The 910,035-nt window shown below is 65.9% G+C and carries 781 protein-coding genes, 9 tRNA genes, 1 other RNA gene and 28 pseudogenes (2 of these 819 only partly in view); 315 read left to right on the top strand and 504 right to left on the bottom strand.

From position 1 onward, the window contains the following. Together PSm6_RS21745 and PSm6_RS21740 are read right to left on the bottom strand one after the other, a co-directional pair. Positions 1-142: the 5' portion of a DinB family protein gene (locus PSm6_RS21745; protein WP_021216730.1), read on the bottom strand. It extends 353 nt beyond the left edge of the window; the window shows 142 of its 495 coding nt (coding positions 1-142); its start codon is at positions 140-142; its stop codon lies off the left edge, out of view. A 39-nt stretch (positions 143-181) separates the two neighbouring features. Next, entirely contained in the window at positions 182-1,060 is an 879-nt protein-coding gene (locus tag PSm6_RS21740; protein WP_265168187.1) for a LysR substrate-binding domain-containing protein, read from the bottom strand. 154 nt (positions 1,061-1,214) lie between these two features. Between PSm6_RS21740 and PSm6_RS21735 the strand changes: the two genes are divergently transcribed. From PSm6_RS21735 to PSm6_RS21725, 3 genes are all read left to right on the top strand, one after another. Next, the gene (locus PSm6_RS21735; protein ID WP_021216732.1) at positions 1,215-1,844 is read left to right on the top strand and encodes a DUF998 domain-containing protein; all 630 of its coding nucleotides are present in this window, start codon (positions 1,215-1,217) and stop codon (positions 1,842-1,844) included. 217 nt (positions 1,845-2,061) lie between these two features. Continuing rightward, complete coding sequence (locus PSm6_RS21730; protein WP_021216733.1) at positions 2,062-2,586, top strand: glyoxalase superfamily protein; 525 nt, start codon at positions 2,062-2,064, stop codon at positions 2,584-2,586. Positions 2,587-2,699: 113 nt separating this feature from the next. After that, entirely contained in the window at positions 2,700-3,032 is a 333-nt protein-coding gene (locus PSm6_RS21725) for a hypothetical protein (RefSeq protein ID WP_021216734.1), read from the top strand. A gap of 43 nt (positions 3,033-3,075) precedes the next feature. Here the strand turns inward: PSm6_RS21725 and PSm6_RS21720 are convergent, their stop codons facing one another. Then, the gene (locus PSm6_RS21720) at positions 3,076-4,116 is read right to left on the bottom strand and encodes an AraC family transcriptional regulator (RefSeq protein WP_021216735.1); all 1,041 of its coding nucleotides are present in this window, start codon (positions 4,114-4,116) and stop codon (positions 3,076-3,078) included. 242 nt (positions 4,117-4,358) lie between these two features. On the opposite strand from PSm6_RS21720, the gene PSm6_RS21715 reads away from it, so the two are divergent. Beyond that, positions 4,359-5,309, top strand: coding sequence for a SphA family protein (locus PSm6_RS21715; protein ID WP_021216736.1), 951 nt, complete (start codon positions 4,359-4,361; stop codon positions 5,307-5,309). 222 nt (positions 5,310-5,531) lie between these two features. On the opposite strand, the gene PSm6_RS21710 is transcribed toward PSm6_RS21715, so the two are convergent. The 5 genes from PSm6_RS21710 to PSm6_RS21690 all read right to left on the bottom strand — a co-directional run bounded on the left by PSm6_RS21710 (position 5,532) and on the right by PSm6_RS21690 (position 10,886). Further along, complete coding sequence (locus PSm6_RS21710) at positions 5,532-6,740, bottom strand: DSD1 family PLP-dependent enzyme (RefSeq protein WP_169708309.1); 1,209 nt, start codon at positions 6,738-6,740, stop codon at positions 5,532-5,534. A gap of 84 nt (positions 6,741-6,824) precedes the next feature. Next, positions 6,825-8,135: a D-arabinono-1,4-lactone oxidase gene (locus tag PSm6_RS21705; protein WP_371877144.1), complete on the bottom strand. Its 1,311-nt coding sequence runs from the start codon at positions 8,133-8,135 to the stop codon at positions 6,825-6,827. Positions 8,136-8,229: 94 nt separating this feature from the next. Beyond that, positions 8,230-8,598: a c-type cytochrome gene (locus PSm6_RS21700; protein ID WP_021216739.1), complete on the bottom strand. Its 369-nt coding sequence runs from the start codon at positions 8,596-8,598 to the stop codon at positions 8,230-8,232. Between the two features lie 173 nt (positions 8,599-8,771). Beyond that, complete coding sequence (locus tag PSm6_RS21695) at positions 8,772-9,263, bottom strand: GNAT family N-acetyltransferase (RefSeq protein ID WP_265168181.1); 492 nt, start codon at positions 9,261-9,263, stop codon at positions 8,772-8,774. A gap of 936 nt (positions 9,264-10,199) precedes the next feature. After that, a complete protein-coding gene (locus tag PSm6_RS21690; protein WP_265168180.1) occupies positions 10,200-10,886 on the bottom strand; it encodes an endonuclease in 687 nt (228 codons plus the stop codon). A gap of 316 nt (positions 10,887-11,202) precedes the next feature. Between PSm6_RS21690 and PSm6_RS21685 the strand changes: the two genes are divergently transcribed. Beyond that, complete coding sequence (locus tag PSm6_RS21685; protein WP_021222126.1) at positions 11,203-11,559, top strand: hypothetical protein; 357 nt, start codon at positions 11,203-11,205, stop codon at positions 11,557-11,559. Here PSm6_RS21685 and PSm6_RS21680 read toward each other — a convergent pair. Then, positions 11,534-12,412 carry a DMT family transporter gene (locus tag PSm6_RS21680; RefSeq protein ID WP_265168178.1) on the bottom strand — a complete coding sequence of 293 codons (879 nt, stop codon included), beginning with the start codon at positions 12,410-12,412 and terminating at the stop codon, positions 11,534-11,536. The genes PSm6_RS21685 and PSm6_RS21680 overlap by 26 nt on opposite strands. 150 nt (positions 12,413-12,562) lie before the next feature. Here PSm6_RS21680 and PSm6_RS21675 point away from each other — a divergent pair, with 150 nt between their 5' ends. Together PSm6_RS21675 and putA are read left to right on the top strand one after the other, a co-directional pair. Next, complete coding sequence (locus PSm6_RS21675) at positions 12,563-12,799, top strand: DUF3820 family protein (protein ID WP_265168177.1); 237 nt, start codon at positions 12,563-12,565, stop codon at positions 12,797-12,799. A 254-nt stretch (positions 12,800-13,053) separates the two neighbouring features. After that, on the top strand, positions 13,054-17,028 hold the full coding sequence (putA, locus tag PSm6_RS21670) for a trifunctional transcriptional regulator/proline dehydrogenase/L-glutamate gamma-semialdehyde dehydrogenase (protein WP_265168176.1): 3,975 nt from the start codon (positions 13,054-13,056) through the stop codon (positions 17,026-17,028). 598 nt (positions 17,029-17,626) lie between these two features. Here putA and PSm6_RS21665 read toward each other — a convergent pair. The 4 genes from PSm6_RS21665 to PSm6_RS21650 form a co-directional block, all read right to left on the bottom strand. Continuing rightward, positions 17,627-18,145 (bottom strand): ankyrin repeat domain-containing protein, encoded by a 519-nt coding sequence (locus tag PSm6_RS21665; RefSeq protein WP_043242913.1) that lies wholly within the window; start codon positions 18,143-18,145, stop codon positions 17,627-17,629. A gap of 153 nt (positions 18,146-18,298) precedes the next feature. Next, positions 18,299-18,595, bottom strand: a complete 297-nt coding sequence (locus PSm6_RS21660; protein ID WP_263403076.1) for an antibiotic biosynthesis monooxygenase family protein — start codon at positions 18,593-18,595, stop codon at positions 18,299-18,301. Beyond that, a complete protein-coding gene (locus PSm6_RS21655; protein ID WP_158480955.1) occupies positions 18,592-18,744 on the bottom strand; it encodes a hypothetical protein in 153 nt (50 codons plus the stop codon). Before PSm6_RS21655 ends, PSm6_RS21660 begins: the two co-directional genes overlap by 4 nt. A gap of 118 nt (positions 18,745-18,862) precedes the next feature. After that, entirely contained in the window at positions 18,863-19,750 is an 888-nt protein-coding gene (locus PSm6_RS21650; protein WP_184489441.1) for a LysR family transcriptional regulator, read from the bottom strand. A 182-nt stretch (positions 19,751-19,932) separates the two neighbouring features. On the opposite strand from PSm6_RS21650, the gene PSm6_RS21645 reads away from it, so the two are divergent. Beyond that, positions 19,933-21,171 carry an MFS transporter gene (locus PSm6_RS21645; RefSeq protein WP_265168172.1) on the top strand — a complete coding sequence of 413 codons (1,239 nt, stop codon included), beginning with the start codon at positions 19,933-19,935 and terminating at the stop codon, positions 21,169-21,171. 60 nt (positions 21,172-21,231) lie between these two features. Here the strand turns inward: PSm6_RS21645 and PSm6_RS21640 are convergent, their stop codons facing one another. After that, a complete protein-coding gene (locus tag PSm6_RS21640; protein ID WP_021222118.1) occupies positions 21,232-21,876 on the bottom strand; it encodes a hypothetical protein in 645 nt (214 codons plus the stop codon). 356 nt (positions 21,877-22,232) lie between these two features. Between PSm6_RS21640 and PSm6_RS21635 the strand changes: the two genes are divergently transcribed. From PSm6_RS21635 to PSm6_RS21615, 5 genes are all read left to right on the top strand, one after another. Next, positions 22,233-24,908, top strand: a complete 2,676-nt coding sequence (locus PSm6_RS21635; RefSeq protein ID WP_265168169.1) for a patatin-like phospholipase domain-containing protein — start codon at positions 22,233-22,235, stop codon at positions 24,906-24,908. Between the two features lie 129 nt (positions 24,909-25,037). Continuing rightward, positions 25,038-26,147: an AAA family ATPase gene (locus PSm6_RS21630; protein ID WP_021222116.1), complete on the top strand. Its 1,110-nt coding sequence runs from the start codon at positions 25,038-25,040 to the stop codon at positions 26,145-26,147. Beyond that, positions 26,144-26,578, top strand: coding sequence for a bpX5 domain-containing protein (locus tag PSm6_RS21625; RefSeq protein WP_043242908.1), 435 nt, complete (start codon positions 26,144-26,146; stop codon positions 26,576-26,578). The genes PSm6_RS21630 and PSm6_RS21625 overlap by 4 nt, the downstream gene beginning before the upstream one ends. A gap of 2 nt (positions 26,579-26,580) precedes the next feature. After that, positions 26,581-28,422, top strand: coding sequence for a hypothetical protein (locus PSm6_RS21620; RefSeq protein ID WP_265168166.1), 1,842 nt, complete (start codon positions 26,581-26,583; stop codon positions 28,420-28,422). Continuing rightward, complete coding sequence (locus PSm6_RS21615; protein ID WP_265168165.1) at positions 28,419-31,400, top strand: bpX6 domain-containing protein; 2,982 nt, start codon at positions 28,419-28,421, stop codon at positions 31,398-31,400. Before PSm6_RS21620 ends, PSm6_RS21615 begins: the two co-directional genes overlap by 4 nt. Before the next feature lie 33 nt (positions 31,401-31,433). On the opposite strand, the gene PSm6_RS21610 is transcribed toward PSm6_RS21615, so the two are convergent. Continuing rightward, on the bottom strand, positions 31,434-34,898 hold the full coding sequence (locus PSm6_RS21610; protein ID WP_265168164.1) for a response regulator: 3,465 nt from the start codon (positions 34,896-34,898) through the stop codon (positions 31,434-31,436). A gap of 308 nt (positions 34,899-35,206) precedes the next feature. Here PSm6_RS21610 and PSm6_RS21605 point away from each other — a divergent pair, with 308 nt between their 5' ends. The 3 genes from PSm6_RS21605 to PSm6_RS30295 all read left to right on the top strand — a co-directional run bounded on the left by PSm6_RS21605 (position 35,207) and on the right by PSm6_RS30295 (position 43,590). Beyond that, a complete protein-coding gene (locus PSm6_RS21605; protein ID WP_184489449.1) occupies positions 35,207-37,345 on the top strand; it encodes a type I secretion system permease/ATPase in 2,139 nt (712 codons plus the stop codon). A gap of 94 nt (positions 37,346-37,439) precedes the next feature. Next, on the top strand, positions 37,440-38,855 hold the full coding sequence (locus tag PSm6_RS21600; RefSeq protein WP_043242904.1) for an HlyD family type I secretion periplasmic adaptor subunit: 1,416 nt from the start codon (positions 37,440-37,442) through the stop codon (positions 38,853-38,855). A 76-nt stretch (positions 38,856-38,931) separates the two neighbouring features. Next, positions 38,932-43,590 carry a calcium-binding protein gene (locus tag PSm6_RS30295; protein ID WP_286672669.1) on the top strand — a complete coding sequence of 1,553 codons (4,659 nt, stop codon included), beginning with the start codon at positions 38,932-38,934 and terminating at the stop codon, positions 43,588-43,590. Positions 43,591-43,628: 38 nt separating this feature from the next. Here PSm6_RS30295 and PSm6_RS21580 read toward each other — a convergent pair whose 3' ends face one another. Next, complete coding sequence (locus PSm6_RS21580; RefSeq protein ID WP_265168163.1) at positions 43,629-44,195, bottom strand: TetR/AcrR family transcriptional regulator; 567 nt, start codon at positions 44,193-44,195, stop codon at positions 43,629-43,631. A 90-nt stretch (positions 44,196-44,285) separates the two neighbouring features. Between PSm6_RS21580 and PSm6_RS21575 the strand changes: the two genes are divergently transcribed. From PSm6_RS21575 to PSm6_RS21565, 3 genes are all read left to right on the top strand, one after another. After that, positions 44,286-45,476: an MFS transporter gene (locus PSm6_RS21575; RefSeq protein ID WP_265170552.1), complete on the top strand. Its 1,191-nt coding sequence runs from the start codon at positions 44,286-44,288 to the stop codon at positions 45,474-45,476. A gap of 158 nt (positions 45,477-45,634) precedes the next feature. Continuing rightward, positions 45,635-46,768, top strand: a complete 1,134-nt coding sequence (locus PSm6_RS21570; protein ID WP_265168162.1) for a thiolase family protein — start codon at positions 45,635-45,637, stop codon at positions 46,766-46,768. Between the two features lie 130 nt (positions 46,769-46,898). Then, positions 46,899-47,468: a TetR/AcrR family transcriptional regulator gene (locus PSm6_RS21565; protein ID WP_111263438.1), complete on the top strand. Its 570-nt coding sequence runs from the start codon at positions 46,899-46,901 to the stop codon at positions 47,466-47,468. Between the two features lie 45 nt (positions 47,469-47,513). Here the strand turns inward: PSm6_RS21565 and fabF (PSm6_RS21560) are convergent, their stop codons facing one another. From fabF (PSm6_RS21560) to ftrA, 4 genes are all read right to left on the bottom strand, one after another. Further along, entirely contained in the window at positions 47,514-48,788 is a 1,275-nt protein-coding gene (fabF, locus tag PSm6_RS21560) for a beta-ketoacyl-ACP synthase II (protein WP_111263437.1), read from the bottom strand. Further along, entirely contained in the window at positions 48,788-49,321 is a 534-nt protein-coding gene (locus PSm6_RS21555) for a PaaI family thioesterase (protein WP_111263436.1), read from the bottom strand. The genes fabF (PSm6_RS21560) and PSm6_RS21555 overlap by 1 nt, the downstream gene beginning before the upstream one ends. A 112-nt stretch (positions 49,322-49,433) precedes the next feature. Continuing rightward, positions 49,434-50,582, bottom strand: coding sequence for an acyl-CoA dehydrogenase family protein (locus PSm6_RS21550; protein ID WP_265168159.1), 1,149 nt, complete (start codon positions 50,580-50,582; stop codon positions 49,434-49,436). Between the two features lie 76 nt (positions 50,583-50,658). Further along, positions 50,659-51,627, bottom strand: coding sequence for a transcriptional regulator FtrA (gene ftrA / locus PSm6_RS21545; RefSeq protein ID WP_265168158.1), 969 nt, complete (start codon positions 51,625-51,627; stop codon positions 50,659-50,661). Positions 51,628-51,725: 98 nt separating this feature from the next. Here ftrA and PSm6_RS21540 point away from each other — a divergent pair, with 98 nt between their 5' ends. Continuing rightward, positions 51,726-52,163, top strand: coding sequence for a rhodanese-like domain-containing protein (locus PSm6_RS21540; RefSeq protein WP_265168157.1), 438 nt, complete (start codon positions 51,726-51,728; stop codon positions 52,161-52,163). A gap of 32 nt (positions 52,164-52,195) precedes the next feature. Next, positions 52,196-52,657 (top strand): GNAT family N-acetyltransferase, encoded by a 462-nt coding sequence (locus PSm6_RS21535; RefSeq protein WP_265168156.1) that lies wholly within the window; start codon positions 52,196-52,198, stop codon positions 52,655-52,657. A 37-nt stretch (positions 52,658-52,694) separates the two neighbouring features. Here the strand turns inward: PSm6_RS21535 and recR are convergent, their stop codons facing one another. The 3 genes from recR to dnaX all read right to left on the bottom strand — a co-directional run bounded on the left by recR (position 52,695) and on the right by dnaX (position 56,023). Further along, positions 52,695-53,294 carry a recombination mediator RecR gene (gene recR, locus PSm6_RS21530; protein ID WP_021222149.1) on the bottom strand — a complete coding sequence of 200 codons (600 nt, stop codon included), beginning with the start codon at positions 53,292-53,294 and terminating at the stop codon, positions 52,695-52,697. A gap of 135 nt (positions 53,295-53,429) precedes the next feature. Next, positions 53,430-53,756, bottom strand: a complete 327-nt coding sequence (locus PSm6_RS21525) for a YbaB/EbfC family nucleoid-associated protein (protein ID WP_021222150.1) — start codon at positions 53,754-53,756, stop codon at positions 53,430-53,432. An 11-nt stretch (positions 53,757-53,767) separates the two neighbouring features. Continuing rightward, a complete protein-coding gene (gene dnaX / locus PSm6_RS21520) occupies positions 53,768-56,023 on the bottom strand; it encodes a DNA polymerase III subunit gamma/tau (RefSeq protein ID WP_265168154.1) in 2,256 nt (751 codons plus the stop codon). Positions 56,024-56,168: 145 nt separating this feature from the next. On the opposite strand from dnaX, the gene PSm6_RS21515 reads away from it, so the two are divergent. Next, entirely contained in the window at positions 56,169-56,900 is a 732-nt protein-coding gene (locus PSm6_RS21515) for a substrate-binding periplasmic protein (RefSeq protein ID WP_265168153.1), read from the top strand. A 26-nt stretch (positions 56,901-56,926) separates the two neighbouring features. Here PSm6_RS21515 and ffs read toward each other — a convergent pair. The 3 genes and pseudogenes from ffs to PSm6_RS30565 form a co-directional block, all read right to left on the bottom strand. Continuing rightward, positions 56,927-57,023, bottom strand: an RNA gene (gene ffs / locus PSm6_RS21510) — signal recognition particle sRNA small type. A gap of 104 nt (positions 57,024-57,127) precedes the next feature. Then, a complete protein-coding gene (locus PSm6_RS30570) occupies positions 57,128-57,883 on the bottom strand; it encodes a methyl-accepting chemotaxis protein (protein WP_371877143.1) in 756 nt (251 codons plus the stop codon). A gap of 102 nt (positions 57,884-57,985) precedes the next feature. Continuing rightward, a pseudogene (locus PSm6_RS30565) lies at positions 57,986-58,762 on the bottom strand (HAMP domain-containing protein); the annotation flags it as partial. A gap of 211 nt (positions 58,763-58,973) precedes the next feature. Here PSm6_RS30565 and PSm6_RS21500 point away from each other — a divergent pair. Then, complete coding sequence (locus PSm6_RS21500; protein WP_265170551.1) at positions 58,974-59,303, top strand: HU family DNA-binding protein; 330 nt, start codon at positions 58,974-58,976, stop codon at positions 59,301-59,303. 96 nt (positions 59,304-59,399) lie between these two features. Here the strand turns inward: PSm6_RS21500 and ligA are convergent, their stop codons facing one another. From ligA to PSm6_RS21480, 4 genes are all read right to left on the bottom strand, one after another. Beyond that, a complete protein-coding gene (ligA, locus tag PSm6_RS21495) occupies positions 59,400-61,772 on the bottom strand; it encodes an NAD-dependent DNA ligase LigA (RefSeq protein ID WP_265168151.1) in 2,373 nt (790 codons plus the stop codon). Between the two features lie 67 nt (positions 61,773-61,839). Next, positions 61,840-62,664, bottom strand: a complete 825-nt coding sequence (gene zipA / locus PSm6_RS21490; protein WP_021222156.1) for a cell division protein ZipA — start codon at positions 62,662-62,664, stop codon at positions 61,840-61,842. Positions 62,665-62,874: 210 nt separating this feature from the next. Next, on the bottom strand, positions 62,875-66,363 hold the full coding sequence (smc, locus tag PSm6_RS21485; protein ID WP_265168150.1) for a chromosome segregation protein SMC: 3,489 nt from the start codon (positions 66,361-66,363) through the stop codon (positions 62,875-62,877). A gap of 26 nt (positions 66,364-66,389) precedes the next feature. Further along, complete coding sequence (locus PSm6_RS21480) at positions 66,390-67,049, bottom strand: GntR family transcriptional regulator (RefSeq protein ID WP_021222158.1); 660 nt, start codon at positions 67,047-67,049, stop codon at positions 66,390-66,392. Positions 67,050-67,324: 275 nt separating this feature from the next. Between PSm6_RS21480 and PSm6_RS21475 the strand changes: the two are divergent. From PSm6_RS21475 to guaD, 6 genes and pseudogenes are all read left to right on the top strand, one after another. Further along, positions 67,325-68,460: pseudogene (locus PSm6_RS21475) on the top strand (alkane 1-monooxygenase). Between the two features lie 247 nt (positions 68,461-68,707). Beyond that, positions 68,708-70,146: pseudogene (gene xdhA, locus PSm6_RS21470) on the top strand (xanthine dehydrogenase small subunit). Positions 70,147-70,277: 131 nt separating this feature from the next. Next, a complete protein-coding gene (xdhB, locus tag PSm6_RS21465) occupies positions 70,278-72,674 on the top strand; it encodes a xanthine dehydrogenase molybdopterin binding subunit (protein ID WP_265168149.1) in 2,397 nt (798 codons plus the stop codon). Positions 72,675-72,693: 19 nt separating this feature from the next. Next, positions 72,694-72,843, top strand: a complete 150-nt coding sequence (locus PSm6_RS21460) for a hypothetical protein (protein WP_021222162.1) — start codon at positions 72,694-72,696, stop codon at positions 72,841-72,843. Beyond that, positions 72,840-73,688 carry a xanthine dehydrogenase accessory protein XdhC gene (gene xdhC, locus PSm6_RS21455; protein WP_021222163.1) on the top strand — a complete coding sequence of 283 codons (849 nt, stop codon included), beginning with the start codon at positions 72,840-72,842 and terminating at the stop codon, positions 73,686-73,688. The genes PSm6_RS21460 and xdhC overlap by 4 nt, the downstream gene beginning before the upstream one ends. Before the next feature lie 103 nt (positions 73,689-73,791). Beyond that, on the top strand, positions 73,792-75,096 hold the full coding sequence (gene guaD, locus PSm6_RS21450) for a guanine deaminase (RefSeq protein ID WP_043244927.1): 1,305 nt from the start codon (positions 73,792-73,794) through the stop codon (positions 75,094-75,096). A gap of 543 nt (positions 75,097-75,639) precedes the next feature. Here the strand turns inward: guaD and PSm6_RS21445 are convergent. From PSm6_RS21445 to PSm6_RS21435, 3 genes are all read right to left on the bottom strand, one after another. Then, positions 75,640-76,410 (bottom strand): GntR family transcriptional regulator, encoded by a 771-nt coding sequence (locus PSm6_RS21445; protein ID WP_031288141.1) that lies wholly within the window; start codon positions 76,408-76,410, stop codon positions 75,640-75,642. Between the two features lie 159 nt (positions 76,411-76,569). Next, positions 76,570-77,268, bottom strand: coding sequence for a FadR/GntR family transcriptional regulator (locus PSm6_RS21440; RefSeq protein ID WP_265168148.1), 699 nt, complete (start codon positions 77,266-77,268; stop codon positions 76,570-76,572). Between the two features lie 73 nt (positions 77,269-77,341). Next, entirely contained in the window at positions 77,342-78,646 is a 1,305-nt protein-coding gene (locus PSm6_RS21435) for a C4-dicarboxylate transporter DctA (protein ID WP_021220508.1), read from the bottom strand. 321 nt (positions 78,647-78,967) lie between these two features. Here PSm6_RS21435 and PSm6_RS21430 point away from each other — a divergent pair, with 321 nt between their 5' ends. From PSm6_RS21430 to dctM, 5 genes and pseudogenes are all read left to right on the top strand, one after another. Continuing rightward, positions 78,968-80,317, top strand: a complete 1,350-nt coding sequence (locus tag PSm6_RS21430) for an NCS2 family permease (RefSeq protein ID WP_043243483.1) — start codon at positions 78,968-78,970, stop codon at positions 80,315-80,317. 71 nt (positions 80,318-80,388) lie between these two features. After that, on the top strand, positions 80,389-81,015 hold the full coding sequence (locus tag PSm6_RS21425; protein WP_184488857.1) for a LysE family translocator: 627 nt from the start codon (positions 80,389-80,391) through the stop codon (positions 81,013-81,015). Positions 81,016-81,313: 298 nt separating this feature from the next. Further along, positions 81,314-82,308, top strand: a pseudogene (gene dctP / locus PSm6_RS21420) (C4-dicarboxylate TRAP substrate-binding protein DctP). A 61-nt stretch (positions 82,309-82,369) separates the two neighbouring features. Beyond that, positions 82,370-83,002 carry a TRAP transporter small permease gene (locus PSm6_RS21415; protein WP_043243488.1) on the top strand — a complete coding sequence of 211 codons (633 nt, stop codon included), beginning with the start codon at positions 82,370-82,372 and terminating at the stop codon, positions 83,000-83,002. After that, on the top strand, positions 82,999-84,282 hold the full coding sequence (dctM, locus tag PSm6_RS21410) for a C4-dicarboxylate TRAP transporter large permease protein DctM (RefSeq protein ID WP_184488859.1): 1,284 nt from the start codon (positions 82,999-83,001) through the stop codon (positions 84,280-84,282). The genes PSm6_RS21415 and dctM overlap by 4 nt, the downstream gene beginning before the upstream one ends. A gap of 811 nt (positions 84,283-85,093) precedes the next feature. Here dctM and PSm6_RS21405 read toward each other — a convergent pair. The 5 genes from PSm6_RS21405 to uraH all read right to left on the bottom strand — a co-directional run bounded on the left by PSm6_RS21405 (position 85,094) and on the right by uraH (position 94,871). After that, positions 85,094-85,417, bottom strand: coding sequence for a hypothetical protein (locus PSm6_RS21405; protein WP_265168147.1), 324 nt, complete (start codon positions 85,415-85,417; stop codon positions 85,094-85,096). After that, positions 85,410-87,479, bottom strand: a complete 2,070-nt coding sequence (locus PSm6_RS21400; protein ID WP_265168146.1) for a DUF637 domain-containing protein — start codon at positions 87,477-87,479, stop codon at positions 85,410-85,412. Before PSm6_RS21400 ends, PSm6_RS21405 begins: the two co-directional genes overlap by 8 nt. Positions 87,480-87,523: 44 nt before the next feature. Continuing rightward, positions 87,524-92,506: a two-partner secretion domain-containing protein gene (locus PSm6_RS21395; RefSeq protein WP_265168145.1), complete on the bottom strand. Its 4,983-nt coding sequence runs from the start codon at positions 92,504-92,506 to the stop codon at positions 87,524-87,526. Between the two features lie 27 nt (positions 92,507-92,533). Further along, positions 92,534-94,237 carry a ShlB/FhaC/HecB family hemolysin secretion/activation protein gene (locus PSm6_RS21390; RefSeq protein ID WP_265168144.1) on the bottom strand — a complete coding sequence of 568 codons (1,704 nt, stop codon included), beginning with the start codon at positions 94,235-94,237 and terminating at the stop codon, positions 92,534-92,536. 280 nt (positions 94,238-94,517) lie between these two features. After that, positions 94,518-94,871, bottom strand: a complete 354-nt coding sequence (uraH, locus tag PSm6_RS21385; protein ID WP_031288154.1) for a hydroxyisourate hydrolase — start codon at positions 94,869-94,871, stop codon at positions 94,518-94,520. A gap of 407 nt (positions 94,872-95,278) precedes the next feature. Here uraH and puuE point away from each other — a divergent pair, with 407 nt between their 5' ends. From puuE to PSm6_RS21345, 8 genes are all read left to right on the top strand, one after another. Beyond that, positions 95,279-96,208 carry an allantoinase PuuE gene (gene puuE, locus PSm6_RS21380; RefSeq protein WP_021220528.1) on the top strand — a complete coding sequence of 310 codons (930 nt, stop codon included), beginning with the start codon at positions 95,279-95,281 and terminating at the stop codon, positions 96,206-96,208. Then, a complete protein-coding gene (gene uraD / locus PSm6_RS21375; RefSeq protein WP_043243492.1) occupies positions 96,205-96,720 on the top strand; it encodes a 2-oxo-4-hydroxy-4-carboxy-5-ureidoimidazoline decarboxylase in 516 nt (171 codons plus the stop codon). Before puuE ends, uraD begins: the two co-directional genes overlap by 4 nt. Positions 96,721-96,775: 55 nt before the next feature. Then, complete coding sequence (gene alc, locus PSm6_RS21370) at positions 96,776-97,771, top strand: allantoicase (protein WP_265168143.1); 996 nt, start codon at positions 96,776-96,778, stop codon at positions 97,769-97,771. Positions 97,772-97,836: 65 nt separating this feature from the next. Further along, positions 97,837-98,340 (top strand): ureidoglycolate lyase, encoded by a 504-nt coding sequence (locus PSm6_RS21365; protein ID WP_021220531.1) that lies wholly within the window; start codon positions 97,837-97,839, stop codon positions 98,338-98,340. 53 nt (positions 98,341-98,393) lie between these two features. Next, positions 98,394-99,722 (top strand): urate hydroxylase PuuD, encoded by a 1,329-nt coding sequence (locus PSm6_RS21360; RefSeq protein WP_184488876.1) that lies wholly within the window; start codon positions 98,394-98,396, stop codon positions 99,720-99,722. Between the two features lie 255 nt (positions 99,723-99,977). Further along, complete coding sequence (locus PSm6_RS21355) at positions 99,978-101,324, top strand: nucleobase:cation symporter-2 family protein (RefSeq protein ID WP_265168142.1); 1,347 nt, start codon at positions 99,978-99,980, stop codon at positions 101,322-101,324. Positions 101,325-101,683: 359 nt separating this feature from the next. Next, positions 101,684-101,902 carry a hypothetical protein gene (locus PSm6_RS21350; protein WP_265168141.1) on the top strand — a complete coding sequence of 73 codons (219 nt, stop codon included), beginning with the start codon at positions 101,684-101,686 and terminating at the stop codon, positions 101,900-101,902. Positions 101,903-102,023: 121 nt separating this feature from the next. Then, complete coding sequence (locus PSm6_RS21345) at positions 102,024-102,845, top strand: outer membrane protein OmpK (RefSeq protein ID WP_371876957.1); 822 nt, start codon at positions 102,024-102,026, stop codon at positions 102,843-102,845. An 82-nt stretch (positions 102,846-102,927) separates the two neighbouring features. Here PSm6_RS21345 and PSm6_RS21340 read toward each other — a convergent pair whose 3' ends face one another. From PSm6_RS21340 to moaA, 4 genes are all read right to left on the bottom strand, one after another. Beyond that, the gene (locus PSm6_RS21340; RefSeq protein WP_265168140.1) at positions 102,928-103,377 is read right to left on the bottom strand and encodes a PA2169 family four-helix-bundle protein; all 450 of its coding nucleotides are present in this window, start codon (positions 103,375-103,377) and stop codon (positions 102,928-102,930) included. 186 nt (positions 103,378-103,563) lie between these two features. Further along, positions 103,564-104,376, bottom strand: coding sequence for a substrate-binding periplasmic protein (locus PSm6_RS21335; RefSeq protein WP_043245777.1), 813 nt, complete (start codon positions 104,374-104,376; stop codon positions 103,564-103,566). Positions 104,377-104,452: 76 nt separating this feature from the next. Further along, complete coding sequence (locus PSm6_RS21330; RefSeq protein ID WP_043245759.1) at positions 104,453-105,811, bottom strand: 8-oxoguanine deaminase; 1,359 nt, start codon at positions 105,809-105,811, stop codon at positions 104,453-104,455. A gap of 161 nt (positions 105,812-105,972) precedes the next feature. After that, the gene (gene moaA, locus PSm6_RS21325; protein WP_265168139.1) at positions 105,973-106,968 is read right to left on the bottom strand and encodes a GTP 3',8-cyclase MoaA; all 996 of its coding nucleotides are present in this window, start codon (positions 106,966-106,968) and stop codon (positions 105,973-105,975) included. A 218-nt stretch (positions 106,969-107,186) separates the two neighbouring features. On the opposite strand from moaA, the gene PSm6_RS21320 reads away from it, so the two are divergent. Next, positions 107,187-107,816 (top strand): TetR/AcrR family transcriptional regulator, encoded by a 630-nt coding sequence (locus PSm6_RS21320; protein WP_043245761.1) that lies wholly within the window; start codon positions 107,187-107,189, stop codon positions 107,814-107,816. A 10-nt stretch (positions 107,817-107,826) separates the two neighbouring features. Here the strand turns inward: PSm6_RS21320 and PSm6_RS21315 are convergent, their stop codons facing one another. After that, positions 107,827-109,263: an RtcB family protein gene (locus tag PSm6_RS21315; protein ID WP_043245762.1), complete on the bottom strand. Its 1,437-nt coding sequence runs from the start codon at positions 109,261-109,263 to the stop codon at positions 107,827-107,829. 161 nt (positions 109,264-109,424) lie between these two features. Continuing rightward, positions 109,425-109,868 carry a GlcG/HbpS family heme-binding protein gene (locus tag PSm6_RS21310; RefSeq protein ID WP_021220542.1) on the bottom strand — a complete coding sequence of 148 codons (444 nt, stop codon included), beginning with the start codon at positions 109,866-109,868 and terminating at the stop codon, positions 109,425-109,427. 336 nt (positions 109,869-110,204) lie between these two features. On the opposite strand from PSm6_RS21310, the gene gcl reads away from it, so the two are divergent. The 9 genes from gcl to PSm6_RS21265 all read left to right on the top strand — a co-directional run bounded on the left by gcl (position 110,205) and on the right by PSm6_RS21265 (position 120,227). Further along, entirely contained in the window at positions 110,205-111,980 is a 1,776-nt protein-coding gene (gene gcl, locus PSm6_RS21305) for a glyoxylate carboligase (RefSeq protein WP_043245763.1), read from the top strand. 60 nt (positions 111,981-112,040) lie between these two features. Next, a complete protein-coding gene (gene hyi, locus PSm6_RS21300; RefSeq protein WP_021220544.1) occupies positions 112,041-112,823 on the top strand; it encodes a hydroxypyruvate isomerase in 783 nt (260 codons plus the stop codon). A gap of 17 nt (positions 112,824-112,840) precedes the next feature. After that, positions 112,841-113,731, top strand: a complete 891-nt coding sequence (locus PSm6_RS21295) for a 2-hydroxy-3-oxopropionate reductase (protein WP_021220545.1) — start codon at positions 112,841-112,843, stop codon at positions 113,729-113,731. A gap of 180 nt (positions 113,732-113,911) precedes the next feature. Further along, positions 113,912-115,186, top strand: coding sequence for a glycerate kinase type-2 family protein (locus PSm6_RS21290; protein WP_043245764.1), 1,275 nt, complete (start codon positions 113,912-113,914; stop codon positions 115,184-115,186). Beyond that, positions 115,183-116,598: a pyruvate kinase gene (gene pyk / locus PSm6_RS21285; RefSeq protein WP_021220547.1), complete on the top strand. Its 1,416-nt coding sequence runs from the start codon at positions 115,183-115,185 to the stop codon at positions 116,596-116,598. The genes PSm6_RS21290 and pyk overlap by 4 nt, the downstream gene beginning before the upstream one ends. 122 nt (positions 116,599-116,720) lie before the next feature. After that, positions 116,721-117,641 carry an urea transporter gene (locus PSm6_RS21280; protein ID WP_043245765.1) on the top strand — a complete coding sequence of 307 codons (921 nt, stop codon included), beginning with the start codon at positions 116,721-116,723 and terminating at the stop codon, positions 117,639-117,641. A gap of 53 nt (positions 117,642-117,694) precedes the next feature. Beyond that, positions 117,695-118,537: an ion transporter gene (locus PSm6_RS21275; protein WP_043245766.1), complete on the top strand. Its 843-nt coding sequence runs from the start codon at positions 117,695-117,697 to the stop codon at positions 118,535-118,537. After that, positions 118,524-119,141 (top strand): HD domain-containing protein, encoded by a 618-nt coding sequence (locus PSm6_RS21270; protein WP_043245767.1) that lies wholly within the window; start codon positions 118,524-118,526, stop codon positions 119,139-119,141. The genes PSm6_RS21275 and PSm6_RS21270 overlap by 14 nt, the downstream gene beginning before the upstream one ends. An 87-nt stretch (positions 119,142-119,228) precedes the next feature. Next, positions 119,229-120,227 (top strand): sulfate ABC transporter substrate-binding protein, encoded by a 999-nt coding sequence (locus tag PSm6_RS21265; protein WP_021220551.1) that lies wholly within the window; start codon positions 119,229-119,231, stop codon positions 120,225-120,227. 75 nt (positions 120,228-120,302) lie between these two features. Here the strand turns inward: PSm6_RS21265 and PSm6_RS21260 are convergent, their stop codons facing one another. The 12 genes and pseudogenes from PSm6_RS21260 to ccmA all read right to left on the bottom strand — a co-directional run bounded on the left by PSm6_RS21260 (position 120,303) and on the right by ccmA (position 128,455). Continuing rightward, a complete protein-coding gene (locus PSm6_RS21260) occupies positions 120,303-120,653 on the bottom strand; it encodes a hypothetical protein (protein ID WP_265168138.1) in 351 nt (116 codons plus the stop codon). Next, a complete protein-coding gene (locus PSm6_RS21255) occupies positions 120,626-120,862 on the bottom strand; it encodes a DUF4124 domain-containing protein (RefSeq protein WP_265168137.1) in 237 nt (78 codons plus the stop codon). Before PSm6_RS21255 ends, PSm6_RS21260 begins: the two co-directional genes overlap by 28 nt. A gap of 118 nt (positions 120,863-120,980) precedes the next feature. After that, positions 120,981-121,385 carry a hypothetical protein gene (locus tag PSm6_RS21250; protein WP_043245768.1) on the bottom strand — a complete coding sequence of 135 codons (405 nt, stop codon included), beginning with the start codon at positions 121,383-121,385 and terminating at the stop codon, positions 120,981-120,983. A 25-nt stretch (positions 121,386-121,410) separates the two neighbouring features. Beyond that, a pseudogene (gene ccmI / locus PSm6_RS21245) lies at positions 121,411-122,618 on the bottom strand (c-type cytochrome biogenesis protein CcmI). After that, positions 122,618-123,103 carry a cytochrome c-type biogenesis protein gene (locus tag PSm6_RS21240; protein ID WP_043245770.1) on the bottom strand — a complete coding sequence of 162 codons (486 nt, stop codon included), beginning with the start codon at positions 123,101-123,103 and terminating at the stop codon, positions 122,618-122,620. The pseudogene ccmI and the gene PSm6_RS21240 overlap by 1 nt, the downstream one beginning before the upstream one ends. After that, positions 123,100-123,636 carry a DsbE family thiol:disulfide interchange protein gene (locus PSm6_RS21235; RefSeq protein ID WP_043245771.1) on the bottom strand — a complete coding sequence of 179 codons (537 nt, stop codon included), beginning with the start codon at positions 123,634-123,636 and terminating at the stop codon, positions 123,100-123,102. Before PSm6_RS21235 ends, PSm6_RS21240 begins: the two co-directional genes overlap by 4 nt. After that, positions 123,633-125,606 (bottom strand): heme lyase CcmF/NrfE family subunit, encoded by a 1,974-nt coding sequence (locus PSm6_RS21230; RefSeq protein WP_021220557.1) that lies wholly within the window; start codon positions 125,604-125,606, stop codon positions 123,633-123,635. Before PSm6_RS21230 ends, PSm6_RS21235 begins: the two co-directional genes overlap by 4 nt. 3 nt (positions 125,607-125,609) lie before the next feature. Next, on the bottom strand, positions 125,610-126,062 hold the full coding sequence (gene ccmE / locus PSm6_RS21225; protein ID WP_265168136.1) for a cytochrome c maturation protein CcmE: 453 nt from the start codon (positions 126,060-126,062) through the stop codon (positions 125,610-125,612). Further along, the gene (gene ccmD / locus PSm6_RS21220) at positions 126,059-126,235 is read right to left on the bottom strand and encodes a heme exporter protein CcmD (RefSeq protein ID WP_043245772.1); all 177 of its coding nucleotides are present in this window, start codon (positions 126,233-126,235) and stop codon (positions 126,059-126,061) included. Before ccmD ends, ccmE begins: the two co-directional genes overlap by 4 nt. Continuing rightward, positions 126,232-126,986: pseudogene (locus PSm6_RS21215) on the bottom strand (heme ABC transporter permease). The gene ccmD and the pseudogene PSm6_RS21215 overlap by 4 nt, the downstream one beginning before the upstream one ends. Before the next feature lie 165 nt (positions 126,987-127,151). After that, positions 127,152-127,823 carry a heme exporter protein CcmB gene (gene ccmB / locus PSm6_RS21210; RefSeq protein ID WP_021220561.1) on the bottom strand — a complete coding sequence of 224 codons (672 nt, stop codon included), beginning with the start codon at positions 127,821-127,823 and terminating at the stop codon, positions 127,152-127,154. Continuing rightward, a complete protein-coding gene (gene ccmA, locus PSm6_RS21205) occupies positions 127,820-128,455 on the bottom strand; it encodes a cytochrome c biogenesis heme-transporting ATPase CcmA (RefSeq protein WP_031288161.1) in 636 nt (211 codons plus the stop codon). Before ccmA ends, ccmB begins: the two co-directional genes overlap by 4 nt. A gap of 150 nt (positions 128,456-128,605) precedes the next feature. On the opposite strand from ccmA, the pseudogene fliK reads away from it, so the two are divergent. Next, positions 128,606-130,146 (top strand): annotated as a pseudogene (gene fliK / locus PSm6_RS21200) (flagellar hook-length control protein FliK). Positions 130,147-130,183: 37 nt separating this feature from the next. Beyond that, positions 130,184-130,519, top strand: coding sequence for an EscU/YscU/HrcU family type III secretion system export apparatus switch protein (locus PSm6_RS21195; RefSeq protein ID WP_021220564.1), 336 nt, complete (start codon positions 130,184-130,186; stop codon positions 130,517-130,519). On the opposite strand, the gene PSm6_RS21190 is transcribed toward PSm6_RS21195, so the two are convergent. The 67 genes and pseudogenes from PSm6_RS21190 to flgB form a co-directional block, all read right to left on the bottom strand. After that, the gene (locus PSm6_RS21190) at positions 130,509-130,937 is read right to left on the bottom strand and encodes a rhodanese-like domain-containing protein (RefSeq protein ID WP_043245774.1); all 429 of its coding nucleotides are present in this window, start codon (positions 130,935-130,937) and stop codon (positions 130,509-130,511) included. The genes PSm6_RS21195 and PSm6_RS21190 overlap by 11 nt on opposite strands. Positions 130,938-131,056: 119 nt before the next feature. Next, entirely contained in the window at positions 131,057-131,464 is a 408-nt protein-coding gene (locus PSm6_RS21185; RefSeq protein ID WP_201769973.1) for a DUF2802 domain-containing protein, read from the bottom strand. Between the two features lie 4 nt (positions 131,465-131,468). Further along, the gene (locus tag PSm6_RS21180) at positions 131,469-131,948 is read right to left on the bottom strand and encodes a chemotaxis protein CheW (RefSeq protein ID WP_021220567.1); all 480 of its coding nucleotides are present in this window, start codon (positions 131,946-131,948) and stop codon (positions 131,469-131,471) included. Positions 131,949-132,046: 98 nt separating this feature from the next. After that, positions 132,047-132,975: pseudogene (locus PSm6_RS30560) on the bottom strand (CheW domain-containing protein). Between the two features lie 87 nt (positions 132,976-133,062). After that, positions 133,063-133,851: a ParA family protein gene (locus tag PSm6_RS21165; RefSeq protein WP_031288163.1), complete on the bottom strand. Its 789-nt coding sequence runs from the start codon at positions 133,849-133,851 to the stop codon at positions 133,063-133,065. Between the two features lie 40 nt (positions 133,852-133,891). Further along, positions 133,892-134,782, bottom strand: coding sequence for a flagellar motor protein MotD (gene motD, locus PSm6_RS21160; protein ID WP_265168134.1), 891 nt, complete (start codon positions 134,780-134,782; stop codon positions 133,892-133,894). Between the two features lie 10 nt (positions 134,783-134,792). Further along, a pseudogene (locus PSm6_RS21155) lies at positions 134,793-135,531 on the bottom strand (flagellar motor protein). Between the two features lie 16 nt (positions 135,532-135,547). After that, a complete protein-coding gene (locus tag PSm6_RS21150; protein ID WP_043244984.1) occupies positions 135,548-136,663 on the bottom strand; it encodes a protein-glutamate methylesterase/protein-glutamine glutaminase in 1,116 nt (371 codons plus the stop codon). 41 nt (positions 136,664-136,704) lie between these two features. Continuing rightward, positions 136,705-138,981, bottom strand: coding sequence for a chemotaxis protein CheA (locus PSm6_RS21145; RefSeq protein WP_043244982.1), 2,277 nt, complete (start codon positions 138,979-138,981; stop codon positions 136,705-136,707). Between the two features lie 11 nt (positions 138,982-138,992). Then, positions 138,993-139,781 (bottom strand): protein phosphatase CheZ, encoded by a 789-nt coding sequence (locus tag PSm6_RS21140; protein ID WP_021220574.1) that lies wholly within the window; start codon positions 139,779-139,781, stop codon positions 138,993-138,995. 19 nt (positions 139,782-139,800) lie between these two features. Further along, positions 139,801-140,175, bottom strand: coding sequence for a chemotaxis response regulator CheY (locus PSm6_RS21135; protein ID WP_003083073.1), 375 nt, complete (start codon positions 140,173-140,175; stop codon positions 139,801-139,803). An 84-nt stretch (positions 140,176-140,259) separates the two neighbouring features. Next, the gene (gene fliA / locus PSm6_RS21130; protein WP_031288164.1) at positions 140,260-141,006 is read right to left on the bottom strand and encodes an RNA polymerase sigma factor FliA; all 747 of its coding nucleotides are present in this window, start codon (positions 141,004-141,006) and stop codon (positions 140,260-140,262) included. After that, the gene (fleN, locus tag PSm6_RS21125) at positions 141,003-141,836 is read right to left on the bottom strand and encodes a flagellar synthesis regulator FleN (RefSeq protein ID WP_021220576.1); all 834 of its coding nucleotides are present in this window, start codon (positions 141,834-141,836) and stop codon (positions 141,003-141,005) included. The genes fliA and fleN overlap by 4 nt, the downstream gene beginning before the upstream one ends. 72 nt (positions 141,837-141,908) lie before the next feature. Then, a complete protein-coding gene (gene flhF / locus PSm6_RS21120) occupies positions 141,909-143,264 on the bottom strand; it encodes a flagellar biosynthesis GTPase FlhF (RefSeq protein ID WP_021220577.1) in 1,356 nt (451 codons plus the stop codon). A gap of 15 nt (positions 143,265-143,279) precedes the next feature. Then, positions 143,280-145,403 (bottom strand): flagellar biosynthesis protein FlhA, encoded by a 2,124-nt coding sequence (gene flhA / locus PSm6_RS21115; protein ID WP_021220578.1) that lies wholly within the window; start codon positions 145,401-145,403, stop codon positions 143,280-143,282. Between the two features lie 164 nt (positions 145,404-145,567). After that, positions 145,568-146,704, bottom strand: a complete 1,137-nt coding sequence (flhB, locus tag PSm6_RS21110; protein ID WP_021220579.1) for a flagellar biosynthesis protein FlhB — start codon at positions 146,702-146,704, stop codon at positions 145,568-145,570. Between the two features lie 75 nt (positions 146,705-146,779). Next, a complete protein-coding gene (fliR, locus tag PSm6_RS21105) occupies positions 146,780-147,556 on the bottom strand; it encodes a flagellar biosynthetic protein FliR (RefSeq protein WP_021220580.1) in 777 nt (258 codons plus the stop codon). A gap of 1 nt (position 147,557) precedes the next feature. After that, complete coding sequence (gene fliQ / locus PSm6_RS21100) at positions 147,558-147,827, bottom strand: flagellar biosynthesis protein FliQ (RefSeq protein ID WP_021220581.1); 270 nt, start codon at positions 147,825-147,827, stop codon at positions 147,558-147,560. A gap of 2 nt (positions 147,828-147,829) precedes the next feature. After that, complete coding sequence (gene fliP / locus PSm6_RS21095; protein ID WP_021220582.1) at positions 147,830-148,585, bottom strand: flagellar type III secretion system pore protein FliP; 756 nt, start codon at positions 148,583-148,585, stop codon at positions 147,830-147,832. Then, the gene (gene fliO, locus PSm6_RS21090) at positions 148,585-149,058 is read right to left on the bottom strand and encodes a flagellar biosynthetic protein FliO (RefSeq protein WP_265168133.1); all 474 of its coding nucleotides are present in this window, start codon (positions 149,056-149,058) and stop codon (positions 148,585-148,587) included. Before fliO ends, fliP begins: the two co-directional genes overlap by 1 nt. A 4-nt stretch (positions 149,059-149,062) precedes the next feature. Further along, positions 149,063-149,533 (bottom strand): flagellar motor switch protein FliN, encoded by a 471-nt coding sequence (gene fliN, locus PSm6_RS21085; protein ID WP_021220584.1) that lies wholly within the window; start codon positions 149,531-149,533, stop codon positions 149,063-149,065. 41 nt (positions 149,534-149,574) lie between these two features. Next, complete coding sequence (fliM, locus tag PSm6_RS21080; RefSeq protein ID WP_021220585.1) at positions 149,575-150,546, bottom strand: flagellar motor switch protein FliM; 972 nt, start codon at positions 150,544-150,546, stop codon at positions 149,575-149,577. Between the two features lie 12 nt (positions 150,547-150,558). Continuing rightward, the gene (gene fliL / locus PSm6_RS21075) at positions 150,559-151,092 is read right to left on the bottom strand and encodes a flagellar basal body-associated protein FliL (protein ID WP_043244977.1); all 534 of its coding nucleotides are present in this window, start codon (positions 151,090-151,092) and stop codon (positions 150,559-150,561) included. A 200-nt stretch (positions 151,093-151,292) separates the two neighbouring features. Next, a complete protein-coding gene (locus PSm6_RS21070) occupies positions 151,293-152,636 on the bottom strand; it encodes a flagellar hook-length control protein FliK (RefSeq protein WP_265168132.1) in 1,344 nt (447 codons plus the stop codon). An 84-nt stretch (positions 152,637-152,720) separates the two neighbouring features. Beyond that, positions 152,721-153,074 carry an Hpt domain-containing protein gene (locus tag PSm6_RS21065; protein WP_021220588.1) on the bottom strand — a complete coding sequence of 118 codons (354 nt, stop codon included), beginning with the start codon at positions 153,072-153,074 and terminating at the stop codon, positions 152,721-152,723. 31 nt (positions 153,075-153,105) lie between these two features. After that, positions 153,106-154,803, bottom strand: a complete 1,698-nt coding sequence (locus PSm6_RS21060; protein WP_021220589.1) for an ATP-binding SpoIIE family protein phosphatase — start codon at positions 154,801-154,803, stop codon at positions 153,106-153,108. 7 nt (positions 154,804-154,810) lie between these two features. Continuing rightward, entirely contained in the window at positions 154,811-155,116 is a 306-nt protein-coding gene (locus PSm6_RS21055) for an STAS domain-containing protein (RefSeq protein ID WP_021220590.1), read from the bottom strand. Between the two features lie 74 nt (positions 155,117-155,190). Beyond that, positions 155,191-155,640 carry a flagellar export protein FliJ gene (gene fliJ, locus PSm6_RS21050; RefSeq protein WP_021220591.1) on the bottom strand — a complete coding sequence of 150 codons (450 nt, stop codon included), beginning with the start codon at positions 155,638-155,640 and terminating at the stop codon, positions 155,191-155,193. A gap of 6 nt (positions 155,641-155,646) precedes the next feature. Beyond that, entirely contained in the window at positions 155,647-157,005 is a 1,359-nt protein-coding gene (fliI, locus tag PSm6_RS21045) for a flagellar protein export ATPase FliI (RefSeq protein ID WP_021220592.1), read from the bottom strand. Continuing rightward, positions 156,995-157,819, bottom strand: coding sequence for a flagellar assembly protein FliH (gene fliH / locus PSm6_RS21040; RefSeq protein WP_043244973.1), 825 nt, complete (start codon positions 157,817-157,819; stop codon positions 156,995-156,997). The genes fliI and fliH overlap by 11 nt, the downstream gene beginning before the upstream one ends. 10 nt (positions 157,820-157,829) lie before the next feature. After that, positions 157,830-158,843, bottom strand: coding sequence for a flagellar motor switch protein FliG (gene fliG / locus PSm6_RS21035; RefSeq protein ID WP_021220594.1), 1,014 nt, complete (start codon positions 158,841-158,843; stop codon positions 157,830-157,832). Then, on the bottom strand, positions 158,836-160,629 hold the full coding sequence (gene fliF, locus PSm6_RS21030; RefSeq protein WP_265168131.1) for a flagellar basal-body MS-ring/collar protein FliF: 1,794 nt from the start codon (positions 160,627-160,629) through the stop codon (positions 158,836-158,838). The genes fliG and fliF overlap by 8 nt, the downstream gene beginning before the upstream one ends. A 15-nt stretch (positions 160,630-160,644) precedes the next feature. Next, complete coding sequence (gene fliE / locus PSm6_RS21025; RefSeq protein WP_021220596.1) at positions 160,645-160,977, bottom strand: flagellar hook-basal body complex protein FliE; 333 nt, start codon at positions 160,975-160,977, stop codon at positions 160,645-160,647. Positions 160,978-161,364: 387 nt separating this feature from the next. Beyond that, a complete protein-coding gene (fleR, locus tag PSm6_RS21020) occupies positions 161,365-162,789 on the bottom strand; it encodes a sigma-54-dependent response regulator transcription factor FleR (protein WP_265168130.1) in 1,425 nt (474 codons plus the stop codon). Positions 162,790-162,793: 4 nt separating this feature from the next. Beyond that, a complete protein-coding gene (locus PSm6_RS21015; RefSeq protein WP_021220598.1) occupies positions 162,794-164,008 on the bottom strand; it encodes a sensor histidine kinase in 1,215 nt (404 codons plus the stop codon). Between the two features lie 109 nt (positions 164,009-164,117). After that, positions 164,118-165,590 (bottom strand): sigma-54 dependent transcriptional regulator, encoded by a 1,473-nt coding sequence (locus tag PSm6_RS21010; RefSeq protein ID WP_021220599.1) that lies wholly within the window; start codon positions 165,588-165,590, stop codon positions 164,118-164,120. Positions 165,591-165,812: 222 nt separating this feature from the next. Then, on the bottom strand, positions 165,813-166,112 hold the full coding sequence (gene fliT, locus PSm6_RS21005) for a flagellar protein FliT (protein ID WP_265168129.1): 300 nt from the start codon (positions 166,110-166,112) through the stop codon (positions 165,813-165,815). Between the two features lie 13 nt (positions 166,113-166,125). Continuing rightward, positions 166,126-166,506 (bottom strand): flagellar export chaperone FliS, encoded by a 381-nt coding sequence (fliS, locus tag PSm6_RS21000; RefSeq protein ID WP_031288165.1) that lies wholly within the window; start codon positions 166,504-166,506, stop codon positions 166,126-166,128. 127 nt (positions 166,507-166,633) lie between these two features. Then, complete coding sequence (fliD, locus tag PSm6_RS30365) at positions 166,634-167,137, bottom strand: flagellar filament capping protein FliD (RefSeq protein ID WP_307735008.1); 504 nt, start codon at positions 167,135-167,137, stop codon at positions 166,634-166,636. Further along, a complete protein-coding gene (fliD, locus tag PSm6_RS20995) occupies positions 167,074-168,087 on the bottom strand; it encodes a flagellar filament capping protein FliD (RefSeq protein ID WP_307735007.1) in 1,014 nt (337 codons plus the stop codon). Before fliD (PSm6_RS20995) ends, fliD (PSm6_RS30365) begins: the two co-directional genes overlap by 64 nt. 80 nt (positions 168,088-168,167) lie before the next feature. Next, positions 168,168-168,422 (bottom strand): annotated as a pseudogene (locus PSm6_RS20990) (flagellar protein FlaG); the annotation flags it as partial. A 208-nt stretch (positions 168,423-168,630) separates the two neighbouring features. Beyond that, complete coding sequence (locus tag PSm6_RS20985; protein WP_021220604.1) at positions 168,631-170,094, bottom strand: flagellin; 1,464 nt, start codon at positions 170,092-170,094, stop codon at positions 168,631-168,633. A 249-nt stretch (positions 170,095-170,343) separates the two neighbouring features. Further along, positions 170,344-172,878 carry a glycosyltransferase gene (locus PSm6_RS20980; protein ID WP_265168128.1) on the bottom strand — a complete coding sequence of 845 codons (2,535 nt, stop codon included), beginning with the start codon at positions 172,876-172,878 and terminating at the stop codon, positions 170,344-170,346. After that, entirely contained in the window at positions 172,875-174,275 is a 1,401-nt protein-coding gene (locus tag PSm6_RS20975) for a glycosyltransferase family protein (protein ID WP_265168127.1), read from the bottom strand. The genes PSm6_RS20980 and PSm6_RS20975 overlap by 4 nt, the downstream gene beginning before the upstream one ends. Before the next feature lie 5 nt (positions 174,276-174,280). Next, the gene (locus tag PSm6_RS20970) at positions 174,281-174,793 is read right to left on the bottom strand and encodes a hypothetical protein (protein ID WP_148304322.1); all 513 of its coding nucleotides are present in this window, start codon (positions 174,791-174,793) and stop codon (positions 174,281-174,283) included. 129 nt (positions 174,794-174,922) lie between these two features. Then, positions 174,923-175,693: a phytanoyl-CoA dioxygenase family protein gene (locus PSm6_RS20965; RefSeq protein WP_021220607.1), complete on the bottom strand. Its 771-nt coding sequence runs from the start codon at positions 175,691-175,693 to the stop codon at positions 174,923-174,925. Beyond that, positions 175,686-176,696, bottom strand: a complete 1,011-nt coding sequence (locus tag PSm6_RS20960; RefSeq protein WP_021220608.1) for a class I SAM-dependent methyltransferase — start codon at positions 176,694-176,696, stop codon at positions 175,686-175,688. Before PSm6_RS20960 ends, PSm6_RS20965 begins: the two co-directional genes overlap by 8 nt. Before the next feature lie 18 nt (positions 176,697-176,714). After that, positions 176,715-177,908: an N-acetyl sugar amidotransferase gene (locus tag PSm6_RS20955; RefSeq protein WP_021220609.1), complete on the bottom strand. Its 1,194-nt coding sequence runs from the start codon at positions 177,906-177,908 to the stop codon at positions 176,715-176,717. 9 nt (positions 177,909-177,917) lie between these two features. Beyond that, a complete protein-coding gene (gene hisF / locus PSm6_RS20950; RefSeq protein WP_184488943.1) occupies positions 177,918-178,724 on the bottom strand; it encodes an imidazole glycerol phosphate synthase subunit HisF in 807 nt (268 codons plus the stop codon). Beyond that, positions 178,721-179,332, bottom strand: a complete 612-nt coding sequence (gene hisH, locus PSm6_RS20945) for an imidazole glycerol phosphate synthase subunit HisH (RefSeq protein ID WP_021220611.1) — start codon at positions 179,330-179,332, stop codon at positions 178,721-178,723. The genes hisF (PSm6_RS20950) and hisH (PSm6_RS20945) overlap by 4 nt, the downstream gene beginning before the upstream one ends. After that, positions 179,329-180,393, bottom strand: coding sequence for a pseudaminic acid synthase (gene pseI, locus PSm6_RS20940; protein ID WP_021220612.1), 1,065 nt, complete (start codon positions 180,391-180,393; stop codon positions 179,329-179,331). Before pseI ends, hisH (PSm6_RS20945) begins: the two co-directional genes overlap by 4 nt. Then, positions 180,390-181,889 (bottom strand): UDP-2,4-diacetamido-2,4,6-trideoxy-beta-L-altropyranose hydrolase, encoded by a 1,500-nt coding sequence (gene pseG, locus PSm6_RS20935; protein WP_043245569.1) that lies wholly within the window; start codon positions 181,887-181,889, stop codon positions 180,390-180,392. Before pseG ends, pseI begins: the two co-directional genes overlap by 4 nt. A gap of 1 nt (position 181,890) precedes the next feature. Next, the gene (gene pseF / locus PSm6_RS20930; RefSeq protein WP_043245568.1) at positions 181,891-182,595 is read right to left on the bottom strand and encodes a pseudaminic acid cytidylyltransferase; all 705 of its coding nucleotides are present in this window, start codon (positions 182,593-182,595) and stop codon (positions 181,891-181,893) included. Next, complete coding sequence (locus PSm6_RS20925) at positions 182,592-183,212, bottom strand: pseudaminic acid biosynthesis-associated methylase (RefSeq protein WP_021220615.1); 621 nt, start codon at positions 183,210-183,212, stop codon at positions 182,592-182,594. Before PSm6_RS20925 ends, pseF begins: the two co-directional genes overlap by 4 nt. A gap of 12 nt (positions 183,213-183,224) precedes the next feature. After that, a complete protein-coding gene (gene pseC / locus PSm6_RS20920) occupies positions 183,225-184,382 on the bottom strand; it encodes a UDP-4-amino-4,6-dideoxy-N-acetyl-beta-L-altrosamine transaminase (RefSeq protein WP_265168126.1) in 1,158 nt (385 codons plus the stop codon). A 2-nt stretch (positions 184,383-184,384) separates the two neighbouring features. Further along, positions 184,385-185,380, bottom strand: coding sequence for a UDP-N-acetylglucosamine 4,6-dehydratase (inverting) (pseB, locus tag PSm6_RS20915; RefSeq protein ID WP_021220617.1), 996 nt, complete (start codon positions 185,378-185,380; stop codon positions 184,385-184,387). A gap of 195 nt (positions 185,381-185,575) precedes the next feature. Beyond that, on the bottom strand, positions 185,576-186,880 hold the full coding sequence (flgL, locus tag PSm6_RS20910; RefSeq protein ID WP_043245566.1) for a flagellar hook-associated protein FlgL: 1,305 nt from the start codon (positions 186,878-186,880) through the stop codon (positions 185,576-185,578). Between the two features lie 13 nt (positions 186,881-186,893). After that, positions 186,894-188,918 carry a flagellar hook-associated protein FlgK gene (gene flgK, locus PSm6_RS20905; RefSeq protein WP_021220619.1) on the bottom strand — a complete coding sequence of 675 codons (2,025 nt, stop codon included), beginning with the start codon at positions 188,916-188,918 and terminating at the stop codon, positions 186,894-186,896. A 9-nt stretch (positions 188,919-188,927) separates the two neighbouring features. Further along, positions 188,928-190,142 carry a flagellar assembly peptidoglycan hydrolase FlgJ gene (flgJ, locus tag PSm6_RS20900; protein WP_265168125.1) on the bottom strand — a complete coding sequence of 405 codons (1,215 nt, stop codon included), beginning with the start codon at positions 190,140-190,142 and terminating at the stop codon, positions 188,928-188,930. A gap of 10 nt (positions 190,143-190,152) precedes the next feature. Next, positions 190,153-191,262 (bottom strand): flagellar basal body P-ring protein FlgI, encoded by a 1,110-nt coding sequence (locus tag PSm6_RS20895; RefSeq protein WP_371877142.1) that lies wholly within the window; start codon positions 191,260-191,262, stop codon positions 190,153-190,155. Positions 191,263-191,269: 7 nt separating this feature from the next. Next, positions 191,270-191,983, bottom strand: a complete 714-nt coding sequence (gene flgH, locus PSm6_RS20890; RefSeq protein WP_021220622.1) for a flagellar basal body L-ring protein FlgH — start codon at positions 191,981-191,983, stop codon at positions 191,270-191,272. 20 nt (positions 191,984-192,003) lie between these two features. After that, entirely contained in the window at positions 192,004-192,789 is a 786-nt protein-coding gene (flgG, locus tag PSm6_RS20885) for a flagellar basal-body rod protein FlgG (RefSeq protein ID WP_021220623.1), read from the bottom strand. Between the two features lie 46 nt (positions 192,790-192,835). Next, a complete protein-coding gene (locus tag PSm6_RS20880) occupies positions 192,836-193,576 on the bottom strand; it encodes a flagellar basal body rod protein FlgF (RefSeq protein ID WP_021220624.1) in 741 nt (246 codons plus the stop codon). 218 nt (positions 193,577-193,794) lie between these two features. Further along, positions 193,795-195,108: a flagellar hook protein FlgE gene (gene flgE, locus PSm6_RS20875; RefSeq protein WP_021220625.1), complete on the bottom strand. Its 1,314-nt coding sequence runs from the start codon at positions 195,106-195,108 to the stop codon at positions 193,795-193,797. A gap of 33 nt (positions 195,109-195,141) precedes the next feature. Continuing rightward, entirely contained in the window at positions 195,142-195,819 is a 678-nt protein-coding gene (flgD, locus tag PSm6_RS20870) for a flagellar hook assembly protein FlgD (protein WP_021220626.1), read from the bottom strand. Positions 195,820-195,839: 20 nt separating this feature from the next. Further along, positions 195,840-196,295 (bottom strand): flagellar basal body rod protein FlgC, encoded by a 456-nt coding sequence (gene flgC / locus PSm6_RS20865; RefSeq protein ID WP_021220627.1) that lies wholly within the window; start codon positions 196,293-196,295, stop codon positions 195,840-195,842. Positions 196,296-196,309: 14 nt separating this feature from the next. After that, entirely contained in the window at positions 196,310-196,714 is a 405-nt protein-coding gene (flgB, locus tag PSm6_RS20860; RefSeq protein WP_021220628.1) for a flagellar basal body rod protein FlgB, read from the bottom strand. A 328-nt stretch (positions 196,715-197,042) separates the two neighbouring features. Here flgB and PSm6_RS20855 point away from each other — a divergent pair, with 328 nt between their 5' ends. Further along, positions 197,043-197,468, top strand: a complete 426-nt coding sequence (locus PSm6_RS20855; RefSeq protein ID WP_031288170.1) for an organic hydroperoxide resistance protein — start codon at positions 197,043-197,045, stop codon at positions 197,466-197,468. 76 nt (positions 197,469-197,544) lie between these two features. On the opposite strand, the gene cheR is transcribed toward PSm6_RS20855, so the two are convergent. Further along, positions 197,545-198,372: a protein-glutamate O-methyltransferase CheR gene (gene cheR, locus PSm6_RS20850; RefSeq protein WP_031288173.1), complete on the bottom strand. Its 828-nt coding sequence runs from the start codon at positions 198,370-198,372 to the stop codon at positions 197,545-197,547. Between the two features lie 43 nt (positions 198,373-198,415). Further along, positions 198,416-199,348, bottom strand: coding sequence for a chemotaxis protein CheV (locus tag PSm6_RS20845; RefSeq protein WP_021220631.1), 933 nt, complete (start codon positions 199,346-199,348; stop codon positions 198,416-198,418). Between the two features lie 80 nt (positions 199,349-199,428). Between PSm6_RS20845 and flgA the strand changes: the two genes are divergently transcribed. The 4 genes from flgA to PSm6_RS20825 all read left to right on the top strand — a co-directional run bounded on the left by flgA (position 199,429) and on the right by PSm6_RS20825 (position 202,050). Further along, entirely contained in the window at positions 199,429-200,190 is a 762-nt protein-coding gene (gene flgA / locus PSm6_RS20840; RefSeq protein WP_037021935.1) for a flagellar basal body P-ring formation chaperone FlgA, read from the top strand. Positions 200,191-200,354: 164 nt separating this feature from the next. After that, positions 200,355-200,699, top strand: a complete 345-nt coding sequence (flgM, locus tag PSm6_RS20835) for a flagellar biosynthesis anti-sigma factor FlgM (RefSeq protein WP_021220633.1) — start codon at positions 200,355-200,357, stop codon at positions 200,697-200,699. 49 nt (positions 200,700-200,748) lie between these two features. Beyond that, positions 200,749-201,216, top strand: a complete 468-nt coding sequence (locus PSm6_RS20830) for a flagella synthesis protein FlgN (protein WP_043245560.1) — start codon at positions 200,749-200,751, stop codon at positions 201,214-201,216. A gap of 84 nt (positions 201,217-201,300) precedes the next feature. Next, complete coding sequence (locus PSm6_RS20825) at positions 201,301-202,050, top strand: flagellar brake protein (RefSeq protein WP_043245559.1); 750 nt, start codon at positions 201,301-201,303, stop codon at positions 202,048-202,050. A 217-nt stretch (positions 202,051-202,267) separates the two neighbouring features. Here PSm6_RS20825 and PSm6_RS20820 read toward each other — a convergent pair whose 3' ends face one another. From PSm6_RS20820 to PSm6_RS20810, 3 genes and pseudogenes are all read right to left on the bottom strand, one after another. Beyond that, entirely contained in the window at positions 202,268-203,572 is a 1,305-nt protein-coding gene (locus PSm6_RS20820) for an MFS transporter (protein WP_043245558.1), read from the bottom strand. A gap of 60 nt (positions 203,573-203,632) precedes the next feature. Then, positions 203,633-204,873, bottom strand: a pseudogene (locus PSm6_RS20815) (glutamine synthetase family protein). 331 nt (positions 204,874-205,204) lie between these two features. After that, entirely contained in the window at positions 205,205-206,284 is a 1,080-nt protein-coding gene (locus PSm6_RS20810; protein ID WP_265168124.1) for a sigma-54 interaction domain-containing protein, read from the bottom strand. Between the two features lie 305 nt (positions 206,285-206,589). Between PSm6_RS20810 and PSm6_RS20805 the strand changes: the two genes are divergently transcribed. The 6 genes from PSm6_RS20805 (at position 206,590) to PSm6_RS20780 (ending at position 216,200) form a co-directional block, all read left to right on the top strand. After that, positions 206,590-207,663: an ABC transporter substrate-binding protein gene (locus tag PSm6_RS20805; RefSeq protein WP_265168123.1), complete on the top strand. Its 1,074-nt coding sequence runs from the start codon at positions 206,590-206,592 to the stop codon at positions 207,661-207,663. Between the two features lie 17 nt (positions 207,664-207,680). Continuing rightward, on the top strand, positions 207,681-208,892 hold the full coding sequence (locus PSm6_RS20800; RefSeq protein WP_265168121.1) for an LLM class flavin-dependent oxidoreductase: 1,212 nt from the start codon (positions 207,681-207,683) through the stop codon (positions 208,890-208,892). A gap of 117 nt (positions 208,893-209,009) precedes the next feature. After that, positions 209,010-210,578 carry an ABC transporter substrate-binding protein gene (locus tag PSm6_RS20795; protein WP_265168120.1) on the top strand — a complete coding sequence of 523 codons (1,569 nt, stop codon included), beginning with the start codon at positions 209,010-209,012 and terminating at the stop codon, positions 210,576-210,578. Positions 210,579-210,987: 409 nt separating this feature from the next. Then, positions 210,988-213,639 (top strand): TonB-dependent receptor, encoded by a 2,652-nt coding sequence (locus PSm6_RS20790; RefSeq protein WP_021220643.1) that lies wholly within the window; start codon positions 210,988-210,990, stop codon positions 213,637-213,639. Positions 213,640-213,698: 59 nt separating this feature from the next. After that, positions 213,699-214,796: an LLM class flavin-dependent oxidoreductase gene (locus tag PSm6_RS20785; RefSeq protein WP_265168119.1), complete on the top strand. Its 1,098-nt coding sequence runs from the start codon at positions 213,699-213,701 to the stop codon at positions 214,794-214,796. Between the two features lie 432 nt (positions 214,797-215,228). After that, positions 215,229-216,200, top strand: coding sequence for an IS110 family RNA-guided transposase (locus PSm6_RS20780; RefSeq protein ID WP_265167663.1), 972 nt, complete (start codon positions 215,229-215,231; stop codon positions 216,198-216,200). A gap of 111 nt (positions 216,201-216,311) precedes the next feature. Here PSm6_RS20780 and PSm6_RS20775 read toward each other — a convergent pair whose 3' ends face one another. The 7 genes from PSm6_RS20775 to PSm6_RS20745 form a co-directional block, all read right to left on the bottom strand. After that, positions 216,312-218,129: a dipeptide ABC transporter ATP-binding protein gene (locus PSm6_RS20775; RefSeq protein ID WP_021220645.1), complete on the bottom strand. Its 1,818-nt coding sequence runs from the start codon at positions 218,127-218,129 to the stop codon at positions 216,312-216,314. Further along, positions 218,126-218,968 carry an ABC transporter permease gene (locus tag PSm6_RS20770; RefSeq protein ID WP_021220646.1) on the bottom strand — a complete coding sequence of 281 codons (843 nt, stop codon included), beginning with the start codon at positions 218,966-218,968 and terminating at the stop codon, positions 218,126-218,128. Before PSm6_RS20770 ends, PSm6_RS20775 begins: the two co-directional genes overlap by 4 nt. A 10-nt stretch (positions 218,969-218,978) precedes the next feature. Beyond that, positions 218,979-220,058, bottom strand: a complete 1,080-nt coding sequence (locus PSm6_RS20765) for an ABC transporter permease (RefSeq protein WP_265168118.1) — start codon at positions 220,056-220,058, stop codon at positions 218,979-218,981. Continuing rightward, positions 220,051-221,637 carry an ABC transporter substrate-binding protein gene (locus PSm6_RS20760; protein ID WP_265168117.1) on the bottom strand — a complete coding sequence of 529 codons (1,587 nt, stop codon included), beginning with the start codon at positions 221,635-221,637 and terminating at the stop codon, positions 220,051-220,053. Before PSm6_RS20760 ends, PSm6_RS20765 begins: the two co-directional genes overlap by 8 nt. An 81-nt stretch (positions 221,638-221,718) precedes the next feature. Then, positions 221,719-222,906 (bottom strand): LLM class flavin-dependent oxidoreductase, encoded by a 1,188-nt coding sequence (locus tag PSm6_RS20755; RefSeq protein WP_021220649.1) that lies wholly within the window; start codon positions 222,904-222,906, stop codon positions 221,719-221,721. Between the two features lie 85 nt (positions 222,907-222,991). After that, positions 222,992-223,720, bottom strand: a complete 729-nt coding sequence (locus tag PSm6_RS20750; protein WP_265168116.1) for a class II aldolase/adducin family protein — start codon at positions 223,718-223,720, stop codon at positions 222,992-222,994. 16 nt (positions 223,721-223,736) lie between these two features. Beyond that, positions 223,737-224,798 (bottom strand): ABC transporter substrate-binding protein, encoded by a 1,062-nt coding sequence (locus tag PSm6_RS20745; protein ID WP_265168115.1) that lies wholly within the window; start codon positions 224,796-224,798, stop codon positions 223,737-223,739. Positions 224,799-225,169: 371 nt separating this feature from the next. On the opposite strand from PSm6_RS20745, the gene PSm6_RS20740 reads away from it, so the two are divergent. The 6 genes from PSm6_RS20740 to PSm6_RS20715 all read left to right on the top strand — a co-directional run bounded on the left by PSm6_RS20740 (position 225,170) and on the right by PSm6_RS20715 (position 232,988). Continuing rightward, the gene (locus tag PSm6_RS20740; RefSeq protein ID WP_265168114.1) at positions 225,170-226,426 is read left to right on the top strand and encodes an acyl-CoA dehydrogenase family protein; all 1,257 of its coding nucleotides are present in this window, start codon (positions 225,170-225,172) and stop codon (positions 226,424-226,426) included. Between the two features lie 76 nt (positions 226,427-226,502). Then, positions 226,503-227,834: a metal-dependent hydrolase family protein gene (locus tag PSm6_RS20735; protein ID WP_265168113.1), complete on the top strand. Its 1,332-nt coding sequence runs from the start codon at positions 226,503-226,505 to the stop codon at positions 227,832-227,834. 71 nt (positions 227,835-227,905) lie between these two features. Beyond that, positions 227,906-229,672 (top strand): ABC transporter ATP-binding protein, encoded by a 1,767-nt coding sequence (locus tag PSm6_RS20730; RefSeq protein ID WP_265168112.1) that lies wholly within the window; start codon positions 227,906-227,908, stop codon positions 229,670-229,672. Then, positions 229,665-231,539, top strand: coding sequence for an ABC transporter ATP-binding protein (locus PSm6_RS20725; RefSeq protein WP_265168111.1), 1,875 nt, complete (start codon positions 229,665-229,667; stop codon positions 231,537-231,539). Before PSm6_RS20730 ends, PSm6_RS20725 begins: the two co-directional genes overlap by 8 nt. 523 nt (positions 231,540-232,062) lie before the next feature. Continuing rightward, positions 232,063-232,344, top strand: coding sequence for a helix-turn-helix domain-containing protein (locus tag PSm6_RS20720; protein WP_021220656.1), 282 nt, complete (start codon positions 232,063-232,065; stop codon positions 232,342-232,344). Positions 232,345-232,607: 263 nt separating this feature from the next. Continuing rightward, positions 232,608-232,988, top strand: coding sequence for an FxLYD domain-containing protein (locus PSm6_RS20715; RefSeq protein ID WP_043245797.1), 381 nt, complete (start codon positions 232,608-232,610; stop codon positions 232,986-232,988). A gap of 20 nt (positions 232,989-233,008) precedes the next feature. Here PSm6_RS20715 and PSm6_RS20710 read toward each other — a convergent pair whose 3' ends face one another. Continuing rightward, on the bottom strand, positions 233,009-233,752 hold the full coding sequence (locus tag PSm6_RS20710) for a class II aldolase/adducin family protein (RefSeq protein WP_043245796.1): 744 nt from the start codon (positions 233,750-233,752) through the stop codon (positions 233,009-233,011). Positions 233,753-234,123: 371 nt separating this feature from the next. Here PSm6_RS20710 and PSm6_RS20705 point away from each other — a divergent pair, with 371 nt between their 5' ends. The 10 genes from PSm6_RS20705 to PSm6_RS30775 all read left to right on the top strand — a co-directional run bounded on the left by PSm6_RS20705 (position 234,124) and on the right by PSm6_RS30775 (position 247,963). After that, positions 234,124-235,284, top strand: coding sequence for an LLM class flavin-dependent oxidoreductase (locus tag PSm6_RS20705; protein WP_265168108.1), 1,161 nt, complete (start codon positions 234,124-234,126; stop codon positions 235,282-235,284). 11 nt (positions 235,285-235,295) lie between these two features. Beyond that, a complete protein-coding gene (locus tag PSm6_RS20700; protein ID WP_265168107.1) occupies positions 235,296-236,342 on the top strand; it encodes an ABC transporter substrate-binding protein in 1,047 nt (348 codons plus the stop codon). 35 nt (positions 236,343-236,377) lie between these two features. Next, positions 236,378-237,436, top strand: coding sequence for an aliphatic sulfonate ABC transporter substrate-binding protein (locus PSm6_RS20695; RefSeq protein WP_021220661.1), 1,059 nt, complete (start codon positions 236,378-236,380; stop codon positions 237,434-237,436). 327 nt (positions 237,437-237,763) lie between these two features. Further along, a complete protein-coding gene (locus PSm6_RS20690) occupies positions 237,764-240,022 on the top strand; it encodes a TonB-dependent receptor (RefSeq protein WP_265168106.1) in 2,259 nt (752 codons plus the stop codon). A 913-nt stretch (positions 240,023-240,935) separates the two neighbouring features. Next, on the top strand, positions 240,936-243,404 hold the full coding sequence (locus PSm6_RS20685; RefSeq protein ID WP_265168105.1) for a TonB-dependent receptor plug domain-containing protein: 2,469 nt from the start codon (positions 240,936-240,938) through the stop codon (positions 243,402-243,404). Between the two features lie 465 nt (positions 243,405-243,869). Beyond that, positions 243,870-244,433: an FMN reductase gene (msuE, locus tag PSm6_RS20680; protein ID WP_265168104.1), complete on the top strand. Its 564-nt coding sequence runs from the start codon at positions 243,870-243,872 to the stop codon at positions 244,431-244,433. A gap of 11 nt (positions 244,434-244,444) precedes the next feature. After that, positions 244,445-245,593: an FMNH2-dependent alkanesulfonate monooxygenase gene (gene ssuD, locus PSm6_RS20675; protein WP_021220665.1), complete on the top strand. Its 1,149-nt coding sequence runs from the start codon at positions 244,445-244,447 to the stop codon at positions 245,591-245,593. 65 nt (positions 245,594-245,658) lie between these two features. Continuing rightward, positions 245,659-246,843 carry an acyl-CoA dehydrogenase family protein gene (locus PSm6_RS20670; protein WP_265168103.1) on the top strand — a complete coding sequence of 395 codons (1,185 nt, stop codon included), beginning with the start codon at positions 245,659-245,661 and terminating at the stop codon, positions 246,841-246,843. Then, a complete protein-coding gene (locus tag PSm6_RS20665) occupies positions 246,840-247,613 on the top strand; it encodes a sigma-54 interaction domain-containing protein (RefSeq protein ID WP_503827122.1) in 774 nt (257 codons plus the stop codon). Before PSm6_RS20670 ends, PSm6_RS20665 begins: the two co-directional genes overlap by 4 nt. Further along, positions 247,547-247,963 (top strand): AAA-type ATPase lid domain-containing protein, encoded by a 417-nt coding sequence (locus tag PSm6_RS30775; protein WP_503827123.1) that lies wholly within the window; start codon positions 247,547-247,549, stop codon positions 247,961-247,963. The genes PSm6_RS20665 and PSm6_RS30775 overlap by 67 nt, the downstream gene beginning before the upstream one ends. Before the next feature lie 465 nt (positions 247,964-248,428). Here PSm6_RS30775 and PSm6_RS20660 read toward each other — a convergent pair whose 3' ends face one another. The 3 genes from PSm6_RS20660 to PSm6_RS20650 all read right to left on the bottom strand — a co-directional run bounded on the left by PSm6_RS20660 (position 248,429) and on the right by PSm6_RS20650 (position 251,071). Further along, positions 248,429-249,142, bottom strand: a complete 714-nt coding sequence (locus tag PSm6_RS20660) for an ABC transporter ATP-binding protein (RefSeq protein WP_263403541.1) — start codon at positions 249,140-249,142, stop codon at positions 248,429-248,431. A gap of 2 nt (positions 249,143-249,144) precedes the next feature. Continuing rightward, entirely contained in the window at positions 249,145-249,981 is an 837-nt protein-coding gene (locus PSm6_RS20655) for an ABC transporter permease (RefSeq protein ID WP_265168102.1), read from the bottom strand. Positions 249,982-250,060: 79 nt separating this feature from the next. After that, complete coding sequence (locus tag PSm6_RS20650) at positions 250,061-251,071, bottom strand: aliphatic sulfonate ABC transporter substrate-binding protein (protein ID WP_265168100.1); 1,011 nt, start codon at positions 251,069-251,071, stop codon at positions 250,061-250,063. A gap of 436 nt (positions 251,072-251,507) precedes the next feature. Between PSm6_RS20650 and PSm6_RS20645 the strand changes: the two genes are divergently transcribed. From PSm6_RS20645 to PSm6_RS20635, 3 genes are all read left to right on the top strand, one after another. Further along, on the top strand, positions 251,508-252,161 hold the full coding sequence (locus tag PSm6_RS20645; RefSeq protein ID WP_031289031.1) for a gamma-glutamylcyclotransferase: 654 nt from the start codon (positions 251,508-251,510) through the stop codon (positions 252,159-252,161). 425 nt (positions 252,162-252,586) lie between these two features. Next, positions 252,587-254,572: a TonB-dependent receptor plug domain-containing protein gene (locus PSm6_RS20640; protein ID WP_265168099.1), complete on the top strand. Its 1,986-nt coding sequence runs from the start codon at positions 252,587-252,589 to the stop codon at positions 254,570-254,572. A gap of 2 nt (positions 254,573-254,574) precedes the next feature. Beyond that, entirely contained in the window at positions 254,575-255,117 is a 543-nt protein-coding gene (locus tag PSm6_RS20635) for a molybdopterin-dependent oxidoreductase (RefSeq protein WP_265168098.1), read from the top strand. 485 nt (positions 255,118-255,602) lie between these two features. Here the strand turns inward: PSm6_RS20635 and PSm6_RS20630 are convergent, their stop codons facing one another. After that, positions 255,603-255,947 carry a cupin domain-containing protein gene (locus PSm6_RS20630; RefSeq protein WP_021222797.1) on the bottom strand — a complete coding sequence of 115 codons (345 nt, stop codon included), beginning with the start codon at positions 255,945-255,947 and terminating at the stop codon, positions 255,603-255,605. 205 nt (positions 255,948-256,152) lie between these two features. After that, positions 256,153-256,911: an SDR family NAD(P)-dependent oxidoreductase gene (locus PSm6_RS20625; RefSeq protein WP_043245784.1), complete on the bottom strand. Its 759-nt coding sequence runs from the start codon at positions 256,909-256,911 to the stop codon at positions 256,153-256,155. A gap of 115 nt (positions 256,912-257,026) precedes the next feature. Here PSm6_RS20625 and PSm6_RS20620 point away from each other — a divergent pair, with 115 nt between their 5' ends. Beyond that, positions 257,027-257,926 (top strand): LysR family transcriptional regulator, encoded by a 900-nt coding sequence (locus PSm6_RS20620; RefSeq protein ID WP_043245783.1) that lies wholly within the window; start codon positions 257,027-257,029, stop codon positions 257,924-257,926. A gap of 162 nt (positions 257,927-258,088) precedes the next feature. Next, positions 258,089-258,241 carry a PSPA7_2676 family Cys-rich small protein gene (locus tag PSm6_RS30290; RefSeq protein ID WP_286672668.1) on the top strand — a complete coding sequence of 51 codons (153 nt, stop codon included), beginning with the start codon at positions 258,089-258,091 and terminating at the stop codon, positions 258,239-258,241. Positions 258,242-258,280: 39 nt separating this feature from the next. Here PSm6_RS30290 and PSm6_RS20615 read toward each other — a convergent pair whose 3' ends face one another. From PSm6_RS20615 to PSm6_RS20590, 6 genes and pseudogenes are all read right to left on the bottom strand, one after another. Beyond that, positions 258,281-258,931, bottom strand: coding sequence for a methionine ABC transporter permease (locus PSm6_RS20615; RefSeq protein ID WP_021222800.1), 651 nt, complete (start codon positions 258,929-258,931; stop codon positions 258,281-258,283). Next, the gene (locus tag PSm6_RS20610; RefSeq protein WP_043245782.1) at positions 258,915-259,991 is read right to left on the bottom strand and encodes a methionine ABC transporter ATP-binding protein; all 1,077 of its coding nucleotides are present in this window, start codon (positions 259,989-259,991) and stop codon (positions 258,915-258,917) included. The genes PSm6_RS20615 and PSm6_RS20610 overlap by 17 nt, the downstream gene beginning before the upstream one ends. A 290-nt stretch (positions 259,992-260,281) precedes the next feature. After that, positions 260,282-261,076, bottom strand: coding sequence for a MetQ/NlpA family ABC transporter substrate-binding protein (locus PSm6_RS20605; RefSeq protein WP_043245781.1), 795 nt, complete (start codon positions 261,074-261,076; stop codon positions 260,282-260,284). Between the two features lie 113 nt (positions 261,077-261,189). Further along, positions 261,190-262,542: pseudogene (locus PSm6_RS20600) on the bottom strand (LLM class flavin-dependent oxidoreductase); the annotation flags it as partial. After that, a complete protein-coding gene (locus PSm6_RS20595) occupies positions 262,542-263,750 on the bottom strand; it encodes an SfnB family sulfur acquisition oxidoreductase (protein WP_043245779.1) in 1,209 nt (402 codons plus the stop codon). The gene PSm6_RS20595 and the pseudogene PSm6_RS20600, both read right to left, overlap by 1 nt. 10 nt (positions 263,751-263,760) lie before the next feature. Beyond that, positions 263,761-264,996 (bottom strand): SfnB family sulfur acquisition oxidoreductase, encoded by a 1,236-nt coding sequence (locus PSm6_RS20590; protein ID WP_265168096.1) that lies wholly within the window; start codon positions 264,994-264,996, stop codon positions 263,761-263,763. 739 nt (positions 264,997-265,735) lie between these two features. Between PSm6_RS20590 and PSm6_RS20585 the strand changes: the two genes are divergently transcribed. Genes PSm6_RS20585 through ssuE form a run of 5 tightly spaced genes read left to right on the top strand, consistent with a single transcriptional unit; the run spans position 265,736 to position 270,063 of the window. Next, a complete protein-coding gene (locus tag PSm6_RS20585) occupies positions 265,736-267,067 on the top strand; it encodes an MFS transporter (RefSeq protein WP_265168094.1) in 1,332 nt (443 codons plus the stop codon). A 12-nt stretch (positions 267,068-267,079) separates the two neighbouring features. Next, positions 267,080-267,847: an ABC transporter permease gene (locus PSm6_RS20580; protein ID WP_265168093.1), complete on the top strand. Its 768-nt coding sequence runs from the start codon at positions 267,080-267,082 to the stop codon at positions 267,845-267,847. Between the two features lie 9 nt (positions 267,848-267,856). Then, on the top strand, positions 267,857-268,627 hold the full coding sequence (locus tag PSm6_RS20575; RefSeq protein WP_265168092.1) for an ABC transporter permease: 771 nt from the start codon (positions 267,857-267,859) through the stop codon (positions 268,625-268,627). Positions 268,628-268,643: 16 nt separating this feature from the next. After that, positions 268,644-269,465 (top strand): ABC transporter ATP-binding protein, encoded by an 822-nt coding sequence (locus PSm6_RS20570; protein WP_265168091.1) that lies wholly within the window; start codon positions 268,644-268,646, stop codon positions 269,463-269,465. 10 nt (positions 269,466-269,475) lie between these two features. Then, positions 269,476-270,063 carry an NADPH-dependent FMN reductase gene (ssuE, locus tag PSm6_RS20565; RefSeq protein WP_265168090.1) on the top strand — a complete coding sequence of 196 codons (588 nt, stop codon included), beginning with the start codon at positions 269,476-269,478 and terminating at the stop codon, positions 270,061-270,063. A gap of 9 nt (positions 270,064-270,072) precedes the next feature. Here the strand turns inward: ssuE and PSm6_RS20560 are convergent, their stop codons facing one another. After that, positions 270,073-270,954, bottom strand: a complete 882-nt coding sequence (locus PSm6_RS20560; RefSeq protein WP_265168088.1) for a LysR substrate-binding domain-containing protein — start codon at positions 270,952-270,954, stop codon at positions 270,073-270,075. Between the two features lie 116 nt (positions 270,955-271,070). Between PSm6_RS20560 and PSm6_RS20555 the strand changes: the two genes are divergently transcribed. Both PSm6_RS20555 and PSm6_RS20550 read left to right on the top strand, forming a co-directional pair. Further along, positions 271,071-271,751, top strand: a complete 681-nt coding sequence (locus PSm6_RS20555; protein WP_371877141.1) for a CTP synthase C-terminal region-related (seleno)protein — start codon at positions 271,071-271,073, stop codon at positions 271,749-271,751. Next, the gene (locus PSm6_RS20550) at positions 271,748-272,107 is read left to right on the top strand and encodes an antibiotic biosynthesis monooxygenase family protein (RefSeq protein WP_265168087.1); all 360 of its coding nucleotides are present in this window, start codon (positions 271,748-271,750) and stop codon (positions 272,105-272,107) included. The genes PSm6_RS20555 and PSm6_RS20550 overlap by 4 nt, the downstream gene beginning before the upstream one ends. Here PSm6_RS20550 and PSm6_RS20545 read toward each other — a convergent pair. From PSm6_RS20545 to PSm6_RS20535, 4 genes and pseudogenes are all read right to left on the bottom strand, one after another. After that, a pseudogene (locus tag PSm6_RS20545) lies at positions 272,074-272,702 on the bottom strand (tRNA-uridine aminocarboxypropyltransferase). The gene PSm6_RS20550 and the pseudogene PSm6_RS20545 sit on opposite strands and share 34 nt — an antisense overlap. 385 nt (positions 272,703-273,087) lie before the next feature. Beyond that, entirely contained in the window at positions 273,088-274,119 is a 1,032-nt protein-coding gene (locus PSm6_RS20540) for a methyl-accepting chemotaxis protein (protein ID WP_371877140.1), read from the bottom strand. 249 nt (positions 274,120-274,368) lie between these two features. Continuing rightward, positions 274,369-274,653: pseudogene (locus PSm6_RS30555) on the bottom strand (PAS domain-containing protein); the annotation flags it as partial. 157 nt (positions 274,654-274,810) lie between these two features. Further along, positions 274,811-275,704, bottom strand: coding sequence for a LysR family transcriptional regulator (locus PSm6_RS20535; protein WP_265168086.1), 894 nt, complete (start codon positions 275,702-275,704; stop codon positions 274,811-274,813). Between the two features lie 288 nt (positions 275,705-275,992). Between PSm6_RS20535 and speB the strand changes: the two genes are divergently transcribed. The 6 genes from speB to PSm6_RS20505 all read left to right on the top strand — a co-directional run bounded on the left by speB (position 275,993) and on the right by PSm6_RS20505 (position 283,067). Then, positions 275,993-276,952: an agmatinase gene (gene speB / locus PSm6_RS20530; protein WP_021222817.1), complete on the top strand. Its 960-nt coding sequence runs from the start codon at positions 275,993-275,995 to the stop codon at positions 276,950-276,952. 2 nt (positions 276,953-276,954) lie between these two features. Continuing rightward, the gene (locus PSm6_RS20525) at positions 276,955-277,362 is read left to right on the top strand and encodes a YybH family protein (RefSeq protein ID WP_371876956.1); all 408 of its coding nucleotides are present in this window, start codon (positions 276,955-276,957) and stop codon (positions 277,360-277,362) included. Positions 277,363-277,386: 24 nt separating this feature from the next. Continuing rightward, on the top strand, positions 277,387-278,901 hold the full coding sequence (locus PSm6_RS20520; protein ID WP_265168085.1) for a purine-cytosine permease family protein: 1,515 nt from the start codon (positions 277,387-277,389) through the stop codon (positions 278,899-278,901). A gap of 144 nt (positions 278,902-279,045) precedes the next feature. Next, positions 279,046-280,434: a sodium:solute symporter family protein gene (locus PSm6_RS20515; RefSeq protein WP_021222820.1), complete on the top strand. Its 1,389-nt coding sequence runs from the start codon at positions 279,046-279,048 to the stop codon at positions 280,432-280,434. Positions 280,435-280,540: 106 nt separating this feature from the next. Next, the gene (locus PSm6_RS20510) at positions 280,541-282,142 is read left to right on the top strand and encodes a 5-guanidino-2-oxopentanoate decarboxylase (RefSeq protein ID WP_021222821.1); all 1,602 of its coding nucleotides are present in this window, start codon (positions 280,541-280,543) and stop codon (positions 282,140-282,142) included. A gap of 199 nt (positions 282,143-282,341) precedes the next feature. Then, the gene (locus PSm6_RS20505; protein ID WP_021222822.1) at positions 282,342-283,067 is read left to right on the top strand and encodes an MBL fold metallo-hydrolase; all 726 of its coding nucleotides are present in this window, start codon (positions 282,342-282,344) and stop codon (positions 283,065-283,067) included. Between the two features lie 28 nt (positions 283,068-283,095). Here PSm6_RS20505 and PSm6_RS20500 read toward each other — a convergent pair whose 3' ends face one another. From PSm6_RS20500 to PSm6_RS20490, 3 genes are all read right to left on the bottom strand, one after another. Beyond that, entirely contained in the window at positions 283,096-283,230 is a 135-nt protein-coding gene (locus tag PSm6_RS20500) for a PA1414 family protein (protein ID WP_021222823.1), read from the bottom strand. Between the two features lie 197 nt (positions 283,231-283,427). Next, entirely contained in the window at positions 283,428-283,574 is a 147-nt protein-coding gene (locus PSm6_RS20495; protein ID WP_021222824.1) for a hypothetical protein, read from the bottom strand. Between the two features lie 123 nt (positions 283,575-283,697). Next, complete coding sequence (locus PSm6_RS20490; RefSeq protein ID WP_265168083.1) at positions 283,698-284,324, bottom strand: cysteine hydrolase family protein; 627 nt, start codon at positions 284,322-284,324, stop codon at positions 283,698-283,700. A gap of 120 nt (positions 284,325-284,444) precedes the next feature. Between PSm6_RS20490 and PSm6_RS20485 the strand changes: the two genes are divergently transcribed. After that, on the top strand, positions 284,445-285,401 hold the full coding sequence (locus tag PSm6_RS20485; protein WP_265168082.1) for a GlxA family transcriptional regulator: 957 nt from the start codon (positions 284,445-284,447) through the stop codon (positions 285,399-285,401). Between the two features lie 414 nt (positions 285,402-285,815). On the opposite strand, the gene ptrR is transcribed toward PSm6_RS20485, so the two are convergent. Continuing rightward, positions 285,816-286,688 (bottom strand): putrescine utilization regulator PtrR, encoded by an 873-nt coding sequence (ptrR, locus tag PSm6_RS20480; protein WP_265168081.1) that lies wholly within the window; start codon positions 286,686-286,688, stop codon positions 285,816-285,818. 102 nt (positions 286,689-286,790) lie between these two features. On the opposite strand from ptrR, the gene PSm6_RS20475 reads away from it, so the two are divergent. After that, positions 286,791-287,960: a YbfB/YjiJ family MFS transporter gene (locus PSm6_RS20475; protein ID WP_265168080.1), complete on the top strand. Its 1,170-nt coding sequence runs from the start codon at positions 286,791-286,793 to the stop codon at positions 287,958-287,960. 193 nt (positions 287,961-288,153) lie between these two features. Here the strand turns inward: PSm6_RS20475 and map are convergent, their stop codons facing one another. From map to PSm6_RS20440, 7 genes are all read right to left on the bottom strand, one after another. Beyond that, entirely contained in the window at positions 288,154-288,945 is a 792-nt protein-coding gene (map, locus tag PSm6_RS20470) for a type I methionyl aminopeptidase (RefSeq protein WP_081711618.1), read from the bottom strand. Next, on the bottom strand, positions 288,942-289,163 hold the full coding sequence (locus PSm6_RS20465) for a ParD-like family protein (protein WP_021221539.1): 222 nt from the start codon (positions 289,161-289,163) through the stop codon (positions 288,942-288,944). Before PSm6_RS20465 ends, map begins: the two co-directional genes overlap by 4 nt. A 165-nt stretch (positions 289,164-289,328) precedes the next feature. Then, positions 289,329-290,414: an extracellular solute-binding protein gene (locus PSm6_RS20460; RefSeq protein WP_265168078.1), complete on the bottom strand. Its 1,086-nt coding sequence runs from the start codon at positions 290,412-290,414 to the stop codon at positions 289,329-289,331. Then, a complete protein-coding gene (locus PSm6_RS20455) occupies positions 290,411-291,451 on the bottom strand; it encodes a histone deacetylase family protein (RefSeq protein WP_265168077.1) in 1,041 nt (346 codons plus the stop codon). The genes PSm6_RS20460 and PSm6_RS20455 overlap by 4 nt, the downstream gene beginning before the upstream one ends. Positions 291,452-291,983: 532 nt before the next feature. Further along, a complete protein-coding gene (locus PSm6_RS20450) occupies positions 291,984-293,003 on the bottom strand; it encodes an AraC family transcriptional regulator (RefSeq protein ID WP_265168076.1) in 1,020 nt (339 codons plus the stop codon). Between the two features lie 13 nt (positions 293,004-293,016). Next, positions 293,017-294,747, bottom strand: coding sequence for a bifunctional isocitrate dehydrogenase kinase/phosphatase (gene aceK / locus PSm6_RS20445; protein ID WP_265168075.1), 1,731 nt, complete (start codon positions 294,745-294,747; stop codon positions 293,017-293,019). A 114-nt stretch (positions 294,748-294,861) separates the two neighbouring features. Further along, on the bottom strand, positions 294,862-295,776 hold the full coding sequence (locus tag PSm6_RS20440) for a LysR family transcriptional regulator (protein ID WP_021221534.1): 915 nt from the start codon (positions 295,774-295,776) through the stop codon (positions 294,862-294,864). Positions 295,777-295,882: 106 nt separating this feature from the next. On the opposite strand from PSm6_RS20440, the gene PSm6_RS20435 reads away from it, so the two are divergent. Continuing rightward, positions 295,883-297,625, top strand: a complete 1,743-nt coding sequence (locus tag PSm6_RS20435; RefSeq protein WP_265168074.1) for an amidohydrolase — start codon at positions 295,883-295,885, stop codon at positions 297,623-297,625. A gap of 102 nt (positions 297,626-297,727) precedes the next feature. Then, a complete protein-coding gene (locus PSm6_RS20430; RefSeq protein WP_265168073.1) occupies positions 297,728-298,471 on the top strand; it encodes a TorF family putative porin in 744 nt (247 codons plus the stop codon). Positions 298,472-299,169: 698 nt separating this feature from the next. Here PSm6_RS20430 and PSm6_RS20425 read toward each other — a convergent pair. Beyond that, entirely contained in the window at positions 299,170-300,084 is a 915-nt protein-coding gene (locus PSm6_RS20425) for a LysR family transcriptional regulator (RefSeq protein WP_265168072.1), read from the bottom strand. 107 nt (positions 300,085-300,191) lie between these two features. Here PSm6_RS20425 and PSm6_RS20420 point away from each other — a divergent pair, with 107 nt between their 5' ends. Further along, a complete protein-coding gene (locus PSm6_RS20420; protein ID WP_265168071.1) occupies positions 300,192-301,934 on the top strand; it encodes an amidohydrolase in 1,743 nt (580 codons plus the stop codon). Between the two features lie 418 nt (positions 301,935-302,352). Then, a complete protein-coding gene (locus tag PSm6_RS20415) occupies positions 302,353-303,261 on the top strand; it encodes a DMT family transporter (RefSeq protein WP_043246519.1) in 909 nt (302 codons plus the stop codon). Positions 303,262-303,956: 695 nt separating this feature from the next. Here the strand turns inward: PSm6_RS20415 and PSm6_RS20410 are convergent. Further along, positions 303,957-305,042: a polyamine ABC transporter substrate-binding protein gene (locus PSm6_RS20410; protein WP_263402220.1), complete on the bottom strand. Its 1,086-nt coding sequence runs from the start codon at positions 305,040-305,042 to the stop codon at positions 303,957-303,959. Between the two features lie 247 nt (positions 305,043-305,289). Between PSm6_RS20410 and PSm6_RS20405 the strand changes: the two genes are divergently transcribed. Then, positions 305,290-306,954 carry an MFS transporter gene (locus tag PSm6_RS20405; protein ID WP_265168070.1) on the top strand — a complete coding sequence of 555 codons (1,665 nt, stop codon included), beginning with the start codon at positions 305,290-305,292 and terminating at the stop codon, positions 306,952-306,954. 225 nt (positions 306,955-307,179) lie between these two features. Here PSm6_RS20405 and cysK read toward each other — a convergent pair whose 3' ends face one another. Continuing rightward, positions 307,180-308,154 (bottom strand): cysteine synthase A, encoded by a 975-nt coding sequence (gene cysK, locus PSm6_RS20400; protein WP_021220271.1) that lies wholly within the window; start codon positions 308,152-308,154, stop codon positions 307,180-307,182. 129 nt (positions 308,155-308,283) lie between these two features. Here cysK and PSm6_RS20395 point away from each other — a divergent pair, with 129 nt between their 5' ends. The 4 genes from PSm6_RS20395 (at position 308,284) to PSm6_RS20380 (ending at position 312,152) form a co-directional block, all read left to right on the top strand. Beyond that, positions 308,284-309,363 (top strand): DUF748 domain-containing protein, encoded by a 1,080-nt coding sequence (locus tag PSm6_RS20395; protein WP_265168069.1) that lies wholly within the window; start codon positions 308,284-308,286, stop codon positions 309,361-309,363. Between the two features lie 285 nt (positions 309,364-309,648). Beyond that, on the top strand, positions 309,649-310,494 hold the full coding sequence (locus PSm6_RS20390) for an AAA family ATPase (protein WP_021220273.1): 846 nt from the start codon (positions 309,649-309,651) through the stop codon (positions 310,492-310,494). A gap of 58 nt (positions 310,495-310,552) precedes the next feature. Further along, positions 310,553-310,948: a GFA family protein gene (locus PSm6_RS20385; protein ID WP_021220274.1), complete on the top strand. Its 396-nt coding sequence runs from the start codon at positions 310,553-310,555 to the stop codon at positions 310,946-310,948. A gap of 25 nt (positions 310,949-310,973) precedes the next feature. Next, the gene (locus PSm6_RS20380) at positions 310,974-312,152 is read left to right on the top strand and encodes a vWA domain-containing protein (RefSeq protein WP_263402225.1); all 1,179 of its coding nucleotides are present in this window, start codon (positions 310,974-310,976) and stop codon (positions 312,150-312,152) included. Positions 312,153-312,224: 72 nt separating this feature from the next. Here PSm6_RS20380 and PSm6_RS20375 read toward each other — a convergent pair whose 3' ends face one another. Continuing rightward, positions 312,225-312,584 (bottom strand): hypothetical protein, encoded by a 360-nt coding sequence (locus PSm6_RS20375; protein ID WP_265168068.1) that lies wholly within the window; start codon positions 312,582-312,584, stop codon positions 312,225-312,227. A 230-nt stretch (positions 312,585-312,814) separates the two neighbouring features. Between PSm6_RS20375 and PSm6_RS20370 the strand changes: the two genes are divergently transcribed. The 3 genes from PSm6_RS20370 to PSm6_RS20360 all read left to right on the top strand — a co-directional run bounded on the left by PSm6_RS20370 (position 312,815) and on the right by PSm6_RS20360 (position 314,978). Then, complete coding sequence (locus PSm6_RS20370; RefSeq protein ID WP_148304374.1) at positions 312,815-313,246, top strand: hypothetical protein; 432 nt, start codon at positions 312,815-312,817, stop codon at positions 313,244-313,246. A gap of 461 nt (positions 313,247-313,707) precedes the next feature. Then, the gene (locus PSm6_RS20365; RefSeq protein WP_371877139.1) at positions 313,708-314,157 is read left to right on the top strand and encodes a BRO-N domain-containing protein; all 450 of its coding nucleotides are present in this window, start codon (positions 313,708-313,710) and stop codon (positions 314,155-314,157) included. Positions 314,158-314,375: 218 nt separating this feature from the next. After that, positions 314,376-314,978: a hypothetical protein gene (locus tag PSm6_RS20360; protein ID WP_265168066.1), complete on the top strand. Its 603-nt coding sequence runs from the start codon at positions 314,376-314,378 to the stop codon at positions 314,976-314,978. A gap of 81 nt (positions 314,979-315,059) precedes the next feature. Here PSm6_RS20360 and PSm6_RS20355 read toward each other — a convergent pair whose 3' ends face one another. Continuing rightward, positions 315,060-315,965 carry a LysR substrate-binding domain-containing protein gene (locus PSm6_RS20355; protein ID WP_265168065.1) on the bottom strand — a complete coding sequence of 302 codons (906 nt, stop codon included), beginning with the start codon at positions 315,963-315,965 and terminating at the stop codon, positions 315,060-315,062. A 155-nt stretch (positions 315,966-316,120) separates the two neighbouring features. Between PSm6_RS20355 and ycaC the strand changes: the two genes are divergently transcribed. From ycaC to PSm6_RS20340, 3 genes are all read left to right on the top strand, one after another. Beyond that, positions 316,121-316,750: an isochorismate family cysteine hydrolase YcaC gene (gene ycaC, locus PSm6_RS20350; protein ID WP_265168064.1), complete on the top strand. Its 630-nt coding sequence runs from the start codon at positions 316,121-316,123 to the stop codon at positions 316,748-316,750. A gap of 114 nt (positions 316,751-316,864) precedes the next feature. Further along, on the top strand, positions 316,865-317,368 hold the full coding sequence (locus PSm6_RS20345; protein WP_043246719.1) for a GNAT family N-acetyltransferase: 504 nt from the start codon (positions 316,865-316,867) through the stop codon (positions 317,366-317,368). Between the two features lie 599 nt (positions 317,369-317,967). Further along, positions 317,968-318,636 (top strand): TIGR04211 family SH3 domain-containing protein, encoded by a 669-nt coding sequence (locus PSm6_RS20340; protein WP_021220284.1) that lies wholly within the window; start codon positions 317,968-317,970, stop codon positions 318,634-318,636. Positions 318,637-318,672: 36 nt separating this feature from the next. Here PSm6_RS20340 and bchE read toward each other — a convergent pair whose 3' ends face one another. The 3 genes from bchE to PSm6_RS20325 form a co-directional block, all read right to left on the bottom strand. Then, positions 318,673-320,208, bottom strand: a complete 1,536-nt coding sequence (gene bchE / locus PSm6_RS20335; protein ID WP_265168062.1) for a magnesium-protoporphyrin IX monomethyl ester anaerobic oxidative cyclase — start codon at positions 320,206-320,208, stop codon at positions 318,673-318,675. Between the two features lie 154 nt (positions 320,209-320,362). Then, positions 320,363-321,748: a cysteine--tRNA ligase gene (cysS, locus tag PSm6_RS20330; RefSeq protein WP_265168061.1), complete on the bottom strand. Its 1,386-nt coding sequence runs from the start codon at positions 321,746-321,748 to the stop codon at positions 320,363-320,365. Continuing rightward, positions 321,748-323,415, bottom strand: a complete 1,668-nt coding sequence (locus PSm6_RS20325) for a glutamine--tRNA ligase/YqeY domain fusion protein (protein WP_265168060.1) — start codon at positions 323,413-323,415, stop codon at positions 321,748-321,750. Before PSm6_RS20325 ends, cysS begins: the two co-directional genes overlap by 1 nt. Before the next feature lie 121 nt (positions 323,416-323,536). Here PSm6_RS20325 and PSm6_RS20320 point away from each other — a divergent pair, with 121 nt between their 5' ends. The 3 genes from PSm6_RS20320 (at position 323,537) to PSm6_RS20310 (ending at position 326,191) form a co-directional block, all read left to right on the top strand. Continuing rightward, positions 323,537-324,031, top strand: a complete 495-nt coding sequence (locus PSm6_RS20320) for a peptidylprolyl isomerase (RefSeq protein ID WP_043246712.1) — start codon at positions 323,537-323,539, stop codon at positions 324,029-324,031. Continuing rightward, the gene (gene lpxH / locus PSm6_RS20315) at positions 324,028-324,750 is read left to right on the top strand and encodes a UDP-2,3-diacylglucosamine diphosphatase (RefSeq protein WP_265168059.1); all 723 of its coding nucleotides are present in this window, start codon (positions 324,028-324,030) and stop codon (positions 324,748-324,750) included. The genes PSm6_RS20320 and lpxH overlap by 4 nt, the downstream gene beginning before the upstream one ends. Before the next feature lie 103 nt (positions 324,751-324,853). Beyond that, the gene (locus PSm6_RS20310; protein WP_265168058.1) at positions 324,854-326,191 is read left to right on the top strand and encodes an SPFH domain-containing protein; all 1,338 of its coding nucleotides are present in this window, start codon (positions 324,854-324,856) and stop codon (positions 326,189-326,191) included. Between the two features lie 63 nt (positions 326,192-326,254). Here the strand turns inward: PSm6_RS20310 and PSm6_RS20305 are convergent, their stop codons facing one another. Then, entirely contained in the window at positions 326,255-326,863 is a 609-nt protein-coding gene (locus PSm6_RS20305; protein ID WP_043246704.1) for a MiaE family protein, read from the bottom strand. Between the two features lie 216 nt (positions 326,864-327,079). Here PSm6_RS20305 and uspL point away from each other — a divergent pair, with 216 nt between their 5' ends. Next, positions 327,080-327,943: a universal stress protein UspL gene (uspL, locus tag PSm6_RS20300; protein WP_265168057.1), complete on the top strand. Its 864-nt coding sequence runs from the start codon at positions 327,080-327,082 to the stop codon at positions 327,941-327,943. A 73-nt stretch (positions 327,944-328,016) separates the two neighbouring features. Here the strand turns inward: uspL and PSm6_RS20295 are convergent, their stop codons facing one another. Further along, complete coding sequence (locus tag PSm6_RS20295; RefSeq protein ID WP_043246700.1) at positions 328,017-328,493, bottom strand: DUF1289 domain-containing protein; 477 nt, start codon at positions 328,491-328,493, stop codon at positions 328,017-328,019. Between the two features lie 400 nt (positions 328,494-328,893). Between PSm6_RS20295 and acnB the strand changes: the two genes are divergently transcribed. The 17 genes and pseudogenes from acnB (at position 328,894) to cobA (ending at position 351,409) form a co-directional block, all read left to right on the top strand. Continuing rightward, complete coding sequence (gene acnB, locus PSm6_RS20290) at positions 328,894-331,494, top strand: bifunctional aconitate hydratase 2/2-methylisocitrate dehydratase (RefSeq protein ID WP_043246699.1); 2,601 nt, start codon at positions 328,894-328,896, stop codon at positions 331,492-331,494. Positions 331,495-332,349: 855 nt separating this feature from the next. After that, positions 332,350-332,562, top strand: coding sequence for a YgdI/YgdR family lipoprotein (locus PSm6_RS20285; protein ID WP_184489324.1), 213 nt, complete (start codon positions 332,350-332,352; stop codon positions 332,560-332,562). 192 nt (positions 332,563-332,754) lie between these two features. Continuing rightward, a complete protein-coding gene (locus PSm6_RS20280) occupies positions 332,755-333,969 on the top strand; it encodes a CmpA/NrtA family ABC transporter substrate-binding protein (RefSeq protein ID WP_043247201.1) in 1,215 nt (404 codons plus the stop codon). A 15-nt stretch (positions 333,970-333,984) separates the two neighbouring features. Beyond that, entirely contained in the window at positions 333,985-334,563 is a 579-nt protein-coding gene (locus tag PSm6_RS20275) for an ANTAR domain-containing response regulator (RefSeq protein WP_043247199.1), read from the top strand. A gap of 152 nt (positions 334,564-334,715) precedes the next feature. Then, a complete protein-coding gene (locus tag PSm6_RS20270; RefSeq protein ID WP_265168056.1) occupies positions 334,716-336,071 on the top strand; it encodes a pyridoxal phosphate-dependent decarboxylase family protein in 1,356 nt (451 codons plus the stop codon). A 193-nt stretch (positions 336,072-336,264) separates the two neighbouring features. Continuing rightward, a complete protein-coding gene (locus PSm6_RS20265) occupies positions 336,265-337,368 on the top strand; it encodes a polysaccharide lyase family 7 protein (RefSeq protein ID WP_265168055.1) in 1,104 nt (367 codons plus the stop codon). An 818-nt stretch (positions 337,369-338,186) separates the two neighbouring features. After that, positions 338,187-339,416 carry an alanine transaminase gene (gene alaC / locus PSm6_RS20260; RefSeq protein WP_021220300.1) on the top strand — a complete coding sequence of 410 codons (1,230 nt, stop codon included), beginning with the start codon at positions 338,187-338,189 and terminating at the stop codon, positions 339,414-339,416. Between the two features lie 117 nt (positions 339,417-339,533). Continuing rightward, complete coding sequence (locus PSm6_RS20255) at positions 339,534-340,424, top strand: alpha/beta hydrolase (RefSeq protein ID WP_265168054.1); 891 nt, start codon at positions 339,534-339,536, stop codon at positions 340,422-340,424. A gap of 13 nt (positions 340,425-340,437) precedes the next feature. Then, on the top strand, positions 340,438-341,127 hold the full coding sequence (locus tag PSm6_RS20250) for a helix-turn-helix transcriptional regulator (RefSeq protein WP_265168053.1): 690 nt from the start codon (positions 340,438-340,440) through the stop codon (positions 341,125-341,127). An 87-nt stretch (positions 341,128-341,214) separates the two neighbouring features. After that, positions 341,215-341,583, top strand: coding sequence for a VOC family protein (locus tag PSm6_RS20245; protein WP_021220303.1), 369 nt, complete (start codon positions 341,215-341,217; stop codon positions 341,581-341,583). A 189-nt stretch (positions 341,584-341,772) separates the two neighbouring features. Next, on the top strand, positions 341,773-342,459 hold the full coding sequence (locus PSm6_RS20240) for a polysaccharide lyase family 7 protein (RefSeq protein ID WP_043247171.1): 687 nt from the start codon (positions 341,773-341,775) through the stop codon (positions 342,457-342,459). Between the two features lie 105 nt (positions 342,460-342,564). Next, positions 342,565-343,008 (top strand): thioesterase family protein, encoded by a 444-nt coding sequence (locus tag PSm6_RS20235; RefSeq protein ID WP_021220305.1) that lies wholly within the window; start codon positions 342,565-342,567, stop codon positions 343,006-343,008. A 473-nt stretch (positions 343,009-343,481) separates the two neighbouring features. After that, entirely contained in the window at positions 343,482-344,693 is a 1,212-nt protein-coding gene (locus PSm6_RS20230) for a NarK family nitrate/nitrite MFS transporter (protein ID WP_021220306.1), read from the top strand. A 5-nt stretch (positions 344,694-344,698) separates the two neighbouring features. Then, positions 344,699-346,369, top strand: a complete 1,671-nt coding sequence (locus PSm6_RS20225) for a bifunctional protein-serine/threonine kinase/phosphatase (protein ID WP_043243293.1) — start codon at positions 344,699-344,701, stop codon at positions 346,367-346,369. A gap of 264 nt (positions 346,370-346,633) precedes the next feature. Next, positions 346,634-347,833 (top strand): annotated as a pseudogene (locus PSm6_RS20220) (NAD(P)/FAD-dependent oxidoreductase); the annotation flags it as partial. A gap of 113 nt (positions 347,834-347,946) precedes the next feature. Beyond that, positions 347,947-350,661: a nitrate reductase gene (locus PSm6_RS20215; protein WP_043243292.1), complete on the top strand. Its 2,715-nt coding sequence runs from the start codon at positions 347,947-347,949 to the stop codon at positions 350,659-350,661. A 10-nt stretch (positions 350,662-350,671) separates the two neighbouring features. Beyond that, positions 350,672-351,409: a uroporphyrinogen-III C-methyltransferase gene (gene cobA, locus PSm6_RS20210; protein ID WP_265168052.1), complete on the top strand. Its 738-nt coding sequence runs from the start codon at positions 350,672-350,674 to the stop codon at positions 351,407-351,409. Positions 351,410-351,564: 155 nt separating this feature from the next. Here the strand turns inward: cobA and PSm6_RS20205 are convergent, their stop codons facing one another. From PSm6_RS20205 to ppsA, 9 genes are all read right to left on the bottom strand, one after another. Beyond that, on the bottom strand, positions 351,565-352,611 hold the full coding sequence (locus PSm6_RS20205) for an OmpA family protein (protein WP_031288049.1): 1,047 nt from the start codon (positions 352,609-352,611) through the stop codon (positions 351,565-351,567). Between the two features lie 107 nt (positions 352,612-352,718). After that, positions 352,719-353,309, bottom strand: a complete 591-nt coding sequence (sigX, locus tag PSm6_RS20200) for an RNA polymerase sigma factor SigX (protein WP_021220312.1) — start codon at positions 353,307-353,309, stop codon at positions 352,719-352,721. Between the two features lie 93 nt (positions 353,310-353,402). Beyond that, positions 353,403-354,227, bottom strand: a complete 825-nt coding sequence (locus PSm6_RS20195; protein WP_021220313.1) for a mechanosensitive ion channel family protein — start codon at positions 354,225-354,227, stop codon at positions 353,403-353,405. Positions 354,228-354,229: 2 nt separating this feature from the next. Next, positions 354,230-354,475, bottom strand: a complete 246-nt coding sequence (locus tag PSm6_RS20190; protein WP_021220314.1) for a hypothetical protein — start codon at positions 354,473-354,475, stop codon at positions 354,230-354,232. A gap of 54 nt (positions 354,476-354,529) precedes the next feature. Continuing rightward, a complete protein-coding gene (gene cmaX / locus PSm6_RS20185) occupies positions 354,530-355,525 on the bottom strand; it encodes a divalent cation transporter CmaX (RefSeq protein WP_021220315.1) in 996 nt (331 codons plus the stop codon). Between the two features lie 22 nt (positions 355,526-355,547). Then, the gene (gene rraA / locus PSm6_RS20180; RefSeq protein ID WP_021220316.1) at positions 355,548-356,036 is read right to left on the bottom strand and encodes a ribonuclease E activity regulator RraA; all 489 of its coding nucleotides are present in this window, start codon (positions 356,034-356,036) and stop codon (positions 355,548-355,550) included. Between the two features lie 20 nt (positions 356,037-356,056). Then, positions 356,057-356,356, bottom strand: coding sequence for a Rieske (2Fe-2S) protein (locus PSm6_RS20175; protein ID WP_081672280.1), 300 nt, complete (start codon positions 356,354-356,356; stop codon positions 356,057-356,059). A gap of 85 nt (positions 356,357-356,441) precedes the next feature. Then, complete coding sequence (locus PSm6_RS20170) at positions 356,442-357,425, bottom strand: alpha/beta fold hydrolase (RefSeq protein WP_265168050.1); 984 nt, start codon at positions 357,423-357,425, stop codon at positions 356,442-356,444. Positions 357,426-357,490: 65 nt separating this feature from the next. Then, a complete protein-coding gene (ppsA, locus tag PSm6_RS20165; RefSeq protein ID WP_031288051.1) occupies positions 357,491-359,860 on the bottom strand; it encodes a phosphoenolpyruvate synthase in 2,370 nt (789 codons plus the stop codon). Between the two features lie 158 nt (positions 359,861-360,018). On the opposite strand from ppsA, the gene ppsR reads away from it, so the two are divergent. Then, positions 360,019-360,837 carry a posphoenolpyruvate synthetase regulatory kinase/phosphorylase PpsR gene (gene ppsR / locus PSm6_RS20160; protein ID WP_043243287.1) on the top strand — a complete coding sequence of 273 codons (819 nt, stop codon included), beginning with the start codon at positions 360,019-360,021 and terminating at the stop codon, positions 360,835-360,837. Between the two features lie 109 nt (positions 360,838-360,946). Here the strand turns inward: ppsR and prpF are convergent, their stop codons facing one another. The 5 genes from prpF to PSm6_RS20135 all read right to left on the bottom strand — a co-directional run bounded on the left by prpF (position 360,947) and on the right by PSm6_RS20135 (position 367,773). Next, the gene (gene prpF, locus PSm6_RS20155) at positions 360,947-362,134 is read right to left on the bottom strand and encodes a 2-methylaconitate cis-trans isomerase PrpF (protein ID WP_031288053.1); all 1,188 of its coding nucleotides are present in this window, start codon (positions 362,132-362,134) and stop codon (positions 360,947-360,949) included. 129 nt (positions 362,135-362,263) lie between these two features. Beyond that, a complete protein-coding gene (gene acnD / locus PSm6_RS20150) occupies positions 362,264-364,873 on the bottom strand; it encodes a Fe/S-dependent 2-methylisocitrate dehydratase AcnD (RefSeq protein WP_162164722.1) in 2,610 nt (869 codons plus the stop codon). A 30-nt stretch (positions 364,874-364,903) separates the two neighbouring features. Then, entirely contained in the window at positions 364,904-366,067 is a 1,164-nt protein-coding gene (gene prpC, locus PSm6_RS20145) for a bifunctional 2-methylcitrate synthase/citrate synthase (protein WP_021220323.1), read from the bottom strand. A 96-nt stretch (positions 366,068-366,163) separates the two neighbouring features. After that, positions 366,164-367,051: a methylisocitrate lyase gene (prpB, locus tag PSm6_RS20140; protein WP_021220324.1), complete on the bottom strand. Its 888-nt coding sequence runs from the start codon at positions 367,049-367,051 to the stop codon at positions 366,164-366,166. Beyond that, complete coding sequence (locus PSm6_RS20135) at positions 367,048-367,773, bottom strand: GntR family transcriptional regulator (protein WP_021220325.1); 726 nt, start codon at positions 367,771-367,773, stop codon at positions 367,048-367,050. Before PSm6_RS20135 ends, prpB begins: the two co-directional genes overlap by 4 nt. 285 nt (positions 367,774-368,058) lie before the next feature. Between PSm6_RS20135 and rloA the strand changes: the two genes are divergently transcribed. The 3 genes from rloA to PSm6_RS20120 are packed head-to-tail and all read left to right on the top strand — an operon-like array spanning position 368,059 to position 371,117. Continuing rightward, positions 368,059-368,595, top strand: coding sequence for a retropepsin-like aspartic peptidase RloA (gene rloA, locus PSm6_RS20130; protein WP_021220326.1), 537 nt, complete (start codon positions 368,059-368,061; stop codon positions 368,593-368,595). A 5-nt stretch (positions 368,596-368,600) separates the two neighbouring features. Continuing rightward, on the top strand, positions 368,601-370,127 hold the full coding sequence (gene rloB / locus PSm6_RS20125) for an osmotic stress tolerance membrane protein RloB (RefSeq protein ID WP_265168048.1): 1,527 nt from the start codon (positions 368,601-368,603) through the stop codon (positions 370,125-370,127). Positions 370,128-370,130: 3 nt separating this feature from the next. After that, entirely contained in the window at positions 370,131-371,117 is a 987-nt protein-coding gene (locus PSm6_RS20120; RefSeq protein ID WP_043243282.1) for an alpha-L-glutamate ligase-like protein, read from the top strand. A gap of 162 nt (positions 371,118-371,279) precedes the next feature. Here PSm6_RS20120 and PSm6_RS20115 read toward each other — a convergent pair whose 3' ends face one another. The 7 genes from PSm6_RS20115 to PSm6_RS20085 form a co-directional block, all read right to left on the bottom strand. After that, entirely contained in the window at positions 371,280-372,446 is a 1,167-nt protein-coding gene (locus tag PSm6_RS20115) for a MalM family protein (protein ID WP_265168047.1), read from the bottom strand. Beyond that, positions 372,446-374,038, bottom strand: a complete 1,593-nt coding sequence (locus tag PSm6_RS20110; protein ID WP_148304268.1) for an outer membrane protein transport protein — start codon at positions 374,036-374,038, stop codon at positions 372,446-372,448. The genes PSm6_RS20115 and PSm6_RS20110 overlap by 1 nt, the downstream gene beginning before the upstream one ends. A 16-nt stretch (positions 374,039-374,054) precedes the next feature. Next, the gene (locus tag PSm6_RS20105) at positions 374,055-375,059 is read right to left on the bottom strand and encodes a flagellar protein FilC (protein WP_031288060.1); all 1,005 of its coding nucleotides are present in this window, start codon (positions 375,057-375,059) and stop codon (positions 374,055-374,057) included. A 43-nt stretch (positions 375,060-375,102) separates the two neighbouring features. Next, positions 375,103-375,864, bottom strand: a complete 762-nt coding sequence (locus PSm6_RS20100) for a C39 family peptidase (protein WP_021220332.1) — start codon at positions 375,862-375,864, stop codon at positions 375,103-375,105. An 86-nt stretch (positions 375,865-375,950) separates the two neighbouring features. Beyond that, positions 375,951-376,397 (bottom strand): DUF6160 family protein, encoded by a 447-nt coding sequence (locus PSm6_RS20095; RefSeq protein WP_021220333.1) that lies wholly within the window; start codon positions 376,395-376,397, stop codon positions 375,951-375,953. 240 nt (positions 376,398-376,637) lie between these two features. Beyond that, positions 376,638-379,346 carry a helix-turn-helix transcriptional regulator gene (locus PSm6_RS20090; protein ID WP_043243281.1) on the bottom strand — a complete coding sequence of 903 codons (2,709 nt, stop codon included), beginning with the start codon at positions 379,344-379,346 and terminating at the stop codon, positions 376,638-376,640. Continuing rightward, entirely contained in the window at positions 379,343-382,057 is a 2,715-nt protein-coding gene (locus PSm6_RS20085) for a winged helix-turn-helix domain-containing protein (RefSeq protein WP_265168046.1), read from the bottom strand. The genes PSm6_RS20090 and PSm6_RS20085 overlap by 4 nt, the downstream gene beginning before the upstream one ends. A gap of 163 nt (positions 382,058-382,220) precedes the next feature. On the opposite strand from PSm6_RS20085, the gene pabB reads away from it, so the two are divergent. Then, a complete protein-coding gene (gene pabB, locus PSm6_RS20080) occupies positions 382,221-383,567 on the top strand; it encodes an aminodeoxychorismate synthase component I (protein WP_043243279.1) in 1,347 nt (448 codons plus the stop codon). Between the two features lie 75 nt (positions 383,568-383,642). Here pabB and thrH read toward each other — a convergent pair whose 3' ends face one another. Continuing rightward, positions 383,643-384,260, bottom strand: a complete 618-nt coding sequence (thrH, locus tag PSm6_RS20075) for a bifunctional phosphoserine phosphatase/homoserine phosphotransferase ThrH (RefSeq protein WP_021220337.1) — start codon at positions 384,258-384,260, stop codon at positions 383,643-383,645. Positions 384,261-384,450: 190 nt separating this feature from the next. On the opposite strand from thrH, the gene PSm6_RS20070 reads away from it, so the two are divergent. Both PSm6_RS20070 and PSm6_RS20065 read left to right on the top strand, forming a co-directional pair. Beyond that, positions 384,451-385,185, top strand: coding sequence for a phosphoadenylyl-sulfate reductase (locus PSm6_RS20070; RefSeq protein ID WP_043243277.1), 735 nt, complete (start codon positions 384,451-384,453; stop codon positions 385,183-385,185). Between the two features lie 4 nt (positions 385,186-385,189). Continuing rightward, complete coding sequence (locus tag PSm6_RS20065; RefSeq protein WP_021220339.1) at positions 385,190-385,465, top strand: hypothetical protein; 276 nt, start codon at positions 385,190-385,192, stop codon at positions 385,463-385,465. A 43-nt stretch (positions 385,466-385,508) separates the two neighbouring features. On the opposite strand, the gene cysB is transcribed toward PSm6_RS20065, so the two are convergent. From cysB to PSm6_RS20040, 5 genes are all read right to left on the bottom strand, one after another. Beyond that, a complete protein-coding gene (gene cysB / locus PSm6_RS20060; protein ID WP_021220340.1) occupies positions 385,509-386,483 on the bottom strand; it encodes an HTH-type transcriptional regulator CysB in 975 nt (324 codons plus the stop codon). A gap of 121 nt (positions 386,484-386,604) precedes the next feature. Then, positions 386,605-387,105, bottom strand: coding sequence for a universal stress protein (locus tag PSm6_RS20055; RefSeq protein ID WP_021220341.1), 501 nt, complete (start codon positions 387,103-387,105; stop codon positions 386,605-386,607). A 43-nt stretch (positions 387,106-387,148) separates the two neighbouring features. Beyond that, on the bottom strand, positions 387,149-388,054 hold the full coding sequence (locus PSm6_RS20050; RefSeq protein WP_021220342.1) for a 5'-nucleotidase: 906 nt from the start codon (positions 388,052-388,054) through the stop codon (positions 387,149-387,151). Between the two features lie 10 nt (positions 388,055-388,064). After that, the gene (locus PSm6_RS20045) at positions 388,065-389,021 is read right to left on the bottom strand and encodes a putative 2-dehydropantoate 2-reductase (protein WP_021220343.1); all 957 of its coding nucleotides are present in this window, start codon (positions 389,019-389,021) and stop codon (positions 388,065-388,067) included. Continuing rightward, positions 389,021-389,356 carry a YbbN family protein gene (locus PSm6_RS20040; protein WP_021220344.1) on the bottom strand — a complete coding sequence of 112 codons (336 nt, stop codon included), beginning with the start codon at positions 389,354-389,356 and terminating at the stop codon, positions 389,021-389,023. The genes PSm6_RS20045 and PSm6_RS20040 overlap by 1 nt, the downstream gene beginning before the upstream one ends. A gap of 51 nt (positions 389,357-389,407) precedes the next feature. On the opposite strand from PSm6_RS20040, the gene PSm6_RS20035 reads away from it, so the two are divergent. Continuing rightward, positions 389,408-389,827 (top strand): PilZ domain-containing protein, encoded by a 420-nt coding sequence (locus tag PSm6_RS20035; protein ID WP_021220345.1) that lies wholly within the window; start codon positions 389,408-389,410, stop codon positions 389,825-389,827. 161 nt (positions 389,828-389,988) lie between these two features. After that, positions 389,989-391,065, top strand: coding sequence for a 3-deoxy-7-phosphoheptulonate synthase (locus PSm6_RS20030; RefSeq protein WP_043243276.1), 1,077 nt, complete (start codon positions 389,989-389,991; stop codon positions 391,063-391,065). Positions 391,066-391,124: 59 nt separating this feature from the next. Here the strand turns inward: PSm6_RS20030 and PSm6_RS20025 are convergent, their stop codons facing one another. Both PSm6_RS20025 and PSm6_RS20020 read right to left on the bottom strand, forming a co-directional pair. Beyond that, positions 391,125-391,406 carry a GNAT family N-acetyltransferase gene (locus PSm6_RS20025; RefSeq protein WP_021220347.1) on the bottom strand — a complete coding sequence of 94 codons (282 nt, stop codon included), beginning with the start codon at positions 391,404-391,406 and terminating at the stop codon, positions 391,125-391,127. A 19-nt stretch (positions 391,407-391,425) separates the two neighbouring features. Continuing rightward, on the bottom strand, positions 391,426-392,697 hold the full coding sequence (locus PSm6_RS20020; protein ID WP_043243275.1) for an aq_1923 C-terminal domain: 1,272 nt from the start codon (positions 392,695-392,697) through the stop codon (positions 391,426-391,428). A gap of 453 nt (positions 392,698-393,150) precedes the next feature. On the opposite strand from PSm6_RS20020, the gene oprI reads away from it, so the two are divergent. After that, entirely contained in the window at positions 393,151-393,402 is a 252-nt protein-coding gene (gene oprI, locus PSm6_RS20015; RefSeq protein ID WP_003448337.1) for an outer membrane lipoprotei OprI, read from the top strand. A 138-nt stretch (positions 393,403-393,540) separates the two neighbouring features. Here oprI and PSm6_RS20010 read toward each other — a convergent pair whose 3' ends face one another. The 3 genes from PSm6_RS20010 to PSm6_RS20000 all read right to left on the bottom strand — a co-directional run bounded on the left by PSm6_RS20010 (position 393,541) and on the right by PSm6_RS20000 (position 395,536). Continuing rightward, positions 393,541-394,506, bottom strand: a complete 966-nt coding sequence (locus tag PSm6_RS20010; RefSeq protein ID WP_265168045.1) for a L,D-transpeptidase family protein — start codon at positions 394,504-394,506, stop codon at positions 393,541-393,543. Positions 394,507-394,580: 74 nt separating this feature from the next. Beyond that, positions 394,581-394,862 carry a hypothetical protein gene (locus PSm6_RS20005; protein WP_021220351.1) on the bottom strand — a complete coding sequence of 94 codons (282 nt, stop codon included), beginning with the start codon at positions 394,860-394,862 and terminating at the stop codon, positions 394,581-394,583. Between the two features lie 68 nt (positions 394,863-394,930). Next, a complete protein-coding gene (locus PSm6_RS20000; protein ID WP_021220352.1) occupies positions 394,931-395,536 on the bottom strand; it encodes an arylesterase in 606 nt (201 codons plus the stop codon). A 10-nt stretch (positions 395,537-395,546) separates the two neighbouring features. Here PSm6_RS20000 and PSm6_RS19995 point away from each other — a divergent pair, with 10 nt between their 5' ends. The 3 genes from PSm6_RS19995 (at position 395,547) to greB (ending at position 399,317) form a co-directional block, all read left to right on the top strand. Beyond that, complete coding sequence (locus PSm6_RS19995) at positions 395,547-396,230, top strand: ABC transporter ATP-binding protein (protein WP_031288068.1); 684 nt, start codon at positions 395,547-395,549, stop codon at positions 396,228-396,230. Continuing rightward, on the top strand, positions 396,230-398,734 hold the full coding sequence (locus PSm6_RS19990) for an ABC transporter permease (protein ID WP_265168044.1): 2,505 nt from the start codon (positions 396,230-396,232) through the stop codon (positions 398,732-398,734). Before PSm6_RS19995 ends, PSm6_RS19990 begins: the two co-directional genes overlap by 1 nt. 85 nt (positions 398,735-398,819) lie before the next feature. Continuing rightward, the gene (gene greB, locus PSm6_RS19985) at positions 398,820-399,317 is read left to right on the top strand and encodes a transcription elongation factor GreB (RefSeq protein ID WP_043243273.1); all 498 of its coding nucleotides are present in this window, start codon (positions 398,820-398,822) and stop codon (positions 399,315-399,317) included. Positions 399,318-399,328: 11 nt separating this feature from the next. On the opposite strand, the gene PSm6_RS19980 is transcribed toward greB, so the two are convergent. Next, entirely contained in the window at positions 399,329-399,637 is a 309-nt protein-coding gene (locus PSm6_RS19980; protein WP_184489293.1) for a class I SAM-dependent methyltransferase, read from the bottom strand. A gap of 203 nt (positions 399,638-399,840) precedes the next feature. On the opposite strand from PSm6_RS19980, the gene thpR reads away from it, so the two are divergent. The 3 genes from thpR (at position 399,841) to PSm6_RS19965 (ending at position 402,609) form a co-directional block, all read left to right on the top strand. Further along, on the top strand, positions 399,841-400,386 hold the full coding sequence (gene thpR / locus PSm6_RS19975) for an RNA 2',3'-cyclic phosphodiesterase (RefSeq protein WP_043243272.1): 546 nt from the start codon (positions 399,841-399,843) through the stop codon (positions 400,384-400,386). Positions 400,387-400,583: 197 nt separating this feature from the next. Next, positions 400,584-401,516: a triacylglycerol lipase gene (locus PSm6_RS19970; protein WP_265168043.1), complete on the top strand. Its 933-nt coding sequence runs from the start codon at positions 400,584-400,586 to the stop codon at positions 401,514-401,516. A gap of 55 nt (positions 401,517-401,571) precedes the next feature. Beyond that, positions 401,572-402,609, top strand: coding sequence for a lipase secretion chaperone (locus tag PSm6_RS19965; RefSeq protein WP_021220359.1), 1,038 nt, complete (start codon positions 401,572-401,574; stop codon positions 402,607-402,609). A gap of 48 nt (positions 402,610-402,657) precedes the next feature. On the opposite strand, the gene PSm6_RS19960 is transcribed toward PSm6_RS19965, so the two are convergent. Both PSm6_RS19960 and PSm6_RS19955 read right to left on the bottom strand, forming a co-directional pair. Further along, the gene (locus PSm6_RS19960; protein WP_021220360.1) at positions 402,658-403,092 is read right to left on the bottom strand and encodes a DoxX family protein; all 435 of its coding nucleotides are present in this window, start codon (positions 403,090-403,092) and stop codon (positions 402,658-402,660) included. A gap of 111 nt (positions 403,093-403,203) precedes the next feature. Further along, positions 403,204-404,625: an MltF family protein gene (locus PSm6_RS19955; RefSeq protein WP_021220361.1), complete on the bottom strand. Its 1,422-nt coding sequence runs from the start codon at positions 404,623-404,625 to the stop codon at positions 403,204-403,206. 229 nt (positions 404,626-404,854) lie between these two features. Between PSm6_RS19955 and PSm6_RS19950 the strand changes: the two genes are divergently transcribed. The 5 genes from PSm6_RS19950 to PSm6_RS19930 all read left to right on the top strand — a co-directional run bounded on the left by PSm6_RS19950 (position 404,855) and on the right by PSm6_RS19930 (position 409,881). Beyond that, the gene (locus tag PSm6_RS19950; protein WP_265168042.1) at positions 404,855-405,661 is read left to right on the top strand and encodes a TatD family hydrolase; all 807 of its coding nucleotides are present in this window, start codon (positions 404,855-404,857) and stop codon (positions 405,659-405,661) included. Between the two features lie 104 nt (positions 405,662-405,765). Next, on the top strand, positions 405,766-407,247 hold the full coding sequence (locus PSm6_RS19945; protein WP_021220363.1) for a methyl-accepting chemotaxis protein: 1,482 nt from the start codon (positions 405,766-405,768) through the stop codon (positions 407,245-407,247). A gap of 90 nt (positions 407,248-407,337) precedes the next feature. Further along, positions 407,338-407,694 carry an Mpo1-like protein gene (locus tag PSm6_RS19940; protein WP_021220364.1) on the top strand — a complete coding sequence of 119 codons (357 nt, stop codon included), beginning with the start codon at positions 407,338-407,340 and terminating at the stop codon, positions 407,692-407,694. A 103-nt stretch (positions 407,695-407,797) separates the two neighbouring features. Further along, complete coding sequence (locus PSm6_RS19935) at positions 407,798-408,301, top strand: putative pterin-binding protein (protein WP_265168041.1); 504 nt, start codon at positions 407,798-407,800, stop codon at positions 408,299-408,301. A 5-nt stretch (positions 408,302-408,306) separates the two neighbouring features. Then, positions 408,307-409,881, top strand: coding sequence for a GGDEF domain-containing protein (locus PSm6_RS19930; RefSeq protein ID WP_265168040.1), 1,575 nt, complete (start codon positions 408,307-408,309; stop codon positions 409,879-409,881). A 4-nt stretch (positions 409,882-409,885) separates the two neighbouring features. Here the strand turns inward: PSm6_RS19930 and PSm6_RS19925 are convergent, their stop codons facing one another. From PSm6_RS19925 to PSm6_RS19885, 10 genes and pseudogenes are all read right to left on the bottom strand, one after another. Beyond that, positions 409,886-410,683 carry an acyl-CoA thioesterase gene (locus PSm6_RS19925; protein WP_043243266.1) on the bottom strand — a complete coding sequence of 266 codons (798 nt, stop codon included), beginning with the start codon at positions 410,681-410,683 and terminating at the stop codon, positions 409,886-409,888. Between the two features lie 296 nt (positions 410,684-410,979). Beyond that, positions 410,980-411,741, bottom strand: coding sequence for a CHAD domain-containing protein (locus PSm6_RS19920; RefSeq protein WP_043243265.1), 762 nt, complete (start codon positions 411,739-411,741; stop codon positions 410,980-410,982). 34 nt (positions 411,742-411,775) lie between these two features. Further along, the gene (locus PSm6_RS19915) at positions 411,776-413,770 is read right to left on the bottom strand and encodes a transglutaminase TgpA family protein (protein WP_021220369.1); all 1,995 of its coding nucleotides are present in this window, start codon (positions 413,768-413,770) and stop codon (positions 411,776-411,778) included. Continuing rightward, entirely contained in the window at positions 413,767-414,726 is a 960-nt protein-coding gene (locus tag PSm6_RS19910; protein ID WP_021220370.1) for a DUF58 domain-containing protein, read from the bottom strand. Before PSm6_RS19910 ends, PSm6_RS19915 begins: the two co-directional genes overlap by 4 nt. Continuing rightward, positions 414,726-415,643 (bottom strand): AAA family ATPase, encoded by a 918-nt coding sequence (locus PSm6_RS19905; RefSeq protein WP_021220371.1) that lies wholly within the window; start codon positions 415,641-415,643, stop codon positions 414,726-414,728. The genes PSm6_RS19910 and PSm6_RS19905 overlap by 1 nt, the downstream gene beginning before the upstream one ends. Positions 415,644-415,796: 153 nt before the next feature. Further along, positions 415,797-416,306, bottom strand: a pseudogene (locus PSm6_RS30550) (methyl-accepting chemotaxis protein); the annotation flags it as partial. A gap of 393 nt (positions 416,307-416,699) precedes the next feature. Continuing rightward, positions 416,700-416,843: pseudogene (locus PSm6_RS30545) on the bottom strand (HAMP domain-containing protein); the annotation flags it as partial. 1,108 nt (positions 416,844-417,951) lie between these two features. Beyond that, the gene (locus tag PSm6_RS19895; RefSeq protein WP_043243263.1) at positions 417,952-418,560 is read right to left on the bottom strand and encodes a flavin reductase family protein; all 609 of its coding nucleotides are present in this window, start codon (positions 418,558-418,560) and stop codon (positions 417,952-417,954) included. A 77-nt stretch (positions 418,561-418,637) separates the two neighbouring features. Further along, complete coding sequence (locus PSm6_RS19890) at positions 418,638-420,071, bottom strand: MFS transporter (protein ID WP_265168039.1); 1,434 nt, start codon at positions 420,069-420,071, stop codon at positions 418,638-418,640. A 288-nt stretch (positions 420,072-420,359) separates the two neighbouring features. Then, complete coding sequence (locus tag PSm6_RS19885) at positions 420,360-420,638, bottom strand: hypothetical protein (RefSeq protein ID WP_021220375.1); 279 nt, start codon at positions 420,636-420,638, stop codon at positions 420,360-420,362. Between the two features lie 201 nt (positions 420,639-420,839). Between PSm6_RS19885 and PSm6_RS19880 the strand changes: the two genes are divergently transcribed. After that, positions 420,840-421,862: a patatin-like phospholipase family protein gene (locus PSm6_RS19880; RefSeq protein ID WP_021220376.1), complete on the top strand. Its 1,023-nt coding sequence runs from the start codon at positions 420,840-420,842 to the stop codon at positions 421,860-421,862. Between the two features lies 1 nt (position 421,863). Here PSm6_RS19880 and glsB read toward each other — a convergent pair whose 3' ends face one another. The 7 genes from glsB to PSm6_RS19845 form a co-directional block, all read right to left on the bottom strand. Beyond that, positions 421,864-422,772, bottom strand: coding sequence for a glutaminase B (glsB, locus tag PSm6_RS19875; protein WP_021220377.1), 909 nt, complete (start codon positions 422,770-422,772; stop codon positions 421,864-421,866). 379 nt (positions 422,773-423,151) lie between these two features. Continuing rightward, positions 423,152-423,844 carry a response regulator gene (locus PSm6_RS19870; protein WP_021220379.1) on the bottom strand — a complete coding sequence of 231 codons (693 nt, stop codon included), beginning with the start codon at positions 423,842-423,844 and terminating at the stop codon, positions 423,152-423,154. A 123-nt stretch (positions 423,845-423,967) separates the two neighbouring features. Beyond that, complete coding sequence (locus PSm6_RS19865) at positions 423,968-426,634, bottom strand: DUF4118 domain-containing protein (protein WP_265168037.1); 2,667 nt, start codon at positions 426,632-426,634, stop codon at positions 423,968-423,970. Next, on the bottom strand, positions 426,631-427,182 hold the full coding sequence (gene kdpC, locus PSm6_RS19860) for a potassium-transporting ATPase subunit KdpC (protein WP_021220381.1): 552 nt from the start codon (positions 427,180-427,182) through the stop codon (positions 426,631-426,633). The genes PSm6_RS19865 and kdpC overlap by 4 nt, the downstream gene beginning before the upstream one ends. A 48-nt stretch (positions 427,183-427,230) precedes the next feature. Beyond that, complete coding sequence (gene kdpB, locus PSm6_RS19855; RefSeq protein ID WP_265168036.1) at positions 427,231-429,288, bottom strand: potassium-transporting ATPase subunit KdpB; 2,058 nt, start codon at positions 429,286-429,288, stop codon at positions 427,231-427,233. An 11-nt stretch (positions 429,289-429,299) separates the two neighbouring features. After that, entirely contained in the window at positions 429,300-430,997 is a 1,698-nt protein-coding gene (gene kdpA, locus PSm6_RS19850; protein ID WP_043245872.1) for a potassium-transporting ATPase subunit KdpA, read from the bottom strand. A gap of 8 nt (positions 430,998-431,005) precedes the next feature. Next, complete coding sequence (locus PSm6_RS19845; RefSeq protein ID WP_021220384.1) at positions 431,006-431,095, bottom strand: K(+)-transporting ATPase subunit F; 90 nt, start codon at positions 431,093-431,095, stop codon at positions 431,006-431,008. 537 nt (positions 431,096-431,632) lie between these two features. Between PSm6_RS19845 and eat the strand changes: the two genes are divergently transcribed. The 5 genes from eat (at position 431,633) to PSm6_RS19820 (ending at position 437,044) form a co-directional block, all read left to right on the top strand. Beyond that, positions 431,633-433,003 (top strand): ethanolamine permease, encoded by a 1,371-nt coding sequence (gene eat / locus PSm6_RS19840; protein ID WP_265168035.1) that lies wholly within the window; start codon positions 431,633-431,635, stop codon positions 433,001-433,003. Between the two features lie 81 nt (positions 433,004-433,084). Next, the gene (locus tag PSm6_RS19835) at positions 433,085-434,476 is read left to right on the top strand and encodes an ethanolamine ammonia-lyase subunit EutB (RefSeq protein WP_265168034.1); all 1,392 of its coding nucleotides are present in this window, start codon (positions 433,085-433,087) and stop codon (positions 434,474-434,476) included. Next, positions 434,476-435,231, top strand: a complete 756-nt coding sequence (gene eutC, locus PSm6_RS19830) for an ethanolamine ammonia-lyase subunit EutC (RefSeq protein WP_021220387.1) — start codon at positions 434,476-434,478, stop codon at positions 435,229-435,231. Before PSm6_RS19835 ends, eutC begins: the two co-directional genes overlap by 1 nt. A gap of 836 nt (positions 435,232-436,067) precedes the next feature. Beyond that, positions 436,068-436,235, top strand: a complete 168-nt coding sequence (locus PSm6_RS19825; RefSeq protein WP_021222856.1) for a DUF2897 family protein — start codon at positions 436,068-436,070, stop codon at positions 436,233-436,235. 50 nt (positions 436,236-436,285) lie between these two features. After that, entirely contained in the window at positions 436,286-437,044 is a 759-nt protein-coding gene (locus PSm6_RS19820) for a CPBP family intramembrane glutamic endopeptidase (protein ID WP_021222857.1), read from the top strand. On the opposite strand, the gene PSm6_RS19815 is transcribed toward PSm6_RS19820, so the two are convergent. From PSm6_RS19815 to PSm6_RS19805, 3 genes are all read right to left on the bottom strand, one after another. After that, entirely contained in the window at positions 436,995-437,804 is an 810-nt protein-coding gene (locus PSm6_RS19815) for a substrate-binding periplasmic protein (protein WP_043245875.1), read from the bottom strand. The two genes, PSm6_RS19820 and PSm6_RS19815, sit on opposite strands and share 50 nt — an antisense overlap. 86 nt (positions 437,805-437,890) lie before the next feature. After that, entirely contained in the window at positions 437,891-438,685 is a 795-nt protein-coding gene (locus PSm6_RS19810) for a substrate-binding periplasmic protein (protein ID WP_265168033.1), read from the bottom strand. A gap of 54 nt (positions 438,686-438,739) precedes the next feature. Continuing rightward, entirely contained in the window at positions 438,740-439,363 is a 624-nt protein-coding gene (locus tag PSm6_RS19805) for a TetR/AcrR family transcriptional regulator (protein ID WP_184489342.1), read from the bottom strand. 208 nt (positions 439,364-439,571) lie between these two features. Here PSm6_RS19805 and PSm6_RS19800 point away from each other — a divergent pair, with 208 nt between their 5' ends. The 8 genes from PSm6_RS19800 to PSm6_RS19765 all read left to right on the top strand — a co-directional run bounded on the left by PSm6_RS19800 (position 439,572) and on the right by PSm6_RS19765 (position 450,982). Beyond that, a complete protein-coding gene (locus PSm6_RS19800; RefSeq protein WP_043245877.1) occupies positions 439,572-441,365 on the top strand; it encodes an acyclic terpene utilization AtuA family protein in 1,794 nt (597 codons plus the stop codon). A gap of 7 nt (positions 441,366-441,372) precedes the next feature. Then, positions 441,373-442,242, top strand: a complete 870-nt coding sequence (locus PSm6_RS19795) for an SDR family oxidoreductase (protein WP_021222862.1) — start codon at positions 441,373-441,375, stop codon at positions 442,240-442,242. A gap of 3 nt (positions 442,243-442,245) precedes the next feature. Further along, positions 442,246-443,862: a geranyl-CoA carboxylase subunit beta gene (gene atuC / locus PSm6_RS19790; RefSeq protein ID WP_265168031.1), complete on the top strand. Its 1,617-nt coding sequence runs from the start codon at positions 442,246-442,248 to the stop codon at positions 443,860-443,862. Between the two features lie 61 nt (positions 443,863-443,923). After that, positions 443,924-445,084 carry a citronellyl-CoA dehydrogenase gene (atuD, locus tag PSm6_RS19785; protein WP_265168030.1) on the top strand — a complete coding sequence of 387 codons (1,161 nt, stop codon included), beginning with the start codon at positions 443,924-443,926 and terminating at the stop codon, positions 445,082-445,084. Positions 445,085-445,150: 66 nt separating this feature from the next. After that, entirely contained in the window at positions 445,151-445,948 is a 798-nt protein-coding gene (atuE, locus tag PSm6_RS19780) for an isohexenylglutaconyl-CoA hydratase (protein WP_265168029.1), read from the top strand. Positions 445,949-445,982: 34 nt separating this feature from the next. Further along, entirely contained in the window at positions 445,983-447,983 is a 2,001-nt protein-coding gene (atuF, locus tag PSm6_RS19775) for a geranyl-CoA carboxylase subunit apha (RefSeq protein ID WP_265168028.1), read from the top strand. A 173-nt stretch (positions 447,984-448,156) separates the two neighbouring features. Continuing rightward, entirely contained in the window at positions 448,157-448,981 is an 825-nt protein-coding gene (locus tag PSm6_RS19770; protein WP_265168027.1) for an SDR family oxidoreductase, read from the top strand. A gap of 174 nt (positions 448,982-449,155) precedes the next feature. After that, complete coding sequence (locus PSm6_RS19765) at positions 449,156-450,982, top strand: long-chain-acyl-CoA synthetase (protein WP_265168026.1); 1,827 nt, start codon at positions 449,156-449,158, stop codon at positions 450,980-450,982. Positions 450,983-451,148: 166 nt separating this feature from the next. Here the strand turns inward: PSm6_RS19765 and PSm6_RS19760 are convergent, their stop codons facing one another. The 10 genes from PSm6_RS19760 to PSm6_RS19715 all read right to left on the bottom strand — a co-directional run bounded on the left by PSm6_RS19760 (position 451,149) and on the right by PSm6_RS19715 (position 461,694). Continuing rightward, the gene (locus PSm6_RS19760) at positions 451,149-451,733 is read right to left on the bottom strand and encodes a hypothetical protein (protein WP_031287062.1); all 585 of its coding nucleotides are present in this window, start codon (positions 451,731-451,733) and stop codon (positions 451,149-451,151) included. An 87-nt stretch (positions 451,734-451,820) separates the two neighbouring features. Next, positions 451,821-452,159 (bottom strand): hypothetical protein, encoded by a 339-nt coding sequence (locus PSm6_RS19755; protein WP_021217580.1) that lies wholly within the window; start codon positions 452,157-452,159, stop codon positions 451,821-451,823. Beyond that, entirely contained in the window at positions 452,156-454,600 is a 2,445-nt protein-coding gene (locus PSm6_RS19750; protein ID WP_265168024.1) for a hypothetical protein, read from the bottom strand. The genes PSm6_RS19755 and PSm6_RS19750 overlap by 4 nt, the downstream gene beginning before the upstream one ends. A 56-nt stretch (positions 454,601-454,656) precedes the next feature. Next, positions 454,657-455,460: a hypothetical protein gene (locus tag PSm6_RS19745; RefSeq protein ID WP_265168023.1), complete on the bottom strand. Its 804-nt coding sequence runs from the start codon at positions 455,458-455,460 to the stop codon at positions 454,657-454,659. Then, a complete protein-coding gene (locus PSm6_RS19740) occupies positions 455,457-456,047 on the bottom strand; it encodes an RNA polymerase sigma factor (protein WP_021217583.1) in 591 nt (196 codons plus the stop codon). The genes PSm6_RS19745 and PSm6_RS19740 overlap by 4 nt, the downstream gene beginning before the upstream one ends. A 1-nt stretch (position 456,048) precedes the next feature. Further along, positions 456,049-457,827: a vWA domain-containing protein gene (locus PSm6_RS19735; RefSeq protein WP_265168021.1), complete on the bottom strand. Its 1,779-nt coding sequence runs from the start codon at positions 457,825-457,827 to the stop codon at positions 456,049-456,051. 221 nt (positions 457,828-458,048) lie between these two features. Beyond that, a complete protein-coding gene (locus PSm6_RS19730; protein WP_021217585.1) occupies positions 458,049-459,488 on the bottom strand; it encodes an aminotransferase-like domain-containing protein in 1,440 nt (479 codons plus the stop codon). A 209-nt stretch (positions 459,489-459,697) separates the two neighbouring features. Next, complete coding sequence (locus PSm6_RS19725; RefSeq protein WP_021217586.1) at positions 459,698-460,507, bottom strand: OmpA family protein; 810 nt, start codon at positions 460,505-460,507, stop codon at positions 459,698-459,700. After that, complete coding sequence (locus tag PSm6_RS19720; RefSeq protein WP_371877137.1) at positions 460,504-460,860, bottom strand: DUF4398 domain-containing protein; 357 nt, start codon at positions 460,858-460,860, stop codon at positions 460,504-460,506. Before PSm6_RS19720 ends, PSm6_RS19725 begins: the two co-directional genes overlap by 4 nt. A gap of 12 nt (positions 460,861-460,872) precedes the next feature. Continuing rightward, complete coding sequence (locus tag PSm6_RS19715; RefSeq protein WP_265168018.1) at positions 460,873-461,694, bottom strand: substrate-binding periplasmic protein; 822 nt, start codon at positions 461,692-461,694, stop codon at positions 460,873-460,875. Between the two features lie 114 nt (positions 461,695-461,808). Between PSm6_RS19715 and PSm6_RS19710 the strand changes: the two genes are divergently transcribed. After that, the gene (locus PSm6_RS19710; protein WP_265168017.1) at positions 461,809-462,732 is read left to right on the top strand and encodes an alpha/beta fold hydrolase; all 924 of its coding nucleotides are present in this window, start codon (positions 461,809-461,811) and stop codon (positions 462,730-462,732) included. A gap of 61 nt (positions 462,733-462,793) precedes the next feature. Here the strand turns inward: PSm6_RS19710 and PSm6_RS19705 are convergent, their stop codons facing one another. Then, entirely contained in the window at positions 462,794-463,723 is a 930-nt protein-coding gene (locus tag PSm6_RS19705; RefSeq protein ID WP_265168016.1) for an electron transfer flavoprotein subunit alpha/FixB family protein, read from the bottom strand. Then, complete coding sequence (locus tag PSm6_RS19700; protein ID WP_031287067.1) at positions 463,724-464,473, bottom strand: electron transfer flavoprotein subunit beta/FixA family protein; 750 nt, start codon at positions 464,471-464,473, stop codon at positions 463,724-463,726. A 324-nt stretch (positions 464,474-464,797) separates the two neighbouring features. On the opposite strand from PSm6_RS19700, the gene PSm6_RS19695 reads away from it, so the two are divergent. Beyond that, on the top strand, positions 464,798-466,462 hold the full coding sequence (locus PSm6_RS19695) for an electron transfer flavoprotein-ubiquinone oxidoreductase (protein WP_265168015.1): 1,665 nt from the start codon (positions 464,798-464,800) through the stop codon (positions 466,460-466,462). A gap of 58 nt (positions 466,463-466,520) precedes the next feature. Here the strand turns inward: PSm6_RS19695 and PSm6_RS19690 are convergent, their stop codons facing one another. Next, a complete protein-coding gene (locus PSm6_RS19690; protein ID WP_265168014.1) occupies positions 466,521-467,081 on the bottom strand; it encodes a DUF1285 domain-containing protein in 561 nt (186 codons plus the stop codon). A gap of 10 nt (positions 467,082-467,091) precedes the next feature. Continuing rightward, positions 467,092-467,694 carry a DUF4823 domain-containing protein gene (locus PSm6_RS19685; protein WP_031287068.1) on the bottom strand — a complete coding sequence of 201 codons (603 nt, stop codon included), beginning with the start codon at positions 467,692-467,694 and terminating at the stop codon, positions 467,092-467,094. 381 nt (positions 467,695-468,075) lie between these two features. Between PSm6_RS19685 and PSm6_RS19680 the strand changes: the two genes are divergently transcribed. The 4 genes from PSm6_RS19680 to PSm6_RS19665 all read left to right on the top strand — a co-directional run bounded on the left by PSm6_RS19680 (position 468,076) and on the right by PSm6_RS19665 (position 475,987). Next, on the top strand, positions 468,076-468,330 hold the full coding sequence (locus PSm6_RS19680; protein WP_265168013.1) for a PepSY domain-containing protein: 255 nt from the start codon (positions 468,076-468,078) through the stop codon (positions 468,328-468,330). A 548-nt stretch (positions 468,331-468,878) separates the two neighbouring features. Then, positions 468,879-472,979, top strand: coding sequence for a CHASE domain-containing hybrid sensor histidine kinase/response regulator (locus PSm6_RS19675; protein ID WP_031287070.1), 4,101 nt, complete (start codon positions 468,879-468,881; stop codon positions 472,977-472,979). A 5-nt stretch (positions 472,980-472,984) separates the two neighbouring features. Next, complete coding sequence (locus PSm6_RS19670; RefSeq protein ID WP_021217598.1) at positions 472,985-473,971, top strand: GGDEF domain-containing response regulator; 987 nt, start codon at positions 472,985-472,987, stop codon at positions 473,969-473,971. A gap of 402 nt (positions 473,972-474,373) precedes the next feature. Further along, complete coding sequence (locus PSm6_RS19665) at positions 474,374-475,987, top strand: methyl-accepting chemotaxis protein (RefSeq protein ID WP_265168012.1); 1,614 nt, start codon at positions 474,374-474,376, stop codon at positions 475,985-475,987. A 147-nt stretch (positions 475,988-476,134) separates the two neighbouring features. On the opposite strand, the gene PSm6_RS19660 is transcribed toward PSm6_RS19665, so the two are convergent. The 15 genes from PSm6_RS19660 to PSm6_RS19590 all read right to left on the bottom strand — a co-directional run bounded on the left by PSm6_RS19660 (position 476,135) and on the right by PSm6_RS19590 (position 488,422). Next, the gene (locus tag PSm6_RS19660; RefSeq protein WP_021217600.1) at positions 476,135-477,103 is read right to left on the bottom strand and encodes a GTP 3',8-cyclase MoaA; all 969 of its coding nucleotides are present in this window, start codon (positions 477,101-477,103) and stop codon (positions 476,135-476,137) included. A gap of 86 nt (positions 477,104-477,189) precedes the next feature. Next, the gene (locus tag PSm6_RS19655) at positions 477,190-477,828 is read right to left on the bottom strand and encodes a TetR/AcrR family transcriptional regulator (RefSeq protein ID WP_021217601.1); all 639 of its coding nucleotides are present in this window, start codon (positions 477,826-477,828) and stop codon (positions 477,190-477,192) included. Positions 477,829-478,384: 556 nt separating this feature from the next. After that, the gene (locus PSm6_RS19650; RefSeq protein WP_265168011.1) at positions 478,385-479,170 is read right to left on the bottom strand and encodes a TatD family hydrolase; all 786 of its coding nucleotides are present in this window, start codon (positions 479,168-479,170) and stop codon (positions 478,385-478,387) included. A 66-nt stretch (positions 479,171-479,236) separates the two neighbouring features. Beyond that, complete coding sequence (locus PSm6_RS19645) at positions 479,237-479,593, bottom strand: PilZ domain-containing protein (protein ID WP_021217603.1); 357 nt, start codon at positions 479,591-479,593, stop codon at positions 479,237-479,239. 35 nt (positions 479,594-479,628) lie between these two features. Next, positions 479,629-480,615 (bottom strand): DNA polymerase III subunit delta', encoded by a 987-nt coding sequence (locus tag PSm6_RS19640; protein ID WP_021217604.1) that lies wholly within the window; start codon positions 480,613-480,615, stop codon positions 479,629-479,631. After that, positions 480,608-481,240 (bottom strand): dTMP kinase, encoded by a 633-nt coding sequence (tmk, locus tag PSm6_RS19635; protein ID WP_265168010.1) that lies wholly within the window; start codon positions 481,238-481,240, stop codon positions 480,608-480,610. The genes PSm6_RS19640 and tmk overlap by 8 nt, the downstream gene beginning before the upstream one ends. Then, positions 481,237-482,292: an endolytic transglycosylase MltG gene (mltG, locus tag PSm6_RS19630; protein WP_265168009.1), complete on the bottom strand. Its 1,056-nt coding sequence runs from the start codon at positions 482,290-482,292 to the stop codon at positions 481,237-481,239. The genes tmk and mltG overlap by 4 nt, the downstream gene beginning before the upstream one ends. 3 nt (positions 482,293-482,295) lie before the next feature. Continuing rightward, positions 482,296-483,108, bottom strand: a complete 813-nt coding sequence (gene pabC, locus PSm6_RS19625; protein ID WP_021217607.1) for an aminodeoxychorismate lyase — start codon at positions 483,106-483,108, stop codon at positions 482,296-482,298. Then, the gene (gene fabF, locus PSm6_RS19620) at positions 483,108-484,352 is read right to left on the bottom strand and encodes a beta-ketoacyl-ACP synthase II (RefSeq protein ID WP_031287073.1); all 1,245 of its coding nucleotides are present in this window, start codon (positions 484,350-484,352) and stop codon (positions 483,108-483,110) included. Before fabF (PSm6_RS19620) ends, pabC begins: the two co-directional genes overlap by 1 nt. A 106-nt stretch (positions 484,353-484,458) precedes the next feature. Continuing rightward, positions 484,459-484,695, bottom strand: a complete 237-nt coding sequence (gene acpP, locus PSm6_RS19615) for an acyl carrier protein (RefSeq protein WP_016493661.1) — start codon at positions 484,693-484,695, stop codon at positions 484,459-484,461. A 187-nt stretch (positions 484,696-484,882) separates the two neighbouring features. Further along, positions 484,883-485,626 carry a 3-oxoacyl-ACP reductase FabG gene (gene fabG, locus PSm6_RS19610; protein ID WP_021217609.1) on the bottom strand — a complete coding sequence of 248 codons (744 nt, stop codon included), beginning with the start codon at positions 485,624-485,626 and terminating at the stop codon, positions 484,883-484,885. A gap of 14 nt (positions 485,627-485,640) precedes the next feature. Next, entirely contained in the window at positions 485,641-486,579 is a 939-nt protein-coding gene (gene fabD, locus PSm6_RS19605) for an ACP S-malonyltransferase (RefSeq protein WP_265168007.1), read from the bottom strand. 105 nt (positions 486,580-486,684) lie between these two features. Beyond that, complete coding sequence (plsX, locus tag PSm6_RS19600; protein WP_081672074.1) at positions 486,685-487,695, bottom strand: phosphate acyltransferase PlsX; 1,011 nt, start codon at positions 487,693-487,695, stop codon at positions 486,685-486,687. A gap of 3 nt (positions 487,696-487,698) precedes the next feature. After that, complete coding sequence (rpmF, locus tag PSm6_RS19595) at positions 487,699-487,881, bottom strand: 50S ribosomal protein L32 (protein ID WP_013791824.1); 183 nt, start codon at positions 487,879-487,881, stop codon at positions 487,699-487,701. Between the two features lie 13 nt (positions 487,882-487,894). Next, the gene (locus tag PSm6_RS19590) at positions 487,895-488,422 is read right to left on the bottom strand and encodes a YceD family protein (protein ID WP_021217612.1); all 528 of its coding nucleotides are present in this window, start codon (positions 488,420-488,422) and stop codon (positions 487,895-487,897) included. 107 nt (positions 488,423-488,529) lie between these two features. Between PSm6_RS19590 and PSm6_RS19585 the strand changes: the two genes are divergently transcribed. Further along, complete coding sequence (locus tag PSm6_RS19585; RefSeq protein WP_265168006.1) at positions 488,530-489,108, top strand: Maf family protein; 579 nt, start codon at positions 488,530-488,532, stop codon at positions 489,106-489,108. A 53-nt stretch (positions 489,109-489,161) separates the two neighbouring features. On the opposite strand, the gene sppA is transcribed toward PSm6_RS19585, so the two are convergent. From sppA to rluC, 3 genes are read right to left on the bottom strand one after another with little or no spacing between them, the layout of a single operon-like run. Continuing rightward, the gene (gene sppA / locus PSm6_RS19580) at positions 489,162-490,145 is read right to left on the bottom strand and encodes a signal peptide peptidase SppA (protein ID WP_265168005.1); all 984 of its coding nucleotides are present in this window, start codon (positions 490,143-490,145) and stop codon (positions 489,162-489,164) included. Further along, entirely contained in the window at positions 490,135-490,830 is a 696-nt protein-coding gene (locus PSm6_RS19575) for an HAD-IA family hydrolase (RefSeq protein ID WP_265168004.1), read from the bottom strand. The genes sppA and PSm6_RS19575 overlap by 11 nt, the downstream gene beginning before the upstream one ends. Then, positions 490,823-491,776, bottom strand: coding sequence for a 23S rRNA pseudouridine(955/2504/2580) synthase RluC (rluC, locus tag PSm6_RS19570; RefSeq protein WP_265168003.1), 954 nt, complete (start codon positions 491,774-491,776; stop codon positions 490,823-490,825). Before rluC ends, PSm6_RS19575 begins: the two co-directional genes overlap by 8 nt. 569 nt (positions 491,777-492,345) lie before the next feature. Between rluC and rne the strand changes: the two genes are divergently transcribed. Then, complete coding sequence (gene rne, locus PSm6_RS19565) at positions 492,346-495,438, top strand: ribonuclease E (protein WP_265168002.1); 3,093 nt, start codon at positions 492,346-492,348, stop codon at positions 495,436-495,438. Positions 495,439-495,609: 171 nt separating this feature from the next. On the opposite strand, the gene murB is transcribed toward rne, so the two are convergent. From murB to PSm6_RS19525, 8 genes are all read right to left on the bottom strand, one after another. Then, entirely contained in the window at positions 495,610-496,629 is a 1,020-nt protein-coding gene (gene murB, locus PSm6_RS19560; RefSeq protein ID WP_265168000.1) for a UDP-N-acetylmuramate dehydrogenase, read from the bottom strand. Beyond that, on the bottom strand, positions 496,626-497,084 hold the full coding sequence (locus PSm6_RS19555; protein ID WP_021219504.1) for a low molecular weight protein-tyrosine-phosphatase: 459 nt from the start codon (positions 497,082-497,084) through the stop codon (positions 496,626-496,628). The genes murB and PSm6_RS19555 overlap by 4 nt, the downstream gene beginning before the upstream one ends. Further along, positions 497,084-497,848 (bottom strand): 3-deoxy-manno-octulosonate cytidylyltransferase, encoded by a 765-nt coding sequence (gene kdsB, locus PSm6_RS19550; RefSeq protein WP_021219505.1) that lies wholly within the window; start codon positions 497,846-497,848, stop codon positions 497,084-497,086. Before kdsB ends, PSm6_RS19555 begins: the two co-directional genes overlap by 1 nt. After that, positions 497,848-498,033: a Trm112 family protein gene (locus PSm6_RS19545; RefSeq protein ID WP_021219506.1), complete on the bottom strand. Its 186-nt coding sequence runs from the start codon at positions 498,031-498,033 to the stop codon at positions 497,848-497,850. The genes kdsB and PSm6_RS19545 overlap by 1 nt, the downstream gene beginning before the upstream one ends. Positions 498,034-498,074: 41 nt before the next feature. Then, positions 498,075-499,079, bottom strand: coding sequence for a tetraacyldisaccharide 4'-kinase (gene lpxK / locus PSm6_RS19540; protein ID WP_021219507.1), 1,005 nt, complete (start codon positions 499,077-499,079; stop codon positions 498,075-498,077). Next, entirely contained in the window at positions 499,079-499,519 is a 441-nt protein-coding gene (gene pocB, locus PSm6_RS19535) for a flagellar polar localization protein PocB (RefSeq protein WP_021219508.1), read from the bottom strand. The genes lpxK and pocB overlap by 1 nt, the downstream gene beginning before the upstream one ends. Further along, on the bottom strand, positions 499,516-500,151 hold the full coding sequence (gene pocA / locus PSm6_RS19530) for a flagellar polar localization protein PocA (protein WP_031287691.1): 636 nt from the start codon (positions 500,149-500,151) through the stop codon (positions 499,516-499,518). Before pocA ends, pocB begins: the two co-directional genes overlap by 4 nt. 72 nt (positions 500,152-500,223) lie before the next feature. Next, a complete protein-coding gene (locus tag PSm6_RS19525) occupies positions 500,224-502,446 on the bottom strand; it encodes a DNA internalization-related competence protein ComEC/Rec2 (protein WP_265167999.1) in 2,223 nt (740 codons plus the stop codon). Positions 502,447-502,596: 150 nt separating this feature from the next. On the opposite strand from PSm6_RS19525, the gene PSm6_RS19520 reads away from it, so the two are divergent. Further along, positions 502,597-503,127, top strand: coding sequence for a DUF2062 domain-containing protein (locus PSm6_RS19520; protein WP_021219511.1), 531 nt, complete (start codon positions 502,597-502,599; stop codon positions 503,125-503,127). Positions 503,128-503,209: 82 nt separating this feature from the next. Here the strand turns inward: PSm6_RS19520 and PSm6_RS19515 are convergent, their stop codons facing one another. The 3 genes from PSm6_RS19515 to PSm6_RS19505 are packed head-to-tail and all read right to left on the bottom strand — an operon-like array spanning position 503,210 to position 506,391. Beyond that, positions 503,210-504,454: a lipoprotein-releasing ABC transporter permease subunit gene (locus PSm6_RS19515; protein ID WP_021219512.1), complete on the bottom strand. Its 1,245-nt coding sequence runs from the start codon at positions 504,452-504,454 to the stop codon at positions 503,210-503,212. Between the two features lies 1 nt (position 504,455). Further along, positions 504,456-505,139, bottom strand: coding sequence for a lipoprotein-releasing ABC transporter ATP-binding protein LolD (gene lolD, locus PSm6_RS19510; RefSeq protein ID WP_162164733.1), 684 nt, complete (start codon positions 505,137-505,139; stop codon positions 504,456-504,458). 1 nt (position 505,140) lies between these two features. Then, positions 505,141-506,391, bottom strand: a complete 1,251-nt coding sequence (locus tag PSm6_RS19505) for a lipoprotein-releasing ABC transporter permease subunit (protein ID WP_021219514.1) — start codon at positions 506,389-506,391, stop codon at positions 505,141-505,143. A 95-nt stretch (positions 506,392-506,486) separates the two neighbouring features. Here PSm6_RS19505 and PSm6_RS19500 point away from each other — a divergent pair, with 95 nt between their 5' ends. The 3 genes from PSm6_RS19500 to PSm6_RS19490 are packed head-to-tail and all read left to right on the top strand — an operon-like array spanning position 506,487 to position 508,089. Then, positions 506,487-507,074, top strand: a complete 588-nt coding sequence (locus PSm6_RS19500; protein ID WP_021219515.1) for a PilZ domain-containing protein — start codon at positions 506,487-506,489, stop codon at positions 507,072-507,074. A 5-nt stretch (positions 507,075-507,079) separates the two neighbouring features. Beyond that, complete coding sequence (locus PSm6_RS19495) at positions 507,080-507,373, top strand: hypothetical protein (RefSeq protein WP_021219516.1); 294 nt, start codon at positions 507,080-507,082, stop codon at positions 507,371-507,373. After that, positions 507,370-508,089, top strand: coding sequence for a glycerophosphodiester phosphodiesterase (locus tag PSm6_RS19490; RefSeq protein ID WP_021219517.1), 720 nt, complete (start codon positions 507,370-507,372; stop codon positions 508,087-508,089). The genes PSm6_RS19495 and PSm6_RS19490 overlap by 4 nt, the downstream gene beginning before the upstream one ends. Before the next feature lie 197 nt (positions 508,090-508,286). Here the strand turns inward: PSm6_RS19490 and sthA are convergent, their stop codons facing one another. The 11 genes from sthA to PSm6_RS19435 form a co-directional block, all read right to left on the bottom strand. Beyond that, positions 508,287-509,681, bottom strand: a complete 1,395-nt coding sequence (gene sthA, locus PSm6_RS19485; RefSeq protein ID WP_021219518.1) for a Si-specific NAD(P)(+) transhydrogenase — start codon at positions 509,679-509,681, stop codon at positions 508,287-508,289. Between the two features lie 118 nt (positions 509,682-509,799). Next, the gene (gene nqrM / locus PSm6_RS19480; protein WP_021219519.1) at positions 509,800-510,027 is read right to left on the bottom strand and encodes a (Na+)-NQR maturation NqrM; all 228 of its coding nucleotides are present in this window, start codon (positions 510,025-510,027) and stop codon (positions 509,800-509,802) included. 2 nt (positions 510,028-510,029) lie between these two features. Beyond that, complete coding sequence (locus PSm6_RS19475) at positions 510,030-510,950, bottom strand: FAD:protein FMN transferase (RefSeq protein WP_021219520.1); 921 nt, start codon at positions 510,948-510,950, stop codon at positions 510,030-510,032. Between the two features lie 79 nt (positions 510,951-511,029). Next, positions 511,030-512,256 carry an NADH:ubiquinone reductase (Na(+)-transporting) subunit F gene (nqrF, locus tag PSm6_RS19470; RefSeq protein WP_265167998.1) on the bottom strand — a complete coding sequence of 409 codons (1,227 nt, stop codon included), beginning with the start codon at positions 512,254-512,256 and terminating at the stop codon, positions 511,030-511,032. Between the two features lie 9 nt (positions 512,257-512,265). After that, the gene (gene nqrE / locus PSm6_RS19465) at positions 512,266-512,874 is read right to left on the bottom strand and encodes an NADH:ubiquinone reductase (Na(+)-transporting) subunit E (RefSeq protein ID WP_021219522.1); all 609 of its coding nucleotides are present in this window, start codon (positions 512,872-512,874) and stop codon (positions 512,266-512,268) included. After that, on the bottom strand, positions 512,874-513,548 hold the full coding sequence (locus tag PSm6_RS19460) for an NADH:ubiquinone reductase (Na(+)-transporting) subunit D (RefSeq protein ID WP_184489235.1): 675 nt from the start codon (positions 513,546-513,548) through the stop codon (positions 512,874-512,876). Before PSm6_RS19460 ends, nqrE begins: the two co-directional genes overlap by 1 nt. Further along, positions 513,545-514,333: a Na(+)-translocating NADH-quinone reductase subunit C gene (locus PSm6_RS19455; protein ID WP_265167997.1), complete on the bottom strand. Its 789-nt coding sequence runs from the start codon at positions 514,331-514,333 to the stop codon at positions 513,545-513,547. Before PSm6_RS19455 ends, PSm6_RS19460 begins: the two co-directional genes overlap by 4 nt. Continuing rightward, complete coding sequence (locus PSm6_RS19450) at positions 514,326-515,537, bottom strand: NADH:ubiquinone reductase (Na(+)-transporting) subunit B (RefSeq protein WP_021219525.1); 1,212 nt, start codon at positions 515,535-515,537, stop codon at positions 514,326-514,328. The genes PSm6_RS19455 and PSm6_RS19450 overlap by 8 nt, the downstream gene beginning before the upstream one ends. A gap of 1 nt (position 515,538) precedes the next feature. Next, positions 515,539-516,876, bottom strand: coding sequence for a Na(+)-translocating NADH-quinone reductase subunit A (locus PSm6_RS19445; protein ID WP_031287698.1), 1,338 nt, complete (start codon positions 516,874-516,876; stop codon positions 515,539-515,541). A 270-nt stretch (positions 516,877-517,146) separates the two neighbouring features. After that, a complete protein-coding gene (locus tag PSm6_RS19440; protein WP_021219527.1) occupies positions 517,147-518,538 on the bottom strand; it encodes an amino acid permease in 1,392 nt (463 codons plus the stop codon). 93 nt (positions 518,539-518,631) lie between these two features. After that, the gene (locus PSm6_RS19435; protein WP_021219528.1) at positions 518,632-520,080 is read right to left on the bottom strand and encodes a glyceraldehyde-3-phosphate dehydrogenase; all 1,449 of its coding nucleotides are present in this window, start codon (positions 520,078-520,080) and stop codon (positions 518,632-518,634) included. Positions 520,081-520,232: 152 nt separating this feature from the next. Between PSm6_RS19435 and mfd the strand changes: the two genes are divergently transcribed. From mfd to PSm6_RS19420, 3 genes are all read left to right on the top strand, one after another. After that, complete coding sequence (gene mfd, locus PSm6_RS19430) at positions 520,233-523,676, top strand: transcription-repair coupling factor (protein WP_265167995.1); 3,444 nt, start codon at positions 520,233-520,235, stop codon at positions 523,674-523,676. A gap of 20 nt (positions 523,677-523,696) precedes the next feature. Beyond that, a complete protein-coding gene (locus tag PSm6_RS19425) occupies positions 523,697-524,221 on the top strand; it encodes a CsiV family protein (protein WP_021219530.1) in 525 nt (174 codons plus the stop codon). Between the two features lie 119 nt (positions 524,222-524,340). After that, a complete protein-coding gene (locus PSm6_RS19420) occupies positions 524,341-526,875 on the top strand; it encodes a DEAD/DEAH box helicase (protein ID WP_265170545.1) in 2,535 nt (844 codons plus the stop codon). A 7-nt stretch (positions 526,876-526,882) separates the two neighbouring features. On the opposite strand, the gene PSm6_RS19415 is transcribed toward PSm6_RS19420, so the two are convergent. The 4 genes from PSm6_RS19415 to PSm6_RS19400 are packed head-to-tail and all read right to left on the bottom strand — an operon-like array spanning position 526,883 to position 529,915. Next, a complete protein-coding gene (locus PSm6_RS19415) occupies positions 526,883-527,620 on the bottom strand; it encodes an S-methyl-5'-thioinosine phosphorylase (RefSeq protein WP_265167994.1) in 738 nt (245 codons plus the stop codon). Between the two features lie 10 nt (positions 527,621-527,630). Further along, a complete protein-coding gene (nagZ, locus tag PSm6_RS19410; protein WP_265167993.1) occupies positions 527,631-528,629 on the bottom strand; it encodes a beta-N-acetylhexosaminidase in 999 nt (332 codons plus the stop codon). A gap of 9 nt (positions 528,630-528,638) precedes the next feature. After that, positions 528,639-529,163: a L,D-transpeptidase gene (locus PSm6_RS19405; protein WP_081672216.1), complete on the bottom strand. Its 525-nt coding sequence runs from the start codon at positions 529,161-529,163 to the stop codon at positions 528,639-528,641. Positions 529,164-529,207: 44 nt separating this feature from the next. Continuing rightward, a complete protein-coding gene (locus tag PSm6_RS19400; protein WP_021219535.1) occupies positions 529,208-529,915 on the bottom strand; it encodes a TetR/AcrR family transcriptional regulator in 708 nt (235 codons plus the stop codon). A gap of 240 nt (positions 529,916-530,155) precedes the next feature. Here PSm6_RS19400 and lexA point away from each other — a divergent pair, with 240 nt between their 5' ends. Then, a complete protein-coding gene (lexA, locus tag PSm6_RS19395; RefSeq protein ID WP_031287703.1) occupies positions 530,156-530,764 on the top strand; it encodes a transcriptional repressor LexA in 609 nt (202 codons plus the stop codon). A gap of 11 nt (positions 530,765-530,775) precedes the next feature. Further along, the gene (gene sulA / locus PSm6_RS19390; protein WP_021219536.1) at positions 530,776-531,237 is read left to right on the top strand and encodes an SOS-induced cell division inhibitor SulA; all 462 of its coding nucleotides are present in this window, start codon (positions 530,776-530,778) and stop codon (positions 531,235-531,237) included. Between the two features lie 99 nt (positions 531,238-531,336). On the opposite strand, the gene PSm6_RS19385 is transcribed toward sulA, so the two are convergent. The 6 genes from PSm6_RS19385 to fadB all read right to left on the bottom strand — a co-directional run bounded on the left by PSm6_RS19385 (position 531,337) and on the right by fadB (position 538,692). Further along, complete coding sequence (locus tag PSm6_RS19385) at positions 531,337-531,570, bottom strand: hypothetical protein (protein ID WP_021219537.1); 234 nt, start codon at positions 531,568-531,570, stop codon at positions 531,337-531,339. A 71-nt stretch (positions 531,571-531,641) separates the two neighbouring features. Continuing rightward, the gene (locus tag PSm6_RS19380) at positions 531,642-532,160 is read right to left on the bottom strand and encodes a DUF6586 family protein (RefSeq protein WP_021219538.1); all 519 of its coding nucleotides are present in this window, start codon (positions 532,158-532,160) and stop codon (positions 531,642-531,644) included. Positions 532,161-532,229: 69 nt separating this feature from the next. Then, complete coding sequence (topA, locus tag PSm6_RS19375; protein ID WP_043243916.1) at positions 532,230-534,839, bottom strand: type I DNA topoisomerase; 2,610 nt, start codon at positions 534,837-534,839, stop codon at positions 532,230-532,232. A 114-nt stretch (positions 534,840-534,953) separates the two neighbouring features. Continuing rightward, a complete protein-coding gene (locus PSm6_RS19370; RefSeq protein WP_021219540.1) occupies positions 534,954-535,190 on the bottom strand; it encodes a DUF1653 domain-containing protein in 237 nt (78 codons plus the stop codon). Positions 535,191-535,338: 148 nt separating this feature from the next. After that, positions 535,339-536,514, bottom strand: coding sequence for an acetyl-CoA C-acyltransferase FadA (fadA, locus tag PSm6_RS19365; protein WP_031287707.1), 1,176 nt, complete (start codon positions 536,512-536,514; stop codon positions 535,339-535,341). 30 nt (positions 536,515-536,544) lie between these two features. Further along, positions 536,545-538,692: a fatty acid oxidation complex subunit alpha FadB gene (gene fadB / locus PSm6_RS19360; protein ID WP_021219542.1), complete on the bottom strand. Its 2,148-nt coding sequence runs from the start codon at positions 538,690-538,692 to the stop codon at positions 536,545-536,547. A 475-nt stretch (positions 538,693-539,167) separates the two neighbouring features. Between fadB and PSm6_RS19355 the strand changes: the two genes are divergently transcribed. Beyond that, positions 539,168-539,980, top strand: a complete 813-nt coding sequence (locus tag PSm6_RS19355; RefSeq protein ID WP_265167992.1) for a hypothetical protein — start codon at positions 539,168-539,170, stop codon at positions 539,978-539,980. 50 nt (positions 539,981-540,030) lie between these two features. Here the strand turns inward: PSm6_RS19355 and PSm6_RS19350 are convergent, their stop codons facing one another. Continuing rightward, positions 540,031-540,468 carry a hypothetical protein gene (locus PSm6_RS19350; protein WP_021219544.1) on the bottom strand — a complete coding sequence of 146 codons (438 nt, stop codon included), beginning with the start codon at positions 540,466-540,468 and terminating at the stop codon, positions 540,031-540,033. 87 nt (positions 540,469-540,555) lie between these two features. Between PSm6_RS19350 and PSm6_RS19345 the strand changes: the two genes are divergently transcribed. Then, positions 540,556-540,996, top strand: coding sequence for a universal stress protein (locus PSm6_RS19345; RefSeq protein WP_021219545.1), 441 nt, complete (start codon positions 540,556-540,558; stop codon positions 540,994-540,996). 20 nt (positions 540,997-541,016) lie between these two features. Here PSm6_RS19345 and PSm6_RS19340 read toward each other — a convergent pair whose 3' ends face one another. After that, on the bottom strand, positions 541,017-541,703 hold the full coding sequence (locus PSm6_RS19340; RefSeq protein WP_021219546.1) for a DUF6901 family protein: 687 nt from the start codon (positions 541,701-541,703) through the stop codon (positions 541,017-541,019). Between the two features lie 23 nt (positions 541,704-541,726). Next, entirely contained in the window at positions 541,727-543,646 is a 1,920-nt protein-coding gene (locus PSm6_RS19335) for an ATP-binding cassette domain-containing protein (protein ID WP_021219547.1), read from the bottom strand. 181 nt (positions 543,647-543,827) lie between these two features. Between PSm6_RS19335 and PSm6_RS19330 the strand changes: the two genes are divergently transcribed. Next, positions 543,828-545,756: a transglycosylase SLT domain-containing protein gene (locus PSm6_RS19330; protein ID WP_265167990.1), complete on the top strand. Its 1,929-nt coding sequence runs from the start codon at positions 543,828-543,830 to the stop codon at positions 545,754-545,756. Between the two features lie 72 nt (positions 545,757-545,828). Here PSm6_RS19330 and PSm6_RS19325 read toward each other — a convergent pair whose 3' ends face one another. From PSm6_RS19325 to yegS, 3 genes are all read right to left on the bottom strand, one after another. Further along, the gene (locus PSm6_RS19325; RefSeq protein WP_265167989.1) at positions 545,829-546,632 is read right to left on the bottom strand and encodes an MOSC domain-containing protein; all 804 of its coding nucleotides are present in this window, start codon (positions 546,630-546,632) and stop codon (positions 545,829-545,831) included. Positions 546,633-546,715: 83 nt separating this feature from the next. After that, positions 546,716-547,642, bottom strand: a complete 927-nt coding sequence (locus PSm6_RS19320) for a chemotaxis protein CheV (RefSeq protein WP_021219550.1) — start codon at positions 547,640-547,642, stop codon at positions 546,716-546,718. Between the two features lie 129 nt (positions 547,643-547,771). Continuing rightward, positions 547,772-548,677 carry a lipid kinase YegS gene (gene yegS / locus PSm6_RS19315; RefSeq protein ID WP_043243908.1) on the bottom strand — a complete coding sequence of 302 codons (906 nt, stop codon included), beginning with the start codon at positions 548,675-548,677 and terminating at the stop codon, positions 547,772-547,774. A gap of 208 nt (positions 548,678-548,885) precedes the next feature. Here yegS and PSm6_RS19310 point away from each other — a divergent pair, with 208 nt between their 5' ends. After that, positions 548,886-549,584 (top strand): pirin family protein, encoded by a 699-nt coding sequence (locus tag PSm6_RS19310; protein ID WP_265167988.1) that lies wholly within the window; start codon positions 548,886-548,888, stop codon positions 549,582-549,584. Between the two features lie 154 nt (positions 549,585-549,738). Here the strand turns inward: PSm6_RS19310 and PSm6_RS19305 are convergent, their stop codons facing one another. Genes PSm6_RS19305 through PSm6_RS19295 form a run of 3 tightly spaced genes read right to left on the bottom strand, consistent with a single transcriptional unit; the run spans position 549,739 to position 554,490 of the window. After that, positions 549,739-551,298, bottom strand: coding sequence for an FGGY-family carbohydrate kinase (locus PSm6_RS19305; RefSeq protein ID WP_265167987.1), 1,560 nt, complete (start codon positions 551,296-551,298; stop codon positions 549,739-549,741). 16 nt (positions 551,299-551,314) lie between these two features. Next, entirely contained in the window at positions 551,315-552,892 is a 1,578-nt protein-coding gene (locus PSm6_RS19300; RefSeq protein WP_265167986.1) for a glycerol-3-phosphate dehydrogenase/oxidase, read from the bottom strand. Positions 552,893-552,894: 2 nt separating this feature from the next. Further along, positions 552,895-554,490, bottom strand: coding sequence for an FAD-binding oxidoreductase (locus PSm6_RS19295; protein ID WP_265167985.1), 1,596 nt, complete (start codon positions 554,488-554,490; stop codon positions 552,895-552,897). 131 nt (positions 554,491-554,621) lie between these two features. Between PSm6_RS19295 and gliR the strand changes: the two genes are divergently transcribed. Then, positions 554,622-555,644, top strand: coding sequence for an AraC family transcriptional regulator GliR (gene gliR / locus PSm6_RS19290; RefSeq protein ID WP_021219556.1), 1,023 nt, complete (start codon positions 554,622-554,624; stop codon positions 555,642-555,644). Between the two features lie 194 nt (positions 555,645-555,838). Here gliR and PSm6_RS19285 read toward each other — a convergent pair whose 3' ends face one another. Both PSm6_RS19285 and moaB read right to left on the bottom strand, forming a co-directional pair. Continuing rightward, positions 555,839-557,026 carry a molybdopterin molybdotransferase MoeA gene (locus PSm6_RS19285; RefSeq protein ID WP_081672224.1) on the bottom strand — a complete coding sequence of 396 codons (1,188 nt, stop codon included), beginning with the start codon at positions 557,024-557,026 and terminating at the stop codon, positions 555,839-555,841. 23 nt (positions 557,027-557,049) lie between these two features. Further along, positions 557,050-557,589, bottom strand: a complete 540-nt coding sequence (gene moaB, locus PSm6_RS19280; RefSeq protein WP_043243902.1) for a molybdenum cofactor biosynthesis protein B — start codon at positions 557,587-557,589, stop codon at positions 557,050-557,052. 71 nt (positions 557,590-557,660) lie between these two features. Here moaB and mobA point away from each other — a divergent pair, with 71 nt between their 5' ends. The 3 genes from mobA to PSm6_RS19265 all read left to right on the top strand — a co-directional run bounded on the left by mobA (position 557,661) and on the right by PSm6_RS19265 (position 558,821). Then, positions 557,661-558,248: a molybdenum cofactor guanylyltransferase MobA gene (gene mobA, locus PSm6_RS19275; RefSeq protein ID WP_043243901.1), complete on the top strand. Its 588-nt coding sequence runs from the start codon at positions 557,661-557,663 to the stop codon at positions 558,246-558,248. 84 nt (positions 558,249-558,332) lie between these two features. Further along, a complete protein-coding gene (locus PSm6_RS19270; protein ID WP_021219560.1) occupies positions 558,333-558,554 on the top strand; it encodes a YgdI/YgdR family lipoprotein in 222 nt (73 codons plus the stop codon). 190 nt (positions 558,555-558,744) lie between these two features. Beyond that, positions 558,745-558,821 (top strand) — tRNA-Pro (locus PSm6_RS19265). A gap of 178 nt (positions 558,822-558,999) precedes the next feature. Here PSm6_RS19265 and PSm6_RS19260 read toward each other — a convergent pair. The 7 genes from PSm6_RS19260 to PSm6_RS19230 all read right to left on the bottom strand — a co-directional run bounded on the left by PSm6_RS19260 (position 559,000) and on the right by PSm6_RS19230 (position 566,026). Continuing rightward, on the bottom strand, positions 559,000-560,535 hold the full coding sequence (locus PSm6_RS19260) for a DHA2 family efflux MFS transporter permease subunit (RefSeq protein ID WP_043243900.1): 1,536 nt from the start codon (positions 560,533-560,535) through the stop codon (positions 559,000-559,002). A gap of 10 nt (positions 560,536-560,545) precedes the next feature. Further along, positions 560,546-561,733, bottom strand: a complete 1,188-nt coding sequence (locus PSm6_RS19255; RefSeq protein ID WP_043243899.1) for an HlyD family secretion protein — start codon at positions 561,731-561,733, stop codon at positions 560,546-560,548. Between the two features lie 14 nt (positions 561,734-561,747). Next, the gene (locus tag PSm6_RS19250) at positions 561,748-563,226 is read right to left on the bottom strand and encodes an efflux transporter outer membrane subunit (RefSeq protein WP_265167984.1); all 1,479 of its coding nucleotides are present in this window, start codon (positions 563,224-563,226) and stop codon (positions 561,748-561,750) included. Further along, positions 563,219-563,695: a MarR family winged helix-turn-helix transcriptional regulator gene (locus tag PSm6_RS19245; RefSeq protein ID WP_265167983.1), complete on the bottom strand. Its 477-nt coding sequence runs from the start codon at positions 563,693-563,695 to the stop codon at positions 563,219-563,221. The genes PSm6_RS19250 and PSm6_RS19245 overlap by 8 nt, the downstream gene beginning before the upstream one ends. Positions 563,696-563,889: 194 nt before the next feature. Beyond that, positions 563,890-564,129 carry a glutaredoxin family protein gene (locus PSm6_RS19240; RefSeq protein WP_021219565.1) on the bottom strand — a complete coding sequence of 80 codons (240 nt, stop codon included), beginning with the start codon at positions 564,127-564,129 and terminating at the stop codon, positions 563,890-563,892. A gap of 46 nt (positions 564,130-564,175) precedes the next feature. Then, positions 564,176-565,336: a DUF5610 domain-containing protein gene (locus tag PSm6_RS19235; protein WP_265167982.1), complete on the bottom strand. Its 1,161-nt coding sequence runs from the start codon at positions 565,334-565,336 to the stop codon at positions 564,176-564,178. A 108-nt stretch (positions 565,337-565,444) separates the two neighbouring features. Continuing rightward, the gene (locus PSm6_RS19230; RefSeq protein ID WP_043243894.1) at positions 565,445-566,026 is read right to left on the bottom strand and encodes a TetR/AcrR family transcriptional regulator; all 582 of its coding nucleotides are present in this window, start codon (positions 566,024-566,026) and stop codon (positions 565,445-565,447) included. 156 nt (positions 566,027-566,182) lie between these two features. Between PSm6_RS19230 and PSm6_RS19225 the strand changes: the two genes are divergently transcribed. From PSm6_RS19225 to PSm6_RS19215, 3 genes are all read left to right on the top strand, one after another. After that, a complete protein-coding gene (locus PSm6_RS19225; RefSeq protein ID WP_265167981.1) occupies positions 566,183-566,776 on the top strand; it encodes a glutathione S-transferase family protein in 594 nt (197 codons plus the stop codon). Positions 566,777-566,805: 29 nt separating this feature from the next. Continuing rightward, positions 566,806-567,672 carry an MBL fold metallo-hydrolase gene (locus PSm6_RS19220; RefSeq protein WP_265167980.1) on the top strand — a complete coding sequence of 289 codons (867 nt, stop codon included), beginning with the start codon at positions 566,806-566,808 and terminating at the stop codon, positions 567,670-567,672. Positions 567,673-567,777: 105 nt separating this feature from the next. Continuing rightward, complete coding sequence (locus tag PSm6_RS19215; RefSeq protein ID WP_043243888.1) at positions 567,778-569,073, top strand: OprD family porin; 1,296 nt, start codon at positions 567,778-567,780, stop codon at positions 569,071-569,073. A gap of 76 nt (positions 569,074-569,149) precedes the next feature. Here PSm6_RS19215 and PSm6_RS19210 read toward each other — a convergent pair whose 3' ends face one another. Next, positions 569,150-570,358 carry an ammonium transporter gene (locus PSm6_RS19210; RefSeq protein ID WP_265167979.1) on the bottom strand — a complete coding sequence of 403 codons (1,209 nt, stop codon included), beginning with the start codon at positions 570,356-570,358 and terminating at the stop codon, positions 569,150-569,152. A 353-nt stretch (positions 570,359-570,711) separates the two neighbouring features. Here PSm6_RS19210 and PSm6_RS19205 point away from each other — a divergent pair, with 353 nt between their 5' ends. From PSm6_RS19205 to PSm6_RS19180, 6 genes are all read left to right on the top strand, one after another. Beyond that, entirely contained in the window at positions 570,712-571,026 is a 315-nt protein-coding gene (locus PSm6_RS19205; RefSeq protein WP_021219572.1) for an ElaB/YgaM/YqjD family protein, read from the top strand. 2 nt (positions 571,027-571,028) lie between these two features. Beyond that, the gene (locus PSm6_RS19200; protein ID WP_031287714.1) at positions 571,029-571,421 is read left to right on the top strand and encodes a phage holin family protein; all 393 of its coding nucleotides are present in this window, start codon (positions 571,029-571,031) and stop codon (positions 571,419-571,421) included. Beyond that, positions 571,418-571,762, top strand: a complete 345-nt coding sequence (locus tag PSm6_RS19195; RefSeq protein WP_184489205.1) for a hypothetical protein — start codon at positions 571,418-571,420, stop codon at positions 571,760-571,762. The genes PSm6_RS19200 and PSm6_RS19195 overlap by 4 nt, the downstream gene beginning before the upstream one ends. A gap of 112 nt (positions 571,763-571,874) precedes the next feature. Beyond that, complete coding sequence (locus tag PSm6_RS19190; RefSeq protein ID WP_043243883.1) at positions 571,875-573,038, top strand: EAL domain-containing protein; 1,164 nt, start codon at positions 571,875-571,877, stop codon at positions 573,036-573,038. A 106-nt stretch (positions 573,039-573,144) separates the two neighbouring features. After that, entirely contained in the window at positions 573,145-574,476 is a 1,332-nt protein-coding gene (locus PSm6_RS19185; RefSeq protein WP_043243882.1) for a deoxyguanosinetriphosphate triphosphohydrolase, read from the top strand. A gap of 49 nt (positions 574,477-574,525) precedes the next feature. Further along, positions 574,526-575,617, top strand: a complete 1,092-nt coding sequence (locus PSm6_RS19180) for an FUSC family protein (protein ID WP_265167978.1) — start codon at positions 574,526-574,528, stop codon at positions 575,615-575,617. Positions 575,618-575,750: 133 nt separating this feature from the next. Here the strand turns inward: PSm6_RS19180 and PSm6_RS19175 are convergent, their stop codons facing one another. Beyond that, on the bottom strand, positions 575,751-576,410 hold the full coding sequence (locus PSm6_RS19175) for a response regulator transcription factor (RefSeq protein ID WP_021219578.1): 660 nt from the start codon (positions 576,408-576,410) through the stop codon (positions 575,751-575,753). 412 nt (positions 576,411-576,822) lie between these two features. On the opposite strand from PSm6_RS19175, the pseudogene PSm6_RS19170 reads away from it, so the two are divergent. Beyond that, positions 576,823-579,782: pseudogene (locus PSm6_RS19170) on the top strand (HD domain-containing phosphohydrolase). 84 nt (positions 579,783-579,866) lie between these two features. Here PSm6_RS19170 and PSm6_RS19165 read toward each other — a convergent pair. Continuing rightward, complete coding sequence (locus tag PSm6_RS19165; protein WP_021219580.1) at positions 579,867-580,205, bottom strand: 50S ribosome-binding protein YggL; 339 nt, start codon at positions 580,203-580,205, stop codon at positions 579,867-579,869. A 231-nt stretch (positions 580,206-580,436) separates the two neighbouring features. Here PSm6_RS19165 and dacB point away from each other — a divergent pair, with 231 nt between their 5' ends. Beyond that, entirely contained in the window at positions 580,437-581,879 is a 1,443-nt protein-coding gene (dacB, locus tag PSm6_RS19160) for a D-alanyl-D-alanine carboxypeptidase/D-alanyl-D-alanine endopeptidase (protein WP_021219581.1), read from the top strand. A gap of 36 nt (positions 581,880-581,915) precedes the next feature. Here dacB and PSm6_RS19155 read toward each other — a convergent pair whose 3' ends face one another. Next, a complete protein-coding gene (locus PSm6_RS19155; RefSeq protein WP_265167977.1) occupies positions 581,916-584,699 on the bottom strand; it encodes a sensor domain-containing diguanylate cyclase in 2,784 nt (927 codons plus the stop codon). A 123-nt stretch (positions 584,700-584,822) separates the two neighbouring features. Next, positions 584,823-587,009 (bottom strand): bifunctional 23S rRNA (guanine(2069)-N(7))-methyltransferase RlmK/23S rRNA (guanine(2445)-N(2))-methyltransferase RlmL, encoded by a 2,187-nt coding sequence (gene rlmKL / locus PSm6_RS19150; RefSeq protein ID WP_021219583.1) that lies wholly within the window; start codon positions 587,007-587,009, stop codon positions 584,823-584,825. A gap of 429 nt (positions 587,010-587,438) precedes the next feature. Between rlmKL and rmf the strand changes: the two genes are divergently transcribed. After that, complete coding sequence (gene rmf, locus PSm6_RS19145; protein ID WP_081672218.1) at positions 587,439-587,654, top strand: ribosome modulation factor; 216 nt, start codon at positions 587,439-587,441, stop codon at positions 587,652-587,654. Positions 587,655-587,749: 95 nt separating this feature from the next. Here the strand turns inward: rmf and PSm6_RS19140 are convergent, their stop codons facing one another. Both PSm6_RS19140 and PSm6_RS19135 read right to left on the bottom strand, forming a co-directional pair. Then, positions 587,750-588,775 (bottom strand): quinone-dependent dihydroorotate dehydrogenase, encoded by a 1,026-nt coding sequence (locus PSm6_RS19140; RefSeq protein ID WP_265167976.1) that lies wholly within the window; start codon positions 588,773-588,775, stop codon positions 587,750-587,752. Positions 588,776-588,828: 53 nt separating this feature from the next. Then, positions 588,829-589,050, bottom strand: coding sequence for a DUF2835 domain-containing protein (locus tag PSm6_RS19135; RefSeq protein ID WP_021219585.1), 222 nt, complete (start codon positions 589,048-589,050; stop codon positions 588,829-588,831). A gap of 148 nt (positions 589,051-589,198) precedes the next feature. Between PSm6_RS19135 and PSm6_RS19130 the strand changes: the two genes are divergently transcribed. Then, positions 589,199-590,071: a DUF6685 family protein gene (locus tag PSm6_RS19130; RefSeq protein ID WP_031287724.1), complete on the top strand. Its 873-nt coding sequence runs from the start codon at positions 589,199-589,201 to the stop codon at positions 590,069-590,071. A 95-nt stretch (positions 590,072-590,166) separates the two neighbouring features. Here the strand turns inward: PSm6_RS19130 and PSm6_RS19125 are convergent, their stop codons facing one another. From PSm6_RS19125 to PSm6_RS19090, 8 genes are all read right to left on the bottom strand, one after another. Further along, the gene (locus tag PSm6_RS19125; protein ID WP_031287725.1) at positions 590,167-593,502 is read right to left on the bottom strand and encodes an ImcF-related family protein; all 3,336 of its coding nucleotides are present in this window, start codon (positions 593,500-593,502) and stop codon (positions 590,167-590,169) included. Between the two features lie 9 nt (positions 593,503-593,511). Continuing rightward, complete coding sequence (locus PSm6_RS19120) at positions 593,512-594,735, bottom strand: KPHS_23130 family T6SS system protein (RefSeq protein ID WP_043247117.1); 1,224 nt, start codon at positions 594,733-594,735, stop codon at positions 593,512-593,514. Positions 594,736-594,737: 2 nt separating this feature from the next. Continuing rightward, positions 594,738-595,001 (bottom strand): PAAR domain-containing protein, encoded by a 264-nt coding sequence (locus PSm6_RS19115; protein WP_265167975.1) that lies wholly within the window; start codon positions 594,999-595,001, stop codon positions 594,738-594,740. A gap of 25 nt (positions 595,002-595,026) precedes the next feature. Continuing rightward, positions 595,027-595,686 carry a hypothetical protein gene (locus PSm6_RS19110; RefSeq protein ID WP_265167974.1) on the bottom strand — a complete coding sequence of 220 codons (660 nt, stop codon included), beginning with the start codon at positions 595,684-595,686 and terminating at the stop codon, positions 595,027-595,029. Positions 595,687-595,694: 8 nt separating this feature from the next. Next, entirely contained in the window at positions 595,695-598,088 is a 2,394-nt protein-coding gene (locus PSm6_RS19105; protein ID WP_265167973.1) for an EF-hand domain-containing protein, read from the bottom strand. A gap of 17 nt (positions 598,089-598,105) precedes the next feature. Beyond that, positions 598,106-598,597, bottom strand: coding sequence for a hypothetical protein (locus PSm6_RS19100; protein ID WP_265167972.1), 492 nt, complete (start codon positions 598,595-598,597; stop codon positions 598,106-598,108). Positions 598,598-598,630: 33 nt separating this feature from the next. Beyond that, complete coding sequence (locus PSm6_RS19095; protein ID WP_265167971.1) at positions 598,631-601,009, bottom strand: type VI secretion system Vgr family protein; 2,379 nt, start codon at positions 601,007-601,009, stop codon at positions 598,631-598,633. A 313-nt stretch (positions 601,010-601,322) separates the two neighbouring features. Continuing rightward, positions 601,323-606,188 carry an NAD-glutamate dehydrogenase gene (locus tag PSm6_RS19090; RefSeq protein WP_265167969.1) on the bottom strand — a complete coding sequence of 1,622 codons (4,866 nt, stop codon included), beginning with the start codon at positions 606,186-606,188 and terminating at the stop codon, positions 601,323-601,325. Positions 606,189-606,523: 335 nt separating this feature from the next. On the opposite strand from PSm6_RS19090, the gene PSm6_RS19085 reads away from it, so the two are divergent. From PSm6_RS19085 to PSm6_RS19055, 7 genes are all read left to right on the top strand, one after another. After that, positions 606,524-607,273: a carbonic anhydrase gene (locus PSm6_RS19085; RefSeq protein ID WP_265167968.1), complete on the top strand. Its 750-nt coding sequence runs from the start codon at positions 606,524-606,526 to the stop codon at positions 607,271-607,273. 151 nt (positions 607,274-607,424) lie between these two features. Next, positions 607,425-608,384 carry an AAA family ATPase gene (locus tag PSm6_RS19080; protein WP_021217378.1) on the top strand — a complete coding sequence of 320 codons (960 nt, stop codon included), beginning with the start codon at positions 607,425-607,427 and terminating at the stop codon, positions 608,382-608,384. A gap of 3 nt (positions 608,385-608,387) precedes the next feature. After that, complete coding sequence (locus PSm6_RS19075; RefSeq protein ID WP_184490695.1) at positions 608,388-609,323, top strand: DUF58 domain-containing protein; 936 nt, start codon at positions 608,388-608,390, stop codon at positions 609,321-609,323. Further along, entirely contained in the window at positions 609,320-609,814 is a 495-nt protein-coding gene (locus PSm6_RS19070; RefSeq protein WP_021217380.1) for a DUF4381 domain-containing protein, read from the top strand. Before PSm6_RS19075 ends, PSm6_RS19070 begins: the two co-directional genes overlap by 4 nt. Further along, on the top strand, positions 609,807-610,826 hold the full coding sequence (locus PSm6_RS19065) for a vWA domain-containing protein (protein ID WP_021217381.1): 1,020 nt from the start codon (positions 609,807-609,809) through the stop codon (positions 610,824-610,826). The genes PSm6_RS19070 and PSm6_RS19065 overlap by 8 nt, the downstream gene beginning before the upstream one ends. Then, complete coding sequence (locus tag PSm6_RS19060; RefSeq protein WP_265167967.1) at positions 610,823-612,568, top strand: VWA domain-containing protein; 1,746 nt, start codon at positions 610,823-610,825, stop codon at positions 612,566-612,568. The genes PSm6_RS19065 and PSm6_RS19060 overlap by 4 nt, the downstream gene beginning before the upstream one ends. After that, positions 612,565-614,205, top strand: coding sequence for a BatD family protein (locus tag PSm6_RS19055; protein WP_265167966.1), 1,641 nt, complete (start codon positions 612,565-612,567; stop codon positions 614,203-614,205). Before PSm6_RS19060 ends, PSm6_RS19055 begins: the two co-directional genes overlap by 4 nt. 481 nt (positions 614,206-614,686) lie before the next feature. Here the strand turns inward: PSm6_RS19055 and PSm6_RS19050 are convergent, their stop codons facing one another. From PSm6_RS19050 to PSm6_RS18995, 12 genes are all read right to left on the bottom strand, one after another. After that, entirely contained in the window at positions 614,687-617,062 is a 2,376-nt protein-coding gene (locus PSm6_RS19050; protein WP_021217384.1) for an efflux RND transporter permease subunit, read from the bottom strand. 18 nt (positions 617,063-617,080) lie between these two features. Beyond that, on the bottom strand, positions 617,081-618,166 hold the full coding sequence (locus PSm6_RS19045; RefSeq protein WP_021217385.1) for a WD40/YVTN/BNR-like repeat-containing protein: 1,086 nt from the start codon (positions 618,164-618,166) through the stop codon (positions 617,081-617,083). A 200-nt stretch (positions 618,167-618,366) separates the two neighbouring features. Next, on the bottom strand, positions 618,367-619,734 hold the full coding sequence (locus PSm6_RS19040) for a DUF1329 domain-containing protein (protein WP_265167965.1): 1,368 nt from the start codon (positions 619,732-619,734) through the stop codon (positions 618,367-618,369). Between the two features lie 58 nt (positions 619,735-619,792). Beyond that, positions 619,793-621,796 (bottom strand): DUF1302 domain-containing protein, encoded by a 2,004-nt coding sequence (locus tag PSm6_RS19035; RefSeq protein ID WP_043243341.1) that lies wholly within the window; start codon positions 621,794-621,796, stop codon positions 619,793-619,795. Between the two features lie 525 nt (positions 621,797-622,321). Then, a complete protein-coding gene (gene pepN / locus PSm6_RS19030; protein ID WP_265167964.1) occupies positions 622,322-624,982 on the bottom strand; it encodes an aminopeptidase N in 2,661 nt (886 codons plus the stop codon). A 76-nt stretch (positions 624,983-625,058) separates the two neighbouring features. Continuing rightward, positions 625,059-625,895: a DUF2797 domain-containing protein gene (locus tag PSm6_RS19025; RefSeq protein WP_031287000.1), complete on the bottom strand. Its 837-nt coding sequence runs from the start codon at positions 625,893-625,895 to the stop codon at positions 625,059-625,061. Between the two features lie 14 nt (positions 625,896-625,909). Then, a complete protein-coding gene (locus tag PSm6_RS19020; protein ID WP_021217390.1) occupies positions 625,910-626,170 on the bottom strand; it encodes a YeaC family protein in 261 nt (86 codons plus the stop codon). Positions 626,171-626,275: 105 nt separating this feature from the next. Beyond that, entirely contained in the window at positions 626,276-627,199 is a 924-nt protein-coding gene (locus PSm6_RS19015; protein WP_265167963.1) for a tetratricopeptide repeat protein, read from the bottom strand. Then, positions 627,199-627,681, bottom strand: coding sequence for a hypothetical protein (locus PSm6_RS19010; protein WP_263403352.1), 483 nt, complete (start codon positions 627,679-627,681; stop codon positions 627,199-627,201). Before PSm6_RS19010 ends, PSm6_RS19015 begins: the two co-directional genes overlap by 1 nt. Beyond that, on the bottom strand, positions 627,681-629,030 hold the full coding sequence (locus PSm6_RS19005; RefSeq protein WP_265167962.1) for an ATP-binding protein: 1,350 nt from the start codon (positions 629,028-629,030) through the stop codon (positions 627,681-627,683). Before PSm6_RS19005 ends, PSm6_RS19010 begins: the two co-directional genes overlap by 1 nt. Before the next feature lie 42 nt (positions 629,031-629,072). Beyond that, positions 629,073-630,047, bottom strand: a complete 975-nt coding sequence (locus tag PSm6_RS19000; protein ID WP_021217394.1) for a metallophosphoesterase — start codon at positions 630,045-630,047, stop codon at positions 629,073-629,075. Further along, a complete protein-coding gene (locus PSm6_RS18995; RefSeq protein WP_021217395.1) occupies positions 630,047-630,934 on the bottom strand; it encodes an NAD(+) kinase in 888 nt (295 codons plus the stop codon). The genes PSm6_RS19000 and PSm6_RS18995 overlap by 1 nt, the downstream gene beginning before the upstream one ends. Before the next feature lie 94 nt (positions 630,935-631,028). On the opposite strand from PSm6_RS18995, the gene PSm6_RS18990 reads away from it, so the two are divergent. Then, complete coding sequence (locus PSm6_RS18990) at positions 631,029-631,973, top strand: DUF1853 family protein (protein ID WP_265167961.1); 945 nt, start codon at positions 631,029-631,031, stop codon at positions 631,971-631,973. A gap of 138 nt (positions 631,974-632,111) precedes the next feature. Here PSm6_RS18990 and PSm6_RS18985 read toward each other — a convergent pair whose 3' ends face one another. The 5 genes from PSm6_RS18985 to PSm6_RS18965 form a co-directional block, all read right to left on the bottom strand. After that, complete coding sequence (locus PSm6_RS18985) at positions 632,112-633,218, bottom strand: cyclic nucleotide-binding domain-containing protein (protein WP_021217397.1); 1,107 nt, start codon at positions 633,216-633,218, stop codon at positions 632,112-632,114. 4 nt (positions 633,219-633,222) lie between these two features. Further along, positions 633,223-634,194 (bottom strand): 1-aminocyclopropane-1-carboxylate deaminase/D-cysteine desulfhydrase, encoded by a 972-nt coding sequence (locus tag PSm6_RS18980; protein WP_265167959.1) that lies wholly within the window; start codon positions 634,192-634,194, stop codon positions 633,223-633,225. A 65-nt stretch (positions 634,195-634,259) separates the two neighbouring features. After that, positions 634,260-635,630 (bottom strand): coiled-coil domain-containing protein, encoded by a 1,371-nt coding sequence (locus PSm6_RS18975; RefSeq protein WP_263403359.1) that lies wholly within the window; start codon positions 635,628-635,630, stop codon positions 634,260-634,262. Between the two features lie 211 nt (positions 635,631-635,841). Next, complete coding sequence (locus PSm6_RS18970) at positions 635,842-636,273, bottom strand: nuclear transport factor 2 family protein (RefSeq protein ID WP_265167958.1); 432 nt, start codon at positions 636,271-636,273, stop codon at positions 635,842-635,844. Between the two features lie 211 nt (positions 636,274-636,484). After that, positions 636,485-638,521 carry an NADPH-dependent 2,4-dienoyl-CoA reductase gene (locus tag PSm6_RS18965; RefSeq protein WP_265167957.1) on the bottom strand — a complete coding sequence of 679 codons (2,037 nt, stop codon included), beginning with the start codon at positions 638,519-638,521 and terminating at the stop codon, positions 636,485-636,487. A 203-nt stretch (positions 638,522-638,724) separates the two neighbouring features. Here PSm6_RS18965 and PSm6_RS18960 point away from each other — a divergent pair, with 203 nt between their 5' ends. Together PSm6_RS18960 and PSm6_RS18955 are read left to right on the top strand one after the other, a co-directional pair. Further along, complete coding sequence (locus PSm6_RS18960) at positions 638,725-639,855, top strand: carbon-nitrogen hydrolase family protein (protein ID WP_021217402.1); 1,131 nt, start codon at positions 638,725-638,727, stop codon at positions 639,853-639,855. Next, on the top strand, positions 639,852-640,889 hold the full coding sequence (locus PSm6_RS18955; protein WP_021217403.1) for an AraC family transcriptional regulator: 1,038 nt from the start codon (positions 639,852-639,854) through the stop codon (positions 640,887-640,889). The genes PSm6_RS18960 and PSm6_RS18955 overlap by 4 nt, the downstream gene beginning before the upstream one ends. Here PSm6_RS18955 and PSm6_RS18950 read toward each other — a convergent pair whose 3' ends face one another. The 13 genes and pseudogenes from PSm6_RS18950 to gspE form a co-directional block, all read right to left on the bottom strand. Further along, entirely contained in the window at positions 640,890-641,015 is a 126-nt protein-coding gene (locus tag PSm6_RS18950; RefSeq protein ID WP_265167956.1) for a hypothetical protein, read from the bottom strand. Between the two features lie 145 nt (positions 641,016-641,160). Further along, a tRNA-Asp gene (locus PSm6_RS18945) sits at positions 641,161-641,237 on the bottom strand. A gap of 104 nt (positions 641,238-641,341) precedes the next feature. Continuing rightward, positions 641,342-641,418 (bottom strand) — tRNA-Asp (locus PSm6_RS18940). Positions 641,419-641,453: 35 nt separating this feature from the next. Further along, a tRNA-Val gene (locus tag PSm6_RS18935) sits at positions 641,454-641,529 on the bottom strand. 216 nt (positions 641,530-641,745) lie between these two features. Then, positions 641,746-642,258: a type II secretion system protein M gene (locus PSm6_RS18930; protein WP_371876954.1), complete on the bottom strand. Its 513-nt coding sequence runs from the start codon at positions 642,256-642,258 to the stop codon at positions 641,746-641,748. A gap of 8 nt (positions 642,259-642,266) precedes the next feature. Further along, positions 642,267-643,408, bottom strand: a pseudogene (gspL, locus tag PSm6_RS18925) (type II secretion system protein GspL). After that, positions 643,405-644,379, bottom strand: a complete 975-nt coding sequence (gene gspK, locus PSm6_RS18920) for a type II secretion system minor pseudopilin GspK (protein ID WP_265167955.1) — start codon at positions 644,377-644,379, stop codon at positions 643,405-643,407. Before gspK ends, gspL begins: the two are co-directional and overlap by 4 nt. Then, a complete protein-coding gene (gspJ, locus tag PSm6_RS18915; protein ID WP_021218558.1) occupies positions 644,376-645,074 on the bottom strand; it encodes a type II secretion system minor pseudopilin GspJ in 699 nt (232 codons plus the stop codon). The genes gspK and gspJ overlap by 4 nt, the downstream gene beginning before the upstream one ends. Then, on the bottom strand, positions 645,071-645,460 hold the full coding sequence (gene gspI / locus PSm6_RS18910; RefSeq protein WP_265167954.1) for a type II secretion system minor pseudopilin GspI: 390 nt from the start codon (positions 645,458-645,460) through the stop codon (positions 645,071-645,073). The genes gspJ and gspI overlap by 4 nt, the downstream gene beginning before the upstream one ends. Continuing rightward, positions 645,457-646,032, bottom strand: coding sequence for a type II secretion system minor pseudopilin GspH (gene gspH / locus PSm6_RS18905; protein ID WP_021218560.1), 576 nt, complete (start codon positions 646,030-646,032; stop codon positions 645,457-645,459). Before gspH ends, gspI begins: the two co-directional genes overlap by 4 nt. Then, the gene (gene gspG / locus PSm6_RS18900; RefSeq protein WP_031287415.1) at positions 646,032-646,463 is read right to left on the bottom strand and encodes a type II secretion system major pseudopilin GspG; all 432 of its coding nucleotides are present in this window, start codon (positions 646,461-646,463) and stop codon (positions 646,032-646,034) included. The genes gspH and gspG overlap by 1 nt, the downstream gene beginning before the upstream one ends. Before the next feature lie 4 nt (positions 646,464-646,467). After that, complete coding sequence (gene xcpS / locus PSm6_RS18895) at positions 646,468-647,685, bottom strand: GspF family T2SS innner membrane protein variant XcpS (RefSeq protein WP_021218562.1); 1,218 nt, start codon at positions 647,683-647,685, stop codon at positions 646,468-646,470. After that, positions 647,685-649,169: a type II secretion system ATPase GspE gene (gspE, locus tag PSm6_RS18890; protein ID WP_021218563.1), complete on the bottom strand. Its 1,485-nt coding sequence runs from the start codon at positions 649,167-649,169 to the stop codon at positions 647,685-647,687. The genes xcpS and gspE overlap by 1 nt, the downstream gene beginning before the upstream one ends. A gap of 328 nt (positions 649,170-649,497) precedes the next feature. On the opposite strand from gspE, the gene PSm6_RS18885 reads away from it, so the two are divergent. Then, a complete protein-coding gene (locus PSm6_RS18885) occupies positions 649,498-650,064 on the top strand; it encodes a type II secretion system protein N (protein ID WP_021218564.1) in 567 nt (188 codons plus the stop codon). A gap of 4 nt (positions 650,065-650,068) precedes the next feature. Continuing rightward, complete coding sequence (gene gspD, locus PSm6_RS18880; protein ID WP_021218565.1) at positions 650,069-652,027, top strand: type II secretion system secretin GspD; 1,959 nt, start codon at positions 650,069-650,071, stop codon at positions 652,025-652,027. Between the two features lie 102 nt (positions 652,028-652,129). On the opposite strand, the gene PSm6_RS18875 is transcribed toward gspD, so the two are convergent. The 16 genes from PSm6_RS18875 to leuC form a co-directional block, all read right to left on the bottom strand. Continuing rightward, positions 652,130-652,894, bottom strand: a complete 765-nt coding sequence (locus PSm6_RS18875; protein ID WP_021218566.1) for an SDR family oxidoreductase — start codon at positions 652,892-652,894, stop codon at positions 652,130-652,132. Positions 652,895-652,905: 11 nt separating this feature from the next. Then, a complete protein-coding gene (locus PSm6_RS18870; protein ID WP_265167953.1) occupies positions 652,906-654,117 on the bottom strand; it encodes an O-succinylhomoserine sulfhydrylase in 1,212 nt (403 codons plus the stop codon). Positions 654,118-654,194: 77 nt separating this feature from the next. After that, on the bottom strand, positions 654,195-655,700 hold the full coding sequence (purF, locus tag PSm6_RS18865; RefSeq protein ID WP_021218568.1) for an amidophosphoribosyltransferase: 1,506 nt from the start codon (positions 655,698-655,700) through the stop codon (positions 654,195-654,197). A 91-nt stretch (positions 655,701-655,791) separates the two neighbouring features. Then, positions 655,792-656,304: a CvpA family protein gene (locus PSm6_RS18860; RefSeq protein WP_021218569.1), complete on the bottom strand. Its 513-nt coding sequence runs from the start codon at positions 656,302-656,304 to the stop codon at positions 655,792-655,794. A 95-nt stretch (positions 656,305-656,399) separates the two neighbouring features. Continuing rightward, complete coding sequence (locus PSm6_RS18855; protein WP_031287419.1) at positions 656,400-657,044, bottom strand: SPOR domain-containing protein; 645 nt, start codon at positions 657,042-657,044, stop codon at positions 656,400-656,402. A gap of 6 nt (positions 657,045-657,050) precedes the next feature. Next, on the bottom strand, positions 657,051-658,328 hold the full coding sequence (gene folC, locus PSm6_RS18850; protein ID WP_021218571.1) for a bifunctional tetrahydrofolate synthase/dihydrofolate synthase: 1,278 nt from the start codon (positions 658,326-658,328) through the stop codon (positions 657,051-657,053). Next, the gene (gene accD / locus PSm6_RS18845; RefSeq protein ID WP_021218572.1) at positions 658,325-659,197 is read right to left on the bottom strand and encodes an acetyl-CoA carboxylase, carboxyltransferase subunit beta; all 873 of its coding nucleotides are present in this window, start codon (positions 659,195-659,197) and stop codon (positions 658,325-658,327) included. The genes folC and accD overlap by 4 nt, the downstream gene beginning before the upstream one ends. A 302-nt stretch (positions 659,198-659,499) precedes the next feature. Then, on the bottom strand, positions 659,500-660,123 hold the full coding sequence (locus tag PSm6_RS18840; protein ID WP_021218574.1) for a phosphoribosylanthranilate isomerase: 624 nt from the start codon (positions 660,121-660,123) through the stop codon (positions 659,500-659,502). 56 nt (positions 660,124-660,179) lie between these two features. Beyond that, positions 660,180-661,040 (bottom strand): tRNA pseudouridine(38-40) synthase TruA, encoded by an 861-nt coding sequence (gene truA, locus PSm6_RS18835; RefSeq protein WP_043243358.1) that lies wholly within the window; start codon positions 661,038-661,040, stop codon positions 660,180-660,182. Between the two features lie 3 nt (positions 661,041-661,043). After that, complete coding sequence (locus PSm6_RS18830) at positions 661,044-663,953, bottom strand: motility hub landmark protein FimV (RefSeq protein WP_265167951.1); 2,910 nt, start codon at positions 663,951-663,953, stop codon at positions 661,044-661,046. A gap of 154 nt (positions 663,954-664,107) precedes the next feature. Beyond that, a complete protein-coding gene (locus PSm6_RS18825) occupies positions 664,108-665,109 on the bottom strand; it encodes an aspartate-semialdehyde dehydrogenase (RefSeq protein WP_265167949.1) in 1,002 nt (333 codons plus the stop codon). 106 nt (positions 665,110-665,215) lie between these two features. Continuing rightward, positions 665,216-666,328, bottom strand: coding sequence for an aspartate-semialdehyde dehydrogenase (gene asd, locus PSm6_RS18820; RefSeq protein ID WP_021218578.1), 1,113 nt, complete (start codon positions 666,326-666,328; stop codon positions 665,216-665,218). A 57-nt stretch (positions 666,329-666,385) separates the two neighbouring features. Further along, positions 666,386-667,468: a 3-isopropylmalate dehydrogenase gene (leuB, locus tag PSm6_RS18815; RefSeq protein WP_043243364.1), complete on the bottom strand. Its 1,083-nt coding sequence runs from the start codon at positions 667,466-667,468 to the stop codon at positions 666,386-666,388. An 85-nt stretch (positions 667,469-667,553) separates the two neighbouring features. Further along, on the bottom strand, positions 667,554-668,318 hold the full coding sequence (locus PSm6_RS18810) for a class I SAM-dependent methyltransferase (RefSeq protein ID WP_021218580.1): 765 nt from the start codon (positions 668,316-668,318) through the stop codon (positions 667,554-667,556). Between the two features lie 14 nt (positions 668,319-668,332). Continuing rightward, positions 668,333-668,977: a 3-isopropylmalate dehydratase small subunit gene (gene leuD / locus PSm6_RS18805; RefSeq protein ID WP_021218581.1), complete on the bottom strand. Its 645-nt coding sequence runs from the start codon at positions 668,975-668,977 to the stop codon at positions 668,333-668,335. Between the two features lie 10 nt (positions 668,978-668,987). After that, positions 668,988-670,412: a 3-isopropylmalate dehydratase large subunit gene (gene leuC, locus PSm6_RS18800; RefSeq protein WP_021218582.1), complete on the bottom strand. Its 1,425-nt coding sequence runs from the start codon at positions 670,410-670,412 to the stop codon at positions 668,988-668,990. Positions 670,413-670,589: 177 nt separating this feature from the next. Between leuC and PSm6_RS18795 the strand changes: the two genes are divergently transcribed. Together PSm6_RS18795 and PSm6_RS18790 are read left to right on the top strand one after the other, a co-directional pair. Then, on the top strand, positions 670,590-671,471 hold the full coding sequence (locus PSm6_RS18795) for a LysR family transcriptional regulator (RefSeq protein WP_021218583.1): 882 nt from the start codon (positions 670,590-670,592) through the stop codon (positions 671,469-671,471). Between the two features lie 126 nt (positions 671,472-671,597). Next, positions 671,598-675,281 (top strand): sensor domain-containing protein, encoded by a 3,684-nt coding sequence (locus PSm6_RS18790; protein WP_021218584.1) that lies wholly within the window; start codon positions 671,598-671,600, stop codon positions 675,279-675,281. A 48-nt stretch (positions 675,282-675,329) separates the two neighbouring features. Here the strand turns inward: PSm6_RS18790 and PSm6_RS18785 are convergent, their stop codons facing one another. Beyond that, complete coding sequence (locus PSm6_RS18785) at positions 675,330-675,776, bottom strand: Hsp20 family protein (RefSeq protein ID WP_021218585.1); 447 nt, start codon at positions 675,774-675,776, stop codon at positions 675,330-675,332. Positions 675,777-675,899: 123 nt separating this feature from the next. Here PSm6_RS18785 and PSm6_RS18780 point away from each other — a divergent pair, with 123 nt between their 5' ends. After that, positions 675,900-676,646 carry an SDR family oxidoreductase gene (locus tag PSm6_RS18780; RefSeq protein ID WP_021218586.1) on the top strand — a complete coding sequence of 249 codons (747 nt, stop codon included), beginning with the start codon at positions 675,900-675,902 and terminating at the stop codon, positions 676,644-676,646. A 122-nt stretch (positions 676,647-676,768) separates the two neighbouring features. Here the strand turns inward: PSm6_RS18780 and PSm6_RS18775 are convergent, their stop codons facing one another. After that, on the bottom strand, positions 676,769-677,740 hold the full coding sequence (locus PSm6_RS18775) for a tRNA dihydrouridine synthase (RefSeq protein ID WP_021218587.1): 972 nt from the start codon (positions 677,738-677,740) through the stop codon (positions 676,769-676,771). 135 nt (positions 677,741-677,875) lie between these two features. Here PSm6_RS18775 and PSm6_RS18770 point away from each other — a divergent pair, with 135 nt between their 5' ends. Next, positions 677,876-678,268, top strand: coding sequence for a hypothetical protein (locus tag PSm6_RS18770; protein ID WP_265167948.1), 393 nt, complete (start codon positions 677,876-677,878; stop codon positions 678,266-678,268). A 4-nt stretch (positions 678,269-678,272) separates the two neighbouring features. On the opposite strand, the gene PSm6_RS18765 is transcribed toward PSm6_RS18770, so the two are convergent. From PSm6_RS18765 to PSm6_RS18720, 10 genes are all read right to left on the bottom strand, one after another. Further along, complete coding sequence (locus tag PSm6_RS18765) at positions 678,273-678,722, bottom strand: acyl-CoA thioesterase (RefSeq protein WP_265167947.1); 450 nt, start codon at positions 678,720-678,722, stop codon at positions 678,273-678,275. Beyond that, complete coding sequence (locus PSm6_RS18760; RefSeq protein ID WP_031287421.1) at positions 678,722-679,369, bottom strand: bifunctional 4-hydroxy-2-oxoglutarate aldolase/2-dehydro-3-deoxy-phosphogluconate aldolase; 648 nt, start codon at positions 679,367-679,369, stop codon at positions 678,722-678,724. Before PSm6_RS18760 ends, PSm6_RS18765 begins: the two co-directional genes overlap by 1 nt. A 227-nt stretch (positions 679,370-679,596) precedes the next feature. Next, positions 679,597-680,424, bottom strand: a complete 828-nt coding sequence (locus PSm6_RS18755; protein WP_021218591.1) for an alpha/beta fold hydrolase — start codon at positions 680,422-680,424, stop codon at positions 679,597-679,599. A gap of 10 nt (positions 680,425-680,434) precedes the next feature. Further along, positions 680,435-680,974, bottom strand: a complete 540-nt coding sequence (locus PSm6_RS18750; RefSeq protein ID WP_031287422.1) for a TetR/AcrR family transcriptional regulator — start codon at positions 680,972-680,974, stop codon at positions 680,435-680,437. A 192-nt stretch (positions 680,975-681,166) separates the two neighbouring features. Further along, a tRNA-Glu gene (locus tag PSm6_RS18745) sits at positions 681,167-681,242 on the bottom strand. Positions 681,243-681,309: 67 nt separating this feature from the next. Then, a tRNA-Ala gene (locus PSm6_RS18740) sits at positions 681,310-681,385 on the bottom strand. A 49-nt stretch (positions 681,386-681,434) separates the two neighbouring features. Beyond that, positions 681,435-681,510 (bottom strand) — tRNA-Glu (locus tag PSm6_RS18735). A 46-nt stretch (positions 681,511-681,556) separates the two neighbouring features. Beyond that, a tRNA-Ala gene (locus PSm6_RS18730) sits at positions 681,557-681,632 on the bottom strand. A gap of 246 nt (positions 681,633-681,878) precedes the next feature. Beyond that, positions 681,879-683,363: a glutamate--tRNA ligase gene (gltX, locus tag PSm6_RS18725; RefSeq protein WP_021217520.1), complete on the bottom strand. Its 1,485-nt coding sequence runs from the start codon at positions 683,361-683,363 to the stop codon at positions 681,879-681,881. 22 nt (positions 683,364-683,385) lie between these two features. Then, a complete protein-coding gene (locus tag PSm6_RS18720) occupies positions 683,386-684,306 on the bottom strand; it encodes a LysR family transcriptional regulator (RefSeq protein WP_021217519.1) in 921 nt (306 codons plus the stop codon). Between the two features lie 104 nt (positions 684,307-684,410). On the opposite strand from PSm6_RS18720, the gene PSm6_RS18715 reads away from it, so the two are divergent. The 3 genes from PSm6_RS18715 to PSm6_RS18705 are packed head-to-tail and all read left to right on the top strand — an operon-like array spanning position 684,411 to position 687,945. Beyond that, positions 684,411-685,448 carry an HlyD family secretion protein gene (locus tag PSm6_RS18715; RefSeq protein WP_265167946.1) on the top strand — a complete coding sequence of 346 codons (1,038 nt, stop codon included), beginning with the start codon at positions 684,411-684,413 and terminating at the stop codon, positions 685,446-685,448. A gap of 2 nt (positions 685,449-685,450) precedes the next feature. Next, complete coding sequence (locus tag PSm6_RS18710) at positions 685,451-687,001, top strand: MDR family MFS transporter (RefSeq protein ID WP_503827121.1); 1,551 nt, start codon at positions 685,451-685,453, stop codon at positions 686,999-687,001. 44 nt (positions 687,002-687,045) lie between these two features. Further along, positions 687,046-687,945, top strand: coding sequence for an EamA family transporter (locus tag PSm6_RS18705; protein WP_265167945.1), 900 nt, complete (start codon positions 687,046-687,048; stop codon positions 687,943-687,945). 48 nt (positions 687,946-687,993) lie between these two features. Here PSm6_RS18705 and uvrB read toward each other — a convergent pair whose 3' ends face one another. Further along, positions 687,994-690,009 carry an excinuclease ABC subunit UvrB gene (gene uvrB / locus PSm6_RS18700; RefSeq protein WP_184490656.1) on the bottom strand — a complete coding sequence of 672 codons (2,016 nt, stop codon included), beginning with the start codon at positions 690,007-690,009 and terminating at the stop codon, positions 687,994-687,996. A 186-nt stretch (positions 690,010-690,195) separates the two neighbouring features. Between uvrB and PSm6_RS18695 the strand changes: the two genes are divergently transcribed. Continuing rightward, positions 690,196-691,392 (top strand): amino acid aminotransferase, encoded by a 1,197-nt coding sequence (locus PSm6_RS18695; RefSeq protein ID WP_265167944.1) that lies wholly within the window; start codon positions 690,196-690,198, stop codon positions 691,390-691,392. A gap of 69 nt (positions 691,393-691,461) precedes the next feature. After that, positions 691,462-691,537, top strand: a tRNA-Asn gene (locus PSm6_RS18690). Between the two features lie 542 nt (positions 691,538-692,079). Here the strand turns inward: PSm6_RS18690 and PSm6_RS18685 are convergent. The 28 genes from PSm6_RS18685 to mtnA all read right to left on the bottom strand — a co-directional run bounded on the left by PSm6_RS18685 (position 692,080) and on the right by mtnA (position 726,173). Continuing rightward, a complete protein-coding gene (locus PSm6_RS18685; RefSeq protein ID WP_043243157.1) occupies positions 692,080-692,397 on the bottom strand; it encodes a ComEA family DNA-binding protein in 318 nt (105 codons plus the stop codon). A 542-nt stretch (positions 692,398-692,939) separates the two neighbouring features. Further along, entirely contained in the window at positions 692,940-693,248 is a 309-nt protein-coding gene (locus PSm6_RS18680) for a hypothetical protein (RefSeq protein WP_265167943.1), read from the bottom strand. Between the two features lie 263 nt (positions 693,249-693,511). Then, a complete protein-coding gene (locus PSm6_RS18675; RefSeq protein ID WP_265170543.1) occupies positions 693,512-695,482 on the bottom strand; it encodes a polysaccharide biosynthesis protein in 1,971 nt (656 codons plus the stop codon). Positions 695,483-695,907: 425 nt separating this feature from the next. Then, positions 695,908-697,383 carry an aminotransferase class I/II-fold pyridoxal phosphate-dependent enzyme gene (locus tag PSm6_RS18670; RefSeq protein WP_043243161.1) on the bottom strand — a complete coding sequence of 492 codons (1,476 nt, stop codon included), beginning with the start codon at positions 697,381-697,383 and terminating at the stop codon, positions 695,908-695,910. Further along, positions 697,383-697,994, bottom strand: a complete 612-nt coding sequence (locus tag PSm6_RS18660; RefSeq protein ID WP_265167942.1) for an acetyltransferase — start codon at positions 697,992-697,994, stop codon at positions 697,383-697,385. The genes PSm6_RS18670 and PSm6_RS18660 overlap by 1 nt, the downstream gene beginning before the upstream one ends. Then, complete coding sequence (neuC, locus tag PSm6_RS18655; protein WP_201769955.1) at positions 697,984-699,129, bottom strand: UDP-N-acetylglucosamine 2-epimerase; 1,146 nt, start codon at positions 699,127-699,129, stop codon at positions 697,984-697,986. Before neuC ends, PSm6_RS18660 begins: the two co-directional genes overlap by 11 nt. Beyond that, positions 699,111-700,145 (bottom strand): N-acetylneuraminate synthase, encoded by a 1,035-nt coding sequence (gene neuB, locus PSm6_RS18650; RefSeq protein WP_081711515.1) that lies wholly within the window; start codon positions 700,143-700,145, stop codon positions 699,111-699,113. The genes neuC and neuB overlap by 19 nt, the downstream gene beginning before the upstream one ends. Before the next feature lie 2 nt (positions 700,146-700,147). Continuing rightward, on the bottom strand, positions 700,148-700,936 hold the full coding sequence (locus PSm6_RS18645; RefSeq protein WP_081711516.1) for an SDR family oxidoreductase: 789 nt from the start codon (positions 700,934-700,936) through the stop codon (positions 700,148-700,150). Continuing rightward, a complete protein-coding gene (locus PSm6_RS18640; protein WP_265167941.1) occupies positions 700,929-701,630 on the bottom strand; it encodes an acylneuraminate cytidylyltransferase family protein in 702 nt (233 codons plus the stop codon). The genes PSm6_RS18645 and PSm6_RS18640 overlap by 8 nt, the downstream gene beginning before the upstream one ends. Next, positions 701,627-702,616, bottom strand: a complete 990-nt coding sequence (locus PSm6_RS18635; protein WP_265167940.1) for a Gfo/Idh/MocA family protein — start codon at positions 702,614-702,616, stop codon at positions 701,627-701,629. The genes PSm6_RS18640 and PSm6_RS18635 overlap by 4 nt, the downstream gene beginning before the upstream one ends. A 69-nt stretch (positions 702,617-702,685) precedes the next feature. Next, a complete protein-coding gene (gene hisH / locus PSm6_RS18630; RefSeq protein WP_265167939.1) occupies positions 702,686-703,333 on the bottom strand; it encodes an imidazole glycerol phosphate synthase subunit HisH in 648 nt (215 codons plus the stop codon). Continuing rightward, positions 703,323-704,096, bottom strand: a complete 774-nt coding sequence (gene hisF / locus PSm6_RS18625; protein WP_081711520.1) for an imidazole glycerol phosphate synthase subunit HisF — start codon at positions 704,094-704,096, stop codon at positions 703,323-703,325. Before hisF (PSm6_RS18625) ends, hisH (PSm6_RS18630) begins: the two co-directional genes overlap by 11 nt. Positions 704,097-704,112: 16 nt before the next feature. Next, positions 704,113-705,441 carry an N-acetyl sugar amidotransferase gene (locus PSm6_RS18620; protein WP_265167938.1) on the bottom strand — a complete coding sequence of 443 codons (1,329 nt, stop codon included), beginning with the start codon at positions 705,439-705,441 and terminating at the stop codon, positions 704,113-704,115. A gap of 259 nt (positions 705,442-705,700) precedes the next feature. Next, positions 705,701-706,912 (bottom strand): CDP-glycerol glycerophosphotransferase family protein, encoded by a 1,212-nt coding sequence (locus PSm6_RS18615; protein ID WP_265167937.1) that lies wholly within the window; start codon positions 706,910-706,912, stop codon positions 705,701-705,703. Then, positions 706,909-707,898 (bottom strand): hypothetical protein, encoded by a 990-nt coding sequence (locus tag PSm6_RS18610; protein ID WP_265167936.1) that lies wholly within the window; start codon positions 707,896-707,898, stop codon positions 706,909-706,911. Before PSm6_RS18610 ends, PSm6_RS18615 begins: the two co-directional genes overlap by 4 nt. A gap of 44 nt (positions 707,899-707,942) precedes the next feature. Beyond that, positions 707,943-709,697, bottom strand: coding sequence for an asparagine synthase (glutamine-hydrolyzing) (asnB, locus tag PSm6_RS18605; RefSeq protein ID WP_265167935.1), 1,755 nt, complete (start codon positions 709,695-709,697; stop codon positions 707,943-707,945). A gap of 1 nt (position 709,698) precedes the next feature. Further along, the gene (locus PSm6_RS18600; RefSeq protein WP_265167934.1) at positions 709,699-710,253 is read right to left on the bottom strand and encodes a sugar transferase; all 555 of its coding nucleotides are present in this window, start codon (positions 710,251-710,253) and stop codon (positions 709,699-709,701) included. Then, positions 710,237-711,772, bottom strand: a complete 1,536-nt coding sequence (murJ, locus tag PSm6_RS18595) for a murein biosynthesis integral membrane protein MurJ (RefSeq protein ID WP_265167932.1) — start codon at positions 711,770-711,772, stop codon at positions 710,237-710,239. The genes PSm6_RS18600 and murJ overlap by 17 nt, the downstream gene beginning before the upstream one ends. Then, positions 711,772-712,602 carry an aldolase/citrate lyase family protein gene (locus PSm6_RS18590; RefSeq protein ID WP_043243173.1) on the bottom strand — a complete coding sequence of 277 codons (831 nt, stop codon included), beginning with the start codon at positions 712,600-712,602 and terminating at the stop codon, positions 711,772-711,774. Before PSm6_RS18590 ends, murJ begins: the two co-directional genes overlap by 1 nt. A 690-nt stretch (positions 712,603-713,292) precedes the next feature. Continuing rightward, a complete protein-coding gene (gene ihfB / locus PSm6_RS18585) occupies positions 713,293-713,577 on the bottom strand; it encodes an integration host factor subunit beta (RefSeq protein ID WP_021221182.1) in 285 nt (94 codons plus the stop codon). 149 nt (positions 713,578-713,726) lie between these two features. Beyond that, complete coding sequence (gene rpsA, locus PSm6_RS18580) at positions 713,727-715,406, bottom strand: 30S ribosomal protein S1 (protein ID WP_043243257.1); 1,680 nt, start codon at positions 715,404-715,406, stop codon at positions 713,727-713,729. A gap of 363 nt (positions 715,407-715,769) precedes the next feature. Next, on the bottom strand, positions 715,770-716,456 hold the full coding sequence (gene cmk, locus PSm6_RS18575; protein WP_021221180.1) for a (d)CMP kinase: 687 nt from the start codon (positions 716,454-716,456) through the stop codon (positions 715,770-715,772). Further along, complete coding sequence (locus tag PSm6_RS18570) at positions 716,456-718,696, bottom strand: bifunctional prephenate dehydrogenase/3-phosphoshikimate 1-carboxyvinyltransferase (RefSeq protein WP_031288356.1); 2,241 nt, start codon at positions 718,694-718,696, stop codon at positions 716,456-716,458. Before PSm6_RS18570 ends, cmk begins: the two co-directional genes overlap by 1 nt. After that, positions 718,689-719,801, bottom strand: a complete 1,113-nt coding sequence (hisC, locus tag PSm6_RS18565; protein ID WP_043243177.1) for a histidinol-phosphate transaminase — start codon at positions 719,799-719,801, stop codon at positions 718,689-718,691. The genes PSm6_RS18570 and hisC overlap by 8 nt, the downstream gene beginning before the upstream one ends. A gap of 27 nt (positions 719,802-719,828) precedes the next feature. Beyond that, complete coding sequence (gene pheA / locus PSm6_RS18560) at positions 719,829-720,923, bottom strand: prephenate dehydratase (RefSeq protein WP_043243180.1); 1,095 nt, start codon at positions 720,921-720,923, stop codon at positions 719,829-719,831. Further along, positions 720,923-722,008: a 3-phosphoserine/phosphohydroxythreonine transaminase gene (serC, locus tag PSm6_RS18555; protein WP_043243182.1), complete on the bottom strand. Its 1,086-nt coding sequence runs from the start codon at positions 722,006-722,008 to the stop codon at positions 720,923-720,925. The genes pheA and serC overlap by 1 nt, the downstream gene beginning before the upstream one ends. Positions 722,009-722,106: 98 nt before the next feature. After that, a complete protein-coding gene (gyrA, locus tag PSm6_RS18550; RefSeq protein WP_043243185.1) occupies positions 722,107-724,878 on the bottom strand; it encodes a DNA gyrase subunit A in 2,772 nt (923 codons plus the stop codon). 218 nt (positions 724,879-725,096) lie between these two features. Next, on the bottom strand, positions 725,097-726,173 hold the full coding sequence (mtnA, locus tag PSm6_RS18545) for an S-methyl-5-thioribose-1-phosphate isomerase (RefSeq protein WP_265167930.1): 1,077 nt from the start codon (positions 726,171-726,173) through the stop codon (positions 725,097-725,099). Positions 726,174-726,286: 113 nt separating this feature from the next. On the opposite strand from mtnA, the gene PSm6_RS18540 reads away from it, so the two are divergent. The 5 genes from PSm6_RS18540 (at position 726,287) to PSm6_RS18520 (ending at position 731,032) form a co-directional block, all read left to right on the top strand. Then, positions 726,287-727,612, top strand: coding sequence for a TRZ/ATZ family hydrolase (locus PSm6_RS18540; protein WP_043243189.1), 1,326 nt, complete (start codon positions 726,287-726,289; stop codon positions 727,610-727,612). Positions 727,613-727,638: 26 nt separating this feature from the next. Then, positions 727,639-728,337: a bifunctional 2-polyprenyl-6-hydroxyphenol methylase/3-demethylubiquinol 3-O-methyltransferase UbiG gene (gene ubiG, locus PSm6_RS18535; protein WP_043243191.1), complete on the top strand. Its 699-nt coding sequence runs from the start codon at positions 727,639-727,641 to the stop codon at positions 728,335-728,337. 5 nt (positions 728,338-728,342) lie between these two features. Further along, complete coding sequence (gene mupP / locus PSm6_RS18530) at positions 728,343-729,014, top strand: N-acetylmuramic acid 6-phosphate phosphatase MupP (RefSeq protein WP_043243193.1); 672 nt, start codon at positions 728,343-728,345, stop codon at positions 729,012-729,014. A 99-nt stretch (positions 729,015-729,113) separates the two neighbouring features. Continuing rightward, positions 729,114-729,854 (top strand): YciK family oxidoreductase, encoded by a 741-nt coding sequence (locus PSm6_RS18525; protein ID WP_043243196.1) that lies wholly within the window; start codon positions 729,114-729,116, stop codon positions 729,852-729,854. 251 nt (positions 729,855-730,105) lie between these two features. Continuing rightward, the gene (locus tag PSm6_RS18520; protein ID WP_043243197.1) at positions 730,106-731,032 is read left to right on the top strand and encodes a GGDEF domain-containing protein; all 927 of its coding nucleotides are present in this window, start codon (positions 730,106-730,108) and stop codon (positions 731,030-731,032) included. Between the two features lie 70 nt (positions 731,033-731,102). Here PSm6_RS18520 and rluB read toward each other — a convergent pair whose 3' ends face one another. From rluB to PSm6_RS18490, 6 genes are all read right to left on the bottom strand, one after another. Beyond that, complete coding sequence (gene rluB, locus PSm6_RS18515) at positions 731,103-732,374, bottom strand: 23S rRNA pseudouridine(2605) synthase RluB (RefSeq protein ID WP_021221168.1); 1,272 nt, start codon at positions 732,372-732,374, stop codon at positions 731,103-731,105. An 88-nt stretch (positions 732,375-732,462) separates the two neighbouring features. Then, a complete protein-coding gene (locus PSm6_RS18510) occupies positions 732,463-732,642 on the bottom strand; it encodes a DUF1289 domain-containing protein (protein ID WP_021221167.1) in 180 nt (59 codons plus the stop codon). A gap of 22 nt (positions 732,643-732,664) precedes the next feature. Continuing rightward, positions 732,665-733,486 (bottom strand): SMC-Scp complex subunit ScpB, encoded by an 822-nt coding sequence (scpB, locus tag PSm6_RS18505; RefSeq protein ID WP_043243199.1) that lies wholly within the window; start codon positions 733,484-733,486, stop codon positions 732,665-732,667. Beyond that, a complete protein-coding gene (locus PSm6_RS18500) occupies positions 733,487-734,311 on the bottom strand; it encodes a segregation and condensation protein A (protein WP_503827115.1) in 825 nt (274 codons plus the stop codon). It abuts the gene before it with no gap. Next, a complete protein-coding gene (locus PSm6_RS18495) occupies positions 734,308-734,943 on the bottom strand; it encodes an L-threonylcarbamoyladenylate synthase (RefSeq protein ID WP_148304265.1) in 636 nt (211 codons plus the stop codon). The genes PSm6_RS18500 and PSm6_RS18495 overlap by 4 nt, the downstream gene beginning before the upstream one ends. Before the next feature lie 13 nt (positions 734,944-734,956). Then, positions 734,957-735,820 carry a PHP domain-containing protein gene (locus tag PSm6_RS18490; RefSeq protein ID WP_184490626.1) on the bottom strand — a complete coding sequence of 288 codons (864 nt, stop codon included), beginning with the start codon at positions 735,818-735,820 and terminating at the stop codon, positions 734,957-734,959. 66 nt (positions 735,821-735,886) lie between these two features. On the opposite strand from PSm6_RS18490, the gene PSm6_RS18485 reads away from it, so the two are divergent. The 6 genes from PSm6_RS18485 (at position 735,887) to PSm6_RS18460 (ending at position 739,941) form a co-directional block, all read left to right on the top strand. Next, positions 735,887-736,477, top strand: a complete 591-nt coding sequence (locus tag PSm6_RS18485; RefSeq protein WP_021221162.1) for a septation protein A — start codon at positions 735,887-735,889, stop codon at positions 736,475-736,477. A gap of 8 nt (positions 736,478-736,485) precedes the next feature. Then, positions 736,486-736,782 (top strand): YciI family protein, encoded by a 297-nt coding sequence (locus tag PSm6_RS18480; RefSeq protein ID WP_021221161.1) that lies wholly within the window; start codon positions 736,486-736,488, stop codon positions 736,780-736,782. Positions 736,783-736,823: 41 nt separating this feature from the next. Then, a complete protein-coding gene (locus tag PSm6_RS18475; RefSeq protein ID WP_043243208.1) occupies positions 736,824-737,255 on the top strand; it encodes an SH3 domain-containing protein in 432 nt (143 codons plus the stop codon). Between the two features lie 15 nt (positions 737,256-737,270). Continuing rightward, positions 737,271-737,948, top strand: coding sequence for a response regulator transcription factor (locus PSm6_RS18470; protein ID WP_021221159.1), 678 nt, complete (start codon positions 737,271-737,273; stop codon positions 737,946-737,948). Between the two features lie 165 nt (positions 737,949-738,113). After that, positions 738,114-738,539, top strand: coding sequence for a hypothetical protein (locus tag PSm6_RS18465; RefSeq protein WP_021221158.1), 426 nt, complete (start codon positions 738,114-738,116; stop codon positions 738,537-738,539). Between the two features lie 79 nt (positions 738,540-738,618). Next, the gene (locus PSm6_RS18460) at positions 738,619-739,941 is read left to right on the top strand and encodes a sensor histidine kinase (RefSeq protein ID WP_021221157.1); all 1,323 of its coding nucleotides are present in this window, start codon (positions 738,619-738,621) and stop codon (positions 739,939-739,941) included. A 67-nt stretch (positions 739,942-740,008) separates the two neighbouring features. On the opposite strand, the gene PSm6_RS18455 is transcribed toward PSm6_RS18460, so the two are convergent. Beyond that, entirely contained in the window at positions 740,009-740,566 is a 558-nt protein-coding gene (locus PSm6_RS18455) for a nitroreductase family protein (protein ID WP_021221156.1), read from the bottom strand. Between the two features lie 131 nt (positions 740,567-740,697). Here PSm6_RS18455 and PSm6_RS18450 point away from each other — a divergent pair, with 131 nt between their 5' ends. Continuing rightward, positions 740,698-742,152 carry a TrkH family potassium uptake protein gene (locus PSm6_RS18450; RefSeq protein ID WP_021221155.1) on the top strand — a complete coding sequence of 485 codons (1,455 nt, stop codon included), beginning with the start codon at positions 740,698-740,700 and terminating at the stop codon, positions 742,150-742,152. Between the two features lie 77 nt (positions 742,153-742,229). After that, positions 742,230-743,684 carry a TrkH family potassium uptake protein gene (locus PSm6_RS18445; protein ID WP_021221154.1) on the top strand — a complete coding sequence of 485 codons (1,455 nt, stop codon included), beginning with the start codon at positions 742,230-742,232 and terminating at the stop codon, positions 743,682-743,684. 120 nt (positions 743,685-743,804) lie between these two features. On the opposite strand, the gene PSm6_RS18440 is transcribed toward PSm6_RS18445, so the two are convergent. Further along, the gene (locus PSm6_RS18440) at positions 743,805-744,806 is read right to left on the bottom strand and encodes an AraC family transcriptional regulator (protein ID WP_031288353.1); all 1,002 of its coding nucleotides are present in this window, start codon (positions 744,804-744,806) and stop codon (positions 743,805-743,807) included. 352 nt (positions 744,807-745,158) lie between these two features. Then, positions 745,159-745,511 (bottom strand): annotated as a pseudogene (locus PSm6_RS18435) (YkgJ family cysteine cluster protein). Positions 745,512-745,799: 288 nt separating this feature from the next. On the opposite strand from PSm6_RS18435, the gene PSm6_RS18430 reads away from it, so the two are divergent. From PSm6_RS18430 to PSm6_RS18420, 3 genes are all read left to right on the top strand, one after another. Next, positions 745,800-746,117 (top strand): Mpo1-like protein, encoded by a 318-nt coding sequence (locus PSm6_RS18430; protein ID WP_265167928.1) that lies wholly within the window; start codon positions 745,800-745,802, stop codon positions 746,115-746,117. Between the two features lie 40 nt (positions 746,118-746,157). After that, positions 746,158-746,745, top strand: coding sequence for an HD domain-containing protein (locus PSm6_RS18425; protein ID WP_021221150.1), 588 nt, complete (start codon positions 746,158-746,160; stop codon positions 746,743-746,745). Positions 746,746-746,898: 153 nt separating this feature from the next. Beyond that, positions 746,899-748,287 carry an adenylate/guanylate cyclase domain-containing protein gene (locus PSm6_RS18420; protein ID WP_021221149.1) on the top strand — a complete coding sequence of 463 codons (1,389 nt, stop codon included), beginning with the start codon at positions 746,899-746,901 and terminating at the stop codon, positions 748,285-748,287. A 184-nt stretch (positions 748,288-748,471) separates the two neighbouring features. On the opposite strand, the gene PSm6_RS18415 is transcribed toward PSm6_RS18420, so the two are convergent. Together PSm6_RS18415 and PSm6_RS18410 are read right to left on the bottom strand one after the other, a co-directional pair. Then, positions 748,472-749,509: a glycosyltransferase family 4 protein gene (locus tag PSm6_RS18415; RefSeq protein WP_265167926.1), complete on the bottom strand. Its 1,038-nt coding sequence runs from the start codon at positions 749,507-749,509 to the stop codon at positions 748,472-748,474. Further along, positions 749,506-750,339 (bottom strand): UDP-2,3-diacylglucosamine diphosphatase, encoded by an 834-nt coding sequence (locus PSm6_RS18410; protein ID WP_021221147.1) that lies wholly within the window; start codon positions 750,337-750,339, stop codon positions 749,506-749,508. The genes PSm6_RS18415 and PSm6_RS18410 overlap by 4 nt, the downstream gene beginning before the upstream one ends. Before the next feature lie 133 nt (positions 750,340-750,472). Here PSm6_RS18410 and PSm6_RS18405 point away from each other — a divergent pair, with 133 nt between their 5' ends. From PSm6_RS18405 to PSm6_RS18395, 3 genes are all read left to right on the top strand, one after another. Beyond that, entirely contained in the window at positions 750,473-751,228 is a 756-nt protein-coding gene (locus PSm6_RS18405) for an AraC family transcriptional regulator (RefSeq protein WP_043243226.1), read from the top strand. A gap of 92 nt (positions 751,229-751,320) precedes the next feature. Then, positions 751,321-751,659, top strand: coding sequence for a tRNA-binding protein (locus tag PSm6_RS18400; RefSeq protein ID WP_021221145.1), 339 nt, complete (start codon positions 751,321-751,323; stop codon positions 751,657-751,659). Then, positions 751,656-752,534, top strand: a complete 879-nt coding sequence (locus PSm6_RS18395; protein WP_265167924.1) for a DMT family transporter — start codon at positions 751,656-751,658, stop codon at positions 752,532-752,534. The genes PSm6_RS18400 and PSm6_RS18395 overlap by 4 nt, the downstream gene beginning before the upstream one ends. Before the next feature lie 66 nt (positions 752,535-752,600). Here PSm6_RS18395 and PSm6_RS18390 read toward each other — a convergent pair whose 3' ends face one another. The 3 genes from PSm6_RS18390 to PSm6_RS18380 all read right to left on the bottom strand — a co-directional run bounded on the left by PSm6_RS18390 (position 752,601) and on the right by PSm6_RS18380 (position 754,513). Continuing rightward, on the bottom strand, positions 752,601-753,026 hold the full coding sequence (locus PSm6_RS18390; RefSeq protein ID WP_265167923.1) for a hypothetical protein: 426 nt from the start codon (positions 753,024-753,026) through the stop codon (positions 752,601-752,603). Positions 753,027-753,149: 123 nt separating this feature from the next. Continuing rightward, positions 753,150-754,148 carry an ADP-glyceromanno-heptose 6-epimerase gene (gene rfaD / locus PSm6_RS18385; protein ID WP_265167922.1) on the bottom strand — a complete coding sequence of 333 codons (999 nt, stop codon included), beginning with the start codon at positions 754,146-754,148 and terminating at the stop codon, positions 753,150-753,152. Positions 754,149-754,228: 80 nt separating this feature from the next. Next, positions 754,229-754,513: an Rdx family protein gene (locus PSm6_RS18380; RefSeq protein ID WP_265167920.1), complete on the bottom strand. Its 285-nt coding sequence runs from the start codon at positions 754,511-754,513 to the stop codon at positions 754,229-754,231. Between the two features lie 75 nt (positions 754,514-754,588). On the opposite strand from PSm6_RS18380, the gene PSm6_RS18375 reads away from it, so the two are divergent. Further along, a complete protein-coding gene (locus PSm6_RS18375; RefSeq protein WP_265167919.1) occupies positions 754,589-756,778 on the top strand; it encodes a patatin-like phospholipase family protein in 2,190 nt (729 codons plus the stop codon). 128 nt (positions 756,779-756,906) lie between these two features. Here PSm6_RS18375 and PSm6_RS18370 read toward each other — a convergent pair whose 3' ends face one another. The 7 genes from PSm6_RS18370 to recQ form a co-directional block, all read right to left on the bottom strand. Next, positions 756,907-758,034 (bottom strand): motility hub landmark protein FimV, encoded by a 1,128-nt coding sequence (locus tag PSm6_RS18370; protein ID WP_265167918.1) that lies wholly within the window; start codon positions 758,032-758,034, stop codon positions 756,907-756,909. Next, positions 758,031-759,287, bottom strand: coding sequence for a type IV pilus assembly protein FimV (locus tag PSm6_RS18365; protein WP_265167917.1), 1,257 nt, complete (start codon positions 759,285-759,287; stop codon positions 758,031-758,033). Before PSm6_RS18365 ends, PSm6_RS18370 begins: the two co-directional genes overlap by 4 nt. 265 nt (positions 759,288-759,552) lie before the next feature. Beyond that, positions 759,553-760,953 carry a DHA2 family efflux MFS transporter permease subunit gene (locus tag PSm6_RS18360; RefSeq protein WP_265167916.1) on the bottom strand — a complete coding sequence of 467 codons (1,401 nt, stop codon included), beginning with the start codon at positions 760,951-760,953 and terminating at the stop codon, positions 759,553-759,555. Beyond that, a complete protein-coding gene (locus tag PSm6_RS18355; RefSeq protein ID WP_021221137.1) occupies positions 760,953-761,387 on the bottom strand; it encodes a MarR family transcriptional regulator in 435 nt (144 codons plus the stop codon). Before PSm6_RS18355 ends, PSm6_RS18360 begins: the two co-directional genes overlap by 1 nt. An 80-nt stretch (positions 761,388-761,467) precedes the next feature. Further along, positions 761,468-762,484 carry a DUF2804 domain-containing protein gene (locus PSm6_RS18350; RefSeq protein ID WP_265167915.1) on the bottom strand — a complete coding sequence of 339 codons (1,017 nt, stop codon included), beginning with the start codon at positions 762,482-762,484 and terminating at the stop codon, positions 761,468-761,470. An 88-nt stretch (positions 762,485-762,572) separates the two neighbouring features. Then, positions 762,573-763,742 carry a GGDEF domain-containing protein gene (locus PSm6_RS18345; protein ID WP_021221135.1) on the bottom strand — a complete coding sequence of 390 codons (1,170 nt, stop codon included), beginning with the start codon at positions 763,740-763,742 and terminating at the stop codon, positions 762,573-762,575. A 230-nt stretch (positions 763,743-763,972) separates the two neighbouring features. Beyond that, on the bottom strand, positions 763,973-766,105 hold the full coding sequence (gene recQ / locus PSm6_RS18340; RefSeq protein ID WP_265167914.1) for a DNA helicase RecQ: 2,133 nt from the start codon (positions 766,103-766,105) through the stop codon (positions 763,973-763,975). Positions 766,106-766,242: 137 nt separating this feature from the next. Between recQ and PSm6_RS18335 the strand changes: the two genes are divergently transcribed. From PSm6_RS18335 to PSm6_RS18315, 5 genes are all read left to right on the top strand, one after another. After that, positions 766,243-766,830 carry a UPF0149 family protein gene (locus tag PSm6_RS18335; protein WP_184490723.1) on the top strand — a complete coding sequence of 196 codons (588 nt, stop codon included), beginning with the start codon at positions 766,243-766,245 and terminating at the stop codon, positions 766,828-766,830. Positions 766,831-766,843: 13 nt separating this feature from the next. Beyond that, positions 766,844-767,245, top strand: coding sequence for a YbaN family protein (locus PSm6_RS18330; RefSeq protein ID WP_021221132.1), 402 nt, complete (start codon positions 766,844-766,846; stop codon positions 767,243-767,245). A gap of 85 nt (positions 767,246-767,330) precedes the next feature. After that, positions 767,331-768,017 (top strand): cysteine protease LapG, encoded by a 687-nt coding sequence (lapG, locus tag PSm6_RS18325; RefSeq protein ID WP_021221131.1) that lies wholly within the window; start codon positions 767,331-767,333, stop codon positions 768,015-768,017. Between the two features lie 3 nt (positions 768,018-768,020). Next, the gene (gene lapD, locus PSm6_RS18320) at positions 768,021-769,976 is read left to right on the top strand and encodes a cyclic di-GMP receptor LapD (protein ID WP_265167913.1); all 1,956 of its coding nucleotides are present in this window, start codon (positions 768,021-768,023) and stop codon (positions 769,974-769,976) included. A gap of 600 nt (positions 769,977-770,576) precedes the next feature. Beyond that, positions 770,577-771,704 carry an IS481 family transposase gene (locus PSm6_RS18315; RefSeq protein WP_265170506.1) on the top strand — a complete coding sequence of 376 codons (1,128 nt, stop codon included), beginning with the start codon at positions 770,577-770,579 and terminating at the stop codon, positions 771,702-771,704. A 201-nt stretch (positions 771,705-771,905) separates the two neighbouring features. Here PSm6_RS18315 and PSm6_RS18310 read toward each other — a convergent pair whose 3' ends face one another. The 3 genes from PSm6_RS18310 to PSm6_RS18300 all read right to left on the bottom strand — a co-directional run bounded on the left by PSm6_RS18310 (position 771,906) and on the right by PSm6_RS18300 (position 788,915). Continuing rightward, complete coding sequence (locus PSm6_RS18310; RefSeq protein ID WP_228723558.1) at positions 771,906-772,247, bottom strand: hydrolase; 342 nt, start codon at positions 772,245-772,247, stop codon at positions 771,906-771,908. 278 nt (positions 772,248-772,525) lie between these two features. Then, positions 772,526-772,864 (bottom strand): hypothetical protein, encoded by a 339-nt coding sequence (locus tag PSm6_RS18305; protein ID WP_031288552.1) that lies wholly within the window; start codon positions 772,862-772,864, stop codon positions 772,526-772,528. Between the two features lie 73 nt (positions 772,865-772,937). Beyond that, entirely contained in the window at positions 772,938-788,915 is a 15,978-nt protein-coding gene (locus PSm6_RS18300; protein ID WP_265167912.1) for a retention module-containing protein, read from the bottom strand. 463 nt (positions 788,916-789,378) lie between these two features. On the opposite strand from PSm6_RS18300, the gene PSm6_RS18295 reads away from it, so the two are divergent. Genes PSm6_RS18295 through PSm6_RS18285 form a run of 3 tightly spaced genes read left to right on the top strand, consistent with a single transcriptional unit; the run spans position 789,379 to position 794,282 of the window. Continuing rightward, the gene (locus PSm6_RS18295; protein WP_031288549.1) at positions 789,379-790,734 is read left to right on the top strand and encodes a TolC family outer membrane protein; all 1,356 of its coding nucleotides are present in this window, start codon (positions 789,379-789,381) and stop codon (positions 790,732-790,734) included. A 23-nt stretch (positions 790,735-790,757) separates the two neighbouring features. Beyond that, positions 790,758-792,917: a type I secretion system permease/ATPase gene (locus PSm6_RS18290; RefSeq protein WP_021221655.1), complete on the top strand. Its 2,160-nt coding sequence runs from the start codon at positions 790,758-790,760 to the stop codon at positions 792,915-792,917. A 9-nt stretch (positions 792,918-792,926) separates the two neighbouring features. Next, positions 792,927-794,282 carry an HlyD family type I secretion periplasmic adaptor subunit gene (locus PSm6_RS18285; RefSeq protein WP_021221654.1) on the top strand — a complete coding sequence of 452 codons (1,356 nt, stop codon included), beginning with the start codon at positions 792,927-792,929 and terminating at the stop codon, positions 794,280-794,282. 6 nt (positions 794,283-794,288) lie between these two features. Here the strand turns inward: PSm6_RS18285 and PSm6_RS18280 are convergent, their stop codons facing one another. Continuing rightward, on the bottom strand, positions 794,289-794,876 hold the full coding sequence (locus PSm6_RS18280) for an eCIS core domain-containing protein (protein WP_043245910.1): 588 nt from the start codon (positions 794,874-794,876) through the stop codon (positions 794,289-794,291). 624 nt (positions 794,877-795,500) lie between these two features. Between PSm6_RS18280 and PSm6_RS18275 the strand changes: the two genes are divergently transcribed. From PSm6_RS18275 to PSm6_RS18245, 7 genes are all read left to right on the top strand, one after another. Then, positions 795,501-795,782 (top strand): peptidylprolyl isomerase, encoded by a 282-nt coding sequence (locus PSm6_RS18275; protein ID WP_021221652.1) that lies wholly within the window; start codon positions 795,501-795,503, stop codon positions 795,780-795,782. A 177-nt stretch (positions 795,783-795,959) separates the two neighbouring features. Further along, complete coding sequence (locus PSm6_RS18270; protein ID WP_265167911.1) at positions 795,960-797,087, top strand: PilT/PilU family type 4a pilus ATPase; 1,128 nt, start codon at positions 795,960-795,962, stop codon at positions 797,085-797,087. Between the two features lie 72 nt (positions 797,088-797,159). Further along, positions 797,160-797,927: a transporter substrate-binding domain-containing protein gene (locus tag PSm6_RS18265; RefSeq protein ID WP_021221650.1), complete on the top strand. Its 768-nt coding sequence runs from the start codon at positions 797,160-797,162 to the stop codon at positions 797,925-797,927. A gap of 61 nt (positions 797,928-797,988) precedes the next feature. Continuing rightward, the gene (locus tag PSm6_RS18260) at positions 797,989-798,327 is read left to right on the top strand and encodes an FKBP-type peptidyl-prolyl cis-trans isomerase (RefSeq protein WP_021221649.1); all 339 of its coding nucleotides are present in this window, start codon (positions 797,989-797,991) and stop codon (positions 798,325-798,327) included. Positions 798,328-798,449: 122 nt separating this feature from the next. Next, entirely contained in the window at positions 798,450-799,163 is a 714-nt protein-coding gene (locus PSm6_RS18255) for a hypothetical protein (RefSeq protein ID WP_265167910.1), read from the top strand. An 8-nt stretch (positions 799,164-799,171) separates the two neighbouring features. Beyond that, on the top strand, positions 799,172-799,891 hold the full coding sequence (locus PSm6_RS18250) for a hypothetical protein (RefSeq protein ID WP_021221647.1): 720 nt from the start codon (positions 799,172-799,174) through the stop codon (positions 799,889-799,891). Positions 799,892-799,953: 62 nt separating this feature from the next. Continuing rightward, complete coding sequence (locus PSm6_RS18245; protein WP_265167909.1) at positions 799,954-800,799, top strand: aminoglycoside phosphotransferase family protein; 846 nt, start codon at positions 799,954-799,956, stop codon at positions 800,797-800,799. A 704-nt stretch (positions 800,800-801,503) separates the two neighbouring features. Here the strand turns inward: PSm6_RS18245 and PSm6_RS18240 are convergent. From PSm6_RS18240 to PSm6_RS18230, 3 genes are all read right to left on the bottom strand, one after another. Beyond that, positions 801,504-802,853 carry a CSLREA domain-containing protein gene (locus PSm6_RS18240; protein ID WP_021216900.1) on the bottom strand — a complete coding sequence of 450 codons (1,350 nt, stop codon included), beginning with the start codon at positions 802,851-802,853 and terminating at the stop codon, positions 801,504-801,506. Positions 802,854-802,976: 123 nt separating this feature from the next. Beyond that, on the bottom strand, positions 802,977-803,150 hold the full coding sequence (locus PSm6_RS18235; RefSeq protein ID WP_265167907.1) for a hypothetical protein: 174 nt from the start codon (positions 803,148-803,150) through the stop codon (positions 802,977-802,979). Positions 803,151-803,213: 63 nt separating this feature from the next. Further along, entirely contained in the window at positions 803,214-803,777 is a 564-nt protein-coding gene (locus PSm6_RS18230; RefSeq protein WP_031286854.1) for a MarR family winged helix-turn-helix transcriptional regulator, read from the bottom strand. A 110-nt stretch (positions 803,778-803,887) separates the two neighbouring features. Between PSm6_RS18230 and PSm6_RS18225 the strand changes: the two genes are divergently transcribed. The 4 genes from PSm6_RS18225 to PSm6_RS18210 all read left to right on the top strand — a co-directional run bounded on the left by PSm6_RS18225 (position 803,888) and on the right by PSm6_RS18210 (position 805,659). After that, positions 803,888-804,118 carry a glutaredoxin domain-containing protein gene (locus PSm6_RS18225; protein WP_021216898.1) on the top strand — a complete coding sequence of 77 codons (231 nt, stop codon included), beginning with the start codon at positions 803,888-803,890 and terminating at the stop codon, positions 804,116-804,118. A 56-nt stretch (positions 804,119-804,174) separates the two neighbouring features. Further along, positions 804,175-804,441: a DUF2024 family protein gene (locus PSm6_RS18220; protein WP_021216897.1), complete on the top strand. Its 267-nt coding sequence runs from the start codon at positions 804,175-804,177 to the stop codon at positions 804,439-804,441. After that, positions 804,438-804,713, top strand: coding sequence for a Rho-binding antiterminator (locus PSm6_RS18215; protein ID WP_265167905.1), 276 nt, complete (start codon positions 804,438-804,440; stop codon positions 804,711-804,713). Before PSm6_RS18220 ends, PSm6_RS18215 begins: the two co-directional genes overlap by 4 nt. A gap of 127 nt (positions 804,714-804,840) precedes the next feature. Beyond that, positions 804,841-805,659: a hypothetical protein gene (locus PSm6_RS18210; protein WP_265167904.1), complete on the top strand. Its 819-nt coding sequence runs from the start codon at positions 804,841-804,843 to the stop codon at positions 805,657-805,659. Positions 805,660-805,704: 45 nt separating this feature from the next. On the opposite strand, the gene PSm6_RS18205 is transcribed toward PSm6_RS18210, so the two are convergent. Together PSm6_RS18205 and PSm6_RS18200 are read right to left on the bottom strand one after the other, a co-directional pair. Then, entirely contained in the window at positions 805,705-806,928 is a 1,224-nt protein-coding gene (locus PSm6_RS18205) for a diaminopropionate ammonia-lyase (RefSeq protein ID WP_371877136.1), read from the bottom strand. A gap of 66 nt (positions 806,929-806,994) precedes the next feature. After that, positions 806,995-808,245, bottom strand: a pseudogene (locus tag PSm6_RS18200) (Zn-dependent hydrolase); the annotation flags it as partial. Positions 808,246-808,386: 141 nt separating this feature from the next. On the opposite strand from PSm6_RS18200, the gene PSm6_RS18195 reads away from it, so the two are divergent. Beyond that, positions 808,387-808,878 (top strand): Lrp/AsnC family transcriptional regulator, encoded by a 492-nt coding sequence (locus tag PSm6_RS18195; protein ID WP_265167903.1) that lies wholly within the window; start codon positions 808,387-808,389, stop codon positions 808,876-808,878. Here PSm6_RS18195 and PSm6_RS18190 read toward each other — a convergent pair. After that, positions 808,857-810,191, bottom strand: coding sequence for a CSLREA domain-containing protein (locus PSm6_RS18190; RefSeq protein WP_265167902.1), 1,335 nt, complete (start codon positions 810,189-810,191; stop codon positions 808,857-808,859). The two genes, PSm6_RS18195 and PSm6_RS18190, sit on opposite strands and share 22 nt — an antisense overlap. A 215-nt stretch (positions 810,192-810,406) precedes the next feature. Here PSm6_RS18190 and PSm6_RS18185 point away from each other — a divergent pair, with 215 nt between their 5' ends. The 3 genes from PSm6_RS18185 to PSm6_RS18175 all read left to right on the top strand — a co-directional run bounded on the left by PSm6_RS18185 (position 810,407) and on the right by PSm6_RS18175 (position 813,840). Further along, positions 810,407-811,672, top strand: coding sequence for an OprD family porin (locus PSm6_RS18185; RefSeq protein WP_265167901.1), 1,266 nt, complete (start codon positions 810,407-810,409; stop codon positions 811,670-811,672). Positions 811,673-812,190: 518 nt separating this feature from the next. Continuing rightward, positions 812,191-813,162 carry an IS110 family RNA-guided transposase gene (locus tag PSm6_RS18180; protein WP_043247430.1) on the top strand — a complete coding sequence of 324 codons (972 nt, stop codon included), beginning with the start codon at positions 812,191-812,193 and terminating at the stop codon, positions 813,160-813,162. A 285-nt stretch (positions 813,163-813,447) separates the two neighbouring features. After that, positions 813,448-813,840 (top strand): hypothetical protein, encoded by a 393-nt coding sequence (locus PSm6_RS18175; protein WP_031286856.1) that lies wholly within the window; start codon positions 813,448-813,450, stop codon positions 813,838-813,840. Positions 813,841-813,894: 54 nt separating this feature from the next. On the opposite strand, the gene PSm6_RS18170 is transcribed toward PSm6_RS18175, so the two are convergent. Continuing rightward, positions 813,895-814,794, bottom strand: a complete 900-nt coding sequence (locus PSm6_RS18170) for a LysR substrate-binding domain-containing protein (protein WP_265167900.1) — start codon at positions 814,792-814,794, stop codon at positions 813,895-813,897. Between the two features lie 127 nt (positions 814,795-814,921). Between PSm6_RS18170 and PSm6_RS18165 the strand changes: the two genes are divergently transcribed. The 4 genes from PSm6_RS18165 (at position 814,922) to PSm6_RS18150 (ending at position 816,626) form a co-directional block, all read left to right on the top strand. Next, the gene (locus tag PSm6_RS18165; RefSeq protein ID WP_265167899.1) at positions 814,922-815,527 is read left to right on the top strand and encodes a glutathione S-transferase; all 606 of its coding nucleotides are present in this window, start codon (positions 814,922-814,924) and stop codon (positions 815,525-815,527) included. A 121-nt stretch (positions 815,528-815,648) separates the two neighbouring features. Further along, complete coding sequence (locus tag PSm6_RS18160) at positions 815,649-815,894, top strand: hypothetical protein (RefSeq protein WP_021216904.1); 246 nt, start codon at positions 815,649-815,651, stop codon at positions 815,892-815,894. A gap of 19 nt (positions 815,895-815,913) precedes the next feature. After that, the gene (locus tag PSm6_RS18155) at positions 815,914-816,210 is read left to right on the top strand and encodes a hypothetical protein (protein ID WP_265167898.1); all 297 of its coding nucleotides are present in this window, start codon (positions 815,914-815,916) and stop codon (positions 816,208-816,210) included. Next, the gene (locus PSm6_RS18150; RefSeq protein WP_021216906.1) at positions 816,207-816,626 is read left to right on the top strand and encodes a DUF4019 domain-containing protein; all 420 of its coding nucleotides are present in this window, start codon (positions 816,207-816,209) and stop codon (positions 816,624-816,626) included. The genes PSm6_RS18155 and PSm6_RS18150 overlap by 4 nt, the downstream gene beginning before the upstream one ends. 26 nt (positions 816,627-816,652) lie before the next feature. Here the strand turns inward: PSm6_RS18150 and PSm6_RS18145 are convergent, their stop codons facing one another. The 3 genes from PSm6_RS18145 to PSm6_RS18135 form a co-directional block, all read right to left on the bottom strand. Beyond that, a complete protein-coding gene (locus tag PSm6_RS18145) occupies positions 816,653-817,513 on the bottom strand; it encodes an FHA domain-containing protein (RefSeq protein ID WP_021216907.1) in 861 nt (286 codons plus the stop codon). Between the two features lie 61 nt (positions 817,514-817,574). After that, the gene (locus PSm6_RS18140; RefSeq protein WP_043244374.1) at positions 817,575-819,131 is read right to left on the bottom strand and encodes a serine/threonine-protein kinase; all 1,557 of its coding nucleotides are present in this window, start codon (positions 819,129-819,131) and stop codon (positions 817,575-817,577) included. Between the two features lie 22 nt (positions 819,132-819,153). Then, entirely contained in the window at positions 819,154-819,957 is an 804-nt protein-coding gene (locus tag PSm6_RS18135) for a PP2C family protein-serine/threonine phosphatase (protein ID WP_265167897.1), read from the bottom strand. A gap of 296 nt (positions 819,958-820,253) precedes the next feature. Here PSm6_RS18135 and PSm6_RS18130 point away from each other — a divergent pair, with 296 nt between their 5' ends. The 3 genes from PSm6_RS18130 (at position 820,254) to PSm6_RS18120 (ending at position 821,588) form a co-directional block, all read left to right on the top strand. Continuing rightward, the gene (locus PSm6_RS18130; RefSeq protein ID WP_021216910.1) at positions 820,254-820,385 is read left to right on the top strand and encodes a hypothetical protein; all 132 of its coding nucleotides are present in this window, start codon (positions 820,254-820,256) and stop codon (positions 820,383-820,385) included. Positions 820,386-820,557: 172 nt separating this feature from the next. Then, the gene (locus PSm6_RS18125; RefSeq protein WP_043244378.1) at positions 820,558-821,091 is read left to right on the top strand and encodes a hypothetical protein; all 534 of its coding nucleotides are present in this window, start codon (positions 820,558-820,560) and stop codon (positions 821,089-821,091) included. 158 nt (positions 821,092-821,249) lie between these two features. Then, positions 821,250-821,588: a DUF2025 family protein gene (locus PSm6_RS18120; RefSeq protein ID WP_043244381.1), complete on the top strand. Its 339-nt coding sequence runs from the start codon at positions 821,250-821,252 to the stop codon at positions 821,586-821,588. Positions 821,589-821,603: 15 nt separating this feature from the next. Here the strand turns inward: PSm6_RS18120 and PSm6_RS18115 are convergent, their stop codons facing one another. From PSm6_RS18115 to def, 3 genes are all read right to left on the bottom strand, one after another. Then, positions 821,604-821,786 (bottom strand): hypothetical protein, encoded by a 183-nt coding sequence (locus PSm6_RS18115; RefSeq protein ID WP_371877135.1) that lies wholly within the window; start codon positions 821,784-821,786, stop codon positions 821,604-821,606. A gap of 30 nt (positions 821,787-821,816) precedes the next feature. Beyond that, entirely contained in the window at positions 821,817-823,370 is a 1,554-nt protein-coding gene (locus PSm6_RS18110) for a ComEC/Rec2 family competence protein (protein ID WP_043244386.1), read from the bottom strand. A gap of 104 nt (positions 823,371-823,474) precedes the next feature. Continuing rightward, on the bottom strand, positions 823,475-824,014 hold the full coding sequence (def, locus tag PSm6_RS18105; protein ID WP_265167895.1) for a peptide deformylase: 540 nt from the start codon (positions 824,012-824,014) through the stop codon (positions 823,475-823,477). 297 nt (positions 824,015-824,311) lie between these two features. Here def and PSm6_RS18100 point away from each other — a divergent pair, with 297 nt between their 5' ends. Both PSm6_RS18100 and PSm6_RS18095 read left to right on the top strand, forming a co-directional pair. After that, the gene (locus tag PSm6_RS18100) at positions 824,312-824,521 is read left to right on the top strand and encodes a cold-shock protein (RefSeq protein WP_021216916.1); all 210 of its coding nucleotides are present in this window, start codon (positions 824,312-824,314) and stop codon (positions 824,519-824,521) included. A gap of 100 nt (positions 824,522-824,621) precedes the next feature. Next, a complete protein-coding gene (locus tag PSm6_RS18095) occupies positions 824,622-824,798 on the top strand; it encodes a PFL_1563 family small protein (protein WP_021216917.1) in 177 nt (58 codons plus the stop codon). Positions 824,799-824,906: 108 nt separating this feature from the next. On the opposite strand, the gene PSm6_RS18090 is transcribed toward PSm6_RS18095, so the two are convergent. Further along, the gene (locus PSm6_RS18090; RefSeq protein WP_021216918.1) at positions 824,907-825,821 is read right to left on the bottom strand and encodes a LysR substrate-binding domain-containing protein; all 915 of its coding nucleotides are present in this window, start codon (positions 825,819-825,821) and stop codon (positions 824,907-824,909) included. A gap of 123 nt (positions 825,822-825,944) precedes the next feature. On the opposite strand from PSm6_RS18090, the gene PSm6_RS18085 reads away from it, so the two are divergent. The 3 genes from PSm6_RS18085 to PSm6_RS18075 all read left to right on the top strand — a co-directional run bounded on the left by PSm6_RS18085 (position 825,945) and on the right by PSm6_RS18075 (position 828,027). Further along, positions 825,945-826,880 carry a DMT family transporter gene (locus PSm6_RS18085; protein ID WP_021216919.1) on the top strand — a complete coding sequence of 312 codons (936 nt, stop codon included), beginning with the start codon at positions 825,945-825,947 and terminating at the stop codon, positions 826,878-826,880. 86 nt (positions 826,881-826,966) lie between these two features. Then, positions 826,967-827,425, top strand: coding sequence for a DUF4124 domain-containing protein (locus PSm6_RS18080; RefSeq protein WP_021216920.1), 459 nt, complete (start codon positions 826,967-826,969; stop codon positions 827,423-827,425). Between the two features lie 275 nt (positions 827,426-827,700). Then, positions 827,701-828,027 carry a hypothetical protein gene (locus tag PSm6_RS18075; RefSeq protein WP_021216921.1) on the top strand — a complete coding sequence of 109 codons (327 nt, stop codon included), beginning with the start codon at positions 827,701-827,703 and terminating at the stop codon, positions 828,025-828,027. 174 nt (positions 828,028-828,201) lie between these two features. Here the strand turns inward: PSm6_RS18075 and PSm6_RS18070 are convergent, their stop codons facing one another. Together PSm6_RS18070 and PSm6_RS18065 are read right to left on the bottom strand one after the other, a co-directional pair. Next, on the bottom strand, positions 828,202-828,471 hold the full coding sequence (locus tag PSm6_RS18070) for a DUF3509 domain-containing protein (protein WP_021216922.1): 270 nt from the start codon (positions 828,469-828,471) through the stop codon (positions 828,202-828,204). A 190-nt stretch (positions 828,472-828,661) separates the two neighbouring features. Then, positions 828,662-829,501: a CvfB family protein gene (locus PSm6_RS18065; protein ID WP_021216923.1), complete on the bottom strand. Its 840-nt coding sequence runs from the start codon at positions 829,499-829,501 to the stop codon at positions 828,662-828,664. Between the two features lie 256 nt (positions 829,502-829,757). Between PSm6_RS18065 and PSm6_RS18060 the strand changes: the two genes are divergently transcribed. Continuing rightward, entirely contained in the window at positions 829,758-832,082 is a 2,325-nt protein-coding gene (locus tag PSm6_RS18060; protein WP_043244391.1) for an LTA synthase family protein, read from the top strand. A gap of 125 nt (positions 832,083-832,207) precedes the next feature. Continuing rightward, the gene (locus PSm6_RS18055; protein WP_021216925.1) at positions 832,208-832,924 is read left to right on the top strand and encodes an rRNA pseudouridine synthase; all 717 of its coding nucleotides are present in this window, start codon (positions 832,208-832,210) and stop codon (positions 832,922-832,924) included. 3 nt (positions 832,925-832,927) lie between these two features. Here PSm6_RS18055 and PSm6_RS18050 read toward each other — a convergent pair whose 3' ends face one another. Both PSm6_RS18050 and PSm6_RS18045 read right to left on the bottom strand, forming a co-directional pair. Next, positions 832,928-833,551 carry a hypothetical protein gene (locus tag PSm6_RS18050; RefSeq protein ID WP_263403239.1) on the bottom strand — a complete coding sequence of 208 codons (624 nt, stop codon included), beginning with the start codon at positions 833,549-833,551 and terminating at the stop codon, positions 832,928-832,930. A gap of 125 nt (positions 833,552-833,676) precedes the next feature. Then, positions 833,677-834,966 carry a phospholipase gene (locus PSm6_RS18045; protein WP_371877134.1) on the bottom strand — a complete coding sequence of 430 codons (1,290 nt, stop codon included), beginning with the start codon at positions 834,964-834,966 and terminating at the stop codon, positions 833,677-833,679. Between the two features lie 204 nt (positions 834,967-835,170). Here PSm6_RS18045 and PSm6_RS18040 point away from each other — a divergent pair, with 204 nt between their 5' ends. Beyond that, positions 835,171-835,479 carry a hypothetical protein gene (locus PSm6_RS18040; protein ID WP_021216928.1) on the top strand — a complete coding sequence of 103 codons (309 nt, stop codon included), beginning with the start codon at positions 835,171-835,173 and terminating at the stop codon, positions 835,477-835,479. A gap of 220 nt (positions 835,480-835,699) precedes the next feature. Here PSm6_RS18040 and PSm6_RS18035 read toward each other — a convergent pair whose 3' ends face one another. Next, complete coding sequence (locus PSm6_RS18035) at positions 835,700-836,098, bottom strand: transcriptional regulator (RefSeq protein ID WP_263403236.1); 399 nt, start codon at positions 836,096-836,098, stop codon at positions 835,700-835,702. Between the two features lie 152 nt (positions 836,099-836,250). Between PSm6_RS18035 and PSm6_RS18030 the strand changes: the two genes are divergently transcribed. Continuing rightward, positions 836,251-838,023, top strand: a complete 1,773-nt coding sequence (locus tag PSm6_RS18030) for a S8/S53 family peptidase (RefSeq protein WP_265167893.1) — start codon at positions 836,251-836,253, stop codon at positions 838,021-838,023. 68 nt (positions 838,024-838,091) lie between these two features. Further along, positions 838,092-838,385 (top strand): hypothetical protein, encoded by a 294-nt coding sequence (locus PSm6_RS18025; protein WP_265167892.1) that lies wholly within the window; start codon positions 838,092-838,094, stop codon positions 838,383-838,385. Between the two features lie 10 nt (positions 838,386-838,395). Here the strand turns inward: PSm6_RS18025 and PSm6_RS18020 are convergent, their stop codons facing one another. The 4 genes and pseudogenes from PSm6_RS18020 to PSm6_RS18005 all read right to left on the bottom strand — a co-directional run bounded on the left by PSm6_RS18020 (position 838,396) and on the right by PSm6_RS18005 (position 842,226). Then, positions 838,396-839,124, bottom strand: a complete 729-nt coding sequence (locus PSm6_RS18020) for a substrate-binding periplasmic protein (protein ID WP_037020943.1) — start codon at positions 839,122-839,124, stop codon at positions 838,396-838,398. A gap of 82 nt (positions 839,125-839,206) precedes the next feature. After that, complete coding sequence (locus tag PSm6_RS18015; RefSeq protein WP_371876953.1) at positions 839,207-840,262, bottom strand: HAD family hydrolase; 1,056 nt, start codon at positions 840,260-840,262, stop codon at positions 839,207-839,209. Between the two features lie 138 nt (positions 840,263-840,400). Beyond that, positions 840,401-840,679 (bottom strand): annotated as a pseudogene (locus tag PSm6_RS18010) (DUF1294 domain-containing protein); the annotation flags it as partial. 212 nt (positions 840,680-840,891) lie between these two features. Continuing rightward, positions 840,892-842,226: a DEAD/DEAH box helicase gene (locus tag PSm6_RS18005; protein ID WP_031286867.1), complete on the bottom strand. Its 1,335-nt coding sequence runs from the start codon at positions 842,224-842,226 to the stop codon at positions 840,892-840,894. Positions 842,227-842,427: 201 nt separating this feature from the next. On the opposite strand from PSm6_RS18005, the gene PSm6_RS18000 reads away from it, so the two are divergent. Together PSm6_RS18000 and PSm6_RS17995 are read left to right on the top strand one after the other, a co-directional pair. Continuing rightward, positions 842,428-842,973, top strand: a complete 546-nt coding sequence (locus tag PSm6_RS18000) for a dihydrofolate reductase family protein (RefSeq protein WP_265167891.1) — start codon at positions 842,428-842,430, stop codon at positions 842,971-842,973. Further along, positions 842,970-843,386 (top strand): NUDIX hydrolase, encoded by a 417-nt coding sequence (locus PSm6_RS17995; protein WP_043244400.1) that lies wholly within the window; start codon positions 842,970-842,972, stop codon positions 843,384-843,386. Before PSm6_RS18000 ends, PSm6_RS17995 begins: the two co-directional genes overlap by 4 nt. Here the strand turns inward: PSm6_RS17995 and rarD are convergent. The 3 genes from rarD to PSm6_RS17980 all read right to left on the bottom strand — a co-directional run bounded on the left by rarD (position 843,379) and on the right by PSm6_RS17980 (position 845,949). Further along, positions 843,379-844,293 carry an EamA family transporter RarD gene (rarD, locus tag PSm6_RS17990; RefSeq protein ID WP_043244402.1) on the bottom strand — a complete coding sequence of 305 codons (915 nt, stop codon included), beginning with the start codon at positions 844,291-844,293 and terminating at the stop codon, positions 843,379-843,381. The genes PSm6_RS17995 and rarD overlap by 8 nt on opposite strands. Before the next feature lie 571 nt (positions 844,294-844,864). Then, positions 844,865-845,464, bottom strand: coding sequence for an FMN-dependent NADH-azoreductase (locus tag PSm6_RS17985; RefSeq protein ID WP_265167890.1), 600 nt, complete (start codon positions 845,462-845,464; stop codon positions 844,865-844,867). A 170-nt stretch (positions 845,465-845,634) separates the two neighbouring features. Further along, positions 845,635-845,949 (bottom strand): hypothetical protein, encoded by a 315-nt coding sequence (locus PSm6_RS17980; protein WP_031286869.1) that lies wholly within the window; start codon positions 845,947-845,949, stop codon positions 845,635-845,637. A 104-nt stretch (positions 845,950-846,053) separates the two neighbouring features. On the opposite strand from PSm6_RS17980, the pseudogene PSm6_RS17975 reads away from it, so the two are divergent. The 5 genes and pseudogenes from PSm6_RS17975 to PSm6_RS17955 all read left to right on the top strand — a co-directional run. Then, positions 846,054-846,980, top strand: a pseudogene (locus PSm6_RS17975) (LysR family transcriptional regulator); the annotation flags it as partial. A gap of 12 nt (positions 846,981-846,992) precedes the next feature. Continuing rightward, positions 846,993-847,793, top strand: a complete 801-nt coding sequence (locus PSm6_RS17970; RefSeq protein WP_021216942.1) for an alpha/beta fold hydrolase — start codon at positions 846,993-846,995, stop codon at positions 847,791-847,793. Positions 847,794-847,795: 2 nt separating this feature from the next. Beyond that, on the top strand, positions 847,796-848,350 hold the full coding sequence (locus tag PSm6_RS17965) for a peptidylprolyl isomerase (protein WP_043244407.1): 555 nt from the start codon (positions 847,796-847,798) through the stop codon (positions 848,348-848,350). 53 nt (positions 848,351-848,403) lie between these two features. After that, positions 848,404-850,233, top strand: coding sequence for an ABC transporter ATP-binding protein (locus PSm6_RS17960; protein WP_265167889.1), 1,830 nt, complete (start codon positions 848,404-848,406; stop codon positions 850,231-850,233). A 362-nt stretch (positions 850,234-850,595) separates the two neighbouring features. Next, complete coding sequence (locus PSm6_RS17955) at positions 850,596-850,859, top strand: DUF2790 domain-containing protein (protein ID WP_021219278.1); 264 nt, start codon at positions 850,596-850,598, stop codon at positions 850,857-850,859. 20 nt (positions 850,860-850,879) lie between these two features. On the opposite strand, the gene PSm6_RS17950 is transcribed toward PSm6_RS17955, so the two are convergent. From PSm6_RS17950 to PSm6_RS17925, 6 genes and pseudogenes are all read right to left on the bottom strand, one after another. Further along, a complete protein-coding gene (locus PSm6_RS17950; RefSeq protein WP_021219277.1) occupies positions 850,880-852,013 on the bottom strand; it encodes a GNAT family N-acetyltransferase in 1,134 nt (377 codons plus the stop codon). 330 nt (positions 852,014-852,343) lie between these two features. Beyond that, on the bottom strand, positions 852,344-853,675 hold the full coding sequence (locus PSm6_RS17945) for an OprO/OprP family phosphate-selective porin (protein ID WP_021219276.1): 1,332 nt from the start codon (positions 853,673-853,675) through the stop codon (positions 852,344-852,346). Positions 853,676-853,945: 270 nt separating this feature from the next. After that, a complete protein-coding gene (locus tag PSm6_RS17940; RefSeq protein WP_043244410.1) occupies positions 853,946-854,179 on the bottom strand; it encodes an anti-sigma factor family protein in 234 nt (77 codons plus the stop codon). Continuing rightward, positions 854,173-854,783, bottom strand: a pseudogene (locus PSm6_RS17935) (RNA polymerase sigma factor). The gene PSm6_RS17940 and the pseudogene PSm6_RS17935 overlap by 7 nt, the downstream one beginning before the upstream one ends. Beyond that, positions 854,783-855,904 carry a beta-ketoacyl-ACP synthase III gene (locus PSm6_RS17930; protein WP_021219273.1) on the bottom strand — a complete coding sequence of 374 codons (1,122 nt, stop codon included), beginning with the start codon at positions 855,902-855,904 and terminating at the stop codon, positions 854,783-854,785. The pseudogene PSm6_RS17935 and the gene PSm6_RS17930 overlap by 1 nt, the downstream one beginning before the upstream one ends. Before the next feature lie 516 nt (positions 855,905-856,420). Then, the gene (locus PSm6_RS17925) at positions 856,421-856,852 is read right to left on the bottom strand and encodes an HIT family protein (protein ID WP_184490771.1); all 432 of its coding nucleotides are present in this window, start codon (positions 856,850-856,852) and stop codon (positions 856,421-856,423) included. Between the two features lie 144 nt (positions 856,853-856,996). On the opposite strand from PSm6_RS17925, the gene PSm6_RS17920 reads away from it, so the two are divergent. Then, complete coding sequence (locus PSm6_RS17920; RefSeq protein WP_265167888.1) at positions 856,997-857,797, top strand: class I SAM-dependent methyltransferase; 801 nt, start codon at positions 856,997-856,999, stop codon at positions 857,795-857,797. 70 nt (positions 857,798-857,867) lie between these two features. Here PSm6_RS17920 and PSm6_RS17915 read toward each other — a convergent pair whose 3' ends face one another. From PSm6_RS17915 to PSm6_RS17885, 7 genes and pseudogenes are all read right to left on the bottom strand, one after another. Further along, entirely contained in the window at positions 857,868-858,167 is a 300-nt protein-coding gene (locus PSm6_RS17915) for a HigA family addiction module antitoxin (protein WP_043244413.1), read from the bottom strand. A gap of 9 nt (positions 858,168-858,176) precedes the next feature. Continuing rightward, a pseudogene (locus tag PSm6_RS17910) lies at positions 858,177-858,454 on the bottom strand (type II toxin-antitoxin system RelE/ParE family toxin). Between the two features lie 266 nt (positions 858,455-858,720). Then, positions 858,721-859,761 carry an AAA family ATPase gene (locus PSm6_RS17905; RefSeq protein WP_265167887.1) on the bottom strand — a complete coding sequence of 347 codons (1,041 nt, stop codon included), beginning with the start codon at positions 859,759-859,761 and terminating at the stop codon, positions 858,721-858,723. Between the two features lies 1 nt (position 859,762). After that, complete coding sequence (pnuC, locus tag PSm6_RS17900) at positions 859,763-860,353, bottom strand: nicotinamide riboside transporter PnuC (protein ID WP_263403219.1); 591 nt, start codon at positions 860,351-860,353, stop codon at positions 859,763-859,765. Positions 860,354-860,383: 30 nt separating this feature from the next. Then, positions 860,384-860,920, bottom strand: a complete 537-nt coding sequence (locus PSm6_RS17895; protein ID WP_021219268.1) for a DUF3087 domain-containing protein — start codon at positions 860,918-860,920, stop codon at positions 860,384-860,386. A gap of 3 nt (positions 860,921-860,923) precedes the next feature. Next, positions 860,924-864,823, bottom strand: a complete 3,900-nt coding sequence (hrpA, locus tag PSm6_RS17890; RefSeq protein ID WP_043244417.1) for an ATP-dependent RNA helicase HrpA — start codon at positions 864,821-864,823, stop codon at positions 860,924-860,926. A gap of 109 nt (positions 864,824-864,932) precedes the next feature. Continuing rightward, complete coding sequence (locus PSm6_RS17885) at positions 864,933-865,763, bottom strand: SGNH/GDSL hydrolase family protein (RefSeq protein ID WP_148304303.1); 831 nt, start codon at positions 865,761-865,763, stop codon at positions 864,933-864,935. A gap of 482 nt (positions 865,764-866,245) precedes the next feature. Here PSm6_RS17885 and PSm6_RS17880 point away from each other — a divergent pair, with 482 nt between their 5' ends. Beyond that, a complete protein-coding gene (locus tag PSm6_RS17880; RefSeq protein WP_043247430.1) occupies positions 866,246-867,217 on the top strand; it encodes an IS110 family RNA-guided transposase in 972 nt (323 codons plus the stop codon). A 157-nt stretch (positions 867,218-867,374) separates the two neighbouring features. Here the strand turns inward: PSm6_RS17880 and PSm6_RS17875 are convergent, their stop codons facing one another. The 6 genes from PSm6_RS17875 to fadD2 form a co-directional block, all read right to left on the bottom strand. Continuing rightward, positions 867,375-868,823: an efflux transporter outer membrane subunit gene (locus PSm6_RS17875; protein WP_265167886.1), complete on the bottom strand. Its 1,449-nt coding sequence runs from the start codon at positions 868,821-868,823 to the stop codon at positions 867,375-867,377. 1 nt (position 868,824) lies between these two features. Beyond that, positions 868,825-869,886 carry an HlyD family secretion protein gene (locus tag PSm6_RS17870; RefSeq protein ID WP_265167885.1) on the bottom strand — a complete coding sequence of 354 codons (1,062 nt, stop codon included), beginning with the start codon at positions 869,884-869,886 and terminating at the stop codon, positions 868,825-868,827. A gap of 13 nt (positions 869,887-869,899) precedes the next feature. After that, entirely contained in the window at positions 869,900-871,432 is a 1,533-nt protein-coding gene (locus tag PSm6_RS17865) for an MFS transporter (RefSeq protein WP_265167884.1), read from the bottom strand. Between the two features lie 176 nt (positions 871,433-871,608). Continuing rightward, positions 871,609-872,514, bottom strand: coding sequence for a LysR family transcriptional regulator (locus PSm6_RS17860; RefSeq protein ID WP_265167883.1), 906 nt, complete (start codon positions 872,512-872,514; stop codon positions 871,609-871,611). 233 nt (positions 872,515-872,747) lie between these two features. Continuing rightward, a complete protein-coding gene (gene fadD1 / locus PSm6_RS17855; RefSeq protein ID WP_021219261.1) occupies positions 872,748-874,433 on the bottom strand; it encodes a long-chain-fatty-acid--CoA ligase FadD1 in 1,686 nt (561 codons plus the stop codon). 284 nt (positions 874,434-874,717) lie between these two features. After that, positions 874,718-876,406, bottom strand: coding sequence for a long-chain-fatty-acid--CoA ligase FadD2 (gene fadD2 / locus PSm6_RS17850; protein ID WP_021219260.1), 1,689 nt, complete (start codon positions 876,404-876,406; stop codon positions 874,718-874,720). Positions 876,407-876,680: 274 nt separating this feature from the next. On the opposite strand from fadD2, the gene PSm6_RS17845 reads away from it, so the two are divergent. Further along, positions 876,681-877,637: an alpha/beta hydrolase gene (locus PSm6_RS17845; RefSeq protein ID WP_021219259.1), complete on the top strand. Its 957-nt coding sequence runs from the start codon at positions 876,681-876,683 to the stop codon at positions 877,635-877,637. Then, on the top strand, positions 877,634-878,104 hold the full coding sequence (locus PSm6_RS17840; protein WP_265167882.1) for a MaoC family dehydratase: 471 nt from the start codon (positions 877,634-877,636) through the stop codon (positions 878,102-878,104). The genes PSm6_RS17845 and PSm6_RS17840 overlap by 4 nt, the downstream gene beginning before the upstream one ends. Positions 878,105-878,166: 62 nt before the next feature. On the opposite strand, the gene PSm6_RS17835 is transcribed toward PSm6_RS17840, so the two are convergent. Genes PSm6_RS17835 through PSm6_RS17825 form a run of 3 tightly spaced genes read right to left on the bottom strand, consistent with a single transcriptional unit; the run spans position 878,167 to position 881,232 of the window. Next, entirely contained in the window at positions 878,167-879,039 is an 873-nt protein-coding gene (locus tag PSm6_RS17835; RefSeq protein ID WP_021219257.1) for an efflux RND transporter periplasmic adaptor subunit, read from the bottom strand. Positions 879,040-879,050: 11 nt separating this feature from the next. Next, a complete protein-coding gene (locus PSm6_RS17830; protein WP_021219256.1) occupies positions 879,051-879,257 on the bottom strand; it encodes a DUF1656 domain-containing protein in 207 nt (68 codons plus the stop codon). Next, positions 879,244-881,232, bottom strand: coding sequence for an FUSC family protein (locus PSm6_RS17825; protein WP_265167881.1), 1,989 nt, complete (start codon positions 881,230-881,232; stop codon positions 879,244-879,246). The genes PSm6_RS17830 and PSm6_RS17825 overlap by 14 nt, the downstream gene beginning before the upstream one ends. 176 nt (positions 881,233-881,408) lie before the next feature. Between PSm6_RS17825 and PSm6_RS17820 the strand changes: the two genes are divergently transcribed. Genes PSm6_RS17820 through PSm6_RS17805 form a run of 4 tightly spaced genes read left to right on the top strand, consistent with a single transcriptional unit; the run spans position 881,409 to position 885,025 of the window. Continuing rightward, complete coding sequence (locus PSm6_RS17820) at positions 881,409-882,044, top strand: TetR/AcrR family transcriptional regulator (protein WP_021219254.1); 636 nt, start codon at positions 881,409-881,411, stop codon at positions 882,042-882,044. Further along, entirely contained in the window at positions 882,041-883,003 is a 963-nt protein-coding gene (locus tag PSm6_RS17815) for an HlyD family secretion protein (RefSeq protein ID WP_265167880.1), read from the top strand. The genes PSm6_RS17820 and PSm6_RS17815 overlap by 4 nt, the downstream gene beginning before the upstream one ends. After that, positions 882,996-883,940 (top strand): ABC transporter ATP-binding protein, encoded by a 945-nt coding sequence (locus PSm6_RS17810; protein ID WP_265167879.1) that lies wholly within the window; start codon positions 882,996-882,998, stop codon positions 883,938-883,940. The genes PSm6_RS17815 and PSm6_RS17810 overlap by 8 nt, the downstream gene beginning before the upstream one ends. Next, positions 883,940-885,025 (top strand): ABC transporter permease, encoded by a 1,086-nt coding sequence (locus PSm6_RS17805; protein WP_265167878.1) that lies wholly within the window; start codon positions 883,940-883,942, stop codon positions 885,023-885,025. Before PSm6_RS17810 ends, PSm6_RS17805 begins: the two co-directional genes overlap by 1 nt. A gap of 240 nt (positions 885,026-885,265) precedes the next feature. On the opposite strand, the gene ccoM is transcribed toward PSm6_RS17805, so the two are convergent. From ccoM to PSm6_RS17790, 4 genes are all read right to left on the bottom strand, one after another. Beyond that, positions 885,266-885,385, bottom strand: coding sequence for a cytochrome c oxidase subunit CcoM (gene ccoM, locus PSm6_RS30280; protein WP_021219250.1), 120 nt, complete (start codon positions 885,383-885,385; stop codon positions 885,266-885,268). Between the two features lie 164 nt (positions 885,386-885,549). Then, complete coding sequence (locus PSm6_RS17800; RefSeq protein ID WP_021219249.1) at positions 885,550-885,705, bottom strand: hypothetical protein; 156 nt, start codon at positions 885,703-885,705, stop codon at positions 885,550-885,552. Continuing rightward, positions 885,702-886,298 carry an alpha-ketoglutarate-dependent dioxygenase AlkB family protein gene (locus tag PSm6_RS17795; RefSeq protein WP_021219248.1) on the bottom strand — a complete coding sequence of 199 codons (597 nt, stop codon included), beginning with the start codon at positions 886,296-886,298 and terminating at the stop codon, positions 885,702-885,704. Before PSm6_RS17795 ends, PSm6_RS17800 begins: the two co-directional genes overlap by 4 nt. 41 nt (positions 886,299-886,339) lie before the next feature. Then, complete coding sequence (locus PSm6_RS17790; RefSeq protein ID WP_021219247.1) at positions 886,340-886,636, bottom strand: hypothetical protein; 297 nt, start codon at positions 886,634-886,636, stop codon at positions 886,340-886,342. A 156-nt stretch (positions 886,637-886,792) separates the two neighbouring features. Between PSm6_RS17790 and rapA the strand changes: the two are divergent. After that, a pseudogene (gene rapA, locus PSm6_RS17785) lies at positions 886,793-889,641 on the top strand (RNA polymerase-associated protein RapA). A 232-nt stretch (positions 889,642-889,873) separates the two neighbouring features. Here the strand turns inward: rapA and PSm6_RS17780 are convergent. From PSm6_RS17780 to PSm6_RS17765, 4 genes are all read right to left on the bottom strand, one after another. Further along, positions 889,874-891,214: a spinster family MFS transporter gene (locus PSm6_RS17780; RefSeq protein ID WP_043242830.1), complete on the bottom strand. Its 1,341-nt coding sequence runs from the start codon at positions 891,212-891,214 to the stop codon at positions 889,874-889,876. A 211-nt stretch (positions 891,215-891,425) separates the two neighbouring features. Further along, positions 891,426-892,205, bottom strand: a complete 780-nt coding sequence (locus tag PSm6_RS17775; protein WP_021219244.1) for a hydroxypyruvate isomerase family protein — start codon at positions 892,203-892,205, stop codon at positions 891,426-891,428. Next, positions 892,202-893,086 (bottom strand): NAD(P)-dependent oxidoreductase, encoded by an 885-nt coding sequence (locus PSm6_RS17770; protein ID WP_021219243.1) that lies wholly within the window; start codon positions 893,084-893,086, stop codon positions 892,202-892,204. The genes PSm6_RS17775 and PSm6_RS17770 overlap by 4 nt, the downstream gene beginning before the upstream one ends. Before the next feature lie 328 nt (positions 893,087-893,414). Further along, a complete protein-coding gene (locus PSm6_RS17765; RefSeq protein ID WP_021219242.1) occupies positions 893,415-893,732 on the bottom strand; it encodes a DUF2288 domain-containing protein in 318 nt (105 codons plus the stop codon). Between the two features lie 299 nt (positions 893,733-894,031). Between PSm6_RS17765 and PSm6_RS17760 the strand changes: the two genes are divergently transcribed. From PSm6_RS17760 to PSm6_RS17740, 5 genes are all read left to right on the top strand, one after another. After that, positions 894,032-895,153, top strand: a complete 1,122-nt coding sequence (locus tag PSm6_RS17760; protein ID WP_021219241.1) for a branched-chain amino acid ABC transporter substrate-binding protein — start codon at positions 894,032-894,034, stop codon at positions 895,151-895,153. Between the two features lie 116 nt (positions 895,154-895,269). Further along, complete coding sequence (gene livH / locus PSm6_RS17755; protein WP_021219240.1) at positions 895,270-896,193, top strand: high-affinity branched-chain amino acid ABC transporter permease LivH; 924 nt, start codon at positions 895,270-895,272, stop codon at positions 896,191-896,193. Further along, positions 896,190-897,449, top strand: a complete 1,260-nt coding sequence (locus PSm6_RS17750; RefSeq protein WP_021219239.1) for a high-affinity branched-chain amino acid ABC transporter permease LivM — start codon at positions 896,190-896,192, stop codon at positions 897,447-897,449. The genes livH and PSm6_RS17750 overlap by 4 nt, the downstream gene beginning before the upstream one ends. Next, a complete protein-coding gene (gene livG, locus PSm6_RS17745; RefSeq protein WP_021219238.1) occupies positions 897,449-898,216 on the top strand; it encodes a high-affinity branched-chain amino acid ABC transporter ATP-binding protein LivG in 768 nt (255 codons plus the stop codon). The genes PSm6_RS17750 and livG overlap by 1 nt, the downstream gene beginning before the upstream one ends. 3 nt (positions 898,217-898,219) lie before the next feature. Continuing rightward, positions 898,220-898,921 (top strand): ABC transporter ATP-binding protein, encoded by a 702-nt coding sequence (locus tag PSm6_RS17740; RefSeq protein ID WP_021219237.1) that lies wholly within the window; start codon positions 898,220-898,222, stop codon positions 898,919-898,921. A gap of 193 nt (positions 898,922-899,114) precedes the next feature. Here the strand turns inward: PSm6_RS17740 and PSm6_RS17735 are convergent, their stop codons facing one another. Beyond that, positions 899,115-900,029, bottom strand: coding sequence for a LysR family transcriptional regulator (locus PSm6_RS17735; RefSeq protein ID WP_021219236.1), 915 nt, complete (start codon positions 900,027-900,029; stop codon positions 899,115-899,117). Between the two features lie 115 nt (positions 900,030-900,144). Here PSm6_RS17735 and PSm6_RS17730 point away from each other — a divergent pair, with 115 nt between their 5' ends. Further along, positions 900,145-900,744, top strand: a complete 600-nt coding sequence (locus tag PSm6_RS17730; RefSeq protein WP_021219235.1) for a short chain dehydrogenase — start codon at positions 900,145-900,147, stop codon at positions 900,742-900,744. A 3-nt stretch (positions 900,745-900,747) separates the two neighbouring features. Here the strand turns inward: PSm6_RS17730 and PSm6_RS17725 are convergent, their stop codons facing one another. Then, on the bottom strand, positions 900,748-901,143 hold the full coding sequence (locus PSm6_RS17725) for a DUF488 domain-containing protein (RefSeq protein WP_031287611.1): 396 nt from the start codon (positions 901,141-901,143) through the stop codon (positions 900,748-900,750). Between the two features lie 70 nt (positions 901,144-901,213). Between PSm6_RS17725 and PSm6_RS17720 the strand changes: the two genes are divergently transcribed. Together PSm6_RS17720 and gap are read left to right on the top strand one after the other, a co-directional pair. Then, on the top strand, positions 901,214-901,876 hold the full coding sequence (locus PSm6_RS17720; protein WP_021219233.1) for a COG3650 family protein: 663 nt from the start codon (positions 901,214-901,216) through the stop codon (positions 901,874-901,876). Between the two features lie 130 nt (positions 901,877-902,006). Next, positions 902,007-903,004, top strand: a pseudogene (gap, locus tag PSm6_RS17715) (type I glyceraldehyde-3-phosphate dehydrogenase). A gap of 3 nt (positions 903,005-903,007) precedes the next feature. On the opposite strand, the gene PSm6_RS17710 reads toward gap, so the two are convergent. From PSm6_RS17710 to PSm6_RS17670, 9 genes and pseudogenes are all read right to left on the bottom strand, one after another. Further along, a complete protein-coding gene (locus tag PSm6_RS17710) occupies positions 903,008-903,520 on the bottom strand; it encodes a GNAT family N-acetyltransferase (protein ID WP_037021657.1) in 513 nt (170 codons plus the stop codon). Between the two features lie 2 nt (positions 903,521-903,522). Continuing rightward, positions 903,523-904,617: a PLP-dependent cysteine synthase family protein gene (locus PSm6_RS17705; protein ID WP_021219230.1), complete on the bottom strand. Its 1,095-nt coding sequence runs from the start codon at positions 904,615-904,617 to the stop codon at positions 903,523-903,525. A 12-nt stretch (positions 904,618-904,629) separates the two neighbouring features. Next, positions 904,630-905,535, bottom strand: a complete 906-nt coding sequence (locus PSm6_RS17700) for a DMT family transporter (protein ID WP_021219229.1) — start codon at positions 905,533-905,535, stop codon at positions 904,630-904,632. 75 nt (positions 905,536-905,610) lie between these two features. Further along, positions 905,611-905,958: a Na+/H+ antiporter subunit G gene (locus tag PSm6_RS17695; RefSeq protein WP_184491429.1), complete on the bottom strand. Its 348-nt coding sequence runs from the start codon at positions 905,956-905,958 to the stop codon at positions 905,611-905,613. Then, positions 905,955-906,224, bottom strand: coding sequence for a K+/H+ antiporter subunit F (locus PSm6_RS17690; protein ID WP_021219227.1), 270 nt, complete (start codon positions 906,222-906,224; stop codon positions 905,955-905,957). The genes PSm6_RS17695 and PSm6_RS17690 overlap by 4 nt, the downstream gene beginning before the upstream one ends. Continuing rightward, a pseudogene (locus PSm6_RS17685) lies at positions 906,209-906,708 on the bottom strand (Na+/H+ antiporter subunit E). Before PSm6_RS17685 ends, PSm6_RS17690 begins: the two are co-directional and overlap by 16 nt. After that, the gene (locus tag PSm6_RS17680) at positions 906,705-908,207 is read right to left on the bottom strand and encodes a monovalent cation/H+ antiporter subunit D (RefSeq protein WP_021219225.1); all 1,503 of its coding nucleotides are present in this window, start codon (positions 908,205-908,207) and stop codon (positions 906,705-906,707) included. The pseudogene PSm6_RS17685 and the gene PSm6_RS17680 overlap by 4 nt, the downstream one beginning before the upstream one ends. Further along, the gene (locus tag PSm6_RS17675; RefSeq protein WP_265167876.1) at positions 908,204-908,536 is read right to left on the bottom strand and encodes a Na+/H+ antiporter subunit C; all 333 of its coding nucleotides are present in this window, start codon (positions 908,534-908,536) and stop codon (positions 908,204-908,206) included. Before PSm6_RS17675 ends, PSm6_RS17680 begins: the two co-directional genes overlap by 4 nt. Then, on the bottom strand, positions 908,536-910,035 hold the 3' portion of the coding sequence (locus tag PSm6_RS17670) for a monovalent cation/H+ antiporter subunit A (RefSeq protein WP_265167875.1). It continues 1,296 nt past the right edge of the window; only the last 1,500 of its 2,796 coding nucleotides appear in the window; the start codon falls outside the window, past its right edge — the gene reads right to left on this strand; it ends in the stop codon at positions 908,536-908,538. The genes PSm6_RS17675 and PSm6_RS17670 overlap by 1 nt, the downstream gene beginning before the upstream one ends.

Below are 910,035 nucleotides of genomic sequence, written 5' to 3'. Positions count from 1 at the left end.
GGTCCTCGACTATCACCATGTGGTTGAGCTGTTGCAGGGTGAAGGCCAGCGAGTCGGGGAAGCGCTCGGCGTCGATGAGGCCGATGGCCTCCAGCGCGCGTCGGTCCGCCCAGCACTTGTACTGAAAGGCCTTGGTCAACATCAGGGGTCCTCGGGGTCAGGTGGCTCGGAAACGGGGGCGTCACATCGACGATGGAGCTTCGCCTTCGGCGAGCAGCCAGCGGGTGAAGGTCGCGAGCGCAGGCGGCGATTCGGCGGCGGGCCGGGTCACCAGCACGTAGCGCTCGCTGAGTTGCGGCAGCGTCGGCCAGGGCGCGCTCAGCCGGCCTTCGGCCAGTTCGTCCTCGACGTAGCGACGCGGCACCAGCGCCATGCCGAAGCCCGCCTTGGCAGCCTCGATGAGCAAGGCATAGCGGTCATAGACCGGGCCCGTCGTGGCGCTGGGCAGGGCCATGCCGGCCAGCTCCGCGTAGCGCGACCAGCCATAGGGGCTCCCGTGCTTGTGCAGCAGCGGCATGCGTGCGTGCACCTCGTCCGCCAGGCGCGGGTGGCAGACCGCGACCATCGGCGCCTCGAACAGCGGCTGCACCTGCATGGAACGCCAGATGGGGTGGTCGTAGTTGATCGCCGCGTGCAGGTCGCTGTCCTCCAGGGTGAAGGGCTGTGTGCGCTCGCGCAGGTTGATCTCGATATCGGGGTGGCGTTGGCGGAAGCGTGCGAGCCGGGGAATCAGCCAGCGGCTGGCCAGGGTGGGAATGACGCCGATCTCCAGGGCAGTACCAGCGGATGCCTCGCTCATCACCTGGCGGGTGTGGCGCTCCATGTCCGCCAGCAGCGTGCGCATCTGCGCCGCGTAGCGGGTACCGGCGCTCGAAAGCTCGACCCGGTTGCCCACGCGAAGGAACAGGCGTACCCCGAGGAACTGTTCCAGCTTGGCGATCTGCCGGCTGATGGCGCCTTCGCTCAGCGAGAGTTCCTGCGCGGCCCTGGCGAAGCTCTGGTGGCGCGCGGCAGCCTCCAGGGCGAGCAAGGCGGAGGTGCTGGGCAGGCGTCTGGTCATCGGTGGCCATCCGTGGATCGATGGGGCGACAGGATGACGCATGCGCAAGCTGCCTTGCAAAAAATTCGGTAACCGTCGGCAGGGGCGCGCCCTAGCATGGAGCCGTGATTCCGCAGGAGTCGGAACGCCATCCGTGATGAGTGGGAGTACTGCCGTGAAGACGATTGACCGGACCCTGCTGGGGCTGGGCGTGCTGATTCCGTTCTGGCTGTTCGCCGGTGTCGCGCTGACCGCGCTCGCCTACCCCGGCTACAGCCACCTCGGCCAGGCGATGAGCCAGCTGGGGGCCGCAGGCGCGCCCACCCGGGGCTTCTCCGCCTGGGTGAACAACGCGCCCCTGGGGCTGCTGTTCGTGCTCTTCGCGGCGGGTGTGGCGAGGCGCTTCCAGACCTCGCGCCTGGCCCTGCTGAGCGCTGCACTGATCGCCCTGCACGGCCTGGCCAGTTTCGCCACCGGCTACTTCCCCTGCGACCAGGGTTGCGCACCGGCACAACCGTCGCTCTCGCAACAGGTGCACAACCTGGCGGGGCTGGTGATGTTCCTCTCGCTGACCCTGGCCGGCGCCCTCTGGGTGTTTCTCGGCCGGCGCCTGCTCGGCGCCCCTGGCTTCGGGCTGTTCTCGGCGCTCTGCGTGGTGCTGGCCCTGACAACCGTGGCGCTGATGGGCAAGGCCTTCGCCGATGGCCACCTCTTCGGCCTCTACCAGCGGCTCAACTACGGGGTCTCGGTGATCTGGGTCGCGGCCCTGGCGCTGCTCGCCCTGCGGCACAATCCACGGCGCTAGTTCGCGGGTCCCCCCTCAACCACGAACGGGCTCGCCGACACGGGAGCCCTTCCCTCCTCGAAATGCCTCGCCTATCATCCGCCGAGGCCGTTGCTGCCTGCCGCTCGCACCCTTCGGGGACGGTGAAAGCATCGCTCCACCCCTCCCATTCAGCACCCTCTTGAATGTCGAAGACCGGCAATGCGAGCACCCTCAGGCTTCGACCTCTGGAGGCATCATGCACACCCTCGAACAGGCCAAGCTCATGGCCAAGCGGCTGCGGGCCCAGCTCGCGGCGAGCAACCACGACATCAGCCACTCCGCCGCCCTCGAACTGGTCGCCCAGCAACTCGGCTACCGCGACTGGAACACCGCCTCGGCCATGCTCCCGGGCGAGCCGCAGGGCATCGTCTTCGAACGCAGCATCCCCATCCTGCGGATGTTCGATGAGGCCAAGGCGCGGGAGTTCTACTGCGACTTCCTCGGCTTCACTATCGAGTTCGAACACCGCTTCGAAGCGGACCTGCCGCTGTACCTCGGCCTCGACCGCGCGGGGCTCAAGCTGCACCTGTCCGAGCATCACGGCGACGCCAGCCCCGGCGCCACCCTCTTCGTGCCCATGCGCAACATCACCGCCCTGCGCGATGAGCTGCTCGGCAAGCGCTACAACTACGGCCGCCCGGACATCGTCCAGCAGGACTGGGGCCAGGAGCTGCAGGTGTACGACCCCTTCGGCAACCGCATCAGGTTCTGTCAGTACTAGCGGCAGACGGTTGGCTGGATGCGTCCAGCCAACCAACAGGCAGCCCCCGGCAACACCTTGGCAATGCACCCGGGAACGAGTGGTCATGAAACATCAAAGGATTGATACCTGAAATGAAAGTGCTTCCAGCAACAGTCACCTCCGCCTTGCTTCTGCTGCTATCCCAAACCGTCTCGGCAGGCTTCATTGAGGATGAATGGGAATGGATGATCCGCAGAGACTTCAAGGAAGGCTGTGTCACCCGAGCCCATCAATACCTGGTGATTTCGGGATTGAATGGGCGCCACGAAGGGGCCTGGCTCGTCGAGTCATGTGAGGGGCTCTTTGAGTATGGGTCGAGCTATTCCCCCGACGCAGTCCCACCCGGAGGCAAGCGCATCAGTGTTGAACGGCTTCGAAAACTCCCGCCACTGACTCCCGAGCAGATCAAGAAGGCTTACTTCTGACCTGGCGAACACTGGCCAGCTAAACGCAGCTCGCCAGTGCTCTTCAGGGTGCCGCTATCACTTCATCGCGATACGCCGAAGGGCTGAGCCCGGTCCAACGCTTGAAGGCCCGACGGAAGCCGCGGATGTCGCTGTAGCCCAGCTCCTCGGCGATACGCTCGATGGGCATCTCCGGGTTGCTCAGCAGGCTCATGGCCCGCGCGCGGCGCACCTGCTCCTGCAGGGCGTCGAAGGTCATGTCGTGCTCGGTCAGGCGGCGGCGCAGGGTGCGGCTGCTCATGTTCAGCTCGCTGGCCACCTTGTCGATATGGCAGCCCTGGGCCAGGTCGCGGGCGATGGCCCGCTCCACCGTCTGCAGCAGGCCCATCTTCTGTTGCACCTGGGCGCACTCCAGCTCCAGCAGGTTGAGCGCCTGGCGCAGGGCGACGGGCTGGTGGCTGGGCAGCTGCATGTCCAGCCAGCGGCTGTCGATCACCATGCGGTTATGCAGGCAGCCGAAGTGCAGGTTGGGGCCCAGCAGACGCTGGTATTCGGCCTCGTAGGCCGGCGCGGCGTGGGTGAACTCGAAGCGCAGGGGCTGGAACTCGCGGCCGATCAGCGCGTTGTTGTAGACCACCAGGCTGGCGAAGAACTCTTCCACCGCGAACAGCTGCACATCGGCGTAGGGCAGCCGGCATTCCACTTCGACGAAGCTTTCGCCCGCGCCTTCGCGCAGGGTGTAGACGGCCATGCCGCCGGAGGTGTGCTGGAAGCGCTGGCCGATCTCGAAGGCGTCGCGCAGGGTCTTGCACAGGGACAGCACGTGGCCCAGCAGGCCGAGGGTGCCGAGCACGTTGCGGTGCCCGACCCAGAGGCCGAGGCCGCGCTCGGGCAAGGCGGCCAGCGCGCGCTGGATCATGGTCACGGCCTGGCGGTAGGAGATGCGCTGGGCAGGGTCCTGCAGCTCTTCGAGGGTGAAGCCGAGCCCGCGGCACAGGCGTTCGCCGCTGACGCCCTTGTCGTGCGCCACCTCCGCGAGGGTCTGCAGGAGGAAGGGCGAAACCAGGGCGAGGTCGAACTGGGCATCGGTGGTGGTAATGGACATGGCGAGCGGTTCCCCAGCCACGCGCCCGGAATTCTTGTTCTGGGTAGGGGCATGGCGGCGCCATCATATCGCGTTAGCGGGTGTCCCAGATGAGGGTGTAACTGAATATTGCGGCCTGGCCCCGAAAGGCCCCCTGATTGTCCGGCAATGCCCTGCATCCCTCGGCCTTGAGCGCTTATTTCTATGCGGCGGCCCGGGCCACGCCCCGGAGCCGTCCGCCAACAATAAGAAATGAGCTCACTATGAAACCTATCCGTGTCCCCCGGCTGTCCGTGCTGGCAGCCTCCCTCGCCATGGCGACCTCCCTCTCCTCACCGGCCCAGGCCACCGAAAACGGTGTCGACAACATCGGCCCCGGTACCGACGGCTTCTTCGTCCTGCCGCTGGACGTGACCAACCTGCCGGACCACATGTTCGCCTTCAACCTCTACTACAACCACTACGAGTCGAAGAAGCTGGACATCAGCTCCCTCGGCGGCAAGGTGCCGGACGTGAAGATCACCTCCGACGCACTCATCCCGCGCCTGGACTACCTCAGCCCGCTGCGGGTGTTCGGTGGCCGTGTCGGCGGCTACGTCGCGCAGCCCTATATGCGCCAGCAGGTGGCCATGTTCGGCATGCAGAGCGAACGTGAAAGCCAGGGCGACACCACCGTCGCGCCCGTCATCCTCTGGGACATGGGCAAGGACCTGACCCTGGGCGCCGCCCTGGAGATCACAATCCCCACCGGCAGCTACGACGCCGCGCGCCCGGCCAACACCAGCAACAACTTTTACACCTACAAACCGATGCTTTCGGCGACCTGGCAGCCCGACGACCGCACCGAGCTGTCGATCAAGACCACCTACAGCTTCAACGAGGAAAACCACGACACCGACTACCGCTCCGGTCAGCTGTTCCACTTCGACTACTCCGCCAGCTACCGGGTGACCGACAACCTGCGCCTGGGCCTGAACGGCTACTACGTGAAGCAGACCACCGACGACGAGCAGTTCGGCAGGACGGTGACCTTCATGGGCGAGGATGTGGACGACGGCGTGCGCGGCCAGGTCTTCGCCATCGGCCCGGCCGTGCACCTCACCTTCCTCAAGTACGCCAGCGTGGAGATGCGCTGGGCCAAGGAATTCGCCGTGGAGAACCGCCCGGAAGGCGAGATGTTCTGGGCCAAGCTGAACCTGCCCTTCACCCTCTGACAGGCCGATACGAAAACCCCGGGCCTATGCCCGGGGTTTTCGTTTTGCATCCTGCATCACGCGGCAATGCGCCTTGTAGGTCGGGTGCAACCCGACAGGGCTGGGCACGAGGGCAAACGCGGGTTTCACCCGCCCTACTTATCTGCCTACGTAGCGAGCCCCTGCATCGCACCGTTGGGCCTCGCTGCGCTCGGCGCCAACCTACGGCGGTGTGCCATCCACTCAGCTGTACACCGGCCAGGTGTCGACGATGCGCCCATCGCGCACCGCCAGCAGGTCGCCGAACTGCAGCAGGATGGATTCCGACTGGGTCGGCCGCAGGAACACCTGGTCATCCACGCCCAGGCCGACGGCGTGGGAACCGTTGACCATCTCCTGGTTGGAACTGCGCCCGTAGAGGCCGTTGAACTGCAGCCCCTTGGGCGACTCCGGCTCGGCCATCCAGTTGCCGCCGTAGATGAAGAAGGTCTCGCGCTGGTTCGGGTCCCACCAGGAGAACAGCGCCGACTTGCCGTCCAGCGCCGGGATCCGCACCGCACCGGTGCTCTTGAGTACCGGCGTGGCGATATAGGCCGCCGGCTGGTGCTCCTCCAGGGACGGCAGGTCGTAATGGGTGGGCTTGAGCAGCGCCGAGCCCACCGACACCTCGCTGCTGGTGCGCTCGCGCTCGTGCATGCGGTAGCTCGGGCTGCCGGCGGTGTTCAGCGTCAGGCCCGGGCGCCACAGCGCGGCGTGCTGGATGCGGGTGTAGTCGACGAAGCCGTCGTAGAGGGTCATCACCTTGGCGAACAACTCCTCGGGCGAGCCGAGGATGCCCGGCACGCCCATGCCGACGAAGGGGTCGTAGCCCATGAAGCCGGCGAACTCCAGGTGCTGCGGGTTGGCGCCGATCAGACCGAGCATCCGCCCCAGGGTCGCCTGGTCCTGAACGCCGCCCCGATGCAGCCCCACATCCAGCTCGATGTTGATGCGCATGCGCGTGTTCAGGCCCTTGGCCAGTGCCAGGTACTGCTCCAGCCGCTCGGGGGTGTCGAGCAGCCATTGCAGCTGGGTCGTCGGGTCGAAGGCGCCGCGATGGCTTTCGTAGAACAGTTGCGCCGAGCGCACCGGCATCGGCTTGCCGAGCAGCAGGTCGGAATCGGGGAAGCGCTCGGCGTCGTGATTGAGGAAGGGCTGGTGGAACGACATCATCCGCCGGGTGCCCGCGCGCTTGGCGATGTAGTCGAGCAGTTGCGGCGACGGCAGCGACTTCTCCACCAGGCGCAACGCCTTGCCGGCACGGCGCACCGACTGCATCACCACATCGATGTTGTGGTCCAGCCGGTCCAGGTCGATCAGCATCACCGGGTGCATCGGCCCCCGCTCCTTGAGCTCGCGGTTCAGCCGCGCGAAGTAATCGCTGTAGGGGGCGCCCTTGTCGGCCGGGCGCATCCAGGCACCGACACCGGCGAGCAGCACGCCGGCACCGGCGGTACCGACGAGGAATTTGCGACGGTTCATGGTTTCTCCTTGTTATCAGGCCACGCCGAGGATCGAGGACAGGTGCGCATTGAGGAACTTGCCGCTCGGGTCCAGCGCCTGGCGCACCTCGGTGAATTCCTTCCAGCGCGGGTAGAGCGGCTGCAGGGTGCGCGCATTCAGCGTGTGCAACTTGCCCCAATGCGGCCGGCCGGCGTACTTCCAGAAGATCGGTTCGACGGCGGCGAAGAAGTTGTGGTGGTCCATGCCGTAATGCTGGTGCACGGAGATCGAACAGCTGTCGCGCCCCTCGAACATGCTCAGGGGGATGTCGTCGGCCTTCACGTAGCGGTACTCGATGGGGAACCAGGTGCGCAGGTCCTTCTCGCGGATCAGCGCAAGGATCTCCCGCAGGCAGGCCGGGCCGTGCTCGGCGGGCACCGAGTACTCCATCTCGTTGAAGCGCACGTTGCGCACGTTGGCGTAGATCTCGTAGGAGTCGCCGACCCGGTCATCGAAGCTGGCGATATGGCGCAGGCTGTTGAGCAGCGCGCGGCGCGCGGCGGGGAAGTCGCTGCCGTACTTGTCGAGGTTCTCGATGATCTTCACGAACTCGTTGCCCCCCTCTTCCGCCGGGTCCAGCGGCGGTGTCGCCGGGTCGGTGGTCTCGTTGAGGGCGATGGACAGCGCGTAGTCGGAATGGGTGATCACCAGCATTTCCCAGTGCTGGTTGTCACGGGTGAGGTTGTCCACGTCCTCCAGCAGCTCCTCGGTGCTGGCGATCCACTGCTTCTCGCGCAGGCGGTAGGCCTCGCGGTTCTGCATGCGCACCCGGGTGGCGATGCCAAAGGCGCCGAGGGACACCCGCGCGGCATTGAACACCTCGGGGTGGCGCTGGGCGTCGCAATCCAGCACCTCGCCGCTGGCGGTCACCAGTTGCAGGCCGGTGACATGGTCGGAATAGGAGCCGAAGCCGACGCCGGTGCCGTGGGTCGAGGTGGCGATCGCCCCGGCCAGGGTCTGGTAGTCGATGTCGGCCATGTTGTGCAGGGCCTGGCCCACATCCTTGAGCGCCGGGCCCATCAGCGACATCGGCGTGCCGGCGGCGAACTCCGCCTGCAGGGTGGCCGGGTCGTGGCTCAGCAAACCATTGAAATAGGCGAGCGACACCAGGGTGCCGTCGGTGGGCACCAGGGCGCTGAAGGAGTGAGCGGAGCCCACCGGGCGGACCTTGCCTTCGGCCTGGCGGATGGCCTGGACCAGTTCGTCCAGGTTTTGCGGGGCGAGGCGCGCCTGGGGCAGGCAGCTCTGCCCGCCGGACCAGTTGCGCCAGGGAATCAGGCGGGGTGCGCGGACCAGTTCCGCCATCGCCGGGGTGCAGGCCAGGGCCGTGAAGGCGCCAGCGACGCCGGCCCGCTGCAGCAGTTGGCGTCGGGTGAGATTCATAACCATGGAGGACGCCTTATTCGAGGTGCTGACCGGACATGAAGGAAATCAGCGCCAGGAACTGTTCTTCCGAGCACTGCATGCACATGCCCATCGGCGGCATGCCCTTGAAGCCATTGATGCTGTGGTCCAGCAGGCTGTCCGTGCCCTGGGCTACCCGGGGCGCCCAGGCTGCGGTGTCGCCACTCTGCGGGGCGCCGGAGGCGGGGTTGGCGTGGCACAGCTTGCAGCTGGTGTCGTAGACCTTGGCCAGGGCCGGGTCGGTGGGGGCCAGGGTGGCGGCGTTCTGCGGCGCGGCCGGCTTGGCCTCCTCGCCACAACCGCCAAGCAGCCCGGCCAGGGCCAGCAGGGCGGCGGGAATCAGCAGTGTTCTGGGTTTCGGCATCGCACTCCCCTCGTCTACCGTGCCAGGCAGCCGGCACGGGCTCTTGTTGTGGTGGGTAGAGGGCAACGTTAAGCCAGCCGCTCGACAGGGGCTGAGGGCAATCGCGGACAGCCAGGGGGGCTTAAGGGGACAGCGCGGTGATTTCCGGCCAGGGACGGTGCCGGGATGGCGGCTCAGCCAATGGCCTTGGCCATCTCGCTGGTGGCCGCCCAGCCGAGCGCCTCGTACACCGGGCGACCGACCTGGGTCGCATGCAGCACCGCAAAGCCCAGGCCACGACGGGTGAATTCGGCCTCGGCCAGCTTCATCAGCGCCGACGCCAGGCCCCGGCGCCGGTAGTCGGGCTCGACGAACACGTTCAGCACATAGCCGCGCTGGTCCTGCTCCGGGTGGGAAGGATGCGGCGGCCACTCGATGCTCATCAGGCCGATGGCCGCCGCAATGCGCGCCTCGTCCATCAGCGCGAAGCCGTAGTAGCGGCCGTCGGCCAGGCGCTCCCGCAGCCACGGGCGGAAGTGCTCGGTCATCACCCGCAGCCCCGCCGGGTCGCCTCCCGCCTCGAGGAACATCGCCTCGCGGTGCACGCAAACCCGCTCCAGGTCGTCCGGCACCAGCCGCCGCACCTGCAGGCCAGGAAATTCGATACCGCCGGGAATTCCGTCCATCGCACTGCCCTCTTCATCGATGACCGATGCTAGGGCGCAACACGCGGCAGCCGATAGGCACAGATCGCTGGGAAAAACGGCATACAGCGCCAGGCCGCCCTGTAGGGGCGACTTCAGTCGCCCTGGGTTATCCGGTCATTCGCTACCGGGTGCCTGCGGACGCTCTTTCGCGGCTGAAGCCGCTCCCACAAAGGGTGCCTGCACTGCCGCCTCGTGGGAGCGAATTCATTGGCTCTGTCTGCGTTAAGTGTTGCTAGAGGATTTGAACTCAGCTGATTGCCGAGCTCTGGTGATGTTTCTGGTTTCGCCCACCCGGGCGAGTCCCTTTTCCAATCGCTGGAACGCCAGCCCGGTGAAAAGGAACCAAAAAACTTGCCCCATCATCCGGCCCCGGCTTCGCCGGGGTTCCCTCACTCCATCGTCGTTACTCGCTACGCTCGCCCTTCGGGCCGCACTGAAGTGCGTTCGCCGCAAGCGTCGTCTGGGGGCCGGCGCGATGGGCCATCCATGGCCTGGCGCGCCTCTCGCGGCATCCATGCCGCTCGTCCCCCGGCGCAACGACTGCGTTCGGCCTCCTGGAGGGGCGTTGGCGGCTGCTCCAACTTTCTTTGCTCAAATCCACACATTGATGTGCGCACCAATCCAACGTGCACGTAGCGGCGGCTTTCGTAGGATGGTGTAGAGCGAAGCGAAACCCATGCGATGGAGGTGGTACGAACTCTTGGACGCCCGGAAATGGCCGTGCTTGAGCGCTTGCTTTAAAACCACAATAGCTAACGCAGACAGAGCCAATTCATTCGCGATGCGATGTTTCAGAAGGGTTCGCGGCTGATGCGCAGCGCAACCTGTAGGGGCGACTTCAGTCGCCAAGCAGCCCGCAGGGCTGCCCTCCGCAAGCCGCGGCAACTCCGTTGCCCTGGGCGACTGAAGTCGCCCCTACTTGCACAACTTCAGGTTCACCGCCCCCACGAAGTGGTTGCCGTGGCCCATGGCGCAGGCGACGCGCTGGTTGCGGTTACGCTCCCAGGCTTCGGCCGGGTACTGCTTGTTCCAGGCGCTGTAGAGCTGGCGGTCCTGCTTGGAGAGGCGCAGGCCGTAGCGTTCGCTCATGTAGAAGTAGGTGCGCGCGATCATGCCGCGCACCTGCTGGCGCGGCATGGCCTTGCGTGCCTTGAAGTCCACCACCATCGGGCAGGCGCCGTACTGGCTGGGCTTTTGTGGCAGCCAGCCGAAGCCGTAGTTGCTGCGGTCGCCATTCACCTCGCCGATGCTCGGCACCAGGTTGTGCAGGTCGGCCTCGGCGCGGCGGAAGGCGGCGTCATGCCTGGCACAGTTCTCGCGCCCGCCCTTCTGCCAGCACTGGCGCTGATGGCCGATGACCCAGGCCGGTACGATGTGCTCCCACTCGATGCGCTTGGCCCGCTGGGCATTGGTGCGGGGCACGTAGCCGCAGCTCTTCAGGTCGACCTTGTTGCCGTTGTAGCGGCAGCCGCAATAGAACTCGACGGGGTGGGGAGCGTAGAGCTTCCAGGCGACTTTCTTGGCTTCCTGGAAGGTGCGGGGGGCGGAGGCGTGGGCGGTGCCGGCCAATAGAAGGCTCAGCAGCAGGACGAGACGGATCATTACTTCTGGGGTTCCCGGTACGGCTGTTTTCAAGGCCTTCACTGACAACGTTTATTCATCGGAGTTTGGTTGCAAACGAAGCGGCGAAGCTGATAGATGTATAAATATACAGTATTTCAGAGAAGCGTCCTATGAACCTTTCAGCCCCAACCGCCTTGCCAAAACCACTGTCACAAATCCCTGGGATCATCGTCTCCCAGGTCGCCGGTCTCGGCTTTCCACCCCGCTTGCCGAAGCGGCCGGCCCCCCGCCCCCTGCGCCAGTCGGCTGGAAGCCGCAACAAGGCGCAAGGCCTGCATTGAGGAGGAGAACAGGGATGGTCGACGTACTGCAGCTGAAATACACGGTCAATCGCATGGCCGTGGACGAGGTGAGCGAGGCGGTCGCGGAACTGCGCCTGGAAGGGCTGGTGACCGACGGCAAGACGCCGTTCACACGGGTGCACTTCAACACCTGCCTGGCGGAGATCGAAGCGCTGTTCCAGCGCGCCGGTTACCACAAGCAGCTCGATGTGGTGGGTTACCAGGGGCTGGCCTACGCCCTCTTCGACCCGGCCCGCTGGGAACCGGTGGAGGTGCTGCGCTGGCTCAAGGAGTACGTCGACAACGCCCAGGCCAGCCACACGCTGGCCCGCAGCGCCGACGACTTCAGCGCCGCTGCGCGTAGGCCGTGAACAGGCCGCTGCCGACGATCACCAGGATGCCGGCGATACCGATGGCATCCGGCGCGTGGCCGAAGAGCAGGAAGCCGAGCAACCCGGCGAAGACGATCTGCCCGTAGCTGAACGGCGCCAGCAGCGCCGGTGAGGCATGGCGGAAGGCCTGGGTGAGCAGCACGTGCCCGCCCATCCCGCAGGCACCCAGCGCCAGCAACAGCAGGCCGTGGGCCAGGGTGGTCGGTGCTTCCCAGAAGAACGGCACCAGGGTGCTCATGATCAGGGTGTTGGTGATGCCGGTGATGAAGTTGCTGGTGCCCGGGCTGTCGGTCTGGCTCAGGCGCCGGGTAAACAACTGGTAGAAACCGAAGCACAGCGCCGAGGCCAGCGGCAGGAGGATCGCCGGGGTGAATAGCGAGCTGCCCGGCCGCACGATCAGCATCACCCCGCCCAGGCCCAGCAGCACCGCCACCCACTGCCCACGGGTGACGCGCTCGCCGAGGAAAGGCACCGACAGCGCGGTCACCACCAGCGGCGCGAGGAAGTTCACCGCCGTGGCCTCCGCCAGGGGGATGTAGCGCAGGCCGGTGGTGAAGAACAGGCTGGTGCCGATCAGGCACAGCGCCCGGCCCAGCTGCAGCAGCGGGCGCTGGGTACGCAGCACGCGCAGGCCCTCGCGGGGCAGCAGGAAGCCCGCCATCAGCAGCGTATGCACCAGGTAGCGCACCCAGACCACCATGACGATCGGGTAGAAGGCCGACAGGTATTTGGAGATCGCGTCATGGCTGGAGAACAGGAAAATCGCCAGGCACACGAGCAGGATGCCCTTCAGGGGTTCCTCTCGTCGCAGCGATGGGGGGTTGGTTCTCATGGGGATTCCGGGGTGGTCCGCGCCCGATTTGGTAGCAGACTAATGATTAGGCGGCTCAAAAATATCGGCTTCGTGACTCAGGCTCAAGTGACAGTAGCCGGTTAGCAGGTATTCTTGCCCACTTCCCTCCTCCCGGCCGGCGCGAGACCGATGAAACCCGAAGACCTGCTGCTCCTGGTGACCCGTGAAATGCCCTACGGCAAGTACAAGGGCCGCCTGCTCGCCGACCTGCCCGGCCACTACCTCAACTGGTTCGCCCGTGAAGGCTTCCCGAAAGGTGAGATCGGCAGACTGCTCGCCCTCATGCAGGAGATCGACCACAACGGCCTCAAGCCGCTGCTCGCCCCCTTGCGCCGCCCCGGTGCAGCCCGTCGGCCCGCCGATTGATTCCACAGGTGCAACCAGAAAGGGTCTAGGCTTGTGACTGGCCGGTTACCCTGCCACCGGCCACCGGGTTGCACCTTATAAGGAAGCGCTACAGGCCACGGGCACCAAGGCGGTGCGGCTTTTACTGCACGGCCCGGCCAATGGTCGGATTGACTGGAAAAACTTAGGTTGCACCTGGTTGCACCTCGCTTCATGCGCAGCTACTCTTGGCGCCGCAAAAGCCGTCGCGACCACGGCAAGAATGAGGATAAGAAATGGCAACCACCACCACCCTGGGCGTGAAGCTCGACGAAGCCACCCGTGAGCGCCTGAAAGAGGCCGCCCGCCAGATCGACCGCACGCCCCACTGGCTGATCAAGCAGGCCATCTACAGCTACCTGGAGACCCTGGAAAGCGGCAAGACCCTTCCCGAGCTCCAAGGCATCGCCGCGCGCCTGGCCGAGGGTGACCTGGAGGCCGTGGAAGCCCTGATCGACCCGATCCACCAGCCGTTCCTCGACTTCGCCGAAAGCATCCTGCCGCAATCCGTGCTGCGTGCCGCCATCACCGGGGCCTATCGTCGCCCCGAGGAAGAAGTGGTGCCAATGCTGCTGGAGCAGGCCCGCCTGCCCGCCGACATGGCCGACGCCACCTACAAGCTCGCCTACGGCATCGCCGAGAAGCTGCGCAACCAGAAAAGCGCCAGCGGCCGTGCCGGCATCGTCCAGGGCCTGTTGCAGGAGTTCTCCCTTTCCTCCCAGGAAGGCGTGGCGCTGATGTGCCTGGCCGAAGCCCTGCTGCGCATCCCCGACAAGGGCACCCGCGACGCCCTGATCCGCGACAAGATCAGCAACGGCAACTGGCAGCAGCACCTGGGCCAGAGCCCCTCGATGTTCGTCAACGCCGCCTCCTGGGGCCTGCTGATCACCGGCAAGCTGGTGTCGACCCACAACGAGGCCGGCCTCTCCAGCTCGCTGAACCGCATCATCGGCAAGTCCGGCGAGCCGCTGATCCGCAAGGGCGTGGACATGGCCATGCGCCTGATGGGCGAGCAGTTCGTCACCGGCGAAACCATCGCCGAAGCCCTGGCCAATGCCAGCAGCTTCGAGACCAAGGGCTTCCGCTACTCCTACGACATGCTCGGTGAAGCCGCGCTGACCGAGGAAGACGCCCAGCGCTACCTGGCTTCCTACGAGCAGGCCATCCACTCCATCGGCAAGGCGTCCCACGGCCGCGGCATCTATGAAGGCCCGGGCATCTCCATCAAGCTCTCCGCCCTGCACCCGCGCTACAGCCGCGCCCAGTACGAGCGGATGATGGACGAGCTGTACCCGCGCCTGCTGTCGCTGACCCTGCTGGCCAAGCAGTACGACATCGGCCTGAACATCGACGCTGAAGAAGCGGACCGCCTGGAAATCTCCCTCGACATGCTCGAACGCCTCTGCTTCGAGCCGCAGCTCAAGGGCTGGAACGGCGTCGGCTTCGTCATCCAGGCCTACCAGAAGCGCTGCCCGTACGTGATCGACTACGTCATCGACCTGGCCCGCCGCAGCCGCCATCGCCTGATGATCCGCCTGGTGAAAGGCGCCTACTGGGACAGCGAGATCAAGCGCGCCCAGGTCGACGGCCTGGAAGGCTTCCCGGTCTACACCCGCAAGGTCTACACCGACGTTTCCTACATCGCCTGCGCGCGCAAGCTGCTGGCGGTGCCGGATGCCATCTACCCGCAGTTCGCCACCCACAACGCCCACACCCTCTCGGCCATCTACCACATCGCCGGGCAGAACTATTACCCCGGCCAGTACGAGTTCCAGTGCCTGCACGGCATGGGCGAGCCGCTGTACGAGCAAGTGGTGGGCAAGATCGCCGAAGGCAAGCTGAACCGCCCGTGCCGCATCTACGCACCGGTGGGCACCCACGAAACGCTGCTGGCCTACCTGGTCCGCCGCCTCCTGGAAAACGGCGCCAACACCAGCTTCGTCAACCGCATCGCCGACCAGACCATCTCCATCAAGCAACTGGTGGAAGACCCGGTCGTCAGCATCGAAGCCATCGCCGCCGCCGAAGGCGCCCTGGGCAAGCCGCACCCGCGCATTCCCCAGCCGCGTGACCTGTACGGCAGCGCCCGCACCAATTCCAGCGGCATCGACATGTCCAACGAGCACCGCCTGGGCTCGCTGTCCAGCGCCCTGCTCAGCAGCGGCCACGCCGACTGGCGTGCCCAGCCGATGCTCGGCTGCAACGCCAGCGCCGGCGAGAGCCTGCCGGTGGCCAACCCGGCGGACCGTCGCGACATCGTCGGCCACGTGCAAAACGCCAGCCTGGAAGACGTCGGCAACGCCGTGCTCGCCTCGCTGACCGCCGCCCCCATCTGGCAGGCCACCCCGCCGGTGGAGCGCGCCGCCGCCCTGGACCGCGCCGCCGACCTGATGGAAGCCGAGATCCAGCCGCTGATGGGCCTGCTGGCCCGCGAAGCCGGCAAGACCTTCGCCAACGCCATCGCCGAAGTGCGCGAAGCCGTGGACTTCCTCCGCTACTACGCCGCCCAGGCACGCCACGACTTCGCCAACGACAGCCACCGCCCGCTAGGCCCGGTGGTGTGCATCAGCCCGTGGAACTTCCCCCTGGCGATCTTCAGCGGCCAGGTGGCCGCCGCCCTGGCCGCCGGCAACACCGTGCTGGCCAAGCCCGCCGAGCAGACCCCGCTGATCGCCGCCCAGGCCGTGCGCATCCTGCTGCAAGCCGGCATCCCGGAAGGCGCCGTGCAGCTGCTGCCGGGTGAAGGCCACACCGTCGGTGCCGCACTGGTGGCCGACGAGCGCGTCAAGGGCGTGATGTTCACCGGTTCCACCGAAGTCGCCGGCATCCTCGCCCGCAACGTCGCCGGCCGCCTGGACTCCCAGGGCCGCCCGATCCCGCTGATCGCCGAGACCGGTGGCCAGAACGCGATGATCGTCGACTCCTCCGCGCTGGTTGAGCAGGTGGTCACCGATGTGGTCGCCTCCGCCTTCGACAGCGCCGGCCAGCGTTGCTCGGCCCTGCGCGTGCTGTGCATCCAGGAAGACGTCGCCGACCGCGCGCTGGAAATGCTCAAGGGCGCCATGGCCGAATGCCGCCTGGGCAACCCGGACAACTTCGCCATCGACATCGGCCCGGTCATCGACGCTGAAGCCAAGGCCGGCATCGACAAGCACATCGACGCCATGCGCAAGAAGGGCCGCCACGTGTTCCAGGTCGCCCGCACCGAAGGCGACGTGATGAGCCGCGGCACCTACGTGATGCCGACCCTGATCGAATTGGAAAGCCTGGACGAGCTGGAGCGCGAAGTCTTCGGCCCGGTGCTGCACGTACTGCGCTACAAGCGCCAGGACCTGGACCAGCTGCTGGACCAGATCAACGCCACCGGCTACGGCCTGACCCTGGGCGTGCACACCCGCATCGACGAGACCATCGCCAAGGTGGTGGACAAGGCCCACGCCGGCAACCTCTACGTCAACCGCAACATGGTCGGCGCCGTGGTCGGCGTGCAGCCCTTCGGCGGTGAAGGCCTCTCCGGCACCGGTCCGAAAGCCGGCGGCCCGCTGTACATGTATCGCCTGCTGGCCACACGCCCGGTGGACGCGGTGAGCCGCACCTTCAAGCGCATGGACGAACAGGCCGCCGACACCCACCTGCGCACCAGCCTGCAGCAACGCCAGGGCAACCCCCTCGCAGCGCTGAAGGAATGGGCGGGCAAGGAAGGCAAGGCCGAGCTGGCCAGCCTCTGCGACGGCTTCGCCGAACTCTCCCAGAGTGGCCTCACCCGCACCCTCCCCGGCCCGACCGGCGAGCGCAACACCTACATGCTGCTGCCCCGCGCCAATGTGCTGGGTCTGGCCGACGACGAAGGCGACCTGCTGGTGCAGCTGGCCGCCGCCCTCGCGGTCGGCAGCGCGGTGATCTGGCAGGACGGCGACCTCACCAAGGCCCTGCGCGGCAAGCTGCCCAAGGCGGTACAGGCACGCATCCAGCTGGTCGCTGACTGGAAAGCCGAAGGCGTGGAATTCGACGCCGTGCTGCACCACGGTGACTCGGACCAGCTGCGCGGCATCTGCCAACAAGTGGCTGCGCGCAAAGGCCCGATCATCGGTGTCCAGGGCCTGTCCCAAGGCGAGACCGCGGTACCGCTGGAGCGCCTGCTGATCGAGCGCGCCCTGAGCGTCAACACCGCAGCGGCCGGCGGCAACGCCAGCCTGATGACCATCGGCTGATGGCCGGCGGGCCCGGCGAACACCTGGCCCGCCACCCGTTCCAACCAGGGGCTTCTGCCCCTGGCGCCCGCCTCCTCAAGAGGGATGTGGGCACCCAAGGTTCCCGGTGATCCGCCTGGCGCCTTTTCCAACAGGCGGCTCGTCCCGCCATCCAAGGCCTTCGGGCAAAGGAGCAGCGCCACAAGCGCCGCTCCTTTTTCATTTCTGGTGTTTGGAAATCTGAGAGGAAGGCTTTCGCGGGTTGCATCCGCCCTACAGCCGCCCTCTTTCCATGCCCTGCCGCCGACAGCTTTTGTAGGGTGGATGACGCTCTTTTCATCCACCAGGCAGTGCTGCCTGGGAACTCGGAGCCCCGTAGGTTGGGCTGAGGTACGAAGCCCAACGCAACAGACCCGAACCACGCAACGTTGGGCCTCGCTACGCTCGGCACCAACCTACGGCGCCGTGCCGCTGTAGGTCGGGTGCAACCCGACGAGGGGGTGTACCACGACAACGCGGGTTTCACCCGCCCTACGGGGTGACGGGGATGCGGCGGGCACGGAGGGAGTCCAATCGCGGATGAATCCGCTCCCACAGGGAGCCCACAACCCATCCGGGATCAATGCCGGGCGGACAGCCGCTCCAGCGCTTGCGCCGCGCCCATCTGCCGGGCGGCGGACAGGGCGGTGGCGCCGCCGGCATCGGTGGCGTCGATACGGGCGCCATGGGCCAGCAGGCTGTCGATGATCTCGCCCCGGTTGAACATGGCCGCCATCATCAAGGCCGTCTTGCCGTCGGGCGTCGCGCCTTCCACATCGGCGCCGTGGGCGAGCAGCAGCTCGACCATGGCCAGGTCGCCCTTGAAGGCGGCACCGGCGAGCGGGGTCTGGCCGTTGTTGTTGCGCAGGTCCGGGTCGGCGCCGCGCTCCAACAAGGCACGCACCGTGTCTGCATGACCGTGGTAGCTGGCCAGCATCAGCAGGCTGTCGCCCTTGTGGTTGCGCAGGTCCGCCGGCAGCCCCTGGTCGAGCAGTGCCACCAGGTTGTGTGCATCTCCGGCGCGGGCCAGGTCGAACACCTTGTTGGCGAATTCCAGGGTGGCGTCATCCAGTGCGGCCGCTTTGTCTTGCTCGCTCATCAGGCTCTCCTTGAAGTGGCAGCCAGGCTGCGGAAATCAATGGGCCGATGATAGGGAAGCAGCCGGGGCGCGGCTCTTAGGGATTATCTATAGGGTTGAAAGCCGCCGTGGATGGGGCGGGTACGCCTGCGCCATTGCAGCGCCGCGGTGACGCTAGAGGGTGTCGCTGGAGTAGCTCGCCTCCAGCACCAGGGCGCCCTGCAGCACCTCGGCCAGGCATTGGCCACAGGTGCCGTCGCAATAGTGCTCCAGCGCCGCCTGGCTGGCCCAGCGGCCCTGCAGCAACCACAGGTCGGGGTCACCCGGGGCGCGCAGCACCTCGTGGCTGATGCAACCCTCGATGCGCCGCGCCGGTTCGACCAGGGCGAGCAGGCGCTCGCCCAACTCGGCCGAACGCCCGTTGCGGGCGCGGATCGAGGCGAGGCTGGTAAAGGATGGGGATGGGGTCATGGACTGTTCTCCTCTTGCGCGTGGCCCAGGACACAGGCCTCGATCAATGGCGTGGCGAGAAACAGGGACGTCAGCACCAGCAACCACAGGATCACCGGCAGTGCTGCACGATCGGCCTTGCGCGGGTTGCTTCGCTGTTGCTCTCGCATCGCCTTCGACCTCGGCATGCGGCGCCCGTAGTCAGCGCCGATACAGCGAAAGACTACGGGCGGGAAGGCTTTCCCGGTTAGACGATTCCTGCGTGATGCTTGCCTGATCCTGCGAATCTCACTGCGTCAGCATCTGGATGAAGGAGCGCGACAACGGCGAACGCTCGTCGCTGCGGCGCACCAGCCAGACCGCCGTGGTCGCCACGGGGTCAAGCAGGCGGCGGTAGACCACGCCATCGAACTGCATGCGCGTGAAGGACGCCGGCAGCACCGAGACGCCGAGCCCCGCCGCCACCAGGCCGATGATGGTCAGCGCGCTGTGGGATTCCTGGGTGATGCGTGGGCTGAAGCCCATCTCGTGGGTCAGGGCGATCAGTTGGTCGTAGAGCCCGGTACCGGCAGTGCGCGGGAAGTACACGAAAGGCTCGGCGGCCAGGGCCTGCAGGTACAGCCCGGCGTCCAGGGCCGGGTCTGTCGCCAGGGGATGGTCGGCGTGCAGCACCGCCACCAGCGGCTCGCGGAACAGCTCCACCGCCACCAGGGACTCGGGCAGCGGCAGCGGGCGGATCAACCCCACCTGGATGCGCCCGTTGAGCAGCGCCTCGGCCACGTCGCGGCTGACCATCTCGTGCACCTCCAGCTGCACGTCCGGGTAGGCGCGACGAAAGCGGAAGATGGCTTCGGGTATGACCGAGGTGAAAGGCGCCGACGACGTGAAGCCGACCTTCAACTCACCCAGCTCGCCGCGCTGGGCCCGGCGCGCCACCTCGGTGGCCTGCCCCACCTGGGCCAGCACCTGGCGCGCCTCGACGAGGAACAGCCGCCCCGCCTCGGTCAGTGCCACGCGGCGGTTGGTGCGTTCGAACAGGCGTGCACCCAGCTCCTCCTCCAGCGCCTGGATCTGCTGGCTCAAGGGTGGCTGGGAGATGCCCAGCAGCTCGGCGGCGCGGCCGAAATGCAGCTCTTCGGCAACGGCGATGAAGTAACGGAGATGACGGAGTTCCATGGCGGGAATGATATGTCCTGCCTATCAAAGATGCCGAACAATATATTGGAAAGTATCACTCCCCGCCGATAGGCTTTGCCCATATCCCGAACGAAGCAGCCACTCCACCCCCGATCAGCGGGTGCGACGGCGCACGCCTGCACGACAGGCGCCGGGGCCCTGATGAAGCCTTGCCGAGGTCCATGATGAATCCGTCCGCCCATGACAGCGCCCTGCCCAGCCATATCGAAAAAGGCACCCCCGCCTTCCTGCGCACCAGCCTCGCGCTGTTCTGCGGCGGCTTCGCCACCTTCGCCCTGCTCTACTGCGTGCAGCCGATGATGCCGGTGCTGGCCCAGGCCTTCGCCATCAGCGCGGCGCAGAGCAGCATGATCCTCTCCGTCTCCACCCTGGCCCTGGCCTGCGGCCTGCTGGTGACCGGCTCGCTCTCCGACGCCCTCGGGCGCAAGCGGGTGATGGGGGTCTCGCTGCTCTGCGCCGGGCTCTTCACCCTGGCCAGCGCGGCCATGCAGAGCTGGGAAATGGTGCTGCTCATGCGCGTGCTGGTGGGCCTGTCGCTGAGCGGGCTGACCGCCGTGGCCATGACCTACCTGAGCGAGGAGATCGACCCGCGCCACACCGGTCTCGCCGTCGGCCTGTACATCGGTGGCAACGCCATCGGCGGCATGAGCGGGCGGCTGGTGGCCGGGGTGATGGTCGACTACGTGTCCTGGCACTGGACCCTCGCCTGCATCGGCGCCCTGGCGCTGATCGCCGGGCTGGTGTTCTGGCGCGTGCTGCCTGAATCGCGGCACTTCCAGGCGCGGCCCATCACCGCGAAAAACCTCTTCGGCGGCTTCGCCATGCATTTTCGCGATGCACGCCTGCCGCTGCTGTTCCTCGAAGCCTTCCTGCTCATGGGCAGCCTGGTGACCGTCTTCAACTACATCGGCTTCCACCTGCTGGATGCGCCCTACCACCTCAGCCAGGCGGCGGTGGGCATGCTCTCCATCGTCTACCTCTCGGGCACCTACAGCTCGGCGATGGTCGGCTCCCTGGCGGACCGCGTCGGCCGGCAGAAGGTGCTCTGGGCGGTGATCCTGCTGATGCTCGCCGGCTTCGGCCTGACCCTGCTCACGCCGCTGCCGCTGATCCTGCTGGGCATGCTGCTGTTCACCTTCGGCTTCTTCGGCGCCCACTCGGTGGCCAGCAGCTGGGTCGGGCGCCGCGCCGTGCAGGCCAAGGGGCAGGCGGCTTCGCTGTACCAGACCTTCTACTACGCGGGCTCGGGGATCGCCGGCACGGTCGGCGGGTTGTTCTGGAATCGCGCCGGCTGGAACGGCATCGGCCTGTTCGTCGGCCTGATGCTCAGCCTGGCGCTGCTGATAGCCCTGCACCTGTCGCGCCAGCCACAGGGCGCGGCGTGCACAAGCAAGCCATAGGGGAAGTAAACCTGCGGAGCTTTTCAGTGGGCCCCCGCGAGCGCGGGAACCCACTGAACATCAGCCCACTTGCATGCCCAGCGACCTCAGCCGCGCGTCGGGCTCCTGGCTGACCGCCAGTCCCGCGCCTTCGGTCATCACCCGCAGCGCGGCGGCGGGGTCTTCGGTCTTGCCGGCAAGGGCCTTGTAGTCATCCGGCAACGCCGCGTTGAAGGCGGCCATCTGCCGCCCGATCTCCTCGTCACTGGCACCAGCCTCCATGGCCTTCTGATAGAGGGCGACGCGTTGGCGGGTGATCTCGTCGATACGCGCCTCAGCCTCGGCCGGACTGGTGGCGGTCAGGGGCTGCCCAGCGGAAAAGACGCGCCAGGGCGGGCCCGATGAGTCGACGGCCACCCCATCGCGGGTGGCGGCCTGGGCTTCCGGCTCGCTGGCAGCGGCAGACGATTGCAGGCTGGCAGGGCTGTAGGTCGCCTCGGGCGCCACCCGGCTCAACGGATCGTCGGCGAGGGCTGGGTCACCTCCATCGACCTGGCTGAGGAGGCTCTTGGCCTCCGCGGAAATGGACACCCTGTCCTGGTAGCGGGAAGCGTTCTCCTCCTGGACCTGGACAGACTTGTCGAGGGCGGAGATCGAGGGGTCTTTCATAGCGTTGGACTGCCTGATGTAGGAATACCAGTCGTTCACTCCTGCGTTGATCTTCATGGGGTTTCCTTTTGGCCTTGCCCGGCGGACCGCTGCCGGGGGTGGAGGGCTGGGGCTTGCAACTGCACCAAGCCGGCGTGTGCTGCCATACGGAATTTCAAGCACAGGGCCTGGGGAGCAATGGCCGTGCCAGCCCTGCCCCACCACACCGGCATCCGGCGACAAAAACCTTTGCCTTCAATCGCTTGCAAACCCACGCCGGGCGCGGCTTGTAGCCCACTACGCGCCTCCGGCGAGGCCAGGGCTTGCCGGAGGCGGCAGGCCCCTGCCGCCCGCTTGCCGTAATGGCAATCGGCCCGACTCCTGCTTTACTAGGCGGACTTCAGCGAAGACCTACAACGACCAGGGAGCGGCGGATGGAAGACCAGTACAAGGCGGAACAGGACCGGATCACCTGGCGCCGCAAGGCCCTCGGCCTCGACACCGACAACGAGTCGCCGCGCCGCCCCTGGGCCGTCGCCCTCTCCGGCGGCGGCATCCGCAGCGCCACCTTCTGCTTCGGCGTGCTCCAGGCCCTGGCCCGCGCGCCCGTCGACCCCGGCGCCAACCGCCAGCCGAAGAACAGCGAAGACGATCCCCGCGCCCGCCTGCTGCCCCGCTTCGACTACCTCTCTACCGTCAGCGGCGGCGGCTACATGGGCTCGTTCTTCTCCAGCCTGTTCCAGCCCGAGCGCCTGCGCCCGGTCAATGGCGACGAGCAGGAAAAGGCCCGCCAGGCCGCCCTCGACGCCTACCGGGTGATGCGCTACCAGCCGCCGGGGCGCATCCACTCCTCCGACAACTACCAGGCCGCCCCGGTGGGTGACGGCCCCACCGCCTGGCTGCGGGAGAACGGCCGCTACCTGACGCCCACCGGCGCCGGCGACCTGATCTACGCCCTGGCGATGACCTGGCGCAACTGGCTCTCGGTGCAGTACGTGATCGGCATGCCGATGCTGTTGGTGCTGGCCCTGATCGCCCTCACCCAGGGCGCCGTCTGCCATTTCTGGCCGGGCAGTCCCTTCTGCGGCAGCCTGCTGCTGGTGCCCGGCGTAGTGACGCTGCTCAGCGTGGCGCCGCTGATGCTCGCCTACTGGCTGATCTACTCGCGCAAGAGCCAGGACGAACCCCCAGCCCTGGCCAACTGGGCGACCCTCTGCGCGGTGGTGATCATCATCGCCATGGCCATCCCCGCCATTTACCTGCAATCCCACACGCCCGACACCACCAACCCGGTGGAAATCCTGCTGTGGCTGGTGATCGTCGTCACCGTGCTGGGGCTGCTATGGTGCGCCGCGCTGGTGTTCACCCAGGAACGCAAACCGAGCCGCGACGACGCCGGCCTCGACGCCAACAACGTGCGCAACTACCGCCTGCGGGTGACCCGCGCCCTGAGCCAGTCCATCACCTTCACCGCTGCCCTGCTGGCCCTGGCGCTGCTCCACCAACTGGCCCAGGAGCTCTATGTGGTGCTCGCCCAGGGCTACTGGCAGGCCTCCGCCCCCGCCGCGCTGCTGCCGGCGCTGGCCTGGATCGCCCGCCACCTGGCCCGCTCCTCCGACGACAAGCCGCTGCCCAGCTGGCTGAGCAAGCTGCCGCTGGATGTGATCGCCCTGGTCGCCGGCACCGTGATGCTGGTGTGCATCGCCCTGGTCTGGGGCCTGCTGGTGCAATGGGTGGCCTGGAACGGCCAGGTGCCCGGCCCGGACGCCATGCCGCCCTTCGCCCTGCAGCGCCTCATCGGCCTGGCGGTGGTCGCCGCGCTGCTGGCGTGGGTATCCGGCCAGTTCATCGGCTTCATCAACCTCTCCACCCTGCAAGCCTTCTACGCCGCGCGCCTGACCCGCGCCTACCTCGGCGCCTCCAACGGCCAGCGCTTCGACGTGCCCAGCCGGCAGAGCCGCAAGCGCATGAGCGTGGCGCAGACCCTGTCCCGCGACGACATCGCCCTGGACGCCTACTACCGCACCCGCACCGCCGGCCCGCTGCACCTGATCAACGTCACCATGAACCTCACCGTGGACCCCTCCGAGCAGTTGGTGCAGCGCGACCGCAAGGGCAAGCCGCTGTGCGTGGCGCCCTACTGGTACGCCCCGGGCAATCCGGACGCCGAAGCGGTGAGCTTCATCCTCGACGGCGAGCGCAAGGTGCGCATCCCGCCCAGCGGCAAGGGCGAGATCAACCAGCCGCTGTCCCTCGGCCAATGGGTGGCCACCTCCGGCGCCGCCTTCAGCACCGGCCTGGGCCGTGCCACCAGCCTCGGCACCTCCCTGGCCCTGGGTCTGGCCAACGTGCGCCTGGGCACCTGGTGGCAGAGCAACTTCCCGCCGCGCCAGGCCGGCCCGTCGAAGAACTCCGAGCGCCTGTCGCGCTGGCTGCCGGCGCAGACCTACCTGTTCTACGAACTCACCGCGCACTTCCACGGCCATCGTCGCGACAAGCTCTACCTCACCGACGGCGGGCACTTCGAGAACACCGCCACCTATGAGTTGGTGCGCCCGCAGCGGGACATCGAGCTGATCGTCATGTGCGACTGCGGCTGCGACCCGGACTACCGCTTCGACGACCTGGCCAACCTCATCCGCCTGTCGCGCATCGACCACGCCCTGGAGATCGAGGAAGACAGCGACGTGCTCGACCACCCGCTGCTGTCCCAGGTGTTCTCCAGCCTCGATGGCTTCCGCCAGCCACCGGCCGCCGGCGACCGTCGCTGCGCCATGCTGCTCAACGTCTTCAGCAGCGGCGAGCGCGACGATGCCGAGGCGTCGCGCACCCTCACCAGCCGCATTCTCCTGCTCAAGCCGCGGCTGATCGAATCGCTGCCGGTGGACGTGTTCAACTACGCCCGCGCCAACCCCGTGTTCCCCAACCAGAGCACCGCCGACCAGTTCTTCGACGAGGCCCAGTTCGAGAGCTACCGCCAGCTCGGCCTGTGCATCGGCCAGCAGCTGTTCGGCGACGGCCTCAACCACAACGCCATCGCCAATGCCCTGTGGAGCTACCTGGCCAAGCCGCCGCGCGGCGTGCGCCTGGCCTCGCCCACCATCGACTGAGCCGCCCGGCCCGGCTCCACACGGAGCCGGGCCGGGATGTGCGCCAGCCGACGAACTGCCGTAATAGCGCTTTGACAGCGCCTGCTTTTCCCGGAAAATCCGCACCTCGCTCACAGGGAAGAAGCAGTCTTGAACGCTATCCACGAGGCCGCCCGGCACATCAGGGACGCCATCCGCACCGCCACCACCGGCCTTATCGGCCGCAACCAGCTCGCCGAACTCATCGTCCTCGCCGCCGTGGCCCAGGAGCACCTGCTGGTGGTCGGCCCGCCCGGCACCGCCAAGAGCGCCGTGGTGCGCCGCGTCGCCCAGGCCATGGGCGGGCGCTATTTCGAATACCTGCTGGGGCGTTTCACCGAACCGTCGGAACTGTTCGGCCCGGTGGACCTGCGCAAGCTGCGCGAAGGCACCGTGGAAACCGACGTCAGCGGCATGCTGCCGGAAGCCGACATCGCCTTCCTCGACGAGGTGTTCCTCGGCTCCACCGCCATCCTCAACACCCTGCTCGGCGTGCTCAACGAACGGCGCTTCCGCCGTGGCCACACCCAGCTCGACTGCCCGCTGCGGGTCTGCGTCGGCGCCGCCAACGGCCTGCCCGAGGACGAGGCCCTGGCCGCCTTCGGCGACCGCTTCCTGCTGCACCTGTTCGTCGAGGCGGTGCCGGACCACCAGCTCGAAGCCATGCTCGCCGGCGGCTGGCAGGCCGAGCAGACGCCCATCGTCGGGCAGCACAACCTGGGTTACCTCGACACCCTCGGCCGCGCCATGAAAACGGTGAACCTGGACGCCGCGCGCCCGGCCCTGGCCGATGCCATCCGCCGCCTGCGCCAGGCCGGCGTGCAGCTCTCGGACCGGCGCATCGTCAAGTCCCAGCGCCTGATCGCCGCCGCCGCGCTGCTCGGCGGGCGCCTGCACGCCACCGAGGCCGACCTCTGGCCGCTGCTCTACGTGCTGCCGACCCAGGAGGCGCAACAGCACGGCCGCGAGGTGCTGCGCGAGCTGTTCGCCCATGCCAGCAACGACAACCTGTTCAACGCCGTGGAAGAAGCCACCCTGCAGCCGCTGTCGCGGGTCAGCCGCCTGGCCGAAGAGGCCCGCGCCTGCCTGGACGACGCCCAGGGCGCGAGCGTGGAAGCGGTGCTGCGGGAGATCGACGCCAACTTCCTCGCCGACGCCCTGCCGCCGATGCTGGCCGAGCTGCGTGAGCGCCTGGTCGCCCGCCTCGCCACACCCGCATGAGCCCCCTGAAGCAGGCCTGGCGCTGGCAACCCCGCGCCCAGGCCCTGGAACCCCGTGCCGCCGTGGCCTGGGGCGAAGCCGCCCGGCGCCTGCATGCGCGCCTGTCAGCCCTGCCCGATGAACAGCTGGCGAGCCTGCACGCCACCGCCAGCGATGACCTGCTGGTGGTGATCGGCGAGCCCGCGGCCCTGCCCTGGGTGGACGGCATCGACTACGCCGCCCCTTGCGAGCTGGCCCCCGAACTCTGGTTGCCGACCCGGCTGAGCCCCGATGCGCCGCTGGACCTGCTCGCCCGCGCCCTCACCCGGCGCCACGGCCGCGCTCCCCTGCTGCTCTGGCCCACGCCGGCCAGGGCGGTGCCGCTGGACCGCCAGCTGCCGCTCTCCGAGGGCCACCTGGCGCGCATCCTCGACCACTGGCAGGAACGCTGACCATGCAATTGCCCGACGCCCTGAAGCCCTGGCACCCCCTGCTGGAAGGCGTGGCTCCGGAACTCGCCGAACAGCTCGCCGCGATGCTCGGCCGCCTGCAAGCCCTGGTCGGCCCCTTCCGCGAGCGCACGCCCAACGGCCCGCCCGAACCCGATGGCCTGGGTGACCTGCAACGACGCGGGCCCTATGAGCGGCTGCTCTCCAGCGAATGGCTGCTGGCCGACGAGATTCCCGATGAATTCCTCCGCCGCGCCGCCGGCGGCGAGCACCTGTTCCTCGCCCCCCAGCAGCGTGCACGGCACAGCAGCCGGCTGATCGTCGCCCTGTTCGACGCCGGCCCCCGACAACTGGGCGCACCGCGTCTGGCCCACCTGGCGATGCTGATCCTCCTCGCCCGCCGCGCGCGGGAAGCCGACGGCGAGCTGCGCTGGGGCATCCTCCAACGCCCGGCCTGGCATGAGGGCCTGCAAGGCCCCGCCGACCTCAACCGGGTGCTCGAGGCACGCAGCTGGACGGCTGCCGAACCCGCCCACTGGCAAACCTGGCAGGCCATGATCGAGGCGCTGCCGACGGAGCCGGACGAGCGCTGGCTGATCGGCGGTACGGCCGAAGACGCGGGCATCAGCCACGGGCTGCAGATCACCACCCACCTCGATGGCAAGGCGCTGGAGGTCGCCCTGCAACAGGCCCGCAGCCGTCGCAGCCTGGACCTGCCGCTGCCGCCACCCGCCATCGGCAAGCGCCTGCTGAGCGGGCAGTTCGGCCTGATGACCCTGCCCGGGCCACAGGCACTCGCCCAACCTGGGGTGCTGCACGCCCCGCGAGTGGCCCTGACCCTGCCGCCGGTGATCGCCCGCTCCGGGCAGATGGTGGCGCTGACGCTACTCGACCAAAAGGGCGCGCTGGTGTTCAAGCTGCCACCGCCCCACGGCAAAAAGAACATCGTCACCAAGGTGCGCCGGCAGAACTGGCCCGCCGGCAACCAGCCGCTGGCCATGGCCTTCCAGGGCAAGAGCCTCGGCGCCATCGTGGACACCGGCGCTTACTTGCGTTTCTGGCAGTTGCAGGGCTTCGGCGCCATCAAGCGCCCGCCGCTGGAGGAGCTCAAAGCCCCACCGGGCACCGCCAACCTGCTGCCGCTGGCCCTGGTCAACAGCAATCACAACGGCCAGCGCCTGTACCTGCTGGATGCCGCCGGGCACCTGCTGTACTGGAACCGCGACAAGCAGGCCGCGAGCCACGAACCGCCGCCCCTGCATCGGCTGGACTCCGATGTGCTGGCCATGGCCAGCTTCGGGGACGGCCGGCTCTACTACCTGTACAAGCGCGACCAGAGCGTCGTCCTGCAGGAAATGCTGTCGAGCCACCGGACCAATGTTCGCCTGCGCATCGGTGAGGCCGGCGGCACCTGCAAGGCCTTCATCGCCCGCGTCGCCAATTCGTACTCCCTGCCCGCCTGTGCCCTGCTGATGGATGCCACTCCCCATGAACAATGGCGGCTCTGCCGCCCCAAGGGGCTTCAGGGCGAAGGCGCGGAGGACTGGACACTCGATGTGCCCGGCGGCTGGAGCGCCCAAGGCCTGGTAGCCGATCGCGAAACCCAGGCCCTGTCGCTGTTGCTGATGACCAGCGACCGCAAGGGCCTGAGCCTGTACGACGGCAGCACCCATTGCAGGTTCTTCGATTCCCCCGATCCCATCGCCCGCCTCAGCGTCTGCCCCGCCAGCGGCCTGGTAGCCATCCTCACCCACGCCCGCGAGCTGGTGGTGTATTGCAGCCAGCACCGAGTGGTGCGCCTGCGCGCCCAATGCACCCTGGCCGATGAGCAAGGAGCCCAGCCATGAACGCGCCGGATGCGCAGGTTCGCCAGCCGCTGCTCAAGGGCCGCCACAAGGTGGCCGGGCTCTGGCTGCCGGCCGACTGGCTGGGCGCCGAGGAACGCACGGCGTTGCTGCTGCACCACTGGCACGCCGACGCCAGCGCCTGGCGCTTCGCCGACGGCGACCTGCTGCGTTTCGCCAGCGCCCGCCCCATGGACTGCGACGGCCTGGTCGGCTGGCCGCTGCTGGCGCTGAAGAATGGAGGCCTGTGCTCTGCGGAACTGACCGCCGAAGAGCGCGCAACGCTGCCGGCCGCCGATCTCTGGCTGGTGCGTGGCGGCCGGGTGCAGGCGCTGCGCCTGGTCGATGCCCGGCGCCTGGCCCTGGAAGAGCATATCGCCCTCGACGGCTACCCGCTGCTGGACACCTACGACTGCCGTGCCATCCTGCCGCCGCCGATGCTGGAGGTGCTGCCGCCAATCAAGGACATCCACGCCATCCTCGATGGCAAGGTCAAGCCGCCGAGCCCGGAGCGCGACGCCTTCCTCAAGTCGCTGCTGCAGCAACAGGCCGCCGCCGGCCAAGGCACCGCCAGCAAACCTACCCCGCGCAAGGCCCCCTCACGCGCTGTCTCCGGCAAATCGGGGATCAGCGCCAGTTGGGCCTTCTGGCTGTCGCTGTTCGCCATCATGATGGTGGGCAACTTCATCCGCGGTGCGATGAGGCAACCAACGAACCTCCCGCCGCCCACCCTCAGCGCGGCACCGATAGTGGAAGCGCCGAGCGACGGCTCGGACACCGTGCTGATCGTCATCCTGGTGACCCTTGCGGTGCTTATCGCGATGCTGTTCTTCGCCGCGCTGCGACGCTTCTTCAAGGGCGACCCGCAAGGCTGGACCGCCCAGCCCTCGGCGCCTGCTCAAGCGGCGGCGCAGGTACCGGCCAAGGCCCCAGCCGCCCCGCCCATCAAGTCCCGCGCCACCCAGGCTCCACGCGGGCCGAGCGCCTGGCGGCGCTTCCTCACCTCCCTGGCCATCACCTCGAAGTTCAGCGAGTTGCTCAACCGCCGCCAGAGTGCCTACATGCGGCGCATGCTGAAGATGTTCGAGGAAGGCGACATCGCCGAAGCCCTGCGCCACGCGCTGCCCCTGGGCGGCGAGCAGGGCGACCTGGGCCAGGCCTTCGGCACGCCGACGCGGCGTGACGATCTCGACCTCGGCAAGCGCACGGGCCCGGGCACCGCCATCTCCCTGGGCGAGGACCTCGAAGCGCACCTGCGCACGCTCTATCGTCAGCACTTCGAGAAGCTCGACCGCGAGGGGCGCATCGACGAGGCGGTGTTCATCCTCGCCGAGCTGCTCAAGGCTCGCCAGGAAGCCCTGGACTACCTGGAGCGCCACCTGCGCTTCCGCCAGGCCGCCGACCTGGCGCTGGCCTGGGACATGCCGGCCGACAGCATCGTGCGCCTGCACTGCCTGGCCGGCGACTGGCGCACCGCGCTGCAGGTGGCGCGCCGCGACAACGCCTTCGCCAATGCCGTGGAAATGCTGGAGAAGAAGTGGCCCCAGGCCGCGCAGCGCCTGCGCCAGGACTGGGCCGAGATGCTGGTGGCCCGGGGCGACTGGCTGGAAGCCGTGGACGTCATCTGGCCGCTGCCGGACAAGCAGGAACTGGCCGCCCAGTGGCTGCTGTGCGCCGAGGAAGCCGGCGGCGGCCTCAGTGCCGAAGCCCTGGTGAAGCGCGCCGTGCTGCTGCCCGACACCCTGGATGCCTACGCGGCACGCCTGAAGTCGCTGCGGGACGACCCGACACTGGCCGGCGAGCGCCTGGCCCTGGCCCAGGCGCTGAACCGGGTCGGCACCGTGCCCCGCACCCGCAGCAACGAACAGCTGCAACGGCTGGCGCGGCTGGTACTGCCGCCCCTGCTGGAAGACCACGCCCGAAGCCGGGTCAACCTGTCGCGGCGCGACCTGCAGAGCCTGCTCAACCTCAGCCAGGACAAGCTGCTGCAAGCCGACCTGCCGCCCAAGGGGCTGCCGGAACAGGACGCCTCGCCATTGCTGCAACAGAACCCGCCGCTGCAGTGGCAGGCTCCGCCGGCCGGCCAGAGGGCCATCCTCGACGCCGCGCCCCTGCCCGAGGGGCGCACCCTGGTGGCCCTGGGTGAAGCCGGCCTGGCGGTGCTGGACGACCTGGGCCGAACGCTGTTCCGCTTCGCCGAGCCCGGCCACCGCATCGTCCTCGCCCGCAACCGCCGCGCGGCCCTGGCGCTGGCCCGGCGCGACCAGGTCTGGCGCATCACCAAGCTCGACCTGGTCAGCCGCAAGGCCACCGACCTCGGCGTGCTGGCGATGGACTTTCACGCCTATGAATTCGACGGCACCTCCTGGACCATCGGCAACAGCCGCAGCGTGCGCGTGGTGGATGTCGACCGGGCCTTCGCCGTGGTCTGGCACGTCAGCGACCTGCCGGGGCACTTGCTCGCCTTCCAGGGCTGCGCCGGCTTCGAGCAATGGCTGGTGGAAGATGGCCGCGGCGGCACCGAGCTCTGGCGCTACGCCCTGCCGACGCGGCGCCTGACCCATCGCTACGAGGTGCTGCCGTCCCGCCATGAAGGGGGGTTCTACGTCCCCAACCCGGACGGTGGATTGCTGGAAGTCTGGTTCCGCGGCAACGAGGCGGGCGAGCAAAGCCTGCTGATACACACCCACGGCGGCAGCCGCGAGATCGCCCTGCCGGACGTCAGCGCGGACCAGGTCGACAAGACGAACCTCAAGCTGGCCGACGGCTGGCTGCTCCTCGGCACAGCGACGGATACGGAGATGACGCACTGGCGGCTGGTCAACCCGCGCACCCTGAAGACCTGCGCCGAGCTGGAATGGCCGTCCGACACGCCCCTGCAAAGCCGCTCCCTGGAGCACGACTGGCGGCTGTTCGACCGCACCGGGCGCCTGCTGCGCCTGGACACCCTGACCAGCGAGCTCCGTGAACTGCGCAGCTGAATAGCGGCGCGGCGACCCTCGCCGCGCCCTGCTTCAGAAACGCTCCAGCTTCGGCAGCCACACGCGGATCAGCGAGAACAGGCGCTCCAGGTCGATGGGCTTGGCCAGGTAGTCGCTGGCACCGGCGCGCATGCATTGCTCCTGGTCGTCCTTCATCGCCTTGGCGGTGACGGCGATGATCGGCAGCTTGGCCCAGCGCGGCTCCTCGCGAATGCGCCGGGTGGCTTCGAAGCCGTCCATCACCGGCATCATCACGTCCATCAGCACCAGGTCGATGTCGGGGTTTTCGTCCAGTTTCTCGATGGCCTCCTGGCCGTTGCGCGCGGTCACCACCTGGGCGCCCTTCTCGTCCAGCGCGCTGATCAGGGCGAAGATGTTGCGCACGTCGTCGTCCACCACCAGCACCTTGCGCTTCTCGAACACCTTGTCGCGATTGCGTGCGGTCTGCAGCATGCGCTGGCGGTCGCTGGAGAGGGACGACTCGACCTTGTGCAGGAACAGCGTGACCTCGTCCAGCAGCCGCTCGGGGGAGCGTGCGCCCTTGATGATGATCGAGCGCGAGTGCTTGAGCAGGTCCTCCTCCTCGTCGCGGGTGAGGTTGCGCGAGGTGTAGACGATCACCGGCGGGAAGGCGCCGAGGTCTTCGGCGGCCATGCGCTTGAGCAGCTCGTTGCCATGCATGTCGGGCAGCTTGAGGTCGATGATCATGCAGTCGAACTGGGTTTCGCGCAGTTGTTCCAGGGCCTCCTGGCCGCGCTCGGCGGTGACCACCTGGATGTCCTCGTCGCCCACCAGGCGGGCGATGCTGTCGCGCTGGGATGCATCGCCCTCGACCACCAGCACGCGCTTGACCTTCTGCGTAAGCTTGGCCTCCAGGCGCGAGAAGACGTCCACCAGCAGCTCGCGGGTGGTGGGTTTCTGCGCGTAGCCGATGGCGCCCAGGTGCAGCGCCGGCTCGGTGCGGTCGTCGGTGGAAACGATATGCACCGGGATGTGCCGGGTGCGCGAACTCTCCTTGAGCCGCTGCAGCACCGAGAGGCCGGAGTCGTCCGGCAGGCGCATGTCGAGGAGCACCGCATCCGGCCCGTGCTCGCCGGCCAGGCGCAGGCCCTCGCTGGCGCTGTGGGCCACCAGGCAGCGGTAGCCGAGTTCGTGGGCCAGGTCGTAGAGGATCTGCGCGAACTTGGGCTCGTCCTCGATCACCAGCACGCAGCGTCCGCCCCGGTGGGGCAGCTCGCGGTCGTCGGGGAAGCTCGGCGCCTCCGGCTTCTCGTCGCCCAGGCGCGGTGGCTCGGGCAACTGCACGGGCTCGACGGGGGCTGGTGCGGTTTCCTTGGCCAGGTAGTTTTCCGGCAGCCAGAGGGTGAATAGGCTGCCCTGCCCCGGCTCGCTGCTCACTTCGATGGTGCCGCCGAGCATCTCCGCCAGGTTGCGCGAGATGGACAGGCCCAGGCCGGTGCCGCCGAAGCGCCGGTTGGTGGTGCCGTCGGCCTGGCGGAAGGCCTCGAAGATGAAGCCCCGTTGCTCCTCGCTGATGCCGATGCCGGTGTCGGCGACATCGAAGGCGATGCCATTGTCGGCGGGCCGCACACGCAGGCGCACGCTGCCCTCCTGGGTGAACTTGAAGGCGTTGGAGAGCAGGTTCTTGAGGATCTGCTCCACCCGCTGGCTGTCGCTGAAGAACTGCCTGGGCGCGGCGGCTTCCACCTGCACCTCGAAGACCAGCGACTTCTCCGCCGCCTGCGGCCGGAAGAGGTTCTCCAGGCCCTCCACCAGGCGCGCCAGCTCGGTCTGCTCGGGACGGATTTCCAGGCGCCCGGCCTCGACCTTGGCGATGTCGAGGATGTCGTTGATCAGGCGCAGCAGGTCATTGCCGGAGGAGTAGATCAGTTGGGCGTATTTCACCTGCTGCTCGTCGAGGTTGCCCTTGCGGTTCTCCGACAGCAGCTTGGAGAGGATCAACGAACTGTTCAGCGGCGTGCGCAGCTCGTGGGACATGTTGGCAAGGAATTCGGACTTGTAGCGGCTGGCCCGCTCCAGCTCGTCGGCACGCCGCTGCAGCTCCTTGCGCGCCTGGTCGAGAGCGTGGTTGCGCTCGTCCAGGGTGTCGCGCTGCTCCTGCAAGCGCAGGGTCTTCTCGTTGAGCTGCTCATTGGTCTGTTCCAGCTCCGCCTGCTGGGTCTCCAGGCTGGCCTGGGATTCGCGGATCACCCGCGACTGGTCTTCCAGCTCTTCGTTGGCGGTGCGCAGCTCCTCCTGCTGCACCTGCAGCTCTTCGTTGAGCTGCTGGGTCTCGGTGAGGATGTCGTGCAGGCGCTGGCGGTAGCGCGCCGCCTCGAGGGAGGCCCCCAGGCTGCCGCCTATGGCATCGAGGAAGGCCTGGTCACGCTCATCCAGCGCCCGCAGGAAGCCCAGCTCGACGATGCCGTTGACGCTGCCCTCGGTGGCGGTGGGCGCGAGCATCACTGAAACCGGCTCGTCACTGCCCAACCCGGAGTTGACCTTGAGGTAGCTCGGCGCGAGTCCCTCCAGCACCCGGGTACGGCGCTCGACCGCCACCTGCCCGACCATCCCCGCGCCATCGGCGAAGGTCTGGTCGCGGGCCTGTTCCTCGGGGGAAAAGCCGTAATCCGCCACGCGGCGCAGCTCGCCATCCTCCTGGCGCACATAGAGCGCCCCCACCACCATGCCGAGGTACTGAGCGAGGAAATCCAGCACCGCGCGACCGATGCTGGTGGACGATTGCTGGCCGATGATGCACTCCGCCAGGCGCGACTGCCCTTCGCGCAGCCAGGCCTGCTGCTGCAGCTTCTGGTTATCGGCGAGCTGCCGTTCCAGCGTCGCGCCGTAGGTACTGGAAAGGCCCAGCAGCTCGCGCCGCCCGAAGTACGCCAGCAAGCCGCTGAAAGACAGGCTGAACAGCAGGTAGGCCGCGATGGTGAAGATCGCCGTGTTGCTGGCCCGCTCGTTGCGGTCATGACGCAGTTGCTGCTCGGCGGCGATGAACTCGGCAAAAGTCTGGCGGATGCCATCCACCAGTTGCTTGCCACGCTTCTCGCGGACGGCGGCGGTGATGTCCTGGCCGGCACGGCGCTGCTCGATCATCTGGTTGGCGAAGCGGGCCCATTGTTCCTGCATCGACTCGATGCGACGGATCTTCTCCACCTGGATGGGGTTGTCCTTGACCAGCTCGGTCAGCTCCGCCATGCGCGAATCCAGGCGCGGCCCGGCGTCCTCGAAGGGGTCGAGGAACGCGTCCTCCCCGGCGATCAGGAAGCCGCGCAGGCTGGACTCGCGGTCCAGCGTGTAACGAAAGCCCTCGTTGGCCTTGCCCATGACGATATCGGTGTGCTCGACCCAGTTGAGCACGTAGAGCAGGTAGCCGATCAGGGCGATGAACAGCGTGGCGCCGAGCACGCCGACACCAATCGGCAGGGCCACGTTGCGGGCGAGGATACGGCGGAAACTGCGTTCGTCGATGCTGGCGGTGGCGTTCATCGGCCTTCCCTGAATTGAATGCGCGAGACCCGGAAACGGGCGGCCAACGCGTCGTCGATTCCCTGGCGACCGCTGACCCGTAATGCGCAGCGCTGCGGCTGCTTGAGGAAAATGTAGCTAGTTGTGCCCGTTTCGCCCGGGAAGATCGCCCGGCGAACCCACCCGACCGGTCAAAATCGGGCCTTGCGCACTTTCGCCATCAGGAATGAGAACCGCTCATCAACTGCCGGCTTTGCGGCCTGAGCGGGTATTGGCAGAATGACGCGCGCATTGCATGGCGCTATGCCACCACCAAGGACGGAATCCTGATGCAGGACAGCACCCCTAACGAGCCAGGGCAAGGGCTCGACGCGGGCCTCGCGTGCCTGGTCATGCTCGCGCGTTTCCATAACGTCGCCGCTTCCCCCGAACAACTCGCCCACGAATTCGCCGAAGACGGCCGCCCATTCGGCAAGGCCGAGCTGCTGCTCGCCGCCAAGAAGCTCGGCCTCAAGGCACGCCCCGCCCGCAGCACCATCGCCCGCCTGGAGCGCACGCCGCTGCCGGCGATCGCCTGTGACCGCGAGGGCGGCTTCTTCATCATCGCGCGGCTGGACGACGGCAAGGCGCTGATCCACGACCCGCGCGCCCAGCGCCCGGAGGTGCTGGAGTTCGAGGCCCTGGCCGAGCGCTGGGGCGGCGAACTGATCCTGATCCGCTCCGAGGCGTCCCTGGCCGGCGAGCTGGCGAAGTTCGACTTCACCTGGTTCATCCCCGCCATCGTCAAATACCGCAAGCTGCTGGGCGAAGTGCTGCTGGTGTCCTTCGTGTTGCAGATCTTCGCGCTGCTGACGCCGCTGTTCTTCCAGGTGGTGATGGACAAGGTGCTGGTGCACCGCGGCCTGTCGACCCTGGATGTGATCGCCATCGGCCTGCTCGGCATCATGCTGTTCGAGACGGCGCTGTCGGGCCTGCGCAGCTACGTGTTCGCCCACACCGCCAGCCGCATCGACGTGGAGCTGGGCTCACGGCTGTTCCGCCACCTGGTGACCCTGCCGCTGGCCTACTTCCAGGCGCGCCGGGTCGGCGACTCGGTGGCGCGGGTGCGCGAGCTGGAGAACATCCGCAGCTTCCTCACCGGCAACGCCATCACCCTGGTGCTGGACGTGCTGTTCTCGGTGGTGTTCATCGCCGTGATGTTCTTCTACAGCGGCTGGCTGACGCTGGTGGTGCTGCTGTCGCTGCCGCTGTACTTCCTCATTTCCCTGATCATCACCCCGGTGCTGCGCGCCCGCATCAACGAGAGCTTCGCCCGGGGCGCGGAGAACCAGGCCTTCCTGGTGGAGACGGTCAACGGCATCGACACCCTCAAGGCGATGGCGGTGGAACCGCAGATCAACCGCAAGTGGGACAACCAGCTGGCCGGCTACGTGGCGGCGAGCTTCAAGACCCAGACCCTGTCGACCATCGCCAACGAGGGCGTGGGGCTGGTGGGCAAGCTGGTGACCGTGGCGACCCTGTGGCTGGGTGCGCGGCTGGTAATCGACGGCGACCTCAGCGTCGGCCAGTTGATCGCCTTCAACATGCTCGCCGGGCGGGTATCGCAGCCGATCATGCGCTTGGCCCAGCTGTGGACCAACTTCCAGCAGACCGGTGTCTCGGTGCAGCGCCTGGGGGACATCCTCAACACCCGCACCGAGCTGTCCCAGGCGGCGCGCAGTGCGCTGCCGCCGATCCGTGGCAACGTCGAGTTCGACCAGGTGCACTTCCGCTACCGCCCGGACGGCTCCGAGGTGCTGCGCGGGGTGAGCCTGAGCATCCAGGCCGGCGAGGTGATCGGCGTGGTCGGGCGCTCCGGCTCCGGCAAGAGCACCCTCACCCGCCTGCTGCAGCGTCTCTACACGCCCGAGCGCGGGCGGGTGCTGGTGGACGGCATGGACCTGGCCCTGGCAGACGTCTCCTCGCTGCGCCGGCAGATAGGCGTGGTGCTGCAGGACAACATGCTGTTCGCCCGCAGCATCCGCGAGAACATCGCCCTCACCGACCCGGGCGCGCCCATCGAGGTGGTGATGCAGGCGGCCAAGCTGGCCGGCGCCCACGAGTTCATCCTCGAACTGCCCGAGGGCTACGACACGGTGGTGGGCGAGCACGGCGCCTCGCTCTCCGGCGGGCAACGCCAGCGCGTGGCCATCGCCCGGGCGCTGATCGGCAACCCGCGCATCCTCATCTTCGACGAGGCCACCAGCGCGCTGGACTACGAGTCCGAACGCATCATCCAGCAGAACATGAAGGACATCTGCCGGGGCCGCACGGTGATCATCATCGCCCACCGCCTCTCCGCCGTACGCGATGCCAACCGCATCGTAGTGATGGACCGCGGGCAGATCGTCGAGCAGGGCACCCATGCCGAACTGCTGACCCACCAAGCCGGCCACTACTCGCGTCTGCACCGCCTGCAACAGGGCTGAGACGCATGCAACCCCGGACCGAACAAAACCACGCCCTCTTCCGCCGGGAGAGGGCCGGGGCGAGCCTCGCCCCCCATGCACGGATGCCCAGGCCATGAGCGCAAAACGCGAACTGATCAACCGCTACCGCAGCGCCTGGCGTCACGCCTGGCGCCACCGCAAGGCCATGGACGCCCCGCAGCGCCTGAGCCACGAGGTGCAATTCCTCCCCGCCGCCCTGGCCCTGCAGGAGCAGCCGCCGCACCCGGCGCCGCGCTACATCCAGTGGGCGATCATCGCCTTCGCCGTGCTCGCGCTGATCTGGGCCTGCGTCGGCGAGATCGACGTGGTGGCCACCGCCACCGGCAAGATCGTGCCCAGCGGCAAGACCAAGATCATCCAGCCCAGCGAGGTGGCGGTGGTCAAGGCGATCCACGTCTACGACGGGCAGAAGGTCAAGGCCGGCGACCTGCTGGTGGACCTCGACGCACAGATCACCGGCGCCGACGTCGACCGCCTGAAGAGCGACCTGCTCGCCGCCCAGGTGGACAGCGCCCGCGCCCGCGCCCTGCTCGACGCCATCCAGGACGGCGGCGAACCCACCTCCCTCGCCGCGCTCATCCCCGAGGCCAGCCCCGAGCAACAACTGGCCGCCCAGCGCTGGCTGCAGGGCCAATACCTGGAACTGCGCAGCACCCTCGACCAGGCCGACTCGGAGATCGACCAGCGCGTCGCCGAAATCCAGGCGGCCAAGGCCTGGGTGGCCAAGCTGGAGGAATCCCTGCCCATCACCCGCCAGCTCTCCGCCGACTACAAGCGCCTGCTGGACAAGGCCTACGTGGCCAAGCACGCCTATCTGGAAAAGGAACAGGCACGCCTCGACCAGGAGCGCGAACTGGCCATCCAGCAGGCCCGCGTCATCGAACTCACCGCCGCCCGCAGCGCCGCCGAACGCCAGCGCAACACCGTACTGGCCCAGACCCGCCGCGCCATGCTCGACCTGCAGCACGAATCCGAACAACGCGCCGCCTCCCTCGCCCAGGAGCTGAAGAAAGCCGAACAGCGCGACCGCCTGATGCGCCTCACCGCCCCGGTGGACGGCACCGTGCAGCAACTGGCCATCCACACCAACGGCGGCGTGGTCACCGAAGCCCAGCCGCTGATGGTCATCGTCCCCAGCGACCAGCCGGTGGAAGTGGAAGCCATGCTGGAGAACAAGGACATCGGCTTCGTCCACCCCGGCCAGGAGGTGGAGATCAAGGTCGAAACCTTCACCTTCACCAAATACGGCGTGGTGCACGGCACCGTGCAAAGCATCTCCAATGACGCCATCGATGACGAAAAACGCGGCCTGGTCTACAGCACCCGCATCCTGCTCAAGGAAAACAGCATCCAGGTCGGCGACAACCGCATCGAACTCTCCCCCGGCATGGCCGTGCGGGCGGAGGTGAAAACGGATAAGAGGAAGGTGATCGATTATTTCCTGAGTCCGTTGAAGGAATATCAGGATGAGAGTTTGGGGGAGCGGTGATCATTACGCCCCCTCACAAAACAATCGCGCGCCATAACAAGCTGCAGAACTATCAGAGCATTAAAAGGAATTCAAAATGTCAGGTAATTTGAATATCGAAAACAATGGCGACGGCACGCTATCCGTAACAGCCGAAGGCAATAATCACAGCGCAACAATTGAAGTTGACGCTAATGGAATAGCAAAGATCAGCGGCGATATTGGCATATTCGGCATCAGCTACGATCCCGCGACAGGCAAATACACCGAACAGGTTAACGTTCCGATTCGTGGCGGACTGGCAACGCTTCATTTCGGAAACAAGGGAACGATAGACGCAAACAATAATATCGTTTACGACTCCATGTTTATTGGTCTATCTGGAAAAGTCATTGGGGGAACTGAGTATTCCAGTGAGTTAACCGTGAGCACAGGTATTGATGAAGATGGCAATCGCGCCTTCAAATTCTCCGGCGAAGCATCTATCAGCTTCCTTGGCGGTCTCATCGAATTTAAGGGCGAGCTGGAAGATTTCTACTGGGATCCAGCTGACATGTTCGATCCTGAAGAAGATGGTTTTGTCTCAAGTGGTCTAGCAGGAAACGCTTTCTCTGCCCTGAAGAATAGGCAGGCTCAAATTGATGCAGCCATCAATGGCACCGATGCAGGCTCACAAATTAGTGTGGCCACCAACCAACACTTCAATGAAGCCAACGCCTTCGTCGAACGCCGTGATCCCCTCAGTCTCGACCTAGACGGCGACGGCATCGAAACCGTCGGCGCCAATGCAGGCATCACCTTCGACTTCGATGGCGATGGCCTGAAGACCGGTACCGGCTGGGTCAAGGGTGATGATGGCTTCCTCGTGCTGGACCGCAATGGCAATGGCAAGATCGACAATGGCGGCGAGCTGTTCGGCGTCGACACCGTCAAGGCCAACGGCCAGAAAGCCAGCAATGGCTTCGATGCGCTCAAGGACTTCGACAGCAACGGCGATGGCGTCTTCGATGCCCAGGATGCCCAATTCGCCAATGTGAAGATCTGGCAGGACGCCAACCAGGACGGCATCGCCCAGGCAGGCGAGCTCAAGACCCTGGTCGAACACAACATCGTCGCCATCAACCTGGACTCAGCGGCGAGCAACCACAACTCCAACGGCAACCTGATCAGCGCCGTCGGCAGCTTCATTCGTCGCGATGGCAGCGAAGGCACGGTCAACGCCAACCAGAGCCTGGCCGCCAACCTGGACCTGTCCAGCAATCCCTTCTATCGCGAGTTCACCGACCATACCGCGCTGGATGACACGGCCAAGGCCCTGCCAGACATGAAAGGCTCTGGCGCGGTGCGTGACCTGCGCGAAGCCTCGATGCTCAATGCCAAACTCAAGACGCTGCTGGCCACCTATTCCCAGGCGCAGACCCGCGAAGAACAGATGGGCCTACTGGATCAACTGATCGCCGAATGGGCCAAGAGCGCCGACTACAAGACCTTCGATGAACGCATCGACGCGCTGGATGACGGCACCACCGATGTGCGTTTCCAGTACTCCTGGGAGGCCAACGGTGCTCAACCGACCAAAGCACAGCAGAGCACCCAGAAGCTTCTTGAGCGTGTGAAAGCGCTCGAAGTGTTCAATGCGCAGAACATCCTCAAGTTTGGCAAGGTTGGCTCAGGCACCGATAGTCTGACGCTGTCGCTTGGTGTAGGTACCGCCAGCAGTAATAGCACCTACAGCACGGCCCAAGGCAGTGTTGTAATTGATGAGAACCACCTAGGCTTCAACGCTGGCCAGGCCAGCTTGCTTAACCAGGCCTATGAGAGCCTCAAGCAGTCCATCTATGACGGCCTGGTCCTGCAGACTCGTTTGAAACCATATGTAGATACGATTGACCTCAAACTCACGACCACTGGGTTTGAGCTTGACTACGATCGGATGCACGCACTGTTCGCAGCTACGGCGAATGACAGTCCATTCATAGCCATTAGCGACGCATTGGATTTCTCCCGAATCTGGACAGACAAGAAATCGACAGACTTACTTAAAGCGTCTTTCATTCCTGCATTAGCAGAGCAGTTGTCCGCTGAAGAACTCAATAGACTTCGTAATCAACTATCCCACGTCAACGCTCAGCACACTCAGCTGGGTAGTGTTTCCAATGACGCGCTGATCGGTACGCTAAGCAACGACTACATACTTGGGCTGGGTGGCAACGATTCCATCCTCGGCGGCTACGGCGATGACACCATCATCGGCGGCAAGGGTAATGACACCCTCAACGGCTTTGACGGCAGTGATACTTATGCCTTCAGCCTCGGTGATGGTCACGACACCCTGGCCGAGACCTTTGCAAACGGCAGCGACAACTATCTCTACACCGACGTCATTCGCTTCAACGAAGGTATCGATGTCGCCGACATTCGCATGAGCCGTGAAGGCAGAAGCCTCACCCTGCACTACAGCGCCACCGACAGCATCACGATCCCCCACTGGTACACCAATCCGTATGTGCGGATCGAGAAGGTCGAGTTCGCCGATGGCAGCAGCCGCACCATCAACAGCCTGGAAATGGCGCTCGGGGTCACTGGCACAGCCGGTGACGATGGCTTCGGGATCTATGGCAACGATGCAGTGCACTTCAAGGGCCTGGCAGGCAACGACACACTGAACGGTGCTGCCGGTGACGATATCCTCGATGGCGGTGATGGCAACGACAGCCTCAATGGCGGTGCGGGTAATGACACCCTGCTCGGAGGAGCTGGCAACGACTCCATCCTCGGCGGCCACGGCGATGACGTCCTCTTCGGTAGTTGGGGTAACGACACTCTCAACGGCCATGACGGCAGTGATACCTATGTCTTCAAGCGCGGTGATGGCCAGGACATCCTGGACGAGACCTATGAAAGCACCGCCGACAACTATCTCTACACCGACATCATTCGCTTCGGCGAAGGCATCGATGTCGCCGACATTCGCATGAGCCGTGAAGGCAGAAGCCTCACCCTGCACTACAGCGCCACCGACAGCATCACGATCCCCCACTGGTACACCAATCCGTATGTGCGGATCGAGAAGGTCGAGTTCGCCGATGGCAGCAGCCGCACCATCAACAGCCTGGAAATGGAGCTTGGGGTCACTGGCACACCCGGTGACGACGGCTTCGGGATCTATGGCAACGATCCCATGCACTTCAAGGGCATGGCAGGCAACGACACACTGAACGGTGCTGCCGGCAACGACATCCTCGATGGGGGTGACGGCAACGACAGCCTCAATGGCGGCGCCGGTAATGACACCCTGCTCGGTGGCGCGGGCAACGACTCCATCCTCGGCGGCTACGGCGATGACGTACTCATCGGCGGCAAGGGCAACGACACCCTCGACGGTCATGACGGCGGTGACACCTATGTCTTCAGCCTCGGTGATGGTCAGGACACCCTGGCCGAAACCTATGTAAACACAAGCGACAACTATCTCTACACCGACATCATTCGCTTCGGCGAAGGTATCGATGTCGCCGGCATGCGCATGAGCCGCGAAGGCAGAAACCTCACCCTGCACTACAGCGCCACCGACAGCATCACGCTCGCCGGCTGGTACAGCAATCCGTACCTCCGGGTTGAAAAGGTCGAGTTCGCCGATGGCAGCAGCCGCACCATCAGCAGCCTGGAAATGGAACTCGGGGTTGCGGGCACAGCCGGTAACGATGGCTTCGCGCCCTATGGCAACGATGCCGCGCACTTCAAAGGCATGGCAGGCAACGACGTACTGAACGGCGCCGCCGGTGACGACATCCTCGATGGCGGTGACGACAACGACAGCATCAATGGGGGCGCCGGTAATGACACCCTGCTCGGTGGCGCGGGCAACGACTCCATCTTCGGCGGCTACGGCGATGACGTCCTCATCGGCGGCAAGGGCAACGACACCCTCGACGGTCATGACGGCGGTGACACCTATGTCTTCAGCCTCGGTGATGGTCAGGACACCCTGGACGAGACCTATGAAAGTACCGCCGACAACTACCTCTACACCGACATCATTCGCTTCAGCGAAGGTATCGATGTCACCGGCATGCGCATGAGCCGCGAAGGCAGAAACCTCATCCTGCACTACAGCGCCACCGACAGCATCACGTTTACCAACTGGTACACCAATCCGTATATGCGGATAGAGAAAGTCGAGTTCGCCGATGGCAGCAGCCGTACTCTCAACAGCCTGGAAATGGAACTCGGGGTCACCGGCACAGCCGGTGACGACGGCTTCGGGATCTATGGTAACGATGCCGTGCACTTCAAGGGCCTGGCAGGCAACGACGTACTGAACGGCGCTGCCGGTGACGACATACTCGATGGCGGAGAAGGCAACGACAGCCTCAATGGCGGCTACGGTAATGACACTTACTTGTTTGCCAAAGGAGATGGCCAGGACCTGCTAGCCGATGCAGATGGCAGCGACACCCTTCTCTTCGGCCAAGGCATCTCCGCCAACGATATCTGGCTCCAACGCAACGGCAGCAACCTGGAACTGACCCTGCGCGACTCCACCGACAAGGTCACCATCAGCAACTGGTACTCGAGCACTTCGAACCATATCGAGACCATCAAGTCCGGCGACGGCAACACCCTGCTCGACAGCCAGGTGCAGAACCTGGTCAACGCCATGGCGGCCTTCGCGCCGCCTGCCGGTGGCAGCTCCAACCTGACGCCCGAGCAGAAGGCGCAACTGGAGGTGGTGATCGCTGCGAACTGGCAGTAACCGCTGAGTAAACGACAAGGCCCCTTACGGGGCCTTGTTCATTTCCGGGGTTTGAAAACGCTCAACGCTCCGTCTACCCATGCCCTCACCTGCTCGGCGCTGGGGGCTTGGGGGGCGAAGAGGATGCGGTAGATCATCGGAGCGACCACGGCGTCGACCAGTTGATCGGCGCTGGGGGCCGCTTCGCCGCGGTGGGCGGCGCGGTCGAGGATGAGCTGCAGCTGGCAGCGGACGAGGTCGGCGCATTGGCCAGGGTAGTCGCCGGCGAGGTCGGAGACGACGTCGCGGATCAGGGTGCGGCCGAGCTCGGAGCTCATCTCGTCGAGGTATTGCTCGGCCCAGGCGTGCAGGTCGCCGACGAGGGTGCCGGTGTCCTGCGGCTCGCTGGGGAGCATGCGTTCCAGGGCGACGTCGGCCAGCAGCGCCGAGAGGTCGCCCCAGCGGCGGTAGATGGTGGACGGCGTGACGCCAGCGCGAGCGGCGATCTGCGGGACGGTGAGGTCGGCGCGGTCGCGCTCGTCGAGCAGTGCGCGCACGGCGGTGTGGATGGATTCCTGCACCCGGGCGCTGCGCCCGCCAGTGCGGCGGTTTTCTTTGATGGCCATGGCGGCGGACCTTAACACAAAGAATTTGCGTTAAGGAATTTCTGCGCGCAGACTGCGCAAACGCAATGTCTTAGCTTTAGTGAGCCCATGATGGTCCAGACCGCCGATACCTGCCTCGACCAGCGTCACACCCGCAGCGGCATCGCCTTGCTGGCGAGCACGCTGCTGAGCTTCCTGGCCGCATCCAGCGCGCCCACCCCGCTCTACCCCGTGTACCAGGCGCACTGGGCCTTCAGCCCGGCGATGCTGACGCTGGTCTTCGCCATCTATGCCTTCAGCCTGCTGGCGGCACTGCTCACCCTGGGCAAGCTGTCCGATTACCTGGGCCGGCGGCCGGTGATCCTCGCCGCGCTGTTGCTGGAGATGCTGGCGATGGCGCTGTTCATCGAGGCCGATGGCGTCGGCTGGTTGCTGGCAGCGCGGGTGATGCAGGGCTTCGCCACGGGGATGGCGACCAGCGTGCTGGGTGCGGCGCTGCTGGATCGCAACCCCGAGCGCGGGCCGCTGTTCAACAGCGTGGCGCCGCAACTGGGCATGGCCTGTGGCGCCCTGGGCTGCGGGATGCTGGTGGAGTGGGCGCCCTGGCCCTTGCACCTGGTCTACCTGGTCCTGCTGCTGGTGTTCGCCGCCCAGGCTCTGCTGCTGTGGTGGCTGCCGGAATCCATCTCGCGCCGCCCGGGCGCCCTCGCCTCGCTGCGCCCGACCCTGCGGGTGCCGCCCCAGGCCCGGGGCGCGCTGTGGCGCACGCTGCCGGTGAACGTCGCGGTCTGGTCCCTGGGCGGCTTCTACCTGTCCCTCGCGCCGTCGTTGATCCGCGCAGCCACCGGCTCCAATTCGGCGTTGGTGGGTGGGCTGGCGGTAACGGCGCTGACCCTGAGCGGCGCCCTGTCGATCCTGTGGCTGCGCCAGCACACGGCGCAGCAGGTGTTGCGCATCGCCACCACCCTGCTGCTGATCGGAGTGGGCGCCATGCTGGTGGCCGTGCAGGCCGGCTGGCTGTGGCTGTTCCTGCTCGCCTCGCTGGTGGCTGGGGGTGGCTTCGGCTCGGGCTTCCTCGGCGCGCTGCGCAGCGTGATGCCGCTGGCCCATGCCCATGAGCGCGCGGGGCTGATGGCCACCTACTACGTGATCAGCTACCTGGCGTTCTGCGTGCCGGCGCTGCTGGCGGGAGTAATGGCCCGCCACTTTGGGCTGGTGGCGACCGCAACGGGGTTCGCGACGGTATTGATCGGGCTGACGCTGGTGGCACTGATTGGGCTGGCGCGCCGGGATCACGCCTGAGCCCACCTTGCCCGTAACGACCCGACGATTGGATTACACCCGCAATATACAAGCGTTTAAATTATGCATATCATCCTAAGCATGCGCCCGTCGTATCGCTCTCTCACCCTGGCGCTCCCGCCGGCTCCGCCCGGCTCTACCACGCAAGGACACGAGATATGCAATCCATCGTCATCGCCGGTTTCGCCCGCTCGCCCTTCCACTTCGCCAAGAAGGGCGGCCTGATCAACATCCGCCCGGACGACCTCGCCGGCCAGGTCGTGAAGGGGCTGGTGGATCGCCTGGACATCGACCCCAACGAGATCGAGGACCTGATCCTCGGCTGCGCCTACCCCGAGGCCGAGCAGGGCATGAACCTGGCACGCATCGTCGGCTTCCTCGCCGGCCTGCCGCAGAGCGTGGCCGGGGCCACGGTGAACCGCTTCTGCGGCTCGTCCATGACCTCCATCCACTTCGCCGCCGGGCAGATCCAGCTCGGTGCCGGCGAGGCCTTCATCTGCGGCGGCGTGGAATCCATGACCCGCGTGCCCATGGGCGGCTTCAATACCTCGCCCAACCCGCGCCTGACCAGTGGCGAGATCCAGGCCTATATCCCCATGGGCCACACCGCCGAGATCGTCGCCGAGCGCTACGCCATCAGCCGTGCGGACCAGGAAGCGATGGCCGTGCAATCCCACGGGAAGGCCGCCGATGCGCGCCTGCGCGGCCTGCTGCAGGACGAGATCATCACCATCGAGACGCCCGACGGCCCGGTCACCGAGGACGGCTGCATCCGTCCCGGCACCAGCGCCGAGGCCCTGGCCCAGCTGAAGCCGGCCTTCGGCGGCAGCGTGACCGCCGGCACCGCCTCGCCGCTGACCGACGGCGCGGCGGCGGTGCTCGTCTGCACCGAGGCATTCGCCCGGCGCTGGAAGCTGGACATCCTCGCCCGTATCAAGGCGGTGGCCGTGGTCGGCTGCGCACCGGAGGTGATGGGCATGGGTCCCTTGCACGCCACCCGCAAGCTGCTGCAGCGCAGCGGCCTGTCGGTCAATGACATCGACCTGTTCGAGATCAACGAAGCCTTCGCCAGCCAGGCGCTGGCCTGCATCCGCGAGCTGGACATCGACATCGCCAGGGTCAACCTCGACGGCGGCGGCATGGCCATCGGGCACCCGCTGGGCGCCACCGGTGCACGCATCACCGGCAAGGCCGCCTCGCTGCTCAAGCGCACCGGCGGCCGCTACGCCATCGCCACCCAATGCATCGGTGGCGGCCAGGGCGTGGCCACGCTGCTGGAAAGCGTCGAGTGATGCGCCGGGGAGGTGCGAATGCGCCTCCCCTTTCGTCGGCCATCGGCATTGCTGCGACGGCAACTGCATACAGGCGGTGAATATTGAATTACAATCGCCATACTAACGCCCGGAATTTGAGGCCACTGCCATGCGCTACTCGGAAGACCACAAGGCCGAAACCCACAAACGCATCATCGCGGAAGCTTCCCGTCGCTTCCGCGCGGACGGCATCGACGCCACCGGCCTGCAGCCGCTGATGAAGGCATTGGGCCTGACCCACGGCGGCTTCTACGCCCACTTCAAGTCCAAGGATGCCCTGGTGCAGGAAGCCCTGCGCGCGGCGGCCAACGACGCCAGCGGCCAGTGGGCCAAGGTGCTCGCCAAGCCGGAGCCGCTCAAGACCCTGTTCAAGCGCTACCTCTCGCCGGAACACCGCGACCACCCGGACGCCGGCTGCCCGCTGCCGACCATGTCGTCCGAACTGGGCCAGCGCGGCCAGGCCAGCCCCATCAGCGACGAGGTGGTGGGCAACCTGCTGAGGATGATCGAGAAGGAAACGGGTGACCCGCAGGAAGCGATGGCGATGGTCGCCACCATGGTCGGCGCACTGAGCCTGTCCCGCAGCGTCGCGGACGAGGCCCTGTCCAAGCGCATTCTCGACGACGCCTGCAGCAACCTGACCGCACGCCTGGAAGAGAAGAAAGGCGGCAAGGCCTGAGCCCGCCGCCAGGATGCCCATGAGCGGCCGCAAGGGCCGCTCCGTTCAACCCATCCAGCGCCGGAACAGCGCGCTGGCATTCACCCCCCCGAAACCGAAGCCGTTCGACAGCGCGTAGTTGATGGTCATCGGCCGCGCCGCGCCATGGACGATGTCCACGCCGGCGGCGTCTTCGTCCGGCTGTTCGAGGTTCAGGGTCGGTGGTGCCACCTGGTCGCGGATGGCCAGCACGGTGAAGATCGCCTCCAGCCCACCGGCAGCGCCAAGCAGGTGCCCGGTGGCGGATTTGGTGGCGGAAACCGCGATCCCACCCTCCGCGCCGAACACCGCCTTGATCGCCGCCAGCTCACCCTTGTCGCCCACCGGCGTGGAGGTGGCATGGGCGTTGAGGTGCTGGATCTGCCGCGGCTCGATGCCGGCCTGGGCGATGGCGGTGCGCATGGCACGCTGGGCGCCGCTGCCGTCCTCCGGCCCTGCGGTGAGGTGGTAGGCGTCGGCACTGGTGCCGTAGCCCACCAGTTCGGCAATGGGCGTGGCGCCACGTGCCAGGGCATGGTCGAGTGATTCGATCACCAGCATGCCGGCGCCCTCCCCCATGACGAAGCCATCGCGACGGCTGTCGAAGGGCCGGGATGCCTGCTCGGGGTGGTCGTTGAAATCGGTGGACAGCGCACGGGCTGCCGCGAAGCCGGCCAGCGCCACGCGGTCGATCGACGCCTCGGCGCCGCCGCACAGGGCGATGTCCACCTCGCCGGAGCGGATCATCCGCGCCGCATCGCCGATGGCCTGCACGCTCGCGGCGCAGGCGGTCACCGGGGCGCCGATGGGGCCCTGGAAGCCATGACGGATGGACACGTGCCCGGCGGCCAGGTTGACCAGGAAGGAGGGAATGGTGAAAGGCGACAGGCGTCGCGGGCCACGGCTGTCGGTGGTGCGCACGGCGTCGGCGATAGCACCGAAGCCGCCGATGCCGGAGCCGATCACCGTGGCGGTACGGACCTTCTTCTCGTCGCTGTCGGCGACCCAGCCGGCCTGCTGCAAGGCTTCATCGGCGGCGGCCAGGGCGAAGAGGATGAAGCGGTCCATCTTCTTCTGTTCCTTGGGCGGGGCAGCACTGTCGGGGTCGAAGCCACCCTCGGGGTCTTCCTCCCGCGTCGGTACGCTGCCGCCGACCTTGGTCGCGAGATCCCGCACGGTGTCTTCGGGCAGGGCACGCAGGCCCGAACGCCCAGCCAGCAGGCGCTGCCAGGCGGTTTCCACGCCGCAGCCCAGGGGCGAAACCAGCCCCATGCCGGTGACGACGATTCGTTGCGAGTTCATCATTTCCCTCCAAGTATCAAGCAGGTCGTGGAGCCGGTGGCATAGAGCTTCCCGTCCACGTCATAGATGCGGCCCTCGGCCAGTGCGGTCGAGCGGCCCACGTGGATGATGCGCCCTTCCGCCCTCACCGGCCCGGTGTTCACGGTCATGGCCCGCACGTAACTGATGCGCAGGTCGGTGGTGGTGTAGCCCTGCCCCGGCTTGACGTGCATATGGATGGCGCAGCCCATGCAGGAATCCAGCAGGGTCGCCGCATAGCCGCCATGCACGGTGCCCAGGGGATTGTAGTGACGGGCATCCGGAACGCCCTGGAACACGAAGCGCTCTTCTGACCATTCGATGGGCACGAAGCCCATCAGTTCACCTATCGGTGGCGAAGGCAGGTCGCCCCGGCCGATGCCGTCGAAGAACTCTCGCGGGCTCAGTTGCACCACCTCGGACATGCTCAGGGTACCGGGCTTGAGCCGCGCGCACATGGCGCGCTCGGCTTCCAGCCAGGCCTGCAGCTTCTCTTCACGGCTCGATTCGCTCATGGCGCTTTTCCTTCTCGCTCGGCCCGCGGGCCCGATTTGAATTTCGATCATCATATAACGAGACGCAGGGCCTCGCGCAAGGCCACCCGATGGGCGCCTCGCGCGGGCGGGATCAGAGCCCCATCTGCTTGCTGATGATCTCGTTCATGATCTCCCGCGAGCCACCGCCGATGGAGAGGATGCGGTTGTCGCGATAGAGCCGTTCCACCAGGCTCTCGCGCATATAGCCCATGCCACCGAGCAGCTGCACGGCGTCGTAGGTGACCCGGTCCGCCACGTCGGTGGCGAAGTTCTTGGCCATGGAGATTTCCTTGATCACGCTCTTGCCGGCGGCCATCTTCGCCGCCTGGCGGTAGGTGAACTCGCGGGAGACCTCGACCTGGGTGGCCATTTCCGCCAGGCGATGCTTGAGCACCTGGAACTTGCCGATGGGCTTGCCGAAGGCTTGCCGCTCGCGGGCCCAGCACTCGGCTTCTTCCAGGGCCATCTGTGCGGTCATGTTGGCCATGATGGCCAGGGCCAGCCGCTCGGACTGGAAGTTGGCCATGATGCAGGCGAAGCCCATGTTCTCGACGCCGATGAGGTTGCCCGCCGGCACGAGGCAATCCTCGAAGAACAGTTCGGCGGTGTCGGAGGCCCACCAGCCCATCTTCTTCAGCTTGCGGCCGACGCTGAAGCCGGGGGTGCCCTTCTCGATCAGCAGCAGGCTGACGCCGCCGAAGCCGTCGCCGCCGGTGCGCACTGCCACGGTGTAGTAGTCGGCGCGCACGCCGCTGGTGATGAAGGTCTTGCTGCCATTGACGCGGTAGAAATCGCCCTCGCGCACGGCGCGGGTCTTGAGGCTGGCGACGTCGGAGCCGCCAGAGGGTTCGGTGATGGCCAGGGCCATGATCTTCTCGCCGGCCAGTACCTGGGGCGCGAGGCGTTCGCGCAGCTCGGGGCGGCCCCACTTGACCAGCGGCGGCAGGCCGATGTCCAGGGAGCCCAGCCCGGCCACCAGGCCGCCGGAGCCGCTGCGCATCAGCTCCTCGCTGGCCGCCACCTTGGCGAACAGGTCGCCCTCGTGGCTGCCGCCGTACTGCTCGGGGTAGCCGATGCCGAGAATGCCGGCGGCGCCGGCCTTGAGGTAGAGCTCACGGGGGAATTCCTCGGCCTCCTCCCAGTCGCCGATGTGCGGGAGGATCTCCCGCTCGACGAAGCGGCGCACCGAGTCGCGCACCAGTTGATGGGAGGGGTCGAAGTATTCCTGGCAAGCGGACATGGTGTGGCTCCCTGTTTGAGTCAGAGAAACTTACCGAGCGCTTGCTTGGTTTTCAAGGCGTGACATGCGCCATCGATCAGGACGTATGCGCCGCTCCGAAGCGCTCCCGATAGACCGAAGGCGGGAGCCCGACGGCGTTGCGGAAGGCCACGCGGAAGCTCTCCACCGAACGGAAGCCGCACAGCTCGGCGATGCGCTCGCTGCCGTCGACACCGCTCTCCAGCAGCTCGCGGGCACGGGCCAGGCGTTCGTGCTGCAGCCAGGCCTTGGGCGTCATGCCGGTGGCCTCGCTGAAACGGCGCAGGAAGGTGCGCTCGCTCATGGCCACGCGGCGGGCCAGTTGGCTTACTTCCAGGGGCTCGTGCAGGTGCTGCCGGGCCCACTGCATCAACGCCGAAAGATCGTTTCGCGGAGCACGGGCCACGGGTGCGGGAATGAATTGCGCCTGCCCGCCGGCACGCTGGGGCGACATCACCAGGCGTCGCGCCACGGTATTGGCCACCTGGGTGCCGAAATCCCGCGCCACCAGGTGCAGACAGGCGTCGATGCCGGCGGCGCTGCCCGCCGAGCTGATCAGTTGGCCGGCATCGACGTAGAGCACCTCGGGGTCCACCTCGATGGCGGGGAAGCGTCGCGCCAGCTCCTCGGCATAGCGCCAGTGGGTGGTGGCGCGCCGGCCATCCAGCAGGCCGCTGGCGGCGAGGACGAAAACGCCGGAGCAGATGGACACCAGCCGCGCGCCCCGGGCATGGGCGTCGCGCAGTGCACTCAACAGCCGCTCGGGCGGTGCCTCGGCACGGTCGCGCCAGCCGGGAACGATGATGGTATGCGCCTCGGCCAGGCGCTCCAGGCCCGCATCGGCCAGCACCTGGATGCCGCCCATGGCGCGCATGGGGCCGTCGTCCAGGCCGACGATGCAGTGGCGGTACCAGGGAAAATCGAACTCGGGCCGAGGCAGGCCGAAGATCTCCACGGCGATGCCGAATTCGAAGGTGCAGAGGCCGTCGTAGGCGAGGATGGCCACCAGGCAGGGGTCGTCGTTCATTTGGCGGAAACCTACCAGTCACTGTCCTGCCCGCCACTGTAGAGCAGGAAGGCCGCTGGATACAGTGGCGCCATCAAACCAACCGATGGAGAACCACCATGCCCAGCCTCATCAGCCAGTTCCCCGCCGCCGCTCCCGATGCGGCCCTGGCCCACTTCACCCAGCGCCTGGCCTTCGAGACCGATTGCTCGGACGTACATGCCAGCCAGCAGGCCGGCGAGGTCGACTACGTGCTGGTCGATGTGCGTGGCGAAGCAGCCTACGCCGCCGGCCATGTGCCGGGCGCGATCAACATCCCCCATCGGCTGATGACCGCCGAATTCATGGCCCGCTACCCGCGTGACACGCTGTTCGTCGTCTACTGCGCAGGCCCCCACTGCAACGGCGTGCACCGCGCCGCCGTGCGCCTGGCCGGGCTGGGCTTTGCGGTGAAGGAGATGCTTGGTGGCGTTACCGGCTGGCTGGACGAGGGGCTGAGCCTCACCGGGGCGGTAGCGGTCCTCCCCGCTGGCCAGGGCATCCCCTGCGCATGCTGAGTGCGGACATACGTGAGGCGCGGGCCGAGGATGTGCCCGCCCTCCTCCCGCTGATGCGCGAACTGGCCCGCTTCGAGGACTACCTGGAGGACTTCGCGGTGGACGAGGCGCAGCTGCTGGCCCGCGCCTTTGGCCCGCAGCCTCAGTGCCGGATAGTCGTGGCCGAGGCGGCGGGCAGGTTGCTCGGCTATGCGGTAACGCTGGAGATCGCCTTCACTTACGACCTGCAGCCGACCCTGGTGCTCAAGGAACTGTTCGTGACGCCGCCGGCACGTTCGATCGGCATCGGCGAGCGCCTGCTCGCCGACGTCGCGCGGTTTGCGCTGGCACGCGGTGCGGGGCGGATGAAGTGGGATGTGCTGGCGGGTAACGGCGATGCCGAGCGCTTCTATCAGCGCCTGGGCGGGCGGCCGGAAGGCAAGTGGATCGCCTATGGGATGAATGCAGAGGCGTTGGCTGCGTTGGCGGACGACCCCACTCCGACCCCGGGCTGAAGCCCGGGCTACGGCGCGCGTTTACGCAGAGGGGCGATCAGAGCCCGATGGGGCGGCGACCGGCCAGGGCGTGGGTCAGCGTGCCGCCGTCCACCAGCTCCAGTTCGCCACCCAGGGGCACGCCGTGGGCGATGCGGGAGGCCACCAGGCCCTTGGGGGCCAGCAGTTGGGCGATGTAATGGGCAGTGGCTTCGCCTTCCACCGTGGGGTTGGTGGCGAGGATGACTTCGCTGAAGGCGCCGGCATCCACGCGTTCCATCAGTTCGGGAATGCCGATGGCTTCCGGGCCCAGGCCATCGAGGGGCGAGAGGTGGCCCTTGAGCACGAAGAAACGGCCGCGATAGCCGGTCTGCTCGACGGCGAACACGTCCAGCGGCCCTTCCACCACGCACAGCAACGAATCGTCGCGGCGCGGATCAGCGCACTGCGGGCAGAGATCATCCTCGCTGAGGGTACGGCACTGCTTGCAATGCCCCACGCCTTCCATCGCCGAGGTCAGCGCCTGGGCCAGGCGCAGCCCGCCGCTGCGGTCACGCTCGAGCATCTGCAACGCCATACGCTGGGCGGTCTTCTGCCCGACACCGGGCAGGATGCGCAGGGCATCGATCAGTTGGCGGATCAGCGGGCTGAAGCTCATCAAGAAATCTCAAAGAAGAAAGCTGGAAGCTGGAAGCTGGAAGCTGGAAGCTGGAAGCTGCAAAGAATCGGGGAAATCGTGCCAGGCCACCCGCTTCTGCTTGAAGCTTGCGGCTTGGCACTTGGAGCTATTTGATCAGAAAGGCATCTTGAAGCCGGGCGGCAGTTGCATACCGGCAGTCATGCCGGACATCTTTTCCTGGCTGTTCTGCTCGACCTTGCGCACGGCATCGTTGACGGCGGCGGCGATCAGGTCTTCGAGGATGTCCTTGTCTTCCTGCATCAGGCTGTCGTCCAGGGTGACGCGCTTGACGTCATGGCGACCGGTCATCACCACGCTCACCAGGCCGGCACCGGACTGGCCGGTAACCTCGGCATTGGCCAGCTCTTCCTGCATCTTCTGCATCTTTTCTTGCATCTGTTGGGCCTGTTTCATCAGGCCTGCCATGCCACCCTTCATCATGATGGTTGTCCTCAGCGGTCAAGGGGTTCAATGGTGTCCGGGCGAACGCTCGCGCCGAACTGTTCGATCATCTTCTGTACCAGCGGGTCGAGGGAGATGGATTCCTCGGCATCGCGCTGGCGGGCAGCACGCTTGCGGGCGGCGGCCTGGGCAGGGGTTTCCTGCTCGGGCTTGCGCACCTCTACTTCCAGCACCAGGGTACGACCGTGGTACTGGTTCAGCGCGTCGTTGATGCGGCGCTGCTGGGTGGAGTTGAACAGCGCGCTCTGCGCCGGGTCCAGGTGCAGGCGCCAGACGTCGCCCTCCACGGACACCAGGGTGCAGTTGGCGGCGATGTTGCCGGTGAGGCCACTGATGCCCAGGCGCGGGAACAGGTCCAGCCACTCGGCGGCAAGCCCCGTGGCGGGCTGCGCGGCGGGCAGCACCTCCGGCACGGCGGCGGCTTCAGGTTCGGCGACGGGCAGTTCATCCATGTAGGCGATGGATTCGACGTCCGCCTCGTAATAATCGTCGTAGTCGCCGGGTGGCGGCTCGTCGTCATCCGCATCCGAGGCGACAACCAGCTCCGTACCCTGGGGTTGCGCCACCACGGGCTCGGCAACGGGCTGCGGCTCGGGAGTGGGCTCGACGACCGGGGCTGGCGCTTCCACCACCGGAGCAGGCGGCTCGACCGCCTCGACTACTGCAACGGCTTCAACAAGCTCGGCGACTGCGGCCGGCTCGGCGATCTCGGCTGCGGGCTGGGCAGGCGCGACCGGCGAGGCGGGACGCTCTTCCCAGGGCAGGTCGATCACCTCGGCCTGGGCAACAGGTTCGAGCTCGGGCTCGGGCTCGGGCTCGGGCTCGGGCTCGGGCTCGTGAGCAGGCTGAGCGACCTGGGCAGGCTCGGCTACAGGCTGCGGCGCCACTTCAGCAGCAGGAGCCACTTCAGCCACGCGGGGCGCGACCGGGGCTTCCACCACAGGGGCAGCAACCACCAGCTCGGGTGCAACCTGCACCGGCACCACGGCCGCCGGGGCGACCACGGGCTCGACAGGCGGCTGGGGAGCTGCTACCGGGGCAACGGGGGATACGGGGGCAACCGGCGCCACGACAGCGCCGGCCACTGGGGTTTTCGAGGAATCAGCCGTGGCCCTGCTGATTCCCGGGTCCTTTAGCGTGACCCTCGGGGCGCCGTCGGCATCCGCAGGGCGGAAGGCGAGCATGCGCAGCAGCACCATCTCGAAGCCACCACGCGGGTCCGGCGCCAATGGCAGGTCGCGGCGGCCGATCAGGCCCATCTGGTAATAGAACTGCACATCTTCGGCGGGCAGCGCTTCGGCCAAGGCCAGCACGCGGTCGCGGTCGCCCTGGCCGTTGTCCACCGCATCCGGCAATGCCTGGGCGATGGCCACGCGGTGCAGCACGTTGAGGATTTCGGCGAGCACGCCGCTCCAGTCCGGGCCTTGCTCGGCCAGGTGGCGGATGGCCTCGAGCACGCCACGGGCATCGCCCTGCAGCAGCGCATGGAGCACGCCATAGACCTGGCCATGGTCGAGGGTGCCGAGCATGGCACGCACATCGGCAGCGAGGACCTTGCCCTCACCGAAGGCAATAGCCTGGTCGGTGAGGCTCATGGCGTCGCGCATCGAGCCGTCAGCGGCACGGCCCAGCAGCCACAGGGCGTCGGGCTCGAACGGCACGCTTTCGGCACCGAGGACGTGAGTCAGGTGCTCGACCACGCGCTCCGGCGGCATGTTCTTCAGGGAGAACTGCAGGCAACGCGAGAGGATGGTCACGGGCAGCTTCTGCGGGTCGGTGGTGGCCAGCAGGAACTTGACGTGGGGTGGCGGCTCTTCGAGGGTCTTGAGCAGGGCGTTGAACGAGTGCGTGGAGAGCATGTGCACTTCGTCGATCAGGTAGACCTTGTAGCGGCCACGGCTCGGCGCGTACTGCACGTTGTCCAGCAGTTCGCGGGTGTCTTCGACCTTGGTGCGGCTCGCGGCGTCCACTTCGATCAGGTCGACGAAGCGGCCCTCGTCGATCTCGCGGCACACCGAGCATTGGCCGCAAGGCGTGGAGCTGATGCCGGTTTCGCAGTTCAGGCACTTGGCGAGGATGCGTGCGATGGTGGTCTTGCCCACGCCACGGGTGCCGGTGAACAGGTAGGCATGGTGCAGGCGCTGGTTGTCCAGCGCGTTGATCAGAGCCTTCAGCACATGGGTCTGGCCGACCATTTCGCGGAACGAGCGCGGACGCCATTTACGTGCAAGAACCTGATAACTCATTGAAAACCGTCGCAGCTGGGGAATCGGAAGGGGCTAATGCTAGCGGAGCAAACCGCAAATTGCATCCGATGCGAAGTGCTCTATGTTCAACAGGTGTGACACGGGGCATCGTGGATGCCTCGCCATACCCGTTCGAGGGTGCTCGATGCGTCCAACGCTGCTCCTCCTGTTGCTGATCACCAGTGCGCTGGCTCGCGCCGAAACGGCTCCCCTGCGCTTCTCCGCAGTGGACAGTTGGGCCATGCCGGTGGCGCAGATCGAGAGCAACGAGCTGACCGGCGGCATCATCTTCGACATCATCCAGGGCCTGGCCCGGCAACTCGGGCGTGAGGCGCAGATCAACGTACTGCCCCGTACCCGCGTGCAGCTGGCCCTGGAGCATGGCGATGTCGACGTACGCTGCTACGTGAGCCCCAACTGGATGGGCGACCTGGGCGTTAACTACCTGTGGAGCGAGCCGATCCTGGTGCAGCGTGACCTGCTGGTGAGCGCCCCCGACAACGCAGCCCCCGTCGACCCGCAACGCCTGCCGACACAGAGCGTGGGCACCGTACTGGGCTATTCCTATCCAGGCCTGCAGGAGCGGTTCGATGACGGCACCCTGCAACGAGACGAGGCCCGCAACCAGGGCCTGGTGCTGCAGAAACTCGGCGCGGGGCGCTACCGCTACGCAGTCAGCAGCGAACTGGCGCTGAAATGGTTCAACCGCGGCATGCCGGCGAGCGAACGCTTGGCGGCGGTGGCGGTACTGGAGGAAGAGCCCGTGGCCTGCCTGGTGCGCAATGCACCGGAGATACCGGCGAACGAAATCGTGCGTGCACTGGCGCGCATGCGGACATCGGGAGAGATAGAGAGAATCGTGTCGCGCTACCGGTGAATTGCAGCGCTGGGAGATGGGGGTGACCCTACCAGCCACACCCCGGCACACAATGTTCCCGCTGTGGCTGCTTCCTTCCGGATCTGACCAGGTTGACGGGTAATCGTTGCGGGGGGACCGGCAGGGCCACCATAACGCAGCTCGCCAGATCGGCGAGCCGCGCCATTGTACCGGCTCTTCGCCAACTTACAACTGCTAAAAACATTTCCGTTACAAGCACTTGCGACTCATACCCGGAAGCGCCCGACCAGCTTGGCGAGGCCGCTGGAAAGCTCGGAGAGATGACGGCTCGCCTGGGTGCTCTGGTCGGAGGTTTGTGCCGCCTCGGTTGAGAGGTCGCGGATATCGCTGATGTTGCGGGCAATCTCTTCGGTGACGCTGCTTTGCTCCTCGCAGGCGGTGGCGATCTGCGCAGCCATGTCGTTGATGCGCTGCACCGAATCGCCGGTGTCCGTCAGCGCCTGGTCGACGCCAGCGGCGCGCTCCACGCTGTCACGGGCCTGGGCGCTGCCCGAATGCATGGCGCGCACGGCATTCTGCACGCCCACCTGCAGGCGCTCGATCATCTGCTGGATGTCCTTGGTGGACTCCTGGGTGCGCGCGGCCAGGGCACGCACCTCGTCGGCCACCACGGCGAAGCCCCTGCCCTGCTCGCCGGCCCGTGCCGCTTCGATGGCCGCGTTGAGCGCCAGCAGGTTGGTCTGGTCGGCGATGCCCTTGATCACCGCCAGCACGGCGCCGATGTTGGCGGTCTCCTGCTCCAGGGTGCCGATGGTGGTGGAGGCGCTTTCCACCTCTTGAGCCAACTGGCGGATGGCCTTGATGGTGGCGCCCACCACCTGCGCCCCCTCGCGGGATTGCACCTCGGCGAAGCGCGCGGCATCGGCGGCGTTCTGGGCGTTGCGTGCCACCTCATGAACGGCCGCGCTCATTTCGGTGGCAGCGGTGCTGACCTGGTCGACCGCCGCGTGCTCGCTGCTGATCAGCCGGTCGTTGGCCGCCGCCAGGCCGGCCAGGTTCTGCGCCGAGTCGGCAACCTCGCCGGTGACGCGCCCGACCTCCTTGATCAGCGGCTGCAGCTTGTCGAGGAAGCGGTTGAAGGCGTGGCTGAGCTTACCCAGTTCGTCCCGCGAGGTGACATCGAGGCGCACACGCAGGTCACCGTCGCCATCGGCGATCTGCTCGATGCGCTCCAGCAGGCGATGCAGGGGCCGGGTGACCAGAGTCGGGAAGCCGAGCACCAGCACCAGGCAGATGGCCAGGCCGATGACGATGATCACCCCCTGCTGCCAGCTGCGCGTTTCGCCGATGGCAATCGCCCGCTGCCCCTCGGCATTGGCTGCGTTGTCCTCGAGCTCGCCGAGCTTATCGATGGCATCGCGCATGTTCTGGAACTGGCTTTCGCTGTCACCAAAGCTGAGGACGCTGGCGGCTTCCGGGTCAGAAGTCGCCAGCTGGACCACTTTCAGGGAGGTGACCTTCCACTGCTGGAAGCCGCTGTCGAACTGGGCCACCAGCTGCCGCGCCTCGGCACTCGCGCCCATCTCCGCGTACTTGTGCACGCGGTCATAGGCCTGCTGCAGGTTCTCCGCATGGTCGGCCTTGAGCTGCTCGATATGCGTACCCGCCCCCTCGTCCAGCAGGCTGCGCTCGGCCGTGAAGGCCTGGTAGAGATCGCGGTCGGCGTTGAGCAGCAGGCTGATGGCGGGCAGATAGCGATTGGTCAGCTGCTTGCTGGAATCGGCCACCTGGGACACCCCCTGCATGCCCAGGCCCCCCATCAGCACCAGGAGCACCACCAGGAGCAGGATGGGCAGGGCGATCTTCCAGCGAAACCCCAGGTCGGCAAAGGCACGTAGCATGGCGACTCTCCGCGATGTCATAGCGATGTAACAGCAAGCGTAGACCGCCCATCACCGTCTGTCGGGCCTCTGCGAAAAGGCCGTGGCGACGAACAGAAACACTTGGTGGCAGGAGTGCCCTGGCTTTTATGCTAGCGTGCCGCCCGCTTCGCCAATGGCACCTGGCGCTATCGCACTTTCAGCGCGAGCGCGGGTCTGAACCCGCGCTGGCATCGCCAACCCGAACGCGAACCGAACCCACATCCACTGGAGCTACACCATGGCAATCACCAAAGACCAACTGATCGCAGACATCGCCGAAGCCACCGACACCACCAAGGCCTCCGTGCGTGCCGTGCTGGAACAGCTGAGCGAGATCGTCAGCGATACGCTGGAAAACAGTGATGAGATCACCCTGCCGGGCATCGGCAAGCTGAAGATCACCGAGCGTCCGGCCCGCACCGGCCGCAACCCGCAGACCGGCAAGAGCATCGATATCGCGGCCAAGAAGGTCGTCAAGTTCGTGCCGGCCAAAGGCCTCAGCGACGCCGTGAACAAGTAAGCGACAACGCAATAAAAAAGGCCGGGCTAATGCCCGGCCTTTTCATGTGTGCGGCCTTTCAGCAAGAGCACGCTCGCTGAGCATGGCCACGACGGATCACGGCGAAACGCCCATCCCCTTGAGCTCGGCGAGGAAGGCCTCTTCGTCCAGCACGCGCACGCCCAGCTCGGTGGCCTTGGCCAGCTTGGAGCCGGCACCGGGCCCCGCCACCACGCAGTGGGTGCGGGCCGAAACCGAACCCGCCACCTTGGCACCGAGGGCTTCCAGCTTCTCCTTGGCCACATCGCGGCTCATCACTTCCAGGGTGCCGGTCAGCACCCAGGTCTGCCCGGCCAGGGGCAGGCCTTCGACGGCCTTCTTCTCGCTCTCCCAGTGCATGCCGAAGTCGCGCAACTGGGCTTCGATCAGCGCGGCGCGCTCGGCGTTGGCGGGCAGGTCGAAGAAGTCGCGCAGGGACTTGGCCGCCTTCTCGTTGAGGCGTTCCACCTGGCGCAGGTCCAGCCAGTCGGCCTTGATCACGCCCTCCAGGCTGCCGAACTTCACTGCCAGCTTCTCTGCACCGGTGGCAGCGATGAAGGGGATGTTGAGCTTGTCGATGAAGCCCGCCAGGGTCGCGCAGGCAGCGAACTCGGGGCTGAGGTCGCCCTCCTCCTGCAGCACCACGCCACGGGCCAGCAGGTCGTCGATGACCTGGAGGTTGTGGGCATCGCTGAAGAAGTTATGGATCTCGAAGGCAACCTCCAGGCCCACGTCCGGCAGATAGGTCAGCACCTCGGGCAGCGCCTGGCGGATGCGTGCCAGGGAGCCGAGGGCGCGGGCCAGCAGCTTGGCGGTTTCCTCACCCACATCGGGGATGCCCAGCGCATAGATGAAGCGCGCCAGGGTCGGCTTGGCGCTGTCCTGGATCGCCGCCAGCAGGTTGCGGGTCGACAGATCGGCGAAGCCTTCCAGCGCCACCACCTGCTCGTAGGTCAGGGTGAACAGGTCCGCCGGCGAGGCCACCAGCCCGGTGTCCACCAGTTGCTCGACGATCTTGTCACCCAGGCCTTCGATATCCAGCGCGCGGCGGGACGCGAAGTGGATGATCGCCTGCTTCAGCTGGGCGCCACAGGCCAGGCGGCCGACGCAGCGGTAGACCGAGCCTTCGCTGGTGGTTTCCTTGCCCTTGGCGCGCTTGACCAGCTGGGTACGCTCGACAGCCGAGCCGCACACCGGGCACTGCTCGGGGACATGCACTTCGCGGGCATCTGCGGGGCGGCGCTCGGTGACCACCTGCATCACCTGGGGGATCACGTCGCCGGCCCGGCGGATGATCACCGTGTCGCCGATCATCAGGCCCAGGCGTGCGACCTCGTCCATGTTGTGCAGGGTGGCATTGGCCACGGTGACGCCGGCCACCTTGACCGGCTTCAGCCGCGCCACCGGGGTGACGGCACCGGTACGGCCGACCTGGAATTCCACGTCCAGCAGCTCGGTGAGCTCCTCCTGGGCGGGGAACTTGTGGGCCAGCGCCCAGTGCGGGGTGCGCGCACGGAAACCCAGCTGCTGCTGGTCTTCGATGTTGTTGACCTTGAACACCACGCCGTCGATGTCATAGGCCAGGTCCATGCGCCGCTGGCCGATGTCGTGGTAGTAGGCCAGGCAGGCTTCGACGCCCTTGGCCAGTTTCAATTCACGGCTGATGGGCACGCCCCAGCCCTTGAGCTTCTCCAGCATGCCGACCTGGGTGGCCGGCAGCTCGCCGCTGACCTGGCCGATGCCGTAGCAGCAGAACTCCAGGGGGCGGCTGGCGGTGATGCGCGGGTCCAGCTGACGCAGGCTGCCGGCCGCGGCGTTGCGCGGGTTAGCGAAGGTCTTGCCGCCGCTTTCCGCCTGGCGCGCGTTCAACTCATCGAAGCCGGCCTTGGGCATGTACACCTCGCCGCGCACTTCGAGCACGGCGGGCCAGCCCTCGCCCTTGAGCTTCAGCGGCACGTTGCGGATGGTGCGCACGTTGGCGCTGATGTCTTCACCGGTGCTGCCGTCGCCACGGGTGGCACCGCGCACCAGTTGGCCGTCGCGGTACAGCAGGCTGACCGCCAGGCCGTCGAGCTTGGGCTCGCAGCTGTACTCCACCTCTGCGCCGCCACCGAACAGGTCGCCGGAAGAGAGCCCCAGGCCACTCTGCACACTGCGGTCGAAGGCGCGCAGGTCGTCCTCCTCGAAGGCGTTGCCCAGGCTGAGCATGGGCACCTCATGGCGCACTTCGCCGAAGGCACTCAGGGCCTCGCCGCCCACGCGCTGGGTCGGCGACTCCGGCGTCACCAGCTCCGGATGCTCGGCCTCCAGGGCCTGCAACTCGCGGAACAGGCGGTCGTACTCGGCATCGGGGACACTGGGTTCGTCCAGCACGTAGTAGCGGTAGTTGTGCTCATCCAGTTCGGCACGCAATTGGTGGATGCGCTGGGCGGCGGTCTGGGCGTCGGTCATGATTCGTGCTCTTTTCTGTGCAAACGAAAAGAGCAGCCTGGGCTGCTCTTTCGTTGGATCCTGTGATTCAGCGTTTGGTCAGGCTGCGGCGCTCGAACTCGACGATGCGCTGCCGATAGTGTTCGATCGTTTGCGCCGTCATCACGCTGCGCTGATCGTCCTTCAATTCGCCGTTCAGTTCCTGGGACAGCTTGCGCGCCGCGGCGACCATCACATCGAAGGCCTGCTTCGGATGACGCGGGCCCGGCAGGCCGAGGAAGAAGCTCACCGCACGGGTGCTGAAGTGGTCGATGTCGTCCAGGTCGAAGGTGCCGGGCTTGACGCCGTTGGCCATGGAGAACAGCACTTCGCCGTTACCGGCCATGCTTTCGTGACGGTGGAAGATGTCCATTTCGCCGAAGCGCAGGCCGCTCTCGAGGATGTTCTGCAGCAGGGCCGGGCCCTTGAAGCCGTCACCGTCGCGCGCCACCACGTTGATCACCAGCACTTCCTCCACCGGAGGCAGGTCCTGGGCCGGGGCAGCATGGGTCTTGCCGTTCTTGGCGGGCTTGGCCGGGGTGCCATCGTCCACGGGGTTGAGCAGGGTCGGTACCGGCTCATCGAGATTGAGGTCGCCCTGGTGCGGCTCGCCGCGGCGCTTGTTCAGCTCCTTGGCGCTCATGGGCGGCAGGTCTTCCTCGTCCAGCGAGGGTTCCTGGTGGCGTTCCTTGACGCGTACGGGCCCCATCAGGCCGGGGTCCTCGTCGTCATCGGGGAGATTGGAGAAGCTGCGATCGAGCTTGAACTTGAGTTTTCCCTTGCCGCCGCTCATGCGGCGCCAGCCATCGAACAAAATGCCGGCGATTACGATGATGCCGATGACGATCAGCCACTCGCGCAGACCGATATCCATTAATCCTGTGTCCCCTGGTCAAAAAATATTCTGATGATGGTGAAGAAAGGACATCCGGTCCCCTGAAAACGTGGCGCCCAACTCCATGTTCTGAATGGCGTTTTCCACGTGCGACAAAAGTGGGCATTAAGCTAGCACGGCCAGCCCAGCAGAGAAACCTCTGATAGAGGCTTCACGGCCCCTGGAGCGGTGAGGATTCTCCCCGCCCGGTCAGGCCTCTACGAGGGAAAGAGCCTCCTCGACATCCACCGCGACCAGACGCGAGCATCCCGGCTCGTGCATGGTCACGCCCATCAGTTGATCGGCCATTTCCATGGCGATCTTGTTGTGGGTGATATAGATGAACTGGACCTTCTCCGACATCTCCTTCACCAGGCGGGCATAGCGCCCGACGTTGGCGTCGTCCAGCGGCGCGTCCACCTCGTCGAGCATGCAGAACGGCGCGGGGTTGAGCTGGAAGATGGCGAATACCAGGGCCAGCGCGGTGAGCGCCTTCTCGCCACCGGAAAGCAGGTGGATGGTGCTGTTCTTCTTGCCTGGCGGCCGCGCCATGATGGCGACGCCGGTGTCGAGCAGGTCCTCCCCGGTCAGCTCCAGGTAGGCATGGCCGCCACCGAAGACCTTGGGGAACAATGCCTGCAGGCCCGAGTTGATCTGGTCGAAGGTTTCCTTGAAGCGGTTGCGGGTCTCCTTGTCGATCTTGCGGATGACGTTTTCCAGGGTGTCCAGCGCTTCCACCAGGTCGTCGTTCTGGGCGTCCAGGTAGCGTTTGCGCTCGGATTGCTGCTGGTATTCGTCGATCGCCGCGAGGTTGATCGGCCCCAGGCGCTGGATGCGCGCCGCGAGGCGTTCGAGTTCTTCTTCCCAGGCCGCTTCGCTGGCCTCGTTGGGCAGCGTGGCGAGCACGCCGTGGAGGTCGTAGCCGTCTTCGTGAAGCTGGTCCTGCAGGGTCTTGCGGCGCACGCTCAGGGCTTGCCAGTCCATGCGCTGCTGCTCCAGCTGGCCGCGCAACAGTTGCGCTTGCTGCTCGGCCTGGGTGCGGCGCTTCTCGGCGTCACGCAGCTCACGGTCGGCATCTTCCAGGGCCAGGCGGGCGAGCTTGAGCTCCTCCTCCACACCCATGCGCCGGTCCAGCAGTTCTTCGAGCTTCATGCGCAGCTCTTCCAGTGGCGCGGCGCCCTCTTCCAGATTGAGATTGAGCTGCTCGCGGCGCTCTTCGAGGCGCTCGAACTGCAGGCTCAGGCGCTCCAGCGCCTGGCGCGTGGAATCATGCTGGGCACGCAGGGAGCCGACGCGCACGGCCAACTGGTGTGCTTGGTCCTTGTGCTGCCGGGCCTCCTGGCGGATGCGGTCGAGGCGCTCGCGCAGGCTGTCGCGCTCGGCGAGCAGCTTCTCGCGCTGCTCGGTGTCGGTTTCCATCGCATCCAGCGCGTCCTGCAGGACAAGACGTGATTCGCCGAGCTGCTCGTGTTCGATGGCGCGCTGTTCGTCCAGCTCGGCCAACTCCGCTTCCAGGCGGCGGCGACGCAAGGTGAGCTGCTCGACCTTGGCCTGCTGGGCGGACAGCTGCGCCTTGAGCTCACCCAGGCGGCGGGATTCATCCTGGGCGCGGCGGCGTTGCTGCTCGCGGCTTTCTTCCTGCTGGCGCTGGCTGTCACGCAGGTGCTGCAGGCGCTCTTCCAGGGTTTCCAGGGCCGCTTGCTGCTCATCATGCTCAGCATGCAGGCGCTCCAGCTCCTGGCCACGGGCCAGCACGCCACTCTCGGCTTCGCTGGCGCGGCGCACACGAAGGAAATTGCGCCCGACCCAGTAGCCATCACGGCTGATCAGGCTCTCATCAGCGGCCAGCGTCGAACGCGCGGCCAGGGCCTGGTCGAGGCTGTCCACGGGCCGCACCCGCGCCAGCCAGGGCGCCAGGTCGATGGCGGACTCGACCTTGTCCAGCAGGCTGCCGGGCACCCGGGCGCCGCCCTTGACGGCAGCCGCCAGGCGCAGGTCGCCCTGGGTAAAGCCGCTCAGGTCCAGGGCATTGAAATCGTCCAGCAGCACGGCTTGCAGGTCGGCACCGAGCACGGTTTCCACCGCCAGCTCCCAACCCGCTTCCACCCGCATGCTTTCAGCCAGGCGCGGGCGCTGGTCGAGCTTCTGGTTGCGCAGCCATTCAGCGGTGCCGCTACCGGGATCGAGCGCGGCCTGCTGCAGGGCTTCGAGGGAGGCGATGCGCCCGTTGAGGCGCTGCAGTTCACCCTGGGCACGCTGCTGGGCCTGGGTCGCCTGCTGCAGTTCTTCACGCAGTTGCTCCAGGCGCTCGACCTGGGCCTCTTCAGCGGCCTGCAGCTCTTCCAGCTGCAATTCACCGGCGGCGAGTTGCTCGCTCAGCTCGAGAATGGCCGCATCTTCCGGGTCAGCCGCGAGCTGGGCGCGCTCGTCATTGAGGCGGCGCCCACGCTCCAGCAGGCGCTCGAGGCTCTGCTCCAGCTGCTGGATGCGCGCCTGCTGCACTTCGGCCTGACGCCGGGGCTCGGCGCTGCGCTGGTTGAAGCCGTCCCACTGCTCCTGCCAGGCATGCATGCCAGTCTCGGCCTCTTCCAGCTGGGCGGCGGCTTCCTCGGCGGCGGCGGCGCTGATCTCCTGCTCGGGCGCGAGCATTTCCAGCTCCTCGCCCAGGGTGGCCAGCAGGGTGCGGTCATGGCCGAGGTGGGATTCGGTTTCCTGGCGGGCGCGCTCGGCGTCGCGCAGGTCGTCCTGCAACTGGCGCAGGCGCTGCTGGCCGTGCTGGATGCTTTGCTCGACGCGGGCGATGTCGCCGCCCACGGAATAGAAACGGCCCTGGACCAGGTTGAAGCGCTCGGACAACTCATGGTGCCCATCGCGCAGGCGTTCGATGCTGGCGTCGGCGCTGCGCTGTTCGGCCACCAGTGCCTCGAAGCTGACCTCCTGGCTGCCGATCACCGCCTCACGCTGGCCTACCTGTTCGTTCAGGGCCTGCCATTTGAGGGCCGCGAGCTGGGCGCGCAGCTGGCGCTCCTCGGCCTTGTATTCCTGGTACTTCTCGGCGGCCTGGGCCTGGCGGTGCAGGCGTTCGAGCTGGCGCTCCAGCTCTTCGCGCAGGTCGGTGAGGCGGGCGAGGTTCTCGTGGGTACGGCGAATGCGGCTCTCGGTCTCGCGGCGGCGCTCCTTGTACTTGGAGATGCCGGCGGCTTCCTCGATGAAGTTGCGCAGGTCCTCGGGCTTGGCCTCGATCAGCTTGGAAATCATCCCCTGCTCGATGATCGAGTAGCTGCGCGGCCCCAGGCCGGTGCCGAGGAAGATATCGGTGATGTCGCGGCGCCGGCACTTGGTGCCGTTGAGGAAATAGGTGTTCTGCCCGTCGCGGCTGACCCGGCGGCGAATGGAGATTTCGGCGAAGGCCGCGTACTCGCCCACCAGGGTGTTGTCGGAGTTGTCGAAGATCAGTTCGATGCTGGCCTGGGCCACCGGCTTGCGGGTGTTGGAGCCGTTGAAGATGACGTCGGTCATCGACTCACCGCGCAGGTTCTTCGCCGAGCTCTCGCCCATCACCCAACGCACGGCGTCGATGATGTTGGACTTGCCGCAGCCGTTGGGGCCGACGACCGCCGCCATGTTGCTGGGGAAGTTGACCGTGGTCGGGTCGACGAAGGATTTGAACCCCGCCAGTTTGATGCACTTGAGCCGCATCCCTGCCTCCCTCGGTCAGTGAACGATCAGCGCCCGGCCAGCGCCGCAAGCACCAGTTGGCAGTTGTGCTGGCCATAGGCGTGCAGCACGTCGCGGATGCGCGCCGGCTCACGGGCGATCACCGCCTGCAGCAACTCGGCGAACGCCAGCATGAACTGGGCCATCTCGCCTTTGCGCTGTTCCAGCGCCAGGTGATAGGTGCGGCTGATGGCCGGCAGCAGGTTCTCCACCGTCTCTTCCAGGTAGGGGTTGTCGGCGAAGGGGAAGGCGGCGCGCATGATGTCGAAGCTGGCATCGACGAAGTTGCCGATGTCGTGCTCCTTCAGGCATTCCTCCAGGCGCAGCTGGATGGCGCGGAAGGGGGCGAGGTCCGCTTCGCTTTTCCAGCGCTGGGCCACGGCGTTGGCCAGGAGGATGTACATCTCCATCATCAGCGCATAGAGGCTCTGCACGTGATGGGGGGTGAGCTCGGAAACCTGGGCGCCACGGCGCGGCAGGATGTTGATCAGGTGGCGGCGCTCGAGGATCAGCAACGCCTCGCGCACGGAACCGCGGCTGACGTTGAGGGACTGGGTGACCTTCTGCTCCTGAATGCGCTCGCGTTCCTTCATCTCCCCGCGAATGATGCGCTCGGCGAGGTGGTGGGCGATCTGTTCGGCGAGGCTGTCCGGTGCCTTGAACGTCATGGTTTTCCTTCGGTCATGGAGGCTGGGAATGTCCGTAAGGCGCCCTCGGCGATAGCTCCGGCGTGCTATATCGGCCCGGGAACGCAGCAGCTTCAAGGGATTGCGGCCCACAGCGGAACGCTGCAGGGGGCGAAGTGTAACACAGGGTGTTACCTGGCAAAGGTGACAACAAGCGGGCATTCAGACCTAAAGGTCGGTCGCCGGGTGGGGCTGGGAGGCGCAGGATTGTCTGACAATTTTACAAGAACCCATCCACCTCGACACGGAGAACACCCATGTTCGAACGCCTGCCTTCCAACTGGATGCTCGCCCTGAAAAAGGTCGGCTACTGGATCTGGCTGATCCCGGTTGCCGGAATCCCCATGAGTTTCTACTGGTCGCTGGACAGCAGCTACGCCAATGCGTGGCCCTGGCTGGTGATCACCGTGGTCTTCGGGGTGATCCCGCTCCTCGACGCCATCGTCGGCCGCGACCCGGCCAACCCGGACGAAGCCGAGCAGGTGCCGGAGATGGAGCGCCAGGACTACTACCAGGTACTGAGCCTGGCCACCGTGCCGCTGCTGCTGGGCATGCTGGCCTGGAGCGGCTGGGTCTTCATCCACCACGAGGACTGGAACTGGGTCGGCCGCCTCGGCTGGCTGCTCTCGGTGGGTACCGTGATGGGCGCCATCGGCATCACCGTCTCCCATGAACTGATCCACAAGGACCCGAAGATCGAGCAGAACGCCGGCGGCCTGCTGCTGGCGGCGGTCTGCTACGGGGGCTTCAAGGTCGAGCATGTGCGTGGCCACCACGTCCATGTGTCGACGCCCGAGGACGCCTCCTCCTCCCGCTACGGCCAGAGCCTCTATGCCTTCCTGCCCCATGCCTATAAGCACAACTTCCTCAATGCCTGGCACCTGGAGGCCGAGCGCCTCAAGCGCAAGGGCCTGCCTGCACTGCATTGGCGCAACGAGCTGATCTGGTGGTACGCCATCAGTGCAGCCTTCACCGCAGGTTTCGGCCTGGCGTTCGGCTGGCTCGGCGTGCTGTTCTTCCTCGGCCAGTCGGCCATGGCCTTCACCCTGCTGGAGATCGTCAACTACGTGGAGCACTACGGCCTGCACCGGCGCAAGCTGGAGAACGGCCGCTACGAGCGGACCAGCCCGGCGCACTCCTGGAACAGCAACTTCCTGCTCACCAACCTGTTCCTCTTCCACCTGCAGCGCCATTCGGACCACCACGCCTACGCCAAGCGCCGCTACCAGGTGCTGCGCCACTTCGACGACAGCCCGCAACTGCCCAACGGCTACGCGGGGATGATCGTCCTGGCGCTGATCCCCCGCTCTGGCGCGCGGTGATGGACCCCCGCGTACGCGCTTACTACGCCGGCGAGGAGCACCAGCTGACGGAGTCGCAGCAGGCCGCCTGACCTCTCTCCAGCCCGACCTTTCGACCGACGCCCCCGCATGGGGGCGTCGGCGTTTCTACACTTGCAGATGACTGGCACGGATTAAGCAACTTTGCCGTGCCAGAGCGGGCGCGCCGGCTTCATAGCCCATTGGCGTGAAGATTTTCTGACTTTTGGGTCAAATATTTATTGACCAGAAAGTCAGGGGATTCTAAATTCGCCGCCATACGAGCCCTCGTAAAAACAATAAAGTGCCTGGAGGTCGTCCTTGATCCAGTTTTTAGTCAATCGGGAGCTGCGCACCGAGCGCGATCTCGATCCCAACGTCACCGTGCTCAACTACTTGCGTGAACACCTGGCCAAACCCGGAACCAAAGAGGGCTGTGCCTCGGGCGACTGCGGCGCCTGCACGGTCGTCGTCGGCGAGCTGCAGGGGGATCGCATCCGCTATCGCACCCTCAACTCCTGCCTGACCTTCGTCTCGTCCCTGCACGGCAAGCAGCTGATCACCGTGGAAGACCTCAAGCACAAGGGCCAGTTGCACTCCGTGCAGCAGGCCATGGTCGACTGCCATGGCTCCCAGTGCGGCTTCTGCACCCCCGGCTTCGTCATGTCGCTGTTCGCCCTGCAGAAGAACAGCGATGGCTACGACAAGGCCCAGACCCTGGAAGCCCTGGCCGGCAACCTGTGCCGGTGCACCGGCTACCGCCCCATCATCGACGCCGCCGAGCAGGCCTGCTGCCAGAAGCAGCCGGACCAGTTCGACGCCTTCGAGGCCCAGACCGTCGCCCAGCTCCAGGCCATCGCCCCGCGCGAGACCGCCGAGCTCAACAGCGGTGACAAGCGCTGCCTGGTGCCGCTGACCGTCGCCGACCTGGCCGACTTCTACACCGCCAACCCGCAGGCCCGCCTGCTGGCCGGCGGCACCGACCTGGCCCTGGAGGTCACCCAGTTCCACCGCGAGCTGCCGGTGATGATCTACGTCGGCCACATCGACGCCATGAAGCGCGTCGAGATCGGCCCCGACTTCATCGAGATCGGCGCCGCCACCGCGCTTTCCGACTGCTACGACGCCCTGGCCCGCGAGTACCCGGACTTCGGCGAACTGCTGCACCGCTTCGCCTCGCTGCAGATCCGCAACCAGGGCACCCTCGGCGGCAACATCGGCAACGCCTCGCCCATCGGCGATGCCCCGCCGCTGCTGATCGCCCTCGGCGCCAGGATCGTCCTGCGCAAGGGCAACCAGACCCGCACCCTGCCCCTGGACGAGTACTTCCTCGACTACAAGGTCACCGTGCGCCAGGAAGCCGAGTTCATCGAGAAGATCCTCGTGCCGCGCGCCCGCACCAACCAGGCGTTCCGCGCGTACAAGGTGTCCAAGCGCCTGGACGACGACATCTCCGCCGTCTGCGCCGCCTTCAACCTGGTGATCGAGGACGGCGTGGTGCGTGAAGCCCGCATCGCCTTCGGCGGCATGGCCGGCATTCCCAAGCGCGCCGCCGCCTGCGAAGCCGCGCTGGTGGGCGCCGCCTGGTACCCCGGCGTGATCGAACGTGCCTGCGAGGCCCTGGCCCAGGACTTCATCCCGCTGACCGACTTCCGTGCCAGCAAGGAATACCGCCTGCTGGCCGCGCAGAACCTGCTGCGCAAATTCTTCCTCGAACTGCAGGCCCCGAGGTCGAAACCCGGGTGACTGCCTATGTGTGATCTCAAGCATGTCGCGCACCAAGCGCCGATCCCGGCAATTGCTGGCCAGGAAGCGCAGCACCGCAGGCTTAATCTGCACATCGCGCCCATCACCGTTCACGCGGGCGCAGCAGACGTTGGAGGCACAGAGCATGTCTAACCACCACAAGATCAAATCCCAGGAAGAACTGGCCGCGCTGTTCCGCGCCGACATCACCACCGGCGTCGGCAAGAGCGTCAAGCACGAGAGCGCGCCCAAGCACGTCACCGGCGAAGCGGTGTACGTCGACGACCGCCTGGAATTCCCCAACCAGCTGCACGTCTATGCCCGCATGAGCGACCGCGCCCATGCCCGCATCCTGCGCATCGACACCACCCCCTGCTACGCCTTCCCCGGCGTGGCCATCGCCATCACCGCCGAGGACGTTCCCGGCCAGCTGGACATCGGCCCGGTCGTGGCCGGCGACCCGCTGCTGGCGGACGGCAAGGTCGAGTACGTCGGCCAGGTGGTCATCGCGGTTGGTGCCGACAGCCTGGAAACCGCCCGCAAGGCGGCCATGGCCGCGATCATCGAATACGAAGACCTGGAGCCGGTGCTCGACGTGGTCGACGCGCTGCGCAAGAAGCACTTCGTCCTCGACAGCCACCAGCACAAGCGCGGCGACTCGGCCAGCGCCCTGGCCAGTGCGAAGAACCGCCTGCAGGGCAACCTGCACATCGGCGGCCAGGAGCACTTCTACCTGGAAACCCAGATCTCCTCGGTGATGCCCACCGAGGACGGCGGCATGATCGTCTACACCTCCACCCAGAACGCCACCGAGGTGCAGAAGCTGGTGGCCGAGGTGCTGGGCGTGCACATGCACAAGATCGTCATCGACATGCGCCGCATGGGCGGTGGCTTCGGCGGCAAGGAAACCCAGGCCGCCGGCCCGGCGTGCCTCTGCGCGGTGATCGCGCACCTCACCGGCCGCCCGACCAAGATGCGCCTGCCGCGCGTCGAAGACATGAGCATCACCGGCAAGCGCCACCCGTTCTACGCCGAGTACGACATCGGCTTCGACGACAACGGCCTGCTCACCGGCATCGAACTGGAACTGGCGGGCAACTGCGGCTATTCGCCGGACCTCTCCGGCTCCATCGTCGACCGCGCGATGTTCCACTCGGACAACGCCTACTTCCTCGAACACGCCACCATCAACGGCCACCGCTGCAAGACCAACACCGCGTCGAACACCGCCTATCGCGGCTTCGGCGGCCCGCAGGGCATGGTGGTGATCGAAGAGATCATGGACGTGATCGCGCGCCACCTGGGCAAGGACCCGCTGGAGGTGCGCAAGACCAACTACTACGGCAAGGACGAGCGCAACGTCACCCACTACTACCAGCCGGTCGAGCACAACCTGCTGGATGAGATGACCGCCGACCTCGAGGCCAGCAGCGAATACGCCAAGCGCCGCGAAGAGATCCGCGCGTTCAACGCCAAGAGCCCGGTGCTGAAAAAGGGCCTGGCGCTGACTCCGGTCAAGTTCGGCATCAGCTTCACCGCCACCTTCCTCAACCAGGCCGGCGCGCTGGTGCACATCTACACCGACGGTTCGATCCACCTGAACCATGGCGGCACCGAGATGGGCCAGGGCCTGAACACCAAGGTCGCCCAGGTGGTGGCCGAGGTCTTCCAGGTGGACATCGGCCGCATCCAGATCACCGCGACCAACACCGACAAGGTGCCCAACACCTCGCCGACCGCGGCCTCCAGTGGCACCGACCTGAACGGCAAGGCCGCGCAGAACGCCGCCGAAACCATCAAGAAGCGCCTGGTGGACTTCCTCGCCATCCACTTCAAGGTGACCGACGAAGACATCGAGTTCAGCAACGAGCAGGTGCGCGTACGCGACCACTACCTGTCCTTCGAGGAAGTGATCCAGCTCGCCTACTTCAACCAGATCTCGCTCTCCAGCACCGGTTTCTACCGCACACCGAAGATCTTCTACGACCGCGACAAGGCCAGCGGCCGCCCCTTCTACTACTTCGCTTACGGCGCTGCCTGCGCGGAAGTGCTGGTGGACACCCTGACCGGCGAGTACAAGATGCTGCGCACCGACATCCTGCATGACGTGGGCGACTCGCTGAACCCGGCCATCGACATCGGCCAGGTGGAAGGCGCGTTCGTCCAGGGCATGGGCTGGCTGACCATGGAAGAGCTGGTGTGGAACGCCAAGGGCAAGCTGATGACCAGCGGCCCGGCGAGCTACAAGATCCCCGCCATCGCCGACATGCCCATCGACCTGCGGGTGAAGCTGGTGGAGAACCGCAAGAACCCCGAGCAGACGGTGTTCCACTCCAAGGCCGTGGGCGAGCCGCCCTTCATGCTCGGCATCGCCGTGTGGTGCGCACTCAAGGACGCCGTGGCCAGCCTGGCGGACTACAAGGCGCAACCGAACATCGATGCACCGGCAACTCCGGAGCGCGTGCTCTGGGGCGTGGAGCAGATGAAGAAGTTGCAGCAGGCGGCCACCAAGCCCGCTGTCAGCCAGGTAGAGCCCGCCTGACGGCGGGCCGGGAGCCGAGATGAACAGCCAACCCGTCTTCAGCCGCGAAACCCCGGAACAGCAGGCCGCTCCCGTCCTGCCGACCGAAGCCTTGCGTCGCCCGGAACAGGATGTCTGGCGCCTCTCGCGCTCCGCCAAACCCCTGCGCACCTGGAGGTTGAGCAAATGAGCTGGATCAGCGCCCTGGCCGAACTCCAGCAACGCAGCGAAGCCTGCGTGCTGGTGACCATCATCGAAGAGCGCGGCTCCACCCCGCGCAATTCCGGCTCGAAGATGGTGGTCAGCGATGACCGCATCTACGAAACCATCGGCGGCGGCCACCTGGAGTTCAAGGCGATGGAAATCGCCCGGGAAATGCTCCGCACCCGCACCCAGGACACCCGCCTGGAACGCTTCAGCCTGGGCGCCAGCCTCGGCCAATGCTGTGGCGGTGCCACGGTGCTGCTGTTCGAACCCATGGGCCAGCCCCAGGCGCACATCGCCCTGTTCGGCGCCGGCCACGTCGGCCGCGCCCTGGTCCCGCTGCTCGCCAGCCTGCCCTGCAAGGTGCGCTGGATCGACTCGCGGGAGAACGAATTCCCGGCATTCATCCCGGCCGGCGTCGAGAAGGTGGTGAATGATGAAGTGGTCGATGAAGTCGAGCGCATGCCCGCTGGCAGCTACTTCATCGTCATGACCCATAACCACCAGCTCGACCTGGAGCTCACCGCCGAGATTCTCAAGCGCAACGATTTCGCCTACTACGGCCTGATCGGCTCGAAGACCAAGCGCGTGAAGTTCGAACACCGCCTGCGTGATCGCGGCTTCGCCACCGAAACCGTGCAACGCATGCGCTGCCCCATGGGCATTGCCGAGGTGAAGGGCAAGCTGCCCGCCGAGATCGCCATCTCCATCGCCGGCGAGATCATCGCCACCTACAACGCCACCTTCGGTCAGAAGGAAGAAGGCCAGGACGTGAAGAAAAGGGAAACAGTCGCCAAACTGGTGCCCTCTTCCCGCCGCGAACAGGCCTGACACCCCGATTCATGTAGAAGGACGCCGAGCTGCCTCAGCTCGGCGCTCGCCTGCGCGGAGCCCCGACACGGGGCATCACGATCACGAAAGAACGAGATTCAACATGACCAGCCCTGTAAAAGCCTATCGCGCCGCCATCCTGCACAGCATCGCCGACCCCGCCGAGGTGGGCATCGAGCAGTCCTACGAATACTTCGAGGACGGCGTGCTGGTGATCGAGGACGGCAAGGTCGCCCGCGTCGGCCATGCCGCCGACCTGCTGCCCGGTCTCAAGGGCGTGGACGTGCGCGAATACCGCGACGCCCTGATCACCCCCGGCTTCATCGACACCCACATCCACTACCCGCAGACCGGCATGATCGCCTCCTACGGCGAACAGCTGCTGGACTGGCTGAACACCTACACCTTCCCCACCGAGAAAGCCTTCGCCGACAAGGCCCACGCGGCGGACGTGGCAGCCATCTTCCTCAAGGAACTGCTGCGCAGCGGCACCACCACTGCCCTGGTGTTCGGCACCGTGCACAAGCAGTCGGTCGACGCCTTCTTCGAAGCCGCCGAAGCCCTGGACCTGCGCATGATCGCCGGCAAGGTGCTGATGGACCGCAACGCCCCCGACTACCTGACCGACACCCCGGAAAGCGGCTACGCCGACAGCAAGGAGCTGATCGAGCGCTGGCACGGCAAGGGCCGCCTGCACTACGCGGTGACCCCGCGCTTCGCCCCCACCAGCACCCCGGAGCAACTGACCCTGGCCGGCAAGCTGTTCGGCGAGTTCCCGGACCTGTACATGCACACCCACCTCTCCGAGAACAAGGCGGAGATCGAATGGGTGAAGTCGCTGTTCCCGGAGCGCAAGGGCTACCTGGACGTGTACGACCACTACAAGCTGATCGGCCCGCGCGCGGTCTTCGCCCACGGCGTCCACGTCTGCGACGACGAGTGCAAGCGCCTGGCGGAAACCGGCTCGGCCGTGGCCTTCTGCCCCACCTCCAACCTGTTCCTGGGCAGCGGCCTGTTCGACCTGCAGAAGCTGGAAGCGCATGGCGTGCGCGTGGGCCTGGGCACCGACGTCGGCGCCGGCACCAGCTTCTCCCAACTGCAATCGCTGAACGAGGCCTACAAGGTCATGCAGTTGCAGGGAAAGAAGCTCGACCCGTTCAAATCCCTGTACCTGGCCACCCTGGGCGGCGCCCGCGCGCTGTACCTGGACGACAAGATCGGTAACTTCGCCAGCGGCAAGGACGCGGACTTCGTGGTCCTCGACTACCAGGCCACTCCGCTGATCGCCTACCGCATGCAGCAGGCCAAGACCATCGAAGAGAAGCTCTTCGCGCTGACCATCCTCGGCGACGACCGCACCGTGAAGGAAACCTTCGCAGCCGGCCGCTCCGTGCACAAACGCGACTGATCCAGCGCCCCCTCAAAAAGCCCCGCCCATGCGGGGCTTTTTCTTTGTGCACCGCCTTTGCGCAGCCCATGGGAGCGAATTCATTCGCGATGGGATATCCGGCCACACGCAGTGGATCTTTCGCGGCTGAAGCCGCTCCCACGGGAAGCACCTGCAACGCCGCCAACATCGCTGCGTTGGGCCTCGCTACGCTCGGCGCCAACCTACGGCGCCGTGCCGTGGTAGGTCGGGTGCAACCCGGGCTCTTGCTTGGAACCACGCGGGTTTCACCCGCCCTACGGAGCGGACCGGTGTGTAGGGTGGATGGCGCTCTTTTCATCCACCAAGCGACCTTCCAGCCCACACGCATGCCCGCCCCATGGAAGCGAATTCATTCGCGATCAGGCCAGCAACCTGTCCCCTTTTTTCGCGGCTGAAGCCGCTCCCACAGAAGCCGGTGGCCGTTGCGCCAGGCCGTCGGGTTGCACCCGACCTACCCGCCTCACCCAAACCACCCGCCCACAAAAAAGCCCCGCATTGCGGGGCTTCTTCATTGCACCAGGCTCAGGCGCTGCGCGAGGTGGCGCGGGTGCTTTTCTTCTTGCTCTGCAGCAGGTGCGAGAACACCGCGTGCAGGTCATCGGAGGCGGTCTCGCCTTCGAGGTTGAGCTTGGCGTCGACGCTGTCCATGTGGCGCATCATCAGGTCGACCGCGACCTCGACGTTGTGCGACTCGATGGCGTCGATGACCTTGTCATGCTCCTCGTCCGAGCAGTGGGTGCGGCTGTTGCTCTCGTAGAGGGCGATGATCAGCGAGGTCTGCGAGATCAGGCTGCGCAGGAAGCCCAGCAGGGTGAAGTTGCCGGCGGCCTCGGCCAGTTTCAGATGGAACTCGCCGGACAGGCGGATGCCCATGCCGCGGTCACCACGGGCGAAGCATTCGCGCTCCTCGATGACCATCTGGCGCAGGCCGGCGATCTGTTCGGGGGTGGCGTTGACGCAGGCCAGTTCGGTGATGGCGCGCTCGATCATGCGACGGGCATAGAAGATCTGCCGCGCCTCCTCGGCACCGGGGCTGGCCACGACGGCACCACGGTTGGGACGCAGCAGCACCACGCCTTCATGGGCGAGGCGCGACAGGGCGCGACGGATGATGGTGCGGCTGACGCCGAAGATCTCACCCAGGGCTTCTTCGCTCAGCTTGGTGGCCGGGGCCAGGCGCTGTTCGAGGATGGCTTCGAAGATGTGTGCGTAGACGACTTCGTCCTGGGTGCCATTGCGCGTGCCTTTGGCGGCACGCGGCGGCTTCTTCAAACTGTGTTCAACGTCGTTCATGGGGGCCCACGTAGAAGGTTTCGAAAGCGGCAATAGGGCTGACACTACGCCGAGTCGGCATCGTATTGCCAGCCTCCGGCGGGGAAAGCCTCGGAAAAATGTGCGCATTGTACACAATCTGACCGAACAAAAGCAGTGCCGCTCCGCTCAACCTCACCTCTACAGGGCCCTGGAGCCCTCCGGTAGCTCCAGGCGCAACCCCATGCGCCGCCCCTCGCTCACCAGATGGTCACGCATCAGCGAGGACGCCAGCAGGCTGTCCCGTCGACGGATGGCCTGCACCAGCGCCTCGTGTTCGCGCACCCGCTCCTGCAACTCGTCACCGCGCTGGCGCAGCAAGGCATCGCTGCGGGCCAGGGCGTCACCCGCCTGGGTCACCAGGGACTGGAAGATGGGGTTGGTGGTCAGCGAGCCGAGCAATTGATGGAAGCCTATATAGGCTTCGACGAAGGCATCCATGTCGTCATCCTCGGCGGCATCGCGCAGGTCCATCAGGCGCAGGCGCAGGCGGTCGAGGTCGCTTGATGCGATGGATTGCGCCACCAGGCCGACGATGAAGGGTTCCAGCGCATAGCGCAGCTGGATCACATCCTCGATGCTGTGGTCCCGGGGCGCCGTGATGGCGTGCCCTGTCGCCTCCCGCCCCAGCACCTGCACGCCCTTGCCGGGCAGCGAGCGGACCATGCCGAGGGTTTCCAGCACCGTTACCGCCTCGCGCAGGCAGGGCCGGCTTATGCCCAGTTGCTCGGCCAGCTCTCGCTGGCCCGGGAGCATCTCGCCGACGGGCCAGCGCCCCTGCTCGATGGACTCGCGCAGGGACTGGACGATGGAACCCACCAGGGTCGATGAGCTGTTCACTGTGATTTCCTCCTTGTGAAACCAGGCCGAGCCGGATCGGGCCGCAGCATCATGCAGCCCGCCAGCACCGTTCTCAATCCGCCGTGGTACTCACACCACTGCGATCCTTGAAGGCGAAACCCTGTTCGCCGGCCAGCACGCTGCGGGCGCGGCCCAGGTCGATGTCCTTCTCCCAGCGGGCGATGGCCACGGTGGCGATGCAGTTGCCGATCAGGTTGGTCAGCGCCCGGCCGATGCCCATGAACCAGTCCACCGACAACACCAGCACCAGGCCTACAACGGGTATGGCCGGTACGGCCGCGAGCGTGGCGGCCAGGATCACCAGGGCCGAACCTGGAATGCCGTGGGCGCCCTTGGAGGTCACCAGGGACACCAGCAGGATGGTGATCAGGTCATTCATCGCCAGCGGCGTTCCGGTGGCATGGGCGATGAAGACGATGGCCAGGGTCAGGTAGATGGAGAAGCCGTCCAGGTTGAAGGAATAGCCGGTGGGGATCACCAGGCCCACCGTGGAGCTGCGGATGCCCAGGTGCTCCAGCTTGCGCATGATCTGCGGCAGCACCGCATCCGAGGAGGCGGTGCCGAGGACGATCAGCAATTCCTCGCGCAGGTAGCCGAGGAACGGCCACAGGCGCAGCCCGGAAACCCGCAGCACGGTGCCCAGTACCAGCAGCACGAACACCGCGCAGGTGGCGTAGAACACCACCACCAGCCCGCCCAGGTGGCGCAGCGAATCCACGCCGTACTTGCTGGTGGTGAAGGCGATGGCGCCGAACACGCCGATGGGCGCCAGGCGCACGATCATGCCCATGATGCGGAAGATCACATGGCTCATCTCGTTGATCAGCCGGGCCACGCCCGAGGCGGCCTCGCCCACCTGGTTCAGCGCACAGCCGAACAGCACCGAGAACAGCAGCACCTGGAGAATGTCGTTGCTGGCGAAGGCGCCGACGACGGAGGCCGGGATCAGCCCCATGACGAAGTCCACCGGCCCGTGCAGGTCGCCGGTGCGCGAGGTGTAGAGCGCAGCGTCTCCGGCCGGCAACTGGCCGAGGTCGATATTGGCGCCCACGCCCAGCCCGCCGCCATAGGCCACCAGCAGGCCGATCAGCAGCGCCACCGTGGTCAGCACCTCGAAATACACCACCGCCTTGAAGCCGATGCGGCCGACCTTCTTCAGGTCACCCGCCCCGGAAATGCCGCTCACCACCACGCAGAACACGATCAGCGCGATGAGCATCTTGATCAGCTTGATGAAGCCGTCGCCCAAGGGCTTGAGCTGCGCGGAGAACTCGGGGAAGCCGATACCGCAGAGGATACCGATGACCAGGCCGATGACGACCTGCAGGAATATCGAGCGCGAGCACCACTTGAGCATGGGGGAATCTCCGTTGCGGTGCCCCCGGAGCGCTGGCGTGGCTACGCCCTTGTGCGAGATCCGGAGGCTTTGTTGTTGTGGTCTTACCGGTCAGTCCAGCACGCGCAGTCTATGCCCCCAAAAAGCTGCACACAAGCCGACAAACATTAATTGACTTTTTTGTACACAAACACATAATCCGACTGCGTACTTTTTGACCCAAAAGTCAGAAAACTCGCACTGCCCCGTGAGGCACCAAACCTCAGGCTTTTCGCTGCGCAAGGGACCCAGGTAACCAGCCGGCCGAAACAGCTAAAAACAACTAAATGAGAGGTACCTGCTGTGGAAAGCACCAAACAACAAGAACAAGGAACGTATGCTGCGAGCCCTCCCGCCAAAGGCCTGCTTGAACGCCTCTTCAAGCTGACCGAACACCGCACCACCGTGAGAACCGAGCTGGCCGCCGGCCTCACCACCTTCATCACCATGGCCTACATCATCTTCGTAAACCCCAACATCATGGCGGACGCCGGCATCGATCACGGTGCGGCATTCGTGGCCACCTGCCTGGCCGCGGCATTCGGCTGCTTCCTGATGGGCCTCTACGCCAACTGGCCGGTCGGCCTGGCACCGGGCATGGGCCTCAACGCCTTCTTCACCTACACCGTGGTCAACACCATGGGCTACAGCTGGCAGATCGCCCTCGGCGCGGTGTTCCTGTCCGGCGTGCTGTTCATGATCCTGACCTTCTCGCGCATCCGCGAATGGCTGCTCAACAGCATCCCCAGCAGCCTGCGCTTCGCCATGGGCGCGGGGGTCGGATTGTTCCTCGGGCTCATCGGCCTGAAGACCGCCGGCATCGTGGTACCGAACTCCAGCACCCTGGTGCACATCGGTGACCTGACCTCCCCCGCTCCCCTGCTGGCCGCCATCTGCTTCCTGATGATCGCGGTCCTGGAATATCGCCGCGTGTTCGGCGGCATCCTGATCAGCATCCTCACCGTCACCCTGATCGGCGTCGGCCTGGGCATCGTCAAGTTCGGCGGCGTCTTCTCCATGCCGCCGAGCCTGGCGCCCACCTTCATGGCGATGGACATCACCGGCGCGTTCGACGTGACCATGATCAGCGTGATCCTGGCCTTCCTCTTCGTGCACATGTTCGACACCGCCGGCACCCTGATGGGCGTGGCCCAGCGCGCGAACCTGGTGAAGGAAGACGGCCGCATCGAGAACCTGTCGAAAGCCATGAAGGCCGATAGCGCCTCCAGCGTGTTCGGCGGCGTGCTCGGCGTACCGCCGGTCACCAGCTACGTGGAAAGCGCCGCGGGCGTCGCCGCAGGCGGCCGCACCGGTCTGACCGCCGTCACCGTCGGCATCCTCTTCGTCGCCGCCATGTTCTTCGCCCCGCTGGCCGGCATGATCCCTGCGTACGCCACCTCCGGCGCGCTGATCTACGTCGCCATGCTGATGATGGGCGGCATGGCTCACATCGACTGGGACGAACACACCGAAACCATCCCCGCGATCGTCACCGTCATCATGATGCCGCTGACCTTCTCGGTCGCCGACGGTATCGCCCTGGGCTTCGTGACCTATGTGGTGATGAAGGCCTGCACTGGCAAATACCGCGAGGTATCGCCCAGCCTGTATGCACTTTGCGCCATCTTCGTCGCCAAGTTCATTTTCCTGTAAGCTCGCCCCGCAACACCCCAAGGCCCTGGCGCTGAAGCGCCAGGGCCTTTTCATTTCCCGGAGACGAGCGAATGAGCCTGGAAACCTGGCTGCTGTTCAGCAGCGCCGCGCTGGTGGTGATCCTGATCCCCGGCCCCCTGTCCCTGCTGATGGTCAGCAACAGCCTCAACTACGGCATCCGCCGCTCTCTGCCCGCCTTCCTCGGTGGCGTCAGCGCCGCCACCGGGCTGCTCGCCGCCTCCGCGCTCGGCCTCGGCGCCCTGCTGCTGGCCTCCGAGCAACTGTTCAGCGCACTCAAGCTGGTGGGCGCGCTCTACCTCTTCTACCTCGCCTGGCAAAGCTGGAAGCAATCGCGCAACGCCGCCAAACCGGTGGCGACCGAGGAGCAACCGGTCAACCCGGGCTTCCGCGCCCTCTACTGGAAAGCCTTCGGCCTCGCCGCCAGCAACCCCAAGGACATCCTCTTCTTCGCCGCCTTCCTGCCCCAGTTCATCAGCGCCGACCGCCCGCTGCTGGGCCAGCTCTCGGTGATGATCGCCACCTGGGCCGTGCTGGACCTCGCCTGCAAGCTCTTCTACGGCCTCAGCGCCCACGCCGCCGCCCGCTACCTGCGTTCCGGCCAGGGCCAGGCCTGGTTCAACCGCGTCAGCGCCGGGCTGTTCGGCGCAGCGGGGACGGCGGCGCTGATCTCGCGCTGACGCCTTCCGCCGGCTCGACAAGGGCGGATTTCCGCCATAAACACCCAGAAGCGTGGCGGTTTCCCGCCATGAATTCCCCGCAGCGCTCGCAAGCGCTGCTCCGCAGGACCCAGAATCCGTGCCTCAACGCGCCTGGTACGGGTCTTGCCATTGCATCGCCAACGAGCCGACAAGAACAAGACTGGCCGTGATTCAGGTACTGACCGCTTTCCCCCTGGTCAGCGCCTAGACTTGCTCTTGTCAGCCGTAGTAGCGCTACCCGCGCATGGATCTGCTTACAACTACAAGAGGAAGTCCCATGTTCAAACCCACGCTAAAAGCTCTCGCCTGTGCACTCGCCCTGGGTGCCGCCAGCCTGGCGCATGCTGCCGATCCCATCGTCATCAAGTTCTCCCACGTCGTCGCCGAACACACGCCCAAGGGCCAGGGCGCGCTGCTATTCAAGAAACTCGCGGAAGAACGCCTGCCCGGCAAGGTCAAGGTCGAGGTCTACCCGAACTCCTCGCTCTTCGGCGACGGCAAGGAAATGGAAGCGCTGCTGCTGGGCGACGTGCAGATGATCGCGCCCTCCCTGGCCAAGTTCGAGCAGTACACCAAGCAGGTGCAGCTGTTCGACCTGCCCTTCCTGTTCAACGACATCCAGGCCGTCGACCGCTTCCAGCTCAGCCCGAGGGCCAGGGCCTGCTGAAGTCCATGGAGAGCAAGAACATCACCGGGCTGGGTTACTGGCACAACGGCATGAAGCAGCTCTCGGCCAACAAGCCTCTGCGCGAGCCCAAGGACGCCCGCGGCCTGAAGTTCCGCGTGCAGGCTTCCGCCGTGCTCGAGGAGCAGTTCAAGGCCGTACGCGCCAACCCGCGCAAGATGAGCTTCGCCGAGGTCTACCAGGGCCTGCAGACCGGCGTGGTCAACGGCGCCGAGAACCCCTGGTCGAACATCTACTCGCAGAAGATGCATGAAGTGCAGAAGTACATCACCGAATCCAACCACGGTGTGCTCGACTACATGCTGATCACCAACACCAAGTTCTGGAACGGCCTGCCGCCGGATGTACGCAGCGAGCTGGAGAAGATCACCCAGGAAGTCACCGCCGAGGTGAACAAGCAGGCCGAAGCCCTCAACCAGGGTGACAAGCAGCGCATCATCGAAGCCAAGACCAGCGAGATCATCGAACTCACCCCCGAGCAGCGCAACGAATGGCGCGACGCCATGAAGCCGGTGTGGAAGAAGTTCGAAGGCGAGATCGGCGCCGACCTGATCAAGGCCGCCGAAGCGGCCAACCAGGCTCAGTAACCGCCAGCCGGCGCGGGCCCACCGCGCCGGCACTGCCTCCAGCCATCAGGAGACACCATCCATGAACGCCCTAAGGCGCGTCTGGGACCACTTCGAGGAAGGCTTCATCGCCTTCCTCCTGGCGGCCATGACGCTGGTCACCTTCGTCTACGTGATCCTCAACAACCTCTACACCCTCTTCTACAACCTCGCCGACCGTTGGGAAGGTGCCAGCGAAAGCCTCTTCGCCATCGGCGACAGCATCATGGGCATGGCCCAGGCCATGACCTGGAGCACCTCGCTGACCAAGGCCCTGTTCGCCTGGCTGATCTTCTTCGGCCTTTCCTACGGCGTACGTACCGCCGGCCATATCGGCGTCGACGCCCTGGTCAAGCTCGCCCCGCGCAAGGTGCAACGCATCATCGGCGTCATCGCCTGCCTCTGCTGCCTGGCCTACGCCGGCCTGCTGGGCGTGGCCAGCTTCGAGTGGGTGCAGACCCTGTTCACCGCCGCCATCGGCGCCGAAGACCTCGGCCACTACGGCGTCATGCAATGGCAGATCGGCCTGATCGTGCCCCTCGGCTTCGCCATGGTCTTCATCCGCTACGGCGAAATCCTCGTGCGCCTGCTGCAGAACCGGCAGACCGGTCTCGGCCTGGCCGATGAAGCCGCCGACGCCCTGAAACTCACCGAGCTCGAGGAAGGCAAGCAATGACCATCCTGTTCCTCTTCCTCCTGCTGTTCCTGCTGATGTTCATCGGCGTGCCCATCGCCATCTCCCTGGGCCTCGCCGGCTCGCTGACCATCATGCTGTTCAGCCCCGACTCGGTGCGCTCGCTGGCCATCAAGCTGTTCGAGACCTCCGAGCACTACACCCTGCTGGCCATCCCCTTCTTCCTGCTGGCCGGCGCCTTCATGACCACCGGCGGCGTGGCCAAGCGCCTGATCGACTTCGCCAACGCCTGCGTCGGCCACATCCGCGGCGGCCTCGCCATCGCCGCAGTACTGGCCTGCATGCTGTTCGCCGCCCTCTCCGGTTCCAGCCCCGCCACCGTGGCCGCTGTGGGTTCCATCGCCATCGCCGGCATGGTGCGCTCCGGCTACCCGCAGGCGTTCGGCGCCGGCATCGTGTGCAACGCAGGCACCCTGGGCATCCTCATCCCGCCGTCCATCGTCATGGTGGTCTACGCCGCCGCCACCGAAACTTCGGTGGGCAAGCTGTTCATGGCGGGCGTCGTCCCCGGTCTTCTACTTGGCCTGGTGCTGATGGTGGCGATCTACATCATCGCGGTGAAGAAGAACCTGCCTGCCATGCCCCGCGCCACCTTCCGCGAATGGCTCAGCGCCGCGCGCAAGGCGATCTGGGGGCTGCTGCTGATGGTGATCATCCTCGGCGGCATATACTCCGGCATGTTCACCCCCACCGAAGCCGCCGCCGTCGCCGCCGTCTACTCGGCCTTCATCGCCCTGTTCGTCTACAAGGACATGAAGCTCAGCGAAGCGCCCAAGGTGCTGCTGGAGTCGGGCAAGCTGTCGATCATGCTGATGTTCATCATCGCCAACGCCATGCTCTTCGCCCACGTGCTGACCACCGAGCAACTGCCCCAGCAGATCACCGCCTGGGTCATCGAAGCGGGGCTCACCCCCTTCATGTTCCTGCTCATGGTCAACATCGTGCTGCTGGTGGCCGGCGCCTTCATGGAGCCCTCGGCGATCATCCTGATCCTCGCGCCCATCCTCTTCCCCATCGCCATGAAGCTGGGCATCGACCCGATCCACCTCGGCATCATCATGGTCGTCAACATGGAGATCGGCCTGATCACCCCACCCGTGGGGCTCAACCTCTTCGTCACTTCCGCGGTGACCGGCATGCCGCTGACCTCCACTATCCGCGCCGCCATGCCCTGGCTGATGATCCTGCTCGCCTTCCTGATCCTCATCACCTACGTGCCCTGGATCTCCCTGGCACTGCCCAACTGGCTGGGTATGAGCTGACTGTTCGCAGATGCAAAAAAGCCCGGCTTAGTGCCGGGCTTTTTTATGGGTACGTGAAAGTCTTAGCTGCAGTCTCTAACGAATACTTGTTCAGCCCCACTTGAAATCAGACTCTATTGAGTACCGAACCCCAGCAGAATCAAGAACCTCTATAACCCGTAAAACATCAACTGCTTGACCGGAAAACACTACACCCCCTCTAAGAGCCTTTCTAGACGCCAAGAAATTTAGGCCTGATACCTCAGCAACAGCTCTTATATGCGCCTCACTCTTAAAATCCCCATCACAGTGAACATCATACTCATGTTCATCAACCCTGATCTCTGGAATCTACGTAGTAACCAACGACCATTCACAATCAACACACTTTAAACCTTGAGCACTCCCCTCACTGAAAGCCTCTAAGCGCCCACCACACATCTCCACATGCAAGAAAAGACATTCTGTCCACTATGGCCTCCTAGGACTGAACACCTTGAGCGTACCTTCCATGGATTTCCATAACCCTACTAGACGTAATAAACGTGATCTGCCCCTATTGTTTCTGGACATGATGCATAGGAATTTGCTCACCCTTTGGTCCCGCATCCTCCGGAAACCTTAATCCATGCATCATCAACTTTCGGGATACATCCTTTAGCAATAGAAATCCGACCCTCAGCGCTTAATATTGGCCATACCCAAGACCGCCTCAGTTATAACGCAATGACTCCCCAGTCAGCGGTATTTGTACAAACAACACCTGCCCTGGTCATACCGGAATAAATAACAGGCGCGACTGGCACTATTTCGCCAGTTGCTTTTAACTCAACTAATCAAGCGAGAATGATGAGAAGTAAAACGAGAGCTTTTTATCCTCAAGATCATTCAGTTGATAACGCATCCTATCGAAGCCCGAATCCATCTTATTAACGTTCATGTGCATCAACTGAGTTAATCCGCCGCCAAAATCACGTGACGCAAATTGGCTAATATCGATGAATCTGATATTCACGACATCAGCCCCTGCCTTTTCAGAGGCCGAAACCGATAGAGATAAATCATAAGCCATGCCATCGGCATTTAATTGAATACTAATTGCATGCAAGCAATTGTTAGCAACAAGCAATTCATTCAACTCTGGAAGACTAATCATTATTGATCCTCGTCTCTTTCCCGTTGGCGCCATAGCCTGGACCATATTCATAGATATGCGTGTGGGGGTCGGAATGATATTCCGCAGGCTTTTCTGGGTTCCCATATCCGTGGTTAGTATAATCCGTTCTTTTAACCTGCCGGCCATATTGGTCGTACTCGATCACAGATTTTTCCAGCTGTCCAGTTACGGGATTGTACCTCTCCTGTGTCACACTCCCGATTCCAGGGGTCGTCTGATGCGGTTTCTTCCCGGCGAATACCTCGTCTGGAAACGTTCCTTCCGTTGCAGTAACTTTCGTCCCGCCCGTTGCAGTTGTACCTGCTACCTCTTTTGCATCTAGCGCATCCCCAAATTTCTTTTCAAGTCCCGCTGCCGCCTCTTTTGAGATAGGAGAAGTATCTTTGCTAACGGGCGTATGCACCCCTCTTGCAGGCGCAGTTCTACCACCTCCGCCTGTTGCGGCATCAAGTAGCTTAGCAGCTAGGTCAGCGAGAAACTGCCCGCTATCGCCCCCATTCTTCAACATGGACAATTCGCGCACAATGATACTCTGCGCGTCCTGATTACTACCCCGAATCCCAATTGCAATTCCCAGCGCCTCATTGAAGTTGCCCTCCTTGGCAACTTGGCGAGAAAATTCGAGAATTTTAGGATCATCTTTTATTAACTGATCCAGTATCTGTTGGCATGACTTCGGATTATCCTGACAAACGGACGCTAGCTTCTTATTTCTCCCTTCGTCCAAGTCTGCATATTGCTCCCTAACCTCCATTACGCACTTCTGGTCAGGACAAGCCTTCTCCCTGGCACTCTTCTCCTCAACTTCCTTGTGCGTCAAATAGTTGTACTGCGTTGCATTACCTGCCACCCAGGCCCCAGTCTGCAGACTCTTTTCATCGCCTCCCTGGCTGGCCGCCACCAAGACGCCCAGCACCTGCGAGTTCATGACGAGCAGGCGCTTTTTCTCTTCCGGGTCCATCTGGTCATACACACCAGCAAGCTTGTCGACGACTGCTTCGTTCAAGCCTGCGACCAAGGCACCTGTCTTGAAGTCTCCGCCAGCCGCCTCAGCTGCGAGACCACCCATCAAGGCGTGCAACCCTACCTTGGGCAGGCTGCCGTCTTTCCAATCCCACTGTTGAGGGCTGGTCTTGTCACCCACCCAGTTGAAGCCCGCGGCAGCAAATGCACTGGCCAAGCTGGAGCGCAGCGCGTCACTGAGCTTGGCATCACCACCCAACGCTCGATCTACCAACGTGGACGTTCCGTTCTGGAGCATCTGGTTGGCAGTGAATCGGCCGACGCCCTCCCAGGTGCCAAGCCCGCCCGCTGCGGTAACGGCCCCACTATTAGGTAAAGAAGTTGAGGGGGCAGTATTAGTACCGGTCCACTTGTCGTAGATCCCAGCCGTCAGACCTGCCGTTACCCCAGTAACGACATACCCTCTCATTGCGTCTTTCGACGTAATGTCTTTGACGACCGCCCCTAGATTGCCCCTGTTATTGACTGTGCTAACAGCGGCCGAGCCTGCAGCAGAAGTAGCCACGGAAGTAAGTGCAACGTTCGCCCAACCAGCACCCGCAGTACCAACCGCTGTACCCGCAGACACCATGGAAGCAGAACCAGCAGCAGCCATTGCCGAGCCACTGCCTGCACCTGCGCTCGCCGCAGTGCCAATAAGCCCGCTAGCAGCACCTGCAGTGAAGTAGGCAACGATGATCGCAATGATGATCGCCGCACCACCGCCCAGCCCCGAATGGCTGTACTTGAAGGAGTCATGCACTTCCTTCACTCGACGCCAGTCAACATCGCCTCGCTGTTCAACGTCTTTCAGCCAGGCCAGTTGCGGGTCGGCAGCCACCATTGCATCGACGGTCTGGCTGACGCTCTGCTGGTTGATCTCCTTGATATCGATCTTCAGTCCATCGACAGCCTTGATCGCAATCTCACCCTGGGCGATCAGCTGGCTCTGCAGGACCGTTTCATCCGTCTTGCCTTTGCCCTCCATGGAGTTCCACACGAAGCTGCTCTTGCTCTTCTCATGGCTCTCCTGGTGCATGTCCTTCACCGCTTCGAAGGTGATGGCACCGCCACTTTCGAGGGTCAGGTTGCCGCCGCTTTCCAGGTGAGCGCGCTGGTAAAGCTGGTCACCTTCGCTGGCGAGGGTGAGGTCGCCGCCGGTGATGATGCTGGTGCCGACATTGCGGACATCGGTGACTTCGTCGCGCTGGGTCTTCTTGGCGCCGAAGGCCCCTTCTTCTTCATGTCGTAGAGTTGGTAGTCGCTGTCCTGCCCTGCGGTCAGGGCCAGCTGTTCGCCGGCGTACAGGTAGGCTTCATCGCCGGCCTTGAGCTTGCTGGCGCTGAGCAGCAGGTTGCCACCCGCCTCGATATCGAGATCGCCACCTGCTTCGATCACCGCCGCCTGCTGGCGGATGGTGCTGTCTTCCTTGTTGATCTTCTTGCCGCTGCGCTTGTAGCGGTATTCGCTGCTGCTCTCGTCGGCTGCCGCAGCGATGGTGATGTCGCGTTCGGCCTCCAGACTGACATTGCCCCCCGCCTTGACGGTGCTGGCGATCACGGCGAGATCCTGCCCGGCGTTGGCCTGCAGGTTGCCGCCAATCTGAACATCACTGCCATGCTGGGTGGTGCTGGTATTGCTCCAGAAGTGGCGCTTGTCCTGGCGCATGCTGCCGTTTTCTTCGGCTGCGGATGCGATGACCAGGTCATTGCCGGCGCTCAGCGTGGCGTTGCCGCCGGCCTTGAGGCTGCCGCCGATGTTATGGATGTCGCGCCCGGCGGAGAGGTTCAGGCTGTTGCTCGCCTCGATCCCGGCAGCCTTGTCCACCACGCTGGTGAGCTGGCTGAAGTTCTTGCCGCTGCGGGCGTCCTGGCTGATGGTGCGCTCGTTGATGATGTCGCCGGTGAGGGCGATGGCGCTGACGTCCTTGCCGTTGATGATGCCGCCACGGGCGTTGCGGATGCTGTCGGTGGCCAGCAGGGACAGGCGATCGCCTGCCTGCATCAGGCCACGGTTGTCGATGTTCAGGGCGGACGCCTGCAGCTGGTTGCTGGCACGCAGGGTGCCGCTGTTACTGAGGGTGCTGCCGCTGATGAGGGCGACGTCCTGGCCCTGGATCAGTGCGCCGCTTGGCGCCAGGCGGTCCTTGGCCTGAGCCAGGTAGAGCACCGGCACCAGCACCTTCTCGCCATTCACGTCCTGCTCCTGCATCCACACGATGTCGTGGGTCAGGGCAGCCACCTGCTCGGCGCTCAGGGCCACGCCCGGGGCGAGGTTGAGGGCTTCCTTGCTGGCGATGGCGTTGTCCATCAGGTACTTGAACTGAGCCTCATCCGAAGCGAGCCCATCGATGAAGCGCTTGCCCGTGCGGGCGACCACCGCTTCGCGGATCAGGCGCTGCTCGTAGAGGCCATCACCCAGGCGTTTCTGCGCCTGGTCGGCGTCGAAGCCGAGGCGGTTCAGCATGTAGTCGGAGCTGAGGAAGCTCTTCAGGTTGGCGAACTCGGCGCGCGTCTCGACCAGGTAGCGATGGCCGGCCCCTTGATTGACATGGAACAGGCCGTTCTGGCCCTGGGGCAGGCCGAAGCCCGGCAGCGTCACCGGGTTGACCGCCTGCTGGTTGGCGTCCGGCGCCAGTTGTGCATTGAGCTGCACCACCAGCGGTTGGCTGGTGAGGCCTACCTGGCTGTCCAGGTTCTGGGCGGTGCCGCCCTGGGGTGCCTGGTTGGCCAGGACCGAGTCGTTGGTGATGGGCTGGGTGGCCTGGATGCTGACGTTGCCGCCGGCCTGGATGATGGCCGGCGAACCGACTCCGGTAGGCGTGCGCGTCTCGACGTCGCTGGTCAACGCCCAGCTGTAGAGTGCACTGGGCACTTCCTTCGGCATCGGCTGGGCGTTGTAGGGATTGATGTAGTTGTCGCGGAAGCGCTCATCGGTGCCGTCGGTGACGCGCCCAGTATTGAAACGACGGACGCGCTCGATGATGCCGGTGGCGGCGCCGGTGTTCTCCAGACTGGTGCCCTGGATACCGATGTTGCCGGTGGCGCTCAGGCTGCTGTAACGGTTGGCGATGACGCCGCCCTGGATATCGAGGTTGCCGCCGCTGTGGATGCGCGACGCGGCGGAATCTTCCAGCACCGAGCTTTCGAAACGCTCGGTGGCGACGTAGTCGACGTTGTGGTGATCACCGCTGCAGTCGTAGCAGACCACGCTGATGGAGCCGGAGACCAACGTCTTGCCGGGGGTGAACAGCTCCTTGCGGTTGGTCAGGGTGGCGGCACGCAGGGTCATGTCGCCCGTGGACTCGATGCCGCCGGAACGGTTCTCCAGCAACGCCATCTGCCCATTCGCATCGTCCTTCGCCACGCTCAGTGCGCCCAGGCTGTAGATGTCACCTTTGAGGTTGGTGAGGCTGTTGGCGCGCAGGGCCATGTCGGCGCCACTGAAGACCAGGCCCTGGTTGAGCAGGGTCGGGGCTTCGATGCGCAGCTTCTGCACGGCGCCAAGAGTGCCGCGGTTGTCGAGGCTGGCGACGATCAACAGGGCATCGCCCACGGTGCTGATAGTGCCGGCGTTGACCAGGCTGCTGCCGAGGCGGAACTCGCCCTTGCCGCCGCTGCGCAGTTGCGCGCCCTGGCCGAGTTCGGCATTGGCGGCGCTGAGGGTCAGGTCGCCCAGGCTCTTCAGGCTGCCGTTGCCCTGGTAGCGGCCGGTGAGGGCCAGTTGCAGCTTGCCTTCGGTTTCGATGGCGCCGTCGTTGGTCCAGTCGCCACCGCTGGCGATGATGTCGTCGATGGACACCAGCTTGCCGCTGGCGGTCTGGGTGAAGGTGCCGACCTTGAGGTCCAGGCGCTGGGCCTGCAGCAGGCTGCTGTTGGTCCAGTCGGCGACGTCGAGGCTGAGCACGCCGTTGGTGATGAAGCTGCCGCCGGCCTGCCCGGCATCGGCCAGGCTGAGGGCGAAGCCCTGGGTACCGACGTGGCGCAGGGTGCCCTGCTGGTTGCTGAGGCTGGCGCTGGTGAGGCTGAAGCCGGCGTTGCCGATTTCCACCAGTCCGCCGTCGTTGTCGAAGCGGCCGCCGATGGCGAAAGTGCTGGTGCCGGTGCTGCCAAGTGCGCGCAGCTTGCCGCCGGCATTGCTGGCGGAGCCGATGTCGAGGGCGAGGGTCTTGCTGGCTTCGATCAGGCCACCGTCGTTGGCCAGCTTGCCGGTCAGGGTGAGACTGGCGCTGTCGCCACCCACAGTGCCGCCCTGGTTGCGCAGGCTGTCGGCATCCACCGTCACCGCCTGTTTGGCCAGGAGTTGGCCGCCGTCGTTGATGACCTCGCCGCGCTTGATGCCGAGGTCGCCCTGGGTGGCGACGATCTGGCCCTGGCCGTTGTCCAGGCGGGTGGTGCTGGTGAGTTCGACGCTGTCGCCCTGGATGCGACCCTGGCCGTTGCCGAGGCTGTCGACGGTGGCGGTGAGGGCGCCGCCCTGGGCATTGAGGCGGCCTTGCTGGTTGAGCAGGTCGCCGGCCGCGAGGGTCAGCTTGCCGTCGCCGGCGAGGACCTTGCCGCTGCGGTTGTCCAGGCGAGTGCTGGCGGTGGCCTTGAGCTCACCGCTGTCGGCCTGGAGGGTACCGCCCTGGTTGTCCAGCACGGCGGTGGTGAGGGTCAGGCCGTCGGCCTTGGAGAGGATCAGGCCGTCGCCGAGGTTCTTCACCTCGTCGGTGACGGTGACGGTCAGCGCCTGGTTGGCGGCCAGGGTACCGCCGCTGTTGTCCAGCTGCTGGCCGTCGACCTTCAGGTCCTGCCGGCCGATGAGTTGGCCACCCTGGTTTTCCAGGATCTGGGCCTTCACCTGGGCGGAGCCGACGGCGACCAGCTGCGCGCCTTGGTTGTCGAGCTTCGCCAGGTCGGTGGTGAGGGTGCCCTGGGCCAGCACCTTGCCGCGGTTGGTCAGGGTGCCGCCCTGAATGTCGAGGACGCTGGCGGTGTTGGCGCTGCCGTCGGCGCGCACGCCGGCTTCCAGGTTGCCGTGGTTGTCGATGCGCGCGGCATTCAGGCTCAGGTCGCCGGCGGCCGCCAGGCTTTCCTTCACCTCGACCGTGCCGCCGCTGGTGACGCTGGCCTTGCCGCCGGCATAGGCGCTGCGGGTCAGGTCGACATCGGTGGCCTTGAGGGCGATGTCGCCGCTGGCGGCAGTACGCGCCAGGGTCAGCTTGCCGTTGGCATCGATCTGGATGTCGCCGCCGCTGGCGGCCATGTCGCCGGCGAGCTTGACGCCCACGCCCTGCTCGGTGCCCACCAGGCGGATGGCGCCGGCGTACATGCCGCCGAGGGCGGAGCTGTCGATGGCCAGTTGCGGCTTGGTGCTGCCGTCGTCGGTCTTGGCAGTGGCGGCCAGGGTGGCGGCGTCCACCTCGTTGCGGCCGGTGACCATGGCCAGTTGCTTGGCGTGCAGCTCGGCGTTGATCTGCGCACTGCGGGTGATCAACTCGAACTGGTCGACATTGCCGGCGTTGAGGCCGGCGCCCTCGATGGCGATGGCGCCGCCGTCCACGTCGTAGCGGTCGAGGCGGCCGTTCTCCACCACCGGCTTGCCAGTGCTCAAGGTGACCTTGGGCGTATTGATGAAGCCGCAGCCGTCACAGGTGATGCCGTGGGGGTTGGCGACAATGACATGGGCGCCCTGCCCGGCTACTTCGGTGTAGCCCTTGAGCTGGCTGGGGCTGCCGCCGTTGACCTCGTTGAGGATGAGGCCGGCGGCGCGGCCGTTGAGGTTGGTGTTGCCGATGATGTAGCCGCCGAGCTGAGTGTTCTGCAGCTTGTCGGTGGCGTTGTTGAGGATCAGCCCCTGCTGGCCGACGTTGTAGTCGGTGAAGCGGTTATGGGACAGGCCATTGGCATTGGGCGTGGCGATGTTGACCACGGGCACGCCATTGTCAGCGCTGCCGATGCTGGTGTTGCCACCGGCAGCAGCATCCACCGCCAAGTCAGCGGCGGTGGAGACGATGGGGTTGAGGAACATCACGCCGACGAGGAGGGTGGCGATGTTCTGGAACAGGGGGCTGCGAACGTCCATGTACTGGAACTCCGGGCGAAGCTGAAATCAGAAGAAGAGGTCGAAGCGGAAGTACACCGGGTGCTCCTGGCGCGTGATGGCGTCAGGGCGTTCCAGGGACCGCGCGAAGGTGACCGAGGCGGCCAGGTGCTGGCCCCGGGCGCTGAACTCGAAGGCGTTGCCGCTGAGGCGGCCGCTCTGGCCGGGGTTGTAGCGATCGCCGTGGATCACCCCCAGGTCGTAGGCGAAGGCAGCGCCGTATTCCTGCACGAAAGGCTGCAGCACAGCCCAGGTCACCGGCCGGCGCCAGCGCAGCTGGTTGCGCCAGTAGGCGCCGGTGTCACCGGAGAGGGATTGCTCCTTGAAGCCACGCACCGAGCTGAGGCCGCCGACGCTGATGCGTTGCGGGCTGTAGAGCACGTCTTCGCTGTGTTGGCCGTTGACCAGGCTGTCGAAGCTGAAGGATTCCCCCAGCAGCTGGAAGGACTGCAGGTAGCTGGCGGTGAGGCTGTACTTGTTGTAGCGGGCCTCGGGTGAGCGGTGGGACTCGGTGCGGTCGTGCTGGGCATCGAAGGCGCCGATGCCACGCTGCCAGCCGACATCGACGTTGACGAAGGCATTGCCGATGCGCCGGCCATGGTTGAAGCCCAGCTGGGATTCGGTCAGGCGCGGGCTGGAGTTGCCGAGCAGGCTGTTTTCTACATAGTTGCGCGTTTCCAGGTGGGCGACGCCGAGGCTGGCGGCGGTCTTGCTGACGCTGTCTCGGTGCAGCACGCGCTCGGCACGCAGCTGGTGGTTCTTGCTCTCGCCGTCGGTGACGAAGGGGAAGCCGCTGTTGTCGTTACGGGTGCGGTAGTAGCTCTGGCTGTAAGCGTAGCTGAAGTTCCACCAGCCGTAGGGCAGGTTGTAGAGGACGCTCTGGTTGGCCGAGTGCTTCCAGTGGTCGCTAACCAGGTCACCGCCGCCGCGCAGGCTGAGCTGGTCGGCCAAGCCGAAGGGGCTGTCCCAGTCGAGGCTGGCGCCCCACTGCTGCTCGCCGGTGCTGCGCTGGCCGTCGTTGTGACGGTTCAGGCCCACGCGCCAGGGCTTGCTCGGCTCGCCCTTGAGCTGCACGCGGCTGCCGCCCACGTCCGCGCCGGGCACCAGCTCCAGTTGCGCGGGGCGCGACGGCAGGCGGTTGATCTGGTCCACCAGCTGTTCCATTTCGCGCAGGTCGAGCACTTCGCCGTTGCGGGCGGGCGACGCCATGGCCAGTTCGCGGTCACTGGCGATGGCCGAACTGTCGAGGCCTTCGAGCTTGCCTTCGACCACGATGACGTCCAGCTCGCCGTCGGCCAGGTCCTGCTGCGGCAGGTAGGCGCGCGAAGTGACGTAGCCCTTGTCGATGTAGTGCTGGGTGATGGCCTTGAGCAGCTCGTTGAGGCGCCCGCTGTCCAGGCACTGGTTTTCGAAGGGCTTGAGCAGCTCGCGCTGGCGCGACGCGGAAATCAGGCTGGCGCCCTGCAGGCGGATGCTGCGGATGTCGAAGCACGGCCCCTGGCTGGCGGGGGTGCTGGGCTGGACGGGAGCCTCGCGGCCGGGCAATTGCTGGAGGTCCTGCAGGCGCTTGCGCTGTTCTTCGAGGATGCGGTCCTGGCGCTCGCGGATCAGGTCGCGGTCACCCGCGAAGGGCGCACCGGGGCTGTCAGCGGCAAAAACAGAAAAAGCGGGGAAAAGCAGGCAGAAGCCCGCAGCGAAAGACTGCAGACGCATTGCGACCGTCCTTGGAATAGTGGCATCTCGACATCGGGGCGGCATTTTTATGGCGCCGGGAACTTTGCTCAAGCCCTTTCCCGACCAAATGCGAACCACTCGTCAGAGAGGGGGCGAAATGCCATCACCCTGGTACGGAAGTGCCATACCCCGCAGTCCAGACAGGACTCTCCCGTCTAGCTCCATGCTGACAGGCACCAAATCGCAGGCAAAAAAAAGCCCGCAGTGTGGACGGGCTGGGAAAAAGGACTCGCTGATGAGTCAGGGGGTAAGACGGGTACTAGCTACCGCGGTAGGTGGAGTAGCTGTAGGGGGAGATCAGCAGCGGCACATGGTAGTGGTCCTGCTCGGCACTGATGCCGAAGCGCAGCACGACCACGTCGAGGAAGGCCTGCTCGGGCAGTTTCACGCCACGCTTGCGGTAATAGTCGCCCGCATGGAAGTGCAGCTGATAGACGCCGGTGGCGTAGCTCTCGCCCTGCAGCAGGGGAGCATCGCAACGGCCGTCGTCGTTGGTGGTGGTGCGGGTGATCAGCTCCATGCCGCCGTTCTCGACGCGGTAGAGCTCGATGCTGATGTCGCTGCCAGGGCAACCGTGGGCGGCATCCAGTACGTGGGTGGTCAATCGTCCCATTGCTTTCCGGGCTCCCGCTGCAGTCGTCGACCCGCGGTTGCCACGCCTCCTCTTCTCGTTGAATTCGGTGCATCCAGGGTGCCTACCGCCCTATGAAAGGGCATCCAAAGCACCGCGATGCGACAAATATAAGACATTATTCTTCAGAATTGTACACAATTATTCGAGAATTTTTCCCACCTCCATAAGAGCTCGGGCAGCTGGCACCATTTTGATGCATACCTCCACCCGACAAGGGTTTTATTGCAAAGAGCTGACCAATCAGGCAAGTTTTTTGCAAACCTGCAGAACGTCGACTTGGGCAAATATTCGATTTACAAAACGCAACGACATTTGTATACAATCACCCATCGCGTTCGCGCAGCCACGGCTCCGCGAACCCTCAATAGACAAGAAGGAATCCAGTAGTGAGCCTCGACTACCCCCGCGACCTGATCGGCTACGGCAGCAATCCCCCGCATCCGCACTGGCCGGGTGAGGCTCGCGTCGCCCTTTCCTTCGTCCTCAACTACGAGGAAGGCGGCGAACGCAACATCCTTCATGGCGACAAGGAATCCGAAGCCTTCCTCTCCGAGATGGTCGCGGCGCAGCCCCTGCAGGGCGCGCGCAACATGAGCATGGAATCCCTCTACGAGTACGGTAGCCGCGTCGGCGTCTGGCGCCTGCTCAACCTGTTCAAGAAGCACGACATCCCGCTGACCATCTTCGCCGTCGCCATGGCCGCCCAGCGTCACCCGGACGCCATCCGCGCCATGGTCGAGGCCGGCCACGAGATCTGCAGCCACGGCTACCGCTGGATCGACTACCAGTACATGAGCGAGGAGCAGGAGCGCGAGCACATGCTCGAGGCCATCCGCATCCTCACCGAACTGACCGGCGAGCGCCCCGTGGGCTGGTACACCGGCCGCACCGGCCCGAACACCCGCCGCCTGGTGATGGAAGAAGGTGGCTTCCTCTACGACTCCGATACCTACGATGACGACCTGCCCTACTGGGACCCGGCCAGCACCGTGGAGAAGCCGCACCTGGTCATCCCCTACACCCTCGACACCAACGACATGCGCTTCACCCAGGTGCAGGGCTTCAACAAGGGCGACGACTTCTACGAATACCTGAAGGACGCCTTCGACGTGCTCTACGCCGAAGGCGCCGCCGGCGCGCCGAAGATGTTGTCCATCGGCATGCACTGCCGCCTGCTGGGCCGCCCCGCGCGCCTCGCCGCCCTGGCCCGCTTCATCGAATACGTGAAGAGCCACGACAAGGTCTGGTTCGCCCGCCGCGTGGACATCGCCCGCCACTGGCACACCACCCACCCTTTCCAAGGCAACGCCCAATGAGCAGCTTCCAGAAGATCACCCCGTCCAGCCTGTCCCGCGATGCCTTCGTCAGCGCCTTCGCCGACATCTACGAGCATTCGCCCTGGGTCGCCGAGAAGGCCTACGACCTCGGCCTGGACGCCAGCGTCGACCAGATCGACGGCCTGCACCAGCGCATGTCCGACATCCTCCTCAGCGCCAGCCACGACGCCCAGCTGGCCCTGATCAACGCTCACCCGGACCTGGCAGGCAAGGCCGCCGTCCGTGGCGAACTGACCGAAGCCAGCACCAGCGAACAGGCCGGTGCCGGCATCCACGAATGCACGGCTGAAGAGTTCTCGCGCTTCACCGAGCTGAACGACGCCTACAAGGCCAAGTTCGGGTTCCCTTTCATCATGGCGGTGAAGGGCAGCAATCGGCACCAGATCCTGGCGGCCTTCGAGGAGCGCATCCACAACTCCCCCGAAGCCGAGTTCAGCCGGGCCCTGGCCGAGATCAACAAGATCGCGCTGTTCCGCCTGCAGCAGATGTAACCCCAGCTGCACGCACGCCGCACCACGTAATGCCCCAGTTCCAAGGCAGACCGTAATGAAGAGCTACGCAGTACCCTTCGAAAAGTACGTCAACCTCGCCGATGCCCGCCTCGGGACCCGAGCACTCTCGGTCACCGACGACTGGTTCGCTGACGTCAACCGCCTGTTCCAGCCGACCGCGGCCGTCTGGAAGGAAGGCGTGTTCGACGACAACGGCAAGTGGATGGACGGCTGGGAATCCCGCCGCAAGCGTTTCGAAGGTTACGACCATGCCGTGATCCGCCTGGGTGTACCGGGCTCGATCAAGGGCGTGGACATCGACACCAGCTTCTTCACCGGCAACTACCCGCCGTCCGCGTCCCTCGAAGGCTGCTTCGTGGCCAACGGCGACCCGGACGAGAACACCCAGTGGAGCGACGTGCTCGGCGCCGTGGAGCTCAAGGGCGACAGCCAACACTACCACGCGATCGACAACGACCAGGCCTTCACCCACCTGCGTTTCAACATCTACCCCGATGGTGGTGTGGCGCGCCTGCGCGTATACGGCGTGCCCCATCGCGACTGGAGCGCGGTCGGCGACAACGAGCAGCTCGACCTCGCCGCCGCCCTCAATGGCGGCCGCGCGCTGGCCTGCTCCGACGAGCACTTCGGCCGCATGGGCAACATCCTCAACCCGGGCCGTGGCATCAACATGGGTGACGGCTGGGAAACCGCCCGCCGCCGCACGCCTGGCAACGATTGGGTGATAGTCGCCCTCGGTCACCCCGGCGAGATCGAGCGCATCGTGGTCGACACCCTGCACTTCAAGGGCAACTACCCCGACAGCTGCTCGATCCAGGCAGCCTTCGTCAAAGGCGGCACCGACAGCCAGATCGAGACCCAGAGCCTGTTCTGGCGCGAGCTGCTACCGAGCCAGAAACTCTCGATGCACGCCGAACACGAATACATCGAACAGATCCGGGCCCTCGGCCCCGTCACCCACGTACGCCTGAATGTGTTCCCGGACGGAGGCGTCAGCCGCCTGCGCCTGTTCGGCAAGGTGGCCAGTTAACGCCGGACAGCTTCCGGCAACCCCCGTCACCGTGGCGGGGCGACAGTAAGGATAAGAAGAACAGCATGCGCACTCTCAAGATCGAGCCCCTGACCAAAGAAGCCTTCGCCGCGTTCGGTGACGTCATCGAAACCGAAGGCAGCGAATTCTTCATGATCAACAACGGCTCCACCCGCCGTTACCACAAGCTGGCCACCGTCGAAACGGCCCAGCCGGACGACAAGGCGATCATCAGCATCTTCAGCGCCGAATCCCTGGAGATGCCCCGCCCCATCAGCATGCTTGAACGACATCCGCAGGGCAGCCAGGCCTTCATACCGCTGCTCGGCAACCCCTTTCTGGTCGTGGTCGCGCCCGTTGGCGATGCACCTGTACCGGGTCTGGTCCGTGCTTTCCTCACCAATGGCAAGCAGGGCGTTAATTACCATCGCGGCGTTTGGCACCACCCGGTGCTGACGATCGAAAAGCGGGATGACTTCCTGGTGGTTGATCGCAGTGGTTCTGGCAACAACTGCGATGAGCATTACTTCACCGAGGACGAACAGCTCTTCCTCGACCCCCACCACTAATAAGAGAAGCCCAGCGATCGCCGTGCCGATCGTTCGGGAAAGAGGTACGTACTGTGGAAGCACATCTGACCGAATGGCTGAACCTGAGCATTCGCTGGGTTCACATGATCACCGGTATCGCCTGGATCGGCGCATCGTTCTATTTCGTCTGGCTGGAGAACAACCTCAACCGCAAGGCCCCGCGCGACGGGCTGGCCGGTGACCTGTGGGCGATCCACGGGGGTGGCATCTACCACCTGGAGAAATACAAGCTCGCCCCGCCGAAAATGCCGGACAACCTGCACTGGTTCAAATGGGAAGCCTATTTCACCTGGCTGTCGGGCGTCGCCCTGCTGACCGTGGTGTTCTACCTGAACCCGACCCTGTACCTGATCGCCCCCGGCCTGGACCTCGCCCCTGCGGCAGCCATCGCCATCGGCGTGGGTTCGCTGATCGCCGGCTGGTTCATCTATGACCTGCTGTGCGACTCGCCCCTGGGCAAGCAACCCGCCCTCCTCGGCCTGATCCTCTTCGTGCTGGTGATCGGCGCCGCCTGGGGCTTCACCCAGGTGTTCAGCGGCCGTGGTGCCTACATCCACGTCGGCGCACTGATCGGCACCATCATGGTCGGCAACGTGTTCCGCATCATCATGCCGGCACAGCGTGCACTGGTTAAGGCCATCGAAGAGAACCGCACCCCGGACCCGGCCCTGCCGGCCAAGGGCCTGCTGCGCTCGCGCCACAACAACTACTTCACCTTGCCGGTGCTGTTCATCATGATCAGCAACCACTTCCCGAGCACCTACGGCAGCAAGTACAACTGGCTGATCCTGGCCGGGATCGCGGTGATCGCCGTTCTCGTGCGCCACTACTTCAACACCCGCCACGAGAGCAACAAGTTCGCCTGGACCCTCCCGGCCGGTGCACTGGGCATGATCTGCCTGGCCTTCGTCACCTCGCCGAACTACAAGGCCGCCACCGCGCCCACCGCCAACGTCGCCCCGGTCACCGCACCGGCCAAGACCGAAGCCGCAGCGCCGGCAGCCACCACCGAAGCCAGCAAGCCCGCTGAGCAGGCCCAGGCCCCGGCCCAGCCCGCCACCGAGCAGGCGCCCGCTACCGCCCAGGCCAATGCCGGCAGTGCGGACTTCGACAAGGTCCACAGCGTGATCCAGGAACGCTGCTCCGTCTGCCATTCCGCCACCCCCACCAGCCCCCTGTTCACGGCGGCTCCGGGTGGCGTGATGTTCGACACTCCGCAGCAGATCCAGGCCCTCGCGCCGAAGATCCAGGCTCAGGCCGTCGCCACCCAGATCATGCCGCTGGGCAACATCACCCAGATGACCCAGGCCGAGCGTGACCTGATCGGCTCCTGGATCGCCCAGGGCGCCAAGACCAACTGATCTCGACCACGACGGGCCGCATCCCCAAGCTGCAGCCCGTGTTTCAAGCCTGCCCCAGGCAGGCTTTTTTTATCGTCTTCCGGCACGGCGTTCCGGTGCACCTCCAGCATCAGGCCCTGCCATTTGTTCCGCGTGCCCCATCCACCGCTCACAGCTGGGCCTGGATGGCAGAAACATGAATACCAGGATCGCAGCCGGCCTTTGCCGGCTGCGGCCTATAAGGCTCAACAAAAACAAAAGCGCCAGAGGTGTTGCATGACCAAGCTGACCGAGCCCGAGCTCGCCATTCCGCCCGCCGATCAACGCCTGCCTTTGCTGCAACTCCTGCTCGTCGGCATCCAGCACGTGTTGCTGATGTACGGCGGCGCCGTGGCCGTGCCGCTGATCGTCGGCCAGGCGGCCGGCCTGTCCCGCGAGGAAATCGCCTTCCTGATCAACGCCGACCTGCTGGTCGCCGGTATCGCCACCCTGGTGCAGTCGCTCGGCATCGGCCCGGTGGGCATCCGCATGCCGGTAATGATGGGCGCGAGCTTCGCCGCCGTCGGCAGCATGGTGGTGATGGCCGGCATGCCCGGCGTCGGCCTGCAGGGTATTTTCGGCGCGACCATCGCAGCCGGCTTCTTCGGCCTGCTGCTGGCCCCCTTCATGGCACGCATCGTGCGCTTCTTCCCGCCGCTGGTAACCGGCACGGTGATCACCTCCATCGGCCTCACCCTCTTCCCCGTCGCAGTGAACTGGGCCGGCGGCGGCAGCAAGGCGGTACAGTTCGGCGCCCTGGAATACCTGGCGGTCGCCGCCCTGGTGCTGGGCATCATCCTGCTGGTGAACCGCTTCATGCGCGGCTTCTGGGTCAACGTCTCGGTGCTGATCGGCATGGCCGTGGGCTACCTGGTCGCCGGCGGCATGGGCATGGTCGACCTCGCCGGCCTGGAGCAGGCGCCCTGGTTCCAGGTGGTCACCCCGCTGCACTTCGGCATGCCCAAGTTCGAGCTGGCACCGGTGCTGTCCATGTGCCTGGTGGTGGTGATCATCTTCGTCGAGTCCACCGGCATGTTCCTCGCCCTGGGCAAGATCACCGGCCGCGAGGTCTGCCCGAAAGCCCTGCGCCGTGGCCTGCTGTGCGACGCCGGCGCCTCCTTCTTCGCCGGCTTCTTCAACACCTTCACCCACTCCTCCTTCGCCCAGAACATCGGCCTGGTACAGATGACCGGTGTGCGCAGCCGCTACGTCACCGCCGTCGCCGGCCTGTTCCTGATCACCCTCAGCCTGCTGCCCAAGGCCGCCTTCCTGGTGGCCTCCATTCCGTCTGCGGTCCTGGGCGGTGCGGGCCTGGCGATGTTCGGCATGGTCGCCGCCACCGGCATCAAGATCCTCCACGAAGCGGACATCACCGACCGTCGCAACCAGTTGCTGGTGGCCGTGAGCATGGGCATGGGCATGGCGCCGGTGGTGCGCCCCGAATTCTTCGCCCACCTGCCCCACTGGATGGAACCCATCACCCACAGCGGCATCGCCATGGCCACCGTCAGTGCCCTGGTGCTCAACATCCTGTTCAACATCCTGGGTGAGAAGGAACGCAGCCATCACTGCGCCGCCCACTGAGTTTTGCTCCCACCTGAATGCACCCACCCGGTGAGGACAGGAACTACAGCCCGCCTACAAAGCGGGCTTTTTTATGGGCATCCGCCTCCGAACGGAACGGCGAGGCATGTAGGGGCGTCGTGCAGGGATTGCGTGCTTTACAGGGCGTTCGGGGAGGCCCGTGGCGAGTCGATCGGTCGCAGGCAAAGCGGCCGATTTTATGTACACAATTTTGATTTATTTTGTTACCCAGCTTGTAAACAGGATGCTATATTCGCAAAACCTGACCCGCAGTTCAGTTTCCGAACGCGAGGCAGCCAGCGGGACGGCTGTAACCCGCAAGCCCACGACCTACAAAAACAACAGGCAGGCTTTGAACGATGAACGCATCCGCCCAGACCGGCACATCCGGCGCCGCCCGCCGCCCGGACCGCGACATTCCCACTGTCCAGCCCTCCCCGTTCACGACATTCCCCACCGCTGCCTTCCCCCACGAGGCCCGGCGCATATCGCACGACGCAGCCGAACAGCCCAGCGCTGAAGATCGCCCGTCGCCGCCCTGGAATCCGAAGACCGACCGCGTCGTCATGCCGAGCTGACGCCAGGACGGCCAACCCGGAATCCCTCCACGCCTCCAGCAAGACCGCCCTGCTCCGTCGGGCGGCTTCCTGCCGGCCGCGTAGAGGCCAACCTGAAGCCCTGAAAAATAAGGAAAACCGCATGAACCTGAAGCATCTGCCTCACTGCATCGCCCTTACCGCAGGCCTCCTGGCGGGAGGGCAGGCCATGGCCGACGGCCCGCTGCTGTGGCAGAACAACAGCGTCACCTACCTCTATGGCAAGGATTTCAAGGTCAACCCGGAAATCCAACAGACCTTCACCTTCGAGCACGCCAGTGGCTGGACCTGGGGCGACCTGTTCATCTTCGCCGACCAGATCAACTACAACGGCAAGGCCGACGCCAACGCGGGCAACAACACCTACTACGGTGAGATCTCCCCGCGCCTGTCCTTCGGCAAGCTGTTCGACCAGAAGATCGCCTTCGGCCCGGTGACCGACGTGCTGCTGGCCGCCACCTACGAGCGCGGCGAGAACCGCAACCAGAACTACCTGGTGGGCCCGGGCTTCGACCTGGCCATCCCCGGCTTCGACTACTTCCAGCTGAACTTCTACTACCGCAAGCCCGACGGCATCACCAACAACCCGTCCGGCCAGTGGCAGGTCACCCCGGTGTGGTCGTACACCCTGCCGGTGGGCGACTCCGACATCCTTATCGACGGCTTCATGGACTGGGTCTGGAACAACAAGGACGCCACCAGCAGCCGCCCGAACGACCTGCACGCCAACCTGCACTTCAACCCGCAGATCAAGTACGACCTGGGCAAGGCCCTGGACCTGGGCGCCAAGCAGCTCTACGTGGGCGTCGAGTACGACTACTGGAGCAACAAGTACGGCATCGACGATGACAGCTTCCTCGGTGACGACATCCTCGGCGGCACCGACCAGAACACCGCCAGCCTGCTGGTCAAAGTGCACTTCTGATCAGGTTCGCGGCATGAAAAAAGGGACGGCGCAAAACGCCGTCCCTTTTTCGTGGGTGGCCCGAAAGCCACCGGGGCCCGCATTAGCTGGCCTTGGCCAGATTGCGCAGGGCCTTGATCTGGTCATGGTTGCGCTGCACGCCGAGCAGTTGCTTCTCGACGATGGAACGCGCGGGCGCCGGCAGCTCCTTGCCCAGTGCTTCCTTGTAGTGCTTCAGCGCCACGTCTTCGCCGCGCTCGCACTCGTTGAGAATCGCCGTGTCGTCCTTGCCGGTGACCAGCGCCTTGAGGTCGATCCAGCGACGGTGCACGGCACCCGCCACGCTGGGGGAGGTTTCCGGATCACCGCCCATGGAGCGGACCACCTGCTGCAACTCGGCAGCGGCGCGTGCGCATTCCTGGGAGCGCTGGGTGAAGGTGGCTTTCAGTTGTGGATTCTTGATGTCCTCGGCACATTCGAGAAACCCTTTTTCGCCGTCCTTGCTGGTTTCGATCAGGTCGTTGAGAACGGAGATAGCCTTGTGGTTATCCATCGTGCTTTCCTCTTTTCTGCTACGGATTCCAGCCGAGTTTCTTCCTCAGCCACTCAGAAAAATGGACCGGACGGGATTTCCGATGGTTCAAGGTTTCGGCCACGAGGCAGGCCGGGACGGCTCACCGCGAACGCGGTCGAGCCGGCGGGATACGGGCGGCTCCGCACAGGGCCGCCCGTTCGTCGATCAGGGTTTGGCGGGCGCGCCCTTGCTCTTCTGCCGCTCCAGGAAATCCACCTTCCACTGCTCCAGGCCCATGTACTCGGAATCGAGGTTGGCCTCGACGCGGTACTGCGCCTTGAGCGCGTCCACCTCGCCCTTGTGTTCGGCGAGGAAGCGGTTGAAGCGCTGGATCAGCTCGGGGTGACGGGAGCTGGATAGCTGGAAGGTGCCACGGGTGTGCGGCAACGAGGGGTCGAACACCAGCGCACCCGGGCGGGCACGGATGTTGTCCAGGTAATAGGTGGCGACCACCACGTTGAAATAGGCGCCATCAGCCTGCTTCTTCAACGCCTGGCGGATCATCTGCCGCAGGTCGTTGCCCTGCACCAGCTGCACCTTGCCCTCGTCGATGCGCGACTGGTAACCACGGGGTGTCCAACCCTGCACCATGGCCAGCCGCTGCAGGGTCTCGACGCCCTGCCCGACCCGCTGGGGCTCCACCAGCACGCCATCCACGTAGCCCACCACCGGCTCGCTGTAAGCCATGGGTTTGCCGGCCTTGAGGTCGTCGGCCCATTCGGGGCTGTCCGGGTACTTCAGATCCACCTCGCCCTTGAGCAGGCGCCCGGTGAGTTCGGTAACCGCCAGGGGGCGGTAGCTCAACTCGATGCGTTCGCTGCGGGCGAAAAGGTCCAGCACCTCGCGGGCGAAACCGCGGTACTCGCCCTGCTCGTCGACCCAGTAGTGCGGCTGGAAGGACTGGCGCTCGACGCCCACCACATAGCTTTCCCCATGGGCGGCGCCCAGGGGCAACAGGCCGGCCAGCAGCCAACCCAGATACCGTGTTCTCAAGAGACTCTCCTTATATCGAGGAACAGGGACCGGCCGCGAGGCAAACGCGGCCGGCTGGTCATCACTCGCCCAGCACCAACTGGTGGGCGAGGCGGTTGTGGCGCTCGATCACACGCGGCAGGTCGACCGTCACCAGCTGGCCGTCCTTCACCACCTGGCGACCGTTGATCACGCTGTGGGAGACCTGGGCCGGGGCGCAGAACACCAGCGCCGCCAGCGGGTCGTGCAGGGCGCCAGCGAAAGCGATCTGCTTCAGGTCGAAGGCCACGAAGTCCGCCACCATGCCCGACGCCAGGGCGCCGATGTCGTTGCGATTGAGCACCTTGGCGCCGCCCAGGGTGGCGATCTCCAGGGCCTCGCGCGCGGTCATCGCATCAGGGCCGAAGCCGACGCGCTGCAGCAGCAGGGCCTGGCGCACCTCGCCGATCATGGTGGCGCCGTCGTTGGAAGCCGAGCCGTCCACGCCCAGGCCAACCGGCACGCCGGCGTCACGCATGCGGCGGATCGGCGCGATGCCGGACGCCAGGCGCATGTTCGAGCAGGGGCAGTGGGCGACACCGGTGCCGGTACGGGCGAACAGGTCGATGCCGTGCTGGTCGAGTTGCACGCAGTGGGCGTGCCACACGTCATGGCCGACCCAACCCAGGTCCTCGGCGTATTCGGCCGGGGTCATGCCGAACTTCTCGCGGCTGTAGGCGATGTCGTTGACGTTCTCCGCCAGGTGGGTGTGCAGCGACACGCCGTACTGGCGCGCCAGCACCGCCGCCTCGCGCATCAGGTCGCGGCTCACCGAGAAGGGCGAGCACGGCGCCACCACCACCCGCAGCATCGAGCCGTGGGACGCGTCGTGGTAATCCTCGATCAGGCGCTGGGACTCCTTGAGGATGTCCGCCTCCTTCTCCACCACCGAATCCGGCGGCAGGCCGCCCTGGCTGCGGCCGACGCTCATGCTGCCGCGCGCGGCGTGGAAGCGCATGCCGATCTCCCCGGCGGCGTGGATGCTGTCGTCCAGCTTGCAGCCGTTGGGGTAGATGTACAGGTGGTCGCTGGAGGTGGTGCAGCCGGAGAGGATCAGCTCGGCCATGGCCGTCTGGGTGGAGACCTGGATCATCTCCGGGGTCAGGCGCGCCCAGATCGGGTAGAGGTTGGTCAGCCAGTTGAACAACTCGCCGTCCTGGGCGGCCGGCACCACGCGGGTGAGGCTCTGGTACATGTGGTGGTGGGTGTTGACCAGGCCGGGGATGACGATATGGCCCTTGAGGTCCAGCACCTCGTCGGCGGTCTGCGGCAGCTCGGCGCTCGGCCCCACCTGACGGATGATGTTGTCCTCGATGAACAACCCGCCCTGCTTCAGCTCACGGCGCTCGCCGTCCATCGTGACCAGCAGGTCAGCGTTCTTCACCAGCAATGTCTTGCCCATGCTCAATCTCCTCAGCCCTTCAGGGCGCTCTTGTTCTTGAAAAGGAATGCAGCAACGGATCGGGTTGCTGGGAGACGGACCGGCAAGGCGCGCCCTCGAAGACAGTACGGTACGTACGGCGAGAGGGCGCAACGCAGCCGGGCCTAAGCCCAGCAGCCCGATCAGCCGCCGGTGGTGCTCATGAAGCGGACTACCTGTACCTGGGAGTCCGCCTCGAAATGGTGCCGCTCCGGCTTCAGCCTCAGGGCATCCACCAGGGCTGCGCGGAGTCGATCGCTGTCACCGGGGTGGCGACGGATCAGGGCCTTGAGGTCCAGCGCACCTTCGTGGCCGAGGCACAGCACCAGCTTGCCTTCGGCGGTGACGCGCACGCGGTTGCAGTCGCCGCAGAAGTTGCGGCTGTGGGGGGAAATGAACCCGACCTGGGTGTTGCTGCCGATCACCTGCCAATAGCGCGAGGGGCCACCGGTGCGATGGCTGCTGGGCAGCAGCTGGAAGCGCTGCTCGACCCGCTCGCGCACCTCTTCGGAGGTGCACAGGGTGACCTTGCGCTCGTGGCTGGAGATGCTGCCCAGGGGCATCTCCTCGATGAAGCTGATATCCAGGTCACGCTCGACGGCGAAGGCCACCAGGTCCTCCACCTCGTCGTCATTGCGGCCCTTCTGCACCACGGTGTTGAGCTTGATGCGACGGAAGCCGGCCGCACGCGCGGCGTCGATGCCGGCCAGTACCTGGTCGAGGCTATCGCGACGGGTGAAGGCGGCGAAACGCTCGCGCTGCAGGGAATCGAGGCTGATGTTTAGGCGGGTGACGCCAGCGGCGCGCAGGTCCTGGGCCATGTGGGCGAGCTGCGAGCCGTTGCTGGTGATGGCCAGGTCATCCAGTTCCCTACGGGCGCCGAGCCGGGCCAGCAGGCCGGTCACGCCCTTGCGCACCAGCGGCTCGCCACCGGTCACGCGGATGCGCTTGACCCCGAGCCCGATGAAGGCATCGGCCACGGCGTAGAGTTCTTCGAGGCTGAGTATCTGCGCCCGCGGAGCGAAGACCATGTCTTCGCTCATGCAGTAGGTGCAACGGAAGTCGCAACGGTCGGTGACCGAGAGGCGCAGGTAGGTGATCCGGCGACCGAAGGGGTCGCGCAATGTGCTGTCTCGCATGGTGCAGCCTGCCGCAACACGCGCCGGTCAGGACCCCGGCGGCATGGACGGATGCGAAATAGAAACAGAAATCGCAAATCTTGTATACAGAAACCTTTCGCCCGGCCCCTGCACCGCCCTACCCGCTTGCTTGAGAGGCCCGGGAGCCCGGTGCTACCATGCCCGACCGCCCGCCAGCCGACCCGTGACGGCACCGGCGAGTGCACAGAGGAGCAGATGTGAGCAGCATTCGCGAGCGCAATAAAGAGCTGATCCTGCGGGCAGCCAGTGAAGAGTTTGCCGACAAGGGTTTCGCCGCCACCAAGACCAGCGACATCGCAGCCAAGGCCGGCCTGCCAAAGCCCAACGTCTACTACTACTTCAAGTCCAAGGAGAACCTCTACCGCGAGGTGCTCGAAAGCATCGTCGAGCCGTTGCTGGCCGCCTCCCACCCGTTCAATGCGGGCGGGCACCCGGGTGATGTGCTCAAGGCCTACATCCGCTCGAAGATCCGCATCTCCCGCGAGCTGCCCTACGCCTCCAAGGTGTTCGCCAGCGAGATCATGCACGGCGCGCCGCACCTCTCCGCCGAGCAGACCGCCCACCTGAACGAGCAGGCCCGCCACAACATCGCCTGCATCCAGGGCTGGATCGACCAGGGGCTGATGGCCAGGATCGACCCCAGCCACCTGCTGTTCAGCATCTGGGCCGCGACCCAGACCTATGCCGACTTCGACTGGCAGATCTCCGTCGTCACCGGCAAGGCCAGCCTCAGCGATGCCGATTACGAAGCCGCCGCCGACACCATCATCCGCCTCGTGCTGAAAGGCTGCGAAGTGGAAGAAGTCCCCCAGGCGCAGAGCGCCTGAGGGGCTCCCCTCAGGCCTTGAAGGTGAGCACCGGGCTGAACCGGGCGATCACCGCCACCGTTTCCTCCTCCACCTGCGAACGCACCACGTCGCCGATCTCCTTATAGGCGCCAGGCGCCTCCTCGATCAGCCGCTCCTCGCGGGTGGTGATGCACTGCACCCGCTCCAGCCCGAGAATGCCCGGGTCCTTGCGGCCCTTGAACAGGATCTCGCTGCGCGACATCGAGCGCCCCGCGCCGTGACTGGCCGAACTCAGCCAGCGCTCGTTGCCGAGCCCGGTGAGCAGGTAGGAGTCATGGCCCATGCTGCCGGGGATGAGCAGGTCCTGCCCCGCATAGGCCGGCGTCGCGCCCTTGCGATGCACGTTGCCCACCGCCTCCTGCAGCACGATGTTGTGGGGCACATCCACCAGCAGCGGCGCTTCGGTGTCCGGCCCGAACAGCTCGCGGGTGCGCTGGCGTACCATCTCGGCGATCAGCGCCCGGTTGGCGTCGGCGTAATGGGCCGCACTGTGCATGGCCAGCAGGTATTGCCCGGCCATCTCGCCCACCAGGGCGAACACCTTGGACTCGGGATGCTTCATTCCCTTGGGCCACAGCTCCCGGGCCTTGTCCATCCAGCGACGGCCGACATGGAAGCCGACATCCCGCGAGCCGGTATGGATCATCACCACCACCTGCCCCACTGACAGCCCGCGCTCGAAGCAGGCGCGCCGGTCCACCAGTTCGGTCACCACCTGCACCTCGACGAAGTGGTTGCCACCGCCGATGGTGCCCAGCCCCGGGTCGCGCAGTACCGCGCGGCCCGTGTTCTGCAGCGCCTCGGGTGCGTAGGCCGCCTCGCCACGGGCGAACGACGACGGGTGCAGCCCGGCCAGTTCACGCGTCACCTGCTCCAGGTCGAGCCGCGCCAGGATCCCGTCGCGGTTGGAGCGACGCCCCACCGCACTCCAGAAATCACCCAGCCCACCGGCGAACAGCGCGGTCATGTCGCCCGGCGCGGTGGGAATGTTGCGGGTGCCGCCCAGCAGGTCGCCGCGCACCCGCTCCACCCATTCCGCCTTGCGTGCGAGGAAGGCGTCGTAGTGGATGCCCAGCCGATGCAGGCGCATGCCACAGTTGATATCGGTACCGATGCTCTGGGGAATCACCATGTCGGGGCTGGTGACGATCACCGAGCCCACCGGGATGCCGGAGCCGGCGTGGAAGTCCGGCGTCGCGCAGGCGCAACGCACCTCACCGCCTTCGGGGTGAGACACGCCGGCGAAATCCAGCAGCTGCAGCACCGCCTTTTCCTCGATGGGAAAAGATTCGGGCAACAGGATGCTGGCACCCAGGCCGGCGCTGTTCAGTGAGGAAACGGACAGGGTGTTGCCATTGACGCGGCTGATGGCCACGCCGGATCGGGCCAGCTTCTGCTGGACCCGCTTGAAGAGAGTCTTCTTCATGGAATGCTGCTTTTTCGACAGACGAAAAAAGACATCGCCGAATTGGCGATGTGGATGTCCGTCAGCAGCAGAAAGGGACGGCGCGGATGGTAGCGGCATCGCCGGGGCGATTCAACACCTGCGCCAGGGTGCCTCCCGCAGCCGGGAGGCACGGGAGGGGATCAGGCCGCGGCGATACCGGCATCGGCCTTCAGGCCCACCGACTCCACGCCGCTGATGGCGCACTGCTCGTCGATGTCGGAGGTGTCGCCGCTGATGCCGATGGCGCCGATCACCTCGCCCGCCTGGTTGCGGATCAGCACACCGCCCGGCGCCGGCACCAGGTTACCGTCCGCCAGGTTGTTCACCGCACCGATAAAGGCCGGGCGCTGCTGGGCGTCGGCGGCGATCAGGCGCGAGCCCTTGCCCAGGGCAACGGCGCCCCATGCCTTGCCGATGGCGATCTGCGGGCGAAGCATGCTCGCGCCGTCTTCACGTTGCAGGGTGATCAGGTGACCGCCGGCATCCAGCACGGCGATGGTCAGGGGGGCGGTACGCAGCTCGCGACCGATGGCCAGTGCGCGGTTGGAGATGCTGACGGCGGTTTCCAGGGACAGGGTGCTCATCGTGAGGCTTCCTCAGGGGAGTGGTTGAAAGCATTGGCACGTCGCCGGGTGGTGCTGGCCTTCACGGAGCCGGGGTACGAATGGCGGTGCTTTTCTCAACTATCTCACCGAACACAAAAAAATCAATCCATATATACAATTAAAATGAATTTTGTATACAGTTACTCTGCCACTGTACCTATAAAGCTCTAGAAGCCGCATCAAACGGGCGTTTTAAAGATTCACCAGCCTGCGACATTTCGCCCGACAAATCTCCTTGACCCTTGAGTCGGCAGCTGAATAGAATCCGGCTCAAGCACCTTGTATACAATTTTCACAAGAAAAGAGGCACAAAACATGGCCAAAATGAGAGCAATCGAGGCCGCCGTCCTGGTGATGCGCCGCGAAGGCATCGACACCGCGTTCGGCATCCCCGGCGCCGCCATCAACCCGCTTTACGCTGCACTGAACAAAATCGGCGGCATTGACCATGTACTGGCTCGTCACGTCGAAGGCGCCTCGCACATGGCCGAGGGCTACACCCGTACCAACCCGGGCAACATCGGCCTGTGCATCGGTACCTCCGGCCCCGCCGGCACCGACATGGTCACCGGCCTGTACTCGGCGTCGGCCGACTCCATCCCGATCCTCTGCATCACCGGCCAGGCTCCCCGTGCACGCCTGCACAAGGAAGACTTCCAGGCCGTCGACATCACCAACATCGTCAAGCCGGTGACCAAGTGGGCGACCACCGTCCTCGAGCCGGGCCAGGTTCCCTACGCCTTCCAGAAGGCCTTCTTCGAAATGCGCAGCGGCCGCCCCGGCCCCGTGCTGATCGACCTGCCCTTCGACGTGCAGATGGCCGAGATCGAGTTCGACATCGAGGCCTACCAGCCCCTGGCAGTGAACAAACCGTCCGCTTCCCGAATCCAGGCCGAGAAGGCCCTGGCCATGCTCAATGACGCCGAGCGCCCGCTGCTGGTGGCCGGTGGCGGCATCATCAACGCCGACGCCTCCGAGAAGCTGGTGGAGTTCGCCGAGCTGACCGGCGTGCCGGTGATCCCGACCCTGATGGGCTGGGGCACCATCCCCGACGACCACGCGCTGATGGCCGGCATGTGCGGCCTGCAGACCTCGCACCGCTACGGCAACGCCACCCTGCTGGAGTCCGACCTGGTGTTCGGCATCGGCAACCGTTGGGCCAACCGCCACACCGGCTCCGTCGACGTCTACACCCAGGGTCGTCGCTTCATCCACGTCGATATCGAACCGACCCAGATCGGCCGCGTATTCACCCCGGACCTGGGCATCGTCTCCGACGCCGGCTCCGCGCTGGACGCCTTCCTGGAAGTCGCCCGCGAGTGGAAAGCCGCCGGCAAGCTGAAGGACCGCAACGCCTGGGCCGAATCCTGCCGCGAGCGCAAGCGCACCCTGCAGCGCAAGACCCACTTCGACAACGTGCCGGTCAAGCCCCAGCGCGTCTACGAAGAGATGAACGAGTTCTTCGGCAAGGACACCTGCTACGTCAGCACCATCGGTCTGTCGCAGATCGCCGGCGCCCAGTTCCTGCACGTGTACAAGCCGCGCCACTGGATCAACTGCGGCCAGGCCGGCCCGCTGGGCTGGACCATCCCCGCCGCCCTCGGCGTGGTCAAGGCCGACCCGGCTCGCCAAGTGGTCGCGCTGTCCGGCGACTATGACTTCCAGTTCATGATCGAAGAACTGGCCGTGGGCGCGCAGTTCAACCTGCCCTACATCCACGTGCTGGTGAACAACTCCTACCTGGGCCTGATCCGCCAGGCGCAGCGTGGCTTCGAGATCGACTTCTGCGTGCAGCTGTCCTTCGAAAACATCAACGCACCGGAGCTCAACGGCTACGGCGTCGACCACGTCGCCGTGGTCGAGGGCCTGGGTTGCAAGGCGATCCGCGTGTTCGACGCCAACGAGCTGCAGGGTGCCTTCGCCCAGGCTCGCAAGCTGATGGAAGAGTTCCGCGTACCGGTCGTAGTCGAGGTCATCCTGGAGCGTGTCACCAACATCTCCATGGGTACCGAGATCAACGCCGTCAACGAGTTCGAGGAACTGGCCCTGCGTGGCGCCGACGCCCCGACTGCCATCTCGATGCTGGACTGACGAGCAATGCCCCCTCTCCCGTTCGTGGCGGGAGAGGGACGTCTACCGAGGAGAATCTTCATGCCCCGTTTTGCCGCCAACCTGTCGATGCTGTTCACCGAAGTCGACTTCCTGGACCGCTTCGCCGCCGCTGCCGAAGCCGGTTTCACCGGTGTCGAATACCTCTTCCCCTATGACTTCCCGGCCGAAGAGATCAAGGCCCGCCTGGACGCCAACAAGCTGGAACAGGTGCTGTTCAACCTGCCCGCTGGCGATTGGGCCAAGGGTGAGCGCGGCATCGCCTGCCACCCCGACCGCGTCGAGGAATTCCGCGCCGGCGTGGACAAGGCCATCGCCTACGCCAAGGTGCTTGGCAACCAGCAGGTCAACTGCCTGGCCGGTATCCGCCCCCAGGGCCCGGACTGCGCCACCGTCGAGAAGACCTTCGTCGACAACCTGAAGTACGCCGCCGACACGCTGGAAGCCGCCGGCCTGCGCCTGGTCATGGAAATGATCAACACCCGCGACATCCCGGGCTTCTACCTGAACACCACCCAACAAGCCCTGGCCATTCGCGAGAAGGTCGGCAGCGCCAACCTGTTCCTGCAGTACGACATCTACCACATGCAGATCATGGAAGGTGACCTGGCCCGCACCGTGGAAGGCAACCTCGCCGTGATCAACCACGTGCAGCTGGCCGACAACCCCGGCCGCAACGAGCCGGGTACCGGCGAGATCAACTACCGCTTCCTCTTCGAGCACCTGGACCGCATCGGCTACCAGGGCTGGGTCGGCTGTGAATACAAGCCCGCCACCACCACCGCCGCCGGCCTTGGCTGGCTGAAAACCCATAACGCCATCTAAGAAAAGAGGTAATCCACATGGCCAAGATCGGATTCATCGGCACCGGCATCATGGGCAAGCCCATGGCTCAGAACCTGCAGAAAGCCGGCCACACCCTGTTCTTCTCCGAGCACTTCGACAAGGCGCCCGCCGACCTGGTCGGTGACAACGGCGTTGCCCTGGCCAACCCGCGCGAAGTGGCCCAGGAAGCCGAATTCATCATCATCATGGTTCCGGACACCCCCCAGGTCGACGACGTGCTGTTCCGCAAGGACGGCGTGGTCGAAGGCGTTGGCGCCGGTAAAGTCGTGATCGATATGAGCTCCATCTCCCCGACCGCCACCAAGGTCTTCGCCGAGAAGGTCAAGGCCACCGGCGCTTCCTACCTGGACGCCCCGGTATCCGGCGGTGAAGTCGGCGCCAAGGCCGCGACCCTGAGCATCATGGTCGGTGGCTGCCCGAACGCCTTCGAACGCGCCCTGCCGCTGTTCCAGGCCATGGGCAAGAACATCACCCGCGTCGGTGGCAACGGTGATGGCCAGACCGCCAAGGTCGCCAACCAGATCATCGTCGCCCTGAACATCCAGGCCGTTGCCGAAGCCCTGCTGTTCGCCGCCAAGAACGGCGCCGACCCGGCCAAGGTCCGCGAAGCGCTGATGGGCGGCTTCGCCGGCTCGAAGATCCTCGAAGTGCACGGCGAGCGCATGATCAAGGGCACCTTCGACCCGGGCTTCCGCATCAGCCTGCACCAGAAGGACCTCAACCTGGCCCTGGCCGGCGCGCGCGAGCTGGGCCTGAACCTGCCCAACACCGCCAACGCCCAGCAGGTGTTCAGCACCTGCGCCGCCATCGGTGGCAGCAACTGGGACCACTCCGCGCTGGTGAAGGGCCTGGAGCACATGGCCAATTTCTCCATCCGCAAAGAGTAAGCCGCACTTCGCCGGGCACCCGCCCGGCACCCCTTTCGACCTTCCTGGCTGGCGGAGTCACGGCCCAATGGCCAGGGAGGTCGATTCCAGTCCCGAGCCGCTGCACGCGGCGGCTCGGGACTGGAATCGCCCTCGAAAGCACCACCAGAACAAGAATTCAGCGCCCCTCCGGAGTCTGTCATGTCCTTCGATCCGCAAAGCCTGCTGCGCGACCTCTTCGCCACCGCCATCGACGCCGCCCACCCCCGCCAGGTGCTGGCCGACCACCTGCCCGCCGACCGCAGCGGCCGCGTCATCGTCATCGGTGCCGGCAAGGCTGCGGCCGCCATGGCCGAAGTGATCGAACAGGAATGGCAGGGCGAGATCTCCGGCCTGGTGGTGACCCGCTACGGGCACGGCGCCAACTGCCGCCGCATCGAAGTGGTCGAAGCCGCACACCCGGTGCCGGATGCCGCCGGGCTGGAAACCGCACAGCGCGTGCTCAAGCTGGTCAGCGGGCTGTCCGAGAGCGACCGGGTGATCTTCCTCCTCTCCGGCGGCGGCTCCTCGCTGCTGGCGCTGCCCGCCGAAGGCATCAACCTCAAGGACAAGCAGGCGATCAACAAGGCCCTGCTGAAATCCGGCGCCTCCATCTCCGAGATGAACTGCGTGCGCAAGCACCTCTCGGCGATCAAGGGCGGCCGCCTGGCCAAGGCCTGCTGGCCGGCCAGCGTCTACACCTACGCCATCTCCGATGTGCCCGGCGACGAAGCCACGGTGATCGCCTCCGGCCCCACCGTCGCCGACCCGACCACCTCGGCCGAAGCCCTGGCGATTCTCGCCCGCTACCAGATCGAGGTGCCGGCCAACGTCCGCGCCTGGCTGCTGGACCCGCGCTCCGAGACCGTGAAACCCGGTGACCCGGTGCTCTCGCGCAGCCACTTCCAGCTGATCGCCACGCCCCAGCAGTCCCTCGATGCCGCCGCCGAGAAGGTCCGCGCCGCCGGCCTCACGCCGATCATCCTCGGCGACCTGGAGGGCGAATCCCGCGAGGTGGCCAAGGTCCATGCCGGCATCGCCCGGCAGATCGTCCTCCACGGCCAGCCGATCAAGCCGCCCTGCGTGATCCTCTCCGGCGGCGAGACCACCGTCACCGTACGCGGCAACGGCCGCGGCGGGCGCAACGCCGAATTCCTGCTGAGCCTGACCAACACCCTCAAGGGCCTGCCCGGCGTCTACGCCCTGGCCGGCGACACCGACGGCATCGACGGCTCGGAAGACAACGCCGGCGCCATCATGACCCCGGCCAGCCATGCCCGCGCCGCCGAACTCGGCCTGTCCGCCAGCGACGAGCTCGACAACAATAACGGCTACGGCTACTTCGCCGCCCTGGACAGCCTGATCGTCACCGAGCCGACCCGCACCAACGTCAACGACTTCCGCGCCATCCTGATTCTCGAGAGCCCCGCACAATGACCGCCGACAAGAAAGTCAAAATCCTCGCCACCCTCGGCCCTGCCATCAAAGGCGTCGACGACATCCGCCAACTGGTGGAGGCCGGGGTCAACCTGTTCCGCCTCAACTTCAGCCACGGCGAGCACGCCGACCACGCCCAGCGCTACCAGTGGGTGCGCGAGGTCGAACGCCAGCTGTCCCGCCCCATCGGCATCCTCATGGACCTGCAAGGGCCCAAGCTGCGCGTCGGCCGTTTCGCCGAAGGCAAGGTCCACCTCGAGCGCGGCCAGGCCCTGCGCCTGGACCTGGACGCCACTCCGGGCGACGCCACCCGGGTCAACCTGCCCCACCCGGAAATCATCGAAGCCCTGCAGCCGGGCATGAACCTGCTGCTGGACGACGGCCGCCTGCGCCTGCAGGTGACCGCCAAGCACGCCGATGCCATCGACACCCAGGTGATCGCCGGTGGCGAGCTGTCCGACCGCAAGGGCGTCAACGTCCCCGAAGCGGTGCTGCAGCTTTCCCCGCTGACGCCCAAGGACCGCCGCGACCTCGACTTCGGCCTGGAACTGGGCGTCGACTGGGTCGCCCTCTCCTTCGTCCAGCGCCCTGAAGACATCGTCGAAGCCCGCGGCCTGATCCAGGGCCGTGCCGCGCTGATGGCCAAGATCGAGAAACCCTCGGCCGTGCAGCACCTGGAAGAAATCGCCCGCCTGTGCGATGCCATCATGGTTGCCCGTGGCGACCTGGGCGTCGAAGTGCCGGCCGAGAACGTGCCGCGCATCCAGAAGGACATCATCCGCACCTGCCGCCAGCTCGGCCGCCCGGTGGTGGTCGCTACCCAGATGCTGGAGTCCATGCGCTTCTCCCCGGCGCCGACCCGCGCCGAGGTGACGGACGTGGCCAACGCCGTGGCCGAAGGCACCGACGCGGTGATGCTCTCCGCCGAGACCGCCTCCGGTGACTACCCGCTGGAAACCGTGCAGATGATGAGCAAGATCATCCGCCAGGTGGAACAGGGCCCGGACTTCCAGTCCCAGCTCGATGTCAGCCGCCCGCAGGCCGAAGCCACCGCCTCGGATGCCATCAGCTGCGCCATCCGCCGCATCAGCAGCATCCTCCCGGTGGCGGCCCTGGTGAACTACACCGAGTCCGGCAGCTCCAGCCTGCGCGCCTCCCGCGAGCGGCCCAAGGCGCCGATCCTCAGCCTCACCCCGAGCCTGGAGACCGCACGCCGCCTGACCGTCGCCTGGGGCATCTACTCGGTGGTCAACCAGCGCCTGGACAAGGTCGAGGACGTCACCGGCACCGCCCTGGAGATCGCCCGCGCCCAGGGCATGGCCCGCAGTGGCGACACCCTGGTGATCACCGCCGGCGTGCCCCTGGGCCAGCCGGGCACCACCAACATGCTGCGCATCGAGCACCTGGACTGATCCACCAGCGGCCACGGCGCGCATAGACGCACCGGGCCGCCCTGCTTCGGCAGGTCGAATGCCACTCGCAGGCGCCACGTCCCCAGGGACGGGCGCCTTTTCCCTTTCAACCGGCCACTGCCATGCGACACCTTTCTCTGCCTTGTGATGCCCGTTCCTGGGCCAGCGCCCAGCTCAACGGTTTCAGCCAGATCTTCCTGCAGCGCCACCCCGGCTGCGGCATCCTCCTGCTCTGCGCCATCGCCATTGGCGCGCCGGACCTGCTCGGTGGTGCACTGCTCGGCGGCTTCGCCAGCTGGCTCACCGCCCTGCGCCGAGGCTACCCGCGTGACGACGTGGAGGCCGGCCTTTATGGCTACAACGGCGTGCTGCTGGGCATGCTGCTGTGCACGCGCTTCGCCTGGACGCTGCACCTGCCGCTGCTGATCATCTGCTGCGCCGGCCTTTCCACCCTGCTGCTGCACCGCCTGTTGCGCAACGCCCGGGAACGCGAGTGGCTGCCCGCCTTCACCAGCCCCTTCGTCGGCTTCGGCTGGGTGCTGCTGTGGCTGGCCCATGGACTGCAGCTGACCGCCCTGCCAACCCCGCCGGCGACCATTCTCGACGCCGATGCCGCCGGCCTGGCCCTCGCCCTGCTGCGCGGCTTCGGCCAGGTGATCTTCCTCGCCGACCCGCTGGCCGGGGCTTGCGTGTTCCTCGGGTTGCTGCTGGCCTCCTGGCGGGTGGCGCTCTGGGCCCTGTTCGGCAGCGCGCTGTCGCTGGCCCTCGGCCTCTGGCTGCAGCTGCCAACCGACGCCCTGCTGGCCGGACTGTTCAGCCTCAACGGCGTGCTCATCGGCATCACCCTGGGCAAGCGCCTCGCCAGCCTGCCGGTGGTCGTCATCGGCGTCGCCCTCGGTGTACTGCTGCAGCCGGGCTTCGCCGCCTTCCAGCTGCCCGCCATGACGGCGCCCTTCATCCTCGCCTGCTGGCTGGTGATCGCCGGTGGTCGCCTGCTGCGCCAGAACGGCACCGGGCCGCGCCCTACCCGCCTGCGCCACTGAGGGGCAGCGGGCGGCTTCGGCTCTGCTAAGGTTCGTCTCCTGAGGAGGACTCCATGGCCGAGGCAAACAGCAGGCGCGCGCGCCTGCACAGCATCATCTTCCAGGCCGATACCCCGGCCGGGCGGCGCTTCGACACCTGGCTCATCTGGCTGATCCTGGCCAGCCTGGTGATCGTGCTGCTGGACAGCGTCGAGCACATTCACACCCGTCATGCCGGATTGCTGTCCGGCCTCGAATGGGTCATCACCGGGCTGTTCGCGGCGGAGTACCTGCTGCGCCTGTACAGCTCGCCGAAGCCGCTGCGCTACGCCTTCAGCTTCTTCGGCCTGGTGGATCTAATGGCCATCATCCCCGGCGTGGTCGCGCTCTTCTACGCGGACGCCCAGTACCTGCTGATCATCCGCGCCCTGCGCCTGGTGCGGGTGTTCCGCATCTTCAAGCTGCGTCATTACCTGGTGCAGGCGAACTTCCTGGTCAGCGCGCTGCGCAGCAGCCGCCAGAAGATCGTGGTGTTCCTGCTCAGCGTCTCCACCCTGGTGGTGGTCTTCGGCGCGCTGATGTACGTGATCGAAGGGCCGGAGAACGGCTTCACCAGCATCCCCACCAGCATCTACTGGGCAGTGGTCACCCTGACCACCGTCGGCTTTGGCGACATCACCCCGAAAACGGCGCTGGGCCAGGCGGTGGCCAGCCTGGTGATGATCACCGGCTACTCGATCATCGCCGTGCCCACGGGTATCTTCAGCGCCGAACTGGCCAACGCCATGCGCCAGGAAGGGCAGCTGGACCAGGAATGCCCCACCTGCCGCAAACGCAGCCACGAATCCGCCGCGAGCTTCTGCAGCCGCTGCGGCAACCCGCTCTTCCCCCGAGGAGGCGAACATGAAGCAACTTGATCAGGCACGTTGGGACGCCCTCTGGCTACGCCTGGGCGCCCCGGCTCCCGAAGGCAGCTTCGAGCACCTGCAGGCGGCCTATGGCACTCCCCAGCGCCAGTACCACAGCACCGCCCACATCGCCGCGTGCCTGGGCCACTTCGACGAGTGGAGCCACCTGGCCGACCACCCCGACCGGGTCGAGCTGGCGCTCTGGACCCACGACCTGGTGTACGACCCACAGCGCCAGGACAACGAAGCCGCCAGCGCCGAGCAGACGGTCATCTGGCTGCTGGAAGCCGGGCTCGGCGACCATGGCGAAGCGCTGCGGGGGCTGATCCTCGCCACCCGCCACATGGAGCCGCCGCGCGCCGGGGATGCCGAGCTGGTGGTGGACCTGGACCTGTCGATCCTCGCCGCACCGCCCGCCCAGTACGACGCCTATGAAAAGGCCGTGCGCGCCGAGTACGAATGGGTGCCCGAGCCACTGTTCCGCGCAGCCCGCAGCAAGTTGCTGAAGCAGTTGCTGGACATGCCCCGCCTCTACCACAAGAGACCGCTGGCGCAGCGCTGGGAGCAGCCGGCGCGCGCGAATCTGCTTGGCGCGCTGCAAGCATTGGCCTGAGAATAAGCAAATTCGTTTTCAGTATTTAAAAGAATATATGGCACACCGCTATATTCCCTTGCTCTCACTCCCTAGAAGGAACGATCCGTGAAACGTCTGTTCTCCGCTTCGCTGCTGGCAGCGGGCCTGGCACTGGCCAGCGCGGCCCAGGCCGCCCCCACCCTGCTCAACGTCTCCTACGACGTGATGCGCGACTTCTACAAGGACTACAACACCGCCTTCCAGAAGCACTGGCAGCAGGAGAAAGGCGAGAACATCACCCTGCAGATGTCCCACGGCGGCTCCAGCAAGCAGGCCCGTGCGGTGATCGACGGGCTGCCCGCCGACGTCATCACCATGAACCAGGCCACCGACATCAACGCCCTGGCCGACAACGGCGGCCTGGTGCCGCAGAACTGGGCCGAGCGCCTGCCGAACAACAGTGCACCCTTCACCTCCGCCACCGTGTTCATCGTGCGCAAGGGCAACCCCAAGGGCCTGAAAGACTGGCCGGACCTGCTCAAGGACGGCGTGCAAGTCGTCGTGCCCAACCCCAAGACCTCGGGCAACGGCCGCTACACCTACCTCTCCGCCTGGGGCTACGTGCTGAAGAACGGCGGTGACGAGAACAAGGCCAAGGAATTCGTCGGCAAGTTGTTCAAGCAGGCTCCGGTCCTGGACACCGGTGGTCGCGCCGCCACCACCACCTTCATCCAGAACCAGATCGGCGACGTACTGGTGACCTTCGAGAACGAAGCCGAGATGATCGCCCGCGAGTTCGGCCGTGGCGGCTTCGAAGTGGTCTACCCGAGCGTCTCCGCCGAAGCCGAGCCGCCCGTGGCCGTGGTCGACAAGGTGGTGGACAAGAAAGGCACCCGCGAGGCCGCCGAGGCGTACCTCAAGTACCTGTGGAGCGACGAAGGCCAGACCATCGCCGGCAACAACTACCTGCGCCCGCGCAACCCGGAGATCCTCGCAAAGTTCGCTGATCGCTTCCCCAAGGTGGAGTTCCTCTCCGTGGAGAAGACCTTCGGCAACTGGCGTGACGTGCAGAAGACCCACTTCAACGACGGTGGCGTATTCGACCAGGTCTACACCGGCCAGTAAGGCAGGCGACAGACACGAAAACGGCGACCCTCGGGTCGCCGTTTTTCATTGCGGGTCAGGCTGGGGCAATCGGCATCACTGCCCGAAGGTGCTCGCCCACTCGCCGAACTTCATGCACAGGCCGAAGGTCATCACGTCGTCGGTATCGGCCAGGCAGTTCACCGCCAGGCGCGCGGTGCCACCCTTCGCGTAGTCGCTCGCGCAGGCCTTCTCGTTGCGTTTCATTTCCTTGTAGGCGGTGTCCATCTTGTACATGGCGTCATCCAGCTGCGCCTGGGTGGCGCGCTTCTGGCGCACCGCCTCACGGCCGATCTTCTGCGTCTCGGTGATCAAGGACGGCATGCGGCGGATGGCGGCGGCACACTGCACCATGCCCTTCTGGTGCAGCTGGCCGGGGTTCAGCTCTTCCTCGTCGTCCTCGAACATCTTGCGAGACGAGGTGCGCTGGACCTCAGAGTCGTCCAGCCCTGGATGGTGTTCACCTGCAGCTTCTGCTCGGTGACATTGCGGCTTTCAGGGGGCGGGGTGTCGGTGAAATGCACCTTCCCCTGCTCGTCGCGCCACTGGTAGACCTGGGCGAACGCAGCGGAGGTGGCGAGAAGGGTCAGGATGACCAAGGCAAGACGAGCGAACATCCTTGTGCTCCAAATGGCAGAACGCCAGCACAGTACACAACGGGCCAGGAGCTGTCCATGCGGCGGAAGGACAGTGGTCGGATGGTCATGACCGCGTGTCTGGCGCGCGGTCATGGGCTCAGGGATGGCGACGCCCCAGGCCGGCGGGCACGCCGCTGGAGTCGGTCGGCTGCCAGGGGCCCGTGGGGCTGTTGGACCAGGTCCAGCCCTGGTTCCAGCGGTAGTAGGTGCGCTCGCGGTAGTAGAGGTCCTGCTGGCCTTCGAGCACATAGACGCCCAGGGCCGTATCCCAGTAGCAGGCAGCGCCGGGCGGCGGTGCGTAGCGCGGGTGGGACTTCATCCGCGTGACCTTGGGCGGCAGTGGCTGGGAGGGCGTCAGCGGCGGGCGGTTCTGCTGGCCGGGCGGCGGCAGCTGCTGGGGCGTACCCCCACTGCCGCCGTGATCGGGAGCCGGCGGTTGCAGGGAGCAACCGGCAAGGCCGAGGAGCAGGCAGACAAGGGAAAGTCGAAAGGTCGAATTCATGGCTGCATGCTCGTCGGTCGGTGGATCAGGGCTGGTCCGGGCTGTCGATGGTCAGGCGCTGCTGCTCCTGTACAGCACTAGACAACGGCGCGCTGCGTCCGATCCATTCGCCCGCCTTGGCATTGCCCTCGCGGGAGATGCGCGCCACCAGTTGCACCTGCGCGAAGTTGGAAATCTTCAGCTGCGGCATCATCGCGTCGGCGTCACTGAGCAACACCTCGGCCGGCAGTTCCTTCACCGTCAGGCGTTTCACCGCCAGCGGCATGGGCGGGCCTTCGGCGGCGCGGGCGAAGATGAACACCGCGTCGTCCGGCTGCACCTTGTCCTTGAGCGAGGCGGCCAGGTCCACACGGACCTTCAGCTGCGGCATGGACTTGGTGAAGGTCTCCGGCTCGGACTGGGCTTCACCCTTCTCGGCGAGCTTCTCGCGGGCCCGGTCGATGCCGCCCTGCAGCGCCGCGCGGGACGGGTCGTCCTGCGGCAGCACGGCGATCAGGCGCTCCCAGTAGCCGATGGCGTCGGTGAAGCGGCCATCCTCGAAACCGGCGATGCCCAGCAGGCCAAGGCTGGTGACTTCGTTGGCGTCGGCCTTCAGGGCCTCCTCGGTCAGTGCCTGCACCTCGGGGTGAAGCGCTTGTCGCTGGCGAAATACAGTGCCTGCGCCCATTGCCCCAGCAGCTCGGGCTGGCGGCCGGCGATCTCCACGGCACGCTCATAGGCCTTCGCGGCATCGGCGACGCGCTGCTGGGCCATGTAGGTGCGGCCGAGGAAGTACCAGCCCTCGGCGGAATCCGGCTGGGCCTTGACGACCTTCTCCAGGCGCGTGGTCATCTCTTCGATGGTCTGCGGCTGCTCGCGCATTTCGCGGGCCAGCTCCACCTTGTCGCTGGCGCCCCAGTGCAGGTACAAGCCGATGCCCAGCAGCGGCACCGCCAGTGCGGCGGCCAGCGGCAAGGCCTTGCCCAGGCGCGAGGTGCGACCCAGGTCGGCGCCTTCGGTGTCGGCCAGCAGCTCACGGGCGGCTTCGGCGCGGCCCGCTTCGAGTTGTGCTTCGGTCAGGGTGCCGGCGGCGCGCTGGCCCTGGAGTTCGGCCAGGCGCTCCTGGTACAGGGCGACGTTGAGTGCGGTGCGGTCCTCTTCGGCCTGGGCCTTGCGGCCACGCAGCACGGGGATCAGCAGGAATGCGAGCGCGACCAGCAGAAGCAGGCCGGCGGCGAGCCAGAAATCGATCATCAGTGGTTCTTGTCCTGAGTCTCTTGATTGAGCAGCGCATCCAGACGGGCGCGCTCATCGCTGGTAAGCAGTGCATCACCCGGCGCGTTCTCCACGCGACGGCGACGCAGCACGATCACCCCGAGCACCAGCAGGCCACCCACCAGCAGGCCCGCCGGGCCATACCAGAGCAGCAGGGTGCGGCCGTTGACCGGCGGCTTGTAGCGCACGAAGTCGCCATAGCGGGCCACCAGGAAGTCGACGATCTCGTCGTCGCCCTTGCCCTCTTCCAGCATGCGGAAGATCTCGCGACGCAGGTCGGTGGCAATGGGGGCGTTGGAGTCAGCGATGTTCTGGTTCTGGCACTTGGGGCAACGCAGTTCTTCGGTGAGCACACGGAAGCGCTCGCGCTCGGCCTCGTCCTTGAACTCGTAGGTGTCGATGGCCGCGCGGGCCACGCCGGTGAGGGCGAGGCCGAGGGCCAGGGCGGCGATCAGGCGCTTCATTGACCGGCCTCGTCGACCAGGGCCTGGTACAGCGGCGCCAGTTGCTCGCGCCAGACGACCTCGTCGATCACGCCGACGAACTTGTGGCGGATGATGCCGTTCTTGTCGATCAGGAAGGTCTCGGGGGCGCCATAGACGCCCAGGTCCAGCCCGAGGCTGCCCTTCTCGTCGCGGATGTCCAGCTGGTAGGGGTTATGGAACTCCTTCAGCCATTTCAGCGCAGCGGCGTTGTCGTCCTTGTAGTTGACGCCGTGGATCACCACGCCCATCTGCGACAGCTTGTTCAGCACCGGGTGCTCGACCCGGCAGGAGATGCACCAGGTGCCCCAGACGTTGACCAGCGCCGGCTTGCCCTTGAGGTCGGCCTCGGTGAGGCTGCGCGAACCGTCCACGGACTGCAGGGAGAACGCCGGGAACGGCTTGTCGATCAGCGCCGAGGGCAGCTCGGCGGGGTCGAGGAACAGCCCGCGGTAGAGGAACACCGCCACACCCAGGAAGATCGCCAGGGGCAGCAACAGGATCAGGCGCTTCATGCTTGTGCTCCAGCCATGCCCAGCGCATCACGCACGCGGGTCTTCACCTTGACCCGGTAACGCGGGTCGAACGCCGCCAGCACCCCGCCGAGGCCCATCAGCAGGCCACCGAACCAGATCCAGCGGACGAAGGGTTTGACGTGCACGCGCACGGCCCAGGCGCCATCGCCCAGGGGCTCGCCCAGGGCCACGTAGAGGTCGCGGGTGAGGCCGGCATCGATGCCGGCCTCGGTCATCATCGATTGCTGCACGGTGTACAGGCGCTTCTCCGGGTGCAGCACGGCGATCTCGCGGTCACCGTCGAGCACGCGCACGGTGCCCTTGTCGGAGGTGAAGTTGGGGCCTTCGTGGTGGGCAGCGCCCTCGAACACGAAGCGGTAGCCGGCCAGCTCCATGGACTCGCCCGGCTCCAGGCGCAGGTCGCGCTCGGCACTGTACTGGCTGGAAAGCACCACACCCAGTGCACACACGGCGATGCCGAGGTGGGCAAGCTGCATGCCCCAGTAGCTGCGGGTCAGGCTGCGGGAGCCCTTGAGCAAGCCCTTGTGACGGGTCTTGTCGAGCAGGTCACGCACACCGGCCAGCACCACCCAGGCGGACAGGCAGCACACCGCCAGCACCGCCCAGTGGAAGTCGCCGTAGACGTACGCAGCCACCACGCCGAGCACCAGGCTGGCGAGCAGCACCGGGCCGAGCATGCCCAACAGCCACTTCAGCGGGGTGTCCTTCCAGCGCACCAGCACGCCCACGGCCATCACCAGCATCAGCAGCGCCATCAGCGGCACGAACAGGGCATTGAAGTACGGCGGCCCCACCGACAGCTTGGCGCCGGAGATCGCGTCCAGCACCAGCGGGTAGAGGGTGCCGAGGAGGATCATCGAGGCGGCCACCACCAGCACCAGGTTGTTCACCAGCAGCAAGGTCTCGCGGGACCAGAGGGCGAAGCCCACCTGGCTCTTGACCACCGGCGCGCGGACGGCGAACAGGGTCAGCGAACCGCCCACCACCATCAGCAGGAAGATCAGGATGAACACCCCACGCTCCGGGTCCGACGCGAAGGCATGCACCGAAGTGAGCACGCCGGAGCGGACCAGGAAGGTGCCCAGCAGGCTGAGGGAGAAGGCGGCGATGGCCAGCAGCACCGTCCAGCTCTTGAACACGCCGCGCTTCTCGGTCACCGCCAGGGAGTGGATCAGCGCGGTGCCCACCAGCCAGGGCATGAAGGAGGCGTTTTCCACCGGGTCCCAGAACCACCAGCCGCCCCAGCCGAGTTCGTAGTAGGCCCACCAGGAGCCCAGCACGATGCCGACGGTGAGGAAGGCCCAGGCGACGATGGTCCACGGGCGCGACCAGCGTGCCCAAGCAGCGTCGAGGCGACCGCCCAGCAGCGCGGCGATGGCGAAGGCGAAGGCCACCGAGAAGCCCACGTAGCCCATGTAGAGCATCGGCGGGTGGACGATCAGGCCGAAGTCCTGCAGCAGCGGGTTGAGGTCGTTGCCGTCGGCCGGCATGTTCGGCAGCAGGCGATTGAAGGGGTTGGAGGTGATGATCAGGAACGACAGGAAGCCGATGCTGATGATCCCCATCACCGCGAGCACGCGGGCCAGCATCACCTCCGGCAGTTGGCGGGAGAACACCGACACGGCGAAGGTCCAGCCGCCGAGGATCAGCGCCCAGAGCAGCAGCGAGCCCTCGTGGGCGCCCCATACGGCGCTGAACTTGTAGTACCAGGGCAGCGCGCTGTTGGAGTTGCTGGCCACATAGGAGACGGAGAAGTCGTCGACCATGAAGGCGTAGGTGAGGCAGCCGAAGGCGAAGGCGAGGAAGGCGAACTGCCCCCAGGCCGCTGGCTGGGCCAGGCTCATCCATTGGCGGTCGCCGCGCCAGGCACCGATCAGCGGCAGGGTCGCCTGCACGGCGGCCATGCACAGGGCGAGGATCAGGGCCAGGTGGCCGAGTTCGGGAATCATGGGTCAGCCCTCTTTCTTCGCGGGGGCCATCTGGCCGCTTTCTTTCAGCGCCTTGGTCACTTCCGGCGGCATGTACTTCTCGTCGTGCTTGGCCAGCACTTCATCGGCCACCAGTACGCCGTCGGCGTCCAGCTTGCCCAGGGCAACGATGCCCTGCCCTTCGCGGAACAGGTCCGGGAGGATGCCGTGGTAGCGGATGGTCACGTCCTTGGCGAAGTCGGTGACCACGAACTGCACTTCGAGGGAGTCCTGCGAGCGCTGCACCGAGCCGTCTCGGACCATGCCGCCCGCGCGGATGCGGGTGTACTTGGGCGCTTCGCCGTTGGCGATCTGCGTGGGGGTGTAGAACAGGTTGATGTTCTGTTGCAGCGCCGACAACGCCAGCGCCACGGCGATTCCCACACCAGCCAGGATGGCCAGGATGATGAACAGGCGCTTCTTGCGGATCGGATTCACTTCGACTCCTCCCGGCGCAAACGACGCGCCTCGTCTTGCAGGTAGCGACGGCGCGCCAGCAGCGGCAGCGCGACGTTGAGAATCAGGATGGCCAGGCTGATACCGTAGGCGCTCCAGACATAGAGGCCGTGATGGCCCATGGCGATGAACTCACCGAACGACGCGAAATTCACGATGCCTTCTCCACCAGTGCCTTGACCTCGGCCTTGACCCAGCTGGCCCGCGCCTCGCGGCGCAGCACGTCGAGGCGCATGCGCATCATCAGGACCGCGGCGAAGAAGCAGTAGAAGCCCAGCACCATGATCAGCAGCGGCACCCACATCTCGGCGGGCATGGCCGGCTTCTCGGTGACGGTGAAGGTCGCCGGCTGGTGCAGGGTGTTCCACCACTCCACCGAGTACTTGATGATCGGGATGTTGATCACGCCGACGATGGCCAGCACCGAACAGGCCTTGGCGGCGCTGTCACGATTGCTGATCGCCTGGCCCAGGGCAATGACACCGAAGTAGAGGAAAAGGAGGATGAGCATCGACGTCAGTCGGGCATCCCAGACCCACCAGGCGCCCCAGGTCGGACGGCCCCAGATGGCACCGGTAAGCAGCGCGATGGCGGTCATCCAGGCGCCGATGGGGCGGCGGCCTGCAAGGCGACGTCGGCGAGCTTCATCTTCCACACCAGCCCGACCACGCCGCACACCGCCAGCATCACGTAGCAGGACTGCGCCAGGAAGGCGGCCGGCACGTGGATGTAGATGATGCGGAAGCTGTTGCCCTGCTGGTAGTCCGGCGGCGCGAAGGCGAGGCCCCAGACCAGGCCGGCGGTGATCAGGATGCCCGCCGCCCAGGCGAACCAGGGCAGCCAGCGGCCGCTGATCTCGTAGAACCATTTGGGCGAGCCCAGCTTGTGGAACCAGGTCCAGTTCATGAAAGCTGCCTCAAAACTACTGCGCTTGCCGATACGGCGTTGAAAGCAGGCTCGGGCTGCTCATTCAGGGCGACTAAACTCCGCGCCCTCGCCTGCTTTCGCCTTGTCTCGGCTGCGCTCGCTACGTTTTTCAACAGCTTTCTCATGATCAGGCAACTCTGTTTCTTATTCGCCGACGCTGATGGTCAGGCCGGCGGCTATGGCAAAGGGAGTCAGGGTCACCGCCAGGGCGGTGAGGCAGGCCAGCCACAACAGGTGGCCGACTGCAGGCAGTCCTTGCAGGGCCGCTTGCATCGCCCCGCTGCCAAGAATCAGCACCGGGATGTACAGCGGCAGAATCAATAGCGCCAGCAACAGCCCGCCGCGCTTGAGGCCCACGGTCAGGGCCGCACCGACGGCGCCGAGCAGGCTCAGCACCGGCGTTCCCAGCAGCAGCGAGCCGAGCAGCACCGGCAGGCAGCGCGCTGGCAGGCCCAGCATCAGCGCCAGCAGGGGCGCCAGCAGTACCAATGCCAGCCCGGAAAAAAGCCAGTGTGCCAGCACCTTGGCCAAAACCAGAAGCGGCAGGGGGTGCGGCGAAACGACCCACTGCTCAAGCGAGCCATCTTCGAAATCACTGCGGAAAAGCCCGTCCAGCGAGAGCAGGACGGCCAATAGGGCTGCCACCCAGACCAGCCCCGGAGAAAGGCTTTGCAACAATTGCGTCTCCGGGCCGACGGCCAGGGGGAACAGGGCGATGACGATAGCGAAGAACACCAGGGGGTTGGCCAGCTCCGCCGGTCGGCGGAACAGCAGGCGCGCCTCACGGGCCACAACCAGGCTGAATACACGGATCATGCGGCGCGTCGCCCCAGGTCGAGTTCGCGGTAGCCGGCGGGAACGCGGCTCATGCTGTGGTGGGTGGTGAACACCACCAGGCCGCCGTTATCGCAGTGCTGCGCCAGGTGCTCTTCCAGTTGTGCCACGCCCTGCTTGTCGAGGGCGGTGAAGGGTTCGTCGAGGATCCACAGCGGCGGCGCATCGAGGTAGAGGCGCGCCAGGGCCACGCGGCGCTGCTGGCCGGCGGACAGGGTATGGCAGGGCACATCTTCGAAGCCGCGCAAGCCCACCGCTTCCAGCGCCTGCCAGATGGCATCGCGGCTGGCCGGCTGGTGCAGGGCACAGAGCCAGGCGAGGTTCTCTTCGGGGCTGAGCAGCCCCTTGATGCCGGCGGCGTGACCGATCCAGAGCAGTTCGCGGGCCAGTTCACCGCGCTGCCCGGCCAGGGCCACGCCCTTCAGCCGTACTTCGCCGGCGGTGGGTTGCATCAGCCCGCAGAGCAAGCGCAGCAGGCTGGTCTTGCCGCTGCCGTTGGGGCCGGCCACCTGCAGCATCTCGCCATGGCCGAGGCGCAGGTCGAGCCGCTCGAACAGCATGCGCCAGTCGCGCTCACAGGCGAGATCGTGGGTCTCGAGATAAGGACTGGTCACGGCAACGGATACCCTGGGGGAACTCAAGTCATGGAGGTGCCGGCCGCTATACTCAGGTACGCGCAAAACAGCGCCCGGCCCGGACGGGGCGGCATTATACATGTCATCCACGGCCCCCGAAGGGGGCTTTCAACAGGTTGTAACCCTTTGATGACCGAGATCAGCACCTCGCGCCCCATCAGCGCCACACCACCGGCCAGCCGTCCCGTGCAAACGGTCGCGGAAGCCGCCGTCAAGCTGTTGCAACCGATCAACGGCCTGCTCTCGGCGGGGGAAAGCGCAGACGCGGAAGTGGTGAGCGTCAAGGAGTCGGCACAGAACAGCTTCCAGGTGCTGCTCAAGCTCACCCTCAACGGCGGCCAACAGGCCACGGTGGAAGCCAGCAGCAACCGCCCCCTGGCCCAGGGCAGCCTGATCAACGTCACCGCCGTCTCGGAAACCAAGCTGATGGTGGCCCTGCAACCCGGCGGCACCGCAGCGCTGGACAGCATCGACCTCGACCAGTTGCCGGTGGGCACCCTGGTGCAGGGCAAGGTGGTTTCCAGCGAGCAGCTGGCCGAAGCGCGCACCACGGTCTATCGCTCGCTGATCAACCTGATCAATACCCCCTGGCCGGCCGCCAGATGGCGGTGGAAGGCCCGCTGCCGCTGCCCCTCGGCAGCCTGCTCAGCGCCCAGGTGCAGAGCAGCCAGTCGCTGCAGTTCCTCCCCCTCTCCGCCCAGCTCGACCAGCTCGCCCTGACCCAGCAACTGGCCAACCAGCAAAGCCGCCAGGGCTCCCTGGAAGGCCTGGTGCAAGCCTTGAAGGGTATGGGCGACGAGCTGCCGAGCAACCTGCGCGGCACCGTCGACCGCCTGCTGAACAGCTTGCCCGACGCGGCCCAGCTCAGTGACTCCAAGCTGCTGGCCAAGGCCATGGAGAACAGTGGCGCACTGCTGGAGGCCCGGCTGCTGGCCGGCCACGGCGCCGCATTGGGCCAGGACATCAAGGGCAACCTGCTGCGCCTGATCGCCCAGTTGCTGCCCAACCTGCCCAATGGCCCAGCCGCACTGCCCACCGCCGGCGCCAGCAACGCCATGGCACAGGCCTTGCCGGCCTTCATCCGCAGCGCCCTGGGCTCCCTCGGTCAGGCCAGCGCCCGCCAGCAGGCATTGAGCTTTCCCCTGCCCTCGCGCCTGGCGCAGCAGGCCGAAGGCGAAGGTGACCTGGAACTGCTGCTGAAGATGGCCGCCGCTGCGGTCTCGCGCCTGCAGACCCACCAGCTGTCGAGCCTGGCCCAATCGCAGATGACCCCCGAGGGCAACCTGCTGACCACCTGGCAGCTGGAGCTGCCCATGCGCAACAACCAGGACATCGTGCCCCTGCAGGTCAAGGTGCAGCAGGAGCAAAGCCCTCAGAAACGCAGCAAGGAAGAGCAGAAGGACACCCTGTGGCGCATCGAGCTGGCGTTCGACATGGAGCCGCTGGGGCCGCTGCAGGTGCAGGCGCAATTGCTGCGCGGCGCCATCTCCAGCCAGCTCTGGGCCGAGCGGGCCCGCACCGCCAGCCTGATCGACGGCGAGTTGCCCAACCTGCGCGAGCGCCTGGTTTCCGCCGGCCTCGAAGTCAGCGAGCTGGCCTGCCGCCAAGGCATACCGCCGCAAGGCCCGCGTACCAACCTGCAACAGCGCTGGGTGGACGAAACCGCATGAGCCCCCTCTCCTTCCCGCGCCCCCGGAGCAACCCGCAATGACCCAGGCCAAGCAGCCGCGCCAGGCCATCGCCCTGTCCTATGACGGTGTCTCCGCCCCAAGCCTCACCGCCAAGGGCGACGACGAGCTGGCGGAAGCGATTCTCGCCATCGCCCGCGAATACGAAGTGCCGATCTACGAGAACGCCGAGCTGGTGCGCCTGCTGGCGCGCATGGAACTGGGCGAGGCGATTCCCGAGGCGCTGTATCGCACCCTCGCCGAAATCATCGCCTTCGCCTGGTACCTCAAGGGCAAGTGCCCGGCCGGTTTCGTCGCCGACGGCGAGCGCGACGTCACCCCACCGGTACCGCTGCTGGGCGGCCCTAGGGGCTGAGGGCCAGCACCTCGCCTTCCACCCCCTTGCCCAGGGGGAAGTCCAGCAGCTGCCAGGCGAAATAGCCCTCACGGAAGTAGAACACCTGCTTGTAGCCCCAGCTCACGGCGAGCTGCGCCGCCAAGGCGCCACAGGGGCAGACGTCGCTGTCGCAGTAGATGACCAGGGGCACATGCCGGGGCCAATGGGGCATGGCCAGCCCGGCGAAGCGGTCGGCCAGGTCGAGGTGCACCGCCCCGTGCACATGGCCCCAGCTCCACTCCGCCGAAGGCCGCACATCGATGAACAGGGCGCCGTAGTCGTACAGCCGCTTGGCCTGGAGCACGTTGACCGTGGTCGCGCCCTTGACGCGCAGGGGCGCCTCCTCGGCCTGGGCCAGGGGGAGAACGCAAAGCAGCAGGAAGGACAGAACACGCATGGCGGCGCTCGCGGAGTCGGGACCCGAGTCCTGAGCTTAGGCAGCGAGGGGAGCCGGCCTTGGAACTATTGGTTCAGAGCGGGCGCGGTCGTTAGAGCAGGAGGGAGTTAAAGCGGGGTTCAGCCTTGTTTCTGCTTGCGGGCCAACTGCAGCTTGCTGACCAGTTCGGCCTCGGCCTGGGTCAGGCCACAGGAATGGGTCAGGTCATCGACGCTGGCGCCCATGCCGGCGAGGCGCGCGGCCTGGGTGAAGGACAGGCTGCTGGGGTCGCGCTGCTCGATCTGGCTGACCTTGTCCGGCAGCGGCGCCACCACGCGGCGCAGTTCGTGCAGCTCCTCACCCATGCGGATCGAGCCGCTGAGGTAGGCGTCGAGCCGACGCGCCAATTCCTTGATGCGCTGGTCGCGCACCGCATCGCGCTTGGCCTGCTCCTCGGCCGCCAGGCGTTGCCCCTTCTGCAGCCGCACGCAGGTGACTGCGAGGGCTGCACAGGCGATCGCCAGGACCAGCAGCGCGATCTCGATCAGCACGTCAGATGCTCTCCAGCTCCGACCACTCTTCTTCGCTCATCATTTTGTCCAGCTCGACCAGGATCAGCAGCTCGCCGTTCTTGTTGCAGACGCCCTGGATGAACTTGGCCGATTCCTCGTTGCCCACGTTGGGCGCGGTCTCGACCTCGGACTGACGCAGGTAGACCACTTCGGCGACGCTGTCGACGAGGATGCCCACGACCTGCTTGTCCGCCTCGATGATGACGATGCGGGTGTTGTCGGTGACCGAGGCCGAATCCAGGCCGAAGCGCTGGCGGGTGTCGATCACGGTGACCACGTTACCGCGCAGGTTGATGATGCCCAGCACATAGCTCGGGGCACCCGGGACCGGCGCGATCTCGGTGTAACGCAGGACTTCCTGGACCTGCATCACGTTGATGCCGTAGGTCTCGTTATCCAGGCGGAAAGTCACCCATTGCAGGATGGGATCTTCGGAACCTTGCCCTGACGATTTCTTCATGTTCCCTAGCCTCTTCTAGAACCGCCCGGGGCGGCGTTCGCGGGTTCTGCCCGCTTGTTTCAAATCCGGAGCGCCGCGCTTTCGCGAGGCGCCGGTGTTCAGTTGAGCGACATCTTCTTGACGGCACCACTGGCGATCAGTTCAGCCAGGGCGGCGACGTCCAGCAGCGCGCACATGTGTTCGATCACGGTACCGGCGAGCCACGGACGCTGGGTGCGCTGGCTGCGCCATTTGATTTCGCTCGGGTCCAGGCGGATGGAGCGGCTCACCTGGTGCACGGCCAGGCCCCACTCGTACCCCTGGACCGAGATAACGTACTGCAAGCCTTCGCGGAAATCATCGCGGTAGCGGTCCGGCATGACCCAGCGCGCGGTGTCGAGCACCTTCAGGTTACCCCCCTGGCTCGGCAGGATGCCGAGGAACCAGTCGGGCTGGCCGAACAGCGGCGTGAGTTCCTGGCCGGCCAGCGGGTAGATGGAGCCCAGGCACACAAGCGGCACCGCGAGGGTGAGGCCGGCGACATCGAACAGCAGGCACTCGAAGGGTTCTTCAGCCCAGCTGGGGCGGCCGTCGGAGGCCACCGGCTCGCTGTCCAGCAGCGGCGCGTTGGCGGTCTTCAGCTCGGCAACCGGCTCCACCAGGGTCGGGCGGGCGACCGGCGCCACAGGGGCGATGGGGCGGCAGGCGGCGGGACAGGCACCGGCGCTGCGGGCTTGACCTCGGTACGCAACTCCGTCGGTGCGGCGACCAGGGCGCGCAGCGGCGTGGCCTCCAGCACCGGCCTGGCCACGGGCGCAGGCGCCGATACCGCCGCAGCGATCGGGGCAGGCGCCGGAGCCGGCAAAGCCGCGATCACCGGTTTGACGGTCAGCCGGGCATCACGAACCTGTTCCTCCAGCACGGCAGCCTCGAACTCGTCCAGGCTGATGCTGTCGGCGAATTCGACGGCCGCTTCCTGCAGCAGGGAATCGAGGTAGGACTGCAAGGCCAGCTGCGGCCTTGTGGCGGTGGCGACGGTACGGCTCATGGATGGGACCTGCAGGAGTGGACTCCAGAGTCTATCGGCAGCAAGGCCGCAGGACTTGAGGTATGCAGTTCAGCATAGTCGGTCATTTCAGGCTACCTGGGCGGCCAGTTGCTGACTGAGCAAATGCTTGAGCAGCGCGCGATAGGCGATCACCCCGCGGCTGTTGGAATCGTATTGCGAAGGCGTGACCCCGGCGCGGCTGGCATCACGCAGGCGGGTGTCCACCGGGATATAGGCCGGCCACAGGTGTTCGGGATAGGAATTGCGCAGCACCCGCAGGGTATTCAGGGAGGCCTGGGTACGGCGGTCGAACAGGGTCGGCACGATGGTGTAGGGCAACGCCTGCTTGCGCGAGCGGTTGATCATCGCCAGGGTGCTGACCATGCGCTCCAGGCCCTTGACGGCGAGGAACTCGGTCTGCACCGGGATCACCAACTGCTGGCTGGCGGCCAGGGCGTTGACCATCAGCACGCCCAGCAGCGGCGGGCTGTCGATGATGGCGTGGTCGAACTCCTGCCACAGCTGCGCCAGGCTCTTGGCGATCACCAGGCCCAGACCGTTCTGCCCGGGCGACTGGCGCTCCAGGGTGGCCAGCGCGGTGCTGGAGGGGAGCAGCGAGATGCGTTCGTGGCTGGTCTGCAGCAGCAGTTGGCGCGGCAGGCCATCGGGCACCGTGCCCTGGTGCAGGAACAGGTCGAAGCAGCTGTGTTCCAGGGTGTCCGGGTCATGCCCGAAGTAGCTGGTCATGGAACCGTGGGGGTCGAGGTCGACCACGACCACGCGCTTGCCGGCATCGGCCAGCAGGCCCGCCAGTGCGATCGACGAGGTGGTCTTGCCCACTCCACCCTTTTGATTGGCTACCGCCCAAACTCTCATGGTCTTCATCCTCCCGGCAGAAACGCCGCCTTGCCGAGAATCATTGTCCGCCCGCAGGGGCCGGCGACGGGGAATTGACGGCCCCCGCTGCTGGGGGCCTCGCTTCTGGCGCTGGTGCAGGTTGCGTGCCAGCACGCTGCAGGGCGCCATCCGGTTTTGCGTTGGCGCTGCCTACGCCACTGACCGCACGACGCACGTCCAGGTTGCGCGACACCACCAATACCACGCGCCGGTTGCGCCCGCGCCCTTCGGCCGTCGCATTGTCCGCCACCGGCTGGAACTCGCCATAGCCGACTGCGGCCAGGCGCGCCGGGTTCACGCCATCCATCGAGAGCATGCGCACGATGCTCGAGGCCCGTGCAGTAGACAGCTCCCAGTTGGAAGGATAGTTCGCCGTATTGATCGGCAGGTTATCGGTGAAACCTTCTACGTGCACCGGGTTTTCGTAGGGCGCCAGGATCTTGGCCACCTTCTCGATCAGGGTGAAGGCTTCGTTGGCCGGTATCGCGTCGCCGCTGGGGAACAGCAGGCTGGAGTTGAGCTCGATCTCCACCCACAGCTCATTGCCGCGAACCGTCATCTGCCCGTCCTTGATCAGCTCGCCAAAGGCCTCGCTGATGTCCTGGCTGATCTCCTGCAGCGGATCAGTGGCAGCGCTCGGCGTATCACTGGAGCCGCTGTCGGTCATGGACTTGTCCGCCTCGGTGGTACGCGGGCGCTCATCGCCAACGGGGATCGGCTTGATCGAACGATCCGGCTGGCTGAAGACGCCGGTGAGGGTCTCCGAAAGGATCTTGTACTTGCCTTCGTTGATCGAGGAGATGGAGTACATCACCACGAAAAAGGCGAACAGCAGGGTGATGAAGTCCGCGTAGGAGACCAGCCAACGCTCGTGATTCTCGTGTTCTTCCTGATGACGTCTGCGGGCCATGTCGCCTCCATCAATCCATGAAGCCTTGCAGCTTCAACTCGATGGAGCGGGGATTCTCGCCCTCGCCGATGGAGAGGATGCCTTCGAGCAGCATCTCCCGATAGCGCGACTGGCGCATGGCGATGGACTTGAGCTTGTTACCGATCGGCAGCAGCAGCAGGTTGGCGAAGCCGACGCCATAGATGGTGGCGACGAAGGCCACGGCGATGCCACCGCCCAGCTGGCTGGGGTCCGCCAGGTTGCCCATGACATGGATCAGGCCCATTACCGCACCGATGATGCCGATGGTCGGCGCGTAGCCGCCCATGCTTTCGAACACCTTGGCGGCCTGGATATCACGGGCTTCCTGGGTGTAGAGGTCCACCTCGAGGATGCTGCGGATAGCTTCCGGTTCGGCACCGTCCACCAACAGCTGCAGGCCCTTGCGGGCGTACGGGTCCGGCTCGGAATCGGCGATGGGCTCGAGGCCCAGCAGGCCTTCCTTGCGGGCAGCCATGCTCCAGCCGACCACGCGGTTGATGCCGCCGGCCAGGTCGATCTGCGGGGGAAGATGATCCAGCGAATGGTCACCAGGGACCGCTTGAACACACTCATCGGGGTCTGCAGGAACGCAGCCCGAGGGTACCGCCCACCACGATCAGCGCAGCGGGGCCGTTGAGCAACGCCCCCGCGTGGCCACCTTCGAGGTAGTTGCCGCCGATGATGGCGACGAGCGCAAGTATGACGCCGACAACGCTCAGTACATCCATTGACGCGCGTTCTCCATTACAGGCACGCCTCGGCTATGTGCCTGCCGATATCGTCGAGCCCGTAGACGGCGTCGGCCAGGTTGGCCTTCACGATGGCCATGGGCATGCCGTAGATCACGCAGCTGGCTTCATCCTGCGCCCAGACCTGGCTGCCGCCCTGCTTGAGCAGGCGAGCGCCTTCCCGGCCATCGGCGCCCATGCCGGTGAGCACCACCGCCAGGACCTTGTCGTTATAGGCCTTGGCCGCCGAGCCGAAGGTGATGTCGACGCAGGGCTTGTAGTTCAGCCGCTCGTCACCCGGGAGGATGCGCACGGTGCCACGGCCGTCGACCATCATCTGCTTGCCGCCCGGTGCCAGCAGGGCCAGGCCGGGGCGCAGCACATCGCCGTCCTCGGCTTCCTTGACGGAAATCCGGCAGAGCTTGTCGAGGCGCTCGGCGAAGGCCTTGGTGAAGGCTGCCGGCATGTGCTGGATCAGGACGATGGGCGCCGGAAAGTTGCCGGGCAGCTGGGTCAGCACCCGCTGCAGGGCCACCGGGCCGCCGGTCGAGGTGCCGATGGCCACCAGCTTGTAAGACTTGCGTTTGGGAGCCGGGCTGGACGAGCCCCCCGAGCTGGAAGCCGGCGCAGGTGCGGCACCGGCGCTGGGGCGCGACGGGGCCGGCGTGGGCGCAGCGGGGCTGGGCGCCGACGCCGGGGCTGCCGGCGCTGGGCTGTAGCTGCTGTAGCGACGGTTGCTGCGGGCGATGCTGTGCACCTTCTCGCAGAGCAGTTGCTTGACCTTGTCGGGGTTGCGCGAGATGTCCTCGAAGTTCTTCGGCAGGAAATCCACCGCACCCGCGTCGAGGGCGTCCAGGGTCACCCGGGCGCCTTCGTGGGTCAGGGAAGAAAACATCAGCACGGGGGTCGGGCAGCGCTGCATGATGTGCCGCACCGCGGTGATGCCGTCCATCATCGGCATCTCGTAGTCCATGGTGATCACGTCCGGCTTGAGCGCCAGCGCCTGATCGATGGCTTCGCGACCGTTGGTGGCGGTGCCGATCACCTGGATATTGGGGTCGGCGGACAGAATCTCCGAGACACGACGACGGAAGAAACCGGAGTCATCAACCACCAGAACCTTGACTGCCATAAACACTCCTAACAGGCGGCCCGCCAGGGCCGCCTAAACGATCAACCGCGGCGCGCGTAGCGCTTGAGCATGCTCGGCACGTCGAGAATCAGGGCGATGCGTCCATCGCCGGTGATGGTGGCGCCGGACATGCCGGGAGTGCCCTGGAGCATCTTGCCCAGGGGCTTGATCACCACCTCTTCCTGGCCGACCAGCTGGTCCACCACGAAGCCGATGCGCTGGGTGCCCACGGAGAGGATCACCACATGGCCTTCGCCCTGTTCCTCGTGGGCCGCGTTACGCACCAGCCAGCGCTTGAGGTAGAACAGCGGCAGCGCCTTGTCGCGCACGATCACCACTTCCTGGCCGTCCACCACGTTGGTGCGCGACAGGTCGAGGTGGAAGATCTCGTTGACGTTGACCAGCGGGAAGGCGAAGGCCTGGTTGCCCAGCATCACCATCAGGGTCGGCATGATCGCCAGGGTCAGCGGCACCTTGATGACGATCTTCGAGCCCTGCCCCTTCTGCGAGAACACGTTGACCGTGCCGTTGAGCTGGGAAATCTTGGTCTTCACCACGTCCATGCCGACACCGCGGCCGGAGACGTCGGAAATCTCGGTCTTGGTCGAGAAGCCCGGGGCGAAGATCAGGTTGTAGCACTCGAGATCGGTCAGGCGGTCGGCGGCGTCCTTGTCCAGCAGCCCCTTCTCCACCGCCTTGGCGCGGAGGATATTGGCGTCCATCCCCTTGCCGTCGTCGGTGATCATCAGAAGGATGTGGTCGCCTTCCTGTTCGGCGGAGAGCACCACGCGGCCGGTGCGCGGCTTGCCGGCGGCCTCGCGCTCCTCGGGCGTCTCGACGCCGTGGTCGACGGCGTTGCGCACAAGGTGGACCAGCGGGTCGGCCAGGGCCTCGACCAGGTTCTTGTCGAGGTCGGTCTCTTCACCCACCAGCTCGAGGTTGATCTCTTTCTTCAGGTTGCGCGCCAGGTCGCGGACCAGGCGCGGGAAGCGGCCGAAGACCTTCTTGATCGGCTGCATGCGGGTCTTCATGACCGCGGTCTGCAGGTCGGCGGTGACCACGTCGAGGTTGGACACGGCCTTGGCCATGGACTCGTCACCGCTGTTGAGGCCCAGGCGCACAAGGCGGTTACGCACCAATACCAGCTCGCCGACCATGTTCATGATCTCGTCCAGGCGCGCGGTGTCGACGCGTACCGTGGTCTCGGCCTCGCTGGCGGCGGACGCGGCCTTGTCGCCACCCGCGGCAGGCGCGGGAGCGGCCGCAGGCTTGGCAGCGGGCTTGGACGGCTCAGCCGCCTTGGGAGCAGCAGCCGGTTTCGCGGCGGCAGGCTTGGCGGCCGGAGCGGCAGCGGGCTTGGCCGGAGCAGCCGGTTTGGCAGGGGCTGCCTCCGCGGCGTCGGCAACGAACTTGCCCTTGCCGTGGAGCTGATCGAGCAGCGCTTCGAATTCGTCGTCAGTGATGTTTTCGCCGGCGCCGGCAGTAGGTGCCGCAGGAGCCTTGTCGGCCGGAGCGGCAACCGCAGGGGCCTCGACCTCAGCGGCGGCCACGAACTTGCCTTTGCCATGCAACTGGTCGAGCAGCGCTTCGAACTCGTCGTCGCTGATCTCGTCACCGCCACCGGCAGGTGCCGCAGGCGCGGGCGCCGGGGCGGCGGCCTTGGCAGGCGCAGCAGGGGCCTGCTCGGCCACGAACTTGCCCTTGCCGTGCAGTTGGTCGAGCAGCGCTTCGAACTCGTCGTCGCTGATTTCGTCAGCCCCGGCAGCGGCCGATGAGGCCGCGCTGACGCTCGACTCGGCGGCGGGCTCATCGAGCACGTTGAGCAGCTGTTCGAACTCGCTGTCGGTGATATCACCGGACGCGGCTTCGGCTTCAGCAACGGGCTCAGGCTCGGGCTCGTACTCCGGTTCGGCAGCCGCCTCGTCACCACCCGGCTCGGCCAGGCGTGCCAGGGCAGCCAGCAGCTCCGGCGTGGCCGGCGTCGGCTCGGCGCGCTCGCGTACCTGGCTGAACATCTCGTTGACCGTGTCCAGCGCTTGCAGGACCACGTCCATGAGCTCCGCCGTCACACGGCGTTCGCCCTTGCGCAAGATGTCGAAGACGTTCTCGGCGATGTGGCAGCACTCCACCAGCGCATTCAGCTGGAGGAAGCCGGCACCACCCTTGACCGTGTGGAAGCCGCGGAAAATGGCATTGAGCAGATCCATATCGTCCGGACGGCTCTCGAGCTCGACCAGCTGTTCGGACAATTGCTCCAATATTTCGCCGGCCTCAACCAGGAAGTCCTGGAGGATTTCTTCATCGGCGTCGAAGCTCATTCGGTTGCTCCCTAGAATCCAAGGCTGGATAACAGATCATCGACATCGACCTGACCGGACACGACATCATCACGCTTATCGGCATTGATCTGCGGACCTTCACCCCTGGAAGGCTCTTTTTGTTTTTCTTTTTCAGCCACGATCTCCGCACGGTCGTGGTGGATACCAGCGAAGCGATCGACATCGCTGGCCATCAGTACCAATTTCACCAGGTTGCTCTCGACCTCGGTGACCAGTTGGGTGACGCGCTTGATCACCTGGCCGGTGAGATCCTGATAGTCCTGGGCAAGGAGGATGTCGTTCATCCTCGACGAAAGCTGTTCGGTATCGCGTTGACTGCGAGCAAGGAAAGTCTCGATGCGCTTGGCCAGGTCGCGGAAGGCATCCGCGCCAATTTCCCGACGCATGAAGCGCCCCCACTCCTCTCCCAGGCTCTGGGCTTCATCGCCTAGGCCATTGAGCAGCGGTGCGCTCTCCTCCACCAGGTCCATGGTCCGGTTCGCGGCCTTCTCGGTCATCTTCACCACGTAGGAAAGACGATCAGTGGCGTCGGCGATCTGCGAAACCTCTGTGGCATGGGGCAGGTGCGGGTCGATCTGGAAGTTGACGATCGCGGTGTGCAGCTCGCGCGTCAGCTTGCCGACTTCCTGGTACAGCCCGCGATCACGGACTTTGTTGAGTTCATGGATGAGTTGCACGGCATCGCCGAAATTGCCTTTTTCAAGGGTATCGACCAGCTCGCGCGCATGGTTTTTCAGGGTCGACTCAAGGTCTCCCGGTTGGGAATCTTTTTGGTCCATGGCGTCCTCGCGACTGGCATCAGCCGTTGACCCGTTCGAAGATCTTCTCGATCTTCTCTTTGAGCACCTGGGCGGTGAAAGGCTTGACCACATAGCCGTTCACACCGGCCTGGGCCGCTTCGATGATCTGGTCACGCTTGGCCTCGGCCGTCACCATCAGCACCGGCAGGTGCTTGAGGCGCTCGTCGGCACGCACGGCGCGCAACAGATCGATCCCGGTCATGCCCGGCATGTTCCAGTCGGTGACCAGGAAATCGAAGTTGCCACTGTGCAGCATGGGTAGAGCGGTGGTGCCATCATCGGCCTCTGCGGTATTGGTGAAACCCAAGTCACGCAGGAGGTTCTTGATGATGCGTCTCATCGTCGAGAAATCGTCCACGATGAGGATTTTCATGTTCTTGTCCAAATCGACCTCCGTACAGTCCTAAACGCCCCCGTAGAACGGGGGCGTCGATCAATCGAAAAACCGGCGTGCCAATCAGTGCGCGCGCCATTCACCCAGCCGTGACCGCAAGCGTGCGGCACATTGGCTGTGCAACTGGCTGACCCGCGATTCACTGACCCCCAGCACTTCGCCGATTTCCTTCAAATTCAGCTCTTCGTCGTAATACAGCGCCAGTACCAAGCGCTCTCGTTCCGGCAGATTGGCGATGGCGTCAGCCAGCGCCGCCTGGAAGCGCTCGTCTTCCAGATCATTCGAAGGTTCGAGATGGGTGACTCCGGTGTCTTCGTGCGTCGCGCCATGTTCACCGTCCTGCAACAGGTCGTCGAAGCTGAACAGGCGGCTGCCCAAAGTGTCGCTCAGGATGCCGTAGTAATCTTCGAGACTCAATCCAAGTTCGGCCGCAACTTCCTGATCTTTAGCGTCTCGCCCGGTTCTTGCCTCAATTTTCCGGATGGCATCGCTCACCATCCGGGTGTTGCGATGGACCGAGCGTGGTGCCCAATCCCCTTTTCTCACTTCATCGAGCATGGCACCGCGGATGCGTATGCCTGCATAGGTCTCGAAACTTGCGCCCTTGCTGGAATCGTATTTCTTCGAGGCTTCGAGCAGGCCGATCATGCCGGCCTGCATCAGGTCCTCCACCTGCACGTTGGCCGGCAAGCGGCCCAGCAGGTGGTAGGCGATGCGTTTGACCAGCGGCGCGTAGCGCTCGATCAGCTGGTGCTGGGAATCCCTAGCCTGTGCCTTGTTGTACATACGAAGTCCACTAGCGGGTGTCATATGGCCGAATCCGCGATCGGTTGCTGCACCAGGCGCTCCACGAAGAACTCCAGATGACCGCGTGGGTTGGCCGGCAGGGGCCAGCTGTCCACTTTCTGGGCTATCGCCTTGAACGCCAGGGCGCACTTCGAGCGCGGGAAGGCTTCGTAAACCGCGCGCTGCTTCTGCACGGCCTTGCGTACGGATTCGTCATAGGGCACCGCGCCGACATATTGCAAGGCCACATCCAGGAAGCGATCAGTCACTTTGGTCAGCTTAGCAAAGAGGTTGCGACCCTCCTGTGGACTATGTGCCATGTTGGCCAATACGCGGAAACGGCTCATGCCGTAGTCGCGGTTGAGGAGCTTGATCAAAGCATAGGCGTCGGTGATGGAAGTGGGTTCGTCACAGACGACTACGATCACTTCCTGCGCCGCGCGCACGAAGCTGACCACCGCGTCGCCGATGCCGGCGGCGGTGTCGATCACCAGAACGTCGAGGTTGTCGCTGATCTCGCTGAAAGCCTGGATCAGGCCGGCGTGCTGCATGGGCGAGAGCTGCACCATGCTTTGGGTGCCCGAGGCGGCCGGCACGATACGAACGCCACCCGGGCCCTGCAGCAGCACGTCACGCAGGTCGCACTCGCCGGCGATCACGTCGGCCAGGGTGCGCTTGGCGGTGAGGCCGAGCAGTACGTCGACGTTGGCCAGGCCAAGGTCGGCGTCCAGCAGCATGACCCGGCGACCGAGATCGGCGAGGGCCAGCGAGAGGTTCACCGACACGTTGGTCTTGCCGACGCCACCTTTGCCGCCGGTTACGGCAATCACCTGTACGGGATGCAAACTACCCATTTATTACACCTTGTCTCACGTCGACTGGGCCACTTGGCGGGCTCGTGCCACTCATCCGGAGTGGCTGGGGTTCTATCCGACTCGGCGGGCCGGGTTCTGGTACAGCCCGGCGAACAGGTCGGCCATGGCTTCTTCGCTGGGGTCCTCCGGCGTCTGCAGGCTCACTGCACGGCTCACCAGCTGGTGGCTGCGGGGGATCTGCAGGTCATCCGGAATCCGAGGCCCGTCAGCAAGATAGGCTACCGGGAGATGCTGGCCGATAGCCAGTCCTAAAACCTCTCCCAGGCTCGCCGCTTCGTCGAGCTTGGTCAGGATGCAGCCAGAAAGACCGCAACGCTTATAACTATGGTAGGCCGCCTTTAGCACTTGGCTCTGACTCGTTGCAGCCAGCACCAGATAGTTCCTGGCTTTGACACCACGGCTGGCCAAGGTCTCCAACTGCATTTTAAGCGCAGGATCGGTCGCCGGCAGGCCTGCGGTGTCAATCAGCACCACACGTTTGCGCGCCAGCGGGGCCAACGCCTGGGTCAGGGATTGGCCGGGATCGACATGGGTCACCGACACGTTGAGGATGCGGCCGAGAGTCTTCAACTGCTCCTGGGCGCCGATCCGGTAGCTGTCCATGCTCACCAGGGCGATCTGCTGGGCGCCGTATTTCAGTACGTAGCGCGCAGCCAGCTTGGCCAGGGTGGTGGTCTTGCCCATGCCGGCCGGGCCGACCAGGGCGATCACACCGCCCTCTTCCAGCGGCTCCTGCTGCGGTGTGCGGATGGCGTGGGCCAGGTGGGCCAGGACCATGCGCCAGGCCTGGCGCGGGTCCTTGACGGAGGCGACACGCTCCATCAGGGCACGGGATAGTTCGGCGGACAGGCCCATGCGCTGCAGGCGACGCCAGAGGCCGGCCTGCTGCGGACGGCGGCTCTGCATCTGGCCCCAGGCGATGGAGCCCAGCTGGACTTCGATCAGTTCACGCAGGCCGTTGAGTTCGAAACGCATGGCATCCAGGCTGCGCTGGTCGGCGGCGGCCGGTGCTGCGGCCTTCGGCTGGGCAGCGGGTGCCGCCAGCGGCGAGGCACTTGCACGCTCGGTGCGTTGCGGACGCATGGCGGCGGCGAGGCTTTCCGCAGACACGTCCGAACGGTCGGCAACCAGCTGGCGGTTCTTGCCGGCGTCGGCCTGGCCACCGCGGTTGCTCAGCTCGGCATGGGCCTCGGCGATGCGGGTCTGGGTACGGCGCAGCTCGGCTTCGAGGGCCGGGTTGGGCTTGCTCGGGGCGGGAGCCGGCATGGGATAGTCGAGCGCGGCGGTGATCTCCACCCCACCGGCGACCCGACGAGTGCCGATGATGGAGGCATCCGCGCCCAGTTCGTCCCGCACCAGTTTCATGGCCTGGCGCATATCCGCAGCGAAGAAGCGTTTGACCTGCATGGCCTGTGACCTCGGTTAGTTCTGCCCCACAGTCGAGACTATGGTGACCTGCTTGTTGTCCGGTATTTCCTGGTAGGCCAGTACGTGCATGGTTGGCACGGCGAGCCTTGCGAAGCGCGACAGCATCGCCCGGATCGGCCCGGCTACCAGCAGGATGGCCTGCTTGCCGAGCATTTCCTGGCGCTGCGCCGCTTCCACCAGGGAACGTTGCAGCTTCTCGGCCATGCCAGGCTCCAGGAGGATGCCATCCTCGGAGCCTTGTCCGGCCTTCTGCATGCTACTGAGCAATATCTGTTCCAACCTGGGCTCCAGGGTGATCACAGGCAGCTCCGGCTCTAGTCCCACAATGCTTTGCACGATTGCGCGGCTCAGCGCCACGCGAACAGCTGCCACCATAGCGGCGGGATCTTGACTCTTGGGTGCGACGTTGGCGATGGCCTCGGCGATGGTGCGGATGTCGCGCACCGGTACCTGCTCCTGCAGCAGCGCCTGCAGCACCTTGAGCAGGGTCGACAGCGAAACCAGGCCCGGAACCAGCTCTTCCGCCAGCTTGGGCGAGCTCTTGGCCAGCAATTGCATGAGCTGCTGCACTTCTTCGTGCCCCAGCAGCTCGTGGGCGTGCTTGTGCAGGATCTGATTGAGGTGGGTGGCGACCACGGTGCTGGCGTCCACCACCGTGTAGCCGAGGGACTGCGCCTGGTCACGCTGGCTGCCGTCGATCCACACGGCCTCCAGGCCGAACGCCGGATCCTTGGCGGCGATGCCGTTGAGGGTGCCGAACACCTGGCCGGGGTTGATCGCCAGCTCGCGGTCCGGGTAGACCTCCGCCTCGGCCACGCTGACACCCATCAGGGTCAGGCGATAGGCGTTGGGCAGCAGGTCGAGGTTGTCGCGGATGTGCACCGACGGCATGAGGAAGCCCATCTCCTGGGACAGCTTCTTGCGTACGCCCTTGATGCGGGTGAGCAGCTGGCCACCCTGGTTGCGGTCCACCAGGGGAATCAGGCGGTAGCCGACTTCCAGGCCGACCATGTCCACCGGGGTGACGTCGTCCCAGCCCAGCTCCTTGGTTTCCGGGGCACGCTGGGCCGGCAGCAGTTCCTGCTGGCGCTGCGCTTCCTGCACAGCCACTTCCTTCTCCTTCTGGCCCTTGCGCCAGATCCACCAGGCGCCGCCAGCGGCGATCAGGCCGAGGCCGAGGAAGGACACGTGGGGCATGCCCGGGACCAGGCCCATGGCGATGAGGATGGCGGCGGAGACGGCCAGCGCCTTGGGCGAGGCGAACATCTGGCGGTTGACCTGCTGGCCCATGTCCTCGGAGCTGGAAACACGGGTCACCATGATCGCAGCGGCGGTGGACAGCAGCAGCGAAGGGATCTGCGCCACCAGGCCGTCACCGATGGTCAGCAGGGAGTAGATGCGCCCGGCGTCGCCGAAGGTCAGGCCGTGCTGGATGATGCCGATGGCCATGCCACCGATCAGGTTGATGAAGAGGATCAGCAGGCCGGCGATGGCGTCACCGCGGACGAACTTGCTGGCACCGTCCATGGAGCCGTAGAAGTCGGCTTCCTGGGAGACTTCCGCGCGGCGCTTTTTGGCTTCGACCTGGTCGATGATGCCGGCGTTGAGGTCGGCGTCGATCGCCATCTGCTTACCGGGCATGGCGTCGAGGGTGAAACGTGCACTCACCTCGGAGATACGGCCGGCACCCTTGGTGACCACCACGAAGTTGATGATCATCAAGATGGCGAAGATCACCGCACCGACCACGTAGTTGCCGCCGATGACCACTTCACCGAAGGCCTGGATCACCTTGCCCGCGGCGTCGTGGCCGTCCTGGCCGTGGAGCAGTACCACGCGACTGGAGGCCACGTTCAGCGCCAGGCGCAGCAGGGTCGAGACCAGCAGGATGGTGGGGAAGACCGCGAAGTCCAGCGGGCGCAGGGCGTAGACGCTGACCAGCAGAACCACGATGGAGAGCGCGATATTGAAGGTGAAGAACACGTCCAGAAGGAACGGCGGCACCGGCAACGTCATCATGCCCAGCATGATCAGCACCAGCAGCGGCACCCCCAGGTTGCCCCGGGACAGGCTGGCGACATTGCCGCGCACGTTGCCGATCAGTTGCGAACGATCCAAATCTCTACCCTCAAGCAGTGGCGAAACACAGCCCTCGCCCATTCAATCTTTTGACGCGCGAATGCGCGCAGCAGAGCTTGTGCAAGAAGCTCACCAACTTCCCGGAGGTGGCGGTGCAGAGGGGGGCGCGGCGACCTTTGCCTACAGGCAGGGGCAGCGCAGGGTCAGTCGTCGCGACGCAGGTCAGCGGGGATCGGCGGCTCCGTCAAGGGCGCAGGGCGCTTGCCCTTGCCCGCGCGGAATTGCTTGAGCTGGTAGACGTAGGCCAGTACCTGGGCCACCGCCAGGTACAGGCCGGCGGGGATTTCCTGGTCCAGCTCGGTGGAGTAGAACACCGCCCGCGCCAGGGCCGGGGATTCCAGCACGGTGATCTTGTTCTCCTGGGCGATCTCGCGGATCTTCAGCGCGGTGAAGTCGTTGCCCTTGGCCAGCAGCAGCGGCGCGGTGCCCTTGGCCGGGTCGTACTTCAGGGCCACGGCGAAGTGGGTCGGGTTGGTGATCACCACGTCGGCCTCGGGCACGGCGGACATCATGCGGCGCTCGGCCATCTCCCGCTGCATGCGACGGATACGCGACTTGACCTCGGGCTTGCCCTCGCTGTCCTTGTACTCGTCGCGCACTTCCTGCTTGGTCATCATCAGCTTCTGCTTGTTGTCCCAGAGCTGATACGGCACGTCGATGGCGGCGATGAGGATCAGCCCGCAAGCCAGCCAGAGCGCGCTCCAGCCCACCACCTGGACGCTGTGCAGGATGGCCTGTTCCAGGGGCTCGTGGGCGATGGCCAGGAGGTCGTCGGCATCCGAAGACAGCACCATCAGCGCCACCATCAGGATCAGCCCGAACTTGCCCAGCGCCTTGAGCAGCTCCACCACCGCGTGCATGGAGAACATGCGCTTGATGCCGGACAGCGGGCTCATGCGGCTGAATTTCGGCGCCAGGGCCTCGAAGGAGAACAGCCAGCCCCCCAGGGAGATGGGCGCCACAAGCGAGACGATGAGCAGCGTCACCAGCAACGGGGTAACGGCCGAGAGCGCCATCTGCCCCGACTGCAACAGCCACAGCGCCATGCTGCGCTCGTCCATCAGCGCTTCGCGCGACAGGGTGAAGTTGGCCTGCATCATGCGCATCATCATGTCCGCCAGGCCGCCGCCGGAGGCCAGCACGCCCCCTGCCCCACCCAGGGTGATGGCCAGGGTATTGAGCTCCTTGGAACGGGCGATCTGCCCCTTCTCGCGCGCCTCCTGCTGGCGTTTCGCGGTGGGTTCTTCGCTTTTGTCCGCCCCGCTCTCACTTTCTGCCATGGCGCACCTCGGCAGAAGGCCCGGCTAACCGACCGGGACGGGTAATGGGCGGCATGCAGCCGCAGCGGGAGGTCATCAGCGCGCCCTCGCCAGCTCGCGCAGGAGCTGCAAGGCGTCGGTGGCGAGAAGCTGGTACTGGGAGAGGATGTCGGCCATGCCGATCCAGATGATCACCAGGCCCAGGGCCACCGTCAGCGGGAAGCCGATGGAGAAGATGTTCAGTTGCGGCGCGGCGCGGGTCATCACGCCGAAGGCGATGTTGACCACCAGCAGCGCAGTGATCGCCGGCAGCGCCAGCAGCAGGCCGGCGCCGAGCACCCAGCCCAGCTTGGTGGCCAGGGTCCAGTAATGCTCGGCCATCAGCCCCCCGCCCACCGGCAAGGTGACGAAGCTCTCGGCGAGCACCTCGAACACCACCAGGTGGCCGTTCATGGCCAGGAACAGCAAGGTCACCAGCATGGTGAAGAACTGCCCGATCACCGGCACCGAGACGCCGTTGGTGGGGTCGACCATGGAGGCGAAGCCCAGGCCCATCTGCACCGCGAGTATCTGCCCGGCGACGACGAAGGCATGGAAGAACAGCTGCAGGGCGAAGCCCATCACCGCCCCCACCAGTATCTGCTCGGCGATCAGCAGGAAGGCCTGCAGGGTGACGGCGTCCACCGGGGGCATGGGCGGCAGCGAAGGGGCGATCACCGCGGTGATGCCGAGGGCCAGGTACAGCCGCACCCGGGTCGGTACCAGCTGGGTGCCGATCAGCGGCATGGTCATCAGCAGCGAGGCGATGCGGAACAGCGGCAACAGGTAGCTGCCGACCATGCCGCCGATCTGCGCTGTGGTCAGCTCCAGCATGTCAGCCGATCAACATGGGGATGTTGTGGTAGAGGTTGGTCATGTACTCCATCAGCTCGCGGGTCAGCCAGGGCCCGGCCCACATCAGCGAGATGAGCATCACCAACAGGCGCGGCAGGAAGCTCAGGGTCTGTTCGTTGATCTGCGTGGCGGCCTGGAACATGGCGACGATCAGGCCCACCACCAGGCTGGGCACCACGAGGATGCCGACGATGACGCAGGTCAGCCACAGCGCTTCACGGAACAGGTCGACGGCGACTTCGGGTGTCATGGCTAAACCCCTCCAAAGCTTCCGGCCAGGGTGCCGATGATCAGCGCCCAGCCATCCACCAGCACGAACAGCATGATCTTGAACGGCAACGAGATGATCAGCGGCGACAGCATCATCATGCCCATCGCCATCAGCACGCTCGCCACCACCAGGTCGATGATCAGGAACGGGATGAAGATCATGAAGCCGATCTGGAACGCGGTCTTCAGCTCCGAGGTGATGAAGGCCGGGATCAGGATGGTCAGCGGCGCGGCGTCGGGCGACTGGATGTCGGTGCGCTTGGACAGGCGCACGAACAGCTCCAGGTCACTGGAGCGGGTCTGCGCCAGCATGAAGTTCTTCACCGGCACCTCGGCGCGCTTGATCGCCTCCTGGGCCGGCAACTGCTCGTTGAGGTAGGGCTGCAGGGCGTCGCGGTTCACCTGGTCGAACACCGGCCCCATGATGAACATCGTCAGGAACAGCGCCATGCCGGTGAGGATCTGGTTCGACGGCGTCTGCTGCAGGCCCAGCGCCTGGCGCAGGATGGAGAAGACGATGATGATCCGCGTGAAGCTGGTCATCAGCATGACGAACGCCGGGATGAAGCTCAGCGCCGTCATGATCAGCAGGATCTGCAGGCTGACCGAGTACTCCTGCTGGCCTTCGGCGTTGGTCGACAGGGTGATGGCGGAGATCGACAACGGGTCGTCGGCGCCCAGCGCCAGGGGTGCCGCGAATGCCAGCAGCAGGGCGATCAGGATGCGCCAGTAACCCATCAGCTCTTGTCCTTGTCCTTGCCCAGCAGCTCCATCAGGCGCTGGGCGAATTCGGGGGTGGCAGGCTCGGCGTCGGGCATGTGCACCGGTTCCTTGAGCACATGCAACGGGGTGATGCGCCCTGGCGTGAGACCCAGGAGGATCTGCTCGCCGCCCACCTGCACCAGTACCAGCCGATCACGCGGGCCCAGCGCCTGGCTGGAGATCAGCTTGATCACCTGGCCGCCGCGGGGACCCATCTGCTGGACACGGCGCAGCAGCCAGGCAAGCACGAAGATGACGCCGACCACCAGCAACAGGCCGATGGTCAGTTGCCCGAGCTGCGCGGCGACGCCGCCCCCGGCATTGACCACCGGAGCAGCGGCCACAGCGGGCGCGGCAACGGCGGCCGGGGTGGCGGAGGCGTTTGCCGCCGGCTCTGCGGCAAACGCCGTCAGGGGCAGGCAGAACAGCGCGAGCAGGAGTCGTCCCATGGCGTCAGCGCAGTTTCTTGATGCGTTCGCTGGGGCTGATCACGTCGGTCAGGCGGATGCCGAACTTCTCGTTGACCACCACCACCTCGCCATGGGCGATGAGCGTGCCGTTGACCAGCACATCCAGCGGCTCGCCGGCCAGGCGGTCCAGCTCGATTACCGAGCCCTGGTTGAGCTGCAGCAGGTTGCGGATGGTGATGTCGGTGTTGCCAACTTCCATGGAGATGGACACCGGGATGTCGAGGATGACATCGAGGTTGGGGCCATCCAGGCTCACCGGTGCGTTGGAGCGCGGCATGCTGCCGAACTCTTCCATCGGTGCCCGGGGGTTGGCCGGTGCCGCCGCTCCGCCGCCCTGGTTCATCAGTGCGTCGATGTCGTCCTGGCTGGCCTCGTCGCCCGCCTCGGCCAGGGCCGCCGCCCATTCATCGGCGAGCGCCTGTTCCTCGGGGGTGGTGCTTTCTTCGTCTGCCATCGGTTGACCTCGGCTGGCTCAAATAGGGTATGGGTCGACCGTCAGCGCTGACGGTCGATCGGATCGAGAATCTGCAGGGCCAGGTTGCCCTTGTGGGCGCCCAGCTTGGCCTTGAAGGCCGGCACGCCGTTGGCGCGCATGATCATGTGCTCGGGCATTTCCACCGGAATCACGTCGCCCGGCTGCATGTGCAGGATGTCACGCAGGCGCAGCTGGCGGCGGACCACGGTGGCGCCGACCGGCACGCTGACGTCGAGGATGTCCTCGCGCAGGGCCTTGATCCAGCGCTCGTCCTGGTCGTCGACATCGGACTGGAAGCCGGCGTCTAGCATCTCGCGGATGGGCTCGATCATCGAATAGGGCATGGTGATGTGCAGGTCGCCGCCACCGCCATCGAGTTCGATGTGGAAGGTGGAGACGACGATCACTTCACTGGGGCTGACGATGTTGGCCAGCGCCGGGTTCACCTCGGAGTTGATGTACTCGAAGTTCACGTCCATCACCGCGTGCCAGGCTTCCTTCAGGTCGACGAAGGCCTGGTCCAGCACCATGCGCACCACGCGCAGTTCGGTGGGGGTGAATTCGCGGCCCTCGATCTTGGCGTGACGGCCGTCACCGCCGAAGAAGTTGTCCACCAGCTTGAACACCAGCTTGGCGTCGAGGATGAACAGGCCGGTGCCGCGCAGCGGCTTCATCTTCACCAGGTTGAGGCTGGTGGGGACGTACAGCGAGTGCACGTACTCGCCGAACTTCATCACCTGCACGCCCCCTACCGCCACATCGGCGGAACGGCGCAGCAGGTTGAACATGCTGATGCGGGTATAGCGGGCGAAACGCTCGTTGATCATCTCCAGGGTCGGCATGCGTCCACGGACGATGCGATCCTGGCTGGTCAGGTCGTAGCTTTTGACGCTCCCGGGTTCCGCCTCGTTCTCGGTCTCGACCAGGCCATCGTCCACGCCATGGAGCAGCGCGTCGATCTCGTCCTGGGAAAGCAGGTCTTGGACTGCCATGGGTCTCCCCTGCTACTGCAATACGAAATTGGTGAACAGCACTTGCTCGACCGCCACCTTGCCGGTTTGCGCCTTGGCCACTTCCTGGATGGTGGCGGTGGCCTGCTGGCGCAGCATCTCCTTGCCCACCGGGGTGACCAGGGTGTCGAAGGTCTGGCTGGAGAAGAGCATCACCAGCTTGTTGCGCACCACCGGCATGTGCTCCTTGAGCGCATCCATCTCGGCCTTGTCGCGGCCCATCAGGGCCACGGTGACCTGCATGTAGCGCTGGTGGCCGTTCTGGTTGAAGTTGACCACGAAGGCCGGAGCCAGGGGCTCGTACAAGGCGATCTGCTTGACCGGAGCAACGTGCTCGGCGGCGGCCTCGTCCTTCTTGTCATCCTTCTTGGCGTCGCCACCGCGGCCCAGCAGGAACCAGGTCGCGCCGACCGAGGCGCCCACGACCACCAGCAGCACCACGGTCAGCAGGATGATCAGTTTGAGCTTGCTCTTGCCGGCGGGCTTTTCATCGCCGCCCGCATCCGCCTTCGCTTCTTTCTTCGCCATGCCAAAATTCCGTCGCTGATCGGGTTAATGCCCGCATTCAATGGGTTGAGAGCAAGTGTTATGCCAGCTTCTCACCAAACGCCGCAGCGGATATACCAGTGTCCTTGGCGGCTGTCACCCACGAAAAAAGGCGCCCGGTGGCTTTTTATCGAGCCACCGGGCGCCTTCAGTCTAGAACATGACGATTGCGGGGATGCGGATCAGGCGTAGTAGTCCACCAGGCCGCGCCCGCCAGTTGCCGTGGGGCTGCGTATCTCGCTGATGCCGACGGCGATCTCCTCGTCGCCGCCACCGCCCAGGTGCGAGCCGCCGCCATTGCCTCGGCCGCTGCCGCCCTCATTGCTCTGCTGGCCCTGCCAGCCACGGTTCAGGGACTGGTCGGAGACGTTCACATCCAGCTGGTTCATGCCCTGCTGGGAGAACATGTCGCGCAGGCGGTGCATCTGCCCTTCCAGCGCCTCGCGCACCCCGGCGTTGGGGCTGGCGAAGGTCACCTGGGTCTGGTCCTGGCCCATGTTGATGCGCACTTCCAGGCGCCCCAGGTCTTGCGGGTCGAGCTGGATCTCGGCCGACTTGAGGTTCTGGCTGGACAGCCACATGACCCGATCGACCACCGCTTCGCTCCAGCCGCCCTGGTTCATCGCCACCGGCTGGCCGGGAACCAGGGCCGGCGTGCGCTGGGCCAGGGCCGACTGCTGGCTGATGGTCTGGCCGATGGCATTCAGGCGGCTATCAAGGACTTCGCTGCGGATTTCCGACTTGCTCTCGCCCAGGCCCTGGGTGAGCTGCTCGGAGAGTTCCGCCACTGGAAGTTCGACATCCACCGGGACTTCTTCCGGTTCCGCCGTCTTGTCGCCGAAGGCGGCCAGGGCGCTGGCGAAGTTCTGCCCGGCATTGGCCGAATTCTGCGTGGTGACGGTGGTGGTGGTCGCCACCTGCACCTGGTCGCCCTCACCCTCGGTTTGCAGGCCGATCTGCATGCCGGCGAAGCCTTGCAGCGGATCTGCCTGGGCATCGACCTCCAGCGTGGCGGTGCCCTGGGTAGCAGGCGCGACACTGGGCAAGCCGGTCGGCAAGGTGACTTCCGGCGCAGGCGGCTCGACCACCGGCGGCGCGATCTGGCCGCTCATGGCCATCAGCAGCAACGGATCGATGACCGGGTCTTCGGGCTGGGTGCCGTCGCTGGCGGCCACACTGTCGTCAGGGGTATCGCCACCACTGCCGCTGCCCTTCCCGCTGTCGCGGTCGGCCGGCAAGCCGTTGCCGCTATCGGCAACCGTCGACGGCTTGCCGGTGTTGTCATTGGCCGGCCTGTCCGCCGAGTCGTCCGCCTTGCGGGTGTCATCGGGCTTGTCACGGGCAGGCTTGGCCGCCGGCTCGTTTCGTTCTACAGGCTTGGCCTGCTGCTCCTTCGCATACACCTGGGCAAAGCTGGGAGCCGCGTTCTTGACGGGTTCCGGTGTCTTGACCTGGGTTTTTGCCGCCTGCACTTTCGTCTTCACGCCAGGGTTCGCCTGCAGAAGAATATCGGGGGCAACGGGCATGGGCACTCTCCGCTGAGGGGTTGGTTCGTGCCAGGGGGATTGCAAGGGGCGGGCCAAGTTTCGGCCGCGAAGGAAATCAGCGCATCAGAAGCTGTGACGCTGGCGCTCGGAGCGGAACAGGATGCGCACGATGGCGAACTCCCGCTCGATGCGTTCGACCAGGTCCGGCGCGTCTTCCAGGCGCTCGCGTCGGGCGCTTTCCTCCAACTGCTTGCACAGGGTCGCCAGCAAGGGCGCGCCCATGTTGCTGCAGCTGCCCTTGAAGCTGTGCGCGGCGAGGCGCAATGCCTGGGCGTCCTGCTGGTCGCAGGCCTGGTGGAGCAGGCGTACACGCTCCTCCGAGTCGACCAGGAAGGTGTCCAGCAACACCGGGTACTCGTCTTCCATGACTTCCTGCAAAGCGGCCAGTACGCCATTGTCGATATGCAGATCGGACAACCGGATCACTCCTTGAACAACACGATGGGAATCAGGATGGGCGTGGCCAGACGAACTCCACGCGGATGCCCCTGCCATCCTCCGGCAAGTCGCAGCGCGCGGCAAGTTGTCTGACCAGCGTCAGGCCACGTCCGCTCAGGCTCGACGTATCGATATCCCGCTCCAGCACCGCCCGGGCATCGAAGCCCTTGCCGCTGTCCTCGACCCGCACCAGCAGGCGCCCGCCCTCCTCGCCCACCGGCAACAGCTCGAGGTGGATGCGCACATGGCCGTGCTCGAGCCCGGCCAGGCGCGTGGCGCGCTCGCGGTAGTACTCGGCAAAGCCACGGGCATCGCGCTTGAGCGCGGAGTCCAGGCCCAGCACACCGTGCTCCAGGGCGTTGGAGTAAAGCTCGGCGAGTACGGTGTAGAGCGCCCCGCCCTGGTCGCGCAGGCCCTGCACCTCCAGCAACAGCTGCAGGAGGAAGGGCAAGGGATTGAAGCGCTTGAGGGTCTGGGCGCGGAATTCGAAGCTGGCCGACCAGTCCAGCGGGCTCAGCTGGCCGCTGTCGGTGAACGCCAGCTGCGGGCGCTGTTCGAGGTCCTCGACCAGGGTCACCTCGATCATGCTGACGTCGTCCTGGGCTTCGCCCCGGAAGGCGGCCAGGGTGCGCTGGATCTCGTCGAACAACTGCTCCGGCGCGGTATTGCTGGCGAAGACACGCCGCAGGCGCTCGTCACCGAACAGCTCGCCGGCCTCGTTGCAGGTTTCCAGCACGCCATCGGACCAGAGGAACACGCGGTCGCCGACATCAATCGGGTAGACCTCGTACTTGTCATCGAACTGGGCCGGCTCCAGCACCCCGAGCGGCAGGTGCCGCGATACCAGCGGCACCACCGGGCCGCCATCGGCGCGGCACAAGTAGCCGTCGGGCAAGCCGCCGTTCCACACCTCCAGCACACGCCGCTGGAAGCTGAGGTTGAGCAGGGTCGCGCAACAGAACACGCCCACCGGCAGGATGCGCTTCAGCTTGGCATTCATCTCGCGGAGGATGTCGGCCATGGCGTAGCCCTTGGCGGTCATCCCGTAGAAGACTTCGGCCAGGGGCATGGCCCCGATGGCCGCCGGCAGGCCGTGGCCGGTGAAGTCGCCCAGCAGCACATGCATGCCACCGGAAGGTTTGTAGGCGGCCAGCAGCAGGTCGCCGTTGAACAGCGCATAGGGCGACTGCAGGTAGCGGATATTGGAGGCATTGAGGCAGCCGGAGTGGGCCACCTTGTCGAACACCGCCTTGGCCACGCGCTGCTCGGTGAGCAGGTGCTCGTTGTGCTTGGCGATCAGGTCGCGCTGGTGCAGGACGGTCTCCTGCAGGCGGCGCAGGCGGTCCATGGCCTTGATCTTGGCTTCGAGGATGACGCGGTTATAGGGCTTGGCGAGGAAGTCGTCGCCGCCGGCCTCCAGGCAGCGCACCAGCGCTTCGTTCTCGGTGAGCGAGGTGAGGAAGATGATCGGCACCAGCTCCTCGCCCGCCAGCTGCTTGATCCGCCGTGCCGCCTCGAAGCCATCCATGACCGGCATCAGCGCGTCCATGAGCACCATGTCGGGCTGCTCCTGCTGGAACAGCGCGACGGCTTCCAGGCCATTGGCGGCCGTCAGGGCACGGTGGCCCTGGCGGTTGACGATGGTGGAAAGCAGCATGCGGTCGGCCGCGTTGTCCTCGGCGATGAGGATGGACAGGCGGGCCGACATGGCGGTGTCAGGCAATCTGGAACAGCTGTTCGAAGTTGGAGATGGCGAGAATCTTGCGCACGTCGGGGTTGCAGTTGACCAGGCGGATCTGCGCGCTGTCGCCACCGGCGTGGTCACGCAGCAACAGCAGCATGCCCAGGGCGGAGCTGTCGAGGTAGGTGGTGCCCTTGAGGTCGACCACGTAGCGCTTGGGGTTGATGCTCACGCGCTCGTAGGCGTCGCGAAATTCCTGGTGAGCCCCGAAATCGAAACGTCCCTGGATGACGATGGTCAGCTCTTGCCCGTCGCTCGAAGGCAGCGAGGTGATGGCCATGCAAGACTCCTTGATCAGAAATGTAAACGCGTGCAGAAGATTTAGCACCCGCCTGGAGCCTCGGCAACCGCGATTTAGCGTTCCTCGCGCCCGATGAGGCGTTGCGAGAGTTCATCGAGGAGTTTCTGCTCGCGCTTGTCCTGGATTGCACGCGCCTCGTCGATGTAGCGCTGCACCAGCTTCTTCAGGCCCTCCAGCCGCGCGTAGCGCTGCTGCCAGGCCTCCCGCGCCTTGGCCAGGTTGTCGCGATGCCAGGCCACGCTCTGGGTCTGCTGGGCGACGGCCGTTTCCAATTGCGAAAGAAAGCGCTGGTAGTTGGTCAGCCACTGGCCGGACACACCCTGGCTGCCCTGGGTGATCCACTGCTGCTGGTAATCGGAGCGGAAGCGTTCGAGGTCACCGAGCTTGCCCTCGGCCTGGCCCAGCAACCCCTGGCAATGCCCGACCAGGCGGGCGGCATCGCGTTCGGCTTTCTGCGCCATGTCCACGACGGGAGCAAGGCGCGCGGCGCGGTCACGGGCCATGGTTCATCAACCCGCGCTGCCGGTGTTCAGCACCGCGGCGAGGCGCTCGACGCTCTGTGCCAGCGGCTCGCTTTCGTTGAGCCCCTGGTGAAGGTATTTGGCCATGGCCGGTTGCCGGGCGATGGCCAGGTCGGTGTCGGCATCGCCGCCGGCGACATAGGCGCCGACGCTGATCAGGTCGCGGGTCTGCTGGTAGCGCGACCACAGCTGCTTGAAGCGCTGGGCCATCTTCATGTGCTCGGGGCTGACCACCTGGGGCATGACCCGGCTGATGGACGCCTCGATATCGATCGCCGGGTAGTGGCCCTCTTCCGCCAGGCGCCGTGACAGCACGAAGTGACCATCGAGCACACCCCGCGCGGCGTCGGCGATGGGGTCCTGTTGGTCGTCACCCTCGGAAAGCACGGTGTAGAAGGCGGTGATCGAGCCGCCGCCCTTCTCGCCGTTACCGGCCCGCTCCACCAGCTTGGGCAGCTTGGCGAACACCGAGGGCGGGTAGCCCTTGGTGGCCGGCGGTTCGCCGATGGCCAGGGCGATCTCGCGCTGGGCCTGGGCGAAACGGGTCAGCGAATCCATCAGCAGCAGGACGTTCTTGCCCTTGTCGCGGAAGTATTCGGCGATGCGCGTGCAATACATGGCGGCACGCAGGCGCATCAGCGGCGCGTCGTCCGCGGGCGAGGCGACCACCACGGAGCGCTTGATGCCCTCTTCGCCGAGGATGTGTTCGATGAATTCCTTGACCTCGCGGCCCCGCTCGCCGATCAGCCCGACGACGATGATTTCCGCCTCGGTGAAGCGGGTCATCATGCCCAACAGCACACTCTTGCCCACGCCGGTGCCGGCGAACAGGCCAAGGCGCTGGCCACGGCCGACGGTAAGCAGGCCGTTGATGGAGCGGATGCCGACGTCCAGCGGCACGGAAATGGGGTCACGGTTGAGCGGGTTGATCACCGGGCCGTCCATCGCCACCCAGTCTTCGGCCTTCATTCCGCCCTTGCCGTCCAGGGCACGGCCGGCGCCGTCGAGTACCCGCCCGAGCATGGACATGCCCATGGGCAGGCGGCCGGTATCGGGCAGCGGCACCACGCGGGCGCCGGGAGCGATGCCGGCGAGGCTGCCCACCGGCATCAGGTAGATCTTGTTGCCGGAGAACCCCATGACTTCGCCTTCCACCTGCACCGGGTGGTAGCTGTCGTCGTTGATCACCAGGCAACGGCTGCCAATGGCGGCGCGCAGGCCTTCGGCTTCCAGGGTAAGGCCGACCATGCGCAGCAGGCGCCCTTCCACCACGGGCTGGGTGGGCAGTTGCACGGCATCGGCGTAGCCGCCGAGGCGCTTGGCGAAACTGGTCCGCTCAAGACGCATGGGGCGGTTCCGGCGGGCTCAGGTCGAGGGCGATATCGGCCGGTGGCGTGTGCACCTTCTGTTCGCGCTGCTGGTCGAAAAGCTGCTTCAGCGCCTGGGTCATGCGCGTCTCGATGCTGGCGTCGATGCGGCTGTGTTCGGTTTCGATGCGGCAACCGCCGGGCAGCAGGGTCTCGTCTTCGAGGATGCGCCAGGTTTCTTCGTGGCGTTCGCGCAAGGCCTTCACCAACTCGAAGTCCTGCGGGTTGATGTGGATGCGCAGGTTGCTGGCGCCCATGGGCAGCAGCTTGAGCGCTTCGCGGAGGATCTGGCGGATCTGGGTGGAGTCCATCGCCAGCTCGCGCTGGATGACCTGCCGGGTGATCAGCCCGACCAGGTGCACCATGGCTTCTTCCAGTTGCTGGTCCTGCTCGGCGATGGGCGCCATGAGCTGGCCCATGAGGCTTTCCAGGGACTCCAGGCGCGCATTGGTGGCCACCTCGGCCTCCTGGCGCGCCTTGATCTGGCCGGCATGGAAGCCGTCCTTCTCGCCGGTGGCGAAGCCTTCGTTGTAGGCGTCCTGGCGGATCGCTTCCAGCTCATCGAGCGTCAGCGGCTTGACGGCCTCCGGCTCGACATCCTCGACGGCCTGCGGGGCTTCCGTGGCCGGCGCGGCCTCGGCCATCGCCGGCGCGTCCGGCTGCTGGGCGGGCTCGTCCGGCTCCTCGGCGACCACGGCAGGGCCTTCGGGATCGAAGCTGGGCAGGGACCAGCGATCGAAGGCGTTCACATCCTTGGCGCGAATCAGCTCGCTCTGTGCTTCCTTGGTAGCCATCGGGCGCGCCTCAGATCATTTCTTCGCCGCCCTTGCCACCGAGCACGATTTCTCCGGCTTCGGCCATGCGGCGGGCGATGGTGAGGATTTCCTTCTGCGCGGTCTCCACGTCGCTGACGCGGACCGGGCCCTTGGCTTCGAGGTCGTCGCGCAGCAGTTCGGCGGCGCGCTTGGACATGTTCTTGAAGACCTTCTCCTTGATCGCTTCGTCCGAGCCCTTGAGGGCCAGCACCAGCACATCGGACGACACCTCGCGCATCAGCGCCTGGATGCCGCGGTCGTCGACGTCCGCCAGGTTGTCGAAGACGAACATCAGGTCTTCGATCTGGCCGGACAGGTCCTCGTCCACCTCGCGGATGGAGTCCATGAGCTGGCCCTCCACCGAGCTGTCGAGGAAGTTCATGATGTCCGCCGCGCGCTTCACGCCGCCCATGGTGGTGCGGGTGGAGCTGGAGTTGCCGGCGAACTGCTTCTCGAGGATCAGGTTGAGTTCCTTGAGCGCGGAAGGTTGCACGGTGTTCAGCGAGGACACGCGCAGGATGATGTCCAGGCGCACCTTGTGGTCGAAGTGGCTGAGCACCTCGCCGGCCTGGTCGGGGTCGAGGTAGGCGACCACGATGGCCTGGATCTGCGGGTGCTCGTAGCGGATGACGTCGGCCACGGCGCGCGGCTCCATCCACTTCAGGCTGTCCAGGCCGCTGGTGCTGCCGCCCAGGAGAATACGGTCGATCAGGTTGTTGGCCTTGTCCTCGCCCAGGGCCTGGGTGAGCATCTTGCGGATGTAGCCGTCGGCACCGACGCCCAGGCTGGTCTGGTCGCCGACGATCTCGACGAACTCGCCCATCACCTGCTCGACCTGCTCGCGGTGCACGTTGCGCATCTGCGCCATCGCCACGCCGACCTTCTGCACTTCCTTCGGGCCCATGTGGCGCAGCACTTGCGCGGCATCGGTCTCGCCGAGGGAAAGCAGGAGGATGGCGGCCTTGTCCACCTTGGTCAGCTTGGGAGCGCGGTTATCACTCATCGGCGTTGATCCACTCTTTGACTACCAGGGCCACGCGACCCGGGTCTTCGGCTACCAGGCTTTTGATCGCGTTCAGTTGTGCATCATACCCCTCGCTCGGGCTCGGCAGCAGGATGCTTTGCGGCCCGCCGAGGCTCACCCGATCATCGGACAGCTCGCCGGACAGCCCACCCATTTCGCCCAGCTCGACGTCGCCGTCGCGACCGCCGCCGACCAGGTCCTTGCCCTTGCCACCGCCGGAGATGTTGTTGAGCACCGGGCGCAGTACGAACCACACCAGAATCAGGATCAGCAACGCCGGGAACAGCTGCTTCAGACCCGAGGTCAGCATCTGGAACCAGACCTGCTCGTACCACGGCAGTTCGATCACCTCGTCGCCACCGCCGACGAACGGCGTGTTGATCACGCTGACGCTGTCGCCACGGCTGGCATCGAAGCCCACGGCGTCCTGTACCAGACGGGTGAAGCGAGCGATCTCGTCAGCGGTCCAGGGTACATGGGTGGTCTCGCCCTGGGCGTTGACCTTGACCTGGTCGTCCAGCACCACGGCGACGGAAAGCCGGCGCAGGCGACCCTGCTGTTGCTTGGTATAGCTGATGGAGCGATCCAGCTCGAAGTTGCGCGTGGTCTGGTCGCGCTTGTCGGTCGGGTACGGCGCCAGCATCGGCTTGCCGGTGGCCTGGTCGATGATCTGCTGGCCGTTGTCGTCGAGGATCGGCTGACCGGGCGCCACGGCCGGTGCGGCAGCGGCCGGAGCGGCCTGCTGCGGGGCCGTGGCCGGGCCCGGGGGCTGGTTGGACAGCGCACCGGGCACGCCCTGCGGACCGGAGGCGGCCTGGCGCTCCTCATTGAGCTTCTGCTCGCTGCGCAGCGCGGGCTGGTCCGGGTTGAACATTTCAGCGGTGGACTCAACCGCGCTGAAGTCGACATCCGCGGACACTTCGGCCTTGTAGCGGCCATTGCCCAGCACCGGCTGCAGGATGCTGTGCACGCGCTGGGTGAACAGGCCTTCCATGCGGCGGGTGTAGTCGTACTGCTTGCCCGCCATGGACAGCTCGGAAAGCTCCTGCTGGTCGGACAGCAAGGTGCCCTTCTGGTCCACGACCGTGACCTGGCCCTTCTCCAGTTCCGGCACGCTGGTGGCGACCAGGTTGACGATGGCCATCACCTGGCTCGGCTCCAGGGAGCGGCCCGGGTACAGCTCGACCAGCACCGAGGCGCTGGGCTTGCGCTCGTCACGGACGAACACCGAGCTTTTCGGGATGGCTAGGTGCACGCGGGCACCCTTGACGTTGTTCAGGCTGGAAACGGTGCGCGCCAGCTCGCCTTCCAGGCCGCGGCGGTAGCGGGTGGCTTCCATGAACTGGCTGGTGCCCAGGCCTTGCTCCTGGTCGAGGATCTCGTAGCCGACGTTGCCGTCATTGGGCGCGATGCCGGCGCCGGCCAGCTTGATGCGGGCACGGGCCACGTCGTCGGCCTTGACCAGCAAGGCACCGGAATTGGGTTCGATCTTGTAGGGGATGTCGGCGCCGTTGAGCGCCTCCATCACCTGGTTGGCATCCATACCGCTCAGGCTGCCGTAGAGCGGACGGTAGTCCGGCTGCTGCGACCAGAGCACCACGGCAAAACCGATCGCCACGCTGGCGGCAAGACCGACCAGCAGGCCGATCTGGCGCAGCATGCTCATCTGCGAAAGGTTTTCCAGGAATGCCAGGCCGAAGAGGGGTTTCTTCTCGCCCTGCTCGCCCGCCGGGGCCGGAACGTTAGCGGTTGCCGCGTCTGCCATTTCTCAACCCTGCCCTTAAACCGGCATCTGCATGATGTCTTGATACGCCTGGACCAGCTTGTTGCGCACCTGAGTCATGGCCTGGAACGACACGCTGGCCTTCTGCGAGGCAATCATCACATCGGTGATATCGACGCCGCTCTGGCCCGTCTCGAAGGCAGTGGCGAGCTGGCTGGACGCCTGCTGGGTTTCGTTCACCTTGTTAACGGCCTGGCCGAGCATGTCGGAGAAGCTCGGCGCATTGACCTCGGGCGTAGCGCTGACCACGGGCTTGGTACGGGCCATGGCCTCCATCTGCATGGAGCGCATTTCCAACATCAGGCGATTGAATTCGACACCCTGGCTCATCACATTCCTCCGCGACCGCAGTTTTTTGACGCTAGAGCGGTCTTTGTGGGGAGGTTGCAACAAGGGTGCCAATTAGGCGGGCAAGCTGGAAGCTGGAAGCTGGAAGCTGGAAGCTGGAAGCTGGAAGCTGGAAGCTGGAAGCTGGAAGCTGGAAGCTGGAAGCTGGAAGCTGGAAGCTGGAAGCTGGAAGCTGGAAGCTGGAAGCTGGAAGAGCCTGGGGGATCGGCGGACACCGTCAACCCCTGGGCTGATTTATTTCCGCACTCTGCGCGTAGCCCGGGGCTTCAGCCCGGTGAACTTCGCAGCCATGCCAAGCCCCACCGATGGATGCAAAGAGCGACACCCACCCGGCTTCAGGCTTCAGGCTTCCAGCGTCAAACTTCAGCGTCAGCTGGCATACAAATACGCCTCCACATCCATCCCCGCATCGCGCATCTGCGCGAGCTTGTAGCGCAGGGTGCGCGGGCTGATGCCCAGGCGTTCGGCGGCTTCCTTGCGGCGGCCGCGCTCGGAACGCAGGGTGTCGATGATCATCTGGAACTCGTGCCGACGCAGGTCTTCGCCCAGCGCGCCCGCAGCGTCAGCAGCGGGCGCGGCAGGGCTGACGGGCAGGCCGACCGGCGCCGGGACGGCGGCGGCGACCGGGCTCAGGGGTACCGATACCGGTGCGACGGCCATGCCGATGGGCGCGGTGAGGCACAGGTCGTGGGGCTGGATCAGGCCGCCCTGCTGGAGGATCAGCGCACGCTGGATGGCGTTGTCCAGTTCGCGGACGTTGCCCGGCCAGGGGTGGCTGACCAGCGCCTGGCGCGCCTCGGCGGAGAAGCGCACCGGGGCATGGTTCATTTTCTTGACGTGCTTGCCCAGCAGGCGCTCGGCCAGGGGCAGGATGTCCGCCGGGCGCTCGCGCAACGCGCGCCAGGCCAGGGGGAAGACCGAGAGGCGGTAATAGAGGTCCTCGCGGAAGCGCCCCGCCGCCACTTCGCCGGCGAGGTCGCGGTTGGTGGTGGCCAGTACGCGGATGTCCAGCTCGATGGGCTTGCGCGCGCCGACCCGCTCCACCTCGCGCTCCTGCAGTACGCGCAGCAGCTTGGCCTGCAGGCCCAGGGGCATCTCGGAAATCTCGTCGAGGAGGATGGTGCCGCCATCGGCCAGTTCGAACTTGCCGGGCTGGGCGGCGATGGCACCGGTGAAGGCACCCTTCTCGTGACCGAACAGGGTCGCCTCGAGCATGTTGTCGGGGATCGCCGCGCAGTTGATGGCGATGAAGGGCTTGTTGGCACGCGGTGACTGCTGGTGGATGTAGCGGGCGAGCACTTCCTTGCCGGTACCGGACTCACCGGAGATCAGCACGGTGGAGTCGCTGCGGGCCACACGGGCGGCCAGTTCCAGCAGTTGCAGGCTGGCCGGCTCCTGGGCCACGGGGCCCTCCCCTTCACCAGCGCTGGCGCGTCCCAGGGCATGGCGCTCGACCAACTCCAGCAGCGCGCGCGGCTCGAAGGGCTTGACCAGGTAGTCGGCGGCACCCTGGCGGATCGCGTCGACCGCACGCTCGACCGCGCCATAGGCGGTCATCAGCAGCACCGGCAGTTGCGGGTAGCGGGTACGCACCAGCGCGAGCAACTGGTGGCCATCCATGCCGGGCATGTTGACGTCGCTGATCATCATGCCGAAGGGCTCCTCGCCCAGGGCCACCAGGGCGGCCTCGCCGCTATCCGCTTCGCGGAAGTCGTAGCCGCCGAGCATCAGGGTGTCGGCAAGCGCTTCGCGCAGGGCACGGTCGTCTTCGACCAACAGAACTTTGACGGTCATGGGGTTACTCCTGAATTACCGGCTGTGCCGTGCCAAGCAACGGCAGGACCAGGGTGGCGCAGGTGCCACGACCCGGGCGGGAGCTGAGCAGCAACTCGCCCTGGTGTGCGCGCGCCACCGCCTTGACCACCGCGAGGCCGAGGCCCGTTCCGGTGGTCTTGGTGGTGAAGAAGGGTTCGCCCAGGCGAGCCAGGGTAGCGGCATCCATGCCCGGGCCGTTGTCACTGATGCACAGGCGCAACGTGCCGTCGCGGCTGTACAGGTGGATCTTGAGGCGCACATCGCGGCCGGAGGCCTGGATGGCGTTCTCGATGAGGTTGAGCAGCGACCCCACCAGAGTGTCGCGGTTGCACAGCAGCTCGCCGCCACTGGCGTCGCATTGCCAGCGCACCGAAAGGCCGGTGACATGGGATTCGGCGGCCGAGCGCAGCGCGGCGAAGAGCATCACCGGTTTCAGCCGATCCGGCAGCGGCAGGTCGCCACGGGCGAAGATCAGCATGTCACGCACCTGGTGTTCGAGCTCGTGCAGCCGCTCCTTGAGGCGACCGGCGAAACGCTGTTGCTGCTCCACCGGCAGCACCTGCTCGGTGAGGTGGCTGGCATAGAGCAGCGCGGCGGAGAGCGGCGTACGGATCTGATGGGCCAGGGACGCGACCATGCGCCCCAGGGCAGAAAGCCGCTCGTGGCGGGCCAGCTGATCCTGCAGGAGACGGGTTTCGGTGAGGTCGGCGAGCAGCACCAGTTGCCCGGGCTCGCCGTTCAAGGAACGGGTGGCGATAGACAGGCGACGCCCATCCTTCATGGAAATCTCGTGACCATCGTCCTTGCGCGGAGCGAAGCTGCGCGCGATAACCTCGCGCCAGAGCATCCCCACCAGCGGCTTGCCGAGCAGGCTGCGCGCCACGGGATTGGCTTCACGGACCACGCCCTGGCCATCGATGACGATGACGCCACCGGGCAGCAGGTCGAGCAGGCTTTGCAGGCGCAGGGCCAGGCGCTCTTTCTCCGCCAGTTCCTGCATGCGCTGGGCGCTGACCAGGGCCAGCTGCCCCTTGAGCTCGGTCACCCGCGCCTCCAGCAGGCTGTACGACTCGCTCAGCTGGTTGGACATCTGGTTGAACATGGCGAACGCCTGTTCGAGGCTGGCTCTGCCGGCCTCTTCTACGGGCGCCGCACTGGCGGACTCAGGTTTCTGCGATGGGCTGGCACTGGCGGTCATGGTTCTCTCTCGCTCGGCAAACCGTCAGGAGACGGTCAGTCGAGAGAGACATAGCAATACCCGTGCCTAAAAAAATACCCTTTTAAAACAGGTATTTACGAAATCAGCGTCAATCTTCTGCCATTTCGTCGTCGCGACGGCTCATGCCGTACTTGCGCATCTTCTCCACCAGGGTGGTGCGGCGGATGCGCAAACGCTCGGCGGCACGGGCCACGACACCGGCGGCGTCGTCCAGCGCCTGCTGGATCAGCCCCTGCTCCAGGTTGCCCAGGTAATCCTTGAGGTCCAGGCCCTCGGGCGGGAGCATCGCCGGGCTGCTGACGCCGGGCAGGCCGGCACCGATGGCGGAGCGCTCTTCGAGTTCTTCGCGCAGGCTGGCGGCCAGTTGCTCGTCCTCGTCGTCCACGTGGCGGAATTTCTTCGGCAGCTCGGTCACGCCGATGACGCCATAGGGATGCATGATCGCCATGCGCTCCACCAGGTTGGCCAGCTCGCGGACGTTGCCCGGCCAGTCGTGGTTGCACAGCGACATGATGGCGGCGGAGTTGAAGCGGATGGAGCCGCGCTTCTCGTGCTCCATGCGCGAAATCAGCTCGTTCATCAGCAGCGGGATGTCCTCCACGCGCTCGCGCAGCGGGGCCATCTCGATGGGGAAGACGTTGAGGCGGTAGTAGAGGTCCTCACGGAAACCACCGGTCTCGATCATCTGCTCGAGGTTCTTGTGGGTGGCAGCGATGATGCGCACGTCGACGTTCTGCGTCTTGTTGCTGCCCACGCGCTCGAAGGTGCGCTCCTGCAGCACTCGCAGCAGCTTGACCTGCATCGGCAGCGGCATGTCGCCGATCTCGTCGAGGAACAGGGTGCCGCCGTTGGCCAGCTCGAAGCGCCCGGCACGGCTGGTGATGGCACCGGTGAAGGCACCCTTCTCATGGCCGAACAGCTCACTTTCCAGCAGCTCGGCGGGGATGGCGCCGCAGTTGACCGGTACGAAGGGCGCATCGCGGCGCTTGGAGTGGTAGTGCAGGTTGCGCGCCACCACTTCCTTGCCGGTGCCCGACTCGCCGAGGATCAGCACGCTGGCGTCGGTATCGGCCACCTGCTGCATCATCTGCCGCACCTGCTGGATGGCACGGCTGGTGCCCACCAGGCTGCGGAACAGGTTCGGCTCGCGCTGGCGGCCGCGCTCGCGGGCCTGGTCGTACATCTCGCGATAGACCTGGGCGCGGTGCAGGGAATCCAGCAGCTTGTTGTAGCTGGGCGGCATCTCGAGGCTGGCCAGCACGCGGCGGCGGACCTCATCGGACCAGTCGGCCGGAACCGCCTGGTCGATCAGCAGCACGGGAAGGAACTCGTCCCAGGTGGCGACCTGCTTGAGCAGCTCGGTGGTGCCGCCCTTGGACTCGACATCGCCCAGGAGGATGCAAAGCACATCACGGGTGGCGCTCAGCGCGCCGACGGCGTCACGCCAGTCGCGGCTGGCGCAGGCCAGATGCTCTTCGCCGAGAAAGTTCAGAATGACCGCCAGATCACGGCGGCGATCGCTGTTGTCGTCAATCAGCAGAATCTTGGTTTCACGCCACATGCTTGTTCTGATCTTTGCTCGAGGACTGATGCCGCGTTAGAGCGGCACAAGGGCAGCCGGTGCCATCAAAATCGCGATCGGCAACGGCAATTGGCCACTAGTAAAGTCAAAAAAGCGAACAGAGTCAAATTTATGGCGTGCTTTTTTTGAGGAGATCGACAGAAAGCCTAAGAGACTGAGGACGCAGCACCGATATGCCATCAGTGCCGCATCGGGGTGCCATCAACCGAACAGCTGATAGACCTTGGCACCCTGGTTGGAGCGGACGAGATTGCTGAGCTCGCTGGCCACCTGGTCGCGCTGCTGGGCGCAGGATTCGGTCAGGCGACGGTAGACGTCGATCAGGGCCTCCAGTTGCGTGCGCAGGCCCTCCTCGATATCGGCGCAATCGAGCATGGCGACGCTCACCTGATCGCGGCACTGGCGGTCGAGCTGGCTCACGCTCTCCCAGTCCTGGCTCTCGAAGGCGGAGACCAGGGCCAGGCGGGTTTCTTCGATCTGCTTGAGCATGATGTGGCTCATGTTGCTCTCCTACTCAGGGCGCAATGGCATCCCAGCCGGACTTCACTTCACGCAACAGGCCGGCCACCTCGGTGAGCACCGCCGGGTCGTTGGCTTTATTGGCGTGGATAAGGCGCGCGATCATGTATTCATAGAGGCGGTCGAGGTTGGCCGCGACTTCGCCACCGCGAGACGGGTCCAGCGCCTCGCGAAGGCCGCCGATGATACCGATGGATTTGCTGATCAGCTCGCCTTTCAGCGGTCCCTGCTCGCGCATCATCGCACCCTGGGCCTGCGCCATGCGTTCGAGGCCGCCTTCCATCAGCATCTGGATCAAACGATGCGGGCTGGCGTCAGACACCTGAGCCTGCACGTTCACCTGCTGATACTGCTTCATGGCCAACATCGCTCTCATTTCGCAACTCCTCGTGAACCGGTGTTTCTTCGATATCCATAATATCGGCTGGTTTCACGGGAGCTTTAAGCCTTCTGCTGAGCATTTTTCGTCATTAAGACGCGAGCGGACCAAACCTCGGGCTCGGTCAGTTCTTCTTGACCAGGCCAGGCAAGGCGTCGAGCTGCGAAGCGAGGTTGTCGCTGGTGCCCTGCATCTGCGCCAGCAACGAGTCCAGGGTGGTGAACTGCTTGTACAGACGGGTCTGCAGCGCGGTCATGCGCAGGTCCAGCGCTTTCTGCTGGTTGTCGACGCCCTTGATGGTGTCGCGCAGCACCGAACTGCGCTGCTCGATGACGCCACCAGAGTCAGTGTACGGCTTGGCCTTCGCGGTCATGCGCGCAGCCAGGCCGTTGTCACCGGTGAAGAAGTCGGCGATGCCCTGGTAGTCGGAGGCGATGGCCGCATCCAGCTTGGCGGAGTTGAGATCCAGGGTGCCGTCCTGCTTGGTGGTGATGCCCAAGGATGCCAGCGCCTTGACCGAGCCATCGCTGCTGCTCGGGGTGACCAGTTCACTGCGCATGGAGTTCAACAGTGCGCGTGCGGTGGAGTCGCCGGCCAGCGCGGCAACCACCGGGTCGCTGCCTTCCACGGGGTGACCTTGGTCAGCGAGCTGATGGCGGAGGCCATCTTGTTGTACGCGGTGACGAAGTTCTGCACGTTGGTCTTCACCGCGCTGCTGTTCTGCCCGACGGTCAGCGTCAAGGGTTTGAGCGCCTCGGTCTCACCGGTGAGATTGAGCGTGATGCCATCGATCGCGGTGGTGACGGTATTGGAGTCACTGACCACGCTCAGGCCGTCCACCGTCAACTTGGCGCTCTGGGCGGTGGACAGGGTCTTGCCGGCCTTGGCCACGGCCGCGTCGTACTCGGCGGTCGAGCCGAAGTCGGAAGGATTCAGGGTCGGGCCGGGGAAGTTCAGCTTGCTCAGGTCGGTTTTGCTGCCCGAGGTGCTGGTGCCGGTCATGGTGATGTCTTTGCCGTCCCCCATCTTGCTGCTGCTCAGCACCAGGCGCGAACCCTGGCTGTCAGTCACGATGGTGGCGCTGATGCCCTTGTCCGCACCCTGCTTGTTGATGGCGTCACGGATACCGGAAAGGGTGTTGTTGGTGCTGTCGACAGCGATGGTCAAGGCATCGTTACCACCGATCTTGATGTCCAGCGAGCCTTCGTTGAAGGCCGTGGTAGCCCCGGTGCTGAAGGCCGCCGAAGCGATCTTGCTGCCTGCAGCCAACTGGGTGATGTTGATCTTGTAGCTGCCGGAAACCGCACTCGGGGTCGCGGTGGCGTTCAGCGCCGCGGTGTTGGACGAAGTCGCAGTCCGCGCCAGAAAACTGGTGGGGCTGTTGAGCAACGCCATGGCGCTCTGGAATTCACTGACGGCGCTCTTGAGGGAGCCGAGGGCGGTGAGCTTGGTCGTGGATTTCGACTCCAGGGTATCGAGCTGGTTCTGCTTGGGCGCACGGGCGTTGGCCACCAGCGCTTTCACAGTGGTATCGATATCGATGAGTCCAGATCCAACAGTACCGATGGTGGTAGCCATCTCACACCTCCGTCAAAAAAACGTCCCGAGTTCCCTTCCAGGGAACGATCAAGAGTTTGGTACTCAAGAAACGTACCAACTCAAGCCTTGGCCTCGAACATCAGACTGCGGATGTCTTCCAGCCGTTCAGCGAGCTTCAGCAATTCCTCGGAAGGAATTTGCCGGATCAGCTTGCCCGAATCGGTATCGATGACCTTCACCACGACTTCGCCACTGGAGTCATCGACATTGAAATCCAGCCCGCGCTTGACGGTCTGGACGAAGGACTGGATATCAGCGACAGCGGATTCCAGGTTGCCCCCTGCGCCTGGGACTGCTGGGACTGGGCGTCCGCTTCAGCGCTGCTGACCGCAGTGCTTGCCGGAGCCACCTTCCTGGCAGCCTCCTGGCCGGGCGTTACGCTGGCGACGGGGTCCTTGGCCAACCTGGGTAGGGCACCGACCGACGTAATGTTCGAGATATCCATTTTTCATACCTCACAATGGCCAAATGGGAGGAAGGGTCATCCCCTTCCCCCCATTGTTGCTGGGCGCTCTTCCTGCGTTATTGCAGCAGGCTGAGAACCGACTGCGGCAGCTGGTTCGCCTGGGCCAGGATCGCAGTACCGGCCTGTTGCAGAACCTGGTTCTTGGACAGGGTCGCAGTTTCAGCTGCGAAGTCGGTGTCCTTGATCCGGCTACGAGCAGAAGCGGCGTTCTCGGAGATGTTCTGCAGGTTCGATACGGTGTTATCGAAGCGGTTCTGCACAGCACCGAGGTCGGCACGCTGGGAGTCGATCGCTGCCAGGGCGCTGTCGACCACTGCCAGGGCGCGCTGGGCACCATCGGCGGTGGAGATATCGACGTTGGCAACGGTGTTCAGGGTCGACGAGCTGGTGCTGAACACCTGGGTGGTATCGCCGGTCACCGCGAAGGATACCGGGGAATCCAGCTGCACGTAACCGAAGGCCTTGCCGCCAGTCGCCGCCACATCCGTCGCGCCGCCGTAGGTACCGTCGTTGCCCTGAGCGGCCACGTCGATGGTGCCTGCGGAGCTACCGGTAGCAGCACCGAACTCGATCGTCTCACCAGTCGCGGAGGTGATGGTGATCTTGTCGTTCTGCTGGTCGTAGTTGGCGGTGAGACCAAGCTTACCGGCGTTGGAGTTGATCTGGTTGGCCAGGTCTTCGTTGGAGGTTACACCTACCATCTGCACGGTGTTGGAACCAACGGTCAGGTTGAACGAGGCTGCACCGGAGGTGAAGTTGACGTCGGCCTGAATCACGGTACGGGCGCTGGCGGAGAGGCCGGCGATCGAGCCGTCGAACTTTTGGGCGATGCTCTTCGCGCTGTCGGTCGCGGCGAGGGTCACGTCCTTGGTCTGGCCGTTGCCGACCACGGTGACGGTGCCGGAGGCGAACGCACCACCGCTACCCGCAACCACGCTACCGGCAACGGTGGTACCGGATGCCGAGGCACCGGCCGCAGAAGTGGAAGCACCACCACCGACCTGGTAGGAACCCAGCTTGGCGGAGGACGCATCCTTCAGGGTCACGTCGATGGTCTGGTAGGCATCGGAACCGACCTGGAAGCTGGTGGTACCGAAAGTGCCGTCCAGCAGCTTGCGACCACCGAAGGTGGTGGTTTCAGCGATACGGGACAGTTCGGCCTGCTGCGCGGTCACTTCTTTCTGCAGGGCCGCGCGGTCGGCGTCGCTGTTCGAGCCGCTGGCTGCCTGGATGGACAGGTCGCGGATACGCTGCAGGATGTTGGTGGATTGCTGCAGTGCACCTTCAGCGGTCTGCGCCAGGGAGATACCGTCGTTGGCGTTGCGGGTCGCCTGGTTCAGGCCGCTGATCTGGTTGGTCAGACGGTTGGAGATCTGCAGGCCGGCGGCATCGTCCTTGGCGCTGTTGATACGGCTACCGGTGGAGAGACGCTGCAGCGAGGTATTCAGCGAATTGGACGATGCGTTCAGGTTGCGCTGAGTGTTGAGCGAAGCAATGTTGGTATTGACTGTAAGTGCCATTTGGCGTCTCCCGAAGTACCTAGTATTTACCTGAGCTTTGCGACCTTCAGGACCTGCTGCTCAGGTGCCCCTAGAATTCGCATTCGAACTGTTTATCGGCGCTTGCCGGTGGAGCTTTAGGAGAAATTTGAAATTTTTTCTCTTTGGGCTTGCCGCGCAGCCGCGAACAGTGTTCGTACTCCTGTTATCGGCAGGCGTAGCGAAGGTTTAGCCTTTTGCCACGCCGTTCGTCGGTGAGCGCCAGGACGGTCAGTCCGGCAACCAGGCGGCGCGCCAGCGCACCAGGTTCTCCCCGTCCAGCATCCAGTTCCCCAGCACCTGGGCACGCAAGGTGTCGCCGGCGGCGGCGGTGGCCTTGAGGTCGCTCAAATGCATGCGGATGGCGTCCACCCAATCCTTGAAGCGGTTCTTCACCCGGGTCGCCGTGAGGTCGCCGCGGTAGCAGAGCACGTCGCTGCAGATCACCGGGAAGCCACAGGCGCCGTATTCCAGCAGGCGCAGGTTGCTCTTGCAGTCGTTGAACAGGTTCTGCTCCAGCGGCGCCAGGGCAAGGTCCAGGTCCAGGCTGGCCAGCTTGGCCGGATACAACTCGATCGGCACGCCGATATGGAATTCGTGCACGTAGGGCCGGAGCTTCTCCGGGCACATGCCGAAGAACACCCACTCCACCTCCCCCGCCAGTTCACGGACCACATCGGCGATCAGCTCCAGGTCACCCTGGTGGCTGCTGCCACCCGCCCAGCCAACCCGGGGCTTGCTGCCACGGCGGCGCCGGCTGCGCAGATTGCTCCACCAGGGCAACGGCAGGCAGTTCGGCACCACGCGGATATCGCTGTGCAGGTCGGCGAAGGCCTCGGCCAGCGGCGCGGTGGAAACGACGAAGCGATCGGTGAGCGCCACCGCCTGGCGCAATGACTTGAGCACATCGCGCGGCATGGTTTCCCGGTGCGCGCTCTTGAGCGGCAGGTTGGGCAGGTAGTCATCCAGTTCGTAGACGCGGAATGCCCCGGACAGCGCCTTCACTTCGCGCATGCCCTCGATCTGCGGGTCCATGATCTGCCGCTGGAACACCACCGTCTGTGCACCGAAGCGCTCCAGCTCCACGGGCGTCAGGTGGGTGCCGCTGAACGTACCCTCCACCAGGCCCGCCTCACGCAGCGCCTCCAGTGGCTGGCGAATCCGGTAGTGGCCGCAGCCGGTGGCGTCCGCCGGGTAGCAGAGCACCTGGGGCAGCAGCGGATGACGCACGCGCCGCGTGCCGTATTCGAAACCGAAGCCGTGGCCGGACAGAGACAGGTTGGCGTTGTAGGCCGGGTCGCGGGCCAGCACCGGCAGCCAGCGCTGCAGCATCTGCTCGCGCTCGGCCTTGAGCGCGGCCTGGCGTGCCAGGGCGCCGTCGATGGCCAGCACCGGCAGGTCGATGCCGTCGCGCATCACCACGCAATCGGGGGTCCACACGTTGAGCAGCCCGGACGCGCGGATGCGCAGGCACAGATCGACATCGCCATAGAAGGCACCGAGGCGTTCCGCGTCCATGCCGTCCACCGCGATGAACGCCTCGCGCCGCACCATCATGCAGGCCGAGCCCACCGCGCTGTAGTTCTGGGGAACCTGCAAACGGTTCATATAGCCGGCGGCATCGCCCGGTTCGCCGACGAAGGTGCGCCCCGCCACCTCGTGCAGGCCGAGGATGATCCCCGCCTGCTCGATGCAGCCCATGGCATCCAGCACCTTGGCGCCAACCACCCCCACCTCGGGCCGCAGCGCGTGGTTGAGCAGTTGCTCCAGCCAGTCCTCGTGCACGATGCGCACATCGTGGCTGAGCAGCAGCAGGTAGTCGGACTCCACCGACATCGCCACCGCGTTGACCATCGCCGAATAATTCAGCTCGCCAGCGAAGCGCCAGACCTTCACCTGCTCGCTGTCCAGCGCCTCGACGCCATCCAGCCACTGGCGGGTCGCCGGCTCCTGGCTCTCGCAATCCACCAGCAGCAGCTCGTAATGACCGTAACGGGTCTTCTCCAGCAAGCTATCCACGCAGCGCTGCAGCAGCGACAGGTGGTCACGCACCGCCACTACTATGGAGACCTTCGGCCCGACCTCGTGGCCGTAGTCGATGCGGTAGCGCCCCGGCAGGAAGCTCTCCACCCGCGCCTGGTAACCACGCTGTTCGAGGTGGCGTTCGATGGCCACCTGCTCCACCGGGTTGGCACGCAACTGCGGCACCCGGCTGGTGAGCAGCACCTCGTCGACATGTTCCAGGCCCACCAGGCCGTCCCGCTCCACCAGGCGCAGGATGAACTCCAGCTCCATGGCGTCGGCGAAGATCGGGTCGAAGCCGCCCTCGGTCCGGAATACGTCGGCGCGGATGAACCAGTAGCGGCACAGGCTGAGGGGGAAGCTGAGCAGCAGGTCGAGGTTGAAGTCCGGCTTGAAGCAGGCCCCGCGCGCGCCCAGCTCGGTCAGCTGGAATTCATCGGCATAGAGCGCGCGGCACTGCGGGTCGGAGGCGACCTTCTGGGCGATGGCGAGCAGGCCGGTGGAGGTGAACTCCACCCCGGCATCCACCACCAGCACCCAGTCCAGATCCGCGCCGGCCACCAGTTCGTTGATCGCCTCCACATGGCTGCCGTCCTGCACCAGCCGGGCGGGGATGTTCGCCTCACCGACGACTTCGGCATTGGCACTCACCAGCATCGGCACGAGTTCCGGGTAACGGCTTTCGGAGAGGCTGCCCACGGTGGTGATCACATCAGCCAGGCTGCCCTGGCGGTCCAGTATCACGACGCCCAGCTGTGGCGCCCGGGGCTGTGGGCGGCGAGGTGATCAAGGATGATCCTCAGCGCATTGCCGGTCGGCGCGGCGGATTCCAACCAGTCCATCAACTGGTCGCTGGCCTGCAGGCGACGCGGTGCGGGCAACGCCAGCTGCGACATGAACGCCGCGATGGCCGCGGTGGAGCCCCGGGGCAACTGCTCGATGCAGGCATTGGCCCGCTCGAGCATGCGCTGCCGGTGCTCCGGGTCATCCAGCAGTCGACGGATGGCGGGCGCCAGCTCATTGCCGTCCACCGTGTCCACGCCCTGCCCCGGCACCAGGCCGGGGCCATAGAAGAAGCCGGTCTCGGTCATCAGGTTGAGTGCCGGCGTGCCCACCAGCATCGCCTCCACCTGCAGGCCGGAATCCACCGCCACCAGCACATCTGCCGACAGCAGGAACGGCAGCGGCGCGCCATCGGCGTACCGGTAGTCAGCGGCCGTGAGGCCGTACTCGGCGGCCAGCACGGCCACCTGCTCGGCGCCGAAACGGCCCTGGGGCCTGCGCCCCTTGATCACCACCTGCACGCCCTTGCCCAGGGTGCCGATCGCGCCGAGGTAGGCACGCAGCACCTGCTCGTCGATGTTCAGCTCCGGCGGCAGCGCATGCTCGGCCAGCAGGGTGGTACCCAGCACCACGATGGGCAGGGACGGGTCCAGGCCCAGCTCCGCGCACAGCGCTTCACGGCTGGCCTGGCGTTCGCCACGCACGGCGAAGAGGTCGTCGAACTGCGGCAGGCCCATCACCTGCAGGCGCTCGGTGTCGTAGCCGGCGTCGCCGTAAAGGCGGCGGCTGTCCTCGCTCCACACCACCATCCGGTCGGCGTTCTGCTGGTCGTGGACGGTGTAGGGGTAGCACAGGGTCGGGTTGTGCTCGACGTGCAGGCTGGGGATGCCCCGCGCCTTGCCCCAGGCCACCAAGGTCTTGGAGCCGAACATCCAGTCTTCGTTGACGGCGATCAGTTCGATTTCATAGAGGGTCGCCAGGCGATCCAGCGCGTCCACCAGGGCGAAGGACACCGGCAGCGTGCGGGTGGCGACGTCCTGCAGGGTGCGCACCCAGTCTTCCCAGGTCAGGCCGGCAGCCTCGAGCTGCGGCTGGATGCCCTGGCGCACGGTATCGCTGAAGGGCAGCGCGGCCCGCTCATTGAAGGTTTCGGTGGTGGCGGTGACCATGCTTTCCAGCAGTGAGTCGATGAGCACCACGTCGCTACCGTGGCGTTCCAGCATGCTTTCGAATTCGGGGGTGACGCAGCCCTGGAAGGTCAGGACGGTACGGGGGCCGTAATCGGCCAGGTATTGCTCCAGCAATGGAACGTTCTTGGTCCAGAGCTGGGTAATGATCGCGCGCAAGGGCTGGGACATGGGTATCACTCGTCCGTGAAGGCGTGGAACAGCGAATCGAGCATGCGCGGGAAGGCCGGGTAATCCAGCACGCCTTGCAGTTCGACGCCGCGATACAGGTAGGCAGCGCGGACCTCCGGCTGCTGCTGCCAGGCGAGCAGGCACTCCAGCGCCACGAAGTCGGTGTGGTACTTGCGGTGCCAGCGCGTGAAGTGCGCCCAGTGCTCCGCCCCGAGCAACGTCTCGAGGTCGGGCAGCTCGGCCAGCGGCGTGGGCCGGGCCCCTTCGCGGAAGAACCAGAGGATGAACAGGAAGAAGCGGTTGCGCGGCCGCGCCAGGTGCGGCTGCAGTTGCTGCGCCAGGGCCTCGCTGTCGAGCGCCGGGCCACTGGGCAGGGATTCGAGGAACGCCAGGAAATCGCCGAAGGCGGCATCGCTTTCGCGGTAGCCCAGCCAGCGTTGCCAGAGCACGGGCCAGTAGCCGCACGGCTGCTCGGGGTCGAACCCGCTGAAGCCGGTGGGCAGCAACTTGCGCCACACGGGCTTGCCTTGCATCGAGGGGGGGAGCACGAGTCCGACCATAACCTACCTGTCTGGAAGCGGTTCAGGCGGCACGGCGGGCGTCCCGACCTGAACGGAAAATTGACGTATCCCGCGCTGCAGCAAGATTCACACCAGCAAGTTGACACCTGCCTGGCGCGCGAGGCTCTGCAGAGCGGCCGGATAGCTGAAGCCATCCATGAAAAGGTAGCCCGGCCGGCCACGGATGAAGTCGATGTAGCGGCGTGCATGATCGTTGTTGCGCGATGCCATGAAGAACACCGCGTACTTTTCCTGGCCTTCCGGCACCGGCTGCACCGGCCAGCAGGCCTTGTGATCGAGGCGGGTGTTGAAGATGACCATGTCCCCCGCCTCGCTCAGCACGCGCAGGCCCTTCTGGCTCTCCTCGTACCAGCGCATGTCCACCCGGTGGGAACCCGGGATCACCTCCAGGCCGCCCCCGTGCTCGGGCGTGTTGGCCTGGAGATAGAAGGCGATCTGCACGATGTCGCAATCCGGCTCCCATTGGAACCGGTGCCCGGCCTTCTGCTGGGAGTCGGTGTCCTTGTGCCAGGTTCCATAGCCCTTGCGGTGCAGCGCCGACTCCGGCAGGAGCGCGAAGTCCTCGCCCAGGAGGATCTTCAGCACGGCGAGGATCTCGCTGTCGAAGATCGCCTTCCACACAGAGGGATAGCGGCTGAACACATCGATGCGGATATCGCCCAGCCCGGGGTTGTCGTAGATGTCGCCGGCATAGCGCGGCTCCCGCTCGAACAGCACCGCCATGTCCTTGCGCAGCCGTTGCGCCACCTCCGGCGAAAGCAACTGCTTGATCAGGGCGAAGCCGTTGTCCTGGTAGGTCTGGCGCAGGGCGCGGGCGAACTCCTCGTAGTCAGACATCGGCAGCGCCCGGCTTGCGGGCCATCACCCACATGTGGGAGGACATGCCGGCATCGGCGATGAAGCGCTGGAAGGCAGCGCCCAGCTCGTCCCAGCGCTCGAACAGCACCTCGTGGAGGAAGGGCTCGAGCTGCCCTTCGCGCCCCTGGGCGGCGATGCCCTTACGCACCAGCTCGGCATCCAGCTTGCCGGGGGTGATGCACTTCAGCGTGGCCAGGCCGTGGCGCTCCAGCAACAGCGGCAGCGAACGGGTATTGAAGTAGTTGAGGTGCTCGTGATCGACGCAGGGGCTGTCGGGGCCGAGTTGCTGCACGTCGAAGCCGGCGCCGTTGGGGCAGGTGAGGATCAGCACCCCGCCCGGGCGCAGCAGGCATTCGAGGCTGGCCACCACCTGGCCGGGGTCGAACAGGTGCTCGATGACCTCGAAGGCGACGATCAGGTCGAAGCGGCGGTCGGTCGTAGCGGCGAAATCCTCGACCCGCGACTCCACCACCTCGAAGCCCTGCTCGCGGCAGATGCCCGCCAGGTCGGGCGTGGGCTCGATGCCGACGATGTGCCGCCACAGCCCGCGCCGCTGCATCTCGCTGCAGAAGGAGCCGTAGCCGGCGCCGATCTCCAGCATCTCGCCGAACGGCAGGCCGATTTCATGGCACAGCTCCAGCACCCGCTCCACGCGCGGCACGATCACCGACTGGTGGCGGGCGGCGGCGGACGCCGGGTAGATGTGCCGCGCCCAATAGGCGTAGTTCTCGCTGCTGCGGTAGAAGTCGCCGAGCAGCGCCTCCCCCGGTCTCGGGTTGACGTAGAAGGTGGTGCAGGCCTGGCAGTCCTGGTAGCGGAAGCCGTTCTTCTCGAACTTGAAGCGCGCATCAACGGAGCCGCACGCCGGGCAGGCCGCCTCGACGAACTCGTCGTTGCGTGCCAGCAGCATGGCGATATCGCGCAGCAGGGCCACGCGCTGCCCCGCCTGCAGGCGGGAAGGCCGGATGTCGTCTTCTTTCATGTCCCCTCCTCCCGGTGCTCAGTTGGCCCGACGGTATTTCTGCTGCTGGTCTTCCGGCAGGTGCACCGGCCCGTAGGCGCTGGCTTCGCCCCAGATATTGTCCTTCCACCACTGGCCATCCTCGATCCACCAGACGCGCGGCGAGCGGAAGGTATCGGCCACCTCCCAGAATTCGCGCTCGGTCAGGCCCACGTAGTCCAGCCAGTGCTGCAGGTCGCTGGACACCACGTGGTCCATCTTGCGCACGATCTCCACGCCCTCCTCGCGGGTCATGTAGCCGGCGCGGATATCCTTGGAGGCGTGGTCGGAGGCCCGGCCGTAGCCGAACTTGATGAACTTGAGCAGGTCGTGCACGCCGTTCTCGTAGCGGTCGTCCAGGTTCGACATCTGCCGGTAGGTGCGCTCGAAGGGCTTGTCCGCCATCTTCCAGCCGTAGTTCTCCTGCACCAGGCGCGTGTGCTGGTTGGCGTCCCAGGGGAAGAAGTTGCCGATGTAGATGCCGCGCACCTTGGATTTGAGGATCTCCGCATCGCTGGGGTAGCGCGCCCAGAGCAGGTCCTTCTCGCGCAGCGGCTCGGCCGGGTCGTCCAGCATGTCGTGCCACTCGAAGCCACGCAGGGCGTGCTCATGACGGACCCGCGCGCTGAATTCGACGTAGTCGTCCGGGTCGAACATCCCGGAAATGTCCCAAGCAGTCTCGCCCCAGATGATCAGCGGAATGTCGAACTTCACCGCCACCTGGATGGGGTAGGTCATGATCCCGCAGTGGGCATGCCAGTTCATGTCGCCCATCTTGCGGAAGCACAGGCGGTTGAGGCGCTTGAGCACCTCCACGCTGGGGCCGAAGACCATGTGGTCGGCATCGAACACATGGCGCATGCGGTCGCGGTTGTAGTCGCCTTCGGGCAGGTAGTTGTTGCCGTGGTAGGTCACCAGCAGCGGCTTGAGGCCGTACTGGGCGGCGATCACATGGGCCTGGTAGTAACTGTCCTTGCCACCGCTGACGGGGATGATGCAGTCGTAATTGTCGTTGCGCTTGCCGGCACCGGTCTCCTCCAGCACCCGCTCGAAGCGCTTGCGACGCTCATCCCAGAATGACTCGGGGAGCTGAGCGAACTGCTCCGCCACCTGGCAGGCCGAACAGACCCCCTGCTCGTCCAGCATCAGGTTGACACTGGCCCTCGGGTACACGCAGCGGCTGCAATATTCCACGGAACTCTCCTAGAGACTCAGCAATTGCGGGCTGCGCACGTTGAGCCCGCGATCGAATAGATATTTGCGCGCCAGATAGACGCTCTGGTCGGTGTAATGAAAGACGTTGGCGGCGGCTACGGCGTCCACCCCGGTCTGCTCCAGGGCCTGGGCCAGATGCTCCCACTCGCCCACGCCGCCCAGGGCGATCACCGGGATGCTCACCTGCCGGCAGACGATATCCAGCAGTTGCAGATCGTAGCCCTGGCGGGCGCCGTCGCGTTCGATGGAGTTGATCATCACCTCGCCAGCACCGCGCGCCTGCAGCTCGCTCGCCCAATCGGCGACGAAGCGCTCGGTGGGGCGCTTGCCGCCTTCGGCGAACACCCGGTAACCACCCTCCTCCCTGGCCACGTCCACGGAAACGACTATGCACTGGGAGCCGTACTCGCGGCTGGCCGCCTCGATCAGGCCGGGGTCGTCCAGCGCGGCGGTATTGAGCGTCACCTTGTCGGCGCCGGTGGCCAGGCGCCGGGCGATATCGTCGAGGCTGCGGATGCGGCCACCCAGGGTGATGGGCATGAAGGAGGCCCGCGCCACCTCGGCGACGATGGCGTCGATGTCGCGCAGGTTGCCGCCACCCAGGTCATCGCGGCCCATGTCGTAATGGTCGTCGCGGCTGATGTCGAGGTAGATCAGTTCGTCCGCTGCCCAGTCGCTCAGGCGCTTGACCGCAGCCGAGGGATTGCCCAGCACCTGGTGACGGGTGAAGCGCTTGCTCTGCACCAGCTGGCCATTCTTCAGCAGCAGGACGGGGATCAGGCGTTTCTTCTTCATGCCAGCTCCAGGAAGTTCTTCAGCAGCTGGGCGCCGGCACGCTGGCTCTTCTCCGGGTGGAACTGCACGCCCAGCACGTTATCCCGGCCGATGACCGCAGCGAAGCGGCTGCCGTATTCCACCGTGGCGATGACGTCGCCCGGCTCCACCGCCTGGAAGGCGTAGCTGTGCACGAAATAGAAGTCCGGCGTGCTTTCCAGCCCGGCCAGCAAGGGGTGCGGCCGCGCCTCGCGGATATCGTTCCAGCCCACGTGGGGCAGCGGCAGCCCGGGGGCCTCCAGGCGCTCCACCCGGCCTGGGATCCAGCCCAGCCCGGCCGTGGCACCGAATTCCATGCCCTCGTCGCTGAGCACCTGCATGCCCACGCAGATGCCGAGGAAGGGCTTGCCCTGGGTGAAGACCGCCTCACGCACGGCCTCCATCGGCAGGCTGCGCTGGATACGCGCCATGGCCGCCCCGTAGGCACCCACGCCGGGCAGCACCAGGTGGGTGGCAGCGGCGATGGCCGCCGGGTCGTTGGACACCTGGGTTTCCGCCAGGGTGGCGAACAGGTTGGCGACCGAGCGCACGTTGCCCGAGCCGTAGTCGAGGATGCACACCCGCGTCATCGGGGAGCGTCCCTCAGGTGGCGCAGGGCCAGTGGCTGGCCGCGCTTGAGCGGCTCGCTGGCGACGCTGCCCAGCACCTGCTCCAGGTACTTGGGCGGCAAGCCCAGCCCGGGGCGGATGGCGCGCACGTTGGCTTCGCTGAAGGCCTCGCCGGCGGCCATGTCGCGCACCACATAGAGCGAACGGCGGAACACCAGCGACTTGCGCTCGGCGGCCGTGGGCCCGTAGCTCACGCCGCCCAGTGCCTGCCAGGCGCGCTCGGTTTCGGCGACCAGGGCGGCCAGCTCGTCCGGCTCCAGGGAGAAGGTCGAATCCACGCCACCATCGGCGCGGCTCAGGGTGAAGTGCTTTTCGATCACGCTGGCGCCCAGGGCCACCGCCGCCACCGAAGCGCCGACGCCCAGGGTGTGGTCGCTCAGGCCGATCTCGCAGCCGAACAGCTCGCGCATGTGCGGAATGCTGCGCAGGTTGGTGTTGCTCGGGCTGGCCGGGTAGGTGCTGGTGCACTTGAGCAGAATCAGCTGTTCGCACCCCGCGCCCCGCGCCGCGTCCACGCACTCCTGGATTTCCGCCAGGGAGGCCATGCCGGTGGAGACGATGAGCGGCTTGCCGGTCGCCGCCACGCGGCGGATCAGCGGCAGGTCGACGTTCTCGAAGCTGGCGATCTTGTAGGCCGGCACATTGAGGGATTCGAGGAAATCCACTGCCGTCGCATCGAAGGGCGTGGAGAACGCCAGCATGCCCAGCTCGGCGGCACGACGGAAGATCGGCTCGTGCCATTCCCAGGGCGTGTGCGCCTCGCCATAGAGGCGGTACAGGGAGGTACCGGTCCAGGGGCTGTCGGGGTCACCGATATGGAACTCGCCCTCGTCCAGGTCCAGCGTCATGGTATCGGGGGTGTAGGTCTGCAGCTTCAGGGCATGGGCCCCGGCCTTGGCAGCGGCCTCCACCAGCGCCAGCGCACGGTCGAGCGACTGGTTGTGGTTGCCGCTCATCTCGGCGATCACGAACGGCGGCGCGTCGCGCCCTATCGCCCGCGTGCCGATATGCAGGGTGCTCATGGGTTTTCTCCCGGCAAGGGTCGACGGAAAAGACAGTGTTCCTGCTGGTACCCGGCGCGAGCGAACAGCGCCAGGGAGGCGGCATTGTCGGGACGCACCTGCGCCTCGACAACCCCGAGGTCGGGCCAGTGCGCACGCAGGGCCTTCTCGCCAGCGGCCAGCAGGTGGTGGCCCCAGCCGACGCCTGCGCGGCCGGGGAGCAGGTAGATGGACACCTCCGCGGTGTCGGGGCGCGACTCCAGGCGGTCATAGCGCAGCACGCCGACCGGGCCGTCCGCCAGTTCGGCCACCAGCAGCCAACGCCGCTCGGATGCCAGCACGCCCTCCAGCCAGTGCAGATGCCCCTCCCAGGACACCGGCTCGCGGCTGAGCGAGGCCTGGCGCACCGACTCGGCATTGCGCCCCTCGAACAGCAGCCGTGCATCGGCGAGGGATGCCGGGCGCAGCGTCAGCGCCGGAGCCAACAGGGCGCAGAGCACTCGCCCCACGCCCATGCCGTCCACCAGGGCGCGTGAGCGCGCGGCGAGGCTGCGGCGCAAGCCGAGGTTGCCGGCCAGCACCTGCACGGCGGCGCGCAGGTCAGCGGCCGTTACAGCGGAGGACTCGCCCAGGTAGAGATGGGCACCCGCCTCGGCCAGGGCCTCGGCATTGGGCCGCTGGTTCTCGGCCAGGGCGATGCACAGGGTCGGGATGCCGAGTACGGCACGCTCCCAACTGGTCGCCCCGCCCGCGCCGATGCACAGGTCGGCGCGCCGCAGCAGCTCGGCGAAATCATTCAGGTGACGGTGCAGCCGCCAGTTCGGCTGGCCCTCGCAACGCGAGACGAGCTCGTCCCAGGCCGGGTTGGCAGCCCCGGCGACGAAATCCACCTCCAGCGCCGGCAATCCCTGCAATGCCTCCATGGCCTTGAGCGTCTCCTTGGTGGGATCGACGCCACCGAAACTCACCACGACCCGGCGTGCCTCGCCGGCCAGTTCGATGGGCCCACCGAAGAACTCAGGGCGCAACAGGGCGAAGCGCGTCCCCAACAGCGATTGGCACGGCGCGGGCAGGCGCCCGGCATAGGCCCGGTTCGAGGCGGTGAGGTTCTGGTCCAGCAGCAGGTCGGCATCGTGGTCGCGGTTGGCGAGGTCATCGATGACCATCACCTGGCGCGCCCGTGCACGGACCGCACGCTGCCAGTCGGCCCCCAGCCCGTAATGATCGACGATGCACCAGTCGAAGGTTCCGGCACCGTCCAGCGCAGCCCATAGCGCGGCAATATCCGCCGCCCAGGGCAAGGGCGCCTCCGCGCTCTGCCGCAGGTCGCCCCCCGGCAGCGCGCAGGTGGAGAACCCCCTGTCGGCGATCAGCTGCAGGGCATTGCCGGGCTCGGCAGCGCAGGCGAACAACACCTCGCAGCCGTTATCGCGCAGGGCGTCCGCCAGGGTCAGGCAGCGCATGACATGCCCGAAACCGATACGCAGCGACGCATCCGCGCGGATCAGCACGCGCATCTCAGATGTCCCCCTCCAGCAGGAGGCTGGCGTACATCAGTTCGGCGCGGTGCCAATCCTCGGGGCTGTCGATGTCCTGCACCAGGTAGCGCGGCAGCACCAGTGGCAGGGAATGCGAACCGTGCAGCACCTTGCCTTCGGCCCAGGCGGCAGCCCGACCCCAGTAGAACTGCCCGGCGTCGTGGTAGGCGCGCTCCAGGTCCTGGGAACGGGTCTGCTGGTATTCGGGGTAGAGCGATTCGACGCCGCCATCGGCATTCACCCGCAGGGCGCGCTGCACCGGTGCGGCGTAGTCACTGACCGTGAAGGCGAAGTCCTTGTCCGGGCGCGATGCCAGCAGTTCGAAGCCTTCGCAGAGCTTCTCCGGCAGGACGAAGGGCGCGGTGGCGTAGAGGCAGCAGGCGTAGTCGGGGTGGTAGCCGGCGGCGGCCAGCTCGCGCAAGGCGTGCTGGATGACTTCGACCGTGCCGGTATGGTCATCGGCCAGGGAGGCCGGGCGCAGGAAGGGCACTTCGGCCCCAAGGGCCAGGGCCACCTCGGCGATCTCGCCATCATCGGTGCTCACCACCACCCGCTCGAACAGGCCACAGGTGAGGGCCGCGCGGATGGAGTAGGCGATCATCGGCTGGCCCTGGAAGGGTCGGATGTTCTTGCGCGGAATCCGCTTGCTGCCGCCGCGCGCGGGGATGATGGCGACCTTGCTCATGGGCGTTTTTCCAGAAGGAACCAGTTGATGTCGTCGGTCGGAAAATTGACGTCGCGCCGATAGACGAAGCCGTAGTCGACCAACTGCAGGTCGGGGTACAGGTCGAGCATCTCGCCGGCGAAATCGCGCTTGAACAGCTTGCCGGCGTGGCCGCGGTAGCTGATCTCCACCGGCGAGGGGCTGTAGTACTCGGCGATCAGCACATGGCGGCGGCTGGCCTCATGGAGTTTGGCATAGGCCTGGGGCAGCAGTTCCGGCGACAGGTGGATGAGCACGCCACGGGTGAAGGCCAGGTCCACCTGCTGCTGCACCGGGTAGTCGAACAACGAGCCGTGCCACACCTCGGCGATACCCAGGCCCTGGGCGATCTCCCGGGCCTTGGCGTTGAGCTCGACGCCCAGCAGCGTCGCCTGGGGCAACAGCCGGTTGAGCGCGCGCAGGTTGAGGCCCCGGTTGGTGCCCAGCTCCAGCAGGCTGTCGATGCGCCCCGCCCGGCGCAGGGCCTGGGCGAAGAAGGACGTCGCGCTGGCTACGGGCACCTCGCCGTCGTTGCGCTCGACGTACTGGTCGCCGAACTCGCCCTGCCAGAATCGTTCTTGCTCGGTCAGCTCACGCACGGGTTTCTCCAGTCACTGCAGGACGCTGGCGAGAGTGCTCGCCACCTGGTCCTGCTGGTCGTCGGTCAGGTCGGGGAACAGCGGCAGGCTCAGGGCTTCGGCGTAGTAGCGCTCGGCCTCGGGGAAGTTGCCCGGGGCGAAGCCCAACTGCTGGTAATAGGGCTGCAGGTGCACCGGGATGTAGTGCAGGTTGACGCCGATACCGGCGCCGCGCAGGGCTTCGAATATCTCACGGTGGCTACGTTGCAGACGCTCCAGGCGCAGGCGCACCGGGTACAGGTGCCAGGCCGGTTCGGCGCCCGCCTGCAGCTGCGGCAGGCCCAGGGGCAAGCCGGCCAGCCGCTCGCCATAACGGGCCACCAGTTGCCGGCGGCGGGCGACGAAGGCATCCAGGCGCTGCAACTGGGACAGGCCGAGGGCGGCCTGCAGGTCGGTCATGCGGTAGTTGAAGCCCAGTTCCAGCTGCTGGTAGTACCAGGGGCCTTCGCTGGGGCCGGTCATCGCGGCCGGGTCGCGGGTGATGCCGTGGCTGCGCAGGCGACGCAGGCGCTCAGCCAGTTGCGGGTCGTTGGTGGTGAGCAGGCCGCCCTCCGCCGTGGTGATGATCTTCACCGGGTGGAAGCTGAACACGGTGATATCGGCATACTCGCAGCAGCCCACCGGCCGACCGCCATAGCTGGCGCCGATGGCGTGGGAGGCATCCTCGATCACGCGGAAGCCGTAGCGCCGCGCCAGCTCGCCGATGCGCGCCATGTCGCAGCTCTGCCCGGCGAAGGCCACGGGAATGACCACCTTGGGCAGGGTGCCGTCGCGCTCGGCGCTCTCCAGCCGGGCTTCCAGTTGCCCGACGTCGAGGTTGAGCGTGGCCGGGTCGATGTCGACGAAGTCCACCTGCGCGCCGCAGTACAGGCCGCAGTTGGCGCTGGCGACGAAGGTGTTGGGGCTGGTCCAGAGCCGGTCGCCCGGCCCCAGGTCGAGGGCCAGACAGGCAATGTGCAGCGCGGCGGTGGCATTGCTCACGGCCACGCCCTGGGCGGCCTGGCAGCGCTGGGCGACGGCCTGCTCGAAGCGCTCGATCGCCGGCCCCTGGGTGAGCCAGTCGGAGCGCAGGGTGTCCACCACCGCGTCGATGTCCGCCTGGGAGATGTTCTGTCGACCGTAGGGGATCATGGTCAGGCCCAGGTGTCCGCCAACTGGCGCAGCTCGGGCACGCTCAGGTAGTGGGGGTTGCTGTCGGAGACGTATTCGAAGCCCTCTTCCACCGCCACGCCCTGGCCACCCAGGCCATCACGGGTGTAGTCGTATTCGGTGTTGAAGGTGATCGACGGGGCGATGACGAAGTGCCGGTCGAATTCGAAGGTGTGGGTGCTGTCATCGCGGGAGATCATCATTTCGTGCAGCTTCTCGCCGGGACGGATGCCCACCAGCTTGTGCGGCATGCCGGGCGCCAGGGCCTCTGCCATGTCGGTGATGCGCGCGGAGGGGATCTTCGGCACGAACAGCTCGCCACCGTGCATACGCTCGAAGCTGCGCAGGACGAAGTCGACGCCCTCGTCGAGGGTGATCCAGAAGCGGGTCATGCGCGGGTCGGTGATGGGCAGCTCGCGGGCGCCATCGGCGAGCAGGCGGCGGAAGAACGGCAGCACCGAGCCGCGCGAGCCGACCACGTTGCCGTAGCGCACCACGGCGAATCGGGTCTGGTGGTCACCGGTGATGTTGTTGGCGGCGACGAACAGCTTGTCGCTCAGCAGCTTGGTGGCGCCGTAGAGATTGACCGGACTGGAGGCCTTGTCGGTGGACAGCGCCACCACCTTCTGCACGCCGTTGGCCAGGGCGGCGTTGATGATGTTCTCGGCACCGCTGACGTTGGTGCGGATGCATTCGGTGGGGTTGTATTCGGCGGCCGGCACCTGCTTCAGGGCGGCGGCGTGGACCACCAGGTCGATGCCGCGCATGGCCTGCTGCAAGCGCTCGGCGTCGCGGACGTCACCCAGGAAATAGCGCATGCAGGGGGCGTTGAACTCCTGCTGCATCTCGTACTGCTTGAGCTCATCGCGGGAGAACACCACCACCCGCTTGGGCTGGTAGTTCGCCAGCAGGGTGCGGATGAACGCGCGACCGAACGAGCCGGTGCCCCCGGAAACGAAAACGGACTTGCCATCGAACATGCTGCTCTCCCCTGCCCATGTCAGCCGGCCCTGCGCCGGATGAGCGCGCTGCCTTTATTGCCGACAGTTTTATGGCACTCGCTTTTGATGTCGAGACCCAAAGCAAGCATGGTGCCAACCCGTTGAAATGCAAGGCGGGTCGGCAAGGGGTCAAGCGACGGCGGGCCACCACGCGCCTGGCGCGCGGTGGCGGGGTCAGTTGAGGAAGTTGAACAGGCTCAGGCCGCTGATCTTCACGTAACTCTGCTGTGCCGCCTGGAGGATGGTGGACTGCATGGTCAGGCGCGACAGGGCCTCGGCGTAGTCGAGGTCCTCGAGGGAGGATTGCACCGACTTGTTCACCAGGCTCACGTCATCGACGAAGCCCTCGGTGGTGTCCAGGGTGTTGAGGCGCGCACCCACCGAACCCTGCACGCCCAGCACCTTGGTGTTGACCGCGTCGAGGTTGGAAGTGGCCACTGCCACGGCGTCGCGGATCTGGCGGTTGCCCTCGGGGGTGTCCGCGGAGGACTGCAGCGCCTTGCGCAGGTCGGACACCACGTTGAGCAGGCTGCGCTTCTCGGCGTCCGGCTTGCGGTTGACGGAGAAGTCGTCACCGGCGACGGGAGTGCCGTCGATCTGCACCTTCACCCCCCCATAGGTGATGAAGTCGGAGGTCTGCGAGTTGGTGTCCAGGGCCCCGGTGGCCAGCTGCCCGGCGGGCGGCGTGGCGGGGTTGTAGGTGTTCCAGTCATAGCCGACCGGCAGGGTGGCCGGGTCGTAGACCACGTAGCGCTGGGAATCGAGGAAGTGGATGCCGATGGCATCGGTCGCCGCAGGCGGGTTGCTGGCGGGGAACACGGTGTCGTAGTCGGTCTTGTCGATCACCAGGCCCTGGGAAATGCTCGCGGTGCTGCCGGTGCCGGTCGCCCCCTTCGAGGTGGTCACGCGGTTGGCGTTGAACACGTTCTCGAACAGGTCCTTGCCGTTGTCGCCCAGGGCCAGGAAGGTGCTACTCGCTACCTGAACTTCGCGGCGGCCTTCGTCGCCCTGGTAGCTGTAGGTGCCATCGGCGTTGCGCACGAAAGGCTGGGTGTCGGCCTGGGAGCCGGAGAACAGGTACTTGCCGCTGGCGTCCTTGCTGTTGAGCAGGCTCATCAGCTCGTCTTCACGCTGTTGCAACTCGGTGCCCAGGGAGGCCTTGTCGGTGGCGTCCAGGGCGCCGTCGCCCGCCTCCACGGCAATCTCGCGGATGCGCTGCATCACGTTGCCGACGGAAGTGAGGATGCTCTCTTCGGAGTTCAAGCTGTTCTTCGCGGCGGTGATGTTGGACTTGTACTGGCCGTTGAGCGCCTCTTCCTGGCTCAATTGCAGCAGGCGCACCGAGGCCACCGGATCGTCGGCAGGCGTAAGGATGCGCTTGCCGGTACTGATCTGTTCCTGGGTCCGGGTCACGTTCCCGTAGTTCTTCTGCAAGCCCGCGACCTGGTTGTTGAAAGCCTGGATAGTCGAGATTCTCATTTCACATCAGCCTTTAGTTGAAGGCGCCGATCAATGTATCGAACAACGCGCGCGCAACTTGAATGACCTGAGCGTTGGCATTGTAGTACTGCTGGAACTGGATCAGGCTCGCCGCCTCTTCGTCCAGGTTCACGCCCGAGAGCGAGTCGCGGTTCTCCTGCGCCTGCTTCAGCACCGCTTCGCCGGCATCGGCATTGACCCGCACCTGGGCGGTCAGCGAACCGACCCGCTCGACGAGCCCGCTGTAGGCGTCGGTGTAGGTGGCGCCGGTGGTGCCGTTGCCGACCACCGGCTTGGTCTGCAGGCCGACCAGGGCCAGGGCGTTGCGGTTATCACCGGTGCCCTTGTTGTTGAACGCCAGGTTGAAGCTGTCGCCGCTCTGCGGCGTGCCACCCATGGTGAATTCGTAGGTGTAGCTGTTGTTGGTCGACGGGTCGGTGTAGTTCAGCCGCAGGGTGTTGGTCTGCCCCGGGGTCAGCGCGGTGGTCGAAGGCGAGACGTAGCTCAGGGTCGCGCCGGCCGGCAGGGTACCGTTGAGGGTGTTGGTGGCGGCATCGAAGGTCAGCGAAATGCCGTTGGCGCCGAACAGGTCCTGCAGGTCGGTGATGTCGATGGGCGACGGCCCGCTGACCAGCCCGGGCTGGCCGATGGTGCCCGTGCCCCGGTTGTTGGTGGTCGCCTGGGCCCGCGCCGAGCCGGAGAAGGCCAGCTGGTCGGACGACTTCAGCGTGCTCTCGAAATCCGTGGCGCCGCGCCGGGTCGGCTGCAGGGTGAAACGATCGTTGGCCGCCGGCAGGGTGCTCATCTGCACCTGGAAGCCCTGACTGTTGCCCGCCGCATCGGCGAAGCTCAGTGTGTACGGCCCGGTACCGGTCACCGAGACAGTCATCGGCGCGTTGTCGGACAGGCGCGTGGCGGTGAAGTTGGTGCCGTCGTAATCCAGTCGGTAGTCGCTGGTGCCCAGCTTGCTGGTATCGGTGATGTTCAGCGCCGCGCTGGCGGTGCCGGTGTTGTTGACGTTCGACAGCACCCGCAGCGAGGCGTCCTGGGGGTCGTTGATGTTGCCAAATAGTGGGCTGCCGGCGCGACCGGCGGAGTCCAGGCCCTGCCCCAGCTGCTTGTTGATGGTGTCGGAGATGGTGATCGCCAACTGGCCAAGGCTGTTGTACGACTGGTCCAGCGTGGTATCGCGGTAGGCCAATAGGCCGCCCATCTCGCCGCCGGAAATCTGCGTGGTGATGGTTTGCGACACACCGCCGGTGACCAGGTCGATCTGGTAGCGCGACGGGTCGTCGACACCGGGCTTGGCGCGCAGCGTGGAGGCGGTGTTGCCCACCACCAGGGGCTGGCCGGTGCCGACGAAGAGGCTGACGCTGCCGTCGTTCTGCTCCAGGGTCTTGACCCCGATCATCTCGGAAATCTGGCGGATGGTTTCTTCGCGGGCGTCCAGCAGGTCGTTGGGCTCGGCGCCACTGGCGCGGGCCTTGGCGATGGCATCGTTGTAGTTGGCCACGTTGGCCGCCAGGGAATTGACCTGAGTGGTCAGCGCGCCGAGCTGGTCGTTGATCTGGCTGTTCTGCTTGTCCAGCTGGTCGTAGAGCGTGTTGAAAGCGTCTTCCAGCCCCTTGGCCTGGGACAGCACCGCCTCGCGTGCGGCCACCGAGGATGGGTCCTGGGACGCGGTCTGCAGCGAGGTGAAGAAGCTCTTCAACGCCGGGCTGATGCCGGTGGTGGTGTTGGACAACAGGCCGTCGAGCTGTTCGATCTGGCTCTTGAAGGTCTGCAGCTCACTGTTCTGGCTGGTGGCAGTGCGCAATTGCGAGGTAAGGAATTCACTGGCCAGCCGGCGCACGTCGACCACCTGGCTGCCGGAGCCGATGTAGCCGCCGCCGGTGAACTGCGGGACGTTGGTCTGCTGCACCGCCTGCTGCCGCGAGTAGCCGGGGGTGTTCACGTTGCTGATGTTGTGTCCGGTCACCGTCAGGGACGTCTGCGAGGTACGCAGGCCCGACAGTCCGATGGATAACAGGTCAGCCATGTCTCATCCTCATGAACGCGGCACCACCGCATCGCCCGCCGCTACAGCCTGATAGGTCTGCATCTGCCGGGCGATCTGGGCGACCTTGCGCGCGTACTGCGGGTCGGTCGCGTAGCCGGCCTGCTGCAGTTCGCGGACGAATCGCTCAGGCTTGTCGGTTACTTCCAGTGCCTCTTGATATCGATCGTTCCCCTGCAGAAAGTTCACATAATCGTGGAAGCTCTGCTGATAGGAGTCGTATGCGCGGAACGATGCCGCTTCCTTGACGGCCTGGCCGTCCTTGAATTCGGTGGTCAGGGCGCGGGCCGACTGGCCGTCCCAGCCGTGGGACTTGATGCCGAACAGGTTGTGGCTGCTGCTGCCGTCCTGCTGGCGGATGATCGACTTGCCCCAGCCGGTCTCCAGGGCTGCCTGGGCCACCAGGTAGCGCGGATCGACGCCGATGCTCTTCGCCGCTTCCTGGGCCATGGGCAGCATGGTGTCGATGAATTCCTGGGGCGAACGGAAGGCCGACTTGCCGGGTGCCAGCGGCGGCTGGGCGATACGCCGGCCAAGTACCGCGTCGGTGCCATCCACCCGCGTGGCGCCGCTCTCGGGCGCGCCATAGGACTTGGCCGGCACCCAGTCGGCACCCGCCAGGGCCTGGTTCTGCGCAGTGGCCGCCTGGGCCGCCGCCCCCTCCCCGGCACTGGCGGACGGCACAATGCCGGCCAGCAGGCGGTCGGTGAGCTTGCCCGGCAGGCTGATGCGGCGCATGGCCAACATCTTGGAGTCATCACGCCCCTCGGCCGGCGCTTCGAGCTTGCTGCCCTTCTGCGGCCAACTGATGCCGTTGGTCTCGGCCACCTGGGCGAAGGGGTTGGGCCCGGTGGACTTGGATGCGCCCTTGTTCTTCGACAGCTGGCGGGTAAGCACGTCGGACAGGCCGATGCCTTGCCCCTTGGAGATGGTCACGGCCAGTTGCTGGTCGTACATGTCCTGGTAGGTCTTGCTCTCGTTACTGTTGAGGAAGTTGCCCTCGGCGAACACCTCGTTGGCCGAGCGCATGGCCTTCATCATTTCGTTGAGGAACAGCGACTCGAACTCCTGGGCGACCTTCTTGATGTTCTGGTCACTGTCCCGGCCCTTGCCCACCTTGAATTGGGCCATGCGGTTGAGGTCGGTGTAGGCGCCCGAGTCGACGGGGCTGGAGCCCCCGAGGCCGGCAGAAAACTTGGAGTCCATGGTCGCCTCCTCAGATCACGATCAGGTCGGCCTGGAGGGCGCCAGCTTGCTTCAGCGCCTCGAGGATGGCCATCAGGTCGGAAGGGGCCGCGCCCACCTGGTTCACCGCGCGGACGATCTCGTCCAGGGTGGTACCGGGGCCGAACTTGAACATCGGCTTGGCCTCCTGGTCGGCTTTGACCTTGGAGCGCGGCACCACGGCGGTCTGCCCGCCGGACAGGGCACCGGGCTGGCTGACGATCGGGTCTTCGGTGATGGTCACGGTCAGGCTGCCGTGGGTGACGGCGGCTGGCTGCACCCTGACGTTCTGGCCGATGACGATGGTGCCGGTACGCGAATTGATGATGACCTTGGCCACCGCCTGGCCGGCCTCCACTTCGAGGTTTTCCAGCACCGACATGTAGTCGACGCGCTGGCTCGGGTCCATGGGCGCGGTGACGCGGACCGAGCCGCCGTCCAGGGCCTGGGCGACGCCCGGGCCAAGCAGCTCGTTGAGCTTGTCGACGATGTTCTTGGCGGTGGTGAAGTCCGGGCGGTTGAGGTTCAGCGTCAGGTAGTTGCCCTGGTCGAAGCCGCTGGGTACCGGGCGCTCGACCGTGGCACCGGCGGGAATGCGGCCGGACGACGGAACGTTGACGGTGATCTTCGAGCCGTCGCTGCCCTCGGCATCGAAGCCGCCCACCACCAGGTTGCCCTGGGCGATGGCGTAGACGTTGCCGTCGATGCCTTTCATCGGCGCCATCAGCAGGCTGCCGCCGCGCAGGCTCTTGGCGTTGCCGATGGAGGAGATGGTGACGTCGATGGCCTGGCCCGGCTTGGCGAAGGGCGGCAGGTCGGCGTGGATGGACACCGCCGCGACGTTCTTCAGCTGCACGTTGCCGGAGCCGGCCGGCACCTTGATGCCGAACTGCGCCAGCATGTTGTTGAAGGTCTGCAGGGTGAAGGGCGTCTGGGTGGTCTGGTCGCCGGTACCGTTGAGGCCCACCACTAGGCCGTAGCCGATCAACTGGTTGTTACGCACGCCCTGAATGCTCGCCAGGTCCTTCAGGCGTTCGGCATGAACGGCCGTGGCGGCGAGCAACAGGCAAAGGGCAGCGGTCAGTCGTTTCATCTTCGCAATCACCTGCTCAGAATGGCCACAGGGGGCTCATGAAGAAGCGGTCGAACCATCCTGGCTGGCTGGCATCGGCGAAGGCGCCGGTGCCGGAATAGGTGATACGCGCATCGGCGATGCGGTTGGAGGAGACGCTGTTGTCGGTGCCGATGTCATCGGCGCGGACCAGGCCGGCGATGCGCACCAGCTCGTCGCCGGTATTGAGGGTCATCCATTTCTCGCCCCGCACGGCGAGGATGCCATTGGGCAGCACTTCGGAGACGGTGACGGTGATCGAGCCGCTGAGGCTGTTGCTCTGCCCCGCCTGGGAGTTGCCGCTGGTGTCGCGCGTGCCGCTGTAGCCGACGTCCATGGACAGGTTCTCCGCCTTGAGCGGGTTGAGGCCGGTGCTGGGGTTGTCGACCCGCACGCCGCCGCCGAACAACGAGGTCAGCCCGAGGTTGGCGGTGCTGTCCTTCTTGATCTGCGAGGTGGCGTTCTTGCTGGCCTGGGTGCGCTCGTTGAGGGTGATGGTGATGATGTCACCCACACGATACGCCTTGCGGTCGTCGTAGAGGTTGGTTTCGAAGCCGGCCTGATAAATGGAGCCGTTGTTCTGCGCGGCGGGCATGGGCGTGCGCGGCAGGACAGGGGCGTAGTAGGGATCGTTCGGTTTGGCGGCCGGCGCGACGCACCCGGTGAGCAGGTGGGCGGCGAGCAGCGAGACAGGAAGGATCAGCCGGTTCATGACAACTTACCTCGGGGGTATTACAGGTTCTGCGAGAGGAAACCAAGCATGGAGTCGGCCGTGGAGATGACCTTGGAGTTCATCTCGTAGGCGCGCTGGGTGGTGATCATATTCACCAGCTCCTCGACCACGCTGACGTTGGAGTTTTCCAGGGTGTTCTGCAGCACATTGCCCAGGCCGGTCAGGCCCGGGGTACCGACTTGCGGAGCGCCGCTGGAAGCGGTCTCCAGGAACAGGTTGTTGCCGATGGCCTGCAGGCCGCCGTAGTTGACGAAGTCGGCGGTCTGGATGTTGCCGATCACCTGGGGCGTGGGGTTGCCGAAGGTGGTCACCGAGGCGGTGCCGTCCTCGCCCACGGTGAAGGTCTGCACTTCGGCCGGCAGCACGATGGCCGGCTCCAGGGCATAGCCCTGGGAGGTGACGACCTGGCCGTCGGAGTTCAGGTGGAAGCTGCCGTCACGGGTATAGGCGACGGTGCCATCCGGCATCAGGATCTGGAAGAAGCCGCGGCCGTTCACCGCCAGGTCCAGCGGCTGCTCGGTGGTCTGCAGGCTGCCCTGGGTGAAGATCTTCTGGGTGCCGGCGATGCGCACACCGGTACCCAGCTGCAGGCCGGTGGGCAGTTCGCTGTCCTGGCTGCTCTGGGCGCCGGGTTGACGGCGGATCTGGTACAGCAGGTCCTCGAACTCGGCGCGATCACGCTTGAAGCCCGTGGTCGACACGTTCGCCAGGTTGTTGGAAATGGTGGTCAGGTTCATGTCCTGAGCCGCGAGGCCCGTCTTGCTGACCCAGAGTGCCGGAAGCATCTTCGTTCTCCTCGGGCGCCGGTTTCATGGCGCCGCGTACTGGTAATTAGCTGAGTTGCATGACCCGTGCCATCGCCGAAGCATCGTCTTCGGCGGTGCGCATCATCTTCACGTGCAGTTCGAACTGGCGGGACAGCGAGAGGATCGCGGTCATCTCTTCCACGGCATTGACGTTGCTGCCCTCGAGGAAGCCGGAGGTGACCTGGACGTTGCCGTCCACGCCGGCCGGCTGGCCGCTCTTCAGGCGGATCAGGCCGTCGGTGCCCTTCTCCAATTGCTTGGGATCGGGGTTGACCAGCTTGATGCGGTCGACCTCGGCCATCACGTTGGGGGCCTCGCCCAGGGCACGGATGCTGATGGTGCCGTCGGCGCCGATCTCCACCTTCTGCTCCGGGGGAATGGCGATGGGGCCGGCATTGCCGATCACCGGCAAGCCGTTGCCGGTGCGCAGCTGGCCGAGGGCATCTACCTGCAGGCTGGCGGTACGCACATAGGCTTCGCTGCCGTTGGCGGACTGCACGGCGATCCAGCCCTGGCCGCCGATGGCGATGTCCATGTCACGACCGGTCTCCTGCATGGGGCCGGGGGTGAAGTCGGTGCCGGGGCGCTCGCTCATGGCGTAGACCCGCGCCGGGAAGGTTTCGCCGAACACGGGCATCGAGCGCGCCTGTTCGTAGTCGCGACGAAAGCCGGTGGTGGAAATGTTCGCCAGGTTGTTGGCGTGGGCACGCTGGGCCAGGGTGTTCTGGCTGGCGCCTGTCATGGAGACGTACAGCATCTTGTCCATGGGGTTCTCCGAGTGGGCTTTTGACGCCCGCTGACTCTTTGCAGGCTATTCAGCAATTGCTGTGCCATAACTCGAAAAACAACCACAAGACGCTGATTAAAAAGGAAAAACATAAAAGAAAAAGGCCCGAGCAAAGGGCCTTCGAATGCCGTGGCGGCGAGGGGCTGCCGCCAGTGGCAAGGTCTTTGCCGCCCGATGAGCCGGGCGGCAAACACCACTCAACGCAGGTTGATGATGGTCTGGGTGACCGCGTTCTCGGTCTCGATGGTCTTGGCGTTGGCCTGGTAGTTGCGCTGCGCCACGATCAGGTCGACCAGCTCGGTGGAGATATCCACGTTGGACGCTTCCAGGGCGCCGGACTGCAGCGCGCCCAGGGTGCCGGAACGCGGGGTGCCGATCACCGGCTCGCCGGACTCCGACGACTGCACCCAGGACGTCTTGCCTACCGGGGTGAGGCCCTGGACGTTGGCGAAGTTGGCCAGCACCACCTGGCCCTGGATCTTCGACTGGCCGTTGGTGTAGCGGGCGAAGATGTTGCCCTCGTCGTCGATCTCCAGGCCCGACAGCTGGCCGGTGGTGTAGCCGTCCTGGGCGACCTTGGTCACCGCGAAGGCGTTGGAGAACTGGGTCGAGCCGCGGATATCGAAGCTGATGGTCGGCGCGGCAGCAGCACCGTTGGCGCTCCATACCGGCGGCGTGGCGCCATTGGACTTCGCCGGCACCCAGCCGGTGATGCCCAAGGTGCCGTCGGCATTGACCGCAAAGCCACCGGTGTTGGTGAAGGTGCTGGTGTCGAGCTGGCCGGAGGTGGTGAAGCCCACGGTGGTGCTCATCGGCGCGGTGCTGGCCGGGTTGGTCGGGCTACGGCCGTCGATCAGCACGTTCATGGTCCAGGTGTTGACCGGGGTGGCCGCCTTGACGAAGTACTGGGTCATGACGTGGGCGTTGCCCTGGGCGTCATAGATGTTCACCGAGGTCGACGAGTTGTAGGTGGTCGGGTCGGCCGGGTCGAACGGCGTCTTGGTGGGCACCGTGTTGGTGGAGTTCAGGTTGAACGGCTGGGTAATGGTGGTGGTGGCCTTGGGCTGCTGGTTGTTGGTCTGGATCACCAGATCGCCCACTACGCCGCTTTGCAGCGCACCGTTGGCATCCACCGAGTAGCCCTGCAGGCGATAGCCGTTGTTGTCGACGATATTGCCGTTCTTGTCGGTGCCGAAGTAGCCGGCACGGGTGTAGCTGATGGCGCCGTTGTTGCTGGTGATGAAGAAGCCGTTGCCGTTCACCGCCAGGTCCAGGGCGTTCTCGGTGTAGTCGATGGTGCCCTGGTTGTAGAGCTGGGCGACGTTGCCCAGCAGCACGCCGCTGCCGATGGTCTTGCTGCCGGAACCGAGCACGGACGCCGAGTACAGGTCCTGGAACTCGCCACGGGACTGCTTGAAGCCCACGGTGCCGGCGTTGGCGATGTTGTTGCCAGTGATATTGAGGTCACTGGAGGCGGCGCGGATGCCGCTGAGTCCGATATTGAAAGACATGGGATGCTCCTGTAACGCCGGCGCCGCCGACGATTATTGACCGATGACCTTGACCTTGGAGAGTGCGACGCTGCCCAGCCCGGCGAGGTTGAGCGTCATCTCGCCGCCATTCAGGCCGAGGGTGACGCTGTCCACGTTCGCCGGCAGGTTGGTGGACATCGCCACCGTCTTGCCGTCGATGGCCGCCTCGGCCTGGAAGGTGTAGGTGCCGTTGGGTGCAACGGCTCCGCTCGAATCCTTGCCGTCCCACATGAAGCTGACCTGGCCGGCGCTCTGGGCGCCCAGGTTGATGCGGTTGACGGCGTTGCCCTTGCTGTCCAGCACGTTGACGTAGACGTTGGTGCTGGCGCCGGTGAGGTTGACGCTGCCCTTCATGGTCTCGCTGGTGTCCACCACCGCCTTGTTGGTGGTGACGATGACCTTGCGACCGACCAGGGACGAAGCCTGCAGCGCCTGGGATGACTGGGTGCTGGAAAGAATGGTGTTCACACTCTTGTTCAGGTTATCCAACCCCTCGACCGTACTGAACTGGGCCAACTGCGCCACGAACTCGCTGTTGGTCTGCGGGTCCAGCGGGTTCTGGTTATTCATCTGTGCCACCAGCAACTGAAGGAACTGGTCCTTGCCCAGTTCCTTGGACTTGGCGGTGTCCTTGAGTTTGTACTGGTCCAGTACCGAGGTACTGGTAGTGGCGCCTACGTCAACGCTCATCTGGTCGCTCCCTCACGCAATCACTGACCCAGGGTCAGCACGCGCTGCATCATCTGTTTGGCGGTGTTCATCATTTCGACGTTGGTCTGGAAGGCACGGCTGGCAGAAATCATGTCGGCCATCTCCTCCACCACGTTGACGTTGGGGTAGTACACGTAGCCGTCGGCGTTGGCGGCCGGATGGTTCGGCTCGTAGCGCGGGGTGAGCGCGCTCTGGTCTTCGATCACGCCCAGCACCTGCACGCCACGGCCGGATTCGTCTTCGCCGGCGAACAGCGAGCTGCTGCCACTGCCGCTCTCGCTGTTGAGCTGGCTCTGGAACATGGTGGCGAACACCGGGTGGCGAGCGCGGTAGGTCTGGTTGAGGCTGGAGGACACCGTCTCGGCGTTGGCGATGTTGCTGGAGATGGTGTTCAGTCGAGTGCTCTGAGCGCTCATCCCGGTGCCGGCAATGTTGAAGACGCTGGACAGTGACATGGTGGTGTTCTCCCTTATTCGCCGCGCAGGGCAGCGACCAGCCCTTTGAATTTGCTATTGAGCATCGTGAAGCTGGCCTGGAACTGCATGGAGTTCTCGGTGTAGGTCGATTGTTCCTGCTGCAGGTCGACGGTGTTCTGGTCGATCGAGGGCTGGAACGGAATCCGGTACTTCAGGCCTTCGTCGAACAGGCTGGCGCCTTCGGCAGCGATGTGACGCTGGTTGGTCAGGTTGGCATGGAAGGTGCCCTTGCTGTTCTCCACCTGCTGCTGGAGCACAGCCTTGAAGTCCAGGTCACGCGCCTTGTAGTTGGGCGTGTCGGCGTTGGCGATGTTGTTGGCCAGCACTTCGGCACGCTGGGTGCGGAAGCTGAGGGCCTTTTCATGGATGCCGAGGGCGCTTTCGAAGCTGATGCTCATGTCTCTAACCTTTGCCGGCTGGCAATGTCGGTTTACCTGCATGACATTCAGCAAAGGCTATGCCAACTTTTAAATCCCTTTATTTTCAATGGCTTGAGATAAATCCTCGCAGCAATCGAGGCGGCAACGGCAAGGCATTACCGCTTTTGCCGGTGCCGGCGGCAACGCGGACGAGCGGTCTTGCCGCTGAGCGGCAATGGCCGGCAGCGGTGATTGCCGCCCCGCCCTCTCCTTTCATCTGCGTGGTCTAGGCTTTGGTTTCCGTCTGACGGCAGCCGCTGTGCAACGCCGCCATCGCCCCTTGATCGACGAACCCGAGGAGATCGAAATGCCCATCGAAAAAGCCCTGTATCGCGCCTACGCCGAAGCCTACGGTGGCCGTGAAGGCCGTGCCGTATCGTCCGATGGAGTACTGGATGTGAAACTCACCACGCCCAAGGAGCTGGGTGGCGCAGGCGGCGAAGGGACCAACCCGGAGCAACTGTTCGCCGCCGGCTACTCGGCGTGCTTCCTCGGCGCCATCAAGTTCGTCGCCGGCAAGCAGAAGGTCAGCCTGCCGGACGACGCCTCCATCGAAGGCATCGTCGGCATCGGCACCCTGCCCACCGGCTTCGGCATCGAAGTGGAGCTGCGCATCTCCCTGCCCGGCATCGACAAGGCCGTGGCCCAGGACCTGGTCGACAAGGCCCATGTGGTCTGCCCCTACTCCAACGCCACCCAGGGCAATATCAACGTCACCCGCACACTGGTTTGAGCCCGCCCGCAGGCAAATAAAGCAGGCCAATAAAAAGGGAGGCTTTCGCCTCCCTTTCCCATGTCGCGCTACCCGGTCATTTGACCTTGTAGATGATCCCCGGGCTGCACTGCACCATCTGGTACAGCTCCGGCAGGCCATTGAGCGCCTCGGACGCACCGAGGAACAGATAGCCACCGGGCTTCAGCGTCGCGTGGATGCGCGTGAGGATGTCCTTCTTCACCTCGGCGGAGAAGTAGATCAGCACGTTGCGGCAGAACACGATGTCGAACTTGCCCAGCGCCGCGTAGCTGTCCAGCAGGTTCAGCGCACGGAACTCGACACGGTTGCGGATAGCCGGCTTGACCACCCAGCGCCCCGGCCCCTTGGGGTCGAAGTAGCGGGTGAGGCGTTCCTGGGAAAGCCCGCGCCCCATCGCCAGGCTGTCGTACTCGCCGGCCTTGCAGGCGGCGAGCATCGAGCTGGACAGGTCGGTGGCGACGATGCGCACGCCGGCCTTGAGCTGGCCCAGGTTGACCTTCTCGAACTCGTCGATCGCCATGGACAGGGAGAACGGCTCCTGCCCGGAAGAGCTGGCGGCCGACCAGATGCGCAGCGGCTGGTTCGGCGAGGCCTTGATCATTTCCGGCAGCACCCGGCTCTTCAGTACTTCGAAGGGGTAGGTGTCGCGAAACCACAAGGTCTCGTTGGTGGTCATGGCATCGACGACCTGCTCGCGCAGGCCGCCACGCGGGGAACCCTGGATCTTCTGTATCAGCTCACCCAGCGACTTGATGCCGTTCTGTTCCATCAGCTTGTTAAGGCGGCTGGATACCAGGTACTGCTTGTTGCTTCCCAGCAGGATGCCGCAGGTTTTTTCCAGGAAGATCCGGAACTGCTCGAAATCCAAGTTACCTGAAGACACTAGGCCCGCCTCATTCATATCTGTTTCCTGGGGGAATCATCCCTCAGCCGCCATCCGCGATTCTGATCCGCTCGATCACACGTGCAGCCAGGTCATCGGGTCGGAACTTGGCGAGGAAATCATCCGCGCCGACCTTCTTCACCATCGCCTGGTTGAACACGCCGGAGAGCGAAGTATGCAGGAGGATGTGCAGTTTCTGCATTCTCGCATCGCCTCGGATCTCCGCCGTCAACGTATAACCGTCCATTTCCGGCATCTCGATGTCGGAGATGATCATCAGCAGCTCCTTCTCCGGCGCCTTGCCCTGCTCCACCAGGTCATGCAGGTAGTTGTACGCCTGCCGGCCATCGTTGAGCGCGGTGACCTCGACGCCGACGGTCTCCAGGCAACGGATCAGCTGCTTGCGGGCCACCGACGAGTCGTCGACGATCAGCACCCGCTTGGTCACGGCACTGGCTTGGGTGTTCTGGTCGATCACGCCCTCGGAAATCACTTCGGAAGTCGGTGCGACCTCGGCGAGGATCTTCTCCACGTCGATGATCTCCACCAGGTTCTTGTCGACCCGGGTAACCGCGGTCAGGTAATGCTCACGACCGGTGCCCTTGGGTGGCGGATGGATCTCCTCCCAGTTCATGTTGACGATGCGCTCCACCGAGCGCACCAGGAACCCCTGCACCTTGGTGTTGTATTCCGTGATGATGACGAAGCTGTTCTTCAGGTCATCGAGGCCACGTCGACCGGTGGCCATGGCCAGGTCGAGAATCGGGATGGTGCCCCCACGGATATTGGCCACGCCGCGAACCACAGGGCTCGACTTGGGCATGATGGTGAGCTTGGGGCACTGCAGCACCTCCTTCACCTTGAACACGTTGATCCCGTATAGCTGGGTCCCATCCAGCCGGAACAGCAGCAACTCCAGCCGGTTCTGACCGACCAGTTGCGTACGCTGGTTAACCGAATCCAATACACCGGCCATGCCAGGACTCTCCCGTTATTAGCTTCAGCACGCTTCGCCTTAGAGTAGCAGGCGGCACGGGCCTTGCTTTTGATCTTGATATGAACGCTATGACGACGATTTTCCGACACACGATGGCACAACGCCGCCACCTTTTTAAGGTCGTTTTACCTGTTTTGTTCTGCCTCGGCCACAACAGCGCCTCGGCGGAGGAACTCACATCGCCCGAAGTCCTTATCGGCTCCACCCAAGGCTTTCTTGAGTTCACGGTGGAGGATTATCTGCAGACCAACAATATCCCCGGTCGTTACGACATCCAGATCAACCGGCTCGACCCCAGGTTGCGCCTGGCGGCCTGCGACAGGGAATTGACGGTCACACTCGAAAGCCCGGCACAACCCATCGGTCGGGTCACCGTCGGCGTGCGCTGCGAAGGCAGCGCGCCATGGAGCGTCTACGTCCCCGCGCAGGTCCGGCTGTTCCGCGAAGTAATAGTAGTAGCCCGTCCGCTGCGCCGTGGGGCAGTCGTCAGTGCGGACGACTACAACCTGGTGGAACGCGAGGTGGGCCTGCTTAACCAGGGCTACCTGACCGATCCGGCACAGGTAGAAGGCTACAAGCTCACCCGTGCCGTGGTCGCCGACCAGGTGCTGGCGCCGGTTCACCTGGAAATGGCCGAGGTGATCCGCAAGGGCGACCAGGTGGTGATCATCGCCAAGAGCACCAGCATCAGCGTGCGCATGCCCGGCGAGGCGCTCTCCGACGGCTCCCCCGGGCAGCAGATCAGGGTGCGCAACCTGCAGTCCAAGCGGGTGGTCAAGGCGCGGGTCACCGGGCCCGGCCAGGTCGAGGTGGCGATGTAACCTTGGTTAGGCACGAGTCTTGTATGCAAATACGCCATCTCGTGTAGAGTGCCGTTTCTACGTCGCTTCCGGGGGCCGGAAAAAAATCGGAAATTTGCCCTAAAGTTTATTTCCGCATGGCCGATAGCGTCGGTAAGCGTCCAAACACCCAGAGGTTTTGCATCATGGTCATCGACTTCAACCGGCTGAATAACGCCGCTACGCCGCCCGGTACGGGCCGTACGAGCAATGCCCAGTCCGGCGGCAAGAACGAAGCCGTCGCAGGCTCGACCACGACTCCGTCGCAAACGGCCAGTGCCGATGCGGCCAAGACCGCCAAGACCGGTGAAAACGTGCAGCTGAGCAGCGATGCGCAGAACCTGCAGAAAGCCACCGACAAACTGCGTGACCTGCCCACCGTGGACAAGGAACGCGTCGAAAAACTGAAACAGGCCATTGCCGACGGCTCCTATCAGGTAGACAGTCAGCGCGTGGCCAGCAAATTGCTCGACTTCGAATCCCAGCGCTAGTCTCAGGGCAGCGCTGGGGATATTGGACGCCCAATCCCCAGAGCCCGCGATGCAAGACACTATCCTGCTCGACCTGTTCACCCACGATATCGGCCACGCCCAGCAGTTGCTTGAGCTGATCGATACCGAATTCAAGGCCCTCACCGAGCGTGACCTGGGCCACCTCGAAAAAATCCTCGCCGACAAGCAGCCCCTGCTCGCCCTGCTCGATGCCCATGGCAAGCAGCGCACCGAAGCACTTGTGGCCCTTGGCCTCAGCGCCGACCGCACCGGCCTGCACACCCTCGCCGAAACCTCGCCACTGGGGGCCGATCTCATTGCCCGCAGCGAAGAACTGAGCGCCGTGCTCGAGCAGTGCCAGAACGCCAACCAGCGCAATGGCCGGCTGATTCGTGCGAACCAGGCCTCGGTTGGCAGCACCTTGGCGATTCTCCGCGGTCAGGATGCGCCCAGCCTCTATGACAGCCGTGGCGGTGCCGCTAAAATCCAGCGACAGCGCCCGCTTAGCCAGGCCTGATAACAACAACGGCACGACGACATTACCGGCAAATTGCCAGTATGCTAGTGCCGGAAGTCTTTCGTGCTTGGAGAGTCCTGGACCGTGTCCAATGCGTTTATCGAAGAAGATGGGCCGCAACCGCCCAAGGTGCTGAAGGCACCGGTGGAGATTCACGCCAATCTTCGTCTGCTGCAGCAAAACCACGACCCGCTGATCATCACCTTCCACGAGCGCAGCCAGCGCTTCCAGAGCTACCTGGTCGAGATCGACAAGGACAAGAAGCTGCTGGCCCTCGACGAGATGATTCCCAACGATGGCGAGCGCTTCCTGCGCAACGGTGAAAGTTTCCGTGTGGAAGGTTTCCGCGATGGCGTGCGCATCGCCTGGGAATGCCCGCAGCCGGTCCGTGTCGGTGAGTTCGAAGGCGACGCCTGCTACTGGTGCCCGCTGCCCGAAGAGGTGATCTACCACCAGCGCCGCAACGCCTTCCGCGCGCCGCTGATGCTCAGCCAGCTGGTGGTCATCGAACTGGCCGGCGACAAACTGCCCAAGGGCTTGCCTGGGCACATGCTGGATATCTCCGCCACCGGCTGCAAACTGCGCTTCTCCGGTGACCTCACCAGCCGCCTGCAAGCCGGCCAGGTTTACGAACGCCTCAGCGCCCAGCTGCCGGTGGGCACCCTGGTCGCCGCCGTCGAGCTGCGCCATGCCAGCTATGACGAGAAGCTCGACATGACCTTCGCCGGCATGCGCTTCTACCGCTCCAGCGGCCAGGAGCAACGCCTGATCGAGCGCTTCGTCTATCAGCTGCAGCGCGAAGCCCGCCGCTTCGACAAGGACGACCTGTTCTAGTCCTCCCGCGCCGCTCGCCTCCGCGACCGGCGCCTCCCCTCTCGACACACCCCCTACAAGCCCCCAGCCGACCCAGCGCCCACAGCACTGGCAGCCGTTTTCATGGGGCGCAGGCCGCCACGCCCCGGGATCTGCCCGTGGGTCATGGCGTCTGCCTGTAACGATTGGAATGGCCGGCCCCGGGTACGAACGGGGCCGCAGGGAGTACCTGTCACCCTCAGCTGGGACGGGGCTCCTCAGGCGCCGGAGGCGGCGGGGTGAAGCTGTCGCCGCCCATCTGCTCGTGCACCACCTGCTCGTCAACGCGCGGGTCGAGGGCGGCCACCAGGGGCGAGCTGACTTCCGGGGTCGCCACGTGGTGCAACGGCGCCTCGTCGACGCGGTGCAGGCCGGTGACCTTGTCGGGCCGTACCCGCAGCACCAGCACCAGGGCGCAGACGCTGGCGAAGGCATAGAACATGTTCGGCCCCACCTGCTTCATCAACGCGCCGGTCACCAGCGGGCCGATGCTCGCGCCCACGCCGAAGGTGATCAGCAGCATCGCGGTCAGCGAAACCCGCCGCTCCGCCTCGATATGGTCGTTGGAGAAGGCCACCGCCAGCGGGTAGAGGGTGAACTGCAGCATGCACACCAGGAAGCCCATGGGGAACAGCATCTCCATCGGCACCTGCGGCATCAGCGCCAGGGGAAGCGCCGCCAGCACCAGCAGCGCGGCGATGGTGCGGATCAGCATGGCGCGGTCGTGGCGGTCAGACAGCCAGCCCAACGGCCACTGCACCAGCAGCCCGGCGAGGATGCAGAAGCCCATGAACAGGCCGATCTGCTCGGTGCTCAGCCCCTGGCGCGTGGCATAGAGCGGCGCCAGGCCGTAGAAGGAACCCAGCATCAGGCCGGAGATCAGCACCGTGGTCATCGACTGCGGCACCCGCTTGATGAAGAAGCGCGGCTCCAGGGGCGCCGGGTGCAAGGGCGCGGGGTGGATCTTGCGGGTCACCGCCACCGGCACCAGGCACAGCGCGAAGCACATCGCCACCAGCATCAGCAGCTCGGGGCCCAGCCCCGGGTGCAGCACCAGCACCAACTGGCCCAGCACCAGGCCGAGGTAGGAGGCCACCATGTAGCCGGCGAACACCTGGCCACGCTGGCCGGCCTCCGCCTGCTCGGTCAGCCAGCTCTCGATGACCATGTACTGGCACATCATCCCCAAGCCCACCAGCATGCGCATGAACAGCCAGGCCGGCAGCCAGTTGATCAGGCCATGCCCCAGCACCGCCGCCGTCACCAGCCCGGCGCACGCGACATAGGCGCGGATATGCCCCACCCGCGCGATCAGCCGATGCCCCAGCTTGCCGCCGAGGATCAGGCCCAGGTAGTTGGCCGCCATCAGCGCGCCCACCCAGAGCCCGTCCACCTTATCGGCGGCCAGGCGCAGGCCCAGGTAGGTACTCAGCAGGCCGGAGCCGATCAGCATCAGCAGCGTGGCGAAGTAAAGGGCACGAAACGACTTCAAGACACGACCCATTGGCTTTCCATGCGCTCCTTGAACAGGGCGGGCCGCAACGCGCGGCCCGCAAGGGGGATGCTACGCCTGGGCAGCCAACACGCGGCGCTCCCAGGGGTGATCTGGTCGAAGAAGCTGCTCAGCTCCATCGTCTTGGTGGCGATGTAGCCTTCGATGAACTCATCCCCGAACAGTTCCCGGGCCAGATCACTGCGTTTCAGACGCTCCAGAGCGGCATGCAGGGTACAGGGCAGGACCAGGGATTCGGGAATATCGAACTCGCCCTGCATGGGCGCGCTCGGCGCGATCCGCTGTTCCATGCCGTGCAACCCCGCCGCCAGGCTGGCCGCAATGGCCAGGTACGGGTTGGCGTCGGCGCCGGGCAGGCGGTTCTCCACCCGCCGCGCCACCGGCGCACTGGCCGGAATGCGCAGCCCCGCCGCACGGTTGTCGTGGGACCAGCAAGCATTGTTCGGCGACGCGTAAGGATGACAGAGACGCTGGTAGGAATTCACGTTCGGCGCGAACAGCCCGGTGAAATCCGCCATCGCCGCCTGCTGCCCGCCAATGAAATGGTAGAAGGCATCGGTCGCCTCGCCCGCCCCATCGCTGAAAATATTCCGCCCGCCGTCGATCTCCACCACACTTTGGTGGATGTGCATCGAACTGCCCGGCGTATGCGCCAGCGGCTTGGCCATGCACACCACCGTCACTCCGTGCTTGAGCGCCACTTCCTTGAGCATGTGCTTGAACAGGAAGGTCTGGTCCGCCAGCAGCAGCGCATCACCGTGCAGCAGGTTGATCTCGAACTGGCTCACACCCATCTCGTGCATGAAGGTATCGCGGGGCATGCCCAGCAGCTCCATGCAGGCATACACCTCCTCGAAGAACGGGCGCAGGCCGTTGTTGGAGGTCACGCTGAAGGCCGAGCAACCGTCCTCGCGGCGCCCGTCCAGGCCCAGCGGCGGCAGGAACGGCTGGTGCGGATCGGGGTTGGGCGCGAAGACGAAGAACTCCAGTTCGGTGGCTACCACCGGCGCCCAGCCATGGGCGGCGTAGCGCTCCAGCACACGGCGCAGCAGGCCGCGGGTCGACAGGCCGGAGGGGCAGCCATCCAGCTCCTGGGCATCGCAGATGGCCAGGGCGCGAGGGTTGGAACTCCAGGGCAGGCGGTGCACCTGGCTCGGCTCGGCCACCAGGGCCAGGTCGCCGTCATCGCTGCCGTAATACTTCGCCGCCGGGTAGCCACCCATGATGCATTGCAGCAGCACGCCACGCGCCAGCTGCAAGCGGCGGCCGGAAAGGAAGCCCTCGCCGGTCATCACCTTGCCCCGCATCACCCCGTTCAGGTCGGGGGTGACGCACTCGATCTCGTCGATGCCTGCCAGTCGTTCTGCGAGGGAACCTGGGCCGTCGGTAGTCATGCTTATTATCCTTGTGGGTACTGCGGTCACGCCGAAATGGAGGCGTGCACAAAATACGCACCGACTGTTCGATATTTCAAGCACCGCCACTAAACCGCACTGGATCTCTGCAGGGGTTTCGCTGCGCGCTACCCACACCCCCATAAAAAAGGGGCACAACCTCCGTTGCGCCCCTCTCTCGTCCATCCGTCCGTAGCCCGGGCTTCAGCCCGGGAATTCCAGCCGCCACTCAGGCGATACGCGCACTCCTCGGGCTCACCTCCAGCTCGCCGATCTTCTCCAGCCGCGCCCGCACGATATTGCGGCTGATGCCCAGCAGGCGCCCGGTCTGCAGCTGGTTGCCGTGGCAAAAGCGGTAAGCGGTGCGGAACACCGTCTCCTCGATATGCTCGTAAAGGTCCGGGCGGTTCTGTTCGAACAGCGCCGTCAGCGCCGCCTCCAGGTCCACCGGCGCGGCCGGGCCGGCCAGCACGCCCTGGTGAGCGTCGTGGCGCACGCCGGCGGGGCGCATGTCCACCAGGTGCAGGTCATTGGGTTGCACCTGCTGGTTGCGGCACACCAGCAGCGCATGGTGGATGGCGTTCTCCAGCTCGCGGATGTTGCCCGGCCAGCTGTGGGTCAGCAGCTTGCGCTCGGCCTCCACGCTCAGGGAGGCACGGTTGTAGCCCAGGCGCTGGCAATGCTCCTCGAGGAAGAACTCGGCCAGCGGCAGGATATCGCCCGGCCGCTCGCGCAGCGGGGGCAGGCGGATGGTCGCCACGTGCAGGCGGTAGAACAGGTCCTCGCGGAAATGCCCCGCCACCACCGCGTCGGCCAGGTTGACGTTGGTCGCCGCCACCAGGCGCACATTGATCGGGATCGGCGTACGCGAACCCAGGCGCACCACCTCGCGCTCCTGCAACACGCGCAGCAGCTTCACCTGCATGTTCAGCGGCAGGTCACCGATCTCGTCGAGGAACAGCGTCCCGCCGTTGGCCGCCTCGAACCAGCCGGCCTTGCTGTTGGTGGCACCGGTGAAGGCGCCCTTCTCGTGGCCGAACAGCTCGCTCTCCACCAGGGATTCGGGAAAGGCGCCGCAGTTCACCGCCACGAAGGGCTCCTTGCAGCGTCGGCTGAGGTGATGGATATGGCGGGCCACCAGCTCCTTGCCGGTACCGGTCTCACCGATGATCAGGGCATTGGCCTCACTCGGCGCCAGCCGCTCGATACGGTTGAGCAGCTCCTGCGAGCGCGGGTCCTTGAAGACCAGCACCGTGGCACGCACGGACTTGGTCAACTCGCGAGCATTGGGGTGGGTGAGCAGCGACATGATGCATTCCTGGTAGAGATGGGCGCGCCGCCATAGTGCATCAATCCAAATAGACTAAAAAATTATTAATTAGCATTTATATATTCCATAAAAGATATAAGGCGGTGCATTGCTGCTGCAGCAGCAACGCGTCAGCAGCCCCCTGCGTCGACACCAGCAATGCAGCGGCCGCCCCGCCACACCGCCTGCACGGCGAAGCCCGCGTCACCACTGGCGCCAACGCCAATCGCCCGTTCCATGGCATGCATCCTGCTCCCGCCGCTCCATCAGCCGGGCTCACCGCCCGTATTGCAAGGAGTGGAACCATGAACAGAATCTGGCGCAGCAGCCTGGTGGCCCTCGCCGCCCTGGCCTTCAGCCTCGGCGCGTTCGCCAGCGAGGCCCCCGCCTCGGTGAAGATCGCCATCGTCGCCTACACCCAGGGCGGCAAGCCGGTATTCGGCGGCATCCCCGGGCGAGTCATCGAAGACGGCTGGCTCGCCGCCGAGCTGGGCAAGCGCGGCATCACGCTCGACTGGATCGCCCTCCCCCACGCCGGCGCCGGCCCGCAGATCAACGAAGGCTTCTCCAACAACAGCATCGACTTCGCCGTGCGCGGCGACCTGCCTTCGGTCATCGGCGCCGCCGGTGGCGTGCCCGGCAAGCTGATCGTCCCCGGCGGCAACGGCAACAACGTCTACCTGGTGGTACCGGCCAACTCCGAAGCCAAGAGCATCGAAGACCTCAAGGGCAAGCGCATCGCCCTGCACCGTGGCCGCCCCTGGGAGTTCGCCTTCAGCAACTTCCTCGCCAGCAAGAACCTGGCCCTCACCGACTTCAAGATCGCCAACCTCAACCCCCAGGTCGGCGCCGCCGCCGTCTCTGCCGGCAAGGTCGACGCCGCCGTGCTGCTCAGCGAGTCCTACCTGCTGGAAGACAAGGGCGTAGGCCGCATCATCTGGTCCACCAAGCAGGGCTCCAACGACTGGCGCCTGGTCTCCGACCTCTGGGGCACCGACGACTTCATCCAGCGCTACCCCGAGGTCACCCAACTGCTCGCCACCGCCTGGGTCAAGGCCGCCTGGTGGATCTCCCAGGAGCAGAACCAGGACGCCTACTACCTCATCTCCTCCCGCGCCGGCACCCCGGAAAGCGTCCTGCGCCGCGACGACCAGGGCGACCCCGTGGCCTGGAAGGACCGCTGGGCCCCCAAGAGCGACCAGCAGCTCAAGGCCCACTACCAGGCCCTCACCCGCTACGCCCTGGACAACCGCCTGATCCGCGAGGACGTCGATATCGGCCAGTCCCTCGCCACCCGCTTCACCAACCAGGCCCTGATCGACCTGCACCTCGAAGACTACTGGCCCAGCCTCAAGGGCCAGATCAGCGCCCGCGACTGAATCCAAGGAGGAACCCCATGAGCATCGAATTCTTCACCCGCCTGCCGCTGCACGGCGAAACCCAATACCTGCCGGGCGACCCGCGCAACCGTGGCGACTGGCACCGCGGCGGCCCCAGCACCGGGGCGGTCTCCGGCTTCGCCGTCGGCGACCACTTCACCTACATCGACTACCTCGGCCAGATCGCCCGCGCCGCCGAAATCAACGGCTTCGGCGGCGCGCTGATGGTCAACGCCCCCACCGGCGAAGAGCCCTGGACCGTCTGCTCGCTGCTGGCCCGCGAAACCCGCACGCTGAAGTTCGTCACCGCCTTCCAGCCCTACCACTACACGCCCTGGGTCGCCGTGCAGCAGGCCGCCACCTACCAGCGCGCCACCGGCAACCGCCTGGTGTGGAACATCATCAACGGCGGCTCCGACGCCATCCAGCGCCAGGTCGGCGACTACAGCGGCCACGACGACCGCTACGCCCGCGCCATCGAATTCATGGACGTGGTCAAGGGCTACTGGCACAACGAAAACTTCCACTACGACGGCGTCTACTACAAGGCCGACGGCGGTGGCCTGCGCGGCCCGCTGAAAAAGGCCGAGCTGCCGCTGATCTGCACCGCCGGCTCGTCCATCCCCGCCCGTGAATTCGCCGCCAAGCACGCCGACTACTACCTGATGCGCGCCGAGCACCCGGACGAGGTCCGCGCGCTGATCGCCGACGTGCGCGAACGCGCCCTCAAGTACGGCCGCAGCGACATCCGCTTCGGCCTGTCCATCGACGTCATCACCCGTGAGACCGAGGAACAAGCCCAGGCCGAAGCCAAGCGCTTCTTCGACGAAGGCGTCGCCCGTGGCGCGGTCAAGGCCGTCGCCGCCCACGCCGGCCTGCGCACCGCGCGCAAGCTCAGCTACGAGCACGGCTACGCCGAGAAGGACGCCGCCCCGGAGTTCGACGACTTCTTCATCCACCCCAATGTCTGGGCCGGCTTCGGCTACATCGGCATCCCCCCGGGCTGCGCCCTGGTGGGCAGCTACGCCAACGTCGTGGCGCGCATCCGCGAGTACAACGAACTGGGCATCGGCCTGTTCTTCCTCGCTGGCTACCCGCACCTGGAAGAGGCCTATCGCCTGGGCGAACACGTGCTGCCGCACTTCCGTGGCGAGCGCGCGGCCCTGGTGAAGAGCACCGACGCCCCCATCGAACTGCGCGCCGTCAACGGCGGTCCGGCCGGAGCCTGACCCCATGGCCGAGCAGCGCTACCTGATCGACACCAGCCTGGCCCTGGTCCTGCTGTTTTCCTGGCTGCCGCTGCTGGGCCTGGCCTGACCCCCGCCCCGGCTCGAAGGAGTGAACCGATGCACGATGAACTGACCCGCCGCCGCTTCCTCGGCGGCAGCCTCGCCCTCGGCAGCGGCCTGCTGCTGGGCGGGGGCCTGCTCGCCGGCTGTGACCAGCAGGCCGCCACCCCCGCCACCGCCCTGCTCACCCCCAGCCACGGCGGGCGCCTGCGCCTGGGTATCCTCGAAGGCAACCAGAGCGGCAACCTCGACGCCCACAAGCCCATCGGCAGCGGCATCGTCCGCGGCTTCGCCCTCTACGCCAAGCTGTGGGAATGGGACGAGCAGATGCAGCCGCGCCTGGCCCTCGCCGAAGAGGCCGAGGTCAGCCCCGACGCCCGCACCTGGACCCTGCGCCTGCGCCAGGGCCTGGAGTTCCACCACGGCAAGACCATCGACGCCGACGACCTGATCTTCTCCGTGCGCCGCCTCACCGACCCGGAACTCGCCTCGCCCTACGCCGCCCTGCTGCACTGGGTGGACCGCGACAACCTGGTCAAGCTCGACGAGCGCACCATCCGCCTCAGCTTCAAGGAAGGCCGCGGCTTCTTCCCCCTGGCGGAAACCTGGGTCAACTTCGGCGGCATCGTCCCGGTGGACTACCACCCCGTCACCAACCACGTGGGCGCCGGGCCCTACCGGCTGAAAAGCTTCACCCCCGGCCGGCGCTCGCTGTTCACCCGCTTCGAGAACTACTACAAGAGCGGCAAGCCCTACGCCGACGAACTGGAAATCATCGACTTCAAGGACCAGGTCTCGCGCCTCGCCGCCCTGCGCGCCGGGCAGATCGACATGGCCAACGGCATGCCCAGCGAACAGCTCGACCTGCTGCGCAACGACCCGCGCATCAAACTGGTCACCTCGGTCACCGGCAACTGGCTGTCGTTCGACATGAACACCGCCAAGGCGCCCTTCGACGACCCGCGCGTGCGCCAGGCCTTCCGCCTGCTGGCCGACCGTGACGAGCTGGTACGCCGCGCCCTCAACGGCCAGGGCCGCGTCGCCAACGACCTCTACGCGCCCTTCGACCCCACCTTCAACCACGCCCTGGCGCCGCGCCCCCACGACCCGCAACGCGCCCGCGAACTGCTGCGCGAAGCCGGCCACGAAAACCTCGAACTGGAGCTGGTCACCACCGTCGGCCCCGGCCTCGCCTCGGCCCTGGTGCTGGCTGAACAGGCCAAACGCATCGGCGTCACCCTCAAGGTCCGCCAGGTCGACCTCGCCACCTTCCAGGGGCCCCAGCGCACCGAATGGGCCCTGAGCACCGGCGGCAGCATCGGCGCGCCCTTCCTCGCCAGCGGCATGCACAGCGACGCCCCCTTCGCCGTGGCCAACAAAACCAACTTCAACGACGCCGAATTCTCCGAGCTGTTCCTCCAGGCCATGGCCCAGCCCGACCTGGAGCAACGCAAGGCCCTGGTGCACCGCGCCCAGCAGGTCCAGTACGAGCGCGGCGGCATGCTCATCTGGGGCTACGCCGACCTGCTCGACGGTTTCTCCACCCGGGTCGGCGGCGCCCACGAGGAACAGACCCTGTTCAGCACCTGGCGCTTCGAAAGCCTCTGGCTGAACGGCACCGCCTGACCGCGCCCGGGGTGCTGCCCCACCAGCACTCCGGCAACAACCCGCTGCGTATCCCCCAGCAGCCTTCCCGCCCCCTTCCGCCCCCACGCGCCGCCTGCGTTCGCGGGCCGCCGATCGCCTGTCGAAAGCCGGCCAGAACCGCAAATAAATTCCTTATTTATCAATCAGATAAAACATCCACTCACTAATTCTCGCCACCCATTCATGGCTGGCATGCCCCGTGCTGTATCCACCTCGATACATCCATAACGAGAACCAGCCGAAGCCGCCTGGCGCGCATCGGCAACTGCCACTCCCGAGCCCAAGCGCCCGGGCTTTTCCACCCCTGCCTGGAACCCCATCAGCCACTGGCGCATGTGCGCGGCAGCCCCGCGCGCAGGAAAAGTCACAGCCCGGAGAGTCACCCAGCATGTTCAGCCTCGCCCCACCACCCGCCGCCGCCCTGCGTCGCAACACCCTGTCACTGGCCATCCTGGCCCTGGTATCCAGCGCCGCCTGGGCCGAGGAAAAACCCGTGGAGCCCGAGGCGGAAGCCAGCCAGGAACAGAAGCAGCAGGACAAGGCCGATACACCGCTGCTCGGCGTGGTCCAGGTGCAGGGCAAGCGTGTCGATGCCGCCACCTCGGTGGTGCCGGTGCGCCCGCCCAGTTCGGTGTACGGCGGCACCGCCGCCAGCGTGCTGGACACCCCGCGCTCGGTCACCCAGGTCAATGCCGAACAGCTCGCCAACGACCCCATCCGCAGCTCCGACGACCTGGTCAAGTACGCCCCCGGCATCACCCGCGGCGGCGGCCAGAACGCCGGCATCGCCCCGCAGTTCCGCGCGCAGAACTCGGAAGTGTTCCAGGACGGCCAGCGCGCCTACGCCGTGCGCCACCCGGCCAACTTCAACGCCGTCGAGGGCGCCGACATCGTCGCCGGCCCCTCCTCGGTGGTGTACGGCTCGGTCAGCGGCAGTGGCGGCTACGTCAACTACCTGAGCAAGAAGCCCGACTTCGACCAGTTCCGCACCCGCCTCAGCGGCCAGCTCGGCACCTGGATACCCGATGGCGAATCCCGCGACTCCACCCGCTTCACCGTCGACAACACCGGCCCCATCAGCGAGAGCCTGGCCTACCGCGTAAGCATCACCCGCCAGCGCCAGGAGGATTACTACGACAACGTCGACAACAACTTCGACGCCTTCTACGGCGCCTTCGCCTGGCGTGGCGACGGCATCCGCGTGGACTGGAACGCCGCCTACGACGACTACTTCGACTGGAACATCGCCCACGGCTGGAACCGCGCCACCCAGCAACTGGCCGACAGCGGCAAGTACTACGCCGGCCGCGCCACGCCGATCATCCAGAACGGCGGCACCCTGTGGTCGCCGGTGTTCGAATCCGGCGCCGCCGACTCCGCCGTGCTCGGCTGGGTGCAGCGCCAGCGCAACGCCCAGGGCCAGTACGCGGTGGTCAACAACAGCTTCCAGGCCACCTCGCCCAACACCCAGGGCAGCCCCGGCACCCTGCGCGGCTGGGTCTACGACCCCAGCCTGGCCGGCAACGGCCTGGTCTCCCTCGACCCGCAGACCGGCCACCGCGCCGAAGACAAGAGCACCTCCACCCGCTTCACCACCCAGCTGCGCGCCGAACTCGACCTCAGCCCCAGCATCACCCTGGCCAACAGCGCCTTCTACCAGCGCTCCGAAGACACGGTGGACGCGGTCGGCGCCTTCCAGGTGCAGTCGAAAGACAACATCTTCGACAACCGCTTCGAATTCCGCTCACGCAACGAAGCCAGCCTGTTCGGCCAGGTGCTGCGCGACGAAAGCAACAGCGGCCTGATCTACCGTCGAGAAAGCAACCAATCCATCGCCGCCAACAACAGCTTCGGCTCCACCATCAACGCCTACGACCTGACCCAGGACCCGGCCACCAAGAACCCCGGCGACCTGCTCGGCCTTACCGGTGCCAACCCCGCCGGCGGCAACGGCGCCTGGATCGGCCAACCCGGCGTGCCGCAGTTCTCCAGCTACTACGGCTGGCTCAACCTCGCCGCCATGTACCCCGCCGGGCACGGCCTCTATGCCGAATCCCTGGCGCCCTACACCGCCGAAAGCGTGTGGACCACCAAGACCCTGTTCACCCAGCACAACCTGCGCTTCGCCGAGCGCTACGGCCTCAACATCGGCGCCAGCCGCAGCTGGATCGACGCCCGCATCGAAAACCCCTTCGTCCTGCGCGCCGGCACCGAGCGCCAGGACAGCGACAGCTACCGCCTGTTCTCCGTGCAGGTCAGCCCCTACATCAAGCCCACCGAAAACAGCACCCTCTACTACACCTTCGACCGCTCCCTGGCGGTCAACACCGGCTTCTTCTCCAACGGCATCGGCTGGGGCAGCGGAGCCGGCGCCAACCTGCTCAACCCGCTGTCGTTCGAAAGCCTCAGCGTGCTCCACGAAGTCGGCCTCAAGGTCGACGCGATCCCCGACCGCCTGTTCCTCTCCGTCGCCGCCTTCAAGCAGGAACGCGACCAGGCGCCGGACAGCAACAACAACATCGCCCGGCTGATCATCAAGGGCGTCGAAGCCACCGCGCGCTACCAGCCGGACGAACACCTGCGCAGCGGGCTCAACCTCACCCGCCTCACCGCCTACAACGAATTCACCACCCAGACCGGCTTCGCCTCGGCCGGCTTCATCGCCGACAACGGCACCGTCTTCGGCGACAACAACGCCCTCAACCAGCGGCCTTCCGGGCGCTACGACGCGGTGCAGGTCCCCGAGTACAGCGTCAGCGGCTTCGTCGACTACAGCTTCGACTCCGGCTTCGGCGCCGAGCTCTCCGGCTGGTGGACCAGCAGCTGGTACCTGAACCTCAGCAAGACGGTGAAGGTGCCCGACGAATACAACCTCGACCTCGCCCTCTACTACCGCCAGCCGCAATGGAGCGCCACGGTACGCGTGCTCAACCTCACCGACGAGCTGAACTTCGTCAGCGGCCTCGCCGGCTCCACCAACACCTTCCTGCAGCCCATGCCCGGTCGCAGCCTCATGGCCCAGGTGGACTACCAGTTCTGAACCCGCGCGGGCCTGGCCCGTGCTCGACCCTCAACCTGCAACGCAACAAGGAGTGGACGATGTCCATCGAATTCGTCGGCATGATCTTCCCCCGCCAGTGGTCCGAAACACGCGGCCCGCGCACCGGGGATTTCGACCTGGAGTTTCTCCGCAACCACGCCCGCGCCCACGAGCACGCCGGCTTCGACCGGGTGCTCATCGCCAGCGGCCCCGGCGGCGCCGACAGCCTGCAGATCGCCGCCTACGCCGCCGCCCAGACCGAGCGCCTGGGTTTCATGATCGCCCACCGCCCGGCCCTCACCGCGCCCACCGTCGCCGCCCGCGCCTTCGCCACCCTCGACCACACCACCGGCGGTGGGCGCATCCGCCTGCACGCCATCACCGGCATCACCGCCGAGCCCCAGGAAGGCGACACCCTGCTGGACAAGACCGAGCGCTACCAACGCACCGACGAATACCTGGAGATCGTCCGCCGCACCTGGACCGCCGAAGAGCCCTTCGACTTCGACGGCAAATACTTCCAGATCAAGGGCGCCTTCAGCCCGGTCAAGCCGCTGCAGCAGCCGCACATCCCCATCTCCTTCGGCGGCTCCTCCGACATCGCCTACCAGATCGCGGTCAAGCACGCCGACCTCTACGCCCTCTGGGGCGAACCCCTGAGCGGCGTCGCCGAGCAGATCGCCAAGCTCAAGGTCGCCGCCAAGGCCGCTGGCGTCACCGCGCCCCGGGTCAGCCTCTCGGTGCGGCTGATCCTCGGTGCCACCGAAGAACTGGCCTGGCAGCGCGCCGAGCAGATCCTCGCGCAGATCAAGGCCAACCCGCAGTTCGCCGAAGGCAGCCCCTGGCAGAAGCGCATCAAGGGCACCGGCTCCGAACGCCTGCTCGCCGCCGCAGCCGCCGGCGACCGCCACGACCGCGCCCTGTGGATGCCAACCGCCACCGCCGTCGGCGCCTACGGCGACACCACCGCCCTGGTCGGCACCCCGGAAACCGTCGCCCAGGCCCTGCTCGACTATGTCGACCTCGGCATCACCACCTTCCTCAACCGCGGCTACGACCCCTACTTCGACACCGTCGACTACGGCCGTTGGATCATCCCCGCCGTCCGCGAAGAAGCCCGCCGCCGCGAACTGCAACGCCAGGCGGCCAGCGCCTGAGGCCAGGACACGAAGGATGGGAATGGCTGTAGGGGCGAGCTCACTCGCCCGCTGCACCCCGTGGGAGCGAATTCATTCGCGATGCTTCTCCACCGGCCAACCCCGGATGCCCTCACCACGTAGGGTGGACCCCGCTCCATCGGTCCACCTTTCAGTGCTCGCCGGCCACTCCGCTGGTGGATGAAAAAAGCGTCATCCACCCTTGTATCTCGACTAACTACCCCTTCAGGGGTAATAGTTCCCGACTGATCATCGGGGGAGGGGCTGGAAGTCGTGTCCACCCTTAGGCCCTGAGCCTGCGACGTAGATAGTGCTCCGCCCCTCCACACTCACTCGAACAGCCCGAACGGTATCTTGAGCCCAGAGCTCGCATTCACAAGGTTGGGCCGGGTGCAGTGATGATCGCATTTGGAACGATCAGGAGGAGCACACATGCCCAGTGTCATTGGTGTCGACATTGCGAAGCACACGTTTGATATCGCCACCCTGCAGGCGAACGGCAAGTACCGCACCAAGGCCAAGTTGGCCAACAGCGAGGCGGGCTTTCGCACGCTGCAGGAGTGGCTGAACAAGCACAGCGAGGCGGGTGCCTGGGTCGTGATGGAAGCCACCGGCATCCACCATGAAGCCCTGGCCGAATGGCTGCTGGAGCAGAACTATCGGGTCTGCGTCCTCAACCCAGCGCAAATCGCTCACTACGCCCGCAGTCAGCTGCAGCGCGTGAAAACTGACAAGGTCGACGCCAAGCTGATCGCCGAATACGGCGAGCGCCACCAAGATGAGCTACGGCCCTGGCAGCCTGAACCTCGCGCCATACGGCGCCTGAAAGCACTGATGCGGCGCCTGGCGGATCTGCAGGAAATCCAGCAGATGGAGAGCAATCGCCTGGAGGTGGCCGATACCAGCGTGCAGGAGTCGATCCGCTCAGTGTTGCGGCACATCGAGCAACAGATCGAGGAAACCCTCAAGGCCATCAACAACCACATCGACAATGACCCGGATCTGCGCGGCAAACGTGATCTGTTGACCAGCATCGATGGCATCGCGGACAAGACAGCCGCCCTGATCCTGGCGGAGCTGGGCGACCCTCATCGCTTCACCAGCAGCCGCGCGATTACCGCCTTTGCCGGGCTAAACCCACGTTTGCAGGAGTCTGGTAAGTACCGGGGGCAGACCCGCATTTCCAAGATGGGCTCATCGCGGCTGCGTGCTGGGCTGTACATGCCTGCCGTTTGCGCCCTGCAGCACAACGGGGCGATCAAAGCGATGAGAGAACGCCTCAGAGCCAAGGGCAAGACCGGCATGCAGATCATCTGTGCAGCGATGCGTAAGCTGCTGAACATCGCTTATGGCGTCTTGAAATCGGGCCAGCCGTACGACGTAAAACTGGCCCTTGCTCACTAGGGATCAAGACGGTATCTACAGACGTGCCACCGCAAAACACTGGAGATGAAATGGGTGTAGGGGCGAATTCATTCGCCCGCTTTACCCCATCAACCACCCGCACCCCGGGCTTCAACCCGGGACGAACAGGCTCGGCGAGTGCGCCACGAGGGTGCGGGTGTACTCGGTGCGCGGCTGGTCGAGCACCGCGTCCACGGCGCCTTCCTCGATCACCCGACCCCGGTGCAACACCACCACGCGGTCGGCGATGGCGCGGACCACGCCGAGGTCGTGAGTGACGAAGAGCAGGGTCAGTCCATCGGCCTGCAGCTCGCGCAACAGGGCGAGGATCGAGGCCTGCACCGACACGTCCAGCGCCGAGGTGATCTCGTCGCAGATCAGCAGCTTCGGCTGGCACACCAGGGCACGGGCGATGGCCACGCGCTGGCGTTCGCCGCCGGACAGGCTGTGGGGATGGAGGTCCGCCACTGAAGGCGGCAGCGACACCCGCGCCAGCACCGCCTCGATGCGCGCGCGGCAAGCCTCGCCGCGCAGGCCGAAGAAGTGCTCCAGGGGCGCAGCCAGGGTCTCGCCCACACTGTGCCGCGGGTTCAGCGCGCGGTAGGGGTTCTGGAAGATGTACTGCACCTGGTGGCGCAGCGCCGTGGAACGGTTGCGTGCGCGCAGGTCCAGCGGCTCGCCGGCGTAGTGCACCTCGCCCTGGGCGTTCTCGCCCAGGCCGGCCAGGGCACGGGCCAGGCTGGTCTTGCCGGAGCCGGACTCGCCCACCAGCGCCAGGCACTCGCCCCGCGCCAGTTGCAGCGACACATCGAACAGCACCTGGCGGTCATAGGCCACATTCAGCCCCTGCACCTCCAGCAGCAGCGGCCGCGCCTCCAGCGCACCCGCCGCCAGCGGCGCCTCCTCGACCAGCGCCAGGGGCTCGCGATGGGGGTCCAGGCAGGCCACCCGCTGCACCGGGTCGAGGCCGCGCAAGGGCGGCTCGGCCCGCTCGCAGGCGCTTTGCCGACGCGGGCAGCGCGCGGCGAAGGCGCAGCCCTGGGGCCGCTGTCCCGGTGCCGGCGCGTGGCCGGGAATGGCCCGCAGCGCCAGGCGCCGAGCCACATCCGGGATCGCCGCCAGCAGCCCCAGGCTGTAAGGGTGCGCCGGCCGCTCGAACAAGCGCTCACGGGGCGCCGCCTCGACGATGCGCCCGGCGTACATCACCACCACCCGATCCACCAGGTCCTTGATCACCGCCAGGTCGTGGGAGACGTAGACCGCCGCCACGCCCTGGCGTTTGCACAAGCGCCGCAGGGTTTCGAGGATGTGCGCCTGGGTGGCCACGTCCAGCGCCGTGGTCGGCTCGTCGAGCACCACCAGTTTCGGCCGCAGGACGAAGGCCAGGGCCAGCAACACCCGCTGCTGCTGGCCACCGGACAGCTGATGGGGGAAGCGCTGGAGGAACTCGGCATCGTCCGGCAAACCCACATCGCGCAGGGTCTCGCCCAGGCGCTGCTGCTGCGCATCCGCCGGCAAGCGCTCGTGGGCGGCCAGGGTCTCGCCCAGCAGCGCGCCGATGCGCAGCGCCGGGTTCAGTGCCGTGGCCGGGTCCTGGGGCACGTAGCCGATCAGCCCGCCACGGGCGCGGCGCAGCGCCTCGCCACGCAGCTCCAGCAATGAATGCCCGGCTACGTCCACCCGCCCGGAGGCGATGCGCGCACCGCGCCGGGCATGGCCCAGCAGCGCGGTGGCCAGGGTGGTCTTGCCGGAACCGGATTCGCCCACCAGGCCGAGGATCTCCCCCGGCGCCAGGCTGAAGGAAATCCCCTCCACCACATCGGCACCGCCGGCCAGCTCCACCCGCAACTCGCTGACCCGCAGCGCCGGCGCCAAGGGCTCGGCCAGGGGCAGCACCGGTTCCACCTGCAGTTCGGCCAGGGCGCTCATGGCTGCTTCTCGCCGATCTGCGCACTGCTGCGGCCGATGCCCTCGGCGAGGATGTTGGTGCCATAGGCGAACACCGCGATCAGCAGCGCCGGCACCAGTACCGCCCAGGGCTGGATCAGCAGGCCCGCCTGGTTCTCGTTGATCATCAGCCCCCAGTCGGCGGCCGGTGGCGCCACGCCGTAACCGAGGAAGCTGAGGCCGGAAAGAATGCCCACGCCCCAGGTCAGCATGTTGCCGAAGTGCACCAGCAGCGGCGTGAGGATGTTCGGCAGGATCTCGCGGAAGAGGATGCGCGAGCGCGGGTAGCCCATCATCTCCGCCGCCTCGACGAACTCCTGCCCCGCCACCGCCACCGTGCTGCCACGGGCCAGGCGCACCACGCTGGGGATGAAGGCGATGGCCACGGTGATTACGATCAGCCAGCTCTGGCGGCCGAGCATGGAAACGATCAGCAGCACCAGGATCAGGTCCGGGAAGGCCAGCGCCACATCGGTGGCCCACATGATCGCCTGGTCCAGCCGGCGCCGGGAAAAGCCCGCCAGCAAGCCCAGCGCGCTGCCCACGGCCAGGGCCAGGAAGGCCGCCGCGAGGGACATCCACAGCACCGAAAGACCGCCGGCCAGCAGGCGCGAGAGCACGTCGTGGCCGAGGAAGTCGTGGCCCAGCGGCGCGGCGGCACTGGGCGCGCCGTACACCGGCCCGACCATGTCGGTGGGCGCATGGGGCGCCAGCAACGGCCCGAGCAGCGCCAGGGCGAACACCAGCGCCGTCACCACCGCGCCCTTGCGGGTCTGGGGTTCGCGCAGCAGGCGGCGCCAGGAGGAAGAAGTCGCGGTCATGGAAGGGTCCTCAAGGCGCCTTGGCCGGTTGCCGCCGCCACCAGGGCAGGATGCCGCGGCGGTTGCGCTGGATCATCCGCACGCGGCGCGCGGTACGGAGTTTCGGGGTAAGCAGCACAGTGAGCAGGTCGGCCAGCAGGTTGATCAGCACCACGCCCAGGGTGGTGACCAGGACGATGGCCTGGATCAGCGGCAGGTCGCGCATCTGGATCGCCGAGTTGAGCGTGGTGCCGATGCCGGGGTAGCTGAAGATCACCTCCGCCAGCAGCGCGCCGCCCACCAGCACGCGCAGGGTCAGGGCCACACCCTGGATCGCCGGCACCAGCGCGTTGGGCAGCGTGTGGCGCCAGACGATGCGCCGCTCGGGGATGCCGCGCAGGCGCGCGGCGATCACGTAGTCGGATTCCAGCGCCTCGATCATCGAGGCCCGCACCATGCGCGCCAGGTAGGGCAAGGCGGACAGGCCCAGGGCGAACACCGGCAGCACCAGGTACTCCAGCTGCGCCAGCAACGGCCGCTCCGGGTCGAGGATCGACACCGCCGGCAGCAGGCTCACCTGGGGCATGGAGAACAGCAGCATCAGGGCGATGGCCAGGAGGAAGCCCGGCGTCGCCTTGAGCAGGATCAGCGCCGACAGGCCCCAGCGGTCCAGGCGGCTGTCGCGGCGCAGCGCCAGGGTCACGCCCAGCAGCAGCGCCAGGGGCACCACCCAGGCGAACACCCCGGCGATCAGCGCCAGGGTGTTACCGAAGCGCGCCCCGAGGATTTCGCTCACCGGCGCGCTGGAGTCCAGCGAGCGGCCCAGGTCGCCCTGCAGGGCATTGCCCAGCCAGCGCAGGTACTGCTCGAGGATCGGCCGGTCCAGCCCCAGCTGGCGCTGTAGGGTGAGGATGCTCTCCAGCGGCGCGTCGGGGCCGAGGATCACCCGCGCCGGGTCCGACGGCAGCGCCTGGGTGGCGATGAACACCACCAGGGTGATCACCCAGGCGGTGAGCAGGCCGGCGCCGAGGCGGCCGATGAACCACGACAGCCAGGCCGGCGCGCGACGGCGGTGCTTGCGCGGGGCGCAATGGGCGAGAGGCTCAGACATCGGCGAGCCAAAGGCTGTCGAAGCGCCAGGAGGCGAAGGTGGTCCGCTCCGGCGTCAGGCCGCCGACCCGCACCGAGGCGGCGTCGAGCACATCACTGAAGCCCCAGATCAGCAGGCCGCCGCGTTCGTGCTGGATGGCCTGGGCCTCGTGCACCAGCGCCTTGCGCTGTTCCAGGTCCGGCTGCGCCAGGGCCTGCAGGAACAGTTCGCTGAAGCGTGGGTCGCGGAAGTTGCTGCGGTTGTAGATGGCCGTCGGTGCATCGTTGTGCAGGGCTGAGGCGAGGAAGCCCCGGGCCGGCGTCGAGCCCGGCGACAGCAGCCAGTTCTCCCGCTGCGGGCCGTTGAACACAGAGCCGTCCACCTGGGTCACCTTGACCTCGACCCCGGCCTTGCGCGCCTGCTGGGCGAACACCAGCGCAGCGTTGGCGCCGGCGCCCGGGGTGGTGGTCAGCTCCACCTGCAGGTGCTCCTGCCCGGCCTGGCGCAGCAGCGAACGGGCCTGCTCGGGGTCGTGGGGACGCTGGGCGATGCCGTGGTTGTAGGTGGGGTCGTGGGGCGAATAGAGGTCGTTGGCCACCCGGCCGAAACCGTTCAGCGCCCGCGCCACCAGCTCCTCGCGGTCCGCCAGCAGGCGCAGGGCCTGGCGCACCCGCACATCGTCGAAGGGCGCCTTGGCAACATTGATGTTGAAGCCGGTGAAGGCGGTGCTCGGCGAGGCGAACAGTTGCAGGCGCGGGTCGGCCTTGAGCAGTGCGCTGTGCTCGGCCTGCACGCCGCTGGCCACATCTATCTGCCCGGCGCGCAGGGCCGCTGCGCGGGACACCTGGTCCTTGAATTCGATGATCTCCAGCTCGTCGGCATAGGGCTGGCCGGGCTTGTAGTAGTTCTCGAAGCGCGTGTAGAGCGAGCGCTGCCCGGGCACGAACTTCTTCAGCCGGTAGGGGCCGGCGCCCACGGGGTTGGTCACCGGGTCGTAATCGGTGGGGACGATGCCGCCGAAGCTGATCAGGGTCTCGTCCAGGGGGTAGAAGCTCTGGCCTTCCTTGAAGCGGATCTCGATGGTCCGCGCATCCAGCTTGCGCACCGCATTGCGGTCGATGGCCCCCACCAGCCCGGCGAAGGGCGAGGCCAGTTGCGGGTCGGTGAGGCGCAGGATGGAGAAGACCATGTCGTCGGCGCCGATGGTCTTGCCGTGGTGGAACTCCAGGCCCGGCTGGATGCGGATGGTCCAGGCACTGGCGTCGGCATTGGGTTCGGCGAACTCGGCCAGGGCCAGGCGCGTGCTGACGTCGGGGTTCCATTCCCAGAACTTGGCGTACAGCGCCCAGCCGCGGATGATGCCGCCGCCCACCGGCTTGTGGGCATCGAGGTTGCCGGCCTGGTCGCCGTCGATGATGCCCACCCGCAGGCGCCCGCCGTGCACCGGCTCGCCGGGCACGATCAACCCCGCCGAGGGGGCCGGTGCCCCACCGTCGCAGCCGGCCAGCAGCCCGCCACCCAGCAGCAGGCCGCCGCCCAGGGCCGCGCTGCCGCCGAGGAAATGCCGGCGGGAGAGTTCACGCTTGATCCAGGATTCCATTGCTCGTCGCACTCCGTTTGTCACGTGCTATGCGTTGCCGGTTCGGCGGCCCCCGCCGGTACGCGGGGGCGCCGGGTTGCATCAGGCCAGCGCCGCCTTCGGCGCCCGTGCGGTCACGCCCAGTTGCGGCACTTCGAAGCCGTGGTCCAGGTCCAGCAGCGGGAACAGCAGGTCGGCCACGCGCTGGGCCTCGTCGATCAGCGGGAAGCCCGAGAGGATGAAGGCCGAGGTGCCATGGCGTTCGTACTCGCGGATGCGCTCCGCCACCTGCTCGGCGCTGCCCACCAGGTAGGTGCCGGCGGCCGGGCCGAGGATGTTGAAGCCGAACAGGCTGGGGCCGACCCACACGTTGGGGTAGATCTCCAGGTCGCGGGCCTTGGGCAGGCGCCCGGCGCGGATGCTCTCCAGGTTGCGCTGGATCTGCGGGTCGTCGCTGACGAAGCTGTCCAGGGTCTCGCCGGGCGGCAGCTGGCGCAGGATGGCGTTGCGCGCGGTCTCGATGGAGGTGCGCTGCAGCAGCTTCTCGGCATGGGCCCAGGCCTCTTCCTCGGTCTCGCGGACGATCACCTGCAGGCGCGTGCCGAAGGTCAGCTCGCGGCCGATCTTCGCCGCCTCGGCGGCCACCTTGGCGAACTTCTCGCCCAGCTTCGGCGGGGTGTTGGCGAAGCTCAGGTAGACGTCCAGCAGCTGCACCGAATGGGCCACGCCCGGGCCGGAGGTACCGGCGCCCCACAGCGGGATGCCCGGCTTCTGCTTCGGCGGGTGCCAGCCGCCCAGCGGGTGGCTGGCGGCCCCCGGCTGGCGTGGTGCGAGCTTGACGTAGCGGCCGTCGTAGCCCGCGGTCTCGCCGGCGTAGATGCTCTGGAAGGCGCGCCAGTATTCCAGGCTGAAGTCGTAGCGCTCGTCATGCCCGTAGTGGATGCCGTAGGTGGCCAGGCTGGCGTCGTTGCCATTGACCACGTTGAACAGCAGGCGGCCGTTGGAGAACTGGTCGAAGGTCAGCGCCCACTTCGCCAGCACCGCCGGCGACAGCTCGCCCGGGTGCTGGGCGACGAGGAAGCGCAAACGCTCGGTGGCGTCGATCAGCGCGGCGGAAACCGCCAGGCTCTCGTTGGGGCTGGAGCCCAGCAGGGAGCCGTAGTAGCCGAGGCGGTCGGCGGTCACGGCGATCTGCTTGAGGTGTTGGAAATCACTCTTCCAGCGGCCTTCGGCTTCCCAGGGATAGGGGCCATCGGGGGTGGTGAGGTACCAGAGAATCTTCACAGCCATGTTCGGTGTCCTTGAACGGATTGAGGGGGCGCACGCAGCGGCACGGGTGGCGGCCGGGGCTCTCGCACGGAGCCTTGGAATGGGTTCAGCGGCGGTCGATGGCGGGCACCAGGCCCAGCTCGGTGGCCTTGTCGTACAGGCCGCTCATCTTCCATTGCTGGGTCAGCACGCCCGGCCCGTAGGCACGGGAGCCGCCGATGGCTTCGGCGAGCAGCTGCAGCTGCGCGCCCTCCTCCAGCAGCAGGAGGAATTCGGCGGTGGCGCGCAGGCCCTGCTTGCCCCACACGGTGGAGCCGCCGTTGGCCTCGAGGATGGCCGGCGTGTAGGGGTTCTCGGCGATGCGCTCGAGGATGAAATCCACTTCCTGCTGGCGGCGGTCGATGTACACCGGCAGCTCGCGGGCCAGCTGGTAGCGCTGCACCGGCACGTAGTGGAACGGCAGGCTGCGCTGGGTCTGCGCCCAGGCCCCCAGATAGGGCGAATGCACGTGGGACACGGTGGTGATGTCGGCGTGCTGCTGGAACAGCTTGGTGTAGCGCCCGGCACCGCCACGGCCATGGCCGAACACCACGTTGCCGGCGAAGTCGGTGACCACCGCCTGCAACGGCTTGCGGTGGTTCCAGGGGCCCGGGTAGTTGACCGAGACCAGCAGCTCCTGCCCCGGCACCCGCTCGATGAAGCCGACGGTGCCGTTGGCGGTGATGGTGCCGGTCTCGCGGTACACGGCGAAGGCTTCGCCGGCTTCGAGAACGACGTTATCGACGAAGGCACGCAGCTCGTCGCCGATGTGCTGTTCGTTAACCAGGATGGTCATGTGCAGAATCTCCGGATCAGGCGCGGCGCTGGGCCAGCAGTTCGTGGGCGGCTTGCAGGGGACGGGCGTCGACCCAGTCGGCGATGTCGAAATCGCGCTCGAGGAAGCCGTGCAGGTTGAGGAAGTTCTTCTGGATGCCGAGGAATTCCAGGCGCTGGGCGGAGAGGTCCGGTGCCAGGGTGGTGTGGAAATCACCGCGGTAGGCTTCGGCCACGCCCTCGCGACCGGCACGGGTTTCCACTTCGAGAATGGCGTACAGGTCGTCGCGGTTGTCGGCGGCCCATTCGGCGGCGCGCAGGGTCTGGGCGAGGAAGCGCACCACCAGGTCGAAATGGTCGTCGAGCAGCTCCTGGTGCACGGTGATCGGCCGGGGCGTGCCGTTGTTGACGCGATGGCGCGGGTCCACCAGGTCGAGGTCGACACCCACCACCAGGCCCAGGCGGCGGGCCGCATCGGCAGCGGCGGCACCCTTGACGTAGACGGCGTCCAGCTCGCCACGGGCCAGGGGTTCGAGGCCCGACCAGAGGCGTTGCAGGCCCTCCTCCAGGGTGCGCGCGGCGGCCTGGTCCAGCAACGGCACCTCCACCAGCTGCACGTCATCGAAGCCCAGCCCGGCCAGGGCCAGGGCGCCCTTGTAGCCGTGCAGGCTCATGGCCCGGGCGATGCTGCCGGGGCGGCTGTCACCCCAGGCCGGCAGAGCCAGGCGCTTGCCCTTGAGGTCGGCCGGGCTGCGGATACCGGAGTCCGGGCGCACGAGGATGGTCTGCCATTCCTCGATCCAGGTCAGGCCGATCAGCCGGCTCGGCGCTCCGGCAGCGCGGGCGGCCAGGGCCGGCACGTTGCCGCCCTCGCGGAAGAGCCCGGGCAGCTCGTGGTCGTAATGGTGGCGGCCGAGCTGGCGGGCCTCCTGCAGGGTGGACACCGGCAGGCCGTCGGCGGCGAACTCTTCGGTCAGCCAACCGAGCTTGTAGGCGATGCCGGAAGCGGTGGGCACCGGGCAACGGGTGAACCAGATCTGTTCCAGCGGGGCCTTCCCGGTGAAGGTCGGCTGCGCAGGGGCGGTGGCGGCTAGGGTCATGGGGCGCTCCATTCAAACGAGTCATGGCGGCCGGAACAGGCCGTTTGCCCTGCCATCGCAATGCCCGTGCCAATGCCCGCAAGCCCCATGTTCCGTGGCCTGCAGCGGAGCGCATGGAAAACCCGGCCGCCGTTCTGCTGGCCAGCCAGCAGGGTTGCGCGGCGATTGCTGCCTGCCGAGCAACCGCCCCCGCGCCGCTGCTGCCCCAGCAGCAACGGCCCGCCCGGGTGCGGCCCTACTCATCCCCTGCAAGCCGCGCCGCGCAAGGCCTCGGCGGCCGTTGGAAAACCTCTGGCATAGAACCTGCTCAAGCCCCCACAGCGCCCGGCACAGGCCTGGCATCGCGACGTTTGAATCCACAGAGGTGAACCATGAGTACGGCCGAACGCAATTTCGCCACGGAGCAGCCGCACGCGGCGGTGAACATCCTGCGCAGCGAGGCGGATGCCATCGCGGTGGCGAAGGAAGTGGCCAGGGAGATCGCCGAGATCGCCGCCGACAGCTCGCAGAACCGCGAGCTGCCCAGGCGCCAGGCGCAACTGCTGTCCGACAGCGGGCTCACCGCCATCGGCGTGCCCAAGGCCTTCGGCGGCCTGGGCGCCTCGGTGGAAACCATCGTCGAGACGGTGCGCCTCATCTCCGTCGCCGACGGCGGTGTCGGCCAACTGCTGCAGATCCACAACGTGATGCTGCGCGGCATCTTCAACGGCTACCCGGACGAGGTGCGCGACCGCCTGGTGGCCGACGTGCTGGCCGGCAAGCGCTTCGGCAACGCCCTGGCCGAAGTCGGCGGCAAGAACAAATTCGCCCTCAAGACCCGCGTCGAGCGCCGCGCCGACGGCAAGCTGATCCTCAATGGCAGCAAGTTCTACTCCACCGGCTCCTACCTGGCCGAGTGGATCTCCCTCACCGCCGGCTCCGACGACGGCGGCGTGGGCGTGCTGCTCAACCGCGACACCCCCGGCCTGACCCTGGTGGACGACTGGGACGCCTTCGGCCAGAACAACTCGGTCAGCGGCACGGTGATCTTCGACAACATCGAACTGGACGAGCGCTTCGTCTCCCGCCGCCAGGGCCCGATGAAACGCACCGGGCTGACCTTCCCGCAGATCCTCCACGCCGCCATCGACACCGGCATCGCCGCCGGCGCGCTGCAGGCCGGCGTGCACTACCTCAACCACAATTCCCGCCCCTGGGTGGAAAGCGGCGTCGAGCGCGCCAACGAAGAGCCGCACATCATCCGCCAGATCGGCGAATACGCCGTGGCCCTGCGCGCCGCCGAATCCCTGCTGCGCGATGCCGCGCGGGTGTTCGACCAGCACGAGCAGGACCCGGACAACAAGGAACTGCAGGACGAGCTGATCCTCTCGGTGGCCACCGCCCGTGCCCACTCCGACGGTGCCTCGCTGAAGATCTCCAGCGACATCTTCTCGCTGCTCGGCGCCAGTGCCTCGCTGACCAAGTGGAACCTCGACCGCTTCTGGCGCAACGCGCGGGTGCACACCACCCACGACCCGATCCGCTGGCGCCTGCACCACGTCGGCAACTACTACCTCAACGGCATCGACCCGGGCGAATACACCGCCATCCTCAACGCCAAGCAGAGCGAAGGCGCCACCACGCGCTGAACCTCACCCACCCGCGTTCCATTTCCCGGCGCCCTGTTCATGCCAGGGTGTGCGGGCTTTTTCATGGATATCGAAAATGACGCCCATCACCCGCATCCTCCGCCAGGGCAACCGCCTGGCCCTCGCCTCCGGCACCGCCCTGCTGCTCGGCGCCGCCCCCTTCGCCCTCGCCGCCGAAGCGCCCAAGGCCGCTGCCCCCGCGCAACCGCCGCAACTGGTCGCACTCAAGGCCGCACGGCTGATCGACGTCACCAGCGGCAAGGTGGTCAAGGACCCGGTGGTGCTCATCGAAGGCGAGAAGATCAAGGCCGTCGGCCCGGACGTCGTCATCCCCGCCGAGGCCCGCATCGTCGACCTCGGCACCAGCACCCTGCTGCCCGGGCTGATCGACTCCCACGTGCACCTCGGCGGCTTCGGCCCGCGCTTCGGCACCGCCCGTGGCGCCCTGGCCGGCGCCAAGCAGGCGCTGGACACCCTCAAGGCCGGCTTCACCACCCTGCGCAACATGGGCGGCCGCGCCTTCACCGGCATCGCCCTGCGCGACGCCATCAACGAAGGCGACATCCCCGGCCCGCGCATCTACGACGCCGGCACCCTGCTCACCACCACCGGCGGCCACTGCTCCGGCCAGCCCACCACCCCCGAGGACGACAAGGACGGTGCCGGCGTGGCCAACGGCGCGGACGCCTTCGAGCGCAAGGTGCGCCAGCAATTCAAGTACGGCGCCGACTTCATCAAGGTGTGCATCACCGGCGGCTTCATGAGCGGCACCGACCCGCGCGTCACCCAGTTCAGCGAAGAAGAACTGAAAGCCGTGATCGACACCGCCCACCGCTACCGCAAGAAGGTCGCGGTGCACGCCCACGGCGCCGACGGCATCCGCCTGGCCGCGCAGCTGGGCGCCGACACCATCGAGCACGCCTCCCTGGTGGACGACGAGGGCCTCAAGCTGCTCAAGCAGAAGAACCTGCCCATCGTGCCCACCCTGGCCATCGGCGGCCTGGCCCTGGATCACGCCATCGAGGCCGGCGCCAGCCCCTACACCCTGGCGATTCTCAAGCAGACCGGCATCATCCACCGGCAGAACATCGCCAAGGCGATCAAGGCCGGCATCCCGATCATCTACGGCACCGATGCGCCCATCACCCCCCACGGCACCAATGCGGTGGAATTCCACTACCTGGTGGAGGCCGGCCTCACGCCCCTGCAGGCCATCCAGGCCGCCACCATCACCCCGGCCAAGTGGCTGGAGGCCAGCGACAGCATCGGCAGCATCGAAGCCGGCCGCTACGCCGACATCATCGCCGTCAAGGACGACCCCCTCGCCGACATCAAGGTGCTGGAGAAGGTGCAGTGGGTGATGAAGGGCGGGGTGATCTACAAGGACGAGCTGCAAGGCAACCCGTAACCCCACCCGTGCACACACGCGTCGGGGCGCCCCCGCCCCAACGCCTCCCTCTTCGACCACGAGCCCCACCGATGCCCCACCGCCACCCCCTGCTCCGCTGCCTGGCCATCTACCGCGAGATGCCCTGGCGCTTCGCCCTCACCGCGTTGCTGTTCATCGCCGTCAACCTGGGCCTGGCCTGGCAGCAATGGCTGGTGGGACACGCGGTCAACGACGTCAGCGCCGGCCACGCCGTGGTGCGCCAGGCCGACGGCAGTCTCGACGCCTCCCTGGGCTGGTACTGGTTCGCCCTGATCGTCGGCGTGGCCCTGGGCCGGGGCGTGCTGCAATACGCCGCCGGGGTGCTCTCCCTGGTGCTCAGCCAGGAGCTGCTGACGCGCCTGCGCGAACGCATCCTCGGCCAGGTCCAGGGCCTGCACCTGGGCTACCACTGGCAACACGGCATGGGCGAGATGATCACCCGCACGACCCGCGACGCCGACAAGGTGCGCGACGCGCTGATCAGCTTCTGGCGCCAACTGGTGGAAACCCCGCTGGTGGTGCTCGCCGCCGTCGGCCTGCTGTGCTGGTACCACCCCTTGCTGGGCCTGGTGCCGCTGCTGCTCACTGCGCTGGGGCTGGCCATCTTCGTGGTGCAGACCGAGCGCCTGGTCAGCCTCGACCGCGCCGTGGGCGCCGCCTATGACCGCGTCGCCCAGGACCTCAGCGAAGGCATCGGCGGCGTCCGCGTGATCAAATCCTTCGCCCTGGAAGCCAGCCGCATCCAGGGCTTCGCCAGCCAGGTCGGCCTGTTCGCCGACCATGCCCGCAGCGCCCTCGCCTACGCCGCCTCGCGCATTCCCCTGCCCCAGGCGGTGGTCGCCCTGGGCCATGTGTGGATCCTGGTCTACGGCGCCCACCTAGTGGCCGACGGGCGCATCGGCATCGGCGAGCTGGTCACCTCGCTGCTGATCGCCACCACCCTGGTGTTCCGCATCGAAGGCATCGGCCGGGTCATGCAGACCTTCGCCGACGCCCGCTCCTCCGCCGAACGCATCTGGCAGCTGCTCGACGAACAGCCGGCCATCCGCAGCGGCCAGGCGCCCCTGCCCGACGGCCCGCTGGGGCTGAGGCTCGAAGAGGTCGGCGTCAGCGCCGCCGACGGTGGCCGCGAAATCCTCCGCGCCTGCTCGCTGCGCATCGAGCCCGGCGAAACCGTCGCCCTGGTCGGCGCCACCGGCACCGGCAAGAGCCTGCTGGCCAGCCTGCTGCCGCGCCTGGTGGACGTCAGCGCCGGGCGCCTGCTGCTGGGCTCCGACGCCGCCGGCTGGCAGGACGTGCGCCAGCTCGACCTGGCCCAGCTGCGCCGCCGCGTGCACGTGGTGCCCCAGGAAAGCTTCCTGTTCTCCGACACCCTCGCCGCCAACCTGCGCCTGGCCGCGCCCGGGGCCAGCGATGCCGAACTGCTCCAGGCCCTGCACAGGGCCGCCGCCGACGACGTGCTGGAGCGCCTGCCCCGGGGCCTGGACACGCCCCTGGGCGACCGCGGCGTGACCCTCTCCGGCGGCCAGCGCCAGCGCCTCAACCTGGCCCGCGCGCTGCTCGGCCAGCCGGACATCCTCTGCCTCGACGACGCCACCAGCGCCCTCGACGCCATCAGCGAACGCCGCGTGCTGGGCAATATCCGCGCACTGCGCGGCACCACCCTGCTGGTCATCTCCAGCCGGCTCTCCACCATCCTCCTGGCCGACCGCGTGCTGCTGCTCGACCAGGGCGCCATCGCCGACGCCGGCACCCACGCCGAGCTGCTGCAACGCAATCCCATCTACCGCGACCTGCTGGGGATCGACCATGGCTAACCCGCTACCGGGCAAGGCGCTCTCGGATATCGAGATCGAGGAAATGCTCGCCCGCAAGGCGCTGGACCGCGGCATGCTGCACCGCCTGCTGCCGCTGCTGCGGCCGATACGCGGCGCCATCCTCACGGTCATCGCCCTGGAGGTGGTGCTGGTGTTCACCGTGTTCCTGCGGCCGCTGTTCGTGCGCGAGCTGCTGGACCACGGCCTGGTGCCGCAGGGCGACCACTGGCTGCTCGACGAACGCCTGGTGGCGCTGCTCGGCCTGGGCCTGGCGGCCAGCTGGCTGGGGCGCTTCCTGCTCGCGGGGATATCCCAGTTCATCGCCGGCAGCGCCGCCATCCGCGTGCTCAACGACCTGCGCGTGCGCGTGTTCGCCCACGTCCAGGCGCTGAGCGTCGGCTACTTCGACCGGACCAAGGCCGGGCGCATCATCTCCCGCGCCGACCGCGACGTGGACAGCCTCGAACCGCTGCTGATCCAGGGCCCGCCGGAACTGCTCGGCGCCCTGCTGCGCTGCGCCGTGGCCGGGGTGCTGCTGTGGCTGATCTCGCCGCTGTTCTTCCTCGCCCTGGTGGGCACCGTGCCGCTGCTGTTCGCCGCCACCTGGGCGTTCAAGCGCATCTCCCAGCGCAACTGGGCACGGGTGGCGGAGAACCGCAGCCGCTTCACCGCGCACCTGGTGGAAAGCGTCAGCGGCGCGCGGATGATCCAGCAATGCGTGCAGGAAGCCCCCAACCGCGCGCGCTACCGGCGCCTGCTGCTGGACTTCAACCAGGCGCTGATCCGCGGCAGCCTGCGCTCCGGCTGGTTCGCCCCCTTCACCGCGCTGCTCTCCGCCGGCGGCATGGCCGCACTGTTGCTGGTGGGCGGCCACGGCCTGGCCAACGGCACGGTGAGCGTCGGCCAGGTGGCGGAAAGCCTGTTCTACGTGATGATGTTCCTCGGCCCGCTGCAGGAGCTGTCGGACCTCTTCGAGCGCTACGCCACCGGCTCCGCCTCGGCCCAGCGCATCTTCCTGCTGCTCGACACCCAACCCGAAATCACCGACCGCCACGGGCCCCAGGCCCTGCCCGACGCCCGTGGCGAGGTGCGTTTCGACGCCGTGCGCTTCGCCTACGACCCCAAGGCCGCGCAACCAGTGATCAAGGATCTGGACCTGCACATCCACGCCGGCGAGGTGCTGGCCATCGTCGGCCCCTCGGGCCACGGCAAGAGCACCCTGGTGCAACTGCTCACGCGCTTCTACGACGTGCAGGGCGGCAGCGTGCGCATCGACGGCGTGGACGTGCGCGACGTCGCCCAGCACCAGCTGCGCCGCCGCGTCGCCGTGGTGCTGCAGGACAACGTGCTGTTCAGCGGCAGCATCCTCGACAACCTGCGCCTGGCCGCCCCCGGCGCCAGCGACGACGAACTGATCGCCGCCGCCCGCGAGCTGGGCGCCGACGAGGTGCTGGAGCGCCTACCCCACCAGTACCACAGCGAGGTCGGCCCCCTCGGCGCGCAGCTCAGCCACGGCCAGCGCCAGCTGGTGTGCCTGGTGCGCGCCTACCTCGCCGACCCGGCGGTGCTGGTCCTCGACGAAGCCACCTCGGCGGTGGACGTGCACACCGAACGCCGCATCCAGCGCGCCCTGCGCCGCCTCTGCGAAGGCCGCACGGCAATCATCATCGCCCACCGCCTGGCCACCATCCGCGACGCCGACCGCATCGCCGTGATCCGCAACGGCCAGCTCGTCGAGCTCGGCCCCCACAGCCAGCTCATCGAGCAGAACGGCGCCTACGCCGCCCTCTACCAGACCTACCTGCGCAGCGCCGAAACCAGCGCCTCCATCGACACCATCCTGGAAAAAGCCGGCGCAGAAGGATGATTCACACCAGGCAACACACGGCCCGTGGGAGCGGTTTCAACCGCGAAAAGATTCGCGAATGAATTCGCTCCCACGGCCCCCTCTCCAAGGCCTCGCGGTGGCACGCCCGTAGGGTGGATGACGCTCTTCTCATCCACCAGCGGAGCAGCCGGCAAGCACGAAAGGTGGACCGATAAAGCGGGGTCCACCCTACGCGGCTGGCAGCTCGGCGAAGACCTCACGAGCGGATTCGCGCGATCCAAAGCGGGCGAATGAATTCGCCCCTACAACCACACCGTCCCCTGTTTCAGACGCGCAGGATGGGTCGGGCGGCGTTCCGCAAGCAAAGCGAACCCCATGCTGCCGGCACTATGCCCCAGCTAGCGGACAACACAGAAAACCCACTCGACCAATCCGCATCGCCCCACACCGTCCCTGCCTTGCGGCCTTACACAGCACAGCGGTAATTCATGGCGCTAGCCGCGGGAACAGCCACTGCACAGCTGGCCAAGGCCCGTTACCAGGAACTGATGCGAGGTTTGAAATGAGCGAGATCGCAAGCTTCGACAGCGTATGGGATGCCATCGCTGACACGCCCGAACAGGCAGCCAACCTGCAAGCACGCGCCGAGCTGATGCAGCAGATCGCGGCCCTCATCGAAGAGAACGGCTGGAAACAGGCGGAAGCCGCAGCTCGCTGCGGTGTGACCCAACCTCGGATCAACGACCTGCTGCGCGGTCGCATCTCGCGCTTCTCCCTGGACGCCCTGGTGAACATCGCCACCGCCCTGGGCCGGCGGGTTCACCTCACCCTTGGCGTGGCCTGAGCCAGGCGAACGGGGCCATTGGCACAGCCCCGTCTCCGCCACCTCGCGGTGGCACGCCCGTAGGGTGGATGACGCTCTTTTCATCCACCAGCGGAGCAGCCGACAAGCACGAAAGGTGGACCGATAAAACGGGGTCCACCCCACGCCGCAGGCATATCCGTGAGTCGCAGCCGTAAGCCTCGGATTACGTGGCGCCGAGCGGTAGTCGACAAGGATTTTGCGCCGATGTATCAACGGCAGGTTAAGGCCTCGAGTCGTTCGCCATGTTGCGTAAATCCTGCCTCACCCTGCTGGCCCTCGTTCCGCTGTGTGCCCTCGCCGATGACGTCAAGGTGCGCAACCTCGCCCTCACCCGTTCCGGGCACGACAGCTACATCAACGGCACCGCCGTCAACACCACCGAGAAGTCCTTCTCCACCGTCACGGTGGTGTTCGACATCTACCAGGGCGACAAGCTGGTGGACACCGAGACCTTCCGCGCCAAGGGCATCGAGGGTGGCCAGGCGTGGCGCTTCTCGGTGCCGGTGAAGGCGCGCAAATTCGACAGCTACAAGGTGCGCACGGTGCTCATCGACACCGAGTTCAGCGAGTCCATCGGTGCCGCCACCGTCGCGCCCGCGACGCCCACGGTGCCCGTGCAGTAACGGGCACCGCGCCGCCCGCGTCAGGCCACCTCGCCCAGCAGCTTCTGCCCCTCGGCCCAGAGCCCGGTCATCTTCCATTGCTGCTCCAGCACGCCGGGGCCGAACTCCTTGGAGCCGCCGAGGTTTTCCGCCAGTGCCTGGAAGTAGGCGCCCTCTTCCACCAGCAGGACCAGCTTGGCCACCTGGAGGATGCCGGTGCCCCAGAAGGTCGCCCCACCGTTGGCCTCCAGCAGCCCCGGCGTATGCGGGTTGGCCTTGATGGCGTCGACGATGAAGGCCGGCTCCGGCTGGCGGCGGTCGATGTACACCGGCAGCTCGCGGGCCAGGGTCACCCGTTGCGAGGCGGCGTAGCGCAGCGGCAACACGCGGTGGGTGCCGGCCCAGCCACCCAGGTAGGGCGTGTGCACGTGGATCACCACATTCACCTCGGCGCGCTCGCGCAGCACCTGGGCGTAGCGCTTGCCGCTGCCGGCCTCGCGGCTTTCGCTCAGGGTCTGGGCGCGGCCCAGGGTCTCGTCGAGGTGGACCACGCCGTCGTAGCTGACCACCGAGGCGCGGATGCCCGGCTCGTCGTCCCAGGGCGAGGGTGCGCGCAGGGCGATCACCAGCTCGGTGCCGGGGACCCGCAGGTAGGCCTGCAGGGTGTTGGTGGCGGTCAGGGTGCGGGTCTCCTGGAGCACGCGGAAGGCCTTGGCGAAATCGCGCTTGGCCTGCTCCACCTGTTCGAGGATGGCGTTGCCGAGGGTGGTGCTGGTCTGGGTCATGGGGTTGTCCGTCCTTCAAGGGGTCTTGCAACGAAGCTCCGTTGCCGCCGTGGTGTGCGGTTGCAGCGATGCAGAGCAGGACTTGTGCCGACTCCTCCAACCCCTTGAAACACAAGGCCTGGCGGCAGCGGCCAGGCCATCCGCCGGCCCACGGCGGGCGATTCTGTTGCGCCCCCAACAGCCGGCTGCTGGCGGGGTGTTGCTGGAGACGCACCCCAGCACCCCACGCCCTCGCCCGACGCCCCCGCAGCCCTTGCCACGCCTGGCGTACAGGCCCGGCGGCAGGCCGTGGCATGGCGGTTGCACTCGCTCCTTCCCAGCGTGGCTCGCCGGCCCCGGCGGGAACCACGGCCACCTCATCAGGAGCGAATATGAGCACTGAATTCTTCTGGCGCCTGCCGCTGGGCACCGACGGACCGCAGCTGTCCACCGACAAGCACAACCGTGGCAGCCACGCGCACCGCCCGGGCAACATCGCCCCCGGCCGCCTGCCCAACGGCGAGCCCGACGGTTTCGGCTACATCGACTACATCGCCCAGGTGGCCAAGGCCGCCGAACTGGCCGGTTTCGAAGGCGCCCTGCTGCCCACCGGCCCCGAGCCGTGGGTGGTGGCCTCGGCCCTGGCGCGGGAGACCCGCCGCATCAAGTTCCTCATCGCCTTCCAGGCCACCTGGACCCTGCCCGCCTACGCCGCGCAGCAGGCGGCCATCCTGCAGAACCTCAGCCGTGGCCGCCTGGAGTGGAACATCATCACCGGCGGCAACCCGGCCAGCCAGCGCGCCAATGGCGACTTCCTCGAACACGACCTGCGCTACAAGCGCACCGGCGAGTTCCTCGACATCATCCAGGGCCTCTGGGAGAACGAACGCTTCTCCTACGACGGCGACATCTACCAACTGGAGAACGGCGCGCTGCCGCCCGGCCTGCATGACGAGCGCAAGCCCGGCGTGTACTTCTCCGGCTTCTCCGACGCCGCCCTGGAAGTGGCCGCGCGCCACGCCGACGTCTACCTCAACTGGGCCGAGCCGGTGGACAAGCTCAAGCCGCACATCGAGCGCGTGCGCGAGCTGGCCGACAAGCAGGGCCGCACCGTACGCTTCGGCCTGCGCGTCGACCTCTTCGCCCGCGAGACCGAGGAAGCCGCCTGGCGCGACCTGCGTGCCCAGTTCGACCGCCTCGAAGGCAAGCCCAGCTCCCTGGTGAAGAACTTCACCAGCGGCTCCGACTCGGTGGGTGGCGCGCGCCAGACCGCCTACCACCAGAACATCGACCGCTTCGACGACCTGATCCTCGGCCCCAACCTCTGGGCCGGCTTCGCCAAGGCCAAGCCCGGCCCGACCGTGGGCCTGGTGGGCAGCCACGAGAACATCGCCGAGCGCCTGGTGGAATACCGCGACGCCGGCTTCTCCACCTTCATCCTCGCCGGCAACCCGCACCTGGAAGAAGCCCTGCGCATCGGCCAGGAAGTGCTGCCGCTGGTGCACCAGCGCTCGGCGGCAAGCCCGGCCGCCGACCTCAAGCAAAGCGCCTGAGGAGACCGACCATGAGCCAACTCGAAACCCTCTGGTACACCCGCTGCCCGGTCCCCACCGGGCTCGGCATCGCCGTGCAGAAAGGCTGGCTGGAGCAGACCCTGGCCAGCCAGGGCACGCGCATCCAGTCCCTGCGCGAATCCACCGAGCAGGCGGTGCGCGAGTCGCACTTCGACCACAGCCTGCAGAACTCGGTACGCCACGGCGGCAACATCCCGGCCATCTGGGCGCGCTCCCAGGGCCGCGACACCCGCGTCATCGGTCTGTCCTGGGCGGACGAGGTGCAGCTGATCCTCACCCGCCCGGACAGCGGCATCAAAAGCGTCAAGGACCTCAAGGGCCGCCGCTTCGGCCTGCCCGACTGGCACGGCGCGCAGATCGACTTCACCCGCGCCCAGGCCCTGCGCGGCCTGGAAAACGCCCTGCGCCTGGAGGGCCTGGAAGTGGCCGACGTGGAGCGCGTCGACTACCGCTACGGCGGCACCTTCAGTGACGAGCCGGTGCAGGCAGTGGCCGGCACCCCGGTGACTTCGCGGCGTGCCGAAGGGCGCAACGCCGAGCTGGTCGGCCTGCTGCGCGGCGAGGTGGACGCCATCTTCCTCAAGGGCGCCAGTGCCGCCCAGCTGGCCCATGACTTCGGCCTGCGCACGGTGATCGACACCGGTTCGCACCCCGAGCCGCTGGTGCGCTCGAACAACGGCACGCCGCGCACCCTGACCGTCGACGCCCACCTGCTGGAGCAGCACCCGCAAGCCGCCGCCGGCATCCTCGACGCGGTGCTGCGCGCCGAGGAATGGGCCCACGCCCACCCCGACGACACCCGCCGCTACCTCGCCCGCGAAACCAACAGCAGCGAGTACTGGGTGACCGTGGCCTATGGCGAGGACGCCCACCGCCGCCTGCGCACCGAGCTGGACGAACAGGCCATCGCCGCGCTGCAGGACTTCACCGCCTTCCTGCACCGCTGGGGCTTCATCCCGCAGCTGTTCGACGTGCGTGACTGGATCGATACCCGACCGCTGGATTCCCTGCGCGCAGCCACTGCGCTGGCAGGCTGATCGGCCGGGCTCTACTGACCTCAACCGAGCCACTTATGAGCAAGCCACTCGACACCCTCTGGTACACCCACAGCCCGGTTCCCACCGGGCTCGGCATCGCGGTGCAGTCCGGCCGCCTGGCCGAGGCCTTCCGCCCCTTCGGCACCAGCATCCAGTCGCTGCGCGAATCCAGCGAGCGCGAGGTGCGCGAAGCCCATTACGACCACCACCTGCCCAACTCGGTACGCCACGGCGGCAACATCCCGGCCATCTGGGCCTACGCCAGCGGCGTGCAGACCCGCGTCGTCGGGCTGTCCTGGAGCGACGAGGTGCAGCTGATCCTGACCACGCCGGAATCCGGGGTGAACAGCATCCGCGACCTGAAGAACCGCCGCTTCGGCCTGCCCAAGTGGGCCAACGTGCAGATCGACTTCACCCGCGCCCAAGCCCTGCGCGGCCTGGAGAACGCCCTGCGCCTGGAAGGCCTCTCCGTGCAGGACGTCGAGCTGGTGGACTATCCCTACGGCGGCACCTACAGCGACGAGCAGAAGCACCACCTGCATGGCGCCGAAGTCAGCCTCGGGGTGGACCGCGTCAAACGCCGCAACAACGAGCTGATCGGCCTGCTGCGCGGCGACATCGACGCCATCTTCCTCAAGGGCGCCCACGCCGCCCACCTGGCCAACGAGTTCGGCCTGCAGGTGGTGGTGGACACCGGCTCGCACCCCGACCCGCTGATCCGCTCCAACAACGGCACGCCGCGTACCCTGACCGTCGACACCCACCTGCTGCACGAGCACTTCGATGCCTCGGTGCGCATCGTCGACACCGTGCTGCGCACCGAGCAATGGGCCTGGGCCAACCCGGACGAGACCCGGCGCTTCCTCGCCCGCGAACTCAACACCAGCGAGTACTGGGTCGCCGCCGCCTACGGCGAGGATGCCCACCGGCGCCTGCGCACCACCCTCGACGAACGCTCGATCGCCGCGCTGCAGGACTTCACCGATTTCCTCCACCGCTGGGACTTCATCCCGCGCCGTTTCGACGTGCGCGACTGGATCGATTTCAGCGTGCTGGAGAAGGTCATCGGCTCCACCTCGCGAGTCGCCGTATAAGGCTGCTGCCCGGGCAGCAATGCCCGGGCGACTGCTTCCCCAGCAGCAACTTCCCAGCAACTTCCTGCTGCCGACAACGCACACTTTCCAGCCCCTCTCCCGACCCTCGATTCGGCCAACTCCCACACGCCCTTAGTTGTTACAAATCCGCGCCAAAACAAACATTAAAATCCTTTAAAAACAGTAACTTGCGAATTTAACGAAATAACCGTTCCGCCCAACAAAAGACTGGCACGACTCCTGCTCTCACCCTCTTGGCTTATTCATGGCACGCCTTGCGACCGCCCACTTGGCGACCCGTGCCTTACATATAAAAGGGGAGAGAACATGCACACACCCAATCCGATTACCCGAGGCATCTGGCTGGCCGTGTTGCTGGCCGCCAGCGGCTCGCTGGTGGCCGCCGAACAGACCGATGCGAAGAAGGCCGAAGCAGCCGCCAAGGCCCAGCCGACCACCGCGCTGAAGACGGTCACCGTCACCGCCCAGCACCGTGAAGAAACCCTGCAGGAGACGCCCACCACCGTCTCCGCCATCAATGGCACCCACATCACCACCGACGGCGTGCGCGCCATCGGCGACATCACCACCTTCGTGCCCAACGCGGCGGCCAAAAACCCCGACGGCGACGGCCGCCCACGCTGGTACATCCGTGGCCTGGGCACCGGCGACACCGGCGCCGCCACCGTATTCCCGGTGGGCATCTACGCCGACGACGTCTACCTCAACGCGCCCATCGCCGGCGGCGGCCCGCTCTACGACCTGGAGCGCATCGAAATCCTCCGTGGCCCCCAGGGCACCCTGTACGGCAAGAACACCACCGCCGGTGCGGTGAACATCATCTCGAAGAAGCCCGATTTCGACACCGACGGCTACGGCACCCTCGGTTTCGGCAGCAAGAACGAACGCATCCTCAACGGCGCCATCGGTGGCGCCCTGGTGGACGAGCGCCTGGCAGCACGCGTGGCGGTCTACTCCGAGGAGCGCGACGGCTTCACCCAGAACCTCAGCAACGACCACACCTACGGTGACGTCAACAAGAAGGCCGTGCGCCTGCAGTTCCTCGCCCAGCTGACCCCGGACCTGGAAGCCCTGTGGAAGATCCACAGCCGCGAGCACAAGGGCGACGGCAGCAACGGCTCGCTGCCGGTGGGCCGCTACTACAACGTCGGCTACGTGCGCCCCCATGGCAGCAAGATCCAGCTCAACGTCGACGAGGACGCCAAGCTCGACCACGACGGCACCTCGCTGACCTTCAACTGGGACCTGGGCGGCTACACTCTCACGTCCATCACCGCCTATGACTACATCCGCAACCAGAGTGTCAGCGACGCCGACTACACGCCCTACGAGGTCAACGGCGTCAGCGACGTCGACAACGAGTACAACCAGTACAGCCAGGAATTCCGCATCGCCTCCCCCCAGGAAGACGCCCTGCGCTGGCTCGCCGGCAGCCACTACTTCCACGAGAAACTCGACAGCGACGCCCTGCGCTACGTGCGCCCCGGCACGCTGCCCAACGGCACCGGCAGCAACCAGACCGGCACCGTCTCCCGCGACCTGGCCTACACCCACAAGACCGACAGCATCGCCCTGTTCGGCAACCTCACCTATGACTTCACCGAAAAATTCAGCGTGACCGGCGGCCTGCGCTGGACCAAGGAGAAGAAGGACATCGACCTGGCCCTGACCCAGCTCCTGGCCAGCGGCGCGCCCATCGCCGGCGCCGACAACAACGGCACCAGCGAGAAGGACAAGACCTGGGACGCCTGGACCTACGACCTGACCCCGGAATACCGCATCAACGACAACCTGCGGGTGTTCTTCCGCTACGCCCACGGCTTCCGCTCCGGCGGCTTCAACACCGGCCTGTCCCAGGGGCTCTCCGGCCTCACCACCGTGGACCCGGAAGAACTGGACTCCTACGAGCTGGGGCTGAAGTCGGAGTGGCTGGACGGCCGCCTCACCGCCAACGCCAACGTCTTCTACTACGACTACTCCGACATCCAGGTGAACCTGCTCACCGTCAGCAACGGCGTGCTCACCACCGCCCTGACCAACGGCGCCGCCGGTGAGGTCAAGGGCGCGGAACTGGAAATCGAGGCCCAGCCCACCGAGTTCCTGCACCTGCGTGCCGCCCTCTCCCACCTGGACACCGAGTACACCGACTTCAAGAACGTCAACCCGCAAACCGGCGTGGTCACCGCCGACTACAGCGGCAACCGCTTCGTGCGCTCGCCGGAACAGGTGGTCTCCCTGGGCGCCGACTACACCATCCCGCTGGAAATCGGCGGCAAGCTGGTGGCCGGTGGCGACGTCAGCTACCGCGGCAAGGAATACTTCCTGGCCGACCGCCAGAGCAGCGTCGACAGCACCCTCAGCCAGCCCCACTACACCCTGGCCAACGCCCGCCTGACCTGGTTCAACCATGACGAGAAGATCAGCGTCACCGGCTTCGTCAACAACCTCACCGACCGCCGCTACCAGGTCCACGGCCGCCCCAACGGCGCCGTCGGCAGCGGCCAGTACGTGATCACCTACGGCGACCCGCGCACCGTCGGCGTCAGCCTCACCACCCGCTTCTGATCCCCACCGCCACACCCACGCGGGAGCCCGAGCGATCGGCCTCCCGCGTTTTCATTCCAATACCCCTGGGGAGCGAATCTCTTGGTTCTGTCTGCGTTAGCTGTTGTGGTTTTAATGCAAGCGCTCAAGCACGGCTATTTCCGAGCACCTAAGGGTTTGTGCCACCTCCGCCGCATGGGTTTCGCTTCGCTCGCGGAACGCCGCCCGACCCATCCTACGAACGTGCGCTGGGTTACTGCGCGCATCAATGTGAGGGTTCGAGCGAAGAAAGTTGGAGCAGCCGCCAACGCCCCTCCAGGAGGCCGAACGCAGTCGTTGCGCCGGGGGACGAGCGGCATGGATGCCGCGAGAGGCGCGCAAGGCCATGGATGGCCCATCGCGCCGGCCCCCAGAGCAACGATGGAGTGAGGGAACCCGACGCAGTCGGGCCGGATGATGGGGCAAGTTTTTTGGTTCCTTTTCACCGGGCTGGCGTTCCAGCGATTGGAAAAGGGACTCGCCCGGGTGGGCGAAACCAGAAATATCACCAGAGCTCGGCAATCAGCTGGGCTCAAATCCTCTAGCAACACTTAACGCAGAGAGAGCCAATCCATTCCCGTAGGTCGGGTGAAACCCGACGCCCACGCACGCACCTCACGCGGGTTTCACCCGCCCTACCCATACCGCCCATTGCTGCCCCGTTGCGGGTCCGCTGCTGCGCCTCCAGCAGCCCCCATGCAAGGGCCGCAACCCCGCCCCAAAGCAACTCATAACCCATTGATTTAACTGGATTTTAAATAAACGAAAAACCACGCAACCCCTGGCACAACCGTTGCTCGGGAGGAACGGAGAAAGAGGCGCAGGAAGGGAAAACCCATAAGCGCCCGGGAAACGAGAAACGCCAATACGTCCTTCCTGAACAGGGGTAAACCAGATGTACCGTCCTTCCCTTCTGGCCAGTGCCATCGCCCTGGCCACCAGCAGCCTTGCACTTCCCGGCCTCGCCGCAGAATCCGCCACAAAACCCATCGCCAACGGCGAACGCCTGGACACGGTGGTGGTGGTCGGCACCCGCCGCAGCGACCTCACCGCACTGGAAAGCGCCGCACCGGTGGATGTGCTCAGCGGCGAACAATTGCAGGAGACCGGCGCCCAGGACCTCTCCGGCGCCCTCACCGCGCTGTCGCCGTCCTTCAGCTTCCCGCAGGCGCCCCAGGGTGCCTTCTCCGGCTCCATCGCCCAGGGCGCCTCGCTGCGCGGGCTGGCCTCCGACCAGGTGCTGGTGCTGATCAACGGCAAGCGCCGCCACACCAGCGCCAACGTCACCCGCCAGGGCCTGGTCAACGGCCGCGGCGCCGCCGCGGTGGATCTCAGCCTGATCCCCCTGGCGGCCATCCAGCGCGTGGAAATCCTCCGCGATGGCGCCGCCGCCCAGTACGGCTCGGACGCCATCGCCGGGGTGATCAATATCGTGCTCAAGGAAAGGGACGACGGCGGCAACATCGGCTACCGCTTCGGCGGCTACGACAAGGGCGACGGCCTGCAACGCAAGCTCAGTGGCTGGAAGGGCTTCGCCCTGCCCAACGACGGCTTCGTCACCCTCGCCTTCGACGCCGGCAGCCAGGACCCGGCCAGCGACACCAACCCGGACAACCGCCTGTTCTACCCCGGCTCCACCAGCATCAATACGCCCCTGGAGCAGAACAACCCCAACCGTACCTGGCGCTGGGGCTCGGGCAACGTCTCCGACCAGTACAACTTCACCCTCAACAGCGAGATCGGCCTGGGCCAGGGCCTGACCGCCTACGGCTTCGCCAGCTACGCCCACAAGAACACCGACGCGGAAAGCTTCTTCGACCCGCCCACCGCCCTGCGCAACAACTACGGCAGCGTGGCCCTGGCGCGCTTCCCCGATGGGCGCATCCCCATCACCCGCTACACCCTGGAGGACTACGCGGCGACCGGCGGCCTGCGCTACGAGGACGAAACCCTGGGCAAATTCGACCTGGCCCTCAACCACGGCGACAACTCGGTGAAGTCCACCGACCGCAACGCCATCAACCCCAGCTGGGGCGCCAGCAGCCCGGAGAAGATCTACACCGGCGAGCGCGAGGCCGACCAGACCAACCTGACCCTGGACTGGACCCGCGACTTCCCCACCGACCTGCTGTACAAGCCGCTGACCCTTTCCGCCGGCCTCGCCTGGCGCAAGGAGAACTACGAGCTCAGCGCGGGCGAGGCGGCCGGCTGGCAGAACGGCGCGCTGTTCAACACCCTCGACCCGGTCACCGGCCGGCGCATCCCCGGCTACTACTCGGGCATCACCAACGTCGACGCCGTGTCCCTGGAGCGCAAGGTCTGGGGCGCCTACCTCGACGTCGAAGGCCAGGTCACCGAGCAGTTCCAGGCCGGCATCGCCGCGCGCACCGAGCATTACTCGGACTTCGGCGACACCACCAACGGCAAGCTCTCGCTGCGCTACGACTTCACCCCCCAGGTCGCCGCCCGCGCCACCGCCAGCACCGGCTACCGCGCACCGTCACTGGTGCAGAGCGGCCTGTCGTCGTTCAGCGTGCAGGTGGTCGAGCAACCCTCCGGCAGTGGCAACTGGGTGGAAGTGCAGCAACGCACCCTGCGCGCCGACAGCGCCGAGGCCCGACTGCTGGGCGGCAAGGCGCTGAAGCCGGAGGAGTCCACCAACTACTCCCTGGGCCTGGTCTGGCGGCCGCTGGACAACGCCTCCTTCACCGTCGACGCCTACCGCATCGACATCGAAAACCGCATCACCCTGTCCGACCAGCTGCCGTCCACCGTGGTCGGGCCGATCTTCGCCGGCACGCCCTACGCCAACATCCAGAGCGCGGCCTTCTACACCAACGTCGCCGACACCCGGACCCGGGGCATCGAGTTCACCGGCAACTACCAGTGGGACCTGGAACAGGCCGGCCGCCTCAACCTCAGTGCCGGCTACAGCCGCAACCGCACCGAGATCACCAAGCTGCGCGACGTCGGCAGCATCCGTGGCTCGCAGATCGTCGGGCGCAACACCCAAGGCCTGATCGAGGAAGGCACCCCGGACGACAAGCTCACCCTCAGCGCCAACTGGCTCTACGAGGGCTGGGGCCTGACCCTGGCGCAGCGCCGCTACGGCGAATGGAAGTCGCTCAACGCCAGCAACCCGGCCCTGGACCAGACCTTCAGCGCGCAATGGGTGACCGACCTCGACCTCAGCTACAGCTTCCAGCAGGGGCTCAAGGTCTCGGTGGGCGCGATCAACCTCTTCGACAGCCACCCCGACAAGCTCGAAGGCGCGCAGCTCTACGGCGTCTCCAAGTACAGCATCACCTCCCCCGAAGGTGCCCAGGGAGCGTTCTACTACACCAGCGTCAGTTACGACTTCTGACCCAACGCCAGGGCCCCACGCGGGGCCCTTCCTGTAGAGGCGAACTCATTCGCCCCCCCAACCAACCACCCCGCAAGGAGCACCCGTAGGATGGCGTAGAGCGCAGCGAAACCCATGCTGCCGACGCCGCCCCGAACGCCGCACGGTGGAGGTAAAAAGCGACCTCCACCCAGCAGCCCCCAACCCCGCAGCCCCCCTGCTCCATCCCTGTAGGAGCGAGTTCATTCGCGATGGCCACGTGCAAGGGCGTCGGTTTTCACCCGACCTACGCCGCCATTCATTCGCGATGCCCGCAACCCTGCAAAGTGTTTCCCCATCAACACCCGATCAGCAGAAGTGTTGCCCACCTGGCAGGTTTTCCTGCCGCCAACCCGCCCAACTGCCCTGTTTCCGCACACTTCGGCTCTTGGTACGGCCCTTGCTCTGTCCCTCTGTACATAGCGCAACATCACAAGGGACAACCCCATGAGCAACGCCATCAACGTGGTCGCCGTCTCCGGCGGCACCTTCCGCCCCTCGCGCACCCTGGTGCTGACCCAGGCCCTGGTGGCCGAGCTGGGCAAGCACCTGCCGGTCAACGTGCGCATCATCGAACTCGGCGATATCGCCCGCCCCGTGGGCGGTGCGCTGTCGCGCAAGGAGCTGCCGGAAACCGTCGAGCACGAGCTGCGCGCCATCGAGAGCGCCGACCTGCTGGTGGTGGCGGCGCCTGTCTACCGCGGCTCCTACCCGGGCCAGTTCAAGCACCTGTTCGACCTGATCGACATGAACGCCCTGATCGACACCCCGGTGCTGCTCGCCGCCACCGGTGGCAGCGAGCGCCACGCGCTGGTCATCGACCACCAGCTGCGCCCGCTGTTCAGCTTCTTCCAGGCCCTCACCCTGCCCATCGGCGTCTACGCCTCCGAGGCCGACTTCGTCGATTACCAGGTCACCAGCGAGCCGCTGAAAGCCCGTATCTCCCTGGCCGCCGACCGTGCCGCCAGCCTCTTCGGCAGCCGCGCCGACGCCCTCAAGAAGATCGCCTGAAGGACAGCCCCATGAACGTGTTCTGGTTCCTCCCCACCCACGGCGACGGCCACTTCCTCGGCACCAGCCAGGGCGCACGCCCGGTGTCGCTGCCCTACCTCAAGCAGGTGGCCCAGGCCGCCGACAGCCTCGGCTACTACGGCGTGCTGATCCCCACCGGCCGCTCCTGCGAGGACTCCTGGGTGGTCGCCTCGGCCCTGGCGCCGCTGACCGAGCGCCTGCGCTACCTGGTGGCGATCCGCCCCGGGATCATCTCGCCCACCGTCTCCGCGCGCATGGCCGCCACCCTCGACCGCCTCTCCGGCGGCCGCCTGCTGATCAACGTGGTGACCGGCGGCGACCCGGACGAAAACCGTGGCGACGGCATCCACCTCAGCCACGCCGAGCGCTATGAAGTGACCGACGAATTCCTGCGCATCTGGCGTCGCGTGCTGCAGGGCGAGTCGGTGGACTTCGAGGGCAAGCACCTGCAGGTGCAGAACGCCAAGGCGCTCTACCCGCCGATCCAGAAGCCCTACCCGCCACTGTACTTCGGCGGTTCCTCCGACGCCGCCCACGACCTCGCCGGCGAGCAGGTGGACGTCTACCTGACCTGGGGCGAACCGCCGGCCGCCGTGGCCGAGAAGATCGCCGACGTGCGCGAGCGCGCCGCCCGCAACGGCCGCACGGTGAAGTTCGGCATCCGCCTGCACGTGATCGTCCGCGAGACCGCCGACGAGGCCTGGCAAGCCGCCAGCAAGCTGATCGAGCACATCAGCGACGAGACCATCGAGGCCGCGCAGAAATCCTTCTCGCGCTTCGACTCCGAAGGCCAGCGGCGCATGGCCGCGCTGCACAACGGCCGCCGTGACAACCTGGAGATCGCCCCCAACCTCTGGGCCGGCGTCGGCCTGGTACGCGGCGGTGCCGGCACCGCGCTGGTGGGTGACCCGCAGCAGGTGGCCGAGCGCATCAAGGAGTACGCGGACCTGGGCATCGAGAGCTTCATCTTCTCCGGCTACCCGCACCTGGAAGAGGCCTACCGCTTCGCCGAGCTGGTGTTCCCGCTGCTGCCCGAGCCCTACGCCAGCCTCGCCGGCCGCGGCGTCACCAACCTCACCGGGCCCTTCGGCGAAATGATCGCCAACGACGTGCTGCCGACCCAGGTCGCCGCCCACTGAACCGCCCGCCCCTCCCCGTGCGGAGGGGCGCACCCGACACGCCCCCATCAGAAGAGGACCCGAGCGTGAATGCCCCTCAGCATCTCGCCACCCCCACGCCGCTGCAGATCGCCCGCGAGCTGGCCACAGGCTTCGCCGTCAGCGCCGCCGAACGCGACGCCCAGGGCGGCACCCCCAAGGCCGAGCGCGACGCCATCCGCCAGAGCGGCCTGCTGTCGCTGGTGATCCCCGGCGAATACGGCGGCCTCGGCGCCGACTGGCAGACCACCCTCGCCGTGGTCCGCGAGTTCGCCCGCGTCGACAGCTCCATCGCCCACGTCTTCGCCTTCCAGCACCTGATGCTGGCCACCGTGCGCCTGTTCTCGCGCCCCGAGCAGTGGCAGCCCTGGTTCGAACTCACCGCGCGCAACCGCTGGTTCTGGGGCAACGCCCTCAACCCGCTGGACACCCGCACCACGGTGCGTCGCTTCAACGGCTACCGCGAGTTCTCCGGCAAGAAGAGCTTCTGCTCCGGCGCCCTGGATTCGCAGATGCTGATCGCCTCCGGCCTCGACGAAGAAAGCGGCAAGCTGCTGATCGCCGCCATCCCCACCGCCCGCAGCGGCATCAGCCTGGCCGAGGACTGGGACAACATGGGCCAGCGCCAGACCGACAGCGGCAGCGCCACCTTCGAACGGGTGCGGGTGGAGGAGAACGAACTGCTGCTGGAACCCGGCCCGCTGAGCACGCCCTTCGCCTGCCTGCGCCCGCTGATCGCCCAGCTGATCTTCAGCAACATCTTCCTCGGCATCGCCGAAGGCGCCTTCGAGGAAGCCCGCGCCTACACCCTGCGCGAAGCCCGCCCCTGGTTCCGCTCCGGTGTCGAAAGCGCAGGCGAAGACCCCTACGTGCTGGCCCGCTACGGCGACTTCTGGGTGGGCCTGGAAAGCGCCCGCGCGCTGATCCAGCGCGCCAACCAGTTGCTGGACGCCGCCTGGAACCAGGGCACCGCCCTGGGTGAGGCGCAGCGCGGCGAGCTGGCCCTGGCCATCGCCACCGCCAAGGTCGCCACCACCCGCAACGGCCTGGAACTGTGCAACCGCATGTTCGAGGTCACCGGCGCCCGCTCCACCCACGCCGCCCTGCGCCTGGACCGCTACTGGCGCAACCTGCGCACCCAGACCCTGCACGACCCGGTGGACTACAAGGTCCGCGAGCTGGGCGACTGGGCCCTGAACCAGAACCTGCCACAGCCGACCTTCTACTCATGAAAGCACCCCGTCCGAACGGCTCCGGCCTGCTCACCCTGCCCCCTTCCCCGGCCCTGGCCACCTCGGTGCGTGCCACCGCCCAGGTGTTCGAGGACCCGAAATCCCAGGCCCTGCTCGAACACCTGCAGCAGGTGGCGCCGAGCGAGGCCAGCGTGCTGGTGATCGGCGAGACCGGCACCGGCAAGGAACTGGTGGCCCGCCACATCCACAACCTCAGCGCGCGCCGCGACGGCCCCTTCGTGGCGGTCAACTGCGGCGCCTTTTCCGAGTCGCTGGTGGAGGCCGAGCTGTTCGGCCACGAGAAAGGCGCCTTCACCGGCGCCCTGGCGGCCAAGGCCGGCTGGTTCGAAGCGGCCAACGGCGGAACATTGTTCCTCGACGAGATCGGCGACCTGCCCATGCCCATCCAGGTGAAACTGCTGCGGGTGCTGCAGGAGCGCGAGGTGGTGCGCCTGGGCTCGCGCAGCAGCATCCCTATCGACGTGCGTGTGCTCGCCGCCACCAACGTGCAACTGGAAAAGGCGATTAACGCCGGGCACTTCCGCGAGGACCTCTACTACCGCCTCAACGTCGTCAGCCTGGAGCTCTCGCCGTTGCGCGAGCGCCCCGGCGACATCCTGCCGCTGACCCGGCACTTCATCGGCGAATACAGCCGCCGCCTCGGCTACGGCCAGAGCGAGCTGAGCCCGAGGCCGCGCAGAAGCTGCGCACCTACTCCTGGCCCGGCAACATCCGCGAGCTGGAGAACGTCATCCACCACACCCTGCTGATCTGCCGCGACGGCGTGATCCAGGCCGACGACCTGCACCTCTCCAACCTGCGCATCGAACGCCCGGAAGAACCCCGCGGCCACGACGGCTCGGCCGAGGCGCAGATGCTCCACGCCTTCCAGCGCCTGTTCGAGGAACAGGGCGGCGACCTGCACCATAAGGTCGAGGACGCCCTGCTGCGCGCCGCCTACCGCCACTGCCACTGCAACCAGGTGCACACCGCCAACCTGCTCGGCCTCAGCCGCAACGTCACCCGCAGCCGCCTGATCGCCATCGGCGAACTGGTGGTCAACCGCCGCGGCAACGACGCCCGCATCGATGGCGAGCGGGTGGTGCAGTTGACGGTTTGACAGCACGTGCCAGCGGATGGGCATGACCACCGCGGGTGGATGACGCCTCACCCATCCACCCTTACGGAGCCCGCTTCCACACAGTGGTCGCCCGCCTGCTCTCGACCTAGGGCGGGTGAAACCCGCGATGGAAATCCCATGCCCGTCGGTGAGCCCGTTTGGTGGATGAAAAGAGCGTCATCCACCCTACATCCACCCTCAGATCACATGTGCCAGCGGATGGGCATGACCGCTGCGTAGGGTGGATGACGCTTCACCCATCCACCATTACGGAGCCCGTTTCCACGTAGTGGTCGCCCGCCTGCTCTCGATGTAGGGCGGGTGAAACCCGCGATGGAAATCCCATGCCCGCCGGTGAGCCCGTTTGGTGGATGAAAAGAGCGTCATCCACCCTACATCCGCCCTCAGATCATCTGTGCTAGTGGCGGCGCTGCGCCCGAAGGGCTGCCAAGCCCGGCCCCCTCCTCAAATCACATGCGCCAGATGCAGCTCGGTCAGTGCCTCGGCCTTGAGCCGTGCCAGCTCCGGGTCACGCCGGTCGCGGGGGCGCGGCAGGGGCACGGCGAGTTCCTGGCGCACGTTGCCCGGGCGGGCGCCCATCACCAGCACGCGGTCGCCCAGGTAGAGCGCCTCGTCGATGTCGTGGGTCACCAGCAGCAGGGCGATGGCATGGCGCTCCGCCAGTTGCAGCAGCAGGTCCTGCAGCTTCATGCGGGTGAAGGCGTCCACCGCGCTGAAGGGCTCGTCCAGCAGCAGCACGCGGGGCCGCGAATAGAGGCCACGGGCGATGGCCACGCGTTGCGCCATGCCGCCGGAAAGCTGCTTGGGCAAGGCGTCGGCAAAGCCCTCCAGGCCGACTTCGCGGATCAGCCGCGCCACGCGCTCGCGGTCATAGCCACGGTCGTCGGCGAAGCCGATGTTCTGCGCCACCGTCAGCCAGGGCATCAGCCTCGGCTCCTGGAACACGAAGGCCACCTCGCCCTCGCCGCGCAGGGTGCGCCCGACGTAGTCGCGCTCCAGCCCGGCGACGATGCGCAGCAGGGTGCTCTTGCCGCAGCCACTGGGGCCGAGCAGGCTGACCACCTCCCGCGCCTGCAGCTTCAACTGCACGTTCTGCAGCACGGTGTGGCCGGCGAACTGCTTGCGCTCGACCTGGATATCCAGCAATGCGTCACTCATGTTCAACCCTCCCCGCCCTGGCCGGCGAAGGCGTCACGCCAGGCCAGCAGCCGTGTTTCCAGCGCCGCCAGCAGGCCGTCGCTGAGCTTGCCCAGCAACGCCAGGACGATGATCGAGGCCAGCACCAGGTCGGGTCGCGAGGTTTCGCGGCCGTCGGTGAGCAGGTAGCCCAGGCCCTTGGTGGCGGCGATCAGCTCGGCAGCGACGAGGAACATCCAGGCCAGGCTGAGGCCGCTGCGCAGGCCGGTGAACAGCCCCGGCAAGGCGGCCGGCAGGAGGATGCGCCAGGCCAGGCGCGCCGGACCGAAGCCGTACATCTGCCCCACCTCCACCAGCTTGCGGTCGATGTTGCGGATCGCCGCCACGCCGTTGAGGTAGACCGGGAAGAAGGCGCCGATGGCGATCAGCACCACCTTGGAGGTTTCGTCGATGCCCAGCCAGAGCAGCAGCAGGGGCACCCAGGCCAGGCTGGGAATGGCGCGCAGGGCAGCGAAGGTAGGTTCGAGATAGGCCTCGGCCTCGCGGCTCAGGCCAACCCAGGCGGCGACGCCCAGGGCCAGCACCGCGCCGATGGCGAAGCCCGCCGCCACCCGCGCCAGGCTGACACCGATGTGGCTCCACAGGGAGCCGGTGGCGAGGTCGCGCAGGGTGAGGAAGATCTCGCTGGGCGCGGGCATCTGGTAGGACGGCACCCAGCCGATGCGCACCAGCACCTCCAGCAGGGCGAGGGCCAGCAGCGGGATCGTCAGGCCCTTGAGGCGGCGCCGCAGCGCGACGCCGGAGAAGGTCGGTTTCCAGGGGCCGACGGCGGGCGCCGGCAGGGTCTTGCTCTTGCTCATGTCTCTGCTCCCGGCGCCGGGGTGGTCCCGCAGGCGCCAATGCCGGGGCGGCTTGCGCACACCCCGGCGGACGTGCGGATCACTGCCTGGCGATGGCCTGGGCGCTGAAGGCCGGGTCGATCAGCTGGTCCACCACCTGCTCGACCTGCACGCCACGGCGCACCAGCTCCTCGGTCACCAGGATCGGCGCAGCGGCCTTGAGTGCGGCGATGTGCTCCGGGCCCGGCTGGGCGTTGGAGAAGTCGGTGCGCGACAGTTGCAGGCGCGCCACCTCCAGCGGCAGGCCGGATTCCTTGGCCAGCAGCTGGGCCAGCTCCTCGGGGTTCTCCCGGGCCCACTTGCGGGCTTTCTCATAGGCACCGAGTACGGTGGCGATGGCCTGCGGGTGCTCCTTGGCGAAACGCTCGGTGACGCTGAGCACGCCGTAGCTGTTGAAGGCGACGTTGCGGTAGAGGATGCGCGAGCCGGCCTGCACCTGGCTGGCGGCCAGGTGCGGGTCGAGGCCGGCCCAGGCGTCCACGTCGCCCTTCTCCAGGGCCACGCGGCCATCCGGGTGCTGCAGGTGCACCAGCTCGACGTCGTCCTTGCTCAGGCCGGCCTGCTCCAGGCTGCGCAGGGTGAACAGGTAGGGGTCGGTGCCCTTGGTGGCGGCGATCTTCTTGCCCTTGAGGTCGGCGACGCTCTGGATGGGCGAGTCCTTGCGCACCGCGAGCGCGGTCCATTCCGGGCGGCTGGCGATGTACACCGTCTTGATCGGGCTGCCGTTGGCGCGGCTCAGCACGGCGGCGAGGCCGGCGGTGGAGGCGAAGTCGATGCTGCCGCCGTTGAGGTATTCCAGCGAGCGGTTGCTGCCCTGGCTGAGCACCCAGCTGACCTGGGTGCCGGCGCCCACCTCCTGCTCCAGCCAGCCGAAGTGCTTGAGCACCAGGCTGGTGGGCGAGTAGTAGGCGTAGTCGAGGCGCAGCTCCTTGGGCAGGGCTTCCGCCTTGGCGGCGGAGGTGCCGAAGGCGAGGACCGCCGAGGCGCCGAGCAGGCCGAACAAACGGGCCAGTTTGCCGGGCTTGCGGGCCCGCGAGGTGAAGGTGTGCATGGTGTCGCTCCTTGCCGCTGGATGGGTGGGCTCGGCGCGCCGTGCTTATTCTTTCGAGTAAGGTCAGGCTGCGCTTTCGCTTTCTGCAAGGAATATTGCAGCACTCGTGCCAGCAGGCTCGGTGCCCGTCCCACGGGGCTTGGCGACGTGCCCCGGAGCGCTCCACTGTCGCTGCAGCGACAGCCTGCTGATCAAGTGTTCGCCCAGCAACAGTTGCCCATTTCGCTTATGCACCCTGGTTATCAGGGCATCGCTATTCATTCCTTTGTAGCGGGGATAACCGCGTGTTTAGCTGACCCGGCAGCAACAGCGGCCCTTACCGACGAAAAAATCACGCCCAGGCGACGATTGCCCGTTCCTCCGCAGGCCCCGCAACTGGTACAACGAAGGCGCGGCCCCAGCAGCGTCGCGCACCACCGAGAGATACGCGTCATCCATGTCAGTCCAGCACGATATTCACCCGCCCTACCCGCCCCAGCTGGATCAGCCGGTGCGGTTGACCCCCGGTGAATTGCTGGCGTCCCTCGAAGCGACGATGAAGGCCCACCGTGGCGGGCCGGTCTGGCTGTTCGCCTACGGCTCGCTGATCTGGCGCCCCGAATGCCCCACGGTGGAAACCCGCCGCGCGCGCATCCACGGTTACCACCGCGGGCTTTACCTCTGGTCGCAGATCCACCGCGGCACCCCGGAATCCCCCGGCCTGGTACTGGGCCTCGATCGCGGCGGCTCCTGCGCCGGCTTCGCCTATCGCCTGCCGGACGAGCAGTTGCACGAACACCTCTTCGCCCTCTGGCAACGGGAAATGCCCGATGCCGGCTACGAGCCGCGCTGGCTCAACTGCCACCTGGCGGACGGCCAGCGCGTGCAGGCCCTGGGCTTCGTCCTGCGGCGCAACCTCCCCTGCTACGCCGGCGCCCTGCCGGACCACGTGCTCACCCAGGTCTTCGCCGGGGCCTGCGGGCACTACGGCACCACCCGGGATTACGTGGAAAAGACCGTCAACAGCCTGCGTGCCCATGCGATGCCGGATCGCAAGCTGGAAGCGGCGTTGATGAGGTGCTGCAAGCAGGGGAATTTGAGTCTGGGGTGATCACCGTAGGATGGGTCGGGCGGCGTTCCGCGAGCTCCGCGAAACCCATCAATGCGAGGCCCCGGCATAAGCCTGTGCCGATCCCGACTCCGCCTGGTGGATGAAAAAAGCGCCATCCACCCTACACAACGGTCATCTCCGTGCCGGGCCTTCGCAGGAGCGAATTCATTCGCGATCGGACACCCAGGCGAGCCCCCAGAAGGCCCGGTTTTCGCGGGCCGTTCTCCCCCAAAACCGTTATGCATAAAAATATATAGCGCTACGCAAACGGCTCGATTACTCTGTGGCTCGCCGGGCCTTCCCTCCCGGTGCAAGGCCGGTCAGCCAACGCCGGTCGCATTCCCCGAGCTCAAGCGTTTGCCGGTCGTACCGACCCTGTAGAAGTCACGGCAATCGCTATATACAAAAATACATAGCGAGCATCCATGAACGACAAGATCCTCTCCCGCTGCCTGGCACTGGGACTTCTCACACCGGGCGTCTTCGCCCCACCGCTGCTGGCCGCCGGCCAGACCGAAAGCCAGGTATTCAGCCTCGGCGAGCTGCTGATCCGCGCGCCGTCCAACCGCAGCGACGGCTTCGGCGACCAGGTCTCCTCCTCGGTCAGCGCCCGCGACATGCAGCGCTTCGAGCGCCACAACGTCACCGAGGCGCTGGGCCTGCTCAGCGGCGTCAGCACCTCCACCAACGCACGCAACGAGGGGACCATCAGCCTGCGCGGCTTCGACTCGCGCCAGGCGCCGATCTTCATCGACGGCATCCCCGTGTACGTGCCCTATGACGGCTACGTCGACCTCGACCGCTTCACCACCGGCGACCTCGCGGCGATCCAGGTGGCCAAGGGCATGAGCTCGACGATGTACGGCCCCAACACCCTGGGCGGCGCCATCAATCTGGTGACGCGCAAGCCGGTGAGCGAGTTCGAGGGCGATGTCAGCCTCGGCGTCGGCAGCGGCGGCCTGCTGCGCCGTGGCGTCAACCTGGGCAGCAACCAGGGCAGCTGGTACGTGCAGGCCTCCGCCTCCCAGGACGAGGCCGACTACTACCGCCTCTCCGACGACTTCGAGCCGACCCTCCGCGAGAACGGCAACAAGCGCGAGAACTCCGACTTCAAGGACCGCAAGCAGTCGCTGAAGATCGGCCTCACCCCCAACGAGACCGACGAGTACGCCTTCGGTTACGTGCGCCAGGACGGCCAGAAGGGCCAGCCGCCGAGCACCGACCCCGCCGCCACCCAGCGCTACTGGCGCTGGCCGTACTGGGACAAGGAGAGCTACTACTTCATCGGCAACCACGCCCTGACCGACTACGAGACCCTGCGCGTGCGCGCCTTCGCCGACCACTACGCCAACGGCCTGGACGGCTACACCAACGCCACCTACACGCGCCTGGCCACCAGCGGCAACAACCCGCAGTCGCTGTCCAGCACCGGCAGCAGCAACTACGACGACCACAGCCGCGGCGGCTCCATCCAGCTGCAGAGCGACCGCCTCGACGGCCACCAGATCAAGGTGCAGTACGCCCTCAAGCAGGACCGCCACGAGGAAGACGACGGCGTGCGCACCACCAAGCGCCTGGAAGACCGCCTCACCTCCATCGCCCTGGAGGACTACATTCGCCTCGCCGACCGCTGGCACCTGTCCCTCGGCGCCAGCCGCGACAGCCTCAAGCCGCTGGACGCCGACGTCTACGCCAAGCCCGACGAGCAGCACGCCAACAACTGGCAGGGCGCGCTCTACTTCGACCCGGCGCCGGACCACCGCCTCTACGCCAGCATCGCCCGCAAGAGCCGCCTGCCCACGCTCAAGGACCGCTACTCCCTGCGCTTCGGCACCTTCATCGAGAACCCCGGCCTCGCCCCCGAGCACGCCACCCACTACGAGCTGGGCTACCAGGGCCAGCCCTGGGCCGGCGGCCAGCTGGAAGCGGCGCTGTTCCGCAGCGAGATCGAGGACCTGATCCAGCGCGTGCGCAACGTGCAGCCCGGCCGCGACCAGATGCAGAACATCAACAAGGCGCGCCATGAAGGCGTCGAGCTGAGCCTGCGCCAGGCGCTGGGCGAACAGCTGGAAACCGGCTTCGCCTACACCTACCTGGAGCGGCGCAACCTCAGCTCGTCCACCCGCCTCACCGACACCCCGCGCAACAAGCTCAACCTCTGGGCCGACTTCGCGCCCATCGAGCGCCTGCACCTGATCGCCATGCTCGAGCACGCCGACCAGCGCTGGTCCTCGGACACCGCCAAGGTCTCCAGCTTCACCCGCGTCGACCTCAAGGCCAGCCTGGCGCTGACCCGTGAACTGAGCGTCGAGGCCGGGGTGAGCAACCTGGGCGACGAGGACTACGAGCTGTCCGACGGTTACGCCGAAGCCGGCCGCCAGTACTTCACCAACCTGCGCTACGAGTTCTGACCATGGACCTGAGACTTAACCTGCGCATCGCCCTGCTGGCCCTGTTGAGCCCGGTGCTGCACGCCGCCGAATTCGTCCCCGACGACCCCAGCACCTACGTGACCGAAACCCTGGAAATGACCGGCGAGGTGCAGAACCCGCTGCGCTTCACGATCGACGACCTCAAGCGCCTGCCCTCCTACGACTACAAGGCCGTGGCTGCGGCCTGCGGTGGCGACGTGGCCAACGCCGAGTACAAGGACTACCGCGGCGTGCTGCTGCGCGAACTGGTGCAGAAGGCCGCGCTGGCCGGCGACGACCCCAAGGGCTGGAAACGCGCCTACGTCATCGCCCATGCCAGCGACGCCTATATCGCGCTGTTCAGCTGGAACGAACTGCTCAACACCCAGATCGGCGACGGCGTGCTGGTGGTCTACGCCCAGCACGGCGAGGCGCTGCCACCGGAATCCGGGCGCATCGCTCTGGTCTCCGGCTGCGACCGCCACGCCGGCCCGCGCCACGTGAAATGGCTGAAAAGCATCGAATTGAAAACCGTACCGCAGTAATTCAACCCCAGGGCTCGGTGGAGGCCCGACCCCGCAGCAAGGCCTCCATCCCTTTCAGACCGTCGACTTCGACGGTCTTTTTTTGCTCGCAGGAAAGCGGCGGGAAGCTGGAAAGGATGGTGCCGTGGATCGGCGTAGGTTGGCGCCGAGCGCAGCGAGGCCCAACGCAACGATGCAGGCCCGTGCGCGCCAATCACCGCAATGATGGGTTTCGCGGAGCTCGCGGAACACCGCCCGCCCCATCCTACGAACAGCTTGCAGCCCCGTCGTAGGGTGTGCTGCGCGCACCGAGAAGAGGGTGCGCACCCACATCTCAAGATGATCGAAGGATGTTGAGGCAGCCGGCGAAGAAGAGCGGTGGGCTGAAGCGGAACGCCGCCCGGCCCTTACGCCCATTGGGGCTCCGCTTGGTGGATGAGAAGAGCGTCATCCACCCTACACACCGGGAAGCTGGGTGCCATGCATGGCACCCATCGTTTTCGCGATCAGGCGAAGACGAAGTACTTGCGCACCGTCTCCACCACTTCCCAGGTGCCTTTCATGCCGGGCTCGATGACGAAGACGTCGCCGCCGCGCAGGTGCACCGGCGCTTCGCCTTCCGGGGTGATGATGCAGTAGCCCTCGAGGAAGTGGCAGAACTCCCACTTCTCGTAGTTCACCTCGAATTTGCCGGGGGTGCAGATCCAGGTGCCCATGATCTTGCTGCCGTCGGCCGAGAGGTAGGCGTTGAGGTTGACCGTGTGCGGGTCGCCGCCGATGCGCTTCCACTTGGTGGCGTCGACCACGGGGACGGGGCAGGTTTCGCGCAGGACGGTGATGAAATCGGACATGTGAGCTCCATGCTTGGCGGAATCGAGCGGCCACCATAGGCAGGATGCCCGGCGCGGACTTGCCTGTGACCGCCGCCCGGGTGTCCAGAAACGCAGCCGCTGGTCTTCGATCGCGAATGAATTCGCTCCCACCGGGCCTGTAGGTCGGGTGCAACCCGACGCCGCCGTGCATCGGCCACGCGGGTTTCACCCGCCCTGCGGGCGATCAGAGGAACATGCCGCCCGAGGCTTCGATGCGCTGGCCGGTGACCCAGCGGCCGCCGTCGGAGAGGAGCATGGCGATGGCGCCGCCGATGTCGTCCGGCAGGCCGACGCGGCCCAGGGCAGTGTTGCCGGCGATGAAGTCGTTGACCTGGCTGTTGTCGCGCACCACGCCGCCGCCGAAATCGGTCTCGATGGCGCCGGGGGCCAGCACGTTGACGGTGATGCCGCGCGGGCCCAGCTCCTTGGCCAGGTAGCGGGTCCACACCTCGATGCCGCCCTTCATCGCCGCGTAGGCGCCGTAGCCCGGCAGGGAGAAGCGTGCCAGCCCGGTGGAGATGTTGATGATGCGGCCGCCGTCGGCCAGCACCGGCAGCAGTTTCTGGGTGAGGAAGAACGGCCCCTTGAGCTGGATGTTCACCAGGGTGTCGAACTGCTCCTCGGTGGTTTCGGCGCAGCTGGCGTGGATGCCGATGCCGGCGTTGTTCACCAGGAAATCGAAGGTCTCGCGGCCGAACGCCTGCTGCAGGGTCTCGCTCACCTGGGCGGCGAAGGTGCCGAAGCCCGTGCTGTCGCTCACGTCCAGGCGCAGCATGCGGGCGCGGCCACCGAGGCGCTCCACTTCGCGGGCCACGGCCTGGGCTTCGTCGGCCTTGCTGTGGTAGGTGCCGATGATGTCGACGCCCTGGGCCGCCAGGTGCAGGGCAGCGTTCTTGCCGAGGCCACGGCTGGCGCCGGTGATGAGTGCGATCTTGCGGGTCATGGTGGAGCTCCTAAGGGGGTTGGAAGTGGAGTCAGCTTATTGTCCGGCCGAATACTGATAAACGCCGCGAAATCGGAAATACTGATCGCCTCAACCGAACAAATGGAAACGGGCCATGAACAAGCTCGAGCTGTTGCGTACCTTCGCCCGGGTCACCGAGCTGTCCAGCTTCACCCAGGCCGGGGAAAGCCTCGGCCTGCCCCGCTCCAGCGTCTCCGAGCAGGTGCAGGCGCTGGAGCAGTTGCTGGGCGCGCGCCTGCTGCAACGCACCACGCGCAAGGTGCAGGCGACCCAGGATGGCCTGGCGCTGTATGAACGCTGCAAGGCGCTGCTGGCGCAGATGGACGAGCTGGAAGGCATGTTCCGCCAGGACGGCGAAGTGCTCGCCGGGCGCCTGCGGGTGGACATGCCCAGCCGCATCGCCCGCCAGTTGGTGATGCCGCACCTGGGGGAGTTCCTCGACGCCCACCCGGGCCTGGAGCTGGAGCTGAGCGGCACCGACCGCCGCGTCGACCTGGTGCGCGAGGGCTTCGACTGCGTGCTGCGCGCCGGCAACCTGGTGGACGAGACCCTGGTGGCGCGCTCCCTCGGCGCCATGCCCATGGTCAACTGCGCGAGCCCCGAGTACCTGGCCCGCCACGGCACGCCGCACAGCCTCGACGACCTCGCCCGGCACCGCCTGGTGCACTACCTGCCGGTGCTCGGCGCGCGGCCCGACGGCTTCGAGTACCTGATGGGCGGCAAGGTCCACCAGGTGCCCATGGCCGGCAACCTCACGGTGAACAACGCCGATGCCTACGAGGGCGCCTGCCTCGGCGGCCTGGGGCTGATCCAGGCGCCGCGCATGGGCCTGCGCGAGCACCTGGCCAGCGGCGCCCTGGTGGAGCTGCTGCCCGGCTACCCGGCGCCGCCCCTGGCGCTCAACCTGCTCTACGCCCACCGCCACCTGCCCCGCCGCGTGCGGGCCTTCATCGACTGGCTGGAAGGCCTGCTGGACCGCGAGAGGAACCGCTGATGCGCAACACCCTGAAATGGCGGATCGCCCGCGGCGGCAATTTAGGTTGTCCGCTCTAGACCGCAGCGCGGATGCTCCCCTGGCCGACACGCACAACAACAAGGCGCATGCACTGCACCCCAACCCCTGCCTGGTTGAACGGGGCGAGCCCCGGGAGGTTACATGCGACTCCATTGTTTTCTGTTCGGATGCAGCTGGACCGAAGGACACGAAACCGACGTGGGCGCCGAGCCCATGCTCTGTCAACGCTGCACACGCTGCGGCGCCCATCGCTACGTGAAGCGCGAGGTCCCCGAGGAGCCCTCGCCCGGCTAGCAACCGCTCAACGCCGCAGCGGCAACGCAGTCAGTTTTTCTAGCGCTTGTTGAGCAGTCGCGCCAGCCGATCCCCACCAAACTGGATCAGCGTCACCAGCACCACCAGCAGGATGATCACCGTGAGCATGATCTGCGTGTCGAAGCGCTGGTAGCCGTAGCGATACGCCAGGTCGCCCAGCCCGCCTGCGCCAATGGCGCCGGCCATGGCCGAGGAGTTGATCATGGTCACCAGGGTGATGGTGAAGCCGCCGACGATGCCCGGGCGCGCCTCGGGCAGCAGCACGTTCCAGATGATGTGGCGGCGCTGGCAGCCCATCGCCTGGGCCGCTTCCACCAGGCCGAAATCCACCTCGCGCAGGCTCACCTCGGCGATGCGCGCGAAGAAGGGCGTGGCGGCGATGGTCAGCGGCACCACCGCGGCCCAGACGCCGTAGCTGGTGCCGACGATCAGCCGGGTGAAGGGGATCAGCGCCACCATCAGGATCAGGAAAGGGATCGAGCGCAGCACGTTGACCACGCTGCCCAGCGAACGGTTGAGCGCACGCGCCTCGAAGATCCCGCCCGGGCCCGTGGTGACCAGCACCAGCGCCAGGGGGATGCCCACCAGGAACACGATCAGCGACGAGGCGCCGATCATCAGCAGCGTGTCGAGAATGCCCTGCAGCAGGCGATCAAGCATGGGCGACATAGCCGAGCACCTCCGCCTTGTCCGCCAGGCCGTGGGCCTGCTCCAGCACCCAGGTACCGCCCTGCCCCACATCGCTGATGCGCACCAGCAGGTGCCCCTGGGCGCGGCCCTGGATGCGGTCGATGCCGCCATGCAACAGGCTCACCCGCGTGCCCAGGGCCTGGGTGATGGCCAGCAGGTCCGGTTCGCGGCCGCTGGCGCCGGTGAAGTGCAGGTCCAGCAGCAGGTCGCCGCCGGGTACCGGCTCGCTGGCCAGGCGGCCTTGCAGGTCGTCCGGCAGCTCGTGCCGCAGGGTGCCCAGCAGGGTGCGGGTGACCTCATGTTGCGGGTCACCGAACACCCGCCACACCTCGCCCTGCTCCACCACCCGGCCACGTTCCAGCACCACCACGCGGTCGCAGGTTTCGCGGATCACGCCCATCTCGTGGGTGATCAGCACGATGGTCAGGCCCAGGCGTTTGTTGATGTCGCGCAGCAGCGCCAGGATCGACTGGGTGCTCTCCGGGTCCAGCGCCGAGGTGGCCTCGTCGCAGAGCAGGATCTCCGGCTGGTGCACCAGCGCCCGGGCGATGCCGACGCGCTGCTTCTGCCCGCCGGACAGCTGCGCCGGGTAGGCGTCGCGCTTCTCCGACAGGCCCACCAGGGCCAGCAGTTCGCCGACCTTGCGCCCGATATCGGCCTTGGCCACGCCCGCCACCTTCAGCGGCAGGGCGACGTTCTGCCAGACGGTCTTGGCCGACATCAGGTTGAAGTGCTGGAAGATCATGCCGACGCGCCGGCGCAGCAGCACCAGTTGCTTCTCGTCGAAGGCGCCGATGTCCTCCTCGTCTATCACCACCTGGCCCACCGAGGGCTTCTCCAGGCGGTTGAGGGTGCGGATCAGCGACGACTTGCCGGCGCCGCTGCGGCCGATGATGCCGAACACCTCGCCCCGGCGGATCTCCAGGTCGATGCCCTGCAACGCCTGCACCGGCCCCTGGTTGCCCTGGTAGGCCTTGCCCAGCCCCAGCAGGCGGATGTGCGGCAGGTCCAGGCTGATAGTGCGGTTGAAACTGACCATAAGGGCCTCTCGAAAATATGTTTAAAGCCCGAAAACAGGAGCCTTGGGAGTCAGTAGCCCGGGCTTCAGCCCGGGAATGATCCACGCCGCTCCCGGGCTGAAGCCCGGGCTACACGCTGATTTCCAATGGCCGAGCGACGCAGAACCTGTGGGAGCGGATTCATCCGCGATTGCAGGCCGAAGGACTGCCAGGGCCGCCCGGGGAGCGCTGCGCGCTCCTTTCGCGAATGAATTCGCTCCCACAAACAGCAATGACACCGTGCCTCCGGTAGCCCTGGATTCCAGGGGCATCACTGCCAGCCGGGCTGGTACAAACTTCCGTGCGCCTTATCCAAGGCGGCGCGGACTTGCGGCGAGTGCTGGTAGACGTCGACGAACTTCGCCAGGCGGCCGTCGTCCTGGTAATCGCCACGGGTGACGAACTGGATGACGTACTCCTTGTTCTCGATGCCGTCGAAGAGCAGCGCGCTGTTGGGGTCGAGGGTGCCGGCCAGGCGGATGTAGTGCGGGTAGCCCTGGGCCAGGTCGACGTCGTCCAGGGCGCGCACCAGTTGCACGGCTTCCAGCTCGATGATGTCGATGTGCTTGGGGTTGTCGATGATGTCGTCCAGGGTCGCCTTGTAGCCCACGCCGTCCTTGAGCTTGAGCAGCCCGGCCTTCTGCAGCAGCTGCAGGCCGCGACCGCCGTTGATGGGGTCGTTGGCGATGGCCACCTTGGCGCCCTCGGGTAGGTCGGCGATGGCCTTGTACTGGGTCGAATACAGGCCGACGTTGTTGATCACCCCGGGGGCGAAGGCCTTGAGGGCGAAGCCGCCTTCCTTGTTGGCGTTCTCCAGGAAGGGCGTGTGCTGGAAGTAGTTCACGTCGATGTCGCCGTGGGCCAGGGTGATGTTCGGCGTGTTCCAGTCGGTGAACTCCACCAGCTCCACCTTGAGGCCTTGCTTGGCGGCTTCTTCCACCGCCACTTCCAGGGGCGGGGCGAAGGCGGCGGTGGTGCCCACCTTCAGGGGCTGCTCGGCGGCCTGGGCGATGCCGGTGGCCAGGAGCAGGCCGAGGGTAAGGGTCTTGAGGCTGTGTCTGGGCATGGTTTCTATCCTTGGGTAATGGGTTCAGGTCGTGGGAGCGAATTCATTCGCGATGGAAGGCGCAGCCTTCCCCTGGAAGTCCGGGGTCGCCCCTTCGGGCCGATTCGCGAATGAATTCGCTCCCACACGGGCCCCCGATGGTCCGCCGGCAGGTGGTTACCCGCGCCGAACAGCTTGTGGCGCAGGGTGCCTTCGGCATACGCGGTCTTGTAGGCGCCGCGGGCCTGCAGCTCGGGGATCACCAGGTCGATGAAGTCGGCGTAGCTCTCGGGGGTGACGATGCGGGTGAGGTTGAAGCCGTCGAGCCCGGTCTCGTCGACCCAGGCCAGCAGTTCGTCGGCCACCTGGGTAGGCGAGCCCACCAGGAGGATGTAGCGGCCGCCCAGGGCGTGCTGCTCCAGGAGCTGGCGGCGGGTCAGGCTGTTCTCGCGCAGCTTGTTGGTGGCCGATTCGATGGCATTGGTCTTCAGCGGACGGATGGGCTCGTCCAGGCCGTACTCGGCGAAGTCGATGCCGGTGGAACTGGCGAAGTGGGCAACGCCCGCCTCGGCGCTGGCATAGGCCAGGTACTCGGCGTGCTTGGCGCGGGCCTCGGCCTCGGTGGGCGCGACGATCACGCTGATGCCCATGAACACCTTCACCGCCTGCGGATCGCGGCCGGCGGCCTGGGCGGCGGCGCGCACCTTGTCCACCTGGGCGCGGGTGGCCTCGCGGTTGTTGCCGCTGATGAACACGCACTCGGCATGCTCGCCGGCGAAGCGCAGGCCGCGCGCCGAGGAGCCGGCCTGGAACAGCACCGGCGTGCGCTGCGGCGAGGGCTCGCAGAGGTGGTAGCCCTCGACGTCGTAGAACTCGCCGTGGTGGTGGACCTTGTGCACCTTCTCCGGCTGGGCGTAGAGGCGCCGCTGGCGGTCGCCGAGCACCGCACCCTCCTCCCAGCTGCCCTGCCAGAGCTTGTAGAGCACCTCCAGGTACTCGTCGGCCTGGTCGTAGCGGCGGTCGTGCTCCACCTGCTGGGTCAGGCCCATGGCCCGCGCCGCGCTTTCCAGGTAGCCGGTGACGATGTTCCAGCCCACGCGGCCGTCACTGAGGTGGTCCAGCGTGCTCATGCGCCGGGCGAACAGGTAGGGGGCGTCGTAGCTGAGGTTGGCGGTGAGGCCGAAGCCCAGGTGGCGGGTCACCCCGGCCATGGCGGAGACCAGCAGCAGCGGGTCGTTGACCGGCAGTTGGACGCTCTCCTTGAGGATCAGGTCGACGTTGCCCTGGTACACGTCGTAGACGCCGACGATGTCCGCCAGGAACAGCCCGTCGAACAGCCCGCGCTCCAGCAGCTGCGCCAGCTCCGTCCAGTAGGCCAGCTTGCGGTAGTCGCTGGAGCGGTCGCGCGGGTGGGTCCAGAGGCCGTGGTTGATGTGCCCCACACAGTTCATGTTGAAGGCGTTGAGGAGGATCTGCTTGCGCGCCATCAGATCGTCCCCCGTCGTGGTGGCAGTACCTCGTTGAGGTAGTAGTTGCCCACCGCGTGGTACTTCCAGCGCACCGGGTCGTGCAGGGTGTGCACCCGGGCGTTGCGCCAGTGGCGGTCGAGGTTGTGCTCGGCCAGGGTGGCGCGGGTGCCGGCCAGCTCCAGCAGCTTGCTGCCGGCGTTGAGCGACACCTCGGTGGTCAGCGCACGGGCCTCGGCGACGGCGATGGAGGCAGCGGCGACGCTCTCCACCGTGGGCTCCGCCGTGGCGGCGTCGAGGATGCGCCCGGCGCGGTCGAGGATGGCCTCGGCGGCGTGCAGGCGGATGGCCAGGCGGCCGAATTCGTGGATCGCCAGCGGGTCGTCGCTGGCCTTGTCCACCCCGGCGTCGATCCACGGCCGCGAGCGGGTGCGCACGAACGCCAGGGCGTCTTCATAGGCTTCGCGGGCGATGCCGGCGTCGATGGCGGCGTGGAGGATCTGGGCGAAGGGGCCGACCGTGGTCGGGCGCTCGAAGGCGGCCTGGAACGACACCACGTCCTCCGCTGCCACCGGCACGTCGTCGAAGATCGCGGTGCCGCTGCCGGTGGTGCGCTGGCCGAAACCGGACCAGTCGTCGACGATCTCCAGCCCCGGTGCATCGCGCTCGACGAAGGCGAAGTGCTGGTGGCCGTCCTCACCTATGGCCAGGGTCGGCACGCGTTGGGCATAGAGCGCACCGGTGCAGTAGAACTTGCGGCCCTGGATGCGGAAATCATCACCGTCGCCGACCAGCCTGGTGGTGCGGTCGTTGGAGGTGCGCGTGCCGATTTCCGCCAGGGCGTTGCCGAAGCGCTCGCCGGCCAGGGCGGCGGCGAACAGGCGCCGTTGCTGGGCCTCGCTGCCGTTCACCCGCAGCACTTCCAGGGCGTAGAAATGGTTCTGCGGGATCTGCCCGATGGAGCTGTCGGCGGCGCAGATGATCGCCACCACGCGGGCCAGGGTGACGCGGGACACCCCGGCGCCACCGAACGCGCGGGGCACGGTGATGCCCCACAGGCCGGAGCGGCTGAAGGTGTCGAGTTCGGCATGGGGCAGGCGCCGCTCGCGGTCGCGCTCGGCGGCGCCGCTGCGGAATGCCTCGGCCAGTTGCCGGGCCACGGCCAGGGCCTCGGCGTCGTCGCGGATGATGGCCACCGCCGGGCCCTGTTGCGGTTGCAGGAGGGTCATGGGCGCTGCCTCATATCCAGGAATGACGCGCCGGGAAGGCGCCATTGAGGTGGTAGTTGCCGACGGCGTGGACCTTCCAGCGCACCGGGTCGTGCAGGGTGTGCACCCGGGCGTTGCGCCAGTGGCGGTCGAGGTTGAACTCGGCGAGGGTGGCGCGACTGCCGGCCAGCTCGAACAGCTTCTCGCTGGCCAGCAGGCTGATCTCGGTGGTCAGCACCTTGGCCTCGGCGACGGCGATGGAGGCACGGGCGGCAGCCGCGGCGTCGATGGGCGCGGCGGCGATCTCGTCGAGTACCTGCCCGGCGCGTTCCAGCAGCGCGTTGGCGGCGTTCAGCTCGACCTTCAGGCGGCCGATCTCGGCAATGGTGTAGAGCTCTTCGCTGGCGCGCTCGACGCCGGCGTCGACCCAGGGCCGCGAGCGCTCACGGATGAAGGCGATGGCGTCGTCGATGGCGGCCTCGGCGATGCCGGCGTCGATAGCCGCCTGGATCAGCTGCGACAGCGCGCCCTGGATGCTCGGCACCTCGGCCAGGCGGCCGTTGTGGAACACCAGGTCGTCGGCCACGGGGGCGCGGTCCAGCAGCACGGTGCCGCTGGCGGTGGTGCGCTGGCCGAAGCCGGACCAGTCGTCGACTATCGCCAGCCCCGGCACCCCGCGCTCCACCAGGGAGAGCACGCCGACACCGCTGTCGTCGATGGCCTTGACCGCCACCCAGTGGGCGAACAGCGCGCCGGTGGAATAGAACTTCTCGCCGCTGACCTCGAGGCCGGCGTTGCCGCGGGTGATGCGCGCCTTGATCTCCAGGGTGTGCTTGGTGTTGCGCTCGGGCCCGGCGTTGGCCAGGCGGCGCCCGGCGAGGATGCCGGCGAAGACCTTGCGCTTCTGCGCCTCGCTGCCGACGTACTCGATGACGCTGAGCAGGCCGAACTGGTTCTGCGGGATCTGCCCCAGCGCCGGGTCGGCCGCGCAGATGATGCGGAACACCTCGGCGAGGGTGACGTAGGACACCTCGGCGCCGCCATAGGCGCGCGGGATGCGGATGCCACCCAGGCCGAGCCGGGTGAAGAGCTCCAGCTCGCGCCAGGGCAGCAGGCGTTCGCGGTCACGGTGTGCAGCCCCTTCCTTGGCCAGCTTCGCCACTTCGTGGGCGGCGAGCAGGGCCTGGGCATCGTTCTCGATCAGCGCCGCCGGGAGTAGCGGCGGCGCTTCATCACGAAGAACCTTGGGTTCGGTTTCGTTAGTCATGCATGTGGCCTTGGGCAATGTGCGTTTTCAGGCTTCCTTCACCCGGGATTCCGGGCATGAAGGAGGCGGAGGCAAGCAAGGCGGGAGGACGGAAGCGTGAGGGGGAATACAGGCTCTCCGCAGCGCTGTTGGATCGCGAACACCCGCGACCTTGCTTGCAAGGAGACAAAGCACAAGCCGTGCCTGATTTTTATTTCCTTTAAATTCAATTAGATAGAGTTTTTGTCCAACACTTCATGGCTGCTGGAGCAGGCAATCTGTTGGTCAGGTGTTGCTGGAACAACAGTTGATGAGCGAGGGCCTCACCGTAGGAGCGAGCTCTGCTCGCGAAGCTTTTGTGCGGGGGGGGGGTTGGTGGGCTGAAGCCCACCCTACATAAAAAGCCCTCCCATCCCGAGGCCTTGCGGTTGCCCCTTGTAGGGTGGATGACGCTTTTTTCATCCACCAGCGGAGCCCGGCATGACCCCGATTGGTGGACCGATAAAGCGGGGTCCACCCTACTCCTGTGGGAGCGGTTTCAACCGCGAAAAGCATCGCGAATGAATTCGCTCCCACACAGTTCCCCCCATAAACCGCGCCGCGCCACCGGAAAAACACCCTGTCGCTGCACTGCTGCCCCAGCAACACCATGCAAGCACCGGGCTGCTGGCCTTGCAGCACGGCATCCGCAATCGCGCCGCCCATCAAAATAAATCCCTTTTAATTCAATGGCTTGAATTGAAATCAAAAAGCGGCACGCATGCTGCTATGTCACCTGGCCCATGCGGTCGATGCGCCTTGCGCTACCGACTGCCAGCTGTTCGCCCAGGACTCCACCCATGCAGCCGATACCTGTTCCACCCTCGCTCTTCACGGCATCGCTCCCGCCATGCGGGGCGCGACCATGAGCCAGCGCCAGTCCGCCTTCCTGTTCAATTTCCTGCTGCTGGCCGCCTTCAGTGGCGCCACCATCGGCATGGCCAAGATCGTCACCACCCTCTATGCGCTGGAGCTGGGTGCCAACTCCATGCAGATCGGCGTGATCGCCGCCATGGAGTCCCTGGGGATGATCTTCGTCACCCTGCCCGCCGGCTTCGTCATCGCCCGCTTCGGCGCGCGGCGGGTGTACTTCCTCGCCAGCCTCGGGCCGATGCTGCTGAACCTGCTGATCCCGGTGTTCGCCAGTTGGTGGTGGCTGGCGCTGGCTCGGCTGCTGATCGGCCTGTGCATCCCCTTCCGCATCGTTTCGATGAACAGCGCCTTCCTCCGCCAGCTGCGCCATATCGGCCACGCCAAGGCCGGCTGGTACCGCGGTGCGCTGACCCTGGGCATGGGGCTGATCGGCCCGCTGCTGGGCAATGCCCTGAGTGGCACCGGCAGCTTCACCCTGGGCTTCGTGGTGATCGGCCTGTGCTTCGGCGCCATGGCCGCCTACAGCCTGGGCTTCTGGAACGAGGCCGGCGGCGACGAGAGCGCCGCCAGCGCACCCGGTGGCGGGCTGCTGGACGAGGTGCGCGGCATGCTGGCCAACCCGGCGATCAGCGAGAGCTGCCTGATCGAGGCGGTCAGCGCCTCCACCGGCTCCCTCTACGGCACCTTCATCCTGTTGCTGGCCATGCAGGTGGCCGGGCTGACCCAGGGCCAGGCGGTGAGCCTGGTGATGGTCCAGGGGCTGGCCTCGGTGCTCGCACTGTTCGGCCTCGGCCGCCTGGTGCAGCTCGGCGGCCGCGCCTTCGCCTATGGCTCCAGCCTGCTGGCGGCGGTGGCGGCGCTGGTCCTGCTGGGGCTGGCCCACCACTACTGGCTGCTGGCCCTGGGCGCGGTGCTGCTGAGCATCGCGGCGGCCCAGGTGCACCTGGTGAACATGGCGCAGCTGGCCAGCCACGCCATGGACAAGAGCAAGATCTCCGGCCTGTTCAACCTCGCCACCATGCTCGGCGGCTTCGGCGGCGCCATGCTCGGCGGGCTGGTCAGCCACCTGGTGGGGCTCGGCAACCTGTTCCTCGGCTGGATTCCCCTGGTGCTGGCCACCGCCCTCGCCTGCTGGTTGCGCGCCCGGCGCCGCACGCCGGCCAACGCCCCTCGCTGTTGAATGAGGCCTGACATGACCGCGACCCTGAAACGCCTGCCAGGTGCGCTCACCTGGCTGATCTCGCCCCTGGCGCTGCTCGCGCTCTGGGCCCTGGTGGCCGACGCCGGCCTGTTCCCGCGTCAGTTGCTGATCCCGCCGCTGCACGTGCTGCAGGCCTTCGAGGAACTGCTGCAGAGCGGCGAGCTGCAGGAGCACCTGGGCGGCAGCCTGTCGCGCCTGGGCCTGGGCTTCTGCTTCGGCGCCGCTGGCGGCCTGGCCTTCGGCGTGCTGATGGCACTGTCGAAACAGGTGGAGGCCTATTGCGGCCCGCTGTTCCATTGCCTGCGGCAGATTCCCAGCATCGCCCTGATCCCGATGTTCGTGCTGTTCTTCGGCATCGAGGAGACCTTCAAGATCGTCATCGTCGCCAAGGCGGCGTTCTTCCCGGTGGCCCTGGCCGCCAGCGAGGGGGTGAAGGCCATCCCGCGCAGCTACTTCGAGGTGGCCGACGTGTATCGCCTGAGCTGGCCGACCCTGGTGCGCGAGGTGGCCTTCCCCGCTGCCGCGCCACCGATCATCACCGGCCTGCGCATCAGCCTGACCCGCGCCTGGGTGGTGCTGGTGGCCGCCGAGCTGCTGGCCGCCGACAGCGGCCTGGGGCAGATGATCGAGATGGGCCGGCAGATGCTGCGCATCGATGTGGTGATGGTCGGCGTGCTGGTCACCGGGGTGATCGGCTTCAGCCTCGATTTCGTTTTCCGCCTGCTGGAACGTCGCCTGTTCCGCTGGCAGTCGCGCTAGGAGATGCCCATGTCCCGAATCCTTTCATGGCTGCCGCGCCTGCGTGGCCTGGTGCTGCCGCTGGCCCTGGTGGCCGGCTGGGAAGCCCTGTCGCGCCAGGACGCCGCCAACGCTTATGCCTTCGTCCCGCTGAGCCGCATCGGCCAGGCGCTGGTGGAGCTGCTGGGCAACGGCGAGCTGCTGGTCAATCTCTTCGCCAGCCTGGCGCGCACCAGCGGCGGGCTGTTGTTCGGCGTGCTGTTCGGCCTGGGCCTGGGTGTGCTGATGGCGCTGTCGAAGGTGGCCGACCGGGTCATCGGCCCGCTGTTCCACTCCATCCGCCAGGTGCCGATGCTGGGCTGGATCCCGCTGATCGCCATGTGGTTCGGCAATGGCGAATTCTCCAAGGTGTTGATCGTCTCCCTCGCCGCCTTCTACCCGATGGTGCTCAACACCTACGAGGGTTTCACCCAGGTGGAGAAGCGCTACCGCGAGGTGGGCCGGGTCTTCGAGCTGGGCCCCTTGCAGCAGTTCCGCCACGTGCTGCTGCCCGCCGCGCTGCCAAGCATCGCCAACGGCCTGCTGCACGCCCTGGCCTTCGCCTGGGTGACGGCGGTGGGCAGCGAGCTGTTCCTCTCCTCCGGGGCCGGCCTGGGCAACCTGATGATGAGCGCCGAAGCTGGCTCGCGCATGGAAGTGATCGTCCTCGCGGTGCTCTGCATCGGCCTGCTCGGCTACCTGATGAACCTCACCTTTTCCCGCCTGGCGCGCTATCTGCTGCGCTGGCGCAACACCCGTTGAACGCAGGTTGATGACCATGACAGCACTCGCACAGCACGCCCCCACGGGGCAGCAACAGACCCTCCCCGGCGCCCTGGAGATCCGCGGCCTGAGCAAGCAGTACCGCATTGAGGGCCGCGACCTGCCGGTGCTCGAAGGCATCGACCTGAAGGTCGCCCCCGGCGAGTTCGTCAGCATCGTCGGCGCCAGCGGCTGCGGCAAATCCACCCTGCTGCGGCTGATCGTCGGCCTGGAGAACGACTACCAGGGCGAGATCCTCCTCGACGGCCAGCGCATCGCCGCCACCAGCCTGGAGCGCGGCATCGTGTTCCAGGACCACCGCCTGTTCCCCTGGATGACCGTGCGCGAGAACATCGCCCTGGCCCTGAAGAACCACCGCCTCAGCGCCGCCGAGAAGGAGCGCCTGGTGGCCGAGCACATCGCCCTGGTCAACCTGCAGGGCTTCGAGAACGCCTGGCCGCACCAGCTTTCCGGCGGCATGGCACAACGCGCGGCCATCGCCCGGGCGCTGGTGAACAAGCCCAAGGTGCTGCTGCTCGACGAGCCCCTGGGGGCCCTCGACGCCCTCACCCGCGTGCACCTGCAGCGCGAGCTGCAACGCATCTGGATCCAGCAGCGCAGCACCATGATCATGGTCACCCACGACGTCGAGGAGGCGCTCTACCTGGGCGACCGGGTGATCGTCCTCGACTCGCACCCGGGGCGCATCAGGCACGAGATCCGGGTCAACCTGCCGCACCCGCGCGACCGCGCCTCGCCGCTGCTGCAGACGCTCAAGGAAGAACTGCTCACCGAGCTGACCGGCCACGACACCCCCGCCACCGGCCAGGCGGCCTGAGGAGCGCAGCATGCGGATCGTCACCCTCGCCGGCAGCCCCGGCCTGCGCTCACGCTCCGGCGTGATCCTCGCCCACGGCCAGCGCTGGCTGGTGGAGCACGGCGCCAGCGTGCGCCATTTCGGCATCCACGACTTCAAGGCCGAGGACCTGCTCCACGCGCGCTTCGACAGCCCGGACGTGCAGGCGCTGATCGAGGCGGTGGCTGCGGCAGACGCCCTGGTGATCGCCACGCCGGTGTACAAGGCGTCCTTCTCCGGCGCCCTGAAGACCCTGCTCGACCTGCTGCCGGAGCGTGCCCTGTGCGACAAGCCGGTGCTGCCCATCGCCAGCGGCGGCAGCCTGGCCCATATGCTCGCGGTGGACTATGCGCTGAAGCCGGTGCTCTCGGCGCTCAAGGCGCAGCAGGTGCTGCACGGCATCTTCGCCATCGACGCCCAGGTCAGCTACGACAACCAGGGCGGCACCCTCGCCGACGATCTGCGTCAGCGTCTGGGGGACGGCCTGCAGCAGTTGCTGGAAATCCTCCAGCGTCGCCCCGCACGGCTGCAGCCGCACCAGTTGGGGGACAGCCTGCGGCTGTCGCAATGGGGTATCTGAACCCGGCCTTCAGGGACCCAGGCGGATGGCGCCGCCCAGCTCGTCGAACAGCGTCACCACCGAGCGCAGGGCGCGGCAATCCGGACGGGTCAGCAGCCACAGGGCGGTGTCGCAATCCGGCAGTTCGCCCTCCAGCGCCTGCAGCCCGTCGCCGATGAGGAAGCGTGGCAGGGCCGCCACGCCGAGCCCGGCACGGGCCATTTCGGCGACCGAGAGCATGCTGTTGCAGCGGTAGGCCGGCACCAGCGCCGGGTAGCGCTGGCGGCGCCAGACCACGCTGGGGTGGTTGGGCAGGAATTCGTCCGGGGCGATCCAGGCCATGGCGGCCAGGTCGCTGGCGTCGCGCCCTTGCAGGTAGGCCGGGCTGGCGCACAGACCGTAGGCGACCTGGCCCAGGCAGCGGCCGACCAGGTGTTGCGGCGGCGCATTGGTCAGGCGCAGGGCGATGTCGGCATCGCGGCGGCTGAGGTTGGCGAAGTCGTTGGAGGTGGCCAGCTCCAGGTGCAGCGCCGGGTAGTTGGGCATGAAGCGCGCCAGGGCCGGCAGCAGCAGGCCGTGCAACACCGAGTCGGTGCAGGTCAGGCGCACGGTGCCGTTGAGCACCTCGCGGCCCTGCTCCAGGGCCACCCGTGCCGCCTCCAGGGCCTGCTCGGCCTGTTCCGCCTGCTGGGCCAGGAGCAGCGCGGTGCTGCCGGGCAGGTAGCCGGCGCGGCTCTTCTCGAACAGTTCCTCGCCCAGGGCCTTCTCCAGCCTGCGCACCGCGCGGAACACCGTGGAGACGTCCACCTTGAGCAGTTCGGCGGCCCGCGCCAGGCTGCCGCCCCGGACCAGGGCGAGCACCAGGGCCAGGTCGCCGTGCTCCAGTCGATAGTGCGCAGCTGCAATGATCAATTGTGTTTTCGCCAATATTGAGTGCCAGGACGCAACTATATAGTCCGTCTGCCACCGCGCATATCGCGTCGCAGACAAGGAACGGACATGGCTTCCACCCTCCCCGCGCCACCCGCCTGCGCATCGCCCTGATCGGCGACCGCAACCCCGAAATCACCGCCCACCAGGCCATTCCCGAGGCGCTGTCCCTGGCCGCTTCGGCGCTGGACATCGGCCTGGCGCCCACCTGGCTGGCCACCGATGCCCTCGACACGGCCACCCTCGCCGGTTTCGACGGCCTCTGGTGCGTGCCGGGCAGCCCCTACCGCGACACCGAAGCAGCGCTGCGTGCCATCGGCCATGCCCGGCTCGAGGGCGTGCCCTTCCTCGGCACCTGCGGCGGCTTCCAGCATGCGTTGCTGGAGTACGCGCGCAATGTGCTGGGCTGGGCCGATGCCGAGCACGGCGAGAGCGCGCCCGAGGCCGCCCGCCAGGTGATCGCGCCGCTGTCGTGCTCGCTGGTGGAGGCCATCGATTCGGTGCGCCTGGAACCCGGCTCGCGCATCGCCCGGGCCTACGGTGCGGAGCTGGCCTTCGAGGGCTACCACTGCCGCTACGGGCTCAACCCGCAGTTCGCCGCGGCGCTGCTGGGCGGGCCGCTGAAAGCCAGCGCGCGGGATGCCAGCGGCGAGGTGCGTGCCGTGGAGCTGGAAGGCCATCCCTTCTTCGTCGCCACGCTGTTCCAGCCGGAACGTGCCGCCCTCGCCGGTCGCCTGCCCGCGCTGGTGGCGGCCTTCGTCGCGGCCTGCGCCCAATGAGCGGCGGCGACGGGCAGGCGTTCGCCCAGACGCCGGCGGCGCCCTACTACGCGGTGATCTTCACCTCGCTGCGCACCGACACGGACGACGGCTACGGCGACACCGCCGAGAGCATGGTGGACCTGGCGCGCACGCAGCCGGGCTTCCTCGGCGTGGAGTCGGCGCGGGGTACGGATGGGCTGGGCATCACCGTTTCCTACTGGGAGAGCGAGGCGGCGATCCTCGCCTGGAAGCGCCAGGGCGAACACAGCCTGGCGCGTGCCCGGGGCCGGGCGGATTGGTACAGCGCCTTCGAGGTGCGCATCGCCCGGGTGGAGCGCGCCTACGGCTTCTCTCGCGAGGGGGAACCGGCCTGAGGCTGGCCGTGGTTGCGCTGGAAGGTCTCCTCGCCCATGGCGGCGATCTGGCCGTCGATCAACGCTTCGAAAGGCTTGAGCAAGGCATCGAAGCTGGCCGGTGCTTCCAGCAGGTCCAGCGCCTGGGCGATGGCCTCGACGGTGGACAGCGCCCCCGGTGCCGGGGCCTTGCGCAGGCGGTAGCGGGAGACGCCGCCGGCCGGCAGCGTGACCCGGGGCAAGGCCGCCAGGGCGGGATTGAGGTGCAACAGCTTGCGCGCCTTGCGCCAGGTGCCGTCGGGCACCACCAGCAGCACGGGGCGCCCGGCGCTGCCGTCCAGCTCCGCCAGCGACACGGCCTCCTCCCCGGGAACAGCAGCCGCGCGTCATGGCGCGGGTCGGCCAGTTCGGCCGCCAGCTCAGGGAAATGCTCACCCACCCGCAGCTCAGCGTTCTCCAGACCCAGCGCTGCCAGCCGTGCGGTGTTCAGCGCATGCCCCACCTCGCTCGGGTGCTGCAGGACGAGCACGCGGGTACGGCTGGGCAGGCTGGGGATCAGCGGGCACAGGCAATGGCTGGCGGGGCGTTGGCAGCGGGGGCATTGGGGGCGGGACATGGGCGGGGATTTTGCCATGGAACCTGGGCGCGGCGCGGGGCATTTTCGCGAATGAACTAGCGCCCACAAGATCGCGAAGGGCATGACCGCTGCGTAGGGTGGAGGTCGCTTTTTACCTCCACCGGGCGGCGTCGAGCGCGGCACGTTGTGATGCCTGAAACGCCGCGTTGATGGGTTTCGCGGAGCTCTACCCATCCTACGCAAGATCAGGAGTCGAGTTCGGCATATCGTCATGCATGGAGCTTCGCACTGATGGGTTTCGCAGAGCTCGCGGAACGCCGCCCGCCCCATCCTACGGACACGGGGACGGGGTTCGGGAAAGTGGGGCATCCCTGCCCCGGGAACCGCGCCCTCCTGCGTGGCTCCGCCCGCCCATGCTCGGTCGCTAGCGGTTGAAGCGTTCCGCCAGGCTGTGCAGGTACTCGGCCATGTGCTCGAGGTCCTGGCTGATCTGCGCGCCTTCCTGGGCCTGCCCGGCGCTGTGGTCGGAGAGCTGGGCGATGCGGGTGATCTGCCGGCTGATGTCGTCGGCCACGTGGCTCTGTTGTTCGGACGCGGCGGCCATCTGCTGGCTCATGCCGGTGATGCGCGTCACCGCCTGGCTGATGCCATCGAGCGCCTTGCCGACAGCCTCGACGCTGCCGACGCTGTCACGGGAAATTTCCTCGCCCCGGTTGGCGGTAGCCACCGCGCGGTCGGCACCGGAGCGCAGCGAGGCAATGATCTGGTGGATCTGCTCGGTGGACTGGCGGGTGCGCGAGGCCAGCGAGCGCACCTCGTCGGCCACCACCGCGAAGCCCCGGCCCTGCTCGCCGGCCCGGGCCGCTTCGATGGCGGCGTTGAGCGCCAGCAGGTTGGTCTGCTCGGCGATGGAGGTGATGACGTCGGCCACGCTGCCGATGGACTGGGTGGAGTTGGCCAGCTCGTTCACCGCCTGGCCGATCTCGCTCACCGCACTGGCCATGTGCTGCATGGCGCTCAGGCTATCCCCGGCCAGGCCGCGCCCCTGCTGCGCCAGGCGGTCGGCCTCCTCGGCGGCATGGGCGGTGTTCTGCACGTTGTGCGAGACCTCCTGGATGGTCGCCGCCATCTGGTTGATGGCGGTGGCGGACTGGTCGGTCTCGGAGCGCTGCTGCTCCAGCAACTCGGCGCTGGAGCGTGACAGCCGGGAGGAGTCCGAGGCCCGTAACTTGACGTTGATGCCGGCATCCTCCAGCCGCGTGAGGGCCGTCTGCAGGCGCGCCTCCTCGCTGATCATGGCCATGTCGAGCAGCGCCTGCGCACCCTTGTTGCTGGAATAGGTCAGCGATACCAGGCCGCTGGTGAAGGCCTTGGGATGCTCGGCCAGGGTGCGGCGGATGGTCTGCCGCTTGCTGTAGAGCTGGTAGGAGCCGAGGGCGAACATGGTCACCAGCATCAGGCCCACGAGCGCCGGACCGCCAATGAGCAGGTGACCGCCGAGGATCACCAGGGTGGCGAGGATCACCGGCCAGGAACGGACCAGATCGTAGGTCCAGTACTCGATCCAGGGCACCGGCGCCTTGCCGGCCCGCAGGCGCGCGTAGAGGGCGTCGGCGCGCTGCACCTGCTCGCGGGTGGGCAGCGAGCGCACGGACTCGTAGCCGACCATCTGGCCGTTCTCGTACACCGGGGTGACATAGGCGCTGACCCAGTAGAAGTCGCCGTTCTTGGAGCGGTTCTTCACCAGGCCCATCCAGGGCTTGCCCTGCTTGAGGGTGTCCCACATGTGGCCGAAGACGGCGGGCGGCATGTCGGGGTGGCGCACCAGGTTGTGCGGCTGGCCGACCAGCTCCTCGCGGGAGAAGCCGCTGATCTCGACGAAGGCGTCGTTGCAGTAGGTGATCTTGCTGCTGAGGTCGGTGGTCGAGATCAGGCGTTCGCTGGCCGGGAAGGTTCTTTCACGCTGGGTGACGGGTAGATTCTGGCGCATGCGCAAATCCCTGGTGATAGGTACGTGTGTACTTCCTGACTCACAGAAATTAGGTCTAGCACAGGGTTGCAAGGCCGCCAGAGGCGCCAGCCATTATTTTGGCATCAACGGATCAGGCGCCCCGCGAGCGTCAGGGAAATGCCAGCGAAGCGGCAGCTCAGTGCAGGTTCAACTGGGCCCGCAGCAGGTCGCGGAAGGTGACGATCAGCGGCTCGCGGGCACGGCCCCGGCGCAGGATCATCGAGAACGGCGCCTGGTAGCCGAAGGTGGCCGGCAGCAGGCCCCGCAGGCGCTGCTGGTCGACCCAGGGCTGGGCGTAGTGCTCGGGCAGGTAGCCGATGTAGGCGCCGGAGAGCACCAGGATCAGCTGCGCCTCCATGGACTCCACCGTCGCCGCGCTGTGCTTGAAGCCGTGGCGCGCCAGCTCCGCCTGGCTCCAGTAGCCGCGCCCGACCATGCGCTGCTGGGTGATCACCTCGGCGGGGATGCGCCGCTCGGTGAACAGCGGGTGGCGGTCGCTGCAGTAGAGCCAGTGCTGTTCGCGGTACAGCGGTTGGTAGACCAGGCCGTTCATGCGCGTGGAGAAGGCGCCGATGGCCAGGTCCAGGCGGTTGTCGAGCACGCCCAGCTGCAGGTCGTAGGGGCTCATCACCGAAAGGTGCAGGTGCACGCCGGCGTGTTCCCGGCTGTAGGCGCCGATGACCTCGGCCAGGGGCAGGGCCGGGTCGCTGACGGTGGAATCGAGCACGCCGAGGTTGAGGGTGCCGCGCAGCTCGCCCTTGAGGGAGGCGGAATAGCGCTCGAAGCCCTCCAGCTCGCCGAGCAGGCGCAGGGTCTCCTGGTAGAACAGCTCGCCCTTGCTGGTGAGGCTGAAGCCGCCCCGGCCGCGGTGGCAGAGGGTCAGCCCCAGGTGCGCTTCCAGCTGGCTCATGTAGGTGCTGATGGCCGAGGTGGAGAGGTTCAACTCCTGCTGGGCAGCGGCGAAGCCCTGGTTGCGCACCACCGTGGCGAAGATGCGCAGGAGCTTGATATCGGGGAGGGTGTTGGACATGGAAACTCCATGGGATTCGAAAGGCAGCACAAATCTGTAGGGGCGAATTCATTCGCCATGCAGGCCACCGGCCTGTCCTCCAAAAGCCCCGACTGGGGCCGCTTCGCGACCCTAGGCGAATGAATTCGCCCCTACAGGGAGCTTCCAGCTGCGACAGATCGGCGCAGTCTACCCACTGCGGATAGTTTAGAAATACCTGAAGTGATTATTTGCCCGTGGGGATTCTTCCCGCGTCGCCAGGTCACCAGAATCGGCCCACGACAACCACAACAAACGTGAGGCCACCCCGTGGACAAGAAACTCCACCAGCCCCTGGGCGGCAATGAAATGCCCCGTTTCGGCGGCATCGCCACCATGCTTCGCCTGCCCCATATCCAGACCCCTGCCGAGCTCGACGCCCTGGACGCCGCCTTCGTCGGCGTGCCCCTGGACATCGGCACCTCCCTGCGCTCCGGCACCCGCTTCGGCCCCCGCGAGATCCGCGCCGAGTCGGTGATGATCCGCCCCTACAACATGGCCACCGGCGCCGCACCCTTCGACTCGCTGAACGTGGCCGACATCGGCGACGTCGCCATCAACACCTTCAACCTGCTCGACGCCGTGCGCATCATCGAGGAGGAATACGACCGCATCCTCGGCCACGGCATCCTGCCGCTGACCCTGGGCGGCGACCACACCATCACCCTGCCCATCCTCCGTGCCATCAAGAAGAAGCACGGCAAGGTGGGCCTGGTGCACATCGATGCCCACGCCGACGTCAACGACCACATGTTCGGCGAGAAGATCGCCCACGGCACCACCTTCCGCCGCGCGGTGGAAGAAGACCTGCTCGATTGCGACCGCGTGGTGCAGATCGGCCTGCGCGCCCAGGGCTACACCGCCGAGGACTTCAACTGGAGCCGCAAGCAGGGCTTCCGCGTGGTCCAGGCCGAGGAGTGCTGGCACAAGTCGCTGGCCCCGCTGATGGCCGAAGTGCGCGAGAAGGTCGGCGGCGGCCCGGTGTACCTGTCGTTCGACATCGACGGCATCGACCCGGCCTGGGCGCCCGGCACCGGCACCCCGGAAATCGGCGGTCTGACCACCATCCAGGCGATCGAGATCATCCGTGGCTGCCAGGGCCTGGACATCATCGGCTGCGACCTGGTCGAGGTCTCCCCGCCCTACGACACCACCGGCAACACCTCCCTGCTGGGCGCCAACCTGCTGTACGAGATGCTCTGCATCCTCCCCGGCGTGGAGCACCGCTGAGCATGGACCGCCACGCCCAGGTCATGGAGGCCGCCAGGGAACTGGTGGCCGCCTTCGCCCGCAACGACACCGAAGCCTATTTCGCCGCCTTCAGCGAGGACGCCAGTTTCCTGTTCCACACCACCCCCGGTGTGCTGCAGGGCCGTGCGGCCTACCGCGAACTCTGGGACACCTGGCAACGCGAGGGTTTCCGCGTGCTGGGCTGCGAATCGCGCAATCCGCTGCTGAGCCTGCAGGGCGAGGTGGCGATCTTCATGCACGAAGTGATCACCCGCCTGCGTGTGGGCGGTGAGGCGATCACGAGCCTGGAACGGGAGACCATCGTCTTCCGCCAACAACAAGAACAGGGCCGTTGGCTGGCCTGTCACGAGCACTTGTCGGCCATGCCGGAGCACCTGCCCCAAACCTGATGAGGCTCCCCCGGGAGAACAACGATGCATAACAACAATAATGAGCAAAGCCTGACCCGAATCGAAACCTTCGGTGTCGAGCAGATCCCCGATCACGAACGCAACGCCAAGCCAGTCGACCTGTTCCGCATGATCTTCGGCGGCGCCAACACCTTCGCCACCGCCGTGCTGGGCAGCTTCCCGGTGCTGTTCGGCCTGTCCTTCGAGGCGGGCGTGTGGGCCATCCTCCTGGGCGTGGTGGTGGGCTCGCTGATCCTCGCGCCGATGGGCCTGTTCGGCCCGCTCAACGGCACCAACAACGCGGTCTCCTCGGGCGCCCACTTCGGCGTGCACGGGCGGATCGTCGGTTCCTTCCTCTCCCTGCTCACCGCCATCGCCTTCTTCTCCCTCTCGGTGTGGAGCTCGGGCGATGCACTGGTCGGCGGTGCCAAGCGCCTGATGGGCCTGCCGGAAACCGACCTGACACTGGGCCTGGCCTACGGCCTGTTCGCCGTGCTGGTGCTGACGGTGTGCATCTACGGCTTCCGCTTCCTGCTGTGGGTCAACAAGGTCGCGGTGTGGAGCGCCAGTGCGCTGTTCCTGCTGGGCATCTTCGCCTTCGCTGGCCCCTTCGACGCCAGCTACGCGGGCTCGGTGCAGGTGGGCAGCGAGGGCTTCTGGGCCGCCTTCATCGGCGCCGCCCTGCTGGCCATGAGCAACCCCGTGTCCTTCGGCGCCTTCCTCGGCGACTGGGCACGCTACATCCCCCGCGAGGCGAGCAAGGGCCGCATCATGCTGGCGGTGATCGGTGCGCAGCTGGCGACCCTGATCCCCTTCTTCTTCGGCCTGGTCACCGCCACCATCGTCGCCGTGCAGGCACCGGACTACATCGCGCAGAACAACTACGTCGGCGGCCTGCTGGCCGTCTCGCCGACCTGGTTCTTCCTGCCGGTGTGCCTGATCGCGGTGATCGGCGGCATGTCCACCGGCACCACCTCGCTGTACGGCACCGGCCTGGACATGTCCTCGGTGTTCCCGCGCCTGCTCAACCGCGTGCAGGCCACGGTGATGATCGGGCTGATGTCCATCGCCTTCATCTTCATCGGCCGCTTCGCCTTCAACCTGGTGCAGAGCGTGTCCACCTTCGCCGTGCTGATCATCACCTGCACCAGCCCCTGGATGGTGATCATGATCCTCGGCCTGGTGATCCGCCGCGGCTTCTACTGCCCGGACGACCTGCAGGTGTTCACCCGTGGCGAGAGCGGCGGCCGCTACTGGTTCCACAACGGCTGGAACTGGCGCGGCATGGGCGCCTGGATTCCCAGCGCGCTGGTGGGCCTGTGCTTCGTCAACCTGCCGGGGCAGTTCGTCGGCCCGCTGGGCGAGCTGGCCGGCGGCATCGACGTCAGCCTGCCGGTGACCCTGGGCATGGCCGCCCTCCTCTACCTGGCGCTGCTCAACCTGTTCCCCGAGGCCGCCGAGGTCTACGGCCCCAAGGGCCCGCGCTGGGTACGCGCAAAGCGCGCCCCCAGCGGCCTGGGCAACGCTGAAATCGCCTGATCCGCATCCCGTGCAGCGGTGGCCGGAGCCCGGCCGCCGGTGACTCGCCCAACCCGGGGCAGCCGCCCCGGTGCTGCACCCGCCACGTGCTACGCCAGGCCTGACCCGCCTGAACTACAACAATGAGAAAGAGAGAGCTGAACAATGGCCTTGGATATCTTCGTCGTACTGCTATACGTAGCCGCGATGCTCACCCTGGGCTGGTACGGCATGCGCCGCGCCAGGACCCGTGACGACTACCTGGTGGCCGGGCGCAACCTGGGGCCGGGCTTCTACCTCGGCACCATGGCCGCCACCGTGCTCGGCGGCGCCTCCACCATCGGCACCGTGCGCCTGGGCTATGTCCATGGCATCTCCGGTTTCTGGCTCTGCGGCGCCATCGGCCTGGGCATCGTCGGCCTCAGCCTGTTCCTCGCCAAACCGCTGCTGAAACTGAAGATCTACACCGTCACCCAGGTGCTGGAGCGCCGCTACAACCCCGCCGCGCGTCACGCCAGCGCTCTGATCATGCTGGTCTACGCGCTGATGATCGGCGCCACCTCGACCATCGCCATCGGCACCGTCATGCAGGTGCTGTTCGGCCTGCACTTCTGGGTCGCCATCCTCATCGGCGGCGGCGTGGTGGTGCTCTACTCCACCATCGGCGGCATGTGGTCGCTGACCCTGACCGACATCGTGCAGTTCCTGATCATGACCATCGGCCTGGTGTTCCTGCTGATGCCCATGTCCATCAGCGACGCCGGCGGCTGGAGCGCCATGATGGACAAGCTGCCCGCCAGCTACCTGGGCTTCACCGCCATCGGCTGGGACACCATCGTCACCTACTTCCTCATCTACTTCTTCGGCATCTTCATCGGCCAGGACATCTGGCAGCGCGTGTTCACCGCCCGCAGCGAGGGCGTGGCCAAGGTGGCCGGCACCGCCGCCGGCCTCTACTGCATCCTCTACGGCCTGGCCGGCGCACTGATCGGCATGGCCGCCAAGGTGCTGCTGCCGGACCTGGACAACGTCAACAACGCCTTCGCCAGCGTCGTCGAGCACAGCCTGCCCAACGGCATCCGCGGCCTGGTCATCGCCGCGGCCCTGGCCGCGCTGATGTCCACCGCCAGCGCCGGCCTGCTGGCCGCCTCCACCACCATCACCCAGGACCTGCTGCCGCTGCTGCGCAAAGGCCGTGAGAGCGGCAACGGCGACGTGCACGAGAACCGCGTCGCCACCCTGCTGCTGGGCCTGGTGATGCTCGGCATCGCCCTGGTGGTCAGCGACGTCATCAGCGCCCTGACCGTGGCCTACAACATGCTGGTGGGCGGCATGCTCATCCCGCTGATCGGCGCCATCTACTGGAAGCGCGCCACCACCGTCGGCGCCATCACCAGCATGGTCCTCGGCTTCGCCACCGTCCTCGCCTTCATGGTCATCGATGGCCTCGACGCCAACACCCCGATCTACTACAGCCTGGCGGTGGGCCTGGTCAGCTTCGTGCTGGTCAGCCTGCTGTCCCGTCGCCCGGCGGCCAGCACCAGCCTGGCCTGAGTTTGCGTGAACGGCCGCACCATCCCGGCGGCCACCCTTGAATTCCGGCCTGCGCCCGCAGGCCGGGATTCGTTTTATTCAAGACCGGAAGAGCAAGGAACCTGCCATGACCACCTGCGGTGAATTCCTCGTCAAGCAACTGCAAGCCTGGGGCGTCGACACCGTGTTCGGCATCCCCGGCGTGCACACCGTCGAGCTGTATCGCGGCCTGCCCGGCAGCGGCATCCGCCACATCACCCCGCGCCACGAACAGGGCGCCGGCTTCATGGCCGACGGCTACGCGCGCGTCTCCGGCAAGCCGGGCGTGTGCTTCATCATCACCGGCCCGGGCATGACCAACATCACCACCGCCATGGGCCAGGCCTACGCCGACTCCATCCCCATGCTGGTGATCTCCAGCGTCAACGAGCGTTCGCGCCTGGGGCTGGGCAACGGCTACCTGCACGAGCTGCCCAACCAGCGCGCCCTGGTGGCCGGCGTCGCCGCCTTCAGCCACACCCTGATGAACGTCGAGGAGCTGCCGGCCGTGCTGGCCCGCGCCTTCGCCGTGTTCGACAGCCAGCGCCCACGCCCGGTGCACATCGAGCTGCCGCTGGACATCATCACCGCGCCCGCCGAGCACCTGCAGGTGCAGCCCCGCCCTGCCCTCTCGCGCCCGGCCCCGGCCATGGCCCAGTTGCGCGAGGCCGCCAGCCGCCTGCGCAACGCCAAGCGCCCGCTGCTGCTGCTCGGCGGCGGCTGCGTCGAGGCCCAGGCGGAGGCCCGCGCCCTGGCCACCGCGCTGGACGCCCCCACCGCGCTGACCATCAACGCCAAGGGCCTGCTGCAACCCGACCACCCGCTGCTGGTGGGCAGCAACCAGTCGCTGGTTCCGGTGCGCCAACTGGCCCTGGAGGCCGACGTGGTGCTGGCCATCGGCACCGAGCTGGGCGAAACCGACTATGACGTGGTGTTCGACGGCAACTTCCGCATCGGCGGCGCGCTGATCCGCATCGACATCGACCCGCAGCAGCTGGTACGCAACCACGCCCCGGCCCTGGCCATCCACAGCGACGCCCGCCTGGCCATGCGCGTGCTGCTGGCCGAGCTGCCGGCGCGCGAAGCCAGCACCAGCAGCCCGGGCGCCCAGCGCGCCGCCGGGGTGCGCGCCCAACTGGCCGAGGACTTCTCCGGCTGGGCCCATTACCGCCAGCTGTTCGACTGCATCCTCGAGACCCTGCCGAACGCCCGCTTCGTCGGCGACTCGACCCAGACCGTGTACAGCGGCAACCACCTGGTGGAGCTGGACGGCCCGCGCCGCTGGTTCAACGCCTCCACTGGCTACGGCACCCTGGGCTACGGCCTGCCGGCGGCCATCGGCGCCAAGCTGGCCGAACCGGGCCGCCCGGTGATCAGCCTGATGGGCGACGGCGGCATCCAGTTCACCCTGCCGGAACTGGCCAGCGCCGTGGAGGCGCGGGTCGGCGTCATCGTGCTGCTGTGGAACAACCAGGGCTACGGCGAGATCAAGCGCTACATGGAACGCCGCGACATTACCCCGCTGGGCGTGGACATCTACACCCCGGACTTCATCGCCATCGCACGCGGCTTCGGCTGCCAGGCGGAGAAGGCCCGCGACCATGCGCACCTGCAGGAACTGCTGCGCAACGCCCCGGCCGACCGACCGCTGATCATCGAGGTGGCCGAGGCCGCGCCCTTTGCGCCGTGAAACCGGGCTCCCGGGCTGAAGCCCGGGCTACGTGCGGGGGCGTTTCGCGAATGAATCCGCTCCCACAGTCGGGTGGAGGTCGCTCTTTACCTCCACCAGGAGGAGCAGGGTGCGGCACAGGCCCATGCTGGAAACGCCACCGCCATGGCCCGCACCGGACAGGTATGCTGCCCCCACAACCACAACAAGGGAGCCCCCGATGAAGATCGTCAGCCGAGACCGCTGGTTCGAGGTCGAGCATCTCTACGACGGCGTGAGCCTGATCAGCGAGCCCTATGTGCGCCCCTTCTACCGCTGCAACCTGTGGCACGTGCAGGGCCGCGACCGCGATGTGCTGGTGGATTCGGGCTCCGGCCTGGTGAGCCTGCGCGAGCAGCTGCCCTGGCTCACCGAGCGGCCGCTGCTGGCGGTGGCCAGCCATACCCACTTCGACCATATCGCCGGGCACCACGAGTTCGACGAACGCCTGGTGCACCCCGCCGAGGCGGACATCCTCGCCGCACCGGACGGCGACAACACCCTGGCCCTCGCCTTTGTCGGCGACGAGATGTTCGAAGCGCACCCGGACTGCCCGCTGTGCTACGCCGAGTACCGCGTCAAGGCGGCGCCGGCCACGCGGCTGATCGAGGAAGGCGATGTGCTGGACCTGGGGGACAGGACGCTCGAAGTGCTGCACACCCCCGGGCATTCACCCGGCGGCATCAGCCTGTGGGAAGAGCGGACCGGCACCCTGTTCAGCGGCGATATCGTCTATGACGGGCCGCTGATCGAGGACGCCTACCACTCGAATCTGGATGACTACGCGAAGAGCCTCGCACGGTTGCGCGACCTTCCGGTTCGCACCGTGCATGGCGGGCATTTCCCGAGTTTTTCCGGGGAGCGCCTGCGCGAGCTGATCGGCGCCTGGTTCAAGGCGCACGACTGAGCGCGCTAGGCGCTGCGGAACCGGCGCCCTAGCGGCGCCGACGCTGCTCGGCCAGGCGACGTTGCTCGTCGCTGCGAACGGGGATGGGTTGCAGGCGCGGACGCTCGGTCAGCCCTAGGGTCACGGACAACTGCCAGGCAATATGGCTCAGCCAAGCTTTCATGGGCCCCTCCAGTCGATCAAAAGGTTGGTCGGGCGGCCCGAGACAGGTTGGCCGCCCTCGGCGAACGGAACGATTCCGCTGCCAAATACAGAGTAGTCCTGCCGAGCTAAAGCGAAAATGCCCTGGATCAAATTTCCCCCCGGGGCATGGCGTGGATTTATCACAGGCTGTTTCCGGCGCTGCCCAGGGCACGCAGCCTAGCCCTGGAGCGCGCCGTGCTCGGCCGGGTGGAGCGGATCGGCTGGCGGCAGCTCCCCGGCACGGGCGAAGCCGGCCAGGACGATCACCAGGAACAGCCCGGCGGCAAGGCTGAAGACGACGTTGAGGGGATTGGGCTCGCCCATGGCTCGGTCCTTTTCGTGTGAGGGGCACACTGCATCGACCGGGCCCTGCCAGCAGGGTTCAGGGAATATTTCTGCAAGGCCGGCAGCCCCGTCCCAGAGCGCCGGGACGGGCCTGCCGCTGCGTCAGCCGCGTGCCTTCACCGCCCGCTGGTTGGAGAGGTAGAGATCGTCCGCCTGCAACGCCTCACCGGCGGCCAGGGCGGCGAGCCATTGCTCGGTGCTGGCCACGGCGGCGAAACCGGTGTGGGAGACCAGGGTGAACACCCGGTGGATCTCCTCGGCGCTGGCCGAGCCGAAGGCGTTGGCGAAGGGCACCGAGCCCGTGGCATCGTGCAGCAGCTCGACGTTCCAGCCTTCATGGCAGGCCTGGCGGGCGGTGGATTCGTCGCAGTGCTGGGTCATGTAGCCGACGATGGTCAGGGTGTCGATGCCGCGCTCGCGCAACCAGGGGCCCAGGTCGGTGCCGGTCAGGGCGCTGGGCAGGGATTTCTGCACCCGATGGTCGTGGGCGCGGTCGGCCACCAGCGGGTGCAGTTCGGCGCCACGGCTGCCCCGGGCGAAGATCGGCGAATCCTCCGGCGCCAGGTGCTGCACCAGCACCACGGGGATGCCGGCGGCGGTGGCGGCGTCCATCGCCCGGCCGATATTGGCCAGGGACTGGTCCACGGGTGGGTATTCGATCAGCAGATCGCCGCTGACGTATTCGTTCTGTACATCGATGACGATCAGCGCACGCTTCGGCTGGGACATGGTGGAGCTCCTTGTTGTGGGTGGGTTGGTGCGCATTCTTCGCCCTGCCGCCTCCAGCCGGTGAGTGGCCCGACTGCCAACTTCCGCTAATATCGGGCCAACCCCAAGGAGCCCTCGCCCATGCAGGAACACGTGATAGTCGTGGTCGCGTTCGACCGCATCATCCCCTTCCACCTCTCGGTGCCCTGCCTGGTATTCGGCGAGACCTGCCCGGAGATGGCGCCCTTCGACCTGCGCGTGTGCGCGGCCGAACCGGGACCGTTGCGCACCACAGCGGGCTTCTCCATTGCCGTCGAACTGGGCCTGGAGGCCATCGCCAGCGCCGACACGGTGATAGTGCCGAGCTGGTGCCACCCCGATGAACGCCCGCCGCAGGCCCTGCTGGACGCCCTGGTCGCCGCCCACGCGCGTGGCGCGAAGATGGTCGGCCTGTGCCTGGGCGCCTACGTGCTGGCCGAAGCCGGCCTGCTCGATGGCCGCCGCGCCACTACCCACTGGGCCTGGGCCCGCGACTTCGCCGAGCGCTACCCGCAGGTGCAGCTGGACCCGGACGTGCTCTACCTCGAAGACGGCGAACTGCTGACCTCGGCCGGCACCGCCGCCGGCATCGACTGCTGCCTGCACCTGCTGCGCCAGCACTGCGGCGCCGAGACCGCCAACCGCGTGGCCCGGCGCCTGGTGGTGCCGCCCCACCGCCAGGGCGGCCAGGCGCAGTTCATCGAGCAACCCCTGCCGACGAGCCCGCGCGACGACCGCCTCACCTGCGTGCTGGACTGGGTGCGCAGCAACCTGGAGCAAGAACACAGCCTCGACAGCCTGGCCCAGCGCGTGCTGATGAGCCGGCGCACCTTCAGCCGCCACTTCCGCCAGCTCACCGGCAGCACCCTCGGCGACTGGCTGCTGGCCGAGCGCCTGGCCCTGACCCAGCGCCTGCTGGAGAGCACCGACCAGAGCGTGGAGAAAATCGCCACCCTCGCCGGCTTCGGTTCGCCCGTCTCCCTGCGCCACCACTTCGGCCGCGCCTTCGGCGTCTCGCCCTCGGCGTGGCGGCAGAGCTTCCAGGGGAGCGTGGCGTAGTCCCGCGATCAACTCACCGTAGGTTGGCGCCGAGCGCAGCGAGGCCCAATGCTGGGTGTCGAGCCACGTGCAAGGGGCGGGTCTTATCGCGGATGAATCCGCTCCCACGATCTGGCGCCGCTGGGCGAGTAAAAATCCACGTTCTTAGAACGTGGCTTTGCTTTTTGCTCCCTGGAAGGGGCGCATCAGACCTCGGAACATGCAGCCGCCACTCACTCCAGACGTAGGGTGTGCTGCGCGCACCTCGGACTCGCCGGAAGCACCTCGCGGAAGTGCGCACGGCACACCCTACGGCACGCGTTCATCCTGCTGGGTTCTCAATTCAAATCGCCACAGGCAGAGCCGATGACTTATGAACACGCCCTAAGGACGTGGTTTCCCACGCTCAAATAAATTCGCACCTGCAGGCAATGGTTACGCGGGTTGCATGGGCTCTACGTCCATCACCTCGATCCAGGCCTTGAGGTTGGCGCCGAGCATGCCCTTGCGCCACATCAGCCAGGTGGTGGTGTGGTCGAAGGGTTCGGCCAGGTGATGCACCGCCACCGCTTCGCGGCCGGGCAGGGTCTGCAGCATGGACAACGGCATCAGCGCCACGCCGCCACCGGCGACCACGCAGGCGAGCATGCTGTGGTAGGACTCGATTTCCATGATCTGCCCCATGGGCACCCGCGCGGCGGCGAACCAGCTTTCGATGCGTTTGCGGTAGGAACAGCGCGGGCGGAAGCTGTATACCGCCTCGCCCAGCACATCCGCCGCCGAGGCCACCGGGGCGTGGCCGAGGCTGGTGATGAGCACCAGGGTCTCCTCGAACAGCGGCAGGCCGTCCAGCTCGGCGTAGTCCATGGGGCCGTCCACCAGCGCCGCGTCCAGCTTGCCGCTGACCAGGCCCTCGATCAGCTCGCCGCTGGGCAGCGTCTGCACCTGCAGGTTGACCGCCGGCCAGGCCCGGTGGAAGCGCGCCAGCATCCCCGGCAGGTGGATGGCGGCGGTGCTGTACATGGAGCCGATGACGAAGTCGCCCGCCGGCTCGCCGCCCTTGATCGCCGCCTCCGCCTCGGCCTGCAGCTTGAACATGCGCTCGGCATAGCCCAGCAGCACCTTGCCCGCGGCGGACAGCTGCAGGCGCTGGCGCTCGCGCAGGAACAGATCCACGCCCAGGGCTTCCTCCAGCTGGCGCAAGCGCGTGGACAGGTTCGACGGCACGCGGCTCATGCGCACCGCGGCCTTGGCGATGGAGCCTTCCTCGGCGACCGCCTGGAAGATGCGCAGCTGACTGAGTTCCATGGCAAGCATTCTCTTTAGTTGAACAAGTTGTTCTTTATTATTCGTTTTAGCTGAACAAGTCAAAACCCTAGCATGGCTTCCATCGTCACCCCGGAGGCCGCCATGTCGCCCATCATCCGCATCCTCGCCAGCATCCTCGCCCTGTTCGTCGCCATGGGCGTGGGGCGCTTCTCGCTCACCCCGCAGCTGCCGCACCTGATCGCCGAAGGCCAGGTCGACCTCACCGGCGCCGGGCTGATCGCCGCCGCCAACTACCTCGGCTACCTGGTGGGTGCCCTCGATGCCCTGCGCGCCACCGCGCCCGAGCAGGCACGGCGCCGCCTGTTCGGTGGGCTCTGGGCCGGCGTCGCCATCACCCTCGCATCCGCCTGGGCATTCGGCTTCTGGCCCCATGTGGCGCTGCGCTTCGCCGCCGGCGTGGCCAGCGCCTGGGTGCTGGTGGTGCTCACCGCCCTGGCCGCCCAGGTGGCGGTGCAGGCCGGTCGACCACGCCTGGCCGGGCTGATCTTCACCGGGCCGAGCCTGGGCGTGGTGGCCACCGGGCTGATGGCCCTGGCGCTCAACCTGCTGGGCCAGGGTTCGTCCAGCGCCTGGCTGCTGTATGGCGTCACCGCGCTGGTGCTGACCGCAGCCATCCACCCGCTGCTACCGCGCCCGCAGGCCCGCGCCGATACCGCGCCGCAGCAGGCGGGCCCGCGCCCGAAGGCCTTCTACCCGCTGCTGGTGGCGTACTCGCTGGTGGGCATCGGCTACATCATCCCCGCCACCTTCCTTTCGCAGATGGCCGCCGCGCAGTTCCACGGCCAGTGGCTGGCCGACCTGTTCTGGCCCGCCTTCGGCCTGGTCGCCACCCTCGGCGTGCTGCTGGTAAGCCTGCGCCGCCCGGGTTCCGGCAACACCGGCCGCTGGCTGGTGGGCGCGCTCTGGCTGCAGGCGCTGGGGGTGCTGGCCTGCCTGTTCCCAGGCATGGCCGGGCTGGCGCTGGGGGTGATCTTCTGCGGTGGGCCCTTCCTCGCCAGCATGCTGCTGGTGATGCAGCGGGCCCGGGAGATCGACCCGCTGGGCCACGCCCGCAATGTCGGCCTGCTCACCGCCGGCTTCGCCTTGGGCCAGCTCGGCGGCCCGCTGCTGGCGGCCCTGAGCAGCCACTTCAGCGGTGGCCTGCGCCCCGCCCTGCTGCTCGCCGCCGGCGCCCTGCTGCTGGCGGGTGGCTTGATGCTCAAGGCGCGGGAAGAGGTGAAGGTGGAAACCGTGGCGGCGTGCCGGGGGTAAGCGAGTGATAACCGGCTGATCCGCATCGATGGGTTTCGCAGAGCTCTCCCCATCCTACAAAGGCTCCTATGCACGCTTCGTAGGATGGCGTAGAGCGAAGCGAAACCCATGCGGTTGCGCGCCCACAAGGTACCGACCAGCCCCGCTTTGCGCAGCGCGCTCCCGGGCTGAAGCCCGGGCTACAGGTTGCCTGCTACGGCGTCGCTGGGAAGGCGTCGCGCTCTTCCTCGCGCAGGGTGAGCACGCGGTAGCCGGTTTCGGTGACGAGGATGGTGTGCTCGAACTGGGCCGAGAGGCTGCCGTCGCGGGTGATGACGGTCCAGCCGTCGGCGAGGGTGCGGACGCTGCGGCGGCCCTGGTTGATCATCGGTTCGATGGTGAAGGTCATGCCCGGCTGCAGGCGCAGGCCCGTGCCGGGATGGCCGACGTGGACCACCTGCGGGCTTTCGTGCATCTGCCGGCCGATGCCGTGACCGCAGTACTCGATCACCACCGAGTAGCCCGCCTCCTCGGCACGGCTCTGGATGGCGTGGCCGATGTCGCCCAGCGTGGCACCGGGGCGCACCAGGCGGATGGCGTCGTAGAGGCACTGCTGGGTGGTGTGCACCAGGCGCCGGGCGTCGTCGCTGATGGTGCCGAGGCAGTACATCTTGCTGGTATCGCCGTAGAAGCCGTCCTTGATCACCGTGACGTCGACATTGACGATGTCGCCCTCCTGCAACACCTCCTCCGCCGAAGGCCAGCCATGGCAGACCACCTGGTTGACCGAGGTGTTGACGGTGAAGGGGTAGCCGTACTGGCCCTTGCTGCCGGGGATGGCCTGCAGGGTTTCGACTATATAGCGCTCGGCGAAGGCGTCGATCTGCGCAGTGGTAACGCCGGGGACGATGAAGTCATCCAGCGCCTCCAGCACCCGCGCGGCCAGGCGGCCGGCGACGACCATGCGCTCGACCTCGGCGGCGTTCTTGAGGGTGACCTTGCTCACTCCACCGCCTCCACCGGCGGCGCGGCGGAGAGTTCCAGCTCGCGGGCCTCCTCCATCAGGCGCTTGATGATGTCGGCGTAGGTCAGCTCCGGCTGGGCTTCGGCGAGCATGCCGATGCGCATCCAGTGCTCGGCCTGGGCGTTGATGGAGCGGGACATGGCGCGGCAGGCGATGCGCGCCTCTTCGTGCAGTACATCGGAAATCTTGACGATACCCATGGCAATCGATCCATATACGAAACGCTACATAACATAGCATTTCATTTTGGAATCGCAAATGGAAAAGGGCCGCAGTGCGGCCCTTCTTCGTTGCACCCCATCACCTGCAGCAGTGATGGGTTTCGCTTCGCTCTACGCCATCCTACGGGCATGGGAGCGAGCGCATTAGGTACCGGTCTTGATCTTGGTCCAGGTGCGGGTACGGATGCGTTCCAGCTTGGGCGGCAGCATCTCCACCGAGAACAGCTTGGCCTGCACCTCCGCCGGCGGGTAGACGTTGGGGTTGTCGCGCAAGGTGGGCGAGATCAACCCGTCCGCCGCCTGGTTGGGGTTGGCGTAGGCCACGTGGTCGGAGATGGGCGCCACCACTTCCGGGCGCAGCAGGTAGTTGAGGAAGGCGTGGGCCTGCTCGACGTTCTGCGCGTCCCTGGGGATGGCCAGCACGTCGAACCAGGCGGCGGTGCCTTCCTTGGGAATGCGGTACTCCACCTTCACCCCGTTGCCGGCTTCCTCGGCGCGGGCGGCGGCCTGCATGGCGCCGCCGGACCAGGCCAGGGCCACGCAGATCTCGCCGTTGGCCAGGTCGCTGACGAACTTCGAGGAGCTGAAGTAGGTGACGCTCGGGCGCAGGCGGGTGAGCAGTTCCTCGGCCTTGGCGTAGTCCTCGGGGTTGCGGCTGTTGGGCGGCAGGCCCAGGTAGTGCAGCACCTCGGGGATCACCTCGGTGGGCGAGTCGAGGAAGGCCACGCCGCACTGCTTGAGCTTGGCCAGGTTGTCGGGGTTGAAGATCAGCTCCCAGGAATCCACCGGCGCGTTCTCGCCGAGCACCGCGCGCACCTTGTCGAGGTTGTAGGCGATGCCGTTGGTGCCCCACATGTAGGGCATCACGTACTGGTTGCCCGGGTCCTTGGCGGCCAGCACCTTGAGCAGCGCCGGGTTGAGGTTCTTCCAGTTGGGCAGCTTGCTCTTGTCCAGGGGCTGGAATACGCCGGCCTTCATGTAGTTGGGCAGGAAGCCGTCGCTGGGCACCACCAGGTCGTAGCCGGAATGGCCGGAGAGCAGCTTGGCCTCCAGCACCTCGTTGCTGTCGTAGACGTCGTACTTGGGGGTGATGCCGCTGTCCTTGCGGAAGTTCTCCAGGGTGTCCGGGGCGATGTAGTCGAACCAGTTGTAGATGCGCACCACCGGCTCGGCGGCGGCGTTGAGGGAAGCGCCCAGCAGCGCCAGGGCGACGAGATGGCGGGCGTTCATCGGGCCACCTCTTCATAGCCTTGCAGCACGTTGACGGCGTTCACCCCGATGGCCTCAACCGCGTAGCCGCCTTCCATGATGAAGAGCGTGGGCAGGCCGAGGGCGGCGATGCGCCGGCCCATGGCCAGGTAGTCGGGCGAGTCCAGCTTGAACTGGGAGATGGGGTCGTCCTTGTAGGTGTCGACGCCGAGGGAGATCACCAGCGCGTCCGGCGCGTAGGCGGCGATCTTGCGGCAGGCGTCCTCCAGGGCGGCGGCCCAGCCGTCCCAGCCGGTGCCGTGGGGCAGCGGGTAGTTGTGGTTGCAGCCGGCGCCGGCGCCCTCGCCGCGTTCGTCGGCGTGGCCCAGGTAGTAGGGGTATTCCACCAGCGGGTCGCCGTGGATGGAGGCGAAGAGCACGTCGTCGCGGCTGTAGAACAGCTCCTGGGTGCCGTTGCCGTGGTGGTAGTCGACATCGAGGATGGCCACGCGGCGCGCGCCCTGGTCGATAAAGGCCTGGGTGGCGATGGCGGCGTTGTTGAAGAAGCAGTAGCCGCCCATGAAGTCGCTGCCGGCGTGGTGGCCCGGCGGGCGGCACAGGGCGAAGGCGCTGGTGGATCCGTTGCGCATGTGGTCCTGGGCGGTGAGCGCGACCTGCGCCGAGCTGTACACGGCCTGCCAGGTACCGGCGGTGATGGGCGCCTCGGTGTCGAAGCAGTAGTGGCCGAGCTGACCGTGCAAGGCGGTGGGGATGGGGCCGTCGCGGCGCAGGCGGCGCGCGGGGAAGGTGCTCGGCAGCATGTCGCAGCTGTGGCCTTCGGCGGCCCAGCGCGCCCAGGCGCCCTTGAGGAAGTCCACGTAGGCGGCGTCGTGCACCCGCAGGATGGGTTCCAGGCCGAAGTCACGGGGCTCGATCACCTCCCCCAGCGACTGATGGCGCACCCGCGCCAGCACGGTATCCGCGCGGCTGGGCATCTCGAAGCAGGGCTGGAGCTTGCCATCCACCAGTTCGGACTGGCCGAAATGGAGACGGTGGTCGTCGCTGTACACGGTCAGCATGCCGGGAACCTCATCTTGTTATTGGTGGATGGATTCTGTGGCCGATCGTGGCCCCTTGCGCAGGGGGACGGGCGGCCAATAGGGGATCGAAATGGCCAATCTGACTGGCCGCGGTGTAACTCGTAGGATGGGTAGAGCGAAGCGAAACCCATGCTGCCGATGCGACAGGCCGGCGCAATGTCTTGCCCGCTTGCAGCCGCGCAATGATGGGTTTCGCGGGGCTCTACCCATCCTACAAAAACTACGGGCTGCGCTCGGCGCCGATCGATACGCAGGGTGGATGGCGCTCTTTTCATCCACCGGCGGTGTCCACGGGGAACACGGGGACGATCGGCTCGCAACGCCGCGCCCTTGTAGGTCGGGTGCAACCCGACGGGCAATGTCTGGGGTCGGGATACAGAAGCGGTGGGCTGAAGCGGAGCGCCGCCCGGCCCACTCTACATACTGGTGGATTCAGCGCGATTGGGGGCTCCGCTTGGTGGATGGGAGAAGCGCCATCCACCCTACACCCCCGGGTGGTCTGTGCCGGGGCTCAGCCGCGGAACTGGCTGGGGGGTTGGCCGCTCCAGCGCTGGAAGGCATGGCGCAGGCTGGCGGTTTCGCTGAAGCCGAGTTCTTCGGCGATGCGGTAGATGGGCAGCTCGCCCTGCTGCAGCAGTTCCTTGGCGCGGGCGAAGCGCAGGTCGTCGAGCAGTTGCTGGTAGCTGGTCTGCTGCTGGGCCAGGTGGCGGCGCAGGCTGCGGGCGGAGCAGTTCATGGCGCGGGCCAGCTCCTCCAGCCCCGGCGGCGCAGCCAGGCGCTGGGCGAGCAGGTCGCGCACGCGCTCCAGCCAGGCGCGGCGGGTGGCGAATTCGGCATTCTGCCGGCGGCACTGTTCGAGCATTTCCCGGTGGGTGACCGGGTCGGCCAGGGGCAGCGGACGTTCCAGCCATTCACGGGGGAAGCCGAAGCCGCTGCGCGCGCGGCCGAAGCGCGGGGCGCGGTCGAAGGCCTGGCGGTAGAGCGGCGCGGCGCCGGGTGGCTCAGGGTAGTCCAGCTCCAGCGCGGCCACCGGCAGCGGCTGGCCGAGCAGGTCGGCACAGGTCACCCGCAGCGAGCCGAGGCAGAGTTCGGTGTTGAAGGGCTTGAGCACCTCGCGTTCGCCGTAGCCGCTGGCCAGCAGCCAGGCCAGGTCGCCCTCCTCCACCAGGCGCAGGTGGAAGTAGGTGCCCAGCAGCACCGGGTAGCCCAGGCCGATACGCAGGGCCTCGCCCAGGGTGGGCGCCGAGAGCAGCGCGTAGCCCAGCAGGCCGTAGGCGGAGATGCGCGTGCGCTGGCCCAGTTCCAGCCCCAGCGCCGGGGTGTCGGCGAGGCGCAGGGCGTTGGCGAACACCTGCTGCTCCTGCCCGGGGTTGATCAGCCGTTGCAGGGCGCGCAGGTCGTCCTCGGTGATGCCGCTGCCTTCCAGCAGGCTGGCGGCGTCGATGCCGCGCTCACCGAGGCAGGCCACGGTGAGCGTCGACATGTGCAGCGAGTTGAGCCAGGTGGCCCGGGAGAACAGCGGGTCGCCCATGGCCTTCAGGCCATCACTGGATGGCGTCCGGGCGTTCCTTGCGCCGGTAGGGGAAGACGTCGATCACCTTGCCGGCGCGGATGGCGTCCTGGAGGCTCTTCCAGTAGTCGGCGTCATAGAGGTCGCCGTGCAGCTGGTTGAACAGCTTGCGCTGGCCGAGATCGGCGAACAGGAAGCGCGGGAACTCCTCGGGGAACACGTCGTGCGGGGCCACCGAGTACCAGGGCTCGGAGGACATCTCGTCCTCGGGGTAGCGCGGCGGCGGGATGAAGCGGAAGTTGACCTCGGTGAGGTAGCTGATCTCGTCGTAGTCGTAGAACACCACGCGGCCGTGGCGGGTGACGCCGAAGTTCTTCAGCAGCATGTCGCCGGGGAAGATGTTGGCGGCGGCCAGTTGCTTGATGGCCAGGCCGTAGTCGTCCAGCGCCTCGCGCACCTGGGGTTCGCTGGCACTTTCCAGGTAGATGTTCAGCGGGGTCATGCGGCGCTCGGTCCAGCAGTGGCGGATGAGCACGGTGTCGCCTTCCAGCTCGACGGTGGAGGGTGCCACCTCCAGCAGCTCGGCCAGGCATTCGGGCTCGAACTTGGCCTTGGGGAAGCGGAAGTCGGCGAACTCCTGGGTATCGGCCATGCGCCCGACGCGGTCGACGCTCTTCACCAGGCGGTACTTCTCGATCACGGTGTTGCGGTCGACGTTCTTCGACGGCGAGAAGCGGTCCTTGATGATCTTGAACACGGTGTTGAAGCCCGGCAGCGTGAACACGCTCATGACCATGCCGCGCACGCCCGGCGCCATGATGAAGCGGTCGTCGGTGTTGGCCAGGTGGTTGATCAGGGCGCGGTAGAACTCCGACTTGCCGTGCTTGTAGAAGCCGATGGAGGTGTACAGCTCGGCGATGTGCTTGCCCGGCAGGATGCGCTTGAGGAAGCTGACGAACTCCGCCGGCACCGGCACGTCCACCATGAAGTAGGAACGGGTGAAGGAGAAGATGATCGAGACGTCGGCTTCGTCGGTGATCAGCGCGTCCACCTGGATGCCCTTGCCCTCACGGTGCAGCAGCGGGATGACCAGCGGCCACTGCTCGTCGCGGGTATAGATGCGGCCCACCAGGTAGGCGCCCTTGTTGCGGTAGAGGGTGGAGGAGAACAGCTCGACGCACAGCTCCGGGTCCTTGATCACCCAGTCCGGCAGGCTGTCGCGCAGCTGGGCGACCAGGCGTTCGAGGTCACGGTCCAGGTCGTCGAAGGGCACGGCGAAGCGGTAGTCGTCGAGGACCTGCAGCAGCGCCGCCTTGAGGTCGCCGCGCGGGTGGTAGCTGCGGGTCTGCGGGGCACGCTCATGGGCGCGCAGGGACGGCCGCGTGGTGTGGATGAACATGCAGCCGTCGCTGATCTGGTCATGGCTGAACAGGCCGCAGAAGATCGAGTTGAACCAGGTTTCCGAGAGTTCGTCGTCGAAGCGCAGGTCGATCAGCTTGATGTAGGCGCTCTTGACCAGCGGCCAGAGCTGCACGTCCAGCAGCACCTCTTCATCGAAAGCGCTGCGCAGGCGCTCGCTGACTTCGCTGACCTTTTCTTCGTAGAGGGCGATCCGCGCGGCGGCCGCCTGCTGGATCTCCTGCCATTGCGCCTGCTCGAAGCGGGCACGGGCGCCGTCGGTGATCTGACGGAAATGTTCACGGTAGTCGTCGAAACCATCGAGGATCAGTCGCGCGATATCTGCGGCCGGCCATTGCTGCGCCATGGGGAACACTCAGCTGGGAATTCGGAAGACGGAGCTTAGCCACAGCCCGCGCCGAAAAAAAGCTCCCGCTGCATCGGCCCCGGCCGGACCGCTTGCGACCGGCCGGTCACAGGCTCAGGCCAGGCCCCGTGCAGCGAGGAACGTCGCCAGGTAATCGATGAACGCCAGCACCTTGCCGGTGGCCCGGCGATGGCTGGGGTAGACGGCGAGGATCTGGTCACCGAAGGCGTCCGGGTCGATCTCGTGGTCGGGCAGCAGGCGCACCAGGCGGCCGTCGGCGATGTAGGGGGCCGCGCTCCACAACGGGGTGTGCAGCACGCCAACACCGGCCAGGGCATTGGCCAGCAGCAGGTCGTAGTTGTCGCTCTCCAGGCGCGGCGCAGCAGGCTGGGCCAGGCGCGTGCGCTGGCCGTCGCACTCCACCCACCAGTACTGCCGGCTCAGCGCCGGGTGGCGGTAGGCCAGCCAGTCATGGCGCTCGAGGTCATCGAGCGTCGGCACGCCCTTGCGCGCCAGGTAGGCGGGGCTGGCGCAGAGGGCCAGGCGGTTGCGCCCGACGACCCGGGCGATGAGCCCCGGCAGGTCGCTCTGCCCTTCGCGCAGGGCCAGGTCGTAACCGGCCTCCACCAGGTCGACGAAGGCGTCGCAGAGGTCCACCCGCAGGCTGATCTGCGGGTAGGCGGCGAGGAAGCCGGCGCAGACGTCATCGAGAAAGGCGCGGCTGAAGGCCAGGGGCGCGGTCATCCGCAGGCTGCCCTGCAAGCCGTGCTGCAGCTGGCCGATTTCTTCGCCGACGTCGTGCAGGCGCTGCAGCAGCTGGCGCGCGGTGTCCAGGTAGAGGCGCCCCGCTTCGGTGAGGACGATGCGCCGGGTGCTGCGCTCGAACAGGCGCGCGCCCAGCTCGGCCTCCAGGTGGCTGACGGCCTTGGTCAGGGCCGAGGGAGTCTTGCCCAGTTGCTCGGCGGCACGGCTGAAGCTGCCCTGTTCGGCGGTGGCGACGAACATGGCGATGGCACCGAGCTTGTCCATGGTTTTTCCATTCAGGCAAAAGGGTTTTGCACGCTGCCGGCGTTCTGCCAGCCCCGGGGAGCCGCTAGTCTCGCTGGCAGACCGATAAAAACAAAGGGGGGAGCCCGTGAAAAACTTCGTTCCACGACTACTGGCCGCTGCGGTGGCTTTTTCCTCGATGGAAGCCATGGCCGGCGCCGATATGGTGCTGTTCAACGGCAAGGTGTTCACCGCCGACAAGGCCCGGCCCATGGTGCAGGCCATCGCCGTGGAGAACGGCAAGGTGCTGGCGGTGGGCAGCGATGCCGAGATCAAGGCCCTGGCGGACGCCTCCACCCAACGCATCGACCTGGCCGGCAAGGCGCTGATGCCGGGCCTGATCGACACCCACTCCCACGCCATCTTCGGCGGCCTGGAGATGTCCACCGCCAACATGGGCGATGAGCAGGTGAGCCTGGAGGAACTGGAAAAACGCCTGCGCGGCTGGCGCGACGACGGCACCGCGCGCCACGGCGACACCCTCAACGTGGCGGGCATGACCTCCGCCTACTGGGCCCAGGCCGACGCCATGGGCCAGCGTTTCGACCAAGGTGAGTGGGCTGAGGTGCCCATCGTCTTCGTCGGCAGCGACCACCACACCGCCTGGGCCAACGCCGCCATGCGCAAGCGCGCCGGCATCGATGCCAAGCTGGTCGCCGCCCTGCCAGAGGCCGAGCGCGGCACCATCGGCCTGGGCAAGGATGGCGAGCCCAACGGCTTCCTGGTGGACGCCGGCTGGGACCGCGTCGCCGCCGTGCTGCCGCCCATCGACCCGGCCCTGCTGCTGCGCGCCGGCGAGAACGCGGTGCGCACCAACAACAGCCTGGGCATCACCGCCTGGATGGACCCGGCCGCCAACGGCGCCCCCGGCGAACCGCTGTTCGCCCTGAAGCCCACGGAGAAGTCCGTCGGCGTGCTGCCGGTGTACAAGGCGCTGGCCGAGAAAGGCGAGCTGACCGCCCACGTCGCCGCGCTGCTGGTGGCCCACCCGAAGAGCCGCCCCGCCGACCTGGAAACCCTGGAGAAGGTGCGCCAGCAGTTCCAGGGCATCGACAACCTGAGCCTGCCGGGGATCAAGATCTTCGCCGACGGCGTGCTGGAGTACCCGGCGCAGAGTGCGGCGCTGATCGACCCCTACAGCAACAGCCACAAGCAGGGCGAGCTGCTGATCGACCCGGCGCACTTCGGCGAGCTGGTGAGCGCGGCGGACGCACGCGGCTGGCTGGTGCACATCCACGCCATCGGCGACCGCGCGGTGCGCGAGGCGCTCAACGGCATCGAGCAGGCACGCAAGGACCGGCAGAGCGGCGTGGTGCATTCCATCACCCACCTGCAACTGGTCAACCCCAAGGAGTTCGCGCGCTTCAAGCCGCTCAAAGTGATCGCCTCCATGCAGCTGCTGTGGGCCGCCGGTGACGACTACACGCTGGACATGGTCAAGCCCTACGTCAGTGCCTTCGCCTTCCGCTACCAGTACCCGGCCCACTCGCTGCTGCAACAGGGCGCGACCATCGCCGGCGCCAGCGACTGGCCGGTGTCCTCGCCCAACCCCTGGGCGGCCATGGCCCAGGCGGTGACCCGCGAAGGCGAGAAAGGCGTGCTCAACGCCGAGGAGCGCCTGGACCGCGAGACCATGTTCTACGCCTACACCCTCAACGCCGCCCGGACCATCGGCCAGGAGAAGAGCATCGGCTCGCTGGCCGCCGGCAAGCAGGCCGACTTCATCGTCCTCGACCGCGACGTGTTCAAGGTGGACGCCAAGGCCCTGGCCGAAACCCAGGTGCTCAAGACCTACTTCGGCGGCCGCGAGATCTACGCCCCCGCCCCATAACAACAACCGCACCACCGGTGATGCCTGGCCCCCGCTGCATGGGGGTCGGGCGGAGCCTTGCCCTTCATCTGCCCATAACAACCACAAGATCGGGAATCCACCATGAAGCGTTCCACCACCCTCCTCCTCGCCGGCCTCGCGCTAGCCCCGCTGTGCAGCCAGGCCGCGCTGCCGATCACCGACGACTTCGCCGTGCAGATCGACCTCAACCTGGCCAGCGACTACCGCACCCGCGGCATCTCCCAGACCCAGGGCGACCCCGCCGCCCAGGCCGGCGCCACGCTGCTGCACTCCAGCGGCCTGTACGCGGGGGCCTGGACCTCCAACGTCGACTTCGGCTTCGGCCTCAAGACCCGCCAGGAAGTGGACTACTACGCCGGCTGGTACTGGCAGGCCACGGACGATGTGAGCCTGGACCTGGGCGTGATCAAGTACGCCTACCCGAAGGAGAGCCAGTTCAACCAGAGCGAGGTGTACGCCATCCTCAGCGCCTACGGTTTCAAGGCCGCCGCCTATTACTCGGACGACGCGCCGAACATCATCGGCGAGGACCAGGACACCCTCTACACCTGGGTCGGCTACGAGACCCAGCTGCCCCTGGAGGTGGGCCTGGAGTTGCGCTACGGGCGCATGGACTTCAAGGACCCGCTGTTCTGGTCGCGCAGCGGCACCGGCAGCGAGTCGTACCGCGAGTGGGAAGCCAAGCTGACCCGCGACTTCCTCGGCGTCACCTGGGGCCTCGCCTACGTCGACACCGACCTCTCGGAAAGCCAGTGCGCCAGCAACTACGGCTTCACCGACACCTGCAGCGCGACGGTGGTGGCGAGCGTCAGCAAGTCGTTCTGATGGCCCGGTGCGTTGCCCCCAGGCAACGCACACCGGTCCGCCTGTAGGGGCGAATTCATTGGCTCTGTTTGCGTTAAGTGTTGCTAGAGGATTTGAGTCCAGCTGATTGCCGAGTTCTGCTGATGTTTCTGGTTTCGCCCACCCGGGCGAGTCCCTTTTCCAATCGCTGGAACGCCAGCCCGGTGAAAAGGAACCAAAAAACTTGCCCCATCATCCGGCCCCGGCTTCGCCGGGGTTCCCTCACTCCATCGTCGCTATCGGGGGCCGGCGCGATGGGCCATCCATGGCCTGGCGCGCCTCTCGCGGCATCCATGCCGCTCGTCCCCCGGCGCAACGACTGCGTTCGGCCTCCTGGAGGGGCGTTGGCGGCTGCTCCACCTTTCTTCGTCCAGCGCATCGCCACGTGGTGCGCACGAGCTTTCGTAGGATGGTGTAGAGCGAAGCGAAACCCATGCGGTGGAGGTGGCACGAACCCTTGGGCGCCCGGAAAGGGCAGTGCTTGAGCGCTTGCATTAAAACCACAACAGCTAACGCAAATAGAGCCAATTCATTCGCCCAAGGCGCAGCGCACGACACACACCTCGTGGGAGCGAATTCATTCGCGAAATGGGCCGGCACCGTTGCGTTGGGCCTCGCTGCGCTCGGCGCCAACCTACAGGCCCGGTGCTGGATGCGCACCACCGGTCCACCACTCGCCCTCAGCCGATCCCCCGCTCCTGCATATAGCCTTCGAGCATGTCGATGAACGCCCGGACCTTGCGCGTACGCCGGCGGTGGGAGAGGTAGAGCACGTGCACCCAGGGGCCGAAGACATCGGGCTCCAGCAGGTATTCGGGCATCACCCGCACCAGTTGGCCGCTGGCCAGGTAAGGCTTGGCGCTCCAGCGCGGGAGCGGTTGCAGGCCATGGCCACGCAGCAGGCAGGCGAGCAGGAAGTCGTAGTTGTCGCTGGCCAGGTGCGCCACCGGGTGGGCCAGGCGGATGCGCTCCTCGCCCAGGCGCAGCCACCAGAAATGCCGGTTGAGCATGGGGTGCTGGAAGATCAGCCAGTCGTGCTGCTGGAAGTTCTCCAGGGTCACCCCCATGCCCTTGCGCTCCAGGTAGCCCGGGGTGCAGCACAGGTAGACGCTATTCTCGGCCAGGGGCCTGGCAATCAACCCCGGCAGCTCGGTGGGGCCGTCGCGCAGGGCCAGGTCGTAGCCGCCGTCGATGAGGTCGACGAAGGCGTCGTTGAGGTCCACCTCCAGGCGCACCTGGGGATGGGCGTCCATGTAGCGGCAGCAAACCTCATTGAGAAAGGCCGGGCCGAAGGACGGCGGCGCGGTGAGGCGCAGGGTGCCGCGCAATTCGTGCTGCAGCTGGTCCACTTCCTCGCCGGCCAGTTGCAGTTGCATCAGTGCCTGGCGCGCACCTTCCAGGTAGATGTGCCCGGCTTCGGTCAGCGCCATGCGCCGGGTGGTGCGCTCGAACAGGCGCACCCCCAGCTCGGCTTCCAGGTGGCCCACCGCCTTGGTCAGCGCCGAGGGCGTCTTGCCCAGTTGCTCGGCCGCGCGGCTGAAGCTGCCGTGCTCGGCGGTGGCGATAAACATCGAGAGGGCACTGAGCTTGTCCATCGACCTGTTCCGATCCGGCATAGAAGTTGTGCGCGAACATAGCATTCTGCCGCCGCCCCGGCTTGGTTAGGCTCAGCGCCATACCAACAAAAACCGGAGCCCAGCCGATGAAGCGCCTCGCCCCCACCCTCCTCGCCACCGCCCTGATCTGTGCCTCCATGGAAAGCATGGCGGCGGTGGACCTGATCCTGCACAACGCCAAGGTCTACACCGCCGAGCCCGGCCAGCCCCTGCAGCAGGCCGTGGCCGTGGAGGACGGCAAGATCCGCGCGGTGGGCAGCGACGCCGACATGCTGCGGCTCAAGGAAGCCGACACCCGCGTGGTCGACCTGGGCGGCAAGGTGCTGATGCCCGGCTTCGTCGACTCCCACTCCCATGCGGTCATGGGGGGCCTGGAGCTGGCGTCGGCCACCGTCGACACCCAGCTCCTGCCCATGGACGAGCTGGAGCGGCGCCTGCGCCAGTGGCGCGACGACGGCAAGGCGCGCCAGGGCGACATCCTCAGCGTCGGCGGCCTGCCCTCGGCCTACTGGAGCCAGGTGGCGGAGTTCGAGCGGCGCTTCAACCAGGGCGAATGGAAGGACGTGCCCATCGCCTTCATCGGCTGGGACCAGCACACCGGCTGGGTCAACCAGGCCATGCTGAAACGCGCCGGCATCGACGCCAACACCGTGAAAGCCCTCAAGGGCGAGCAGCTGGCCACCGTTGGCCACCACGAAGACCAGCGCCCCAACGGCTTCCTCGCCGACGCCGGCCTCGACCCGGTGCTGGCGCAATACCCGACGGCAACCCCCGAGCAATTGCTGGAGGCCGGCCGCGCGGCCCTGCGCTACAACCTCAGCCTGGGCATCACCGCCTGGATGGACCCGGCGGCCAACGCCGCCCCCGGCGAGCCGCTGTTCGACTTCAAGCCCACCGCCCAGACCCTGGGCATCCTGCCGGTTTACAAGGCCATGGCCGAGAAGGGCGAACTGACCGCCCACGTCGCCGCGCTGCTGGTGGCCCATCCGAAGAGCCGCCCCGCCGACCTGGACACCCTCGACCAGGTGCGCCGGCAGTTCCAGGGCGTGCCCAACCTGAGCCTGCCGGGCATCAAGATCTTCGCCGACGGCGTGCCCGAGTACCCGGCGCAGACCGCCGCCCTGCTGGAGCCCTACAAGAACTCCAAGAAGTACGGCGAGCTGCTGATCGACCCGGCGCATTTCGGCGAGCTGGTCAGCGCGGCGGACGCCCGTGGCTGGCTGGTGCATGTGCACGCCATTGGCGACCGCGCGGTGCGCGAATCCCTCAACGGCATCGAGCAGGCGCGCAAGGACCGGCACAGTGGCATCCCCCACTCCATCACCCACCTGCAGATGGTCAACCCCAAGGAGTTCGCCCGCTTCAAGCCGCTCGACGTGATCGCCTCCATGCAGCTCTACTGGGCCAGCGCCGACGACGCCACCCTGGACCTGGTGCAGCCCTACATCAGCGCCATGGCCTTCCAGTACCAGTATCCGGCCCGCTCGCTGCTGAAGAACGGCGCCACCATCGCCGGCGCCAGCGACTGGCCGGTGACCACGCCGCAACCCTGGAAGGCGATCTACCAGGCCGTCAGCCGCAAGGGGCCCAAGGGCGTGCTCAACCCGAGCGAGGAAATCGACCGGGAAACCATGTTCCAGGCCTACACCCTCAACGCGGCGCGCACCATCGGCCTGGACCGGCAGATCGGCTCGCTGGCCCCCGGCAAGCAGGCCGACCTGATCCTGCTGGACCGCGACGTGTTCCAGGTGGAGCCCGAGGCCCTGCGCGACACCCAGGTGCTGAAGACCTGGTTCGGTGGCAAGGAAGTCTTCGAAGCCGCCCTGTAACGGCCACGCCCCGGCGCCCTTGTGGGAGCGGAGTCATCCGCTATGCCCCGCCCCGCAACGCCGGATTTCACCCGACCTACAACCTGAGGACTCGACAGGATGAACGCGTGCCGTAGGGTGTGCCGTGTGCACCGCCGCTCGGTGCTTCCGGCAAGCTCCCGGTGCGCGCAGCACACCCTACGTCCGGAGTGAGCGACGGCTGCATGCTCCAAGGTCTGGTTGCGCTCCCTTCCAGGGCACCAAAAGCAAAGCCACGTTCTACAAACATGGATGTTTACCCGCCCAACGAACCACCCGCCCCGCACAACGCCCAGCCCAGACGCCTTGCCAAACTGTGCCGCCGATTTGATCGCAAGTTGTCGATTGCACCGCTACCGGGGCGGCGTAAGCTGTGCCGCTCCTGCCTCGGAGCCACTCAATGAAACCCGCCGATCTCGTCCGCCTGCTGAGCCTCGCCGCCATCTGGGGCGCCAGCTTCCTGTTCATGCGCGTGCTGGTGCCGGTGATCGGCGCGCTTCCGACGGCGTTCTTTCGCGTGGCCATTTCGGCCATCGGCCTGGTGGCGATCCTGGCGCTGCTGCGGGTGACCTGGGACTTCCGCGGCAAGCTGGGCAAGATCCTGCTGATTGGCGTGGTCAGCTCGGGCATTCCCGCCGCCATGTACGCGCTCGCCGCCGAGGTGCTGCCGGCGGGCTACTCGGCCATCTTCAACGCCACCACGCCATTGATGGGCGTGCTGATCGGCGGGTTGTTCTTCGGCGAGAAGCTGACCCTGCCCAAGGCCGCCGGCGTGCTGCTGGGCCTGGCCGGCGTGGCGGTGCTGACCGGCGCCGGCCCGGTGGCCTTCGACGCCGACCTGCTGCGCGGTGCCCTGGCCTGCCTGATGGCGACCACCTGCTACGGCTTCGCCGGCTTCTTCACCAAGCGCTGGATCAACGATGCCGGTGGCCTGGACAGTGGCCTCTCGGCCTTCGGTGCCCAGGCCGGTGCGACGCTGTGCCTGCTGCCGATCTTCCTCGCCAGCAGCCACGCCATGCCCCTGGCGCCCCTGGCCGAGCCGGGCATCTGGCTGGCGCTGGCCGGGCTGGGACTGCTGTGCACCTCGTTCGCCTACGTCATCTACTTCCGCCTGATCGCCAACGTCGGCCCGGTGAAGACCATGACGGTGACCTTCCTCATCCCGCTGTTCGGGGTGTTCTGGGGGGCGCTGCTGCTGGACGAGTCGCTGTCCTGGGCGCACCTGCAGGGCGGCGTGCTGATCGCCCTGGCGCTGTGGCTGGTGCTGCGCCCGGCGGTGGCGGCGGTGAAGGTGGAACAGGCCTCGTAGGTGGGTGCGGGTTGGAGCGTCGCCGGGCGAATGAATTGGCCATGTCTACGTTAGCTGTTGTGGTTTTAAAGCAGGCTCTCAGGCACGTTGCGTTCCGGGCGCCCAAGAGCCTCTGCCACCTCCACTGCCTCCTCCACCGCATGGGTTTCGCTCCGCTCTACCCATCCTACGAAAGTCCGTGCGCACCACGTGGTGATGCGCTGGGCGAATAAAGTTGGAGCAGCCGCCAACGCCCCTTCCCAAGAGGCCGAGCGAATCTTCGTGGAAGGGGTTGAGCGACATGGATGTCGCGAGAGCCGCGATGGGCCAGGGATGGCCCTTCGCGGCGTGCCCCTGGAACGGCGATGGAGCGAGGGAAGTCTGGCGAAGCCAGACCCGTATGGAGGGGCAAGTTTTTTGGTTCCTTTTCACCGGGCTGGCGTTCCAGCGATTGGAAAAGGGACTCGCCCGGGTGGGCGAAACGAAAAGCCTCAACAAAGCTCGGCAATCAGCTGGGCTCAGATCCTCGAGCAACACTTAGCCAATCAATTCGCCCCTACGCGGGTTGCATCCGCCCTACGCGTTGCCACCCCTGTAGGTCGGGTGAAACCCGACGCTGCGGTGTTGACTGATCGCGGATGAATCCGCTCCCACAAGAACAATGCCCACAAGAAAAACGCCCCGGATGGCCGGGGCGTTTTCGTTTCAGCGTTGGATCATTTGCCGGTCTTGACGGTGTTCCAGGTGCGGGTGCGCACGCGGTCGATCTTCTGCGGCATGGATTCCAGGGCGAACAGCTTGGCCATGACGTCGGCCGGCGGGTAGATCGCCGGGTCGGCCTTGATGTCGGCTTCCACCAGCGGTTCGGCGGCGTTGTTGCCGTTGGCGTAGTGCACGTAGTTGCTCACGCCAGCGATCACCTCGGGGCGCAGCAGGTAGTTCATGAAGGCGTAGCCGGCCTTCTCGTCGGGGGCGTCCACCGGCATGGCGACCATGTCGAACCACATCGGCGAGCCTTCCTTGGGCGTGGAGTACTTGATCTCGACGCCGTTGCCGGCCTCCTTGGCGCGGGTGGCGGCCTGGAGGATGTCGCCGGAGAAGCCGACCGCCACGCAGATTTCGCCGTTGGCCAGGTCACCCACGTATTTGGACGAGTGGAAGTAGCGCACGTAGGGGCGGACCTTGAGCAACGCGGCCTCGGCGGTCTTGTAGTCTTCCGGCTTCTTGGTGTGGTGCGGCAGGCCCAGGTAGTTGAGGGTGATGGGCAGCAGCTCGGGACCGTTGTCGAGGATGGCGACGCCGCACTTGGCGAGCTTCTCCATGTTCTCGGGCTTGAAGATCAGGTCCCAGGAATCCAGCGGGGCGTTGTCGCCGAGCACTTCCTTGACCTTGGCCGGGTTGTAGCCGATGCCGGTGCTGCCCCAGAGGTAGGGGAAGCCATGCTCGTTGCCCGGGTCGTTGACCTCCAGGGCCTTGAGCAGCGCCGGGTTGAGGTTCTTCCAGTTGGGCAGCTGGCTCTTGTCGAGCTTCTTCAGCGCCCCGGCCTCGATCTGCTTGGCCATGTAGTGGTTGGACGGGACGACGATGTCGTAGCCGGATTTGCCGGTCATCAGCTTGCCGTCGAGGGTTTCGTTGCTGTCGTAGACGTCGTAGGTCGCCTGGATCCCGGTCTCCTTGCTGAACGTGGCGACGGTGTCCGGCGCGATGTAGTCGGTCCAGTTGTAGATCTTCACCGTTTCGGCGGCCTGTGCGGCACCGGACACGGCGAGGGTCAGGAGCAGAGGCGCGAAGGAACTTCTCATTGTCTTTGTTTCCTGGCTGCGGATTGGAGTCGGGGCTCGGCAAGCGTAGTCGATACTGCCGTTGCGCCAGCTTTACCCCGGTGGCCAGGCGAGACAATTGCACAAAAGTCCCAGCGGACCCGCGAGGAAGAATGCAACTGGCGAAAACCGCCGATCCGGCCTTTGTCCGCCGGGACGCTGACTACACTTGCGCGGTAACCAGGGACCGGCGCCCATGGCCCGGTCCGGCCTCGCAAGGAAACACCCCATGCTCCAGTCCGTATCGCCGAAGAACGACCTGCCGCGCACACCCGAATCCGAGGAAGCCCCCAAGAGCGGCCTGTTCAGCCCCTTCACCATCACCGCGTTCCGCATCATCTGGATCGCCAACCTGTTCGCCAACCTGGGTACCTGGGCGCAATCGGTGGCCGCCGCCTGGGTGGTGACCGAGGCCCACGCCAGCCCGCCGACGGTGGCGATGATCCAGGTCGCCGCCGCGCTGCCGCTGGTACTGCTGTCGATCATGTCCGGCGTGCTGGCCGACAACCACGACCGGCGCAAGATCATGATGGCGGGCCTGGCCTTCGAGATGAGCGGGGCGACCTTCCTCACCGCCATGGCCTTCTTCGGCTACCTGGACCCGCTGCTGCTGATCGTCTCCATCCTGTGGATCTCCATCGGGGGCTCCATCACCATCCCGGCCTGGCAGGCGGCGGTGAACGAGCAGGTGCCGGCGAAGATGGTGGGCGACGCGGTGCTGCTCAACAGCGTCAACTACAACGTCGCCCGTGCTGCCGGCCCGGCCATCGGCGGGCTGATGCTCAGCGCGGTGGGGCCGGCCTGGGTCTTCCTGTTCAACTGCCTGTGCTACCTGGGGCTGATCTGGGCCATCTGGCGCTGGCGCCGCGTGCTGCCGGTGCGCACCCTGCCGCCGGAGCGGCTGATGGAGGGCGTGGTCGCCGCCCTGCGCTTCACCCAGTACTCCAGCGTCACCCGCCTGGTGATGCTGCGCTCCTTCTCCTTCGGTATCTCGGCCAGCGCCGTGTGGGCCTTGCTGCCACTGCTGGCGCACCGCAACCCGGACGGCGACGCGGCGGTGTACGGCTACATGCTCGGCGCCCTGGGCGTGGGGGCCATCCTCGGCAGCCTGGGGGTGAACCTGGCGCGACGGCGCATCGGCACCAGCCGCCTGATCAGCTTCGGCGGCCTGCTGCTGGGCCTGGTGCTACTGGCGCTGGGCTCGCTGGACAGCCTGTGGGTGATCTTCCCGGCGCTGATCCTGGGCGGCGGTTGCTGGATCGCCGCGGTGGCCAGCTACAACTCGGCGGTGCAGATACTGGTGCCGGACTGGGTCAAGGCGCGCGCCCTGGCGCTGTACCAGACGGCACTCTACGGCGGCCTGGCGCTGGGCTCGTTCCTCTGGGGCCACCTGGCGGAAACCATGGGGGTGAAGGGCGCGCTGTTCGCCGCTGGCTGCCTGATGATCGCCTGCGCCTTCCTGCTCTATCAGTCACGCCTGCCGGAACTGGACGCCACCAGCATCGCCCACGCGGTGACCACCCTGCCCGGCCAGCCGACCTTCGTCTTCAACCCCGGCCGCGGCTCGGTGCTGGTGACCATCGAATACCGCATCCCGGTGGAGCGCACCCGCGACTTCGTCCGCGCCATGCAGATTCTCCGCCGCCTGCGCCTGCGCAACGGTGCCGACCGCTGGGCGCTGTACCGCGACACCAGCGACCAGGAGAACTGGCAGGAAATCCTCCTGGTGGACAACTGGCTGCAACACCTGCGCATGCTCGACCGGCTGACCATCGCCGACAAGGCGATCATCGACAACGTGACCATGCTCCACGAAGGCGAGGAGCCGCCACGGGTGAGGCACGGGGTCAGTTATGAGTCGGGGAGTTATGAAACCAAGGCAGCCAAGAGCTAGAAGCTGGAAGGGAGACGCGCCTTGTAGGATGGCGTAGAGCGAAGCGAAACCCATGCTGCCAGCGACCGCCTCGCGCTCCCGGGCGAATGAATTCGCCCCTACGCGGGTTGCACCCGCCCTGCTGGTTCGGCGTGAAACCCGGCGCATCGGTGCCGGGATTTCGCGAATGAATTCGCTCCCACGAGGGCGCATGCCCCCAGCGAGCCGGGGGCATGCCGATAGGCCTTACTGCTGCAGTTCCTGCTCGGTGAACAGGCCGTCGAAGAGCATGGTGGAGAGGTAGCGCTCGCCGGAGTCGGGGAGGATGACGACGAGGGTCTTGCCCTGCATCTCCGGCTTCTCGGCCAGGCGCACGGCGACGGCCATGGCAGCACCGCCGGAGATGCCGCAGAGGATGCCTTCCTCGCGCATCAGGCGCAGGGCCATGGTCTTGGATTCGTCGTCGGTGGTGAGTTCGACGCGGTCGACGATGGAGAGGTCGAGGTTCTTCGGCACGAAGCCGGCGCCGATGCCCTGGATCTTGTGCGGGCTGGGCTTGACCTCTTCGCCGGCCAGGGTCTGGCTGATCACCGGCGAAGTGGCCGGTTCCACGGCCACCGAGAGGATCGGCTTGTTGCACTGCTGCTTGATGTAGCGCGACACACCGGTGATGGTGCCGCCGGTGCCGACGCCGGCCACCAGCACGTCCACCGCGCCGTCGGTGTCGTTCCAGATTTCCGGGCCGGTGGTCTTTTCATGGATGGCCGGGTTGGCCGGGTTCTCGAACTGTTGCAGCAGCAGGTATTGCTCGGGGTTGCCGGCGGCGATCTCGGTGGCCTTTTCGATGGCGCCCTTCATACCCTTGGCCGGCTCGGTGAGCACCAGCTCGGCGCCCAGGGCCTTGAGCACCTTGCGGCGCTCCAGGCTCATGGAGGACGGCATGGTGAGGATCAGCTTGTAGCCACGAGCGGCCGCGACGAAGGCCAGGCCGATGCCGGTGTTGCCGGAGGTGGGCTCGACCAGGGTCATGCCCGGGCGCAGGCGGCCTTGTTCCTCGGCGTCCCAGATCATGTTCGCGCCGATACGGCACTTCACCGAATAGGCCGGGTTGCGCCCCTCGACCTTGGCGAGGATGGTCACGCCCTTGGGGCCGAGCCGGTTGATCATCACCAGCGGGGTGTTGCCGATGGCCTTGGAGTTGTCTGCGTAGATGCGGGTCATGGTCCTGTCCTTAGAGGTAGCGGGCAGATGAAAGGCGAACAGCCTATGCCCGTGTGCCGGTGCAGTCCAGCCGAACTCATTGCAGTGGGCGGCAGTCCATGAAAGAGAATCGCCCCCGGCGGATGCCCCATGAAAAGACGCTACAGCCTGCCCCTCGGGGCGCTCCTCACCCTCATCCTGCTCCTGGTGGTGGCGCACTTCGCGCTGCCCTGGCTGATACGCGACTACCTCAACGACAAGCTCGCCGACATGGGCGAGTACCGCGGCCACATCACCGATGTCGACCTGGCCTGGTGGCGCGGCGCGTACCGCATCAACGGCCTGTCCATCGTCAAGGCCGACGGCGACATCCCGGTGCCGCTGCTGGATGCACCCGGCATCGACCTGGCGGTGAGCTGGCAGTCGCTCTGGTACGAGCACGGCGTGGTGGCGCGGGTGATCTTCGAGGCGCCGGAGGTGAACTTCGTCGACGGCGGCAAGAACAAGCAGGACTCCCAGACCGGTGCCGGCACCGACTGGCGCGACCAGTTGAACAAGCTGCTGCCCATCACCCTCGACGAGGTGCGCGTGGTCAACGGCCGCATCGCCTTCCACAACTTCAGCTCCACGCCCAAGGTGGACATCGACGCCAGCGAGGTGAACGCCAGCCTCTACAACCTGACCAACGTCGCCGACGACAGCGGCGAGCGGGTGGCGCGCTTCGAGGGCCGGGCGCAGTTGCTCGGCCATGCGCCGCTGGAGGTGGAGGCGCGCTTCGACCCGTTCAAGAACTTCGAGGACTTCGAACTGCGCCTGCGTGCACGCGACGTCGACCTGCCCCGGCTCAACGACTTCTCCCGCGCCTACGGCCGCTTCGACTTCAAGGCCGGCAGCGGCGACCTGGTGATCGAGGCCCGTGCCGACAACGCCCAGCTCAGCGGCTACATCAAGCCGCTGCTGCGCAACGTCGACGTGTTCGACTGGGAGCAGGACGTGGAGAACGACGACAAGGGCTTCCTCCGCTCCCTGTGGGAGGCCCTGGTCGGCGGCAGCGAGACGCTGCTGAAGAACCAGCAGCGCGACCAGTTCGCTACCCGCGTGGAGCTCAGCGGCAACGTGCACCGCCAGGACGTGAGCGCCTTCCAGGCCTTCCTGTCGATCCTGCGCAACGCCTTCATCGAGGCCTTCACCACCCGCTTCGAACGGCCGCCGCCGGAGAAGAACGACTGACCGCCGGCGCCCATCGCGGACGAATCCGCCCCCACGAGACGTGCGCCCCTGTAGCCGAAGGTGACAGTCGCGGCCCTGGCAGGCCCGTGCTTGAGCCTTCACCCATCGCAGGTCGGGGTACGCCGCGCAAAGGGAATGGCTAGGCTGGAGGGAGAGTGACCGCCCATTCAGTGACTGAATGCCCCGTCTGCGTTCACAGTGCGCCGGGCCGCGCGTTATAGTCGGCCTTTCCGTAAATACCGAAGGCCCCGGCCGAGCCGGGCGTTACCGTTCGAGGATTCCCTGATGAAGTTCGAAGGCACCCAGTCCTACGTCGCCACCGACGACCTCAAGCTCGCGGTCAACGCCGCCATCACCCTGCAACGCCCACTGCTGGTCAAGGGCGAGCCGGGCACCGGCAAGACCATGCTCGCCGAGCAACTGGCCGAGTCCTTCGGTGCCCGCCTGATCACCTGGCACATCAAGTCCACCACCAAGGCGCACCAGGGCCTGTACGAGTACGACGCGGTGAGCCGCCTGCGTGATTCGCAGCTGAACTCCGAGAAGGTCCAGGACGTTCGCAACTACATCAAGAAAGGCAAGCTGTGGGAGGCGTTCGAGTCCGAAGAGCGCGTGATCCTGCTGATCGACGAGATCGACAAGGCCGACATCGAGTTCCCCAACGACCTGCTGCAAGAACTCGACAAGATGGAGTTCTACGTTTACGAGACCGACGAGACCATCAAGGCCAAGCAGCGCCCGATCATCATCATCACCTCCAACAACGAGAAGGAACTGCCGGACGCCTTCCTGCGCCGCTGCTTCTTCCACTACATCGCCTTCCCGGATCGCGAGACCCTGCAGAAGATCGTCGATGTGCACTACCCCAACATCAAGAAGGACCTGGTGGCCGAAGCGCTGGACGTGTTCTTCGACGTGCGCAAGGTGCCGGGCCTGAAGAAGAAGCCCTCCACCAGCGAGCTGGTCGACTGGCTGAAGCTGCTGATGGCCGACAACATCGGCGAAGCCGTACTGCGCGAGCGTGACCCCACCAAGGCCATCCCGCCCCTGGCCGGCGCCCTGGTGAAGAACGAGCAGGACGTGCAGCTGCTGGAACGCCTGGCGTTCATGAGCCGCCGCGCCAGCCGCTGAGCCCCGGTCGCCCCTCCTCTCCCGGAGGGGCGCTTCCATTCCGTAGCCAGAGGTCAGGATGCATAACGGCAGCTGCCTGTGCGGCGCGGTGAAGTACCAGATCGACGCCCCCATCGAATCCGCCACCCATTGCCATTGCAGCCAGTGCCGCAAGGGCCACGGTGCCGCGTTCGCCACCTATGGCAACGTGCGCTGGAGCGACTTCCGCTGGACCGCCGGCGAAGACTTCGTGACCCACTATCACTCCAGCCCCGGCGTCACCCGCAGCTTCTGCCGGCAGTGCGGCGCCACCCTGCAGTGGTACAGCGACAACGCCCACCCGAACTGGGTGTCGATCGCCCTGGGCACGCTGGATTCGCCCCTGGGCGAGATCCCGCAGAAACACATCTACCCCGAATCCAAGGCCGACTGGTACGCCATAGCCGACGGCCTGCCCCAGGAACCCCGTTCCTGAGGCCAACCAGCAAGAGGGCGCAGCCATGCTGCTCAACCTGTTCAACGAAATGCGCGCGGCCAAGGTGCCGGTCTCGGTCCGCGAGCTGCTGGACCTGATCAACGCGCTGAAGCACAACGTGGTGTTCGCCGACATGGACGAGTTCTACTTCCTGTCGCGCACCATCCTGGTCAAGGACGAGCGCCATTTCGACAAGTTCGACCGGGCCTTCGGCGCCTACTTCAAGGGCCTGGAAAACCTCAACCAGCACATCGAGGCGCTGATCCCCGATGAATGGCTGCGCAAGGAATTCGAGCGCATGCTGACCGACGAGGAGCGCGCGCAGATCCAGTCCCTCGGCGGCCTGGACAAGCTCATCGAAGAGTTCAAAAAGCGCCTGGAAGAGCAGAAGGAACGCCACGCCGGGGGCAACAAGTGGATCGGCACCGGCGGCACCAGCCCCTTCGGCTCCGGCGGCTTCAACCCCGAGGGCATCCGCGTCGGCGACGCCGGCAAGCGCCAGGGCAAGGCCGCCAAGGTGTGGGACCAGCGCGAGTACAAGAACCTCGACGACCAGGTGGAACTGGGCACCCGCAACATCAAGGTCGCCCTGCGCCGCCTGCGCAAGTTCGCCCGCCAGGGCGCCCAGGACGAACTCGACCTGGACGGCACCATCGACCACACCGCCCGCGACGCCGGCCTGCTCAACATCCAGATGCGCCCCGAGCGCCGCAACAGCGTGAAGCTCCTGCTGCTGCTGGATATCGGCGGCTCCATGGACGCCCACGTGAAGGTCTGCGAAGAACTCTTCTCGGCCTGCAAGACCGAGTTCAAGCACCTGGAGTACTTCTACTTCCACAACTGCATCTACGAATCGGTGTGGAAGAACAACCTGCGCCGCACCTCCGAACGCACCTCCACCCTGGACCTGCTGCACAAGTACGGCGCGGACTACAAGGTGGTGTTCGTCGGCGATGCCGCCATGGCCCCCTACGAAATCACCCAGGCCGGCGGCAGTGTCGAGCACTGGAACGAAGAACCGGGCTACGTCTGGATCAAGCGCTTCATGGAGAAGTACAAGAAGCTCATCTGGATCAACCCCTACCCCAAGGACACCTGGAACTACACCGCCTCGACCAATATCGTGCGCGAGCTGATCGAGGACCAGATGTACCCGCTGACGCTGAGCGGGCTGGAAGACGGGATGAAGTTCCTGTCGAAGTGACAAGAAAAACGGGCCCGGAAGGGCCCGTTTCATTTCCTGGGTGCTCAGCTCCCGGCAGCCCTTCGGGGCCGCTTATTTTGGGTTCGGCCCTTCCTCGTAGATCACCTCGATCTCGCCGACGATATTGTCGTTGAGGGCCTCGAGGCCCTCGGCCGGGATCCACCATTCGGTATGGCGGCTGCCGCCGACCTGCTCGATCCGATACTGCTCGACGAACTTGCGCCGCACCCTGAAGCGGGTCACGTAACCCTTCTTGAAGTCCGTGACGTTCCACTTGTTGATCTCGATGGCGTAGGCCTCGTTGGTCACCGGGTAGAAGATCGGCTGCCCCGGCAGCCTGGGCGGCCAGCGCTTGAACCCGCTGGCGGCAACCAGGGCGAGTTCCTTCTCGCCGCAAGGGCGGTACATGGTGATCAGATCGTCCGTAGTCACTACTGTTGCTCCTTGAAAGACATATCGCCACTGAGGCTTGGCTATTTAAAGTCTTGCCTTCAAGAAACACACCTTCATTTTGGCTGGTTACATCGGCTTCACCCTAAACTCCAACGCAGCCACAGCCAGCTCCCACTTCCCAATGGCGCTCGCCACTACTATTTTTTGTTTTGCGCTGCCAAATTGCACCACTCGCATAGCGCAAAATCCATAGCAAGGAGCTATTAACCATGAGTTACTTATTTCAAGACGGAATTGAGGCAGCACTCCGAGTCGAATCCATGAGAGGAAATGCGTCCTATCTAAAGAGTCAATGTGAGCAAATGACGCAAAAATTGATAAATGACTCACCTCGCCATATCAACATTCATGATGACCTTAGCTATGCGGAAAGCCTGATCTTTTCAATGGGAAATCAGTTCAAACCCTCCGGAGTAGCGCAGGGCGAATGGGCAGGCGACTACGTATCAGAGTGGCGGATGGTTAGTGGGAACGCTGGAGTTATTCGTGGAATGGTTTCAAACGAACTATATAGGGCCTATCAAATCGGACTGGATATTCGCTCCAACCGAGTTGTGGGCAAGATGTTCAAACTTGCAGTCATGGTCTGGTCAACGATAGGAGATTATTCCAGCCCCACTCAGAATGAAGGACGCCGCTAGCTGAGCTCACTCCTATAGAGACTTTAAGCGACCTGAAGCAACTTGAAACGGAGGGCTTTGGCTTGGTTTATTTAGAGAGGTCTTACGCCTAAGCCTCCGAAGAACCTATTGCCCACCTCATCCCCGCTCTCGATCCTCCCCCCTCCACGGTCAATCCCGTGGCCGGGTTTGGCGGCCCGGGAGTTAGCAAGCGCGATGGCGCCGAGGTGCTTGCGAGAACGGCGAATGTTCTTGCAGGCCCCCGCACGCATGCAGTCATGCACTGCTCTGCGTTATGGCAGATCGCGCGGGGAGACCTCCGGGTCTGCCGGTGCCTACTAGCCGGTTCGCCAACCCCGCGTGGTCTGCCACCCTCGTTTGGCGACGTAGGTGGCGGCTCTTCCGACCTAATAGGAGCTCCGCCATGCACGACGCATCCACCCATCGTTTTCCAACGCCACAACCACCAGCTGCGCACCGTGATGGTCGACAACCAGCCCTGGTTCGTCGCACACGATTTCGCTCGCCTGATCGGCGCTCTGCGTCCCTACCGCATGACCCGCCTGGTGGACCCGCACCAGCGCCGTGTCGTGGTGCTTCGCCACGCCAGCGGTGGCAGCGAGGAGGTGCTGGCCATCAGCGAGGCCGGCGCCTATCGGCTGCTGTACCGCTTCGATCACCCGGAACACAGGTGCATCAGCCAATGGCTTAGCGAGGTGGTGGTGCCAACGCTATATGACTGCCACCGCAACCCCGAAGCGGCACCCCGGCGGGCCGCAATGAGCTGGGCCAATCAGCGGATCGGCATTCTGAAATGGCAGGGGGATATCTGGATCGCCCGGCAGGATCTGCCGGTCTTCCTCGCCAGCCGGGACGACCCGGCACTCAGCGATGAGCCGAGCTGGAGGCGGATGCCCTTCACCGATTGGTAATACCTGTAGGGGCGAATTCATTCGCCTAGGGAGCGCGGAGCGATCCCCCGTTGCAGCATGGGTTTCGCTTCGCTCTACCCATCCTACGAGCGGTGGGAGTGGATTGGCCCGACCACCGGCTCGCACAAACGCGCACTGGTTTCACAATGCCTTCAAGGCGTTCGGCTAAGGTGCCGCCATCCGCCCCACGGGGCCTCGCCAACAGATCGGACGACAGCATGGAAACCCTCCGCGACGGCATCGACGCCTATAACCAGACCTACCTCGAGATCAACGGGGAAGAGGACGAGCTCTACACCGAAGGCCCTGCGTCGGAGGAGGAAATCGAGCAGTTGGCGTCCATCACCGGCCCACTGCCGGCGGAGCTGCAAAGCTTCTACCGCAGCCTCGGCGCGCTGAAGAACCAGACCGAATCCGACTCCCACTGCTTCTGGATTCCCGCCCCCGCCGAGCTGGCGGACTGGCTGCAGGAGCAGGACGGCTCGGCCGGGATCATCGACGTGATCCGCGCCCATTGGGGCGGTGATCGCCCGGAGTTCGACGCGGGCCGCCACTTCAGCGCGGAGGAGATCGCGGCGCTGAATGAGCGCTTCATCGGCTACGGCTGGTACAGGGTGGCGGACATCCTCGAAGGCGCCTATTTACTGTTCTTCGACCGTGAGGGTCGCTTCGGCAGCCTCTACTACCACCAGGACGATTTCGCCGGCGCCAAGCAGGCGCTGAAGGAGATGCTGCGCGACGGCATCAAGGGCCAGCCGCTGGAGCAACTGCTGGGCGAGGCACTGGAAGAAGTGCGCGCCAGCATGGAGGAGTTCGGCTGACGCCGACACCCCTCCCCGCTTCCGCCCCGTAGGGTGGGCCGGGCGGCGCTCCGCTTCAGCCAACCGCCCCCCTGCGCCGCATCACGCCATGTCGCTGCCGGCGAACTCTTCGCCGAGGAAGTCGATCAGCGAGCGCACCGAGGGCAACAGCCCGCGCCGCGACGGGAAGATGGCGTGGACGATGCCGCACTTGGGCGAGAAGCCCGGCAGCATTTCCACCAGCGTGCCGTTGGCCAGGTCCTCGCGCACCGCGACCCGAGGCAGGTGGGCGATGCCGACGCCACCCAGCACGCCGTTGCGCAGCGCCATCAGGTCGTCGGTGACCATGCGCGGGCGATGCGGGATGGTCAGCCGCGCCCCGTCCGAGCCGAACAGTTCCCATTGGTAGTCCCGCTGCGCGCCGCCCCAATGCAGGCTCGGCAGGCGGCCCAATTCCTCGGGCGCGAAGCCTGCCGGCAACCGGGTGAGGAAGTCCGGCCGGCCCACCAGGCACTGGGTGCTGTCGGCCAGCACCTTCATCACCATGTCGGTGTTTTCCAGGGGCGGGAAGCGCACCCGCAAGGCGATGTCGAAGCCTTCATGGAGCAGGTCCACCCGGCGGTTGGTGCTTTCGATGAAGAGCTCCACCAGCGGGTACTTGAGCATATAGCGGGTGAGCATCGGCCCGACCCAGGAGTTGAGCAGCGTGGTCGGGCAGGCGATGCGCACCAGGCCGCGCGGCTCGCTGCGGTTGCGCTCGATCACCTCCGCCGCCCCTTCCGCCTCCACGCGCATGGCCACGCAACGCTGGTAATACTCCTGGCCGATCTCGGTGAGCGAGCAATGCCGGCTGGTGCGGTGGATGAGGCGTACGCCGAGGCGCTCTTCGAGCTGGGCGATGCGCCGGCTGAGCTTGGACTTGGGCATGTCCAGCGCGCGGCCGGCCGGGGCGAAGCCGCCGTGCTCCACCACCTGGGTGAAGTAGTAGAGGGTGTTGAGGTCTTCCACGCTCGTTCTCCAAATAGAACGCTAGAGGTATTTTTCGCAGTCTAGCGGATCAAGGGTACCGAATTTAATCTTTCTCACATGCAGACAACGCCTGCAGCGAGAAGCAGAACCCAACGCCGAACCGGCACCCAGAATCGATAAGCGAGGAACGCACCATGACCAATTTCACTTACAACCGTCTCGACAAAGACAACGCCGCCGTCCTGCTGGTGGACCACCAGGCTGGCCTGCTCTCCCTGGTTCGCGACATCGAGCCGGACAAGTTCAAGAACAACGTCCTGGCCCTGGCTGACCTCGCCAAGTTCTTCAAGCTGCCGACCATCCTCACCACCAGCTTCGAAACCGGCCCCAACGGCCCGCTGGTCCCCGAGCTGAAAGAGCTGTTCCCGGACGCGCCCTACATCGCCCGCCCCGGCCAGATCAACGCCTGGGATAACGAAGACTTCGTCAAGGCGATCAAGGCCACCGGCAAGAAACAGCTGATCATCGCCGGCGTGGTGACCGAGGTCTGCGTGGCCTTCCCGGCCCTCTCCGCCCTTGAGGAAGGCTTCGAGGTGTTCGTGGTGACCGACGCCTCCGGCACCTTCAACGAGATGACCCGCAACGCGGCGTGGAACCGCATGAGCCAGGCCGGTGCGCAGCTGATGAACTGGTTCGGCGTGGCCTGCGAACTGCACCGCGACTGGCGCAACGATGTGGAAGGCCTGGCCGCCCTGTGCTCCAACCACATCCCCGACTACCGCAACCTGATGACCAGCTACGCGGCGCTGACCGGCAACAAGTAACGGAGCGGGCGCAAACCTGAAACGAAAACGGGAGCCTCGATGGGGCTCCCGTTTGCGTATGGCCACGGCGCCTTGGGTAGAATGCCGCGCCCTCTTCCATCACGAACCCCGACCATGAGCGACGTCACCCTCGAACTGCTGCAGACCGGCCCCGAACAGGCCGAGCTGATCCGCAACCTGTACCAGTTCTACTCCTATGAATCCTCGGATTGGGAGGAGGAAGACGTGGAGGCGGACGGGCGCTTCTACATCCACGAGGAGCACCTGGCGCGCTACTGGCAGGAACCGCAATGGAGCGCCAACCTGGTGCTGGTGGATGGCTTCATCGCCGGCTTCCTGCTGATCGAGCGCAGCGAGCTGCCGGGCATGGATGCGCTGGAACTGGCGGACCTGTTCATCCTCAAGCGCTACCGCCGCCAGGGCATCGGCCGCCTGCTGGCGACCCAGGTGCTGATGGACGGCAGCACCGACTGGCTGGTGCGCTTCTACCGCGACGACGAAGCCGCCCAGGCCTTCTGGCACGCGGTGATGGAAGGTCTGCCGAAGCCGGTGCGCACCCTCGACCCGGGCGACGACCCGCAGTTGCTCACCTACCTGGTGACCCGGGCGCTGCATTGAGGCCTGCCTTCCCGGGCTGAAGCCCGGGCTACGAGTGGCCCTGGGTTGGTAACGCGGCGCGGCTCGGCATCGCCGGTGGATGAAAAAAGCGCCATCCACCCTACACATCGATCAGCTCCGCAGGGCGGGGAAACCCCGCGTGACTCATGCATCGACGATGTCGGGTTGCACCCGACCTACCTTCTACACCCGGATAATCGTCGTGTTGCGAAATGATGGGTTTCGCTCCGCTCTACCCATCCTACGAATGCGGCCCCGTACGAATGCGGCCCCGTAGGATGGGTAGAGCTTTGCGAAACCCATGCGGTGCAGCTGCACGGAGTGCCCGGTGGAGTGAGGGCCACCCTTGTATCTCGACTAGCTATCCGGCATGAGCTCCCTTTTCCGCTCGACCACCCGTCTCGCTTGCAGGGCCATGAGTGAACTACGCGGGGTCGCGGATTGTCAGTTCGCTGTCGGCTCGAACCGGGTGGATGGCGTGGCCATTCGCCACCCGGGCGCTGCGCAGCCATCGCTCTTTCTGAATGCGATGCTCGCCTGGCCGGCGCTTATCACGCCCGCGCTTCGGGTTCCGTTCCATAGCCAGTGAAGATTGCCCCATGCCCCTGACCCGTCATCTGCTCGCCCGTGCTCCTTCGTTCTCCTCCCGCGCCATCGGCGTCTGCCTGCTGGGCGGCCTGCTGCTGGCCGGCATGCCCGCGCAGGCCGAGGAGAAAGCCGACAACACGCGCTGGGTGAGCGACAGCCTGAGCACCTATGTGCGCAGCGGCCCCACCGATGGCTACCGCATCGTCGGCACCCTGGTTTCCGGGCAGAAAGTCGAGCTGCTGAGCACCCAGGGCGACTACAGCCAGGTGCGCGGCGAGAACGGCAGCGCCGTGTGGATCCCCACCCGCGACCTGCAATCGGTGCCCGGCCAGGCCGAGCGCCTGCCGCAACTGGAACAAAAGGTGACCGAGCTGAGCACCGAGCTGGGCGGTATCGACGAGACCTGGAAAACCCGCGTGCAAGGCATGCAGGAGACCATGGACTCGCGCAAGGCGTTGATCGACGAAGCCCAGGCCGCCCGCGCGGCCCTGGACAGCGAGCTGAGCCAGGCCCGCTCCGAACTGCGCGAGGTGCAGGCGCAACTGGGTGACGAGAACAAGCAGGTGCTGATGCGCTACATGGTCTACGGCGGCAGCATCGCCGGCGCAGGCCTGCTGCTCGGGTTGATCCTGCCGACCATGCTGCGGGTCAAACGCAAGCGCAGCGACCAGTGGGTCTGACCCGCTGAGCGACCGGGGAGCGCGCGGCTCCCCCATTCAGCTCGCGGCCCGCGCGATCACCTCCACCGCCGCCCTGCCCTTGCGCTTGTCCAGCAGGTATTCACGCCCTGCCAGCGAGGCGCCAAGGAACTCGCGGAGCGTCGGCCCCGCCTTGAGCAGCCGCGTGGCGAAGAGGAACTCCGCCAGCTCGTGGAACCACACGCGACGACCGATGCGGGTGTACCAGGCCATGGCATGGCGGAAGTCAGCATCCGGGTGCAACAGCAGGCGACCAAGGGCCCTGGGGCGGGCCTGCATGCAGACCTCGATCGTCTTGAACCAGAGGAACACCCGCCAGGCCGGCACGCGCTGCACTGCCAGCACCTGGTGCTTGTAGTCCCAGCGACGGGTGTCGGTCTGGATCACCCGGCGCTGCTCGGCCGTTTCGTAGAAGGGCGTCCAGCGGTGCGGGGTGACGTAGAGCAGCTGGATCTGGTCCGGGTCGTAGCGCAGCAGGTGGCGCAGGGAGCGCCAGTAGTCGGCGTCGGTTTCCTCCTGGAAGCCGATCACGTAGGTGGCCATGGAAACGATGCCGTGCCGGCGCAGCAGGCGGATGGCCTCCTGGTCCTCGCGGGTGGTACCGCCCTTGCGAATCGCCTCAAGGGTGCCTTCGTCGTAGCTCTCGATGCCCAGCAGGAAGCGGATCACCCCGGCCTTGCGGTACAGGTGGAGGATGTCGGCATCGCGGACGATGTCGCCGGCACGGGTGGAGCCCACCAGCAGCAGCGGCACATCCTCGGCGATCAAGGCTTCGAGGAAGGCCTTCCACATCTTGCGCGAGCCGGTGGGCAGCTCGTCGGCGAAGTTGATCAGCTCCACGCCCTGTTCCCGGTGCAGGCGTGCCAGCTCCCGGGCCAGGCGCACCGGGTCGCGGTGCCGCCAGCGGGTCCAGAACCCGCGCTGGCCGCAGTAGTTGCACAGGTAGGGACACCCCCGGGAGAACTGCACCACCACTGCCCGCTTGCCGCCCCAGTAGGAGTAGTGGGCATGGTCGATCAGCTCCCAGCCCACGCGGTAGTCGTCGAGGTTGCGCAGCATGGCGGCGGCAGGCGTGGCGTAGGGTTCGCCCAGGTAGCGCAGGGCGATGCCGTGGACGTCCAGTGGCGGGTGCCCCTGCGCCAGGGCCTGCATCAGCGAGAGCGCGGTCTGCTCGCCCTCCCCGCGCACGATGAAGTCGACTTCCACCACCTCCTGGAGGATTTCGTCCCAGTGGTAGCTGGGGTGCACGCCGCCGTAGACGATGACCAGTTCGGGCAGCACGCCCTTGAGGGCACGACAGATGTCCACCACCGTCGGGTGCGCCGAGCTGGAGCCGGAGTGCCCGAGCATCACCACATCCGGCGCCGTCGCCTGGATGCGCGCCACGATCTGCGCCACGCTCAGCCCCTCGCGGTCCGCATCCAGCAGCGAGACCTGGAAGCCCGCATCCAGCAGCGGCCCGCCGATGGCGAGCAGCCCCAGGGGCGGCAGGTGTTCGCGGGGCATGCGGCTGCCGATGGCGGTGTGGGGCGGGTTGATCAGGGTGATGTCCACGGCGACGTCCTTTTCCTCGGGGCGGGTCGCCTTTATGCACGCGCGCCGTGCAGGCTGCGTGGACCGCAGATGGAATTGCCGTGGAGTTTCGGTGAAGGTTTCGGCGCCCAAGAAAAAGGCCGCTCGAAAGCGGCCTCGTTCATGACGCGTACGACTACTCGGCGAGGCGCCAGGTGGTGCCGCCCTTGCCGTCTTCCAGGACCACGCCCAGGGCGGTGATCTGGTCGCGGATGCGGTCGGACTCGGCCCAGTTCTTCTCCGCACGCGCTTGCAGGCGCGCCTGGATCAGGGCTTCGACCTCGGCCGCGTCGACCTTGCCGGTGGCGCCGGCCTGGAGGAAGGCGTCCGGGTCCAGTTGCAGCAGGCCGAGCAGGCCGCCCAGGGCCTTGAGACGGGCCGCCAGGGCTGCCGCGGCGGCCAGGTCGGTGTCGCGCAGGCGGTTGACCTCGCGGGCCATGTCGAACAGCACGGCGACGGCTTCGGGGGTGTTGAAGTCGTCATCCATGGAGGCATTGAAGCGCTCGACGAAGGCTTCGCCCTCGGCGGCGGGCGCCTCCGGCAGGCCGCGCAGGGCGGTGTAGAAGCGTTCCAGGGCGCCCTTGGCTTCCTTGAGGTTGTCTTCGGAATAGTTGATAGGGCTGCGGTAGTGGCTGGAGACCAGCAGGTAGCGCACCACCTCGGGGTGGTACTTCTCCAGCACCTCGCGGATGGTGAAGAAGTTGCCCAGGGACTTGGACATCTTCTCGCCGTCCACGCGCACCGCGCCGGCGTGCATCCAGGCCCTGGCGTAGAGCTTGCCGGTGGCCGCCTCGCTCTGGGCGATCTCGTTCTCGTGGTGGGGGAACACCAGGTCCGGGCCGCCGCCGTGGATGTCGAAGGTCTCGCCCAGGCAGCAGGTGGACATCACCGAGCACTCGATGTGCCAGCCGGGGCGACCGGGGCCCCAGGGGGATTCCCAGCTCGGCTCGCCGGGCTTGGCGCCCTTCCAGAGCACGAAGTCCAGCGGATCTTCCTTGGATTCGTCGACCTCGATGCGGGCGCCGATCTTCAGCTCGTCGATGCGACGGCGGGACAGCTTGCCGTAGCCTTCGAACTTGCCCACGCGGTAGTAGACGTCGCCATTGCCGGGGGCGTAGGCGAAGCCCTTGTCGATCAGGGTCTGGATCATCGTGTGCATGCCGGCGATATGGCCGGTGGCGCGGGGCTCGATGTCCGGGCGCAGCACGGCGAGGCGCGCTTCATCTTCGTGCATGGCGGCGATCATACGGTCGACCAGGGCCTCGAACGGCTCGCCGTTCTCCTGGGCGCGACGGATGATCTTGTCGTCGATGTCGGTGATGTTGCGCACGTAGGTCACGTCGTAGCCGCGCTCACGCAGCCAGCGGGTGACTACGTCGAAGGCGACCATCACGCGGGCGTGGCCGATGTGGCAGAAGTCGTACACGGTCATGCCGCACACGTACATGCGCACGCTGTTGCCTTCCAGCGGCTGGAAGGCTTCCTTGACCTTGGTGAGGGTGTTGTAGATCGACAGCGCCATCATTGCCCCCAGGAATCACGCAGGGTGACGGTGCGGTTGAACACCGGCTTGCCGGGCTGCGAATCCTTGATGTCGGCGACGAAGTAACCTTCGCGCTCGAACTGGAAGCGCTCCTCGGGCTGCGCATTGGCCAGGGACGGCTCGGCGCGGCAGCCGGTGAGCACCACCAGCGACTCGGGGTTGATGTTGTCGAGGAAGCTGCCGCCCTCTTCGGATTTCTCCGGGTTCGCCGAACGGAACAGGCGGTCGTACAGGCGCACTTCGCACTCGACGCTGGCCTCGGCCGGCACCCAGTGGATCACGCCCTTGACCTTGCGGCCTTCGGGGTTCTTGCCGAGGGTGTTCTCGTCATAGGAGCAAAGCAGCTCGACGATGTTGCCGGCGGCATCCTTGATGGCTTCGTCGGCGCGGATCACGTAGCTGCCGCGCAGGCGCACTTCGCCACCAGGGATCAGGCGCTTGAAGCCGGCCGGCGGGACTTCTTCGAAGTCGCTGGCGTCGATGTAGATCTCGCGGGCGAAGGGCAGCGCGCGAACGCCCATGTCTTCCTTGGGGTGGCGCGGCAGTTCGAGGTTCTCGACCTGGCCTTCCGGGTAGTTGGTGATCACTACCTTGAGCGGCTTGAGCACGCACATGGCGCGGGACGCGGTGGCGTCCAGGTGGTCACGGATGCTGAATTCCAGCATGCCGATGTCGACCACGCCGCTGGCACGGTTGACGCCGACCATCTCGCAGAAATTGCGGATCGATTCCGGGGTGTAGCCGCGACGGCGGTAGCCGGAGAGCGTCGACATGCGCGGGTCGTCCCAGCCGCTGACGTGTTTCTCGTCCACCAGTTGCTTGAGCTTGCGCTTGCTGGTGATGGTGTAGTTCAGGTTCAGGCGCGAGAACTCGTACTGGCGGGGCTGCGCGGGGACCGGCAGGTTGGCCAGGAACCATTCGTAGAGCGGGCGATGGTCCTCGAACTCCAGGGTGCAGATGGAGTGGGTGATGCCCTCGATGGCGTCCGACTGACCGTGGGTGAAGTCGTAGCTGGGGTAGATGCACCACTTGTCGCCGGTCTGGTGGTGATGGGCGTGGCGGATGCGGTAGAGGATCGGGTCGCGCAGGTTGATGTTCGGCGAGGCCATGTCGATCTTGGCGCGCAGGGAGCGGGCGCCATCCGGGAACTCGCCGGCCTTCATGCGGGCGAACAGATCCAGGTTCTCTTCCACCGAGCGCTCGCGGAACGGGCTGTTCTTGCCCGCCTCGTGCAGGCTGCCGCGGTATTCACGCATCTCTTCGGCGTTGAGGTCGCAGACGAACGCCTTGCCGGCCTTGATCAGCTCGATGGCCCAGGCGTGCAGCTGGTCGAAATAGTTGGAGGCGTAGCGCACCTCGCCCGACCACTGGAAGCCCAGCCATTTCACGTCGCTTTCGATGGCGTCGATGTATTCCTGGTCTTCCTTGGCCGGGTTGGTGTCGTCGAAGCGCAGGTGGCAGTCACCGCCGAATTCCTGGGCCAGGCCGAAGTTCAGGCAGATCGACTTGGCATGGCCGATGTGCAGGTAGCCATTGGGCTCCGGCGGGAAGCGGGTGACGATCTTGGCGTGCGTACCGGCATCCAGGTCGGCCTGGACGATGGGGCGGAGGAAGTTGGCGGCGGCGGGGGTCTCAGGCTTGCTCATGGGATCCTTAGGTCTACGGGTGCGCGGCACAGGGTAGGCCGGTCAAATCAAAGCGCTTATCATAGCCGAAGCTGTCAACCCCCTGACAGGCCTTCGAATTCTCGACAGAGCGAATACCGAAATGATCAAGCTGCACACCAACCATGGCGTCATCACCCTGGAACTCTTCGAAGACAAAGCCCCGGAAACCGTGGCCAACTTCAAGGAGTACGTGAAGGCCGGCCACTACGATGGCACCGTCTTCCACCGCGTGATCTCCAACTTCATGATCCAGGGCGGCGGCTTCGAGCCGGGCATGAAACAGAAGACCACCCGCGCCTCCATCAAGAACGAGGCCAACAACGGCCTGTCGAACAAGGTCGGCACCGTGGCCATGGCCCGCACCATGGAGCCGCACTCGGCGTCCGCGCAGTTCTTCATCAACGTTTCCGACAACAGCTTCCTCAACCACAGCGCGCCGACCGTGCAGGGCTGGGGCTACGCGGTGTTCGGTGAAGTGACCGAAGGCATGGACGTGGTCAACAAGATCAAGGGCGTGGCCACCACCATGAAGTCCGGCCACCAGGACGTACCGGTCGAAGACGTGATCATCGAGAAGGCCGAGATCGTCGAGTGATCCTGCTGATCTCCGATCTGCATCTTGAAGAGGAGCGCCCGGATATAACCCGGGCGTTTCTTCGTTTCCTGCAGACCCGCGCCAGCCAGGCCGAAGCGCTCTACATACTGGGTGACTTCTTCGAGGCCTGGATCGGCGACGACGCCATGACCCCCTTCCAACGCTCCATCGCCCAGGCCCTGCGCCAGGTGGCCGATGGCGGCACGCGCATCTTCCTGATGCACGGCAACCGCGACTTCATGATCGGCACGCGCTTCTGCCGCGAGGCCGGCTGCACCCTGCTGGCGGACCCGAGCCGCGTCGAGCTGGCCGGCCACCCGGTGCTGCTGATGCACGGCGACAGCCTGTGCACCCGCGACGCGGCCTACATGCGCATGCGGCGCATCCTGCGCAACCCCGTTGTGCTGTGGATACTGCGCCACCTGCCGCTGGCCACCCGCCACAAACTGGCGCGCAAGCTGCGCAGCGAAAGCCGCATGCAGACCCGGCAGAAGGCGGTGGAAATCACCGACGTCACCCCGGAAGAAATCCCGCGCCTGCTGGCCGAACAGGGCGTACCGACGCTGATCCACGGTCATACCCACCGCCCCGCCGTGCACGAACTGCAAGTGGGCGGCCTGCCCGCCCAGCGCATCGTCCTCGGGGATTGGGATCGCCAGGGCTGGGCCCTGGAAGTCGACGAACAGGGCTTCCGCCAGGCACCGTTCGCCCTCGACTGAGCCGCGCAACGCGAACTCCTCCGCAGGCCGCGCCGGCTCTCCTTGACGGGATGGCACGCGGCCAGCAGCATCGCCGCTTTCGATTTCACGTCAAGGAGCGACCATGCCGTTCAGCGATTCCCCCTATATCAAGTACCTGGTCGGCATCGTCGCCGGCACGGCCGCCGCCTTCGTGTTGTTCAACGGCATCTTCTTCTACAACGAAGCCGGCTTCGCCACCCACGTGCGGACCATCTTCGGCGAAGAGAAAGTGGTGGATGACGTCGGCTACGCCACCAAGTGGTTCGGCCGCGCCACGCCCTGGAAGAAGGCCCTGAGCGTGCAGTCGGTGCTCACCGAAGCGCTCAACCAGATCGACGACACCAGCGACAACGACTCCCTGGGCGCCACCATCGAGGCCTTCCCCATCGTCTTCCTCGGCAACGTCGACGCCAAGGTGGAGTCCTCCGCGCGCTTCCGCCTGCCCAGCGGCGAGCAGTTCCTCAAGATCGCCCAGGAATACCGCAACCCGGAGAACTTCATCCGCACCGCGCTGGTACCGGCGATCAAGGAAACCCTGCAGGCCACCGCCTCGCTGATGACCGCCGACGACTTCTACGCCGGCGCCCGCAGCGAGTTCGCCGCCGAGTTCGAAAACCAGCTCAACGACGGCCTCTACCTGATCAAGCGCAAGGAAGTGCGTGGCCCGCGTGGCCACGTGCCGCAACAGACCGCCATCCTCCAGGCCGGCACCGAGCAGGGCAGCTTCGGCGATAACAACGCCAGCCAGTTCATCACCGAGAAGGTGATCGACGCCAAGGGCATGCCGGTGCGCAAGCAGCAGCAGTTCCGCAAATACGGCGTGGAAGTGGTGGAGGCGCGCATCACCAACGTCGACCCCAACCCGCAGTACAAGCAGCGCATGGTCAAGGTGCAGCAGGCCCTGGCCGAGCTGGCCGTGGCCCGGCAGAACCGCCTGAAGGAAGAGGAAGAGAAGCTGCTGGTCACCGCCCGCGGTGAGAAGGAAGTGGAAGCCCGCCGCCAGGAAACCCTGCGCGACCAGATCGAGCGCACCACCCAGGCCGAGACCGAGAAGCAGCTGGCGCGCATCAACGCCGAGCGCGAAAAGGGCCGTGCCGAGATCGAGAAGCAAACCGCCGAGCTGCTGCGTGACAAGGCCAGCATCACCGCCCAGGCCACCAAGATCACCGCCGACGCCGAAGCCTATGCCCGCGAAGCGGTGATCAAGGCGGACGGCGCGCTGCAGCCCAAGCTCGATGCGTTGATCGCCATCAACAAGGTGTGGGCCGAGGCCGCCGCCCAGGCGCCGGTGCCCAGCGTGATGATGGCCGCCGGGCAGAACGGCGCCAGCAGCCGCCAGGACGAGATCGGCCAGCTGATGGGCGTGCTCGCCACCAAGGCGGCCCGTGACCTGGCGCTGGACCTGAAAGTGAAGGACTGAGCCCTCACCGGCCACAAAAAAAGCGCCCCTCGGGGCGCTTTTTTCATGTGGGGTGTCGTCGGCTCACTGGGCGACCGGCACGCCACTGTGGAAGCGGAACTCCTCGTCCGTGCTCTCGATCAGCTCGCGCTCCACGTCGCGGACCTTCTCGATCACCGCATCGACGTCCGCCGTCTCGCCGTATTGGTAGGCCAGCTTCAGGTAGCCCTGGTAGTGGCGCGCTTCGCTTTTCAGCAGGCCGAAGTAGAACTTGCCCAGTTCTTCGTCCAGGTGCGGCACCAGCGCTTCGAAACGCTCGCAGGAGCGCGCCTCGATGAAGGCGCCCACCACCAGGGTATCCACCAGCTTGGCCGGCTCGTGGTTACGCACCACCTTGCGCAGGCCAGAGGCGTAGCGCGCGGCAGATACCGCGCGCAGCGGCACGCGACGCTTCTTCATGATGCGCAGGACCTGCTCGTGGTGGACCAGCTCCTCACGGGCCAGGCGCGACATGAAATTGATCAGGTCCAGGCGCGTGTTGTACTTGGCGATCAGCGCCATGGCGGTGGACGCCGCCTTGTACTCGTTGTTCTTGTGGTCGATCAGCAGGGTTTCCTGGTCCGCCAGCGCGGCCTCCACCCAGGCGGCAGGCGTGCGGCAGCCAAGGAAGTCGTGGATTTCCGGGAGGTTCATGGGCGAGGCGCTCCCTGGCGGGCGATGACGAGGGAAAACGGAACGGCGGGGATGGCGGACAAGGGCATGGCAATCTGGTCGGGCGGGCAATGGCGGAGCATTATACGGGGGCTGCAGGCCGCAGCCAGCTTGATGCACTGATATATGTCAAGAACGCGAAGCGTCCAGGGCAGCTACAGTGGTTCCAGCTATATGTCTTCCAGGGAGAGCACGACCATGCAAGCCATCCGCAGCATCCTCGTGGTAGTTGATCCGAACCACCCCGATGGCCTGGCGCTCAAGCGCGCCAAACTGATCGCCGGGGTGACCCAGTCGCACCTGCACCTATTGGTTTGCGACCGCAAGGCGGATCACGCCGCCTACCTCGCCGACCTGTCCGGCGCGCTCGCCAGCGAAGGCTACAGCGTGACCAGCCAGCAGGCCTGGAACGAAAACCTGCACCAGACCGTGATCGCCGTGCAGCAGGCCGAAGGCTGTGGCCTGGTGATCAAGCAGCATGTGCCGGACAACCCGCTGAAGCGCTTCCTGCTGACGCCGGACGACTGGAAGCTGCTGCGCTACTGCCCCGGCCCGGTGCTGATGGTGAAGACCGACACGCCCTGGACCGGCGGCATCGTTCTCGCGGCCGTGGACGTCGGCAACAGCGACGGCGAGCACCGCACCCTGCACGCCAGCATCATCAGCCACGGCTACGACATCGCCGGGCTGGCCAAGGGCACCCTGCACGTGATCAGCGCCCACCCCTCGCCGATGCTCTCGGCAGCGGACCCGACCTTCCAGCTCAAGGAAAGCATCGAGGCGCGCTACCGCGCCGAATGCCGCAGCTTCCAGGAGGAGTTCGACGTCAGCGACGAGCGCCTGCACGTGGAGGAAGGCCCGGCCGACGTGCTCATCCCCCACGTTGCCCACAAGCTCAAGGCGGCGGTGACGGTGATTGGCACCATCGCCCGCACCGGCCTCTCCGGCGCACTGATCGGCAACACCGCCGAAGTGGTGCTGGACTCGCTGGAAAGCGACGTGCTGGTCCTCAAGCCGGACGAAATCATCGCCCACCTGGAGGAACTGGTCGCCCAGCGCTGACCCGCCCCATGAAAAAGCCGCCTCGATGGGCGGCTTTTTCGTGCCTGGCGTTTCGCTGCCATGGAGGGAGGGCTCAGACGCGGCTCTCCATTCCCTCCAGCAGGAAGCGCGGCGCGATGTAGCGATCGTAGTGGGCTTCCGACAAAAGGAAGAACTCCCGATCGATGGCCTCGCGCAGCTCCGGCAACGTCCAGCCGCGGAACTCGGGCATCAGCGCCACGCCGTAGGCGTCCAGGCGGTTGATCATGCGCGAGGCACGGGCGATGAGCTGGTAGGCCCAGCAATAGGCGGACTGCTCCGGCACGAAGCGGACCTGGCGTTGCTCCAGCTGCATGCGCAAGCGATCTTCGTCGAAAACCTCGAGTTTTGCGGTCATCACCTGGACCAGGAGGATTTCCAGACGACGCCAGACGGCGCGTTTTTCCTCGTCGTTGTAGAGGTTCCAGTTCACCACTTCATGGTGGAAGCGCTTGCAGCCACGGCACACGAGATCCCCGTAGACGGTGGAGCAGAGGCCGACGCAGGGCGTCTTGATGCGCTGATTGGACATGGCGGGAGGGTCTGGGAAAGCACGAACAGGCCGGCATCTTAGCCCTTTGTCTAGGCAGGGTCACCCCAAGAAACCCAGGGCTTTTGTCTTAACTTCGGCTCAGCTTTCCTTTAGAATTGGCCCGCCATTTTAGGCGCCAATGTCCGTTGGAAGCTGTTTTCAAAGCGTCACGAGCACAGTCCACCCGGCAGGAAAATTGGCGTTGGGCACTCCCCAGCGAGTGCCTTGCGCCAGCCCTCATCAGGCCTTCCTTCCGGCGTAAAACTTTGAAAACAGCTTCTGGATGGAACCAACGAAACCCTGGCCAGGCAGCTCACAAAGCTGCGCGGCGCACGTGTTCGCTGGATTCCTGGATGAGCGTCCCGGACAACTCCTTGGGACCACTGATGAGGGTAAAACTGTGCTTGAAGCCTATCGCAAACACGTACAAGAGCGTGCCGCCCAGGGTATCGTGCCCCAGCCGCTGAACGCCGAACAAACCGCAGGCCTGGTAGAGCTGCTGAAGAACCCGCCGGCCGGCGAAGAAGAATTCCTCGTAGACCTGATCACCAACCGCGTTCCGCCGGGCGTGGACGAAGCGGCCTATGTAAAGGCCGGTTTCCTCTCCGCCGTCGCCAAGGGTGAAGCCAAGTCCCCGCTGATCTCCAAACAGCGCGCCACCGAACTCCTCGGCACCATGCAGGGCGGCTACAACATCGCCACCCTGGTCGAGCTGCTGGATGACGCCGAGCTGGCCGCCACCGCTGCCGAACAGCTCAAGCACACCCTGCTGATGTTCGACGCCTTCCACGACGTAGCCGAGAAAGCCAAGGCTGGCAACGCCCACGCCAAGGCCGTGCTGGAGTCCTGGGCCGCTGGCGAGTGGTTCACCAGCAAGCCCGCCATCGCTGACAAGTACAGCCTGAGCGTGTTCAAGGTCACCGGCGAAACCAACACCGACGACCTGTCCCCGGCTCCCGATGCCTGGTCGCGCCCGGACATCCCGCTGCACGCCCTGGCCATGCTGAAAATGGCCCGTGACGGCATCGTCCCCGAGCAGCAAGGCGCCATCGGCCCGCTGAAGCAGATCGAAGAGATCAAGGCCAAGGGCTTCCCGGTCGCCTACGTCGGTGACGTGGTCGGTACCGGTTCCTCGCGTAAATCCGCCACCAACTCGGTGCTGTGGTTCTTCGGCGACGACATCCCCTACGTGCCTAACAAGCGCGCTGGCGGCTTCTGCTTCGGCTCCAAGATCGCCCCGATCTTCTACAACACCATGGAAGACGCCGGCGCCCTGCCGATCGAGTTCGACGTATCGAACATCAACATGGGCGACGTGATCGACGTCTACCCGCACGCCGGCAAGGTGTGCAAGCACGGCACCGACGATGTCATCACCACCTTCGAACTGAAGACCCCGGTGCTGCTCGACGAAGTCCGCGCTGGCGGCCGTATCCCGCTGATCGTCGGCCGTGGCCTGACCGAGAAAGCCCGTGCCGAACTGGGCCTGGGTTCTTCCGACCTGTTCAAGAAGCCGGAACAGCCCGCCGACAGCGGCAAGGGCTTCACCCTGGCGCAGAAGATGGTCGGCAAGGCGTGCGGCGTAGCCGGCGTTCGCCCGGGCACCTACTGCGAGCCGAAGATGACCACCGTCGGCTCCCAGGACACCACTGGCCCGATGACCCGCGACGAGCTGAAAGACCTGGCGTGCCTGGGCTTCTCCGCCGACCTGGTGATGCAGTCCTTCTGCCACACCGCCGCGTACCCGAAACCCATCGACGTCACCACCCACCACACCCTGCCGGACTTCATCCGCACCCGTGGCGGCGTGTCCCTGCGTCCTGGCGACGGCATCATCCACAGCTGGCTGAACCGCATGCTGCTGCCTGACACCGTCGGCACCGGTGGCGACTCCCACACCCGCTTCCCGATCGGCATCTCCTTCCCGGCCGGTTCCGGCCTGGTGGCCTTCGCCGCCGCCACCGGCGTCATGCCGCTGGACATGCCCGAATCCGTTCTGGTGCGTTTCAAAGGCAAGCTGCAGCCCGGTATCACCCTGCGTGACCTGGTCCATGCGATCCCCTACTACGCCATCCAGAAAGGCCTGCTGACCGTCGAGAAGAAGGGCAAGATCAACGCCTTCTCCGGCCGCATCCTGGAAATCGAAGGCCTGGACGACCTGACCGTCGAGCAAGCGTTCGAGCTGTCCGACGCCTCCGCCGAGCGTTCCGCTGCGGGCTGCACCATCAAGCTGCCGGAAAAGGCCATCGCCGAGTACCTGCAGTCCAACATCACCCTGCTGCGCTGGATGATCGGCGAAGGCTACGGCGATGCCCGCACCATGGAACGTCGCGCCCAAGCGATGGAAGCCTGGCTGGCCAACCCGCAGCTGATGGAAGCCGACAAGGACGCCGAATACGCCGAGATCATCGAGATCGACCTGGCCGACGTGAAAGAGCCGGTTCTCTGCGCTCCGAACGACCCGGACGATGCCCGCCTGCTCTCCACCGTTGCCGGCGACAAGATCGACGAAGTGTTCATCGGTTCCTGCATGACCAACATCGGCCACTTCCGCGCTGCCGGTAAGCTGCTGGACAAGGTCAAGGGCTCGATTCCGACCCGCCTGTGGCTGTCGCCGCCGACCAAGATGGACCAGCACCAACTGACCGAGGAAGGCTACTACGGCATCTACGGCAAGGCCGGCGCGCGCATGGAAATGCCGGGCTGCTCGCTGTGCATGGGTAACCAGGCACGCGTAGCGTCGAACTCCACCGTGGTTTCGACCTCCACCCGTAACTTCCCGAACCGCCTGGGCGATGGTGCCAACGTGTACCTGGCCTCCGCCGAGCTGGCAGCCGTCGCGTCCATCCTGGGCAAGCTGCCGACCGTCGAGGAGTACATGGAATACGCGAAGAGCATCGACAGCATGGCTGCCGACGTTTACCGCTACCTGTCCTTCGACCAGATCGCCGAGTACCGCGAAGCCGCTGCGAACGCCAATATCCCGGTCGTTCAAGCCTAAGCCTCACCGGCCATGAAGAAGCCCCGCCCCGTGCGGGGCTTTTTTATGGGCGCGATTTGCGCCGAACACCACACTCACAAACCCCGTGGGAGCGAATTCATTGGCTCTGTCTGCGCTAGCTGGTGTGGTTTTAATGCAAGCGCTCAAGCACGGCCCTTTCCGGGCGCCCAAGGGTTCGTGCCACCTCCACCGCATGGGTTTCGCTTCGCTCTACACCATCCTACGAAAGCCGCCAGCCGCGGTGTACACCCGCTGGTGATGCGCACATCGATGTGGGGATTCGAGCGAAGAACGTTGGAGCAGCCGCCAAACGCCCCTTTCAGGAGGCCGAGCGAATCGTCGTGAAACGAAGCGAAGCGGAGTAACAGCCGAAGGCTGGCCCGGAGGGTGAGCGAAGCGAGTCAAGGGGTTGAGCGACATGGATGTCGCGAGAGCCGCGATGGGCCAGGGATGGCCCTTCGCGGCGTGCCCTTGGAACGATGATGGAGCGAGGGAAGTCTGGCGAAGCCAGACCCGTATGCAGGGGCAAGCGTTTTTGGTTCCTTTTTTGTGGTTCGGCATCCCGACGACTGAAAAAAGGGACTCGCCCGGGTGGGCGAAACCAAGAGCATCAACAAAACTCGGCAATCAGCTGGGCTCAACTCTTCTAGCAACACTTAACGCAGACATAGCCAATTCATTCGCGAAACGCTTCGCTGCCCCAGGTCCGTCGAACCGAGAACCGAACCGAAGAAACGCCATCTCGCCGAACCGTGCCGCACACCACGAATTCACCCTCTCCCGCCTTGCCAGCCCACCGCCAGCGGCTATGTTCCAAGGAGAAGCGCCCAACCGCTCATTCCAAGGAGTACCACCATGAAGAAGCACTGGATTCTCATCGCCCTCTGCCTGGTCGGCCTGGCCGGCTGCTCCAGCGAATACCTGATCAACACCACCGACGGCCAGATGCTCACCAGCGATGGCAAGCCGCACCTGGATGAAGACACCGGCATGCTCGAGTTCGAAGACAGCGAAGGCCGCAAGCAGCAGATCCCGCAGACCCAGGTGAAACAGATCATCGAACGCTGATCCGCCCCGCTCCACCCGGCCCCCGCTCCGGCGGGGGCTTTGCTTTCCGCCCCTGGCACATCGCTTGCTTTGCCCAAGGCATCAGGCCCGCTCCAACGGCGGAGCGGGCCACCGGACAATGGCGTCGTCATCGGCCATCGCAGCCCGCGATTCGCCGTGGCGACGCCTTTTTGTTGATGGGAAGGCGACAGCATGAGCGACAACCGACTGCACACACGCACCGACAACCTGGCCTGGGTCGCCGGCAGCGACGCACCTGAAAAGAGCACGCTGGACCTCGGCTTCATGGCCCTCACCGACTCCGCCTCGCTGATCGTCGCCGCCACCCAGGGCTTCGCCCAGCCCTATGGGCTCACCCTCAACCTTAAGCGCCAGGCTTCCTGGGCCACCCTGCGCGACAAGCTGCTGTCCGGCGAGCTGGACGCCGCCCAGGCGCTCTACGGCCAGGTCTACGGCATCCACCTGGGCATCGGCGGCACGGCCACCGACATGGCCATCCTCATGGGCCTGTGCCAGAACGGCCAGGCCATCAACCTCTCCGAACCGTTACGGCGCGCCGGCGTGACCACTGCCGAGGCACTGGCCGCCCATGTGCGCCAAGGTGGTGCAAGGCTGACCTTCGCCCAGACCTTCCCCACCGGCACCCACGCCATGTGGCTGGCCTATTGGCTGGCCGCCCAGGGCATCCATCCGCTGCACGACGTCAGCAGCGTTGTGGTGCCGCCTTCGCAGATGGTCGCCCACCTGCAGGCCGCACGTATCGACGGCTTCTGCGCCGGCGGCCCCTGGGGCGCCCTGGCGGTGGACCAGGGCCAGGGCTTCACCCTCGCCACCAGCCAGATGATCTGGCCCGACCACCCGGAGAAGGTCCTCGGCGTCACTGCCGCCTTCGCCGACGCCTACCCGAACACCGCCCGCGCGCTGACCATGGCGGTGCTCGAAGCCAGCCGCTTCATCGAGCAGAGCCTGGAAAACCGCCGCAGCACCGCCCAGTTGATCAGCGGCGCCGAGTACATCGACGCCCCGCTCTCGGCCATCGAGCCACGCTTCCTCGGCCACTACCGCGACGGTCTCGGCAACACCTGGGAAGACGCCCACCCGCTGCGCTTCTTCGACGGCGGCCGGGTCAACCTGCCCTACCTCTCCGACGGCATCTGGTTCATGACCCAATTCCGCCGCTGGGGCCTGCTGCGCGATGACCCGGACTACCTCGGCGTCGCCCGCCAGGTGCAGCGCCTCGACCTCTACCGCCAGGCCGCCGCAGCCCTTGGTATCGAAGCGCCCGCCGAGATGCGCAGCGCCACGCTGATGGACGGCATCACCTGGGATGGCAGCGACCCGGCCGGCTATGCACGCAGCTTCCGCCTGCACGCCCTCGCCGGCACGTCTTCCGCCCTCGCCCTGTAACCGGACGGCCACCCTATGCTGCGTATTCTTCTGATCAACGACACCGCAAAGAAAGTCGGCCGCCTGCGCGCCGCCCTGGTCGAGGCCGGCTTCGAGGTCATCGATGAATCCGGGCTGACCATCGACCTGCCCGCACGGGTCGAAGCCGTGCGCCCCGACGTGGTGCTCATCGACACCGAATCCCCCGGCCGTGACGTCATGGAGCAGGTGGTGCTGGTCAGCCGCGACCAGCCCCGCCCCATCGTCATGTTCACCGACGAGCACGACCCGGGCGTGATGCGCCAGGCCATCCAGGCCGGCGTCAGCGCCTACATAGTCGAGGGCATCCACGCCCAGCGCCTGCAACCCATCCTCGACGTCGCCATGGCCCGCTTCGAAAGCGACCAGGCCCTGCGCGCGCAGCTCAACGCCCGCGAGCAGCAACTGGCCGAACGCAAGCGCGTGGAACTGGCCAAGGGGCTGCTGATGAAGATGAAGAACTGCAACGAGGAAGACGCCTATACGCTGATGCGCCGCCAGGCCATGAGCCGCCAGCAGAAGCTCATCCAGGTCGCCGAGCAGATCATCGCCATGCACGACATGTTGGGGCACTGAGGGGCAACTGTACGGGTGGGAGTTGTAACTGTTCTGCTGTACGGGGCCCGCCGACCGCGACTGTACGGCCATCGCCGGCGTGGCGTGTATCTGCTGGCACGCCGTGGCGACGGCTAAGGTAAGCCCATCGCAGCCACCGCCCGGACACGCCCATGGACACCGAACGCCAGCTCCTCGAAGACGCCGACCGCCGCGCCCTCGCCTACTTCGACGGCATCCCCGGGCGCCGCGTATTTCCCGATGCCGAGGCCATCGCCGCGCTGGCCGGCTTCGACGGCCCCCTGCCCACCCAGGGCCTGCCCGCCCAGCAGGCCCTGCAATTGCTGGACGAGCTGGGCTCCCCCGCCACCACCGCCTCCAACGGTGGGCGCTACTTCGGCTTCGTCATCGGCGCCACCCTGCCCGCCGCCGCCGCGGCCGAGCGTCTGGTGCTGGCCTGGGACCAGTGCGCCTCATCCTTCGACAACTCCCCCGCCGCCGACCGCATCGAAAAGGCCGCCGCGCGCTGGGTGCTGGAAAGCCTCCTCCTGCCCGCCGAAAGCGCCGTCGGCTTCGGCACCAGTGCCACGGCCTGCACCCTCGCCTGCCTCAGCGCTGCGCGCCGTGCCCTGCTCGCACGCAAGGGCTGGGACTTCGACGGCGACGGCCTGATGGGTGCGCCCGAGGTGCGCGTGGTGGTCTCCGCCAGCGTGCACATCACGGTGAAGAAGGCCCTGCGCATCCTCGGCTTCGGCATCAACCGCCTGCTGGTGGCCCCCGTCGACGAGCTGGGCCGTATCGACCCGGCGCAGCTGCCGCCGCTGGACGACATGACCGTGCTCTGCCTGCAGGCCGGCGAGGTCAACGGTGGCGAGTTCGACCCCTTCGCCGAACTCATCCCCCGTGCCCACGCCGCCGGCGGCTGGGTGCATGTGGACGGCGCCTTCGGCCTCTGGGCCCGCGCCAGCTCCGCCGCCGCGCTCACCGAGGGGGTCGAGCGGGCCGACAGCTGGACCACCGATGGCCACAAGTGGCTGAACACCCCCTACGACGGCGCCATGGCCATCTGCCGCGACGCCGAGGCCCTGGCCACGGCGATGAACAGCGACGCCGCCTACGCCAGCGCCTCCCGCGATGCGCAGAAGAACCTCAACCTGGAGTTCTCCCGCCGCGCCCGGGGCGTGCCCATCTGGGCGGCCCTGGCCAGCCTCGGCCGCGACGGCCTGCGCGAGCTGATCGACCGTCACCTGCGCCAGGCCGGCCACCTCGCCGAACGCCTGCGCGGCGCCGGCTACCAGGTGCTCAACCGCGTGGTGCTCAACCAGGTGCTGGTGCGCGCCGACAACGACGAGCAGACCCTGGCCATCCGCCTCGCCGCCCAGGCCTCGGGCGATGTCTGGTTCGGGCCCACCCTGTGGCAGGGGCGCCCGGCCTTCCGCCTCAGTGTTTCCTCGTGGCGCACCACGGATGCCGATATCGAACGCCTCGCCGATCTGCTGGTCCGCCTCAAGGCCGAAACCCGCCCTTGAGCCCTGTGCAATGCCCCGGTGCCAGTACGCCACCGGTCGCCGCCGCAACGCAGCGGCAGAACCTTCCTTGAAGGCGACGAGTCTGTGAAAGGCCTGCCACGCGGCAGGCCCTATACAAGCGCAGGGAAGGCACGTACGCGTCGAAGGAAAGCGGTCTCGAGCGGAGTGCGGCCCGACAACGAGGATGCAAGGCATGCACAGGTTCCAATCGCTCCACTCCACATCCCACCGCCATCGCGGTGCCTATTGGCTCGGCCTGTTCGGCTGCCTGCTGCTCGGCGAAGCCCAGGCCGAGCTCTACAAGGGCGTCGCCCCGGGCGGCAACTTCGCCCTGGAGAACTGGAACATCACCGTGCCACAGGACGCCGAGGGCGGCACCGAGGGCAAGGCCGTCACCGTGCGCCCCGACCAGCTCAGCGGGCCCGACGGCTACCAGTCGCGCTGGTTCCGCACCGACCCGGGCGACGGCTCCCTGAGTTTCTGGACGCCGGTCAACGGCGCTACCGCCGGGGGCTCCAGCAGCCCGCGCTCGGAACTGCGCGAGATGCTCGACCCGAGCAACCTCGGGCTGACCTGGAGCGGTGCCGGTGAATCGGTGCAGGACGCCCTGCTCAAGGTCATGCAGGTGCCCAGCGACGGCCTGGTCATCGTCGGCCAGGTGCACGGCTACGGCAGCGCGCCGCTGATCCTCCTCTACTACCGCTACGACTTCGCCAAGAAGACCGGTCGCGTCATCGCCAAGCTGCAGGGCCTGCCGGAGCAGGGCCTGCCCTATACCAACCACGTGCTGGCCACCGACATCGCCCTGGGCGAAACCTTCAGCTACCAGATGAAGGTCAGCAACAACGTCGCCATGGCCTCGGCCAACGGCGGGGCCGTGGCGACCATGGCGATGGACCCGGCGTGGAACAGCGAAACCTTCTACTTCAAGGCCGGCGCCTACCTGCACATGCACGGCGACAGCGCCACCGAAGGCGCGCGGGTGAAGTTCTACCGCCTGGCCGCCAGCCACCCCAACGACGGCCTCTTCGTCAACAGCCCCGCCGCCCTGCCCAGCGCCCGCGTCGGCCAGGCCTACCAGACCCAGCTCTACAGCACCGGCGGCCTCGGCGGCGCCACCTGGAAACTGGTCAGCGGCCACCCGCCGGCCGGGCTGACCCTGGCTTCCGACGGCCTGGTCAGCGGCACCCCGGAAGCCGGCACCGCCTCCACCACCGCCCACTGGTTCGTGGCCCAGGTGCGTGACGTCAACGGCAGCACCCACCACAAGAAGTTCTCCATCCTCATCTCGCAATAACGCCAGGCAATCGTTGCGGTGGAGCTTGTACCGGCCCACCGCAACAGCGCCCGGGCCGGCACCATGTGCAGGCTGACGCCAGGTGGGAGCGGATTCATCCGCGATGCGCACTGCCCTGTGGCACGCCCATTCGCCCTGAAAGAAAAGGCTCTGTCGGCGTTAGCTGTTGTGGTTTTAATGCAAGCGCTCAAGCACGGCCCTTTCCGGGCGCCCAAGGGTTCGTGCCACCTCCACCGCATGGGTTTCGCTTCGCTCTACACCATCCTACGAAAGCCCGTGCGCACCACGGGCGATGCGCTGGACGAAGAAAGGTGGGGCAGCCGCCAACGCCCCTCCAGGAGGCCGAACGCAGTCGTTGCGCCGGGGAGACGAGCGGCATGGATGCCGCGAGAGGCGCGCCAGGCCATGGATGGCCCATCGCGCCGGCCCCCAGACGACGCTTGCGGCGAACGCACTTCAGTGCGGCCCGAAGGGCGAGCGTAGCGAGTAACGACGATGGAGTGAGGGAACCCCGGCGAAGCCGGGGCTGGATGATGGGGCAAGCGTTTTTGGTTCCTTTTTTGTGGTTCGGCATCCCGACGATTGAAAAAAGGGACTCGCCCGGGTGGGCGAAACCAGAAACATCACCAGAGCTCAGCAATCAGCTGGGCTCAAATCCTCTAGCAACACTTAACGCAGACAGAGCCAAAGAAAACGCCCCGAAACGCCTCGGATTTTTCTCGACAACGCCCCACCGCTGCGCTTATCTTCGCCGCCAGGCCACCCATGTGGCCAACGTCGCTCGGACGGTTCCGGGCGCTTACGTATCCGAGGAAAGCATGGCTGACACGCGTTCTCCGCGCCGTTTCGCGCGCATCGATCGTCTCCCCCCCTACGTCTTCAACATCACCGCCGAACTCAAGATGGCCGCGCGCCGTCGTGGCGAGGACATCATCGACCTGTCCATGGGCAACCCCGATGGGGCCACCCCGCCGCACATCGTCGAGAAGCTGGTGCAGGTCGCCCAGCGCGAAGACACCCACGGATACTCCACCTCCCGCGGTATTCCCCGCCTGCGCCGCGCCATCTCGCGCTGGTACAAGGACCGCTATGACGTGGAGATCGATCCGGAAAGCGAAGCCATCGTCACCATCGGCTCCAAGGAAGGCCTCGCGCACCTGATGCTGGCCACCCTGGACCACGGCGACACGGTGCTGGTGCCCAACCCCAGCTACCCGATCCACATCTACGGCGCGGTGATCGCCGGCGCCCAGGTCCGCTCGGTGCCGCTGGTGCCCGGCGTCGACTTCTTCGCCGAGATGGAGCGCGCCATCCGCGAATCCATCCCCAAGCCGAAGATGATGATCATCGGCTTCCCCTCCAACCCCACCGCACAGTGCGTGGAGCTGGACTTCTTCGAACGCGTGGTGGCCCTGGCAAAGCAGTACGACGTGCTGGTGATCCACGACCTGGCCTATGCCGACATCGTCTACGACGGCTGGAAGGCCCCGTCGATCATGCAGGTGCCCGGCGCCAAGGACATCGCGGTGGAGTTCTTCACCCTGTCCAAGAGCTACAACATGGCCGGCTGGCGCATCGGCTTCATGGTCGGCAACCCCGAGCTGGTCAGCGCCCTGGCGCGGATCAAGAGCTACCACGACTACGGCACCTTCACCCCGCTGCAGGTGGCCGCGATCGCCGCGCTGGAAGGTGACCAGCAGTGCGTGCGCGACATCGCCGAGCAGTACCGCCAGCGCCGCAACATGCTGGTCAAGGGCCTGCACGAGGCGGGCTGGATGGTCGAGAACCCCAAGGCCTCGATGTACATCTGGGCGAAGATCCCCGAGCCCTATGCCCACCTCGGCTCCCTGGAGTTCGCCAAGAAGCTGCTGGCCGAGGCCAAGGTCTGCGTCTCCCCGGGCATCGGCTTCGGCGAGTACGGCGACGACCATGTGCGCTTCGCCCTGATCGAGAACCAGGACCGCATCCGCCAGGCCATCCGTGGCATCAAGGCGATGTTCCGCGCCGACGGGCTGATCCAGCCAGGCAAGGCCCGCAAGGCCGAGTGACACAGGCAACGGCGCCCCAGGGGCGCCGTTTTCATTTCCCGCGCAGGGGTTCGTGCCCCGGTGGCGTATCAAGGCTGTACCGGGCGCCGTCCCGGCCCATCAGCGAAGGACCCAACGATGAAGCCCAGCCGCCTGCTGTTCCTCTGCGCCGCCCTGCTCGGTGCCCTGACGCTGCAGACCGCCAGCGCCGGCCTGCTCCAGGAGCGCCGCGAAGCCCGCCAGCTCGACGACGCCGGCATCCGCGTGCAACGGGATGTCGCCTACGGCAACGATGAGCGCCAGCGCTTCGACGTCTACCAGCCCAAGGTCGCGCCGCGCGTGCCCGCCCCGGTGATCTTCATGGTCCACGGCGGTGGCTGGGCCAACGGCGACAAGGACAACGGCAGCGTCGCCCTGAACAAGGCCCTGCGCTGGGTGCCCCAGGGCGTGGTGCTGGTCTCCGCCAACTACCGCATGCTCCCCGACACCCCGCCGCTGGCCCAGGCCGACGACGTGGCCCGCGCCCTGGCCCAGGCCCAGCAACTGGCCAGCGGCTGGCAGGCCGACCCGGCGCGCTTCGTGCTGATGGGTCACTCCGCCGGCGCCCACTTGGTGGCGCTGATCGACGCCGCGCCGGAGATCGCCGCCCAGCAGGGCGCGCGCCCGTGGATCGGCACCGTGGCGCTGGACAGCGCCGCCTTCAACGTCGAGACGGTGATGCGCGGCCCGCACCTGAAGCTCTATGACCGCGCCTTCGGCGACGACCCCGCCACCTGGCGCGCCGCCTCCCCCACCCTGCGCCTGGAACGGGCCGGCGCGCCGCTGCTGGCGGTGTGCTCCACCCGTCGCGACGACGCCTGCCCCCAGGCCCGTGGCTTCGCCGCCAAGGGCCGCGACCTGGGCAAGCGCGTGGAAGTGATGGGTGTGGACATGTCGCACCGGCAGATCAACCACGAACTCGGCCAGGACAATGGCTACACCGCCGACGTCGAACGCTTCCTGCGCAGCGTCGGCCTGCTGCGTCTCTGAGCCGGTTAGCACCATGTCCCGAAGCCAGCGCCTGCTCGACCTGCTGCAGATCCTCCGCCGTCACCGCTACCCCGTCGCCGGGCACGCCCTGGCCAGTGAGCTGGGCATCAGCCTGCGCACCCTCTACCGCGACATCGCCACCCTGCAGCAACAGGGCGCCAACATCGAAGGAGGCGCCGGGCTGGGCTACGTGCTGCGGCCCGGCTTCGAGCTGCCGCCGCTGATGTTCTCCCTGGGCGAGATCGAGGCCCTGGTGCTCGGCATGCGCTGGGTCGCCCGCCGGGGCGACCGCCAACTGATGGGTGCCGCGCGTGATGTGCTGGCCAAGGTTGGCGCGGTGCTGCCCCCGGCCCTGCGTGAGGAACTGGAGACCAGCACCCTGCTGATCGGCCCGGCACCGGCCAGCGAAATCCCCGATGCACTGCTGCAGCAGGTACGCGAGGTCATCCGCCTCGAGCACCGCGTGCAACTCGATTACCGCGATGCCGAGGGCCAGGCGTCGCAACGGGTGGTCTGGCCGTTCGCCCTGGGCTACTTCGAGCAGACCCGGGTGCTGGCCGCCTGGTGCGAGCTGCGCCAGGGCATGCGCCACTTCCGCCTGGACCGGGTGGACGAGCTGCTCGACCTGGGCCGGCGCTACCCACGGCGGCGCCAGGTGCTGCTGCGAGATTGGCGCGCGCTGCATGGCATCGCCGAGCAGTGAAGCTGCTGCCAGAAACTGACAGGGGGTGGGCCTAGCCTGCGCGTATCGAGTGACGACACCCGTCGCTCCGCAACGGAGACCCATCCGATGATCGCCCCCAACCTGCTCAACCTGTACGTCGACGACATCGAGCGCAGCACCGCCTTCTACCGCCGCCTGCTGGGCCGCGAAACCACAGCCCAGGCCCCGGGCTTCGCCCTGTTCCTCTTCGACAACGGCTTCAAGCTCGGCCTCTGGGTCCGCGGCGCCGTGAAGCCGGCCACCACCGTCCCCGGCGGTGGCGACGAGCTGTGCTTCGTGGTCGAGCACGACGACGAGGTGCGTCGCCTGCACCAGCTCTGGCACGAGCAGGCCGTGGAGATCATCCAGGAGCCGGTGAACCTCGACTTCGGCTACACCTTCAGCGGCGTCGACCCGGACGGCCACCGCCTGCGTGTCTACCGCCTGGCGCAGTGAGGGCTGCCGGCCGCCTGCCACGGGGAAGGCGGCCACGGGCCGGGCGGCCGCACACCGCCCGGCTGCTGGCACCGTGCTGCCTCACTGGCCCGCGACGATGCAGTTCGTCGCCTAACTGGAACCTCGCTGAACTTCCGGGATCGTGCCGGTCCCAACAGGGGCTTATTCCCCCGGCCTCAAGGACAGCCCGTGATCGATCTCAGCACCTGGAAACTCGACATCCCCGCCCACCAATCCGCCACGCTCATCACCACCCAGCGCCTCAACAACGGCTATGAAAGCCAGTACTTCCGCCACAACAACGACGGCAGCGTGACCTTCTGGGTGCCCGTCACCGGCAGCACCAGCGAAGACGCCCGCTACCCCCGCAGCGAGCTGCGCGAGACCCAGGCCGACGGCACCCTGAGCTACTGGAACTACCAGAGCGCCGACAATTACCTGAGCGCGGTGCTTTCGGTGCAGCAGGTGCCAAGCAAGAACAAGATCATCATCGGGCAGATCCACAGCAAGGACGAAGCCGGCAGCGAGAACGACCCGCTGCTGAAGCTGCAGTACCACTACAAGGACGGCACCGGCCGCCTCGAGGCCCTGCTGCGCAAGCGCCCCGGCGACAAGGAGGTGGAGAACATCCTGCTGGCCGAGAATGTCGACCTGGGCGAGCGCTTCGGCTACGACCTGCGCCTCACCCCCAGCGGGCGCCTGGGCATCACCGTCACCAGCAAGGGCGACGACGGTGGCCTGTTCCGCCAACTGAGCGGCTACTGGGGCAACCAGCAGCTCTACTTCAAGGCCGGGGCCTATATCCAGGACAACCGCGGGCCGAGCAACGAAGGCGGCCGGGTGACCTTCTACTGGCTCAACGGCCTGCACCGCTAAGCCTCATTCAGTCGGCGAATGGCCACATAGCGGCGGCGGCGCGGGTAGAATCCGCCCGCCGTTGCCACGGCCCCTTCCCTACCGACGTACGAGGTTTGCACCCCGATGGCCCGCCTGACCCTGAACTTCCCCGAAGACCAGTTCTGCTACTCCACCCACCTGACCGTGCGGGTCACCGACATCAATGGCGCCAACCACCTGGGCAACGACTCGATGATCTCGATGATCTCCGAGGCCCGCGCGCGCTTCCTCTTCGACTTCGGCATCACCGAGACCGAGGGCGACGGCACCGGCATCATCGTCACCGACCTGGCCACCACCTACCGCGCCGAGGCCCATGCCCGCGACCAACTGCTGTTCGAGGTGGGCGTGATGGACTTCAACCGCTACGGCGGCGACATCACCTTCCGCATCACCCGCCCGGCCGACGGCAAGCTGGTGGCCATGGCCAAGTCCGGCTTCGTGTTCTTCGACTACCACGCGTCGAAGGTGGTGGAGATGCCGGAGAAGTTCCGCAGCACCTTCCCCAAGGTCAACTGGCTGGACTGAACCCGCCCCCGCAGCTCCGCCCCGGTGCACGGGCGCGACAGCGCGCCCCCTTTTGCACCGGCGCCAGCCCCCGGCCACGCCGGCCGGCCCACTGCCAAACGCCTCTCTCGCACCGGCCGAAGCCAGGCAAATCAGGCACTTGCCCCGTCCGGCGGCATCGGTCTCGCTCCTTGGCCCGTCTCTTGCTCCACCCCCTCCACAGGTAGCCAACGGCGGTTGCCCGACTGAACGACAAAGGCGTCGCGTCACTGCGCAGAAATGCAGCCAGTGCGCGGCGCTTTTTTCGTTCCGGCCCCAGCGATGGGGCGGCTGGCGTGCCGTGATCCGGGCGCCCGCATGCGACCCACCCTACCCAGCCACGGCCAAGGCCGTGGCACGCAGCGCCACGAGCGCGACGTGTTCCGGGAGGGTGCGACCGCCGGGGCTGTCCCGCGGCGCGCCCTCCCGGCCCCCTGACGCAGATGAGGTGTTCGATGACTACGAGTTTCTGGAAGGCCGGCCACGCCCCCACCCTGTTCGCCGCATTTCTCTATTTCGACCTGAGCTTCATGGTCTGGTACGTGCTCGGCCCGCTGGGCGTGCAGATCGCCGCTGACCTGCAGCTGACCACCCAGCAACGCGCCATGATGGTCGCCACGCCCATCCTCGCCGGTGCCGTGCTGCGCTTCCTGCTGGGCCTGCTGGCCGACCGCACGTCACCGAAATCCGCCGGGCTGTTCGGCCAGGTGGTGGTGATCGCCGCGCTGTTCACCGCCTGGCAACTGGGCATCCACAACTACGAGCAGGCGCTGCTGCTGGGCCTGTTCCTCGGCTTCGCCGGGGCCTCCTTCGCCGTGGCCCTGCCGCTGGCCTCGCAGTGGTACCCGCCGCAGCACCAGGGCAAGGCGCTGGGCATCGCCGGGGCCGGTAACTCCGGCACCGTGCTGGCGGCGCTGTTCGCCCCAGGGCTGGCCGCGCTGTTCGGCTGGAACAACGTGTTCGGCCTGGCGCTGATCCCGCTGGTGCTGACCCTGGCGATCTTCGCCCTGGCCGCGCGTAATGCCCCCAACCGCCCGGCGCCGAAATCCCTCGCCGACTACATGAAGGCCCTGGGTGACCGCGACAGCTGGTGGTTCATGTTCTTCTACAGCGTCACCTTCGGCGGCTTCCTCGGCCTGGCCAGCACCCTGCCCGGCTACTTCCACGACCAATACGGCCTGGAGCCGGTGACTGCCGGCTACTACACCGCCGCCTGCGTCTTCGCCGGCAGCCTGATGCGCCCCCTGGGCGGCGCCTTCGCCGACCGCATCGGCGGCATCCGCACCCTGCTGGTGGTCTACACCGTGGCCGCCATCTGCATCGCCGCCGTGGGCTTCCACATCTCAAGCGCCACCGCTGCCCTGGCCCTGTTCGTGGTGGCCATGCTCAGCCTCGGCGCCGGCAATGGCGCGGTGTTCCAGCTGGTGCCGCAGCGCTTCCACAAGGAAATGGGTGTGATGACCGGGCTCATCGGCATGGCTGGCGGCATCGGCGGCTTCTGCCTCACCGCAGGCCTGGGCGCCATCAAGCAGCACACCGGCGACTACCAGCTGGGCCTGTGGCTGTTCGCCAGCCTCGGCGTGCTGGCCTGGTTCGGCCTCTACGGCGTGAAGCTGCGCTGGCGCACCACCTGGGGCTCAGCGGCCGTCACCGCGGCGCGCGTCTGAGCGCCATGGGGCTGCAACTGAGCTTCGGCGAGGCCAGCGCCATCGGCCCGCGCAGCGAGAACCAGGACGCCCTGCGGGTGGTGACGCCCGCACCGGCCCTGGCCGCCAGCAAGGGCTACCTGTTCGCCCTGGCCGATGGCGTCAGCCAATGCGCCGACGGCGGCCTGGCCGCGCGTGCCACCCTGCAGGCACTGGCGCTGGACTACTACGCCACGCCGGAAACCTGGGCGGTGGCGCAATCCCTCGACCGCCTGCTGCTGGCCCACAACCGCTGGCTGCAGGCCAACGGCGGCGGCCAGCCGCTGCTGACCACCCTCACCGCACTGGTGCTGCGCGGCCGCCGCTTCACCCTCGCCCATGTCGGCGACTGCCGCGCCTACCGCTGGCGCGGCGAGCAGCTCGACCGCCTCAGCGAGGACCACGTCTGGGACCAGCCCGGCATGCAGCACGTGCTCAAGCGCGCGCTGGGGCTGGACCAGCACCTGGTGGTGGATTACCTGGATGGCGAGCTGCAGGAGGACGAGCACTTCCTCCTGGTCAGCGATGGCATCTGGGCGGTGCTGGGCGATGCCGGCATCCTGCGCATCCTCCAGGACGAACCCGAGCCCGAGGCGGCCAGCCGCGCCCTGGTCGCCGCCGCGCACCTGGCCGGCGGCCAGGACAACGCCAGCGCGCTGCTGGTGCGGGTCGACGGCCTGCCCCCCAGCGGCCTGGCCGATGCCCTGGCGCAACTGGAGGATTGGCCGCTGCCGCCGGAGCTGCGCCCGGGCCAGCTGTTCGAGGGCTGGTGGGTGCAGGGGCTGCTGGCCGAGTCGCGCCAGTCGCTGCTCTACCGCGTGCTCGACGACGCCGGCCAGCCCTGGCTGCTGAAGACACTGCCGCCCGCGCGCCACGACGAACCCGCCGCCGGGCCGGCGCTGCTGCAGGAAGAATGGTTCCTGCGGCGCGTGGCCGGGCGCCACTTCGCCGAGGTGCACCCACTGCCGCAGCGCCAGCACCTGTACTACCTGCAGCGCGAGTACCCGGGGCAGACCCTGGCCGAACGGCTGCGCCAGGCCGGGCCGCTGGCGCTGACCGAGTGGCTGGACCTCGCCCCGCGCCTGGTCAGGGCCCTGGGCATGCTGCACCGGCGCAACATCCTGCACCGCGACATCAAGCCGGAGAACCTGCTGCTCGGCGAGGACGGCGAGCTGCGCCTGCTGGACTTCGGCCTGGCCTATTGTCCGGGCCTGTCCCAGGACGAGGCCCACAGCCTGCCGGGCACGCCCAGCTACATCGCCCCCGAGGCCTTCGACGGGGCGCAACCGTCCGCGCAGCAGGATATCTACGGGGCGGGCGTCACCCTCTACCGGCTGCTCACCGGGCATTACCCCTTCGGCGAGATCGAGGCCTTCCAGCACCCGCGCTTCGGCACGCCGACGCCCGCCAGCCGCTACCGCCCGGACCTGCCCGCCTGGCTCGACGAATGCCTCGGCCGCGCCCTGGCCAGCGACCCCGGGCAACGCTTCGAGACGGCTGAGGAATGGCTGCTGGCCCTGGAACAGGGCGAGCGCAAGGCGCTGGCGAGCAAGCCGCGCCCACTGCTGGAGCGCGAGCCGCTGAAGGTCTGGCGCGGCATCGCCCTGCTGTCGTTGCTGGCCAACCTGGCGCTGCTGGTGCTCTGCCTGCACGGCTGACGCACCGATGCCGGGCAAGCCGCCCCGAAGCGGTGCAGAAGAGCCTCCGGCGTGCCTCGCAAAGGCCCGCCGGAGCCACGGAAAGCGGGGCCAGGCGGAGTTGGCACAAGCCCTGCAATGGGCTCCATCACAATCTACAAAAAGCGCCCACCTCAACGTAGAGATGGCACTTTCCCGATAGAACGGGACTTGGACAAAGGCGTCCTGCTGGCAACAGCGGGACGCCTTTTTTGTTTGCCCGGAATTCATGCAGGAGCCTCGCCCATGAACAGACCCAGGCTGGTGATGATCGGCAACGGCATGGCCGGAGTGCGCACCCTGGAAGAGCTGCTCAAGCTCGCCCCGGATCTCTACGACATCACGGTGTTCGGCGCCGAGCCGCACCCCAACTACAACCGCATCATGCTGTCGCCGGTGCTGGCCGGTGAGCAGGCCTTCGAGGACATCGTCCTCAACGACCTGGAGTGGTACGCCGGGCACGGCATCCGCCTGCTGCTCAACCGCAGCGTGGTGAAGATCGACCGGCGCCGCCGCCTGGTGATCGCCGACGACGGCACCGAGGCCGCCTACGATCGCCTGGTGATCGCCACCGGCTCCTCGCCCTTCATCCTGCCGGTGCCGGGCAACCGCCTGCAGGGCGTGATCGGCTACCGCGACATCGCCGATACCCGGCAGATGATCGACACCGCCCGCAGCCACAGTCACGCGGTGGTGATCGGCGGCGGCCTGCTCGGCCTGGAGGCAGCCAACGGCCTGCGCCAGCGCGGCATGCAGGTGACCGTGGTGCACCTCGCCGACTGGCTGCTGGACCGCCAGCTGGACCGCACCGCCGGGCAGCTGCTGCAGGAAGCGCTGGAGGCTCGCGGCATCCGCTTCCGCATGGGCACCCACACCGAGGAGCTGCTGGACAACGGCGAGGGCCGGGTCTGCGCGGTGCAGTTCCAGGGCGGCGAGGTGATCGCCGCCGACCTGGTGGTGATGGCCGCCGGCATCCGCCCCAACGTCGCCCTGGCCGAGCGCGCCGGCCTGCCTTGCAACCGCGGCATCCTGGTCAGCGACACCCTGCAGACCAACGACCCACGCATCTACGCCATCGGTGAATGCGCCAGCCACCGCGGCATCGCCTACGGCCTGGTGGCACCGCTGTTCGACCAGGCCGGCGTCTGCGCCAACCACCTGGCCCAGCTCGGCTTCGCCCGCTACCAGGGCTCAGTGGTCTCCACCAAGCTCAAGGTCACCGGCATCGACCTGTTCTCCGCCGGCGACTTCATGGGCGGCGAAGGCACCGAAAGCATCACCCTTTCCGACCCCATCGACGGCATCTACAAGAAGCTGGTGATCAAGGACGGCGTGCTGGTGGGTGCCTGCCTGTTCGGCGACACCGCCGACGGCGGCTGGTACTTCCGCCAGGTGCAGGCACGCACCGACATCCGCCACCTGCGTGATCGCCTGATTTTCGGCGAGGCCCTGGCAGCCGAGAGTACCGAGCCAGCGGCCGAACCGCGTTGCGCCGAGCCGGCGCGCATTCCCGTGCGCCTGCTGCAGAGCGCCTGATCCCCTTTACAGGAACCTTCGTCATGAGCCGGACCACCGCCTCCACCTGCTGCTACTGCGGCGTCGGCTGCGGCGTGCTGATCGAGCACGACGACGCGCGCATCCTCGGTGTCGCCGGTGACCCGGCGCACCCGGCCAACTTCGGCCGCCTGTGCAGCAAGGGCTCCACCCTGCACCTGACCGGCGACATCCAGGCCCGCGCGCTGTACCCGGAACTGCGCCTGGGCAAGGACCTGGCACGCAGCCGCACAGACTGGGACAGCGCCCTGGACCACGCCGCCGCGCGCTTCGCCGAAACCATCGCCGAGCACGGGCCGGACAGCGTCGCCTTCTATGTCTCGGGCCAGTTGCTGACCGAGGACTACTACGCCTTCAACAAGCTGGCCCGCGCCCTGGTGGGCACCCACAACATCGACAGCAATTCGCGGCTGTGCATGTCCTCCGCCGTGGTCGGCTACAAGCGCAGCCTGGGTGCCGACGCGCCGCCCTGCTCCTACGAGGACATCGAGCAGAGCGACTGCGTGCTGATCGCCGGCAGCAACATGGCCTTCGCCCACCCGGTGCTGTTCCGCCGCCTGGAAGAGGCCAAGGCCAAGCGCCCGGACATGCGCCTGATCGTGGTCGACCCGCGCCGCACCGACACCTGCGAGCTGGCCGACCTGCACCTGGCGATCACCCCGGGCAGCGACGTGGCGCTGTTCCACGGCATCCTCCACATCCTGCTCTGGGAGGGCTGGGTGGACCGGCGCTTCATCGAGCGCCACACCGAAGGCTTCGATGCGCTCAAGGAGCGCGTGCGCGACTTCGGCCCGGCGCGGGTGGCCGAGCTGTGCGGCATCGACAGCGCCGACCTGCTGCGCTGCGCCGAGTGGATCGGCCGCACGCCGAGCTTTCTCTCGCTCTGGTGCATGGGCCTGAACCAGTCCAGCGCCGGCAGCGCCAAGAACAGCGCACTGATCAACCTGCACCTGGCCACCGGGCAGATCGGCCGCGTCGGCGCCGGGCCCTTCTCCCTCACCGGCCAGCCCAACGCCATGGGTGGCCGCGAAACCGGCAGCCTGTCGAACCTGCTGCCGGGCCATCGCGAGGCGGGCAATGCCGAGCACCGCGCCGAGGTGGCGGCCTACTGGGGCGTCGAGCGCCTGCCGGAAACACCGGGGCTGTCGGCCATCGACCTGTTCGACGCCGTGGGCGACGGGCGCATCAAGGCGCTGTGGATCGTCTGCACCAACCCGGCCCAGTCCCTCCCCGACCAGCAGCGGGTGCACGCGGCACTGGCTGCTTGCCCCTTCGTGGTCGTGCAGGAAGCCTTCTTCACCACCGAGACCTGCCGCCACGCCGACCTGCTGCTGCCCGCTGCCAGCTGGGGCGAGAAGGAAGGCACCGTGACCAACTCCGAGCGGCGCATCAGCCATGTGCGCCCGGCCGTGCCGGCACCGGGCGAGGCGCGCCCGGACTGGGCCATGGCCTGCGACTTCGCCCGGCGCCTGGAACACCACCTGCGCCCCGGCCAGCCCAGCCTGTTCGACTTCGACAGCCCCGAAGCACTGTTCGAGGAGTACAAGCCGCTCACCGCCGGCCGCGACCTGGACCTGACCGGCATCCGCTACGGCCTGATCGACACCCAGGGTCCGCAGCAATGGCCCTACCCCGCCGGCGCCCGGCAAGGCACCGCGCGCCTCTATGGCGACGGCCGCTTTCCCACACCGAGCGGTCGTGCACAGTTCGTCGCCGACCCTTACCTCGCCCCCCAGGAGCGTCGCGAACTGCGCTACCCATTGACCCTGAACACGGGACGCCTACGCGACCAGTGGCATGGTATGAGCCGCACCGGCACCGCGGCCCAGTTGTTCGGCCACGTGGAGCAGGCGCAACTGGGGCTGCACCCCGTGGAGATGCGCCGCCGCCAGCTCGAGGATGGTGATCTGGTGCGGGTGAGGAGCCGTCGCGGCGAGCTGGTGGTGCCGGTCATGGGCGACGAGGCCCTGCGCCCCGGCCAGGCCTTCCTGCCCATGCACTGGGGCGATCGCTTCCTCAAGGGGCTGGGCGTCAACGTGCTGACCACGCCGGCCTACGATCCGCTCTCGAAACAACCGGAACTCAAGCATGCGGGCGTGGAGGTGGAGCGGGTGGAGCTGCCCTGGCAGCTCTTCGTGCTGGTGGAGGGCGATGTGCAGGCGCGCTTCGAAGCCCTCCGACCGCTGTGCGAGGCCTTCACCTACGCAAACCTGGCCCTGGTCGGGCGTGAGCGCCCTGCCCTGGTGCTGCGCGCGGCCCACGGGCAGGCACCGGATACGGAGCTACTGGCGCATATAGACCGCCTGCTGCAACTGGATCAGGGGCCGGTGATGAGCTACGACGACCCGCAGCGCGCGGTGGGCAAGCGCGTGCGTATCGAGCAGGGGCGCATCACTGCGCTGCGCCTGGCGGGCGAAACCGCCGCATGGGGCTGGCTGAAGAGCCTGTGGCAGGAAGGCCGCGTGGACACGGAACTGCGGCGCTGGCTGCTGGCTCCCCTGAGCGCACCGCCGGGTGCCAGTGCGGCGGCCGGCGCCAATCGCACTCTGTGCAACTGCATGAACGTCAGCCTGCAAGCCGTGCAGGCGGGCATCGCCCAGGGGCTGGACCTGGCGGGGCTGAAAGAAGCATTGGGGTGCGGCACGCGTTGCGGCTCCTGCGTACCGGAAATCAAGAGAATGCTGGCGGCGCCACCGGTGCCGACCGCAGTGAATGCCTGAGGAGAAGCCCATGAATGGCAAGGTCTGGCTGGTGGGTGCGGGGCCCGGTGACCCGGAGCTGCTGACGCTGAAAGCAGTACGGGTGCTCAACGGCGCCGAGGTGGTGATGATCGACGACCTGGTCAACCCGGCGGTGCTGGAGCACTGCCCGGGCGCCCGGGTGATCCGAGTCGGCAAACGCGGGGGCTGCCGCTCGACGCCCCAGGCCTTCATCCATCGCCTGATGCTGCGCTACGCACGCCAGGGCAAGCGCGTGGTACGCCTCAAGGGCGGCGACCCGTGCATCTTCGGCCGGGGTGGCGAGGAGGCGCAGTGGCTGGCCGAGCGTGGGGTGGAGAGCGAACTGGTCAACGGCATCACCGCCGGGCTGGCGGGTGCCACCCAGTGCGGCATCCCCCTGACCCTGCGCGGCATCAGCCGGGGCGTCACCCTGGTCACCGCCCACACCCAGGACGACAGCGCACCCGAGTGGCAGGCCCTGGCCCGCAGCGGCACCACGCTGGTGGTGTACATGGGCGTGGCGCGCCTGGCGGCGGTCCGTGAAGGCCTGCTGGCCGGCGGCATGGCGGCGGACATGCCGGTGGCGATGATCGAGAACACCTCCCTGCCCTATCAACGCGAATGCCGCAGCACGCTGGCACAGATGCAGGCCGACGCCAGCGACTTCCAGCTGAAGAGCCCAGCGATCCTGGTGATCGGTGAGGTGGCGGGCGAGGCCGTAGCGATGGCCGAAGCGTTGAGTGCCTGATCGGGCGGCATTCCACGGCTCGGCATCGCAATGTTGGGTTTCGTACCTCTACCCAACCTACGGTGCGGCCGGGCCACGATGCGTTTACCTCCTGGCACTTTTCTCTAGGCAAAGAAAAACCCGGCCGAGGCCGGGTTTTTCAAAGCTCAGACCAATTACTTGGCTTGGGCTTCTACTTCAGCTTCTACGCGACGGTTAACAGCGCGGCCAGCGTCGGTAGCGTTGTCAGCAACCGGGCGGGACTCACCGTAACCAACCGAGTTGACGCGCTCGGAACCTACACCGTACTGGTTGACCAGGACTTCACGAACGGCGTTGGCACGACGCTCGGACAGTTTCTGGTTGTAGGCGTCGGTGCCGACGGAGTCGGTGTGGCCTTCAACGGTGGTGGTGGTCGACGGGTACTGGTTCATGAAGTCAGCCAGGTTCTTGATGTCGCCGTAGCTTTCTTCTTTGACCTTGGACTTGTCGAAGTCGAACTTCACGTCCAGCTCAACGCGAACGACTTCGGCAACAGCCGGGCAGCCATCGGCGTCAACGGTGACGTTGGCCGGGGTGTCCGGGCACTTGTCGACGTTGTCACAGACGCCGTCGTTGTCGCTGTCGGAGCAGACTTCGGCAACCGGAGCCGGGGCCGGCTCGGCAGCGGGCTTGGAGCCACCACCGAAGTTCACGCCAACACCCACGCCAGCGGCCCACTCGGACTCGCCCACATCGATGTTGTACATGCCGTCCAGGCCGGCTTTGGCGTAGAAGTTCTCGGTGAAGTAGTACTTCAGGCCAGTGCCGATGTTGGCGAAGGTGCTGTGGTCACGACCGGTACGCGCCGGAACGTTGCTGATGCTCTGGTGAGCGAAGCCAGCGGAGACGTACGGACGCAGGCCGACACCCGGAGTGCCGAAGTGGTAGATGGCATCGAGGCCAGTCTGGCTGCCCTTGATGTTCTTGTTACCGGTGTCGTTTTCGGAACGAATGTCGTGAAACTCGCCGTAGGACAGAGCCAGTTCGACGTCGTCGGTCAGGTAGTAACCAACCGAGCCACCGAACAGGTTGCCATTGGACAGATCACGCGAGCTGTCGGTGAAGTAGCGCTTGCCGAAAGCCTCCACCTCGACAGCGCCTTGGCCTTGCGCCAGCGCGTTCAGAGAAAGTGCGGCGACGAGAGAGCCAACGGCTACGCCTAAGGTGTTTTTCAGTTTCATCCGTAAATCCCCATCTTGGTTGTCAGTAAGTTGTCGAACAATCTCGAGGACAACTTGGTGCGCAAGTTTACCAGAACTCGCTGATCTAAGAGATTAATTTTCCCCAACTAAGTTTCGGTCAATCCTGAAAATTTTTCTCTCAAGCGGTCCAGCGCACGCTTGTATCGCATCTTCGTGGCGCTAAGACCCATATGCATAATGTCAGCAATTTCCTGAAATTCCAGTTCTGCGACAAAGCGCAGCACCAGGATTTCACGATCGATCGGGTTCACATGCACCAGCCATCGCTCAAGGCCTCCGCGCTCTTCGAGCTTGGGTGCCTTCTCCTCCGAGGCCTCCTCGAGAGGATCGAGACTCAGGGCATCAAGTAAACGACGTTTACGACGCTCTTTCCGATATTGGGTAATACATTCGTTATACGTGATGCTGTAGAGCCATGTCTTGAACTTGGACTTCCCTTCGAAGTTCTTCAATCCATAGAGCACCTTCAGCATCACCTCCTGACAGACATCGTCAGCGTCTCGTTCGTTCCCCAAATATCGGGCACAAACGTTGAACAGGGTGCGCTGGTAGCGACGCATGAGCTCTTCATAGGCACGCGTGACGTGAAACAGCTCCACATGGGCGCGCTCCACCAGCTCTTCGTCGGAGAGCTCGCGGGGGTCGTAGCGCAGGGAAAGCGATTGGGGCTTGTTCAAAACAGGTCGGGCCGACAGTCAGGTCAGGAGCCGCTGGAGCGCGGGGGCGCGTTCCGCTATGGCGGCATACATTAGCAGGGATGGCGCGCCGTGTTAGCGGCTCGTTACCCGCTGGTCGAGCAATGTCCGGTTGGACACGGAGACCAGTTCGCCTTCATCGGTGAGGAGGATGGTCTTCACCGTGCCTATTTCCTCGATCTGTCCTTCGACATCGCCTACCTTGACGTCCTGTCCTACCTGATAGAGCTCACGCACATAGATGCCGGCGATGATCTGCCCGGCGATGTCCCGGCTGCCCAGCCCCAGCGCCAGCGCCGCAGCGAGGCCGATGGAGATGAGCACGATGGCGATGACGTTGTTCAGCAGGTCGGTCTTGACCTCCAACTGCCCGATGGCCACCGAGATGCTGATGATGATCACTAGGCCCTGGGCGATGCGCCCCAGGCCGTGGGCGTAGTCCAGCCCGACACCTTCGGCGGCACCACGGACGATGCCGCTGACCAGCTGCGCCAGGAGCACGCCGGCCAGCAGCACCAGTGCAGCACCCAGCACCTTGGGCAGGTACAGGGCGAGCATGTCGAGGGTGGCGGAAACACGGTCGAGGCCCAGGGATTCGGCAGCGGAGACCAGGAAGATCAGCAGCACGAACCAGTAGACGATCTTGCCGATCAGCGTGGAGACCGGCACCTGGATGCCGACGCGGGCGAGGATCTTGGTCAGCCCGGTGCCGCCCATCAGGCGGTCGAGGCCGAGCTTGGCCAGCAGCTTGGACAGCAGGGTGTCGAGCAGCTTGGCCACCACGAAGCCCAGCAGGACGACTACCAGGGCGCCGAACAGGCGCGGGATGAAGCCGGCCACCGGTGTCCACACCGTGGTCATGGCGTTAACGATACCTTGGGTCCAGGGGTCGAATTCCATGTTCAATCAGCCTTGTCAGCAGAGCGTTTCGATGAGGGGCGGCGAGAGACCGGCGCCACGTGGGCCGAGCCGTTGTTGAGGGCGATCATCATGGCTTCGGCCCAATGGCCGAGCAGGCTGAACAGATCGCCGACGCCAACCTGACGGTTGGCGGTCTTGAGCACGCGACCCAGCGCGGCGTTGTCATCATGGTCGGATGACGAACGCTTGAGCAGGTCCCGCAGGGATTCTTCGAACGGATCGTGCATGCGCACCTCGCGTGGATATGTCGGCTAGACGAGGCCAGCGTTCAACAGGTCACATCAGAGCCAGCGCAGGCGACGGAAAAGCCACCACTGGAAGGTGGCCACCCCGAGGATCAGCAGGCAGGCGACGACGAAGCCATAGGGCGCATCGGCCCCGGGGATACCCCCGACGTTGATGCCCAGCAGACCGGTGATGAAGCTCATGGGCAGGAAGAAGCCGGTGATGATACCGAGCAGGTACATGGTGCGGGTCATGCGCTCGCTCATGCGCCGGTTCTCCGACTCCAGCACCAGGCCGACACGCTCGCGGATCAGTTCCAGCTCTTCCAGGTAGCGGGTGAGGCGGTTGTTCAGCTCACTCCAGTAATCGGTGTCGTCGGTGGCGAACCAGCTCATGCGGTTGCGCATCAACTGGCCGTAGATGTCCCGCTGTGGCGCGAGAAAGCGCTTGAGCCCGGCGGCGCGGCGGCGGATGTGCAGCATCAGGTCGTGATCGGGATTGAAGCGCTCATTGGCGTCCAGCAGCTCCTCCTGTTCATCGACCTCTTCGGAGAGCGTGGCGACCAGGGCATCGACCTTGTCGGTCAGGTGCTCGGCCAGGTACAGCAGCACCTCGGAAGCGGTCTTCGGCCCGGTACCGCTGCCCCACTGCTCGATCAATTCATCAGTGGCGTGCAAGGGGCGCAGGCGCAATGAGATGACGCGCTGCGCATCGGCGAAGATGCGCACCGCGACCATGTCCTCGGGCTGGGCGCCCGGATTGAGGTTCACACCCCGCAGGAACAGCAGCAGCTGGTGCTCCGGGAGGTTCACCAGGCGTGGCCGGGTGCTTTCCTCCAGCAGCAGGTCGCAGGCGAATTCGCTCAGCCCGCTGGCCTCGCGCAACCACTGGCGCGCCATGGCATGGCCACGGTCCCAGTGCAGCCAGAGGCTTTCCCGCTCCTGCAACTGGATGACATCCAGCTCGTCCTTGGTGACGGAGCGTGCACCGCCCTCCCCGTCCAGGACATAGGCATGCACCAGCCCCCAGCGTACGTTGCGTTCCTCGACCATCCTCAGCGAGCGCCCCGTCCGGTCATTCAGGCATTTTCAGGGCTTGCGGGGAGACGATGATGCCGTTGTTGTCGGCATAGACGAATTCGCCCGGGCGGAAGGTGATGCCGCCGAAGGTCACAGCCACGTTGAGGTCGCCGATGCCGCGCTTGTCGGTCTTCATCGGATGGCTGGCCAGGGCCTGGACGCCGAGATCAGTCTGGGCGATGACGTCGACGTCACGGATGCAGCCGTATACGACTATGCCTTCCCAGCCATTCTTCGCCGCCTTCTCGGCCAGCATGTCGCCCAGCAGCGCGCGACGCAGGGAGCCGCCGCCGTCCACCACCAGCACCTTGCCCTGGCCGGGCAGGTCGACCTGTTCCTTGACCAGCGAGTTGTCTTCGAAGCACTTGATGGTGACGATTTCGCCACCGAAGGAATCGCGGCCGCCGAAATTGCTGAACATCGGCTCGACGACCTGCACCAGGTCCGGATAGGCATCACACAGATCAGGGGTGACGTATTGCATGGCAAGGCTCCTTGATGGATTTACAGGTCGAGGCCGACACGATCACCGTCATAAGTCAGCGTCAGCCGAAGCAGCGGCGAACAGGCCGCATCGAGGGCGCGACCACTGTCCAGATCGAAGGCGATCCCGTGGCGGGAACAGCGCAGCACCCTACCTTCGAGCGTACCGTTGTGCAAGGGCGCGCCACGGTGCGGGCAGCGGTTTTCCAGGAGGATCGCCTGCTGATCAACGACGATCAGCAGCAGTTGCCGTCCCTGCACCTGAAAGGTTCCGCGATAGCCATCCTGCAGATTGATCAGACGCTCCAGCGCAATGAACATGCGCCCTCCGGAATCGATGCGGCCCTGCATCTTTAGCACAGCACCGGAGCCCCTGGAATGGGGCTTCCGGCAAAAGGCGCGGCGGTCAGGCGGCGGGAACCGCCTGGCCGAACGAGCCGGGGATCTCCAGGCGGTCGAGCCAGTGCTCCACCAGCGGCCAGACTTCCTGCTGGGCGTGCTTGCTGACCAGCATCTCGATATGGCCGTAGTCATCGGCGAAGCCGTTCTCGCGGGACAGGCAGAGGAACTGCCGCGTCTCGCTGCCGAACTGTTCCAGCAGCTTGCGGCAGGCCCAGGCCGGGTCCTGCAGGTCACCGGCGGCACCCACCGCCAGCACCGGCACGCGCACTTCGGCAAGGCCTTTCCACCAGTCACGCTCGGCATCGCCGAAACGGCCGAACAGGCCGTGCCAGCGCAGGCTTTCCAGGCCGATGCCGATGGGTTCGTCCTCGGGCCCGCGCTTGAGGCCGGGGCCGGAAAGCACCGCCAGGCGCTTGAGCAGGAAGCGCCCGCCCCACTCCACCGGCGGCACTTTCAACGGCCAGTAGACACGGCTGATCTGGCTGCCGAACAGCGCCACGGAGGCGGCCTCTTCCTCGCCCAAGTAATGCCCGCCCAGGGCGGCCGCGAGGGTGATGCCACCGAGCGAATGACCGATCCAGTGGGGCACCTGGCCTGCCTGTTCGCGGACGAAGGCGGCGATGGCCGGCAGGTCGTAGCGGGCATAGTCGGCGACGCGGTTTCGCCGATAATCCTGGTTGCGCGGCGACAGGCCGTGGCCACGCATCTCGGCGATCCACACATCGAAGCCGGCGCGGGCCAGGTGCGGGCCGAGCCCCAGGCACTTGGGCGAATACCAGAAGCGACGGTTGGAGAAGCTGCCGTGCAGGAGCACCACGGGCACGCCGCGCTGCTCCTCATGGCCGACCAGGCCCAGGCGGGTGAGGACCAGTTCGACGCTGGAGTCGGGGCTGTTGCCAGGCTTGAGGCGATAGACGTCCTCCGTGATGTCGCCACGGAGTTCCGCGCTGATCAGCGCGACGGGGAATAGATCACTGCTGCTTTGCATGAATGCTACTTGCATGAAAAAGGGCGGGTTTGCAGCCCGCCCTTCTTCTGGTTGCGGTTAAAGGGTCATGCCTGGCCTTCGGCCAGGAAGAACCAGGTGTCGAGTACCGAGTCGGGGTTCAGCGACACGCTCTCGATGCCCTGCTCCATGAGCCACTTGGCCAGGTCCGGGTGGTCGGACGGGCCCTGGCCGCAGATGCCGATGTACTTGCCGGCCTTGTTGCACGCGGCAATGGCATTGGCCAGCAGCTTCTTGACCGCCGGATTACGCTCGTCGAACAGGTGGGCGACGATGCCGGAGTCACGGTCCAGGCCCAGGGTCAGCTGGGTCAGGTCGTTGGAGCCGATGGAGAAGCCGTCGAAGAATTCGAGGAACTCGTCGGCCAGCAGGGCGTTGGACGGCAGCTCGCACATCATGATGACCTTGAGGCCATTCTCGCCGCGCTTCAGGCCGTTGCTGGCCAGCAGATCGACCACCTGGCTGGCTTCGCCCAGGGTACGGACGAAGGGCACCATGATCTCGACGTTGGTCAGGCCCATGTCGTTGCGCACTTTCTTCAGCGCACGGCATTCCAGCTCGAAGCAGTCACGGAAGGATTCGCTGATGTAGCGCGAGGCACCACGGAAGCCGAGCATCGGGTTCTCTTCTTCCGGCTCGTAGAGCTTGCCGCCGATCAGGTTGGCGTACTCGTTGGACTTGAAGTCCGACAGGCGCACGATGACCTTTTTCGGCCAGAAGGCCGCGGCCAGGGTGCTGATGCCCTCCACCAGCTTCTCGACGTAGAAGCCGACCGGGTCGTCGTAGCCGGCGATGCGCTTCTCGACGCTGTCCTTGATCTCGGCGGGCAGGCCGGCGAAGTTCAGCAGCGCCTTGGGGTGCACGCCGATCATGCGGTTGATGATGAATTCCAGGCGCGCCAGGCCTACGCCTTCGTTGGGCAACTGGGCGAAGTCGAAGGCGCGGTCCGGGTTGCCGACGTTCATCATGATCTTGAACGGCAGCTCGGGCATGGCGTCGACCGAGTTCTTGCGGATGTCGAAGCCCAGCTCGCCTTCGAAGATGAAGCCGGTGTCGCCCTCGGCGCAGGAAACGGTCACGCCCATGCCGTCCTTCAGCACCTGGGTGGCGTTGCCGCAGCCGACTACAGCCGGGATACCCAGCTCACGGGCGATGATCGCAGCGTGGCAGGTACGGCCGCCACGGTTGGTGACGATGGCGCTGGCACGCTTCATCACCGGCTCCCAGTCCGGGTCGGTCATGTCGGAAACCAGCACGTCGCCCGGCTGGACCTTGTCCATCTCGGAAACGTCGTGGATCACCTTCACCGGGCCGGCGCCGATGCGCTGGCCAATGGCACGGCCTTCTACCAGGACGGTGCCCTTTTCCTTCAGCAGATAGCGCTCCATCACCGTAACGCTGGCACGGCTCTTCACGGTCTCGGGGCGGGCCTGCACGATGTACAGCTTGCCATCGTCGCCGTCCTTGGCCCACTCGATGTCCATCGGGCGGCCGTAGTGTTTCTCGATGATCAGGGCCTGCTTGGCCAGCTCGGTGACTTCGGCATCGGTGATGCAGAAGCGGGCGCGGTCGGCACGGTCGACATCGACGGTTTTCACCGACTTGCCGGCCTTGGCTTCGTCGCCGTAGATCATCTTGATCGCCTTGCTGCCCAGGTTGCGACGCAGGATCGCAGGGCGGCCGGCTTCCAGGGTGTGCTTGTGCACGTAGAACTCGTCGGGGTTCACCGCACCCTGCACCACGGTCTCGCCGAGGCCGTAGGCGCCGGTGATGAACACCACGTCACGGAAACCGGATTCGGTGTCCAGGGTGAACAGCACGCCGGCGGTGCCGGTTTCCGAACGCACCATGCGCTGCACGCCGGCGGACAGGGCGACCAGCTTGTGGTCGAAGCCCTGGTGCACGCGGTAGGCGATGGCACGGTCGTTGAAGAGGGAGGCGAAGACTTCCTTGGCCGCGCGGATCACGTTGTCCACGCCACGGATGTTGAGGAAGGTCTCTTGCTGGCCGGCGAAGGAGGCGTCCGGCAGGTCTTCGGCAGTGGCGGAGGAACGCACGGCCACGGCCATGTTGTCGTTGCCACCGGCCATGGCGGCGAAGGCGCTGCGGATCTCGGCATCGAGGCGCTGCGGGAATTCGGCGTCCATCACCCACTGGCGGATCTGCGCGCCGGTCTTGGCCAGGGCGGCGACGTCGTCGACGTCAAGGGCGTCCAGCGCGGCGTGGATCTTGTCGTTGAGGCCACTCTGTTCGAGGAAGTCGCGATAGGCCTGCGCAGTAGTGGCGAAACCACCGGGAACGGATACCCCGGCGCCGGCCAGATTGCTGATCATCTCGCCGAGGGATGCGTTCTTGCCCCCCACATGCTCAACATCATGGACGCCGAGCTTATCGAGGGAAACTACGTACTCTACCAAGGGGAATCTCCACTATCTGTTGGATAAGCTCATGCGGAGTGGTCCGCAGCGTTCTGGCGCGAGGCCGGAAAAATAAGTCACAATGCAGGCCGGCGATGGGCCAGCAAAAACGGGCCTATGATAGCCAAGAATCGATCCCGACTTAAGGCCTTTGGCGCATGAAACGAACCGCTTTTTTCATCTCCGACGGTACCGGCATAACCGCTGAAACCCTCGGGCAGAGCCTGTTGGCGCAGTTCGAGACCATTACCTTCGCGAAGCTCACGCGGCCTTATATAGACAGCGTCGAAAAAGCGCGCGCCATGGTACAGCAAATCAATATAGCTGCCGAGGCAGACGGGGCCCGGCCCATCATCTTCGACACCATCGTCAACCAGGAAATCCGTGACATTCTCGCGACGTCCAACGGGTTCATGATCGACATCTTCTCGACCTTCCTTTCCCCGCTGGAACAGGAACTTACGTCGCATTCTTCCTACTCGGTGGGCAAGTCGCATTCCATCGCCCACAGCGCCAATTACATGGAGCGCATCGAGGCGGTGAACTTCGCCCTCGACAACGACGACGGCGCCCGCACCCATTACTACGACAAGGCCGACCTGATTCTCGTCGGCGTGTCCCGCTGCGGCAAAACGCCCACCTGCCTGTATATGGCAATGCAATACGGAATTCGTGCCGCAAACTATCCGCTGACCGAAGAGGACATGGAGCGCCTGCAACTGCCGGCCGCCCTGAAGAAGTACAAGGACAAGCTATTCGGCCTGACCATCGACCCGGACCGCCTCACCGCGATCCGCCACGAGCGCAAGCCCAACAGCCGCTACGCCAGCTTCGCCCAGTGCGAGTTCGAGGTCCGCGAAGTGGAAAACCTGTTCCGCCGGGAAAACATCGCCTACATCAACTCCACCCATTTCTCGGTGGAAGAGATCTCGGCGAAGATTCTCGTGGAGAAAGGCGTGGAGCGGAGGCTCAAGTAAGTCTTTTAGCTGGAAGCTGGAAGCTGGAAGCTGGAAGCTGGAAGCTGGAAGCTGGAAGCTGGAAAGCATTCGACTTCAAGCTTCAGGCTTCCAGCTTCAAGCTAATGCTCTAGAGCGCCTCCCCCGGAACTCTTACTACTCCCTCCATCAATATCCGCGCACTGCGGCTCATGATCGCCTTGGTCACCTGCCACTGGCCGTCCACCTGGCGGGCTTCGGCGCCCACGCGCAGGGTGCCGGAGGGGTGGCCGAAGCGCACGGCGCTGCGCTCACCGCCGCCGGCCGCGAGGTTGACCAGGGTGCCGGGAATGGCGGCCGCCGTGCCGATGGCGACGGCGGCAGTGCCCATCATCGCGTGGTGCAACTTGCCCATGGACAGCGCGCGCACCAGCAGGTCGATGTCGCCGGCCTGTACTTCCTTGCCACTGGAGGTGACGTAGTTCTTCGCCGGCGCGACGAAGGCGATCTTCGGCGTGTGCTGGCGGGTCGCGGCTTCCTCCGGTGTCTTGATCAGGCCCATGCGCAGGGCACCGGCGATGCGCAGTTTCTCGAAACGCGCCAGCTGTTCGGGGTCGCCATTGATCGCTTCGCGCAGCTCGGCACCGGTGTAGCCGATGTCCTGGGCGTTGACGAAGATGGTCGGGATGCCGGCGGTGATCATGGTCGCCTTGAAGGTGCCGACACCCGGCACGTCGAGGTCGTCAACCAGGTTGCCGGTGGGGAACATCGAGCCGCCCTCCTCGCCGTCGTCCGACGGGTCGAGGAACTCCAGCACGATCTCCGCCGCCGGGAAGGTCACCCCGTCCAGCTCGAAGTCGCCGGTTTCCTGCACCTGGCCGTTGGTGACCGGCACGTGGGCGATGATGGTTTTCTGGATATTCGCCTGCCAGATGCGCACCACGCAGGTGCCGTTATCCGGAATGCGCGACGGGTCGACCAGCCCGGCGTGAATGGCGAAGGCGCCCGCCGCCGTGGACAGATTGCCGCAGTTGCCGCTCCAGTCGACGAAGGCCTTGTCGATGGAGACCTGGCCGTAGAGGTAGTCGACATCGTGGCCGGGCTGGCTGCTCTTCGACAGGATCACGCATTTGCTGGTGCTGGAGGTGGCGCCGCCCATGCCGTCGATGTGCGCGGCATAGGGATCGGGGCTGCCGATCACCCGCATGAACAGCCGGTCACGGGCCGCACCCGGTACCTGGCAGGGCTCGGGCAGGTCCTGCAGGCGGAAGAACACGCCCTTGCTGGTGCCGCCACGGATGTAGGTGGCGGGGACTTTCACTTGGGGTAGATGAGCCATGGCTTCGTCATCCTGGAATCTGTTGGGTATCGCCGCGCTCAATGCAGCCCAAGGGCCGCAAGCGCTGCGCAGATTGGGTCGGGCGAAGCGATACCCAGGGGGCATCGCCTCGCCCACCCCGCGTTCCCGTCAGGCCGCGGTCGCCTTGAGGAAGTCCTTGGCGAAGCGCTGCAGCACGCCGCCGGCCTTGTACACGCTGACATCGGCGGCGGTGTCCAGGCGGCAGGTCACCGGTACCTCGACCACCTCGCCGTTGCGGCGGTTGACCACCAGGGTCAGGTCGCAGCGCGGCGAAACGTCACCCTTGATGTCGTAGGTCTCGGTGCCGTCCAGGCCCAGGGTCAGGCGCGTGGTGCCCGCCTTGAACTCCACCGGCAGCACGCCCATGCCCACCAGGTTGGTACGGTGGATGCGCTCGAAGCCCTCGGCGACGATCACTTCCACGCCCGCCAGGCGTACGCCCTTGGCCGCCCAGTCACGGGACGAGCCCTGGCCGTAGTCGGCACCGGCGACGATGATCAGGTTCTGCTTGCGGTTCATGTAGGTTTCGATGGCTTCCCACATGCGCATCACCTGGCCTTCCGGCTCGACGCGCGCCAGCGAACCCTTCTTCACCTGGCCATCGACCACGACCATCTCGTTCACCAGCTGCGGGTTGGCGAAGGTGGCGCGCTGGGCGGTCAAGTGGTCGCCACGGTGGGTGGCGTAGGAGTTGAAGTCCTCCTCCGGCAGGCCCATTTTCGCCAGGTACTCGCCAGCGGCGCTGTCCAGCAGGATGGCGTTGGATGGCGACAGGTGATCGGTGGTGATGTTGTCCGGCAGGATCGCCAGCGGCAGCATGCCCTTGAGCGTACGCTCGCCGGCCAGCGCGCCTTCCCAGTAAGGCGGGCGACGGATGTAGGTGGACATCGGGCGCCAGTCGTACAGCGGGCTTTCCGCTTCCTCCACGCTGCCCAGGTCGAACATCGGGATGTAGACCTGTTTGAACTGCTCCGGCTTCACCGAGGCGGCGACTATGGCGTCGACTTCCTCGTCGCTCGGCCACAGGTCCTTCAGGGTGACCGGGTTGCCCTGGGCATCGGTGCCCAGCGGGTCCTGCTCGATATCGAAACGCACGGTGCCGGCGATGGCATAGGCGACCACCAGCGGCGGCGAGGCGAGGAAGGCCTGCTTGGCGTAGGGGTGGATGCGCCCGTCGAAGTTGCGGTTGCCCGAGAGTACGGCGGTGGCATACAGGTCGCGGTCGATGATCTCTTTCTGGATCACCGGGTCCAGCGCGCCGGACATGCCGTTACAGGTGGTGCAGGCGTAGGCGACGATGCCGAAGCCGAGCTTCTCCAGCTCCGCCAGCAGCCCGGCTTCTTCCAGGTACAGCTTGGCGACCTTGGAGCCAGGGGCGAAGGAGGTCTTCACCCAGGGCTTGCGCAGCAGGCCCAGCGCGTTGGCCTTCTTCGCCACCAGGCCGGCGGCGATGACGTTGCGCGGGTTGGAGGTGTTGGTGCAGCTGGTGATGGCGGCGATGATCACCGCGCCATCGGGCATCAGGCCCTGGGCTTCCTCGCCACGGCCCGCTTCGAGCTTGGCTTCGTCGGCGATGCCGCGCTCGGCCAGTGCCGAGGTCGGCAGGCGACGGTGCGGGTTGCTGGGGCCGGCCATGTTGCGCACCACGCTGCCCAGGTCGAACTCCAGCACGCGCTCGTACTCGGCGGTTTCCAGCGCGCTGCTCCACAGGCCCAGGGTCTTGGCGTAGTTCTCCACCAGTTCTACCTGCTCGGGCTCGCGGCCGGTGAGCTTGAGGTAGTCGATGGTCTGGCCGTCGATGTAGAACATCGAGGCGGTGGCGCCGTATTCCGGGCACATGTTGGAAATGGTCGCGCGGTCGCCGATGGACAGGCTGTCCGCACCCTCCCCGAAGAATTCGACGTAGGCCCCCACGACGCGTTCCTTGCGCAGGAACTCGGTGATCGCCAGGACGATGTCGGTGGCGGTGATGCCCGGCTTGCGCTTGCCGGTGAGCTTCACGCCGACGATGTCGGGCAGGCGCATCATCGACGGGTGGCCGAGCATCACGGTCTCGGCTTCGAGGCCGCCGACGCCGATGGCGATCACGCCCAGGGCGTCCACATGCGGGGTGTGCGAGTCGGTGCCGACGCAGGTGTCGGGGAAGGCGATACCGCCACGTGCCTGGATCACCGGGCTCATTTTCTCCAGGTTGATCTGGTGCATGATCCCGTTGCCGGCGGGGATCACATCGACGTTCTTGAACGCGGTCTTGGTCCAGTCGATGAAGTGGAAACGGTCCTCGTTGCGGCGGTCCTCGATGGCGCGGTTCTTCTCGAAGGCGTCCGGGTCGAAGCCCGCCGCCTCCACGGCCAGGGAGTGGTCGACGATCAGTTGGGTCGGCACCACCGGGTTGACCTTGGACGGATCACCGCCCTGCTCGGCAATGGCGTCACGCAGGCCGGCCAGGTCCACCAGCGCGGTCTGCCCGAGGATGTCGTGGCAGACCACGCGGGCCGGATACCAGGGGAAGTCCAGGTCGCGCTTGCGGTAGACCAGTTGCTCCAGGGCAGCGACCAGCTCTTCCGGCTCGCAACGGCGCACCAGCTGCTCGGCCAGTACGCGGGAGGTGTAGGGGAGCTTGGCCCAGGCGCCGGCCTGGATCGCCTCGACCGCCTCGGGGGCATCGAAGTAATCCAGCGCAGTGCCGGGCAGGCGTTTGCGGTGTTGGCTATTCACGGTGTCGTTCATGGTGTTTTCCATGATTGGTTATTTGCGGTCCTTGAGCGGCACGAACTTCAGGTCTTCGGGGCCTGTGTAGTTGGCGCTCGGACGGATGATCTTGCCGTCGATGCGCTGCTCGATGACGTGGCTGGACCAGCCCGAGGTGCGGGCGATCACGAACAGCGGGGTGAACATGGCGGTGGGCACGCCCATCATGTGGTAGCTGACGGCGCTGAACCAATCGAGGTTGGGGAACATCTTCTTGATGTCCCACATCACGCTTTCCAGGCGCTCGGCGATGTCGAACATCTTGCTGTTGCCCTGCTCGGCGGACAGCTCGCGCGCCACTTCCTTGATCACCTTGTTGCGCGGGTCGGCCACGGTGTAGACCGGGTGGCCGAAGCCGATGACCACTTCCTTCTTCTCCACGCGGGCGCGGATATCGGCCTCGGCTTCGTCCGCGTTGTCGTAGCGTTTCTGGATCTCGAAGGCCACTTCGTTGGCGCCACCGTGTTTCGGGCCACGCAGCGCGCCGATGGCGCCGGCGATGCAGGAATGCATGTCGGAACCGGTGCCGGCGATCACCCGCGAGGTGAAGGTGGAGGCGTTGAATTCATGCTCGGCATACAGGTTCAGCGAGGTATGCATGGCGCGCACCCAGGACTCGCGGGGCTTTTCGCCGTGCAACAGGTGGAGGAAATGGCCGCCGATGGAGTCATCGTCGGTTTCCACCTCGATGCGTTTGCCGTTGTGGCTGAAGTGGTACCAGTACAGCAAGGCCGAGCCCAGGGACGCCATCAGCTTGTCGGCGATGTCGCGGGCGCCGGGGTGGTTATGGTCGTCCTTCTCGGGCGACACACAGCCGAGCACCGACACGGCGGTGCGCATCACATCCATCGGGTGGGCCGACGGCGGCAGTTGTTCCAGGGCGGCTTTCAGCGCCGCCGGCAGACCGCGCAGGGCCTTGAGCTTGGCCTTGTAGCCGGCCAGCTCGGCCACGTTGGGCAGCTTGCCGTGTACCAGCAGGTGGGCGATCTCTTCGAATTCGCAGCGGTTGGCGAAGTCCAGCACGTCATAGCCACGGTAGTGCAGGTCATTGCCGGTGCGGCCGACGGTGCACAGGGCGGTGTTGCCGGCGGCGGTGCCGCTCAGGGCCACGGATTTCTTCGGCTTGAAGCCGGGGGTGGTCGCTTCGGGGGTCGCGCTCATCGCATGTATCTCCTCATCTGATCCGGATGATGGTGCTTTTATTGTTCTGCGGTGGCCGCCGGGCGGCCCATGGGCCCACCCGGAACGACCGCTCGATCACTTCTTGCCGGCGGCGAACAGCGCATCGAGCTTCTGCTCGAAGGCGTGGTAGCCAATGCGGTCGTACAGCTCCGCGCGGGTCTGCATCAGCTCGATCACGTCCTTCTGGTGGCCGTTCTGGCGGATCGAGGTGTAGACGGCTTCGGCGGCCTTGTTGGCGGCACGGAAGGCCGACAGCGGGTAGAGCTGGATGGCCACGCCGACCGACGCCAGCTCATCGCGGGTGAACAGCGGGGTGGCGCCGAACTCGGTGATGTTGGCCAGCACCGGCACCTTCAGGGCGTCGACGAAGCGCTGGTAGGTCGGCAGGTCATAGGCGGCCTCGGCGAAGATGCCGTCGGCACCGGCTTCCACGTAGCGCAGGCAGCGCTCGATGGCGGCGTCCACGCCTTCGGCCTGGATGGCGTCGGTGCGGGCGATGAGGAAGAAGTCCGGGTCGGTCTTGGCGTCGGCGGCGGCACGCACGCGGTCGACCATTTCCTCGCAGGAGACAATCTCCTTGCCCGGACGGTGGCCGCAGCGCTTGGCGCCGACCTGGTCTTCGATGTGGGCGGCGGCGGCGCCGGCCTTGATCAGGTTCTTGACGGTGCGCTCGATATTGAAGGCGCTCGGGCCGAAGCCCGTGTCGATGTCCACCAGCAACGGCAGGTCGCAGACATCGGTGATGCGGCGCACGTCGGTGAGCACGTCGTCCAGGGTATTGATGCCCAGGTCCGGCAGGCCCAGGGAGCCCGCCGCTACGCCGCCACCGGAGAGGTAGATGGCCTTGTAGCCGGCGCGCTTGGCCAACAGCGCATGGTTGGCGTTGATGGCGCCGATGACCTGCAGCGGGCTTTCCTCGGCAATGGCGTCGCGGAAGCGCAGGCCGGCGGATTTCTGACTCATGACTCACCTCGTTGATCTTCTGGGAGTTTGGCGACGGCGCCCTGGTAGTGGCGCTCGATGTTGCGCTTGGAAGCACCGATGTGACGGCGCATCAGCAGCTCGGCCAGTTCGCCGTCACGGTCGGCGATGGCATCGAGAATTCGGTGGTGCTCGGCGAAGGCCTGGCGCGGCCGGTTGGGCACGCTGGAAAACTGCAGGCGGTACATGCGCACGAGCTGGTAGAGCTCGCCGCAGAGCATGCGGGTCAGCGTCTGGTTGCCACTGCCCTGGATGATCCGGTAGTGGAAGTCGAAGTCGCCTTCCTGCTGGTAGTAGCCGACGCCGGCCTGGAAGGCAGCGTCGCGCTCGTGGGTCTCCAGCACGGCGCGCAGATCGTCGATCTCCGCCTGGGTCATGCGCTCGGCGGCGAGGCGGCAGGCCATGCCCTCGAGGGATTCGCGGATTTCGTAGAGTTCGATCAGCTCGGCATGGCTGAGGGACACCACCCGCGCACCGACGTGGGGCACGCGAACCAGCAGCTTCTGCCCTTCCAGACGGTGGATCGCCTCGCGCAGCGGGCCTCGGCTGATGCCATAGGCGCGGGCCAGCTCCGGCTCGGAGATCTTGCTGCCGGGCGCGATCTCGCCCTTGACGATGGCCGCCTGGATGCGCCGGAAGACGTGCTCGGAGAGGGTTTCCGAGTCTTCGGCCTGGGTGACGGGTGCTTCTGCTGCATCAAGCATGATTGTCGACACATTGAAAAATCACCCCGCAAAATTAACGCCGATAAGCGGTTCAGTCAAACCAAAACACAGCCATTGTCGACAATCGTCGTAGATCGCAAAAAATTCATTTGAACCCGTCACAGCCTTAACAAAGCGCCATAAGCGTCTGTCGCCCCGGAAAACCTGCGTGTTAGAATGCGCCGCTCATGCGCCTGGCGGGGCGCTGCTAGACTCGTACGCCAGGCGCCGAGGCCATCAGGCCAGGCATCGGGCATCAGCATCTCGAACGCTACCCAAGGACTCATGACTCTCAAGCCCTTCGCATTGCTCATATGCCTGCTAGCACTGCCAGGCCTCAGCCTCGCCGCCGACAAGACCATCTATGGCCTGAACGAATACGCCCGTCTTGACGGCCTCGACCTGGTGGTCGCCGCCAAGCTCGACACCGGCGCCAAGACAGCCTCCCTCAGTGCCCGCGACATCAAGCGCTTCAAGCGTGATGGCGAGACCTGGGTGCGCTTCTACCTGGCCATCGACGACGCCCATGCGCACCCCATCGAGCGGCCGCTGGCACGTATCAGCAAGATCAAGCGCCGCGCCGGCGACTACGATCCGGATGAAGACAAGACCTACACCGCGCGCCCGGTGATCGAACTCGATATCTGCATGGGCAGCGCCCTGCGCACGATCGAAGTGAACCTCACCGACCGTAGTGCTTTCCAATACCCGCTTCTGATCGGTTCCGAGGCGCTCAAGCGCTTCGATGCACTGGTCGACCCGAGCCTTAAATACGCTGCCGGCCAACCCGGCTGTGCCACTGACGCAAACTCTGCCGAGTAACTCACATGCGCTCTCTTACCCTGCATCTGAAAGTCCTGATCACCCTGCTGGTGACCCTGGGCATTCTGATAACGGCCTACCAGATCTTCATTCAGGGCATCCCGATCACCGAGGATGAGACCGACGACCTCTGGAACATCGACGCCAAGGTCGAATTCCAGGCCAGCCCGCGCGACCCGATCAAGGTGCAGATGTTCGTGCCGCCGCTGAACCGGGATTACGTCAGCCTCAACGAGAGCTTCATCTCCAACAACTACGGCGTGAGCATCAATCGCGTGGACGGCAACCGCAAGGTGACCTGGTCCGCCCGCCGCGCCAGCGGCAACCAGACCCTCTACTACCGCCTGGTGCTGACCAAGCGCTACAGCGGCGAGAAGCCCAAGGACAAGGGGCCGATCTTCCGTGACAGCATCCCGGTCGAGGGTGCCGAGAAGATCGCCGCCGAAGCCCTGCTGGCCCCCATCCGCCAGCACTCGGCCGACGTCGAGACCTTCATCAGCGAGACCATCAAGCGCACCAACAACCTGAACGACGACAACGTCAAGTTGCTGCTCGCCGGCGACCAGAGCACCTCGAACAAGGCCAAGGCCATCGAGCTGTTGCTGTCCATCGCCCACGTCCCGATGGAACGCGTGCACACCATCCGCCTCGCCGCCGACCAGCCGCAGAGCCCTGAGCTTTGGCTGCGCAGCTTCAACGGCGAGAACTGGCTGTACTTCAACCCGGATACCGGCGAGCAGGGCCTGCCCGCCGACCGCCTGGTGTGGTGGACCGGTGACGACAACCTGATCACCGTCGACGGCGGCAAGAAGGCCCAGGTGACCTTCAGCCTGAACAACAGCGAGATGAACGCCATCCGCCTGGCCAAGCTGACCGACGAGAACACCGACGCCGACTTCCTCGAATACTCGCTCTACGGCCTGCCGCTGCAGACACAGCAGACCTACCAGATCATGATCATGATCCCCATCGGTGTACTGGTGATCCTGATCCTGCGCAACCTCGGCGGCCTGCAGACCCTGGGTACCTTCACCCCGGTGCTGATCGCCCTCGCCTTCCGCGAGACGCAGCTGGGCTTCGGCATCGCGCTGTTCACCATCATCACGGCATTGGGCCTGTCACTACGGTCCTACCTCGAACACCTGAAGCTGCAGATGTTGCCCAGGCTATCGGTGGTGCTGACGTTCGTGGTGATCCTGATTGCGATCATCAGCCTGCTCAGCCACAAGCTGGGCCTGGAGCGCGGCCTGTCCGTGGCGCTGTTCCCGATGGTGATCCTGACCATGACCATCGAACGCCTGTCCATCACCTGGGAAGAGCGCGGCGGTGGCCATGCCTTCAAGGTCGCCATCGGCACCCTGTTCGCCGCCACCCTGGCGCACCTGCTGATGACCGTGCCGGAGCTGACCTACTTCATCTTCACCTTCCCGGCCGTGCTGCTGATCATGGTGGGCTTCATGCTGGCGATGGGTCGCTACCGCGGCTACCGCCTGACGGAGCTGTTCCGCTTCAAAGCCTTCCTGAAGGACTGAGCCATGTTCGGCCTGATCAAGACGTGGAAAGCCCTCGAAGCCAAAGGCATCATGGGCATCAACCGTCGCAACGCGGACTACGTGCTGAAGTACAACAAACGGCACCTGTACCCGATCGTCGACGACAAGATCATCACCAAGATGCGCGCCATCGAGGCGGGCATCCACGTGCCCGAAATGTACGGGATCATTTCCACCGAGAAGGAAATCGACAAGCTCGACGAGATCATCGGCGAGCGCAACGATTTCGTGATCAAGCCCGCCCAGGGCGCCGGCGGTGACGGCATCCTGGTGATCGCCGACCGCTTCGAAGGCCGTTACAAGACGGTCTCTGGGAAGATCATCAGCCACGAGGAGATCGAGCATCAGATCTCTTCGATCCTCACCGGCCTCTATTCCCTCGGCGGGCACCGTGACCGCGCGCTGATCGAGTACCGCGTGACCCCGGACCAGATCTTCAAGAGCATCAGCTACGAGGGCGTGCCGGACATCCGCATCATCGTGCTCATGGGCTACCCCGTGATGGCGATGCTGCGCCTGCCCACCCGCCAGTCCAACGGCAAGGCCAACCTGCACCAGGGCGCCATCGGCGTGGGTGTGGACCTGGCCACCGGCGTCACCCTGCGCGGCACCTGGCTGAACAACAAGATCGCCAAGCACCCGGACACCACCAACGCGGTGGACGGCGTGCAGCTGCCCAACTGGGACGGCTTCATGAAGCTGGCGGCCGGTTGCTATGAGCTGTGCGGCCTGGGCTACATCGGTGTCGACATGGTGCTGGACCAGGAGAAGGGCCCGCTGATCCTCGAGCTCAACGCCCGCCCCGGCCTGAACATCCAGATCGCCAACGACTGCGGCCTCACCCATCGCGCCCACGCGGTGGAAGCCCGCATCGCCGAGCTGCAGGAAAAGGGCATCGTGGAAACGCCCGAGGAGCGCGTGCGCTTCTCCCAGGAACTGTTCGGCCACGTGCACCCCGCCGAACTCTGATCCGCCCTGCGGCAACAAAAAAGCCCGGCCATGTGCCGGGCTTTTTCATGCCAGGGATTCGGGGTAGAGGTGCGCCGAGATGTAGGGCGGGTGAAACCCGCGAAGGCTCGATGCACGGGATCGTCGGGTTGCACCCGACCTACGCCATCCACCTCAGCCCCACTACCTGACGATCGCCAGCTCGAATGCGCCCTCGTCCACGTGCTCGTGCACCTGCATGCCGGCCTCGCTGACGGCCAGGTCCTGCATCGGGCGCTTGAAGGGTTTGTTGTCGAGGGTGTTGAGGCTGCGGTCCTCGTCGGTGGTGAGCAGCAGCGCGTAGCGCTCGCCCTGGTTGGCGCGGACCTGCACGGTGCCTTCGATGTAGGCGTAGCGGTACCAGGTCTCGCCATGCAGCTGGTAGACGGCGTCGCTCACCAGGCGCGTCGGGCGCTTGGCCTCGTCGAGGAAGAGGATCGAGGGGTAGACCACCTGACGATTGGCGAAGCTGCGAATGCGCAGGCCATAGGCGCGCCCGGAACGCGGCAGCTTGAGGGCCGCGTAGTAGCTGCGCCCCATGGGGAAGGCGAAGCTGGGGGAGAAGCGGTTGAGTTCCTCGTAGCGCGGCTCCTCGGCGGACAACTCGGTGAAATCCCCCTCCGGCAGCTGCCCGCAGCACTGGTCCACCAGCCCCTGATACAGCGACTGGCTGCGCTCCTCGCTGCCTTCCAGAAGGGCCTTCATCGCCTCGCTGGGCTGGCCGTCCAGCGACGGCAGGATGGCCGCCTTGCGCTCGAACTCCACCTGCCGGCTTTCGGTGTAGGCCACCGGTTGCCCGGCGCCCTCCTCCGCCCGGGGTTCGTCCCCCTTGGCCGGCACCCTGGAGTTGTGGGTACGGCCCTGCTCGTCCACCCAGGTGAAATAGCCCGCACCGTTCTCCGGTCGCGAATAACCGCGCCCCTCCAGCACATCGGCATCGATGTATTCGGTGGAGCGGGCGCCGCTGGGCAGCAGGTAGTCGCGCTGCCCCGCCGGCACCTGGCCCGCGGCGTAGAAGCTGTTCTGCAGGTTGCCGCTGGCATCCACCCAGGTGAAATAACGGCGCTTCTGCTCGCCACCGCTGTTGCTGCCCGGCCAGCCCGTAGCGCCCTGCTCCTGCAGGCGCGCCAGGTCGCTGCGACTGATGCGCTGGGCCGCCTGGCGCTGCTGCTCGCCGTAGCGCTCGCCGACGAAGCTGTTGTGCACCCGGCCGTTGTCGTCGATCCAGGTCAGGTAGCGCCCGCTGGCGGCCTGGACCTGGGGCTGGATCGCCAGGGCGGTGATGAGGAAAAGCGCGGCACGGGTCTTCATCAGAATGTCGTCGTGTAGGTCATGGCCACGATGTAGGCCTTCACCGAGGTCGTCACGTCCTGGCCCGCATAGGGGTTGTAGACCAGGTTGTCGATGCCGGTGCAGTTGAGGTTGCAGCTGGTGTTGGCCTTAGTGGTTTGAGTGGTGACGAAGTAGTTGAAGCCCAGGTCGATGTTGGTGTCCTTGTCCCAGCGATAGCCCAGGCCCAGGCCATAGAGCTGGGCATCGCCGATGGGCGCCAGCACGTCGGCCTTGTTGCCAGGGATGGCCGAGGGGCGCCACTCGTAGCCCGCGCGCAGGGCCAGGCGGTCGGTAACGTCGTACTGCGCGCCCACGGCCCAGCTCCAGGTGTCGCGGTAGCCGCGATCCAGGGTCAGGGTGGTGGCCGTGGCCTTGCCGCCGCCGAAGTTCTTGGCGATGCGCAGCACGTCCAGTTCACGGTCGAACTCGATCTCGAACTCGTTCCAGTCGCTGTAGCCGCTCCACTTCAGGTCGGCGTTGAACTGCCAACGCTCGAAGGGCCGGATCTTGATCCCGGTGGAGAAGTTGTCGGGGTAGGTCATGGTCAGGCTGGCATTGCCCACTTCTTCGTCAACGTTGCCGTAAGGGAAGAGCGGGCTGAGGATCTGCCCGAAAATCGCGCCCTGGAAGCCGGTCCAGAACCCTTGCCAGTCCTTGGAGTAATCCACCCGGTACTTGCCCTGGAGGTGCATGCGTGCCTCGCTCTGGTAGGTGGCGCCCCAGGCGAACCAGTCGGTGGGCTCCCAGAGCACACCGATGTTCCAGGTGGGCGACAGCGATTGCTGCAGGTCCAGATCGATATTGGCCAGGGTATCGAAGGGGCCGAATCGACCACCGCATACGTTGATGATCGTGCCAATCATCTCTTCCAGCCCGGGCTCGCAGAGCACCTTGTTGAGCAAGCCCACCAACCCGGTAAGCATGCTCGGGTTACGGAAGTCCTCGTTCAACGCCAGGGCCTGATGGGAGAAGCCCACCGACAGACCCACCGCCAGTTCGTCGTTCACCTGGTAACCCACGGAGGGCGAGAAATAGGTGATGCGCTGGATCGCCACCTCGCGCCCCTGGTAGCGGCCCGGATCACTGTCCGAATCCCGCGAATAGCCCAGGGCCATGGGTGCATAGACGTTGGTGGCGAAGGTGAACTTGGAGCCCGGCGGGTTGATCGACAGGCCCGCCAGGGGTGCCACCAGCAGCGGCATGTCGGTCATGCCGCCCATGCCCGGCAGGTACATGGCCGGGGTCAAAGTGCGGCTGCTGGAGTTGGCCACGGGGTCATCGGTGAAGCCCATGACGTTGTAGCCCTCCGGTGCGTCGAACTCGGCGCGGATATCCATCACCCCGGCGATCATCTTCACCGTGGTCTGGCGGCCCTTGAGCTTGGTCAGCGCCGCCGGGTTGTAGTGCACCGCGTCGATCCCGGTGGAGTCGGCGGTCACGGCGTTGGCCATGGCCATCGCCTTGGGGTTGCCAATGGTCAGGTCGTTGGCCAGCTGCCCCTGCACGCCACCCGCCCAACCGGCCCCCAACCCCGCCAGCGCCAAGGCCAGCGGCGAAATTCGCATCGTCATGTCGTCGCCTCGCCGGTTACTGGGCCTTCAGGCCTTTTATGTCCAGAGGAACGGAGAACCCCAGCATCACGTCCGGGGAGTCCTCGGTCATGCCGAAGCCGGCGTTGATGTTGACGATGTAGTCGGGAGAGGTCCGCAGGCCGAGCGAGAAGTTCATGATCGCGCTGGTCTGCTCGGTGCCTTCGACCTCGGTGTCGCCGAAGGTGTAGGTCGGCTTGGTGCTGTAGGCCATCTGGTAGGAGGTGGCCAGGGACACGTCGTAGGACAGCGCGTAGGCGAAGCCCATGCTCAGGGACAGGGTGTTGCCCGGGTCCACATCCTCCAGCAGGCGGCCGCCGCGGTTCTGGTGGATGTTGTGCACCGGCATGTTGTAGGTGTATCCGACCGAGCCGAACAGCACGACCGGGTCGATCACGTAGGAGGTGTTGGCCCCCACGCCCAGGCTGTAGTAGCCGTTGCCGGTGGACAGGTCCGTCTCGTTGTTGATGTCGAAGGGGCTCTCGCCGGTGGGCAGGCCGAGGGTGGCGAACAGGGTGGTGACCGGGCGCCCGCGGGTGGCGGACCAGGGTTGCCAGCGCAGACTGCCGGAGACGTCGCCGAGGCTGTAGACGTTGACGTCGCGCTCGGTGTCGTACTTGGCCACGAAGGGCAGGCGCACGCTGAAGGTCAGGTTGTCCCAGATGCCGTAGTCGAAGGTGAAGGAGTTGGTGAAGGTGTGCTGGGCTTCGCTGCGGGGAATCACGCTGTAGACGTTGGTGCCGGTGCGGACCTGTTCGATCTGCACATCACGCACCAATGAATAATCGAAGCCGTAGGTGAGCGTGCGCTCGCCTTTCTTCAGCAGGGTGTAGCTCTTCTCCGAGGCCTGGAATACCTGCTCCAGCGCCTTGGCGCTGTCGGCATCCCCTTCTTTCTTGGTCAGCGCCTCACGCGCATCGTCCACCGAGCTCTCCTCGGCCCACAGCGACCCACAGGCGCCAAGCGCCAGCACGGCCAGCCATGCGTATCCCCTCACTCCCATGGCACCTTTACCCCTGGTTTTATTCTTACTTATGCGGGTTTTCTTATTTGCGTCTTATGTACTGGATGTCGCCTCCCGAGCCCAACTGGTCGATCTGGTTCTCGGTGAATTTGGTGATCTGCGGGAACTGCTGGAACGCCAGCAGGCTGACGGTGCGATCGTCCACCAGGCGCAGGTCGCGCTCGGTCAAGGCCATGGCGTTTGGCGGTTCGTTGCCTGTCGGGTAGATCACGAACAGCACGTTCCCATCCCACACCTCCTCGAACCGGGTGCGGGTGAAGCTGATGTTTCCCAGGGCGGGATCAGCGATGAACACGTGATCGTTGTAGACGTCGCGCACCACTACGAAATGCTTGAAACCACCGTAGTGAATAGGCACCAGCGCGGGGTGTTCCAGTTGGTCGAGGTCCTCGAACTCGGCCCGGAATCCTCCGCTCTTGTAGCCCAGCGCCCCCACGAAGCGTTTCATGTCCAGCAGCGAGAAACCGCGTCGTTCGACGATCTTGTCGGCCTCGCCATACCGCAACAGCCCTTCCATCACCTGGCGCTCCTCGAGGTTGCGCCCGAGGTAGTAGTCCAGCAGCCCGGTCAGCGCGGCGGAACCGCAGCTGTAGTCATAGGCCTGGCGGATGACGTTGCGGAACTGCAGCTGGCTCATGGGCTCCGGATTGACGGTCTCCCGGTAGGGACCGTTGGGCACCATGGCCTGGGTGATGTTCACGGAGCCCTTGGGCTGTGGCTTGGTGTCCACGGCCTGGGTGAATCCGAACAACCCCAGCAGACTGCCGACCAGGATCTCGATCATTGCCGTTCCGAATACAGGGCTTACGAAAGAAAGGCCCGCCGGCCGGAGCCGGCGGGACCTTCCGCATCACAGGATGGAGCGACCTATCAGTGGCCCCAGACCTTGATGGTGGTACCGGCCAGGTTCAGGTCGCTGACGGCCAGGGAACCGATGCTGGCGGCAGAGGCGTCGCCCATGCGGATGGCACCGACGCTCAGCTCGCCAGTGATGGTCGGCAGGGTGATCTGCAGTTTGTCGCTGGCACCAGCACCGCTGCCACCGTCGATCACGTCAACCAGGATCGGCGCGCTGTCGGAGATGTTGAAGCCGGAGAAGGCGATGGTTTCAAGGCGCAGGCTGCCGGTGGCGCTGCCTTCCTTGTCGTTGTAAACCACGCTGCCGATGGTGCCGTTGAAGTTACCGGAGATGCTGATGCCATCCTGACCGGTAACGCTGGAAAGAGCGGAGTCATCCATGGCTTTCAGGTCGGCCTGGGCCATGAAGGGAGCAGCGAGCACAGCAGCGGCGAGAGCCAGTTGTTTGAAGCTTTTCATTGTTGTTATCTCCAAGGTTCACAGGTGGGTTGCCCCGGGGGCCTGCCGCCTACCTCCTGTCAGCGGCAGTCGGGTCGGTTTGCACCGACCTCCAGCACGAGCGCTGCTTCCCTATGCGCGCCGGTCTGGACTCGTGAAGCACTAGGCTTCTCGACCTGGTTCTCACGTTACTGAGCCCCCGCTCCGCTGCCAGCCCATCCAAGGGATGGAGGATGGCAACTTGCTGTTTTTTTAGTGGCATCAGGCCTCGCTGAGCAGGCCCAGGCTCTTGCCCTTGAGCACCGCCTGGGTGCGGCTGCGCACGCCCAGCTTGGCGAACAGGTTATGCAAGTGCCATTTGATGGTCGCTTCCGACAGGTGCACCGCCTGGGCGATGTCCCGGTTGGACAGGCCGGCCGCGACGAAACGCAGGATTTCCCGCTCGCGGTGGCTCACATCCTGGTTCTCGTCGAAGGTTTCCGGGTCCACCGCCAGGCGCCGGCACTGCTCGCGCAGCGTCTCGGCAATGCCCTGCCAGGCCCCGGCCTTCTTGGGCTCGGCGGCACGCCAGGCTTCCCACAGGGGCAGCAGCCACAGGGCATCGTCCTGGAACAGGCGCCGGTAGCCGCGGTTCCAGGCTTCCTCGATGGTGGGCAGGAACAGGGCGAAGGCCTTGTCGCTGTTACCTTTGCGCCAGTAAGCCACGGAAAGTAACAGGGACAGGCGCAGGCGCCGGTCGCGCTGGTGTTCGGCGCCCTGGCGGGCGAGGCAGGTTTCCAGCGCGCTCTGCGCCTTCTCCGGGCGCCGCTCGGTCAGGGCCAGGCGAGCGACGGACAAGGCCAGCGCCGTATGGGCATCGGCATAGCGCGCCAGCGGCAGGGCCGCCAGGTGGCGCTCCAGTTGCAGGCACACGCGCTCGGCTTCATTGGGGCGGCGCAGCCACAGCAGGAACTGCACCTTGCAACCCATGCCGTGGGCGAACACCCGCTCGTAACCCGGCCCCTGGAGGCCGGCGAGCCAGTCATCCAATTGATTGAGCGCCTGCTCCGGTTCACCGGCGAAGAAGCGCGCCCGCGCCATCACCAACTGCCCTCGGCTGATCAGCTCCACCGGCGTCGCCACGTCGCGCCAGGTGGTGGCCAGGGGCAGTTCGGCGAGCACCGCCGCATGGCGATCCTGTTCGTAAAGCAGGTCGGCGTAGGCCAACACCAGCGGCCCACCCACGCGGCTGCGACGACCGAAGACCCGCTCGACACGGCCACGGGCGATCTCGGCGATGGAGCGGCCGCGTTCCAGCTCGCCGCTCTCCTTGCAGATCAGCGACTCGATCAGGCTGGTCATCACATGCAGGTATTCGCTGTCGACGATGCGCAGGCAATCCCGCGCGGTGGCGATGGATTTCGACGCGTCGCCGAACTCCCCCAGCAACGCATAGGCCGCCGCCTGCACGCAGGACAGGCTGGCGCGGAACACTGGCTGGTTGTCCGGCACCATGGCCAGCCACTGGCGGGCGACCTTGAGGCAGCTTTCCAGTTTGTCCTGGTACAGCAGCACCAGCGCCTTGAGCACCTGGGAGGCGGCCAGCAGCTCGCCGAGGCCGAAGTGAATGACCTTGCCGCGCCCCTGCAGCAGGCGGGTGCTGACCTCTTCGATCAGCGCCTCGGACTCGGCGAATTTCTGCTCGAAGGCCAGCTGCCAGGCGTAGAAGATCTGGAACACCGGGTGCTCGCGGATCACATCGGCGGGCACTTCCTTGAGCATCGAGAGGATGCCGTAGACGCGGTTGCCGGCGATCAGCCGAGCGCCCTGGCGCTCCAGCAACTCGGCGGCGAAGCCGTAGTCACGACCGCGCAGGGCGTACTTGATGGCGCGGTCCGGCAGGTCGTGGCTCTCGCACCAGCGCGCGGCGGCATGCAGCAGCGTGGCGCTGTCGGTATGGCGTTGCAGGCGGCCCTGGAGGAATTCGGCGAACAGGTGGTGGTAGCGGAACCATTCACCCTGCTCGTCCAGGGCGATGACGAAGAGCTGCTCGCGCTGCAGGCGCATCAGCATGTCCAGGCCATCGCGGCGGCCGGTCAGGGCGTTGCACAGGTCGGCGCAGAACTCGTCGAGCACCGAGGTCTGGTCAAGGAACTGCTGCAGGGCCAGGGGCAGGCTGTTGACCACGTCCTCGGCCAGGTAGTCGGCGATATTGCGCTCGGTACCGCTGAGGCTGGCGAGGAAGGCCTTGCGGTCCGGGTGCCGCGCCAGGGCCAGGCTGGCCAGGTGCAGCGCGGTGATCCAGCCCTCGGTACGGGCATGCAGCTGCTTCAGCTCGCTGCGGCTCAGCTCCAGCTCGCGGACCTCGCGGAAATACGCCTCGGTTTCCTCGAGGGACAGGCGCAGGTCTTCGGCCTGCAGCGTGAAGGCCTCGCCCTCGATGAACAGGCTGCGCGGGGTGAAGCGGGTGGCGCTGACCAGGTGCACGTTGCGCGGCAGGCGCTCGACCAGGTGGCGGGCGCCCTGCTCCAGGCTGGCGTGGCGGATGCGATGGAAGTCGTCGAGCATCACGTAGAGCTCGCCGTCGAGGCGCTGCAGGTCACTGACGAAGGCGTCGATGATCGCCTCCACCGGCCAGTTCACCTCACCCCGCAGCAGCCCGGCGGTGTTGCTGCCGAAGCCCGGCTTCACCGCCTCGACCGCAGCGACCAGGTATTGCAACAGGCGCTGGGGCTCGCTGTCGGAATCATCGCAGGACAGCCAGGCGACCCGCGCACCGGCTTGCTGCAGCTTCTCGCGGAACAGGCTGAGCACGGTGCTCTTGCCGAACCCGGCAGGGGCGCTGAGCACCATCACACGCTGGCTGCGAGCCTCGAACAGCCGGTCGATCAGGGCCTTGCGCGCCAGGCGTGGACGGCCGCCGGAATCCGGCGGGAAGAGCTTGGTACGCAGCATCGGGAAGGGCAGCGCATCGTTGGACGGGGCGCTCATGCTTCCAGCAGCCCCAGTTCCCGCGCCCGGCGTATTGCCTGGGTGCGATTGCGCACCTTGAGCTTCTCGTAGATGTTGTGCAGGTGCCATTTCACGGTCCCCAGGGCCAGCGAGAGCTGCTGGCCGATTTCCTCGTTGGAAAGTCCCTTGGCCGCCAGCAGGACCACCTCGCGTTCGCGGTCGGTGAGCCCTTCTTCCAGCACATCCTGTGACTTGCGTACGTCCTGTCCCGGCCAGATGGCCAGCAGGCTGCGAATGAACCCCTGCAGCGCGGGCTGGCGCTCGGCGGCTTCCAGTTGCTGCAGCAGCAGGCGGATGGCATCGCCCTCCTCCACGAAGAGGCTGCGCACATCCTCGCGCTCGGCACTGAGCAGGCACTGCACCAGCAGGCTCTGGGCCCGTTCCTGGTAGCCCAGACGCTGGTAGCTGAGGGCGGCCAGCAGGTCCAGGCGCAGGCGCTGCAGGCCATGCCAGCCGGGTTGCAGCTGGGCACGCAACTGGTTGATCTCGTGCAACGCCTCGCTGTAATGCCCACGCGCCTGCTGCAGGCGTACGCGGATCAGTCCCTGGGTCCAGAGCACCGGGTTGAAGCCGCGCTTGGCGTAGTCGGCGGCGAGCTTGGTCCAGTCCACCGCCTTCAGGCGCAGCTCGGCCCTCTTGATGCGGTCGGTCGCCGGCTCCTGGAGGATCAGGGTCACCTCGTCGGCCACCGCCTGCACGTAGAAGCGCCAGGAGTGGTTGCGCGCCGCCAGGTTCTGCATCAGCACCAGGCTGGCCAGGGCTTCCTTGGGCTTGTCCTGCATGCGTTGGATGCGCGCGAGGAAGAGCATGCCCTGGGCATAGATATCGATGGGCTTGATCACGTCGACATGGTTGAGCGCCCAGCGCAGGCGCTCTTCCAGGCCATCCAGGCGTCCCTGCTGGTAGGCGATCAGCGATTCGATGATCACCGGCAGGGCCAGGGCCCGGGACTTCTCGCCGAACAACGGCATCAGTTGGGCGCGCATCTGCTCGTGCAGCAACTGGGCCTGCTTGACCTGGCCCTGCTCCAGCGAGAGAAGCACCTCCACGTTGCCCAGCTGCATGTCGAGGTAGCGACCCTCGAGGAAGTGGTTGCGCTGCTGCGCCAGGGCCAGCAGACGTCGCGCCTGTTCGGGCTGGGCGAGGATCACCAGGGCCAGGGCACCGATCACCAGCATGGCCACTTCGAGGAAGGCCTCGTGCTGGCCGAGCAGGCCCTCCACCTTGCGCGCCAGGCTCACGCAGAGGTCGAGGTCGTCCTTCTGCAGCGCGATGGCGGCCTTCACCGCCAGCGCGGCCAGGTACTTCTCGCTGAGCGGCGCCTGGGCGCCGGTACCGCCCCAGCGCGCCAGCAGCTCGTCGAGCATCTGGTTGGCTTCGGGCAAAGCCAGCTCGGTGGCGCGGTTCCACACATCGGCGAGGATCAGCGTCGGGTAGCGCTCGGCGATGTCGTCGGGCACGAACTGGCGCCAGCGGTAGATCTGGTTCAGCTGGCCACGGTTGATCAGCTCCAGGCCGCAACCGTCCACCAGCGCGGCGAGCATTTCCGGGTCTTCGGCCAGGCAGGCGTGCTCGATGGCGAGGTTCTGCATGTGGTGGTTGGTGAACCACAGGCTGGCATTGAAGTGCAGTTGCTTGAAGCGTTCCGGCTCCTGGGCCACCAAGCGGGCCCGGAGGAAGTCGGCAAACAGGTGATGGAAGCGGTACCACTGGCGCTCGCGGTCCAGGGGCAGGAGGAACAGCTGCATGGTTTCCAGCTGCTCCAGCAGGGCCTGGCCGTCGTTGCGCCCGGTCAGGGCGTTGGCCAGGTCGCCGCTCAACTGGCTGGCGATGCCGAGGGCCAGCAGGGCGTCCTGCAGGTCCGCCGGCAACTGCTCGAAAACGGTGGTCAGCAGGTAGTCGCCCACGGCCGCCTGGTCGCCGCCCATGGCCAGCACCTGGTCGGAGGCCTGGGGCTGGTGGCGCAGCCAGAGGCTGGCGAGGTGCACGCCGATCAGCCAGCCTTCGGTCTGGCTGTGCAGCGCGGCGAGGGTCGCCTCGTCCAGCTCCAGGCCGCTGCGGTCCAGGTAGTCGCGGGTCTCGTCCTCGGTCAGGCGCAGCTCGTCCAGGCCGATCTCCAGCAACCAGCCCTTGGCACGCAGGGTGGCGAGGTTCATCGGCGGCAGGGAGCGGCTGCCGATGGCGAGGGTGAAATTGGCCGGCGCCATCTTCACCAGGCGACCGAGGGCGGTGAAGATCTCCGTGTCGCTGAGCAGGTGCAAGTCATCCAGCACCAGCAGCAGCGGCCCTTCCAGTGCGGTCAGTTCCACCAGCAGGCTTTCCAGCACGGCAGCGACAGGCACCTGCATGGTGTTCTGCAGGAAGCCGGCCGCATGGGCACCGACGCCGGGCACGGCGGCACCCAGGGTCTTGATCAGTTGCTGGAAGAAGCGCGAGGGGTTGTCGTCCTCGCTGCCGAGGGAGAACCAGGCGACAGCGGAACCGGCCTCACGCCGTTGTTCTGCGAGGGTCGCCAGGGCGGTGGTCTTGCCAAAGCCTGCGGGCGCCGAGAACAGCAAAAGGCGCGCGTGAGGGTGTGCAGCCAGGACCGCCTGCACCTGCGGTCGTGGCAAATAGTCGGCAGACGCTTGGGGCGTCATCAGTTTTGAGCGCAGTAGGCTGCCGGCTGCGGGGTCGAGAACTGCATCCACGGCCTGTATCCCTGTATCTTTATCATTGTGGGACGGGGATATGACCCCGCGGGATTTATCCATAATTATCAGAATGCATTTCCTGCGTAAACTTAAGAAACGGCTCTAGGATCGACAATTTAGGCGGTCTAGAATCCTCACTCGCGCCCTCTTTGCGTCCATCATGCCCAACTGCCTCCTACACCCTCTGCCCTACCACGAACACCCGGGACAGCGTTTCGCCCTCGTCCGCCATGCACCCGGAGCGGTGCTGCTCGACGCCGGCCGGCCCATTGCCAGTCGTGGACGCTATGACCTATTCAGCGCCTGGCCATTGGCAGAACTGGCGCCGGGACCCGACGAATCGGCCAACGACTTTATTTGCCGCCTTCGCGGGACCTTGCAGCAGCTGGGCCCGGCGGATTCCCCCGATACCGTGGAACTGCCATTCACGGGCGGATTGATGGGATATTTTTCCTATGACTTCGGCCGCCGGCTGGAGCAACTGCCCGAGCAGGCCCTGGATGACCGCCACCTGCCGGACGCCCAACTCGGCCTCTATGCCTGGGCCCTGGTCAGCGACCACCAGCACCGCACCAGCCAGTTGGTATTCCACCCGAGTCTCGCCGAAAGCGAGCGACTGCGACTGATAGACCTGTTCGAGTGCGCGGAAAATCCCGACAACGTCGAGGAATTTCGTCTTACCCGCGCCTTTCAGGCCGATCTGTCGCAAACCGCTTACAGAACGGCCATCGAACGCATCCAGTCGTACATCGCTGCCGGTGACTGCTACCAGGTGAACTTCGCCCAGCGCTTCCAGGCGCCCTGCCAGGGCGATCCCTGGGCGGCCTACCTGGCCCTGCGCGAGGCCTGCTCCACGCCCTTCTCCGCCTACCAGGCCCTGGCCGGTGGCGGCGCCATCCTCAGCCTCTCCCCAGAGCGCTTCATCAAGCTGAGCAAGGGCCAGGTGGAAACCCGCCCGATCAAGGGCACCCGCCCCCGGGGCCGCACGCCGGACGAGGACGCCGAACAGGCCGCAGAGCTGCTGGCGAGCCCCAAGGACCGGGCCGAGAACCTGATGATCGTCGACCTGCTGCGCAATGACCTGGGTCGCAGCTGCGCCACCGGCAGCGTGAAGGTGCCCGAGCTGTTCGCCCTGGAGAGCTACCCCAACGTGCACCACTTGGTCAGCGCTGTGAGCGGCACCCTGGCCGAAGGCAAGGACGCACTGGACCTGCTGGTGGGCAGCTTCCCCGGCGGCTCCATCACCGGTGCGCCGAAGATCCGCGCCATGCAGATCATCGACGAGCTGGAGCCGACCCGTCGCACCATCTACTGCGGCTCGCTGGTCTACCTCGACGTGCGCGGGGAGATGGACAGCTCCATCGCCATCCGCACCCTGCTGGTGAAGGACGGCGTCGCCAGTTGCTGGGGCGGTGGCGGCATCGTCGCCGACTCCCAGTGGGAAGAGGAGTACTGCGAATCCATCACCAAGGTGCAGGTGCTGTTGCGCACCCTGGAAGGCTTGTAGGAGCTCCATTCGCCCAGCGCCACGCAGACGCAGAAACGAAAAAGCCCGCTTTCGCGGGCTTTTTCATGGCTGGGCTCAGAGGCTCAGCTGGCGATCGGACGCCTTGAGGAACTCACGCTTGAGGTCCTCGTAGGTGTGCACCGCCGGGAACTGCGGGAACTCGCGGATCACGTTTTCCGGGGCATGGAACAGGATGCCGGCGTGGGCCTCGGCGAGCATGGTGGTGTCGTTGTAGGAGTCGCCAGCAGCGATCACACGGTAGTAGAGGCTCTTGAAGGCGATCACCGACTGGCGCTTCGGGTCCTTCTGGCGCAGTTGGTAGCCCACGACGCGGTCGGTGTCGTCGGTGATCAGCTTGTGGCACAGCAGGGCCGGGAAGCCGAGCTGGCGCATCAGCGGCTGGGAGAACTCGTAGAAGGTGTCGGAGAGGATCACCACCTGGAAGCGCTCGCGCAGCCAGTCGACGAACTCCACCGCGCCTTCCAGCGGCTTCAGGGTGGCGATCACTTCCTGGATGTCGGACAGCTTGAGGCCGTGCTCGTCGAGGATGCGCAGGCGCTGCTTCATCAGCACGTCATAGTCGGGAATATCGCGGGTCGTGGCCTTGAGCGCGTCGATTCCAGTTTTTTCGGCGAAGGCGATCCAGATTTCCGGAACCAGCACACCTTCCAGGTCGAGACAGGCGATTTCCACGAGACATTCCTCGGTTATTGAATTGTTAGGGAGGCGGCACTCTAGCTTTTCACCCGCAGCCACGCAACGCGGCACTTATACCCAAACAGGGCAGTCCCCCTGCCTTATGGTTATTTAGGCGCATAAGTTGCTTTTGCTACCATCCGCGCCACAGAGCGCGTAGCGCCATTTCAACTAGGAAAACCGCCTGATGAGCCAACCCTTCGACGTCGCCGAGATCGCCGCGGCCTACGCCAGCAAATCCCCCCAGGACATCCTCAAGCTCGCCTTCGAACACTTCGGCGACGACCTGTGGCTGTCCTTCAGCGGTGCCGAGGACGTGGTGCTGGTGGACATGGCCTGGAAGCTCAACAAGAACGTCAAGGTGTTCAGCCTGGATACCGGTCGCCTGCACCCGGAAACCTACCGCTTCATCGAGAAGGTCCGCGAGCACTACGGCATCACCATCGAGCTGCTTTCCCCCGACGCCACCAAGCTGGAGCCCTTCGTTCGCGAGAAGGGCCTGTTCAGCTTCTACAAGGACGGCCACGAGGAGTGCTGCGGCATCCGCAAGATCGAGCCGCTGCGGCGCAAGCTGTCCACCGTGCGCGCATGGGCCACCGGCCAGCGCCGCGACCAGAGCCCCGGCACCCGCAGCAAGGTGGCGGCGGTAGAACTGGATGGCGCCTTCTCCACGCCCGACAACCCGCTGTACAAGTTCAACCCCCTGGCGCAGATGCCCAGCGACGAAGTCTGGGCCTACATCCGCATGCTGGAGATTCCCTACAACCCGCTGCACGAGCGCGGTTTCATCAGCATCGGCTGCGAGCCCTGCACCCGCCCCGTGCTGCCCAACCAGCACGAACGCGAAGGCCGCTGGTGGTGGGAAGAAGCCACGCAGAAGGAGTGCGGGCTGCACGCCGGCAACCTGATCGCGAAGAACTGAACCGATGAAGATCACCCTGGTGAAGAAGGTCCTGGCCGATGGCGAGGACTGCGACAAGTGCAAGGATGTGCAGCGCCTGCTGGAACGTGGCGGCTACATGGGGCGCATCGACCGGGTGATGGTGGCGGACGAGCGCAACCCGGCCAGCAGCGGCTGGATGGTCGCCCAGCACTACGGCATCGACACCGCGCCCTTCTTCGTGGTGCGTCGCGACGACGGCAGCGAGCAGGTCTACACCGTGTTCCATGAGTTCCTGCACCAAGTGCTCGAAGCAGAATGAAAAAGCCCGGCAGATGCCGGGCTTTTCGTTTGCGGGCGTCGACTCAGTAGGTCGGCAGCTCGACGTCGTGGAACAGGTCATCCAGCTCGGCCTTGTTGTGGCACTGCACCGCCTTGGCCAGCATGTCGCGAGTCAGGTGCGGGGCGAACTTCTCGATGAAGTCGCACATGAAGCCGCGCAGGAAGGTGCCGCGACGGAAGCCGATCTTGGTCACGCTGGATTCGAACAGCTCGCCGGCATCCAGTACCACGAGGTCGCTGTCGAGCTTGGGGTCCACCGCCATCTTGGCGACGATGCCCACGCCCAGACCGAGGCGCACATAGGTCTTGATCACGTCGGCGTCGGCCGCGGTGAACACCACCTTCGGCGTCAGGCCGCGATGGCTGAAGGCTTCGTCCAGCTTCGAACGGCCTGTGAAACCGAACACGTAGGTGACGATGGGGTGCTCGGCGAGCGCTTCCAGGGTCAGCTTCGGCAGTTTGGTCAGCGGGTGGCCCTGGGGCACGATCACGCAGCGGTTCCAGCGGTAGCAGGGCATCATCACCAGGTCACCGAACAGCTCCAGGGCCTCGGTGGCGATGGCGAAGTCGACGGTGCCGTCGGCGGCCATCTCGGCGATCTGCATCGGCGTGCCCTGGTGCATGTGCAGGGCCACGTCCGGGTACTGGCGGATGAAGTTGCTGATCACCGGCGGCAACGCGTAGCGCGCCTGGGTGTGGGTGGTGGCGATGGACAGGGTGCCCTTCTTCTCGTTGGAGAATTCCTGGGCGATCTGCTTGATGCTTTCCACCTTGCGCAGGATTTCCCCGGCGGTGGTGATGATGCGCTCGCCCGCCGGAGTGACGCGGGTGAGGTGCTTGCCGCTGCGGGCGAATACTTCGACGCCCAGTTCATCCTCGAGCAGGCGGATCTGCTTGCTGATACCTGGTTGCGAGGTGTAAAGGCTTTGCGCGGTGGCCGACACGTTGAGGTCGTGGTGCGCCACTTCCCAGATGTAGCGCAGTTGCTGAAGCTTCATAGATGTCCCTCAAAGCAAATGACGACGCAATGGATGGTCGGCGACGTTTATAACCATATTAATGGTTTGATGGATAAAACTAGACGTTTTTTTCAGTTTTGCACGTCATTCGTAATCGCCGTCACAGCTCTCCCCTGCCCCGGTGCTGCAGCATGGGCACCAGGTACACCGGCACATCGGATAACTGCACCAGCCGCGCCGACGTCCGCCCCAGGGGCGTATCGAGCGCAGCGCCATGGCTATGACTGCCTACGACCAGCAAATCCACCCCGAGTTTCTGCGCCTCTTCGAGAATCACCTGGGCCGGGTCGCCCTGCACCACGCGCACCGCGCGGATCATCCCCAGTTCGCTCTGGGCGTCACCCATCTCGTCGCGGAACCCTTCCAGCACACGCTGTTCGATGCTGGCCATGACGGTTCCCAGGCCCTTGCTGCGCAGGTCGGCAAGGCGCTCTTCATCCAGGTAGGTCTGCAGGACCGACTCGGCGAACAACCCGAGGGGCTCCACCGCGTGCACCACGTAGAGCTCGGCCTGATAGACCCGGGCGAGCGAGAGGGCGTGCTGCAGCACGTAGGGGGCATAGAGGCCAAGGTCGGTGGCGTAGAGAATCGAACGAATCATGAGGCCTCCTACTGCCTGGGTGGCGGGCCTCGTCTCAGCTTAGTCAGATCTGCGGTTCGTTGCTTACACCGTGCGGCACATGGCCCGTAGCGACCACTTCGCGGGCTTTCTCGCAATGCCCGGCCTGGTCGTCGAAGAACACGTCGGCGCCAAAGGCATCGAGGATCGAGGACTTTTCCAGCCCACCGAGGAAGAAGGATTCGTCGAGGCGGATGTCCCACTCGCGCAAGGTACGGATGACCCGCTCATGGGCCGGCGCCGAGCGCGCGGTGACCAGGGCCGTGCGGATGGGACAGGCGTCGGCGGGGAATTCCTGCTGCAGGCGGTTGAGCGCCGAGAGGAAGGGCTTGAAGGGACCGCCGTCCAGCGGCGTCAGCGCAGCTTCGCGCTCGTAGGCCTGGAAGGCTTCGAGCCCGCCACGCTGGTAGACGCGCTCGGAGTCGTCGGAAAACAGCACCGCGTCACCGTCGAAGGCGATGCGCAGTTCGTTGCTGGCGGCCCGGCGCGGCCCACCGGACAGGATGGTTGCCGAAGCGAAGCCGCTTTGCAGTGCAGCGCGCACGTCGTCCACATGGGTGGAAAGGAACAGGTGGCAACCGAACGCCTTGAGATAAGGCCCCGGGCTGCGGCCGCCGGAGAAGGCCGCGCGGGAGATGGCCAGGCCATGCTGCTGGATCGAGTTGAACGCGCGCAGTCCGGTATCGGCGCTGTTGCGCGACACCAGGATCACCTCGACCCGCGCCTGCCCCAACTCGCTGTTGAGGCCGAGCAGTTTCTGCACCAGGGGGAAGGCGTCGCCCTGCTCGAGCACTTCGTCTTCGTGCTCGATCTGGTACTGACGGTAGGCTTCGATGCCTTCGGCCTCATACACCCGGTGGCTTTCATTGAGGTCGAACAGCGCCCGCGAGGAAATCGCCAGCACCAGTTTGTCCGCCAGTCCTCCCGCCATGCCCTTCTCCTTATTGCTGGTTGCGCGCGTCGATGAAACGCAGTGCCTGGTAGAGCGCACGGATGCGCGGCAATTCCTTGCCGGCCGCAGCGGCCGCTGCCAGGGGTGCAGCATAGATGGCCTCCAGCTCCAGCGGCCGGCGCTGGGCGAAGTCGTGGTACATGCTGGGCAGGTAGTCGGGCATGCGATCGGTGGAGGCCAGCAGCTTGCCGGCGAACCCTTCCGGCAGGCTGTGACCGCAAGCCAGGGCGCCCTCCACCACTTCCTGCATGATCGCCTGGATCAGCTCGCGGGCATCGGCGTTGCGCATCAAGGCCGTGGTGCCGGCGTCGAGCAGGACCGAAAGGCCGTTGTAGGGCACGTTCCACACCAGCTTCTGCCAGCGCGCCTGGTCGAGGTTGGGCATGCCGGTGGAATCGAGCCCCGCCGCGCGGAACAGCCCGACGCCCTCCTCCAGCAGCGCCTGGCGCGCGCCATCATCGCTGGCCGGGCCGGAGTGGTAGCCGAGGTTCACCGCCCCCAGGGACTGGTGCTCGATGACGCCCGGTGCATCGCGGTGGACGCAGATGTAGCAGAGCCCGCCCAGCAGGTGCAGCGAATCCGGCAGCAGCGGGCGCAGCGCGTCCTCGACGGCCAAGCCGTTCTGCAGCAGCACCACCTTGGCGCCCGGAGCTGCGGCACGGGCGATCAGCGGTGCCAGGTCGGCGTTGCTGGTGGTCTTGGCGCCCACCAGCAGCCAGTCGCAGGGCGGCATCTCGGCCACCTCGCGATAGGCCTGCACGGGGTTCAGGGTCAGGGCGCCGTGCACAGCGCTGTTGAGCTGCAGGCCATTGGCACGCACGGCCTCGTATTCGCTGCGCAGCAGGAAGTGCACGTCGAAGCCCGCGCGGGCCAGCAGCAAGCCGTAGAAGCCGCCGATGGCACCGGTACCGATGATGCCGATGCGCGGTTGCTGGGTGTGGGTCATCAGGGAAGCTCCTCTGCCTGGCGGGCCAGTGCCTCGTCCAGGTTGCGGTTCAGGTCGTCGCCCTGCAGCGTGCTGCGCAGGGCGCCAAGAAATTGTCCATCCCGCACCACGAACAGTGCAGGCAGGTGGAATACCTCGTAGCGCTGCACCAGGCCACCATTATTGCCGGCGTCTATCCAGCACAATCTGTCGATGCCCAGGGGCATCTGCGACAGATGGCGCCGCGCCCAGCGGCAACTGGCACAACCTATGCTGGTGAATATCACCAGGGAGGTGCCCGGCAGGCCCAGCAGTTGCTGGTCCGCATCGAAATCAGTCAGTTCCAGTTCGCGCACTATACTGCCCCTAAGAGATGCCAGAATAATGGCATCCGGAGTTCACAAAAAATGCGTCGATTCCTGCGTCACCCCAGCGATCTGCCTGTAGAGCTGGTACTGCGCAAGCACAGCTTCCTGCCGCGACAGCGGCTGCACAATATCAGCCTCGGCGGCGTTGCCTGCAACTCGCTGCGGGGCTTTCGCAAGGGCACCGCGATCGAGCTGCGCATCCCCCTGCTGGGCGACGAGGCGCGCTATGCGGGCATCGTCGCCTGGTGCCGCAAGCAGCCCGACGACTATCTGGTGGGCATCTGCTTCACCGACGAGGAAACCCTGTTCCGCGCACGCATGGTCGAGCAGGTCTGCCAGATCGAGGTCTACCGTAAGCAGCGCGAGCTGGAGGCCGGTGAGGAACTGCCGATCGAGCGCATCGCCCAGGAATGGATCGCCCGACACGCCGCCGAGTTCTCCGCTGCCAGCCTGAACTGAGCATTTTCCGCCTATTTGCTCCCTTCGCGCCATTGTCGAGCCAGCGTGTAACGCGTTAAGGTTCCGCGTCCCCGACGCGCACTCAAATGCCGTGCCCCGCCGCTCCGGGATGGCTGGCGGCCCGCACCTGTGACCTGACGACTGACCTGATGACTAGCACGATGGCTGATTTACCGATCGACGACCTTAACGTTGCCTCCAACGAGACCCTGATCACGCCGGAGCAACTGAAACGCGAGATTCCGCTCACCGACGCCGCATTGCACACCGTCGCCCATGGCCGCGAAGTGGTGCGCAACATCCTCGATGGCAAGGATCATCGCCTGTTCGTGGTGGTCGGCCCCTGCTCGATCCACGACATCAAGGCCGCACACGAATACGCCGATCGCCTCAAGGGCCTGGCTGCCGAGGTCTCCGACACGCTGTTCCTGGTCATGCGCGTGTACTTCGAGAAGCCGCGCACCACCGTCGGCTGGAAAGGCCTGATCAACGACCCCTACCTGGACGACTCCTTCAAGATCCAGGATGGCCTGCACATCGGTCGCCAACTGCTGCGCGACCTGGCCGAGAAAGGCCTGCCCACCGCCACCGAGGCGCTGGACCCGATCTCCCCGCAGTACCTGCAGGACCTGATCAGCTGGTCCGCCATTGGCGCCCGCACCACCGAATCCCAGACCCACCGCGAGATGGCCTCGGGCCTGTCTTCGGCGGTCGGCTTCAAGAACGGCACCGACGGCAGCCTGACCGTGGCGATCAACGCCCTGCAATCGGTCTCCAGCCCGCACCGTTTCCTCGGCATCAACCAGGAAGGTGGCGTCTCCATCGTCACCACCAAGGGCAACGCCTATGGCCATGTCGTGCTGCGCGGCGGCAACGGCAAACCCAACTACGACTCGGTGAGCGTTGCCATTTGTGAGCAGGAACTGACCAAAGCCGGCATCAAGCCGAACATCATGGTCGACTGCAGCCACGCCAACTCCAACAAGGACCCGGCCCTGCAGCCGCTGGTGATGGACAACGTCGCCAACCAGATCCTCGAAGGCAACGGCTCCATCGTCGGCCTGATGGTGGAAAGCCACCTCGGCTGGGGCAGCCAGTCCATTCCCAAGGACCTGAACCAGCTGAAGTACGGCGTATCGATCACCGATGCCTGCATCGACTGGGAAACCACCGAGAAGACCCTGCGCAGCATGCACGCCAAACTCAAGGACGTGCTGCCCAAGCGCCAGCGCGGCTGATCGACCGCGCAATGAAAAACGCCGGGCATCTGCCCGGCGTTTTCGTTTCAGCTTCCAGCTCAGCCCTTGGGGGCGTGACGCTGGCGACGCTCGATGTAGCGCTCCACATAGGAGCAGGAGGGGATCACCGTATAGCCCTGGTCTTCAGCGAAGCCCAGCGCGCGCTCGGTGAGCGCTGCGGCGATGCCCCTGCCACGCAGCGCGTTCGGCACGAAGGTGCGATAGATGTCCAATGTCTGTTTGCCCAAGTCCATGTAGGCAAGGTAAGCACGATGACCGTCCACGGTGGTCTCGAACTGATGACCTGCCTGGTCATGGTGGATGGACAGCGCCTCGCTCATCGCAACTCCTCAGGGGGTTTTAGAACAACACCCGTACCTTATCTATCTTTTCCAGCCGAAGAAACATTTCGGCGGAGCCGGAGCCAAATTGGACACTCAGGAAAGCCTTACCGTTCTCCACTTTATGTAATACACCCTGGTAATAGGCGCCATCGAAGGTGATGAACTGCAGTCGCTTGCCTGCGTAGTCCTGCAGGCTGGATACCTTGACGAACTCGTACTTCGGCAAGGCACCTGGGGCGTCGGTATTTTCCGACGTTACCGAAACCATCTCGTTAACCCCCATCTCGGGACGCTTGCCCGGGTCGACCCAGGCGAAGGCGATCGGCTGCACCGCCTGCTGGTTGACCAGCAGCACCGGGCGCAGCATACCGACCACATCCTTGGGCTCGAAGAACTGCAGGCCGTCCCAGCTCATGCCCTCGGTCGGGGTCAGCTCGACGCGCAGCGATTGCGGGTCCTTCAGGTAGCGCCCGTAGGCATCCAGCAACGGCTGCTCGAGAGCGATCTTCTGCGCCCGCAGCACGCGATCGAGCTGCTCCACGGCGGTCTTCAGATAGACATCGGCGGGCTGGCCCAATTTACCGGCGCAGTATTCCTGCACCTTGCGCTGGTACTGGTTGTCGTTGAGTTCGAAGACGACGCTGGACAGGCGCGGCGGGTTGACCCGCAGGTCGCCCGGCTTCTCGGACATGTTCGACAGCGCCATGCTGACGCGGGTCTCGCCCATGTCACGGGTATCGGACGTGAGATTGAAGGTCAGCTTCTGCGCGCCGGGCTCGAACAGGTAGGAGAACTCGGCGTCGGTCTCGAAGGTGCGGTAACCCATGTCGAGCAGCTCATTGGTGCCGATATGGTTGATCTTGCCGCACGCCACTTCGCTCATCGCGGTGAAGATGCTGCGTTCGGTCGGCGCATCGTAGAGCTGCTGCATGAAGGGACCATGCACGTCCAGCATCAGGCCCTTCAGGCGCATGGCCATCTGCTTCGGGAACTTGCCCTCGTCCAGGCGCTCCTTGAAGCTGAGCAGCTCGCGCAGGCCATTGAACTTCAGCTCGGCATGGGTCACCTGCACGCTGTCGCCCAGCGCGGGGACACGAACCTTGAGGTTCTCCAGGCCGACGCGGCCGTCGAAGGACGAGGTGATGCCGCCGTAGCTGATGTCCATGATCGGCGAAAGCTGCTGGATCGCATCATTCATGATCGACCTGACCGAAAGGTACAGGGAGAGTTTGATGATTAACGCCAGCGCGAGCGCCGCGAGCACCACCCACTTAAGTAGTCTTGCCATAACGCCGTCCTTGATGTCCTGGAATGCGGGATGAAAACCGGCGCAGCTTATCAGTGCGCCCATGGGCCATCCACGGCATTTCCCACAATATGAAGAACCAGTTCACCGTAACGAACGGGAAGTTGTGGTCTTTACATCCGCGCATAGCAGCAAACATGCAAAAGCGACCCACGCCTGTCATTTCTCGACAAACAGCCCCACCCAACCAGGCCGGGGCCGACAGGGTATCTCCGTCATCTTCGGCTAAACTTTGAACTTCACCTGCTCACGGACTATCCAACTGGATACTTTTTGAACAGGCACCGTCGGAAATGGCTGGGAAGGTGAAAAAAAACACCCCTCCTTGCACCTCGTCAGTTTACTTACTACAAGTTATGGGTAGTATGTACGCCGGCTAATTTCCCAAGCTCGGGGAATTGCTTTTATGGAAATGTCCACCTTAAGGGGAACACGATGAACAACGTTCTGAAATTCTCTGCTCTGGCTCTGGCAGCAGTTCTGGCCACCGGTTGCAGCAGCGTCTCCAAAGAAACCGAAGCCCGTCTGACTGCAACTGAAGATGCAGCCGCTCGCGCTCAAGCCCGTGCCGATGAAGCCTACCGCAAGGCTGACGAAGCTCTGGCCGCCGCTCAGAAAGCCCAGCAAACTGCTGACGAGGCTAACGAGCGCGCTCTGCGTATGCTGGAAAAAGCCAGCCGCAAGTAATAGCCCACAAGGCTTTTACTCGAACCGACCCAGTTCACTGGGTCGGTTTTTTTATGCCTGCGATTCCACCCCGGCACATTTCCACAGACATGAAAAAGCCCGCCGCCCTATGAGGACAGGCGGGCTGTTCAGCGCCGCTTAGAAGCTGGGGGCAGCGGGCTCGCTGTTGGCCACGGCAGCGGAAGGCTCGGCGATTTCCACCGGCAGGCCGTCTTCGGCCGCGACCACTTCACGCACCACTTCCCAATCCAGGCGGATGCTGTTGACCAGGTCTTCACGCTTGAGCAGCGCGTTGATCACCGCGGCGTGCTTGTCCACCACCGACGGGTCGCCATGGTCGTTCAGCGGGGTGTGCGCCTCGATGTAGACCTTGCCGCCGCTCACGCCGAACTTGTAGGGCTCGTTGATGATGCGTACGGGCGTGCCCACCGGCGCCATCTTGGCCAGCGCCAGCACGTTGTTGTTGAGCATGCGGAAGCAACCGTGGCTGACGCGCATGCCGATACCGAACTTCTTGTTCGAACCGTGGATCAGGTAGCCAGGCAGGCCCAGGGTGAACTTGAACGGGCCCAGCGGGTTGTCCGGGCCCGCCGGCACCACGGTGGGCAGCGGGTCGCCATCGGCGGCGTGCTCTTCACGGATGGACTTGGGCGGATACCAGGCCGGGTTCGGCGTCTTGGCGGTGATCTTGGTGGTGTTGATCGGGGAACCCCAACCCTCGCGACCGATCCCCAGCGGGAAGGTGTGCACCACGTTCTGCCCTTTCGGGAAGTAATACATGCGGTACTCGGCCAGGTTGATCACGATGCCTTCGCGCGGGCCCGGCGGCAGGATGAAGCGGGTCGGCAGGAGGATCTCGGTGCCCGTGCCCGGCAGCCAGGGATCGACGCCCGGGTTGGCCGCGACCATCTCCAGGTAACCCAGGTCATTGGCGACGCCGATGTCGGCGAAGGTGTCTTCGTACTTGGCCTTGATCACCTGGACCTGGCCGACGATATCCTCGCCGGGGGGCGGCAGGGGCAGCTCCAGCGCTGCAGCGTGACCGGCAAGCGCGAGCGCGATCAGGGACAGGGAACGGGCGACGGCGGGAACGCGCGACAACATCCGGTAATCCTTGGCAAAAGTGGCTGATTAAAAGACTCGGGATTGTACACCGGCATGCAGCGCGCCGGGAGGGCTCAGCCGTCGGACCATTCGGGCCGGTGGCCGTCCCGCTGGGAGTCCAGTTCGGCGCGGCAGGCCGGGCACAGGCGGCGGTCCTGCAACTGCGGTTTTTCCAGCACGCACCAGCGCGGCTTCGCCGGCAGCAATCCCCCGCACAGGGTCCTGTCCGCATGGCCGCCGAGTTCAAGCTGGCGAGCGACCAGGTGCAGGCGCACCTCGCGGCAAGCGAACAGGTCGAGCTGCTCGTCGGGCTCGATCAGCTTATAGGCATGCAGGGACCAGGCGGGGCGCGGCATGAAGGACTCCAGGACGGGTGCGCAACCTTAGCCGAAAGGCGTGCCCCGGAAAAGCCTCCCGAAGCGCCTCAGAGCAACGGCTTCAGGGTTGGCCAGACGTTATCCAGCAACTTGCCCTGGGCACTCGCCGCCGGATGGATGCCATCGGCCTGCATCATCCCCTCGACACCGCCCACGCCCTCAAGGAAGAAAGGCACCAGCGGCACCTGCCGGGCGCTCGCCAGATCCTGATAGACCTGGGCGAAGGCATCGGTGTAGCGCTTGCCGTAGTTGGGCGGCAGGCGCATGCCCAGCAGCAGCACCTTGGCACCCGCTTTCTGCGACTGCTCCACCATGCCGGCAAGATTATGTTGCAATTGTGCAGGGGGCTGGCCACGCAACCCATCGTTGCCACCGAGCTCGATAATCACCAGCTCCGGCTTGTGCTCGCCAAGTAGCGCGGGCAGCCGGGAAGCACCGCCGGCACTGGTGTCGCCACTGATGGACGCGTTCACCACACGGTGTTCGAAACCCTCGTCATCCATGCGTTTCTGTAGCAGGGAGACCCAGCCCTGGCTGGTTTCCAGCCCCAAAGCGGCGCTGATACTATCCCCGACGACCAGCACGGTCCCCGCCGCAGCCTCCTGGGCCATCACCATCAACGCCAGGCAACTGCCCAACAACCAAGCACGCATCGGATTCTCCATGAGCGCAAGCATTCTCAATGCGCGGAACCTTAGCAAAGTGGTTCCCAGCGCGGAAGGCGAGTTGACCATCCTCCACGATCTGGACCTGGACCTGGCCCAGGGCGACAGCCTGGCCATCGTCGGCAGCTCCGGCTCCGGCAAATCCACCCTCCTCGGCCTGCTCGCCGGGCTCGACCTGCCCAGCTCCGGCGACATCAGCCTGGCCGGCCACGCCCTCGCCCGCCTCGACGAGGACCAGCGTGCCCGCGTACGCGCCGAGCACGTCGGCTTTGTCTTCCAGTCCTTCCAGTTGCTCGACAGCCTCAACGCCCTGGAAAACGTCATGCTGCCCCTGGAACTCGAAGGCCGCAGAGACGCCCGCGAACGCGCCCGCCACCTGCTCGACCGCGTCGGCCTCGGCCAGCGCCTGGGCCACTACCCGCGCCAGCTGTCCGGGGGTGAGCAGCAGCGCGTCGCCATCGCCCGCGCCTTCGCCGCCGAACCCGACGTGCTGTTCGCCGACGAGCCCACCGGCAACCTCGACAGCCACACCGGCGAGCGCATCAGCGACCTGCTGTTCCAGCTCAACCAGGAGCGCGGCACCACCCTGGTCCTGGTCACCCACGACGAGCGCCTGGCCCATCGCTGCCGCCGCCTGATCCGCCTGGAGTCCGGCCGCCTGGTCGACCGGGTGGAACCCTGATGGGGCGCCTGCCGTTCTCGCGCCTGCTGGGCATGGCCGCCAGGCAACTGCGGCGCGATGCCCGTGCCGGCGAGCTGCGCGTACTCTTCTTCGCCCTGGTGGTGGCCGTGGCTGCCAGCAGCGCCATCGGCTACTTCGGTGCCCGCCTGAACGGCGCCATGCTCCTGCGCGCCACCGAATTCCTCGGCGCCGACCTGCTGCTCAGCGGCTCCTCCCCCGCGACCCCGGAGCAGATCACGGCGGGTGAACAGCTCGGCCTGCGCCACGCCCGCGCCGTCGAATTTTCCAGCGTCATCGCCGGTGACGCCGGCATCCAGCTCGCCAGCGTCAAGGCAGTGGACGAACCCTACCCCCTGCGCGGCGAGCTGAAGAGCGCACCGGCCCCCTATGCCCCGGAAGAACCCTGCAACGGCCCCGCCCCCGGCGAAGCCTGGGCCGAGGCACGCCTGTTCACCGCACTGGACCTCAAGCCCGGCGACAGCGTGGACGTCGGCCAGCAGACCCTTCGCCTCACCCGCGTACTCACTTACGAGCCCGATCGCGCCGGCGACTTCTACAGCCTCACCCCGCGCCTGTTGATGAACCATGCCGACCTCGACGCCACAGGCGTGGTGCAGCCCGGCAGCCGAGTGCGCTACCGCGAACTCTGGAGCGGCCCGGAAGAGGCACTGAAAAGCTACCGCGACACCCTCGAGCCCACCCTCGCGGCCAACCAGCGCATCGAGGACGCCCGCGACGGCAACCGCCAGGTCGGCGGCGCCCTCAGCCGTGCCGAGCGCTACCTCAACCTCGCCAGCCTCGCCGCCGTACTCCTGGCCGGTGTCGCCGTGGCCCTGTCGGCGGCCCGCTTCGCCGCCCGCCGCTTCGACGCCAGCGCCCTGCTGCGCTGCCTGGGCTTGTCGCGCCGCGAAGCGCTCCTCCTCTATACCCTGCAACTGGGTCTGCTCGGCCTTGCCGCCGCCATTCTCGGCGCACTGATCGGCTGGCTCGCCCAGCTCGGCCTGTTCCACCTGCTGCGTGAATTGTTGCCGGCGGAAGTGCCCTCCGGCGGTGTGCTGCCCGCCTTTGCCGGCATCGCCACCGGCCTGGTGGCCCTGGTCGGTTTCGCCCTGCCGCCGCTGGCCGCCCTGGGCCGTGTCCCGCCCCTGCGCGTGCTGCGCCGCGACCTGCTACCCGTGCCGCCCAGTTCCTGGCTGGTGTACGGCGCCGCCCTGCTCGCCCTCGGGCTGATCATGTGGCGCCTGAGCCTGGACCTGGCGCTCACCCTCGCCCTGCTCGGCGGCGGCCTGCTCGCCACCCTGATCCTCGGCGGCCTCATGCTCCTCGGCCTCAACGCCCTGCGCCGCCTGCTGGCCCGCGCCGCCCTGCCCTGGCGTCTCGGCCTTGGCCAACTGCTGCGCCACCCGCTGGCCGCTGCCGGGCAATCCCTGGCCTTCGGCCTGATCCTCCTGGCGATGGCGCTGATCGCCCTGCTGCGCGGCGAACTGCTGGACACCTGGCAGGACCAGCTGCCCGCCGACGCACCGAACTACTTCGTGCTCAACGTCCTGCCCGGCGAGAAGGACGCCTTCGCCGAGCGCCTCGCCCAGCTTTCGCCCCACCCGGCCCCGCTGTTCCCCGTGGTGCCCGGCCGCCTCACCGCCATCAACGGCGAACCGGCGAAGGAGCACGCCAGCAAGGAGTCCCAGGGCGAGCGTGCCCTGCAGCGCGACCTCAGCCTCACCTGGGCGGCCGACCTGCCCAGCGGCAACCGTCTGGTGGCCGGGCAATGGTGGGACCAGGTGCCGGCCGGCGACCTGCCCGGCGTCTCGGTGGAAGCCAAGCTCGCCACCAACCTCGGCCTGCAGCTGGGCGACCGCCTCAGCTTCAGCGTTGGCGGCATCAGCCGCGACGTGCGCGTCACCAGCCTGCGGGAAGTCGACTGGGACAACTTCCAGCCGAACTTCTTCATGATCTTCGCCCCCGGCTCCCTCGCCGACCTGCCGGCCACCTACCTCACCAGCTTCTACCTGCCACCGCAGCACGACCGCGAGCTGGTGGAGCTGGCCCGTGCCTTTCCGGCAGTGACCCTGCTGGAGGTGGAAGCCATCCTCGCGCAGCTGCGCAGCATCCTCGCCCAGGTCACGGTGGCGGTGGAGTTCGTCCTGCTGTTCGTGCTCGCCGCCGGCCTCGCGGTGCTCTTCGCCGGCCTGCAGTCGACCCTCGACGAACGCATTCGCCAGGGTGCATTGCTGCGGGCCCTGGGTGCCGAACGGGCGCTACTGCAGAAGGCGCGGCGTGCCGAATTCGCCCTGCTCGGCGCCACCGCCGGCCTGCTCGCCGCCCTGGGTTGCGAGCTGGTCAGCGCCCTGCTCTACACCCTGGCCTTCGACCTGCAATGGCACCCCCACCCCTGGCTGCTGCTGTTGCCGCCCCTGGGCGCACTGCTGGTGGGTGGGGCCGGCGTGCTCGGCACCCGTCGTGCCCTCAACGCCAGCCCGCTGCAGGTGCTGCGCGAAGCCTGATCGCCCGGCCCGCCTGTACAAGGCGGGCCGACCTCTTGCTAGACTCCGCCCCTCTTCGCCCGCCTAGAGCCTGTCGCATCACGCCATGAGTCGCTATCGCCCCCCACGTTCTGCCGGCACCCCGCTGATCACCCCCGAAGGCGAAGCCCGCCTGCGCGCCGAACTGCACGAGCTCTGGCACGTGAAGCGCCCCAAGGTCACCCAATCGGTGAGCGAGGCCGCCGCCCAGGGCGACCGTTCGGAGAACGCCGAGTACACCTACGGCAAGAAGATGCTGCGGGAGATCGACAGCCGCGTGCGCTTCCTCACCAAGCGCCTGGAAAGCCTCAAGGTAGTCAGCGAACGTCCGTCCGACCCGAACAAGGTCTACTTCGGCGCCTGGGTGACCCTGGAAGATGATGAGGGCGAACAGTCGCGCTACCGCATCGTCGGCCCCGACGAACTCGACCTGAAGCAGAACCACATCAGCATCGACTCGCCCCTGGCCCGCGCCCTGGTGGGCAAGGCGCTGGATGCCGAGGTGCTGGTGCACACCCCGACGGGCGAGAAGAGCTGGTACGTGGTGGAGATCGAATACCCCTGAAGCCCCGCGCCTCAGCGCAGGGTGATCAGGCCCTGGCGCGAAACGCGCACCAGCTCGCGGACCATCAGCGCCACCTCGTCACGGGGGGGCGCTTGCACCACGGCCATGTCGAAGCTGTCAGCGGCATAGCGCTGCAACGACCCGGCATCGAGGGCGAACTGGATAAGCAGGTTGCGTGGCCCGGCCCAACGCTTCGGCCAGCCGTCGAGATAACGCAGCATGGTCGGCTGGTGGGGGCCGCTGAGAAGAACCCTGGGGTTGCGCAAAACCAGGCCCGTGGTGATGGGGGCCAGGCGAATGAGCGGTTGGGGACAGGTCATGGTGTCATGTCTCCGCCTCGTTGATCCCGCTGGGCAGCGGTGAGAGGCGACACCGAACCAGCGCTTTAGCGGTATTTCGAGATGGACTCCATCTCCGCGCCCCGCAAGTAGCTGTCTTAAATCGGCGCATGGGTCGGCATCCTAGAGAAGCCTCCGCAATACTGTCAATACGACCAAGACGTCGCCCTGGAGCCTTCGCGACCATGTCCACACCTCCCTTGCGCCTGTTCTTCGCCCTGCCCTGTCCCGAGCCGTTGGCAACGAGCATAGCCCTATGGCGAGAAGCCGCTCGCTGCGAAGGCAAAGCCGTGGCCACCCGCAACCTGCACCTGACCCTCGCCTTCCTCGGCCAGCAGCCACGCGGCTGCGTCGCCGAACTGAAGGCCATCGCCGAAAACCTGGCGGGCGAGCCCTTCACCCTGCGCCTCGACCAGTTGCGCTGCTGGCACAACGGCCTGCTGCACCTGGCGCCCGACCACCCGCCGCCGGCGCTCCTGGCCCTGGCCGCCAACCTGCAGGATGGGCTGCGCGCAGCGGGCTTCGCCATCGAACGGCGGCCCTTCCACCCGCACCTGACCCTGGCTCGACACTGCCCACACCTGCCCGGCGCAGCGGCCCCAACCTTAGATTGGCCTGTGAACCAGTTCGCTCTCTTCGCCTCGGAAAATACGGCCTCGGGCGCCCATTACCGCGCCCTCGGGAACTGGCCGCTGCTGCCCCAGGACTCAAACGAGCGTTTCACTCAGTAACAGGGAAACGCCCGCCAACTTTCGGTGAACGGCTGTAAACAACGGTGAAACACCCAGCCCAGACAGGGCGCCGCGCGAACGGCGCCCCTGGCATGGTTCCTGCCCGTGCTCGTCAGCTGTTGTACGCGTCCGGGATGGGCGCGGCGGCTTTGCAGGGAGGCACCCACTGCCTGTTCCACCATCACCGAGAGCAACCAATGAACAACAACAAGATCCTGCTCGCCCTCGCCCTGGGAGTCGGCCTCGCCGCCTCCGGCGAAGCCCTTGCCGCCACCGGCTACACCCAGACCAAGTACCCCGTGGTCCTCGCCCACGGCATGCTTGGCTTCGATAGCATCCTCGGCATCGACTACTGGTATGGAATCCCCTCGGCATTGCGTCGTGATGGCGCCTCGGTCTACGTCACAGAAGTCAGCCAGCTGAACACCTCGGAAGCCCGCGGCGAAGAGCTGCTGGAACAGGTCGAGGAAATCGTCGCCATCAGCGGCAAACGCAAGGTGAACCTGATCGGCCACAGCCACGGCGGCCCGACCATCCGCTACGTGGCAGGCGTGCGCCCGGACCTGGTCGCCTCCGCCACCAGCGTCGGCGGCCCGCACAAGGGTTCGGCCACCGCCGACTTCCTGCGCCAGATCCCGCCCGGCTCCACTAGCGAGGCGATCGTCGCCGGCATCGTCAACGGCCTCGGCTCGCTGATCAACTTCCTCTCCGGCAGCAAGAGCACCCTGCCGCAGAACGGCCTTGGCTCGCTGGAGTCGCTCAACAGCCAGGGCGCCGCCCGGTTCAACGCCAAGTTCCCCCAGGGCATTCCCACCAGCGCCTGTGGCGAGGGCGCCTACCAGGTCAATGGCGTGCGCTACTACTCCTGGAGCGGCACCAACCCGCTGACCAACGTACTCGACATCAGCGACGTACTGCTCGGCGCCACCGCCCTCACCTTCAAGGGCGAAGCCACCGACGGCCTGGTCGGCCGCTGCAGCTCCCACCTGGGCAAGGTGGTGCGTGACAACTACCGGATGAACCACCTCGACGAGGTCAACCAGACCTTCGGCCTCACCAGCCTGTTCGAGACCGACCCGGTGACCGTCTACCGCCAGCACGCCAACCGCCTGAAGAACGACGGCCTCTAAGCCGCCCCGGCGGGGCCTGCGGGCCCCGCCTCCTGCCGACCTGCGAGCGACCACCGTGAAAAGAGTCCTGCTGTCCCTGCCCCTGGTCTTCGCCGGCTGCCTGGCCGCGATCCTCTACCTGCAATCCGCCTCCGACGGCAACGCCCACCGTGCACCGGGCGGTGCCGAGCAGCTCGCCAGCGATGAGCCCATCGCCATCGCCGATGTCCCAACCTCCGCCGACAACCTGCCGCCTGCCCTGCCGGCGCAAGTGCCCGCCCTGCCCGCCTCCTTCGCCGGTACCCAGGTCGATGGGCGCTTCCAGCTGGATGCAGGCGGCAACCTGCTGATCACCGAAGACATCCGCCGCATCTTCGACTACTTCCTCAGTGCCATAGGCGAAGAGCCCATCGGCATCTCCATCCAGCGTCTGCGCGGCTACATCACCGCCCAGTTGCAAGAGCCGGCCGAAGGCCAGGCCCTGGCGCTGCTCGAGCAATACCTGGACTACAAGCGGCAACTGGTGCAACTCGAGAAAGACCTGCCGCAACTGGCGGACTTCGACGCCATGCGCCAGCGCGAAGCCGCGGTGAATGCCCTGCGCGCCCGTCTGTTCAGCGCCGAGGTGCACCAGGTGTTCTTCGCCAGCGAGGAAACCTACAACCGCTTCACCCTCGATCGCCTGGCCATCGTCCATGACGCCGCCCTCGACGATGCCGCCAAGGCCGCCGCCGTCGACCGCCTGCGCCAGGGCCTGCCCGAAGAACTGCAGGACAGCGTGCTGCCGCAGTTGCAGGCCGAGCTGCATGTCCAGACCGAGCAGCTGCAGGCCAAGGGCGCCACACCAGCCGAAATCCGCCGCCTGCGCCAGCAACTGGTCGGCGGCGAAGCCACCCAGCGCCTGGAGGCACTGGACCAGCAGCGCCAAGGCTGGAAGCAGCGGATCGGCGCCTTCCAGGCGGAGAAAGCACGCATCGAAGCCAACCAGGGGCTCAGCGACGGCGACCGCCGTGCCGCCATCCAGCGCCTGGCCGAGGAGAAGTTCGACGAACGCGAGCGCCAGCGCCTGGATGCCGCCCTGGAGCTGGCCGCCGCCCGCGCGCAGCAGCCCTGAAATGCAGAAGGCCCGCACATGGCGGGCCTTCTTCGAGTTCGCAGCGGGTTACTGGCTGAACGTGCGGTCCAGGGAGAAGCGGCCGGCGCCTTCGATCAGCAGGGTGCCGGAGATCAGGGCGAGGATCAGCGCGTACTCATAACCACCGTTGGTGATGAAGAAGCCGCTGGCCCAGTGCACGCTGAAGATGGCAACCACCATGGCGACGATCAGCGACGCGGCGGCAGGGCGAACCAGCAGGCCGATCACCAGGGCCAGGCCACCGAAGAACTCGGCGCTGCCTGCCATCAGGGCCAGAAGGTAGCCAGGAGCCAGACCGATGCTTTCCATCCACTGGCCGGTGCCTTCCAGGCCATAGCCGCCGAAGAGGCCGAAGAGCTTCTGCGAACCGTGGGCGGCGAAGGTCAGGCCGGTCACCACGCGCAGCAGGGTGATGCCGATACCGGCGTTGGTGGAGAGAATGCGTTTGATCGGGTTGCTCATGTCGCGTTTCCTTTCGTGTGAGGAGTGTGTGGGTTCAGACGGAAGCCATATTAGTTGATTTTTTCGATATTAAAACCGCAAAAAACGCAGTATTTAAATCGATAAAATCGATCACTTCCCTCTGCTTGCCACTTTCTTCTGCGGCTCCAGCAGATAGCGCTCGCGGTCATAGGCCAGGTAGTACTTGTTCACCGCGCTGACGTAGCTCACCACCCCCATTCCCAGTTGCTCGGCGGCGATGCGTTCCACCTGGAAGAACCACTGGTTGGGGTTCAGCCCCCGGCGGCGGGCCTCCGCGCGCAGGCTTTGCACCCGCTGCGGGCCGACGTTGTAGGCCGCCAGGGTGAAGGCCATGCGCTCGCGCTCGTTGAGCTGGGCGCTGTTGAAGAAGCCCTTGCGCAGCATCGCCAGGTACTTGGCCGAGGCCTGCACATTGTTCTCCAGTGCGTGGATATTGCCCACGCCCACGGTGCGCGCCGCACCCGGGGTGATCTGCATCAGCCCGGTGGCCCCACTGGCGCCACGGGCGGCCGGGTTGAGGCTGGATTCCTTGAAGGCCACAGCGGCCAGGTTCAGCCAATCGAAGGCATGCTGGTCGGCGAAGCGCTGCAGCACCGGGCGCACCTTCTCCAGGCGCTGCCGGTCGGCTCGGGCCAGGGGGCTGTGCACCTTGTACAGGCGGCGGTAGACGCGCTGGAAGGTGGCATCCTGGTCGGAGGGCGCGTTGTAGCCGGCGAGGAAGCGATCGATGCTGGCCCGCAGCATCGGCGCGTCGCGGCGCACGAACCAGGTCATGTCGCGCTGGTTGTCCAGCACCAGGTGCTTCTCTATACGCAGCTTGGGCATCACCTTGGCCCAGCGCTCGGCAATGGGTTGCTCGACGGCAGTGAGCGGGAAGATGCCGGCCTGGACCATCTCCAGCACATCCTCCACCGCCAGGCTCGAATCGACCCACTCGATGACGATGGGCGCCAGCTTGCGTTCTGCCAGTTGCTGGTTGACCCGGCGCAGGGCCTCGGCCGCCGCGCTGCCGGCGGGCAATGCGATGCTGCGCCCGGCGAGCTGCTCCAGGCGCTGGTAGCGACGATCGCCACTGCGGCTCACCAGCAGCAGCGGCACATGGCGGCGGATCGGGGCGCTGGCGCTGACCTCGCCGCCGCTGCGCGGGTCCACCAGCTCGCCGGGGGCTACCAGGTCGCCCTCGCCGCGCAGCAAGGCGGCCAGCAACTGGTCCTTGGCCCTGGGGATGATCTTCACCTCCAGCTCACGGCCGTCGCGGGCATTGCGGTTGAGGTACTGCTCGAAGGCGCGGATGCGGTGGTATTCGATGCCGATGGCTTCGCCCTTGATCTCGCCGGAGCTGTTGCGGCTCTGGTTCACCAGCACACGCAGCACCCCGCTGCGGCGGATCTGCGCCAGGTCACGGGCCTCGCTCGGCTGCTGCCAGGCTTCCGGCGGGCCAGCCAGGCGCGCTGCCGCCGGGAACGGCAGCAGGGCGAGCAGGCACAACAGAAGCAGCAGCGGTCGGGTCATCGAATCTCCCGGTCAGGGCTGCAGGGTGCGAACCGACCGTCTGAGAGCGCAGCGCCCGGACGGAATTCCGGGCGTGCGAGGGGCGCGGAGAGTGTCACAGCTCGGCCGTCGACGCCAGCCACAACGCTGTAACAACTTCAACAAACACCCATAAGCAATTGTAAGTATTGGCTTTTCTTCTATTCGACAAGCTTTGCTATTCTGCTCCGCTCGCGTCCGAGGTAGCACCATGCAACTCATCGACATTGGCGTCAATCTGACCCATTCAAGCTTTGCCGCAGAGCGTGAAGCACTGCTCGAACGCGCCTTCGCCGCTGGCGTGGCGCAACTGGTCCTCACCGGCACCAGCGTGGCCGATGCCGAAGAAGCGCTGGCACTGGTGCGTCAGCTCGACCCCGAAGGCGGCCACCTGTTCAGCACCGCCGGCCTGCACCCCCACGAAGCCAGCCAGTGGAACGCCGACAGCGCCCGCCACCTGCACGCCCTGCTGGCCGAGCCGGAAGTACGCGCCGTGGGTGAGTGCGGCCTGGATTTCAACCGCGACTTCTCCCCACGCCCGCAGCAGGAAAAGGCCCTGGAAGAGCAACTGGCCCTGGCCGTCGAACTGGGCCTGCCGGTGTTCCTCCACGAGCGCGACGCCAATGAGCGCCTGCTGGCCATCCTCAAGCAGTTCCGCGACCGCCTGCCGGCCGCCGTGGTGCACTGCTTCACCGGCGAGCAGCGCGCCCTCTTCTCCTACCTCGACCTGGACCTGCACATCGGCATCACCGGCTGGATCTGCGACGAGCGCCGGGGCACCCATCTGCACCCGCTGGTACGCGAGATTCCCCAGGGCCGGCTGATGCTGGAAAGCGACGCGCCCTACCTGCTGCCACGCAGCCTGCGGCCGAAGCCCAAGAGCGGCCGCAACGAACCGGCCTTCCTGCCCGAGGTGCTCATGGAAGTGGCGCGTCACCGCGGTGAAACACTCGAACACCTGGCCGAGCACACCACCGCTTGTGCACGCGCATTTTTCGGGCTGCCGAACATCGCCTAACCTGTTCCTGTAAAGAGGCGGATTGATACGGATCAACGATCACGTCACAGTGCTGCGAAACAATGCTGGCACCTTGCCTAGCCTCCGAGAAAAAAGAACAGAACATGGGTAACTGGATGCGCGATCTTTCCCTGAAGTACAAGTTCTGGGCGGTCAACGCCGTCGCCTTCATCACCACACTGCTGCTGGTGCTGCACGCCATCAGCCTCGAGCGTGACGCCCGCGTGGAAAGTGCCCGCGAGTCGGCCCAGGCCCAGGCAGCCCTGCTACGCGCCTGGCCCGCCGGGCAGGCCCTGCCCGGCGGCAACGGCGTGGTCCGCTTCGCCGCCGGCAGCGCGCCGCAGGTGCAGGGTGTCGACAGCGCCGCGCTGACCCGCGCCAACGGCTGGGTCGAGCTGGATCACGACGCCCTGTTCGGCAGTGACCCGGTGATCGGCGCCCAGGTTCAGGATGCCGCCGACGGCCAGCGCATCGCCGTATTGGCCCACGCCCCGAGCCTCGTCGAGGTCTTCACCTCGCGCATGTTCAACTACGCGGTCACCGTGTTCCTGCTGATGATGGCGCTGCTGGCCTCCTCGCAACTGCTGATCCGCTTCCTCCTCAGCCACCTCAACACCCTCAAGGACGTGATGCTGCACGTGGAGAAGAGCGGCGACCTGTCCGCCCGCGTACCGCTGGACAGCCGCGACGAGGTGGGCCAGATGGCCAGCGCCTTCAATGCCATGCAGGCGGGCTTCCAGCGCGTGGTCGGCACCGTCGCCCAGGTCACCGAACGCCTCGACGAAGGGGCCGCGCGCCTGGCCTCGAGCATGGGCGAAGTGCGCCAGGGCATGCTCGGCCAGCAGAGCGAGACCGACCAGGCCGCCACCGCCATCAACGAGATGTCCGCCACCGTCCACCACATCGCCCAGCACGCCGCCGACACCCGCGACCAGTCGCAGACCGCCGACCAGCTCGCCGGCGCCGGCCAGAGCGTGGTCAGCCGCGTCGGTGAGTCCATCGCCGGGCTTTCCAGCGGCGTGCAGCAGACCGCCGAGATGATCGAGAAACTGGCCGAAGACAGCCAGAAGATCAGCAGCGTGGTCAGCGTCATCCACGGCATCGCCGAGCAGACCAACCTCCTCGCCCTCAACGCCGCCATCGAGGCCGCCCGCGCCGGTGAAATGGGCCGTGGCTTCGCCGTGGTGGCCGACGAGGTGCGCAACCTCGCCAAGCGCGTGCAGGACAGCACCGACGAGATCACCAGCATGATCCTCGCCCTGCAGTCCGGCACTCGCGACGCCGTGGAATTCATGCAGGAAAGCTCGTTCAAGGCCGACAGCTGCGTGCAGCAGGCCCATGAAGCCGGCGAAGCCCTGGCCGCCATCACCGGCGCCGTGGCGCAGATGCGCCAGAGCAACACGCAGATCGCCGTGGCGGCGGAGCAGCAAAGCCATGTGGCCGAGGAAATGACCCGCGCCGTGGTCGGCATCCGCGACGTCACCGAACTCACCGTCAGCCAGACCGTTGGCTCGGCCTCCACCAGCGCCGAGCTGGCCAACCTCGCCAGCGAACTGTCTCGCGCCATCCGCCAGCTCAAGCTCTGAGCGGACTATCCCGCCCATAGTCAGAACCCATTCGCCGGCCCTCCCGGGGCCGGCCTAGACTTGCCCGCAATCCTTCAAGGAATCCGCACCATGGGCAAACGTCACCCCAACCTCCGCACCTGGCAGTGGAAGACCTACGCCAGGAACCACCGCAACCCCACCAACCTGGTGCTGCACCTGCTGGCCGTGCCGCTGTTCATCGTCGCCACCCTGGTGCTGCTCAACGGCCTGTTCACCTGGCGCTTCCTGCCCGTCGTCCTCGGGGTGATCGGCCTGATCGCCTCCCTGGGCCTGCAATCCCACGGGCACCGGCTGGAAGCGGAGGCCCCCGAGCCCTTCCTGGACCGCAAGGACGCCGTGGGCCGCCTGCTGACCGAGCAGTTCGTCACCTTCCCGCGTTTCCTGTTCAGCGGCGCCTGGTGGCGCAACTGGCGCAACCGCCCCTGACACCAGGTCCTTGCCAGCAAAGCGCCATTACTTTCGTCGGAAAGGCTCAAGCTGGCCGCAAAAATGACGATATGCTGGCACCACGCTGTATGAGGGACGTCGCATGCCGTCAAAGCGACAGATACTTGTCACCATTTTTCTGACTTTCGCCCTGTACTCCCTCGCTCAGGGCGAGCAGTCCAGCTATCCCCTGGATATCCCCGCCCTGCGCCTGCACCTGCCCGGTGCCAGCCCCCGAGTGTTCACCCTGCGCGACCTCCAGGCGATGCCCGGCGTCAACCTGCGTGCACGCGGGCCCAGCGACGACAAGGTCTCCGACTGGTACGGCGTGCCCCTGAGCCAGTTCCTCCAGCAGCTCCCGGCGGACCTGCAGCACCCCACCGAACTGCACCTGCGTGCTCTCAACGACTACTCGGTGGTGATCCCCGCCAGCGACATCGAGCGCTACCAGCCGGTGATCGCCTATTCCCGCGACGGCCAGCCCATGGCGGTGGAAGCCTACGGACCGCTCTTCCTCATGTACCCCTTCAACGCCCACGCCGAATTGCGCGTGCAGAAGTACTACAACCGTGCCATCTGGCAACTGAGTGACATCTACATCGAGTAGCGACCATGCCCGACAGTTTTGCCGACAGTATTTCCCTGCCGCGCAAGCGGCTGGTGATGGCGGTCCTCCTGGTCATCATGCTGGTCATGGCGATCACCGCCGGTGGTTCGCTATGGCTGGTGGTCAACGAAGCGCGGCAGCTCGGCCGCCCCGGCTCCCACGGCGAGCTGTGGCAGGTCTACCAGATCCGCAACGGCATGGACCGCCTGGTCGAGGAAGCGCAACGCATCGAGCACGGACACAGCAGCGCCACCCAGCTGGTGGTGCGCCTCGGCGTGCTGCGCAGCCTGGCCCGGCCCATCGAAGGCCATCATCTGTTCGACTTCCTGCCTAGCGCGCGCCCGGAGAACACCCGCACCCTGCAGCGCGTGGCCGAACTCAGCCAGCGCTGGCTGAGCCGCGTCGACTGGAACGACCAGGCCTCTGCACGCGCCACCAGCGCCGAGATCCTCCAGGAACTGCCGCCGCTGCAACACGCCATGCACGAGGTGATGGTGGCGGCCAACATCTCCCTCACCAATGAGCTGGACGAAGAGCGCCAGCGCCTCTACGGCTACTTCAGCAAGCTCGCCTGGGCCCTGTTCGGGCTGCTGCTGGGCGGGGCCCTGCTGGTCACCCATCTGATCTACAGCTTCCGCGAGGCCCGCCGGCTGAGCGAAAGCCTGGGCGAGCTCGCCCACACCCTGGAAAGCCGTGTCGAGGCCCGCACGCTCGCCCTCAGCGAAGGCCGCGAGCTGCTCAAGCACATCCTCGAAGCCAGTCCCAGCGACGTCGCCCTGATCGGCGCCGAGTCCGGCAAGGTGCACTTCGTCAACCAGCGCCTGATCGTCCGCCAGGGGCTGCAGCGGGGCTCGCTGTTCTCCCTGGATCGGCTGTTCGCCGCCGAGTCCGAGGCCCATCGCTTCCGCGCCGCCCTCGAAGAGCGCCGCCAGATCGACGACTGGGAAGCCCTGCTCGGCAAGGCGGCGCCCTACTGGGGCGTGGTCTTCGGCCGTATCGTCGAGCTCGAGGGCGAGCCTGCGCACCTGGTCTGGAGCTACGACATCAGCCTGCGCAAGCGCATGGAACACGAGCTGCTGACCCTGGCCACCACCGACGGCCTCACCGGCCTCGACAACCGCCGCGCCTTCATGCAGCGCGCCGAAGACATGCTGCGCCAGGCCGAACGCTTCGGGCACCCGTGCTCGGTGCTGATGATGGACATCGACCACTTCAAGGCGGTCAACGACGGCCACGGCCACGCCATCGGCGACGACGCGCTGCGCGCCACGGCACGGGTGATGCGCGACTGCCTGCGTGGCGTGGACGTACTCGGGCGCCTGGGGGGCGAAGAGTTCGCGGCGATCCTGCCGGAAACGGGGGATGGCAAGGCCGCGCTGGTGGCCGAGCGCCTGCGCGCCGGCATCGAGGCCCTGCGCGTCGACCTGCCCGAGGGTGATGTACTGCGGATCACCCTGAGCCTGGGCATCGCCGAGAAACGCCCCGGCGAAAGCCTCGAATCGCTGCTCGGCCGCGCCGACGCGGCGCTCTATGGGGCCAAGCAGGCCGGGCGCAACCGCGTGGAAGTCGCGCCCGTCTGAAGGCTCAACCGAAGACGGTGACCGTCTGCCGGCTCAGCGCCACCAGCTCGCCGGAGGGTGTCCACAGGCGGGCCGAGACATGGCCGTAGCCATCACGGGCGTGTTCGATCTCGGCGCGGTACAGGCACCACTCCAGGGTGCCCACGGCCGGCAATGGCTGCACGAACTCGATGGTCCAGGTCAGCGAGCTGCCCGGCACCGGGCTGCGCAGGTGCGGCAGCACCGCCGGCGGCCAGGCATCCACTAGCGCCAGCAGGTGCGCCACCTCGACGGGCTCGTCTTCCACATCGCCACGGAAACGCACCCAGCCGCCCATTTCACGGGCCGGGTTGTTGGTGAACGGCATGCTGCCGATGCCCCAGCGCATGGCCAGGAAGCGTGTGAACTCCGGCGTCACGCCGCGCAGGAAGGGCAGCTCCTGGCATTCCTCCGCCGGCTTGATCACCGGCGCCGGCTCGGCCGCCACATCGATCGCCGACTCCCGCGAGGCGCCGAAGCTGCCCTGCACCACGGCCACGGTATGGCCGTTCTGCACCGCGCGGCAGAACATCTGGCTCACCGCCTTGCCCTCGCGCAGCACCTCGGCCTCGAAGCTGGCCGGCACCTCGGCTTCCATCGGTCCGACGAAGGTGATCGCCAGCGAGCGCACCGGGCGCCCGTCGCTCACCTTGGCGCTCATCGCCTCATAGGCCAGCGCGGCCACCAGGCCACCGAAGCTGGCTCGCCCCTGAGCCCAGGCGCTGGGCACCACCACCGCTGCGGGGTTGCTGCGCACCGCCTGGATCAACTGGGAAAACTTCATGCTCAACTCACCCGCTGAAATCGAAAGTGGGGGGATGTTAGGGGATTGCCCCGGCGCTAGAAAGCCAACCTTCAAGCGGGTAGCGACAACGGGGAGGGGAAAAATGCCAGGCCATCAGGCGCGCTGATGGCGCCTTCGGGATCGCACCCGCGACGTAGGATGGGAAGAACGAAGCGAATCCCATCGACGCGGGGCCTCCCGGAACACCCACCGCCGGGCGGGTAAACCAAGAAGCAACCCTGCAGGGAGCAGTCGGGTTGCCCCCGACCCACGCCGGACTCAACGGCGAGGCAGGATCAGCCCAGGCTCGCTTGCAACTTATCCAGCACCCGGTCCGAACGCACCTCGGCGCCGTGCATGGCCACGCTCCAGGCCTTCACCCGGGGCGCAAGGTCGGGCTCCTGCTCGGCCATCGCCAGCCATTGCAGGCGGTCGTGCCATTTGCCGAGGGCGGTCTGCGCGCCCTTGAGCAGACGCTGGGTCTTGTCGGTGACGTCCACCAGGTGCGGGTACGCCTCACTGCCGTAGCGGGCACGTTTGATCAGCAGGCGCAGGCGGTGACGGTCGTGGGCTGGGTCCGCCAGGGCCTGCTCCAGGCGCTTCCAATCCTTGGCCAGGCGCTTGCGGATGCTCTTGCGCGGCTTTTCCAGCAAGCCTTCGCGGTGGGAGATGCGCAGCAGCTGCGGCCAGGCATCCAGCACCCGGAACAGTTGCGCCAGGGCCGGCGCTGCCAGCAACGCGGTGTAGCCCGCGCGCACCCGCTGGCGGCGCAACTCGGCCAGTTGCACCAGGCCGTGGCTTTCCAGCTCGACGACCAGCACCTCCAGGTCACGCAGCGGTGTACTCAGCGCCCCCACCTCGTGGGCGGCGTCATCGAGCACGTCGGCAGCGGGCAGGTCGCGCAGGGGCCGCAGCAGGCTGCGCAGGCGACGGATATTGATGCGCAGGTCGTGCAGCGCCTCGCCATCGGTGTCGGCCTCAAGGCGTGCGCGGCAGGACAGCAGCTTGATTTCGAGGGTCAGGACCTGGGCGATCAGGTCGTCGAGCATGGCGGGCATGGAACGATCATCCGAGAGGGCGGGCGCGCTCCGATCAGCGCTCCACGCGGGTAAGACGCCAGGGCAGGGCCCTGCGCAAGGCCTTCAATGCCTGCGCGAGCTCTGCCGGTGGCAAAGGCTCGCCAGCATACCGCAGCGCCTCGTAGCGGCGGGCGAATTCCTCGATCAGTGGCGCCTGCGCCGGCAACGCGAGGGCCGCCCTGGCCGCATAGTCGCGCGGGCCTTCGCCCTTGCCACGACGCACGCCCTGGCGACCCAGGGCCCGCTCGAAGCCCTGGAACAGGCGCAGCTGCGGGTCACGCTCGCGGCGCCAGGGCTTGAACATGAACAACGCCACCAGGCCCACCAGGATGCCGCCACCGCCCACCAGCAACAGGGCGAAGGTGCGGGCGTCGAGTGAACCGAACCAGCGTTGCAGCACCTGCATCTGCACCTCGCCCTGGTAGCCCAGGACCCAGCGCTGCCAGCCGTAGTTGAGCTGGTCCCAGGCCAGGCGCAGCTGGTTCACCCAGCCCACCTGGCGGTAGCGCAGCGGCGAGAAGGGCGAGTTCTCGAGGAAGCTCTGCTCCTCGGCCACCGCCTCCTCCAGCCCCTGCTCGATGCGGTTGGGCGCCACCTGGAAGGTCGGGTCGACGCTGGTCCAGCCCTTCTCCGGCGTCCAGTACTCGACCCAGGCGTGGGCGTCGAACTGGCGCACCGCCACGTAGTTGCCCGCCGGGTTGATCTCACCGCCCTGGTAGCCGGCCACCACCCGCGCCGGCACCCCGGCCGAACGCAGAACGAAGGTCATGGCCCCGGCGTAGTGGGCGCAGAAGCCCCGGCGGCTGTCGAAGAGGAACTCGTCCACGCTGTTCGCCCCGCCCGGCGGCGGCTTCAGCGTGTAGACGTAGGGCTCGCGGTTGAAATGCTGCAGCAGCGCCTGCACCAGGTCCTCCGTCACCGGGTGCCGGGCCTTGAGCTCGGCGGCCCAGGCGCGGCTGCGCGGGTCGCCCTGCTCGGGCAACTGCAGGGTGCGCCGGCGTACGCGGTCGTCGAGCGCCGGGTCACGCAGCGCGTCCGGCCAGGAGGTCACCCGGTACAGCAACGAGCGGTCCACGGGGCGCCGCCGCTGCAGGTGGAAGTCGATCATCTGCCGGGTGTCTTCGAGGCTGGTCTCGCCCACGTCCAGGGCGAACAGCCAGGGCCGCGCGCTGGGCTGCATCACCACGCTGTAGTCCAGCGGCTCGCCGCGCTTCTCCCACTGTGCCGGGGTGTTGAACTGGCTGGCTTCGGACTGCGACCAGCGGCGGCCATCGAAACGCTCCAGGGTCAGCGCACGCCAGTAGAGCTCACGACGCGGCGGCGGTGGCCCGTCGAAGGAGGCGCGGAAGGCCAGCTCGGCGGACTGGCTAAGCTCGGCGATATCGGCCGGCGCCATGCTGTCGGAAAGCCCGGTCACACCCTTGTCGCTGGGCAGTGGCAGCGACCACAGCGGCCCCATGCGCGGGAAGAACAGGAACAGCAGCAGCATCAATGGCAGTGCCTGGGCCAGCAGGGTCGCCGCCAGGCGCAGGGTGGCCAGCGGGCGCGCGGCGAAGGCGCTCTGCTGCAGGCCGATCAACGAGGCCAGCAACGCGGTCACCGGCAACAGGCTGTAGACCGCGGCGAGCATGCCATCGTCGAACAGGTAGGCGGTCACCACGGTGAAGAAGCCGAGGAAGATCAGCACCAGCGCATCGCGCCGGGTGCGCATCTCCACCAGTTTGAGAATGAAGGCCGCCACCAGCAGCACCACGCCGGCGTCCAGGCCGATCAGGCTGCCCCGGGACAGCAGCACCCCCGTACCAGCGCCGACCATCATCAGCACCTTGGCCAGGCCGCTGGGGTAGCGCGCGCGCATGCGGAACACCTGCACCCGCCAGCCGGCGCACACCAGCCACAGGCCGATGATCCACAGCGGCAGGTGGAACAGGTGCGGCAGGATCACCAGCACCTGGGCCACCAGCAGCCAGGTCAGGGCGATGCGCGGGATCGGCTGCACCGGGCTCATCGCGCCACCCCGTAAAGGGCCAGCGCGCGCAGGCAGGCATCGCGGTGCAGCTCACCGACGTCCGGGCGCAGCTCCTGGCCGCCCAGGCGCAGGCCGAAGGGCTGGCCGCGCTCGGTGAAGGTCAGCACCCAGTGGCAGAGCAACGACAGCCGGCTTTCCAGCTCGCCTTCCAGGCCCTCCAGGTCGAGCCACAGGTCGGCACCGGCGAGGGCGGCGAAATCCTTGATGAACAGGCCCTGGCCCCGGGAATAGGCCTTCCAGTGCAGGCGCCGCCGCGAGTCGCCGGGCTGGTAGGGCTTGAGCCCCTGGTAGTCGTCGGCACCACGGCCGAGCACGCGTACGCCCTCCTCCTCGTCGTCCCGGCGGCCACCAGTGCCCATGGGCAGGTCGCCGGGCAGCGGGCGCGGGTAGACCAGCGCCGCCTGGTCCAGGTCCACCCAGCTCCAGGCCACCAGCAAGCCGAGGGGAAAGCGGCTTTCCACCCGCAGGCGCCCCGGGCGCAACCAGCCACGGCGCTCGGCCGGCAGGTCCACCTCGCAATCGCAGGAACCGCCGGCGGGCACGTCCTGGGCCTGCAACTCGGCCGGCGGCCAGCCGAGGGCAATGGCCTGGTGGGGCTGGCGCTCGCTCTCCAGGCGCACCCGGAAGCGCGCCCGCTCGCCGACGAACACCGCCGGGGCGCCCGCGGCGCGCAAGGTCATGCCGGCGAGGTTCCGGAAGGTGTGGAGGATGGTCAGGATGAACATCGACAGCAGCAGGAAGGTCAGGCCATAGGCCAGGCTGTTCTGGTAGTTGATCGCCACCAGCAGCATCAGCACCAGGGCGATGCCGAAGGCCAGGCCGGTGCGCGTGGGGATGATGAAGATGCGCCGCTGGTTGAGGCGCACCTCGGCGGCGGGCGGAATCCGTTTCGCCAGCCAGCGGTTCCAGCGCGGCCGCACGCGCTGCCTGAGCATCAGAGCGCCGGGACTTCGCGCAGCAGCCACTGCACCAGGGCGCCGCCGCCGTGGCCGGCCGGGTCGGCCTGCTCCCGCAGGCGGTGGCCGACTACCGAAGGCAGCACGGCTTGTACGTCCTCGGGGATCACATAATCACGCCCGGCCAGCAGCGCCCAGGCGCGGGCAGCAGCGAGCAGTGCCAGGCTGGCACGCGGCGACAGGCCCCAGGCGAACTGGGCGTGGGAGCGGGTCGCCTCCACCAGGCGCAGCACATAGTCCACCAGTGCATCGCTGACACGGATCTTCGGCACCTCGGCCTGGATCAGCGCCAGCTCGGCGTGGTCCAGCACCGGCTCCAGGCGCGGCAGGATCTCCCGGCGCGCTTCGCCCAGCAGCAGGGCCTTCTCCGCCACACGGGCCGGGTAGCCCAGGGACAGGCGCATGAGGAAGCGGTCCAGCTGCGATTCCGGCAGGGCGAAGGTGCCGCCCTGGCTCACAGGGTTCTGCGTGGCGATGACGAAGAAGGGTTCGGGCAGCGGCCGGGTCGCGCCCTCGATGGTCACCTGGCCCTCCTCCATGGCTTCGAGCAGCGCGCTCTGGCTCTTGGGCGTGGCGCGGTTGATCTCGTCGGCCAGCACCAGCTCGGCGAATACCGGGCCCGGGTGGAAGACGAACTGGCCGGTGTCCTTGTCGAACACCGAGGTGCCGAGGATGTCGCCGGGCAACAGGTCGGAGGTGAACTGGATGCGCTGGAAGCTCAGCCCCAGCACCCGCGCCAGGGCATGGCTGAGGGTGGTCTTGCCCATGCCGGGCAGGTCTTCGATCAGCAGGTGACCCCGGGCCAGCAGGCAGGTCAGCGCCAGGCGCACCTGGGGCTCCTTGCCCAGCACGACCTGGTTAACGGCGTTGAGGCAGGCATCCAGTCTGGTTCGCATCGCAAGCTCCCGAAACAATGGGCCGATGCTACCGGTGGGCACGGAGATGGCAAAGCGCCCTGCAATTTTTGCTGACGAAACCGTGCGCCAGGTCCGCCCCAGCGCAACGGCACGCCAGAGCGCCTGAACACCTCAAAGCTAACCGCCCGGGGACTACAAGCGGAAATGCCCCGCCATCGCCTGCAGGTCGCGGCCCAGGGAGGCCAGCTGGGTGCTGGAGCTGGCGGTTTCCTCCATGGCCATGGCGGACTGGTCGGCGATGTCGCGGATGCTGGTGACGCTGCGGTTGATCTCTTCGGCCACGGCGCTCTGCTGCTCGGCGGCGGCGGCAATCTGCTGGTTCATCTGGTGGATCACCGCCACCGCCTCGGCGATGCCGCTCAAGGCCTGCTCGGTGTGATTGGCGTCCTGCACCGTCATCTCCACCAGCGCCCCGCTCTCCTGCATGCGCTCCACGGATTGGCGCACGCCGTCGCGCAGGGTGGCGATCAGCCGCTCGATCTCGGCGGTGGACTGCTGGGTGCGCTTGGCCAGCGCGCGCACCTCGTCGGCCACCACGGCGAAACCACGGCCCTGGTCGCCGGCGCGCGCCGCCTCGATGGCGGCGTTCAGCGCCAGCAGGTTGGTCTGCTCGGCCACGCTCTTGATCACGTCCAGCACCGAACCGATGCTCTGGGTCTCGTGGCTCAGGTGCTCGATGCTCCGGGTCGCCGCCTCCATGGCCGCGGCCAGTTGGTTGATGCGCCCCAGGGTCTGGCGCACCACTTCGCTGCCATTGCTGACCTTGCTGTCCGCGCTCTGGGTGGAGGCCGCGGCCGCCTCGGCGTTGCGCGCGACTTCGTGGACGGTGGCGGTCATCTCGCTCATGGCGGTGGCCACCTGGTCGGTCTCCAGCTTCTGACCGTTGACGCCGACCCGGGTCTGCTCGGTGACCGAGGACAGCGCCTGGGCCGAGGAAGAAATCTGCATCACCCCGCCCTGCAGCCGGCCGACCATGTCACGCAGGTTGGCCGACATGCCGCGCATGGCCTCCAGCAGTTGGCCCACTTCGTCGCTGCGGTCCACCTCGATCTCGACGCTGAGATCGCCGGCGGAAATCTGCCGCGCCACCGCGATCACCCGTTGCAGCGGGCGCACGATCAGCAGGGCGATCAGCACCGTGGCCGCCAGGCCGATGACCAGGGCCAGGGCGCTGGCCATGAGGATCAGCAGCGAGCTGGCCTTCTGCTGGGCGAGCATCGCCTCCTTCTGCAGCGCGGAAGCCTGGTCGACGGCCTGAACGATCACCTCGGCGGCGCCGACCAGCGCCTGGTACTCCACCTTCTGCTGGCGCAGGTGGCCGGTGTATTCCTTGAGGCGCTCGTTGAACGAATCGATATTGCCGATCACCTCGGTGAGCACTGCGGCGTAGCCCGGGTCCTTCATGCTCTCGCGCAGCTCGCCGGCGAGCTTCTGCGCATCCAGCGCCTCCTGGATGGCGCTCTCGTCGATCTCGCCGCTGCTGCGGCTCTGCTCCAGGCGCACCCGGGCCTGGTTCAGGGCCAGCAGCAGGGATTGGTAGACGCGGCTGATCTCGCCGCCCTGGGCGACCATCTCGGCACCTTCCGCGCCCTGGGAACTTTTCAGCAGGTCGACGCCGTCCTCGTTGAGGCCCGACTGCAGCACGTCGAGGCTGTTGGAGGCACTGACCACCAGCCAGTTGGCCGCCTCCAGGGACAGGCGCATGTTGTCGGTCAGTTCCACGTAGCGGTCGAAGGCCGCGCGGTAGGTGGTTACCGCCTGGTCCACCTGGCCCAGGGCCTGCCGGCTGGCATCGCCGAGGTCCGCCGCCAGCGCCTGGCCGTGCTCCTGCAGGGCCTGGGTCGCCTGGTGCAACGCCTCGGCCTGCTTGGCGTCGCCGGTCAGGGCGTAATCCTTCTCGATCAGGCGGATGCGCAGCACCTCGCCTTCCAGCGCATCGGTACGCTCCAGCAGGCTGGCGCCGGCGGCCACACCGCGCAGCGCGGAGAAGCCGGTGGCGGCCACCACGGCGGTGAGCGCCAGCACCACGCCGAAGCCCAGGGTCAGCTTCTTCGCCGTGCCGAGGCTGGCGATACCACGTTGCAGAACCGATGCCATGGGGACTCCTCCTCACCGGGTGACCGGCGGCGCGCCACGCGTCGCCGGAACAACAGCGCGAACTTAGGAGTGAGACGGTACTGGCGACAAGCCATAACCCTGCCAGGGGTCGGCCGAATGGAGGTTTTAGCTATGCGGAGGTCGCTTTCAGAGCAGGCGCCGGGGAGCCGGCGCCAGAATCCCCCCTGGGTCAGGTCGGGCGCACCAGGTTGAAGGTGTCCTGGGTGCGCACGTAGGCGCTGCCGCCCAGGCGCCCCACCAGGTCGAGCTTGTGCGGGTCGGCTCGGCCCTGCTCGTTGAGCACCGCCTCGTCGATATGGGCCAGCAGCACGCGGGCGAAGATCAGGTGGCAGTTGGGGTTCTCCCGCGGGTAGGGCTGTACCTCCACCAGCTCGCACTCGAAGGCCACCGGCACGCCCTTGACCCGCGGCGGTGCCACCCGCAGCGACGGCTCGGTGGCGATGCCGCAGGCCTCGAACTCGCTGACCTCGCTCGGCAGCTGTGCGGAGCTGGCGTTCATCGCTTCGGCGAAGGCCTGGGACACCAGCTGGATCACCAGTTGCCCGGTTTCCTGGACGTTGCGCAGGGTGTCCTTGAGGCTGCCATCGGCACGGTTGTTGACGTTCACCATCAGCGTCGGCGGCGCATCGCTGATCACCTGGAAGAAGCTGAACGGCGCCAGGTTCTGGGTGCCGTCCGCCGCCTGGCTGGACACCCAGGCGATGGGCCGCGGCGTCACGGTGGAGGCCAGCCAGCGGTAGGCGTCGAGGGGGCTGAGGGTGGTGAAGTCGAGCTGCATCGGGGGCTCCGGGAAGCGGGAGGGGGATGGGCGGATTATGCCCCGCGCCCTCCCCCGCGTGGAAAGTCGGCGATCGTCTAATGGGCGCCCCCGATCACGCGACGCGCCAACAGGGCGGCCAGCAGCGGTGCCAGGGCGAACCCGGCGAACAGCCAGATCGCCGCCGACTGTGCACCGGCCACGCCACCCGGCACGCTGAGCCCGGCGGCGTTGGCCACCAGGCCGGCAAGGGCCGCACCGACGGCCATGCCATACAGCTGCACGGTGGTGATGGCGGTGGAGGCGGCGTTCTCCTCGCCACGCGGGGCCAGCTCCAGCACCCGGGTCAGCAGGTGCGGCCAGCCGATGCCCACGCCCGCGCCCACCGCCGCCAGCGCCAGGCCCACCAACAGGGTGCGCAGCCCGTAGTCCAGTTCGCCGGCCAGCGGGATCAGCCCCGCCAGGGCCAGCAGGCCGAACACGCAAAGCACCGGCCCACCGCGCAACAGGCGCGCCGCATCGCCACCGCTGCGCCCCGAGGACAGCAGCGACCCCAGGCTCCAGCCGCCGGCCATGGCCGCCGTCAGGTAACCCGCCACCAGCGGTGACTGGCCATGCAGCACCTGGAGGAAATAGGGCACGAAGATTTCAGTGGTGGTACCCGCCAGCAGCAACGCCACGCAGGCGTACACGGCGCCCAGCGCGGTGGCCAGGGAAGCGCCGCCGGACGGCAGCAGGCGAACGCTGGCGCGGCGATCCCAGACCAGGGCCGCCGCGCCGAGCGCCAGCCCCAGGGCCACGCCCAGCGCCTGCAACGGCAGCAGCGGCGACAGGCTGCCCGCCGCCACCGCCAGCACCGAGGCGGCCAACAGGCCGATCTGCACGAAGGGAATTCCCGGCACCGCACCGGCCTCGGCGGCATCGGCACGCGGGCGCAGCTGCACCAGCACCAACAGCGCCTGGGCCAGCGCCACCGGCAGCAACGACCAGAAGGCCCAGCGCCAGTGCCCGGCTTCGGCGAACAGGCCACCCACGGCCGGGCCGCACAGCGTCGCCACGCCCCACATGCCGGATACCAGCGCCACGGCGCGGGGCCACAGCGGGGGCGCGAACACCACGCGGATCAAGGCATAGCTCAAGGCCGCCAGCAGGCCGCCGCCCAGCCCCTGCACCGCCCGGGCGCCGAGCATCCAGGGCATCGATTGCGCGGCCGCGCAGCCCACCGAACCCAGGGCGAACAACGCCAGCGCCGCCAGGCAGGCACCGCGCGGGCCGCCACCGGCGAGCAGGCGCGAGGCCAGTGCCGCGCCGACGATGGAGGCCACCACGAACAACGTGGTGTTCCAGGCGTACCAGTCGAGCCCGCCGATTTCGCGCACCACCGACGGCAGTACCGTGGTGACGATGTGCACGTTGATGGCGTGCAAGGCGACGCCGCCGGTGAGCGCCACCGCCATCAGGCCGTTGCGCCCGCTGAACAGTTCGCCCCAGCTGGCAGTGGGCAGGGCATCGAGGGAGGCAGTGGTGTCCATCAAGCATCTCTCCGGATTTATTTATGCAAGAAACAGCTTGGATATTAGGAGCGCAGCGACCAATTAAACAAGAAATTTCTTTGATAAATGGGATAGGGCTTGGCTATCCAGGTGTCGCTCTCAGGGCGAGCACACCGGGGTTCCCGGGCTGAAGCCCGGGCTACGGGGGGCGGAATGACCCAGGCTAGTGGGCATGACGATTCATGAACGGCCCCCTGTGACAGACCCGCCCTGCGAGCGCCCACAAAAAAGCCGGGGCATGCCCCGGCTTCTGCACGACCTGGCGAATCAGCGCCCGGCGCGGGACTCACGGATGTAGAAGCGCGCCTTGTCGGCTTTCTCGGTGCAGCCCTGGAAACCCTCGAACTGCTGCTGGGTCTTGGCGGCGGTCAGCAGGCTCAGCGCCTTGGAGTAGCTGACGGTCCCGGAGAAGCCCTCGGCCTTGGCCAGGTCGAGTTCCTTCCAGGCCGCGTCCAGCTGGTTGGCGCAGCTGTCGCGGTAAGCCGTCTTGGCGGCGCAACCTGCAAGCATGAGGACGATCAGGGGCAGGCTGATCCAGGCTTTCATGGGGGTTCTCCTCGGGATGTGAAATGGCCATGAGTCTAATGCTGGTTAAGACGGTACGGAACCGGAAAAATTCCCCGCCGTGCCCTGCTCAGCAGCTTTGCAGCCCGCCGTTGCATTACGGCTACAGCGGCGCCCGCACTCACTTGGCCTCGCCCTTTCCCACAGGTATCGTCTGCGCCTTATGTAGGAAAAGGTGAAGCCATGAGTAAGCGTGTCGCACTGGTCCTCGGCTCCGGGGGAGCCCGGGGCTACGCCCATATCGGCGTGATCGAGGAGATCGAAGCGCGGGGCTACGAGATCGCCTGCATCGCCGGCTGCTCCATGGGCGCGGTGGTCGGTGGCATCTACGCCGCCGGCAAGCTGCGCGAGTACCGCGAGTGGACCGAAAGCCTGGACTACCTCGACGTGCTGCGCCTGCTCGACGTCAGCTTCCGCCTCGGCGCCATCCGTGGCGAGAAGGTGTTCGGGCGCATCCGCGAGATCGTCGGCGACATCGACATCGAAGACCTGTCGATCCCCTACACCGCGGTCGCCACCGACCTCACCAACCAGCAGGAGATCTGGTTCCAGGAAGGCTGCCTGCACCAGGCCATGCGCGCCTCGGCGGCCATCCCCAGCCTGTTCACCCCGGTGATGCAGGGCTCGCGCATGCTGGTGGACGGCGGCCTGCTCAATCCGCTGCCGATCGTGCCGGTGGTCTCCAGCCACTGCGACCTGATCATCGCCGTCAACCTCAACTCCACCAACCAGAAGCAGTACCAGCTGCCGGTGATCGAGCGCCCGCCGGCCTTCAAGGGGCGCATCGACCAGATGATGAGCTCCCTCGGCGAGCGCCTGCCCTTCCGCAAGCGCGGCATCGACGAGGAACTGCTGCTCGAAGGCGCTACCGCGCCCATCGCCAATCCCTGGGTGGAGGACTCGGCGGAGCCCGGCGCCCAGCAGCCCGCAGCGGCACCGCAGAAGGAAGGCGCGCCGAGCTCGGCCAGCGGCTCGCAGGTGGTCGCCAGCGTCGGCCCGGCCTCGCTGCTGGACCTGGTCAACCAGAGCTTCGAGGTGATGCAGACGTCCCTGGCGCAGTACAAGATCGCCGGCTACCCGCCGGACGTCCTGATCAACGTGCCCAAGCGCGTATGCCGCTTCTTCGAGTTCTACAAGGCGCCGGAGCTGATCCAGCTGGGCCGCCAGATCGCCCGCGACACCCTGGAGAAGTACGAGCAGGACTGAGTCAGAAGATCGACCAGTCAATGCGCTCGGAGAGTTTCTCCAGCGCCGCCATCCCCGCCACCGAGTTGCCGGACTCATTGAGCTCCGGCGACCACACGCAAACGGTGAAGCGCCCCGGCACCACCGCGACTATGCCGCCCCCTACCCCACTCTTGCCCGGCAGGCCGACGCGGTAGGCGAAGTTGCCCGCCTCGTCGTACAGCCCGCTGGTGGCCATCAGCGCGTTAACCTGCTTGGTCTGCCGCGCGCTGAGCACCGTTTCGCCGCTGTGGGGGCTGACGCCGTCGTTGGCCAGGAAGCTGAAGGCCAGGGCCAGGTCCACGCAGTTCATGCGCAACGCGCAGTGGTGGAAGTAGCTGCGCAGCACCGCCTCCACATCGTTGTGGAAGTTGCCGAAGGACTGCATCAGGTAGGCCGCTGCGGCGTTGCGCGCGCGGTGCTGGTACTCCGAGCGCGCCACCACCTCGTCGGCCACCAGGTAGTGGTTGCCGCTCAGGCGCCGGGCGAAGTCGCGCATGGACAACGCCGGTGCGGCGAAGCGCGATTGGTTGATGTCGCAGATCACCAGCGCCCCGGCGTTGATGAAGGGGTTGCGCGGCACGCCCCGCTCGAACTCCAGCTGCACCAGGGAGTTGAACGGCTGGCCGGAGGGCTCGTGGCCCAGGCGCTGCCAGATGTCCTCGCCGGAATGCTGGATCGCCTGCACCAGGCTGAACACCTTGGAAATACTCTGGATTGAGAACGGCGTGCGCCCGTCACCGGCGCAATAGAGCTGGCCCTCATTGCTGTACACCGCAATGCCCAGCTGGTTCGCCGGCACGCCGGCCAGCGCCGGGATATAGCTGGCGACCTTGCCCTGCCCGATCAGCGGGCGGACCTCATCGAGGATTTCGTCGAGCAGTTGTTGCATGTCTTCCTTCCGGCAACGAATGGCGCCAGGCGCCTGGATTAAGCGCTAGACGACGGATTCGCGTTGCGCAACACAGGCAGATGAGGTGCAGCTCGCAATGGGGGGTGAAGGTGGGCCAGGCGGCAAAGGCACCGTCGAAGCAGAGCAGTGGGCTGAAGCAAGCTCGACAAGGCGTTCGCCCTCAGGGAATGCGTGAGGTGAAGCGCCGGTTGGTGGATGCAGGAAGCGCCATCCACCCTACGCAGCGTCCGCCATCGCGCCCGTCGTGAAGCTTCGCGAGCAGAGCTCGCTCCTACGAAAGTGGGGCCTCATTGGTGAGGGCACCGCCTGGCGGCGTTGGGCCTTGCAGGCTCGGCGCCAACCTATGAAGTGAATCCTGCTAGCCCTCGCGCAGGCGATAGCCGACCCCGGCCTCGGTGACGATGAAACGCGGCTCGGTCGGGTCGTCGCCGAGCTTCTGCCGCAGGTGGCCGACCACCACCCGCAGGTAGTGGGTGTCCTCGACATGGGTCGGGCCCCAGATGTCCTTGAGCAGTTGCTGCTGGGTCACCACCCGCCCCAGGTGCCGCGCCAGTTGGGCGAGCACCGCGTACTCCTTGCGGGTCAGCGCCACCTCGGCGCCGTCCAGGGTCACCCGGCGGTAGGCGAAGTCGACGCTCAGCGGGCCGCTTTCGACCACCGCTTCCTGCTGCTCGCCGCCACCGGCCTGGCGCAGCAGCACGCGCACCCGGGCGAGGAACTCCTGCACGCTGAAGGGCTTGGTCACGTAGTCGTTGGCGCCACCGTCCAGGGCCAGCACCTTCTCGCCTTCGCTGGCGCGCACCGAGAGCACCAGCACCGGCACCGTCGACCACTCGCGCAGTTCGGCCAGCACCGTCTTGCCGTCCATGTCCGGCAGGCCCAGGTCGAGCACCACCAGGTCCGGCCGCGCCAGCGCCGCCTGGGCCAGGCCCTCGGCGCCGTTGGCCGCTTCCAGCACCTTGTAGCCCTGGGCCGCGAGGCTGATGCGCAGGAACTTGCGGATCTGCGCCTCGTCGTCGATGACCAGGAGGGTTGGTTGGTTGGTCGTCATCTTGTCCTTCGAAATCCGTTGGCTACCGCATCGTGTTGGGGCGAACTCATTCGCCCAGGGCGGCAACGCCGCACCGGGTCGCACGCGGCGGTCCTGCGGTCCGCATGGCGAATGAATTCGCCCCTACAGCGGGCCATCACCCACCTCCTCCTCCAGCACCGGCTGCGGGTGCAGCGGCAGGTGCAGGGTCAGGGTGGTGCCCTTGCCTTCGAGCCCCTCGCCCACCGTCACCCGGCCGCCGTGGGCGCCGACCATGCCCTGGCAGATGGCCAGGCCCAGGCCGGTGCCCTGCCCGCCCCGGTCGCCACGGGCGGCGGTGTAGAACATGTCGAAGATCTTCTCCCGCTCCGCGGCCGGGATACCGGGGCCCTGGTCGCTGACGGCAAAGCGCAGCTCCTCGGTGTCGGCCGTCACCGCCACGCGCAGGCGGCCCTGGGTCGGCGAGAAGCGCGCGGCGTTCTCCAGCACATTGACCAGCGCCTGCTCGATCAGTGCGGCGTGGACATAGAGCAGGGGCAACTCGGTGGGTAGTTCGGTCTCCACCTTCAGCGGCGCCAGCACCGGGCGCAGGCGCTGCAGGGCACTGGCGACTATGTCCACCGGCGCCACCCAGTCGCGGGCCAGCTTGAGGCCGCCATGGCCGAGGCGGGTCATGTCCAGCAGGTTCTGGATGTAGCGGTCGAGGCGCTCGGCCTCATCCCTTGTGCCCTCCAGCAGCTCGCGGCGGTCCTCCTGGGGGATCGCCTCGCCGAGGGCCAACAGGCTGTCGATGGAGCCGCGCATGGCGGTCAGCGGCGTGCGCAGGTCGTGGGAAACGGAGGCCAGCAGCGCGCTGCGCAGCTGTTCGGTCTCGCCGTGCAGGCGCGCGGCCTCCAGGTCCTCGGCCAGCTGTGCGCGTGCCAGCGCCTGGGCCAGGGGCTGGCCAAGGGCGGACAGCAATCGGCGGCGTTCGGCGGGCAACGGTGCACCGTCACGCGGGCTGACCCCGAGCAATGCCAGCGGGCCCTCCTCGCCGGACAACGGCAGCCACCACCAGCGCCCGCTGGGCAGGGTGCCGGTGCCGAGCCCGGCCACCTGATCGTGCTGCCAGGACCACTCCGCCGCCGCACGCTCCTGGTCGGCCAGCAGGCGCTGTACGCCGGCCTCGACCTTCCACACGCCGTCACGGCTGCGCGCCAGCAGGCACACCTCGACGTCGGTCCAGGGGGTGAACTGCTGGGCGGCGACGCTGAGCACGGCCTGACGGTCGGTGGCGGCGGTGAGCTTGCGCGAGAGGTCGAGCAGCGCAGTGGTTTCCGTCTGGGTGGCACGCAGGGCCTGCAACTGGCGGCGCTGGCGCGAGGCCAGGTTGCCGGTGAGCCCAGCCATCAGCAGGAAGAACAGCAGGGTCAGCACGTCTTCCTGGCGGGCGATGGTCAGGGAGAAGGTCGGTGGGATGAACAGGAAGTCGTAGGCCAGGAACGATACACCGGCACAGAGCAGTGCCGGGCCCAGGCTGCTGCGCACCGCCACCAGCAATACGGCGGCGAGGAACACCAGGGAGATGTTCGGCAGCGCCAGCACCTGGTAGGCGCCCCAGCCCAGGGCAGTGGCCGCCAGCGCGGCGCCCAGGGCCATGCCGTAGTCGGCCAGTGGCACCGGGTGACGCGACCGGGCGCTGGGGGCGCTCGCGTCGGCGTCCGTGTCCAGCACGCTGATCTCCAGCCCCTCGGCCTGGCGCAGCAGGCGCTCCGCCACGCCACGCCCGAGCCAGCGACGGCGCAGGCGCTGGCGGCTGCGGCCCACCAGCAGCAAGCTGGCGCGGCGCTCGTTGGCGTGTTCGATCAGGGTACTGGCCACGCCCTCGGCGCGCAGGGTCACCACTTCGCCGCCCAGGCGCTCGGCCAGTTGCTGGGCCGCCTGCAGGCGCGTTCGGGCCTCCTCGCTCTGCGTGCCGCCGGTGTCCACGTGTACCAGGCTCCAGGGCAGGTGGCGGCGCTCGGCCACGCGGCAGGCGTGGCGCACCAGGCGCTCGGCCTGCTCGCTGCCGTCCACGCCCACCAGCAGGCGGCCACGCACCGTCGGCGCCTCCTGGCCCTGCTGGCGGTAGCGGCGGTTGAGATCGGCATCGACCCGCGCGGCAGCGGTCTGCATGGCCAGCTCGCGCAGGGCGGTGAGGTTGGTCTGGGAGAAGAAGGCGTCGATGGCTGCGCGGGCCTGCTCGGGCACGTAGACCTTGCCCTCGCGCAGGCGCTCCAGCAGCTCGCGGGGCGGCAGGTCGACGAGAAGGATCTCGTCGGACTCCTGCAGCACCCAGTCCGGCAGGGTCTCGCGCACCTGCACGCCGGTGATGTCGAACACCTGGTCGTTGAGCGCTTCCAGGTGCTGGACGTTGACGGTGGTGTAGACGTCGATGCCGGCCGCGAGCAGCTCCTGCACGTCCTGCCAGCGCTTGGCGTGGCGGCTGCCGGGGGCGTTGCTGTGGGCCAGCTCGTCCACCAGCACCAGCTTCGGCGGCGCGGCGAGGATGCCGTCCAGGTCCATCTCGGTCAGCGGCACGCCCCGATATTCCAGGCGCCGCAGCGGCTGCTGGGGCAGCCCGGTGAGCATCGCCTCGGTCTCGGCGCGGCCGTGTGTCTCGACCACGCCGACACGCAGGTCGACGCCCTGGCGCAACTGCGCCTGGGCGGCTTGCAACATGGCGAAGGTCTTGCCCACGCCCGGTGCGGCGCCGAGGAAGACCTTCAGCCGGCCGCGCCCCTCGCGCGGCAGTTCGGCCAACAACGCATCGGCACGGCCGGCATCACTCATTCAGGCATCTCGTTCAGTCGCAGGTTGAGGGCGAACACGTTGACCACCGCTGGCCCGATCAGCGGGCGCTCGGCCTGCTGTTCCACCAGGCGCTCCAGGGTCGCGGCGGGAATGCCCCGCGCCTCGGCGATGCGCGGGATCTGGTAGCGCGCAGCGGCCAGCGGCAGGTGCGGATCGAGGCCGCTGCCGGAAGTGGTGACCAGGGCCATGGGCACCGGGCCCTGCCCCAGCGCGCCCAGCTCGGCGGCGTCCTTGGCGATGCGCTCGGCCAGCGCCGGGTTGCTCGGGGCCAGGTTGCTGGCACCGCTGGCGACCGTGGCATAGCCACCGGCCGAGGGGCGTGGCTGGAACCACTGGGCCCCCTCCACCTGCTGCGCCAGCAGCAGGCTGCCGCGTGCATCGCCCTTGGCGTCGCGCACAAGGCTGCCGTTGGCCTGCGCCGGGAAGGCCAGTTGCGCGACAGCGGTGACGGACAGCGGGTAGGCAACGCCGGTTATCAGGGTCATCAGGGCCAGCAGGCTCAGGGCGGGACGGAGTTGCGTAAGCATATTCAGTTCCTCGGATTAAGTCCCCTCTCCGTGGAGAGGGGAAAGGCGTCAGACCAGGTGCAGGGCGGTGAGCAGGATGTCGATCAGCTTGATGCCGATGAAGGGCGCCACCAGCCCGCCCAGGCCGTAGATCAGCAGGTTGCGGCGCAGCAGGCTGGCGGCGTCGGCGGCTTGCACGCGCACCCCGCGCAGGGCCAGGGGGATCAGCGCGATGATGATCAGCGCGTTGAACACAATGGCCGAGAGGATGGCGCTCTGCGGGCTGCGCAGCTGCATCAGGTTGAGCACGCCCAACTGCGGGTAGATGCCGGCGAACAGCGCCGGGAGGATGGCGAAGTACTTGGCCACGTCGTTGGCCACCGAGAAGGTCGTCAGTGCCCCACGGGTCACCAGCAGCTCCTTGCCCACCTGCACCACGTCCAGCAGCTTGGTCGGGTCGGAATCCAGGTCCACCAGGTTGGCGGCCTCGCGGGCGGCCTGGGTGCCGTCGTTCATCGCCAGGCCGACATCGGCCTGGGCCAGCGCCGGGGCGTCGTTGGCGCCGTCACCGCACATGGCGACCATCTTGCCCTCGCCCTGCTCCTGGCGGATGCGCGCCAGCTTCTTCTCCGGCGTGGCTTCGGCGATCACGTCGTCCACCCCGGCCTCGGCGGCGATGGCGGCGGCGGTCAGCGGGTTGTCGCCGGTGACCATCACGGTGCGGATGCCCATCTGCCGCAGCTCGGCGAAGCGCTCGCGGATGCCGGGCTTGACCACGTCCTTGAGGTGGATTCCGCCCAGCAGCTTGCCATCGGCCGCCACCAGCAGCGGGGTGCCGCCGCTCTGGGCGATCCGGTCGATCTCGCGGGACAGCTGCTCGGGCATCTCGGCGCGGCTCATGCCGACCCAGGCCAGCACCGCGTCCACCGCACCCTTGCGGTAGCTGCGGCCGTTCCAGTCCACCCCGGAGAGGCGGGTCTCGGCACTGAAGGCGATGGCGGTGACCTCATCGCGAGCCGGCTCGACCATGGCGCTGAGGGCGCGCAGGTACTCGACGATGGATTTGCCTTCCGGCGTGTCGTCGGCCAGCGATGCCAGCAGCGCGGCGTCGGACAGTTCCTTGCCGCTCACGCCCGGTGCCTTGACCAGCGCACTGCAACGGCGGTTGCCGAAGGTGATGGTGCCGGTCTTGTCCAGCAGCAGCACGTGCACGTCGCCCGCCGCCTCCACGGCACGGCCGGACTTGGCGATGACGTTGAGGCGCACCAGGCGGTCCATGCCGGCGATGCCGATGGCCGAAAGCAGGCCGCCGATGGTGGTGGGGATCAGGGTCACCAGCAGCGCCACCAGGTACACCAGCGGCAGGTCGCCACCGGCGAAGCGGGCGAAGGGCTGCAGGGTGGCGACCACCAGCAGGAAGATCAGCGTCAGGCCGATCAGCAGGATGTCCAGCGCCACCTCGTTGGGGGTCTTCTGGCGCTTGGCGCCCTCCACCAGGGCGATCATCCGGTCCAGGGTCGACTCGCCCGGGTTGGCGGTGATCTTCACCAGCAACCAGTCGGAGACCACGCGGGTGTTGCCGGTGACCGCCGAGCGGTCACCGCCGGACTCGCGGATCACCGGCGCGGATTCGCCGGTGATGGCGGCCTCGTTGACCGCGGCGATGCCTTCGACCACCTCGCCGTCGCCGGGGATCAGCTCACCGGCCTCGACGCGCACCAGGTCACCACGACGCAGGCTGCTGGCGGCCACCGTCTCGAACTGCCCGGAGGCAGCACGACGGCGGGCGCTGAGGCCCTGGCTGCCGGCCTTGAGGCTGTCGGCGCGGGCCTTGCCACGGCCTTCGGCGAGGGCCTCGGCGAAGTTGGCGAAGAGCACGGTGAACCACAGCCACAGGGCGATCTGCACCGCCAGGCCGGTGGACACCGCCGGGTTGGGGATGAAGCACAGCACCGTGGTGACCACGGCGGTCAGTTCCACCACCAGCATCACCGGCGAGCGCTTGAGCTGGCGCGGGTCGAGCTTGGCGAAGGCCTGCACCAGCGCCGGCTTCCACAGCGCGGCGATGGCGGTACGGGGTTGTTGCTGCTTGGCGCCATTCTTCGGCGCCTGGATAGGGGCGTTCATGCGGGTCTCCCTTAAAGGCCGATCAGCGCGAGGTGTTCGGCAATCGGCCCCAGGGCCAATGCCGGGAGGAAGGTCAGGCCACCGACCAGGAGGATGGTCAGGGTCAGCAGGGTGACGAACAGCGGGCCGTGGGTGGGGAAGCTGTTGCCACCCACCGGCGCGCGCTGCTTGGCCGCCAGGCTGCCGGCGATGGCCAGTACCGGGAGGATGTAGCCGAAGCGGCCGAGCAGCATCGCCAGGCCGATCATGACGTTATGGAACGGCGTGTTGGCGCCGAAGCCGGCGAAGGCCGAGCCGTTGTTGGCAGATCCCGAGGTGTAGGCGTACAGCGCCTGGCTGAAACCGTGCGCGCCGGGATTGGTGATGGAGGCCGCCGGGCCTGGCAGGCTCACCGCCAGGGAGCAGAACACCAGCACGCCGATCGGCATCACCAGCAGGGTCGCCACCAGCAGGCGTACCTCGCGGGCCTCCAGCTTCTTGCCGAGGTATTCAGGGGTGCGACCGATCATCAGGCCGGCGAGGAACACGGCGATCAGCACGAACAGCAGCATGCCGTAGAGGCCCGCGCCGACGCCGCCGAAGATCACCTCGCCGAGCATCATGTTGAACATCGGGATCATCCCGCCGATGGCGCTGAAGCTGTCGTGCATCGAGTTCACCGAGCCGTTGGACGCAGCCGTGGTGGTCACCGCCCAGAGTGCCGAGGCGGTGATGCCGAGGCGGCTCTCCTTGCCCTCCAGGGAACCGGACTGCTCGATGGGCAGCGCGGCCAGGGCCGGGTTGGGCTGGAACTCGCTGTACAGGGTCACGCCCAGGCCGATGACGAACAGGATCAGCATGGTCGCCAGCAGCGCGCGGCTCTGGCGCAGATCCTTGACGTAGTGGCCGAAGGTGAACACCAGGGCGGCGGGGATCAGGATGATCGACGCCATTTCCAGCAAGTTGCTCCAGGCGCTGGGGTTCTCGAACGGGTGCGCGGAGTTGACGCCGAAGAAACCACCACCGTTCGTGCCCAGTTGCTTGATGGCGATCTGGCTGGCCGCCGGGCCGAGCGGGACCACCTGGTCGGTGCCGGCCAGGGTGTGGACGCTGACGTAGTCGAGGAAGGTCTGCGGCACGCCCTGCCAGACCAGGAACAGCGCCAGCAACAGGCACAGCGGCAGCAGCGCGTAGAGGGTGCCGCGGGTCAGGTCGACCCAGAAGTTGCCGAGCTTGTCGGTGCTGCGACGGCTGATGCCACGGGCCAGGGCCACCAGCACGCAGAGGCCGACGGCGGCGCTGACGAAGTTCTGCACACCCAGGCCGACCATCTGGCTGAAATAGCTCAGGCTCGCCTCGCCGCTGTAGGCCTGCCAGTTGGTGTTGGTGACGAAGCTGACGGCAGTGTTGAACGCCAGGGTCCATTCCAGGCCCGGCAGCTTCTGCGGATTGAGCGGCAGCATGCCCTGCAGCATGAGGATGGAGAACAGCAGCGCCAGGCCGGCTGCGTTGAACAGCAGCAGCGCGACGGTGTAGGTCTTCCAGTCCTGCTCGCTATGGGGATCGACCCCGGCGATGCGGTAGCAGAAACGCTCGACGGGAGCGAAGAGCGGCGTGAGGAAGGTGCGCTGCCCCTCCATCGCGCGATGGATGAAGCGGCCGATGAAAGGCGCTGGCACCAGCACCAGCACGAAGAAGGCCAGAATCAGCCCGTAGTCCTGTACTTGCATGACGCCCCCTAGCTGCGTTCGGCGCGCAGCAGCGCGACCAGCAAGTAGATGAAAAGCCCCGTGGCCATTGCCAGGGACAACCCGTCGAGAATGCTCATGACTGTTGCTCCGGTATGCGGACTGCGCCGCTTTGGAGGAATTCTCGGCAGGAGGGGCGTAAAGGGACGAGACGGGGACCGGGGGCGGGGCATAAAGAAAGCGTAAAGAACGCGATTTTCCTGGTCTCCCGGGGACCTGGCATGCCTGCATCGATGGGTTTCGCGGAGCTCTACCCATCCTACGAATGATGGCGAGTCCGTAGGATGGGTAGAGTGAAACGAAACCCATGCGGCCCTGCAAACACCTCCCAGCCAAAGGATCGCTCCGTACCCCTCGGGCGAATGAATTCGTCCCTACAGGGTTACCGGGTAGCGGCCATATAGCGGTCACACAACCGTCACACTGGCCTAGACCAGTGCACCGAAACGATTGGTTACAACCCTTGCGCGCACCATTGCGAGTCACGAACGGCGGCGATCAGGTGCCGAAGCATCCCGCAAACGACGTTTCGCGGGCCTTTGCGACCTGATGGGGCGAACTGGCATGGCCACTGCAAACACAGCCCCGTCTGCGTTCATTCCATTCTCGGAGGCTTTATGACCCTGCAACTCAAGCCGACCCTCGGCACCCTGCACCTCTGGGGCATCGCGGTGGGCCTGGTGATTTCCGGCGAATATTTCGGCTGGAGCTACGGCTGGGGCGTGGCGGGGACCCTCGGGTTCCTGGTGACCGCGCTAATCGTCGCGGCCATGTACACCTGCTTCATCTTCAGCTTCACCGAGCTGACCACCGCCATCCCCCACGCCGGCGGACCCTTCGCCTACAGCCGTCGCGCCTTCGGCGAGAAAGGCGGGCTGGTGGCCGGCCTCGCCACCCTGATCGAGTTCGTCTTCGCCCCGCCGGCCATCGCCATGGCCATCGGCGCCTACCTCAACGTGCAGTTCCCCGGGCTCGATCCCAAGCACGCGGCGGTCGGTGCCTACTTCGTGTTCATGACCCTGAACATCCTCGGCGTCAGCATCGCCGCCACCTTCGAACTGGTGGTCACCGTGCTCGCCGTGGCGGAGCTGCTGGTGTTCATGGGCGTGGTGGCGCCGGGCTTCAGCTTCAGCAACTTCGTGCTCAATGGCTGGGCCGGCAGCAACGAGTTCGGCGGCGCGGCCATCTCCGGCATCTTCGCCGCCATCCCCTTCGCCATCTGGTTCTTCCTCGCCATCGAGGGCGCGGCCATGGCCGCCGAGGAAGCCAAGGACCCGAAACGCACCATTCCCAAGGCCTACATCGCCGGCATCCTCACCCTGGTGACCCTGGCCCTCGGGGTGATGGTCTTCGCCGGTGGCGTGGGCGACTGGACCCAGTTGTCGAACATCAACGACCCGCTGCCCCAGGCCATGAAGGCCGTGGTGGGCGAGAACTCCGGCTGGCTGCACATGCTGGTGTGGATCGGCCTGTTCGGCCTGGTGGCCAGCTTCCACGGCATCATCCTCGGCTACTCGCGGCAGTTCTTCGCCCTGGCCCGCGCCGGCTACCTGCCCCGTGGCCTGGCCAAGCTGTCGCGCTTCCAGACCCCGCACCGCGCCATCATCGCCGGCGGCCTGGTGGGCATCGCCGCCATCTACAGCGACGGCCTGATCAACCTGCAGGGCATGACCCTGACCGCCGCGATGATCACCATGAGCGTGTTCGGTGCCATCGTCATGTACATCATGAGCATGCTCAGCCTGTTCAAGCTGCGTAAGAGCGAGCCGAGCCTGGAGCGCAGCTTCCGCGCGCCGGGCTATCCCATAGTCCCAGGCATCGCCCTGGTGCTGGCGGTGGTCTGCCTGATCGCCATGGCCTGGTTCAACACCACCATCGGCCTGATCTTCCTCGGCTTCATGGCGGTGGGCTTCGTCTGGTTCCAGTTCACCGCCCACCATCGCGCCAGCGCCCCGGCCGATGCGCTGCTGACAGGTGATGCCGCCTGACAAAGGCTCTATGCTCAAGCCACGAGGCCCGGTCCGCCGGGCCTCGTCTTTTCTGCCGCCTGTTCCCTGCCGGAGGCCGTGATGCCTTACCAGACCACCGTTGGCGCCCAGGTCTACCGCTTCGCCGACCTCAAGACCCTGCTGGCCAAGGCCAGCCCCGCCCGCTCGGGCGACTACCTGGCCGGGGTCGCCGCCGCCACCTATGAAGAACGCATGGCCGCCAAGCTGGCCCTGGCCGAGGTGCCGCTCAAGCGCTTTCTCGACGAGGCGCTGATCCCCTACGAGGAGGACGAGGTCACCCGGCTGATCATCGATCGCCACGACATCGCCGCCTTCGCCCCCATCAGCCACCTGACCGTGGGCGACCTGCGCGACTGGCTGCTGCTGGACAGCACCGATTCCGCCACCCTGGAGGCCGTGCGCTGGGGCCTGACCCCGGAGATGATCGCCGCGGTGAGCAAGCTGATGCGCAACCAGGACCTGATCCTGGTGGCAAAGAAATGCCGTGTGATCACCCGCTTCCGCAACACCATCGGCCTGCCGGGCCATCTCTCGGTGCGCCTGCAGCCCAACCACCCCACGGACGACGTGCGCGGCATCGCCGCCAGCATGCTCGACGGCCTGCTCTACGGCTCGGGCGATGCGGTGGTGGGCATCAACCCGGCCAGTGACTCGCTGCCGACCCTGATGCGCCTGTGGCAGATGATGGACGAGGTGCGCGAGCACTTCGCCATTCCCATGCAGAACTGCGTGCTCACCCACGTCACCACGCAGATCCAGGCCATCGAGGCCGGCGCGCCCATCGACCTGGTGTTCCAGTCCATCGCCGGCACCGAGAAGACCAATTCGAGCTTCGGCGTCTCCCTGGCCATCCTCAAGGAAGCCCACGAAGCGGCGCTTTCGCTGGGGCGCGGCAGCCTGGGCGACAACGTCATGTACTTCGAGACCGGCCAGGGCAGCGCCCTCTCCGCCGGTGGCCACCACGGCGTCGACCAGCAGACCTGCGAAGTGCGTGCCTATGCCGTGGCCCGGGAGTTCCGCCCGCTGCTGACCAACACCGTGGTCGGCTTCATCGGCCCGGAGTACCTCTACGACGGCAAGCAGATCATCCGCGCCGGGCTGGAGGATCACTTCTGCGCCAAGCTCCTCGGCGTGCCCATGGGCTGCGACGTCTGCTACACCAACCACGCCGAAGCCGACCAGGACGACATGGACACCCTGCTCACCCTGCTGGGCGCGGCGGGCATCACCTTCATCATGGGCATCCCCGGTGCCGACGACATCATGCTCAACTACCAGAGCACCTCCTTCCACGACGCCCTCTACCTGCGCTCCGTGCTGGGCCTGAAGCGCGCGCCGGAGTACGAGGACTGGCTGCTGCGCATGGCCATCACCGAGCCCTCCGGGCGCCTGCGCGAGATCGGCAAGGGCCACGCCCTGCTCAAGGACCTGCCACGACTGGGAGCCGCCTGATGAAACTGGTGCAGCACAACCCCTGGGACGAACTCCGCGCCCACACCTCCGCCCGCATCGCCCTCGGCCGGGTCGGCTCCAGCCTGCCCACCGCCGAGGTGCTGCGCTTCGGCCTGGCCCACGCCCAGGCCCGCGACGCGGTGCACCACCCGCTGGACTTCGCCGCCCTGGACGAACAGCTCAAGGCCGCCGGCTTCCGCACCCTGCAGGTGCGCAGCGACGCCGAGGACCGCCAGGCCTACCTGCTGCGCCCGGACCGCGGCCGCCGCCTCCACGACGACTGCCAGGCCCGCCTGTACGCCGAGGCACCCGCCCCGGAGCTGGCGGTGGTGATCGCCGACGGGCTCTCCTCCATCGCCGTGCAACGCCACGCCTTGCCGCTGCTGGAGCTGTTCCGCGAACGCTTCGCCACCGACTGGGCGAACACCCCGGTGGTGCTCGCCGAACAGGGCCGGGTGGCCATCGGCGACGGCATCGGCGAAGCCCTGCGAGCACAACTGGTGGTGATGCTGATCGGCGAACGCCCGGGCCTCACCTCCCCCGACAGCCTGGGCCTGTACCTCACCTACCAGCCCCGCGTCGGGCGCATGGACAGCGAACGCAACTGCATCTCCAACGTACGCCCCGAGGGGCTGCCCTATGCCCTGGCGGCCATCAAGCTCGACTACCTGGCCCGCGAGGCGCTGCGCCTGCAGCTCTCCGGGGTGAGCCTGAAGGACGACAGCAACCTGCAGCCGGTGGCGCAGCTGGATTGAGGCAGGCCACCCACCTGCCCGGCCCGGCCCGCGTCGCTGGATCTGGAGATCGGAGTGCGCATCACCTTTCTCGGTGCGCGCAGCACACCCTACAGGTGCCGTTCGCGCCAACTCGCAGTCCTGGCGACTTTCTGTAGGGGCGAATTCATTGGCTATGTCTGCGTTAAGTGTTGCTAGAGGATTTGAGTCCAGCTGATTGCTGAGTTTTGTTGGTACTTCTGGTTTCGCCCACCCGGGCGAGTCCCTTTTAACAATCGTCGGAATGCCGAACCACTTAAAAGGAACCAAAAGGGCTTGCCCCATCATCCGGCCCGACTGCGTCGGGTTCCCTCACTCCATCGCCGTTACTCGCTACGCTCGCCCTTCGGGCCGCACTGAAGTGCGTTCGCCGCAAGCGTCGTCTGGGGGCCGGCGCGATGGGCCATCCATGGCCTGGCGCGCCTCTCGCGGCATCCATGCCGCTCGTCCCCCGGCGCAACGACTGCGTTCGGCCTCCTGGAGGGGCGTTGGCGGCTGCCCCACCTTTCTTCGTCCAGCGCATCGCCACGTGGTGCGCACAGGCTTTCGTAGGATGGTGTAGAGCGAAGCGAAACCCATGGGGTGGCGGTGGCACGAACCCTTGGGCGCCCGGAAAAGGCCAAGCTTGAGCGCTTGCATTAAAACCACAACAGCTAACGCCGACAGAGCCAATTCATTCGCCCGCTCTTCGTGGGAGCGAATTCATTCGCGATCGGTCGTCCAGGCAATCACCGATCGCCACGAGCAAACGCCAAGGGAACGGGGCAAGCGTGGCGCGTTCGAATTACAGTAGCGGCCCACCTCGAAAGGAGATTCCCATGCCCTGGTACGCCTGGCTGATCCTGATCCTCGCCCTCGGCTCCATCGTCGGCGGCCTGATGATGCTGCGCGATACGGCGAAGAAACTGCCCCTGACCGAGGAGCAGCTCAAGCGCATCCATGAACGCAACGCCGAGATGGACGCCAAGGAAGCCAAGGAGCGCTGACACCCGCCCGCACACGCGGGTAAAGTGCGGCACCGATACGAGGAGGTGCCATGCCGCTCCATCTGCAGATCCTGCTGCCCCTGTTCACCCTCGCTCTGGGCCACGGCTTCGGGCAGGTGTCCTATACCGGCCTGGCCTTCGGGCTGGTGTATGCCTTCTGGGTCCTCGCCGCGCCGAAACTCCCCGCGCGCCTGTGGTTCCCCGTCACCCTGCTGGCCAGCATCGCCTTCGCCGCGCACCTGGTGCCCGGCTTCTCGCCCCTGCCCCTGGCCGAACCGCTGCGCCTGAGCCCCGACGCGCCGCCCTATGCCCTGCGCCTGTCCTGGGACAAGACACTGGTGGGCATGGCACTGCTGGCCTGGTGGCTGGGGCGCACGGCACCCACCATCGCCTCGCGCTGGCGGGCCACCGCCGTGACGGCCGCCGCCACCCTGCTGGCGGTGCCGGCGCTGGCCCTGGGGCTGGACCTCGTGGACTGGATGCCGAAATGGCCGGAGCTGGTGTGGCGCTGGCTGCCGGTGAACCTGCTGGCGGTGGTGCTGGCGGAGGAGCTGGTGTTCCGCGGCCTGTTGCAGGGCGCGCTGGTTTCACGCCTGGGTGCCTGGGCCGGAGTCGGGCTCACCGCGCTGCTGTTCGGCGCGGTGCACCTGCCGTTCAGCCCGCTGTTCGCGGCGGTGGCGACGGTGGCCGGCCTCGGCTACGGGCTGGCCTTCCATTTCAGCGGGCGGCTAGGGGTGGCGATGGCGCTGCACCTGGCGGTCAATCTCTGCCATCTGGCATTACTGAGCTATCCAGTGAAGCTGGGGTGACCTGGATCTGGTAGCGCCCGAAGATGCGCTGCAGCTCGCCGCTGGCCCGCAGCAGGTCCAGCAGCACAGTGAAGCGCTCGGGGGTGATGGCCGCGCCGGGCCGCAACAAGGCGTAGTGGCGGTAGTTCTGGTCGACCCGGGTGGAAACCAGAAACTGAGCCTTCTGCTCGGGGTTCCGCTCCAGGTACATGCCCAGGTAGGAACGGGTCACCAGCGCGATATCCGCCCGCCCGCGCAGCACCATCAGCAGGTTGCTGTCGTGGGAATAGGTCATCAGCGCATTGAATTCGCGCACCAGGTATTCCGGGTCGGCATCGAAGCCGGCGAAACCGTAGTGATAGCCGCTGTAGAGCGCCAGGCGCTTGCCGGCCAGGGTGCGGAAGTAGTCCTGGCTGCGGGTCGGCTGGGACTGGGCGACGAACACCTCGGCATCCTCCAGGCCCATGTCGATGCGCGCGCCGGGGATGTCCTGCCAGCCCCAGTCAGGGTTCTCGAACACCGCCATGTCGATGCGGCCGGTTTGGAAGTCGCGGAAGCGCCGGGGGATCGCCGTCGGCAGCATGACGAACTCGTACTCGCCCTGGGCGCGGTTCAACGCGGCCAGCAGCTCTGGCAGCAGGCCGGTGGCGGCCTCCGACTCGGGCTTGATCACGTAAGGGGGAAAGTGCGCGCCGCCGACCCGCACCAGCTCAGTCGCCTGGGCGCTGCCACAAGCGGCCAGAAACAGCACGGCCAACAGTGCATGGCAGAGAGAATCCATAAATCCCCATCTCGCCGATCCGTAGCGAAGGCCTGCCTGGCAGGCTGATGCAAAAACCATGGTGTCCCCGATATCGCGCCGCTCGTTCATCGTCGGTCGTTTTTCTTGAACGTCAGCCGGTACTTGGCCAGCAGCCGTTGGAATGCCTCGTCGTCCTGCAAGTTCTGGAGCAAACCGGCCATCTCATCGCGGGTGATCGGCGCATCTGGACGCAGCATTGCGTACAGATGGTATTCCTGATCGATCCGTCGGGAAACCAGCAGGTTGTCGCGCAGCGCCGGCTCCCTGGCGAACAACAGATCAAGGTAGGAGCGCGTGACCACGGCTATATCGGCACGACCGTGCAAAACCATTAGCAGATTGCTGTCGTGGGAGTAGGTCAGCGTGGCGGAGAAGCGCTTGAAGAGGTACTCGGGATCAGCATTGAAGCCGGCGAAACCGTAGTGATAGCCGTTGTAGAGCGCCAGGCGCTTGCCGGCCAGGTCATCGAAAAAAGCCTGCCCGCGCCCCGGCTGTGTGCGTGCGATGTAGACCTCGGCATCGGAGGTGCGCATGTCGATGCCCTGGTAGCGCACGCCGTTCCAGCCCCAGTCCGGGTCCTCGAACAGCATCAGGTCATAGCGGCCCTGCTCCAGGTCACGGTAACGGCGCGCGGCCGAAGTCGGCACGATGCTGAAATGGAAACGCGCCTGGAGCCGATTGAGCTGCGCCACCAGGTCGGGGGTCAGGCCCGGTTCCTGCTCTTCGGGCTTTATCAGGTAGGGCGGGAAGTGATAGCCGCCAACGAGGATTTCTCGGGGTCGCGCCGCTGACGCGCTGCTGCATGACAGGCACAGCGCGAGCAGCAGAACACCCGAGAAAACAAGCCGAACGGCAGACATCGACGCCCCGTACAAGAGGAAACCGGCACGAGGGCAAGACTAGCTCAAGGGCCCTCAGACTTCCTTGATCACCAGTGACAGGGCTTCCTCGCAGAGCTGGTCGAGGGTCATCGGCCCTTCGGGACGGAACCAGGTGGTGGTCCAGGACAGCGCACCGGTGAGGAAGCGCCGCAGGATGAAGGGGTCGGCATTGAAGTAACCCTGGACCTTGGCCTCGCCGAGCACCTCCAGCCAGAGCAGCTCGTAGGTGTCGCGCAGTTCGAGGATGTAGCGCTGGCCCTCCTCCGACAGCGAACGCCATTCGTAGACCAGCACCGCCATGGCCTCGCCGGTGCCGCCCATGATCGACTGCAGCTCGCAGCGGATCAGCGCCAGCACCCGCTCGCGCAGGGTCGTCGCCTCCGCCAGCGAGGCATGCATGAGCGCGGTGTTATAGAGAATGGTCTCCTCCATCACCGAACGCAGGATCTCGTCCTTGCTCTTGAAGTGATGAAAGATGCTGCCGGACTGGATGCCCACGGCGCTGGCCAGGTCGCGTACCGTGGTGCGCTCGTAGCCCTTGCTGCGGAACAGGTGCGCGGCGGTCTGCAGCAGCTTGCCACGGGCGCTTTCCGGGTCGGTGATCTGGCCGCTGGCCACCAGTTCGCGCATCACCTCTTGGGCTTTTTGATCGTCCAGGCTCATCTGTTCCCACTACCTCGGCTGCACTGCGCCTGCCCATCCAACTTAAGAATGGGCCGCAAGTATTTGTCTTGATTCGTGAAATCTATGCTGCACCAGACGCCCAAGCAAGCGCTTGGGTAAAAATCGTCGACACGGCACTTTTCAACCAAGCGCTTGCTTGGTAATGTCCGCAACACATTCCTCGTGTGTTGCGGACAAGACAATGACTAAAACCGTACGCATCGGCTGCGCCTCCGCTTTCTGGGGCGACACCTCCACCGCCGCCGCCCAGCTGGTGCATGGCGCACCGCTCGATTACCTGGTGTTCGATTACCTGGCCGAGATCACCATGTCGATCCTCGCCGGGGCGCGCATGAAGAAGCCCGACGAGGGCTACGCCACCGACTTCGTCGAGGTGCTGGCGCCCCTGCTGCCGACCCTGGCGGAGAAGAAGATCCGCGTCATCAGCAACGCCGGCGGGGTCAACCCCCAGGCCTGCGCGGCGGCCCTGGCGGCGGCCTGCGAAAAGGCCGGCGTGCAACTGAAGATCGCCGTGCTCCACGGCGATAACCTGCAACCCCAGCTCTCCGCCCTGGGCAAGGCCGGCGTCAGCGAGATGTTCAGCGGCGCGCCGCTGCCGCCCATGTGCGTCTCGGTCAACGCCTACCTGGGGGCGCCAGGCATAGTCGCCGCCCTGGAGCAGGACGCCGACATCGTCATCACCGGCCGCGTGGTGGACAGCGCCGTGGTCAGCGCCGCCTTGGTGCATGAGTTCAAGTGGGCCTGGAACGACTACGACAAGCTCGCCCAGGCCGCCCTCGCCGGCCACATCATCGAGTGCGGCGCCCAATGCACCGGCGGCAACTTCACCGATTGGGAACAGGTGCCCGACTACGAGCACATCGGCTTCCCCATCGTCGAAGTCGAGGCCGATGGCCGCTTCATCGTCACCAAGGCCCCCGGTACCGGCGGCCTGGTCAGCCCCTTCACCGTCGGCGAGCAGATGCTCTACGAGATCGGCGACCCGCGCGCCTACCTGTTGCCCGATGTGATCTGCGACTTCACCGGCGTCGAACTGGCCCAGGCCGGCGAGCACCGCGTCAGCGTCGCCGGCGCCCGGGGCCTGGCGCCCACCGACCAGTACAAGGTCAGCGCCACCTACCCCGACGGCTTCCGCTGCACCGCCAGCTGCCTGATCGCCGGCATCGACGCGGTGAAGAAGGCCGAGCGCGTGAGCCGCGCGATCATCGCCAAGACCGAGGAAATCTTCGCCGCCCGCGGCTGGGGGCCCTACCGCGAGGTGAACATCGAACTGCTGGGCAGCGAGGCCACCTACGGGCCCCACGGCCAGCGCAAGGACAACCGCGAAGTCGTGGTCAAGCTGGGCGTGCGCCATGCCAAGAAGGAAGCGCTGATCCTGTTCTCCCGCGAGATCGCCCAGGCCGCCACCGGCATGGCTCCGGGCCTGACCGGCATCGTCGGCGGCCGGCCCACGGTGTACCCGGTGATCCGCCTGTTTTCCTTCCTGGTGGATAAATCGGCCTGCGCCCTGGAAGTCACCCTCGGCGAGGCACGCCAGGGTGTCGAGCTGCCGTCGCTGCAGGCCTTCGACGCCGCCGCGCTGGCCGAGGCCGCCACCCCGCCCGCGCCCCAGGGCCAGGCGGATGCCAGCGTGCCGCTGGTGAAACTGGCGGTGGCCCGCTCCGGCGACAAGGGCAACCACAGCAACATCGGCGTCATGGCGCGCCACCCCGACTACCTGCCCTGGATCGCCGAGGCGCTGACCCGCGAAGCGGTGGTGGACTGGATGAGCCATGTGCTCGACCCGCAGACCGGGCAAGTGCAGCGCTGGTACCTGCCCGGCACCCACAGCCTCAACTTCCTCCTGGAGAACGCCCTGGGCGGCGGCGGCGTCGCCAGCCTGCGCATCGACCCGCAAGGCAAGGCCTTCGCCCAGCAACTCCTCGAATTCCCCGTGCCGGTGCCCCGCGCCCTGGCCGACAGCCTGAAAGGATAAGCACGCGATGGCCTACGATTCCGTGTTCAAACCCGGCCTGTTCAGCGGCCAGACCATCCTCGTCACCGGCGGCGGCAGCGGCATCGGCCGCTGCGTGGCCCACGAGCTCGCCCACCTCGGCGCCCACGTGGTGCTGGTGGGGCGCAAGGCGGAAAAGCTCGAAGCCACTGCCGGCGAAATCATCGAAGACGGCGGCAGCGCCAGCTGGCAGGCCTGCGACATCCGCGACGAAGAAGCGGTCAAGGCCATGGTCAAGGCCGTGGTGGCCGAGCGCGGCCCCATCCACCACCTGGTCAACAACGCCGGCGGCCAGTTCCCCGCGCCGCTCATCGGCATCAACCAGAAGGGCTTCGAGACCGTGGTGCGCACCAACCTGGTGGGCGGCTTCCTGGTGGCCAAGGAGGTCTTCCTGCAGAGCATGAGCAAGACCGGCGGCAGCATCGTCAACATGCTCGCCGACATGTGGGGCGGCATGCCCGGCATGGGCCACTCCGGCGCCGCCCGCGCCGGCATGGAGAACTTCACCAAGACCGCCGCCTATGAATGGGGCCACGCCGGGGTGCGGGTCAACGCGGTGGCGCCGGGCTGGATCGCCTCCAGCGGCATGGACACCTACCCCGAATCCATGAAATCGATGATCCGCTCCCTCAAGGACCACGTCCCGCTGCAGCGCATCGGCACCGAGTCCGAGGTGGCGGCCGCCATCGTCTTCCTGCTCTCCCCCGGCGCCAACTTCATCAGCGGCAACACCATCCGCATCGATGGCGCCGCCAGCCAGGGCACCCGCGCCTGGACCCTGGGCAAGGCCCGCGCCAGCGAGTCCTACGACGGTTTCCACCGGGCCTATATGCCCGCCGTGTTCAAGGACGAGGAGTAAGCCATGGCCGTCATCCACTCCGAACTCGACGTGCACGGCGAAGACTTCGCCCGCAACCGCGACGCCATGCTCGCCGCCGTCGCCAGCTTCCGCGAGATCGAGCAGAAGGTGCTCGACAAGGCGGCCGAAGCCAAACCCAAGTTCGACAAGCGCGGCCAGTTGCTGCCCCGTGAACGCCTCAACCTGCTGCTCGACGCCGGCGCGCCCTTCCTCGAGCTGTCGTCCCTGGCCGGCTACAAGCTGCACGATGACAAGGACGGCACCCAGGCCGGCGGCGGCATCATCTCCGGCATCGGCTACATCGCCGGCGTGCGCTGTCTGGTTACCGCCAGCAACAGCGCGATCAAGGGCGGCACCATCTCCCCCACCGGCCTGAAGAAGACCCTGCGCCTGCAGCAGGTGGCCTTCGAGAACAAGCTGCCGGTGGTGGCGCTGACCGAAAGCGGCGGTGCCAACCTCAACTACGCCGCCGACATTTTCGTCGAAGGCGCGCGCGGCTTCGCCAACCAGGCGCGCATGTCGGCCATGGGCCTGCCGCAGATCACCGTGGTGCACGGCTCCAGCACTGCCGGCGGGGCCTACCAGCCCGGGCTGTCGGACTATGTGGTGGTGGTGCGCGGCAAGGCCAAGATGTTCCTTGCCGGCCCGCCGCTGCTCAAGGCCGCCACCGGCGAGGTGGCGACGGACGAGGAACTGGGCGGCGCCGAGATGCACGCCCAGGTTGCCGGCACCGCCGAATACCTGGCCGAGAACGACGCCGACGGCGTGCGCATCGCCCGCGAGATTCTCGCCATGCTGCCGTGGAACGCCCAGCTGCCGGCGCGACCGGCCAAGACCTGGCGCGAGCCGCTGTACCCGGCCCACGAACTGCTGGGCATCGTCCCGGCGGACGCCAAGAAGCCCTACGACGTGCGCGAGATCATCGCCCGCCTGGCCGATGGCTCGGAGTTCCTCGACTTCAAGAACGAGTTCGACAGCCAGACCGTTTGCGGCCACCTGCAGATCGAGGGCCAGCGCTGCGGCCTGATCGGCAACAACGGCCCGATCACCCCGCGCGGCGCGGCCAAGGCGGCGCAGTTCATCCAGCTGTGCGACCAGAGCAACACGCCGATCCTGTTCTTCCACAACACCACCGGCTTCATGGTCGGCACCGAGTCGGAACAGCTCGGCGTGATCAAGCACGGCTCGAAGATGATCCAGGCGGTGGCCAACGCCCGCGTGCCCAAGCTCACCATCGTCGTCGGCGGCTCCTACGGCGCCGGCAACTACGCCATGTGCGGCCGTGGCCTGGACCCGCGCTTCATCTTCGCCTGGCCCAACAGCCGCACCGCCGTGATGGGCGGCGCCCAGGCCGGCAAGGTGCTGCGCATCGTCACCGAGGAAAAGCACGCCAAGGAGGGCAAGGAAGCCGACCCGAAGATGCTCGACATGCTCGAACAGGTCACCGCGCAGAAGCTCGACAGCCAGTCCACCGCGCTGTACGGCACCGCCAGCCTGTGGGACGACGGCCTCATCGACCCGCGCGATACCCGCAAGCTGCTCGGCTACCTGCTGGACATCTGCGCCGAAGCCGAGGCGCGCCCCCTGAAATCCACCACCTTTGGCGTGGCCCGCTTCTAAGCGCCGCACCCGAACCCGATCGACGGTGCGCCGGGCGCACCCCACCAGGAGAACAACAACAATGATCTTCACCCAGGAACACGAAGAACTCCGCCGCACCGTACGCAATTTCGTCGACAGGGAGATCAACCCCCATGTCGAGCAATGGGAGCGCGAAGGCCGCTTCCCCATCCATGACATCTTCAAGAAGGCCGGCGACCTGGGCCTGCTGGGCATCTCCAAGCCGGAGAAATTCGGCGGAATGGGCCTGGACTACAGCTACTCCGTGGTCGCCGCCGAAGAGTTCGGCACCATCATCTGCGGTGGCATCCCCATGTCCATCGGCGTGCAGACCGACATGTGCACCCCGGCCCTGGCCCGCTTCGGCTCCGACGACCTGCGCAACGAATTCCTCCGCCCCGCCATCAGCGGCGACATGGTCGGCTGCATCGGCGTTTCCGAGGTCGGCGCCGGCTCCGACGTCGCCGGGCTCAAGACCACCGCCCGCAAGGACGGCGACGACTACGTGATCAACGGCAGCAAGATGTGGATCACCAACTCGCCCTCGGCGGACTTCATCTGCCTGCTGGCCAACACCTCGGACGACAAGCCCCACGTCAACAAATCGCTGATCGTGGTGCCGATGAAGACCCCGGGCATCAGCGTCAGCCCGCACCTGGACAAGCTCGGCATGCGCAGCTCGGAGACCGCCCAGGTGTTCTTCGACAACGTGCGCGTGCCCCAGCGCTACCGCATCGGCCACGAAGGCGCCGGCTTCATGATGCAGATGCTGCAGTTCCAGGAGGAACGCCTGTTCGGCGCGGCCAACATGATCAAGGGCCTGGAGCACTGCGTCGACGCCACGATCGAGTACTGCAAGGAGCGCAAGACCTTCGGTACCCCGCTGATCGACAACCAGGTCATTCACTTCCGCATGGCCGAGCTGAGCACCGAGATCGAAGCCCTGCGCGCCCTGGTCTACCAGGCCACCGAGCTCTACGTCAGCGGCAAGGACGTGACCAAGCTGGCCTCCATGGCCAAGCTCAAGGCCGGCCGCCTGGGCCGCGAAGTCAGCGACGCCTGCCTGCAGTACTGGGGCGGCATGGGCTTCATGTGGGACAACCCGGTCTCCCGCGCCTACCGCGACGTGCGCCTGGTGAGCATCGGCGGCGGCGCCGACGAGATCATGCTCGGCATCATCTGCAAGCTGATGGGCATCCTGCCCGGCAAAAAGAAAGGCTGATAGCGGACCGTCCGCTGGGCGCACCCGCGCCCAGCGCCCTGACCCAAGCATGATGAGGAAGCCGGCATGAGCGACCTGCCGAACTGCGAAACCCTGCTGCTGGAGCCCGCCGCCGGCGTGCTGCACATCACCCTCAACCGCCCGGACAGCCGCAACGCCATGAGCCTGGCCATGGTCGGCGAACTGCGTGCGGTGCTGGCCGCGGTGCGCGATGACCGCAGCGTGCGCGCCCTGGTGCTGCGCGGTGCCGACGGGCACTTCTGCGCCGGCGGCGACATCAAGGACATGGCCTCGGCACGTGCCGCCGGGGCCGACGCCTACCGCGAACTGAACCGCGCCTTCGGCAGCCTGCTGGAAGAGGCCCAGGCCACGCCCCAGGTGGTGGTCGCGGTGCTGGAAGGCGCAGTGCTGGGCGGCGGCTTCGGCCTGGCGTGCATCTCCGATATCGCCATCGCCCACCAGGGCGCGCAGTTCGGCCTGCCGGAAACCGGCCTGGGCATTCTGCCGGCGCAGATCGCCCCCTTCGTGGTGAAACGCATCGGCCTGACCCAGGCCCGCCGCCTGGCCCTCACCGCCGCCCGCTTCGACGGTGCCGAGGCCCTGCGCCTGGGCCTGGTGCACTTCGCCGAGGCCGATGACGCGGCGGTGGACGCGCGCCTGACCGCCACCCTGGAACAGGTTCGTCGCTGCGCCCCCGGCGCCAACGCCCGCACCAAGGCCTTGCTGCTGGCCACCGGCGAGCGCGAGCTGGGTGCCCTGCTGGACGATGCCGCCGGCTGGTTCGCCGAGGCGGTGACCGGCGCGGAAGGCGCCGAGGGCACCATGGCCTTCGTGCAGAAACGCAAACCCAACTGGGCGCAATGAGCGCACATCCCGAGTACGGCAGGAGCAGCCAACGATGCCCAGCTTCAACAAGATCCTGATCGCCAACCGCGGTGAAATCGCCTGCCGGGTGATGCGCACCGCGCAGCAGCTCGGCTACCGCACAGTCGCGGTCTACAGCGAGGCCGACAGCGAGGCGCGCCACGTGCAACTGGCCGACGAGGCCGTATGCATCGGCCCGGCCCAGGTCGCCCAGTCCTACCTCAGCATCGAGGCGATCATCGCCGCGGCACGGCGCACCGGTGCCGACGCGGTGCACCCCGGCTACGGCTTCCTCTCCGAGAACGCCGAGTTCGCCCGGGCCTGCGAGGCCGCCGGCATCGTCTTCATCGGCCCCACGGTGGAGGCCATCCACCTGATGGGCAGCAAGCGCCTGTCGAAGATCGCCATGCTCGACGCCCAGGTGCCCTGCATCCCCGGCTACGAAGGCGCCGAGCAGGACGACGCGACCCTGGCCCGCGAAGCCGAGCGCATCGGCTACCCGCTGATGATCAAGGCCAGCGCCGGTGGTGGCGGCCGTGGCATGCGCCTGGTGCACGAAGCCACCGAGCTGGCCGCGCAGATCCGCACCGCGCGCTCCGAAGCGCAGAACGCCTTCGGCTCCGGCGAGCTGATTATCGAACGCGCGGTGATCCGCCCGCGCCATGTGGAGATCCAGGTCTTCGGCGACCAGCACGGCAACATCGTCTACCTCGGCGAGCGTGACTGCTCGGTGCAGCGCCGCCACCAGAAGGTGGTGGAGGAAGCGCCCTGCCCGGTGATGACCCCGGAGCTGCGCCGCGCCATGGGCGAGGCGGCGGTGAAGGCCGCGCGCACGGTGAACTACGTCGGCGCCGGCACCGTGGAATTCCTCCTCGATGCCAGCGGCGACTTCTACTTCCTGGAGATGAACACCCGCCTGCAGGTGGAACACCCGGTGACCGAGCTGATCACCGGGCAGGACCTGGTGGCCTGGCAGATTCGCGTGGCCGAGGGGCAGCCGCTGCCGCTGGCGCAGGACGAGATCCGCCTCGACGGCCACGCCATGGAAGTGCGCCTCTACGCCGAGGACCCGGCCAGCAACTTCCTTCCGCAGACCGGCGAGGTGCTGCGCTGGGAGCCGTCCGAACTGCCCGGCATCCGCATCGACCACGGCCTGGTGGAAGGCCAGCCGGTAACGCCCTTCTACGACCCGATGCTGGCCAAGGTGATCGCCTGGGGCGCCACCCGCGACGAAGCCCGGCGCAAGCTGGTGCGCGCCGTGGAGGATTGCGTGCTGCTGGGCGTCAACGGCAACCAGCGCTTTCTCGCCAACCTGCTGGCGCACCCCGAGTTCGCCGCCGGCCATGCCACCACCGCCTTCATCGGCGAACACTTCAGCGACGACCCGAGCCTGCGCGCCCATGCGCCCAGCGCCACGGAGCTGGCCACCGCCGCCGCCCTGCTCTACCAGGCCTCGGCCGAATCCCGTGCCCACCAGGCCGGCCTCGCCGGCTGGCGCAGCGCCGGCAGCGCCGGCAGCGCGCCGTGGCGCTTCGTGCTGCGCCACGGCGAGCAGAAGCTGGCGGTGGAGCTGAGCGTGCTGGAAGCCGGCGTGCGCCCGCGCCTGCAGGCACGCGTCGGTGACAGCGATGTGGCCATCGCCCTGCTGCGCGCCGATGGCCGCTGGGCCACCCTGGAGCTGGACGGCGTGCGCCGCCGCGTGGCCTACCATCATTCCGCCGGGCGTCTGTGGCTCTATGGCCAGCACGGCAACCTGGAACTGCTCGACGTCACCCACGAACCCGCCGGCGGCCTGAACGCCGCCAGCTCGGGCACGGTAAAGGCCCCCATGGACGGCGCCATCGTCGACGTGCTGGTGGGCGAAGGCGAACGCGTCGCCAAGGGCCAACTGCTGGTGGTGCTGGAGGCGATGAAGATGGAACACCCGCTCAAGGCCGGCATCGACGGCGTCATCCGTCGGGTGCAGGTCACCGCTGGCGACCAGGTGAAGAACCGCCAGGTGTTGGTGGAAGTGGAAGAGCAGTTGGAAGCTTGAAAAGCAGCTGGAAGCTTGAAGCCTGAAGCTGGAAGACAAGAGCAGGCGGGTGCGGGCTTCTAGCTTCTAGCTTCTAGCTTCTAGCTTCTAGCTTCTAGCTTCTAGCTTCTAGCTTCTAGCTTCTAGCTTCAGGCTTTCAGCTGGGACCGATAACAACAATCAGGAGCACTGCAATGAGCCTATCTGCCAAAACCCTGTTCATCACCGGCGCCAGCCGGGGCATCGGCCGTGAGATCGCCCTGCGCGCGGCGGCCGATGGCGCCAATATCGTCATCGCGGCGAAGAGCGCCGAGCCCCATGCCAAGCTGCTGGGCACCATCTTCAGCGTTGCCGAGGAAGTGGAGGCCGCCGGTGGCAAGGCCCTGGCCCTGCAGCTGGACGTGCGCAACGAGGCCGCCGTGCGGGACGCCATGGCCCAGGCCGCCGAGCACTTCGGCGGTATCGATGCGCTGGTGAACAACGCCGGGGCCATCAAACTGGTGGGGGTCGAGCACCTGGAGCCCAAGCGCTTCGACCTGCTGTACCAGATCAACACCCGCGCGGTGATGGTTTGCAGCCAGGCCGCCCTGCCCTTCCTGAAGAAGAGCGCGGCGGGTCACATCATCAACCTGTCGCCGCCCCTCAACCTGGCACCCAAGTGGTTCGCCCAGCACGGCCCCTACACCGTCACCAAGTACGGCATGAGCATGCTCACCCTGGGCATGAGCGAGGAGTTCAAGAAGTACGGCATCAGCGTCAACTCGCTGTGGCCGCAAACCATGATCGCCACCGCCGCCATCGAGTTCGAGCTGGGCAGCCGTGACGCCTTCAAGCGCTCGCGTACCCCGGCGATCATGGCCGACGCCGCCTACGCCATCCTCTCCAGCACCGGCCGCAGCATCACCGGGCGCCTGCTGATCGACGAGGAAATCCTCCGCGAGCAGGGCCAGACCGAGTTCGAGCACTACCGCTTCGACCCCGAGGGCGGCAGCCTGGTGCCGGACCTGTTCCTCGACTGATCGCCCCTCCCGGGCTACGCACGCCCCACGCCAAGTTTCTGCGCGGGGCGGGCGCCTCTATTTGCCCATCTGCCCGCCCTTCCCCGCGCCACGGTCATACCGTTTTGCCCGAACGGCTTCTACAGTCGTGAAAGCGCCATTGCCTGCCCACAACAACGACAAAGTGCGAGAGCCATGACCCAGGCCGATCTGATTTCCCCGTTCCGCTTTCTCGCCCGCCTGCCGGGCAACCTGCCACGTGTACCGCGCATGCTGCTGGGCCTGTACTACACCGGCATCCGCAACCGCGAGAAAACGCTGTCGCTGGGCTGGGCGCTGGAACGCGCCGCGCAGAAATTCCCCCAGCGCCCGGCGGTGATCGACGAGACCCGCCGCCTGACCTACACCGAGTTCAACGCCTGGGCCAACCGCCTGGCCCACGCGCTCAAGTCCGAGGGCGTGGCCCACGGCAAGGTGGTGGCGGTGATGCTGGAGAACCGCATCGAGGTGCTGGCGGTGCTGGCGGCCCTGGCCAAGCTCGGCGCCATCGCCGCGCTGGTCAACACCACCCAGCGCGGCAAGGTGCTGGCCCACAGCCTGACCCTGGTCAAGGCCAGCCACTACGTGGTGGGCGAGGAGCTGCGGGATGCCTTCGAGGAAGTCGAGGAGGAGCTGGGCAACAGCGCCGGGCACCGCTACTGGATAGCCGACGCCGACACCCGCCGCGACCCGGGCCAGGCCCCACGGGGCTGGGCCAACCTGATGCGCCTGGCCGGTGAGCACAGCGCCGACAACCCCGCGGAAACCGCCAAGGTGCGCCTCAAGGACCCGTGCTTCTACATCTACACCTCGGGCACCACGGGGCTACCCAAGGCGTCGATCCTCAGCCACGGCAAGTGGATCAAGGCCTATGGCGGCTTCGGCCACTCCGGCCTGGGGCTGAAGGACACCGACGTCTTCTACCTGACCCTGCCCTGCTACCACAACAATGCGGTCACCGTGAGCTGGGCCTCGGTGCTGGCCGGCGGCGCCGCCATCGCCCTGCGCCGCAAGTTCTCCGCCAGCAGCTTCTGGAAGGACGTGGCCCAGTACCAGGCCACCTGCTTCGGCTACATCGGCGAGCTGTGCCGTTACCTGCTGAACCAGGCGCCGAGCGAGGAAGAACGCAACAACAGCCTCACCTGCATGATCGGCAACGGCCTGCGTCCGGCCATCTGGGCCGAGTTCAAGGAGCGCTTCGGCATCGAGCGCATCACCGAGTTCTATGCCTCCAGCGAAGGCAACATCGGCTTCACCAACGTGTTCAACTTCGACAACACCGTGGGCTTCTCCCCGGCCACCTACGCCATCGTGCGCTACGACCTGGAAAGCGACCGCCCGGTACGTGACCACAAGGGCTACCTGGAGAAGGTCGCCACCGGCGAGCCGGGCCTGCTGATCAGCGAGATCAGCCCCAAGTGGCCGTTCGACGGCTACACCGACCCGGCCAAGAGCGAGTCGGTGATCCTGCGGGACGTGTTCAAGAAGGGCGATGCCTGGTTCAACACCGGCGACCTGATGCGCGACATCGGCTGCAAGCACGCGCAGTTCGTCGACCGCCTCGGCGACACCTTCCGCTGGAAGGGCGAGAACGTCTCCACCACCGAGGTGGAAAGCGTGCTGGGCGCCTTCGGCGGCGTGGAGGATGCGGTGGTCTATGGGGTGGAGATTCCCGGCACCAACGGCCGCTGCGGCATGGCTGCGCTGCGCCTGGGCACCGGGGCTGAGCTGGACGCCCAGGCGGTGGCCGAGCACCTGGACCGCGAGCTGCCGCCTTATGCGGCCCCGCTGTTCATCCGCCTGCTGGCGGAGATCGAGACCACCGGCACCTTCAAATACAAGAAGACCGATCTGAAGAAGAGCGGCTTCGACCCGGGCCAGATCAGCGAGCCGCTGTTCGTGCGCCTGCCCGGCGAAAACGCCTTCCGCCCGCTGGACAACGTGCTGCACCAGGCGATCCAGAGCGGGGAATACCGCTTCTGATCCGCCCTTTGCCGCGGGTTCGCTGGCCAGGGCTGGCAACGCGGAGTTGGGCCGGATGTAGGGTGGATGACGCTCTTTTCATCCACCTAAGGTGCCGCCGGAAAGCACCAAAGGTGGACCGATAAAGCGGGGTCCACCCTACGCCGCGACTAGCGCCGATGCGCCGTTACTGCTTGAACTCGAACTGCAGCTCCGCCCCTTCCACCGAGCGCCAGTAGTCGTCTTCCTTTTCGTTGGTGAGCAGCTTGCCGTTGAGCTGGAAGGGGCCTTCGGTGGGCGCCTTCTCGGTGAACATCGGCGGCAGCAAGGGCTCTTCGGCCTTGCGCTCCTCCACGATCTCGGGCTCGAGTTTGTCCACCAGGTGCTTGGGCAGGCGCAGGTCGAGTTTGGCCTTGGGCAGTTCGGTCTTTTCCGGCTTGCGTGCATTGCCGGCTGGGCTGGTGGCCGGCTGGGCCGCCTTGGCGACGGGCTTGGCGTCCGCCTTCGGTTTGGCTTCGGCCTTGGCTTCTGGTTTGGCTGCGGGCTTCTGTTCGGGCTTGGCGGTGGGCCTGGGCGTTTCGCTCGCCACCTTGGGCGCCTCGCTAACGGGCTTGGCCGCTGGTGCCTCCTTGGCCGGGGCGGCGGGCGCCGGCTTCTCGGCCTGGGTCACCGGCGGTGGGCTGGCGGGGGGCTTCTGCGGTGGCGGCGCTTCCTGCTCACAGCCGGCGAGCAGGCCGAGGAACAGCAATAAAGCGAATGGGAAACGGGTCATGGGCAGTGTGCAAGGCAAGGCATGAAGGGCCATGCTCGCCCCTCCCTCCCGCCCTGGCAACCCCGAACCCGGGAACTTGCCAAAGCTTTACACCCCTTCCCGACCGGTAAAGACCGCCCAGATCAGCAGGCCGAAGGCCAGGGTGTGGATCAGGCTGCCGAGCAGATTGATGGCGGCGTAGAAGTACATGGGCTCCGCGTCGGGCCAGATATCGAAGGCCAGGATCGGAATCAGCGCGTGCAGGGCGATGGTCATGCCCTGCCACACCAGCAGGATCAGCATGCTGGCCAGGCACAGGCCGGCGGCGCGGGGCTGGGCGCGCCAGTAGCGGGCGGCCAGGGCGCAGCCCAGCAGCCAGACCACCACCAGAGGCAGCAGGCCGATGGTGGTGAACAGCGAGAGGATCGCAGTGGGGCTGTCGGTCATGGGGTTCTCCAGGGGTCGAGGTGTCTTGTGTCCTGTTGCAGCCAGAGGCCGAAGCGCTCCCGCTCCGCCTCGGACAGCCAGAGCGTCCCTTGGTGCCGCAAGGGTTCCGCTCGCAGCGCCAGCAGTTCATCGAGGCTGAAACAGCGCAGCTCGCCGTCGTCGTCCTCCACTTCGTAGGCATAGGCATGAACGCGCATGCGCAGGCCCTCGGCATCGAAGCCCTCGAAGCGCGGCATAAGACCGATGGGATCGGCGCAGCGGTGCAGGCGGTGTTCGTGGGTATCCAGCACCAGCAGGTGCCAGAGCGGGTAGCTGCCGGCCCGTAGATCGTGGAATTCGCCGAAGCGGGTCAGCGCCAGGTAGCGGCCATCGGCCGACCAGATCATCGCCGGGCCCAGGTCGGCGATCGCGCAGCCGGAGGCCGTGAGCAGGCAACCGCCCAGGCGGGGCTCCTGCTCACGCAGGTAGCTGTCGGCGAAGCGGCTTTCGCAGCCGAACAGCCAGGCGGCATCCCCACCGCCAGGCGCAGGCAGGACGAAATCCCCCTGCGCGTTGGCAACCGGCGGGCACTCGGCCAGGCGCCAGGCCGGCAACAGGCGCAGCGCGTCGGGGTCGACGGCCACCCGTGCCACCTCGTAATAGAGGCGCTCGCCACCAGCGGCCATGAAGGTGGCGGCCCGCTGTGCGTCCGGGGCCGCCTCGGTGAAGCGCTGCAGGGGGCCGGATTCGTGCCCTTCGGGCAGGCGCCCGAGGACATGGGCGAGGCTGACGACACCCTCGTGGAAGTCATGCAGCCGGGCGATCAGCAAGGGTTGCTCCAGCACCCGCAGGCGGCGCTCGCGGATATCCGCCACCACCAGGCGATGGGGCACGGCCGGGGCCTCGGCGAACGCCACCAGGGCCAGGTAACGGCCGCAGTTGGAAACGCGGTGGTCCAGGCACCATTCACCATCGAGCCGCCAGTCACCGATGCGGCAGGCGAAGACGCCCTGGCGGCCGTCCGCGCCGTCGCGCAGCCACTCCAGGCACGGCTCGACGCCATTGGCCAGGGCCTGCAGCTTCAGGCTGGCGCCGGTGCGCCCCGCGCCGTCCAGCGATACGCCGAGGCTCAGCTGTGTCAGCCGGTGCTCGCCGGCCAGGGCGCGGCCCTGCTCATCGAAGCCGGCCAGGGTCTCGCTGTCGCTGTGGATGCTGTAGAGGCCGTAGCCGAAGCCGAGGCGGTCGGTGCCGGCGAAGTCGAGATAGGCGGCGCGCCACATCTGCTGCCCGTCGATACGCAGCGGTGCGCCCAGGTTGAGGCGCGGCTCGCCGTCCAGGGCCTGCCAGGGCTCCTCCAGCTGACGCCAGCCGGCCCCCTCCTCCCACAACCAGCAGTCGTTGCTCCAGCCCCGCTCCAGCTCGGCGGTCGGGCGCGCACGGCACACCAGGGCACGGCCATCGTCGCGCCAGATCACCGCTTCGCCGTCCGCCAGCAGCAGGCCGCTGGGCTGATCGTCGAGCCACAGCTCGCAGGCGGGGTTGGCCAGGGGGGCGAGCGGGTTGTCCAGCTCGCGCAGGCTGGCCGGCAGGTACGGCAAGCCCCGCAGGCGGTGCGCGCCAGCGGGAGCGGGAAAGTCACGGGTGACAGGCAGGCGCTCGACCCAGGCCGGGCTGAGCCAGAGGTCGCCGAGTGCGACGAAGTCTTCGCTCTGTGCGCTGGCCAGCAACTCATCGAGGCGCACCTCGCGGGCCTGGTTGGCCACCAGCGGGCTGTGGCGGCCGCGCAGCACCTCGCCATCGAAGGCATCCAGCTCCCAGAACTGCTGGCCGTTGGCGCATTGGTACAAGCGGCGCAACTGGCGGTCGAAGATCACCAGGCCCCATTCGCCCCGCGAGGGGATGGGCGCGGCAAGGTAACGGCCGTCACTGGAGTAGCACAGCGAGCTGCCCAGCCCCTCCAGCACCACGCCGTCGGGCAGCAGGTGGTCGCAGAAGGCGGGCCCGCCCATGGCGATTTCACTCCAGTTGAAGCTGTGCACCGGCTGGCCCTCGGGCGTCAGCAGCGGGCCATCGCTGCCCCAGGCGTTGGCCCCCGGCGCAGGCGCGGGCTCGGCGATACCCAGGCGGCGCTCCCAGGCGGCCAGCGCGGCGAGGCCGCAGAACACCGCGACTATGCCGGCGAAGATGCCCCAGTAGCCAGGCAGCGCGCGACCGACGCCAATGCCCAGGCCGATCATGGCGCAGGACAGCTGCGGGCTAAGGCGCCGGGCCAACGCCAGGCGGCCGAGGTAGGCAACCAGGCTGACGACCAGGGCGAACAGCGCCACCAGGGCAGCCGACAACGGCAGGGGCAGCCAGGCGCAGATGACGATGGGCAGGATAGTCAGCGCCAGCTGCACCAACAGTTCCAGCAGCAGGCGGCCGAAGCTCTTGTCGTCAGGCTCGGTGGATGGGATGGACAATCGCGCGCTCCTTGCGCCGCTCGCGGCCCCGGCGGTTCAACACCGCCGGGGCCGGATCAGCGGCGTTTCCCGAGCCGAGCCAGCTCGGCCTCGATATCCAGTTGCGGGTTGGCTTCACGCAGACGCGCCAGCAACGCGTCGGCGGCCTGGGTATCGCCCTTCTCGCGCAGTTGCAGCAGCGCTTCGAGTTGCTCCACCAGGGTGGCTTCCTTGGCCTTGCCCGGTGCCATGCGCGGCTTGGCGGCCAGGGCGGAGGCTTCGGCCTTCATGGTTTCGACGGCCTGCTCGCGCACTTCGGCCTGGTCGGACAGGGCATCCAGCGGAGCCTGGCGCTCGGCCTCTTCAGCCAGGCGCGAGGCCGCCATCTTCTTCGCCTCGCGGGCCATCTGCGGTGCCTCGGCCGGCGCCGGAGCGGCGTAGGCCTGGATGGTGGGTTCCGGGGCACTCTCCATGCTCCCGGCCACGGCGGTGTCGCCGGCCGCGACGCTGGAGCGGGCGATCGGTGCAGCCGCGGGCGCGGCGGGCACGATGGGCGCCGGCATCATCATCGCCGCCGGGGCCGGGGCGCTGTTGCCGTAGTCGAGGTCAGGGCGGTCGAGGTTGCGCCAGGTGAGGCTGACACCGATGCCCAGGCAGGCCAGGCCAGCGAAGGCCACCGACCAGCGCTGGCGACCACCGGGGCCGAACAGCCAGGCGTGAAGGCGCTCAGCCAGGCTCGGCGTGGCGGGACGCACGGCGGCACGCGCCGCGGCGAGGATGCGCGCATCCAGTTCGGCGGACGGTTCGCCCCCTTCATGGGCACGGAAGTGGGCGAGCATCTGCTGCTCCAGCCCTTCCGGCTTGCGTGGGTCCTGGTTCATGTGGATACCTCCTCGGTGGCGGCCGGATCGGCCAGCAACCGACGTAGCTTCTGCATCGCGTAGCGCAGGCGGCTCTTCACCGTCTCGGCGGGCGTGCGGGTCATCTCGGCGATCTCATGCACTTCGAGGTCGCCATGGGCGCGCAGCAGGAACACCTCGCGCTGCTCGCCGGGCAGCTCTTCCAGGGCGGCCTGCAGGCGCTGGCGGTCGCGACTGAGGCTGAGCTGCTCCGCCGGGTCCTCGCTGCTGCCAGGCAGGGCGTCGCCATGGGCCTGTTCGTCGAATTCCTCGACACGCCCGTTCAGCCGCCCGTGCTTGCGCCAATGGTCGATCAGGCGGTTGCGGGCGATCTGGTAGAGCCAGGTCTTGAAGGCCACCTGCTCGCGCTGCTCGGTGGCGCTGCGGATCAGGTTCAGCCAGGTTTCCTGGAAGATCTCCTCGGCCAGGCTGGCGTCGCCGCACAGCCCGCAGAGAAAACGGTAGAGGCCGAGGCGATGGCGTGCGTAGAGCACGCCAAAGGCCTCGGCATCGCCGTGTCGGTAGCGCCGCAGCAGGGCGGCGTCGTCATCCGTGATGGGTTCGCTCAAGTCACTCGATCCGTGCCTGTGAAGGAGTTGGATTTTGCAGACTTTGTGCGAGTTCGACCAGTTGCACGAACTCACCGCGCAGGCCGAAGCGGTCTTCACCCTTGGCGCCCCGGGCCAGCGTGGCGCTGTCGGCGAGGGAGAAGCTGCCGGTGTATTGCCCACCCTTGAGCTGCTGGGCGAAGGCGGCCACTGCCGTGGCGAAGCGCAGGTCTTCGCTGGCGTCCTTCAGGGCCGGCACGTCACTGGCGGCGATGGGGCGTTCCAGCAGCTTGCTTTGCTCGCTGCCCGGCGCCTTGTAGCGGATGCGCAGCCAGGCCAGTTCGGAGGATTTGCCATCGGCCTTCTGCGCCTGCTGGTAGCGCAGCGGCTCCAGCCAGCCCTTGCCGCCGACCGGGACGATTTCGTAGAGCGCGGTGACGGTGTGGCCCGCGCCGATCTCGCCGGCATCGACCTTGTCGTTGCTGAAGTCTTCGCGCTTGAGGGCGCGGTTCTCGTAGCCCAGCAGGCGGTATTCGCTGACCTGGGCGGGGTTGAACTCGACCTGCAGCTTGACGTCCTTGGCCACCACCTTGAGGGTCGAGCTGAGCTGGTCCACCAGCACCTTGCGCGCCTCACGCAGGCTGTCGATGTAGGCGTAGTTGCCGTCGCCGGCATCGGCCAGTTGCTCCATCAGCTGTTCGTTGTAGTTGTCGGTGCCGAAGCCCAGGGTGGTCAGCGAGACCCCGCCCTTGCGCTTCTCGGCGGCCAGCTGCTTGAGGCTTTCGAAGTCGCTGATGCCGACGTTGAAGTCGCCGTCGGTGGCCAGCAGGATGCGGTTGATGCCGTTCTTCAGCAGGCCCTTCTGCGCTTCGGCATAGGCCATCTGGATACCGGACTCGCCCGCCGTGGAGCCGCCAGCGGCGAGCTGGTCGATGGCGGCGCGGATCTTCGCCTTGTCGCTGCCGGGGGTGGATTCGAGCACCACGCGGGCCTCGCCGGCGTAGGTGACCAGGGAGACACGGTCTTCGGCGCGCAGCTGGTCCACCAGCAGCTTGAGGGTGCCCTGGACCATGGGCAGGCCGTCGCGGCGGTCCATGGAGCCGGAGACGTCCACCAGGAACACCAGGTTGGCCGGCGGCAGCTGCTCGACCTGGGTGTCGGAGGCCTTGATGGCGATGCGCAGCAGGCGCGCCTCGGGGTTCCAGGGCGAACGCGCCAGCTCGGTGCCGATGCCGAAGGGCACATCGCCCTGGGGCAGCGGGTAGGCATAGGGGAAGTAATTGACCAGTTCTTCCAGGCGCACCGCGTCCTTGGGCGGCAATTGCCCGTCGTTGAGGAAGCGGCGAACGTTGGCGTAGCCGCCGGTGTCGACGTCGATGCTGAAGGTGGAGACCGGGTCGCTGGTCACGGCATGGATGGGGTTGTCGGCCAGGTGCGCGTACTGCTCACGGCCCTCGTCACGGTAGCCGGTGGCCAGGGCGTCGCTCATGGGCGCGGGGGCCACGGGCATGACCATCGACCCAGCCACCGCGATGGGGGCCGAGCGCTTGGCTACCGCAGCGGGGGCATAGGCGGCGTTCGGCTCGGCGGCGGGCTTGGCCAGCTCCTGCAGGCGCGCGTCATCGCTGTTGGCGCTCAGCGAGCCAGTGACTTCGGCTTCGGTTTCGACCTTGGCCTTGGTCTCGCTCGCACCCGGCGTGGTGCCGGATTCATGGCCCTGGCAGGCGGCCAGGGCGAGCAGCAGGCCTGCGGCGAAACCGGCGGCGAGGGGTTGGCGGAGCAGTGCGGCGGGGGTGGTCATGGCGTGTCTCCTGGGGACGGAATGTCCATACGCACCAGTAGACGGAGGCGCCGATCGGGTCGGGTTAAGGGGGAGTGAAATTATTTGGGGCGGGGCGTGGCCCCTGGGAGCGAACCCATTCGCGATGATCGCCGTGCCAGGCCATCGCGGTTGAAACCGCTCCCACAATCGGGGTATCAGCGATCGACGTAGCCCGGGCTTCAGCCCGGGGCCGGCCGGCATCAGAAATAGCTGCCGGCTTCCTGGCACAGCTGCTTGGCGAGCATGCCGAGGGTCATGATGGCGCGCTCCGCCTCGCGGTTCCACGGGATGCCGCAGTTGAGCCGCACGCAGTGGTTGAACTGCTCGGTGTTACTGAAGATCAGCCCCGGCGCGATGCTGATGCCCTGCTGCAGCGCACGGACGTGCAGGTCCTTGGTGTTGACCTTGGCCGGCAGGCTGATCCACAGGATGAAGCCGCCGTTGGGCCGGCTCATCTGCGTGCCTTCGGGGAAGTACTGCTGCACCCCCAGCTGGAAGGCGGTGAGGTTCTTGCGGTACTCCTGGCGGATGTAGCGCAGGTGCCGGTCGTAGCCGCCGTTCTCCAGGTAGGCGGCGACGCCCATCTGGGTGACGCTGCACGCGGAGTGGGTGCTGAAGGTTTGCAGGCGCTGGATTTCCTCCTGGTACTTGCCGGCGATGATCCAGCCGATGCGCACGCCCGGGGACAGCGTCTTGGAGAAGCTGGAGCAGTACACCACGCGCCCTTCGCGGTCGTGGGCCTTGAGCGCCTTGGAGGGGCCCTGCTCGAACATCAGTTCGCCGTAGATATCGTCTTCGATGATCTGGATGTCGAAGTCCGACGCCAGGCGCAGCAGCTGCTTCTGGCGCTCCTCGGGAATGGTGCCGCCCAGGGGGTTGCTGAGGCGCGAGGTGAGCACCAGCGCCTTGATCGGCCACTGGTTGGCGGCCAGTTGCAGAGCCTCCAGGCTGATGCCGGTGGTGGGGTCGCTGGGGATCTCGATGACCTTCAGGCCGAGCAGGTCCGCCAGTTGCAGCAGGCCGTAATAGGTGGGCGACTCGGCGGCGATCAGGTCGCCGGGGCGGGTCAGCACGCGCAGGCTCATCTGCAGCGCATCCACGCAGCCATGGGTGATGACCACGTCGGTGGGATTGACCACCACGCCGGCGTCGCGCATGCGGATCGCCACCTGGCGGCGCAGCGGCTCGAAGCCCGGGCTGAACATGTAGCTGAAGGCGCGCGGGCTGTGGAAGCGGGTGACCTTGGCCAGTTGCTGGTGCAGCGCACGGACCGGGAGGTAGTCCACATGGGGCACGGCGGCGCCCAGGGGGAACACGCCTTCGCGGCGGGACTCGGTGAGCACCTGGTTGATGATGCTGGCGCGGGTGACCAGGCCGGGGCGCTCGACCCGGGCGATATCCGGGGTGGAGGCGGTCAGCGCCGGGGTCTGGTGCACGTAGAAGCCGGACTGCGGGCGCGCGCGGATCAGCCCCTGGTCCTCCAGGTTGGCGTAGGCCTGCAGCACCGTGGCATGGCTGACATTGAGCTGCGAGCTCATCTTGCGCACCGAGGGCACGCGCTCGCCGGGCTGGTAGACGCCACGGCGGATGTCTTCGGCCAGTTGCTGGGCGATGCGTTGATAGAGCAACAGATTGGTCATGGCGGCGGCACCTGGTTCACTGGACCGAAACAGTACCGGAGCAGTAACAAATTGCACCGGTACAGCACAGGAAATTGTGGGCCATACAGTGCGCTTTCGCCAGTGACTGTATCGCTTCAGTCCGCCGTGATTTCTCTATTGGGTGCAGCTGTACGGGCAATAAAAAACCCCGGGAGCCGAAGCCGCCGGGGTTCCTGGAACAGCTGGGATCAGCGGGGGTCGCCGAGCTTGCCCTTCTCGTCGGAGAACACGATCTCGACGCGACGGTTCTGCGCCCGGCCATGGGACGAGGCGTTTTCGGCCACCGGGAAGGCTTCACCGTAGCCGACCACTTCCATGCGCTTGGCGTCGATGCCGAGGTCGCTCAGGACATCGGCCACCGCCTGCGCACGGTCACGGGACAGGGCGAGGTTCTCTTCGCGAACACCGCTGCTGTCGGTGTAGCCCTCGATGCGCACCACGCGACGCGGGTTGATCTGGAGGAACTGCACCAGCTTGAGCACGGTGCGGTTGGCCGAGGCCTTGAGCTCGGCACGGCCGGTGTCGAAGAGCACGTCGCCCAGGGTCATCACCAGGCCGCGGTCGGTTTCGGTGGCGGCCAGGGCGACCATCTGCTCTTCCATCCAGTCGCCCTGCTGCTGGGCGCTGAGCAGCTTGGCCTCGCGCAGGGCCAGCTGCAGGCGCTCCTGGTCGACTTGCAGCTTGGCGGCACGCTCCTGGTTGAGGTTCAGCTCGCTGTGCTGGCTGGCGATCTCGCTGTAGCGCTCGCTCAGGTAGGCGTAGTGCTCGACGTCCTGGTCGTTGCCCAGGTAGTTGGACAGGCGCTCGGCGCGGGCCAGGGATTCACCGGCGCGGATCACGTCCTTCGGTGCGCTGCGCAGCACGTCCGGATCTTCCTTGACCTTCTGGAACTGGGTGCGGGCGGCGTCGAGGCTGTCTTCGGCACGCTGCGGGTTGGCGCAGCCGGCGAGCAGACCGAGGCCCAGCAACAGGCCAGCGAGGGCGATACGAGGGTTCATTGCAGTTCCCCCAGTTGCTTGCGCAGGCGGTTGATGCGGGCAGTGATGTCAGCGAGCTGGGCCTTGCTCTTGGCGGTCAGCACCTTGGATTCGGCCAGGCGCGCATCCAGCTCGGCCTGTTCGGCGAGGACGCGGGCGCGCTTGTAGTCCTGCTCCCCCATGTTCTTCTGCGCCAGGGCGAGCTTTTCTTCCGCCTGCTTCATTTCCGGGAGCTGCTCGCTGCTGGCACCCACGGCCCGGGCCTGGGCTACGGCCTGTTCGGTGAGGCGGAGCTGCTCCACGGGAGCGGGGTCATTGGCACAGCCGGCCAAGGCGAGGACAGCCAGGCCGATGGCCAGAATGCGTTGTTCGATCACGGAGGTTTCCTAGGGTTTCGGAGCGCTGGCCGGCTGCAATTGCTGAGCTTTCCAACGCTCGATATTGCGCTGCAAGAAGACTTGCGGGGCACCTGCGGCGGTCAATTCTGTCATTTTTTTTGCCAGTTGTCCGCGCAGCCAGGGGTCGTTGCAGGCCGAGTTGTGGGACAGCGTGAGGTACAGCCCCTCACTGGAGATCGGCGGCTCCAGGGCTTCGAGGTCATCGGCCATGCCGAGGGTGTCGGCCAGGGCGAGGCCCGGGTAATGCTCATAGAGCACGTACTCGGTGCGCTCCAGCACGAGCTTCTGGTAGGCCTGGGTGAGGCTCGGCACTTCTTCGAGGGTGAGGTTCGCCTTGGCGAAGGCGTCGAAGGCCTGGCCGAAGCTGTTGTTCACCAGGGTGCCGCCGGTGTGGCCAAGCAGGTCTTGCCACTGGGTGTAGGGGAAGCCGTGGCCACGCTTGACCCAGACCACGCTGGGGGTATCGAGGAAGGCCGGGTGGACGTAGTCCATGGTTTCCAGCCGCGGCAGGGTGAGGAAGGCACCGGCGAGCAGGTCGACACGGCCGGTGCGCACCTCGTCCTGGGCGCGGGACCAGGGGCCGGTGTAGAGGATGTCGATCTTCAGCCCGAGTTCTTCGCCGATGCGCTTGAGCAGATCGGCATTGGCGCCGACCAGCAGCTTGGGGTTCTGCGGATCACGCCACAAGTACGGCGGGTACTCGGGATTGCCCGTGGCGACCAGGCGCTCGCACTTGCCGGCCGCATGACCCTGCCCCGACAGCGTGGCCAGGACCAGCAACAACGGAGCGATGAATGGGCGTATGTGCATCAGGAGCTTCCTGGACCGGACCTTGGTTTGGGCAATGCGCGCACGGCGCTGCATCCCTCTAGCGTCATGCTAGCTTAGGCGAACTGCAATAATTTTTTGCGATAAGGACGCGCCATGAAAAAACTGCTTATCGGACTTGTGACGTTGCTGGCAGCACTGGCCGCCACCCTGTACTTCTCCCCTGCCGCCCTGATGGCCACGGCGCGCTTCGTGGAGTGCCAGCTGGCGGGGCTTTCCGCCCACAGCACGACGGTCGGCGATCTGGATATCGCCTATTACGAAGGCGGCCCGGCCAGCGGCGAGACCCTGGTCATGGTCCATGGCTTCGGTGCCAACAAGGACAACTGGCTGCGCATGGCGCGGTACTTCACCGACCGCTACCGCGTGATCGCCCTGGACCTGCCCGGCTTCGGCGACAGCAGCAGGCCGGCCGGCAGCTATGACGTCGGCACCCAGGCCGAGCGGCTGGCCTCCTTCATCGCCACCCTGGGCGCCGGCAAGGTGCACCTGGTGGGCAATTCCATGGGCGGGCACATCGTCGCCCTCTACGCCGCGCGTTACCCGCAACTGGTGCGCTCGCTGGCGCTGTTCGACAACGCCGGTGTCACCGCCCCGCACAAGAGCGAGCTGTACGAGCGACTGGAGCGCGGCGATGCCAACCCGTTGATCGTGGGCTCGGTCGCGGACTACAACCAACTGATGAACTTCGTCTTCGTCGAGAAGCCACCGATGCCCGACTCGCTGAAGCGCTACCTGGCCGAGCAGTCGATGGCCAACCGCGAGCATTACCAGCAGGTCTTCCAGCACCTGGTGCAGCGCTATGTACCGCTGGAGCCGGAGCTGCCGAAGATCACCGCGCCGACCCTGCTGCTGTGGGGCGACCGGGACCGGGTGCTGGATGTGTCTAGCATCGAGGTGATGAAACCCCTGCTGGGCAAATCCAGCGTGGTGGTGATGAAGGATTGCGGCCACGTGCCGATGATCGAGCGCCCAGCCGAAACCGCCGCGCACTACCAGGCCTTCCTCGATTCCCTGTGATTTCGCAGGCAATAAAAAACCCGCTCGATGAGCGGGTTTTTCATGGATGCGGAAAACTGGATCAGACCAGTTTTTCCAGCTCCGGTACGGCTTCGAACAGGTCAGCCACCAGGCCGTAGTCAGCCACCTGGAAGATCGGGGCTTCTTCGTCCTTGTTGATCGCGACGATGACCTTGGAGTCCTTCATGCCCGCCAGGTGCTGGATGGCACCGGAGATACCGACCGCAATGTACAGCTGCGGAGCGACGATCTTGCCGGTCTGGCCAACCTGCATGTCGTTCGGCACGAAGCCGGCGTCGACAGCGGCGCGGGAAGCACCGACGGCAGCGCCCAGCTTGTCGGCCAGGGCGTACAGGTGCTTGAAGTTGTCACCGTTCTGCATGCCACGGCCGCCGGAAACGACGATCTTGGCAGCGGTCAGTTCCGGACGGTCGGACTTGGCCAGCTCTTCGCCCACGAAGGCGGACTTGCCAGTGTCGCTACCAGCACCGACAGCTTCGATGGCAGCGGAACCGCCTTCAGCGGCAACCGGGTCGAAACCAGTGGTACGCACGGTGATGACCTTGACCGAAGCCGAGGACTGCACGGTGGCGATGGCGTTGCCGGCATAGATCGGGCGCTTGAAGGTATCGGCGCTTTCGACCGCAATGATCTCGGAGATCTGGTCAACGTCCAGCTGGGCGGCAACGCGCGGCAGGAAGTTTTTGCCGTTGGTGGTGGCGGGAGCCAGGATGTGGCTGTAGCCCTTGCCCAGTTCGGCGATCAGCGGCGCGACGTTTTCCGGCAGCTGATGGGCGAAGGCGGCGTTGTCGGCAACCAGGACCTTGGAAACGCCAGCGACCTTGGCAGCGGCTTCGGCAGCAGCGCCGACACCGGCACCAGCGACCAGGACGTGGATGTCGCCACCGATCTTCTGGGCAGCGGCAACGGTGTTCAGCGTGGCAGCGGCCAGGGCGGCATTGGTGTGTTCAGCGATAACCAGGATAGTCATTTAGATTACCTTCGCCTCGTTCTTCAGTTTCTCGACCAGTTCAGCCACGGACTTGACCTTGATGCCGGCGCTGCGGGCAGCAGGCGCTTCGACTTTCAGGGTCTTGACGGTGGAAGCGGTGGAAACGCCCAGGGCGTCCGGGGTGACCACGTCCAGCGGCTTTTTCTTGGCCTTCATGATGTTCGGCAGCGACGCATAGCGCGGCTCGTTCAGGCGCAGGTCGGTGGTGACGATAGCCGGCAGGTTCAGGGCTACGGTCTGCAGGCCGCCGTCGATCTCACGGGTGACGTTGACCTTGTCGCCAGCCACTTCGACCTTGGAAGCGAAGGTGCCCTGGGCGTAGCCGGTGAGGGCGCCGAGCATCTGCCCGGTCTGGTTGTTGTCGCTGTCGATGGCCTGTTTGCCAAGGATCACCAGTTGGGGCTGTTCCTTGTCGGTAACGGCTTTGAGCAGCTTGGCCACGGCCAGGGAGCTGAGCTCTTCTGCGCTCTCGACTAGGATGGCACGATCGGCACCAAGAGCCAGGGCGGTACGCAGCTGCTCTTGAGCAGTGGCCGGGCCGATGGTGACGACGACGATCTCAGTCGCCACGCCCTTTTCCTTCAGACGGACGGCTTCTTCCACGGCGATTTCGCAGAAGGGGTTCATCGACATCTTGACGTTGGCGAGGTCGACGCCGGAGTTGTCCGCCTTGACGCGAACCTTGACGTTGTAGTCGACCACTCGTTTGACAGCTACAAGAACCTTCATGGATTCCTCGTTACTCTCCGGTGAATAAGAATGTCGCCAAGGACAAGCCTCTGGCGGGTGATGCTCGTCGGCCGGAACCGACGGTCAGCCCATACGGCGAGCGCAAAACCGCCCGTATCTTGACCGTAACGCCTATTCCGGTCAATACGGGAAAATACCCCGCCATAAGCCGCAGAGCCTTATCCTATCAGGCTTCTACAAAATTCAAACAAACGTTTGTATTGGACCCGCCAAAGGGTGTGGATATAATGCGCCAGCTCTGGCCAGGGATCGAGCCTAGCCCTCCCTTATAAAATATCGAAGAGAGCCTTGAGGAGAATGACTGTGGAACGCGAATACATGGAATTCGACGTCGTCATCGTCGGTGCCGGCCCTGCGGGCCTGTCCGCTGCGTGCCGACTGAAGCAAAAGGCCGCCGAAGCTGGTCAGGAGATCAGCGTATGCGTGGTCGAGAAAGGCTCCGAAGTCGGTGCCCACATTCTCTCGGGTGCCGTGTTCGAACCGCGCGCTCTGAATGAACTGTTCCCTGACTGGAAAGAGCTTGGCGCCCCGCTGAACACTCCGGTCAAGCGCGACGACATCTATATGTTGAAAGATGCCGAAGGCGCCATCAAGGTTCCTGACCTCTTTGTGCCGAAAACCATGCACAACGAGGGCAACTACATCATCTCCCTGGGCAACCTGTGCCGCTGGCTGGCCCAGCAAGCCGAAGGCCTGGGCGTTGAAATCTACCCGGGCTTCGCTGCCCAGGAAGCCCTGATCGACGAGAACGGTGTGGTCCGCGGCATCATCACCGGCGACCTCGGCGTGGATCGCGAAGGCCATCCGAAGGAAGGCTACTACACCCCCGGCATGGAACTGCGTGGCAAGTACACCCTGTTCGCCGAAGGCTGCCGTGGCCACATCGGCAAGCAGCTGATCAAGAAGTACAACCTGGACTCCGACGCCGACGCCCAGCACTACGGCATCGGCATCAAGGAAATCTGGGACATCGACCCGGCCAAGCACGAGCAGGGCCTGGTGGTGCACACCGCCGGCTGGCCGCTGTCGGTCATGGGCACCGACAACACCGGTGGCTCCTTCCTTTATCACCTGGAGAACAACCAGGTGGTGGTCGGCCTGATCATCGACCTGTCCTACTCCAACCCGCACCTGTCGCCCTTCGACGAATTCCAGCGCTACAAGCACCACCCGGTGGTCAAGCAGTACCTGGAAGGCGGCAAGCGCGTCGCCTATGGCGCCCGCGCCATCTGCAAGGGCGGCCTGAACTCGCTGCCGAAGATGGTCTTCAAGGGCGGCGCCCTGATCGGCTGCGACCTGGGCACCCTGAACTTCGCAAAGATCAAGGGCAGCCACACCGCCATGAAGTCCGGCATGCTGGCGGCTGACGCCGTGGCCGAAGCGGTACTGGGCGGCAAGGAAGGCGGCGACGAGCTGACCACCTACGTCGAAGCGTTCAAGGCCAGCTGGCTGTACGACGAGCTGTTCCGCAGCCGTAACTTCGGCCCGGCCCTGCACAAGTTCGGCCCGGTCATCGGTGGCGGCCTGAACTGGCTCGACCAGAACATCTTCGGCGGCAAGATCCCCTTCACCCTGCACGACACCGTGCCGGACTACGCCTGCCTGAAGAAGGCCAGCGAAGCGCCGAAGATCAACTACCCGAAACCCGACGGCAAACTCAGCTTCGACAAGCTGAGCTCGGTATTCCTCTCCAACACCAACCATGAAGAGGAACAACCCTGCCACCTGAAGCTCACCGACCCGAGCATTCCGGTTGCCCAGAACCTGCCGCTCTATGACGAGCCTGCGCAGCGTTACTGCCCGGCCGGCGTGTACGAGATCGTGACCCAGGAAGACGGCGAGAAGCGCTTCCAGATCAACGCGCAGAACTGCGTCCACTGCAAGACCTGCGACATCAAGGACCCGGCCCAGAACATCACCTGGGTGGCGCCGGAAGGCACCGGGGGCCCGAACTACCCCAACATGTAAACGCGACAAACGAAAGAGGCCCCTCGGGGCCTTTTTTGTTGCCTGCGAAAAGACCCTGTCAGGGCTCCTCGCCAATGGGGAAGAACTGCCCGCCGGACCAAACACCCAGCCAGTTGCGGCCGTCGATCTCGCGCACCACGGCCAGCTCCACCAGTTGGTAGAAGACATTGCGATGGATCAACGCTTCCAGATTGGTGCGCACATGCACATAGGGTGCCGGCTCCTGGGTCACCGGATCGGTCTCGACACGGATCGGGTGCTCGGCGCCCGCCTCCACCTCGTCTTCCACGTTGGTGACGAAGCGCAGCACCTGTTCCTCGCCCTCCCCGCTCACCTCGACGCTCACCGCCACGAAGGGCGCGTCATCGACCGTGATGCCGACCTTCTCCACCGGCGTGACCAGGAAGTAGTCGTCACCATCGCGGCGGATGATGGTGGAGAACAGCTTGACCATCGGCTTGCGCCCGATGGGCGTGCCCAGGTAGAACCAGGTGCCGTCACGGGCGATGCGCATGTCGATATCGCCACAGAAATCGGGGTTCCACAGGTGCACCGGTGGCAGCCCCTTCTCCTTGGGGATCTGCGCCAGCAGGTCGCCGGCCTTGCCCGGGTCGTTCATCACATCCTCCTCAGCGGCCCAGCCCCATGAGGCTGCGCGCGTATTGTCTCAACGGCGGCCCGATCAGGTCTTCGGGCTTCTGGTCATGAAAGGTGAACAGGCCACCCCGGTGGGTGATCCGTGCCGTGTCCACCAGATAGCGGTTACCGGTTTCGATCAGCATCAACTGGATGACGCCGTTATCGACACCGAGCCGATCCACCGCCTCCTGATCCTCCCACTCCTCCACCGTGCCGATACGGTCATCGGCATCGGCGAAACGGCTGTAGAGCAGGTAGTTGGCACCCAGCGAACGCGCCTCGCTCATGGCCTGCTCGAGGCTCACCGGCTGGCTCGCACGACGCACCAGCGGGAAGTATTCGACGAAGCCCTTGAAGGCCTCTTCGGCCACCACGTTGGGCTTGGTGCGGGTCCCGCCCTGCGGGGAAAAACTGCTCTGGGCGATGTAGATGAACGAATCCGGCTGCAGCCGCCAGGACATGGAGCGATAGGTCTCGCTGTGGTCCAGCAGCCCGGCATCGCTCATCTGCTCGCGGGCGCCCAGGGTCATGTCGCTGACCTTCATGCAGCCCCCGAGGGCCATCAGCGCCAGCAACAGCATCAAACTACGCATTCTCGATCCTCCACGGCCGGCGACGAAAAACCGGCACTTGGCGCAACGATGCAGCTTCCGCGCCATCACGTACTCCGCCGCCAATGCGAGCTGCCCAGCAGCCCGGCACACGCCCTCGAGCGCCTGCCAGCGCGTCCGCGCAAGCCGCTCCCGCGCGTTGCGGCCCTGCGCCAGAGTGCGCAGCGGGCGTTCCATCCAGGGCACGGTACCGTCGAAACCCTGGCGCGAATCGGCGCCTGCAAGAGCTGACCCCGGGAGCCAGGAGACATTCAGGCAGCACAGCCTCCATCAACCGCGCCTGAATGTCGATATCGCGCCCCTCAAATCCCTTGAGCTTCGGCGCGCGGAGTGAAGCCTCCCAACGCCATCAAGGACTTCATCATGCGCTACCTGCTGCTTCCCGCCCTGCTCATCGCCAGCACCGCGGCCCTCGCCTTCCCCAGTGCACCACCGCCGAACGCTTCACCTGAACAACTCCAGGCACCGCTGAAGGAACAGGGCTGCCCGATCGACACGTTCAAGATCACGCCCGGCAACTGCTATGGGATCTACGGCTTCGACAAGGACAAGCACAACGCCGAAATCTATTACGCCCCGGTCACTGGCCAACCAGTCACGAGCCGGGTGGAAAACTGATGGGCGGGACGACCATCCGGCTTTGGGGCCCCGTCGTCCTCCTGTTCCATGCCTCGGTCGCCGGCGCCTTCTTCGCCAACCACCTGCTCACCGGAGAAGGCAACGCCTGGCACACCAGGCTGGGCGAACAGCTCCAGCTCCTCGCGCCCGGGTACCCCTGCAGGTGCAGGTACGGGGAGGCGTGGCGCTCCCCCAGGCTGCCGAAGTGAAGCAGGAACAACGACTCCCATTGCGAATGGATCATGTCTGGCTGCCAACGTGCGTTTCGATGGGGCGAGTACTCGCAACCAATCGGAATGGAGCCTGAAGCGGGCCCGAGTCGACGGCAGGCCGGCTGCAGGCGACGTCATTCGCCGGGAAGCCAGGCCAAGGGCCATCTATAGTGAGGAGGCAACAGCGAGTCGGCGTCCTCTCCATAGAGCGAATGATGTCACCGTGATACTGGACATAAGTACGCTGGCGCCTTTACGGAAAAAGACAGGAAAGTCAGGGCTCGATGCGCGCCGCCAAGGTCGCCTCGACCTCCAACCGGCGTGAGACTCGAGTGGATGAAGGCAAAGTCATGGATTCACATCGCCATCTGGATGGCAGCGGTACTGCTCTCGGGCCTGCTGCTCAGCGCGCTGGCCAGTTTCCAGCAGGTCCGGTCCATCGACAACCACGTGCAGCAGGCCCTGAAGGATGAAAGCCGCGAGGTCGAAGGCGACCTCATGTCGCGCCTGCGCATCTACGAGTTCCGCCTCAGGGGCTGGCGCGGCGCCATCCACATGCTGGGCATCGACAACGTCACCCTCGACCTGTTCACCCGCTACAGCCGGGCCCGCAATCTCCAGGAAGAATTCCCCGGGGCCCGCGGTTTCGGTTTCATCCGCCGGGTAAAGGTCAACGAGGAGGCGGACTTCCTGCGCCGGGTCAGGGCCGATGGCCAGCCGAACTTCACCCTGCACCAGTTCGCCCCCTTCCAGGGCGAGCGCTACGTGATCCAGTACATCGATCCGCCGGAGGTCAATATCGAAGCCATCGGCCTGGACATCGCCTCCGAGCCCCTGCGCCGGATCGCCGCGCAGCGCTCGATGCTCAGCGGCAAGGCCACGCTGACCGCCCCCATCACCTTCGTCAACGAATCCAGGGAGGCCTATCGCTCCTTCCTGTTCCTGCTACCCGTCTACAGCACCCCGGATACCCCTGCCGATCTCCCGTCCCGCCATGAGGAAATCCTCGGATGGAGCTATGCCCCGCTGGCGATGAGCGAGGTGATGACCGACCTCGACCTGCCCGTGGACAGCCTCCACCTGGCGATCTACGACAAGACCGACGCCCCGCAACGCAAGCTCATCTTCGAGACCCACCACCAGAGCCCGGATGGCGAGCTGGTCCAGACCTATAGCTTCGAACGCGAGGTCTATGGGCGGACCTGGCTGTTCCAGGTCAGCGCCCACGCGGCGTTCGTCGAGTCCCTGGACCCCGTACACCCCGCCAGGGTGTTCGTGGTCGGGCTGCTGGCCAGCCTCCTGCTCACCGGCATGGTCGGCACCCTGCTGCTGTCACGCCAGCGCCAGCACCAGGTGATGGCCGGCCAGGCGCGGCTGGCGACCATCGTCGAGAATTCCAGCGACGCGATCATCGGCGAGGCACTGGATGGCCGGATCATCACCTGGAACCGTGCCGCCGAGCAGATGTTCGGCTACACCGAGGCGGAGATCCTCGGCCGCCCCCTCGCCCCCCTGCTGGTCCCGCAGGAGCGCCTGGCCGAGGACGAAGCGCTGCTCGAACGCGTGGCGCGCGGGGAGCGCGGCCCGACGCTGGAAACCCAGCGCCTGCACAAGGAGGGTCGCCTGATCGATGTGACCATCACCTGCAGCCTGATCCGCGAGGCCGACGACAGCATCCTCGGCGCGGCGAAGCTGATGCACGACATCAGCGACCGCAAGCGCGCGGAGAACTACCTGCGCCAGTTCAACGCCAACCTCGAGCAACAGGTCAGCGAACGCACCGCCGAGCTCTCCCGGGTCGCGGGCCTGCTGCAGGCGGTGCTCGACGCCTCGTCCGAGGTGTCCATCATCGCCGTGGACATGCAGGGCGAGATCGTCGTCTTCAACCGGGGCGCGGAACTGCTGCTGGGCTATACCGCCGCCGAGATGATCGGCATCCGCAATCCCCTGGACTTCCACCTGCCAGAGGAAGTCCAGGCACGCGCAGCCGAACTCAGCCGCGAATACGGTCGCCCCATCGAGGGGATGGAGGTGTTCCGCTGCAAGTCCGACGAGCAAGGGGCCGAAACGCGCCAGTGGACCTATATCCGCAAGGACGGCTCGCAGATCCAGGTGTCCATGGTCATCACCTCCATCCGCACGGAGACCGGTGCGCTCATCGGCCACCTGGGCATCGCCCAGGACATCACCGAACGCCTGCGCAGCAGCGCCGAACTCCACGCCGCCAAAGCCTCGGCCGAAAGCGCCAACGCCGCCAAGAGCCTGTTCCTGGCGAACATGAGCCACGAGATCCGCACCCCTATGAATGCGGTCATCGGCATCGCCCACCTGTTGCAGGGCACGCGCCTGGACGAACAGCAGCAGAACCTGCTCGGCAAGCTGCAGATCGCCGGGCGCTCCCTGCTGGGGATCATCAACGACATCCTCGACATCGCCAAGATCGAGGCCGGCGAGATGCTTCTGGAGAACAGCCCGTTCCGCCCGCGCCGGCTGTTCGGCGACCTCGCCGAACTCTTCGCGCCCCAGGCCGAAGCCAAGGGCCTGCGGTTCGCGGTCAGGGCCGACGAGTTGCCCGAGCAACTCGCAGGCGATGCATTGCGCCTCAACCAGATCCTCATGAACCTGGTCGGCAACGCCCTCAAGTTCACGGCCGCCGGCGGTATCGAGGTCAATGTCGAGTGCACCCGCGAGACCGATGAGCGCTGCTGGCTCCGCATCAGTGTCCAGGACACCGGCTGCGGCATCGATGCCGAAGTGATCGAGCGGCTGTTCTCCCCCTTCACCCAGGCAGACACCTCCACCACCCGTCGCTTCGGCGGCACGGGGCTGGGCCTGTCGGTGGTACGCGGCCTGGCCGAGAAGATGGGCGGGACGGTCGGTGTGCGCAGCACCCTCGGGGTGGGCAGCGAGTTCTGGGTACGCCTGCCGTTCGATCCGATCATCGACGAACAGGCCCTGTCGGATAACGCGTCCAGCCTGGATGTGCTGGTGTTGAGCCAGGACGAGAGCGAACGCCAGCGACTCGCTCAGCTGTGCCGCTCCCTGGGCTGGCGAGCCACCCCATTATTCAGACGGGAAGGCCTGCTCGAACACCTCGGGCAACGGCTCGCAGGCCGCCATCCACTGGCCGATGTCCTGCTACTCGACCACTTGGCCGGCGACGATGTGCTGGAGACACTCGAACAGCTCAGGGCGCTGCTGGGACGCGAACGCATGCCCAGCAGCGTGGTGTTCTCGGCGCCACGGACATCGGCTGCACCCACCCTGGAAGATGCACTGGTGGACCATTACGCCCGAACGCCACTGGACGGCTCCGATCTCTACAACGCCATCGCTGCCGCCAGCCTCAGGCATCCCAACGGCCACGGCGAGAAACTGATCCACGCCACCGAGCTGGACATCACCCAGGCCCGGTGGCTGGAGGGCATAAGGCTGCTGCTGGTGGATGACAGCGACATCAACCTCGAGGTGGCCAGTCTCATGCTTCAACAGCAGGGCGCCGAGGTGCAGACCTGCATGAATGGCCGCCAGGCGCTGGATTGTCTGCGCGAGGACACCACCGCCTTCGATGTGGTGCTGATGGACCTGCACATGCCGGAAATGGACGGGTTCGAGGCCACCCGCCGACTGCGTGGCGAACTCGGCCTGCAACGACTACCCGTGCTCGCCCTGACCGCCGGAGCGTTGCCGGAAGAGCGTCGCCAGGCCAAGGCGGCCGGAATTGACGAGTTCCTCAGCAAACCCCTGGAACCCAAGGTGCTGATCCGCGCCATCCGCCGCGCGGTCCAGGACTCCCGGGGCGCTCCCCTACCCATACGTCCGATCGAGACGCCCACCGGGCCTTCCCGCCCATGGCCGACGATAGAAGGCATCGATACCGTTGAAGTCGCCCAGCGCATGAGTCACGACCTGGAGCTGTTCAACTCCTCGCTGCGACGGCTGTTCAGCGAGTTCCGCGAATTCCGCGACGACGAGGCGACCCAGCGACGCCTTCAGGACGACCCGCCCGGGCTGACAGCGCGCCTGCACAAGCTCAGAGGGGCGGCGGGGATGCTCGGTGCCCAGTGCCTTCACAAGCTTGCAGGTGAGGCGGAGACCCTGCTACGGATCGAACCCGACGCCCCAAACCTGCCGACACTGCTCGGGCAGTTGGTGGAGGCCTATCTAGAACTCGAACGCCAGACGGACGTCATCGAGGAGATCACCCTCCCCCGCAGCGACGCGGACCATCTGGCAGCGGGCCCCGCGCTGGCGAGACTGGTCGACCACCTGCGCGACCACGACATGGCCGCGCTGGAGCAGTTCGCCCAGGCATGCCCCGCCATCCAGGTTTCGAGCCAGGCACTGGCCGAGCAGGTCTGGCAGGCGATAGACAACCTGGACTTCGAGCAGGCGCTGCACCTGCTCGAATCCGCAGGCCTCGTGGCCAAGGAGTGACACCCATGGACTACACACCCTCCCTGCTGATCGTGGATGACGACACCTCGGCGATCCGCATCCTCAGCAAGGCGATCGGCCGTCTCGGCAAGGTCCGCTTCGCCACCAACGGCCCCGATGCACTCCGGGCGGCACGGGAGGAAAGGCCCGACCTGGTCCTGCTGGATGCCGAAATGCCCGGCATGGGCGGCTTCGAGGTCTGTGAACGGATGAAAACAGAAAAGGAGTTGCGCGACGTCCCGGTCATCTTCATCACCAGCCATACCGAGGCGAGCATGGAGGAAGCGGGCCTCGCCCTGGGCGCGGTGGACTTCATCGGCAAGCCCATACGCCCCGCCATCGTCAATGCGCGGGTGAAGACGCACCTGCACCTGAAGCTGGCCATGGACCGGCTCAACCTGCTGGCGCAAACCGACGGTCTGACAGGCCTGGCCAACCGCCGCTTCCTCGATCAGAACATCGAACGTGAATGGCTCAGGACCCGCCGCAACGGGCAGCCCTTCTCGTTGCTGCTGATGGATATCGACTACTTCAAACGCTACAACGACCGTAACGGCCACTTGCAGGGCGACCAGTGCCTGATCGCCGTCGCCCATGCCCTACGCGCCAGCATCAACAGGCCCGCCGACCTGGTGGCCCGCTATGGGGGTGAAGAGTTCGCCGTGCTATTTCCCGAAACCGACCATGTCGGTGCCTGCCGTATAGCCGACCAACTGGGGGACAGCGTCAGGCACTTGAATATCCCTCATCTCGACAGCCCCCACGGGAAAGTGACTGTTTCAATCGGCGTCGCCAGTTTCGATGAAGAAAGTCCCAGTTGGCCGCATTCCAGTGAAAGCAATGAAGTCGTACCGGATATCGCAAGGCTTCTCGAGTTTTCGGATGCCGCCTTGTACGAGGCCAAGGAAGCAGGACGGGATTGCAGCCGATTCAGGAACATCGAACTTGCAGCGTTATTGCCAGCGAGTGGTTCGGGTATCAAGAAAGGCTAGCGGTGTAAGGATCACAAGGGCCTGGATGATTACACGCGCTGTTGAAATCGCCGATGCGACACAGCTCGACAAGACGGGCCCTGCGCAATAGAGCGCTATCTGCAATCAATAACGGCAAGCGAATTCCAGTGCGAATTATTATCGACAATTCAACTAGCCACTAAAGTCTGATACCGCCTGTCGCCAATGGAAATACCATGAGAACAACTGGAAATACGCTAAAAGCACTTTGCCATCAGTGACCCAGGCATATGAACTTGCCATCGCGGTAACGTCACCCTGAGATGGCCGTATTCTTGAATTCACGCACTTTTCACGAACGGCTCGTTAAACATCCGCCCATGACCTAGACCTTCTACCGGGCATACCCATCGCTACACCCGTGCAACTTGGGAGATCATCATGCTGATTCGCTCTTTGCGTGTCTCCACCCGCATCAATGCAGGCTTTGCAGTGCTGGTCACCTTGTTGATGCTGGTCGGGGGCGGCTCCCTGATGCAGATGCACCAGATGCATGACAGCTCCCAAGCGGTCGATGGAAACTGGCTGCCCAGCATCGTCGCGATCAGCCACATGGACGAGGCGACCCTCCAGCTTCGAGCCTCCACGCTGCGGGCCCTGGTGACATTCGATGAAGCGGCCAAGGCCCGCCTCGTCACGGACGAAGCCACCCTGCAAAAAGCCCGGGACACCTACAGCAAACTGATTTCGAGCGACGAGGAGCAGAAGCTCTTCGATCGCTATGTCGAGCACCTGCGCGGCTACCTGGAGGTCCGCCGCGCAGTGATAGAACACTTGGCAGCCGGTGAGCGGGAAGAAGCCGAATCGATCGTCACCACCAGGCTCAATGAACTGGGCAGTGCGCTCAGCACCGACCTCAAGGCCTTGATCGAAATCAATGAGGAGGGAGCCAGGCAGGCCTCGACGGCCAGCAACTCCGCATTCCAACACGCCAACCTGCTGGTCTGGCTGATCCTCGCCGGGGCCGTCGGCCTGGCCGTCATCCTTGCCCTCCTCCTCTCGCGCAGCATCGTGAGGCCGCTGAACCAGGCGGTCGAAGTGGCGAGCCAGGTATCCCAGGGCGACCTGAGCCGTGACATTCCGGTTGAAGGGCACGACGAGGCGACCTCCCTCATGAGCGCCCTGCGCGGCATGCAGCAGAACCTGCGGCAGACCATCAGCCTCATCGCCGACTCCTCCACCCAGCTCGCCTCGGCCTCCGAGCAACTGCATGCGGTGACCGAAGACAGCAGCCGGGACCTCCTGCGGCAGAACCAGGAAATCGAGCAGGCGGCCACGGCCTGCAACCAGATGAGTGCGGCGGTGGATGGGGTGGCGCACAACGCGGCCACGACCATGGACGCCTCGCGCCAGGCCGACACCGCCACGCGCCATGGCCGCGAGCAGGTGGGTGAGACGGTGCGCTCGATCAACGCCCTGGCGACCGACGTGACCGGCAGCGCCGAGCGTGTCGAGAAGCTCGCCCGGCAGATGCAGGACGTCGGCAAGGTGCTCGATGTGATCCGCTCGATCGCCGAGCAGACCAACCTCCTGGCCCTCAACGCCGCCATCGAGGCCGCCCGTGCCGGCGAGCAGGGGCGCGGCTTCGCGGTGGTGGCCGATGAGGTTCGCCTGCTGGCACAGCGCACCCAGCAATCCACCCAGGAAATCGAGCAGATGGTGAACCAGCTGCAGCAGGAGGCCAGCGCCACCGTCGCCACGATGCAGAGCAGTTCGCGCCTGGCCCAGACGACGGTGGACCTCGCCCAGGCCGCCGATGGCAGCCTGGGCGACATCGCCCGGACCATCGCCTCGATCAACGAACAGAACGTCCAGGTCGCCAGCGCTGCCGAGCAACAGGCAGCTGTAGCACGCGAGGTCGACCGCAGCCTGGTCAACATCCGCGACCTGTCCACCCAGACCTCGGCGGGAGCCAGCCAGACCCGCTCCTCCAGCCAGGACCTGTCGCGCCTGGCCGTGGAGCTCAAGTCCGCCGTCGCCTCGTTCCGCCTGTGACGAGTCATATGCCGCCGGAGAATCACCGGCGCGATGGCGATGCGTTCCTGACTTCGAGGCGCTGCTGGCGGGCCAGGCGGACGACGAACGCAATCTCACGACCTGAATCGCGCAAGCTGCGTTTAACGGCACAGGGCGTACGGGCGCTCAACCGCCAATGATCTTCATGACGGTGACGCCGCCGGAGAAGGCGATGTCCTGCTTGTCCGCCAGGGCCTTCACCAACAGCCGCTGCAGCCCGGGCAGGGCCTGGTGGCGCGGCTTCTCCAGCAGGTCGCCGACGTAGTGGCGGTTGCTCGACGACAGGCAGCCATGCAGCCACCCAGTTGAAGACAGGCGCAGGCGCGAACAGGTGCGGCAGAAAGGCACGCTTTCGTTGGCGATGATGCCGAAGTGGCCGAGGCCGGGTATCTGGTAGCGCAGCGCGGTGGCATCCACCGGCGCCTCGGCCTGGACGAATTCGTGGCGTTCGCCGATCAGGGCGAGCAGTTCGTCGAGCCCGATGAACTGTTGCTGGAAGCCGACGCCATCACGGGCCAAATGGCCCATGCGCATCAGCTCGATGAAACGCAGCTCGAAACCGTTTTCCAGGCAGTACTCCAGCAGCGGCAGGACCTGATCGAGGTTCTGCCCGCGCAGGGGCACCATGTTGAGCTTGATCTTCAGCCCCGCCGCTTTCGCATCGGCCAGCCCCTGCAGCACGGTCTTCAGGTCGCCGCCACGGGCGATGCCACGGAAGGCGTCCGCGTCGAGGGTGTCCAGGGAAACATTGATACGGCGAATGCCGCAATCGACCAGCAACGGCAGCTTGCGCGAAAGCAGCTGGCCATTGGTGGTGAGGCTGATGTCGTCGAGGCCGAGGCAGCTGACGCCACGAAGGAAGTGGTCGAGCTTGGGGCTCACCAGCGGCTCGCCACCGGTGATGCGCAAACGCTCGATGCCGGCGGCTTCCATCAGGTAGGAGACACCGCGCACCATGGCTTCGGCGGAGAGTTCGTCCTGCGCCGCGACCAGGCGCTTGCCATCCGGCACGCAGTAGGTGCACGCGTAGTTGCAGGCGGCGGTGAGGCTGATGCGCAGGTTGCGGAAGCGCCTGCCTTGGCGGTCGACGATCATGGGGCGCTCCGACGGGGGACAGGGCGCAGTATATCGCTGCGCCCCATCCTGTCCCATGGCTTAGCAGCCGGGACCAGAAGGATCACTCAGCCCGATGGCGCGTCATTCTCGCGCTTGCGCTTGTTGCCCATGCGCACGCCGATATCCATGAGGAACTGGAAGAAGCCTTCCTGATCTTCCAGGACGTTGCTCCAGAACGGCGAGTGGTAGAGCGCCACGGCGCCATGCACCAGGGCCCAGGCCGCGCAGTAGTGGAAATAGGGCGGCACGTCTTCCAGCTTGCCTTCGGCGATGCGGCCCTTGATCAGCTGGGTCAGGCGCTCGAAGTTGGAGGCACGGATCTTGTGCAGCTGCTCGACCATCTCGGGCACCTGGCTGTTCTTCACCACCTTCTCTTCCAGGCGGTCGAACAGGCGGTAGCGCTGCGGGTCGCGCATGCGGAACTCGAAGTAGGCGCGCGACAACGCTTCCTTGTCACGGTCCACGTCCGCGGAATGCAGCAGCTCGTTCAGGTCACGCTCGTAGTCGAGCATCAGGCGCAGGTAGATCTCCGCCTTGGACTTGAAGTGCTTGTAGATGGTGCCTTTGCCGATGCCCACCGCGTCGGCGATCATCTCGACGGTGACGCTGTCTTCACCCTGCTCGAGGAACAGTTTCAGAGCGGTGTCGAGGATTTCCTGCTCGCGGCGGCGAAACTCACGGACTTTACGGGGTTCTTTCTGCATAAAGGGACTGTAGGGTCAAAAATCAAGCCGGGTATTATGCCTAACTAGCGCCAAAATGCACGGATCATCCGACTATGAGCCTATTGCCAGATGGGTTCTGCATGTTTCAGCACCCCACCTGAACGGCAGGAAACCGCGAACCAGAAGGGTTCCAGGGGTTACACGGGTGAACGCCAAGCCATCAGGCAGTGGGCTTTCAAGCCGTCTCCCCACCCTACTTACGCAAAAAGAACTGAGCTCCTGCAGCAATCCGGGGTGCGACCATTGAGCGCAGCCCGGTCAGGAACAGGCGGAGCCGTCACACCCAGGTGCCAACCCTGCAAGCAGACGCTTGAGGACTCAGCCGCCTTCCGCGTATTCCAAATCTGTTTAAAAAACGAGCAGCGGCATCTGGACGCAGGGGGATATTGGCCAATACTCAAATGACTGGCGTGCGGCATCTCCCCCCAAGTGCCCCGTCAGTCGAGGTACCGAGGATCGCGTACCTTTGTTTTACTCCTAATGGTCTTGACCCGGATTCATCCCCCAGAACCCGGGTTTTTTTTGCCCGCGAGTTTTAGCCCGCCAGGCGCGCCAGGGGGAACAGGCGCTGGAAGTTCTCAGTGGTCTGCTCGGCGAAGCGCTCGAACTCCACGCCCCTCAGTTGCGCCAGGAACTCGGCGACCTCACGCACGTACTGCGGGAGGTTCGGCTTGCCGCGGTGGGGGATGGGCGCGAGGTAAGGCGAATCGGTTTCCACCAGCAGGCGGTCGGCAGGCACCTGCCGCGCCACGTCGCGCAGCGCGTCGGCATTGCGGAAGGTGACGATGCCGGAAAGCGAGATGTAGAAACCGATATCCAGCGCCGCCTTGGCCATCTCCCAATCCTCGGTGAAGCAATGCAGCACGCCCGCCTGGGGCAGCGCCGCCTCGCGCAGCAGCGCCAGGGTATCGGCGCGGGCCTCGCGGGTGTGCACGATCACCGGCTTGCCGGTGATGCTCGCGGCTTCCAGATGAAGGCGGAAGGCCTGCTGCTGCAGTTCGGCGGCTTCGGGCTCGTAGTGGTAATCGAGGCCGGTTTCACCGATGGCGGCGACGCGGGGGTGGTCCAGCTCGCCCAGCAGCCAATCCAGTGCAGGCGCTTCACCGGGAGCGAGATCCAGCGGGTGGACGCCGACCGAGCAGTGCACGTCGGCGTAGCGACTGGCCAGGTCCTTGACCGCAGCGGCGTTGTCGGCGCTGACGCCGATGCAGAGGAAATGCCCGACGCCACGGGCGCGTGCAGCATCCAGCGTCGCATCGAGGGAACCGCCATGGGCGGCAAGATCGAGGCGATCGAGGTGACAGTGGGAATCGACCAGCATGTTTCGGATCACTTGAACGTCAGGAGAGGCGCCGACCGGAGTCGACGCGGTGGGCGGGAGCCCTTCTTACATGGTGTGGGTCGGGCGGTCCGACTTGAGGGCGCCGGCGAGGTAGGTCTCGATCTTGTTGCGAGCACCGGTGTCGCCATCGTTGAACTGTACGCCGATACCGGCGGCACGGTTGCCTTGTGCCCCCTTGGGGGTAATCCAGACGACCTTGCCGGCCACCGGGATTTTCTCCTGCTCGTCCATGAGGTTGAGGAGCATGAACACTTCGTCGCCGAGCTTGTAGCTCTTGTTCGTCGGGATGAACAGGCCGCCGTTCTTGATGAAGGGCATATAGGCGGCATACAGCACGGACTTGTCCTTGATGGTCAAGGACAGAATCCCGTTACGCGGGCCCAGATTGGGTGGCAGGCTCATGCGGCTTTCCTGGCTAGCTGGCTCAGCGGTGGATTCTAGCCCGGTCCGGGCAGGCTTGCCCACTGCACCAGCAAGGCTTCGAGAAGCAAGACACGGTTGAGGTTGGCCTTGCCGAGCACCTTCTGCCGCTGCTGCAGCAACCAGTCCTGGAACGCCAGCACCTTGTGCTGGGGCGCCTTGTCGGCGAGGTACTGGACCACCTTGCGCATGTCGGCCAGGCCCAGGCCTTGCTCGTCATGGGTCAGCTGGTAGCGCAGCATCAGTTGCGCCCAGTCGCAGAACCAGTCGAACAACAGGATCAGCGGCACCGCGTTCCAGCCTTCGGCCAGTGCGCTCGCCCCCACCTGCTGCTTGATCAGTTTCTTCACCCCATCCACCACCTGGGCGCGCTGCTCGAGCACGGCCTGCCCATGCAGACGCTGGGCGGTGAGCGGCGAACCGCCCGCCAGCACCAGCAGGTCACGACGGATCTGTTCTTCGGTATCCGGCAGTGCGCGCGCGAGCCAGGCCAGGCTGTCGGCCTCACCCGGCAACGGGCAGGCCTGCTGGACGCAACGGCTCTTGATGGTGGGCAGGAGCCGGCTGGGCTGGTGGCTGATGAGCAACAGAACGGTGTCGCCCGACGGCTCCTCAAGGCTTTTCAGCAAGGCGTTGGCGGAGTTCAGGTTCATCGCCTCGGCCGGCTCCAGAAGCACCACCTTGCGCCCGCCAAGCTGCGCCGTTTGCACGACGAAGCCGACCAGCTCACGAACCTGATCGACCTTGATCGCCTTGTCCGCTTCTTCCGGCTCCAGCACGAAGTTATCCGGGTGGGTGCCGGCGGCCAGCAGGTAGCAGGATTTGCACTGCCCGCAGGCATCCAGGCCCTGGGGCTTCTGGCACAGCAGGCGTGCCATCAGGCGCTCGGCCAGGGCGCGCTTGCCGATACCGGCGGGCCCGTGCAGCAGATAGGCATGGGCGTGACGCGGCCGACCGGCCAGGTGCTGCCAGAGGGATTCCTGCCAGGGATAGGCTTCAGCCACGGCAACGCTCCAGCAGTTCGGGCAGCAAGGCCTCCAGGGCCTCCTGCACGCTCACCAGGGAGGCGGCGGCGTCGAGTACGTGGTAACGCTGCGGGGCAGCAGCGGCGCGCTGCAGGTAGGTCTGGCGCACCGCCTCGAAGAACCCACGGTCCTCCTGCTCGAAGCGATCCAGGCGGCCACGGGCGGCAGCACGACTGAGGCCGACGTCCACCGGCAGGTCGAAGACCAGGGTCAGGTCCGGGCGCAGCTCACCCTGGACGAAGGCTTCCAGTTGCGCGATGCGCTCCACCGGGAGCCCGCGACCACCGCCCTGGTAGGCGTAGGTGGCATCGGTGAAGCGATCACAGAGCACCACCTGGCCACGGGCCAGGGCCGGGCGGATGACGCCGGCGATGTGCTGGGCACGGGCGGCGAACATGAGCAGCAGCTCGGTATCGGCGGCCATGGCCTCGTCACTGGGTGCCAGCAGCAGCTCACGGATGCGCTCGGCGAGGGGCGTACCGCCAGGCTCACGGGTCAGCACTACATCGATGCCATGGCTGCGCAGGCGTTCGGCGAGGAAGTCGCGGTTGGTGCTCTTGCCGGCCCCTTCGGGGCCTTCGAGCGTAATGAACAGACCGCTCACGGGGTGTCCTTGTTGGTAATGGGCGCGGGGCTGGACCGGTAGTCCGCCCGTCGCTTCAACTGATATTCGCGCACCGCCTGGTTGTGGGCGGCGAGCGACTCGGAAAATACATGGCTGCCGTCGCCACGGGCGACGAAGTAGAGGCTCTTGCCTTCCACCGGGTGCAGGGCGGCATGGATGGCCTCACGCCCGACCATGGCGATGGGCGTCGGCGGCATGCCGGCGATCACGTAGGTGTTGTAAGGCGTGGCCTCGCGCAGGTGGGCACGGGTGATCTTGCCGGCATAGCGCTCGCCCAGGCCGTAGATGACGGTGGGGTCGGTCTGCAGCAGCATGCCCATCTGCAGGCGTCGCACGAAGACGCCGGCGATCTGCCCGCGCTCGCTGGGTACGCCGGTTTCCTTCTCCACCATCGAGGCCATGATCAGCGCCTGGTAGGGATCGGCATAGGGAAGCTTGTCCGCGCGCTTTTCCCATTCGTCCTGCAGCACCTGCTCAAGGCGTTGATGCGCCTGCTTGAGCAGGTCGATGTCACGCATGCCGCGCACATAGCGGTAGGTGTCGGGGAAGAAACGCCCCTCGGGGTGCTGGCCCTCCAGGCCAAGGCGCTTCATCAGCTCCTCGTCGCTGACATCGGCCAGGGTCTGTTCCAGCTTCACCTGCTTGGCCAAGGCCGTGCGTAGTTGGCGGAAGTTCCAGCCCTCCACCAGGGTCAGGCTGTACTGCACCACCTCGGCACGCTGCCAGAGACCAAGCAGTTGTGCTGCGTTCATCCCCGGCGCCATGCGGTATTCGCCGCTGTGCAAGGATTGGCCGGCGAGGTTGAAGCGCCAGTATTGGCGCAGCCAGAAGGCCCCTTGAATGACCCCCTCCTCTTCCAGTCGATTGAGCAGGCCGCCAGGGGTCGAGCCGGCCGGCACGTCGAGCAACTGCTCTTCGGTCAGCACGAGTGGCTGCTCCAGGGCTTCACGCTGCTGCCAACCGGCAAACGCGAACGCGAGGCCGCCGAGGATTAGGCCACTCTGCAGCAGCACGAGCAATTTGCGTATCACGAATCAGCTATCCAGTAGGTCGCGGGCAAGGGCCTGCAGTTTACGGGTGAGCGGCCCGACCGACCAGTCGTGACCCGCGAAGCGGCGCACGGGCCAGACGCCGTAGAGGCTGTTGCAGAGGAAGACTTCATCGGCCGTGAGCAGTTCCTCGTAACCGATGTCGCGCACCTGGGTGACGATGCCCTGGACAGCGGCCTGGTCCAGCAACTCCGCGCGCATCACCCCGGCGACCCCGCTGCGCCCGAGATCGGCGGTCAGGAGCACACCCGCGCGGACTATGAAGAGGTTGCTGAAAACCCCTTCGATGACCCGCCCGGAAACGTCGCGCATCAGGCCTTCGGCGAAGCGCGCATCCTGCCACTCGGCACGGGCCAGAACCTGCTCCAGGCGATTGAGATGCTTGAGCCCGGCGAGCAGCGGCTGCTCGGCCAGGCGGGTGAGACAGGGGAATAATTCGATGCCCTGCTCGGCGTGACCTTCGGGATAGGCGGGATAGGGGCTGCCCATGAGGATGCGCCGCGGCGGCGTGCCTGGCAGTGCATAGCCGCGCAGGCCATCACCGCGGGTCACCATCAGCTTGGCGACGCCCTCGTCGAGCTGGGCAGAGAACGCCAGCAGCTCCTCACGCACGAGGTCGAGATCAAGATCGAAGGACAAACGCCGCGCGCCTTCGGCAAGGCGCGCGAGGTGACGGTCCAACAGGCCGGGCCGACCGCCGCGTACGGCGATGGTCTCGAACAGGCCATCGCCGTAGGCCAGGCCACGATCCTTGAGGGACAGCGACCCGGCCGGGCGGCCGTCGACCCAGCTCTGCATCAGTCGGCGAACCGACGGAATACCAGGGAGCCGTTGGTGCCACCAAAGCCGAAGGAGTTGGACAGCACCACGTCGATCGGCATGGAGCGGGCTTCGTGGGGCACGAAGTCGAGGTCACAGCCCTCGTCCGGGTCGTCCAGGTTGATGGTCGGCGGCGCCACCTGATCACGGATCGCCAGCACGCTGAAGATCGCCTCGACGGCACCGGCCGCACCCAGCAGGTGGCCGGTCATGGATTTGGTGGAGCTCACCGCAACCTTGTAGGCGTGGTCGCCGAACACGCTCTTCACCGCCGCTGCTTCAGCCTTGTCGCCAGCCGGAGTGGAGGTGCCATGGGCGTTGATGTACTGCACCTGGTCGCCGTTCAGGCCGGCATCACGCAGGGCATTGTGCATGCAGCGGGCGGCACCGGCGCCGTCTTCCGGCGGCGAGGTCATGTGGTAGGCGTCGCCGCTCATGCCGAAGCCGACCAGCTCGGCATAGATGGTGGCGCCACGGGCCTTGGCGTGCTCCAGCTCTTCGAGGACCAGCGCACCGGCGCCGTCGGACAGCACGAAGCCATCACGGCCACGGTCCCAGGGGCGGCTGGCTGCAGCCGGGTCATCGTTGCGGGTGGACAGTGCACGGGCAGCACCGAAGCCACCCAGCCCCAGGCCACAGGCCGCCATCTCGGCGCCACCGGCGACCATCACGTCAGCTTCGCCATAGGCGATGTTGCGCGCGGCCATACCGATGCAGTGGGTGCCGGTGGTGCAGGCGGTGGCGATGGCGTAGTTAGGCCCCTGGATACCCAGGTGGATCGACAGGAAGCCGGACACCATGTTGATGATCGAGCCCGGCACGAAGAACGGCGAGATACGCCGCGGCCCCTGCTCGATCAGCGATTTGCAGTTGTTCTCGATGTTGGTCAGGCCACCGATCCCGGAGCCCATGGCAACGCCGATGCGCTCACGGTTGGCATCGGTTACTTCCAGCCCGGAATCGCGCATAGCCTGGAAGCTGGCAGCGAGGCCGTACTGGATGAACAGGTCGAGTTTGCGAGCTTCCTTGGCGGACAGGTACTGCTCGACATCGAAGCCCTTCACCGAACCACCGAAACGGGTGGTGTAGGCGGAAAGGTCCATATGCTCGATCAGGCCGATGCCACTGCGGCCAGCCAGAATTCCTTGCCAGCTGTCAGGAACGTTGTTGCCCAGCGGCGACAGCATGCCCAGGCCAGTGATCACGACGCGTCTACGCGACACAGCGCTCTCCTCTATTTTTTCTACACGGCGGTTGGATGACGCTTAAAGAAAAGCCGCACGACCTTGGAGGTCGTGCGGCTTTTCCGAGTCGGGAATCGACGATTACTTATTGCGCGTGCGCGTTGATGTAATCGATAGCTTCCTGAACGGTGGTGATCTTCTCAGCTTGCTCGTCCGGGATCTCGGTCTCGAATTCCTCTTCCAGAGCCATCACCAGCTCAACGGTGTCAAGGGAGTCGGCGCCCAGGTCTTCGACGAAGGAAGCGCTGTTGGTGACTTCGTCTTCTTTAACGCCCAGTTGCTCGGCGACGATTTTCTTGACGCGTTCTTCGATGGTGCTCATACCTTGTTTTCACTCCTATGGAAAAATCCGTGCAGCTTGGGCTGCAGTGTATAGAAAGGGTTTTCCGCATTTCAAGCGGGATGCCAACCCCTCCAGGCCCTGTCTGGACCCGTCCATAACCCAATTGCACTTATGTACCGGATTTTAGACAGCTCCTATGACAGTTTCCTGAAGGGAATCGTCACATTCAGCTCATGTACATGCCGCCGTTCACAGGGATAGTAGCTCCGGTGACGTAGGATGCGCTATCGGATGCGAGGAATGCGACCACCTTGGCGATCTCCTCGGCCTGCCCCAGACGCCCCAGCGGAATCTGCCCCAGCAGTGCATCGCGCTGGGCTTCCGGCAGTTCACGGGTCATGTCGGTATCGATGAAACCGGGTGCCACCGAGTTCACGGTGATGGCGCGGGAGCCGACTTCTCGGGCCAGGGCCCGGCCGAAGCCTTCCAGGCCGGCCTTGGCGGCGGCGTAGTTCACCTGCCCGGCGTTGCCCATGGCACCCACCACCGAACCGATGTTGATGATGCGACCCCAGCGAGCCTTGGTCATGCCACGCAGCACGGCCTTGGACAGGCGATAGAGGCTGTTGAGGTTGGTGTTGATGACGTCGAACCACTCGTCATCCTTCATGCGCAGCATCAGGTTGTCGCGGGTGATACCGGCGTTGTTCACCAGGATCAGCGGCTGGCCGAGGTGCTGCTGGATGTGCTCGAGGGTGCTGGCGACGGACTCGTCATTGCTCACATCGAGCACCAGGCCGGCGCCTTCGACGCCGTTTTCCTTGAGGTATTCGGCGATGCGCTCGGCACCGCTCGGGGTGGTGGCGGTGCCGATGACGACAGCCCCCATGCGACCCAGCTCCAGCGCGATGGCCTGACCGATACCACGGCTCGCACCAGTGACCAGGGCGACCTTACCTTGCAGACTCATAGTCTTCTCCTTGCTCAGGCCAGCGCAGCGCGAGCGGCTGCGAAGGCGTCGGGGGTATCCAGATTGTGCGTGCCAATGCCTTTCACGCAGCGCTTGTTCAGGCCAGAGAGAACCTTGCCGGGACCACTCTCGACCAGCTCGGTCACACCCTGCTCCGACAGGCGAACGATGGACTCCACCCAGCGAACCGGGCTGTACAGCTGGGCCAGCAGGTCACCCTTGAGAGAGCCGAGATCAGCCACGACGGCAGCACTGACGTTCTGCACCAGCGGAATCTGCGGCGCCTGCCAGGCAATGGCTTCGACCGACTCGGCGAAGCGTTCGGCCGCCGGGCGCATCAGCGCACAGTGGGACGGCACGCTGACCGGCAGCGCCATGGCGCGCTTGGCGCCACGGGCCTTGCAAGCCTCGATGGCACGCTCGACAGCAACGGCGCTACCGGCGATCACTACCTGGCCCGGGGCGTTGAAATTGACCGCGCTGACCACGTCACCTTGCGCAGCTTCGGCGCAGGCGGCCAGTACGTCGGCATCTTCCAGGCCGAGGATCGCCGCCATACCGCCCTGCCCCGCCGGAACGGCCTGCTGCATGAGCTGACCGCGACGTTCCACCAGCTTCACCGCATCGGCGAAACCCAGGCTGCCGGCAGCGACCAGCGCCGAATATTCACCCAGGCTGTGACCGGCGACATAAGCCGGGCGGGCACCGCCCTCGGCCAGCCACAGACGCCAGAGTGCGATGGACGCAGTGAGGATGGCCGGCTGGGTTTTGTCGGTCTGGTTCAGCTGCTCTTCCGGGCCCTGCTGGGTCAGTGCCCAGAGGTCATAACCCAGGGCCTCGGAGGCCTCGGCGAAGGTATCCAGGACCAGCTTCTGCGAAGCGCCGTGCTCGGCCAGCATGCCCAGGGACTGGGAGCCTTGACCGGGGAAAACGAATGCGAGGGATGCGGACATCGGAACTATTCCCTTGTTTGCCTTGATCGATGTACAGGAACGCCGGGCATAGCCAAGCGCAACGAACTGACAGTTGGATGACAAGCCGCAGACAGCGGTCACATCCTAGAGCAACAGATCCTCGAGACGCCCATGCAGGCGCTGGGGAAGGTTCTCGCGAATCTCGATGAGGGCGCGTCGTATGGCGCTCTGGAAGCCATCGGAACCAGCGGCCCCATGGCTTTTGACGACGATGCCCTGGAGGCCGAGGAAGCTCGCGCCGTTGTGCCGGGCGGGCGTCAGATCCCCCTGCAGGCGGCGCAGCAACGGCAGCGCCAGGGCGCCGACCATGCGCGAGCCGAAGCTGTCGGTGAACAACGCTTCGATGCGCGCGGAGATCATCGAGGCCAGGCCTTCGCTGGACTTGAGCAGGATATTGCCGACGAAGCCGTCGCACACCACCACATCGGCCTCGCCCCGGTACAGGCCATCACCTTCTATGTAGCCGATGTAGTTCAGACCCTCGGCCTGCTGCAGAAGACTGGACGCCAGCTTGACCTGCTGGTTGCCCTTGATGTCCTCGGTACCGACGTTGAGCAAGGCAATACGCGGGCGCGCCTGCCCGAGCGCCTCGGCAGCGACGGAACCCATGACAGCGAATTGATAGAGGTGCTCGGCACTGCAATCGACGTTGGCGCCGAGATCCAGCAAATGGCAGTGCCCCTTGGCCGTGGGCACGGCGCTGACCATCGCAGGCCGATCGATACCCGGCAGGGTCTTGAGCATGTAGCGGGAAAGCGCCATCAGCGCACCGGTATTGCCGGCGCTCACGCAGGCCTGGGCACGACCGGCACGGACCAGGTCGAGGGCGATGCGCATGGAGGAGTCGGGCTTGCCACGCAAGGCCTGGGATGGACGCTCGTCCATGCCGATGACTTCGGAAGCATGTTCGATGGACAGCCGCTGACGATCGACGCCGCTTTCACGGGCGATCAACTCTTCGAGGAGCTGGGCTTGACCAACAAGAATAAGGTGGAGCGAGGGGAACTCAGCCAGGCAGGCGATGCTGGCCGGGACAATGCAACGGGGACCGAAGTCCCCGCCCATTGCGTCAATCGCGATGATCGGAGCGGACAAGGATTACTCGTCAGCGCCCTTGTCGATCACTTTGCGACCACGGTATACGCCTTCCGGGGATACGTGGTGACGCAGGTGTACTTCACCGGTGCTCTTCTCGACGGACAGGGCGTTGGCCTCAAGGGCATCGTGGGAACGACGCATGTCGCGGGCAGAGCGGGATTTTTTGTTCTGCTGAACAGCCATAATTAATTAACTCCTAAACGTTTGGGTCACGCTTTAACTGCGCCAATACACTGAACGGGTTGGACCGCGTCACCTCGTTCTCACTCGGTTCGGGCTCATCAAGCCCTTCCGGCTGCTGGCAATCTTCAGGGTCATGGGCCGGAACAATGGGCAAGGCGAGCAACAGCTCATCCTCGACCAGAGTCAGAAGATCCAGAGGATCCTCACCCACTTCCAGCACGTCATAGCCCTTGGGCAGTGACTCGCTGTCCGCACCTTCCTTCACCACAGCGTACGTACACTCGCTGTGGATCGGCAGTACGACCAGCTCCAGACAACGCTGGCATACCATCTTGACCTCTACATCGATTTCACTGCGAATAATCGCTGCCCTGCGCTCATCGCGCCCGAAAACAAGTTTCGTGCGTACGATGCCTGCAGTGTCGGCAAGCGGGTCGCAGAGTCGCTCAAGACTGGAGAGCTGCAGCTCACCCTGGAGGGTTACGCCGCGATCTGCCATCTTGCGCGGATCGACGTGAGGTGGAATCGGCCCATTCAACATAGGCGCGACATTCTAGGGATGCACCTGTCACCTGTCAAAACAAATTCCGCCCTGTCCGCCACGTGGCAAGGCCTATAGAATTTCCGCTTCCTGACTGGGAGATCAGCATGCCACCACTGGTGCTTGCATCCAGCTCGCCCTACCGCCGCGAGCTTCTTGAACGCCTTCGCCTGCCCTTCACCTGGAGTGCGCCCGCGATAGACGAAACCCGACATCCACACGAGTCGGCCGAGCAACTGGTACGCCGCCTGGCCGAAGAAAAGGCCCGCGCGCTCGCGGACCTGCACCCCGGCCACCTGATCATCGGCTCGGACCAGGCCGCCGTACTGGGCGAGCAGATACTCGGCAAGCCCCTGGAGTTCGAACGCGCCCGCAGCCAGCTACTGGCGGCCAGCGGCACCAGCGTCACCTTCCTCACCGGCCTTGCTCTGCTGAACACACGCAGCGGCCGCTGCCAGGTGGACTGCATCCCCTTCACGGTGAACTTCCGCTCCTTGAGCGAAGCGACCATCGAGCGCTACCTGAACATCGAGCAGCCCTACGACTGCGCCGGCAGCTTCAAGGCCGAAGGGCTGGGCGTGAGCCTGTTCCGCTCCACCCAGGGCGAAGACGCCACCAGCCTGGTGGGCCTCCCCCTGATCCGCCTGGTCGACATGCTGCTCGACGAAGGCCTGGAACTGCCATAACGAAAAAGCCCGGCATCAGCCGGGCTCTTCCTTATATATAGGCAGCGACGGGATCAGCGCAGAGCCGGACCCTGGAACCCCATCCACAGCGCCAACCGCTCGGCGACACTGGCCCCCAGCCTCTTGGCGAAACGGTCGAAAGGCGTCTCCTGCTTGGTGTAGTCGACGATCTCCTTCTCGCCAATGACCTCGCGCGCCACGTAACTGGTGCTGCCGAGCTTATCCACCAGCCCCAGCTCCAGCGCCTGCTCGCCCGACCACACCAGACCAGTGAACAGCTCGGGATGCCCCTCGACCTTCAAACGGTCGCCACGCCCCTTCTTCACGCTGTCGATGAACTGCTTGTGAGTGGTATCCAGCACACCTTGCCAGAACGCAGTCTCATCAGACTTCTGCGCCTGGAAGGGATCGAGGAAGGCCTTGTGCTCGCCGGAGGTGTAGACGCGACGCTCCACACCCAGCTTGCCCATCAGCTCGACGAAGCCGAAGCTCGCCGCCGTAACACCGATGGAACCCACCAGGCTGGCCTTGTCGGCATAGATCTCATCGGCCGCACTGGCAATGTAGTACGCGCCCGAAGCACCGAGATCAGTGATCACAGCGTAGACCTTGATATCCGCATGCTCGCCACGCAGACGACGGATCTCGTCATAGATGTAGCCGGACTGGACCGGGCTGCCGCCCGGGCTGTTGATACGCAGGACGATGCCCTTGGTCTTCGTATCCTCAAAGGCCGCGCGTAGGCTGCCGACGATATTGTCGGCGCTGGCAGCCTCGCCATCGGCAATCATGCCCTTCACTTCGACCAACGCAGTGTGGCTTTCGCCGCGAGCCGCCGTCTTCTGCAGATCGAAAAGCGGAGAGAAGAGCGCCAAGGCCACGAACAGATAAAGGAACGTCAGCACCTTGAAGAAAATGCCCCAGCGGCGGGACCGTCGCTGCTCCTGAACCCCCGCCAACACCGCCTTCTCGAGCAACTTCCAGCTCTTGTCATCGCCACTGCCCGCAGGCGTCGATGCCTTCCATTCATCCGACATGCAGATCCACCTTCATAGAGTGTGTATTCGCACCACCGGCGAGCCAGTAGCGCAATTCATCGAAACATTCGATCGCCAACCTCGGCGATTCGCGACGCAGGACATCGAGAGACTGGGCACCGTAGCCGACCGCCACTGAATCCATACCGGCGCGATGAGCCATCTGCAGGTCGAAGGGCGAATCCCCCACCATCAACGCCCGCCCAGCCTCCACGCCGCAATGCGCAAGGATCTCATGCAGCATGCGTGGATCGGGCTTGCTGGCCGTCTCGTCGGCGCAACGGGTGATATCGAAGTAATCCAGCCAACCACGCCCCGCGAGGACATGATCGAGCCCTCGCCGACTCTTGCCGGTAGCGACCGCCAGCAGGTAACCCTCATTGCGGAAACCCTCCAGGGCCTCCAGCACACCAGGGAACAGCGCTGACGGCTGCACCTCCAGCCGGTTGTAATGAGCCCCGTAAGCCGCGCGGTAGCGTTCGACCGAAGACGGATCGACGAGCTCTGGATAGAGGACACGGATCGCCTCAGGCAGACCGAGGCCGATGATGCCCTTCAGCGCCGACTCATCCAGTTGTGACAGCCCGCAGGTCTCAGCGGCCACCCGCAGGGACTCGACGATGCGCGAAATGGAGTCCACCAGGGTGCCATCCCAATCGAACACCAATAGACGGTAGTCAGGCACCGAGGCGCTCCAGGGTCTCCTCCCACATATCATCCACCGGCGCCTCAACCCGCAGCGGCGTGCCGTCAGGCAACACCAGGGACAGCGCATAGGCATGCAGGAACAGGCGCTTGCCGCCCAGCTCCCGGATTTCGCGGGAGAACTCTTCGTCACCGTACTTGGGGTCACCCGCGATAGCGTGCCCGGCATGGCGGGTATGCACGCGAATCTGGTGGGTGCGCCCGGTAATGGGGCTGGCCTCGACCAAGGTGGCGAACTCACCGAAACGGCGCAGGACGCGGAACTCGGTCAGCGCCTCCTTGCCCTCGTCATTGACCTCGACCATGCGCTCACCGGAACGCAGGTTGTTCTTCAGCAGCGGCGCACTGACCTTCTTCTTCGAGGTCGGCCAATTGCCACGCACCAGCGCCATGTAGCGCTTGTCCACCCCATCACCGCGAAGGGCTTCGTGGAGATGGCGCAGCATGCTGCGCTTCTTCGCGATCATCAGCAGGCCCGAGGTGTCGCGATCCAGCCGATGCACCAGCTCCAGCTCCTTGGCGTCCGGCCGCAACTGGCGGAACGCCTCGATCACACCGAAGCTGAGCCCGCTACCGCCGTGCACGGCAATGCCGGCCGGCTTATTGAGGACGATCAGCCCCTTGTCCTCATAGACGATGGCGACCTCGAGCCGCTCCAGCAGCCCCTGAGCGACAGGCGCCGCCTCGTCACGCTCGGCAAGGCGCAGCGGCGGAACGCGCACCACATCCCCGGCCTGGAGCTTGTACTCAGGCTTGATCCGCCCCTTGTTCACCCGTACCTCGCCCTTGCGCAGAATGCGATAGATCAGGGTCTTGGGCACGCCTTTGAGCTGGGTACGGAGGAAGTTGTCGATACGCTGGCCGGCATATTCCGGCGCAACCTCAAGCAGCTGGACGCCGGAGGTTGGAGAAGAGGGAGTAGTCATGGCGGGCATCATAGCAATTTTTGATGGATTTGAAGCACTTAATGATTGCTGCTATAGTCGCGAACGCCGCCAAAAGCGGCCGTGCTCCGGATGATCGCCAAAACTGCCATCCCAGACACGTGCAACCCATTCAGGACGTCAGGCCGTCCGTCAGGATATTTCGCCGCACAGTGCGCGGATATCTGGAGAAAAACGCCTTGAGCCATGACGCGCGGCCAACCCCTGAGGGGCGGTCACGTAAAATGCAACCCGCTACGGATTCTGCGAGCGGCACCCGATTTTCAAGGGACAAGTGTAGGGTGGAGATGCACAACCGTCGGACTGCGTAGCAAACGCTTCAATCAAGACGCTTTATCTCGTCCGCTACCGATGGCTGATTCCTCCTCCTGACAACGTGCTTCTGTTACGACAACAGCAAGCAGGAGACGTCGTCGCGACCCCGGCCCTACTGGCCTGATGTCGCTGGACACGGGGGTGGCATGCCACCCCTGACGCGCACCTGACACCGACCGCGAGAGTCGTGTGTGCCGATCGCCGTTTCCGGCAGCCCCGGAAACCGACGGTACTACATGAAAAGAATGCTGATTAACGCAACTCAGCCCGAAGAGTTGCGTGTTGCCCTGGTCGACGGCCAACGCCTGTACGACCTGGATATCGAGTCGGGCGCCCGTGAACAGAAAAAGGCCAACATCTACAAAGGCCGCATCACGCGCATCGAGCCCAGCCTCGAAGCCGCATTCGTCGACTTCGGTGCAGATCGCCACGGCTTCCTGCCGCTGAAAGAAATCTCCCGCGAATACTTCAAGAAGTCCCCCGAAGGGCGCGTCAACATCAAGGACGTGCTCAACGAAGGCCAGGAAGTCATCGTCCAGGTCGAGAAAGAAGAACGTGGCAACAAGGGCGCAGCCCTGACCACCTTCATCAGCCTCGCCGGCCGTTACCTGGTACTGATGCCGAACAACCCGCGCGCGGGCGGCATCTCCCGTCGCATCGAAGGCGAAGAGCGCAACGAACTGCGTGAGGCCCTGAACGGCCTGAACGCACCGGCCGACATGGGCCTGATCGTTCGCACCGCCGGCCTGGGCCGCTCCAGCGAAGAGCTGCAGTGGGACCTCGACTACCTGCTGCAACTCTGGAGCGCCATCAAGGAAGCTTCCGGTGAGCGCGGCGCCCCCTTCCTGATCTATCAGGAAAGCAACGTCATCATTCGCGCCATCCGCGACTACCTGCGCCAGGACATCGGCGAAGTACTGGTCGACAGCGTCGAAGCCCAGGAAGAAGCCCTGAGCTTCATCCGCCAGGTGATGCCGCAGTACCAGAACAAGATCAAGCTCTACCAGGACAGCGTTCCGCTGTTCAATCGCTTCCAGATCGAGAGCCAGATCGAAACCGCCTTCCAGCGCGAAGTGAAACTGCCTTCCGGCGGTTCCATCGTCATCGACCCGACCGAAGCCCTGGTGTCCATCGACATCAACTCGGCGCGTGCGACCAAAGGCGGCGACATCGAAGAAACCGCCCTGCAGACCAACCTGGAAGCGGCCGAAGAGATCGCTCGCCAGCTGCGCCTGCGTGATATCGGCGGTCTGATCGTCATCGACTTCATCGACATGACCCCGGCCAAGAACCAGCGTGCCGTGGAAGAGAAGGTCCGCGAAGCCCTGGAAGCCGACCGCGCCCGCGTACAGGTCGGCCGCATCTCCCGCTTCGGCCTGCTGGAAATGTCCCGTCAGCGCCTGCGCCCGTCCCTGGGCGAGAGCAGTGGCATCGTCTGCCCGCGCTGCAACGGTCAAGGCATCATCCGCGACGTCGAGTCCCTGTCGCTGGCGATCCTGCGCCTGATCGAAGAAGAAGCCCTGAAGGACCGCACCGCCGAAGTCCGTGCCCAGGTACCGATTCCGGTTGCCGCCTTCCTGCTCAACGAGAAGCGCAACAGCATCACCAAGATCGAGCTGCGCACCCGCGCCCGCATCGTGATCCTGCCGAACGATCATCTGGAGACCCCGCACTTCGAAGTGCAGCGTCTGCGCGATGACAGCCCGGAAGTCATGCACGGCCAGTCCAGCTACGAGATGACCCCGTCCGAGAGCGAAGAGCAGCAGCCGCCCGCCGCCACCCGCACCCTGGTTCGCCAGGAAGCCGCCGTGAAGACCGTGGCCCCCGAGCGCCCCGCTCCGGCCCCGCTGGCTCCGCCGACCGCCGCCGTCGCCGCTGCCGAACCGAGCCTGTTCAAAGGCCTGGTGAAGTCGCTGGTAGGCCTGTTCGCCGGCAAGGAAGAAGCCCAGCCCGTCGCTACCGAGCAAAGCGCCAGCGAGCGTCCGGCCCGCAGCAGTGACGAGCGCCGTAACGGTCGCCAGCAGAACCGCCGCCGTGACGGCAGCCGTGAAGGCCGCCGCGACGAAGAGCGCAAGCCGCGTGAAGAGCGTCAACCTCGCGAAGCCCGTGAGCCGCGCGAACCGCGTGAACCTCGCGAAGGCCAGGAAAACCGCCGCGAACGTGGCGAGCGTCCGCCGCGCGAAGAGCGTCAGCCTCGTGAAGACCGCGCCCCGCGCGAAGCCCGTGAACCCCGCGAAGAGCGCGCACCGCGCGAGCCTCGTGAGGAGCGCCAGCCCCGCGAAGAGCGTCAACCCCGTGAGGAGCGTGCACCGCGCGAAGCCCGTGAGCCACGCGAGCCGCGTGAACCTCGCGAAGGCCAGGAAAACCGCCGCGAACGTGGCGAGCGTCCGCCGCGCGAAGAGCGCCAGCCCCGTGAAGAGCGCGCCCCGCGCCCCGAGCAGGCTGCCGCCGAGGCCAGCGAAGAAGAACTGCTGAACAACGAAGAGCTGCTGGATGATGCCGATGGCCAGGAAGGCGCCGAAGGCGACCGCCCCCGCCGCCGCTCCCGTGGCCAGCGTCGCCGCAGCAACCGCCGTGAGCGCCAGCGTGAAGTCGAAGGCGAAGAAGGCGAGGAAGGCAGCGAAGAGGCCAATGTCGATGGCAGCGTCCACGCCGCCGTTGTCGTGACCGCCGTCGCCGCAGAAGTCATCGCCGAGCAGGTCGAAGGCCAAGCGAGCAGCGAGCCGACCCAGGTCGAAAGCGCCGCCAGCGAAGCCCCGGTCGCAGCCCCTGCCGCCGAAGCCGTCGCCCAGGAGCAGGAACCGGTCGAAGTGATCGAGACCAGCGCCCCTGCCGTGATCGAAAGCGAAGTGTCCGTCGTGGTCGTCGAGCCGGCTGCCGAAACCGTGGTCGAAGCCCCCGTAGAGACCGCTCAGGTCGCAGAAGTGGAAGCACCGGCTCCGGTCGTGGCCCCTGTTGTCGAAGCCGAACCGGCTCCTGCCCCCGCGGCAGCACCGGTAAGCGCCGGCGGCCGTGCACCGAACGATCCTCGCGAAGTCCGTCGCCGTCAGCAGGAAGCCGAGCGTCTTGCACGCGAAGCTGCCGCAGCCCCCGTGGTAGAAGCCCCGGTGGTTGAGGAAGCTGCTCCGGTCGTGGTTGAAGTCGCCGCCGAGCCGGTGGTGGAAGCCCAGCCCGAGCCCGTTGCTGAAGCTGTCGTGGAAGCCCAGGAAGTTGCGGAAGAGCCCAAGGTCGAAGTGACCGAGGCCAGCACCGAAGCTGCCGAAGCAACCGTCGCTGACGAAGCGAAGGAAGAGGAAGAAGCCAAGGACGAGTCCAAACCGACCGTCTAAGGCCCTGCCTGAATGAACAAGGGATGCCTCGGCATCCCTTTTTCTTTGGCACGAGAAAAGTGCCCGCCCCGCCCACCGTCCACCGCAACCTGCGCCCCCTCCTCCCCTCACTGCACCGCAAATGAAAAAGGGACGCCTGAGCGTCCCTTTGTCTATTGCGTGCAAGCGATGTCAGAGCAGATTGGGCTCCATCTCCAGCGCCACACCAAAGCGTTCGGCAACATCGGCCTGGATACGCTGCGCCAGGTCCAACAGCTGCAGGCCGGTAGCCGCACCATAGTTCACTAGAACCAGGGCCTGCAGGCGATGAACACCCGCATCGCCATCACGGAACCCCTTCCAGCCGGCACGCTCGATCAGCCAGCCTGCGGCCAGCTTCACCTGGCCATCGGCCTGGGGATAGGCCACCAGGTCCGCATGTTCGCCACGCAGGCGCTCGGCCAGCCCGGCTGGCACCAGGGGGTTCTTGAAGAAGCTGCCAGCGTTGCCAAGTTGAGCGGGGTCCGGGAGCTTCTCGCTGCGGATGGAGCAAATGGCGCGGCTCACATCCAACGCCGTGGGCGCATCGATACCCTGCTCCCGCAGCCGTTGGCGCACAGGCCCGTAGTCGAGGTGCAAGCTCAGGGCACGGCTCAGCTTGAAACGAACCCTGAGGATGAGCCAGCGACCGACGTCGCGCTTGAACAGGCTATCGCGATAGCCGAAGGCACACTCCTCCAGGCTGAAGTCACGCAGCTCGCCACTCAGGCGGTCCATCGCGGTCAACCCGGCGAATACATCCTTGATTTCCACCCCGTAGGCACCGATGTTCTGCATCGGCGCCGCCCCAACGGTGCCGGGAATCAGGCTGAGGTTCTCCAGTCCCGCCAGCCCCTGCTCCAGGGTCCAGAGCACGAACGGGTGCCAGGGCTCGCCGGCCTCGGCCTCCACCAGCACCTGCTCGCCGTCATCGCCCAGCAAACGCAGGCCACGGCTGGCCATGCGCAGCACCAGCGCGTCGATATCACCGGTCAGCAGCAGGTTGCTGCCCCCGCCAATCACTTGCAGCGGAATACCACGTGCGCTCGCCAGAGCCAGCGCCTCACGCACCTCGGCGTCGTCATGCGCCTCGGCGAACAGGCGCGCACGCACCTCCACACCAAAGGTGTTGAAGGGCTTCAGGGAAACGTTTTCGGAAACGACCAGGCTCACAGGCGCCCCCGAATCTCGGCAACCAGACCATCACAAGCCTGCTCGATCAGATCCAGCACCTCTTCGAAGCCTTCCTCGCCGCCGTAGTAAGGATCCGGGACCTCTTCCAGCACCAGGCCATAGCGACGCAGGAACAGGTCCGGCTCGCTGCCATTGCGACGCAGCCCCTTGAGATCACGCAGGTTGCTGTGATCCATCGCCAACACCAGATCGAAACGCGAGAAGTCCTCCACGCTCACCTGGCGCGCCCGTAGCAGCGACAGGTCATAGCCACGTCGCAGCGCCGCCTGGCGGGTCCGCGTGTCGGGTGCCTTGCCAACGTGCCAGTCACCGATACCGGCGGAGTCGACCTCGACCTGCTCCGCCAGCCCGGCCTCACGCAGCTTGTGGCGCAGTACACCCTCGGCGGTGGGCGAGCGGCAGATATTGCCCAGGCAGACGAACAGGACCTTCATCAGGCCCCCAGCAAGCGGCGCACCCGCTCCAGGTCTTCAGCGGTATCCACACCGGCAGCCGGCGCCTCCAGGGCATCGGCTACGTGGATGCGCACGCCATGCCAGAGCGCACGCAGCTGCTCCAGGCATTCGGTGTTCTCCAGCCAGCACGGGCCCCAGGCGACGAAGTCGTGGAGGAACTGGGTACGGTAGGCGTAGATACCGATATGGCGGCGGTAGGGCACACCCTCGGGCAAGGCATCACGCCCCTGGGCGAACGTATCACGGGCCCAGGGCAGCGGTGCACGGCTGAAGGTCAGGGCCAGGCCCTGGGTGTCGGTCGACACCTTGACCACGTTGGGGTTGAACAGTGCATCCACGTCATGGATCGGCTCGGCGAGGGTGGCGATGCCCGCCTCCGGGTGAGCCGCCAGGTTGGCCGCCACCTGGTCGATGATGGCCGGCGGAATCAGCGGCTCATCGCCCTGCACATTGACCACGATGGCGTCGCCGGCCAGCCCGAGCTGGGAGGCGACCTCGGCCAGGCGATCGGTACCGGAATTGTGGTCGACCCGGGTCAGCACCACCTCAGCGCCAAAGCCCTTGCAGGCCTCGACGATACGCGCGTCGTCGGTGGCGACCACCACGCGCTCGGCGGAACTGCGCCGCGCCTGCTCCCAGACGTGCTGGACCATCGGCTTGCCGGCGATGTCCTGCAGCGGCTTGCCGGGCAGGCGCGTGGAGGCGTAGCGCGCCGGGATGACGACGGTGAATGCCTGGGCCATTACTTGTCCAGCCGCTCGTCGACGTTAAGGGTGCGCGCCTCGCTTTCCAGCATCACCGGGATGCCTTCGCGAACCGGGAAGGCCAGCGCATCGGCCTTGCAGACCAGCTCGCTCTTGTCTTCGGCGAGCTTGAGTGTGCCCTTGCACAGAGGACAGGCGAGGATATCGAGCAGTTTCGTGTCCATGGGTATCCTTGAACGCCACCCGGAGGGGCGGCTGGAATGAGTTAGGAGCGTTCGGCCGACAGGCGTGCCAGTCGCGCATCGAGCCATTCGATGAAGCCCAAGGTGGGCACCGCATCGACGGCCAGGTACCACCAGTCGGCAGCCGCGAAGGCACGGCACTTCACCGCATCCTTCTCGGTCATCACCAGGGGCAGTGCCGGGCTGAACTGCAGTTCGGCGGCACCGAAGCTGGCGTGGTCGGCGAAGGCATGGGGAACCGGGCGCCAGTTTAGCGCCTCGAGCGTGGTGAAGAAACGCTGCGGATTACCGATGCCGGCCACAGCATGGAGCGCCTGGCCAGAGGAGAAATGATCGAGTGCGACCCGCTCACCACTGTGCAGGTTGACCAGCGCGGTCGGCTGCAGGCGGAAGCCATGGGCACCGCCAGGGCCGGAGTCGGCACCGTTGTAAAGCACCGCATCGACGCTTTCCAGGCGCTGCGCCGGCTCGCGCAGGGGACCCGCCGGCAGGCAGCGGCCGTTGCCAAGGCCACGGGCGGCGTCGATCAGTACCAGTTCGATATCCCGCGCCAGGCGGTAATGCTGCAGGCCGTCGTCACTGAGCACGAGGTCGAGCGGCCCCTCGGCCAGCAGCGCCTCGACCGCACGCCCGCGATCCGGATCGATGACCAGCGGCACACCGCTACGCTGCACGATCAGCAACGGTTCGTCACCGGCGACGTCGGCGCCCTGCTCCGCCCGTACCCGCCAGGGCAGGCTCGGCGGGTTGGCACCGTAGCCACGGCTGACCACGCCCACACGCAAGCCAAGGCTGCGGCAGTGCTCGATGAGCCAGAGAATCATGGGGGTCTTGCCGGTGCCGCCAACGGTGATGTTGCCCACCACCATCACCGGCACAGGGGCGCGATAGATAGGCCCTTCGCCGGCCAGGAAGGCGTCGCGCTTGCGCGTCACCACCAGACGGTAAAGCGCCTCCAGCGGGCGTAGCAGCACCAGGGCCGGGTGGCCCCGGTACCAGGCGTCCAACAGCCGATCGGAGAAGGCCATCAGGGCTTGTCCGAGGCCTCGACGGTGGTGATGCGCAACTTGCTGAAGCCCAGCTTGCCGGCCGCATCCATGGCGGTGATCACCGTTTGATGGGTGGTCTTGGCGTCGGCGCTGATAATCATCGGTAGGCTGTTGTCGCCACCGGACTCCTTGCTCAAGGCCGTCATCAGCGTCGCCAGGTCGTTCTTAACCAGTACCTGGCCATTGAGTGCGTACTGCCCGTCGGCACTGATAGACAGCTCCAGGGTCTTCACCTCGGTAGCCTGGGCCGGGGTACCGCTGACGGCCTCGGGCAGCTCGATCTTCAGTTCGCTCGGGCGGCTGAAGGTCGTGGTGACCACGAAGAACAACAGCAGCACGAAGATCACGTCGATGAACGAAGTCAGGTTGAGGAAGACCTCCTCACGCGCGACGTTGCCCGCACGGCGACGGAACTTCACGCTTTGCCTTCCTCTGCGAAGTCCACTTCACGATCACCCTGGGTCACTTCCACCAGCTTGATCGCCTCCTGCTCCATGGCCACCACCAGTTCGTCGACGCGACGCAGCAGGAAACGATGGAAGAACACCGCAGGGATAGCGACCACCAGGCCAGCTGCAGTGGTAATCAGTGCCTTGCCGATACCGCCAGCCAGTGCCGGGGCGTTGGCCATGCCGTTGTCCATGAAGCCGCTGAAGATCTCGATCATGCCGAACACGGTGCCCAGCAGGCCCAACAGCGGGCCCATCGCGGCGATGGTGCCCAGGGTGTTGAGGTAGCGCTCCAGTTCGTGGATGACGCGGGAAGCGGCCTCCTCGATGCACTCCTTCATGATCTCGCGACCGTGCTTGGAGTTGGCCAGGCCCGCCGCGAGGATCTCACCCAGCGGGGAAGACGCACGCAGCTCCTTGAGCTTCTGGGCGTTGAGCTGCTTGTCCTTGACCATGCGCCACACCTGGCCGAGCAATTGCGGCGGTGCGATGCGATTGGCGCGAAGCGTCCACAGGCGCTCCACGATAATGGCGGTGGCTGCGATGGAACTCAGAATGATAGGCAGCATCATCCAGCCGCCTGCTTTGACCAGCTCCCACACGGTGGCAAATCCCCTTGAAAAAAGTGGCGCAACTCTAGCACAGGGTCAGGGCCCCGCCGACCGCCGCCGTTCTCATTTTTCCCGCCAGAAACGTGCCTGGGTCCGCAGTCCACGCACCTCGTCACGTTCACCAAGGCGGATCAGCAGTGCACCGGACTCCGCCGTGTCGTGGATTGCAGCGCCCGCCGCCCGGTAACGGGCGATCACGGTCGGGTGCGGATGGCCGAAAGCGTTGTGGCTGCCCCGGGTGATCAGCGCACCACGGGGAGCCACCGCGCCAATGAGCGCCGCCGATGAAGAGCTGGCGCTGCCATGGTGAGGTGCCAGCAGCCAATCGGCGGGCAAGGGCTCACCACTGGCGATCCAGGCGGCTTCGGCCTGGGCGCCGATATCGCCGGTCAAGTGAATGCGCTCGCCCCGCGCCTCCACACTGAGCACGCAGGAGCGGTCGTTGCCCGTGCGCGCAGCCTCCCAGTGCCAGGTCCGCAGGCGCACGCCGTCCCATTCCCAGGCCTGGTCACGGCAGGCCTCGGCCCCCAGGCTGGCCGGCAGGCGCTCCGGCTCGCCGCTCACCACCCGTGCCACCGGCATGCCACGCATCACGGCACCGGCGCCACCCGCGTGGTCGTTGTCGGCATGGCTGAGGAGCATCTGGTCCAGGCGCCGCACACCCAGCCCCAGCAGGCTGGGCAGCACCACGCGCTCGCCCATGTCGAAATCGCCCCGCCGCGCGCCAGCGTCGTAGAGCAGCGCGTGCTCCCGCGTGCGCACCAGCACCGACAGCCCCTGCCCCACATCCAGCAACCAGATATCCGCCCGCCCCCAGGCCGGGCGCTCCACCGGCGGAAACAGCGTTGGCAACAACAACGCCACCCCCAAAGCCCGCACCGGCATCCCGGTCGGCACGATCAGCAGCAGGCAACCGAGTATGCCCAGCAGCCAGGCCCAGACGGGAACGGCGGTCGCCTGCCAGGCGGGAATCCATTCCGCTATCCAGCCCAGCAAGCGGAACAACAGTTCCAGCGACCCACCCGCCAACCACAGCAGCCCCGCCCCAAGACCCGGCACACCCTGCAGGGCCGCGCCTAATAAAGACAGCGGCACCGAGACCAGGCTGACCCAGGGCACCGCAATCAGGTTGGCCAGCGGGCCGCTCAGGCTGATGGGCAGGGCCATGGCCAGCAGCAAGGGCGACAGCGCCAGGCCCATGGTCCATTGCGCGCGCCACCAACTGCGCCACCAGGGCGGCACGCCCAGGCGCCCGGCGAAGATCAGCACCAGCAATGCCACGGCCCCGAAGGACAACCAGAACCCCGCCTGCAGCGAAGCCAGCGGATCGGCCGCCAGCACCACGCAGAAGGCCACCAGCAACGGGCGCAGCACGCCCAGGTGACGAAAGCGCAGGCGCCACAGCAGCGCGATGGCGGTCATCAGGCAGGAGCGCTGCACCGGCACGTCGAAGCCGGCGAGGAGTCCGTAACCCAGCGAGCCGACGAAGGCCAGCGCACAGGCACAAGGCAACCACGGCAGGCGTCGGGGCCAAATGCCGAACCGGGCCAGCAACGCCACAGCTCCGTACAGCACCGCCGCGAGCAAGGCAATGTGCTGGCCGGAAATCACCATCAGGTGCACCGTCCCGGTGTTCAGCAGCAACTGCCAATCGGCACTGTCGATCCCCGAGCCATCTCCCAGCACCAGCGCGGCGATACCGCCGTTGCGACCATGGGCGGGCACACTTTCTATGCCCTGGCGCACGCGGTCACGCCAGGCAGCCGGGCCACTGCCCCGTTGCAACGGCTCGCCCGCCTTCACCGAGCCGGTGGCGCCGGTATGGCGGGCCAGCAGCCAGGCTTCGTAGTCGAACGCGTGAGGGTTCACCAGGCCCCGGGGGCGCTTCAGGGTCACCGCCAGGCGCCAACGCTCGCCCCCGCGCACCTCGGGCCCGCCATACCAGGACAGGCGCATGCGCTGCGGCAAGCGCAATCCGGGGGCGACGGCATCCTCCAACTCGAAACGCACCACCCCACCGCCCCGCTGCGGCAGGCCGACAACCTGCCCTTGCAGCCAGCGAGTCTCGCCATCCAGGGCCATGGCCAGGCGATCATCCAGGGCCTGCTGGGCAAAGAAGCAGGCCCAGGCGCCGCCCAGGAGGAACAGCCCCGGCAGCCGTAGCCGTGTGAATAGAAGAACGCCGCCCAGCACCGCCGCCGCCAGAAGCCAGCCGCCCGTCGGCAACCCCGGCATGAAACGCAGCGAGGCCAACCCGCAGGCCAGCGCAACCAACCTCCCCGTCATGGCAAGGCTCCCTCCCTGGGCTCAGCTCAACGGCGCCGGTCGATGACCGTTGATCGGTGCGGTTCCATTCATTTATCGACACAAACTGACCCGGCGGTGTCATAACCATGAATGCATAATGTCGGCGCTTCAGCCTGCCAGAGAGCCCACATGCCGCGTCGCCTCTTCAAACGCTACATGCCGAACCCGGACCTGATCAGGGAGCACAAGTCGCTGCGCTTCCTCGGTGCCCTGATCCACGACCCGAACCTCTGGCATCTCAACCGCCATTCGGTCTCGCGGGCGATGGCCATGGGTCTGTTCGCCGCCTTCATCCCGATGCCCCTGCAGATGCTGCTGGCAGCGGCGCTGGCGATCACCGTGCGCGCCAACCTGCCGATCTCCGTCGGCCTGGTCTGGCTGACGAACCCTATCACCATGCCGCCGGTGTTCTATTGCACCTACAAGATGGGCGCTTGGCTGATGGGCGTGCCGCCGCGCACCCTGCCCGACGAGCTGACCTTCCACTGGATCACCCAGGAACTCTCCACCCTGTGGCAGCCCTTCCTGCTGGGCTCCATCGTCTGCGGCATCCTCGTCGGCGCCCTGGGCTACATGCTGACCATGCTCTACTGGCGTTGGTGGGTCGGTCACAGCTGGCGCAAGCGTCAGAAACGCCGCCAACAGGCCGGGCTCAAATAGCCCCCTGGCCGCCGTGCCCACTCCGGGCCTGAAATGAAAAACGCCGCTTTCGAGCGGCGTTTTTCGTGGTGCGGGATCGAGCTTATTCGTAGCGCAGCGCTTCCGCCGGCTGGGTCTGAGCAGCGCGCCAGGCTGGATAGAGCGTGGCGAGGAAGCTCATCAGTAGCGCGGCACCGCAGATCATCACCACATCCGCCGCCTGCAGGTCAGACGGCAGGTAGCTGACGAAGTACACGTCGGAACTGAAGATGTGCTGCCCGCTGGCACGCTCCAGGGCGGCGATCCAGGTGCTGACGTTGAGCGCCGTGACGATGCCCAGCCCGGTGCCGATCAGGGTACCGACCGCGCCGATGACGCTGCCCTGGACCATGAAGATGGCCATGATCTGCCGGGGAGTGGCGCCGAGGGTGCGGAGGATGGCGATATCGGCGCGCTTGTCGGCCACCACCATGATCAGCGTGGCGATGATGTTGAACGCCGCCACCGCGACGATCAGCAGCAGGAGCAGGCCGATCATGGTCTTCTCCATCTTCATCGCACTGAACAGGCTGCCCTGGGTGTGGGTCCAGTCATCCGACCGGTAGCCCCCGCCCAGCGCCTTGACGATCTGCGCGGAAACGCGCGGTGCCTGGTAGAGGTCCTTCAGGGCGATGCGCACGCTCTGCACCTGGCCTTCCTGCAGGCGCTGGATGGTGGCGGCGTCGGCGACGTTGATCAGCGCCAGGGAGCTGTCCAGCTCGGCGCCCACCTTGAATACGCCGACCACGCTGAGGCGCTGCATGCGCGGGGTGATGCCACCCGGTGCGTTGCTGACCTCGGGCACGATCAGGGTCAGCTTGTCGCCGACGTTGAGGTGGAAGCGGCGCGCAGTGATTTCACCGACGACGATGCCGAACTCGCCGGGCACCAGGTCGGCCAGCGCACCCTGAACGATGTGCTTGCCGATGATGGAGACCTTGGGCTCTTCCGCCGGGTCGATGCCGTTGATCTGCACCGGCTGCATCATGCCCTTGTAGGAGAGCATCCCCTCCAGCTCGGCGAAGGGCACGGCACCGGTCACCTCCGGGTGCTTCATCGCCGTGGCGGCGACGCTGCGCCAGTCGTCCAGCGGCTGCTCGGCGGCGAGGGTAGCGTGGGGCACCATGCCGAGGATCCGCGAGCTCATCTCCTTCTGGAACCCGTTCATCACCGAGAGCACGACGATCATCGCCAGCACGCCCAGGGCGAGGCCGATCATCGAGGTCAGCGAGATGAAGGAGATGAAGTGGTTGCGGCGTTTCGCGCGGGTGTAGCGCGCGCCGATGAAGATGGCCAGGGGTCTGAACATGTCAGGCAGCCACCAGCCGGCCTTCTTCCAGGCGCAGCACCCGGTCCATCTGCTGGGCCAGTTGCGGGTCGTGGGTCACCACCAGGAAGGCGGTGCGCAGCGAGCCGCTGAGCTCCAGCATCAGCTCCTGGATGCTCTGGGCGGTGTGCTTGTCGAGGTTGCCGGTGGGCTCGTCGAGCAGCACCAGCTCCGGGTTGTTGACCAGGGCACGGGCGATGGCCACGCGCTGGCGCTCGCCACCGGACAGCTCAGCCGGTTTGTGCGACAGGCGATGGCCGAGGCCAACGCGCTCCAGCAGCGCGGTGGCACGCTGGCGCGCCTCGGCGATCGGCGTGCGGCCGATCAGCAGGGGCATGCAGACGTTTTCCAGCGCAGTGAACTCGGGCAGCAGGTGGTGGAACTGGTAGACGAAGCCCAGCGCGCGGTTGCGCAGCAGGCCACGGGCCTTCTCGTTGAGGGCGGACAGCTCCTCCCCCGCCAGCCAGACGCTGCCGGTGCTGGGGGTGTCGAGCCCGCCGAGCATGTTCAGCAGGGTGCTCTTGCCCGAGCCGGAGCTGCCGACGATGGCGATGCGCTCGCCCGGGTGCAGCTCCAGCTCGACGCCGGAAAGCACCTGCACCGATTGCGGGCCTTCCTCGTAGCTCTTGCCAAGGTTGCGGCAGCTCAGCACCGCGCGATCTTTCACGTCACTCATAACGAAGCGCCTCTGCGGGCTGGGTGCGCGCAGCACGCCAGGCCGGGTAAAGGGTGGCGAAGAAACTCAGGACCAGCGCGGCGCCGCAGACCAGCACCACGTCCTCCAGCATCAGCTGCGAGGGCAGGTAGTCAATGAAGTAGACGTCGGCGCTGAGGAACTTGTGGCCGAGCACGTCCTCCAGCCAGGAGATGGCGGCGCTAACGTTGAGCGCGGCGAGGATGCCCAGCACGCAGCCGATGGCGGTGCCGACCACGCCGATCACCGTGCCCTGGACCATGAAGATGCCCATGATCTGCCCCGGCGTGGCCCCGAGGGTACGGAGAATGGCGATATCGCCCTTCTTGTCGGTGACCACCATGACCAGGGTGGAAATGATGTTGAACGCGGCGACCGCGACGATCAGCAGCAGCAGCAGGCCGATCATGGTCTTCTCCATGCGGATGGCCTGGTAGAGGTTGCCGTGGGTACGGGTCCAGTCGCGGGCGTAGAAGTCCTCGCCCTTCAGCTGCCCGGCGATCTGCCAAGCCACGCGCGGTGCCTGGAACAGGTCGTCGAGCTTGAGGCGCAGGCCCTGTACCTGGTCGGGCTTCCAGCGGTGCAGGCGCGCGGTGTCCTTGATGTTGGCCACGGCCAGGGCGCCGTCCAGTTCACCAGCGCCGACATGGAAGATGCCGACCACGGTGAAACGCTTCATGCGCGGGAACACGCCGGCCGGGGTGACCGCCACTTCCGGCAGCACGAAGGTGACCTTGTCGCCCATGCCGACGCCGAGCTTGGTGGCCGCCTTGTCGCCGATGACGATGCCGAACTCGCCGGCGCGCAGCGAGGCCAGGTCGCCCTGCTTGAAGTAGTCGTCGATGATCGAGACCTGCCCTTCCAGCACCGGGTCGACGGCGTTGACCAGCACCTTCTGCACCTTGCCGTTGTTGGTCAGCAGGCCCTGCATCTGGGTGAAGGGCGCCACCGCGGCGATGCCCGGCTGCGCGCGGACCTTGTCGGCCAGCGCCTGCCAATCGTTGATCGGGGTGGCGGATTCGATGGTGGCGTGGGGCACCATGCCCAGCACGCGCTCGCGCATCTCGCGGTCGAAGCCGTTCATCACCGACAGCACGAGAATCATCACCAGCACGCCGAGGGCGAGGCCGATCATGGAAGTCAGGGAGATGAACGAGACGAAGTAACTGCGACGCTTGGCGCGCGTGTAACGGGCGCCGATATACAGGGGCAGCGGTCTGAACATAGAAAAAGGTTCGCTTGCGAAGAAAGGAACGTCCTTGTGGCGGGGTCAGGCGAGCAGCTTTACACTCAGACCACCCCTGCACCCATGGGTTCGCCATGTCGACACAAGACGCAGATGACCGCCGCGAATACTACCGTATCGAAGATACGATCGCACTGGAATTTACCCCCCTGACCGGCGCCCAGGCCCAGGCCAGCGAGGAGCTCCACGACGCGTCACCGCTGTTCAATCTGCTCAGCGACCTGCACCTGATGGACTTCGAGTCGCAGCACCTGCTGCGGCATATTTCCGAACGCGACCGGACCCTGGCCAACTACCTGAAGGTGATGAACAAGCGCATCGACCTGCTCGGCCAGGCCGTGGCCCAGAGCCTGATGCGCGACATCGGCCCGCCCCGCCGGGTGACCCTGTCCGAGGGCGGCGTCGGCTTCCTCTGCCCGCAGCCTTTTCAGCTCGGCAGCCACCTGGCGATCAAGATGGTGCTGATGCCCCAGGCCCTTGGCCTGCTGCTGCGCGCCGTGGTGATCCACAGCCAGTTGCGCGAGGACGGCGAGTACGAGATCGGCACCGAATTCGAAGCGCTGACTGACGCACAGCGCCAATTGCTCGCCCGGCATATCCTGCAGAAGCAGGCCCAGGCTCGCCGCCAGGCCCGCGCCCGCTCGGTTCCGCCTCCAGGATGATCCCCATGTCGCGCCTTCTGCTTCTGCTCTGCCTGTCCCTCCCCCTCCCGGCCCTGGCCGAAACCATCGAGATCCCCGTCGGCCAGCAAGGCGACAGCGGCCTTTCGCTGCCCGCGCGTGGCGAATCCCAGCGGGCGGTACTCGAACGTTTCGGCCTGCCGGACGAGGAGCATCCCGCCGTCGGCAAGCCGCCGATCGCGCGCTGGGACTACCGCGAGTTCTCCGTCTATTTCGAAAGCGGGCATGTCGTCGACAGCGTCCGCCACCACCAACCCCGACACCCCGAGGTTTCCCAGTGACCCTGATCTACGGCCATCGCGGCGCCAAGGGCGAATGCCCTGAAAACACCCTGGCCAGCTTCCAGCAGTGCCTCTCCCACGGCGTGAAGCGCTGCGAACTCGACCTGCACCTGTCCCGCGACGGCGAACTGATGGTGATCCACGATCCGACGCTCAAGCGCACCACCGGCCGCCGCGGCAAGGTGGTGGAGCACGACGCCGAAGAACTGGTCACCTACGACGCCCGCCAGGGCGGCCCGGGCTGGGTCAAACCCTGCCCCATCCCGCGCCTGGAAGAGCTGTTCGAGCAGTGCAACTTCGAGCACTGGCAACTGGAAGTGAAGAGCGCCTCCCGCGTGCGCGCCGCGCGCACCGTGCTGGCCATCCGTGAGCTCGCCGAGCGCCACGGCCTGCTGGACAAGGTCACCGTCACCTCCAGCTCCCGCGAGGTGCTGCGTGCATTGAACCGCCTGACGCCCGACCTCGCCCGCGGCCTGGTGGCCGAATACGCCTGGCTCGATCCGCTGAAAGTCGCGGCCAATCATGGCTGCAACCTGCTGGCGCTGAACTGGACCCTGTGCACCCCCGAGCGCCTGCAGAAGGCGCAGAAGCAGGGGCTGCACGTGTCGGTATGGACGGTGAACGAGCCAGCCCTGATGCGCCGCCTCGCCGACTTCGGGGTGGATAGCATCATCACCGACTTCCCCGGCGTGGCGGTGAGCACGCTGGCGCGCTGAAGCCTTGTTACTCCCGGGCTGAAGCCCACCCTACGCCCATCCAAGCGTCACTCCCCCAGAACGAAAAAACCGGCCGCAAGGGCCGGTTTTTTCATGGGCGTCGCCTGATCAGAAGCTCTCCCGATTCGGCCAGCGCCAGGTGCGCGGATCGTCGAGAGGGTCCTCCCCGGCCGGTTCAGGCGCCCGGCCGGTGCCGCTCAAAAAAGCCGGTTGAGGCCGTCGAACGCCGCCACCCGATAGGCTTCCGCCATGGTCGGGTAGTTGAAGGTGGTGTTGATGAAGTACTTGATGCTGTTGGCTTCGCCCTTCTGGTTCATGATCGCCTGGCCGATGTGGACGATCTCCGACGCCTGGTAGCCGAAGCAGTGCACGCCGAGCACTTCCAGGGTTTCGCGGTGGAAGAGGATCTTCAGCATGCCCACCGGTTCGTGGGAGATCTGCGCACGGGCCATGCCCTTGAAGAAGGCCTTGCCCACTTCATAGGGGATCTTGGCCTGGGTCAGCTCGCGCTCGTTCTTGCCGATCGAGCTGATCTCCGGAATGGTATAGATGCCGGTCGGCACGTCATCGACGAAGCGCCAGCTGTCGTTCTCCACCGCGCTGCCGGCGGCTGAACGCCCCTGGTCGGCAGCGGCACTGGCCAGGCTCGGCCAGCCGATCACGTCGCCGGCGGCGAAGATGTTGCCCACCTCGGTGCGGTAGTACTGGTCGACGTTGATCTGGCCACGGCTGTTGACCTTGATGCCGACGTTCTCCAGCCCCAGGCGGTCGGTGTTGCCGGTACGGCCGTTGCACCACAGCAGGCAGTCGGCCTTGATCTTCTTGCCGGACTTCAGGTGCAGGATCACCCCGTTCTCCAGCCCTTCGATGCGCTCGTACTCCTCGTTGTGACGGATGAGCACGTTGTTGTTGCGCAGGTGGTAGCTGAGGGCGTCGGAGATTTCGTCGTCGAGGAAGCTGAGCAACTGGTCGCGGTTGTCGATCAGGTCCACCAGCACGCCGAGGCCGCTGAAGATCGAGGCGTACTCGGAGCCGATCACCCCGGCGCCATAGATGATGATGCGGCGCGGCGTGTGGGTGAGGCTGAGGATGGTGTCGCTGTCATAGATACGCGGGTGGTGGAAGTCGACATCGGCCGGGCGATAGGGGCGCGAGCCGGTGGCGACGATGACCTGCTTGGCCACCAGTTTCTCCACCACGCCGCTGGTGCATACCACCTCGACGGTCTGCTCGTCGGAGAAGCTGGCCGTGCCGAAGAACACATCGACGCGATTGCGGGCGTAGTAGCCGGTGCGCGAGGCCACCTGCTTGGAGATCACCCGCTCGGCGCTCTTGAGCACGTCGGGGAAGGAGAACCAGCGCGGCTCGCCGATCTGGCGGAACAGCGGGTTGGTGTTGTACTGCATGATCTGTCGCACCGAGTGGCGCAGGGCCTTGGACGGGATGGTGCCCAGGTGGGTGCAATTGCCGCCGACCAGCGGGCGGTTGTCCACCACCGCCACCTTGCGCCCGGCCTTGGCGGCGTTCATCGCCGCCCCTTCCCCGGCCGGGCCGGAACCCAGCACCACTACGTCGTAGTTGTAGACAGCCATGCTTACTCCTCATAACGGGCCGGAGGGCTCTCTGTGGCCTCCGGCAGGGCCGCGGAACTCGTCACCGCGGCGTTTCGAACTCGGCGCGCAGCTTAGTCAGGCTGCGTGGCGCTGCACATTAGCGCTTGGTCGCGTCGTAGGCGAGTTTTGCATCCACTACATCGCCGTCGCGATTGGCTTCCTCGCACTTTTCGCGATTGCCGCCACAGATCGAGCATTCCTTCTCGATCCCCAGGTTGGCGATGCCGCCGCAGGAACCGGCGATGGGCTTGCGCCCCATGATCACGCCGATGGCCATGCCCAGCACCACCAGCAGCATGATCAGGAAAACCAGTAGCCAGGTCATGTTCAGTGCGCCTCCGTGGGGAACAGTTGCTCGAAGCGGCGGCTGCCGCGGGTGGCGAAACCCGTGCCTTCACGGGTGACGAAGAACGCCGCGATGTCGTGGCGGTCGGCAAACGCCAGGCCGGCCTCGGGCCCGAGTACCATCAACAGCGTAGACAGTCCATCGGCATTCAGGGCCGACGGGTTGATCACCGTGACCGCTGCCAGGTGATGGGTAATGGGAGCGCCGCTCGTGGGATCGAGGGTGTGAGAATACCGCTGTCCACCCCGTTCGAAGTAGTTGCGATAGTCGCCGGAGGTGGAAATACCCATGTCCTGCAGTGCAACAATCTTCTGCGCTACCTGGCGATCGTCGCGCGGCGCCTCGATGGCCACGCGCCAGGGGCTGCCGTCGGGCTTGCGGCCGACGGCCTTCATTTCTCCGGTGATCTCCACCAGGGAACTGGTCACGCCCAGCTCGCCCAGCCGCGCGCTGACGCGATCCACGGCGTAGCCGGCGGCGATGGCGTTGAAGTCCAGTTGCACGGCGGCGTCCTTGCACAACTCGTCGCCCTGGCGCTTGAGGTGCTGGTGACCGACATCCGCTCGAGCCATGGCGATGGCCTCGGCGCTGGGCACCTGGTCCCCGCGCGATTGCGGGCCGAAGCCCCAGAGGTTGAGCAGCGGCTCCAGGGTCATGTCGAAGGCGCCGTCGCTTTGTGCGGACAGGCTGTCGCCGAAGGCCACCAGCTCCAGCATGGGCGCCGGCAAGGCCATGCAGCTGCCCGCCGGCAGAGCATTGAAACGCTCCACGTCGGAGTCGGCGCGGTAGGTGGACATCTGCCGGTCGATCTCGGCGAGGATGCCCTCCACTTCGCCCCGCGCCTGCTCCACGGAAGGACCGGACGCGCTGCGCACATACTTCACCGAGTAGCTGCTGCCCATGGTCGGGCCGCCGAACTGCTCCAGGGAATCGCCACAACCGGCCAGGAGAACACTGGCCGAAAGCAGCAGGGCAACAGGTCTAACCACCGAAGTCGTCCAGCAGGATGTTCTCGCGCTCGACGCCCAGGTCCAGCAGCATCTTGATCACTGCTGCGTTCATCATCGGCGGGCCGCACATGTAGAACTCGCAGTCCTCAGGGGCCGGGTGGTCCTTGAGGTAGTTCTCGAACAGCACGTTGTGGATGAAGCCGGTATGGCCGTTCCAGTTGTCCTCGGGCTGCGGGTCGGACAGCGCCAGGTGCCACTGGAAGTTGGGGTTCTCGGCGGCCAGCTGGTCGTACTCCTCTGTGTAGAAGGCCTCGCGCAGGGAACGCGCGCCGTACCAGAAGCTGATCTTGCGCTGGGAGCCCAGGCGCTTGAGCTGGTCGAAGATGTGCGAACGCATGGGTGCCATGCCGGCGCCACCGCCGATGAAGACCATCTCGGCCTGGGTGTCCTTGGCGAAGAACTCGCCGAAGGGGCCGTACACGGTGACCTTGTCGCCCGGCTTGAGGTTGAACACCCAGGAAGACATCTTGCCCGGCGGGATCTCGTCCTTGCCCGGCGGCGGCGAAGCCACGCGGATGTTGAACTTCACGATGCCCTTTTCGTCGGGGTAGTTGGCCATGGAGTAGGCGCGGATGACGGTCTCGTCGCCCCTGGAGACATACTTCCAGAAGTTGAACCTGTCCCAGTCGGCCCGGTACTCGGGCTGGATGTCGAAGTCCTTGTAGTGCACCTCGTGGGGCGGGCATTCGAGCTGGACGTAACCACCGGCGCGGAAGTCCACGCTCTCCCCTTCCGGCAGGCGCAGGGTCAGCTCCTTGATGAAGGTGGCGACGTTGGGGTTGGACTCCACCGTGCACTCCCACTTCTTAACGCCGAAGACCTCTTCGGGCACTTCGATGTGCATGTCCTGCTTCACCGGGGTCTGGCAGGACAGGCGCCAGCCTTCCTTCGCCTGGCGGCGGGTGAAGTGGGACTCCTCGGTGGGCAGCATCTCGCCGCCGCCGCTCTCCACCACGCACTTGCACTGGGCACAGGTACCGCCGCCGCCGCAGGCCGAGGAGAGGAAGACGTTCTGCGCCGCCAGGGTCTGCAGCAGCTTGCCGCCGGCCGGGACGGTGATGGTGCGCTCGCGGTTGATCACGATGTTCACGTCGCCGCTGGACACCAGCTTGGCGCGGGCGGCGAGGATCACCACCACCAGCGCGAGGACGATGGCGGTGAACATGCCAATGGCGAGGAAGATTTCGAAACTCGGCATGTCGCCTCCTTACAACTGGACGCCCGAGAAGGACATGAAACCCAGCGACATCAGGCCGATGGTGATGAAGGTGATGCCCAGGCCCTGCAGGCCCTCGGGTACATCGCTGTACTTGAGCTTCTCGCGGATGCCGGCGAGCAGCGCGATGGCCAGGGCCCAGGAGAAGCCGGAACCGACGCCGTAGACCACGCTCTCACCCAGGTTGTAGTCGCGCTCCACCATGAACAGCGAGCCGGCCATGATGGCGCAGTTCACCGTGATCAGCGGCAGGAAAACGCCGAGGGCGTTGTAGAGCGAGGGCACGTACTTGTCGAGCAGCATCTCGAGGATCTGCACGATGGCGGCGATCACCCCGATGTAGCTGAGCAGGCCGAGGAACGACAGGTCCACGTCCGGCAGGCCGGCCCACGCCAGCGCGCCGTCCTTGAGCAGGAGGGTGTAGAGCAGGTTGTTGGCCGGCACGGTGATGGCCTGCACCACGATCACGGCGATGCCGAGGCCGATGGCGGTCTCCACCTTCTTGGAAATGGCGATGAAGGTGCACATGCCGAGGAAGAAGGCCAGGGCCATGTTCTCGACGAACACCGCCTTCACGAACAGGCTGATGTAGTGCTCCATCAGTAGGCCTCCTTGTTGGATACCTGGGGCGCGATCTTGAAGGACGGGGCTTCCTTCTGCTCGGTCTTCCAGCTGCGCAGGGCCCAGATGATCAGTCCGATGAGGAAGAAGGCCGAGGGCGGCAGCAGCAGCATGCCGTTGGGCTGGTACCAGCCGCCGTCGTTGATTACCGGGAGGATCTCGTAGCCCAGCAGCTTGCCGGAGCCGAACAGCTCGCGGATCACGCCGAGGACGATGAGCATGGCGCTGTAGCCGAGGCCGTTGCCGATGCCGTCGAAGAACGACAGCACGGGCGGGTTGGCCATGGCGAAGGCCTCGGCGCGGCCCATCACGATGCAGTTGGTGATGATCAGGCCGACGAACACCGAGAGCTGCTTGGACAGGCTGAAGGCATAGGCCTTGAGCACCTGGTCGACCACTATCACCAGCGAGGCGATGATCACCATCTGCACGATCATGCGGATCGAGCTGGGGATCTGGCTGCGGATCATCGAGATGAACAGGTTGGAGAAGCCGGTCACCAGCGTCAGGGCGATGGACATCACCAGCGCGGTCTTCAGGTTGGAGGTGACCGCCAGGGCCGAGCAGATGCCGAGGATCTGCAGGCCGATGGGGTTGTTGTGCAGGATCGGGTCCAGCAGGACCGAGCGGATCGTGGGTTGCGCCATGTTCATGCCTCCCCGTCGTTGAGCTTGGCCAGGAAGGGGCCGAAGCCGTTCTTGCCAAGCCAGAAATGAAGCAGGTTGTTGACGCCCTTGCTGGTCAGCGTGGCGCCGGCCAGGCCGTCGACCTGGTGGTTGGCGTTGGGCGAGCCGGGCTCGACGCTGCCCTTGATGATCTGGATGGCCAGCTGGCCTTGCTCATCGAACAGGCTCTTGCCATTCCACTGCGCCTTCCATTTCGGGTTGTCCACCTCGCCGCCGAGGCCGGGCGTCTCGCCGTGCTGGTAGAAGCCGAGGCCGACCACGGTATTGAGGTCGCCCTTGAGGGCGAGGAAGCCGTACAGGGTCGACCACAGGCCGTAGCCGCGCACCGGTAGGATCAGGGTGTCCAGTTGGCCATCCTTCTCCACCAGGTAGACGGTGGTGAAGCGCTCGCGGCGCTTGATGGAGGCGATGTCCTGGTCACCTGGCAGGGCGTCAGAGAGTTTCGGGTCCTTGGCGGCCTTCAGCGGGTCGAAGCCGGCGGCCTGGATGGCGTCGCTGTATTCGCCGCTGGAGAGGTCCACCACCTTGGCGGTGATGCGCTCGGCATAGAGCGCCTTCACTTCGCTGGCGGACATGCCCGGCTGGCCGAGGCCGGCGATGGAGAGGATGCTGCGCTGCTTGTCCAGCTCGCGGTTCTCCACCTGCACCGGTTTGAGGGCTACTGCCCCGCCGGCGACGAAGATGGAGCACACCAGGCAGACCACCAGGGCCACCAGCAGGGTGCGGATCGTGGATTCCTTCTGGTTAGCCATGGCGTGCCAGCCTCCGCTTGATATTGGCCTGGACGACGAAGTGGTCGATCAGCGGTGCACAGAGGTTGGCGAAGAGGATCGCCAGCATCATGCCTTCCGGGAAGGCGGGGTTGACCACGCGGATCAGCACCACCATCAGGCCGATCAGCGCGCCGAACAGCCATTTGCCGGTGTTGGTCATGGAGGCGGACACCGGGTCGGTGGCCATGAACATCATGCCGAAGGCGAAGCCGCCGAGAACCAGGTGCCAGTACCAGGACATGGCGAACATCGGGTTGGTGTCGGAGCCGATGGTGTTGAACAGCGTGCTGGTGGCGATCATGCCCAGCATCACGCCAGCGACGATGCGCCAGGCGGCGATGCGGGTCAGCAGCAGCACGCCGCCGCCGATGAAGATGGCCAGGGTGCTGGTCTCGCCGATGGAGCCGTGGATGGTGCCGAGGAAGGCGTCCATCCAGGTGATGCCGTGACCGATGATGTTCTCCACGCCACCGGCAGCGCCCAGGCTCAGGGAGGTGGCGCCGGCGAAGCCGTCCACTGCCGTCCACACCGCGTCACCGGAAATCTGCGCCGGGTAGGCGAAGAACAGGAAGGCACGGCCCACCAGGGCGGGGTTGAGGAAGTTCTTGCCGGTGCCGCCGAACACTTCCTTGCCCAGCACCACGCCGAAGCTGATACCGAGGGCCACCTGCCACAGCGGGATGCTCGGTGGCAGGGTCAGGGCGAAGAGCACGGAGGTGACGAAGAAACCTTCGTTCACTTCATGGCGGCGGATGGCAGCGAACAGCACTTCCCAGAAGCCGCCGACGATGAAGGTCACGGCGTAGATGGGCAGGAACCAGGCCGCGCCCTGGATGACGTTGTCCCACAGGCTGTTGGGGTCGAAGCCCGCCAGGCTGCCGATCAGCGCGAAGCGCCAGCCGTCCTGGGCGGCCAGCAGGTCCGGGCTCTGGGCGAACACCAGGTTGGCCTGGTAGCCGACGTTCCACATGCCGAAGAACATCGCCGGGAAAGTGCAGAGCCAGACGGTGATCATCATGCGCTTGAGGTCGATGCCATCGCGCACGTGGGCCGTGGTCCGGGTAACGTTGGCCGGCCGGTAGAAGAAGGTGTCGATCGCTTCGTACAGGGCGTACCACTTCTCGAAGCGGCCACCCTGTTCGAAGTTGTGCTCGATCCGGTCGAGGAATTTGCGCAGGCCCATGTCAGCCCTCCTTCTCAATGCGGTTGAGGTTGTCCCGCAGGATGGGGCCGTACTCGTACTTGCCGGCGCAGACGTAGCTGCACAGCGCCAGGTCTTCCTCGTCCAGTTCCAGGCAGCCCAGCTTCTGGGCCATCTCGGTGTCGCCGACGATGAGGTAGCGCAGCAACTGGGTGGGCAGGATGTCCAGCGGCATCACCGCCTCGTAGTTGCCCACCGGCACCATGGCGCGCGGGCTGCCGTTGGTGCTGGTGCTGAAGGCGAACCGGCGGGCCGCCATCAACTTGGAGACGAAGACGTTCAGCACCGAGTGCTTGTTCACCCCGGCGCGCAGGTAGTGCAGCAGCTCGCGGTCATGGCCTTCGGCGAGGCAGGACACCTGCAGGTGGTAGCGCCCCAGGTAGGCGCAGGCACCACGGGAGGTGCGCCCGCCCAGCAGGGAGCCGGACACCACGCGGTTGACGCCGGGCTTGAGCTCGCCGGCGGTCAGCTCGTCGAGGCTCGCGCCCAGGCGGGTGGCCAGCAGACGCGGCTTCTCCACCACCGGGCCGGCCAGGGCCACGACGCGCTCGCCCCACAGGCGGCCGGTGGCGAATAGCTTGCCGACGGCGATCACGTCCTGGTAGCCGATGTGCCACACGCTCTTGGTGGCGCTGACCGGGTCGAGGAAGTGGATGTGGGTGCCCGGAAGACCCGCCGGATGCGGGCCGGAGAAGGTCTCGGCACGCACACCGGTCAACTGCTCACCCGGCAGGCTGGCCCCGTCGGCCTTGCACAGGAATACCCGGCCCAGGCGCGCCAACACCTTGAGGCCGCGCTCGAAGTCGGCGGCGTGGGCGGCGATGATCGGCTGTGGGTCGGCGGCCAGCGGATGGGTATCGAGGGCGGTGACGAAGATCGAGCTGGGAACGGCATCGACGGCCGGCACCCGGCTGAACGGGCGCGTGCGCAGTGCGGTCCAGAGGCCCGAACGCTGCAGGTTGTCCCGCACGGCCTGGGGCTCGAGGGCATCCAGGGCGTTGTCCGGGCAGGTGTCGAAGAGGACTTCGTCATCGCCGTCCACATCGATCACCACCGACTGCAGCACGCGCTGCTCGCCGCGATGGATGGCCGAGACCACGCCTGCCGCCGGTGCGGTGAATATCACGCCGGGGTTCTTCTTGTCGGCGAACAGGGCCTGGCCCAGCTTCACCCGGTCGCCGACCTGCACCTGCATGGTGGGCTTCATGCCGTGGTAGTCGAAGCCGATCACGGCCACGCTACGCACGGCCCGTGCAGCCTCGATGCGCTGCTCAGGCTGGCCTGCGATGGGCAGGTCCAACCCCCGTCTGATTCTTGTCATGTCTCTCGCCTGAACCTTGAGAAGGGTTTCGTCCCGGTGTGGAACAGTAGCCGCCAAACGCCAGGCAGGCGCCGGATCGAACTCCAGCACGCGGCAGGGCCCCGGGACGAGAACCGCGAATTATAAAGAGGCGACTTCCCAAGCGGCCACTGAAAGTCCTGAAATTTCCGACTGTTAGCGCTATTTGGGCAACTGGAAGTCAGCCAGCGGACGAACGGTCACAGCCCGCCGCGCCAAGAAAAACGGGGGCCGCGGCCCCCGTTTCCGACATTACGAGCGAGGGCCCGCGGAGCGTCGGATGGCGTAGCAGATGGCGATGAAGCCGAGCCAGAAGGGAATGGCGTACACCGACACGTTGATGCCGGGGATCATCAGCATCACACCGAGGATCAGCGCCACGAAGGCCAGGCACAGGTAGTTGCTGAAGGGGTACCAGAGCGACTTGAAGAACGGCTCGATGCCCTGGCGCTGCAGGGACTTGCGGAACATCAGGTGCGACAGGCTGATCATCGCCCAGTTGATCACCAGGGCCGCGACCACCAGCGCCATCAGCAGCTCGAGAGCCTTCTGCGGCGCCACGTAGTTGACCACCACGCAGAGCAGGGTCACCAGCGCGGACACAGCGATGCCCAGCACCGGCACGCCACGGCGGTTGACCTTCATCAGCGCCTTGGGCGCATCGCCCTGCTCGGCCAGGCCGTAGAGCATGCGGCTGTTGCAGTAGACGCCGCTGTTGTAGACCGACAGCGCGGCGGTCAGCACCACGAAGTTGAGGATGTGCGCGGCCAGGTCGCTGCCGATCAGCGAGAAGATCTGCACGAAGGGGCTGCCGCTGTAGGGGTCGCCGGCGGCGCCCAGGGTTTCCAGCAGCTTGTCCCAGGGGTAGAGCATCAGCAGCACGCTGAGGGCGCCGATGTAGAAGATCAGGATGCGCCAGATCACCTGGTTGATCGCCTTGGGGATCACCTTCTTCGGCTCGCTGGCCTCGGCAGCGGTGATGCCCACCAGCTCCAGGCCGCCGAAGGAGAACATGATGATCGCCAGGACCATCACCAGCCCTTCCAGGCCATTGGGGAAGAAGCCGCCATGGCTCCACAGGTTGCTCACCGCCGCCTGCTCGCCACCGGCGCCGCTGATCAGCAGGTAGAGACCGAGCACGATCATGCCGATGATCGCCACCACCTTGATCAGCGCGAACCAGAATTCGGTCTCACCGAAGGCACGGACGTTGGACAGGTTGATCAGGTTGATCAGCACGAAGAACGCCGCCGCCGTGGCCCAGGTCGGTACCTCCGGCCACCAGAACTGCACGTACTTGCCCACCGCCGTCAGCTCGGCCATGCCCACCAGCACATAGAGCACCCAGTAGTTCCAGCCGGACAGGAAACCCGCGTAGCCGCCCCAGTACTTGTGGGCGAAGTGGCTGAAGGAACCGGCCACGGGCTCCTCGACGATCATCTCGCCGAGCTGGCGCATGATCAGGAAGGCGATGAAGCCGGCGATGGCGTAACCGAGGATCATCGACGGGCCAGCGGATTTGAGCACCCCGGCCGAGCCGAGGAAGAGTCCGGTGCCGATGGCGCCGCCAAGGGCGATCAGCTGGATATGGCGATTTTCCAGGCCGCGCTTGAGCGAGCCGGCGTGCAGCTGTTGTCCGTCCATCAAGGGATATCCAAACAGAAGGTGGGTAAAGCGATTACAGACCTAAAAATGAAAAACGGGAGCCCGAAAGCTCCCGTTCTTTTCACCGAGGTATCAGCGGGGGAAGGCAGGCGGGTTGACCCCGGCCATGTCTTCCATCACGCGGACCACCTGGCAGCTGTAGCCGAACTCGTTGTCGTACCACACGTAGAGCACGACGCGGTTGTCGTTGGCGATGGTCGCCTCGGCATCCACGACGCCGGCATGGCGCGAACCGACGAAGTCGGTGGAGACCACTTCCTGCGAGCTGACGAAGTCGATCTGCTTCTGCAGGTCCGAGTGCATGGCCATCTGGCGCAGGTACTCGTTGATCTCTTCGCGGGTGGTGGCCTTTTCCAGGTTCAGGTTGAGGATGGCCATCGACACGTTCGGCGTCGGTACGCGAATGGCGTTGCCAGTCAGCTTGCCCTTCAGTACCGGCAGGGCCTTGGCGGCAGCGGTGGCGGCGCCGGTCTCGGTGATCACCATGTTCAGCGGCGCGCTGCGGCCACGGCGATCGCCCTTGTGGAAGTTGTCGATCAGGTTCTGGTCGTTGGTGTACGAGTGAACGGTTTCGACGTGGCCGTTGACGATGCCGTACTGATCGTTGACGGCCTTGAGCACCGGCACGATGGCGTTGGTGGTGCAAGAGGCGGCCGAGATGATCTTGTCTTCAGCGGTGATTTCGGTGTGGTTGATGCCGTGCACGATGTTCTTCAGCGCGCCCTTGCCGGGTGCGGTCAGAACCACGCGATCGACACCCGGGCAGCTCAGGTGCTGGCCCAGGCCCTCTGCATCACGCCATACGCCGGTGTTGTCGACCAGCAGGGCGTTCTTGATGCCGTACTGGGTGTAGTCGACTTCGGTCGGCGACTTGGCGTAGATCACCTGGATCAGGTTGCCGTTGGCGGTCAGGGTGTTGTTTTCTTCGTCGATGGTGATGGTGCCATCGAACTTGCCGTGTACCGAGTCGCGACGCAGCAGGCTGGCGCGCTTGACCAGGTCGTTGCTGGCGCCCTTGCGCACGACGATGGCGCGCAGACGCAGGCCGTCACCACCACCGGTTTTCTCGATCAGGATGCGCGCCAGCAGGCGGCCGATGCGGCCGAAGCCGTACAGAACGACGTCGGTGCCTTCGCGGGCAGCGCTGTTCTGCTTGCCGACCACGTCAGCCAGCTCGTCCTTGACGAACTGCTCGACGGCACGGCCATTGCCTTCGGCCTTGAACTTGCTGGCCATCTTGCCCAGGTCCACGGAGGCCGCGCCCAGCTTGAGCTCGCTCATGGCCTTGAGGATCGGGAAGGTGTCGTGGACCGACAGTTCGCTGTCGTCAGCCAGGCGGTGACGGGCGAAACGGTGGGCCTTGAGAATGTCGATCACCGAACGGTTGATCAGACCACGGCCATAGATCGAGGTCACCACGCTGTTGTTACGGTAGAGCTGGCCAATCAACGGAATCATCGCTTCCGCGAGGGCTTCACGATCGATCCACTCACCGAGACACTGGTCGGGCTTCTGAGTCACGGGCAGTACCTTCCACTATGTAGGGGCTGAAAAAAGGGGCTACATTATGACGGCGCGCGCAAGCGGCGGCAATCTGCAGCGGACGTAAGACTGACATCCGTCAGTCGGGATAGTTACAATCGCCCGGGTCCATTTTCCGACCGGAGCCTCCTTTGCCCGAGTCCGTCCTGCGTCTCCCGTCCCTGCCCACCGCTGCTGGCAAGCAGCAGTGGAGCAATCTCCCCGGCGCCGCCCTCAGCCTGGCGATAGCCGAAGCTGCCAGCGCGGCCAAACGCTTCACCCTGCTGCTGACCGCCGACAGCCAGAGCGCCGAGCGCCTGGAACAGGAGCTGAGCTTCTTCGCGCCGTCCCTGCCCGTGCTGCACTTCCCCGACTGGGAAACGCTGCCCTACGACCTGTTCTCGCCGCACCAGGACATCATCTCCCAGCGCATCGCCAGCCTCTATCGCCTGCCAGGGCTGACCCACGGCGTGCTGGTGGTGCCCATCACCACCGCCCTGCACCGCCTGGCCCCGACGCGCTTCCTGCTGGGTTCGAGCCTGGTGCTGGACGTTGGCCAGAAGCTCGATGTCGAACAGATGCGCAGCCGCCTGGAGGCCGCCGGTTACCGCTGCGTGGACACCGTCTACGAACACGGCGAATTCGCCGTGCGTGGCGCGCTGATCGACCTGTTCCCCATGGGCAGCGACGCGCCCTTCCGCATCGACCTGTTCGATGACGAGATCGAGACCCTGCGCACCTTCGACCCGGAAACCCAGCGCTCGGTGGACAAGGTGGAGTCGATCCGCCTGCTGCCGGCCCGCGAGTTCCCCCTGGACAAGAAGGCCGTGACCGACTTCCGCGGCCGCTTCCGCGAGCGCTTCGACGTCGACTTCCGTCGTTGCCCCATCTACCAGGACCTGGCCAGCGGCATCACCCCGGCCGGCATCGAGTACTACCTGCCGCTGTTCTTCGAGGAAAGCGCCACCCTCTTCGACTACCTGCCGGCCGACACCCAGGTGTTTTCCCTGCCCGGCATCGAGCAGGCTGCCGAGCAGTTCTGGAACGATGTGCGCAACCGCTACGAAGAGCGCCGCGTCGACCCGGAACGCCCGCTGGTCCCGCCCGCCGAGCTGTTCCTGCCGGAGGAAGACTGCTTCGCCCGCCTCAAGGGCTCGCCACGGGTCGTGGTCAGCCAGGAGGACCAGGGCACAGGCGTAGGCCGCGAACGCTTCCCCGCCCGCCCACTGCCGACACTGGCCATCGAAGCCAAGGCCAGCGAGCCCCTGGCCGCGCTGCGCCGCTTCCTCGAAGAATTCCCGGGCCGCGTGCTGTTCAGTGCCGAGTCCGCCGGCCGCCGCGAAGTGCTGCTGGAATTACTCGCCCGCCTCAAGCTGCGCCCGCAGGAAGTCGGCGGCTGGCCGGAATTCGTCAGCAGCAAGGAACGCCTGGCCATCACCATCGCCCCCCTCGACGAAGGGCTGCTGCTGGATGACCCGGGCCTGGCGCTGATCGCCGAAAGCCCGCTGTTCGGCCAGCGCGTGATGCAGCGCCGCCGCCGCGACCGTCGCGGCGACGGTGGCGACAACGTCATCAAGAACCTCGCCGAACTGCGTGAAGGCGCGCCGGTGGTGCATATCGACCACGGCGTCGGCCGCTACCTGGGGTTGATCACCCTGGAGATAGAAGGCCAGGCCGCGGAATTCCTCGCCCTGCAGTACGCCGAGGAAGCCAAGCTCTACGTGCCGGTGGCCAGCCTGCACCTGATCGCCCGCTACACCGGCAGCGACGACGCCCTCGCCCCGCTGCACCGCCTGGGCTCGGAGACCTGGCAGAAGGCCAAGCGCAAGGCCGCCGAACAGGTGCGCGACGTCGCCGCCGAGCTGCTGGACATCTACGCCCGCCGTGCCGCCCGCGAAGGCTATGCGTTCAAGGACCCGCTGGCCGACTACGCGACCTTCTCCGCCGGCTTCCCCTTCGAGGAAACGCCGGACCAGCAGACCGCCATCGAGGCCGTGGTGGCCGACATGCTCGCGCCCAAGCCGATGGACCGCCTGGTATGCGGCGACGTCGGCTTCGGCAAGACCGAAGTCGCCATGCGCGCCGCCTTCGTCGCCGTGCACAGCGGCAAGCAGGTGGCCGTGCTGGTGCCCACCACCCTCCTCGCCCAGCAGCACTACAACAGCTTCCGCGACCGCTTCGCCGACTGGCCGGTGACGGTCGAGGTAATGAGCCGCTTCAAATCGGCCAAGGAAGTGGAAGGTGCTGCGCAGGAGCTGGCCGAGGGCAAGGTCGATATCGTCATCGGCACCCACAAGCTGCTGCAGGACGACATCAAGTTCAAGAATCTGGGCCTGGTCATCATCGACGAGGAGCACCGCTTCGGCGTGCGTCAGAAGGAACAGCTCAAGGCCCTGCGCAGCGAGGTGGACATCCTCACCCTGACCGCCACGCCGATCCCGCGGACCCTGAACATGGCCGTGGCCGGCATGCGCGACCTGTCGATCATCGCCACGCCGCCCGCACGCCGCCTCTCGGTGCGCACCTTCGTCATGGAGCAGCAGAACACCGTGATCAAGGAAGCCCTGTTGCGCGAGCTGCTACGGGGCGGCCAGGTCTATTACCTGCACAACGAAGTGAAGAGCATCGAGAAATGCGCCGCCGACCTGGCGGAGCTGGTGCCCGAGGCACGCATCGGCATCGGCCACGGGCAGATGCACGAGCGCGAACTCGAACAGGTGATGAGCGACTTCTACCACAAGCGCTTTAACGTGCTGATCGCCTCGACCATCATCGAGACCGGCATCGACGTGCCCAGCGCCAACACCATCATCATCGAGCGCGCCGACAAGTTCGGCCTGGCCCAGCTGCACCAGCTGCGTGGCCGCGTCGGCCGTAGCCACCACCAGGCCTATGCCTACCTGCTGACGCCCCCGCGCAAGCAGATGACGCCCGACGCCGAGAAGCGCCTGGAGGCCATCGCCAATGCCCAGGACCTGGGCGCCGGCTTCGTCCTCGCCACCCACGACCTGGAGATCCGCGGTGCCGGCGAGCTGCTCGGCGACGGCCAGAGCGGGCAGATCCAGGCGGTGGGCTTCACCCTTTATATGGAAATGCTCGAACGCGCGGTCAAGGCCATCCGCAAGGGCGAACAGCCGAACCTGGAACAGCCGCTGGGTGGCGGCCCGGAGATCAACCTGCGCCTGCCCGCGCTGATCCCCGAGGACTACCTGCCCGACGTGCATGCGCGCCTGATCCTCTACAAGCGCATCGCCTCGGCCGCCGACGAGGACGGCCTGAAGGAACTGCAGGTGGAAATGATCGACCGCTTCGGCCTGCTGCCCGAGCCGACCAAGAACCTGGTGCGCCTGACCCTGCTGAAACTGCAGGCGGAAAAGCTCGGCATCAAGAAAGTGGACGCCGGCCCGCAAGGTGGTCGGATAGAATTCGCCGCCGACACCTGCGTCGACCCGCTGGTGCTGATCAAGCTGATCCAGAGCCAGCCCAAGCGCTACAAGTTCGAAGGGGCCACGCTGTTCCGCTTCCAGGTACCGATGGAGCGCCCGGAAGAACGCTTCAATACACTCGAGGCGCTGTTCGAGCGCCTGACTCCGTAATCCGCTTAAAGGACTGATCCATGCGTGCGTTCCGTTTCCTCGCCCTGATGCTTGCCCTGCTGGCCCCCAGCGCCTTCGCCGACGGGCTCTACCAGGTCGAGCTGATCCTCTTCCGTCAGTCGGGCGACGCCACCCCGGCCAGCCAGCCAGCCCCGGACGACTGGGCCAACGGCGCCCAGGGCCTGGACAGCGTCGGCGAGCGCGCCACCGCACTCAATGGCGAAGCCGCCAAGCTCAACGCCGGCAATGGCTACCAGGTGCTGCTGCACAAGGCCTGGTCGCAGAGCGTCGGCGCCAACCCCAGCCGCGTGGCCATCAGCACCGGTGACCAGCAACTCGGCCACTTCCCGGTCGAAGGCACCGTGACCCTGTCCCAGGTGCGCTACACCGATGTCGCCGTCGATTTCTGGGTCAACCAGTTCGATGGCAGCGGCCTGCTCAGCGGCAGCGAGCGCATCAAGCAGGGCACCCGCCTGAAGAATGGCGAGCTGACCTACCTCGATCACTCCAGCCTGGGCGTCCTGATCCGCATCAGCCCGCTCTGAGCCACGTGCCGACACTGCTCGAACACCTGCGCCAGCACGACTGGCAGCAGGACTTCGACCCGGGCGCGCTACAGCGCGGCGCGAGCTATGCCCGCCAGCGCCTGGCGCGCCTGACGGCGATGGACGACACCCTGCTGCAATCCAGCTGCGCCGGCTCGGGCGACAACCGCTACCAGCAGAACATCCGCCTGGCGCCCCACGGGCTCGGGGTTATCGGCCGCTGCAGCTGCCCGGTCGGCATCAACTGCAAACACTGCGTGGCCGCCATCTTCCAGGTCCTGGCGGAAGGGCCACCGAGCGCGCGCCCCGAACGACTGGTGCCGGCCTCCGAGCCGCCGGTGGTCAGGCGCGTGCTCAAGGACATCCAGCCGCGCCCGTTGCTGACCCTGGGCAGCCTGGCGCAGAGCCTCTACGACCTGCGCAGCGGGCGCATGGTCGGCAGCCAGCAGCACCGTGCCGGGCTGGCCTTCGACTACGCCGGCATCACCACCCGCGGCAAGAACAGCCGCCAGCCCGCCGTCAGCAAGCGCCAGGGCGAGCTGCTGGAAGTGCAGCGCCAACCGGCCACCGAAGAAGCCCTGCGCGAGCGCCTGCGCCAGCTCGGCTTCAAGGAATCCCTGCGCCAGAGCCTGGCGCTGCCGAGCGACCTCTACGAACTCTTCGAACTGCCTGGCGACAGTGCCTGGCAGCGCTTCATGAACAAGGGCCTGCCGGAACTGCGTGCCGAGGGCTGGGAAGTGGACATCCGCCCCGGCTTCCATTTCGACCTGTCCAGCGTGGACGGCTGGTACGCCGAACTCGAAGAAGAGCCTGGGCAGCACTGGTTCGACCTGGAGCTGGGCATCGTCGTCGAAGGGCAACGCATCAGCCTGCTGCCCATCCTGCTGCGGTTGATCCAGCAAAACCCCAAGCTGCTCAGCCCGAAAAGCCTGCAGAAGCGCCGCGACGACGAGCACCTGCGCCTGCAACTGGACACCCTCGGGGCCGATACCGGCCGCCCCCTGCAGGTGGTCCTGCCCTTCGGTCGCCTCAAGCCGTTGCTGGCGACCCTGGGCGAGCTCTACCTGCGCGACCGCCCGGAAGGCCGCAGCCTGCGCCTGAGCCTGCCCGACGCGGCGCGACTGAACCAGCTCGACGAACTGGAGCTGGATTGGCAGGGCGGCGAGCGCCTGCGCAGCTTCGCCGAGCGCCTGCGCGACAGCCGGCAAACCCGCCACGAGCCCCCTGCCGGCCTGCAGGCCGAGCTGCGCAGCTACCAGCTGCAGGGCCTGGCCTGGCTGCAGAGCCTGCGCGAGCTGGGTGCCGGCGGCGTACTGGGCGACGACATGGGCCTGGGCAAGACCCTGCAGACCCTGGCCCACCTGCTGACCGAGAAGAACGCCGGGCGCCTCGACCGCCCCGCCCTGGTGGTGATGCCCACCAGCCTGATTCCCAACTGGCAGGACGAAGCCATGCGCTTCGCCCCGGACCTGCGCGTACTGGCCCTGCACGGCCCGAACCGCAAGAAGGATTTCGAACGCCTGGGCGACTTCGACCTGCTGCTGACCACCTACGCCCTGCTGCCCCGCGACCTCGCCGCCTGGAAGGGACAACCGCTGCACCTGCTGGTGCTGGACGAGGCGCAGAACATCAAGACGCCCACCAGCAAGGCCGCCCAGGCGGTGCGTCAGCTCGAGGCCCGGCAGCGCCTGTGCCTCTCCGGTACGCCGCTGGAAAACCACCTGGGCGAACTCTGGTCGCTGTTCCACTTCCTCATGCCCGGCTGGCTAGGCGATGCCAAGCAGTTCGCCCGCGACTACCGCACGCCCATCGAGAAGCGCGGCGACACCGAACGCCTCGCCCACCTCAACGGCCGCATCCGCCCCTTCCTGCTGCGCCGCACCAAGGAATCGGTGGCCACCGAGCTGCCCGCCAAGACCGAGATCGTCCAGCGGGTGGAACTCAGCGAAGGCCAGCGCGACCTGTACGAAACGGTGCGCCTGGCGATGGACCAGAAGGTCCGTGCGGAAATCCAGGACAAGGGCATGGCGCGTAGCCAGATGGTGATACTCGAGGCGCTGCTGAAACTGCGCCAGACCTGCTGCGACCTGCGCCTGGTGGAGCACGAGCGCACCCGCCCCTTGCGCGGCAGCACCTCGGGCAAGCTGGACAGCCTGATGGAAATGCTGGTGGAGCTGTTCGCCGAAGGCCGCAAGGTGCTGCTGTTCTCCCAGTTCACCAGCATGTTGGAACTGATCGAGGCGGAACTGCAGCAGCGCGGTATCGACTACCTGATCCTCACCGGCTCCACCCGCGACCGCCGCACACCGGTGAAGCGCTTCCAGGACGGCGAAGTGCCGCTGTTCCTGATCAGCCTCAAGGCGGGCGGCACCGGCCTCAACCTCACCGCAGCCGACACCGTGATCCACTACGACCCCTGGTGGAACCCGGCCGCCGAACGCCAGGCCACCGACCGCGCCTACCGCATCGGCCAGGACAAGCCGGTGTTCGTCTACAAGCTGATCGCCCGGGGCACGGTGGAAGAGAAGATCCAGCAGTTGCAGCAGCGCAAGGCGCTGCTGGCCGAGGGCATTCTCGGCCAGAGCGAAGGGGCTGACTGGCAGCTGCGCGAAGAGGACCTCGACGCCCTCTTCGCCCCCCTGCCGAAAGCCTGAAGCCCGATCAGCCCTTGAACAGCAGGGCCAGCGCTTCGCGCACCTTGCCGATACCTTCAGCCAGGGCGGCCTCGATCTCGTCCATGGTGATGATGCCGCTGGACTTGCCGGCAGCCGGGTTGACCACCAGGGAAATGCACGCGTAGGGCAGGTCCAGCTCACGGGCGAGCACCGCCTCGGGCATGCCGGTCATCCCCACCAGATCGCAGCCATCACGCTCCATGCGGGCGATCTCGGCCACGGTCTCCAGGCGCGGGCCCTGGGTGCAGCCGTAGACGCCCTCGGCACTGTAGGCGTGCCCGGTCTTGGCGAGCGCCGCCAGCAGCTTCTGCCGCAGCGCCTCGTCATAGGGGTGGCTGAAGTCGATGTGGGTGACGTGGTCCAGCTCGCCCTCGAAGAAGGTGTCGGTGCGGCCGTGGGTGTAGTCGATCAACTGATGGGGCACAACCAGGTGCCCGGTACCCATGGTGGGGTGGATGCCGCCGACGGCGTTGACCGCGATCACCGCCTGGGCGCCGGATTGCTTGAGGGCCCAGAGGTTGGCGCGGTAGTTGACCTGGTGCGGGGGAATGCGGTGCGGGTGGCCATGGCGGGCGAGGAACAGCAGCTCACGCCCGGCGTAGTCGCCCTGGACGATGCCCGCCGAGGGAGCGCCATAGGGCGTCTCGGGGTTGAGCAGCGCCTTCATGGTCAGGCCTTCGAGCTGGGTGAGGCCGGTACCACCGATAATCGCGTAAACGGTCATGTCGCTTCCTTCAGTCGATCAGCTGGGCTTCGCGCAGGGCGGCGATTGCCGATTGCCAGCGCGGGTCTTGACGGTATTCGGTGCCGGGGAAGGCACGGCGACGCATGCGTTCGAGCTGCGCAGGCGGGGTCACACGCAACTGCTGCAGGCGCGACAGGGCCAGCTCGGCCGAGGCGCGGTCGTTGCACACCAGCCCCATGTCGCAGCCCGCGCTCAGCGCAGCCTCGATGCGCTCGGCGGCATCACCCACCACGTGGGCACCGGCCATGGACAGGTCATCACTGAAGATCACCCCGGAGTATTTCAATTCGCCCCGCAGGATGTCCTGCAGCCAGCGCTTCGAGAAGCCGGCGGGCTGCGGGTCGACCTGGGGATAGATGACATGGGCGGGCATCATGCCGTCCAGCTCCGGGGCCAGGCGCGCGAAGGGCACGAGATCGGTGGCGCGGATCTGCTCCAGGCTGCGCTCATCGGTGGGAATGGCCACGTGGGAGTCCGCCTCGGCCCAGCCATGGCCGGGGAAGTGCTTGCCGGTGGCGGCCATGCCGGCGGCACGCAATCCACGGATAAAGGCACCGGCGAGTAGCGCGGCACGCTGCGGGTCGCCCTCGAAGGCACGGCTGCCGACCACCGCGCTGCGCTGGTGATCGAGGTCGAGCACGGGCGCGAAGCTGATATCCAGGCCAACGGCGAGCACCTCGGTGGCCATCAGCCAACCGCAATGCTCGGCCAGGGCTTCAGCGTTATCGTTGTCCGCCAGGGCACGCATGGCCGGCAGGCGCACGAAGCCGTTGCGCAGGCGCTGTACGCGACCGCCTTCCTGGTCGACGGCGAGGATCAGGTCGGGACGCACCGCGCGGATGGACGCGCACAGCTCGCGCACCTGGCGCGGGTCCTCGATATTGCGGGCGAAAATGATCAGGCCGGCCACTTCCGGTTGCCGCAGGATCTGCCGATCTTCAGCGGTCAGCCAGGTGCCGCCGATATCCAGCATCAGGGAGCCTTGCATGGGGTTTCCTTAGGAGAGTTCGGCCACGGACCACTCGGGACGAGGTGCTTCGTCTATCAGAACAGCACAGTGGACGGGCACGCGGGGGAAGAGTTCAAGCAGGTCGGCATTGCGCAGGCGCACACAGCCATGGGACAGCGGCACGCCCATGGGTTCGCTGTCCGGCGTGCCGTGCAAATAGATATAGCGACGCATGCTGTCGACCTTGCCGAGGCGGTTGCGCCCGGGCTCGCGGCCGCTCAGCCAGAGGATGCGGCTGAGTATCCAGTCGCGTCCGGGAAACTGGGCATGCAGATCCGGCGTCCAGGTCTCGCCGGTCCAACGCCTGCCACGCAGTACAGCCCCCTGCGGCAACCCCTCACCGATCTTCGCGCGCACCTGGTGAAGGCCGCGCGGGGTGCAATTGGAGCCACTGAGTTCACCGGCGCCATTGAGCGCGGTGGAGACGGGAAGGCGCAGCACCAGACGCTCTCCGGCAAAGCCGTAGAGGCGCTGGTCAGCGATGGAGACATGGAGTAGATCGAGGTCGGACATGGGGCGCTAGCTTAGCCGATCCCCATGGCCTCGCCCACCGGCGATCAAGCCTTGACGGGCGCGCTCGGGGACTTGCTGCGCGGCTTGAGCACCGCTTTGGAAAGAGTCTCGTCGGACAAGCCGGTATCGGCGCGCATGCCTGCCGCGAGGAACGGCACCATCAGGCGCATCACCTGCTCGATGGACGTATTCACGCCGAAATCGGTTTCGGCCATCGCGCGCAGCGCCTTGATTCCGGACATGCTGAACGCCGCAGCCCCGAGCATGAAGTGCACCCGCCAGAACAGCTCCAGCGGCGGCACCTTGGGGGCCGACTCATTGACCAGCAGCATGTAGCGGCGGAAGACCTTGCCGTACACCTCTTCGAGGTACTTGCGCAGGTGCCCCTGGCTCTGGCTGAAGGCCAGGCCCAGCAAACGCATGAAGATGGACAGGTCGTTACCGCTGCGCGGCTTCACCGCCAGCGCCTGCTCGACCAGCATTTCCAGGAGTTCTTCGAGGGTCGCGCGCGCCTCGGTCTTCGCCTGCCGGCGATCGAGCTCGCGCTCCAGACTCTGGCAGAAAGGCCCCAGGAAGCGCGAGAACACCGCCTGGATAAGCGCCTTCTTCGAGCCGAAGTGATAGTTCACAGCAGCCAGGTTCACACCCGCCTTGCTGGTGATCAAACGCAACGAAGTCTCGGCGAAGCCTTTCTCCGCGAACAGCTGTTCCGCTGCATCAAGAATGCGTTCGACGGTTTCCGACTGGGCCATGGCTCCTCCGCCTGACAAACACTTGTTTGAAACATACGTTTCAGGCCGCTGGCTTGTCAAGCCGCATACACCATCTTCTGACGCTCCGGTCACGGCTCGCAGGCGACATATTCCCGCAAGACAGCGGGCAAGTCACTAGAGCTCAATGGCCGCCCGGCAGAGGATGCAGAGAACACTTGTTGCCAAGCGATGATCACTGTATATAATTCCAGTCACTGTATAAAAAGACAGAGCGCCGACATGCTGAAACTCACGCCCCGCCAAGCCGAGATCCTCGCCTTCATCAAGCGCTGCATAGAAGACAACGGCTATCCGCCCACCCGCGCGGAGATCGCCCAGGAACTGGGCTTCAAATCGCCCAACGCCGCTGAAGAGCACCTCAAGGCGCTGGCCCGCAAGGGCGCCATCGAGATGACCCCCGGCGCCTCGCGAGGCATCCGCATCCCCGGCTTCGAGCCCAGCACCGAGGAAGAAGGCCTGCCCATCATCGGGCGCGTGGCCGCTGGCGCTCCCATCCTCGCCCAACAGAACATCGAAGAATCCTGCCGCATCAACCCGGAGTTCTTCCATCCCCGCGCCGACTATCTGTTGCGCGTACGCGGCATGAGCATGAAGGACATCGGCATCCATGACGGCGACCTGCTGGCCGTGCACACCACGCGTGAAGTTCGCAACGGCCAGATAGTCGTCGCGCGCCTGGATGACGAAGTCACCGTGAAGCGCTTCAAGCGCGAAGGCGACAAGGTCTGGCTGATCGCCGAGAACCCGGATTTCGCACCGATCGAGGTGAACCTGCAGGAGCAGGACCTGGTCATCGAAGGCTTGAGCGTCGGCGTCATCCGCCGCTGATAGGAGGCGTCATGCAGTTCCCGCAATCGTTTGGCCGAACCCAACTGCCGCTGTTCCACGACGCCATTGTCGCCAACCCGGCGCCCCTGGCACTGGAGCCGCAATGGGAAGAGGAGCCCGAAGCCTTCAGTGAGCTTTCGCTGAGCGGAGCTGCCGGGCACTGCCGCCACTTGCTCGCCCCCATCCTGCGGGAGCTCAGCCAGGAACAGGATGCCCGCTGGCTGACGCTGATCGGTGCACCCGCCAGCCTGACACAGGCCTGGTTGCGGGATGCCGGACTGAATCGGGAGCGCATCCTGCTTCTCGACCCAAGGGGAGAACGCAGCGCGCTGGAACTGGCTTGCGAAGCCCTGAGGCTGGGCCGCAGCCATACGGTCGTCAGCTGGCTGCCGCTGAACCGCACCGAAAAGCAGGCGCTCGCACACGCCGCACGCCAGGGTGGCGCGCAAAGCCTGAATATCCGACTGGGATAAGAGACCGTTACCCGTAAACAGGCCATGTAGCCGCAACGGGTTGGTAACACGGGTGAGGAATAATCGGTTCCAGCGGGCGGGAGCCGACAGAGCGCCCCGTCAGTGCAGGACGCGCGGGCCTTCTTCGTGGTCCACTTCGCCTTCAGCCAGGCGGCCGGCCATCTGCACGCCCACATTGAGCATGGCCTTGGCGACTTCCAGGTGATGCCCCTGCAGGAATGCCTTGGCGTCGGAAGAGAAGTCCAGCGTCACCAACGCCTCCTCGTCTTCCGCGCGGCGCAGGATGATGCGGCCGTCGGGCAGCTCGACTATTTCCAGAAAGGACGTTGGCATGGGGTCATCTCTCCACTAAAGGCGGGCATTGTACCAGCCGGCTGACGGGCCACCCTAGCCCATCGATCAACTCAGCACTCCGACAGCGCCTCGCGGAAACGCAATGCCAGGTTTTTCAGGTGTTGCCGCCACTCTTCCAGAGTTGCTCGGGACAGGGCCGGCGGCTCGTCATCCACGCTCACCGCTTCTATCAAAGGCAACGTCGGATCGACCTTGGCCTTCTTCGGCGCCTGGGGCGGCAGGAACAGCGCGCCATAGGCGACCAGCAGCTCGGCAAGCCAGGTTTCCTGCTGCTGGGCCAGTTCCACCAGTTCCGATAGTTCAGGGCTCGGCGCAGCAGCCAGCACGTCAGCAGTGAGCAGCATCTCGGGGCGCGGTGCATTGGCCTCGGGCAGGCGGTAATAGCCCGCGATCTCGTGGCAAAGCCCGAGCAAGGCGCCGTAAAGGTGGAAGAGCGCCGCTTCGCGCTCGGCCTGGACCAGCGCCTGGGCATTCATTGCCCTGCCCTCTTCCGCCTTGCGCCAGGATTCGAGCGCCAGGCCGGCGAAATAGAGCTTCTGGTTGGTACGGGTATAGAGTTCATGCGCCATGGCGGCCACTCCGTCGCAAAATCGGTTGGTTAGTATGCGCGCCAGGCTACCCCGGCGCGCAACAGTCCATCAGCGCTTGTCTTCGACCTTCCACTTGCCGCCGTCGAAGAAGGCGCGCCAACCGGTAGGCTTGCCGTCCACTTCCGATTGCACGTACTGCTCCTTGGTCTTGCGACTGAAGCGGATCACTGCCGGACGGCCATCCGGGTCCTTGGCAGGTGCGCTGAGCAGGAAGTGGTATTTGGGATCGAGTTCTTCCTTGTGCGGAATCAGCTCGAGTACCAGGGGCGCACGGGTTTCGCGGTTCTTGGGGAACTGACTGGCGGCCAGGAACAGGCCCGAAGCGCCATCGCGCAGCACGTAGGTGTCGTCCACCTTCTCGCACTTGAGCTCCGGCATCTTGATCGGGTCGATCTTCGGCGGCGCAGCCTCGCCGCTTTTCAGCAGCTTGCGGGTGTTCTTGCACGAGGGATTGGTGCAACCGAAGAACTTGCCGAAGCGACCGGTCTTCAGCTGCATCTCGCTGCCGCACTTGTCACATTCCAGGCTCGGCCCTTCATAGCCCTTGATGCGGTACTGGCCCTGTTCGATCTCGTAGCCAACGCAATCCGGGTTGTTGCCGCAGATGTGCAGCTTGCGGGTCTCGTCCAGCAGGTAGGCATCCATCGCCGTGCTGCAGATGGGGCAACGGTGCTTGCCAAGCAGTACTCGGGACTCCGACTCACCTTCGTCGTCCGCAGCGATTTCGTCGCCCGGCACCAGGTTGATGGTGGCCTTGCAGCGCTCTTTCGGCGGCAGGCTGTAGCCCGAGCAGCCGAGGAATACACCCGTGGATGCCGTGCGGATCATCATCGGCCGGCCGCATTCGCGGCAGGCGATATCGGTCGGCGTCGGCTGGTTGGCGCGCATGCCGCTGTCCGCGACCTCGGCCACTTCCAGTTTCTTCTTGAAGTCGCCGTAGAACTCGTCCAGCAGGTTCTTCCAATCGCGCTCGCCCTGGGCGACGTCGTCCAGGTTCTCCTCCATGCCGGCGGTGAAGCCGTAGTCCATCAGGTCGGAGAAGCTTTCATTCAGGCGCTCGGTGACGATGTCGCCCATCTTCTCGGAATAGAAGCGGCGGTTGTGCACAGTGACGTAGCCGCGGTCCTGAATGGTGGAGATGATCGCCGCATAGGTGGACGGGCGACCGATGCCACGCTTTTCCAGCTCCTTGACCAGGCTGGCCTCGGAGAAGCGTGCCGGCGGCTTGGTGAAGTGCTGGCTGGGGTCGAGCTTGATCAGCTTCAGGCCCTCGCCTTCCTTCATGTCCGGCAGCACGTCGTCTTCGCCCGGCTTGCTCTGTTGCGGCAGCACGCGGGTGTAACCGTCGAACTTGAGGATGCGGCCCTTGGCACGCAGCTCGAAATCACCGGCAGCCACCGCAACGGTGGTGGACAGGTATTCGGCCGGCGGCATCTGGCAGGCCACGAACTGGCGCCAGATCAGGTCGTACAGGCGCTCGGCGTCACGCTCCATGCCCGACAGCTGGGTCGGCTTGAGGTTGACGTCGGAAGGACGGATCGCCTCGTGCGCCTCCTGGGCGCCCTCCTTGCTCGAATAGAAGTTCGGCTTGGCCGGCAGGTACTTTTCACCGAACTCACCCTCGATAAAGCCGCGCACCATGGTGACGGCGTCGGCGGAGAGGTTGGTCGAGTCGGTACGCATATAGGTGATGTAGCCCGCCTCGTAGAGACGCTGAGCCATCATCATGGTCTTCTTCACCCCAAAGCCCAGGCGGTTGCTCGCAGCCTGCTGCAGGGTGGAGGTAATGAAGGGGGCGGACGGACGACTAGAGGTCGGCTTGTCCTCGCGCTTCATGACGCTGTAGCTGGAGGACTTGAGCTTCTCCAGCGCGGCCATGGCCTGGGCTTCGTTCAGCGGCTTGAAGGCAGAACCCTTCTCCTTGGCCACTTCGAAGCGCACGTTGGCGCCCTTGGCGGTACCCAGGTCGGCGTGGACTTCCCAGTACTCTTCCGGAACGAAGGCACGGATCTCGCGCTCACGCTCCACGACCAGTTTCACCGCCACCGACTGTACGCGGCCAGCGGACAGGCCGCGGGCGATCTTCTGCCACAGCAGCGGCGAGACCATGTAGCCCACGACGCGATCGAGGAAGCGACGGGCCTGCTGAGCGTTGACACGGTTGATGTCCAGTTCGCCCGGGCGGGAGAAGGCTTCCTGGATGGCCTTCTTGGTGATTTCGTTGAATACCACGCGCTTGTAGCGGCTGTCGTCACCACCGATGGATTCCCGCAGGTGCCAGGCGATGGCCTCCCCTTCGCGGTCCAAGTCGGTTGCGAGATAGATGGTGTCGGCATCCTTGGCCAGGCGGCGCAGTTCCTCGATCACCTTCTCCTTGCCGGGGAGGATCTCGTACTTGGCCTTCCAGCCATGCTCGGGGTCGACGCCCATGCGGGTGAACAGCTGGCGCTTGGCCTTTTCCTTGGGCGACAGTGCGGGAGCCTCGGACGCGGCCGCCTTGCCGCGCTTCACCGGTTCCTTGCTGGCACTGGCCGAACCGCTGGTAGGCAGGTCACGGATATGGCCGATGCTCGACTTCACCACGTACTGGTTGCCCAGGTACTTGTTGATGGTCTTGGCCTTGGCCGGGGATTCCACGATGACCAGCGATTTGCCCATGGATCGGAAATTTCCTGAATTCGATAAATGAAAGGCGGGAGCCGCCTGACGCGGCACCGCTATATATAGTGGCGAACAAGACAAGGTCAAGCTTACCCGCCGCCCCGCAACACCTCAGCGGCGCGGAAAGAGATCTGACTCGGCGGTCACCAATGCGAAGCGGGCGATCTGCTCGCCATTCACCTCGACCGTCTCGGTGAACATCCCCAATGGGCGTACCCAGAGGCCGTATTCGCCATAGAGGGCCTGGTAGACGACCAGCTCCTCCTCGGTCTCGGAGTGCCGTGCCGTGCCGATCACGCGGTACTCCTGGCCTTTGTAGTGACGATAGAGTCCAGGTTGCAGGCTCATGTTCCCCTCCTATCCATCTATAGCCGGCTCGCGAAGGGTGCGCATGGTGCCCACTCGGGCGCCCGCTGGCCAGCCCCTGCTGACGAAATAAGCCTTATAAAAGCAAAAACCGGGGCACCAGGCCCCGGTCTTTCCCCTCTTCGTACGCTTAGATGCGTTCGAAGACGGTGGTGATGCCCTGACCGAGGCCCACGCACATGGTGGACACGCCCAGGGTACCGCCGTTCTGCTTCATCACGTTCAGCAGGGTGCCGGAGATACGTGCACCGGAGCAGCCGAACGGGTGACCCAGCGCGATGGCGCCGCCGTGCAGGTTGACCTTCTGCTCCATCTTGTCGAGGAGTTTCAGATCTTTCAGCACCGGCAGGGCCTGAGCGGCAAAGGCTTCGTTGAGTTCAACGAAATCGATGTCGTCCATGGTCAGGCCGGCACGCTTCAGGGCCTTCTGAGTGGACGGCACCGGGCCGTAGCCCATGATCGCCGGATCGACACCGGCAACCGCCATGGCACGTACCACGGCCATCGGCTGGATGCCGAGGTCCTGGGCGCGCTGGGCACTCATCACGATCATGCAGGACGCGCCGTCGGTGATCTGCGAAGAAGTACCCGCAGTCACGGTGCCACCTTTCGGGTTGAACGCAGGACGCAGGGCGGCCAGGCTCTCGATGGTGGTTTCCGGACGGATGGTTTCGTCAAAGTCGAACACCTTCAGGAAGCCGTTCTCGTCGTAGCCTTGCATCGGGATGATTTCATCCTTGAACTTGCCTTCGACGGTGGCTTTGTGCGCCAGGCGGTGAGAACGCTCACCGAAGGCGTCCTGCTGCTCGCGGCTGATGCCGTGCATCTTGCCCAGCATCTCGGCGGTCAAGCCCATCATGCCCGAAGCCTTGGCGGCGTACAGGGACAGGTGCGGGTTCGGATCGACGCCGTGCATCATGCCTACGTGACCCATGTGCTCCACGCCACCGACCACGAACACGTCGCCATTGCCGGTCTGGATGGCCTGCACGGCAGTGTGCAGGGCGCTCATGGAGGAACCGCACAGACGGCTGACGGTCTGGCCGGCGCTGGTGTGCGGGATCTGGGTCATCAGCGACGCCATGCGCGCGATGTTCCAGCCCTGTTCCAGGGTCTGGTTTACGCAGCCCCAGATCACGTCTTCCACTTCGGCCGGGTCCAGCTTGGTGTTACGGGCCAGGACGCCGCTGATCAGGTGCGCCGACATGGTCTCGGCACGGGTGTTGCGGTGCATGCCGCCTTTGGAACGACCCATCGGGGTACGGCCGAAGTCGACAATGACTGCATCTCTAGGATTCAGGCTCATATTTCTACTCTCGCTCTGTTCGTTCCGCGATTAACCGAAAAACTTCTGGCCCTTGGCGGCCATTTCACGAAGCTTCGCGGTCGGGTGGTACAGCGCGCCCAGTTCGGCGTACTTGTCGGCCAGGGCAACGAATTCGGCTACACCGACGGAGTCGATGTAACGCAGTGCACCACCACGGAAGGGCGGGAAGCCGATGCCGTAGATCAGGCCCATGTCGGCCTCAGCTGCGGTCTCGACGATGCCGTCTTCCAGGCAACGAACGGTTTCCAGGCACAGCGGGATCATCATGAAGTTGATGATGTCTTCGTCGGTCAGCTCGCGCTGCTCAACGACGATGGACTTCAGCAGCTCGTAGGCTTCCGGATCGGAAACTTTCTTCGGCTTGCCGCGCTTGTCGGTCTCGTAGGCGTAGAAGCCCTTGCCGTTCTTCTGGCCCAGGCGATTGGCTTCGTACATCACGTCGACGGCGGTCTTGCCTTCCACGGCCATGCGGTCCGGGAAGCCTTCGGCCATGACGTCACGGCCGTGGTGGCCGGTGTCGATGCCGACTACGTCGGAGAGGTAGGCCGGACCCATGGGCCAGCCGAATTTCTCCATGATCTTGTCGATGCGCACGAAGTCGACGCCGAAGCCCAGCAGCTTGGAGAAGCCGCCGAAGTACGGGAACAGCACGCGGTTGACCAGGAAGCCGGGGCAGTCGTTGACCACGATCGGGTTCTTGCCCATTTTCTTGGCGTAGGCAACGGTGGTGGCCACGGCCACTTCGCTGGACTTCTCGCCACGGATGACTTCGACTAGGGGCATCATGTGCACCGGGTTGAAGAAGTGCATGCCGACGAAGTTCTCGGGACGCTTCAGCGCCTTGGCCAGCAGGCTGATGGAGATGGTGGAGGTGTTGGAGGCCAGGATGGCGTCCTCACGAACCACGCCTTCCACTTCGGCCAGCACGATCTGCTTGACCTTGGGGTTCTCGACCACGGCTTCGACGACGATGTCGACAGCGCCGAAATCACCGTAGGACATGGTCGGGCGAATGGCGGTCAGGGCCTCAGCCATCTTGGCCGGGGTCATGCGGCCTTTCTCGACGCGCTTGCCGAGCAGCTTGGAGGCCTCGTTCAGGCCCATCTGGATACCCTCTTCACGGATATCCTTCATCAGGATCGGAGTGCCTTTGGAAGCCGACTGGTAGGCGATACCGCCACCCATGATGCCAGCGCCGAGTACGGCAGCCAGTTTCACGTCGCGAGCGACTTCGTCGTACTGCTTGGCTTTCTTCTTCAGTTCCTGGTCATTCAGGAACAGGCCGATCAGGCTTGCCGCGACCGGGGTCTTGGCCAGCTTGACGAAGCCGGCGGCCTCGACTTCAAGCGCTTTGTCACGACCGAAGTTGGCGGCTTTCTGGATGGTCTTGATGGCTTCGACCGGAGCCGGGTAGTTCGGGCCGGCCTGGCCAGCCACGAAACCCTTGGCGGTTTCGAAGGCCATCATCTGCTCGATGGCGTTGAGCTTGATCTTTTCCAGCTTGGGCTGACGCTTGGCCTTGAAGTCCAGCTCGCCGGAGATGGCGCGCTTGACCAGATCCAGAGCGGCTTCCTGGAGTTTCGCAGGAGCGACAACGGCATCGACGGCACCCACTTTCAGGGCGTCGGCAGCCTTGTTTTCCTTGCCGGAGGCGATCCACTCGATGGCATTGTCGGTGCCGATCACACGCGGCAGACGCACGGTGCCGCCGAAGCCCGGGTAGATACCCAGCTTGACTTCCGGCAGGCCGATCTTGGCGGTCTCGCTCATGACGCGGTAGTCACCGGCCAGGCACATTTCCAGGCCGCCACCGAGGGCGATGCCATTGATGGCGACCACGGTCGGAACCTGCAGGTCTTCGAAATCGCTGAAGATCTTGTTGGCTTCGAGGTTGCCTGCCACCAGCTCTTCATCGGGCAACTTGAAGTTGTCGACGAATTCGGTGATGTCCGCACCGACGATGAACACGTCCTTGCCACTGCTGACGATAACGCCCTTGACCGACGCATCGGCCTTGATGGCATCAACCGACTGACGCAGTTCATTCAGGGTTAGACGGTTGAATTTGTTGACGGACTCACCCTTGAGGTCGAACTTCAGTTCGACGATGCCGCCCTCAAGAGCCTTAACCGTGATGGCTTTACCTTCGTAAATCATCAACTGATCTCCACGGTATGGAAGCTGAACAGTACACATCGGAGCCAACCGGCGAACCGGCTCGAGGCATTGCCGTCGAGCTTAGTCCGATTCGGTCCGGCACACCCACCGACGCGATATCGGGTAGTTATTGGACGTTGTCTGTAAGGCAAACGCTCAATTCATACGCCCGTTTGATTTGGGTGCGCACACATTCACGGAAAAGTCCGCTGTTGTCAATTGTGCTTCGTGACCGTACGGCCACGCTCAATCCGCTCTGCCACCAGCCTTTGCGCAGGCCCGGGGCCCCTCTGGAAAGCAACATGCGGGATGGTTATGACAAGCCATCAAGCGGGCGACGGGAGGCTCAATAACGTGACCTGCAGCACGCTAGCCAAACGCCAGCGCAGCAGGTTAGAGTCGCCCGATACGGCCGGGACAGGCCGAATAACAAAAACAACTAGATGAAGCCCCTAGAGGCACACGGAGTAGCGACATGACGAGCCGTACGCTTGCCATTCTGCTGGGCACCCTGCTCACCCTTTCCACCTTCGCAATTCCCGCTCAAGCCGCCGACCCCGCAACAAGCCTGCTCAAGCTGCACCAGATGCGCCTCGCCGCGCAGAAGAGCCTGGGCGACTTCTATATGTACAACGGCATGGAAGGCGATCAGCGCTATGCGCGGATGATCGACGAGTCCGTCCAGCAGGCCGATGCGCGCCTGAAGGAACTGACCGAGATGCCCGGCGACGGCTCCAAGGCCCTCAGCGCCCAACTCAACCAGCAATGGAAGGATTACTCTGGCGAGCTGACCAATCTCGTCGTGGCGCTCAAGACCAAGGGCTTCACCGACCTTCAGCCCATCGCCGACATGACCGCGCGCAACCAGAAGCTGCTGGCCCTGGCCAAGGAGCTGTACGGAAAGATCCAGCAGGAAAGCGGCGTCAACGCCCCCCCGCTGACCCAGCAAAGCCGCGAGCAAAGCCTGCTGATGCAGACCATCGCCGTCGACTACGCCTCGCGTAGCGCCTCGGTCGGCGCCTCCTTCTTCGGCGGCGGCGAAGGCAAGCCCATCGACGAACTGGCACGCGATTTCGCCGGCCAGCTCAACGCCCTGGAGCAGCAGCCGAAGAACACCCCGGAGATCAAGCAGGCCCTGACCAGCATCGGCACCAAGTGGCGCTACATCGAGAAATCGCTGCAGAACTACAACGAGAACAGCGTGCCCTTCCTGATCAACAAGTACTCCGACAGCATCATCGACGGGCTCGAAGGCGTCTCCGCCCAATACGCCGCCACGCAGCTCTGAAGCGCCCCGCCGTCACCCGGGCCCACTGCGCGGCCCGGCTCACCTCCAGCTCACACCACCGCGCGCAGCACCTCGGCGATGCGCTGCAGGTCCTCGGGCGTGCCTCGCTCGCCCCAGCACAGTGCGATCATCTGCGCATTCGCCTCGATCTTGTAGACATCCGCCGGCAACCCCTGGAATCGTGCCAGCATGGCCGGGTCTTCCAAAGGCTCGCGCCACTGGTTCTGCCACTGCCCAGGCGCAACCTGCCAATAGCACCAGGCACCGGGCGCTCCGCGGGGGCGGGGACGATGGTACTGGGCACAGGAATGAGGCGGCTCCACCGGCAGCCAGTGCGGCCACTCCTGGCGCGACAGCTGCATGGACAACCCCATGCGCCGCGCCTCCATGCGCAGCTCCATGCGGCCGCGCTGCCCTTTGGATGGCAGCAACCAGACCAGGGGGCTGAGCACGGCGAGTAGGAGAAATACCACCAACCAGAGGGTCATAACGTCATCCCATGATGAAAATCATGCCGCCAGGCACCCATGGCGGCCATACTGAGTTCAAGCGCAAACCTTAAGGAGGAGTCACCCATGCCCTATAAGCACATTCTGGTCGCCGTCGATCTCACCGATGAATGCCACCCGGTGGTGCGCCGCGCCCAGGCCCTCGCCCAGGCGACTCAGGCCAGGCTGTCGCTGGTCCATATCGTCGAACCCATGGCCATGGCCTTCGGTGGCGATGTGCCCATGGACCTCTCGATGCTCCAGCAACAACAGTTCGAACAGGCCCGCGAACGCCTGGACGGCTTTGCCGGCCTCTACCCTGAACTGCTCGCCGAGCAGCGCCACCTGGCCTACGGCCAGCCCCGCCAGGAAATCCACCGCCTCGCCGAAGAACAGGGCTGCGACCTGATCGTCGTCGGCAGCCACGGCCGCCACGGCCTCGCCCTGCTCCTGGGCTCCACCGCCAACGACGTGCTCCACGGCGCGCCCTGCGACGTGATTGCCGTACGCCTGAAGAAAACCGACTGAACCAGCAGCCGGCGGAGGCTTCAGAAGAAGCCTTCGTCGGCGCTCATCACCAGCGGGCGGATCTTCTGCAGCTGGGTTTCCAGCGAGTAGGTCATGCTCGAGGCCATGGAGAAGAAGGTCAGGAAGGCCTTCAGGTTCGAATCGCCATCGCACACATCGTGAATGCGCTGCCAGAACGCCTGGTTGACCAGCTGCAGTTGCTGGAACAGACGCACAAGCCCCTTCAGCTCCCAATCCGCATGCCGCCCTTCACGGAAGTTGAAGTACTGCCGCGATAGATACAGGGACACGGCGCGCAGGATGAACTCCTGGTTGCTGGCGAACGGCAGGTGCTGATGGGCCATCGGCTTGAGCCGGCCCAGCACCGGGCAGGCGCTGGTCGCCATGATCACGCCCAGCAGGGCACGCAGCCCCTCTTCCAGCCCCACCTGCTTGGTGTATTCACGCTCCGGCGTGCGCACCAGGAACACCGCCTTCTTGAAGGCCGGCAGCCCGTGAAAGTCCTCGATCACCCGGTGCAGGTCGACCGCTGCCGGGCAATGGCTGAACTTGTCCTTCGACAGCGGGCAGTTGCTGCACTGCTGGAACTCCAGGCGCGTCCACTTCGGCGCGGCGAGCGCGCGCTCCTCGTCGTACTGCCGATCCAGCTCGATGCGATAGCTGAACTCGTGTTCGTCATCCAGGGTGATGCGGTACTCGACAGCCATGGGCTCTCCAGCTCGGTGATTCTTCAGTCGTCCAGTTCGGCCCAGCGCTCCAGCAGGCGATCCAGCTCCTGCTGCTGCTTCTCGAAGCGCTCCAGTACCGTGCGGGTCTGCTCCGCAGGCCGCTGGTAGAACGCCGGGTCGGAAATTTCCTGCTGTACCGCTGCCATCTCCGCTTCCAGGGTCTCGATCTGGCCGGGAAGCGCTTCCAGCTCACGCTGCAATTTGTAGCTGAGTTTCTTCTTCGGCGCCTCGGCCTCGCTCACTGAAGGGGCGGCGGCCACCGGAGCCGGTGCGACGGTGGCGGTGGGCTCGGCCTTGCCGGACTTGGTCTCGCCCACACCCAGCAGGCGCGGCGAACCACCCTGGCGCAGCCAGTCCTGGTAGCCACCGACGTACTCACGCACGCGGCCTTCACCTTCGAACACCAGGGTGCTGGTCACCACGTTGTCGAGGAAGGCCCGGTCGTGGCTGACCATCAGTACGGTGCCCGGGAAGTTCAGCAGCACCTCTTCCAGCAGTTCGAGGGTTTCCACATCCAGGTCGTTGGTCGGTTCGTCCAGCACCAGCAGGTTGGCCGGCTTGCTGAACAGCTTGGCCAGCAGCAAGCGCGCACGCTCACCGCCCGACAGAGCCTTGACCGGTGTACGCGCACGCTGCGGGCTGAACAGGAAGTCGCCCAGGTAGCTCAGCACATGGCGGTTCTGGCCATCGATGGAGATGAAATCGCGGCCTTCGGAAATGTTGTCGATCACCGTCTTCTCGGGCTCGAGCTGGTGACGCAACTGATCGAAATAGGCCACTTCCAGCTTGGTGCCCACCTCGATCGTGCCGCTGGTCGGCTCCAGGTCGCCCAGCAGCAGCTTGAGCAGGGTGGTCTTGCCGGTGCCGTTGGCGCCCAGCAGGCCGATACGGTCGGAACGCTGCAGCACCAGGGAGAAATCGCGGATCAGCGGCGCGCCGCCCGGATGGGCGAAGCCCACGTTCTCGGCGACCATCACCTGCTTGCCGGACTTGTCGGCGGTCTCCAGCTGGATATTGGCCTTGCCCTGACGCTCGCGGCGCTCGGCACGCTCGCTGCGCATCGCCTTCAGCGCACGTACACGCCCTTCGTTACGGGTACGACGGGCCTTGATGCCCTGGCGGATCCACACTTCCTCCTGGGCCAGGCGCTTGTCGAACAGCGCGTTGGCGGTCTCTTCCGCCGCCAGTTGCTGCTCCTTGTGCACCAGGAAGCTGGCGTAGTCGCCGTTCCAATCGATCAGGTGGCCGCGATCCAGTTCGAGGATGCGCGTCGCCAGGTTCTGCAGGAAGGAACGGTCGTGGGTGATGAACAGCACGGCGCCGCCAAAGCCCATCAGCGCCTCTTCCAGCCAGGCGATGGCGCCGATATCCAGGTGGTTGGTGGGCTCGTCCAGCAGCAGCAGGTCGGGCTCGGAAACCAGCGCCTGGGCCAGCAGCACGCGGCGACGCCAGCCACCGGATAGCTCGGCCAGGGTCTTGTCGGCCGGCAGTTGCAGGCGGCTCAGGGTGCTGTCCACCAGTTGCTGCAGGCGCCAGCCATCCTTCGCCTCAAGCTCCTGCTGCACGTGCATCAGCTTGTTCAGGTCTTCGTCGTTATGAATGTTCTGGCTGAGGTGGTGGTACTCGGCCAGCAGCGCGCCGACGCCGGCCAGCCCCTCGGCGACCACATCGAACACGGTGCGATCGTCGGCACGCGGCAGTTCCTGCGGCAGCTCGCCGATCTTCAGGCCAGGGGCGCGCCAGATCTCGCCGTCATCGCCATGCTGGTCGCCCTTCACCAGGCGCAGCATGCTCGACTTGCCGGTGCCGTTGCGGCCGATGATGCACACCCGCTCGCCACGGGCTATCTGCCATGACACCTTGTCCAGCAACGGCATGGCGCCATAGGCAAGGGATACATCGCTGAACTTGAGCAGGGTCATGGGCGCCTCCGAAAACAGGGGGCGCATTCTACCCGGTTTGCGCCTTGGCATATCCGCCATTTTTTCATCATGTTTCCTCCACAGCATCCGATTTCACCCGGGGCAGGGCAACAGGCTAAGCTACGCAGATCCGGTGGCGGCCAGGCCGTTGCCCCATACGATTTATCTACCCGGAAGTGTCATGCGCGGTCGTCTGCTCAGCCTGTTCTCCTGCCTGCTTCTCACCACCGTCACCCTCGATGCAGCCCAAGCGGTCCCCCTTGCCCAGCAACGTCAGATGTACGACGAGGCCAAGCGCGCCCTGGCCAAGGGTGACAGCGGCCCCTACAAGCGTTACGCCAATGCCCTGGCCGACTACCCGCTGGAGCCCTACCTGGCCTACGACGAGCTGACCGCCCGCCTGAAGTGGGCCAGCAACGACGAGATCGAGAAATTCCTCGCCGAGCATGGCGACCTGCCCCAGGCCAACTGGATGAAGCTGCGCTGGTTGCGCTGGCTGGCCGAGCGCGGCGAATGGAAGACCTTCGTCAATTACTACGACCCGAAGATGAACTTCACCGAGCTGGACTGCCTCTACGGCCAGTACCAGATCAAGAACGGCCCCAAGGCCGAAGGCTACAAGAGCGCCGAGAAACTCTGGCTGGTGGGCAAGTCCCAGCCCGAGGCCTGTGACGTGCTCTTCGACCTGTGGCGTGCCGAAGGCCAGATGACCGAGCAGATGCGCTGGCGCCGCGCCAAGCTCGCCGCCGAGGCGCGCAACTATGGCCTCGCCAGCTTCCTGGTGAAGGGCCTGCCAACGCTTCAGACCCAGGGCAAGCTGCTGCTGGATGTCGCGCAGAACCCGCAGATGCTCAGCCAGACCGCCCGCTTCGCCCCGGCCGACAAGGCCATGGGCGATGTGGTCGGCCTCGGCCTGCGCCGCCTGGCCCGCCAGGACCCGGAAAAGGCCATGGCCCTGCTGGATGGCTACGCCGCGCGGATGAAGTTCTCCAGCAGCGAGAAGGTCGCCATCGCCCGCGAGATCGGCCTCACCCTGGCCAAGCGCTACGACCCTCGCGCCCTCAAGCTCATGACACAGTACGACCCCAAGCTGCGCGACAACACCGTCAGCGAATGGCGCGCGCGCCTGCTGCTGCGCCTGGGCCAGTGGGACGACGCCTACAAGCTGACCAAGCAGATGCCCGCCGAGCTGGCCAATACCAACCGCTGGCGCTACTGGCAGGCCCGCTCCCTGCAACTGGCCCAGCCGCAGAGCGCCGAAGCCGCCCGCCTCTACCAGCCCCTGGCAAAGGAGCGTGACTTCTACGGCTTCCTCGCCGCCGACCGTATCCAGACGCCCTACCAGCTCAACAACAAGCCGCTGGCCCTGGACCCGCGCCTGGTGCAGAAGGTGCGCAATACTGCCGGTATCCGCCGTGCCCTGGAGTTCCACGATCGCGGCCAGATCGTCGACGGTCGCCGCGAGTGGTACTACGTCAGCCGCCTGTTCAGCCGTGACGAAATGGTCGCCCAGGCCAAACTCGCCTACGACATGCAGTGGTACTTCCCGGCCATCCGCACCATCAGCCAGGCCCAGTACTGGGACGACCTGGACATCCGCTTCCCCATGGCCCACCGCGGTGCCCTGACCCAGCAGGCACGCCTGCGTGGCCTGCACTCCAGCTGGGTGTTCGCCATCACCCGCCAGGAAAGTGCCTTCATGGCCGACGCCCGCTCCGGCGTCGGTGCCATGGGCCTGATGCAACTGATGCCCGGCACCGCCAAGGAGACCGCGCGCAAGTTCGGCATCCCCCTCGCCTCACCGCAACAGGCGCTCAATCCGGACGTCAACATCCAGCTCGGCGCCGCCTACCTCAGCCAGGTGCACGGCCAGTTCAACGGCAACCGCGTGCTCGCCTCCGCCGCCTACAACGCCGGCCCCGGCCGCGTACGCCAATGGCTCAAGGGTGCCAACCACCTGGCCTTCGACGTCTGGGTGGAAAGCATCCCCTTCGACGAGACCCGCCAGTACGTACAGAACGTGCTGTCCTACTCCGTGATCTACGGGCAGAAGCTCAACGCCCCGCAGCCCCTGGTGGACTGGCACGAGCGCTTCTTCGACGACCAGTGATCGAAGCCGAAACGCAAAACGGGCGCCCATGGGGCGCCCGTTTCGTTTGTGCAGCCGTTGCAGCGCGGAGTCTTACTCCAGGACTTCCACTTCCATGCCCTCTTCCAGCGTGCCGGTGCTGCGGTTGATCAGGTTCTGCCCGAAGTACAGCTCGCCTTCGCGCTCGCGGTAGGTCTTGAGGGTGGTGAGGGGCTCGCGGTCAGGACTGCGCTCGCCGGTGGCAGGGTCGATGGTGGTGAGGATGCAACGGGTGCAGCCTTTGGCCACGCTGAACTCGACACCGCCGATGCGGATGCGCTTCCACTCGTCCTCGGCGAAGGGCACGCTGCCCTCCACCACCAGGTTGGGGCGGAAGCGCAGCATCTCCAGTGGGCGACCAACACGGCTGGACAGGTCATCCAGCGAGGCCTGGCCGATCAGCAGCAGCGGGAAGCCATCGGCGAAACCGACCTTCTCCTCGGGCAGCAGGCTGCCAGGGATGTCCCGTGCCCGCTCGTTGGGCACATGCACCAGGCGGCACGGCTTGCCGATGAACTCGCTGAGCCAGGCAGCAGCCTCGTCGCCGGCGTCAGGCACAAGCATCGAGTCCTTCCAGATGAAGGTGCCGCGCAGGTCGCTGTTCGGGTCAGGCAGGGCCACATCCAGGCTGGGGCGGCCAGCGGTGTTCAGGGTCAGGCCACCGGAGGCGTTCCACAGCGCGCTCAGCTGCGACATCTGCGGCAGCGCGCGCTGGGTGAGGAAACGGCCATTGCTCGCGTCCACCAGCATCCAGCGTCGATCACCGGCCAGGCCGATGCCATCGAGTTCGGCACGCTGCAGGCGTTCGCCGATCGCGGATTTCATGGGGAAACGATAGAGAGCGGAGAGACGCAACATGGGCCGGCTTCCTTGGACGGTCAGCGAAAGCCCACTTATACGGAATCGTGGGCCGGGGCCTCAACCCCGGCACCACGAAAAGATCACTCGTCCTTCTTCAGGCGGTCCGCCACCACGTCCACCAGCTTGTCGGGCTGGAACTTGGAGAGGAAGTTGTCGCAACCGACCTTCTTCACCATGGCGTCGTTGAAGCTGCCGGACAGCGAGGTGTGCATCACCACGTAGAGCTCACGCAGGCGTGGGTCGTTGCGAATCTCGGTGGTCAGGCGGTAGCCGTCCATCTCCGGCATTTCGGCGTCGGTGAAGATCATCAGCAGCTTGTCGGTCATCACCTCGCCGGTGTCGGCCCACTTCTTCAGCAGGTTCAGAGCCTTGAGGCCGTCGCTGACCGAGTGGGTGCGGATACCCAGCTGCGAGAGGGTTTCGCGCAGCTGGGTCAGCGCGACATTGGAGTCGTCCACCAGCAGCACTTCGCGGCCTCGGGCCTTCTCCAGCAGCGGGTTGCTCAAGCGCTCCTCGGACACCCGGGTGCTCATGGGCACGATTTCGGCAAGCACCTTCTCGACGTCGATGATCTCGACGATCTGGTCTTCCACCTTGGTGATCGCCGTCAGGTAATGCTGGCGACCGGCACCACCGGGCGGCGGCTGGATGGATTCCCAGTTGAGGTTGAGGATGCGGTCCACGCCCCCCACCAGGAACGCCTGCACCGAGCGGTTGTACTCGGTGACGATGATGGTGCTGCGCTCATCCGGCACCAGCGCGCGCATGCCGATGGCGCGGGACAGGTCGATCACCGGCAGGGTCTGGCCGCGCAGGTTGACCACGCCGCAGACGAAGGGGTGGCGCTGGGGGATCAGGGTCAGCTTCGGCAGCTGCAGGACTTCCTGCACCTTGAACACGTTGATGGCGAACAGCTGGCGGCCGGCCAGGCGGAACATGAGGATTTCCAGGCGGTTCTCGCCCACCAGTTGGGTACGTTGATCGACTGTGTCGAGAATACCGGCCATTGCATGCTCCTGTTGGATGTTCGAGCCAGACTGCGGCTGCAGTTGCTTATCGGCAGAAGGCCTTGGAACTGTAGCCATCATGGCTTGGCGCCATCATGCACCACGGGGCGCAACGGCACCAGAAGCCACTCATCCCTCACTGCCTTGCAGCAACGGGGAACCGTCCGGCAGATGTAAGCGTAGTGCGTTGCGGCGCGCATTGAAGCGAACCTTGCTGCATTCCATGGGTTCTCCGTCGAGATTCATGTCCAACCCCTCGGGTGCCTCCACCTCCACCCACGGCAACCGCGCACTCACCGACACCGCCTCCACCCCGCCGATACCCCCCGAAAGCAGCGTACCCAGGGTGCCGACCACATCCTGCGGGGCCGGCACGATGCAGAGCTCCAGCAGCCCGTCATCGACCTTGGCGCGTGGGCACAGCACATGCCCACCGCCCGCCTGGCAGCCGTTGCCGATGCCCACGGCGAGGAACTCGCCCTCCCACTCGAAATCCGGCCCCTTGAAGTGACCGAAGGCCGAATGCACCTCGGAGAAGCGCGTCAGTCCGGTGAGGAAATAGGCCGCACCGCCCAGCACCTTCTTCAGGTCTTCGGAGGTGTTGGCAGTGATCTTCGAACCGAAGCCGCCGGTGGCCATGTTGAGGAACAGCCGCCCGTCGGCCTCCCCCAGGTCGATGGGCCGCGGCGGCACATCCAGCAGCGCCAGGGCCTCGCCGGGCAGCAGCGGCACCCCGGCGGCCCGGGCGAAGTCATTGGCGGTGCCCAGGGGCAACAGCGCCAGGCTGGCGTCCTGGTCCGCCAGCGCCATGGCTTCGGCGACATCACGCAGGGTGCCATCGCCGCCCCCGGCGATGAGCGTGCGATACCCGGCGGCCAGGGCCTCTTCGACGATGCGCCCGGCATCACCGCCCTCCCAGGTCACCCGCACCGCCAGTTCCCAACCCGCCTCCCGGCGCGCCTCGACGGCCGCTCGCACGTCCTCGTTCAATGCCTGCTTGCCGTGCAGGATCAGCAATGCCTTGCGCTCGCTCATGGGCCACTCCATCCAGGGTGAGTCGGCCGAGTATAGGCCTCGACCGTAAGAACAAGATGAGACAAGCGTCGGATGCGGATTACACACCTATCTAATATGTCGATTTGTTTGTTGAATAATTTACGCTTTTTGTCGATAAGAACTTGATGAAAAATGGCCTCCAACACGCCGCAGAGCCCAACCCACTGCGAGCACTGAGGAGATTCCCATGATCGAAGTACGCCCTTTCAACCAGCTCGGCGGCGCCCACCACGGCTGGCTCAACGCCCGTCACCACTTCTCCTTCGCCGAGTACCACGATCCGGCACGGATGAACTGGGGCCAACTGCGGGTCTGGAACGATGACGAGATCGCTGCCGACAGCGGTTTCCCGCCGCACCCCCACCGCGACATGGAGATCATCACCTACGTCCGTGAAGGCGCGATCACCCACCAGGACAACCTGGGCAACAAGGGCCGCACCGAAGCCGGCGATGTGCAGGTGATGAGCGCGGGTACCGGCATCACCCACAGCGAGTACAACCTCGAGGGCGAGACCACCCGGATCTTCCAGATCTGGATCATGCCCACCGAGTTCGGCGCCGCGCCCTCCTGGGGTGCCAAGCCCTTCCCGAAAGGTGAGCGCGCCGGCAGCTTCGTGACCCTGGCCAGCGGCATAGACGAAGGCAGCGACGCCCTGCACATCCGCGCCAACGCCCGGCTGGTGGCCGCCACGCTGACCGCTGGGCAGACGGCGGAATACCGCCTGGAGAACGGCCGCAAGGCCTACCTGGTGGCCGCCAAGGGTCGCTACGAGGTCAACGGCGTAGCCGCCGAAGCCCGCGATGGCGTGGCGGTGCGCGATGTCGAGGTGCTGAGCTTCACCGCCAGTGAAGACACCGAGATCGTGCTGGTGGACGTCGCCTGATCCAGGCCGTAACGAAAACGCCCCCGGAGTTCTACTCCGGGGGCGTTTTTCATTGCCTGCGTGGCAGGCGCCCGCTCCTCGTGGGAGCGAATTCATTCGCGATCAACCCGTCACCGAAACGCCGTGCCGGACCCGACACAGGGCGTCAACCGCATCAGGCCGGGTACCCGGTGATCTCGCGGATCTTCTGGTACAGCGGCTTCAGCTGCCGGTACATGCGCTGGTACACGCCCTGATAGAGCCGCTCGTAGATGCGTTGAGCTTGCGGGTCCGGGTGGAACACCTGGCCGACGCGGGTCATGGCGCTTATCGCCGTGGGGAAGTCCGGGTGCAACCCCAGGCCGACCGCACAGTCGATGGCGGCACCCAGCCCCGAGGTTTCGTAGACGTGTGGCCGCTCCGCCGGCAGGCCGAAGATATCGGCCGTCAGTTGCATGGCCGCATCGCTTTGCGAACCGCCACCGGAGACGCGCAAACGCTTGATCGGCGTGCCCGAGCGCTTCTCGATGCGTTCCTTGCCCTGGCGCAGCGCGTAGGCCAGGCCTTCGAGAATGGCGCGGTAGATGTGCGCGCGGGTGTGCACATCGCCGAAGCCGACGATCGAGCCCTTGGCTTCAAGCCCCGGCTCGCGGATGCCCGGCGTCCAGTAGGGCTGCAGCATCAGGCCCATGGAGCCCGGCGGCACGCTGTTGACCAGTTCGTCGAACAAGGCCTCGGGCTCGACGCCCAGCTCCTTGGCCCGCTGCATCTCGCGCAGGCCGAACTCCTGCTTGAACCAGCTGACCATCCAGAAACCGCGGTAGATCATCACCTCGGTGTTGAAGTGATCGGGGATCGCCGCCGGGTAGGGCGGGATCAGCGGAATCGTCTCCAGGTAGCTGCGCCGGGTGGTATTGATGGTCGCCGTGGTGCCGTAGGAGAGGCAGGCCGTGTCCGGCTCCACCCCGCCCGAGCCCATCACCTCGCAGGCCTTGTCGGCGCCGGCGGCGATCAGCGGCAGGCCCTCGGGGATGCCGGTCAGGCGGCTGGCCTCGGCGCTGATGCTGCCCAGGCGCTCGCCCGGCTTGAACAGGTCCGGCAGCTGCTCGCGGCGCACCGGCATCGCCTGCCACTTCCAGTCCTTGGGCGAGGCCCAGTCCAGGCGCTTGTAGTCGAACGGCAGATAGGCCACCTGGCAGGCCACCGAATCGACGAAGCGACCGCACAGGCGGTGGGTGAGGAAGCCCGACAGCAGCAGCACCTTGTGGGTGCGCTGCCAGATGTCCGGCTGGTGCTGCGACACCCAGTTCACTTCGGCCTGGGCACGGAAGTAATCCACCGTGCCTTCGATGCGCAGCAGGCGGAACAGCCAGCCCCAGGGGCCCTTGATACGCCCTTCGACCTCGGCGCGACGCTGGTCCAGCCAGATGATCGCCGGGCGCAGCGGCGTGCCCTGCTCGTCGACGTTGATCACCGTGCCGCGCTGGGTGGTGACGGAGACGCCACGGATCAGGCTGCGATCGATATCCACCGATTCCCACAGCAAGCGGCAGGCTTCGGCGAGGCTCGACCAGTAGTACTCCGCATCCTGCTCGGCCCAGCCGGGCTGCTTGGAGTAGTAGGCCTCCAGCGGCACCTTGCCCTTGCCCACCAGGTTGCCTTCCAGGTCGAACAGCAGCGCACGGACACTCTGGGTGCCGTTGTCTATCGCCAGCAGGTAGCTCTTCTCGCTCACGGTGGATTCCTTGTTCTTATTCTGCGGGCAGGCTGTAGCTGCGCTGCCAGAGCGCAGCATAGGCCCGTTCCTCGTCTTCCCAGCGCCCATCGCTCCAACCCAGGCGAACCTGGCACAGCGTGCGAATGCGCGGCATCAGCGCCGCACCGCCACCGGGCAACAACAGGCCCAGGCGGGTGCGTCGCAGCAGCAGGTCGTCCAGGTGCAGCACCAGCTCGGCTTCCGTCGCCCAGGCCAATTCGGCCCAGAGGGTATCGGTGGCGCCAACGCGCTCGCTGCCCAGTTCATCGATCAAACGGGCGACAGCGGCGAGCTCCGGGCCATGCCGCCCCGCCAGGCGCCGCTGCGCCAAGGGGCCCAGGCCAGGCAGGCTCGCCAACGGCGCCGGTTTGAATACCGCTGCACCGAGATCATCCACCGTACGGCCATTGAAGCCCGCGCAAGCGCGCAGCACCTCCAGCGCCAGCAGGCGGAAGGTGGTCAGCTTGCCGCCGGCCAGGGTCACGCAGCCGGGCTCGATCCACAGCGCATGCTCGCGCTTCTCGTCGGAGGGCTTCAGCGACGCCTCGCCGTCGCTCACCACCGGGCGCACGCCGGCCCAGGTGGAGAGCACGTCCGCACGCCCGATGGCGGCAGCAGGGAACTGCTCGCGGCAGGCAGCCAGCAGGTAGTCCACCTCCTCGGCGCTGATGCGGGCATCCAGGTCCAGCTCGTCGCGGTGATCGAGGTCGGTGGTGCCGACCACGGTCGCGCCTTCCCAGGGGAAGACGAACACCGGGCGGCCATCCGCCGGGTGCATGAAGCTGATGGCGTGGGCCAGCGGCAGGCGCCAGCCGGGCAGCAGCAGGTGGCTGCCGCGCAGGGGGCGGATGTGCTCGCTGCCTTCACGGCGGCGCAGGCGATCGGCCCAGGCACCGGTGGCCTGGGCCACGGCGCGGGTGCGCAGGGCGTAGCGCTGGCCGCTCTCGATGTCTTCCGCCACCAGGCCGACCACCTGGCCCTGCTCGCGGGTCAGCTCCACCACGCGCAGGCCATTGAGCGCCTCGCCGCCATCGCGACGGGCCTCGGCCAGCACGCGCATCACCAGGCGTGCATCGTCGGTGACCGCATCGAAGAACTGGGTGCCGCCCTGCAGCTTCGCCTCGTCCAGCCCCGGGGTGAGGAAGCGCAGCTGCTGCAATGAGTGATAGAGGTGGTTGCGCTTGCCGGCCAGGGCGTCGTAGACCGCCAGCAGGCTGCCAAACACGCGGGGGCCGGGGAAGCCGCCACGGTGGGGCATGACGAAGCTCAGCGGGTCCACCAGCCCCGGCGCCTCGGCCAGCAGGCGTTGGCGTTCGCGTACCGAGTCACGGGTCAGGCCGAACTGGCCCTTGGCGATATAGCGCAGGCCGCCGTGGACCATCTTCGAGGAGCGGCTGGAAGTACCCCAGGCGAAGTCGCGCTGCTCCAGCAGCAGGCACTTCCAGCCACGCCGGGCCGCCTCGCGGAGGATGCCGGCGCCGGTGATGCCGCCGCCGACGACGATCAGGTCCCAGTCCCGCGCCGCCAGCTCCGGCAGCGCGCGCTCGCGCCAGGCCGCGTTCCAGGGCTGCATGGTCAATCCTGGATCAGCACGCCGGGGGCCAGGCGGCCCTCGGGGTCGAAGTGCCCGGCCAGTGCCTTGAGCACCGCCATGCCGCGCTCGCCCTTCTCCACCGGCAGCCAGGGTGCGTGGTCACGACCCACGCCGTGCTGGTGGCTGATGGTGCCGCGGTTGTGCGCGATCACCTCGCTGGCCGCGCGCTTCAAGCGGCTCCAGCGCTGCAGGGCCTGCTCGTAGCTGGCACCCGGACGGAACACGTAGGTGGTGTAGATGCTGGAGCCCTCGCCGTAGACGTGGGACAGGTGGGTGAAGACGTGGACGCGCTCGCCCTCCTCCGCCAGGCCGTCACGCAGGCTGGCCTCCACCTTATTCAGCAGGTTGTCGACATTGAGCCAGTCGGTGGCGGTCTCCAGGGTGTCGACCACGTAGCCGGCATCCCACAGGCCATGGCGCAGGTAGGGGAAGCGGAAGCGGTTCTCCGCCCACTTCTTGCCCAGCAGGGTGCCGGTGAACACGCCACCGAAGCCCTTCAGCAGCTTCTTCGCCTGGCGCAGCGACACGGCGTTCTGCTGGCGGTTGCCGGTGACGCCGAAGGTCAGCATGCATTTGCCGGTGCGCGCACCGCGGAAGGCCAGGTACTTCTCCAGCAGGGCGATCTGCTCGGGGTGGCCGGCCAGGGCCAGCTGGGTTTCGGTCTCGATGGCGTTGGACAGGCGCAGCATCGACAGCGGCACCCGCGCCTGGGCCAACGCACGGATGCCCGCCAGGGCCTGCTCCCAGCTGGGCAGGAACACGGCGTAGAAGCTTTCCTGGTCGGCCAGGCGGGTGACCCGCACACGCACTTCGGAAATCACCCCGAAGCGGCCTTCGGAGCCCAGCACCACTTCGCGCAGGTCCGGCCCCGCGGCCGAGGCCGGGAAGGTCGGCAGCTCCAGCGGGCCGTCGAAGGTTTCCAGGGTACCGCCGGCGAACAGTTGCTCGATGCGGCCATAGCGCAGGGATTGCTGGCCGCTGGAACGGCTGGCGACCCAGCCGCCGATGGTCGAGAGCTCCCAGGATTGCGGGAAGTGGCCGAGGGTGTAGCCCTTGGCACGCAGCTGGCTCTCCACCTGCGGCCCGTTGGCGCCGGGGCCGAAGGTGGCGATCAGGCTTTGCTCGTCCAGGTCCAGCAGGCGGCTCATGCGTTCGAGGGACAGGGTCAGCACCGGCCGCTCGCCGGCCTGAGGGTTGATGTGGCCGGCCACCGAGGTGCCGCCGCCGTAGGGGATGAGCACGATGTCATGGGTCCGGGCCCAGGCCATCAGCTGGCGGATGTCCTCGGCGGTTTCGGGGTAGGCGACACCGTCGGGGAACACCTCGAAACGGCCTTCACGCATGGCCAGCCAATCCGGCAGGCTCTGGCCACGGGCGTGGCGCACGCGCTCCTCGGCGTCCTGGCTGACCAGCACATGGGGCGGCAGGCGCGAAGCCGGGACCTGCGCCAGCACCTGCGCGAGGGTGGCGTCGTCCAGGCGCTGCCCGGCGCCGACGCGCTGGGCCAGAAAATCCGTGCCATTGGCCGGCAGTTCCACCACGGTCGACTCTTCACCCCAGCCGTTCCAGCGTCGCATGCCCATCTCCTTGTTCGAGTTGTTTCGGAGGCTTTCAATGGGTGCCTATACTAGCCAGCCGCGCAAGGGCGTCACTGTCGGATCGGGACAGTGGCTATCGCCAATCAAGACATTCAGAACAAGAAGAAACCATGGATTCCCTCGGCTATACCTCCGTCCCCGCCCTGCTCAAGTACCTGCGCCATGCCGAGCACCTCGGCCTGGACGTGGCCGCTGCGCTCGACGCTGCCGGCATCCGCGCCGAGGAGCTGGCCGACAACGGCAAGCGCATGCCCAGCGAAGCCCATGAACGCCTGCTGCAGCACCTGATGGCGGTCTCCGACGACCCCTTGTTCGGCCTGCATTCCGCGCGCTTCGTGCAGCCGGGCTCGTGGAGCGTGCTCGGCTACATCACCATGAACTGCGCCACCCTGGGCGAGGCCATGAGCCGCATCGTCCCGTACGAAAAACTGGTGGGCGACATGGGCACCAGCCGCATGGAAGCCGCCGGCGACCATATCCGCCTGATCTGGAACTGCCGCCACGAAGCTCCGGAGATCCGCCGCCACATGGTGGAGAACGTGCTCGCCTCCTGGCTGCTCTACGCCCGCTGGATCGCCGACATGGAGCGCTCGCCCCGCGAGGTCTGGTTCGAACACGCCCAGCCCGCCGGCACCCGCCTGGAGGACTACGAAGAAGTCTTCGGCTGCCCGATCCGCTTCGACCAGGCCTGCAACGCCCTGCTGGTGCCCATGGAGTACCTCGGCGTGCCCCTGCGCCAGGCCGACGCCAACCTGCTGCGCACCCTCGAGGAACACGCCCTGGCGCTGATGGCCGGGCTGGACCAGGACGAACCCCTGCCGCAACGGGTGAAGAACGCCCTGCGCCTGCTGCTCAAGGATGGCCTGCCACGAAAGGAACGGGTCGCGGAGAAATTCCACATGACGGTGCGCACCCTGCAGCGCCACCTGCAGCAGGCCGGCACCAGCTACCAGCAGATCCTCGACGAACTGCGCCAGGAACTGGCCGAGCACTACCTGCTGCGCAGCGACCTGGCCATCCAGGACATCGCCAGCTACCTCGGCTTCACCGAGTCACGCTCCTTCCACCGCAGCTTCAAGACCTGGACCGGGCAGACGCCGGGGGAATACCGCGAGGCCAAGCGGCAGGGCTAAGCCGCATCCGACATGTTCACCGGTCAGTGTGTAGGGCGGGTGAAACCCGCGAGGGGTGTCGAGTTGAGCTGTCGGGTTGCACCCGACCTACGTTCGATGGCTGGCGCAACACACGACAACACACCTGCTGATGTAGCCCGGGCTTCAGCCCGGGACCCCGCTTGCAGCCCGGACCGAAGTCCGGGTTGCAGGGTTCAGGCGTGCAGTTCGCTCAGCGGGATGAAGCGCAGGCTGTCGCCTTCGGCCAGGGTGGTGCCTTCCAGCACCTCCACCAGGCCTTCGGCCCAGGCGGCGCTGCGCAGCACACCGGAACTCTGGTTGCGGTAGATCACCGCGCGGCCGTTTTCGAGGCGGGCGCGCAGGTACTCGCGGCGGTTGCCCGGTTTGCTCCAGGTGAAGCCGGCCGGTACCGGGAAGCCCAGGGGCGCGACCTTGTCCACGCCGAGGCGGCGCAGCAGGTAGGGCCGGGTGAGCAGGCCGAAGGTCACCAGGGTGGAGGCCGGGTTGCCCGGCAGGCCGATCACCGGCACACCCTGGAAGTGGCCGAAGGTGAGCGGCTTGCCCGGCTTGATCGCCAGCTTCCACAACGCCAGTTCGCCGGCCTCGCGCAGGGCCAGGCCGAGGAAGTCCGCCTCGCCGACGGAGACGCCACCGGTGGAGAGGATCAGGTCGACGCCGGTCAGCTCGCCCAGGGCCTTGCGGGTCAGTTCCAGGTCGTCGGCGAGGATGCCGCCATCCACCACCTCGCAACCCAGGCGGCGCAGCCAGGCGATCAGCAGGGTGCGGTTGCTGTTGTAGATCTGCCCCGGGCCGAGCGGCTGGCCCGGCGCGACCAGTTCATCACCGGTGGAGAGCACCGCCACGCGGGGCCGGCGGCGCACCTGCAGGCGCGCGGCGCCGAGGGTGGCGGCCAGGCCCATTTCGATGGGGCCCAGCAGGGTGCCGGCATCCAGCACGGTTTCGCCGCTGCGGGTTTCCTGGCCCTTGGGACGCACGTTCTGCCTGGCACTCATGGGCTCGATGAAGCGCACGCGGCCGTCGTCCAGCACCTCGGCGTTTTCCTGCATCTCCACCGTGTCCGCGCCTTCGGGCAGCGGCGCGCCGGTGAAGATGCGCGCACAGGTGCCCGGCTGCAGCGGGCCGGGGGCGCTGCCCGCCTGAATGCGCTGGCTGACCACCAGCGGCTCGCCGCTCCAGTCGGCCAGGCGCAGGGCGTAGCCATCCATCGCACTGTTGTCCCAGGGCGGCAGGTCGAGGCCGGCCACCAGGGGTTCGGCCAGCACACGGCCATCGGCATCGGCCAGGGCGACCTCTTCCTGCTCGCGGATGGCGGCCTCCCCGGCCAGTTTCAGCAGCCGGGCCAGGGCGTCTTCCACCGGCATCAGGCCGGGGTTGTCGCAGCAGCTCACCCGCGGCTCTCGCAGGCGTCGGCGCGGGTCAGGTGCGGCACGAAGTTGCAGGGGCGGTGGCGGTTGTCCAGCTGCTCGGCGAGGATGCCGTCCCAGGCGGTGCGGCAGGCGTTGGTGGAGCCCGGCAGGCTGCACACCAGGGTGCCGTTGGAAAGGCCGGCCAGGGCGCGGGACTGCATGGTGGAGGTGCCGATGTCGGCCACCGAAATCTGCCGGAAGTACTCGCCGAAGCCGTCCACCTGCTTGTCCAGCAGGCAGGCGATGGCCTCGGGGGTGCTGTCGCGCCCGGTGAAGCCGGTGCCGCCGGTGATCAGCACCACCTGCACCGCGTCCTCGGCGATCCAGGTCGCCACCTGGGCGCGGATCTTGTAGAGGTCGTCCCTCAGCAGCACGCGGGCGGCGAGCTTGTGCCCGGCAGCGGTGAGGCGGTCGACGAAGAGCTGGCCGGAGGTGTCGGTCTCCAGGCTGCGGGTGTCGCTGACGGTGAGAACGGCGATGTTCAGGGGCACGAATACCGCCTCGGCCTTGTGGTTCATGGCAGGCTTCCAGTTGTAGGACAGAATGGCCGGTGTTATATCACAGCGCCGCCCCTCCCGAGAGCCCGCCCATGCCCGGCAACGCCCCCCTTCCCTGCTCCGTTCTGCTGCTCGCCGGCGGCCGCGGCCAGCGCCTGGGCGGCCGCGACAAGGGCCTGGTGGAATGGCGCGGCCAGCCGCTGATCGTCTGGCTGCATGCCGCCACCCGCGCACGCACCGATGACCTGATCATTTCCTGCAACCGCAACGCCGAGCGCTACGCGCAATGGGCGGACCAACTGGTGACGGACGACAGCCCCGATTACCCGGGCCCACTGGCCGGCATCCGAGCCGGGCTGGCCGCCGCGCGCCACGACCACCTGCTGGTGTTGCCCTGCGACGCGCCGCTGGTGGACGCCCCCCTGCTCGACTCACTGCTGCGCGAAGCCGGCGAGCGGCCGGTGATGCTGCACCAGGGCGGTTACTGGGAGCCGCTGTTCAGCGTGCTGCCGCGCACCCTTTTGCCGCAGATCGAACAGGCCTGGCAGGCCGGTGAGCGCAGCCCGCAACGCATCCTCCGCACCCTCGACCCGATCGCCGTGGAATGCCCGGTGGGCGACCCGCGCCTGGCCAACCTGAATACGCCGGATCTGCTGGAGAACCCGCGCGGATCGGGATGAAATCCAGCGGGCTTCCGGAACTTTGCCGGCTGGTTTTCCGTCAGAGCCCGAGAACCTCCCGTTCATTCATCAAGGAGATGGAAGATGAACCAGCGGATCATTCCCGCATTCGTACTCGCGCTCGGCCTGGTTACCCTGGCCGGCTGCTCGTCCCCCACCGTGATCACCCTGAACGACGGCCGCGAGATTCAGGCCGTGGACAAGCCCGATTACGACGATGACTCCGGCTTCTACGAGTTCGAGCAACTCGATGGCAAGCGCGCCAAGGTCAACAAGGACCAGGTTCGCACCATCAAGGAACTCTGAGCCTTATCCGGCGACCTTCCCGGTCGCCTGAACAAGCCCGTCGCGGGGTCACCCGAGGCGGGCTTCGTTTTGTCCGCCCCCTGCAACAGGGCAATACCCCCGGACGCCGCGGCAGCCCTGCCCCGGTAAAAAAATTTCAGCTAACCCCTTGTCGACCAAAAAGTTTTCTGTAGAATGCGCGCTCATTCCACGGAGCGTAGCGCAGCTTGGTAGCGCGTCTCGTTCGGGACGAGAAGGTCGCTGGTTCGAATCCAGTCGCTCCGACCATATCCCGAAAAAACCCGCCTTATAGGCGGGTTTTTTATTGCCTGCGAAAAAGCCGGCCCCTTTCCTTTCTTCCCCCGCCCTCTCCCCTCCGCAAAAAAGAAGCCCGATGCGGGTGCATCGGGCTTCGTCGTGTTGGGCCTCGTTACGCTTAGCGCCAATCTACCCTGTGCGCATTGCCTCAGTGGGCGTTGGCCGCCGCACCGGGCTTGGCGCCGAAGGGTGGCTTGGCCAGCCAGATGAGCAGGATCAACCCCATGCAGACCCAGCCGATCATCGTGAAGTAGTCGATGGTCGACATCATGTACGCCTGCCCGGTGACGATGTGGTCCAGGGACGCTGCGTTCTGCTGGCTCATGCCGCCCATCTGCTCCAGCGCCTCGCGGGTACCGGGCTCGTAGGCGCTGATGTGCTCGGTGAGGTAGGCATGGTGCTGGTCGGCGCGGCGTATCCAGATCCAGGTGGTGAGCGAGGCCGCGAAGCTGCCGCCCAGGGTCCGCAGGAAGGTGGCCAGGCCGGAGCCGTCGGCGATTTCGTTCTGCGGCAGGTCCGAGAGCAGGATGCTGAGGATCGGCATGAAGAACAGCGCCACACCGAAGCCCATGAACAGCTGCACCAGGGCGATGTGCAGGTAGTCCACCTCGGTGGTGAAGGACGCCCGCATGAAGCAACTGGCACCGATGGCGAAGAACGCCAGGCTGGCCAGCACGCGCAGGTCGAAGTTCTGCGCGTAACGCCCCACGAAGGGCGACATGATCACAGGCAGCAGGCCGATGGGCGCCGCCGCCAGGCCGGCCCAGGTCGCGGTGTAGCCGAGCTGGGTCTGCAGCCACTGCGGCAACAGTAGGTTGATGCCGAAGAAGGCCGCGTAGCCGCCCACCAGCGCCACGGTACCGGCGGTGAAGTTGCGGTGGCGGAACAGCCGCAGGTTGACGATGGGGTGGCGGTCGGTGAACTCCCAGATGATGAACACCGCCAGGGCGATGACCGCGATCACCGTGCCACCGATGATGAAGTTCGATTCGAACCAGTCCAGGTCGTTGCCCTTGTCGAGCACGATCTGCAACGCGCCGACGCCGATCACCAAGGTCGCCAGGCCCATCCAGTCCATGGGCTCGCGCTTGAGCGTAACCGGCCGCTTGCGCAGCTGCTGGTAGACCACGAAGGCGGCGAACAGGCCGATGGGCAGGTTGATGAAGAAGATCCACGGCCAGCTGAAGTCGTCGGTGATCCAGCCACCGAGAATGGGCCCGGCAATGGGCGCCACCACCGTGACCATCGCCAGCAACGCCAGGGCCATGCCCCGCTTCGCCGGTGGGTAGATCGACAGCAGCAGGGTCTGGGTGATGGGGTACAGCGGCCCGGCGACGAAGCCCTGGAGGGCGCGGAAGCCCACCAGGCTGTTCATCGACTGGGCCACGCCGCAGAGGAAGGACGCCAGCATGAACAGCAGCGTGGCGCCGATGAACAGGCGCACCTCGCCCACCCGCCGGCTCATCCAGCCGGTCAGCGGCAGGGCGATGGCGTTGCTCACCGCGAAGGAGGTGATCACCCAGGTGCCCTGCTCCGAACTCACCCCCAGGTTGCCGGCGATGGTCGGCAGGGCGACGTTGGCGATCGTGGTGTCGAGCACCTGCATGAAGGTCGCCAGCGACAGGCCGATGGTGGCCAGCACCAGGTTCGGCGGGGTGAAGCTGGCTGCTGCGTTCTCGCTCATGGTCGCCGTCTCAGCGCTGCGCGGTCTTGTGGGTGGCGTCCGGGCCGTTGGCGTGGATCAGCTGCTCGATCAACTGGTCGGCTTCCGCCAGCTGGCGCTGGTAGACGTCGGTAGCGAACAGCGGCTTCTTCGGTGCCTGCTGGGCCAGGGACGGGCCACTCTGGTCGTGCAGGTCGACCTTGACACTCATCGACAGGCCGATGCGCAGCGGGTGCTCCTTGAGCTGCTCCGGGTTGATGCGGACGCGCACCGGCACGCGCTGGACGATCTTGATCCAGTTGCCGGTGGCGTTCTGCGCCGGCAGCAGGGAGAAGGCGCTGCCGGTACCGACGCCGAGGCTGTCCACGGTGCCGCTGTACTTCACGTCGCCGCCGTAGAGATCGGACTCGATCTCCACCGGCTGACCGATGCGCATGTTCTTCAACTGGGTTTCCTTGAAGTTGGCGTCGATCCACACCTGGTCCAGGGGGATGACCGCCATCAGCGCGGTGCCGGGCTGCACGCGCTGGCCCAGCTGCACGGTGCGCTTGGCGACATAACCGGTGACCGGGGCAACCAGGGTGGCGCGGGCGTCTTCCAGGTAGGCCTGGCGCAGGGTCGCGGCGGCAGCCTTCACATCCGGGTGGGAGGCGATCACGGTGTCGTCCACCAGGGCACGGCTGCTGTTGAGCTGCTGCTCGGAGCTGGTCAGGGAGCTTTGCGCGGAGTCCAGGGCGTCACGGGCGTGGGCCAGTTCCTCCTGGGAGATCGCACCATCCTTGGCCAGGTTGCGACGGCGGGCGAAGTCGGCACGGGCCTTCTCCAGGGCGACCTTCTTCGCCGCCACCTCGGCCTTGTAGCCGTCCACGCTGTTGTACAGGCCGCGCACCTGGCGCACGGTGCGCGCCAGGTTGGCTTCGGCCTGCTGCAGGCCGATCTCCGCATCGCTGGGGTCGAAGCGCACCAGCACCTGGCCTTCGTGCACCAGGTCGCCGTCATCGGCGCCGATGCTGGTCACGGTACCCACGGTCTGCGGGGTGATCTGCACTACGTTGCCGCCGATGTAGGCGTCGTCGGTGTGCTCGCTCCAGCGGCCGAAGAGCTGCTCCCAGGCGAAGCTGAGGGCGGCGAGGATGAGGATCACGGCAAGCAGGATGAGCAGCATCCGCTTGCGCTTGGGGTTGCCTTGGACGGCGGTTTCCGAAGTCTGGGTGGTCATGGTCTGTGCCTCGTTCATTCAGTGGCGGCCGGGCGGGCGCCCTGGGCGAGCGGAGTCTGTTCGGGTTGGAAGCCACCGCCGAGGGCCTGCACCAGGCGCACGGAGGTGTCGATCTGCTGGACGTCCAGGCTGGCCAGCTGGCGTTCGGTGACCAGCAGTTGCTGCTCGACGCTGAGGGCGTCCAGGTAGTTGCCGATGCCTTCGCCGTAGCGACGCATGGCGAGGTCGTAGTTGGATTTGGCGATGTCACGGGCCTGGCGCTGCACCTCGATCTGCTGCGCCAGGGAGCGCAGCTGGCTGAGGTCGTCGCTGACCTCGCCGAGGGCGCCCACCAGGGTCTTGTTGTACTGGGCCACGGCCAGGTCGTAGTCGGCGTCCACGCCGGCCAGGTTGGCGCGCAGACGGCCGCCATCGAACACCGGCAGGGAGATGGCCGGCGCCACCTGGTAGAAGCGGCTGTCGCCCTGGAACAGGTCGCCGCTGCTCAGGGCGGCGAGGCCGACCATGGCACTGAGGTTGAGGTTGGGATAGAAGCCGGTCTTGGCCGAGTCGATGCCCTTGCTCGCCGCTTCGACGCGCCAGCGCGCGGCGATCACGTCCGGGCGGCGGCCGAGCAGTTCGGCCGGCAGGTTCGACGGCAGCGCCAGGGCGGTGGGCTGCAGCACCACGGGGCGCTGGATGCGCTGGCCACGATCGGGGCCCTGCCCCAGCAACACGGCGAGGGTGATGCGATCGCTGTCGATCTGCTGCTCGGCGGCCAGCAGTTGCTGGCGCGCGGCGGCCTGCTGGGCCTCGCTCTGTTGCAGCTGCACCTTGCTGTCCAGGCCGGCGGCCAGGCGCTGCTTGCTGAGGCTGTAGAGGTGTTCGGAGCGCTTCAACTCTTCTTCCGCCAGGTCACGGGCGACGAAGGCATAGGCGAGCTGGCTGTAGGCGCGGGCGACACTGGCGGACAGGTTCAGGCGCGCGGCCTGTTGGTCCACCTCGGCGGCGCGGGCCTGGCCGAGGGCGGCTTCCCAGGCGGCACGCTTGCCGCCCCAGAGGTCGAGGTCGTAACTGAAACCGAGGGACAGGTACTTCACCGCGGCATAGCTGCCGCCAATGGGCGCGGGCACCACGCTCTCCGGCGCTCGGGCACCGGAATAGCTGGCGCTGGCATTGACGCTGGGCATGCGCGCGGCGTCCTGCGCCTGGGCTTCGGCCAGGGCCTTGCGGGTGCGGGCGCTGGCCACCTGCAGGTCCGGCGAGCCAGCCAGGGCTTCCTCCACCATGGCATCGAGCTGGGCATCGCCCAGTTGCTTCCACCAGTCCTGGCGCGGCCAGGCGGCGCTCAACGGGGTACCCGCGAGGCTGCGCCCGGCCTGCAGGGCAGCGGCATCCAGGGCCTTGCCCTCGGGCTCCAGGTCGCTGGAGCTGGCGCAGGCGGCCAGGGCTAGGGCGGCACCGAGCACCAGGGCGCTACGCCCCAGGCGTGCTGTGCGGCTGAATTCACTCATTGTTAGTGGCTCCGATCGGCGCGCACGGGTCGCGCCCTTGCAGGATCTTGCCCAGCAGGCCCACCAGGGTCCGGAGTTCCTCAGTGGTCAGCGGGCTGGTGAGTTCGTTCATGGCGTCGGCGACGATCTCCGGCATCTGCTGGCTGATGCGTAGGCCGTCTTCGCTGAGGGCCAGGCGCACGCTGCGACGGTCCTCCGGGCAGGGCTTGCGCAGCAGCAGGCCCTTCTTCTCCAGGCGGTCGAGCATGCGGGTCATGGAGCCACTGTCCACCGAGAGCTCGCGGCACAGGTCGGCCGGAGTGTTGGCGCGGTCCATGTAGATGAACATCAGCACCTTGAACTGCGCGGAGGTGATGTCCAGGGGCGCCAGGTAGCGATCGAGCAGGCGGTCCTTGAGCATGGCGGAGCGCCCGATGTACTGGCCGACGGAGCCGGTGAAGGGGTAGTCGGCGGGGCTGTAGTGCTTCATTGGCTAATATCTGCCTAGGCAGTAACTGACTGGGCAATCATACAAGCGACGAAACATTTGGCAAGGTATTCACTGTTGCTTTAAATCGACAATCCGTTCCGCAAAAGGGGGATTGATCGGCGCAAAGGCAGTCGCCACAGGCTGCCGTGACGTGCAGAGAGAAGATACGGAGAGGGGAAGCGGCCGACCGGCGGTCAGCGTTCGAGGAAGGCGGCGACCTTGGCCGCGTCGAAAGGCCAGTCCAGTTCCGCACCGGTGTCGCAGCGACGCAACACGGGAATGCGCAGGGCGTAGTCGTCCATCCATTCCTCGCGGTCGGCGATGTCCATCAACTCGACCATCAGGCCATGCTCGACGAAGGGCATCAGCACGCCCTCCGCCACTTCACAGAGATGGCAACCCAGGGTGCCGAACAGGCTGCATTCGGGGAGCATCGCCACGCGCCTCGCCAATCAGGAAAGGCGCGAATTCTAGCATGCCTCAGGCCTTGGCCGAGTCGTCCTTGGCGGCGGCCGGCAGCAGGTTCTGCAGCCCGTCCAGCAGCTTGCTGTTGAACGCCTGGGCCTTGTCCAGCTGGTTGTCGCTGAGGCGCTCGTTGAGCGAGAAACCGCCGTTGAGCAGGTCCTGCAGCGTGCCTTTCGGGTCGTCGGAGAGCTTGGCGGCGTTCTTCAGCGCTTCCAGCATGCCCTTCGCGTAGTCCTGCAGCGAGGTGTTCACCGCGCTGGCCGGTTGGCCGCCTTCCTGGGCCACGGAGCCGTAGGTGCTGGTGGCCTTGACCCTGGTCTGGGTGAGGTTGAGCGACATGGAAGCCAGCTGATCGCCGTTCATGTTCAGGGCCAGCGCGCGGTCGAAGGCGCCGTTGAGGTCACCGGAGTAGAACTTGCTGGAGACATCCTGCACCTGGTCGAGCAGGTCGCTGAGCGCGGCCCTCTCCTCGTCGTTGAGGTCGCCATCCACCTGCACCTTCCAGCCGCCGATCTGCATGCTGCCGGACTCGGAACGGGTACCCGAGGTGCTCTTGCCGTCCTTGTCGGAGCCCGTCGAGGAGGTCTTCGACCAGTCGGCCGAGGCCTGGGCGATGGAGATCTTCACCTTGTCGCCTTCCTTGGTGGTCACCTCCATGTCGAAGGTCGAGGAACGCGCGGAGAAGCTCTGGGTGGAGCTGCTGACACTGGTGCTGCCGGAAGTGCCGGTGCTCGGCGTGTTGCCATCCAGGCCCAGGGAGCTGGCCAGGTTGTTCAAGCCATCCTGGATCTTGCCGAAGGTGTCTTCGATGTCACTGGCGATCTTGCCGCCGAGCACACCCAGGCCCTGAAGGATCTTCTTCGCCTCGGCGAAGCCCTTCTCCACGCCTTCGCGGGCCTGGTCGAGCATCTTCTGCAGCTTCTCGGTGTCGGCACCATTGGCCGCTTCGGCCTTGATGCGCCCGCCGACGAAGTCGAGGATGCGCCCGGCCACCTTGTCGGGCGTGTAGTCATCCTGGGTCTTGCCGGCCAGGCTGCCAGGCTCGATGCCCAGGCGCTGGGCAACACGGTTGGCCAACACGTTCTGCGCATTGGTGGCGTTACGGGTCGCGCTGTCGATCTTGTTCAGATAACTCGGGCGCGTGGTTGCGGAAGCCAGGGAATCGAGGGTCTTCATAGTGGCGGTCCCGGAGAATCGGATGTACACCGATTTGACGGCAGCCCCGGGAAAACCTTGAGAACGAATCCGTTCGCAGCCGATGGACGGCAGTGACCGATATTGACGTCAGACGTTCGTCGCGTCCGACGTGGCGACACCCGCCGCGCCCAACAGCACCGCTGCGGCATCCCTGGCCTCCCGTGCCTGCTCGGCCGGGCCCTGCACATGGGCCATGGCGATCGCCCCTTCCATCAGGTACTGCAACTGCCGCGCCAGGCGCTCGGGTTCGGCGACCCCCAGGCGTTCGAGGGCGCTGCGGAAATGCAGCTGGGCGTTGGCCTTGTGGAGGGCGGCGACGCGGTGGATCGGGTGCTCGCGGTCATGGAACTCGGCGGCGGCGTTGACGAAGGCGCAACCGAAGAACTCCTTGCCATGCAGCAACTGGTGCAGGCCATCGAAGACGGCAAGGATCGCCGCCCTCGGCGCCAGGTTCTCCAGCGCCCAGGCCATCATCTGGCGACTGGGTTCCAGGCGCTGGCGCAGGGCCGCCTCGATCAGCTCGTCCTTGGACTTGAAATGCTTGTACAGCGTCATCTTCGCCACGCCGGACTCGGCGAGGATGCGATCGATGCCGGTGGCGTGGAAACCATCGCGGTAGAACAGCGCGATGGCGGTGTCGATCAACTGATCGCGTTTGCTCGAAGCCATGTGGAACCTCCTGACCGGCGCATTATGCGCATCCGCCCGCACCGGCTCAAACCCGCACCACTGCTGCCTTCTGGCAACGGGGTGGAGTTGGCGCTTGAAATATACAGACCTGTCTGTCTAATATCCAGCCGCACAACGACCACAGGGATCACCACCATGCAGCTCCACGACTTCCCCCTCTCCGGCAACTGCTACAAGGTGCGCCTGTTCCTCGGCCTGACCGGCCAGCGCGCCGAAATCATCACGGTCAACCTGGCCGCCGGCGAACAGAAGCAACCGGCATTCCTCGCCATCAACCCACGGGGTCAGGTTCCGCTGCTGGTGGACCAAGGCAGCAGGTTGGCGGACTCCCAGGCCATCCTCGTCTACCTGGCACGCCGTTATGCGCCGCAATGGCTGCCCGACGATGCCCTGCAGCAGGGCCGCATCGCCAGCTGGCTGAGCTACGCCGCCAACGAGTTGCACCACGGCCCGGCCGCCGCGCGGGTGATGAAACTGTTCGGCCGGCCCGGCGACCTAGAAGCCACCCAGGCCAAGGCGCGCCAGGTGCTGGCGATGGTGGAGCTGCAACTGGGCCGGCACGCCTGGCTGGCCGAAGGCGAGGCCCCCAGCGTCGCCGATGTCGCCAACTACCCCTACCTGGCGATGGCCGGGGAAGGCGGGCTCGACCTCACCCCCTACCCACACATCCGCCAATGGTGCGATCGCATCCGCGCCCTGCCCGGCTATGTCGAGCTGCCGCACCTCTGACCCTCTCCGCCATCGCAAGGAAGCCGTACATGCGCCTGCTCCCCCTACTCCTCGCCAGCCTGCTGCTGATCGCCAGCCCCTTCGCCAGCGCCCAGGGCCTGCGCTTCGCCCTGGTGAAGACCTCCCACGCCGAAACCCTCGACGCCTTCACCATGGAGGGCGGCCAGTGGACGCAGACCGTCGCGGTCAACCACGTCGCCGTGCTCATCCAGCACCACGCCGCGACCCTGCTGCTGGATACCGGGCTCGGCCGCCAGGTGGACGCCCAGTTCCAGGGCGACATGCCCTGGTGGGACAAACCGCTGTTCAAGTACGAAACCGTCACCCCCGCACGGGACCAACTGGACCGTGACGGCATCCGCGTCGACCGCATCCTCCTCACCCACGCCCACTGGGACCACGCCTCGGGCCTGGCCGACTTCCCCGAGGTGCCAGTCTGGGCGCCCTGGGCGGAAATCGAGTTCAGCCAAATCGCCACGCCGCCAGCGGTGCTGCCCAGCCAGTTCGCCCACAAGGTCCTCTGGCAGCCCTTCGAGTTCCTGCCCGAGCCCTACATGGGCTTTGACCAGAGCCTCGACCTGTTCGGCGACGGCAGCCTGGTGCTGGTACCGCTCACCGGGCACACACCAGGCTCGGTGGGTCTGTTCCTCACCCTCGACGACGGCCGGCGCTTCTTCTTCACCGGCGATACCAGCTGGCGCCTGGAAGGCTTCACCGGGCCCCACGAGAAGTTCTGGGTCAGCCGGCGGATGGTGGACAACGACCGCGACGGCACCCGTGCCCAGCTGCAACGGGTGCACGACCTGCTGCTGGCCCAACCGAACCTCACCGTGGTGCCGGCCCACGACGCCGCCGTGCAGGACCGCCTCGGCTACTACCCGCAGTGGGTGCAGTGAGGCCGACCAATGTCTAAATGACGATTCTGTTACCAGATGCTTAATTCCACTCGTTGCAACGGGGCGGCCCAACCGCCCCGAAACCCCAACGAGGAGACAATAACAATGAGCAAGACCTCGCTCGCGCACGCCATTGCCCTGGCAGCGCTCAGCACCGGCCTCACCCTGCCCGGCCTCGCCCAGGCCGAATTCCTGAAAGACAGCAAGGCCAGCGTCGAGCTGCGCAACTTCTACTTCAACCGTGACTTCCGCCAGGACGGCGCCGCCCAGTCCAAGGCCGAGGAGTGGGCCCAGGGCTTCCTGCTGCGCTACGAATCCGGCTTCACCGAAGGCACCATCGGCGTTGGCGTCGACGCCATCGGCGCGCTGGGCATCAAACTCGACTCCAGCCCCGACCGCACCGGCACCGGCCTGCTCAAGCGCGACCGCGAAGCGCCCAACCGCGCCCAGGACGAATATGGCGAAGTGGGCCTGACCGCCAAGTTGCGCGCCTCCAAGAGCGTGCTCAAGGTCGGCACCCTGCTGCCCAAGCTGCCCACCGTGCAGTACAACGACTCGCGCCTGCTGCCGCAGACCTTCCAGGGCGGCCACATCAACTCGATGGAAATCGACGGCCTGACCCTCGACGCCGGCCAGCTCAAGCAGGTGAACCAGCGCGACTCCTCGGACTACGAGGACATGACCATCACCAACAGCCGCGTGGCCTCCACCGGTGCCGGCGGTGCCCGTGGCATCACCTTCCGCGGCGGCCAGACCAGCGACGAATTCAACTTCGCCGGCGCCACCTACAAGTGGAACGACAGCCTCTCCACCGGCTACAACTACGGCAACCTGGACGAGTTCTACAAGCAGCACATCTTCACCGTGCTGCACACCCTGCCGCTGGGTGACAAGCAATCGCTGAAGAGCGACATCCGCTACGCCCGCTCCACCGACGAAGGCAACAGCAACGTCGACAACAAGGCCTTCGGCGCCATGTTCACCTATGCCCTGGGCGGCCACGCCTTCGGCCTCGGCTACCAGAGCATGAGTGGCGACACCGGCTACGCCTACATCAACGGCACCGACCCTTACCTGGTCAACTACGTGCAGATCGGCGACTTCGCCGCCAAGGACGAAAAATCCTGGCAGGCGCGCTACGACTACAACTTCGCCTCCATGGGCATTCCCGGCCTGACCTTCATGACCCGCTACCTGTCCGGCGACAACGTCGACCTGGGCGCCGGTCGCCCCGAAGGCAAGGAATGGGAACGCAACACCGACATCGCCTACGTCTTCCAGGACGGCCCGCTGAAGAACCTCGGCGTGAAATGGCGCAACGCGACCGTGCGCTCCACCAACTTCGGCAGCGACATCGACGAGAACCGCCTGATCGTCAGCTACGTGGTACCGCTCTGGTAGTCGCCACTGCGCAACGTGAAAGCCCGCCAATCGGCGGGCTTCTTCGTTTAATGGGAGTGTGCCGGGCTTGGCCCGATCAATCCTGGCTGGTGGCGCCGATCTTGTGGATCGACAGGTCCGCGCCGTAGTACTCCTGCTCCTGGGACAAGCGGATGCCGAGGGTCTTCTTCAGCAGGCCGTAGACCAGGAAGCCCCCCACCAGCGCCACCAGCACACCGAGGCCGGTGCCGATCAGCTGGCTCACCAGGCTGACGCCGCCCAGGCCACCGAGGGCCTCCTGGCCGAAGATGCCGCAGGCGATACCGCCCCAGACGCCGCACAGGCCGTGCAGCGGCCACACGCCCAGCACGTCGTCCAGTTTCCATTTCACCTGGGTCGCGGTGAAGGCCCAGACGAACAGGCCGCCCGCGATGGCGCCAGTCACCAGCGCACCCACCGGGTGCATCAGGTCGGAGCCGGCGCAGATCGCCACCAGCCCGGCCAGCGGGCCGTTGTGCAGGAAGCCCGGGTCATTGCGGCCCACCAGCAGCGCGGCGACCGTGCCGCCGACCATCGCCATCAGCGAGTTGACCGCCACCAGTCCGCTGACACCCTGCAGGGTCTGCGCGCTCATCACGTTGAAGCCGAACCAGCCGACGATGAGGATCCACGAGCCAAGCGCCAGGAAGGGGATGTTCGACGGGGCGAAGGCCACCAGGCGGCCATCGCGGTAGCGGCCATCACGGCGCCCCAGCAAGACCACCGCGCCAAAGGCCAGCCAGCCGCCCACGGCGTGCACCACCACGGAGCCGGCGAAGTCATGGAAGCTGGCGCCGAAGCTCGCCTTCAGCCAGTCCTGCAGGCCGAAGTTGCCGTTCCAGATCAGCCCCTCGAAGAAGGGATAGACGAAGGCCACGATCAGGGCGGTGGCGCACAACTGCGGGCCGAACTTGGCGCGCTCGGCGATGCCGCCGGAGATGATCGCCGGGATGGCGGCGGCGAAGGTCAGCAGGAAGAAGAACTTCACCAGCGCATAGCCATGGTCGGCCGCCAGCTCACTGGCCGGCTGCAGGAAGGTCACGCCGTAGGCCACCCAGTAGCCGATGAAGAAATAGGCCAGGGTGGAGATGGCGAAGTCCGAAAGGATCTTCGACAGCGCGTTGACCTGGTTCTTCTGGCGCACGGTGCCCACTTCGAGGAAGGCGAAGCCGGCGTGCATGGCGAGCACCATCACGGCGCCCATCAGGATGAACAGGGTGTTGGAGCCGTGGATCAGGGTTTGCACGGCACTGTTGAGGTTTTCCATTGGCAGGAAGGCTCCGGCAGATAAAAAGCACCAATACGGGTCAAATCGCGCCGGACACGCACCACCCTGAAGCCGCCACGCCCTCGAACGGGTCGGAGCCTGGGGCCATAACGGGGCGAAGCGGTGGAGACGGCAGTTTGAGTTTTCAGGCTTTCTCGTTGTTTTTCATATGCTTGCCAGCGGTCAACAGCCTTGTCGGAGCCTCATTGAGCGCCCGATAACGGGGCGCTCCGGCACGCTGGCGCACCAGGGCGTTGCAAGCGCCATACCAGCGCCCGGGGGCAAATATCGGCGGAACCTAACCCAAGCGCGGGGACTCACAACAACCAAGCCCCTCCAAGGAGATTCACGCCATGCCCCGCAAGTCCGCTAGCCGCGCCCAAGACGACCTGCTGACCGAATTCCAGGCCCTCGTCGGTGACACCGAGAAACTGCTGCAACACACCGCCAGCCTGGCCGGCGACCAGGCCGAGGAGCTGCGCCTGCAGATCCACGAATCCCTCAAGCGCGCCCGCGAGACCCTGCAACTGACCGAAGAGAAGATCGTCGACAAGGGCAAGGCCGCCGTCGCCGCCACCGAGGACTACGTGCAGGAACACCCCTGGCAGACCATCGGCCTTTCCGCCGGCATCGGCTTCCTCCTCGGTCTGCTCGCGTCGCGCCGCTGACCATGGAGCCGGGAATGGAATCCGGCCCGCAGAGCGCGGGCCAAGGCCCCTCCCCGCGGCGCCTCGGCGCCGCCTTCCTCGGCCTGTTGCACAGCCACGTCGAGCTGTTCGGCATCGAGCTGCAGGAGCAGAAGGCCAACACCCTGCGCCTGCTGCTGTTCGCCGGCCTGTCGCTGATCTTCGCCCTGCTCCTGCTGGTGGCGCTATCCGCGTTGCTGCTGGTGCTGTTCTGGGACAGTGCACGGATCGAAACCATCAGCGGCCTGTGCCTCTTCTACTTCCTGCTCACCGGCTACTGCGCCTGGCGCCTGAAACAGGCCGTGGACGATGAGTCCTCCCCCTTCTCCGCCACGCTCGAAGAGCTGGCCCAGGACCGCGAGCGCCTGATGCCATGAGCCTGCCCGAAACGCACCGCACCACCTCCCGCCGCGAACTGCGCAAGGCGCTGGTGCGCCTGCGCCTGGAGATGCACCGCCAGGAGATCCGCCACGAGACCCTGGTCCTTACCCAGCCCCTGCGCCGCGCCAAGGGCATCGCCAGCAGTTGGCAGCAGCAACTGGGCGGCATGCCCCATGCTCCACTTTGGGGCATTGCCGGGGTCGCCGCCTTGGGCTTCTTCGCCGCCCGTAGTGGCAATCTGACTCGACTGATCCGCCTGGGCAGCAGCCTGATGCCCTTGCTGGGCGCCGCCTTGCGCCGCCCCTCCGCGAAGCCGCCGTCCCCTCCAAAGGTCTGATCGTCGGACAAGCTGGCCACATTCTTGCTATGCAAGGGAGCCGGTAGAGACCGGTTCCCTTCGCGTCGTTTCGACGAGCGCGTGCATTTCGGGCCAGCCCTAAGGAGTCACCGTGATAGAGGGGCAACCGCTTGCCTGCTTCCAGCCGTTCATCGACACCGCGACAGGACGCATCGCCGGGGTCGAAGCCCTGGGACGCCTGCGCCAGGATGATGGCCGGCTGCTCTCGGTCGGCCCGCTGTTCGCCGATTCCAAGGTGCCGCCTGCAGCCCTGCGTCGCCTCGACCGGGAAATCCGCGAGGACGCCCTCAAGCGCCTGCACGAGGCACCGGCGGACTGGTTCCTCAGTATCAATATCTCGCCCCGCTGGATCAGCCGCCTGCGCCCGGGCCAGGCCCTGCCCAGCCTCAAGCAACTGGAGCGCAACGGCGTAGCGCCCGAGCGCATCGTCTTCGAGATCACCGAACTGGGCGGCGCCAGCCAGCGCCTGCCGGACGTGGTCGCCCGCTACCGCCAGGCCGGCGCACGCATCGCCATCGACGACTTCGGTGCCGGCTACTCCCAGCTCGACCGGGTGCTGGCCCTGCAACCGGACATCCTCAAGCTCGACATGCAGCTGTTCCAGGCCGCGGCCCGGGGCGGCCCCAGCGGCGAGGTGGTCAAGGCACTGGCACAGATGGCCGAGAAGACCGGCTGCTGGATCATCGCCGAGGGCGTGGAAACCGAGGCCGAGCTGGACTTCGCCCTGGAGTGCGGCGCCCGCTACGTGCAGGGCTACCTGTTCGCCAAGCCGGAGCTGGAATTCTTCGCCGCCGACGCCTTCGTCGAACGCTTCGCCCAGCTGCGCGACCAGTACGTGCAGCGCAAGCTGGCCGAACGCGCACGGCTGATGACCATGCGCCAGCAACTGACCCAGCTGATGAACCAGCTGCGCAACTGGGCCGAAGGCCACGCACGGCTCGAGGCCCTGCCCTCCCCCGAGCTTTACCCCTGGCTGCTGCGCATCTACCAATGCGACCGCAATGGCACCCAGCTCACCCCGAACCTGGAATGGCACGGCCAGCAATGGCGTGAAGACGCCCGCTACCAGGGCCACAACTGGTCCTGGCGGCCGTACTTCTATCACCTGCTCGCCGAGGGCTGGGAAGAACGCCGGCTGACCCTTTCCAGCACCTACCGCGACGCCACCACCAACCAGTACTGCCTGACCGCCGGCCAGTTCATCGACAACGGCGACCGCCTGCTGCTGGTGGATATCGACGCCGCCGGGCTCTGACGGACGGCGCCTGCGGGAACTCGCGCATTCGCCCTTGGTCCCCTTGCGGTGCCCCGCGTTAATCCGGAAGCTAGCCCCCTTCAGCCACTGAAGGCGAGGACTGGCGTTGGACTGGCAGACACTGCTCACCCGTGAACGGCTCGGCAAACCGGTGCACAGCACCGAGGAACTGGGCCGCAGTTCGTTTCACAAGGACCATGACCGCATCATTTTTTCCGGCGCATTCCGCCGCTTGGGGCGCAAGACCCAGGTCCACCCGGTCTCCAGCAACGACCACATCCACACCCGCCTGACCCATTCCCTGGAGGTCGGCTGCGTCGGTCGCTCCCTGGGCATGCGCGTGGGTGAAGTGCTGCGTGAGGAGATGCCGGATTGGTGCGACCCGGCCGACCTCGGCGTGATCGTGCAGTCGGCCTGCCTGGCCCACGACATCGGCAACCCGCCGTTCGGCCATTCCGGCGAGGACGCCATCCGCCACTGGTTCCAGCAGGCCTGCGCACGCGGCTGGCTGGACGCCATGAGCGACACCCAGCGCGCCGACTTCCTCAGCTTCGAGGGCAACGCCCAGGGCTTCCGTGTGCTCACCCAGCTGGAATACCACCAGTTCGATGGCGGTACGCGGCTGACCTACGCCACCCTCGGCACCTACCTCAAGTACCCCTGGACGGCCCGCCACGCCGAAGCCCTTGGCTACAAGAAACACAAGTTCGGCTGCTACCAGAGCGAGCTGCCGCTGCTGGAGCAGATCGCCCACAAGCTCGGCCTGCCGCAACTGGAGGAGCAGCGCTGGGCGCGCCATCCGCTGGTGTACCTGATGGAGGCGGCCGACGACATCTGCTACGCCTTGATCGACCTGGAAGACGGCCTCGAAATGGAGCTGCTCGACTACGAGGAGGTGGAGGCCGTGCTGCTCGGCCTGGTGGGCGACGACCTGCCGGAAACCTACCGCCAGCTGGGCCCGCGTGATTCGCGGCGGCGCAAGCTGGCGATCCTCCGCGGCAAGGCCATCGAACACCTGACCAATGCCGCCGCCCATGCCTTCGTCGACCAGCAGGGCGCGTTGCTCAGCGGCACCCTGCAGGGCGACCTGGTGGAGCACATGCATGGCCCGGCCAAACACTGCGTGCTGCGCGCCAAGGCCATCGCCCGCGAGCGCATCTTCCAGGACAAGCGCAAGACGCTCCATGAAATCGGCGCCTACACCACCCTGGAGATCCTGCTCAACGCGTTCTGCGGTGCGGCGCTGGAGCAGCATGGCGGGCGCACGCCCTCGTTCAAGAACCGGCGCATCCTCGACCTGCTCGGCAACAACGCCCCGGACCCGAGCTGGCCGCTGTACCGCTCATTCCTGCGGGTGATCGATTTCATCGCCGGGATGACCGACAGCTACGCCACGGAAATGGCTCGCGAAATGACCGGGCGCTCCAGTCCCGTCTAGGGTTACCAGGCCACCCGTGGGAGGTGGCCGCAGCAAGGAGTCACGACAGATGCGCAAGGCGCTCAGACAAAGCCTGCACTGGCACACCGGTCCTCCCGCCTGGGGCCCGGCCGCCATCGCGGGCCTGGGGTGCGGCCTGCCGCTGATGCTCGGTCTGTTCACCGCCCACACCGGCTTTCTCTGGGCCGCAACCGGCGCCTTCCAGGCCGCCCTGGCCAACCCCATGCACCGCTTCGGCATGCTGCGCATGCTGCTGCTCACCCTGCTCGGCGCCCTCAGCGCGGGCGTCGGCTTCTGGGCCGCCAGCCACCCGTTGCTCAGCCTCGCCAGCTTCGCCCTCTGGGGTTTCCTCCTGGCGCTGCTGCAACGCTACGGCACCGAGCTGGGCAAGCTGGGCGTGGGCCTGGCGGTGTGCCTCTGCCTCGGCCAGGGCCAGGCCGGCAGCGGTAGCCTCAACAACGGCCTGGCGGTAGGCGCGCTGTTCGCCATCGGCGGCCTCTGGGTGATGCTGCTGGCGTTCTTCCTGCGCGGCATGCACGGCCTGCGCCTGTGGCCCCTGCTGCCGCGCATGCTCGGTTTCATCCGCGTGCTGCGCCGCCATGCCGCTCGCCTGCCGAGGCGGCTCTGGTGGATCCACGCCCTGACCTGCACCCTGGCCATCGCCCTCGCCGGCCTCGCCGCCAACCTCACCGGCATGCCGCGCGGCTACTGGTTGACGTTGACGGTGGTCACCACCCTGCAAATGGAACTCGACAGCAGCCTGGTGCGCGGTATCCAGCGCGGCCTCGGCACCCTCATCGGCGCGCTGCTGCTGATTCTCTTCGGCCACTGGCTGCAGAGCCCGACGCTGCTGGTGGCCTGCATGCTGCCGCTGATCGTGCTCAGCCGCGCCTTCATCGCCCAGCACTACGGCCTGTTCGTGGTGCAGACCACCGTCTGCTTCGTACTGCTTTCCGAAAGCCTCGCCCGTGACTGGCACCTGCCCGAGGTGCGCCTCTACAACAGCCTGCTGGGCTGCGCCCTCGCGCTGCTCATGGCCTACGCGGCCCACCGGGCACGCCTGCGCTGGGGCGAGCGCAAGGTCGCAGAGCCGGCTCCCTCCGGCACCGAGCACCACGCGCCGCAGCCCACTGTGGAATAGACCCGACGACTGCATCGGGAAAAAGCCAGCGTGAGCACCGGAAGCGGGCACTGGCAGGAAGGGGCAGGAGAAGGGACAGGAAAGGAAGGATCGATGGCAGCGCACCGCTGCGGATGCGCTGCCATCGAGCGACTCACACCAGGTCGTTGCGGTTGGCGAACTCCACCAGTTCGATCAGCGAGCGTGCGTTGAGCTTGAGCAGCAGCCGCGACTTGTAGGTGCTCACCGTCTTGTTGCTGATGAACATCTCGTCGGCGATCTGCTTGTTGGTCAGGCCGTTGGCCAGGTACTTCATCACCACCAGCTCGCGGTCCGAGAGGCGCTCGATCAGTTCGGTGTCACTGGGCACCCCGACCTGGCGCTTGCCACTGCGGATCACCTCGCTGGGGAAGTAGCTGTAGCCCGACAGCACGGCACGCACCGAGGCGGTCAGCTCGCCCAGGTCCCCGCCCTTGCAGACGAAGCCCGCAGCCCCGGCCTGCATGCAACGGGATGCGTAATGGCTGGGGTTCTGCCCGGTCAGCACCAGCACCCGCAAGGGCAGGTCGAGGGAGCTGATGCGGGCGATCACATCGAGCCCGCCGAGCTTGGGAATGCCGATGTCGAGAATCACCAGATCGGGGAGGTGCTCACGGGACAGGGCTATGGCATCGACGCCGTTGTCGGTCTCGCCGATCACCTGGTAGCCCTCACGTGTCAGCAGCAAGCGAACGGCCAGGCGAATGACGGGATGGTCATCCACGATCAGGACCTTGCCCGGGGACTCGGCACCCGTGCGAAGGAATGAGTCCATGTCTACGAGTTTGCTCACCTTTGCGTCTCCATCAGCGGCGATACGAAGCTGCCAAGATAGAGGCGCCATCAAGCCTGTCGAGCACCCTCGGGGGCACTGCTGAAGCTTCAGGACAAGACTTTCAACATCTTGCGACTGCGCCTACACCATCCTCACGAAAGCGGCACGGAACTCGCCCGAAAAGTACCGGGTAGCGTGCATCGCAGCCTGCCGTCGGCCCACCCTTCGGAGCGTTCACACAGCGCCCGACGCCCGCCGTGGGATCAAGGCGATTGCCCGCCCCGCTTCAGACCCCATCCGGCAAAGCTGGCCAAGGTGTCGTTATTTCTGGCACCGGGCACGCATCTGCACAGGGGCTCATCTATGCTCCATCCGGGTCTTTTCCAAGACAGGGATTCAAGGAGTTCGGGCAATGCCGTACAAGCCGGTCGAACGTCGTTTTCCTCTGCACGTGCATATCAGCCTACTGTTCACGCTCCTGCTGCTGCTGACCGGCGTCGTGCTCGGCGTCTTCAATTACCGGCAGACGAGCCAGATCATCCTGTCCAGCAGCGACACGCTGTTCGAACGCATCAGCCAAGACGTGGCGATCGACCTGGAGCACACCTACCAGCCCATCTACCACCTGCTCAATCTGCTCACCCTCGACCCCGGCACCCAGCTCGACGACGGCTACCGCCGCCAGGAAAAACTCCTGCGCAGCTTCGCCCAGGCGCTGCGCGACAACCCCAAGCTCGCCTCCCTCTACCTGGGCTTCGACGACGGCGACTTCTTCATGGTCCGGCCGCTGCGCACTCCCGAGCTCAAGCAGCGCTTCGATGCCCCGACGGGTGCCGCCTACCAGGTCTGGAGCATCGAGCGCGACAACCTCGCCCGTGCCCGCTCCGAGTCGCTGTATTTCGATGAAGAACTCAAGCTGATCAGCCGGCGCCAGGAACTCAACGAGCGCTACGACCCGCGCAACCGCCCCTGGTATTCACGCGCCCTGGAACAGGGCCGGCACATCACCACCCAGCCCTACGTGTTCTTCTCCACCGGCGCGGTGGGCACCACCCTGGCCCTGCCGGCCGGCAGCGACGCGGTGATCGCCGCCGACCTGACCCTGAACGACCTTTCCGCCACCCTTGCGCAGCACCGGGTCACCCCCTCCACCCAGGTGCTGCTGTTCGCGCCGGATGGCAGCGCCGTGGCCTATCCGGACAGTTCCCGGCTCATCGTGCGGGTCGACGACAAGCCCCAGTTGGCCCGCGCACGTGACCTCGACCCGGCCATCGCCGCGCTGCTCGACCTCGGCCTCTCCGGTGACCAGCGCTCGACCCTGGAGCTGGCCAAGCGGCGCTGGGTGGTGTCGCAGAACCATCTGCAATCCGGGGGCCGGACGGGCTTTACCTGGCCCTGCTGGCCCCCGAGGACGAACTGCTGGCGGACGCCTACCGCATCCGCTGGCAAGGTGCCGTGCTCACCCTGTGCATCCTGCTGTTGTGCATCCCCCTCGGCTGGCTGCTGTCGCGGGTCCTGGTCAAGCCGCTGAAGGCCCTGGTGGCCGAAGCCGAGGCGATCCGCAGCTTCAATTTCGAAGCACCGGCCATGGGCCGCTCGCCGGTGCTGGAAGTGGACCAGTTGGCCGTGGCCATGGTGCGGATGAAAGACACCCTGGCCAGCTTCCTGGAGATCACCGCCAGCCTCTCCGCCGAGAATCGCTTCGACGCCCTGCTGCGCCGCGTGCTGGAAGAAACGGTGACCATCAGCGAAGCCTCGGGCGGCTTCATCTACCTGCTGGATGCCACCAGCGGGCGCCTCGAGCCCAACGGCCTGTTCCTCGGCAAGAAAGGCGAGCACGACCTGGAAGGGCACGGCCTGCGTAGCCATGCCCTCAACGACGACGACCTGCCCGACTGGCTGCGCCTGCCGGCCAGCGGCGGCTCGAGCCAGCTGCGCACCTTCGGCTACGACCAGGCCGACGGCTTCCGCCAGGTGCTGCAAAGCCTGGAAAGCCCGCGCGTGCACCTGGTCAGCACCGGCCTGCACAACCGCCAGGGCGACACGGTCGGGGTGCTGGTGCTGCTGCACCGCGACACCGGCGACGGCACTGAACTGGCCATGCTCAAGCCCGAGCGCATCGCCTTCGTCGAAGCGATTTCTGGCGTCGCCGCGCTGTGCATCGAAAGCCAGCGCCTGCTGGAGAAGCAGAAGCAACTGCTCGACGCCTTCATCCAGCTCATCGCTGGCGCCATCGACGCCAAGAGTCCCTACACCGGCGGCCACTGCCAGCGCGTACCGGAAATCACCCTGGCCCTGGCCCGCGCCGCCGCCGCCAGCGACGAACCGCCGTTCCATACCTACAACCCCAGCGACGAAGACTGGGAAGCCCTGCACATCGCCGCCTGGCTGCACGATTGCGGCAAGGTCACCACCCCCGAATACGTGGTGGACAAGGCCACCAAGCTGGAAACCCTCTACGACCGCATCCACGAAGTGCGCATGCGCTTCGAGGTACTCAAGCGCGATGCCTGGGTCCGCTACTGGCAAGCCGTCGCCCAGGGCGCCGACGAACCCGGGCAGGCACAGCTGCGCGACGAGCTGCTGGCAGCCCTGGACGAGGAGTTCGCCTTCATCGCCCGCAGCAACCTGGGCGGCGAGTTCATGGCCGAGGAAGACCAGCAGCGCCTGCAGCGCATCGCCTCGCGCACCTGGAGCCGCACCCTGGACGACCGCCTCGGCGTGTCCTGGGAAGAGGCACAACGCATGGCCCGCACCCCGCCCCGCCCGCTGCCCGCAGAAGAGCCGCTGCTGGCCGACCGCCCCGAGCACCTGCTGGAGCGCCCGGAAGGCGAGCGCATGACGGCCGACAACCCCTGGGGCTTCAAGCTCGAGGTGCCGACCCACAAGTTCAACCGTGGCGAGCTGCACAACCTCTCCATCGCCCGCGGCACGCTGACGGCCGAGGAGCGCTACATCATCAACCACCACATCGTGCAGACCATCCTCATGCTCAACCGCCTGCCCTTCCCGCCACACCTGAAGGACGTGGCCGAGATCGCCGGCGGGCACCACGAAAAGATGGACGGCAGCGGCTACCCGAAACGCCTGTCCCGCGAGCAGATGAGCCTGCCCGCGCGGATGATGGCCATCGCCGACATCTTCGAGGCACTCACCGCGGTGGACCGCCCCTACAAAAAGGGCAAGACGCTGTCCGAGGCGCTGGGGATCATGGTCGGCATGTGCAAGGGCGCACACATCGACCCGGAGCTGTTCGGCCTGTTCATCCGCTCCGGCGTGTACCGCGACTACGCCGAGCGCTTCCTGCGGCCGGAGCAGATCGACGCGGTGGACGAAGGGTCGATTCTCGAGCGGGCGGGCCTGGCCTCGTAGGCAGCGGGATCTCGCATCAGCGGGAGACAAATCGCAGGCATGAAAAAGGGGCGCATGGTGCGCCCCTTTTCATGACCGCCGGGATCACTGGTTGATCGGGTTTTCCGGGTACCAGACATCCACCAGCGGGCTCAGGGTGAAGCTGGCCAGCTCGCTGCGGCCCTTGAGCCAGGCTTCCAGCTTGCTGCGCTGCTCTTCGTTGACCGAGCCGCGCTTGGACAGGCAAACGAAACCGTAGTCATCGCCACCGACATAGCCCAGGCCATTGCCCTGGATGGCATCGTCGATGAACTGATCGAGGAAGCTTTCCAGCTCCGCTTCGGCCAGCCCGTCCTTGTAGGTCAGGCTCAGCTCGCAACCCAGCTCCTGGAATTCATCGACGCAAAGCTTTTTTCGCAGGCGGCGGGAACGGTTAGTAGCCATCAGGCAATCCTCTTCATGTGTTCAAGCGCGGCACTCTAGCAGTTTCCCCGCCGGCTTGCCCGCCCGCGTGGCGGAACGGCAAAACGAAGCCCGCCGCAGAGCGTGCGAGCGGTCAGCGGCACGAGCGCCCAGGAAACGCTTGCGGCATAATGCGCACCATTTCCCGAACACGTCGTGGGAACCTGCCATGCCAATTTGCGTTACTCGCCCTCGTGCGGAGGGCATTCGTTGATGTTCAAGTCCATTCGTATCCTCGCCCTCACCGGCCTCATTTTCCCCTTCGCCCAACCGGCCTTCGCCGTTCAGGTCAATGCCAACGTCCCGGCCAAGGTCCAGCAGGCGCTGAAGAAGAACAAGATCCCGCAGAACTCCCTGTCGCTGGTGACCCTGCCCCTGACCGGCCCCGGCGCGCAGACCATCTTCAACGCCGATGTGTCGGTGAACCCGGCTTCCACCATGAAGCTGATCACCACCTACGCCGCCCTCGAGCTGCTCGGCCCCACCTATCAGTGGAAGACCGAGTTCTTCACCGATGGCACCGTCAAGGACGGCGTGCTGCACGGCAACCTCTACCTCAAGGGTGGCGGTGACCCGAAGCTGAACATGGAGAAGCTCTGGCTGCTGATGCGTGACCTGCGCGCCAATGGCGTGCTGAAGATCACCGGCGACCTGGTGCTCGACCGCAGCCGCTTCGTGCACCCGCAACTACCGGCTTTCAATGACGACGGCGGCGACGAGAACAAGCCCTTCCTGGTCGGCCCGGACTCCCTGCTGGTCAACCTCAAGGCCTTGCGCTTCATCGCCCGCGCCGACGGCGGCCGCGCCAGCATCGCCGCCGAGCCGCCCATCGAGAGCATCCGCATCGACAACCAGGTGAAGGTGACCAAGGCCGCGCCCTGCCCTGCCTGGCCAGACGTGCGCTACAACCCGGTGACCCAGTTCGACGGCACCACGGTGATCGCCAGCGGCAGCCTGCCCGAAGGCTGCAGCGCGCAGACCTACCTGTCGCTGCTCGACCACCCGGGCTACGCAGCCGGCGCGGTGCGGGCGATCTGGAAGGAACTGGGCGGCAGCATCCTCGGCAAGGACCGCCTCGCCGGCGTGCCCAAGGACGCCAAGCTGCTGGCGCGGGCCTTCTCCCCGGACCTGGTGGAGATCATTCGCGACATCAACAAGTACAGCAACAACACCATGGCGCAGCAGCTGTTCCTCAGCATCGGCGCGCAGTTCCGCAACGAGGCCGACGGCGACGATGCCAAGGCCGCGCAACGGGTGATCCGCGCCTGGCTGGCGAAGAAGGGCATCACCGCGCCGCACCTGGTGATGGAGAACGGTTCCGGCCTGTCGCGCCAGGAGCGGGTCAGCGCGCGGGAGATGGCGACCATCCTCCATGCCGCCTGGCAGAGCCCCTACGCCGCGGAGTACATCGCGTCCCTGCCGCTGGTGGCGATGGACGGCACCATGCGCAAGCGCCTGCGCCGCACGCCCATGGCAGGCGAAGCGCATATCAAGACCGGCACCCTGAACACGGTGCGTGCAATCGCCGGTTTCAGCCGCGACGACAACGGCAACACCTGGGCGGTGGTGGCGATCCTCAACGACCAGCGTCCGTGGGGCGCCTCCTCCATCCTCGATCAGGTGCTGCTGGACCTCTACAACCAGCCGCGCCGCTGATCCCGCCCCGTTGACGGGGGCGACGCCGCCCCCGTCTCACTCGGCGCAGCACACCTGGTCGCGGCCGCCCTGCTTGGCGGAATAGGCCGCAGTATCCACCCGCCGCAGCAGTGCATCGGCGGTCTCGCCATCACGCCAGCAGGCACAGCCGAAGCTGGCGGTGACGTGGCCGACGCCCGCCACCTCATCCCGGCGCATGCCCTGCAACAGCGCTTCGGCCAATGATCGCGCCTGCTCCAGGTTGGTCTCCGGGCAGAGCACGATGAATTCCTCGCCGCCCAGCCGGCACAGCACGTCGATGCGCCGCAACCGCTGGCCAATGCGCTGGCACAGTTGCTTGAGCACCCGGTCGCCCGCCTCGTGGCCATGCTGGTCGTTCACCAGCTTGAAGTGATCGATATCCAGCATCACCAGCGAGAACGGGCCCTCGCTGCGCAATGCCCTGGCGATCTCCGCATCCAGGCGCTCCTGGAAATGGCGACGGTTGAACACGCCGGTCAAGGCGTCGGTGATGGACAGTGCCCGCAGCTCCTGCTCCACCAGCTTGTGCCCGGTGACATCGGAGATATAGCCGTGCCACAGCACGCTGCCATCGGCCATGCGCTCGGGCTCCGACTCGCCGCGCAGCCAGCGCAGGCCCTGGCGCGGCAGCAGCACGCGGAAGTCCTCGCGCCAGGTCTGCATGACGGCGGCGGAATGCAGGATGCTGGCGTAGATCCGCTCCAGGTCCTCCGGGTGCAGGCGGGTGAAGGCCTGGGAAGCATCTCCGTTCACCTGCTCGGGCTCGACCTCGAGGATGTCGCTCACCCCGGCACTGACATAAGGGAAGCGATGCCGGCCATCGGGGTACAGCTGGTACTGGTAGATGGCGCCCGGCACCCGCGCGCTGAGTTTCTGCAGCAAGCGGTCGCGGTCCTCCAGGGCCTCCTGCACGCGCTTGCGGTCGGTCACGTCGATGGCCACGCCGAGGTAGCCCACCAGTTGATCGTGCTGGTCGCGCACGCCGGTGAGGATGAGGTTGCCGGTGAGATGGCCACCGTCCTTGCGCACGTAGGTCCACTCGTGTTCGTCGTAGCAATCACCGGCGGTGACCTCGACCACATAGTGGTGGAAGTCGCGGATGGGCCGCGACAGCCGCTTCGACAGGGCCTCGCAGCGGGCCTGGATCTCCGCCTCCAGGTGCAGCATGCGCGGGCGCTTGCCGACCATCTCCGCGGCGCTGTAGCCGAGCATGCGTTCGGCGCCGACGTTGAACTGAAGGACGAAACCATCGAGGTCGGTGGCGATGATCGACACCTGGGTGGCCGCGTCCAGCACCCCACGCAACTGCCCGTGGGCCAGCGCCAGCTGCAGCTCGGCGGCCTTGCTGGCGCTGATATCGGTCTGGGTGCCGATCATCCGTAGGGGCGAGCCATCGGGGTTCCACTCCACCACCTTGCCGCGGTCGAGCACCCACACCCAGGCACCGCCCTTGCGCTGCATGCGGTGCTCGCTCTGGTAGATCGGCGCCTCGCCGCGCAGGTGACGCTGCAGGGCGGCATCCACCGCTGGCGCATCGTCGGGGTGTTGCAGGCGCAGGCACAGCTCGGGCTCGTCGGGCACTTCGTCCACGTCATAGCCGAGCATGCCCTTCCAGGCACGGGAGTAGTACACCGTGTCGGAGGCGATCTCCCAATCCCATACACCGTGGCCGGCGCTGTCCAAGGCGAAGGCCCAGCGCTCCTCGCTGAGCTTGAGGTCGAGCTCGCGCTCACGCAGCTCGCGAGTGCGCTCGGCCACCAGGCGCAGGGCGCGTTGGCGCTGGCTGATCAACAGCATCAGGTAGGCCGCCATGAGCAGGGTGATCAGGCCGCCGGTGGCGATCACCAAGTGCCAGGCGGATGAGCGGTTGGCCATGGCGAAGCCTTCACTGGGGCGCAGCTCCAGGCGGTAGGTGCGGTCGGCGAAGGCAAAGGAACGGGTGATCAGCAGGCCTGAATCATCGTCCTCGGCCTTGCTCAGGTAGAGCGCTTGCGGGTCGTCTTCCTTGGTGATATCGATCAGGCGCATGGCCAGGCTGCCGAGCACCTCGTCGGGGATGCCCTGCTCCATTTCCCGGCGCAGGCTGATCACACCGAGGACGAAGCCGCGCAGCGCGTGCCCCTCGGTGGCGGCCGGGTTGAACACCGGTACCGCCATGAGAATGCCCCGGGCGTCGGCCCCGGGCACACCAATCAGCGTCAGGGCATCGGAGGCGACGGCCTGGCGCCCGGCGCGGGCCTTGTCCAGCAAGGCTGCACGCTCGGGCTGCGAACTCAGGTCCAGCCCCAGGGGCAAGCGCCCGGCGAGCCCGGAGACGCTGTAGAACACCGGCAGGTAGTGGTCGCGCTCGGGGCTGGTCTGGGCGGTGCCGTCCTTGTCCAGGTCATGGAAGCGGAAGCGCCTGAGCCCATCCGCGCGGGCCTCCTCCTCGAACACGGGGCGCTCGCTGCGCGCCACCCAGGGCACCCAGGAATAGGCCAGGGTGTCGTCCAGCAGCGGCTCGACGAAGCCCTGGAATTCGTCGCGGCTGACCGTCTGGGAATTGAGGAAGAAGCGCTGCAGGGCGTCCAGCTCCTTCAACTGGTCGCCGAGGCGTTCCTGAATCCGGCTGAGGCGTTCGGTGGCGATCTGCGAGAAGCGCTCACGCAGCTGGTTGCGCTCTGAGTCGTGCACCAGGCTGGCCAGCAGTACGGTCAGGCTGAGGCCGCCGGAGATCACCAGCAGGCAGGCCAGCCAGAGCAGGCTGCGGCCGGTCAGACGGGAGTGCAGGGACGACTTTCCCAGGGCAAGCGACAGCATGCTTACATCTCGGAGCTAAGTAATGAGGACGGCCCCTGTGATCACAAACTTAGCCAACATACTGGCACTTTGCCTAGACAAAACCCTGCCGCCCCTGCCCCGGCTGACGGACGGCAGCGCGGCTCAGCGCGCGGTGAACTTCCAGGCGCGGTGGATCTTCTGGTTGCGGGCGAAATCCGGGTCGATGGTTTCGGCGCTGATCTCGCTCACCTGGTAGCGCTGGTCGAGGCTTTCATCCAGCTGGAACTTGCGGAAGTTATTGGAGAAGTACAGCACCCCGCCCGGTGCCAGGCGGGCCATGGCCAGGTCCAGCAACTGCACGTGGTCACGCTGCACGTCGAACACCCCTTCCATGCGCTTGGAGTTGGAGAAGGTCGGCGGGTCGATGAAGATCAGCTCGTACTCGCCACGGTCCTCCGCCAGCCAGGCCATCACGTCGCCCTGCTCCAGCTTCTGCTTGTCGGAGAAGCCGTTGAGGGAGAGGTTGCGCCGCGCCCAGTCGAGGTAGGTGCGCGACAGGTCGACGCTGGTGGTGCTGCGGGCACCGCCCTTGGCCGCATGCACGCTGGCGGTTGCGGTGTAGCAGAACAGGTTGAGGAAGCGCTTGCCGGCGGCCTCGCGCTGGATGCGCAAGCGCATGGCGCGGTGGTCGAGGAACAGGCCGGTGTCGAGGTAGTCGGTGAGGTTGACCAGCAGCTTCACGCCACCCTCGCTGACCTCCATGAACTGGCCCTGGGTCGCCTGGCGTTCGTACTGGCGGGTGCCGGACTGGCGCTCACGGCGCTTGACCACCACGCGCGACTGGTCGATGCCCAGTGCCTGGGGAATCGCGGCAAGGGCATCGAGCAGACGGCCCTGGGCCTTCTCCGGGTCGATGGAGCGCGGCGCGGCGTATTCCTGCACGTGCACCCAGTCGCCATAGAGGTCGATGGCCAGGGCGTACTCGGGCATGTCGGCGTCATACAGGCGGTAGCACTGCACGCCTTCGCGCTTGGCCCACTTGCCCAGCTGCTTGAGGTTCTTCTGCAGGCGGTTGGCGAACATCTGCCCGCCTTCGGAGAGGCGCGCCTGCTCCACCACGGGCGCAGCACCGGCCTGGGGCTCGGCAGCGGCGTCCTGGCGGCGCGAACCGGTGACGAACTGGTCGGGCAGCACCTTGATCAGCAGCAGCTTGCACGGCAGCGCGCCGTTCCAGAAGGCGTACTGCTTATGGCTGCGCAGGCCCATGCGCTTGCCCAGCTCGGGTGCGCCGGTGAACACCGCCGCTTCCCAGTTCAGGCAGGACTGGCGCAGGCGCTCGCCAAGGTTCTGGTAGAGGTAAAGCAGGCTGGCCTCGTCGCCCAGGCGCTCGCCATACGGGGGGTTGCTGATGACCAGGCCCTTCTGGTTCTGGTCGGGGCGCGGCTCGAAGGTGGCCAGCTCGCCCTGGTAGATCTTCACCCAGTCGGACAGCCCCGCACGCTCGATGTTGTTGCGCCCGGGCTGGATCAGCCGCGGGTCGGCCTCGTAGCCACGGATCCACAGCGGCGGGCGGGCCAGGCCGGCATCGGCGCGGGCCTGGGCCTCCTCGTGGAGCTTCTTCCAGATCGCCGGCACATGGCCCTGCCAGTTGGAGAAGCCCCAGCGCTCGCGCTTGAGGTTGGGGGCGATATCGGCAGCCATCATCGCCGCCTCCACCAGGAAGGTGCCGACACCGCACATGGGGTCGGCCAGCGCGCCGCCTTCGGCGGCGATACGCGGCCAGCCGGCACGCAGCAGGATGGCGGCGGCCAGGTTTTCCTTCAGCGGCGCGGCGCCCTGCTGCAGACGGTAGCCGCGCTGGTGCAGGCTGTGGCCGGCAAGGTCGAGGGAAAGAATCGCCTCGCCCTTGTCCAGGCGCAGGTGGATGCGCAGGTCCGGGTTGACCTTGTCGATGGACGGGCGCTCGCCGCTGGCGGTGCGCAGCTTGTCGACGATGGCGTCCTTGACCTTGAGGGCACCGAAGTGGGTGTTGTCGATGCCCGAACCGTGGCCGCTGAATTCCACCGCCAGGCTGCCGGTGGGTGACAGGTGGTCGTGCCAGTCAACGTCGAGCACGCCCTGGTAGAGGTCTTCGGCGTTCTGCACCGGGAAGCGCTTGAGCACCAGCAGCACGCGGTTGGCCAGGCGCGACCAGAGGCACAGGCGGTAGGCGGTTTCCAGGTCGCCCTGGCCACGGATGGCGGCCACCTGCTCGCGCGCCTCGGCAAGGCCCAGCGAGGTGGCCTCTTCCAGCAACAGGCCCTCCAGGCTTTTCGGGCAGGTGAGGAAGAGTTCGAAAACATCCGACATGGTAGTTCCAGTGCCTTGCGGCTGATCAGCGGCACGGATTCATCTCCGTGCGGTCATAAAATATGTGACTAAAGGTCGCAGAACGGCCCTTCGTCGGATAGGAAAATTCCCATTCTCATCCGCGCGGGCCCATAGCACCGCGACATCATGGGTTTCTCAAGGCCCCATCCCATGGGGGCTGAGCCTGTTCGCACGCGTAACAGGCTCTTACAGCTTATGGTCCGGAACCCATTCTCGTTACGTCCTTATGACAAAACGATCATTCCAATGCCCCGGAGCAACGGTTAGAACTCAGTTATCCGCTGCCGCAACGGTAGCGGAAGGAGAACGGTAACGCCGGCAGCCGTTCTTCAGTGGCAGAGCATTCTCTGCCGGGCTCCCGACTTGGGGCCAATGGACATAACAGTCAACAAATGAGGGCTACACCCTATGAGAAGACTTAAGCGTGATCCGATGGAACGAGCATTTCTGCGCGGTTATCAGCACGGCATTCATGGCAAATCCCGCGATCTCTGTCCTTTCACCCATCCCACCACTCGTCAAGCCTGGATAAACGGCTGGCGTGAAGGTCGCGGCGACCACTGGGATGGCTTTACCGGCACTGCCGGCATTCATCGACTCAACGAACTCCACGCCGTCGGCTGACACTGGATCACACCGACTTCACCAAGCACGCCCCATCCGGGCGGCGGGCGCAAGCCCAGGGGCTCCCTAAGGGAGCCCTTTTTATTGCCCGCGATTCAGGCCTTGGGCAGCGCGGCGATGGCATCCACTGCTTCGCGGATCAGCGCCGGGCCCTTGTAGATGAAGCCCGAATAGATCTGCACCAGGCTCGCCCCAGCGGCGATCTTCTCGGCCGCGTGTCGGCCTTCGGTGATCCCACCCACGGCAATGATCGGCAGGCGACCGCCTAGCTCGCCAGCCAGCACCTTGACGGTATGGGTGCTCTTGTCACGTACCGGCGCACCTGACAGGCCACCCGCCTCGTCACCATATTCCAGCCCTTCGACACCTTCGCGGCCCAGGGTGGTGTTGGTGGCGATCACCGCATCCATGCCCGACTCCCGCAACGCACCGGCCACCAGGGCGGTTTCCTCATCGCTCATGTCCGGGGCGATCTTGATCGCCAGCGGCACGCGACGACCGTGCTGGACGGCGAGGTCTTCCTGGCGCAGGCGCAGGGCTTCGAGCAACTGCTTGAGCGAGTCGCCGAACTGCAGGCTGCGCAGGCCGGGTGTATTGGGCGAGCTGACGTTGACCGTCACGTAGCTGGCATGGGCGTAGACCTTGTCCAGGCAGATCAGGTAGTCGTCCACCGCGCGCTCGACCGGGGTGTCGAAGTTCTTGCCGATGTTGATGCCCAGCACGCCCTTGAACTTCGCCGCGCGAACCCGGGCCAGCAGGTGATCGACGCCATGGTTGTTGAAGCCCATGCGATTGATGATCGCCTCGGCCTCGGGCAGGCGGAACAGACGCGGCTTGGGGTTGCCCGGCTGCGGGCGCGGCGTCACGGTGCCGATCTCGACGAAACCGAAGCCCAGCTGGGCGAAGCCGTCGATGGCGTCGCCGTTCTTGTCCAGGCCGGCGGCCAGGCCAACGGGGTTGGGGAACTCCAGCCCCATGACCTTCACCGGCAGGCTGGCCGGCGCCTTGGTCAGCAAGCCGTTGAGGCCCAGGCGGCCACCGGCGCCGATCAGGTCGATGGACAGCTCGTGGGAAGTTTCCGGGGACAGTTTGAACAGCAGCTCGCGGGCCAGGGTGTACATGGGCGGGTATCGATCGGCGGGATGGGCCGGCGATTATAGCTGCCAGCCCCGCCTCAGGCGAGGCGACGTAGCGCCAGCAGCGACCCGGAGGGATCGAATTCCAGCTCGAATGAACCATGAATGCCATCATGGGTCAGAAAAGGCCGCAAATGATGCGCAGGCAAGCTAACCTTGCGCCCGTCGCGGCTGCGCACCATCACTCGGTTGGCGTGGCCCTGGTAGACCGCAAGAAAGCGCTCGGCACTCAGGGAAATATCCAGCACCAGGCTGGGCATGGAGGCATCCTCTTGGTTGAAATGAACACCAGTATCGTTCCGCAGCCCCTGGCGGCGCCAGGTTCCAGCGCATCGGCGGGCAAAGCCGTGCAGCCTCGCCCGACCTCTGCCACACTGGCACTCGTGACCCGGGAGTCCTAGTCTGGCCATGAGTTCGCAGTCGTCCCCATCCTCTCTTTCCTCACGCCTGGCTGCCCTCGCGCAACGCCTCGGCCTGGGAGGACGTGCGCCCCGCCTGCTGGAAAGCGCGAGCCAGCTGCACTTGCCGTTCCAGCAGTTGAAGCCTCCGGTCGCAGATATCTGGTGGCAGAACGGCCCGCCCCTGCAGCGCCTCGTGGACCTCCCGCGCAGCGCGCTCTCCGGCCCGGTGCAGGAAGACAAGGCTCAGGCCCACGCGGTGCTGATCCGCGTGGTTGAACTGGAGCAGCGCGAACTCACCAATTTCGACCTGCGCCTGATCGATGGGTTCTGCGGCACCGACGGCGCGATGCCCAGCTGCCCCAGCTTCGAGGAGTTCGCCGCGACGCCGGCCTGCCGCAGCGTGCGCATCATCAGCTACAAGGATTTCGTCAAGGCCGTCAGCCTGCCGCTGCCACGCTTCCTGGCCGGCGAGCGGATTAGCCTGTGCCAATCCAGCTGGCACGGCAAACGCGTGTTCTGGAGCGGGACTCACCACCTGGAAGCCTTCGCCGCCGCCATTGCCTACGCCCGCCGCCGCGAGCTGGAAATCAGCCTGCCGGCCGAACTCGCCACCTACCGTCTCAACCCCGCAGGCCTCGCCGAGCTGGACGCCCACTACCACGTACTGGCCATGCCGGTGCAGGCATGGAGCGACCCGGCCTTCATGGGCCTTTTGCTCGACGGCGGCATCCCCTATGCCCGCCTCGCCTTGCTGAAGAACAGCGGCGCCCCCGAACTCCTGCTGCTGCCCAAGGACCACCCCGAGGCCACCGCCCTTGGCGAAGGCCTGCGCCTGGCCGGCGCCGCCGATGTGGTGCGCTACCTCTACGCCCTCGGCTGATTGCCTCTTACGTCACACAGACTAAGTACCGCTGGCGAAGGATTTTCGTTGAACCCGAAACCACTCAAGAACAGACAGACTCATGGCTGCGCTCCTTAATGCGCCAGCTGGCGCGAGGCGCCGCCGGGTTCGAGGAAGATCCGCGCCGGCAGGCTGAAGCCGCGCAGTTGCAGCAGCGCCAGGGGGCCCGCGCCCAGGTCGGTGCGCAGGTGCCAGGTCAGCCCCAGGCCATCGGGGGCCTCCAGCACCAGGCGATAGCGGGTTTCGCTGTCATCCAGCGGAGTGACCCGGGCCCGCTCCAGCAACCGGATCAGGCCCCAGGTGCCGGCGTAGTCGCCAAGCAGCCGCTCTCCGCTCCTGGCGTGGGTCCAGCTCAGGCGCGCGCCGGGGTGATCGCTCGCGCTGGGCCAGTCGAACCGTTGCCAGCGTTCCCGCTGGTTGAAGTACGCCAGGCGATGCCCATCGAGGGTCAGGGTGGTCTGCACGAGGTCGCGTACCGGCTTGGCCCGCAGCTCGAAGGCGATGCCCATGCCGCCGTCGGTGTAGAGCACGTCGGCCAGTTCGGCGAGCCGATTGACCGCCGCGAGGAACGCGGGGTCGAGGCGCAGCCCCTGGCCCTGGGTGCTTTCGGGCACCCAGCGATTGCCGTCCTTGCGCAGCACGCCACCCAGCTGGCGGGTGAGGAAGCGGTCGATGTGCCCGCTGTCGGCGCGGATCATCTGCCCGAGCATGGGCAGCGATGCGTCGCTGGCGCTCGCGGCGAAGGGGTAGCGGCCGGCGAAGGCGCTGTTCCAGGGCCCGACGATGGCGCGCTGCCAGTGGTCATTGAGCCCGGCAGCGGAGGGTTGCAGGATGCGCTGCCAGGCCTGGTCCAGCGGCTGGACGAACAGTGCCCGGCCAAAGCCGGCCCATTCGCTGCCGAGGCTGGCGGCGATCAGGCTGCCATAGGACTGGGTGTCGGTGAGATCGACGCTGCGCCCCTGGAACACGGTTTGCGCCAGGGCCTGGATCATCGCCTGGGGGTCCTGGGCGGCGCTCACCTGCTGCAGCGTCAGGCGCACCCGGGTCACGCGGGTGAGGAAGGCGTGCAGGCTGAGGTTGTCGTCGTTGCGCGAGGGCTCGGCGCCCTTGCCGAGCAACGCCAGCAGCGGGCCGAAGCGTTCTTCCAGCGGCCCTTTCGGCAGCGCCGCCAACGGCTCGATGGCCGGGGCCTTGTCCGGCCCCATGAGGTTCTGCGCGGACTGCAGCAGCGACTCGCCCAGGGCCTGGCCACGGGTGCCGGCACGCCCCTGGTAGGACAGGGTATTGACCAGCGCGATGAACGGCGACTGGCGCACATCGGTCATCAGGGTGAGCTGGTCGACCACATCGGCGAGGCTGCCGGCCTCCTGCCAGCGCAAGCTGTTGAGCATGTCCAGCCAGGCCCGGCCGTAGTCCTGGAAGTAGCGTGCGGTCAGGCTTTCGCGCAGGGCCTCGGGGGTCAGCGTGGCGTCGATCTGGCTGCGGTCATCGCTGAGTACCCAGTCGATCTCTTCGCGGCGCGCGGCGGCGATCTCGTCGATGGCCTTGCGCACCCCGCCTTCCCAGGCCTGGCGGGTGAATACACCCGGCACCTCGGCGGCGGTGGAAAACAGCGGCTGGGCGTCGGTATCGCCGACCATCTGCTGCAGCCCCATGGCCGGGTACTGGTTGGCGACGGCGTCGAGCACCTGCCGGTAGAGGGCCGCCTCGCCGTTGCGCTGGCCGAGCTGGCTGATCAGCAGCTGGCGGGCCCGGGCGACCAGGGCCGGGTCGGTGGTGATGCGCCAGCCGGGGTGCGCCTCCAGCTGCGCGGCGTAGAAGCGCCAGAGGTTCGGCGCTATGCCCTGCCATGTGCCCTCGCCGATGCCCATGCGGGCAGGCTCGGCGGCCGCCAGCGCCTTGCCGAGGAATGAAGCATCGACATTCTCCGGCCGGGCCATCATCAGGTAGGCCTTGAGCGGCTCGTAGGCATCCCGGGCCCGGGTGGCGCGCTCGGCGCTGCCCGGCGCCAGGCCGAGCAGCCCGCGCAGCTGGCGCTCGAGGCCGGCCGCTGCCGGGTCGCGGACCAGCCGGTTGTTGGCCGCCTCGTAGCGGGGCCAGAGCGCGGCGAGCAGGCCGTCATTCTGGCTCAGGCCGAAGCGCTGGTACCAGGGCACGCCGTGCCTGGCGCGTTGGTCAAGGCGGTCGAGCTCATGGACCAGCGCGTTGAGGGCAAGCAGTTGCTCGTCGCCTTCCCGGGGCTGGTCCAGGGTGGCCAGGACGGCCTGCATCTCGGCGATCTGCGCGCGGTTGCCGGCGAAGGACACCAGCATCCCCACTCCGCAGATTGCGACCAGGCCGAGAAGGGCGGTGCTGGCGGTACGCGACCAGGTCCAGCCATGCGGCTGGCCGCCCGTACCTGCATCAGCCAGGATGCCGCGCCAGGTCGGGTGCGGCAGCCACAGGTGCGGCGCGGCCTGGGTCGGCCCCGGCAGCGCGAGGCTGAACCACAGGCCACGCGGCATCAGCTCGGCGCCGCGTTGCAGCTGCGCCCAGGCCCGCTGCCAGCGGGCGATGCCTTCGGCCTTCAGGCCCTGGGCCAGGCGCAGGAGGAAGTCATGGCGATTGTCGCCCTGCATACGCGCAAGGCCCTGCTCGCGCAGGGACGGCAACAGCTGGCTCAGGCGGCTCTCCAGCTGCACCGGCCCGGCACCCGAGGGTAGCGTGCAGCCCACGGCCACGTCGGCAGCCGGCTGCTGCCACTCGCTGCGACGGACCTCCCAGAGATGCAGCGGCGCCTGCCAGCGCAACCGTCGCGCGATAGCGCGCAAGCGCTGCTGGTAGCGGGCCAGGTAATCGGCATCGGCACCCTGCTGCTCGCTGAACGCCCAGACGATACCGTCCAGGGGCCGAAGGGAACGCAGCCGGCGCCATTGATCGAGGCGCGCCTCATCGGCCCCCTCCTGGCCGCTACCGCCCCACAACAGCACCACGCCCTCGCCTTCCAGCCATTGGGCACCGGTCAGGTCGGGGGCGATTGCGGTCACTTCGTCCGGCTCGCCGATCACCAGCACAAGACGGGCCTTGCGGTGCCAGAAGAGGCCGAAGTTCTGGCGCAGGTGCGCGCGCAGTCCGCCCAAAACTGGATCAGTGCCCGAGCTTTCTGCAGCCGAGCCCGGTTTGGCAGGCGTATCGTAACCCACGTGCTGCCGAAAACCCGATCGCCCTATCTGGCGCCCCATTTGCCAATAGATCAGCAGCAGCGCAACCAGTAATAGCGATATCCCAAATACCAACCAGAGGGCGATTTTTCGCTGGTCACTTCCCAGGCCAAGACCCCAGAGAGCCGGCCACAGCCAAAGCAGCAGACAGATCCCTCCACTCATCACAATCACTAGGCCAATCAGCCCCAAGACAGCCACGATATGCATCGAACTTCCCTACTCTCCACATTCCTGAGCCGGCATTACGACCGAGCACCAGAGACTCGCGTCTCCTGCGTTATCACCACTGAAAAAAAATTGAGGTACCGCCTCGCTGGCCATCGCTTCTACCGCCGCGGCGACGGCAACCCAGGGAGCAGCGCTACCGGGATTCCCCAGACTCTCATCCAGAACATGGGAAGCTTGCGCAGGCAACGAAGCGCTCTCCATTGCACTCGTAATCATGGGGCTATGTGCCCGCTCAGCCCCGGCGATCCATACGCGCCCGATCAGTTTGGCGGGCAACAAGGCCCAATCCAGGGCCTGCAAAACGGCCTTCAGCGCGCCCTCATGGGTCAGCTCGCGCACCGGTTCCGGGCGGTGCAGATAGGCCCTGGGCAATAGCACGTTCTGCGTCAGTCGATTTCCAAGCAGCAGCCCTACAACGGCCTCTGCAGAGCCCTCTACGAACGGAGGCGCAACCTGAATCGCCACCACCAGCAGGAGCGCTTGTTCCCGGCTGTGCTGATCCAGCCAGCGATCAATGGCTGCCAAGCCACTGCCCTCAATAGGCGTTAGTGCCTGACGGATACCCGATTGCGCAAAGGACTCCTGCCACAACCTGCCCGTGGCCTCGTCCGATAACTCCGTGTTCTTTTCCAGCAACAATGCAACGGGCCTTTCTGGTGGAAATGCAGCCAGCGCATCCGCCAGATCCCCCCACAGAGTCGACAGGGCACGCTTCAATACCTGGTGCTCAGTTTCATGTTCCAACCACGGCAAGCGGCTGTGACGTCGCTCCTGGCCGCGCCAACCTACTTGCGTGCGCAACGTCTCACCATCCTTGGCCAGTAAAGATGCCCTTTGTGCTTGGCCATCGGCTTCCAGAGTACGCAGCGCCGTCTGCAGGCTGACGGCTAAGACCTGCTGGGAGCGGCGTCCTCGACGCATCATTTGCGTCAGATGCGCTTCACGCGTCTCGTTCCAGCTCTCAACAACACTCAATCGGCCGATATAAAGCAGCCCACGCAGGAACAGCGCACCAAACCAGGCGAGCGCCGGTCCCACTAACGCCAACCACCAAAAGCGCTGCGAGCTCTGCCTTAGAACGTCCGGCCCAAACCAGAGCGCTAGCGCCACTCCCAGTGCCATTAGCGCCACCAGTGACATACCCCACAGCCAACCCCGTGGCGCTGAAGGCTCCTTCAGAGCCGCAGGAACCTTATCCAACCGGACCGGCATACTCAGCTCGCGGTCGCTTCAGGCAATGAGGTGAGAAGTACGCAACCGCAGGCGCAACAATGGCCATGGAAGGCAACCGGCACGCCATGATCCTTGAATACTGGGTGTCCCTCCGCGACCACCGTCGGGCCGTGGCCGGGAATAGGACAAGTGACTGCATTGCCAACGCGTGCCACCCCTATTCCTAGAAATTTCATGTCAGCAGACCCCGATATAACCGTGCCGCCGCCAGTGGTTTTGTCGCCTATACGAATGATTCCTTTCATAGGGCTACCCCAAGTACAAATAAAATTAATTCAGCAGCCTCTCCAACTTGACTGCCTCACTTATATCCCCATCAACTTGCAAGGCTTTAAGCAAGTTAAAATAGATATTTTTGTTATTATCTTGTAAAGGATCGCAAGCAAGAATATTTTCGATAGAGGTCCCCTCTTGCAAGATGGAGTAAAACCTCGCCCCACCGCCTAGCTGCTTATTTTTTTTCATGTATTGCTTGTAAACCTCGGTAACGCTGGGGCCACCCTCAAAAAAATGCTTACCATCAACATATGTTGAAGTAACCCAGTCACCTGAATCGCTCCAACTCCCGCCACAAACCTCCCCCTCAGCCACTTGAACAATGCAGCCGTCCGTCATCCTAATGAAAGCGCACATATAACTAGATCGCCCCTTAGCCAGCCCCCCAGTCGCATCCTCTAAAACCCCTTTCCCCGAGAACTGCACAACAGATTTTTTCTTGTCAGGTGATAACGACTCCAAAGAATAATAAAAAAATAATCCGACATCGAATGGAGTCAATATTTTTCCAGATGCCATCTTATAAACAACACGTTGAAAGCCTTCATTCAACCCATCTTCAAACAGCAAGCTCCCACCCACCCCCCTCAGACTTTCACTTGCCGAGACATTCCCTAGAAAAAAAACAATCACAAAGATAAAATTTCTTTTCACGCAACCTCCTAAAGAACACTACGAAGATAGTTGTAACGAGAAAGAGCTGAATTCATAGACCTCAAAGGACCATATATTGATATCAATTCCTGCTCTAACAGCAATCTATTGCTTCCCCAATTGCCAGGATCAGGACTTAAACCATTGTGAATTTGCCTAAGTCGATCAACCGCCCTTTTCAAGTCTCTTCTTACGTTGCCTGGCGCATTGACGTCATGGTCCAAGACCAACGCCCTCCCAAGCTTTGTCAGGAAAAAATCTCTCGCGGAATTACTGTAGCCTTCTGGGCGCTTTGAAAGCGCACTTCTCATTCGCGCAATAAAATCAATCACCTGCCTTACCTGAAATTCCTCATTTATCACCGCGTGCACAATGGCTGACAAAGCATCAGACTTTTTGGGAAAACCTGAGTCCAACTCTTGAAAACCTTTTTTGATGAAGTCATACAGTTCCACCCCTGTTATGGCATGCTCCCCGACCTCAGAGGAAGAATAATAAATCCTCCATTTTCCGCCCTCATCAATGACAGACCAACCACAATTCAAAAACAACTCTTCATATAGAACCGAGTGCTCTTTACTAAAATCACCAACCTGCGCTGGGAACTCGCCAAATCCGTCAGGAGTTACTGTTTTCTGCATAGCCCCGGCGCTCAGCGTCTGCCAGTCCCAAGCCTGAACTGCATCTAGAGCACCTTCATTAGAAGACATGGCGATTACGATGTCTCGCTCGTCAATTGTCGCTTTTTCTTTAGCGATAAGAGAGTTCCAACCCAAGAAATCACTCAGCCGCTTTGTTCCTTTATAGACTGGACCAAAGTATTCCCTATCCGGGTATCCTGTTCTTTCTCTTACCCACTTATATCTACTAAACCTAACATCAGAACAGCAGCCACATGAACATTTGGCTTTCTGATTCACAGCATGCATAAAATAAATTGGATGAATATGGAAAGCATTCCCCCTAGCGGGTAGGACTGCTCTGGCGGACAAACTCTCAAACCAACTTGATTCTTTAATCCGCTCCTTCTCAGCCACCCAGTTCAAGATGGGCGTCGATCCCGTATGCCCCAGCACCTTATCCAGCGCATCCCACTTCCGTTGTTGATAGAACCACTCACTTTCGTAGTGAATGACCAATTGAGAAATGGACTGGGCGTAGGCGGGAACCTTGAGCGCCTTCTGAATCTCGTCAGTGGTGATCTTCCCATCACGATCTGCATCGATGATTTCGAAGAGCCGCTCTCTTACCGGTCCTTTGTCTGATGCATCGGCCAGGGGCTTCCACTGCTCCATTTCCTTGCCATCAAAGTAATCGCCCATGTTCAACAGGAAGTGGGCCAGGGCGTTCTGTGGCGGGTCGTCGTTGTAGATGACTTCATAGCCGTCCCACGACCAGGGGTTGACCCAAGGCGTTACACCGACTTCATCGCAGATCCACCCCATGGGGATGTCTTTGCCCGCTGCGTCGATCAACAGGTCATCCAGGCGATACCAGTTCCTGGCCTTGGACGTCTCAGTGGCGGGTACGGCGATCTTTCTATCTGCCGACAGGCCGTCCAGTTCGGTACGCGGGATCAGCAACTTCGCACCGCTCGCAACATGGGGATCGCCAAGGTTCGGCGGAGCCGAGTGGCTGTGGCCTGGCTGGTAGACGACGACCTTCGTGCCCTTTTCCAGCTTCAGCCAGGTTCTGGCTTTCTCGGGCATTTGGTCTGCCCATTGGCGGCTTCGAGCGAAGAAGGCCTCCACGTTTTCACAGGCGAAGACTTCCAGGTGCAATCGCTCATGAGGGGCCTCCTCATTGCTCTCCTGGTAGGGGCCGAGGTGACCGATAAGGTCGCCGGCCTTGATCGGGCGGGGCCTGTCCAGCACCACGACCTTCCCCCGTTCGGGTACGCGCTCACCCTCCAGCGAAGCGAGATGCACGTACTGGACGACGCTTTCCAGTTTGCGGAAGTCGCCTTCTCCACTGATGGTGATTTCCGTGCCGCTGGGCAATTCGAAGATCTTGTCGCGTGAGGTGTCCGGTGTGGGTCGCACCCGCAGCGCATCACGGGTCGTATTGACCCGATAGGCTCCACCGCCCAGGTCCAGCAATGCGCTGAAGCCGACATAACCTTGCAAGGTGCCGTCTGGGTTTTGCAGTTTCACCGGCCCCTTGATGCCTTCGACTTTTCGATAGGCGCCTTCACCGCTGACGGTGATGGCAGTGCCTTGCGGTAGAAAGCCGATGGTCTTGCCCTGAGTCGGAGCGTGCCTGAGGTTGAGGCCTCTTTCGCCAGCACGGACAGGACTGAAGTCTGTATCCGTCTTTACCCGGTACTGGTTCGACTCCGACCAGAACGCTGGCCGTGGTTTTTCAGGGTCCGTCAGGTAGCTCGCCCAGTCCGCGAGGTGCATGTACAGGCTGTAGAAGATCAGGCTGGGGGCGTGTCGGCGATGCCTTCGATCTTCGGGGCCTCCAGACGATGGCGAACCAACACGAAGCCCGTGGCGAAGGGTGCCTTCATGATCACGCCTGGTGCCGGGAAGAACGTGGTCTTAGGCGTTTGCTCGGGAATGCGATAGGCGATCACCTCACCATCGGCCAGGCAACGCACGAAGCTCTGGCCTTGAGGGCCCGCCGTGCCCGCCGTGCCTGAATCGAAATGCACCCCGCCATGCCACAGGCCATTGCGCCCCAGCGGAAAGTAGCCCGACTGTGCCTTGGCCAGCGTGGCCAACTGCTGGAAGACGGACGAGGTATCGCCAAAGGGGTGACTCCAGTTCTTCACTGCCGGCAAGTCGCTTGGCGTCGGAGTCGGCGCGGGAGACGCCGAGGTCGCCGATACGGTGGAAGGCGCGGGAGGTCCGTCGCGCCAACGACGGTACTCATCCCTCATAGCGTCATAGAAGTAGGAAAAGAACAATGCTCGTTCTCCTGTTCGTGTTCTAGGGAAGCACTAGCCCGAAAAGCCTGTTAGGCGCTGATGGCGACGCTGGTACTCGGTGAGTTGGGGCAGTTCCGGTAACGGTGGAGAGTTGCTGGCCGCCCCCTGGTAATCGAAATGCGCTGCCTTGATCAGGTGGTCCCCCTGGGTGCCCGATTCGATGGAACAGGCATCGACGCTGATGTAGCTGCCGCCAGCGTTGAGGACGATCCTCTTCTTGGCGGTGATGTGGATTTCATCCTCGGTGCTGGTGATCTCCAGCCCCTGGCGGGCCAGCAGTTCCAGGCGGTCGTTCTGCGCCTGGATCTGCACCGCGCCCTGGTTGGCGATGAGCTTCAGGCCGAGCTTGCGCACGAACAGGCTGACGCCCTCCCCCACGCCGATGAACAGCCGCCGCACCACGCTCAAGGCGGCGTCCTTGCCCGCGTTGGCGATGAGGTTCCGTTCTGCGGCCAGTTGCAGGTGGTGGCCACTGCTGAGCGCGATGCCCTTGGGTGCACTGAGCAGCAGGACGGCGGACTTGATCTGCTCCAGGTCCTGCCTGAGCAGGTCGAGCTGCGCCTGCACATCGGCCGGCTCGGCGTTGGCGACCTGGGCATCCTCGGAAAGCGTCTGCATCTCCTCAGCGGCGCGTTGCAGGCGGGCGAGCGTGTCCTGCATGGCCAGCACCTGCCCCTGGGCACGCGGCTGTTCATCGGCACTGATGAACATGCCCTTGCCGGAACGCAGCGCGCCCCAGCCGTCGGTGCGCAGCTCGAAGCCTTCGCCGCGTTTCTGCCGCTGCCCATCCACCAGGTGGCCGAGGTTGAGCTGGCTCTTGCCGCTGTGCTCGGTGCTGAGCTTGATGTGTTCCTGGCCACGGGTGTCGTCCAGGCGCAGCTTGTTGTTGGACGGGGTGCGCAGGACGTTGCGCTTGTAGTTCTTCAGGGTGACGAGGTCGGGGTGCCGGCTGTCGTGCAGGGCGAAGGCGATGAAGCCCCGGTCCGGGTCGCCGCGCTCGAAGGCGATGCCCACCTCGGTGCCCTGGATCAGCGGCAGGTGCAGGCCGTGGGTATCCCCGGCATAGGCGCGTGCCAGGCGCAGCCACATGCTTTCCTGGCCGGCGGGCCAGGTGTCCTGGTCGAAGAGGAAGTTGACCTTGTAGCGGCCCTCCAGGTCGATGTGGCTGTAGAGGTCGTCGGCCTGCGCGCTGGTGACACGGGCCGGGATGGTGCCGGCGATCACGGGGCGCGGCAGCAGCGGCGGGCGAAAGCACACGCTTTCGCTGTAGGGGATGGCCTCGAAGCGGGCTTCGAAGCTGCGATCGCGGGCGGCGACGGTGACCAGGCGGGTGATGACGGCGCCAGGGGTGAAGGCCTCGGGCGCGCCGCCCTCGATCTTCAGCACCTGCCCAGGTGCCAGGGTGGCGCTGCTGGTGCGGCCGTCGAGGCGGGTCTGGTCGTTGAGGTAGCGCTCGTGGGCGAGGCGGGCATAGAAGTAGCCGCTTTCGCTTTTCAGGTCTTCGTCGCGGGAGCCGGGGTCGTCCAGCTCAATGTAGGGATCGCCGTAGTGATAGGCCTCGCCGTAGGTGGTCGGGTCGCCCCGGGTCTGGTCGAGGTCGCCGTCGAGGTAGGCCGTTGCGTCACGCGGGGTGTAGGCGCGGATGCGCAGGTTCCTTTCCACCACACCGTGGCTCGTCTGCAGGTCCCAGACGGCGTCCTGGCCGCTGCTGACGGTGCCGGACGGCGGGCGGTAGGGCAGCTGGACGCCGAACCGGTAGTTGCGCTGGTCATCGTGGAACTCGACGACATCGATGCCCAGGCGCTCGTCGGCGGTGAAGCGGTACCAGATGCCCACCTCGGCCAGCAGGCGCTGGATGAAGGCCAGGTCGCTCTCGTCGTATTGCATGACCTGCTCGCGCTTGGGGTAGTCGCGCCTGAGGTCGAAGAAGAAGTCCTGCCCGGCCCAGCGGTGGCGGTCGCTGCGCAGGATCTGCTCGACGATCTCGGGCACCGAGAGGTGCTGGTAGATGCGGTACTGCCGGCCCCGCCCGAGCAGGGTCAGGCGCGGCTGCAGGGTGATTTCGTAGCGGGCCTCGTCGTTGGAGCCGGAGATCCGCCGGAAGCCCGTGATCACGCCGTGCAGGGTGCGCAGCGGCTGGGCCGGCGGCACGCCCAGGCCGGCGAAGGGCACCGGTGCGGGGGGCGCGAAGAGGCTGAAGCTGGCGGGCTGCCCGACGATGCGCCTGGAGGGGAGGTCGCGCTGGGACGAGGTGAACTCGACCTGGTAGGTGAAGGGCTGGCTGAGCGTCTCGTCCCCGACGAAGGCGAGGACGTCGAGCCCGACGTCGAGTTCGCCCACCTGCAGGCGGTGACGGCTGTGATCGAAGAAATGGCGGAGTTCGGCAAGCATGTCGAGGCCTCATCGATGGGATGGCCCGTATGCATCGCCGCTTCGTGACGTATCTCGATGAGACCGCCAAGTCCTGCATCCGGGGCGAGACAGTAGGCTGAAAACCCCGATGGGCTGGGAATAGGGAAAAGCCCCAAAGGGCTCGGGAAGCGTCCGAAGAAATGAGGGGAGCTGCTGTAGGAACCCAATCACTTCAATGCCCGGAGTCCTGAGGGGACGCCAGCGTCATCCGGTCCGACCACGGAAGCACCAGGCAAAAAAAGCCCCGCCGAAGCGGGGCTAGAGCACATTCAACCTTTCAGCGAACGATGGCTCAGGAGGTCTTGACCCCATGCTGGCCGCTCTGGGCCAGGTCCATCAGCTCGCGGTTGGCCACGGCGTACATGGCGTAGTCGGTGCCGGTGGCGGCGCGCAGCTCGGTGAGCATCACCTTCCAGCGTTCCACCAGCGGGCGGTGCTGTTCCAGCCACAGGGCCACGCGTTCGTCCATGTCCGTCGGGGCGTCGTTCATCTGCAGCACCGAGACGGTGATCGCCCGCTGCTGGCCGTCGAGGTCGTCGCGGAAGGCTTCGCGGGCCAGGGCCTGCCAGTTGTTCTCCACCGGCAGGCTGGTGATCTGCTGCAGGTACCAGGACAGGTCCAGCGCGCCACCGACGGCGAAGTAGGCGGCGGCCACTTCGGCGGTGTCCTTGCCGGTGACGTCCGAGGCTTCGATGATCGGCAGCAGCGTGTACAGGTGGCTGGTGCCAGCGACCACACGGGCCAGCTCTTCCGGTGCGCCGGCTTCGACATAGGCCTGGTAGCGGGCCAGCCACTGCTCGCGGGCCGGGCCTTCCAGCAGTTCGTCCAGGCGACCGGCCAGCTCGGCCACGCGCGGGCCGAAGTGGCCGACGTCACGGGCGGCGTTCTGGTCTTCGCGACGGCTGCGCAGGAACCAGCGCGTGGCACGGCGACCGAGGCGCATCAGCTCGTCCATCAGGGTCAGCTGCAGTTCGGCGGGGACCTTGTAGTCCAGCGCTTCGATCTGCTTCCACCAGTGGGCCAGGCGGAACACATCGCGCACCACCACGTAGGCACCGGCGACGTTGGCCGCGCTCATGCCGGTGGACTCCTTCAGGCGCTGCACGAAGGTGATGCCCATGTGGTTGACCAGGTCGTTGGCGATCTGGGTGCTGATGATTTCGCGCTTCAGGCGATGGCGGCCCATGGAGTCGCCGAACTTCTTCGCCAGCAGCGGCGGGAAGGCGGTTTCCATCTCGCGAGCCAGGTAGTCGTCGTCCGGCACCAGGGATTTGAGCAGCGACTCCTTGAGGTCGATCTTGCTGTAGGAAATCAGCACCGACAGCTCCGGGCGGGTCAGGCCCTGGCCGTTGGCGGTTCGCTCGTTGAGCTCCTCGTCACTGGGCAGGAACTCCAGCGCGCGGTCGAGCTTGCCGGCGGCCTCCAGGGCGGCGATCAGGCGCTTGTACTCGCCGATGCGCTCGCGGGCACGGCGTTGCGCCAGGGACAGCGCCTGGGTCTGCTTGTAGTTGTTGCCCAGCACCAGGCTGCCCACCGCGTCGGTCATCTCGGCCAGCAGCTTGTTGCGCTGCTTGCCGGTCATGTCGCCGGCCGCGACGATTTCGCCCAGGAGGATCTTGATGTTCACCTCGTGGTCGGAGCAGTCCACGCCACCAGCGTTGTCGATGAAGTCGGTGTTGCTGGCGCCGCCGTTGAGGCCGTACTCGACGCGACCGAGCTGGGTCATGCCCAGGTTGCCGCCCTCGCCCACCACCTTGGCACGCAGTTCGCGACCGTCGACGCGCAGGGCGTCGTTGGCCTTGTCGCCGACGTCGGCATGGGACTCCTTGCTGGACTTCACGTAGGTGCCGATGCCGCCGTTCCACAGCAGGTCGACCGGCGCCTTGAGCAGCGCGTTGAGCAGCTCGGTGGGGGTCAGCTTGTCGGCGCGGATGTCGAAGCGCTCCTTCATCTCCGGGCTGATGGCGATGCTCTTCGCTGCCCGCAGGAAGATGCCGCCGCCGGCGGAGATCAGCTTGGCGTCGTAGTCGGCCCAGGACGAGCGCGGCAGGTCGAACAGGCGCTTGCGCTCGACGAAGCTGCTGGCCGCATCCGGATTCGGGTCGATGAAGATGTGCATGTGGTTGAACGCGGCCACCAGTTGCAGCGTGTCCGACAACAGCAGGCCGTTGCCGAACACGTCGCCGGCCATGTCGCCGATGCCGATCACGGTGACATTGTCCTTCTGCACGTCGATGCCGCGTTCGCGGAAGTGACGCTGCACCGAGACCCAGCCGCCCTTGGCGGTGATGCCCATGCCCTTGTGGTCGTAGCCGGCGGAGCCGCCGGAAGCGAAGGCGTCGCCCAGCCAGAAGCCGTACTCCAGGGCGATGCCGTTGGCGATGTCGGAGAAGGTCGCGGTGCCCTTGTCGGCCGCCACCACCAGGTAGGGGTCGTCGGCGTCGTGGCGCACCACGTTGGCCGGCGGCACCACCTGGCCTTCCTTGAGGTTGTCGGTGATGTCCAGCAGGCCGCTGATGAAGATGCGGTAGCAGGCGATGGCCTCGGCCTGGATGTCGTCACGGCTGCCGCCAACGGGCAGGCGACGGGGGATGAAGCCACCCTTGGCGCCCATGGGCACGATCACCGCGTTCTTCACCTGCTGCGCCTTGACCAGGCCCAGCACTTCGGTACGGAAGTCTTCCTCGCGGTCGGACCAGCGCAGGCCGCCCCGGGCCACGTCGCCGAAGCGCAGGTGCACGCCTTCCACGCGCGGGCAGTAGACGAAGATCTCGAACTTGGGCACCGGACGCGGGATGTCGGGGATCAGCCGCGGGCTGAGCTTGAAGCTGAAGTAGCCCTTGTTCTGGCCGTTGGCATCGGGCTGGTAGAAGTTGGTGCGCAGGGTCGCCTTGATCAGGTCGAGGTAGCGCCGCAGGATGCGGTCCTCGTTGAGTACGGCGACGTTGTCCAGCTCGCCGAGGATGGCCTGCTCGAGCTTCTGCTGCTTGTCTTCCAGGTCCTCGGCGGTGAGCTTGCGGGCCAGGTAGAAGCGGGTCTTGAACAGGCGCACCAGCTCCTTGGCGATGTCCACATGGTTCAGCAGCGTGCTGGCGATGTAGGACAGGTCGAAGCCCAGGCGGATCTGCTTCAGGTAGCGGGCATAGGCACGCAGCAGCGCCACGTCGCGCCAGGGCATGGAGGCGGTCAGTACCAGGCGGTTGAAGGCGTCGTTCTCGGCGTCGCCGTTGACGATGTGGATGAAGGCGTCCTGCAGGGTGTCGTTGAGCTGCTGGATGTCGACTTCCTGGCCCGAGGCGCTGGTGAAGGCGAAGTCGTGGATCCAGAACTCGCGGCCATCCTGGCGGTGCAGGCGGTAGGGGAACTCGCCGAGCACGCGCAGGCCCAGGTTCTCCAGGATCGGCAACACGTCGGACAGCGGCAGCGGCGTGTCGGCGTGGTACAGCTTGCAATGCAGCAACTGCTCACCCTGGGTCAGCGGCTGGTAGAAGCTCATCACCAGCTGGCGCTCGTCGGAGAGGCTGTTCAAGTGCTGCATGTCGACCACGGCCGAGTGCGGGGCGAAGCGCTCGCGGTAGCCGGCGGGGAAGCCTTTCGGGAAGTCGGCCAGCACACGGGTGCCCTGGGCCTCGCCGAAGCTTTCATTGACCAGGCTGGCGTAGTCGTCCTTCCAGGAGCGGCAGGCCTGGATCACTTCCTTCTCCAGGCGTACCGGGTCGACCACAGCCTTGTTCTTCGGGTCCAGGCGCAGGATGAACTGCACGCGCGCCAGCACGGACTCGGAGAAGAAGGTCCAGAACTCGCAATCGCTGGCCTGCAGGCGGTCCATGAGGATCTGCTGGATCTTCAGGCGCGTTTCGGTGGAGTAGACGTCGCGCGGCACATAGGCCAGCGCGTAGGCGAAGCGGCCATAGGGATCACGGCGCAGGAACAGGCGGATCTTGTTGCGCTCCTGCATCTGCACGATGGCCATGGCGGTGGAGAACAGATCATCCACCGGGGTCTGGAACAGGTCGTCGCGGGGCAGCACCTCGAGCACCTGGGCCAGTTCCTTGCCCAGGTGGGCGCGGGCGTCGAAGCCGGAGCGGCGCTGGATCTCGGCGACCTTGCCACGGATGAAGGGGATCTCCGACACGCTCTCGCCGTATACGGCGGAGGTGTACAGACCCATGAAGCGGCATTCCTTGACCACGCGGCCCTTGGCGTCCAGCTCGCGGATGGAGACGAAGTCCGGGTAGGCCGGGCGGTGCACGCGGCTCGGCTCGGCGGCCTTGGCGAAGGACAGCAGCACCGGGCCGCGCAGGTAGTCGACGGCGTCCTTCTCGATGTGCAGGTCGGCGGCGCTGAGGCCGATGCGGCGCAGGCGCGAGACACCGAGCAGGGATTTCTCGTCATAGACCAGGTGGCCGCCGGCCTCGCCCTCGTCTACCACGGTGAACTCCTCGTAGCCGAGGAAGGTGAAGTGGTTGTCCAGCAACCAGTTCATGAAGACCTTGATCTCGGCCAGCTCGGCCGGCTCGACCTTGAGCTTGGCCTTGTCCAGCCAGGCCAGCAGCTCGCGGGCCTTGGTGGTCATCGGCTGGAAGTCGGCGACGGTCACCCGCACTTCGCCGAGCATGTCCTCGATGGCCTTTTCCAGGGCCTTGAGAGCGGTCGGCGCGGCGATGCGGTCGATCTCCAGGAACATCAGCGATTCCTGCTGCACATCCTTGCCCTGGGCACCCTTGGGCAGCACCTCGACCAGCTCGCCCTTCTTGTTGCGGCGCACGCTGAGCACGCTGTTCTGCAGCGTGTGGATGTTGTAGCCGCGGCGGTTCAGCTCCATGCGCACCGAATCCACCAGGAAGGGGATGTCGGGGTGCAGCACTTCCACCGCGGTGTGGGTGGATTGCCAGCCGTGCTTCTCGTAATCGGGGTTGAAGGCGCGTACCTGCGGCTTGGCCGGGTCGAAGCGTTCCAGCAGGCGCCACGACGACAGGGTGCAGCCCACCAGGTCGGAGAGCCGGCGCTGGGTGAGTTCGTCGAGGGCGATGATGCCGAAGAATTGTTCGGCGAACAGGGCTACTTGTGGCAAGGCCTGCTCGCTGACGTGCTGCGCCAGGGCCGCTTGCAGTTGATGCTGGAAGTCGGCTTTGCTGGCCGCGGTGAAGAACGCCATGGTTGTGCTCCGCTTGGCTCTGTTGTTGGGGGTTAAGCGTAGAACGCTTATCGCGCGGTGATGGATCAGGAGGAGATTCAAGGCAGTGTGACGAGTCGGAGCCGCCTGGGACCGACCAGTCATCCTCGTGGACAGATTAAGGGCGGCACCCGGTGCGACGCTTTTAGCCCTGCGACATATTCGGTCAATCTCGGACAGCCGCCTTCAGCAAGCCGACATGGATCACGGAAAAAAGACGACACGAGCACTTCGGTAGCGCCTACAGCGCGCCCACAGCGGCAGACCCGGTGCGGCCCCTAGACTCGCCACTCCCCTTTCCCACCGGAGCACCCACCATGTGCACCTGCCACGAACCGCATACCCCTGACCGCCCGGAGCGCCGGCGTTTCCTGCGCCTGGCCGGAATGACCGCCGCAGCAGTGGCCGCTGCGCCCCTGCTGAGCAACACAGCCCTGGCCGCCACCCCGGCTGCGGCCCCCACGCCCAAGCCACAGAACCAGTTGGCCCCGGACGCTGCCCTGGAACGCCTGATGCAGGGCAACCAACGCTATGTGGATGGGCTGACCCGCCGCCACGACTTCCTCACCGAACGCGAGGCCCTGGTCTCCGCACAGAACCCCTATGCCGCCGTGCTGGGCTGCGCCGACTCGCGCATCGCCCCGGAATACGCTTTCGACACCGCCCGGGGCGACCTCTTCGCCGTCCGCGTGGCCGGCAACCTGGTGACCGACGACGGCCTGGCCAGCCTGGAATACGGCGTGGCCGTGCTCGGCATCCCGCTGCTGATGGTGCTTGGCCACGAGGGCTGCGGCGCGGTGGAGGCCGGCCTCAAGATGGCTCGCGACGGCGCCAGCTACCCCGGCCATATCCAGGGCCTGGCAGCAGCCATCGCGCCGTCGGCGCAGGCGGTGCTCGAACATAAGGGCGACGTTCTGGAAAACGCCATCGCACAGAACGTGCGGGACAACCTCAAGCAGCTCACCGAGCGCTCCAGCCTGCTGCGCGACGCCATTGCCGAAGGGCGCCTGAAGGTGGTGGGCGGCATCTACCGGCTGGCCAGCGGCAAGGTCGAGCTGATCGCCTGAGCCTTCGCGGGCCGGGCGAATAGCGCTCGGCCCGTCACGATTTCGCTGCGCGTCCACGCGCTCGCCTAGGCCGCAGGCCTCTGCTTGGATTAAAGTACTTCGCCTTCTCCGGGGGCCTGGCTGCCCCCGTCCAACCCGAGCGAGCCCAACGATGGAACACCGCGAAGCACTGATCGCCCTGCGCCAGTACCTGTCCACCCAGATCCTCGGTCAGGAAAAGCTCATCGACCGCCTGCTCATCGCCCTGCTCGCCGACGGCCACCTGCTGGTGGAAGGCGCGCCCGGGCTGGCCAAGACCAAGGCGATCAAGGACCTGGCCGAAGGGGTCGAAGCCGAGTTCCACCGCATCCAGTTCACCCCCGACCTGCTGCCGGCGGACATCACCGGCACCGAGATCTATCGCCCGGAAACCGGCAGCTTCGTGTTCCAGCAGGGGCCGATCTTCCACAATCTGGTGCTGGCAGACGAGATCAACCGCGCACCGGCCAAGGTGCAATCGGCGCTGCTGGAAGCCATGGCCGAGCGCCAGGTGTCCATCGGCCGCTCCACCTATGAACTGCCGCCGCTGTTTCTGGTGATGGCGACGCAGAACCCCATCGAGCAGGAAGGCACCTACCCGCTGCCCGAAGCCCAGCTCGACCGCTTCCTCATGCACGTGAAGATCGGTTTCCCCGAAGCCTCGGTGGAACGCAAGATCCTCCAGCAGGCCCGTGGCGTCGCCCTCAACGGCGAGACCCGCCCCGAGCACCAGGTCAGCCAGCAGGCGATCTTCGCCGCGCGCAAGGAAATACTCGGCCTGTACATGGCCGACGCCGTGGAGGAGTACCTGGTGCAACTGGTGATGGCCACGCGCACCCCGGCCAAGTTCGACAGTGAGCTGGCCGAGTGGCTGGCCTATGGCTCCAGCCCGCGCGGCTCCATTGCCCTGGACCGCTGTGCCCGCGCCCATGCGTGGATGGCCGGCCGCGACTTCGTCAGTCCCGAGGACATCCAGGCCGTGCTCTTCGACGCCCTGCGCCACCGCCTGATCCTGTCCTTCGAGGCGGAGGCCGCCGGCATCGACCAGGACCGCGTGATCCAGCGCATCCTCGACGTGGTCGCCGTCGCCTGACCCATGGACAGCCCAGCCGCCCAGACCGGCATCAAGGTCAGCCTCGCCGAGCTGATCGACATGCGCCATCGCGTCCGCGAGGTGCAGCTGTTCTCCACGCCTTCGCGACGCAGCCCCTTGATCGGCCTGCACCACTCCAAGCTGCGCGGTCGCGGCGTCGACTTCGACCAGGTGCGGGTCTACCAGCCGGGCGATGACGTGCGCACCATCGATTGGCGCGTCACCGCACGCACCCAGGAGCCGCACACCAAGCTGTTCCACGAGGAGCGTGAGCGCCCGGTGTTCATCATGGTCGAGCAGAGCCAGCGGCTGTTCTTCGGCTCCGGGCAGATGTTCAAGTCGGTGCTCGCCGCCCACGCCGCCAGCCTCATCGGCTGGGCCGCCCTGGGCCACAACGATCGCATCGGCGGCCTGGTCTTCAGCGACAACGAGCACCACGAGATCAAGCCCCGGCGCAGCAAGCAGAGCCTGCTGCAACTGCTCAACCGCCTGGTGCGCACCAACCAGGCCCTGGGCCCCCAGCAGACAACCACCCGCGAAGGCTTCAGCCTGGCCCTGCGCCGCGCCCGCGAGGTGCTACGCCCCGGCAGCCTGGTGGTGATCCTCTGCGACGAACGCACCCTGTCCGATACCTCGGAGCAGCAGCTCGCCCTGCTCGCCCGCCACACCGACCTGATCCTGCTGCCGCTGTCCGATCCGCTCGACCACGCCCTGCCCGCCGCCGGGCTGCTGCGCTTCACCGAGCTGGGCGCCAAGCTGGAACTGGACACCCACAACCCCGAGCTGCGCCAGGCCTACCGTGACCTGGGCGATGCGCGCAAGGCGCGCTGGCAACGCCTGGCCCAGCGCCTGGGGGTGCTGCTGCTGCCCCTGAGCACCCAGGCCGGCATGGTCGACCAGTTGCGTGACCACCTGCACCACCGGGGTGGCAAGCGATGAACCCGCTCGACCAGCTGGAGCCGCTGATCGCCCCCGACGCCGTGCCCTGGTGGCCGCCCGCGCCGGGCTGGTGGGTGCTTGCCGCCTTGCTGCCGCTGCTGCTCTGGGGCCTCTGGCGCCTGCGCCACCGCCTGCCCCGCCGGCAACGCGGCGAGCGCGCCGAACAACCCCTGGAGCCGATGCGCGAGGCGGCGCTCAAGGAGCTCGCGCAGCTGCGCAAGCCCTATGACGGCGTACCTGCGGGCCTCTGGCTGCAGCAGCTCAACGGCCTGCTCAAGCGCCTGTGCCGCCTGCACTACCCCAACGACCAAAGCCTCACCCTCAGCGGCCGCGCCTGGCTGGCCTACCTGGACAACCGCTGCCCCGCCGCCGGCCTGACCCGCTGGATGGTGCTGGTGGAGGGCGCCTACCGCCCCGAGTGCAAGCTCGACGACAAGGCCATCGAAGGCCTGACCCAGGCGGTCGACACCTGGATTCGCAAGCATGTTTGAACTCGCCTGGCCGTGGATCTTCCTGCTCGCGCCCCTGCCCTGGCTGTTGCGCGTGCTGCTGCCCCCCGCCGACAGCGGCGAGGCTGCGCTCAAGGTGAGCTTCCTCGGCGAGCTGGAAGCCCTCGCCGGCCGCCGCGCCCGGGCCAACCTGCCGGCCTGGCGCCAGCAGGCCCCCTTCGCCCTGCTCTGGCTGCTGCTGCTGTGCGCCGCCGCGCGCCCGGAATGGGTGGGCGAGCCGCAACCCCTGCCGGCCAGCGGCCGCGACCTGCTGGTGGCGGTGGATGTCTCCGGCTCCATGGACTACGCGGACATGGAGCTGGACGGCAAGCAAGTCAGCCGCCTGACCCTGGTCCAGCACCTGATGGGCGAATTCATCGACGGCCGCATCGGCGACCGCATTGGCCTGATCCTCTTCGGCAGCCAGGCCTACCTGCAGGCACCGCTGACCTTCGACCGCCAGACCGTGCACATCTGGCTCGACGAGGCGCTGATCGGCATCGCCGGCAAGAACACCGCCATCGGCGACGCCATCGGCCTGGCGGTCAAGCGCCTGCGCCAGCGCCCCGCCGATAGCCGCGTGCTGGTACTGGTCACCGATGGCGCCAACACCGGTGGCGAGATCGAACCGCTCACCGCCGCACGCCTCGCCGCCGAGGAGCAGGTGAAGATCTACACCATCGGCATCGGTGCCGACCCGGAACAGGGCGGCGTGCTCGGCATGTTCGGCCTCAACCCCGGCCTGGACCTGGACGAACCCACCCTGCGCAGCATCGCCGAGCAGACCGGCGGCCGCTATTTCCGCGCCCGCTCCAGCAAGGAGCTGGAAGAGATCGAACACGCCCTGGACCAGCTCGAACCCGTTTCGCAACTGCCCAGCCAGGCCCGCCCGGCCCTGGCGCTGTATTCCTGGCCACTGGCCGGCGCCATGCTGTTGAGCCTGCTGCTGATCAGCCGTGAGCTCTGGCCCCACGCGCTGCAGCAACGTCCGCAGTGGCTGCGGAGGCGCCCATGAGCGAACTCTGGCCCCACTGGCTGCGCCCCTTCTGGCTGCTCCTGTTGCCGCTGCTGGCCTGGCTGATCTGGCAGCTCTGGCACCGCGAGCGCCGCAGCGGTCGCTGGCAGCAACTGCTGCCCATCGCCTTCCAGCCCTGGTTGCTGGGCGGTGGCCGGGAACGCAGCAGCCGCCTGCCATGGATCGCCTTGGGCCTGGCCTGGAGCCTGGGCCTGCTGGCACTGATCGGCCCCAGTTGGCAGCGGGTGGAGCAAAGCACGCAGAAGCGCGCCGACCCGCTGGTGGTCATCCTCGAACTGACGCCTTCGATGCTCGCCTCCGACCTGCCGCCCACACGCCTGGAGCAGGCCAAGCGCAAGCTACGCGACCTGCTGGATGCCCGCCGCGATGCGCAGACCGCCATCGTCGTCTACGCCGGCAGCGCCCACAGCCTGGTCCCCCTCTCCGATGACCTGATGACCACCGGCAACCTGCTGGAGGCGCTCAAGCCGTCGATCATGCCGGAGGCTGGCCAACGCGCCGATCTCGCCGTGGAGAAAGCCCTGGCCCTGCTCAAGCAGGGCGCCCAGGGCCAGGGCCGCCTGCTGCTGATCACCAGCAGCCTGAGCGAGACGGAGCGTGACGGCATCCGCCATGCCCTGGGCTCGAAGAGCGAGCGCCTGAGCATCCTCGGCATCGGCACCGCCGAGGGCGCGCCCATCGCTCAGGAAAACGGCGGCTTCATCAAGGACGCCCAGGGCGCCATCCTCCTGCCGCGCCTGGACGCCGCGAGCCTCAAGCGCTTCGCCAACCAGCTGGGCGGCAAGTACGCCAGCGCCCGTGTCGACGAACGCGACCTGCGCACCCTCGGCCTGCTGGGGGGCGCCCGCACCCTGCGCGAAAGCCGCGAAACCACGCGCCTGGAAGCCTGGGCCGACCAGGGCCACTGGCTGCTGCTGCCGCTGCTGCTGATCGCCGCCTGCGCCGGGCGCCGTGGCTGGATCTTCTGCCTACCGCTGTTCTTCGTGCTGCCCCGCCCGGCCTTGGCCTTCGAAATGGAAGACCTGTGGCTGCGCCCCGACCAACAGGGCCAGCGCCTGCTGGAGGCCCAGCAACCGGCAGAGGCCGCGCAGCATTTCCAGGACCCGCGCTGGCAGGGCTATGCGCTCTACCAGGCCGGCAAGCACGCCGAAGCCGCCGAACGCTTCGCTGGCGGTGACAGCGCCGCCGACCACTACAACCGCGGCAATGCACTGGCCAAGGCCGGCCAGCTGGAAGCCGCGCTGGATGCCTACGAATCCGCCCTGGAGCGCGAGCCCGACCTGCAGCCGGCGCTGAACAACAAGGCCCTGGTGGAACAGTTGCTGCAACAGCAAAAACAGCAACAGGCGCAACAGCAGCAGGACGATCAGCAGGGCCAGCAGCAACCCCAGGAACAGCCTTCTGCCGCCCAGGGTGGCGACCCGGAAAAAGGCGAGGACAAGGAGCAGCAGCAGCCTGCCGAAGGCGCCTCCACCACCCCGCCCGAAGAGAACAAGCAGCCGGGCCAACAGGCCGGCGCCGACGGCCAACCCGCCGAGCCCGGGCAGAAACCCGCCGGTGAGCAACAGCCCAGCGACGCGCCGGGCCAGGCCGAGCCCCTGGGCGACGAGCGCCGGCAGTCCCTGGAACAATGGCTGCGGCAGATTCCCGACGACCCCGCCGAACTGCTGCGCCGCAAGTTTTGGTACGAACAGCAACGCCGCCAGGAAAACCAAGAATGATGCGCCTTCTCTGCGCCCTCCTCCTCAGCCTGCTGGCCTGCACCGCCAGCGCGGCGGGCTTTACCGCCAGCGTCGACCGCGCACGCCTCAGCGAGGGCGAAACCGTGGAGCTGATCCTGGAGTCCTCCGACCCGACGCTGTTCGGCAAGCCGGACCTCAAGCCGCTGGAATCGCAGTTCGAGGTGCTGGGCACGCGCCAGATCAACCGCATCAGCACCCTGAACGGCCAGGACGATCGCGCCACGCGCTGGATCGTCACCCTGCAGCCGAAGCAGAACGGCTTCGTGGTCATCCCGCCGCTGCGCCTGGGCGAAGCCGAGACCAAGCCGATCACCCTGCACATCCAGAAAAGCGACAACGCCGCCGGCAACAGCAAGCTGGCGCCGGTGTTCATCGACGCCAGCCTGGACGAGGAAAGCGTCTACGTGCAGGCGCAGACCATCCTCACCCTGCGCATCTATCACTCGGTCTCGCTGTATGACGACAGCAGCCTGACGCCGCTGCAGATGGCCGACGCGCGGGTCGAGCAACTGGGCGAGCCGCGCACCTACGAGAAAGAAATCAATGGCGTGCGCCACGGTGTGATCGAGCTGCGCTACGCGATCTTCCCGCAGAAGAGCGGCCAGTTGAGCATCCCCGCCCAGGTGTTCAGCGCCACCCTGGTGGAGCGCTCGGGGCAGGACGACTACCAGCCCTTCGGCCCGCGTCCCGGGCGCCTGACCCGGGTCAGCTCGCCGCAGATCCCGCTGGTGGTGAAAGCCAAGCCCGCCGACTACCCAGCCAACGCGCCCTGGCTGCCAGCGCGCAACCTGACCCTGGCCGAAGCCTGGAGCCCGGAGCCGGACAAGGCCCAGGTGGGTGACTCGCTGACCCGCAGCCTGATGGTCAAGGTCGAAGGCCTGGCCAGCGCCCAACTGCCCGCCCTGCCCGCCACCAATGTGACCAACCTGCGCCGCTACCCCGACCAGCCGCAACTGGCCAACCAGTCCAGCGAGCGCGGCCTGCTCGGCAGCCGCGAGGAGCGCGAGGCGCTGGTGCCGACCGCCGCCGGCCGCATCGAGCTGCCGCCGGTGGAAGTGGTGTGGTGGAACACCCGCGAGGATCACCTGGAGCGCAGCCAGCTGCCGGGCCGCACCCTGGAAGTCGCCGCCAATCCCACGCTGGAGCCGGAAGCGCCCGTGGAAAGCAGCAATGGCAACCAGCATACCGTGGAAGGCCCGCCGCTCTGGCCGTGGAAGCTCGCCACCCTGCTGCTGACGCTGACCACCCTGCTGGGCTTCGGCTTGTGGTGGCACGCCCGCCGCCAGCCGGCGATCCTGCCCACCGCGCAGACCGGCCCGAGCCCGCGCACCCTGCTGGACGACCTCAAGCGCGCCTGCCAGGCCAACGATCCCCACGCCACGCGCCAGGCCCTGGATGCCTGGGCCCGCCAGCAGCCGGAAACCCTGGCCGACATGGCCGCGCGCTTCGTGCCGCTGTCCGACGCCATGGACGGGCTCAACGGCGCCCTCTACAGCGAAAGCGGCCAGCACTGGCAGGGTGAGGAGCTGTGGAAAGCCATCCGCGCCCTGCCCACGCCGCAGGTGCAGCAACAGGCCGCTGGCGAAAGCGGGCTGCCGCCGCTCTATCCGCGCTGATCCGCTCCCAACCCAAACCCGGAGTGCCACTTCGTAGCCCGTGCTTCAGTGCGGGGAAAGCGTAGCCGGCACTCCCGGACTGAAGTCCGGGCTACGGTGCCGGGCACATACGCGTAAGGGCGGGTGAAACCCGCCGGAGCCTCGTGCCGGGCCTGTCGGGTTGCACCCGACCTACCTAAAACCTGTGACCGCCTCGTAGCCCGTGCTCTAGCGCGGAGAAGGTGTGGGCGGTGCTCCCGGGCTGAAGCCCGGGCTACAGGGTGAGGATGTGCTCGCTGTAGGGCGGGTGGAACCCGCGTGTTGGGACGACCCCTTTCGGATTTCACCCGCCCCCAATGGAGCGGCAACCCTTGGGGTTGCTGGGTGACTGAAGTCGCCCCTACAGGCTTGCCCCTACAGGGTTGTACGCGTGGTTTGCGGGTAGTCGATCGCCCATAAAAAAACCGCGGCCTGGGCCGCGGTTCTTTCATTGCCTTGAGGCTTAGTGGGCCAGCAGCGAACCGCCGGTCTTGCCCGCCAGCTTCTCGGGGCGGATCAGGAAGCGTGCCAGGGCAGGCAGCAGCCAGAGCGCACCGAACATGTTGACGATGAACATGAAGGTCAGCATCAGGCCCATGTCGGCCTGGAACTTGATCGCCGAGAACATCCAGGTCGCCACGCCGATGGCCAGGCACAGGCCGGTGAAGAGTACGGCCTTACCGGTGGACTTCAGCGTCTGGTAATAGGCCTCTTGCAGCGGCAGGCCGGCACGCAGGAAGCTTTCCAGGCGGCTGTAGATGTAGATGCCGTAGTCGACACCGATACCCACACCCAGCGCCACCACCGGCAGGGTCGCCACCTTCACGCCGATGCCGAGGAAGGCCATCAGCGCGTTACCCAGCACCGAGGTGAGGATCAGCGGCAGCACGATGCAGATGGTCGCGGCGACGGAGCGGAAGGTGATCAGGCACATCACCGCCACGCAGATGTACACCAGGATCAGGATGGTCAGCTCGGACTGGGCGATCACCTCGTTGGTGGCCGCTTCGATGCCGGCGTTACCGGCGGCGAGCATGAATTCCAGCCCTTCCTTGTTGTGCTCCTTGGCAAAGCCTTCCACCGCCTTGACCGCGCGCTGCAGGGTCTCGGCCTTGTGGTCGTTGAGGAACACCAGTACCGGCGCCAGGGAGCAGTCGGTGTTGTACAGGCCATCGGCACGGCTGATGGAGTTGTTCAGCACGTCCTGGTTGCGCGACAGGGTTTCCCACTTCAGGTTGCCTTCGTTCATCCCTTTGATCACCTGCTTGGAAACGGTGACCATCGAAATGGCGGATTGCACGCCCTGGGTGTTCTCCATCGTCCACATCAGCTCGTCGATCGGCGCCAGCGCTTCGTGCGTGGAGCAGCCTTCCGGCTTGGTCTTGACCATCACCACGAGCACGTCGGAGCTGGTCGAGTAGTTGCTGATGATGAAGTTGTTGTCCTTGTTGTAGCGCGAGTCAGGACGCAGTTCCGGCGCGCCCTGGTCGAGGTCGCCGATCTTCAGGTTCTGGCCGTACCAGAGGCCACCACCGAAGGCGACCAGGGCGATGACCACGGAGATCGGGGCCACCACCGGATGGGCGAAGTTGGACAGCAGGCGCCAGAACGGGTGTTCACGGGTCGCGTCCTTCTTGCTGCGCTCGATGGCCTTCTTGCTGATGCCGACATAGGAGATGGCGACCGGCAGCAGGATGAGGTTGGTGAACACGATCACCGCCACACCGATGGAGGCGCCGATGGCCAGCTCGCGGATCACGCCGATGTCGATGATCAGCAGGGTGATGAAGCCCACGGCGTCGGCCAGGATGGCGATCATGCCCGGCAGGAACAGCTGGCGGAAGGTACGCCGCGCAGCGGTCAAGGCGTTGTCCGCATCACTGGATTGCAGGGCGATACCGTTGATCTTCTGCACCCCGTGGGAGATGCCGATGGCGAAGATCAGGAACGGCACCAGCATCGAGTAGGGGTCGAGACCGAAGCCTACCGAGTGCATCAGGCCCAGCTGCCAGATCACCGCCACCAGGGTGGTGGAGAGCACGGCAATGGTGCTGCGGATACACCAGGTGAACCAGTACAGCAGCACCAGGGTGGTGAGGAAGGCGATACCGAAGAAGGCCACGACCATGATCAGGCCGTCGATCAGGTCACCGACCTTCTTGGCGAAACCGACGATGTGCACCTGCACATTGGGGTTCTGGGCCTGGTACTTGTCGCGGATCTTGGCTTCCAGCTCATGGGAGAACTGGCGGTAGTCGAGCTTCAGCAGCTTGCCCTGGTCGTTCGGGTCCGGGTAGGACTCGAGCAGCGGCACGTCGACGATGCTGGATTTGAAGTTGTTGGCCACCAGGCGGCCGATCTGGCCGGACTTGAGCACGTTGTTGCGCAGTTCGTCGAGGCTGTCGTCGGAACCGTCGTAGGTCTGCGGGATCACCTCGCCACCGGCGAAGCCTTCCTCGGTGACCTCGGTCCAGCGCACGCTGGGGCTCCACAGGGACTTCAGGCCGGAACGGTCGACGCCGGGAATGTAGAACACCTCGTCGTGGATCTGACGCAGGGTGTCCATGTACTCCTTGCTGAAGATGTCCCCGTCCTTGGCTTCCACCGAGATACGCACGGTGTTGCCCAGGTTCGCCAGGTCGTTGCGGTGCTCCATCATCTTCTGGATGAAGGGGTGGTGCAGCGGGATCATCTTCTCGAAGCTGGTGGACGGGCGCACCTGGGTGGCCTGCCAGAAGAGGAAGATGCTGACCAGCAGGCAGATGACGATCACGGCCGGCCGGTTGTTGAAGATCAGGCGTTCCAGGAAGGTCGCCTTGTCCTGGTGATGGTTACTCATCGAAACTCCCCCGGCTTGTTATTGTTGGCCCAGCTCGGCGCCAGTCGGCGAGGCGACGCGCGCTCCGCCCTGTCCCACCAGGATCAGGTTGCCTTTGGTATCTGCGGTGGCGCTGGCCAGCGACAGGCGATCGGAACGGTTGACCACGCTGAAGGTGCGACCGGTATCGGTGCTCTTCAGGACGCTGCCACCATGGCCGACCACCAGCAGGGTGCCGTCATCGAGCAGGGTGCCGCCGGAAAGACCGAACTCCAGGGTGCCGCCACGGGCGTTCTTCAGTTCGATGGTTTCCCAGGTCTTGCCGAAGTCGGCGGAACGGAACAGGTGGCCGCGCAGGCCATAGGCGACGACCACGCCCGGCTCGTTGGTGCCGGTGGCACCGAACAGGGAACCCTCGTAGGGGCCTTCGAGGCGCTCCCAGGTCTGGCCCCAGTCGGGCGAGCGGAACATGCTGCCCATTTCGCCGACGATGAACAGACCGGAGTCCTTCACTGCGGTGATGGCGTTGATGTGGTACTGGTCTTCGTTGTCCAGGCGGTCGCTGACGTCTTCCCAGTTCTTGCCACCGTCTTCGGTGGCCAGCAGGGCGCCGTAGGAGCCGACGGCGAAGCCGGTGTTGGCGTCCTTGAACCAGACATCGAGAAGAGGAGCCTCACGCTCCAGGTCTTCGAACTGCTGGGTCCAGGTGGCACCACCGTCTTCACTGGCGAGGATCTGCGCGTCATGGCCGACGGCCCAGCCCTTCTTGTCGTCGACGAAATAGACGGCGGTCAGCATCTGCCGGGTCGGCACCTTGGCCTGGGTCCAGCTTTTGCCGTCGTCGTCTGAGTAAAGGATGTGGCCACGGTCACCGACGGCGACCAGGCGTTTGCCCGCATGGGCGATATCCAGCAGCAGGCTGCTCGCCGCCTTGGGCGATTCGATGGAGAACACGGGTGCTGATTCGGCGGCTTGCGCGAGAGGCGCGGCACCGAGAGTCAGGACGGAGAGCACACTGAACAGCGAGAGCGCTTTGGCCAGCGGCGAGTGGAAGCGGAACGCCGGTTGCGCCAGGGACTGCACGTCATGACCGGACTGGGTGCGCCGCAGGACGGGCTCACTCATACACCTTTCCCCCTTATTGTTATAGGTGGACCTTGCCTTTTGGCAGGCCGCCTATGCTATCCAGCTTTGGAAAGCCCTGACAATCGGCTGGACGTTATGTTTTGTTAAGGCAAACCCGCGTGATTGAGGCCTTATCAGAACCCCTGATAGCAAAAAGGCCGCTACCTGGGTAGCGGCCTTTCGATCACGCTGCGAATCCCTTATCGGGTACCGCGGCGACGCAGTGCCGAAGGCTTGAAGTAGCCGTCGTCCGGGATGGCCTGGGTGAAGTCGATGGTGGTCGGTTCTTCGTTGTCCAGGTTCTGCACGTGGTAGCGACGGGCCTGAAGGTCATGGAACACGTCCAGCGCGGACCAGGTGGTCGGCAGGTCGTAGTAGTTCTTCAGGTAGGCCATCGATACGCGCCACAGCTCGCCACGACCGTCGTACTGGTCGACCACGGCAGCTTGCCAGCTGTCCTCGTCGAGGAACAGGGTGCGCTTGGAGTAGATGTGGCGGGCGCCGGACTTCAGCGTGCCCTCGACGACCCACACGCGGTGCAGTTCGTTGCGGGTCACGGCCGGGTTCAGGTGGCCGGGCTGCAGCAGGTCCTTGTACTTAACTTCAGGGCTGGAGACCTTGTAGTTGTTGTACGGGATGTAGATTTCCTTCTTGCCCACCAGTTTCCAGTCGTAGCGATCCGGAGCACCGTTGAACATGTCGGTGTCGTCGGCGGTACGCAGGCCGTCGGCGGCAGCGATCGGGGTGTCGTAGGCCAGGTTAGGCGCACGGCGAACGCGGCGCTGGCCGGCGTTGTAGCCCCAGGCCTGACGCGGCTCCTTCACCTGGTCCAGGGTCTCGTGTACCAGTACCGCGCCACCGGCCAGGCGTGCCGGGCTCTTGGTGAAGGACAGGTAGTAGAACAGGATGTTGTTCAGGTCGGCGTACGAACCTTTCGGGTTGTAGTACTTGAACAGGGCTTCCTGCTGCGAGGTGACCAGGGAGTAGTCGCCGTTACGCTGCACGGCCACTTCGGAGGCGCGACGCACGATGTAGGAACCGCGGTAGCGAACGATGTGGTTCCACAGCGCCTCGACACCGTTCTGCGGGATCGGGAACGGGATGCCGCCGTAGGCTTCGGCGAAACCGTTGCCGCCATCCAGCAGCTTGGCGGTGGTGGCGTTCTTGACGGTGTTGTCATAGACCCACTGCGGCGCCGAACCGGAACGACGGGTCGGGTAGATCGGCATCTGGAAGGTGGTCGGGTAGGCGTTGAACAGGGCGATCTGACCGGGGGTCAGGTTGGCCTTGTACTGGTCCAGGTTGGCCTTGGTGATGGTGAACAGCGGCTTGTCTTCCGGGAACGGATCGACATGGTGCTGGCCTGCCTTGTAACCGGCCGGGGCCTGGGTGATGCCACCGGTCCAGGCCGGAATGGTGCCGGCGGCGTTGCCGGCCTTCTCGGCACCGAAGGGGGTCAGGCTAGTGCCCAGCTTGGCGGCTTCCTGAGCCGACACCGCGGCCAGTGCGCTACCGGCGGACAGTGCGAACGCGACTGCCGCGCCAACCAGCGAAAGCTTTTTCAGCATGTTGGTTCTCCGTGAGGGTTCAGCGGCGGGCACCCGCAGGTGCCCGCATTCTTTCTAGTTAGAAGGAGTACTTGACGTTGACGCCGATGTTGTCGCGATCGCGGCTGGAGTTGTTCTGGCCAGCGCCATAGAACTCGGTGTACTGGATCTCGCCTTCCAGGCTGTTCAGGTAGCTCGCCTTGAGGCCGACGGTGTAGGCCTTGCGACCTTCGATGAAATTGCCGGTCTGGTGGGAGTTGCCTTGGAAGTCATCCTTGTAGACGACGAACGGGGATACGTTCACGCCGGCATACACGTCGTTCCAGGTACCGGACAGAACGAGGGTATAGCCGTAGGCGTCCTTGTTGACCTGATCGCCACGATCACCGCCGGACACGTAGGAGCTGTTGCCGCGACCGGAGTAGTAGCGATTGACGCCGTTGTAACCGGTGTATTGCAGGTCGCTGCCACGCAGATGCTCGGACGCCAGTTCGGCCACGCCGATCAACGAGTCGAAGCTCAGGCTGGGTCCGAAGTTGTGAATGGCGCCCAAGGAGGTGTTGAAGACCTCGACGCGCTCGTAGTTGTGGATCGAGTCACCCAGGCGAACAGTGTTGCCCGCGATTTGTGCCGAGCCGTTCAGGCCACCGAGTGCGCTGGAAATCGGACCGGTATTGACCAGCTTGGCCGCTTGACCGATCAGGTCACCCAGCAGGTCGTTGGTGGTGGCGATGCCGATCGGCATGTTCGGGCGGTAGGCCAGCTCACCGAATACCGAGGTTTCCTGGATGGTGGTGTTGAAGCTCAGGCCGAACATGCGGATGTCTTCAGCATATTCACGACGGGCCTGGACGTTCGCCAGGGTGTCAAGCGTCGCCAGACCACCTGCCGCCTGGATGTTGGCCGGGGTCAGGCCGCCCGGCAGAAGACCGGCGACGGTATCCAGGTTGACGCCCTGGTAGTTGCCCAGGTCGGCGTAGATGCTCGGCTCTTTCGCGTGATAGTTCACGTAGTAGAAGCCGAACTCGGTCGAATTGAGTTCTTCGGCGATATAGCGGAATGCAACGCCGTACTGGCCGTCGTTCTTCGCATTCAGGTCAGTGCCGATATTGGCGACCTTGACGATCTGGTTACCTGGATAAACGAAGTTCTTCCCACCAGCGCACAGGCCACCCACCTGACCGGCACACAGGCCGCCAGCACCCGCGTTATAGAACTGCACGAGAGAGGCTCCGCCCAAGGCGGCCTGAGGAGCGGTCAGTGCACTACCAGCCAGACTGGTGTAGGCGGTGTTGCCGCCATCCGCGAAGAGGTCGGTTTCGGAGAAGAAGGTGCCGCTCGGGTCAATGGCGCTTTCCTTCCAGTTGAACTGGTAGAAGGTTTCCATGGACAGGTTGTCAGTCAAGCCGACGTTGAAGCTCAGAGCCTCGACCGGAACCAGAACCTCCTTCAGCTCAGAACCTGGCAAGCGGAACTTGGCAGCGTCCAGCGGGTTCGTGGTGTTGATGCCACCACGGTAGAAGATGCCCTCGCCCCAGTTGAACACCTGCTTGCCGATACGACCGGTGACTGGCATGTCGGCGATATCCCAGTTGCCATAGAGGTAGGCGTCGAGGATCTGCGCATCACGCCCCGCCTTGTGGCGGGTGTCGTGGGTGAAGCGGTCGTCCTTCGGATAACTCTGGCTGGGCTGACTCGGGCTGTTGTTGTCGTAGTAGTCGTTGCGCTTGTCCATGATCTGGGTGTCATAGAAAGCGGTGCCGCGGACGAACAGACCGTAGTTCTTGTAGGTCGCTTCCAGGTCGGAAGTGATCTTGTACACCTCGGAAACCAGGCCGGTGTCGAAGTTGCGGTTGCCGTCGTTGGTGTTGATGTCGTTGTTGGTCTTGTCCTGGCCCTGGACGCGCCACAGTTGACCGTAGGAGACGGTGGTGTCGATGGAACCGCTGATCTCATCGTCGGCGAAGCTGAATTCGACCGCCTGGGCCTGGACGGCGCACATCAGGGGCAGGAGACCGGCGAGGGCGAAACCGGCCTTGGCCGGCGCGAAGCGCAACAGGGGCTTGCGGGACTTGAGTTCCATCGAGACTTTACTCCGTGGACAGATCATTCATTTGTTATTACGGCCCCGTCTGGCAGGGACGCTGTTCAGCCGCTCGAGCGACCTTGTTAGTGGCGTGGGGCTGGCCCCAACGCGTCTGAACCGCGCCCTCCAGCGATTGCTCGCATTGAAAGGGCCTGGAACGGCGTCGAGACCTGCAACCATGGTGCCAAGTGCACATTTCCGGGGCGTTATATTTTTCTGAACGAAGGGCCAGATAATTTTCAAACGAGTGACTGATCATCCACTGATCAAAACCGACGAATCGGCCGATTTTGTCCTACAAGCTGGCTCGATTTGTCACTCAAAACCACACCTATAGCGCTTGCGCGTTCATACCTCGATCACCCCGTCAAGCAGGAAATGCCACGGAACAGGCCATTTACGCCTCAACGTTCGAGGGGATATTCCTTTGAGTAACAAAAAAGTGTTACCGGCAGATTGCCAGTAACACTTGTTGACGCCAGGGAAACGGCAGTGGAACCACGAGCGTGGTTCCGGGAGGGGTCAGGCCAGGCTCTTGCTCAGCACTTCATAGACGTCGCTGGACAGCTCACCGGAGGCGAGGATGCGCTCCAGCTCGGCGCGCATCAGCTTCTGCCGCGCCTCGTCGTACTTGCGCCAGCGGGTCAGCGGCGCCAGCTGGCGCGAGGCGATCTGAGGGTTCAGCGCGTTGAGGGTGATGACGTGGTCGGCGAGGAAGCGATAGCCGGCACCATCGGCCCGGTGGAAGTTCACCAGGTTCTGGTTGGCGAAGGCACCGATCAGCGCGCGCACCTTGTTGGGGTTCTTCAGGGTGAAGGCCTTGTGGCCCATCAGCGCCTGCACCCGCTCCAGGCCGCCTGGCAGGGTGCTGCCGGCCTGGACGCTGAACCACTGGTCCATCACCAGCGGGTTGTCCTTGAAGTGCTCGGCGAAGCCCGCCAAAGCCTTGGCCTTCTCCGCCTCGAAGCCGGAGTTGACCAGTACCGAGAGCGCGGTGAGGCGCTCGGTCATGTTGTCGCAGGCTTCGAACTGCTCCAGGCAGGCGTCGAGGATCTGGACCTTGCCGCTGAGCATCAGGTAGGACAGCGCGATATTCTGCAGGGTGCGCCGGGCGAAATGCTCGGCGGAGGCGACATAGGGCGTCTCCCGCGAGAGGGCGCGATTGGCCTGGTAGCGCGCCAGCAGTTGCGGGAACAGCGCGTCACTGATCGAACGACGGGTGAACTCGCGGGCGGCGTGGATGGCGTCGACATCCGCCACCTCGCTGATCTCGGTCAGGTACGCCTCGCTGGGCAGCGAGAGCATCTCGGCGACCATCGCCTGGTCCAGCGACTCATCCTCCAGCAGGGTGCGGAAGGCATGCAGCAGGCGGGTGTCCAGCGCCAGGGCCTCGCCACGCTGGTGCTGGCCGATCAGCTCCTGCAGCACCTGCACGGAGAGCTGCTGGCCCGCGTCCCAGCGGTTGAAACCGTCGCTGTCGTGCTGCATGAGGAACATCAGCTGATCGCGGCCATAGGGGAAGCTCAGCTTCACCGGGGCGGACAGCCCGCGCAGCAGCGACGGCAGCGGCTTCTCGGCGATATCGACGAAGGTGAAGGTCTGCTCGGCCTCGGTCACCGAGAGCACCCGGTTGCCGCCCTGGGCCTTGTCTTCGCTGGCGAGGCGCAGCGGCAGGTCGTTGCCCGCAGCGTCCAGCAGGCCCAGTTCCACGGGGATGACGAAAGGCAGCTTCTCGGCCTGGCCGGGGGTGGCCGGGCAGCTCTGGCGGAACGTCAGGCTGTAGGTCTTGGCGGCGGCGTCGAAGGCTTCCTCGACGGCGAGGCGCGGGGTGCCGGCCTGGCTGTACCAGCGCTTGAACTGGGTGAGGTCGACGCCGTTGGCGTCCTCCATGGCCTTGATGAAGTCATCGCAGGTCACGGCCTGGCCGTCGTGACGCTCGAAGTACAGATCGGAGCCCTTGCGGAAGCCTGCGGCGCCCAGCAGGGTGTGGATCATGCGCACCACTTCCGACCCCTTCTCGTAGACGGTCAGGGTGTAGAAGTTGGAGATCTCGATGAACGAATCCGGGCGCACCGGGTGGGCCATGGGGCCGGCGTCCTCGGCGAACTGGTGGGTGCGCAGGAAGGCCACGTCCTCGACGCGCTTGACCGTGCGCGAGTTCATGTCGGCGGAGAACTCCGCGTCGCGGAACACGGTGAAACCTTCCTTCAGCGACAGCTGGAACCAGTCGCGGCAGGTGACGCGGTTGCCCGACCAGTTGTGGAAGTACTCGTGGGCCACGACGGCCTCGACCCGCTGGTGGGCGGCGTCGGTGGCGGTTTCCGCCCTGGCCAGCACGCAGCTGGAGTTGAAGATGTTGAGCCCCTTGTTCTCCATGGCGCCCATGTTGAAGTCGTTGACCGCGACGATCATGAAGATATCCAGGTCGTACTCGCGGCCGTAGACCTCCTCGTCCCAGCGCATGGACTTCTTCAGGCTGTCCATGGCGTGCTGCACCTTGTCGACGTTCTCCGGCTCGACGTAGATGCGCAGGGTCACGTCACGCTGGCTCATGGTGGTGAAGACGTCTTCCACGCACCAGAGGTCGCCCGCCACCAGGGCGAACAGGTAGGCCGGTTTCTTGAACGGGTCTTCCCAGGTCGCCCAGTGGCGGCCGCCCTCCTCCGCTCCGCTGGCCACCGGGTTGCCGTTGGACAGCAGCACCGGGTAGCGATGCTGCTCCGCGCTCAGGGTGGTGGTGAACGTGCTCATCACGTCCGGGCGGTCGAGGTAGTAGGTGATCTTGCGGAAGCCCTCGGCCTCGCACTGGGTGCAGAACATGCTGCCGGACTTGTACAGGCCTTCCAGCGCGGTGTTGCTCTCGGGGTGGATGCGCACCGTGCTGTCGAGGGTGAAGGCGTCGGCGACGGGCTGCAGGGTCAGGTGGCTGTCGGTCAGCTGGTAGTCGGCGGCGCCGAGCTCACGGTCGTCCATGGACAGCGCCAGCAGCTCCAACTGCTGGCCGTCCAGCACCAGCGCGGGCAGGCTGCCGTTGGCGCGCTCCGGGTTGCGGCGCATCACCAGTTGGGCGTGGACCAGGGTGTGGTCCTCGTGCAGCTCGAAGGTCAGGGTGGTCTCGTCGATCAGGTAATCCGGCGCCTGATAGTCCTTGAGGTGGATGACTTTCGGTTGTTCGGTTCGCATGCTTGCCTCTCCGAGGCAGCCCGGACGCCATGCCCCGGCTGCGGTGTGTGTTCCTGCCAGGCGGGGCGGTGCAGCCTTACGGCTCGCTGCTCGCCACCACCTGGTAGGCCGTGAACTTGCGGATGTTGATGACCCCGGTGTCGAGGATCAGGTACTGGCCCTTGATACCGCGCAGGGTACCCTCCACCACCGGCGTCTTGTCCAGATCGAGGCTCACCACCTTGGTCGGGTAGGCCTCGACGGGGTAGCTGATCTCCAGCGGCTCGATGTCCTCGATCTTCTGCACCGCCTGCAGGCCGAAGCGCTGCTGCAGCGCCTGGATGCCGGCGTCGCAGGCCTCGAATATCGCCTCACGCACCGCGGGCAGGTCCAGCGCCTCGGCCTCGCCCTTGAGCAAGGCGCGCCAGTTGGTGCGATCGGCCACCTGGCTGCGCAGCAGGTCTTCCACCAGGCCGGACTGCTGGCGGGTGGCGACGCGCATGATCGGCAAGGCCTGGCGCGCGCCCTGGTCGATCCAGCGGGTCGGCACCTGGGTGGCGCGGGTGATCCCCACCTTGATGCCCGACGAGTTGGCCAGGTAGACCACATGGTCGGTCATGCAGAACGACTCGCCCCACGCCGGCTCGCGGCAGGTGCCGGCGTCGTAGTGGCAGCGCTCCGGGCTCATGATGCAGCTGTCGCACTGCGCCAGCTTGGTGAAGCAGGGGTAGCAATAGCCCTGGGCGAAGCTCTTCTTGGTCTTGCGCCCGCAATGGGAGCAATGGATGGCGCCGAGGAACTCCAGGCGGATGCGCCGGCCCAGCAGCGGGTTGACCGCCACCTGTTCATCGCCCAGGCGGAAGGCGTACTGCACGACCGGGGACCCCAGTTGCGCCGACATCTTGCTCAGCGCACCGCGCCCCAGTTCCTGCATGGTGGACTCGCTCATCAGTGGATCGAGTCGGATTTGAACAGGATGTTCTCGATCTTCTCGGACTTGGAGCCGCACTCCTGCGGGCCCATGTAGCCGGTGCGCTCTTCCTCCGGCAGGTTCTTCAGCTCCCAGGCGATGACCGCCTGCAGGCTGAGTTCCTTCTGCTCCTGGGTCAGCTTGCGGCCGTCGGACCACTTGCCGATCTCCACGGCGAGCTTGAGGCTCTGGTAGACATCCTCGGTGATGTTGCTGATCAGCTTGGCGAAATCGGACACGGCGGTTTCCTGAAGGGCGGCGAAAACGAGCGCACATTCTAGCGACACTGCCGGTGTTGCGCATCGACGCCGGTCAGGGCACCAACACACACCAGGACTCGGAAATCAGAAGTCGCGTGACAGCTTCACCTGCTCCAACTCCTTCTCCAGCGAGCGGCGGAAGATCTGCGGCCCGGCGAAGCTGTACACCACGAAGCCCAGCCAGGCCCATTCGATGGCCTGGGCCAGCGTCTCGTGGCCATGCTGGTTGCTGGCGATCACCACCACCCGGTAAAGCACGAACATGCCCAGCAGCACGATGATCGAACGGGTCGGCCCCAGCTCGGACATCCACGAGTTGTAGCGCCACCAGAGCCCCATGAAGGGGTTGCTGCGCGCCTTGACGGCGGACATCAGGTAGAGCGCGGCAACGTCGTTGGCATTCTCGCGCAGGGCCCATATCGCGTGGTCGCGCGCGCCCTGCAGGTCACCCCGGCGCAGCAGCAGGTGGCCCATGGTGACGATGGCACCAGGGTGGTCGGCGCGCAGTTGCAGCGCCTCGCGGGCGTAGCGCTCCGCCGGTTCCACCTCGCCACGCAGGCGATGGTAGTGGGCCAGGGCAGCAAAGCAGTCGGGGTTGTCCGGCGCCAGTTCCAGGGCCCGCTGCAGGCTCGGCAACTGCTGGGCGCGACGGCCCATCAGGTCGGCGAGTTCGGCGCGGGCCAGGTGGTAGCCGGCTTCCTGGGGGTTCATCTCCAGCACCTGGTCCAGGTGCTTCTCGGCCAGCTTGAAGCGCCGCCGCGCCATGGCCACGCGGGCCGCGACGTAATGGGCGAATTCCAGTTGCGGGTCGGCCGCCAGGGCCAACCCGGCTTCGCGCTCGGCGGCGTAGGCACGGCGCATCAGAAGCAGGCACAGGGCGAGCAGCGCATGGGCCTCGGCGTGCTCCGGGTCATCGCTGAGTAGTTGTCGCAGGCTGTTGATCGCCCCCTCGGCATGGCCGCTTTGCAGGCGCTGATAAGCCAGGTGCAGCAGGTTGGTTTCGTTCATCAGCTGAGCACCAGGAACCAGAGGGTGAAGGGCAACAGGTTGAGCACCAGCCCACGCAGGAAGAAGGCTCCGAGCAAGACCACCGGCAGGCCGAAGCGATTGAGCACGCCGCCGTAGTACTGGTAGAGCTCGATGGTGGAGGCCTGCATGACGAACAGCGCGTAGCCGATGGCCAGCTTCCACACCACCAGCACCAGCATCGCGTACTGCAGGCTGCCCTTGTCGAGGATGCCGCCCTGCCACAGGTAGAGCAGGCCGAAGGCCAGGCCCAGGCTGCCCAGCAGGCCGATGGCTGCCAGTGCCGCCTCACGGACACGTGTCGGGCTGCCCACGGCCATGCCGTTGAGCACGAACCAGGGCAGGCCCAGCCAGGCGCCGCCCAGCATCAGACCCAGCAAGGGCCACAGCGGCTCCACCGCCAGGCGCGCCAGGGCGCCGGGGCGGGGCTCATCGTCCAGCCGATAGAGGTTGCGGTTGTCCATCAGCGCCCCTTGCCGTGCTTGTCGAGGAAGGCCAGTACCTCGTCGTACTGGCCGCCCTCGTTGGAATAGCGCGCGTAGTTGCGCGCGGTGGTCAGCCATTCCAGGGTGGTGGCGCGCACCTCCTTGAGGGCCGCCTTGAGGTGGCGGTCGGTCACCGGCTGCTCGCGGCCTTCGGCAATGGACTCCTCGATGGCCTCATCCACCGCCGTCTCCACCAGCTCGCGCAGGTCGGCGCCGGAGAAGCCCGAGGTGCTGCGGGCGAGGAACTCGTAGTCGATCTCCCCTTCGCTGGGCCGATCAGCCATCAACATGCGCAGCAGGCTGGCACGCGCGGGGCGGTCCGGCGGCGGCACGAAGAGCACCCGATCGAAGCGGCCGGGACGGCGGAAGGCGGCATCCACCGACCAGGGCACGTTGGTGGCGGCAAGAATCAGCACGCCGTGGTTGGACTGGGCGAAGCCGTCCATCTCGGTGAGGAACTGGCTCACCAGCTTGGACGAAGTGGCTTCGCGGGTGTTGGTGCGGCGCCCGCCCAGGGCCTCCACCTCATCGAAGAACAGCACCGCCGGCGCCTTGGCCCGGGCTTCCTCGAACAGGGCGTGGAGCTTGCGCTCGGACTCGCCGATGTACATATCCAGCACGTCGGAAATGGCGACGTTGAGGAAGGTGGCCTTGCACTCCCCCGCCGTGGCGCGGGCCAGCATGGTCTTGCCGCAGCCCGGCGGGCCGTAGAGCAGGATGCCGCCGCCGACACGCTTGCGGAAGCGCTGGAACAGCCCCGGCTTCTGGTACGGCAGGATGATCTTCTTGTGGATGGTCTTCTTCAGCTCGTCGAGGCCGCCGACATCGTCGAAGGTCAGGGTCTCGGCGTTCGGCGTCAGCAGGCGGGTGGTCTCGGCCTTGTCGGTGTCGTCGTTGGAGATGACCCGCAGGCGCGGGCGCCCCTCGCCGCCACGGAAGTCCACCACCGAGGCACTGAGGCGGCGCTGCAGGGCGACGTCCTCCAGCGCCGGGCTGGCCTCGACGGCGGCGCGGTACTCGCGCAGGCCTTCCTCGCGACGCTCCAGGTCGGCCAGGGCACGGGCGCGCAGCAGGCGCTCGGCCGGCTCGTCACCGCCCAGCAGGGCCAATGCCCGCTCGGCCTCACCGGCCCCCAGGCACAGGCGCGCAGCTTGCTGGCGCAGCGACGTGGCATCGAGCCGTGCGGCGAGCCCCTCGGGCAGGAAGGCCAGGCCCCGGGCGCATTCGTTGCGCTCGATCCAGGCCGGCAGCAGCAGCGCCAGCAGTGCGTCGTTGTCGGGCGAGGCAGACAACGCCGCCTCCAGTTGAACCAGTGTCGCGTCATCCATAGTGCGCGAGGACTCCATTGAACGATTCAGGGCGGGCGCCGCTCAATGCGGCGCTTCCGGGCGCTCCACCTCGACCCAGACGAACTTGTCCGGGTCCAGCCGGGTTTCGGCATCCAGCCGGTAGGCCACCAGCTTGCCGTACATCACCGCGCTGTAGTCGAGGCAGGCGAGATTGGGGCGGATCGGTGCCGGGCGGCCCCGGCGCCAGTAATGGCCGACGAACAGCAGCGGCTCGTCGGCGCCGTAATTGAGCAGCGCGGACTTCTGCGCCGCCGAGAGCGGTTGGCGGGCCACCTGCTCGGGCAGCGCATCGGGCTGGAAGACCACGTCGCCGTAGGTCTGCGGGTCTTCCTCCCAGAACTTGGTGCGGAACACCGAGCGGGTGAAGCCGTCGCTGCCGGTCAGGGTCATGCCGCTGGGCAAGGGCATGTCGGTGCCGCGCAGCAGCCGATTGAACACGCGGAAGGCGAAGCTGCCGCGCTCGGCGGCGGCCTTGATGAAAGCTTCGTCGACCCGACCATCGGGGTGCAGGGCGCGCAGCGGCTCGATCAGCTCGTTGTCCCAGCAGGCGTGAACCATGCGGAAGTGATCGCCATCGATGAACAGCGGCAGCTCCTGGAACCAGCCGAGGAAGTCACGCCAGTCGCCCGGGTGGCCTTCGAACTGTTCCAGGGTCTCCTTGAGCAAGCGTGCGTGGCGCGGCGTGTGCTCATGGACGAACTGGCGCCCGCTGCCAGGCGTCGCCGGGGTACTCCAGCCGATGGCATTGAACTCGTGGTTGCCCATGATGCAGCGCGCCTGCCCGGCCTCGACCATGGCGTGGACCAGGTGCAGCGCCTCGCGGATGCGCGGGCCGCGGTCGATGATGTCGCCGAGGAACAGCGCCATGCGCCGAGGGTGCTGCCAGACATCGCCGTGTTTGCGGTAACCGAGGCGATCGAGCAAACGCTCCAGGGTGCGCGCGCAGCCGTGCACATCGCCGATCAGGTCGTAGCCGCGCACGGCATCGAGGTTCATCAGTCGCCACCACCCAGGCGGCTGCCCCACCCCAGCTTGGTGCGGCAGACCTCGTAGTAGTTGTGGTCCAGCGGGTGGATGAGACGCAGCTTCTGCGGCTTCTTGGCCACCGTGATGGTGTCGCCGGGGGCGCAGGTGAAGTGGTTCTGGCCGTCGCAGGAAATCAGCGGGTAGATCTGCATGTCCGGCGAGACCACGATCTTCAGTTCGCTGTTGCTGTCGACCACGATCGGGCGGCTGGACAGGGTGTGCGGGTACATGGGCACCACGCCGATGGCATCCAGCTTCGGGTGCATGATCGGCCCGCCGGCGGACAGCGCGTAGGCGGTGGAGCCGGTGGGCGTGGCGACGATCAGGCCGTCGGCCTTCTGGCTGCAGACAAACTGGCCATCGATGTGCAGTTCGAACTCGATCATCTTGGTCGACTTGCCGGGGTGCAGCACCACGTCGTTGAGCGCGTCGCCCTGGCCGATGGCCTCGCCGTGGCGGCGCACTTCGGCCTCCAGCAGGAAGCGGCTCTCCACCAGGTACTGGCCGTCGAGCACCTCGGCGACCTTGATCTCCAGTTCGTCCGGCTTGATGTCGGTGAGGAAGCCCAGGCTGCCGCGGTTGATGCCCAGTACCGGCACGTTGTGGCGGGCCAGGGCGCGGGCGGCGCCGAGCATGCTGCCGTCGCCGCCGACCACGATGACCATGTCGCAGACCTCGCCGAGGATCTTTCGCGAGGAGGTCTGCAGGCCGTGGCCCGGGAGGACTTCGGCGATGGTGTCTTCGAGGATCACATGCAGGTGGCGGTCCAGCAGGAATCGTTTCAGGCGGCGGATGGTATCGAGCACATGGGGGCTGCCCAGGCGACCGATGATGCCGATATTGCGGAATTGCTCCATGGGGCTCCAGCAGGGCTCTGCAACGGGGTGGAATGCTCGGATTATGGGCGAAAGCCCGTGACAGCGGCAAACCAGCCTCGACTATGCTCGCAGCATGCATCCCTTCGCCGCCCTCGCCGCCCTGCCCCGCCATTTGCGCCAGAACGTCGTGCGTGACCTCGCCTGGGTGCTGCTGTCACCGCCGCTGCTGGCCCAGGCGCCCTGGTGCCAGCGCCACCCGCTCAGCGCCAGTGCCTGGGCCGCCGAGCCGGCGCGCCTGGTGGCCTGGCTGGAACAGCAGGACGCCGCGCCCGCCGAGCTGGAGCACTGGCTGAGCCTGGGCTCCAGCCGGCGCCTCGGCCTCTACTACGAACGCCTCTGGCAATTCGCCCTGGCCCGGGCACCAGGCATCCGCCTGCTGGGTGCCAACCTGCCGGTGCGGGTGGCCGGCCAGACCCTCGGCGAGCTGGACCTGCTGCTGCAGGACGAGGAAGGCGTGCATCACCTGGAGCTGGCCATCAAGCTCTATCTGGGGCCACGTCATGGCCAGGGCGAGGACGCCGCGCAGTGGCTCGGCCCGGGCAGCCTGGACCGCCTCGACCTCAAGCTGGAGCACCTCGCCCAGCACCAGTTGCCACTCTCCTCCAACCCGGAATGCCGCCCGCTGCTGGAGGAACTCGGCGCCTGGCCGGCCAGCGCCGAACTGTGGCTGGGCGGCTACCTCTTCTACCCCTGGCCCGGTGACTGCACCGCACCCCTGGGCGCCCACGGCGAGCACCTGCATGGACGCTGGCTGCGACGCAGCGACATCGCCGACTTTCTCGCGCAAAGCCCCGAGGCCGTCTGGCAACCCCTGGAGCGCCACTCCTGGCTGGCGCCCGCGCTGTGCGAACCTGCGGACCTCTGGCCTCGCGAGCGGTTGGAGCACTGGCTGCCGGAACTCCCTGCAGAGGCCCCAGCACGCATGCTGGTACGCCTGGAGGATGCGGGGGAGCGATGGGAAGAGCGGGAGCGGGTGTTCCTGGTCAGTGATCGTTGGCCGCAGACGGTGGGAGGCTGAAAGCTGGAAGCTTGCCAGCATGTAGGGCGGGTGCAACCCGGCAGCTATTCGCGAGCAGAGCTCGCTCCTACGGCAAGCGAGCCCGGCCTGCACCCGTGGGAGCGAATTCATTCGCGAAGAGGTGAGCCCAAGCCGGGTTTACCGGCTGCGCTCGGTCCGCCCGCCGGAACGGGCCAGGTAGCCGGCGCCGTCTTCACAGAGCAAGGCGTCGCGCTGCACGGCGGGCAGTGCATCCAGGCCGTCGCGCAGGGCGTAGGCCTTGAAGCCCAGTTGGGAGAGGAGAAACACCGCGCTGGCGCTGCGCTTGCCGCTGTCGCAGTAGCACAGGTAGGCCTTCTCGCGGTCGAGCAGGCGCGCCTTCAGGCGCAGCAGGTGCAGGGGCATGTTCAGCGCCTGGGGGGCATGGGCGCGTTCGTATTCGTCCTGCAGGCGCACGTCCAGCCATTGGCCGCCAGCGGCCAGCAGACGCGACGCCTCGCCGAGGGAGACTTCGTCCACCACCGGCGCCTTGAGCAGGGCGAAGAAGTCCTGGCGATCCAGGCGCAGCACCACGCCGTCTTCGAGCAGGGTGACGGTGGCGTTGCGCGGCCGGTCGGAGAGCAACGCCTCCTCGCCGAAGCAGGCACCCACTTCCAGCTCGGCGAGCACCTGATGCTCGCTGCCGGCACCACGGATCACCTCGGCGCGACCCGATTGCAGGAAGTAGCAGCAATCCCCCGCTTCGCCCTCGCGCAGCACTTCGCTGCCGGCGGGCATCTCGACGCGCTGCAGGCGCGCCACCATCTCCTGCACGTTGGCCGGCGGCACCTTGGCGAACAGCGGGTTCTCCAGCAGGCGCTCCAGCCATTCCTGGTCGCCGTCCGGGTCCAGTTGCAGGAGCAGGTCCTGGTAAGCCGAGCGCCAGGTGATCAGGCGCGCCAGGGTGGCGCTGTCGATGGCCAGCACGCTGACTTCGGTCAGTGCCAGGGCCTCCTGCAGGCGCGGCAGGCTGGGGGACAACGGATGGCAGCTGGCCTCGCTGCCGGCGACCAGGCGCTGCTCGCTGCCATCGGCATCGCGCAGTTGCAGTTCACCGGCCAGCAGGTAATAGGTCAGCCGCGCCTGGTCGCCCCGGCGGAACAGGGCCTGGCCGGCGAGCAGCGGCTGCGGTACCAACTGGCTGCGCAGTTCGCGCCACTGCTGCTCGGACAAGGCATTGAGCGGCGTCAGGCTGCGCAGTTGGTCCGGATTGAGCGGTTCGGTCATCCCATCATCCTGAGGAATCAGCTGAGGTGGCAGTGTAGCCAGCCAGTTGCAACAGGCGCGGCAACATGGCTCGACGGCCTTGCAGGCCACCGGTATGCAACATGATCACGCGACTGCCGGCGGCAAGGTAACCGGCCTCCACGTACTGGCGCAACGCTATTAACGCCTTCACGGTGTAGAGCGGGTCCAGCTCGATGCCGGTGCAGGCCTCGAAGTCGAACAGTGCCGTCGCCAATTCGGCATCCACCCGGGCGAAGCCGCCACGGCTGGCGTCCAGCAACCGATAGCCGGTATCGGCGGCGCCGGCCTCCGCCAGCAACGCCCGCACCTGCTCGGCGACGCCATGGTCAGGCGGCACCGCCAGGGCGCCTAACACCGGATGGCGTCCGCCCTCCCCCAGCACCAGGCCGGCCAGGGTAGTGCCGGTACCGGCCGCCAGCCAGAGCGCGTCGTAGTCATTCCAGCCGAGGCCCGGCAATTGTTCGTCGATCATCGCCACCAGCGGTGCGCAGCCCAGGGCGCCCGGCAGGCCGCCGCCCCCTTCGGGCACCTGGACGAAGCCCGGATAACACGCCGTCCAGGGCTCCCAGAACCCCGGCAGGTGGCGGGCGCGGTAGCCGCCGTAGCCCAGCCAGTGCAATTCCATGCCCAGCTCGCGCAGGTCGACCACCGTCGGCGTCTCCACGGGTTCGCCACGCAGCAGGCCGACACAGGGGAAACCGAAACGCCGCCCCGCCGCCGCCAGGGCATGCAGGTGGTTGGAATGGGCGCCGCCCAGGCTGATCACACCCTCGGCGCCCTGTTCGGCGGCCCGCGCCAGGTGCGGCGCCAGCTTGAACCACTTGTTGCCGCTCACCAGCGGGTCGATGCGCTCCAGGCGCAACAGGGCGAGGCTCACCGACGCGCGGTCGAGCCAATCGAGGCGGATGGGGTCGAGGCTGGCGCTGGGCGTCCAGTCGGGCAAGCGAAGGGGCAAGGCGGAGTCCGGCAACGGAGCGGTGACGAGCGGCAGGATACGGCAGGCGCCGCCCCGCCGCGAGATCAGCTGACGGTGCGCAGGCGGCTGCTGGCCTTGTGGCGGGCGCAGCAGTTGGAATCACCGGCGACGAAGCGGCTGGGTGAATCCACCCGGTCGATGGGCATGGAGCAACGCTCGCCGCTGGGCAGGGCCGCTTCGCAGGTGGGTTGCTGGTAGTGGGTCAGCCACTGGCGGTATTGGGCCTCGGAGACGAAGCACTTGGACGCCGCGTAGGCCAGCGGGTTGTCCTGGTAGCGGGCGACATCCTGCAGCGGGATGGTCAGGTGCCCGGCGCCCGGGTGATAGACCACGAAGACCACGCCGAGACGGGCCAGGCGCTCGAGGATCTGGTCGCCCCCCTGGTTCACCAGTTGCTCGCGCTCCTGCTTGAGACGGTCGATCTCCTGCTGCAGCTGGGCGTCCAGCTCGTTGCGGTAGGCGAGCTCGACATCGCGGATGGCGATCTGCTCCTTGTAGTCCATCACCGCAGCGGCGATCTTGGCCTGCATCTCGCTGTCGAACTGCGAACGCAGGATGTCCACCTCGGTGCGGCCGTGACGCTCCAGCGCACGCAGCTGCTGGCTCATTTCCTCGCGGGACTTCTGGAAGCCGTCGGTCTGGGTGAGCAGCTGGCGCTTGAGGTCGGCGTTGAGTTCTTCCTGCTGACGCAGGTTCTGCTGCAGGCCCTGGATCTGCTCCTGCAGGCTGCGCGCCTGTTCTTCGGCGGAGAGGCGATATTTGGCCAGGGCCTCTTCGTTCTGCTGGCCGAGGCTGGCGATGCGCAGACGCTGCTGCTTGATCAGCTGCGCGGTCTTCAGGCGATGTTCCTGCTCCAGCTTCTGCGCCAACTGCTCGGCCACTTCGGCGGACGCATCCGGCGGCGCATACCACTTGTCTTCGGGTGCCATCTGCAGGCGCTGGGGCTCGACCGCCTGGGGCTGGTCGTCCTCCACCATCAGGCCGAGGCCATTGCGCTTGACCGTATCGCGGACCAGGGCCAGGTCATTGCTGCCCGGGGCCAGGTTCGGGTCCCACATGTGCATCTGGTGCCAGGACACCGGGCACTGGCTGCGGCAGGCGAGGCGGATCGGCCCGGCGCCCAGGTCGGGGCCACGGCCGGCGCGTTCGGCCAGGTGACGCAGGGGCATGTTCCAGCCGGTGTCGGCCTGGCCCTTCTCGTCGAAGTCCAGGTAGAAGAACACCAGGGAACGGACCAGCAAACGGGGGTTGATCAGCACATACGCCAGGCGCATCTGCTCATCGGCGTACTCGGGCATGTTCACCACACCGTCGAGCATCGCCTCGAATTCGGGGAAGAGCATTTCCTTGCAGACGCCACGCTCATTGAAGAACAGCACGGCTTCAACCATCTGCGGCTTGTTCTGCATGCTCATCGGTTTCCCTCTAGGCCAACGCGGTGAGTCCCTGGGCGGGACGGGTGACATTCCTGTCGGTGGTGCTACGCCTGGGAGACAGGCGTACATCCTGATTCACGGAGTCTAGGGGAAAAAGCGCAACGGGCAATGTGACTGGGTTGGCACTCGACCCGCCCCCATCGGGGAGCGGACCGGGTGCACAGTGAAAATGTGATGGGGTTGGAGACTTTCAGCTTTTCATCGCGGCGAGATAGGGCGCCAGACGCCTTCCCATCTCCTCGCCGAGGGCGGCGAGACCGCTCATCGGCCGGATCATCACCTCGAAATCGACGATCTTGCCCTGCTCGTCGAAGCGGATCATGTCGATGCCCTTCAGTTCGCGCCCACCGACCCGGGCACTGAACTCCAGCACCACGCTGAGGCCATCGGCGCTGGCCAGTTCGCGGTGGTAGGCGAAGTCCTCGAACACCTTGATCACGGTGTTGAGGATCAGGTTCACCGCCTGCGCGCCCGGGTAGGACGTGTGCGCCATGGGCGAGCGGAACACCGCCTGCGGGTGCAGCAGCTCGGGCAGCTGGCTCAGGTCCTGGCTGGCGATGAACTGGTGCCAGCGTTGCAGGCTGGCGGCCACGGCGGGACTCAATCGGGCGTCGAGGGACATCGGCTATTCCTTGTTTTTATCAGCCTATAAAGGGCACCTCAAAAAACTACCTGCGTTGTCATCGCTGCGTTAAAAACACGCTCAAAATGCTCATTTACCGTGCGTAAACTGCGCTTTTTCGCCTGTTTTTGCCTTGCGCTGACGGCCTCGCCTACGTTTTTCAGAGATGCCCTTAAAGAGAACGCCCCGCACGAGGCGGGGCGTCTTTCGATCACAGCTCGGCGGCGAGGCGCGAGCCCTGGTTGATGGCGCGCTTGGCGTCCAGTTCCGCCGCCACATCGGCACCCCCGATCAGGTGCACGCTCTGGCCGGCGGCGACCAGGCCGTCGTGCAGCTCGCGCAGCGGGTCCTGGCCGGCGCAGATGACCACGGTGTCCACCGGCAGCACCTGCGGCTCGCCTTCGGCGATGCGGATGTGCAGGCCGGCGTCGTCGATCTTCAGGTACTCCACCGCGTTGAGCATCTGCACGTTCTTGTTCTTCAGGCCGGTGCGGTGGATCCAGCCGGTGGTCTTGCCCAGGCCGTCGCCGACCTTGGATTTCTTGCGCTGCAGGAGGAACACCTGGCGTGCCGCCGGGTGCGGCTGGGCCTTGATCCCGGCAACGCCGCCACGGGCTTCCAGGTCGCCGTCGATGCCCCACTCCTTCCAGAACGCGTCGCGGTTCTGGCTGGTGGCCTCGCCTTCATGGGTGATGAACTCGGAGACGTCGAAGCCGATGCCGCCGGCGCCGATCACCGCGACCTTCTGGCCCACCGGCTTGCGCTGCAGGATGGCGTCCAGGTAGCTGATCACCTTGGGGTTGTCGACACCGGGGATTTCCGGGGTGCGCGGGGCGATGCCGGTGGCGAGGAGCACCTCGTCGTAGCCGCCCTTGACCAGGTCATCGACGCTGACGCGGGTGTTCAGGCGCAGGTCGACACCGGTGGTTTCCAGCTTGCGCTTGAAGTAGCGCAGGGTCTCGTAGAACTCTTCCTTGCCCGGCACGCGCTTGGCGACGTTGAACTGGCCACCGATCTCGGCGGCGGCGTCGAACAGGGTCACCTGGTGGCCACGCTCGGCGGCCACGGTGGCGGCGGACAGGCCCGCCGGGCCGGCACCGACCACGGCGATCTTCTTCACCTGGGTGGTGGGGATGTAGTTCAGCTCGGTCTCGTGGCAGGCACGCGGGTTGACCAGGCAGCTGGTCAGCTTGCCGCCGAAGGTGTGGTCCAGGCAGGCCTGGTTGCAGCCGATGCAGGTGTTGATCTCGTCGGCACGGCCTTCGGCGGCCTTGTTGACGAAGTCCGGGTCGGCGAGGAAGGGGCGGGCCATGGAAACCATGTCGGCGTCGCCTTCGGCGAGCACCTGCTCGGCCACTTCCGGGGTGTTGATGCGGTTGGTGGTGATCAGCGGGATCGACACCTCGCCCTTGAGCTTGGCAGTGACCTTGGTGAAGGCCGCACGCGGCACCTTGGTGGCGATGGTGGGGATGCGCGCTTCGTGCCAGCCGATACCGGTGTTGATAAGGGTGGCACCCGCGGCTTCGATGGCCTTGGCCAGGATGACGATCTCTTCCCAGGTGCTGCCGCCTTCCACCAGGTCGAGCATCGACAGGCGGTAGATGATGATGAAGTTCGGGCCCACGGCCTCACGCACGCGGCGGACGATCTCCACCGGCAGGCGCATGCGGTTCTCGTAGCTGCCACCCCAGCGGTCGTTGCGCTGGTTGGTATGGGCGGCGAGGAACTGGTTGATGAAGTAGCCCTCGGAACCCATGATCTCGACGCCGTCGTATTCGGCCTTCTGCGCCAGTACCGAGCAGGTGACGAAGTCCTGGATCTGCTTCTCGATGCCTTCCTCGTCCAGCTCGCGGGGCTTGAACGGGTTGATCGGTGCCTGGATGGCGGACGGCGCGACGGATTTGGGGCTATAGGCATAGCGGCCGGCGTGGAGGATCTGCATGCAGATCTTGCCACCCGCCTCGTGCACCGCCTGGGTGACGACGCGGTGCTTCTCGGCCTCTTCCTCGGTGGTCAGCTTGGCCGCACCGGAGTAGACGCCACCTTCCTCGTTCGGGCCGATGCCGCCGGTGACCATCAGGCCGACGCCGCCACGGGCACGTTCGGCGAAGTAGGCGGCCATGCGCTCGAAGCCGTTGGGCTTCTCTTCCAGGCCGGTGTGCATGGAGCCCATCAGGGTGCGGTTGCGCAGGGTGGTGAAGCCCAGGTCGAGGGGCGCGAGCAGGTTCGGGTAGGCGGAAGCGGTCATGGATGTCTCCACAGCGGGCGTTGCATTCACGGAATGCCGCAGCGTCTTGGGCCACGGTCGGTTTATGGGGCAGACGATAGTCAGCCAGCCGGGCGCGCTCAATGATCGAAAGTGACAACTTATTGATCCAAACGCACAGGGCGACTTGGCAAGCGCCATGCGCTCCCCTACCCTGACCGGCACATTCCTCGATGCCGAATCCCATGCGCAAACTGCTGATTGTCCTGGCCTCCGCCCTGTTCGCCGGCGTGCTGGTCAGCTATGCGATCTGGACCGACGAGCGCCCGGTCGGCCACTACCTCTCCGACCTGCGCAGCGAGGTCGCCCTCAACCTCGGCGAGCCCGGCGACCGCGGTAACCTGCTGGGCATCCAGCCCGAACTCTTCGCCGCCGACTACCAGAGTGTGGACCGCCTGCGCCTGAAGCTCGCCGCCTACCTGGAGAAGGCCCGCAGCGAAGGGCTGCTCAACGAACGGACCATCGTCGTGCTGCCCGAGCACATCGGCACCTGGCTGGTGGCCGCCGGCGAGAAGAACCAGGTCTACAGCGCCCACAGCCTCGACGACGCCATGCTCTGGCTGGCGGCCGCCAACCCGATGAAACTGGCCCGCGCGCTGGTCGCGGCCGAGGGTGAACAACGCCTGGTCGATGCACTGTTCCGCATGAAGGCGACGCGCATGGCGGGCGACTACCAGGCCTTGTTCGGTGGACTCGCCCGGGACTTCGGCATCACCCTGGTGGCGGGCTCCATCCTCCTGCCCGAACCACGCATCGAAGGCGGCAACCTGCTGGCCGAAAGCGGCCCGCTGTACAACGTCAGCCTGGTGTTCGACCACAAGGGCCTGCCCATCGGCCAGCCCCAGCGCAAGCTCTACCCGATCCTCGACGAACAGGGCTTCACCGCCGCCGCAGGCGCCGAGCAACTCAAGGTGCTCGACACCCCGGCCGGGCGCCTGGGCGTGCTGATCTGCGCCGACAGCTGGTACCCGGCGGGCTACGCAGCACTGCGCGAACAAGGTGTGGAGCTGCTGGCGGTGCCGGCCTTCCTCAGCGGCAACGGCAGCTGGAACAAACCCTGGAACGGCTATAACGGCGCACCGGCGCCTAGCGACGTGAAACTGCGCGCCGGCGAACTCAGCGAAGGCGAAGCCTGGCAGCGCCTGGCCATGGCCGGACGCTTGCCGGACAGCGGTGCCCGTGCCGGGCTGACGGTGTTCCTGCGCGGCCAGCTGTGGGACCTGGGCAGCGACGGCCCCGGCCTGGGTACCGATGCCAACGGCACCCGCGTGGCCGATGCCGGGCGTGGCGCCCGGCTGTTGAACATCTGGCTATGAAGCCGACACGGGTTCGCCTCGGCGACCTCTCGGTGGGCTTCGTGCAGAACCTCGCCGACGCGGTGCGCGAAGCCGGCCAGGACCCGAGCCCCCTGCTCGCCCAATACGGCCTGGATGCCGCGCGCCTGGCCGAGCCACGCGGGCGCCTGTCGATCCCCCGCTACATGCGCCTGGGCCATGCCGCCATGCAATTGATCGGCAACCCGGCGCTGGGCCTGCTCATGGGGCGCATCAGCCGCCTCAGCCAGGTCGGCCTCACCGGCGTTACCGCCATGCAGGCGCCCAACGTGCGCGAGGCGGCGCGCACGCTGATCCGCTTCGAACCGCTCTACGCCCACAACTACCGGGGCCAGTCGAGCTTCCACGAGGACGCCGGCGGGGCCTGGCTGCGCTTCTATTCCATCAGCCCGTACAACGCCTACAACCGCTTCGTGGTGGATTCCGTGCTGGCCAGCTGGGCCTGCCAGTTCGGCGCCCTGGTGGGCCAGCCGCTGGCGGTGGAGAAGGTGGAGATCGAGTTTCCCGCCCCCGACTACGCCGAGCGCTACACGGAGCTGTTCGGCTGCACGGTGGAGTTCGGCGCCAGCGCCAACCAGCTGCGCCTGTCGCAACCGACCCTGGCCCTGCGTGGGCGCGAGCATTGCCCCAGCACCTGGCGGCAGTTGCTGGAGCTCTGTGAACAGGATCTGGAGCAGCGCACCCGCACCCGCAGCCTGCGCGAGCGCATCACCCAGTTGCTGGGGCCGCTGCTGCACGGGCGCGAGCCCGATCTCGAAGAAGTGGCCGCACGCCTGCAACTGCCGACCTGGACCCTGCGGCGCAAGCTGGCCGAGGAAGGCACGCAGTTCCGCAGCATCCTCAATGACACCCGCCGCGACCTGGCCATGGCCTATATCCGCGACACCGAGCTGGCCTTTGGGGAAATCGCCTACCTGCTGGGCTTCGCCTCGGCCGAGGCCTTCCAGCGTGCCTTCAAGCGCTGGAGCGGCAGCACCCCCGGGGAATTCCGCCGCGCCCAGCGCCAGGCGGGCTGATCACATCTCGGTGGCGTCGTCCGCCGGCTCCACCGCGTCCTGCTCGCTGGCGTGGAAGTCGAGAATCTCTTCCTGATAGTCATCCATCGTCGCTCTCCTTTTTCTGTCGTCCCCTGAATGAAACAAGGAACGTGCCAATAGGGTAACGAGCGCGGGTGACCGAAAAATTAATCCAGGGCAATGCCCGGTGCGATGAGCAGGTGCGAGGCGCACTTTTTTCCAGGCAAAGAAAAAACCCCCAGGTATTTCTACCTGAGGGCTTTCCTTTATATGGCGCAGCGGACGGGACTCGAACCCGCGACCCCCGGCGTGACAGGCCGGTATTCTAACCGACTGAACTACCGCTGCGTGTCGGTTGGACTTTCGTCCGGTGGAACCTTTGCTTCGTCTGGCAGCGAGCGTTTCGAGCTACTCGTTACCTCATGCCTGGCCTGAACCTGACATGGAAAATATGGCGCAGCGGACGGGACTCGAACCCGCGACCCCCGGCGTGACAGGCCGGTATTCTAACCGACTGAACTACCGCTGCGCGTCGGCCGGACTTTCGTCCGAATTCACAAGGGATGGTGGGTGATGACGGGATCGAACCGCCGACCCTCTGCTTGTAAGGCAGATGCTCTCCCGGCTGAGCTAATCACCCATCGCCTTGCGAGGCGCGCAATTTACGCAGAGGGCTTACCTAAGTCAACACCCTGCTTGAAGTTTTTTCTAAAAAGCTGATTTTCGTGCCCTTCGCCAATGCTCCGCTGGCAGCGTTCCGCACTGGCGACGCATGGCCCTGGGAAGACGGCTGAAGGGGCGCCGCCCACCAAGCTGGTGCACAGCCGGGGGCAGCGAGCCTCAACAGGGTGCAGGCTCAGCCACCCACGCGCAGGGTCAACCGTGCAGCGACCTGGCCATCCTCACCACGGTCCAGCCCGGCCTCTTCGATGCGCACACCCTGCGCTTCGAGGCCGGCGAACCAGCGCAGCAGCTTGGCGAACGCGGTGGGCTCCAGGCTGACCTGCACCTGCCCGGGGGCATCGCTGTCCATGCGCTCCACCGACAGGCCCTGCTCGGCAGCGCTGGCGGTCACCAGCCCTTGCAGGCGCTCCGGCTCGACGGTGGCCTGTGGCGCTTCCTCGGCCGCACGGGCACGGGGCGCCTGCTGCTGCATGTACTGATGCAGCGCACGTTGTTGCTCGTAATGGTTGCGGGCACTGATCACCCCCTGCTGAGCCGGGCGCCAGAGGGCGAGGTAGAGCAGCACCAGCAGCAGGAAGCCCCCCAGCATTGCCAGCGCCAGGCGATCCCGGGGCGGCATCGCCTTCCAGCGGGTGGCCAGGGCCGACCCTTGCCATTGCGTCTGCAGACGATCCTTGAAAGCCATGGTCATGTTCATCCCCCGATCACCAGTCGCGCACTCACGGCAGTGCCTTCACGGCTGGCCGACCCCAGTTGCACCGCGAGCCCGGCGGCGATCAATCGCTCGCGCAGGCGCTCCAGGGCATCGAACCCCGGCGCCTGCACCTGCATCGACAGGTCGCCCCGTGTGTTGCTGAAATCCAGTTGCTGCACCCGCACCTGCGCCCCTTCGGCGAGCAGGGCATCGGCCGCCTGGTCGAGCAGGCCGAGCAAACGCCCCTGCCCCGTCGCAGTTCCGGCGGCGAGATGCTGGTCGAACTGCGCGCGCAGGTTGATCAGCTTGCTGTCCTGGGGGAACAGCTCCCGGTACAGCGCCTCGTTGGCCGCCGCATAGTTGTCGCCCTCATGGCGCAGGTGCCAGCCCTGGGCCAGGTAGAAGCCCCACTGCAGCACCACCCAGAGCCCCACCAGGGCCAGCACCGGGCGCAGGAAGCGCTGGTGGCGATGTTCCTGGCGCACCTGGAATTCCGCCTGAGCCAACTCGCTGCCAAGGTGCGAGGCGAGCCATTGATAGGGTTGCGCCTGCTCCTGCCATTCGTCGATGCCTTCCAGCACCTGGCGTTCACGCGGCGCCCGGCCATGCAGCGGCAAGGCACAGGCCTCGCGCAGGTGCGGCCAATCCTCGTCCTGCAGACCGAGGCGGGCGCTTTGTTCGCCGCCCAGCAGCCAGCGGCCGTCCAGCCAGAACAGCTGGGTGCCCTCCTCCGGCAACAGGTCGGCATCCACCTGCAGGCTGGCGGGCACCGAGCCCAGCTCCGCGGCCAGGTCGACCCAGGCACTCAACCAGCTGCGGCGCACGGCGAAAATACGGTGCAGGCCATCCGGCAGCCCCCCCCCAGTGCCAGGTGCAGGCTGTCGACGTCCTCGGCCAGCAGCTCTTCCACGGCAAACGGCAAGGCCTGGCGCAACCAGCGCGCCTTTTGCGTGGGCAGGCGTGCGGCGCAAGCGGTCACCGCCTCCACCGGCAGCACCAGGCGCCAATCACCGGAGAGCGCCGTTACCGCGGCGGCGAACGGCAGTTGCCGGGCATCACCGCCCTGCACCAGCCAGACCTCCAGTTCGCCATCGACGCGGGTCACCGCCGCCGCCGGCAGGAAAATACTTGCCTGCTTCATTCTTCGTCCTTTTCCTTGAGAAGGGCCGGCGGCAAGCCGCCCTGCCCCATGTCGCGGGAAAGCACCCGCACGCGGCCGTCGTTGCCACGCTGCAGGGTGCTGACCAGTACCTGGCGCCTTCCGCCAAGGTGCACTTCGCTGGTCACCCGGAAATATTCGCTGCCCACCGCCAGCCCTTGTGCCTCCATGCCCATGCCGGCCAGGGCGGATTGCCCCAGGAAGGCGTCCAGGGTCTGGAAGCCGGCCTTGCCGCGGGCCGCCACCAGCGCCTCACCCACGCTGGGCGTCAGGGTGTCGGCGAGGCTGGAAAGCACCATCGCGCCCGCAGTGTTGACGTTGAGCGTGGCATTGTCCGGCAGGGCTGCGACATAGGGCAGCAGGCGACGATAGTCCGCCTCGGTCATGCCTGCCAGCAGGCGCAGTTCGGAGACATCCGCCATGGCGCGGTTGGCTGCCCGGTAGGGCGGTTGGTTGAGCAGGTATTCGTTGTCTTCGGCGCCGTTGGCACCGGTGGGCTCCTGGTCCTTGTCGAGCCAGTCCACCAGGCGCTCGGCATAGGGCGCCTCGATCTGCAGGCGCAGCAGCAGGCGGCGGAACTGCAGCAGCGACTGCTCGTTGACCTTGCCCTGGCGCACCACGGAATTGAGGTTGAAGCGCGCGGTGGCGTCATCGATGCGCACCAGCAGTTCGCCGCCATCGTCCAGGGGGAAGTTGTTCAGGGGCCGGGCCCAGGCTTCACCCAGGTGATCCACCGGCGTGCGCGGGTCACCGGCGCGCAGGTCGCGGAGCAGCATGCCACGAGCCAGCGCCTCACCGCCCAGGGCGTACTGCAGGGCCTGGCGCGCATGCAGCTGGTTGGCGCTGGAACGGATCGCCAGTTGCTGCCGGGCGATCATCCCGGCACAGACGACGGTCACCACGGCCACCACCAACAGCACCGTGATCATGGCCATGCCCCGTTGCCGCATCATGGCGTACCGCCTTCGTCAGCCGGCACGTCGTCGCCGCCGTCATCATTGTTGTCGTCGCCATTGGGCACCTGGGGCTGTTGCTGCGGAGGCTCGTCCACCAGGCGCAGCACCCGGCGCAGTTCGCCGTAGCGGCGATGCTCGAGGGTCAGTTCGATGGCCCGGGGCAACTTCTCCAGGCTCTTGTCGCCGGTCTCGCCGTCGGCGGGCCAGACCTCCACCCAGTTGTCGGACTTGTCCAGGTAACGCAGCTTCAGGCGGGTCACCCCGTCCAGTGCCTGCTGCACTTGCGGCTGGCTGTCCTGGGCCTGGTCGAGCACCGTCCAGTAGCGCCGTTCCAGCTTCTCCCCGGAGAGCTGCCAGCGCACCCGCTGCATGCGTGAGCGCGGTGCGCCAAGGGGGTTGCGCCAGCCGCCACGGCTCAGCTCGACGCTGTCGTTGTCGCCGCTCTCGCCCACCAGTGCGCCGCGCCATTCGCCATAGGCGTCACGCACCGGTCGCGGGTTCACCTGCTGCAGGTCGCGCTCGATGGCGGCCATGGCCCGCACCAGCTCACGCAGTTGCTGCTCCTGGGCGCGGGTGGCGCGGTCGCTGGCGAGCACGCTGTCGAGCATGCGGTAGGTGCCCAGGGCCAGCAGCGCGAAGATGGCGATGGCGATCAGCAGTTCCAGCAGGGTGAAGCCGGCGCTGCGCTTCATTGCTGGGTCTCGATGAAGCCGACCAGGCGCGCGGCGGCGCGGTCTTCCAGCTTGCCCCGGGGACCGCGGTCGTTGCGCTGGGCAACCCAGAGGGTGGCGCGGCGCAAGGCTGGGTCGGAGGTGGCATCGACCTGGCTCTGCCATTCCCAGCGGCGCCCGGCGAAATCCAGCTCGCCCTGGTCGCGCCCTTCGCCCGGCGGCGTGGCAGCGAGCTGCATCTCGGCCAGGCGGTTGTCGGCGATCCACATCGCCAGGGTCTTGTCTTCCAGGCGCGCGGCGTTCTGCAGGCTGCGCGCGCTGGTGGCCAGCACCGAGGCGGCGACCACGGCGAAGATCGCCAGGGCCACCAGCACTTCGAGCAGGGTGAAACCGCGCTGGGCCTTCATCCTGCCCGCCCCTTGCCGGCCAAGGCTTCGACCTTGGGCAGGCGGAAGCCATCGCTGCTCATCTGCAAGCGCACACCGTCCTTGCGACGCTCCCCCAGTTCCAGGCGGAAGGGGCTGAGTTCGCCACTGGAGAGGATCAGCAATTGCGGTGCACGGGGTTGTTCCTTGGGTTTCTCGTCGTCATCGGCCACCGGACTGGGCAATGCCAGCGCGGCGCCTTCCAGCTCGAACTTGAGCTCGGCCCAGGCCGGCAGCTTGTGGCTTTCTTCCCCCACTTCCTGCCAGCGGGCCTTGGCTTCGTCGAAGCGCAACACGCGGTAGCCATCGGCGTCCAGGCGCAGGCCGTATTCGCGGTTGTCGAGCACGGCTTCATCCACCAGTACGCCGATCAGCCCGGCCAGGCGCTCGGCTTCATTGTTCAACTCACGGGAGGGGCCGGCCACGCCGGTGCTGAGCACCGCCAGCCCGACCAGGCAGCCGATGATCACCAGGACCACCAGCAGCTCGATCAGGGTGAAGCCGCCCTGCCCCTTGGCGGGCGGGCAGCCTGGGCAGCGCGACCGTGGGGGCATCAGTTTTCCCAGTTACCGATATCGGCATCGGCGTCGGTGCCGCCTTCCTTGCCGTCGGCGCCGAAGGAGTACAGGTCATAGGGGCCCTTGGTGCCGGGGGCCAGGTACTGGTAGGGGTTGCCCCAGGCATCGACCGGCAGGCGCTTGAGGTAGCCGTCCTTGTTCCAGTTCTTCGGCTGCGGGTTGCCACTGGGCTTCTTGACCAGCGCCTCCAGGCCCTGCTGGGTGCTGGGGTAGGCGAAGTTGTCGAGCTTGTACATGTCCAGCGCGGCGCCGATGGCCTTGATGTCGCCCTTGGCGACCGTGACCTTGGCCTGGTCCGGGCGGTTCATCACCTGGGGCACCACCAGCGCGGCGAGGATGCCGAGGATGACCACCACCACCATGATTTCAATGAGCGTAAAGCCCGACTGTTTGCGGCGCAGTTTCACGCGATTACCCCACGAGTTGGTTGAGAGAAAGGATCGGCAGGAGGATGGCGAGGACGATGACCAGCACCACCGCGCCCATGAACACCAGCATGAAGGGCTCGAACAGCCCCACCAGCAGCGCGATCTGCGCACCCAGGTCGTTCTCCTGGTTGCGCGCGGTACGGGCCAGCATCTGGTCCAGCTCGCCGGAGCGTTCACCACTGGCGATCATGTGCAGCATCATCGGCGGGAACTGACCGCTGGCCTCCAGCGCACGGGTCAGGCTGCCGCCTTCGCGGACCTTCTGTGCGGCCAGTACCACGTCGGCGCGGATCACCCGGTTGGCGATCACTTCGGCACCGATGCCCAGCGCCTCCACCAACGGCACGCCGCTCTGGGTGAGGATCGCCAGGGTGGAGGCGAAGCGCGCGGTGTCGGTGGCGCGAACCAGGCCACCCACCAGTGGAATGCGCAGCACCAGGCCATGCCAACGGGCGCGTATCGCCTCCTCGCGCAGCGCCACGCGGGCACCGATGAAGGCGGCGATGGCGAGCAGGGCCGCCAGCCAGCCCCAGTGCTTGACCAGGTCGCTGAGGGCGATGAGGCCACGGGTGAGCAGCGGCAGGGTCTGCCCGGAATCGATGAACACGCGCACCACGTCCGGGACCACGTAGCCCAGGAGGAAGGAGACGATGCCGAGGGAGGCGCACATCAGGATCACCGGGTAGAGCAGCGCGAGCTGGATCTTCTGCCGCGACTGCTGGCGCTGCTCGGTGTAGTCGGCCAGTTGTTCCAGCACCGGGCCGAGGTGGCCGGCGTGCTCCCCCGCCGCGACTGTGGCGCGGTACAGCTCGGGGAAGGCCGCGGGAAACTCCCTCAGGCTGCCGGCCAGGCTATGGCCTTCGAGCACCCGGGCACGCACCGCCAGCAGCATGGACTGGATGCGCGGCGAGGTGGATTGGGCCGCGGCGGCGCGCAGCGCTTCCTCAATGGGCAACGCGGCCTGCACCAGGGTCGCCAGCTGTCGGGTGACCAGCGCCAGGTCGCGGGCGGACAGGCCCCGAGCGAAGCCGAGACGACCGCCACCGGCAGCCTGTTCGCGGGTGCGGGTGGCCTTGACCTCCAGCGGTGCCAGCTGTTTTTCACGCAGCAACTGGCGCACCTGGCGGGCACTGTCGGCTTCCAGCACACCCTTCTGCGGACGCCCACGGGCGTCGAGGGCGAGGTATTCGAAGGCGGCCATTATTCTTCCTGGGTCACACGCAGGACCTCTTCCACCGTGGTCACGCCTTCAAGCACCTTGCGCTTGCCGTCATCGCGGATGCTGGGGCCGAAACGGCGGGCGTGGCGGGTCATCTCCTGCTCCGCCGCGGAGTTGTGGATCAGGCTGCGCATGTGGTCGTCGAAGACCACCAGTTCGTAGATACCGGTACGGCCGCGGTAGCCCTGCTGATGGCATTCGGGGCAACCACGGGCGTGGTAGAGGGTCGGCGGGGCCGCCGGGTCGACGCCCAGCAGCGTGCACTCGGCGGCATCGGCACTGTAGGGCACCTTGCAGTGGTTGCAGAGCACGCGCACCAGGCGCTGGGCCAGCACGCCGAGCAAGGAGGACGACAGCAGGAAGGGCTCGACGCCCATGTCCACCAAACGGGTGATGGCGCCGATGGCACTGTTGGTGTGCAGGGTGGAGAGCACCAGGTGACCGGTGAGGGACGCCTGGACGGCGATCTCGGCGGTTTCGTGGTCGCGGATCTCACCCACCATCACCACGTCCGGGTCCTGGCGCAGGATGGCGCGCAGGCCGCGGGCGAAGGTCATCTCCACCTTGGCGTTGACCTGGGTCTGGCCGATGCCTTCCAGGTGATATTCGATGGGGTCTTCCACCGTGAGGATGTTGCGGGTGCGGTCGTTGAGGGTGACCAGGCTGGCGTAGAGCGTGGTGGTCTTGCCCGAGCCGGTGGGGCCGGTGACCAGCAGGATGCCGTGGGGCTTGCGCACCGTGGCCTCCATCAGGTCGCGGTCACGCGCGCTCATGCCCAGGTGCTGCAGGGTCAGGCGGCCGGCCTGCTTGTCCAGCAGGCGCAGTACCACGCGCTCGCCGTTGGCCGACGGCAGCGTGGAGACGCGGATGTCCACCTCACGGCCAGCCACGCGCAGGGAAATACGGCCGTCCTGGGGCACGCGTTTTTCGGCGATGTCCAGCTTGGCCATGACCTTGATCCGCGACACCAGCAGCGCCGCCAGCTCACGCTTGGGTTCGAGCACCTCACGCAGGATGCCGTCGACGCGGAAGCGCACCACCAGGCGTTTTTCGAAGGTCTCCAGGTGGATGTCCGAGGCGTTCTCGCGGATCGCCTCGCCGAGAATGGCGTTGATCAGGCGGATGATCGGCGCGTCGTCCTCCTGCTCCATCAGGTCGGTGGTCTCGGGCATCTGCTCGGCCAGCGCGGCCAGGTCGAGGCTGCCGCCGAGGTCTTCGGCCAGTTGCATGGTGGCGGAGGAGTCGTGCTGGTAAGCCTGGGCCAACGCCTGGTCGAACGATTCGACTGGCAACGGCCGGAATGGCAGCGAGCGACCGACGAAGCGACGCGCCTCGGCCAGGGCCACCAGTTCGGCGCCTTGGCGATGGGCCAGACAGGGCTCGACGCCATCCTGCAGGAAGACGCCGTGACGCTTGGCAAAGCCGAACGGCAGGCGCCGCAGAGGCGCCTCGATCGAAGAGTTCATCCGTGTAATGCCTTCATGAATTCACCGGGGCAATTATCACAACGCTGTCTGACCGTTGTGCAGCAGATCCCTGCCATTTTCTTGTCGTTGTGATCGGGCACGCACGCAAACCCGTAAAAAAACCGGAATATCTTTAGCACATAGACCTCCGCGATACACCTGCTGTCGGGTTGTAGCGTGAATGCGTCGTACTGCTATGATTCAGAGCTTTCGCCGAATCAGAAAATCAAGAACAACTCGCGGAGACCCCCACTTGCCCACAACTGGTGCTCGACACTGGCTGCAACAGCATTCGCCCGCGCTTCTGGGCGCGGGCTTGGTGATTGCCATGAGCCTGAGCCTCGCCTGGCAATCCGCCGACTGGATCCGATTGCTCCGCAATTCCCCCGATACCAGCAGTGACCCCACCAGCACGGCGGTGGTTCCGGCCAGCCTGGAACGCCTCGAACCGCTGTTCGGTCCGAACCGCGCGCAGAGCGATGCGCCACCACCGGCGACCAACCTGCGCCTGACCCTGCTGGGCAGCTTCATCAACGCCGATGAGGCACGCTCCAGCGTGATCATCCGCAGCGAGGGCGACAAACCCAAGCGCCTGCACAGCGGCGAGGAACTTAGCCCCGGCGTGAAGCTCCATGCCATCTACCGTGATCGCGTGGAAATCGACCGGGGCGGCCGCCTCGAGACCCTGACCTTCCCCCGGGCACGCCTCGCCGTGCCCAGCTCGCCCGCCATGGAGGCGGAGCCGGCAAATGATGCTGTCAACGACCTCGGCGGCCTCCAGGAGGACAACGCCGCCGAACTGCGCGAACGCATGGAAGCACTGAGAAAACAGATGGAAGAATCCGGCGGCCTCTCGCCGGAATCACCGCCCGAACAGCCCCTGGAAAGCGAATGAATCAATGCCCACACTTCTCTCGCGCCTGAGTATCGCCCTGCTGGCCGCCGGCCTCGCTGCCGCGCCGTTGCCCTTGCTGGCCGCCGATCCGCAACCCCAGGCCGAAAACAGCCAGCAGGAAGGCTGGACCATCAACCTCAAGGACGCGGACATTCGCGAATTCGTCGACCAGGTGGCCGACATCACCGGCGAGACCTTCATCGTCGATCCCCGGGTCAAGGGCCAGGTCAGCGTGGTGTCCAAGGCGCCGCTGAACCTGTCCGAGGTCTATCAACTGTTCCTTTCGGTGATGGCCACCCACGGCTTCACCGTGGTCACCCAGGGTGACCAGGCCCGCATCATCCCCAACGCCGAAGCCAAGGCCGAAGCCGAGGGCGGGCCGGCCGCGCCGGACAAGCTGGAGACCCGGGTGATCCAGGTCCAGCACACGCCGGTCACCGAGCTGATCCCGCTGATCCGCCCGCTGGTGCCGCAATACGGCCACCTGGCGGCGGTGACCTCGTCCAACGCCCTGATCATCAGCGACCGCAGCGCCAACATCGCGCGCATCGAAAGCCTGATGCGCCAGCTGGACCAGAAGGGCGACCGCGACTACACCGTGCTCAACCTGCAGAACGCCTGGGTGATGGACGCCGCCGAGGTGCTCAACAGCGCCGTCAGCCGTGGCCAGGCCAAAGGCACCAACGCCGCCCAGGTGATCGCCGATGCCCGCACCAACCGCCTGATCATCGTCGGCCCGCCCTCGGCACGGGCCAAGCTGGTGGCGCTGGCGCAGTCCCTCGACACCCCGACCTCGCGCTCGGCCAATACCCGCGTCATCCGCCTGCGCCACAACGACGCCAAGGCCCTGGCCACCACCCTGGGCGAGATTTCCGAAGGCCTGAAGACCCCGGAAGGTGGCAGCGAGCAGCAAGGCAAGCCGCAGAACATCCTGATCCGCGCCGATGAGAGCCTCAACGCCCTGGTGCTGCTGGCCGAGCCGGACACGGTCAATGCGCTGGAAGACATCGTCCGCCAGCTCGACGTACCCCGCGCCCAGGTGATGGTGGAAGCCGCCATCGTGGAAATCTCCGGCGACATCACCGACGCCCTCGGCGTGCAGTGGGCCGTGGATGCCCGCGGCAAGACCGGCGGCCTCGGCGGGGTCAACTTCGGCAACACCGGGCTCTCGGTGGGCACCGTGCTCAACGCCATCAAGGACGAAAAGCTGCCCACCACCCTGCCCGATGGCGCCATCATCGGCATTGGTACCGACCACTTCGCCGCGCTGGTCACCGCGCTTTCGGCCAACAGCAAGAGCAACCTGCTGTCCACGCCGAGCCTGCTGACCCTGGACAACCAGAAGGCGGAGATCCTCGTGGGCCAGAACGTGCCCTTCCAGACCGGTTCCTACACCACCGATGCCGCCGGGGCCAACAACCCCTTCACCACCATCGAGCGCAAGGACATCGGCGTCACCCTCAAGGTCACCCCGCACATCAACGAGGGCGCCACCCTGCGCCTGGAGATCGAGCAGGAAATCTCCTCCATCGCCCCCAGCGCCACCCTCACCGCCCAGGCGGTGGACCTGATCACCAACAAGCGCTCGATCAAGAGCACCATCCTCGCCGAGGACGGCCAAGTGATCGTGCTCGGCGGCCTGATCCAGGACGACGTCACCACCACCGACTCCAAGGTGCCGCTGCTCGGGGACATCCCCCTGCTCGGTCGCCTGTTCCGCTCCACCAAGGACAGCCACGTGAAGCGCAACCTGATGGTGTTCCTGCGCCCGACCGTGGTCCGCGACCGCGCCGGGCTGGCCGCACTCTCGGGCAAGAAGTACAGCGACATCCGCGTGCTCGGCGACCAGACCGACAAGGAAAGCCGCCCGAGCATCCTGCCGCGCACGCCGGCGCAGCTGTTCGACGGCGGCCAGGGCACCCCGGCCATCGATGTGCGCCCGCCGGAGGCTCCGCTGCCCTGACGGGACGCAGAAAAGCGAACGGGCGGCAGTGCCAGGCACTGCCGCCCGTTTTCGTTTGGGGGAATGGAGCGTGGAGCGGTGGGCTGAACCCTACTAAGCGGATCAGTCCAGGTAGATCATCTTGCGGGTCATGCCGCCGTCCACCAGGAACTCCTGGCCGGTGACGAAGCCGCAGCCGTCCGAGAGCAGCCAGGCGACCATGGAAGCGACATCCTCCACCTTGCCGACCCGACCGGCCGGGTGCTGGTCGTGATCCCACTCCGACAACGGCGCCTCTTCACGGGCGGCGCGGTCGCGGGAGTCGATCCAGCCGGGGCTGACCACGTTGACGCGGATGTCCGGCCCCAGGCTGATGGCCAGCGCATGGGTCAGCGCCACCAGCCCGCCCTTGCTCGCGGCATAGGCTTCGGTATCGGCTTCGGACTGATGGGCGCGGGTCGATGCGATGTTGACGATGGCCCCGCGATGCCCGCGCAGGTAGGGCGCGCAGTGCTTGGCCAGCAGCATCGGGCCGGTGAGGTTGACCGACAGGGTGCGGTTCCACTGCATCAGTTCGAGGCTTTCCAGCGGCGCGCCGTGGGCTTCGGCGACGCCGGCGTTGCACACCAGCGCATCGAGGCGGCCGAACTGGCCAAGCACTTCGGCAACGCCCACGGCGACCTGGCTTTCATGGGCCACGTCCATGCCGACGAACCAGGCGTTGCCACCCAGTGCCTTGGCTACCTTGCTGCCTCGGGCACGGTCGATATCCGCGAGCACCACCTGCCAGCCTTCGGCGATCAGCCAGGCGGCGATGCCCAGGCCGATGCCACGGGCCGCGCCGGTGACCAGCGCGACCTTGCCGTTATGGGCGGGCGCCGATTCCATGGACCAGTCGATCACAACGCAGCAAGGCCACGAGCGAGGTCGGCCTTGAGGTCGGCGATGTCTTCCAGGCCCACGGCGACGCGGATCAGGTTGTCAGCGATGCCGGCGTTGGCACGCTCCTGCGGCGACAGGCGCCCGTGGGAGGTGGTGGCCGGGTGGGCGATGGTGGTCTTGGTGTCGCCCAGGTTGGTGGTGATGGAGATCACCCGGGTGGCGTCGATGAAACGCCACGCCGCTTCCTTGCCGCCGGCCACTTCGAAGCTGACCACGGCGCCGAAGGCGCTCTGCTGGCGCTTGGCTAGCTCGTGCTGCGGGTGGCTTTCCAGGCCGGCGTAATAGACACGCTCGATGCCAGGCTGCTGTTCCAGCCAGCGGGCCAGTTCCAGGGCGCTGGCGCAATGGGCCTGCATGCGCACGCGCAGGGTTTCCAGGCCCTTGAGGAAGATCCAGGCGTTGAACGGGCTGAGGGTCGGCCCGGCGGTACGCAGGAAGCCGACCACGCCTTCCATCAGCGCTTTGCGACCGGCGACCACGCCACCCATGCTGCGGCCCTGGCCATCGATGTACTTGGTGGCCGAGTGCATGACGATGTCGGCACCGAGCTTCAGCGGCTGCTGCAGCGCGGGGGTGCAAAAGCAGTTGTCCACCGCCAGCAGCGCGCCACGGGCGTGGGCGATCTCGGCCAAGGCGGTGATGTCCACCAGCTCGGCCAGGGGGTTGGACGGCGACTCGACGAAGAGCAGCTTGGTGTTGAGCTTGAAGGCCGCTTCCCAGCCGGCCAGGTCGGCCAGCGGCGGGTAGTCGACTTCGACACCGAAGCGCTTGAGGTACTTCTCGAACAGGCTGATGGTCGAGCCGAACACGCTGCGCGACACCAGCACATGGTCGCCGGCGCTGCACTGGCTCATGACGATGGAGAGGATCGCCGACATGCCCGAGGCGGTGGCCACCGCTTGCTCGGCACCTTCCAGGGCGGCGATGCGCTCCTCGAAGGCCCGTACGGTGGGGTTGGTGTAGCGCGAATAGACGTTGCCCGGCACCTCGCCGGCGAAACGCGCGGCGGCGTCGGCGGCGGTGCGGAACACGTAGCTGGAGGTGAGGAACATCGCCTCGCCGTGCTCGCCTTCCGGCGTGCGGTGCTGCCCGGCGCGTACCGCCAGGGTGTCGAAGGCCGCGCCTTCGAGGTCACTGTCCAGCCGGCCGGCTTCCCATTCCTGCGTCATATCCCCACCTCTTGGAAACGAAGCCCGGGACAGGGCCCGGGCTGGCAACGTTCAGCGTGCGGCACGAGGCCGCGAACTCAATTGTTGTACAGGTCGATGATCGCGCTGACCACGTTGACCTTGGCCTTGCTGGCGTCATTGCGCGCCTGCTCGATCTTGTTCAGGTAGTGCTCGTCGACATCGCCGGTGATGTACTTGCCGTCGAACACCGCGCAGTCGAACTGGTCGATCTTCACCTTGCCACCACCGACCGCCTCGATCAGGTCCGGCAGGTCCTGGTAGAGCAGCCAGTCGGCGCCGATCAGCTCGGCCACTTCCTCGGTGGTGCGGTTGTGGGCGATCAGCTCATGGGCGCTGGGCATGTCGATGCCGTACACGTTCGGGTAGCGCACCGCCGGGGCGGCCGAGCAGAAGTAGACGTTCTTGGCGCCGGCCTCGCGGGCCATCTGGATGATCTGCTTGCAGGTGGTGCCGCGGACGATGGAGTCGTCCACCAGCATCACGTTCTTGCCGCGGAACTCCAGCTCGATGGCGTTGAGCTTCTGACGTACCGATTTCTTGCGCGCGGCCTGGCCCGGCATGATGAAGGTACGGCCGATGTAGCGGTTCTTGACGAAGCCCTCGCGGAACTTCACGCCCAGGTGGTTGGCCAGCTCCAGGGCCGCGGTGCGGCTGGTGTCCGGAATCGGGATGACCACGTCGATGTCGTGGTCCGGGCGCTCGCGCTGGATCTTCTCGGCGAGCTTCTCGCCCATGCGCAGACGTGCCTTGTAGACCGAGACGCCGTCCATGATCGAATCCGGGCGCGCCAGATAGACGTGCTCGAAGATGCACGGGGCGAGCTTCGGTGCCTTGGCGCACTGGCGGGTGTAGAGCTTGCCGTCTTCGGTGATGTACACCGCTTCGCCCGGTGCCAGGTCACGGATCAGGGTGAAGCCGAGTACGTCGAGGGAGACGCTTTCGGAGGCGATCATGTACTCCACGCCTTCGTCGGTGTGACGCTGGCCGAAGACGATCGGGCGGATGGCGTTGGGGTCGCGGAAGCCGACGATGCCGTAGCCGGTGATCATCGCCACCACAGCGTAGCCACCACGGCAGCGGTCATGCACGCCGGAAACCGCGGCGAACACGTCTTCCTCGGTGGGCTGCAGCTTGCCGCGATGGGCCAACTCATGGGCGAACACGTTGAGCAGCACTTCCGAGTCGGAACTGGTGTTCACGTGGCGCAGGTCGGATTCGTAGATTTCCTTGGCCAACTGCTCGACGTTGGTCAGGTTGCCGTTGTGCGCCAGGGTGATGCCGTAGGGCGAGTTGACGTAGAACGGCTGCGCCTCGGCGGAGGTGGAGCTGCCCGCAGTCGGGTAGCGCACGTGGCCGATGCCCATGTGGCCTACCAGGCGCTGCATGTGGCGTTGCTGGAAGACGTCACGGACCAGGCCGTTGTCCTTGCGCAGGAACAACCGGCCGTCATGGCTGGTGACGATGCCGGCAGCGTCCTGGCCGCGATGCTGGAGAACGGTGAGCGCGTCATACAGCGCCTGATTGACGTTCGACTTACCGACGATACCGACGATGCCACACATGCGGTGCAACCCCTGCTGCTAGTAGTTCAGGCTAATACCGGGCGACGGGCCGGGCAGTTGGTGCCCCGCTCGCCACCCTTTGTTTGGCGGCTCAGCTTGGTGCGCTGACGCTGCCGGCAAGCCACTGGCTGGTGAAACCCAGAATCAGGTTCTTCGACCAGTCGGCGACCATCAGAAAATGCGGTAGCAACGTTGACTGCTGCCACCATGGATCCTGTTGCACCGGCGCCAGGCTCAGCAGGCCGACCAGCACCACCACCAGCAAAGCCCCGCGCGCCGCGCCGAAGACCATGCCGAGGAAGCGGTCGGTGCCGTCCATGCCGGTGACCCTGATCAGCTCACCGATCAGGAAATTGACCAACGCCCCCACCAGCAGGGTGGCGATGAAGAGAATGGCGCAGGCCGCGATCACGCGCGCCGACGGCATTTCGATGAACTCGGTGAGGTGCTGTGACAAGGCCCCGCCAAACATCCAGGCGACTATGCCGGCGATGATCCAGGTGAGCAGCGAAAGCGCTTCCTTGACGAAGCCGCGTTTCAGACTGATCAGGCTGGAAATGGCGATGATGGCGATGATCGACCAATCGACCCAGGTGAATGCCACGTATGCAGCTCACGAACAGAAAAGGCGCTGCATTTTAGCAGAGCCCCGTCGCTCCGGTAACCCGCGGATCAGATTGCTCTGATAGAGAGAGCGAATCAGCCCTTTTCAGGCTGGAAACGCACGATGAAGCCATTGAGCTTCTGTTGGCGGCTCAGGGAATCCCGCAGCCGGTCGGCTTCCGCGCGCTCGATCACCGGGCCGACGAACACCCGGTTCATGCCTTCGGCACTGCGGATGTAGGCGTTGTAGCCCTGGCTGCGCAGGGTCTGCTGCAGCTTCTCGGCGCCGGCGCGGCTGGACAGGCTGGCGAGCTGGATCGACCAGCTGACCGGCAGGCCATTCGGGTCCAGGCGCTTCTCATCGGCCTTGGGCGGCGTGGCGGCTGGCGGCACGGCCTGGGCCTGTTGCTGGGCCTGCGGCTGTGCGGGAGCCTGGGGCTGGGCCGGCTGCGCGGGCGCTGCAGGCTGTTCGGTGGGGGCAATGGGCAGGGCGCTGGCCTGGCCGTTGGCATCCAGCGACGGAACCGGCTCTTCCGGGAGTACCTGGGGCTCGGGCACCTCGACGGTTTCCATCTCCACCGGCGGCATCTCCGGGGTCTGCGGCATGGCCGGCGCGTCGATGCGCACCTGGCGCAACTCGTCCTCGCGGGTGAACAGCATCGGCAGGAAGATCACCGCCAGCGCCAGCAGCACCAGGGCACCGACGATGCGTTGCTTGAGTCCCTTGTCCAGCACAGCCACTCCCCCTTAAACCTGATGCGCGAGCCAGGCCAGCGCCTCGGCCACGCAATAGAAAGATCCGAACGCCAGGATTTCATCGCCCTCCCCGGCTTTCTCGCACTGTGCCTCCAGCGCCGCGGCAATATCGCCATGGCTGCTGGCGGTAACGCCCAGCGCGAGCAACGCGGCCTGCAGTTCGGCCGCAGGCCGGCTGCGCGTGGACGGCAGTGTGGCCACGGCCCAGTCCAGCAGCACGTCCTTGAGCGGCGCGAGCACACCGGCCAGGTCCTTGTCGGCCAACAGGCCGAACACCGCCAGACGCCGACCGGCGACCGGGCGGCTGCGCAAGCGCTCGGCCAGGTAGCTGGCCGCGTGGGGATTATGCCCAACATCCAGCAGCAGCGTGAGTGACTTGCCACGCCAATTCAGCGCGCGGCGATCCAGGCGCCCGGTGACCCGGGTGGCTTGCAGCGCCTGGGTGATGACGGCTTCGTCCCAGGGCTGGTCGAGCAGCGCATAGGCCTGCAGGGCCAGTGCCGCGTTTTCCAGGGGCAGGTCGAGCAGCGGCAAATCATGGAGCTGGCGACCCTGACCATTCCGGTCCAGGCCACGCCAATGCCATGCCCCCTCCCCCACCGCCAGGTCGTAGTCACGACCACGCAGGATGAAGGGAGCGTTGAGGGCAGCAGCCCGCTCGGCGAGCGGTGCAGGCGGGTCGAGGTCACCACAGAGCGCCGGTTTGCCGGCACGGAAGATGCCGGCTTTCTCGAACGCCACGCTTTCGCGGGTATCGCCGAGCCAGTCGGCATGGTCGATGCCGATGCTGGTGACCAGCGCCAGGTCGGCGTCCACCAGGTTGACCGCATCCAGCCGGCCACCCAGGCCGACTTCGAGCACCACGGCGTCGAGGCCGCTGCGCTCGAACAGCCAGAAGGCCGCGAGGGTGCCCATTTCGAAATAGGTCAGGGAGGTTTCGCCACGGGCCGCTTCCACGGCCACGAATGCCTCGCAGAGCGCTTCGTCGCTGGCATCGATGCCATCGATCTGCACGCGCTCGTTATAGACCAGTAGGTGCGGCGAGCTGTACACGCCGACCTTGAGGCCCTGCGCCCTCAGCAGGGAAGCGAGGAAGGCGCAGGTCGAACCCTTGCCGTTGGTCCCGGTGACCGTGACCACCCGCGGCGCCGGCCTGTGCAGGCCAAGTCGCTGGGCGACCTGGTGACTGCGTTCCAGCCCCATGTCGATGGCTGTGGGGTGGAGTTGCTCGAGGTAGGCGAGCCAGTCGGCGAGGGTTCGTTGGGTCATGCAGTGGCCGGTGAGGGTAGATGCATGAACTGCGCGAGCAGCCGCGACAGGCGGGCACGCAGTTCATCGCGGGGAATGATCATGTCGATGGCGCCGTGCTCCAGCAGGAACTCGCTGCGCTGGAAGCCTTCAGGCAGCTTCTCGCGAACGGTCTGTTCGATCACGCGGGGGCCGGCAAAGCCGATCAGCGCCTTGGGTTCGGCGACGATTACATCACCGAGCATGGCCAGGCTGGCGGATACGCCACCGTAGACCGGGTCGGTGAGCACGGAGATGAAGGGCAGGCCCTCTTCGCGCAGGCGCGCCAGCACGGCGGAGGTCTTGGCCATCTGCATCAGCGAGATCAGCGCTTCCTGCATGCGCGCACCACCCGAAGCGGAGAAGCACACCAGCGGGCAACGCTTCTCCAGCGCCACGTTGGCAGCGCGTACGAAACGCTCGCCGACCACAGCGCCCATGGAGCCGCCCATGAAGGAGAACTCGAAGGCGCAGGCGACGATAGGCATGCCTTCCAGGCTGCCGCTCATGGCGATCAGCGCATCCTTCTCGCCGGTGTCCTTCTGGGCCGCGGTGATGCGGTCCTTGTACTTCTTGCTGTCACGGAACTTCAGGCGGTCCACCGGCTCCAGCTCGGCACCCAGCTCCTCGCGGCCGTCGGCGTCGAGGAAGATGTCCAGGCGAGCACGCGCGTCGATGCGCATGTGGTGGTTGCACTTGGGACAGACGTCGAGGGTCTTCTCCAGTTCGGGCTTGTACAGCACGGCCTCGCAGGACGGGCACTTGTGCCAGAGGCCTTCAGGAACCGAGCTCTTCTTCACCTCGGAACGCATGATCGAAGGGATCAGCTTGTCTACCAGCCAGTTGCTCATGCTCTCGTTCTCCATAGCTTCAGGCCCGAACACGCGCTAGCGGCCCGGAGCCCTGCGCATGTTCTTGAGCGAATTCACGATTGCGGACGGGGTTGGCGGCATCGGCGGGATGGCGACGGTACGCCCAGCCCCGCACGGTGACGCCGGGAAGGCCCCGGCCATCTGGGCGACGGGCACCGCCAGGGTGCCGTCGCGAAAAGCAAAATCGGCCCGATCCGACACCGTGCGCATACGCGCGTGCCCGGGCAACTGGGTTATGGACGGCAGCGCAGGCGGCGCCGTCACATCTGTGGACGACGGGTTCAGCATGCCGCCCTTGCCGCATCGATGAAGGCTCGCACCTTGTCGTGATCCTTGATGCCCTTGCTCGCCTCCACTCCGCCGCTGACGTCGACCGCGTAGGGCCTGACCTGCGCCACCGCGCTGGCGACGTTTTCCGGGGTGAGGCCGCCGGCGAGGATCACCGGCTTGCCCAGGCCGACCGGCACCAGGTTCCAGTCGAAGGCTTCGCCGGTACCACCGGGGATGCCGGGCACGTAGGTATCCAACAGCACGCCCGAGGCGCCGGGGTACTCGCTTACGCGGGCCGCCACATCGTCGCCGGGCTTGACCCGCAAGGCCTTGATATAGGGACGACCATGGCCTTCGCAGGCTGCCGGGGTCTCGTCGCCGTGGAACTGCAGCAGGTCGAGGGGCACCGCTTCGAGAATCGCCGCCAGTTCAGCGGCGGGCATATCGACGAACAGGCCCACGCTGGTCACGAAGGGAGGCAGCGCCGCGACTATCGCCCGGGCCTGCTCGACATTCACCGCTCGCGGGCTGGCGGCATAGAACACCATGCCGATGGCGTCGGCACCGGCCGCTGCCGCGGCGAGGGCGTCCTCGACGCGGGTGATGCCACAGATTTTGATGCGAACGGCTGGCAAGTTGCAGGCACCGGTGGGTAAAAGATGCTGGATGGTAGCAAAGGCTCGGCGGAGCGTCAGCCCGGGTTTTCCGGTAACCAGGAGAGAAAATGCGGCCCGATGTAACGGTGCGGCAGCTGGAATTCCTCGGGGTACTCCACCTGCACCAGGTACAGCCCGTAGGGATGGGCGGTGACGCCACCGGTACGCCGCACGCGGCTTTCCAGCACTTCACGGGCCCATTCCGGCGGACGCTCGCCGGCACCGATGGTCATCAGCACGCCGGCGAAGTTGCGCACCATATGGTGAAGGAAGGCGTTGGCGCGGATATCCAGCACGATGAAGCGCCCGTGCTCGCTGAGGTGCAGGTGGTGCACCGTCTTGATCGGCGACTTGGCCTGGCACTGGCGGGCACGGAAGGCGCTGAAGTCATGGGTGCCGACCAGGTGGGCGGCGGCCTCGCGCATGCGCTGGATATCCAGCGGGCGATGGTTCCAGGTGACTTCCTCGGCCATATGCGCGGGGCGGATCTGGTCGTTGTAGATGACATAGCGATAACGCCGCGCCATGGCACTGAAGCGCGCGTCGAAATGCCGGGGCATTTCCTGGGCCCAGGCCACGCTGATGTCGTTCGGCAGGTTCATGTTGGCGCCCATGGTCCAGGCATGCATGGAGCGCTGCACCGGCGTGTCGAAATGCACCACCTGGCCACTGGCATGCACCAGGGCGTCGGTACGCCCGGCACAGCTGAGGGTGACGGGAGCACCGCCGGCCACCTTGGACAAGGCCGTTTCCAGGGTTTCCTGGACGGAGGGCACCCCGGCGCGTTGACGCTGGAAGCCACGGTAGCGGGAGCCCTTGTACTCGATGCCGAGGGCGATTCTGTAAATGCCAACGGCAGCCGAGTCGGCTGCCGTTGTGGGTACTGCTTGGGTCATTGATCAGCTGATACGGGCGATGAGCTCGCGCGCTTCCTGTTGCTGGTTTTCACTGCCCTCGGACATCACTTCGTCGAGGATGTCGCGGGCGCCTTCGGTGTCACCCATGTCGATGTAGGCACGGGCCAGATCGAGCTTGGTGGCGGTTTCGTCAGTGCCGGATAGGAAGTCGAAATCATCGTCGCCATCCAGATCCACTGCCGGAGCGGCGGTGCTGGCAGGTGCGCTGTCGGCCGGCGGCTGGTCGAGGCTCTCGGCGAGCTGGTCGAGCTCGGCGGTCACTTCATCGAGCTTGGCGGCGAAGCTGTCGGAGAGCGGCGCCTCTTCGGCGGCGGGCTCGTCTTCCGGCATCGACAGGTCGAAATCGGACGGCAGTTCGAAGGCCGACGCGGGCTCTTCCTTGGCGACCGGCTCGGCAGCAGGCTGGGAGCCGCCCAGGTTCAGGTCGTCATCCAGGCTGAGAAGGAAATCATCTTCCCCGGCGATGGACGGCTTGCTGTCGCCTTCCAGCTCCAGGCTGAAGTCGGCCAGGTCGTCGCCCAGATCCAGCGATTGCTCGCTCAGCGGCTTGTCGTCCAGCTCCAGGTCGAAGCCGAGTTCGTCGTCGCTGCGGGCAGCCGGGGCGCTCGGAGCGTCGAGGTTGAGGTCGGCATCCAGGTCGATCTCGTCCAGGCCGGCCAGGGCATCGTTGCCGGAGGCAGCTTGCAGGTCGCGGTCGAGGTCGGCTTCCAGTTCATCCAGGCTCAGGTCGAAGGCATCGTCCATGTCGTCCTGGGCGGCAGGCGCCTGGGCAGCCGGAGCAGCAGGCTCGTCCAGGGTCAGGTCGTCGAGGCTGAAGCTGTCGAGGTCGTCGCTGGCGGAACCGGCGGCGAAGCCGAGGCCGGCAGCGGCGGCCAGCGCCATGGCCGGGTACTTGGCCTTGAGCTGGTCGACTTCGGCATAGGCACCACCGATTTCACGCAGCTCGCTTTCCTGGCGGGCGAAGCCGTCGCGGTCACCCAGTTCGGCGTAGACCTCCATCAGCTTCAGGCGCAGGTCGGCACGATGCGGCTCGTCGTTGATCGCGTTCTGCAGCAGCTCGGCAGCCTGGTTGAAGCGGCCGTAGGCGATGTAGATGTCGGCTTCGCTGATGGCATCGCCAGTCTGGGCGGTGACACGCTCCTCGGCCTGGGCCGGAGCAGCAGCGACCGCAGCAGGCTCGTTCTCGAGGCCGGCGAAGGCGTTGTCCTGGATGTCCAGGTCGTTGTCGAAGCCGGTGTCGTCGTCCTGGGCGGCCAGGCTGTTCTGCAGCTCGGCTTCCTTCATGGCGTTGCGACGGGAGAGGATCATCAGTGCGACCAGCAGAAGCAGCAGCGCGCCGCCACCGGCGATGCCCAGCAGCATCGGGTTGCCCATCAGGTCGTCGACGAAGCCAGGCTGTTCGGCTTCAGGTTCCGGCTGCACGGGCGCCACAGCCGCCGGAGCGGGCTCGACCGGCTTGGCGGCCTCTGCCGGAGCAGCAGGTTTTTCAACGGCATCAGCCGGCTCACTGGCCGGCTGCTGGTTCTGGGACTGGGCGGCTGCATCAGGTGCAGCCGGCTCCTCGTTGTAGTTGTAGTCCGGTGCCTGCCCGGCCGGGGGAGTGGCCTGGGTTGCGTCGGGTGCCGGAGTAGCCGGCACCGCTGCAGGTTGTTCGGCAGCCGGAGTGGCCGGGGTGGCGGAAGCGGCTGGCGCTGTCGGCGTGGCCGGTGCTGCCGGAGCGGCGGCCTCGGGTTTCTTCGCCAGGTCGCCCTGCAGCTTGGCCAGCTGATCATCCTTCAGCTGGATCAGGCGTTGCAGTTTATCCAGCTGGCTCTGCAGGTCAGTCATCCGGCCCTTGAGCTCGTCGTTCTCACGACGGGTAGTGTCCAGGCTTTCCTGGGTCACCGCCAGTTTCTCGGCCAGCGCCTTGTTGTTGCCGTTGCCAGCACCCTTCTCGCTGCCGGCTGTGGACTTGCCACTCTCGGCGGATACCAGGCGCAGGTTGTCCTTGCTTTCGGTCTTGGCCGGAGCGGCACCGGCGCTGGCGCGCTTGGTGGCGTCGAGCTGGCGCTGGCCGGCGGCACCGGCTACGGCGCTGCCGTCACGCCAGGCAGCGTTCTGCGCTGCGACCTGGGCAATGGCTTCGGACTGGGAACGGCTGGCGATCTGCGCATCGGTGGGCATGCGCAGCACCTGGCCGCTCTTCATGCGGTTGATGTTGCCGCCGACGAAGGCATCCGGGTTCAGGTCCTGGATGGCCAGCATGGCCTGGTGCACGGAACCGCTGGAGCGGTTGCGCTGGGCAATTTCCCACAGGGTGTCGCTGCCGGTGGTCTTGTATTCTTCGGCGCCCGCCTTGGCGGTGGAAGCGGCCGAGGCGACAGGCGTGGACGGACGCGGTGCCTGGGCAGCCGGGCTGGCACTCGGACGCGGTGCAGCAGCCGGGCGCGGAGCCTGGGCCGGAGCGGCGATGGGCATGCTCGGCACGACGGCAGCGGTGGTTTCAGCGGAGTAGGTCGGCGGGTCCAGCAGCAGGGTGTATTCGCGCAGCAGGCGACCGTTGGGCCACAGCACTTCCACCATGAAGTTCAGGTAGGGCTCGCGCACCGGCTTGTTGGAGGTCACGCGGATCACGCTCTTGCCATTGGGCTTGAGCACCGGCGTGAACTTGAGGTCGGTCAGGAAGTACTGGCGATCGACGCCGGCCTTGCTGAACTCTTCGGCCGAAGCCAGGCTCGGAACGACTTCGTTGGAGGCCAGATCACGGACCTCGAGCAGCTCGATTTCAGCGACCAGCGGCTGGTTCAAGGCGGACTTCAGGGTCACTTCCCCGAGCCCCAAAGCGTGAGCCATGCCGGAGGTCAGCGCCGAAGCAGCCGCAATTGCCAGCACCAGTTTGCGAACCCGAATCATAGCGTAATCCCTTGTTTTATCTTTTTTTCTCGGCCGAACGAGAGAGTATTTTGATCGCTGCCACAACACGCCATAGCGGTTCCCCGTCAGCGATGAAAACTAAACCAGTATTGTCAAGCTAGAAAAGTTCTTCAAATTTTCAGGTAAGTATCTTTTACAGATAGTGTTTTATCAATAACTCGCCGGACTGTACGGCGTTGAGTGCAGCGCCTTTTCGCACATTATCAGACGCAATCCACAAATTGACTTGGCGCGGGTCTTCCAGCCCTTTTCGCACGCGGCCGACGTAGATCACATCCTGCCCCACAGCGTCACCTACCGCCGTCGGATAGTCGCCCTGCTCCACCAGTTCGATGCCCTCCGCCGCCTCCAGTTTTTCCAGCACGACGGCCAGGTCGACGTCCTCGCGCACCTGCAGCGAGACGCTCAGGCTGTCGCCGAAGAACACCGGTGCCAACACGCAGGTGGCGGCCACATCCAGGGCCGGGGCAGCCAGCAGTGCTTTCAATTCGCGTGCCAGTCTCTTCTCCAGCTGGGCGTGGCCCGCCTCATCCACCGCATCGGGCTGGGCGAGGATGTTGAAGGCAACCTGGCGATCAAAGAAGCGCGGCTCCAGCGGACGGGCGTTGAGCAGCTCGACGGTTTGCCGGGCCAGCTCGGTGACCCCCTCGCGGCCACGACTGGAAACGGCCAGGCAGGCGGTGACCGTCACGCGCTCGATGCCCAGGGAAACCAGCGGCGCCAGGGCACAGGCCAGGGCGACGGCAGAAGCGCTCGGGCTGCACAGCCTATAAGGAGGGGCCAGTTCGCCGAGCAGGCCGGCATTGGCTTCCGGCACCAGCGGCTGGGCGTCGTCCAGCGCACCGGAAAGATCGATCACCGCGCAGCCCGCCTGGCTGGCGCGCACGGCGAAGCTGCGGCTCACCGCCTCGCCGGCGGCGAAGAAGGCCAGGCGCACCTGGGAGAAATCGAATTCGGCGACATCGCGTACGCGCAGGTTCTTGCCGCGGAACTGCACGGAGGCGCCGGCAGCCTCGATGCTGGCCAGCAGATGCAGGGTTCCGACGGGGAATTCACGCTCGGCAAGGAGTTCGACGAGGGTTTCGCCAACGGTACCGGTGGCGCCGACAACGGCGATATCGAAGGACTGGCTCATGGACATTGCCTCTGGCGAAACGGGAGCGGCACTTTAACCGTCGCCCCGCACGCAGGCAATCGAGGGAAACCGGGCGCCGACGAGCCCCGTCGGCGCCCGCTGTCGATCAACGCTCCAGGAGGATGCGCAGCATGCGGCGCAACGGTTCGGCCGCGCCCCACAGCAGTTGGTCGCCCACGGTGAAGGCGCCGAGGTACTGCGTGCCCATGTTGAGCTTGCGCAGGCGGCCGACCGGGACGCTGAGGGTGCCGGTGACGGCGGTCGGGGTCAGCTCGCGCATGCTGATCTCGCGTTGGTTCGGCACCAGTTTCACCCAGGGGTTGTGCTGGCTGATCATGCCTTCGATATCGGCGATGGGCACATCCTTGTTCAGCTTGATGGTCAGCGCCTGGCTGTGGCAGCGCATGGCGCCGATGCGCACGCAGATGCCGTCCACCGGGATCGGGCTCTTGAAGCGACCGAGGATCTTGTTGGTTTCGGCCTGGCCCTTCCACTCTTCACGGCTCTGGCCGTTGGGCAGCTCCTTGTCGATCCAGGGGATCAGGCTGCCCGCCAGGGGCACGCCGAAGTTCTCGGTGGGGTACGCCTCGCCGCGCATGGCTTCGGCCACCTTGCGATCGATGTCGAGGATGGCGCTGGCCGGGTTGGCCAGGTCATCGGCGACCGCCGCGTGGGTCGCGCCCATCTGCTTGATCAGCTCGCGCATGTTCTGGGCACCGGCGCCGGAGGCTGCCTGGTAGGTCATGGCGCTCATCCACTCCACCAGGCCGGCTTCGAACAGACCGCCCAGGGCCATCAGCATCAGGCTGACGGTGCAGTTGCCGCCGATGTAGTTCTTGGTGCCGGCATCCAGCTGCTGGTCGATGACACGACGGTTGACCGGGTCGAGGACGATGACCGCGTCATCCTGCATGCGCAGGCTGGAGGCGGCGTCGATCCAGTAGCCCTGCCAGCCGGCTTCGCGCAGCTTGGGGAAGACTTCGCTGGTGTAGTCGCCACCCTGGCAGGTCAGGATCACGTCGAGGCTTTTCAGCTCATCGATGTTGTACGCGTCCTTCAGCGGGGCAACGTCCTTGCCGATCGCCGGGCCTTGCCCGCCAACATTGGAAGTGGTGAAGAAAACCGGCTCGATCAGGTCGAAATCCCGCTCTTCCAGCATTCGCTGCATGAGCACGGAACCCACCATGCCACGCCAACCGATCAGACCTACACGCTTCATGACAACTACACCTTTCAGGAAAAAGTGGACCGCCGGTATTCCGGCGAGCCCGACAGATTACAGATTACGCAGGGCCTCGACCACTGCATCGCCCATGGCTTGGGTACCGACCTTGGTGGTACCGGCGGAGAAGATGTCGCCGGTGCGCAGGCCCTGGTCGAGGACGAGGCTCACGGCCTTCTCGATGGCATCCGCGGCGGCGCTCTGGTTGAAGCTGTAGCGCAGCATCATCGAGACCGAGAGGATGGTCGCCAGGGGGTTGGCGATGCCTTGGCCGGCGATGTCCGGCGCGGAGCCGTGGCACGGCTCGTACATGCCCTTGTTGTTCGCATCCAGGGAAGCGGAAGGCAGCATGCCGATGGAGCCGGTGAGCATGGAAGCCTCATCCGACAGGATGTCGCCGAACATGTTGTCGGTGACCATCACGTCGAACTGCTTGGGTGCGCGCACCAGCTGCATGGCGGCGTTGTCGACGTACATGTGCGACAGCTCGACATCCGGGTAGTCCTTGGCCACTTCCTCGGCCACCTCGCGCCACAGCTGGCTGGAGGCAAGCACGTTGGCCTTGTCCACCGAGCAGAGTTTCTTGCCGCGCACGCGGGCCATGTCGAAGCCGACGCGGACGATGCGGCGGATTTCGCTTTCGGCATAGGGCAGGGTGTCATAGGCCTGGCGCTCGCCGTTTTCCAGCACGCGCTGCTCGCGGGGCTGGCCGAAGTAGATGCCGCCGGTCAGCTCACGGACGATGAGGATGTCCAGGCCCGCGACCACTTCCGGCTTGAGGCTAGAGGCATCGGCCAGTTGCGGATAAAGGATGGCCGGGCGCAGGTTGGCGAACAGGCCCAGCTGCGAGCGGATCTTCAGCAGGCCGCGTTCCGGGCGGATGTCACGCTCGATCTTGTCCCACTTCGGGCCGCCCACGGCGCCCAGCAGCACGGCGTCGGCCTGGCGCGCACGCTCCAGGGTCTCGTCGGCCAGGGGCACGCCGTGCTTGTCGATGGCAGCGCCGCCGATCACGTCGTGGGTCAGCTCGAAGCCGAGCTGGAACTTGTCATTGGCCAGCTCCAGCACCTTGACCGCCTCGGCCATGATTTCCGGGCCGATACCGTCGCCAGGGAGAACCAGAATCTGTTTGCTCATGAGTCTTTCCTTCGGAAAAAAGCTTCAAGCCCCAAGTCGCAGGCCCCAAGTACTTGTCGCTTGGAGCTTGCAGCCTGACGCTCAGTTATTTAGTGGCCCACAGCACCAGCACGTCGGTACTGAAGGAGCCGTCTTCAGTGATTTCGAAATACTCGCGCACTTCCTCGCCCACCGCCTTCTGCAGGGCCAGGATGGCGTCGCGGAATACATCCGGCGTGCGCATGCGGGTGATCCAGGAGGCGAACTCCAGGCGCAGCCGCTGACGCGCATGGCGATCGACGAACAGACCGGCCTCGCTCACCTGGCGCAGCCACTCGGCGACGGAATAGTCGCGCACATGGCTGGTGTCGCGCAGCACTTCCACGGCCTGCAGGTGGGTGTCGAGCAGCGGGCTGCCCGGCGACGCCACGTCGATGAAGACAGCGGTGCAGCCCGGCTTCAGCACCCGACGCACCTCGCGCAGGGCCAGGCCCAGGTCGCTCCAGTGGTGCGCGGAATAGCGGCTGAAGACGAAATCGAAGCTGGCATCGGCGAAGGGCAGGCGCTCGGCCGCCCCGCGCTCGGTGCGCAGGTTGCCCAGCCCACGCTCGGCAGCGGCCGCTGCGACCACCTCCAGCATCTGCTCGGAAAGGTCGTAAGCCACCACTTCGCCGACCAGTGGCGCGACATGGAAGCTGACATGCCCGGCGCCACAGCCGAGGTCGAGCACCCGGGCGTCGCCCCGGCCCTCGACCGCCGCCTGCAGCAGCGCGAACTCGGTGCCCTGGGCGTGCACGGCACTGCTCAGGTAGGCACTGGCCTGTTCGCCGAACTGGCGCTGCACCACCTGGGCATGGGCCTTGTCGCTCATCTCGCTCCCCTGCCTCAGGCGTCGCGGAACAGCCAGGGCTGCGCCTGGCGATGACCGCCCTCGAAGGCACGGATGGCATCCGCGTCCTGCAGGGTCAGGCCGATGTCGTCGAGGCCGTTGAGCAGGCAGTGCTTGCGGAACGCGTCCACTTCGAAGCTGTACTGCTTGCCGTCCGGGCGGGTCACGGTCTGTGCGGCGAGGTCGACGGTGAGCTGGTAGCCCTCCTCCGCTTCGCACTGCTTGAACAGCTCGTCCACCTCTTCATCCTTGAGGATGATCGGCAGCAGGCCGTTCTTGAAGCTGTTGTTGAAGAAGATGTCGGCGTAGCTCGGCGCGATGATGGCGCGGAAGCCGTACTCCTCCAGGGCCCAGGGTGCGTGCTCGCGGGAGGAGCCACAACCGAAGTTCTCACGGGCCAGCAGCACGCTGGCGCCCTGGAAGCGCGGGAAGTTGAGGACGAAGTCCGGGTTCACCGGGCGCTTGGAGTTGTCCTGGTTGGGCTGGCCGACATCGAGGTAACGCCACTCGTCGAACAGGTTGGGGCCGAAGCCGGTGCGCTTGATCGACTTGAGGAATTGCTTGGGGATGATCTGGTCGGTGTCGACGTTGGCACGATCGAGCGGAGCGACGAGACCGGTGTGTTGGGTAAAGGCTTTCATCTCGCTCTCCTTACTTGAGCATCTCGCGAACATCGACGAAGCGGCCGTTGACGGCGGCTGCGGCGGCCATGGCCGGGCTGACCAGGTGGGTACGACCACCGGCGCCCTGGCGGCCTTCGAAGTTGCGATTGGAGGTGGAGGCGCAATGCTCGCCGCTTTCGAGGCGGTCCGGGTTCATCGCCAGGCACATGGAGCAGCCCGGCTCACGCCATTCGAAGCCGGCCTCGATGAAGATCTTGTCCAGCCCTTCCTGTTCGGCCTGCTGCTTCACCAGGCCGGAGCCCGGTACCACCATCGCCTGCTTGACGGTGGTGGCGACCTTGCGGCCCTTGGCCACTTCGGCAGCGGCGCGCAGGTCTTCGATGCGCGAGTTGGTGCAGGAACCGATGAACACGCGGTCCAGCTGGATATCGGTGATCGCCTGGTTGGCGGCCAGGCCCATGTACTTCAGGGCACGGGTGATGGAATCACGCTTGACCGGGTCGGCCTCGACGGCCGGGTCCGGCACGCGCTGGTCGACCGGCAGCACCATCTCCGGCGAGGTACCCCAGCTGACCTGGGGAATGATGTCTTCGGCGCGCATCTCGATCACGGTGTCGAAGTGCGCATCGGCGTCGGAAACCAGGTCGCTCCAGGCGGCCACGGCCTTTTCCCAGTCGGCGCCCTTGGGCGCGAAGGGGCGGCCTTCGACATAGGCGATGGTCTTCTCGTCCACCGCCACCATGCCCACGCGGGCACCGGCTTCGATGGACATGTTGCAGATGGTCATGCGGCCTTCCATGGACAGGTCGCGGATGGCGCTGCCGGCGAACTCCAGGGCGTGGCCGTTGCCACCGGCGGTGCCGATCTTGCCGATCACCGCGAGCACGATGTCCTTGGCGGTCACACCGAAGGGCAGCGTGCCCTCCACGCGCACCTGCATGTTCTTCATCTTCTTGGCGATCAGGCACTGGGTGGCCAGCACGTGCTCCACCTCGGAGGTGCCGATGCCGTGGGCCAGCGCACCGAAGGCGCCGTGGGTGGAGGTGTGCGAGTCACCGCAGACCACGGTCATGCCCGGCAAGGTGGCACCCTGCTCCGGGCCGACCACGTGGACGATGCCCTGCCGTACGTCGTTCATCTTGAACTCGAGGATGCCGAAGTCGTCGCAATTCTCGTCGAGGGTCTGCACCTGGATGCGCGACACCTCGTCGGCGATGGCTTCGAGGCCGCCCTGGCGCTCGGCGCGGGTGGTCGGCACGTTGTGGTCCGGGGTCGCGATGTTGGCGTCGATGCGCCACGGCTTGCGGCTGGCCAGACGCAGGCCTTCGAATGCCTGGGGCGAGGTCACTTCGTGGAGGATGTGACGGTCGATGTAGATCAGCGACGAACCATCGTCGCGGCGCTTCACCTCATGCAATTCCCAGAGCTTGTCGTACAGCGTCTTGCCGGCCATCGGTGGGTCCTCATCAGCGTGTTTCTATGCCGGGGCTCTCATGGATAAAAAGGCCCCTTGGCTTGTGGGGATGATCCTAGGGATTTGACATGAATAACTCAAATTCATATTTTTCATCCAATGGATTCCCCTCAGGAATACCCTCAGCCACGCCCTCTGCCTGGAGCTCAAGCGCCAATGGACCTCGCCAGCCTCAATGCCTTCATCGCCATCGCCGAAACCGGCAGCTTCTCCGAGGCCGGCGAACGCCTGCACCTGACCCAGCCGGCGGTGAGCAAGCGCATCGCTTCCCTGGAGCAGCAGTTGAACGTGCGCCTGTTCGACCGCCTCGGCCGCGAAGTGGGCCTGACCGAAGCCGGCCGCGCCCTGCTGCCGCGTGCCTACCAGATCCTCAATGTGCTGGACGACACCCGTCGCGCCCTGAGCAACCTCTCCGGTGACATCAGCGGCCGCCTGACCCTGGCCACCAGCCACCACATCGGCCTGCATCGCCTGCCGCCGCTGCTGCGGGCCTTCACCCGTGCCTACCCGCAGGTGGCGCTGGACATCCAGTTCCTCGATTCCGAAGTCGCCTATGAAGAGATCCTCCATGGCCGCGCCGAGCTGGCGGTGATCACCCTGGCCCCGGAAACCGCCCTGCCCGTGCAGGCGGTGCCGGTTTGGGACGACGCCCTGGACTTCGTCGCCGCCCCCGAACATCCGCTGGCCCGCGACAAGACCATTTTCCTCGCCGACGTGGCCAAGCACCCGGCGGTGTTCCCCGGCGGCAACACCTTCACCCACCACATCGTGCGGCGCCTGTTCGAGGCAGAAGGGCTGACGCCGAACATCGGCATGAGCACCAACTACATGGAGACCATCAAGATGATGGTCTCCATCGGCCTGGCCTGGAGCGTGCTGCCGCGCACCATGCTCGACGAGCAGGTGGTGCGCCTGCCGCTGCAGGACATCCAGCTGAGCCGCAAGCTCGGCTACATCCTGCACACCGACCGCACCCTGTCGAACGCAGCCAAGGCCTTCATGGCCCTGCTCGACGCCCAGCGCGACAATCTTGCGTAGTCCCCGAACCAGGGGCTAACGTGAGCCGCATAACGATAAGAAAAGGCCCGTGCATGCCCCAGCCACCCCGCCCACTCTCCGCCCGCACCGCGCCACACTGCAGCCTCCGGACCGGAAAGGGCCGCCATGACCAAGCCATCTGATCGCCCGCCACTGCCCTTCATCCCCGCCCTCGACCCCGGCGAGTTCGAGCAGAGCTGGCAGGACACGCAACGCCTGCTCGCCGCGCTCAATGGCGCGCGCCTGGGCGCCTGGGACTGGGACATCGCCAGCGGCCGGGTCAACTGGTCCCGCGGCGCCCAGGCGCTGTTCGGCCTGGACCCCAAGCGCCCGCTGCGCACCCAGGTCGACTACATCGAACTGATTCCCGAGGAAGACCGCGCCGGCGTGCTCGAACTCTTCGCCCGGGTGCTGTCCGGCGCCCACCCGGACCGCGCCTTCCGCCACCGCATCCGCTGGCCCGACGGCAGCCTGCACTGGCTGGAGATCAGCGGCAGCCCGCAGGAAGACCCCGACGGGCGCAAGCGCATCATCGGGGTGATCCGCGACGTCACCGAGCAGCAGGAGCGGGCCGAGGCGCTGGAGAACTCCCAGCGACGCTTCTCCAGCCTGTTCCACTTGAGCCCCGACGTGATCCTGCTGGTGCGCATGGACGGCGGCATCATCACCGAGGCCAACCAGCACTTCGAAAGCGTGTTCGGCTGGCCGGCCGCCGAGGTGGTCGGCCGCAGCACCCAGGAACTGGGCATCTGGGTCCACCCGCAGCAGCGTGAACTGCTCTACCGCAACAGCCACGGCTCGGAAGACCCCATCGTCCAGGAGGTGCAGCTGCGCACCCGCGACGAGCGGGTGCTCGACGGGGTGCTGTCCAGCCAGTTCGTCGACCTGGACGGCGAATCCTTCCTCATCAGCACCTTCCTCGACACCACCGAGCGCAAGCGCGCCGAAGCCGCCCTGCGCACCAGCGAGGAGAAGTTCTCCAAGGCCTTCCGCAGCACCCCCGATGCCGTGGTCATCACCGACCGCGAGACCGGTTGCTTCATCGAGGCCAACCCCGGCTTCCAGCGCCAGTTCGGCTGGGATGCCAGCGAAACCATCGGCCGCAGCTCGCTGGAACTGGGTATCTGGGTCCATGTCGAGCAGCGCCGCGAGATGCTCGACGCCTTCGGCAACAGCGGCATCCTCGCCGGCCTGGAAGTGCAACTGCGCGGCCGCGACGGTACCGTCAGCACCAACCTGCTGTATGGCGACCAGATCCAGCTCAATGGCCGTACCTGCCTGGTACTGACGGTGCGCGACATCACCGAGATGCGCGCCCAGGAGCGCGCCTTGAAGGACAGCCAGGAGCGCCTGGCCCTGGCTCTGGAATCCGCCGACCTGGGCACCTGGGACTGGCACATCCCCAGCAGCAGCCTCTATGGCTCGGCCCGGGCCTCGGCGCTGCACGGGCTGGCCACCGAGCCGTACGAAGGCGACTTCAAGAACTTCTTCAGCTTCGTGCCCCTGGAAGACCAGATGGCCATGCGCCAGGCCTACCAGGACCTGCTCACCGGGGTGACCAAGGACTACCAGTTCACCTACCGCTCACGCTTCGCCAATGGCGAGATCCATTTCCTGGAAAGCACCGCCAAGCTCTACCGTGACGAAGCGGGCGAGCCGCTGCGCATGGCCGGCATCCTCATCGACATCACCGAACGGGTGCGCCGCGAGCAGCGCCTGGCGGCGTCGGAGGAGAAGTTCGTCACCCTGTTCCAGGCCAGCCCCGACCCCATCTGCGTGACCCGCGTGCGCGACGGCGCCTTCATCGAGATCAACCCCAGCTTCACCGAGGTGTTCGGCTGGCGCCCCGATGAGATCGTCGGCCGCTGTGCACCGGAGATCGCCTTCTGGGCCGACCTGGAACAGCGCGACCAGCTTTCGCGCACGCTGATGCGCGACAAGGGCCTGGACAACGTCGAGGCCCAGTACCTGACCCAGGACGGATGGATGCTGACCTGCGTAGTGTCCAGCCGCTTCATCCGCGTCGACCGCCAGCTGTGCATCACCACCACCTTCCGCGACATCACCGAGCGTCAGCAGTCCGAAGCGGCGCTCAAGGCCAGCCAGGAGAAGTTCGCCAAGGCATTCCACTCCAGCCCCGACGCCATCACCATCACCGAGCGCGACACGGGCCGCTACATCGAGGTCAATGAAGGCTTCTGCCGCCTCACCGGCTACAGCGCCGAGGAAGTAATCGGGCGCACCGCCGACGACCTGCACATCTGGGCCCGGCCCGATGAGCGCGAGCACCTGATCGAGGTCATGCGCCGCGATGGGCGCGCGCACCACCTGGAGATGTCCGGCCAGCACCGCGACGGCACGCGCAAGGTGGTGGAGGTCTCGGTGGAGCAGATCGACCTCGACGGCAAGGCCTGCCTGCTGCTGACGGCCCGCGACATCAGCGCGCTGAAGGACGCCCAGGCACAGATCCAGCACCTGGCGTACCACGACTCGCTGACCAACCTGCCCAACCGCGCCCTGCTGATGGACCGCCTGACCCAGCAGATCGCCCTGCTGCGCCGCCATAAGCTGCGCGGTGCCCTGCTGTTCCTCGACCTCGACCACTTCAAGCACATCAACGACTCCCTCGGCCATCCGGTGGGCGACTCGGTGCTGAAGATGGTCACCGCACGCCTGGAAGCCAGCGTGCGCCTGGAAGATACGGTCGCGCGCCTGGGCGGCGACGAATTCGTGGTGCTGCTCACCGGCCTGGAGGGCAAGCGCTCCGAGGTGACGCGCCAGGTGCGGCAGATCGCCGACAAGCTGCGCAAGCTGCTGGCCGAGCCCATGTTGCTGGACGGCCACCACCTGCAGGTCACGCCGAGCATGGGCGTGGCGCTGATTCCCGATCACGGCGAGACGCCCGCCGACCTGCTCAAGCGCGCCGATATCGCCCTGTACCGAGCCAAGGATTCGGGGCGCAACGCCATCCAGATGTTCCGAGCCACCATGCAGGAGGCGGCCAGCGAGCGCCTGCGCCTGGAGAACGACCTGCGCCTGGCCCTGGTTCGCGGCGAGTTCGAGCTGTACTTCCAGCCCCAGGTGGACGCCCGCAGCAACCGGGTGATAGGCGCCGAAGCGCTGCTGCGCTGGATGCACCCGACCCTGGGGCCGCAGTCGCCGGCGCAGTTCATCCAGGTGCTGGAGGAAAGCGGGATGATCCTCGAAGTGGGCAGCTGGGTGCTGGCCGAGGCTTGCCGGGCCTGCGAGCGACTGCTCGTCGATCGGCTGGCCAGTTCCGACGACTTCAGCCTGTGCGTGAACATCAGCCCCCGGCAGTTCCGCCAGAACGATTTCGTCGAACGCATCGAGAAGAGCCTGGTCGATACCCGCTTGCCACACGGCATCCTCAAGCTGGAGATCACCGAAGGCATCGTCATCCAGAACCTCGACGACACCATCGGCAAGATGCGCCGCCTGAAGAAGCTCGGCGTGAGTTTCGCCATGGACGACTTCGGCACCGGCTACTCCTCCCTGACCTACCTCAAGCGCCTGCCGGTGGATGTGCTGAAGATCGACCAGTCATTCGTCCGCGATGCCACCAACGACCCCAACGATGCCGAAATCATCCGCGCCATCGTCGCCATGGCCCGCAGCCTGGGCCTGGGCATGGTGGCCGAAGGGGTGGAGCAGAAGGAGCAGCTGGACTTCCTCGAACAGCAGGGCTGCCACCTGTACCAGGGCTACCTGTTCAGCCGGCCGGTGCCGCTGGAGGAGTTCCGCGCGCTGCTGGCCAGGAACAACCAGCAGGCCTTACCCCCGGCCCCATGAAAAAGGGCGCCCGCAGGCGCCCTCTTCGTTGCAGCAAGCGCTGCCGGATCAGTTCTCCAGCACCGCACGAGCGCCATTGATGGGGATGCGCTTGGCCTTGGCGTCTTCCGGCACGATGCGTACCAGGTCGATGTTCAGCAGGCCGTTCTGCAGCCCGGCGCTGCGCACTTCGATGTGGTCGGCCAGGCGGAACGACAGCTTGAAGCCACGCTGGGCGATGCCTTGGTGCAGGTAGGTCACGCTCTCGACACCCTTGTCGCGCTTGCCACCACTGACGGTGAGCACGCCACGCTCGACCTGCAGCTCCAGGTCTTCTTCCTGGAAGCCGGCTGCGGCGACCACGATGCGGTACTGGTCATCACCGTGCTTCTCGACGTTATAGGGCGGATAGCTGCTGCCGCTGTCGTTGCGTTGGGCGGACTCGAACAGGTCGTTGAACCGGTCGAAGCCCACGGAATGACGGAACAGCGGAGCGAGGGAAAATGCAGTGGTCATGAAAATCTCTCCTGAATAATCAGCAAGTGTCTACAGTCGCGGGACCCGACTTCGGCATCCCACATTCCCCTAGATAGGGACGGCCGAAATGATTTCAAGGGCCTTTTTTTCAATGGAGGTTCCATGCACAAGGTCATGCTCATCACCGGCGCCAGCCGTGGCATCGGCGCCGCCACCGCGCGACTAGCGGCGGCGCGCGGCTATGCGCTGTGCATCAATTACCGGCAACAGCGCGAGGCGGCCGAGCAACTGGTGGACGAGATCACGCGCCAGGGCGGCCGGGCCATCGCGGTTGCCGCAGACGTGGCCGACGAGCGACAGGTGGCACAGTTGTTCGCAGCCATCGATAGCGAATTCGGCCGTCTGGATGTGCTGGTCAACAACGCCGGAATGCTCGAACGCCAGGCACGCCTGGAGGAGATCGACGGCGCCCGGCTGCTGCGGGTGTTCGGCGCCAACGTCTTCGGCAGCTTCCACTGCGCCCGCGAGGCGATCCGCAGGATGTCTACCCGCCACGGCGGCCGGGGCGGCGCGATCATCAACCTGTCGTCCATCGCCGCGCGCCTGGGTGCGCCCAACGAGTACATCGACTATGCGGCGGCCAAGGGCGCCATCGACGCGATGACGGTAGGGCTGGCCAAGGAAGTAGCGGCCGAAGGCATCCGGGTGAACGCGGTGCGGCCCGGCGTGATCCGCACGGAAATCCATGCCAGTGGCGGGGAGCCGAAGCGGGTGGAGCGGGTCGCCGCCAGCATCCCCCTGGGCCGGGGCGGCGAAGCGGAGGAAATCGCCAAGGCCATTCTCTGGCTGGCCAGCGACGAGGCCTCATACACCACCGGCGCCCTGCTGGATGTCGCCGGCGGCCGCTGAGCACGCGCATCGTAGGTTGGCGCCGAGCGCAGCGAGGCCCAACGAGACACCCCTGATGCTGCGCCTCGTACCTCAGTGCGTAGCCCGGGCTTCAGCCCGGGAAAACCAAGGAACAAGGCGCATCAGGCCGCCGCGAACTCCCGCTCCAGGCTGGGCAGGCCCAGCAAGGCGTCGATACGGGCACAGTCGCTTTCGCGGCGGATCTCGGTGAACAGCAGCACAGCCTCCGGATAGGTGCGCGTAAGCATCGCCAGCCATTGCTTGAGCCGCCCCGGGGCGTAACGCGGGGCAAGCTTGCGCCGAGCCTGGCGCCAGAAGTCGCGGAGCAGCGGCTGGAACTCCGCCCAGCTCATCTCCTCGGGTGTTTCGCCGGCACGCACCGCGGCGATCTGCCGGGCCAGGTCGGGGCGCGAGACCAGGCCGCGACCGAGCATGATGTCCTCGACGCCGCTGACCTCGCGGCAGCGACGCCAGTCGTCCAGCGTCCACACCTCGCCGTTGGCGAATACCGGCACCTTGACCACATCCTGCACCCGCGCCACCCATTCCCAGTGGGCCGGCGGCTTGTAGCCCTCGACCTTGGTGCGTGCATGCACCACCAGTTGCGAGGCGCCACCTTCGGCCAGGGCCAGGGCGCAGTCGAGCGCGCCATCGGGGCTGTCGAAGCCCAGGCGCATCTTCGCCGTGACCGGAATGGCGGCAGGCACCGCACGGCGCACGCCACTGACGATGGCATGCAGCAGCTCGGGCTCCTTGAGCAGCACGGCGCCGCCACGGGACTTGTTCACCGTTTTCGCCGGGCAGCCGAAGTTAAGGTCGATCACCGGCGCGCCCAGCTCGCAGGCGTATGCAGCGTTCTCCCCCAGGCACACCGGGTCGGAACCCAGCAGTTGCACGCGCATCGGCGTGCCGGCACGGGTGCGCGCACCACTCTCCAGCTCGGGAGCGAGTTTCTGGTAGGTGCTGGCCGGCAGCAGGCGATCGCTGACGCGGATGAACTCGCTGACGCACCAATCGATGCCGCCCACACGGGTCAGCACGTCTCGGAGAATCTCGTCAACCAGGCCCTCCATGGGCGCCAGGGCGATTTGCATAGGGGAAGCCTTGGAAAAATGGGCGCGTAGTGTAAGCGCGGAGCGGGCCTGCACAGAATCCTCCCGACGAAAACCGCGGGAGCAAGTTCGCGCCGGCGCAGTCGAAAGCCATACGCCCTGGAGAAGGAACCGCCGATGAAGACGCTCCGCCCTGCCCTGCTCTGCCTGGCTCTTGGCAGCCTGGCCCCGCTGGCCGATGCAGAAACCCTATTGGAGAGCCCGCTGCAACCGGCACCCGACTCAGTGGCGGAGCTGGTGGTCAGCCGCGACGAGAACGCCGCCAATGCCTGCGAAGTGGGCCTCTACCTGCAGGACGAACTGGTGGCGCAACTGTCTGCCGGGCAGGCCATCAGCCTCACCGTGCCGGCCGGCGAGATGACCCTGAACGTCGCCCAGAGCCCCTCGGGCTATTGCGCCGGCAACCTCACCGGGCGCCCGCAGTCGGTGCTGATCCAGCCCGGCGAGCGGCGGCACTTCCGCATCGTGCAGAACCCGACCGAGCTGTTCCTGTCGCCAGCGGTGGACTGAGCGCTCAGAGCTCCAGGGGGAACGGCTGCATCAATGCGCGGCCATAGCCCTCGATGAATTCCGGCGGCATGCGCTTGGGGCGGCCGCTGGAAAGCTCGATGCAGACGAAGGTGGTCCTGGCCCGCAGCAGGGTCGCGCCGTCTTCGGGGCGGATCAGCTGGAAGCGGCGGTCCATCTTCAGGCGCTGGTCGGATTCGACGATCCAGGTGGCCATCTGCAGCTCCTGCTCCTCGTAGGCGGCAGCGAGGTAGTCGATCTCGTGGCGCACCACGGCCATGGCGCGATCCAGGCGGCGGTATTCGGCCAGGTCCAGCCCCAGACTCTGGGAGTGGCGCCAGGCGCAACGCTCCAGCCAGCTGACGTAGACGGCGTTGTTGGCGTGGCCGAGGCCGTCGATGTCATCGGCGGCGACCTTGATGTCGATGACGAAGGGGGTGGACAGGTCCCAGTTCATCAGGCGTGCTCCGAGTTGCTGGCCAGCTCGCGCGCTTCGGCGGCGAGTTGGGTGATCTGGTCCCAGGCGCGGGCGCGGATCAGGCTCGACGGCGCGATCCAGGTGCCGCCGACGCAGGCGACGTTGGGCAGCTGCAGGAAGCCTTGCAGGTTGTCCGGCGTGACCCCGCCGGTGGGGCAGAAACGGATGCCGGTGAAGGGTCCCTTGAAGCTTTTGAGCATCTTCACGCTGGCATTGCCGTTGGCCGGGAACAGCTTCAGCGAGCGGTAGCCGTACTCCAGGGCCAGCAGCACTTCCGAGGGGGTCATCACCCCGGGCAGGTACGGCAGGCCGGAATCTTCCGCCGCTGCGGCCAGGCGCTCGGTGCAACCGGGGCTGACGGCGAAGTGGGCACCGGCGTCGCGGGCCTCGAGGAACTGCTCGGTGTGGATCAGGGTGCCCGCGCCCACCAGCAGGTCCGGGAATTCCTTGCGGATCGCCGCCACCGCGTCCAGGGCACGCGGAGTGCGCAGCGTCACCTCCAGCACCTCGATCCCACCGGCACTGAGCGCGCCGGCCAGGTCCAGGGCCAGCCCCGTGTCTTCGATGACCAGCACCGGCAGGACGGGTCGCGCCCGCTGCAGCACCACATCCATAGTCAGGCTCATTGCATCTTTCCCCTTGATTCGTGCCTCCGGTCCCGCGTTCGGGCCCGGAATTGATTCGCCCCGGCGACCACGCCCGGGCCGCCGCTGGCGGCGCAACAGACATGGACCTTGGAAGAGCAGCATCGACGGCAGGTCACCGACCGGCGGTGGGCCTTCGACGCATTCCATTGGCGAATCTTCCTGCACCCGGCGGCTGTCGCCAAGCCCGCCGTACAAGGGGAGCGCGATCAGGCGCTGGCGCGCAGGCCGACCTCGTCGAACAGATGCAGCACCGCCGCCACCACGCGCGGGTCGGCCAGTACCCGCTGGTGCCCTCCTCCCTCCAGGCGCAGCAGCTGGCTGTCGGACCAGGCCTCGTGGATGCGGCCAGCCTCGATCACGGGGACCATGCGATCGTCCTCCGCGTGGACGATCAGACCTGGGATATCCAGGCGGTAGCGGCGTACATCGATGTCCTCGGCAGGAATGCCGGCGTGCTCGCCGACGCGCCTGATGAACTGCTCGCCGGCCCGGGGCGGCAGGCCGATGAAGCGGGCGAAGCCGCGCAGCATCCCGAGGACGCGACTGGGCGCGGCGATGGTGACCAGGGCCTGGGTTCGCAATCCCAGCTGGGTGGCGAGCATGGCGCTGACGCCGCCCATGGAGTGGCCGACCACCCCTTGCAGCGGTGGCAGCTCCTCGGCCGCTTCGAGCAGCGCGCGTGCGAAGAGCACGATGTTCGCCTCGCGCCCCGGCGAGTGGCCATGGGCAGGCGCGTCGAGGGCCACCACGCCATAGCCGGCCTGTACCAGGGCATCGATCAGGCTGGCGAACTGGGTCGGGCGCCCCTCCCAGCCATGCATCAGCAGCACGGTCGGGCCGCTGCCCCAGCGCAAGGCGGAGAGGCCGAAACGCAGGGTGATGCGCTCGGCGCGCTCGAGCCAGGGCAGCTCCCAGTCACGGGGATGGGTGTCACGGGGCGTCATGAAGCGCCGCCGGGCCTGGTCGGCGACGTGCCGGGGCGCCACGCGGCCGACGGTGGCGTTGAATCCTCGGAGCAGGTCCAGGCTGTTCATCTCGTTTCTCCTAGATCACCGCCATACGGGCGGCACGCAGTATCCGGTCCGACAGCTCGCCGGCCCCCAGGGCACGGGCAAGGGCCAGGCCGCCCACCATCAGCGCGATGTCGGCCAGGGCCTTGTCGCCGTCTTCGGGGGAAACGGCGAGATCGGCCGCGAGCAATTCGAGGTGTTCGGCCAGCAAGTGCTGGTAGGGCTCGGCGTTGCGCGCCACCTCGCCCACCGAACCGGGGAGTGGGCAACCACGGTCGGTGCTGTCGCGGTGACGACGGGATAGATAGAAGGCCGCCGCGAGGGTGCGCCGGTCAAGGGGCGCGAGCGTCGAGTCGAGCTGTTTCATCGATTGCCGCCGCTCCCGTAGCAGCTCGCCGAACGCCTCCACCATCAATGCCTCCTTGCTGTCGAAATGGGCATAGAAGCCACCCACCGTGAGCCCGGCAGCCGCCATCATCTCGCTGACACTCGGCTCCAGCGGGCCCCGGGTGAACAGCGCCCTGCCCGCCTCGGCGAGGATACGCTTGCGTGTCTGGCTGCTCTTGTCACTCACGGCCGTCTCCCGTTGCATGATGGCAATAATATTATATGCATCATTCAATCTGGCAAGCCTTTATGCACGCCACCGGTCGAGAGAAGGCAAGAGCGGGAAAAAACGAGGGTGATGAGATTTTTCGGAGCGGAAAAACAAAAGGGCCACTCCATGACGGAATGACCCTTAAAAGCCCCGCAGAGCGGGAAAAAGTGGCGTCCCCTAGGGGACTCGAACCCCTGTTACCGCCGTGAAAGGGCGGTGTCCTAGGCCACTAGACGAAGGGGACTTTAAACCTTCGAAAAGCAAGGCCAGCCCGGAGGCTGGCCTTATTTCGATGCACTGGGCATCTGATTTGGTGGAGCTAGACGGGATCGAACCGTCGACCTCTTGCATGCCATGCAAGCGCTCTCCCAGCTGAGCTATAGCCCCGAAACCTTCTCGGTGCGCGATCAACCTGATGGTTGTCGCTGCTGGAAAGTGGCGTCCCCTAGGGGACTCGAACCCCTGTTACCGCCGTGAAAGGGCGGTGTCCTAGGCCACTAGACGAAGGGGACTTTAACCTTCGTAGGACCGCAACCTTCGCTGCGAATCCTGGCAATTTGGTGGAGCTAGACGGGATCGAACCGTCGACCTCTTGCATGCCATGCAAGCGCTCTCCCAGCTGAGCTATAGCCCCACAGTAACGCTGGAACATCTCACTTCGCTTTCGAGTTCGTCGTGAGAACGGGGCGCATACTAAGGGCGACCCTGAAGGCTGTCAACAAAATTTTTCACCGGGATCGAAAAATTTTCATCGCAAGAACAATCACTTACCGGATTCGGCGGGAAGCACCCGTACGCTGCCACCGATGAGCGAACATAGCGCCCTCCCCCGGACATGAAAAGGCCCGCGCGAGGCGGGCCTTGTCGAAGGAGAAATCACTCAGCCAGGAATGGCGTCGCGAATCTTCTCCCACTCCTTGGTTTCCTTCTTCGACGCACCGCCCAGCAGCTCCAGCGCCTGACGCAGGCGGAAGCGGGTGAGGTCGGCACCGAGGACTTCCATGGCATCCAGCACGGAGACGGAGCTGGCCTGGCCGGTGATGGCCGGGAACATCAGCGGCATCACGTCACGCAGCTTGAGCTCAAGGTGCTCGGCAACACCCTGGATGCAGGCGGTGATGCGCTCCTTGTCCCACTGGCGCAGCGACTCCAGCTTCCACAGGACCAGCTGCATGACCTGGCGCACCTGGTCGGGCGAGAGCTTCTTGTGCTCGAACAGCTTGGCATCCAGCGGCAGCGCACCGGCGAAGAAGAAGCCGGCCAGCGGGGCGATCTGGCTGAAGGTCTCGACGCGGCCCTGTACGTGGGGCGCGATCTTCATCAGGTACTCGGGATTCAGCGCCCACTTCTGCACCTCGGCGGCAAAACGCTCCACCGGCAGCTCGCGGATCCACTGGCCGTTGAGCCAGGAGAGCTTCTCCAGATCGAAGATCGGACCGCCCAGGGAGACGCGCGAGAGGTCGAAGTGCTCGATCATTTCCGCCAGGGAGAACTTCTCGCGCTCGTCCGGCATCGACCAGCCCATGCGGCCGAGGTAGTTGAGCATCGCTTCGGGCAGGTAGCCCATGCGCTCGTAGAAGGTGATGGAGGTGGGGTTCTTGCGCTTGGAGAGCTTGCTCTTGTCCGGGTTGCGCAGCAGCGGCATGTAGCAGAGCACCGGTTGCTCCCAGCCGAAGTACTCATACAGCTTGATCAGCTTGGGCGCCGAGGGCAGCCACTCTTCGCCGCGCAGCACGTGGGTGATGCCCATCAGGTGGTCGTCGACCACGTTGGCGAGGAAGTAGGTGGGCAGGCCATCGGTCTTCATCAGCACCTGCATGTCCATGCGATCCCATGGGATCTCGACATCGCCACGGAGCATGTCCGGCACCACGCAGACGCCCTCGGTGGGCATCTTCATGCGCACGACATGAGGCTCACCAGCGGCGATGCGTTCGCTCGCCTCATCGTGGCTCAGGTTGATGCAGTGGCCGTCGTAGCGGGGGGTTTCCTTGCGCTCGGTCTGCTCGGCACGCAGCTTGTCCAGACGCTCGGCGGTGCAGAAGCAGGGGAAGGCGTGGCCCTTGTCCACCAGTTCCTGGGAGTACTTCTTGTAGATCTCGCCACGCTCGCTCTGGCGATACGGGCCGTGCGGGCCGCCGACGTCCGGGCCCTCGTCCCACTCGATGCCCAGCCAGCGCAGGGCGTCATAGATCTGCTGTTCGGATTCGCGGGTGGAGCGAAGCTGGTCGGTGTCTTCGATGCGCAGGATGAACTGGCCACCGTGCTGACGGGCGAAGCAGAGGTTGAACAGGGCGATATAGGCGGTGCCGACGTGCGGGTCGCCGGTTGGCGAGGGCGCAATGCGGGTACGGACAGTGGTCATGGCGGGTCCTGGTGCGGAACGGTCAAAGGCGCGATGTTAGCAGGGGCGCGGCGCCATGCTCCAGCCAGTGGCTGCGATCATTCGGCAGGCTGGCCATGAGGAAATCGAGGAAAGCCTTCACCTTCATCGCCTGGAAACGCCGGGAAGGATAGACGGCGTAGATTTCGCCGCTGGGCAACTGCACGCCCGGCAGCAATTCCACGAGTTCGCCGCGACGCACCGCGTCCTCGGTGATCATCAACGGCAACGAGGCAATGCCTGCGCCGCTGAGCACCGCTTCGCGGGCGAAGGTGATGTTGTTGCAGTGCAACACACGCTGGCAGGGCACGCTTTCGTCCAGCAGCGGCCAGTAGCGTTGCGGGTCCTGGGGCAGCAGCACGGCGCGATGGCCAGCCAGGGCGAGCACATCATGGGGGGTACCGTGCGCTGCGAGGTAAGCGGGACTGGCGCAGAGGCGGCGTCCGTTCTCGAACAGCTTGCGGGCGATCAGGGTTGAATCCTGGGGCTGGCCGACCATGATGGCGATGTCGACCCCCTCTTCCAACGGGTCGACATCCCGCGAGGTGATCTCCACTTCGGCGGTTATCTGCGGGTACTGGCTCATGAAGGTGCCGAGGACCTTGCCGAGGAACAATTGGCCGAACTCGATGGGTGCGGTGATGCGCAGCAGACCGGAGGGCTCCTGCTGCAACTGCATGACGGCCTGCTCGGCCTCGGCGAAGTCGACCATGATCTGCCGGCAGCGCTCGTAATAAGCCTGCCCGACCTCGGTCAGCCGCAGTTTGCGCGTGGTGCGATTGAGCAGACGAACGCCCAGGCGCTCTTCCAGCAGGGCGATGCGGCGGCTCACGGTGGACTTCTGCATGCCCAGGCTGTGCGCGGCCTGGGTGAAGCTGTGCAGCTCTACGACGCGGGTGAAGATCAGGGCGTCATCCAGACCCATTATTGTTCCCCATAAGCAACAAAGTTTCTGAAGTGTACTGGCTACTTGCCTGACTGGAACAGTGCTAGATTCCCGCCTTTCCGCCCGCCCTTCGAGCTCCTGGAATGCCAGCCAAACTGCAACGTCGCCTGTTTATCTTCATTGCCCTGCTGATCCTCGTGGTGGGCGGCTTCTTCCTGCATTGGCTGCTGGTAGGCCGCTTCCTGGAAACCACCGATAACGCCTATGTCCAGGGCGAGATCACCCGCGTCTCCAGCCAACTCGGTGCGCGAATAGAAGAAGTGCTGGTGGGCGACAACCAGCACGTGAAGAAAGGCGACCTGCTGGTGCGCCTGGAAGCAGAGGACTTCAAACTGGCCCTGCAACGCGCCCAGGCCGCCCTGGCCACTCGCGAGGCGGAGCTGGCCCAGTCGCGCAGCAAGCTCACCCAGCAGGACAGCATGATCGCCGCCAGCGAGGCCGACGTCGCGGCCAGCCAGGCGACCCTGGGCCGCACCCAGATCGACCTGTCCCGTGCCCAGACCCTGCGCAAGCCGGGCTATGTTTCCGAGGAGCGTGTCACCACCCTCTCCGCCGATTCCCGCGTGGCCCGCTCGCAAGTGGCCCGCGCCGAGGCCGACCTCAAGGCCCAGCGCGTGCAGACCGACGCACTGCGCGCCGACGTGAGGCGCCTGGAAGCGCAGATCGCCAACGCCCGTGCCGATATCGCCCAGGCCGAGCTGAACCTGACCCGTACCGAGATCCGCGCCCCCATCGACGGCATGGTCGGCCAGCGCGCCGCGCGCAATGGCCAGTACGTGCAGGTCGGCGCCCACCTGATGTCGCTGGTGCCGGACCAGGACATCTGGGTCCAGGCCAACTTCAAGGAAACCCAGATCGAGCACATGCAGCCCGGGCAGAAGGCCGAGCTGATCTTCGACAGCTTCCCGGGTACCCCCATCGAGGCGAAGGTCGAGAGCCTGTTCGCCGCCTCTGGCGCCCAGTTCAGCCTGCTGCCGCCGGACAACGCCACCGGCAACTTCACCAAGGTGGTGCAGCGCATCCCAGTGAAACTGACCTTCGACCGCGACAACCCGCTCAAGGGCCGCATCCGCCCCGGCATGTCGGTGCTGGTGAAAGTCGCCATCAAGCTGGATGAATGACGGTGGCCGGTGACACCCTGATCCGCCCGACCGGCGAGCCCAGCCGCCGCGACTGGATCGCCGTGATGAGCGCCATGCTCGGCGCCTTCATGGCGGTGCTGGACATCCAGATCACCAACTCCTCGCTGAAGGACATCCAGGGCGCGCTTTCGGCGACGCTGGAGGAAGGCTCGTGGATCTCCACCTCCTACCTGGTGGCCGAGATCATAATGATCCCGCTCACCGCCTGGCTGGTGCAGGTGCTCTCGGCGCGGCGCCTGGCGGTCTGGGTATCCTTGGGTTTCCTCGCCTCTTCCCTGCTCTGCTCCTTCGCCTGGAGCCTGGAGAGCATGATCGTGTTCCGCGCCATGCAGGGCTTCACCGGTGGCGCGCTGATTCCCCTGGCCTTCACCCTCACCCTGATCAAGCTGCCGGAGCACCACCGGGCCAAGGGCATGGCGCTGTTCGCCATCACCGCCACCTTCGCGCCCTCCATCGGCCCGACCCTGGGCGGCTGGCTGACGGAGAACTTCGGCTGGGAATACATCTTCTACATCAACGTGCCCCCGGGCCTGCTGATGATCGCCGGGTTGATGTATGGCCTGGAAAAGAAGGCGCCGCATTGGGAGCTGCTGAAGAGCACCGACTACGCCGGCATCCTCACCCTGGGCCTCGGCCTGGGCTGCCTGCAGGTGTTCCTCGAAGAAGGCCATCGCAAGGACTGGCTGGAGTCGCAGCTGATCGTCGGCCTGGGCAGCATCGCCCTGGTGAGCCTGGTGCTGTTCGTCATCCTGCAGACCTCGCGACCCAACCCGCTGATCAACCTGGGCATCCTCAGGAACCGCAACTTCGGCCTCTCGAGCATCTCCAGCGTGGGCCTGGGCATGGGGCTCTATGGCTCGATCTACGTGCTGCCGCTGTACCTGGCGCAGATCCAGGGCTACAACGCGTTGCAGATCGGCGAGGTGATCATGTGGATGGGGGTGCCGCAGCTGTTCCTCATCCCGCTGGTGCCCAAGCTGATGAAGATCATCTCGCCCAAGCTGCTCTGCGCCCTGGGCTTCGGCCTGTTCGGCGCTGCCAGCTTCGCCTCGGGGGTGCTCAACCCGGACTTCGCCGGCCCGCAGTTCAACCAGATCCAGATCATCCGCGCGCTGGGCCAGCCCCTGGTGATGGTGACCATCTCGCTGATCGCCACCGCCTACATCATGCCGCAGGACGCGGGCTCGGCCTCCAGCCTGTTCAACATCCTGCGCAACCTCGGCGGCGCCATCGGCATTGCCCTGCTGGCCACTCTGCTGGACAGCCGCGCCAAGGTGTATTTCGACTACCTGCGCGAATCCCTGGTGCCGAGCAACCCGCAGGTGGCCGAGCGCCTGGCCCTGCTCAGCGAGAAGCTCGGCAGCGACCAGGCGGCATTGGCCAAGCTCAGCGAGATCGCCCATCAGCAGGCGGCGATCATGGCGTACAATGACGCCTTCCATTTAATCGGCATCGCACTCGGCATCAGCATGATCGCCGTGCTGCTGACCCGTTCCCTGCCCGCTGGCGCCTCCGGCGGCGCTGCTCACTAACCCACGCGCTGCCTGAGGCGGCGCGCTTCCGCTTCAGGCTTTGCATGTCCAGCATCAACGCAAGAACCCGCGCCCTCCTGCTGGTGGGCGCCTTCGCCCTCATCTACATCGGCTGGGGCACCACCTACCTGGCCAACCACTTCCTCCTGCGCGAGCAGCCGCCCTTCGTCATCGCCACCCTGCGCTTCCTCTTCGCCGGCCTGCTGGCCCTCGGCTGGGTGTTGCTGCGTGGCCAGGCAAAGGTGCAACGCAGCGACCTGGGCAGCGCCTTCATCGGCGGGGTGATGCTGATCGCCGTCGGCCAGGGCGCGCTGATCTACGCCAACCAGTACCTGCCCACCGGGATGTTGGCGATGCTCTACACCACGCTGCCTCTCTGGAGCGTGGCGCTGGAGTGGCTGCTGGACGAACGTCCGCCGCTTTGGGTGCTGTGCGGGCTGGCCATGGCCAGTGGCGGCATCCTGCTGCTGATGGGCAACGGGCTGGGCGAGAACCCTGGCTTCGAGCAGTGGCTCGCTGGCGCCCTGGTGGTGACCGCCACCCTGCTCTGGGCAGTCGGTGCCTGGCTGTTGCGCAAGCGCGGGCCCTTCCGCTCCAGCTGGATGGGCCTGGCCATGCAGATGCTCATGGGCACCGTGCTGCTGGCCGGCTTCGGCCTGTGGCGTGGAGACTGGCAGGGCTTCGAGCTGGCGCGGCTGTCCCCGACTGGCTGGGCGTGGCTGGCCTATCTGGTGTTGCCGGTGAGCCTTGGTGTCTACCCGGCCTATTTCTGGCTATTGCGCGAAGTGCGCCCGAGCCTGGTGTCCACCTTCGCCTTCGTCAACCCGGTGGTGGCGCTGCTGCTGGGCTTCCTGATCCTCGATGAGCGTCTCAGCGTAACGGCATTGCTGGCCTGCCTGGCCACCCTGGGCGGGGTGATGATGGTCATCTTCGGCCGACGCTGAGCCGCGGACCGCGGATAGAAGAAGGGCGCCTGATGGCGCCCTTTTCGTTCACACCTGCAGCAACCTGTCGCGGAGCTTCTGGATCTCGTCGCGCAGCTGCGCGGCGGCCTCGAACTCCAGGTCGCGGGCCAGCTGGTACATCTTCTCTTCCATCTGGCGGATGCGCTTGGTGATCTCGCTCGGCGAGCGCAGCTCGGCTTCGTAACGTGCGTGCTCCTCCGCCACCTTGGCCATGGCCTTGCGCTTGTTGCTGCGCGAGCCGGGCACGGTGGCGCCTTCAAGGATGTCCTGGACGTCCTTCTGTACGCCCCGGGGAACAATGCCGTTCGCCTCGTTGAACGCGATCTGCTTGTTGCGCCGGCGATCGGTCTCGTCGATGGCACGCTGCATGGAGCCAGTCATGTTGTCGGCATAGAGGATCGCCTTGCCGTGCAGGTTACGCGCCGCGCGGCCGATGGTCTGGATCAGCGAGCGCTCGGAGCGCAGGAAGCCTTCCTTGTCGGCATCGAGGATGGCCACCAGGGACACCTCGGGCATGTCCAGCCCCTCACGCAGCAGGTTGATGCCCACCAGCACGTCGAAGGCGCCGGTGCGCAGGTCGCGGATGATCTCGACGCGCTCCACGGTATCGATGTCCGAGTGCAGGTAACGCACACGCACATCGTGGTCGGCGAGGTAGTCGGTGAGGTCCTCGGCCATGCGCTTGGTCAGGGTGGTGACCAGAACACGCTGCTCCACAGCAACGCGCTTGCGGATCTCGGAGAGCAGGTCGTCGACCTGGGTGGTGGCCGGGCGCACCTCGATCTCCGGGTCCACCAGGCCGGTCGGGCGCACCACCTGCTCCACCACGCGACCGGCATGCTCCGCCTCGTAGGGCCCGGGCGTTGCGGAAACGAAGATGGTCTGCGGGCTCATCGCTTCCCACTCGTCGAAACGCATGGGTCGGTTGTCCAGCGCCGACGGCAGGCGGAAACCGTACTCCACCAGATTTTCCTTGCGCGAGCGGTCGCCCTTGAACATCGCACCGACCTGCGGAACGCTGACGTGGGACTCATCGATCACCAGCAGGGAGTTGGCCGGCAGGTAGTCATAGAGGGTGGGTGGCGCCTGGCCGGGCTCGCGCCCGGAGAGATAGCGCGAGTAGTTCTCGATGCCGTTGCAGTAGCCCAGCTCGACTATCATCTCCAGGTCGAAACGGGTGCGCTGCTCAAGGCGCTGGGCCTCCACCAGCTTGTTGTTGCTGCGCAGGTAATCGAGGCGCTCCTTGAGCTCTTCCTTGATCTTGTCCACCGCGCCGAGGATCACTTCCCGCGGTGTTACGTAGTGACTCTTGGGGTAGAAGGTGAAGCGCGGCAACTTGCGGATCACCTCACCCGTCAGCGGATCGAAGGCCGACAGGCTCTCCACTTCATCATCGAAAAGCTCGACGCGGATGGCTTCGAGATCGGATTCCGCCGGGAAGATATCGATCACATCGCCGCGGACACGGAAGGTGGCACGGGCGAAGTCCATGTCATTGCGGGTGTATTGCAGGTCCGCCAGGCGACGCAACAGCTCGCGCTGGTCGATCTTGTCGCCCCGATCGAGATGCAGAACCATCCGCAGGTAGGACGTGGGGTCGCCCAGGCCATAGATGGATGAAACCGTTGCCACGATGATCGCATCGGACCGCTCAAGCAGCGCCTTGGTGGCGGACAGGCGCATCTGCTCGATGTGGTCGTTGATCGAAGCGTCCTTCTCGATATAGGTATCCGAGGAAGGAACGTAGGCCTCTGGCTGGTAGTAGTCGTAATAGGAGACGAAATACTCGACGGAGTTGTTCGGGAAGAAGGCCTTGAACTCGCCGTAGAGCTGGGCAGCCAGCGTCTTGTTCGGCGCCAGTACGAGCGTTGGGCGCTGCACCTGGGAGATGACATTGGCGATGCTGAAGGTCTTGCCCGAACCGGTCACCCCCAGCAGCGTCTGGTGCGACAGGCCCGCTTCCAGGCCCTCGACCAACTGGCGAATGGCTTCGGGTTGGTCGCCGGCCGGCTGGAAGCGGGTGACGAGTTGAAACTCTGACATGGCTGACCTCGGCAAAATGATGTGACACCCGCCCAGCGGCAGCGTCAAACCAGGCGAAAAGCTAGCGTACGTTGTCGCGGCACGCGACCTTGACCGCTATAATACCGGCCCGATTGCGCAACCCCAATGCACGATGCTCGCGGGGTTGCCAGGCCTCCAACTTCCTTCCTCTCGAGCAGCCGCATCATGAGTCTGTTTTCTGCCGTCGAAATGGCTCCGCGCGACCCCATCTTGGGCCTCAACGAAGCATTCAACGCCGATCCGCGCCCGACCAAGGTCAACCTTGGCGTGGGCGTCTACTACAACGAACAGGGCCGTATTCCGCTGTTGCGCGCCGTTGCCGAGGCCGAGAAGGCCCGCATCGAAGCCCATGCACCGCGCGGCTACCTGCCGATCGAGGGCATCGCCGCCTACGACCTGGCCGTGCAGAAGCTGCTGTTCGGTAACGACTCGGCGCTGATCGCGGACGGCCGCGTCATCACCACCCAAGCTGTCGGGGGCACCGGGGCCCTGAAGACCGGTGCCGACTTCCTCAAACGCCTGCTGCCTGACGCCGTGGTCGCCATCAGTGACCCGAGCTGGGAAAACCACCGCGCGCTGTTCGAGTCCGCCGGCTTCCCGGTCCAGAACTACCGCTATTACGACGCAGCCAGCCACGGCGTGAACCGTGCCGGCATGCTCGAAGACCTCAAGGCCCTGCCTCCTCGTTCGATCGTCGTGATGCACGCCTGTTGCCACAACCCGACGGGCGTCGACCTGAACCTCGACGACTGGAAAGCCGTTCTGGAAGTGCTGCGCGAACGCGAGCACGTACCCTTCCTCGATATCGCCTATCAAGGCTTCGGTGACGGCATCGAGCAGGACGCTGAAGCCGTTCGCCTGTTCGCACAGTCCGGCCTGAACTTCTTCGTCTCCAGCTCCTTCTCCAAGTCGTTCTCGCTGTACGGCGAACGCGTTGGCGCCCTGTCCATCGTTACGGGCTCCAAGGACGAGGGCAGCCGCGTGCTGTCGCAAGCCAAACGCGTGATCCGCACCAACTACTCCAACCCGCCGACCCACGGCGCCACAGTCGTCGCCTCGGTGCTCAACAGCCCCGAACTGCGCGCACTGTGGGAAGAGGAACTGGGCGAGATGCGCCAGCGTATCCGCGACATGCGCCTGGCCATGGTCGAGCAACTGGCCGCCTTCGGCGCCAAGCGCGACTTCAGCTTTGTAGCCCGCCAACGCGGCATGTTCTCCTACTCCGGCCTCACCGCCGAGCAGGTAGAACGCCTGAAGAACGAGTTCGGCATCTACGCCGTCAGCACCGGCCGCATCTGTGTCGCCGCACTGAACAACGGCAACCTGGAAAGCGTCACCCGCGCCATCACCCAGGTACTGTGAAAAAAGCAGGAGAAGCTCAAGCCAAACGCTTGACTTCTCCTTCTTAATCAGTAGGATACGCGTCGTTGTTCCGCGATAGCTCAGTCGGTAGAGCAAATGACTGTTAATCATTGGGTCCCTGGTTCGAGTCCAGGTCGCGGAGCCAAATTCAAAGCCCTCGGCACATGCCGGGGGCTTTTTCGTTTAGGCTGCTGGACTCTCACCAGGGACTCCGTCCCCGGTTATTCGGGACCTTCGGCCCTCACCCCTCCGGGGCCGTGCTGAAGCGCGTTCGGCTTCGCCGTCGAGTCCAGGTCGCGGAGCCAAATTCAAAGCCCTCGGCACATGCCGAGGGCTTTTTCGTTTAGGTCACTGGACTCTCACCAGGGACTTCGTCCCCGGTTATTCGGGACCTTCGGCCCTCACCCCTCCGGGGCCGCGCTGAAGCGCGTTCGGCTTTGCCGTCGAATCCAGGTCGCGGAGACAAATTCAAAGCCCTCGGCACATGCCGGGGGCTTTTTCGTTTAGGCCACCGGACTCTCACCAGGGACTTCGTCCCCGGTTATTCGGGACCTTCGGCCCTCACCCCTTCGGGGACGCGCTGAAGCGCGTTCGGCTTTGCCCTACGGTTGCGGTAACGAACAAGCAATCAGCAAGGCACAAAAAAGCCGGCTATCAAGCCGGCTTTCCTCGTTTCACTCTCAATGCTTATTCGACACTGAGCCTGTCACGGTTAGCCTCAAGAGTCTTGGCACCAATCCCCTTGACCTGCAATAAATCGTCTACTGATGAGAAAGCGCCATTGGCTTCACGATATTCCACTATCGCCTTGGCCTTCTGCTCACCGACTCCGATCATCACCTCCTGCAGTGCCACAGCGTCAGCCTTGTTGATATCGATCTTCTTGCTAACCTGTTCGGCGGCAACCTTTGCCGGCTCGCTCTTGGGTGGTACCTCTGCAGCAATGGCAGAACCGGCGAAGCCGAGAAAAACGAACAACAGGGACAGAATCCGTACGAGGATCATCACTTAAATCTCCATGTGACTAGCTTAAAGGGCGGTACTCCTAGATCCGCCGAGCCAAACTAGCCATTAGAGAGAGGCGGTTCAATTCCACGCCATTGATGGATTCAGTCAAAAACCTCCTATTCAAGAGGGTAAATATTGACAGTTTCCTGTAGGACCTCACGAACCAATCCATAGTCATCGGCTCGAAAGCCCACATATGGGCATGAGATCAGCTCGAAAGCTCACTGCTTGTCTTAGTGAAGATTGAGCGACCAAGAGCAAACCATCATGACGAGCATGGCCAGCCGTAACCGGCCGCATTATGTTGATGCACTAACTAAACAGACCAGCACCTCTATCAAGCAACCTTGAATACAAACCGGATGCCATGCTCCGCAAATCATTGAGAATCGCCTTCATGGTATCAAGAGCCCCATACTTACCATCTAGGTAACCCTCCATATAAACGGCGAACTCAACAGTTCCACGAAGTCTTATTTCTCGCCCTACATCAACGGTAACCTCCCCGTTGACAATAGGGAGATAGACACTGGAGAAGGTTACACGCCGGCGCTCTTCTTGCCAGTCGACGCCTCCCCCCAAGCCTCACAATGAATAAAATGGTTATTATCAGGAACTCTCGCAAAAATCTGCGCATAGTTCATTCCGCCACTGCCCGCATCGATAGGTATATAGGCCTTCATCTTGACCAATACCAATACATGAGTCGCTGTAGATGGAATTTTAGATGGATCGACTTTATAGACATACCTGACTTGGCTGGCGGTCTCCGCCGCAGGCGAATCCGAAAGGACTGGTTCAAGCTCATTGTATTCGATAGGGATGACAGCGCTACCAGTCATAATCATAGAGTCATGCTTTGCCGGTGCTCCCGAAAACAAAAACAATCGGCCGCTTTTAGACTCACTCAAAGAGTAAAAGCCTAGGAAAAAACACAAGAAAAGCCAAAAATACTTCAATCAGCCCCTTTCAAACGAATACCAGCCCATCACTGGCTCTGAACGACCATACCCAGAGCAGCAAAAGCCAATCAAGGCATACCAGACCGTAATCACATGAGACCCAGCAATTAATCTGAGAACCTAACCCTATAGGAAAGACTCAGTATAAATTAGCTAACCGTGCGCTTCGAATGCATCCAGTCAACTATTTCACCCTCTGGAGCATAACCAGAAACTGCCTCACGCAATAACTGGCGTACGCGATCATAATCATCCTGCTCGACAGATTCGATCAGATTGACAATAACCTCCTTGAAAGCCTCCCAAGGTAGATGTTCTTCATTAGCGCGCATGATCATCGGATGGTCAGTAGGACTTACGTTGTCACCGATCAAGAGCTCTTCATAAAGCTTCTCACCAGGCCGTAAGCCTGTGAATTCGATTGAGATGTCCCCGTGGGGATTAGCCTCGGAGCAGACACTTAGCCCTGTTAGATGAATCATCTTCTCGGCCAATTCGGCAATCTTCACAGGCTGCCCCATATCCAGAACGAATACATCACCACCCTGGCCCATTGAGCCGGCCTGGATCACCAGTTGTGCGGCCTCGGGAATAGTCATGAAGTAGCGAGTTATATTCGGATGAGTGACTGTCACGGGTCCGCCCTTACGAATCTGATCGTAAAAGCGTGGAATGACAGAGCCCGAAGAGCCCAGCACATTGCCAAAGCGCACCATGGTGAATCGTGTCTTGTTTTCTTGGTGCAGTTGCTCTTCATCACCGAACAATACCGGCGCAACTTCTTGACTCAATGCCTGCAAAACCATTTCAGCTAAACGCTTTGTGCTACCCATGACATTTGTAGGGCGCACTGCCTTGTCAGTGGAAATCAGAACGAAGTGCTCAACACCGGCGCGCAACGCTGCCTGAGCCGTATACAACGACCCCAGCACATTATTCATGACTCCTTCGGCGATATTGTGCTCCACCATCGGCACATGTTTATAAGCTGCCGCATGGTAAACGGTGTTGACCGCCCACACTCGCATCAACTCATACAGACGCTCCTGATTACGGACTGAACCAAGAACAGGGAACAACCGCACGCTGAGAGACTCCCTGCGTATACGTTGCTCCAACTCCGTATGAATGCTGTATAGATTAAATTCACTGTGCTCGAACAACAGCAATATCTTTGCATCGGTAGAAAGAATCTGCCGGCACAACTCCGAGCCGATGGAGCCACCCGCCCCTGTCACCATGACCACTTGGCCTCGAATGCAACGCTCGAACAATTCTTGCTGTGGCGGCACCGCGTCGCGCCCGAGAAGATCGGCGATGTCCACTTCCTGAACATCCTCTACCTTTACACGACCACTCGCCAAGTCCATGAAGCCCGGTACGGTTCGAACATGCAGCGGATATTGCTCCAATGTTTCCAGCACTTGCCGTCTGCGTGTACGACTTGCAGATGGCACAGCCAAAAGAATTTCTACCGCACCCGTTTCGTCGATCATCTGCTGAATGTGACCAGGCGAGTACACGCGCAGGCCTGCTATTACACGATTACAGATATTCTGATCATCATCGATGAACGCAACAGGCCGCATGGCACGCCCCATGCGGAGGGCTGCAGCCAATTGATTTCCGGCAGCTCCAGCTCCATAGATCGCTACTCGAGAAAGTCGGCTATCGAACCCACCGAATCTGGACGGCTGTTCAGGCGAGAACCAGTTGCCCACGAAATAGTGGCGCATGCATACCCGCAAACCACCGATCAACATGATGCTCAACCACCAATAATTCAGCACCATGGATCGAGGAATCATTGCGGGAGCATCTCGATACCAGTACACCGCCAATGCCAAGACCAAGGCAGACAAGCTCACAGCCTTAACAATCGCGACAAGTGCGTCATTCCCCAGATAGCGTGTGACGACTCGGTACATACCAAAACGAATGAACAACGGTATGGACACCAATGGTGCAGCCAAGAACAACCATAAGTGCCCACTGAATGGAAAGATATTGTCCATGTCCCCGAGGCGTATTACGAATGCCAACCACAAGGCGACCCACAGCAACACAACGTCCATGAAGATCTGGATTGATCGCTTGTAACGACGCGGCAAGCGCAGCATGCGTTCTCTGAGTTTGTCAGCTAGTCTCAACACAACAACGGCACCATATCCTTCAAAAAGCCTGGTTCTGCGTTGGCAGCCCCAAGCAAAGTCCTGCAACTGAAGCGATCTCATCGACCACTACGCACACGTTTCCATACCATCGTGCCGTCCGCAACCGACAACGAATGAACTGTCCACTCTCGTAAAGTGCCAGGTCGCGCCAGACACTCGCACTTTCGTGCATGACGCAACCTGTGGCTTGATGGCTAAGGATACTCCGCTCCCAAACGCATCATTTGATCTCGAGGTCTTGCCGCATAACGGCCTGAGGCGGGTGGACGCGGGCAGCTAAACATGACACGCCACCAAGCAGCCACCCTCCACTTCCCACAGGCAGAAGCAATATCTCTCAGAGAGGAACACAGTCCTCTCCCCTCATCCCATCAAAACTCTGCAAAAATCTTCTTAGCGGTATCTATCACACGATCCTGCTCCCGCTCTGTCATATTGGACCCGGAGGGCAGGCAGATGCCATGAGCGAAAATATGATCGCTGACGGAATAATCCTCATCATGAGGAAAATAAGCACACCCTTCGAAAAGCGGCTGCAGGTGTAGCGGCTTCCATATCCTTCGTGCCTCAATACGATGCTCCGCCAGTCGCTCGATAAAGCGCTGAACATCAACACGGCCTTCAGAGTCAAAAACGCCGCAACTAAGCCATCTTGTCGAGCGGCCAAAGGAGGCCTCAGGCATCCACTGAAAGCTCTCTCCACCGATGCCACTGTCGCGATATCGTTCGAACACCGCACGTCGCTGGCCAACTCGCTCCTCCAGAACGCGCAACTGCCCACGACCTATACCAGCCAGGACATTACTCATACGGTAATTGAAACCGGCACTCGTGTGCTGATACCACGGTGCTGGATCTCTAGCTTGCGTCGCAAAGAAGCGGGCTCTCTCAATCAAGGCTCGATCATCCGACACTAACATCCCCCCTCCGGAGGTAGTGATGATCTTGTTGCCATTGAACGAATAGATACCGAGCTTACCGAAAGTACCACTGGCTCTGCCTTTGTAACTGGCACCTAGAGACTCAGCAGCATCCTCGATCAGCGGGACATTGAACTTGTCACAAATCGCGACGATAGGATCGAAATCCGAGCTCTGCCCATACAGATTGACGACAATCACAGCCTTTGGAAGACGTCCATCCCGAGCAGCCTGCTCAAGGCCACGCTGCAATGCTGCAGGTGACATATTCCAGGTTTCAGGCTCGGAGTCGATGAATACCGGGACAGCCTTCTGATAGAGAATAGGATTGGCACTGGCGACAAACGTCAGACTGGAACAGAACACACTATCCCCTTCATTAACCCCCAGAAGGATGAGTGCGAGGTGAATAGCGGCGGTGCCCGAACTCAACGCCGCCGCATGGCCAACGCCAACTTTCTCCGCCAGCTCTCGTTCGAAAGCATCGACGTTGGGGCCAAGAGGAGCAATCCAGTTAGTATCGAAAGCCTGGTTGATGAAGGAGAGTTCCTGATCCCCCATATGCGGCGTCGACAAAAGAATAGGCGACTCAAGGTCTCGAGCACGCAGCAGCTCTATTGGACGCCCGAAGTCATCAAGCACGGGGATATGATTGACATCATTTTGCTTCATCAGATCGAGAGCCAGCTCTCGGTCCGTTCCATCTTGCACCGTAATCGGCGTCTTCTCTGGAAGCTCGAACTGCACCTCCTCCAATGCGGTACCAGCCAGTAACAAGCGGCGAAGATCACCATCGGTAATGGTCCGAACCAAGCGGCCACTTCCATCTACCAATAGCAGAATTTCTGCACCGCCCTGATCCATGCGAGCAAGCAGCTCCCTCAAAGAAAGCCCTTGGTGAATAATGACGCGCTGTAACTCAATCATCACAAAGAAATCCTAGCAGGAACACCAACCAAAACAGCGCCTGCAGGTGCGTTGCGTGTAACCACCGCCCCGGCACCAACACGCACGCCATCTCCAATGCAGATACCAGGCAAGATTACTGCCCCACTGCCTATGAGAACTTCATTGCCAAGCGTAACGCCCCCACCCAATGTGGAATTCGGAGCGATATGGCAACATTCACCAACCCTGCAATCATGATCAACTATTGCACCATGGTTGATAATTGTAGATCGACCAACAATTGCATCTGGCCCAATAACAGCATACGCAGCAACGAAACAGCCATCGGCCACTTGGGCGCTTACTGCAACGCTTGAGTGGGGATGTATAACAGTAAACCAACCTAAGACTTGATTATCAAACGTCGCCAGCAGTCGTCGCCGAGTTAAATTTTCCCCAATGGCTAAATGACCATAGAACGAAGAGCCAGTCAGAACAGGCTGCAACTCAATTGCATGACCGAGCAGTATCTCACCCACTCGAGAAGAATTATTATCGAACAAACGGACAGTACGCCCGTTCCGAACATAGGCATCCAGCACGACTTTGCCATGCCCGCCGGCGCCAAGAATAAAGTGCTCAGTATGCATTGCACTTGAGCAACAAGTCGCGGTTCAAGGGAAGTCTTTCGAGCAGTTCAGTAATACGCAGACCGGCAGCGCCATCCCCATAGACATTTCTTACGGCGACCCTCCCTTTGGCCAAGACTTGGACCAGCGCGCATTGTATTGCGGTTACATCGACCTCGACATCCACCACGTTATCACTTCGCTCCCGCCCTAATTGACGATTACCGACATTTACCACTGGAGTATGAAAACTGGCTGCCTCGATGATACCGCTACTGGAGTTCCCCACCATTACGTCAACAACCGACATCCAACGACAGAAGTCGTCTCGCTGCAAATGATTGACCACTCGCACACTGAGGTATGGATCTGCCAAGACCGCACGAATCGCTTCCCCACCAGCATCCGCGTTGGGCATCAGCACCAGTGCCTGAAGGCCGTCCACCCGCCGAATGCCTTCGAGCAACGTTCGCATCTGCCGATCAGCAAGCTCTGCGTGCTGCACAACCGGGTGAAAGATAACCAACGCAATAGGGCGCAAGGGATCAAATCCATACCCCAGCGCTATCTCATCACGCACAGGTGGCTGAATATCAACAAGACCGTCGAGCCCGGGCGCCCCTGTAACGAAAATATTCTCTTCTCGCTCCCCCATCCGAACCAGTCGCTCACGCGCATCAACTGTCGCAGTGAAGTGGTAATGTGCGAGCTTAGATATAGCGTGGCGTATAGGCTCATCGACAGTACCCGAGCGCTCTCCTCCGTGAATATGAACAATTGGGATATTCAGATGAAGTGCGGCAATTGCTCCCGCCAGCATCTCACCTCGGTCGCCCAGCAGCATCACCACATCGGGTCTCCACTGCTCGAACGCCTCGACCATCCCAAGGATTTCCACGCCAATGGCCTTTGCCATGGCGGAACCGCTATCGGAACGAAGCTCTACAGGCACACGGGCAACTATCGAAATACCGCAGGACTCGACTTCACGGATAGTATCCCCGTACTGCGAGTCCAGATGCATACCCGTCGCCAGGATTCCAAGCTCCAAACCTGGACGGCCATGAATCATGAGCAAGGAAGAACGCATGAGACCAAAGTCAGCACGGGTTCCAGTGACATATAGGATACGGCGCATTAGCTTAGCATTTCCCATTGGAGAGTCGTTCCGCTAACCATGGACTCACCAAGGGTTTGGCCTATTACCTGATCCAGGGCAGCAGGCGGGATTCCGTTACCTGGGCGCAACAGGCATAAATCCTGAGCGCTCAAAGTCTCCCCAGCCTTAACATCGCGCGCCAATGAAACGCTGCGTCGTACCAATGCTCGAACAGGTAGTTCAGATGCTGCTGGGGCTTTGATGCTAGAACCCAAAGCCTGCTCGGCCACACGAACCTGCGCCACCAGCTGTGCAAGCTCATCAGGATCAAGCGAAGCTTGATGGTCTGGACCAGGCAGCGATTTATCCAATGTAAAATGCTTCTCGATTACTGTAGCGCCAAGCGCTACCGCTGCGGTTGAAACCGCCAACCCCAGCGTATGGTCCGAGTAACCGACCGGCAGACCAGTTGCCTCGGCGATCGTATTCATTGCCCGAAGGTTCACATCCCGCGCAAGCGCTGGATAATTGGAGGTGCAATGCAGAACGCACAAGACACTGGACAGCGCCTCCGTCAGGCCAGCACTCGTCCGAGCCTCTGCAATCACCGCTACAGCTTCCACAACCTCATCAAGAGATGCCATTCCAGTTGAAAGAATCAGGGGAACATTCTTTTTTGCCAAAAAGCGCAGAAAGGGCCAATTGGTTATTTCACCAGAAGGTATCTTGATTCGCCGCATGCCGGAAGCAAGCAAGAAATCAGCAGCCTCTTCATCAAAAGGGGTCGACATGAATTCGATCCCGAGTTCCGAGCAACGCAAGATCAGAGCATCGTGTAACTCTGGAGACATCTCCAACTGTTTGAGCATGTCAAACTGGTCACCTTCGCCCGTAGCGCTCTTTTGATAAGCCGCTTTCTCTGCGCCACGTCGAACAAGCTTTTCAGCAGTAAAAGTTTGAAATTTTACCGCATCAGCACCGCAGCGGGCAGCGGTCTCAACAAGCTTAATAGCCAATTCTGGCGAACCATTATGATTGACACCAGCCTCAGCGATAACGAACGTACTATTCATGCTCACCAGACCGTTAAACCGCCGTCAACCACTATATTTTGCCCTGTCACATACCCAGCCGCATCTGAGAGCAGATAAATAAGAGCGCCAACCAAATCATCTGCTTGCCCCATACAGCCGAATGGAACCCGCTGGGAATAACGATCAACGAAGACTTGATTCTGCCCGCTTTGAATACCGCCTGGTGTAAGCGCATTGACGCGAACGTGGCGACTCCCCCAGTAGGAGGATAAATAACTGGTCAGCCCCCATAAACCCGCCTTGCTCGCACTATAGACCGCAGGAGTATTGATCGCTCGCCCTAGATATTCAGAACCTTCGTATATTCGCTGATCAGGCGCAACAATACCGTATATAGAAAGAACATTGACGATACTGCCATAGCCCTGGAGCGCCATGCGGCCTCCGAACTCCTGACAGCAAACGAACGCGCCCTTTAGATTAACGGACATGACATGATCCCAATCCTCCAGTGGGAACGTCTCAAACGGCTCGAAGAAATTCTCACTTTTAGTCGCAGCATTATTGAGCAGTCCATCTATACGACCAAACTGCTCAAACACTGCATCATGGACCAAGCGCAGCGCTTCTCTGTCTCTAATATCAACGCAGTAAGTAGTCAGGCGTGTCGACAGTTGCCGCTTCGTAAGTTCTGTCAATGCTTGACTATTGGAGTCAAGCCCAATCACCTGGGCGCCATACTCAAGCAACGCATCGCAAAACCTGCTACCAAGTATGCCTGCCGCACCGGTTACGACAATAACTTTCCCGTCAAGGGAGAATCTATCCATTATTCACCTCCGCATCACGTGCAGACAGAAGCATCTCGACTATCTTGAAATCCAGCGGACTATCAATATCGATTGATCGCTCCCTCGGCATCACATGAAGCTTAAGCGCTCCATTCCAAAGCCCCTTGGCGAGCGTCTCACGATGCCAAACGTAAATAGAGGCATTCATCGAATAAACTGAAGGTGCTAACTGACGAGCAACGACTCCACCCGCGGTATCGCAAACCAGCCCTAAAAGTCCTGATTCTTTGTACTCCACCATATTGAAATATGGATTCTTCTCCGACTCGAATGCCGTTATGACCGCGTCGGTTTTATTATCCAACAGGCTTATGCAAGCCTCGATATCAGAAATAAGCCTTAAAGGAGAAGTAGGATCGAGGTCAACAATGCGATCAAACGGCCCGACATTTTCGAGAACCCAATCGCATAGATGTTGAATTACAGGAATTTTAGCGGCGGTACTTGTCGCCAGCTCGGCTGGGCGGAGAAATGGGACAATTGCCCCATAAGCACGGGCTACTTCGGCAATTTCAGGGCAGTCTGTTGACACATAAACAGATTCGATTTGGTGTACCGATAGCGCCTGTTCAATGGTGTAAACGATAAGCGGCTTGCCTTTGAGAAGTGAAATATTCTTTCTCGGCACCCCCACAGAGCCGCCTCGAGCACAAATGGTAGCGATAGTTTTCATACGCCATACCGTGATAAACGAGTTGAATTAGAGCAAAAAATCAGCTCCAAAGCCGAAATACCATCTTCAATACCTTGCGATGTCACAGCTTGCTCATCAATTGCCTGCAGAAGCTCGGACATCGCTGCTACATAGGTCTGAGAAATATCGAATGCATCTGGCCCCAGCGGTACTGCAGTGGATCCCTTGTGCGTTGTTACACTAAGCGTTCGACTGGGCAAGTCCCACTCAGCGGTGCCTTGGTCACCAACGATTCGATAACGCCTAAATGGCGAGCGACTTACATAATTGACATGTACAGAGACGAGCGCACCCAAGCGAGACTTCATCAAAAAAGAAGCTGAGTCTTCAACATCGATCTCAAGCGCTGAAGCTTTCGCGAAAATGGCTTGTATGTCGTACAACTCACCCAGCATCCAGCGCGCAGAATCAAGCTCATGAATAAGATCTAGAGCAACTCCTCCACCTAAGCTTCTTCTCGCACTGTAAGAGGTCCTGTAGTCAATGTCGGGCCGCCAGTCTGGCAGCCATTGTCCAGCCTCGAAGCTAGCGTGAACAATGTTCCCTAAGTCACCACTCTCAACCAGTTTCCTAAGCGCTTGTAGAGAAGGCAGAAATCGAAGATTACAACCGACGATGTTCGGCGGCAGTATTTCATGCTCACCAATGCAACTCTTGAGTGCGTCCAAGTCTTCAGCCGAAGACACAACAGGCTTTTCAGCGTAAAAAGGGATGCCTTCTCCGATAGCGACCTCCAATAACGGCAAGTGCAAAGCACTGGGATTGGCGATTACCATCAACTGAGGTCGCTTACTAATGGCCTCAGTCAGGCTAGAAGACACTGTAAAAAAAACGCCCTCTTCAACCAAGTTCGATCTCGGAGGTCGCTCTCGCAAAACATCGAAGCGCACGTCTGGACGAAGCGCTTGGATGGTTCGCATATGCCTTCTGCCAATTGATCCGGTACCGATTACTAAAACTCGCATTCGCAGGATCCTGAAAAGCCACCATCTTCACGGCGTCGTTTATGCAGACAACAAGGGACCAGATTTCCCCTAGCCTAAGAATTTCTTAATCAATTCAAGTCCGGCAGTACCACTGCGCTCCGGATGAAATTGAGTTGCAAAAATGTTATTGCGACGAACCGCCGCGCATATCCGATGCCCACCGTACATGCACTCGGCCAGCTTATCTTCATCACGGTCGGGGTGGGCGGAGTATGAATGCACGAAATAAAATGCAGGCTGTTCATTCTCCCACCCATCCAGAGGCGTTCCTGCCCATGAAGGCTGGGAATGCGGAAGCACAAGATGATTCCAGCCAATATGAGGTACACGCTGCGCATCGCCCTCAACTGTCTTGGCCGGCACCGCTTTTACTTGGCCTGGAAGTATCCCCAGGCCATTGTGGTCACCAAATTCCTCACTCCCATCGAAAAGCATCTGCATTCCAACGCAGATGCCGAACAGTGGTCTCTCGGTTTCCGAGAATCGGCGAATGGCTTCATCGAGCCCGCGTTCCGCGAGCTCTCTAATTACATCTGCAAAAGCCCCAACACCTGGCACTACGAGACGATCCGCAGAAACAACGTCTTTAGGATCCTCAATAGTGCGAACAGTAGCGCCGCAATATTCAAATGCCCTGGCGACATTCAGTAAATTCGCCATACCGTAGTCAAGTAACGTGATATTTCTATTTACCAAAGGTCACCTTCCTGACAGGCAAATCAGCCGCTAGTGCCGCACTACGAATGTCATCAATAGTCAGTCGGTTATAGTGCAATACATCAGCCATTGCGATGGCATCTGCCTTACCTAACTTGGCCGCATCCACCATATGCTCGACTTTACCCATACCACCGCTAGCGATAACAGGTACCGAAACCGCTTCACTTATCTGGCGAATCAAGTCAATGTCAAAGCCTTTCCGAGTGCCCTCTCGGTCCACTGAGGTGACGAGCACCTCACCAGCACCTAACTCGACACCTCTTACAGCCCACTCGACAACATCCAGCCCTGTGCGCTCCCTACCATTATCTGTGTAGGCTTCCCACTTACCTGGCGCTTGCTCTTTTGCCTCGATAGACAAAACCATCGCCTGAGAGCCAAAACGCCTTGAAACCTCACGAATCAGCTCCGGCCTCAATACTGCGGCCGTATTTATGGCAACTTTATCCGCCCCAGAACGCAAGATGTGTCTCGCATCATCAATACTGCGTATCCCACCCGCCACGGTAATAGGGACAAATACCCTATCAGCAGCACGGCGAATGATATCGCTTAGATTATTTCGACCATAGAGGCTCGCAACGATGTCAACATAAAGCAACTCATCAGCGCCCGCCTCGGCATAGCGGACTGCATATTCCTGAGGGTCACCAACAACACGCAACCCCTCAAGATGAATGCCCTTGATGAGATTGGGCCCCTTGATATCTAAGCGCGGTATTAATCGCAAATTGCTCATTTAAAAGTCCAGCCCATTACTTCTTGTGCTGTTCGTGCCATACCGCATGACGCAGCTTCCACTCACCATTGTCCCACGCCCAAAGATGTGGACTGCGGAAAGTGTCAGCCAAGGTAGTGAAGTATTCGCGCGACATAATAGGCTCTTCAAACATCTGGCTAGCACGAGGGAACTCTTCAGGCGTGATACTCAGGTAGCGGAAAATCTCCTCAGCAAACCGCTCCGGAAACTCATGATCAAATCGTTTTACAAGCGCTGCCCCTTCCTCGCGAGTGATGTCGCCCGATCGAATTTCCTGCGCAGCATCGTAACTGGCTCGACCCAGGCCAAACTTCACGCCTGTCGTGTAGTAGTGGAAGTCATCAATCCTGTCATCAATGCTATTGTACTTACTGTAAGTGCCTGGCGTTCTTTCTGGTGAAGCCTCAAAACCGCCATGCTCAACGGCATAGTAATAGCAACTCTGCGGATGCCATTTCAAGTAATAGCCCAGATAATGGACTTCGACCTTCTGCTCTTCAATCTGGTGCGGATCAGCGGGCAGATAAGGCAGCAGGTCTTGCTGCTCTACATCGAAGAATTTCTTTAAATCAGGTACAGACACGCCACCTAGACTGACCTTCGACTGATCGTCGGAAGTAAAATATGACCAATCTCGTTTGGCCGATTCAGTATCCCCAATTGGATTACCATATTCAGCTTCGTTTTCACCAAAAAAAACCAATGGTATTTTATGCAGAAGCGCCATTTTGGGCGCAAGTGCCTTTTGCCCAAACATAAAAGCTTGGAAAGGATGAAAGAGATTATCTACCGCGAGGCGAGTTAATAGGCGATGCACTCGACCATTGGGTGTCATCAGGAGGTTGTCATGGCCTGCATGAATCCAACTTTGGAAATTACGCCACCCCCACTCTGTGTATACGTGTGGTGCCCAGGTCACAGTTAGCGGGTGCATACCATACTTGGTTCTCAATATATGGGATGCGTAAAAGCTATCTTTACCACCAGAGCCGGGAACAATACAGTCGTAGCTACCGTCCTTACTACGGTGCTGGTCGCACAACTCACGCAACTGACGCTCGCGATCATCCCAGTTGATACTGGCATGCTTTCTCTCCGCGAACCGGCAGGCATCACACACGCCGTGCTCATCGAAGTGAATGGTCTTCTTTTTGGTTGCCTTAGTGTGGGAGTATTCAACTGCCGAGTTTGGTCGCTGATTGGAAATGACACAGCGCACGCAATACTGCACTTCGCTAGGCAAGCCATATTTAGCTTCGGAAGTATCTGCCGAAACTGAAAATGCAGCCTTATCAATTTTCGAAGGGTACGGAATTTTGTTCATAAGAAACCACTATCCATCAATAAATATTTTAACGCTCTATCAGCTAGTCAACACACTACAACTAACCAATACCCGTATCATCAGCACTCTACCTTCAATTGCCATGACGCAATAAAATAGGGTGCCCTTTAAACTGAAGCCTTCCAGTATCAGCGCGACACTTGACCTTCAGCATATTACAAGATTTATTCAGGAAACGCATCGCGCGGCACCCATGCAGGCCCTGAAGCTCACACTCCGCCTTCCAGCAGTTCCAGAATCACCGCCTCCACTCTCGCAGCAGCACCTCCGTCAAAAAGGTGAGGCCGCTGAAGCTCAAGAGGACGGTCGAGAACGTCGCGAATTGCCCCCCCAGATCTCTATGAGTCTCTACCGCTCTGGCTACGCCAAGCTCTGCAAGCGGTAAATCGTGAGAAAAAATAGAATCCATGCACTGGATGACTGGCAGGCCTAGGTAAGCTGCCTCCAGCCCGACAGTCGAGCTTGCGGTGACAATACAGTCCGCGGCGCAGAGCAAATGGTCCAGCGCCTCAGATGAATCACTGTAATGAACACGATCTGCCACAATTGACGGGGGGCGAGACTCACTGGGATGCAAGCGCATGATCAGGTGCACATCAGGATCATCGCCAAATGCCTCAAAGAGGTATTTTTCGACATTAACAGGATAGTTTTCGTCACCAAGGACGCCAGAAAAAGGATGCCGACTTGGTTCTGGCTGCGAGATCCATACAACTAGCGATTGAGATTCCTCAATGCCTAATCGATGACGGAACATACGCCTACACTGAGAGCGGTCAATGTGAGCCAATCGATCAAATGCCGGATTACCCGTGACGCTGATTCGAGACAAATGCAAACCCGCTCTCTCGAAGCGCTCGCAAACCTGCTGGTTCAAGACGCAGACCTTACTTGCGTAGCGATCTGACGCACACCATTCAATTTCATAGTATGCATACAGATCGACCAAGCAAACGGAGGGAATACCCAGTTCGCGTGCAGCCTCGAGTGCCGCACGCTCTGACCTTGGAGAGTTGGTGGAAACAACCAGCCTTGGTCGCTCCTTTTTAAAAAGCTCAATAAAGAAATCAGTGGGGAGGAATATCTGCCTGCCGGAGAGGGCGTACATTTCTTTGGCTTTTACCAAGCCGTACTCTCTCACCATCGCATGAAATCCGACACCTAGGTAGGCAGCCGTATCCCGGGGGCTAACCAGGGGATGAGAAGCGTGAGCCTTGGCCAGTATTGAACCGACATAGGGAGCACGCCTATAGGGTCGTACCCTTCCAATAAGAGCACTAAAATCTAATGTACTGATTCCCGCGCGCTCTATAGCCTGCTTTGCTGTTGTCAACCCAAGGACGGCAACATCCACCTCCCGATCTCTAAGGCGCTTTATTACAGGCAGCAACGCAGCGGAATGCCCACCACCGTAGCAGACAAATAGAATCTTATCCTGAATGCTACTCATACCCTTTCCTTGTACCATGCCCGAGTTGGCGGATAACATTCTGCCCTTACCGCAAGTGGAACCTGACAGATAAACATGAATAGAGGAACAATCAAAGCAACAACACCTAGCCCCTCAAGAAAGAAAGCCGGAAGGCCCGCAAAAAACAACAAGCCATACCCTCTAAACTCTCGAACACATAGAGACAAGAGTATAATCAAGAGCGCCGCAAATAAAAACGCAAGATATACCCCACCTCTGATGTAGTCGCCCTCATAGAACGAGGTAAAAATAGTATTCCTAGTCAGCACTCCCAAAAGCCCACCCCCACCTATAGACACGGTGGGCTGATAGCCAATACTGGCCGACATGAAGCCAACTATTTTGTCCTGCAATGAGACCACAAAGGAGAGGATCAGACTTATAAGAAATGCACCTAAGCGCCAGTTCCACGCCGAAAACCTAAAAGCATAGATACACACCACCAGGATACCGATCAACACAGACGCGGAGCTTAGATTCAAGAACACAAAAGAGCATATTAGATAAATCGCCCGCCTAGAACAGAGAAAGTACAAAAAAATATAACCAACAGACAAAGCAACAAACACAGCACGGTAGCTAACCAATGCAATCAAGACAGGCAGCAAGATAGAAAGATATGAAAATCTCGCATGGACAAAGAGCCGCATGATGGGAATGAAGAACAGCGCAACGCCGAATGCCACCAGCCACGCTCCACCTATATAACTCAAGAAATCAAAATAATAAAACAAACCGGACCGTATCAAGTGGATCCAGATAAGTGGAGGCTGATCAAGAATATTACCTCCGAGATCGAGAATTTCGCGCACATAGAGAACTTGTGACGTATACCCATCAATCGCCTCCCCCTCCCCTGCCACCTGCAAAAATCCCTTACCACTCAGGGACACTTGAACCCAACATACGAAGAGAGAAAAACAAAACAGGATTTTAAAAAAAACCTTATTGATTGATTCCTGCATAGATCTCTCTTTTATCTAACCAGCACCGTCAAGCCCTCTAAAAATCAGACCATGTCTGCCCAGTGCTTTAGCGCGATGAGAGCGCGCAACTCTCTAGTCCGGTTTCGCTTACTCGAAAAATGCTCTTCACAAATAGTATTTAATTCATCATTGGAGAAAGAATCTTTGGGGAGATTGGACAGGCAGTATTCTTTCTTGGTCGTTTTGAACCACTCACCTACAGGGACTGTAAACATCTGCTTTTTTCGATAAGCGAGATGCTCACCAATAAGTGGCGCCACGGCCTTCTTGTAGATGTATTTGGTCACACCATCCTTGAGCTTTAATTCACCCGGCATACGAAAGGCAAATTCCATCATCCGGTAGTCGAGAAACGGAGTACGCGCTTCAAGAGAAACAGCCATCCCCATTCGATCAGGTTTTACTAGATTATTGCCACTGAGCAGCAATTGCATATCCAGGAATAGAGCCTGATTAATCCTGTCCTGATGAGAAACTGCTTGAAAATAGGGAGCAGCAATATCGAAGGACTCAATGCCACGCAGACGGGCAGCCATGTCTGGCTTGTAAAGTGCAGACTTGCCATGATCGGTAAACAAGGAAATACTATCAAAATAACGACGCTGAAACTCGCTATCTGTAAGTGCCCTAATATCAGGATTGGAGAAGAAATCCTTGTGCTTGTCATAACCGGCAAACAACTCGTCGCCGCCATCACCTGTTAGCACGACCTTTACATGTTTAGCTGCTAGCGCAGAAACGCGATAGGTAGGAAGAAACGACACATCGCCATGGGGTTGATCACAGTGATAAGTCGCCATGGGCCAGAGCTCGAGCATGTCAGGCGCGACACGCTCCATAATGTGCTGAGTGCCAAATCGACTGGCCGCCTCTTGGGCGAATATCGACTCATCGTAGCGGGGATCATCAAAGCCAATACAGAATGTCTTGACCGGCTCACTCATATGCCGGGCCATTAAACCTACGACAGTGCTGGAATCCACCCCACCCGACAAAAAAGCGCCAAACGGAACATCGCTTCTCAAGCGAAGCCGTACTGCATCATCGAGGATGTAGTTGAACTCTTCTATCCAATCAGCTTCGGATCGGCCATGTACCGGCTCGACGGAAGCCAAGTCCCACCAGCGTGATACCGAGCTGCCCGCCCGGGTAATCTTCATCACATGTCCCGGCATGAGATGATGAACACCCTGATATAGAGTGAGCGGGGCAGGTACATAGTTAAAGGTCAAGTAATGATGCAAGGCCTCCTCATTCATTGCAGGATGAGGCATCCCAGCACGGAGCAGTGACTTTATTTCGGAACCAAAAGTCAGCTGAAGTCCGTCGTCGTGCACATAAAGAGGTTTAACGCCAATCCGATCCCTGACTAAATAGACGGACTGCTCACGGGCATCATAAATGGCAATGGCAAACATTCCATTTAGCTTGCTGACAAAAGAAATGCCTTCACGCTCATACAAGCGCAATAGCACTTCCGTATCCGAGTGAGTGCGGCACGGGTATCCCGTCCGGGCCAAATCGACGGCGAGTTCAACGTGGTTAAATATCTCTCCGTTTTGCACGACGGCAATTTGCCCGTCATCTGAAACAAATGGCTGATGACCGCCTGCAAGATCAATTATCGAAAGTCGCTGATTGCCCAGCGCGAGGCCGGGGGCACTGAAAATCCCCTGATCGTCAGGCCCGCGATGCTGAATCGCCATTCCCATGGCGCTCAATTTCTCGGGGGAAAGGGAGCGCACTCCCCGGTGGAAATAGCCAAAAATGCCGCACATTTCAGTTGCCGCCCTTTCCGAAAACTTGTTTGAACGTCAGCAGGATAATCTGAATATCCTTGAGCAGGGAGACCTGTCGAGCATATTGCAAATCCAACTCCTTGCGCTGACTCTCTGTAGCCGCCGAACGTAACGTTGCCTGAGCAAGACCCGTGATACCCGGACGCACACTGAGGCGTAGGCTCCATTCCGCATCAGTGTAAAGCGACCGCTGTGCAGGTACATCTGGGCGAGGCCCCACAACACTCATTGATCCCGAAAGCACATTCAGTAATTGAGGCAGCTCATCAAGGCTAGTTCGCCTGATAAACCTTCCCACTCTGGTGATACGGGGGTCCCCATCTGCGGTGGAATAGCCACCAAGCTTATCAGCATCTATTACCATGCTACGAAATTTATAGATGAAGAACTCATGCCCACCCCGACCAATACGCTTCTGCTTGAACAGCACGGGGCCGAAGTCAGAAAAATAGATAGCAGCTGCAACTCCGATCATGAGGGGTGAAAGAAGAACAATCGCCACAAGTGAGCTAGAAAAATCAAATATTCGCTTCATTAAATGCCACTCTTTCCCGTGATCGCATCATATGGAGTACCGCGATAGCACTGATACCGAATGCTATTCCCGCCAATCCTAAGCGCCATATTGCCAACGGCCCCACTAGCCATGACCCGGCAGGCTTCAAACAGAAGAAATCTATCAATACTGCCACTGAGACCACGACAGCAATTAGCGCGCCGAGCGGAAGAATGTACGCCCCTCCTAGCCCAGCGTTAAGCACAGCCCCTCCAGTAGCCCGAGCAAGATTAATAGCCAGCATCATATGAAAAATCGGTAGAGCCAACATCAGAGCAATAGGTTCTTTCAGCCAAAGGCCAGGAATGCAAAGTAAAGGAAGGAACAACATGACCGCAGCGGTACGGCGCAGAACCTGCCCGGGCCGTCTTTGCGCATTTACAGCAGCCGCAGCGAGGCTTGAAATACCAACGAAGGGTACGCTTAGCAACGCGACCTGTGTGAGAGTCGTAATGTGCTGTAGACCCGCAGTGCTTATCTGCCCGCCACCAAATAGTATGAATATCGCAGCATCGATGAATGGAAGCCCACACATTACGATTACGATGGACAGCAGCACCGACCGCTGTAACGACACACGCAGAATCTCGTTGAAAGCAACGATATCCTGTCGATCATGAGCCTCACTCAATCGAGGAAAGGCCACAGTAGCGAGGGTGGTAATAAGAATACCAAGCGGCAATTCGATCAACTTAACGGCGTAATTGAACGCCGCTAACTCGCCCTCTCCGAGCCATGATGCCCCCGCCCGAATGACCAGGGGCACTATCACCAGTAGAGAGGCCGAAGCAAGCCCTGCAACAAAACCAAGCAATAACTGGCGGTCCAGAACCCACCCACAAGACACGTCATGCTTTTTAGGCAGACGTCCGACTCGAAGCGCTGAAAGCTGACTAACCCAGCGAACTAATGCACCTAGGAAAATCCCGGCACATAGCCAAGAGAGATACCGCCCACCAACAGCCAACGCGTAGAACAACCCACCAATAATGCAGAGGTTGAATATCAACGTACCGCAGCCTGCCACAAAAAAACGGTCTTTTGAATTCAACGCCGCCGAACTAACGCCAGATAGCGCAGTTAGCGGGATAGCGGCGGCAATGGCATAGATCATCCAACTGTCCAGCCAGCGCAACGGACTGAGCAGACCTGGAGCAAGCAAGTAGAGCCAAACAGTCGGCGCCACTGCAAATATCGCCGCTAGCACGGCGAATCCCCCTCCCACTACAATAGAGGCCTGGATAAAAAGCGCCGCCGCTTTGTCTGAATCTGCCGATCTCAATGCAGGAACTAGCGCGACACTTAATCCCCCAGACAAGAGGAGATTGACAAGAAGATCAGGGATCGAGAGAAGAATGATTGCGATATCTGCTTCAGCGGACAAACCGAATGAAGACGCGATTAAAACTTCCCGACCGAAACCTGCCAGCCGCCCGCCCATCAAAGCCAAGCCCAAAAAGAGCCCAGCCCCAAGCAAGTTTCGCTGCGCCTGCGTCATCACTTCAACCTGCGTGCCTTTATCGACTCAACTATCATCTCTACTTTTTCTTGAACGTCTCGATGCTTAGCTTGCAAAACCTCCGAATCATACCCCTTACTTTCCTGATATGCGCTCTTTAGTTTGCTAACTTCGGCGGAGAAGTCCATTTGCTTTTTGATTTCGGCAACAGACGAAGCCTGACGATGAAACGTTCTAGACAGAATGGCGGCACTGGATCCTAGACGAGCATGCTCGGCCAGTAGCAGCTCCGCTGGCAACAACCCCTCGCCGACACGAGCGATGCCGCCTATGCCAAAAGGCTTACCACTATCGCGTAATATCGTAGCCATGCTATCGACCATTCCGCTGGCCAGAGGCTCAAACATGAAATCGAGGCCAAGCTCCAGATGAAGGTCGTTTAGACCGATATGCACCTCATCAACACCTGGCACTTCGATGCACGCTTTCAAATTGGCAGCAGCAGATACCGTCTCAACGAGAAGGTTGCAGCGCGCACGCCCCCCCACAGCCGCTATGAATAACTCAACCTCCTCTACACGATGAAACATCGGAAGCATGAGCACATCAGCGCCTGCCTCAATTGCGAGATCGATCTCAGCCTTGGTTCCCTCATGGATTGGATTCACACGAACCAGCAAACGCCCCTCTGGCACTACAGGCCTAATCCTACGAACATCATCCAATGTGTGCCGACTGATCACGGTGTTAAGGTGCCCCTGACGCGCATCCTTACCAAGAATCTCAGTATCTACAAAGATACGATCCACGCCACTAGTGATGGCAAACTCTGCCAGATCGAGGCAATTGGTTATCATGAAGAGCTTCATCAATAAACCTCTGCACCCAGAACAACATGATCAGCAAAAAAAGCCATATAGTCATCCATACAAATTTAGCCACGGAGCCTTACAAGAGCCCCAGCCATCAGAAGTAGCATTGAGTTCATTTATTCCAAAAGGAAACAACAGACATATCAATAGCGAGCCTTTACAGTGAACCTGAAGCAGCCATGCAAAATATTTTATGTCCTTACAATAATCAGAAACAGATCACTTGGCGCCTAAGTACTACCAGTAATCACTTCATCCTTCACTGTGCCAATAGCGCGTAGCGGGAACACGGCCTAGGGACGCTGGAGCCAATCGATAGGAAATCCAATCGAAGCACTCAACCACTCGCGGGTCGGATTGAAAGCGCTTAGTCCATCGAAAGAAAATTTGCGGGCCATAGCAGTATCGTACAGCGCCGAAGAGAATACCCAGAGGAAGGATCAAGGAGTACCGCACAAGCAAATCCCTTAACGATAACGAAACCAGAGGGACTCAGCCCTAGGTGCGAGTTACTGGCTTAGCTACCTGCAAATACGCCAGAGAGTGGAGAAACGACCTTGCTCCAAGACAACTGGAGTCGCATTCTGCCTGCTTCCTAGTATTTCGCAAGCAGGGAGGTGTCAGCACCAGCCTTGAAGACGGGGGATTCACAGCGCACCCCTCCGCTCAATTACCTCAAGCTAAAGCCTACTCCTCTTCGTTAACCCGATCCCGCAACTCCTTGCCCGGCTTGAAATGCGGCACAAACTTCCCATCCAGACGGACAGACTCGCCGGTCTTCGGGTTGCGCCCCGTGCGAGGCGCACGAAAATGCAGGGAGAAGCTGCCAAAGCCGCGTATCTCGATACGATCGCCCGTGGCCAATGCCTGGGACATCTGCTCGAGCATGGTCTTGATGGCAAGCTCCACATCCTTCGAGGAAAGCTGGCCCTGATGGGTAACGATTCGTTCGATCAACTCCGACTTGGTCATGGTTTTTCCCTTCTATATCAAGCGGCTAGATCAGCTCTACGCGGTTTTAGCATGACCACGGAGCTTTGAACAGCCCTAATAACCGAGGGTAAAACTCAGGCAACAAAAAGGGCGGCCTAGGCCGCCCTTTTTGATGAAGGAATCAGGACTTAGCCCTGGTTCTCCATCTGAGCGCGGATCAGATCACCAATGGTGGTCGGACCAGTGCTCTCGGATTCCTGCTTGCGCAGTTCCTTCATTGCGTCTTTCTCGTCGTCCACGTCTTTCGACTTGACGGACAGGCTGATGACGCGGCTCTTACGGTCGATGCTGATGATCTTGGCTTCGACTTCTTCGCCTTCTTTCAGCACGTTGCGCGCGTCTTCAACGCGATCACGGCTGATTTCGGAGGCTTTCAGGATGCCTTCGATGTCATCGCCCAGGGTGATTACAGCGCCCTTGGCATCAACTTCCTTGACGATACCGCGCACGATGGTGCCCTTCTCGTTCAGGGAGGCGTAGTTGGAGAACGGATCGTCTTCCAGCTGCTTGATACCCAGGGAGATGCGCTCGCGCTCCGGATCTACGGACAGGATGACGGTATCCAGCTCGTCGCCTTTCTTGAAACGACGTACGGCTTCTTCGCCAACTTCGTTCCAGGAAATGTCGGACAGGTGAACCAGGCCGTCGATGCCGCCTTCCAGACCAATGAAGATACCGAAATCGGTGATCGACTTGATGGTGCCGGAGATCTTGTCGCCTTTATTGAAGCGACCGGAGAAGTCTTCCCACGGGTTGGATTTGCACTGCTTGATACCCAGGGAGATACGACGACGCTCTTCGTCGATGTCGAGAACCTGAACTTCCACTTCGTCGCCAACCTGAACGACTTTGGACGGGTGGATGTTCTTGTTGGTCCAATCCATCTCGGAAACGTGCACCAGACCTTCCACGCCTTCTTCCAGCTCTGCGAAGCAGCCGTAGTCGGTCAGGTTGGTAACGCGCGCGGTTACGCGGGTGCCTTCCGGGTAGCGAGCCTTGATGGCAACCCATGGGTCTTCGCCCAGTTGCTTCAGGCCCAGGGAGACGCGGTTGCGCTCGCGGTCGAACTTCAGAACCTTGACGTCGATCTCGTCGCCAACGTTGACGATCTCGGACGGGTGCTTGATGCGCTTCCAAGCCATGTCGGTGATGTGCAGCAGGCCGTCTACGCCGCCCAGATCAACGAATGCGCCGTAGTCAGTGAGGTTCTTGACGATACCTTTGACTTGCTGGCCTTCCTGCAGGGATTCCAGCAGAGCTTCACGCTCGGCGCTGTTCTCGGCTTCCAGGACACTGCGGCGGGAAACGACAACGTTGTTGCGCTTCTGGTCGAGCTTGATGACTTTGAACTCGAGCTCTTTGCCTTCCAGGTGAGTGGTGTCGCGCACGGGGCGGACGTCCACCAGGGAGCCCGGCAGGAACGCGCGGATGCCGCTGACGTCGACGGTGAAACCGCCTTTGACCTTACCGTTGATAACGCCCTTGACCACTTCTTCAGCAGCGAAAGCAGCTTCCAGAACAATCCAGCACTCGGCGCGCTTGGCTTTCTCGCGGGACAGCTTGGTTTCACCAAAGCCATCTTCTACCGCGTCCAGCGCAACGTGAACTTCGTCACCCACGCTGATGGTCAGCTCGCCCTGTTCGTTGTAGAACTGCTCGACCGGGATGACGCCCTCGGACTTGAGGCCAGCATGCACGGTGACCCAGTCACCGTCGATGTCGACCACGATGCCGGTGATGATGGCACCCGGCTGCATGTCGAGGGATTTCAGGCTTTCTTCAAAAAGTTCTGCAAAGCTTTCGCTCATGATCATACCTGTAGTCAAAGGCCACTAAAGGCCCTATTCCGCACTACCAGCAAATGCGGTCAAGTCAGTGATTAAAGGTGAAAGGGACGTTAACTGGTATCCCGTTCCACCCCTGCGGCACCACGCTCAGTCGGATGACTGGCAATGAGGCACATCCTTTCGGAATCAGAACCGGCTCGACCTCTAACGAGAGAAATCAAGCCGACATAAGGGCTGGAATGTTAGCAATGAGGCTGACTGCCGTCAATTGCCACGACTTGGCGAAGCCGGGCATTCAGCCCGACGGATCGCCAATGCCCTGGTCGCTGTGAAAACGACAACGCCGCGACCGGGGGCCGCGGCGTTGTCGGCGTAGATATCCGATCAGTCATCCAGCCCCAGATCAGCAAAAGCCGCGAGAATCCGCTCCAGCACCTCGTCGATGCTCAGATGGGTGGAGTCGAGGATCAGTGCATCCTTGGCGGGCTTGAGCGGCGCAACCGAGCGCTGTGTATCACGCTCATCCCGCTCGATGATCTCGTTCAGCAGGGAAGCCATCTCGACTTCCATGCCCTTGCCTTTCAACTGCAGATAGCGGCGGCGCGCGCGCTCTTCTGCAGTGGCAGTGAGGAATATCTTCAGCGGCGCATCGGGGAACACCACGGTCCCCATGTCGCGACCATCGGCGACCAGACCGGGCGCCTCCTGGAAGGCACGCTGACGCTGCAACAGCGCATCGCGCACCGCCGGCAATGCGGCAACCTGCGAAGCCCCCGCCCCCACCGTCTCGGTGCGGATGACGTCGGAGACGTCCTCACCTTCGAGGATGATCCGCTGCACGCCACCGGCATTGGAGAGGAACTGCACATCGAGGTGCGCCGCCAGAACCTTCAGCGACTCCTCGTTGGTCAGGTCGACGCCATGGTTACGCGCCGCGAAGGCCAGCAGGCGATAAAGCGCACCGGAGTCAAGCAGGTTCCAGCCGAGGCGCTTGGCCAGCAAGCCCGCGACCGTGCCCTTACCCGAGCCACCCGGGCCGTCGATGGCGATGACCGGCGCTGCAGTACTCATCACTTGCCCTCTTCGGCGACTTGGATGCCGACCTGTGCCGCCAGCCCGAGGAAGTTCGGGAAGGAGGTCGCGACGTTGGCGCAATCATGGATACGGATTGCCCCATCCGCCCGCAGCGAAGCGACGCTGAAGGACATGGCGATACGGTGGTCGCCATGGCTCCAGACCTCACCACCACCGAAGGCACCGCCGTCGATGATGATGCCGTCCGGGGTCGGCTCAGCCTTCACGCCCAGCGCTACCAGGCCATCGGCCATCACCTGGATGCGATCGGATTCCTTGACCCGCAGCTCTTCGGCGCCACGCAGTACGGTACGCCCTTCGGCACAGGCGGCAGCGACGAACAACACCGGGAACTCGTCGATGGCCAGCGGCACCAGGTCCTCGGGAATATCGATGCCCTTGAGCTTCGCTGCGCGCACGCGAATATCAGCAACCGGCTCGCCACCCACTTCGCGCTGGTTCTCCAAGGTGATATCGGCGCCCATCAGCTTGAGGATGTCGATCACGCCGGTACGGGTCGGGTTGATGCCCACGTGTTCCAGCAGCAGTTCGGAGCCCTCGGCGATGCTCGCGGCGACCAGGAAGAAGGCTGCCGAGGAAATGTCCGCAGGCACTTCGATATGGGTCGAAGACAGCTTGTGACCGCTTTCCACGGTTGCAGTGCTGCCATCCACGGCAACGGGGTAGCCGAAGCCCTGCAGCATGCGCTCGGTGTGATCACGGGTCGGCGCGGGCTCGGTGACGGAGGTCTCACCGGCGGCATAGAGACCGGCGAGCAGCAGGCAGGATTTGACCTGGGCGCTGGCCATCGGCATCTCGTAGCTCATGCCGGTAAGGCGCTGGCCACCACGGATGACCACTGGCGGACGGCCTTCGGCGGCAGTTTCGATCACCGCGCCCATTTCGCGCAGCGGCTTGGCCACGCGATTCATCGGGCGCTTGGACAGCGAAGCGTCGCCGGTCAGGGTGGTGTCGAACGGCTGGGCGGCGAGCAGGCCGCTAAGCAGGCGCATGGAGGTACCGGAGTTACCCAGGTACAACGGGCCGGGCGGCTGCTTCAGGCCATGCAGGCCAACACCATGGATGGTCACGCGGCCATGGTGCGGGCCTTCGATGACCACCCCCATGTCGCGGAACGCCTGCAGAGTCGCCAGGGCGTCTTCACCCTCGAGAAAGCCCTCGACCTCGGTCGTGCCTTCGGCCAGGGAGCCGAGCATGATCGAGCGGTGGGAAATGGACTTGTCGCCCGGAACGCGGATACGCCCGGAAAGGCGGCCACCCGGCTGGGCCAGGTAAATCAGGTCGTTATTGTGCATGGCGTCCACATAGGCCCTGCGGGCCAGGATTTTACTGAAATGTTCGCGGGCGACGCGGGCGCGAGTGAAAACGCCCAGCAGTTGATGCCCATCCCCAGCGTCGACCGCGTCGCGCAAGGCGTCGAGGTCGCCACGAAATGCGTCCAGTACCCGCAGCACGGCCTCGCGGTTGGCGAGAAAGATGTCGTGCCACATGACTGGATCACTGCCAGCGATCCGCGTGAAGTCGCGGAAGCCACCGGCGGCATAGCGGAAAATCTCCAGGTTCTCGCTGCGCTTGGCGAGCGAATCCACCAGGCCGAATGCCAACAGATGCGGCAAGTGGCTGGTGGCGGCAAGCACTTCGTCGTGATGCTCGACCTGCATGTGCTCGACGTCGGCACCCAGCTCGCGCCAGAGCGCATCGACCAGAGCCAGTGCGTCGGCATCGGTGGAATCCTGAGGCGTCAGGATCACTTTGTGGCGACTGAAGAGTGCGCCATTGGCCGCCTCCACCCCGCTCTGCTCGGAGCCGGCGATGGGGTGCCCGGGCACGAAACGCGCCGGCATACCATCGAAAGCCAGGCGCGCGGCACGCACGACATTGCCTTTGGCGCTGCCGACATCGGTCAGCACCACATTGCCGAGATCGAGCTGCGCCAGCTCTTTCAGCAGGCGCTCCATGGCCAGGATAGGCACGGCGAGCTGGATCACCGCAGCCCCCTGACAGGCGGCAGCGAGATCGACCTCGCAACGGTCCACCACCCCCAGCTCCACGGCCAGGCGGCGCGACTCGGCGTCCAGATCGACACCCACGACTTCATCGAACGCCCCCTTCTCACGCAGCCCCTTGGCAAAGGAGCCGCCGATCAGGCCAAGCCCGATCACCACGAGGCGCCCGAGCTTAGGAGAACGCTGTTGCAGCGGCATGACATCAGCCACGGGCAAGCACCTGCCCCAGAACGTCGAGGAAGCGCTGGTTCTCCTGGGGGAGACCGATGGAAACACGCAGGAAGTTCGGCATGCCATAACCGGCTACCGGGCGCACGATAACGCCAGCAGCCAGCAAGGCCTTGTTGATCCCGGCAGTATCACGACCGAAATCGATGGCAATGAAGTTGCCACGGGACGGAATCCACCCCAAGCCCAGAGCGCGGCAACCGTCTTCCAGTTGCGCCATGCCGGCATCATTGAGACGACGGCTTTCGGACAGGTAATCCACATCCGCCAGGGCCGCGCACGCGGCTGCCAGGGCGAGACTGTTGACGTTGAACGGCTGGCGCACACGGTTCAGCACATCGGCGACACGGGCCGAGGAAATCCCGTAGCCGACGCGCAGCGCAGCGAGGCCGAAAGCCTTGGAGAAGGTGCGGGAGACCAGCAGGTTCGGATAGCGCGCCAGGTAGTCGAGACCATCAGGCAGCTCATCGCCCGATGCATACTCGATATAGGCCTCATCCAGCACCACCAGCACGTTCTCCGGCACTTTGGCGAGGAAACCATCCAGCGCTTCAGGGCCGAACCAGGTACCGGTCGGGTTGTTCGGGTTGGCGACGAAGACGACGCGGGTCTGCTCATCGATGGCCGCCAGCATCGCCGGCAGGTCATGGCCCCAATCCTTGGCCGGCACCACCTTGGCAGTCGCACCGACAGCCTGGGTGACGATGGGATAGACGGCAAAAGCATGCTCGCTGAAGACCGCGTTCAGCCCCGGAGCCAGGTAGGCACGCCCCACCAGCTCGAGGATGTCGTTGGAGCCGTTGCCCAGGGTTACCTGGTCGGGTTGGACGTCGTAACGCTCGGCCAGACGGCGCTTGAGTTCGAAGCCATTGCCGTCCGGGTAACGGGTCAGCTCGGCCAGCTCGGCACGAATGGCCTCGAGCACCTTCGGGCTCGGGCCCAAGGGGTTCTCGTTACTGGCCAGCTTGACGATGCCGGCCGGGTCGAGGTTCAGCTCGCGGGCCAGCTCATCAACCGGCTTGCCCGGCACGTAAGGCGAAAGTTTCTGCACGCCCGGCTGTGCCAGGGCGAGGAAGTCGCAGCTCATGGGCGCTCCTTGGGAAATCTCTTGGGTTCAGAGAACCGCTTTCGGGTAGGACCCCAGCACCTTCAGCGCCACGGCTTCCTGGTTGATCTTCTCCAGCACATCCTTGATCAGCGGATCACGGTAATGGCCGATGAAGTCGATGAAGAACACATAGGTCCACTTGCCGCTGCGGGACGGGCGGGTCTCGATACGGGTCAAGTCGATGCCATTGGTGTGGAAGGGCACCAACAACTCATGCAGCGCGCCGGGCTTGTTGCGCATGGAGACGATGACCGAAGTCTTGTCGTCGCCGGTGGGCGGCACTTCCTGGCTACCGATGATGAGGAAGCGCGTGGAGTTGTCCGGGCGGTCCTCGATCTTCTCGCAGAGCTTGGTCAGCCCATAGAGGCTGGCGGCCATGTCGCCGGCGATGGCGGCGGAGTTCCACTCACTCTTCACCCGCTTGGCGGCGTCGGCGTTGCTGGAAACAGCCACACGCTCGACGTTCGGGTAGTGCGCGTCCAGCCACTTGCGGCACTGGGCCAGGGACTGGGCGTGGGAATAGATGCGGGTGATGTTGTCGGTCTTGGTGGTATCCCCCACCAGCAGGTGATGGTGGATACGCAGCTCCACCTCACCGCAGATAACCATGTCGTGCTCGAGGAAGCTGTCCAGCGTGTGGTTGACCGCACCCTCGGTGGAGTTCTCCACCGGCACCACGCCGAAGTTGACCGCACCGGCCGCCACTTCGCGGAACACTTCGTCGATGGCGGCCATCGGCGTGCTGATCACCGCGTGACCGAAATGCTTCATCGCCGCAGCCTGGGTGAAGGTACCCTCCGGCCCCAGGAAGGCGACCTTGAGCGGCTGCTCCAGCGCCAGGCAGGACGACATGATTTCGCGGAACAGCCGCGCCATCTCTTCGTTGTCCAGCGGCCCCTGGTTGCGCTCCATGATGTGCTTGAGCACCCAGGCTTCACGCTCGGGGCGATAGAAGATCGGCTTTTCGCCTTCCGGCAGAGCGGCCATCTTCACCCGCGCCACATCCTGGGCGCAGCGGGCGCGATCACTGATGAGCTCGAGGATCTTCTCGTCGAGGCTATCGATACGCAGGCGCAGGGCCTTCAGTTCGTGCTCGGACATCAGCCGCGCTCCTTCTCGAACTCCGCCATGTAGGCCACCAGGGCTTCGACTGCGTCCAGGCCAACGGCGTTATAGATGGAGGCGCGCATGCCGCCCACCGAGCGATGGCCCTTGAGGTTGAGCAGGCCACGGGCGTCGGCACCGACGAGGAAGTCCTTGTCCAGGCGCTCATCGGCCAGGCGGAACGGAACGTTCATCCACGAACGCGCATTCACTGCGATCGGGTTGGTATAGAAGTCGCTCTTGTCGATGTAGCCGTAGAGCAGTTCCTTCTTCGCGCGGTTGCGCTGCTCCATAGCCTCGACGCCGCCCTGCTCCTTCAGCCACTCGAACACCAGGCCCGAGAGGTACCAGGAGAAGGTCGCCGGCGTGTTGTACATGGAGCCGTTATCCGCGGCGATCTTGTAATTGAGCATGGTCGGGCAGGACGAGCGCGCGCGACCCAGAAGGTCCTCGCGGACAATGACCACGACCAGGCCGCTCGGGCCGATGTTCTTCTGCGCGCCGGCGTAGATCAGGCCGAAGCGGGACACGTCGAGCGGGCGGGAGAGGATGTCGGAAGACATGTCCACAACCAGCGGCACATCGCCGGTCTCGGGAATCCAGTCGAACTGCAGGCCACCGATGGTCTCGTTGGAGGCGTAATGCAGGTAGGCGGCATCAGCACTGAGTTTCCAGTCGTTCTGCCCGGGGATGGCGAAGTAGTCCAGGCCCTTGGCGCTGGCAGCAACGTTGACGCGGCCGTAGCGGGCAGCTTCCTCGATGCTCTTCTTCGACCAGATGCCGGTCTCGACGTAGTCGGCCACGCCGTTTTCCGGAAGCAGGTTCAGCGGGATCTCGGCGAACTGCTGGCTGGCACCGCCCTGGAGGAACAGCACCTTGTAGTTGGAGGGGATGGAGAGCAGGTCGCGCAGATCCTGCTCGGCCTTCTCGGCGATGGCGACATACTCGTCACTGCGATGGCTCATCTCCATGACGGAGAGGCCCTTGCCTTGCCAATCGAGGAGTTCCGCCTGGGCGCGTTGCAGGACAGCTTCCGGAAGCGCGGCCGGGCCGGCGCAGAAGTTAAAGGCTCGCTTGCTCACATCCACTCTCACTGGGTAGCGCGGGGGCACCTGCACCCCCACTGATGGTCTTCTACCGAGTGGACAGGCCGGCTAGGGCCCGCCCGCTCTGCAGCTTCTTACTCTTCACCTGCCGGTTGCGCGTCATCCTGCTGGACGTCGTCCGCCGGACCGTCGGCTGCGGCATCGACTGCCACCTCGCCGTCTTCCAGCTCCTCGTCCTCGTCGACGCCGGACGGCTCCTGCACACGCTCCAGGCCAACCAGGGTCTCGTCCTTGGCCAGCTTGATCAGGGTCACGCCCTGAGTGTTGCGGCCGGAACTGGAGACTTCGTCGACACGGGTACGCACCAGGGTGCCCTGGTCGGAGATCAGCATGATCTCCTCGCCGTCCTGCACCTGAATGGCGCCGACCAGCTTGCCGTTACGCTCGTTGATGACCATGGCAATCACACCCTGACCACCACGGCCACGGCGCGGGAACTTGCCCAGGCCGGTGCGCTTGCCGAAGCCGCGCTCCGATGCGGTCAGGATCTGCGCACCGGTTTCGGGGATCAGCATGGAGATCAGTTGTTGTTCCTTGGCCAGGCGCATGCCGCGGACACCACGGGCGGTACGGCCCATGATGCGCACCATGCTTTCGGCGAAGCGGATCACCTTGCCGGCGCTGGAGAACAGCATGACTTCCTTGGCGCCGTCGGTGATGGCGGCAGCGATCAAGGTGTCACCCTCATCCAGGCGCAGAGCGATCAGGCCACTGGAACGCGGCTTGCTGAACTGCACCAGCGGGGTCTTCTTCACGGTACCGAAGGCGGTGGCCATGAAGATGTAGGCACCGGTAGGCTCAGCCACCAGTTCCGGGGTATCGCCTTCGACTTCCTCGACTTCCTGCTCGACGATCTCGCCTTCGAGCACTGCGCCCTCGGCTTCCTCGAGGTCATCCTCGTCGCCGGCTTCGCGCTGCAACGCTTCCAGGTCGATCTGCAGCATCGCAGTGATGCGCTCGCCCTCGTCCAGCGGCAGCAGGTTCACCAGCGGACGACCACGTGCGGTACGCGAGGCTTCCGGGATTTCGAAGGTCTTCAGCCAGTACACCTTGCCCTTGCTGGAGAACAGCAGCAGCGTGGCGTGGCTGTTGGCGACCAACAGGTGTTCGATGTAGTCCTCGTCCTTCACACCGGTGGCGGACTTGCCGCGGCCACCGCGACGCTGCGCCTGGTAAGAGGCCAGCGGCTGGGACTTGGCGTAGCCACCATGGGAGATGGTGACGACGCGCTCTTCTTCGGTGATCAGGTCGGCGATGGTCAGGTCCACCTGGGACGCAACGATCTCGGTGCGACGGGCGTCGCCGAACTCGGCCTTGACCTTCTCCAGCTCCTCGCGGATGACTTCCATCAGGCGCTCGGGGTTGGTGAGGATGCGGATCAGCTCGCCGATCAGGGTGAGGATTTCCTGGTACTCGGACAGGAGCTTCTCGTGCTCCAGTCCGGTCAGGCGGTGCAGGCGCAGCTCGAGGATGGCCTGGGCCTGCTCCGGAGACAGGTAGTACTTGCCTTCGCGCAGGCCGTACTGCGGATCCAGATCTTCCGGACGGCAGGAGTCGGCACCGGCGCGCTCGACCATGGCTTCCACGGCGGAGGATTCCCAAGCGGTGGCGATCAGGCGGTCCTTGGCCTCGGCCGGGGTCGGCGAGTTCTTGATCAGCTCGATCACCGGGTCGATGTTCGACAGGGCGACGGCCTGGCCTTCGAGGATGTGGCCGCGTTCACGGGCCTTGCGCAGCTCGTAGACGGTACGGCGGGTCACCACTTCACGGCGGTGACGGATGAACACCTCGAGCATGTCCTTGAGGTTCATCGTGCGCGGCTGGCCGTCGACCAGGGCCACCACGTTGATGCCGAACACGCTTTGCATCTGGGTCTGGGCGTAGAGGTTATTGAGCACCACCTCGCCGACTTCGCCACGACGCAGCTCGATCACTACGCGCATGCCGTCCTTGTCGGACTCGTCGCGCAGTTCGGTGATGCCTTCGAGCTTCTTCTCCTTGACCAGTTCGGCGATCTTTTCGATCAGACGCGCCTTGTTCAACTGGTAGGGCAGCTCGGTGACGATGATCTGCTGGCGGTTACCGCCCTTCTCCATGTCCTCGATTTCGGCGCGGGCACGGATATAGATGCGGCCACGGCCGGTGCGGTAGGCCTCGATGATGCCGGCACGACCGTTGATGATGCCCGCGGTCGGGAAGTCCGGACCGGGGATGTACTGCATCAGCTCATCGACGGTCAGCTCGCCGTTGTCCATCAGCGCCAGGCAACCGTCGATGACTTCGGACAGGTTGTGCGGCGGGATGTTGGTGGCCATGCCCACGGCGATGCCGCTGGAGCCGTTGACCAGCAGGTTGGGGATCTTGGTCGGCATGACCGCCGGGATCTGCTCGGTGCCGTCGTAGTTGGGCACCCAGTCGACGGTTTCCTTGTCCAGGTCCGCCAGCAGCTCGTGGGCCAGCTTGGACATGCGAACTTCGGTGTATCGCATGGCTGCGGCGTTGTCGCCGTCCACCGAACCGAAGTTGCCCTGGCCATCGACCAGCATGTAGCGCAGGGAGAAAGGCTGGGCCATGCGCACGATGGTGTCGTACACGGCGGTATCACCGTGAGGGTGGTACTTACCGATCACGTCACCGACCACACGGGCGGATTTCTTGTACGGCTTGTTCCAGTCGTTGTTCAGCTCGCTCATGGCGAACAGCACGCGACGGTGTACCGGTTTCAGACCGTCGCGCGCATCCGGCAGGGCGCGCCCGACGATCACGCTCATCGCGTAGTCGAGGTAGGACTGTTTCAGCTCGTCTTCGATATTGACCGGGAGGATTTCTTTGGCCAGTTCGCCCATGAGAAGCCTGATTCCTTTTTCTAGTGAAACCCCGACACATCCTTCCTGGATGACGCGAGGCTCGTCGCCTGGCTGCGCCAGCACGACTCACGACAAATCAACGAGTTAAGCCACGGATCCGCACAGAATGCCGACCTTGCAAAGGGAGGCTCGATAACTGGCGGAGCTTACCACAGTCACTGCCCTGCACCCAGCCCCGCCGGGCGCAGGCCCACGCCTCAATGCAGCCGTTTGCGGCACATCAGTTGCGCCAGCTTGGCGGTGTCGGGCCGCTCGACTATGCCTTTCTCGGTCACGATGGCGTCGATCAGGTCCGCCGGGGTCACATCGAACACCGGATTGACCGCATGCACGTCGGCCGCGACACGCTTGCCACCCAATTCGAGCAGCTCGCGCCCCTCACGCTCCTCGATCGGAATGTCATCACCGCTCTCCAGCGCCATATCGATGGTGGAGCTCGGCGCCACGACCATGAAGCGCACACCGTGGTGCATGGCGCACACCGCCAATTGGTAGGTGCCGATCTTGTTCGCCACATCGCCATTGGCAGTGATGCGGTCCGCCCCGACTATCACCCAGGTGATACCAGCGGTCTTCATCAGGTGCGCTGCCGCGGCATCGGCATTGAGGCTCACCGGCACGCCTTCGTTGGCCAGCTCCCACGCGGTAAGACGCGCCCCCTGCAACCAGGGGCGGGTCTCGTCGGCATAGACGCGCTCCACCAGTCCATCCAGGTGGGCGGCACGAATCACCCCCAATGCGGTACCGAAGCCGCCCGTGGCCAGGGCACCGGTATTGCAATGGGTCAACAGCGCCTGGGGATTGCCCTGGTGCTTGCGGATCAGCTCCATGCCCAGTTGGGCCATGGTCAGATTGGCCTCGCGGTCGCTTTCGTGAATGGAGACCGCTTCTGCCTCCAGCACCTGCAGCGGGTCTTCGCCATCCTTGAGGCGCTCCAGACGCTCGCGCATACGATTGAGCGCCCAGAACAGATTGACCGCCGTGGGTCGCGAGTCCGCCAGTACGCTGAAATCCTGCTCCAGCGCCTCACGCCAATCGCCGCCAGCCGCCAGCCGCGCACGGGCGCCCAGCACCAGCCCGTAGGCGGCACTGATGCCGATGGCCGGCGCACCGCGCACCACCATCAGGCGGATCGCTTCAGCGACGTCGGCCGCCGTGGCGTATTCCAGCCAGGTTTCCTCCTGGGGCAGGAGGCGCTGGTCGAGCAGTCGCAGGACCCCGTCCCGCCAGTCGATGGCGATCACCTTCTCGGCTGCCAACAGTTGCTCACGCATGGAACACCTCGCCACCAATAAACTCGCGGAAAAACCGCGGATTATAGCGATCCCGAGCCTGTCTGGCTCGGGTATACTGCCGCGATATTTTCCTGCGCCCAGGATGCGCCACCATGCCCGACGCCAAAGCCCCGCTCGACCTGCTCCTGCTGCCAACCTGGATAGTCCCCGTGGAACCCGCAGGCGTGGTTCTGCGTGACCATGCGCTGGGCATCCGTGACGGGCGTATCGCGCTGATCGCCACGCGCGAAGAGGCCCTGCGCTGGCCCGCGACGGAAGTGCGCGAGCTGCCAGGCATGCTGCTGGCCCCCGGGCTGATCAACGCCCACGGCCACGCCGCCATGTCGCTGTTCCGTGGCATGGCGGACGACCTGCCGCTGATGACCTGGCTGGAGCAGCACATATGGCCGGCCGAGGCCAAATGGGTCGATGAGGCCTTCGTCCGTGACGGCACCGAACTGGCCATCGCCGAGCAGATCAAGGGCGGCATCACCTGCTTCTCCGAGATGTACTTCTACCCCGCCGTGGCCAGCGAGGCGGTGCACGGCAGCGGGATCAAGGCGCAGATCACCATCCCGGTCATCGACTTCCCCATTCCCGGCGCCCTCGACGCCGCCGAAGCCATCCGCCATGGCCTCGAACTGTTCAGCGACCTCAAGCACCACCCGCGCATCAAGGTCGCCTTCGGCCCCCATGCGCCCTACACGGTCAGCGACGACAAGCTGGAAAACATCCGCATGCTCGCCGAAGAGCTGGATGCCGGCATCCACATGCACGTGCAGGAAACCGCATTCGAGGTCCAACAGAGCCTGGAGCAGCGCGGTGAACGCCCCCTGGCCCGCCTGGCACGCCTCGGCCTGCTCGGCCCGCGCTTCCAGGCCGTGCACATGACCCAGATCAGCGATGAAGACCTGGCACTGCTGGTAGAAAGCAACACCAGCGTCATCCATTGTCCGGAATCCAACCTAAAGCTCGCCAGCGGCTTCTGCCCGGTGGAGCGCCTGTGGCTGGCCGGGGTCAACGTCGCCGTGGGCACCGACGGTGCCGCCAGCAACAACGACCTCGACCTGCTGGGCGAAACCCGTACCGCCGCCATGCTGGCCAAGGCCGTCGCCGGCTCGGCCACCGCCCTGGACGCCCACCGCGCTCTGCGCATGGCTACGCTCAATGGAGCGCGGGCCCTGGGAATGGAACAGGACACCGGCTCGCTGGAGATCGGCAAGGCCGCCGACATGGTCGCCTTCGACCTCTCCGGGCTGGCCCAGCAACCGGTCTACGACCCGGTTTCGCAGCTTATCTATGCCACCGGCCGCGATTGCGTCCGGCACGTGTGGGTCGACGGCAAGGCCCTGCTCGATGCAGGCCGCCTCACCCGCCTGGACGAAGACCGCCTGATCGCCACCGCGAAAGCCTGGAGCGAGCGGATCGCCGGCCACTGAATTCCGATTGATGAAAAGGTGTCTCCATGAGCAACGTCGACCACGCTGAAATCGCCAAATTCGAAGCCCTCGCCCATCGCTGGTGGGACCGCGAAAGCGAGTTCAAACCGCTGCACGACATCAACCCCCTGCGGGTCAACTGGATCGACGAGCGCGCCCGCCTCGCCGGCAAGACGGTGCTCGACGTCGGCTGCGGCGGCGGCATCCTCAGCGAGGCCATGGCCCAGCGTGGCGCCAAGGTCACCGGCATCGACATGGGTGAAGCGCCCCTGGCCGTCGCCCGCCTGCATCAGCTGGAATCCGGCGTGCCGGTGGAATACTGCCGCATCACCGCCGAAGAGCTGGCCGCCGAGATGCCCGGCCAGTTCGATGTGGTCACCTGCCTGGAGATGCTCGAACACGTGCCGGACCCGGCCTCGGTGATCCGCGCCTGCCAGACCCTGGTCAAGCCGGGCGGCCAGGTGTTCTTCTCCACCATCAACCGCAACCCCAAGGCCTACCTGTTCGCCATCGTGGGCGCCGAATACATCATGAACCTGCTGCCCCGCGGCACCCATGACTTCAAGAAATTCATCCGCCCCTCCGAGCTGGGCGCCTGGAGCCGCGCCGCCGGCCTTCAGGTGAAGGACATCATCGGCCTCACCTACAACCCCCTCACCAAGCACTACAAGCTGGCCAGCGACGTGGACGTCAACTACATGATCCACACGCTGCGCGAGGAGTGACCGGCATGCGCCTCAGAGCGGTACTCTTCGACATGGACGGCACCCTGCTGGACTCGGCACCGGACTTCATCGCCGTGACCCAGGCCATGCGCGTCGACCGGGGCCTGCCGGCCCTGGACGACAAACTGGTGCGCGACCAGGTCTCCGGCGGCGCCCGTGCCATGGTCGCCGCCGCCTTCAACATGGACCCGCAAGCCGAGGGCTTCGAAACCCTGCGTCAGGAATTCCTGGAGCGCTACCAGGCCCATTGCGCCGTGCTCACCCGCCCCTTCGACGGCATCGATGCACTGCTGCAGGATATCGAGAAGGCACGCCTGATCTGGGGCGTGGTCACCAACAAGCCGGTGCGCTACGCCGAGCCGATCATGCAGCAGCTCGGCCTGGCCGAACGCTCGGCGATCCTCATCTGCCCGGACCACGTGAAGAACAGCAAGCCCGACCCCGAGCCCCTGCTCCTGGCCTGCAGCCGCCTGCAGCTGGACCCGGCCAGCGTGCTCTTCGTCGGTGACGACCTGCGTGACATCGAGTCCGGCCGCGCCGCCGGAACCCGCACCGCCGCCGTCACCTATGGCTACATCCACCCCGACGACAACCCCAGCCACTGGGGCGCCGACGTGGTCGTCGACCACCCCCTCGAACTGCGCGCCGTACTCGATCGCGCGCTGTGTAGCTGCTGACGCAGCAGGGGCGAGCTTCAAGCCACAAGCTGCAAGACGCCCCCTCACCCTACTTTCAGCTTCAGGCTTGCAGCTTGCAGCTCTCCGAAGGAGCCCGACATGTTCCAATATTCCGCCCGCCCCGACCTGCTCAAGGGCCGGGTCATCCTGATCACCGGCGCAGGCCGCGGCATCGGCGCCGCTGCCGCCAAGGCCTTCGCGGCCCACGGTGCCACCGTGCTGTTGCTGGGCAAGACCGAAGCCAACCTCAACCAGGTCTATGACGAGATCGAAGCGGCGGGCCACCCCCAGCCGGCGGTGATCCCCTTCAACCTGGAAACCGCCCAGCCGTACCAGTACGACGAACTGTCGGCCATGGTGGAGAACGAATTCGGCCGCCTCGACGGCCTGCTGCACAACGCCTCCATCATCGGCCCGCGCACGCCGATGGAGCAGCTATCCGGCGACAACTTCATGCGTGTCATGCAGATCAACGTCAACGCCATGTTCATGCTGACCAGCACCCTGCTGCCGCTGCTCAAGCTGTCCAGCGACGCCTCGGTGGTCTTCACCTCCAGCAGCGTTGGCCGCAAGGGTCGCGCCTACTGGGGCGCCTACGGGGTTTCCAAGTTCGCCACCGAAGGCCTGATGCAGACCCTGGCCGACGAACTGGACGGCATCGCCAACGTCCGCTCCAACAGCGTCAACCCCGGCGCCACCCGCACCAGCATGCGCTCCCAGGCCTACCCGGGCGAGAACCCGGAAAACAATCCGCTGCCCGACGCCATCATGCCGGTCTACCTCTACCTCATGGGCGCCGACAGCACCGGCGTCAACGGCCAGGCCTTCGACGCCCAGTAACCCGACACCCCGCCTCACGCGGCGACCGCAACGGTCGCCGCCACCCCTCCGCCATTAAACCGGCACCGCCCTCTCGTGAACGGCATCACATTGCCAGGCTTGCGCCAATCCACCGGCAAAAGCTTGCCACAGGCTTTTTGCCACTACAGTTAACACCTTGAATCCAAACGCTTTTGAAGACGGAAAACGGTTCTGGCACGGAAATCGCTCTATGCCTGGTGTCGTCGCTTCGAGCGTCAGAGGTTCGCCAAATGGTCCCGTCCATCCCTACCAACACCATAGATTTCGATGCTGCCAAGCTTCAGCGCCTGGGCTTTACCAGCCCGGCCCAAAGCAAGCTGCGGCAGATGACCCTGCTGGAACTGCGTCGCCAGTTGAGCATGCAACTGCAGACCAGCCTGGATGTGGAACGCATCGTCAGCCTGTTCTTCCGTGAAGTGCAGCGCCTCGTCCCCCTCGACGCCCTGGCCTACCAGCACCAGAGCAGCGACCTGCGCCTGGAATACGGCGAACGCGCCGCCCACTCGGCCGGCTACCGCCTGAGCCACGAGGGCGAGTACCTGGGCGAGCTGATCTTCCGCCGCCGCCAGCGTTTCGACGATGCCGAACTGAGCCAGCTCGAATCGCTGCTCGCCTGCATGCTCTTCCCGCTGCGCAACGCCCTGCTCTACCGCACTGCGGTGCAATCGGCACTGCGCGACCCGCTGACCGACACCGGCAACCGCATCGCCATGGACCAGGCGCTGCAACGCGAGGTGGACCTGGCGCGGCGCAGCCAACAGCCGCTGTCGGTGCTGATGCTGGACATCGACCACTTCAAGCGCGTCAACGACGAATACGGCCACAGCACCGGCGACGAAGTGCTCAAAGCCGTGGCCGCCACCCTCAAGGGCAAGCTGCGTAACGTCGACATGGTGTTCCGCTACGGCGGCGAGGAATTCCTCGTCCTGCTCTCCAACACCTGCCGCGAAGCCGCCGGCATGGTCGGCGAGCGCCTGCGCATGGGCGTGATGGAGATCCAGCACCTGGTGGGCGGCCGCCCCATCGAGCTGTCGATGAGCCTGGGCTGCGCCACGCTGCTGCCGGCCGAATCGGTGGACAGCCTGCTGCGCCGTGCCGACAGCGCCCTCTATGTGGCCAAGCGCACCGGCCGCAATCGCCTGTCCATGGCTGGCTAAGCCCCGCCCAACGCGAACGACACCCACGAAAAAGGGGCCCATCGGGCCCCTTTTTCATTGCATCGGCCAATCAGCGCTTGCGGCCGAAACCGGGGCGCTGGCCCTCGCCTGCCGGCCCATTGGTGCGCTTGCTTACCGGGCGCGCCGGCTTGCGCTGCGGGCGTTCAGCCACTTCGCTGGCATCGCCCTGGGGCTTGCCACGGGGCTTCTTGGCCACATCACGCGGGCGCTCCGCCAGCGGCGTGCCACGGTTCTGCTCGCCACGGGCTGCCGGGCGCGGAGCGCGGGCGGGACGTTCGGCACCTTCGCCACGGGGGCTGCGTGCCGGGCGGTCAGAACCCTCGCCACGAGGAGCACGGGCCGGACGATCCGAACCTTCGCCACGCGGTGCACGGCTCGGGCGCTCAGCACCTTCGCCACGACCACGGGCAGGACGCTCGCCACCTTCGCTGCGCGGGCCACGGGCCGGGCGCTCATCGCCCTGGCGGCGGCCACGGCCGCTCACCGGCTTGACCAGCTTGCGCTGCATGCGCTCGACCTTGTCCTTGTGCTTGCTGGAAACCTCCGGCAGCTGGATAGGCTTGAGGCCCACTTCGCCACTGAGGATGTCCACTTCGGACTGGCCCATCTCGCGCCAGCGCCCCATGGTCAGCTCGGAGGTGAGGAACACCGGGCCGAAACGCACGCGCTTCAGGCGGCTGACCACCAAGCCCTGGGATTCCCACAGGCGACGTACTTCGCGGTTGCGGCCTTCCATCACCACGCAGTGGTACCAATGGTTGAAACCTTCGCCGCCGGGCGCTTCCTGGATGTCGGTGAACTTGGCGGGGCCGTCTTCCAGCATCACGCCGTTCTTCAGGTTCTCCAGGATCTCCTCGGTGACTTCGCCCCGCACGCGCACGGCGTACTCGCGGTCCATCTCGTAGGAGGGGTGCATCAGGCGGTTGGCCAGCTCACCGTCGGTGGTGAACAGCAGCAGGCCGGTGGTGTTAATGTCCAGACGACCGATGTTGATCCAGCGGCCAGCGCGCAGACGCGGCAGGCGCTCGAATACGGTGGGGCGGCCTTCCGGGTCGTCGCGGGTGCAGACTTCGCCGTCGGGCTTGTTGTAGATCAGCACGCGGCGGACGGCTTCGGTCTCTTCCTCGCGCTTGAGCAGGCGGCCGTCGACGCTGATGGCGTCGTGACGGTCGACGCGCTGGCCGAGGGTCGCGGCCACGCCGTTGACCTTGACGCGGCCTTCGGTGATCCAGGCCTCGATGTCGCGGCGCGAAGCCAGGCCAATGCGAGCCAGGACCTTCTGCAGCTTTTCCCCAGCGGGGCTGTATTCGTCTTCGTTCATCTGGGCACCTCCCGGTGTAGTCATTCAAAAAGGTCGCGCATCATACGCGGCGGGCGAACCTCAGGCTAGCTCAGCGCGTGCGGGGTCGTCAGTGTTTTCGCCGGCCGGTCGCGGCCAGGGCCAGCAGGCGCATATCGGCTTCGGCCAGCACCTCGCGGCGCGCCTGCTTGCCGAGCTTCTTCCAGCCCTTGATTTCGCTGCGGGTACGTCCGCACCCCCGGCAAACGTCGTCGGCAAACTGGCAAACCTTGATGCAGGGGTCCTTCATCGCAGCGCCTCGTCTTGTGGCCTCAGTGACGGGTCTCGTCAGGCGCCTCATCGAACAGCGCCTCGTCGCCCGCTTCCACCCCGGCGGGCTCCTCGCCCGCCGGTTGCTCGGCGTCGGCGTCGGCGACGGGCAGGTCGTCGAAGTCGATCTTCAACCCCTGCTCCATGGTGTCCAGTTCCGCCAGCAGCGAGCGGAAGCTGGTTTCTTCGCGGGGCTCGGCGGGCTCTTCGCCCGCCAGGTCGGCGCGCGCCTGCAAACCTTCGGGCACCGGCACGTCGACGTCATCGAGGGCCAGCACCGGCTCGGGCTCCAGCTCTCTCAGGGCGGCGAGCGGCGGCAGGTCATCGAGGTTCTTCAGGTTGAAATGGTCGAGGAAGCCCTTGGTGGTGGCGAACATCGCCGGGCGGCCGGGCACATCGCGGTAACCGACCACACGGATCCACTCGCGCTCGATCAGCGTCTTGACGATCTGGCTGTTCACCGCCACGCCACGGATGTCCTCGATCTCGCCCCGGGTGATCGGCTGGCGGTAGGCGATCAGCGCCAGGGTTTCCAGCATCGCGCGGGAATAACGCTGCGGGCGCTCCTCCCACAGGCGGCCGACCCAGGGCGCGAACCGTTCACGCACCTGCAGGCGGTAACCGGATGCCACTTCCTTGAGTTCGAAGGCGCGCCCCTTGCAGGAGGTGGCCAGGATCGCCAGTGCGGCACGGATCTGCGCGAGCTCCGGTCGCTCGGCCTCCTCGAACAGCTCGGCGATGCGCTCCAGCGACAGCGGCTTGCCGGAAGCCAGCAGGTACGCCTCGAGCAGGGAGGCCAGCTCCTTGGGGTCGTTAAGGTTCATCTACTCGGCTCTTGCGCGGACGTGGATGGGTGCAAAGGCCTCATTCTGCACCAGTTCCACCAGTTGTTCCTTGATCAGCTCCAGCACTGCCATGAAGGTCACCACCACACCCAATCGCCCTTCTTCGGCGGTGAACAGGCTGACGAACGGCAGGAAGGCGCCCCCCTTGAGGCGCTCCAGCACTTCACTCATGCGCTCGCGGGTGGACAGCGCCTCGCGGGTCACCTGGTGGCTTTCGAACATGTCGGCGCGGCGCAGCACCTCGGCCATGGACAGCAGCAATTCTTCCAGGCTCACATCCGGCAGCAGCTTGCGGGCCCGCGCCTCGGGAGCATCCAGGCGCGGCACGGTGTTGTCGCGGCCAACCCGGGGCAACATGTCGATGCCTTCGGCGGCGGCCTTGTAGCGCTCATACTCCTGCAGGCGGCGAATCAGCTCGGCGCGCGGGTCTTCTTCCTCGACCTCCGCCTCGCTGGAGCGCGGCAACAACATGCGCGACTTGATCTCGGCGAGCATGGCGGCCATCACCAGGTACTCGGCGGCCAGCTCCAGACGCACCGATTTCATCAGCTCGACATAGCCCATGTATTGGCGAGTGATCTCCGCCACGGGGATGTCGAGGATGTTGATGTTCTGCTTGCGGATCAGATAAAGCAGCAGGTCGAGCGGCCCTTCGAAGGCTTCGAGGAACACCTCCAGGGCATCCGGCGGGATATAGAGGTCGATGGGCAGCTCGGTGACCGCCTGCCCGTAGACCAGGGCGAACGGCAGTTCCTGCTGGGCACCGGCCTGGCTATCGACCCGGGGCGTAGCCTCTGCACTCACGCCTCGGCGTCCGTCAGGAAGGGCGCCGGGTCACCACACCCCGCGCGCACAAGGCGCGGCTCGCCTTCGGACAGGTCGACCACGGTGGAGGCTTCCATGCCGCCATAACCGCCGTCGATGATCAGGTCCACCTGGTGCTCGAGGATCTGGCGCATCTCGTAGGGATCGCTCATCGGCAGGGCTTCACCGGGCAGGGTCAGGGTGGCGCTCATCAAGGGCGCGCCCAGCTCCTCCAGCAACGCCAGGGCGATAGGGTGGTCCGGCACCCGCAGGCCGATGGTGCGGCGCTTGGGGTGCAGCAGCATGCGCGGCACTTCGCGGGTGGCGCTGAGGATGAAGGTGTAAGGCCCGGGCGTATGCGCCTTGAGCAGGCGGAACGCAGCGGTGTCGACCTTGGCGAACAGCCCCAGCTCGGAAAGGTCGCGGCAGACCAGGGTGAAGTTGTGCTTGTCATCCAGGCGGCGCAGGCGGCGGATGCGTTCCACGCCGTTCTTCTCGCCGATGGCGCAGCCGACCGCATAAGAGGAGTCGGTGGGATAGACGATCACGCCCCCCGCCCTGACGATCTCCACCGCCTGTTTGATCAGCCGCGGCTGGGGATTCTCCGGGTGGACCTGGAAAAACTGACTCACGTTATCTCCCTGCTCAGCGTTCAGTTGGTCGTTGTGCATGTTGGAAACGCGCCGCCAGGGGCGGCAGGTCCTCCGGTATGGGTCGGTACACGCCCAGCTCCGACCAGTCCCCAGGTGCGTGGAAATCGCTGCCGGCACTCACCAGCAAGCCGAATTCGCGGGCGAGAATGGTCAACACGCCCACCTGCTCCGCAGGCTGCATACCGTTGACCACCTCTATGGCGTGGCCGCCGGCGGCGATGAAATCCGCCACCAGCTTGCGACGCTTGGTCTTAGTGAAGTCGTAATGGTAGGGATGCGCCAGGCTGATCCAGGCCCCGGCGGCACGCAGCGTACCCACCGCCTCGGCCAGGGGCGGCCAGTGCTGCTTGACGTCGCCGAGCTTGCCCGAGCCCAGCCATTTGCGGAAGGCCTCGGCACGGTCGCGCACATGCTTCTCGCGCACCAGGAACTCGGCGAAATGCGGGCGTGCCGGCGCGTTGCCGCTGTCGCCCAGTTCGCGCTGGATCGCCCGCGCGCCTTCCAGCGCCCCGGGCATGCCCTTGGCGGCCAGGCGCCGGTCGATCTCCTCGGCACGCGACCAGCGGCCCTGATGCAGGTCGGCGATGGCCTGGCGCAGCTCTGGCGCGTCCTGACGGAAGGCATAGCCGAGCACGTGAATCGTGGCGCCACCCCAGGTGCAGGACAGCTCCACGCCGTTTATCAGTTCGATATCCAGGTCGGCGGCGGCGCTGCGCGCTTCCTCCAGCCCTTCGAGGGTGTCGTGGTCGGTCAGCGCCAGCACCCGCACGCCCTTTTCATGGGCGCGCGCCACCAGTACGGCGGGCGCCAGGGCGCCGTCGGAGGCCGTGCTGTGACAGTGCAGATCAATGTGCATGGCGTGCGCTTTCGCTACGAGAATGGTTTGTTATTATGCCGCCACATCCCGCTTCTGGCTGCCGCCGTGAAACAATTCATCGACTTCATCCCGCTCATCCTCTTCTTCATCGTTTACAAGCTCGAGCCACGCGCCATCGAATTCGCCGGGCACAGCGTCATGCTGGGCGGCATCTTCAGCGCCACCGCCGTGCTGATCGCCGCCTCGGTGGTGGTCTACGGGGCGATCTTCGTCACCCAGCGCCGCCTGGAAAAAGGCCAGTGGCTGACCCTGGCCGCCTGCCTGGTGTTCGGTGGCCTGACCCTGGCTTTCCACAGCGAAACCTTCCTCAAATGGAAGGCGCCGGTGGTCAACTGGCTGTTCGCCCTGGGCTTCGCCGCCAGCCACTTCATCGGCGACAAGCCGCTGATCCAGCGCGTCATGGGCCACGCTGTCGCGCTGCCCCAGGCCATCTGGGTGCGCCTCAACCTGGCCTGGATCGTCTTCTTCCTGTTCTGTGGCTTCGCCAACCTTTACGTCGCCTTCACCTATCAAGAGTTCTGGGTCGACTTCAAAGTCTTCGGCAGCCTGGGCCTGACCCTGCTATTCCTCATCGGCCAGGGCATCTTCCTGGCGCGCCACATGCACGATCCCGAATCCGAAAAACCTCAAGAATAAGGACTGTCATGCTCTACGCGATCATCTCCACCGATGTTGCCGACTCCCTGGAAAAACGCGTGGCCAACCGCCCCGCGCACCTCGTCCGCCTGGAGCAGTTGAAAGCCGAAGGCCGCCTGGTACTGGCCGGCCCGCACCCGGCCGTGGACAGCAACGACCCGGGCAGCGCCGGCTTCACCGGCAGCCTGGTCGTCGCCGAGTTCGAGTCCCTGGTCGCCGCCCAGTCCTGGGCCGATGCCGACCCATTCCGCACCTCGGGTGTCTACGCCAACGTGACCGTAAAACCCTTCAAGCAGGTCTTCTGACAGCAGCACGCCGAATCCATTCGTAGGAAACAGGAGTTCCGATGCGCCACGCCTCGCTGTCCCTGCTGTTCGCCCTGTCCTTGACCGTCGCGCTGGCCCAGGCCGAAGAGGCCCTGCCAACGGTGGCCCCCAACGTGGCGGTGGAGCCGCGCCCGGTGGAAAACGTCGCTGCCCAGGAGTTCACCGCTCTGCAGCAGCGCCTGGCGGAAAGCGAGCGCCAGCGCAACGAGCTGGCCGCCCAACTGGCCAACGGCACCACGGCCGAACGCGACACCGCCTTGCTGGCGCGCCTGCGCCAGGAAAACCAGCGCCTCAAGTTGCAACTCAAGGAGGCCCAGGCGGATCGCTCGCCGCGCCTGGTCAGCGACGACCAGATGTGGTTCGCCATCGGCGGCGGCGTCGCCCTGCTGTCGCTGCTGATCGGCCTGTTCGCCCGCGGCGGACGACGCCAGCCCCGCCCGTGGATCAACTGATGCGAAACGACGGCCATGAGTGAACTGCTGCTGATCGACGACGACCAGGAACTCTGCGAGCTGCTCAACAGCTGGCTGAGCCAGGAAGGCTTCAGCGTGCGCGCCTGCCACGACGGCGTCAGTGCCCGCGCCGCCCTCGCGGCCCATGCACCGGCGGTCGTCGTGCTCGATGTGATGCTGCCCGACGGCAGCGGCCTGGAACTGCTCAAGCAATTGCGCGGCGACCACCCCGAGCTGCCGGTGCTAATGCTCTCCGCACGGGGCGAGCCGCTGGACCGCATCCTCGGCCTGGAACTGGGCGCCGACGACTACCTGGCCAAGCCCTGCGACCCGCGCGAGCTCACCGCCCGCCTGCGCGCCGTGCTGCGCCGCACCCAGCCGCCGGCGCAATCCAGCCAGCTGGAGTTGGGCGACCTCTGCTACAGCCCGGTGCGTGGCGTGGTCAACGTCGGCGATCACGAAATCAGCCTCACCGTTTCCGAAGGCCGCTTGCTGGAGGCCCTGCTGCGCCAGCCCGGCGAGCCCCTGGACAAGCAGGAGCTCGCGCAACTGGCCCTGGGCCGCAAGCTCACCCTCTATGACCGCAGCCTCGACATGCACGTCAGCAACCTGCGCAAGAAGCTCGGCCCGCACGCCGATGGCCGGCCACGCATCGTCGCCCTGCGCAGCCGCGGCTACTACTACAGCGCCTGACACGCCTCACCCGGCGCCGCGTCGCAGAGCGCCCCGGGCCTTTCGTAACAGTTCCCTGAGCCTCTCTTTACCCAAGCTTTACCCTGGCCTGACCGCCCTTGACCTTGCCCTCCCTAGACTGAGCACATCCGGCAACCAGCCGGTTCAGAGACAAGGAGATAGACCATGCGCAAGACAATCGCCGCCCTGCTTCTCGCAGCCGCCCTGCCCACCGTCGCCATGGCCATGCCCGAAGGTGGCCCCGGCCCGGAACGCGGCTTCGGCGGCCCCGGTCACGGTGGCCCCGGCCTGTTCAAGGAACTGGACCTCAGCCGTGACCAGCGCCACCAGGTCGGCAAGCTGATGGGCGAGTCCATGAAGAACCGCCACGACATCACCCAGAAGTACCTGGACAAGCTGCCCGCCGCCGACAAGAAGGCCATGCAGGACGAGCTGAAGGCCAGCGAAGAGAAGAACCGCGCCGACATCCGCGCGCTGCTCACCCCCGAGCAGCAGAAGGAGTTCGACGCGCAGCAGAAGAAGATGGAAGAGCGTCGCGCCGAGCGTGCCGAGTTCGAAGCCTGGAAAGCCCAGCGCGCCAAGGCCCAATGACCACGGCGGCCTGACCGCCCGTCCTACCGCCCATCAGGCTCCCACCTGATGGGCTTTGCCGTTTCCGGAGGAGCATCGCGTGCGTTCACTGTTCTGGCGGATCCTCGCCGCCTTCTGGCTCGCCCTGGCGCTGGTCGCCGGCCTGGCCATGTTGCTGGGCCGCGCGCTCAACCAGGACGCCTGGATCCTCAGCCGCCACCCCGCCCTGCAAGGCCTGGCGGAAACCCTGGTGCAACGCTACGAAGTCGGCGGCCCGGACGAGGTGCAGCGTATGCTCGAGCAGTTCAAGCGCCGCGCCCGCATCGACGTGCAAATCCTCAACGACAGCGGCCAGCCCGTGGTGCGCGGCACCTTCCCGCCCCGCGCCGCCGCCTTCGAGGCCCGCCAGCACGATGAACGCCTGCCCTGGCGCCGCCTCACCGAGGAATACACCAGCACCCGCAGCGGCGATTCCTTCCTGCTCATCTACCGCATCCCCTACCCCGAACTGGAAGCCTGGCACCGTGGCAGCCTGCTCTGGCCCTTCAGCGCCCTTGGCATCGCCCTGGTGGTACTGACCCTGTTCAGCCTGGCGTTGACGCTCTACATCACCCGGCCACTCAACCGCCTGCGCCGCGCCGTGCACGACCTCGGCCAGACGGCCTACCAGCAGGACAGCCTGGCGCGCCTGTCACGGCGTCGCGACGAGCTGGGCGTGCTGGCCGGCGACTTCAACCGCATGGGCCAGCGCCTGCAGGGCCTGATCGGCAGCCAGCGCCAGCTGCTGCGGGACGTCTCCCACGAGCTGCGCTCGCCCCTGGCTCGCCTGCGCATCGCCCTCGCCCTGGCCGAGCGCGCCGGCCCGGAGCAGCGCGAGGCCCTGTGGCCACGCCTGAGCCAGGAATGTGACCGACTGGAAGCGCTGATCAGCGAAATCCTCGCCCTCGCCCGCCTCGACGCCGAGCCGGGCGCCACCCGCCCGATTGCGGTGCGGCCGCTACTGGTAAGCCTGGCCGATGACGCGCGCCTGCTGCACCCGGATCAGCACATCGAGATCCGCTGCCCCGCCGAGCTGCGCCTGGACGGCTGGCCGGACATGCTCGAACGAGCCCTCGACAACCTGCTGCGCAATGCCCTGCGCTTCAACCCGGCCGAACAACCGGTGGAAATAGACGCCAGCCAGGCCGACGGCCTGCTGCACGTGCAGGTGCGTGACCATGGGCCCGGCGTGCAACCCGAGCACCTGGCCCAGCTGGGTGAGCCCTTCTACCGGGCCCCAGGCCAGGCAGCTCCCGGCCATGGCCTGGGCCTGGCCATCGCCCGTCGCGCCGTGGAGCGCCACGGCGGCACCCTGGCGCTGGCCAACCACCCTGGTGGCGGTTTCGTCGCCAGCATCGAACTGCCGCTGCGGCCGCTGAACTGAACCACCCTCCAGGCAATAAAAAGCCCGGCGCAGGCAACCTGCGCCGGGCTCGTTGGGCCGCTGCCGATCAGCCCCAGGCTTTGACGAAATCAGCAGGCGCCAGCTCCGGCGGGCCACGACGCTCGCCGTCGACACTGCCCAGGTACAGGAAACCCACCACCTGTTCGTTGTCCGCCAGGCCCAGGCCACGGGCGACATGGCGGTCGTAGCTCAGCTCGCCGGTGCGCCAGATGGCGCCCAGCCCCTGGGCATGGGCGGCCAGGAGGATGCCGTGGGCAGCACAGGCAGCCGACAGCACCTGTTCGCTTTCCGGCACCTTGTGCCCCGCGGTCAGGCTGGCGATCACTACCACCAGCAGGGGCGCACGCAGCGGCATGCCGAGGGCCTTGTTCACCGCCGCCTCGGGGGCTTGCGGGTCCTTGGCCTTCACCGCCTCGGCCAACAGCTCGCCCAGCCGGTTACGGGCCTCGTCCTCGACGGTAAGAAAGCGCCAGGGCCGCAGGTAGCCGTGATCCGGTGCACGCAGGGCGGCGCGGAACAGCACCTCGCGTTGCGCCGCATCGGGCGCCGGCTCCACCAGGCGGGACAGGGATACACGGTTGAGCAGAGCGTCTAGAGCCTCCATCGGGCCACCTCCAGATTCGAGTGAAGCGGCATTCTAGCCGAAGTTGCGACGCATTCCGGGCTCACACTCTGCTTTACAGCGTCATGCACCTACGTAGAATCTCGCTCCTTTTCCCTCGGTCCAGACTTGCCATGGCACTGCCGACCCTCCGCATCATCGCCTTCATCATCGGCATCTTTCTCATCACCCTGTCCGTCAGCATGGTCGTGCCCATGCTGGCACTGCTGGTGTTCGAACGTACCGACGACCTCAGCGCCTTCACCTGGTCGAGCCTGATCACCTTCGTCTGCGGCCTGGCCCTGGTCGCTCCGGGCCGTCCCGAACACCTGCACATGCGCCCCCGCGACATGTACCTGCTGACCACCAGCAGCTGGGTGGTGGTGTGCTGCTTCGCGGCACTGCCGATGGTGCTCATCCAGCACATCAGCTACACCGACGCCTTCTTCGAGACCATGTCCGGCATCACCACCACCGGGTCGACCGTGCTGACCGGGCTGGACACCGCCTCGCCGGGCTTGCTGCTGTGGCGCTCGATGCTGCACTGGCTGGGGGGCATCGGCTTCATCGGCATGGCGGTGGCCATCCTGCCGCTGCTGCGTATCGGCGGCATGCGCCTGTTCCAGACAGAATCCTCCGACTGGGGAGAAAAGGTCATGCCGCGCTCGCACATGGCGGCCAAGTACATCCTCGTCGTCTACATCGGCCTCACCGCGCTAGGCACCCTGGCCTTCTGGCTGGCCGGCATGACCCCGTTCGAAGCCATCAACCACTCCGCCTCGTTGATCTCGACCGGCGGCTTCTCCACCTCCGACAGCTCCATCGCCCATTGGCCGCAGCCGGCGGTGCACTGGGTGGCGATAGCGGTGATGATCCTCGGCAGCCTGCCCTTCACCCTTTACGTTGCCAGCCTGCGAGGCAATCGCAAGGCCCTGGTCCGCGATCATCAGGTCCGAGGCTTCATTGGCTTCCTGGTCATCACCTGGCTGCTCTTCGGCACCTGGTTCTGGGCCAACTCGGAAAACAGCTGGCTCGACGCCGTTCGCATCGTCGCCGTGAATGTCACCTCGGTGGTCACCACCACCGGCATCGCCCTGGGTGACTACACCCTCTGGGGCAGCTTCTCGGTCATGCTGTTCTTCTACCTGACCTTCGTCGGTGGCTGCTCGGGGTCCACCGCCGGCGGCCTGAAGATCTTCCGCTTCCAGGTGGCCCTGGTGATGCTCAAGGCCAACCTGCAGCAACTGGTGCACCCGCGCGCGGTGATCCGGCAGAAGTACAACGGGCATAACATCGACGAAGAGATCGTCCGCTCGCTGATCACCTTCTCCTTCTTCTTCACCGTCACCATCGGTGTCATCGCCCTGGGCCTGTGCCTGGTTGGCGTCGATTGGGCCACCGCCATCACCGGTGCCGCCACCGCCGTCTGCAACGTAGGCCCAGGCCTGGGCCCGACCATCGGCCCGGCGGGCAACTTCTCCAGCCTGCCGGATGCGGCGAAGTGGATGCTGACCGTCGGCATGCTGCTGGGGCGCCTGGAGATCCTCACCGTGCTGGTACTCTTCACCCGGGCATTCTGGAAACACTGACCTCACCGGCAGGCCGGCCGTGGACAGGCGCCCCAGCACGGCTAGAATGGCGGCCTTCACCTTTCAGAGCTTGACCCATGGCATTGCCGACCCTGCGCATCATCGGTTTCATCATCGGCATATTCCTCATCACCCTCGCCGTGAGCATGGCCATCCCCGTGCTGACGCTGTTCATCTTCGAACGCACCCAGGATATCCACTCCTTCGTCTGGTCGAGCCTGATCACCTTCCTCGCCGGCCTGGCCCTGGTCATCCCCGGGCGCCCGGAGCATGTGCACCTGCGCCCACGCGACATGTACCTGCTCACCGTTTCCAGCTGGGTGGTGGTGGCGGTCTTCGCCGCGCTGCCCTTCCTCTTCACCCAGCACATCAGCTACACCGACGCCTTCTTCGAAAGCATGTCGGGCGTCACCGCCACCGGGGCCACCGTGCTCAGCGGGCTGGACAGCATGTCCCCCGGCATCCTCATCTGGCGCTCGCTGCTGCACTGGCTGGGAGGCATCGGCTTCATCGGCATGGCGGTGGCCATCCTGCCGCTGCTGCGCATCGGCGGCATGCGCCTGTTCCAGACCGAATCCTCCGACCGCTCCGACAAGGTCATGCCGCGCTCGCACATGGTGGCCAAGTACATCGTCCTGGTTTACGTCAGCTTCACCCTGCTCGGCACCCTGGGCTTCTGGGTCGCCGGCATGAGCCCATTCGACGCGGTCAACCACGCCATGTCGGCCATTTCCACCGGCGGCTTCTCCACCTCCGACCAGTCCCTGGCCAAATGGCCGCAGCCGGCGGTGCACTGGGTGGCGGTGGTGGTAATGATCCTCGGCAGCCTGCCCTTCGCCCTCTACGTCTCCACCCTGCGCGGGCACCGCAAGGCGCTGATCAAGGACCACCAGGTGCGCGGCTTCCTCGGCCTGCTGCTGGTGATCTGGCTGGTACTCGGCACCTGGTACTGGGCCACCACCAAGCTGCATTGGCTCGACGCCCTGCGCCACGTGGCGGTCAACACCACTTCGATTCTCACCACCACCGGCTTCGCCCTGGGCGACTACAGCCTGTGGGGCAACTTCTCGCTGATGCTGTTCTTCTACCTGGGCTTCATCGGCGGCTGCTCCGGCTCCACGGCCGGCGGCATCAAGATCTTCCGCTTCCAGGTCGCCTACATCCTGCTCAAGGCCAACCTCTACCAGCTGATCCACCCGCGCGCGGTGATCAAGCAGAAGTACAACGGCCACCGCCTGGACGAAGAGATCGTCCGCTCGATCCTTACCTTCTCCTTCTTCTTCACCATCACCATCTGCGTCATGGCCCTGGGCCTCTCGCTGATGGGGGTGGACTGGATCACCGCGCTGACCGGCGCCGCCAGCACCGTCTCCGGCGTCGGCCCCGGCCTAGGCGAAGTGATCGGGCCGGCGGGCAACTTCTCCAGCCTGCCCGATGGCGCCAAGTGGCTGCTCTCCCTCGGTATGCTGCTGGGCCGCCTGGAGATCATCACCGTGCTGGTGATCTGCACGCCGTACTTCTGGAGGCATTGAGGCTCCCGCATGCGCTGAGAACTGGCTCCTGCTCTTCAGGTGGAGATCGGAGGCCGGCGGATGCGAGGCGGCGCGGGCGCCGCTGGGCGACTGAAGTCGCCCCTACAGGCCGGAAGGTGATTACAGGCGCGCGCGGTACTCGCCAGGCGTGGCGTCGAACCAGCGGCGGAAGGCGCGGAAGAAGTTGCTCGGGTCGGCAAAGCCCAGCAGGTAGGCGATCTCCAGCAAGGTCAGGTTGGGCTGGGCCAGGTACTGCCCGGCCAGTTCGCGGCGGGTGTCGTCCAGCAGTTGCTGGAAGCTGGTGCCCTCTTCCTGCAGGCGACGCTGCAGGGTGCGCTGGGACAGGTGCAAGGCGCTGGCCACCACTTCCCGCTTGGGTTCGCCCTGGGGCAGCAGGCGGCACAGCACCTGGCGCGCCTGGTGGGTCACCCGGCTGCCGGAGAAACGTGCCAGGTACTCGCCCGCAAAACGGTCATGCAATTGCGCCAGGGACTCGTTGGCCGTGGGCAGCGGCGTCTCCATGTCGGCGCGATCGAACAGCAGCGCATAGTGCTCGGCGTTGAACCGCAGCGGCGCCTGGAACACCTGGCGATAGGGCTCCATGTCCACAGGCGGCGGGCCCTGGAAACGAATCTCCAACGGGTTGATCGGCCGCCCGGTCATCCAGCGGCAGAAGGCCAGGGAATAGGCCATGGACGCCTCGGCGCTCTGCCGTGCCGGTGGCAACCGGTCGCCATGGATCGCCAGGATCAGCGCATAGCCTTCCGGCGTAGCGCGAAAGCTCAGGTCCGCGCCTTCGGCGATGATCCGCTGGTAGCGCACCAGGCGGGCGAAGCCCTCCTTCAAGGTGCGGCTGGACATCAGCGCATAACCCACCACATGGAAAGACGCCGGCCTCACCACCTTGGCCATGTTCAAGCCGATGGCCGGGTTGCCCGAGAGCTCCACTGCACGCAACCACAGGCGGGTCATGCCGTCCTGGGGGAAACGGGCATCGGGATCGCTCAGTGCGGCATAGTCGAGGCCCAGCTCGGGAAACAGGTTGCGGCAGTCGACGCCGCCCATTTCCAGCGCCTGGACAATCCCCAGGGCCCAGCTCGATGACGTGGTACGTTCGCTCATGGCGCCTTCTTGTTCTGTCAGACACGGAGACCGCAGGACACGGCCTGGCGACGAAGGATACTAACCCAAGAGGGTGAATGTAAGGCTCAGTATCTATGCGGCTTTCAGCGATCTCACCGCACTGAAAACCGGATATAAACGGGCTGAATTGGCTGGGTTATGCCGGCTTGATGGCAGCCTGCTCAGCCTCTTGCTCCATAGCGACAGCCCCATCACGGTGAAGGCATGACGCCATACACCTGACACGGAGGTCGCACTGCGCGAGGCCTCCCCATACAGTTACAAGATCTCCGGTCACTACGGCGCGCCCCGGGCAACTGACTCCTCTCCCCTCCTCCTCATATCCGCCTGCCTAAACCAAAACCTGCCGCGTGCTGGCAATCAGCTGGTTGATCTGGAGCACCACTGATTCATCAGTCGGCGTCTCTGGCCCTCTCCCTTCCGGGCAAGGCATTTGGGGTGTAGTTCCGAATAGCCTGCAGATGAGCGGCCTCTGCTCATAGGCCTCACATCCATTGGGGCCAAGGTGGACGCAGTTCCACTCCCCAGGGCGGCTTCATGTTCGGCCTCACTCTTGACGGGGAGCCTGGCCAACTCCACCGAGCTCGCAGTAACCGGCCCGCAGCAGTCGTGACAGCCTGGCTTGCACTCGAAGCCGGGGATTCTCCGACGTAACTGATCAATCCTGCGGCTCAAGCTATCCATTGGCACATCCTGATTTTGGGGCGCGGATTGTACATCCACCCGCACCTCCCATACCGAATCCCGCCTTGACGGCCCAGCTAGCCAGACCCACACACAACAGCTGGACGCTACTCAAATCGGGGAGACGTCGCTCCTTTTCGCCGGAAATGCCCGCTTGATGGCAACAATCAACCCGAAAGCCCCGGAATCACTGGCGGCGCGTCGGGATACTAAACTGGCACCTAATGTCACTGGTCTGGAAAGGCCCCGGTCCTACACTCTCTCCCAACAAGAAAGAGGAGATATCCCATGAGCACCGTGCCCGCCGAGCGTTTCAACAGCTTTGCCGAGTTCTACCCCTATTACCTCCAGGAACACAGCAACGACGTGTGCCGCCGCCTGCACTACGTCGGCAGCCTGCTGGTCCTGAGCATTCTCGCCTACGCCATCCTCACCCAGCAGTGGCTGTGGCTGCTGGCCCTGCCGGTGGCCGGCTACGGTTTCGCCTGGGTCGGCCATTTCGTGTTCGAGAAGAACCGCCCCGCCACCTTCAAGTACCCGCTCTACAGCCTGATGGGCGACTGGGTGATGCTGAAGGACGCCTTCACCGGCCGCATCCGCTTCTGAGGAAGCGGCAGGCCCCCGAAAACAACAAGAGAGGCCCCTGATGAATGCCCACGCCCGCTTCACCCATATGGAAGACGGCACCGCCGAGGACTGGGGCATCATCGCCCAGGACTTCGCCCGCTACGCCGCCCAGTTGCCCGATCGCATCCTCACCCACCTCAAGCTGCTGGACGGCGACTTCGGCGGCTTCCCGGTGGACCGCCTGACCCACTCGCTGCAGACCGCAACCCTTGCCCACCGCGACGGCAAGGACGAGGAGTACGTGATCTGCGCGCTGCTCCACGACATCGGCGACACCCTCGGTTCGTTCAACCACGCCGATATCGCAGCCGCCATGCTCAAGCCCTTCGTCAGCCCCGAGAACCACTGGATGGTTGAGAAGCACGCGATCTTCCAGGGCTATTACTTCTTCCACCACCTGGGCCTGGATCGCCACCTGCGCGAGCAGTTCAAGGACCACCCGCAGTACCGCCAGACCATCGAGTTCTGCGCGCGCTACGACGCCGCCGCCTTCGACCCGGAAGCCGAGTACCTGCCCCTGGACTACTTCGAGCCGATGCTGCGCCGGGTCTTCGCCCAGCCCAAGCAATCCATCTACAAGGCCGCGATGGAACGCAACGCGAGCTGACCGTCCATTCCGCCCCACCGTTCGGCGGCCACGCTTGGCCGCCGTAGTGGCACTTGGTTATGATCCCGCACCCGCCAGGCATTGGCTCAGGTCTTGCAGACCATCGGACGCCCGTACAACGCGTCAGAAAAACATCAGGGATCGTTCGTTTACATGAAGTCAGCCAATCTAGACCGGCTCAGCAGTCTTCCGACCCCGCCGCTCCGCGAGTATTACTCCCGCGTACTGGCCTATATCGCCACCGCCGCCAGTATCGCCGCCGGCACCTACACCCAGTACTTCGGCTTCGATGTGCTGTGGATCGTCCCCTACGCCCTGCTCTATCCGCACCTGGCCCATCACCTGAGCCTGCGCTTCAAGCGCGACCACCCCGAGCGCACCCACCTGGTCCTGCTGTTCATCGACGCCCTGCACGCCGGCGCCGGCGCGGCCCTACTCGGCTTCTCGGTGGTGCCGAGCCTGATGTTCCTGCTCACCCTGTCGTTCAGCGCACTGATCATCGGCGGCCTGCGCCAACTGGGCCTGGCCATCCTCGTCGCCGCCAGCGCCACGGTACTGACCACGGTAATCGCCCACCCCGACCTCAAGCTCGGCACACCGGCCCTGGTGTCCTTCGTCAGCATCTGCTTCACCACGCTCTACGTGTGCATCACCGCCTTCTTCGTGCATCAGCAGGGCCTGCGCCTGGCGCTGGCGCGCAGCGAGATCAAGCTGGAGCAGGAAAAGGCCGCGCGCCTGGCCCGCAACCTCGCCAAGTACCTGTCGCCGCAGGTCTGGGAAATGATCTTCAGCGGCAAGCGCCACGTGCGTCTGGAAACCCAGCGCAAGAAGCTCACGGTGTTCTTCTCCGACATCAAGGGCTTCACCGAGCTCTCCGAAGAACTGGAAGCCGAAGCGCTCACCGACCTGCTCAACAACTACCTCAACGAAATGTCGAAGATCGCCCTCAAGTACGGCGGCACCATCGACAAGTTCGTCGGCGATTGCGTGATGGTGTTCTTCGGCGACCCCTCCACCCAGGGCGCCAAGAAGGACGCCGTGGCCGCCGTGTCCATGGCCATCGCCATGCGCAAGCACATGAAGGTGCTGCGCCAGCAGTGGCGCGCCCAAGGCATCACCAAGCCCCTGGAAATCCGCATGGGCCTGAACACCGGCTACTGCACCGTGGGCAACTTCGGCGCCGACACGCGCATGGACTACACCATCATCGGCCGCGACGTGAACCTCGCCAGCCGCCTGGAAAGCGCCTCCGAAGCCGGCGAGATCCTCATCTCCCACGAGACCTATTCGCTGATCAAGGATGTGATCATGTGCCGCGACAAGGGCCAGATCACCGTCAAGGGCTTCGCCCGCCCGGTGCAGATCTACCAGGTGGTGGACTTCCGCCGCGACCTGGGCGCCACCTCCAGCTACGTCGAGCACGAACTGCCGGGCTTCTCCATGTACCTGGATACCAACGGCATCCAGAACTACGACAAGGAAAAGGTCATCCAGGCCCTGCACCTGGCTGCCGAGAAACTGCGCGACAAAGTCATTCTCTGACCTAATGGGTCACAAGAAGGCCGCCCTCGGGCGGCCTTTTAATGGGCGCGATGCAGGCTTCACACGCCGCAACGACGTTTTTTCACGTACGTCCATGGCACCCTCCGTAGGAGCGAGCTCTGCTCGCGAAGCTGTACGTCGGCTGGCGCGAATCCATTCGCAATCGGGATCACGGGAATTAACCCTACGACAGCGACCCTTCCCCCACCGCCTCGCCGCACAACTCGCCATCCAGCAGCGGCTGGCGTGCCAGGAACTCCTGGGCGGAGGCCCGCCAGGACAGGCGCGCGGCACGCTCGGCGCAGACGCCACGGTCCAGCTCCAGTGCACGTAGGCAGGCAGCGTGAAGATCCTCGTCCATCACCCCGGTGAGGTCCGCTTCCAGCACGTCCAGCGGTCCGGGCACCGGGAAGGCCGCCACCGGCGTGCCGCAGGCCAGGGCCTCGAGCATCACCAGGCCGTAGGTATCGGTGCGCGAAGGGAAGACCAGCACGCTGGCGCCGGCAAAGGCATCGGCCAACGCCTGGCCGTGGCGGTAGCCGAGGAAGCGCGCATCGGGGTAGTCGGCTTCCAGCTCGGCCCGTTGCGGCCCATCACCCACCAGCCATTTCTCGCCGGGCAGGTCCAGGTCGAGGAAAGCCCGCAGGTTCTTCTCCGGGGCGATACGGCCGACGTAGAGGAACACCGGCTTCAGCGGTCGCGGCTGTTCCGGGCGCGGGTGGAACAGGCGGGTGTCCACGCCCTTGCGCCACAGCGACAGGTGGCCCAGCCCACGGCCGGCCAATTCGCCGCGCAGGCGCTCGGTGGTCACCAGCACCGTCTGACTGGGGCGGTGGAAGGCCCGCAGCACCGCGTAGCCCCATTCCAGCGGAACGCGCGGCCAGCGGGTGTGCACGTATTCAGGGAAGCGCGTGTGCACGGCACTGGAGAAGGCCAGGCCTCGGCGCTTCAGCCAGCGCCGCGCGGCCCAGCCCAACGGCCCTTCGGTGGCGAGGTGCACGCAGTCCGGGCGGAAATCGCGGATCGCCGGGCCCACGCGCCAGAGGTCCCACACCAGGGGGATTTCCGGGTAGGTCGGGCACGGCCGCGAGCGGAAGTCCCGGGGCGACAGCACCTTCACCAGGTGGCCAAGCCCGCGCAGTTCGGCCACCAGGGCCTGCAGACTGGTGACCACGCCATTCACCTGGGGCGCCCAGGCATCGCTGACGATGAGAATCCTCATGCAGCGGGCTCGAGGGCGGGCTGCTTGGTCTCGGTTGCCAGGCGCGCCTGGTCATCGGCCAGGCGGTACAGCTCGATGGTGCCATCCCAATGCTCGATCAGCGCGGTGCAGGATTCCACCCAATCGCCACAGTTCATGTACTCGACGCCGCCCACCTGGCGGATCTCGGCGTGGTGGATGTGGCCGCAGACGGCACCATCCAGCCCGCGCTTGACGCACTCGTGGGCAATGGATTCCTCGAAGTCGCTGATGAAGTTCACCGCCGTCTTGACCTTGTGCTTGAGGAAGGCCGACAACGACCAGTAGCCGTAGCCCCAGCGCTCGCGCCAGTGGTTGAGCCAGCGGTTGAGGGTCAGGGTGAACTCGTAGGCCGAGTCGCCGAGGAAGGCCAGCCACTTGTGGTAGCGGGTGATGACGTCGAACTGGTCGCCGTGGATCACCAGCAGGCGGCGGCCGTCGGCGGTCTCGTGGATCGCTTCGTCCACCAGCTGAATATTGCCCAGCATCAGGCTGGAGTAACGGCGCAGGAATTCGTCGTGGTTGCCGGTGACATAGATCACCTCTGTGCCACGCTTGCTCATGGTCAGCAGGCGACGGATCACGTTGGTGTGCGCCTGGGGCCAGTAGATGCCGCCCCGCAGCTTCCAGCCGTCGATGATGTCGCCCACCAGGTAGATGCGGTCGGCATGGTGGCGCTTGAGGAAGCGCGCCAGGTGCTCCGCCTGGCAATCGCGGGTGCCAAGGTGAACGTCGGATATCCACAGGGTGCGGACGCGTTGCTTGCGGGGACGAGCCGGGTCGGCCGGCTCCAGGCGTTGAACGCTGCTCATGGGCGGCCTCCAGCTGGGTTTTTCCGATCTTGCGCAGGCCCGGTGAAGTGCAGGTGACGGTTAGGCTGCAGAACGATGACACTGGCGGCGCCCGCGCCGGGGAGTAGACTGGCCACCTGCCGAGGAACACCCCATGAGCCCGATGCTGACCCTGCGCCGCTACAACCACGACCTGCTCGCCCACAGCCACGACCACGCCCAGTTGGTGTTCGGCCTGAGCGGCAGCCTGGAATTCGAGGTGGGTGGCATCGGCGCGCGGGTCGAGCGGCAGAACCTCGCCGTGGTCCCGCCGGGCGAACACCATGCCTGCGGCAGCCCGCGCGGCAGCCTGTGCCTGGTGCTCGACGTGCCCGACGACGCCTGGCTGCAACGCACCCTCGGCGGTCACTTCGACGCCAGCCGGCGCCTGCTGGAGAAACCCGGCGCCCTGCAGCTCGACCCTGCCCAGAGCCAACTGGTGGGCTGGCTCGCCGCCAGCCCCATAGATGACCCGGTGATCGCCACCCAGGGCGTCGGCCTGCTGCTGGCCAGCCTGGTGGCACCGAGCGCCACACCAGCGTCGGAGCGGAACACATTGCCGCTGACAGCCCTCGACGCCTACATCGACCAGCACGCCCCACGCCCCCTGCAGGTGGCCGACCTGGCCCGGCTCTGTGGGCTGTCGGTGGCGCGCTTCCACAGCCGCTTCCTCGCTGCCACCGGGCAAACGCCCATGGACTACCTGCGCACCCGGCGCCTGCTCCAGGGCCGCCGGCTGCTGCTGGAGTGCAGCCTGAGCGTGGCCGAGATCGCGGCCCAGGTGGGCTACAGCTCGCAAAGCGCCTTCACCGCTGCACTATCCCGCGAGTTCGGCACCACCCCGCGCGCCCTGCGCCGCCAGCGCGGCTGACGCGAGGGCCGCGACGAAAGCCGCGAGTCCCGCGACAGACAAGCCACCCCGCCGCCCTCTAGACTGCGGCCATCGTCAAACAAGGGGGCTGTATGTCATCGACCATCGAATGGGCGGATTTCGAGCGCGTTGAACTGCGCGTCGGCACCGTCGTATCCGCCGCACCCAACGTCAAGGCCAACAAGCCGGCCTATGTGCTGGAAGTGGACCTGGGCGAGCTGGGGGTGAAGACCTCCAGCGCGCAGATCACCGCCCACTATGCCGCCGAGGAGCTGGTCGGCCGCCAGGTGCTGTGCGTCTGCAACTTCGCACCCAAGCGCATCGCCGGGGTGCGCTCTGAAGTGCTGGTCACCGGCGTCCACGATGCCGAAGGCAAGGTGGTGCTGGCCGGCTTCGACAAGCCGCTGCCGAACGGCGCGCGCCTGGCATGAACGAACGTAACGCGCTGCTCGCCATCCACCTGGGCGCCCTGCTCTTCGGCCTCTCCGGCATCTTTGGCAAGCTGGCGGAAACCACGCCGGTGGTGATCACCTTCGGCCGCGCGCTGTTCGCCGTCATCGCCCTGGCGCTGTTCGCCCAGTTCGCCGGCCGTGCCCGTGGCGGCGCGCCGGTACTGCGGCAGATTCCCCTGCTGCTGCTCGGCGGCCTGCTGCTGGGCGGGCACTGGGTGCTGTTCTTCCAGGCGGTGAAGATCGGCGGCGTGGCCATCGCCACCCTGGGCTTCGCCAGCTTCCCGGCCTTTACCCTGCTGCTGGAGGGGCTGCTGTTCCGCGAGCGCATCCACCTGCGCGAGTTCGTGGTGGTGGCCCTGGTCAGCCTGGGCCTGGTGCTGGTGACGCCGGACTTCGATTTCGCCAGCGACGCCACCCAGGGGCTGATCGCCGCCATCCTCTCCGGCCTGCTGTTCTCCCTGCTGTCGCTGCTCAACCGTGCAAGCACCAAGGGGCTGGACCCGGTGAAGGTGGCGCTGTGGCAGAACCTCTGCATCGTCGTCTGCGTGCTGCCCCTGGGCTGGGCGGTACTGCCCACGGTGCGGGCCATCGACTGGCTGTGGATCGCCATGCTCGGCGTGCTCTGCACCGGCCTCGCCCACAGCCTGTTCGTGGCCAGCCTCAAGGTGCTCAAGGCGCGCACCACGGCGGTGATCTTTGCCCTGGAGCCGGTCTACGGCATCGCTTTCGCCTGGTGGCTGTTCAGCGAGGAGCCCTCGCTGCGCATGCTTGCAGGCGGCACGCTGATCATCGCCGCCATCGCCTTCCCGGCGCGCAAAACCAACGCGGTGAAGCCCGCCGAAGCGGCGAGCTGACGGTAACCACCGGAAGCACGGACTGAAGTCCGGGCTACGCACCGCACCCTGCGCAGCCCGCCGTTTTCAGTTCACGCTGTACCCACGCCCCATCAGGCAGGCGCCCAGCGCGCGGCGGTAGCGGTCGGTGCTGTCGCTGCCCACCGGGCGGGTGACGGTGGCCGGGTAGGCGATCACTTCATAACTGACGGCAGCGTTGCCCTGGACCACCGCAGGCGGCGTCACCACTTCGTAGCGCTGCACATTGGCGTTCCACAGGTAGTAGGTGCCGGCGGCGACGAAGTACAGCGCACTGCCGATCCACAGTTCGCGGGCGCCGGACGGCAGGCCACGGTCGTGCCCACCGCCACCCGGGCCCGGGCCCCAGCCACCCTGCCCGCCCGGGCCGGGACCACCGCCATGGGCGCCGGGGCCACCCTGGCCGGGGCCGGCGAATAGCGGGGTGGACAGGCCGAGCAGCAGTGCCAGCGCCAGGGTTGTTTTCAAGGACATCATTCACCTCGTGCAATACGGGCGTAGGGTTCGCGGCCTCTGGAGGGAATTATTCGCCCGGCGCCCCCGGGCGAGCGTCAGCCCTGTGTAAATCCGGGGTAAACGTCCTGATACACGCCCGCCTCAGGCCCGCTCCTGCTCCAGCAGCCAGCGGCAATAGCGCGCCACGCCGGTCTCCAGATCGAGGAAGCCCTCGCCGGCACCGGCCTCGCGCAGCAACTCGATGTCCGCCCGGGTATGGCTCTGGTAACGGCCCCGGAGCACGGCGGGGAAGTCCTCGTAGTGCAACACGCCCTGCTCGATCAGCGCGGCCAGGCCCAGGGGCGGCCGATCCTCCTCGGCGCGCAGGGCATTGACCACCGCCATGGCCACCGCATTGAAAGGCCGGGCGACGCCAGTGCCGAGGTTGAAGATGCCCGAACGCTGGGAATGGTCGAGAAAGTGCAGGTTGACCCGCGCCACGTCCTCCACCGACACGAAATCGCGCTGCTGCTCGCCAGCGGCGTAAACGTCGCAGCCGCCGAACAAGCGTACCCGCCCCTCCGCCCGGTACTGGTGGAAGCAGTGCAGCGCCACCGAGGCCATGCGCCCCTTGTGCCCTTCGCGCGGGCCATAGACGTTGAAGTAGCGCAGCCCCACCACCTGGGCGCGGGCATGGGGCAGCAGGCGCCGCACGCGCTGGTCGAACAGCAGCTTGGAGTAGCCGTAGACGTTCAGCGGCAGCTCGTGCTCGCGGCCTTCACGAAACACCTGGCCCGCGCCATAGACGGCCGCCGACGAGGCATAGATGAAGGGCAGGCCGCGGCGCTGGGCGGCATCCAGCAGCTCGCAGCTGTAGCGGTAGTTGTTGTCCATCATGTAGCGCCCGTCCGCTTCCAGGGTGCTGGAGCAGGCGCCCTGGTGGAACAGCGCGCGGACCATGCCGAACTCGCCGGCGGCGAAGCGCGGCACGAAGTCGCGCTTGTCCACGTAGTCACGGATCTCGCAATCGGCGAGGTTGCGGAATTTGTCGCCTTCGGTCAGGTCGTCGACGGCGATGATGTCCGTCTCGCCGCGCTGGTTGAGGGCCTTGACCAGGTTGCTGCCGATGAAGCCGGCGGCACCGGTGACGATGATGCTCATGACGGCACTCCAGGGACGTGGAAGTACCGTCAAGGCTATGCCTGCGTGATCAGCCCGCCGTTGACCTGGGGCAAGGCCGCTCAGGGGCGGTCGTTGTGGCCCAGGTCACGCGTCGGATCGATGCAGTCACGCACCCGCTGCTTGAGCACCTTGGCCTCGGGGAAGCCGTCGTCGGCCTTGCGCTCCCAGATCTGCTCGCCGTCGCAGGTGATGCGGAACACACCGCCAGTGCCCGGCTCCAGGGCCACCCGACCGAGGTCGTCGGCGAAGGTGCTGAGCAGCTCCTGGGCCAGCCAGGCCGCGCGCAGCAGCCATTGGCACTGGGTGCAGTAGGTGATGACGATCTCGGGCCTGGAGCTGGACATGACGGGACTCGGTGGCGGCGTGCGGGGCGCCTATAATAGCGGCCTTTTTCCTCCCCGCCTGACCAGGGATGCGTTATGCGCCGCGTGCTCGTTTTCCTCGCCCTTATCCTCCTGCCACTGGCCACCCTGGCCGACCAGGCCCACCCACGCATCGGCCTGGTGCTGTCCGGTGGCGCCGCACGCGGCCTGGCCCATATCGGCGTGCTGCGAGCCCTGGAAGAACAGGGCGTGCACATCGACGCCATCGCCGGCACCAGCATGGGCGCGGTGATCGGCGGCCTCTACGCCTCGGGCTACAGCGTCGACGAACTGGAAAAGCTGGCCCTGGCCATCGACTGGCGCCAAGCGCTCTCCGACGCGCCCCTGCGCGATGACATCCCCTTCCGCCGCAAGCAGGACGACCGCGATTTCCTGGTCAAGCAGAAGCTCAGCTTCCGCGACGACGGCAGCCTGGGCCTGCCGCTCGGCGTGATCCAGGGCCAGAACCTCGCCCTGCTGCTGGAAAGCCTGCTGGTGCACACCAGCGACACCCGCGACTTCGACCGTCTGGCCATCCCCTTCCGTGCCGTGGCCACCGACATCTCCACCGGCGAGAAGGTGGTGTTCCGCAAGGGCCACCTGCCCCAGGCGATCCGCGCCAGCATGTCGATCCCGGCGGTGTTCGCTCCGGTGGAGGTGGACGGCCAACTGCTGGTGGACGGCGGCATGGTGGACAACATCCCGGTGGACGTGGCCCGGGAGATGGGCGTCGACCTGGTGATCACGGTGGATATCGGCACCCCGCTGCGCGGGCGCAAGGAGCTGCTCACCGTGGTCGACGTGCTCAACCAGTCGGTGACCCTGATGACCCGACGCAACTCCGAGGCGCAACTGGCCACCCTCGGCCCGGACGACATCCTGGTGCAGCCGCCGCTGGCGGGTTTCAGCGCCACCGACTTCGGCCGCGCGCGGCAGATGATCGACGCCGGCTACCGCGCCGCCACCATCCTCAAGCACCGTTTCGCCCCGCTGGCGCGCCAGCACGGCCAGCACGAGGCGGAACTGGCCGAGGCGCGCCTGCCCGTGGAACGCCGCCCGGTAATCGCCCGCATCAGCGTGGAGAACGACTCCAAGGTGGGCGACGAGGTGATCCGCCGCATCATCCGCCAGGAAACCGGCCAGCCGCTGGACCTGGAGCGCCTGCAGAGCGACATGGGCACCCTCTACGGCCTCGACTACTTCGAGCAGGTGCATTACCGCGTGGTCAAGCGCAAGGATGGCAACACGCTGGTGATCAACGCCCGCGGCAAGCGCACCGGCACCGACTACCTGCGCCTGGGCCTGAGCCTGGACGACGACATGCGCGGCGGCAGCACCTTCAACCTGGGCGCCAGCTACCGGGTCAACGGCATCAACAAACTCGGCGCCGAATGGCTGACCCGCGCCCAGATCGGCAGCGACCAGGAGCTCTACAGCGAGTTCTACCAGCCGCTGGACTACGGCTCGCGCTACTTCGTCGCGCCCTATATCGCCGCCGAGGCGCAGAACGTCGACGCCACCCTGGACAACGACCCCATCGCCGAATACCGCCTGCAGCGCTACGGCTACGGCTTCAACATCGGCCGGCAGATCGCCAACAACGGCGAGCTGCGCCTCGGCATCGGCCAGGGCTGGGGCGATGCCGACGTGCGCATCGGCGACCGCCGCCTGCCCAGCTTCAGCTTCAGCGAGGGCTACTACGAGGCCAAGTACTCCTTCGACACCCTCGACAACGTCGATTACCCCCACGAGGGCGAGGACATCAAGCTGACCCTGCGCCAGTACGACCCCGAACTGGGCTCGGACGATCGCTACCGGCAGTGGGAACTGAGCCTGGACAAGGCCCTCTCCAGCGACGCCAACACCTTCGTCCTCGGTGGCCGCTACGGCCGCACCCTGGACAGCGCCGAGGTGGTCACCTCCAGCTTCCAGCTCGGCGGCGCACGCCAGCTCTCGGGCTTCCGCGAGGATTCGATCTCCGGGCAGAACGTCGCCCTGGCCCGGATGGTGTACTACCGCCGGATGACCCAGCGCTCCTTCCTGCCGCTGGACTTCCCCTTCTACCTCGGCGCCAGCCTGGAGCGCGGCCGGGCCTGGAACCAAGACAACAGCTTCGACAGCGGCTACATCAACGCCGGCAGCCTGTTCATCAGCTTCGACACGCCCCTGGGCCCGCTGGACTTCAGCTACGGCCTCAACGACGTCTCCGAGCAGGCGCTCTACCTCAAGCTGGGCCGGGTGTTCTAAGCACCCGACTCACTTACTTCCCAGCAGGAGCGAGCTCTGCTCGCGAAGCGCTGCCGGGCAATACGCGCCGTGTTCAACCATGAAAAAGCCCGGAACAGTGTCCGGGCTTTTGGGTGTTGCGTGAGCGGTCAGGCGATCTTCGCCAACAGCTGGCGGGCCTCCTGCTTCTGCTCTTCGTCACCGCCGTCGATCACCTCGTTGAGGATGCTGCAGGCGCTTTCGATGTCGCCCTGGTCGATGTAGGCCAGCGCCAGGTTGAGCTTCATCAGGTTTTCCTGCCGTGCGGCCAGGTGGTCCAGGTCATCGCTGGCTTCCAGCGGGTCCTCGAAGTCGAACGATAGCTCGTCCAGCTCCTCGGCCTGGGGCAGCTCCGGCAGTTCGAGGCGATCGGCCTGCTCCAGGTCGTCCAGTTCGAACACCTCGGGCATGTCCTGCAGGTTGCTGCGGAAGGCCGGGTCAACGTGGTGATGCACCGGCTCGGGCTTGCTGCCCGTCGCCTTGGTCTTGGGCGCCTCGGTCTTGAAGGGGCTGAGGCTGTCCCAGTCGGCGTCCAGGGGCAGGTCGTCGAGGTTGAGCTGGAATTCATCGGTCAGCTCATCATCACGCACCATCAGCGGCTCGGCCGGCTGCAGGTCCGGGGCCTGGTCACCGAGGACGAACTCCGGCTCCTCGAACATCGGCTCGGCCTTGCTGCCCTGGTCGATGCCGGGATAGCGCGCCTTGATCGGGTCGATACGGGCCGAACCGACGCCCATCTCCAGCAGGTTGCTTTCCTCGATGGCGAAGCCGCTCGGGTCACGCAGTTCACCCAGCACTTCCAGCAGGCGGAAGCGCAGGTCGGTGCGGTTGGGCTCCTGGACGATGGCACTGCGCAGCGCGCTCTCGGCATCGTTGAAGCGGCCATAGGCGATGTAGATGTTGGCGCCATCCAGGGAATCGCTGGACGGGCGTACCGTCGCCAGGGTGGGTTGCGGCCTGGACGCGGGAGCCGCCACCGGTGCAGCGGCAGCGGCGACCGCCACCACCGGCTCGGGGCGGGCCTGGGGCACAGCGGCGATGCGGGGGCGCTCGGCCGCCACGGCGACGGCCTCGGCCGGACGCACCTTGGGTTTGACCACCGGCTCAGGCGCCTCGGGGCGGGTTTCCTGGCGACGACGCAGCAGTGCCACGGCCAGGACGAACAGCAGCAGGATGCCGCCGATGATCATCAGCGCGCGGGACCAGGTGTCCAGGCTGTCCGGCTCTTGCACTGTCACATCGGGCGCCGCGACCGCCGGCGTGCCCTGCTGGGTCGCCTCGGCAGCCGGCTCGGCCGGAGCCTGTGGAACGGCGTTGTCAACAGGGGCGGGGCTTTCGCTGGGGCAGGTGCCTGGGCCGCTTGCGGTGCGACCGGGGCACCATCGTCCAGCGGGGGCAGGTTGGTTGCATCGGCGACCGGCGCATCCGCCGGGGCGGTGGCCGTTAGCGGCGGCAGCCCGGCATCGGCGGACGCCTGCTGGGCACTGTTCGAACCGAGCGCGTTCTGCAGGCGCGCCAGCTGAGCGTCCTTCTGCTCCATCTGCCGTTGCAGGGTTTCCAGCTTGAGCTGGAGGTCGGCGATGTCCTGGCGCAGTTGCAGGCGTTCGTTCTCGCTATTGACCAGTTCGGTGTCGACGCGGCGCTGCACCTCGGCGATCTGCTGGGGCAACGGCGCCGGCTGGCTCGGGGTGCCGGGGGCGGACACCGGGCCGGGGGCGCTGCCGACCATGGCCTGGCCGGTGGTGCCGGCATCGTTGGCCGCTGCATTCGCAGCGGCGCCCATCGACACGGCGGCATCGGGCAGCAACAGGCTCTGGCCCACGCTCAGGCGGCTCGGGTCGCCATTGGCGAAGGCGCTGGGGTTGAGGGCGTGGATGCCGTTCATCATCTGCGCCGTGCTCATGCCGCTGCCGGCGCTCTGGCGCTGGGCAATGGCCCAGAGGTTGTCGCCCTTGACCACGGTGTAACGCTTGCCCTGGGTGGCGGGCGGCGCCTCGGTCGGGGCCGGCTGGCTGCTGGCGGCGCTGCTGCGACGGTTATCCCGTTGGGCAGCGGTGTTGCCCAGGGGCGCGGCCACCGGGTTGTAGGCGGAGGCTTCCGGCGGGTCCAGCAGCAGGGTGTATTCACGCAGCAGGCGGCCGTTGGGGCGGGCCACCTCGACGATGAAATTCAGGTAGGGCTCGCGCACCGGCTTGTTGGAGACCACGCGGATGTGGCCACTGGCGCCACGGATCATCGGGCTGAAGCGCAGGTCGTTGAGGAACAGCACGCGGTCGACGCCGGCACGCTCGAACACATCGGCGGGGGCCAGGCTGATCTTGATGTCGCTGTCGGTCAGGTCGCCGACGTCGAGCAGGCCGATGTCAGCCTCGAGCGGCTGGTTCAGCGCGGAATGCAGGGTGATTTCGCCCAGGCCTATGGCGGAGGCCAGGCTGGAATAAAGAATAGGTCCCGATGCAAGCGCAAGCAGGATCCTGTTGACTCGAGCCATGTGCCCTCCCCCGGTCATGCCGGCTCGAACGCCACAGCCGCCTCCCTACGATCCTGAGTCCATGGAGGGGCGAAAACGGGCGTCGGCATTGAAAGAAAACGCGTCGGGCGGCGATCCCTGGAACCCAACTGAAAATAAGTATGGATGCAATTTCCCAGATTGCCCGGCGTAGAGGCCTTGGGCCATCAGGCAGGTGAAATCCTACCGCAAGTTCGCCATGAAAGTGACGGAAATCACACCTTTACTGAGTATTTATAGAGCTTCGTCAGCCTTTTGTCGCGCGCACGCCCCACGCAGGCCACACCGCCAGGAGAAAAAGCCCGGCGACCAGCCAAAAGGTCTGCTGGAACGCCAGCGCCTCGGCCTGCAGGTCGCCGCCGCCGGCGTGGTAGCGCCACTCCAGGAAGAAGGTCATCAGGTTGACCCCGAAGGCTCCGCCGAGCTGGCGCACGAAGGTGATGGCGCCGGCGCCCAGGGCCAGTTCCTCGGCACTGAGCACGTCCAGCGAACCGGTGCTCAAGGCCGGCAGCAGCAAGCCCAGGCCGAGGCGACCGAGGCAGGCCCAAAAGCACAGCACGAGGAAGGAGGCGCCGCTGTCCACCAGGCCCAGCCCCAGGGATGACAGGGCGAACACCAGCAGCCCGGCCACCAGTAGTAGCGCGGCGGAAAGCTTGTCGCTAAGCCAGCCGCCCACGAACGACGCCACGCCCAGCACCACCCCGGTGGGCAGCAGCAACAGGCCCGCGCGGCCGGCGCTGTAGCCTTCGACCGTCTGCAGGAACAGCGGGATCAGGTAGGTGGAGCCGTAGAGCCCGAGGCCGAGGATCAGCGCCACCCAACTGGCCTTGCGGAAGGCCCGGTGGCGCCACAGCGCCAACGGCAGCAAAGGCCGTGGGCTGGCGCGGCTGCGCAGGACGAAGCCCAGGGTTGCGCCCAGGCCCAGCAGCCCGGGGATCCAGCAGCTCGGTGCCAGCCAGCCGAAGCGCTGGGCTTCGGCCAAGGCGCCGAGCAGCGCGAACAGTGCAACGCTGAGGAACAGGAACGCCACGAGATCGACGCCCGGCGTGCTGCGGTCGCGGTCCGAGGGCATCAGCCACTGGGCGCCAACGGCCGCCGCCAGGCACATGGGCAAGGGCAGCCAGAACACCGCCTCCCAGCCGAAATGGTCGATCAGGTAGCCGCCGATGGTCGGCCCGAGCGTTGGCGCAATCATCACCCCGAGCCCGTAGGTGCCCAGCGCCATGCCGCGCCCGCCCTCGGCGAAGATGCGGAAGATCAGCACCATCGCCAGCGGCTGGATGATCCCGGCGCAGGCCCCCTGGACGATGCGCAGGGCGATCAGCTGCCAGGCGGAAGTGGCCGCCAGGGCCAGCAGGGAGCACAGGGTGAAGATCAGCAAACCGCCCTGCACGGTGCGGCGCGCACCGAGCCGCGACTGGGCCCAGGCGGCGAGCAGCAGGCCGGCGGTCATGGAGGCGAGGAACCCCGTGGCCAGCCATTGCGCCAGCGGTCGGCCGATGGCGAAGTCGGCCATGATCGCGGGCAAGGCCACGTTGATGCTGGTGGACGCGAGGATCATCGCCATGCTGCCGACCATCAGCAGCCCCAGCAGCAACTGCGGGTAACGCGGGCCGTAGCGCGCGTGCAGGGCCTCGAGGTCCTGCATCAACGCCGTTCCAGGTTGGCCAGTATCCGCGCGTGTACCTGCTGGCAGCGGCGCAGTTCCTCTTCATCGATATCGGTGAAGACCTCCCTGCGCAGCTGGTTGGAGATGGCCTCGATCTTCTCGATCAGCGGCCGTGCCTTGGGGCACAGGGTGATCTTCTTGGCGCGGCGGTCCTCGGCGACGGCCAGGCGCTGCACCAGCCCCTGGGCTTCCAGGCTGTCGAGCAGCCGGGCCAGGGTCGGGCCCTCGACGCCGACGCTCTGCGCCAGTTCACGCTGGGTGGGGAGTTCTTCGAAGCGAGCGAGATGCAGGAGAACCAGCCAGCGAGCCTGGGACAGGCCGAGGTCGACGAGCCGGCGATCCAGCTCCGCACGCCAGGCCCGCGACATCTGCGCGAGCTGCATGGCAAAGCGGTGTTGATCGGTATGGGACATTGAAACGGACTCTAACTGCCTAAACTAATAATTAGCGAGCTAACCATAGGCGACAGCCGGGAGCAAGCGCAGCTTTGTATCTACCACTTCACATATTGGTCTTCGACGAAGCCCCAGAGCCCATCGATGCTCACAGGCGCCCGGTCGTGGGGGCGCAGCACACCGTCGAAGCGGCCGAATATCTGCTTGAAGTTGCTGGCGATGAAGCACAGGTTCAGGCGCTCCTTGTGCAGGCCGGTGCCGGTGAAGCGCAGCTCCACCTGGCCGTCGTTGGAAGTGATCAGCCACTGCTCCAGCGGCCGGTCGCGATCGAAGGCGAAGCGCACGCAGTCCACCTTGATCAGCTCGCCATCGATCCAGAAACAGTTCTCGGTGAAGCTGGTTTCGTTGACCCCGCAGGACAGGTTCACCCCCACCCGCAGCCCCTGGGCCTCACCGGACAGGCAGGCCCAGTTCCAGAAGGTCTCCGGGCGCATGTAGCCGGCGGACCAATCGTGGTGGGCGAAGGCGCCGATGGCCTGCAGGTCGAAATCACCCAACGCGCTGCGCACCTCGCCCCGGCAGGTGACCCCTGCCACCTTGCGCGCATAGACCCAGCCGTTCACGGCGGTGGGCGTGCACAGGCTCATGGGCTGGAAGGCCGGCTCATCCTCGGAGAAACAGGCGTCGATGCGGGTGCCGTCGTCCAGCTCCACCAGCAGGCGCTTCTCCTTGGGGTTCGGCGAATTCTCCAGGCGCAGCAGGTTGCGGCCCTGGCGCAGTTCGCAGACGCCCTCGTCCGGCACCTGGGAAAAACGCGTGCCCATGCCCAGCGGCAGCTTGAACTGGCGCTCGATCATGCGCCCGCTGGCCGGGTGGAACAGGTAGACGAAACCAATGCCGGCCAGGCTCAGGTTGGCCAGGGCGCAGCCGCCGATGAGCTGGTCGCTGATCAGGCCGAAGTACTGGAACTGATGGAAGCGCCGCCACTTCGCCAGCGCCCCCAGGCGACGGCCCATGGGCGAGCGAAAGTCGAAATCACGGTAGTTGACCAGGCCGGGAGTGCCGTCGAAAAGTCCGTAATGCGGCTGGCCGCCAGCGCCGATCAGCTTGTTCATGGGCAGGGCTCGTCAGGTGGGAAGGCGCGATCCTAGCACCGCCGTACCAGGGCACGCAGTCACGCAGCGCGCCACCGCGAGCGACGAACTACGCCACCACCTGGTTACGCCCGAACGCCTTGGCCTCGTAGAGCGCGCGGTCGGCGTGCTCGTAGAGTTCGTACAGCTGGCCCAGGGGCATGTCGTTGCCCGGGAAGATGCAGGCCAGGCCGATGGACATCGTCAGCACCTCGGCCACCTGCGAGCCCTCGTGGCGGATCGCCAGGCCCTCCAGGGCCGCGCGCACGTTCTCCGCGCACTGCCGCGCCTCCGCTTCCGGCGTGCCATAGAGCAGCACCGCGAACTCCTCGCCCCCCAGGCGCACCGCCATGTCCAGCGGCCGTCGCGCGGCATCTTCCAGCACCCCCGCCACCCGCTGCAGGGCGTGGTCGCCGCCCTGGTGGCCGTAGAGGTCGTTGTAGGCCTTGAAGTGGTCGACATCGCAGAGCATCAGCGCCAGCGGCAGCCCCTCGCGCTGGGCCTGGCGCCAGACGCGCTCCAACTGGCGGTTGAAGCTGCGCCGGTTATGCAGCCCGGTGAGGCTGTCGTGCTCGGCCAGCACCCGCATCAGCCGGCTGACGAGGAAGTGCTCCCGCGACTTGAACTCCAGCAGGTAGCAGCCCACCGCCCCCACCAGGTTGCCGAACACTAGGAACAGCAGGTTGTTGACCAGGCGCGGCCAGGGCAACCCGGCCCAGAGCTCCAGCGCCACGTAGGCCACCAGGATCAGCAGTGACACCAGCAGCGCTTCACCCAGGCGCAGGCCCACCACGAAATAGGCCGCCATGCACACCAGCAGCAGGCCTTCATAGGGGAATGACGGGTCGACCCGATGGGCGATGGCCACCACCGCCGCCGCCCCCACGCCCAGGGCGCTGACGCACACCAGGCTCAGGGGCACCAGCAGATGAACATGGCGCCGCTGCAGGATCAGCAAGCCGCAGACCACCAGCAGCACCAGCACCCCCAGGCGCACGGCAAGCATCCACCAGCGTTCGGCGCTGGCGATCAGGTGGAAATCGAGAAAGGCGAAGGCCAGCCAGATGGGCAGCCCGAGCAGCAGCGCGATGCGCTTGAGGTCGAAGGTCTGCTCGAGGAAGTAGTTGCGGTATTCCTGTTCCAGCGGTCGGACGAAACGCAGTTGCCGGAAGCCCAGGGCGAGCTGGTCGGCATAGGGATTCGGGCGCACTTCGTCCAGCCAGGCGTTGAGTGTCGACACTGCCACCTCTTCTTATTTGAGCCGGGACCTACTGCCGCGCCCGGCCTTGCAGCGTCAGGACAGGAGTACATCGCCGCCTACCTCACGTAGACGAAGCGCCCTCACGGCCCTGCCCCTCACGGCACCGGCGGCGACCTCACATCGCCGGCCGGAAGCCTTGTTGCACATTAGTAGCAGGCGGAATCGGCCACAAGAGGCCGGAGGGGTCACGAGGGGCCGTGCCCCTCCACTCAGGATTCGAATTCCGCCTGCAGCGCGGCACGCACGCAATGCAGCACGCCTTCCGGCACCTTGCCGCCGAGCATCTCGGCAACCTGAGTGACGCTGGGCAACTCGCCCTCGCCATCGAGGAAGGCGTCCTGCACCTCGCCGAGCATCGCTTCGGGCAGGTCCAGGGCCTGTTCCAGGCTCAGTTGCTGCTCGCTGATGGCCTCGGCCAGCAGGCTGTAGACGTTCTTCTCGGTGCAATCGAGCTGGCGGGCGATCTGCGCCGGGGTCATGCCGGCGCGGGCCAGGCTCACCAGTTCGTGGCGCAGGTCGGCCACCGCGCGCGGGGCTGGCGCAGCTTCGGCGCCACCGTTGAGCACATCGAGGAAGGCCTCGCCGTAGCGCTCCAGCTTGCGCGCGCCCACGCCACTGACCCGCGCCATCTCCGCCAGGGTGCTCGGCTGGCTGCGCAGCATTTCCAGCAAGGTGGCGTCGGGGAAGATCACATAGGGCGGCACGCTGTGCTCTTCGGCCAGCTTGCGACGCAGGGCGCGCAGGGCTTCCCACTGCTCGCGCTCCTCGCCTCGCACCAGTTGGCTGGCGGCGCTGGCGGCGGGCTTCGGCGCCTTGGTGGAAATGTCCCGGCGCAGTTGCAGGCTCACCTCGCCACGCAGCAGCGGGCGGCAGGCATCGGTCAGGCGCAGGCCGCCGAAACCGTCGAGGTCGACATCGGCCAGGCCACGGGCGACCAGTTGGCGGAACAGCGTGCGCCACTCCCCTTCGGACAGCGCCTTGCCCATACCAAAAACAGACAGGTGTTGGTGGCCCGAAGCGCGGACCTTCTCGTTGTCGCGACCCAGCAGCAGGTCGACCAGGTGACCGACGCCGTAGCGCTGGCCGCTGCGGTAGATGGCCGACAGCGCCTGGCGCGCGGGCTCGGTGGCGTCCCAGGTCTGCACGCCGTCGACGCAGATGTCGCAATGGCCGCAGGGCTGGGGCAGCTCTTCGTCGAAGTAGGCCAGCAGCGCCTGGCGACGGCAGCGGATTTCCTCGCATAGGGCCAGCATGGCGTCGAGCTTGTGCTGCTCGATGCGCTTGTGGCGTTCGTCGCCCTCGGAGTTGTTGAGCATCTGCTTGAGCAGCAGCACGTCCTGCAGCCCGTAGGCCATCCAGGCATCGGCGGGCAGGCCATCACGGCCGGCGCGGCCGGTCTCCTGGTAATAGGCTTCCAGGGATTTGGGCAGGTCGAGGTGGGCGACGAAGCGCACGTTGGGCTTGTCGATGCCCATGCCGAAGGCGATGGTCGCCACCATGATCAGCCCTTCCTCGTTGAGGAAGCGCTTCTGGTGGTAGGCGCGCAGGTCGCTGGGCAGGCCCGCGTGGTACGGCAGCGCCGGGTAGCCCTGCTCGGAAAGGAAGGCGGCGACCTCATCGACCTTCTTGCGCGACAGGCAATAGACGATGCCGGCGTCGCCACGGCGCTCGGTGAGGAAGCCCAGCAGCTGCTTGCGCGGGTTGTCCTTGGCGACGATGCGATAAAAGATGTTCGGCCGGTCGAAGCTCGACAGGAAGCGCTCGGCATCCTGCAGGTGCAGGCGCTGGACGATCTCCTCGCGGGTGCGCATGTCCGCCGTGGCGGTCAGGGCGATGCGCGGCACATTGGGGAACAGCTCGGCGAGCTGGCCCAGCTGCAGGTACTCGGGGCGGAAGTCATGGCCCCACTGGGAAACGCAGTGGGCTTCGTCGATGGCGAACAGGGCGATGTCCAGGCGCTCGAGGAAGGCCAGCATGCGCGGCTGCACCAGGCGCTCGGGGGCCAGGTAGAGCATCTTGATCTCGCCACGGCGGATGCGGTCGGCAATGTCGCGCTGCTCGTCGTTGCTCAGGGTCGAGTTCAGCGCCACGGCGGCCACGCCGAGCTCGTCGAGGGTGGCGACCTGGTCCTCCATCAGCGCGATCAGCGGCGAAACCACCACCGCCAGGCCGTCGCGCAGCAGCGCCGGCACCTGGAAGCACAGCGACTTGCCGCCGCCGGTGGGCATCAGCACCAGCACGTCGCCGCCTTTGGCCACGCGGTCGATGATCGCCGCCTGGTGGCCACGGAAGGCGTCATAGCCGAATACGTCTTTGAGGATGCGCTGGGCGTGGTCGAGCATGCGGGTCTCCGAATGAAGCCGGGCATTATACGTCAGCAAACGCCCGGGGAAGCCTTCGCCCATCGGGAGCGCTTTTGCCGCGGGCTTCGCACTCGACTAGAATCCACCCTCGTTTAATCCTCTTAGGTAGTCCCACGATGTCCTTCGCTGAGCAATTGTCCCGCCTGCAAGCCTTCCTCGATGCCGATGACCTGCACGAAGAAGCCTTGGACTACGTGGCCGCCCATGGCTACCTGACCGCACTGTCCATCTGCCCGGACCCGGTTCCGGAGCGTGAGTGGATCGACGCCCTGTTCGCCGAGCCGCCGCATTACCGCAGCGACGCCGAGCGTGAGGAGATCGAAGCCACCCTGCTGCTGCTCAAGGCCCACATCGCCCGCCAGCTGGCCAGCGACGAAGACCCGGAGATGCCCTGCGACCTCGACCTGGGCGATGACCCGGACGACTCCGACCTGCGCGGCTGGTGCATCGGCTTCATGGAAGGCGTGTTCCTGCGCGAGGCCGTGTGGTTCGAGGAATCCGAAGAGGAAGTCAGCGAGCTGCTGCTGCCGATCATGGTCGGCTCCGGCCTGTTCGACGAGCAGCCCGAGTTCGCCGACATCGCCGCCGACCGCAACCTGGTCGACGAGATGATCGAGCAGATCCCCGAGCTGCTGACCGCCCTGTTCCTGCTCTGCAACGCCCCCGAAGAGAAACCCGCACTGCTCAAGCCGCGCAGCCACTGAGCAGGTCGCGCTGATGGCGCACGGTGACATCCGCCAGAGCCGCAACCCGGCAGTACGCTACGTACTGCTGGTGGTCGGCTGGCTCGCCGTCGCCCTGGGTGTGATCGGCATCTTCCTGCCGGTGCTGCCGACCACGCCCTTTCTCCTCCTCGCCGCGGCCTGTTTCGTACGCAGTTCGCAGCGGTTCTACCTCTGGCTGGTCAACCACAAGCACCTCGGTCCCTGGATCAGGGACTACCTCGAAGGCAACGGCATCCCGCTCAAGGGCAAGGTCTACGCCATCGGCCTGATGTGGGTCAGCATCGCCTTCTCCTGCTACCTCGTGCCCCTGCCCTGGGCGCGCGGCTTCATGCTCACCAGCGCCGTGCTGGTCACCGTCTACATCCTGCGCCAGAAGACCCTGGACCGCGGCTGAAGCCCGCCCCGAAACATCGCCCAAGCCCACCGGCAAAAAGCCCGACCACCACCTAGACTGCACTGATCCAAGGGCGGAGACCCTGATGATGCGGCTAGGGCGGCGTGCGAAAGCGAAGCAAGGACGGCCACGGACGACGTGGCTGGCCCTGCTCGCCTGCCTGCTGGTCTCGGCGGTCGCCGCCAACTGGGATTTCGGCCTGATCCTGCAAAACGCGCAGAAGCGCTACGGCAGCCTCGGCACCGCCAAGGAACGCATCGAAGCCTGGAGCGTGCTGATCGACGGCAGCGGCGCATTGCCGGAGAAAGACAAGCTCGCCGCCGTCAATCGCTTCTTCAATCGCCAGCTGCGCTTCGTCGACGACCAGCGCAACTGGGGCCAGAACGACTACTGGGCCACCCCCGTCGAAGCCCTGGTCAAGGGCGCCGGCGACTGTGAGGACTACTCCATCGCCAAGTACTTCACCCTGCGCCGGCTCGGCATCCCGTCCGAGAAGCTGCGCATCACCTACGTCAAGGCGCTCAACTACAACCAGGCGCACATGGTGCTCACCTACTACGCCAGCCCCAGCTCAGACCCGCTGGTGCTGGACAACCTGATCGGCGAAATAAGGCCGGCCTCGCAACGCAAGGACCTGCTGCCCGTGTACGCCTTCAACGCCGAAGGCCTGTACACCGCCGGCAAGCGCAGTGGTGACAGCAAGAAGCTTTCGCGCTGGCAGGACATCCTGCAAAAGATGCGCGCCGAAGGCTTCGCCATTGGAGAGGGATAGACGATGTCGTTACTCAAGCAGCTGTTTCTGGCGATCTGCCTGTTCCTGGTGGTGGCCTTCACCGGCAGCTTCCTCGCCGGGGTGGAAAGCTCCCGGGAACAGCTACGCAGCCAGTTGCGCTCCCACGCCCAGGACGCCGCCACCGCCCTCGCCCTGTCCATGACGCCCCACGTGGACGACCCGGCGATGATCGAGCTGATGGTCAGCTCGATCTTCGACAGCGGCTACTTCGCGCGCATCCGCGTGGTCAACATCGCCGATGAACAGGTCATCGTCGAACGCCAGGCCGACCCGACCTCGGAAAAGGTCCCCGCCTGGTTCGTGAAGCTGGTCGACCTGCGCGCCCAGGGCGGCGACGCCCTGATCATGCGCGGCTGGGAACAGGCCGCGCGGGTCGAGGTGCTCAGCCACCCGCAATTCGCCCTGGCCAAACTGTGGGACAGCGCCATCGGCAGCCTGCTCTGGCTGCTGCTCTGCGGGCTGGTCAGCGCCGTGCTCGGCGGCTTCCTCCTGCGCACCCAGCTGCGCCCGCTGGACAACATGGTGCAGCAGGCCCAGGCCATCAGCCGCCGCGAATTCCTCACCCTGCCCAAGGTGCCGCGCACCCCCGAGCTCAAGCGCGTGGTGCTGGCCATGAACCAGATGGTCGACAAGCTCAAGACCCTTTTCGCCGAAGAAGCCGCGCGCAGCGAGAAGCTGCGCGAAGAGGCCTACCAGGACAGCCTCACCGGCCTGGCCAACCGCCGTCAGTTCGACATCCGCCTGGGCAACCAGCTGGCCGTGGCCGAGCAGAACGCCGCCGGCTACCTGGTGCTGCTGCGGGTCAACGACCTCGGCGGCCTCAACCAGCGCCTCGGCGGCCAGCGCACCGACGCCCTGATCGGCGAGATCGGCGAACTGCTGAAGAAAGTCCTGGAAGACCGCGGCAACCCCGACTGGCTGGCCGCCCGCAGCCGGGGCGGTGAATTCACCCTGCTCGCCCCCGGCCTGGTCAACGACGACGCCGACCTCCTCGCCCAAAGCCTCAGCGACGCCCTGGAAAGCCTGCGCAGCACCGGCGCCAGCGACTGCACCCCGGTGGCCCACCTGGGCATCGCCGCCTTCCGCCCCGGCGAGGACGCCGCCAGCGTCATCGGTCGCGCCGACCAGGCCCTGGCCCAGGCGCAAAGCAACCCGACACACCCCTGGGAACGCCTCGACGACTACCAGGCCGCGCCCAATCAGGGCCTGCACAGCTGGCGCGCGTGGATCGACGAAGCCCTTCAGCAAGGCAAGCTGCAGCTCTACTTCCAGCCCGTGGCCGACTGCGCCGATACCGGCAAGCTGTTGCACCGCAAGGTCCTCGCGCGCCTGCTCGACCCGCAGGGCGAAGCCGTGGCCGCCGGCCGCTTCCTGCCCTGGATCGAACGCCTGGGCTGGGCCGCGCGCTTCGACCTGGCGATGCTCGAACACACCCTCACCCACCTGGAGCAGCACCCCGAGCCGCTGGCCCTGAGCCTCTCCGCCGCCACCCTGCGCGAGCCTGCCAGCCAGGAACGCCTGCTCGCCATGCTCCGCGCCCACCCGCAGCACGCCGACCTGATGACCCTGGAGGTGGACGAGCGCTTCCTGCCGCCCCCCGCCGCTCTGGAGCAGCTCAGCCAGGCGGTACGCGAAGCCGGCTTCCACCTCGGCCTGCAACACTTCGGCGGGCGCTTCAGCCTGATCGGCAACCTCACCCACCTGGGGCTGGCCTACCTGAAGATCGACGGCACCTACATCCGCGCCATCGACCAGGAGAACGACAAGCGCATGTTCATCGAAGCGATGTACCGCGCCACCAACAGCATCGACCTGCCATTGATCGCCGAGATGGTGGAAACACCCGGCGAGCTGGCCGTGCTCGGCGAGCTGGGCATCCAGGGCGCCATGGGCCGCCTCATCGGGCCCCCCGCCCCCTGGAGCGAAACCCAGGCCTGATGAAGGTTGGCCGGCGGCGCACCCGTGGGAGCGGTTTCAACCGCGAAAGCCCAGGCACCCGGCCCAGCCCTTTTCGCGAATGAATTCGCTCCCACAACCCGTAGGGTGGGCTTCAGCCCACCAAGCCGTCCGCAAAAGAAAAGGCTATGCCTGCGTTAGCTGTTGCGGCGTTAAAGCAAGCGCTTAAGCACAGTGGTTTCCGGGCACCAAAGAATTTCTGTCACCTCCACCGCATGGGTTTCGCTTCGCTCTACCCATCCTACGAAAGTCCGTGCGCACCACGTGGTTGATGCGTTGGGCGAAGACAGTTGGAGCAGCCGCCAAACGCCCCTTCCCAGGAGGCCGAGCGAATCGTCGTGGAAGGGGTTGAGCGACATGGATGTCGCGAGAGCCGCGATGGGCCAGGGATGGCCCTTCGCGGCGTGCCCCTGGAACGATGATGGAGCGAGGGAAGTCTGGCTTCAGCCAGACCCGTATGGAGGGGCAAGCCCTTTTGGTTACTTTTCTGGCGACTGATGTATAGACCGAGGACATAGCTGACAGGTGTACGGGGACATGGTTGACACTTTCCGGCGAGCTGCCTTGCCGGGGATCCATACCATGCCTTGGAATACGAGAGACGCCATGAGCTTGAAAGAGGAATTCATTGCGTTGGCCTTACAGCCTGACAGCAACAGGCGAGAACTGTGCCGACGCTTCGGTATCAGCCCGCAAACGGCTTACAAGTGGCTTAAGCGATACGAACAGAGCGGGAGAGATGGCCTGCACGAGAAATCCCGCCGGCCGCTCAATAGCCCCAAGCGGACCCCTCCCGCGCTGGAAACGGAGGTGGTTGCGTTGCGTCAGGCGCATCCTGCGTGGGGCGGACGCAAGATCAGCCATGTCCTTAACTGCGGTATTGCCCCCAGCACTGTGACTAACGTCCTGCACCGCCATCTGCTGATCCTGCCGCCTGAAAAGGAAGCCAAGAAGCCCTGGCAGCGCTTCGAGCACGAGGCCCCCAATGACCTCTGGCAGATGGATTTCAAGGGCTACTTTCCGACCCAGCAAGGCCAGTGTCATCCGTTGACGGTTGTGGATGACCATTCCCGCTTCAACCTGGCGATCCAGGCCTGCGCCAATGAGCGCAAGGAAACGGTTCAGGAAAAGCTGAGCGAAGTCTTCCGCCGCTATGGTTTGCCTGCCCGAATCAACACCGATAACGGCTCCCCTTGGGGCTCGCCACGTAATCCGGGTGAACTATCCGAGCTGGGTGTTTGGCTGGTCCGGCTGGGCATTCGCCTGAGCTTCAGCCGGCCTTACCATCCACAAACCAATGGCAAAAACGAGCGCTTTCATCGCGCGCTCAAAGCTGAAGTACTCAAGGGAAAGCACTTTCACGACTTGATCGAAGCCCAGGCTGCTTTCGATCAATGGAGGGAGATCTACAACCTTCAACGGCCCCACGAAGCGCTGGGCTATCAGGTTCCCATGGAGCGATACCGCACAAGCCCCTGGCCATTTCCAGAAAAACTGGAGGACTTCGAATATGCCCTGGATGACGAAGTGACAAAGGTTTATCACAGCCGATTCCGCTTTAGAAAACACTACTTCCGCATCGCCAAGGGGCTTGCTGGGCACCTGATCGCTATACGTCCCAGGCCTGAAAGCGAGGTGTTGTACGACGTGTACTTCTGCCATCAATTTCTACGAACTATCGACCTGAACAACCCTGACTACGGACCATAATGTGTCAACCATGTCCCCGCACATGTGTCCACCATGTCTCCGGTCTATACAAACGACTGGAAAAGGGACTCGCCCGGGTGGGCGAAACCAGAAATATCACCAGAGCTCGGCAATCAGCTGGACTCAAATCCTCTAGCAACACTTAACGCAGATAAAGAAAACGCCCGCATCTGCGGGCGTTCTCGTTACGGGTGGAGCCGGTTAATCGTCACGGTTGGTGTCGTTGTCGCTGTCATGGTCACTGCCACCGAACTGGGCGTCACGGTAACCATCGTTGTCCAGATCATGGTCACTGCCGCCGAACTGCGCATCGCGATAACCATCGTTGTCCTGGTCATGGTCGCTGCCACCGAACTCGGCATCGCGATAGCCGTCGTTGTCCAGGTCATGGTCACTGCCGCCGAACTGGGCATCGCGGTAGCCGTCGTTGTCCAGGTCGTGGTCGCTGCCACCGAACTGGGCATCACGATAGCCATCGTTATCCAGGTCGTAGTCCACCGCATGGGCCGTCACCGCCCCAAGCGCCACCACAGTCAAAAGCACGCCCAACACTCGTCTGGTGAAGACACCCGCTTTTGTCGCCATCTCGCGTATCGCTCCTGAAGAGGACATGACGGCCGCAACCCGGGTCACCCTCGGTGAACCGAGGAGCCGTCGCGCAATAGAACGCAACGGCAGGCGCCGGTTCTGTCGCCTCCGGGGCATTATCTTTTGCCATTCATTTCAGGAGGAAAACCCGTGGGAGCGGTTTCAACCGCGATGAGCCCAGGCACGCATCCAAGCCCTTTTGCGCATGGGCACCGCCCCACGGCGACCGTGGCTCAATACGGCAAACGCCCCTCGTCCTGCACCAGGCTGCCGAGCCCCTCCACCTGGGCGCGGGCCTGGGCGCGGTGCTGGAGCTTGGTGCGCGCGGCCTCGGGCAGGTCGGTGTAGCGCATCACGCCACGGTCGACGAGGACACTGACAAGGTCCTCGATCACCCGCACCAGCTCCAGGTCGGAATGCTGCAGCGACATCAGGTGCTCGTGCAGCGAACGGCTGGCCAGCCAGCTCTGCACCTCCGGATCTGCGGCCGGCATGCTGTGGGTCATGTGCTCGAAAGGCTCCGACTCGACCCGCAGCACCCGGCCCCGCTCATCTCGCTGTACGTACACCATGGACTGCTCTCCCCAATCCGCATAAAAAAGGCCCGCCACCCGGAGAGGTGGCGGGCCGCTTCGTTTACAGAGCTTAGACGTCAACCTTCAACGTGCCATCGCCCAGCATGCCGGAGATCACACCGCCAGCATCCGCCACCCCGTAGGAGGTTTGCAGGTTGATGCCGTCCAGCACGATGGTCGGCCCCGTGGCCCCGGCACCGGCGCCATTGGAGTCCACCGTGATGGTGGTGCTGGCCCCGAAGCTGAAGGTCAGGTACTGGCTCAGGCTGCCCAGGTTGGCATGTTCGCCGGAGAGCAGCTGGGACAGGTCCAGCGAATCCACACCCTTGGTGAAGTCGGTGATATGGGTCAGCCCCGTCTCGCCCGCCTGCCACTTGAAGGTGTCGGCCCCGTCGCCGCCACTGAGGATGTCGTTGCCACCGTTGCCGATCAGGGTGTCGTTGCCCGCCAACCCGCTCAGCGTGTTGTCACCGGAGTTGCCGGTGAGCACATCGCCGAAGTTGGAGCCGATCAGGTTCTCGATCCCCGACAGGGTGTCGGTGCCCGCACCGCCGGTGTTCTGCGCTGCTGCGGAAGCCAGGCTCACCGTTACCCCGGAGGTGGCGTCGATGTAGCTGGCGGTGTCGATCCCGCCGCCGCCGTTGAGGGCATCGTTGCCGGCGCCCCCCACCAGCAGGTCGTTGCCGTTACCACCGTTGAGGGTGTCATCACCCACGCCACCGATCAGCACATCGTTGCCACTGCCACCGGCCAGCGTGTTCCCGAGAGCACTGTTGTCGATGACGATCTGGTCGCTGCTGTCACCCGAACTGCCAAGGGTGCCGCTGTTGTCGCGGTCGACATCGACCGTGGTCGAGCCACTGACGGCGCCCTGCTCATCCTTGGTGGTGTAGGTGAACGACCCGCCCACCGAGCCGCTGTCGGTGAAGCTGGTGGTGCCCGCCAGCCCGCTGCCGCTGTGGGAGACCGAACCACCGCTGGCACCGCCGACGCTGTTCAGCGAAAGGACATTGCTGTCTGCATCGCTGTCGTTCCACAGCAGCGCCCAGTCCGGCACCACCACCGAGGCGTTGTAGGCCACCACGTGGTCGGCGTTGGCGACCGGTGCATCGTTCACGGCATTGAGGTGCACGTAGGCGATGGCCGAGGCGCTGTCGACGCCGCCGTTGGCGGTGCCGTCGCCATCCTTGACGGTGAAGCTCAGGGTACGGTCCAGGGTGGACGGGTTGTCGGAGGTGTTGGCGTAGGCGATCTGCTGGATCAGCGCCTGGACCACGGCGAGGGTCGCCAGGTTGTTGGTGAAGCTGATCGTCAGGCTGCTGCCGTTGGTGCCGCCGGCGATGGTGCCGATGTTGGTGGAGCCGAGGCGCAGGTTGCTGCCGCTCACGTTGAGCTGGCCGCTACCGGTGCCCTGGTTGACCACCGACAGCTGGTCGGCTGCCGTGCCGTTGGCGGTGAAGGCCACCACCAGCGAGCCACCGTTGAAGTTCGGCGAGTCGACATCGCTCAGCGTGACGCTGCTGTCGATGATCTTCACGCCGGCGTTCTCGGTGTAGTTCAGCGTACCGCCCATGCCACCCAGCACCGGCGCATCGTTCACCGCGGTGACGTTGAAGGTGATGGTGTTGGGGTTCGGGTCGAGGTTGACCCCGCCGTTGGCCGTGCCGCCGTCGTCCTGCACCTGGAAGGTGAACTTGGCGTAGCCGGTGCCGCTGGCATTCGCCGCCGGGGTGAAGACCAGCTTGCCGGCGTTGATATCAGCCACCGAGACGGTGGTCCCGGCACTGATGGCGCTGCCGTTCAGGGTGAGCTGACCGGCGGTGGGCAGGGTGGTGATCTTCACGGCAGCCAGGCTGTCGCCCTCGGCATCGGAGAAGCCGAAGCTGCTCGCACTGAGCACGTGGCTGGCATCTTCCAGCAGGCTGAGGGTCGCGTCCGCACCGGCCGGTGGGCTGTTGGCGTCGGTCACGTTGACCGTCAGGGTCGCGGTGTCGGTGGTGCCATCGGAATCCACCAGGCTGTAGCCAAACTGCTCGGTGAGGTTGCTGGTGAGCCCGTCGGGCGCCACGTAGCTCCACGCACCGGTGGCGAAGTTGAAGGTCAGCTTGCCGTGTTCCGGCGTCTCGATACCGGTCAGCACACTGCCGGAAATCGGCGAGCCGCTGCTCGGGGTGATGGTCGAGGTGCCGTTCCAGGTGTAGGTGACGCTGCCGATGGTGACCGACTTGATGTAGCCGGCCCCGTCAACGCCGTAGCTGTCGTCGTCCGCGGTACCGCTGACGCCATCGCTGCCCCAGAGCACGTTGCCGGAGACATCGCCACCGACCACCTGGCCGAGCAGCGCGTCCACCAGCTGGCCGAAGCCGGCCACGTTGAGCGGCGAACCCTGGCCGTCGAGGTCGACGTCCTGCAGGCGGGCATTGTTGATGCCGTCGCCGATGCCCACGGTGGTGACGTTGATGCCATTGCTGTCGACGAAGGTGTTCCAGGCCGTCGAGGTGGCATCCGTCAGCGAGTTGCCACCGGTACCGGTCTGCTCGTTGGGGTTGCCGTCGCTGATGAACACGACCTGGTTGCTCCAGCCCGAGATCGGGGTGTAGGCACTCATGGTCTGCTGGATACCTGCGGTGAAGTCGGTGTTGCCGTCGAACGGACGGACCCCACCGGCATTCGGGTTGAGGCTGTCGATCAGCGAGCTGAAGGCCTCGACGCTGGTGACCGGCACATAAGAGGTGGCGGTCGAGGAGAACGCCACGATCTGCAGCTGCACATGCCCCGAGGTGCCGTCGAACAGCTCGGCGCCCGCCTGCTTAACCGCCGTCAGCATCTGGTTCAGCTCGGTGTTGTCGATGCTGCCGCTGAAGTCGAGGACGAAGACCACATTGAAGTCCTGGCCATGGCCTTCGACCACGTTGGCGACATCGTTCTTGGCATCCGGCCCGTTGTCCACCGCCACCACCTTGATGGTGGTCTGCGCGGTGTTGGAGTCGGTCGCACCGTCGTTGACCACCACCGTCACGTTGCGCGGCGTGGTGCTCGGGTTGGTGCTGGTGCTGGAGTAGCGGATGGTCTCGATCGCCGTCTCGTAGGCCGCCTTGGTGGCGACACCGGTGAGGGTGACGGTGATCTTGCCGGCGACGCTGGTGTCCACCACGCCGGTGATGCCGCTCGGCAGGCCGGTGGCGGTCAGCACGTCCCCTGCCTGGGCGTTGGTCAGCACGACCTTGGCCGAGGCGATGGTGCTGTTGTCGATATCGGTCACCAGGGTGTCGATATCGGCGATGGCCACCGCGGCAGAGCCTTCGGTGTAGGTGGTCTGGTAACCCGTACCCACCACACCGGCACTGTCGTTGCCGTCCAGATCAAGCAGCGGCGCGTCGTTCACCGCCGTGACGTTGATGGTCACCGTGGCCGTGTTGCTATAGAGGCTGCCGTCGCTCACCTGGTACTGGAAGGTGGCATAGGGCGCGCCGTTCTCGTTGCCGTCCGGCACGAACACCAGCTTGCCGGCGTTGATGTCGGCGATGCTGATCACCTGGTTCAGGGTCACCGCCACGCCGTTGAGCTTGAGCACGCCGTCGGTAGCCAGCTGGGTCACCTTGATGTCGGTGAAGGCGCCGGAGTCGACGTCGCTGTCGTTCAGCGGCCCGGTGCCATCGGTACCGAACAGCCCGGTGCTGGTGATGGTCACCGCGTTGTCTTCGGTGGTGGTGAAGGTGTCGTTGACCGCCACCGGCGCATCGTTCACCGCCGAGACATTGATGGTGACGGTCGCCGTGTTGCTGTAGAGGCTGCCGTCGCTCACCTGGTACTGGAAGGTCGCGTAGGGCGAGCCGTTCTCGTTGCTGTCCGGCACGAACACCAGCTTGTTGGCGTTAATGTCAGCGGCGCTGATCACCTGGCCGAGGGTCACGGCCACGCCGTTCAACTGCAGTACGCCGTTGCTGGCCAGCTGGGTCACCTTGATGTTGGCGAAGCTGCTGGAGTCCACGTCGCTGTCGTTGTCCGGCCCGGTGCCATCGGCGCCGAACAGCCCGGCGGCGGTGATGGTCACCGAGGTGTCCTCGGTGGTGCTGAAGGTATCGTTGACCGCCACCGGCGCATCGTTCACCGGGTTGACGGTGATGGTCACGGTGGCCGTGTTGCTATAGAGGCTGCCGTCGCTCACCTGGTACTGGAAGGTGGCATAGGGCGAGCCGTTCTCGTTGCCATCGGGCACGAACACCAGCTTGCCGGCGTTGATATCGGCGAGGGTGATCACCTGGTTCAAAGTCACGGCCACGCCGTTGAGCTTGAGCACACCGTCGGTGGCCAGCTGGGTCACCTTGATGTTGTCGAAGGCACCCGAATCGACATCACTGTCGTTGTTCGGCCCGGTGCCATCGGCGCCGAACAGCCCGTTGGCGGTGATGGTGACGGCCGTGTCCTCGTTGGTGCTGAAGCTGTCGTCGACCGCCACCGGCGCATCGTTGACCGCCGCGACGTTGATGGTCACCGTGGCCACGTTGCTGTAGGTGCTGCCGTCGCTGACCTGGTACTTGAAGGTCGCATAGGGCGCGCCGTTCTCGTTGCCGTCCGGCACGAACACCAGCTTGCCGGCGTTGATGTCGGCGATGCTGATCACCTGGTTCAGGGTCACCGCGGCGCCGTTGAACTGCAGCACGCCGTTGCTCGCCAGCTGGGTCACCTTGATGGTGGTGAAGGCGCTGGAGTCCGCGTCGTGGTCGTTCAGCGGCCCGGTGCCATCGGCGCCGAACAGGCCTGCGCTGGTGATGGTCACCGAGGTGTCTTCGTTGGTGCTGAAGGTGTCGTTGACCGCCACCGGCGCGTCGTTCGCGGCGGTGATGTTGATGGTCAGTGTGGCACTGGACGGGTCACCGTCGGAGTCGACGATGGTGTAGCCGATCTGCTCGGCGGTATTGCCGGTCAACCCGCTCGGCGCGGTGTAGCTCCAGGCGCCGGTGGCGAAGTTGAAGGCCAGCTTGCCACCCAGGTCGGTGGTGATGTTCAACTGGGCGGTGGCATTGCTGCCGTTCCAGGTATACACGTCGCCATCGACGGTCAGGGACTTGATACCGCCCTTGCCGTCGGCGCCGAAGCCGTCGTCGTCGGCGGTGCCGGCGACGCCATCGCTGCCATTGAGCACGTTGCCGGAAACCATGCCGGTGCTGACCTGGTCGAGCAGGGTGTCCACAAGGTCGGAGAAGTCCCCGATCAGGATGGGCGAGCCGCTGCCGTCGAGATCGACGTCCTGCAGGTTGTCGTTGTCGATGCCGTCACCGATACCGATGGTGGTGACGTTGATGCCGTTGTCGTTGATGAACTGCTGCCAGTCGGTGGCCGTCTGGTTGAGCAGCGCATTGCCGCTCTGGGTCTGCTCGTTGGGGTTGCCGTCGCTGATGAACACGACCTGGTTGTTCCAGCCCGGAAGCGGGTTGAAGGCATCCATGGTCTTCTCGATGGCCGCAGTGAAGTCGGTGTTGCCGTCATAGGGGCGCACGCCACCGGGCTCGTTCGGGTCGAGGGAGTTGATCAGGCTTTCGAAGGCCGCATAGCTGGTCACCGGCGCGTAGGACTTGGCGTCTCCCGAGAAGGCCACCACCTGCATCTGCACATCACCGGTGTTACCGGTGAACAGCGCCTGGGCAGCAGCCTTCACGGCATCGAGCATCTGCCCGAGTTCGGACTTGCTGATGCTGCCGCTGAAGTCCAGCACGAACACCATGTTGATGTCCGGCGCCACGCTTTCGCCCACGGTCGCCACGTCGTTCTTCGCCACCGGGGTGTCGTCGTCGACATTGATGTTCAGGGTGCCGTTGGCGCTGTCACCGTCCTTGTCGGTGACCTTGTAGGTGAGCTGGAAGGCCTGGTTGTTCTCGTTGTCGCCATCGGCGTGGTGGATCGGCGCGTTCTGCACCACCGAGTAGGCACCGGTCTGGCTATTGGTCAGGGTCACCGTCAGTACGGTGGTGGTGCCCTGCTTGATCACCAGGTTGTTGCCCGAGGTCTCGTAGGTGAAGCCTGCCGGTGCGCCGGTGTTGACCCAGCTGATGCTGCCCGCACCGTCGTTGCCATAGCTATGGCTGAGGGTGCCGGTGGCATTCTGCGAGTCGGCGTCGTCGCCGGTACCGCCGGGGATGCCGTTGGGCCGTGCGTCGTCGTCCAGCTGCACCGTCTGGTTGGTGCCGGTGGCCGGGGCGTCGTCCTTGAAGCTGATGACCTTGCCGATGTCCAGGTTGCCGGTGGCCGTATCGCCGTCCTTATCGGTGGCGGTGGCACTCAGGCTGATATGGCCCGAGCCAAGGAACTTGGCCTCGTCCGGATCAGAGGTCGGGTGGACGATGGAGCGGAGCTGGTCAAGGGTGACCTTGCCGTCCGCACCCACGGTGAGGGTGAACACCAGGTCGTTGCCGGTGGCGGTACGCCCTTCGACCACGCCTGCGCCGTTGACGCTGAGCACCACGTTCTGCCCGCTGGCGGTATCCACCAGGCCGGAGTTGGCGTCCTGCACGGTCAGTTTGTAGGCCAGGCTCTGCAGGCCGTCGGCACCCGGTTGCACGTTGAACAGGCCGCTGAAATCAGCGGTGGCGTTCAGCGCCAGGTTCGACTCGTCCACCTGCAACTGCTGGGTGGCGCCCCAGGTCACGCTGGTGCTGACGTCGTTGTAGTCGTAGTCGGACGAGTTGGTCTGGTCCTCCCAGTTCTGGTTGCCGGCGCTGCCGGTGTCCTGCAGGTGCGAGCCGCCGGGGTTCAGCGTGGCGTCGCTGAACAGCACGTTGGCACCGTCGGCGCCGGTCAGCGGGGTGCTGCCGATGAAGGCCTGCCACTTGCCGCCCACCAGCTGGAAGGTGATTTCCGCACCGTTGGCCAGCCCGGCGTTGGCGCCGCCGTTGGGGATGATGAAGAAGCCGGTGTGCGCCGGGTCCAGGCCACTGATGTCGGAGGTGTCGCCAGCGGTCTGGCTGTGCACGTTGGCCCAGATCACCTTGCCGCTGACCGGGGTGCCGTCGTCGCCCTTGATGTAGTAGCCATAGCTGTTGCTGTAGCCGGCCGAGCTGCCAACGAAGGTCACCGAGGAGTTGAGGTCCAGGGCGCCGACCTGGATGGTCGGGGTGTCGTCGTTGATGGTCACGGCCAGGCTGCCGGTGGCCGAGTCATCGTCCTTGTCGGTGACCTTGTAGCCGACGTTGAGGGTGATGTTGTCCTCGGTGCCGTTCACCGTGTGCATCAGCGGTTTCAGCAGGTTGACGGTGTAGGCGCCACTGGCCAGGTCGGTCAGCACCACGGTCATCAGGGCGCCGCGGGCGCTGCTGATGGTCAGGGTGTTGGTCGAGGCGTTCCAGGTGGAGGTCACGCTCTCGCTGCCCAGGCTGGTGGGCCCGGTCAGTTCGATGGACTTCAGCCCGTCGGCGCCGGCGCTGTAGTTCAGCGTGCCGCTGGTGCTGGTGCTGGCGCCGGCCACATCGCCGGGCCCGCCGTTGATGCCGCCGGACAGGCCTTCGTCGTCCAGCACGTTCGGAGCGGTGCTGTTGCCGGCGGTGGGCGCGTCGTCACGGAAGCTGATGGCATTGCCCAGGTTGAGGGTGGCGCTGCTGGCGTCACCGTCCTTGTCGGTGATGGTCGCGGTCAGTTTCACCAGGTCGGCGGCGGAGAGGCCGGTAGGCTGATCCGGGCCGCTGTTGGGGGTGTGCAGCACGGCCAGTTTCTGGTCGAGGGTGACCTTGCCGTCGGCGTCCACCGTGACCCTGAAGGCGACGGCACCGGTGTCACTGCCGACACGGCCGACCACGGCATTGCCTTCCAGGTACAGCTTGATGTCGCTGCCAGTGGCGGAGTCTTTCAGGCCGCTGTCGGCGCCTGCGGCCTTGACGTCCAGGGCGTAGGTGGTAGTACCGGCACCGTCGGCGCCGTAGTTGCGGGTGAAGGAACCGCTGAAGTCACGGGTGGCATCGGTGCCGAGAACGGTTTCGTCCACCTGCAGGCTGCCGGCTTCGACCTGGCCGGCGCTGATGGTCGGAGCGTCGTCCTTGAAGCTGATGGCATTGCCGAGGTTGAGGCTGGCGCTGTTGGCGTCACCGTCCTTGTCGGTGATGGTCGCCACCAGTTTCACCAGATCCGCAGCGGAGAGGCCGGTGGCCTGGTCCGGCCCGGTGTTGGGCGAGTGGACGATGGCACGCACCTGGTCGAGGGTGACGTTACCGGAAGCATCCACCGTGACCTTGAAGGCGATGGCGCCGGTGGAGGTGCCGACACGGCCCACCACTTCACCCCCTTCCAGGTACAGCTTGATGTCGCTGCCGCTGGCGGTGTCTTTCAAGCCGCTGTCGGCACCCTGGGATTTCACTTCCAGCGTGTAGCCGATGTTGCCGGCACCGTCGGCGCCATAGCTGCTGGTGAAGGCGCCACTGAAGTTGGTGGTGGCGTTGAGTGCCAGGTTGGTCTCGTCCACCTGCAGGCTGCCCAGCTGGGCCTGGCCGGCATTGATGCTCGGGGCATCGTCCTTGAAGCTGATGGCATTGCCGAGGTTGAGGGTGGCGCTGTTGGCGTCACCGTCCTTGTCGGTGATGGTCGCCACCAGTTTCACCAGGTCCGCGGCGGAGAGGCTGCTTTCCTGATCGGGGCCGGTGTTCGGCGAATGGACGATGGCGCGCACCTGATCGAGGGTGACCTTGCCGCTGGCATCCACCGTGACCTTGAAGGCGACGGCACCGGTGTCGCTGCCGACACGGCCCACCACTTCACCGCCTTCGAGGTACAGCTTGATGTCGCTGCCGGTGGCGGTGTCCTTCAGGCCGCTGTCGACGCCCTGGGATTTCACATCCAGGGCATAGGTGGTGGTGCCGGCGCCATCAGCGCCGTAGCTCTTGATGAAGGCGGAGCTGAAGTCCGTGGTGCTGTTGCTGCCGAGGAAGGTTTCATCCACCTGCAGGCTGTCAGCCGGAATTTCGGCCGCACGGATGCTGGGCGCGTCATCCTTGAAGCTGATGGCGTTGCCCAGGTTGAGGCTGGCGCTGCTGGCGTCACCGTCCTTGTCGGTGATGGTCGCCACCAGTTTCACCAGGTCGGCCGCAGACAGGCCGGTGGCCTGGTCCGGCCCGGTATTGGGCGAGTGCACGATGGCACGCACCTGGTCGAGGGTGACATTGCCCGAAGCATCCACCGTGACCTTGAAGGCGACGGCGCCGGTGTCGCTGCCGACACGGCCCACCACTTCGCCGCCCTCCAGGTACAGCTTGATGTCGCTGCCGGTGGCGGTGTCTTTCAAGCCGCTGTCAGCTCCCTGGGCTTTCACCTCCAGCGTGTAGCCGATGCTGCCGGCACCGTCGGCACCGTAGCTGCTGGTGAAGGCGCCACTGAAGTTGGTGGTGGCATTGAGCGCCAGGTTGGTTTCGTCCACCTGCAGGCTGGCCGTCTGGGCCTGGCCGGCGTTGATGGTCGGGGCGTCGTCCTTGAAGCTGATGGCATTGCCGAGGTTGAGGCTGGCGCTGTTGGCGTCACCGTCCTTGTCGGTGATGGTGGCCACCAGTTTCACCAGGTCGGCCGCAGAGAGGCCGGTGGCCTGGTCCGGCCCGGTGTTGGGCGAGTGCACGATGGCACGCACCTGGTCGAGGGTGACGTTGCCCGAGGCATCCACCGTGACCTTGAAGGCGACGGCACCGGTGTCGCTGCCGACACGGCCCACCACTTCGCCGCCCTCCAGGTACAGCTTGATATCGCTGCCGGTGGCGGTGTCTTTCAAGCCGCTGTCAGCGCCCTGGGACTTGACCTCCAACGTGTAGCCGATGCTGCCGGCACCGTCGGCGCCGTAGTTGCTGGTGAAGGCGCCACTGAAGTTGGTGGTGGCGTTGAGTGCCAGGTTGGTCTCGTCCACCTGCAGGCTGCCCAGCTGGGCCTGGCCGGCATTGATGGTCGGGGCATCGTCCTTGAAGCTGATGGCATTGCCGAGGTTGAGGGTGGCGCTGTTGGCATCACCGTCCTTGTCGGTGATGGTCGCCACCAGTTTCACCAGGTCGGCGGCGGAGAGGCTGCTTTCCTGGTCAGGGCCGGTGTTCGGCGAATGCACGATGGCGCGCACCTGATCGAGGGTGACCTTGCCGCTGGCATCCACCGTGACCTTGAAGGCGACGGCACCGGTGTCGCTGCCGACACGGCCCACCACTTCACCGCCTTCGAGGTACAGCTTGATGTCGCTGCCGGTAGCGGTGTCCTTCAGGCCGCTGTCGACGCCCTGGGATTTCACATCCAGGGCATAGGTGGTGGTGCCGGCGCCATCGGCGCCGTAGCTCTTGATGAAGGCGGAGCTGAAGTCCGTGGTGCTGTTGCTGCCGAGGAAGGTTTCATCCACCTGCAGGCTATCCGCCGGAATTTCGGCCGCACGGATGCTGGGTGCGTCATCCTTGAAGCTGATGGCATTGCCCAGGTTCACCGTGGCGCTGTCGGTATCGCCGTCCTTGTCGGTAATGGTCGCCGTCAGTTTCACCAGATCAGCCGCAGACAGACCGGTGGCCTGGTCCGGGCCGGTGTTGGGCGAATGGACGATGGCCAGTTTCTGATCGAGGGTGACCTTGCCATCGGCGTCCACCGTGACCTTGAAGGAGATGGCGCCGCTTTGGTCGCCGACGCGGCCGACCACCTCACCGTTCTCCAGGTACAGCTTGATGTCGCTGCCGCTGGCCGTGTCCTTCAGTCCGGTATCGGCACCCGGTGCGCTGATGGTCAACGCATAGGTGATGGTGCCGGCGCCATCGTTGCCGAAGGCGTGGGTGAACGAGCCGCTGAAGTCACGGGTGGCATCGGTGCCGAGGACGGTTTCATCCACCTGCAGGCTGCCGCTGGCGACCTGGCCCGGGTCGATGTTCGGGCCGTCGTCCTTGAAGCTGATGGCGTTGCCCAGGTTGAGGGTGGCATTGCTGGAGTCACCGTCCTTGTCGGTGATGGTCGCCACCAGTTTCACCAGGTCGGCGGCGGAGAGGCCGGTGGCCTCGTCCGGGTCGCTGGTGGGGTGGACGATGGCCAGTTTCTGGTCGAGGGTGACCTTGCCGTCGGCGTCCACCGTGACGGTGAAGGAAATCGCCCCGGCCGGGCCGCCCACGCGGCCGACCACTTGCCCGCCCTCCAGGTACAGCTTGATGTCACTGCCGCTGGCGGTGTCCTTCAGGCCGCTGTCGGCACCCGTGGCACTGATGGCCAGCGTGTAGCTGATGCTGCCGGCACCGTCGGCGCCGTAGCTGGAGGTGAAGGCGGTGCTGTAGTCGACGGTCTTGTCCACCAGCAGGTTGGTTTCATCCACCTGCAGCTCGCCGCTGGCGATCTCGCCGGCGCTGATGCTCGGGGCATCGTCGCGGAAGCTGATGACCTTGCCGATGTCCAGGCCGCCGCTGGCGGTGTCGCCGTCGCCGTCGGTCACCGTCAGGTTGAGCTTGACGTGGCCGGAGCCGAGGAAGGCCGCTTCGTCCGGGTCGGAGGTCGGGTGCTCGATGGCACGCAGCTGCTCGAGGGTGACCTTGCCGTCCGCGCCCACGGTCAGGGTGAAGACCACTTCGCCGCTGGCGTCGCCGACGCGGCCCACGACCTGGCCGTTCTCCAGGAACAGCACCACGTCATCGCCGGTCTCGGTGTCCACCAGCCCGGAGGCCGGGTTGGTGACTTCCAGCCCGTAGTCCAGGCTGCCCAGGCCATCGGCACCGGGCTGCACGTTGAACAGGCCGCTGAAATCAGCGCTGGCGGTGGCCGTGGCACCCAGCCCGAGGTTGGTCTCATCCACCTGCAGTTGCAGGGTCGAGCCCCAGGTGACGCTGGTGCTGACGTCGTTGTAGTCGTAATCGGAGGTGGCGGTCTTGTCTTCCCAGTTCTGGTTGCCGGCGTTGCCGGTGTCCTGCAGGTGCGAGCCGCCGGGGTTGAGGGTGGCGTCGCTGAACAGCACGTTGGCACCGTCGGCGCCGGTCAGCGGGGTGCTGCCGATGAAAGCCTGCCACTTGCCGCCCACCAACTGGAAGGTGATGTCGGCGCCGTTGGCCAGGCCGCCATTGGCCCCGCCGTCGGGGATGATGAAGAAGCCGGTGCTGGCCGGGTCCAGGTTGCCCAGGTCGAAAGTGTCGCCGTTGCCCTGGTCATGGACGTTGGCCCAGATCACCTTGCCGCTGAGCGGGGTGCCGTCGTCGCCCTTGATGTAGTAGCCATAGCTGTTGCTGTAGCCGGCATCGGTGCCGACGAAGGTCACCGAGGAGTTCAGGTCCAGAGCGCCCACCTGCAAGGTCGGGGTGTCGTCGTTGATGGTCACCGCCAGGGAACCGTCGGCGGTGTCGCCATCGCCGTCGGTGACCTTGTAGCCGACGTTGAGGGTGATGTTGTCCTCGGTGCCGCTCACCGTGTGCATCAGCGGTTTCAGCAGATTGACGGTATAGGCGCCGGTGGCCAGGTCGGTCAGCACCACGGTCATCAGGTCGCCACGGGCGCTGCTGATGGTCAGGGTGTTGGTCGAGGCGTTCCAGGTTGAGGTCACGCTCTCGCTGCCCAGGCTGGTGGGCCCGGTGAGCTCGATGGATTTCAGGCCATCGGCGCCGGCGTCGTAGCCGAGGCTGCCGCTGGTGCTGGTGTGGGCGTCCGCGACATCGCCGGGGCCGCCGTTGATGCCGCCGTTCAGGCCTTCGTCGTCCAGCACGCTGGTGGCGGTCACCTGGGTGGCGGTGGGGCCGTCGTCCTCGAAGCGCACGGCGCCACCGATGCCGACGGAGTCCGTCGACACGTCGCCATCGCCGTCGGTGACGGTGACCACGGCGCGGATCTTGCCGGAGAGGTTCAGGGCGTCGTCATGGCTGGCGGTATCCGGGTGCTGCAGCGGAATGTACTGGGCGACGCTGATGCTGCCGTCCTGGCCGATGGCCACGGCGAACGCGGCCTGGCCGTTGTAGGTGCCGCCGTCCACGCGGCCGACGATCAGCCCGTTCTCCACGGTGAGCACGATGGACGAGCCGTCCAGGGTGGTGAGGCCCGAGTCGGCGTCCTGCACTTCCAGGCTGAGCACGGTGGTCGCGCCCTCCTGGTCTTCACCGGTGCTGCTGCCGGAGGCGTCCACCACCGGGCCGTTGCTGGTGGCATAGCCGGCCGCCAGCGCGGTGCCGGCATCGGCCACGCTGCTGAACAGCGCGATCACGCTGGGGTTGTTGGTGTCGTTGTCATTGGCGTCGTTGCCCGGGGTCGGGGTGGCGGTGCCGTTCTGCAGGCCGGGGGTCTCGTCGTGGGTGACGCGTGCACCTTCGACCGCCTGGATGCTGGCGGTGGGGGCGTCGTCCTCGAAGCGGATGGCTCCGCCGATGTTGACCGTGGCCACGTCCACATCGCCATCGCCGTCGGTGACGGTGACCACGGCCCTGACCAGGCCGCCGAGGTCGACGCCCTCATCGCGGCTGCCGGTGTCCGGGTGGTTCAGCGACATGTACTGGGCAACGCTGATAGTGCCGTCCTGGCCCATGGCCACGGCGAACACCGCGGCGCCGGGGCCCTGGTCGCCACCGTCGACGCGGCCGACGATCAGGCCGTTCTCCATATAAAGGCGGATGACCTGGCCATCGGTGGTGGTGAGGCCCGAATCGGTGCCGTCGCCGCCGGTGATCTCCAGGCTCAATACGGTGGTGGCGCCTTCGTTGTCCTCGCCTGTGCTGGTGCCGGCAGTGCTGACCACGGGGCCGGCACTGGTGGCATAGCCCGACAGGTCGGTACCGACATTGCTCACGCCGGCGAACAGGGCGATCACATCCGGGTTGCTGGTGTCGTCATCCAGGGCATCGCCCTGGGGCGTCGGGGTCGCGGTGCCGTTCTGCAGCCCGGCGCTCTCGTCATGGGTGACGCGCACGCCTTCCAGCCGCTCGATCACGGCGGTGGGGCCGTCGTCCTCGAAGCGGATGGCGCCGCCGATGCCCACCTGGGCGGTGTCCACATCGCCGTCGCCGTCGGTCACGGTGACCACCGCGCGGACCTTGCCGGACAGGGTCACGGCATCATCGGCGCTGCCGGTGTCGGGGTGGTTGAGGGAGATGTACTGGGCCACGCTGACGCTGCCGTCCTGGCCGATGGCGATGGCGAAGGCCGCCGCGCCGGGGCCGGTGTCGCCACCGTCCACGCGGCCGACGATCAGGCCGTTCTCCAGGTACAGGCGAATGGTCTGGCCATCGGTGGTGGTGAGGCCGGAGTCACTGCCGTTGCCGTCGACGATGGAGAGGCTGAGCACGGTGGTGGCGCCTTCGTTGTCCTCACCCGTGCTGCTGCCGGAGATATCCACCACCGCGCCATTGCTGGTGGCGTAACCGGTGCTGGACAGGTCGGTGCCGGTATTGCTGACGCCGCTGAACAGGCTGACCACCGATGGGGCATTGGTGTCGTTGTCGTTGGCGTCGCCGCCGGGGGTGGGCGTGACGGTGCCGTTCTGCAGGCCGGCGCTTTCGTCATGGCTGACGCGCCCGCCTTCGTTGGTCTGGATGCTGGCGGTGGGGCCGTCATCGACGAAGCGGATCAGTTGGCCGATGTCGGCACTGGCCACGGCCTTGTCGCCGTCGCCGTCGGTGACGGTCAGCACCGCGCGGATCAGGCCGCTGAGGTCGATGCTGTCATTGGCATCGCTGCCGTCGGGGTGATGCAGGGACTGGTACTGGGCAACGCTGATGACGCCGGTATCCGGGTCGATGGAAATGGCGAACGCGGCATTGCCGTCGGCGTCGCGGCCGACCACCAGGCCACCTTCCACACTCAGGGTGATGGGGCTGCCGCTGGTGGTGGTGAGACCGGCGGCCTGAGCTTGCGGGCCCTCCTGGCCTTCGCCGCCCTCGCCTTCGATCAGGGCCAGGGAATAGACGGCGGTGGCGCCGCCTTCGTCGGCGCCGAAGTCATAGTTGGCAATCACCGCCGGGGCGGTGCCCTGGGCGTAGGCGCGCATATCCGACGAAGGGTTGGCAACGCCATCGAACACCGCCAGCGGGCCGGCGACGTCATGGCTGCCCGGTTGCAGGCCGGCGCTCTCGTCGATGATCACATCGCCGCCTTCGCGGGAGAATTCCAGGCCGGCACTGGGGCCGTCGTCGTTGATGGCGATGGTCAGCGGCACGGTGGGCGATACATCGCCGTCGAGGTCGAATACGCGCACGCTGAAGTTATCGAACAGCTGGTCCTCGGCCCCGGTGGCATTGGGGTTGCTGTGATCCAGGCTGTTGTCGGTGAGGGTGTAGGTCCAGTTGCCGGCGGCATCGAACACCAGCACGCCATAGGTGCCCTGCACGGTGCCCCCACCGGCGACATTGATCCAGTTGCCGGCGGCGTCCAGTACTTCGATGCGGCCGATGCCGTCGGGGGAATTGATGATCAGGGTGCCCGAGGTCCTCTCGGCGTTGCTGCCGGGGTTGCTGCCCGGGTTGCCGCCACCGCTCTCGCCGCCATCCAGTGCTTCTTCGTCCACCACACCGGGGCCGGTGACGACGCTGCCTTCTTCATCGAGGAAGACCACGGTCAGTTCGGGGCTGAAGTCGGTGGGCGCGAGAATCTCGGCCTCGGGGAACAGCGGGCCGGCCGTGATTGGGCCGGTGGGGAAGCCGATGGTCGGGTCGAGCGCACCGGCGGTTTCCGACAGCAGCACGAAGGAGTGGCCACCGCCAACCCCCCCTGCACCGCCTGCACCACCGGCACCGGGGCCTGCTGCGGTCGCTTCACCGGTCTGGGTCGGGTCGGCGCCGGCCTCGATCGCGGCCTGCAGTTGCTGCACGTCGGTCAGGTCCTGCTGGCTCGGCGGCTGCGGCTGCTGCGCGTCAGCGGTGGGGTCGACCGGGGCATCGCCGTTGCCGGTAGCCAGCAACTGGGTACTCAGGTTCATGCTGCTGTCGCGTCCCAGGGTCAGCTCGCCGCCATTGGCCAGCGCCACCGAAATCGCACCTTCAGCACCGGTGAGCAATTGCTCGCCGGCGAACAGCCTGTCGCCTTCTACCAGGGGCCGGCGCGTTCCGTCGCCTGCTACCGCGAACACCTCGCCTACTACCCGACTGACGACACCGATTACCGTAGCCATGAATCCTTCCTCCACCACGCTGCCGACCACTGCCGACACCTATCGCAATAGGGCCAAGACCGTTCTGCACCGGGGACTGGAAAAAGGAAAAACTGAAGCGGAATGGAACGACAGTATTCAGGTCAAAAAATTCGCGACAAAAAATCGTCACTCATTCTCCGTGTCGTACTACTCCATCAGAACATCCCCGCCCCTTTGGCTCTGAAACTGGTTTGACCACCCAAGCCGTTCGCCGAAAAGGCCCTGCAGGCCCCAATAAACGCGGCTGACAGGGAAAGAAGATGTGCTCGATTCGGAGGAGTGCATAAGATTTTTTCGGCATAAACCATGTGAAAAAAATTTCTTAGGTTCTCCAAAAGATGTTCTTAGCTCTGATGTTACAAGCCTGAAACGGTTGAACAGGCGATTTCGCCAAAAAAATGGCGATCCGTAAAAAGAGCATCGAACAAGGAGACACCCTCTCATGCGAGCAATGACCCCACTCTGGAGCAGCATGCTGTTGGCACTCGCCAGCGCCCAGGTCCAGGCGATGAACCTCACCGAGGCCATCCAGAGCACTCTCGACAACCACCCGGAGATCCGGGCAGCAGCCAACGCACGGCTCGTCGCCGACGAAGAGAAGAAGGTCGCCAAGGGCGGCTACCTACCGACCGTCGATCTGATAGCCGGCGTGGGCCGTGAAAACACCGATAGTCCGAGCACGCGCGCGCTGGGCGATCACAACACGGAGACGATGAACTACCGCAACGCCGAGTTGCGCCTGCGGCAAATGCTCTTCGACGGCTTCAACACCCCTAACGAGGTGGGCCGTACCGAGGCGGTGATCAACTCCCGCGCCTACTACACCCTGGGCACATCCGAGAGCCTGGCGCTGCGCACCATCGAGGTGTACCTCGAAGTGCTCAAGCGTCGTGAAATGGTGGCCCTGGCCCGCAACAACCTGCAGTCGCACCAGCGCGTGGGTGACCAGATCAACCTGCGCAGCCAGCGCGGCGTCGGCAGCATGGCCGACTCCGACCAGTCCGCCGCCCGTCTGGCCCTGGCCGAGAACAACCTCTACACCGAGGAAGTGAACCTGGCCGACGCCGAAGCCAACTTCCTCAGCGCCACCGGCCGTCCGGCCGACGAGCTGGAAACCCCGGCGACCATCCGCGGCGAAATGCCGGCGGACCTGCTCGCCGCCCGCCAGACCATGATGGACAACAACCCCTTCCTGAAATCGGCCCAGGCCGACGTGCAGGCGGCGGAGAAGCAATACGAGTCGGCCAAGTCGCCGTTCTACCCGCGCTTCGACGCCGAACTGGCCACCACCGCCGACGACAACGTGCAAGGCGATGAAGGCCACTACAACACCTGGCGAGCCGCCGTGGTGATGAACTACAACCTGTTCAACGGCATGCGCGACAAGGCCCGCCTGCAAGCGGCGGCGCACTCGATCAACCAGTCCATGGACATCCGCAACAACGCCCTGCGGGTGCTCAACGAGAACCTCTCGCTGGCCTGGAACGCCATGGAAAACGCCCGCCAGCAAACCCCCAAGGCGCGTGACTATGCCGACTACACCCAGCGCGTGCGCGAGGCGTACCAGCAGCAGTTCGGCCTCGGCCAACGCACCCTGCTCGACCTGCTCGACAGTGACAACGAACTCTTCACCGCCAACCGGCGTTACGTCGAGGTGCGCTACACCGAAGAGTTCGCCATGTTCCGCGTGATCTCCGCCATGGGCGATCTGCTGCGCCGGCAGAACGTCGTAGTCCCGGCTGAGGCCATCGCCGCTTCTGAAGTGAAGAGCGAAGCCCGTCTGCCGGAAATGAAGTAACCGCGGTTCGGGAGTAGCAGTAGATGACCACCATGGAAATGGCGGGTGCCACCGTCGACCCTCGGCAGAGCCACGACGACCCGTTGCTGGACGGCCTGCTGATTCTTTGCAGGCTGCATGAGTGCCCCGCCAGCCGGGGCAGCCTCACCGCCGGCCTGCCGCTGGCGAACCAGCGACTGACACCCGACCTGCTGGCCCGTGCCGCTGCACGGGTCGGCCTGCAAGGGCGCCTGTTGCGCCGGGAACTGGGGGCCATCTCACCGCTCAACCTGCCGGTGCTGCTGCTGTTGAAGGACGGCCGCAGCGCGGTGCTCAACCAGTGGGGCAAGGACGGCCGCGCGCTGATCCTGCCCTGCGAGTCCGACGGTGGCCAGCAGTGGATCGACCCCGAGCTGCTGGCCGCCGCGTACAGCGGCGAAGCCCTCTTCGCCCGCCCCCGCCATGAACTGGAAGAGACCCGCGCGCCCCTGGTGCCCCGGGTCAAATCCTGGTTCCGCGACACCTTGCGGCTGTCGCGCTGGCTCTACACCGATGCGGTGCTGGCCAGCCTGCTGATCAACCTGCTGGGCATGCTGGTACCGCTGTTCGTCATGCAGACCTACGACCGCGTGGTGCCCAACCAGGCCACCTCCACCCTCTGGGTGCTGACCATCGGCCTGCTCATCGGCACCGGCTTCGACCTGCTGCTGCGGGTGCTGCGCGCGCACCTGCTGGACACCGCCGGCAAGAAGACCGACGTGGTGCTCTCGGCCACGCTGTTCGAGCGCATCACCGGCATGTCGATGAAGGCGCGGCCCACCACCATCGGCGGCTTCGCCCAGAGCATCCACGACTTCCAGGGCCTGCGGGAATTCCTCACCGCGGTGACCCTCACCAGCCTCATCGACCTGCCCTTCTCCATCCTCATGCTGCTGGTGATCGGCCTGCTCGGCGGCTGGCTGGTGGTGATCCCGGTGCTCGCCTTCCCCATCACCGCGATCTTCGCCTGGATCATCCAGACCCGCCTGCGCGACACCGTGCAACGCAGCCTGGCCCTGGGCGCGGAACGCCAGGCGCTGCTGATCGAAACCCTCTCGGGCCTGGAGACGCTCAAGGCCTGCAGTGCCGAGAGCGAGCGCCAGCACCGCTGGGAGCGCACCCACGGCGCCCTCACCCGCCTGGACAGCCATGCGCGCTTCCTCTCCGCCGTGGTCACCAACGGCACCATGTTCCTGCAGCAGTTCGCCGGCCTGGCGATGATCATCGCCGGGGTCTACAGCATCATCGCCGGCAACCTCAGCGTCGGCGCCCTGGTGGCCAGCTACATGCTCAACAGCCGCGTGCTCGCACCGCTGGGGCAGATCGCCGGGCTGATCACCCGCTACCAGCAGGCGCAGCTGACCATGAAGAGCACCGACATGCTCATGGGCCTGCCCCAGGAACGGGAAAACAAGCAGCAACCGCTGGAGCGCACCCACATCAAGGGCGCCATCGACGTGCGCGGGGTGAGCTTCAGCTACCCCGACCAGGCCGCGCCTGCGCTGGCCAACGTCAGCCTGCGGCTGAACGCCGGCGAGCGGGTCGGCATCATCGGCCGCAGCGGCTCGGGCAAAAGCACCCTGGCGCGCCTGGTGATGAACTTCTACAGCCCCGAACAGGGCCAGCTGCTGCTGGACGGCATCGACCTGCGCCAGCTGGACGTCGCCGACCTGCGCCACCAGATCGGCTTCGTCACCCACGACATGCCGCTGATCGCCGGGAGCCTGCGCGACAACCTGACCCTCGGCGCGCGCTACGTGAACGACGCGCGGATGCTGGAAGTGGCCGAGCTGACCGGCGTCACCGAACTGGCCCGCCAGCACCCGCAAGGCTTCGACCGCCCGGTGGGCGAGCGTGGCCAGCTGCTCTCCGGCGGCCAGCGCCAGGCGGTGCTGCTGGCCCGCGCGCTGTTGCTGGACCCGCCCATCCTGCTGCTGGACGAACCCACCAGCGCCATGGACAACACCAGCGAAGACATCCTGCGCAACCGCCTGCACGGCTGGGCCCAGGGCAAGACCGTGCTGCTCATCACCCACCGCGCCTCCATGCTCAGCCTGGTGGAACGCCTGGTGGTGCTCGATGGCGGCCACATAGTCGCCGACGGTCCGAAGGACGCGGTGATCGAAGCCTTGCGCAAGGGCCGCGTCGGCCCAGCGGCCGTCTAGGAGCAGAACATGGAAAGCACCCGATCGGTCCGCGACTACTTCGGCGGCCTGGGCAGCAAGCCCGACACCGAGTTCATGCCCGAGGTGGACGGCGCCGCCCTGGAGGACTCCCCCACCGGCACCCGCATCACCGTCTGGGTGGCCTGCACGCTACTGATCGTCGCCCTGGTCTGGGCCAAGTTCGCCGTGCTGGAGGAAGTCACCACCGGTGAAGGCAAGGCCATCCCCTCCAGCAAGATCCAGGTGATCCAGAACCTCGAGGGCGGCATCGTCTCGGAGATCTTCGTGCGCGAGGGCCAGGTGGTGAGCAAGGGCGACGTGCTGCTGCGCCTGGACGACACCCGCTTCCTCTCCAACAAGGGCGAGACCGAAGCCGACCGCCTGGCGCTCATGGCCCGCGTGCAACGGCTCTCGGCCGAGGCCGAGGATCGCCCCTTCACCCTGCCGCCGGAAATCGCCAAGGCCTCGCCGCAACTGGCCGAGGACGAAATGGCGCTGTACCGCAAACGCCTGCAGCGCCTGGACAGCGAGCAGCACATCCTCCAGGAGCAGCTGCGCCAGAAGCAGCAGGAACTGGCCGAATTCCGCTCCAAGTCGCAGCAGTACGCCTCCAGCCTGGGGCTGCTGCAGCAGGAACTGAACATGTCCCAGCCGCTGGTGGGCACCGGCGCCATCTCCGAGGTGGAGATCCTGCGCCTGCGCCGCAGCGCGGTGGAAATGCGCGGCGAGCTCAACGGCACCAACCTGGCCATCCCCCGGGCCGAGGCGGCGGTGAAGGAAATCGAGCGGAAGATGGAAGAAAGCAAGCTGTCGTTCCAGTCCGATGCCTTCAAGGAACTCAACGAAGCCCGCACCGAGCTGCAGAAGATCACCTCCACTGGCAAGGCCATCGACGACCGCGTCACCCGCACCACCGTGGTCTCCCCGGTCAACGGCGTGATCAAGCAACTGAAGGTCAACACCATCGGCGGCGTGGTGCAGCCCGGCAACGACATGGTGGAAGTGGTGCCCCTGGAGGACAACCTGCTGATCGAGGCGCGCATCCGCCCGCAGGACGTGGCCTTCCTCCACCCGGGGCAGAAGGCGATGGTCAAGTTCAGCGCCTATGACTACACCATCTACGGCGGCCTCAAGGCCAAGCTGGAACTGATCGGCGCCGACACCATCACCGACGACAAGGGCAACAGCTTCTACCTGATCCAGGTGCGCACCGACAAAAGCCACCTGGGCAAGGACGACCACCCGCTGCTGATCATCCCCGGGATGATCGCCACGGTGGACATCATCACCGGCGAGAAGAGCGTGCTCGACTACCTGCTCAAGCCGGTGCTCAAGGCCCGCTCGGAAGCCATGCGCGAGCGTTGATCGGCCTCACTCGCCGCGCCGCAGGGCGCGGCTCACCTCCAGCTGCCGGGAATAGGCCGGCGCTTCCACCGCGTTGAAATCGCGGCTGTAGCGCTGGGCAAAACCGGCGCTGCCCCAGTCCCGGTACTGCTGCACGTGGAACAGCTCGTGGGCCCACAGCGCCACGTCGTGCAGGGCCGCGTCCTCGGTGCGGAAGACGATGATGTCCACCAGGGTCACCGCCTTGATATCGGGGTTCTGCAGCATGGTCCGCGCGGCGTTCATCTCGTCGCTGTCACCCACCTTGTAGCGCACCGCATCCAGCAGCTCGGCCGGGTACCAGGGCAGCAGGCGCTGGCGTATCTCCGCCGGGATCGGCAAGGTGCCCTGCCGCGCCGCCGACTCCCGCGAACGCAGCAGCCAGCCCTCCAGCGCCGACGCCGCCACCGCGCCGGCCCGCTCCTGGTAAGGCGCCAGCACGCCATTGGGGTCGGGCACGCAGATGCAGCCACCGAGGCACACCTCGGTCTCCCCCTCCGCACAGGCGAACGCCAGGTGCGGGGCAGCGGTTACGAACAGGGCCAGCAACAGGGAAACGGGCAAGGCGCGGGGCATGGAGGGTTCTCGAAAGGCCAGGCGGCGATGGTGGTGGATAGGCGCCATTGAGACAACGGCAAACAGCGTTATTCGTCACCGTAGGCGCAGTATTTGAGGCGACCTGTAGGGGCCGACCTGTAGGGGCGACCTCAGTCGCCAAGCGGCGCGCAGCGCCGCCCCATCGAGGGAATAATTTGAACGTGGGAAACCACGTCCTTAGGGCGTGGTCATGAGTCATCGGCTCTGCCTGTGACGATTTGAATTGAGAACCCAGCAGGATGACGCATGCCGTAGGGTGTGCCGTGCGCACCGCCGCAAGGTGCTGCATGTGACGCCCAGGTGCGCGCAGCACACCCTACGTCCGGAGTGAGTGGCGGCTGCATGTTCCGAGGTCTGATTGCGCCCCCTTCTAGAGAGCCAAAAGCAAAGCCACGTTCTAAGAACCTGGATGTTTACTCGCGATCGGCCGCGGCTCAATGCCCTTCGCGGTTGAAACCGCTCCCACACCCAGACCACACCTGCTGTCCGTCCTGCCGGGTTTCACCCGACCTCCATCCCTGCGCCATACCACCCACGCCACCGGCCGTTGACGGTTCATTCGATTCCGGTAGGCTCTGCGCTTTCTTCAAGAGGAGTCCTGCCATGCCCCGTGCAACCGCCCGCCACATCCTGGTTTCCAGCGAAGCCAAGTGCAACGAACTGAAAGCCGCCATCGAAGGGGGCGCCGACTTCGCCCAGGTCGCCAAGGACAACTCCAGCTGCCCGTCCAGCCGTGACGGCGGCAACCTCGGTTCCTTCGGCCCCGGCCAGATGGTTCGCGAGTTCGACACCGTGGTCTTCAGCGCCCCGGTCAACGTCGTGCAAGGCCCGGTGAAGACCCAGTTCGGCTACCACCTGGTGGAAGTCACCAGCCGCCAGGATTGATTCCCGGCCAGGGCGTCGTCATCGCGGCGCCCTTCCCCGTTACGCCTCCGCTCCACCCCACTTCACGGCCACACGGCAGGATTGCCCCCGACCAGGTCGCGAACCTGCGGCAATTTCCCCTAATAGCCTCCTGGCCGGAACCACTGCTAGGCTTGCCCCTCGATGAAAGGAGGCAGGATGAGCGACCCGAACGAGACGACGCCCAGCGTCTTCCCCTACCTGGAGCTGCTGCACCAGCACGCCGGCTCGGACATGTTCTTCAGCGTCGGCGCACCGCCGCACATCAAGATCGAGGGCCACGCGCGCCCCGTGGGCGAGCGTGTGCTGCAGGGGGGCGAAGTGCGCCAGCTGGCCGCGCAGCTGATCACCCCGCGCCAGCAGGAAGAGTTCGACCGCGAGCTGGAACTCAACCTGGCCATCAGCCTGCCGGGCAGCGGCCGCTTCCGCCTCAACCTCTACCTGCAGCGCGGCGAGGTCTCGATGGTGGTGCGCCTGATCAAGACCACCATCCCCAGCCTGGAAAGCCTCGGCCTGCCGCTGCTGCTGGAGAAGCTCGCCCTGCAGGATCGCGGCCTGATCCTGGTGGTGGGCGCCGCCGGCTCCGGCAAGTCCACCACGCTGGCGGCGATGCTCGACCACCGCAACGCCCAGCGCAGCGGCCATATCGTCTGCATCGAAGATCCCATCGAATTCCTCCACAGCCACCGCCGCTCGATCATCGACCAGCGCGAGGTCGGCCTGGACACCCACAGTTTCTCCGCCGCACTGCGCAACGTGCTGCGCGAGGCGCCGGACGTGATCATGCTCGGCGAGGTGCGCGACGCCGAAACCATGCAGCACGCCCTGCACTACGCCGAGACCGGCCACCTGTGCGTGGCCACCCTGCACGGCACCAGCGCCCGCCACGCGGTGGAACGCATCACCCGCTTCTTCCCCGACGAGGCGCGGCGCCAGGTGCTCGGCGACCTCTCGCAGAACCTCCTGGCCATGGTCGGCCAGCGCCTGGTACCGGGCATCGACCACAAGCGCGTGGCAGCGGTGGAGCTGATGCTGGGCACGCCCCACGTGCGTGACCTGATCCTGCGTGACGAGCTGCATGAGCTGAAGAGCGCCATCGAGAACGCCCTGGAAAGCGGCTCCTGCAGCTTCGACCAGAGCCTGTTCAAGCTGGTGGAAGCCGGGCGCATCAGCCTCTCCGAAGCGCTGAAGTTCGCCGACTCGCGCACCGACCTGTCGCTGAAAATCAAGCTCGAACGCGGCTTCGATCCCCAGGACAGCGAGCGCAAGGTGCTGCGCGACCACTGAGCAGCGGGCTCCATCAGCTGGGTCGAACGGTGGCCGGCGCGCCCGGTCAGAGAAAGAAGCCGCTCACCCGACATGGAGGCCGCCGCCATCATCCGCCAGGCCCTGCTCCACTCACCGTGGCTGCGCACCGCGTCGCTGGCCCTGCTGTTGGTCGCGGGAATAGCCGAGGCCGACCCGCCGCTGCGGCTCAGCTTCATCGCCAACTCCACCCTGTTCCACGAGGACGACGGCGGCCGCGACGAGATCGCGCGGCTGTTCGCCAGCGCCGGGGTGGCGACCGAGGTGGTGACCCTGCCGGCCAAGCGCATTGTCTGGCAGATGCAGTACGAGCCCGGCCCCCACTGCTCGGTGGGCTGGATACGCACCCGCGAGCGCGAGGGCTTCGCCCGCCTCAGCCTGCCCATCCGCCCGCCGCTGTACCTGGAAGTAGTCACCAACCGCCGCGCCCTGCCCCAGGTCTCCCGCTACGCCAGCCTGCGCGCACTGATGGCGGCGCCGGGGCTGCGCCTCGGCGTTTCCGACGGCTTCTCCTACGGCGAGGAGCTGGACCGGCGCATCGCCGACATGGGCGAGGCCGCCCTTCCCAACAGCCAGGCGCCGATCAACCAGCTGCGCCTGCTCGCCTCCAACCGCTTCGACTACACCCTGGCCGACCCCTACGACTTCCGCTGGGCCATGAGCCACCCCAGCTACGCCCACCGTGAACTGGTGAGCCTGGTCTTCCCCGATATGCCACCCGGCCGCCCGCGCCACCTCATGTGCAGCCGCAGCGTGCCCGAGGCCACGGTGCAGCGCATCGACCAGGCCATCCGCGCCATGGGCCTGGACCGTGGTTCCTGACCCCTTGCCAAACACCCCGCTTCCTGCGAAAAGGCGGCACCCCAACGGCGAGCGAGCAGCCATGAGCGACGAATTGAAGATCGAGGACATCCACCCGGGCGACGGCAAGGCCGTGGTAAAGGGCGCGCTGATCACCACTCACTACAACGGCTGGCTGGAGGACGGCACCCTGTTCGACTCGTCCATCGAGAAAGGCCGGCCCTTCCAATGCGTGATCGGCACCGGCCGGGTGATCAAGGGCTGGGACCAGGGCCTGATGGGCATGCAGGTGGGTGGCAAGCGCAAACTGCAGGTCCCCGCGCACCTGGCCTACGGCGAACGCCAGGTCGGCAAGATCCCGCCGAACTCGAACCTGCTGTTCGAGATCGAGCTGCTGGAAGTGCTGACCCGGGACGATTGAGCCCACCCCCGACCGCCCGTCGGCTTGGCCCGACGGGCGCGTGGAGCCGCGTTGAGCGCAGCCGAGCGGATGCCTATCCTGCATCCCGTAATGGCCAGCTGACAGCACTGCGGACACTCTCCATGAAACACCTGCTTCCCCTCCTCGCCCTGCTCCTCGGCGCCAGCGGCGCGTTCGCCGCGGGCACCTGCCCACCCGGTTACGGCATGAACTGGCAGGGCCAGTGCCTGGACTGCAGCAAAACCTCCAATGCCCTGGTCTGCGGCGACGCCGGAGGCGGCAGCGCGGCGAGCGCCCCCCAAAGCGATATCGACATGCAGCGCACCGAGCAGGTGATCAACGCCGTCACCGCCATCGGCGAGATGCTCGACAACCAGGAAGCCGCCAATCGCGCCACCGAGGAGCAGGCCGAGCAGCAGCGCCAGGCGGCCCTCGAAGCCCAGCGCCAGGCAGAAGCGGCCCAGCGTGCCGCCAGCAACAGCCAGATCCAGGACCTGGAATCCTCCATGGCAGCGATGGAAGGCAACGACTGGCGCAGCCGCGCCGAAGGCGGCAAGGACAAACCCGCAAAGCGTGCCTTGGACTGCAACTGCCGCCGCGTGGTGGACAGCTGCACCGCCAGCATCCAACTGGTGGCCAAGCAGAAGACCGGAGTCGACTACCGCGTCACCTCCAGCGAGCCCAGCTGCTCCAAGGTCAGCTACTACATCGACAACACGCCGTACATCACCGTGCTGAACAACCGCAACGCCGCCCTCGAACATTCCGCCGGCCTTGGCTCGATCACCGCCAAGAGCTTCGAGGTCGAGCGCTGCGACGTCTGCGCCAGGGAGTGAAAAACCGCATGAAGCCAATCCTGATCGCCGCCCTGCTGGGTCTCACCATCGTCCCCACCCTCCAGGCACAGACGCTGAAGAAACAGCGCGACTGGCCCGCCAGCATCAAGGTGCCCGACGCAGCCCTCAAGGAGCAGTACGAATACGACCCGGCCGCTGGGGCCATCAGCGCCAAGCTGCTGTCCACCACCCAGACCTTCAAGGGCAATGCGGTCCTGCGCCAGTACAGCAACGGTGCGCCCGCCGGTGGCTCGGCCGGCTGGGCCGACCACCTCTACGCCTACCACGGCTTCGCCGCCATCAGCAGCGGTAGCGGCATGCGCACCCGGGTGGTGAAGTTCCAGTCCAGCGGCGCCTGGCCGGCCAAGAGCTTCAAGGTCTACAGCGAAGTGGTTGCCGACAGCGGCCTGAACATCCGCGTGCTGACCCAGTGCGAGCTGCTGGCCAGTTTCCCGGCCGCGCAGGCACTCGACCCGAAGCTGCCCGGAAAGATTCACAAGTTCGATTGCAAGACCCAGACCCTCTCCGAAGGCGTGGTCGATGGCATGCAGTTCGACAAGAACGCCGAGACCTACCCGGGCATCAGCTATTACTCGGACTACCTGGACGTCGTCATCGACGGCCGCAGCGGCGTGGACACGCCCTTGCAGCAACAGCTGGAGTTCCTCGACGCCAGCGGCCAGCGCCAGACCATCAGTTTCACCGGGGACGGTGCCAGCCTGCCCTGATCCCCTGGCGCATCACGCGTGAACATGCTGGACTGGCCCGTTTCCAGCCATGAGGCCACGCCATGCCCCCCGCCCCCTCCCTCGCCGAGGCCGAAGCCCTTTTCGCCCCCTACCTGCAACGCTGGCAGCTGACGCCGGACGGCGAGGCGCTGCTCACCCCCAGCGGCGCGCTGCTGCCGGTGCGCCAGGATGGCCAGGCCGCGATGCTCAAGGTCAGCCAGAACGAGGACGAACGCCTCGGCGCCCAGGTGATGCGGGCCTGGAAGGGTGCAGGCTCGGCGCGGGTGCTGGAGATCGACGGCGATGGCCTGCTGCTGGAGCGCGGCGGCGACCCGCTGATCGCCATGGCCCAGGACGGTGACGACGACCTGGCCACCGCCCTGCTCTGCCGCGCCCTGGCTCGCCTCCACGCCTACGACGGCCCCCGGCCCAAAGGGCTGAAGGACCTGCACAGCTGGTTCGCCGACCTGGCGCCGGCCGCACGTCGCCACGGCGGCTTCCTGGTCGAAGCCGATGCCCTGGCCCGCCAACTGCTGGCCGCACCTCGCGAACAGCACCTGCTGCACGGCGACCTGCACCACGGCAACCTCCTCGACTTCGGCCCGCGCGGCTGGCTGGCCATCGACCCCAAGGGCCTGGTGGGCGACCGCGCGCTGGACTATGCGGTGATCTTCGCCAACCCCGACCTCTGCGACCCCAGCCGCCCGGTGGGCACCGACCCGGCCCGCTTCCAGCGGCGCCTGGCCATCGTCTGCCACGAGTCCGGCCTGGAACGCCAGCGCCTGCTGCAATGGCTGGTGGCCTGGTGCGGCCTCTCCGCCGCCTGGTTCCTCGACGACGATGACCCGAATGCCGATATCGACCTGGCAGTGGGAGCGTTGGCGTTGGAGGCGCTGGCGACGCAGTAGCGTTTCTGTGCCGGAGATGGGCAGCCCTACGGGCTGCTTGGCGACTGAAGTCGCCCCTACAGTGCATCCGGTGTGTTCGGTGCATCGAGGGCTGTAGGAGCGAATTCATTGGCTCTGTCGGCGTTAGCTGTTGTGGTTTTAATGCAAGTGCTCAAGCACGGTGCTTTCCGGGCATTTAGGGATTTCCTCCACCTCCACCGCATGGGTTTCGCTTCGCTCTACGCCATCCTACGAAAGCCCGTGCGCACCACGTAGCGATACGCTGGACGAAGAAAGTTGGAGCAGCCGCCAACGCCCCTCCAGGAGGCCGAACGCAGTCGTTGCGCCGGGGGACGAGCGGCATGGATGCCGCGAGAGGCGCGCCAGGCCATGGATGGCCCATCGCGCCGGCCCCCAGACGACGCTTGCGGCGAACGCACTTCAGTGCGGCCCGAAGGGCGAGCGTAGCGAGTAACGGCGATGGAGTGAGGGAACCCCGGCGAAGCCGGGGCCGGATGATGGGGCAAGCGTTTTTGGTTCCTTTTTTGTGGTTCGGCATCCCGACGATTGAAAAAAGGGACTCGCCCGGGTGGGCGAAACCAGAAACACCAACAAAACTCGGCAATCAGCTGGGTCCAGATCTTCTAGCAACACTTAACGCAGACAGAGCCCATTCATTCGCGAAATGCCGAGCCCCGCGCAGGGGCCCGGCACGCTTCGCCAACCTACGGCTTCGGCCGCTCGTACGAACCCAGGTCGCAGCGGGCGACGCCGTCGCCATCGCCATCACGGGGGCGCTTGGAGCCGCGCTGGTCGTGGGCGGTGCAGCTGCCGATGCCGGCGTCCACCGCCGGGCTGCGCGGGCGCAGGGCGTGGGTCTGGGTCAGGCCGTTGTTGTCCGCCAGGGGGTAGAGCACCTTGGTGAAGACGTCGGTCTGTTCCACGTACAGGTCGCCGGTGCAGTTGCCGGGCCCGGTTCCCAGCAACAGGCCGATGGCCCTGTATTGCGCCTGGGCGCCCTGGTTGTCGCAGTTCATCGGCGTTTCCAGGCCCTCGTCGAGGTTGCCGGCGATGATGCTGTTGCGCAGGGTCACCGAGCCTGTGTTGATCAACCCGTAGCCACCGCTGTTGTTGGCGATGGTGACGTTGACCAGCAGCGCTTCCGGTGTGGCGCTGATCCAGGGCTGGCCGTTGTTCAGGGTGGCCTGGGCCCGGTAGTACTGGGTGTTGCCGCTGAGGGTCGAGTTGGCGAGGGTCAGCTTGCCGTCGTTGCCGATGGCCGAGCCGAAACTGGACCCGTTGCCGCTGAAGGTGGTCCGCGCCACGTCGGCCGTGCCACGGTTGTAGAGGCCGCCGCCGTAGCCGGCGTCATCGTCGTCGCTGGCGGAGTTGCCCTGCACGCTGCTGTCGCGCAACAGCAACTCGCCGGTGTTGTAGATGCCGCCACCCAGGCCGAAGTGGCCCTCTCCGGCCCCGGCGCGGTTGTTGGCGATGACCGAGCGGTGCACGGCCAGGCGCCCATCGTTGGCGATGCCGCCGCCATTGCCGGGGCTGAAGGCACCGGTGGAGCTGTTGCGGCTCACCTCCACCTGGCGCAACACCACCTCGCCATGGTTCTCCAGGGCGCCGCCGTAGGTGGAACTGTGGCCGCCGGTGAGGCGCAGGCGCTCCAGCACCACGCGGGCGCCGTCGAACACTTCCAGCAGGCGGTCGTTGGCCTGAGGGGTGCCGCTGATCACGGTGGCGGCCGGGCCCTGGCCGATGATTTCCAGGGAGTCGTGGATGTCGAGGTCGCCATTGAGGTTGTCGTCCTCGTCCTGGACGTCGCCCTCCTCGTCGCGGCCGGCCGGCAGGCTCAGGCGGTAGGTCTGCGCCTGCAGGACGATGCGGTCCGGGCCCGGTGCGGCGTTGGCGGCGGAGATGGCGTCGCGCAACGAACAGTGGGCATCGCAGACGCCGTCGTAGCTGTCTTCGGTCTGGTTGACGATGAAGTCGGCGGCGTGGGCGACCTGGCTGCCCAGTACCAGGGCGACAAGGGTGGCGGTGGCGAGGGGGGAGATGAGCGGCTTGTGCATGAGCTGTCCTGCGTGTCGAGGACAGGGCGTCCACGGGACGCACGGCGGCCCTGCCCTGTCGATTCCTTGGGGCGCGGACACGACGCGGCTTCCGCTCCAGCCGCGCAACGCCTCGTTACGCGGCTAGTGATGGACCGAGCGTTTTCGACCTTGGTTCCGGTGGATTTCGCCCACTGGTCGCTCCGGGTCCTTGAGGAAGGGATCGGGCTCCGGGTCGCGGGCGCCGCCACCGTCGGGCAGGGGTTCGGGTGGGCGGCGCGCCGGGCGACGGCCGGCCTCGATGGGCGTGGGGTTCATGGCGCTCTCCTCGGGCTCACAGAGGGTGGAGTCCACCGCTGCGCCCGGGGTTCAACCGCGCCGCTAGGCGGGCTCCTGGTGCTCGCGGCAGATCAGCGCCTCGTCGCCGGCGGCCATGGGCTCCTCGGTCAGCCCGCAGAAGGGCAGGCCGTCCACCGTGCGGTGGAAGCGGCAGGTGCGGCACAGGCCGAACGAGGGCACGTCGACGCTGCGCTGCACGTTGCGCAGCAGGTCGCCCAGCAGCGCTTCCAGGTCCCCGGCGGCGGGGCCCATGCGCGCCGTGGCGGCGGCGAGGAAGTCCGGCGGCAGCACCGCCCCCAGCAGCTCGCGGGCCGGCGCTGTCAGCTCCAGGTGCACGCTGCGGCGGTCCTGCTGGTCCGGCCGCTTGACCAGCAGCCCCTTGGCTTCGAGGGCCTTGAGCGACTGGGACACGGTGCCCTTGGTCAGCCCCAGGTAGTCGGTCACCGCCAGGGGCGTGTCGGAATAGCGGTTGCAACGGGCCAGGTAGAGCAAGGCGCTGAACTGGATGGGCTGCAGCTCGGCCAGCAGCGGGTGCTGGCGGAACCAGACGCGGGTGAGGCTGGAGAGGCGTTCCAGCAGGTCGAACAGCACGGCATTTCCCTCCATTGATTTCGTCGATAGATAGTATCGAATAAAAACTATATCGACAAAACCTCATTGGTCGTAGCCTTGCTCTCGAACGGTATCGATCCGATACCAACTACCGGAGAAACGCCATGACCCAAGCTCGCTACTACCACGCTGGTTGCCCCGTCTGCGTCGAAGCCGAACGCACCCTCATCGGCCTGCTCGACCCGAAGGTTAAGGTCGAGATCGTCCACCTCGGCGATGTGCCGGCCCGTGTCGCCGAGGCGGAAAGCGCCGGCGTGAAGTCAGTCCCCGCCCTGGTGGTGGACGGCCAGGTGCTGCACCTGAACTTCGGCGCCGCCATCGCCGACCTCAAGTAATCCGCCGGCGGGTCGCGGCCGCCATCGCGACCCGCCTCACCCAGGAGCAAGCCACCATGCAGATCAAGGTATTCGACACCCACGTGCGCACCCGCGACGGGCGCTACCTGCACTTCGACGTGCTCATCGACTCGGCCGAGCAACACCGCGCCGAACGCTTCGCCCGCGACTGGCTGGGCAGCCTCGGCCTGGCCGACGCCGATATCGCCCAGAGCCAGTGCCTGTACTGCCACAGCGAGTCGGCCCCAGAGCCGGTGGCCGCGGCCATCGCGCGCGACGGCTACTTCATCATCCCGCTGCAAGGCTTCGAGGCAGCATCGTGAACGCCTACCAACCGCTGCACTGCGATCTCCACGACTACCTGGAGATCGCCTGCCTGCACGGCTATCGCCTGCGGGTGGAGCTGAGCGATGGCGAGCCCTTCGAAGCCCGCGCCCTGACCACCCGCACCGCCGCGAGCAAGGAGGAATTCCTCCGTTTCGACGACCAGCGCGAAGTGCGTCTCGACCGGCTGCTGGCGATCACCCCGCTGGACCCCGGCGCCCGTTTCGGCCGGGTGTTGCTGGCCGGCGCGGCCTGTAACCTGCTCGGCTGAAGGCGCTGCCGGAACAGAAGCGGGAAGCCGATCGAACCAAGGATCGAGAGGAAGTGAAGGCGCGCATGGTTCGCCGCCACGGCAACGGGCATGATGCGCCACGGATCATCAGCACAAGGACGTCGCGATGGAAAAGACCTGCCTGAAATGCGGGCACCTGCAACAGCTAACCGAAGGCGAGCCCTCCGCCGCCTGCCCGCAATGCGGGGCGATCTACAGCAAGGTCGAACAGCGCCAGGCCCGCGATGCAACGGCGCGGCAGCCGGCACCTCCACGCGCCCCGGACAACATCCTGCTGCTGGTGGCACTGGGCGGTAACCTCCTGCTGCTGATGGCCGTGGTGACCCTGGGCATGCTTTATGTGGATGCGCGCAATCTCAACCAGGCCCTGCTGCAGCGACCGAACACACCGCCTCAGGCACAAGCGGTGCCCTTGCCGCCCCGGCGCACCAGCACGGCACCGCCGCCCAGCCAGGCCTTGTCCGATGAGGTCTCGCAAACGCCCGAGAGGGTGATCACCGGCACCAGTGAGTGGTCTGCCTGGGTGCCCAATGACAGCGGCGACACCACCAGCCAACAAGGCAAGAGCATCCGCAGCCCGGACGACGGCCGCCTGTACCGGATCGTCAGCCATGACTTCAAGGTGCTGGACCTGAAGAACCATACGGAAACCACACTGACGCTGCCGCCTGGCTTCCCCGAACTCTCCTGGCCAACGGCGGTGGCCTATGACAGCAGGCGGCACCTGGTCAGCCTCGCCAGCCTGGGTGGCGAGGGCTTTCTCTACCGCTACGACGCACGCGCCCACCGCTGGCTGGACTACCGCAGCCTGGACAACCTCGACATCGACGCCCTGACCTATGACGAGCGCAGCGATCGCTACAGGGCCCAGACCAACCAGGGCAGCCTGGTGTACCTGGATGGCGATGGCATACCGCTGCCCTAAATGCTCCCGCCAGGCCCGTAGGTCGGGTGCAACCCGACAGCCTCCTCAACGCCCCAGGTTGGCCGCCGCCCAGTCGCGCTGGCGGGCCAGCACCGAGGCGACGGGTTCGCCCACCAGTTCCTCGTAGACCGAGGGAGCGGTGGCGCCTTCGGTGTTGATCAGCAGCACCCGGGCGTTGGCGTCCAGGCCCAGTTCGGCGGCACGCCCGGGTTCGGCCAGCAGGCGCAGCAGCCCGGCCAGGCCGGCGGCCCCGGATTCGCCGGCGATCACCGGGATGTCCCGCGCACTGCCGGTGGCGAGCACGCCCATGGCGGTCACCGCGTCGGCATCCTCGACCTTGAGGAAGGCGTCGATGCTGCCCTCCAGGAAGCGCCAGGCCAGCGGCGAGGTGGCGCCGCAGGCGAGCCCGGCCATCACCGAATCCACCGAGCCCGTGGCCCGTGCCGGCGCCCCCGCGAGGGCGCTCTGGTAGAGGCAGTCGGCCTGGCTCGGCTCCACCACCAGCAGGGTCGGCCGGGTGGCGCCGCAGCGCTCCCAGTAATAGCTGGCGATACCCGCCGCCAGGCCGCCGACGCCGCCCTGCAGGATGATGTGGGTGTAGGCGTCGACGCCGGCGGTCTCGATCACCTCTTCGGCGATGATGCCGTAGCCCTGCATCACATCGCGGGGGATCTCCTCGTAGCCCTCCCAGGAGGTGTCGGCCACCACCTGCCAGCCATAGGCCAGCGCCAGGGAGGCGGCCTCCTCCACCGAGTCGTCGTAGTTGCCGGCGATGCGCCGCACCTGCGCGCCGTAGGCGGCGATGGCGCGCTCGCGCTCCTCGCTGACGTTGGCGTGGAGCACGATCACGCAGTCGCAGCCGATGCTGCGGGCGGCGGCGGCCAGGGCGCGGCCGTGGTTGCCGTCGGTGGCGCTGACCACGGTGAAGCCGGCCAGGCGCGAACGGTGCTCGCCGGCCAGGAGGCTGGCGGCGTCGAAGTCCTGGGCGGGGAAGCGCCGCAGGATCAGGCGCACCAGGGCGATGGGTGCGCCCAGGGCCTTGAAGCTGGCCAGCGGCGAGCGCAGGGATTCGTCCTTGATGCACAACCGCGCGATGCCCAGGCGCGCGGCCAGGTCGGGCAGGCTCCACAACGGCGTGGCGCGGGGGCTCAGTTCGGACCAGTTGGCGAGCCAGGCGCGGTCCTGGCTGGCCTGGTTGATGTTCATCAGCGCGCGCAGGTCGGTGGGGTAGCCGCCATGCACCGCGCGACGGTTGAGCAGGAGCTCCAGGGGCGCAACCTGCTGCGGGTCCGGCAGCTCGGGGCCGGCGCTCCGGGCCGGGTGGCGCTGGGCCTGGCGGGCGGCGCCGAGGCGGTCGATCACCACGTCCAGCAGCACCTGCGCGCCGGCCAGCAATTGCCCGTCCTCGGTGAACTCGCGGGGGTTGTGGCTGACACCGCCACGGCTGGGCACGAAGATCATCGCCGCCGGGGCGATGCGCGCGATCATCTGCGCGTCGTGCCCGGCGCCGGAGGTCATGCGCCGGTAGCTGAGCCCCTGGCGCTGCACGGCGGCCTCGATCGCCGAGACCAGCTGCGGGTCGAACACCACCGGTTGGGTGCGGGCCAGGAGCTGGCTGTCGATCTGCACGCCACGGTGCTCGGCGAGGGTGGTGAGGTAGCCCTGCAGGCGCCGCTCCACGCTCTGCAGGCGCTGCTCGTCGGGGTCACGCAGGTCGAGGCTGAAGCTGGCCAGCCGTGGGATGACGTTGATCAGGTTGGGCTCGAAGCGCATGCAGCCGACCGTGGCCAGGGTGGTGCCGGCCTCGTCGGCGATCAGCCGCAGCTGCTGGACGATGGTGGCGGCCACCAGCCCGGCGTCGTAGCGCAGGCGGGTCGGCGTGGTGCCGGCGTGGTTGGCGTGGCCGCGCACCGTGACCTGCTGCCAGGAAATGCCCTGGAGGTTTTCCACCACGCCGATCTCCAGGTCTTCCGCCTCCAGCACCGGGCCCTGCTCGATGTGCAGCTCCAGGTACTCGTGCACGGGGATGGCGCCGGGCTCCATGTCGCCGGCATAGCCGATGCGGCGCAGCTCGTCGCCCAGGTGGCTGCCGTCGCTGCCGGTGATGTCCAGCGCCTGCTCCACGGGCAGGCCGCCGGCGTAGACCAGGGAGCCGAGCATGTCCGGCTGGTAGCGCACGCCTTCCTCGTTGGTGAAGGCGGCCACGGTGATCGGCCGCACCGGCTCGATTCCCGCTTCGCGGAAGGCCCGCGCCACCGCCAGCCCGGCAAGCACGCCGTAGCAGCCGTCGAGGGCACCGGCGTTGGCGACGCTGTCGATGTGCGAGCCGATCATCAATGTCGGCGTCCCCGCCGCACCGCCCGGCAGGGTGCCGAAGATATTGCCGATGCGATCGACGCGCACCTCCAGCTCCAGCTCGCGCATCCAGCCCACCACCCGGTCACGGCCGGCCTTTTCCGTGTCGCTGAGGGCGATACGGGTACGGCCGCCGCTGTCGTCCGCGCCCACCTCCCCCAGTTCGGCCAGTTGTGCCAGGAGCCGCTCGCCATCGAGGCGGGGCAAGGGGGCTTCGCGGTGTGCTGCCATGTGTGGGTGCTCCGGGTTGGGTGGGAAATACCGAGGCGGTGAAATAATATTTCCCACTCACCGCCGTTCTTTTGCGTTATCAGCCGCTCAAGTGGAATTTCATTTCACCTGCCGGCGCTTCCTGACTAAGGAATTGCAACCATGACCCTCGATGACTATGACCACCGCCTGCTCGCGGAAATCCAGCGCGATGCGACGCTGCCGCAAAGCGAGCTGGGCGAGCGGGTGAACCTCTCCGCCGCGGCGGTGAACCGACGCCTGAAGCGCTACCGCGACGAGGGCATCGTGCGCCGCCAGGTGGCGCTGGTGGAGCCGGAGCAACTGGGCCACCCACTGACCCTGGTGGTGCAGGTGGAGGTGGAGAGCGAACGCATCGACCTGCTCGATGCGATGAAGCGCAGCTTCGCCCGCTGCCCCCAGGTGCAGCAGTGCTACTACACCGCCGGCGAGTGGGATTTCGTGCTGATCCTGGCGTTGCGCACCATGGAGCAGTACACCGAGCTGACCCGCAGCCTGTTCTTCGAGAGCAACAACGTACGACGCTTCAAGACCCTGGTCTCCATGAGCAACGTCAAGGTGGGGCTGGAGATCCCCACTGGGTTCGACGCGCCTCAGGGCGCCGCGCGCTCGTAGGCGCCCAGGTCGCAGCCGGCGACGCCGTCGCCATTGCCGTCCTGGGGCCGCGGGAGCTTGCGCTGGTCGCTGGCGGTGCAGGTGCCGACCCCGGCGTCGATGGCCGGGCTGCCCGGGCGCAGTGGGTGCAGGGCCGGCGCCCCGGGTGCGGCGCTCAGCGCCTCGAGCACCTCGGTGAAGGTGCGCGCGTCGTCCAGCGGCAGGTCGGCGCTGCAGCCGTGGCCGTCGCTGCCCAGCATCAGCCCGCGCACGTTGAAGTAGCTGCCCTGGTTGAGGCAGTTGCGTACGAACACCTCGCTGTCGTCGTTGATGTAGCGGTTGCCGGCCACCAGGCTGTTGCGCACCGCCATCGAGGCGAAGTTCATCAGCCCGTAGTTGCCGTTGTTGGCGACAGTGACGTTGCCCAGCAGCGCCTGGGCGCCCTCCCCGCTCTGGCCCTGAGGCCGGCCGTTGACCAGCACGCCGCGGCCGAAATAGGTCTGGTTGGCGCTGAGGGTACTGTTGACCAGGCGCAGCACCCCGGTATTGAGGATGGCCGCGCCAAGCCCGCCTTCGCCCTGGCTGTTGCGCACCAGGGCGCTGCGGGCGATGTCGGCGTAGCCCTGATTGTAGAGGCCACCGCCAAAGCCGTTGTCGACGCCGTTGGAGCTGCTGTTGTGCTCCAGGGTTGAGTTGCGCATGCGCAGTTGGCCGGCGTTGTAGAGGCCGCCGCCCCGGACTTCATCGGTGGTTTCGGAGAAGGCCTGGTTGTCGATGAGCCGCGAGGAGCGGATGTCCAGCCAGCCGTAGTTGGCGATGGCGCCGCCCCAGCCATGGTCGGGGCCGGAGTCGATGGCGTAGACGTGGTTGTCGCGCAACTCGACGTGCTCCAGCGTCGTCTCGCCCTGGTTGAGCAGCGCGCCGCCCCGGGTTGCGCTGCGGCCGTTGCGCAGGCTCAGTTGCTCCAGGTGCAGCCGCGCGCCCTCGGTGACGCTGAACAGGCGGCCGTTGCTGCCGCCGTCGATCACGGTGCTGCCGGTGCCGGCGCCGATAAGGGTCAGCTCGCCGCTGACCACCAGGCCCTCGTCGGCGGTGCCCCGGGCCGCATCAATGGCGTCGAGCACGTAGCGCCCTTCCGCCAGCTGGAGGCGGTGGCTGCCGGGTTGCGCGGCGGCGTAGGCGATGGCCTCGCGCAGGGAGCAATCGGCGTTGCACACGCCGTCGTCGCTGTCGCCGGTCTTGCTGACGCGAATGTCTTCGGCCAGGGCCGCCGGGGAAGCGAGGCCAAGTAGCAGGGAAAGGAACGCGGTGCGGGTGGACGGATCGGTCGCCATGGAGGAGTCCTTCTTCGGGGGCTGGAATCGTGCGGAGCCGCCCTTCCCTGGGCCGACCTGGAATGGACCGCGCGACGCGGCGGTTATCCCCCCTGCTGGTGCGACGCGCCGACGACAGGTCGTCACGTGCACGCCACCCGGCTCCTCGACGGTCTTGAACCCACCGTGCGACTTGTTCAGAATCGCCGCCTTTCGAAAACCGAGCAGTACCTACAATGAAAAAAAACCTGAGCCTGATCGCCCTCTGCATCGCTGCCTCTGCCCCCGCCTTCGCCAATGAGCAGGCGCAATCCAAGGGCTTCGTCGAAGACAGCAGCCTGAACGTGCTGCTGCGCAACGCCTACATGAACCGTGACTACAAGCACACCAAGTCCGACCGCATGGAGTGGGGCCAAGGCTTCATCGGTAACTTCAGCTCCGGCTTCACCCAAGGCACCGTAGGCTTCGGCGTCGACGCCTTCGGCCTGTACGCCCTGCGCCTGGACGGTGGCAAAGGCCGCGTCGGCGCTGCCGGCATCGACTTCTTCAAGCCCGGTGACAGCGGCCACGCCCAGGACGACATCGCCCGTGCCGGCGCCGCCATCAAGGCCCGCATCTCCAACACCGTGATCAAGGTCGGCGACCAGATGCCCGCCCTGCCGGTACTGAGCTACGACGACTCCCGCCTGCTGCCGGAAAGCTACACCGGCACCCTGATCACCTCGAAGGAGATCGAAGGCCTGGAACTGAACGTCGGCCGCTTCAACGCCGAAGCCCAGAAGAGCGCCGAGGCCCGCGACAGCGGCGGCCTGAAGCGCATCGACGTGTACGGCGGCAGCTACAAGTTCAACGACCAGTTCAGCACCTCGCTCTACGCCTCCGACGTGAAGGACGTGCTGAAGAAGCAGTACCTGAACCTGAACTACATCATCCCGGTGGCCGACGACCAGTCCGTGACTCTGGACTTCAACGGCTACAAGACCCGTCTGGACAAGGAATTCGCCGCCAGCGACGCGCGCGACAACCGCATCTGGAGCCTGGCGGCCACCTACGCCCTGGGCGGCCACTCCTTCACCCTGGCGCACCAGCGCAGCAGCGGTGACATCGGCTACCTATACGGCGGCTACCAGAGCGGCGACTACATCGGCGACGGCGGCACCACCATCTGGCTGGCCAACTCCTACTGGTCCGACTTCAACGGCAAGGACGAGAACTCCTGGCAGGTTGCCTACGGCCTGGACTTCGCCGAATACGGCGTACCCGGCCTGAGCTACCGCGTGGCCTACGTGCGCGGCGACAACATCGACGCCGGCCAGGGCGGCCGCGGCCAAGAGCGCGAAATCTTCAACCAGGTGCAGTACGTGGTCCAGGAAGGCCCGGCCAAGGACCTGAAGATGAAGCTGCGCGGCTCCATGCTGCGTGCCTCCAACAACATCAGCACCTACGTCGACGACGGCAACGAAGTCCGCGTATTCGTCGAGTACCCGGTCAACATCTTCTGATCGAGCCCTCGTGAACAAGAAGCCCCGGCGTGAAAGCGCCGGGGCTTTTTTGTGGAGGTGGGAGCGCCAGGCAAGTGTGCTACCTGCACCACCCTCTTCCAGTGGGAGCGAATTCATTGGCGATCAGCTCTTCGCGGTTGAAACCGCTCCCACCGGGCAGACGGAGCCTCGCTTTCGTAGGTCGGGTGCAACCCGGCATGGGTGCAGGGTATTTGCTCGGCAATCAGGTGCAGGGGGGTGTTCGGCAATAGACCCACGCTTCGATAAACGGTGGGCTGAAGCCCACCCTTGTATCTCGACTAACTACCCCTTCAGGGGTAATAGTTCCCGACTGATCATCGGGGGAGGGGCTGGAAGTCGTGTCCACCCTTAGGCCCTGAGCCTGCGACGTAGATAGTGCTCCGCCCCTCCACACTCACTCGAACAGCCCGAACGGTATCTTGAGCCCAGAGCTCGCATTCACAAGGTTGGGCCGGGTGCAGTGATGATCGCATTTGGAACGATCAGGAGGAGCACACATGCCCAGTGTCATTGGTGTCGACATTGCGAAGCACACGTTTGATATCGCCACCCTGCAGGCGAACGGCAAGTACCGCACCAAGGCCAAGTTGGCCAACAGCGAGGCGGGCTTTCGCACGCTGCAGGAGTGGCTGAACAAGCACAGCGAGGCGGGTGCCTGGGTCGTGATGGAAGCCACCGGCATCCACCATGAAGCCCTGGCCGAATGGCTGCTGGAGCAGAACTATCGGGTCTGCGTCCTCAACCCTGCGCAGATCGCCCACTACGCCCGCAGTCAGCTGCAGCGCGTGAAAACTGACAAGGTCGACGCCAAGCTGATCGCCGAATACGGCGAGCGCCACCAAGACGAGCTACGGCCCTGGCAGCCTGAACCTCGCGCCATACGGCGCCTGAAAGCACTGATGCGGCGCCTGGCGGATCTGCAGGAAATCCAGCAGATGGAGAGCAATCGCCTGGAGGTGGCCGATACCAGCGTGCAGGAGTCGATCCGCTCAGTGTTGCGGCACATCGAGCAACAGATCGAGGAAACCCTCAAGGCCATCAACGACCACATCGACAATGACCCGGATCTGCGTGGCAAACGTGATCTGTTGACCAGCATCGATGGCATCGCGGACAAGACAGCCGCCCTGATCCTGGCGGAGCTGGGCGACCCTCATCGCTTCACCAGCAGCCGCGCGATTACCGCCTTTGCCGGACTCAACCCGCGTTTGCAGGAGTCTGGTAAGTACCGGGGGCAGACCCGCATTTCCAAGATGGGCTCATCGCGGCTGCGTGCTGGGCTGTACATGCCTGCCGTTTGCGCCCTGCAGCACAACGGGGCGATCAAAGCGATGAGAGAACGCCTCAGAGCCAAGGGCAAGACCGGCATGCAGATCATCTGTGCAGCGATGCGTAAGCTGCTGAACATCGCTTATGGCGTCTTGAAATCGGGCCAGCCGTACGACGTAAAACTGGCCCTTGCTCACTAGGGATCAAGACGGTATCTACGCACCACCTTACGCCCCCCCTACGCGCCACCCGATGCATGTCCCTTGAAAGCATCGCGGATGAATCCGCTCCCACAAAAGAGCGGAGGTCGGCGCAGCAGGGCTCGCAGCTTCCCGCTTCAACCTCGACCGGCGCACAAAAAAGCCGCCGATCGGCGGCGCAACCGACTAATGGCCTGGCGCCATCAGCGAAAGATGGGCAACATGCGCGCCCGGCGGCCTGGCCGCCCTGGATGAAGTCGTACCCATAAAGGAATGGATGTGAAGATGTTCAAGCGCACGGCCGCCATCGTCGCGGTGGCCCTGGTCGCGGGGGGTTGCTCCACCCGTACCTATTTCAAGCTCCCGGAAGACACCAAGGTTTCCGTCTACGAGCGTCCCCAGCAGTTCAGCCAGGGCATGGTCACCACCCGCCCGTTCTTCTGGAGCTCCGCCGGCGGCATCCCCTACAAGCTGACCGACAGCCACGGCACGCTGGTTCAGCAGGGCAAGCTGCGCGCGCGCTTCCGCGTGGCATCGATCTTCTGGCCGCCCTTCGCCATCATTTACTGGCCCATGGGCTTCGGTCAGCGTTGCTACGACCTGACCTCCGCCCAGCCGCAGCAGTGCACCAAGGGTGACCTGCTGCAGCTGCGCCGCGACCAGCGCCTGGCGGACTGACGCCCCGCGCTACGCAAAAGGGAGCCCCAGGGCTCCCTTTTTATTGCACGCCGATCATTGCCCCTGGCCGATGGACGCGCGATAGAGCGCCGCCTCCTCGTCCAGCCAGGTGCCGAAATCCTCGTGCTTCTGGCCCACGCCTTCGCCCGGTTGCCACACCAGCCAATAAGGAAAGGCGTAGGGCACGCTGATGCCGGTGAGCTGCACCAGTTCGCCACGGGCCAGCGCGCCCTGCACCAGGCTGCGGCGTTCGAGGGCGATGCCCTGGCACAGGCGCAGGGCTTCCAGCACCAGGTTGGAATCGTTTATCCACAGGCCCAGGTCGGCTGGCGGCTCCTCCACCCCGGCGGCCTGGCACCAGCGCAGCCAGGGTTCGGCGGTGCGGATCAGCGGCAGGCGCAAAGCCTGCTGGGGCGTCTGCGGCAGGTCGCCGCCGTTGAAGCGCGGCGAGGCCACCAGCAGCAGCTCGTCATCGAAGAGCCGGCGCCGCTCCAGCCCCTCCCAGTTGCCCTGGCCCATGCGGATGGCCAGGTCGATGCCCGACTGGCGCAGGTCCTGCAACCCGAGGCTGGCCTGCAGGTGGATGCGGTAGAGCGGGTGGCGCGCCTGGAAACGCGGCAGGCGCGGCAGCAGCCACTGGGCGCCGAATGACGGCATCACCGCGATGGTCAGCGCCTCGCGCTCGGGGCGATCACGCACCAGGCGGGTGGCTTCGCCGATGTCCTCCAGCGCCCGGCGGATCTGCAGGGCATAGAGGCGACCGTCCTCGTTGAGGCGCAGCCCGCGCCCTTCGCGAACGAAGAGCACCAGGCCCAGCAACTGCTCCAGCTGCTTGATCTGCTGGCTGATGGCCGAGTGGGTGACGTGCAGTTCGGCGGCGGCCCGGGTGATGCTGCCCAGGCGTGCCACCGCCTCGAAGCTGCGCAACGAGGCCAGGGGAGGCAGGTTTTTCATGTAAGCGAAACTAACAGGAAACAGCAGAAACTATCGATATTCGCGACGCCTGCGAGCGGCTATTTTTCGGCTCCTGGCCCGACCCCACGGGCACTGGACTCCCCGTCACCCACTCAGGAACCTGTTAATGAAACTGATCGGCATGCTGGATTCACCCTATGTCCGCCGGGTTGCCATCAGCCTGCACCTGTTGGACATCCCCTTCGAGCACGAGGCGGTTTCGGTGTTTCGCCACCTCGATGCCTTCAAGGCGATCAACCCGGTGGTGAAGGCGCCCACCCTGGTGCTCGACGACGGCACCGTGCTGATGGATTCGAGCCTGATCCTCGACTACCTGGAAACCCTCGCCGGCCGCAGCCTGCTGCCCGCCGCAGCAGCGCCGCGCGCCCAGGCCCTGCGCGTGGTGGGCCTGGCCCTGGCGCTGTGCGAGAAGGCGGTGCAGATCGTCTACGAGAAGGAGCTGCGCCCCCAGGAGAAGCAGCACGCGCCCTGGCTGGAGCGGGTGCGCTACCAGCTGCACGCGGCCTGCCGCGAACTGGAGGCGGAGCTGGCCCGGCGCCCCCTGGCGGAAGGCCGCGAGATGGGCCAGGACGGTATCAGCCTGGCGGTGGCCTGGGGCTTCGCTCGCCTGGTGATAGCCGACGAACTGGAGCCCGCCGGCTATCCATTGCTGGCGAACTTCGCCGAACGCGCCGAGCGCCTGCCGGCCTTCGTCGCCACGCCCATGACTTAACAAAGCTTCACAGTTCCCCGACAAAGCAGGCAATATTCCCCCGCCGTGGCGGCCTAGGATTGGCAGCTCCGGCGGCCTGCCGTTCGCGCAGGCGACCACCATTCCGACAGGGACAGTCGCCATGACCCTCACCCGCGCATTCAACCTGCTGCTGGCCATCGCCGGCCTGGCAGCGCTTACCGGCACCTTGGCCGCCGCCGATTGGCAGGCGCTGGCCCGCCTCGACAAGGGCCACGCCCAGGACCTGTATCTGCCCACCACCACGACGCAAAGCCCCGCCCCCGTGCTGCCGCTGAGCCTGGAGCTGCCCCAACCCGGCCCGCTGGCACGGACACTGCTTGGCAGTCCCGCACGCTATGTCTTCTGAGCCCCGGCCCGGAGGCCCCATGGCGCGAAAACCGGAACATGGCCTGGCGGACCTCGGTCAACTGCTGGGAGAGATCAGGAACTGGCCGCGCATCAGCGAGCCGCGCCCCGGCAGCTTCTACCTGGGGCAGCAGCCGTTCTGCCATTTCCGCATTCGTAACGGCCGGCGCTGGGCGGACATCCGCTCGCGGCGTGCCTGGCTACCCCGCTTCGACCTGCCCCGGGACGACGCACAAAGCCGCCTGGCGCTGCGCATCGTGCTGCACCAGGTGTATCGCATCGTCGGGCAAGCCGCCGGCTCAAGGAGAGAAGGATGAAGATGCTACGCAGCGCCCTGTTGGCCTTCGGCCTGCTGGCCTGCACCCTGGCCCAGGCCTCGGAAGCGCAAAAGATCGAGCAGGCCAAGGCCGCCGCGCGCGCCTGGCTGGTGATCGCCGACCGCGAGGACTACCTGGGCAGCTGGCAGCAGGCGGCGAGCCTGTTCCGTCACTCGGTGACGCGTTACGACTGGACCAACCTGGCGGTGGACCTGCGCTCGCCGCTGGGCCCGGTGCGCGCCCGCATCCTGCAGTCGGCCAAGTACGCGACCCAGTTGCCGGGCCTGCCGGACGGCGAGTACGTGATCCTGGAATACCGCAGCAATTTCGAGCACCACAGTGACGCGGTGGAGACGGTGACGCCGATGCGTGACACCGACGGCACCTGGAGGGTGGCCGGCTACTACGTCGACTGAAGGTCGCGCAGGCCGGCCAGCGGGCCTTACAGCAGGAACTTGGCAGCCACGGCGGCAGCGCCGAGCACGGCCAGGACGATGCCGCCGATCAGCACCAGGCGCCCGGTGCGCTCGTCATCGCTGGCCTTGGCTACCGGAGCTTCGGCTGCAGCTGCGACCGGAGCAGCGTGCAACGGGTTGGCCACCGCCGGCTGGCTGGCCGGGCGCGGCGTGGCAACGGGTTTGGGCAGGTCGATCACACGGACGAACTGGGTGGCGTCTTCGTCGGCAGCCTGGCGCACTTCCACCTTGGGCCCGATCACCAGCAGGGTGACCGAGGCCATGCGCACCTGGTCGCCCGGCGCCAGCACGGCGGTGCCGACCTTCTGCTGGTTGACGAACACGCCGTTGGCCGATGCCAGGTCCTTGATCTCCAGCACGTCGTCCTTGAGGAAGAACTCGGCATGGCGGCGGGACAGCTCCAGGTCGCTGAAGCACAGCTCGCACTTCACCGAACGGCCAAAGGTCATGGAACCGGTGACGTGGTACTTCTGCCCTTCGTGCTCGCCCTTGATCACCTGCAGGAACCAGCGCGCGGTGGGCGCGGCCTTGGGCTTGACCTTGGCCGGGTCCACCAGCAGCAGTTCCAGGGTGCCGATGCGCACGCGGTCGTCGGAGCGCAGCTGGTAGCGCGCGCCGATGCGCTCGCCGTTGACGAAGGTGCCGCTGCGGGTGCCGCAGTCGGTGAGGTAGTAGAGGCCGTGGTCCTGGCGGATTTCCGCGTGGAAGGGGCTGACCTCGACCTCGTTCAGTACCAGGTTGTTGCGCGCGTCCTGGCCGATGGTGAAGCGTTCGTCCACCAGCCAGACCGGCTCCTGGCGATTGTCTGCGAAGTGAATCCTGAGCATGTCCGAAATCCTTGATCCTGGTTGCGCCAAGCCGATCGCCCAGCTGACCTGTTAACGCGCATCAGTCGAAGATGCGATTCCATAAACGCTTGACCGGGTTGGCGGTCTGTTGCTGCTGCCGCGCCTGGCTGGCGTTGCGTACCACCTGGGCCTTGCGCACGCGCGTGGCGTGGTCGGCCTGCAGCTGCAACAGCTGCGGGTCTTCCGGCGCCACCGCGAGGCCGCCCTTGATGTATTCCTGGGCCAGGGTGAATTCACGGTGGCCGTAGGCGTCCTCGGCCAGCAGGGCGAAGCGCCGCGCCACCTGCTCGAGGCCCGCGAAGGCGCGCGAGTTCTCGGGCTGCAGGGCCAGCGCCTGCTGGTAGTAGGCCACCGCGCTGTCGCCCTCGGGCTGTAGCAGACGGTCTTCGGCCAGGCGCTGGTCACCCAGGGCCACCAGGCCGTCGACCCGCGCTTGCAGCACACGGGCCAGGCCGGCGGTAGCGGCGGCGTTACCGGCATCCAGGGCCAGCACCTGGTTGAAGTAGTGCTCGGCGCTGTCACCGGCCGGCTCCACCAGGCTGCCGGCGCCCAGGCGCAGTTCGCCCTGGGCCAGCAGGTCGTCGATCTTCTTCTGTTGCAGCAGGTGGTAGCCGAAGCCGCTGCCGACCGCGAGCAGGATCACCCCCAGCAGCGCCCAGCCCCACACCGGCAGGCCACGGCGCGGCGCGGGTTGCGCGGCAGCCTGCGGCGTGGTCGCTGCGGCCTTGCGCGGGCGCGTGGCACGCTCACGGGTATCGGGCTTGTGCGTCGGGGTCAGGCGCGTGTGGTCCATCTCGCCCTCGTTGAGCTCGGCCAGGCTGGCCAGCAGCACGCGGCAGTCGACGAAGCGCTCTTCGGGGTCCTTGGCCAGCATGCGGTCGAGGAGGAACTGATAAGGCTCCAGGGCACCGACCAGGCGCGGCAGTTCGAGCTGCACGTGGTTCATCACCGTCTGGGTGTAGCTGGAGCCGCGATAGGGGTTGGCGCCGGTGAGCATCTCCAGAAGGATCACGCCCAGGCTGTAGATGTCGCTGCGCGCATCCAGCGGCTGACACTGGGCCTGCTCGGGGCTGCTGTAGGCGGGGCTGCCGACGGCGACGTTGTATTGGGTCAGCTCGCTGTCGAGCTCCAGCTCCTTGGCGATGCCGAAGTCGCTGAGCACCGCGGTGCCGTCCTCGCGGAAGAGGATGTTGGCCGGCTTGATGTCGCGGTGGACCATGCCCTTGTCGTGCACCACCACCAGCGCGGCGGCGATCTGCCGGACGATGTCCAGCGCCCGCTGCGGCTCGAAGCGCTCGCCACGGTGCTGGGCCAGGTCGCCACCGGCGACGAATTCCATGGCGATGTAGTAGCGCCCGTCGGCAAGCTGGCCGATGTCGTGGATGGTGATGATGGAGGGGTGATGCAGGGAAGCGACCAGGTGCGCTTCCTTGACGAAGCGCTTGCTGAAGGATTCGTCGTCGAGGCGCTGCAGCACCTTGACCGCCACCTGGCGATGCAGCGACTCCTGGGTCGCGAGGTAAACCTCGGCCATGCCGCCCTTGCCCAACCGGCCGTGCACGCTGTAGCCGGGTATTTCTAGCAAGCTGTCATTCATAGGGAGTCGATGCGCGTCGGATTCATCGTTGTTTTCGGGGGTTGAACAAGCGGCTGAGGAAGGAGCGCGGCGGGGGTTCCGACGGCGCTTCCTGCTCCTGCGCGGGCAGGCCCAGCACGATGCAGGTGATATTGTCCCTGCCGCCATGGCTATTGGCTAGCACGATCAGCTGATCGACCATGCCGTCCAGCGTCCGCGCCTTGTTGCACTGGGCGTGGATCTCCCCGTCCTCCAACTCGCCGCTGAGGCCGTCGCTGCACAACAGCAGCAATTCGCCGGGCTGCAGGCTGCCGTTGAGCAGGCCCACTTCCAGCTCTTGGTCGTCACGCCCCAGGCATTGGGTGATGACGTTGCGGCGGGCGTCGACACGGGCCTCCGCCGGGGTCATCTGGCCGGCATCCACCAGGGCCTGGACCCAGCTGTGGTCGCGGCTGATCTGGTGGATGCCGGCGGCGTCGATGCGGTAGGCGCGGCTGTCACCGACCCAGGCCAGCTCGAAGTCGCTGCCCTGGAAGCGCACGGCCACCAGGGTGGTGCCCATGCCCCGCCGTTCGTCGTCGAGGCCGGCGGCGGCCTCCAGCACGGCACGATTGGCGCCGTGCACGGCCACTTCCAGGGGCAGGCCGGCGGCCAGTTCGCGCTCCAGGGTTTCCAGGGCGATGGCGCTGGCCACCTCGCCGCAGCTGTGACCGCCCATGCCGTCGGCGACCGCCCAGAGGCCGAGCGCCGGCCTGCACAGCAGTGCATCTTCGTTGTGATCGCGAACCCGACCTGCGACCGATTGCGCCGCATAGCTCAGGGCTTCCTGGCCAGGCGTCATTCCCATGCTGTTCCGTCCGTACTGCCGCCGCGTGAAGTCATCCGGCGCGGTTCCGAGAGGCTCAGCCCCGGCCCGCCACCGCAACCCGGCATGATGCGACCCCGGGCGGGCGCTGTCGCGGCTTTCCATGCCCAAGTGTTAAACAGTCGAGGCTTTGTCGCGGCCTGCAGAGCGCCACTTCCCGACTATGCTTTCTGGGTGTAGCAGCAAATGGCCGGCTCGGGCAGCCGAAGGAGGTGCGGGTGATCAAGAGCGTTCCATTGCACGGATGCGTCACCCCGACCACCTGACGGAGAAGCGACATGAGCAAAGGCATGAATGCGAAGAAGGAAAGCAAGAAGAAGCCGCTGAAGAGCGCCCATGAGAAGCGCATGGCCAAACGCGACAAGAAGCATGGTGACGGCCTCCTGGGCAGCCATGCGGCGTTGCCTTAGGCAGCCAGCGGACAGGGGGACGGCGGGCTGAACGAACAGGGCCGCCATCCAGTGGATCAACTTCATCAGCGCTCGGTACCGGAACTCCGGTGCCGGGCGCTTTCGCATGGCGGCGAACCCAGCGCGGCGGCGGGGGTCGAAGCACCTATTCTCCGGGGTCCGAGGACGATCGATGGTCTACCAACGTGTCAACGCATGGATGCTCGCGCTGGGCCTGCCGCTGCTGGCCGGCTGCGCTTCCCAGTCCTGTGATGAGCCGATGTCCGGCGAGCAGTGCCGCGAAGAGCGTCTGCTGTACCAGAACGACATGCTGCAGGCGAAGATCCTGGTCGCCTCCGGCGAGCCGGACAGCTTCGAGCTGGCCTCGGCCCTGCTCAGCCGTGCCGAGGCGCAAGACCAGCGCGGCGAGGTGCCCTTCTACCAGGCGGTACTGAAGATCCACGAAGGACCGCAGGTGGACGAGGTGCTGGGCCTGCTGGAACAGGCGGCGGCGAAGCACCACCCCCATGCCACGGCGCTGCTTTACAAGATCTACGCCGAGCCCTTCCTGATCACCGAGGCCGACCCGCTGAAGGCCGAGCTGTACCGTGCCGACTACGCCAACCTGGATGTCGCCAAGAGCGGCTACCCCTCCTTCGAGAAAGCCCTGGCGGTGGTCAATGCCCTGGTTGCCCCGCCGCCGCCCGCAGCGCCGCCGGAAGAATGAGCCCCGGCCGGACGGCGGCCTGCGGCAATACGCCGTCCTCCCGCCTGGCCTTTCCTGCTGCACAATCCTTCGCCGAGCCCGGCGCCAGACCGGGCCATCGCTTCGCCTGCGCGTGTAGACCAGACCCGGGTCCAAGGACCCTCCAGCGAGGTTTACCCATGAGCATCACCTCCAGCGGCATTTGCGCCGCCGCCGATCAGCTGGCCGGCTTCGTCGGCTTCAACACCAAGACCGGGCGGCACATCGTGCGCTTCAGCGAAGACTCCTTCGGCATGGACGTGGACAACGACAGCATCATGCCGGCCTGCGAATTCGTCTGGCAGCCCCACGGCGACCGCACCATGACCCTCAAGCGCGAGCTGATCCAGCTGCTGCTGGAGCAGAACATCGACGACCGCCTCAATGTCACCGAGCCGCTACGCGTTTACATGCGCCGCAAGGACCTGCCGGAAATCACCGCCGAGCGCTGCCTCAAGCCCACCACTCTGGAGGCCTGAAGCCCCCGTCCCGGCTCAGGAGCAGCGCTTTTCCGCCCGCCGCTGTTCCAGCCAGGCACAGAGCCGCGCGGCGATGCGTTCGCTGGCGTGGCCATCGCCATAGGGGGTGAGGGGCCGGCTCATGCGCTCGTGCAGCTCGGCATCCTCCAGCAGCAACGCCGTCTGGTCGACGATGCGGTGCACATCGGTGCCCACCAGCAGCGCGGTGCCGCCCCCCCAGATCCCGGCCTAGACCTTGATCACCACCGCCGGCCGGGGCACGCCCTCGGCGTCCAGCTCGTAGCAATAGGCCTCCTTGAGCTCAGCCTTGCCGCTGTCGGTGTAGACCAGCAGGCGCTTGCCGTCGGTGCGGGTCTTGACCAGGCCATAGGCGCTGCGGCTGAAGGCATAGAAGTCGCCGCGCTTCTCCGCCTTTTCCTTGTCGCTGAGGTGCGCCCAGCCCTCCAGGCGGAAGAAGGCCACCAGCTCGGTGACGAACACCAGCGGCTCGTCCACCCGCGAGTAGCGCCCCAGGGCGCCCATCAGGGTGGCGCGGGGGTGGATGTATTCGTTCATCGGGTCGTCGCCGCTGGAGACGATGTTGACGATGGGCTCGACGCGCTTGAAGAAGCCGCCGGAGAAATCCGCCGAGCCGTGGTGGGGCACCTTGAACAGTTCGGCGCGCAGGCTGATCTCGCCCTTGTCATGCTGCCGCGCCAGGGTACGCCCGGCCTCGTCATTGAGGTCGCCGCAGAACAGGTAGCTGAAGCCGCCGTAGCGCAGGCGGAAAACGATGGAGTGGCCGTTGATGGTGTGGGACGCGGAATAGCCGGCGAAGCCCTCGGCGCCTATATCCAGCGACTCGTGGCCGATACGCGGGCCGGAGGGCGGGCTGCCGAGAAAGGGCAGGCCACTGGCGCCGCCGGACTCGCTGAGCAGGGGGCCGAGCACCTGCACGTCCAACCCCTCGTCACGGAGGAAGTCGAAGGCATCGTGCTGCCCCTGGGACAACCGGCGGAACTCGATGGGGGCACGCCCCAGCCGCTCGGCCCGCGCCTGCCAGGCCTCCAGCGCCTTGCGCCAGGCGCGGAAGTCGGTGTTCATCTCCTCCGCCGGCACCTGCAACGGGCTGTCCAGCAGCGGGGTGAGCAGCTTGAGGCCGTCGGCGTCCAGGGTCGGGCCGAGCAGTTCGGTTTCCTTGCGCCCGCTCTTCGAACGCTTCACCAGGCCGTTGTGGTAGATGCGCCGGGGCTCGATGAACAGCCGCTTGCGCGGCTCGGCGTTGGTTTCGGAACGCTGGATCTGGGTCAGGCCGGAGAAGTGATCGGCATCGCCGTGGGTCACCAGGATGCAATCGATCGGCCGCGGCGCATCATCGGAGGTGCCGCGATAACGCGCCGCCAGGTAACGGGCGAACATCTGGTTGTCGCCGCCATCCACCAGCATCACCTTGCCGCCGGGGCTCTCGACCACCGCGCCATCACCCTGCTGCACGTCGACGAAGTTGACCTTGAGTACGCGGTTTTCCGCGCGCGGCAGCACCAGGTCGGCCGGCTTGAGGCGACCACCGTTCGCCCGTCGCGCGGATTTCGGCGGCACCAGCCAGGCCTCCGTGGCCACCGGCAGGATGCTGCCGTCGGAACGCTCCTGGTAGGTGTGGGTGGCGATGCGCAGGTGGGTGTCGGTGACCTCCAGCACATCGACATAGTCACCCCAGGCCAGGGTGTAGAGCAGCTTGCCGCCCTTGGGGGCGTCGTAGACGTTGGCCAGGTCGACGGCAAGCACGGCAGCGGTGGTGGTCATGCTCAGGCTCCTTTTGCGCATGGTCGGGCGCGCAGGAGCATAGAAGAGGTCACGCCGGGTTGCCGGGCGCAGCGGCGCTTCCCGACCAAGGTCGGGCGGCGCGGTCAGTCGTCGGCGGCGGGATCGAGCCCGGGGAACAGCACCTCGGTGAAACCGAACTTGGCGAAGTCGGTGATGCGCGACGAATAGAGGCGGCCGATCAGGTGGTCGCATTCGTGCTGCACCACCCGCGCATGGAAGCCTTCGACCCGGCGGTCGATGACGTTGCCCTGCGGGTCGACGCCCTGGTAGCGGATGGCCCGGTAGCGGTTCACCGCGCCGCGCAGGCCGGGAACCGACAGGCAGCCCTCCCAACCCTCCTCCAGTTCCTCGCCCAGGGGCGTGATCACCGGGTTGATGAGGATGGTCGGCGGCACCGCCGGCGCATCGGGGTAGCGCTCGCTGCGCTCGAATCCGAAGATCACCAGCTGCAGGTCGACACCGATCTGCGGCGCGGCCAGGCCCACCCCGCCGACGTGGTGCATGGTCTCGAACATGTCGTCGATCAGGCGTTGCAGTTCATCGCTGCCGAAGAGTTCGGCGGGGACCGGAGGCGCCACGCGCAACAGGCGCGGGTCCCCCATCTTGAGGATTTCTCGGATCATCGGTGAGCGCTCGACGAGGTCAGGGCAAAAGTGGATGAAGCCTGTAACCACGCGGCGTTGCAAGGCATCCGCGAAGCGCGGCGGGAAAGCGGAGCGACAGACGGAAGGAGCCTTTTTCGCCGATGCGAATAAAACGATAGGCAATCCCCGCGCGGACGGGTATGGTGTTGCGCACTGTGCTGCATGTGTCACCGTAAATCGATCCACGGTTTCAAGCCTTCGATTTATCCACTCTTTGCGCTCAGTCCGGCCTGGAAAGTTCCAACGCCGTGTCAACTTTGTTCAAGGAGTTTCAAAATGGCTGATCGTCAAACTGGCACCGTCAAGTGGTTCAACGATGAAAAAGGCTTCGGCTTCATCACCACCGATAACGGCCCGGACCTGTTCGTTCACTACCGCTCCATCCAGAGCGCCGGCTTCAAAAGCCTGAAGGAAGGCCAAAAGGTTTCCTTCATCGCTGTGCAGGGCCAGAAAGGCATGCAAGCCGACGAAGTACAAGTGATCTAATCACTGCCGTACAAAGAAACCGGCCTTCGGGCCGGTTTTTTTTTCAGGGTATTTATTCCACCGCCGAGCCCTGCGGCACTGTCCTGATAAGGAGCCCCCAATGCGCATCAAGAACTCCCACAGCAGCAAGCCCAAGCCTCCGCCCGCCGTCGAAACCAGCGAATCGATCGCCGAGCAGGTTTCCGCCTTCCTGAAGTCCGGTGGCGAAATCCAGAAGATCGCCAAGGGTGTCAGTGGCCAGGCCGCTCCCAGCCGCCACATCCGCATCGGCAAGTAACGCCCTCCGCGCCCCCTGGCGAGTGAACTCATTCGCCGGGCGCAGCTCCACCCCCGCAGCACCTCCCTCGCCTCCCTCGCCTTTCCTGCCTGCCGCGACCCGCCTGGGTCAGATATCGGCGGCGCTGCTGCGTGCCTCTGCCACCAGCCAATCGATCAGCCGCCGCAGCCGCTCACCGGGCGTGGCCTTGCGGCTCCAGGCCAGGCGGTATTCCCAGGGCGTGGTGATGCGGCACGCCTGGCCGAAGGGCAGCACCAGGCGTCCCTGGGCGATGTCATCCCCCGCCAGGGCCGTGGAGCCCAGGGCGAACCCCTGGCCGGCGACCGCCCCCTGGATCGCATGGCCGATCAGGCCGAAACGCATGCCCGCCGACGCGTCCACGCCGGGGCCGACATGCTGGTCGAACCAATCCCCCCAGCTGGGGATGCTCAGCTTCGACGCGCTCTTCCAGGTGGCGTGGATGAGCCGCGCCCCCACCAGGTCGGCAGGTTCGCGCAGCGGGTGCTGTTGCAGATAGGTCGGGCTGCACACCGGGAAGAACGCCTCGCGAAACAGCAGCTCGCTCGACGGCAAGCGAGTGCCGGCGGTTACGAAGCGGATGGCCAGGCTGGCCTCGCCCCGCTCCAGGTCGATGAGTTCCTCGGTGGACTCCAGGCTGAGGGTCACGTCCGGGTGCAGGGTGGAAAACTGGTTCAGGCGCTTCATCAGCCAATGGGTGGCGATGGAGGGCGCGCAGGTTATGTGCACCGGTCCCTCGCGCTGCCCACGCAACGCATCGGCGCCGTGCGCCAGCAGTGCAAAGGCTTCAGACACGGTGGCCGCCAGGCGCCGGCCATTGTCGTTGAGGGTCACCGTGTTGCGGGTGCGGTCGAACAGGCTGATGCCGAGCTCTTCCTCGAGCAGGCGGATCTGCCGGCTGACGGCGCCGGGGGTGACCGAAAGCTCGCTGGCCGCCTCGGTGAAATTGCGGCAACGGGCGGCGACCTCGAAGGCGCGCAAGGCGATGAGCGATGGCGTACGCATGGATTCTGCTTTGAGTTGAAGTCAAAGCATGATGACAAAACATCGTTTGAATGCAAGGCGGCGTGAAGCGATTCTGCCCGCCTTGGCCGCCTGCTTCGCGGCCCCTGCCTTGCGAGACCATCGATGAAAGCCCGCCGCCTGCCCCTGGATCTGTTCGCCTGCAGCCTGATGCTGGTGCTGTGCCTGATCTGGGGCTTCCAGCAGGTGTCGATCAAGCTGGTGGACGACGACGTCTCCTCGATCATGCAGTTGGCCATCCGCTCCGGCGTCGCTGCCCTGGTGCTCGGCCTCATCACCCTGTGGCGCGAAGGCCGTGGCGCCTTCAGTGACGGCACCCTGCTGCCGGGCCTGGGCGTGGGCCTGCTGTTCGCCCTGGAATTCCTGTTCATCTCCGAAGGCCTGGTGCGCAGCACCGCCTCGCACATCGGCGTGTTCCTCTACACCGCCCCGATCTTCGCCGCCCTCGGCCTGCACCTGATCCTGCCGGAGGAACGTCTCTCGCCGGTGCAATGGCTCGGCGTAATGGTGGCCTTCGGCGGCATCGCCCTGGCCTTTCTCGGCAACCCCGGAAACGACAGCGGCGCCACCCTGCTGGGCGATGCCATGGGCGTGATCGCCGCGATTGCCTGGGGGGCGACCACGGTGCTGATCCGTGGCTCCTCGCTGTCCGAGGCGGCACCGGTGAAAACCCTCTTCTATCAGCTCGCCGGCGCCGTGGTGCTGCTGCTCAGCGTGGCCTTCGCCACCGGCAAGACGCAGCTGCACCTGAGCGACAGGGCCCTGCTCAGCCTCGGCTTCCAGGTGCTGGTGGTGGCGCTGTTCAGTTACGTCGCCTGGTTCTGGCTGCTGCGTCGCTACCTGGCCTCGCGCCTGTCGATGCTGTCGTTCATGACCCCGCTCTTCGGCGTCGGCTTCGGCGTGCTGGTGCTCAACGAGCCGCTGACCTCCAGCTTCGTCTTCGGCGCTGCGCTGGTGCTGGCCGGGCTGCTGCTGGTCAGCGGCGCCGAGCTGCTGCGCGAGCGCCTGGCCCGGCGGCGGGCGGCGAACGCCGGCGCCTGAGCCCCTGCGGCGAGTTGCCACCTCTTTCGTGCGCATCGGCCGGCTGCTAGCCTGTCGGCCGTTTCGAACGAAGTGAGGGAAGCACTTTGAGATCCGCCCTGTTCGGCCTCTGCCTGCTGCCGGTCCTGGCACAGGCCCAGGTCTTCAAATGCGTCGGCAACGACGGCACCACCAGCTACTCCGCCGTTCCCTGCCCGGCCAGCGAAGGCCAGTCCACCCGCATCATCGAACCCGCTGCGCCCTCCGGCGTGGCGCCGCCCCCGGTCAACCTGCCCCAGGTCGATATCCAGGGCAGCGCCGAACAACCGCGCCCGCGCAACGAAGAGCGCGACGAAGGCAGCCACTCCTCGGGCCGGGGCTCACGCGTCACCGTGATCGAAGACAGCGCCAGCAGCAGCCGCGATGCGCGGGTCAGCGAGATGCGCGAAAGAGCCGAGCGGGAAAAGCGCGAAAGCTATGACCGCGACTACGACCGCAAGCGCATGCAGCAGATGGAACAGCAGATCCGTCAGTTGCAGGAGCAGAACAAGAACAACCCGCGCTGAGCGACCGCCACAGAGCGGCTGATTGGCGCTCGTTGGGAACCTTCCCCGTCGCCCGCCGGTCAGTGAGTACGAGGCCGGCTGACCGACGGCCTCAAAGCCTCGGGCCCAATACAGTCGCCGCTGGGGGCCCGAGGCTTGTTCCACCCTCCCCGCCTGTCATCTCCGCACACAGTTTCCCCGCAGCGGGGCGTTCCAACGCGAGCCGTCCTGTTCGATCATGCCGCGCGTCCATGGGCCACGTTCACCAGGCCCGGCCACCACGGAGTAGTACCCAGATGAAATCCGCTTCCCGCCTCACCTCCTTCGCCCTGGGCGGCGCCCTGCTGCTGGCCCTGGGCGGCTGCGACCTGGCCGAAGAGTCGGCCAACAAGCTCGCCGACAAGGCCCAGCAAGCCGCCGAAAACGTTGCCCGCGAAGCCATCAGCGAAGCGGTGGAGCAGGTCAACAAGCAGGTGGACGAAGCCCAGAAATCCACCCAGGACTGGCTCGGCAAGCCAAAGCAGGAACAGGATCAGCAGGACCAGCCGCCGCAGCAGGCCGACAAGCGTGAACCCGGCGAAGACGAACAGATGATGCCGCCCGTGCAGGGCGTCGAGACCTGATCGAACGGGAAGGCCATTGGCGCGTGAGCTCCTCTGTGGGATAGCGGCGCTGCGCGCCGTGGGCGACTGAAGTCGCCCCTACACCCCGACGCCGCCCTTCCCTCCTGGAGAAAACGCAGGCACAAAAAAACGGCCATCAACCGAAGCTGATGGCCGTTTTCGCGCCGCTGGTAATCAGGCGTTGAAGTAACGCGGCAGGGGCGTCTTGCGCAGGCTCTTGAGCGACTCCACCGGCGGCACCTCACCCAGTTCCAGGGCCATGTCGCGCTTGATGGTGCTGATGGTCCACTCCAGTTGCTCAGGCACCTTCAGTGCCGGAACGACCCGCTGAAAACGCGTGCCGTCCTTTTCCAGCGCAACCACGTAGCCGCCATCGGGGCGCAGCTGCGCACTGAACTCGTAGTCCGGAAAGGCCTTGGCCAACTTCTTGATGTCGAGACCCATATCGTTCACTCCCAGTGAGCTTTTTTATCCTGAGGGGGTTCATTGCAGTCATCGTGCCAGCTCTCTGACAACGGCAATCCCAGATAAATCAATGGGTTGAGCGAATTGAAGCGCAGCGGTTTCGTGCATTTCGCCCGATCGAGCAGAAATCGACCGGGCGAAATGCAATGCCGCGAAGGACGGACGGGGTTCAGCCGACCAGTTCGATGCGGTCGTCGTGGATGCGGATCAGGCCCTGCTTGTACAGGCCGCCGATGGCCTTCTTGAAGTTGCCCTTGCTCACGCCGAACAGTCGCGAGATCACCTCAGGCGGGCTCTTGTCGCTCACCGCCAGGGAGCCGCCTTCTTCGCGCAGCTTGGCGATGATCTGTTCGTTGAGGCCCGTGGCCAGCTGCTCGCCCACCGGTTGCAGGCTGAGGGCGATCTTGCCGTCGGCGCGCACTTCGCGGATGAAGCCCTTCTCGCGCATGCCGCTGCGCAGGAACTTGAAGATCTCGTTGCGGTGGATCAGGCCCCAATGGCGGTCATTGATGATGGCCTTGAAGCCCATGTCGGTTTCGTCGGCCACCAGCAGGTCGACCTCCTGGCCAACGCTGTAGCGCGCCGGGGTGGTGTCGAGGTAGCGGTCCAGCCGCGCGGTGGCGGTGATGCGGCGGGTGCGGCGATCGAGGTAGACGTGCACCACGCAATAGTCGCCGACCTGCAGCGGGCGCTTCTCTTCCGAGTGCGGCAGCAGCAGGTCCTTGGGCAGGCCCCAATCGAGGAACAGGCCGATGCGGTTGATCTCCACCACCTTGAGGCTGGCGAAGCCGCCCACCTGCACCTTGGGCTTCTGCGTGGTCGCGATCAGGCGGTCCTCGCTGTCCAGGTAGACGAAGACGTTGAGCCAGTCACCGATCTCGGTGGGCTGATCTTTCGGGATATAGCGCTTGGGCAGGAGGATTTCGCCGTCCTGGTCGCCGTCCAGATACAGGCCGAATTCGGTGTGCTTCACCACCGGCAGGGAATTGAATCGCCCGATCAGAGCCATCTTGCTTACCTCAATGAACAAGGCCGGCATTCTACAGGCGGGCGCGCCACCGGGCCATGCACGCCGCCCACCGGCCTTTCCCCACCACTCGTCGCCAGGTGGCAGAAACGACTCGGCACACAGAATTCGATGCGCGGCCGATTGTCTACTGGCCGTAAGCACAACGATGTTTCAGAATCATGTCGGCGAACCACCATCGCCTCTTTTTCTGTCCATCACCCCCATGGATTCTCGCTGTCTGATCTCAGGAGTTCCTGTGCGCCCTTCCAGCCGCTGGCTGTCTTCACCGCTGCACCTTTTGCCCCTTGGCGTTCTATTCCTGATCATTCCGCTCGCCGCCCGCTGGTGGCTGGGCTGGAGCGACGGCTTCGGCTACCTGTCGGACCTTGCCATCGGCTCGCTGCTGATCGCCCTGCTCTACCGGCGCCCGCTGTGGCTGGCGCTGCCGGTGATGGTCGCCTCCAGCCTGATCACCCTCGGCACCGCCGAACTGGTCGGCGCCGTGGGCCGCATGCCCGAGCCCAGCGACCTCAAATACCTGATGGACCCGCAATTCGTCGGCCATTCGACCCAGGGCGGCGGCCTCACCTACCCCTGGCTGGCCATCGCCCTCGCCGTCGCGCTGCTGGCCTGTGCCCTGCTCTGGCGCCGCCCGCAACAGCGCCCCTCGCGCGCCTGGCTGGCCGTGCCCGTGGCCCTGCTGGCCAGCCACGCCGCCATCCAGTACCTGCACCCGAGCGAAGCCGAGCAGTGGCAGCAGTTCAACCTGCCCCACAAGCTGCTGGCCGGTGCCCTCAACAGCGGCCAACTGGCGGTGGAAGACTGGCTCGATGGTGACCAGCCCGACGCGCCGCCGGATATCGCCGGCCTCGCCCGCCTCGACCTCGACGGCGCCCCGCTGCTGGCCGAGCCCGGCCGCGCGCGCAACGTGCTGGTGATCACCCTGGAAGGCATCCCTGGTGCCTACATCGCCGCCAACCGCGCGGCGATCAACAGCAGCTACCAGGAATCGCTGATGCCGCGCCTCAGCCAATGGGCCGAGCGCGCCATGACCACGCCGGACTACGTGCTGCACAGCCACCAGACCATCCGCGGCCTCTACTCGATGCTCTGCGGCGACTACAGCAAGCTGGACTCCGGCACGCCCAAGGGCCTGGAGCTGCTGAACAACCCCTCGCGGGCCAAGGACTGCCTGCCCGCCCAGCTGCACCGCCACGGCTTCGCCACCCACTTCCTGCAGGGTGCCGGGCTGCGCTTCATGGCCAAGGACAAGGTCATGCCGGCCATGGGCTTCGACAAGACCCTCGGCCGCGACTGGTTCCGCAACAAGGCCTACCTGGAATTCCCCTGGGGCATGGACGACAAGGCCTTCTTCGAAGGCGCGCTGGGCTACGTGAAGCAGATCCGCCAGCAGAAGAAACCCTGGATGCTGACCCTGCTCACCGTCGGCACCCACCAGCCCTATTCGGCACCCGATGAGTACCTGGCGCGCTACCCCGACGCCAAGAAGGCCGCCATCGCCTACCTCGACGACGCCGTCGACGCCTTCCTCACCGGCCTGGAAAAACAGGGCGTGCTCAAGGACACCCTGGTGATCATCACCTCGGACGAGTCCCACGGCATCGACAAGGTCCGCCTCGCCTCCGCCTGGGGCTTCAACCTGGTGCTGGCGCCGGAACAGGCCTCGCTGCCGCCGATCAAGAGCGGCGTGTACGGCCACGTCGACCTGACCACCTCGATCCTCGACTACTTCGGCTACAAGGTGCCGCAGAACCTGGCCGGCCGCTCGCTGTTCCGCGACTACGAAAGCGGCCGCGAAATGATCTCCTACACCAACGGCATGCTGCGCCAGCACGACGGCCGCGGCACCTTCACCGAGTGCGACTTCCAGCAGGTCTGCCGCCGTTACCAGAGCGAGGGCTTCATCGCCGACGAGGCACGCTTCCTCGGGCGCTTCAGCGGCAAGCAGGCGCGCCTGGTCAGCCAGCGCGCGGCCCTGCTCGACCAATCACTGCTGGGCGGTGCCCTCGGCCAGGAATACCAGTTCGCCACCCGCGAGCGCATCCGCCTGAAGGACAAGGCCCGCGACGACTGGGCCGACAACCTGATCGGCGCCCAGTACATGGAACTGCCGAAGAACAGCCGGACCACGGTACGCCTGGGCATCAACGTGCTGCAGATGGATCGCCAGGGCGCGCAGCTGCAACTGAAGACCAAGGAGTTCGAGCGTGACGTGGCCCTGCCCATCCCCGAGCTGCCCGTGCTGAAAAAGGGCAAGCCGGTGTCCATCACCTTCGCCTTCGACAACCCGCAGGCGCGCAAGGCGTTCTCCTTCCACCTGCTGGCGGCCGGGCGCGGCACCATCCAGATCACCGACTTCAAGGTGGTCACCGAAATGCTGCCCGAGCCGGTGGAAACCGTGGAAGGCGGTGCCCAGCTCGCCGAAGGCGCCAAGCCCCATCACCCGATGTCGCGCCTGCTGGGGCTGTTCGCCAACCAGCCGGAAAGCGCCGAGAGCGCCATCGAGGGCGACCTGGAAACGCTCGACGTGCCCCAGGAAGTGGAAATACGCGTGCACTGATCGCCTCCCCGCAGCACCCCATCGGGCCGGACTCTTCCGGCCCGATGCCATTCGGCCGCCCGCATCGGCGCGCCGCCGCAGCGCTTCCGCGGTTACAATGGCCGCCCCTCTTCCGGTACCCCGTCATGTCCGAACCCGTGCGCCTGTCCAAACGCCTTGCCGAACTCGTGCCCTGCTCCCGTCGCGATGCCGAGCTGTATATCGAGAACGGCTGGGTGACGGTGAACGGCAAGGTGGTCGAGGAACCGCAATTCAAGGTGCTCGACGAACAGGTCGTGCTGCTGCCCAATGCCGTGGCCGCCACTGTGGAGCCGGTCACCCTGCTGCTCAACAAGCCCGCAGGTTATGGCATCGGCATGGGTGCCAACTCGGTGCTGCAATTGCTGGTGGCGGACAACCTCACCCCTGACCAGCCCGGCATGCGCCCGCTGAAGAAGCACTTCATCCGGCAGAACCTGCTGACCCCGCTGGAAACCGACGCCAGTGGCCTGATGGTCTTCACCCAGAACTGGGGCGTGACCCGTCGCCTGGATCACGCCAACAAGGTGGAGGAAGAGTTCATCGTCGAAGTTTCCGGGCAGATCATCGAACACGGCCTCAAGCGCCTGTGCCACGGCCTCAGCTACAAAGGCCAGGCCCTGCCGCCGATGAAGGTCAGCTGGCAGAACGAAACCCGCCTGCGCTTTGCCCTCAAGGGCTCCCAGCCGGGGCAGATCCGCCACATGTGCGAAGCGGTGGGGCTCACAGTGGTGGCGATGAAGCGCATCCGCATCGGCGGCGTGGCCATGGCCAAGCTGCAGCCGGGCCAGTGGCGCTACCTCAACGCCAACGAGAAGTTCTAGGGCTCAGAGCAGGGCGAGCATTTCCTTCAGGGTCACCGCCCAGGTGCCCTTGGCATTGATGTAGCGATAGCCGAAGCGCGAGCCATGGGCCTCGCTGGTGAGGATGGCGTTCCAGGCCAGGCCGGGCTGCAGCTCATGGGCCGGGTCGAGCAGGAAGAACGCGTCGTCGCTCATGCCGATGGCCAGGCCCCAGTGGCGGATGTCGCTGCCCTTGTGGCCGTGGAAGCCCAGCAACACCGGGAAGTCGTCCTCCAGGTGGGCGCGGGCCTGGCGCACCATCTCCACCCCGCTGCCGGTCACCACCCGGTGTTCCTTGTCGTTCACCTCACGCAGCAGGGCCAGCAGGTCATGCCCGGTGGTGCCGACCCGCACCAGGGTCTCGTGGCGATTCAGCGCCTCCATCAGGCGCCCGTAGCGGGTGCGCGAATCCACCCGTTCCAGCCCCTTGGCCTGGCGCCGGCTGAGCTGGTTGCGCGCCAGCATCGCCATCACCAGACAGTAGGGGCCGCAGGCGCCGTCCATATCGCCCTGGCGCAGGTGCACCTTCTCCCCGCGTTTGTTGCACAGGCCGCCGGAGCCACCGGGTTCGGTGCTCCACTGCAACCCCTCGATCAGCTTGATGTGCATGCCGGCCTCCATCGGTCACCTGGAGGTGTGACCGCTGGGCTTGGCACGGGGTTCGCCCACTCGCCCATGGCAGCCTAGGTCAGGGGCAACCCGACGAGCCGCCAGGCCCGGTGCGCCGCGCCGTCTCAGGGGTTCTGCAGGGTGGTGCGCACCAGGTTGCGGCTGTGGCCGGCGAAGTGGCGGATCAGCTGCACCAGCACCGCATCCAGCTCGGGATCGGTGGCTGGCGGCTTCAACTGGTTGCCCTGGCTGAAGTCCGCACCGGGCTGCCCCTTGGCCAGCCAGGCGCCGATGCGATCGTCGAAGCCGTCGGCGGCGTCATAGGCCTCCAGGGACACCACGTCCCGCAGGTAGCCCAGGTCGAAAGGCGGGTAGTCGGCGTCCGCCGAGCGGTCGCGGTAGGCGGCCAGCAGCGGGCTGTCGTTGCTGCCTTCGCGCAGCAGGCGGCGCAACCAATCGGCCTGGTACTTCTCCACCTCGGTGTGGCGGGTGGCGACGCGCTCGATGGCCGCCTCCTTGTCGGCGGTGTCGCCGGCGGCGGCCTTGATCGCCGTCCACATCAGGGTGGCGGTGCTTTCGCCCGGCAGTGCCTTGGAGTGGTAGGGCTGGGTCAGGTCCTGGACGTAATGCAACGCCCAGCCGAGGAAGCGGTAGCCCCAGTAGTCGTGGCCGCTCTCGAAGGCGAAGCGTGCCAGGCCCAGGTACTGCTGCACGCGCATTTCCGGGTAGGTGCGGGTGAGGAAGGGCGCGGCGCGGAAGATCAGCTCTGACTCGTGGTAATAGCCGATGTGGAACGGCGCCTGGGAGGAGTACTCGAAGCGCGAATCGCCGAACGGCTGGGTGCCGAAGCCATAGCGCGCGCCCATCTCGCCCGGGTTGTCGCTGAACAGGTTGATGTCGTGGCCGTAGTCCGGCTCATCCGCCGCGCTGGCCAGCACCGCCAGCGGGCTGATGTGCTCGCCGGGCGAGAGGGCGATGAAGCGCCACTCGTTCCACAGGTTGAGCTTGCGGAATACCAGCACCTGCTCGGCGGGCAGGAAGCGATGGTCCGGCAGCTGCAGCCCCGGCAGCGCCTGGACGAAACTGGCCAGGCGGATCTCCGGGTTGACCCGCAGCGCCATGAAGAAGGCGCGACGGCGATCACCGCCCGAGTCGGGCAGCCAGCGCAGGTCATCGGGGCGGGCCGGGTAGCCGGGGAAGTTCTCCCGCGCATAGGCCTCCTGCTCGTCCAGCAGCTGCTCCAGCGCCACGCCTTCGGCGGCGAGGAAGGCCTCCAGCGACTCCACCTGCACTGGTTCGGCCTGGCGCAGCTCCTGGAGATCGGACAGGGCCAGCCAGGTGCCCAGGGAGTGATTGGACCAGGCCAGCAAGGTGGCGGGCGCGCAGGCGAACAGGCAGGACAGGGCGAGCAGCAGGCGTTTCATCGAAGCTCCGAAACCAGGAGCGCCGTCTTGCGCGGCGCTTGTCATCGAAGGGTAACAATCCCGGGGCGCGCTGGGCACTGTCCAGGCGGGACAGGCGACTCACCAAATCGGCCGCCTGCAGTTCGTCACCCCGGCGGAACCGCCTCCCCCCGTCCTGCTGTCCACCTAACTCATGCACTGCAGCCGGAGACTGCCATGACCACGCCAATCAGCCTGGACACTGCCATGCGCCTGGCCACCGAAGCCTTCCTCCCTTACGGTTGCAAGGCCCTGGCCCATGAGGAAGACGACAGCTTCAGCCTCACCGTGACCGACCTGCACGGGGAGAAGGTCCTGGATATCGGCCACATCCGCAGCACCCAGTACGCCAACCCGGTGCGTCTGGCCGGGGTGCTGGAGCAGGCGCGGATGGACCTCGCCCACCAGGGCCGCAACCTCGACCCCTGGGCCATGCCCTTCATCCCCGACCCGGACGTGCTGCCGGAAACCCCGCCGATCTATTGATGTAGTCGCTGCAGGTTGGCGCGTAGGTTGGCGCCGAGCGCAGCGAGGCCCAACGGTTCGGCGTTTCCCCGACCGGAAATGCCCGAACCACACCCATCGCGAATGAATTCGCTCCCACAGGGGAAGCTCCGACGGCGTTTTTTGCAGGGGCGACTGTAGGGGCGACTTCAGTCGCCCAGCGGCGCGCAGCGCCGCCTCAGCACCGCCTAGGCCTAGGCAATCAAGCCCGCGCCGCCCTCGCCGACAACTCGTCGAACACTTCCGGCGTCAGCGCCGCCTGGCCCTTCTCGGCCAGTTGCTCACGGAACTGCAGGTTGGCGGGCAGGCTGCTGTTGATCAGCTCCAGCAGGCGGCTGCCGCGCTCGGTGAGGACAAAGTTCTCACCATTGCCGCCCTCGCTCTCCGGGCGGGACTCGATATAGCCGCCCTGCAACAGAATGCGTTCGTAGTCGGCGGCAAGCATCTTCAGGTGGTCGAGGGTGCCGCCAATCTGGCGCCCAGCAGCCTGGCGCTGCTCGGCCAGTTCGGCGGCGTATTCACGGGGCGCGAAGTTGACGTTGGCCGACTCCTGCACCTTGTGCAGCAGCAGTTCGATGAGCTCCCAGTCGTAGCTGTTCATGGCATTTCTCCAGGTGTGGGGGATGGGGCGTCCTATGGTTTCCGACTGCCCACGCGCCGCCGTGGTTCGACCTGATGGGTGAACGGTCAGCCTGAACGAAAGCCGGGCGCGCGCGGTCGGAACAGCAGGACAACCTCTACCAAGGCCCGCCCATGCCGCTGCACCAAGCCCCCGTCACCGCCCTGCTCCTGGCCCTCGCCAGCCCCTTCGCCAGTGCCGAAGAACCTTTGCGCATGGAGGCCCTGCAACGCTGCGGCGACCTGCTGGAGCACAAGCGCCAGGACTGGTGCCTGCGGGTCAGCGGCCTGGGCGAGGCCACGCCCCGGCTGCTGCTGGACGGCAAGCCACTGCCCGCTGATAGCGTGACCCGCAACAAGGGCGGCCTGAAACTGCGCCTGGACCACCGCGAGCACGAAAGCGGCCCGCTCTGGCTCGAGGACGGCGAGCGCACCAGCAACCCGGTGTGGCTGTCGCTGAACGGCAGCCATGTGCTGGCGGCCGGCCCCGCCGAAGTGGCGAAGAATATGGATGGGCTGACCACCTACGTCGACCTGGTCAGCCTGCTGATCGAGGAAAGCCACGACGGCCGCAAGGAGGCCGAGCGCCTGGCCGGCAAGTACGGCGCCAAGGTGGTGGGCGCCATTCCGCCGCTGAACACCTACCAGCTGCGCCTGCCGGTGAAGAACCTCACCGAGCGCGACGCGCTGATCCTGCGCATCGGCAGCGAGACCAGCGTCGACGCGGTGGTGGTGGAGGAATCCGCTCCCGAGAAGGGCGAGGAGGCCGAGGCCGCGCGGGAGGAGCCGAGCAAGCCCGGCAAGGACTCGGACGAGTGGGCCGCCAACCGCTTCATGGATGCGGTGAACTACTACCAGCGCCGCATCCCCGCCCGCCAGGCGCCGGTGGACACACGCCCGCTGCGCATCGGCGTGATCGAGCGCAACGTCGACTTCGACGCCCCCGACTTCGCCGACTACCTCGGCGGCTGCAAAGGCGAACAACCGCGCACCTGCCTCTACGCCCGTGATGCGGCCAAGCCCGACAACCATGGCTCCACCGTCGCCGGCATACTCGCCGCGCGCTGGGACCAGGGCGGCAACACCGGCTTCCTGCGCGGGCTGGACAAGGCCAGCAACGGCTTCGAGGTGATAGTGGAGCGCAACTCCGACGCCGGCATCACCGCCAACGTCGCCGCCTCGGTGAACCTGGTGGAGGACGGTGTGCGCGTCCTCAACTGGAGCTGGGGCATCCACCGCGTCGGCGCGAAGAACATCAAGGGCGACGACGTGGACTCCCTGGTGCGCTCGGGCATCGCCATGAGCGGCTACGAGGAACTGCTGGAAGAGTTCTTCCTCTGGCTGCGCAAGGAACACCCGGACGTGCTGGTGATCAACTCCGCCGGCAACGGCGCCTCCTTCTCCGGCACCGACGAATACCGCCTGCCCTCCTCCTTCATCACCGACCAGTTGCTGGTGGTGGGCGGGCACCAGCGCAGCGAGCGCGACGACGTGGGCATCGACGACCCGGCCTATGTGGTCAAGCGCGACTCCTCGAACATCGACATGCGCGTGGACATCACCGCCGCCGCCTGCGCCCGCGCTTCCACCCGGGGCGAGAACGCGACCGGCGAGGTGCATTGCGGCACCTCCTACGCCACGCCCATGGTCACCGGCATCGTCGCCGCCATGCTCTCGATCAACCCGCGCCTGCAACCCGAGCAGGTGCGCATGCTGCTGCGCCGCAGCGCCATGACCATCGGCGGCGACTACGACTTCGAACCCATGGACGCCGAGGACCTCACCGCGCCCATCCTGCCGTCGGAACGCAACTACCAGCTCAACGACAAGGACGTCGGCCGCTCGGCGCGACTGGACATGCAAAAGGCCCTGGACCTGGCCGTGCAGAGCCGCGACCGGGTGCGCTGACAGCCTGAACTTTTGTCCCGCGCGGGCGCTCAACCCTAAGGAGTGCGATTCACCCGAAGGAGAACACCATGAACCGCTTACTGGCATTGAGCGCCACCCTTGCCCTGCTCGCCCCCCTGCCGGCCCTGGCCGTGTGCAGCGCCGAGGAGGCCACCGCCAAGCGCGAACAGCTGGCGGCCGAAGTGCACCAGGCCACCGAGAGCGACCCGCAGAAGGCCAAGCAGGTCAACGAAGAGCTCAAGCAGGACAAGCTCAAGACCGATGCCCGCGAGGGTGACGACGAGTGCAACGTCACCGAGCAGCGCAAGCAGGAAGTCGACAAGGCCGGCGACGAAAGCGATGCCAAGCAGAAGCAGGAGTGAGCGGGCGCACTCAGTAGTGCTCGTACTTCTTCTCGATGGCGCGGTATTCGCCGCTGTCGCGGATCATCTGCAACCCCTTGTTGAAACGGTCGCGCTGGTTGGCGTGGAGGAAGCCGACCTTGTAGGGGGTGGGCGGGAACAGGTCGTACCAGATGATCGGCTGGCTGATGTCCACCTGGCTGACCACCTCGCGGTTGAGGTAGTCGATGATGCGCTTGTCGCCGATCACCACCTCGATGCGGCCTGAGTAGAGCAGGCGATTGCGGGTGATCTGCTGAGCTTCCTCGCGGTAACGCGGGTTTCCCTCCACCATGGCTTGGAACTCGTCGCCCAGCAGGTAGCGCGCCCGCTGGAAGGCACTGACCGAGTGCTTGCCCAGATCGGCAATGCTTTCCAGGCGGAAACCGTTTCGGGCCAAGGCGATGGCGTAGTTGTGGTACTGGATATAGGGCTCGGAATAGAAGGCCGGCACACCGCTGTGCTCGCTGGTGGTGGCGATGCCATCCAGTTCGCCGCGCCCCAGCAGCAGGTGCAGGCGCTCCGCCGGCAGGTAGTGGTACTGCAAGGTGAAGCCCGCCGCCTTGGCGGCAGCGGTGATGATCTCCAACTCCAGGCCACGCTCCTCGCCCTCATAGACATAGGGCGGTTTCTGGGTACCGAACCCGAAGCGCAACTCCTCCCCCAAGGCCAGCCAGGGAAGCCCGAGCAACAACACGCCACATAGCAGCCTTCTGCCCATGCCACCCCCTTGCGTTACAGCTCGCAGCATAGCCGCTGACGGGGCGGTTGCGCAGGGGGATGGCAGCGTGGCGGATGGCCGGCTACTGGATTTCCTCCGGCGTCACCACCACCCAGTTGCGGTCGGCGGTGACCGGCAGGCCGAGCTTCGCCTGGGCCTCGGCGTTCTTCTTCTGCATGGCGGTGATCTGGTCCATGTACTTGGCCTTGCGGTTCACCCACACGCGCAGCCCGCCCTTCTCCACGTCGGTGCCGTGGAAGAGCATGTAGCCATCGCTGTCCGGCGTGTCACCGCCCACCAGGATGGGCTTCTTCCATTCATCGATGTAGGTGAGGATGGCCGCCTGCTTGCCCGCCATCCAGGTGGCCGGGGTCCACAGGTAGGGGGTGATCTCCAGGTCGAGGTTGGCCTTCTCGTCGTACTTGCCTTCCTCGATCTGCTTGCGCGCGGTGGTCAGGGTGCCGGTCTTGCGGTCCTCGAGCAGCGTGGTGACGCCGATGACGTTCTCCGGTTTGACGTTGTAGCCGTACTTGGGATCGGCGGCGACCATGCGCACCAGTTCCTCCAGCGCGGCGGTCATGATGTACACCTCGATGCCGTTCTCCCGCAGCTTGTTCATCAGCTCCTGCTGGCCGGTGAACAGCTTGGGCGGGTTGATCTCGATGGTCTTGACCTCGTCGCCTTCGTAATAGGTGGCCGGCACCGGCTTGCCGGAGGCCAGCAGCTCGTCGACATAGCCCTTCAGCTCGCGCAGGGTGAAGCCGGAGAACACCTGGGCCACCCAGGGGTAGCAGACCAGGTCGTCGAGTTCGCAGAGGCGGTAGTAGTAGCTGTTGAGGCTTTCCTTGTGGCCCTTCACGTCCTTGAAGGGAATCAGCTTGAGCGAGGGGTCGAGCTTCTCGCGGGTCAGCACGCCCTTGGCTTCGAGGAAGGGCAGCAGGGACTCCTCCAGGTCGTAGCGGTAGCTGGTGTTGTCCATGTCGAACACCGCGTAGGCGCCCTTGTTGGCGTTGGCCGCGATCAACGCGTCGAGCTGCTTGGCGGCCGGCGCCGGCCAGTGCTTGAGTTCGGTGGCGAGGGTGGTGCCGGCCAGCCCCATGCACAGCGCGGCGGCGAGAAGGGTACGGGTGAGCTTCATCGGTTCTTGGTTCCCTGCGGTGGATGAGCGTGTGGGGAGCAGCCTCGCTCCAGCTCATCGACCCTAGCAAAGCCTGGCAAGCCTGCACGGGCCAATCCCGACCTTGACCGTCCTCGCAGCGGCGGCCTAGTGGGCGCCTCAGTGTCCCAGTAGCCACCAGCCCAGCACGCCCAGGTGCAGGGCGACGATCAGCCAGAACTTCACCTGGTAGGACAGCTTGCGGTTCTTGTGGCGGATCAGCCGCTGCGCCAGCAGGCCGCCCGGCCAGCCACCGAGCAGCTCGTACAGGTGCAGCCGCGACTCCGGTGTGCGCTGGGCACCGGCCACGGCGAAGCGCTTGTCACGCCAGTAGGCGATGAAGCAGACCAGGCTCATCGCCAGGTAGACCAGCGCCAGCAGTTGCCAGAGGCTGAGGCCGTAGGGGATGAACGCCGGGGCGACGTCCAGGAGGGAATGCAGGGAGGGCAGGCCGTCCACCAACCCGCCCGAACGGGAGGGTTCGAGGGTTCCGCAACCGCGGTCGGTGAATTCCACCCCGCCGTCGGCCCGGGTGCAGCGGTACACCTGGGCCTCGGCTGTGGCCAGCCACGGCAGCAACGCCACCGGCAGGCCACGCGCTAACGGACGGATCACTCGGCCGCGGGCTTCTTGCGCTTCAGCGGCGCCAGGCCGTCGGCGCTGACCACCTTGGACTCGTCGCGGCGCGGGCCGGACGGCTTGCGCTTGGCGGCCGGCTTGGCCGAGGCCTTCTTGTCGCCGGCTTTCTTGTCGGTCTTTTTCTTCTTCACGCCGGCCGCCTTGCCGGAGGCCTTGACCTTCTTCGGGCCGCTGTAGCTGCCCTTGAGCTCCTTGATCACACGGCGCTCGAAGCTCTGCTTGAGGTAGCGCTCGACGCTGGACATCAGGTTCCAGTCGTTGTGGCAGATCAGCGAAATGGCGGTGCCTTCGCCACCGGCACGGCCGGTACGGCCGACACGGTGCACGTACTCGTCACCGGAGCGCGGCATGTCGAAGTTGATCACCAGGTCCATGCCCTGGATGTCCAGGCCACGGGCTGCCACGTCGGTGGCCACCAGCACCTTGGTGCCGCCCTCGCGCACGCGGTCGATGGCCATCTTGCGGTCCTTCTGGTCCTTGTCGCCATGGAGCACGAAGGCCTTGTAACCGGCCGCCACCAGGTGGCCGTAGAAACGGTCGGCCTGGGCACGGGTGTTGGTGAAGACGATGGCCTTCTGGTAGTCCTCGTTGGCCAGCAGCCAGCGCGCGATGGCCTCTTTGTGGGCGATGTCGTCGGCCGTGATGATCTGCTGGCGGGTCGACTCGTTGAGCTGCTCGACGCCGTTCAGGCGCAGGTGCAGCGGGTCGTTCAGCACCTTGGCCGAGACGTCGCGCAGCGCCGCGCCACCGGTGGTGGCGGAGAACAGCAGGGTCTGCTTGCGGTTGGCGCACTCGGCGGTGATGCGCTGCATGTCCTCGGCGAAGCCCATGTCGAGCATGCGGTCGGCTTCGTCCAGCACCAGCACTTCGACTTCCTTGAGGTCGACGGTGCCGGCATTGAGGTGCTCGATCAGGCGGCCCGGGGTGCTCACCAGCACGTCGGGCAGCTTGCGCATCATGGCGGCCTGCACCTTGAAGTCCTCACCGCCGGTGACGATGCCGGACTTGATGAAGGTGAACTGGGAGAAACGCTCCACTTCCTTCAGGGTCTGCTGGGCCAGCTCGCGGGTCGGCAGCAGGATCAGCGAACGGATGCGCTCGCGCGGCTTGGCCTCGCCGATCAGGCGATTGAGCAGCGGCAGCACGAAGGCGGCGGTCTTGCCGCTGCCGGTCTGCGCGGTCACGCGCAGGTCGCGCCCTTCCAGCGCCGGGGGAATGGCCGCCTGCTGCACGGGCGTCGGTTCGGCAAATTTCAGCTCGGCCACGGCCTTGAGCAGACGTTCGTGCAGGGCGAATTGGGAGAACACGGGTGCTACCTCGATCGAAAGCTTGAAAAACAGCTGCATAGGTTACCGGTTGTCGCGCCCGAACACCCGAATTCTGTGCGCCCCACGCTGATTTCCCGACGTTGCGGCGATTGCTGAACCCACAGGGCCGTGCTCCACTCCAACAGCTTCAGTCCCCGACGGATTTCACCGCCGGCCACAGCCCACCCGTCGGAGCCCTGCATGAGCGCATCGCTGATCTACTACGTCGCCGCCACCCTGGACGGCTACATCGCCCGCCCCGACGGCAGCGTCGACTGGCTGCAGCCGCTGGAGCAATCCGGCGATGACCACGGCTACGGCGCCTTCTACGACAGCATCGATGGCCTGCTGATGGGTCGCGGCACCTTCGAAACCGTGCTGGCCATGGGCGGCGCCTGGCCCTACCCGGGCAAGCCCTGTACCGTGCTCACCCGCGCGGAGCTCGAACCCGCAGCGTCCCAGGTCCGCATCGCCCATAGCACCCCGGCCGAAGCCCTGGCGGAGCTGGCCGAGGCCGGCTGCAAACGCGTCTGGCTGGTGGGCGGTGGCTCCCTGGCCGGTACCTGCTACGCGGCCGGGCTGATCGACGAGTTGATCGTCAGCGTCGTCCCGCACCTGCTCGGCGCCGGCATCCAGATGTTCGCCACCGGGCTGGAGCGACGCCTGCAACTCCACGAACAACGCAGCTTCGCCACCGGCGTGGTGCAGCTGCACTACAAACTGCTGCCGGAAGCCCCCAATCCATGACCACCCTGATCCTCTCCGCCGCCTGCCTGCTCGACGCCGACCAGCGCCTGCTGCTGGTACGCAAACGCGGCACGCGCGCCTTCATGCTGCCCGGCGGCAAGCGCGAACCCGGCGAAACCGCCCTCGCCGCCCTGCAGCGGGAGCTGCTCGAAGAACTCGACCTGGAGATGGACGCCAGCGCGCTGCAGCCCCTCGGCCGCTTCCGCGCGCCCGCGGCCAACGAACCCGATACCTGGGTGGATGCAGAAATCTTCATCGGTCGCCTGTCGCAGCCGGTGGCCGCGGCAGCCGAACTGGAAGAACTGGCCTGGCTGGCCCCGGGCGCCACCCCGCCCGCCGACCTCGCCCCGCTGCTGCGCGACCAGGTGCTGGCCGCGCTGGCCGATCACCCGGGCGCTACGGCCCTCAGTTGAGGGCGCGAGCAGCCCGTTCCTGGCGCGCCTGCTTGCGCAGCAGCTGTGCGCTGTCCCAGCCGATCAGCAGCACCGCCAGCCAGATCGGCAGGTAGGTCCAGAACTGCGCCGGGTCGAAGGCCTCGCCCAGGAACGCCACCGCCACCGCGAACAGCAGCACCGGTTCCACATAGCTGAGGATGCCGAACAACCCCAGCGGCAGCAGCCGGCTGGAGGCCATCATCGCGGCGAAGGCCAGGGTGCCGAGCAGGCCCAGGCCGGGAATCAGCCACCACAGCTGCGGTGCCTGGACGAAAGCCCCCTCCGGGCCATGGGCGATGATCAGCCAGGCCGCCAGCGGCGCCAGCACCGCCATCTCCAGGATGAAACCGGACAGCGCGTCCAGGCGCATCCAGCGGCGCATCATGAAATATGGCGGGTAGCCCAGCGCGGTGACCAGGGTCAGCCAGGAGAAGGCGCGGGTCATCCACAGCTCGTGGAGCACGCCGGCCACGGCACAGAGCACCGCCAGCAGCTGCAGCGGGCGCAGGCGCTCGTTATAGAAAAGGCGCCCGCAGAGCACCATCACCAGGGGCAGCAGGAAGTAGCCGAGGGACACCTCCAGCATCCGCCCCTGCAACGGCGCCCAGAGGAACAGGCCCCACTGCAACCCGATCAACAGCGCGGCCAATGGCAAGGCCGCCAGCAGCAACGGCTCCCGGCGCAGGCGCACGAGCACATCACGCAATACCGCCCATTGCCTCATCAACGCCACCAGCAACAACACCGCCGGAATCGACCAAAGCACCCGCTGGGCGAAGATCTGCACGCCATCCAGCGGCGCCAGCTCACGCACGTAGCCAGGCATCAGGGCGAACAGCACCGACGCGGTAAGGGACAGCGCGACACCGCGCCCGGACAGCCTCATGGCCGCACCGCAACGGGTGGAGAAATGAACGAAGACATGGCAGGCCTCTGATTGCAGCCGGCGAAAATACCCGCTCGCCGCCACCAGGGAAAGCTTACCCACCCGCCGGCGGGCCCGCTGGGACCAACCCGGCATCGGCAGGCCTGAAAGCGGCACCTTCCTACCAGGAGCCCTTCCGACGAGAGCCCGTAAGGCACGCCAAGACCAGTGCGCACTCCAATCCACAGCCAAACGAAAGCCCGTAGGATGGGTAGAGCTCCGCGAAACCCATGCTGCCAGGTCCGCCCCAACTCCTGACCGGAAAAGAGCGGTGGGCTGAAGCCCACGCCCCCCTACACCCGCCCAGCCCCCCGTGGATGAGTCGGGCGGCGTTCCGCGAGTTCCGCGAAACCCATGCTGCCAAACCCGAGCCCATGCTGAAGCTCAGCCTGCAAAAGCATCGCGAATGAATTCGCTCCTACAGCTTCGCGAGCAGAGCTCGCTCCTACGGGAAGCGAGCGCCCATAAAAAAGCCCGGCCATGGGGCCGGGCAAGGGATGAGCACAAAGGAGTGGAGCGAAGCGGTGTGGCGTCAGGCGACCTTGGCCACCTGGGCCTTGGCCTGGGCGATGCCCTTTTCCTGGGACTCGGCGCCCATGTTCATGCCCTCGGCATGGATGAACGACACATCGTGGATGCCGATGAAGCCCAGGGCCTGGCGCAGATAGGGCTCCTGATGGTCGAACGGGCCGCCGGCGTATACGCCGCCACGGGCGGTCAGCACGTAGGCGCGCTTGCCGGTGAGCAGGCCCTGGGGACCGGTCTCGGTGTACTTGAAGGTGACGCCGGCCCGCAGCACATGGTCCAGCCAGGCCTTCAGGGTGCTGGGGATGGCGAAGTTGTACATGGGCGCGGCCAGTACCAGCACGTCGGCGGCCAGCAGTTCCTCGGTCAGCAGGTTGGAGCGCTGCAGGGCGGCCTGTTCGGTTTCGCTGTGCTGGTCGGCGGGCTTCATCCAGCCACCCAGCAGGTCGGCATCCAGGTGCGGCACCTGCTCCACGGCCAGGTCGCGGACCTTGACCTGGTCGGCTGGGTGCGCGGCCTGCCACTGGGCGATGAAGGCCTGGGTCAGGTCGCGGGACACGGAACCCTGCTGGCGGGCGCTGCTTTCGATCACGAGGACGTTGGACATGTTTGCTGCTCCATCGATAAGTGGGGTGGGATTCGATGGAGCGCAGGTTATCCAGACACAATTCGATAAAAAAGTGAATTAATCCGCTACTAACAATCGACAAAATTGATTTATAAGGAAGCCCTCACTAGGCTGGAGCCCAGTGCTGACTTCTCTATGGGATATTTCGCTCAGGCAGGCTTACAGGTGAGGCCAATGCGCAAGCGGATGATGCTGCGGTTGAACTTGGCGGTGAGGTAGACGCTCTTGCCGCCGTCGATCACCGCGCGGCGGATCTTCGGCGTCTCCGGTCCGTTGACGAAGCGCACCGTGCACTCGGCGCGGGCCTCGCCCAGGTTGTAGACGTTGATCGAGCCCATGTTGTGATCGATATCGTCGGTCGTATAGGAGATCTCGCTGCCGTTGTACTGCTTCTCCACCTCGATGGGGTAGGCGAAGGCGGCGACGGGCAGGCAGGCCAGGACGGCACAGAGCATTCTTTTCATTGGGGGTCTCCAGCGCGGGACCGCCAGCTTACACAGAGCGTCAGGCGAGGTCATCGGCACAGCCGCATGTTTCCTGACCGATACACAAGAAGAAGGAGCAAGGCATGAAAGCGCCCCGGGTAACACTGGATCAGTGGCGGACCCTGCAAGCGGTGGTCGACCATGGCGGCTTCGCCCAGGCGGCGGAAGCCACCCACCGTTCGCAATCCTCGGTCAGCTACACCGTGGCCCGCATGCAGGAACAACTGGGCGTGCCGCTGCTGCGCATCGACGGGCGCAAGGCCGTGCTCACCGAAGCCGGCGAAGTGCTGCTGCGGCGCTCGCGGCAACTGGTGAAATCCGCCAGCCAGCTGGAAGAGCTCGCCCACCACATGGAGCAGGGCTGGGAGGCCGAGGTGCGCCTGGTGGTCGACGCCGCCTACCCCACCGCGCGCCTGCTGCGTGCCCTGGCCGCCTTCATGCCGCAGAGCCGCGGCTGCCGCGTGCGCCTGCGCGAGGAGGTGCTCTCCGGCGTGGAGGAAGTGCTGCTCGAAGGCACCGCCGACCTGGCCATCACCGGCCTCAACATCCCCGGCTACCTCGGCACCGAACTGTGCAACGTCGAGTTCGTCGCCGTCGCCCACCCCGACCACCCGCTGCACCGCCTGCAGCGCGACGTCACCTTCCATGACCTGGAAACCCAGCTGCAGGTGGTGATCCGCGACTCCGGCCGCACCCAGCCCCGCGATGTCGGCTGGCTCGGCGCCGAGCAGCGCTGGACGGTGGGCAGCCTGGCCACCGCCGCCAACTTCGTCAGCAACGGCCTGGGCTTCGCCTGGCTGCCGCGCCACATCATCGAGCGCGAACTCAAGGACGGCCTGCTCAAGCCGCTGCCCATGGACCAGGGCGCCACCCGCCACCCCGGGTTCTTCCTCTATGCCAACAAGGAAAAGGCCCTCGGCCCGGCCTCGCAGATACTCGTCGAGCTGATCAAGACCTTCGACTCGGCGCCGCTCAACGCGCCCTTCGCCGCCCCCTGCCCAACGCCTGAGGGAGAGACGACCATGTCCTGGTTCGATAACGACGACTGTCAGCTGCACTACGAGGAATACGGCCACGGCGCGCCCCTGCTGCTGGTGCATGGCCTCGGCTCCAGCACCCGCGACTGGGAATACCAGATACCGGTGCTGGCCGCGCACTACCGGGTGATCGCCCTCGACGTGCGCGGCCACGGCCGCTCCGACAAGCCCGAGGGCCCCTACGCCATCGCCGACTTCGCCGATGACGTCGCCGCCCTCATCGAACACCTGCAACTGCCGCCGGTGCACCTGGTGGGCATCAGCATGGGCGGGATGATCGGCTTCCAGCTCGGCGTCGACCGCCCCGACCTGCTGCAGAGCCTGACCATCGTCAACAGCGGGCCCGAGGTGAAGCCCCGCAGCCCGCGCGAATACTGGGAAGTGGCGCGGCGCTGGACGCTTTCGCGGCTGATGAGCCTGGACACCATCGCCAAGGCCCTGGCGCGGCTGCTGTTCCCCCGCCCGGAACAGGCCGAGCTGCGGCGCAAGGTGGAGGAGCGCTGGCCACAGAACGACAAGCGCGCCTATCTCGCCTCCCTCGACGCCATCATCGGCTGGGGCGTGCGGGAACGCCTCGGCCGCATCACCTGTCCTACGCTGGTGATCACGGCCGATCGCGACTACACGCCGGTCGCGCAGAAGGAAGCCTACGTAAGGGAAATGCCCAACGCGCGCCTGGTGGTCATCGAAGACTCCCGCCACGCCACGCCCCTGGATCAACCACAACGCTTCAACGCCACCCTCCTCGGCTTCCTCGAAGAAGTCGCGGCCCACAAGGACCAATGACAATGCTGAAGAAAATCGCCCTCGCGGCCTGCGCCCTGATGTTCACTGCCAACCTCATGGCGGCCGACAAGCCCCATGTGCTGATCAACACCACGGCCGGCGAGATCGAGCTGGAGCTGGACGACGCCAAGGCGCCGATCACCGTGAAGAACTTCCTCGACTACGTGGACGCCGGCTTCTACGACGGCACCGTGTTCCACCGGGTGATCCCCGGCTTCATGATCCAGGGCGGCGGCATGGACGCCGCCATGGATGAGAAGAGCACCCGTCCCGCGATCAAGAACGAAGCCGACAACGGCCTGCACAACGTGCGCGGCACCATCGCCATGGCGCGCACCCAGGCCACCGACTCGGCCACCAGCCAGTTCTTCATCAACCACCGCGACAACCCGGCCCTGGACCACGGTGCCCGTGGCTTCGGCTACGCCGTGTTCGGCAAGGTGGTACGCGGCCTCGACGTGGTCGACCAGATCGCCAACGTGCCCACCGGTAACCGTGGCATGCACCAGAACGTACCGCTGAAACCGGTGGTGATCGTCTCCGCCAAGCGGCTCTGAACCACGGCGGCCCGTCACCCTGGCGGGCCGCTCCCCCGACAAGGACCCGAAGGATGTTTCGCCGTTTCGAACACCTGATCGACACCTTCAAACCCGCTCCCGACACCACGCCACCACGCACCGTGGTGAAGTTCTACCTCCACTACCTGCGCCAGGTCTGGGGGGTGTTCGCGATCCTCCTGCTGGTGGGCCTGGTGGTCGCCCTGATCGACGTCGCCCTCTACAGCTTCCTCGGCCGCATCATCGACCTGGCCCAGCACAGCGCGGCCGACACCTTCTTCGCCGACCACGCCAACGAGCTGATCTGGATGCTGGTGGTGGCGCTGATCCTGCGGCCGATCTTCAACGGCCTGCACGACCTTCTGGTGCACCAGAGCATCAACCCCAGCCTGACCAACCTGATCCGCTGGCAGAACCACCGCTACGTGCTCAAGCAGAGCCTGTCGTTCTACCAGAACGACTTCGCCGGGCGCATCGCCCAGCGCATCATGCAGACCAGCAACTCCCTGCGTGATTCGGCGGTGCAGGCGGTGGACGCCATCTGGCACGTGCTGATCTACGCCGTCAGCGCCCTGGTGCTGTTCGCCGAGGCCGACTGGCGCCTGATGATCCCGCTGCTGCTGTGGATCGCCGGCTACATCGCTGCACTCTGGTACTTCGTGCCCCGGGTCAAGCTGCGCTCGGTGGCCGCCTCGGACTCGCGCTCGCGGCTGATGGGGCGCATCGTCGACGGCTACACCAACATCACCACCCTCAAGCTGTTCGCCCACACCAGCCTGGAAGAGCAGTACGCCCGCGAAGCCCTGAGCGAGCAGGTGCACCGCGTGCAGCAGACCAACCGCATGGTCACCGGCATGGACGTGGTCATCACCACCCTCTCCAGCGTGCTGATCGTCGGCACCACCGGCTTCGCCCTGTGGCTGTGGACCCAGGACATCATCACTGTCGGCGCCATCGCCCTGGCCACCAGCCTGGTCATCCGCATCAACAACATGTCCGGCTGGATCATGTGGGTGGTCAGCGGCATCTTCGAGAACATCGGCCAGGTGCAGGACGGCATGCAGACCATCGCCCAGCCCCGCGACGTGCAGGACCACGACGACGCCAAGCCCCTGCAGGTGCCCCGTGGCGAGGTGCGCTTCGAGCACATCGGCTTCCACTACGGCAAGGGCCGCACGGTGTTCGAAGGGCTCGACCTGGAGGTACGCCCCGGCGAAAAGATCGGCCTGGTCGGCCCCTCCGGCGCCGGCAAATCCACCCTGGTCAACCTGCTGCTGCGCCTCTACGACCTGGACAGCGGGCGCATCCTGGTGGACGGCCAGGACATCGCCCGGATCACCCAGGAAAGCCTGCGCGAGCAGGTCGGCATGGTCACCCAGGACACCTCCCTGCTGCACCGTTCGATCCGCGACAACCTGCTCTACGGCAAGCCCGGCGCCACTGACGAGGAACTCTGGGAAGCGGTGCGCAAGGCCCGCGCGGCGGAGTTCATCCCCTACCTCTCCGACGCCCAGGGCCGCACCGGCTTCGACGCCCATGTCGGCGAGCGCGGCGTGAAGCTCTCCGGCGGCCAGCGCCAGCGCATCGCCATCGCCCGCGTGCTGCTCAAGGACGCGCCGATCCTGATCCTCGACGAAGCCACCTCGGCCCTCGACTCGGAAGTGGAAGCGGCGATCCAGGAAAGCCTGGAAACCCTCATGCAGGGCAAGACGGTGATCGCCATCGCCCACCGCCTCTCCACCATCGCCCGCATGGACCGCCTGGTGGTGCTCGACCAGGGCCGCGTGGTGGAAAGCGGCAGCCACACCGAACTCCTCGCCCAGCGCGGCCTCTACGCCCGCCTCTGGCACCACCAGACCGGCGGCTTCGTCGGGGTCGACTAAACGCAGCCCGAGCACTGACCCGACCTCCGCACGGTGGAGGTAAAGAGCGACCTCCACCCTACGTCACGAGCGACCCCGAGGCGGCGCACACGTAGGGTGGATGCCGCTTCACCCATCCACCAGCGGTGATGAACGGGGCCGCGATGGCCACCCCAAACACGCTGCCCCCCGTGGGTTTCGCCACGACGAACCCACTATCGATACCGATGATCTCGACTACAACAACCATCAATTTCCGCGATGAAAACGGCGGTGGTCATATAGGCCCCGTACAAAGCAGCAACCCAAACCCGTAGCAGGAAGCCATCGCGCACCGGGTTTCAGTTGAAGCTTTCCAACCGCCCAATCGAGGAAAGATCAGCATGAAAATCGCAGCCGCCGTTACCGCCGTCCTCTCCAGCCTGGCCCCCGCCGTCTTCGCCGCCGAAAGCCGCGAGCCGGGCGCTGAACTGACCGCCGTTGAGTACCACTACGGCATGAACGTGGACGTGCAGAAAGTCATCTACCGCACCGACAACACCAGCAAATCCGGCGTCGTGCCCGTGGTGCTGGTCTACGAAGACAGCAAGGGTGAAGTGCACAAGATGAAGTTCCTCGAATGGGGCGGCAGCGTCAGCAACAGCTGATCCCCATCGACGACCGGGGCTCACTCCCCCGACTTGCGATACGGCAGCATGCCCCGCGCCTCTTCGGCATAACGGAGGATCGCGGGGCGCTCCTGCTCCAGGAAGCCCGCCACCGCCTCGCGCAGGCCGGGGTGCAGAAGGTAATGCCAGGAGCGGGTAATCACCGGCTCGAAGCCACGGATCAGCTTGTGCTCGCCCTGGGCGCCGGCGTCGAAGCGCGGCAACCCGGCGGCGATGGCCATGTCGATGCCCTGGTAGAAGCAGGTCTCGAAATGCAGCCGGTCGAACTCCGCCAGGCAGCCCCAGTAACGCCCGTACAGCGACCCCGAATCCATCAACGAGAAGGCCATGGCCACCGGCCGCGCGCCCTGCTTCGCCAGCACCACGCGAATGGCCTGGGGCATGCGTTCGGCCAGCAGGCTGAAGAACACCCGAGTCAGGTACGGCGCCTGGCCGCGCACCTCATAGGTGTTGGCGTAGCAGGCGTAGACGAAATCCCATTCCGCCTCGCTCAGCTCATTCCCTTCGCGCCACTCGAACGCGATCCCCTGCCCCGCCACCTGCTCGCGTTCCTTGCGCACCTGCTTGCGCTTGCGCGAAGAGAAGGCGTCGAGGAAATCCTGGAAGTCGCGATAGCCGCGGTTGTGCCAGTGGTACTGGCAGCCCAGGCGCTCCAGCCACTGCTCGCGGCCTTGCAGGCGGGCATCGGCGAAGGCGTCGGTGAAGTTGATGTGCAGCCCGGACAGCCCCGCCACCTCCAGCTCAGGAACCAGCGCGTCGATCAGCTGCGCCGCAGCCGCCTCGTCATGGCCCAGCAGGCGTGCACCCCGCACCGGCGAGAAGGGCACAGCGGCGAGCAGCTTGGGGTAGTAGTCGATGCCGGCGCGCTGGCAGGCATCGGCCCAGCCCCAGTCGAACACGTACTCGCCATAGGAATGCGCCTTCACATAGGCCGGCATGGCCGCGAGCAGTTCGCCGCCCGCACCGCGCAACAGGCGATGGGCCGGCCACCAGCCGCTGCGCCCACCGATGCTGCCGCTGTCCTCCAGGGTGGCGAGGAAGGCATGGCGCAGGAAGGGTTGGTCGTCCTTCAGCAGGGCATCCCAGCTGGCGGCATCGACTTCGGAAAGGCGGGAAAGGGTCTGGATCGGCATGGCGACAAGTCTGGCCTGCGGCGCCGGCGAAAAAAAGCCTGTCGCAGAGAATTCATCGACGATGTTCTTTCGCGGTTGAATCCACTCCCACAAGAACATGCGCACCCACCGTGGGAGCGGATTCATCCGCGATGAGCCCAGAGGGCTCCGCCGTAGGTTGGCGCCGAGCGCAGCGAGGCCCAACGGAGCGGGGCTGGACCTCGCATCGTTGGGTTTCGTGCCTCTACCCAGCCTGCGACCCCTTGCCCCCTCCCGGACATCGCGAAAAACACGCCCATAAAAAAGCCCCGCCGAAGCGGGGCTCAAGAAGGAGCGGATGAACGGTATGGCTTAGAACACGTACTGAGCGCGGACCACGAAGCCGTCGCCGCTGTCATCACCCACACGGTTGGTGAAGTGGTCGGTCTTGGCCTTGGTGTACATGCCGCTGATTTTCACCGCTTCGTTGGCGTACCAGTTCACACCGATGTTGTGGACCTTGGCTTCGGTGTCTTCGGCATCACGCAGGAAGGTCTGGTTGGCAGCGGCCAGCACGGCAACGTCGTTGTCAGCCGAGATGCTGTCGTAGCGGTAGTAGATTTCCCAGGCGCCGGTCTGCTTGTTGGCAGGCTTGATGGCGTCGAACTTGCCCATTTTGTAGCCACGCGCTTCACCGGTCAGGGTGTAGGCGGCCTGGACGTAGAAGCCATCGGCTTCCAGGTCGGACTGGGCGCCAGCGGAGTCGGTCTCGCGCTTCATCCACTCACCCTGGATGGAGAACGGGCCAGAGGCGAAAGCAGCTTCCAGGCCGAAGGCGGTGTCGTCATCCCAGAAGGACGTGGCGGAGTTGGTACCGGCCAATACAGCGCGGTTGCCCAGGTTGCCGGAAGCGTTACCACCGTTGGTGTCCACGCCACGCATGCCCAGACGGGAGCGGTAGCGAACGTCGGCACCGGCTACGTCGTCCAGTTTGCGCTGGGCGAAGTTCACACCGAAGTGCAGCACGTTGCCGGCTTCGGCCATCGGGGCGAATACGCCACGGGCGTTGAACTGCTTGACGCTGTCGCCTTCGTCGTCGTTGGCGTCTTTGCTGGTCAGGCTGGTGGAGACGTAAGCGTAGTTGCTGATCAGAGCCTGGACCTGAACACCGAGGCCGTCCTGGTGGGTGTTCGCCCAGTCGATCACTTCGTTCATGGCGTTACGCTCGAGAGCGGTCACCCACTTGGAGCTGGTGGCTTTCTCCAGGCCGAAGTCGGGGTCGAAACGACCGACGCGGATGGTGATCGGGTTGAAGCCGGTGTAGCTGATCGAGGCTTCGTCGAAGTTACCGCTGTTGGCAGCACCGCTGCTGTTGCCGGAGTTCTCGGAGAAGTCATAGGCAACGGCGTAAGCCCAGTCGGTGTAGGCGATGCCGGAGAGTTCCAGGTAGGCGCGGCGGAAGTAGGCAGCGTCACCGGTGTCGCCGTTGCGGGTGTACAGGCCATCGAAGCGACCGTAGTCGGCTTGCAGGCGGCCACCCAGCTTGAAGGCGAAGGATTTGTCGGTGGTAGCGACTTCAAGGCCGCCCTTGGTCTTGATAACGATGTCGGTGCCGTCGGTGGTGACGGTACCAGCGAAAGCCTGGGCGGAAATGGCCAGAGCCATGGCGCTGGCGGCAAAACCGGCGAAGTGCTTACGGATCATCGAAGATTCCCCTGTTGGTCTTTAGTGCTGGAAAACACCCGAGCGTTGGGCTCGTTTGTGCTGGGGGGGAATGTTGGCGGGGGGTTATTTCAGCTCAGTTGCTTTTAGATAAATGTTTTATGACAAAGGAACTTTTTCATCGCCATTGGGAATATAGGAAAAACCGCTCTAGGACGGGCTTTGCGGGCAAGCGAAGCGGCAAGTTGTCGCAGAGGGGTGCGCCGCCGAATATGACAACACGACTGAAATATTACGGCGCGATGACCTGGCTCAGGGGGCTTCCTGGCGTGCCCGGGCGAGCCGTTCGGCCAGTTTTTCATCGCCTTCCGGGCCCGCTTCGGGCAATTGCCTGAGCACTTCACGGGTGAGGTTCAGCTGGGCGAGGAAGCACCGGCAATGGGGGCAGATCAGCAGGTGCTGGCGCACGCCCAGTCGCTGCACGAAACCCAGTTGGCCGTCGATGTAGTCGCTGGATCGGGCGACCAGCTCCCGGCAGTTCAGCATTGGCCCGTCTCCTCGAAATGCTCCAGGGTGGCGAACAGCTTGAGGCGCCCACGGTGCAACAGCACCCGGACATTGGAGAGGGAAACCTCCAGCAGGTTACAGATCTCCTGCAATTCCAGGCCCTGGCGCTCGCGCAGCAGCAACACGCTGCGCTGCAGGTCGGACAGGCTCAGCAGGGTCTTCTCCAGGCACTCGCGCAGCTCCTCCTCGGCCAGCAGGGCCTCGGGGGAATCCTCGTGCCAGGTGGCGGGGCCGGCCAACCAGTGGCCGTTGGCGGCGAAGCGCGTGTCATCCACTGTGCCGTGGGGCGCGGGCAGGTCGTCGAGCAGGACTTCGCGGCGGCTCTGCTTGAGGCGGGTGCGGGCGGTGTTGGCGACTATGGTCAGCAGCCAGGTCTTGAGGCTGGAGCGCTGCTGGAAACCGTCCAGGCTGCGCACCACGGCGAGCCAGGCGTCCTGCACCACTTCGTCGGCATGGGGGCTGCCGACGATGGCGAAGGCCACGGCGCGCATGGCGCCCTGGTAGGTATCGATGAGTTCGCGGAAGGCCCGCTGCTCCCCGCCCGCAGGCGGGGCAGCAGCTCGCTGTCCGCAGGGGCGGCCATCAGTGCTTGCGCAGGATCACGCTGCCGATGGAGTAGCCGGCGCCGAAGGAGCTGAGCACGCCCAGGGAACCGCTGGGCAGGTCGTCCTGGTACGTGTGGAAGGCGATCACCGAACCGGCGGAGCTGGTGTTGGCGTAGGTGTCGAGGATCACCGGCGCCTCTTCGGCCTCGGCGTCACGGCCCAGCAGCTTGCGGGCGATCAGCAGGTTCATGTTGAGGTTGGCCTGGTGCAGCCAGAAGCGCTTCACGTCGGCGACGTCCAGCTCGTTCTCCTGCAGGTGCGCGGCGATCAGCTCGGCGACCATCGGGCAGACGTCGCGGAACACCTTGCGGCCTTCCTGCACGAACAGCTTGTCGCGGGCGCCGATGCCCTCTTCCGCGGCGCGGTTGAGGAAGCCGAAGTTGTTGCGGATGTTGTTGGAGAACTGGGTCAGCAGCTTGGTGCCGACGATGTCGAACTGGTACTTCGAGGTGGCCTGGTCGGCACGCTCGATGATCACCGCGGTGGCCGCGTCGCCGAAGATGAAGTGGCTGTCGCGGTCACGGAAATTCAAATGGCCGGTGCAGATTTCCGGGTTGACCATGAGGATGGCGCGGGCCTGGCCGGTCTGCACGGCGGTGGTCGCCGCCTGGATGCCGAAGGTGGCCGAGGAGCAGGCGACGTTCATGTCGTAGCCGAAGCCCTGGATGCCCAGAGCGGCCTGGACCTCGATGGCCACGGCCGGGTAGGCGCGTTGCAGGTTGGAGCAGGCGACGATCACGCCATCGATGTCGGCGGCGGTGCGGCCGGCGCGTTCCAGGGCCTGCTTGGCGGCACCAACGGCCATTTCGCAGAGCACGCCCCACTCTTCGTTGGAGCGCTCGGGAAGGCGCGGAACCATGCGCTGCGGGTCGAGGATGCCGTCCTTGTCCATCACGAAGCGGCTCTTGATCCCCGACGCCTTCTCGATGAAGGCAACGCTGGATTCGCTCAGCGCCTCGACTTCGCCACGCTCGATGGCAGCGGCGTTCTCGGCGTTGAACGCCTGGACGTAGGCGTTGAACGAGGCCACCAGTTCTTCGTTGGAGATGCTCTGGGACGGGGTGTAAAGGCCGGTGCCACTGATCACGACTTTGTGCACGGTCGATCCTCTCGTTACTGGGCTGTGAGCAGGCACAGCCGGTTGGGCAGTTGGGCGCTGGGCGAAGGCTCGACCAGCATTGGAAAAAGGCTCACCCCGCCTGGCGGGATGGAACAGCGAATCCTTGTTGTAGCGGGCACGCCGGAGGCTTCACGGCGACGGGGCACTGGGGCCCGCTCGCGGGTCGCCGAAGGATAGCAACGGCCTCTCACGCAAGCCGCGAATTCTGCCACAGAGCGGGTCTTTCCGGGGCATCGGCGCCGCTGCGTCAGACCATCGGCCGGCGCATGGAGCGAGTTGGGAAAAGCCCGCTGAAGGTGGCGAAAACGCCTCGATATGTAGGATTAAGCCTACAAACGAGTCCTTCAATGTTGTTATAGATGCTCGGCGCCGCAGCCAGGACACAGGCGGACGACCGGGAAAATCGGCTTATGTGCGGCTAAAAAGGCCGAATCATCGGCTGATAACGCGCAAATGACCGGTTTCGAGGCCGGTCGTCGCGGCACACCCCGGACTTCAGAGGCGCTTGAGCAAGCGCGCCTGCAGCGCTTCCAGCTCGGCCGGATCGGCCTTCTTGCTGGCATGGATGCCCAGGGACTCGCCCTCGAAACGGGGAACGATGTGCATGTGGATATGGAACACCGTCTGCCCCGCCGGGGCGCCGTTGAACTGCGCCACCTGCACGCCGGCCGGCTCCAGCTCCTCCACCAGCACGCGGGCCAGGCGCTGCACCACGGCCATGACCTTGGCCAGGGCGTCGCCGTCGATATCGAGGATATTGCGCGCCGCCGAACGCTTGGGGATCACCAGGGTGTGGCCGTAGGACTGCGGGAAGATATCGAGGAAGGCGAGCACGTCGTCGTCTTCATAGAGCGTGTAGCAAGGGGCCTCGCCACGAATGATCTGGGCGAAGACGTTCTGCGGATCGTAGGTGCCGTGAAGGCTCATCGTGGCGCTCCATTTGCCGTTTGCTGACCGCGCACCTTAACGCCCGGGGCCGCCGGGTTGAACCCCCGCTGCACGTTTCCGGTTTTCAAACCGGCCACGACACTTCACCCTTGTGCCCTCGACCACCCCCGCAAGGAACGCCCCATGACCCGCCAGAAGCCCGCACTGGACATCCTCGAACACAACAGCACCGCCTGGGACCGCCAGGCCCGGCAGCACTGCGAATGGTCGCGCCCCGTGGACACCGCCACCATCGCCGCCGCCCGCGCGGGCGATTGGCAGGTGCGCCTCACCCCCGGCCCATTGCCCGCTGGCTGGCTCCCCGAGGTGCGTGGGCTGCGCATCCTCTGCCTGGCGTCGGGCGGTGGCCAGCAGGCCCCGGTGCTGGCCGCCGCCGGTGCCGAGGTGCTGGTGCTGGACGCCTCCGCCGAGCAGCTCGCCCGCGACCGCGAGGTGGCCGAGCGCGACGGCCTGCAGCTGGAGACCTTGCAGGGCGACATGCGCGACCTCTCGGCCCTGGCCGACGCGCGCTTCGACTGCGTGTTCCACCCCATCTCCAACCTCTACGTGCCGGATATCCGCCCGGTCTGGCGCGAGTGCTTCCGTGTGCTGCGCCCCGGTGGCCGGTTGCTGTCGAGCTTCTACAACCCGGTGGTGTTCGTCGCCGACCGTGACCCGCGCCATGCCGAACAGGGCCTGATCAAGCCGCGCTTCACCCTGCCCTACTCCGACCTCGACGACCTGAGCCCGGAGGAACTGGCGGCCAAGCGCGAGCGCGGCGAAGCACTGGTGTTCGGCCACAGCCTGGCGGAGCAGATCGGCGGCCAGCTGGAAGCCGGCTTCGTGCTGCGCGGCTTCCACGAAGACGCCCAGCCCAACCCGCGTTTCGTGATCGATAGATACCTGCCGACCTTTCTCGCCACCTGGGCAGAGAAGCTCGGTTAGGGAAGGCGCATCCGCTCCGACGCCCCACCTCCTCACCGTCGGGCCACACTGCGCTCGGCGCCAACCTACATCAGGCAACCCTGGGCGTGATGCCAGCCTCGATCTCCGCACCGTGGTCCAGCTCGGCCACACGCAGATCGAAGGCAGCCTGCAGGTTGAGCCACGACTGCGCCTCGCCACCGAAATAGCGAGCCAAGCGCAATGCGGTGTCAGCGGAAACGGCGCGGCGCTCCTTGACGATCTCGTGCAGGCGGGTAGCCGGAACGCGCAAGGCATTGGCCAGCGCGTTGACGCTCATACCCAGCGGCTCGAGGAATTCCTCGCGGAGGATTTCACCGGGGTGGATGGGACGCATGCCGTTCTTGGCCATTTCAGAACCTCAGTGGTAATCGACTATCTCGACGTCATGGCAATGACCCTGCTCGAAGCGGAAGCACAGCCGCCACTGGTCGTTGATGCGGATGCTGTACTGCCCGGCACGCCCGCCCTCAGGGCCTCCAGGCGGTTTCCCGGCGGCGAGCGCAGGAACTCAATGGACAGCGCTGATTCAAGCATCTGCAACTTGCGCTCGGCCTGCTGGCGGATCGCCGCAAAGCGTGGCGGGCAGTAGCCTTGGTAGAGCAGATGCGTGTGCTTGCATGCGAAGGACTTGATCATGCCGACCAAAATATTACGCGACGCGTAATACGCAAGACGGAATAGTCTTCGATCTCTACGAGAAAGGGAAGCACTGCATGTCGGCAGCAACTCGGCAGGGCATGGCTCACCGTAGGTTGGGTAGAGGAACGAAACCCAACATCGCGATGCCCGGCTCCGCTGCGTTGGGCCTCGCTGCGCTCGGCGCCAACCTACGGGCCGTGCATCGTCGTCGCATCGATCGCGGATGAATCCGCTCCCACAGGAGCCGCCCCGTAGCCCGGGCTTCAGCCCGGGGAGGCGTCGCGCAGATGGGCCAGCACCTGCTGCACCCGCGCGTCCAGCGGGCCGGTGAGCACCTGGTAGGGCCAGCCGCGGCGCTGCAGCTCGGCCTGGTACCAGGCCTGCTGCCGGCGGCGGAAGGTTTCGTCCTGGCGGGTGCCGTCCTGCACGAAGGGGAAGTCGTCGGCGCAGAGGAAGCTGTGGGTGTAGGGGCGGTCGGCCAGGGTGGCGAGTTCGGCTTCGGCGCGGCCGAACATCGCGTGGCTGTAGAACAGGGTGGTCAGCGCCGAGGTGTCGCAGACCAGGTAGCGCGCGGCCTCAAACGCCGCCCGGTCTTCCCGCGCCATCTGCGTACGGCCGATGTGCAGCAGGTCGTCGTACTCCAGGGCGCCGTCCTTCGCCACCCAGTGCTCGCGGCCGAACTCGGCCACGCAGGGGGCGTCGAGTGCTTCGGCCAGGGCGATGGCGAGGCTGCTCTTGCCGGTGGATTCACCACCGAGGAAGACGATGCGCTCGACGAAGTCGGCGTGCACCTCGGGGGCGAGGAAGCCGCGCAGCCCATGGGGATCGGCGCGCAGCCGGGTGCCGGAGACGGGCACGGCAAGGCGCTGCTGGTCGACACAGACGTGCCGCACCGGGTGGCCGAAGACGTCTGCCAGGTGCTCGGCGAACCCGTCGCCGTAGCTTTCGCTGGTGAACACCGCATCCACCGTGGTGCCGAACACCGCCTGGCAGAACTCGGCGACGAACTGGCGCGGCTCGAACTCGGGGGCGTCGTTGTGGGGCAGGTCGGGCAGGCTCTTGCCCTGCTCGCGCCAGGCCTGGATGCGTGCCGGGGTGACGACTTCCGCCTGCACCCCGGGAAAGCGCAGGCGCAACCAGCGTTCGCGGCGCTCGGCATCGCAACCCGGCAGTTCCGGCAGCGACCAGCACAGCAGCAGCAGGCGCTGGCATTGCCCCAGGGCGGTGCGGATCACCTGCTCGTGGCCCAGGTGCAGCGGCGAGAACTTGCCCACCACCAGGCCGGTGCGGAAGGTCGCGCTCACCTCAGGCGGGCTCCTGCCCGGCCAGGGGCGTGGCGGCTTCGCGCAACTCGCGGCGCCAGCAGTACAGGCCGTACCAGGCATTGCACCAGAATAGGGTGTAGAGCCCGGCGGTGAGGTACAGCTCGCGGGAGGCGTAGAGCGGCACCGCCAGGGTGTTCACCAGCAGCCAGGCGTACCAGTTCTCCAGGCGCCGGCGCATCAGCAGCAGCTGCGCCAGCACGCTGAAGGTCAGCACCAGGGAATCCACCAGCGGCGCGTAGGCGTCGGTGAAGTGGTGCAGCAGCGCGCCATAGGCCAGCGCCACCACCACGGCCAAAGCCGCCATCCGCAACAGGCTGGCCGGCGCGGTGCGGCTCACCGGCAGCTGGGTGCCGGCGTTGCCGTGCAGCCAGGCCCACCAGCCCATGGCGCTGGTGATGATGAAGAAGCCTTGCAGGGTGACGTCGGCATAGAGCTGCGCGCCGAAGAACAGCCAGCCGAACAGCAGGCAGCCGAGGATGCCGGTGGACCAGGTGTGCACGCTGTTGCGCGCGGCCAGCAGCACGGCGATCAGGTTGACCAGGTCGGCGACGAGTTCGAGGGTGGAGGGCATGGGGGCGTCCTTGTCCGGTACTGCCTGGGCTCAGCCGAAGCGCTTGACCGCGTCCAGCCAGGCCGGGTCGAGGTGGGTCTGTTCGGTATCCAGCCCCTGGGCCGTCATCGCTTCGCGGTGCGCATCGATCTCGTGGACCATCTGGCTGAGGTCGGAGGTGTTGCCGTCCAGCTGGTGCATCTGGGTCACGCCCAGGTGGTAGAAGCGCAGCAGCTTCATCGCCGCCGGGTCGTTCACGGCGACCCCCGCCTTGACCCGGTGCATCAGGTTGGTGACGCGCATCAGGCTGCGCTTGAGCCGCCAGCCATACACCGCCGGCGCCATGAAGGGGCGCGGCCACAGTTGCAGGCGCACCAGCGCCAGGGTGATCGCCACCCCGGCCAGCACACCGATCAGGTTCCAGCGGAAGTTATCGCCACCCGGCGTGCCGAACAGCTGCACGCTGAGGGTGGCCATGAGCATGGCCAGGGCGATGAACAGCACGGCGATGCCGATGGCGATGCGCCGGGTCTTCTCGCGGTATTGCTCGGGGTTCATGGGGCGGATGTCGAACAGCGCATCACTCATCGATCAAGCCTCTACCTGGGTCCACTGCTTATTCAGTCGTTTATCGGAAACCGCCATCTTGGTGCCCAACTGCTGGGCGAAGAGGGACACGCGGTACTCCTCCAGCATCCAGCGGAAGGTTTGCAGCTCGGGGTCGCGCTTACCCTCCTGGGCGTGCTTGGCCAGGCGTGCCTGGTACTGCTCCCAGTAGCCGGCCAGCTCGCCGGACCAGACGCGGTCGCGCTGCAGCTGGGCGCCGATCTTGTCGAAGCGCTGCTCGATGGCCTTGAGGTAGCGCGGCAGCTCCTTCAGCCATTCGCCCGGGGTTTCGCGGACGAAACCGGGGTACACCAGGTTGCCCAGCTGCGCCTTGATGTCGTTCAGCGCCACCGCCTGGGCCAGGTCGATGCGCCCCTTGAAGCGCTTCTGCAGGCCGTGCCACAGCTTGAGGATGTCCAGCACCAGGCGCGCCAGGCGCTCGGCATGTTCGGCCCAGGCGCCGCGCTTCTTCTCCGCCAGCGAGGCCAGTGCCGCGCCATCGCGGGGCAGGTTGGTTTCGCCTTCGAGGATGCAGCTGTCGAGGCTGGCCAGGAGGATGTCCTCCACCAGCGCATCGACCCGGCCCATATCGCGGTAAAGCAGGCCCAGCTCGGTGAGGCCCGGCAGCTTGCCACGGAGGAACTTGGCCGGCTCGGCCAGCTGTTGCAGGAGCAGACGCTGCAGGGCGCGGCGGTGCTGGTACTCGGCTTCGGCCTGGGTTGGGAAGCGGTGTTCCTTGACCACCCCGCCCTCCTCCACCAGCGCCGGGTAGACGGTCATGGAGAGCCCGGCGATCTTCTGCTGGGTCTTCTCGGCGACCTCGGCGAACACCTTGGCTTCCACCGCCTTCTGCGCCTTGTCGCCCTGAGGGATGGCCAGGGCGGCCTGGCTGGCTTCGGCGAAGCGCGCGGTCAGCTCGGCCAGGTCGCGGCCCTCGCCGAGGAACTTGCCCCGGGCGTCGACCACCTCGATGTTCATCTTCAGGTGCCCTTCCAGCAGCGCGGCGGCTTCAGTCCAGGCCTCCTCGGGCACCCGCGAGCCGGTCATGCGTTGCAGCTCGCGGCCCAGCGCTTCGGGCAGCGAACCCTCGGCGAAGACCAGCTTGGCCAGCGCAGCCTTGACGAAGTCCGGCACCGGCACGAAGTTCTTGCGGATGGCCTTGGGCAGGTTGCGCACCAGGGCCACGCACTTGGCTTCCAGCAACCCGGGCACCAGCCAGTCCAGGCGCTCGGCCTGGAGTTGTGGCAGCAGCGGCGCTGGCACCCGCAGGGTCACGCCGTCACGGGCATGGCCGGGCTCGAAGTGGTAGTCCAGGGACAGCTGCAGGTCGCCGATGCGCAGGGTGTCGGGATACTGCGCGGCGGTGACTTCGTTGGCCTCGCGGGCCAGCACGTCCTCCTCGCGCATGATCAGCAGCTCGGGGCTCTTCGCCCGCTCGCGCTCGTACCATTTCTCGAAGCTGGCGGTCTGGTAGATGTCCTCCGGCAGGCGCGCGGCGTAGTAGTCGAAGAGGGTTTCCTCGTCGGCCAGGATGTCGCGACGCCGGGCCTTGGCCTCCAGCTCGTCGAGGCGTTCCAGCAACTGGCGGTTGGCGGCCAGGCACTTGGCGCGGCTGTGGATTTCGCCACGCACCAGGCCCTCGCGGATGAACAGCTCGCGGGCCACCGGTGGGTCGATGGGCCCGTAATGCACCGGGCGCCGGCCGACCACGATCAGCCCGTAGAGGCTGACCTGCTCGTAGGCCACGACCTGGCCACGCTTCTTCTCCCAGTGCGGCTCCAGGTGGTTCTTCTTCACCAGGTGGCCGGCCAGGGGCTCCAGCCAGTCGGGGTCGATCTTGGCGACCATGCGCGCGAACAGCTTGGTGGTCTCCACCAGTTCGGCGGCCATGATCCATTGCGGCCGCTTCTTGGCGATCACGGTCGAGGGGTGGATCCAGAAACGCCGCTGGCGGGCGCCGAGGTAGTCGCCGTCCTCGCTCTTCTGGCCGATCTGGCTGAGCAGGCCGGAGAGCAGCGCCTTGTGCACGCGCGGGTAGTCCGCCGGCTCCTTGTTGAGGGTCAGCTTGAGCTCGCGGCAGATCAGCGTCAGCTGACGGTGGGCGTCACGCCACTCGCGCAGGCGCATGTAGTTGAGGAAGTTCTTGCGGCACCAGTTGCGCAGCGCGTTGGAGCCCAGCGCCTGGCGCTGTTCCTCGAAGCCGCGCCAGAGATTGACCAGCGCGGCGAAGTCGGAATCCACGTCCTTCCATTGCGCGTGGGCCTGGTCGGCGGCCTGCTGGCGCTCCATCGGCCGTTCGCGCGGGTCCTGCACCGAGAGCGCGCTGGTGATCAGCAGCACTTCGTCGAGGCTGCCCTGGTGGGCGCCTTCCAGCACCATGCGGCCCAGGCGCGGGTCCACCGGCAGGCGCGCCAGCTGGCGGCCCAGGGGCGTGAGCTGGCCCTCGCGGTTCACCGCCGAGAGTTCCTGCAGCAGGGTGAAGCCGTCGCTCACCGCCTTGCCATCCGGCGGCTCGATGAAGGGGAAGTCGCTGATTTCGCCAAGGCGCAGGTGGAGCATCTGCAGGATCACCGCCGCCAGGTTGGTACGCAGGATCTCCGGGTCGGTGAACTCAGGGCGGCCGAGGAAATCCTCCTCGCTGTAGAGGCGCACGCAGATGCCCGGCTCGACACGGCCGCAACGGCCCTTGCGCTGGTTGGCGCTGGCCTGGGACACGGCCTCGATGGGCAGGCGCTGCACCTTGGCGCGGTAGCTGTAGCGGCTGATGCGCGCGGTGCCGCTGTCGATCACGTAGCGGATACCGGGCACCGTCAGCGAGGTTTCGGCAACGTTGGTGGCGAGCACGATCTTGCGGCCGGCCATGGGCGCGAAGATCTTCTGCTGCTCGGCCGGGGTCAGGCGCGCATAGAGCGGCAGCACCTCGGTCAGGCGCAGGTTGGCCTTGCGCAGCACCTCGGCGGCATCGCGGATCTCGCGCTCGCCGGGAAGGAACACCAGCACATCACCCGGGCGCTTGCCCTCGGCGCGCTCGAAGTCGCCGATCTCTTCCAGGGCGCGGAGGATGCCCTGGTCCACCGACAGGTCGTCGAACAGCGCTTCGCCGTTCTCGTCCACCTCGGCGGCCAGGGGCCGGTACCAGGTGTCCACCGGGTAGGTGCGGCCGGAGACTTCGACTATGGGTGCGTCACCGAAATGTTTGGAGAAGCGCTCCAGGTCGATGGTCGCCGAGGTGATGATCAGCTTCAGGTCCGGGCGCCGTGGCAGCAGCGTTTTCAGGTAGCCCAGGAGGAAGTCGATGTTCAGGCTCCGCTCGTGGGCCTCGTCGACGATGATGGTGTCGTAGCGCTCGAGCAGGCGGTCATGCTGGGTTTCGGCCAGGAGGATGCCGTCGGTCATCAACTTGACCAGGCTGCGCTCGTTGGACTGGTCCTCGAAGCGCACCTGGTAGCCCACCAGCTCGCCCAGGGGCGTGCCGATCTCCTCGGCCACGCGGGTCGCCACGCTGCGCGCGGCCAGCCGGCGCGGCTGGGTGTGGCCGATCAGGCCGTGGGTGCCACGCCCCATCTCCAGGCAGATCTTCGGCAACTGGGTGGTCTTGCCCGAACCGGTTTCGCCGGCGATCACCAGGACCTGGTGTTTCTCCAGCGCGGCCTTGATCTCGTCACGCTTGGCGGCGATGGGCAGGGCATCGTCGTAGCGCATGCGCGGCACGCTGCTGCGGCGCGCCTCGACCTTGGCGCAGGACGCCTGGAAGCGCTCCAGCCACTGGGCGAACTTGGCCTCGTCCGGCTTCTTGTGCAGCTCGTGGAGCTGGCGACGCAGGCGATGGCGGTCGGCGATCAGGGCGTGATCGAGGTTCTTGTGCAGGGAGGCGATGTCGGTCATCAGGCGCTGGGCAATCGTGGCAAAGGCGCGATTGTCGCAGATTCCGCCCCCACACCGCATCGGCAAGCGCCCCGCGCGCCGACGGCTCGGCAACGCGGGGTGGAGCGGGTCAACGGGTGGCGGTGATCGGCAGGCTGCGCAGCTCGGCCGGCACGGTGCGCAAGGCCAGGTCCTGGGCCTGCAGGGAGTTCCAGGCGAAGCCCTGCAAGGCGCTGCCGCTGCTGTCGCGATCCAGGCGCGCGGCCTGCTCGGGCGACGGCGCCGGCGGCTGCACGCCGTAGATCAGCGAATAGAACACCGAGGCGGTGAGGTAGCTGCCGCTGTAGCTCGGGTGGCTGCCGTCCTCGATGAACAGGTGCGGTTGCGGCGTGGCCGCCAGGGCCTGCTTCCAGGCCTGGCCGACCGGGGCCAGCAGGGAATGGGTCTCGTTGGCCAGGCCGGTGTAGACGCTGTCGAGCTGCGTCTGCATGGCTGGGATCGCCTGGCGCGCCCAGGTCAGGTAGAGGATCGGCTGGGCACCGGCCTTGCGTGCCTCGGCGGCCATCAGGCGCACGTATTTGCGGGTCTTCTCGGGGTTGTCCACCGGCATGGTGCTGAAGTCCTGGATCACCACATAGTCCCAGTGCTGGCTGGCCAGCACCTTCTGCACCACGCCACGGTTCCAGTGGGCTTCGAGGCTGGCGCCGCCGAAGGTGACGTCGCGCACGTCCAGCGGGCGCGGCTGGGCGGCGTCGAGGGACATCTGCCGGACCATGCGCGGCAGGTCGTTGTAGAAGGTGTAGCTGTTGCCCACGAACAGCACGCTGAGCGGGCGGCCCGTCACGGCCTGTTGCGAGGCGGAACCGATCACCGGTTTCGCAGACGGGTTTTCAGCGGCCACAGTCGGGCCGACGACGACAACTCCCAGCATCCAGGCCAGGAGGATTCGACGCACATTCATACGCATGGAGGTCCCCCAGGAAAGCGTAACGGCGCGGGTCAGGGGCCCGCGGACCGGCGCAGATTATGCGAATCGACAGCTGTCGCAATGCTGGCACCGGCCAGGGGCGACGAGAGGTCATACCGTTCGGTAGAGCTAGCGAAGCGGCTGGCCCGGGGGTTTCAGACCCGTAGCCCGGGCTTCAGCCCGGGGGCATGGCAGGTCGCGCCCAGATTGACTCCGCACGGTGGAGGTAAAGAGCGACCTCCACCCTTGTATCTCGACTAACTACCCCTTCAGGGGTAATAGTTCCCGACTGATCATCGGGGGAGGGGCTGGAAGTCGTGTCCACCCTTAGGCCCTGAGCCTGCGACGTAGATAGTGCTCCGCCCCTCCACACTCACTCGAACAGCCCGAACGGTATCTTGAGCCCAGAGCTCGCATTCACAAGGTTGGGCCGGGTGCAGTGATGATCGCATTTGGAACGATCAGGAGGAGCACACATGCCCAGTGTCATTGGTGTCGACATTGCGAAGCACACGTTTGATATCGCCACCCTGCAGGCGAACGGCAAGTACCGCACCAAGGCCAAGTTGGCCAACAGCGAGGCGGGCTTTCGCACGCTGCAGGAGTGGCTGAACAAGCACAGCGAGGCGGGTGCCTGGGTCGTGATGGAAGCCACCGGCATCCACCATGAAGCCCTGGCCGAATGGCTGCTGGAGCAGAACTATCGGGTCTGCGTCCTCAACCCTGCGCAGATCGCCCACTACGCCCGCAGTCAGCTGCAGCGCGTGAAAACTGACAAGGTCGACGCCAAGCTGATCGCCGAATACGGCGAGCGCCACCAAGACGAGCTACGGCCCTGGCAGCCTGAACCTCGCGCCATACGGCGCCTGAAAGCACTGATGCGGCGCCTGGCGGATCTGCAGGAAATCCAGCAGATGGAGAGCAATCGCCTGGAGGTGGCCGATACCAGCGTGCAGGAGTCGATCCGCTCAGTGTTGCGGCACATCGAGCAACAGATCGAGGAAACCCTCAAGGCCATCAACGACCACATCGACAATGACCCGGATCTGCGTGGCAAACGTGATCTGTTGACCAGCATCGATGGCATCGCGGACAAGACAGCCGCCCTGATCCTGGCGGAGCTGGGCGACCCTCATCGCTTCACCAGCAGCCGCGCGATTACCGCCTTTGCCGGACTCAACCCGCGTTTGCAGGAGTCTGGTAAGTACCGGGGGCAGACCCGCATTTCCAAGATGGGCTCATCGCGGCTGCGTGCTGGGCTGTACATGCCTGCCGTTTGCGCCCTGCAGCACAACGGGGCGATCAAAGCGATGAGAGAACGCCTCAGAGCCAAGGGCAAGACCGGCATGCAGATCATCTGCGCAGCGATGCGTAAGCTGCTGAACATCGCTTATGGCGTCTTGAAATCGGGCCAGCCGTACGACGTAAAACTGGCCCTTGCTCACTAGGGATCAAGACGGTATCTACGCATCGATCAGCTCCGCACGGTGCCCGAGATGTAGGGGCGACTTCAGTCGCCAAGCGGCGCGCAGCGCCGCCCCCGTGGGAGCGAATTCATTCGCGATCGGCCTTCACCCGGAAACCGGATACCAACGCCCGCCGGTATCAGGCCCCCGACGCACCCTCCCCTTCCAACGCCTGCCAGCCGCCACCAAGGGCGCGGTAGAGGTCCACCAGCGCCAGGGCGGCGGCGGTGGCGCTGTCCACCTGTTCGGCCTGGTTGGCCAGCAGCGCGTTCTGCACGCTGAGCACGTTGAGGAAGTCCACCGTGCCCTGGCCGTATTGGCGTTCGGCGTTGTCGAGGGCCACGCGGGCGTGTTCCACCGCCTGGTCCAGGCTGGCCTGTCGGCGTTGCTGTGCCTGGCAGGCGCCGAGGGTGTCGTCCACTTCGTGCCAGGCGGCGAGCACGGTGCTGCGGTAGGCGATGGCGGCTTCCTGCTGGCGGGCTTTGCTCAGTTCCAGGGTGCCGCGCCGGCGGCCGCCGTCGAACAGCGGCAGGCTCAGGGCCGGGCCGACGGCGAAGCGTCGGGCGTCCCAGCCCAGGTCGTTCAGTTGCAGGGCTTGCAAGCCGAGGTCGCCGGAGAGGGTGATGCGCGGGTAGAAGTCGCCCTCGGCCACGCCTATTTCGGCCGTGGCGGCGTGCAGGGCAGCTTCGGCGCGGCGGATGTCCGGGCGGCGCTCGGCCAGTTCACTGGGCAGGCCCAAGGGCACCCGTGCCGGGCCGGTGGGAATGGCCGGTGCCTCCTGGGCCGCCAGCGCCTCGCGCAGCGCGCCGGGCGGCAGCGCCAGCAACAGGGCCAGGGCATTGGCCAGGCTTGCCTCGCGCTGACGCAGGGGCGGCAGGCGCGATTCGAGGCTGGCCACCTGTGCCGCCGCTTCGGCCACCTCCAGCTGGGTGGCGACGCCATCGGCCAGGCGGGTGCGGTTGAGGGCCAGGCTGCGCCGGGCGATCTCCAGGTTCTGCAGCGTGATGGCCAGGGCGTTCTGCGCGCCACGCAGCTCGATGTAGCGGCGCGCGGTTTCCGCCGTCACCGCCAGCAGCACGCCTCGGCGCGTCTCCTCGGAGACCTGCACGCCGGCGTCCGCCGCTTCCACCTCGCGCCTTACCCGGCCCCAGAGGTCCAGCTCCCAGGCCATGTCCAGGCCGCCCTGCCAGAGGCTGTAGGCAGCGCGGCCCGACTCGCCGGACGGGTCGGAAAGGCCGCGCTGGCTGTTGCGCGCGCGACTGTAGCCCGCGCCGACACCGAGATCCGGCGCCTGCCCGGCGGCCACGCTGCGACGTGCGGCGCGGCTCTGCTCCACGCGGTTGGCGGCGGCGAGCAGGTCGAGGTTCTCGTGGGTGGCGCGGTGGATAAGCGAAGCCAGCAGCGGGTCGCCGAAGCCCTCCCACCAGCGTTCGTCCAGATCGGCCTGGAGCACGCGGCTCGGCAGGTCGGCGTCGTCGGCCAGGGTCCAGTTCGTGTCCAGTTCGGCGTCGGGCCGGGTGAAGTCCGGGCCGACGCTGCAGGCGCCGAGGCCCATCGCCAGGACCAGCAGGGTCGCGTGTCGACGCATCTCAGTTCACCCCCGCCAGGGCTTCGGGCTCGCCACGGGTGTCCACGTCGGCTTCCACCGACATGCCCACCCGCAAGCGCGCGGCCAGGGGCTGGCCCTCGTCGAGGCGGACCTTCACCGGGATGCGCTGCACCACCTTGGTGAAGTTACCGGTGGCGTTGTCCGGGGCGATGGCAGCGAAGGTCACGCCGGTGGCCGGAGCGATGCTCTCGATGCGACCGCGCAGCACCTCGCCGGGGAAGCTGTCCACGGTCACCTGCACTACTTGGCCGGGGCGCATGTGGGTGAGCTGGGTTTCCTGGAAGTTGGCGACCACGTAGGCACGCGCCAGGGGCACCACCGCCAGCAGCACCTGGCCGGGGCTGACGAAGGCGCCGACCCGCACCGCGCGGCGGCCGACCATGCCGTCCATGGGCGCACGCAGCTCGATGTGGGAAAGGTCCAGCTCGGCCCGCTCGAGGCCGGCACGGGCTTGCTCCAGGGCGGCCTGGGCGGCGTCGCGCTGGGCGGCGAGCACGTCGGTCTGCTTGCGCGTGGCCAGCAATGCGGCGGCGTGTTCGGCCTGCCGCGCACGGCTGGTGTCGAAGCGGCTGCGCGCCTGCTGGGCGCTCTGCAGGGTGCCGGCGCCCTGCCCGGCCAGGTGCTGGTAGCGCTCCAGCTCGTGACGGGCGAACTCCATCTCGGCGCGGTCCGCCTCCACCGTGGCCTCGGCCTGGCGGATCAGCGCGTCCTGCCGTTCCAGGGTGGCCCGGGCGTTGGCCAGGCGGGCCTCGGCGCTGGCCACTTTGGCGCGGGCGCCGGACAGCGCGGCACGGTAATCGCGGTCGTCGATGCGCGCCAGCAACTGGCCGGCCGTCACCGGCTGGTTGTCCTCCACCAGCACCTCGCCGATGAAGCCGGAGACCTTGGGTGCCACCAGGGTGAAGTCGGCCTGGACGAAGGCGTCGTTGGTGCCTTCGCCACGGTTGCCGGCGGTGAAGTGCCAGGCGCTCCAGGCGATGAGGCCGGCGCCGGCCAGCAAGGCGCCGGCGATCAGGGGGGTACGGGGTCGTGTGTCGGTCATGATGATTCTTCCGTTAGCTCGGGGCACGCGGCGGGTAGATGCGCGTGGGCACGAAGGGGATGGCGATGATCAATGCGGCCGCCAGAACGGCCAGGCACAGGTAGAGGTCGGCGGAGGCCAGCACCGAGGCCTGCTGGTGGACGCGGCGGGCCAGTTGCGCGCCCTCCTCCAGCAGCGGGCTGTTGCCCAGGCGATCCACCAGTTGGGTGGAATGCAGGTGCAGACGCAGGGTGCCGAGGGCTTCCAGCACGCCCCCAGCGAGCACTGCGGCGAAGCCCTTGATGGTGTTGAACCAGGCCGAGGCGAAGGGGCCGTCCGGCGGTGTGATGCTGCCGGTGGAGAGCATCAGCAGCGGCAGCACCGCCATGGGCTGGCCGAAGATCTGCAGCGCCTGCACCAGGTAGAAGTCTTCGCGCACCCAGGCCGAGGTCAGCCCGGCACCCAGCCAGCAGGCGACGGCGAGCATGGCCAGGCCACAGGCCAGCACCCAGCGGCAGTCCACCCAGCGCAGGTTGCACAGGGCCGCCACCAGGGGCAGTGCCAGCAGTTGCGGCAGGGCCACCACGAGGAACACCGGGGCGCTCTGCAGCGGCCGGTAGCCTTGCACCTGGGCCAGGTAGGCGGAGGGCACGCTGATGACCCCGAGCAGCACGAAGAGCACGCCACCGAGCACGAACAGGGCGAAGCTGAGGTTGCGCAGCTTGAGCAGCTGCAGCTTGAAGAACGGCAGCGGGTGCTTCCATTCGTTGAGCAGGAACAGCACCAGCAGCACCGAGCCCCCGCCCAGCAGCAGGCAGATCAGCGGCGTCTCGAACCAGTCCAGGCGGTCACCCTGCACCAGGCCGACCACCAGCATCGACAGCGCCGGGAAGCCCAATAGCAGGCCCAGCCAATCGAACTGGCGGAAGCGTTCCAGGCGCAGCGGGTCCTGGGGCAGCCCCCAGGACACGGCAGCCAGGGCCAACAGGCTCAGGGGCATGATCTGCCAGAAGGCCCAGCGCCAGCCGACGACCTCCACCCAGAAGGCCGCCAGCGGCGTGCCCAGGCCAGGGCCGAAGGTGGCGGTCAGGGCGTAGCCGGCCAGGCCGTAGAGCTTGATGTTGGCGGGCAGGAAGCGCAGCGCCACGGTCATCAGCATCGGCGGCAGCGCCCCGCCGGCCAGGCCCTGCAGGGCGCGCAGGGCCATCAGGCACTGCAGGTTGGGCGCCAGGGGGCTGAGCAGGCCCAGCACCATGAAGGCGCCGATGGCCGCGAGGGTGAAGCGGCGCAGGGAGAAGGTCACCGAGAACCAGGGGGCAAAGGCCATGGCACAGACCGAGGGCGCGGCGTAGAGCGCCAGCAGCCAGGTGCCTTCGTCACGGCCGATGCCCATGGCGCCGCGGATATCGGCCAGGGCGACCTTGGTGACGTTTTCGTTGAAGCCGGCCACCAGCACCGCCAGCAACACGCCCACCAGGCCGACGACGATGCGCAGCCCGAAGGGCGTCGGCACCGGTGCGGCGGCGGGCTTGGCGGCGGCCTGGGGCAGGGACAGGGGCGCGTTCATCGGAGCGGTGCTCCGCTGGCGCGCGAGTGCATGCAAGACATGGGGACTTCCGGGTTTCAGGGATACGCGGAAAGTCTATGGGCGGCCATGGCATGCCGAAAATTGCAATATTTCTAATTTACGAGTGCGTCAGACGCACTCATAAACAAACACCAGCGTGTCGGGGCGAGCCTCGATTAGCCGGGCAGGCCTTCCTCGCAGCAGCGCTTGATCAGGCCGCGCAGCCAGCGGTGGGCCGGGTCGCTGTCGAAGCGTGGGTGCCAGGACTGGCGCACCCGCACCGTCTCCAGCGCCAGGGGGATGTCGAAGGCGCGCAGGGGCAGGCCGAGGCGCCGGCAGGTGGCGACCACGGGGTCGGGCATCGGCAGGACCAGGTCGGACTCCAGCATGGCCAGCACGGCGGAGAAGAAGCTGGGGGCGATCATCACCACCTTGCGCGACAGGCCCAGCTCGGCCAGCGCCTGGTCGATGGGGCCCCGGGCCAGGCCACGGCGGGAGACGCTGATCTGCTCGAAGGTGGCGAAGCGCGCCGCATCGAGGGGGCCTTCCAGCACCGGATGGCCCTCGCGCACCATACCGGTGAAGCGGCATTCGAACAGGCCCTGGGACTTGATCTCCGGGGACAGGGTGAGCGAGGCGCCGATCATCAGGTCGATGCGCCCTGCGCGCATGGCGTCGTCGTCGCCGTCGATCTCCGGGACGAAGCGCAGCACGGCCCCCGGCGCTTCGCGGTGGGCCAGCTCGAACAGGCGGCCGCCGTAGCAGACCATGAAGATGTCGTTGGTGCGGATGTTGAAGGTGCGCTCCAAGCCGGAGAGGTCCACCTGGTCGGCATGGAACAGGCCGCTGGCGCGCTCCACCAGGTCGCGCACCTGCTCGCGCAGCTCCAGCGCCCGGGGCGTGGGCACCAGGCCGCGACCGGCGCGCACCAGGATCGGGTCGCCCACCGCCTCGCGGATGCGCGCCAGGGTGCGGCTCATGGCCGGCGCGCTCAGGTGCATGCGTCGCGCGGCTCCGGCGACGCTGCCTTCGTCGAGCAGCACGTCCAGGGCTACCAGCAGGTTGAGATCGGGCAAGGGCATGGCCGGCTCCAGGGCGGTCGCGAGAGTCGGCACTCTAGCGGGCGGGAAATGGGACGTCGAGGCATCACAGGCGGGATCGGGTCCATCGCCCGGCACCCAGCTGCGGAGCAGGCCGGCTACTTCGCAGTGATGGGTTTCGCAGAGCTCTACCCATCCTACGGAGGCGCACCTGGATGCGACTGCCAGAAAAGAAAAAGCCCCGCAGAGGCGGGGCTTGTTCAGGGCGGAACGGATCAGCCCTTGAGCTTCTTCAGTTCCTGGTCACGCAGTTCACGGCGCAGGATCTTGCCGACGTTGGTGGTCGGCAGGCTGTCACGGAACTCGACGGCCTTGGGCATCTTGTAACCGGTGACGTTGGCGCGCATGTGCTGCATCACCTCGTCCTTGGTCAGGTTGGCGCCCGGCTTGACCACCACGAAGACCTTGATCGCCTCGCCGGATTTCTCGTCCGGGATGCCGATGGCGGCGCATTGCAGCACGCCCGGCAGGGTGGCGAGCACGTCTTCGAGCTCGTTCGGGTACACGTTGAAACCGGAGACCAGGATCATGTCCTTCTTGCGGTCGACGATGCGCATGTAGCCGTCTTCCTGGATCAGGCCGATGTCGCCGGTCTTCAGCCAGCCGTCCGCCGAGAGGATCTCGTCGGTGGCGTCCTGGCGCTGCCAGTAGCCCTTCATCACCTGCGGGCCCTTGACGCAGAGCTCACCGATGGCGCCGATGGCGAGGTCGTTGCCCTCGTCGTCGACCACCTTGCACTCGGTCGAGGGGACCGGGATGCCGATGGTGCCGATCTGGATGCTCTGGAACGGGTTCACCGACACCACCGGGCTGGTTTCGGTCATGCCGAAGCCTTCGCAGATGGCGCAACCGGTGACGTCTTTCCAGCGCTCGGCCGCGGCCAGTTGCAGGGCCATGCCGCCGGACAGGGTCAGCTTCAGGGCGGAGAAATCGAGCTTGCGGAAGTCCTCGTTGTTGCACAGGGCGACGAACAGGGTGTTGAGGCCGACGAAGCCGGTGAACTTCCAGTTGCCCAGTTCCTTGACCATGGTCGGCAGGTCACGCGGGTTGCTGATCAGCACGTTGTGGTTGCCGGTCAGCATCATGGACATGCAATGGAAGGTGAAGGCGTAGATGTGGTACAGCGGCAGCGGCGTGATCAGCACTTCGCAACCTTCATTGAGGTTGGCGCCCATCAGTGCCTTGCACTGCAGCATGTTGGCGATCAGGTTGCGGTGGGTGAGCATCGCGCCCTTGGCCACGCCCGTGGTGCCGCCGGTGTACTGCAGCACGGCGATGTCGCCCGCTGCCGGGGAGGCATCCTTGACCGGCTTGCCACGGCCCTTGGCCAGGGCATCGTTGAGCTTCACCGCCTGGGGCAGGTGGAAGGCCGGGACCATCTTCTTCACGTACTTGACGACGCTGTTGACCAGCAGGCGCTTGAGCGCCGGCAGCATGTCGCCGACTTCGGTGACCACGACGTGCTTTATGCCGGTGCGCGGCAGTACGTCCTGGGCCAGGTGGGCCATGTTGGCCAGGCAGACCAGGGCCTTGGCGCCGGAGTCGTTGAACTGGTGCTCCATCTCCCGCGCGGTGTACAGCGGGTTGGTGTTGACCACGGTGAGGCCGGCGCGCAGGGCACCGAAGACCACCACGGGGTACTGCAGCACGTTCGGCAGCTGCACGGCGATGCGATCGCCCGGTTGCAGGTCGGTGTTCTGTTGCAGGTAGGCCGCGAAGGCGCCGGACAGCTCGTAGAGCTCACCGTAGGTGATGGTCTTGCCCAGGTTGCTGAAAGCGGGCTTGTCGGCAAAGCGTTGGCAGGACTCTTTCAATACCGCCTGGATATTGGGATACGCGTCGGCATTGATTTCCGCAGGAATGCCTGCTGGATACTTGTCCTTCCAGAAATTTTCGGTCATGGAAGCCCACTCCTAAGCAACAGCTGATCTTCACTGCCGGAGGCAGTTGTTTGTTGTGTTCTGTGCAGTCGTTCAAGCCCTTTCCAGGGCAAAAAAACGCGCCGAGAGTAGCAGCTTTGCAAATGGGCGACCAGAGCCAAAGAAGGCCTTATCAGTCATTAAAATGACCGAATGCAATGACTCTGGTCATCTTTAGAGTAGTTTCTCTAAACAGCGTGCAGAAGGCGTCGCAGAGGGATCGCAGCGCATCCGCCGGCCCTCGCGGGCCGGGGATGGGGGAAGGGTCAGGCGATGTCGCGCAGTTCGCGACGGAGGATCTTGCCGACCGGCGTCATCGGCAGGGCGTCCTTGAGGACGATGTGCTTGGGCACCTTGTAGCCGGTGAAGTTGGCTTTGCAGTAGGCCTTCAGCTCGTCGACGCTGAGGCCGCCCTCGCGGGCCACGACGAACAGCTTCACCGCCTCGCCGGACTTGTCGTCCGGCACGCCGATGGCGGCGCAGCTGGCCACCTTCGGGTGGGCCATGACCACGTCCTCGATCTCGTTGGGATAGACGTTGAAGCCGGAGACGATGATCAGGTCCTTCTTGCGGTCGACGATGCGCACGTAGCCGTCCGGGTCGATCACCGCGATGTCGCCGGTCTTCAGCCAGCCCTCGGCGTCGAGCACCTCGGCGGTGGCTTCCTCGCGCTGCCAGTAGCCCTTCATCACCTGCGGGCCCTTGATGCACAGCTCGCCGCGCTCGCCCAGGGGCAGCTCGGCGCCGTCGTCATCGATCACCTTGAAGGCGGTGCCCGGTACCGGGATGCCCACGGTGCCCAGGCGCGCCAGGGTGCCATAGGGGTTGGTGCTGGCCACCGGGGAGGTTTCAGTGAGGCCGTAGCCCTCCACCACCGAGCAGCCGGTCATGGCCTGCCAGCGTTCGGCGGTGGCCTTCACCAGGGCGGTGCCGCCGGAGTTGGTGACCTTGAGGTTGGAGAAATCCAGGTCCTTGAACTCGGGGTGGTCCATCAGCGCGACGAACAGGGTGTTGAGGCCCAGCAGCGCGGAGAAGCGCCATTTCTTCAGCTCCTTGACGAAGCCGGGGATGTCGCGCGGGTTGGTGATCAGCACGTTGTGGTTGCCGTTGACCATCATGCACATGCAGTTCGCGGTGAAGGCATAGATGTGATAGAGCGGCAGCGGCGCGATCATGATCTCCTGGCCCTGCTTCATCAGCGGCTGGCCGTCCGGGCCGAGCTGCGACAGGCAGGCATCCACCTGCTGCATGTTGGCCACCAGGTTGCCGTGGGTGAGCATCGCGCCCTTGGCCACGCCCGTGGTGCCGCCGGTGTACTGCAGCACAGCGATGTCGTCCAGGCTCACCTTCACCGGTTTCAGCGCGTGGCCCTGGCCCTGCTTCAGCGCGGCCTTGAAGGACACCGCCTGGGGCAGGTGGAAGTCGGGGACCATCTTCTTGACCTTCTTCACCACGGTGTTGACCAGCCAGCCCTTGAGGCTCGGCAGCATGTCACCCATGCGCGCTTCGATCAGGTAGTCGATTTCGGTGTCCGGCAGCACTTCCTGCACCAGCTTGCCGAACAGGTTGACGTAGACCAGTGCCCGCACGCCGGCGTCCTTGAACTGGTGGCGCATCTCGCGGGCGGTGTACAGCGGGTTGGTGTTGACCACGATGAGCCCGGCGCGCAGGGCGCCGAACACGGCGATCGGGTACTGCAGCACGTTGGGCATCTGCACCGCGATGCGGTCGCCGGGCTTGAGGTCGGTGTGCTTCTGCAGGTAGGCGGCGAAGGCGCCGGAGAGGCGGTCCAGCTCGGCGTAGGTCAGGGTGACGCCGAGGTTGCTGAAGGCCGGTCGGTCGGCGAATTTCTTGCAGGAACGTTCGAAGACCTCGATCACCGAGCGATAGGCGGTCAGGTCGATCTGGTCGGGTACGCCAGCAGGGCGTTTGTCGCTCCAGAAATCAGGTTGCATTGTTCTTATCCTCTTTGCCCTGAATGTGTCTGGCCCGCGAGCGGGACTGCCCGGAAATTAGCAGGTCCGCACCCGTACGCAAATACTCGCGAACGCGTCATAGACAGTGTGAATCTTGCCGCCATCGCCCGTGCCTGAGCGGCCCGCTGCACCTTGACCGGCCATTGCCCGGTCGGTCCCGCAGGGAACCGATCAGTCAGCCACGTGCCGAGCTTTGCGCCGCCAGGCCGCCCGTGCACAATGCGTCGACACCCCAACGCCACAAGGATTGGCCATGCACCACGATGCTTTCTGGCTCACCGCCAGCGACGGCGCCTCCCTGCACGTCAACCGCTGGAGCGGCGACGCCCAGCCCCGGGCCGTGGTGATGGTCGCCCACGGCATGGCCGAGCACGGCGGCCGTTACGCACGCCTGGGCCAGGCCCTGGTGGCAGCGGGCCTGGAACTCTACGTGCATGACCAGCGCGGCCACGGCCGCACCGCCCAGCACGGCATCCTCGGGCTGTACGCCGAGCACGACGGCTGGAACAAGGTGATCGGCGACCTGGCCAGCCTCAACCACCACATCCGCCAGCAGCACCCGCAAGCGCCGATCTTCCTCCTCGGCCACAGCATGGGCAGCTACATCGGCCAGGCCTACCTGATGCAGCACAGCTGCAGCCTGCAGGGCGCGATCCTCTCCGGTTCCAACTACCAGCCGGTATCGCTGTACCGCAGCGGCGCCCTGGTGGCCCGCCTGGAGCGCTGGCGCCAGGGCGCCAATGGCCGCAGCGCGCTGATCGAGTTTCTCTCCTTCGGCTCGTTCAACAAGGCCTTCAAGCCCAACCGCACCGCCTTCGACTGGCTCAGCCGCGACCCGGACGAAGTGGACAAGTACGTCAACGACCCGCTGTGCGGCTTCCGCTGCACCAACCAGTTGTGGCTCGACCTGCTCGGCGGGCTTCAGAACATCACCCCGGTCAAGCACCTGGCGCAGATCGACCCCGACTTGCCGCTGCTGGTGGTGGGCGGCGCACGCGACCCGGTCAGCGACGGCCGCCGCCTGGACGACCTCGCCCGCGCCCTGCGCGAGGCCGGGATCAAGGACGTGCAACTGAAAATCTACCCGGACGCCCGCCACGAGCTGCTCAACGAGACCAACCGTGACGAGGTGACGGCCCACCTGCTCGACTGGCTGGAGCATGCCCTTGCCCACAGTCGCTACTGCCAACCGAACAAGGACACCCCATGACCCAGGTAACCAACTTCACCTACGACGCCCTCGAAGTCGGCCAGAAGGCCAGCTACGCCAAGACCGTGGAAGAGCGTGACATCCAGCTGTTCGCCGCCCTCTCCGGCGACCGCAACCCGGTGCACCTGGACGCCGAGTACGCGGCCGGCACCCTCTTCAAGGAGCGCATCGCCCACGGCATGTTCAGCGGCGCCCTGATCAGCGCGGCCATCGCCTGCGAGCTGCCCGGCCCGGGCACCATCTACCTCGGCCAGCAACTGAAGTTCACCCGCCCGGTGAAGCTCGGCGACGCCCTGACCGTGGAACTGGAAATCCTCGAGAAGCTGCCGAAGAACCGCGTGCGCATCGCCACCCGCGTGTTCAACCAGAACGCCGAGCAGGTGGTGGACGGCGAAGCCGAAGTCCTCGCGCCCAAGCAGTCCCTCGCCATCGAACTGCCGGAGCTGCCGCCGATCACCATCGGCTGAGCCCTGCAGGCAGGATGAAAAAAGCCCGGCAATCGCCGGGCTTTTTCGTTGCGGGGGGCCGGCTATCGCTGCGCCTGCGGCTGCTCCCCGACCGTGACGCTGGCGGTCATCCCGGCGCTGAGCTGGATGTCGTCAGGCACCGGGTCGAGCTTGATCCGCACCGGAATGCGCTGGGCCAGGCGCACCCAGTTGAAGGTGGGCTCGACGTTGGCCAGCAACTGGCCGTCGGGGCTGGCGTTGCGGTCGGTGATGCCGCGGCTGATGCTCTCCACCGTGCCGGTCAGGGCACGGCCAGCGCTCATCAGCCAGATCTTCACCGGTGCGCCGACCTTGATTCCCGGCAGCTTGGTTTCCTCGAAATAGGCCTGCACATAGAAGGAAGCGTCATCCACCAGCGCCATCACCGGCTGCCCGGCGTTGGCATAGTTGCCCTGGGCCAGGCGCAGGTTGGTGACCTGCCCGCTGCGTGGCGCGCGCACCTCGCTGCGGGCCAGGTTGAGCTCGGCGACCTTCACGTCGGCCTGAGCCTGGCGGTATTCGCCCCGGGCGATGTCGGCGGTGATCTGCGCATTCTCCTTCAGCTCGGCGCTGATCGCCTGGGGCCCCAGATGGGCACGGCGCGAGGCTTCGTGTTCACGCAGGCGCAGCTGCTGCTGGCGGGTGTCGGCCACGGCGTGGGCCTTTTCCAGCGCCGCCTGGTAGCGCTCGCGGTCGACGCTGAGCAGCAGGTCGCCGGCCTTCACCTGCTGGTTGTCATGGACCTTGAGGTCGACGACCCAGCCGGAAACGTCCGGCGAGATCACCACCACGTCGGCGCGGATGCGCGCATCGCGCGTCCAGGGCGAGAGCATGTAGTGCTGCCAGAGGCTCCAGCCGCCGACGAGGGCCGCGGCGACCAGGGCCAGGGTGATAACGATACGCAGGGTGGAACGCATGGGTTTCTCCTTCACCAGTGCCCGAACCAGGCGACCAGCAACGACAGGACACAGACATACAGGGCACAGTCGAACAACGCTTCGTGCCAGATCCAGCGCGCCATGCCGACACGCTGCAGGGCCAGACGCAACACGCCCGTCACCAGCAACGCCGCCAGCGCATACATCAGAAAGGGGCTCAGCAACACGCCGCCCAGGGACCACTCACGCAAGCCCATGGCTCGCCTCCTGTTGTTCACACCATTGGCGCCAGCTCTGCCGCAGCTGCAGCAGGGCCGCCTGGGCCAGGCGCCGGTCGATGCTGCTGCCGGCCTGGCGCAGCGCCTGGATCAGTTGTTCCGAGGGCTCGTCCATCGCCCCCGCCAGGGAGGCGGCGGGGCCGCGCTCCAGCAGGGGCTCGATGCTGCGCAGGAAGCGCGCCTCGGAGGCTTCGATGGAGCGCTCGCCGGCGGCCAGGCAACGGCGCAGGTGCAGCAGTTCGTCACCGATATCGAGGCTGGTGATGCCGTCGTCCCAGCGGTTGCGCGATTGGCTGGGCAGCGCCGGGTAGTGCCGCGCCAGTTGCAGCAGGCGGTCGGCCATGCGCCCGCCGAACCAGTTCTCGGCGCCCACCAGCGCACGCTGGGTAAGGCGGCCCAGGTCATGGAAGGTGGCCTTGAGCAGGCGCCGCCCATGCCAGCCCGGGTTGGTCAGCACGATGACGCGGAACACCAGCACCGCGAAGCCGACGCCCAGGAGGATGGCGATGGCCTCGTTGAGGAACAGCGCCACGTCGAAATGCATGGTGTTCTGCGGCGCGCAGAGCACGATGAAGTGCAGGCAGAAGGAGGTCGAGGTCGCCCCCAGCGCCGGCTTGGCCATGCCCAGGGCGCCGAAGAACAGCGGCACGCCGAGAGCCATGCAGAGCAACGGGAAGCCGCTCATCTGCGGCAGCACCACCTGGCCGATGAAGAAGGCCACCGGCAGCGCGTAGAGGATGCCGCGCAGGAACATGAAGCCGATCTGCTCGGCGTTCTCGCGGCTGGCGAACAGGCTGCAGACCACGCAGGTGAGGGTCAGCGCGCCCACCGAGGAGGTCCAGGCGGTGGCCAGCCAGAACGACGCCAGGCCAACGAAGGCCACGCTGCTGCGCAGGCCGTAGAGCAGCGCGGTGGGCAGGTCGCGGTGCCAGGACAGCGGCGCCCCGGCATCGTCCGGTGCCTCGCCACGTTCCACCGCACGCAGGGCCGCAGCGGCCGCACGCATCTGCCGCAGCATCACCGCCAGGCGGCCCAGGCAGTATTGCTGCACGGGCACCAGGTCTTCGGCTTCAGCGGCGTCCAGCAAGCGCTGGCCCAGGGCTTCCGAGGTCGCGTCATCGGGCTCGGCGAGCAGCCGCTGCACCTCCTCCATCCAGGGCGCCAGGCGTTCGGCCTCCCCTGCCGACAACTGCCGCCACTGCCGCGCCACACCCCGGGCCAGGCGCAGCAGGCTGAGCAGGTCGCGGCTGAGCACACGCAGGGCGGCGGCACGCTGGCGGCCACGGTTGCCTTCGAACCAGGCGTGCTCGCGCTGGGCGTCCACGGCGACGATGCGCCCCAGCACGCCGAGCAGGCCCTGGCGCTCATGGGGTTCGCCGCGCAAGGCCGAGCGCGCGGCGGCGATGCCGGCGTTCCAGGCATCCCCCGCCTGGCGCGCTAGTTGGCGTTCCACCCGCTGCGGCCACACCAGCGCACTGACGGCGGTGGCGCAGATGATGCCGAGGCAGATCTCGGTGCAGCGCGCCACGGCCTGGTCGAATACGGTCAGCGGATGGGCGATGGCCGGCAGGCCGATGATCGCCACCGTGTAGCCCGCCAGCACGAAGGAGTAGGACCAGGCGCTGCGCAGCATGGTCGAGGCGGCGGTACACAGGCCCAGCCAGGTAGCCAGCGCGAGGATGAACAGCCAGGGCGTCTGCGCGAACAGGGCCATCGCCACCACCGCCATCACGGTGCCGACCAGGGTCCCGAGCAGCCGTGCCAGGCCCTTCTGCACCACCATCCCAGACAGCGGCTGGGCGACGATGAAGGCCGTCATCAGCGCCCATTGCGGCTGCTCCAGGCCGAAGCGCAGCGCGCACCAGAGCGCCAGGCCGCCGCCCAGGAGGGTCTTGATGGCGAACTGGAGAGCCGGGATGTCGGGGGCGAGGAACGCCCGCAGGGAATCGCGCACGCGCAGGACCTTGAAGGAAATTGCCAGAAGGATAGGCCGCTTCGGCCGGTGATGAGTTCAACAGCGACAATTATTAGCAAGCTATCTAATTGCCGTCCAGCAGATCGTGAAACTGCCCATTGAAAATTAATTAAATGAGTATTTAAATAATTTCCATCGCCTCCCAGGACAGCCCCATGACCACTCCCCGCGCCCCCGGACGCCCCAGCGGTGAAGCCCAGCAGCGTGAACGCCTGCTGGACACCGCCTGCGACGCCTTCGCCCATCAGGGCATCAATGCCAGCAGCCTGCGCGGCATCGCCCAGAGCACCGGGGTGACGCCGGCGATGGTCAATTACTACTTCGGCAACAAGCAGCGCCTGGTGGATGCGGTGGTGGAGGAGCGTTTCCTGCCCTTGATCCGCACCCTGGCCGCGCGCCTGCAAGAGGCCGGCGACGATCCCCTGGAACTGGTGCGCCTGTTCGTGCGCGGCATCAGCGCCACGGTGGAAGAGCACCCCTGGATTCCACCGCTGTGGGTGCGCGAGATCCTCTGCGAAGGCGGTGTGCTGCGCGAACAGCTGCCCCAGCGCATCGCCCCGCTGATCCCGGTGCTGCTGGCCCAGCGCTTCGCCGCCGCCCAAGGGCGCGGCGCCCTCAACAAGGACCTCGACCCGCGCCTGCTGGTGGTCTCGCTGATCGGCCTGACCATGCTGCCCCACGCGGCAGCGCCGCTCTGGCGCGGCATCTTCGCCAACCCGGAGATCGGCAACGACGCTCTGGTCAACCACACCCTGGCCCTGCTCGAACGCGGCCTGGAGGTATCGCCATGACCGCCCGCACCTTCATTCCCGGCCTGCTTTGCCTGGCCCTGTTGAGCGGTTGCGACCGCGGTGACAGCGAACCGCTGCTCGGCACCCTGGAGTGGGACCGTATCGGCGTGCCCGCCGAGGCCTCGGAAACCATCCTCGACTGGAAGGTGGCCGAAGGCGATTCGGTGCAGGCCGGGCAACTGCTGCTGGAGCTGGACCCGCGTCGCCTCGACGCCCGCCTCGACCAGGCACGGGGCCAGGTGGCCCAGGCCCAGGCGCGCCTGGATGAGCTGAGCAACGGCGCACGCCAGGAAAGCATCGACGCCGCCCGCGCCACCCTGGTGCGCAACCGCGCCGATGCCACCGAAGCCGGGCGCAATTACCAGCGGGTCGCCGCCCTTTATGCGCGAGGCCAGGTGGCCATCGCCGAACGTGACCGCGCCCGCGCCAGCCGCGACCAGGCCGATGCGGCGGTGAAGAACGCCGATGCGCAGTTGCGCGAACTCACCAACGGCACCCGCCCGGAACAACTGGCCCAGGCCGATGCCGAGCTGCAGACGGCCCGTGCCGAGCTGGCGCGCCTGCAGGTGGACCGCGAGCACCTGGACATACGCGCCCCCCGCGCCGGCCGGGTCGACGCCCTGCCCTTCCGCCCCGGTGACCAGCCACCGGCCAATGCCGAGGTGGCCAGCCTGCTGGTGGGCGAGACGCCCTATGCGCGGCTGTTCATCCCCGCGCCGCTGCGCCCGCACATCGCCATCGGCGACCGCCTGCAGGTGGGCATCGAGGGCGTCGACGGCCTGTTCAGCGGGCGGGTGCGCAGCATCGCCAGCGAGGCCAGCTTCACCCCCTACTACGCCCTGACCGGCAGCGACGCCAGCCGCCTGGTGTACCGCGCCGAGCTGGTACTGGAAGGCGAGCTGGCCGCGCGCCTGCCCGCCGGCCTGCCGCTGCACGCGGAGCGCCCTGCCGATGACTGACAGCGAGACGGTGATCCGCGCGCGCGGCCTGACCAAGCGCTTCGGCCAGCTGGCGGCGGTGGACGGGCTCAACCTCCAGGTGAACCGCGCCGAGGTGTTCGGCTTCCTCGGTCCCAACGGCTGCGGCAAGTCCACCACCATCCGTATGCTCTGCGGCCTGCTGCTGCCCAGCGAAGGCGAGATCGAGGTGCTCGGCTGCCAGATCCCCCGCGACGCCGAGGCGCTGAAGCGACGCATCGGCTACATGACGCAGAAGTTCTCCCTCTACGAAGACCTGACCATCGGCGAGAACCTGGAATTCCTCGCCGCCGTACAAGGCCTGCCCCGCAGCGAAGGGCGCCAGCGCATCGATGAACTGCTGGAGCGCTATTGGCTGGCGGACCGCCGCAAGCAGCTCGCCGGTACCCTCAGCGGCGGCCAGAAACAACGCCTGGCGCTGGCCGGCGCGGTGCTGCACAAGCCCGACCTGCTGCTGCTCGACGAGCCCACCAGCGCGGTGGACCCGCAATCACGCCGGGAATTCTGGGATTCGCTGTTCGAGCTGGCCGAGGCCGGCACCACGCTGCTGGTGTCCACCCACTACATGGACGAGGCCGAGCGCTGCACGCGCCTGGGCATCCTCGACGCCGGGCGCCTGGTGGCCGACGGCAGCCCGGCCGAGCTGATGGGCGCCCTGCCCGGCCACCCGCTGCTGATCGAATGCGCGCAGCCACGCCAGGCGCAACGGGCGCTGCAGGGCGCCGAAGAGGTGATCGCCATGGCTCAGATCGGCGCCTCGCTGCGGGTGCTCAGCGCCGAGGCCGATGCCCATGAACGCATCGCCCGGCGCCTGGCCGAGCAGGGTGTGGAGGCCGAGGTGAAGGAGACCGAGCCGAACCTGGAGGACGTCTTCGTCACCGTCACCCACCAGCCGCTGCAGAAAGCGGAGGCCAAGTGATGAACCTGCACCGCCTGGGCGCCATCGTGCTCAAGGAGCTGCGCCAGTTGCGCCGCGACCGCCTGACCTTCGCCATGATCGTCGGCATCCCCATCATGCAACTGGTGCTGTTCGGCTACGCCATCAACATGGATGTGCGCGGCCTCGACGCCGCGGTGCTGGACCAGGCGAACACCGCCCGCTCCCGCGAGGCGGTGGCGGAGATCGGCTCCAGCCAGGTGGTGAACTTCCGCTACCACCTGGGCAGCCCCCAGGAGATCGACCAGTTGCTGCGCGCCGGGCGCATCAGCGCCGCGCTGGTGATTCCCCGGGATTTCGAGGCGCGCGTCCAGCGCCAGGACCCGGAGCGCCCGCCGCTGCAACTGGTGGTGGATGGCTCCGACCAGGTGGTGCAGGCCTCGGCCCGGCAACTGGCGGGCTTCCCCCTGGAGGGCTGGCGCAGCAACCAGGCGATGTCGGTGGTGAACTTCTACAACCCGGAGCGCCTGGCACCGCTGAACACGGTGCCGGGGCTGATCGGGGTGATCCTGACCATGACCATGGTGCTGTTCACCGCCATCGCCCTGGTGCGCGAACGGGAACGCGGCAACATGGAGATGCTGATCACCACGCCGGTCTCGCCCTGGGAGCTGACCATCGGCAAGGTGCTGCCCTTCGTCGGCATCGGCCTGGTGCAGGTGACGGTGATCCTTATCGTCGGCCTGCTGCTGTTCGAGGTGCCGGTGCGCGGTTCGCTGCTGGCGCTCTACGCGGCGGCGCTGCTGTTCATCTTCGCCAGCCTGACCCTGGGCGTGTTCATTTCCACCCTGGCGCAGAGCCAGTTCCAGGCGATGCAGATGGCCTTCTTCACCTTCCTGCCGCAGATCCTGCTGTCGGGCTTCATGTTCCCTTTCGCCGGCATGCCGCGCGTCGCCCAGTGGATCGCCGAGGTGCTGCCGCTCACCCACTTCCTGCGCCTGGCGCGGGGCATCATGCTGCGCAGCGCCACGCTGGCCGAGTTGTGGATGGAGATGGCGGCGCTGGTGGCCTTCACCGCGGTGATGCTCGGCGTCGCCGTATCACGGGTGCACAAGCGGCTGGATTGAGAAGCGGGCCTGGGCCCTGTGCGGGTGGGGGTTCCCGGGCTGAAGCCCGGGCTACGGGGAGCGCGCGGTTTCACACCTAGCCGTAGATCGGGTGAAACCCGACATTGCGGAGCAAGAGCGCGCGCGGGTTTCACCCGCCCTACGTGAAGGTTTGGGCCATCACGGGATAAAAATCGTGGACGAAAAAAAGGGCGACCGAAGTCGCCCGAGGTGCCTTGCGTGCCTGTGAACCTGGTGAACTCAAGCCTTCTTGTTGCGCTTGTGGGAGTCCTTCCAGATGAAATATCCGAACCCTCCAAGGAAGGCGACCATCAGACCTACGGTCCCGATACCGGCGAGAACCACTACATCGATGAACATTTGAGTGCCTCCTTCTCTTGTGGCGTTCCGTGTTTCGATGGGTCAAAGGTAAGCCCGCACCGGGAAGGGGAAATTGATCTGGATCAATAGGCGCAGAGCCCCACCGGCAAGGCCGTTGGGGAACTGATCCAGGTCAATTTAAAAGGGGGGTACAGCGGAGGGTTTCAGCGTTTTTTCGGCTTGCGCGGCTTTTTCGACTTGCCCAGGGGCATGGCCTGCTCGAAGGCGTTGCGCACATCGTTCAGGCGTTTCTCGTGCAGGTCATGGATGCGTTTGTCACGCTCGGCGCCGAAGTCGACCAGTTTCTCGTCATTGCTCATGAACGGATCCAGCGGAAGGTGAGATTCAGGCGAGGGTCGCAAGGGCTGCGGGTCTTCGCCACCTGATGCTGCCAATGATGCTGTGTCGGGCCGCTCATGACCAGCAGCGCGCCATGGCCGAGCTGCAATGAATGCTCGATGCGCCCACTGCCCTTACGACGCAGGTCGAAACGCCGAGTTCCGCCGAGGTTGAGCGAAGCGATAAGCGGGTCGCGGCCCAGCTCGGGCTCGTCGTCGCTGTGCCAGCCCATGGAATCCTGGCCGTCGCGGTAGTAGTTGAGCAGCGCGCCGTTGAGCGGCTGGCCGACGGTCTGCTGCAGGCGCTCGCGGATCTCCGCCAGCAGCGGCGTCCAGGGCAGCGGCCGGTGCACCAGGCCGGAGTAGCGGTAGCCGGCCTCGGGGTCGCCGTACCAGGCCAGCAGGCGGGGCACTGGGTAGTCGCGGCCATGCAGGTGGACGCTGGGTTGCTCCCAGGGGGTTTCTTCGCGCAGCCGGGCCAGCCATTCGTCGGCTTCTTCGGCGGCCAGCCAGTGGGGTTCGTAACGCAGGTGGGCGTCGGGCAGGTCCAGGGGGATGTCGTCGAACAGGTCCACGGGGTCAACCGAGCAGGTGCGGGCAGGGGATCATGCGCGCCTCAGACTTCCACATCCACCCACAGCCCCTGGCGCGGGAGCTGCTCGATCACTGCTTCGTCGGCCTGCTCGACATCGCCCTCGGCGATCTCTTCGGCGGTGTAGCCACGGCGCTGGCGGCGGCGCTGCTCCTCGCGAAGCAGTTCCTCGGCCTCCTGGGGGTGGCGCCGGTCCAGGCCGATGGCGCTTTCCTCGGAGCCTTCCTTAGCCGGGGTGACGGGCGGAATGTCGGGGCGTGGCTTGATCACGTCCTGCTGGGCGGTCACGGGCACCAGGCTATGGGGTATAGGCGGCAACATGGTTTTGGCCCTCCTCTGATCAGCCTGTCGGCAGGGCGAGTCACTACTTTAGCGCCGCTCGCTACACTGCAACAGACATATGGAGCGCAAGTCCCGTCGCTCTTGGCACGGCGTTCCGTTAAACTTGCCGGCTTTTTTGCATGGTGGGAGAGACGCATGGCGCAGCAGTACCAACCGGGGCAACGCTGGATCAGTGACAGCGAAGCGGAACTGGGGCTCGGGACCATCCTGGCATCGGATGGACGCCTGCTTACAGTGCTCTACCCGGCCACGGGCGAAACCCGCCAGTACGCCTTGCGCAATGCGCCCCTGACCCGCGTGCGCTTCGCGCCGGGCGACGAGATCACCCACTTCGACGGCTGGAAGCTGACCGTCCAGGAAGTCGACGACATCGACGGCCTGCTGGTCTATCACGGCCTCACCGCGCAGCACGAAGAACGCACCCTGCCGGAAACCCAGCTCTCCAACTTCATCCAGTTCCGCCTGGCCAGCGACCGCCTGTTCGCCGGGCAGATCGACCCGATGAACTGGTTCGGCCTGCGCTACCACACCCTGCAACACCAGAGCCGCCTGCTGCAGTCCTCCCTCTGGGGCCTGGGCGGCGCCCGCGCACAACCCATCGCCCACCAGCTGCACATCGCCCGTGAAGTGGCCGACCGCGTCGCCCGCGCGTGCTGCTGGCGGACGAAGTGGGCCTGGGCAAGACCATCGAGGCCGGCCTGGTGATCCATCGCCAGCTGCTCTCGGGCCGCGCCAACCGCGTGCTGATCCTGGTGCCGGAGAACCTCCAGCACCAGTGGCTGGTGGAGATGCGCCGCCGCTTCAACCTGCAGGTCGCCCTGTTCGACGCCGAGCGCTTCCTCGAGAGCGACGCCAGCAACCCCTTCGAGGACGCGCAACTGGCGCTGGTCTCCCTGGAGTGGCTGAAGGGCAGCGAGAAGGCCCAGGACGCCGCCTTCGCCGCCGGCTGGGACCTGCTGGTGGTGGACGAAGCCCACCACCTGGTCTGGCACCCGGAACAGGCCAGCGATGAATACCGCCTGGTGGAGCAACTGGCCGAGGTCATCCCCGGCGTGCTGCTGCTCACCGCCACCCCCGAACAACTGGGCCAGGACAGCCACTTCGCCCGCCTGCGCCTGCTCGACCCGGCGCGCTTCCATGACCTGGAAGCCTTCCGCGCCGAAAGCGCCAACTACAAGCCGATCGCCGAAGCGGTGCAGGAGCTGCTGGACCAGGGCCGCCTGTCCCCCGGCGCCCACGCCACCATCTCCGGCTTCCTCGGTGCCGAGGGCGAAGCCCTGCTGGCCGCCGTCACCGATGGCGACAGCGAAGCCGCTGCGCGCCTGGTGCGCGAGCTGCTGGACCGCCACGGCACCGGCCGCCTGCTGTTCCGTAATACCCGCGCCGCCGTGCAGGGCTTCCCCGAGCGCAACCTGCACCCCTACCCGCTGCCGAGCCCCGTGGAATACATGGAGCTGCCGGTGGGCGAGCACCCCGACCTGTACCCGGAAGTCAGCTTCCAGGCGCAGCAGGAAAGCGGTGATGAAGCCGAGCGCTGGTGGCGCTTCGACCCCCGCGTCGAGTGGCTGATCGACACCCTGAAGATGCTCAAGAAGTTCAAGGTGCTGGTGATCTGCGCCCACGCCGAAACCGCCCTGGACCTGGAAGACGCCCTGCGCGTGCGCTCCGGCATCCCCGCCACCGTGTTCCACGAAGGCATGAGCATTCTCGAGCGCGACCGCGCGGCGGCCTACTTCGCCGACGAGGAGTTCGGCGCCCAGGTACTGATCTGCTCCGAGATCGGCAGCGAAGGCCGCAACTTCCAGTTCTCCCATCACCTGGTGCTGTTCGACCTGCCGGCCCACCCGGACCTGCTGGAACAGCGCATCGGCCGTCTCGACCGTATCGGCCAGAAGCACACCATCCAGCTGCACGTGCCCTACCTGGAAACCAGCCCGCAAGAGCGCCTGTTCCAGTGGTACAACCAGGCCCTCAACGCCTTCCTCGCCACCTGCCCCACCGGCAACGCCCTGCAGCACCAGTTCGGCCCGCGCCTGCTGCCGCTGCTGGACGGCGGTGACGACGAGCAATGGCAGGCCCTGGTGGACGAGGCCGAAGCCGAGCGCAAGCGCCTGGAAGGCGAACTGCACGCCGGTCGCGACCGCCTGCTGGAACTCAACTCCGGCGGCACCGGCGAAGGCCAGGCCCTGGTGGAAGCCATCCACGAGCAGGACGACGAGTTCGCCCTGCCCATCTATATGGAAGCGCTGTTCGACGCCTTCGGCATCGACAGCGAGGACCACTCCGAGAACGCCCTGGTGCTCAAGCCGGGCGAGAAGATGCTCGACGCCGGCTTCCCCCTGGGCGACGACGAAGGCGTGACCATCACCTACGACCGCAACCAGGCGCTGTCCCGCGAGGACATGCAGTTCCTCACCTGGGAACACCCCATGGTGCAGGGCGGCATGGACCTGGTGCTGTCCGGCTCCATGGGCAACACCTCGGTAGCGCTGATCAAGAACAAGGCGCTGAAACCCGGCACCGTGTTGCTGGAGCTGCTCTACGTCAGCGAAGTGGTGGCACCCCGCTCCCTGCAGCTGGGCCGCTACCTGCCGCCGGCCGCCCTGCGCTGCCTGCTCGACGCCAACGGCAACGACCTGGCCAGCAAGGTGGCCTTCGACACCCTCAACGACCAGTTGGAAAGCGTGCCGCGCGGCAGTGCCAACAAGTTCGTCCAGGCCCAGCGCGACGTGCTCTCGGCCCAGATCCACGCCGCCGAAGCGAAGATCCGCCCGCGTCACGAAGCCCGCGTGGCCGATGCGGTGAAACGCCTGACCGCCGAGCTGGACGAGGAGCTGGCGCGCATGATCGCCCTCAAGGCCGTCAACCCCAGCGTCCGCGACAGCGAGATCGACGCCCTGCGCAAGCAGCGTGACGACGGCCTGGCGCTGATGGAAAAAGCCGCCCTGCGCCTGGAGGCGATCCGCGTGCTGGTAGCGGGTTGATCGAGGTTCGCGGGAAATGAAAAAGCGCGCTTCGGCGCGCTTTTTCTTTGCCCTACATAACCGCTTCGGCGCCTGTAGGCTGGTCATCTCGTAGGATGGGTAGAGCGAAGCGAAACCCATCGAGCGGAGTTACAGGAAGGGCCTTGCGCCAGGGTTCATCGCGAATGAATTCGCTCCCACGCCGGCTAGACGGCATTCAGGGAACGCCGCCCTTATCCACAAGACATAGGCCTCAGGCCGGCACCGCGTTGACGCTGCCCGTCTCCAGCCCCGCACGCATGCTGCGGGCATCGCGGCCGAAGCAGCGGGCGGCCTGGAACAGCGCCAGCATGGTCAGGCCCAGGGCCACGGGGATCAGGTACATGGCGTCGTGCAGGCCGATGGCCTTGAACTGCTCGGTCATCTCGCTGGCGCCGGCGGCGTACATCGCGGCGTGGGCGAAGTGGTCGGAGAGCAGGCCTACGACCACCGGGCCGAGGCCGCCGCCGAGCAGGTAGAGGCCGGCGAAGAACAGCGCCATGGCGGTGGCCCGCAGGCGCGGTTCGATCACGTCCTGGATGGCGGTGTAGACGCAGGTATAGAAGGTGTAGGCGAACAGCCAGCCGATGCTGAACACGCCCACGAACAGGCCGATCTCGATGCGTCCGGAGAACAGTGCGAAACCGGTGGCGAGGGTGGCGACCAGCATGCTGCCGGTGGCCAGCAGCAGGCGGCCGCGCTCGGATTTCTCGTGGGCCTTGTCCGCCAGCCAGCCGCCGACGGTGAGGCCGATCAGCCCGGTGACGCCGCAGATAATCCCGGTGGCCACGGCCGCGCTCTGCAGCGGCAGCAGGAAGTAGCGTTGCAGCATCGGCACCATGAAGGAGTTGCAGGCGTAGGTGGCGAAGTTGAAGGTGAGGCCCGCCAGGGTCAGCCACCAGAAGGTGCGGATGGCCAGGACCCGGCGCAAGGGTTTATCCACAGGCGAAAGGTCGACCTTGACCGACTCCGCCGCGCCACGGGCCGGTTCCTTGATGAAGAACATGAACAGCGCCAGGATCAGCCCCGGGATGGCGGCGATGACGAAGGGCGCGCGCCAGCTGCCGAAGGCCTGGACCATGGCGCCGATGGTGAAGAAGGCCAGCACCAGGCCCAGCGGCAGGCCGAGCATGAAGATGCCCATGGCGCGGGCGCGCTTGTTGGCCGGGAACAGGTCGCCGATCAGCGAGTTGGCGGCCGGCGCGTAGCTGGCCTCGCCAATGCCGACGCCCATGCGGATCAGCAGGAAGCTCCAGAAATTCCAGGCCAGGGCGTTGACCGCCGTGAGGCCGCTCCACACCGCCAGGCCCCAGCCCATGATCTTCTTGCGCGAGCCGGTGTCGGCCATGCGCCCCAGGGGCAGGCCGGCGATGGCATAGACGAGGGTGAAGGCCGTGCCGATCAGGCCGAGCTGGAAGTCGCTGAGGCTCCACTCATGGCGCACCGGCTCGATGATGATGGCCGGAATGGTGCGGTCGAAGAAATTGAACAGGTTCGCAAGGAACAGCAGGAACAGAACGCGCCAGGCGTTCGCCGCCTGGGGGGAAGGCTGCAAAGGCTGCATGGGGTCGGTCTCGATTGTTGTTATCTGCCAGGCAAACCGCCTGCCGGGCTTGTAAGCCGCAATCTAGACCTTGCGGACCGTTCCTGTCTGCGAACATTCGCCAGCTTTATGTAGGACAATCCAACACTTCCGCCGAATCGTCCTGCTCACAGGCTCCCGCCCCGAACGGAGCGGTGAGCCGGCCCGCAGCCCCGGAGCCCCTTCAGCGGGCCTTGAACGTAGGCAGCCAGCCGAGCGACTCCCCGGTCGGCTTGCCCGGCCGGTATTCGGCGGCCAGCCAGCCGGCGTAGCCGCTCGCGTCCAGTGCATCGAGCAAGGGCGGGAAATCCGTCGCCCCCGAGCCCGGTTCGCCACGGCCGGGACTGTCGGCGAACTGCACATGGCCGATGCGCCCGGCCAGCAGCCGGATGCCGGCGGCCACGTCCAGCCCCTGGCGGGCCATGTGGTAGAGGTCGAACTGGGCGGCGAAGTTGGGCCGGTCGACGGCGCGCACCAGCTCATCCAGGTGCTCCGGCGTGTTGATCAGGAAGCCCGGCATGTCGATGGGGTTGATGGCCTCGGCCAGCACCTGGATACCCAGCGGGTGCAGGGTGTCGACGGCCTTGCGCAGGTTGGCCACCAGGGTCGCCAGCGCGGTGTCGCGGTCCAGCCCCTCGGCCAGGCGGCCGGGCAGCACGTTGACGAACAGCGGGTTGACCACCGCCGCGTAGGCGTAGACCTGGCGCAGGGCAGCATCGAATTCGTCCTGGCGCGACGGCACCGCCGCCAGGCCCGGGCCGCCCTGCAGCAGGTCGGCGGCGGGCAGGTTGATCAGCAGCAGCGGCAGGACGGCCTGCTCCAGCGCGGCCTTCAGCTCGCCGGCCGGCAGCTCGTAGGGGAACTGGATTTCCACGGCCTCGAAGCCCGCCTGCGCGGCGGCGCCGATGCGCTCGATCAGCGGCACCTCGGTGAACAGCATGGACAGGTTGGCGGCGATCTTCATGCCTGCTCCTCGCGATACATCTCGACCAGGGTCGCCGGGTCACGCGCCAGGTTGCCCTGGCTGCCGTGCAGGCGCATCAGTTGCGCGGCCAGGCCGCTCATGGGCGTAGCGCTGCCCTCCTCGCGGGACAGCTTGACGGCGGTGTCCAGGTCCTTGAGCAGGGTGCGTACGTGCCACTTGATCGGCTCGAAGCGGCTCTCGGCCATCTGCGGGGCGAGGATCTGCAGGGGCTTGGAGTCGGCGAAGCCACCCGCCAGCGCCGGGGCCAGCAGGCTGGCATCGACACCGGACTTCTCCGCCAGGGCCACCACTTCGGCGATGACCAGGGCATTGCAGGCGACGATCATCTGGTTGCACACCTTGGTCACCTGGCCGGCACCCACATCGCCCATGCGCGTCAGGCGCTGGCCGAGGTGGGCGAGGACCGGGCGTACCCGCTCGACATCCTCCACCCGGCCGCCGGCCATGATCGCCAGGGTGCCGGCTTCGGCACCGGGGGTGCCACCGGAGACCGGCGCATCCACCCAGCGCATGCCGCTGCGGCGCTCCAGTTCGGCGGCCATATCGCGGGTGGCGGCGGGCTCCAGGCTGGAGAAATCCACCAGCAACTGGCCGGGCTTCGCGCGTTCGACGATGCCGCCAGGGCCGAAGACCACCTCGCGCACCACCGCCGTATCGGCCAGGCAGAGCATGACGATATCGGCGCTGCCGCAAAGTGCAGCGGGGCTGTCGACACGGCGGGCGCCGAGGGTTTCGAGAGGGGCGCATTTGTCGGGGCTGCGGTTCCACACCGACAGCGGGTAGCCGGCAGCGAGCAGGCGGCGGGTCATGGGCAGGCCCATCAGGCCGATGCCGGCGAAGGCGATGCTGGGGAGGGTCATGGAGGGCTCCGGAAAAACGGGGAGCCCAATCTAAACCCAACGGTCAACACGTGCACGCACCGGAAAAGGTAAAGGGGTGCCGCCCACCACTCGCCACGCACCACAAGGAGGCAACGGGTAACACTGCGCGCCATATAAGGGCATAAGAATTCCCCAAGGCCCGTCCTTGAGCGGGTGCTCGAACGCTTGCAGTGCGCCCGTTCAGACGCCGGAATGCGGGACATGCCCCGAATATCGCATCGGGTGCGGAGGGTCAGGGGATTAGAAAGGCGGGATCGAGCAGGGAGGCATTCCCGAACGGAGTCGTCCGCGCGGGAATGCCAGGGGATCAGTGCCGGGTCGGCGCCTCGTCGCGCTCCTGGACCAGCACCCAGGGCGCCACCACCACGGCCCACAGCTTCGGGTTCCGCGCCAGCAGGTCCTCGGCACGGCTTTCCTCGACCTTGGCGAGGCTGCCGGCGCCCAGCAGCTGGGCCACCTTGGGCTTGTCGTCCTCGGCCACCGCCAGGGCGACGCCGACCAGATCCTCCGCGCCCTCGACCCAGAGCAGCGCGCCCCGTGCGAAGAAGGGCTGCAGCTCCTCCCAGGTGATGGCGGCGGTCTCGCCGAGCAGCTTGGCATAGAGGGTGCTTGATGAATCGTTCATGGCTTGCTCTGAGTGGAAAGGTAACGGTTGCAGGGCGGGCAATGATAACGCCGGCCATCTTGTTCACAAGTCCAGCCTGACGCCTCCCGCTCACTCCAGGGCACGCCGTTTTTCTATACGTTTGTTGCGATTTAGCGACATAGGAACATTCCGCCCCCATGTGTCGGCTTTTCAAGCCGCAAATCGGCACTCTACACTGTACCGGTACAGTTGCCGCGGGATATGGCGGGGTGGTTCAAAGGACCCTGTCCTGTAGGCAATCAGGACAAAAACAACGAAAAACATAAGAGTGGAGCACTATGAACAAGGCTACCAAGCAGATTTCCAAACTGTTCGCCGCTATGGCCCTCGCCGGTGTTGCCAGCTACTCCGTAGCCGCCGACACCATCAAGATCGCCCTGGCCGGCCCGGTGACCGGTGCTGTTGCCCAGTACGGTGAGATGCAATTCATCGGCGCCAAGATGGCGATCGAGCAGATCAACAAGGCTGGCGGCGTGAACGGCGCTCAACTGGAAGGCGTGGTGTACGACGACGCCTGCGACCCGAAACAAGCGGTCGCCGTAGCCAACAAGATCGTCAACGACGGCGTCAAATACGTTGTTGGCCACCTCTGCTCCAGCTCCACTCAGCCCGCGTCCGACATCTACGAAGACGAAGGCATCCTGATGATCACCGCGGCGTCCACCAGCCCGGAAATCACCTCCCGTGGCTACCAACTGGTGTTCCGCACCATCGGCCTGGACAGCCTGCAGGGCCCGACCGCCGGCAACTTCATCGCTGACCACATCAAGCCGAAGACCGTCGCCGTCATCCACGACAAGCAGCAGTACGGCGAAGGCATCGCCACTGCCGTGAAGCAGACCCTGGAAGCCAAAGGCGGCAAGGTCGCCCTGTTCGAAGGCATCAACGCCGGCGACAAGGACTTCTCCGCCCTGATCGCCAAGCTGAAGCAAGCCAACGTCGACTTCGTCTACTACGGCGGCTACCACCCGGAACTGGGCCTGCTGCTGCGCCAGTCGGCTGAAAAAGGCCTGAAAGCCCGCTTCATGGGTCCGGAAGGCGTAGGCAACAAGGAAATCTCGGCCATCGCCGGCCCGGCCTCCGAAGGCCTGCTGGTCACCCTGCCGAAATCCTTCGACCAGGATCCGAAGAACCAGGCCCTGGTAGATGCCTTCAAAGCCAAGAACGAAGACCCCACCGGCCCGTTCGTATTCCCGGCCTACGCCGCCGTGCAAGTGATTGCCGAAGGCATCAAGAAAGCCGGCGAAGACGACACCGCCAAAGTGGCCGCAGCCCTGCGCGCCAACAGCTTCGCCACCCCCACCGGCAACCTCTCCTTCGATGAGAAGGGCGATCTGAAGGACTTCAGCTTCGTGGTTTACGAATGGCACAAGGACGGCACCAAAACCGAAGCCAAATAAGCTTCCCGCCTTAAGCCCAGAGCCCACTGCACCCGCAGTGGGCTTTGTTTATCCGAGTTTTACGGGCTCCGCTGCGCCACAAGCGCCGCTTTACGTGATGCCCGAGGAGTTGGGGAATGCCTGATCTCTATCACTACCTGCAACAGCTGGTTAACGGCCTGACCGTTGGCAGCACCTATGCCTTGATCGCCATCGGCTACACCATGGTCTACGGCATCATCGGCATGATCAACTTCGCCCATGGCGAGGTTTACATGATTGGCTCGTACGTGGCCTTCATCGTAATCGCCGGACTCACCATGTTCGGCATCGACAGCCTGCCCATCGTCATGATCGCGGCCTTCTCCGCCAGCATCATCGTCGCCAGCGCCTACGGTTACAGCATCGAACGGGTGGCCTATCGCCCGCTGCGCGGCAGCAACCGGCTGATTCCGCTGATCTCCGCGATCGGCATGTCGATATTCCTGCAGAACGAGGTGTTACTCGCGCAGGATTCCAAGGACAAAGCCATCCCCAACCTGATTCCGGGGAACTTCGTGTTCGGTGAAAGCACCATGAACGGGGTGACCATCTCGTACATGCAGGTGCTGATCTTCGTCGTCACCTTCCTGGTGATGATGGGCCTGACCATGTTCATCTCCCGCTCGCGCCTCGGCCGTGCCTGCCGCGCCTGCGCGGAAGACATCCGCATGGCCAACCTGCTGGGGATCAACACCAACAACATCATCGCCCTCACCTTCGTCATCGGTGCCACCCTGGCCGCCGTCGCCGCGGTGCTGCTGGGCATGCAGTACGGCGTGATCAACCCGCACCTGGGCTTCCTCGCCGGCATCAAGGCCTTCACTGCTGCGGTACTCGGCGGCATCGGCAGCATCCCGGGCGCCATGCTCGGCGGCCTGGTCCTCGGCGTGGCCGAAGCCTTCGGCGCCGACATCTTCGGTGACCAGTACAAGGACGTGGTGGCCTTCAGCCTGCTGGTCCTGGTGTTGCTGTTCCGACCCACCGGCATCCTCGGTCGTCCGGAGGTCGAAAAAGTATGATCACCCAGAAATCCCTCAAGACCGCGTTCTTCAGCGCGCTGCTGGTGCTGGCCGTCGCCTACCCGGTGATGGGCCTGAAGCTCAGCACCGTGGGCATCAGCCTGCAGGTGCAGGGCGCCAGCCCCGCCGTGCTCTGGACCATCGCCGGTTGCGCCATCGCCATGTTCTTCTGGCAGTTGTTCCGCACCCGCCTGACGAGTGCCCTGGAAAACGCGCCGAAGCTGCCGAAGCTTTCTAGCAAAACCAGCAACTTCCTCACCCTCCCCTCCACCCAGCGCTGGATCATCCTCGGCCTGGTGGTGGTCGCCCTCGCCTGGCCGTTCTTCGGCTCCCGCGGCGCGGTGGACATCGCCACCCTGATCCTGATCTACGTGATGCTCGGCCTCGGCCTGAACATCGTGGTCGGCCTCGCCGGCCTGCTGGACCTGGGCTACGTGGGCTTCTACGCCGTGGGCGCCTACAGCTACGCGCTGCTGTCGCACTACTACGGCCTGGGCTTCTGGGTATGCCTGCCGATCGCCGGCCTGATGGCGGCCTTCTTCGGCTTCATCCTCGGCTTCCCGGTGCTGCGCCTGCGCGGTGACTACCTGGCCATCGTGACCCTTGGCTTCGGCGAGATCATCCGCATTCTCCTGCGCAACCTCACCGAGATCACCGGCGGCCCCAACGGCATCAGCAACATCGAGAAGCCGAGCCTATTCGGCCTCTCCTTCGAGCGCCGCGCGGCCGAAGGCATGCAGACCTTCCACGAGTACTTCGGCATTGCCTACAACTCGGTGAACAAGGTGGTGTTCCTCTACCTGATCGCCCTGCTGCTGGTGCTGCTGACCCTGTTCGTGATCAACCGCCTCCTGCGCATGCCCATCGGCCGTGCCTGGGAAGCGCTGCGGGAAGACGAGATCGCCTGCCGCGCACTGGGCATGAACCCCACCATCATCAAGCTCTCCGCATTCACCCTGGGCGCCTGCTTCGCCGGTTTCGCCGGCAGCTTCTTCGCCGCCCGCCAAGGCCTGGTGACCCCGGAGTCCTTCACCTTCATCGAGTCGGCGATCATCCTCGCCATCGTCGTGCTGGGTGGCATGGGGTCGCAGCTGGGGATCATCCTCGCCGCGATCGTGATGATCCTGCTGCCGGAACTCGCCCGTGAATTCAACGAGTACCGCATGCTGATGTTCGGCGCCCTGATGGTGCTGATGATGATCTGGCGTCCGCAGGGCCTGCTGCCCATGCAACGTCCCCACCTGGAGCTGAAGTGATGAGCCGCCCGATCCTGGAAGTAAGCGGCCTTTCCATGCGTTTCGGCGGCCTCCTGGCCGTCAACGGCGTGGCACTGTCCGTCCAAGAAAAACAGGTGGTCTCGATGATCGGCCCGAACGGCGCCGGCAAGACCACCGTGTTCAACTGCCTGACCGGCTTCTACCAGCCCACCGGCGGCAGCATCCGCCTCGACGGTGAGCAGATCGAAGGCCTGCCGGGCCACAAGATCGCCCGCAAGGGCGTGGTGCGTACCTTCCAGAACGTCCGCCTGTTCAAGGAAATGACCGCTGTCGAGAACCTGCTGGTCGCCCAGCATCGTCACCTCAACACCAATTTCCTTGCCGGCCTGTTCAAGACCCCGGGCTTCCGCAAGAGCGAGCGCGAGGCCATGGACTACGCCGCGCACTGGCTGGAGCAGGTCAACCTGACCGACGTCGCCAACCGCCCGGCGGGTACCCTCGCCTACGGCCAGCAGCGTCGCCTGGAAATCGCCCGCTGCATGATGACGCGCCCGCGCATCCTCATGCTCGACGAGCCGGCCGCCGGCCTCAACCCGCGCGAGACCGAGGACCTCAAGGCCCTGATCGCCCTGCTGCGCAACGAGTACAACGTCACCGTGCTGCTGATCGAGCACGACATGCACCTGGTCATGAGCATTTCCGACCATATCTACGTGATCAACCAGGGCACGCCCCTGGCCGACGGCACGCCGGAGCAGATCCGCAGCAACCCGGATGTGATCAAAGCCTATCTGGGGGAGGCCTGAGCCATGCTGAGTTTCGACAAGGTTTCCACCTTCTACGGCAAGGTCCAGGCGCTGCACGACGTCAGCATGGAAGTGAGCAAGGGCGAGATCGTCACCCTGATCGGCGCCAACGGTGCTGGCAAGTCGACCCTGCTGATGACCCTCTGCGGCTCGCCGCGCGCCGCCAGCGGCAGCATCCGCTACCTGGGCGAGGAACTGGTCGGCCAGGAATCGAGCGACATCATGCGCAAGAGCATCGCGGTGGTGCCGGAAGGCCGCCGCGTGTTCGCCCGCCTGACCGTCGAGGAGAACCTGGCCATGGGCGGTTTCTTCACGCCCAAGGGTGATTACGACGAGCAGATGGACAAGATCCTCGGCCTCTTCCCGCGCCTCAAGGAACGCTTCGAGCAGCGCGCCGGCACCATGTCCGGTGGCGAACAGCAGATGCTCGCCATCGGCCGCGCGCTGATGAGCAAGCCGCAACTGCTGCTGCTCGACGAGCCGTCCCTGGGCCTGGCGCCGATCATCATCCAGCAGATCTTCGACATCATCGAACAGCTGCGCCGTGATGGCGTGACCGTGTTCCTCGTCGAGCAGAACGCCAACCAGGCGCTCAAGCTCGCCGACCGCGGCTACGTGCTGGAGAACGGTCGCATCGTCATGCAAGGCACTGGCGAAGCGCTGCTCACCGACCCCAAGGTGCGCGACGCCTACCTGGGCGGCTGATCCCCGCTGCAATACGACAACGGCCCCTTTCGGGCCGTTTTCATTGGTGCCGGAAACAAGGGCCGGGAGCCGCACCGCAGGTTGGCGCCGAGCGCAGCGAGGCCCGACATCGCACTGCCCGGCCCCTCTGCGCTGGGTTTCTCAGACGTAGGATGGGTAGAGCGCAGCGAAACCCAGGCTGAGCAGGAGCCCTCTACAGCCCCAACCTGTCCAGCGCCCGACGGCTGCGCTCGAACCAGTCCAGCAGGTAATCCATCAGCACCTGGGTGCGCCGGGGCAGGCCGCCCTGGAAGGGATGCACGAGGAACACCGGTGACTGCCGTGTCTGGTAGCCACGCAGCAGCCACACCAGGCGCCCATCGGCCAGTTCGTCATGCAACATGTAGGACGGCAGCCGGGCGATGCCGGCCCCGGACAACGCCGCCTTCTTCAGCAGGCTGTAGTGATTGCTCGCCAGGTTGCCGGCCACGCTGACCCGCTCCAGCTGGTGCTGGCGGTGGTAGAGCCATTCTTCAAAGCCGGCGTAATGGGTGTTGAGCAGGCACTGGTGCCCGGCCAGGTCCGCCGGTGCCTGGGGCTCGCCATGGCGGGCCAGGTACGCGGGCGCGGCGCAGGTGATCTCCTCCAGGGAGAACAGCGGCCGCGCCACCAGGCGCTCGTCCAGGTGCGGACCGGAGCGCACCCCCAGGTCATAGCCCTCCCCCACCAGGTCGCGGTAGCTGTTGCTCAGGTCCAGCTCCACCCGCACGTCGGGATGACGGCGGGTGAACTCCAGCAACAGCGCATCGAAGAAGGTCTCGCCCAGGGACACCGGCACCGTGATGCGCACCCGCCCACTGATGTCTTCCTGCAGGCGCTGCACCGCCTGGCGCGCCCGAGTGGCCTGGGCCAGCAGCGCCTGGGCCTCGGGCAGCAGCGCGGCGCCGGCGGCGGTAAGGTCCAGCCGTCGCGTGGTGCGATGCAGCAGGGTGGCGCCGAGGCCCTGCTCCAGCTGGCGCATGCGCTTGGACAACTGCCCCTTGCTGCAGCCCAGGCGCTCGGCGGCGCGGGTGAAGCTGCCCGCCTCCAGCAGAACGGCGAAGGCCGCCAGGTCATCCATCTCGCTCATGGGAGCCCCTCACTGTTTCCATATGAGAACCACAGGTTTCCGATTGTCTGGATTATCGACAACAAAAGCGACTCTACACTGGCTTCAGTCATCCACACACGCAGGAATCGAACCCATGAAGATCATCCTCATCGGCGCCAGCGGCACCATCGGCCAGGCCATCGACAACGAGCTCAAGGAACGCCACGAGATCATCCGCGTCGGCCACAGCAGCGGCGACTTCCAGGTGGACATCCGCGACGCCGCGTCGATCCACCGCCTGTTCGAGCAGACCGGCCGCTTCGACGCACTGATCAGCGCCACCGGCAAGGTGCACTTCGGCGCGCTGGCGGAAATGGGCGAGGCGCAGTTCGCCGTGGGCCTGGCGGACAAGCTGATGGGCCAGGTGAACCTGGTGCTGATCGGCCGCGAGTTCGCCAACGACGGCGCCTCCTTCACCCTCACCTCGGGCGTGCTCAGCGACGACCCGATCCGCGCCGGCTCCTCGGCGAGCATGGTCAACGGTGCCCTCGACAGCTTCGTGAAAAGCGCCGCCATCGAGCTGCCCCGCGGACTGCGCATCAACAGCGTCAGCCCCACGGTGATCGAAGAGGCCCTGCCCTCCTACGGCCCCTTCTTCCGTGGCTACAAAGCCGTGCCGGCCGCCGTCGCCGCCCTGGCCTATGCGAAGAGCGCCGAGGGCGCGCAGACCGGCCAGGTGTACCGCGTCTGGTAAGGCTCAAGCCTCGCCGGCGTAACACACCGGCGAGCTGGACGGGCCTTCGCGGTCCAGTTCCTCCTCGAGGAACTCGGCCAGCACCCGGGCGTTGTTGGCCTGCTCCTCGCGGGCGGCGAACAGCAGCGTGAGGGTGCCCTGCCGAGCCATCTGCAGCAGCCCCTGCCAATGCTCGGGGTGGGCCGCCAGCTCACCGCGATAGCGCAGGCGGAACTCCTCGAACAGCGCCGGATCGTGGCAGAAGTCCCGGCGCAGCTCGGCCGAAGGCGCCACCTCGCGCAACCAGGCGTCGAGCCCCAGCGCCTCCTTGCGGCAGCCCCGGGGCCACAGCCGGTCCACCAGCACCCGCTGGCCGTCGTCGTCCCGCTTCTCCTCGTACACCCGCCTGCACTGGATCATCCTGCTTCCCCGCCCTTGAGATCACCGATGCGCCCCGGTAACGTGGCCGCTCCCTTCAGGAGGCCCACCGATGCGCGTTGTCCGTCCACTGCTTTTCAGTCTGCTCCCCCTCTTCGCCGGCTGCCAGATGCTCGCCACCGAAGACGCACCCGCGCCCCTGGCGCCACGCACCCAGGGTGAGCTGAGCGCCGACGCCGGCCACCTGCTGTTCCGCCCCTGCTCCGAGCAGCGCCGCTTCGTGGTCGCCGACAGCGGCGCCACCGGCATCCTCCAGGAAGCCGCCACCCTGCTGGACGATGGCCCCGGCCCGCTATTCGTCGACCTGCGCGGCAACCTCGGCGCCAGCAAGGGCGCCGACGGCCAGATGGACGTCACCCAGCTTTATCGCCTACAGCGCGAAGGCCACGGCTGCGAAGACCTCAACTTCAAGCGCCTGCTGCTGCGCGCCAGCGGCCACGAGCCGGAGTGGAACATCAACGTCAACGCCAAGGGCCTGGTGCTGGAGCAGCTCGGCCAGGAGCCCGTCGCCCTGCCCTACATGGAAGAACAGCTGCCCGACGGCCGCTTCAACCTCACCAGCGAAGCCAACGGCAAGCGCGTGGAGCTCTGGGTCGCCCCGCAGCGCTGCGTCGACGCCATGAGCGGCTCGGTGCAGCACCTGACCGCCGAATTGCGCCTGGACGGCAAGCCCCTGCGTGGCTGCGCCTACTTCGGCGGCTCGCGCAACGAGTGATCCCCTGCCCGGCCGACCCCGGCCGGGCCGCTTTCCCGCTGCACACTCGGCCGCCATAACCGGGCGGTCGGGGCGCGCCACCGGCGGCGACCTCCTAAGCTTGTCCATGGACAAGCACAAGGAGAACGACATGCTGCGCATCGCATTGAACGGATATGGCCGCATCGGCCGCGCCCTGGTCCGCGCCCTCTTCGAACGGGGCCTCGACGCCCGCGTACGGATCGAGGCGATCAACGACCTCGGCGACGCCACCACCCTCGCCCACCTGACCCGCTTCGACTCCACCTTCGGCCGCTTCGCCTGCCCCGTGAAGCTCAACGGCGACTGCATGGACATCGGCCTGCAGTCCATCCGCCTGCTCGCCCAGAGCGACCCGGTACGCCTGCCCTGGAGCGAGCTGGGCGTGGACCTGGTGGTGGAATGCTCCGGCCGCATGAAGAGCCGCGAACAGGTGGAACGCCACCTCGCCGCCGGCGCCCCCCGGGTGCTGCTCTCCCACCCGCTGGACAGCGCCGACCTGACCCTGGTCTACGGCGTCAACCATGGGCTGCTGGGCGAGCAGCGCATCGTTTCCAACGCCTCCTGCACCACCAACTGCCTGGCGCCCCTGGCCCAGGTGCTGCACCAGGCATTCGGCATCCGCAGCGGCCTGGTGACCACGGTGCACGCCTACACCAACGACCAGAACCTGCTGGACAAGACCCACGACGATCTCTACCGCGCCCGCGCCGCCGCCCTGTCGATGATCCCCACCGCCACCGGGGCGGCGCGGGCCATCGGCCTGGTCATCCCCGAGCTGGCCGGGCGCCTGGACGGCATGGCGGTGCGGGTGCCGACGCCCAACGTATCGCTGGTGGACCTGAGCTTCATCGCCGAGCGCCCGGCCACCCGCGAGGCGGTCAACGCCGCCCTGCGCGAAGGGCCGCGCGCATGCCTGCGGGGGTGATGGAGTGCAACGAAGAGGCCTTGGTGTCCGTGGACTTCAATGGCCACCCGGTGTCCTGCGTGGCGGACCTCGCCCACACCCGCGTGCAGGGCGAACTGGTCAAGGTGCTGGCCTGGTACGACAACGAATGGGCCTTCGCCAACCGCATGCTGGACGTGATGCTGGCCTGGCTGGAGCGCTGAGCCTCAGTCCAGCCGCAGGTGACAGAGCGTCGTGCGCCGCGAACCGGTGGCACGGCGCTGCGGGTCATCGAAGGTGCGCACCTCGCGGAAGCCCGCCTTACGCATCATCCCTGCCGAGCCCGCGTTCTCTTCGTGACGCTCGATATAGACATCCCCCACGCCCTGCTCCGCCAGGCGCTCGACCACTGCCCGCAGCATGCGCGAGCCCAGGCCGCGCCCGGCCAACTCGCGGTGCACCACCGCCTCGCAGACATAGGCGCGGGACGAATCGCCACGGCCGGCCTCCTGGTGCTCGGCGAAGCCGGTGCTGAAGTAGAAGGTGATGAAGCCGGCCAGCAAGCCTCGCTCCTCGGCCAGCAATGCCTGCACGCGGCCATCGGCGATACCGGCCAAGTGCTCGTGCACTTCGTCTTCCGGGAGGAAATTCCAGGGGTTGGGGCCGTGCTCGAAGATGAAGGCGGCCATCGCCTCGATATCCCCAGCCCGCGCGGTGCGCAGCTGCACGCCGTCATCCAGGCTCACAGGCCCGCCACCTGGATCGAATCGGGCAAGGCCGCACCTTGCTCCGCGCAGGCGGCGATGGCCGCCACCAGGGGCTCCAGGGTGTAGCCCTGGGACTGCAGCCAGGCGTCGTCGTAATAGGTGGTGGCGTAGCGCTCGCCGCCATCGCAGAGGATCGCCACCACCGAGCCCTTCTCCCCCGCCGCGACCATACGCAGCCCCACCAGCAATGCACCCACCAGGTTGGTGCCACTGGAGCCGCCCACGCGGCGGCCCAGGCGCTGGGCCAGGTAGTGCATGGCGGCCAGGGACAGGGCATCGGGCACCTTGGCCATGGCATCGATCACCTGGGGCAGGAAGGAGGCCTCCACCCGGGGACGGCCGATGCCCTCGATGCGCGACCCCAGCTCCAGGGTCAGGCTGCGGTCGCCACTGCGGTAGCTGTCGAAGAACACCGAGCGCTCGGCGTCGGCGCAGAACACCCGGGTGCAGTGCTGGCGATAGCGCACGTAGCGGCCCAGGGTCGCCAGGGTGCCACCGGTGCCGGGGCTGGAGACCAGCCAGGCCGGCTCGGGGAAATGCTCGTGGCGCATCTGCTGGAAGATCGACTCGGCGATGTTGTTGTTGGCCCGCCAGTCGGTGGCGCGCTCGGCGTAGGTGAACTGGTCCATGAAGTGGCCGCCGCTCTCGCGGGCCAGGCGCTCGGACTCGGCGTAGATCTGCGTCGGGTCGTTCACCAGGTGGCTCTTGCCGCCGTAGAAGGCGATCTGGGCGATCTTCTCCGGCGAGGTGGTGGCGGGCATCACGGCGATGAAGGGCAACCCCAGCAGGCGGGCGAAATAGGCTTCGGAGATCGCCGTCGAGCCGCTGGACGCCTCGATCACCGGCGCGCCGGCCCTGAGCCAGCCGTTGCACAGGGCATAGAGGAACAGCGAGCGCGCCAGCCGGTGCTTGAGGCTACCGGTGGGGTGGCTCGACTCGTCCTTGAAGTACAGCTCGATGCCCGGCAGGCCGGGAAGCGGCAGGGGGATCAGGTGGGTGTCGGCACTGCGCTGGAAGTCCGCCTCGATGATGCGGATGGCTTCCTGGGTCCAGGTGCGGGGGTCGTTCATGTCAGCCTCTTCTCAATCCAGGATGCCGGCGGGGGCCGGCGGAGCATTGCGCCATTGGCTCAGGGCCACCCCGGCGAACACCAGGGCGGCAGCGCCCAGCTGCATGGGGCTGAGGCGCTCATCCAGCAGGAGCATGGCGAAGATCAGGGTGAACACCGGAATCAGGTTGATGAACCCCGACGCCTGGCTGGCCGGCAGGCGGCCCACCCCGAAGTTGTACAGGCCATAGGCGCCGACGGTGACGACCACGCCCAGGTAGACCATGGCGCCGATGGCCAGCGCGCTGGGCGCTTCGGGCAGCGGCGCCGAGAGCGCCGCCACCGGCAGGAAGAACAGCGCGCCGATGAAGGCCTGCATCGCCGTCAGCAGGAACACCGAATAGCGCGCCGACAGGTGCTTGAGCAGCAGGGTGTAGCCGGTGGCGCAGACCATGGCGAGGAATTCGTAGAAGTTGCCCAGCAGGGGCGCCGAGGCGTGGGGGTCCGCCTCGCTGGCCAGGCTCAGCCACACCGCACCGGCCACCGCCAGGAGAAAGCCCGCCAGGGTGGTGCGGGTGATGCGTTCACGGAGGAAGACGTAGGCGCCGACGGCCACCAGCAGGGGCAGCAGCGCGGTGATCATGCCCGCCTGGGCGGCGCTGGTGTGCTGCAGGGCCAGGGCTTCGAAGATGAAGTACAGGCAGGGTTCGCAGGCGGCCAGGCCAAGGAAGTATTTCCAGTCGCCAGGCCGCGGATCGCAGTCACCGCGCCAGCGCCAGGCGAGCAGGAAGATCAGGCTGCCCAGGGCCATGCGCGCGAAGATCACCCACATGGGCGCGACCTCGCGGAAGGCCAGCTTGAGGGCGATGAAGGAACTGCCCCACAGGGCCATGGCCAGCACCAGGCAGGCGACCGCCACCCAACGACCTTGCTGCGCCATCGACTGCCTCCGGGGAAAACCCAAGTCTAGGCGCCAGGACGGCGTCGCGACAGGCACAGCGGGGCGATGAAACTGTTACTGCTCCCAGGGTTTGCCGCGGGTCTTGCGGGTCAGCGGCAGCTGCTGCAGCACCGCCGCCTTGGCCAGCATGTAGGCGCTGACCGGGGCGCTGATGAAGAGGAACAGGCTGATCAGCAGCTCATGCACGCTGAGCCCCTCGCGGGTAGCCGAGAAGTAGATCAGCGAGGCCACCACCAGGCTGCCGACACCCAGGGTGGTGGCCTTGGTCGGCCCGTGCAGGCGCATGAAGAAGTCCGGGAGGCGGAACAGGCCGATGGCGCCGATCAGCACGAAGGCGGCGCCGAGCAGGAGGAATAGCGAGATGAGGATCTCGACCCACAGGGCCAGGGGCTCGGCGTTCATTCGATGATGTCTCCTCGCAACATGTACTTGGCCACCGCCACGGTGCCGACGAAGCCGAGCACGGCGATCAGCAGCGCCACTTCGAAGTAGAGGTTGGTGCCCTGCCAGATGCCCAGCAGCATGAGCAGGGCGATGGCGTTGACGTAGAGGGTGTCCAGGGCCAGCACCCGGTCGGGCAGGCAGGGGCCGCGCACCAGGCGTGCCAGGGTCAGCAGCAGGGCGATGACCAGCAGCACGAGGCACAGCGGGATCACGTAGGCGAGCATGGGAAGACCTCCTTCAGGGGCGCCTCGTAGCGCGACTTGATCTCGGCGATCAGCGCGGCGTCGTCCGGGACGTCCAGGGCGTGCACGAGCAAGGTCCGGCGGTCGGCCGAGAGGTCGGCGGAGACCGAGCCCGGGGTCAGCGAAACCACGCACACCAGGATGCTGATGGCCATCTCGTCGTCCAGGTCGATGGGCACCTCGACGAAGGCCGGGCGCAGCCGCTCCAGCGGGCCGAGGGTCTGGCGCGCGACCTGGAAGTTGGCCACCAGGATGTCCCACATCACCAGCAGCACGAAACGCCCCAGACGGGTCGGGTGCCACTCCCGGGGCGGTCGATCATCAGCGGGTTGCACAGCAGCGGGATGGCCACCCCGAGCAGGCCACCCAGCAGCCAGTGGCCGAAGGCGATGGAGTTCGACAACAGCAGCCATACCAGCAACAGCAGCAGGCTCATGGTCGGATGGGGCAGCAGGCGGCGGATCATGGCGCCACTCCTTGCAGGCTCACCTGGCGATAGAGGCCGACGTCATGCAGCTGCGCGGCGGTGGCCTGGACGTACTCCAGCAGCGGCGCGGCGAAGACCACCAGCGCCACGGCGGTGGCCAGCAGGGCCAAGGTCGCCAGCAGGCGGCCACGGTCCAGTTCGGCGCTGCCGAGCCTGTCGTTGCCGACCCGCCAGAACAGCGTGCTGCCGGCACGGCTGAGGGCGATGAGGCCGAGCAGGCTGCCGCCCAGCAGCGCCGACCACAGCAGCGCCGCCTGCATGCCCGGCGCCACCGCCTTGAGCAGCAGCACCTTGCCGATGAAACCGGACAGGGGCGGCAGGCCAGCCACGGCGATGGCAGCGAAGAAGAAGGCGCCGCCCAGCAGGTGCGGGTTCATCAGCGCTGGGCCCTGCACCAGCAGGCCGGCCTTGTCGCCGCGCTGGCGGGCGATCAGGTCGGCGAGCAGGAACATCCCGCCGGCCACCCAGGTGCTGTGCAGCAGGTAGAACAGCGCGGCGGCAAGGGACTCGGGGGTCCCCAGGGCCACGGCGGCCAGCAGGGTGCCGGCGGAGAGCAGCACCATGTAGGCCACCAGCCCCTGCAGGCGGTCGGCGGCCAGGGCACCGATGGCGGCCAGCGCCATGGTGGCCAGGGCCAGGGGCCAGAGCCAGTCGAGGGCGAGATCGGCCAGCTGCCCGGCACCGGCGCCGAACACCAGCAGGTAGACGCGGACGATGGAGTAGACGCCGACCTTGGTCATGATCGCGAACAGCGCCGCCACCGGCGCACTGGCAGCCGAATAGGCGCGTGGCAGCCAGAAGTGCAGCGGCAGCAGTGCCGCCTTGAGGGCGAACACCACCAGCAGGAGCAGCCCGGCGGCGGCCAGCAGCGGCGCGCTGTCGGCATCGGCCAGGGCCACCTTGTTGGCCAGGTCGCTCATGTTCAGGGTGCCGGTGATGCCATAGAGCACGCCGACGGCGATCAGGAAGAACGCCGAGCCCACCAGGTTGAGCACCACGTAGTGCAGCCCGGCACGCACCCGCTCCGCACCGCCGCCGTGGAACAGCAGCGCGTAGGAGGCGATCAGCATGACCTCGAAGAACACGAAAAGGTTGAACAGGTCACCCGTCAGGAAGGCGCCGTTGATGCCCAGCAGCTGGAACTGCAGTAACGCATGGAAGCGCAGGCCACGGCGGTCGTCGCCACGAATGGCATAGAGCACCACGGCGCTGCCGAGCACGGCGGTGGCCAGCAGCATCAGCGCGGCGAAGCGGTCCAGCAGCAGGACGATGCCGAACGGCGGCTGCCAGCCCCCCAGGGCATAGACCTGCAGTTGGCCGTCGTCGGCGCGGGCCATCAGCACCAGCGCCAGGGGCACCAGGGCCAGGGTGGCGAGCACCGAGATGCTGCGCTTGAGCCGCTCCAGGGAGGGCAACATCAGCAGCAATGCCCCGGCGAACATCGGAATCAGGATCGGCAGGATGGACAGGTGACTCATCGCCCCTCCCCGTCCGCGCGGCCATCCACGTGGTCATTGCCCAGCTCGCCCACGCCGCGCAGCGCCAGGGTCACCACGAAGGCGGTCACGGCGAAGCCGATGACGATGGCGGTGAGCACCAGCGCCTGGGGCAGCGGGTCGGCGTACTGGCCGCCGCTGCCGATCACCGCCGCGTCGCCGGCCAGGCGGCCCATGGCGAAGAGGAACAGGTTGACGGCATAGGACAGCAGGGTCAGCCCCAGTACCACGGGGAAGGTGCGCGCCCGCAGCAGCAGGTAGATGCCGCTGGCGGTGAGCAGGCCAAGGGTGACGGCGAACAGGGCCTCCATCAGTGGATCTCCTCGGTGATTGGCGGGTGCAGGCTGAGCTTGCCGAGGCCGGCCAGCATCAGCATCACGGCCCCGACCACGGCCAGGTATACGCCCAGGTCGAAGAACAGCGCGGTGGCCAGCTCGATCTCGCCCACCAGCGGCAGGTGGAAGTGATCGAAGGCCGAGGTCAGGAAGGGGGCGCCGAACACCAGGCTGCCCAGCCCGGTGAGACCGGCGATCATCACCCCGGCACCGGCCAGGCGCTGGTAGCGCAGCGGCCGGCGCTGCTCGACCCAGGCCGAACCGGTGGCGATGTACTGCAGAATCAGCGCGGAGGCGGTGATCAGCCCGGCGATGAAGCCACCGCCAGGCAGGTTGTGCCCACGCAGGAAAATGAAGGCGGACACCAGCAGCGCCAGCGGCAGCAGCAGGCGCGAGAGGGTCTCGAGGATCAGCGGCCGGCTGGAGCGCGCCCAGTTGCGGCCCTGGGGATCGCAGGTGGGGTTGGTCAGGCGCAGGCCGGAAAGCAGCGCGTGGACGCCCACTGCGGCGATGGCCAGTACGGTGATCTCGCCCAGGGTGTCGAAGCCGCGGAAGTCCACCAGTATCACGTTCACCGCGTTGTGGCCGCCGCCACCGCTCACCGCGTTCTCCAGGAAGAAGTCGGCGATGGTCTGGTAGGGCCGAGTCAGCACCTCGTAGGTCAGCAGCCCCACCACACCGCCGCCGGCTAGAGCCAGCAGCAGGTCGCGGGTGCGCCGGCCCAGGGTGCTTTCGTTAGGCGTGCGCGAAGGCAGGTAATACATGGCCAGCATCAGCAGGACCATGGTCACCACTTCCACCGAGAGCTGGGTCAGCGCCAGGTCGGGGGCGGAGAAGCGAGCGAAGGCCAGGGCTACCAGCAGGCCGCCGACGCCGAGGATCAGCAGGGCCACCAGGCGCTGGCGATGGAACACGGCGGTGAGCACGCCCGCCACCGACAGCACCAGCATGCCCACCACGCTGGCGCCATCGAGCGGTATCGCCGGGCGCGAGCCGGTCAACTGCGCCAGGGGCCAGAGCGACACGGCCACCACCACCACTGCCGCGAGCAGCAGCAGAGCCAGGTAGCGCTGTTGCGAGCCGTTCTCCAGGCTGGCGGTCAGGCGGGTGGCGCCCCGCACCAGGCGCTGCATAACCCCCTCGAACACCAGCTTGGCATCGGCATCCGGCAAGCCGGCGTACCAGCGGAACAGCGGCTTGCGCCCGATATAGAGGAGCACGCCGCCGACCAGGGCGATGCAGCTCATCGCCAGCGGCAGGTTGAAGCCGTGCCAGATCGCCAGGCTGTACTCGGGCAGCTCGCCACCCAGGCTGGCGCTGGCGGCCACGGCGAGCAGCGGCGCCACGGTGAAGTTGGGCGCCATGCCCACCAGCACGCAAAGCGCGACGAGGATCTCCACCGGCACCTTCATGTAGCGCGGCGGCTCATGGGGCGGGAATTTCGGCAGCGGCTTGGGCTCACCGTTGAAGAACAC

The sequence above is a fragment of the Pseudomonas solani genome, assembly GCF_026072635.1.
GTDB lineage: Bacteria > Pseudomonadota > Gammaproteobacteria > Pseudomonadales > Pseudomonadaceae > Metapseudomonas > Metapseudomonas solani.
This window is presented reverse-complemented; position numbering and strand designations above follow the sequence as displayed.

Excerpts from the sequence above, each read along its gene's own strand:
- PSm6_RS21740 (WP_265168187.1), bottom strand. The coding sequence starts at position 1,060 with ATGACCAGACGCCTGCCCAGCACCTCCGCCTTGCTCGCCCTGGAGGCT.
- PSm6_RS21730 (WP_021216733.1), top strand. The coding sequence starts at position 2,062 with ATGCACACCCTCGAACAGGCCAAGCTCATGGCCAAGCGGCTGCGGGCC.
- PSm6_RS21725 (WP_021216734.1), top strand. The coding sequence starts at position 2,700 with ATGAAAGTGCTTCCAGCAACAGTCACCTCCGCCTTGCTTCTGCTGCTA.
- PSm6_RS21720 (WP_021216735.1), bottom strand. The coding sequence starts at position 4,116 with ATGTCCATTACCACCACCGATGCCCAGTTCGACCTCGCCCTGGTTTCG.
- PSm6_RS21715 (WP_021216736.1), top strand. The coding sequence starts at position 4,359 with ATGAAACCTATCCGTGTCCCCCGGCTGTCCGTGCTGGCAGCCTCCCTC.
- PSm6_RS21710 (WP_169708309.1), bottom strand. The coding sequence starts at position 6,740 with ATGCGCCCGGCCGACAAGGGCGCCCCCTACAGCGATTACTTCGCGCGG.
- PSm6_RS21705 (WP_371877144.1), bottom strand. The coding sequence starts at position 8,135 with ATGGCGGAACTGGTCCGCGCACCCCGCCTGATTCCCTGGCGCAACTGG.
- PSm6_RS21700 (WP_021216739.1), bottom strand. The coding sequence starts at position 8,598 with ATGCCGAAACCCAGAACACTGCTGATTCCCGCCGCCCTGCTGGCCCTG.
- PSm6_RS21695 (WP_265168181.1), bottom strand. The coding sequence starts at position 9,263 with ATGGACGGAATTCCCGGCGGTATCGAATTTCCTGGCCTGCAGGTGCGG.
- PSm6_RS21690 (WP_265168180.1), bottom strand. The coding sequence starts at position 10,886 with ATGATCCGTCTCGTCCTGCTGCTGAGCCTTCTATTGGCCGGCACCGCC.
- PSm6_RS21685 (WP_021222126.1), top strand. The coding sequence starts at position 11,203 with ATGGTCGACGTACTGCAGCTGAAATACACGGTCAATCGCATGGCCGTG.
- PSm6_RS21680 (WP_265168178.1), bottom strand. The coding sequence starts at position 12,412 with ATGAGAACCAACCCCCCATCGCTGCGACGAGAGGAACCCCTGAAGGGC.
- PSm6_RS21675 (WP_265168177.1), top strand. The coding sequence starts at position 12,563 with ATGAAACCCGAAGACCTGCTGCTCCTGGTGACCCGTGAAATGCCCTAC.
- putA (WP_265168176.1), top strand. The coding sequence starts at position 13,054 with ATGGCAACCACCACCACCCTGGGCGTGAAGCTCGACGAAGCCACCCGT.
- PSm6_RS21665 (WP_043242913.1), bottom strand. The coding sequence starts at position 18,145 with ATGAGCGAGCAAGACAAAGCGGCCGCACTGGATGACGCCACCCTGGAA.
- PSm6_RS21660 (WP_263403076.1), bottom strand. The coding sequence starts at position 18,595 with ATGACCCCATCCCCATCCTTTACCAGCCTCGCCTCGATCCGCGCCCGC.
- PSm6_RS21655 (WP_158480955.1), bottom strand. The coding sequence starts at position 18,744 with ATGCGAGAGCAACAGCGAAGCAACCCGCGCAAGGCCGATCGTGCAGCA.
- PSm6_RS21650 (WP_184489441.1), bottom strand. The coding sequence starts at position 19,750 with ATGGAACTCCGTCATCTCCGTTACTTCATCGCCGTTGCCGAAGAGCTG.
- PSm6_RS21645 (WP_265168172.1), top strand. The coding sequence starts at position 19,933 with ATGATGAATCCGTCCGCCCATGACAGCGCCCTGCCCAGCCATATCGAA.
- PSm6_RS21640 (WP_021222118.1), bottom strand. The coding sequence starts at position 21,876 with ATGAAGATCAACGCAGGAGTGAACGACTGGTATTCCTACATCAGGCAG.
- PSm6_RS21635 (WP_265168169.1), top strand. The coding sequence starts at position 22,233 with ATGGAAGACCAGTACAAGGCGGAACAGGACCGGATCACCTGGCGCCGC.
- PSm6_RS21625 (WP_043242908.1), top strand. The coding sequence starts at position 26,144 with ATGAGCCCCCTGAAGCAGGCCTGGCGCTGGCAACCCCGCGCCCAGGCC.
- PSm6_RS21620 (WP_265168166.1), top strand. The coding sequence starts at position 26,581 with ATGCAATTGCCCGACGCCCTGAAGCCCTGGCACCCCCTGCTGGAAGGC.
- PSm6_RS21615 (WP_265168165.1), top strand. The coding sequence starts at position 28,419 with ATGAACGCGCCGGATGCGCAGGTTCGCCAGCCGCTGCTCAAGGGCCGC.
- PSm6_RS21610 (WP_265168164.1), bottom strand. The coding sequence starts at position 34,898 with ATGAACGCCACCGCCAGCATCGACGAACGCAGTTTCCGCCGTATCCTC.
- PSm6_RS21605 (WP_184489449.1), top strand. The coding sequence starts at position 35,207 with ATGCAGGACAGCACCCCTAACGAGCCAGGGCAAGGGCTCGACGCGGGC.
- PSm6_RS21600 (WP_043242904.1), top strand. The coding sequence starts at position 37,440 with ATGAGCGCAAAACGCGAACTGATCAACCGCTACCGCAGCGCCTGGCGT.
- PSm6_RS30295 (WP_286672669.1), top strand. The coding sequence starts at position 38,932 with ATGTCAGGTAATTTGAATATCGAAAACAATGGCGACGGCACGCTATCC.
- PSm6_RS21580 (WP_265168163.1), bottom strand. The coding sequence starts at position 44,195 with ATGGCCATCAAAGAAAACCGCCGCACTGGCGGGCGCAGCGCCCGGGTG.
- PSm6_RS21575 (WP_265170552.1), top strand. The coding sequence starts at position 44,286 with ATGGTCCAGACCGCCGATACCTGCCTCGACCAGCGTCACACCCGCAGC.
- PSm6_RS21570 (WP_265168162.1), top strand. The coding sequence starts at position 45,635 with ATGCAATCCATCGTCATCGCCGGTTTCGCCCGCTCGCCCTTCCACTTC.
- PSm6_RS21565 (WP_111263438.1), top strand. The coding sequence starts at position 46,899 with ATGCGCTACTCGGAAGACCACAAGGCCGAAACCCACAAACGCATCATC.
- fabF (WP_111263437.1), bottom strand. The coding sequence starts at position 48,788 with ATGAACTCGCAACGAATCGTCGTCACCGGCATGGGGCTGGTTTCGCCC.
- PSm6_RS21555 (WP_111263436.1), bottom strand. The coding sequence starts at position 49,321 with ATGAGCGAATCGAGCCGTGAAGAGAAGCTGCAGGCCTGGCTGGAAGCC.
- PSm6_RS21550 (WP_265168159.1), bottom strand. The coding sequence starts at position 50,582 with ATGTCCGCTTGCCAGGAATACTTCGACCCCTCCCATCAACTGGTGCGC.
- ftrA (WP_265168158.1), bottom strand. The coding sequence starts at position 51,627 with ATGAACGACGACCCCTGCCTGGTGGCCATCCTCGCCTACGACGGCCTC.
- PSm6_RS21540 (WP_265168157.1), top strand. The coding sequence starts at position 51,726 with ATGCCCAGCCTCATCAGCCAGTTCCCCGCCGCCGCTCCCGATGCGGCC.
- recR (WP_021222149.1), bottom strand. The coding sequence starts at position 53,294 with ATGAGCTTCAGCCCGCTGATCCGCCAACTGATCGATGCCCTGCGCATC.
- PSm6_RS21525 (WP_021222150.1), bottom strand. The coding sequence starts at position 53,756 with ATGATGAAGGGTGGCATGGCAGGCCTGATGAAACAGGCCCAACAGATG.
- dnaX (WP_265168154.1), bottom strand. The coding sequence starts at position 56,023 with ATGAGTTATCAGGTTCTTGCACGTAAATGGCGTCCGCGCTCGTTCCGC.
- PSm6_RS21515 (WP_265168153.1), top strand. The coding sequence starts at position 56,169 with ATGCGTCCAACGCTGCTCCTCCTGTTGCTGATCACCAGTGCGCTGGCT.
- ligA (WP_265168151.1), bottom strand. The coding sequence starts at position 61,772 with ATGACCGACGCCCAGACCGCCGCCCAGCGCATCCACCAATTGCGTGCC.
- zipA (WP_021222156.1), bottom strand. The coding sequence starts at position 62,664 with ATGGATATCGGTCTGCGCGAGTGGCTGATCGTCATCGGCATCATCGTA.
- smc (WP_265168150.1), bottom strand. The coding sequence starts at position 66,363 with ATGCGGCTCAAGTGCATCAAACTGGCGGGGTTCAAATCCTTCGTCGAC.
- PSm6_RS21480 (WP_021222158.1), bottom strand. The coding sequence starts at position 67,049 with ATGACGTTCAAGGCACCGGACAGCCTCGCCGAACAGATCGCCCACCAC.
- xdhB (WP_265168149.1), top strand. The coding sequence starts at position 70,278 with ATGTCTAACCACCACAAGATCAAATCCCAGGAAGAACTGGCCGCGCTG.
- PSm6_RS21460 (WP_021222162.1), top strand. The coding sequence starts at position 72,694 with ATGAACAGCCAACCCGTCTTCAGCCGCGAAACCCCGGAACAGCAGGCC.
- xdhC (WP_021222163.1), top strand. The coding sequence starts at position 72,840 with ATGAGCTGGATCAGCGCCCTGGCCGAACTCCAGCAACGCAGCGAAGCC.
- guaD (WP_043244927.1), top strand. The coding sequence starts at position 73,792 with ATGACCAGCCCTGTAAAAGCCTATCGCGCCGCCATCCTGCACAGCATC.
- PSm6_RS21445 (WP_031288141.1), bottom strand. The coding sequence starts at position 76,410 with ATGAACGACGTTGAACACAGTTTGAAGAAGCCGCCGCGTGCCGCCAAA.
- PSm6_RS21435 (WP_021220508.1), bottom strand. The coding sequence starts at position 78,646 with ATGCTCAAGTGGTGCTCGCGCTCGATATTCCTGCAGGTCGTCATCGGC.
- PSm6_RS21425 (WP_184488857.1), top strand. The coding sequence starts at position 80,389 with ATGAGCCTGGAAACCTGGCTGCTGTTCAGCAGCGCCGCGCTGGTGGTG.
- PSm6_RS21415 (WP_043243488.1), top strand. The coding sequence starts at position 82,370 with ATGAACGCCCTAAGGCGCGTCTGGGACCACTTCGAGGAAGGCTTCATC.
- dctM (WP_184488859.1), top strand. The coding sequence starts at position 82,999 with ATGACCATCCTGTTCCTCTTCCTCCTGCTGTTCCTGCTGATGTTCATC.
- PSm6_RS21405 (WP_265168147.1), bottom strand. The coding sequence starts at position 85,417 with ATGATTAGTCTTCCAGAGTTGAATGAATTGCTTGTTGCTAACAATTGC.
- PSm6_RS21400 (WP_265168146.1), bottom strand. The coding sequence starts at position 87,479 with ATGCACCAGGAGAGCCATGAGAAGAGCAAGAGCAGCTTCGTGTGGAAC.
- PSm6_RS21395 (WP_265168145.1), bottom strand. The coding sequence starts at position 92,506 with ATGGACGTTCGCAGCCCCCTGTTCCAGAACATCGCCACCCTCCTCGTC.
- PSm6_RS21390 (WP_265168144.1), bottom strand. The coding sequence starts at position 94,237 with ATGCGTCTGCAGTCTTTCGCTGCGGGCTTCTGCCTGCTTTTCCCCGCT.
- uraH (WP_031288154.1), bottom strand. The coding sequence starts at position 94,871 with ATGGGACGATTGACCACCCACGTACTGGATGCCGCCCACGGTTGCCCT.
- uraD (WP_043243492.1), top strand. The coding sequence starts at position 96,205 with ATGAGCAGCTTCCAGAAGATCACCCCGTCCAGCCTGTCCCGCGATGCC.
- alc (WP_265168143.1), top strand. The coding sequence starts at position 96,776 with ATGAAGAGCTACGCAGTACCCTTCGAAAAGTACGTCAACCTCGCCGAT.
- PSm6_RS21365 (WP_021220531.1), top strand. The coding sequence starts at position 97,837 with ATGCGCACTCTCAAGATCGAGCCCCTGACCAAAGAAGCCTTCGCCGCG.
- PSm6_RS21355 (WP_265168142.1), top strand. The coding sequence starts at position 99,978 with ATGACCAAGCTGACCGAGCCCGAGCTCGCCATTCCGCCCGCCGATCAA.
- PSm6_RS21350 (WP_265168141.1), top strand. The coding sequence starts at position 101,684 with ATGAACGCATCCGCCCAGACCGGCACATCCGGCGCCGCCCGCCGCCCG.
- PSm6_RS21345 (WP_371876957.1), top strand. The coding sequence starts at position 102,024 with ATGAACCTGAAGCATCTGCCTCACTGCATCGCCCTTACCGCAGGCCTC.
- PSm6_RS21340 (WP_265168140.1), bottom strand. The coding sequence starts at position 103,377 with ATGGATAACCACAAGGCTATCTCCGTTCTCAACGACCTGATCGAAACC.
- PSm6_RS21330 (WP_043245759.1), bottom strand. The coding sequence starts at position 105,811 with ATGGGCAAGACATTGCTGGTGAAGAACGCTGACCTGCTGGTCACGATG.
- moaA (WP_265168139.1), bottom strand. The coding sequence starts at position 106,968 with ATGCGAGACAGCACATTGCGCGACCCCTTCGGTCGCCGGATCACCTAC.
- PSm6_RS21315 (WP_043245762.1), bottom strand. The coding sequence starts at position 109,263 with ATGAAGAAGACTCTCTTCAAGCGGGTCCAGCAGAAGCTGGCCCGATCC.
- PSm6_RS21310 (WP_021220542.1), bottom strand. The coding sequence starts at position 109,868 with ATGAGCACCCTGTCCCTGGAAACCGCCGTCAGCATCTCCAACCGCGCA.
- gcl (WP_043245763.1), top strand. The coding sequence starts at position 110,205 with ATGGCCAAAATGAGAGCAATCGAGGCCGCCGTCCTGGTGATGCGCCGC.
- hyi (WP_021220544.1), top strand. The coding sequence starts at position 112,041 with ATGCCCCGTTTTGCCGCCAACCTGTCGATGCTGTTCACCGAAGTCGAC.
- PSm6_RS21295 (WP_021220545.1), top strand. The coding sequence starts at position 112,841 with ATGGCCAAGATCGGATTCATCGGCACCGGCATCATGGGCAAGCCCATG.
- PSm6_RS21290 (WP_043245764.1), top strand. The coding sequence starts at position 113,912 with ATGTCCTTCGATCCGCAAAGCCTGCTGCGCGACCTCTTCGCCACCGCC.
- pyk (WP_021220547.1), top strand. The coding sequence starts at position 115,183 with ATGACCGCCGACAAGAAAGTCAAAATCCTCGCCACCCTCGGCCCTGCC.
- PSm6_RS21280 (WP_043245765.1), top strand. The coding sequence starts at position 116,721 with ATGCGACACCTTTCTCTGCCTTGTGATGCCCGTTCCTGGGCCAGCGCC.
- PSm6_RS21275 (WP_043245766.1), top strand. The coding sequence starts at position 117,695 with ATGGCCGAGGCAAACAGCAGGCGCGCGCGCCTGCACAGCATCATCTTC.
- PSm6_RS21270 (WP_043245767.1), top strand. The coding sequence starts at position 118,524 with ATGAAGCAACTTGATCAGGCACGTTGGGACGCCCTCTGGCTACGCCTG.
- PSm6_RS21260 (WP_265168138.1), bottom strand. The coding sequence starts at position 120,653 with ATGTTCGAGGACGACGAGGAAGAGCTGAACCCCGGCCAGCTGCACCAG.
- PSm6_RS21255 (WP_265168137.1), bottom strand. The coding sequence starts at position 120,862 with ATGTTCGCTCGTCTTGCCTTGGTCATCCTGACCCTTCTCGCCACCTCC.
- PSm6_RS21250 (WP_043245768.1), bottom strand. The coding sequence starts at position 121,385 with ATGAATTCGACCTTTCGACTTTCCCTTGTCTGCCTGCTCCTCGGCCTT.
- PSm6_RS21240 (WP_043245770.1), bottom strand. The coding sequence starts at position 123,103 with ATGAAGCGCCTGATCGCCGCCCTGGCCCTCGGCCTCGCCCTCACCGGC.
- PSm6_RS21235 (WP_043245771.1), bottom strand. The coding sequence starts at position 123,636 with ATGAAGCGCCTGATCCTGTTGCTGCCCCTGGCGATCTTCCTGGGTGTG.
- PSm6_RS21230 (WP_021220557.1), bottom strand. The coding sequence starts at position 125,606 with ATGATTCCCGAACTCGGCCACCTGGCCCTGATCCTCGCCCTGTGCATG.
- ccmB (WP_021220561.1), bottom strand. The coding sequence starts at position 127,823 with ATGATCCGTGTATTCAGCCTGGTTGTGGCCCGTGAGGCGCGCCTGCTG.
- PSm6_RS21195 (WP_021220564.1), top strand. The coding sequence starts at position 130,184 with ATGACCCAGGCCAAGCAGCCGCGCCAGGCCATCGCCCTGTCCTATGAC.
- PSm6_RS21190 (WP_043245774.1), bottom strand. The coding sequence starts at position 130,937 with ATGCGTGTTCTGTCCTTCCTGCTGCTTTGCGTTCTCCCCCTGGCCCAG.
- PSm6_RS21180 (WP_021220567.1), bottom strand. The coding sequence starts at position 131,948 with ATGAAGAAATCGTCAGGGCAAGGTTCCGAAGATCCCATCCTGCAATGG.
- PSm6_RS21165 (WP_031288163.1), bottom strand. The coding sequence starts at position 133,851 with ATGAGAGTTTGGGCGGTAGCCAATCAAAAGGGTGGAGTGGGCAAGACC.
- motD (WP_265168134.1), bottom strand. The coding sequence starts at position 134,782 with ATGGCCCGCAGACGTCATCAGGAAGAACACGAGAATCACGAGCGTTGG.
- PSm6_RS21150 (WP_043244984.1), bottom strand. The coding sequence starts at position 136,663 with ATGGCAGTCAAGGTTCTGGTGGTTGATGACTCCGGTTTCTTCCGTCGT.
- PSm6_RS21145 (WP_043244982.1), bottom strand. The coding sequence starts at position 138,981 with ATGAGCTTCGACGCCGATGAAGAAATCCTCCAGGACTTCCTGGTTGAG.
- PSm6_RS21140 (WP_021220574.1), bottom strand. The coding sequence starts at position 139,781 with ATGGACCAAAAAGATTCCCAACCGGGAGACCTTGAGTCGACCCTGAAA.
- PSm6_RS21135 (WP_003083073.1), bottom strand. The coding sequence starts at position 140,175 with ATGAAAATCCTCATCGTGGACGATTTCTCGACGATGAGACGCATCATC.
- fliA (WP_031288164.1), bottom strand. The coding sequence starts at position 141,006 with ATGACACCCGCTAGTGGACTTCGTATGTACAACAAGGCACAGGCTAGG.
- fleN (WP_021220576.1), bottom strand. The coding sequence starts at position 141,836 with ATGGGTAGTTTGCATCCCGTACAGGTGATTGCCGTAACCGGCGGCAAA.
- flhF (WP_021220577.1), bottom strand. The coding sequence starts at position 143,264 with ATGCAGGTCAAACGCTTCTTCGCTGCGGATATGCGCCAGGCCATGAAA.
- flhB (WP_021220579.1), bottom strand. The coding sequence starts at position 146,704 with ATGGCAGAAAGTGAGAGCGGGGCGGACAAAAGCGAAGAACCCACCGCG.
- fliR (WP_021220580.1), bottom strand. The coding sequence starts at position 147,556 with ATGCTGGAGCTGACCACAGCGCAGATCGGCGGCATGGTCGGCAGCTAC.
- fliQ (WP_021220581.1), bottom strand. The coding sequence starts at position 147,827 with ATGACACCCGAAGTCGCCGTCGACCTGTTCCGTGAAGCGCTGTGGCTG.
- fliP (WP_021220582.1), bottom strand. The coding sequence starts at position 148,585 with ATGGGTTACTGGCGCATCCTGATCGCCCTGCTGCTGGCATTCGCGGCA.
- fliO (WP_265168133.1), bottom strand. The coding sequence starts at position 149,058 with ATGGGACGACTCCTGCTCGCGCTGTTCTGCCTGCCCCTGACGGCGTTT.
- fliN (WP_021220584.1), bottom strand. The coding sequence starts at position 149,533 with ATGGCAGACGAAGAAAGCACCACCCCCGAGGAACAGGCGCTCGCCGAT.
- fliM (WP_021220585.1), bottom strand. The coding sequence starts at position 150,546 with ATGGCAGTCCAAGACCTGCTTTCCCAGGACGAGATCGACGCGCTGCTC.
- fliL (WP_043244977.1), bottom strand. The coding sequence starts at position 151,092 with ATGGCGAAGAAAGAAGCGAAGGCGGATGCGGGCGGCGATGAAAAGCCC.
- PSm6_RS21070 (WP_265168132.1), bottom strand. The coding sequence starts at position 152,636 with ATGCCCGTTGCCCCCGATATTCTTCTGCAGGCGAACCCTGGCGTGAAG.
- PSm6_RS21060 (WP_021220589.1), bottom strand. The coding sequence starts at position 154,803 with ATGTCGGCCCGCCTGTCCATCCTCATCGCCGAGGACAACGCGGCCGAC.
- PSm6_RS21055 (WP_021220590.1), bottom strand. The coding sequence starts at position 155,116 with ATGGCCATCACCTCGCTGCCTTCGAGCGACGGGCAAGAGCTGACCATC.
- fliJ (WP_021220591.1), bottom strand. The coding sequence starts at position 155,640 with ATGGCCCGTGACCGCGCCGCGCGCCTTGCTCCCGTCGTGGACATGGCG.
- fliI (WP_021220592.1), bottom strand. The coding sequence starts at position 157,005 with ATGCGTCTTGAGCGGACCAGTTTCGCCAAGCGCCTCGGCGGCTACGCC.
- fliH (WP_043244973.1), bottom strand. The coding sequence starts at position 157,819 with ATGGCTACCAAGGAAGCACAGAGCGAGCTGATTCGCGCCAAGGATGTG.
- fliG (WP_021220594.1), bottom strand. The coding sequence starts at position 158,843 with ATGAGTGATAACCGCGCTCCCAAGCTGACCAAGGTGGACAAGGCCGCC.
- fliF (WP_265168131.1), bottom strand. The coding sequence starts at position 160,629 with ATGGCAGACGCGGCAACCGCTAACGTTCCGGCCCCGGCGGGCGAGCAG.
- fliE (WP_021220596.1), bottom strand. The coding sequence starts at position 160,977 with ATGAGCCAGGGTGTCGAATTCAATCGCCTGATGTTGGAAATGCGCTCC.
- fleR (WP_265168130.1), bottom strand. The coding sequence starts at position 162,789 with ATGACCGTCAAAGTTCTGTTGGTCGAAGACGACCGTGCCCTGCGCGAA.
- PSm6_RS21015 (WP_021220598.1), bottom strand. The coding sequence starts at position 164,008 with ATGACCGCCAGTGCCAGCCCATCGCAGAAACCTGAGTCCGCCAGTGCG.
- PSm6_RS21010 (WP_021220599.1), bottom strand. The coding sequence starts at position 165,590 with ATGTGGCGTGAAACCAAGATTCTGCTGATTGACGACAACAGCGATCGC.
- fliT (WP_265168129.1), bottom strand. The coding sequence starts at position 166,112 with ATGAGCCACATCATGCTCAAGCAGATCGAAGAAACCCGCCTGGCCCTG.
- fliS (WP_031288165.1), bottom strand. The coding sequence starts at position 166,506 with ATGAGAGCGATGTTGGCCATGAAGCAGTATCAGCAGGTGAACGTGCAG.
- fliD (WP_307735007.1), bottom strand. The coding sequence starts at position 168,087 with ATGGCTACCACCATCGGTACTGTTGGATCTGGACTCATCGATATCGAT.
- PSm6_RS20985 (WP_021220604.1), bottom strand. The coding sequence starts at position 170,094 with ATGGCACTTACAGTCAATACCAACATTGCTTCGCTCAACACTCAGCGC.
- PSm6_RS20975 (WP_265168127.1), bottom strand. The coding sequence starts at position 174,275 with ATGTCCCAGCCCTTGCGCGCGATCATTACCCAGCTCTGGACCAAGAAC.
- PSm6_RS20965 (WP_021220607.1), bottom strand. The coding sequence starts at position 175,693 with ATGTCTGACTACGAGGAGTTCGCCCGCGCCCTGCGCCAGACCTACCAG.
- PSm6_RS20960 (WP_021220608.1), bottom strand. The coding sequence starts at position 176,696 with ATGAAAGAAGACGACATCCGGCCTTCCCGCCTGCAGGCGGGGCAGCGC.
- hisF (WP_184488943.1), bottom strand. The coding sequence starts at position 178,724 with ATGAAGAAGAAACGCCTGATCCCCGTCCTGCTGCTGAAGAATGGCCAG.
- hisH (WP_021220611.1), bottom strand. The coding sequence starts at position 179,332 with ATGACGCGGGTGTGCATCCTCGACTACGGCTCGGGCAACGTGCGCTCG.
- pseI (WP_021220612.1), bottom strand. The coding sequence starts at position 180,393 with ATGAGCACCCTGCATATCGGCACGCGGGCGATAGGGCGCGACGCGCCG.
- pseG (WP_043245569.1), bottom strand. The coding sequence starts at position 181,889 with ATGCGCGTGCTGATCCGCGCGGATGCGTCGCTGCGTATCGGTTTCGGG.
- pseF (WP_043245568.1), bottom strand. The coding sequence starts at position 182,595 with ATGAGCAAGGTCGCCATCATCCCCGCGCGCGGCGGCAGCAAGCGGATT.
- pseC (WP_265168126.1), bottom strand. The coding sequence starts at position 184,382 with ATGATCCCCTACGGTCGACAGAACATCTCCCAGGCGGACATCGACGCG.
- pseB (WP_021220617.1), bottom strand. The coding sequence starts at position 185,380 with ATGTTCGATGGCAAGTCCGTTTTCGTTTCCGGGGGCACCGGCTCGTTC.
- flgL (WP_043245566.1), bottom strand. The coding sequence starts at position 186,880 with ATGAGAATCTCGACTATCCAGGCTTTCAACAACCAGGTCGCGGGCTTG.
- flgK (WP_021220619.1), bottom strand. The coding sequence starts at position 188,918 with ATGGCTGACCTGTTATCCATCGGACTGTCGGGCCTGCGTACCTCGCAG.
- flgJ (WP_265168125.1), bottom strand. The coding sequence starts at position 190,142 with ATGGACTCCAAGTTTTCTGCCGGCCTCGGGGGCTCCAGCCCCGTCGAC.
- flgH (WP_021220622.1), bottom strand. The coding sequence starts at position 191,983 with ATGAACCGGCTGATCCTTCCTGTCTCGCTGCTCGCCGCCCACCTGCTC.
- flgG (WP_021220623.1), bottom strand. The coding sequence starts at position 192,789 with ATGCTTCCGGCACTCTGGGTCAGCAAGACGGGCCTCGCGGCTCAGGAC.
- PSm6_RS20880 (WP_021220624.1), bottom strand. The coding sequence starts at position 193,576 with ATGGACAAGATGCTGTACGTCTCCATGACAGGCGCCAGCCAGAACACC.
- flgE (WP_021220625.1), bottom strand. The coding sequence starts at position 195,108 with ATGTCTTTCAATATCGGACTCAGCGGCATCCGCGCCGCCTCCAGTGAC.
- flgD (WP_021220626.1), bottom strand. The coding sequence starts at position 195,819 with ATGAGCGTTGACGTAGGCGCCACTACCAGTACCTCGGTACTGGACCAG.
- flgC (WP_021220627.1), bottom strand. The coding sequence starts at position 196,295 with ATGTCACTGTCCAGCGTCTTCAACATTGCCGGCACCGGGATGAGCGCT.
- flgB (WP_021220628.1), bottom strand. The coding sequence starts at position 196,714 with ATGAGCATCAGCTTCGAAAGCGCCCTCGGCATCCATGAAAAGGCCCTC.
- PSm6_RS20855 (WP_031288170.1), top strand. The coding sequence starts at position 197,043 with ATGCCCATCGAAAAAGCCCTGTATCGCGCCTACGCCGAAGCCTACGGT.
- PSm6_RS20845 (WP_021220631.1), bottom strand. The coding sequence starts at position 199,348 with ATGGCCGGTGTATTGGATTCGGTTAACCAGCGTACGCAACTGGTCGGT.
- flgA (WP_037021935.1), top strand. The coding sequence starts at position 199,429 with ATGAACGCTATGACGACGATTTTCCGACACACGATGGCACAACGCCGC.
- flgM (WP_021220633.1), top strand. The coding sequence starts at position 200,355 with ATGGTCATCGACTTCAACCGGCTGAATAACGCCGCTACGCCGCCCGGT.
- PSm6_RS20830 (WP_043245560.1), top strand. The coding sequence starts at position 200,749 with ATGCAAGACACTATCCTGCTCGACCTGTTCACCCACGATATCGGCCAC.
- PSm6_RS20820 (WP_043245558.1), bottom strand. The coding sequence starts at position 203,572 with ATGGGTCGTGTCTTGAAGTCGTTTCGTGCCCTTTACTTCGCCACGCTG.
- PSm6_RS20810 (WP_265168124.1), bottom strand. The coding sequence starts at position 206,284 with ATGTCGCTGCTCACCCACCCCAATGCTCGCGAGTTGACCAAGTCCGTG.
- PSm6_RS20805 (WP_265168123.1), top strand. The coding sequence starts at position 206,590 with ATGAACAGAATCTGGCGCAGCAGCCTGGTGGCCCTCGCCGCCCTGGCC.
- PSm6_RS20800 (WP_265168121.1), top strand. The coding sequence starts at position 207,681 with ATGAGCATCGAATTCTTCACCCGCCTGCCGCTGCACGGCGAAACCCAA.
- PSm6_RS20795 (WP_265168120.1), top strand. The coding sequence starts at position 209,010 with ATGCACGATGAACTGACCCGCCGCCGCTTCCTCGGCGGCAGCCTCGCC.
- PSm6_RS20790 (WP_021220643.1), top strand. The coding sequence starts at position 210,988 with ATGTTCAGCCTCGCCCCACCACCCGCCGCCGCCCTGCGTCGCAACACC.
- PSm6_RS20785 (WP_265168119.1), top strand. The coding sequence starts at position 213,699 with ATGTCCATCGAATTCGTCGGCATGATCTTCCCCCGCCAGTGGTCCGAA.
- PSm6_RS20780 (WP_265167663.1), top strand. The coding sequence starts at position 215,229 with ATGCCCAGTGTCATTGGTGTCGACATTGCGAAGCACACGTTTGATATC.
- PSm6_RS20775 (WP_021220645.1), bottom strand. The coding sequence starts at position 218,129 with ATGAGCGCCCTGGCCGAACTGCAGGTGGAACCGGTGCTGCCCCTGGCC.
- PSm6_RS20770 (WP_021220646.1), bottom strand. The coding sequence starts at position 218,968 with ATGACCGCGACTTCTTCCTCCTGGCGCCGCCTGCTGCGCGAACCCCAG.
- PSm6_RS20765 (WP_265168118.1), bottom strand. The coding sequence starts at position 220,058 with ATGTCTGAGCCTCTCGCCCATTGCGCCCCGCGCAAGCACCGCCGTCGC.
- PSm6_RS20760 (WP_265168117.1), bottom strand. The coding sequence starts at position 221,637 with ATGGAATCCTGGATCAAGCGTGAACTCTCCCGCCGGCATTTCCTCGGC.
- PSm6_RS20755 (WP_021220649.1), bottom strand. The coding sequence starts at position 222,906 with ATGGCTGTGAAGATTCTCTGGTACCTCACCACCCCCGATGGCCCCTAT.
- PSm6_RS20750 (WP_265168116.1), bottom strand. The coding sequence starts at position 223,720 with ATGACCATCCTGGTTAACGAACAGCACATCGGCGACGAGCTGCGTGCC.
- PSm6_RS20745 (WP_265168115.1), bottom strand. The coding sequence starts at position 224,798 with ATGACCCTAGCCGCCACCGCCCCTGCGCAGCCGACCTTCACCGGGAAG.
- PSm6_RS20740 (WP_265168114.1), top strand. The coding sequence starts at position 225,170 with ATGAGTACGGCCGAACGCAATTTCGCCACGGAGCAGCCGCACGCGGCG.
- PSm6_RS20735 (WP_265168113.1), top strand. The coding sequence starts at position 226,503 with ATGACGCCCATCACCCGCATCCTCCGCCAGGGCAACCGCCTGGCCCTC.
- PSm6_RS20730 (WP_265168112.1), top strand. The coding sequence starts at position 227,906 with ATGCCCCACCGCCACCCCCTGCTCCGCTGCCTGGCCATCTACCGCGAG.
- PSm6_RS20725 (WP_265168111.1), top strand. The coding sequence starts at position 229,665 with ATGGCTAACCCGCTACCGGGCAAGGCGCTCTCGGATATCGAGATCGAG.
- PSm6_RS20720 (WP_021220656.1), top strand. The coding sequence starts at position 232,063 with ATGAGCGAGATCGCAAGCTTCGACAGCGTATGGGATGCCATCGCTGAC.
- PSm6_RS20715 (WP_043245797.1), top strand. The coding sequence starts at position 232,608 with ATGTTGCGTAAATCCTGCCTCACCCTGCTGGCCCTCGTTCCGCTGTGT.
- PSm6_RS20710 (WP_043245796.1), bottom strand. The coding sequence starts at position 233,752 with ATGACCCAGACCAGCACCACCCTCGGCAACGCCATCCTCGAACAGGTG.
- PSm6_RS20705 (WP_265168108.1), top strand. The coding sequence starts at position 234,124 with ATGAGCACTGAATTCTTCTGGCGCCTGCCGCTGGGCACCGACGGACCG.
- PSm6_RS20700 (WP_265168107.1), top strand. The coding sequence starts at position 235,296 with ATGAGCCAACTCGAAACCCTCTGGTACACCCGCTGCCCGGTCCCCACC.
- PSm6_RS20695 (WP_021220661.1), top strand. The coding sequence starts at position 236,378 with ATGAGCAAGCCACTCGACACCCTCTGGTACACCCACAGCCCGGTTCCC.
- PSm6_RS20690 (WP_265168106.1), top strand. The coding sequence starts at position 237,764 with ATGCACACACCCAATCCGATTACCCGAGGCATCTGGCTGGCCGTGTTG.
- PSm6_RS20685 (WP_265168105.1), top strand. The coding sequence starts at position 240,936 with ATGTACCGTCCTTCCCTTCTGGCCAGTGCCATCGCCCTGGCCACCAGC.
- msuE (WP_265168104.1), top strand. The coding sequence starts at position 243,870 with ATGAGCAACGCCATCAACGTGGTCGCCGTCTCCGGCGGCACCTTCCGC.
- ssuD (WP_021220665.1), top strand. The coding sequence starts at position 244,445 with ATGAACGTGTTCTGGTTCCTCCCCACCCACGGCGACGGCCACTTCCTC.
- PSm6_RS20665 (WP_503827122.1), top strand. The coding sequence starts at position 246,840 with ATGAAAGCACCCCGTCCGAACGGCTCCGGCCTGCTCACCCTGCCCCCT.
- PSm6_RS20660 (WP_263403541.1), bottom strand. The coding sequence starts at position 249,142 with ATGAGTGACGCATTGCTGGATATCCAGGTCGAGCGCAAGCAGTTCGCC.
- PSm6_RS20655 (WP_265168102.1), bottom strand. The coding sequence starts at position 249,981 with ATGAGCAAGAGCAAGACCCTGCCGGCGCCCGCCGTCGGCCCCTGGAAA.
- PSm6_RS20650 (WP_265168100.1), bottom strand. The coding sequence starts at position 251,071 with ATGCACACCTTCACCTCGCGGGCCCGCAAGCCCGGCAAACTGGCCCGT.
- PSm6_RS20645 (WP_031289031.1), top strand. The coding sequence starts at position 251,508 with ATGTCAGTCCAGCACGATATTCACCCGCCCTACCCGCCCCAGCTGGAT.
- PSm6_RS20640 (WP_265168099.1), top strand. The coding sequence starts at position 252,587 with ATGAACGACAAGATCCTCTCCCGCTGCCTGGCACTGGGACTTCTCACA.
- PSm6_RS20635 (WP_265168098.1), top strand. The coding sequence starts at position 254,575 with ATGGACCTGAGACTTAACCTGCGCATCGCCCTGCTGGCCCTGTTGAGC.
- PSm6_RS20630 (WP_021222797.1), bottom strand. The coding sequence starts at position 255,947 with ATGTCCGATTTCATCACCGTCCTGCGCGAAACCTGCCCCGTCCCCGTG.
- PSm6_RS20625 (WP_043245784.1), bottom strand. The coding sequence starts at position 256,911 with ATGACCCGCAAGATCGCACTCATCACCGGCGCCAGCCGTGGCCTCGGC.
- PSm6_RS20620 (WP_043245783.1), top strand. The coding sequence starts at position 257,027 with ATGAACAAGCTCGAGCTGTTGCGTACCTTCGCCCGGGTCACCGAGCTG.
- PSm6_RS30290 (WP_286672668.1), top strand. The coding sequence starts at position 258,089 with ATGCGACTCCATTGTTTTCTGTTCGGATGCAGCTGGACCGAAGGACAC.
- PSm6_RS20615 (WP_021222800.1), bottom strand. The coding sequence starts at position 258,931 with ATGTCGCCCATGCTTGATCGCCTGCTGCAGGGCATTCTCGACACGCTG.
- PSm6_RS20610 (WP_043245782.1), bottom strand. The coding sequence starts at position 259,991 with ATGGTCAGTTTCAACCGCACTATCAGCCTGGACCTGCCGCACATCCGC.
- PSm6_RS20605 (WP_043245781.1), bottom strand. The coding sequence starts at position 261,076 with ATGCCCAGACACAGCCTCAAGACCCTTACCCTCGGCCTGCTCCTGGCC.
- PSm6_RS20595 (WP_043245779.1), bottom strand. The coding sequence starts at position 263,750 with ATGACCCTCCTGCAACCGCAACAGGGCCCGGCGGTGGCCATCATCCGC.
- PSm6_RS20590 (WP_265168096.1), bottom strand. The coding sequence starts at position 264,996 with ATGACTAACGAAACCGAACCCAAGGTTCTTCGTGATGAAGCGCCGCCG.
- PSm6_RS20585 (WP_265168094.1), top strand. The coding sequence starts at position 265,736 with ATGCTGCTATGTCACCTGGCCCATGCGGTCGATGCGCCTTGCGCTACC.
- PSm6_RS20580 (WP_265168093.1), top strand. The coding sequence starts at position 267,080 with ATGACCGCGACCCTGAAACGCCTGCCAGGTGCGCTCACCTGGCTGATC.
- PSm6_RS20575 (WP_265168092.1), top strand. The coding sequence starts at position 267,857 with ATGTCCCGAATCCTTTCATGGCTGCCGCGCCTGCGTGGCCTGGTGCTG.
- PSm6_RS20570 (WP_265168091.1), top strand. The coding sequence starts at position 268,644 with ATGACAGCACTCGCACAGCACGCCCCCACGGGGCAGCAACAGACCCTC.
- ssuE (WP_265168090.1), top strand. The coding sequence starts at position 269,476 with ATGCGGATCGTCACCCTCGCCGGCAGCCCCGGCCTGCGCTCACGCTCC.
- PSm6_RS20550 (WP_265168087.1), top strand. The coding sequence starts at position 271,748 with ATGAGCGGCGGCGACGGGCAGGCGTTCGCCCAGACGCCGGCGGCGCCC.
- PSm6_RS20540 (WP_371877140.1), bottom strand. The coding sequence starts at position 274,119 with ATGCTGGTGACCATGTTCGCCCTCGGCTCCTACCAGCTCTACAGCAAG.
- PSm6_RS20535 (WP_265168086.1), bottom strand. The coding sequence starts at position 275,704 with ATGTCCAACACCCTCCCCGATATCAAGCTCCTGCGCATCTTCGCCACG.
- PSm6_RS20525 (WP_371876956.1), top strand. The coding sequence starts at position 276,955 with ATGGACCGCCACGCCCAGGTCATGGAGGCCGCCAGGGAACTGGTGGCC.
- PSm6_RS20520 (WP_265168085.1), top strand. The coding sequence starts at position 277,387 with ATGCATAACAACAATAATGAGCAAAGCCTGACCCGAATCGAAACCTTC.
- PSm6_RS20515 (WP_021222820.1), top strand. The coding sequence starts at position 279,046 with ATGGCCTTGGATATCTTCGTCGTACTGCTATACGTAGCCGCGATGCTC.
- PSm6_RS20510 (WP_021222821.1), top strand. The coding sequence starts at position 280,541 with ATGACCACCTGCGGTGAATTCCTCGTCAAGCAACTGCAAGCCTGGGGC.
- PSm6_RS20505 (WP_021222822.1), top strand. The coding sequence starts at position 282,342 with ATGAAGATCGTCAGCCGAGACCGCTGGTTCGAGGTCGAGCATCTCTAC.
- PSm6_RS20500 (WP_021222823.1), bottom strand. The coding sequence starts at position 283,230 with ATGAAAGCTTGGCTGAGCCATATTGCCTGGCAGTTGTCCGTGACCCTA.
- PSm6_RS20495 (WP_021222824.1), bottom strand. The coding sequence starts at position 283,574 with ATGGGCGAGCCCAATCCCCTCAACGTCGTCTTCAGCCTTGCCGCCGGG.
- PSm6_RS20490 (WP_265168083.1), bottom strand. The coding sequence starts at position 284,324 with ATGTCCCAGCCGAAGCGTGCGCTGATCGTCATCGATGTACAGAACGAA.
- PSm6_RS20485 (WP_265168082.1), top strand. The coding sequence starts at position 284,445 with ATGCAGGAACACGTGATAGTCGTGGTCGCGTTCGACCGCATCATCCCC.
- ptrR (WP_265168081.1), bottom strand. The coding sequence starts at position 286,688 with ATGGAACTCAGTCAGCTGCGCATCTTCCAGGCGGTCGCCGAGGAAGGC.
- PSm6_RS20475 (WP_265168080.1), top strand. The coding sequence starts at position 286,791 with ATGTCGCCCATCATCCGCATCCTCGCCAGCATCCTCGCCCTGTTCGTC.
- PSm6_RS20465 (WP_021221539.1), bottom strand. The coding sequence starts at position 289,163 with ATGGGTATCGTCAAGATTTCCGATGTACTGCACGAAGAGGCGCGCATC.
- PSm6_RS20460 (WP_265168078.1), bottom strand. The coding sequence starts at position 290,414 with ATGAACGCCCGCCATCTCGTCGCCCTGGCGCTGCTGGGCGCTTCCCTC.
- PSm6_RS20455 (WP_265168077.1), bottom strand. The coding sequence starts at position 291,451 with ATGCTGACCGTGTACAGCGACGACCACCGTCTCCATTTCGGCCAGTCC.
- PSm6_RS20450 (WP_265168076.1), bottom strand. The coding sequence starts at position 293,003 with ATGGGCGACCCGCTGTTCTCCCGGGCCACCTGGCTCAACTCGCTGCAC.
- aceK (WP_265168075.1), bottom strand. The coding sequence starts at position 294,747 with ATGGCGCAGCAATGGCCGGCCGCAGATATCGCGCGACTGATCCTCGAT.
- PSm6_RS20440 (WP_021221534.1), bottom strand. The coding sequence starts at position 295,776 with ATGGACAAGCTCGGTGCCATCGCCATGTTCGTCGCCACCGCCGAACAG.
- PSm6_RS20430 (WP_265168073.1), top strand. The coding sequence starts at position 297,728 with ATGAAGCGTTCCACCACCCTCCTCCTCGCCGGCCTCGCGCTAGCCCCG.
- PSm6_RS20425 (WP_265168072.1), bottom strand. The coding sequence starts at position 300,084 with ATGGACAAGCTCAGTGCCCTCTCGATGTTTATCGCCACCGCCGAGCAC.
- PSm6_RS20420 (WP_265168071.1), top strand. The coding sequence starts at position 300,192 with ATGAAGCGCCTCGCCCCCACCCTCCTCGCCACCGCCCTGATCTGTGCC.
- PSm6_RS20415 (WP_043246519.1), top strand. The coding sequence starts at position 302,353 with ATGAAACCCGCCGATCTCGTCCGCCTGCTGAGCCTCGCCGCCATCTGG.
- PSm6_RS20410 (WP_263402220.1), bottom strand. The coding sequence starts at position 305,042 with ATGAGAAGTTCCTTCGCGCCTCTGCTCCTGACCCTCGCCGTGTCCGGT.
- PSm6_RS20405 (WP_265168070.1), top strand. The coding sequence starts at position 305,290 with ATGCTCCAGTCCGTATCGCCGAAGAACGACCTGCCGCGCACACCCGAA.
- cysK (WP_021220271.1), bottom strand. The coding sequence starts at position 308,154 with ATGACCCGCATCTACGCAGACAACTCCAAGGCCATCGGCAACACCCCG.
- PSm6_RS20395 (WP_265168069.1), top strand. The coding sequence starts at position 308,284 with ATGAAAAGACGCTACAGCCTGCCCCTCGGGGCGCTCCTCACCCTCATC.
- PSm6_RS20390 (WP_021220273.1), top strand. The coding sequence starts at position 309,649 with ATGAAGTTCGAAGGCACCCAGTCCTACGTCGCCACCGACGACCTCAAG.
- PSm6_RS20385 (WP_021220274.1), top strand. The coding sequence starts at position 310,553 with ATGCATAACGGCAGCTGCCTGTGCGGCGCGGTGAAGTACCAGATCGAC.
- PSm6_RS20380 (WP_263402225.1), top strand. The coding sequence starts at position 310,974 with ATGCTGCTCAACCTGTTCAACGAAATGCGCGCGGCCAAGGTGCCGGTC.
- PSm6_RS20370 (WP_148304374.1), top strand. The coding sequence starts at position 312,815 with ATGAGTTACTTATTTCAAGACGGAATTGAGGCAGCACTCCGAGTCGAA.
- PSm6_RS20365 (WP_371877139.1), top strand. The coding sequence starts at position 313,708 with ATGGTCGACAACCAGCCCTGGTTCGTCGCACACGATTTCGCTCGCCTG.
- PSm6_RS20360 (WP_265168066.1), top strand. The coding sequence starts at position 314,376 with ATGGAAACCCTCCGCGACGGCATCGACGCCTATAACCAGACCTACCTC.
- ycaC (WP_265168064.1), top strand. The coding sequence starts at position 316,121 with ATGACCAATTTCACTTACAACCGTCTCGACAAAGACAACGCCGCCGTC.
- PSm6_RS20345 (WP_043246719.1), top strand. The coding sequence starts at position 316,865 with ATGAGCGACGTCACCCTCGAACTGCTGCAGACCGGCCCCGAACAGGCC.
- PSm6_RS20340 (WP_021220284.1), top strand. The coding sequence starts at position 317,968 with ATGCCCCTGACCCGTCATCTGCTCGCCCGTGCTCCTTCGTTCTCCTCC.
- cysS (WP_265168061.1), bottom strand. The coding sequence starts at position 321,748 with ATGGCGCTGTCGATCTACAACACCCTCACCAAGGTCAAGGAAGCCTTC.
- PSm6_RS20325 (WP_265168060.1), bottom strand. The coding sequence starts at position 323,415 with ATGAGCAAGCCTGAGACCCCCGCCGCCGCCAACTTCCTCCGCCCCATC.
- PSm6_RS20320 (WP_043246712.1), top strand. The coding sequence starts at position 323,537 with ATGATCAAGCTGCACACCAACCATGGCGTCATCACCCTGGAACTCTTC.
- PSm6_RS20310 (WP_265168058.1), top strand. The coding sequence starts at position 324,854 with ATGCCGTTCAGCGATTCCCCCTATATCAAGTACCTGGTCGGCATCGTC.
- PSm6_RS20305 (WP_043246704.1), bottom strand. The coding sequence starts at position 326,863 with ATGAACCTCCCGGAAATCCACGACTTCCTTGGCTGCCGCACGCCTGCC.
- uspL (WP_265168057.1), top strand. The coding sequence starts at position 327,080 with ATGCAAGCCATCCGCAGCATCCTCGTGGTAGTTGATCCGAACCACCCC.
- PSm6_RS20295 (WP_043246700.1), bottom strand. The coding sequence starts at position 328,493 with ATGTCCAATCAGCGCATCAAGACGCCCTGCGTCGGCCTCTGCTCCACC.
- PSm6_RS20285 (WP_184489324.1), top strand. The coding sequence starts at position 332,350 with ATGAAGAAGCACTGGATTCTCATCGCCCTCTGCCTGGTCGGCCTGGCC.
- PSm6_RS20280 (WP_043247201.1), top strand. The coding sequence starts at position 332,755 with ATGAGCGACAACCGACTGCACACACGCACCGACAACCTGGCCTGGGTC.
- PSm6_RS20275 (WP_043247199.1), top strand. The coding sequence starts at position 333,985 with ATGCTGCGTATTCTTCTGATCAACGACACCGCAAAGAAAGTCGGCCGC.
- PSm6_RS20270 (WP_265168056.1), top strand. The coding sequence starts at position 334,716 with ATGGACACCGAACGCCAGCTCCTCGAAGACGCCGACCGCCGCGCCCTC.
- PSm6_RS20265 (WP_265168055.1), top strand. The coding sequence starts at position 336,265 with ATGCACAGGTTCCAATCGCTCCACTCCACATCCCACCGCCATCGCGGT.
- alaC (WP_021220300.1), top strand. The coding sequence starts at position 338,187 with ATGGCTGACACGCGTTCTCCGCGCCGTTTCGCGCGCATCGATCGTCTC.
- PSm6_RS20255 (WP_265168054.1), top strand. The coding sequence starts at position 339,534 with ATGAAGCCCAGCCGCCTGCTGTTCCTCTGCGCCGCCCTGCTCGGTGCC.
- PSm6_RS20250 (WP_265168053.1), top strand. The coding sequence starts at position 340,438 with ATGTCCCGAAGCCAGCGCCTGCTCGACCTGCTGCAGATCCTCCGCCGT.
- PSm6_RS20245 (WP_021220303.1), top strand. The coding sequence starts at position 341,215 with ATGATCGCCCCCAACCTGCTCAACCTGTACGTCGACGACATCGAGCGC.
- PSm6_RS20235 (WP_021220305.1), top strand. The coding sequence starts at position 342,565 with ATGGCCCGCCTGACCCTGAACTTCCCCGAAGACCAGTTCTGCTACTCC.
- PSm6_RS20230 (WP_021220306.1), top strand. The coding sequence starts at position 343,482 with ATGACTACGAGTTTCTGGAAGGCCGGCCACGCCCCCACCCTGTTCGCC.
- PSm6_RS20225 (WP_043243293.1), top strand. The coding sequence starts at position 344,699 with ATGGGGCTGCAACTGAGCTTCGGCGAGGCCAGCGCCATCGGCCCGCGC.
- PSm6_RS20215 (WP_043243292.1), top strand. The coding sequence starts at position 347,947 with ATGAGCCGGACCACCGCCTCCACCTGCTGCTACTGCGGCGTCGGCTGC.
- cobA (WP_265168052.1), top strand. The coding sequence starts at position 350,672 with ATGAATGGCAAGGTCTGGCTGGTGGGTGCGGGGCCCGGTGACCCGGAG.
- PSm6_RS20205 (WP_031288049.1), bottom strand. The coding sequence starts at position 352,611 with ATGAAACTGAAAAACACCTTAGGCGTAGCCGTTGGCTCTCTCGTCGCC.
- PSm6_RS20195 (WP_021220313.1), bottom strand. The coding sequence starts at position 354,227 with ATGGAATTCGACCCCTGGACCCAAGGTATCGTTAACGCCATGACCACG.
- PSm6_RS20190 (WP_021220314.1), bottom strand. The coding sequence starts at position 354,475 with ATGCACGATCCGTTCGAAGAATCCCTGCGGGACCTGCTCAAGCGTTCG.
- cmaX (WP_021220315.1), bottom strand. The coding sequence starts at position 355,525 with ATGGTCGAGGAACGCAACGTACGCTGGGGGCTGGTGCATGCCTATGTC.
- rraA (WP_021220316.1), bottom strand. The coding sequence starts at position 356,036 with ATGCAATACGTCACCCCTGATCTGTGTGATGCCTATCCGGACCTGGTG.
- PSm6_RS20175 (WP_081672280.1), bottom strand. The coding sequence starts at position 356,356 with ATGTTCATTGCGCTGGAGCGTCTGATCAATCTGCAGGATGGCTATCGC.
- PSm6_RS20170 (WP_265168050.1), bottom strand. The coding sequence starts at position 357,425 with ATGCAAAGCAGCAGTGATCTATTCCCCGTCGCGCTGATCAGCGCGGAA.
- ppsR (WP_043243287.1), top strand. The coding sequence starts at position 360,019 with ATGAAACGAACCGCTTTTTTCATCTCCGACGGTACCGGCATAACCGCT.
- prpF (WP_031288053.1), bottom strand. The coding sequence starts at position 362,134 with ATGGCTCATCTACCCCAAGTGAAAGTCCCCGCCACCTACATCCGTGGC.
- prpC (WP_021220323.1), bottom strand. The coding sequence starts at position 366,067 with ATGAGCGCGACCCCCGAAGCGACCACCCCCGGCTTCAAGCCGAAGAAA.
- prpB (WP_021220324.1), bottom strand. The coding sequence starts at position 367,051 with ATGAGTCAGAAATCCGCCGGCCTGCGCTTCCGCGACGCCATTGCCGAG.
- PSm6_RS20135 (WP_021220325.1), bottom strand. The coding sequence starts at position 367,773 with ATGCTTGATGCAGCAGAAGCACCCGTCACCCAGGCCGAAGACTCGGAA.
- rloA (WP_021220326.1), top strand. The coding sequence starts at position 368,059 with ATGACTCTCAAGCCCTTCGCATTGCTCATATGCCTGCTAGCACTGCCA.
- rloB (WP_265168048.1), top strand. The coding sequence starts at position 368,601 with ATGCGCTCTCTTACCCTGCATCTGAAAGTCCTGATCACCCTGCTGGTG.
- PSm6_RS20120 (WP_043243282.1), top strand. The coding sequence starts at position 370,131 with ATGTTCGGCCTGATCAAGACGTGGAAAGCCCTCGAAGCCAAAGGCATC.
- PSm6_RS20115 (WP_265168047.1), bottom strand. The coding sequence starts at position 372,446 with ATGAAGACCCGTGCCGCGCTTTTCCTCATCACCGCCCTGGCGATCCAG.
- PSm6_RS20110 (WP_148304268.1), bottom strand. The coding sequence starts at position 374,038 with ATGACGATGCGAATTTCGCCGCTGGCCTTGGCGCTGGCGGGGTTGGGG.
- PSm6_RS20105 (WP_031288060.1), bottom strand. The coding sequence starts at position 375,059 with ATGGGAGTGAGGGGATACGCATGGCTGGCCGTGCTGGCGCTTGGCGCC.
- PSm6_RS20100 (WP_021220332.1), bottom strand. The coding sequence starts at position 375,864 with ATGATCGAGATCCTGGTCGGCAGTCTGCTGGGGTTGTTCGGATTCACC.
- PSm6_RS20095 (WP_021220333.1), bottom strand. The coding sequence starts at position 376,397 with ATGAAAAGCTTCAAACAACTGGCTCTCGCCGCTGCTGTGCTCGCTGCT.
- PSm6_RS20090 (WP_043243281.1), bottom strand. The coding sequence starts at position 379,346 with ATGAGCGCCCCGTCCAACGATGCGCTGCCCTTCCCGATGCTGCGTACC.
- pabB (WP_043243279.1), top strand. The coding sequence starts at position 382,221 with ATGCCCAACTGCCTCCTACACCCTCTGCCCTACCACGAACACCCGGGA.
- PSm6_RS20070 (WP_043243277.1), top strand. The coding sequence starts at position 384,451 with ATGAGCCAACCCTTCGACGTCGCCGAGATCGCCGCGGCCTACGCCAGC.
- PSm6_RS20065 (WP_021220339.1), top strand. The coding sequence starts at position 385,190 with ATGAAGATCACCCTGGTGAAGAAGGTCCTGGCCGATGGCGAGGACTGC.
- cysB (WP_021220340.1), bottom strand. The coding sequence starts at position 386,483 with ATGAAGCTTCAGCAACTGCGCTACATCTGGGAAGTGGCGCACCACGAC.
- PSm6_RS20055 (WP_021220341.1), bottom strand. The coding sequence starts at position 387,105 with ATGATTCGTTCGATTCTCTACGCCACCGACCTTGGCCTCTATGCCCCC.
- PSm6_RS20050 (WP_021220342.1), bottom strand. The coding sequence starts at position 388,054 with ATGGCGGGAGGACTGGCGGACAAACTGGTGCTGGCGATTTCCTCGCGG.
- PSm6_RS20045 (WP_021220343.1), bottom strand. The coding sequence starts at position 389,021 with ATGACCCACACCCAGCAACCGCGCATCGGCATCATCGGTACCGGTGCC.
- PSm6_RS20035 (WP_021220345.1), top strand. The coding sequence starts at position 389,408 with ATGCGTCGATTCCTGCGTCACCCCAGCGATCTGCCTGTAGAGCTGGTA.
- PSm6_RS20030 (WP_043243276.1), top strand. The coding sequence starts at position 389,989 with ATGGCTGATTTACCGATCGACGACCTTAACGTTGCCTCCAACGAGACC.
- PSm6_RS20025 (WP_021220347.1), bottom strand. The coding sequence starts at position 391,406 with ATGAGCGAGGCGCTGTCCATCCACCATGACCAGGCAGGTCATCAGTTC.
- PSm6_RS20020 (WP_043243275.1), bottom strand. The coding sequence starts at position 392,697 with ATGGCAAGACTACTTAAGTGGGTGGTGCTCGCGGCGCTCGCGCTGGCG.
- oprI (WP_003448337.1), top strand. The coding sequence starts at position 393,151 with ATGAACAACGTTCTGAAATTCTCTGCTCTGGCTCTGGCAGCAGTTCTG.
- PSm6_RS20010 (WP_265168045.1), bottom strand. The coding sequence starts at position 394,506 with ATGTTGTCGCGCGTTCCCGCCGTCGCCCGTTCCCTGTCCCTGATCGCG.
- PSm6_RS20005 (WP_021220351.1), bottom strand. The coding sequence starts at position 394,862 with ATGCCGCGCCCCGCCTGGTCCCTGCATGCCTATAAGCTGATCGAGCCC.
- PSm6_RS20000 (WP_021220352.1), bottom strand. The coding sequence starts at position 395,536 with ATGCGTGCTTGGTTGTTGGGCAGTTGCCTGGCGTTGATGGTGATGGCC.
- PSm6_RS19995 (WP_031288068.1), top strand. The coding sequence starts at position 395,547 with ATGAGCGCAAGCATTCTCAATGCGCGGAACCTTAGCAAAGTGGTTCCC.
- PSm6_RS19990 (WP_265168044.1), top strand. The coding sequence starts at position 396,230 with ATGGGGCGCCTGCCGTTCTCGCGCCTGCTGGGCATGGCCGCCAGGCAA.
- greB (WP_043243273.1), top strand. The coding sequence starts at position 398,820 with ATGAGTCGCTATCGCCCCCCACGTTCTGCCGGCACCCCGCTGATCACC.
- PSm6_RS19980 (WP_184489293.1), bottom strand. The coding sequence starts at position 399,637 with ATGACCTGTCCCCAACCGCTCATTCGCCTGGCCCCCATCACCACGGGC.
- thpR (WP_043243272.1), top strand. The coding sequence starts at position 399,841 with ATGTCCACACCTCCCTTGCGCCTGTTCTTCGCCCTGCCCTGTCCCGAG.
- PSm6_RS19970 (WP_265168043.1), top strand. The coding sequence starts at position 400,584 with ATGAACAACAACAAGATCCTGCTCGCCCTCGCCCTGGGAGTCGGCCTC.
- PSm6_RS19960 (WP_021220360.1), bottom strand. The coding sequence starts at position 403,092 with ATGAGCAACCCGATCAAACGCATTCTCTCCACCAACGCCGGTATCGGC.
- PSm6_RS19955 (WP_021220361.1), bottom strand. The coding sequence starts at position 404,625 with ATGACCCGACCGCTGCTGCTTCTGTTGTGCCTGCTCGCCCTGCTGCCG.
- PSm6_RS19950 (WP_265168042.1), top strand. The coding sequence starts at position 404,855 with ATGCAACTCATCGACATTGGCGTCAATCTGACCCATTCAAGCTTTGCC.
- PSm6_RS19945 (WP_021220363.1), top strand. The coding sequence starts at position 405,766 with ATGGGTAACTGGATGCGCGATCTTTCCCTGAAGTACAAGTTCTGGGCG.
- PSm6_RS19940 (WP_021220364.1), top strand. The coding sequence starts at position 407,338 with ATGGGCAAACGTCACCCCAACCTCCGCACCTGGCAGTGGAAGACCTAC.
- PSm6_RS19935 (WP_265168041.1), top strand. The coding sequence starts at position 407,798 with ATGCCGTCAAAGCGACAGATACTTGTCACCATTTTTCTGACTTTCGCC.
- PSm6_RS19930 (WP_265168040.1), top strand. The coding sequence starts at position 408,307 with ATGCCCGACAGTTTTGCCGACAGTATTTCCCTGCCGCGCAAGCGGCTG.
- PSm6_RS19925 (WP_043243266.1), bottom strand. The coding sequence starts at position 410,683 with ATGAAGTTTTCCCAGTTGATCCAGGCGGTGCGCAGCAACCCCGCAGCG.
- PSm6_RS19920 (WP_043243265.1), bottom strand. The coding sequence starts at position 411,741 with ATGCCCGCCATGCTCGACGACCTGATCGCCCAGGTCCTGACCCTCGAA.
- PSm6_RS19915 (WP_021220369.1), bottom strand. The coding sequence starts at position 413,770 with ATGAGCCCGGTGCAGCCGATCCCGCGCATCGCCCTGACCTGGCTGCTG.
- PSm6_RS19910 (WP_021220370.1), bottom strand. The coding sequence starts at position 414,726 with ATGCTCAGGCAGCGCGTGCGGCCGCGCTGGAACCGCTGGCTGGCGAAA.
- PSm6_RS19905 (WP_021220371.1), bottom strand. The coding sequence starts at position 415,643 with ATGCGAACCAGACTGGATGCCTGCCTCAACGCCGTTAACCAGGTCGTG.
- PSm6_RS19895 (WP_043243263.1), bottom strand. The coding sequence starts at position 418,560 with ATGCAGCTCGACTTCACCACCCTCAGCCCCCTCGACGCCTACCGCTGG.
- PSm6_RS19890 (WP_265168039.1), bottom strand. The coding sequence starts at position 420,071 with ATGGACACCACTGCCTCCCTCGATGCCCTGCCCACTGCCAGCTGGGGC.
- PSm6_RS19885 (WP_021220375.1), bottom strand. The coding sequence starts at position 420,638 with ATGAAAGCCTGGATCAGCCTGCCCCTGATCGTCCTCATGCTTGCAGGT.
- PSm6_RS19880 (WP_021220376.1), top strand. The coding sequence starts at position 420,840 with ATGAGTAAGCGTGTCGCACTGGTCCTCGGCTCCGGGGGAGCCCGGGGC.
- glsB (WP_021220377.1), bottom strand. The coding sequence starts at position 422,772 with ATGCAACAACTGCTCGACGAAATCCTCGATGAGGTCCGCCCGCTGATC.
- PSm6_RS19870 (WP_021220379.1), bottom strand. The coding sequence starts at position 423,844 with ATGACGACCAACCAACCAACCCTCCTGGTCATCGACGACGAGGCGCAG.
- PSm6_RS19865 (WP_265168037.1), bottom strand. The coding sequence starts at position 426,634 with ATGAGTGATGCCGGCCGTGCCGATGCGTTGTTGGCCGAACTGCCGCGC.
- kdpC (WP_021220381.1), bottom strand. The coding sequence starts at position 427,182 with ATGCTTACGCAACTCCGTCCCGCCCTGAGCCTGCTGGCCCTGATGACC.
- kdpB (WP_265168036.1), bottom strand. The coding sequence starts at position 429,288 with ATGAACGCCCCTATCCAGGCGCCGAAGAATGGCGCCAAGCAGCAACAA.
- kdpA (WP_043245872.1), bottom strand. The coding sequence starts at position 430,997 with ATGCAAGTACAGGACTACGGGCTGATTCTGGCCTTCTTCGTGCTGGTG.
- PSm6_RS19845 (WP_021220384.1), bottom strand. The coding sequence starts at position 431,095 with ATGAGCATTCTCGACGGGTTGTCCCTGGCAATGGCCACGGGGCTTTTC.
- eat (WP_265168035.1), top strand. The coding sequence starts at position 431,633 with ATGACCCTGCAACTCAAGCCGACCCTCGGCACCCTGCACCTCTGGGGC.
- PSm6_RS19835 (WP_265168034.1), top strand. The coding sequence starts at position 433,085 with ATGCCTTACCAGACCACCGTTGGCGCCCAGGTCTACCGCTTCGCCGAC.
- eutC (WP_021220387.1), top strand. The coding sequence starts at position 434,476 with ATGAAACTGGTGCAGCACAACCCCTGGGACGAACTCCGCGCCCACACC.
- PSm6_RS19825 (WP_021222856.1), top strand. The coding sequence starts at position 436,068 with ATGCCCTGGTACGCCTGGCTGATCCTGATCCTCGCCCTCGGCTCCATC.
- PSm6_RS19820 (WP_021222857.1), top strand. The coding sequence starts at position 436,286 with ATGCCGCTCCATCTGCAGATCCTGCTGCCCCTGTTCACCCTCGCTCTG.
- PSm6_RS19815 (WP_043245875.1), bottom strand. The coding sequence starts at position 437,804 with ATGGATTCTCTCTGCCATGCACTGTTGGCCGTGCTGTTTCTGGCCGCT.
- PSm6_RS19810 (WP_265168033.1), bottom strand. The coding sequence starts at position 438,685 with ATGTCTGCCGTTCGGCTTGTTTTCTCGGGTGTTCTGCTGCTCGCGCTG.
- PSm6_RS19800 (WP_043245877.1), top strand. The coding sequence starts at position 439,572 with ATGACTAAAACCGTACGCATCGGCTGCGCCTCCGCTTTCTGGGGCGAC.
- PSm6_RS19795 (WP_021222862.1), top strand. The coding sequence starts at position 441,373 with ATGGCCTACGATTCCGTGTTCAAACCCGGCCTGTTCAGCGGCCAGACC.
- atuC (WP_265168031.1), top strand. The coding sequence starts at position 442,246 with ATGGCCGTCATCCACTCCGAACTCGACGTGCACGGCGAAGACTTCGCC.
- atuD (WP_265168030.1), top strand. The coding sequence starts at position 443,924 with ATGATCTTCACCCAGGAACACGAAGAACTCCGCCGCACCGTACGCAAT.
- atuE (WP_265168029.1), top strand. The coding sequence starts at position 445,151 with ATGAGCGACCTGCCGAACTGCGAAACCCTGCTGCTGGAGCCCGCCGCC.
- atuF (WP_265168028.1), top strand. The coding sequence starts at position 445,983 with ATGCCCAGCTTCAACAAGATCCTGATCGCCAACCGCGGTGAAATCGCC.
- PSm6_RS19770 (WP_265168027.1), top strand. The coding sequence starts at position 448,157 with ATGAGCCTATCTGCCAAAACCCTGTTCATCACCGGCGCCAGCCGGGGC.
- PSm6_RS19765 (WP_265168026.1), top strand. The coding sequence starts at position 449,156 with ATGACCCAGGCCGATCTGATTTCCCCGTTCCGCTTTCTCGCCCGCCTG.
- PSm6_RS19760 (WP_031287062.1), bottom strand. The coding sequence starts at position 451,733 with ATGACCCGTTTCCCATTCGCTTTATTGCTGTTCCTCGGCCTGCTCGCC.
- PSm6_RS19755 (WP_021217580.1), bottom strand. The coding sequence starts at position 452,159 with ATGACCGACAGCCCCACTGCGATCCTCTCGCTGTTCACCACCATCGGC.
- PSm6_RS19745 (WP_265168023.1), bottom strand. The coding sequence starts at position 455,460 with ATGAACCAGGACCCACGCAAGCCGGAAGGGCTGGAGCAGCAGATGCTC.
- PSm6_RS19735 (WP_265168021.1), bottom strand. The coding sequence starts at position 457,827 with ATGACCACCCCCGCCGCACTGCTCCGCCAACCCCTCGCCGCCGGTTTC.
- PSm6_RS19730 (WP_021217585.1), bottom strand. The coding sequence starts at position 459,488 with ATGACCAATCTGTTGCTCTATCAACGCATCGCCCAGCAACTGGCCGAA.
- PSm6_RS19725 (WP_021217586.1), bottom strand. The coding sequence starts at position 460,507 with ATGAACCCTCGTATCGCCCTCGCTGGCCTGTTGCTGGGCCTCGGTCTG.
- PSm6_RS19715 (WP_265168018.1), bottom strand. The coding sequence starts at position 461,694 with ATGCACATACGCCCATTCATCGCTCCGTTGTTGCTGGTCCTGGCCACG.
- PSm6_RS19710 (WP_265168017.1), top strand. The coding sequence starts at position 461,809 with ATGAAAAAACTGCTTATCGGACTTGTGACGTTGCTGGCAGCACTGGCC.
- PSm6_RS19705 (WP_265168016.1), bottom strand. The coding sequence starts at position 463,723 with ATGACTATCCTGGTTATCGCTGAACACACCAATGCCGCCCTGGCCGCT.
- PSm6_RS19700 (WP_031287067.1), bottom strand. The coding sequence starts at position 464,473 with ATGAAGGTTCTTGTAGCTGTCAAACGAGTGGTCGACTACAACGTCAAG.
- PSm6_RS19690 (WP_265168014.1), bottom strand. The coding sequence starts at position 467,081 with ATGAACGACCCGGGCAAGGCCGGCGACCTGCTGGCGCAGATCCCCAAG.
- PSm6_RS19685 (WP_031287068.1), bottom strand. The coding sequence starts at position 467,694 with ATGCGTAGTTTGATGCTGTTGCTGGCGCTGATGGCCCTCGGGGGCTGC.
- PSm6_RS19680 (WP_265168013.1), top strand. The coding sequence starts at position 468,076 with ATGCGCTACCTGCTGCTTCCCGCCCTGCTCATCGCCAGCACCGCGGCC.
- PSm6_RS19675 (WP_031287070.1), top strand. The coding sequence starts at position 468,879 with ATGAAGGCAAAGTCATGGATTCACATCGCCATCTGGATGGCAGCGGTA.
- PSm6_RS19670 (WP_021217598.1), top strand. The coding sequence starts at position 472,985 with ATGGACTACACACCCTCCCTGCTGATCGTGGATGACGACACCTCGGCG.
- PSm6_RS19665 (WP_265168012.1), top strand. The coding sequence starts at position 474,374 with ATGCTGATTCGCTCTTTGCGTGTCTCCACCCGCATCAATGCAGGCTTT.
- PSm6_RS19660 (WP_021217600.1), bottom strand. The coding sequence starts at position 477,103 with ATGATCGTCGACCGCCAAGGCAGGCGCTTCCGCAACCTGCGCATCAGC.
- PSm6_RS19655 (WP_021217601.1), bottom strand. The coding sequence starts at position 477,828 with ATGCAGAAAGAACCCCGTAAAGTCCGTGAGTTTCGCCGCCGCGAGCAG.
- PSm6_RS19650 (WP_265168011.1), bottom strand. The coding sequence starts at position 479,170 with ATGCTGGTCGATTCCCACTGTCACCTCGATCGCCTCGATCTTGCCGCC.
- PSm6_RS19645 (WP_021217603.1), bottom strand. The coding sequence starts at position 479,593 with ATGAGCCTGCCACCCAATCTGGGCCCGCGTAACGGGATTCTGTCCTTG.
- pabC (WP_021217607.1), bottom strand. The coding sequence starts at position 483,108 with ATGCAGAGCTGGGTCGACGGCCGCCCGGCCGGGTCGCTGTCCCTCAAG.
- acpP (WP_016493661.1), bottom strand. The coding sequence starts at position 484,695 with ATGAGCACCATCGAAGAACGCGTCAAGAAAATCGTCGCCGAGCAACTG.
- fabG (WP_021217609.1), bottom strand. The coding sequence starts at position 485,626 with ATGAGTCTGCAAGGTAAGGTCGCCCTGGTCACTGGTGCGAGCCGTGGT.
- fabD (WP_265168007.1), bottom strand. The coding sequence starts at position 486,579 with ATGTCCGCATCCCTCGCATTCGTTTTCCCCGGTCAAGGCTCCCAGTCC.
- rpmF (WP_013791824.1), bottom strand. The coding sequence starts at position 487,881 with ATGGCTGTTCAGCAGAACAAAAAATCCCGCTCTGCCCGCGACATGCGT.
- PSm6_RS19590 (WP_021217612.1), bottom strand. The coding sequence starts at position 488,422 with ATGTTGAATGGGCCGATTCCACCTCACGTCGATCCGCGCAAGATGGCA.
- PSm6_RS19585 (WP_265168006.1), top strand. The coding sequence starts at position 488,530 with ATGCCACCACTGGTGCTTGCATCCAGCTCGCCCTACCGCCGCGAGCTT.
- sppA (WP_265168005.1), bottom strand. The coding sequence starts at position 490,145 with ATGTCGGATGAATGGAAGGCATCGACGCCTGCGGGCAGTGGCGATGAC.
- rluC (WP_265168003.1), bottom strand. The coding sequence starts at position 491,776 with ATGACTACTCCCTCTTCTCCAACCTCCGGCGTCCAGCTGCTTGAGGTT.
- rne (WP_265168002.1), top strand. The coding sequence starts at position 492,346 with ATGAAAAGAATGCTGATTAACGCAACTCAGCCCGAAGAGTTGCGTGTT.
- PSm6_RS19555 (WP_021219504.1), bottom strand. The coding sequence starts at position 497,084 with ATGAAGGTCCTGTTCGTCTGCCTGGGCAATATCTGCCGCTCGCCCACC.
- kdsB (WP_021219505.1), bottom strand. The coding sequence starts at position 497,848 with ATGGCCCAGGCATTCACCGTCGTCATCCCGGCGCGCTACGCCTCCACG.
- PSm6_RS19545 (WP_021219506.1), bottom strand. The coding sequence starts at position 498,033 with ATGGACACGAAACTGCTCGATATCCTCGCCTGTCCTCTGTGCAAGGGC.
- lpxK (WP_021219507.1), bottom strand. The coding sequence starts at position 499,079 with ATGGCCTTCTCCGATCGGCTGTTGGACGCCTGGTACCGGGGCCACCCG.
- PSm6_RS19525 (WP_265167999.1), bottom strand. The coding sequence starts at position 502,446 with ATGACGGGGAGGTTGGTTGCGCTGGCCTGCGGGTTGGCCTCGCTGCGT.
- PSm6_RS19520 (WP_021219511.1), top strand. The coding sequence starts at position 502,597 with ATGCCGCGTCGCCTCTTCAAACGCTACATGCCGAACCCGGACCTGATC.
- PSm6_RS19515 (WP_021219512.1), bottom strand. The coding sequence starts at position 504,454 with ATGTTCAGACCCCTGGCCATCTTCATCGGCGCGCGCTACACCCGCGCG.
- PSm6_RS19505 (WP_021219514.1), bottom strand. The coding sequence starts at position 506,391 with ATGTTCAGACCGCTGCCCCTGTATATCGGCGCCCGTTACACGCGCGCC.
- PSm6_RS19500 (WP_021219515.1), top strand. The coding sequence starts at position 506,487 with ATGTCGACACAAGACGCAGATGACCGCCGCGAATACTACCGTATCGAA.
- PSm6_RS19495 (WP_021219516.1), top strand. The coding sequence starts at position 507,080 with ATGTCGCGCCTTCTGCTTCTGCTCTGCCTGTCCCTCCCCCTCCCGGCC.
- sthA (WP_021219518.1), bottom strand. The coding sequence starts at position 509,681 with ATGGCTGTCTACAACTACGACGTAGTGGTGCTGGGTTCCGGCCCGGCC.
- nqrM (WP_021219519.1), bottom strand. The coding sequence starts at position 510,027 with ATGACCTGGCTACTGGTTTTCCTGATCATGCTGCTGGTGGTGCTGGGC.
- PSm6_RS19475 (WP_021219520.1), bottom strand. The coding sequence starts at position 510,950 with ATGGGCAGCAGCTACTCGGTGAAGTATGTGCGCAGCGCGTCCGGTCCT.
- nqrF (WP_265167998.1), bottom strand. The coding sequence starts at position 512,256 with ATGCCGAGTTTCGAAATCTTCCTCGCCATTGGCATGTTCACCGCCATC.
- nqrE (WP_021219522.1), bottom strand. The coding sequence starts at position 512,874 with ATGGAGCACTACATCAGCCTGTTCGTGAAGGCGGTGTTCGTCGAGAAC.
- PSm6_RS19460 (WP_184489235.1), bottom strand. The coding sequence starts at position 513,548 with ATGAACATGGCGCAACCCACGATCCGCTCGGTCCTGCTGGACCCGATC.
- PSm6_RS19455 (WP_265167997.1), bottom strand. The coding sequence starts at position 514,333 with ATGGCTAACCAGAAGGAATCCACGATCCGCACCCTGCTGGTGGCCCTG.
- PSm6_RS19450 (WP_021219525.1), bottom strand. The coding sequence starts at position 515,537 with ATGGGCCTGCGCAAATTCCTCGACCGGATCGAGCACAACTTCGAACAG.
- PSm6_RS19445 (WP_031287698.1), bottom strand. The coding sequence starts at position 516,876 with ATGACAAGAATCAGACGGGGGTTGGACCTGCCCATCGCAGGCCAGCCT.
- PSm6_RS19440 (WP_021219527.1), bottom strand. The coding sequence starts at position 518,538 with ATGGACGGACAACAGCTGCACGCCGGCTCGCTCAAGCGCGGCCTGGAA.
- PSm6_RS19425 (WP_021219530.1), top strand. The coding sequence starts at position 523,697 with ATGCGTGCGTTCCGTTTCCTCGCCCTGATGCTTGCCCTGCTGGCCCCC.
- PSm6_RS19420 (WP_265170545.1), top strand. The coding sequence starts at position 524,341 with ATGGACGACACCCTGCTGCAATCCAGCTGCGCCGGCTCGGGCGACAAC.
- PSm6_RS19415 (WP_265167994.1), bottom strand. The coding sequence starts at position 527,620 with ATGACCGTTTACGCGATTATCGGTGGTACCGGCCTCACCCAGCTCGAA.
- nagZ (WP_265167993.1), bottom strand. The coding sequence starts at position 528,629 with ATGCAAGGCTCCCTGATGCTGGATATCGGCGGCACCTGGCTGACCGCT.
- PSm6_RS19405 (WP_081672216.1), bottom strand. The coding sequence starts at position 529,163 with ATGTCCGACCTCGATCTACTCCATGTCTCCATCGCTGACCAGCGCCTC.
- PSm6_RS19400 (WP_021219535.1), bottom strand. The coding sequence starts at position 529,915 with ATGGCCCAGTCGGAAACCGTCGAACGCATTCTTGATGCAGCGGAACAG.
- lexA (WP_031287703.1), top strand. The coding sequence starts at position 530,156 with ATGCTGAAACTCACGCCCCGCCAAGCCGAGATCCTCGCCTTCATCAAG.
- sulA (WP_021219536.1), top strand. The coding sequence starts at position 530,776 with ATGCAGTTCCCGCAATCGTTTGGCCGAACCCAACTGCCGCTGTTCCAC.
- PSm6_RS19385 (WP_021219537.1), bottom strand. The coding sequence starts at position 531,570 with ATGCCAACGTCCTTTCTGGAAATAGTCGAGCTGCCCGACGGCCGCATC.
- PSm6_RS19380 (WP_021219538.1), bottom strand. The coding sequence starts at position 532,160 with ATGGCGCATGAACTCTATACCCGTACCAACCAGAAGCTCTATTTCGCC.
- topA (WP_043243916.1), bottom strand. The coding sequence starts at position 534,839 with ATGGGCAAATCGCTGGTCATCGTGGAATCCCCGGCCAAGGCCAAGACC.
- PSm6_RS19370 (WP_021219540.1), bottom strand. The coding sequence starts at position 535,190 with ATGAGCCTGCAACCTGGACTCTATCGTCACTACAAAGGCCAGGAGTAC.
- fadA (WP_031287707.1), bottom strand. The coding sequence starts at position 536,514 with ATGAGCCTGAATCCTAGAGATGCAGTCATTGTCGACTTCGGCCGTACC.
- fadB (WP_021219542.1), bottom strand. The coding sequence starts at position 538,692 with ATGATTTACGAAGGTAAAGCCATCACGGTTAAGGCTCTTGAGGGCGGC.
- PSm6_RS19355 (WP_265167992.1), top strand. The coding sequence starts at position 539,168 with ATGACGAGCCGTACGCTTGCCATTCTGCTGGGCACCCTGCTCACCCTT.
- PSm6_RS19350 (WP_021219544.1), bottom strand. The coding sequence starts at position 540,468 with ATGACCCTCTGGTTGGTGGTATTTCTCCTACTCGCCGTGCTCAGCCCC.
- PSm6_RS19345 (WP_021219545.1), top strand. The coding sequence starts at position 540,556 with ATGCCCTATAAGCACATTCTGGTCGCCGTCGATCTCACCGATGAATGC.
- PSm6_RS19340 (WP_021219546.1), bottom strand. The coding sequence starts at position 541,703 with ATGGCTGTCGAGTACCGCATCACCCTGGATGACGAACACGAGTTCAGC.
- PSm6_RS19335 (WP_021219547.1), bottom strand. The coding sequence starts at position 543,646 with ATGACCCTGCTCAAGTTCAGCGATGTATCCCTTGCCTATGGCGCCATG.
- PSm6_RS19330 (WP_265167990.1), top strand. The coding sequence starts at position 543,828 with ATGCGCGGTCGTCTGCTCAGCCTGTTCTCCTGCCTGCTTCTCACCACC.
- PSm6_RS19325 (WP_265167989.1), bottom strand. The coding sequence starts at position 546,632 with ATGTTGCGTCTCTCCGCTCTCTATCGTTTCCCCATGAAATCCGCGATC.
- PSm6_RS19320 (WP_021219550.1), bottom strand. The coding sequence starts at position 547,642 with ATGGCCGGTATTCTCGACACAGTCGATCAACGTACCCAACTGGTGGGC.
- yegS (WP_043243908.1), bottom strand. The coding sequence starts at position 548,677 with ATGAGCGAGCGCAAGGCATTGCTGATCCTGCACGGCAAGCAGGCATTG.
- PSm6_RS19310 (WP_265167988.1), top strand. The coding sequence starts at position 548,886 with ATGATCGAAGTACGCCCTTTCAACCAGCTCGGCGGCGCCCACCACGGC.
- PSm6_RS19300 (WP_265167986.1), bottom strand. The coding sequence starts at position 552,892 with ATGCAGCCCTGGAACGCGGCCTGGCGCGAGCGCGCGCTGCCGGAGCTG.
- PSm6_RS19295 (WP_265167985.1), bottom strand. The coding sequence starts at position 554,490 with ATGCGACGCTGGAACGGCTGGGGTGAAGAGTCGACCGTGGTGGAACTG.
- gliR (WP_021219556.1), top strand. The coding sequence starts at position 554,622 with ATGGATTCCCTCGGCTATACCTCCGTCCCCGCCCTGCTCAAGTACCTG.
- PSm6_RS19285 (WP_081672224.1), bottom strand. The coding sequence starts at position 557,026 with ATGCCGGTGGAAGACGCCCTGGCCCGGCTGCTGAAACTGGCCGGGGAG.
- moaB (WP_043243902.1), bottom strand. The coding sequence starts at position 557,589 with ATGAACCACAAGGCCGAGGCGGTATTCGTGCCCCTGAACATCGCCGTT.
- mobA (WP_043243901.1), top strand. The coding sequence starts at position 557,661 with ATGCCCGGCAACGCCCCCCTTCCCTGCTCCGTTCTGCTGCTCGCCGGC.
- PSm6_RS19270 (WP_021219560.1), top strand. The coding sequence starts at position 558,333 with ATGAACCAGCGGATCATTCCCGCATTCGTACTCGCGCTCGGCCTGGTT.
- PSm6_RS19260 (WP_043243900.1), bottom strand. The coding sequence starts at position 560,535 with ATGAGCGAGAACGCAGCAGCCAGCTTCACCCCGCCGAACCTGGTGCTG.
- PSm6_RS19255 (WP_043243899.1), bottom strand. The coding sequence starts at position 561,733 with ATGACCACCCAGACTTCGGAAACCGCCGTCCAAGGCAACCCCAAGCGC.
- PSm6_RS19250 (WP_265167984.1), bottom strand. The coding sequence starts at position 563,226 with ATGAGTGAATTCAGCCGCACAGCACGCCTGGGGCGTAGCGCCCTGGTG.
- PSm6_RS19245 (WP_265167983.1), bottom strand. The coding sequence starts at position 563,695 with ATGAAGCACTACAGCCCCGCCGACTACCCCTTCACCGGCTCCGTCGGC.
- PSm6_RS19240 (WP_021219565.1), bottom strand. The coding sequence starts at position 564,129 with ATGCTCCCCGAATGCAGCCTGTTCGGCACCCTGGGTTGCCATCTCTGT.
- PSm6_RS19235 (WP_265167982.1), bottom strand. The coding sequence starts at position 565,336 with ATGAAGACCCTCGATTCCCTGGCTTCCGCAACCACGCGCCCGAGTTAT.
- PSm6_RS19230 (WP_043243894.1), bottom strand. The coding sequence starts at position 566,026 with ATGGCTTCGAGCAAACGCGATCAGTTGATCGACACCGCCATCGCGCTG.
- PSm6_RS19225 (WP_265167981.1), top strand. The coding sequence starts at position 566,183 with ATGCAGCTCCACGACTTCCCCCTCTCCGGCAACTGCTACAAGGTGCGC.
- PSm6_RS19220 (WP_265167980.1), top strand. The coding sequence starts at position 566,806 with ATGCGCCTGCTCCCCCTACTCCTCGCCAGCCTGCTGCTGATCGCCAGC.
- PSm6_RS19215 (WP_043243888.1), top strand. The coding sequence starts at position 567,778 with ATGAGCAAGACCTCGCTCGCGCACGCCATTGCCCTGGCAGCGCTCAGC.
- PSm6_RS19210 (WP_265167979.1), bottom strand. The coding sequence starts at position 570,358 with ATGGAAAACCTCAACAGTGCCGTGCAAACCCTGATCCACGGCTCCAAC.
- PSm6_RS19205 (WP_021219572.1), top strand. The coding sequence starts at position 570,712 with ATGCCCCGCAAGTCCGCTAGCCGCGCCCAAGACGACCTGCTGACCGAA.
- PSm6_RS19200 (WP_031287714.1), top strand. The coding sequence starts at position 571,029 with ATGGAGCCGGGAATGGAATCCGGCCCGCAGAGCGCGGGCCAAGGCCCC.
- PSm6_RS19195 (WP_184489205.1), top strand. The coding sequence starts at position 571,418 with ATGAGCCTGCCCGAAACGCACCGCACCACCTCCCGCCGCGAACTGCGC.
- PSm6_RS19180 (WP_265167978.1), top strand. The coding sequence starts at position 574,526 with ATGCGCAAGGCGCTCAGACAAAGCCTGCACTGGCACACCGGTCCTCCC.
- PSm6_RS19175 (WP_021219578.1), bottom strand. The coding sequence starts at position 576,410 with ATGGACTCATTCCTTCGCACGGGTGCCGAGTCCCCGGGCAAGGTCCTG.
- PSm6_RS19165 (WP_021219580.1), bottom strand. The coding sequence starts at position 580,205 with ATGGCTACTAACCGTTCCCGCCGCCTGCGAAAAAAGCTTTGCGTCGAT.
- dacB (WP_021219581.1), top strand. The coding sequence starts at position 580,437 with ATGTTCAAGTCCATTCGTATCCTCGCCCTCACCGGCCTCATTTTCCCC.
- PSm6_RS19155 (WP_265167977.1), bottom strand. The coding sequence starts at position 584,699 with ATGCTGTCGCTTGCCCTGGGAAAGTCGTCCCTGCACTCCCGTCTGACC.
- rlmKL (WP_021219583.1), bottom strand. The coding sequence starts at position 587,009 with ATGTCGGATGTTTTCGAACTCTTCCTCACCTGCCCGAAAAGCCTGGAG.
- rmf (WP_081672218.1), top strand. The coding sequence starts at position 587,439 with ATGAGAAGACTTAAGCGTGATCCGATGGAACGAGCATTTCTGCGCGGT.
- PSm6_RS19140 (WP_265167976.1), bottom strand. The coding sequence starts at position 588,775 with ATGTACACCCTGGCCCGCGAGCTGCTGTTCAAACTGTCCCCGGAAACT.
- PSm6_RS19135 (WP_021219585.1), bottom strand. The coding sequence starts at position 589,050 with ATGCCCAGCCTGGTGCTGGATATTTCCCTGAGTGCCGAGCGCTTTCTT.
- PSm6_RS19130 (WP_031287724.1), top strand. The coding sequence starts at position 589,199 with ATGAGTTCGCAGTCGTCCCCATCCTCTCTTTCCTCACGCCTGGCTGCC.
- PSm6_RS19125 (WP_031287725.1), bottom strand. The coding sequence starts at position 593,502 with ATGCATATCGTGGCTGTCTTGGGGCTGATTGGCCTAGTGATTGTGATG.
- PSm6_RS19120 (WP_043247117.1), bottom strand. The coding sequence starts at position 594,735 with ATGCCGGTCCGGTTGGATAAGGTTCCTGCGGCTCTGAAGGAGCCTTCA.
- PSm6_RS19115 (WP_265167975.1), bottom strand. The coding sequence starts at position 595,001 with ATGAAAGGAATCATTCGTATAGGCGACAAAACCACTGGCGGCGGCACG.
- PSm6_RS19105 (WP_265167973.1), bottom strand. The coding sequence starts at position 598,088 with ATGCACCTCGCGGACTGGGCGAGCTACCTGACGGACCCTGAAAAACCA.
- PSm6_RS19095 (WP_265167971.1), bottom strand. The coding sequence starts at position 601,009 with ATGCTTGCCGAACTCCGCCATTTCTTCGATCACAGCCGTCACCGCCTG.
- PSm6_RS19090 (WP_265167969.1), bottom strand. The coding sequence starts at position 606,188 with ATGGCGTTCTTCACCGCGGCCAGCAAAGCCGACTTCCAGCATCAACTG.
- PSm6_RS19085 (WP_265167968.1), top strand. The coding sequence starts at position 606,524 with ATGTGCACCTGCCACGAACCGCATACCCCTGACCGCCCGGAGCGCCGG.
- PSm6_RS19080 (WP_021217378.1), top strand. The coding sequence starts at position 607,425 with ATGGAACACCGCGAAGCACTGATCGCCCTGCGCCAGTACCTGTCCACC.
- PSm6_RS19075 (WP_184490695.1), top strand. The coding sequence starts at position 608,388 with ATGGACAGCCCAGCCGCCCAGACCGGCATCAAGGTCAGCCTCGCCGAG.
- PSm6_RS19070 (WP_021217380.1), top strand. The coding sequence starts at position 609,320 with ATGAACCCGCTCGACCAGCTGGAGCCGCTGATCGCCCCCGACGCCGTG.
- PSm6_RS19065 (WP_021217381.1), top strand. The coding sequence starts at position 609,807 with ATGTTTGAACTCGCCTGGCCGTGGATCTTCCTGCTCGCGCCCCTGCCC.
- PSm6_RS19060 (WP_265167967.1), top strand. The coding sequence starts at position 610,823 with ATGAGCGAACTCTGGCCCCACTGGCTGCGCCCCTTCTGGCTGCTCCTG.
- PSm6_RS19055 (WP_265167966.1), top strand. The coding sequence starts at position 612,565 with ATGATGCGCCTTCTCTGCGCCCTCCTCCTCAGCCTGCTGGCCTGCACC.
- PSm6_RS19050 (WP_021217384.1), bottom strand. The coding sequence starts at position 617,062 with ATGAGTAACCATCACCAGGACAAGGCGACCTTCCTGGAACGCCTGATC.
- PSm6_RS19045 (WP_021217385.1), bottom strand. The coding sequence starts at position 618,166 with ATGAGTGAGCCCGTCCTGCGGCGCACCCAGTCCGGTCATGACGTGCAG.
- PSm6_RS19040 (WP_265167965.1), bottom strand. The coding sequence starts at position 619,734 with ATGCTGAAAAAGCTTTCGCTGGTTGGCGCGGCAGTCGCGTTCGCACTG.
- PSm6_RS19035 (WP_043243341.1), bottom strand. The coding sequence starts at position 621,796 with ATGGAACTCAAGTCCCGCAAGCCCCTGTTGCGCTTCGCGCCGGCCAAG.
- pepN (WP_265167964.1), bottom strand. The coding sequence starts at position 624,982 with ATGCGAACCGAACAACCGAAAGTCATCCACCTCAAGGACTATCAGGCG.
- PSm6_RS19025 (WP_031287000.1), bottom strand. The coding sequence starts at position 625,895 with ATGCAGGAACTGGGGCGCGGTGCGCTGAGCAAGATGTCGGCGCAACTG.
- PSm6_RS19015 (WP_265167963.1), bottom strand. The coding sequence starts at position 627,199 with ATGAACGAAACCAACCTGCTGCACCTGGCTTATCAGCGCCTGCAAAGC.
- PSm6_RS19010 (WP_263403352.1), bottom strand. The coding sequence starts at position 627,681 with ATGGACAACCGCAACCTCTATCGGCTGGACGATGAGCCCCGCCCCGGC.
- PSm6_RS19005 (WP_265167962.1), bottom strand. The coding sequence starts at position 629,030 with ATGGATGACGCGACACTGGTTCAACTGGAGGCGGCGTTGTCTGCCTCG.
- PSm6_RS19000 (WP_021217394.1), bottom strand. The coding sequence starts at position 630,047 with ATGAACCTCGATGCCGTGCGCGGCTACGACCTGATCGGCGATGTGCAC.
- PSm6_RS18995 (WP_021217395.1), bottom strand. The coding sequence starts at position 630,934 with ATGGAGCAATTCCGCAATATCGGCATCATCGGTCGCCTGGGCAGCCCC.
- PSm6_RS18990 (WP_265167961.1), top strand. The coding sequence starts at position 631,029 with ATGCATCCCTTCGCCGCCCTCGCCGCCCTGCCCCGCCATTTGCGCCAG.
- PSm6_RS18985 (WP_021217397.1), bottom strand. The coding sequence starts at position 633,218 with ATGACCGAACCGCTCAATCCGGACCAACTGCGCAGCCTGACGCCGCTC.
- PSm6_RS18975 (WP_263403359.1), bottom strand. The coding sequence starts at position 635,630 with ATGAGCATGCAGAACAAGCCGCAGATGGTTGAAGCCGTGCTGTTCTTC.
- PSm6_RS18970 (WP_265167958.1), bottom strand. The coding sequence starts at position 636,273 with ATGTCCCTCGACGCCCGATTGAGTCCCGCCGTGGCCGCCAGCCTGCAA.
- PSm6_RS18965 (WP_265167957.1), bottom strand. The coding sequence starts at position 638,521 with ATGACCGCTTCCGCCTACCCGAACCTGCTCGCGCCCCTCGACCTGGGC.
- PSm6_RS18960 (WP_021217402.1), top strand. The coding sequence starts at position 638,725 with ATGCGCAAACTGCTGATTGTCCTGGCCTCCGCCCTGTTCGCCGGCGTG.
- PSm6_RS18955 (WP_021217403.1), top strand. The coding sequence starts at position 639,852 with ATGAAGCCGACACGGGTTCGCCTCGGCGACCTCTCGGTGGGCTTCGTG.
- PSm6_RS18930 (WP_371876954.1), bottom strand. The coding sequence starts at position 642,258 with ATGGCTTTCAAGGATCGTCTGCAGACGCAATGGCAAGGGTCGGCCCTG.
- gspK (WP_265167955.1), bottom strand. The coding sequence starts at position 644,379 with ATGATGCGGCAACGGGGCATGGCCATGATCACGGTGCTGTTGGTGGTG.
- gspJ (WP_021218558.1), bottom strand. The coding sequence starts at position 645,074 with ATGAAGCGCAGCGCCGGCTTCACCCTGCTGGAACTGCTGATCGCCATC.
- gspI (WP_265167954.1), bottom strand. The coding sequence starts at position 645,460 with ATGAAGGCCCAGCGCGGTTTCACCCTGCTCGAAGTGCTGGTGGCCCTG.
- gspH (WP_021218560.1), bottom strand. The coding sequence starts at position 646,032 with ATGCCCCCACGGTCGCGCTGCCCAGGCTGCCCGCCCGCCAAGGGGCAG.
- xcpS (WP_021218562.1), bottom strand. The coding sequence starts at position 647,685 with ATGGCCGCCTTCGAATACCTCGCCCTCGACGCCCGTGGGCGTCCGCAG.
- gspE (WP_021218563.1), bottom strand. The coding sequence starts at position 649,169 with ATGAACTCTTCGATCGAGGCGCCTCTGCGGCGCCTGCCGTTCGGCTTT.
- PSm6_RS18885 (WP_021218564.1), top strand. The coding sequence starts at position 649,498 with ATGAGCCTGAGCCTCGCCTGGCAATCCGCCGACTGGATCCGATTGCTC.
- gspD (WP_021218565.1), top strand. The coding sequence starts at position 650,069 with ATGCCCACACTTCTCTCGCGCCTGAGTATCGCCCTGCTGGCCGCCGGC.
- PSm6_RS18875 (WP_021218566.1), bottom strand. The coding sequence starts at position 652,894 with ATGGAATCGGCGCCCGCCCATAACGGCAAGGTCGCGCTGGTCACCGGC.
- PSm6_RS18870 (WP_265167953.1), bottom strand. The coding sequence starts at position 654,117 with ATGACGCAGGAATGGGAAGCCGGCCGGCTGGACAGTGACCTCGAAGGC.
- purF (WP_021218568.1), bottom strand. The coding sequence starts at position 655,700 with ATGTGTGGCATCGTCGGTATCGTCGGTAAGTCGAACGTCAATCAGGCG.
- folC (WP_021218571.1), bottom strand. The coding sequence starts at position 658,328 with ATGACCCAACGAACCCTCGCCGACTGGCTCGCCTACCTCGAGCAACTC.
- accD (WP_021218572.1), bottom strand. The coding sequence starts at position 659,197 with ATGAGCAACTGGCTGGTAGACAAGCTGATCCCTTCGATCATGCGTTCC.
- truA (WP_043243358.1), bottom strand. The coding sequence starts at position 661,040 with ATGACCCAAGCAGTACCCACAACGGCAGCCGACTCGGCTGCCGTTGGC.
- PSm6_RS18830 (WP_265167951.1), bottom strand. The coding sequence starts at position 663,953 with ATGATTCGGGTTCGCAAACTGGTGCTGGCAATTGCGGCTGCTTCGGCG.
- PSm6_RS18825 (WP_265167949.1), bottom strand. The coding sequence starts at position 665,109 with ATGAGCCAGTCCTTCGATATCGCCGTTGTCGGCGCCACCGGTACCGTT.
- asd (WP_021218578.1), bottom strand. The coding sequence starts at position 666,328 with ATGAAGCGTGTAGGTCTGATCGGTTGGCGTGGCATGGTGGGTTCCGTG.
- leuB (WP_043243364.1), bottom strand. The coding sequence starts at position 667,468 with ATGAGCAAACAGATTCTGGTTCTCCCTGGCGACGGTATCGGCCCGGAA.
- PSm6_RS18810 (WP_021218580.1), bottom strand. The coding sequence starts at position 668,318 with ATGAGCGACAAGGCCCATGCCCAGGTGGTGCAGCGCCAGTTCGGCGAA.
- leuD (WP_021218581.1), bottom strand. The coding sequence starts at position 668,977 with ATGAAAGCCTTTACCCAACACACCGGTCTCGTCGCTCCGCTCGATCGT.
- leuC (WP_021218582.1), bottom strand. The coding sequence starts at position 670,412 with ATGGCCGGCAAGACGCTGTACGACAAGCTCTGGGAATTGCATGAGGTG.
- PSm6_RS18795 (WP_021218583.1), top strand. The coding sequence starts at position 670,590 with ATGGACCTCGCCAGCCTCAATGCCTTCATCGCCATCGCCGAAACCGGC.
- PSm6_RS18790 (WP_021218584.1), top strand. The coding sequence starts at position 671,598 with ATGACCAAGCCATCTGATCGCCCGCCACTGCCCTTCATCCCCGCCCTC.
- PSm6_RS18785 (WP_021218585.1), bottom strand. The coding sequence starts at position 675,776 with ATGACCACTGCATTTTCCCTCGCTCCGCTGTTCCGTCATTCCGTGGGC.
- PSm6_RS18780 (WP_021218586.1), top strand. The coding sequence starts at position 675,900 with ATGCACAAGGTCATGCTCATCACCGGCGCCAGCCGTGGCATCGGCGCC.
- PSm6_RS18775 (WP_021218587.1), bottom strand. The coding sequence starts at position 677,740 with ATGCAAATCGCCCTGGCGCCCATGGAGGGCCTGGTTGACGAGATTCTC.
- PSm6_RS18770 (WP_265167948.1), top strand. The coding sequence starts at position 677,876 with ATGAAGACGCTCCGCCCTGCCCTGCTCTGCCTGGCTCTTGGCAGCCTG.
- PSm6_RS18765 (WP_265167947.1), bottom strand. The coding sequence starts at position 678,722 with ATGAACTGGGACCTGTCCACCCCCTTCGTCATCGACATCAAGGTCGCC.
- PSm6_RS18760 (WP_031287421.1), bottom strand. The coding sequence starts at position 679,369 with ATGAGCCTGACTATGGATGTGGTGCTGCAGCGGGCGCGACCCGTCCTG.
- PSm6_RS18755 (WP_021218591.1), bottom strand. The coding sequence starts at position 680,424 with ATGAACAGCCTGGACCTGCTCCGAGGATTCAACGCCACCGTCGGCCGC.
- gltX (WP_021217520.1), bottom strand. The coding sequence starts at position 683,363 with ATGACCACTGTCCGTACCCGCATTGCGCCCTCGCCAACCGGCGACCCG.
- PSm6_RS18720 (WP_021217519.1), bottom strand. The coding sequence starts at position 684,306 with ATGGGTCTGGATGACGCCCTGATCTTCACCCGCGTCGTAGAGCTGCAC.
- PSm6_RS18715 (WP_265167946.1), top strand. The coding sequence starts at position 684,411 with ATGCCAGCCAAACTGCAACGTCGCCTGTTTATCTTCATTGCCCTGCTG.
- PSm6_RS18705 (WP_265167945.1), top strand. The coding sequence starts at position 687,046 with ATGTCCAGCATCAACGCAAGAACCCGCGCCCTCCTGCTGGTGGGCGCC.
- uvrB (WP_184490656.1), bottom strand. The coding sequence starts at position 690,009 with ATGTCAGAGTTTCAACTCGTCACCCGCTTCCAGCCGGCCGGCGACCAA.
- PSm6_RS18695 (WP_265167944.1), top strand. The coding sequence starts at position 690,196 with ATGAGTCTGTTTTCTGCCGTCGAAATGGCTCCGCGCGACCCCATCTTG.
- PSm6_RS18685 (WP_043243157.1), bottom strand. The coding sequence starts at position 692,397 with ATGATCCTCGTACGGATTCTGTCCCTGTTGTTCGTTTTTCTCGGCTTC.
- PSm6_RS18680 (WP_265167943.1), bottom strand. The coding sequence starts at position 693,248 with ATGATTATGACTGGTAGCGCTGTCATCCCTATCGAATACAATGAGCTT.
- PSm6_RS18675 (WP_265170543.1), bottom strand. The coding sequence starts at position 695,482 with ATGCTGCGCTTGCCGCGTCGTTACAAGCGATCAATCCAGATCTTCATG.
- PSm6_RS18670 (WP_043243161.1), bottom strand. The coding sequence starts at position 697,383 with ATGATTGAGTTACAGCGCGTCATTATTCACCAAGGGCTTTCTTTGAGG.
- PSm6_RS18660 (WP_265167942.1), bottom strand. The coding sequence starts at position 697,994 with ATGCATACTGAGCACTTTATTCTTGGCGCCGGCGGGCATGGCAAAGTC.
- neuC (WP_201769955.1), bottom strand. The coding sequence starts at position 699,129 with ATGGGAAATGCTAAGCTAATGCGCCGTATCCTATATGTCACTGGAACC.
- neuB (WP_081711515.1), bottom strand. The coding sequence starts at position 700,145 with ATGAATAGTACGTTCGTTATCGCTGAGGCTGGTGTCAATCATAATGGT.
- PSm6_RS18645 (WP_081711516.1), bottom strand. The coding sequence starts at position 700,936 with ATGGATAGATTCTCCCTTGACGGGAAAGTTATTGTCGTAACCGGTGCG.
- PSm6_RS18640 (WP_265167941.1), bottom strand. The coding sequence starts at position 701,630 with ATGAAAACTATCGCTACCATTTGTGCTCGAGGCGGCTCTGTGGGGGTG.
- PSm6_RS18635 (WP_265167940.1), bottom strand. The coding sequence starts at position 702,616 with ATGCGAGTTTTAGTAATCGGTACCGGATCAATTGGCAGAAGGCATATG.
- hisF (WP_081711520.1), bottom strand. The coding sequence starts at position 704,096 with ATGAGCAATTTGCGATTAATACCGCGCTTAGATATCAAGGGGCCCAAT.
- PSm6_RS18620 (WP_265167938.1), bottom strand. The coding sequence starts at position 705,441 with ATGAACAAAATTCCGTACCCTTCGAAAATTGATAAGGCTGCATTTTCA.
- PSm6_RS18615 (WP_265167937.1), bottom strand. The coding sequence starts at position 706,912 with ATGAGTAGCATTCAGGATAAGATTCTATTTGTCTGCTACGGTGGTGGG.
- PSm6_RS18610 (WP_265167936.1), bottom strand. The coding sequence starts at position 707,898 with ATGCAGGAATCAATCAATAAGGTTTTTTTTAAAATCCTGTTTTGTTTT.
- asnB (WP_265167935.1), bottom strand. The coding sequence starts at position 709,697 with ATGTGCGGCATTTTTGGCTATTTCCACCGGGGAGTGCGCTCCCTTTCC.
- PSm6_RS18600 (WP_265167934.1), bottom strand. The coding sequence starts at position 710,253 with ATGAAGCGAATATTTGATTTTTCTAGCTCACTTGTGGCGATTGTTCTT.
- murJ (WP_265167932.1), bottom strand. The coding sequence starts at position 711,772 with ATGACGCAGGCGCAGCGAAACTTGCTTGGGGCTGGGCTCTTTTTGGGC.
- PSm6_RS18590 (WP_043243173.1), bottom strand. The coding sequence starts at position 712,602 with ATGAAGCTCTTCATGATAACCAATTGCCTCGATCTGGCAGAGTTTGCC.
- ihfB (WP_021221182.1), bottom strand. The coding sequence starts at position 713,577 with ATGACCAAGTCGGAGTTGATCGAACGAATCGTTACCCATCAGGGCCAG.
- rpsA (WP_043243257.1), bottom strand. The coding sequence starts at position 715,406 with ATGAGCGAAAGCTTTGCAGAACTTTTTGAAGAAAGCCTGAAATCCCTC.
- cmk (WP_021221180.1), bottom strand. The coding sequence starts at position 716,456 with ATGAGTACTGCAGCGCCGGTCATCGCCATCGACGGCCCGGGTGGCTCG.
- hisC (WP_043243177.1), bottom strand. The coding sequence starts at position 719,801 with ATGAGCTGCGACTTCCTCGCCCTGGCACAGCCGGGCGTGCAGAAACTT.
- pheA (WP_043243180.1), bottom strand. The coding sequence starts at position 720,923 with ATGTCCGAGCACGAACTGAAGGCCCTGCGCCTGCGTATCGATAGCCTC.
- gyrA (WP_043243185.1), bottom strand. The coding sequence starts at position 724,878 with ATGGGCGAACTGGCCAAAGAAATCCTCCCGGTCAATATCGAAGACGAG.
- mtnA (WP_265167930.1), bottom strand. The coding sequence starts at position 726,173 with ATGCGTGAGCAACTGTTGGCAGCCGAGAAGGTGATCGCCATCGACTGG.
- PSm6_RS18540 (WP_043243189.1), top strand. The coding sequence starts at position 726,287 with ATGCCCGACGCCAAAGCCCCGCTCGACCTGCTCCTGCTGCCAACCTGG.
- ubiG (WP_043243191.1), top strand. The coding sequence starts at position 727,639 with ATGAGCAACGTCGACCACGCTGAAATCGCCAAATTCGAAGCCCTCGCC.
- mupP (WP_043243193.1), top strand. The coding sequence starts at position 728,343 with ATGCGCCTCAGAGCGGTACTCTTCGACATGGACGGCACCCTGCTGGAC.
- PSm6_RS18525 (WP_043243196.1), top strand. The coding sequence starts at position 729,114 with ATGTTCCAATATTCCGCCCGCCCCGACCTGCTCAAGGGCCGGGTCATC.
- PSm6_RS18520 (WP_043243197.1), top strand. The coding sequence starts at position 730,106 with ATGGTCCCGTCCATCCCTACCAACACCATAGATTTCGATGCTGCCAAG.
- rluB (WP_021221168.1), bottom strand. The coding sequence starts at position 732,374 with ATGAACGAAGACGAATACAGCCCCGCTGGGGAAAAGCTGCAGAAGGTC.
- PSm6_RS18510 (WP_021221167.1), bottom strand. The coding sequence starts at position 732,642 with ATGAAGGACCCCTGCATCAAGGTTTGCCAGTTTGCCGACGACGTTTGC.
- scpB (WP_043243199.1), bottom strand. The coding sequence starts at position 733,486 with ATGAACCTTAACGACCCCAAGGAGCTGGCCTCCCTGCTCGAGGCGTAC.
- PSm6_RS18490 (WP_184490626.1), bottom strand. The coding sequence starts at position 735,820 with ATGCACATTGATCTGCACTGTCACAGCACGGCCTCCGACGGCGCCCTG.
- PSm6_RS18480 (WP_021221161.1), top strand. The coding sequence starts at position 736,486 with ATGCTCTACGCGATCATCTCCACCGATGTTGCCGACTCCCTGGAAAAA.
- PSm6_RS18475 (WP_043243208.1), top strand. The coding sequence starts at position 736,824 with ATGCGCCACGCCTCGCTGTCCCTGCTGTTCGCCCTGTCCTTGACCGTC.
- PSm6_RS18470 (WP_021221159.1), top strand. The coding sequence starts at position 737,271 with ATGAGTGAACTGCTGCTGATCGACGACGACCAGGAACTCTGCGAGCTG.
- PSm6_RS18465 (WP_021221158.1), top strand. The coding sequence starts at position 738,114 with ATGCGCAAGACAATCGCCGCCCTGCTTCTCGCAGCCGCCCTGCCCACC.
- PSm6_RS18455 (WP_021221156.1), bottom strand. The coding sequence starts at position 740,566 with ATGGAGGCTCTAGACGCTCTGCTCAACCGTGTATCCCTGTCCCGCCTG.
- PSm6_RS18450 (WP_021221155.1), top strand. The coding sequence starts at position 740,698 with ATGGCACTGCCGACCCTCCGCATCATCGCCTTCATCATCGGCATCTTT.
- PSm6_RS18445 (WP_021221154.1), top strand. The coding sequence starts at position 742,230 with ATGGCATTGCCGACCCTGCGCATCATCGGTTTCATCATCGGCATATTC.
- PSm6_RS18440 (WP_031288353.1), bottom strand. The coding sequence starts at position 744,806 with ATGAGCGAACGTACCACGTCATCGAGCTGGGCCCTGGGGATTGTCCAG.
- PSm6_RS18430 (WP_265167928.1), top strand. The coding sequence starts at position 745,800 with ATGAGCACCGTGCCCGCCGAGCGTTTCAACAGCTTTGCCGAGTTCTAC.
- PSm6_RS18425 (WP_021221150.1), top strand. The coding sequence starts at position 746,158 with ATGAATGCCCACGCCCGCTTCACCCATATGGAAGACGGCACCGCCGAG.
- PSm6_RS18420 (WP_021221149.1), top strand. The coding sequence starts at position 746,899 with ATGAAGTCAGCCAATCTAGACCGGCTCAGCAGTCTTCCGACCCCGCCG.
- PSm6_RS18415 (WP_265167926.1), bottom strand. The coding sequence starts at position 749,509 with ATGAGGATTCTCATCGTCAGCGATGCCTGGGCGCCCCAGGTGAATGGC.
- PSm6_RS18410 (WP_021221147.1), bottom strand. The coding sequence starts at position 750,339 with ATGAGCAGCGTTCAACGCCTGGAGCCGGCCGACCCGGCTCGTCCCCGC.
- PSm6_RS18405 (WP_043243226.1), top strand. The coding sequence starts at position 750,473 with ATGAGCCCGATGCTGACCCTGCGCCGCTACAACCACGACCTGCTCGCC.
- PSm6_RS18400 (WP_021221145.1), top strand. The coding sequence starts at position 751,321 with ATGTCATCGACCATCGAATGGGCGGATTTCGAGCGCGTTGAACTGCGC.
- PSm6_RS18395 (WP_265167924.1), top strand. The coding sequence starts at position 751,656 with ATGAACGAACGTAACGCGCTGCTCGCCATCCACCTGGGCGCCCTGCTC.
- PSm6_RS18390 (WP_265167923.1), bottom strand. The coding sequence starts at position 753,026 with ATGTCCTTGAAAACAACCCTGGCGCTGGCACTGCTGCTCGGCCTGTCC.
- rfaD (WP_265167922.1), bottom strand. The coding sequence starts at position 754,148 with ATGAGCATCATCGTCACCGGTGCCGCCGGCTTCATCGGCAGCAACCTG.
- PSm6_RS18380 (WP_265167920.1), bottom strand. The coding sequence starts at position 754,513 with ATGTCCAGCTCCAGGCCCGAGATCGTCATCACCTACTGCACCCAGTGC.
- PSm6_RS18375 (WP_265167919.1), top strand. The coding sequence starts at position 754,589 with ATGCGCCGCGTGCTCGTTTTCCTCGCCCTTATCCTCCTGCCACTGGCC.
- PSm6_RS18365 (WP_265167917.1), bottom strand. The coding sequence starts at position 759,287 with ATGGCTCGAGTCAACAGGATCCTGCTTGCGCTTGCATCGGGACCTATT.
- PSm6_RS18360 (WP_265167916.1), bottom strand. The coding sequence starts at position 760,953 with ATGCAGGACCTCGAGGCCCTGCACGCGCGCTACGGCCCGCGTTACCCG.
- PSm6_RS18355 (WP_021221137.1), bottom strand. The coding sequence starts at position 761,387 with ATGTCCCATACCGATCAACACCGCTTTGCCATGCAGCTCGCGCAGATG.
- PSm6_RS18350 (WP_265167915.1), bottom strand. The coding sequence starts at position 762,484 with ATGAACAAGCTGATCGGCGCTGGCGGCCAGCCGCATTACGGACTTTTC.
- recQ (WP_265167914.1), bottom strand. The coding sequence starts at position 766,105 with ATGCTCGACCACGCCCAGCGCATCCTCAAAGACGTATTCGGCTATGAC.
- PSm6_RS18335 (WP_184490723.1), top strand. The coding sequence starts at position 766,243 with ATGTCCTTCGCTGAGCAATTGTCCCGCCTGCAAGCCTTCCTCGATGCC.
- PSm6_RS18330 (WP_021221132.1), top strand. The coding sequence starts at position 766,844 with ATGGCGCACGGTGACATCCGCCAGAGCCGCAACCCGGCAGTACGCTAC.
- lapG (WP_021221131.1), top strand. The coding sequence starts at position 767,331 with ATGATGCGGCTAGGGCGGCGTGCGAAAGCGAAGCAAGGACGGCCACGG.
- lapD (WP_265167913.1), top strand. The coding sequence starts at position 768,021 with ATGTCGTTACTCAAGCAGCTGTTTCTGGCGATCTGCCTGTTCCTGGTG.
- PSm6_RS18315 (WP_265170506.1), top strand. The coding sequence starts at position 770,577 with ATGCCTTGGAATACGAGAGACGCCATGAGCTTGAAAGAGGAATTCATT.
- PSm6_RS18305 (WP_031288552.1), bottom strand. The coding sequence starts at position 772,864 with ATGGTGTACGTACAGCGAGATGAGCGGGGCCGGGTGCTGCGGGTCGAG.
- PSm6_RS18300 (WP_265167912.1), bottom strand. The coding sequence starts at position 788,915 with ATGGCTACGGTAATCGGTGTCGTCAGTCGGGTAGTAGGCGAGGTGTTC.
- PSm6_RS18295 (WP_031288549.1), top strand. The coding sequence starts at position 789,379 with ATGCGAGCAATGACCCCACTCTGGAGCAGCATGCTGTTGGCACTCGCC.
- PSm6_RS18290 (WP_021221655.1), top strand. The coding sequence starts at position 790,758 with ATGACCACCATGGAAATGGCGGGTGCCACCGTCGACCCTCGGCAGAGC.
- PSm6_RS18285 (WP_021221654.1), top strand. The coding sequence starts at position 792,927 with ATGGAAAGCACCCGATCGGTCCGCGACTACTTCGGCGGCCTGGGCAGC.
- PSm6_RS18280 (WP_043245910.1), bottom strand. The coding sequence starts at position 794,876 with ATGCCCCGCGCCTTGCCCGTTTCCCTGTTGCTGGCCCTGTTCGTAACC.
- PSm6_RS18275 (WP_021221652.1), top strand. The coding sequence starts at position 795,501 with ATGCCCCGTGCAACCGCCCGCCACATCCTGGTTTCCAGCGAAGCCAAG.
- PSm6_RS18270 (WP_265167911.1), top strand. The coding sequence starts at position 795,960 with ATGAGCGACCCGAACGAGACGACGCCCAGCGTCTTCCCCTACCTGGAG.
- PSm6_RS18265 (WP_021221650.1), top strand. The coding sequence starts at position 797,160 with ATGGAGGCCGCCGCCATCATCCGCCAGGCCCTGCTCCACTCACCGTGG.
- PSm6_RS18260 (WP_021221649.1), top strand. The coding sequence starts at position 797,989 with ATGAGCGACGAATTGAAGATCGAGGACATCCACCCGGGCGACGGCAAG.
- PSm6_RS18255 (WP_265167910.1), top strand. The coding sequence starts at position 798,450 with ATGAAACACCTGCTTCCCCTCCTCGCCCTGCTCCTCGGCGCCAGCGGC.
- PSm6_RS18250 (WP_021221647.1), top strand. The coding sequence starts at position 799,172 with ATGAAGCCAATCCTGATCGCCGCCCTGCTGGGTCTCACCATCGTCCCC.
- PSm6_RS18245 (WP_265167909.1), top strand. The coding sequence starts at position 799,954 with ATGCCCCCCGCCCCCTCCCTCGCCGAGGCCGAAGCCCTTTTCGCCCCC.
- PSm6_RS18240 (WP_021216900.1), bottom strand. The coding sequence starts at position 802,853 with ATGCACAAGCCGCTCATCTCCCCCCTCGCCACCGCCACCCTTGTCGCC.
- PSm6_RS18235 (WP_265167907.1), bottom strand. The coding sequence starts at position 803,150 with ATGAACCCCACGCCCATCGAGGCCGGCCGTCGCCCGGCGCGCCGCCCA.
- PSm6_RS18230 (WP_031286854.1), bottom strand. The coding sequence starts at position 803,777 with ATGGAGGGAAATGCCGTGCTGTTCGACCTGCTGGAACGCCTCTCCAGC.
- PSm6_RS18225 (WP_021216898.1), top strand. The coding sequence starts at position 803,888 with ATGACCCAAGCTCGCTACTACCACGCTGGTTGCCCCGTCTGCGTCGAA.
- PSm6_RS18220 (WP_021216897.1), top strand. The coding sequence starts at position 804,175 with ATGCAGATCAAGGTATTCGACACCCACGTGCGCACCCGCGACGGGCGC.
- PSm6_RS18210 (WP_265167904.1), top strand. The coding sequence starts at position 804,841 with ATGGAAAAGACCTGCCTGAAATGCGGGCACCTGCAACAGCTAACCGAA.
- PSm6_RS18195 (WP_265167903.1), top strand. The coding sequence starts at position 808,387 with ATGACCCTCGATGACTATGACCACCGCCTGCTCGCGGAAATCCAGCGC.
- PSm6_RS18190 (WP_265167902.1), bottom strand. The coding sequence starts at position 810,191 with ATGGCGACCGATCCGTCCACCCGCACCGCGTTCCTTTCCCTGCTACTT.
- PSm6_RS18185 (WP_265167901.1), top strand. The coding sequence starts at position 810,407 with ATGAAAAAAAACCTGAGCCTGATCGCCCTCTGCATCGCTGCCTCTGCC.
- PSm6_RS18180 (WP_043247430.1), top strand. The coding sequence starts at position 812,191 with ATGCCCAGTGTCATTGGTGTCGACATTGCGAAGCACACGTTTGATATC.
- PSm6_RS18175 (WP_031286856.1), top strand. The coding sequence starts at position 813,448 with ATGTTCAAGCGCACGGCCGCCATCGTCGCGGTGGCCCTGGTCGCGGGG.
- PSm6_RS18170 (WP_265167900.1), bottom strand. The coding sequence starts at position 814,794 with ATGAAAAACCTGCCTCCCCTGGCCTCGTTGCGCAGCTTCGAGGCGGTG.
- PSm6_RS18165 (WP_265167899.1), top strand. The coding sequence starts at position 814,922 with ATGAAACTGATCGGCATGCTGGATTCACCCTATGTCCGCCGGGTTGCC.
- PSm6_RS18160 (WP_021216904.1), top strand. The coding sequence starts at position 815,649 with ATGACCCTCACCCGCGCATTCAACCTGCTGCTGGCCATCGCCGGCCTG.
- PSm6_RS18155 (WP_265167898.1), top strand. The coding sequence starts at position 815,914 with ATGGCGCGAAAACCGGAACATGGCCTGGCGGACCTCGGTCAACTGCTG.
- PSm6_RS18150 (WP_021216906.1), top strand. The coding sequence starts at position 816,207 with ATGAAGATGCTACGCAGCGCCCTGTTGGCCTTCGGCCTGCTGGCCTGC.
- PSm6_RS18145 (WP_021216907.1), bottom strand. The coding sequence starts at position 817,513 with ATGCTCAGGATTCACTTCGCAGACAATCGCCAGGAGCCGGTCTGGCTG.
- PSm6_RS18140 (WP_043244374.1), bottom strand. The coding sequence starts at position 819,131 with ATGAATGACAGCTTGCTAGAAATACCCGGCTACAGCGTGCACGGCCGG.
- PSm6_RS18135 (WP_265167897.1), bottom strand. The coding sequence starts at position 819,957 with ATGGGAATGACGCCTGGCCAGGAAGCCCTGAGCTATGCGGCGCAATCG.
- PSm6_RS18130 (WP_021216910.1), top strand. The coding sequence starts at position 820,254 with ATGAGCAAAGGCATGAATGCGAAGAAGGAAAGCAAGAAGAAGCCGCTG.
- PSm6_RS18125 (WP_043244378.1), top strand. The coding sequence starts at position 820,558 with ATGGTCTACCAACGTGTCAACGCATGGATGCTCGCGCTGGGCCTGCCG.
- PSm6_RS18120 (WP_043244381.1), top strand. The coding sequence starts at position 821,250 with ATGAGCATCACCTCCAGCGGCATTTGCGCCGCCGCCGATCAGCTGGCC.
- PSm6_RS18110 (WP_043244386.1), bottom strand. The coding sequence starts at position 823,370 with ATGACCACCACCGCTGCCGTGCTTGCCGTCGACCTGGCCAACGTCTAC.
- def (WP_265167895.1), bottom strand. The coding sequence starts at position 824,014 with ATGATCCGAGAAATCCTCAAGATGGGGGACCCGCGCCTGTTGCGCGTG.
- PSm6_RS18100 (WP_021216916.1), top strand. The coding sequence starts at position 824,312 with ATGGCTGATCGTCAAACTGGCACCGTCAAGTGGTTCAACGATGAAAAA.
- PSm6_RS18095 (WP_021216917.1), top strand. The coding sequence starts at position 824,622 with ATGCGCATCAAGAACTCCCACAGCAGCAAGCCCAAGCCTCCGCCCGCC.
- PSm6_RS18090 (WP_021216918.1), bottom strand. The coding sequence starts at position 825,821 with ATGCGTACGCCATCGCTCATCGCCTTGCGCGCCTTCGAGGTCGCCGCC.
- PSm6_RS18085 (WP_021216919.1), top strand. The coding sequence starts at position 825,945 with ATGAAAGCCCGCCGCCTGCCCCTGGATCTGTTCGCCTGCAGCCTGATG.
- PSm6_RS18075 (WP_021216921.1), top strand. The coding sequence starts at position 827,701 with ATGAAATCCGCTTCCCGCCTCACCTCCTTCGCCCTGGGCGGCGCCCTG.
- PSm6_RS18070 (WP_021216922.1), bottom strand. The coding sequence starts at position 828,471 with ATGGGTCTCGACATCAAGAAGTTGGCCAAGGCCTTTCCGGACTACGAG.
- PSm6_RS18065 (WP_021216923.1), bottom strand. The coding sequence starts at position 829,501 with ATGGCTCTGATCGGGCGATTCAATTCCCTGCCGGTGGTGAAGCACACC.
- PSm6_RS18055 (WP_021216925.1), top strand. The coding sequence starts at position 832,208 with ATGTCCGAACCCGTGCGCCTGTCCAAACGCCTTGCCGAACTCGTGCCC.
- PSm6_RS18050 (WP_263403239.1), bottom strand. The coding sequence starts at position 833,551 with ATGCACATCAAGCTGATCGAGGGGTTGCAGTGGAGCACCGAACCCGGT.
- PSm6_RS18040 (WP_021216928.1), top strand. The coding sequence starts at position 835,171 with ATGACCACGCCAATCAGCCTGGACACTGCCATGCGCCTGGCCACCGAA.
- PSm6_RS18035 (WP_263403236.1), bottom strand. The coding sequence starts at position 836,098 with ATGAACAGCTACGACTGGGAGCTCATCGAACTGCTGCTGCACAAGGTG.
- PSm6_RS18030 (WP_265167893.1), top strand. The coding sequence starts at position 836,251 with ATGCCGCTGCACCAAGCCCCCGTCACCGCCCTGCTCCTGGCCCTCGCC.
- PSm6_RS18025 (WP_265167892.1), top strand. The coding sequence starts at position 838,092 with ATGAACCGCTTACTGGCATTGAGCGCCACCCTTGCCCTGCTCGCCCCC.
- PSm6_RS18020 (WP_037020943.1), bottom strand. The coding sequence starts at position 839,124 with ATGGGCAGAAGGCTGCTATGTGGCGTGTTGTTGCTCGGGCTTCCCTGG.
- PSm6_RS18015 (WP_371876953.1), bottom strand. The coding sequence starts at position 840,262 with ATGAAGCTCACCCGTACCCTTCTCGCCGCCGCGCTGTGCATGGGGCTG.
- PSm6_RS18000 (WP_265167891.1), top strand. The coding sequence starts at position 842,428 with ATGAGCGCATCGCTGATCTACTACGTCGCCGCCACCCTGGACGGCTAC.
- PSm6_RS17995 (WP_043244400.1), top strand. The coding sequence starts at position 842,970 with ATGACCACCCTGATCCTCTCCGCCGCCTGCCTGCTCGACGCCGACCAG.
- rarD (WP_043244402.1), bottom strand. The coding sequence starts at position 844,293 with ATGAGGCTGTCCGGGCGCGGTGTCGCGCTGTCCCTTACCGCGTCGGTG.
- PSm6_RS17985 (WP_265167890.1), bottom strand. The coding sequence starts at position 845,464 with ATGTCCAACGTCCTCGTGATCGAAAGCAGCGCCCGCCAGCAGGGTTCC.
- PSm6_RS17980 (WP_031286869.1), bottom strand. The coding sequence starts at position 845,949 with ATGAAAAGAATGCTCTGTGCCGTCCTGGCCTGCCTGCCCGTCGCCGCC.
- PSm6_RS17970 (WP_021216942.1), top strand. The coding sequence starts at position 846,993 with ATGTCCTGGTTCGATAACGACGACTGTCAGCTGCACTACGAGGAATAC.
- PSm6_RS17965 (WP_043244407.1), top strand. The coding sequence starts at position 847,796 with ATGCTGAAGAAAATCGCCCTCGCGGCCTGCGCCCTGATGTTCACTGCC.
- PSm6_RS17960 (WP_265167889.1), top strand. The coding sequence starts at position 848,404 with ATGTTTCGCCGTTTCGAACACCTGATCGACACCTTCAAACCCGCTCCC.
- PSm6_RS17955 (WP_021219278.1), top strand. The coding sequence starts at position 850,596 with ATGAAAATCGCAGCCGCCGTTACCGCCGTCCTCTCCAGCCTGGCCCCC.
- PSm6_RS17950 (WP_021219277.1), bottom strand. The coding sequence starts at position 852,013 with ATGCCGATCCAGACCCTTTCCCGCCTTTCCGAAGTCGATGCCGCCAGC.
- PSm6_RS17945 (WP_021219276.1), bottom strand. The coding sequence starts at position 853,675 with ATGATCCGTAAGCACTTCGCCGGTTTTGCCGCCAGCGCCATGGCTCTG.
- PSm6_RS17940 (WP_043244410.1), bottom strand. The coding sequence starts at position 854,179 with ATGCTGAACTGCCGGGAGCTGGTCGCCCGATCCAGCGACTACATCGAC.
- PSm6_RS17925 (WP_184490771.1), bottom strand. The coding sequence starts at position 856,852 with ATGAGCCTTCACGGCACCTACGATCCGCAGAACGTCTTCGCCCAGATC.
- PSm6_RS17920 (WP_265167888.1), top strand. The coding sequence starts at position 856,997 with ATGACCCGCCAGAAGCCCGCACTGGACATCCTCGAACACAACAGCACC.
- PSm6_RS17915 (WP_043244413.1), bottom strand. The coding sequence starts at position 858,167 with ATGGCCAAGAACGGCATGCGTCCCATCCACCCCGGTGAAATCCTCCGC.
- pnuC (WP_263403219.1), bottom strand. The coding sequence starts at position 860,353 with ATGCCCTCCACCCTCGAACTCGTCGCCGACCTGGTCAACCTGATCGCC.
- PSm6_RS17895 (WP_021219268.1), bottom strand. The coding sequence starts at position 860,920 with ATGAGTGATGCGCTGTTCGACATCCGCCCCATGAACCCCGAGCAATAC.
- hrpA (WP_043244417.1), bottom strand. The coding sequence starts at position 864,823 with ATGACCGACATCGCCTCCCTGCACAAGAACCTCGATCACGCCCTGATC.
- PSm6_RS17885 (WP_148304303.1), bottom strand. The coding sequence starts at position 865,763 with ATGAATGTGCGTCGAATCCTCCTGGCCTGGATGCTGGGAGTTGTCGTC.
- PSm6_RS17880 (WP_043247430.1), top strand. The coding sequence starts at position 866,246 with ATGCCCAGTGTCATTGGTGTCGACATTGCGAAGCACACGTTTGATATC.
- PSm6_RS17875 (WP_265167886.1), bottom strand. The coding sequence starts at position 868,823 with ATGCGTCGACACGCGACCCTGCTGGTCCTGGCGATGGGCCTCGGCGCC.
- PSm6_RS17870 (WP_265167885.1), bottom strand. The coding sequence starts at position 869,886 with ATGACCGACACACGACCCCGTACCCCCCTGATCGCCGGCGCCTTGCTG.
- PSm6_RS17865 (WP_265167884.1), bottom strand. The coding sequence starts at position 871,432 with ATGAACGCGCCCCTGTCCCTGCCCCAGGCCGCCGCCAAGCCCGCCGCC.
- PSm6_RS17860 (WP_265167883.1), bottom strand. The coding sequence starts at position 872,514 with ATGCCCTTGCCCGATCTCAACCTGCTGGTAGCCCTGGACGTGCTGCTC.
- fadD1 (WP_021219261.1), bottom strand. The coding sequence starts at position 874,433 with ATGACCGAAAATTTCTGGAAGGACAAGTATCCAGCAGGCATTCCTGCG.
- fadD2 (WP_021219260.1), bottom strand. The coding sequence starts at position 876,406 with ATGCAACCTGATTTCTGGAGCGACAAACGCCCTGCTGGCGTACCCGAC.
- PSm6_RS17845 (WP_021219259.1), top strand. The coding sequence starts at position 876,681 with ATGCACCACGATGCTTTCTGGCTCACCGCCAGCGACGGCGCCTCCCTG.
- PSm6_RS17840 (WP_265167882.1), top strand. The coding sequence starts at position 877,634 with ATGACCCAGGTAACCAACTTCACCTACGACGCCCTCGAAGTCGGCCAG.
- PSm6_RS17835 (WP_021219257.1), bottom strand. The coding sequence starts at position 879,039 with ATGCGTTCCACCCTGCGTATCGTTATCACCCTGGCCCTGGTCGCCGCG.
- PSm6_RS17830 (WP_021219256.1), bottom strand. The coding sequence starts at position 879,257 with ATGGGCTTGCGTGAGTGGTCCCTGGGCGGCGTGTTGCTGAGCCCCTTT.
- PSm6_RS17820 (WP_021219254.1), top strand. The coding sequence starts at position 881,409 with ATGACCACTCCCCGCGCCCCCGGACGCCCCAGCGGTGAAGCCCAGCAG.
- PSm6_RS17815 (WP_265167880.1), top strand. The coding sequence starts at position 882,041 with ATGACCGCCCGCACCTTCATTCCCGGCCTGCTTTGCCTGGCCCTGTTG.
- PSm6_RS17810 (WP_265167879.1), top strand. The coding sequence starts at position 882,996 with ATGACTGACAGCGAGACGGTGATCCGCGCGCGCGGCCTGACCAAGCGC.
- PSm6_RS17805 (WP_265167878.1), top strand. The coding sequence starts at position 883,940 with ATGAACCTGCACCGCCTGGGCGCCATCGTGCTCAAGGAGCTGCGCCAG.
- ccoM (WP_021219250.1), bottom strand. The coding sequence starts at position 885,385 with ATGTTCATCGATGTAGTGGTTCTCGCCGGTATCGGGACCGTAGGTCTG.
- PSm6_RS17800 (WP_021219249.1), bottom strand. The coding sequence starts at position 885,705 with ATGAGCAATGACGAGAAACTGGTCGACTTCGGCGCCGAGCGTGACAAA.
- PSm6_RS17790 (WP_021219247.1), bottom strand. The coding sequence starts at position 886,636 with ATGTTGCCGCCTATACCCCATAGCCTGGTGCCCGTGACCGCCCAGCAG.
- PSm6_RS17775 (WP_021219244.1), bottom strand. The coding sequence starts at position 892,205 with ATGAAGATCGCCGCCAACCTGTCCATGCTGTTCACCGAGGTGCCGCTG.
- PSm6_RS17770 (WP_021219243.1), bottom strand. The coding sequence starts at position 893,086 with ATGACCCTCCCCAGCATCGCCTTCGCCGGCATCGGCCTGATGGGCCTG.
- PSm6_RS17765 (WP_021219242.1), bottom strand. The coding sequence starts at position 893,732 with ATGAACGATTCATCAAGCACCCTCTATGCCAAGCTGCTCGGCGAGACC.
- PSm6_RS17760 (WP_021219241.1), top strand. The coding sequence starts at position 894,032 with ATGAACAAGGCTACCAAGCAGATTTCCAAACTGTTCGCCGCTATGGCC.
- livH (WP_021219240.1), top strand. The coding sequence starts at position 895,270 with ATGCCTGATCTCTATCACTACCTGCAACAGCTGGTTAACGGCCTGACC.
- PSm6_RS17750 (WP_021219239.1), top strand. The coding sequence starts at position 896,190 with ATGATCACCCAGAAATCCCTCAAGACCGCGTTCTTCAGCGCGCTGCTG.
- livG (WP_021219238.1), top strand. The coding sequence starts at position 897,449 with ATGAGCCGCCCGATCCTGGAAGTAAGCGGCCTTTCCATGCGTTTCGGC.
- PSm6_RS17740 (WP_021219237.1), top strand. The coding sequence starts at position 898,220 with ATGCTGAGTTTCGACAAGGTTTCCACCTTCTACGGCAAGGTCCAGGCG.
- PSm6_RS17735 (WP_021219236.1), bottom strand. The coding sequence starts at position 900,029 with ATGAGCGAGATGGATGACCTGGCGGCCTTCGCCGTTCTGCTGGAGGCG.
- PSm6_RS17730 (WP_021219235.1), top strand. The coding sequence starts at position 900,145 with ATGAAGATCATCCTCATCGGCGCCAGCGGCACCATCGGCCAGGCCATC.
- PSm6_RS17725 (WP_031287611.1), bottom strand. The coding sequence starts at position 901,143 with ATGATCCAGTGCAGGCGGGTGTACGAGGAGAAGCGGGACGACGACGGC.
- PSm6_RS17720 (WP_021219233.1), top strand. The coding sequence starts at position 901,214 with ATGCGCGTTGTCCGTCCACTGCTTTTCAGTCTGCTCCCCCTCTTCGCC.
- PSm6_RS17705 (WP_021219230.1), bottom strand. The coding sequence starts at position 904,617 with ATGAACGACCCCCGCACCTGGACCCAGGAAGCCATCCGCATCATCGAG.
- PSm6_RS17700 (WP_021219229.1), bottom strand. The coding sequence starts at position 905,535 with ATGGCGCAGCAAGGTCGTTGGGTGGCGGTCGCCTGCCTGGTGCTGGCC.
- PSm6_RS17695 (WP_184491429.1), bottom strand. The coding sequence starts at position 905,958 with ATGAACGCCGAGCCCCTGGCCCTGTGGGTCGAGATCCTCATCTCGCTA.
- PSm6_RS17690 (WP_021219227.1), bottom strand. The coding sequence starts at position 906,224 with ATGCTCGCCTACGTGATCCCGCTGTGCCTCGTGCTGCTGGTCATCGCC.
- PSm6_RS17680 (WP_021219225.1), bottom strand. The coding sequence starts at position 908,207 with ATGAGTCACCTGTCCATCCTGCCGATCCTGATTCCGATGTTCGCCGGG.
- PSm6_RS17675 (WP_265167876.1), bottom strand. The coding sequence starts at position 908,536 with ATGGAGGCCCTGTTCGCCGTCACCCTTGGCCTGCTCACCGCCAGCGGC.